Raw genomic sequence first — 904,725 nt, forward strand, 5'->3', positions numbered from 1 at the left:
GTCTCCTCGCCGGGCTGGGCCGCGATCATGAGCGTTCCGCGCCATTCGTCGCGGGCTTCGGCGAGCAGGTCGGCCGTGCCCACCAGGCAGGCGGTGTGGGCGTCGTGGCCGCAGGCGTGCATGATCGGTACGTCCTGGCCGTCGTCGTCACGGCCGCGGGCGGTGCTGGCGTAGGGCAGACCGGTCCGCTCCCGGACCGGCAGCGCGTCCATATCGCCGCGCAGCATGACCGTGGGGCCGTCGCCGTTGCGGAGGACGCCCACGACGCCGGTGCCGCCGACGCCGGTCTCGACCTCGAAGCCCGTGCGGGTCAGCCATTCGGCGACGGCTCCCGCCGTGCGGTGCTCCCGGTGCGAGAGTTCGGGATTCTTGTGCAGGTCGACGTAGAACCCCTCGACCAACGGGAAGACCTCGTCGACCAGCCGCATCGCCGCGCCTCCGTGCTCGGCGACGCGCTGGGGATCGACCGCGTGCGGCACCGCTTCCACCGCCTTCTTCGATGATGGACTGGGAGCGATCTCCCATCCGGCCTTGCCACCGGCGTGCGATCGCAGCGCCGATTGTCCCGCTCGCCCATACGAATCTCAAACCTCGTCCGACGGCGGGTACCTCCGGTCCCGAGCCTATCCGCGCCGGGAGCCGCCGTGGCTGGCCCGGTCCCCGGCGGCGCCGGTCATGCGGCGCCGCCGGGGCGCGGCGGGGCCCGCCGCACGGTGAGGCGGGTGGGTCAGCCCGCGCCGAGCCGGGACATCTCCGCGGCGAAATCGCGGGTGGCCAGCCACAGCTTGTAGACGATGAGCGCCTCGAAGGCCGCCAGCGCCGCGCAGGACAGCACGACCACGGGCACGACCAGGTCGGCCCCCGGAACCGCGGCCGAGGCCAGGGCCGTCAGCGGCGCGACGACACACACGAACATCTCGAATTCGATGCCGCTGAACAGGTGCGGGCGCACCCGGCTGCGCAGCAGCGTCGAACGCAGCCGCCCGTACCAGCCGAACTTGCGGGTGAACCCCTGGTGCACGTCGATCACCCGGGCTCCGGACTCCGCCGAGCGCGCGTGCGCCTGCTCGTGGTCCAGCGCCGGGTTCTCGCGCAGCACCTCCTCGACGAAGACCACGGGGGCGCCCGCGTCGTCGGTACCCGCGTCGGGGGCCTGCTCGCCCCGCTGCTCGGCGCCGGCCTCGGACCGGGCCTCGGTCTCGGTGTTCTCCGGGTCCTCCTCCGCCGGCTGGGCGCGCCCTTCGGCGGCGGCGCGCAGCCGGGTGCGCATGGTCTGGCGGGTCTTGCCGACCTGTGCGCCGTTCAGGTAGCGCAGCAGATCCAGGAACGTCACCACCGGTGCCAGCAGCAGGAACAGGACGTCGCCGGTGAGCGCCCACTGGCCGATCAGCAGGGCGAGCATGCAGCCGAAGAAGCGGATGCGGTCGAAGACGAAGTCGACCCACGAGCCGAATACCGAACCGGTGCCCTTCAACCGCGCGATCTTGCCGTCCATGCAGTCCAGCACGAAGCTCAGGTGGAACAGCAGTGCACCGGCGACGAGCCAGGGCCACGTGCCCAGGGCGAAGCACACCGCCGAGCCCGCGCCGAGGACCCCCGCACCGGCGGTGATCTGGTTGGGGGTGACCGAGGTGCGGTTCGCCGTCCACACCACGAGCCGCGCCGCCAGCGGGTCGACGAGGAAGACCGTCCACCAGGCGTCGCGGCGTTTGTAGGTGCGCTCGCGGACGTCCGCGAGGGTGAAACTCGTCATCTCAACTCCTGCTGGGCTTCCCGGCGGCGCCGCTGCGCGCGCCCGGTGCGCGGCTCTGGCTCGGTGTCATCGCGCGACCGGCCGGGAAGGGAGGGTGGGTCAGCCGCAGAATAATGGCATGCGGGCCCGTGCCCGGGCCAATCGGCACGGCGCCGGCGGTCATAATTGACGAGTAAGGGGAGTGCGGCCCGCCCCGGTCGTCCGCGACCGGGTCCCGCGCCGCCCCCGCAACGGCCCCGACCGAGGTAGAGGCGTGCGTTTTCTCAACGACCGGGTCCCCGCCCACGATCTGACCTACAGCGACGTTTTCATGGTCCCGCGGCACTCGGCCGTGGCGTCGCGGTTGGACGTCGACCTGCGGACCCACGACCGGACGGGAACGACGATTCCCATCGTAGTCGCCAACATGACCGCGGTCGCCGGGCGCCGGATGGCCGAGACCATCGCGCGGCGCGGCGGTATCGCGGTACTCCCCCAGGACATCCCGCTCGACGTCGTCGCCGAGGTGGTGTCGTGGGTGAAGCGCCGCGACCTGCTCTATGACACCGCCATCACGCTGACCCCCCAGAGCACCGTCGGCGAGGCGCTGAACCTGCTGCCCAAGCGCGCCCACGACGCCGTGATCGTCATCGACGGCGAGCGGCGGCCCGTGGGGGTGGTCACCGACGCCGACTGCACCGGTGTGGACCGCTTCACCCAGGTGCACGAGGTGATGTCGCGCGACCTGCTGACCATCCGGGCCGGCACCGACCCCAAGGAGGCGTTCGGGTCGCTGCACGACTTCCGGCACCGGCTGGCTCCGGTCGTCGACGGCGACGGCGGCCTGGTCGGGGTGCTCACCCGCACCGGTGCGCTGCGGGCCACGCTGTACGACCCGGCGGCCGACAGCGAGGGGCGGCTGCGCGTGGGCGCCGCCGTGGGCGTCAACGGCGACGTGGCGGCCAAGGCCGCCGAGCTGGTCGAGGCCGGTGCGGACCTGCTCGTCGTCGACACCGCCCACGGCCACCAGGACAAGATGCTGGCCGCGCTGAAGAAGGTCCGCGCGCTGGATCCGGGGGTTCCGATCGTGGCGGGCAACGTGGTCTCCACCGAGGGCACCCGCGACCTGATCGAGGCGGGCGCCGACATCGTGAAGGTGGGCGTGGGCCCGGGCGCCATGTGCACCACCCGGATGATGACCGCGGTGGGCCGCCCGCAGTTCTCCGCCGTGCTGGAGTGCGCCGCGACCGCCCGCGAGCTGGGCGCGTCGGTGTGGGCCGACGGCGGGGTCCGCCACCCGCGCGACGTCGCTCTGGCACTGGCTGCGGGGGCGTCGAACGTGATGATCGGCTCCTGGTTCGCCGGCACCTACGAATCCCCCGGCGACGTGCTGCGCGACGCACACGGGCGGATGTACAAGGAGAGCTTCGGCATGGCCTCGGCGCGCGCGGTGCGGCTGCGCACCTCCGAGGACTCCCCGTTCGACCGGGCGCGCAAGGCCCTGTTCGAGGAGGGCATCTCCAGCGCACGGATGTATCTGGACGACGAGCGCCCGGGCGTGGAGGACCTCGTCGACGAGATCGTGGCCGGCGTGCGCAGCTCCATGACGTATGCGGGTGCGACCACGCTGGAGGAGTTCCACGAGCGGGCCGCCGTGGGGGTGCAGAGTTCGGCCGGCTACAACGAGGGGCGGCCGGTGGCCACCAGCTGGTAGCGGCGCGCGCGAAAGCGAGTCGGGGGGCTGGAACGCGCCCTGCCCAGCCCCCCGGTCCCTGTGACCGGTCCCAGCGGCGTCCCCGTACGCACGCCGCTTCGACCGTGCCCAGTACGGTACGGGCGCGCCGGGGTGCCGGTCATCGGCCCGCAGGGGTATCCGGTCCTCCCCCGAACGAGGGTGGCGCCGTCCTCCGCTGGTCGTAGGAACGCGGCAGCGCCTCTACGCCGGCGCGCGGCCGCGGGCCGCGGGGCCGGACGCGTTCGGGCCGCTGCGCACCGGTTCCGCCCGGCGGGCGGGTCCGATACCGTATCGCCACCGCCACCGGGGGCGGGTCCCGGACCCGTGCACCGGCGCGTGCGCTCCTCCGGCGGCGCGGGACCGTCGCAGAACCGGGATTGGAACCGAACGTGGTCTACGTCTACCCCCTGCTGCCGATCGCCGCCGGATCGGCCATGCTCTGGTTCCTCTTCCGCCACCTGCGCTTCTCGGCTTTCCTGGCCGTCCACGGCGAACGCGCCGAGGGCGAGGTCGTCGGCTACCGGGAGACCAAGACCTCGGCGTCGATGATCGTCCGCTTCAGCACCCCCGAGGGCCGCGAGGTGCACGCCGCCCATGAGAACACCGGGTGGACCGCTTCGCGCAGCGGCGACGCCGTCACCGTCTCCTACGACCCGGCCGATCCCGAGCGCGCCCGCATCGTGGCGGCACCGTGGCTGACCAGCTGGGTTCTGGTCATGGTCGGAGTGCTGGGCTTCGCGCTGGTCCTCATCGGGCTGGTGCTGGCCTGGTTGGCCTGGTTCGCCTGAGCGTCCCCGCGGCCGGCGGCGGTGTTCAGCGCTGGACCGGGACCGCGCCGGCGGGCACCGGCGGCTCGGGGTCCGGGGGCGGAACGAAGCGCACGAGGTCGTCGGGCATGCCGCCGACGGCGGCCGAGCGGGTGGTCACCCGCGTACGGGCGAGCAGGTCGAACAGGCCGGCCCGGTCGCGGCGCACCAGCGCGCACGAGGCGTGCACAGCCCCGGCGGCCAGCGCCCACCAGCCCAGCCCCATAGCCAGCAGCACGGTGACCGGCGCGTACAGCAGCGCGGTGCGCAGCAGGGTCCGCGGCCGCGACGCGGGGCGCGGCGCCCCGGCGGCGGCGAGCGCGAGGTAGGAGGCGGCCTGGCCCGGGGTGGCCCGGTCGCGGCGCAGCAGCGGCACGACGGCGCCCAGCGCGAGCGCCAGCACGATCAGCGCCGCTGCGCGCAGCCGCTCCTCGCCGCCGAACTGGCCGCTCCAGGCCGTCTGCTCCAGTGCGGGCGCTGCGACGGCCGCGATCGTGGCGGCGCCGTACCAGCACACCGCGAGGTCCAGCAGCCGGGCCGCCAGGCGGCGGACCGCGCCGGGCGGCATGAGGTCGGGCACCGCGCTCGGCCAGGAGCGCGGGAGCCGCCGCTTGGCGGCGGCTCCCGCCAGCCAGCCGACCAGGCCGCCCGCGGCCCCCAGCAGCACGTCGCCGGCGGCAGCCACCCGGTAGGGGCAGGGATAGGCGCCCAGCAGGGCGGTGGACTGCAGCACTTCGACCCCCGCGGCGGCCAGGCCGCACAGCGCGACGGCGGCGAGCACGCCGCGGCGGTAGCGGTAGGCCAGCAGCAGTCCCAGAGGCAGCAGGGCTCCTGCGGCCGCTGCGGCGTGCTGCCACGGGCCGGGGCCGGCGAGGGCGCCGGACGTCTCGAACGGGAGGCGCATCGCGGTCTCGCCGCCCGTGCACGCCGCAGCGGCGCCGACCGGAAGCGGATACACCGCGAAGGCCGACAGCCCCAGGCCGGTGGCCGCCACGCTCCAGGCCACACGGCCGGGCAGGCCGACGAAGCGGCCGAAGCGCCGGTGGTGGCGGCGCAGGAATCCCATGGCGCTCACGGCTGCGACGAGCGCGACGGCGAAGGCCGCGCTTGAGGCCGCGGCGTCGGTGTATACCCCTCCCATAGCTCCGCAAGGCTAGCGGGGAGCGGCGCTCGGGCGCAGCCGAACGCGGGGATCGCCATTCCCGAGCCCGGCCGCTCGGAACCGGGACCACCGCCCAGGCAATACCACCCGAAACCATACAAACAACCAAAAAACGGACACCCATTGATAAACGCCGACAAACTGTGGCGAGTTGCCCGCACACGCCAGGAAAACCCCCGGAGGCGGATCGCCGAGCACGGAGACGACGCGCTATCGTGTTCGGGCAATTGCCACGTAGCGCTTGCCTGTGCGCAAAGCAGTACTGTGATCGCATTCTGCGTCTTAACGGGGAAGCAGACCGTGAATCCCGCCTGAGGCACGCGGAGGCCCGAGACCCTCCGCACTCCACTCGGATCCACGGCTCCCTCCAGACGCCGACCAGCGAAGGGCTGCGGACGCCCCTCCCGGCACGGCCGCCGAACCCGTGCGGCCCGCACCGCCGCCCCACCCCTGATTCGCCACTAGGAGTACCGTGCAGCCAGCGAAGAGTAAGCGGACGACGAGCATCCGCCGGCGTTCGCGCAGAGCGGTGCTGCTGCCGAGCGCCGCCTTCATCGCGCTGTGGCTCGCCATCAGCGGATACCTCGGCTGGGAAGCGTTCGCGGCGTCGGCACAGGCCCAGGCCGCCGACGAGCTGTCGACGCCCGCCGCCGTCTCGCTGGCGGCCGTGATGGACGAGCGGTCCCGCACGGTGGCCTATCTGGAGCGCCCCGACGAGAACCGCGAACAGCTGGTGGAGGCGCGGCAGGCCTCCGACGAGCAGACCGGCACGGTCTTCGACGGGTTCGAGAAGTACCGCGACTACGCCCCCGGCGCCGTCCAGGAGCGCATGGCCGAATTCGAGGCCCAGTACCGCTCCATCGACGACATCCGCTCCGAGGTCGACGAGGGAACGGCCTCGCGGTCCGAGGTCCTCACGGACTACAACCGGGTGATGACCGCGGCCGCCGACCTCTTCGGCACCCAGGCCCGCGACAGCCTCGAACCCGACTCGATCAGCTCGGGCGTCACCGCTACCGATACGTTCCGCGTGGTCGACCTGCTCTCCCAGAGCGACGCCCAGCTGACCCGCAGCTTCGCCAGCGGCGAGCTCACCCACGACGACCAGCAGGAGTTCACCCGCCTGACCAGCTCCTACCACTCCACGCTGGAGGACCTGCGCGGATTCCTCAGCCCCGAGCAGCGCACCGAGCTCGACACACTGCTGGAAAGCGACGACTACAAGCGGCTGGTCGCGATGGAGGGCCGCATCGTCGACCACGATCCGCAGATCCTCATGGATCCCATCACCGGCGAGCACAGCCGCGACACCAGCGTGCCGATGGAGCAGGACGAGTGGGAGGCGGCGTACACGCCGGTCAAGGAGAAGCTGACCGAGATCGGCGCGGCCGAAGCCAGCCACTCCGCCTCCGTCCAGTCCGGGACCGCCACACGCTCGCTGCTCATCGCGACCGTAGGCACGCTCGGCGTCGCGCTGGTGGGCTTCCTGGCGATCTCCACAGCGGTGGGCACCACCAACCGGGTCGTGAGCCGCCTGGTCCGGCTGCACGACGAGACCGACCACCGCGCCAACGAGCTGCTGCCCGACCTCGTCGAGCGGCTTCGCCGCAACGAGCCCGTGGACACCGCCGAGGCGATCCCCCCGCTGACCACCGGCACCGACGAGATCGGCGAAGTCGCCGAATCCTTCGACAAGGCGCAGCGCTTCGCCGTGGACGCCGCCGTGCGCCAGGCCGAGCTGGCCCACGGCATCAACCGGGTGTTCCTCAGCATCGCCCACCGCAGCCAGACCCTCATCCACCGCCAGCTGCGGCTGCTGGACCGCATGGAGCGCGAGCAGGAGGACCCCCAGGAACTCACCGACCTGTTCAAGCTCGACCACCTCGCCACGCGTTCCCGCCGCAACGCCGAGAACCTGCTCATCCTCGGCGGCGAGACGCCCGGACGGACCTTCCACAAACCGATGCCGCTGGTGGACGTGCTGCGCGGAGCCGTCTCGGAGTCCGGCGAGTACAGCCGCATCGAACGGCACCAGGTCGCGCAGGTGGCGCTGAAGGGACCGGCGATCGCCGACGTCATCCACCTGGTCGCCGAACTGCTCGACAACGCCACGACCTTCTCGCCGCCGCAGAGCAAGGTGCGCCTCAGCAGCGAGCAGGTACCCAACGGGGTGGTGGTCGAGATCGAGGACCGCGGCCTGGGCATGCAGGAGGACGAGCTGGCCGCGGCCAACGAGATCCTGGCCAACCCGCCCGAGTTCGACGTGATGCGGCTCAACGAGAAGATGCGCCTGGGCCTGTTCGTCGTCTCGCGGCTGGCCAAGCGCCACGAGATCGGCGTGCAGCTGCGGCCCTCCCCCTACGGGGGTGTGCAGGCGATCGTGCTGCTGCCCTCGGTGCTGATCCACGACGGGTCGCTGCCCGCCTCGGCGTTCGACACCACCGGAGAGCGGCCGCGCGTGGTGGCTCCCGAGCCCGCGCGCATCACCGGCGCCGCGACCGGATCCGGTTCCGGATCCGGCGGGGATCCCGCCGGCGATGCGCCCGTCGCGGACGAGCCCGGCGGCGACGGGGCCGACCTCCCTGCCCCCGCCCCCGCGGGGGACGCGCTCTCGCCGGATCCCTCCGCGTCCGCGCCCGACGGATCCGGCGACGCACCCGCCGACCGGGACGACCGCACTCCGTCCGGGCTCCCCCGCCGCGGCAGGACCCGCGCGGATGCCGGTGCACGGGCCGGTTCCGGGACCGGTGCGGTCGGCGGCGACGGCGCCGACGCGCCGACCGGCCCGCCCGGAAACCCCGGCGATCCGGGCATCCCCGGCGATCCGGGCACCCCCGGCGACCCCGGCCCCGGTACGCACGCAGAACCGTCGGCGGCCCCCGCCGCCGAACCGCCGGCCGCGGAACCCTCCCCCGACGGCGGCGGCGACGCCCCCGGCACCCAGCCCGCCCCCGAACCCGCGCCCTCCCCCGACGGCGGGGCGGCCGATCCCGCAGAACCCGAGCGGGCAGCGGAACCGGCCACCGACGAGTACGGGCGCCCCCTGCTGCCCAAGCGCAGTCCCCAGACGAACCTGGCACCGCAGCTGTACGAAACCCCCTCGGCCCCGGACTCGGGCGCCGCGCCGCAGCAGTCGGAGGGCGGTGAGGACCGCTCGACCCGGCTGCGCCAGAACATGTCGGCGTTCCAGCAGGGCACCCGCCGCGGGCGCCACGAGGGCCAGCAGCGCCAGAACGATACGGATAAGGATTCGTGACCGTGACGAACAACGCCGCAAAGGATCTGAACTGGCTGCTGGACGGACTCGTCGAACGAGCCGTCGGCGCCAGATACGCGATCGTCCTCTCCGCCGACGGGCTGCTCATGGGGAGCTCGGAGGGGCTGGGAACCGACGACGCCGAGCACCTGTCCGCAGTCGCCTCCGCCTTCCAGAGCCTGGCCCGGGGCACGGGCCGCCAGTTCAACGGGGGCGAGGTGCTGCAGACGGTCGTGGAGATGGAGAACGCCTACCTGTTCGTCAGCGGCTCCGGAAGCGGAGCCTGCCTCGCGGTCGTGGCCGAGGAGAGCTCGGACGTGGGGCTGGTCGCCTACGAGATGAACGTACTCGTCGAGCAGGTCGGCCGGTTCCTCGAAGCCTCGCCACGCGCCGAGTCGGCCGCCGGGCCGGGCGAACCCACCCCCGGCACCTCCGCCTGAGGAGCGGCGGCCATGGCAGAGCATCCGGAACCGGGCAGCGACGGCGACGACGCGGAATCGCTGGTCCGGCCCTACGTCATCACCCAGGGCCGCGAGCACTCCGACGCGGTCCGACTGGACATGATCAGCGTGGTCATCGCGGCGCGCGCGGACGTGGACGAGATGGCGCTGGAACCCGAGCAGCTGCGCATCCTCGAACTGTGCGGACGCCCCCTGTCGGTCGCCGAAGTGGCGGCCCACCTGGACATGCCCGTCGCCGTCGTCAAGGTCCTGCTCGGCGACCTCATCGGCCGGGGATACGTCCTGGCCCGTGCCCCCTACACCCAGCAGAGCCCGGTACACCGGGACGTACTCCAGGCGGTACTCGATGGAATCCAACGACTCTGATCGATCCGGCACCCCCATCATCCCCTCGGCGATCAAGATCCTCGTCGCGGGTGGTTTCGGCGCCGGCAAGACGACCCTCGTCGGTGCGGTCAGCGAGATCGTCCCGCTGAGCACCGAGGAGGTGATGACCGAGGCCAGCGTGGGCGTCGACGACCTCGCCGGGGTCGAGCGCAAGCAGACCACGACCGTCGCCCTGGACTTCGGCCGCATCACGATCAGCGACGATCTCGTGCTCTACCTGTTCGGCACCCCGGGCCAGCAGCGCTTCTGGTTCATGTGGGAAGAGCTGGCCCAGGGCGCGCTGGGCGCGGTGGTGCTGGCCGACACCCGCCGGCTGGACACCTGCTTCCCGTCCGTCGACTTCTTCGAGCGGCACGGGGTCCCGTTCGTGGTGGCGGTGAACTGCTTCGAGGGCGCCCACTACTACACCGAGCAGGAGGTCACCGAAGCGCTCACGCTGAACGAGCGGGTTCCGGTGCTGCTGTGCGACGCGCGCACCCGCGCATCGGCCAAGGAGGTGCTGGAGACCCTCGTCCGCCACGTGGCAGCGACGGCGGCCGCGCCCGCCTGACCGGGCAGCCGCCGGCCGGTTCCACGACCGCCGTGCGGGCCGCGCCGCGTCGACGTCGAGGCGGCGCGGCCGGGGGCTTTAGCGCTTCTGCCCACGCCGGTAGCGGACACGCACGGCGCCGGCGTGGGTCTTGCCGCGGACCACGAAGTGCACGGCGCCGGATCGCGGTGTGGCCGGGACCGTCATGTACACGTTGGCGTACTTGGTCCGCAGGTCGTCCACGTTGGCGGTGGCCCCTACGGGCAGGGTGAGGACGGTGCCGGCGCCGTGGACCGAAAGCTCGATCTCCACGACCGGGTGCCGGATGGTCGCCCCGCTCATGTCCAGCCTGACGCCGCCGTAGCGCGAGGAGACGCGCAATCTGCGGGGCACCGCCCAGTCGCCGCGGCGGCGCAGCGTGGCCGTTTCGGTCGTCAGCTCCACCGCCTCGTCCTCCCCGGCGGCAGGCGGCGGGCGGTGCACCGGGGCCGCGCCCTCGCCCGGCGCGGGCAGATCGGTCACCAGCTCCCGCAGCTCGTCGTCGAAGACGGCCTGGTAGGCGGCCGAGTTGCGGCGGTCGAACTCCGCCAAGTCGAGGCGTCCTTCGGCGTAGGCGTCGCCGAGGTGCGTGGCGACCTCATCGCGCTCGGCATCGGAGACGCGCTTGCGCGGACCGGGGGGCGGGGTCTGCTCCATGGCCGGATCCTACTCGGTACCGCTCGGCGCCCGCCGCCGGGAACGGGACGAGGGCGCGCACAGGTCCGGGCGGACGCCGTCGAGCGGGCAGGCGCCGCCGGAGGCCGTGCGGAACAGGGCGAATGCGGCGGTGCTCCAGGCGAGGGAGCGGGGGCGGTGGGCACACCCGCCGTCCCCGGCGCGGCACACCAGCAGGTTCGTCCGCCGCTGCTCGGGGTGTGCCGCGCGCGGCGGTTCCCGTGCCGTACCGGGGCGGCGGCTGCGGGGGCGGCGTCCCGGCCGGGCTCCCGGGTGCGCGGGTTCCCGGCCGGGACGGTCGCGTCCGCCCTGCGGCGGGCGGCGGGGCCCGGATCGCCCATCCGGCCGGCGGCCGCCGCGGCGTCAGTGCGCCGTACGCGTGTTCCGCACGCCGGTGCCGATCAGCATCAGGCCGCCGGCGATGACGAACACCGCGCCGAAGACGACGCAGGCGAGCGGGATGACGGTGCGCAGCAGCGGCAGCATGATCATGCCCTGCGCGGCGCTCTCGATCTGGCCGTCGACGGTCTCGTCGTCCCAGACCAGGGTGCCGTCGAAGAGCACCAGGCGCTCTTCGCCGTCGACGACGAAGCCGCGGTGCTGGTCCTCGCTGAGGCCGATCGGCACGCCGGTGGTCGGCTCGATCCAGTAGGTGCGGGTGACGCTGTACATCTCGTCGCCGGTGACATCGCCGTCGGCGCCGTCCATGCCCTCCAGCAGGCTCGCCGGCAGGGTGCGCTCGCCGACCTTCTCGGATTCGACGACCTGCTCGAACCGGTAGGTGTCGATGCCGTTGTAGGCCTCTTCGCCTTCGAAGGCGATGGGGCGGGTGAGCCGGCTGGTGGTGTCGAAGAACCGGTAGTCGCGCTGCTCGGTCAGGAACGGGAACTTGAAGATCTGGCCCTTCTGCTCGACCTCCTCGTCGCCGACGGAGCTGTCGCAGCAGTCCACGCCCCGGCCGTCGACGCGGTCGTGGCCGGCGCGGCGGTAGGTGGAGGTGATCGCGGAGTCGCGCTCGACGTCCTTGACCCAGGTGAACTGGTCCCAGACCGCGGTGTCGGCGTCGCTGGCGGCGACGTCGCCGCGCACCGTCGTGTAGGCCTCCACGGTGGCGCCTTCGACCAGCTCGGTCTCCTCGGCGCTGAAGTAGGTGATGTCCTCACCGCGGTTGACGGTCTCGTTGTAGTAGTCCAGGGGAGCTTTCATCAAGCTCTCGGCCGTCCAGTACCGCAGCATGGGGGCGAGGACCAGCAGGCAGACTCCCAAGGCGATGAAGACGACCGCGGCGGTACGACGCATGAGCCCTCCTGGGCGAGAACGGGCGGGGGTGGGCGGGGCGCTGGTCCGCAAGGGGACGCCGCAACTGGAACCCGGTTCAGTTTCGGGTAGAGTACTGCCCCACAGTGGGCTGCGTCACCAAGGCGTGGCCGAATATTTATAACCGGTTCTAGTATGGCGACGGGGACGTCGGGCGCCGCGCTGCGATCCGTTCACCCCGGCACCGCCGGGATCCGCAGCCCCCGGCCGCCGGCGTCCCGCCGCGGCTCCGAGCAGACGACACGGGAGGGTCGGCCAGTGAGCGGTGCCTCCGAGGAATCCCCCGCCTCCCCCGGACCCTCCGGGAGCGGTACGGGCGGCGCCACACCCCCGGACTCCCCGCACGGCGCTCCCGCCGCCTCCGCCGCGGACCCGTCCGACCCGCGGTGGCGCCTGCCCCAAGTGCGCGGGCACCTCGCCGGACTCGACGGCATCCGCGCCCTGGCGGCGCTGCTGGTGCTGGTCTTCCACGTGGGCATCGAGACCGGCGACGCCCTGGCCCCCGGCCTCTCCGGCGCCCTGCTGGCCGGCGGCGAGATGGCCGTTCCCCTGTTCTTCGCGCTGTCGGGGCTGCTGCTCTTCCGCCCGTGGGCGCGCGCCGCGCTCGACGGCACCGCCGCCCCGCCGGCCGGGTCCTACCTGCGGCGGCGGGCGCTGCGCGTGCTGCCCGCCTACTGGATCGTCGCCCTGGCCGCCCTGCTGCTGTGGTCGCGCGACCACCTGGACTCGGTGTCGGCCTGGGTCGAGATCATGACGCTCACCTTCGTGTTCGAGACCGACCCGTGGTGGGTGGGCACCGGCCCCGCCGGCCTCGGACAGATGTGGAGCCTGTCGGTGGAGGCGGCCTTCTACGCCGCCCTGCCGGTACTCGGGCTGCTGGCGGTGCGCACGGCCGGCCGCACCCGCGCCGCCGACACCCGGACCCGCGCCCGCCGCATACTGGTGTTCCTGGCGGTGCTGACCGCGCTGTCGGTGCTGGCGCTGGTGCCCCAGCACTATCCCGAGCCGCGGCCCTACATGTTCTCCTGGCTGCCCCGCTGCCTCGGCCTGTTCGCGGTGGGCATGACGCTGACGGTGCTCAGCGAGTGGGCCTGGCGCGAGCCGGGCGCCGACGGACCCGTGCGACGGCTGTGCCGCACCCTGTCGAACAACGCGACACTGTGCTGGGCGGTGGCCGGCGGCTTCTACCTCGTCTCCGCCACCCCGGCGGCGGGCGACCGGTTCGTCGGCGCCGCCGAGCTGTGGCTGTCACTGGTGAACACGGCGGTGTCGATGGCGTTCGCGTTCTTCGTCGTCGCGCCCGTGGCGCTGCGCCCCGAGCGCCCCGGTGCGCCGCCTCCGGCCCGCGCCGGAGGCGGCGCGTGGCTGGAAGCGCTGCTGGCCCATCCGGTCATGCGCTACCTGGGCCGCATCTCCTACGGCATCTTCCTGTGGCAGTTCGTCGTGCTCTACCTGTGGCGCGATTTCACCGGCGCGCAGATGTTCACCGGTTCGTTCTGGATGGACCTGACCGCGGTGGCCCTGGGGACCGTACTGCTGGCCGACCTCACCCACCGCTTCGTCGAACGTCCCCTCGCCCAGCGCTACAGCTCATCCGGCAGCCTCCGGCGCCGGCCCCGCACCCGGCCGCGCGCCGACCGCCGCACCCCGATCAACTGACGGGGCCGGCGACCGGCGCCGTCCGGCGACCGGCGTCCCCTCCCGTCCGGGTGCCGGATCCGCCGAAAACGATCTCGGGGTTTTCACCGTTCTCCGGCACTGCGCCGGTAACGACCTCGCGCCAGGCGGGGCCGGGGCGGCCGGGCTTCCTACCGCCCCTGCTGCCCGTCCTGCTCCTGCCCGTCCTTCTCCTGCTCCTCCTGCTCCTCCTGCTCCTGCTGCCCGTCCTGCTCCTGCTGCCCGTCCTGCTCCTCCTGCCAGGGGTCTCCGGCGGTGACCGGGTCCAGCGCGCCGAAGGTCACCCATTCCATGCACAGCCGATCGGCGTCGGTGTCCAGGGTGATCTCGGGTCCGGCCCCGGGGACCGGCACGTACCGGACGCCGCCGTCGGGGGCGGCGGGCAGGCGGGCGCTCACCCAGGCGTCGCCCAGGACGGCGCCCAGTTCCGTCTCCTCCTCCGAGGTGTAGGAGACCGTCAGGACCTGCATGGGGCTGCCCGTCCCCTCCACGGGCCAGCGCACCCGGCCGCCGATCGTCGACGCGCACTCCTCGTCCTCGGGCGGCCCGAAGTAGGCGCTGTCCTCGCCCGGCTCGGCCGGAACCAGGAACCCCGCGTCGTTGAACACCAGGGCCGATCCCGCCGGTTCCGGGTTCCGGATGCGCTCCTGGACTCCCGGGGCCGCGAGCGGGCTGAGCAGGTGGGAAGTCAGCCGCCGGGGGCCGTTCCACGGCAGCACGATGTCCGGGGGCACCGGCCGCGGGTAGATCCCGGCTTCGGCGGGCACCTCGCTCACCGATCGGCGCGCCGTGTCCAGGTACCAGCGCACCCGGTCGCCGCTGAGGGTGTCGGCGAAGGCGTAGGTGGACAACGAGCCCACCGCCGTCATCGCCGCGGTGGCGGTGACGGCCACGGCGCGCGCCGCACGCCGGGGCGGGCGCCGCCGCTCGGTGTCCTGCTCGTTGCGCACCGGAAGGTAGGCCAGGGCGAGGCAGAGCGCGAAGACCAGTGCGGCGTCGGCCACGTAGCGGGGGTCGTAACCCACGGCCGGCTCGTAGCGGCCGCGTGCGATGACGGTGGGAACCGCATCGACCACCAGCAGGTAGCCGACCAGGAGCGCCCAGGCGCGCCAGGCGCGGCGGCGCACCGCCAGGCTCGCCAGCACGGCCAGCAGCAGCCCCGCCCAGGCGGCGGCGACCGCGGCCGCCGGAGGGTTGAGCAGTCCGCCAGTGGCGGTGACCGGGGTCCACTCGACCGGCCCGCCGACCGCACCCACGGGGAAGGTTTCACCCAGCATGCGCCGCAGGATGCCGACGGCGACCGCGGGCGAGGGAAGGTCGGCCCCCTCGCCTCCGGCGCTGCCCTGCCGGGACAGGTACAGCATCCCGTAGCCCACCGAGAGCATGCCCATGGACACCCAGAAGGGCAGGTCGCGGTCCACCGTGCGCCAGAGCACCCCCGGAAAGCGCCCCGGGACCAGGAACAGCGCCGCCACGGCCAGCAGCAGCACGGGCAGGAACACGGCTTTGCCCGAGAAGGCCATGCCCAGCGCCACGGCCCCGGCCGCCATCCACGCGTAGCGGGTTGCGCCACTGCGCAGGTACCGGACGGTCCACAGCAGCGACAGGGCGGTCGCCAGTTGGAAGGGCACCGCGTTCAGGGCCGCCGACCACCAGGCCAGAACCGGGACGGTCAGTGGGGCGGCGGTATAGACGGCAAGGGGAGCGATGACGGCCCACCGCCGCCCGAAGAGCTCCCACAGCAGGGCGAACACGGCCGCGGCGGCGCCGGCCTGCAGGAGGAGCATGGTCCCCGACGCAGCGGTCCAGTTGTAGGGCGCGGTGCCGGCCAGGATGTAGGCCAGCATCCGGGCCCCCGGCATCAGGTGGCCCTTGTGCAGGTCGGTGAGGTAGCCCAGCGCCAGTCCGGTGTCGGCGGCGTCGCCGAACAGCAGGAAGTCGTCCTCGACGAAGTAGGCCGACCGCAGCACGTGGATCTTCAGCGCGAGGGAGACGACGACGAGGGCCGCGCCCACGAGGACGACGGGGTCGCGCATCGCCCGGCCCGCCCGCGCGGTCAGGGCCGCCGCGCGGGAGTCCGGCCGCCGGTCCTCCGGGGGGTTCTCGCCCCGGTCCGCCGCTTCCGCAAAGCCGGGAGCGCGCGCGGCGGAGGCGGAGGAGGCCGCCGCGGGAGCATCGGCGTCGTTCATGGCGCTCCACTATTCCAGACGTGTCCGGTTGACGCCCCCCGTCGCAGAGGTGCCAGAATACAACACGTTCCACCTTGACCGGCGATCGTCGCCAGACACCCGCCAGAGCAGCGACAAGGAAACGAGAACCGGCTTCACCGCGGTTCTCCGGAAGCGCCGAGGAGCGGCCACGTGGGTCTCGACGAGGTACGTGCGGACTGGACCCGGCTGGGTTCGTCGGAACCGCTGTGGGCGGTGTGCGTCGATCCCGCCAAGCGCGGCGGCGGATGGGGCGACGACGAATTCCTCGCCTCGGGGGCCGCGGAGATCGACGCCGCGCTGGGCCGTTTGACGGACCTGGGCCTCGACCCGGGACAGCACCGCGCGCTGGACTTCGGATGCGGCGCCGGGCGGCTGTCCAACGCCCTGGCCGGACACTTCGCGGAGGTCGTGGGCGTGGACATCTCCGAGCCGATGCTGGCCGAGGCGCGCCGCCTCGACCGCAGCGGCGGCCGGATCGGCTTCCGGATCAACGACACCCCGGATCTGGGCGCGTTCGGCGACGGCTCCTTCGACCTGGTCTACACCGATCTCGTGCTGCAGCACCTGCCGCCCGCCCTGGCCGAGGGCTATGTGCGCGAGTTCGTGCGCGTCCTGCGGCCGGGCGGGGCCATGGTGATCGGCGTCCCCGACCGCGAGCGGCCGACGGCGAAAGGGCTGGTCTTCCGGTTCGCGCCGTGGCCGCTGATCCGGCTGGCCCAGCGGCGCCTGCTGGGCTATCCCGCGCCGATGCGCATGCATCCGCTGCCCCGTAGGCGGCTCGCCGCCGTGCTGGCCGAGGGCGGCGCCCGCATCGCCGCTTCCGACGCGTATTGGGGCGGCGGCCACTGGCGCCACCTGCGGCACTACGTGCGACTGCCCGCCGGGGAGGCGCCGTGAGCGGCGACGGGTCCGGTGCGCGACCGGAACCGCCGCCGGGTACCGGCGCCCCGGCCGCGCCGTTCAGGGCGACGCTGGCGCGGTCCGCCGCGCTGTTCGCGGCGTTCCGCGCGGAGCAGACCGACCCCGACCGCTTCTACGGCGCCCTCGCCCGCGACACCGTCGCCCAGTTGCGGTCCTACACCGCGTTGGACCGGGCGGTGGTGGTCGACGTCGGCGGCGGCCCCGGCTACTTCGCCGACGAGCTGCGCGCGGCCGGCGCGCGCTGCGTGTGCGTCGACCCCGATCCGGCCGAACTGCGGCTGCGCGACGGCCGGGCGCCGGACACCGCGATCATGGGCAGCGCCCTGCGGCTGCCGGTGCGTTCCGGGTCGGTGGACGTGTGCCTGTCCTCCAACGTGCTGGAGCACGTACCCGAGCCGGCTGCGATGGCGGCGGAGATGGTGCGCGCCACCCGCCCCGGAGGGCTGGTCTACCTCTCCTACACCCTGTGGCTGTCGCCGTGGGGCGGCCACGAGACCTCGCCGTGGCACTACCTGGGCGGGCGCTACGCCGCCGAGCGGTTCGCCCGCCGCAACGGCCGGCGCCCCAAGAACGACTTCGGCCGGACGATGTTCGCCGTTTCGGCGGCGCGGATGCTGCGCTGGGTGCGCGCCCGCTCCGACGTCGAGGCGGTCGACGTCGTGCCGCGCTACCTGCCCCGCTGGATGAAGCCGGTGGTGCGTATCCCGCTGCTGCGCGAGATCGTCGCCTGGAACCTGCTGCTGGTCCTGCGCAAGCGGACCGACGCCCCGACCGCCGGGTAGCGCGCGCCGCGGGGACCGGTGGCCGGCAGCCGTCCGATGCGCCGGGAGTCCGGGCAGGGGCGTCGGGGGGCGCGAAACGCCATGGCGCGGTACTTTCCTCCCCGCCGCTCGCGCTGTTCCGGCGGTGCGGGACCGGACGACGGCGCACCTAAGAACGCGCCCGAGGCTGCGTTTCGCCGCGGGCCTGCGCCGCCGCGCGGCGGGCGCGCACTGCTCCGGCCAGGGCCCACACCGCGGACGCACCGCCCGCCGCGCCCAGGCCGATCGGCAGCCAGGAGCGCACCGCCCGCAGCAGGGTGCGCCGCCGCTCGGCCGCGCCGGTCTTGGCGTCCGACAACTCCTCGGCCATGCGCAGATCGGCGTCGAGCAGCAGGCGTTCGCCGTCCCCGTTCTCCGGTCGCAGCGTCTCGTGGCGCACCTCGCGGGCGTCGACCACGCGCCCGGTGACCGGTTCGACCCACAGCGTCCGCTCCAGTTCGAGCCAGCGGTGGGCCTCGACGGTGCCCGGCCGGTCCAGGCCCAGCTCCCGCGCCGGCACGGGCCGGGCGGAGTCGGGGACCTGGGCGGTGTCGACGGTCTGCACATAGCGGCGCACGAACAGCCCGCCGACGGTGGCGCCGCCGTCGAAGACCATCGGCGGCGCCGCGCGGAGGTCGGCGTCGTAGAAGGGGTACTCGTCCCAGGTGCCGCCGGCGGGCCACCGCAGCACCAGTCCCGCTTGGCGCACCTCGCGGTCGCCGCCGACGTGCTCGCCGCAGCAGTTGACCGCGGTGCCGGTCGCGCGGTCCACGACGACGCGGCGCTCCCGGTAGGCCAGCGGCGTGCCGCCCGAGGACACCTCCGTGGACATCCGCCACGCGGTCCAGTCGGAGTTTCCGGGCGCGTAGTCGCCGCTGATCTCGGTGAGCCGCTCGACCGGGGCGCCGCGCACCTCGTCCCACGCGCCGGTGTCGAGGTAGGCGGCCGAGTCGTCCGTCAGGCGCATGGTCAGCTCGGCTCGGGCGGGGATCTTCTCCAGCTCGCCGGCGACGTAGAAGCGCAGCATCAGCGCGGAGGTGATCAGGAACACGGCGGTGGCCAGGGCGATGAGGCGCCCGTTGCGGGCCAGCGCCGCGGACACGGCCCGGCTCCCGGGCCGCCGGGGGCGGTCGGGGACCGGGCCGCCGGGGCCGGCTGTGTCCCAGGCGTCGCGGCCGTCACGAGCGTCGGAGCCGCCGGAGCCGGCCGTCACGTGCGCACCTCCTGTCCGGGTCCCCCCGCGTCGTCACCCGCGGGGCCGGCCGCGTCGTCGACCGTTTCGTCGGCCGCAGGTGCGGCCGCGGACCGGGGCCGGTCCCCGTCCGCACCGTCCGCGCCGTCCGCAGCGGGCGCTGCCGCCTGCGCGGGCGGGAGCGCGGCGGCGGGCGTGCGGGTGGGGCCGACGGGGTCGCCGAGCGCGAGCAGCAGCCGGGCCAGCGCGGGCAGGCACAGCGCCTGGGGCGCCCATTCCCGCAGCGGCCCGCCGAGCAGGTCGCTGATGTCGTGGAAGGGGAGCTGGTGCGCCAGGTAGGTGCCCGCGCCCAGGCAGACTCCGGCCGCGGTCAGGCACGCCACCACCGGCCAGGGCCCCGCCAGGACGCGCAGCAGCCGCCCGCCCAGCGCCGGGCGCCCCGGCCGCGCGTGGCGCAGGGAGCGCGAGGGTGCGCGACCCAGCCACCGCACCAGAACCAGCGCGCCGCCCACGACCGCGGCTCCGGCCGCTCCGCCGACCCACAGCCCGTACAGCACGCCCGCCGGCGCCAGGACGAACCGCGGTATGCGACCGGGGCCGGCTCCGGGCAGCGCGGTGCCGCGGTCGAGGAGCGCGGGGCGCCCCGGCACCGCCCCGGCACCGCCGCCGCGCCGGAGCCTGCGCCGGGCGGGGCGCGGCGGTCGGGCGGGGGCGGGCCGGCGCAGCGCCAGAACCGCCACGGCCAGAGCGAAGGCGGCTCCCGCTGCCAAGGCCGCGTGGTAGGGGCCGTCGGGCGTGTAGCGCAGCGTGACCTCGCCGGCGGTGCCGGCCGGGAGGCGCCAGGCCTGCTTCCAGCCGTCCAGGCGCACCGGTTCCAGCGGGGCGCCGCGCCCCTCGACCGACGCTTCCCAGCCGTCGTTGAAGTTCTCGTTGACGACGAGGAAGCTGTCCTCGTCGACGCCGACGGTGAACCGGCGCTCGCTGTCGCCCCACCCCGCCATCGCGGTCACCTCCGCCATGGCCACCTCGTCCGACGCCGCGCCGCCGGTCCCGCCGGCGCCGGGGACGGACAGGGCGGAGCCGGGTCCGGTGAGCACGGCCGAGTGCACCCGGTAGCGGTTTCCGGGCTCGACCAGAAGCCGGTTGCCGCCCTCCTGGACCGGCACCCCCGAGCAGCTCTCGTAGCGCAGCGGTTCGCCCGCGACCTGGTCGGCCAGCGTGCCCGAGGTGATGCGGGTCTCGACCCGCTCGCCGTTGACCCGCAGAACCGGGCCCAGGCCGCACACCGTAGCGGCGTCGCCGCCCTCGACGGCCGGAAGCGGCTCGACACCGGGCAGCGCGACACGCCGCACCTCCAGCGGCCGACCCTCCGGCGGGGCGAAGCTGATGCGCAGGTGCTCGGTGGTGACGGGGTCGAAGCCCAGGGAGCCGCTGCCGTCGAGCGACCCGCTGCGCACCGTGCCGCCCGCCTCGACGGTGACGCCGATCGGGTCGGCCGCCGCGTCGGGCCGGGCGAAGTCCACCCGCAGCCCGCCGATCTCGGTGCGCTCGCCCAGCTCGACGTCGACCCAGGGCGCGTCCTCGTCGGGGTCGGGGTACCACACGGTCGCGTCGTCGCCGTCGAAAGCGTTGCGGCCCATGGCGGCGGGGTGGTCCACCGAGGTGGAGGACGAGGTCACCTCGGGGTAGCCGCCGGCGCGGTTGGCGGCGTTCTCCACGTCGTGGGGGTCGGTCACCACCGTGCGCCCGGTGACGGTGTGCTCGCCGTAGGCGGCCGATCCGTCCGCGTCGAACGTGCGGTCGAAGGTGTAGGCGTCCTCGCCCTGGACGGCCAGGCCGGGGTCGCACACCCACACGCGCGATCCCTGCATGCATCCGGGGACGGTTCCGGTGGAGCCGGTGAACACGAACGCGTCGGCGCCCTCGGCGCCGGGCACCCGCAGTGTGCGCTCGGCCTGCATCCCCGGGACGGTGACGCCGGTGATCCCCACCCGGGTGCCGAACCGGTACTCCGGTTCCCACGCCAGCTCGTCGACGCGGATGCGCAGCGTGGAGGTCGCACCCGAGGGGGCGGTGAACGCCTGCGGGTCCTCGGTGGCGGCGACGGCGGCGGTGGTGCGGTCGTCGTCGGTGATCAGACTGATGCGGGCCGGCGGCGGCTCGCCCGGGATCCGCTCGAACGCGATCTCCAGCTCCCCGACATCCCGCGGCTCGTCGAACTCGATCTCCAGCCACTGGCCCACCGCGCCGGCGAACGCGCTGGAGCGCCACGAGGTGTCGAGGGCGTCGTCGAGGGCGGAGAAGGGCATCCGGCCGGGGTCGCGCGCGGCGGGCAGGGCGCCGGCCCCGGCCTCGGAGGAGGAGGCGGTGACGTCGGCGATGCCGGTATAGCGGGCGGCGGTGGTGTAGTCGTTCCATGCGGGATCGGCGATTTCGGGGGCGGGCGCGTCGCGCCGCTCGTCGTCGGGGGTGAGGGTGTTGCTCGCGTTGCGGCGGACGTCGGAGTAGACGACTTCGCGGCGGCGGGCGGTGTCGGTCACCACCGTGTTCTCGGGGGCGATGTCCTCGGCGCCGGGGTCGTCGCCGACGATCACCGGCCGGTCGCCGGTGATCATGCCCTCTTCGGCGAGGTCGAGCAGGGCTTCGGGGCCTCCGGTGACCCGCACCGCCGCGTCGGCGGGCACGGTGCCCACGCGGGGCGCGGCGGCGTCGACGGTGTAGACGTCCAGCGACCGGTAGGGCTGGTCGTACCAGTCCGACGCCTGCCGGGGGTCGGCGTCGCCGACGGCGGGGCCGAAGGACGCGGCGCGGGAGATGCCGGGCGCGTCGGCCAGCGCCTGGTGCACGCGGGCCGGCCAGCCGCCGTTGAGCTCCCGGCGGTCCAGGTCGTTGCGCACCAGCAGGTGGTCGACGCCCATGCGGGCCAGGGTGGCGGTGAGGCCGGCGGAGCCGCGCCCGGAGGAGATGCGCTGGTCGATCTCCCGGTTGAGGCGCGAGACGCCCGCCGATCCCCACGGGATGATCTGGTGGTTGGTCCAGGCCGATTCCATCAGCGGCTGCATCGGCTCGTCCATCGGGCGGCCCCACTGGTACTCGCCGCGCGCCGATCCGGGCACGGCCATGGTCGTGCCGGAGCCGCTGCGGGAGTCGAGCCAGTCCGCGGCTTCGTACCAGTAGGCGGGGATCCGCTCGAACCCGCCGGGGGTGGCCATGCCCACGGTGGCCACGGGCGTCAGGGTCGCGGCCACGGCCAGGGCGCACGCGCCGGCCCCGGCGCGGTAGACGGTCCCCGGTGCGGTGCGCCGGAGCCGGCTCCCCGCGTCGGCGCGGGCGACCGCGGCCCGGCGGGCGCGGCGGTCGGCGGCGTCGCGCGCGAGGACGACGGGCAGCTGGGCCAGGCCCAGCACGACGGGCAAGCGGATGAGCGCGTCGAACTTGTGGGTGTTGCGGAAGGGGCTCAGCGGGCCGTTCAGCAGGTCGCGCATCGTCTCGGCCAGCGGTCCGGTGAGCGCCCCGGTGTAGCCGGCGACGACGATCGCGGTTCCGGCCAGCAGCGTGGTGGTCAGAAACAGCCGTTCGGGCGTGCCCCGGTTGACCAGTCCGGCCAGGGCCAGGCCGGCCACCAGGGCCGTGGCGGCGGCCATCGCGGGGCCGGTGGACAGTTCGGCCCCGGCCGGCAGGGTCGACTGGCCCGCCGCGGGGATGTAGCCCATCCAGTTGTCGGCGCCGCGCAGCGCGTTGGTCAGGGTCGTGATCTGGGTGGTGGTGGCCGCGTCCTCGGTGTAGGGCATGAACGAGAACACGTAGCGGCCCATGAGCAGCAGCGGGGCCAGCCACCAGAACGAGACCAGGAACAGCGCGGTCAGCCACCAGGCCAGCAGCCGGCGTTTGCGCGGGCCGGGCGCGCGGGTGAGCAGGTAGATCAGCGGCACGACGAGCACGGCCAGCTCGGAGGCGGCGTTGGTGCCCGAGCAGAGCAGGAAAGCCAGCGCCGACAGCGTCGCCGCGCGGATCGGCGGTCTTCCGCGCCGGGTGCCGTGCACCAGGGGCAGCAGGATCCACGGCAGCAGCAGCATCGGCTGCAGCTCCGCGGAGTTGTAGGACAGCAGCGTGAGGACCCGCGGCGCCAGCGCGTAGGCGGCGCCCGCGAGGATGCGGGTGTGCAGGGTGCCGATGCCCAGCGCCTCGGCGAGTTTGACCGTGCCGAGGAACGCCGCGCACAGCAGAACCGACATCCATACGCGCTGGACGAGCCATTCGGGCATGTCCAGGCCGATGAGCAGCGCGTGGAAGGGGCCGTTGGGGAAGAAGTAGCCGTAGGCCTGGTTCTGCAACTGGCCGAAGTAGGCGGGGTCCCACAGGTGGAGGGCGCGCTCCAGGAACCCCATGGGGTCGACGACCAGGTCGATCTTGGTATCGCCGACGATCTTGGCGGGGTCCAGGCTCAGCGCGGCCGCGCACAGCAGCAGGCACCCGCCCAGCAGTTTGAGGCGGCGCACCAGCGCGGCGTCCTCGGGCCCCGCTGTTCCGCCGCCGGCCGCGCCGGAGGCCTCCGGCGCGGGATCGGGTCCGGTACCGCGGCGCCCGCCCCCGGTTCGGGGACCGGTCACCGCGCCGCCTTCGGAGCGTGCACCGGGCCGGGGCCTCCCGGCTCGGCGGCGGTGCGGCCCGGACGCACGGGCCGCCGGGCGGCGTCGGACCGGCCGGCCGCGGCGGCGTCCCGGTCGACCGGTGCGGCGCCGGCGTGTGCGCCCGGGCCGGCGCCGGGCTGTTCGCCGGGGGGTGCGCCGGTGATGAGCCGCGCCATCTCCGCGCCGCTGTACTCCCAGGTGAAGCGGGCCGCCCACGCGCGGCAGGCGCGGCGGATGCGCGCGGCACGGACGGGGTCGCTCAGCTCCCGCAGCGCCGCGGCGACGACGTCGCTCAGGTCCTCCCCCTCGTGTACCAGCCATCCGGTCTCGCCGTGGCGCACCGAATCGCGGAGGCCGTCGACGTCGAAGGCGACGGTGGGTACGCCCAGGCCCGCCGCCTCGATCACGGTCAGCCCCCAGCCTTCGAACTCCGAGGCCGTCACGTGCAGCAGCGACCCGGCCAGCACCGCGTTCTTGCGCTCCTCCGGCAGGAACCCGTGCAGGCGGACGTGGTCGTGCAGCCCGTCGCGCTCGATCTGGCCGGCCAGCGTGGCGCTCTCCGGGCCGCGGCCGACCACGTGCACCCGCAGCCGGGGGTAGTCGCCGCGCAGGTCGCGGGCGATGTCCACGATGCGCGAGACGCGCTTCTGCACCACGAGCCGCCCCAGGCTGACGAGCGCGGGCGAGCCCGTCTCGGCCTCGTCGAGGAAGCCGTCGGGAGCGACCGGCTGGCGGCGCGGGCCGCCGTTGTGGATGACGGTGATCGGGGCGCGCCAGCGCAGTTTCGTGCGCATGGCCCGGCGGGAGGAGTCCGAGACCGTGACGGTGGGGCAGTTGCGGTAGACGCGGCTGGCCACGACGCTTTCGACGAACCGGCCGAACCAGGCCAGCGGCCGGCTGAAGTAGGCGTCGAACTGGAGGTCGTGGACGTGGTGCACGACGCTGACCACCCGGGTGCGGCGCGGTAGCACCAGCCGGGAGAAGAAGGGGATGCCGTTCATGCAGTCCAGGGCGGCGTGGAATTCGCGGCGCCACAGCAGCAGCCACACCATGACCAGCGGGTAGACGGTGAACTTGCCGCCCATGCGGCGGATGACGATGCCGTCGCGGGTCTCCACACGCGCCTGGTCCGGATCACGGCTGGTCAGAAACGTGACGACGGCGCCGCGTTCGGCGAGGTGCCGGCTGATGCGCCAGGCGTACTCCTCGGCGCCGCCGGCCGCGGCCTGCCAGGGGTCGCGCCAGTTGATCATGACAGTACGCAGGCCGGCGAGGTGCGGCCCGGCGGTCTCCTCCGGGGCGGCGGCCTCGGTGCGCCCGCCGCTCGCCGCGCGGGCGGACTCGGTGGCGGGCCCGCCGGGCGCGCCGTACTCCGGATCGGCCGCGGCGGGCGGCGCGAGGACCTCGGGTCCGGGTCCGGGCAGGTCCGGGAAAAGGGGGATCTGCTGGAACGCCACATGCTCTCCTGTTCCGCCCGTTCTGCCGGGCCGCCCGGAGGGCGGGTGCCTGCGGCGGCGGGTGCGGCGCCCGGATCGGGGAGCCGGAAGCGGGGCACGGCCGGGGGTGGGATCGGTGTGGACCGCGCAGCGGGGTGCGCGGGCGCCCGTCGGTGCGGAGTACCTGCGCCTGCAGCGCCGGCAGCCCGGGCCGCCCCGGCGGGCGGCCCGGGGCACGGGCTCGGCTGTGGTCGGGGGGACGGCCGACTCAGCGGTCGCCGTAGTTGTACAGCGACTGGTTCACCGGTTCGGTCTCCGACGATGCTTCGGTGGCGACGGTGGTGCCGACGAACGCGAGTCCGCCCGCCAGAGCCGCACCGATGACGCAGGCGGCGACGATTCTGATCACGTGGGGTTCTCCTTCCGCGATACCGCGGCCCGGGGAGGTCCGGTACGCAGGGAAACAAGACTAGAACCTGATCCACCCAAGGACCAGATAATTGTCCCAACTGTAACGAACCATGCCGTCGCTTCCAAGACCGAAAGTTCGTCATTCGGCGGATCGACAAGCCGATCCGGCACCTCCAGCAGGAGCAGCCGCGACCCGTCGTGCACGGCCCCGAGCGCACCCCCGCCCGATGAGAACCTGTTATCGTCCGCGAGCGGACCGAGCGCCGCCGCGTCGGCGCCCGACAGCCGCTCGGCCGCGTGGCGTTCCACCAGGATGTAGCGGATCCCGAGCTCGCCGAGAGCGGCGCTGTAGCGGCGGACGCCGGGATCCGCGGCGTGCAGCCGGGCGACCCGCCGGGCGAGCGGATCCTCCCCAGCGGCGACCCGCACCGCGGCGCCGTCGCCGACCCGCAGGGCGTCGTTGAAGACGGTGCGGCGCCCGAACAGTTTCGCGGCGGGGTCGAGGACGACGCGCTCGCCTCCGCCGGCGCTCCAGTCCAGGCCGCGATAAGCGCTCCACGGCAGGAGCAGCACCCGGCCCGGGCGCGGATCGGCGTCGGCGATGCGCTGGACCCGGCGCCATTCGCCCGGATAGTCCACGGCTTCGAGCCGCCCGCCCGCGCCCCACAGCAACCCGGGCAGCAGCGCGATCGGAACGGCCGCGAGCAGCGCGCCCGCTACGGCTCCGGCCCGCTCCCCGGCCCGGCGAGCGTCCGCGGGTGCCGCCGCCCCGGCTCCGCCGGAGCCCGCCGCAGGACCGCCCGCCGCGCGGCACACCCACAGCACCGCGGCGCCGACGCCCGCCGACTGCAGCAGCGCCAGTGGAGCCACGTAGAGCTGGCCGTCGCGCAGCGGCCCGAACCCCGCCCACAGCCCGATCATCCCGGACAGCGCCGCGCGCCCCGGCCCGGTGGTTCCGGCCAGGGCGATGCCGAGCCCCACTGCCCCGGCCGCCGAGAGCCCCGCTCCGAACCCGCGCGCTCCACCGCGGCGCACCAGCCACACCCAGCCCGCCACTCCGGCCGCCGACAGCGTCAGCCGGCAGGCCGCCGGCAGCGGCTGCCCGAACCACTGCGGAACGGCGTGGGCGTTCCAGATCCCGCCCAGCGACAGCAGCGAGCCCGCGACACCGAAGGGGGTGTCGGCACGGGCGGCGAACAGCCCGACCGCCGCGGGGTCGGCGCGCGCCCCGCTGCCCAGCGCCGGAACCAGCCACGGCAGCGACAGCACCGCGATGGCCGCGGCGAGCGCGCCGCCCGCGCGCAGGCCGCGGCGAGCGCCGCGTGCGCCCGCCACCGTCGCAGGCAGCCCCGCCAGGGCCGACAGCACCATCGCGGAGAACCCTCCGGCCGCCGCCGGCAGCAGCGCCGGAACCAGCCGCAGAGCGTCGCCCGCCCGCGGCGGGCGCTCCGCCGCGGCCATCCTCCCCACGGCCGCCAGCAGCCACGGCAGTCCCGCATAGCCCAGCAGCATCGCCCACTGCCCCAGCAGCAGCCGTTCGGCGACGAACGGGTTCCACACGTAGAACGCGGCCGCCGCGGCGCGCGCCGCCGTCCGCCCGGCCGGGCCCGCCCAGCCGCCGGGCAGCAGCCGCCCGGCGCCCGCGCCGGCGAGGGTGAACACCGCCATCAGCAGCAGCGCCTGGGCGGCGTCGCCCGGAAGCACCGCGCCCAGCGCGCCCAGAACCGCGTCGCTGGGCACCGCCCGCGGAAATCCCCCGCCGCCGCCCAGGGTGACCTGCGTCAGCGGCGGATCCGGCACGGCCGCCATGTCGTAGCGCAGCACGAAACCGGGGCCCAGCGCGGGCCCCAGCGCGAGCGCCCCCGCGGCCGCGCCCACGGCCCAGGGCAGCAGGCGCTCGACGCGGCCGGGGCTCAGTGGCGGCGACGCCACCGCGGCGCCCTTCCTCCGGAAGGCGGCGGGCGGCGCGTGCCGGCGGCGCGGGATCCGGTCACGGCGCACCTCCGCTCACCGTCGCCGAGTAGCCTCCCCCGACGTAGTCGCGGTGCGCGCGGACCGCGAACTCCCAGCCGCGCGCTCCCCCGCCGATGGACCAGGCCGTCGCGCCGTCCACGACCGCGGCTCCGCTCCACCCCTCGCCTTCGCCGGGCCCCCGGCCGTCGCGCGGCTCGCACTCGGCCGGGTCGGTGCCCGGCGACGGCGCACCGGGCCGACCCGCTCCGCCGGAGTCCGTGTCCGACGGCGGCTCGGCCGTGCCCGCGCCGGCCGTCGGCGCCGGAGCGGACTCCGGGGGCGAGTCCGGCAGGCGGCAGCGCAGCGGGCGGCGCCACACCTCGTAATGGGTCGCCGACGGGACCTCCGCCCAGCTCAACCGTCCGCCGCCGGGGCCCACGCGGACCCGGTCGGGCGCCGGGGGCGGCTCGTCGTCGTAGACGACCTCCACCGGGTCCGAGCGGACGCCGCCGTCGCCGCCCTTGAACGGCTGGACGACGAACTCGTAGGTCGCCCCGGCCAGCAGGCCGTCGACCACGGCCGAGGGCCGCTCCCCCGCACCGGGGTCGGCGACCTCCAGGGGCAGGCGCACCCGCTCGTCGCGGTCGGGCCGCAGGCGCTGCTGGAGCACCTCGTAGCGCGTGGCGCCCGGCACCGGGCCCCAGCTCAGCCGCACGCCGCCGGCGGCCTGCTCGGATTCGACTTCGGGCGCCGTGCGCGGCCCGCCGCCCACCTCCGGCAGCGGGCGCGGGAACGGATCGCCCAGGCGCAGGTCCGCGGCGAGAGCGTCGGCGAACGCGGCCGCGATCTTCACCTCGCCGCCGGCACCGGGGTGGATACCGTCCCAGGTGTCGTCCGCGGGGGCGAATCCGGACGCGGTTCCGGCCACGGCGACGGGCGACCTCGCGCCGCTCATCTCGGCGGCCAGGCCGGGCAGCGCCGCGTTGAACCGGGCGATACGGGCGTTGATCTCCCCGTCGGATCCGCTGCCCCCGACCGGGGTGACCTCGCCCAGCACGATCCGGACCCCGCTCTCGGCCACCCGGGCGGCGGTGACGGCGTCGCGGACGGCCGAGAGGGCGTCGCCCGCCGAGCGGCCGCCGAAGAAGTCGTTCACGCCGGCCATGAACAGCAGGTAATGGGGGGCGTACTCGGCGACCTGCTCGCCGACGCCGTCGGCGAGCTCGGCCGCCGTGGCCCCCCACCGGCCCGCGTGGTCGGTGTCGAAGTCGGCGTCGGCGTAGCCGGTGGCGCCGGGGCTTGCGGTGACGTCGTCGACCACGGAGTCGTAGGGGCCGACGAAGTCGACGTCGGCGCCCGACCGGCCGTCCAGGTGCCGCCAGAGGCGGTAGCGCCAGGTGAAGTCGCCGGTACTGCCCTGGACGATGGAGTCGCCGACGATCATGACCCGGGAGGTGCCCTCGGGCGGGGCCGCGGCGGTGGGCGGCCCCGGATCTTCGCCGCCGGGGGCGTTTTCGGGGCCCGCGGCGCGGAAGGCGCCCATGACGCTCTGGATCAGCAGCAGCGTGACGAACATGGCGGCGGCGACGACGCCGAGCAGGCCCAGCGGAGTGGGTGTGAACCGCGGAGTGTCCTCGGCCCCGGTGCGCGGCGTCCGCTTGAGCAGGCGCCTGCGGCCGGGCGCAGCCGGTGCGGAAGCGGCGCCGGCCTGCGCACCGCCGGAGGAGGCGGGTGCGTCGGACTCGGCCGCGTCGCCGCCCTGCGCGTCCGGGGCGCCCCGGGGCTCCCGTGGCTCCTCGGCCTCCCGGCCCCGGCCGGTATCGGCGCCGTCGGGCTCGCCTCCTCCGCCTGCCGAACCCGCCGCATCCCCGGCACCGCGGGTGTCGGGGGCGGCGCGGTCGCGCAGCCGGCGCGGTACGACGCGGGCGATCCGGGCGGCGAGCCGCCCGAACCGGGAGGTGCGGCCGGGGCGATCGTGCTCGCTTGCCACGCCGGGATCACCTCCGGGTGACGCGCGCCGCCGGCATGGGCCCGGTCGGCGGAGCGGCCGAAGCGTGCGGTGGCACTGGGCTGTCCTCCGTGGCTGACGACGGCAGTCGGGGCCGTAGCGCCCTCTCCAGTAGAACATGTAGTACCCCGCAGCGACACACAGCGCCCGGTCGGCGCCGGAACCGAGCACCGCGGCTCCGGACACCCTGCCGACCTGGACACGCGCCGTGGGCGTCCGGGCGTGCGCGCACCGCCCCCCGGCGCGGGATTCGGGCGGCGCCCACCCTGCGCACCGCCGAACGCGGCGGCAGAACTTGTTATACGGGCACGGTCGACTAGGATCGGGCGGCACGTCCGACCGGCACGGCCGGGTGCGCCGGGTGCCGATCGTTCCCGCGCCGGCGCGGCGTCCGGCCCCTGTACCGAACCCGCACACGCTCTTCGCGCCCCGGCCCGGATCCGGCCGTCGCCCGCCCGGTCCGGGGCGCGGCACCGACCGGAAAGGCGGCGCCCGTGACAGGCCTGCTCGCCGCGCTGCTCTCCGCCGCCGTCTACTCCGTCGGCCTGACCGTGGAGCAGCGGGCGCTGCACCGCTCCCCCGGCATCAGCGTGCACCGGCCGCTGCACCTGGCCCGCGTCCTGCTGGGCAACGCGCGCTGGATGGCCGGCTGCGCGCTGGCGGCCGCGGGCAGCGTCGGACTGATCGTCGCGCTGGGCCTGGCGCCGGTCTCGGTGGTCCAGCCCGCTTTCGCGGGCGGGATCTCGACCATGCTGCTGATCACGGCCCTGGTCCTGGGAGAGCCGATCACCCGCGGGGAACGGCTGGCCCTGGCGCTGATGCCCGCCGCGCTGCTCCTGCTCAGCCTCTCGCTGGGCGCCGGCGGCAGTACCGGGACCACGCCGCATCTGCCGCTGCTGCTCGGGGTCACCGCGGCGACCGTTCTGGGCTGCGTGCTGGCCGTGGCCGCGGCGGGGCGCTCCGGCCGCTACGTGTCCGCGGCGGCGATGGGCGCGGCCGCCGGACTGGCCCAGGGCACTGCGGGCCTGCAAGGCAAGGCGGTGGGCGGACTGCTCGCCGACCACGGTGTCGCCGCGGCGGTGCCCGCCGTACTCGCCTCCCCCTACCCCTACCTGTACGCCGTCGGCTGGGCCGTGGGCATCGTGCTGTTCCAGACGTCGATGCAGCGTTCCCGCGCGGCGGTCACCGCGCCCGTCGCCAACGTGACGGGCAACGTGTTCATGGTGGTCGCCGGCACCGCCGTCTTCGCCGAGGACCTGCCCGGCGACCCGGCGCGGCTCGCCCTGCGCCTGGCCGGTTTCGCGCTGACCCTGGTCGTGGTGGTCCTCATCCGCGGCAACGTGGCCCGCGCCGAAGCCGACACCGCCCGCACCCGCGCCGCCCGCGAGAGCGCCCCCTGACACGGCGGCGGCGATGCGGGGAGCGTCCCGGTCACACCCGGACGGACAGGGCTCCGCCGAGTTCCGGTGCCGCCACCTCGGCCCAGGCGCCGACGACGCTGCGCGGCTCGGCGAGCTCGCGGCGGCTCACCAGCAGTCCCGGTTCGGCGACCCACGCCCCCAGGTCGGCCAGCAGCACCCGCAGGTCGTCCTCGATCGTGCGCCCGTTGCGCAGGTCGTCGACGACGGCCATCGGTACGGCCACCCCGTGCCCCAGGCCCAGTTCCGGCAGGCGGTCCAGGAACACCTTCAGCAGGCCCGTGTAGCTGCCGTGCGCCTGGGGCGAGGCCACCAGCAGTACGTCGCTGCGGCGCACGGTCTCCACGGCCTCGACGACGTCGCGGCCGGGACGTGCGGCCAGCAGTGCGGGACCGAGTTCGGCGAGGTCGACGACGTCGGTCCGGTCGGTTCCGGGTCGGGCGCCGGTGCCGCCGCGGGCCGCGCCCGGCGCCAGCGGGCCGACGAGGCGGGACAGGGCGGCCGAGGCGTGCGCGGCCGCGTCTCGGATCGCCGAGCGCGGCTCGGGATCGGCGACGACGACGGTGAAACGGGGCATGCTCGAACTCCTGGTGCGTGCGGCTGGTCTGACCGTGTGCGGGAGTGGGACCGGCGGCACCGTCGGCGCGCGGGACCGGTGACCGGCGGGGCGTCCCGCCGCTTGGCAGGGACGTGCGTCGGGGGCGCCGGGACGCGGCGGACGGAGGCGCCGGAAGCGCCGGCGGGCCGGGGCGCACGGGCTGCGGTCCGCAGCGGGGGCCGGGGCGGCGCTGCCGGGCGCTCGGCCCGGCGAAGGGCGGCACCGCGCCGCCCGTTCGGCGCCGGGCCGGGCGGGGAGCCGGGCTCCCCGCCGGCGCTACCTGCGACAGAGCGCGCTGGCCTGCTGGCGCAGGTCGACGTGCAAGCGCTGGACGAGCAGCTCACCGGCGGACATGGTCACCATGATGATCCGGGGCCCGGCTATCGTCAATGCGAGGCGGATGTGACCGCTCGCCCCCTGCCGCGCCGGAACCGGCGGCGCGTGCGGCGGACGGTCCCGTTATGCGGGGTCGTGCGGGGCGTGTGCGCCGCCCGCCGGACGAGGACGACCAGTGTGTTATCGGGCACAGGAGGACGCGCGACATGGGCCAAGGGCCGACCGGGACGACGCTGACGAACGCACGGCTGCTCACCCCGCACGGGGTCCGGGCGGGGTGGTTGCGGGCGGAGAACCAGCGGATCACGGCTCTCGGCACGGGTGAACCGCCCGAGAGCGACGCCGAACCCGTCGACGCCGAAGGGCGCTGGGTGATGCCCGGGGCCGTCGACATCCACATCCACGGCGGCGCGGGCGCCGCCTTCACCGACGCCGACCCCGAGCAGGCGATGCGCATCGTGGAGTTCAACCGCTCCTGCGGCGTCACCACCCTGGTCGGCGGGCTGGTGACCGCCGCGCCGGAGGACACGCTGGCGCAGATCACGGCCCTGGCCGAGGTCGCCGATGCGGGCGGCGTCGCCGGGGTGTACCTGGAAGGCCCCTACATCGCGCCGAGCAAGTGCGGGGCCCACGATCCGGAACTGCTGCGCGAACCCGACCCCGCCGAGTTCGGGCGGATGCTCAAGGCCGGACGCGGCCACGTGCGCATGATCACCGTCGCGCCGGAGCTGCCCGGGGCGCTGGAGCTGATCCGCGCGGCCGTCTCCGAAGGCGTGGTCGCCGCCGTCGGCCACACCGAGGCGACCTACGACCAGGCCCGGGCCGCTTTCGACGCGGGCGCGACGGTGGCCACCCACCTCTACAACCAGATGCGCCCGCTGCACCACCGCGAGCCCGGCCCGATCGCCGCCGCACTGAACGACGAGCGCGTCATCGTCGAACTGATCAACGACGGCGTGCACGTCCACCCGGGTGCGGCGCGGCTGGTGTTCGACGACGCCGGCGGCGACCGGGTCGCGCTGGTCACCGACGCCATGTCGGCAACCGGGCTGGGCGACGGCGAATACACCCTGGGCGACCTGCGGGTACGCGTCGAGGACGGCCGCGCCCGCATCGCCGAGACCGGGCAGATCGCCAGCAGCACGATCGTGCTTCCCGACGCGGTACGGCGGGCCGTGCACACCATGGGCGTCTCGCTGGAGGCGGCCGCCCGCGCCGCCACCGCGGTCCCGGCGCGGGCGCTGGACCTGCCCGGCGTAGGGTCGCTGACCGCGGGCGGCAAAGCCGACCTGCTCCTGCTGGACGACGACCTGTCGGTCGCCGGCGTCATGCACCACGGCTCCTGGGTGCGCCGGCCCTGACGCCGCGCCGGGGCGCGACCGGGGCGCCGTCCCGCCGGAGGTCCCGTGCCGGACGGCCCGGTGCGGGCGTCGGCGTGTCACCGGCACGGTACGACGTTTTCCGGGCACATAGAGCCACAATTTCGGTGACAGCGCGTGCCGCACGAGTGAAGGAGGCCGCCGTGGCCGACCGCCCCGCTAGCAGCAACTCCCGGCCCCCGCCCGCGCCCGTGCCCGGTTCCTCCGGACGTGCCCAGCTGTCCCAGCTGGCCACGGCGGTGACGCGCTACGGCGTGTGGGCCCGCGTCATCGACGACGCGGCGCCCTATCTGCGGGTCAGCAACCCCGGATCGGAATCCGCGGTCGAGGACGTCTTCTGCGAGTCCCGCACCCGCGACCACGCCTTCATCGCGTCCTTCGGCGTCCATTTGGGCAGCAGCGACAGCATCGACCTCACCGCCCGCAACGTCGCTTGGCTCGTCGGCGCCACACCCGGCTGAGCCCGGTCAGCTCCGCGGCGGCCGGCCGCCGCGGAGCGCGGCCGCCGGCGATGGCGCGCTCCAGGGCGCCCTCTGCGGCGGGCGCATCCTGCACCGCCGCCGGGGCCGACCGACGCGCTCGTCCCGGATCCGCCGTCGTGCACGGTCGGGTCCCCGGCATCCCGGACTCCCCCGGGGCATGAAAACGGCCCGCGGCGGTGGACGGCCGGAGCCGTCGACCGCCGCGGGCCGGATCGTGGAGGTGGCGGGAATCGAACCCGCGTCCTTCGATGACGCGCCAGGGCTTCTCCGAGCACAGTTCGCGCTAGCGTTCTACTCGGCTCCAGCGCTCTCACGAACGCGTCGCTGACGAGCCCAGCCACGTGAATGTCCCACCCAGACCCCGTGGCCTGGTCTGAGCGGTGAGTCCTCTAGACGATGCCGGACACTGGGCCGAGGACGAGCCCAGGCCGACAGAGACGCTATCGCTTAAGCGGCGAGAGCGACCTCAGTGCGCTTAGAATTGGCACTTGTGTTTATTGCGAGGCAGGATTTACGAGGTTACGTCGCAACCCTCGGCCCGCTTCCCCTGACACGGCGATCAAAGTCGAAACCGATCACCCCCGCTGTGAAATTTTCAACGGGCCTGAGCCCGCATGCGGGGACACCCGAGGCGCCCCCTTGCGATCCAACGCTACCTGTAGAACGCACCGGGGTCCAAGCTCATTCCCGAGATCGCAGCCGATTCGCGATCTTTCACGCGACCGGGGCGACCCGGCGCCGCCCGGCGGGGCGACCGCGGGCGGGCCGGGCACACAGGAATCCCCCGCGGGCGCGGACGGGAACCATCGACGCTGCCCGCGAGGGCGGCCGGCAGGGTCGGGCCGGCCTTTCCTTTTTCGGCAGGGCCTCCCCCGAGACGAGGTCCTGCTCTCCGACTGGGACTCCGCAACCCCCTTTGCGGTCCCAGTCACCCGTGAAGACGCATAACGGCCCCGCCGGGGTTGCCCGGGAACGGGATCTTTTTTCCGCTTCACACGGCACGCTCCGGATCGCGCGGTCCGGCCCGCCGACCGCCCTCGGGCGCATGCGGCTCGGCCCGGCTCCCCCGTCCCCGGGCGCGGACTACTCCACGGGCGCGGTGGTCGGGGCGCCCGGGGACTCGCCCCCGGCCTGGCCGGCCGGGTCCTCCGCGCCGGTGCCGGCGGCGCCGGCCTGCGAATCCCCCTGCTCCCCCAGCTCCTCGACGTAGCCGTAGGGCAGCTGCTGCAGGAACGCGCCTGTGGCGTCGACCGCGTACTGCTCCCACAGCTGGATGGACGGGTCCACCTCGGCCACCAGCGCGAACGCGAGGTCGCCCTGGTAGCCGACGAACCACTGCACCGCGGTCTCGTCCCCGCGCACCTGCTGCGTGGTGTTGGCCACCTGGCCGTGGACCGGTTCGGTGCCCACATCGGCGTTGACCGCGCTGACCTCCACGGCGGAGCGCATCATCTCCTGCACCTGCCCGACCGCGTCGGCGTCGAGCTCCGTGCTGGATCCGCCGGCGAGTTCGGCGGCCTCGTCGTCGGACACCAGTTTCGGCGGGTGCCATGTACCGTCCCGGACCGCGCCGGCCGCCAGCGCCATCGACAGCGGAGTGACCCGCACCTGATCCGATCCCGCCATGGCCGCAGCGGCTTCCCCCGCCGTATCGGGCGCGGTGAAGCTCCCGCTGGATGCGGGCACCGCCATCCGCCAGTCGCCACCGATGCCGAAGTCGCGCGCCGCCGAGGTGATCGCCTCGGCACCGACCTTCTCGCTCATCTGCGCGAATGCGGTCGTGCAGGAGTAGCTGAAGTCGGTGGCGAGGTCCGGCATCCCCGACAGGCCCGTGTTGTTGGGGGTGGTGAACGTGCGCCCGCCTACCGAGGTCTGGTTGTCGCAGGCCATGCGGTCGTCCGGGGAGTACGCTCCCCCTTGCAGCGCGGCGGTGTAGGACACGATGCTGAACGTCCCGCCGGGCCGGTACTCGGCGGTGAAGGCGCCGTCGTCGTCGTTTCCGCCGGTGCCGACCGAGGCGAGGACCTCGCCGGTCCCGGCGTCCAGCGCGACCATGTAGCCGCGCTCGGGCAGCGTGTCCAGGGCGGCCTGGCCGGCTTCCTGCACACGCACGTCCAGACTCGTCTCCAGCGACCCGCTCTGCAGGCCCGGCCACGAGTTGAGCACGCCGGTCTGCTCGCCCGCGCCGTCGAGCGTGACGACCTTCGTAGTGGCCGTTCCCGCCAAGCGCTGCTGGAAGATGTTCTGCAGCCCGGTCAGCCCCACGGTGTCGCCGGCCTGGTAGGTGCCCGCTACGCGGGAGGAGACGTTGTGCTCGGCGGTACCGGCGACCTCGCCCACGAACGGCGCCGCGGTGCGCGGCCTGAGGCGCATGTCGAGCTTCCGCGTGTCCACACCCGGGATCGACGTCGCCCGGTCGCGCAGATCGCCGCCGACCTCGCCGGCGCGCATCAGCACCAGCGGCTGGAACTCCTCGGGCGGCGCGGAACGGACGCGGTCCAGCAGCGGGCCGTCGTTCTCGTCCAGCAGCTCGGCGAGCCGGGCCACCCCGCGGTCCATGTCGGACATGTCGGCCGGAACAACGCCGAACGCGGTCACCTCGGTGGTGCCCACGAGCGGTTCCCCGTTGCGGTCGAGGATCTCTCCGCGGTCGGGGACGTCATAGCTGACGGCGATGCGCTCGTCCGCCCCGAGATCGGGGTGGACGACCGAGGGGTCCCACTGCACCACCCAGCCCCGGGGCTCTTCCTTCAACGGCATCGACCCGGTGTACTTCCACACCGGGTCGCCGATGCCCAGGTCGGCCTGGACGTCGAACTCGGCCGTCGCGGAGTCGCCGTCCTGGCTGACGGGACCCAGCGAGAAGCGCAGGCCCGCCAGGTCGAGCTGGCGGCGCGTGTCCTCCAGCGTGCCGGCGATCGTGTCGGTATCGCCGTCGGTGTAGGCGGCGGCTGCGGAGTAGTCGCCGGCCTGCCACTTCAGCAGGAAGTTGCGTACCGCCACCTCGGGCGAAGGCTGGGTCGTGCAGCCCGAGACCGCCGCGGCGACGGCGATCCCGGTTCCTGCTGCCAGTAGACGGCGTAGGCGGCGGGGGGACACCCTTGCGATCCTTTCACAGCGCTTCAGCGCCGACGCCGCAGAGCGCGCTCCATGTCGCGCTTGGCCTCGCGTTCGGCGATGTCGCGACGCTTGTCGTACGTGCGCTTACCACGCGCGAGGGCGATCTCGACCTTGGCCTTGCCCTCGCTGAAGTACAGCGACAGCGGAACCAGGGTGCGCCCGGACTCCTGGGTCTTGCCGATGAGCCGGGCGATCTCCTCGCGGTGCAACAGCAGCTTACGCCGTCTCTTGGCGGAGTGGTTGGTCCAGGTCCCCTGCGCGTATTCGGGGATGTGGACGTTCTCCAGCCAGATTTCGCCGTCCTTGACTTGGGCGAACCCGTCGATCAAGGAGGCCCGTCCGGCGCGCAGCGACTTCACCTCGGTGCCGGTCAGCACGATGCCGGCTTCGTAGGTGTCGTCGATATGGTAGTCGTACCGGGCGCGCCGGTTCTGCGCGATGAGCTTGCGCCCCTTTTCCTTCGGCACAGCTATCCCCCTTCTCGACCGCTGACGGTACGTGGGCCGCGGTCACCCGCCATGCCGGGTCATACCCGCAGATAGCGCCGCAGCGTCAGGAACGACGCGACGGTACAGAGCAGCACACCCAGGATGATCGACACGCCGATAACCGACAGCAGGGACCCGGTCGAAAGCGTGACGTCGAACTGGAACCACTCCTGGATGCGGGTAAGCAGCAGGAACCGCGCGGCGACGATGAACCCGGAGGCGATGATGCCGCCGATCAGGCCGGCGATGGCGCCTTCGAGCAGGAAGGGGAGCTGGATGTAGAAGTTGGACGCGCCGACCAGCCGCATGATGCCGGTCTCCTTGCGCCTATTGTAAGCCGCCAATCGCACGGTGTTGCCGATCAGCAGCGCCGCTGCGGCCAACTGCACGAAGGAGACGGTCAGCGCCGCGGTGGTGAGGCCGTCGAGCAGGCCGAAGAACTGTTCCAGCACCTGCTGATCGTCGTAGATCGTGTCGATGCCCTCGCGGCCCTGCATGTCGTTGGCCACGGCCTGGTACTTGCTGGGATCGGCCAGCTGCACCCGGAAGTTGTCGGGCAGATCGCCCTTGCGGACCGCGTCGATCATCGCCTGGTTGTTGGCGAAGCGGTCCTGGAAGTCCTTGAAGGCCTGCTCAGCGCTGACGTACTCGACGCTTTGGACCTGGTCCATCGACTCCAGGTCGCTCTGGATGTCCTGGCGCTGCTGATCGGTGGCCGGACCGTTCTCCTCACATGTGGTGGAGTTGGAGATCTCCGTGCACATGTAGATGGTCAGGGTCACCCGCTCGTTCCAGTACTGGCGCATCTGCGAAACCTGCTGGTTGATCAGCAGGCCGCCGCCGAACAGGGCGAGGGAGATGGCCACCGTGGTGATGACCGCCACGGTCATGGTCAGGTTGCGACGCAGACCGATCCAGATCTCGGAAAGTACGAATTGTGCACGCATGAGAGTTAAGGGTCCATCCTCGTGGGCTTCGCCGCGCTGCACTGACCAACGCAGGAGCGCTGGCAGGCCCGAGCGTCAGTACGCCTGTCCGTAGACGCCGCGGGTCTGGTCGCGCACGACCTCGCCCTCTTCGAGCTCGATCACGCGCTTGCGCATCGAGTCGACGATGGCGGCGTCGTGGGTCGCCATGACTACGGTCGTCCCGGTCCTGTTGATTCGGTCGAGCACCTTCATGATGCCGATCGACGTAGCGGGGTCGATGTTCCCCGTGGGCTCGTCAGCGAGCAGGATCTGCGGGCGGTTCACGAACGCCCGCGCGATGGCGACCCGCTGCTGCTCGCCGCCCGACAGCTCGTCGGGCATGCGGTCGGCCTTGCCTTCGAGGCCGACGAGTTCGACGACCTCGGGCACCACCTTGCGGATGAACCTCCGCGGCTTGCCGATCACCTCAAGGGCGAAGGCCACGTTCTCGAAAACGTTCTTGTTCGGCAGCAGCCGGAAGTCCTGGAAGACGCAGCCGATGCGGCGCCGCAGATGCGGAACCTTCCAGTTGGAAAGCCGCGCCAGGTCCTTGCCGGCGACGTGCACCCGGCCCTTGTTGGGCTTCTCCTCCTTCAGGACGAGCCTGAGGAAGGTCGACTTGCCCGATCCGGAGGGGCCGACGAGGAAGACGAACTCGCCCTTGCCGACGTCGATGGAGACGTCCTCCAGCGCAGGGTGCTTCTGGGTCGTATAGGCCTTGGTGACGTTCTCAAAATGGATCACGGCAGCATCACAAGGTTCTCAAAGGTAGGGGCGCCTCAACGGATGACTGGCTCCGCGGGAGGCAGTACCGGCCACAGGGCCAATCGTCAGTGTAGAGGTGATCGCAACCCGGAATGTCCAGATCGGCCCGCAGCCCCGCACAGGGGAACCGGAGGGCGGGCGGATGCTCGGGCGGCCTCGACCACACACGGCGGATCGGCCTCGGCTGTTCACCGAACAGCAGACCAGACCATATCGGAAGTGTCAACCTGTGGTAACGCTCGCGTATACCACCGACCAAAAGGCCCTGTCCTGCAGCGACGCCCGACCGGAAGCTCCGCGCGCCGCCGGAGCGCTACTCCTGGCTGCGCAGCCAGCGGATCTCGGCGTCGATGAATCCGTCGATCTCGCCGTCGAGCACACCGCCGGTGTTTCCGCTCTCCGCACCCGTGCGTACGTCCTTCACCGCCTGGTAGGGGTGCAGCACGTAGTTGCGCATCTGCGTACCCCAGCTACTGACGGTCTCGCCGCGCAACTCGTCGATCTCGGCCTGCTCCTCGCGGCGCTTGCGCTCCAGCAGCTTCGCCTGGAGCACCCCCATCGCCGCGGCGCGGTTCTGCAGCTGGCTCTTCTCGTTCTGACACGAGACGACGATCCCGGTGGGCCCGTGGGTGATCCGCACCGCGGAGTCGGTCGTGTTGACGCTCTGCCCGCCGGGCCCCGAGGACCGGAAGACGTCGATGCGCAACTCGTTCTCGTCGATCTCGATGTGGTCGCTCTGCTGGACCACGGGCACCACGTCGACGCCCGCGAACGAGGTCTGGCGCCGGTTCTGGTTGTCGAACGGCGAGATGCGCACCAAGCGGTGCGTGCCGTGCTCGCCGCGCAGCGTGCCGTAGGCGTAGGCGGCCTTGACCGCGAACGTCGTCGACTTGACGCCGGCTTCCTCGGCATAGGAGATGTCGTAGATCTCGACGGGATAACCGTGCCGCTCGGCCCAGCGCAGGTACATGCGCTGCAGCATCTGGGCCCAATCCGCCGCGTCGATGCCGCCGGCCTGGGCGTTGATGCTGACCAGCGCCTCGCGCTCGTCGTACGGGCCGCTGAGCAGGGTGCGGATCTCCAGCGTACCGATGTCCGAGCGCAGCGACTCCAGCTCGGTATCGGCCTCGGCGCGGGTGTCGGCGTCGTCCTCGGAGGCGGCGAGCTCGAAGAGCACGCTCACGTCGTTCAGGCGGCTGCGGATCGTGCCGACCTTGTTGACCGTGGACTCCAGATGGGACAGCCTGCGTGTGACCTGCTGGGCGTGGCCGGGATCGTTCCACAGCTCCGGGTCGGCAGACTGCTCGCGCAGCTCTTCGATCTCGCGCTGCTTGGCACCGAGGTCCAGGACGGCTTCCACACTCGCCAGAGTGGAGGAGAGTTCCTTGATCTTGTCTGCGGGGTCTAGGTCTGCCACACGCCCCAGTCTAGGGGGAATGCGTCCCGTGGCTGCCACAGCGGACCCGGCCGCCCGCCGCAGCGGCCTCCGCCCGGGGTCGCGGATCCGACTCGCGGCCCGGGCGGAGGGACCGCGTCACTCCCCGGACGACACCAGCAGCGAACGCACGGAGCGCAGCGCGACCGAGATCGTGGCCAAGTCGTACTGCTCGGACTCGCGGATCTCGCGCAGAGTCTGCTCCGAGCGCTCCACCGCCACCCGGTTGCGCTCGATCCAGCGCTGCCGCAGCCGCTCGGGCGACTCCCCCGGATCGCCGCTCTGCAACACCTCGCGGGTGAGGCCGGCGTGAGCCGCGTACAGGTCGTCGCGCAGGCCGGCCCGCGCCATGGTCACCCACCGGTCGTGGCGCGGCAGCGCGATGATGCGCTCGCGCAGCGACCCGATCTGCAGGCTCTCGGCCAGGTCGAAGTACACCCGGGCGACCTCGGGCAGCGGGCGCCGGGTGTGGTTGGCGATGGAGACCAGGTCGAAGGTCGAATACGCCGGGACCATACTCGCCACCCGCTCGGCCAGCTCGCGGGGGACGTCGGCCTTGGTGAACCGGTCGCACCGCTCGGAGAACAGGCGCCGGTCGCGGCCCAGCAGCAGGTCCGGAAGCTGCGGCACGATCTCGGCCACGCCGGAGGAGAAGAACTCCGTCTCCGCGCCGAGGTCGAAGGGCGACTTGCGGTTGCGCAGCAGCCACCGCGTGCCGCGCTCGGTGAGCTTGCGGGCCTCCAGCAGCAGGTCGAGCTGGACGTCGACGCCGATCCAGTGGTCCAGGTTCTCGATCTCGGCCCACAGTGCGCGCAGCCCGAACACCTCCCGCACCACCAGGTAGGCGCGCGCGATGTCGTCGGGCGCGGCTCCCAGCTCCTCGCCGATGCGGAAGGCGAAGGTGGTTCCGCCGCGATTGACCATGTCGTTGACGACGTGGTTGGCGACGATCTCGCGGCCGAGCGGATGCTCGGGGATGGCGTCGGAGAAGCGCCGGCGCAGCGCCTCGGGGAAGTACTCCACCAGGGTCCGGCGCAGGTAGGGGTCGCCGGGCAGATCGGAGTCGGCGACCTCGTCCTTGAGCACGTTCTTGGTGTGGGCCAGCAGCGTCGCGAACTCCGGACCCGTCAGGCCGTGGCCGGCGCTGCGCCGCGAAGCGATGTCCTCGTCGTCGGGCAGCACCTCCAGCTTGCGCTCGATGCGTCCTTCGCGCTCAAGCCGGCGCATGTAGCGGGCGTGGACGTGCATCATCTCGCCGGCCTGCTTGCGGGCGGCCGACAGCACCACGTTCTGCGCGTAGTTGTCGGCCAGCACCAGCTCGGCGACGTCCTCGGTCATGCTCAGAAACAGCGCGTCGCGCTCGTCCTTGGCGAGGCGGCCCTCGTCGACCTCGCGGTCGAGCATGATCTTGATGTTGACCTCGTGGTCGGACGTGTCCACTCCGGCGGAGTTGTCGATGAAGTCGGCGTTGACCCGGCCGCCGTTGCGCGCGAACTCGATCCGCCCGGCCTGGGTGAGCCCGAGGTTGCCGCCCTCGCCCACGACCTTGCAGCGCAGATCGGACCCGTTGACCCGCAGAGGGTCGTTGGCCTTGTCGCCGACGTCGGCGTCGGACTCCGAGGAGGCCTTCACGTAGGTCCCGATGCCGCCGTTCCACAGCAGGTCGACCGGTGCGCTGAGGATGTGCTGCATCAGCTCGAACGGGGTGAGCGCGGTCGTTCCGGCGTCGATGCCCAGCGCCCGGCGCACCTGCGGCGTGACGGGGATCGACTTCGCCGTTCGCGGATGCACACCGCCGCCCTCGGAGATCACCCCGGTGTCGTAGTCGGCCCAGGTGCTGCGCGGCAGCTCGAACATCCGCCGGCGCTCGGCGAAGGACCGCTCGGCATCGGGGACGGGGTCGAGGAAGATGTGGCGGTGGTCGAACGCGGCGACGAGCCGGATGTGCCGGGACAGCAGCATGCCGTTGCCGAACACATCCCCGGACATGTCGCCGACCCCGACCGCGGTGAAGTCCTCGTTGTGGACGTCGGTGCCGAGTTCGCGGAACAGGTGCTTCACCGACTCCCAGGCGCCCCGGGCGGTGATGCCCATCGCCTTGTGGTCATAGCCCACCGACCCGCCCGAGGCGAAGGCGTCGCCCAGCCAGAAGCCGCGCTCCAGCGCGATGTCGTTGGCGATGTCGGAGAAGGTGGCCGTGCCCTTGTCGGCGGCGACCACCAGGTAGGGGTCGTCTCCGTCGTAGCGCACCACGCGGTCGGGGTGCTCCACACGGCCGCCGGAACGGTTGTCGGTGACGTCGAGCATGCCGCTGATGAACTGCTGGTAGCAGGCCACGACCTCGGCCCGGGTCGCGTCGCGGTCGCCCCCGGCGGGCAGCCGCTTGCAGACGAACCCGCCCTTGGAGCCGCTGGGCACGATGACCGAGTTCTTCACCGACTGGGCCTTGACCAGGCCCAGGACCTCGGTGCGGAAGTCCTCGAAGCGGTCCGACCAGCGCAGCCCGCCGCGGGCCACGGCCCCGAAGCGCAGGTGCACGCCCTCCACGCGCGGAGAGTAGACGTACATCTCGTAGCGCGGGCGCGGCGCGGGCAGATCGGGGATGCGCCGGGGGTCGAGCTTGAAGACCAGATAGGGCTTGGGCGCCGCAGAGCCGGCCTGGAAGTAGGTGGTGCGCAGGGTGGCCTCGATGGCGGCCAGGAACGAGCGCAGGATGCGGTCCTGGTCCAAGCTGGCGACCTGGTCGAGCTCGCCGCGGATCTCCTCGGTGATGGCGTCGGTGCGCTCCTGGCGCCCGGCCTCGCGGTCGGGGTCGAAGCGGGACTCGAACAACCGCACCAGCAGATTGGCGATGTGCACGTTGGCCACGAGCACATCGGAGAAGTAGGCAGGGCTGAACGTGCTGCCGGTCTGGCGCAGGTACTTGGCGTAGGCGCGCAGGATGGTCAGCTGGCGCCAGTCGAGCCCGCCGCGCACCACCAGCGCGTTGAACCCGTCGGACTCGCCGCGCCCCTGCCACAGCGCGGTGAAGGCGTCCTCGAACAGCGTCTTCAGCCGCTCGGCCGGAAGCTCGACGGCGTCGGTGACGGGGGCGAATCCGAAATCGTAGATCCAGGCGCGCCCGGCTTCGGCGCCGGTCACCCCGTAGGGCCGCTCGTCGCGGACCTCCACGCCCATGTGCTCCAGCAGCGGCAGCACCCGGGACAGGGAGATCGGCTCGCCCGTGCGGTAGACCTTGAGTCGCCACTCACCGGGCTCGGCGCCTCCGGGCCGGTAGAGGTTGACGGCGAGCTCGTCGTCGGCGAGCCGGTCGAGGCGGTCGATGTCGTCGACGGCCGCGGCTGCGTCGGTATCGACCCTGTAGCCCTCCGGCAGCGCGGCGCCGTAGGTCTGAGCCAGCGATTCGGCGCGGTCGGCGCCGAAGCGGGACCGCAGCGCCCGGTCGAGGTCGTCGTCCCAGGACCGGGTGGCGGCGACGACCTCGGCCTCCAGGGCGGCGTGGTCGACGTCGGCGAGGATGGTGCCGCGCTCGGCGCGCACCACCAGGTAGAGCTGGGCGAAGGGCGCGGATCCGACCTGGACGCTGTGGTCCATGGTCGCGCCTTCGAAGGCGCGGCTCATCACCTGCTGCACCTGCAGCCGCACGTCGGTGTTGTAGCGGTCGCGGGGCATGTAGACCAGGCAGGATATGAACCGGCCGTAGGGGTCGCGGCGCAGGAAGAGCTTGGTGCCGCGGCGCTCGCGCAGGCGCAGCACCCCCAGCACGATGTCGTAGAGCCGGTCGACGGGCGCTTGCAGCAGCTCCTCGCGCGGGAAGCCCTCCAGGATCTCGATGAGGTCCTTGCCGTCGTAGCTCTCGGGGTCGAACCCGGCCAGACCGAGGATCTCGGCCTGCTTGCGCTTGAGGATGGGGATCTGGGAGATGCTGGTGGTGACCGCCTCGTGGGTGTACAGCCCCAGGAAGCGGTACTCGCCCACGACGCGTCCCTGCTCGTCGAAGCGCTTGACGCCCACGTAGTCGAGGTACTTGCGGCGATGCACCGTGGCGCGGGAGTTGGCCTTGGTCAGCACCAGCACGTGGGGCTCGCGGGCCTTGTCGCGGGCCTCGGGCGGCAGGGCGGCGAAGCTCTCCGAAGCCGGGGCGTCGGAGCGCAGCAGCCCCAGCCCGGTCCCCGGCCGCGGGCTCAGCCCCATCTTCGAGGCGGATTCGTCGGAGGCGGGCATGGCCGGGGCGTCGTCCCCGACGGAGGCGCTGACCAGGGCGTACTCGCGATACCCCATGAAGTGCAGGTGCCGGTCGGCCACCCAGCGCAGGAACTCGACGCTCTCGGTCATCTCGCGCACGTCGACGCCGCCCCGGGAAAGGCGGTCGGCCGAGGCGGCGAGCTCGTCGGCCAACAGCAGCGCCTGGCGGCGCATCCGGCCGGTGTCCTCGTGGACGCTGTGCACGTCGGCGAGCACGCGTTCGAGGTCGGCGGCCAGCTCCTTGCGGGCGGTCGGCCCGCTGCAGCGGTCGATCTCCAGGTGCATCCAGGATTCCTGGAGCGGGATCGGACCGTCGGGGTCGGCATCGGGGTCGGGTTCGATCTCGCGGAGTTCGCCGGCGACGTCCCGGGCGACCCGCAGCTGGGGGTGGATGACCAGGTCGTAGCCGATCCCCCGGCGCCCCAGTTCCATAGTGACCGAGTCGACGAGGAAGGGCGCGTCGTCGGTGACGATCTCGACGACCGAGTGGCCGGTCTCCCAGCCGTCGCGCTCGCGGGCGGGAGTGTAGACACGTACCTTGGCGCGTCCCTGGGGCCGGTGCTGCGCGGATTCCAGATGCAGCGCCGCCGGTCCGCAGATCTCGGCGGGGGCGCGTTCCCGCAGCTCCTCGGTGGCCACATGCCGGTAGTAGTGCCGCAGCAGGCGTTCGGTCTGCTCGGGATCGCCGGTGAACGGAGGCCGGCCGGAGCAGTGCGCGACGGCCTCGCGCAGCAATCGGTCCTGGACGGCGTCAGACTGGCCGGGCATCGTGCGACCTCACTCCCTTGTGAGTCGTAGGGGGCCGGCCCCGGACCTTCGGCGGCTCCGGGACGTCGGGTCATATCGAGTTGTCGGCGCCGGATGGGCGCCGGCGGTGGTCCCGCCCCCGGATGACGGGAGGGGGGAACCTGTGCGCACAGGTGCGGTGTACCGGCCGGACTCCGTTGTCCGGCCCCGCCGCGACCAGGTTACTGGGTCGCGTCCCCGGGTTTTGTGATCAACACCGTTATCTGTGCGTTTCGGGAGGTTAGAAGCGGATTGCGCAACCGTGTGGCCCCGGACGGTCCGGCGGTCCCGGCGGCATATGCTCCGGACGGGGCCCGCATCCACGGTACGCCTGAGGCCCGCGACGGCAAGGTCTGCGACCGCTGCCGGTCAGCGGTGTGATCCGCCCGGGTCCGCGGGGTAGTCGCCCCGGGCGCCCGGGGAGGTCCCGCTCCCCGAGACGCTCACTCGGCGCTGGAGGTCGCCTCGCGCACCGCGCCGATCAGCCGGACGGTGTCGGCGAGGTCCTCCAGCACGTGTTCGGCGCCGGCGGAACGCAGCTGGGACTCGGTGGCCGAACCGCTGACCACGCCGATGGGCGTGGCGCGGCCGATCAGGGCGGCCTCGACGTCGCGCGGCGAGTCGCTGATGTAGACCGTGGACCGCTCGGGGAACGCGAACCCGTGGGCCTGGGCCGCGCGCATGCGGGTGAACTGGATGAGGCTGCCCTTGGGGTAGTGCTCGGACCCGAACCCGCCGACGCTCAGGTCGAGGTAGCCGTCGAGGCCGAACGCGGACAGCTTGGCCACGGCGTTGGCCATGATCGCGCCGGTGACCACCGTCTGGACGGTGTCTTCGAGCCCGCCGACGGCGGCCAGCGCCTCCTGGGCCCCCGGCATCGCCCGCCCGCGCGCCGTCAGCTGGTCGCGGCGGCGGGCGAACGCTTCGCCCAAGGCGTCGACGAAGTCCGACAGCGGCTCCTCGCCCGCGTCCAGGCGCACGTCGTTGCGCGCGAGGAACTCGAAGAAGATCTCGGAGTCGGTGCGTCCTCCGGTGGAGGCCAGATACACCAGCGGAACACCGGTTACCCGCTCGAACGCCTCGGCGTAGGCGGCTCGCGTCACCTGGGAGACGTCGACGAGCGTGAGGTCGATGTTCCACAACACCAGCCGGCTGATGGCAGCCTCCTCAAGGGCGTGCGGGCATTCCACCACGATTCCGCCGCCGCCGGGAGCCCGGGAACCCGCCGTCCTCCGGCGGCCGAACGCACCGCCGTGCGGGGCCGCAGCGCGACAGGACCTCCCGCCCCGGCACCAGCGTGGGCCTTACAGTAGTCCACCCGGAACACCGCCGTGTCGGCGAGGCCGCCCGCGGCACCGCCGACACGGCGGGGCCGCCGCCGCGCCGCGTTCTCCGCCCCGGTGCGGGCGCCGCATCACCCCATGTGGGGGTAGCGCCAGTCCGTGGGCGGGTCGAAGGTCTCCTTGATCGCGCGCGGGCTGACCCAGCGGGCCAGGTTGAACACCGACCCGGCCTTGTCGTTGGTGCCCGAAGCGCGGGCGCCGCCGAAGGGCTGCTGGCCCACGATCGACCCCGTCGGTTTGTCGTTGATGTAGAAGTTGCCGGCCGAGAACCGCAGGGCGGCCTCGGCTTCGGCGACGGCGGCACGGTCGCGGGCCACGACCGCCCCCGTCAGCGCGTAGGGCGCGACGTCGGCCATCTGCTCCAGGACCCGGTCGTAGCGGGAGTCGTCGTAGACGTACACGGCCAGGATCGGGCCGAAGTACTCGGTGCGGAAGACCTCGTCTTCGGGATCGTCGCACTCCAGCACCGTCGGCTCGACGAAGTAGCCGACGCTGTCGTCGGCGCGTCCGCCCGCCAGCACCGTGATGGAGTCCTTGTCCGCGGCGCGCTTGAGCGCGGCGGAGTTCTTGGCGAAGGAGCGGCCGTCGATCACCGCGCCCATGAACGTCGACACGTCGCCGGTGACGTCGCCCATGGTGAGCGCGCCGACCTCGTCGAGCAGGCCGTCGCGCATCGACGACCACACGCTGCGCGGGATGTAGGCGCGCGAGGCGGCCGAGCACTTCTGGCCCTGGTACTCGAAGGCGCCGCGGATCAGGGCGGTCCGCAGCACGCCGGGGTCGGCCGAGGAGTGGGCGACGACGAAGTCCTTGCCGCCGGTCTCGCCGACGATGCGCGGGTAGGAGCGGTAGTCGGCGATGTGCTCGCCGGCGGTGCGCCACAGGTGCTGGAAGGTTCCCGCCGACCCGGTGAAGTGGATGCCGGCGAGGTCGGGCCGGGCCAGCGCGGTCTCGGACACGGCCCGGCCGTCGCCGGTGACCATGTTGATCACGCCCGGCGGCATCCCGGCCTCTTCCAGCACGCGCATCACGAAGTGCGCGGAGTAGGTCTGGGTGGGCGAGGGCTTCCACACCACGACGTTGCCCATCAGGGCGGGCGCGGTGGGGAGGTTGCCGGCGATGGCGGTGAAGTTGAACGGCGTGATCGCCAGGACGAACCCCTCCAGCGGCCGCAGCTCCTGCCGGTTCCACACGCCGCGTACCGAGATGGGCTGGTCGGCGTAGAGGCGGCGGGCGAAGGAGACGTTGAACCGCCAGAAGTCGATCAGCTCGCAGGCGGCGTCGATCTCGGCCTGCCAGACGGACTTGGACTGGCCGAGCATGGTGGCGGCGTTGACTCGGGCGCGGTACGGTCCGGCCAGCAGGTCGGCGGCGCGCAGCAGAATGGCGGCGCGGTCGTCGAAGGACATGGCGCGCCACGCGGGTGCGGCGGCACGTGCCGCCTCGATCGCCCGTTCGGCCTCACCGGGCGTCGCGTCGCTCATCCGGCCCAGGACGTGGGCGTGGCCGTGGGGCTTGAGCGCCGGGATCAGCTCGCCGGATCCGAGGCTGTGCTCGCCGCCGATCACCTGTGCGAGCTCGGTCTCCTCGGCCGACTGGCGCGCGATCTCCGCTTCGAGCTCGGCCCGTTCGGGACGTCCCGGCGCGTAGCTCAGGTTGGGCTCGTTGACGGGGACGGGAACGTCGGTCACGGCATCCATCGCACTGCCTCCCGATCGGAGTGGGTGGCGGACCCGGGCGGTGCGGACGCGGCGTGTGCGCCGTCCCGCCGCCGGGCGCCGCGCGAAGATGCATACCCGCACCACGGGGTGCGGTAAAGCCCCCACCGGCGTCGATCTTGTAGCTACCGTCACTGAAACCGTTTTCCGGTGACGGTAGCTACAAGATCGACGTGGGTCTCGGGCGGGGTCAGTCGCGGCCGAGGAGGTAGGCCAGCTCCTGTGTGGCGAACCAGAGGAGCTCGTGCCCCTCCAGCGAACCGCCGCCGTCCTCCGGGGAGCCGCCGCCCTCCGCCGGCGAACCGCCGCCGTCCTCCCGGGAGCCGCCGCCGTCGGCGATCGCCGCCGCGACGGCCTCTTCGGCCTCCGGTTCGTCGGCGTGCACGGCGGCGATGCGCGTGCGGGCGACCGTGCCGGTGACGGTGACCGCGGCCGGGTGGTCGGCCCCGGCCGGCGGCGGGCCGACGATCGTGTCGGGGGCCTCGACGGCGAGCACCGCGCGGCGGCGCGGCGCGGAAGGGTCCTCGCGCAGCAGCTGCAGCGACGCAGCGGCGGCGCCGCTCAGCGCCTCGTACTCCAGCTCTTCGTCGTCGGCGGCCGTATCCGGGCCGGCCAGCCGCTCGGTGACGGCGTAGGCGGTCAGCGGCGTCCCGCCGACCTCGCCGGCGTCGAGGACGGCGGCGAGGCGGGGGAACGTGCTGGGCAGGTAGATGCGCATCGTGGTCCCGCGGATCGTTTCTCGTGGTCGGGCGGAGAGTGTCCGCCCGGAAAGTCTGCCAGAGGCGCGCGGATCGGCGGCACGGCGCCGGGCGGACGCGGCCGGGCGGTGCGGGTCCGGGGACGGTGCGGCGGCGGACGGTTCCCGGCGCTCCGGGCCCGCCCGCCGCCGGCCCGGGAGGGCCGGGTCAGAAGGGCATCGGGTCCAGTTCGATGCCGCAGGTCTCGGCCAGCCGGTCCCGCGTCTCGGCGGGGTCGCGGTGCAGGATGCCGACCATGCCCAGCTCGACGGCCGCGTGCACGTTGTGCTCGATGTCGTCGATGAACACGCACTCGTGCGGCGGCAGGCCGGCCAGCTCGACGGCGTGCCGGAAGATCGCCTCCTCGGGTTTGCGCATGCCCACTTCGCCGGAGATGACGACGGCGTCGAAGGCTTCGTCGAAGCGTTCGCGGGGGTAGCCGTTGCCCCACGAGTTGGACAGCAGGCAGGTGCGCACCCGCTGCTCGCGGGCCTGGCGCAGGGCCGTGTACATCTCCTCGACCGGGTGGAAGCCGGAGAACATCCGCGTGATCAGGCCCTCGGCCGGAACCGCGCCGCCGTCGGCCAGCCGCAGCTCGGCCGCGAGGAGCCGTTCGAACTCCGGTGTGGCGATCTCGCCGCGTTCCAGCACGTGGATGGGGTTGCCGTCCACGCCGCCTCCGCCGTACGCGCCCTGCACCCAGGCGCGCATGACGTCGCGGTAGCGGGCGTCGTCGATGCCGTCGTCGGCCAGCCAGGCGGTGATGGTCTCGCGCAGCGGGGAGGTCAGGACCCCGCCCCAGTCGGTGATGATTCCACGGCACTCGGTGGCCATACTCGCCTCCATCCCTAGCGGTGCGCCCGGTGTTCCCGGGCGCCGGACCCCGGGCGGGGCTCGGGGCCGCCGTGCCGGGAGACGGTTTCTTCCCGGGTGGCGGCGGCGCCAATCCCCGCACCGTCGCCGCCGTCCCGGCCGGCGCGGCGCGAGGTGCGGCGTGCGCGGACGCGCAGACGGCGACGGGGCCCCGTCCCTCGCCCGGCACGAACGTCCACCGGAACAGTACCGACTGGTCGGTCTGATGGCATACTGCGGTCATGGACTTCGATCTCAGCGCCACCGCCCGCGACCGCCTGGCCGAACTGCAGTCGTTCATGGACGAGCACGTCTACCCGGCCGAGCCCGTCTACCACCGCCAGCGTGCCGAAGCCGGACGGGACAGCCACGAACTCCCGCCCGTTGTGGAGGACCTGAAGGCCGAGGCGCGCCGCCGCGGCCTGTGGAACCTCTTCCTGCCCGACGTGGGCGGTCTGAGCGTCACCGACTACGCCCCGCTGGCCGAACTGACCGGCCGCTCCCCGAATCTGGCCCCGCAGGCGCTGAACTGCTCGGCGCCCGACACCGGCAACATGGAGGTGCTGCACATGTTCGGCACCGCCCAGCAGCGGGAGCGGTGGCTGGATCCCCTGCTGGACGGGCGCATCCGCTCGGCGTTCGCCATGACCGAACCCGACGTGGCCTCCTCCGACGCCGCGAACATCGCCACGTCCATCGTCCGCGACGGCGACGACTACGTCGTCAACGGCCGCAAGTGGTGGATCAGCGGTGCCGCCGACCCCCGCTGCGAGATCTTCGTCGTGATGGGCAAGACCGACCCCGACGGCCCCGCGCACCGCCAGCAGTCGATGATCCTGGTGCCCCGCGACACGCCCGGGCTGGAGATCGTGCGCTCCCTGCCCGTGTTCGGCTACCAGGACCAGGAGGGCCACTGCGAGCTGCGGTTCACCGACGTGCGGGTGCCCGCCGCCAACCTCGTCTCCGGGGAAGGCGAAGGCTTCGCGATCGCGCAGGCGCGGCTGGGCCCGGGCCGCATCCACCACTGCATGCGGGCCCTGGGGATGGCCGAGCGCGCGCTGGAGCTCATGGTGGCCCGCGCCGAGCAGCGGGAGGCCTTCGGCAAGCCGCTCGCCGCCCAGGGCGTGGTCCAGCAGCAGATCGCCGAGTCGCGGCTGGCCATCGAGCAGGCGCGGCTACTCGTCCTCAAGACGGCCTGGCTGATCGACAACCACGGCACCAAGCAGGCGCGCACCGAGATCTCGGCGATCAAGGTGGCGGCGCCGCGGGTGGCGGTGGACGTGCTGGACCGCGCCATCCAGGTGCACGGCGGCGCAGGCGTCGGCGACGACTTCCCGCTGGCCGAGATGTACGCCGGCGCACGCGCCATGCGGATCTTCGACGGCCCCGACGAGGTGCACCTGCGTTCGCTGGCCCGCCGGGAGGGCAAGCGGCACGGCTGAACGCGTACCGGGCGCCCGGCTGAGCGCCGTCCGCGAGCGCCCGGTCCGGCGGGCCGGATCCACCGGCCCGCCGGGCCCGCTCAGTAGGACTGCCCGTCCCCGAATTCCATGTCGGTGCCGGGGATCGCGACCGGCAGCCGGCCCGACGGCGACACCTCGCCCCCCAGTACCCGCGCCGCCGCCGCGCGTGAGGCCTCGACCGACGAGTACGTGGCGAGGTAGCCGTCGACCCCGTCGAACTCGGCGATGTCGTAGGGATCGCCCTGGGCGACCACGACCACGGGCGTTCCGGCGGCCTGCGCAGCGGAGACGGGGGACCGCTGCTCGGCGTCGCCGCGGGCGCTCCGTGTGCCCACAACGGCGGCGTCGGCCGCGGCGGGATCGGAGACGACCGTGTAGCCCAGATCCCGCAGGCCCGCGCCGATCTCCTCAGCGCCGGACCCGGCCACGCTGACCGACGCCCCTTCCGGCAGCGGCAGCACGCCGTCGCGGTTGCGCAGCAGCGTCACCGCGTCCTCGGCCAGGCTGCGGGCCGCCTCGCGGTGCTCTGGGGTACCCACTGCGTCGGCGGCGGCCCCGGCGTCGGCGGGGTCGGCTCCGAACAGGCCCCGTTCGGCCTTGGTGGTGAGGATGCGCAGCACCGACCGGTCCAGGCGCTCGGTGCTGATGCGCTCCTCCTCCACGGCGCTGCGCAGGGCGTCGAAAGCCGCCTGCGGGTCCGGCGGCATCAGCAGCTGGTCGGCGCCGGCGAGCACGGCGCGCACCGCGATCTCGCCGTCGGTGTGGGTCTGGCGCACACCCTCCATATTCAGCGCGTCGGTGGTGACGATGCCGTCGTAGCCGAGTTCTTCGCGCAGGATGCCGCCGATGACGTCGGGCGACAGCGTCGACGGCTCGCCGGAATCGTCGAGTTCCGGCATGAGCACGTGCGCCGTCATGATCGCGTCGACGTCGGCGTCTACCGCGGCGCGGAACGGCGGCAGGTCCTCCCGCTCCCATTCCTGCCGCGGCTTGTCGATCACGGGCAGCCCGGTGTGGCTGTCGGTGTCGGTGTCGCCGTGGCCCGGGAAGTGCTTGACGACCGGTACGACGCCGCCTTCGCTGAAGGCGGCGGCCTCGGCCCCGGCCATCTCGGCGACCAGGTCGGGATCGGAACCGAACGAGCGGACGCCGATCACGGGGTTGTCGGGGTTGGTGTTGGTGTCGGCGACCGGCGCGTAGTCCAGGTTGATGCCCAGCGCGGTGAGTTCGGCCGCGGTCGCGCCGGCCAGCGCCTCGGCATGGGCGGTGTCGCGGGTGGCGCCCACCGCCATAGCGTCGGGGAAGCGCGCGCCCACCGGCAGCCGCGCCACCATGCCCTGCTCCTGGTCGATGCCCAGGAACAGCGGAACCCCGGCGCCGCTGTCGGCCGCGGCGTCCTGCAGGCCGTTGGACATGCCAGCGATCTGCTCCGGTCCGCTGAGGTTCTCCGAGAAGTAGATGAGCCCGCCGGGGTGGTAGTCCGACACCGGTCCGGCGTTCTCCTCGGCGGTGGTACCCGCGGCCGTCAGCACCATCAACTGGCCGATCTTCTCCTCGACCGACATCTCGCTCAGGCGTTCCCGGGCCAGTTCGGCCGCCTCGTCGCCGCCGGGCGAGGACGGGGAGCCGGATCCCCCGGATCCGGCGGGAGGAGCCGATCCCGGGCTGCACGCCGCGAGGGCGGGGACCAGCAGCAGGACGGCGGAGCCCAGCAGCGCGGGCAGCGAACGGAACGGCATGCGGACCTTCCGGGTAGCGGACACGGCGAGCGGGACGCGACGGGGGAAGGCCGCGTACTGCGGCACCGCGCATCGACAGCGCGACCCGCCCCACGATACCGCCCTGCGCACGAAACGGGAGGCCGCAGCGGGTCCGCCGGCGTCGTTCCGCGGGAGCGGCGGTGCACAGCGGCGGGACCGCACCGCGGATTCGAACCTCGGCTGCGGTCCGGCCCCGCGCGGACCGGGACCCGTCCCGGTGCGATCCGGCGGATCGCACCGGGTCCGGGGCCGGTCGGCCCCCGCGGGCGCGGCCTAAAGTCCCAGATCCGCCAGGGCCGGCAGGCGTTCGGAGGCCGCGGTGCGGGCCTCGTCCGGCCCTCGGGCGCCGCGGGCCGCCTCGGCGGCGGCGCGGCACTGGGCGAGGTCGGCGCGCGCAAGCGCGGCGCGCACCAGCGGCAGCGCCGGGGCGCCCATCGACAGGCTCGTGACACCGAGTCCCGTCAGCACGCAGGCCAGCAGCGGATCGGCCGCCGCCTCTCCGCAGACACCGCACGTGCGTCCCGCGTCGGCGGCGGATGCGGCCGACGCCGCAACGAGGTCCAGCACCGCCGGCTGCCAGGGGTCCTGGAAGCGCCCCAGGCCCGCGGTTTCGCGGTCGGCGGCGCAGGTGTACTGGGTGAGGTCGTTGGTGCCGACGCTGAAGAAGTCGGCGTGCTCGGCGATGCTGCCGGCCCGCAGCGCCGCTGCGGGGACCTCGATCATCACCCCCGGGTGCGCGACGCCGGAGGCGGCGGCTGCCGCCGCGAACCACTCGGCGTCGGCCGCGTCGGTGACCATGGGCGCCATGACCTGCAGGTAGGCGCCGGTGTCGCGTTCGGCTTCGGCCAGCGCCGCGAGCTGGGCGTCCAGGGTCTCGGGCAGGCGGCGCATCATCCGCAGCCCCCGCTCCCCCAGCGCCGGGTTGGGTTCCTGCTGCCCGCCCGATTCGAGGAACTCCAGCGGCTTGTCCGCGCCGGCGTCGAGGGTGCGCACGACGACCCGCCCGCCGGGGAACGCTTCCAGCACCGACCGGTAGGCGGCGACCTGCTCGTCGTGGCCGGGCGCGTCGGAGCGGTCGAGGAACAGGAACTCGGTGCGGTACAGCCCGACCCCCTCGGCGCCGTTCTCCAGCGCCGCCGGCAGGTCCTGCGGGCCGCCGATGTTGGCGAGCAGCGGCACCGGGTGGCCGTCGGCGGTCCGGCCGGGCCCGCTGCTGCGGGCCGCCGCGTCGGCGCGGGCGCGCGAAGCGGCGACGGCGGCGTCGACGGTCCCCGGCTCGGGTTCGAGGGACACGTCGCCGGTGGCGCCGTCGACCAGCACCCGCGTCCCCTCGGTCACGGTGTCGGCGCCCGGGCAGGCGACGACGGCCGGCAGCCCCAGGGACCGGGCGAGGATCGCGGTGTGGCTGGTGGGGCCGCCCTCGCGGGTTACGAACGCGACGACCCGCTCGGGGTCGAGCGTCGCGGTGTCGGCCGGCGCCAGGTCCTCGGCGACCAGCACGAACGGGACGTCGGACTCGGGGATGCCGGGCACCGGCGCCCCCATCAGCCGGGCCACGATCCGTTCGCGTACGTCGTCGAGGTCGGCGACGCGCGCGGCCATGTACTCCCCCGCCGCCGCGAGCATCTCCCGGTAGACCGCCATCGCTTCCGACACCGCGCGGGCGGCCGCGGCGCCCGCGTCCACGCGCTTGCGCACGTCGTCGGCGAGGGCGGGGTCGCGGGCCATCAGCGCCTGGGCGTTGAGTACCTCCGCGGCCTCGCCGCCGGCGGCCTCGCCGCGCTCTCCGAGGTCCCGGGCGGTCTCTTCCATCGCCGCTACCGCGCGGTCGGCTTCGGCGGCCGCGTCGCCGTCGTGGCGGGCGTCGGGGTCGGGCCGGGGAACCTCGCGCACCAGCCGCCGGGCCGGGCCGTAGCCGGCGCCGGGGCTGACACCGGCGCCCGTGAGCGTCTGCGGCATGTCCTCCCCCTCAGCCCGCGTCGGCGATCTCGGCGAGCCGGTCGAGCATCTGCTCGGCCCCGTCGCCGTCGGCGGTGATGACGACCTCGTCGCCCTTGCGGACGTCCAGACCCATCACGGCCAGGATGCTCTTGGCCGACACCGCCTGGCCCTCGCCCTTGGCGACCGTCACCTCTCCGTCGGATTCGGCGGCGGCCCCGACGAACAGGGCGGCGGGGCGGGCGTGCAGGCCGACCTCGGACTGGACTGTGACTCGGCGTTGCGCCACGGGACGCACCTTTCTTGACGGTTGCTACTGCTCGGGTCGGGCCCGCCGGCCGATGCCGGGCCAGTCGACCTCGGTGAGGTGGTCGACGACCAGGTCGGCCCGGCTGAGTGCCGCGGGCCCGTGGGTGGTGGTGATCGCGACGACGCGCATGCCGGCGCGCCGCCCCGCCTCGATACCGGCGGGAGTGTCCTCGAACACCACGACGCGGGCGGGGTCTTCGCCCAGGAGGCGGGCCCCGCCGAGGTAGCCCTCCGGGTCGGGCTTGCCCTCGGCGACGTCGGCTGCGGTGACCAGGCCGCGGAACATCGCCAGCACGCCCATCCGCTCCAGGGCGATGTCGGCCCATCCGCGGCCCGCGGACGTCACCAGGCCGAACGGCACCCCTTGGGCATGCAGGCGGTGCAGGAACGCCACCGACCGGGGCAGCTCTTCGGACGGGGGCAGGTCGGGGTCGGCCTGGATCATCTGGAGCTCGGCCAGCAGCACGTCCCAGGTGACACCCGGGAAGAGATGGGGGTCCTCGTTGAGCACGTCGGCGCCGCGGCGGCCCATGAAGCGGTGCAGGGTGCTCTCGTCGTAGGCGACGTTGTGCATGTCCAGCAGCCGCGACCACACTTGCAGGGAGCGCGGTTCGCTGTTGATCAGCGTCCCGTCGAGGTCGAAGAGGGCGGCGCGGGGCCCGGGAGTGTCGGGAACCGTCATGACCAGGTGAACAGCGGATCGCCGGCGGCCACGTCGCCGTCGGCGGTCGAACCGAGGGCGGCGGCCTCGGCCTCCAGCGCGGCGACCGGAACGACCGCGGACAGGCCCTGTGCCTCGACGGCGGCGGGGTCCCACCGGATGACCGGGGTGCCCGCCTCGACGTCGTCGCCCTCGGCGACGAGCTTCTCGAAACCGGCACCGTCGAGCTTGACCGTGTCGATGCCCAGGTGCACCAGCACGCCGTGCCCGCTCGCGGCGAGCACCATGAACGCGTGCGGGTGCAGCTTTGCGATCCGGCCGCTGATGGGCGCGGCGGCCTCCTGCGGCCGCGCGGCGGGCCGGACGGCGGCACCGGGGCCGACCATGCCCTGGGCGAATACGGGGTCGGGAACCTCCGACATGGGAACGGCGGTCCCGGGGACGGGAGCGAACACTTGGAGCACGCGGCACCTCCTGCGGACGGGGCGCGGCCGGCCGGCGGTCGGCCGCGCCCGGTGGCGGTCGTCAGCCGTGCTGACGGGCGGTCGGGTCAGTCGAGCAGATCGTTGATGTCGTCGGTGAGCGAGTCGGCCTCGGGCCCCACTACGACCTGGACGACGTTTCCTGAGACGAGCACTCCGTGGGCGCCGGCGGCCTTGAGCGCCGGCTCGTCGATCTTGCCCGGGTCGCCGACTTCGGTGCGCAGCCGGGTGATGCACGCCTCGATGTCCTCGATGTTGTCGGCGCCGCCGAGCCCGGCGACGATCGCCGCTGCCTTGTCGGCCATGGGTTCCTCCAGTTCGATCATGCGTGATCCGGTGCCGGGGCGTGCGGTGCGCGGAGGGGTCCGCGACCGGGACCGTGGCGCCGGGGACCTTTCGAGCTTAGGCGGCGCGTGGAGCAGCGCCCACACGGCGCCCGGGAAGGACGCCTAGGTCTGGGTGACCTTGCCCAGGCCGCGCGGCGAGTCGGGATCGTAGCCCAGGCTGCGGGCCAGCCGCTCGGTGATCTGCTGGGCGGGGACGATCAGGGCGATGGGGGCCAGCCACTCGGGCAGGTCGGGCATGGGCACGCTCAGGTCGCAGGCGCCGGCGAGCGCGGAGCCGCCGCCGACGGCGTAGACGGGCGCGCCCGCTGCGCTGACGCGCTCGGCCAGTGCGACCGTGCCGTCCAGGGTCGGGCCGGAGTTCGCGGCGGTCAGCAGGGCCGGGGTGGCGCGGTCGACCACGGCGATGGGCCCGTGCAGCAGGTCGGCGTAGGACAGCCCCATCGCGTGCAGGTAGCAGGCCTCCTTGAGCTTGAGGGCGGCCTCCAGCGCGGTGGAGAAGGCCATGCCGCGCCCGGAGACCACGGCGCCCTGCACTCCGACGAGGCGCTCGACGATGGCGTCGACCTCGTCACCCGGGCGGGCGAGCACCCGGTCGATGGCGTCGGGCACGGTCTCCAGCTCGGTGCGGTCCAGGCCGGCGCCCAGCCCCAGCGCGAGCACGGCCAGGGCGGCCAGCTGGGTGGTGTAGGTCTTGGTGGCCGGGACGGCGTGCTCGCCGCCGGCGCGGGTGACCATGGCGATGTCGGCGGTGCGGGTCAGCGGCGAGTCCGCGCCGTTGGTGATGCCGATCGTGCGGGCTCCGCAGTCGGCGGCCCAGGCCATGGTGTCGACGATCTCCTCGGTACGGCCCGACTGGGAGATGGCCACGGCGAGCACCCCGGTCAGATCGACCTTGGCGCCGTAGGTGGTGGCGATGGAGGGCGAGGCCAGGGTGGCCAGGCGACCGCTGTGGGCCTGGATGAGGTAGCTGCCGTAGACGGCGGCGTTGTCCGAGGAGCCCCGGGCGATGAACAGCACCTGCCGGGTCTGCCGGCCGAGAGCGGCGATCTCCGGGATCAGCGGCAGCAGCGTGTCCAGGGTCGCGCGCAACGCGTCGGGCTGCTCGGCGATTTCCGAGCGCATGAAGCTCGTGGTGGTTGTCATCAGTTCTTCCCTCGGATCCGTCTGGGCGCCGGTGCGTCGCTGTGGCCAGCGGATACGGCACTGCGCCGGATGGCGTCGCCGGTGCCGCGATCCACATATTGACATGCATCGCCGTGCTGTGGTCTAGTCCGGCCTATACCAGTCATACCAGACATGCACCCGACCGAACAGGCGTCCGCCATGGCGATCGATCCGACGAGCCCAGTCCCGAAGTATGCACAGCTCAGGGATCTGCTACTGGACTGGGTCGTGGAGACGGGCCTGTCGGTGGACGACCCGATCCCCTCCGAACGCGAACTCGGCGAACGCTACGGGCTGTCGCGCATGACGGTGCGCCAGACCGTCGACCTGCTGGTGTCGGAGGGCAAGCTCTACCGGGTCCCCGGCAAGGGCACGTTCATGGCCCGGCCCAAGATCGAGATGTCGCTGGCACTGGCGTCCTTCTCCGAGGACATGCGCGCCCGCGGGTTCCAACCCGGCGCCCAGGACCTCGTTCGCCGGGTGCTGCCCGCCAGCGGCGGCACCGCCCGGGCCATGGGGCTGGAGCCCGAGACCCCGGTGCACCACATCGAGCGTCTGCGCACCGCCGACGGCGAGCCGATGGCGGTGGAGCGGTCCAACATACCCGTCGACCTGGCACCCGGCCTCGACACCCATTCGCTGGCGGGCCGGTCGCTGTACGGGGTGCTGGAGCAGGAGTACGGGATCATCCTGGACTCCGGCGAGCAGACGATCGAGGCCGGCGTGTGCGACCCCGCCGACGCCAAGCTGCTGGGCATGCCCCAAGGCAGCCCGGTGCTGTCGATGCGGCGCCGCAGCTTCGCCAACGGCCGATGCGTCGAGATGGCGACGTCGCGGTACCGGGCCGACCGGTACACGCTGCATTCGCGCCTCGACCCCCGACGACCGGGCGGCTCCTGACCACCGCCCGGCCCACCGCGCACGCGTCCGCCGCGTACGCACTCATCCGACCCGTTCGAACTGGGAGGAACCGTGAGTTCCACTTCGGCAACCACCGGAGGCCCATCCTCCACCAGATCGTCATCGGCGATCCTGGGCGTGCTGCAGCGCATCGGCCGCAGCCTGATGATGCCCATCGCCGTCCTGCCGGCGGCGGCGATCCTGCTGCGCCTGGGCCAGGGCGACATGCTCGGCAGCAACGGCGCCGACCCCGGCGGTCTCGCCGACGCCGCCGGCATGGGCTGGATGGAACCCGTGGCCGGCGTCATCGGCACCGCCGGCGACGCCCTGTTCCAGGCCATGCCCCTGCTGTTCGCGGTAGGCGTGGCCATCGGCTTCGCCAAGCGCGCCGACGGATCCACCGCGCTGGCCGCGGTCGTGGGCTATGTCGTCTTCGACCGCGTCACGAAGTACATGTTCTTCCACTTCGACCCCAGCGGCCAGTTGCACGAGACCGTGACCGGATTCGACGGCGAAGGATCCGAGATCATCAACTGGGGGGTGAAGAACCCGACGGACGTCCTCGGCGGCATCATCATCGGGCTCCTGGCCGCCCTGCTGTGGCAGCGCTACTACCGCATCAAGCTGCCCACGTGGCTGGGCTTCTTCGGCGGCCGGCGCTTCGTCCCGATCATCACCGCCGTAGCCTCCCTGGTGGTGGCCGTGGCCTTCGGGTTCATCTGGCCCACCGTCGGCGGCTGGATCAACGGCCTGGGCGAGTGGATCGTGGGCTCGGGCGCCGTCGGCGCCGGCGTCTACGGCGTCGTCAACCGGCTGCTGCTGCCCTTCGGCCTGCACCACATCGTCAACTCCGTCGTCTGGTTCGTGTTCGGCAGCTACACCGACCCCGAGACCGGCAACGTGTTCAACGGCGAGATCAACCGCTACCTGGCCGGCGACCCCACCGCGGGCGGCTTCCTCTCCGGCTTCTTCCCCGTGCTGATGTTCGGCCTGCCCGCGGCCGCGTTCGCCATGTGGCGCGCCGCCCACCCGAGCCAGCGCCCGGCCGTCGGCGGCATCATGATCTCGGCCGCGCTGACGGCCTTCGTCACCGGCATCACCGAGCCGATCGAGTTCGCGTTCATCTTCATCGCGCCGGTCCTGTTCGCCGTGCACGTGGTGCTCACCGGCATATCGATGGCCGTCCTCAACGCCCTCGACGCCCATCTGGGCTTCGGATTCTCGGCAGGGCTCATCGACATGGTGCTGAACGCCTTCAAGTCCAACACGACCGGGCTCGGCCTGATCCTGCTCATGGGTGTCGTCTACGCCGCGCTGTACTACGTGATCTTCTACTTCCTGATCACCCGGCTGAACCTGCCCACTCCGGGCCGCGAACCCGAGGAGCAGCAGGCTTCGGTGGCCACGAACCCGGACGCCTCTGCGAGCGCAGGCGCCTCGGGCGGGTCCGCCCACGGCGCGGACTCCGACAGCGGCGGAAGCCGCGGTGACAAGCCGCAGAGCTGACGCAGACCGCTGATGCCGGGGGCGGACACGGTCCGCCCCCGGCATCGTGCGTGGACGGGGGCTGGTGCGCGCCGCGCATCAGCCCCCGTCGCCGCAGCCACTAGGGCCGCCCGCCCCGGTGCTCCCCGGATGCGCCGTCGGTACCGCTCCGACCGGAAACCGCGGCGAGCGCTCGGCGGCGAGCAGACGCGCTCGCGGACGGACCGCGCCCCCTGCCCTATCCCCTGGAGCGGCCTACTCCGCGTGGGCCCCGCAACGGGTACCCGGACCGACGATGCCGGGGCCGACCGCGAAACGCGGTCGGCCCCGGCATCAGTCGTGCGGTACGGCGGTCCTAGGCGCCGCGGTTGCGCGGGTCGCCGTGGCACTTCTTGAACTTCTTGCCCGAACCGCAGGGGCACGGGGAGTTGCGGGATGCGCCGGCGTAGGCGTCCTCGGTCGTTTCCGTGCGGGTATCGACGCTGCCGTCCTCCGCGGGCGCGGAGTACTGCAGACGGCTCGGGCGGCTCTGGCCGAAGCCGGAGACCACAAGCTCCTCGCCGCCGTCGTCGACGGCGTCCTTGCCGGCCGCGGCCTCGCGGTCGGCCGCCGCTTCGGCCTCGACCACGTCTTCGGCGTCCAGGCCCGCCGACTCGCCGTCCGGCGCCGTGCCGCCCTCGGCCTCGCCGGCCTCCTCGGTCGCCGCGCCGCCCTCGGCCGGGGCGGCGGTGACCACGGCGCCGTTCGCGCCCGCGGCGGTGACCGCGGCGCTGGACGGCGTGACCGACGCGGTGGACTTCCCGCGGACCTGCACCTCGACGTTGAAGAGGTAGCCGACCGACTCCTCCTTGATGGCCGCCAGCATCTCCTGGAACATGTCGAAGCCCTCCCGCTGGTACTCGATCAGCGGGTTGCGCTGGGCCATGGCCCGCAGGCCGATGCCCTGCTGGAGGTAGTCCATCTCGTAGAGGTGCTCGCGCCACTTGCGGCCCATGACCTCGAGGATCACGCGACGCTCAAGTTCGCGCATCGCCTCCGCGCCCAGCTCCTCCTCACGGCGCGCGTAGGCCGCGTGGGCGTCTTCGAGCACCCGCTCGGAGATGATGTCGGGCGTCAGCGAACTGGCCTCGCCGCCGTTCTCGACGATGAGGTCGTCGACGGTGAAGCTGATCGGGTAGATCTGCTTGAACGCCTGCCACAGCCGGTCGAGGTCCCAGTCGCCGGCGTCGCCCTCGGACGTGGCGGCGCGGACGTAGCCGTCGAGCACGTCGTCGAGCATGCCCGCAGCCTGCTCGCGCAGGTCGGCGCCCTCAAGCACCTTGCGGCGCTCGGCGTAGATGACCTTGCGCTGGCGGTTGAGGACTTCGTCGTACTTCAGGACGTTCTTGCGGATCTCCAGGTTCTGCGCCTCGACCTGCGCCTGCGCCGACTGGATCGCCTTGGTGACGACCTTGGACTCGATGGGCTGGTCGTCGGGGATGTTCAGCCGCTCGTAGATGAGCTCCACGCGCCCGCTGTTGAACAGGCGCATGAGGTCGTCTTCGAGCGAAAGGTAGAAGCGCGAGAGGCCCGGGTCGCCCTGCCGGCCGGAGCGGCCGCGCAGCTGATTGTCGATGCGCCGGGACTCGTGGCGCTCGGTACCGAGCACGTACAGCCCGCCGGCCTCGACGACCTGCTCGTGCTCGCTCTCGACCTCCTTCTTGGCTTTCTCCAGCGCCTCGGGCCAGGCTTCCTCGTACTCCTCGGACGTCTCCAGCGGGCTCAGACCGCGCCGCTGCAACTCCTCGTCGGCCATGAACTCGGGGTTGCCGCCGAGCATGATGTCGGTGCCGCGCCCGGCCATGTTGGTGGCGACGGTGACGCCGCCGAGCTTGCCGGCCTGCGCGATGATCGACGCCTCACGCGCGTGGTTCTTGGCGTTGAGGACCTCGTGGTCGATGCCGCGCCGCTTGAGCATCTTGGACAGCAGCTCGGACTTCTCGACGCTGGTGGTGCCCACCAGGACCGGCTGGCCGTTCTCGTTGCACTCGGCGATGTCGTCGACGACGGCCTCGAACTTGGCGTCCTCGCCCTTGTAGATGACGTCGCGCTCGTCGGAGCGGATCATCGGCTTGTTCGTCGGGATCGCCACGACGCCGATGCCGTAGGTCTGGTCGAACTCCGCGGCCTCGGTGACGGCCGTACCGGTCATGCCGGCCAGCTTGTCGTAGAGGCGGAAGTAGTTCTGCAGGGTGATCTTGGCCTGCGTCTGGTTCTCGTCCTTGATCTGGACGCGTTCCTTGGCCTCGATCGCCTGGTGCATGCCCTCGTTGTAGCGGCGCCCGCCCAGCACGCGGCCGGTGAACTCGTCGACGATGAGCACTTCGCCGTCCTTGACGATGTACTCCTTGTCGCGCCGGTAGAGCTCCTTGGCCTTGAGGGCGTTGTTCAGGAAGCTGATGAGCGGCGTGTTCACCGACTCGTAGAGGTTGTCGATGCCGAGCCAGTCCTCGACCTTGCCGACGCCGCTCTCGGTGATGCCGACGGTGCGGTTCTTCTCTTCGACCTCGTAGTCGGTGTCGCGGACCAGCCGGGGGGCGATCTTGGCGAACTCGGTGTACCACTTCGAGTTCTGCTCCGCGGGGCCGCTGATGATCAGCGGGGTTCGGGCCTCGTCGATGAGGATGGAGTCGACTTCGTCGACGATGGCGTAGGCGTGGCCGCGCTGGACGGTCTCCTCGAAGGAGACGGCCATGTTGTCGCGCAGGTAGTCGAAGCCGAACTCGTTGTTGGTCCCGTACGTGATATCGGCGGCGTAGGCCGCCTGTCGCTCGGTGCGCGGCATGTCCGGCGCGAGGACGCCGACCTTCATGCCGAGGAACTGGTAGATGCGGCCCATGTTCTCGGCGTCGCGCTTGGCCAGGTAGTCGTTGGGGGTGACGATGTGGGCGCCTTCGCCGGCCAGCGCGTTGAGGTAGACCGCGAGCGCGGAGGTCAGCGTCTTGCCCTCACCGGTCTTCATCTCGGCGATGTTGCCCAGGTGCAGGGCGGCGCCGCCCATCAGCTGGACGTCGAAGTGGCGCTGGCCGAGTGTGCGCTTGGCCGCCTCGCGCACGGCGGCGAAGGCCTCGGGGAGCAGGTCGTCGAGCGACTCGCCGTCCTTGTGGCGCTGGCGGAGCTCGTCGGTGAGCTCGCGCAACTCGCCGTCGCCGAGTTCGACGAAGTCGTCCTCGATCGAGTTGATCTGGTCCTTCAGCTTGTTGAGCTTGCGCAGGATCTTGCCTTCGCCCGCGCGGAGGACCTTGTCGAGTATGGCTGGCACTTCTTATGCGCTCCTCGCAGATCTGGGCCCGCGTCCGGAGGCGGGACGGATCCTTGCCCCCCAGCGTTCCATCTTAGGCGACCCCGTAGCCCCACGGTGCATGCACACATGGTCGCAGTACCGTCACAACCGCGTCGTGCCCGGTGGGCGGGCGGTTTGGGGCACTCAGTTCGGGTTATCCGACCCATAGGGGACCGTGCACACCGACCCGTACCAGGAGGTGCCGCCATGACGGATGCCAGGAGCCCGGGCGGCTCGGCCGCCGGCGCCCCGGCGGCGGAGGGCGGAAAGCGCCGGCGCGCCCGCCGTCCCTACCGCTACGTCCGCGGATACCAGGGGGAGGGCGGAGACTTCGCGCCCTCCATGACCCATCGGGGGCGGCTGGAGTCGTGGATCTCGGTCGCGGTCTTCCTGGTCGGATTCGTGGTCGGCGGGATCGGGATCGCGCTGGGCGTGCACTGGTGGCTGATCGGCGCCGGTCTGGCCCTGATGGCCGTGGCCGCCGTGCTGTTCGCGGTCTCGGACATATTCACCGACGTGGTGCTGGACGATCCGCACTACGAGTCGGAGGAGCCGCACGCCACTCCGCTGCACCGGATCAAGGCCCGCGACCGGCAGGGCGCCGAAGGCGAGGAGGGCCACCGCGCCGCTGCCGACGACTCCCCCGGCCCGCGCGGCGCCGCGGACTGAACCCGCCTTCCGCGACCCCCGGCGCAGGCGCGCCGGGGGTCCGCCGTGCGCGCTCCGCGACCGCGCCCCGCTGCGTCTGCGCTCCGGCCCGCCGCGCCTGCCGCGTTCGCGCCGCGGCCCCGGAGCGCCGGCGCTCCGGGGCCGCGGCGCAGGGCCGTCGCACCGGCGGCCGCGCCAGGCGGGTCAGTCGACCAGGCGCAGCACTCCGTAGCTGAATCCCTTGCGGCGGTAGACCACGCTGGGGGCGTCGCGGTCCTGGTCGTGGAACAGGTAGAAGTCGTGCCCCACGAGCTCCATCTCCATGAGGGCGCGGTCGATGGTCATCGGTTTGGCCGAGTGGAACTTCTCCCGGACGATCACGGGGCCGTCCCCTTGGGTGTCGAGCTCGACGAAATCCTCGGAGAACTGCTCGTCGACCGTGCTCCCGTCGAACTCGTCGGGGTTCTCCGCGGGTGCGGGGACCGGCGCGGCGCCGGTGTCCTCACCCGGGGCCGCAGAGGCGCCCGGGGTGCCGCCGGCGAGGTCGGCGGTGGCCGCGGCGACCGAGACGGGGGCACGGTTGCCCTTGTGCACCTTGTTGCGGTCGGCGACCTTGCGCAGCCGCGACTCGACGCGGCCGATCGCCAGGTCGAGAGCGTTGTAGCGGTCGTCGGCGGACGCCTCGCTGCGGATGACCGGGCCGGTGGAGCGGATGGTCAACTCGACCCGCTCACGCATGTCCGCGAGCTTCGGGTTGCGCTCCTTGGACACCTCCACATCGACGCTCATGCCCTTCTTCTCCCACTTGGAGAGCTTCTCGAGCTTGTTCTCGACGTGCTGCCGGAACTTCTCGCTGACACCGGTGCGTCGACCTTTGACGATGATGTCCACAAGACCCCCTTCAACGCGTGGCCACCGATCTCCGGTGGCCCGGCTTGGTACTGCCGCTCCGCGCGGGGCGCGGAGCTCGGTGTGAGTCCGCTGCCCTCCCTTCCGCCACCCCGCGAGCGCTCCCGTCGGGGCCGCGCGGTGACTGGGCCGGCCTTCATTGAGTTTGGCCCTGCGTATACCCACAGGATCGCGGGTCATATCCGCCCCGGGGCCAGGAATCCGCGCTGGTCACAGGCGGGATTCGGACACAGAGCGCAGAGTGGCGCACTTCGGGGCGAGCGTGCTCGGGCGCCGGGCGTGGACGGCGCCGCGGTGGGTGCGCGGACCTGCGGCAGGCGCACGGCACCGGGGCCTGCGCCAGGCGGCGGGCCTGCGCCAAGCGGCGGGATCCGCGTGCCGGCGACTCCGGGCGACGCATCGGGCCGGGCGCGGAGGGGACGGTTCCCGCTCCGCGCACCGGCCTGCGATGCCACCCGTCCGGCCGACCTGGTCTTCGTCCCCACATCCGCCTGCTGAGGGGCCCGCCGCGCTTGAGCGCGACTACTGCCCTTCTCCCGCGACCGAGGGACATCGGGTCCCTCCGCGAGGCAGGACTTACCTCTAAGCCGCACCGTGATCGGTCGACGAAAAGTCGCCTTACGTGGGCCGTTTCGCCTGCGGCTGGCATCGGCTTGCCGAACGGGCGCCCCCGCGAAGGGACGCCGTACCCGGCGCAACCACGGACCCGGACGGGTGCCATGCTCTGCACGCTAACCCGAGTTTCGTCAGATGTCAGGTGGTGATCCCGCTCCGTATACGCCGCGGGGGCGGGCCGCACCTCCCGGAAGTCCCGAACCGCCCGGGGTCGGGCCGGTTCGAGACGTTCGGCCGCCGGTCGCGGCCCTCCGCCGCACCCGGGTACCCGCCGCGTTCTCACCGCCGTTCGGCGAGGACCGCCCCGCCCACGACCGCCGCTCCCGCGTCGCGCAGCGCCCGCACGGCCTCGGCGAGGGTGGCCCCGGTCGTGACGACGTCGTCGACGACCACGACCCGCCGCCCCGCCAGCGCTGCGGGATCGCGCACCGCCAGGGCGCCGGTGAGGTTGTCGCGGCGCCGGTCGCGGTCCAGCCCGACCTGGTCGCCGACGCGGCGCCGGTGCGCCAGGACCGGCGCGCCCGGCATCCGGGCGGTGCTGCTGGCGCGCGCCGCGGCGCGCGCCAGCAGCAGCACGGGATCGTAGCCACGGCGCCGGAGCGCCGCCGGCCGTGCGGGCACGGGGACCAGCAGGGCGTCGCGGTGCCCGGCCGCCGCGGCGACGGCTCCGCCGAGGCGGGCGCCCAGAGGCCGGGCGAGTCCGCGCGCACTGCGCTCCTTGAACGCCAGCAGCACCGTGCGTTCCAGCCCGCTATAACCGCCGGCCGCCCACACCGGAGGGCATCCCGGACGCCGCCGGCACGGCCGGGCCGGTGTCCGCAGCGCGCGGGCGCAGGAGGGGCAGAGCCGGCCTCCGGGGCGCGCACAGCCGGCGCAGTGGTCGCCGAGGGCGAGGTCCAGCAGGCCGGCGAAACCGGACACGGCGGCGCGGGCGGCCGAGTGCGGGGCCGGGGTACGGGGTGCTGCGTGGCGCATACCCCCAGATTGGGCGCCGTCGCAGCCCCGCCGCCACGCGGATCCGCATCCTGTGGACGGGCGCGGCGCCGCCCGCCGTCGGGCTCCGGCCGGATCAGCCCGGGTAGACCACGTTGGTCCCTTCGATGACGCGCTGCCAGTTGATCCGGTCGTTGGTCATCCACACGTTGTCGTCCTCGGTGCTGGACAGCAGCGGGAGTCCCGGCGCGGCGGTGATGCCGACCATGTCGGTGCCCAGAGGCGCACCGGCACTGGTGGTCTCGGTGCTGCCGTCCAGGGAGACCAGGTAGCCCTGGCCGGCCTCGTCCTCCGCGCCGCCGAGCACGGCGAGCTGGTCACCGCCCCGCCAGGAGACGTCGGTGACGTTCTGCAGTTCGGTGGCCAGCGGAATCTCCCCGCTGACGGTGACGCCGCCGTCGGAGTGGGTGATGCGGCCCACCGACAGCTCGGCGCCGCCGCCCGTCCAGTCGTCGGTGAGCGCGGCCGCCCGGGTGCCGTCGCGGGACAGCCGCAGCGCGGTGACCTCGGTATCGGCCAGGTCCGGGGCGTCGACCTCGACGGGGTCGGTGCCCCCGCGCAGCATCCACACGCGGGTGCCGGGATCCCCGCTGTCCCCGCCGCCGGAGGGCGACGGGGACGGCGACGAGGACGGGGCGCCGAGCCCGGTGTCCTCGGCGGCCGACTCCGAGCCCTGCTCCGGGTCCTCCTCCCGGCTGCCCGTGGAGACGTCCTCGGTCACCCACAGGTTGCCGTAGCCGTCCCAGGACAGCGATGTGTAGTCGCCACCGGAGAGGACGGCGGAGTACGCGCTGCCGGTGGCCGTCCCCGCGACGACGACCTCCTGGCCGCCGGCCCGGATGCCGCCCACCTCGTCCTCGTCCAGGGACACGGCGTGCCGCTCCAGCACCGCCCCGCCGTCACCGGGGGCGCCCGGAACGCGGCGTTCCTGGGGCTTGGTGTCCTCGCTTTCGCGCTCCAGCGCCCACATCTGCCCGTCACGCAGGAAGTAGGCCCGCAGGCGGCCGGTGACGCCCGAGGGGTTGACCGACTCGTAGCCGTCCTCCGGCGGCGGGAGGCTGTCGCCGTCCGCACCGGGGATGTCGATCTCCTCGCCGCCCACGCGCAGCGTCAGCTCCTCGACCCCGTTCAGCTGGCTCAGCGTCCACACCAGCTGCGCACCCATGCCGAACCGCTGCTTCTCGGAACCGGCGTCGGCGTCGACCTCGACGGTGACGCGGCCGGAATCGTAGGCCACGTCGGCGGTGGCGCCCTCGGGAAACGCCGACTCCACCGCCGTGTCGAGCCATTCGGTGGGGCCCTCGACCAGCATCTTGACCAGCCGGGTGGCCGACCGGTCGCTGCTGACCGGGAGGAACACCGGGTCGGGCACCAGGGTGCTGCGGTCGCGGTTGAAGAAGTACAGGTTCAGCGACCGGTAGGCGAGGTCCACGTCGCTGCGGCTGAGCACCAGCCGGTCGGGCGGCTCCGAGATGCGCCACTGGTCGTCGCCGTTGCGCACGAGCCCCACGGTGACGTCGATGACGCGGCCGGAGTCGGCCGGAAGGTACTGGCCGCCGGCTTCGATGGTGGCCAGCTGGCTGCCGAGCAGGCGCACCGTCGCGGTTTCGCCGTCCTCGGAGACCTCCGTGTCGATGGCGAGTTTGCTGGTGTCCTCGTAGACCAGGACGCGGCCGCCGGGCGCCCAGTCGCTGCCGGACGCGGCGGTCAGGTACTCGCGTGCGGCACCGTGGTTCTCCTCGAAGCTGCCCATGCTCTTGAGGAACCCGCGGATCAGGCCTTCGGGATCGACGCCGGCCTGGGGCCCGGGCGGCAGCTGGCGGACGTAGCCGCTGCCGGCGGCGGAGCCGGCGTCGCCTCCGGCGCCCTCGACGACGGGGCCGCCGCTGGGCACCGCAGCGCACGCCGAAAGCCCCGCGGTGAGCAGGGCGGCGGCCGCGGCGGTTACGAGGCGGCGGGTGCGCCCTCGCGGTGCCCTGCCGGCGGTGCTCACGTGACCTCCTCGGCCGTGCTGTCGTTCACGCCGGAATCCGTACCGGAACCGGCGGCCGCGCTGTCGTCGGCCCGCGGGTCCGGGCCGTCCTCCGGATGCGGCACCGGACCGGCGCCGGCGGCCCCTCCCGTCTCGGTGTCCGCGCCGGTGCCCGAACCGTCGGCGGCGCCGGCCGCTCCCTCGCCCATGGACGCGGAGAAGCCGCGCACTCTGCCGGTGGCCATTTCCGGCGGCGCCAGCGGCAGCGGCGACCCGCGCAGCTCCTGGCCCTCCCGGCGCGGCAGCGACAGCCGGAACTACGACCCCTTGCCGGGCATGCCCCAGGCCTGCAGCCAGCCGCCGTGCAACCGGGCGTCCTCCTTGGCGATGGACAGCCCCAACCCGGTGCCGCCCGTGGTGCGCGCCCGCGCGGGATCGGCTCGCCAGAAGCGGTCGAAGCACATGTGCTCCTCGCCCTCCTTGAGGCCCACGCCGAAGTCGCGCACACCCACGGCCACCGCGTCGCGGTCGCCGGCGGCGGTGACGATGACGTCCTTGCCCTCGCTGTGCTCGACGGCGTTGACGACGAGGTTGCGCAGGATGCGGGTGATGCGGCGCATGTCGAACTCGGCGGTGCAGGGCTCGGCCGGCAGCCGCATCACGACCTTGATTCCGGACTTCTCCGCGATCTGCTCGGCGTCGCCGACGGCCTTCATCACCACGTCGCGCATGTCCACGCTCTCCATCGAGAGCGTGGCCGCGCCGGCGTCGTGGCGGCTGATCTCCAGCAGGTCGGCCAGCAGCTCCTCGAACCGCTCCAACTGGCTCTGCAGCAGTTCGACGGAGCGCCCCATGTGGGGATCCAGCTCGTCGCGGTCCTCGTAGAGCAGATCGCCGGCCATGCGGATGGTGGTGAGCGGGGTGCGCAGCTCGTGGGAGACGTCGGAGGCGAACTGGCGCTGCACCTGCGACAGCTCCTCCAGCTCGCGGATCTTCTCCTGCAGGTTGCCGGCCATGTCGTTGAAGGACAGCGCGAGCCGGGCGAGGTCGTCCTCGCCGCGCACCTTCATGCGCTCGGAGAGGTCGCCCGAGGCCAACCGCTCGGCCGAACCGGCGGCCGCGCGCACCGGCGTCACCACCTGGCGGGTCACGACGTAGGCGATCACGGCCAGCAGCAGGATCAGCACCGTGCCGACGAACACGACCGTGTTCTGCACGAGGTCCAGCATCTGCTGCTCGTGTTCCAGCGGGAACACGTAGTACAGCTCGTAGGCGTTGGACAGCCGCGCCCCCACGACCAGTCCGGGCGCGCGGTCGTCGTCGTCGACGATCTCGGTGTAGGTGACGTACTGCTTGCCCAGCTCCATGGTCGAGCCGACCTCGTCACGCAGCTGCTGGGGAACGGCCTTGTCGACGGTGGAATAGCCCGACAGCCCGCCCACATCGGGCAGGATGACCACTTCGTACAGCCCGGTGGTGCCGCTGTGGTTGCTCAGCTGGGCGGTGATCTCTTCGGCCCGGCCGTCCTGGTCGGCGTTCAGGTCGGCGTCCTGCATGATGCTGACGGCCCGGTCCAGCCCGGCCTTGTGGTCGTTGAGCGCCGCCTCGCGCTTGGCGTCGAGCAGACCGGTCAGCACCTGCTGCACCAGGAAGAACCCCAGCACCGCGGTCACCAGCCCGGAGATGATCAGGGTGGTGGTGACCACGCGCAGCTGCAGTGAGCGCCGCCAGCGCGTGTGCACGCCCCGCACCAGCCCCCGGGCACCACGTTGCGCGGTCAGGTAACAGCGCAGCGGAAAAGCGGCGAATCGGTGCCAGCGCGAACGCGCGCCGCCCGGCTCCCGCGCCGGCCGAGTCGCGCCCCCGGTGTCTGCATCGCCCGTCGCCTGTGCCATTTCGCCGGTTTCAGGCGGTCCCCGCCTTGTAGCCGACGCCCCGTACGGTCACCACGACCTCCGGGTGCTCGGGATCCTTCTCGATCTTGGCGCGCAGCCGCTGCACGTGGACGTTGACGAGCCGGGTGTCGGCGGCGTGGCGGTACCCCCACACCTGCTCCAGCAGCACCTCGCGGGTGAACACCTGGCGCGGCTTGCGGGCCAGGGCCACCAGCAGGTCGAACTCCAGCGGCGTGAGGCTGATCGGTTCGCCGTCGCGGCGCACCGCGTGGCCGGCGACGTCGATGGTGATGTCGCCGATCTGCAGCACCTCGGGGGCCGGCTCCTCGGTGCGGCGCAGGCGCACCCGCACACGCGCCACCAGCTCCTTGGGCTTGAACGGCTTGACGATGTAGTCGTCGGCGCCGGACTCCAGGCCCAGCACTATGTCCACGGTGTCGCTCTTCGCGGTGAGCATCACGATCGGCACGCCGGACTCGGCGCGGATCTGCCGGCACACGTCGATTCCGTCGGCGCCGGGCAGCATCAGGTCCAGCAGCACGAGATCGGGCTTGGTCTCGCGGAAGGCCTCAAGCGCCTTGTCGCCGTCGTGCACGAACGACGGTTCGAAGCCTTCGCCTCTGAGGACGATGCCCAACATCTCAGCGAGAGCGAGGTCGTCGTCGACGACCAGTACGCGTCCCTTCATGGGTGTATCCGGCACGAGGTCCTCCTCCCACATCGGAGGCGCGGAGACTCGCGCCTTCTCCTTTCTGGACACTCAAGCGGCAGTACTTCGGACACTTTCGCCGGGTCCCTATGTGGGAGCCGTCCTCCCCACTCACCTTGCCATCTTCCGAACCGGGCTTCGCCCGGTCCGCTCACCAGCGAATCGGCCCCTGCCGGGCGGCACGACCGCCCCGGTGGCCCGCCCCGCAGAGCGGTTCTGCGCGCCACCCTGCCGCCTGCACCGCCGCGCGTCCATACATTCGGACCCGCGGTGGCTGCGCAGCTCGCGCCGACTTGGCCGACAGATAACAGAAAGCATACAAAACGAATGAACCCGCGCGGTGCCCGCGAGCCCTGCCCGGGATCGCGGCGCCCGGCCACCGGGCGCCGCAGGGGCGCCGTGGCATACCGTGGGGAACGCTACCGCCGCTCCGAGTACGACAGCGAGTACGACAGCACGACGGAGGACCGACACCGATGAGCCACGACGATGGCCGGGACCGGTGGGCACACGGGCAGCAGCCCGGCCCCGACCACACGAGCGAGGCGGCGTACGGTTCCGGCCCCGGAAACGCGTGGGCCGCCCCCGGCGAGGAGCCGCCCGCACCCGCCGGCGACGGCTGGTCGGTTCCGGGCGGCGGATCCGGCGGCGCCCCCGGCCACGGCCACGCGGGCTACGGCGGCCGGAGCGGCCCCGGTCCGGCTCCCCCGCCCGGGTACGGCCGCCCCTGGGCGCCGCGGCCCGGGGTGGTGACGCTGCGGCCGATGAACATCGGCGACATCTTCAACGGCGCGTTCGGCTATATCCGCGACAACCCCAAGGCCGCCCTCGGCCTGGCCCTCATCGTCACCGCGCTGTCCAGCATCCCTTCCGCCGTCGGCTCGGTCGGCTACCTCCTCGACACCGCCGCCGGCATGCAGGACCTGGCGGACGACCCCTACGGGCCCGGCGCCCAGGAGATGCCGGTCCAGTGGTGGTCCATCGCCACCATGTACGGCGGCTTCCTCGTCGACTACATCGGCCAGATCGTGCTGGTCGGCCTGCTCTCGTCGATCGTCGGGCTGGCGGTGCTGGGCCGGAGGCTGACGATGCGCGAGGCGCTGGGGGTGGCGCGCCGCCGGCTTCCGGCGCTCTTCGGCGTGGCCCTGCTGCTCCTCCTGCTGAGCCTGCTGTGGACCGGCCTGGTGGTCGGACTCGTTTTCGGCGCTATCGCCCTGGGGGTCCTGGTACACCCCGGAGTCGGCGTGGTGGCCGCGCTCGCGGGCTTCCCGCTCCTGGTCGTACTGGCGGTGTGGGTCTACGTGCGCACCGCGCTGGCGATGCCGGTGGCGGTGCTGGAGCGCACCGGACCGGGCGGATCCCTGGCCCGGTCCTGGCGGCTGACCCGGCGCAGCTGGTGGCGGGTGTTCGGGCTCCTGCTGCTGTCCCAGTTCATCGTGGCCATCGTGGTCAACCTGCTGGCCACACCGTTCCAATTCGCGGCCGTGGGGGTGGGCGCGGCCGCCCCCGACGCGCAGTGGACCCCGACGGTGGCGACGGCGCTCGTGTACGTCGGACTGGTCCTGGCCGGGGCCCTGGGCACACCGTTCATCGTCGGCGTCACCACCCTGATCTACATCGACCTGCGGATGCGGCGCGAAGGGCTCGACCTGAAGCTGCAGACCGCGGCGCAGTCGGACGAGCACATCGGCATCGACGTCTACGTCCCCGACGACACCGCGGCGGGCGCCCCCGCTCCCGCCGGCCCGGGCTCCTACGGGACGGGTTCCTACGGGACGGGCGGCGCCGCGCAGGCCCACCCGCAGTACGGCCAGTACGGCTACGACGCGGGCGGCTACGGCAGGGGCGGCGGCCCCGGAGCCCCTTCCTGATGGGCGCCCTCCTGCTCCCGGCGGCCGTCGTCGAGCGCGGGGAAGGGCAGAGGCTGGCCCGCGAGGAACTGGCCAAGCGCATCTACGGCGAGTCCGAGCCCGGCCTGCTGGAGCTCCTCTGGCAGCGCGCGGGGGAATGGCTCTCCGCGGTCGAGGTCCAGGCGCCCGGCGGCTGGTGGACGCTGGGACCACTGCTGGCGGTACTGGCCGCTCTGCTGGTGGCGCTGCTCGTCTACCTGCGCCCCGCCCGCAGCGCCCGCCGCCGCGCGTCCCCCATCGACACCGCGGCTCCGCTCACCGCCGCCGACCACCGTGCCGCCGCCGAACGCCACGCCGAGCAGGCGGACTACGGCGCGGCGATCCGCGAGCGGTTGCGCGCCCTCACCCGCGAGTTGGAGGAGGGCGCCGTCATCACGCCGCGCCCCGGCCGCACCGCCACCGAACTGGCCGCCGAATCCGCACGGGTGCTGCCGCAGCTGCGCGACCGCCTCGACGCCGCCGCCGCGACGTTCAACGACTCGGCCTACGGCCGGCGGCCCGGCACCGCCGACGGCTACCGGGTACTGGCCGACTTGGACGAGCGGATCCGCCGGTCCCGCCCCGAGGCCGCCGCCGGCGCCGCGCCCGCACCGGGAGGCGTCCGGTGAGCGCACCCCCCGCACCCGCGCCCGCGGCGACGCCCCCGTCCGCACCCGCATCGCCGGGAGCCGGCGACCTGTGGCGGCGCGTCCGCGGCCCCGTCGCCTTCATCGCCGTGCTCACCGTCGTGGCACTGCTGCTGTCCCTGGGTGCCCGCCAGCCTCGCGAAGGCCCGCTGGAACCGGAGGGGCCGAACCCGGACGGCAGCCGCGCACTCGTGCAGCTCCTGCAGGATCGCGGCACCGACGTCACCGTCGCCCGCACGGTCGCCGACGCGACGGAAGCGGCGGGCCCCGGGACCGTCACGGTGCTGGCCGGCGCGCACCGGGTGCCGCGCGAACAGCTCGGACCGCTGGCCGACGCCCCCGGCGACCGCATCGTCGTGCGCCCCACCACGCCGGCGCTGAAGGCCCTGGCGCCCGGCGTAGCGGTGGCGGGGCGCACCGACGAGCGGACCCTGCGACCGGAGTGCGCGCTGGACGCCGCGCAGGCGGCCGGCGCTGCCGACACCGGCGGGGAGGTCTACACCGCTGAGCAGGGCGCGGGGTGCTACCCCGCCGAGGAGGGCCACACGCTGGTACGCGTCGACGACGGCGGTACCACCACCACCGTGCTGGGCAGCGCCGCCCCGCTGACCAACGCCCGCCTCGGCGACGAAGGCAACGCCGCACTCGCGCTCTCGCTCGTCGGCGAGCGCGACGTGGTGTGGCTGCGTCCCGACCCCGTTCCCGCGGAGGGCCAGTCGAGCCTGGTGGAGCTGGTACCGCAGTCACTGCGGCTGAGCCTGATCCCGCTGTCCGCTGCGCTGCTGCTGCTCGCCCTGTGGCAGGGGCGGCGGCTGGGCCCGCTGGTCGCCGAACGGCTGCCCGTGGTGGTGCGCGCCTCGGAGACCGCCGAGGGCCGCGCGGGCCTGTACGCCGCTCGGCGGGCCCGCGACCGGGCCGCGGCCGCGCTCCGCGCCGGGACCCTGCGCCGGATCGGTCCCGGGCTGGGTCTGGGCCCCGACGCCTCCTCCGCTGCGGTGGTCGAGGCGGTCGCGGCGCGCACCGGCGAGGACCCCGCGCGCGTGGGCGCGCTGCTCTACGGTGCCGCCGGTTCCGCTTCCGCCGACCCGCACACAGCCGACGACCGAGGGCTGGTGCGGCTGGCCGACGAACTGGACCGGCTGGAGGAACGCCTGCGGTGACCCCTACCCGTTCCCGTGCCCGCACCCGCGCGTACGCCGCGCCCCCGACGACGCCCCTGTTGCCGACTCCGCTGACCGAGGGAGACCACAAGTGACCGCCTTCCCCGCCGACAGGCCCGCGCCCGAGCAGGCCGAGCAGGCCCGAGCCGCGCTGACCGCGCTGCGCCACGAGGTCGCCAAGGCCGTCGTGGGCCAGGAGGAGACCGTGACCGGAATGGTCGTCTCCCTGCTGTGCCGCGGCCACGTGCTGATGGAAGGCGTCCCCGGCGTCGCCAAGACGCTGCTGGTACGCGCGGTCTCCACCGCGCTGTCGCTGGACCACAAGCGCATCCAGTTCACACCGGACCTCATGCCCGGCGACGTCACCGGGTCGATGGTCTACGACTCGCGCACCGCCAACTTCGAATTCCACGAAGGCCCGGTCTTCACCAACCTGTTCCTGGCCGACGAGATCAACCGGACCCCGCCCAAGACCCAGGCGGCGCTGCTGGAGGCCATGGAGGAGCGCCAGGTGACCGTGGCGGGCGAACCCTCCCCCCTGCCCGACCCCTTCGTGGTGGCCGCCACCCAGAACCCGGTGGAGTACGAGGGCACCTACCCGCTGCCCGAAGCACAACTGGACCGGTTCCTGCTCAAACTGGTGGTCACGCTGCCCGACCGCGGCCACGAGGTCGACATGCTGGGGCGCCACGCCCACGGCTTCGACCCCGGCGACCTCGACGCGGCCGGTCTGCGGCCGGTGGCCGGCGCCGAGGATCTGCGCGCCGCCCGGGCCGCCGTGGCCGCCACCTCCGTCACCCCCGACGTGCTCGCCTACATCGTCGACATCTGCCGCGCCACCCGGAGCTCGCCGTCGCTGCAGCTGGGCGCCTCGCCCCGCGGCGCCACGGCGCTGCTGCGCACCAGCCGCGCCTGGGCGTGGCTGTCCGGGCGCGACTACGTCACTCCCGACGACGTCAAGGCGCTGGCCAAGGCGACGCTGCGGCACCGGGTCTCGCTGCGCCCCGAGGCGGAGCTGGAGGGGGCCACGAGCGCGGGCGTGCTCGACGGCGTGCTGGCCTCCGTGCCGGTTCCCGGCTGACGGGCGGGTCCACGGTGGTACGGCGGTCGCACGGCTCGAAGGCAGGGAGGTAGCCAGGATGGCGATCACGGGGCGGGCGGTGCTGGCCGCCTTCGGCGCCACGCTCGTGGTGCTGGTCGCAGGGCCGGTCGGCAGCTGGCTGGTCACCGCGGTACTGGGGCTGCTGGCGGCGGCGGTCCTCGCCGACGTGGTATTGGCACCCAGCCCGCGTCGCCTGCGCTTCGAACGCTCCGGCGACACGTCGGTGCGGCTGGGCGAGACGGCCGAGGTCGCGCTGGTGGTGGCCAACCCCGCGCGCCGGGCCGTGCGGGGGGTGCTCCGCGACGCCTGGGCACCCAGCGCCGGTGCCGCCCCGCAGCGGCGGCCGGTGCGCGTGCCCGGGGGCGGCCGCGTGCGGGTGGCCACGACACTGGCTCCCACCCGCCGCGGCGACCAGTCCGCGGCCGGGGTCACGGTGCGCAGCGTCGGCCCGCTGGGGCTGGGCGCGCGGCAGTGCACGCACACCGTCGCCTGGACCGTGCGCGCGCTTCCGCCGTTCCACAGCCGCCGCCACCTGCCGGGCAAGCTCTCGCGGCTGCGCGAGCTCGACGGGCAGCACGCGGCGCTGGTGCGCGGGCAAGGCAGCGAATTCGACTCGCTGCGCGAGTACGTGCCCGGCGACGACGTCCGCTCGATCGACTGGCGCGCCACCGCCCGCCGCGAATCCGTCGTCGTGCGCACCTGGCGTCCCGAGCGCGACCGCCGGATCCTGATCGTGCTCGACACCAGCCGTACCTCGGCCGGCCGGGTCGGCGGCGTCCCCCGGCTCGACCACGCCATGGACGCCGCTCTGCTGCTGGCGGCGCTGGCGGGCAGGGGCGGCGACCGGGTGGACCTGCTCGCTTTCGACCGCCGGGTGCGCGCCCAGGTGCGCAGCCACGGCCGCGGGAGCCGGATCCCGCAGATCGTGGAGGCCATGGCGCCGCTGGAGGCCGAACTGGTCGAGTCCGACCCGGCGGGGCTGGTGTCCACGATCCTCGGCAGGCACAGCCGGACCCGCCAGCTTGTGGTGCTGCTGACCGATCTGAACGCCGCCTCGCTGGAGGAGGGCCTGCTGCCGCGTCTGCCCGCGCTCACCTCCCGCCACCTGCTCATGGTGGCCGCTGTGGGCGACCCCCGGGTGACCGCGATGGCCGCTGAGCGGGGCAGCACGCGGTCGGTCTACGAGGCCGCGGCGGCCGAACGCACTCTGGAGGAGCGCAGCAGGATCACCGCCGAGCTGCGCCGCCGCGGAGTCGAGGTCGTCGACGCCGACCCCGACAACATCGCCCCGGCGCTGGCCGACGCCTATATCGGCCTCAAGGCCCGGGGGAGGCTGTAAGCCGCGGCCCCGCAGCCCGCCCTTCCCGGGATGCGCGGCCTCGGCGGCGCCCTATCCCGCCACCGGGGCGGACTGCGGGGCCGCGGCGATGTCTCCGCTGACTCCGCGGTTGTGGGCGGCGCGCCCGACGATGAAGACGTAGGCGAGGAAGAGCAGTTCGGCGGCCACGCCGATGCCGATCCGCAGCCAGGTGATGTGCACCCACCCGGTCACCAGGCCCTCGATCAGCCCGGAGACGAACAGCACCACCACCAGCCCGAGGGCGACGGCGATGGCCGGGCGCGCCTCGTCGCCGAGCGCCCGCAGGCGGGGGCGCGGGCCGGGCGCGATGAGGGTCCAGCCGAGTTTGAGCCCCACGCCCGCGGCGACGAACACGGCGGTCAGCTCCAGCAGGCCGTGCGGGATGATCAGGCCGAGGAAGACGTCGCCCTTGCCGTGGGCGAACATCATCCCCGCCCCTACGCCCAGGTTGGCGCCGTTGAGCGCCAGCACGTAGACGGTGGGCAGGCACAGGAACACGCCGAAGATCATCGCCTGGGCCGCCGCCCACGCGTTGTTGGTCCACACCTGGGCGGCGAAGGACGCGCCGGGATGCTCCACGTAGTAGTTGGCGAAGTCGTTCTCGACGTAGGCCCGGATCTCGTCGGGGGTACCGACGGCGGCCAGCGCGTGGGGGTCGGTGGCGATCCAGGCGCCGATGGCGGCGGAGAACGCGACGGTCCCCAAGCTGGCGGCGATCCACCACCACCGCAGCCGGTACAGAACCGCGGGGAAGGTCCGGGTGAAGAACCCGGCGGCGTCGCGCCAGGAGGACTCGTGGGCGCCGGTGACCGCGGAGCGGGCCCGCGCCACGAGGCCGGAGAGGTAGCCGACCAGTGCGGGGTCCTGCCCCGAGGAGCGCACCGTCGACAGGTGGGTGGACACGCGCTGGTAGAGGTCGACGAGCTCGTCGACCTCGGTTCCGCTGAGGCGGCGGCGCCTGCGCACGAGGCTGTCGAGGCGGTCCCATGCGGGGCGGTGTGCGGCGGTGAAGACGTCCAGATCCACGCGGGCGACTCTACCGGCCCGCCCGCGCGGCGCCGAGGGGCCTCGGGCCCGGCGGATCGAGGGCGGGTCGGAGCGGGCGCACTCTCCTGACAGACTGGGGGCGGATCAGCGGACGGGAACGCGGCGGGCGCCGCGGCGGCACGACGGAGGGGCGAAACGGTGGCTTACCCGGGTGGTGGACATCCCCAGGACCAGTCGTCCGTGGTCACCGGCGACGCCGTCGTGCTCGACCTGCGCCCGGCCGGATTCGCCACCCGCATGGCGGCGCTGCTGATCGACCTCGTCGTCCAGGTCGCGGGCCTGACCGCCGCCATGACGCTGACCGGGCTCGTCGCCAGCGGGCTGGACGCCGCCGCCACCGCGGCCGTGAGCCTGCTGCTGTCCGTGCTCGCCCTGGTGGGATACCCCACCGCACTGGAGTCGCTCACCCGGGGGCGCTCCCTGGGCAAGATGGCGCTGGGGCTGCGGGTCGTGGGGTCGGACGGGTCGCCCGAGCGGTTCCGCCAGGCACTGGGGCGCGCCCTGGCGGCGGTCGTGGAGATCTGGCTGACGACGGGGATCGTCGCGCTACTCACCTCGCTGATCGATCGCGACGGCCGCAGAGTGGGCGACTTCGTGGCCGGCACGCTGGTGGTGCAGGAGCGGGCGGCCCGGCGCGCCGAGGAGACGTTCCCGATGCCGCCGCACCTGGCCGAGTGGGCGCTCGGCGCCGAGTTGTCGCAGCTCTCGTCGGAGACCGCGGGCATGGCGCGCCAGTACCTGCTGCGGTACGGCGAACTGTCCGAGGACTCGCGCTACCGGATGGGCACGCGCATCGCCGACGTGGTGGCGGCGTCGATCGGCCCGCCTCCACCGCCCGGCACCACGCCCCCGGAGTACCTCGCGGCGGTGCTCGCCGAGCGCCGCCGGCGCGAGGAGGCGCGGCTGGCCCAGCAGCGCGCGCACGCCCAGGGCGGCTACCCCGGTTCCGGAGGCGGCCCGCCGGCCGCCCCGCAGCAGCCGTGGAGCGCCCCCGGCGGGAGCGGTCCCCCGCCGCCGGGCCCCGGGCCGTTCGGCGGCACGGGCCACCACGGTTAGCGCGCCGCCGCGAGCGCGCCCGCTCCTCCGGCGGTCTACTCCTGCCAGGAGTTGAGGTAGTCCTCCTGCTCGGGGGTGAGGCGGTCCACGCCCACGCCCAGGGCTTCCAGTTCGAGGCGGGCCACGTCGGTGTCGACGCCGTCGGGAACCTCCAGCACGCCCGGCGCGAGCTCGGCCGCGGTGCGCGCCAGCCAGGCCACGGTCAGTGCCTGCACGGAGAAGGACATGTCCATCACCGCCGCCGGGTGGCCCTCGGCCGCCCCCAGGTTGACCAGGCGGCCCTCGGCCAGCAGCACGATCCGGCGGCCGTCGGCCAGCACGTATTCGTCGGCCTGCGGGCGGACTTCGCGCCGGATGTCCACGGACATGGCTTCCAGTGCGGGCAGGTCGATCTCGACGTCGAAGTGGCCGGAGTTGGCCAGCACCGCTCCGTCCTTGAGCGAGGCCAGGTGTTCGGGGCGGATCACGTCGCGGTTGCCGGTGACGGTCACGAGCACGTCGCCGACGGGTGCGGCTTCGTCCATCGGCAGCACGGTGTAGCCCTGCATCACCGCGTCCAGGGCCTTGACCGGGTCCACCTCGGTGACGACGACGCGGGCTCCCAGGCCGCGGGCGCGCTCGGCCAGGCCCCGCCCGCAGTAGCCGAATCCGGCCACGACGACGGTGCGCCCGGCGATCATCGCGTTGGTGGCGCGCATGATGCCGTCGAGGGTGGACTGGCCGGTGCCGTAGCGGTTGTCGAACATCCGTTTGGTGGCGGTGTCGTTGACCGCGACCATCGGGAGTCTCAGCACGCCCTCGGCGCTCATCCGCCGCAGCCGGATGACGCCGGTGGTGGTCTGCTCGCAGCCGCCGACCACTTCGTCCAGCAGGTGCGGGCGCTCCATGTGGGCGAGGTTGACCAGGTCGCACCCGTCGTCGAGGAGCAGATGGGGGCGCCGCTCAAGCACGGTGGCCAGGTTGCGGTCGTAGGAGTCGGGGTCGATTCCGGCCCGGGCGTAGACCGCGATGCCGTACTCGGCGACCAGGGCCGCGGCGGTGTCGTCCTGGGTGGAGAGCGGGTTGGAGGCCGCGAGCGCGATCTCGGCGCCGCCGGCGCCCAGGGCGCGCAGCAGATTGGCGGTTTCGGCCGTGACGTGCATGCACGCGGCCACACGCATGCCTTCGAGGGGCCGTTCCGCGGCGAAGCGGTCGTGCAGTTTTCCCAGCGCCGGCATCGCGCGCTCGGCCCATTCGACGCGGCGGACCCCGGCCTGAGCCAGGCCGAGGTCCGCGACGTCACTATCGGGGAGTGCCATCCGGGGAGTTTCCCAGATCCCGTGTGTCCCGGTACCGCTTTTAGTAGCGGTAGTGCTCGGGCTTGTAGGGACCGGCCACGTCCACACCGATGTAGGCGGCCTGCTCCTTGGTGAGCTCGGTCAGCTTGACGCCGAGGGCGTCCAGGTGCAGCCGGGCCACCTTCTCGTCGAGGAGCTTGGGCAGCGTGTAGACCTCGAGGGGGTACTCGTCGGTCTTGGCGAACAGCTCGATCTGGGCGATGGTCTGGTTCGTGAAGCTGTTGGACATCACGAAGCTGGGGTGACCGGTCGCGTTGCCCAGGTTGAGCAGGCGGCCCTCCGACAGCACGAGGATGGCGTGGCCGTCGGGGAACAGGTACTCGTGCACCTGCGGCTTGATCTCGGTCTTCTTGATACCGGGGATCTTCTCCAGGCCGGCCATGTCGATCTCGTTGTCGAAGTGGCCGACGTTGCCGATGATCGCCTGGTGCTTCATCCGCTTCATGTGGTCGGCGGTGAAGATGTCGAAGTTGCCGGTGGTGGTGACGAAGATGTCGGCGGTCTCGACGTAGTCCTCGACCCGGGCGACCTCGTAGCCGTCCATGGCGGCCTGGAGGGCGATGATCGGGTCGACCTCGGTGACGATGACGCGGGCACCCTGGCCGCGCAGCGCCTCGGCCGAGCCCTTGCCGACGTCGCCGTAGCCGGCCACCAGCGCGATCTTGCCGCCGATCAGGACGTCGGTGGCGCGCATGATGCCGTCCGGCAGCGAGTGGCGGATGCCGTACTTGTTGTCGAACTTGCTCTTGGTGACCGAGTCGTTGACGTTGATCGCCGGGAAGAGCAGCTTGCCGTCGCGGTGCATCTCGTACAGGCGGTGGACACCGGTGGTGGTCTCCTCGGTGACGCCCTTGATGCGCGAAGCGACCTTGGTCCACTTCTGCGGCTCGGCCGCGACGCTCTTCTTGAGCAGGTTCAGGAAGACCTTGAACTCGTCGGGGTCGTCCTCGGTCGGGCTGGGCACAGCACCGGCCTTCTCGAACTCCACGCCCTTGTGCACGAGCATGGTGGCGTCGCCGCCGTCGTCGAGGATCATGTTGGGGCCGTCGCCGCCGGGCCAGGTCAGCGCCTGCTCCGTGCACCACCAGTACTCTTCGAGGGTCTCGCCCTTCCAGGCGTAGACCGGCACACCCTGGGGGTTGTCCGGGGTGCCGTTGGGGCCCACCACCGCGGCGGCGGCGGCCTGGTCCTGGGTGGAGAAGATGTTGCAGCTGACCCAGCGGACCTCGGCGCCCAGCGCCGTCAGGGTCTCGATGAGCACGGCGGTCTGCACGGTCATGTGCAGCGAGCCCATGATCTTGGCGCCCTTGAGGGGCTGCGAAGGCCCGTACTCACGGCGGGTGGCCATGAGCCCCGGCATCTCGTGCTCGGCGAGCTGGATCTCCTTGCGACCGTACTCGGCGAGGGAAAGGTCAGCGACTTTGTAGTCGAAAGACATACGTCTTAACTCCTCCTGGGTTGATGCGCACCGAGTCTAGGACGGGGCACCGCCCCGAGGCACGACCGTTCAAGGTAATCTGACATTGCAGTGTCAGATTCAGCGAGGATCGAACGAACGGAAAGGCGGAGGCGACTCCCCATGGCGGACCCCCGCAATCGCGCCCCAGCCTCCGGTTCCGCGCTTCACGACCCGGCCGGAGGCGACCGATCCGAGCGGCGTGGTGACTCCGCTCACGTTCCGGCCTCCGCCGGGCACCGGACGCCCCGCAGGCACCCTTCGGACGCCCCCGCCACCCTGTCGATCTCGGCGGCCGCGGAGCGCCTGGGCACCACCCCGCGGATGCTGCGCTACCGCGAAGCGCTGGGTCTGATGCCGCCGACCAAGGAGCAACCCACCGGCCGCGGGCACCGCCACCGCCGCTTCAGCGAGGACGATCTCGACGCGGTCGCGGCCGGCCTGGAACTGGAACGCGCCTACGGCATCCCGCCCACAGCCCTCGCCTTCGCCCTGCGCGTCCTCGCCGAACCCGCGATCCTCGGCCGGATCCGGGCCTTCGGCGAGCGCGTGGGCCGCCTGGCCCCGGCCCCGGCGCGCGCCATGGACTTCGAGAAGCAGAAGGCCCTGCGCCTCCTGCAACGCAGGGAGCAGCCCCGGCAGGGGCCGGCCGGACCGGTCCCCCCTGCCGCACGGCGGTGAGCCGCCCGGCCGCCGCCCGCCGGCGTCACAGGTCGGTGGCCGCCTCGATGCGGTCGCGCAGGATCGGCGCCAGGGTGCGCATGTAGCTGGCGGTGATGTGGCCGCGGTCCCAGTAGACGAGGACGTTTCCGATCACGGCGGGGCACCGCCCGCCGCGGCACAGCTTGTCGGTGAGGTCCAGGAAGGCGACGTTTCCGGGCACGCCCTCCAGCTCCGCCAACGGCGACGTGTCGGCCATCGACGGCGACGCGCTTCCGACGCACTCCGCGCGGGGGTTCTCGGACAGGCAGTCGGGCGCCTCGAAGTCCAGGCGCGGCGTGTCGCGGACGGCGACGACGCCGATACCCATCTCCTCCAGCGCGCGCCACCGCCGCACGTAGCCGTCGAAGACCGTCTCGCCCACCTCCCCCGACCGGGCGTCGAGATTGGTGCGCGTGGCCGTGGTGAACACCGCGTCGGGATCCAGCTCGGCCAGCTCGGCCATGACGCCGGCGTTCCAGTCGGCGCAGGAGTGGTAGACCTCACCGCCGCGCAGCTGCTCGGCGCCGGTGAACAGGCACGAACCCTTGGTGATGTTGACGATCCGCCAGCTCTTCTCCCGGGCGATCTCCCGCAGGGCCGGCAGCCAGTGGGCCGCGTGCGAGGCTCCCACCAGAGCGACGGTGCGGTCGTAGGACTCGGGGCCGTAGGTGCAGGTGAGCACCGCGCTCTCGCGCGTTCCCTGGTTGCAGTCCTGGTCGTAGCTGACCGGAATGTCCTCGGCGGCATCGGCGGGGGCCGGATACACCGGCACGCCGCCGTCTGCGGCCGCACCGGCAGCGGCCCCGCCCGGCGCGGCCGCGCCCGGGTAGTCGGGCCCTTGGACCGCCAGTTCCCGCTCGCGCTGCTCGTGGGCGATGTGCCCCGACCACAGGCCCGCGGCCACCAGTACCGGCGCGATGAACGCCGCTCCCACCGCCAGCGACCACCCGCTGCCGGTCCGGGTGCGGGTGAGCGCGTCGACCCCGTCCTCGGTGATCCGGCGCGTCGCCGCCGCCAGGGCCATCGACAGGGCCAGGACGAGGCAGCCGCCGATGATGCTGGGCTGGGTGCGGTCGGTGACCTCCAGGTAGCAGACCAGCACCGGCCAGTGCCAGAGGTAGAGCGCGTAGGCGTGCTTGCCGATGTAGTGCATCGGCCGCAGGTTGAGCAGCCGGTCGGCGCCCGCCCGCGAACCCGTGGTTCCCGCGAGGATCACCGCTGCGGCCGCCAGGGTGGGCCACAGCGCGATGTAGCCGGGGAACATCGTCGACACCTGCAGCAGCAGCCCGCACGCCACCAGCGCCGCCAGCCCGGCCCAGCCCAGCAGGATCCGCAGCAGGCGGGGCAGGCGCACGTGCGGGACGGCGATGGCCAGCAGCCCGCCCATCGCCAGCTCCCACAGCCGGGCGCCGGTGTCGAAGTAGGCCCAGGGCTGGTCGGATGCGGTCACCGAAACGGAGTAGGCCAACGACGCGGCGAAGACCAGGGTGAGCGCGGCGGCGGCCACGCGGCGCAGCGGCTGCCCGGCGGCGCGGGCCAGGGCGGCGACGGCCGTGATGAGCACCGGCCACACCGCGTAGAACTGGCCCTGCACCGACAGCGACCAGAAGTGCTGGACCGGTCCCGCGCCGCTGTTCTGGGCGAGGTAGTCCACCGAGTTCAGCGCCAGGTGCCAGTTCTCGACGTACAGCGCCGAGGCCGCCACGCCCGCGATCACCTCGCGCCAGCCCGCCGAGGGCAGGAAGAGCAGACTCGCCACGAGGATTCCGCCCAGGGCAGCCGCGGCCGCCGGGAAGAGCCGCTTGACCAGCCGCGCCCAGAACGCGGTGAAGCCGATCCGGCCGCGCCGCTCCACCGTGCGCAGCAGCGAACCCGTGATCAGAAATCCGGTGAGCAGCAGGAACACGTCCACGCCGCCGGAGACCCGGCCCAGCCAGATGTGGTACGCGGCCACCAGGACGACCGCCACCGCCCGCAGCCCTTCGAGCTCGGGCCGGAAACCGCTGCCGCCCTCGGAACCGCCGCCGGTCCGTTGAACGGCGCCGGGCGGTTCGGGAGGGGCGGACGGCGGCGGAGCGACGGAACCGGGGGGCGAGGGGGGCACGGGATACCTCTTCGGCGGCGTGTCTGGGACGGGGATCCGGCGACGGAGCGGCGATGCTGCGGTCGGGTACCTGCGCCGACCGGCCCGCCGCGTCTGTCGAGGACGCGCGGAACGCACCTGCGGTTGCCCGCCGCGTCCCGCACACGCCCGCGCCGGGACCGGCTGCGGCCGTGTGCGGGGCGCAGCGCCGACAGGGTATCGGCGCGGGCGGTGTCCGCGCGCCGTCGCCCGGTACGGGGATCGCCGGCGACTCGCACCTTCTCGGAACGATCATCACAAGCCGGGTTTTATCCTCCCTGCCGCTGGCTACGGTGACAGCGTGGACACCGGACGACGCGGCCTGGCTCTTGCTCCCGAGCGCTTCCCCGACCCCGTGCGCAGGCGACTCGGGAACCTCGACCGACTCCGTGAGGTCTGGGCCCGGCGGCGGCGCTACGGCGCCGGGACCGAGGACCCCGCCGTCGACCGCCGCAGCACGCGCAGGCGCATCGCGGAGCTGCGGCGCCTGGCCGGCGTGGACACCCCGGACTCCGGCGGTACCGCTGCCGAAGAAGACGCGTTCTTGGCCATGGCCGACGACTGCCGCTCCGGTGTGCGACTGACCCCGGACTACTTCGAGAGTCTGGTGGGGACCACGCCCGACTTCGGTCCCCCGCTGCCCGCCCCCTCCGGTGTCGGCGAGCGGCTGGCCGACGCCGCCGCCGTCGAGACCCACCCCGTCATCCGCGCCGCACACCTCTTCGCTACCTGCACCGAAGCACTGGCTCCCGGACCGGCCGCCGCCGCGGGCGATCCGCCCGCGCACCTGCGCCCGCTGCCGTGGATGCTGGCCGACCTGTCGCTGATCCGCTCCGACTTCCCGCCACCGGCGATCGACGTGAGCTGCCCGCTGTCTCCGACGGGGCGCGGCCCGGACGGACGCGCCCGGTCCGTGCCCGGCGACCTGCCGTGGCACGGCCCCCCACCGGAGGGGCAGGTCCCCTCGCCGCGGTCCGGCGGCGATCGGCTGACCGCGCTCGTGCTGCTGTTCGCCGACTTGGAGACCGCCGCCCTGCGCAGCGAGCTGAGCCGACTCGCCGGAGCGCGGACCGGCGCCCGCGGCGAGAGCGGCCGTCTCGCCTCGGCGGTGCACCGCCGCATCGTCGAGCACCTGCGCCTGCGCTCCGCGCCGCTGCACTTGGTGCTGCGCGAACTCGATCCGGATTGCCGAGCCGTGGTCAGCAGCTCGACCGCGGGTCCCGGGTTCACCCCGCAGCACCCGGCCGCCCGCGACGCCCCGGTCGCAGCCGGTCCGTCCGACGGGAGCCCCGCGCGCGCCGGTGAGGCGCCCGAGGGCGCCGGCGGTGGGGCCGCACCCGCCGCGGAGCCGCCCGACGACGCCGCCACGGCCACACGCACGCGGGCACCCGCCGCACCGTCGACCGGCGAGCGCAGCCTCGACTCCGCCCGGCGGGCGCTGTTCGCGCCGGGCGCCAACGAGTGGCGCGCCTCGCTGGACGTCGACCTGGCCGACGGGGTGCTGCGGCTGCTGGTCCTGGTGCAAGAGGTCGGGTCGTCGTCCACCGGGGTGCTCGCCGTGACCGCGGACGGCCTGCTCACCACCGACGACGGCGCCGAGGACGTGCTGGCCGCCGGGTGCGCCGCCTGCGTCACCCTGGTGCCCACCGACGGGGCCGACGATCGCTGGCCCGAGGTCGAGGCGTTCGTCGACGACGTGCTGGCGCGTTCCGTCGGCCGGCTGACCTCCACCGCGCGCTACTGACCGCGCCCGCGGCCACCGGAGACGCTGCGCTCCGGGTGGTGCGCCGCGTCCGCCGAGCGCACGCCCGGGGGCGTCCACCGGGCGGCCGGCACCGGGAACCCGAGGAGCCGCGGGGGAGGACGCCCGAGCGGGTGCGGCGGCCGGCCGCCGTAGTCGCTGCGCCTAGCGCTTAGCTCAGTGCGACCAGGAACAGCACGAGCAGCAGGATGATGATCGCGATCAGCACCGCGGGCACGACCCATCCCTGCGACAGGATCGGATCCTCGACCTGGCGCTGCTGCCGGTTCGGGGGCTGCTGCATGTTCGGCGGCGGCTGCGTGGGCATGCCGTGGTTGCCGTACATCGTGTTGGGGCCGGTGCCCGGAGGCGGCCCGGGGGCCGGGCCGTGCGGTGCACCGGTCATGTTCGGGTTGCCGCCGGGCATCGGCTGCCCCGGCCCCATCTGCTGCCGGGGCGGGAAACCGCCCTGCTGCGGGCCGGTGTGCTGCGGGCCCGTGGGGTGGGGACCGGCCGGAGGCGGAGCCATACCGCCGCCGGGGCCCGTGTAGCCGTTCGGGTGGGGCGTCTGCGGGCCGCTCGGGCTGGGGGCGGCCGGGCCGCCACCCTGCGCGGGCGGGGCCCCCGGGCCGGGAACGGGGGTCTGCGGACCGCTGAGCGGCCCTTTCTCGGCGATGCGCTCGCCCTCCTTGAGGGCGTCGTCGGTGGAGACGGCGCTCTCGTGGCCGAGCAGCCGCATCAGCAGCTCCTGGGCGGCCGGCCGGCGCTCGGGGTCCTTGTCCAGGCACGCCCGGACGACGGTCTCCAGCGATTCCGGCAGCCCGGTCAGATCGGGCGGGGCGCTGACGACGCGGTGGACGACGGCGGGCACGCTGTCGGTGCCGAAAGGCGCGCCGCCGGTGGCGGCGAACGCCATGACGCAGCCCCACGCGAAGATGTCGACCTTCGGCGTCATCTCCTGGCCCTCGATCTGCTCGGGGGCCATGTAGGACGGCGTGCCCACGATCGAGTTGGTCATCGTGGCGGTGCCGTCGGAGACGCGCGCGATCCCGAAGTCGATCACCCGGGGCCCGTCGGGGCCCAGCAGCACGTTTCCGGGCTTGAAGTCGCGGTGCACGATGCCGGCCTGGTGGATGGCCACCAGCGCGGTCGCGGTGGTGATCGCCAGCCGCTGCAGCGCCGCGCCCTTGCGCGGCCCCTTGTCGGCCACCGCCTCCTGCAGCGACGTGCCGGGCACGTACTCCGACACGACGTAGGGCGGGTCCTGGTCGAGCTGGGCGTCGTGGATGGCGGCGGTGCAGAACGAGGCGACCTTCTGCGCCGCCCGCACCTCCTTGGTGAACCGCCGGCGGAGATCGTCGTCCTGCGCCCACTGGTCGTTGAGGACTTTGATGGCGAATTCCTCGCCCTCCTCGTCGCGGCCGAGGTAGACCACACCCTGGCCGCCCTTCCCGAGGCGTCCGACCACGCTGTAATCGCCGAACGAGGCGGGGTCGTTCGGCGACAGCGACTCGGGACCGGGCATCGATGTCCTCCAGATGCGGTCGTGGCCGGACTAGCGCACGACCAGCGTATGAGCTAGTGGATCCGCGCCGTATGCGACGGCTATGTACACAGTGGCGTAATCGATTAGAGCGATCAAACCGGCGATTCGTTCCAATGCACCCGCCTGGGGCGCGGAGAATTCGCTGACCCCGGAACCGCGCTCGCGTGCCGTGTCGGCTGCGGCCTGCAGATCGCGTGCGGCCTGCGGCCCTTCGTCCTCGGGGTCGCGCAGCAGGACGAGGCGGACGGACACGCCGCCGTTTTCGACCGGATCGTCGAAGATCGACCGCGGGCCGGCTCCGCCGAACGGCCCGTCCAGGACGGCGATCGGGCCGTCGAGCAGACCGGGCGCACGGCCGCAGACGGCAGGATAACCGGCGATCGCGGCCAATCGGGATGCGAAGTAGCGCCCGGCGGCCTCGGCCACCGGAGTGGCGCCGCACACCAGCGGCAGGCTGCCGGCCATGTCCAGCACCGCGGTCTTGGCCTCGTTCTCCCAGCTCTCGGCGGAGGGCCCGTAGTCCGCGGCGGCCTGCTCCAGGCGCGCCGCGGCCGCCTCGTAGGCGGTGTCGGGAACCGCCGGCAAACCGGCCCGCTCGGCGGCCGTGAGCAGCGCCGCCACCGTCTCCCACGGGGACTCGACGAGCCCGCCCACGTGCGGGAGCGCCACGGCGGGCGCGCGGGCCTGCTCGGCGACGCCGGCGAGCGCGTGGTCGCGCGGGCCCACCGCCAGGAACCGGCACCCCCGGCGCACGGCCTCGACCGCGCACTCGTGCACCCACTCCGGGGTCTGGCCGATTGTGGCCGCGGCCGCGACGACGAGGTCGTGGCCGCCCACCCAGCCCGGCAGCCGGTAGTCGTGCACGGTGACCACGGGGACGGGGCAACCGGGTCCCAGCACCGCGGCCAGGATCTCGCCGGCCCGACCCGCCGTTCCGGCTCCCACGACCACGACGGCGCGCGGCCGGCCGTCGTCGGCCAGAGCCTCCAGCGGAGCCTCGGACGCGGCGGTGCGCGCCGCGCGCAAGCGCGCCGCGGCCGAAGCCGTCGCTCTCAGCGCCTCGGCGCCCGCCTGGGGGTCGTCCAACCGCAGTTCGTCGAATTCCCGCGGCATGGGCTCCTTTCCCGCTGTCATGGGTCCGCCCCGCGCGGGCGGGGGGCTGCGTGCGGAACCGGCGCCGCCGGTCCTGCCTCAGCCGATGCTGCGGGCCTCGTCCACCAGCAGCACCGGGATGCCGTCGCGGATGGGGTAGGCCAGCCCGCTCTCGTCGCAGACGAGCTCGCCCGCCTCCTCGTCGAGCCGCAGCGGCGCCTTGCTCTGCGGACAGGCCAGGATCTCCAGCAGCCAGTCGTCGATCTTCGCGGTCATCGCCGTCTCTCGTCTCTTCCGTCTGGTGGTCGTCGGGTGCCGGGCGCCCGGTCAGGCGCGCACGACGGCGAGCACGTCGTCGCGCAGCTTCGCCATCGCCGCGGAGTCGGGAGCCTCGACGTTGAGCCGCAGCAGCGGCTCGGTGTTGGATGCGCGCAGGTTGAACCAGGAGCCGTCGGGCAGGGTCACCGATAGTCCGTCGAGGTGGTCGACACCGTACGCCTGATCGGCGTAGGCCCGCTCCGCCGCCGCCATGCGGTCCGCCTGATCGGCGACCTCGGAGTTGATCTCGCCCGAGGCCGCGAAGCGGGTGTACTCCGCGGTGATCTGCGACAGCGGGCGGGGGTCGGAGCCGAGCACGCGCAGCACGTGCATCGCCGCGAGCATACCGGTGTCGGCCCGCCAGAAGTCGCGGAAGTAGTAGTGCGCGGAGTGCTCACCGCCGAAGATCGCGCCGGTTTCGGCCATGGTCGCCTTGATGAACGAGTGGCCCACCCGGGTGCGCACCGGAACGCCGCCGTGCTCGCGCACGATCTCGGGCACCGACGCCGACGTGATCAGGTTGTGGATGATCTTCGAACCGGGCTCCTTCGCCAGCTCCTGCACCGCCACCAGCGCGGTCACGGCCGACGGCGGGACGGGCTCGCCGAGCTCGTCGACGACGAAGCAGCGGTCGGCGTCGCCGTCGAAGGCCAGCCCGATGTCCGCGCCGGTCTCGCGGACCCGCGCCTGCAGGTCGACCAGGTTGTCGTAGTCCAGCGGGTTGGCGGGATGGTTGGGGAAGGTTCCGTCGAGTTCGAAGTACAGCGGGTCGACGGTCAGCGGCAGCTCCTCCAGCACCTCGCCGCCCAGCACCGCGGGGACCGTGTAGCCGCCCATGCCGTTGCCGGCGTCGACGACCACGCGCAGCGGCCTGCTACCCGTGAGGTCGACCAGGGAGCGCAAGTGCCGGGCGTACTCGGTGAGCAGGTCGCGCTCGGTGACGGAGCCGCGGGGACCCTCGGTCTCGGGCACGCCGCGCTCGGCCAGGCGGCGGATCTGCTCCAGACCGCTTTCGGCGCCGATCGGCGCCGCCCCGGCCTGGCACATCTTGATCCCGTTGTACTGGGCGGGGTTGTGGCTGGCCGTGAACATCGCGCCGGGCAGTTCCAGGCGGCCCGCCGCGAAGTACAGCATGTCGGTCGAGCCCAGGCCCGCCATCACCGCGTCGAGGCCCTGGCCGGTCACGCCTTCGGCGAAGGCGCGTGCGAGCTCCGGGGAGGAGGGCCGCATGTCGTAGGCCACCACCGCCGCGGAGCCGCCGACCGTGCGCGCGAACGCCGCGCCGATCGAGCGCGCCCCGGCGGCGTCGAGGGTGTCGGGGAATACCCCCCGCACGTCGTAGGCCTTGAAGATGTCGCCGAGGTCACCCACACGCTGCTCCGGATCCGGTAGTTGTCGGGGCTGCCGCGGCGGGCTGCGCCGCGCCGCGGAACGGCCCCGGACGGGCGCCGTCCGCGTCGCCCCCAAGTTACCAAGGGGCACGGACGCGGCCGCGGCAGGCGGGCCGGAGCGTCAGGCGTCGCGTCCGGGATCGGCGGAACGCTGGGGCGAGGACGGGGGGTCGTGCTGCTGGGCCTGCTGGGACTCGGATTTGACCACGCGCAGATGCCCGCGCCGGTTGGTTTCGACTCCCTGGCCGACCGGGCCTTCGGCGGAGGGCGGCCGGGCGGCTTCGCGCACGGCGTCGGCCAGCGCCTCAAGGTCGTCGCTGCCGGGGCCGGCGCCCGAGGAGGAGTCGGCGGGCAGCCGCACGACCTCCCAGCCGCGCGGCGCGGTGAGCCGCTCGGCGTGCATGGCGCACAGGTCGTAGCAGTGGGGTTCGGCGTAGGCCGCCAGAGGCCCGAGGACCGCCGTGGAGTCGGCGTAGACATAAGTGAGCGTGAACACTGCTGGCTGCCGGCACGCCGTGCGCGAGCAGCGTCGGACTACGCTCACGGCTATCGACCTTATTCTCTCGCTCCGCGACACGCCAGCGTCGCCGGGCCGTGTCCGGCGCAGGCGGGGCGCCGTACCCGCACCGGCCGCGGGGGACCCCGGCGGGACGGGGGCACCGGACGCGACACGGGGTCCGAGGGCGGTCGGCCCCTGCCGCGCCGTCCCTTCGCCGCAAGGGGCTGCATCCGGGCGTCGGATGGCATAGTCTCGGATCGTGCGACGAGTGCACCTGGATAGGGCTCAAGCCGACCGAGTACGACGTCGAGACCGGCGCGGACGGGGCCTCCGCGGACCCCTGGCGCCGCCTGAGCTCCCCATGAGCCGCAGCCGGGCGCAGGTCTTCGACGACCTGGTGCTGGACGCTGTGGAGCGGCTGGAGCGCCATTGGGCGCGCGAGCTCGCCAACGTGGAGTTCCTGGTCGAGGACGTCCCTCGGGTCCCCCGCGGGATCACCGGCGAAGACGGCATCCCCTTTTCGCGTCTGGAAACCTCCTCGTCCGGGCAGGCGCGCATCATCGTCTACCGCAGGCCGGTCGAGATCCGCACCCGCGAGCCCGAGGAGATGGCCCTGCTCGTCTACGACAGCGTGGTCGAGGAGGTCGCCAACCTGCTCGGGCTGGAGCCGGAGACCGTGGACCCCGAGGCCTGACCGCGCGGCGGCCCGTGCTCGGGGCCGCGGACCCGCGGCCACCGCCGAGGACCGCAGCGGCCGCGGTCCGGACCGCGGTCCCCGTTCCCCTGCCCGTGCGGCAGCCGCGGTGGCGCGCCTACTCCACGATCGCCGTGAGGGAGTCCTCCACCTGCGGCAGGGGCACTTCGGCCGGGGCCGGTAGCAGAGGCTGGACGGAGGCGGCCCTGTCGCCGCCGTCCTCGTGGGTGAGCACCCGGCCCGCGTAGACGGGGTCCGCACCCTCGATCTCCACGGTGAAGGCGTGCGCTCCGTCGGGCTCGGGCAGCTTCTCGACGGTGGTCCGCTCGGCCGGGACCTCGACGCGGACGGGCTCGCCCGTCGTTCCGTCCTCCTCGACCGGCGTCACCACGGCCGTCGCAGCACCCTCCAGAGCGGCGAAGGCCACCCGCGACGACGCGCCCTCGGGGTTGGCCGGCACGACGGCGGTCGACTCCACGGGACCGCGCAGCGGCGGGGCGGCGGCCGAGTAGGACGTGTCGTCGCCGTCGCCGCGCACGGTGGCCGCGCCCACCACCACCGGACCGTCGGCTTCGACCACCGCGGTCCCGGCCTCGTCGTCCAGCGGGAGGCTGAGGAACGCGCCGGCCGCCGGCGGGACGCTCACGCCGTCGAGCGTGTCGTGTTCCTCGCGCCCCTCGCCCGTGTAGAGCCGCACGTCGGCGGTGACGGGATCGTCGCCGGGGGCGGCGATGTAGAGGCGCTTGTCGCCGCCGCCGGGCGGGACGGCCGGGACGACACCGGTATCGGAGGGCGGCGCTGTGGGCGGCACCCAGTCCTGGCCGCTGCCGCCGTGGTCGGCGAACAGCGAGGCGGCGACCCGGCCGGAGTTGGTGCGCACGTGCACCGTCGCCGTCCGGCTGCCCCGGATCAGCTCGGTCAGGTCCACCTCGCTGCTGCCGTGGGGCGGCACCGCGATACCGCGGGTCTCCTCGGAGGAGACGGGGCCGTCGGCGATGTAGACGTCGACGTTGGCCGTGGCGGCTTCGGCGTCGGGGTTGGCCAGCAGCAGCCGCAGCTTCTCCAGCTCGGTCCCGCCGGGGGCGGCGAACCAGGTACTGATGCCGGGCGCGGGGCAGCGCACCTCGGTGGCGTAGGCCCCGTCCTCGCCGACCGTGGTCTGGGCGACCTCCAGGCCCGCCGCTGCGGCGCCTTCGGCCGTGACGAGGGTGTGCCGCTCGGCCGAGGAGGTGTCGGCGGTCCACAGCCGGCCGGCGCCGGCGGGCTCGCCCACCGGCGCGTCCTCAGCGGCGGGTCCGGCGTTGGCTCCCGCCGACAGCTCGCCGCCACCGCCGTCGCCGGCCGCGGCGAACGCGGCGGCTTCGGATACGCGGTCGTCCCCCTGCGGCGGCGGGCACATGCGCACCGCCGACTCGACGGGCGCGGTGGCCGCGGACTCCGCCCCGCCGGAAGCGGCGCCCACCGTCCGGGTGGCGGAAGCGACACCGTACAGCGCGGTCAGTGCGATCAGCACCAGCACCAGCAGCGCGAATCGGCTTTCGACGATCAGCCTCACGGGTCGCTCCCTTCGCCTGCTTCTCCGGCGCCGCCCGCGCCCGGATCCTCGGCTCGGCGCGCTCCGCGGCCGCGCCGCCCGCGGGGCGCGCCCCGGCTGCCGGTGGAGCCGCGCCGGCCGCCCGGCGCCGGGCGGCGCGGCCGCGGAGCCGGCTGCCGCTCCTCCTCGCGCAGGTCCTCCTCGGTGCGCACCCCCGGAAGCGCGAACATCACGGCCACGACCAGCAGCGCGCCTTCTACCGCCAGCCACCCCTGCCGCAGCGGGTCGTCCTTGTCCAACGTCAGTTCGCCACCGCCGGCGGGCAGCTCGAAGGCGACCAGGCCACTGCCGTCGGCGCCGGCGGTCAGCTGCTCACCGTCGAGCGCGGCGCTCCACCCGGTTCCGGCGGGCTCGGCCAGGGCCAGCGTCCGCCCGGCGGGGCCGGGCGGCACGTCGTAGGTGGTCCCGTCGCCGTCCCGGCTCTTGAGCGCGGCGTCGGCGCCGCCCCCGCCCGTGACGCGGACCCGACCGGTGGGCTCGTCCAGCCGCCACAGTCCGAAGCGCTCGGTCAGCAGTACGCGGGAGACGCCCGGCACCCCGTCGACGGTGTCGACCGGAGTGACCGAGGAGCCGTCCTCCGCGGGCGGGCGGGGCATGAGGATGTAGCCGATCCCCAGCTCCCGCAGATCGCCGGCCTGATCGCCGCCCTGCCCGGCGATGAGCCCGGCCACGACCCCGTCCAGAGCTTCGCCGGTGCGTTCGGCTGCGGGGATCTGGCCCTCGCCGATGCGGGGACCGCGCCCGCGGAGCACGGCGTAGCGCACCGGGCCCTCGTGCTGCGGCGAGACGACGAGGGTGCGGGCGTGGCGGTCGTCGTCGCCGATGGCGCTGAGCATGCCGGGGATGGCGGGACCGCCCTGCCCGGTCAGCGGGCCCTGGGCACCGTTCCACATCCAGACGCCGGCCGCGCACACGGGCGTGGTCAGGGCCAGCGCCGCCGCACCCGCGACGAAGGCGCGGCGCGGCCCGCCCATGGACCACATCAGGCCGAACGACTGGGCGGTGGTGGCCGCCGACAGCAGCAGCGCGGTCGCGGCGAAGGCCAGCGCGACGCCCGGCCAGGCGGGGGCGGCCGGACCGCCGTACCAGGGCGCGACCGGGACGCGGCTGACGGCGATCGCGGCGAGCACGCCGAACAGTGCCACGCTCCAGCCCACGGCGATGAGCATGCGGTGGCGCAGGAGGACCAGCGCGGCCAGGGATCCGGCCAGGAAGCCGGCGGTGATCCACACGGGCGGGCTTCCGGGTCCCCCGGGCGAGAGCATCAGCAGCTGCTCGGCGCTCGGCGGGGGCGAGGACAGCTCCGGCCGGTGCAGCCCGGCCTCCAGGAGCCACAGCGACGGGTGCAGGAACAGTTCCAGCGACCACGGCAGCAGCAGCACCAGCGGCGCGGTCAGGGCGATGGCGAGGCCGGTGTAGAGACGGCGCCCCAAGTGGCCGTAGGCGACGGCGACCAGCAGGCCCGTAGCCAGCGCCAGCAGCCACAGCAGCGGGACGAACGCGGTGCCGACGGCGATGAACACCGCCAGCGCCCAGGCGCTGCGGCGCGACTGGCGTTCCGGGAGGGTGAGCATCCGGGTGAGCAGGATGCCCAGAACCGGAAGCAGGGCGTGAACCAGGGCCGTGCCCAACCGTCCCTGGGCGACCGCGCCGGTGGCCATCGGCAGCAGGGCGTAGGAGCCCGCCATCCACACCTGGGCGGGGCGGTAGTGCAGCACGCGCCGCGCCAGCAGGTAGGCGGTGAATCCGGCCAGTGGCACGCAGCCCAGCAGGATGACGCTCACCGCGACCTCGGGCCTGCCCAGCAGCAGAGTGGACAGCAGCGCCAGCAGGCCGACGTAGGGAGGCGCGGGCGCGCCCGCGCCGGCGCCGACCTCGGGGGTTCCCGTGAGGTAGAGGCTCCACAGGTCCGCGGCTCCGCCCTCGACCGGCGGGAGCGCGCCGCCCGCCAGCGTGCCGCCGAACAGCAGCGCGCGCTCGGCGATCAGGGTCACCACCGTCAGCGCGGCGACCAGCAGCAGCCCGGGGCTGGTCGCCGCGCGCCACAGCAGGCTGTGCTCGTCGTCGAGGGGGTCTTCGTCCTCGGGCGGCGGCGCGGTGACGGCCTGATGGCGGCCGGCGGTGTCCAGACCGGGGGTGCCCGCGACCAGGTTGGCCACGGAGTCGGTGAACTGCCGCAGCGCGACGCCGCGCGCCAGGAACGGGCGGATGGCGCTGTAGGTGCGCCGGCGGTTGCGCCGGCGGCGCAGGCGGGCACCGATGAGCCGGCCGGGCATGAGGTAGACCGCGCTGATGGCCACGGCCTCGTCGAAGGCGTTGGCGGGCTGTTTGGCCACGATGTACATCAGTACCCGCAGCAGCGAAGCGAAGGTGTTGCGCACGAACGCGGCGAGCATGCCGCCCATGGGCAGGTTGGCCAGCAGCACGAAGATCGCGTTGCGGCGGTCCAGCCGGCGCGGGTGGTCGGATGCGGCGCTGATGCGCCTGCGGCGGCGGGCGGCGGCCTCGGCGTGGTAGGCGACCGCGTCGGTGACGATGAGGACGCGGTGGCCGGCTCCGCCGGCGCGCCAGCAGAAGTCGATGTCGTCGCGGAAGATCGGCAGGGTGCGGTCGAACCCGTCGAGCTGGTCCCACACGTCGCGCCGGACCAGCATGCCCGCGCTGGAGACCGCCAGCACCGCCCGGGTGTCGTCGTGCTGGCCGTGGTCGAACTCGCGCGCCTCCAGACCGGTTTCGCGGCGCCCGGCGCCGTCGATGGTCACCCCGGCTTCCACGAGCAGGCGGCGGTCGAACCAGTCGCGCAGCTTGGGGCCGAGCACGGCGGCGCGGGGGTCGTCGTTGGCGGCCAGCAGCAGGTGGTGCAGCGCGTCGGGCTCGGGTGTGCAGTCGTCGTGGACCAGCCAGACCCACTCGGTGGCGTCGGGCGCGGCGCCCGGGAATTCGGCGCGGGCGCGCGGCATGTCCAGCGCCGCGCGCACGGCGTCGCCGAAACCGGTGGAGCGGTCCAGCGTGGTGATGGCGTCGGGAGCGATGTAATCGGCGAGGATGCGGCCGCTGCGGTCGCGGCTTCCGGTGTCGACGCCGATGACGCGCTGCACCGGCCGTGACTGCTCGCGGACGGCGTCGAGCGTCTCCGGCAGCCAACGGGCGCCGTCGTGGGTGACGATGACGGCGGTGACGACGTGGCGAGCCGGGTCCAGAGGTAGCACGGCTGGTAATCGCTCTCGGGAGTTCGAAGTCGGGACGGGGCGACCTGCACGGTCGCATACTGACGGCAGGTCACCTTACGCCACCTGCGGCTGTTACGCGCCGTTCCTCCCGCCTCGGGGAGCGACGCCTCCTCCGCGCGCCGCCTCCCGGCTAGCACGCGGCACGTAAACGGCACCTAAAAAACGCGCGCCCCGGGGGAAAACCCGGGGCGCGCCTTCAGCGATGCCGGAAGCGGTCACAGCATGTCGGCGAGGAAATCGAAATCCTGGCCGGCCGCTTTCTTGAGCCGCCGACGCTCGCGTTCGGAGAGTCCCCCCCAGATGCCGAAGCGCTCATCGTGCTCCAGCGCATATTCCAGACACTCCGTACGCACCTCGCATGACAGGCAGACCTTCTTCGCCTCCCTCGTCGAGCCGCCCTTCTCGGGGAAGAACGCCTCGGGGTCGGTCTGCGCGCAAAGGGCGCGCTCCTGCCAGCCCAGATCTTCATCTGCGCCGTGCGCCAGCGGGATGACCTCGCTCATGCGCACCTCCTATTGCCCCCCTAGATGTACCCTCCCATTCGACCCCCGGGAGGGTGGAATCACACCGGGAAATTACACGCGCGAGACGCGCCATGCGTCAAGCGCACTGCGTTGCAACCCCCTGAATATCATCCAACAAACGACCGCCTAACGTCTACCCGTGCAGGTCGGCTTCAAGGGATTACCGCGCAATTATGAGGTGCGTCCGAGCCGCGAATGCGCCGCTGGGGAGTACGGGGTCAGCGCCGGTCGTCGTCGCGGTACCAGCCTTGCGGGTTCTCGGAGCCCTCGCCCGCCTGCTGCCCATACGGCGTTCCGTAAACCGGATCGACCGCCTGAGTCTGGTCGGTCGGCGCGGAGTCCTCGTGGAAGAACGGCTCCATCGGGGTGTCCCGGCGGGGTTCGCCCGGGGCCTCGGGCTGATCCGCGGGCTGCTGGTACCAGCCGTACTGGATGGCCTCCTGCGCGGCCCGCTCCCCCTCGCTACCGGGCTGCGGCGCGTACTGCGACGGGTCGTACGGCGCCCCGTAGGCCGACTGGCCGCCGGTACCGGTGGCGTAGGCCTGCTGCTGTGCGGGGTCGCCGCCGTAGGGCGCCTGGCCGCCGGAGCTGTAGTACTGCTGCCCGCCGGTGGTGTACCCGGTGCCGGTGCCGTAGGGCTGCTGGCCGCCGGCCGCGCCGTAGTACTGGTCGCCGGCGCCCGTCGCGTAACCGGGCTGGCCGCCGGTGCCGTACGCCTGCTGGCCGTACTGGCCGTACTGGCCGTAGGGGTCGTAGCCGGCCTGGCCCGGCTGCCCGTAGCCCTGCTGCTGCCAGTCCTGGCCGTAGGCGGGCTGTCCGCCGCTCGCGCCGTAGCCCGGCTGGTAGGCGTCCTGCCGGCCCGTTCCGGCCCCGGGATAGGCCTCGCCGGGCTGCCCCCACGTCTGGGGGTAGGGCTGCTGGCCGCCGCTGCCGGCGCCATAGGGGTACTGGGCCGCCGGGTCCTGGGCCGGGTAGGCCTGGCCTCCCTGCGCATCTGCGCCGTAGTACTGCTGCTGGGCGGGATCGGCACCGTAGGCGGCCTGGGCGAACGGATCCTGGGCCAAGTAGCCCTGGTCGGCCGCCGGGGCCGGACCGTAGGCCTGCTGGTACTGCTGCTCATAGGCATCCGGCTGGGGCTGCTGCGTGCCATAGGCCTGCTGGGCGCCATAGGCTTGCTGGCCGCCGTAGGCCTGCTGAGCGGCCCAGTCCTGCGGCTGGGGCTGCTGGTAGGCGGCCTGGCCGCCCGTGGCGTAGCCCTGCTGGTCGAACGGCTGCTGGCCGCCCGTGGGATAGCCCTGCGGGGCGAAGGACTGCTGGGCGCCCGTGTAGGGCGGGACTCCCGGCTGGCCCATCGGCATTCCCTGCTGGGGCGCCGAGCGGGGGACGAGCCGGTGGTCGCCGAACACCCGCAGCATGAACAGCCCGGCGACGACGATGAGGGCCAACTGGCCGCCGATCGACAGGAACGAGGCGAACCCGCCGCCGAGGGACCCGGTGTCGTTGGCGTTGATGAAACCGGTGATGACGCCGACGACGCCCGTCAGGGCGGCGAACCCGGTCAGGCACAGCGCGACCAGCACGACGGGGAAGTTCACCGAGGCCGGCGCCGGCGCCGTCACCACCAGCGCGACCGCTGCGACCAGCATCGCGACCAGCACCGGTCCGTAGAACAGGTCGCTCCCCACGCTGGTGAAGTTGCCCGCGGCCGAGACCTCGTACCCGGGATCGTGGCCGAAGGTGTAGATCAGGCCGCCCAGCATGTGTGCGACCACGGCACCAAGCAGCGCCCAGGCAGCGGGCACCCGCAGGCGGTTGAGTGCTTCGTTGTTCAAGAGGTTCCCCTCCGGTGCTACGCCGTCGCGTACCTCGCGCCGGTGAAAGCTTGCATATCAGCGGATTGTCCGTGCGGCCCGGCGCCCGCCCCGATAGGCGACGCCGGAGCGCCACGCGCCCGCCCGTCGCCCGCCGCCGCTCCGAGAAGCGTCGCCGAAGCGCCACCGGCCCGCGGGGTCCGACCGCCGCGGGCGGCGGTCCGGCGGAGGCCAGGGGGCGGGACCGGGAGCACGGGCCCGCGGAAGGCGTCGCCACGCTCGCGATCGGGGTGTGAACGGGCCGATCGCAGCCTACGGCGCCTCAGCGCCGACCCGGATCCGCCGCCGTGATCGGGGGGTGTCACGGCACCGGGGCGGGGGATCGGGACCGTGCCGGGTGTGCCGTTGCCCACCGCACCGGCTGCGCTCCCCGCGGGCGGGCGGGGACTACGGCACATACACCAGAACAGCCTGCCAGACTTGAGCGTATGCGGATAGTCGTACCGGCAGGCGGTATCGGGGGCGCGCGGTTCCTGCGCGGATTGCAGAAGGAGCTGGGAGTCGGCCCCGATTCCACCGGCGAAGAACACTCCATCACGGTCATCGGAAACACGGGTGACGACATCACACTGTTCGGGCTCCGGATCTGTCCGGATCTGGACACGGTGATGTACACCCTCGGCGGCGGAATCGACGAAGAGCAGGGGTGGGGGCGCGCCGACGAGTCGTTCACCGTCAAACGAGAGCTCGCGGCCTACGGCATGCAGCCCACGTGGTTCGGGCTCGGCGACCGCGACACGGCCACCCACATCGTCCGGTCCCAGATGATGGCGGCGGGCTACCCGCTCTCCGCGGTCACCGAGGCGCTGTGCGACCGCTGGCGCCCGGGCGTGCGCCTGCTGCCCATGACCGACGACCGCGTCGAGACCCACGTGATCGTCGACGACGGGTCCGGCGGGCAGCGCGCCCTCCACTTCCAGGAGTGGTGGATCCGGCACCGCGCCGCGCTTCCCGCCCACCGGATCGTGGGGATGGGTGCCGAAGACGCCGCTCCGGCTCCGGGTGTCCTGGAAGCGGTCGAGCAGGCCGACGCGGTGGTGCTGCCGCCGTCGAACCCGGTCGTGAGCATCGGTTCGGTGCTGGGCGTTCCCGGGATCCGCGAGGCGCTGGAGCGCACCACCGTGGTCGGGGTCTCGCCCATCATCGGCGGCGCCGCGGTGCGCGGGATGGCCGACGCCTGCCTGCAGGCGATCGGGGTGGAGACCACCGCCGGGGCGGTGGCCGAGCACTACGGCTCCGACCTGCTGGACGGCTGGCTGGTCGACCGGGCCGACGAGGGGACCTCCGTGCGCGACGTCGCCGTGCGCTCGCTGCCGCTGTACATGAGCGACCCCGAGTCGACCGCCGCGATCGCCCGCGCGGCCCTGGACCTGGCGACCGAGCTGAAGGAGCCGCGCGGATGAACGAGACTCCGGCGGAGGAGCTGCGGGTTCTGGGCGTGCGGGGACTGCCGCAGGTGCGCCCGGGCGACGACCTCGCCGCTCTGATCGCCGAATCCGCACCCGGCCTGTGCGACGGCGACGTCCTGGTGGTCACGTCCAAGATCGTCAGTAAGGCCGAAGGGCGCATCGCCGAGACCGACCGCGAGTCCGCGATCGACGCCGAGACCGACCGCGTGGTGGCCCGGCGCGGACCGACCCGGATCGTGCAGACGCGCACCGGGCTTGTCATGGCGGCCGCCGGGGTGGACGCCTCCAACGTCGAGCCGGGACGCGTGCTGCTGCTGCCCGAGGATCCCGACGCCTCGGCGCGGGCGCTGCGCGCGGGCCTGCACGAGCGCCTGGGGGTGCGCGTCGGCGTGCTGCTCAGCGACACGTTCGGCCGGCCCTGGCGCGTCGGGCAGACCGACGTGGCCGTCGGCGCCGCGGGTGTGGGCCCGATCCAGGACCTGCGGGGCGGCGCGGACCCCTACGGCAACGTGTTGGAGTCGACCCTGGTTGCCGTGGCCGACGAGGTCGCCGGCGCCGGAGAGCTGGTCAAGGGCAAGGCCGCCGGGGTCCCCGTGGCGGTGGTGCGCGGCATCGGGCACCTGGTCGCCGAGGAGGACGGCCCGGGTGCGGCCGCGTTGGTGCGCCCGGCCGACGAGGACATGTTCCGCTACGGGTCGCGCGACGTGGTTCCCGCGCGCCGCACGGTCCGCGAATTCGCCGAGGATCCGGTGGATCCGGCGGCGGTGCGCCGGGCGGTGGCCGCCGCGGTCACGGCGCCGGCGCCGCACCACACGACACCGTGGCGGTTCGTGCTGGTGGAGTCGGAGGACGTGCGCACCCGGCTCCTGGACGAGATGCTGTCGGCGTGGGTGGCCGACCTGGTGCGCGACGGCTTCAGCGAGGAGCGGATCAGGCGCCGCACCCGCCGCGGCGACGTGCTCCGCCATGCGCCCTCCCTGGTGGTGCCGTGCCTGGTCGCCGACGGCGCCCACCCCTACCCCGACGAGCGCCGGGCCGCGGCCGAACGGGCGATGTTCCTGGTGGCCATGGGAGCCGGCGTGCAGAACCTGCTGGTGGGCCTGGCCATGGAGGGGCTGGGCTCGGCGTGGGTCTCCTCGACGATGTTCTGTCCCGACGTGGTGCGCTCGGTACTGGACCTTCCCCGCGACTGGGAGCCGATGGGCGCGGTGGCGGTGGGGCACGCGGCGCGGCGCCCGCAGGACCGGCCGCCGCGCGACCCGGAGGCCTTCATCGAGGTGCGCTGAGCGCTCCGGGTTCCTGCCCGGGGTGCGCCCGGGGCCGAAAGCGGCCGGGTGCGCGGCGTCGCAGCGCACCCGGCCGCTTTCGGCCGGACTCTCGACCGATTCGGAGACACTGTGTTTCGCTCTGATTCCACCGGGTAGCTTTAAAGCATCATGGGAGCGCTCCCGAATACCCGGACGTCCCCCACCGGAACTACGGAGAACGCGCAATGCAAGCTTCTGCCCACCTCACCCCCAGACGTGTCCTCACTGTCCTCGCCGCTCTGGCAGGCGCCCTGGCGTGCATGCTGCCGCTGGCCAACGGTGCTCTCGCCCACGGCTCCATCGTCGACCCGGCGACCCGCAACTACGGCTGCTACGAGCGCTGGGGCGACGACCACATGAACGAGGCCATGGCACAGGAAGACCCCATGTGCTGGCAGGCCTGGCAGGACAACCCCAACGCCATGTGGAACTGGAACGGCCTCTACCAGAACGGCGTCGGCGGCGACCACCAGGGAGCCGTCCCCAGCGGCACGCTGTGCAGCGGCGGCAACGCCGAAGGCGGCCGCTACTCCTCGATGGACACGCCCGGTGCGTGGAAGACGACCGACATCGGCGACGACTTCACTCTCCAGTTCTACGACCAGGCGTCGCACGGCGCCGACTACTTCCGGATCTATGTCAGCGACGACGGCTTCGACCCGACCTCCGAGCAGCTGGGTTGGGACGACCTCGACCTCATCAAGACGACCGGCAGCTACGAGCCCGCCGAGAACATCGACATCCCGGTGAGCACCTCCGGCTACTCCGGCCGCCACGTGGTCTTCACCGTCTGGAAGGCCTCGCACATGGACCAGAACTACTACTTCTGCAGCGACGTGAACTTCAGCTGATCCGTCGCCCGGCCACCGGACAACCGTTCAGGGCCCCGCCGGACGCGCTCCGCGCATCCGGCGGGGCCCGCCCGCGCCGCAGCGGCGGCGGGCGGGTCAGGCGCCCGCCGGATCGGCCTGGGCCTCGTAATGGCCGCGCAGCAGGCGTTCGCGCTCCTGGTCGCAGGACAGCGGGCACGTGGCGCACTTCTGTCCGGAGAAGCGGTAGTAGAAGCAGCAACCGCCCGCCACCATGAACATCCGCTCGGGGCTGTGCGCCGGCCGCCCGGCCAGGGCCAGCGGGAACGGGCGCTGGCGCGGCGCGACGCGCGCGCGGTCCAGGTTGAGGCAGGCGACCATCCGCCGTGCCCGCTCCCAGGCGGCGGTCTGGTCGGCGCCGACTTCGTTGGAAGCGAGCAGCAGCGCACCGTGCACGGCGTCGGCGACCATGCTCCACTGCGGGCGCCACCCGAACCGGGTGGTGGCGCGCACCGCGTGCACGACCGGATCCAGCGCGGCCGCCGCCGTACCGACGAACCACCGGTCCAGGCCGTGCTCGGACTCCACCGCAACCGCATCCGGGCCGCCGGCCGCCGGGTCGCCCGCCAGCACCGCCGTGTCGGCCTGGCGCAGGGCCAGCCGGTCGAGCCGACCCGATTCGGTGCGCCGCACCCACAGCAGCCGCGCGTCCAGGCGCGGCGCCCGCCCGGTCAGGTAGGCCGACATCGCCGCCAGGGTGAACACCTGCCGCCCCAGGTCGGCCGCCAGGAACGCCGACGCCGCGATGCGGTGGCCCTGGCAGGCGCCGTCCGACAGCCGGTCCAGCAGCTCGGGTACACGCCGGGGCACCCGGTCCAGCCGCAGCCACTCGGCGCCGGCGGGCTCGGGGGCCGCCGCGTCGAGCAGGTCGGTCTTGAAGTACAGGTCGCGTTCGTTGACCCAGTCGACGACCCCGGCGAGCGGGTGGCTTCCCGGCATCGGTCCCCCTTCACGGCGATACGTCGGCGATCGGCGGGCGCCCTCCGCACCGGCGACACCCCGTAGGTAAGCCTATCCTCATCCACGGTTCGCCTGTCCAGGGGCCCGAGGGATCGCGGACACCGCCCCGGGGAACCGGACCGGACCGCCCTCGGGCACTGCCGGCCGTGGGCTAGCGTGGCCGAGGACCAGCGGGCGCCGGGGCCGGGGACGGACGCCGCGAGGCACCGCAGGGCCGAGCGCCCGGACGAGGAGGACTTCCGTGGACCGACGACTGGTGCTGTGGGACGTCGATCAGACCCTGGTGGACTTCGGCGGGCTCGGCGCGGAGATCTTCGCCGCGGCTTTCGCCCGCTGCACCGGGCTCGGCACCCACGCCCGCACCCGCGGCCCCGGCCGCACCGATTGGCAGGCCTTCCGCGAGACCCGGCTGGCCAACGGACTCGACCCCGCCGACGAGGACATGGCCGGATTCGCCGCCGCCCAGGAGGCCCTCCTCGCCGAACGCGGCCCCGAACTCCTCCGGCTCGGCCGCGCGCTGCCCGGGGTCGCGGAGGTCCTGCGGCGCTGCGCGGAGCATCCCGGCGTGGTCTCGTCGCTGCTGACCGGAAACACACGCCCCACCGCCGAGCGCAAGCTCGCCGCCGTGGGCTTGGACGGCCTCGTCGACACCGCGCTCGGCGGCTACGGCGACGACCGCCCGGACCGCGCCGAGCTTGTGGGGATCGCGCGCGAGCGGGTCGAACGCGCCACCGGGACCGCCTTCACCCCCGAGACCACGGTGCTGGTCGGCGATACCCCCAACGACGTGCGGGCGGCGCTCGGCGGCGGGGCGCGCATCCTCGCGGTCGCCACGGGGACCGCCTCACCCGGGGACCTGCGCGCCGCGGGCGCCGGAACCGTACTCGACGACCTCTCTTCCCCCGACGCCGTGCTGGCGGAGCTGCTGCGGTGAAAAGAGCGGCGCCGGAGACTCCCCCCAAAGTCTCCAGCGCCGCTCATCCAGGGGTGGTCCAGTTCACTGCGGGTCGCGCAGCGGGATCGCCGGCCGGGTGACCGCGATCCCGGTCACCCGGCCCACCGCCGCACACGGGCGGTCACCGTGAACGCCCGGACCGGCTCCAGCTCGGCCAGTCGCCCGCGCACGGCCGCGGCGACCTCGGTGCCCAGCTCGGGCGCCTCGCGCAGGTCGGTGTGCACACGCACCGTCACCCGGCGCCGCCCCACCGAGACGCGGGCGCCGCACACCCCGCCCACGTCATGGGCCGCACCGGCGAGTGTGCGCTTGAGCCCTCGCCGCGAGAGCCCGACGACGAGCTCGGGAGTGCCGGTCAGCGCCCCCGTGGAGCGGCCGCACCCGGGTACCAGCGCCGCCGCGATGAGCACCAGGCCGATCAGTGCCGCTACGGCCGAAGCGGCCCGTACGACGGGATCGCTCCAGCGCGCGCCTGCGGCGTATTCCCCGGCAGCGGAGGTGACGGCGGTCCGCAGGGGCGCTCCCGCCAGAGCCGAGGCGACCTCGGCGGCGGCCGGCGCGGCGACACCCAGCACGAGTGCGCCGACGATCACCACGGGCCACGAGCGCCGCGGGCGGAAGGTGCGCACGGCCACGCGGTTCGCGCGTCGGCCCGCGGCCGGGTCCGGGCGCCTCAGCGCGTCCTCGACGGTTGTCATCGATCCCCCTCCCTTCCCACCGGCTCACCGGTTCGCGGGGCCCGGTCCGGGAGCCCGCCGCACCCGCCGGCGGCCGCGGTGCGCGCGGGGTGTCGGCGCGCCGGCCCCCGTACCGGCGCGCCGGCACCGCTCCCCCATGGCGGCCTCTGCTCCGCGGCCGCCGGCCCGGGGCCCGGACGCGTCCTCGACCGGGGCGTGCACACGGCCGCCGCCCCCGCGGACGGCTGTGTGCCCGGCCTCGCGACCACCGGGCGCGGTCTCCGGACACGGCTAGCGCGCCTCCGACGCACGGTCGCCGACGCCGGACGTGCCGCCGCTAGGCGTGGCCGGGCCGCGGGATCCGCCGGTGCGTGCGGAGCCGGTCGGAGTAGCCTCCGGCGCTCCCGGCGCCGTCGGCTGCCCGGTGGTTTCGGTCATTGTCTGCTCTCCTGATCGGATCGACCGGCAGAAGGCGCCCCTGCGCCTCGCCGGAGTCCGCTGCACCGCCGCGGCCGGGCCGCGGCGCGTTCGTCGTCCGTCGTTCCATGTCCGGTACACGCCGCAGCGGCGTCCCTCTTACGCCGAAAAGTCCGTGGTGTGCGCCACACGCTGCGCGAACTGAACACCTTTCACTGTAACGCTACTTAGAGTGATCAACAATGGCCGGAACGTAACTTTGATCAAGAAACACCGGTGCCGGGGTGCTGACCGTGCCCTTGGCGTCGTTCCGGGTACACACAATCACTGCGCCCGCACGATCGCATCCGCCGGAGGCCGGCCTCCGGCCGGCCGTTCACCGCGCGGAGCGCGGGAGCGCGCAACCGCACGGACCCGCGGAGGCGGAGCGCGTCCGCCTCCGCCGGGGCTCGGCTAGCCGAAGACGACCGTGCGCTCTCCGTTCAGCAGCACGCGGCGCTGGGCGTGCCAGTCGACGGCGCGGGCCAGAGCCAGCGACTCCAGGTCGCGTCCGATGGCGGTGAGCTGCTCGGGGCTGCTGGTGTGGTCGACCCGCGAGACCTCCTGCTCGATGATCGGCCCTTCGTCCAGGTCGGCGGTGACGTAGTGGGCGGTCGCGCCGATCAGCTTCACCCCGCGCGCGTGCGCCTGATGGTAGGGGCGCGCCCCCTTGAAGCTGGGCAGGAAGGAGTGGTGGATGTTGATGATCCGCCCGGACATCTTGGCGCACAGCTCCCCGGAGAGGATCTGCATGTAGCGCGCCAATACGACCAGGTCGACGTCGTAGGTGTCGACGAGCTCCAGCACCCGGCCCTCCTGCTCGGCCTTGGACCGGTCGTCGATCGGCAGGTAGTGGAAGTCCAGGCCGTAGGAGCGGGCCAAGAACTCCTGGTCGGGATGGTTGGAGACGACCGCGGCGATGTCGGCCTCCAGAAGGCCGCTGCGCTGGCGGTAGAGCAGGTCGTTGAGGCAGTGCCCGAACTTGGAGACCATCACCAGCACCCGCGGCCGAACGTCGCGCGGCCGCAGCTCCCACTCCATGTCGAGGTCGCCGGCCAGCGACGCGAATGCTCCGCGCAGCGTGTCCTCGCCTGCGTCGGGCCCGCTGTCGGGCGCGGTGAACTGCGAGCGCAGAAAGAAGCGGCCGGAGTAGGGGTCGCCGTACTGCTGGCTCTCGGTGATGTTGCACCCGCGACCGGCCAGCAGGTTGGCCACGCCCGCCACGATGCCCCGGGTGTCGGGGCAGGACAGGGTCAGGACGTACTCGCGTTCATTCGAACCGGCGCTCATGGGTCAGCGGTCTCCCGGAATAGGCGTGCTGGTCACGCGGGATTCCCAGGGTATCCGCGGCGCGGAGCTCCGGGGCCGGTGCGTGCGAACCGGGGCCGGAGCGGACGGGGCACCCGCATTTCGCCGCCGCCGGCATCCCCCGTTCGCTCGACGCCGCCGGGCGGCCGGATGCGGACCTGTCTTTCCGAGAACGAACCGGGATGACATTCACCTTCGTGTGGGATGCTCCGGGTATGGCGAGCGTCCGGGAGTACTACGAGAAGGCGACGCGCGACCTGGCGGCCCCCTTCGCGATCGTCGACATGGCCGCGTTCCGCGACAACGCCGCCGACATCGGGCGCCGGGCCGCGGGTACGCCCGTCCGGGTCGTCAGCAAATCGATCCGCTGCCGGCACCTGCTGCGCGAAGCACTGGCCATGCCCGGCTTCACCGGGATCATGGCCTTCACCCTGCCCGAGGCGCTGTGGCTGGCCGGTGGCGACGGAGGCGCTCTCAGCGACGACATCCTGGTCGCCTACCCCACCGCCGACAGCCGCGCCCTCGCCGAGCTGGCGGCCGATGCGCAGGCGTCCGAGCGCATCACCGTGATGGTGGACGGCACCGCGCACCTGGACATGATCGCCGCCGCCGCACCCGACCCGCGCCGCCCCGTCAAGGTCTGCATCGACGTCGACACCAGCTGGCAGCCGCTCGGCCCCCGGACACGGATCGGCGCCCACCGCTCCCCCGTCCGCACCCCGGAACAGGCCGCGGCGCTCGCCCGCTCGATCGCGGCGCGGCCGGGACTGCGGCTCGACGGCGTCATGGCCTACGAGGCCCAGATCGCCGGTGTCGGCGACGCGCCGCCCGGACGCCCCCTCTACGGGCGCGCACTGCGCTGGGTGCAGCACCGCTCCCGCATGGAGCTGGCGCGGCGCCGCGCGGCGATCGTGCGGGCCGTGCGCGACGTCGCCGACCTTCGCTTCGTCAACGGCGGCGGCACCGGCAGTGTGCACACCACCCGCCGCGAGCGCGCCGTCACCGAGGTCGCCGCAGGGTCGGGCTTCTACCACCCGCGACTGTTCGACCACTACACCGGATTCTCCGGACGGCCTGCGGCACTGTTCGCGCTGCCCGTGGTGCGCCGCCCCGGCCGCGGAACAGCCACGGTGCTGGGCGGCGGCTACGTCGCCTCGGGCGCCCCCGACACCGCGCGGTTGCCCCAGCCCTATCTGCCGTCGGGCCTGTCCTTCAGCGCAGCGGAGGGCGCGGGCGAGGTGCAGACCCCGCTGCTGGGCGCGGCGGCCGATTCCCTGGCCGTGGGGGATCTGGTCTGGATGCGCCACGCCAAAGCCGGGGAACTGTGCGAGCGCTTCTCCCACCTGCACCTGGTCGATGGCCCGGATCCGGGCGACGTCACCGCTGCGGAGACCTACCGGGCCCGGGGCCGGGCGTTCCTTTAGCCCGTCCGCCGCCGATCGCGGGGCCGGCGGCGGACGCCGCTAGCGGAAAGCGCGGTCAGCCGCGCTTGCGGCGGGCGGCCATCGCCACGACGCCGACCGCGACCGCCACGCCCAGCCCGGCGCCCAGAATCAGCACCTCCGGGGACGGACGGCTGCGGGAGGTGTAGGTCGAGACGACCTCCTCGTCGCCGCCCAGCCGGACGCTGCCTTCCGGGGGATCCACGACGTGGCTGTCCACGCGGACGGCGCTGCCGCCGGTCACCAGCGAGCGGGCGCCGCCCGCCAGGCGCGCGCCGGTGCCGCGGACGCGGCCCCAGCCGCGCCGGGCCACGTTGCCGGGCTTGGTGCGATCGGAAATCCCGTCGACGGCCGTCGCCAGACGCCGCTGCGTCCGCTCGATCTCGGCCTGCACGCCCGCGGGGTCCCGCGGCGCGGCCGAGGGGTCGCGTTCCTCCATAAAGCGCTTCCTTCCGCTATCGCAGCGTCGCCTGGGACGGGCCGGAGGCCGGTTCCGGCGGCGTGCCCGCCGCCGAGTCGCCTTGGGAGGGCGAGAAGCCCAAGGCGCCTTCGATTCCCTCCACTACGCGGAAGAAGTCCCGCGTGGACAACCACAGTTTATAGACGAGGGCCGCTTCGAAAGCGAGGAGCAAAACGCCTCCGGCCACAACGAATCCGGACATGATGCCCGTGGAGAACACGGCGATCACGGGCGCCGCCACGAAGACGGCGACCTGGAACTCGATGCCGCTGACCAGGTGGGTGCGGATGCGGCGCTCCCGCAGGAAGTCCCAGTACCTCTGGTACCAGGGGAATCGGGAGCGGAACTCCTGGTGCAGGTCGACCCGCGGCAGGCGCATGTCGGGGTGCTTGCCCGCGTCGCGGTCGTCGCGGCTCTCCCGTTCGGTCTGCGTCTGCAGTATGTGCTCCAGAACCGAGATCCCGTGCCGCAGCACCGCCTGCTCGCCCTGGTCGCTCATCGGGCGGTCGTCCTGGGCCGCCCCGGCGGCCGTCCCCGGTTCGGCCCCGTCGGGGCCGGAGGACTCGTCGGGCTCCAGCATCGACAGCGTCGCCCGGGCCCGTTCCAACGCCGCAGCCAGTCGGGAGCGCATCTCCCGGCGGACCTTGTAGACCTGCAGCGCGTTCAGGTAGCGCAGCATGTCGGCGAAGACCACGGCCAACGCGAGCCAGACGAAGCCGACCTGGCCGGTCTGCACGTATTGGCCGCCCATCAGCGCGATGGCGCAGACCAGTACCCGGAACCGGTCGAACATGTAGTCCATCCACGAACCGATCAGGCTTTCGCCGTCGGTCAGCCGGGCCAGCTTCCCGTCCATGCAGTCGACCAGGAAGCACAGGTAGTACAGCACCGCGCCCAGGATCAGAAACGGCCACTGGCCGACCGAGAACGCGGCAGCCGCGCCCAAGCCGAGGAACAGTGCGGCGACGGTCAGCTGGTTGGGCGTGATCGACGTGCGTGCGGCCGCGGTGCGCACAGCCCGGACCGCGATGGGGTCCACCAGCCACACCGTCCACCAGGAGTCACGCGTGCGCTGCGTGCGCTCCTTGACCTCGTCCAGAGTGAAACCAGTCATCGTCGGTTCGAAACTCCCACACGCGAAGCGGATGTGCTCCCACCCGGCGATCGTCTGCCGAACCGGAGGGATCGGCGTGTGCCGCACGAGTCTACGCAGCCGTGGCGGACCCTGGGGAACTCACCGATTGCGCAGGTGTCGACCACCTTAAGTGATGCCCGGCGGCACCGGGCCCGGGGCGGCGCCGCGGGCCGGGTCCGCCGCCCCACCCGCCGCGACCTCATAGGCTGGAAGCGCCTGCGCGGCGGCTTCGCCGCCTGCGGGGCCGCACATCCAGCTTCCCACCAGGCAAGGAGACCAGTGAGCGAGTCCAGCGAGTCGACAGTCCGGCTGCGCGCGGGAGACCCCGCGCCGGAGTTCACCCTCACCGCGGCCGACGGCTCCGACGTCAGTCTCAGCGAGGTGCTCGCCTCCGGCGGCGAACGCGTGGTGCTGTACTTCTACCCGGCCGCCATGACACCCGGCTGCACCACCGAAGCCTGCGACTTCCGCGACAACCTCGGCGAGCTTGAGGAGGCGGGGGTCACCGTCCTGGGCGTCTCGCCCGACACCCCCGACAAGCTCGCCGAGTTCCGCGACCAGGAAGGCTTGACCTTCCCCCTGCTCAGCGACCCCGAAAAAGAGGTCCTGCGGGCTTACGGCGCCTTCGGTGAGAAGAACAACTACGGCAGGGTCGTGCAGGGCGTGATCCGCTCGACGTTCGTCATCGGCCCGGACGGGACCGTGGCCAAGGCCTTCTACAACGTGAAGGCCACCGGTCACGTCGACCGCGTGAAGCGCGAGCTGAACCTGGCGTGAAGGCCGGGACGGACCGGGCGGGGCCGCCGGCGCCCCCGCCCGGCTCCACTTGCGCGTGCGCCCCGGCGGTGCCACCCTCGCTCAGACGGTCGATTCGCCCGCGCCGCTCCGCCGGGGCGCACCCGCGCGCGATCACCGGAGAGGGGCCGTAGCCCAACGGCAGGAGGCGGCAGGTTTAGGACCTGTACAGTGCGGGTTCGAATCCCGCCGGCCCCACGTTCCACCTCCCGGCCGAGTGGTCGCCGGCCTCCTGGCTATCCCGCGTCCGGCCAGTGCGGGCCGAGGTAGGGATCGGGGGCGGCCCGGGCCCAGTCCGCGAGGATCTTCGCCAGGGCTGCGGCCTGTGCTCCGCCGGGGGGCAGGTGCCGCTTCAGCACGAAGACCAGTACCACGTCGCGTTCGACGGCGAAATCCACGACGTTCTCGGTGACGACAGCCCTGCCTTCCGCACGAGCGGTCGCCGCGACGAGCGAGTCCTCGACGGCCTGGAGTCCGATCTCCGACACGTGCAGAGCGTCACGGTCGTAGGTCTCGCGGAGCAGCCGCGCCGCGGACGGCGGGAACATCTCGTCGATCAGGAACGAGCTCATGTCAGCAGCGCCTCGCGTTCTGCAACGGCACGGCGGCTGCGTGCGATCAGGTCCCGGTTGCGGTCGATGCGGCTGTGGATCTGCTCGGCGTGTTCGGCGGCGTAGTCCACTGCGATGCGGATCAGCCGGGGATGCAGCTCCGACTCGGCACTGAATGTGGCAATGCGGTGCTCCTCACTGCCGTCGAGCTCCTGCAGCCGGGAGACGACCTCCCAGACGTCCGGTCCGGCGGCCAGAGCGGCCCGCCGGTCGTGCGCCGGACCGCGGAAGACGATGCCGGGGAAGTCGCGCTGGTCCACCCCTTCGACGACGAGGCTCTCCAGCAGCGCCGTCACGCTCACTCCCTCGTGGGCGGCTCTCGTGTCCAGCGCGCGCTTCACCTGATCACTGATCCGGAACGACGTGCTTCTTGCCATGGTGGTCTCCTCCCCGACCTCGAAACGTGTACCGCAGTGTAGCGCACATGAACTGCAAGCGGGGATCCGAAAAGCAGGAGTCCAGGAGGCGTGGTCGAAACCGTGCCTGCTCGGCCACCACCGGTCGACGTCCGTGCGAGGACCGGCCTCAGTCCCGGCGGCGGTGATCGCCGTCCCAGTCGTGGCCGGGGTCCCGCGGGTGGCGCGGCATCAGCTGATCGAGGTCCACGGCCGCGGCCGTGGCTTCGGTGCCGGCGTCGCCGGGGTGCAGGGCGTCGCCGCTGTCGTAGGCCGGTGCCAGGCGCAGCGGATCGCCGGCGGAGGCGGTGGCCGCGGCGAAGTCCGCGACACCGTCGAACTCGCCGCCGGTGCGGATCCACTCGTTGACCGCGCTCCAGGTCTCCTGGCGCTCGGGAGTCCAGATCGACGAGCCCTTGAACGGCAGCAGGGTGCCGCCGACGATGCGCAGGCCGCGGGCGTGGGCGCGGTCGATGATCTGCCGGTAGCCGTCGATGATCTCCGGCGCGCTGCTGCCGTAGCCGATGTCGTTGATGCCTTCGAGCAGGATGACGGTGCGCGCGCCCGACTGGTCGAGGACGTCGCGGTCCAGCCGGTCGACGGCGCCGACGCCGTAGAAGGGCTGTCCGTCGCGCTCGCCCAGCAGCAGGTTGCCGCCCAGGCCGGCGTTGGCCACGGACAGGGTCGGGCCCTCGACCGCGTCCAGCCGGCGGGCCAGGTGGTCGGGCCAGCGCTGGTCGGCGTTGCCGGTGGTGGCTGCCGTGTCGGTGATGGAGTCGCCGAGCGCGACCACGGTGCCGGTGACCTTCCGGCCGCGCTCGACGTCGACACCGCTGGTGAGCATCCAGCACGGCGTCGAGGCGAAGCCGCCGCCGGCGACGTCGCGGGTGGCGTCTCCCCGGACGAGGAAATTGCCCTGCGCGGTGAAGGGGTGATTGGTGACCGGCCCTGTGGCCTGGGGCGTGTAAACGCTGACGAGCAGCTTGGACAGCGCCTCGACGTCCAACGCGACCGGGTCGCTGAACAGTTCGGCGCCGGCCGGGATCGTCGCGCCGCGCCGGCCGTCGAAGGTCAGCGAGCGCAGGGTGCCGGGCACGGCCGCCGCGCCCTCGTCCTGGATCGCCACCGAGGCGCGGCCCACGCGGATCGGCCGCTCGCCGAAGGCGTTGGTCAGGCGCACGCGCACCTCGTCGCCGCCGGCGCTGAGGAAGACGGCGTTGCGTACCGTCCGGTGCTTCAGTCCGTCTCCGGCGGGACAGCCGCTCCACGGGATGTCGCCGCCCTCGACCGGGCTCGCGCGGCCCAGCCGGTGACCCACTGCTGCCCGTGCCGGGGGCCGGCAGCCGCGCTGCTGCCGCCCAGGGCCAGGATCAGCAGTGCGGTCAGCGGCAGGGCCACCGCCGACAGCAGGGGGCCGCGGCGCTCTGCGCCGCGCGCGGGGCGCTCCGTACGGGAACCGTCAGGCGTAGTCACGGGATCTCCTGCGCTGTGGGCCGGGGGATCGGGAGTCGTGTGCCACCGTGAGACCGAACCGGTTCAGTATACGTTCGGACACGCTCCGCCACCACGGTGCGGCGTGTCCGGTCCCGGCCGTGCCGCATATGACGGACTGCGCCGAGGCACTGCGTCGGGGTATCGGGCCCCTCGCTCGGCGGGAACGCGGCGTCCTCCACCGGCCCGCGGGCCGCCGCCGGGCCGACGTCCGGCCGACGCCCCGCCGCTAGGTGCGGAAGAGCAGCGCCCAGAGCACGACGCCGAGCAGGACCAGGACGCCGGCGACCACGCCCAGGACCACCAGCAGCGGGCTGCCCTCGCCGTGCTTGCCGGAGCTGGTCAAGCCGAGGGTGTCGGTGGAGTCGCGGATCGACGTCAGCAGGTCGCCCACCGACTCGGGGCGGTGGCGCTGGATCCGGTCGTGCCAGATGGACACCGAGTCGGAGAAGTGGTCCTGCAAGTCCGAAACCGAACCCTGGACTGAGCTGCGCAGCAGATGGGCGCCCTGGAGGAACTGGTCGCGCGCCGACTCGGACCCGCCGTCCCCGGCCGCTTCCCCGCCGCTCTCCGCGCCGGACTCTTCGGCGCGCCCGTCCGGCTCCGCGGACGCGGCGCCGGGGTCGCCGGCGTCGCCGGGGTCGTCGTCGGCGCTGTAGCCGCCCTCGCGGGACGGCGCGGGAACGACCGGCTGGGTACCGGTCGTCGCGGTCTTGGCCGCGGTATCGGGGCTGGTCTCGGGCGCCCACGGGGCGAGCGCGGCGATGCGCAGCATCTTGGTGGCGTTCTCGGCCGTGAGCCGGTCGCCCGGCTGGACGTGCAGCAACCCGGCCAGCACCGGCGCGAGCGGCCCGGCGTTCTGCGCGGCCGGCGGGTCCTCCAGGTCGGCGCCCTTGAGGATGCGGATGTAGCCTTTGCGGTCGTAGGGCGGGTGCCCTTCGACGGCGGCGTAGAGGGTGGCCCCCAGCGACCACAGGTCGGACTCCGGGCCCACGGGCCCGGCCTTGGCGCGCTCGGGCGGAATATAGGAAGGCGAGCCGATGATGCGGCCCGAACTGGTCAGGGCGGATTCCCCGGTCCAGGCGGCGAGGCCGAAGTCGGTCAGCACGACCCGGCCGTCCTCGCTGATCATGACGTTCTCGGGCTTGACGTCGCGGTGCACGATCCCGTCTTCGTGGGCGGCCTTGAGCGCGTCGATCAGCTGCAGGCCGATCTCGGCGACGCGCTGGTAGGGCAGCGGCCCGGCCACATCGACGATCCCCGCGAGCGTGCGCGCGTCGATGTACTCCATGACGATCCACGGGCGGTCGTCTTCGTCGACGACGTCGAGCACGGTCACCACACCCGGGTGGGCCAGGCGCGCGGCCACGCGCGCCTCGCGGGTGGTGCGCTGCAGCAGGCTCTCGCGCTCGGCGGAGCTCACGTCGTCGGGCAGGCGCAGCTCCTTGACCGCGACCCGGCGGTCCAGAACCAGGTCGGTCGCGCGCCAGACGGTACCCACACCGCCGCGGGCGACCTCGTCGACGAGTTCGTAGCGGCCCTTGAGTACACGGTCCGGGGCTCCGGACTGCACGGCCGCAGGAGCCGCGGGATCGCCGGCCGGCTCATGCCGTCCGGCGCCGGGCCGCTCCGCTTCGGGCTTCTCGATGGAGGACACGGTCAGTCAGCGAGTCTCATCACGGCCACGGTGGCCTCCTGCGGGCTCTTACAGTCGCATCGGGCAGCGCGGCGGGTTCCCGGGCTGCACGTGCACGGAACATCGTTTATACCAGGCATCACCGACGTCCAAGCAGGTGGTTGCCGGATCACCGTTGTTTAGGTTCGGTTTCGTTATGTCCTCCCCGGGCGGCTCCGTTACACCGTTTCGACCGGTTCTTCCCGATCGGCGGCGAAGATCACCTGAGGCGCACGGGACTCCCGGGGAGGCTCACGTTCGGCCCGCCGTCAGCTCCACAGCGTCTCGGGGTCGCGCACCGTGACCGGACCCGCGCCCGCTTCGCTCAGCGGGCCCTCCAGGCTCGCGGCGTCGCCGGCGATGACCGTGACCATCTCGCTCGGGTGTAGATACTCCCGGGCGGCCCCGGCGAGGTCGTCGGCGGTGAGCGCCTCGAAACCGGCCCGAAGCCGGTCGATGTGGTCCTCGGGCAGGTCGTGCACGACCGTCTCGACCAGCGCGCCGGCCAGGCTGCGCGCCGTGGAGTAGCTGACCGGAAGCCCCACCGTGTTGGACTCGCGCACCGCCGACAACTCGGTCTCGCTGACCCCCTCGCGCCGCAGCCGCTCCGTCTCGGCCAGCGACGCGGTCAGCGAATGCGCCGTCGTCTGGGTGTCGACCTGCGTGCTGATCAAGAACACTCCGCTGTCGCGGCGCAGGTCGAACCGGCAGCCGGCACCGTAGGTGTAGCCCAGGCGCTCACGCAGCTCCAGATTGAGCCGCGACGTGAACATGCCGCCCAGGACGTCGCTGATGCCGTCGGCGCGGGGCAGGTCCACGTCCCGGCGGGCCGGAGCGCGGTGGGCCATCAGCAGCGCCGACTGCACCGAGCCCGGGCGGTCCAGGACGACGACCCGCGGCAGCTCGCCGCCGGCCGGCTCGGGCGGGGTCCGGTCCGGGGCGTCGGCGGCGGCCGCATCGCCGAAGACGGCCGACCCCAGAGCCTCCAGGTCCACCCCCGTCAGGTCGCCGACGACCACCAGGGTGCCCGCGACCGCTGCGATGGACGAAGCGTGGAAGTCCCGAACCGCCTGCGGGGTGACCTGTTTGAGCGCCACGGGGGCGCCGCTGAGCGGGGTGGCGTAGCGCCCGGTGAACAGCTGCCCGCCTACCGCGCGGGTGGCCAGCGTCGAGGGCACCGACGCGTCCAGCCAGAACCGCTCCAGGATCTGGTCGCGGCGGCGCAGCACGTCCTCGTCGCGCAGCGCCGGATTGCGCACCGCTTCGGCCAGCAGCGCGGTGGCGTCCTGCAGGCGGTTGACGGGCGCGTCGACACCGGTGACGAAGCTGTCCCAGGTGACACGCGAGACCCACTCGGCGCCGTGGCGCTCCAGAGCGGGAGCCAGCGAGCTGTTGCCGTGGAAACCGTCCTCGAGCGCTTCGTTGGTGAGCGCCGCGACGCCCATGCTCTCCTGCGGTTCGGTGGCGCCTCCGGCGTGGTGGACCAGGCGCACCGAGGCGAAAGCCTGGCCGGGCACGTCGATTGCGACGACCGTGCCGCCGCCCACGGTCAGGCGCCGGGGCTTGGGGAAGGTGTAGGGCGTCGGGGCACCGAGGTCGGGTCGGGTCTGCAGCATGCGGGTAGCGACTCTCTCGTGAAGCGGACGAAGACCGCGGAACTGTCGGGCGAGCGGCCGGGGCACCGTGCGGCCGGCACGGTGCCCGCGTACCGGTTGGTCAGGCGGCGGGTTCGCCGGCCGGCTCGGGGTCGAAACGCACCGAGAGCCGGTTCTCGGGCACCAGCAGCCGCTTGGCCAGGTCCACGACGTCCTCGGCGGTGACGGAGTTCCAGCGCTGCGGCCAGGTGTAGGCGAGCTCGGGGTCGCCGAACAGCTGAGTGCTGGAGCCGATGGCGTCGGCCAGGCCGCTGGGGTGCGACAGCGACTGCATGTGGTCGCGCTCCAGAACGGCGCGGGCGCGTTCGAGCTCCTCGTCGGAGACGCCCTCGGCGAGTGCGGCGATCTCCTGGAGCATCGCGCCTTCGAGCTCGTCGCCGCTCACGCCTTCGCGGGCGATCATGTTGACCAGCATCAGGCTGGGCGTGTAGCGGAAGGGGAGCAGGTCTGCGGCCGCCCCGCCGTCGTCGACGGCCAGGCCGCGTTCCAGCACCAGCCGGCGGTAGAGCCGGCTGCCCTGGCCCTGGCCGAGGACGGCCGAGGCGAGGTGCATCACGTCGAAGTCGCGCTCGCCGTAGGGTGCGACGCGGTAGCCGAGGAAGACGCCCGGCGCGGGAACGGTCTCGACCGCGCGCTCGGCCACGGGCCCGCCGATCAGGCCGGTGAGCGCGGCGTCGGGGGCCTCGGCGGCCTCGGGCCGCGCCGGGATCGCACCGAAGCTGCGCTCGACCCGTTCGCGCACGTCCTCAGGGTCGAGGTTGCTCACGACCGTCAGCACGGCGTTGTCGGGGCCGTAGTGGCGCTTGTGGAAATCGAGGACGTAGTCGAGGTCGGCGTCGTCCAGGTCGGCCATGGAGCCGATGGTGGAGTGGTGGTAGGGGTGGCCCTCCGGGTAGGCCAGCCGCAGGATGCGCTCCAGGGCGGTGCCGTAGGGCTGGTTGTCGTAGCGCTGGCGGCGCTCGTTCTTGACGACGTCGCGCTGGTTGTCCAGGACCTCCTGGGTCATCCCGTCGCGCAGGGTGGCCAGCCGGTCGGCCTCCAGCCACAGCACGAGGTCCAGCGCGTGCTCGGGCACGGTCTCGAAGTAGTTGGTGCGGTCGGTGGAGGTCGATGCGTTGATGTCGCCGCCGAGGCGCTCGACGGCGTCGAAGTGCTCGCCCTTGGCGACGTTGCCGCTTCCCTGGAACATCAGGTGCTCGAAGAGGTGGGCGAACCCGGTGCGCCCGGGAACCTCGAAGCGGGATCCGATCCCGTACCACAGGTTGACGGCGGCGACCTGGGGTGTCGACGCCGGAGCGGTCACCAAGCGTAGTCCGTTGTCCAGCGTGAATTGGTCGACCCGTCGCGCCGCGCCGTTGGTGGTCACCTGTTCCTACACCCCTTGCCCGCACGTCGTTGAACTGCGTTCTCCTCTGCGCCAGAGCCTATGTCCTCAGCCGTGTCCGCCGATACACGCGGCCGCGGGAATCGGGGCCGGGCGCGGTGGACGCCACCGCACCGGCCGGGCCCGGGCGCGCCGCCGGTTCCGACCGGTTCCGGCGAGTTCCGACCGGTTCAGGCGGGGCGAAGGCGGGGCGGGGTCAGCCCGCGCGGCGCAGCAGGCGCAGGGACCCCTGGACGCCGGTCTCGGTGAATGCGCCGCTGCCCAGAGCCCGGCGGTAGATGTCGTAGGGCGGGCGCCCCCCGTCGGCGGGGTCGGGGAAGACGTCGTGGATGGCCAGGGTCCCGCCCGGCGCCAGGTGCGGCGTCCAGCTCTCGTAGTCGGTCCGGGCCGCGTCCTCGGTGTGCCCGCCGTCGATGAACAGCATCCCGAGCGGGCCCGACCACAGCCGCGCGACGTCGGCCGAGCGCCCCACCATCGCGACCACGTGGTCCTCCACCCCGGCGGCCGCGACGGTGCGCCGGAACTCGCTCAGCGTGTCCAACCGGCCGGTTTCCGGGTCGACCAGGCCCGGGTCGTGGTACTCCCAGCCCTGCTGGTGCTCCTCGGATCCGCGGTGGTGGTCGACGGTGACCACGCTCGTGCCCAGCCGGCGAGCGGCCGCGCCGAGGAAGACGGCGGACTTGCCGCAGTAGGTGCCGATCTCCAGCACGGTGCCGAGCGGCGCGGCGGCCAGCGCCGCCTCGTACAGCACGAGGCCCTCGTCGGTGGGCATGAAGCCCTTGGCCGCCTCTGCGGCCCCGATCAGGTCGCGGGGCATGGTCGTCGTCACGGGCGTTCCCTGAGGTCGTCGGTGGAGTGGAGGGACGGGACCGCCGCACACCGGCGGTCGTGCCGCGGGAGTCAGCCGCCGAACGCGGCGACGAGGCGCTCCACCGCGGTGTCGAGCACTTCGTCGCGCTTGCAGAACGCGAACCGCACCAGGTGGCGGCCCTCCTCGGGGGTGTCGTAGAGGACCTGGGCCGGCACGGCGGCGACCCCGGCCGTGCGCGGCAGTGCACGTGCCAGTTCGATGCCGTCGCTGTAGCCCAGCCCGCGGATGTCGGTGATGACGAAGTAGGTCCCCTGGGGCCGCAGCACCTCCAGTCCGGCGCTGCGCAGGCCCGCGCACAACCGGTCGCGCTTGGCTTGCAGCGCCTCGCGCTGGCGCCGCACCCACGCTCCCTCGTCGTGCAGCGCATCGGCCGCGGCCAGCTGCAGCGCGCCGTTGGCGGTGAAGGTGAGGAACTGGTTGACGGTGCGCGCCGCTCGCACCAGCGGCTCGGGGCCCGTCACCCAGCCGGTCTTCCACGCGGTGACCGAGAACGTCTTGCCGATCGAGAAGACGGCCAGGGTGCGCTCGGCCATGCCGGGCAGCGTCGCCAGGGGGTGGTGCTCGGCGCCGTCGAAGACCAGCTGCTCGTAGACCTCGTCGGTGAGGGCGATCAGGTCGTTGTCGCGGCACACTTCGGCGACGGCGGCGAGTTCGTCGCGGGTGAACACGGTTCCGGTGGGGTTGTGCGGGGTGTTCACGATGATCATCCGGGTGCGCGGACCCACGGCCGCCCGCAGCTCGCCGGAGTCGAACGTGAACCGCCCGTCGGCGCCGGGCCGCAGGGTGACGGGGCGGCGCACGCCGCCGGCCAGCGCGATCACCGCAGCGTAGGAGTCGTACATCGGCTCGAAGACGACAACTTCGTCCCCGGCCTCGACCAGGCCCAGCACACTGGAGGCGATGCCCCCGGTGGCGCCGACGGTGACGTAGACCTCGGCGTCGGGGTCGAGGTCGATGCCGTAGCGGCGCTTGCGGTCGGCGGCGACGGCCGAACGCAGCTCCGGGCGCCCGGGACCGGGCGGGTACTGGTTGACGCCTTCGCGGATGTGCCGCGCGGCGGCTTCGAGCAGGGCGGGCGGGCCGTCGGTGTCGGGGAATCCCTGCCCGAGGTTGACGGCTCCGGTCTCGGCGGCCAGGCGGCTCATCTCGGCGAAGACGGTCTCGCCGAACGGGCGCATTCGCGTGACAAGGGGTTCGTCGTCCACACCGCGCAGCATAGACGCCGGGCGGCGGCCCGGCCACGGCCCGGCTCCGGCCGGTCCGGGCGGTGCGACCGGTGCGGGCGGCGCTCGGCGGTCCGGCCGGGCGCCGCGCGGGTCCGTAGGCGTCAGGAGGCGCGGGAGCGCTGGGCGCGGACCTCGCTGAGCACGTCGCACAGCCGCGCCATCTCCTCGTCGCTGAAGCCCTCGACGAAGCGCTGCATGGTGGTCCCCCGGTCGCCGCAGGCACTGAAGACTTCGCTCATCACCCGCGCGGTGTGCTCCTCGCGGGACTCCCGCGGCCAGTAGAGCCAGGCCCGCCCGGCTTTCTCCCGTTCCAGCAGGCCTTTGTGGTAAAGGATGTTGGTGACCGTCATGACGGTCGTGTAGGCGACGTCGCGCTCGTAGTGCATGGCCTCGCGCACCTCGCGGACGGCCAGCGGGTGCTCCGACCGCCACAGCGCGTCCATGATGGCGGCCTCCAGTTCGCCGAACTCCCTCATCGCCACCCTCCCCGGCTTCGTTCCGTCATCGTAGAAGCGCTGACGGTCGCCGCGCGGGCAAACGGCGAATGCGCACCGATCCGGTGGCCGCCGCCCGCGTCGAGGCGGCGCAGCCACGCGTCCGGTGCCCGCCCGGCGCCGTCGCGCGCGGTTCGGGCACCGTTTCGGCCGCAGCCGGGGATCAGCCCCCGCGCAGGTGGGTGCGGGCCTGCTCGCGGAAGTCGCGCGGGATCACGTAGGGCTGTTCGGCGTTGACGTCGGACCAGATGTCGCGCAGGTCCTCGGCCGAGCCCTCGCCGAGTTCGGCTCCGGGCCCCTCGGCGACGAAGATCCGAGCCACGCGCCCACCGCCCACGGAGTAGACCTCGCCGGTGGTTTCGCAGTCCTCGTGGGCCAGCCACGCGACGGCCTGGCTGATGCGTTCGGGGGCCATCAGCGCCTTGGCGCCCTCGGGGAACATGCTTTCGGTCTCGGGCACGCGCACGAGCGGGGCCACGGCGTTGGCGAGGATGTCGTACTTGGCGCCCTCGATGGCCAGGGTCTTGGTGAGGCCGAGTACGCCCATTTTGGCGGCGGCGAAGTTGGTCTGCCCGAAGTTGCCGAACAGTCCCGAGGGGGAAGCGGTGTTGACGATGCGCCCGTAACCGTTGCCGCGCATGTAGCCGAAGGCGGCGCGGGTCACCAGGAAGGTGCCGCGCAGGTGGACACCGACCACGGCGTCCCATTCGGCGGTGCCGATGTTGCGGAACGCCCGGTCGCGCAGGATGCCGGCGCTGTTGACGACGACGTCGACGCGCCCGTAGGTCTCCACGGCGGTCTCGACGAGCGACTGGGCGCCTTCCTCGGTGGTGATGTCGTCGACGCTGACGACCGCGGTCCCGCCGGCGGACCGGATGCGCTCGGCGGCGCCCTCGGCTTCCTCGACCGGATCGGCGCCGGCGTCGGTGCTCTGCGGCCGGGTCTCCGCGTTCTCGCTGACGACGACTTTCGCGCCGCGCGCCGCCAGTTCGCGGGCGTGGGCCCGGCCCAGTGCGCGCCCGGCACCGGTGACGATCGCGACACGCCCGTCGAACCGCAACTCCGCCATGTTTCCTCCACGCTGATCCGCTCCGCGGCCCGCCGCCTCGAACGCGGCGCACGCGGAATTCCTACCCGCCGCACGGTCGCGCCTCCCGGAGGCGCACCGCCGCAGCGCCGGTCGCACCGCGGGAGACCGGCGGGCAGGATGGCACAGGCGCCCGGCGCACAGCAGCCCCGCGTGCCGGGAAAACGCAGTGCGCGGCCCGGACCTGCCCCCTCGCCCGGCGAAACCCCCGTGTTTCGCCGGGCTCGGAACCAGCCGTCCTGCCCGGACCGCGCACATCCGATGAGACGCGGGACCGCCCGGCCCGGTTCCGACGGCGCCCGCGGAGTTCCCGGCGCGCCCGGCGGCGTTTCACACTCGGCGGGAGGATTGGGTGAGCCGGCCGGCGGGCATGGCCCGGTGAGCACGCCGACCGGTCGGCTCGCGCCCGCCACCGTCCGACCTTCCCGCCGACCCCCGGACCGCCCCGGCCTGCCGCACGGCCGCGCTCCGGGCACCCGCCACCGCCCCGATCGGCTACGGGAGCGCACAACCGCAGGTCAAGGCATGCGGACCGCATAACAGTGTGAATGATTGTTAGCAATCTCCCAGTCCGTTACCGGCCTCGGGTCCCCATCGGCGTGCCTGGACAAGTAGCCTGTTACCCGAGATTGCTGACCGGGCGTGTGTCCCGGCGGTTCGCGTACGAGCGGGCCGCCGGACTCTCGATCCCGCCCCGGAGAGCGGCCATCTCGCCATACATTCATTCACAAGCGAGCTGCGGAAGAGGGCGATCTCCGCCGTGTCGTCTGAGGCGTCTCAACCCCTGACAGATTTCGGCCCGAACGAGTGGCTGGTCGAGGAGCTTTACCAGAAGTACCTCAACGACCCGAACTCGGTTGACAAGGCATGGTGGAATTTCTTCGCCGACTACAAGTCCGGCGCCCCCCAGGCCAACGGCGCAGGCAAGGGTGCAGCGGCCACGGGCACCCAGTCCGCCCCGCCGGCCTCGGGAACCACCGAAGACAGCCCGTCCACCGAGTCCACGCGCACAGCGCCGGCCTCGGGCGAGGGAAAGGGCAAGGCCAAGGCCGAACCCGAGGGCGAGAAGCCCGTCGACGAGTCACTCAAGGTCACCGAGGAGCGGCTGCGCGGCGCACCGGCGCGCACGGCCGCCAACATGGAATCCAGCCTGGAGCTGCCGACCGCTACGAGCGTGCGGGCGATTCCGGTCAAGCTGCTGTTCGACAACCGCATCGTGATCAACAACCACCTGCGGCGCGGACGCGGCGGGAAGGTGTCCTTCACCCACATCATCGGCTACGCCGTGGTGAAGGCCCTGGAGTCCATGCCGGACATGAACCACTCCTACACCGAGGTCGACGGCAAGCCGGGCGTGTCCAAGCCCGAGCACGTCAACTTCGGTCTGGCCATCGACCTGCAGAAGTCCGACGGGTCCCGGCAGCTTGTGGTACCCAGCATCAAGTCCGCCGACAAGATGGACTTCAAGGAGTTCTGGACCGCCTACGAAGACCTGATCCGCAAGGCGCGGAACAACAAGCTGGGCGTGCCGGACTTCCAGGGCACCACGATCAGCCTGACCAACCCCGGCGGCATCGGCACGGTGCACTCGGTGCCCCGCCTCATGCCGGGCCAGGGCACCATCGTGGGCGTGGGCTCCATGGAGTACCCCGCCGAGTTCCAGGGCGCCGCGCCCGAGACCCTGAACAACCTCGCGGTCAGCAAGGTCATGACGCTCACGTCGACCTACGACCACCGCATCATCCAGGGCGCGCAGTCGGGCGAGTTCCTGCGCCGCCTCCACCAGCTGCTGCTGGGTGAGCACGACTTCTACGACGAGATCTTCCGTTCGCTGCGCCTGCCCTACGAGCCGGTGCGCTGGACCCAGGACATCGCGGCCGGCGAGAACCAGCTGGACAAGACCAGCCGGGTGCAGGAGCTGATCCACGCCTACCGGGTCCGCGGCCACCTCATGGCCGACACCGACCCGCTGGAGTACCACCAGCGCCGCCATCCCGACCTGGACATCCTCTCGCACGGCCTGACGCTGTGGGACCTCGAGCGCGACTTCCCCACCGGCGGCTTCGGCGGCGAACAGGTCATGAAGCTGCGCGACGTCCTGGGCGTGCTGCGCGACACGTACTGCCGCACCGTCGGCATCGAGTACATGCACATACAGGATCCCGAGGAACGCGAGTGGATCCAGGCGCAGGTCGAGCGCGAGGACGACAAGCCCAGTCGCGACGAGCAGCTGCACGTCCTGCGCCGGCTGAACAACGCCGAAGCCTTCGAAACCTTCCTGCAGACCAAGTACGTCGGGCAGAAGCGGTTCTCCCTCGAAGGCGGCGAGTCGCTGATCCCGCTGCTGGACGGGGTGATCTCGCGGGCGGCGCAGACCGAGCTGGACGAGGTCGTCATCGGCATGGCCCACCGCGGCCGCCTCAACGTCCTCGCCAACATCTGCGGCAAGTCCTACGGGCAGATCTTCGGCGAGTTCGAAGGCAACCTCGACCCGCGCAGCGCCCACGGCTCCGGTGACGTCAAGTACCACCTGGGCACCGAGGGCACGTTCGAAACCCCCGACGGCGCGAAGATCGCGATCTCGCTGGCGGCCAACCCCAGCCATCTGGAGGCCGTCGACCCGGTCGCCGAGGGCATCGTCCGCGCCAAGCAGGACGTGCTCGACAAGGGCCCGCACGGGTTCACCGTGCTGCCGCTGCTGGTGCACGGCGACGCCGCGTTCGCCGGGCAGGGCGTCGTGGCCGAGACCCTGAACCTGTCGCAGCTGCGCGGCTACCGCACCGGCGGCACCGTGCACGTCATCGTCAACAACCAGGTCGGGTTCACCACGTCGCCGTCCGACAGCCGCTCCAGCGTCTACGCCACCGACGTGGCGCGGATGGTCCAGGCGCCGATCTTCCACGTCAACGGCGACGACCCCGAGGCCGTCGTGCGGGTGGCGCAGCTGGCCTTCCAGTACCGGCAGCAGTTCAACAAGGACGTCGTCATCGACCTCGTCTGCTACCGGCGCCGCGGCCACAACGAGACCGACAACCCGGCTTTCACCCAGCCGCTGATGTACGACGTGATCGACGCCAAGCGCTCCACGCGCAAGCTCTACACCGAGGCGCTGATCGGTCGCGGCGACATCACCCTGGAGGAGGCCGAGCAGGCGCTGCGCGACTACCAGGAGCAGCTGGAGCGCGCCTTCACCGAAACCCGCGAGGCCGGCCGCAAGCCGATCGAGCCGGGTGCGGTGGTCAAGCCGGAGGTCTTCGACGAAGCCCGCATCGACCACGGCTCGGTCGGCACCGCGATCACCGGCGAGGTCGTCAAGCAGGTGATCGACACCCAGGTCAGCCTGCCGGAAGGGTTCGCGCCGCACCCGCGGCTGAAGCCGCAGCTGCAGCGCCGCGCCCAGATGGTCGAGGACGACGCGCTGGACTGGGCCACCGGCGAGATGCTGGCCTTCGGCTCGCTGCTGATCGAGGACCACCCGGTGCGGCTGGTCGGCCAGGACACCCGGCGCGGCACCTTCGGCCAGCGCCACTCGGTGGTGGTCGACCGCAACACCGGCCGTGTACACACTCCGCTGAAGCAGTTCGACCAGGGCACGTCCAAGTTCTACGTGCACGACTCGCTGCTGAGCGAGTACGCGGCGCTGGGCTTCGAGTACGGCTACTCGTCGGTGCGCCCGGACGCGCTGGTGGCGTGGGAAGCCCAGTTCGGCGACTTCGTCAACGGCGCCCAGACCGTCATCGACGAGTACATCAGCGCCAGCGAGCAGAAGTGGGGCCAGCGCTCCAGCGTCGTGCTGCTGCTGCCGCACGGCTACGAGGGCCAGGGCCCCGACCACTCCTCGGCGCGCATCGAGCGGTTCCTGCAGCAGTGCGCGCAGGAGAACATGACCGTGGCCCTGCCCACCACCCCGGCGAACTACTTCCACCTGCTGCGCTGGCAGGTGAAGTCGCAGTACCGCCGTCCGATGGTGGTGTTCACGACCAAGGCGATGCTGCGGATGAAGGCCGCCACGTCGCCGGTCTCGGACTTCACTTCGGGTGCGTTCCAGCCGGTCATCCCGGACGATTCGGGGCTCGACCCGAAGAAGGTCCGGCGCGTGGTGCTGTGCTCGGGCAAGATCTACTACGAGCTCGAAGCCGCGCGGCAGCGCACCGGCGACACCAGCACGGCCATCATCCGGGTCGAGCGGCTGTACCCGCTGCCGACCGAGGAGATCCGCCAGCTGCTGTCGGGCTACCCCGACGCCGGCGAGGTGCTGTGGGTGCAGGAGGAGCCGGCGAATATGGGCCCCTGGCCGTTCGTGGCGCTGGTGTTCTCCGAGCAGCTCGACCGTCCGTTCACCCGGGTGTCGCGCCCGGCCGGATCGGCGCCCGCCGCGGGTTCGGGCAAGCGGCACGAGGTCGAGCAGCAGGCGATCGTCAACACCGTCTTCCCGCCTGCCGACTAGGGGACCGGAGGGAACGGCGATGTACTTCACCGATCGGGGCATCGAAGAGCTGGAGCGGCGCCGCGGCGACGAGGAGGTCACGCTCTCGTGGGTGGCCGACCAGCTGCGTGCCTTCACCGACCTGCACCCGGAGCTGGAGACCCCTGTCGAACGGCTGGCCACGTGGCTGGCGCGGCTCGACGACGAGGACGAGGACGGGTGACGGCGCCCGCCGCGGGAGCGGCGCGGGCGCGCGGCCCTCGTGTGTGAACGAAGGGGGCACCGGAGCGGTCCGGTGCCCCCTTCGTGCGCCCGGGGGCCGGGAGCCGCCGTGCGCCGGCCGCCACGCGCTGCCGCGCCGGGGGCCGTGACCGCGGCCGCACGGTTCCGTCCCCGTCCGGGGCGCCGTCGGGGGCGGCCCCGGACGGGGGCGGGGGGACCCTGACGCTCCCCGGAGACGGACCCCGGTTTTCGCGACATATCTTGAACCGCGGGTACTCGCGACATATCGTGAGTACCGTCAGCAGTTCGAGCCGAAAGGTATCCCGATGGCGCGTTGGACCATCGACCAGCCGACGACACGCACTCTGGACGGCATCGTGGCACTGCGCGTCCGGATCGTCGGCGGTCACGTGAACATCCTGCCCACCGACGACCCGGTCACCTTCGAGGTCTCCGACGTCTCCGGCGAGCCCGTGCTGGCCACTCAGGAGGCCGGCATCCTGACCATCACCTACGAGGACCTCACCGGCAGCGGGTTGCTGGACCGCCTGCGCCCGGCACAGCTGTCGGGCTACCGCGGCATGTCCCGCCGGTCGGCCACCGTCAGCCTGCAGGTGCCGCGCGACTGCCCGGTGGAGGTCACCACCCTGTCGGCGCCGGTGGTCGCCGCCGGCCTGAGCGCCCGGACCCAACTGCGCACCGCGTCGGGCGACGTCACCCTGGACGGTCTCACCGGCGAGGTCGACGTCAGCACCGTCACCGGCAATGTCGCCGCCCGCGACCTCGAAGGCAGCCTGCGGTTCAGCACCGTCAGCGGGCAGGTCGCCGTCGCCGGAGGCCGGCTCTACGACCTCACGGGCAAGAGCGCTTCGGGCCCGTTCCTCGGCGACGTGGACGTGGCGCCGTCGGGCCGGATCCGCATGACGTCGGTCTCGGGAGAGGTCGCGCTGCGGGTGCCCGCCGAGACCTCGGCTACCGTGGAGCTGCGCTCGGCGACGGGCGAACTCGACTCGGGCTTCGGCCTGGAGCGCCGCGACCAGCGCGCCCGCAGTAGCCTCGCCGGCAAGATCGGCAGCGGGGTCGATCCGGCCGGAATCACCGCGAACACCGTTTCGGGCGCCGTCTCGCTGCTGCGCCGCGAGCCCGACGCTCCCGCCGCGATCCCGAGGGGGAACGGAGCATGAGCACCATCTTCGGCCACGGACGCCTGCGGCTGTACCTGTTGAAGCTGCTGGACGAGAGCCCGCGCCACGGCTACGAGATCATCAGCCTGCTGCGCGACCGCTTCCTGGGCGTCTACTCCCCGTCGCCGGGCACCATCTACCCGCGTCTGGCCCGCCTGGAGGAAGAGGGGCTGGTCACCCACGAGGAGGTCGACGGCCGCAAGGTCTACCGCCTCACCGACAAGGGCCGGGAGGAGCTGCGCAGCCGCAGCGCCGACCTCGACGACCTCGAACGCGAGATCACCGACTCCGTGCGCGACGTCGCCGACGCCGTGCGCGAGGACGTCCGCGACACCATCAGCTCCCTGCGCGCGGAGCTGAAGACCGGCCGCTCCCGCGGCGCGGGCTCCGGAACCGGATCGGCGACGTCGGGCACGACCGGCGGGACCGGTCCGGGTGCCGATTCCGAAAGCGGCGGCACCGGCGGCGGGGGCGAGGACGCCGACTCCTCCCCCGGCGGCCGGCGCTGGACTCGCGACTGGGAACGCTTCACCCAGGGGTGGGGCGCCTGGGGAAAGCGCGGAGGCGAGCGCCCCGAGTTCGACCAGGCGCTGCGCGAGTTCACCGACCGGGTGCGCGGGGTGGTGCGCGAGGCCGGGCAGGTGGGTGAGTCGGCTGCCACCGACCTGCGCCGGATCCTCGACGACACCTTCGAGACCATCCGCCGCGACGTCGGCGGATGGGGCCCGCGCGGCGGGGACGAGTCCGACCGGTCCGCCGGAGGCGAGGACGGCGACGGCGAACGGCCGGGCCCTGCCGGAGGAGAGGCCGCCGGAGGCGGGGAAGCGCCGTCCGGTCGGCCCGGGGACGACTCGGGCGAGCGGAGCGCCGATCCCGGCGACGGGTCGGCTGCCTCCTCCGCCGACCCGTGGAGCAGCGCCGTGGACGATGACGACCGCCCGGGCGGGCAGCGCGGCGACCGACCGGCGTCCTGAGCGCGGTCCGACACACGAAAGCAGCACGAAAGCGGCGGGCGTCCCGGTACCGGGGCGCCCGCTGCGTCGTCGTACCGGTTCCGGGTCCGCGTTCACACCTGGAAGACGATCTTGCCGAACAGTTCGCCGCGCTCCATGGCGGCGAAGCCCTCTCGGGCACTGTCGAGGGGCAGAACCCGATCGATCTCGGGCCGCACACCGGTGCGGGCGCAGAACTCGGCCAAGCGCCGCAGCTCGTCCCGGGAGCCCATCGTCGAGCCGACGGCCGACAGCTGCAGGAAGAACATCCGGTTCAGCTCGGCCTTGGGGGCGTCGCCGCTGGTCGCGCCGCAGGTGACGATCCGTCCGCCGGGGCGCAGCGCACGCAGCGAATGGCCCCAGGTGGCCTCGCCCACCGAGTCGAACACGACGTCGGCCTTCTCCGGCAGCCGCTCGCCCGGCGCCACGGCACCGTAGGCACCCAGCTGCAGTGCGCGGTCCCGCTTGCCCTCGTCGCGGCTGGTGGCGTAGACGCGGTGGCCCACCGCCGCGGCCATGCGGATCAGCGCGCTGCTGACGCCGCCGCCCGCACCCTGGATGAGCACGGTCGATCCGGGTTCCAGGCCGGCGCGGGCGAAGAGCATCCGGTAGGCGGTCAGCCACGCCGTGGGCAGGCAGGCTGCCTCCTCGAAGGACAGCTCCGCGGGCTTGGGGACGAGGTTGCGCCGCGGGACGGCGACCCGCTGCGCGAGCGTGCCGGGGTGCACCTCGGAGAGCAGGGAGCGGCGCGGGTCGCGGGTCTCGTCGCCGCCGCCGGCGTCGGGGTCGCCGATGACGGCGTGCACGACGACCTCCTGGCCGTCCTCGTCGATACCGGCCGCGTCGCAGCCCAGCACCATGGGCAGCCGCTCCTCGGGCAGGCCCACTCCGCGCAGGCTCCACAGGTCGTGGCGGTTGAGTGCGGCGGCCCTGACCTGAACCGTCGTCCATCCTTCGGGCGGTTCGGGGTCGGGCCGCTCGCCCGCTTCCAGCCCGGACAGGGGGTCGTCGTGGTCGATACGCGCTGCGGTGATAGCGAACATGCCCTGACCCTAACCACGGGCGCGGAGGCGGCGGGGCGCGCCCCGGGAGCGTTTCCGAACGGCGCTCGGCCGGGAACGGCCGCTCCCGCCGACGCGGCAGCGGGGGCTTCGATGGCCCTAGAATCGTCCGCGAGGCTATTCCCGCGCAAATGCCGGGAGGCGATCCGGTGCGCGGTTCGGCGGGGCCGATAATGCGCGGTTCCGCCTTTCTCCGTGCGTGGCCGCACGCACGCGCGGGCACCGGTGGATTCTCCCGTGTTCCGGTACCGCTCCGCCTTCGTGCGACGCGTGCCGAACGCCCCGGGCGCCGCCGCCCCGGCGTCCGCGCTACCCCCGGCCGTACCCGCGGCCTTTCCCCCGAACAGGAGGCACAGCCCGTGGCCGATGCCGACAATCCCACGGCTCGCCGGCGCCGCCTTGGTGTCGAATTGCGTCGTTTGCGGGAGAATGCCGGATTGACCGGCGAAGAGGCCGCCGACCGGATGTCCTGGTCGGGCAGCAAGCTCTCCCGTATCGAGCGCGGACAGGTCGCCACCAATTCCGACGACGTCCGCGACCTGCTGGATCTGTACGGGACCGCCGACGCCGACCTGCTCCGGACGCTGATCGCGCTGGCCCGCGATTCGCGGCGCCGCGGCTGGTGGCATGTGTACGGCGACGTCATGCCCGAGCGCTTCGACGTCTACCTGGGGTTGGAACCCGAAGCCGGGACGCTGCGCTTCTTCGAAGCCGAGATCGTCCCCGGCCTGCTGCAGACACCCGACTACGCGCGGGCGCTGATGCGGGCGCACCCGTCCCCGGTTTCGGAGGACGAGATCGAGCGCCGCACCGAACTGCGTATGCGGCGCCAGAAGACGGTCCTCGACGATAGGCCGCCGCAGATCCGGGCGCTGCTGGACGAATCGATCCTGTACCGGCCGATCGGCGGCCGGGCGGTGATGGCCGACCAGATGCGCCGGTTGCTCGACATACACGACGAACCGCATGTGACCGTGCAGATTCTGCCGTTCACGGCCGGCGCGCATTCCGGACTCAACGGGTCTTTCGACATCCTCGAGTTCCCCGAATCGGACATCCACGCACCGCAGTTGGTGCACGTCGAGAATATGACCAGCAGCCTCTACATCGAGAAAACCGCAGAAGTGGCGTTCTACACGGCCGCTTTCGAACACCTGCGCTCCGCTGCGCTGCCCCCCGAGCAGACGCGGGAGGTCATCCGCGAGGCGGAACGGCGCCTGCGGAGCGAGGAGGAGGGGAAAACCGATGGGACATGAAGGGAGCGCGGCATGGCCGCGAAGGATCCGCTGGGCGTGCGATGGCGCACGAGCACCTACAGCGGAACGGGGGGAGGCCAGTGCGTCCAGGTGATGCGCTGGGCCACGGCCGTGCGGGTCCGCGACTCCGCGGCACCTGAGAGCACGGCGCTGCGGTTCCCCGCGGGGGCATGGGCGGCGTTCGTCGTCGCCGCCGTGGGGCGCTGCCTCTGACGACGGAGGGGGAGGTGGCGATCCGGGGCGGGGACATCTGCGCCCCGGATCGACTACCGAGAATGACCGTACGACTACACTCGGGCGACACCGTCGCGGCGCGCCTGCGCGGACACCGCCTCGGAGACGGCCGGAACCACCCGCGAATCGAAGGTGCTCGGGATCACGTAGTCGGCGCCGAGGTCCTCGCCCACCAGGTCGGCGATCGCTCCGGCCGCGGCCAGCTTCATCGGTTCGGTGATGTCGCGGGCACGCGCATCCAGCGCGCCGCGGAACACCCCGGGGAACGCCAGCACGTTGTTGATCTGGTTGGGGAAGTCGCTGCGCCCGGTGGCCACGACGGCCGCGTGCCTGCGGGCCGCGTCCGGGTGGATCTCGGGCGTCGGGTTGGCCATGGCGAACACGATCGCCTCGGGCGCCATCGAAGCCACGACCGACTCCGGAAGCTCGCCCGCCGACAGCCCGATGAACACGTCTGCGCCTTCGAGCGCACCTTCGATGGACCCCGTGATCCCGGCGCGGTTGCTGATCCCGGCGATCTCGGCCTTGATCGGAGTGAGGCCGTCGCGCCCGGCGTAGATCATCCCCTTGCTGTCGGCGACGGCGATGTCGCCGATGCCCCCCTCGACCAGCATCCGGGTCACCGCGACACCGGCCGCACCGGCGCCGGAGACCACCACCCGCAGGTCGGCCAGCGAGCGGCCGGTCAGCCGGGCCGCGTTGCGCAGCGCCGCCACCGTCACGATCGCCGTGCCGTGCTGGTCGTCGTGGAAGACGGGGATGTCCAGCCGCTCGCGCAGCCGGCGCTCGATGTCGAAGCAGCGCGGCGCGGAGATGTCCTCCAGATTGACACCGCCGAACGACGGCGCCATGCGCTCGACGGTCTCGACGATGTCGTCGACGCCGTCGCACGAGAGCGCGACCGGAACCGCGTCGACGCCGGCGAACTTGCGGAACAGCAGCGCCTTGCCCTCCATGACCGGCAGCGAGGCCTGCGGCCCGATGTCGCCCAGCCCGAGCACCGCCGAGCCGTCGGTGACGACGGCGACGACGGAGCTCTTCCAGGTGTAGGTGTCGACCAGCTCGGGAGCGTCGGCGATGGCGGTGCACACCCGCGCGACACCGGGCGTGTACGCCAGGGCGAGGTCGTCGTGGTCGTTGACCTCGACAGTGGCCTCGACGTGCAGCTTTCCGCCGCGGTGCAGGTCGAAGGCGGGATCGTCGTCGAGCCGGCTATGGGAATCAGTGGTCGGCATGTCTGTGCAAAACCCCTCAGAGGTACGAACGCCCGCACGGGCAGGTTTCGGGCTCGGCGTGCAGACGCCTGCGTTCGTCGGATGCGGCGCGCGGAGCGGCAGGGGTGCTAGGGATTCTAGTGACGATCCCTCGGCCACGGCGTCGGCGATGCCGGAGGGATGGGGGGGATCTCAGCGCGGGTTCCGCGACTCGGTGCGAGCCAGGCGCCGCAGTGGTCCGGGGTTGACCCGTTACCCAATCCTCTCACAACGGTGACCCCGCGAACATGCCGGGCCCCGACCATGGCGTATTCACGTTCGCACGAAGGGGCTATCGTGCCGATTATGCTGCACGTTCGGCCAAAGCCGAACGCGTGACGACGCGGACGCCGACCACCCGACGCCGTTCGCCCATGAGAAGGAGACAAACGTGGCCGTGCTCAAGCACCCGACCGCGCCGGCCGACCGTCTCGGACGCGGTTTTCGCTACGCCGGCGCCCTCGCCGCCGTACTGGCCCTCTCGGCCTGCGGCGGAGGTGGCGGATCCGAGGACGACGGGGCCGCCGACGCCACGTCGACCCCGGCGGTGGAGGCCGACCCCGAACTCGCCGAGACGGTTCCCCAGGAGATCCGCGACCAGGGCAGCCTCAAGATCGGCACCGACTCGACCTACGCACCCGCGGAGTACCTCTCCGCGGACGGCGACACCGTCGTCGGCTTCGACGTCGAGCTGTTCAACGCGGTGGCCGCCAAGCTCGACCTCGAAACCCAGTGGCAGAGCTCCTCGTTCGGCACCATCGTCGAGGGCGTCGACACCGCCAAGTACGACGTGGGCGTCTCCTCCTTCACCATCAACGAGGAGCGCATGGAGCAGGCCCACATGGTGAGCTACTACACCGTGGGCACGCAGTGGTTCACCGCCGAGGGCAACCCCGGCGGCGTCGCCCCCGACGACGCCTGCGGCACGAACGTCGCCGTCCAGGCGAACACGGTCCAAGTGGAGGACATCGAGGCCCGCAGCCAGGAGTGCGTCGACGGCGGCGACCCCGAGATCAACATCAGCAAGTTCAAGGGCCAGGACCAGGCGACCGAGTCGATCATCTCGGGGCGCAACGACGCGGGTCTGGCCGACATGCCCGTCGCCGTCTACGCGGTGCAGCAGACCGACGGCCAGTTGGAGACGCTGGGCGAGCAGTACGAGGCCGCGCCGTACGGCGTCGTGGTCTCCAAGGACAACACCGCCCTCGCCGAGGCGATCGCCGCCGGCTACCAGAGCATCATGGACGACGGCACCTACGCCGAGATCCTCGGCGACTGGGACCTCGACGACCAGGGCACGCTGGAGAGCTCCGAGGTCGATCCGTCCGTCGAAGGCTAGAAGGCGCCAGAAGCAAACGTGAGCACAACTCCCGACACCCCCCGGCCGGCGGCTCCCGATCCCGGAGCGCCGGCCGGGCAGTCCCCGCCAGAGCCCGTCAAGGCGATACCCGTCCGCCACCCCGGCCGCTGGGTCGCGGCCGCCGTCCTCCTCGTCCTATGCGCGATGTTCGTGCACATGCTGATCACGAACACCGCGTTCGACTGGCCGTACCTGTTCGAGCAGATGTTCTCCTCGCAGGTACTGGTCGGTGTACGCACCACCGTGGTCCTGGCCGCGGTGTCGATGGCGATCGGTGTCGCGATCGGCATCGTCGTAGCGATCATGCGGCTGTCGGACAACCCGATCCTCGTGACCGTGGCGTGGGTCTACACCTGGTTCTTCCGCGCCGTACCGCGCATCGTGCTGTGCGTGCTGTTCGGCAACGTGGCCATCCTGTACCAGACGATCGAGTTCGGTCTGCCGTTCGACAACTACTGGCTGCCGCTGCTGGGATTCGCGGACGGCGCCCGGTTCTACTCCGTTCCGATGGAGACCCTGCTCAGCCCGTTCGTGGCGGCTGTCATCGCGCTTTCGCTGTCGCAGGGCGCCTACATGGCCGAGATCGTGCGCGCGGGCCTGCTCTCGGTCGACAAGGGCCAGACCGAGGCCGCCCAGGCGCTGGGCATGAACCAGGGCCTGGTGCTGCGCCGCATCACGCTGCCCCAAGCACTGCGGGTGATCATCCCGCCGACCGGCAACGAGGCCACGGCGATCATGAAGGACACCTCACTGGTGTCGGCCATTCCGCTGACCACCGAGCTGTTCTTCCAGCTGCAGCAGATCGGCGCCCGCACCTTCAACCTGTTCCCCATGCTCGTGGCGGCCTGCCTGTGGTACCTGGCGATCACCAGTCTGATGATGGCGGGCCAGTACTACCTGGAGCGCGGGTTCAGCCGCTCCAGCCGCAGCACGGCCAGCGTGCGCGGCGTCGGACCGAGGGCACAGAGCGAGTAGGACGGCACGTTGACCCCAAACACCGCGGAGGCCGGTACGGCGACCGGCTCCGGAGACGACCGGATGGTCGTGGCCGAGGACGTACACAAGCGCTTCGGCCGCCTGGAAGTGCTGCGCGGCATCGACATGGAGGTGCGCCGCGGCGAGGTCTGCTGCGTGGTGGGCCCCTCCGGTTCGGGCAAGTCCACGTTCCTGCGCTGCATCAACCACTTGGAGAAGATCAACGCGGGACGGCTGTGGGTCGACGGGCAGTTGATAGGCTACCGGCAGCGCGCCGGCAAGCTCTACGAACTGCACGACTCCCAGGTGGCCCGCCAGCGGCGCGGCATCGGCATGGTCTTCCAGAACTTCAACCTGTTCCCGCACATGACCGTGCTGGGCAACCTCCTGGAGGCGCCGGTCCGCGTCAACCGCCGGCCGCGCTCGGAGGCGCGCAGGGAGGCTCTGGAACTGCTGGAGCGGGTGGGTCTGGCCGGCAAGGCCGGGGAGTATCCGCGCCAGCTGTCGGGCGGCCAGCAGCAGCGTGTGGCCATCGCCCGGGCACTGGCGATGCGCCCGGAACTGATGCTGTTCGACGAGCCCACGAGCGCCCTCGACCCCGAGCTGGTGGGCGAGGTCCTGGACGTCATGAAAGGACTGGCCGAAGAGGGCATGACCATGGTCGTGGTCACCCACGAGATGGGCTTCGCCCGCGAGGTCGGCGACCGGCTCGTCTTCATGGACGAGGGCGCCGTGGTGGAGTCCGGTCGGCCGCGCAGCGTGCTCGCGGACCCGCAGCACGAGCGCACCCGCTCGTTCCTGGCCAAGGTGCTCTGATCCGCCTCCGCCGCACCCGCACGCCGCCGCCCGTCCCGACCTGCCGAGGAGAGCCGTGATCCGCCCCGCCCGCCCCGACGACGTCCCGGTGATCCACCGCCTCGTGCGCGAACTCGCCGACTACGAGAAGGAGCCCGAGGCGGCCGTGGCCACCGAGGCTCAGTTCCACGACGCCCTGTTCGGCGAGAACCCCGTCGTCGGGGCCCACATCGCCGAGCACGCGCCCGGCGACGGCGGCGGGACCGCCGTCGCCGGGTTCGCGCTGTGGTTCCGCAACTTCTCCACCTGGACCGGGAACCCGGGCATCTACCTGGAGGACCTCTACGTCCGCCCGGAGCACCGCGGCCGCGGCTACGGCAAGGCCCTGCTGAAGACCCTCGCCGAGCTGTGCGTGGAGCGGGGCTACGACCGGCTCCAGTGGTGGGTGCTGGACTGGAACACGCCCTCCATCGAGTTCTACAGGGCCCTGGGCGCCGAGCCGATGGACGAGTGGACCGTCTTCCGCCTCGACGGGGACGCGCTCCGGGAGCTAGGCGGCAGCACAGCGTCCTAGACACGCGTAGGGCCCCGGGGGGAAGCCCCCGGGGCCCTACGTTCGCGGTGCGGATAGCGGATAGCGGCTAGTCGTAGCCCTCGTACCCACTGGTCCATATCGCGCCGTGCCTCTTATACCCGTGCTCCAGAACCGAGAGCGGGCTTGTTTCCCCTGCCGTGCTGCGCGGCGCGTCCAGCACCACAGTCAGCCTTGCGCAGACCCACAGCGCCGCGTCCCCGAAGGCGGGGAACGGCGGGCCGAGCACGTCACGGCCAGCGACCGTGACCACGGGGGTCCAGCGGTCCCCCGTGTTGTCCGCCGGCACGCGGCCGAGCACCGGCCCGCCCACAGCGGAGACGACGGTGTATGCGGCCGGATCGCCTCCGGCCGTCTCGTCCGGCTCGTCAGGGGCAGGTGACACGAGGAAAGCACCTCCGGTATCGGGCCCCGCCGGGGCCGCCTCGTAGATATCGGGGTCGGGCCCGTCGGCCGCCTCCGGGACGGCCTCCACGGGGCTGCCCCGGTAGTGCGCGGAGCGGCCGCAGGCGCGGCCCTCCGGGGCCGGAATCGCGTCCACCGTGTAGCCGCGTAGGTAGGTCTCTGTGAGTGCCTCCGCGTGTACCTCGCAAGCGAGAATCACGCGGACGAGTGCGCCACGGTCGCGGGCCTCTAGCGTCCACGCGGCAGCGCGCGGGCAGTCGTGCACGTGGTCCAGGTCGATGCTCATTAGGAGGCCGCTCCCGCCGTTGCCGCGATGTCTTGGAGCACGCAAACACCTAGCCTCGTCGCGTCCACGCGGGCCGTGCGCTGCGCTTCGCGGCGGTGCTCTGCCGCAACCAGGTAAGGGCGGATCATCCGCGATGAATCGGAGGCGTCGGCGGGGATCGGGGCAGAGTCCGCCGGAGCCGTACGCGGTACGTACGGCCGAATCCGCGTCACCGAAGCGGCCACGGGGCCGGGGGCCGCGCGGTCGGCCGCCGAGGCTGCCTCCAAGCGTGCGGCGGGCCGCTCGTCGCGGAGGACGAGGGGACGTGCGTGGAGTCCGTGAGAGCGGCGGCATAGGCGGACTAGGGCTGTCAGGGCAGCAACAACTAGACTCATGATCGGCAAGCACCTTCCTGCTTGTCCGGCCCGGGGGACGTTGGCGCGTCCGCCCGGGCGCTGCATTTGTTTGGCAAAACCCGAGCATACGCATAGCACGCCTAGCGCGCCAGCATTGCCGGGCATCCCAGCCGTGCCTAGCTTCCGTCGCGTGCAATGGCGAGAAGGCGTTCCCCGGTGGGTTCAGATTGCGGATGAGCTGGAACGGCGTATTCATACCGGCCGCTACCCGAGCGGTTCGCGCGTGCCTAGCGTGCTGCAACTCATGGACGAGTTCGGCGTAGCTTCCGCCACTGCTCAAAAGGCGTTGTCCGGCCTCCGCGATCGCGGCCTAACGCGGACTGAGCCGGGCATCGGCTCTACCGTGCGTTGAACAGCGCTGCACAAGGGACCGGCTGTCGGTAGGCGTGCGGCAGACGAGGGGCCTTCCGCGCGGAGGTTCGGTATTTCGTCCATGACTACGAGCGTCCCGTTGGGGCACGGTCCGCGCTAGGTACCGGGTGTTGCTTAGTCTTGACAACAGAGACAGGCAACACGCAGAGGCCGGAAGTGTCCGAATTTGCGCCCGCCGTGCGGGCCGCCATGGCAGAGCGCGGCCTGTCGCTTCGCGCGACCGCCAAAGCCATAGCGTTCGATCCCGGATACGTCTCGCGGGTGCTCTCCGGCAAGCGGCCCCCGACCCCCCAAATGGCGGACGCGCTGGACACGTACCTACACGCGGACGGCGCGCTGTCGGCGCTTGCGGCTGCGCTCACGCCGGACGACCGCGCCCGCGTGGCGCACAGCTTCGCCGCACCGTCGCGCACAGACGAGGGGACGGCCCACGCTCTCGCGGACGTGCTGGCCGCACAGCGGAGGTTAGAGGACTCCATAGGGGCCGCCGCGATGCTCCCGGGCATGCTGGCCCAACTGGACGCGGTGACTCCCCTTGCCCGCAACGCACGCGGGCCGCACGTACGGCCCCTGCTGGCAGTGGTCGCGGAGATGCACCAATACGCCGGTTGGCTGTTCGCCGCGCTACGCCAGGACCGGCACGCGTTGGGGATGCTCGCACGCGCGAAAGACATGGCCGACGGGGCCGACGCTCCCACCGTCGCGGCCGTGGCGACCTCGTTCCGCGGCTACGTCGCCCGCCAACAGGGCCGCTATCCGGCCGTTGTCCGGGCCGCGCAGGCCGCGCGACATTCTCCCGGGGCCCACGTGACTCAACAGGTGTTTGACACATTGCAGGCGGCACAGGGGCACGCGGAGATGGGGGAGGCGGACGCGGCCCGCCGGTTGCTGGACGAGGCGGCGCACCGCGTAGACGAGGCGACCGACCCCCCGGGGATTGTGTACTGGTATGGGCCGTCGTTCTTCGCGTTGAACATTGGCATGGTCCATGCGTCGCTAGGCGGCCACGCAGACGCGGCCGACCACTTGCGGGCAGGGCTGGACGGCCTTCCGCCGGAACAACGGGACGCGGAGTGGACGCGGGAGTACCGGGACGCCTTGAACAAGGCACGCGCCGCTTAGGCAGTTGAGCAGTATCGCTCAAACACTGTCCGATTGCCGACGTTAGCCCTCCGTGTTGCCGCCGGACGCAAAGAAGGGCCCCGAGCGCGCGGCCCGGGGCCCTGGCTATGCCTGCATAAGGCCAAGCGTCGTCTCGTCCGGGGAACGTGGCACGGTCACCGGGCCCCCGCAACCGGCGCATGCCCCTTCCACGGCCGCAGGGCCGACCGTCACGCGGTACCCGTCCGCGGGAAGGTCCGGCATCACGCGCTCGGCCGTGGCCTCCGCGCGCTCCGCGGAGCACGCGGGGACCGCCCGTGTAACCGGGAAGTCCCGGCCCCGCGTCACGCAGACCGTTCGTGCGTCCATGGTGCGCCCTCCTTCTCTCGGCCCGGCCCACGCGCTCCGCGCGGGGCCGCTGTCCCTGTGCCGTCCCCGGGCCTGTCGCGGTCGGCCGTGTTACGTCAGAGCGGCAATGTCGCGGTGCACCGTGCGGGCACTGACTGACAGCTCTGCCGCGATGTCGGGCGGGGCCACGCCGTCGGCACGGCGGGCCGACACGATGGCGCGCCGTTCGGACACCGTCGCCGTAGGGGTGACAGTCGCGGTCGGCACTGTCACGGCGTTGTCATCGGATGCTGTGGAGTCCTTGGACAGGCGGAGGTATAGGACGGCGGTAGGCATGGCGAGGCCCCTCGTGTTCGCTAGCGCTCACCTCCGTTCCGGGCCCCCAGCGCGCTAGGTGTCCGCGCGTGGCAGGAAAAGACCGGTGGTGGGTGCTGGACTGGAACACGCCCTCCATCGAGTTCTACAGGGCCCTGGGCGCCGAGCCGATGGACGCGTGGACCGTCTTCCGCCTCGACGGTGCGGCGCTGCACTCCCTCGGGACGAAGGCGGAGTGAGCGGGGCCCGCCCCGGAAAACCGGTCGACTCCCCCGGCTGCGTCGGCTACGTTCCGGCGGATGCGTACCGACATGCGCCGTGATCTGACGGCCGCTCTGAAGAACCGCGACAAGGTCGCCGCCGCCGCGCTCCGCTCGGCGCTGGCCGCCGTCGACAACGCCGAGGCCGCCGGCGCCGACCGTGCGGCGCCTGCCGAGGACAGCGAACACGTCGCCGGTGCGGCGTTGGGCCTCGGCGCGGCCGAGGCTCAACGCCGCGTCCTGACCGAGTCCGACGTGCACGCGATCGTCGCGCGCGAGGTCAGCGAGCGCTCGGCCTCCGCGCAGGAGTACGCCCGCCTGGGGCGCGACGACGCCGCCGACCGCCTCCGCGCCGAAGCCGAGATCCTCGGCCGCTATCTGAACGCAGAGGCGTAGCGGACCGCACGGCCGGGGCTGCCCGCGCCGCCGGCCGTGCGCGTCGACGGCCGTGCGCGTCGACGGTCCGCTATTCGCCGCCCTCGCAGCGCCGCCACGGCGTCGGCCACGCCCCGCCGGACCGCAGCCACATGTCCAGCACGCTGAAGGCGGCGTCGGCGTTGTCCTGGGCGCGCGCCCGTTGGGCGGGCGTCTGGCCGCGCTCCTTGAGGGCGTCGCTCAACGTGTCGTAGAGCGCGTCGGCGTGCGCCTCGTCGGGGCGGCCGTAGCAGTCGGTCGAGTAGATCATCGGACACCTCCGGCGGCCTCGCAGAAGACGGCTGCGCCGAGTCGGCCGTGAACCTCCTGCTCGGCGGCACGGCCGCGCTCCCACCGCACCACGTACGGAGCGACGGGCGAGGGGCCGCCCTCGGCGACGGCCGGAGGCTCGGCGGGGGACGCGGTGGCGCGTGTATGTAGGGGCGGACGCGGGCCGCGCGGATGACGGGCACCGGGCGGAAGGACGCACGACGGTCGTCCGCTCCGGGCGCCAGCGGCGCACGGACGCCGCAGAACGCCCGAACACGCCGGACGAGGGTCGCCACAAGGGCTACTAGGATCTTCATGTCTGCCTGCTCTTTTCAGGTAGGCCATGCCCCCGGGCGCGCTCCACCGCGCCGCGGGGGTCCTTCTTTTCTGAAGGTCAAGACCCCACCATACCTCTCGCTTGTCTGGCTCGTCTAGGACGTCTGCCATATGAGCCACCCACTAGTCGTGGCTAACGTCCGCATATGCAGGTTGACCGTTTCGACCCCACACCCCTGTATCAGCAGGTGGCGTGTTCTATTCGCGAGCAGATTCAAGCCGGAGCACTGAAGCCGCGGGACCCGATCCCGTCGGAATCGGACCTGGTATCCAACCACGGTGTGGCCCGTGAGACGGCACGCCGCGCAGTCGCGCTGCTGCGCGATGAAGGCTGGGTCGTCACGCTGCCCCAGCGCGGGACCTTCGTAGCGGATCGGCCGGGCCGGAAAGGCGACGCCTGACCGCAACCCCGCCATCCGAAGAGGACTCCCTCGGGAACCATGTGGATCCGGCTCCACGTGGTTCCCGAGGGGGTCCTTGGGGCGTTTGGGGACCTCGGCATCATCGGTCCGTAGATGTCCGCGCCTTCCCGAGCGGGCGCCTCGCCCGGGTCGGAACGCGATTCGATCCCGCCGGATCCGCCGATACCGCAGCGATTCCGGCGGCGTTTCGGCACGGAAGCCGCCGCGCTCCCTGCTCGTGCCCCGCTTTCGGGCGTGTCCGAGACTAGGGATAGGAAGCCGGAATCGGGACACGGTCCCACGCGTGTGCACCGGAGGAGGACCGAAACAAGATAGATTGCAGTCAAGCGGCAATCTCGCTTCCCGGAGGAGGCACGTGACCGAAGAAACCGCCGCACCGTCCCCGGGTGCAACGGAGGTTCGCGACGCTGTGACGGTCCGCATGCCGGCCGACAGCGCTTACCTGTCCGTGCTGCGCACCGCCACGGCGGGATTGGCGGCCCGACTGGACTTCACTCTCGACGAGATCGAGGACCTGCGCATCGGGGTGGACGAAGCCTGCGCGATGCTCCTCACCCAGGCACTGCCGGGGACCGACCTGACCACCGACTTCGAACTGACCGGCGACGGGATGCGCATCTCCGTCTCGGTGCTGACGGCCGACGGCCGGCTCCCCGCGCGCGACACCTTCGCCTGGACCGTCCTGTCGGCCCTGGCCGGAGAGGTCGACACCGACGCCGGCCCTGACGACCGCGTCTCCATCGTGCTGCACAAACGGCGCGGCGTGGCGGAGACGGCGTGAGCGAGAGGGGGCCCGCTCTGACGGCGAAGACGGAGCACGCGGTGCCTGACCGCGCCCGTGCGCGCGAGTTGTTCGAACGCCTGAGCGAGCTTCCCGAGGACGCTCCCGAACGGCAGCGCATCCGCGACGAACTGGTCGAGCTGCACCTGCCCCTGGTCGAGTACCTGGCACGGCGCTTCCGCAACCGCGGCGAGTGGCTCGACGACCTGACCCAGGTCGCCACCATCGGGCTGATCAAATCGATCGACCGGTTCGACCTGGACCGCGGCGTGGAGTTCTCCACCTACGCCACACCCACCATCGTCGGCGAAATCAAGCGGCACTTCCGCGACAAGGGCTGGGCGGTACGTGTGCCGCGCCGGCTGCAGGAACTGAAGCTGTCGCTGACCAAGGCCGTCAGCGACCTTTCCCAGCGGGAGGGCCGTGCGCCCACCGTCCACGAGCTCGCCGAACACCTCGGGATGTCCGAAGAGGAGGTTCTGGAGGGCTTGGAGTCGGCCAACGCCTACTCCACCGTGTCGCTGGACGCGCCCGACAGCGGCGACGAGGACGCCCCCGCGGTGGCCGACTCGCTGGGCATCGTGGACGACTCCCTTGAGGGCGTGGAATACCGGGAATCACTCAAGCCCCTGCTGGAGGACCTGCCGCCGCGGGAGAAGCGGATCCTGCTGCTGCGCTTCTTCGGCAACATGACCCAGTCGCAGATCGCTCAGGAGCTGGGGATCTCGCAGATGCACGTTTCGCGGTTGCTCGCGCGCACGCTGGCGCAGCTGCGTTTCGCGCTGACCACGGACGAATAGACTGCAGCGGCCCGGCGGCTCCGGCGGCGCTACTCTCCGGCGTCGGAGCCGCCGTGGCGCGCACCGCCGTCGGGGAACAGGGTCGCGGTGGTGGACGGCGCGAAGACCAGCGCCAGGCCCGCGGCCGCCGCGGCCGCCATGACCGCGCTGACGGCGTACTGGCCGCTGGTGAACATGTAGTAGGCCACCACGAGCACGAAGACGTGGGTCAGCACGGCCGGTGTGCGCGCCCAGTCGCGCAGCAGGAACAGCCCCCAGGCGCAGTAGCCCGCAGCCGCCGCGGCCAGCAGCGCGAAGACGGCCAGCGGGACGGCGGAGCCCGCGTCAGCGGCGCGGCCCAGTACGGTTCCGGCGAACGCGTAGCAGCCTGCGGCGGCGATCGCGGCCGCGACCAGGGCCTGGAGCGCCGCGGCGGCTGTGATGGTGAGCGGGCGTGCTGACACGCTCCGAGCTTATCCCGCCCTGCGCCGGGCCCCGCACCGGCCGCGGTCGGGCCGCCGCCGGCACGGACCGGCCCCGGGGGCGGCGGGACGACCGCGCCGCCCCGAAGGCCCCGCCGGAGGCCCGACCGCGGGGCGCGAGCCCTAGACTGGACCTCGTGCGCGCCCTGTTCATCGTCAATCCCCAGGCGACCACGACCACGCCCCGGTCCCGCGACATCCTCGTCGGTGCGCTCGGCCGCGAGATGGAGTTGGACGTCGCCCACACCGAGTACCGCGACCACGCCCGCGAGCTCGCGCGGCAGGCGGCCGGCGAGGGGTACGGCCTGGTCATCAGCCTCGGCGGCGACGGAACGGTGAACGAGGTCGTCAACGGACTGCTGGCGACCCCCGAGGACCTCGAACGGCCCAGCTACGCCGCCCTGCCCGGCGGCAGCGCCAACGTCTTCGTGCGGGCGCTGGGCCATCCGACCGACCCCGTCGAGGCCACGGCGGCGGTACTGGAAGCGGCGCGCGGCGGCGAGGGCCGCTCGGTCGGGTTGGGGCGGCTGCGCTCCGACGAGGACGACCGGTACTTCACCTTCTGCGCCGGGTTCGGCTGGGACGCCGACGTGGTGCACGAGGTCGACCGGCAGCGGCGCAGCGGGCGGCGCGCCTCCCCCGGGCTCTACATCTCCATCGCGCTGAAGCTGTTCCTGCGCGGCGACGCCAACGTTCCCTCGCTGAGCATCGAGGCGCCGGGGCGCGATCCGGTCCGGGACCTGTACTTCGCGCTGGTCACCAACACCACACCGTGGACCTACGCCGGTTCGGTACCGGTGCAGCCGACGCCGCGCTCGCGGTTCGGGCTGGGCCTGGACCTGTTCGCGCTCACCCAGCTGCGTACCGCCCGCACCGCGCAGCTGCTGCGCCGGATGCTCTCGCACCGGGGCGTTCCGCCCGTCGGGGCGGGCTACGTCTCGTGGCACGATCAGAGCGCGATAACCATCACATCCCGCACTCCGCGCGCATTCCAGATCGACGGCGAATACCTCGGACACCGCAGGCGAGTCAATCTCGAGTCCGTACCGAAGGCATTACGAATCATCGGTTAACGGCGGGGAAAACAACCAGGTGATAACGCCTGTGACGCACACGACACGACGGTGCGCGGGTTCACTTTCGGGCGCTCTTGCATGGGCCGATCAATGCTGTCACGCTCAAAAGTGTCGCCGCACGTTACGGGCGAGTAAAAGGGAGATTCCGAGGTCAGGGAGCACGGCGCGGCTCCGTCGGATCAGCGGACCCCTGGGCGCCCGCGATCACGGGCGCACGCCGGACCGGGAGTCAACGATGACAAGCGCCTGGTCGCCGCCGACTTAGTGAATTCGTTCACAAAGCGCACGCTGCCCTCACCGTGAGGAGTGATCCGCATGGACTGGCGTAACCACGCCGCCTGCCGAGACGAGGACCCCGAGCTGTTCTTTCCGATCGGGAACCACGGCCCGGCCCTCATCCAGATCGAAGAGGCGAAAGAGGTGTGCCGGGAGTGTCCGGTCAGCACCGCATGCCTTCGCTGGGCTCTGGAGACCGGCCAGGACGGCGGTGTGTGGGGCGGCATGAGCGAAGACGAGCGCCGCGCACTCAAGCGCCGCCGTACGCCTGCCGCCATGGCACGTCCCTAGTTCCGACTCCACGGCCCAAGCATCGCACGGCCCGCTCCGCCCGGGCATCGCGCCCCCGGGATTGCGGAGCGGGGCCGGGCCGCTTCCTCCGCGCTGCGACCTCGGCGGAAGCCGGCGCTGCCCGCCCCGTTCCCGGTAGGCTCCGCGCCCTCTGCGCGGGAACCGCGGCTACGCTTCGGCGCTGCGTTCCACCGGCAGCTCGATCGCGACCTCGGTACCGCCGCGCTCCTGCGGTTTGATCTCCAGCGAACCGCCCAGCTCGCTCGTGATGAGCGTGCGGACGATCTGCAGGCCGAGGCTGTCGGTGCTCTCGACGTCGAAGTCCGCGGGCAGCCCGCCTCCGTCGTCGGCCACCTCCACCACCAGGTGGCCCCCGTTCTCCTCGTCCTCGCCCAGGGGCGCGTCGTCGCGCCGGGCCCGCACCTCGATACTGCCGGGCCCGTAGCGCAGGCCGTGCTCGACGGCGTTCTGCACCAGCTCCGCCAGCACCATGGACAGCGGGGTGGCCACCAGCGCCGACAGCAGTCCGAACTGCCCCGTCCGGCGCGGCGTCACGGCTCCCTCGGTCGAGGAGATCTCCGCCGCCATCTCGATGACGCGGTCGGCGATGTCGTCGAAGTCCACCACCTCGTCGGGGGTGTGGGACAGCATCTCGTGCACGATCGCGATCGATCCGACCCTGCGGACCGCCTCGTCGAGGGCGGCGCGCCCTTCGGGGACGCCCAACCGCCGCGACTGCAGGCGCAGCAGCGCCGCCACCGTCTGGAGGTTGTTCTTCACGCGGTGGTGGATCTCGCGGATCGTGGCGTTCTTGGTCATCAGCTCGCGTTCGCGGCGGCGCAGCTCTGTCACGTCGCGCACCATCACCAGCGCACCGATGCGCACACTGCCCACCACCAGCGGAATCGAACGCAGTTGGATGGTCGATCCGCGGCCCTCGACCTCGGCCTCTTGGGGGACCCGTCCACCCGCGGTCCAGGTCAGCGATTCGTCGCGGGCGTCGCCGAGGGCGGCGAGATCCAGGGTGGTGCGATCCAGGCGCGCCCCGACCAGGTCGGCGGTCAGTCCGAGCCTGCGGTAGGCCGACAGGGCGTTGGGGCTGGCGTAGACGACTTCGCCGTTCTGGTCCAGCCGCAGCAGGCCGTCGCCGACCCGCGGCGAGCGGACCATCAGCGGCCCCTGGTCGCTGAACGGGAACGCGCCCTCGCTGATCATCTGCGCCAGGTCGCTGGCGCTCTGCAGATAGGTCAGTTCGAGCCGGCTGGGTGTGCGTGCCGAGCTGAGGTTGGTGCTGCGCTGGATGACGCCGATGAGCTTGCCGTCGCGGCGCACCGGAATCGTCTCCTCGCGCACCGGGACGCCGCCCGACCAGTCGGGGTCGCCCTCGCGGCAGATGCGCCCCTCGTCCCAGGCGCGGTCGATGAGCGTGTGCCGCCCCGACAGCCGTGACGGCGCCGCGTCCTGGGGGACCTCGGCGGCGCCGTCGCGCAGCACCGTCTCGACGAGGTCGTCCTGGAAGGCGGTGGGGCCGGTGGTGGGGCGCATCTGGGATACGGCCACCCAGCCGCTGTCGTCGCGCAGGCGCACCCACAGCACCAAGTCGGCGAAGGAGAGGTCGGCCAGCAGCTGCCAGTCGGAGACCAGCGAGTGGAACCACTCCAGATCCGCCGTCTTCAGCGCCGTATAGCGTCGGATGAGATCGCTGAGGTGAGGCACTCACAAATCATCCCACGGTTGCAGGCATACTCATAAGAACGCACTCGACCAGTGGTCCACACCAATAGCGACCGGGGAAGCGGTGGAGGAGTCCGACGTGACGGGTCAGCGAACGCTCGAAGACGGGCACCGAGTTCCGAAGTACTACCAGGTCAAGAAGCTGCTTCTGGAGCTCATAGAGGCTATGCCCGCCGGCAACCCGGTACCGCCCGAGCGCGCGCTCGCGGCCCAGTTCTCTACGTCGCGCACCACGGTCCGCCAAGCGCTGACGGAGATGGTGGTCGAGGGCCGCCTGCTGCGGATCCAGGGCAAGGGCACGTTCGTGGCCAAGCCGAAGGTGGCCCAGGTGCTGCAGCTGACCAGCTACACCCAGGAGATGCGCTCGCACGGGCTCCACCCGGCCACGCGGATCCTCGATGTCAGCTACATCAACGCCGACGACCAGCTCGCCGAGCTGCTGGCGATCCGCTCTGGCGGGCGCGTGCTGCGCATCGAGCGGCTGCGGCTGGCCAACGGCGAGCCGATGGCCGTCGAGACCGCGCACCTGGCCGCGCGGCGCTTCCCGGGGCTGCGCCGCCAGCTGGACCGCTACGCGTCGCTCTACGAAGCGCTGGCGAGCGCCTACGACGTCCGCCTGGTCGAGGCCGAGGCCACCATCGAAACCGTGCTGGCCACGCCGAACGAGGCGCGGCTGCTGGGCGTGGACGTGGGTCTGCCGCTGGTGCTGCACTGCCAGCACAGCTTCGACGGCGAGGGCCATCCGGTGGAGTGGGTCCGCTCGCTGTACCGCGGCGACCGCTACAAGTTCGTCACACGGCTGCGTCCGCCCGAGGAGGATTAGCGGCGCGGGCCCTCCCCTGCGAACGGTCCGGTTCCGCGGTGTGGGCGGCGTCACCCGGCACCTGATAACTTACCGGCCAGTAGCCCGAGGAGCCCCGGCCGCCGGCCGCCGCCCCGCCCGTCCGCAAAGGAGCGCCCCTCCGCCATGTCCACTCCCGAGGCCGCATCCGATCCACCGCCCTTCTCCGGCCGCTTGAGCGGCCACGGCGGGGCCCACGCGGTCGAGGTCGCCCGCCACCACGGCATCGACACGATGTTCACCCTCAGCGGCGGCCACGTGTTCCCGCTCTACGACGGGGCGGTCAACCCCGACCCCGCGATGCGGCTGCTCGACGTGCGCCACGAGCAGACCGCCGTCTTCGCCGCCGAGGGCATCGGCAAACTCACCGGCCGCGCCGGTCTGGCCGTGGTCACGGCCGGCCCCGGTGTGACGAACGCGGTCAGCGGCGTGGCCACCGCCCGCTTCAGCGGTTCGCCGCTGCTTCTGCTGGGCGGACGCGCCCCCGACAGCCGCTGGGGCCAAGGGCTGCTGCAAGAGCTCGATCAACCGCCGCTGCTGGACTCGGTGGCCAAGCGCGCCTGGACCGTGCACGCCACCGACGGCATCGGCGCCGCGATGGACGAGGCCGCCCGCACCGCCAACGGGGCCCACCGCGGCCCCGTCTTCCTCGACGTGCCCATGGACCGCCTCTACGACCAGGCCGAGGCCGAGCTGCCGGGGTCGGCCGAGCGCGCCGACCGCTCCCCCGACCCCGGCCGGGTCGCCGAAGCCGCCCGGCTGCTCGGCCAAGCCGAGCGGCCGGTACTGGTCTACGGCTCCGACGTCTGGCTCGACGGCGCCGCCCGGGCCGCTCTGGAGGCCGCCGAGGAGCTGGACGTCCCGGTCGTCACCAACGGCCAGGGGCGCGGCGTCCTGCCGGGCCGGCACCCGCTGCTGGCCAACCGGGCGCGGGGCGCAGCGCTGGGCCGCGCCGACCTCGTCGTCGTGGTCGGCACGCCGCTGGATTTCCGGCTGGGCCACGGCATGTTCGGCGGCAAGGACGGCGCCCCGCTCGCCAAGGTCGTGCACGTCGCCGACTCCGCCGAGCAGATCACCGACCACATGACACCGGCGGCCGCCGTCTGGGGCGACCTGTCGGCCGCGCTGCGCGGCATCGCCGGCGCGGCGGCGCCGACGACCGCCGCCCGGATCTGGCGCCGCGAGATCTCCGAGTCGGCCGCCGCCACTGCGGCCTCCGACACCGACGTGCTGGCCAGCGGCGACACCCCCGTCCACCCGGCGCGGATCTACGGCGAGCTCAACCGGATCCTGGACGACGACGCGGTGGTCGTCGGCGACGGCGGCGACTTCGTCTCCTACGCCGGCAAGTACGTCGAGCCCGAGCACCCCGGGCAGTGGCTCGACCCGGGCCCCTTCGGCTGCCTGGGCACGGCCATGGGCTACTCCATCGCGGCCCGGTTGGCGCGCCCCTCGTCGCAGGTGGTGACCCTGATGGGCGACGGCGCCGCCGGATTCTCCCTCATGGACGTCGACACCCTCGTACGCCACCGGCTCCCCGTGGTCATGGTCTGCGGCAACAACGGCATCTGGGGGCTGGAGAAGGCGCCCATGCAGATGCTCTACGGCTACGACGTCGCCGCCGACCTCAGTCCGCAGACCCGCTACGACGAGGTGGTGCGCGCCCTGGGCGGCGGCGGCGAACTGGTCACCGACCCCGAGGGGATCGCTCCGGCCCTGCGCCGCGCGTTCGACTCGGGTGTGCCCTACATGGTCAACATCGCCACCGACCCCGGCAACGTCTACCCGCGCACGACCATGGGCGTCTGAGCGGGCTCCGGGACGGCCGCGGCGTCAGGACCGCGCCGCGGCCGTGAAGCGGGCGCGGTCGACGACCACCCGTTCGACGGTGCCCCGCGCGAGTTGGCCTCCGCCGTCCGATGCGGATACGGCGACGTCGAAAAGCAGCCGCCGGCCGTCGATCCGGCGCAGGCGCGCCTCGGCGCGCACCCGGGCGCCCACGGCCGAGGCGGCCAGGTGGGAGAGGGACACCTCGGTGCCCACAGTCGTGTCGGCCGCGTCGAGCTCACCGGCCGCGGCGGCGACGGTGGCCGCCTCCGCCAGCGCCAGCACCCGGGGGGTGGCGAGCACCTCGGTGTCGCCGCTGCCCAGCGCCAGGGCCGTGTCCTCGGTGCCGACCAGGAGGTCGGCGCTTCCGTAGAGTCCTTCGGTCAGCACGGCCGCATGCTATCGGAGACGACGGCCCGCGGCCGGACACCTCCGGCCGGTCGCCGCTGCGCGCTCACCAGCGGGCGGCGGCACGCTCGATCGCCCGCGCGGCGGCCTCGACCACATCGGGGTCGTACTCGCCGAATCCGTCCATGCGCAGCCGCTCCAGCACCGCCTGGACGCGCTCGGGGTCGGCCGACTCGCCGGCGAGGTCGTCCACCGCGTTGGCGACCTTGATGACCCGGCTGCCCAGGGGCGGCGGGCCGTCGTCGCCGTCGCCCATGGAGGGCTCGCACTGGCGGCGCACCAGTTCGGCCACCGAGTCGAGGACGCCGGTCTCGCGGATCACCGCGGATCCGAGCTCGGCGATGCGCCGCTGTTCGCGCGGCAGGGCGAACACGGTGGCGCCGCCGGCGACGGGGTCGCGCAGCGACAGCTGGCCGATGTCGTGCATCAGCGCGGCGTACTCCAGTTCCAGCAGGTCGGACTCGCGCATGCCCAGCTCGCAGCCGACGGACTTGGCCAGGCGGCTGACGCGGCGGGAGTGGCCGGGCGCGACGTAGCCGCCGACCTCGGTGACGCGCGACAGGGCCCGCACGGTCTGCAGGTAGGTGAGCCGGACTTCGGCGAACCGCCGGAAGGCCACCTGGGTGACCAGGAGCGGCGCGGTGAACACCAGTAGTCCCGACAGCCCGGTGATGGTGCTGGCCAGGGCGATCAGGATGCCGGAGGCACCGATGGCCATGCCCAGTCCGGCGTGGGCGCGCAGCTCGTCGCGGAACGCGACGGTGATGCGGGTACGCAACCGCTCGGCGCGGACCGCAGCGGCGGTGACGGCGTCGGTCAGCCAGCCCACCAGCACCAGGGCCGCCATCAGCAGCAGGGCGGGCCACCACTGCCAGTGCGTAGAACCGGGCGAAAGCGCGTCGACGAAGGGGCGGAACGCCAGCGTGATCGCGACGATGACCAGCATCCGCCGTGCGACGTCGCTCCACTCGGGACTGCGCCCGGCGGCGATGTGGGGCAGCTCGCCCAGCGCGAACCCGACGGTGACCACGGCCAGGACCTGCCAGGCCGAATGGTGCACGGTGTCGCCGCCGAGGGTGAGCAGGAACGTGTAGCCGATGGCGCCGGCGGAGGCCACGGGCGCGACCTCGCGGTTGCCCGGCAGCGTGATGCGCGCCAGCTCGCCCAGCGCGATGAGCACGCCGAAGGCCAGCGCGGTCTGCCCTTCGACGAAACCGGTGATCAGCGTCCACAGCAGGGATCCCGCCGCGAATGCCGCCGCGATCGCGACCACGAGTACGCGCACCGGCTCGTCGAGCATCCGCCAGGCACCGGCGCGGCGCGGCGCCCGCATGGTGTAGAACTCTTCGGTGATCACCGCTCGGCCTCCCGCACCACGCGCAACGGCACGCTGGGGTCGTCGTGGTCCTGCTGGGCCACGACGGCGGAGCCGTCGCCGGGCGGCTCGACCGCGTCGGGGAGATCCCAGCCGTCGCGGTCCACAGCGGTGATCAGCGCTGCCACCATCGTGGGGTCGAACTGGGTGCCCGCCCCGTTGCGCAGCTCGGCGAAGGCCTCTTCGATGCTGCGCGCCTTGCGGTAGGAACGGGTGGAGGTCATGCAGTCGAACGCGTCGGCGACGGAGATGATCCTGCCGAATTCGGGGATGTCGGTACCGGCCAGGCCCATGGGGTAACCGCTCCCGTCCATGCGCTCGTGGTGGTGCATGATGCCGCCGAGGGCCTCGTCCAGAAAGCCGATCTCGCGGACGATCTCGTAGCCGCGCATGGGGTGCAGCTGGATGGCGGCGAACTCCTCTTCGGTGAGCCGGTCCGGCTTCTGCAGCACCTTGGTCGGCACGCCCAGCTTGCCGACGTCGTGGAGCATGCCGGCGTAGCGGATGGTCTGCACCCGCTCGGCGGGCATGCCCAGCTGCTGGGCGATCATGCTCGCGCCCTTGGACACGCGCATGCAGTGCCCGCGCGTGTAGTAGTCCTTGGTCTCCACGGCCTGGCACAGCGTGGCCAGGGTGGCCTCGTGCGCGCGCTGCTCGGCGATGCACTGGTCGAAGGCCCAGCGGGCGATGAACAGCGGCAGCAGCACGAGCAGTATCGCCGGCGCACCGATCACGCCCCACACGACGGCGATGAACAGTCCGAGCATGCCGTAGCCCAGCGCCGCCAGCTCCAGCGTGGCCAATGTCCGCCAGCGCACGCGGCGCGGGGACTCCAGGCGGACCTCGCCCAAGCACCACATGAGTAGGCCGACCAGCAGGGCGTTGACGGTTCCGTAGACGGCCAGCGCCGCGCAGAAGGGGACGAGGACCCACGGGAAGTCGGCGCGGTCGGGCGGCCCCACCTGGCCGCCGAGGGCCAGGAAGGCGTGCCCGGCCGCGTAGCCGACGAGCGCGAGCTGGCCGCCGTTGAACATCCGCTTGACGAGGTTCTGCCGGCGCAGCACGAACGGTGCGGCGCACAGCGCTCCTGCGGCCGCACCGACCGGTCCGACGAGGACGACGGCGGCCAGCGACGCCGCTGCGCCCGGCGAGATCGCCGCCTTTCCGTTGTGCATGGCGGTGCTGATCGATTCGGTGACCACGTACAGCACCACGACCAGGGCCAGCGTGGCCGGATCGATCCCGGCGTGGGGTCCGAACGCGACAGCGGCGACGGCGCCGAGGACGACGAGTCCGACGTAGACCCGGGCCGCTCCCGGTAGGGCACGCATTTACCGGCACCTCCCGACCCGAAACCGACCGAACCGCCATGGTTTCATCGATTCGGCTCTACCACCAGCACCACCCGTTCGCGCAGGCCAGCATCCCGGTCGCCACGATCGACTGGTGCATCATTGCGGAAATGAGCCAACCCACGGCAGCCCCCCTGTTTTCCGGTCCCCGCACCCCATCCCGCCCTTGCGGACGGGAACCCCCGGGTGCGCCGTACGAATTACCCAATCCGGTGGATATGGAGGCCAGTTTAACGGGCTTCGCGGCGGCGCGTATTTCAGCGACCGGATGCGTCGGACGCCTCCGCCTCGCCACTGGCATCCGGTTTTCGGATCACGGAATTCTTAAGCCGATTCGTAGCCACGATGACTACTCTCCGAAACCGGGCGCAGACCGCCCCGCACGTCGGATCGGGCTGCGCGCCCGAAGGTTTCCGGCCACTACAGCACGCTCCTTACCAAGAACGATCACGCAGTGTCATCGAACGACTGCGGAGTTTCGTATATCGTCTACAACAGAATGCGACCATTTCTTGACCTCAAGGTGCGGGGATCCGGGCGTGTCGGCGCACCCCGGGGCGCACCGCGATGCCGTCCGTCCGAAACCCGCGGGGCGCAGCGCCGTTCGCGCGCGTTCCACGGCGCCCCGCCCCGCGGGGGCTCCCGGAACGAAAGAACCGGCGACCGTTCCGGCCGCCGGTTCAAGCACGAATTCGATATATGTGCGGACTTTCACGGCCCCACGGCTTGTCCGCTGAATTTCGGCCGCGTTGTCGGGTTCTGCGAATGTCGGACGCCCGCCCCCGACCCGCGCTGCGCCGGGCCGCCCGGTCCGCCCGAACCGGCCGGCCCGTCCGGCTAGTCCGCCTCTACGCCTTCGCGCACCTGCAGATCGGCGCGCGCCGCCTCGATCCGATGCAGCACCTTGGAGCGCAGGTCGCCCGGCACCGCGTCGGCGCCGCAGTGCTTGGCCACCAGTTTCTTGACGACCTCCTCCAGGCCGTACTCCGCCAGGCAGGGGCCGCACTCGTCGAGGTGGTCGCGGATCTCGGCGCAGTTGCCCTCTTCGAGCTCCCCGTCGATGTAGGAGTAGACTTTCGCCAACACCTCGCTACACGGGGTAGCGTGCTCTCCTCCGCAGCTCATCGCTGGTCCCTCCGAGTCGACCCGCTGTTGGACGCCTTTACCGCGATGTCCTCGCCGTCCGCCGAATCCAGGATGCCCCGGTCCTGTGCGTACTCCTCCAGCATCGACCGCAGCTGCCGCCTGCCGCGGTGCAGCCGGGACATCACCGTGCCGATCGGGGTCTCCATGATCTCGGCGACCTCCTTGTAGGCGAAGCCCTCGACATCGGCGAGGTAGACGGCGATGCGGAAGTCCTCGGGCAGATCCTGCAGGGCGCGCTTGACGTCGGTGTCGGGCAGGTGCTCAAGCGCCTCCGCCTCCGCCGACTTCAGCCCGGACGAGGAGTGCGCCGCCGCCTGCGCGAGCTGCCAGTCCTCGACGTCCTCGGTACCGGCCTGCTTGGGCTCGCGCTGCTTCTTGCGGTAGGAGTTGATGAACGTGTTGGTGAGGATCCGATACAGCCAGGCTTTGAGATTCGTCCCCTCCTTGAACTGGTGGAACGACCCGAACGCCTTCGCGAACGTCTCCTGGACGAGATCCTCGGCATCGGAGGGGTTGCGGGTCATCCGCAGCGCCGCCGAATAAAGCTGGTCCAAGTACGGGAGCACGTCCCGCTCGAACCGAGCCGACTGCTCGTCGAGTGTCTCCTGGCTCTGATTCAAGCCCGCCTGCCTCCTTGTGCTGGCCTCCCGTGGGGCAACCGTAGCCTCACGATACGACGCCGCACCATCGGAGGGCACATCGCCGGGCGGCTGGACGCCCGCGCGAGCTTCAGCGAAGTCAGCGGTAGCAGTAGGCATTGACCTGCCTTTACTCTCCTCGTCTGGTCCCGATGCCGGTTGCCGCCCCGGCGTTCGCCGGGGGCGTGTTCCGAACCTGACCTGCCGGGTAGTGATGTGGGTGCCAACAACCGGTCCGCCCGGCTGATTCCGCCGGGGGTCGGCTACCCACCGCACGGCACCGCCGTCGCGTGCGCGCCCGCGCGGGGTGAGCCCGTGCAAGAGTGAGGGTAAAACCATCGACACAGACGTGGGAGAGGAGCATGCGTGCCACGGCCCTTTCGAATCCGCGTCCTCCCGCCCGCCGGATTCCGACGCCGACACCGTGTCTGAGCCCCGCCCGGAACGAACGGCGTCCGCGCACTTCGCGACCAGCGACTCCCTGTCCGCCTACTGGCGGTTCTACTGGGCGGTCGCCGACGCTCAGCTCGCCCGTTGGCTCCCTCAGGAGCCCGGGCGCATCCTCGACCTGTCCGGACCCGACTTCCGCGGCGCGCCGCGGGCGATCGCCGACGGACACGACGTCGTCACCCTGCTCGGATCACTCGACCTGCCCCCGCGCCGGCCGCTCACCCTGGTCAACGGCCGCGTTCCCGCTGCGCGCCGGAGATCCCCGGGGCGGCTGCACCCCGTTGTCGGCGACACCACGTTCCTGTCGGGCTTCGCCGACGGAGCCTTCGACGGCGTCGTCGCCGACAACCGCGTACTGTCGCGCCACCTGGCGACCGAGGCCTCGCTGGGCGAGATCGCGCGCGTGCTGCGGCCGGGCGGGCGCCTGCTGCTGTGCGTGGACTCGGTCGTTCTGGGCATGGCGCTGCTGGCCGAGCAGGACCGCTGGCCGGAGCTGAGCTTCGCCCCCAGCGCCGACGTGCTGCTGGTTCCCTGGCCCGACGGCTCGATCACCCGGTGTTTCACGGCCGAACAGGTCGCCGAAGGCGTCGGCGACGTCGGGCTGGAGCTCGACTGGGTCCGGCCGCGCACCGTGCTCTCCGCCTCGACCGTGGAGATGATGCTCGCGCGCGATCCCCAGGCGCTCGGGCGGCTGGTCGAGATGGAGCTGCACGCCGGCGAATCCGACGACTACGTGGGTGTGCACCTGCTCGCCAGCGCCCGCAAGCCGGTGGCCGGATCCCTGCCGCGCCAGCGCTGACCGCAGGGCGGACCGGCACCGGGCGGGGCCCGGCGGCCGCCGGACGGCCGCCGGGCGGCGGGGCCGGGCGCACCCGGCCCCGCTTCTCTAATCGGCTTCGGCGACGGGCAGGTACACCCGCTTCCCGCGGTCGGCGAACTCCTCGGACTTGTCCCGCATGCCCTTGTCGATGGCGGCCACCGTGGACAGGCCGTTCTCCTCGGCGTACCTGCGCACGTCCTGGGTGATCTTCATCGAGCAGAACTTGGGACCGCACATCGAGCAGAAATGCGCGGTCTTGGCGGGCTCGGCCGGCAGCGTCTCGTCGTGGAAGGCCTGGGCGGTCTCCGGATCCAGGGCCAGATGGAACTGGTCCTGCCAGCGGAACTCGAACCGGGCCGTCGACAACGCGTCGTCCCACTCCTGGGCGCGGGGATGGCCCTTGGCCAGGTCCGCGGAGTGGGCGGCCAGCTTGTAGGTGACGACGCCGGTCTTGACGTCGTCGCGGTTGGGCAGGCCCAGGTGCTCCTTGGGTGTGACGTAGCACAGCATCGCCGTTCCATGCCAGGCGATCTGGGCGGCGCCGATGGCGGACGTGATGTGGTCATAGCCCGGCGCGATGTCGGTGGCGAGCGGCCCCAGCGTGTAGAAGGGCGCCTCGCCGCAGAGCTCCTCCTCCAAGCGCACGTTCTCGGCGATCTTGTGCATGGGCACGTGCCCGGGTCCTTCGATCATCACCTGCACGCCGTGGCGCCGGGCGATGTGGGTCAGTTCGCCGAGCGTGCGCAGCTCCGCGAACTGGGCCTCGTCGTTGGCGTCGGCGATGGAGCCCGGCCGCAGCCCGTCGCCGAGTGAGAACGTGATGTCGTAGCGCCGGAAGATCTCGCAGAGTTCCTCGAACCGGGTGTAGAGGAAGCTCTCCTCGTGGTGGGCCAGGCACCACGCCGCCATGATCGAACCGCCGCGCGAGACGATCCCGGTCGTGCGGCGGGCGGTCAGCGGGACGTAGCGCAGCAGCACGCCGGCGTGCACCGTCATGTAGTCCACGCCCTGCTCGGCCTGCTCGATGACGGTGTCGCGGTAGATCTCCCAGGTCAGCCCGGCGGGATCGCCGTCGACCTTCTCCAGTGCCTGGTAGATGGGCACGGTGCCCACCGGAACCGGGGAGTTGCGGACGATCCACTCGCGGGTCTCGTGGATGCGCTTACCGGTGGACAGGTCCATGATCGTGTCGGCCCCCCAGCGGGAGGCCCAGACCATCTTCTCCACCTCCTCGGCGACCGAGGAGGTCACCGCGGAGTTGCCGATGTTGGCGTTGATTTTCACCAGGAAGTTCTTGCCGATGATCATCGGCTCGGACTCGGGATGGCACCGGTTGGCGGGGATGACCGCCCGCCCGATCGCCACCTCGGAACGCACGAACTCGGGGTCCATGCCCTCGCGCGCGGCGATGTAGTGCATCTCGGGGGTGATGATCCCGGCCTCGGCGAAGGCGGCCTGGGTGACCGCTCCACCGACGGGTTCGCGGGCGCGGATCCACTCCTCCCGGATGCGCTCCAGGCCGGAGTGGACGTCGATGTCGACGGAGGACTCGGTATAGGGGCCGGAGGTGTCGTACAGGTCGATGTGGCTGCCATTGTCCAGTTCCACCCGCCGGTGCGGCACGCGCAGCGCCTCCGCATCGGGGCCGGCGGCATCGTGGTAGACCTTCTGCGATCCCTTGATGGGGCCGCTGGTCACTGCGGGCTGGACACTACGGTCGTCAAGCGCCGTCAAGGCACGCCTCCCTACGTCGGAATTACCCGAACAGGTTCTGCGGTCGGCGGCACCGGCCCCTTCAGGGGCAGCCACCCTCTCAGCCCGCCATGGCGCGAGCTCCCGCGGAATTGTGATCGTCGGCCGGCTCCGGGGTCGCGGCCCCGCGGCCGGTCTTGTGCAGTCGGTGTCGGATCGGATGCCGCACCGTCGTCACGGTGCACCGCCGGCCGCGTCCGGCCGACGGCGATCGAGTGATCGTGGCCACCCTACCGGCGGGCTTCGGGCGGGTTCCAGGCAGGCGGCGGAATCGGGACGCGTGAGGCGCGGGAGCCGCGGGCGGACGCAGCGGCCGCGTCAGAACAGTGTGGCGCTTGCGCCGCCGGGCGGCTCCGGGGTGTCGGCGGGATGCAGCAGCTGCGGGCCGTTGTTGCGGACGCTGTTCACTGCGGTGCTCACCGGGGTGACGGAGAAGTCGCCGGCCGGCGTGGCCGACAAGGCGTCGTGCAGCTCGCCGGGGCCGGAGGCGGGGTCGAGCCAGACGTTCCACAGCTGCGGCGGGACCACCACGGGCATGCGCTCGTGGATGCCGCTCAGCTCCGGCGCCGCCCCGGTGGTGACGACGGTGCAGCTCCACAGCCACGCCGCGGGGTCGTCGCCGGGGAGATCGGGGTGGCGCCGGCGTTCGAAGAGCCCGGCGAAGGCCAGCGGCGAACCGTCGGCGTAGCCGATGGCGTAGGGCCGCTTGCGGGACCTGGCTTTGCGCCGCTGGTGCCCGGCGTCGGTCACCGGAGACGTGCCGGCCTCGGCGTCGCCCGGCCGGCCCTCGGGCAGCAGTTGCCACTCGTAGTAGGCGTCGGCCGGAATCAGGCAGCGCCGGCGGGCGAAAGCGCTGCGGTAGGCGGGTTTCTCGGCGACGGTCTCGCTGCGCGCGTTGATCATCTTGTAGCCGACACTGGGGTCCTTGGCCCACGACGGCACGAGCCCCCAGCGCATGGTCGCCAGCGTGCGCGGCCCCCGGTGGCCGCCGCCGTCGGCGGCGGCTTCGCCCGGAGGCGTGCCCAGCACGGTGTAGACGGACGTGCCCGGTGCGACGTTGTAGTCGGGCGCCAGCTCCTCCAGCGGCGGCCGGGCACGGGGATCGGCGGCGCCGCCGGCCGGGGCCGCGCCTTCGTCCGCCCCGGGGATGTCGAATGCGAGCTGGAGCTCGTGCTGGTTGCGCGCTTGGGCGTATCGGCCGCACATGGCGACCAGCTTAGCGGGGGCGGGCGACACGCCGCCTGCCGGTGGGGACCGGGGCCGCTCGCGGCCCGCGTGGGCCGGTGCGGGGCGCGCACGTCCCGCACCGGCCCACGTCACTGCCCGCCGGCCACCCGGATCTCGGGCTCGGCGCGCACCGGGAAGTTCACCGAGCGCGCGATGAAGCACTTCTCGTGCGCCTTCTCGTGCAGCTGCCGGGCGGTCGCGACCATGCCCTCCTCGGCGACGGTGACCACCGGGTGCAGCACGACCTCGTCGAACTCGCCGGAGCCGTCGCGGTGGGTGGTCATGGTGCCGGCGACGGTGTCGGAGTAGGCGACGACGTCGACCCCCGCCGCCGGCGCCAGCGCGAGGTAGGAGAGCATATGGCATTCGCCGAGGCTGCTGACCAGCAGATCCTCGGGGTTCCACCGCTCGGGGTCGCCGCGGAAGGCGGCGTCGGCCGAGCCCTTGAGCACGGGCCTGCCCTCGGCTTCGACGTCGTGCGCGCGCTCGAATCCGCGGTAGCCGCCGCCGGTCCCCGAGCCGGTGTTGCCGGTCCAGCGGACGCCGACCCGGTAGTGGTGGGACTTGTCTGCCATCAGTGCCTCCTGTGCCTAGGTGTCGCGGTGCGCGCACGTCCGTCGGGGGCGGTCCCCGCCCTGGCGGCATCCTGCCCGAAGCGCCGCCGCAGGGACACCGGGGTCGCCGCCTGCCGGTTAGCCTTGGGGCATGCCCGAATCCGCCCAGCACTGGCCCGCCCCGACCGCCCGCACGCCCGTGGACGCCACGGTCGAGCTGCCGGGGTCCAAGTCGATGACCAACCGCGCGCTCGTCCTGGCGGCTTCGGCGTCGGCCCCCGCTACCGTGCGGCGCCCGCTGCGCAGCCGCGACACCGGCCTCATGGCCGCCGGGCTGCGGTCGCTGGGGATCGGGGTGGAGGACTCCGGTGCCGACTGGCGGGTCGTGCCCGCGCGGCCGCGCGGGCCCGCCCGCGTGGACGTCGGCAACGCGGGAACGGTCATGCGCTTCCTGCCGCCGCTGGCCGCTCTCGCCGAGGGCGAGGTGGCCTTCGACGGCGACTCGCGGGCGCGCGAGCGCCCGGTCGGTCCGCTGCTGGAGGCCCTTCGGGCCCTGGGTGCCGACGTCGAGGACGCCGGCCGCGGCGCGCTTCCGCTGCGCATCCGCGGATCCGGAGGGCTGCGCGGCGGTACGGTGCGCCTGGACGCGTCGAGCTCCTCCCAGTTCGTCTCGGCGCTGCTGCTCAGCGGCGCCCGCTTCGAACGGGGGGTCGAGGTCCGCCACGAGGGTCCGCCGGTGCCGTCTCGGCCCCACCTGGACATGACGGTGGAGATGCTGCGGGCCGCGGGGGTGTCCGTCGACACGTCCGAACCCGACGTGTGGCGGGTGGCGCCCGGGCCGATCGAGACCGGCGGGATCGCCGTCGAGCCCGACCTGTCCAACGCCGCGCCGTTCCTCGCCGCTGCGCTGGTCGCCGGCGGCCGGGTGACGGTCCCGGGCTGGCCCGAGCACACCACCCAGCCGGGCGACGCCCTGCGCGACCTGTTCTCCCGGATGGGCGGAGAGGTCTCCGCCGGATCCGCGGGCCTGACCCTGCGCGGCACCGGGGAGGTCCGCGGCATCACCGCCGACCTGCGCGAGGTCGGCGAACTCACCCCGACGATCGCCGCCGTCGCGGCGCTGGCCTCCACCCCGTCGCGGCTGACCGGCGTCGCCCACCTGCGTCGGCACGAGACCGACCGGATCGCGGCGCTGGTACGCGAGATCAACGCGCTGGGCGGCGACGCCGAAGAGCTCTCCGACGGCCTGGCGGTGCGGCCGCGGCCGCTGCACGCCGGCGTGTTCCACAGCTACGACGACCACCGCATGGCCACCTCCGGCGCGGTGCTCGGACTCGCGGTCGAGGGAGTGGAGGTGGACGACATCGCCACGACGGCCAAGACACTGCCCGGATTCCCCGAGCTGTGGGCCGAGGTGGCGAAGTGAAGCGCGGGCCGCGCGATCTGGACGAGGACGACGTCCCCGTCCGCGCGCGCGGCGGCTCGCGCCCGCGCACCCGCAACCGCCCCAAGCACGAGAACGCCCGGCAGGGCTTCGTCACCGCCGTCGACCGCGGCCGCTACAGCTGCCTGATCGACGACCGCGCGGTCGTGGCGATGAAGGCACGTGAGCTGGGACGCGGAAGCATCGTCGTGGGCGACCGCGTCGGGCTGGTGGGCGACCTGTCCGGCGGACCCGGCACCCTGGCGCGGGTGGTGCGTGTCGAAGAGCGCTCCTCCGTGCTGCGGCGCACCGCAGACGACACCGACCCCGTCGAACGGGTCATCGTGGCCAATGCCGAGCAGTTGGCCATCGTCTGCTCCCTGGCCGATCCCGAGCCCCGGCCGCGTTTCGTCGACCGCTGCCTGGTCGCCGCCTTCGACGCCGGGCTGGAACCGCTGCTGTGCCTGACCAAAGCCGACCTGGCCGATCCCGGCGGTCTGCTGCGCACCTACGGCGGGCTCGACGTGGCCCACGTGGTCACCAGCAGCACCGGCGATCTGAGCGCCCTGCGCGAGCGCCTGACCGGCCGGACCAGCGTCCTGGTGGGCTACTCCGGGGTGGGCAAGTCGACGCTGGTGAACCTGCTCGCACCCGAAGCCGAGCGCTCGGTCGGCCACGTCAACCCCGTCACCCGGCGCGGCAGGCACACCTCGACCTCGGCCGTGGCGCTGCCGTTCGAGGAAGGCTGGATCATCGACACACCGGGCGTGCGCAGCTTCGGGCTCGCCCATGTGCGTCCCGACGACGTCGTCGCCGGTTTCGCCGACCTCGCCGACGAGGTGGCCCGGTGCCCGCCCGGCTGTCCGCACACCGGCGACGCGCCCGGCTGCGCGCTGGACGCCGGCGTCGCCGCGGGGCGGCTTGCTGCCGAGCGCGTCGACTCCCTGCGCCGCCTGCTGAGCAGCCGCGACACCGAGTAGGCGCGGAACCGGAGCCGTGGTGGGCCGGCCGCCCGCGGCCGCCGCTCACCCGCGCCGGCGCGCCGCGCCCGCCGACGCGGACGCGCATTCCAGGCGTGCTCCGAACACCCGATGTGCACGGACGAAAAGCCGCCTGTATATTTCTATGTCATCAATCGACCGACATAAGCATTTGGACGGAAAATGATCATTTGGCGTGGCTGGGGAATTCTGACGGTGCTGATCGCCGCAGCGTGCTGCATACCGGCCGGCCTGATCGTCGAATCCGCGCTGGGCAGCGAGCTGGCCCCGTTCGGAGTCGCCTTCGGGCTCGTCGCGTCGGGGATCGCCGTCTTCTTCCTCGGACAGCGCTTGAACACGCCCCGGCCCGGGTTCCACCCGCAGACCGGCGAGCGGGTCGTGTTCCGGAACCGGCACACGCTGTTCTTCGTCCCGATGCAGTACTGCGGATTCGTCCTGCTGGGCGCCGCCGTCCTGGTCACGGTCATGAGCCTGCTGAGTGTGCTGTCGCTGATCTGACGCGGTCCGGCGCACGGGGCCCCCCGATCCCCCGCGCCGGCCGTGCGCTCAGGCGTTCAGCGTCCCGGCGCGTGCGTGCGCGCGGGGTTCCGCGAGGCCTCCACCATGCTGCGCACCGCGAGCTGGACCCGCCGGGCGGCCTGGTCGGACGTCGTGGGAAGCAGCACGTAGGACAGAGTCAGCCGCAGCGCCACCTCCGCCACGGCCTCGGCGCGCTCGGCGCCGATTTCGGGCAAGCGCTCCTGCAGGTACTGCGTCATCCGCGCGCCCAACTCGACGTAGAGCGGCTCGGCCCGCGTGGTCAGCACCGGCAGCAGCTCGGAATCGCCGGTGATGATCGCACCCAGCAGCGGGTCGCCGGCCGACGCCGACAGGGTCCAGCGCGCCGCCTCGCCGACCGCGTCGGCGGGATCACCGGTGGAGCGGGCGAGGATGTCCATCACCGCGTCCAGGAACCGCCCCGCCTCGCGGACGACGACCGCCTGCAGCAGCCCTTCCTTCGCGCCGAACTCGTTGTAGAGCGTCTGTCGCGACACTCCCGCGCTCGCGGCGATGTCGGTCATGCGCATCCGCGCCCACCGGCCGCCCACGACCTCGACGTATGCGGCGTCGAGAAGTCGCGTCCGGGTACCCGACGCCGCGCTGCGCGGGGTCGGCCGCTCATTCGCCTGGCCCATGCCGCCATACTGTCACGGCAGTCACCGATTTCTCCTATCCGCAGGGAGCCGGTCGTCCGCACCGGTGCCCGGAACGGTAGCGTAAGCCGCCATGGCGTCCTATGACGATGATCTGCGTCTTGCCCACGTCCTCGCGGACGCGGCCGACGACATATCCCTGAGGCACTTCCGAGCGCTCGACCTCGAAGTCGACACCAAGCCCGACCTGACGCCCGTGACCGAGGCCGACCGCTCCGTCGAAGAGACGCTGCGCGGAGTGCTGTCCCGCGCCCGGCCGCGCGACGCCGTCGTGGGCGAGGAATACGGCAGGACCGGTGTCAGCCACCGGGTCTGGGTCCTCGACCCCATCGACGGCACCAAGAACTACGTGCGCGGCGTGCCCGTCTGGGCGACCCTGATCGCGCTGCTCGAAGGCGACCGCCCGGTGGTCGGTGTCGTTTCGGCTCCGGCGCTGACCCGCCGCTGGTGGGCCTCGCGCGCCGGCGGAACCTGGTGCGGGCGCAGCCTGACCAAGGCGACCCGCTGCACGGTGTCGGGAGTGTCCACGCTGGACGACGCGTCGCTGTCGTTCTCGGACCTGTCGGAGTGGGAAGAGCAGCAGCGCCTGGACGGCTTCCTCGGCCTGACCCGGTCGGTGTGGCGCACGCGCGCCTACGGGGACTTCTGGTCCCACGTCATGGTCGCCGAAGGCTCGGTCGACATCTCCGCCGAGCCCGAACTGTCGCTGTGGGACGCCGCGCCGCTGCCGGTCATCCTCGAAGAGGCCGGCGGCCGGGCGACCGACCTGCGCGGACAGGACTTCGTCGACGGCGGACCGCTGGTGTGCACCAACGGGGTCCTGCACGACGCGGCGCTGACCCGGCTCAACGGCGGCCCCACACCGGGCGGCGGACCGGCGCCGCTGCGGCTGACGTGAACCGGTGCGCACCTGCCGGTGCGCGCCCGCGGTGCGCGAAGCCGGAGTGGTCCGGCAAGCGACGGGACGTAGTAGTCTGCGGCTCGTGTCGCCACAGCTCCCCAGCACCCCCCTGCGCCTCCTGCTCCCGGCCGCCGCAGCGGCCTGCCTCACGCTGACCGCCTGCGGTTCCGGATCCGGGCCGTCGGTGGACGAGCTGGAGGAGAGCATCGCCCCGAGCACCGACGCCGCCGCTCCGGAGACCGACCCGTCGGCGCTGGCCGAGCTGCGTTTCGACCCCGACGCCCTCGCCTGCGATCCGCGGATCACCGCCGCCGAACCCGGCGCGTGGGAGACCGCAGCGCCCCGCAACGGCGTTTCCGAGAGCGCACCCCTGAAGCTGCGCGACACCGAAGGCTCGGCGGACGTCTCCGTCACGGCCACCGTCACCGCGCCCGACGACAGCACCGTCCGGACGCAGGCGACGGTCACCGGCGGCGACTGGGCCGAGGTCGAATTCCCCGGCGACTTCCCGGACGCGTCGCTGTCGAGCGGCGCCTACACCGTCGTGTGGACCACCGGGGAGGGCGTCTACATCGCCTGCGACGGGTTCGTCGGCGACTAGCTAGCCGCAGAACTCCGTCGTGATCACATTCTCGGCGTGTTCGTCGTCGTTCCAGTTCGCGTTCTCGTTCAACGACACGACGTGGCTGCCGTCCCTCGACGAAACGGCATAGGTCACCGACCCCAGGATGTCTCCATCGTGGCCCCACATCGTCCCGCAGGGCAGGGGGTAGGTCCGCACACCGAGCCCGTAGCGGTAGCCGTTCCCGGTATCGACACCGGCGAGGAGCTCTTCCTGCTGATCCGCGGGGAGTATCCGCCCGGCGAGGAGTGCGCCGAAGAACCGGTTCAGGTCGCGGGTCGTCGAGATGATCTCACCGGCCGCCCCCGCCATAGAGGGGTCGAACTCGGTGGTGTCGTAGACCTCCGCGTCCGGAGCGTCGACGAACAGGCGAGAATACGCCTGCGCATGCGGCTCCGGCACCGCGGAGGAGAACCCCGGAACGACGGTCTTCCGGAGATGGGGGCCGAGCAGGCGACGGTCCACCGCTTCCCCGTAGCTCTTCCCGGTGGCGGCCTCGATGACCATCCCCGCCAGGAGATAGTTGGTGTTGGAGTAGCTCCACTGCGTCCCCGCCGCGAACTCGGGCGGGTGCGAGGTCGCGATCTCCACGAGTTCGTCCGGCGTCCAGCTGTCGTAGCGGTGCTCCAGAAACGCCGAACCGGTGTAACGGGAGGCGAATCCGCGGTCGCGGAGTATGTCGTAGACACCGCTGGTGTGGTTGAGGAGCCGGCGAAGCGTGATACTCCGGCCGTCGTAGCCGTCGTGGTCGAGCGCTCCGGGAAGCCACTCCTCGACGCTGTCGTCCAGACTCAGCTTCCCTTCCGCTTCGAGCTTCAGCATCGTGACCGCCGTGAAGGTCTTGGTGATGCTGCCGATACGGAAGTGCTCACCCGGGCGCCGGGGACCGGGACGCTCCCGGTCCGCGACTCCGGCCGTGCCGTTCCACGACCGCTTGCCGCGGTCGACCCGGGCGATGACGCCGGGGGTGCCGTTGTCGACGACGCTCTCCAGCGCCGCCTGGGTCGCCGGGCGGCCCGATCCCGGGGACCGCTCGCCGGCGTGTGCGACCGGCGCCGACGCGAGGACCGCCGTTGTGGCGGCCGCTGAAACGAAAAGGACGAGTGCGCGGGATCTCCGGAGACGGTGTTCATTCATGGGGGCGAACCTACGGGCGGGCCGCTGCGGCCGCCATCGGGGACCGCCCCTGATCGCTGCCCGGGGATGCCCGGGGCCGGCACCGCGGGACGCGTCAGGGGCCTTGGCCCGGAGGCGACCGCGCGCGCAGTCGGACCGGACGCCGAACGGCGAATTTCCAGCGCACCCCCGAACGCATGGCGAGAAACAAACGTACACCCCCCGCAATCGGTTTAACGGCCTCCGGCACGGCAACCGGTGACACCAGCCAAGGGGAATCCGCGTGACCGGAAAAAACGCCCATGCAAGAAAAGACCCAAAGCGCTCCCGGCAACACGTGAGTACCCTGGGGACGACACCGTCTATTCTTACTACGTCCGCTCCGACGTGTGCCGCGCATCGACGGCGGTGGGTACCACCGCGGTTCGAGACGAAGCGCCTGCCAGCTATCCGCGCGGCTTCTACCTCGTCTTCGGTCCACCGGAGAACAAGCGGGTGCTCACCGATGCCCTGGCCGAACACGGGCTGAAGCCGAGCACCGGCGGCGCGCCCACAAAGCTGTGGCATGCGTATCGAGAGCTTCAACCTGACCGGTGCCTCCGCGGTGCTGCTGCTGACGGCCATCGCCGTTTGCATCGTCGCCGTCCGCGCCCGAGCCCAGACCGTTTTCGCCCGCCACATCAGCGGCTGGACGTTCCTCGCCACGCACCGCCGATTCCTCGCAGTGGAGGCGGCCATCGCGCTCGGGTTCGTCGGCTGGTTCACGTGGGACACGCCGGCGGCACTGCAGGCGCGCCGTACAGCCGCGGGGAGGTTGAGCGAACTCACGACACCCGGTTTCGAACCGCTCTACGCAGCAGGCATCGCCGCGGTGGGACTCGCCCTTGCCGTCGGCGCGCTCGCCGTCTTCCATCGCCGCATCGTCCGCGAAGGCGCCAGCCAGGCGTGCCCCCGCTCTCCGAAGGAACACCCATGATCTCCGTGCACGAACTCGCCAAGTCCTTCGGCCGCCGCACGCTGTGGGAAGGACTCGACCTCACCGTCGACGCCGGCGAGGTGCTCGCCCTCGTCGGCACCAGCGGATCCGGCAAGACGACCCTGCTGAACTGCCTGGGCCTGCTGGAGACGCCCACATCCGGGCGGATCCTGTTCGACGGCACCGACCTCACCCGGCTCGGGCCGGGCGGCGCGGATCCACGACGGACAACGCCGGCGCGCTGGAGCGGGTCGGCCTCGCCGACCGGGAGAAGGAGAAGGTCCACCATCTCTCCGGTGGCGAGCAGCAGCGTGTCGCCCTGGCACGGCTGATGGTCGAACAGCCCTCGGTGGTCGTGGCCGACGAGCCCACCGGGGCGCTCGACAGCGCCAACGGCGCGATGGTCGTCGACGTCCTGCGCCGGATGAGCCGCGAAGGCTGCGCCGTGGTGGTCGCCACGCACAACGACGGTGTACGCGACTCCTGCGACAGGGTCTTCGACGTGCACGCGCAGGCGACGGTCGCGGGGGCCGGCGCCCCGGCGCCGTAGCCGCCGGTCCGGGGTCCGAATGCTTCCGGGACCATCCGGGAAAGAGGCGCACGGAAAACGGCCCGGTCCTCGTTTCCGAGAACCGGGCCGTTTCGATTGGTAGCGGGGACAGGATTTGAACCTGCGACCTCTGGGTTATGAGCCCAGCGAGCTACCGAACTGCTCCACCCCGCGTCGATGTGTTTCCACACTATCGTTTCGCGGTGCGCACACCAAATCGAACGACCTGCGCCGCCGCACGCCCTGCGGCACCACGCGCACCGGCACGGGTTCGGGGCCGCCCGCCGCGTCCGTGCGGACGGCCCCGAGGATCGGGCGGCTACGGCGCGGCCAGCGCCTCGGTCGGCGACAGCCGCGCGGCGCGGATCGCCGGATAGAGCCCGGCGAGGCCACCGATCACCAGCGGCGCCGCCAGAGCTCCGAGCCAGGCCCATGGCGGAATCACGGTCGGCCACCCCTGGTAGAGGGCGTAGCCCCCGGTTGCCGCCGCGCCCAGCAGCATGCCCCCGAGCCCGCCGATAGCCGACAGCAGCAGCGACTCGGCGAGGAACTGGTCGCGGATCTGTCGGCGCGTCGCGCCCAGCGACCGGCGCAGCCCGATTTCGGATCGGCGCTCCAGCACCGAAACGACCATCGTGTTGGCCACGCCGACCCCGCCCACCAGCAAGGCGACCGCGCCCAGTCCCAGCAGCAGCCCGGTGAAAGCCTGGTCGGCGGCCTGCTGGGCCGCGAGCGCATCGGAGGGCAGGGTGACGTCGACCTCGTCGGGCGCCTCCGGATTCGCTGTGGCGGCCAGAGCCGACCGCACCGCGGGGACGTCGTCGTTCGGCGAGCGCGTGTAGATGCGGGTCGGGTGGCCGCCGAAGCCGAGTTCGGCCTCGGCCGCCTCCCAGCCGACCAGCGCCGCGGTGTCCAGCTCCGGCGCCAGCGGCGCCGGTTCCAGCACCCCGATCACGGTGAACCGGGTGCCGCCGACGAGCACCCGGGCTTCGGGGCTCGCCCGCCCGATCCCCAACCGCTCCGCTGCCGACGAACCGAGCACCACGGCCGGATAGCCGTTGGTGGCCTCGTTGAGCCAGGTGCCGCTCGCCAGTTCGGCGCCGGTGGTCGCGCGCAGGTCGGTGCGCGCGGCATAGGTCGCCAGCCCGTTGGTCTCGGCCTCGTCGATCCGACCGGTGCGGTAGACGTCGGCGCCCTCCACTCGGCCGATCGCCGAGGAGGCGGTGACCGCGTCGATGCGGCCGACCATCCCTTCCGCCGCGGCGGGCAGTTCGGCGTCTTCCCCGAACAGCGTGGTGCCAGGCTGAGCGGTGAGCAGGTTGGTGCCCAGCTTGTCCAGTTCGCGGTCGAGTTCGGCGCCGGAGGAGGCGGAGATACCGACGACCCCCACCATGGCGGCGATCCCGATGGCGATACCCAGCGCCGAAAGGAACCCCCGCAGTGGCCGCGTGCGCAGTCCCACCGCGCCGACCTTCAGCATGTCGGCCGGTCCCAGTCGGGCCGGGCGCAGTTCTCGTGCGGTCATGGGCCGACCTCCCGACCGTCCGCGTCCGCGGTACCGGGCGGCTCGGCCTCCGCGCCCGCCGAAGCGCCGCCGGTCCGCCCGGCCGGTTCGGCGGAGCCCGCCGCGTCGGCACTGCCCCCGGCCGACACGGTGCACCGATCCTCCACCACCCGGCCGTCGCGCATCCGCACCTGCCGCGGCAGGGAGCCCGCGATCTCCTCGTCGTGCGTGATGACCACCACGGTTGTCCCGGCCGCGTGCAGCTCGCGCAGCAACGCCATGACACCGGCCCCCGCGACGGAGTCGAGCGCGCCGGTCGGCTCGTCGGCGAGCAGCAGCGGCGGATCCCCCGCCGCCGCGCGGGCGATGGCCACCCGCTGGCGCTCACCGCCCGACAGCTCGTGGGGGCGGTGGTTCATCCGCTGCCCCAGACCGACCCGCTCCAGCGCCGCCGCGGCGCGGGACCGCCGCTCCGGCGGCCGCCGCCCGGTGTACAGCAGGCCGTCGGCGACGTTCTCCAGCGCCGAGACACCGCCGGCCAGGTGGAACTGCTGGAAGACGAACCCGATGCGGCTCGCCCGCAGCGCCGACAACCGGGCGTCGACGAGGGCACCGGTGTCGTAGCCGTCCACGTCCACCCGCCCCGCGCTGGGCCGGTCGAGCGTGCCGAGCATGTTCAGCATCGTGGACTTGCCCGACCCGGACGGTCCGACGACGGCGAGTAGTTCGCCGCGCCCGATCTCCACCGAGACCCCGTCGAGCGCGGTGACACCGCCGGGGTAGCGCTTGTACACACCGGTGAGCGCGATCATTTCGGCACCCCTACGACGCTGCCCTCGCTGATCCCGTCTCCGGAGACCTCCACCCGGCCGTCGGCGAACAGGCCCGTCTCTACGGGGACATACGCCGAGGACGACTCATCCACCACCTCGACTCCGAATCCGCCTCCGTTCATCGCGACCAGCGCGGCGACAGGGACGGTCAGCACCTCTTCGCGGGTCTCGGCGACGAACGACGCGTCGACGGCTGCCAGCGGATACTCTGCGGCCGCACGCTCGGCCTCCTCGCCGTCGAAGGAGACGACGACCTCCACGACAGTCCGATCCTCTTCCTGCGATTCCGGGCGCACCGCGACGGCCACGTCCTCGATCCGCCCGTCGACCGACTCGCCTCCGGGCAGGGTGATCTCGACGGCGCCGCCCTCCTCGGCGAGCCGCCGGTCCTCCGGCTCCAGCTCTGCGGTAACGAGTTGCTGCGTGCCGGTGTACTCCAGTACGGGCCCGCCCGTGCGAATCCGGTCGCCTTCTTCTGCTTTGAGACTGTCGACCCGGACGGCGCCGGAGGTGAACACCACCGTGCCGAGCTCGACCGTGCCGGTCTGCTCCGTCCCGCGGTCCCGCTGCCACTCCATGACCGCGGTGGCCGTGGCCCAGGTATAGGTGCCGTCGGCGGTGAACCCCTCGTAGCCGAGTTCGCTGAGGTTGCGTTCCAACTGCCGCACGTCGGTCCCTTCGGCGCCGACCGCCAGGCGGCGGTAGGCGGGGTGGTCGCCGTACATCACGGTGACCGGGTCGGTGTCGACCTCGAACAGCGTCTCGCCGCGGCCGATCCCGGCTCCGCTCTGCGGAAGCTTCGTCAGCGTGCCGCTCTGCCGGCCGGACACCTCGGTCACAGGGCCGTAGCCCAGCTTCCCGGAGGCGGAGCGGCTGTCGGTCAAGTCCTCCTGGGTTACCTCGGTTGTGGCGGGCGGCAGACCGGCGCCGCCCTCCTCGCTCTGCGCGGGTGCGCCCGCGGTCAGGTGCACCGCCGCCGCGCCGAGCGCGACCGTCAGGACGGCGAGAGCAGCGGCCCCGGTCCACAGGCGGCGCTTCCCGCCGCGCAATGCGCATCCGGCGGAATCCGCGGCGACGCTGCGGCCGGTTCCGCCGGTGTCCCGCGTTCCGCCTTCCGCGGAGGCGGCTCCCTCGGATGCGCCGCGGACGACCGCATCCTCCGGTTCTCGGCTGCCGCCGCCTTCCGGCGTCGTATCGCGCATCACTCGCCACCGCCGGCGGTACCGGACAGGAGCGAACGGCACTCCTCGACGGCCTGGTCGAGGTCGGGGTCGTTCACGACGTCCTCATCGGCCTCGCGGGCCCCTTCACCCGATTCCGGGGCGGGGTCGGGGAACTTCTCGACCCCGTTCTCGCGCATGCACTCGGCGTACTCGGTGCGCTTCTCGGTGTCCGCGGGATCGGCGCCCGCTCCGGCGTCCCCGCCGACCCGGTACTCCTCGCAGGCCTGCACGGCCTCATCCACGTCGGACTGGTCGGTGCCCTCGTCCAGTCGGAGGCCGGCGCCGCCCTCCCCGTCCGGATCGGACATGTCCACGCCGTGCTCGCGCATGCACTCGGTGAACGCGACCCGCTTCTCGTCTCTGCTCATGCTCGGACTCGCGGACGCGTCGGCGCCGTGCTGTCCGCCCTCGGGGCCGCACCCCGCCAGGGCCAGGCCCACTGCGAGCAGCGGCACGGCCGTGCACACGCTGCGCTTCAGCCACGTTCGCATCGCACTGTCTCCTTGTCGCCGGGCCGGGGGATCCCGGCCGTTCGGGCAGCGATCGAACCGGACGGCGCGTTTCCTCCCTGTTTTCCGGCGGAGCGGACCGCACCGGATCACACCCGTACCGCGGCAGGGACACCGGGCGCCTTACACCGAGGAAACACGGCGACCGGCGATGATGGATCCCGGTTCGGGCCGCACGGCGAGACGGCGGCCTGGCGACGTTCGCGGATGGAAGGGGCTGCGGCCGATGCGGGTTCTGGTGGTCGAGGACGAACCGGTGCTGGCGCATGCTGTGGCGGAGTGGCTGCGCGAGGAGACCCACGCGGTGGACGTCGCCTACGACGGTGCGGCGGCCACCGAACAGGTCGGGGTCAACGACTACGACGTGGTGGTCCTCGACCGGGACGTGCCCGCCGTGCACGGCGACGACGTCTGCCGGTACCTTGTCGGCTCCGGCGCCGGTGCGCGGGTGCTGATGCTGACCGCCGCCGCCGGGATCAGCGACCGCGTGGACGGGCTGTCGCTGGGGGCCGACGACTACCTCGCCAAACCGTTCGCTTTCGCGGAGCTGGCGGCCCGCGTGCAGGCGCTGGGGCGGCGTTCGCGCCCCCTCGCGCCGCCGATACTGCGCGGCGCCGGTATCAGCCTCGACCCGGCGCGCCGCGAGGTCTACCGCGACGGGCGCTTTGTGCCCCTGGCCAAGAAGGAGTTCGGGGTGCTCGCCGAACTCCTGCGTGCCGAGGGGGCCGCCGTGTCGTCCGAGTACCTGCTGGAAAAGGTCTGGGACGAGTTCGCCGACCCGTTCACCCCGGCCGTGCGGCTCACCGTGATGAAACTGCGCCGCAAGATCGCCGATCCGCCGGTCATCGAAACCGTCACGGGAGTGGGGTACCGGATCCCATGAAGCCGACCGCCGTCCTGCCCCGCCGCATCTCGCTGCGCGCGCGGCTGACCCTCGTCTACACCGCCGTCTTCCTCGCCGCGGGGATGGTGCTGCTCGTCGTCACCTACGGCCTGTTCAAGCAGGAACTGGAGTCCAGTGTCCTGCTCTCCTCCCCCGGCGGGGCGACCGCGGGCCAGAACACCCCCGGCGCGTCGCTCTCGCCTCCTGCCGAGCCGGAACCAGCGCCGAGGGGCTCGGCCGCTCCTCCTGCGGAAGGCGACACGGACGCCGCCTCGACGCCGGACCCGCCCGACGGGGCCGCCCAGGAGTGGGGCGCGATCCAGCGCGCCCGGGTCGACGACGCCGCCGTCACCTCGCTGATCACCCAGGGCGCGGTCGCGCTGGTGCTGGTGGGGATCGCCGCCGCGGCTCTGGGCTGGCTGGCCGCCGGCCGAATGCTGGCGCCGCTGCGCCAGGTCACCGACACCACCCGCCGCATCGCCGCGGCACCGGCCGCCGACCGGGGGCTGCACGAACGCATCGCGCTGCGCGGCCCCGACGACGAGGTCAAAGACCTCGCCGACAACTTCGACACCATGGTCGAACGGCTGGACCGCTCTTTCGACGGCCAGCGCCGCTTCGTCGCCAACGCCTCACACGAGCTGCGCACCCCGCTGACGCTCGGGCGGGCACTGATCGAGATGGCCATGCACCGCAGGTCGGCCCCCGCCGAAGTGCAGCAGCTCGGCGCCGACCTACTGGAGGTCAACGACCGCCACGAGCGGCTGATCACCGGGCTGCTGCTGCTCGCCGCCTCCGAGAACGAGCTCGTCGAGCGCTACCCGGTCGACCTCGCCGACGTGGCCGAGCACGTGGTCGGCCAGACCGAGCAGGAGGCGCGCCAGGCCGGGGTGTCGGTGCGGAGGGAAGCCGCCCAAGCCCCGACGACCGGCGATGCGACACTGCTGGAGCGGCTGGTGCACAACCTGGTCGAGAACGGCGTCCGGCACAACGCGGCACCCGACGAGGACGCGGGGAACGCGGGCGACGACGCGGCCGGACAGGGCTGGGTCGCGGTGGTCACCCGAACCCGCGACGACGGCCCGGCCGAGGTGACGGTGTCCAACTCGGGTCCGGTGGTGCCGCCCTACGAGGTGCCGCTGCTGTTCGAGCCCTTCCGCCGCCCGGGCGCCGACCGGCTGGTTACAGCCAAGGGCGCTGGTCTGGGCCTGTCCATCGTGCGCTCGATCGCAGATGCGCACGGCGGCGAGGTCGCGGCGCATCCGCGGGAGGGCGGCGGACTCTCGGTGACGGTGACGCTGCCCGCCTACCGGTACGAGACGTCCGGGGAGCGGGCCGCGGACGTGTGAAACGCACAGGGCACCCGCCGGATACGCGAAACACGAAAAGAATCCGGCCCCGGAGAACCGGGGCCGGATTCCTCACTGGTAGCGGGGACAGGATTTGAACCTGCGACCTCTGGGTTATGAGCCCAGCGAGCTACCGAACTGCTCCACCCCGCGTCGATGTGTTTCCACACTATCGTTTCCCGGTGCGAACACCAAATCGGCTACCCCGGACCGGCACCGTATACAGGCGGCGTGACACGTCCCACCCGCCGCCGGCGAACCGCCGTATCCGACGCGGCAGGAAAGGCCGGCCCCGGATTCCCGGAATCCGGGCTCTTCTCCCCGCGGAGGCCGAAGACACCATTCGAGGGAAGCGGGAACACGAAAAACCGGTGCGGAAGGAATTTGCACTTCCCACCGCACCGGTCTGCACGTGGTAGCGGGGACAGGATTTGAACCTGCGACCTCTGGGTTATGAGCCCAGCGAGCTACCGAACTGCTCCACCCCGCGTCGATGTGTTTTCAACAGTAGCGCTTCACTGCGCGAACACCAAATCGGCTGCGGCCGACGGCCGCGGCGGAAGCCGACTCCCGCCGCGGCCGCCGGCTGCGGCGGCGACGCAGAGGGCTCAGTTCGAGTCTCCGCCGTCGCCGCCGTCTCCCGCGCCCGAGGCCTCCTCGGCGCGCTGCAGGGCGTCCTCCAGGCGCTCGTTGGCCTCGTCGTAGGCGGTGAAGTCGCCGTCCTGCAGGGCCTCGCGACCGTCCTCGTACGCCTGGGCGGCGTCCTCAAGCGCCTGGTCGACCTCGCTGGCGCTTGCGCCGCCTCCGCCGTCCTGCTGTCCGCCGTCGGAGTCGCCGTCGCCGCCGGCGTCGCCCTCGGCGCTCCCGCCGTCGCCGCCGCCCTCGTTCAGCGGCCCCTCGCCGCCCTCGAAGAGGTTGTTCAGCGCCTCCTGGAGGTTGTTGCCGATCGCGACCTCCTCGCCGAAGCCGACCGTCACCTTCTGCAGCAGCGGGTAGGAGGTCTGGCTGCCTTCGGCGCGGACGTAGAGCGGCTCGACGTAGAGCAGCCCGTCGGCGAACGGCAGAGTGAGCAGGTTGCCCCTGATGATCCGCGACTGCTCGCTCTGCTGCAGCGGCAGCAGCTCGTCGCGGATCGCGTCGTCGGCGGAGAACTGGGCCTGCACCTGGCCGGGCCCCATGACCACCGTGTCCTGGGGCAGCTTCAGGATGCGCAGCTTGCCGTAGTCGTCCTCGGCGGCGTCGCTGTTGACCGCCAGGAAGCCGGCCAGGTTCTCGCGGCCGCGCGGCACGAACGACGACGTGATGGAGAAGTCGGCGTCATCCTCGCCCGGGTAACCGATGGTCTGGCGGTAGGGCGGCTCCGGGCTGTCGCCGTCCGTGGTCGGGTCGGCGGGCACGTTCCAGAAGTCCTGGCCGCCGTAGAAAGCGTCGGCGTCGGTGATGTGGTACCGCCGCAGCATCTCCCGCTGGACCTTCATCAGGTCACCGGGGTAGCGCAGGTGCTGCTGCAGATCGTCGCTGATCTCCCCCTTCTCGGTCATCACCTCCGGGAACGCCTCCGACCAGGTCTTGAGGACCGGGTCCTGCTCGTCCCACCCGTAGAGGGTCACGGTGCCGTCGTAGGCGTCGACCGTGGCCTTGACCGAGTTGCGGATGTAGTTCACCTGGTTGCCCGGCAGCGCGTTGACGGTGTCGGTGCTCTGGGTGAACGTGTCCTCGGTCGCGTCGGAGAGGTCGATGCGCTCCGCGTAGGGGTACATGTTCGTGGTCGTGTAGGCGTCCACGACCCACTTCACGCGCCCGTCGACGATCGTCGGGTACGTCTTTCCGTCGGCGGTGAGGAACGGCGCCACCCGCTCGACGCGGTCGGAGGGGTCGCGCTCGTAGATCAGGCGCGAGTCCTCCGAGATCGCGTTGTTCAGCAGGATGTCGGGCTCCTGGTAGCGCAGCGCGTAGAGGATGCGCTTGAAGAAGTTGCCCAGGTCGACGCCGCCGTCGCCGTCGTAGCTGTTGGTGCGCTGGCCGCTTTCTTCGCCGCCGCCCTGGCCTTCGCCGCCGTTTCCGTCCTGCTGATCACCGCTCTGGGCCTGCTGGTCACCGCCCTGGCCGTCGGCCTGGGCGTCGGCGGGCGCGTTGGCGTCGTCCGGAGACGGGCTGGCCCCGGCGCCCCCGTCGGTGTCCTCGGTGGTGGTGACGTCGTCGCTGCCGCCGCCCAGCGGGTAGTCGTACTCGGGTTCGGCGTTGACGATGACGTAGTCGGCGCCCTCGCGGCCGAAGTAGATCCGCGGCTCGTACTCGCCCGTGACGTCCGACAGCTCGCCTTCGGGCGGGATGTTGTACTCGGTGAACACCGGCCGGCCCTGGTTGTCGACCTGGTTTCCGGCCGCGGCGACGATCCCGAAGCCGTGGGTGTAGACGGTGTGCCTGGTCAGCCAGTTGTCCTGGTCCTGCGGCGGACCCGACAGTTCACGGGCGGCGATGATCGTGTCGACGTTGTTGCCTTCGCCGTCGCTGTAGCGGTCGACGGCCAGCACCTCGGGGAACTGGTAGAAGCCGCGTACCTGCTGCATCTGCTGGAACGTCTGGGAGACCACCGAGGGGTCGACCAGCCGGACGCTGGGGATGGTGCTGGCCTCGTCGGCCAGCTGTTCGGCCGAGAGTTCGGTCTGCGCGTCGTAGTCGGTGACCTCGGCGTTGTCGATGCCGTAGGCGGCGCGCGTGGCTTCGATGGTGCGCTGGATGAAGGGGTTCTCCACCCGCTGCTCGTTCGGGCTGACCTGGAACTGCTGCACGATCGCCGGGTAGACGCCGCCGATCAGGATGGCCGACAGCACCAGCAGTCCGAGGCTGGCCACCGGCATCATCACGTTGCGCACGTAGATGTTGGCGAAGAACAGCAGCGCGCAGACCACCGAGATCACCGCCAGGATGATCACGGCGTACAGGACCGCGTTGACGTCGGTGTAGGAGGCGCCGAAGGTGTATCCGCGGTTGGAGAAGACCAGCCCGTACTGGTCGAGCCAGTAGGCTGCCGCGCGCAGCAGCACGAAGACGCCCAGCAGCACGGACAGCTGCACGCGGGCGGCGGGGGTGGCGCGCTGGCCCTGGCCCTGCAGCCGGACTCCGCCGTAGAGGTAGTGCACGACCACCGCGGCGATGAAGGCCAGCACCACGGCCGCGAACAGGTAGCCCAGAACCACCCGCAGGAACGGGTAGGTGAAGGTGTAGAAGGAGACGTCGCGGCCGAACTGCGGGTCCTCGACGCCGAACGACGCGCCGTTGGCGAATTGCAGGTAGGTGCCCCACTCACCGCTGGCCGAGGCTCCGGCCAACACGCCCAGACCTGCGACGACGACCCAGAAGAAGAGCTTGCGGCGGGGTTCGATCGACATCCGGTAGCGCGCCAGCCCCTGCTGTTCGGGGCTCATCGGCGGCGCGAGCGGACGGCTGCGGTAGGCGAAGTACATGCTGGCGCCGACGGCCGCGGCCATGATCAGGCCGCCGACGGCGAACATGAGCGCCTTGGTGCGCAGCTCGGTGAGGAAGACGGACGTGTACCCGACGGAGTCGAACCACAGGTAGTCGGTCCAGAAGTTCGCGGCGGTCAACAACCCCGCGACGACGACGACCACGGCTACCGCGACAGGCGCGAGCAGCCGGGATCGACGGGGCATACGCGCGGACGGTGCGCCGGGCGATCGGAAGCTCACGCCTCCCCCTCGTAGTTGGCACTGCGGGTCGGTCGGTCCGGGACCCAGGTCCCTTCGGTAAGGCAACTTATTGGGTGTTCCGGGGGTTCCCGAAACCCCGCGCCAAGCGATGACAACATGACATCGACTGTGCCTCGGTCGGGCATCGGGCACCCGTGGGCGACTTTACTCCGTCGCGGGCGCGTGTTCCGGTCTTCCCGGTCCGCCACCATGGAGGGGTGTCATTCAACATTCGCGAAGCCGTCCTGGAACTCGAGCGCCACGCCGCCGGCCAGGGCTGGGACCAGCCGGTGCGCATCTACGCGCTGGTGCCCACCACCGACCTGATGGAGCGTGAGCCCGCCCTGGCCGAGATGCTGGGGCTGACCGGCGACGTCCCCGCCGACGACCTGACCCCGGTCGAGCAGGAACCGCTGCCCGAGGGCGTGCCACTGGAGGAGGCACTGGGCAGAATGGCCTGGCCCGAGGCGGTGACCGGGTGCGCTCTGGTGATGGAGCGCCTGGTGGTGAAGGGGTCCGACGAGACGCTGGACCTGCCCGAGGGCACCGACGCGGGCGCGTGGGCGCAGAACCGGGAAGGGCGCGAGGAGGTCCGCATGGTGGCCGGTGTGCTGCGGGACGGCACCCGGCACTCGGCGATGCGGATGCGCAGCCACGACTCCGAGGACGAGGTGCTCAGCGGCGCGGATCTGGTTCCGGCGCTGACCTCGGCGCTGGCGATCACGCTCGAAGAGGAGGGCGAGGAGGGCTGACGCCTCCTGCGCCCCTGCGGCGGTTCTGCCGCCGGTTTCGGGATCCGCCGATCGGCAGCCCGGGCCGGGGGGCGCGGTGCGGCCCCGGCCCGGGCTGCGCACAGAGGCGGGCGCAGGTGCTACCGGCGCCGCTCAGTCCGGCCGGCAGCGCGGCAGGTCGCCGTCCTCGCCGGCGCGGATGGACCCGAGCGCGCCGACGGCGTCGTCGAGGGTGTCCACTTTGACCACCTCGATCTCGCCGGTGGCGGCCGATTCGAACGTCTGCGCGCAGCTTTCGCCGGCGACGAGGAAGTACTCGGCCCCCTGCTGCTGAGCGCTCACCATCTTCTGCGCGATGCCGCTGACACCGCCGACCTCGCCTTCGGCGGTGATGGTTCCGGTGCCGGCGATGCGGTTTCCGCCGGTGAGGTCTTCGGGGGTGAGCCGGTCCGTGATCCCCAGTGCGAACATCATGCCGGCGCTGGGGCCGCCGATCTCGCCGACGCTGATGTCCACGTCGAAGGGGAAGTCCATCCGGTCGGCGATGAGGATGCCGATGACGGGATCGCCGCCGTCGTCGGCCTCGGTGCCGACCTCGGCCTCGACCTCCTCGCCGTCGCGCTGGACGGTGAGCGTGACGGGGGCGCCCGGCTCGCGGTCGGCGACCAGCTCGACGGCGTCCTCCTTGTCGGCGACGGGCTCGCCGTCCACCCGGGTGATCACGTCGTCCTCGCGCAGCTCGCCCTCGGCCGGCAGGTCCTCCATCACCCGGGCGACGTAGGCGCTGGTGTCGTAGTCGACGTCCATCTGGGTCAGCGCCGCAGCGGTGGCGCGGCGCTGGGAGCTGTTCATCTCCACGGTCTGGGCTTCGGTGACCTCTTCGGCGCTGCGGTCGGGCGGGAACAGCGCTTCCTCGGGGATCACGGCCTGGGTGGGCGAAAGCCACGCGCCCAGCACCGTGAACAGGTCCATGCGCACGCCCGGACCGCCGGAGTACTGCACCGTGACCATGGAGAGCCCGCCGCCGTCGTGCTCGTAGCTCTCGGTGCCGTCGATGCGGATGATCCGCTCTCCGTCGTCTTCGCCCAGGGTGTTCAGCGCGATTCCGGGCGAGGCCACCAGATAGGGGACCGGAAGGAACACCGCTCCCGCCCCGAATCCGACCAGCAGAAGCACCGCGACGATCAGGGTCATAGCACGACGGAACATGCTGCACAGCCTAAACGGCGCAGAGCGGACCCCGGCCCGGACCCGCCGCGGGCGGCTCCGCCCGCTCGCTCACTCGGCGCCGACCCACTCCGCGGCGCCGTCGGTGAACTCCTGGTGCTTCCAGATGGGCACCTCGGCCTTGAGGTCGTCGATCAGCCGCCGGCAGGCGTCGAACGCCTCGTCGCGGTGCCCGGCGGCGGCCGCCGCCACCACGGCGGTGTCGCCGATCTCCAGGTCGCCGACCCGGTGCAGGGCGGCGACCCGCCGGACGGGGCTGCCGCCGCCGGAGACGTCGGCGACGACCCGCTCCATGACGCGCCGCATCTCGCTCTCGGCACGCGGGTGGGCGGAGTAGGCCAGGCGCGCGACGGCGCGCCCGTGGTCGTGGTCGCGGACCGTGCCGACGAAGAAGGCGGTGCCCCCGGCCCGGGGGTCGCCGACGGCGGCGACGACCTCCTCGACCGAGATCGGCGTTTCGCGCAGTCCTACCAGGCTGATGGCGTCCACAGGTGCGACGGTATCAACAGCCTCCGCCCCCGGCCCGATCCGGACCGGCGTCCCTACGCACGCCGGTCCGGCGGGGTCAGTTGCCGCGCCGCTTGCGCAGGCGGCGCACGGCGGCCGCGGTGCCGATCGCCGCCGCCGCGGCACCCGCCGCGCTGGCGGCGGTGACGGTGACCTCCTTGCGGCCGACGTTGCGGCCCACCAGCGCGGATTTGCCGCTGCGCGCATCCAGCAGCGCCTGCAGCGCTCCGGCGTTGTCGTAGGCCGGCCGCCATCCGTTCTCGCGCAGAGTCGCGCAGTCGACGACGCACGGGTAGACGAGGAACTTCAGTTCAGCGGCCGAGGCGGGGGTGATGCCCGCGCTGTGCAGCCGCTGGGTGGCCCCGAAAACCAGGTTGGCGGGCACGTCGAAGCGGCGCATCCCGGCGATCCGCTCGACCTCGGCCTGCTCCAGCGCGCCGTCGCAGCCCACGGCCAGCGCCCCGCCCTTGCCTTCGCCCCCCTGCACGGCCACGTGTTCCAGGGCGGCGGCGAGGTCGTCGACGTGGCAGAACTGCCAGCGCTGTTCGCGCCCCCGCACGGTCAGCAGCCGCGGCGCGGCGAAGTGCCGGGTGAGCGCGGTGTCCAGGCCCGGGCCCACCAGCGGCGCGGGCCGCACCACCGTCACCGAGAGCCCGGGGTGGGAGCGGCGGGCGCGGCAGGCGAGGTCCTCGATCTCCACCCAGTCGCCGACCAGTCCGGGCCCCGTCTCGGTGCGGACTTCGGAGTCCTCGGGCATCGGCACGGGGTTGTCGGGGTCGGCGCCGTGGACCATGGTGCTGGTCAGCAGCACGACCCGGGGGACACGCTGAGCCGCGGCCGAGGTCAGCACGGTCTGGGCGGCGCGCACATTGTCGGCGCGCCGCTGCTTGGGCGGGGTCTGCAGCGTGCGGTCGTCGTCGGCGTGCACGAGCACGTCCACGCCCGGCAGGCAGGCCGCCAACTGCGGGTCGCGGACGTCGGCGGTGCACCAGGTGGCGCCCACCGGAGCGCTCGCGGCCTCGTCCTCGCTGCCCCCGATCGCCACGATTTCGGAGACGGCCCCGGAACCCACAGCCGTGACCAGGCGTTCCACCAGGAGACGCCCGATACCCTCGGCGGCTCCGGTGACAGCTACCACCGGCGCGCGGGGGTGCGCGCTGTGCTGTGGGCGAACCTGGCTGGTTTCGGTATTCACTCCGGGCGGCTCCCAGCTAACGTGACAGTGGAGACACACCTAATCCTGCCTGAGGTCTAATCGTGAGCGACCTTCCATTTGGTTTCAGCATGCCGAACGACCCCGACGACGAGTCCGGGCGCCGATCGGGCGACTCCGGTTCGGGCGCCGGGAGCGGCGGCCCAGGCGGTGGCGGCCCCGGCGGCGGCGAGCCGGGCATGCCGGGCGGCTTCCCGTTCGGCGATCCGCAACAGATGGCGCAGATGCTGCGCCAGTTCGCCGACATGATGGCGTCCCAGTCCCCGCCCGGTGAGCAGCAGCAGTCCGAGTCCACTTCGGTGAACTGGGACATGGCCAAGAACATCGCCCGGCACGCGGTCTCGCAGAAGGGCGACTCCAGTGTCGGCGCGCACGGCTACGCGAAGATCCAGGAGTCCCTGCGCCTGGCCGACCTGTGGACCAACGAGGCCACGGCGCTGCCGTCGGGCGTGCACACCATGCAGGCGTGGAGCCGGTCGGAGTGGATCGAGAAGACCATGCCGACCTGGTCGAAGCTGTGCGAGCCGCTGACCCGGCGGCTGGTGGAGTCCATGGGCCAGAACCTGCCCGAGGAGATGCAGTCCATGGCCGGCCCGCTGATGGGCATGGTGCGCCAGATGGGCGGCATGCTCGTCGGCCAGCAGGCCGGCCAGGCCATCGGCGAGCTCGCCGGCGAGGTGGTGGGCTCCACCGACGTCGGCCTGCCGCTGGCGGGCGAGGGAACCGCGGCGCTGCTGCCCGACGGTGTCGCCGCCTGGGGCGAGGGTCTGGGCATCCCCGAGGACGAGATCCGGCTCTACCTGGCCGCCCGCGAGGTCGCGCTGCACCGGCTGTTCGGGCACGTCCCGTGGCTGCGCGGGCACGTGTTCAGCCTGGTCGAAGAGTACGCCCGGGGCATGTCCTTCGACATGAGCGGACTGGAGGAGAAGCTCGGCCAGGTCGACATCGCCAATCCCGAAGCGCTGCAGGAGATCCTCGCGGGCAGTGAGGGCGAAGGCCTGTTCCAGCCGCAGGACACCCCGCAGCAGAAGGCGTCCCTGGCGCGCTTGGAGACGGCGCTGGCGCTGGTCGAGGGCTGGCTGTCGGTCGTGGTCGACGCCGCGGTCGCCGAGCGGTTGCCGCAGTCGGCGGCGCTGGCCGAGGCCACCCGCCGCCGCCGGGCCACCGGCGGCCCCGCCGAGCACACCTTCGCCACCCTGGTGGGGCTGGAGCTGCGGCCGCGGCGGCTGCGCGACGCCGCGGCGCTGTGGAGCGCGCTGGAGGAGGCCCGCGGTGTCGCCGGGCGCGACGCCGTGTGGGAGCACCCCGACCTGATGCCGTCGAGCGACGACCTGGACGACCCCGAGGGGTTCGTGCACGGCCGCAGCGGCTCCGAGGCCGACGGGATCGACATCAGCCAGTTCACCGGCGAGTCCGCCGACGCCCCGGAGGAGTCCTCGGGCGACGAACGGGCCGGGGGCGACGACGGCGGAAACCCCGGCTCGGGCGGCTCGGGCGGAGGTTCCGCGTGAGCGCGACCGGGCTGCACGGCAGCGCCCGGCGCGAACTCGCCGGCTGGGAGGCGCCCGATTCCGCGCAGGACGAGCTGCGCCGCTCCTACCTGGAGCACCTCGACCGCCATCCCGACGCGGTATCACGCGCCTGCCTGCCCGGCCACCTGACCGCCAGCGCCGCGATCGTCGACCCCGGCGGCACGCGCGCGGTACTGGTCCTGCACCGCAAGATCGGCAAGTGGCTCCAGACCGGCGGCCACTGCGAGGAGGGCGACCGCTCCCTGGGAGAGACCGCCCTCCGCGAAGCCGCCGAGGAGTCGGGGCTGAGCGGCCTGCGGCTGTTGGAGGGCCCGGTGCGGCTGGACCGGCACCGGGTCGGCTGCGGCGGCGGCACCTGGCACCTGGATGTGCAGTACGCGGTGGTCGCCGAGGACGAGGGCGCCGTGCTGTCCCGCGACGCCGCCGAGTCGGCGGATCTGGGCTGGTTCGGCGTGCAGGGCGTTCCCGAACCCACCGACGAGGCCTGCCGGATACTCGTGCGCACGGCGGCCCAGGCGGTGCACGCCGAGGGGGACCGCGGCCGGGCCGGCCGCGCCTGACCAGGACACCCGCGGGTCAGGCCCGGTCGGAGCGGTCGAGCCCGGACGAGACGTCGCCGCCGTCGTCGTCGACGTCGTCCTCTTCGGCGACCTCGGCGCTGCTGCCGTCCTCCAGGCGCGGGGCCGCGCTGACGCCTTCGAGGTAGCCGCGGGCGCGCTCGGCTTTGGGGTAGCGGTGCACCAGGTCCCAGAACTCCTGGCCGTGGTGCGGGATGATCAGGTGCACAAGCTCGTGCACCAGGACGTAGTCGACCACCCACGGCGGCATGCCGGACAGCCGGCGCGACAGGCGGATGGATCCGTTCTCGGGTGTGCACGAACCCCAGCGGGTCTGCTGGTTGTCGACCCAGCGCACGCTGGCGGGGCGGGTGAGGCCTTCGAGGTAGCGGTCGGCGAGGTCGAGCGCGCGGGACTGCAGCGACTCGTCGTCGGGCCGGCGGCGCTCCTCGCGTGCCTCTAGCCGCTCCAGCATGCTCTCGACCCAGCGCTTCTCTTCGGCGCGGGAGAACGAGGCGGGCACGAGGACGACCGTCTTGTCCCCGTCGCGGTAGGCCGACACCGTGCGCTGCCGGCGGGGACTCCGGCGTACCTCGACCTTCGTGTTCTGAGGCACAGATTCACGGTAGCTCAGAGCGCCCGGACGACACAGGGCCGCAGCGCGACTTTTTGGTCCTTATCGGAAGCGATCACCCGTCCTGTCCTGCGGCGCGGGAGCGGGAACCACCACGTCCCGCGGTGACCTGCGGCCCTCGACCGCGGAATCCGATGGCCGGATGCGGTCGGCGCACACGTCGCGGTGCGCCCCGGGCGGGCCGGTCGTGACGGGTGGCGCACGGCCGTGTCGTGTCCGGGGCGCAACACGGGCGGGGCCGGCCGCGGCGGGCCGGCCGGCCCCGCAGGAGGACGTCAACACAGGCGTGACCACGACACATCCATGATCAGGCTTTCGGCGCGGTCGCGCTCGCGCCGCTCGGCGCGCAGCCGGCGGGCCGAAATGCGGCGGCGCTGCCGGTCGCGCCGGCGGTCGACGTCCGTCCGCAGGTTGACGAGCTCGTAGAACAGCATGGCGATCCAGTCCTTCTCGCAAGTTCGTTCCGGTGGTGCGGGTGCGGAGATCCGCCGTCGGGCGGCGGCGAAGCCGCGGCGGCCGGTCAGGCCGCCACGGGCTCGGCGTTCTTCCGGGGACGGCCGCGCGGACGCTTCTGCGGCACGACCTTTCCGGAGACGAGGAGCTGGCCGCCCCAGACACCCCACGGCTCCCCGCGGTCGAGGGCGTCGGCCAGGCACTGCTCACGGACCGGGCAGTCCGCGCAGATCGCCTTGGCCGCCTCGACGTCCGCCGGTGCCTCGGCGAAGAAGAGGTCGGGGTCCTGCCGGCACGGGATCTCGATCCCGCCGAAACTCGACGTCTCCAGGACCGACGCAAGCATCGGTGTCCTCCCTGATCTGTGGTGTCGAACGCGGTTGGCGGCTACATCGGCCGGACGTGCGCGTCCGGCCCCGGGGCCAGGACCGGCGATCGGCGGAGACACGCACGGGGCCCGCCCGAAAGGCGGTCTCCACTGAAGATCAAAATGGCCGCGGCCCCGATGTGGGGTCCGCGGCCACGGGGAAGACACCCGGCCGTTGGTCTAGGCCGGTATGCCCCGTGGACACTCCCCCACGACGCCCTTCGGGCGCGGGGTTCCTGCTGCGAGCTCGGTTTCCAGTCGGCTGATATCCGCGGTACGGGCGACGCGCGCATAGCTGCGCCCGTGCTCGGTACCGGGACGCATCCGGACGGCGCGGTGGGCGATGGCCCGGGCACACGTCCACTGCGGCTCAGCACACATGGCGCCGCTGCGCGCGGTGCCCCGGGACACAGCGACGGACTCGCCGGACACGACGACGGAACCGTGCTGGATGTTGTCGATCATTTGATGGGACACCTCCTCTCGGATCGGGCCGCGGACTCTCGTCCGCCGCCTGCGCGGGCGCTGACGGAGTCAACACTAGAGTGGCGCCGCTACGAGCGGCAACCGATTTTTGACCAGGCGCTTCGTCCGGACTCGGCCACCGGGCCGGGGGAATCGCCGGCGCACGGCCGACGTTGGAATCGGACCGCCCGGCCCGGTCGGGGGCCGGGGCCGCATCGAGCGGGGAGCGGGTCAGAGAGCCGGCGTCCCGGATACAGCCCGCACGCGGTGGGACCGCGGGCCGCGGACCCGCCGCGGTACCCGCGGCGGGTCGGAAGCGAACGGTCAGGACTCTCCGGATCCGTCGGAGTCGACGACGCGCAGCAGTCCTTCCTGCACCACCGAGCACACCAGATCGCCGTCGCGGGTGAACACCTGGCCGCGCGCGAGGCCGCGTGCGCCGCCGGCGGCGGGGGTCTCCTGAGCGTAGAGCAGCCAGTCGTCGGCGCGGAAGGGCCGATGGAACCACATGGCGTGGTCCAGGCTCGCCATGGAGATACCGGAGAACGTGCGCCCGTGGCGCAGAAGCACGGTGTCGAGCAGCGTCATGTCCGACGCGTAGGTCATCAGGCACACGTGCAGCATCGGGTCGTCGGGCAAGCTGCCGTCGACGCGCAGCCACACCAGGTTGTCGGTGGTGCTCAGGCTGGGATCGCGCTCGACCTCGAAGGACAGCGGGCCCACCGGGCGCAGGTCGATCGGGTGCCAGCTGGCGAAGCGCGGCACCCGCCCGAACGCGCTGTAGAGCCGCTCGCGCATGCTCGGCAGCTCCTCCGGGCCGGGAGCCTCGGGCATCCCGACGCGGTGCTCCAGGCCCGGTTCGTCCTTGTGGAACGACGCCGACAGCGTGAAGATCGCCTTTCCGTGCTGGACCGCGGTGACGCGTCGCGTGGTGAAGGAGCGGCCGTCGCGGACCCGGTCGACGTCGTAGACGATCGGCACCGAGGGGTCGCCGGGGCGGATGAAGTAGGCGTGCAGCGAGTGCACGCGGCGGTCCTCGGGCACCGTGCGGCCCGCGGCCACCAGGGCCTGGCCGGCGACCTGCCCGCCGAAGACCCGCTGCGGCCCGCCGTCGGGGCTGCGGCCGCGGAAGATGTTGTCCTCGATGCGCTCCAGGTCGAGGATCTCCAGCAGACCGGCCACGGACTGGCCTTTCCGGGCCGGAGGCGCGGAGGTGTCAGTCGGCCTGCTCTGTGCGTCCCCCATGGGGCACTCCTTCTCGGTACTCGGCGGCGGGTTCGTCGCCTGCGCAAAGGGCCAGCACCGCATCACCGTAGCGTTCCAGCTTGACGGCCCCCACCCCGGACAGGCGCGAGAGCGCGGCCTTGTCGGCCGGAACGTGCTCGGCGACGGCCTGCAGAGTGGCGTCGGTGAAGATCACATAGGCGGGGATCCGCTGCTCCTCGGCCACGCCGCGCCGCCACGCCTTGAGCCGCTCCAGCAGCGCCTCGTCGTAGTCGGCCGGGCAGTCGGCGCACCGCGCGAGCTTGCGTTCGGCGGCCCCGGTGAGGGTGTTCCCGCAGATCCGGCAGCACACGAGCTTGGCCTGGCGGCGGTTCTCGCGGTTGGCCAGGGACGGCGATGCCGGCCGCAGGCCGTCCAGGAAGCGCGACGGCTTGCGGGACTTGCGGCCGCCGGGCGAGCGGGCCAGCGCCCAGGACAGCGAGAGGTGCTCGCGGGCGCGGGTGACGCCGACGTAGAACAGCCGGCGCTCCTCTTCGACCTGGTCGGCGGACTCGGCGAAGATGATCGGCATCAGCCCTTCGGTCAGCCCTACGAGGAACACCGCGTCCCACTCCAGGCCCTTGGCCGAGTGCAGGGAGGCCAGTGTGACGCCCTCGTACTCGGGGGCGTGCTCGGTGGCCACGCGGGCCTCCAGCTCCTCGACGAAGTCGCCCATGGAGGCGCCGGGCCGCGCCCCGGCGATGTCCTCGGCCAGTTGCGCCAGCGCCGCCAGCGACTCCCAGCGCTCGCGGGCCTGCCGGCCCTCGGGCGGTTCGGGGGTCAGGCCCAGGGGCGCGAGGATGTCGCGCACCGTCTGCGCGAGAGGGTCCGAGCCGCCTCCCTGGCGGGCGCCGCGGAGGGTGTGCACGGCCTGGCGGATCTCGGGGCGCTCGAAGAAGCGGGTGGCGCCGCGCACGGTGTAGGCCACCCCGGCGTCGGCGAGCGCCTGCTCGTAGGCCGCCGACTGGGCGTTGGTGCGGAACAGCACGGCGATCTCGCGCGCGGGGACCCCGGAGTCGATCAGCGCCCCGATCCTGCGGGCCACCGACGTCGCCTCGGCGGGCTCGTCGTCGTACTCGGTGTAGATGGGGTCGGGGCCGTCGGGGCGCTGGGCCGCCAGCTCCAGCCGGTGCTCGGCCGCCGGGCCGCGGGCGTGCTTGAGCACGCCGTTGGCCACGCCCACCACCTGCGGGGTGGAGCGGTAGTCGCGGACCAGGCGCACGACGGTGGCGTGCGGATAGGCGGCCGAGAACCCGGTGAGGTAGCCGGGGGTCGCTCCGGCGAAGGAGTAGACGGTCTGGTTGGGGTCGCCTACCACGCAGACGTCGTCGCGGTCGCCCAGCCAGGCGTCCAGTAGCAGCTTCTGCAGCGGGTTGACGTCCTGGAACTCGTCGACGACGAAGTAGCGGTACTGGGCGCGGACCCGCTCGGCGATCTGGGGGTTCTCCACGATCATGGCCGCGGTCAGCTCCAGCATCGACTCGAAGTCGAGCAGGTTGCGGTCGCGGCACTGCTCCTCGTAGGCCTCGTAGACGCGGGCCACGTCGTGGACGGGCATGGGCGCGGTGCGGCCGATTTTGGCGATGGACTTCTCGTAGTCGGTCGGGCGCACCTGGGTGGACTTGGACCACTCGATCTCGCCGGCGAGGTCCCGCAGACCCGTGCGGTCCAGCTGCAGCCCGCAGGCGTGCGCGGCGCGCGAGACCTCCTGGATCTTGCTTTCGACGAGGGTGGGCATCGGGCCGCCGACCGCCTGCGGCCAGAAGTAGGAGAGCTGGCGCACGGCCGCGGAGTGGAAGGTGCGCGCCTGCACGCGCGGCGCTCCCAGCGAGCGCAGCCGGCCGCGCATCTCACCGGCGGCGCGGGTGGTGAAGGTCACCGCGAGGATCTGCTGTTCGGCGGCGACGCCGCCGGCGACCGCATGCGCGATGCGGTGGGTGATGGCGCGGGTCTTACCGGTGCCGGCTCCGGCCAGGATGCACACGGGTCCGCGCAGGGCGCGCGCCGCCTCGAGCTGTTCGGGGTCGAGCCCTTCCAGCACGCGGTCGGGGTCCATGCTTGCGCCTCCATTCCGCTCCGGCCCGGCGCCGGGGGCGCCGGCGGGCCGTGGGGTTCGGGTCGTGACGGCTCGGGGTGTCTGCGGCCGACCGCGGCCGCGCCGGTCACATCCGTCCTCTCAGTCTCTCAAGTCTCGGGGCCCGCCGCGTCCGGAGGAAGACCGGCCGGACCGGTTGTGGACGGACCCGGCGCCCACGGCGGGCTCCGCGGGTCCGGACGGCCGCAACCGGCCGCGGCCCTTCCGGAACCGGGGGCGGCCCCGTCGCGTCCCAGCCGGCACGAAGCTGCGGCGGGGAAGCTCCGGGCCGTGCGCGGCGTTGGGAATGACGCGTTCCACGCTGCCCCGGCGGATCCGGCAGAATGTCGCGACCCGCCCCTACGGTTAGGAGACGGTGCGATGACCACCCAGACCGGCGGTCCGATCACCATGTACACGACGCCCTGGTGCGGCTTCTGCAAGCGGTTGAAGAGCCAGCTGGGGCGTGAAGGCGTCGGGGTCGACGAGGTCGACATCGAGCGGGATCCCGATGCCGCCGACTACGTCATGCAGGTCAACGGCGGCAACCAGACCGTTCCGACCGTGGTCTTCGCCGACGGATCGGCGATGACCAACCCGTCGCTGAACCAAGTCAAGGAGAAGCTCGCGGCGTCGGTCTCGTGACCGACCGGCACGCCGCACCAGGCCGCCGCCCGGACGGGCGGCGGCCGCCGCCCGTCACGGGGGAGTGAGGATATGGGGAAAGACGCGACACCCGACACCGCGTCCGCTGCGGCCGCCGAGACCGGCGCACCGGGCGTGGTCGAGCGGACACCGGCGGGATGGCGCGTGCACACCGGCGAGGAGCTGGGCGACCTGCTCAACGCCATGGTGCTCGCCGATCTGCTGGCCGCCGAGCACCGCGGGCCCGGCCCCGCACCCGCTCCGTCCGCTCCCCCGCGGGCGTCGGGAGACGAGGACGAATCCGCGCGCCTGCGGCTGACCGTGGCTCAGCTGGAACACGCGCTGAACACTCGGGTCGTCACCGAACAGGCCATCGGCGTGCTCGCCGAGCGCCACGGCATGACTCCGCGCAAGGCCTTCGAGCTGCTGCGCTCGACCGCGCGTTCGCGCGGGCGCAAAGTCGCCGACATGGCCCGCGAAGTGGTGTCCAGCAGCACCAACCCGCTGACCGCGCTTCCCGGCGAGCTCGCCGCCGAGGGCGCCGCCGCCCGGACCTCCGCGCGCCGCGACGGCTGACCGGCGCGCTCCTCCTCCCCGCCGGTGCCTCACCGCGCACCTGCCGACCGCGCCGGCAGCACGGAGAATCCGCCCCTCCGAATGCGGCGCTGCAACAGTTCCCGGATCCGGACACCCCGAATTCACCCGCAATGCGCGGATCCGGATCCGGATCCGGACGATCAGAATCCGGCACCGAAAACCGTCGCACTGCCGCAGGATTACCCGCCCCATACGGCAGGTCGCTACTGTTCCCGCCATGGTTGGCTATAATCACGAACTTCCGGTTCTGTTCCTGCAGTACCGGCCGGACACCGCGCCACAGATCCTGCGCGAGGTGGACGCGTCGCAACTCCCCAAATACCATCGCTCCGAGATCGGATGCACCGATCTCAGTAGTTTCCCTATCAAGGAACACAAAGCGGACGCGGTGACGGTCCTCTACCGGGAGGACGACACGAAGCTGCTGGCCATCGTCACCGAGATCCAGCTCCGCACCAGCGAGGAAAAGCGCTACACGTGGCCGCAGTACGTGACGAACCTGCGGGAGAAGCTGCGCTGCCCGGTCCAGTTGCTCGTGGTCTGCCCCGATATGCACACCACCGAGTGGGCGCGCGGATTGTTCGATATCGAAACCGACAAATTCGCCCTTATTCACATCGTCGTGGGCCCGGACAACATGCCGGTGGTCGACGACCCCGAGAAGGCGCGGCGGCACCCGGAAGTCGCGGTGCTGTCTGCGGCCGCGCACGGCGACAGCACCGACGTCCTCGACGCGGCGCAGGCCGCACTGGATGCCGTTTCCCCGGACCGGGTCGAGTACTACTATGACTACATCGTGTCGAACCTCAGCACGGCGGCACGAGAACACTGGGAGGCAAGGATGGAGACGTTGACCTACGGCTGGCAGCACGACGTCCGCAGCAAGTGGGCGCAGGAAGGCCGTGACGAGGGCCGCGCCGAGGCCGCGGCCCGGCACGTCGTGGCCCTGCTGGAGACCCGCGGGATCGCCCTCACCGACGAGCAGCGCGCCGCCGTCCGCGACTGCACCGACGCCGAACTGCTCGACACCTGGTTCGACCGCGCCCTCACCGCCGCCGCGGCCGAAGACGTCTTCACCGACTGAGGGCCGCTGTGGTGACCGGCCTCCGCAGCGGCCGCGGCCCGGCCGGTGCTCATGCCGGTACTCACCACTCCCCGGGCAGTTCGCCCCCGTACCAGTGCTCGATGAGTTTGCGGGCGATGGAGACCGACCCCGGCAGCAGTACCTCGCCCGACTCCGCCGCCTGGCGCAGGGCCGGGCGGCTGAACCAGCGGGCGTGGGAGATCTCCTGCTCGTCGGTGCGCTCCGCCCGCCCCGTGGCTCGGGCGGTGTAGCCCAGCATGAGGCTGCGCGGGAACGGCCAGGGCTGCGATCCCTGGTAGCGGGGGCCGGTCACGGTCACGCCGACCTCTTCGGCGACCTCGCGCACCACGGCCTGCTCCAACGACTCCCCCGGCTCGACGAACCCGGCGAGCACGGAGTAGCGCCCGTCGGGCCAGCGCGGGTTGTGCCCCAGCAGGCACTCCTCGACGCCGTCGACCTCGCGGTGCACCAGCATGATCACCGCCGGATCCGTGCGCGGGTAGTTCTCCGTGCCTTCGCGTGTGCACACCCGCAGATGGCCGGCCCCGGCCGGGGCGGCGGGCGCCCCGCAGGCCGGGCAGAAGCGGTGCGTCGCGTTCCAGTGGGCCAGCGCGACGGCGCGGGTGAACAGGCCCGAGTCGCGGTCGTCCAGCAGCGCGCCCACCTCGCGCAGCGATGCGGGCTCGGCTCCGGGGGGTTCGGGGGCCGGGGCGCCGGCACCGGCCAGGACCGCGAAGTAGGCGCATCCGGAGTCGTCGGCGCCGAGCAGGTAGCGCTCCCCTTCGGGCGCCTGCTCGGGTGCGCAGAACACCAGGCGCGGGCCCTCGGGGCCGTCGGACACCGGGGCGCGGGAGCGGCGGCCCATCCGGCTGCGGTGGTCCTCGGCGCCGGGATCGCCGTCGTGCAGGACCAGCACCCGGGTGTCGGGGTCGGCCCAGGCCTTGTCCAGCCACGCGTCGTCGCCGCGCCGGTGGCCGGCCGGATCGATCGTCCCGCGGGAGAGCGCCGGGATCTCGTCTGAGGAAAGCATCGGTTCTTCTTATCGTAGGCAGGCGGTGGGAGGGGGCGACCCCCGGGGCGCCGCCCGCGGACGCTCGGGTCGGGGCGGCGCCGGGGCCGGGCGGTCCGCGGCGCGGGCTCAGCCGGCCGGCGGACCCTGGGAGCCGAGCCGCTCCCACAGGTAAGCGGCGCTTTCGGCACCCTTGAGCAGCAGGGGGATCTCGACCTTCTCGTTGGGCGCATGGATGCGGTCGTCGTCCAGTCCCACCGCGACGAAGACCAGCGGCGCCCCGAGGACGTCGGCGATGTCGGCTTCGGGGCCGCTGCCGCCCTCGCGGGTGAACAGCACTTCGGTGCCGAACGCCCGCTCCATGGCCGAGCGCGCCGCCCGCACGGCAGGCGAGGCGATGTCGGAGGCGCAGGCGCGGACGCCGGGGCCGCCGAACTCCACCCGAACGCCCAACCCCGCGGGGACCCGCTCGGCGACGAAGGCGCGGACCCGCTCCTGCACGTGCGCGGGCTCCTGTCCGGGGACCAGCCGGAAGCTGACCTTGGCGTGGGCCGAGTGGGGCACGATGGTCTTGGTGCCCGCGCCGGTGTGCCCGCTCCACATCCCGTTGATCTCGGCGGTCGGGCGCACCCAGATACGCTCCAGGGTGCTGTAGCCCGCCTCGCCGGAGGCCGCCGAGCTACCGGCGGTGGCCAGCCATTCGGCTTCGTCGAAGGGCAGCCTGGCGATGAGGTCGCGCTCCTCGGCGCTGATCTCGGCGACGCCGTCGTAGAACCCGGGGACGGCGACGCGGCCGTCGCCGTCGTGCAGCGCGGAGAGCAGGTCGGCCATGGCGCGGGCCGGGTTGGGGACCGCGCCGCCGAAAGAGCCGCTGTGCACGTCGGTCTCCGGCCCGGTGAGGACGATCTCGCAGTCGGTGAGCCCGCGCATGCCCACACACATGGACGGGACGTCGGCCGACCACATGGTGGTGTCGGAGATCACCACGACGTCGCAGGCCAGACGGTCGCGGTTGCGTTCGAGCAGATCGGCGAAGTTCGGGGAGCCCGACTCTTCCTCGCCTTCGACGAGCATGCGCACCGTGACCGGCGGCGCGTCCGCCCCGGACGCCGCCAGGCCGGCGCGCACACCCAGCGCGTGGAAGAGGACCTGCCCCTTGTCGTCGGAGGTCCCGCGGCCGATCAGCCGGTCCCCGCGCTCCTCGGGGACGAACGGCTCGGTGTCCCAGCCGTCGGCCACCCGCGCCGGCTGCACGTCGTGGTGGCCGTAGACGAGCACGGTCGGCGCGCCGGGGTCGGCGGCGGGCCACTCGGCGAAAACGGCGGGCATGCCGCCGCTTTCCCAGATCTCGACGGTGGGGAACCCGGCCGCCGCGAGGTGGTCGCGCAGCCACCCGGCCGACTTCCGCACGTCCCCGTGGTGACCGGGATCGGCGGATACGGAGGGGATCGCCGCCCACTCCTTGAGCGCCGCGACGAACTCGTCCCGGTGCTCCTCGACGTACCGGCGCACATCCATTCCCGACCGCTTCCTTCCGTTCGAATCCCGTGGCCCGCGTTCGCGGCGGATCACCGCACTCACGAGCCTAGCGGCCCCTGCGGCAAGCGTTCGCTGGGTCCTCACCGCTCGCCGATACCTGAGGACCACTCCGGCACGCGACCTGCGCGGGACGTCCGCGAGGGGGGCCGGCGGCCTAGAGTTGCGGTGAGCGTGATCGGGGCCCGCGGCGACCGCGGGTCCGGCGCGGTTCGGTACTGCGGGTGCGACGGCGGGCGGGAGATGTCGGGCGAGAAGCGGTCGACCGGGGGCGGTTCCCGTCCCCGGCGCAGCGATACGGGCGCGGCGGCAAGCGGTCCGGCCCTGGTGGGCGGTGCCGTCCTCGACGCGCTGTGGCGCACGCCCGGAAGCCGGCCGGGCGGGGCGCTGCGGCTGTTCCACGGGCCCCGCCGCCCGACCGAGGGCCGCATCGTCGCCGGTGTGTGCGTCGGGCTGGCGCGCGGGTCGCAGCCCATGGCCATCGCTCTGCGCGTGGTGTTCCCGCTGATCCTCCCGATGGGCTTCCTCGTCTACCTGCTGCTGTGGATGGTGCTGCCCAGCGCCGCCGACGCCCCCGACGGCCTCGATCCGAGCGCCGACCCGGAGGACGGCGGCCCGCTGCCGCCGGTGCAGCCGCGCGAGGTGACGGCGTGGTTCCTGCTCCTGGGCATCGGCGGGGGCGTCGCCGCTCTCGTCGCCGTGCAGCTGGTCCAGTTCCATCACGTCGCCGTGCTGCCGTCCGTGCTGCTGGGGCTCGTGATCGGCCTCCCGTGCGCCCTGCTGCCGTCCGCTCCGCTGCTGACCTGGCGGATCGTGGCGGCCGGGCTCGTCGCCGTGCTGGTGGCCGTGGCGGCCGCCGACTCGACCGCGTCCGCGCCCGGAGGCGCCCCCGGGACGGCGCCGCAACTGTGGCCGTGGCCGGTCGCCGCGCTGGTGGCCCTGCCGGTCGTGCTCTACGTCGTCGCCGTGACGTACCCCGGACGCATCGCGCTCGGCGTCGGGGTCGTCACCGTCGCCGCCGACATCGCCGCCGCGTTCCCGGTCGTGGGCACCCACCCCGGACAGGCCGTCTGGATCTCCGTCCTCGCCGCCGCCGTCCTGCTGTTCGGCTACAACGTGCGCAGCAGGCGGGCCGCGCAGCGGCGGCTGGCCCAGGAGAGCGCTCTGCGCCGCCGCGACCGCGCCCGGCAGGAGGTGCTGGAGGAGCGTTCGCGCATCGCCCGCGAACTCCACGACGTGGTGTCCCACCACATGTCCATGATCGCCGTCCAGGCCGACGCGGCCGCCTACAAGTTCCCCGATCTGGACCCCGGTCCCGCCGCCGCCTTCACCACCATCCGCGACGCCTCCCGCGACGCGCTCGCGGAGATGCGCCGCGTCGTCGGGCTGCTGCGCGAAGAGGACGAGGCGCCCGAAGCGGTGCCGCAGCCGGGGCTGGCGCAGCTTCCCGAGCTGGTGGAGAGCGCGCAGCGGGCGGCGGCGGACGTCACGCTGGAGGGCGGCGCGGCCGCGGCGCACGCCGCGGCACGGGGCCTGCCCGGCACCGTCGACCTGTCCGCCTACCGGATCGCACAGGAGTCGTTGAGCAACGCGCGCCGGCACGCGCCCGGAGCGGCGGTCACCGTATCCCTGCACCGCACACCCGGGATGCTCACCGTACGGGTGGCCAACGGGCCGCCCGCCGCCGGCACCGGCCCGGACGGCCCGGGCTCCCCCGGCGGCGTCCGGCCGGAGGGCGAGCCCGGCTCCGGGCTCGGCGCCGGCGGGCACGGGCTCGTGGGCATGCGCGAGCGTGTGGCCATGCTCGGCGGCCGGCTGCGTGCGGCCCCCTCCGCGGGCGGCGGCTTCGACGTCGTCGCCGAGCTCCCCGTCGACGGCGGCGGCCCCGCCGCCGCCCTCTCCTCCGAGACCGCACAGGATTAGGGTGGTCGCCGTGCCCATCACCGTGATCGTCGCCGACGACCAGGACATGGTCCGCGACGGCATCGCCGCCCTGCTCGACGCCGCCGGCGACATCTCGGTGGCCGCCCAGGCGTCCGACGGGAGCGAGGCCGTGGCGCTGGCCCGCGAGCACGGCCCCGACGTGGTCGTGATGGACGTGCGCATGCCCGGCATGAACGGGCTCACCGCCACCCGCGAGATCGTCGGCGAAACCGGCGAGGACGGCCCCCGGGTGCTGATGCTGACCACCTTCGACCTCGACGAGTACGTCTACGAAGCCCTCGGCGCGGGCGCCAGCGGCTTCCTGCTCAAGGACGCTCCGGTGGAGGACCTGCGTTCCGCGGTCCGGGTGGTGGCAGAAGGCGAGGCGCTGCTGGCGCCCTCGGTCACCCGGCGCCTGATCTCCGACATCGCCCGGCGCCGCCGCGAGAAGGTCCACGCTCGCCCGGACAGCGTCGACGCGCTGACCCCGCGCGAAGCCGACGTGCTGCGCTACATCGCACGCGGGCTGTCCAACGGCGAGATCGCGGCGGAGCTCTTCCTCGCCGAGCAGACCGTGAAGACCCACGTCGGGCGCATCCTCACCAAGCTCTCGCTGCGCGACCGCACCCAGGCGGTCGTATTCGCCTACGAGAACGGCCTGGTTTAGCCCGCTCGCCGGGTCCGTACCACTCGCTAGCGCGCGAATTTCACGACTGTGCGGCGGGGTGCGCGGTGAAGTCCGCGCGCTGGATCGGCGCCGAAGGCCGGTGGGGGCGCGCGGCCCGCCGCACGCCCGACCACCGGGCCGCCGCCGGTGCTGCCGCATCCCCCTCAAGGGCCAGGGGCGGATTCGCTCCGTGCGGTGACGCGCGCTCCAGAGCCCGGTCTCTAGCGTCCGGACCATGACACGACGGATCCCCGCCCTGCTGCTCAGTGCGCTGATGGCCACCGCGCTCCTGGCCTGCGGGGGACGCCCCGAATCCGCGCCCCAAGCCCGGCCACCGGAGCCGCTCGACTACGCCGGCACGACGGTGGACGGCCACCGCCTGCTCGCCGACGACCCCTCGGGGACCGGACGCGTGGTCGAAGTTCTGGGCGACCTCGGCGGCGCCGAGCACGTCGCCGTCGTCGTGCCCGGCTCGGGGCAGAACCGGGACAACTTCCGCGCGAACAGCGCCCGCCCGGGAACGGTTCCGCTCGCCAACGGCGAGGCTCTGCACGCCGCGATGCGCGGCCGTGCGCCCGAGGGGGACACCGCGGTCGTGGCCTGGCTCGGCTACTTTCCGCCCCAGGGCTACGGCCCCGATCTCGCCACGATCGGCCGAGCGCAGCAGGGGGCGCGGGCACTGGTCCGCTTCGCGCGCGAGGAACTGCCCGCCGGCGCCCACGTGACACTCTCCTGCCACAGCTACGGCACCGCGGTGTGCGGATTGGCCGCCACCCGCGCGGGGGTCGCCGACGACGTGGTCGCGTTCGCCAGCCCGGGCATGGGTGTGTCCGGCGGCGACGCGATCCGCGCCCGGGTGTGGGCCGCACGTGCCGACGGCGACTGGATCCGCTGGGTTCCCGGTGTGCGTCTGGGCCCGCTGGGGCTCGGCGCGGACCCGATGGATCCGGCGTTCGGCGCCGCCCGCTTCGACCCGGGAGACGTCAGCGGCCACACCCGGTACTACCGCCCGGGCGGCGCGGCCCTGGCCGCCGCCGCGGCGGTCGCCACGGGCGAGGGCCGGGCTGCCGGCGCGCGGTGAGCACGGGCACGGACGCCTCCGAACCGGCCCCGCCCCGACTCACGCGTCCGACAGCACCCGCCGCAGCGCGGCGGCGAACCCTTCGGGGTCGCCTTCCATGCCGGATTCCTCGGCGGCCATGTAGCCGGCGTGATGGCTGGGGAACATCGTCGGTTCGATGCCGAGCCGCTGGGCGACGCCGACCGCTCCGCGCGCGGACAGCTCTCCCCCGGACTCCCGCCCGACCGCGAGGACGGCCCGGGTCGGAGCGGCGGCCACGGCATCGTAGTCGAGCCGGTAGGAGCAGCAGGTGCGGATGTTGTGGCCGACCAGCGGGTCGTCGCGGGAACCGTCGTCCTCGGTGGGCAGTCCGTACCGCGCCGGGTCTACCGGCGTCCCGGCGAAGCCGTCGGGAACCGGCCCGTCGAGTTGGGCCAGGGAGATGAACGTGGCCATCGCCGGGCCGAACCCGCTGGTCCGGTAGGTCCGGCTGATGTCCTCGCAGGCGGCCACGATCTGCTCGCGGTCCGGCAGGACCTCGGCCAGCGGCGGCTCGTGGGCGACCAGGGTCCGCACCCGCTCGGGGTGCTCGGCCACCAGGGCGAGGCTGTTGACCGCCCCGCCGCTGCTGCCGAACAGGTCCACCCGGTCGACCCCGAGCGCCTCGATCACCAGCCGCAGGTCCTCGGCGTGCTCCTCGGGTGTGGTCTCCGCCGCCCCGTCGGTGCGGGTGCTGCGCCCGGCACTGCGCGGGTCGTAGGTCACCACGGGGCGGTCGCCGAAGTAGCCCGCCAGCGTCGTGAAGCCGCTCGCGCCCATCGGGGATCCGACCAGCATCAGCGTGGGCGCCTCGGCGGCGGCTTCGGACGGATCGCCCCGCACGTCGTAGTGGATGGTCGCTCCGGGGGCCTCCAGCGTGCGGGTCTCGGGCTCACGGGTCGTCGGTTCGGTCATCGTGGGGCTCCTCGGCATCGATCCGGCCTTCCAGGTGCAGACCGGGGCACGCGGCGGCATTCGTCGGTCGCCGCACCCCACACGATGGATGCGGCCTACGACACCGCTCCGCCCCGGACCCGCTTCCCCGGTCCGCTCGCGGGCAACCGCCGTCACGCCTGCGGCAGGTTCTCCAGCAGAGCCGCCAATCCGGCGGCGTCGAGGAGGTCGGCCGGGCGGACGGTCTCCTGCGCCCGGACGTAGTGGAAGGCGGCGCGCACGTCGTCGAGGGGGACGCCGGCCAGTTCCGCCCAGGCGATGCGGTAGGCCGCCACCTGCACGGCGACCGCTCGGCGCTCGTCCGCCGTCTGGGGCGGGCCGCCGGTCTTCCAGTCGACGACGTCGTAGGTGCCGCTGTCCGCGTCGTGGAAGACCGCGTCCATCCGCCCGCGCACCAGGCGGTCGCCGATGATCGTCTCGAAGGGGACTTCGACGTCCAGCGGAGTGCGACCGCCCCACTCGCCCTCCTCGAAGCGGCGCTGCAGCTCGGCCAGGTCCTCGTCGGCACCGGCGCCGTCGTCGGCGGCGCCGGGGAGTTCGCCCGGACCCAGCAGGCTCTGCTGGCCGAAGCGCTGTTCCAGCCAGGCGTGGAACGCCGTGCCGCGGCGGGTGTGCGGCGCGGGCGGCCGCGGCAGCGGGCGGCGGATCCGGCGTGCCAGCGCGGACGGGTCGCGGGCCAGCGACACCAGGGAGGACACCGAGAGGTGGGCGGGCAGCTCGACGGGGATCGTGCCGCCGGTGTCGGCGGGCACCGCGTCGCGATGGGCCAGCAGCAGGTCGGTGTCGCGGCTCCAGCCGTCCAGGCGGCGCCGCATGCGCTCGGGCATCCGGGCGCGGTCGAGCGTGGCGAGCCACCGCCGACCGACGGTCTCGCCCTGCGGCTCCTCCCCCTGCTGCGCATACGCCGCCGGCGGCTGCGCGTCCGGTGCCGGCTCGGCGGCCGACGCGGCGGCCTCCTCCTCCGCGCGGCCCCGCGCCCGGGCCACCAGCTCGGCGCCCTCCACGATGCCGCGGTGGCGCTGTGCCGCCGCCCCGCTCTCCTCCTCGGGCGACTGCGGCCATGCGACCGGCTCCGCCTCGACCGTCTGCGGGTTGGACTCGCCCTCCTCCGGCGGGGGCGCCCAGGCCGCCACCTTCCCGGAGCCGTCCTCGCAGGATTCGCGGATCTCCTCCAGAAACTCCGACGGCCCGCGCTTGCCCGAGCTCGCATGGCCCCACCAGTGCCCCGAGCACAGCAGCCCGAACGACGCGCGGGTCACGGCGACGTAGGCCAGCCGACGCTCCTCCATGCGGTGCCGGTCGCGATCGGCGGAGACGAACGCCTCGATGCTGTCCTTGTCCACGTCGGCGAGCTTGGGCAGCCCGTGCGCGTCGCCGCGCAGCGGAAACGGGAGCTTCTGCTCCTTGCGCGCCCAGCTGCCGGCGTCGCGCGGCTTGGTGGGGAACACCGGCGACGCGGTGCCGCCGCACAGGCCCGGGACCGCCACCAGCGGCCACTGCAGGCCCTTGGCCGCGTGCACCGTCATCAGCTTGACCGTGTCGCTTCCGCCGACCCGCTCACCCGGTTCGAGGCCTTTCTCGGCGTCCTCGGCCGAGCGCAGGTAGGAGAGGAACGTGCCGAGCGTGGGATCCTCGCTGTTTCCGACGAACCGCACCGCGGCGTCCAGGAACGCGTCCAGGTCGGCGCGGGCGGCGACCGGGTCGCGCCCGGGCCGCGCCGCCACCTCGATGTCCAGCCCCAGGGTGCGCTCGACCTCGCCGATCAGGTCGGGCAGCGGCTGGGCGGCCATGCGGCGCAGCGTGCGCATCTCCGCGCCGAGGGCGTCCAACCGCCGGTAGCCGGTATCGGAGTAGCGCTCGGGCTCCCCGGGGTCGTCCAGGGCGTCGACGAGGCTGCCGCTCTCAGCGGTCAGGTCGAGCACCGTGCGGCGCAGCAGGTCCTCGGCATCGTCGTCGGCGGGCTCCTGCGCGGACGCCGCCAGGTCCCGGCGCGTTTCTTTGGCGAGCTCGGCGGCGCGCCCGCCCAGCGCCACCAGGTCGCGGGGGCCCAGGCGCCAGCGCGGTCCCGTCAGCAGCCGCGCGAGCTCGTTGCCGGCGGTGGGGTCGTGCAGCACCCGCAGCGTGGCGATGACGTCGCGGACTTCCGGAACCGTCATGAGTCCGCCGAGCCCGACCACTTCGACGGGGATGCCGCGCTCTTCCAGCGCCTCGCGCAGCACCGGGAACTGGGAGCGTTTGCGGCACAGCACCGCCACGTCGCCGTAGCTCAGCCCGTTGCCGCCCTCACCGGGCGGCCATTCCTCCCCGTCGGGGGCGATCCGGGCGGGCCGGCCGGTCCGCTCCCCCACCGCGTCGGCGATCCAGCGCGCCTCCTCGGTTTCGGTGGCGAACAGGCCGCACGCGACCGCGCCGCGTCCGCGACGCGCCGCTCCCGGGTACAGCACGGGCACGTATCCGCTTTCGGCGCGCAGCGGTTCGGAGATGCGCCGGGCCGCTTCCAGCACCCGCTCGCCGTTGCGGAAGCTCGTGGCGAGCTTGCGCACCGGTGCCGGACGCCCCGGCGCCGCGGGGAAATCGGTGGGGAAACCGATGAGGTTGCCGGCGCTGGCGCCGCGCCAGCCGTAGATGGACTGGCAGGGGTCGCCGACCGCGGTGACGGGGTGGCCGGCACCGAACAGCGCCCGCAGCAGCAGGAGCTGCGCATGGCTGGTGTCCTGGTACTCGTCCAGCAGCACCACCCGGAACCGGCTCTGCTCGATCAGCCCGACCTCCGCGTGGCGCACCGCGATGCGCGCCGCCAGCGCCACCTGGTCGCCGTAGTCCACGACTTCGCGGTCGTTCTTGGCGGCGATGTAGCGCTCGACCAGCGGCAGCAGCTGCTCGCGGCGGCGCTGGACCTCGGCGAGGTCGCGGGTGGGGGCGAGCGGTCGGCGCGGCAGGGCGGCGACGCGGTCGGCGATCCAGGCTCCGATACCGCGCACGTCGTCGGGGGTGCGCAGGTGGTCGGAGAGTTCACCGGCCAGCTCCAGCATCCGGTCGGTGACCTCGCGCGGGCCGACGGTGACGGCGTCCATGGGGCCGTCGTAGTCGGCCACGATGCGCGCGGCGAGCTGGTAGGACTGGCCTTCGCTGAGAAGCCGCACCGACGGCTCGACCGCCTCGCGCAGGGCGTGGTCGCCGACCAGGCGGGCGGCGTAGGAGTTGTAGGTGGACACGGCGGGGTCGCCGTCGAGGAGCTCCTCGGGCACCTGCTCGGTCTCGCGCAGTTGGTCCAGCCGCTTGCGTACGCGTTCGGCCAGCTCGGCGGCGGCCTTGCGGGTGAAGGTCAGGCCCAGCACGTGCTCGGGGCGCACGAGTCCGTTGGCCACCAGCCACACGACCCGCCCGGCCATGGTCTCGCTCTTGCCGGATCCGGCTCCGGCGACGACCACCCCGGGCTCTAGCGGGGCCGCGATGACGTCGGCCTGCTCGGAGGTGGGCTCGGGCCGGCCCAGCAGGCGCGCGAGTTCGGCGGGGCTCAACCGGCGCCGTGCGCCCTCGGCCGCCCCGGAACCCGTCTGCTCGGTCCGGTGCTCCGCGGGGCTCACACGCGCTTCCCCTCGTCGTGCGCGGGGCAGCTGGAGCGCACGGCGCAGGAGTCGCAGAACTCGTTGCGCATCGCCTGGAAGCGTGCCCCCGACATCCCCTCGGCCACGCCGCGCACCAGGTCCTGCGACCACTGCGGGTCGGGGTCCTCGCCGAGCGGGGCCTGCGCCTGGGTGCGGGCCCGGTGCGTGTAGGCGGCCCGGGTTCCGACCTGGACCAGTTCGGCCCCGCCGGGCTCGGCCAGCCCGAGCTGGGAGAAGGCCGACTTGAGCACCGCCAGCTGGTAGACGCCCAGTTGCGGGTGGCGCGCAAGGTCGGTGTCCTTGGGTTTGCTGTTTCCGGTCTTGACGTCGACGACCACGGCGCGGCCCTGGTCGTCTTTCTCCAGCCGGTCGACGCGCCCGGTGATCTCGATGCCCCCGATGTCGACCTTGAACCCCTCCTCGGTCACCACGAGTTCGCGCTCGCCGGACTCGTGCCAGGCGATGAGCTTGCGCACCATCTCGTCGGCGCGCTCGCGCTCCTTGCCGGCGAACCACGGGCCGCCGAAGTCCAGTTCGGACCAGATGTCGTCCATGCGGCGCCGGATGTCCTCCATCCCCGCGCCGTCGGCGACGAGTACGGCGACGGCGTGCACGATACTCCCCAGCGCGGAGGTGACCTCCATCGAGGAGGCGCCGGCGGCGTTCTCCAAGAGCCAGCGCAGCTCGCAGGTGGTGAACCGTTCGACCTGGGAGGGCGATACGCGGATGCCGCCGTCGTCGGTGTCCTCGACCAGGGGGCGGTCGTCGGAGACGGGCGTGAGGGCGTACCACTCGGCGGGGTCGGCGCCGCGCACGCCTTCGTCGGCGAGGCGCGCGAGGTGGGCGGCCGAGGCGCGGCGCACCGGTTCGGAGCGCTGGGGGTCGGTGACCACCGAGCGCAGGTCGGCCACCAGTGCAGGCAGCGACAGCCAGCGGCGCCCGGTGCTGACGCGCTCGGGCTCGCCGAGGCCGAGTTCGGCGAGGAAGCGCGACGGGCGCTCCTCGGTGTCGTCGCCGCCCACCGCCGTGACGACCAGGGTGCGGCGAGCGCGGGTGCAGGCCACGTAGAACAGCCGCCGCTCCTCGTCGAGCAGCTTCGATGCGGCGGCCGCGCCGGCGGCACCCGTCGCGGCGGGACCGTCCTCGGCGGCGGAGGCACCGAAGCCGGCGGCGGAGTCCACGAGCTGCTCGACGCCCAGCAGCGACCCGCGCAGCCGCAGATCGGGCCAGTCGCCCTCCTGGACCCCGGCGACCACGGTCAGCTCCCACTCCAGCCCTTTGGCGCGGTGCGCGGTGAGGATGCGTACGGCCTCGCCTTCGGGCGCGCGTTCGGCGAGGCTGTCGGCCGGGATCTCCTGGGCTTCGAGGTCCTCCAGGAAACCCAGCGGCAGTCCGGGCGGCAACCGGTCGCAGTAGCGCGCGGCGCTCTCGAACAGGGCGACGACGGCGTCGAGGTCGCGGTCGGCCGCGGCGCCGCGCCGCCCGCCGGCCTGGCTCGCGCGCAGCAGACGGTCGGACAGGCCGCTGGCCTGCCAGATCTCCCACAGCACGTCCTCGGCCGAGCCTCCGCCCGCGGCGCGGTCGCGGATCAGCCGCAGGTAGCCGGCGATGCGCTGGGCCGGGGCGGCGACGTCGGGGTCGACCAGGGTCAGTTCGCGCGGGTCGCGCAGTGCGTCGGCGATCAGCGCGGAGGAGGGGCGGTTGCCGCGCGCATGGCCGTGCGGCGCCTCGTCGGAGGGATCGGGGGAAGCCGCGTCGGCCGCCTCGGCCGCCTCGGTGGCCTGGGCGGAGCCGGCGGCCTCGTCGTCCCCCGCGTCGTCCTCGCCGGAGCGGCGGCGGGCGGCGCGATAGTCCAGGTCCAGGCGGCGCAGCGCGCGGGCGAGGCGGCGCAGCCGGACGGTGTCGGCCTCGCCGAACTGGCTGGTGAGCAGGTCGTGCGCGGCGGCTTCGTCGATGGTCGCGGGCCGCAGTGCGCAGCGGAGGAGCAGCAGCATCGCACGCACGACCGGTTCCACGGCCAGCGGCATCTCGTCTCCGCCCACCGCCACGGGTACGCCGGCGGCCGACAACGCGCGGCGCAGCGTCGGCATCTGCCGGGAGGCCGAACGCACCAGAACCGCCATCTGCGACCACGCCACACCGTCGATCAAGTGGGCGCGGCGCAGGACGTCGGCGACGACGGCTGCCTCCTGTGCGGTGCTTTCGGCCATCAGCACCTGCGCCGTGCCCTCGGGCGCGGAGTCGGCGGGCACCAGCGCCCGGTGGGCGTTCACCGATCCGCCGCCGGCCGCGGGCGCGGCGGGCAGCCGGCGGGCCACCCCGCGCGAGGCGTCGAGCAGGCCGCTGCCGCTGCGCCGGCAGGTGCGCAGCGCCACCACGGGCGCGGGGCCGCCGCCGAACCCGGGGAAGCGCTGCGGGAACTCCAGGATGTTGCGCACGTCGGCGCCGCGGAAGCCGTAGACGGACTGGTCGGGGTCGCCGACCGCCACGAGGTCGCGGCCCTCGCCGGCGAGGGCGTGCAGCAGCTCCTCCTGGGCGGGGTCGGTGTCCTGGTATTCGTCGACGAAGACGACCTCGCGGGCGGCGCGCTCGCGCGCCTGGACCTCGGGGTCGTCGAGCAGGTTGGCCGCTACGCGTACGAGTTCGGCGTAGTTGAAGGTCGGCGCCGGCGCCACGTCGAAGCGGCCGGTGTAGCGGTCCAGGAAGTCGCCGACGGCGACCCAGTCGTCGCGCCGGTGCTCGCGGCCGAGGCGGTCCAGGTCGGCGGAGTCGATGCCGCGCTCCTGGGCGCGCATCAGGAAGTCGCGCAGCTCTTCGGCGAACCCGCGGGTGTGCAAGGCGGGCCGCAGCCGCTCGGGCCACATGTCGGCGCCGTCGGCGGCTTCGCCGGCGAGCAGTTCGCGGACCTCCATGAGCTGCTCCGGCCCGGAGAGCAGCCGTGGCGGGTGGTCGCCCAGGCGCCCGAACTCGCGCCGGATCAGCGCGTACGCGTAGCTGTGGAACGTCAGCGCCAGCGGCTCGCGCGTGGTGCGGCGCAGGCGCGCGGTGATGCGTTCGCGCAGTTCCTGGGCGGCTTTCCGGCTGAAGGTGAGCACGAGGATCCGGGCGGGGTCGACGCCGCGGTTGTCGATGCGGTCGACCACGGCCTCGACGATGGTGGTGGTCTTTCCCGTACCCGGTCCGGCCAGCACGAGCAGCGGGCCGCCCGCGTGGGAGACGACTCGGCGCTGGTTCTCGTCCAGGATCGGCGGCGGCGTTTCGGCATGCACGCGCCGCACCAGGCGGTACGGGGAGGTCCTCACCCGCCCCAGTCCACCAGACGCCCACGACGGTCCGGAGCGATCGCGGCTATCACGCGGGTCACCGGCCCCGGTGTGATTTCCGAAGGGGCGGGGTGCGCCGGGGTGCGACCCGGCGTAGGAAGCCGTTCAGGATACGGGTACACGCGTGTCCTGAGCCGTCGCCTCGCGGCGCGGGCGGCCACGGTTCCGCGGAACACGGCGCGCCACCCCCTCCGGGATCCGCCGATCGGGTGCGCCCGATGGGGCGCACCCCGCCTCTGCCTAGTCGAACAGGTGCACGCCGCATTCGGGCCACTGGCTCTGCCAGTTGCCGTCGACCATGTCGTAGAGCTTCTGGGCCCGCATGGTCTGCTCACTGGCGCTGGCTTCGGCCGGGCTTCCGGAACCGCCGGCGGACTGCCAGGTGGCCATGGAGAACTGGTAGAGCCCGTAGTAGCCCCCGGCCGAGTTGACCGCGGTGGGGTCGCCGCCCGATTCGCACTCGGCCAGCCCGGACCAGTTGAGGCTGGAGGCTTCGGCGGAGGAGTCGCCCACGGGCTCGGGCTCCTTCGTGCCGATCTCCGTGATGCCCTCGACCGGCTCCTCGACGACCTTCTCCTCGAGGACGTGCTCGGTCTCGACGCCCTCCTCCATGATCGTGGCGGTGGTGACCTTCTTGACGCCGTCCTCGGGCTCCTGCACCACTTCTTCTTCGCCCTCGGGCAGGTCGGGGTTCTCCCGCTCCTCGACCTCGGCCTCGATCGGGACCTCTTCGGTCTGGGGCTCGGTGAGCAGCTGGGTGACGTCGACGACCATTCCGTCGGTGGGTTCGGTGCCCGGCTCGGGCTCGACGGTGTCGTGCTCGCCCACGGTGATGCCGTTGTCCTCAAGGACCTCGGCGACGGTGCCGGCGGTGGTGGCGGTCTCGATGCGGACGCGGTCGCGCAGGACGACGACCCGGCGTGCGGCCGCGGCTTCGACCTCCAGCCCGGCCTCGGGGACCGCTTCGTCGGGGTCGACCGACAGCTGCAGCGAGTCGGGGTTCCGGCCGACCTGGTGCAGCGCTTCCTCCACGGTCAGCGCGGTGACCCAGTGCGTCGTGGACTCGTCGTCGACGGTCAGGGTCAGTTCGCGCCCGGAGCGCACCAGCACGCTGTCGCCCTGGCCCAGCTCGGTGTCCAGCGACGGGGCGACGGCGTCGTGCTCACCCAGCGCGACTCCCGCCGAATCGAGCACGTCCTGCACGGTCGCGCCGTAGGTGTGCACGGTGCTGCGCTCGCCGTCGACGCTGAGCGTGATGCGCTGGTCCATCGCGAACGCGGTACCGCCGCCGACCAGGAGCAGCACCGCGGCGGCCGCACCGACCACCGCACCGCGCGAGCGCGGCAGCCGCAGGCGGGGGAACGAGAACCGGCGGAGGCGCCCGCCGCGTCCGCCGTGCGTCCTCTGGCCGCCGGAGGGCGCTGCGGACGCGCCGGGCATGGCGCCGTACCCGTCGCCGGAGTCGCCCGCGGGCGCACCTGCGGCGGGGGATGCGGCGGTTTCGGGACCGGCGTTACCGCTTTCGCGGGCTCCGCGCCGACCGGGCGCGCCCGGCTTGCTCGATGCCCTGCGGCTGCCGCGGTGGGAACGGCGATTCGACGAAATACGCACGTTGGTCTCGACCTTCGCGATCGCGCACGGACGGGAGAGTGGGCCTGCAGGATGCGAGCGGGCCGGAGGAGCGGGAGGTCCCCGGCGCACGGCTCACAGCGGGTCGGGGGCAGGGGCGCCTCGGCCGACCACGGGCTGCACGAGAAAGTATCACACAGCTTCAGGCCCGCATTGGTGTCGACCGAATCCCGAGGTCGGGGCCGCCACGACCGGGGGCCGGGGAGCCGGTCGGCCGATCCCCCGGACCCGGAGAGCCGCACATGCGGCGGTCCCACTACTCGCCCCGAGCGCCGCCGACCGGACACCCCCCTGTCCGGAACCGGAGCCCGGCAGGGCCGAATCCCTGCCTCCGACCGGCGGGGCGGGCCGGCTGCGCCGCCCTGCAGCCGTCGGGCCGGTGGCGCCCGGAGCGAGCGGCCGGACAGAATGGACCGTGAAACCGAACGACGTTCGCGTCATGTCCGAAACCCGGGAAGGTGCCCATGGGTCCGCTGCACGGAATCCGCGTCGTGGAATTCGCCGGGATCGGCCCCGGGCCGATGGCCGCCATGCTGCTCGCCGACCTCGGCGCCTCGGTGATCCGGCTGGACCGGCCCGCCGCCGCGGAGGCCGCCGCCCAGGGATCGCGCCCGCACATGAGCGCCGGGCGGCCGGTGATGGGCGCGGACCTGAAGTCCGAGGAGGGCCGGTCCGCCGCGCGCGAGCTCGTCGAGGCGGCCGACGTGGTGCTGGAGGGCTTCCGCCCCGGGGTCATGGAGCGCCGCGGACTGGGCCCCGACACCTGCCTGGACCTGAACCCGCGGCTGGTCTACGCACGCATGACCGGATGGGGCCAGGACGGCCCGCTGTCGCCGGTCGCCGGGCACGACATGAACTACATCTCGCTCAACGGGGCGCTGCACAGTGTCGGCCGCCGCGAAGGCCCGCCCGTGCCGCCCGTGAACCTGCTCGGCGACTTCGGCGGCGGCACCATGTTCGTGGTCACCGGGATCCTCGGCGCACTGGTCGAGCGCCAGACCTCGGGCCGCGGCCAGGTGGTCGACGCCGCCATGGTCGACGGCAGTGCGCTGCTGATGTCGATGGTCTACGAGGACCGGGAGCGCGGCGCGTGGTCCGACGAACGCGGCACCAACTACCTCGACACCGGCGCCCCCTGGTACGACGTCTACGAGTGCTCCGACGGCCGCCACGTCTCCGTGGGCTGCATCGAACCGCAGTTCTACGCCGCCTTCCTGGACGGGCTGGGACTGTCCGGCGCCGACCTGCCCGACCAGTGGGACGAGGAGAACTGGCCGGTGCTGCGCGAGCGCTTCGCCGCGGTGCTGGCCACCCGTACCCGCGACGCATGGGCGGAGATCTTCGGCGGCACGGAGGCCTGCGTGCAGCCGATCCTGTCGATGGCCGAAGCTCCCGACCATCCGCACGTGCAGGCCCGGGGGTCGGTGGTGCGCAAGGACGGCCGCCTCTACCCGGGGCCCGCTCCCCGCTTCGACCGCACCCCGGGCCGCGCCACCCGCGACCCCGACTTCCCCGAACCCTCCTTGGCGGAGACTCTGGCCGCCTGGGGTTTGGACGCCGGCGCTTCCTGACGGAGCCGCCGGTCGGCCCGGGTCCGCATACCGGGGCGGCAAGCGCCGACACCGGTGGGGCGCCCGCCCCGGGGATCCCGGGGCGGGCCCGGCGGAGGAGGCGCGGGGCGCGCCGCTCACCGGGTCAGTCGAGGGCGAAGGCGCGGCGGCCGTTGGCGGCGACGGCTTCGGCCAGCTCGTCCTCGGCCATGCCCTTGGTTTCGGCCAGTGCGCGCAGGGTGTGGGGCACCAGGTAGGGCGCGTTGGGCCGCCCCCGGTAGGGCTTGGGGGTCAGGAACGGGGCGTCGGTCTCGACCAGCACGAGTTCGGGCGGAGCGAGTGCGGCGGCTTCACGCAGCTCGTCGGCGCTGGCGAAGGTCACGTTTCCGGCGAAGCTCATGAAGTAGCCGTTGTCGGCACAGACTTTGGCCATCTCGGCGTCGCCGGAGAAGCAGTGGAACACCACGGTCTCCGGCGCCCCTTCTTCGGCGAGGACGCCCAGCACGTCCTCGTGAGCGTCGCGGTCGTGGATCATCAGCGCCCGGCCGTGCCGCTTGGCCACGGCGATGTGCCGGCGGAACGACTCCTTCTGGGTCGCCGTTCCCTCGGGGCCGGTGCGGTAGTAGTCGAGGCCGGTCTCACCGATCGCGCGGACCTGGGGCAATGCGGCCAGCCGGTCGATCTCGGCCAGCGCCTCGTCCAAGCCGGCCGGCCCGAGGGCGGGCCGGGCCTTGCCGGCCCAGTCGGTGTCGTCGGCCTCGACGCCCGGCGCCCCGTCGCCGTGCACGATGCGCGGCGCCTCGTTGGGGTGCAGGGCCGCCGCGGCCCACACGGTCGGGTGCTCGGCCGCGATCCGGGCCGCCCACTGGGAGGAGGAGACGTCCACGCCGACCTGCATCAGCGGGGTGACGCCCACCGCCTCGGCGGCGGCGATGATCGCGCCGGGTTCGGGGGTCTGCATGTCCATGTGCGTGTGGCTGTCGCCGACGGCCACACGCAGCGGCTCCGGCGGTTCCGGCGGGGTCTGCGCGTTCCTGTTGCGCACGGCGCTACCGCTTCGCTTGCCCATCGGGCCTTCTCCCATCGCTTGCTCGTCCGCGGACCGTGCGGTCCCGCCGGTGCGACCGGCGGGGGACCGCGCGGTCCGGGGGCCGCGCCGCCCGGCATCCGGCCGCGGGCGGACACGGGTGCGGCGGGCCGCCGCCCGAGCGGCCCGCCGGTGTCCGCTGTACTCGCTCTCCGGGCCGGGCCGCCCGGCCCGGAGGCGCGGCCGCGTTCGCATCCCCCCGGTGCGCGCCGGCGCGTGCGCCGCTCGTGCGGCGCCGCCGCCCCGGACGCTACTCGGCGGCCTCCTGCTCCAGGCGGGCGACCTCGTCGTCGGCCACACTGGGGTCGAGCTTGGTGAACAGCGGCGTCGGCGCCGACAGCGCGGTGCCCGCACGGACGGGCACCGACGCCCACACCGCCTCGCTGTCGCCGTAGTCGCCGGTGATGACCGGGTAATCGCTGATGTCGGGGTCGCTGCCGATGGTGTCGGCGGCGGTGTCGATGCGCGGCATCGCCGACCAGACGCCGGTGCCGCCGAGCATGGCGTGGACCTTGTTGGAGGACTCCGGCAGGAACGGCGTCATCAGCGTCTTGGCGTCGCTGACAAGCTGCAAGGCGACGTGCAGCACGGTGCGCATCCGGTCGGGGTCGGTCTTGCGCAGCGCCCAGGGCGCCTGCTCGGAGATGTACTTGTTGGCCTCGGCGACGGTGCGCATGGCCTCCTGCAGACCCGCCTTGAACCGGGAGTGGTTCAGGTGGTCGCCGACCGCGTCGAAGGCGGCGGCGGACTCGGCCAGGACGCGGCGGTCCTCGTCGGAGAACCCGCCGGGCTCGGGGATCTCGCCGAGGTACTTGGCGGCCATGGAGATCGACCGGTTGACCAGGTTGCCCCAAGCGGCGACCAGTTCGTCGTTGTTGCGGCGGACGAACTCGGCCCAGGTGAAGTCGGTGTCCTGGGTCTCGGGCCCGGCCGCGATGATGTAGTAGCGCAGCGCGTCGGCGGAGTAGCGCTCCAGGAAGTCGCGGACGTAGACGGCCACGCGCCGCGACGAGGAGAACTTGCGGCCCTCCATCGTGAGGAACTCGCTGGAGACCACCTCGGTGGGCAGGTTCAGCTCGCCCAGCGACCCGGGATCGCCCCCGCGGTCGCCCCGGCCGCTGTAGCCCATGAGCATCGCCGGCCAGATCTCGGAGTGGAAGACGATGTTGTCCTTGCCCATGAAGTAGTAGCCCTCGGCCTCGGGCTCCTGCCACCAGCGGCGCCAGGCCTCGGGGTCGCCGGTGCGCCGAGCCCACTCCACCGACGCGGACAGGTATCCGATGACCGCGTCGAACCACACGTACAGCCGCTTGTTGCTGTTGTCGCGCCAGCTCTCCAGCGGGATCGGCACACCCCAGTTGAGGTCGCGGGTGACCGCCCGCGGCTGGAGGCCGTCGAGCAGGTTCAGCGAGAACTTCAGGACGTTCGGGCGCCACTGGCCGCTCTTGGACTGCAGCCACGCGCCCAGCACCTCGGCGAAGGCCGGAAGGTCGAGCATGAAGTGCTCGGTGTCGACGAACTCGGGGGTCTCGCCGTCGACCTTGGAGCGCGGCTCGACCAGGTCGATCGGGTCGAGCTGGTTGCCGCAGTTGTCGCACTGGTCGCCGCGCGCGCTGCCGTAGCCGCAGATGGGGCAGGTGCCCTCGATGTAGCGGTCGGGCAGGGTGCGCCCGGTGGAGGGCGACATGGCGCCCTTGGTGGTGTGGGTGAAGATGTAACCGTTCTCGTAGAGCCCGGTGAACAGCTCTTGGGCGACGGCGTAGTGGTTGCCGGTGGTGGTGCGCGTGAACAGGTCGTAGGACAGCCCGAGCGCGACGAGGTCCTCGACGATCACGCGGTTGTAGCGGTCGGCGAGTTCGCGCGGGGCGACGCCCTCCTGGTCGGCCAGGACCTGCACGGGCGTGCCGTGCTCGTCGGTGCCGCTGACCATCAGGACCTCGTGCCCGGACATTCGCTGGAAGCGCGCGAAGACGTCGGAGGGGACACCGAACCCGGATACGTGCCCGATATGGCGGGGGCCGTTGGCGTAAGGCCAGGCCACCGCGGTCAGGATGTGGCGTTTCGACGACATGCCACCAGCCTATCGGCGGCGGCGGCCCCGATTCACCCGCTTTCCCGCGGCCTGGGGACGGCGCTCCCGCCTCCTCCGCCGGCCGCGGACGCAGGAATCCCACGGGCCTCGCGAATCGGTAGGGTTGGCGTCTAGGCTCGGCCGTCTGGACGACGTCCCCGCCCGGGCCCCTCTCCGGGGCAGCGCAGGCGACCGGCACGCGGCCCCACGTTCGACTAAGGCGGTGGTCACCACGGTTTCCCGTGCCCTGGCCTCGCTCTCGGTTGTGGCCCTGCTGCTGATGGGCGCGCCCCTGTCGCAGGGCGCGTCAGCGCTGCCCGCCCAGACCGCGCGCCACGCCCCGCTGGCCGTCGCCGCCGCGAGCCACGACGATCGCCGCGGCTCCCACGGCGGCTCCGGCCGGGATCTGCTGGTCGAGCGCGACTCCGGCGCCGTGGCGGTCGCCCTGCCCGGTTGGAGCGTCGACCACCGCCCGCCGGTGCGCGACTTGGCCGAGGTCTACAGCCCCGTGCTGCCGTGGCTGGGCGATCTCGGCGTCCGGGTGCTGGTTCCGCTGCCCGAATCGGTCGGCGTCCCGCACCTCGACGACGCGTTCGCGCTGCCCTTCGGCCGCGCGCCGCCGCTCTCCCGAGGCATGTGAACCCGTCCGCAGCCGGCAGGGCACCCGCCCTGCCGCAGAGGCCGCATGACCCGTCGTGAGAGGTAATCGATTGTCCACCCAAACGGGAGCCGGAACGCGCTGGCTGCGCGGCATCGTCTCCCTAGCCATCGTCATCGGCGCGTTCGGCGCCGCATGGTTCATACCGCCGCAGCTGGGGCTCGATCTCAGCGGCGGCACCCAGATCGTCCTGGAAACCCGGGACGGCCGCGCCGGAACCGAGGCCAACGCCGAGAACACCGACCAGGTGATCGAGGTGCTGCGCGAGCGCATCGACAGCCTCGGCGTCAGCGAAGCCACCATGTCGCGGTCCGGTGAGAACCGGATCATCGTCGAGCTGCCCGGCGTGCAGGACCCCACCGAGGCGGCTGAGATCCTCGGCCAGACCGCGCAGCTCACCTTCCACCCCGTCCTGGGTGTCCAGCCGCAGCAGGGCGGCGGCATGCAGGCGCCCGGCGGCGGCCTCGGCGGCGGGGCCGGCGGCGGCGAATCCGCCAACGCACCCGCCGACGAAGCACGGGCCCCCGCCGACGGCCAGGGCGGCTCCGGCAGCGGCCAAGGCGGCGGCGCCGGCGGCATGTCCGAAGAAGAGCTCCAGCAGCTCATGGAGAGCCAGGGCGGCTCCGGCCAGGGCGGCGAAGGCGGCATGAGCCAGGAGCAGCTCCAGCAGCTCATGCAGGGCCAGGGCGGCTCCGGCGGCGGCCAGCAGCAGGCCGCCGACCCCGACAAGGTCGCCCGCACCCTGCCCGACGAGCAGGGCAACCAGCTCCAGCTGGGCGAATCCCGGATCGAAGGCGACCAGGTCGCCAGCGCCGAGGCCGTGCTCGACCCGACCACCAACACGCAGTGGCAGGTCAACGTCGACTTCCGCGGCGAGGGCAACGACGCCTGGGCCGAGCTCACCGGCCAGGCCGCCTGCAACGACCCCGGCCAGCCCCAGCGGCGCGTCGCGATCGTGCTCGACGACGAGGTCATCTCCTCGCCCGAGGTCAACCAGGACACCGCCTGCGACGTCGGTCAGACCGGCGGTTCCACGACCATCACCAGCTCGTCCTTCGACCAGGAGAGCGCCAACGACCTGGCCGTGCTGATCGAGGGCGGCTCGCTGCCGCTGCCGGTCGCCGAGGTGCAGCGCCAGACGGTCGGCCCCACCTTGGGCGCCGACGCCATCAAGGCCAGCTTCATCGCCGGCGCGGTCGGCCTGCTGCTGACCGGCATCTACATCTGCGTGGCCTACCGCCTCGTCGGCTTCCTGGCCGCGGTGGCGCTGGCCTGCTACACCCTGATCGCCTACGCGGCTCTGGTGGCGCTGAGCGCGACGCTCACCCTGCCGGGCCTCGCCGGGTTCGTGCTCGCGATCGGCATGGCCATCGACGCCAACGTGCTGATATTCGAACGAGCACGCGAGGAGTACCAGCAGCAGGCCAAGGTCTACGAGTCCAACAAGTCGGCGGGTATGGCCGACGCCACCGACTCCGATACCGAACAGGCCGAATCGGGCGTGCTTTCGCGCCGCCGGCGCCGGGCGATTCCGCCGAACCTCCAGAAGGCGTTCCTCAACGGCACGCAGAAGGCCTGGAGCGCGGTGCTGGACACCAACATCACCACGCTCATCGCCGCGGCGCTGCTGTTCTTCTTCGCCTCGGGCACGGTCCGCGGCTTCGGCGTCACTCTGGGCCTGGGCACCGTCGCCTCGATGGTCTCCGCCCTGGTCATCGCCCGCGTGCTGGTCGAATGGGCGGTGCGCCGCAAGGTGGTGCGCAACCACCCCGCCGTGACCGGCATCTCCAAGATCAGCCGGGTGCGCACCTGGCTGACCGAGCGCAACCCCGACCTGATGTCGCGCGGCAAGCTCTGGCTGGGCATCGCCGCGGGGATCGTGGTCGTCGCGGTGGCGGGCGTGCTGATCCGCACACCCGACTTCGGTGTGGAGTTCACCGGCGGCCGGGTCATGGACTTCACGACCGAGCAGGAGATCAGCGTCGGCGACGCCCGCGACGCCGTGTCCGAGGCCGGCCACCCCTCTGCGGTGGTGCAGGAGTCGGGCGACGGCGACATCGCGGTGCGCACCGGCCCGATCTCCGACTCCGAGGCGCATGCGATCCAGGACACGCTGGCCGAGGAAGCCGGCGGCGCCGAACGGCTCTCCGACGAGAAGATCGGCCCCAGTATGGGCGACGAACTGCGCGACCGGGCGCTCATCGCGCTGGTGGCGGCGCTCGCCCTGCAGATGGTCTATCTCGCCTGGCGGTTCCGCTGGTCGTTCGGCGTCTCGACGATGCTGGCGCTGGCCTTCGACATCACCCTGGTGATCGGCCTGTTCACCTGGCTGGGCCGGCCGATCGACGGCGTGTTCCTCGCCGCCATCCTGAGCGTCATCGGATTCTCGGTGAACGATTCGGTGGTGGTGTTCGACCGTGTGCGCGACGAATGGGCCAACGACAGCAAGTCGGGCTTCAAGAAGATCGCCAACACGGCCATCCTGCACACCATCCCGCGTACGGTGAACACCACCATCGGCGGTGTGTTCATCCTGGGCACACTGGCGATCTTCGGTGGCTCCTCGCTCCGCGACTTCTCGGTGGCGATGCTGGTCGGCCTGATGTCGGGTGTCTTCTCGACGGTGTTCGTGGCGGCTCCGCTGGCGGCGTGGCTGCAGCGGTGGGACAAGACGCCCCCGCCGCACGTCATCCGGGAGAAGCGCACCAAGCAGCGCAAGGAGCTGCGCACCGCCCGTGAGCAGACCGACGGCGCGGTCGTCTAGGCCGCGGCAGCGGACGACGCAGGCGGGGCCGGGCACTGCCCGGCCCCGCTTTCGTGTCGGCGGCGCAGGCCCCGGGCGGGGCGGTCCCCGCCCGGATCAGCGGTGCGCCGCGTCGTAGACCTCGCGCTTGGGCACCCCGAGCTCGCGGGCGACCTCGCGGATCGCGTCGGTGCGGGAGACGCCCCCGCCCTCGCGTTCGGCCACCGCCGCCGCCAGGTCCTCGGACGTGCGCGCGACGGCCGGCGGGGCGGCGCCGGCGACCACGACGGTGATCTCCCCGCGCACCTCGCCCCGGGCCCACTCGGCGAGTTCGCCCAAGGGCGCGCGCCGCACCTCTTCGTAGGTCTTGGTCAGCTCCCGGCACACCGCCGCGCGCCGGTCGGCGCCGAATCCCTCGGCCATGGCGGCGAGCGTCGCGGCCAACCGGTGCGTGCTCTCGAAGAAGACCATCGTCCGGCGCTCGCCGGCCAATTCGCCGAAGAAGGCCCGCCGGCCCTTGCGCGGCGGGAAGCCTTCGAAGCAGAAGCGGTCGGTGGGCAGCCCGGACAGCACCAGCGCGGTGGTCGCCGCTGTGGGGCCGGGAATCGCCGTCACGGGTACTCCGGCGTCGGCGCATGCGGCGACCAGCCGGTATCCGGGGTCGGACACCCCGGGCATGCCGGCGTCGGTGACCATCACGACGTCGCCGCCCGCCTTCAACTCGCCCAGCAGCTCCTCGGCGCGGCGCGACTCGTTGGCGTCGTAGTAGGAGACCACACGCGCCCCGGTCTCGCCGCCCAGACGCAGCTGCGCCCGGGCGGCGAAGCGGCGCAGCCGCCGGGTATCCTCCGCCGCGATGATCCGAGCTTCCTCAAGCGCGCGCAGCAGCCGCGGCGGAGCGTCGTCGCCGTTGCCGATGGGCAACCCTGCCAGTGTCAGGGTTCCCGCGCCCTGTGCGGCGCGCGGGTCCCCGGTTCCGCCGGGCCCTGCAGTCACGATCCACCCGCTCTCTAGACGCTACGGTAAGGGAGTGCTTCGCGGACGGCCGCCGATCGGCGCTCGGCCCCGCCACAGCGGGCCTTCGCGGAGCGCGCCCCGGTCGGCGCCCCCCTTCGGCCGCGTGGCACCGCCCGGCACGTTCCCGCCGCGAGGCATCCCCGACGACCGTCCACCCGCGCCCCAACCTTAAGAGCCGACACATGACCACCACCGCACCCGAAGCTTCCGCCGATCCCGATCCGAGCTGGCGGGCATCGGTCCGCTCTCGCCTGGTACCGCCGATGCCGAGTCCCGCGTGGCCGGGGTGGGTCGGCGCGGTGGCGCTGGCGCTGTTCGCCGGCGCACTGCGCGTGATCGGGCTGGGGCGGCCCGGCCAGATCTACTTCGACGAGACCTACTACGCCAAGAACGCGCTGTCGATGTGGGTCTTCGGCTATGAGCACGAGAGCCTCGAAAACGCCGACGAGATGCTGGCGCGGGGCAACGGCGACATCTGGAGCGGGGGCGCCGACTTCGTGGTGCACCCGCCGCTGTCCAAGTGGCTGATCGGGGCGGGCGACCAGCTGTGGAGCCTGCTTCCGGGCACCGCCGGCGTCGATCCCGAAGGGTGGCGGCTGGCTTCGGCGGTCTTCGGCGCGCTGTCGGTGCTGCTGCTGGTGCGGATCGCCCACCGGCTGACGCGCTCGTGGCTGCTGGGGTGTGCGGCGGGCCTGATCATGGCGCTGGACGGGCTGCATTTCACGCTCAGCCGCATCGCGATGGTCGACATCTTCCTGACCTTCTTCATCCTGGCGGGCTTCGGCTGCCTGGTACTCGACCGCGACCGCGCCCGGGAGCGGCTGGCCGCCCACGCCGAGCGGGGCGGCGGTGCGCTCAACTGGCTGGGGATGCGCTGGTGGCGCATCGCCGCGGGCCTGTTCTTGGGGCTGGCGGTCGGCTGCAAATGGTCGGCGCTGTTCTACCTGGCGGCGTTCGGCCTGCTCACCGTCGCCTGGGACTACGGCGCACGGCGCAGCGTCGCCCACGACCGCACAGCGCTGCGCTGGTTCGCCTTCGACGCGGTGCCGGCGTTCTTCCAGACGGTGGGCGTGGCTGTGGTGACCTACGTGGCGACCTGGAGCGGCTGGTTCGCGACCGCCGGCGGTTACGCCCGCGGGTGGGGGGCGGCCCACATGCCGGGCTGGCTGGAGAACACGCCGGGACTCGTCCAGGCCCCGGTCAACGGATTGCGGAGCCTGGCCCATTACCACAGCCAGATGTACTCCTTCCACAGCGGACTGTCGAAGTCGCACGACTACGCGTCGCAGCCGTGGGAGTGGCCCGTCATGCGGACCCCGGTCGCCTTCTTCTACAGCGACCAGCCCTCCGACTGCGGTGCGGCGGACTGCTCGACGACGATCCTGAGCCTGGGCACTCCGGCGGTGTGGTGGCTGGGGTGCGTCGCCGTGGTGGTGATGCTGGGCTGGTGGTTGACCTACCGGGACTGGCGCGCAGGCGCGGTGCTGCTGGGTGTGGCCGCGGGGTGGCTGCCGTGGTTCGCCTACCCCGAGCGGACCATGTTCGCCTTCTACGCCCTTCCGGCGCTGCCTTTCGTCGTGCTGGCGATCGTGCTGGCCCTGGGTCTGGCCCTGGGCGCGGGCGAGACGCGGCCGGAGTATTCGCCCTGGGCGCGGGTGGCCGGCGGCGTGGGCTTCGGTGTGGTCCTTCTGCTGGTGGTCGCCAACTTCGCCTACCTGTACCCGGTACTCAGTGCCGAGACGATCCCCTACGACTCCTGGGCTCAGCGCATGTGGTTCGACACCTGGATCTACGGCAACGGCGGCGGCTGACGGTTTCGGCGAGCGGACACGAGGCACGCGGACGAGCAGGGGCCGGATCCCGGTATGGACCCGGTCGTCGCTTTCCGCGCTTCACGGGCGTCTAAACGAAGAATGACGGGTTCTGGAAATCCGATTCCCCGGACGAAAAGCCTCGGCAGGGCGCATCCGGTCCTGGTACTCTCATGATCCGGTTGCGGTTGTAGTTTCCTTTGATGGCCCAGGCGCCTCACGGAACTTCACGTGGGCGCTGGTCGTTTGGGCGGAGACTCCCGGGGGGCGAGCGCTCAGCAGCCCGGGGCCAGCAGGGTGCGGCCCCGATGGAGTCCCCAAAGGGAGAGCAGATGGCTCAGGGCACCGTGAAGTGGTTCAACTCTGAGAAGGGTTTCGGTTTCATCGCCGTTGAGGGCGGTGGACCGGACGTGTTCGTGCACTACTCGGCGATCGCGGGTACCGGCTTCCGGAACCTGGAAGAGGACCAGTCGGTCGAGTTCGAGGTCACCGAAGGGCCCAAGGGCCCGCAGGCGTCCAACGTGCGTTCGCTCTGACGACGCCTGAATCCGTTTCTCGGCCCTTCGCTCGGTTCCGGGCGAAGGGCTCTGTGCGTTCGGCGGCCGGCCGGCTACGGCACCGGCCGCCCGCCGGTCCCCCCGTCGCCGGAGTGCGTGCCCGCGGTTCCGCCGTCGCCGCCGCGCGCCGGTCCTGCCCCGTCCGCACCCGCCCGGCCGCCCGGTTGCGGCTGCGCCTCTCCCTCGGCGGGGGCGCCGCCCAGCGCCCGCACCTGCTCGCTGAGCCGGCCCACCTGTTCGGTCAGCTCCTCCAGCCGGTTCATCACCGACTGGTGCTGCGCGAGTTCCAGGTCCTGGTCCTCCTTCCACCGCTCGGCGTTGACCTCCTGCTCCAACGCGGTGACGATCACGCCGATCACCAGGTTCAGCATGATGAAGGCCGTGACCACGATGTAGCCGACGAAGAACAGCCACGCCGCCGGTTCCCGGTCCAGAACGGGCTGGGCCACATCGGGCCAGTCCTCGGTGGTCAGCAGCACGAACATGGTGTAGAGGGTCGTGCCGAGGTCGCCGAAATGCTCGGGGTCGATCTCGTGGAAGAGTCGCTCGCCCAGCACCGCCGCGGTGTAGACGATGATCAGCAGCAGCCCGATGACGGCCCCCATGCCCGGGACCGAGCGGAACAGGGCCGTGACGATCGTGCGCATCTGCGGCAGGACGCTGATCAACCGCAGGATCCGCAGGATGCGCAGCGTCCGCAGCACCGACAGGCCGGAGGACGCCGGCACGGCGGCGATGCCGACCACGGCCATGTCGAACCAGTTCCAGGGGTCGCGGAAGAACCGGCGGCCGTGAGCGAAGACCTTGAGCGCCAGCTCGGCGGCGAACACGGTGACGAACCCCGTTTCGGCGGCGGCCAGCAGGTCCTCGGCACCGGCGAGCGGGCCGTCGACATAGGTCTCCATGCCCAGCGTGGCCGCGTTCAGCAGGATCAGGAGGACGATCAGCGTCTGGAACCGGTGGCTGCCGACGATCGCCCCTGCCCGTTCGCGCAACGCCGTGTCGCCCACTGCACCTCTCCCGTCCGGATCCCCCCGCGGGGGCGCCTTCCGCGCCGGTCCCGCCTGCCGGGACCCTGCGGATGCGAACGGCACCGACCTTAACGCTCACTGCGGTGCGTCCCCGGCCGGTCACCGCGCGGCCGGCGGGGCGGTGACGGGAGTCGTCATCCACAAGCCGCCCCTCCGTTGCCCGCGCGGCGGACGACACCGGTTAATGTGCTATAAGGCCGGACAACGACCACGGGCCAACGGAGGAACCGGGCATGTTCAACATCAGCGCGGGCGAGTTCATCACTCTGGCTGTGCTCGCACTCGTGATCCTCGGCCCGGAGCAGCTGCCGAAGGCCGCCGCCCAGGTCGGCAGGGTGCTGCGGCAGCTGCGGACCATGGCCAACAGTGCCAAGGCCGACATCCAGCAGGGCCTGGGGCCGGAGTTCAAGGACTTCGACGTCGAGGATCTGAACCCGCGCAGGTTCGTGCAGAAGCACTTCTGGGAGGCCGACGAGGAGGACGACGCCGGCGGCCGCCGGCCCGCGTCCCAGCTCAACGGAAAGCGCCCGCCGTTCGACAGCGAGGCCACCTGACGAGGCACGGCGCCCCGGCCGCGCCGGCGCTGCGCCGGGTGCGCGGGCGGGCAGCGACGAGGGCCGCCCGCAGTCCTCAGCCGAACATCAGTACCAGGAACACCCCGAGCACCAGGACGACCACGGATCCGATCGTGGCGGCGGCGGATCCCACTGTGGCGACCAGGACTTCGGTGGCGATCGTGCCCGCTACCGCGGCTGCCGGCCAGGGCCAGCGCGGCGAGGCCTTCCAGCCGTGGCGCCGCTCGCGATAGGCCGTGATCAGCGCGGCCGCGCCCAGGAGCGCCCAGAACGCCAGGTGCCACACGGCGCGGGTGGTCGGCTCCAGGTAGTCGGCCCAGCTGGCGGTGAACATGACGAACAGGACCGTGGTGGTCCACAACCGCCAGTGCCCCTTGCTCCCGAAAGCGGGGATGGCCTTGCGCCGTGCCGGTTCGACACGGCGGAACCGCTCGCCGGCGACCGGCGCCTGGTCCGCAGAGCCGGCTCCGGTCGCCTCCTCGCCGGACGGCGGCCCGCCGGGCGGCGGTGGCTCGGAGGGATCGACGGGCAGCTGGTAGCCGCCGGGGGCGTGGTGTCCGGGCGGGAACTCGCCGCCGCCCTGGTGGCGTCCGCGCTCGGGGCGCGGCTGGGATCGGGGATGCTCTGGCGAGGGCTGCTCGGGGTGGTCGGGCACGGGTGTCTCGCCGTCCTTTTGCCGCAGGCCGGAATCACTGCGGGGTGCCTACCCGTTCGGCGCCGTCGCCCAACCCGGGCGGGGCCGGGGATCGCGGCGCTCGCGGTGCACGGCGCGCCCGGCGTCTACGCATGCGGAGGCCGCGTGCGGCCCGCGGCACAGATCCCGCCCCGCAGAACTTCCTTCGCACAGGCGAACGCCGTCCTCCGACCCGGGGGCACAGGCCGGGGGACGGCGTTGTCACTCGGACGTCGTCCGGCGACCGAACCGGCCTGTCAGGCCCAGCTCCAGCCGGTCGTCGACGCCTGGGCCGTGTCGGCGCTGGCAGCGGGAATCGAAGGCGCGAGAACCGCGGTTACAGCGAGCACGACCACCGCGAAGGATTTCTTCAGCACAGTGCACCTTTCCATTACATCAACATCCATCCCCGGGGCGTAAGATAATCCACCGGTCACACTTCGCGCAAGCCCCAAACCAGGATTTACCGGGCTTCTGTCGTATATAAATCACTATGGCGCTTAAATGCACATAAACAATCCGCTGCACACCGGGCCCGCCGTCACCCGGCGTGTCCGGCGGCACCGCTCGCAACCGCGCAGCATCCTGCGGGACCTCCCCTGCCCATGCACGCTGCCCTGGGGAAACGCCTCCATTCGGAATGGCGGGCACCACCGAGAAGGTCGGATCACCGGACACCGCACGCCCGGGGCGACCGAACCCCGCCCCACCTGCGAATTCTCCCGGCACCGAGAAATCCCGCCCCGTTGTCCTGCCAATCCGCTCCGGGAACGACGGCTCCATCGTCCCCGGCGCCGATTCGGCTGCGCTGCGCCGGTGCAATGCGTGTCCGAGGCCGGGCGCCGCCCCCGCCGGCGGAGGAGGCTGCGGGTATCCCTCTGCGGTACACGATACGCGCATGCGCCCGACTGTGCCGGGTTTCACCGAAGTCGCCCCGGAGCGTCGAGTACAGGCGCACGCTCGGACCGGGATCCGTACGCGGAGGTCCGCCGCGGCGGCGGACTGGCACGGCAGCGGACCGCGACCGCGTCTGCGCTCCGCGCGGGAGGCCGCGGCCCGGGGCGACCGTGCCCCGCCGCACTCGGATCGGACACAAAAAAGCCAGGTCAGAGACGAACCCTGACCTGGCTGAGGGTGGAGCTGAGGGGATTTGAACCCCTGACCCCCTCGATGCGAGCGAGGTGCGCTACCGGACTGCGCCACAGCCCCTCAACAACGCTTCATATCCTAACAGCTTCAGCCGTGTACTCCGAACCGGAAGCCGGAACGCGGCGCCGCAAGCGCCGAGCGGTGCTCAGTCGCCCGCGGCGCGCTGGTGGGCGTCGGTGTACTGGTCGTAGACCTCTTTGCGGCGCTCCATCAGCTCGATCACCTGAGCGCGGCGCGCCGCCCGGGCCTCCTCCCGGGCCTCGCGGGCGCGGCGGAGCTCGGCCGCCCTGCGGCGCCGTCGCAGTTCGGCGGCGCGGCGGTCGGCGTCGGCCTTGGCCGCCTCGCGCAGCAGAGCCACATGCCCCACCAGCAGCACGGCCGGAGGAGCCAGCACCCACCACGGCCCCAGTCCGGTGGCGACGCCGACTCCGGCCAGCACGAGCAGCGCCGTCAGCCCGGAGGTACGCCGCCTGCGCCGCGCGATGACCGTCGCCCGGGTCACGGGCGGCCGCGGAGCGGGAGGCGGAGCGGCCTCCATCGCGGCCTCCTCGTCGCTCTCCGCCTCGTCGAGCGGATCCCGAGCGTCCGGGCGCTCCAGCTTTCGGGTGGGCTCGGGGGCCGCGGTGCGGCGTGCGGAGCGCGCCCGGTGGACATCGTCGTCCTCGCTTCCCGGAGCACGGTCGCGCTCATCCGCGGGCGCGGCTTCCTCGGCCCGCGTACCGGCTGCGTCCTCGGAGCCCTCGTCCGCACCGTCCTCGCCGATGTCGGCCTCAGCACCGTCGTCGGCAGGGTCCTGCCCGCCGTCGTCGAATTCGGCGTCCAGATCGGCGTCGTCCTCGTACTGGCCGGCGGAGTCACGCCGCAGCAGCATCGGCACCAGCACGATGAGCCACACGACCACGATGGCGAGATACAGAGGAGAGCTGCTCATGACCCCTCCTCGTACCGCCGACCACAGGACAGTCCCAGACGCTCCGGCGACGAGGCCCGTTCATGGCTCATGGCGGGTGGCGACCCGTCGGCGGGCCGCCCCGAGGTCACGATCCGGCGCCCGCGCCGTTCATCGTGCCACTCGTCATTCGCCGTCCCCCATGCGCCATATGTACGTGTTGCCTGCATCGTTAGTGCGTCTACGTTCCGCACGGTACGACCAGGTGTCCACAAATGCGCAGTATTCGGACCGGAGTGTCGTGAGATTACAGCCTTTCCCCATTGACGTCGGCCGCGCGTCACCGGTTCCCCGACGTCCGTCTGGCGCCCGGACGCGCCTGCGAAGCGCGGCACCTCGTGCCGCGCCGCCGTGGACTCTGCGGCCGGACACCGGCGATTATCCCGCGAACAGAAGCCTGCCGACACCGATTTCCGGACCCCGGTACCTGCCGCCCCCGGCCCCGGGCGCGCCGCCTAGGACGAGCCTCCCGCTGCGCTGTCGGAACCGGCGACCTCGCCGCGGTGGCGGCGCCAGCGCGCGAGCAGGCCGCCGGGGACGTCCTCGGTGGTCAGCGCGTAGCCGATGTGGTCGCGCCACGCGCCGTCGATGTGCAGCTGGCGCCTGCGCACCCCCTCTTCGCGAAAGCCCAGCTTCTCGGCCACCCGTCGGCTCGCCTGGTTCTCCGGCCGGACGCAGGCCTCGATCCGGTGCAAGCCCACCGTGAAGAACGCGTGGTCGACGGCCAGCGCCACCGCGGTCGGGGTGACGCCGCGGCCCGCATGGGCCCGGTCGATCCAGTAGCCCACCTGCGCCGAGCGTGCCGAACCCCACACGATGGCGCTGACCGTGAGCTGCCCGGCGAACTCGCCGCCGTAGGTCACGGCCCACGGCATCGAGATGCCGTGCCGGGCTTCGCGGCGGATCGCCTGCACCATCGCCACATACGGCGACAGCCCCGAGGTGTGCAGCGGCATCTCGGGATAGGTGGGCTCCCACGGGCGCAGCCAGTCGGCGTTGCGGGTGCGGGCGTCGCGCAGCGCGCCGGCGTCGCGCAAGCGCAGCGGACGCAGGCCGACCGGCCCCTCCGTGAGGGTGATCGGCCAGCCACGGATCCGATTCACGTCGCGTCCTTCCGGCGCCGCCGGGTCCCGGTGCCACCGGTGGCCGGCCGGCGGGTGCGGTAGCCCCGCCCGTGCCGTGACGGGCGGGAAACGGGTTGTGCCGCCTTCGCGTCCCTCCAGTATTCCACCACGGGCTGACCCCCGTCAGCCCGCCGAAGCGGGATGGTCGCCGCCGCGCATCTGGTCGACGGCGTGGCCGAGAATCGGTCCGAGCACCCCCATGCCGTCGCGGACCCCTCCGCTGGAGCCGGGGAGGTTGACCACAAGCATGCGCCGGCCCCCGCGTTCGGCGACGCCGGCGATGCCCCGAGAGAGCACGGCCGAGGCGATCCCCTTGTTGCGGCCGGCGTCCCGCAGCGCCTCGGCGACGCCGGGGATCTCGTAGGCCAGCAGCGGGCGGGTCGCCTCCGGGGTGGCGTCGGTGGGGTTGAGCCCGGTGCCGCCCGTGGTGACGGCGGCGTCGCAGCCGGCGTGCAGGGCGCGCAGCAGAGCGTCGGCGACAGGCGGCCCGTCGGCTACCACCCACGGCCCCTCGACGGCGACGCCGTCCAGGCGCGCCAGCTCCTCGCGCAGCACCGCACCCGAACGGTCGGCGTAGACGCCGGCGGCCGCGCGGTTGGACGCGGTGATCGCGGCGACGCGGTAGCGGGGGCCCGCCGCGCCGTCGCCCCCGGCGTCGTCGGTGTATCCGCCGCTCACTGCGACCGCCTCCAGTCCCCGCTCGTGCCGCCCGTCTTCTCCTCGACCCGGACATCGGTGACAACGGCTTCGGGGTCGATCGCCTTGACCATGTCGACCAGCCCCAGCGCGGCCGCCGTCACGCAGGTGAGTGCCTCCATCTCCACGCCGGTGCGGTCGGCCGTGCGCACCGTCGCGCTGATGAGCACGCCCTCGTCGACGACCTCAAGGCCGACGTCGACGCCGTGGACGGCGATGGGGTGGCACAGCGGGACGAGGTCGGGGGTGCGTTTGGCCCCCTGGATTCCGGCCAGCCGGGCCACGGCGAGGGCGTCGCCCTTGGGCACGCCTTCGCCGCGCAGCGCCTCCACGGTCTCGGCCGACAGCAGCACCGCCCCGGTGGCGGTGGCGGTGCGGGCGCTGACGTCCTTGGCCGTGACGTCGACCATCCGGGCCGCGCCGGCGGCGTCCAGGTGGCTCAACCCGGAGGAATGCTCCTGTGCCATGGTGTCCGTCCTCCTCGACGGGATCTGCGGTGCCGGTCGGGCGTGGCCTGCCGGCGGGGATGTCAGGCGGTGGCGGGCAACTGCAGGACCTCGACCACACTGCCCTCGGCCAGCTCGGTGACCGCTTCGGGCACCACCACCAGCGCGTTGGTCTCGGCCAGCGCGGAGAGCTGGTGCGATCCCTGGCGTGCGGCAGTCCGGGCGGTGTAGGCGGTGGAACCGCCGGATCCGTCGTACTCCAGTACCGCCCGCAGGTAGGAGCGCCGCCCTTCGGGCGAGCGCGGAACGGGTGCGGTGAGGCGGGCGTGGACGGTGGGCAGGGGGTCGGGCGGCAGCCCGCGCAGCCGGCGCAGCGCCGGGCGCACGAACAGGTGGAAGGAGACGTAGGAGCTGACCGGATTTCCCGGCAGGGTCAGGATCGCGGCGCCGGAGTCGCCGACGGTGCCCGCCCCCTGCGGCATCCCCGGCTGCATGGCGACCTTGTCGAAGTGCACCGTGCCCAGGCGCGAGAGCACCTCCTTGACGACGTCGTAGGCGCCCATGCTCACGCCTCCCGTGGTCAGGACGATGTCGGCCTGCACCAGGGCGTCCTCGACGGTCTCCAGGACCGTGGCGGGGTCGTCTCCGACGAAGCCGCGGCGGAACGCCGAGCAGCCCTCGTCCAGCGCGGCCGCGGTCAGCATGTAGCTGTTGGACTCCCAGATCTGGCCGGGCCCGATGGGCGATCCCGGCTCCACCAGCTCGGCGCCGGTGGACAGCACCACCACGCGCGGGCGCGGCCGGACGGGGACCGTTCCCCGTCCCGCGGCCGCCAGCACCGCGAGCTCGCCCGCGCCCAGGCGGGCGCCCCGCTCCAGCACGGTGGCGCCCTTCTCGACGTCCTCACCGGCCCTGCGGATGGCGTTGCCCGGGCGCACGGGCCGGTCGACGGCCACCGTGGCCAGGCCGCCGTCGGTCCACTCCACCGGGACCACGGCGTCGGCGCCCCGCGGCAGGGGCGCTCCGGTCATGATCCGGGCGCAGTGGCCGCGGCGCACGGCCGTGGCCGCGGCGTCGCCGGCGGGGATGTCGGCCACGACGGGCAGGCGCACCGGCTCTGCGGCGGAGGCGCCGTCGAGATCGGCGGCCGCCACCGCGTAGCCGTCCATCGAAGAGTTGTCGAACGGCGGCAGGGCCGTCCCTGCGACCACGGGCTCGGCGAGGACGCCGCCGTGGGCGCGCAGCAGGTCGGAGTCGATGGGTTCGAGCGGCTCGACCAGGTCGAGGACGTCGCGGATGTGCTGCTCGACGGATTTCATCGGTGTTCCTCACCCAGTTTCGGCGGTACCGCCCTCGCGCGGTGCCGCGGCGGAAGCGCGCAGGTGCGCTCAGGCGTCGTCGGCGGCCGGATTCCGGGCGACGAAGTCGCGCAGCCACGGCAGGAACTCCGCGGCGAGGTCCGGGCGCTCACTGGCGAATTCCACCACAGTGCGCAGGTAGTCGACCCGGTTTCCGGTGTCGTAGCGCTGGCCGCGGAAGAGAACGCCGTGCACCGGGCCGCCGTCGGCGGGCTTGCGCCGGGCGAGCTGCAGGAGGGCGTCGGTCAGCTGGATCTCGCCGCCGCGTCCCGGCGGGGTGTCGCGCAGCACGTCGAAGACGGCGGGGTCGCAGATATAGCGGCCGATGACGGCCCAGCGGCTGGGCGCCCGGTCCGCGGCGGGCTTCTCGACGAGGTCGGTGACGGTGACGACGTCGTCCTCGCCGGTGGGCTCGATGGCGGCGCATCCGTAGAGGGAGACCTGGTCGGGGTCGACTTCCATCAGGGCGACGACGCTGCCGCCGTACGCCTCGCGGACCTGGATCATGCGCCGCAGCAGGGCCTCGTCGCGGCCGATGAGGTCGTCGCCGAGCAGCACCGCGAAGGGCTCGTCGCCGACGTGGGCGGAGGCGCACAGCACCGCGTGGCCCAGGCCGCGCGGCTCGCCCTGGCGCACGTAGTGGACTTGCGCCAGTTCGCTGGACTCGCGCACGGAGTGCAGGCGCTGGGTGTCGCTCTTGGCCCGCAGCGCCTCCTCCAGCTCGTAGGCGCGGTCGAAGTGGTCCTCGATGGAGCGCTTGGAGCGGCCGGTGACCATCAGTACGTCGTCGAGGCCGGCGTCGACGGCCTCCTCGACGACGTACTGGATCGCCGGTTTGTCGACGATGGGCAGCATCTCCTTGGGGGTCGCCTTGGTGGCCGGGAGGAACCGGGTGCCGAGTCCGGCGGCGGGGACGACCGCCTTGGCCACGCCTGAGGGGCGCTCTGTATCTGTCATGTCGGCACTTTAGGACACCTCCCGCGCGGGCGGCGCCCGGCGCGCGTGGAGGCGCCGCAGCGGTTCCGCCGCGGCGCCGGCGCGGTCCGCGACGCCGTCCTGATGCCGGTCCGCTCGGGTGCGCACTCCGGCCCGGCGGGCCGGAGTGCGCACCCGGATGCGCGGGCTGGGAGACTGGCGAGTCGTGACCGCACAGGAGACCAAGCAGGAGATGCGCCGGCGCATCGTCGCGGCCCGGCGGGCTATGGCCGAGCGCGAGCGCGACGCGTCGGCATCGGCGATCCGCGACGCGCTGGCGGCCGAACCGCTGTTCACGTCGGGCGGGACGGTGGCCGTCTACTACTCGGTGGGCACCGAGCCCGGCACGCGCAAACTCGTCGCGGCGCTGTGGAAGCGCGGCACCTACGTGCTGCTACCGGTGTTCCTCGACAGCGGGGAGCTGGACTGGGCGGCCTATGAGGGGCCGGACAGCCTGGAGAGCGCCGCCTACGGGCTGCTGGAGCCGACAGGCCCCCGCTACGGGCCCGATGCGGTGCGCAGAGCGGCCGCGGTGGTGTGCCCGGCACTGGCCGTGGACGGATCCGGGCTGCGCCTGGGCCGGGGGGCCGGGTGCTACGACCGGTCGCTGTCGCGGGTGGGTCCCAACACGCTCACGCTTGCGGTGATTTACGACACAGAGCTGGTCGAGTCCGTTCCCGCCGAACCGCACGACCGGCCGGTGGGCGGGGTGGTCACGCCCGGCGGCGGCATGCGCGTGCTCGACCGGCGGTGACCGTGTGTGCGCGGATACGCGGCACCGGGGGAACACGCCCCTCGGGCGCCGGCGTTGCCCATGGTCGGCAGCGCACTCCCAGTGATCCCTACGGTGCCACGCCCCCGATGTCGCGGCTGTGCTGCCCGACCGCGTAATATTTGGCAGTCGACGGGCGAGAGTGCCAAAAGGAGGACCCAGTGCCGACGTACCAGTACGCATGTACCGAGTGCGGCTCCGAGATGGAGGTCGTGCAGAAGTTCACCGACGACTCGCTGACCGACTGCCCGCAGTGCCAGGGCCGGCTGCGCAAGGTGTACTCCGCCGTGGGCATCGTGTTCAAGGGTTCGGGCTTCTACCGCACCGACAGCAACTCCTCTTCCGGCAACTCCTCCATGGCGGGCTCCGGCTCCGGCGACGACTCCGGCGGGTCGTCCAACGGCGAATCGGCCTCGTCCGGCTCCGATTCCGGTTCTTCCGGGACGGACTCCGGCTCGGGTTCCGGCTCGGGCTCCGGCGCGTCGGACTCGTCCGGCTCCGGTTCCGGCGGCGCCAAGGAGAACAAGGCCCCGGCGTCCTCCGGCGCATCCACCGCGGCCGCCGGCAGCTGACCCGGCGCCGGGGAACCCGCCCGGCCGGCGGCCCCCACCGCCGCACCCCCGGGAGCGAGCCCGCCCGCACGGATCCCGGGGGTCTTCCGGTGCGGCCGGGATGACGGCCCGCGCGGGCCCGGCCCGCGCGCCCGACTCCCGGTCGGTTGTGGACGGCGGCGCCGGCTCCCGGGGCCGGCGCTCTACCGTACGGGGCATGCCTCGCAGCAACCGCAACGCCGCCCGGCCCCCGATCCGCCGTCCCGTCCGTCCGCAGGTCCCCCGGTGACCGGCGTGTCCCGGGCGACCGCGCACGCGGCGCCGGTCCGCGCGCTCGCCCGCCACCGCCGAGTGCTGGGCGCGGTCTGCGCCGCGCTCGCGCTCACCGGCGCCGTGCTGGTGCTGAAGCCGCCTCCGGCGCCGTCCACCGAAGTACTCGTCGCCGCGCGCAGCCTCGACGCGCTCTCCGCGCTGTCGCCGAGCGATCTCGCGGTGCGGTCGCTGCCGCGCGAGGCGGTGCCCGATCAGGCGCTGGGCCCCGGCGACGATCCCGCGGGCCGTTCGCTGACCGGTCCCGTCGCCCGCGGGGAGGTCCTCACCCGCGCCCGCATCGCCGAACCCGTCGCACGCGCTTACGGCCCCGGGATGGTGGCCGCACCCGTGCGCCTGCCCCGAGCTCTTCCCGACGGCCTGGTGTCCCCGGGCAGCCGGGTCGACGTGCTGGCGGCGGGCGGCGCCGGCGGGGCCCGGCCCGCGCGCACCGTCGTCGAGGACCGCCCCGTGGTATCCGTGGCCGAGCCCGACTCCGCCGGAACCTCCGCAGGCGCGCTCGTGGTCTTGGCGGTGCGCCCCGCGGAAGCGCGCGACCTCGCGGGACACGCCGCCGCGTCCCGGTTGTCGGTGGCGCTGCGAAGCTGATCCGGCGCGTGCCGCGCTTGCCGCCGCCCGGCGGCCGCGCGTCGCCGACGCGTTCATCACGACGACGGGCCCGCCCCGGCGAGCGGGCCCGTGTACCGGACGGATCAGCCGTGCGGGGCGTCGTACTCCCAGTGCCAGGGCTCGAAGGGGTTGGAGTAGGCCCACTGCGGGTGGAACCAGTCCCACTGCCGGGAGTTCGCCTCCAGCCACTGGAACTGCGCGCTGCTCTGGTTCTGCACACCGCCGCACAGGTCGACGGCCAGGCCCCACCCGTGGTTGCTCGTACCGGGGACCGCCGCCATGCCGGGCGGCTTGGTGGCGTAGAGGCTCTGCTGCTTGGACAGGTCGCGGTAGGAGCTGGTCAGGCACATGCCCTCGCCGAACTCCTCCGTATAGGCCTGGTTCATCTTCAAAAAGTCCACCGCGGCGTCGGCGCGCAGGGACTCGCCGTCCTGGTGCAGTCCGCACAGGCCGTCGTTGGGCAGGAGGCCGTTGGGGTGGCCGGACGCGTTGTCGGCGACCGAGGGGTCGCACTCGACACCGGCGAAGTAGGCGTCGGCGTCGAGCCCGCGGTCTTCCAGCTCCTGGGTCAGCTCGTCGGTGCTCTCTTCGGACCGGGCCCGCAGGTCCTCCAGGTCGTCTTCGAGCTGCACCCGCTTGAGCTGGGTTTCGGTCTGCAGCTCCTGGGCCTGTGTGGCCAGGTCGGACTGCTTCTCGCGCAGGTCGTCGGCCTTGCTCATCATCGCTTCGCGATCGTCGGAGAGCTTGAGCACGTGCGATTCGACCTGCAGGTCCTGGTTGAGCTGGCCCGACGTGAGGATGCCCAGCACGCCCGCGTTGGGCTGCTGGTAGAGCGTGCTGCCGAGCCGGGCCAAGGGCTCGCGCATCTCCGACAAGCGCAGTTCGGTCTGCTGGAGATCGTGCAACGTGGAGACGAGTTCGTCCTGGGCGTCGTCCAGCTCGTCTTCCTTCGCCGTGTACTCGTCGGTCGCGTCCTCCAGGTCCTCCTTCGCCGTGTCCGCCTTCTCCTTGAGCGCGTCCAGGCCGTCGGCCGAAGCGGGAGAGGTCACGGGCGCGAGGGCCGTCTCGGCACCGGGAACGACCAGCAGTGCCATGATGAAGACGGCGAGCGCCGAGAACGCACCGTATCTGCGTGCGCGGGCGAACAGCGTAAGCGGGGACTGGGAGGACCCGATTCGCTGAACGCGGGCGGTACGCCGCGTCGAATCGAGGAAAAACGGCACGAAGGTCCTCCGGTCGCAAGTAAAGCGGTGGTACACGAGCCGCAACGCAAGTTACTACATGTCCGCTATCGGCCAGGCCGACATGGATCGTGCGGGTGAACGCGGGGGGACACGGGGGAACCCGTATCGTCGAGCGACTCCGGCGTTCGCACGTAACGGCAGGTCACCGGGTGTACAGCGTCGCGTTCCAGACTAAGGCAGGTCACAACCGTATAAAATCCACGAAAGGGATTTATGGGGAAACGTGACCAACACCACAGCCATGCCATGTCAACTTCAAGGTCTCTGAGGGTACCGCTCCCCGCCCGGGCTCGGGCGGCCCACTGCGCCCGCATCCTCCGCTAAGCTGGGCCCCGGTTCCGGCCTCATAGCTCAGGGGACAGAGCACCACTCTCCTAAAGTGGGTGTCGGAGGTTCGAATCCTCCTGGGGCCGCCTCTCCCACCTGCACGAACGGGTCAGGGCCGCGGAAGCGCTCCCGGCCCGGTCGGTGCCCTGTTCGGGACCGACGCGCTCGTCGAGGTCGAAGCGGTCGCCGTCCTGGACTGATCCGCCCGCCGGTGACGCCCCGCGCCGGCGCGGGTTCAGGTTCCGCGCCCGGCGGGGACGGGGCGCAGGGCCGCTGCGACGCCGGCCGCCACGGCGGGGGCCTGTGCGGGATCGAGCGCCGCGGTGGTGATCCGGATCCCGGGCGCCCCGGCGACGCGGAACCGGGCGCCGGGGGCCACGGCCCAGCCGCGCTCCTGCAGCCGGCTCACCACCCCGGTCTCCTCGGGCACGGGCACCCACACGTTGAGCCCGCTGCGGCCGTGCGCCGGCACCGCGTTCCGGGCGAGGGCCTCAAGCAGGGCCCGGCGGCGCTCGTCGTAGCGGCCCGCGGCCTGCGTCGACCGCTCCCCCGCTTCGTTCCACAACCGGGCCGCGGCGCGCTGCAGCGTGTGCGCGGCCCAGCCGTGGGTGACCCGCTGCCGGGTGCGGACCCCGGCCACGGTTTCGGGATCGCCGACCAGGGCGGCGGTGCGCAGGTCGGGGCCGAAGGCTTTCGACACCGACCGCACCAGCATCCGGTTGCGCACCGCCGGGGCCAGGCTGCGGAACGGCGCCGACGTGAACGCGAATCCGTGGTCGTCCTCCACCAGCAGCACATCGGGGTGGTCCGCCAGCACGCCGATCAGCTCCTCGGCCCGCCGCTCGCTCAGCGCGGATCCGAACGGGTTCTGCGCCCGCGACGTCACCACCGCGGCCCGTGCTCCGGCCTCCAGCGCTCCGGCGAGCTCACCGGGCAGGGGCCCGTCGTCGTCCACGGCCACCGCGTGCGGTTGCAGGCCCAGCAGGCCGAGCAGGTCCAGCAGCGCGTGCCAGCCGGGGTCCTCCACGGCGACCCGGTCGCCCGGTCGCAGCCGGGTCAGCAGCGCCTTCTCGACCGCGTCCAGCGTCCCGGCGGCCACGGCGACCGTCCCCGCGGGCACACCGTCGGCGCGGAACGACTCCGTGGCCGCCCCGAGCAGCTCGCCGTCCTCGGCGGGCCGCCCGTAGAGCACCGGCGCGGTGTCGCGGGCGGCGTCGCCGAGCGGCCCCGCGAGCTCGGGCAGCAGTCGGGGGTCGGGGTTGCCGCTGGAAAGGTCGCCGGCGCCCGCGGGGACGGCGGCGGCGATGTCCTCGCGCAGTGCCGAACCGAGGCGGGGGCGCACCCGCGTGCCGCGGCGGCCCGCCGTCTCCACCACGCCGCGGCGGCGCAGCGTCCGGTAGGCGGCCGAGACCGTGTTCGGGTTCACCCCGAGTTCGCCCGCGAAGGTTCGGATCGGCGGGAGCGCGCTGCCGGTCGTGAGCGCGCCGGCGTCGACCGCGCGCTCCACCCCGGCGGCGATACCCGTGGCGCTTCCGGGGTCGGTTATGTAGGCTTCCCAAGAATCATCTAGCACAAATCATATTTTGCACTAGTTCGAAAAGGAGTGCAATGTCCGCCACCCCCGCCCGATACGCCCCGACCCCCCGAACCACGCCCGTCCGCAACGCCGACCGGGCCGGCTACGACCGCGCCCTGGTGCACGCGGTCCTCGATGCGGAGTACCTGTGCCACGTGGGCTTCGTCGCCGACGGAGCGCCGGTGGTGCTGCCCACGCTGTACGCGCGGGCCGAGGACCGCCTGTACCTGCACGGCTCCAGCGGCGCCCGGCTGATGCGGATCGCCCGCGAGGGCGGCGTCGACGTGTGCGTCACGGTCACGTGCCTGGACGGCCTGGTCCTGGCCCGTTCCGCCATGCACCACTCGGCGAACTACCGCTCGGTGGTCGCCCACGGCACGGCCCACCGCGTCGCCGACGAGCGGGAGGCGCGGGGGGCGCTGGACCGCATCCTGGACCACGTCGTGGCGGGCCGGGCCGCCGACGTCCGGCCGCCCTCCGCCAAAGAGCTCGCCGCGACCGGGGTGCTGCGCCTCGACCTGGCCGAGGTGTCGGCGAAGGTCCGCAGCGGCGGCGTGAACGACGAACCGCAGGACCGGGACCTGCCGCACTGGGCCGGGGTCCTTCCGGTACGGCGCACGGTCGGCGCCCCCGAACCCGACCCGGAGCTGTCCGACGGGGTCGCGCTGCCCGCCTACCTGGAGCCCTACCGCGCGGGGTAGGGGACGGGCGGCCACGCGGCGCGGAGAAGTCAGACGGGTCGGCAGAAGACGGGCGCGTTGCCCACGTGACCGGCCTTCAAGACCGCCGCCACATGCTTGCGGAAGCTCGGCGCCGCGAGGCGGAGCAGGAACCGGACGGGACCGCAGGGCAGACGTACGTGGTTGACGAAGACGAAGGGGGCCTCGCCCACGGGCTGCAGCAGCGCCGAGTCGCGCACCCCGCCCCGGAACGTGAACCATCCGGCGATGCCGTCGAACGTGCGCACCGCCGCATCGGAGTCGTCAGCCGTGAAGTGGTTGAACAGGAACGGCCCCGAACGCGGCGGGGCGTCCACGTCACCGATGCGCCGGATGTTGCGCGCCCGCATGCTCGAATCGGCCCCGAGACGGCGGTAGGCCTCCGCGGCCTCGACCGCGGGGATCGAATCCGGACCGGTCGTTGTGATCAGGACCATGACGTCGAAGCGGGGGCTGTCCTCGACCGGAGGGACGAGCACGGCCGCATAGACCGTGGCATCGACCACCTCGGTGAGCTCTTCCAGTTCTGCGGCCAGCCTCGTGCAGTGCTCGAGGGCCTCGTCCCGCGCCTTGCTCGCACGGAGGAACGGGAAGCGGCCCGGCGGGTCGACCCGCCGGCCGAGGTAGAGATAGCCGTAGGGCATCGGCTCGGTGAACGGGGCTCCGGCATAGGCGGGGGCGGGGTCGCCGGTGGTCATGGCGTCTTCTCCGATCACGGGCAGGATCTCCTCGGGAGGCTCCGGCTACCGCGGCCCGGGCCCCTGCTATTAAAATAATAGATCAGTCGATTATTTTATAGGAGTGCACACCCCGTGGCCGGAACGGACGGGCACACGCCGCAGAAGCGGGGCCCCGGGCGCCCGCGCAAGGCGGACGCCCACGACACCAAGAACGCCTTGCAGCAGTCCGCCCTGCGCTTGTTCGCGCGCAACGGCTACGCCGGAACCTCGATCCGCGCGATCGCCCGCGAGGTCGGACTGAGCGAGAGCGTGCTCTACGCCCACTTCGCCAACAAGCAGGCGATCTTCGACGCGATCCTGACCGAGCACGGACCGCAGCGGCCGGTCGACGCGCCCGAGCCCGCCGATGCCGGCGCCGATCTCGCCGACACGGACCCGCCCGCCTATCTGCTGGCCCTCGTGCGCGCCTTCCTCGACGACTGGGACCGCTACGACGCGCGCCTGCTGATCAGCCTGATGGCGCGGGACGGGCTCCTGCACAGCCCCGCCCTCCAGCAGGCGCTGACCGCCATGCGGGAGGCGACGGCGCGGATGTTCGAGCGCTGGATCATCGCCGGCCGCATGCGGGCGGACCTGGGCACGCCCCGCGAACTCGCGCTGTCCTTCACCGGACCCATCGGCCTCACCCGCGTGCTGCACCTGCACGCCGACGCCACCGACCGCGAACGCGCCACGGCCCGCCGGGAGGCCCTCGACCACGTCGCGACCTTCACCAAGGCCGCTTTCCGAGCCCAAGCCCCGCCACGCCGCGACCCGTCCGAGTGACCTACCGGCGCCGCGCGGCGGGCGCCTCCGATGAGTTCCGGGCCGACCCGCGGTCGACACCCCGCGACGACCCCGATTTCCACCAGCGCTTCCGCGCCGACGTGCAGCGGGACGCGATCGAGGGCCGCTGGGAGGCGTCCGACGACGAAGGGCGCACCTGGCGCAAGGACGTCGACCTCACCCTGCTGCGCTCCCCCGAGCGGCCCTGACCGGAACCGCGCCCCGGGCGCGGACCGGCCGCCGTCCCCGTCGGATCCGAGGACGCGCCTGCCTCACCGGTCTGCGGCGAGGTTGTGCCCGGCCCTCTCATGCAAAGCGATGCCGACCGAAACCGACACGTTGAGGGACTCGGCCGCCGCGCTGAGCATCGGGATCGAGACCGACGTCGACGACGCCTGCCCGAACGGGTCCGAGTGGCCGCGCTTCTCGCCGCCGAAGAGCAGGGCGAGCCGCTCCTGCCTAGCGCCGAGATCCGTGACCGGCACGTCGCCGTCGTGGTCCAGCACCGACAGCCCCATACCGCTGTCGCGGACGAAGGCGGCGGTCTCTTCGCGCTCGGCCAGGACGATGGGCAGGGAGAACACGTAACCGCGGCTGGACCGCAGCAGTCGCCGGTCGGCGATGGTGGCGAGGTCGCTGTCGACGAGCACCATGCCGGAGGCCCCGAGCCCGTAGGCCGTGCGCACGATCGCGCCGATGTTGCCGACGATCTTCACGCCGTCGAGGACCACGACGTCGCCGCTGCGGGCGGCGAGGTCGGCGAACGTGGCCGGCCGGGGGACGCGGGCGATACCGAACGTCTTCGCCTTCCGCTCGCCCTTGAAGATCTGGTTGACGATCGAGTAGTCGATGAGCCGCACCGGGATGGCCTTCTCACGGCACAGGTCGAGCAGTTCGTCGGAGACGTCGGTGGCGTCGCTGGCATAGACCTCGATGAACTCGACCCCGGCGCCGATGCACTCCAGCAAGGGCTCGGTGTCTTCGATCAGCGTGGTCTTGACGCTGGCCCGCGAATGCTTCGTGACATCGGCGATGCGCTGCACAGCAGGGTCGGACTTGGTTGTGATCGTCTCCAGAGCGGCCATGCGCCGATGGTATTAGGCGGCGGCACCTCCCCCGCCCAGGTAGCGCAGCACGGCGAGCACGCGGCGGCTGTAGACCGGCGTGTGCCCGAGGTCGAGCTTGTCGAAGATCGCATTTACGTGCTTCTCCACCGCGCTCTGCGAGACGAACAGGCGATCGGCGATGGCCGGGTTCGTGTAGCCCTGCGCCATGGCGGCGAGCACGTCGCGCTCCCGCTCGCTCAGCCGCTCTAGAGGATCGCGCCGGGAACTGCGGGCGAGCAGCTGCCGCACCACCTCCGGATCGACGGCCGTGCCCCCGGTCGCCACCCGGTCCAGCGCATCGAGGAACTCCCCGACGTGGCCGACCCGGTCCTTGAGCACATAACCCACGCCGGTGGCCGATCCCGCGAGCAGATCGACGGCGTAGCGCTGCTCCACGTACTGCGACAGCACCAGCACCCCCATGGCGGGGCGCTCGACCCGCAGCCGCAGGGCCGCCTGCAATCCGTCGTCGGTGTGGGTCGGCGGCATCCGCACGTCCACGACGGCCACGTCGGGCGGGTCGCTCTCCACCGCGGCGAGCAGCGCGTCGGCGTCGCCGACCCCGGCGAGGACCGTGTGCCCTTCCTCCTCCAGCAGCCGGCCGATCCCCTCCCGCAGCAGCACGGAGTCCTCGGCTACGACGACACGCATCTACCCCTGCCCTTCTTCGGTGCTGCCGTGTGCCGGTGCCGCCGCCCCGGCGGGGCCGGCAAGGCCGGCAGGAGGCGCGTCCTGCCGGGAGCCGGTTCCGGGCAGCCACGCGGTGACGACGGTGGGCCCGCCGCGCGGGCTGTGCACCTCCAGCCGGCCGTCCAGGGCCGCGACGCGCCGAGCCAGGCCGGACAAGCCTCCGCCGTGCGGCTCGGCGCCGCCGTCGCCGTCGTCGGCCACACGGACCGTGACGGCGTCGGGTCCGCTGTCGGCGAGGTCGACCGTGATCGCTGCGGCGCCGGCGTGCTTGACCGCGTTGTTCACCGCCTCACGGGCGACGAAGTAGGCGGCGGTCTCCACGACCCGGGCGGGGCGCCGGGTGCGGCGGTCGGCCACGGTCACCGGGACGCCGGCACGCTCGGCGAGTTCGGCCAGCGCGGCGGCCAGCCCCGACTCGTCCAGCACCGTGGGGTAGACCCGCCAGGCGACCTCGCGGATCTCGTCGGCGAGCCGCTGCGACTCCTCGTGGGCCTGGGCGACGAGCCGCGCCGCGCGCTCGGGGTCGCTGCCGCGCCGCGCCCGGCCCAGCAGCATCGCCAGCGCGACCACCCGCTGCTGGACGCCGTCGTGCAGGTCCCGTTCGATCCGGCGCCGCTCCTCGTCGACCGTGTGGAGCGCACCGGCGCGGCTCTCGGTCAGCTCGCCGATGCGGTGCTCCAGCCGGTCCTGCAGGCTGGGTCCCAGCAGGGCGCGGGCCGACCGGCGCTCCAGTGCCGACAGCAGAGCGGCCCCCGCGGCGACGCCCGCCAGCGTCGCCACACCCAACGTCACCCCCACGGCCCGCGAGTCCGCACCCATGACGACCCCGGGAAGTGCTACGACGATCCGGCGGCTGGTGCCGGTCGCCTGGTGCCACACCGCCCCGCCGAAGAACAGCACCGTCAGGAGCGCCGAGATGTAGAACAGGTAGGCGGTCGCCAGTCCCCAAGCGATCCGCAGCACCAGGTACTCCAGGAGCCGGCCGTGCCCCCGGGTGGGCTCGATGTCGCAGTCGAGCCACCGGGCCAGCCGCCACAGGTCCATGCGGACCAGCCCCGCCACTGCGGCCCCGGCCCGGCGGCGGCACCGGCGGTGCGCCGGAGGCCAGGGCGAACTCACCACGAGCAGCGCCCCGATCAGCGTCAGCGCCACGAGCATCACGGCCGCGCTCGCCGCGCCCAAGGCGAGCCCGAATACCCGGCGCCCGCCTCGGCCGACGAGCCGCGCCGGACGCCGGGACCATCGCGCAGGACCGGCGAGGACTGCTGCGGCAGGGTGGCCCATGGCCCCCGATCCTAGACCGGCGGGGCCAAGCGTCCACGCTCTGCCAGCACGCACCACCGGGACCGCGCGCACCGCCGACGGCCGCCTGCGCTGGACTTTCGCCCCGGAGCCGGGGGTCCTCGCCCGACCGGTCCTGCGGCGCGCCCCAGGAGGATCGGGCGGCGCTCCCCATCCCCGCATCCGGGTGGCGCTCCGTAGCGTCGGCGCCATGTCTGAGACGACGCCCCCTCCTTCAGTCCGGCCCCGACGGCCCGGCGTCCCGGTCCGCGAGGTCGCGGTCTTCGTCGGCCTCGCCTACACCCTCGCGTGGCTGGTGTTCGCCCCGGCCCTGCTGGGCGGCGCGGGTCCCGCGGATCCCGCCTTCGGCACAAGCACGCGGATCTACGTGTTCACCCCGGCCGCGGCCGCGCTGCTGGTCGTGTTCGCCGTCTGGCGTCCGGCGCGGCGGGCCCGCGCCCTGGGGCTCGCACCCCTGCGCCCGGTGCGCCGCGCCGCCGGTTACAGCCTGCTGGCTCTGCCGCTGTTCGCGGCGCTGGGGTTCGCCGCCACCCTGGCCGCCGCCGCGCTGGGTGTGATCCAACTCGACCTGGCCGGGTTCTCCGGGCTGCGCGCCGCCATCGCGGAACGCACCCCCTCCGCGGCGGACTCCATGAGCCCGACCGGGTTCCCGACCGAGGCCTACCTCCGGGCCCTGCTGGTGGTCCTCGTCGCGATCCTTCCGCTGTCGCTGCTGTGGAACCTCGGTGAGGAGCTGGGATGGCGGGGCTACCTCCTGCCGCGGCTACTGCCCCTGGGGGTCTGGCCGGCGCTACTGCTCAGCGGGCTGATCCACGCGCTGTGGCACGGTCCGCAGATGTTCGTCCACCTCCGCTCGGGCGGTTGGGGACCGCAGGACCTGGTGCTGTTCACCGCCTCCGTGACCGCCGCCGGGGTGCTGTTCGGCTGGATGCGGCTGGCGTCCGGGTCGGTGTGGCCGGCCGTGGCGGCCCATGCGGCCAACAACACCCTGAACATCCTCGGGTTTCTGACGCTCAGTGCTGCCGGTTCCCCCGCATCGCCGCTGTATCCCGGAGGCCTGGGCGGGGTGGTCGGCCTCGCGGTGGTCCTGGCCGCGATCGGCGTGCTGGCGGCCACGGGCCGGCTGCGGGTGCGCACCCCGGGGCGGGACGAGGACGGCACCGGCGACTCCGATGGCGGCCGCGAAGCCGAACATCGCGTAGACGACGGTCAGCGTGTTCTGTAGTTGATGTTCTGTCCCAACAGGATCATGCCTAGACGGAGTTCTGGGTTCCACCTGGGGTGACGGGTGCTGGGCGGCGCCGTTGGCCGGGGCATGGCGGCCGGTCCCCGCGGCGGGTATAGTCGACCTCGGGTATCAGAGTGCAAGAACCCCCCGCCCAATCGGACGGGGGGTTCTTTGCTGTCCGGGGGGCGACTACAGCTCGCCGGACCTCACGGCCTCGATCAAGGCCCGCCACTCGGTGGCAGGGAACTCCAGCGCGCCGGCCTCAGGGGCCTTGGTGTCGCGCACAGCCGAGATGCCGGGGATGTCGGCGACCTCGACGCAGTTGTTGGACGTCGAGTAGGTGGACTTGCGGTACAGGGTCTCGGGTATCGAGCGCATGGCCTGTCTTCTTCCTACGGCATCAGTTCACGAATCCGCGCGGTGGTGGCGCGCGGGCTGCGGGCAAACCCCTTCAGGTGGTCGAACGCCTTCCTGTAGGCGTCGATCTCCTCGTCGCGCTCCACGTAAAGGCCGTCCGTCAGGGTCTCGGCGTAGACGATGGTGGAGGCCGACGCGAAATTCATGATCGCAAATGCGCCCGTCACGCCGGGGTGGAGCCCGACGTCGAGCGGCACCAGCTGCAGCGTCACCGGGCCGGATGCACTCGCGGTGTCGAGGAGCCGCTCCAGTTGCCCGCGCACGACACCGCACGCATGGCCGCCGTCGCCGGGAAGCTCGACGCCGCCCGCCACGCCGCACCCGACGACGCGCCCTGGCTGCGCACGCTGCTGAGTGAGGCGCTGGCCGACATCGACCGGGTGCGCGGCCGCAGCACCGCGGTGGCCACGGCCCGCCTACCGATGACGGGGGAGGTGCCACGGCAGTGAAACAGCGCCGCCCGCCGCGCATCACCGCCGACACCTGGGACCCGGTCGGCGACCTCGCCGCGTTCTACCGCGACACCTGGAACATCCGGGGCGTGCTGGTGCCCGGCGGCGACTGGCACTGGCGCCTGGCCCGCCGCCGACCGGCACCGCCGGGCGGCGCCGCCGCCGGCCTGGTCGACGTCTGGGAGGGCTGCGCCCGCCCGGAGCGGGTGCGGGACTGGCTCATCGACCAGACCGACGCCTGGAACCGATGGCAGCAGCCATGACCCGATCCCGCTGACAGGCCGCCCCGCCTCCGCCGTCCCCCCGGCGGGGGCGGCTGGCGGTCCTCATCGAGCGCGAGGTTTTCACCGGCACAGTGCCGGAAAACCGTTAAAACCCCGCGCTCGTTTTCGGTGAACCCGACACGACGGGCACACCCGCCCAGCGTCCGGGCACGGCCCCGGCCCCCGCCCGGCCCTCGGCCCGGCCCTCGGCCCCAGGCGGGCGCTCGCTGAACCGGGCCGACGCTGCCCGATGCGGCACTGGACCTGCACAACCGGGTGCAGGCGGCGATCCTCGCCCACGACGCGGGCCCGGTGTCGAGACGCTGCGCGGCATGGGCGCCCACGTCCTTTACGATCCCGGCTCCCCCGCTGGCCTCCCCGCGTGGCGAGAGGTCCTCGACGCCGTCGAAACCGCCGCCGGAACGGGTTCGGTCCAACGGCCGTGAGCGTCGAAGGTGACCGGCCAATGTGCGGTGATCCGGTTCCGGCAGCGCACGAAGCGGGCACCGACGGCTCGGGGCCGGCGCGCCGCCGGGCGCCTGCACGCGCCTGCCGGGCACCCGACGGCCGATCGGGCCGCACGGACTCCGCGGGGTAGAGTACGCGGCGGTTGCAGTCTCCGACCGGTACAGGAAGGCGGGTGTCCCTTGTCGGTCGCCGTCGCGGTCGTCGCCGGGCTGGTCGCCGTCTTCGGCGCGTTCGGCGTGCTCTTCACCGTCCTGGGGCTGCGCGACCGGCGCAGGCGCCTGCGCCGCGAGGAGCACGGCGTCCGCACGCAGGCGACGCTGGTCGCGGTGGAGCCGGCGATCCCCGAGGAGCGCGGCCGCAACGAGCAGCCCTTCGTGCTCGCCTACGCCGACCCGGCCGGAAACCGCCACGAGCACCGGTTCACCCACGGGTTCGGCGGGATCGTCCCCGCCGAAGGCTGGCAGGTGGAGGTCCTGTTCGACCCGCAGGACCCCGACAACGTCTCGATCACCGGCAACCCCTACCTGCACGGCGTCGACGGCGCCGACGCCGCCGCGGCCCCTGCGGCGCGGCAGTGGCTGATCGCCGCCCTCGCCGCCGCGACCGCCCTGCTCGCGGTGGGCGGGCTCGCCCTCTTCGCCTTCGCCCCGGTGCTCTACAGCCCGGACGCGCCCGCCTACACGCGCTCCTTCCTCGCCGGCTGCGCCCTGATCTTCTTCGCGGCGGCGGTGGCCATCGCGGGTGCGGGGACCGATCTCCTCATGACGGCGCTGCGCAAGCGCCGCACCGCCGCCACGGCCGCGGGCGTCGTCACCCAGACCTGGACGGAGGTCCGCCGCGGCGGCGCCGACTCCGCCGATACGCGCGTCCACCCCTATGCGGTGCGGTTCGCGCTGCCCGACGGCCGGCAGGTGCACCGGCGCGCCTACGACACACCCGGCCGCGACCGCAACAGCCCCGGCCGGCGGGTCGAGGTGACTTACCAGCCCGCCGATCCGGCCTCGTTCACCGTGGGCGGTCCGGGGCGCCTGCTGCGGGGGCCCGTGCTGATCGCGCTCTTGGGGCTGGTGTTCGCCGTCCCCGCTGCGATCCTCGCGGCCGTCGCCGCCGCGGTGTGAGCCGCGGCGCCCGGACCGGTTCCCGACCGCACCCGCGGCCACCTTTCGGACCTGCGCAAACGGGTAGCGGGGGCGCGGACTCGACCCGTGCGCCAACGGGTCCGGGCAGGGTTCGCACGAGGATGTGGAGGTTCGCACCATGGGACGTGTTTCGCCGGACGACGTGACCGCGTTGGTCTTCCGCACCGGGCTGGGGGCGACGCTGTTCGCCCACGGGACGCAGAAGCTGCTGGGCTGGTTCAACGGCGGCGGCTTGGAGGCCACCGCCGACGGGTTCCACAGCATGGGCTACCGGCCGGGCCGACAGAAGGCCGCCGTCGCCGGCCTGTCCGAAAGCGCGGGCGGCGTCGCGCTGGTCCTGGGGCTGGCCACACCTGCCGGCGGGGCGGCGGTCGCCGGTGCGATGAGCGTGGCTGCCGAGCTCCACGCCCCTAACGGCTTCTTCAACACCGAGGGCGGACTGGAGTACCCGGCGCTGATCGCGCTGGGTGCGGCGGCGCTGGTGGGGCGCGGGCCGGGGCGGCTGTCGCTGGACGAGCTGACCGGGCACGCATTGGACCGTCCGTGGATGCGCATGGTGGCGCTGGCCTCGGTTCCGGTGGCCGTAGGCGCGGTGGTCGCCGCCAAGCAGCGCACCCTCGCCCAGGAGGCCGCCGGGAACGACGCCGCCGGCCCGGGCGCCGCCGAGGGCGGTACGGACTGACGGCAGGCGGGTCGGCGCGCTCGGCGGGACGGGCGCGAGCACGCGATGCGGGGCGCTTCCGGTGGGCGAGGGGTCAGCGCAGCGCGCCGTGTGCGGCTCGATGCCCGGTGTCGGCTCAGCCCGAGCGTGCCTCGTCCCGTCCGCGGCAGGCCAGGGAGTCGGCGCGCTCGTTGCCGGTGTCGCCGCTGTGCCCGCGCACCCAGTGCCACTGGACGCGGTGGCGGGTGGCGGCGGCGTCGAGGCGCTGCCACAGGTCGGCGTTTTTGACCGGGCGCTTGGCGCTGGTCACCCACCCCGAGCGCTTCCATCCGCGGATCCAGGACGTGATTCCGTTGCGGACGTAGGTGCTGTCGGTGTGCAGGTGCACCGGCAGCGGCCGGGTGAGTGCTTCCAGCGCCATGATCGCGGCCGTCAGCTCCATGCGGTTGTTGGTGGTCGCGGTTTCGCCGCCGTAGAGCTCTTTGGTGTGGTCGCCGTAGTGCAGCACCGCGCCCCAGCCGCCGGGGCCGGGGTTGCCCGCGCAGGCGCCGTCGGTGTGGATCCGCACCGCCTGCTGCGGGGCGGCGTCTTCGTGGCTCGTTCGCACGCGGGGCAATCTACCGTTCCCGGGGGCGGCGCGGAGCCGGGCTCACCCGCCCGCGGCCGGAGTACTTCCAGGTCGCGACGATGACACAGGCCACCGTCACCAGCAGCGCCCAGGCGCCGAACTTGGCCGGATGCACCAGGTGCCACACGTCGGCCTGGTGCGGGTACTCCCAGGCGCCCAGATAGGTCGCGATGTTCTCGGCCACCCACAGGAAGAACCCGATCAGGACGAACGACAGCGCCAGCGGCATCCGGTAGCGGACCCCGCCCACGGTGAAGCGCACCGTCACGCCCCACGTCACCGCGACCATGGCCGCCGCCAGCAGCACGCGCAGGTCCGGAAACCAGTGGTGGGTCAGGAAGTTGGCGTAGATGCCCGCAGCCACCAGCGCCGTGGCGGCGGTGCGGTAGCCCGCGAACTCCAGATCCAGGCGGCGCCAGGCCTGGCACACGTAGCTGCCCACCGCGGCGTAGAGGAACCCGCTGTAGAGCGGTACCCCGCCGAACTTGGTCAGCGCGTCGCCGGGATAGCTCCACGAACCCATGTGCACTTTGACCAGCTCGAACACCAGGCCCACGAGGTGGAACCCGGCGACGGCGAGCGCTTCGGCGCCGGTCTCCAGCCGGGTGGCCCAGAACAGGCCGGTCAGGGCGAGGCCGTACAGCAGCAGTGCGTCGTAGCGGGCGATCGGCAGCGGCACCGCCGAAGACAGCGCGAGCCCGACGAACAGGCCCGCCGCGAACAGGCACGCCAGCGACTGCTGCCGGGCGAAGCGCAGCAGCTGCGGCGGCCGGAACCAGTCGGCGAGGGTGGCCGGGCGCGGCTCGTCGGCGGATGCGGCCCCTCGGGATTCCGCCGCCATAGGGGGCCTCCTCTCCGGGGCCCGCCCGGTTCGGCTGCGTGCGTCGGCCAGCATGCCAGAGGCGGTCCGCGCGCCCGACGGCGCGGTGGCCGGACCCGGCGCCGACGCTGCGGATCGCTCCCCGGCGCGGGATAGGCTGTCCTGGTCACTCCGGCCCGCCGGGCCGGAAGGGCGCCGCGCCGGAACTCTGGATCCCGTAACGATGGACGGTGGCTGACCTGTGGACGGCTGGCCCTCCCCCGCCGAGCGCATGATCATCATCCTGGGGTGCCCGCGATCGGGCACGACCCTGCTGCAGCTGATGCTGCACGCGCATCCGCGGATCGCGATCCCGCCGGAAACGCGGTTCATGCTCGACGTGTACCGCCGCAGGTCGGAGTTCGGCGACTTGCGGGAGAGCGCGAACCGCAGGGAACTGGCCGAGGCGATCGTGGGTCCGCGCAACACCCGCTACCGCGACCTGAAGCTGGACCGCGACGAGACCGTGGCGGCGATCGCCGGCGGGCCGCCGACGGTCGGCTCGGCGCTGGGAACCGTGTTCCGCCAGTACGCGCGCCGGTTCGACAAGCCGCGCTGGGGCGACAAGCGGCCGGGCTACTACCAGGCGGTCGAGGAACTGCACCGGATGTTCCCCAGCGCCCAGTTCATCCATCTGATCCGCGACGGGCGCGACTGCGTCGGCTCGCTCAAGCAGATGCCCTGGTACAAGCAGACCAGTTACCACGCGATCAGCACCTGGGCCGAAGCGATCGACTACGGCCGCGCCGCCGCCCGCCGACTGGGCCCCGACACGTTCCACGAGCTGCGCTACGAGGACCTGATCGCCGATCCCGAGCGCGCGCTGTCGGCGGTGTGCGGCTTCCTCGGCGAGGAGTTCGACCCGGTCATGTGCGAGCCCCACCGGGTCGCCAACAGCGCCGTACCCAAATTCAAGACCTGGCACAGCAACACCCGCCGCGACGTCACCTCCTCCAGTTCGGGCTCCTGGCAGAAGCGGCTGGAGCCGTGGGAGGCGGCGTTGGCCGAGACGGCGCTGGGGTCGCGGCTGCGGGCGAACGGATACGAGCTTTCGGGCACTCCGCGCCCTTCTGCCGGGCACCTCGCGCGCTACCTGCGGGTGAGCACCAGGCGGCGGCTGGCCCACCGCAAACGCACCTGGCGCGACCGGGCGCGGCGGCTGCGCGATCCGGAGTCGGGCGTCGCCATCGTCACTTCCGCGGACGGTTCGGCGGCCTCCGGCGGGCGCCCGGCGGGCACCGACGTCTGAGGCCGGACACGGCCACCTCGGCCTGGGACGCCGCTCGTCTACCGCGCGGTCGCTTCGCTGCGGCCCCGCGCGTCACCCCGACCCCGCCCCGGATCTGCGGGTCTGCCCCTTCGACGCCTCCGAACCCGGCGCTCCGGATCCGGAGGCGTCGGATGCCGGCGACGCCGAATGTGACGGCACAGTGACACTCCCCTTACCCGTGCGCGGCCCTCGGGCGGCCGCGCACCGGAGGGCGCGGTCGACCCCTCCGGTCTAGACCGGGACGTGCACCACGGCCGCAACAGTCCTGCTCGAACGCCGCGAAAGCGGCGGCGGGCGGACGATACCGGTCGCCCCCGGAGGCGCGGAAAACAGCGCACACACCGCGGAAATTGTTCGGGATAACCCGGCGCATCAGCACCTTGACGGGGTGTGTGGCGCCATTTACGGTCATAACCACTCGATACAGAGGAATTCCCGGTATCCGGGCCGGCGGCTCCCGGGAATTCACGAACGACACCGTTATACCGACTCCGGAATTTCCGCGCTGTGTGGAATGCGGCGCCGTTCGACCGGAACCCGCCGCCCCCGGCCGGGCACCGGGCCCGCTCCACGGGACCGGAGACAGCATCGGGTTCTCCCTCCCCGACGACACCCCGCTGCGGCGGCGCCCTGCGCCCCCACCCGATGCCCGGCCCCGGGCCGGCGCGCAAGGCGGCGCCAACCGACACGAAGGACTTCTATGAACCTGAAGAAGGCGACCTTCTCGACCGCGGCCGTCGCGGCCGTCACGCCCCTGCTGTTCGCGCTGATGCCCGCGGGCACCGCCAGTGCGCACGGCTATGTCTCCTCGCCGCCCAGCCGCCAGGCCCAGTGCGCGGCCGGCACGGTGGACTGCGGCCAGATCCAGTGGGAACCGCAGAGCGTCGAGGGCCCCAAGGGCCTGACCAGCTGCCACGGCGGCAACGGCCGGTTCGCCGAGCTCGACGACGACAGCAAGGACTGGGAGGTCACGCCGGTCGGCACCAACCTCGGCTTCACCTGGTCGCTGACCGCGTTCCACTCCACCTCGACGTGGCAGTACTTCATCGGCGACGACATGGTGGCCTCCTTCGACTACGGCGGCGCGCAGCCGCCCTCCACCGTCCACCACCAGGTGGACCTGAGCGGCTACAGCGGCCAGCAGAAGATCCTGGCCGTGTGGAACGTCGCCGACACCGCCAACGCGTTCTACTCCTGCGTCGACGTCAACGTCGGCGCCGCCTGAGCCCGCTCACGGCTCGGCACCGCGGCCCGCCCGGACACCCTGCGGCGTCCGGGCGGGCCGTCCGCATAGCAAAAGCGGCGGATTCCGCCCGGCGGTTTCTCCCGGAGGAATCGCCGCCCCGACCGCAGAAAACGAATCGGTCGCCGATCCGGCGGAGCGGATCCCGACCGGAGGACCGGCGGTTCACATTCCGGTGCTGCCGTCCAGCCGCTCCCGCAGCAGGTCGGCGTGCCCGTTATGGCGGGCGTATTCGGCGATCATATGCACGAGGACCGCACGCAGCGAGACCGGAACCCCCGTGCGCTTGCGAATGCCCGTATCCTCCAGCGCGGCCGCGGCGGTGATCTCACGCGATCGGTCGGCCTCCCGCCGCCATTGGGCCAGCGCCTGAGCCGGATCGCCGCCGGTGCCGTGGAAGTCGAGGTCGGGATCGTCGTCGGCGTAGTGGAGCAGCGACACGTCCTCGCCGGCGAACTGGATGCGGAACCACCACCGCTCGGTCCCGGCCACGTGGCGCAGGAGTCCGTGCAGCGACAGCTCCGAGGGCGGCACCGCGCGTTCGGACAGCCGGTCGGCGTCCAGGCCCGCGCACTTGAGTTCCAGCGTGCTGCGGTGCCAGTCGAGGAACGCCGTGAGCGTCTCACGCTCGCCGCCGGCCTCCAGCGGGTCGGGCCGCGGGTCATCCGCCAGGCGCGGCGAATAGAACTGCGGTTCGTCGGTCATGTCCTGCTCCTCGTGTTCACGTCGCCGCGCTCGCCGACGGTCCGAATCGGTCCCGGTGGGCGCGGCCCGGGTCAGCGAACGACGACCGGTGTGCCGTTGTCGACGTGGCCGTTGGCCCACAGCCAGTCCATGGCGGAAACGCTCACCCGTACGCAGCCGTGCGAGGCCGGGGCGGGCGGCACCGAACGGTAGCCGTGCACGGCGATACCGCCGTTGAAGTACGCGGGCCGGTACAGCGAGCCCAGCGGCCCCTCGTCCCAGGCGTCGACGCGGCGGAAGACGCCGTACTCGCCGGTGGGGGTGACCGCGACCTTGGTCTCGCCCTCGGAGGTGTAGGTCTCCCCAGAACCGGTGGAGGTGTTCAGGACATGCCGCACCTCGCCGTCGCGGACCACCAGCAGCAACTGGCGGTCCAGATCGACCTCCAGTACCTCGCCCCAGGAGCTGCTCGCCTCGGGCACCGGCCCCTCCTCCAGCGCCGCGCGCGTGTCGGGGCCGACCACCCCGTCGCGCGCGATGCCCGCCGCCTTCTGCACGGCGAACACGGCCTGGCTGGTACGGACGTCGAACTCGCCGTCGGCGGGTCCGAGCCAGTACCCCAGTGCCGTGAGGCGCTCCTCGGTCTCGCGCACCGCGGGACCGGAGTCGCCCAGGCTGAGCAGCGGCTGCCGACCCTCCTGGGCCGGGACCGCCGGCGGCGCGGCAGCGGGAGCCGCAGCGGCGTGCGCCGCCGCGCTCCACCCGCCCGCCGCCACTGCCGTCATCGCGACGCAGGCCGCGAACCTGGTGCATCGAATACGCATGCCCGACGTGTGTGTGTCCATGGGCGTGTTTTACCCGCGTTTGACCCGTGGCATGACGCCCGGATGTGTCCTCGGGGACACCACCGGCGCGCTCGGCCGGGTCGGGGTCGGCGAGCAGGTCCTGCGCCTACTAGCGCTCCGGGAAGCTCGCGTAGTACCCGGCGGCCATGTCCTCGTCGCCGTGGCCGGACTCGGCTGCGCGGCGCATGCGCTCCTCGCTCGCGGCGGCCAGGTCCAAGCGCACACCCGCCGCTTCGCCCGCCTCGCGGACCAGGCGGGCGTCCTTGTAGGCGTTGGCCACGGTGAAGCTGGGCGTGTAGTCGCCGCCGAGGATGGCACCGGCCTTGGCGTGCAGGTAGCCGCTGTCCAGCGGTCCGCCCGAGACCAGGTCCAGGAAGGTGCGCGGGTCCACGCCCAGGCCTTCGGCGAGCGCCACGGCCTCGCCCGTGGCCGACGACAGCGCCAGCACCCAGCTGTTGGCGACCAGCTTCAGCCGGCTCGCGTCCCCGGGCCGCTCCATGCCCACCGTGCGGGACCCGATCGCGTCGAACACCGGATCCAGGCGCCGGCGGGCCGGGGCGGGGCCTGCCGCCAGGACGATCAGGGCGCCCTGCTCCGCGGGCGCGCGGGTGCCCAGCACAGGGGCGTCGACGAACTCCATCCCGAGGTCGGCGGCGCGCCCGGCCAGGCGCTCGGCGGCGGCCGCGCCCACGGTCGTGGTCTGCGCCCAGACCGCGCCCCGGGGCGGGGTGAGACCGGCCATCACCGACTCGACCGCGTCGCCGTCGGTGAGCATGGTGACGACGATGTCGGCGTCGGCGACGGCTTCGTCCGGAGTGGCGGCGACGGTGCATCCCGCATCGGCCAGCGGCCGCGCCTTGGCGGCGGTGCGGTTCCACACCCGCACCGGAGTGCCGGCGGCCGCGATGTTGCGTGCCATGGGCGCGCCCATGATCCCGGTGCCCAGGACGGCGACGCGGGAAGTACCGGTCGGCGGAGTCGAAGGTTCGGTTGCGCTCATGCCCGCGTGCTACCCGCACCGCCCGGCGGGCAACATCGCCGCGGCGCACGGTTCGCCCGATCGACCTGGCCTCCTGGTGGGGCGTTCGGCGGTCCGGGGCGGGCTCCGGATTCACGGCCGTTCGCTGCTGGAGAATCGGTCCGGGCACCGGCGAGAAACCGGAAACACAACGAAAACGCCCGACGTCACACTGTTTCGGTCCGCTGCGAACCGCTGACGCGGCCGAGCGATTCGCGACGCAGCGGACGGGGGCCGCGGCTGTGCGCCGCGCGGATCGCACCGGGTCCGGGCGGGTCCGTGCTATAAGGAACAGCGTCCAGCCGACGCCGCCTGTACGAGGAGTTCCGACGCCCATGGCCCGAGGACGCGCCTGCACCGGCGGTCTGCGCCGCGCGCGGCTGCGCGTGTGCGTGTTGGCCGCGTTCGCCGCCCAGTCCGCGTTCTGCGGCGAACTGTCCTACGCCGGTCCACTGGCCGAGGTGGCGGTCGGCGCCGCAGTATCGGCGGGGACCGCGGCGCCTTCCGGTCCGCCGGAGCAGCCGGAAGCACCCCGGCCCTACGACCCGCCCGAGTCCCCGGCCGGACAGGCCCCCTCCGACACTCCGCACCCGCCCGATCCGCCCGAGTCCTCGCAGGCTCCCGAACTTCCCGCTCCGCCGCACCCGTCCGACGCACCGGAAGCGCCGGAAGCGCCGGAAGCGCCGCAGCCCCCGGACGCACCGGACTCCCCGGACCCGCCGCAGCCACCCGAAACACCGCACTCGCCCGAGCCGCCGCAGCCGCCGATCCCACCCGAGTGCCCCGCCCCTCCGGCCCCGCCCGTACCGCCGGAGGCGGAGCCCGGCCCCGTACCGCCGCCCGAACCGGAACCCGCGCCGGCAGCGCCGCCCCCATCGGCCGAGGCGGCCCCGCCCGTTGCACCGGAGCCGGCTCCGGTGCCCCCGGCCGCGGCCGGACTGCTGCAGCGGCCCGAACCGCCGGCCCCGGCCTCGTCTCCGTCCCCGTCCGCGTCCCGGACGCAGCCGCCCGCGGACGCGCAGTTCGCCGTGGCCCCGCTGCCCGGAAGCCCGGAGCGCAGCGGCCCCGACGGATTCCAGCCGATGCAGGTCATGGTGGTCGTCGTGCTGATCGCCGTCGCGGCGGCCGTCGGATCCGCGGGCGCTCGCCGCTAAGCGCCCACCGGCACGCGCAAGCGGCTCCGGCATCCGTCCCACCGCCGGGCCGGAGCCGCTGCGTCGCGGCGCGGACGCTCAGCCGCCCGCGATGGCGGCGTCGATGCGGTCGAAGCCCTCCAACGCGTCCTGGAACGCCTCGGGGTCGCTCGCCAGCACCCCGGAGTAGGGGTTGTCCAGGAAGAGCAGCGCGATCAGCGTCGCCGCCACGAAGGCCAGGTTCACCAGCGCCCAGAAGACCCGCGCCCGGGAACCGCGCAGCTGCATGCCGAACGGCAGCACCACCACCGCGAGCCCGCTCACCGCCGTGGCCAATGTGACGAAGCGGGGGATGTGGTCGCCCGCCGCATCGGCGCGCTGCACCCGCGCTTGCCCGAGATCGGTGACGTTCTGCCGGGTCTGCAGGCTCTCCACCGCGGTGGCGGGGTCGTCGGAGGGCACTCGGTCGACGCTGACGCGCAGGCGGTCCAGTGCGGCGGAGGCGCCGTCGTCGAGCTCGCGGCGCTCGACCATCGACGGCCAGTCGTCGCGGACGACCGCGCGGACGTAGTCGCGCACATCGGCGCGCACCCGCGCCCCGTCCTCGTCGGGGAACGAGGCGGTGTTCCAGTACAGGGCGGTGGCGTGGCCGGCCTCCGCCACGGAGCCGTCTTCGGCACCGCGGTTGTTCTCCCAGCCGATGACCAGGCCCATCGCCAGCGATATGAGGTAGATGGACAGCACGCAGGGGGCGATGACGGTGCCGATCGGGCCGTCGGAGTCGTCGGTGGAGATGACGAACTTGCGCGCCACCACGATGCCGGCGACCAGGAGCAGGGCGAGCGCGACGAAGACCACGATGAGACTGAGTGTCATGGCTATCCTGAATCGAGAATTTCGGGCGGTTCTTCAAGCCGGAGTCGAGCGGCCTCGGCTTTCGCGGTTCGAGGCGAGGAATCGTTCCCGACCGTTTACGATTTACCATCCACCCCTGCGGAACCCGGCCGTCCCGCTTCTGCACGAAAGCCGCGAAGAGCCCCGCCACCGACGATCGGGCACACGCACGGAACCCGTTTCGGCGCGCCTGAACCGCCGTACCTCGGCAGACGTCCGGGCGGCATCGGATTCCGGTCGTCGACGCCGTGTGAGTACCGCTGTGGACCCGGCGAGAAGCCGCCGGCATGCACAGGGGTACGCGCCCGCACCTGGCCACCAGGCCGGAAGAATATATGCCGAGAATCCGGGAATTCCCGAACTCGGCCGAATCAGGCGCGCGGATCCCGGAAACCACTCGGACCGGCAGTGCGGCCGACCGGTGGCCGTGGACGGGCGAGGCGGCACCCGGCGGACCGCACCCATTGCACCCCCGGGTGTGATGCGCGTAACATCCACCGAAGTCGAAGCGGTTCGACACAGGAGGCCGAGATGCGCATATCCGACGTCGCCCGGCACGCCGGAGTGTCCCCCAGCACGGTCTCCTACGTGCTCAGCGGCAAGCGGTCGATCTCGCCGTCCACCCGCGAACGGGTACTGGAGAGTATCGACGTACTCGGCTACCAGCCGCACGCGGGGGCCCGCGCACTGGCCAGCAACCGCTCGAACGTGATCGCCCTGGTCGTCCCGCTGCGACCGGGCATCCACGTGCCGGTCGCCATGCAGTTCGCCGTCTCCGTGGTCACCAGCGCGCGCGACCGCGAACACGACGTCCTGCTGCTCACCCAGGCCGAGGGCGAGAGCGGACTGCGCCGCGTCGCCGGAACGTCCATGGTCGACGGCATCATCGTCATGGACGTCGAGGTCGACGACGCACGCATCCCGACGCTGCGCTCACTGTCCCACCCCTCGGTACTGATCGGCGTACCCGCCGAAACCCAAGGGCTGACCTGCATCGACCTCGACTTCGAAGCCGCCGGGCGCGCCTGCGTGGCCCACTTGGCCGACCTGGGCCACCGCGAGATCGCGCTGATCGGCCAGCCGCCCTCGGTCTACGAGCGGCGCACCGGCTTCGCCGAGCGCACCGTCGCCGGGTTCGAGGCCGAGGCCGACGAGCGGTCCGTCGACGCGACCATCGTGCCCTGCGACGCCGCTCCCTCCGCGGTCGCCTCGGCGGTCACCGCGCTGCTGCGCGAGCGCCCCGGCGTCACCGGTCTGGTGGTGCACAACGAACCGGCCCTCACCCCGCTGCTGGACGCCGTGCGCGACCTCGGCCGCGAGGTGCCCGCCGACCTGTCGGTCGTGGCCATCGCGCCCGACGACCTCGCCACCGATACTTCGCCGCCGCTGACCTCGGTGAGCCTGCCCGCCGAAGAAGTGGGCGGGCGCGCCGTGTCCCTGCTCACGGACAAGTTGAACGACCTCGGTCCCCCGGAAGTGACTCTGCTTCCGCCGCGCCTCGTGCCGCGGGCGAGCGCCGCAGCCCGACCCGCCCTGTCCTGAACCGCCCCCGACCTCTCGTCACATGTCGCACCGGGCCATCCCCCTGTAGTCGACCACCGAGCCGCCGGCCGCACCACCCGTCCGGCCGCGCGGACCACCGGCCCCACCCCCTGCCGCTTCCGCACCGCTCCCGTTCCCATTCCCGTTCCCGTTCCCGTCGCTCAGCGCAATCGAAGCGCTTCGACAACGTAAGGAGCGCACCATGCTGTCAACGCACATCCCCCGCACTCCCCGCCTGCGCGGATCCTCCGCCGTGGTCGCCGCCGGCCTGCTCACCCTGTCCACCGCCTGCACGGGCACGGGCGGCGACGAGGAGGTCGCCTCGCTCACGGCGATGGACTACAACCTCGCCGAGCCGCAGAACGGCACCACCGCCACGATGCTCGACGAGTGCGGCGAGCAGGCCGGCGTCGATATCGAGCGCGACGCCCAGCCACGCGACCAGCTCATGCCGCGGCTACTGCAGGGCGCCTCCCAGCAGGACCTGCCCGACCTGATGCTCGTCGACAACCCCGACCTGCCCCAGATCGCCGCCACCGGGGCGCTGCTTCCGCTGGACGAAGCCGGATTCGACACCGGCGGCTACTACCCCAGCGTGCTGGAGGCCGGCACGCACGAGGACACCCTCTACGGCATCGCCCCGGGCGTGAACGGGCTCGCCCTGTTCACCGACACCGCCAAGCTCGACGACGCCGGCGTCGATCCCCCGCAGACCTGGGACGAGCTGCGCGACGCCGCCGCCGAGCTCACCGAGGGCGATACCAAGGGCCTGGCGTTCTCGGCCATCGGCCACGAAGAGGGCACCTGGACCTTCGAGCCGTTCCTGTGGAGCAACGGCGCCACGCTGACCGAACTCGACTCCCCTGAAGCGGTCGAGGCCCTGGAGCTGTGGTCGGACCTGGTCGAGGAGGGCTCGGTCGCCCAGTCGGCCGTCAACTGGTCCCAGGCCGACGTCAACGACCAGTTCCTCGGCGACCGCGCCGCCATGATGGTCAACGGCTCGTGGCAACTGCCGGTACTCGACGACGAGGACGTCGGCTACGACGTGGTCCCCCTGCCCGTCCCCGAGGCCGGATCCGACCCCGCCACCCCCATGGGCGGCGAGGTCTGGGCCGTCGCGCGCAACGGCGGCGAGCGCGAGGAGAAGGCCGTCGAGGTGCTGCAGTGCCTGCTCAGCGACGACAACATGCGCCAGTGGGCCGAGCTGAACGCGTACGTGCCCGCCAAGGAGGAGGCGGCCGAACAGCTCGCCGAAGACGACCCGCAGATGGCGCCGTTCGTTGAATCCGTGCCCAGCGCCCGGTCGCGCACCGCCGAGCTCGGCGAGGACTACCCCGACGTGTCCACGGCGATCGCCGACGCCGTCCAGGAGGCCCTCGCCGGATCGGCCTCGGCCGAGGAGGCGCTGAGCCGGGCGCAGCAGTCCGTTCCGGAGAACTGATGCCGGCCCGTATCGGGTTCCTCGCACCCATCGTCGTCTTCCTGGTCCTGTTCTTCGGGTACCCCCTGGCGGCCAATGTCGCCATGTCCCTGCGGGAGTACACCGCCGCGTCGTTCTACACCGGCGAAGCCCCCTTCGTCGGGCTCGCGAACTACGCGGCCGTGATGGGCGACCCGGTCTTCACCACGGCGGTGGCCAACACCGCGGTGTTCACCGCGGCCTCGCTGCTGTTCCAGTTCGGCATCGGGCTGGCGCTGGCCGTGTTCTTCCAGCGGCACTTCCCGCTGAACGGGATCCTGCGTTCGCTGCTGCTGATCCCGTGGCTGCTGCCGCTGGTGGTCTCGGGAACGGTGTGGCGATGGATCTTCGACCAGCAGTACGGGATCCTCAACCAGACCCTGCTGGGGCTCGGGGTGATCGACTCCGCCGTGCCCTGGCTGTCGAGCACGGCGATCGCGCTGCCGTCGGTGACCGTCGCCAACATCTGGGTCGGCATCCCCTTCAACATGGTCATCCTCTACGGCGGTCTGCAGAGCATCCCCGCCCACCTGTACGAGGCCGCGTCCCTGGACGGCGCAGGCCCCTGGCAGCGGTTCCGGCACGTCACCTGGCCGCTGCTGCGCCCGGTGAGCGCGGTGGTGCTGATGCTCGGACTCGTCTACACGCTGAAGGTGTTCGACGTGATCATGGTGCTCACCCAGGGCGGGCCGGCCAACGCCACCCAGACCCTGACGACCTGGTCGTACTCGCTGTCCTTCGGCGAGCTGGACTTCGGGCTCGGCGCGGCCGTCGGCAACCTGCTGATCGTCGTCGCGCTGCTGTTCTCCGTGGTCTACCTGCGGGGGCTGCGCTCGTCCGCACCGGCGACCGCGCGGAAGAGGAGGTAGCCGTGGCCGTGCACAGAAGGGTGCGTACCGCGTTGACCACGGTGGTCGCGGTGGCCGTCGTCGGAGTACTGCTGTTCCCGCTGTACTGGATGGTCAACGCCTCGCTGCAACCGGCCACCGGCCTGCTGCAGACCCCGCCGCGCTGGTTCCCGGTCGACGGGACCCTGGACGGCTACCGCAGCGCGCTGCAGAGCCAGGGGCGGCCGCTGCTCAACAGCGTCGTCGTGGCCGCGGGCACGGTGGCGCTGACCCTCGCACTGTCGGTGCCGGCGTCCTACGCGCTCAGCCGGTTGCGGGTGCGCGGCGCGGGGGTCGTCATGTTCGCGCTGCTGCTGGTGCAGATGGTGCCCGGGATCGTGATGGCCAACTCGCTGTATGCGGTGATGAACCAGACCGGGCTGCTGAGCACGTATGCGGCGCTGATCCTGGCCGATTCGACCATCGCCGTGCCGTTCGCGGTGCTGATTCTGCGGGCGTTCATGGTCACCATCCCCGCCGAACTGGGCGAGGCGGCCATGGTCGACGGCGCCGGCCACACACGTGTGCTGTGGTCGGTCGTCATGCCGGTCAGCCGCAACGCGATGATCACCGCGGCGCTGTTCGCGTTCCTGTTCGCCTGGGCGGACTTCTTGTTCGCGGTGACACTGAACTCCGACGAAGCGGTCATGCCGGTCACGGTCGGCATCTACCGCTTCATCGGCGCCCACACCGCCGACTGGAACAGCGTCATGGCGACCGGCGTGATCGCTTCCATACCCGCCGCCATCCTGCTCGTCGTCGCCCAGCGCTACGTCGCCGCCGGAGTCACCGGCGGCGCGCTCAAAGACTGACCCCGCCCCGCCGCGACGGGAGCCGGGCGTCCCGCCCACCGGCTGCAACCGGCCACCGGCGATAAAAGGAAAGGACAACGCGTGCTGCACGAAATCGACGGCGGCATCGAATGGCACGGCGGCCACCAGGTCGTGCGCGTCGACCCCTGGGGAACCGACAGCGTCCGCGTGCGGGCCGGGCTCCACCGGCTCCGCTCCGACATCCCCGGCGCCCTGGGCGAGCGCCCCGGAACCGGGGCCGAGATCCGCATCGAGGGCGGAGCCGCCCGGCTGGCCAACGGCGCGATCACCGCCGAACTCGGCGACGACGGAATGCTGCGGTTCCTGCGCAGCTCCTCCCGGGAGGAGCTGCTGGCCGAGCAGCGCGCGCACTTCTGGTGGCCCGGCCCGCGCGCCTACACCTCCACCGGCAACGGCTACTACCGCATCGAGCAGCGCTTCGCCGCCTACGAAGGCGAGCGGCTGTTCGGCCTGGGCCAGCACACCCACGGCCTGCTCGACCAGAAGGGCGCGGTGCTCGACCTCGTGCAGCGCAACGCCGAGGTCTCCGTCCCGTTCCTGGTCTCCTCGCGGGGCTACGGGATGCTGTGGAACAGCCCCGCTGTGGGCCGGGTGGAGCTGGCGGGCAACGGCACCCGCTGGGTGTCCGACAGCGCCCGCCAGATCGACTACTGGGTCACCGCCGGCGCCGACCCGGCCGCGACCATGGCCAACTACGCCGAAGCCACCGGCCGCGCGCCGATGCTGCCGGAGTGGGCGTCGGGGTTCTGGCAGTCGCGGTTGCGCTACAAGACCCAGGACGAGCTGATGGAGGTGGCGCGCGAGCACAAGCGGCGCGGGCTGCCCCTGTCGGTGATCGTCGCCGACTTCTTCCACTGGACCCACCTGGGCGACTGGAAGTTCGACCCGGCGGAGTGGCCCGACCCCGCGGGGATGGTGCGCGAGCTGCGGGAGATGGGCACCGAGCTGATGGTGTCCGTGTGGCCCTCGGTCAGCCCGCTGTCGGAGAACTTCTCCGAGATGCTGCGGCGCGGCCTGCTGGTGGCCACCGAGCAGGGGCCGCCGGTCCACGCCGACTGGGCCGACAAGGGCGTCGAAGGCAAAGTGCAGGTGTCCTTCTACGACGCCACCAACCCGCATGCCCGCGCGTTCGTGTGGGACGCGGTCCGGCGCAACTACCACGACCTGGGCGTGCGCGTGTGGTGGCTGGACGCCGGCGAACCCGAGATCAAACCCGGCCACCAGCACAACCTGCACTACCACGCCGGCCCGGGCGCCGAGGTGGCCAACATCTACCCGGCCGAGCACGCGCGCGGGTTCTACGAGGGCATGCGCGCGGCGGGGGAGTCCGAGGTCGTGACACTGTGCCGCTCGGCGTGGGCGGGAAGCCAGCGCTACGGCGCCGCCCTGTGGTCGGGCGACATCGCCGCGACGTTCGCGTCGCTGCGCACGCAGATCCGCGCGGGACTGAACGTGGCGATGTCGGGAATCCCGTGGTGGACCACCGATGTCGGCGGTTTCCACGGCGGCGACCAGGAGTCCCCGGAGTACCGCGAGCTGCTGGTGCGCTGGTTCCAGTACGGGGTGTTCTGCCCGCTCCTGCGTCTGCACGGGTTCCGCGAGCCCTTCGTCGACGACCTGCACCCGCAGATGTCGGGCGGACCCAACGAGGTGTGGTCCTACGGCGAGGAGGCCTACGGCCGTCTGCGCGAACTGCTGCTGCTGCGCGAGCGGCTGCGCCCCTACGTCATGGAGCAGATGCGCGCCGCCCACGAGCGCGGCCTGCCGCCGATGCGCCCGCTGTTCGTGGACTTCCCGGGCGACGCCCGCGCGTGGGGCGTCGACGACGCGTTCATGTTCGGTCCCGACGTGCTGGTCGCCCCGGTGACCGAGTACGGGGCGCGCGAGCGCGACGTGTACCTGCCGGAGGGGGTCCGCTGGCAGAACCCCTACACCGGCGACGTGCTCCCCGGGGGAGCGCCGGTGCGGCTCGCGGCCCCGCTGGAGCGCGCTCCGGTACTGGTGCGCGAGGGCGCATCGGTGCCCGTGGCCGGCTGACCGGCCCTCCGCCGCGGCCGCCGCCTTCCGCCGGCGGCCGCGCGCACCACCCGCGGGACGCGATCCCGCCGAGACCGAACCCGACCGCCCGAATCCGAGAAGAAGAGCGATACACGACCGACACGAAGCGAGGTAGGACCGTGAACCGGAGCATCCCCCAACCACCGCCCCCGACCGGTGACTCCCCTCCCCCGCGCGCCCCGGCGGCGCGCGCCGCCGCGGGACTCCGCGGTGCGCTGCGGCGTACCGCGGCGCTCGCCCTGGCGGCCGTCCTCGCCGCGGGAACGGCCGCCGCCCCCGCGTCGGCCGAGGACCTCCCGTTCCGCGACCCCGACCTGTCCGTCGACGAGCGGGTCGCCGACCTGCTGGGGCGGCTGACCCGCGACGAGAAGATCGCGATGCTGCACCAGTACCAGCCGGCGATCCCCCGGCTGGACATCGGTGCCTTCCGCACCGGTTCGGAGGCGCTGCACGGCGTCGCCTGGCTGGGCGAGGCGACCGTGTTCCCCCAGTCGGTGGGTCTGGGCGCCACCTGGGACACCGGGCTGGTGGAGCGCGTCGGCGGCGCCACCGGCACCGAGATGCGGGGCTTCCACGCCCAGGACCCCGCCGCGCACGGGCTCAACGTGTGGGCTCCGGTGGCCGACCCGCTGCGCGACCCCCGCTGGGGGCGCAACGAGGAGGGCTACTCCGAGGATCCCGCCCTCGTCGGCGCGATGACCGACGCCTACACCGGCGGCCTCAGCGGCGACGACGACTTCTACCTGAAAACCGCCCCGACCGTGAAGCACTTCGCCGGCTACAACATCGAGGAGCGGCGCGATCGGGTCTCGGTCACCGTTCCGCCGCGTGCGCTGCACGAATACGTCTATCCGGCGTTCCGGCCGGCCATCGAGTCGGGCAACGCCACCGGGGTGATGGCCGCCTACAACAAGCTCAACGGGCGGCCCGCCCACGTGTCGCCGCTGCTGGAGGACGTGCGGTCCTGGTCCGAGGACGAGACCATGATCGTCAGCGACGCCTACGGTCCGTCCAACGTGGCCGGCAGCCAGGACTACTACGACGACCACGCGCAGTCGCACGCCGCGATGCTCAAGGCGGGCATCGACAGCTACACCGACCAGGACGCCGACCCCTCGCTGACCGTCGACGCCGTCACCTCGGCCTTGGAGCAGGGGCTGATCACCGAGGACCACGTCGATGCGGCGGTGGGCCGCAGCCTGTCGATCCGGTTCCGGCTGGGCGAGTTCGCCCCGGACGCGCGCAACCCCTACTCCGGCATCGGGCCGGAGGCCATCGACACCCCCGAGCACCGCGAGCTCGCGCGGGAGGCCGCCACCGAGCAGATGACGCTGCTGAAGAACGACGGCGCGCTGCCCCTGGACGCCGAGCAGGACGGCGACGTGGCGGTGGTGGGCCCGCTCGCCGACACCCTCTACGAGGACTGGTACAGCGGCACGATGCCCTACGAGGCCACCCCGGCGGGCGGGATCGCCGACCGGCTCGGCGGGGACGGTTCGGTCACCGCGGCCGAGGGCGCGGACCGCATCCGCCTGACCACGCCCGAGGGCGGCGCGATCACGGCTTCCTCCGCCGCGGACGGCGGGGCGCTGCGTGTGCAGGACTCCGGCGAAAGCGCCGACGCCCAGGGCATCAGCGTCTTCGAGTGGGGCGAAGGCGTGGTGACTCTGCGCACCGAGGCCAACGGCAAGACCGTGGGCCTGGGCGAAGGCAACCGCCTGTTCAACGACCAGGAGCAGCCCAACGGGTGGTTCGTCCAGCAGCTGTTCCGCTTCGAGGAGGTCGGCGACGGCCAGGTGGTGCTGAAGTACGACGGCTACGACGAGTGGAACCAGAAGTACGTTTCGGTCGGCGCGGACGGCGCGCTGACCGTCGACGCCGACACCCGCGACCAGGCCGCCCGCTTCGAGAAGGAGACGCTGGCCGACGGCGCCGACCAGGCCGTCGAGGAGGCTTCCGGCGCGGACGCGGCGGTGGTCGTCGTGGGCAACATGCCCTTCATCAACGCCCGCGAGACCGACGACCGCGAGGACATCGCGCTGCCGAAGGCGCAGCGGGAGCTGGTCCGGGCGGTCACCGAGGCCAACCCGAACACCGTGGTGGTGCTGGAGTCCAGCTACCCGCAGGCGATGCCCTGGGCGCAGGAGAACGCCCCGGCGCTGCTGTGGACCTCCCACGCCGGCCAGGAGACCGGGAACGCGTTGGCGTCGGTGCTCTACGGCGACGCCAACCCGGCGGGCCGGCTGCCGCAGACCTGGTACCGGTCGGCCGAGGACCTCCCGGCCATGAACGACTACGACGTCATCGACTCGGGGCACACGTACCAGTACTTCGAGGGCGATCCGCTGTACGCGTTCGGGCACGGGCTGTCCTACACCGATTTCGAGTACGGCAAGCCCGAGCTGGACCGCAAGCGGATCGGCGCGGACGGCACGGTGACGGTACGGGTGCCGGTGACCAACACCGGAGAGCGCGGCGGCGACGAGGTGGTGCAGCTCTACACCAGCCAGAAGCGTTCGCGGGTGCAGCAGCCGGCCAAGGAGCTGCGCGACTTCGAGCGGGTGCACGTCGAGGCCGGTGAGACCGCCGCGGTGGAGTTGGAGATCGACGCGGCCGATCTGGCGTTCTGGGACGTCACGAGCGGATCGATGGTCGTGGAGCGGGCGAAGCACGACGTGCTGGTCGGGTCCTCGTCCGCAGACATCCGGCGCACGGCCCGCATCAAGGTCGACGGGGAGCGCATCCCGCCCCGCGACCTGTCCGACGACATCCGCGCTGCCGACTTCGACCGGTACTCGCCGGGCGCCGAGCTGGTCGACGAGACCAAGGCACAGGGCGACGCCGTCGAGGGGGCGGAGGGCGACTGGATCGCCTTCGACGACTCCGATCTGCGCGGTCTGTCGTCGTTCACCGCCCGGACGGCCCGGTCCCAGGACGGTGCGGCGGGCCTGGAGGTCCGCGTCGGCTCGCCCGAGGGGCGCCTGCTCGGCACCGCCGAGGTGCCCGCCACCGGCGGCGTGTACGCGTACACCGAGACGACGACCGAGCTGAAGCGGACCGGCGGCCGGCACCGCGACGTCTACCTGGTCTTCACCGGGGACCTGCGGCTGAGCGGATTCTCCCTGACCACGGGGTAGTCCGGGACGGCGGAACCGCACTCTCAGGGCCGGCCCCGCAGCGGCGGGGCCGGCCCGCTCGTGTCCGGGGCCCACGCGGCCCTCGCTCGTGGCCGCCGGCGGGCGGTCCTCGACGGCGGCGGTCGTGCGACGACCCCGGTAGCGGCCGGAGAGGCTGCCCGGGGACGTGTAAACAGCATCTTTAATGTCGGCTTTGATTGCTTAACGCCCGTATTGCGCCTTGTTATGGCGGTAACTATCACTATGACGCTTCGGGTGCACCTTCGCCGAGCGCCACCGAAGCCGCAGCGATTCGGGAGGGATTCGCGATGGCGACACAACTGGGCGCGGGGCGGCTGATCGGCCACCGCGTCCTGGACAACCAGGGCAGCAGCGTCGGGAAGATCGGCGAGGTCTACTACGACGACGAAACCGATGTCGCGAAGTGGGTGACGGTCCGGACCGGCCTCTTCGGCACCCGGGAGAGCTTCGTGCCGCTTCAGGAGGCCGACCAGGTCGAAGACGACATCCAGGTCCCCTACGACCGCCAGACCGTCAAGGACGCGCCGCACTTCGACGCCGGCCAGCACATCTCGGCCGACGAGGAGAGGCGGATCTTCGAGCACTACGAGCGGGCGCGCTCCGGCGTCCCCGGACAGCGCGGAAGCTCTGAGGAGATGCCCGCAGGCGAGACGGAAGACGGCCGCCGCTCGGCCTCTGGCACGGGCGCGGGCACGATGGAGGCGGAGACCGGGACGGGCGCGGCGGCCGCGGACACCGCCGAGGCGGAGACCGGAATGCGCCCGGACGCCGGAACCGGCACCGACGAAGCACGTGCCGCCGGCGCCGCCGGAACGGACATGCCCGGATCGGCGCCGGACGCCGCCGCCGACACGGCCGAATCCGGTTCCGGGACCGCCGCCGACACGGCGGCCGGCGCCGAAGCCGCTGCGGGCGCGGAGAGCGAGACGGGCTCCGGCGCGGAGGCGGCCGTGATGACGCGCTTCGAGGAGCTGGTCCGCGTCAGCACCGAGCGCGCGGAGTCCGGCCGCGTCCGCCTGCGCAAGCACGTCGAAACCGAGGAGTTCCAGGAGACCGTGCACCTGACCCGCGAGGAGATCACCGTAGAACGCGAGCCCGTGGAGGGCTCCGGACACGGCGACACCCGGATGGAGGCCGACGACCAGGAGATCGTTCTGTACGAGGAGCACGCCACGATCTCGAAGGAGTCCGTTCCCGTCGAGCGGGTCCGTGTCCGCAAGCACGAAGTCACCGAGCGGCAGCCGGTCCGCGGCGAGCGGCGCAAGGAACGCGTCGAACTGGAGGACGAGGACTTCCAGGAACCGCCCCGGTAGCGGAGCGGGTGAGCACCGCCGTCCGCGACCCGAGCGCGGACGGGGCGGCCCCGACGTTCCCGCGTCGCGGCGGTGGTGTGCTGATGCGGCGCCGCTCGAAGCGGACCCGCTCGCGCCGCCGGCCCTCGCCGGGGACCCGGCCCCTGTTTTCGAGGAACCCCGGCGCCCGATCACGGGGTGTCGACGGTGTAGTCCAGGTACACGGTTCCGTTGGCGAAGCGGCGCTCGTCCCGCAGTGCCAGATCGAGGCGGAGCCCGTCGGGCAGGGCGCGGGCGCCGCCGCCGACCACCGCCGGGACGAGGTACAGGCAGCACCGGTCGACCAGCCCCGCTTGGAAAGCGTGGGCGGCGAGTCGGGGCCCGGAGACGGAGATGTCGCTGCCGGCCTCGGCTTTGAGGCGGCGGATCCCGTCGGGGTCGAAGCGCCGCTGGAGGCGGGTCCTGGCGGTGGAAGGGCCGTCGAGCGTGGTCGAGTACACGATCTTGTCGGCGCGCTGCCAGATGCCCGCGAAGTCGCGCATGCGGGACGACTGCTCGGCCAGCGACGGGTCGGTCTCCCAGCCGACCATCATCTCATACATCCGGCGGCCGTAGAGATGCGTGCCGACCGGGCGCTCCTGGTCGTTGACGAAGGCCATCACCTCCGCGTCGGGCACCGCCCAATCGAAGCGGCCCTCGGCGTCGGCGATGTAGCCGTCCACCGACGCGATCATCGAATAGACCAGTTCGGCCACCGTGCACCGCCCTTCCTCGGTCGGCCGCCGCAGCGGATCGGCAGCGGCTCGTCGCGGCGAGCCTAGACCGCGGCGCCGACGAACGGGCCGCGGCGCACCCGCCGCACCGCCCGCAGCGTCTCCAGGGGCGGCGGCACTACCCGCGCCGGGCCAGGTAGGCCACCGCTGCCGGGTACAGCAGGATCAGCACGAGGAACTGCGTAGTGACGAACCCCTGCGCGTCGGCGTCGAACAGCAGCGACGCGTAGGCGGCGACCGTGCTGGGCGGCAGGGCGACGGCGCCGAGGACGGCGAACGCGCCCGTGGTCAGCGCCCGGTCGCGCTCGTCCAGATGGCTGCCCGTGGCGTCCGATGGAATGTCAAGCCCACTTGTCACCTCGGGCGGTGCGCAGTACGACGGCCGGCGAGGGCGCGGAGGGGGCGGCCTCCCTCCGGCCCTCGCCGGCCGTCAGCGTGGCGGACCGGGCGCTCCGCTGCACCGCGATCCGTCGGTACCGCCGGCACGGCCCCACCCCTGGTGCGCCCGCCGTGCGGCGGCGCGGCGCGGGGGCCCTGTCAGCGGCGCCGCCGGGCCCGTCCGCCCTGTCGCCACGCGGGGCGGGCGGACCCGGCGGCGGGCTCAGCCCAGCCGGTTGAGCAGCGCGTTGTACTCGTCCCACAGCTCGCCGGGCAGCTGATCGCCGAAGGTCTTGAAGAACTCCGGGATCAGCGAGGCTTCCTCGCGCCAGGTTTCGGAGTCGACCGAGAGCAGGAACTCCAGGTCCGCGCGCGAGATGTCGAGTCCGCTCGTGTCCAGCGACTCGGGCGTGGGGACGTTGCCGATCGGGGTGCGCCGCGCCTGTGCCGTGCCGTCGAGGCGCTCGACGATCCACTTCAGCACCCGGCCGTTCTCGCTGAAGCCCGGCCAGACGATGCGGCCGTCGGCGTCCTTGCGGAACCAGTTGACGTAGAAGATCCGCGGCAGCTTCTCCGGGTCGGTCGCCCGGCCCGTCTCCAGCCAGTGGCCGAAGTAGTCGCCCATGTTGTAGCCGCAGAACGGCAGCATGGCGAAGGGGTCGCGGCGCAGCTCGCCGACCGTGCCCTCGGCCGCCGCCGTCTTCTCCGAGGCGACGTTGGCGCCCAGGAACACGCCGTGCTGCCAGTCGAAGGACTCGTTGGCCAGCGGCACCGCGGTGGCCCGGCGCCCGCCGAACAGGATCGCCGAGATCGGGACGCCGGCGGGGTCCTCCCACTCCGGAGCGATCGTCGGCGCCTGGCCGGCCGGCGTGGTGAACCGCGCGTTGGGGTGGGCGGCGGGCTCGTCGGAGTCCGGCGTCCAGTCGCGGCCCTTCCAGTCGATCAGGTGGGCCGGAGGCTCGTCGGTGAGCCCTTCCCACCACACGTCGCCGTCGTCGGTGAGGGCGACGTTGGTGAAGATGCTGTTGCCCCACAGCGCCTCGACGGCGTTGCGGTTGGTGGAGTCCCCGGTGCCCGGCGCGACGCCGAAGAACCCGGCCTCGGGGTTGATGGCCCGCAGCCGGCCTTCGTCGTCGTAGCGCATCCAGGCGATGTCGTCGCCGACCGTCTCGACCTTCCAGCCGGGCAGCGTCGGCGCGAGCATCGCGAGGTTGGTCTTTCCGCAGGCGCTGGGGAAGGCGGCCGCGATGTAGCGGGCCTCCCCCTGCGGCGGGGTGACCTTGAGGATCAGCATGTGCTCGGCGAGCCAGCCCTCGTCGCGTGCCATCACCGAGGCGATGCGCAGCGCGTAGCACTTCTTGCCCAGCAGCGCGTTGCCGCCGTAGCCGGATCCGAACGACCAGATCTCGCGCGTCTCCGGGAAGTGCGAGATGTACTTGGTGCTGTTGCAGGGCCAGGGGACGTCCGGCCGGCCCGGCTCCAGCGGGGCGCCGACGGAGTGCACGGCCTTCACGAACGAGCCGCGCTCCTCGATCAGCCGCAGGGCCGGCTCGCCCATGCGCGCCATGATCCGCATGGAGACGACGACGTAGGGCGAGTCGGTGATCTCCACGCCCAACTGGGAGATGTCGCCGCCCAGCGGGCCCATGCAGAACGGGACGACGTACATGGTGCGGCCGCGCATGCAGCCGTCGTAGACGTCGGCGAACGTCGCCCGCATCTCGGCGGGGTCGACCCAGTTGTTGGTGGGACCGGCGTCCTGCTCACGCTCGGAGCAGATGAACGTGCGGTCCTCGACCCGCGCGACGTCGCCGGGGTCCGACCGGCAGTAGAAGCTGTTGGGCCTCAGTTCCGGGTTGAGGCGGACGAACGTGCCCTTCTCGACCAATAGACCGGTGAGTAGCTCCCACTCGGCCTCCGAACCGTCGCACCACACGACCTCGTCCGGCCGTGTCAGGTCCGCTACCTCGCGAACCCAATCGGTAAGTTCCTCGTGGTCCGTGGGGGCCACATCCCGGCCCGTCACTTGTTGCGACACAGCGGCTCCTTCGTCAACGTCAGGTCCGCATCATCGTCGACCCCGCGCCGATCAGGCTAGTTGGCCTAGACAGCTGGTTTAGACCAATGGTCTATTGAGTCGCGATTCCCCTGCCCATCCCCGAATCCGGCGGCACCGCGCCGCGCCGCGGCGGCCCGACCACGGCGGTCGCGCCGCCGCGCGCCGACCGGGCCGCGCGGAGGCGCCGACGCACCCCCGCGGCCACCCGCGCGCCGACGCCGAACGGACGCCCGGCGACGCGAACCGTCGGCGAAACTTCATGGTTTCCGCAGGTCAGAACAGCAAAAGAACGATGCCGGCATGCGGAGGCGCCGCAGTCGCGCCGACCGCGGCCGGCCGGTCGACAGCGGCCCCTCGCCGCGCGGACGGCCTCCGTCCGGGCCGCCCGGACCGCCCGACCGGAGGGCGGCATGATTCGCATCACATCGAAGTGGCACAGCGGTGCCGGCCGGCCGCGTCCGGTCGGCGCAGCGCCTCGGGATACGGGCCGGGCCGCAGCGGGAAGCGGGAGGAACCTCCCCGCCTAATCGCCGCGCGGGCCACCGGTGCCGTCTTCGGCGCCGTACGGCAGGTCCTCGGCCCGCTCGCCCGACGGCCGCACCGCGAACCAGGTGCCGTCGACGCCCTGGCCGTTGACGTCGCCCGGGTCGACGTCGCCGGAGAACCGGTACAGCGGCTTGCCCGACAGCGTGACCTGGGTGCCGCCCCCGGTGCGCTCCATCCGGCCCGCCAGATCCTCGTCGACGCCGTCGGTGGAGAGCCGCCCGTCCGCGAGCGCCGGCGGCCACTGCTCGGCGCACCCGCCTGTGCAGGCGGAATAGGACGGATCGGAGCCGTCGCCGGTGTAGGTGTAGAGCGTGTAGCCGTCGGAGTCGGTGACCACACTGCCGGCCGCGGTGTCGCCGGCGACGCCGAGCGTGGCCGCGACCTCGCTCGAAGCGTCCTCGCCCGGAAGGTCGGGTGTGTCACTGACGCCGCCCTCGGACAGGTCCGCGCCGCATCCCGAGGCCGCGAGCACCGCGGTCGCACCCGCGGCCAGGTGCAGCCTGATCGCGCTGGAGCTCCCCACGCCGCATTCCCCTTCCGTCGCTCTGCCGGCGTCCGCGGATCGGCGGCCCGGATCCGGCACAGGCCCCGGACCGGCGGACGGACCGCCCCCGCGCCACCGAACGTATCGGCGACGGCGCGCTCCGGAAGCGACTTCACCGAAGTATTACCGGGTTTGACGGGGATTTCGGCTCGCGGCCTCCGCACTGGCGGGGCCGGCCGCCCGCGGGGTGCGGGGCCGGTCAGCCGCGGCGGCCGGCCCCGCACGATCGCAGAAGAAGGCGCAGCGCGGCCCTATCCCGCGCTGCGGGCCAGGTACGGCTTCAGCTCGCGGCGCGCGATGGAGCGGAAGTGCACCTCGTCGGGACCGTCGGCCAACCGCAGCGTGCGGTTGGCGGCCCACAGCTGGGCGAGCGGGACGTCGTCGGAGACGCCCGCGCCGCCGTGCACTTGGATCGCGTCGTCGAGCACGTCCTGCACCATCCGCGGCACCTCGGCCTTGATCGCCGAGATCTCGGTGCGCGCGCCCTTGTTCCCGACGGTGTCCATCAGCCACGCGGTCTTGAGGACCAGCAGCCGGGCCTGTTCGATGCGCACCCGCGCCCGCGCGATCGACTCGCGCACCACGCCCTGCTCGGCCAGCGGCTTGCCGAAGGCGACCCGCTCGGCGGCGCGGGAGCACATGAGCTCCAGCGCGCGCTCGGCGACGCCGATGGAGCGCATGCAGTGGTGGATGCGTCCGGGCCCCAGCCGCTCCTGCGCGATGCGGAAGCCCTCGCCCTCGCCGAGCAGGATGTTGCTCTTGGGCACGCGCACGCCGGTGAAGGAGACCTCTGCGTGGCCGCCTTTGGTGCTGTCGGTGTAGCCGAAGACGGGCAGCCCGCGCCCGACCTCGACACCCGGGGTGTCCTTGGGCACCAGCACCATGCTCTGCCTGCGATAGGGATCGGCGTCGGGGTCGGTCACACCCATGACGATCAGCAGTTCGCAGTCGGGGCTGAGCGCACCCGACGTCCACCATTTGCGTCCGTCGAGCAGGTAGTCGTCGCCGTCGGCGGCGATGCGCAACCGGATGTTGGAAGCGTCGGACGAGGCCACGTCGGGCTCGGTCATGCAGAACGCCGACCGGATCTCGGCGTTGAGCAGCGGCTCCAACCACCGCTTGCGCTGCTCCTCGGTGCCGAACATGGACAGGATCTCCATGTTGCCGGTATCGGGGGCGGCGCAGTTGAGGGCGCTGGGCGCGAGTCCGGGCGAACGCCCGGTCATCTCGGCCAGCGGCGCGTACTGCAGGTTGGTCAGCCCGGCGCCGTGGGAACCGGACGGCAGGAAGAGGTTCCACAGGCCGCGTTCACGCGCCCGGGCCTGCAGGTCCTTGATGACCGGCGGGGCCGACCAGGGGTCGCTGCGCTCGGCGGCCTGCTCGGCGTAGACCGGCTCGGCGGGGATGACGTGCTCGTCCATGAACGCGCGCAGGCGCTCCAGGTACTCGCGGGTGGTCTCGTCGTAGGTGAAGTCCATGCTCGCCTCTCTCAGTCGGCCCCGGCGGCACGCGGGCGGATCGCCGCCCAGGCGCGGCGCATGCCCTCGATCCAGCGGTCGCGGTCCGTGGCGCGGCGCCGCTCGTAGTCGGCCGCCTCGGGGTGCGGCAGCACGAGGAACCGGCCGGCGTGCAGTGCGGTGACGACGGACTCGGCGACGTCCTCAGGGGCGATGTACGCGCCGCCCAGCCGCGTGGCCGAGGTGCCGCCGTCGCCGGCGGTCATGTCGGTGTCGACGCCCTGGGGGCACAGGCACGAGACGGAGACGCCCTCGTCGGCGTGCCGGATGGCCAGCCACTCGGCCAGCGCGACGGCGCTGTGCTTGGTGGCCGAGTAGGGCGCCGAGTCCAGTTGGGTGAGCAGGCCGGCGGCCGATGCGGTCACGAGGATGTGGCCGGTGCCGCGCTCGGCCATGCGGGGCACCAGCGCGCGAGCGGCGTAGACGTGCGCCATCACGTGCACGCGCCAGGACAGCTCCCACGAGGCGTCGTCGCCCAGCCCGTCCCCGGTCGCGACCCCGGCGTTGGAGCACCACAGGTCGATGGCGCCGTACTCCCGCTCGATGCGGGAGACGGCGTCGGCGACAGCGGCCTCGTCGGCGGCGTCGAAGGCCATTCCGTGGGCGCGCTCGCCCAGTTCCCCGGCCGCCGCGGCGATGCGATCGGAGTCGAGGTCGGTGATCACCACCCGTGCCGCCCCTTCGCGCAGCAGCCGCCGGGCGAGCGCCAGCCCGATGCCGCCGGCGGCTCCGGTGACGACCGCGGTCGTCCCGGGGATGGAGAACGGTTCGGCCATGCGGGGACTCCTTGTCTGGCAGGGCGGCGCGTCGGCAGGGGCCGGGCGGGGGCCGGTGCCGCCGGGGCCGGCCGGCGCCCGTCGCAGGCGCGCACCGCACCGCGCTCTCGGGTGCGGAACGCGCGGGGGCGGGTCAGGGGGCGAATACGACGCGGCCGACGGTGTCGCCGTCGGCCAGGCGCTGCACGCCCTCGGCCAGCTCCGCGGCCCCGAGGCGTTCGCTGACCAGCGGCTTGACCAGGCCGCGGTCGGCGAGTTCGCTGAGGCGCTCGTGGGCATCGGGGATGGTCTCGGGCGCGCGCTGGCGGTAGAGGCCCCAGTGCAGGCCGAGGATCGAGTAGTTCTTGATCAGGGCGTGGTTGAGCCCGGGGGCGGGGATGTCGCCACTGGCGAAGCCGATGACGACGATGCGGCCCTCGAACGCGATGCACTTGGTGGAGCGCTGGTAGGAGTCGCCGCCGACCGGGTCGAAGACGACGTCGGCGCCGCGACCGTCGGTGAGCTCCTTGACCACGGCGACGAAGTCCTCGCTGCGGCGGTCGACGACCACGTCGGCGCCCAGGGCGGCCGCGGTCTTGGCCTTCTCCGGGCCGCCGACGACTCCGACGACGCGGGCGCCCGCGGCCTTGGCGAGCTGCACGGCTGCGCTGCCGACACCGCCGGCGGCGGCGTGCACCAGCACGGTCTCGCCTTCGCGCAGGCGGGCGCGGCGGTGCAGGGCGAACCAGCCGGTCTGGTATCCGATGAACAGCGACGACGCCTCGTCGTCGGTGAGGGCGTCGGGCGCCGGGAAGACGGCGTCGGCGCTCATCAGCGCGTAGTCGGCGAAGGCGCCGGCGGGCAGGTCGGCGCTGCCGAGGACGCGGGTTCCGGCGCCGACGCCGGTGACGCCCTCGCCCAGCTCGGCGACGTCGCCGCACAGCTCGACACCGGGGGTGAAGGGAAGCGGCGGCTTGACCTGGTACATGCCGCGGCACAGCAGTGCGTCGGGGAAGTTGACCGCGGCGGCGCGGACCTTCACCAGCACCTGGCCGGGTCCCGGACGCGGGTCCTCGACTTCCTCCAGCCGCAGGACGTCGGTGGGCTCACCGGTCTCGTGCACCCGCAATGCTTTCACTGGCCGCCTCCGCAGACTCCTTGGATACCAACTGGTCGGTCCGTACGAGTGAACCGTGCCGTGCACCTGCCCGTCAAGTGCTTGGGGACGCCCGTTCGGCACGCCGGCGGCGGCCGCGGAGGCACCGCCGCCTTCGGGGCGGAGCGCGGCCGCAGCGCGGGTGTGCGGGCGGAGTCGCCGGGCGCCGGGACCGGACGGCGGCCGGCGTCAGCGCACCACGGCCACCGGCCCGTGGGCACCGTGCAGGACCGACTGGCTGACCGAGCCCAGCAGCAGTCCCCCGAACCCGCCGCGGCCGCGCGTGCCCACGACGATCAGGTCGGCGGGGCTGGACTCGTCCAGAATGGCCACCACCGGGTGGGCGCGCACCGTGCGCAGGTCCACGGAGACGTCGGGGTAGGCCGTGCGCATCTCCTCCAGCTCGGCCTCGGCGGTGCGCCGGGCCGTGGCCTCGACGGCGTCGTCGTCGAAGGCCTCCGGCGGAACCGGCCCCATCGCCGAGACGAAGGCGGCCATGGGCTGCCAGGCGCACACGGCCACCAGCTCGCTCTCGGTCCACCAGGCCTGCGCGAAGGCGAACTCCACCGCGCGCCGGCTGGACTCCGATCCGTCCACACCGGCGACGACGCGGCCCTTGGCGCTGTGCGCGGCCTCGTGCCTCTTCGGCAGGACCACGACCGGCACCGGAGCGTGTGCGGCGAGCTCGACTCCCACCGACCCCACGAACGCCGAAGCCAGACCGCCCAACCCGCGCGAGCCCACCACCACGGCCGAGGTGTCGGCCGCCCGGGCCTCCTCCAGCAGCGCGTCGGCGGCGCGCGCGGTGGGCATGCGGGTGCGGACGTCGAGCTCGGGGAACAGCCGCTGGATCCACTCCTGCGCGTAATCCAGGAGCGCCCGGGCGTCGCGCAGCCGGTCGGAGGCCTCCTCGTCGCCGCCGCGCGGGACGATCTCGCGGAACGCGCCCGCGGAGTCGGGCGAGCCCACCGCGGTGAGGAGGGTCAGGCCGCGGCCGCGCTGCACCGCGAGGTTGGCCGACCACTCCAGCGCGTAGCGGCTGGAGTCGGAACCGTCGACGCCCACGACGATCCAGTACTTCTCGGGCGTGGCGTTCATGTCGCGCACCCTCTCTGCCGGAGCGGTTCCCCGGCCGCGGCGGCGGCGCGGCCGGCTCCTCCGTCCCGGTGATATCCCGGGCCGGTGCCGGGGAAACCGCCCGGAGCGCGGCCGCGCTCCGGGCCCCGCCTACCCGGGGGCGGCGTAGGCGACACCCGGCGCGGACACCGGCCAGACACCAGCGGCCCCGCGGCGGAGGCCGCGGGGCCGCTGGTGAGTCGCCAGAGGGGGATCAGGCGCGGTAGTGCGAAATGCCCCAGGCGAGAGATCCGGACTGGCCACCGTTGACCCAGTTGCGCAGACCGGTCTTCATGTGCTCCAGGTACTCGTCGCTGATCTTGCCCTTCAGCTCCGACTCCCGGCTCTCGGTCTCGGCGAGCACGCGGCCGTAGTGGTTGGGCAGCTGCTGGCTCAGGTCGTCGAACTCGACCTTCGTCATGCCCACCCGCGCGGTCTCGCGGTCGTAGAACCCGGGCGTACCCATGGTGTCCAGGTGCAGCCGCTGCAGGATCGGCTTGAGCGCCTGGCGGTCGGCGTTGTCCGTGGCCATCGGGTCGGTGAACACGAAGTCGCCGCCGCGGCGGATGATCCGTGCGACCTCCTCGACGACGCGGATGCGGTCGCCGCTGTGCAGGAAGGCGTCCTGCGACCACACGACGTCGAACCCGTTGTCCTGCACCGGGATGTCCTCGAAGGAGCCGTCGATCACGTCGATGAGGTGCTCAAGGCCCTCGGCGCGGTTCTTCTCCCGGTTGCGCTCGTTCTCGACCTCGCTGAGGTTGAGGCAGGTCACCTGGCAGCCGTAGGTGCGGGCCAGGTACCGAGCCGAGCCGCCGTAGCCGGCGCCGATGTCGATGACCTTGGTGTCAGGGGTGATCTGCACCTTGCCGGCCATGCGCTCGACCGTGCGCACGCTGGCTTCGCCGATGTCGTCCTTCTCGGACTGGTAGAGGCCGACGTGGATGTCGGTTCCGCCCCAGATCGTGTGGTAGAAGGTGTCGGCGTCGTCGGAGTTGTAGTACTCCCGCGCCGTCTGCACCGCCGACGAGTACGCCTCGGAGAGCTCGTCGTCGCTGCGGTAGCCCTTCTCCGCGATGTGGATGAAGAAGTCCGCCTCGTCGTCCTGGTACGTCTCCTGGAAGTCGCCGTAGGTGTCGACGCGCTGGAAGCCCACCTCGCGCATCAGCCGCCGCACGTAGTCCTGCCGCAGCGGGAACATGTTGAGGTAGTACTGCGACTGGTCCGGGAAGCGGTACCGGAAGCGCGCCAGGCCTTCGTCCACCTGGTCGGGCTCGGCCGAGACCTCTTCGCCGCAGTAGTAGTAGGTGTGGCTGTTCCCGTACTTGCCGTCGAGCAGGGCGTCGTAGTTGCGCTGATCCAGGATGAGCACACCGTCGTGCTTGAGCATCGCGTAGAACTCGGCCAGCGCCTTGCGGCGGTCGCGCTCCGAGAACAGGTGGGTGAACGAGTTGCCCAGGCAGATGATGGCGTCGTAGGTCCCGTGCACATCCCGGCTCAGGTAGCGCCAGTCGGCCTGGACCACACGCAGGATGTGGCCGCCGTAGCTCTGCCCGTTGGAGAAGGCCTTGGCCAGCATCTCCGCGCTGCCGTCGGCGCTGACGGTCTCGAACCCCTCCTCAAGGAGGCGGACGGAGTGGAAGCCGGTACCGGTGGCCGTGTCGAGTACCTTCTCGACGCCGCGGTCCTTGAGCTGCTGTACGAAGAAGTCGCCCTCGCTTGCCCAGCGCTTCTTCCAGTCGATCAGCTCGTCCCACTTGTCGACGAACCCCGTCACATACTCGTCTTTGTAGTGATCGGTGTCGCGAACGGCCAGCGGGTCGTCACCAAAATCTTGCTGATCCTGTCCCTTAATTGTTCGACTCCTCACACTCGAAAAACCCTCTCACCAGACACACACGACGCCGAGGGTCAAACTTCGCGCATATACATTGAAAGCCATCACCCCCACCATAGTTCAAGTGGCAAGCACCATAGTTGGGGCGTCTTCGCAGGTCACAGGGGAAAAATTCACCCGGGGTCATCAATGCGACACAGGGTCCCCACTGGCCGTGAGCAGGCCTGCGAGCAGGTTTTGCGCCGCCGGCGAACCGCACTACGCAACACATTGCGCAGGACGCACCGCAAATTCCGAAACGGCGACCTGGAAACAATACAGAATTCTCAATAGTCTATAATGCGTTCTCCCGGTTTCCGGTCCGCGCGCACCCGGCGGCGCTCGGGGCCTCCCGGGGCGCTCCGGCGGCACCGCTCCGCGGCCCTTCGCGGCGGCGCCGAATCGCCGCCCCGAGCGGCTTTTCCGCTGGACTGCGGGCTGCGGCCGGCGCCGGTCGCACCCCCCCGGCGACCGCCGGTGGCACCGGCCACACGGCGACGGCCGTGCACTGCGCCGCTGTGCGCCATCACACCCTCAGGGGCCGTTCGGCCGGTGACTTCGACGGTGATTTCCGTCACATTCCGGGCCGTTCGGCGCGGCGCGCGGGCGTGCGCCGACCGCAGCGGAACCGCTGCGCGACGCGTGCCCGCTCCCGTCCCCGCCGCGCCGCGACCGCGCCCCGGCGCCGACCGGTGGGGCGACGCCGCCGGAGGCGGCCGCAGCGGTGCGCGTGCACCGCTTGCGGTGAGCAGGGCCCGGACACCGCGGCACCGGTGCCGCCATTGTGGTTTTCGCAGGTCGAGGCCGGGTATGGGAGCAACAACCGTGTTCGGGCCGTATCGGGGGGAAACGGCATGAGCGAATATGGCAGCGAACGGCGTGTGAACGCCGTCAGATTATGGTCCGGCGGACTCGCCACAGCCGTCGTCGCGGCCCTGATCATCCTCGTCGGCACCCTCGTGGTGCGGGGCGTACTGGGTATACCGATCCTCGCGCCGGAGGAAGCGGGCTACATCGGCGGCGTCGGCACCGCCGCCTACGCGGTCACGGCCGGCATCGCCGCGCTCGTGGCCACGGCGCTACTGCACCTGCTCCTGGTCAGCGCACCGCGCGCCACGACGTTCTTCGGCTGGATCGTCGGCCTGGCGACCGTGGTCGCGGCCGTCAGCCCGTTCACCCAAGCGGCATCGCTGCCCAGCCAGCTGGCCACCGCCGTCATCAACGCCGTCACCGGAATCGCGATCGTCTCGCTGCTGACCAGTGTCGGTGCCACGTCCGTGCGCCGCCGCAGGAACGAGCGCCTCCAACGGGAACGAGACACGTCCGAGGCCGCCGAGTACGACGACTCCGGATATTCCAGCGGCTTCCGCGACGCCTTGATCGAGCCGCCGACGCGCCGCGCCGGCGGACGCCACCGCGCCGAGGATCCCGACCGCAGTTCCCGCCTGCCCCGCGAGTGAACGGCCCTCCCGACGCTGTCGGGGCGCCTGCGACGCACGGAGCCCGGTCCTTCGGGGCCGGGCTCCGCCGCTGTGCCGGGACGGGCCCGTCGGTCGCCCCGCGGCGGTGGAGGGCCCCGGGGCGCCGGTACGAGCCACCGCACAGGAGTCCCGACGGTTGCAGCGGGCCGGTGACGGTGCCGACCGCGCGAAGCGCCGTACGCCGGCGGTCCGTGCCGGCTCAGCCGGGCGCGCGTTCGCGGCGCAGGCCGGCCAGCGTGCGGGCGAAGTCCTCGGTGTGCACGCCCGCGCGACCGCATGCCGCCGCCGGCGCCACCGGAACCGGTCCCGGCCGCGACAACCGCGCGTCGCGCAGCGCCCCGTCGACCTCCGCCTCCCACGCCGGCCGCAACCGCGCGGGGTCGACACCGAATCCGCTCTCGGCGGCGGTGCGGGCGACCTCGTCGGAGAGGAACAGCTCGCCCGTGCAGGGCCACACCTCCTCCAGCGCGGCGCCGAGCCGCCGCCGGTCGTCGTCGCCGGCGCCCAGGCGCAGCGCCCAGCGCACCGCGTGGTCGCGGTGGAAGGGCAGCTCCCGTACCGCGGCGCGGGCGATACCGGCCAGGGTCGCGTCGGTCGAGGCGGTCAGCGCGGTATAGAGCTCCAGCGCATAGGCCGAGAACAGCAGTTGCCGCACGACGGTGTGGGCAAGGTCGGAGTCGGTAGGCTCGACCAGCCGCAGGTTGCGGAACTGGTCGGCGTCGCGGCCGCGGACCAGGTCGTCCTCGGTGCGCATCACTCCGGTGAGCTGCTCTTCCATGCGTCCGGCATAACCCAGCAGCGAACCGGCCAGGCGCAGCAGGCCGCGTGCGATGCGGGCCGCCTCGGGCCCGGAATCGTGGGCGGTTCCGCGGGCGGGCGCCGGCCACAGCCCGCTCCCCTCGGTCTCGGCCAACCGGTGGCCCGCCACAAGCGCGTCGTCGCCCAGCCTCAAGACGAAGGCGGTGGCTGCGGTGTCCGCCGCGGCGGCCGCGGCACCGGTCTCGTTCATCGCGATCTCCCCACGGTGGCGGGTGCGCGCGGCGCAGCCGTACCTGCGCCCGGCCCGCACACGTGCCGCGCGTGCCGCGGGCGGCGCAGGGGTCACCTACCGTGCGGGACGGGCGTGAAAACGTATCCCGAGCCCTCGCCCCGGAGCACGGCGCCGGCACCGGTGCGGCCGACGTCGCGCCGACGGTCGGCACGCCGCGCTCCGCACGGATCCGCAGGTCGCTCGGCCCCCTTGCAGCACGGGACACGCATGAGCGTCACTCACGTCACGAAAAGGCCACAGCCCTGTGGTATCGTCCCCGACGGATGCTTGGTTCTAAGCATCTTAGGAATGAGGGGGAGCGGCGCCCGCGCAACGCGAGCCGCACATCGGGCCGAGCAGGCCAGAGCCATCTGCCGCCGACCGCCTTCAGCCGTCTACGCGCCCGCGGCACCACGGCATGGCAGGCAGCGTAGATCCACATATGCCTGACACACCGGTTGTCAGCATGGGGGTATCCGACTTTGAACAACCAGCCTCGCCCATGCGGCGCGCCGACGAACGTGCTGACCGGCACGTTCGCGAAGAGTCCCCGCCTCGGCGGCGACGCACCCGCCGCACCGGTCCCCAGGGCAACGGCATCGGCGCAACACCCCGGAGCGAACATGGCCGCGCTGAAGATCACCCGCCGCGACCGCGACGACGGCGTCGTCCTCGCGCTCAGCGGCGAAGTCGACATGGCCGCAGAGGAGCAGTTCAACCGGGCAGTGCGGGAGATCGTCGACACCCGCCCGAGCAGCCGCATCGTGCTCGACTTCGACAAGCTGTCCTTCATCGACTCCAGCGGTCTGCGCGTGCTCATCCAGGCGCACAAGGCCGCCAAAGGCGCCGGCGGCGCCCTTGCCGTCGCGTCGGTCTCCGAACGCATCGCCCGCATCCTGCACGTGACGGCGATCGACACGCGCATTCCCGTCTTCCCCAGCGTCGAGGCGGCGCTGGCGGCCCCGCGGGAGAGCTCCAGCGCGAACTGATCCCGCCGCCCGACGAGCGCAGGCGCCCACGCACCGCGTGCGGCGCCTTCGTCGTGTCGGGGACGGGCCGCTCTCCGGGTCCCGTCTCCCCGCTGCTCGCCCCCGCGGCGTCCGTTCGGCCTCGTGCCGCGTCAGAACATCAGCAGCCAGATGCCGGCCGCGGCCACCGCGACGTTGACCAGACCGAAGAACAGCACCCACACGAGCCCCGGCAGCCCGGTCAGCCGGTGCAGTTGATCGGCGTCGGACTGGGGCGAGGGCTGGCGGCCGCGCTGGGACTGCAGCTCGACGACCGGGCGGACGCCGGCCAGCAGCAGGAACCAGGTGAAGAAGTAGGCGAACACCGCCTGCACCTGCTCGGGCGTGAACCAGGAGATCAGGAACACCACGGCGCCCGTGCCCACCACCGAGACCACGCCGTAGACGTTGCGGATCAGCAGCAGCATGGCCGCGAGCACCAGGATGCTCATCCACAGCAGTGCGGTGATGCGGTTGTTGACCAGCAGCAGGATGGCCAGCAGACCCACGATCGACGGCGTGATGTAGCCGGCCGCGACGGTCAGGATCATCCCCGCCCCGCGCGGCTTGCCCCGCGACACCGTCACGCCCGAGGTATCGGAGTGCAGCCGGATCCCGGTCAGCTGGCGGCCGCTGAGCAGCGCCATGATCGCGTGGCCGCCCTCGTGGGCGATGGTGACGACGTTGCGGGCGATCCGCCAGGGACCCCGCGTGACCACCACGATCAGCGCCGCCACCCCGGTGGCGATGATCAGCCACGTGGCCGGGGGCGTCTGGACGGAGAACGCCTCTTGCCAGACGTCGCCGAACGTCGTCGCTTCCATCGGCACGCTCTCCCATCGATCGGCGCTCCGGCGCCAAACTGTAGGGCATGGCGCAGGCCGGCCCGTCCCGGTGCGGACCGGCCCGCGGCCGGAGCGCAGGGACCCCGGTCCCCGGGGCGGCGCGGATCCGCCCCGGGGACCGGGATCCTAATCCGCTTCGACGTCGACCGCCCCCGTCGTCGTGGTGATGGAGATCCGTGCGTCGGCGTCGGCGGAGGTGTCGACACCGACGGTGCGATCGCCGGTCGTGGAGTCGCCGGCGACCCGGTAGGCGCCGGCGGGCACGACCGCCTCCACCGAACCGGTGGTGGTCTCCACCTCAAGCCGGTCGAAGGACTTCCGGGCCTCGACGTCGACCGTGCCGGTGGTGGTCGTGATCTCCGCGGCGGCGAACCCGGCATCCAACTCGACGTCGGCGGTCGTGGTCTCGACGTCGAACCGGTCGGCGGTGAAGCCGTCGAGGTCGACCCCGCCCGTGCTGGTCGCGACCTCGGCGATCTCGCCGCTGCCCTCGGCGCTGATCTCCCCGGTGGTGGACTCCAGGTGCACGTCGCCCTCGACGCCGCTCAGGCTGATCTCGCCGGTGGTGGTCGAGGCCCGGACGGCGCCGGCGACGCCCTCGGCCTCGACGGCGCCGGTTCCGGACTCCACGGAGACGTCGCCGACGACCTCGTGGAGGTCCACGTCGCCGGTGGACGCTTCGACGTCGACAGCGGTGCCTTCGGGGACGCCGATCGTGTAGTCGACTTCGCAACCGCCGAAGAACCACATGCCGCCGCAGTCGGACTCGGCCGTGACGGTTGCGCCGTCCATGCCGAGCTTTTCGCGGGGGTCGGCGAGGGGGGTTCCGCGCAGCGTGCGCTCGACGGTGACCTCGTCGCCCGCGGCCCGGTGGACGTCGACCTCGCCGCCGGAGCCGATGCGGACGTCGACCTCGTCGGCTCCGGAGAATCGGTCGCGGCGCTCCTCACCGCCGATCTGGACGCTGCCGAAGGCGGCCAGCGCGCCGCTCAGCAGCACGGCCAGCGCCACGACCGCCCCGATGATCAGCCAACCGGAGCGCCGGCCGCGCGGTACCTTGCTGGATGCGGCGTAGAGGCCGCGTCCGGTGAATGTCATGGTGCTTCCTTCCGGGGGATGCCTGCTCCCCTGCGTCGCGGAACGTGGGACGGGTGGAGGGGGTCACGGCGGGGCGTTCCGCCGGTCGCCTCCGCGCAGGTACTCCAGGACCGCGCGCACCCGCCGATGGTCCCGGTCGTCCTGGCCGAGGTCGAGCTTGGTGAAGATCGCGCGGATGTGCTTTTCCACCGCGCGTTCGGTGATGACCAGCTCGGCGGCGATGCCCCCGTTGTTGAGGCCTTCGGCCATCGCGGCGAGCACCTCGTTCTCGCGCGGGCTCAGCCGCTCGGCGGCGCTGTTCTCGCGGCGGCTGAGCAGCTGGGCGACCACCTCCGGGTCGATGGCGGTGCCGCCGTCGGCGACGCGGCGCAGCGTCGCCGCGAACTCGTCCACGTCGGCGACGCGGTCCTTGAGCAGGTAGCCCACACCGCCGGTGTCGTCACCCAGCAGATCGGCGGCGTAGCGGCCGACCACATGCTGGGACAGCAGCAGCACCGCCACCCCGGGATACCGCCGGCGGATCTCGATCCCGGCCTGCAGACCCTCCTCGGAGTAGCCGGGCGGCATGCGGATGTCGATCACGCACAGGTCGGTCCCGGGGTTGGCCTCGACGGCGGCGAGCAGCTCGTCGGCGTCGCCGACGCAGGCCACGGCCTCGATCCCGGCGTCCGCCAGGAGCTTGACCATGCCGCTGCGCAGCAGCACGGAGTCCTCGGCGATGATGATGCGCACGGTCTCATGCCTCCCAGGGAATGTCGGCGGTAACGGCGGTGCCCCGGCCCGGCGGGCTGTGCACGGTCAGGGTTCCGTCGACGGCGTTGACCCGGTCCCACAGGCCGTAGAGGCCGGTCCCGGACTCGGGGTCGGGGTCGGCGCCGCCGGTGCCGTCGTCGGTGACGGTGATGCGCAGCAGGTCGCCGCCGTCACCCGCGACGCGCTCGGCGCCGACCTCGACGCCCCCGGCGCCGGCGTGCTTGGCCACATTCGCCAGGGCCTCGCAGACCACGTAGTAGGCGACGCCTTCGGCACGGCCCGACGGGCGCCGGTCCACCTCGGCGCGCACGTGCACCGGAACCGGGCAGCGGGCGGCGGCCACCGGCAGCGCGGCCTCCAGGCCGTGGTCGGTGAGGACGCGCGGGTGCAGGCCGCGCGCGACTTCACGCAGTTCGGCCATGACCGCTTTGGCCTCGCCGCGGGCTTCGTCGATGAGGGCCCGCACCTCGTCGGGCTCGCACGCGCGGGAGCGCGCCCGGCTCAGCGCCATGGTCACCAGCAGCAGCCGCTGCTGCGCACCGTCGTGCAGGTCGCGCTCGATGCGGCGGCGCTCGGCCTCGGCGGCGTCGACCATGCGCAGCCGGCTGTCCTGGACGTGGGCGAGGCGGCGGCGCACCACCATCTCGGGGGCGTCCAGCAGCAGCCGCCGGCTGACCGCGACCTCCATCCGGACCATCGGCGGCACCGCCCACAGCCCTACGGCCGCGCCGAACGGGCCCAGGAACACCGCCGCCAACGGCGCGGCGACCGACTCCAGCGACCCGCTGACCAGCGCGTATCCCAGGCCGACCAGGGATCCCAGTGCCAGGGCGGCGCCGTAGACGACCAGGCCCAGCGCGATGCCGCCGAAGACCACGCCCTGGACACCGGTCAGGGTGGCGCAGATGACGGCCGTCCAGGCTTCGCGGCCGTAGAGGCGGTCGAGGCCGCGCAGCAGCCGCAGCCCCGGGGTGCGCCTGCGGACGGCGGCCGGCTCTTCGTCGCGGGATTCGACGACGCCGAACACGTCCTCCAGGCGGTGGCGCTGGACGCGGCAGGCCAGCCGCCCGAGCAGGGTCCCGGCGGCCAGCATCGGTACGGCGAGCGTGGCCAGGACCGCGGGCGCGGGCAGGAGTTCCGCGGGCAGCACGTCGAGGAGGCCGCTGGAGAAGCTGAGCACCAGCGCGGCGGCGGGCAGGATCACCAGCAGGATCGGGACCAGGTAGCCCAGGGACAGCGCGAACGAGGTCAGCAGGTGCAGCAGCCCGAACAGTCGGCCCTTGACCGCCGGCGTCTCCGCGTCGCCGAGCCGGAGGGCGCCCGCCGCTTCCCCGGCGGCTGCGCTCACCTCGATCACCTCCCCCGTCCGGTCCCCGCGGAATCGTTCCGTGGCGCTATCAAACCTAGAGGGCGGCGATACCCGCGCGCCATGGCGCGACCACGCCGCGGGAGGGTCGTACTAGCCCTACCACCCGCGGAGCAGGGAGCGGACTAGGGAGCGGACGAGTGCTTCGCAGATGCGAACAAGAAAGGTGAACAACGTTCGCTTATGCACCCCTATCGGGGTTTCGCCTCGGCGTCTGCGAGGTGTAGATTCCGGGACGTGCCGACATTGCGAATCAGCGAAGTGGCCGGACTGGCGGGCGTCAGCGGCGACACGGTCCGCCGGTGGATCGACTCCGGACGGCTGCCCGCCGACCGCGGCGCCCACGGGAACCGCACCGTCGACGGCGCCGACCTCGCCGCGTTCCTGCGGGCCGGCGCCGCCGACGACCCGGCGCGCCAGGTCTCCTCGGCGCGCAACCGCTTCCGCGGCCTGGTCACCGCGGTCCACCGGGACGGGGTGATGGCCCAGGTCGAGATCCAGGCCGGGCCGCACCGGGTGGTGTCGCTGATGAGCCGCGAAGCGGCCGACGAACTGGAACTGGACGTGGGATCGGTCGCCGCCGCGATCGTGAAGTCGACCCACGTCGTCGTGGAGAACGAACCGGTACGGGGACAGCGCCATGGTTGACCGCACTACCGCGGCCGCCGCGGCGGGACTGCTGCTGGCGGCGCTCGCCGCCTGCGCCCCGACCGAAGGCGGCGACGGGGGCGCGCAGCAGGAGCGGACCGTCACCGTGTTCGCCGCGGCGTCGCTCACCGAGGTCTTCGAGGAGCTGGGCGAGCGCTTCGATCGGGAGCACCCGCACGCCCACGTCGAGTTCAACTTCGCCGGCAGCTCCGATCTGGCCAACCAGATCCACGAGGGCGCCCCGGCCGACGTGTTCGCCTCGGCCGACAGCCGCACCATGCGCAGCGTCGCCGAGGACGACCGCGCCGCCGCCGAACCCGCCGTCTTCGCCCGCAACGCCCTGCGCATCGCCGTGCCCTCCGACAACCCCGCCGGCGTCGAGTCCCTGTCCGACCTCGCCGACCCCGGCGTCAAGGTCGCCCTGTGCGCCGAGGAGGTGCCCTGCGGTGCGGCGGCGGCCGAGGCGCTGGAGGCCGCCGGTGTGGAGGTGACACCGGTGTCGCGCGAACGCGACGTCAAGGCGGCGCTGACCAAGACCGAACTCGGGGAGGTCGACGCCGCCCTGATCTACCGCACCGACGTCCGCGCCGGCGGCGACGTGGCGGGGATCGCCTTCCCCGAAGCGGAGCAGGCCGCCAACGACTACAGCATCGCCATGCTCACCGGCGCCGCGAACACCGGCCCGGCGCGGGCGTGGACGGGGCTGGTCCTATCCGACGAGGGCGCCGAGGTCTTCGATGACGCGGGTTTCACCCCCGTCTGAGGCGGCCGGGGGCCGGCTGCGGGTACGCGCGGGCCGGTTCCCGTGGCTGCTCGTCGTACCCGCGCTGGGCGGACTCGCGTTCCTCGTGCTGCCGTTCGCCGGGCTGCTGGCCCGCGCGCCCTGGGCCACGCTGGGCACCCGGCTGCTGATGCCCGAGGTGCGCGGCGCACTGTGGCTGTCGCTGACCACGGCCACCGCCGCCACCGCCGTCGCGGTGCTACTGGGGGTGCCGCTGGCCTGGCTGCTGGCGCGCGCCGACTTCCCCGGCCGCCGCCTGGCGCGCGCCCTGGTGACGGTCCCCCTGGTGATTCCGCCCGTCGTCGGCGGTGTCGCACTGCTGCTGGCCCTGGGCCGGCGCGGGCTCGTGGGGCGCCACCTCGACGCGTGGTTCGGCCTGACCCTGCCGTTCTCCCCGGCCGCGGTGGTGCTCGCGCAGGTGTTCGTCGCGATGCCGTTCCTGGTCATCAGCGTCGAAGGGGCGCTGCGGGGAGCCGACCGGCGCTACGAGGAGGCCGCCGCCACACTCGGCGCGTCGCGGGCGGTCGTGTTCCGGCGTGTCACCCTGCCGATGGTGGGGCCCGGGGTACTCGCCGGCGCCGTGCTGGCCTGGGCGCGGGCGCTGGGCGAGTTCGGCGCCACCATCACCTTCGCCGGCAACTTTCCCGGACGCACCCAGACCATGCCGCTGGCGATCTACCTGGCCATGCAGGAGAGCCCGGAGTCGGCGATCGTGCTCAGCCTGGTGCTGCTGGGTGTGTCGCTGGTGATCCTGGTGGCGCTGCGCGACCGGTGGACGGGGGCACTGTGACGGAACAGGGCACGGACCGGACCGGCGGCGGGGACGCCCCGGCGGGGTTGAAGGCGGGGCTGGAGGCGCGGCTGGCGGTCGACCGGGGAGCGTTCCGGTTGGACGCGCCGCTGCGGGCGCGGCCCGGCGAGGTCGTGGCGGTGCTGGGGCCCAACGGGTCGGGCAAGTCGACCGCGCTGCGGGCGCTGGCCGGCCTGGAATCGCTGGCGGCCGGCCGGATCGTGCTCGGCGGCGACGACGTCACCACCGTTCCGGCCGAGCTCCGCCCCGTAGGCATGGTGTTCCAGGACTACCTGCTGTTCGGCCATCTCGACGCGCTGGACAACGTCGCCTTCGGACCCCGCTGCCAGGGCGCCGGGCGCGCCGAGGCGCGCGCCCGCGCCGCCGGGCTGCTGGAGCGGATGGGGCTGGCCGAGCACGCGAAAGCGCGCCCCCGCGCGCTCTCCGGGGGGCAGGCGCAGCGGGTCGCGCTGGCACGCGCGCTGGCGGTGCGGCCCCGGCTGCTGCTGCTCGACGAGCCGCTGGCCGCACTGGACGTGCACGCCCGGGCGTCGGTGCGCTCCGAACTGCGGCACCTCCTCGCCGACCTCGATTGCGCTACGGTCCTGGTCACCCACGACCCGCTCGACGCGATGGTGCTCGCCGACCGGATCACCGTGCTGGAGTCGGGCCGGGTCGTACAGGAAGGACCGCCCGGAGACGTCGCCCAGCATCCCCGCACCGGCTACGTCGCCCGGCTGGTGGGGCTCAACCTGTACCGGGGCCGCGCCCGCGGCACCCGCGTCGACGTGGCCCCCGCACCGGACGCGGCGCCCGCGGAGGTGTCGCTGTCCCAGCACCGCCACGGCGACGTCTTCGTCGCGTTCCCGCCGCGCGCGGTCGCCCTGTACCGGGAGCGCCCCGACGGTACGCCGCGCAACCTGTGGCGGCTGCGCATCGACGGTGTCGAGCGGTTCGGCGACCAGGTGCGGGTGCACCTGGAGGGCGACTTCCCGCTGCTCGCCGACATCACCCCCGACGCGCTGGCCGAACTGGGGCTGGCCGACGGTATGGACGTCTGGGCGGGCGTCAAGGCCACCGAGGTCCGCTGCTACCCGGCATAGCCGACCACCGGGGGTGGGGTACACCGGAAGCCGCCCCGGGGACCCGCATGGGAAGCCGCGACATGGCGGCCGGTCTCGGCTGCGGGTATACTCGCTGACGGGTGCTTTCAGGCAAAAGCACGTGGAGGCCCTCGGCCGCTCGCCGGGGGCCTTCTGCGTGTCTGAGGCGGCTACAGCCGTCCGGCTTTCACATCCTCCATGAACGCGCCCCACTCGGACGCGGGGAACAGGATGTGCCCGGCGTCGGGGTCCTTGCTGTCGCGCATCGCGGACGCGCCGACGGTGTCGGCGACCTCGACGCAGTCCTGCGTGGTCGGACCGCTGTAGCTGCTCTTGCGGAAGTTCAGTTCGGGTGTCTCAGGCATGGTGTCCTCATCGGGTCAACAGGTGACGCAGACGCTCCCGTGAGTCTGCCACCGAGAGCGCCGACGCCTGCACATGATCATAAATGTGCCGGTAGTGCGCCACCTGGCTCGGCCGCTCCAGATACAGCTCCTCCGACATCGCTTCAAGGTAGACCACCGGTGGCTCCGGTGTCGGAAAGTCCAGAATCACCATACTTCCAGCCATCGCGGCGTGGAGCCCGCGGTCGATCGGGAGGATCTGGATGCCGATGTGGGCGCGTTCGCCGGCGTCGACAAGGTGTTCAATCTGCCCTGGCAACTCGGCGGGGACACGCAGGAGTGCGCCTTCGTCGATGACGGCCCACAGCTTCGGCGGGTCCGCTCTGTTGAACACGTTCTTCCTGAACATGCGGGCTTCGACACGCCGGTCCAGGTCCGACCCGTCCACGGTGCCGGAAGCGGCGATCATCGCGCGGGCGTAATCCTCGGTCTGGAGAAGTCCGGGCACCGCCATGGACTGGTAGGTGCGGATCGACGCGGCTTCGGACTCCAATCCGACGAACTGACCGGACCCTAAGGCGTCGCCGAAGCTGGCCCACCACCCGCGCTGGTTCGCCTCCCTCGCCAGTTCCAGGTAGGCGTCCCGCTCGCCGGCGGGCACATCGTAGATCTCCAGCAGAAGGCTGATGTCATCCAACCTCAGCCGCTTCCACTCGGCCTTCTCCAGCCTCACGAGCTTCGACAGCGACCAGCCGCGCGTCCGCCCGGACTTCTCTTTGGCTTCGGCGGCGACCTCTTCGGCCGTTTTGCCGCGTGCTTCACGTAGATCGCGGAGTTGGCGGGCCAGCCGTCGCCTACGCAGGGTGGGGCTGGTGGACATGTCGTCGCTGCTCCTCGGGTCGGATGGTCGTCGTCTCGATCCTAGTGCGCCAGACGGTGATTCGGACATTTAGTGCATCCTCCATCTTTGCTCGGCATGCCGATGCTCGATGATCGCATCCATTTGAATATGGCATTGCAAATTTCTATGGCAGCGGCCACTATGGGAGGTGCCTGAAAGCCCGCCGGACCTCCCATCCGGCCCGACCCCTATGGGGGACTCATGCGCACGATGTCCGAGAACGTCCGAGATCGTCCCGGCTGGCGCGTAGCGCCGCCGAACGGCCGACGTGGCGCGGCCCGGGTACGGCCCTACGTAGCCGGGCGGTCGGCGCCCGCCCCGGCCCGCGCCTCCGTGCACTCCGGCCTCGCCCCGGCCCGGCCGGTGCCGCCCGCCCCGATGGCGGGTGCGGTGCCGCCCGGTGGCGGGCTGGACGATGTGCGTGCCGGGCTCGCCGGTCCGGTGCGGCGCCTCCTCGACGCGCGGCCCGATCTGGGCCGTCCGGTGCCGGGCGACCTGCTCGCGGGGGTGTGACCGGTGGCGCCGGTGGAGGACGCCGAGTCCACCCGCCTGTCGCTGCGCGACACCGCGCGCATGGCCGCCGTCGCCGGGAAGCTCGACGCCGTCCGCCGTGCCGCACCCGACGATGCGCCCTGGCTGCGCACGCTGCTGAGTGAGGCGCTGGCCGACATCGACCGGGTGCGCGGCCGCAGCACCGCGGTGGCCACGGCCCGCCCGCCGATGACGGGGGAGGTGCCGCGGCAGTGAAACAGCGCCGCCCGCCGCGCATCACCGCCGACACCCGGGACCCGGTCGGCGACCTCGCCGCGTTCTACCGCGACACCTGGAACATCCGGGGCGTGCTGGTTCCCGGCGGGGACTGGCACTGGCGCCTGGCCCGCCGCCACCCGGTGCCGGACGGCGCCGGCGCCGGCCTGGTCGACGTCTGGGAGGGCTGCGCCCGCCCGGCGTGGGTGCGGGACTGGCTCGTCGACCAGGACCGGGCATGGGGCCGGTGGCGAGACGGCGGCCACGCCCCGTAGGCCACCGCGCCTCTGAGCGGGGCGCCGCGAGGCACCCGCTCAGAGGCGCCGGGCCGCCCCCGCCGCCCCCGGGCTCGCCGGTTCCCCCGGGAATTGCGGTGATCTTGTAGCTAACGTCACTGGAAATCGGTTTCTGTGACGTTAGCTACAAGATCAACGCACGAGGGGGCCGGCGCACGCCCCTCCGGCACGCACGGCCCTCCGGCACCACCCGGGGTCAGCGGCCGCGCAGCAGCCGGTCCGAGCCGCGCGGCAGCAGCAGCCCGGCCAGGCCAGCAACCGCGTAGGGCACCTGGCCCGGGGCGAGCGCGCCCAGCACCCGCCCCGCCATCCGCGACGGCTCCCGCAGGAAAGCCCCCGCGTCCGGATACGCGCGCGGCACCGACCACCCCGCCACCGGGAGTGTGACCAGCGCCGCGGCCCACACCCACACCCACGGCAGCGACGACGGCGGCAGCGCCGCGTACCAGTCGGCACACCGACGCAGCGCATCGGCGGCGTACGCCGCATGCCCGCCGCCCGCCGGCACCGCCGCCACGAAGGCCGCCGCCGATACCGCGACCACGGCCAGCACCCCCGCCGATGCGACCGGAACCGAACCCGCCGGCCCCGACGCGCCCGGAGCGCCCGGAGCGCCGAAGAACGACGCGTCCAGCTCCCGCCGGGTCGCGCGCAGGTCCGCACTCGCGGGGAACGGGCGCCACGGCCGCTCCCCCGCGCGCGCCGCCCCCATCGCGTAGGCGCGCCGCTCACGCAGGAACCGCCACGCCGCGGCGAGGACGGCGGGGCCGCGCCGGGCGGCGACCAGCATCACCGCCGCCTCGTGCAGCGTTTCGGACAGGGTCAACGCGAGCCGCAGCGGCCCCCGTGCCCACAGCAGCGCCGCGCGGCGGAACAGCGGCGCGATATCGCCGGGCACCCGTACGCCCAGCCGCACCGCCCGCCCGTAGGCCCGCCGCCGCAGCCCGCCCAGCGGAGGGTTCCCCGGCAGCGGCGGCGTCACGTCCGCGGCGCGCCGGGCGGTGCGGTAGTCCAGCAGGACCGCACCCGCCAGCAGCACCGCCAGCAGCCAGTGGTCGGCCGCCCCGCCGCCGGTGAGCCCGTGCAGCACGGCCGTGGCCGGGTGGGGCTGCAGCGGCGAGCCGAGTACGGCCTCGGCGACGGCGGCGTTGAACATCGTGTGCTGCAGCACCGCCAGGGCGAACGCGGCGACGGGCAGCAGCCACAGCCACGCGCCGAGGGTCCGCCGGCCGACGATCGCGAGCCCCAGCGCCGCCCCGACGAGGCCGGTGAGGACGCCGTGCCCGGAGAAGTGCACGCCCAACTCCGGCGCGGCGACCGCGCCGAGCGGCAGGGAGACCGTAGCGGGAGCGCCGGCGGGCAGCGCGCGCAGCAGGGTTTCGGCCGCCTGGAAACCGGCTCCCGAGGCCGCCGCGAGAAGGAGGAAGTCCACTGCGGCCAACCTGCGGAACCGGCGCCGTGCGAAGGGCAGGAGCAGCAGCAGAGGCAGCAGTTTGCCCGCCTCCTCGGTCCACGCCGCAATGTAGGTGTGGGCGACCCACGGGTCCGCCCCCGATGCGGCGGTGAGCGCGTCCTCCACCGCGCCCAGCGGCCATACCAGCAGCGCCCCCAGCAGCAGGACCCGCACCAGCGTGGCGAAGGCGACGGTACGCGAGCGCGACAACCACGCAAGCTGCACCACGAGCCAGAGCATGCCCGCAGCCGCGGGCAGGGCGGCGGCCGTCGCGGGGACGACGAAGGGCACCGCGAGCAGCACCGCCAGCATCGCCCACGCCCAACCGCCGCGCAGGGCGCGCAGCGCCGCGGCGGTACCCGGTGCCCGCTCGCGCACCGAGCGCGCGCGCACCGACAGGCGCTCGGCCGCATCGGGTCCCGGTACGCGCGGACCGCGCGGACCGCCCGAACCGCGGGCGTGCCGGGCGCCGCGCTCCAGGCAGCCGTAAGCCTGGGCGGCGCGCATCGGCTCCGGGTCGCCGCTCGCGCGCGCCTCGTCGGCGAACGCGGTGCGGGCCGCCTCCAGGTCGGCGCCCACCAGCGGCCGCAGGAAGTCCGGAGGTCCGGCCGCGACGGTCAGTGTCGTCGCGGTGACCAGCACGGCCGCCGAGAAGTCCTCCACCGCCACCAGCAGGTCGGTGGGCTCGTCGCCCCAGGCCCGGATGACGTGCACGACGCTGCCGGCGTCGGCGGCCACCTCGGTCACCGGTTCATAGGCGAACTCCGCGCGAGTGCGGCACACCAGCAGCCGCTCGACGCCCAGCGCGCGCCCCGCCGCGACGACGCGCCCGATCAGCGCCGTGTCGCGGGGTGCCGTGAAGGGGACGACGATCTTGGCGTCCTCGTCGATCCACCCCTGGCCGAACTCGGTCGCGTTGGCGCACAGCCGCAGCACGAGATCGCGGGTGATCATGGCCTGCTCGTCCATACGCCCCCTACGGCGGTATCCCGGCCGGTCAGGACACCGGACCCGGTATGTCGCGAGGATCCGCCTCCGCCGCACGCGTCGGTGGTCGGCGGCCGCCTAGGCTATCGCGGACCCGCACCTCCCGTATCCCCGGATCCGCCGCAGCACGGGAAACCCCGCACCTCGCGGGAGCACCCGGGCCCGACCGCCGGTTCCGCGCGCACGACCGCGGCGAACCGCCGACGGAACTACTCCTGCGGCAGCGCCAGTTCGGCCAGGACGGCGCGGTGGTCGGTATCGGGGACGGTGTGCACCGACGTGCGGTGCACACCGGCACGCCGGTCGACCAGGATGTGGTCGATCACGGCTCCGGGCAGCGGGCCGCCGGCCGGCCAGGTGGAGCTCCAGCCGGCTCCCGTGGCGGCGGCCGCGTCGACGTAGCCGGTGTCCAGCAGGGATCGGAACTCTGCGTGGTCGAGCGTCGCGTTGAAGTCGCCGGCGAGCACGCGGACCCGGCCGTTTGGGCGGGCGTCGGGCAGGTCGCGCAGCGACCCCCGCCACCGCGGGACGGCCGCCCCGTCGCTCGGCGGCATCGCGTGCGTCGAGACCACCTCGATGGGCGCCGCGCCCGGCACCCGCACGCGGGCGCGGGGCATGGCGAAGTACGCGGCGGGCTCGCTACCGCCCACCTCCTCGACCGGGTACGCGGAGTAGACCGCTCCCCCGACCGGCCCCGTTCCGGCGTCGGTGACGTCGTAGGGCAGGAGAGCGCGCAGGCCGGAACGGGTGAGGGCGTCGTCGGCCTGGGGTGTCAGCTCTTGCAGGCTGAGCACGTCCACCCGGTGCTCGCGCACCAGCCGCACCAGCGCGTCCGGGTCGGCCAGACCGAAGTAGACGTTGGCCGACAGCACCGTCAGCCGCGGCCCGCCCGCCGCCGGCGCCGGCCCCGGCAGGCCGCGCGCAACGACGCAGCACAGCAGGACCGCGGCCGCGGCGGCCGCGGCCAGCGCGATCCAGCCGCGCCGCGCGAGCAGCGCCGCGGCGACGGGCACCGCTGAGGTCGCCGCTGCGTAGGGCGTGAACGCGATCAGCGCCACAGCGGGGAAACCGGACTCGATCCCGGTGAGCCGGACAAAGGCCCACACACCCCACGGCAGGGCCGACACCGCGACCAGGGCGGTGACCCACCTCCGGCGCCGGCCGCCGGAACCCGCCGGGGAACCGGACGCCCGGGGCGCCGGGCGCATCCAAGCGGGCCGGTGCAGCCTGCCGCCGTCGGACCGCGGACCGGCGGAAGCGGGTACGGCGACCTTCGTTCGAGCCACGGCTGCCCCCGTCTCGTGCGTCAGGCTCATCGCCTAGTGTTCACGTGTACCACCACTGCCTCCCGTGGGACCAGGGACGGGCGCGGCCGCTTCCGGCTACCCGCGTCCGCCTCCGGCGCAGCCGCCGCATACGCCCCGATCGGACCGGCCGTGGCCGCGAACCGCGCGAAACGGGGGAGCATCCGTGCCGGAGGGAATCAGCGTGGCGCCGGAGATCCGGTTCCCGGACACGGCGGACGGCGCCCGCCGGGTGGCCGGCGCCGTCATCACCGACGGCCGGGGGCGGGTGTTCGTGCAGCGCCGCTCACCGGACCGGCGGCTGTTCCCCGGCTGCTGGGACCTCGTCGGCGGCCATGTCGAGCCCGGAGAGTCGATGCCCGGGGCGCTGGCCCGCGAGATCGCCGAGGAGACCGGATGGCGGCTGACCGCCGTCGTCGCCGAACTCGACCACCTGGTGTGGACGCCCGACGACGGCGTGCGGCGGCACGAGTCCGACTACCTCGTGCGGGTGGCCGGAGACCTGTCCGCGCCGCGCCTGGAACCCGGCAAGCACACGGAGTTCCGCTGGGTCGGCGAGCAGGACCTGGGGCTGCTGCACGACAGCGGGAACCCCGAGGACACCTTCGTCGCCGACATGGCCGCCCGCGGGCTGGCCCGCGCGGCGTCGCTGTAGCCGGGCGAGGGCCGCCGGCCCGGAAACGCCGTTCAGACGATCTCGGCCAGGGCGGCGGGCAGGGCGCCGAAGAGGTCCGAGGCCGAGATCGCGGCGCCGTCGTGGGCAAGGCGCGCAGCGAGCCCGTGCACGTAGGCGCCGGCCGCAGCGGCCTCGCGCGGCGCCAGGCCGGCGGCCAGGAGCGCGCCGACGACACCCGCCAGCACGTCGCCGGTGCCGGCGGTGGCCAGCACGGGGCTCCCGGTGGGGTTGGCGACGGCGGGGCGGCCCGGCTCGGCGACGATCGTGGTCGACCCCTTCAGCAGGACCGTGCAGCCGTACTCGTCGGCGGCGCGGGCCGCGGCGGAGAGCCGGCCGCCTTCGACGTCGGCGCGTTCGGTGCCCGGCAGCAGCCGCGCCAGCTCGCCGGCGTGCGGCGTCAGCAGCGTGTGCGCGGAACGCTCGCGCACCAGCTCGGGCTTCTTCGACACGGCGGTGATCGCGTCGGCGTCGGCGAGCACCGGTTGCCGGGTGGCCAGCACGGCTTCCAGCTCCGCCTGCGCCATCGGGTGCAGTCCGCGGCCCGGGCCGACGACCCACGCGGACACCCGGCGGGGCAGCGACGCGAGCGGGTCCATCGGGTCGAGGGTGGAGGCCACGGTTTCGGGCCAGCGGTTGAGCACCTCGGTGACGGCGCCCTCGGCTCCGACGTAGCGGACCATCCCCACTCCGGTGCGCATCGCGCCGCCCACGGCCAGCACCGCGGCGCCCCGGTAGCGGTCCGACCCCACGGCCATGCCGAGCACACCGCGCCGGTACTTGTCGGATTCGCCGGTGGGGCGCGGCAGCAGGCGGGCGGTGTCCGCGGTCTGCAAGCTCTCCAGGCTCGGACCCGGCAGTTCGGGGCCGAGGCCGATGTCGACGAGCTCCACCACGCCGGCGCATCCGGCGCCCGGGTCGACGAACAGGCCGGGCTTGTGGGTGCCGAATGCGACGGTGACGTCGGCGCGAACGGCGGGACCGTCCACGGCACCGGTGTCGGCGTCGACGCCGCTGGGCAGGTCGACCGCGACCGTCGGCGCTTGGGCGGCACCGGCCAGCGCGGCGACGGCGGCGTGGGGCTCGCGCAGGCCGCCGCTGCCGCCGATACCGACGAGGCCGTCGACGAGCAGGTCGGCCGCGGAGATCTCGGCCGCCGCTTCGGAGCCGCCGATGCCGCCGCTGTCGCGGGGCGCCGCCACGGAGCGGCCGCCGGCGGCCCGCAGGGCGGCCGATCCGCCTTCGTGCACGCGCGATCCGACCACCACCGCGCGCACCGAGGCGCCGCGGCGGGCCAGCAGCGCCCCCGCATACAGCGCGTCGCCGCCGTTGTCGCCGCTTCCCACCAGCAGCACCACCCGCGCGCCGTAGGTGCGCCGCAGCACCCGCGAGCACACGGCCGCGAGTCCCGCCGCGGCCCGCTGCATGAGCGCCCCTTCGGGCAACCGGGCCATCACCGCGTTTTCGGCCTTGCGCACCGTCGCCACCGCGTGTGCGTTGCGCACCGGGGCCTCCTCGTCGGTCGTCGCGTCGTCGCCGGCTCCCGCGCCGGAATCGGCGCTACCGCGAGCATGCCGCACCCGGCGCCGCACGCGACACCCGGCCCGCCGCGCCGCACACCGACGGGCGGGGTCACATGCCGTCGATCTCCGCGAGGTCGATGTCGAAGGGGACCGCGCCCATGTCACGGCCTCCGGCAGTCGGATCGCCGCCGTCGCGCGGAGCAGCCATCGCGCCTCCCCGTCGCAGCGGGTTTCGCGCCGTGCGCGACGCTCATCGGTACGCCGGACCCTACCCGGGGCCGTCCGGGGGAATCCGGCAGTGCCACCGACCGTGTTCGTCGACCGCCCGCTATCCCGCGATGATGCCGGCGACCTCCTCCGGCGCCGACACGTGCGGGCAGTGCCCGGCGTCGACCTCCACCGCCTTGACGCCGAGCCGGACTTCCGCGGTCGCGCGCATCCAGTGCGGGCGCAGGGTGCGGTCGCGCATCGGCAGCAGGTAGGTCGATTCGGCCGATTCGGGCAGCGGGCGCGGCTTCTGCGCGAAGACGCGGGCGGGCTGGAAAAGGCGGACGCTCTCCAAGCCCCAGCGCAGTGTCGCCAGGTCGCCGTCGTGAAAGAGGAAGTAGCCCGCCGTTACCGGGTCCTCGGTCGGCGGTGCGGCCAGCTGCGTCCACTCGGTGTTGAACATCTGCGCGGCCGACACCTGCATCTCGTCGAGGAGGCTGCGCCCGCCGACGGTGTCCGGCACGAAGGCCGCCAGCCACACCACGCGGCTCGCCTCCAGGCGCGCGGCGACCGCCGCCGCGAGGGCGCCCGCGCCGGAGTGCACCACCACGGCCGGACCGTCCGCGCCGCCGTCGCCGCCGTCCGGGCCCTCCGCAGTGGCGGCCGCCACCTGTCCGGCGACGAGGTCCGCGTACTCCTCGGCGTCCAGGTCGGCTCCGCCCGCCAGCAGGTCGACCGGGACGGCGCGGTGCCCGCGCGCGTCCAGCGCCGCTGCGAGGCGATCCCAGCCCCGGGGCGACTGGGTGGTTCCGTGCACGAGGACATAGTCCATGGTCGTTCCTTCGTGAATCGCAGCCTGCCGTCCCGGGGCCTCCGCGCTCCCCCGGAAACCGCGCCGGATAGGCCCGTCGCGCCGAACCTACGACCGATGATCATGCCGGGGGAACCGCCCCGCCAGGATCGATCCCGCCGAATCACGCAACGGGCCCTGCTCCGCGGGGCGTAGGGACCCCCGCGCACGCCGCGCTTCCCCGCCGAACCTCCCGCGGGCCGCCGGCGCCCGGCCGGACCGGCGGGCGCCCCGTGTGGCATACGGTCTGGAAGAGCCCTCATCACCGCACCGGGTGCCCGCACGGGCGGCATCCGGGTGTCGGCGACCGACCCACGTGTGACCACTCGACCGGGACGGCGTTCCCGGACACGCCCAGCAGCCCCGGGACTTGCCGCATGACCTCCACAGACGACCGCATCGCCACCGAAAGCGGGCCGACCCAGGACGGACTGTTCGAGCGCGTGGCGCACTTGCAGAACGCCATGCACCGGCTCGGCGCGGACGTCATCCGGTTGCAGACGCAGCTCACCGAGATCGCCGCGGGCCCGGACCCCGCCCCCGAACAGGAGGAGGCCGCCCCGGCCACTCCGTTCATCTTCAACATGTCGCGCGAGGACTACAAGGGCGAGCTCGCGGACCTGGTCACCTGGGTGAACGAGTTCCTCGTCCCGGTGTACGTGGGCGCGGGCGAGGACCTGAAGGGCGACGCGGACGGACGCGCCGCGTGGTGCCCGGTGTGGTGGGAGCACCACGAAGCGGTCGGCCGGCTGCACGCGCTGCGGCTGGCCTACCGGGAGCTGTCCGACACCGCGGTGTCGGGCCCGTCGGGACCGGCCGTGTGGCACCGCGAGCACCTCGATCCGGCGCTGGAGCGGCTGCGTTCGCCCCGCGGCCCCTTCGCCGCCTGCTCGGCGACGAAGGGCCACCGCAGAAGCGCCCGGTCCGAGCCGACCTGAGCCGGGCCCGGCGGTACCGGGCTCAGGTCTTGCGCAGCCGCACGCGGCGGATGGTGTGGTCGGCGCCCTTGTGCAGCACCAGCGTCGCCCGCCCGCGCGTAGGCAGGATGTTCTCCACGAGGTTGACCTCGTTGATGGTGCGCCACACGTTCGTGGCGAACTCGACGGCCTGCTCCTCGTCCATCTCGCTGGCCATCGCGTGGAAGTAGGAGCGGGGGTCGGAGAACGCGGTGCGCCGCAGCTCCTGGAAGCGGTCCAGGTACCACGAGCGGATGTGCTCGGGCTTGGCGTCCACGTAGATGGAGAAGTCGAAGAAGTCGGCCACCGCCAGCCGCCCCGGCAGCGGCGGCTGGAGCACGTTGATGCCTTCGACGATGAGGATGTCGGGCCGCTGCACGGTCTGCGTCTGCCCGGGGACGAGGTCGTAGTGCAGGTGCGAGTAGACCGGGATGTCCATCCGCGGCGCGCCGGCCTTCATCTCCGAAACGAACCGCACGAGCGCGCGCCGGTCGTAGCTTTCGGGGAAGCCCTTGCGGTTCATGATCCCGCGCTCCTGCAGGACCGCGTTGGAGTTCAGGAAGTTGTCGGTGCTGACCAGCTCCACGTGGGGGTGGTCGGGCCACTGGGCCAGCAGGGTGCGCAGCAGGCGGGCGGTCGTGGACTTGCCCACGGCGACGCTGCCGGCCACGCCGATGACGAACGGCATGGGCTGGTCGCCTTCGCCGAGGAAGTCGCGCACCGCCGCGTGCCGCTGCCGCGTCGCGCTGACGTACAGGTTCAGCAGCCGCGAAAGCGGCAGGTAGATGTCACGGACCTCGTCCAGCGACGTGGGGTCGGTCGTTCCCCGAAGAGCTTCGAGGTCGTCCTCGGTCAGCGGGAGCGGTGTCGTGTCTCGCAGCGCCGCCCACGCCGGCCGGTCGAGTTCCACATACGGCGTTGAAAAGCCGTTCTTCGTCGAAGCCACGGCAGCACACACTAGAGGAGACCTTCCGCCCGGACGCGCGCTCCCCCTGGAGAACGCGTCGAATCCCCGCGGTGCAGGGCCCGATGGTGGTGCGGGATGCCGTTTCCCCGCACCACCACCGGACGATCGCGGGGCCGCTACTCCCCGCTGGTCGCGGCGCGGTCCCTGCCGACCCGCCGCAGGGCGAGTCCGGAACCGGCGGCCAGGAGCCCGACCGCGCCGAGCGCAGCGGCGCCGGCACCGGTCACGGGCAACGTCGCACCGGCGTCGCCGCCGTCGTCGTAGCCGTCCGCGGGCCCACCCGTAGGTTCATCCGTCGGTCCGCCCGTGGGATCGGGGGTCGGGCCATCGGTCGGGCTCGGGTCCGGATCCGGGCTCGGAGACGGACTGCCCGTCGGGTCCGGCGTAGGCGTGGGATCCGGCGTAGGCGTCGGGTCCGGCGGAAGCGTGGGATCCGGCGGAAGCGTCGGGTCCGGCGGAAGCGTCGGGTCCGGCGGAAGCGTGGGATCCGGCGGAAGCGTCGGGTCCGGCGGAAGCGTCGGATCCGGGCCCTCGACCTCGGTCTTCACGCACGCGGCGTTGTTCTCCACCGTCGTCTCCGATATCGACGTGTGCGCCTCCGCACAGTTGTTGACGATCGTTCCCGGAGGCTCGTCGGCGTCGACGTGCAGCACGACGGCGAGGTCGACGGAGTCACCCGGTCCGAGGGTGCCGAGCGAGCACTCCAGCGACGATTCGACGACGTCGCACGCGTCGGGACGTGCCTCGACCGTGACGTGATCCGTGTCGATCGTGTCCTCGACCTGAACGTTCTCGGCGGCCACGTCGCCGTTGTTGGCGACCGTGACGGTGTAGGTGATGGTGCCGTCCGGATTCACCGTCGCCGGTCCCGCCTTCTCGACGGCCACGTCGGCCTTCCCGTCGGCGGTCGGTCCGACGACGGCGGTGTCGCACGACTGGTTGTTGCCGGTCTCGGTCTCCCGCGATCCGGTGTAGACCGTGGCGCAGTTGACGATCTCGGTTCCCTCGGCGACGTCGGAACCGACCGTGACGGTCACCTCCAGTTCGACCGTCTCATCCGGTTGCAGCGTGCCCAGGTCGCAGCTGACGGTGAGACCGCTGGGCGGGCACTGCTCGGGCAGTCCGTCCCCGTCGATCGCCGTGAGATTGCCGTCGGTCGGATCCTGCACGAACACGTCGACGGCCTCCGACGGGCCGTTGTTGGTGACGACGATCGTGTAGGTGATGGTGCCGTCGGGATTCACCGTCGCCGGGTCGCCGGTCTTGGTGATCTCCACGTCGGTCATGGTCTGCGTCTGCGCGTTGTTCGGCGTCTTGGCACCTTGGGCGTTCGAGGCGTCGACCGCGGCCGTGTTGGTGATGTTCGTGCCGTCGGAGACCCCGGGATCGACCCGCACGGTGACCTCGTAGGTCGCTGAACTTCCGGGCGCGATCGTCGTGCCGTCCCCGCCGCAGGTCACCACCTGCCCCGAAGCGGTGCAGTCCGGTGCGGAGACGAACGCGACGTCGCCGTCCAGCGTGTCGGTCACCGTGACGTCCTCGGCCGCCTCGTCGCCGCTGTTGGTGACCGTGATCGTGTAGGTCGCTTCGCCGCCGATGATCATCGGGTCCGGCGCGACGCTCTTGGAGATGCCCAGGACGGTGGCCTGCTGCCGCTCGCGCTCCGCGGCGGGGCCGGGCGACGGTTCCGCCCGCTGCGGAGCGCCGCGCGCAGGGCCCGGCTCCTCGTGCCGGTCCGGCGCGTCCGGCGCCGCGCCGGAGGCCGGCGATGCGTCTCCCGAGGCGCCCGCGCCGGGCTCCTCCACCGCGCCCGAGGGCGCTGCCTGCTCCTCATCCGGCGGCTCGGTACCCGGGGGCGCGTCCTGCGCATCGGGCGCCTCCGGCGCGCCCCGCTCCGGCAGGGCGGAGGCGCCGCCCTCGGCGGCGCTCGGACCGCCGGCGGAGTCCGGGGCCGCAGCCGGTTCAGCGGAGGCCTCGGATACAGCCGGAGCGCTTGGCGGCTGCTCCGCTGCCGCGGCACCGCTCAACGGCCATCCGGCCAGGATCAGGGCGGCGGCCGTCCGGGCTGCGCGTCCTCGCCCCCGCTGTGCTCCATTGGGCATGGCCTGCTCCGTCGCATCCGGCTGCATCGACGGGACCGATACTGGCGCCTGCCGCTCCGCCCGGCGCGTGCGGACACGGCGGCGAAACACCCCGATGGGGAAAGCTTTGTCCGCCGCTTATCCGCCGGCCGCCCCGCGCGGCGGGAGGGGCGCGGGACGGCCGGTGCGTCCGGCATCGGACATGTGCGGAAATTCTTCTGGGGCCTACCGGACGCTCCGCCGGCGGCCCGCGGGGTGCAGACAGGCCCTCTGACGTGCGCGGTCTTATCGAGGTCACCAAATGGTCTATACCCTTACCTGCGTAAACGCCTATTGGTATGGCGCGTGGATGGTCGGTCTCGGGCGACTCATCGCTTACGCTGGCCCTCATGTGCGGAATCGTTGGCTACGTCGGGCCGCAACCGGCGCTTGAGGTGGTGCGCGACGGCCTCCAGAGGTTGGAGTACCGCGGGTACGACTCCGCGGGAGTCGCCGTCGTGACCGAGGGCCGGTTGGAGACCGAGAAGCGCGCCGGCAAGCTCACCAACCTGGAAGAGGCCCTGGCCGAGACTCCGCGTTCGGCCGACGGCATCGGCATCGGGCACACCCGCTGGGCCACCCACGGCGCGCCCAACGACGTCAACGCCCACCCCCACGTCGACAACGACAACCGGGTGGCGGTCATCCACAACGGCATCATCGAGAATTTCGCCGCGCTGCGCCTGGAACTGGAGGAGCGCGACTGCAAGTTCACCTCCGAAACCGACACCGAGGTGGTCGCCCACCTGCTCGGCGAAGAGGTCAAGGAGCACGACGAGGACCTGGCCGCGGCCATGCGCGCGGTCTGCCGCCGACTGGACGGGACCTTCACGCTGGTGGCGACGTATGCGGGCGACCCCGACACGGTGGTCGCGGCCCGCCGCAACTCGCCGCTGGTCGTGGGCCGCGGCGACGGAGAGAACTTCCTCGCCAGCGACGTGGCCGCCTTCATCGCCCACACCCGCCACGCCGTAGAGCTGGGCCAGGACCAGGTGGTGGAGCTGCGCCGCGATTCGGTGAACGTCACCGACTACGACGGGAACCCCGCCCCGGTGCGCGAATACCACGTCGACTGGGACGCCTCGGCCGCCGAGAAGGGCGGCTACGACTACTTCATGCTCAAGGAGATCGTCGAGCAGCCGCAGGCCGTGGCCGATACGCTCCTGGGCCGTGTCGGGGTCGACGGGACGCTCACGCTCGACGAGATGCGACTGGCGCCCTCCGAACTGCGCGAGATCGAGAAGATCGTCATCATCGCCTGCGGCACCTCCTACCACGCGGGGCTGATCGCCAAGTACGCGATCGAGCACTGGTGCCGCGTCCCCTGCGAAGTCGAGGTCGCCAGCGAGTTCCGCTACCGCGACCCCATCCTCAACCGCCAGACCATGGTCATCGCGATCTCGCAGTCGGGCGAGAGCATGGACACCCTGATGGCGGTGCGCTACGCCCGCGAGCAGCGCGCACGCGTACTGGCCATCTGCAACGTCAACGGCTCCACGATCCCGCGCGAGTCCGACGGCGTGCTCTACACCCACGCCGGTCCCGAGGTGGGCGTCGCGGCCACCAAGACGTTCCTCACCCAGCTGGTGGCCTGCTACCTGATCGGGCTCTATCTCGCCCAGGTGCGCAACACCAAGTTCGGCGACGAGGTCAACGCCGTCATCGGGCAGCTGGCCCGCATGCCCGAACAGGTCCAGGAGGTGCTGGGCACGGTGGGGCCGGTGCGCGAACTCGCCCGTTCGCTGTCCGGCTCCGGGACCGTGCTCTTCCTCGGCCGCCACGTGGGCTACCCCGTGGCGCTGGAGGGTGCGCTCAAGCTCAAGGAGCTGGCCTACATGCACGCCGAAGCCTTCGCGGCCGGCGAGCTCAAGCACGGTCCGATCGCGCTGATCGAGGACGGCCTGCCGGTGGTCGTGGTGGTGCCCTCCCGCGAGGGGCGCGGGGTGCTGCACGACAAGATCGTCTCCAACATCCAGGAGATCCGCGCCCGCGGCGCCCGCACCATCGTCATCGCCGAAGAGGGGGACGAGACGGTGCGGCCCTACGCCGACGAGCTGATCGGCATCCCGTCGGTGCCGACCCTGCTGCAGCCGATCATCGCGTCGATCCCGATGCAGGTGTTCGCCTGCGAGCTGGCGCTGGCCAAGGGCAACGACGTGGACCGGCCGCGCAACCTCGCCAAGAGCGTGACAGTCGAGTAGGCCGACCGGGCCGTTCCCGCACACGCGGGCCTTCCCGGTCCGGTCCGCGGCCCTTGAGGCGTCGCGGACCGGACCGGGAAGGCCGTCGGCGCTGCGGCCCCGGCTTGCGGTGCCCGTCTACCGCGGCGCCTCGACTCCGAAAACCCCGGCGATGTCGTCGAGCATGGTGTGGGCGCCCTGCAGGCTCACCGAGGACAGCCACACGTCGTCGGCGACGGTGTGCTTCTCGCCCTCCAACTGGTCCCACAGCGGATTCCCGGTGAACCGCTCGGCCTTCTCCGCGGACTCTCCGGTGCCGTCGTCCCACGTGGAGACCATGATGTGGTCGGCGTCCAGGTCCAGAATCCGCTCCGGGCTCAGGTTGGCGGCGATGCCGCCCTCCTCGGGCATGGGCGCGTCGTCGGGCCGCGGCAGGCCCACGTCCTGCTGGACGATGCCGGGGAAGGAGTCCGGTCCGTACAGGCGCACCGTCGGCTCGCCGGCGAATCGGGCCAGCGTCATGGTCGGCGCCTGCCCGCCGTTCTCCTCGGCGACGGCCGCACCCAGGTCCGCGGCGCGCTCCTCGAAGTCGGCGATCTGGCTTCGGGCGGTGTCCCGCTTGCCCGCGGCCTCGCCGACCAGGAGGTGGTTCTGCTTCCAGGTGGCGCCGGTGGTCTCGGAGAACACCGTCGGAGCGATCTCGGCGAGCTGGTCGTAGACCTCTTCGTGGCGGACCTTCGCCGAGAGGATCAGGTCGGGCTGCAGCTCGGCGATCTTGGCGAGGTCGGGCGATTCCAGCGTCCCCACGGTCTCGGCGTCGCCGGCGTAGGTGCCGCCCTGCTCGCCGAGGTAGTCGCGCAGGCCCTCGCCGTCGGAGTAGGCGGTGCGGCCGATCACGTCCATCTCCAGCCCGATCGCGGAGTCGAGATAGCTGGTGTCGAGCACGACGACGGACTCGGGCGCGGACTCGATCGTCGTCTCGCCCATGGCGTGCTCGACGGTGGCCGGAAAGCCGCCGGAGCCGCCGGAATCTCCGGAGGCGTCGTCGGCTCCGCCGGTGTCCGTGCCGCAGGCGGTGAGCAGAGCCACCACGGCGGCCGCGGATGCGGTGGCGAGCGTCCGCGCGGGGGTGCGCAGACGGGCGGTAGGCGCCATCAGGGTCCCTTTGCTGTTCACGATAGATTAGGTTCGTCTTGCCTAACGCACGACTATGTCGTGAAACTGGGAGTATGCGAGTTTTGCGATGGTTTGTCCAGGGGTTACCGGTGCACCGACCGAAGAGAGGGAAGCGGCTGTGACCACGAGCGCGACCGCTCCGCCGCGCGGCGCCGGGGAATCCGCCCCCTCCTTCGGCACCGGACCGCGCCTGCGGCGCCGGCTCGCCGGGCTCGGCCTGCTGCTGGCCGTACTGGCCGCGTGCGCGGCGCTGAGTATCGCAGTCGGCTCCCGCAGCATCGCCCCCGCCGACGTCTGGAGCAGCCTGGTCGCGCCCGACGGCGACGAATCCAGCACCATCGTGCACGCGCTGCGCCTTCCCCGCACCCTGCTGGGCGCCGTCGTCGGCGTCGCGCTGGGCGTCGCCGGGGTGCTCATGCAAAGCCACACCCGCAACCCCATCGCCGACCCGAGCCTGCTGGGAGTGGCCTACGGTGCCGCGTGCGCCGTGGTTCTGAGCATCTTCCTACTCGGACTCACCGACGTCTCCACCTACGTCTGGTTCGCGATCGGCGGCGCCCTCGCCGCCAGCGTCGCCGTGTTCGCCGTCGCCTCCGGCGGATCGCGCGGCCCCACACCGGTGACCCTCCTGCTGGCCGGCGCCGCGATGAGCGCCATGCTCAGCGCCGTCACCTCGGCCGTCGTGCTGCTGGACGAAAGCAGCCTGGAGGTCTACCGGTTCTGGCGCATCGGCTCGCTCAGCGGCCGCCCCGAGGGAGTGACCGCCCAGGTCCTGCCCTTCGTCGCCGCCGGACTGGTGCTGGCCCTGGCCGGTTCCCGCGGCATGAACGCCCTGGCGCTGGGCGACGACGTCGCCGCCTCCCTCGGGCACCGGGTGCGGCTGGTGCGCGCGTCCGGCGTCGCGGCGATCGCGCTGCTCGCCGGCGGCGCCGTAGCCGCGGCCGGGCCGATCGGGTTCGTCGGCCTGGTCGCCCCGCACGCCGCACGCGCCGTCACCGGCCCCGACCACCGCTGGCTCGTGCCCTACGCGGCGCTGTGCGGCGCCGCGCTCGTCCTCGCCGCCGACGTCGCCGGACGCGTCGTCCGCGGCTCCGGCGAAGTCGAGGCGGGCATCGTACTCGCCGTGCTGGGCGGCCCCTTCTTCGTCGCACTCGCCCGCCGAAGGAGGCTGATCGAGCTGTGAGCGCCCCCGCCTCCCCCCGCACCTCCCCCTCGCCGCACGCGGATCCGGGCGCCGCCCTGAACCGCCCCGTTGCGCACATCGGCCCGGCGGCATGGACCTGGCGCCCCCGGACCGCGCTCGTGTGCCTGGCGGTGGCCGCGCTGCTGGCGGCCGCGTTCCTGCGGGCGCTCGCCGCCTTCGACACCGCCGACGTGGGCCTGGCCGACGCGGCGGCGGTGCTGCTCGGCGGGGGCGACCCCGGCCAACGCTTCATCGTCCTGGAGCTGCGCATGCCGCGCGCGGCGACCGGCGCGCTGGTCGGCGCGGCACTGGGGCTCTCCGGCGCCATCCTGCAATCCCTGGCCCGCAACCCGCTGGCCAGCCCCGACACCCTGGGCATCGGCTGGGGCGCGGCGATCGGCGCCGTCACCGTGATCGTGTTCGGCGGCAGCGCCGGCGGCGTGAGCGGAATCGCGGCCCAGTTCGGCGTACCCGCGGGCGCGATCGTCGGCGGGCTCGCCGCGACCGCTGCGGTGTTCGGGCTGTCCTGGCGATCGGGCGTGCACAGCAACCGGTTGCTGCTGGTCGGCGTCGCGGTCTCGCTGACGTGCGCGAACCTCGTCTACTGGATCATGACCTGGACCGACCTGCAGAGCGCCGCACGGGCTCAGACGTGGGTCACCGGCAGCCTGCACGCCGCCGACTGGGACCGCGCCGGCGCCGCCGCCGTCGCACTGGCTGCGGTGATCCCCCTCACCTTGGGCGTCGGCCGTGCGCTGGGGGCGCTGGGTCTGGGCGACGACGCCGCCCGCGGCCTGGGTGTGCGGGTGGACGCCGCGCGGCTGGTGCTGCTGCTGTTGTCCGCGCTGCTCGTGTGCGTGGCCACATCGGCGGCCGGCCCCATCAACTTCGTCGCCCTGGCCGCCCCGCAGATCGCCATGCGGCTGTGCCGGTGCGCACAACCGCCGCTGTTCACCGCGACTCTGATGGGGGCCGCGCTCACTCTGGTCGCCGACCAGCTCGCGGCCGGGCTGTTCGCCCCCCTGCAGCTCCCCGTCGGCGTGTTCACCGCCGTGCTGGGCGCGCCCTACCTGATGTACCTCATCGTCCTTCGCCACCGGGAGGCCCGACTGTGAACCCCGACCCCGCCGCCCCCGCCGAGTCCGCGCGGCTGCGCGCCGAGGGGGTCACACTGGGCTACGGCGACACCGTCGTCTCCCGCCACCTGGACTTCAGCGTCGCCGACCGCGAGGTCACCGCCATCATCGGCCCCAACGGCTGCGGGAAATCCACCCTCCTGCGGGCGCTGGGGCGGCTGCTGCGGCCGGGGGCGGGCCGGATCGTGCTGGACGGCCGCCCGATCCGGTCGGTGCCTCCGCGCGAAGTCGCCCGCACCGTCGCGGTCCTGCCGCAGTCGCCGCAGGCGCCGCCCGGACTGGCGGTGGCCGACCTGGTGGCACGCGGCCGGCACCCGCACCAGACGTGGTACCGGCAGTGGTCCTCCTCCGACCGCGCTGCAGTCTCCCGCGCGCTGGAGCTGACGGGAATGCTGGACTGCGCCGAGCGCACCCTGGACCAGCTGTCCGGCGGACAGCGCCAGCGCGCGTGGATCTCCATGGCCCTGGCCCAGGAGACGGACCTGCTCCTGCTGGACGAACCCACGACCTTCCTCGACCTCGCGCACCAGATCGAGGTGCTCGACCTGGTGCGCGAGCTCAACGAGCGCCACGGGCGCACCGTCGTCATGGTGCTGCACGACCTCAACCTCGCCGCCCGCTACTCCCACCGCCTCGTCGCGATGCACCGAGGGGCGGTGCGGGCCACCGGACCGGCGGACGAGGTCCTGACTCCCGACCTGCTCGCCGAGGTGTTCGGGTTGCGGTGCGCGGTCGTCCCGGATCCCGTTTCAGCGACCCCGCTGGTGGTCCCGGTGGGCGCCCACGACACCGCGCCCGGCACCGCTGCGGCCGGGTCCGGAGGACCGGACCCGGCCGCCGGCTGACGTCCTAGCCGGCCACCAGGTCTTCGCGTACCACGGTGGCCAGGCGCTCGGCGACCTCGCGGGCGTGGGGTTCGGCGGCGGCCTCGACCATGATGCGCACCATCGGCTCCGTCCCGCTGGGGCGGATCAGCACACGGCCGGTTTCGCCGAGCTCGCTCTCGGCGGCGGTCACCGCGTCGGCCAGCGCCGCCGAGGACTTCGCCCGGGCCTTGTCCACACCGCGCACGTTGATCAGCACCTGCGGCAACCGGGTCATCACCGTAGCCATCTCGTCGAGCGCCGAGCCGCGCCGGCTCACCGCGCCCAGCAGGTGCAGCGCGGTCAGCAGGCCGTCGCCGGTGGTGGCGTGGTCGGTGATGACCACGTGGCCGGACTGCTCGCCGCCCAGGGAGTACCCGCCCTCGCGGATGGTCTCCAGCACGTACCGGTCGCCGACCGGGGTCTCGACCACGGTGATCCCGGCCGCGCGCATGGCGAGCTTCAACCCCAGGTTGGACATGACCGTGACCACCAGGGTGTTCTCGGCCAGTCGGCCCGCCTCGTGCAATTCGAGCGCGAGGATGCCCATGATCTGGTCTCCGTCGATCACCGAGCCGTCGGCGGCCACCGCCAGGCAGCGGTCGGCGTCGCCGTCGTGGGCGATACCGACGTCGGCACCGTGCTCGCGGACCGCCGCGCGCAGCGCGTCCAGGTGGGTCGATCCGCACCCCTCGTTGATGTTCAGCCCGTCCGGGGCGTCGTGGATGGCGACGACCTCGGCACCCGCGCGCCGCAGCGCCTCGGGGGCGACAGCGGCGGCGGCGCCCTCGGCGCAGTCCACCACGACGCGCAGGCCGTCCAGCCGGTGCGGGACCGTGCCGACCACGTGCCGGATGTAGCGCTCGGCGCTGTCGTCGACGGCGTCGCAGACCCGGCCGACCGCGGCGCCCACGGCCCCCTCGGCCGGTTCCTTGAGCGCGGCTTCGATGTCGTCCTCGACGGCGTCGGGGAGCTTCTGTCCGCCGCGCCCGAAGAACTTGATGCCGTTGTCGGGAGCCGCGTTGTGGCTCGCGGAGAGCATCACACCGAAGTCGGCCTCCAGCTCGGCGGTGAGATAGGCGACGGCCGGGGTGGGCAGCACGCCCAACCGGACGACGTCCACACCGGCGCCGGCGAGCCCCGCGACGACGGCCGCCTCAAGGAACTCGCCCGAGGCCCGGGGATCGCGCCCCACGACCGCTTTGGGGCGCGGGCGGCCGCCGTGCCCGCCGGGCAGCACCCGTGCGGCCGCGACGGACAGCTCCAGCGCGAATGCGGCGGTGAGGTCGCGCCCCGCGACCCCGCGTACTCCATCGGTACCGAATAGCCGAGTCACGAACCAATCGCCCCTTCGTGGGTAGTTGCGATACCGGTCGCATCCGGAACGGGGCCGCGGTCTGCTGCAGCGGGGGCGGCCTGCGCCCGCGGAACGGGGGACGCGAAGCGCGGTCGGCCGAGATTCCCGTACGCATGCACCGAATGGGGATGGAACCGGCAGAAAGACGTACGGCCCGCTCAGACCTCCCGGAGGCCGGGAGGAAAGGCGGGCCGTGCCCGGATGCGCCGACCGTGGCCGGCGGCACCGCGGAAGAGCGCTTAGCGCTTGGAGTACTGCGGAGCCTTGCGGGCCTTCTTCAGGCCGGCCTTCTTCCGCTCGACCTCGCGGTCGTCGCGGGTGAGGAAGCCGCCCTTCTTCAGCACGGGGCGGTTGTTCTCGGTGTCCAGTCCGGCGAGCGCACGGGCGAGTCCGTGACGCAGCGCGCCGGCCTGGCCGCTGGGGCCGCCGCCGTTGAGCCGCGCGAAGATGTCGTAGGCACCGTCGAAGCCGAGCGAGACCAGCGGCTCCTTGATGACCTGCTGGTGCACCTTGTCGGGGAAGTAGTCCTCCAACGGCTTGCCGTTGACCTTCCACTCACCCGCGCCGGGCGTGATGCGAACGCGCGCGATCGCCTGCTTGCGCCGGCCGGTGCCGGCACCCGGGCCGGAGGCGGTCGGGACGTACCCGGCGGCGGCAGCCTCGGGGGTCTCGCTGGTGTACTCAGCGGGGAAGTCCTCGGGATTTCCCTCGATGTCCTGAGTTGCGACGTCTTCGATACCGGTCGGCTCGACCACGGTTCTCCTCGTACTTCCTTCAGTCTCGCGAACGCCTAGGCGGGCTGATCGATCTTCTTCAACTCGTAGGGCACCGGCTGCTGCGCCTGGTGCGGGTGCTCCGCGCCGGCGTAGACCTTGAGCTTCTTGGACATCTGACGGCCCAGGGTCCCCTTCGGCAGCATGCCCTTGACCGCCTTCTCGATGGCCCGCTCCGGCTGCTTCTCAAGGAGCTCGCTGTAGGCGACCGAGCGCATGCCGCCGGGGTAGCCGGAGTGCCGGTAGGCGCGCTTCTGCTGCAGCTTGTTACCGGTCAGCGCCACCTTGCCGGCGTTGACCACGATCACGAAGTCGCCGGTGTCGATGTGGGGCGCGTAGTAGGTCTTGTGCTTGCCTCGGAGCAGAGTGGCAACGTGGCTGGCCAGCCGCCCCAGCACGACATCGCTGGCGTCGATGACGTGCCACTGACGCTGGACATCGCTGGGCTTAGGGCTGTATGTGCGCACGATCGTAAGCCTTCGTCTCAGTCGGCGGGGCCCATCCCCGCGGACGGAGATGGAGAACTCGATTACTGGTAGGCTGCCGCGCCCGTCGAAGGGCGAGCGGCCGCCGGATGAGTGCGGAGGATGCGTCACCGGCGCCCACGGATAGAGCATATGGGTGCCCACGGCAACTCAACGCACGAACAGCAGAATATACTATCGCCCGAATGCACTGCCGGTCAAAACGGCCGTTGATCCTACACTGCCGAGTCATGCACAGACCCGCAGCAGCACGGCGACATGTGAATACTCCGCCTTCCATTATGCCTTGTCCGGCGAGTGCTTTGTCCGTGCCACCGGCATCCGGCCTCCTCGCCTCCCGCGACGGGCCTGCGGCGGCCCGGGCCCGCGCAGGCCGCCGAGGCCTCCTAGCGGGGCCGCGGCACGGCGTGCCCGGACGCCGAAGCGTTATCCTCGGGCCCGCACCGTCGATACGACCGGCCGAGCGCGACGCGCACAGCGCCCGCCGCCGCTCCGTCGCGGCAGCCACCCGGAACCGCCGATAGGAGCGGCGGAAGAGCCGGCGGCCCCGTAGCGGTGACCCGCCGCCGACCAGCCGACGCCGGCCAGACCGGCAGGGAGCCTGCGACCGCGACCGCCGTCCCGCCGGGCACCGCGAGACGTCGGGCGCCCGCCCCCGACCCCATCCGCCTCCCCCAGGACAGTCTTCGGAGTACCGCCATCGCATCGCACCCCAATGATCCCAACGACGGCCCCGGCGCCCCCGACGGACGCCCCGATCCGCGGAACCCGGCCACACCACCGGACTCCGCTGAGCACTCCGCCGCGTCCTCCGGGCCGCACCAGCCCTACCCGGCCGCCCCGGCGGACGGCGGCGACCTCCTCAGCGGCGCGGCACCCGAGCCGGGCCCCCCGAGCCCGCACCCCTCGGCCGGCTCCCCTCCCGGGCCGCCGCCGGGCGCGCCCGGCGGCGCCGCCCCTCCGACGCCTCCGGTCGGCCCTTCCGGCCCCCAGGATCCCGCCGCCCGGACCGGCCAACACCCGCAGCAGCCCCAGCACCCCTCCGGCGGGCAGCCGCCCGTGCCTCCGGGCACCGGCGCACGGCAGCCGGCGCCGTCGGGACCGCAGCAGCCCCATCCGCCGCACGCCCCCGCCGGCGGACCGCAGCCCTACCAAGCGCCGCAGCCCCCGGGCCCGACCGGGCCGGGGGGCCAACCCGGCCAACCCGGCCAGCCGCCGGCAGGAGGGCCGACCCAGCCTCCCCAGCCGGGCCGGCCGCACCCCGGAGCCCCGGGACAGCCTCCCGCCGGCGCAGCTCCCCCGGGGCCGCACCAATCGTCGGGCGGCCAGCAGCCTCCGGGCGCGGCGGGTCCCGGCCCGCAGCATCAGTGGCAGCAGCCCCCGCAGCACCGTCCCGGGAGCGGACCGGCCCAGGCGCCGGCCCCGCAGCCCGGCAGCGCACCGCACGGCCCGCCCCAGCCCGGCCAGCCCGGCCAGCCCGGCCAGCCCGGCCAGCCCGGCCAGCCCGGCCAGCCGCAGCAGCCTCCGCCATCGGGCGGCTACGGCGCGCCCGGCGGCACGCCCCAGCCGGGCGCGCCCCAGGCGCCGCACCCCGCCCCTCCCCACCAGCCCCCGGGCGGACCGCCGCCGGCGCAAGGCCCTCCTCCCGGGCCGTCGGCCCTCGGCCCGACACCCAGCCCCCAGCAGCCCCCCCAGCCTCCCCCTGGAGCGGGCGCCCCCGACGGCAACCGGCCTCCCGGGGCCGGGCCGGGTCGGCCGCAGCAGCCGCCCCAGGGGCAGACTCCGCCGGGCGGCCCCGGCGGCGGGCAGCCCCCGCCGCCGCACGGACCGCCCGGCGGACCGCAGCCGCCCTCACCCGACCAACCCATACAGGGCCGGGTGATGACCCCCGGCAGCCCCACTCCCGAAGGCGTGGAGGACGAACCGCTGTTCCCCGCGGACTCCGGCGCCTCCACCCAGAACATGAACGCGGTCTCCGGCGACGGCGCCGCGTCCGCCAACCGGGCCGGCGACGAGTTCGGAGGCCGGCCCATGTTCCGCGGCGACTCCCCCGCGGGCTCGGACGGGCACAGCACCGCCGAAATCGACCTGTCCGAGATCGACGACGGGTACGGGGGCCGGGACCGCAGTCTCCTGCCCACCAACACGGTCCTGCTCGTGGCGGGCTTCGTCGCTGTCCTGGCCCTCGGCGGCGGCGCCGCGTTCTTCGTCGCGACCAGCGGGGCCGGATCCGACGCCGACCTGGCCGCCGGGGAGGTGCCGGACACGCCCGCCGATCTCGAAACCGGCGACCTGTTCCCCGACACCGTCGACGTCGCCGGACAGTCCTACAGCCTCAGCACCACCGACGACACCGACGAGTGCCCGACCGCCGCCCACGGCGGATTCGGCGAGGTGCTGGCCGAGAACAGCTGCGTGCAGATCGTGCGGGCCACCTACGTCGCCGAGGACGCGTCGACTGCCGTGACGGTCGGCATCGCCGCCATGGGCAGCCCCGAAGAGGCCCAGGCGGCCGAGCGCGAGCAGGACCTCGGCTCGTCGAAGTGGTTCGCCGGCCTGCAGGGCGAGGACGGCAGCGGCGCCGAGCGCATGGACGTCGCCGGCGGCCACGGATCGGGGGCTCGTTGGGGCCCTTACCAGGTCTTCTCGCTGTCCGCGTCCAGTGACGGCCGCGTCAACGACGACCGCGCCGACGGGATGGCCGAGGTCAGCGAGGACTTCCTGGACGTCCCGCTGGAATCGCTGGGCGGCACCGTCTGACGCGGGCCGCCGGACATGAACGGGCTCCGACACCCGCGGCGGGTGTCGGAGCCCGTTCATGTCCGGCTCTTCGGCCGGCTGCGCCCTCACCGGCGCCGACGCGACACGGGCGGAGCGGAACGCACCGCCCGGACGCTCACTCCCGCGGCGGGACGGACAGCGTGCGGACCCTGCGGCTGGCGGCCGCCCGTGCCGCCGATTCCTCCGGCGGCGGGTAGCCCACCTCCTCCAGCGTCAAGCCGTGCGGGGCGACGACGTGCACAGCGGAGTCGCGCACCCCGGCGCCGAGCACCCGCGCGGGCCAGTCCTCGGCACGGCGGCCCTCGCCCACCGCCAGCATCGCGCCGACCAGCGCACGCACCATGTTGTGGCAGAAGGCGTCGGCCTCGACCGTCGCGGCATAGAGGTGCTCGCCCTCGGTGCGCCACTCCAGGCGCAGCAGCTCGCGCACGGTGGTCGCGCCCTCGCGCTTGCGGCAATAGGCCGCGAAGTCGTGTTCGCCCACCAGGCCGTCGGCGGCCCGGTTCATCGCCTCGACGTCGAGCGGCCGCCGGTTCCACAGCACTTCGCGGCGCCGCAGCGGGTCCACCCCGCCGGGCGCGTCGCTGACCCGGTAGACGTAGCGGCGGAACAGCGCGGAAAAGCGCGCGTCGAATCCCTCGGGCGCAGCGCTGACGGCTCCCACACGCACGTCGGGCGGCAGCACGCCCGCCAGCCGCCGCAGCAGCCGCTCAGGCCCCTCGGCGGCCCGCACGGCTTCGGGAACGTCCAGATGGGCCACCTGCCCGCGGGCGTGCACGCCCGCGTCGGTGCGTCCGGCGACCGTCAGCCGCACCTGGCCGCGATCGAGCCGCAGTACGCGGCTCAGCGCCGCCTGCAGCTCACCCTGAACGGTGCGCCGACCCGGCTGCTCGGCCCAACCGGAGAAGTCGGTGCCGTCGTAGGCGATGTCCAGCCGCAACCGGGCTCCGGAACTCTCCCCCATGCGCGGACCCCATCCTTCCCGGACGCTCCCGCCGCAGGCCCCCCGACACGCAGGTGCCCGGGTCCCTACACCGGGATCCGGGCACCTGGAGACGCTCTGCGGCGGGATCCGCCGCTTCGCTACTTCTCGTCCTCGGCGGAGTCGGCGGGCTTCTCGGCGCCCTCCGGCTCCTGGGCCGCGGCCGTGTCCTCGCCGGACTCGGCACTGTCGGCCCCGGACTCGGACTCGGCCGGAGCCGTCTCCGCGGCGGCGGCCTGCGCGGCGGCCTCGGCCGCCTGGCGGGTCGCGGCCGGCGGCGTGGCCGGGCCGGCCTCGACCAGCTCGATCACGGCCATCGGGGCGTTGTCGCCCTTGCGCGGCCCGATCTTGGTGATACGGGTGTAGCCGCCGGGCCGGTTCTCGTAGCGCGGGCCGATCACCGTGAACAGCTCGTGCACGACAGCCTTGTCGGTGATCTTGGTCAGCACCTGGCGCCGGGCGTGCAGGTCCCCGCGCTTGCCGAGGGTGATGAGCTTCTCGGCGTAGGGACGCAGACGCTTGGCCTTGGTCTCGGTCGTCTTGATCCGGCCGTGCTGGAACAGCGACGTCGCCAGATTCGCCAGCATGTGCCGCTCATGTGTCGGGCCGGCCCCGAGACGGGGCCCCTTGGTCGGCGTGGGCATTGTGTCGTTCTCCTAGTGGTGCCGGTCGGCCGCCGCACCTCGGCGGGCGGGGCGGCCGACCTTGCGAGGAAGGTCTATCAGTACTGCTCGGTCTCGACGAAGGCCTCGTCGTCGTCGTCCTCCTCCGCGCCGTAGGAGTCGGCCGCGGTGCTCGGGTCGAATCCGGGCGGGGAGTCCTTCAGCGACAGGCCCATGTCGATGAGCTTCTGCTTGACCTCTTCGATCGACTTCGCGCCGAAGTTGCGGATGTCGAGGAGGTCCTGCTCGGACCGGGCCACGAGCTCGCCGACCGAGTGGATGCCCTCGCGCTTGAGGCAGTTGTAGGACCGCACCGTGAGGTTGAGGTCCTCGATCGGCAGGGCCAGATCGGCGGCCAGGGCCGCGTCCGTGGGCGAGGGCCCCATGTCGATACCCTCGGCGTCGACGTTCAGCTCACGCGCCAGGCCGAACAGCTCGACCAGGGTCTTGCCCGCGCTGGCGACGGCGTCGCGGGGACGGATGCTGGGCTTGGACTCGATGTCCACGATCAGCCGGTCGAAGTCGGTGCGCTGCTCGACGCGGGTGGCCTCGACCTTGTAGGTGACACGCAGGACCGGCGAGTAGATCGAGTCGATCGGGATACGACCGATCTCCTGGCCCGGCTGCTTGTTCTGCGTCGCCGAGACGTAGCCGCGGCCGCGCTCGACCGTCAGTTCCATCTCCAGTTTGCCCTTGCCGGTGAGGGTCGCGATGTGGAGGTCGGGGTTGTGCACCTCGACGCCCGCCGGCGGAGCGATGTCCGCGGCGGTGACCACACCGGGCCCCTGCTTGCGCAGGTACATCAGCACCGGCTCATCGTGTTCGGAGCTGATGACCAGCCCCTTGAGGTTGAGGATGATCTCAGTGACATCCTCCTTCACGCCGGGCACGGTGGTGAACTCGTGCTCGACGCCCTCGATGCGGATGCTGGTGACCGCCGCCCCCGGAATCGAGGACAGCAGGGTGCGGCGCAGCGAGTTGCCGATCGTGTAACCGAATCCCGGCTCCAGCGGTTCGATGACGAACTTCGAGCGGAACTCGCCGAGGGACTCCTCGGAGAGTGTCGGACGCTGAGCGATCAACATGGTGGATGGTTCCTTTCCCCGGGCCGCCCGCTATATGACGGCCACTGGACGGCCCCGCGGTCGCGGGGCCCGATCTGCCCTGCCCGCCGGCGCCCCGAGGGGCGCGAGAGGCAGTGCGTTCCCGTGCGCCCGAGTCAGACCCGGCGGCGCTTGGGCGGACGGCAGCCGTTGTGCGGCACCGGCGTGACGTCCTGGATGGAGCCGACCTCGAGGCCGGTGGCCGTGAGGGAGCGGATGGCGGTCTCGCGGCCGGAGCCGGGGCCCTTGACGAAGACGTCGACCTTGCGCATCCCGTGCTCCTGGGCACGGCGCCCCGCGGCCTCGGCGGCCATCTGCGCGGCGAAGGGGGTCGACTTGCGCGATCCCTTGAACCCGACCTGCCCGGAGCTCGCCCACGAGATCACCGCGCCGTTGGGGTCGGTGATGCTCACGACGGTGTTGTTGAACGTGCTCTTGATGTGGGCGTGGCCATGGGAAATATTCTTCTTTTCCTTGCGGCGCACCTTGCGCTGAGTTGCCTGACGGCCCTTAGGCGGCATACCTGAAAACTCCCAAGATCATCGGTCCGTTCGCGGTCGCCGGTCGCCTGGTCGCGACGTCGGCGGAGTAGACGGACTACTTACTTCTTGCCGACCTTCTTCTTGCCGGCCACGGTCTTCTTCTTGCCCTTGCGGGTGCGCGCGTTGGTCTGCGTGCGCTGTCCGTGCACCGGCAGGCCGCGGCGGTGGCGGAGACCCTCGTAGCTGCCGATCTCCATCTTGCGGCGGATGTCGCCTTGGATCTCACGCCGCAGATCGCCCTCGACCTGGTAGTTGGCGTCGATCCAGTCGCGCAGCTTGACGAGGTCGTCCTCGCCCAGCGCGTGGACGCGGGTCTCGGGGCTCACGCCCGCATTGGTGAGGGCTTCGACGGCGCGGGTGCGCCCGATCCCGTAGACGTAGGTGAGAGCGATCTCCACCCGCTTCTCGCGGGGGAGGTCGACGCCGGCGATGCGTGCCATATGGGCGAACTCCTCGGTTTCCGTTGCGGAGGTTGTACCCGTCCCACCCTCTCGTCGCCCAAACGACGAGGCCCCGGCCTCCGACCGGGGGTTCTCCCCTCGCTGCGAGGGGATCGGGACAGGCCTGTCAGAACGCCGCCGCGGCCGACCGCGGGGCTGTATGCGGGCGTCAGTGCACTGCGCTCACGAGCGCGCCGAGCAGCGGGGGCTTCAGCCCTGGCGCTGCTTGTGGCGCGGGTCCGAGCAGATGACCATGATCGTGCCGTGGCGGCGGATCACCCGGCACTTGGCGCAGATCTTCTTGACGCTCGGCTTGACCTTCATGGTGGCTCCGAACTCATGGAATTCGTCCGTCGCCGCTACCGCCGGTCGCCCGGCGACGGCGGCGGACTACTTGTATCGGTAAACGATGCGCCCGCGCGTCAGGTCGTACGGGCTCAGCTCCACGACGACGCGGTCGTCGGGAAGGATGCGGATGTAGTGCATGCGCATCTTGCCGCTGATGTGGGCAAGGACCTTGTGCCCGTTGTCGAGCTCCACTCGGAACATTGCGTTGGGTAGGGACTCGATAACGGAGCCCTCGATTTCGATGGCGCCGTCTTTCTTAGCCATATCCTCCACCGGGATCATCCCCGCCGACGGCGGGGAACATACGGAATGACCCGAGCTGTGCGCCCGGGCACTGCTGAAGCGATAGCGAACACTGAGAGATCAGGTCGACTGCGACAGCAACGCGCGCAGGCGAGCCGACGCGAACGAAGGCGGGCAGCCCGACCCAACAGCCCGAGTGTGGGCATAGCCATTCTACCCCGCACACGCGGGTGCTGCAGACGCCGCGGCAGCGCCCCGCCCGCCTGCGGCACACGCCCGGCGAGCGCGCTCGCGCCCGCGAAAGGCTAGGTTCCGCCGCTTTGCGGACCGCCGCGATTCACGGCCGCCAGCGCGAGGGTGATGAACACCATCACGATACCCCACGGCACCAGCACCCAGAGGAACCACGGGTAGCCGGCGGTGGCGCCGGTCAGAAGCAGGATCAGCCAGATCGTGAAGCACAGCAGGTTGACTCCGCCCCACAGCGCCCACGGAATCGCCAGTGCGGGGTCGCGCAGCAGCCCGCGGTCGGCGCCCAGCGGCGGTGGAGGCGCCTGCTCTTCCGCCCCCGGCGCGGTGAGATCGCCTGCGGGCAGGTCCGCGGTGAGCGGAACCAGGTCCTCGCGGGTGCGCGCGTTGTAGGCGCTCTCCAGCCGGCTGTTGAACTCCGCGTTCTCCAGGCGGCCCTCGGCGAAGTGCCGCTGGAGCAGCTTGGCGACCCGGTCCCGGTCGGTGTCGGAAGCCCGCATCCGCGGTGAGGACTCCGGCATCGCCCCGCCCTCCTCGCACCTGAGCACACGGGCGGGTACCCGCCCGTGACGCCAATGGTAGGCGACCGGCCGGGCATCCGTACCCGGGCCGGAGGCCAGGGGCCGCGCGGAATCCCGCCGGAACCGCACGCTCGACCGACCGCGGCCGGATCCGGACGGACGGGCCGCCCGTGCCGGGCTGCGCCCGCCCGCGGGAGCGCCCGCGAACCTCAGTCGAAACCGGGGTCGGGAAATCCCATCGCGGCGATCCGCTCCCGGTTCTCCGTGCGCGCGGTCAGCACCAGCGGACCGTCGGCCGTGATGGCCACCGAATGCTCGAAGTGCGAGGACCGCTCGCCGTCGCGGGTCACCACGGTCCAGCCGTCCTCCAGCTCCATCACGTGCCGGGCGCCGGCGTTGGCCATCGGCTCGATCGCCAGGCACATGCCCTCGACGAGCTCCTGGCCCTTGCCCCGTTTGCCGTAGTTGAGCACGTGCGGGTCCATGTGCATCTCGGTCCCGATGCCGTGGCCGCCGTACTCCTGCACGTTGCCGAACCGGCCCTGCTCGCGCATGTAGCCGTCCACGGCGGCGCCGATGTCGCCCAAGCGGTTGCCGGGACGGAGCTCGGCGATGCCGCGCCACATGGCTTCCTCGCAGATCTCCATCAGCCGCGCATCCTGCGGGCGGAGCCCGCCCACCGCGAGCGTGACAGCGGAGTCGCCGTGCCAGCCGTCCAGGATGGCACCGCAGTCGATCGAGATGATGTCGCCGTCCGCCAGCACCTTCGAGGCGCGCGGGATGCCGTGGACGACCTCTTCGTTCACCGAGGCGCAGATGGAGCCGGTGAAGCCGTAATAGCCCTTGAACGAGGGCACGGCGCCGGCCTCGCGGATGCTGCGCTCGGCGATCCCGTCGAGGTCGAGGGTGCTCATGCCGGGCTCGGCGGCGGCGCGCAGCCGATCCAGCGTGCGCGCCACCACCTTGCCCGCTTCGCGCATCTTCGCGATTTCGGCGGCGGTCTTCAGCTGCACCGCCGGCTGGGCCTTGCGGAACATCAGACGCCGCTTCGCAGCGCGGCCTGGGCCCGCCGGGTGACGTCGTCGACGTCGCCCGTGGCGTCGATGGCCACCAGGATGCCCTCGTCCTCGTAGAACGCCACCAAGGGCTCGGTCTGCTCGCGGTAGACCTCCAGCCGGTGGCGGACGACCTCTTCGCGGTCGTCGTCACGCTGGAACAGCTCACCGCCGCAGTTGTCGCACACGCCCTCGGCCCGGGGCGGCTCGAACTCCACGTGGTGCACGTGGTTGCAGTTGCGGCACTGCCGCCGTCCGGAGAGCCGCTTGACGACCTCCTCCTCGTCGGCCCTGAGCTCGACCACGGCGTCGAGCCGCTGGCCCAGACCGTCGAGGATCTTGTTCAGTACCTCGGCCTGGGCCACGTTGCGAGGGAAGCCGTCGAGGAGGAAGCCGTCCTTGGCGTCCTCCTCCTTCAGCCTGTCGCGGACCATGGCGTTGGTGACCTCGTCCGGGACGAGGTCGCCGCGGTCCATGTAGGCCTTGGCCTGCTTACCCAGCTCGGTACCACCGCTGACGTTGGCACGGAAGATGTCGCCTGTGGACACCTTCGGAATAGACAATTCGGACGCCAAGATCTGGGCCTGGGTGCCTTTTCCGGCTCCCGGGGGTCCCACCAATACGGCACGCACTATCGCAAGAAACCTTCGTAGTTCCGCTGCTGGAGGTGACTCTCGATCTGCTTCACCGTGTCCAGCCCGACACCGACCATGATCAGGATGCTCGTACCGCCGAAGGGGAAGTTCTGTGTCGCACCGGAGGCTCCCAGCGCGACCATCGGCAGCAGAGCGATCAGCCCGAGGTACAGCGAACCGGGCGTCGTCAGCCGGGTGAGGACGAAGTCCAGGTACTCGGCGGTCGGACGCCCGGGACGGATACCCGGGATGAACCCACCGTACTTCTTCATGTTGTCGGCGACTTCAGCGGGGTTGAACGTGATGGCCACGTAGAAGAACGCGAAGCCGATGATCATCGCGAAGAAGGTCGCCATGTACACCGGGTGCGTGCCCGAGATGAAGTAGGTGTTGATGAAGTCGGCTACGGGGTTGTCGGCGTCCTGACCCATCAGGCCGATGGCCAACTGCGGCAGGTACAGCAGCGACGACGCGAAGATCACCGGGATGATGCCGGCCTGGTTGACCTTCAGCGGGATGTAGGTGGAGCTGCCGCCGTACATCCGGCGGCCCACCATGCGCTTGGCGTACTGCACCGGGATGCGGCGCTGGGCCTGCTCGATGAAGACCACGCCGGCGATGAGGAAGAGGCCCGCCACGCAGATGAGCCCGAAGACCCAGGCTTCCTGCTCCTGGAACATCGTGGTCATCGCCGACGGGAAGCCCGCCACGACCGTGGTGAAGATCAGCAGCGACATGCCGTTGCCGACGCCGCGCTCGGTGATCAGCTCACCGAACCACATGATCAGCCCGGTACCCGCGGTCATGGTGACGACGATGGTCACCAGAGTCAGCGGATCCTGGTTGGGCATGTACGTGCTCACGGGGATCTGGCCCTGGAACAGCTGCCCGGTACGCGCCATCGCGACGATGCTCGAGGACTGCAGGACCGCCAGCAGCAGGGTCAGATACCGCGTGTACTGCGTGATCTTGCCCTGGCCGGACTGCCCCTCCTTCTTCAGAGCTTCAAGCCGCGGCACCACCACCGTGAGCAGGTTGATGATGATGCTGGCGGTGATGTAGGGCATGATCCCCAGCGCGAAGACGGCGAGCTGGAACAGCGCGCCTCCGCTGAAGAGGTTCAGCAGCGCGAAGACTCCACTGGAGTCCTGCGCTTGGACGGCCTCCAGCTGCTCGCGGATGGCCGCCGAGTTGATGCCCGGTGCCGGAATCACCGCTCCCAGCCGGAAGACCGTCAGGATGAACAGCGTGAAAAGCAGCTTGTTGCGGAGGTCAGGCGTGCGGAACGCACGGATGAACGCACCTAGCACGTCTCCTCCTGCGAGGTTTCGGCGGCGGAACCGGTTCCAGACATCGCGGCCGATCCAGAATCGTCGTAGCACGGCGGCCCCGGGAGGGGTCCCGGGACCCTGGGGTCTTCGATCAAGCAGTATCGCACTGTAACAGCCAATCGCGGGGGGATGAGGATCGACCAGGCCATGGGGCATAACGCCCAGTGCCCGGACGATGGCACGCGGGCATCGCCCCCGAACCTACCCCAACCCGCCGATCAACGCGCAGGGGCGCCCACCGGTTCCCCCTCTGCGGGTTGCACCGGTGGGCGCCCCTGGCGTGATGCGGCGATCATTCCTACCGCGCGGTGGCGCTGCCACCGGCCGCGGCGATCTTCTCCCGGGCCGAGGCCGAGAACGCGTCGGCGGTCACCTGGACCGCCACCGAGATCTCGCCCTCGCCCAGAACCTTGACGAGCTGGTTCTTGCGAACCGCGCCATTGGCGACCAAGCCCTCGACGGTGACCTCGCCACCCTCGGGGTAGAGCTCCTCGATCTTGTCCAGGTTGACCACCTGGTAAGTGGTCTTGAACCGGGCGTTGCTGAAGCCCTTGAGCTTCGGGATCCGCTTGATCAGCGGCATCTGCCCGCCCTCGAAGCCGACCGGAACCGTAGAACGGGCCTTGGTGCCCTTGGTTCCGCGGCCCGCCGTCTTGCCCTTGGACGCTTCGCCGCGACCCTTGCGGATCTTGGCCTTGTTGGACCCCGGGGCCGGCTTCAGGTGGTGCAGCTTGACCGGCTCGTCGGGCGTGTAGTCGCTCATGCGTCAACCTCCTCGACGTTCACGAGGTGCGCGACGATGGTGATCTGCCCGCGCACGGCGCGGTCGTCCGCCCGCACGACGGACGAGCCGATCCGGCGCAGTCCCAGCGAACGCAGGCTGTCGCGCTGCTTCTGATTGCCGCCGATCTTGGAACGGACCTGGGTGATCTTCAGCTTGTTGGCCATGGTCAGTTACCCGCCTTCGCCTCAGCACGGGCGCGCAGCATGGCGGCCGGAGCCACGTCCTCCAGGGGCAGCCCCCGCCGTGCGGCGATCTCTTCCGGCTGGTTGAGACCCTTCAGCGCCGCAACGGTGGCGTGCACGATGTTCAGCGGGTTCGACGAGCCCAGCGACTTGCTCAGCACGTCGTGGATCCCGGCGCACTCCAGCACCGCACGGACCGGACCGCCGGCGATGACACCGGTACCGGGTGCGGCCGGGCGCAGGAGCACGACGCCGGCGGCGTCCTCGCCCTGAACCCAGTGCGTGATCGTGCCCTGGACGCGCGGCACGCGGAAGAAGTTCTTCTTCGCGGTCTCGACGCCCTTGGCGATGGCCGACGGGACCTCTTTGGCCTTCCCGTAGCCGACGCCCACCATGCCGTTGCCGTCACCGACGACGACCAGGGCGGTGAAGCTGAAGCGACGACCGCCCTTGACCACCTTGGCGACCCGGTTGATGGTCACGACTTTTTCGATGTAGGAGACACCCTTGTCTGCGGCGCCGCCGCGGCGATCGTCGCGGCGGTCACGCCGCTCGCCACCGGCGCCGCGCCGCGGAGCTGCAGCCATCAGTGGTTCCTCTTCTCATTGGTGAAAATGCTTGCGACCGGGTTCATCAGAACTCCAGTCCGCCGGCGCGCGCGCCGTCGGCCAGCGCGGCGATACGGCCGTGGTAGCGGTAACCGCCGCGGTCGAACACCACCGACGAGACGTCCGCGTCCTTGGCGCGCTGCGCGAGCAGCTCGCCGACCTGGCGGGACTTGTCGGACTTGGTGCCTTCGCCGCCGCGGATGTCGCGGTCCAACGTGGAGGCCGCCACCATCGTGTGGTGCCGGGTGTCGTCCACGATCTGGGCTTCGATGTGCTTGGAGGACCGGAACACGACCAGGCGCGGACGCTCCGGGGTCCCCGAGATCTTCTTCCGGACCCGAAGGTGGCGGCGCGCGCGGGACGTCGCGCGCTTCGCCGTGGCCTTGCGGACCGGTGCCGTGGTCTTAGCCATGACTACTTCTTCCCAGCCTTTCCGGCCTTGCGGCGAACCCGCTCACCCTGGTACCGCACGCCCTTGGCCTTGTAGGGGTCGGGGCGGCGCAGATTGCGGATGTTCGAGGCGACCTGACCCACGAGCTGCTTGTCGATGCCGTCGACGTGCAGCACGGTCGGCTTCTCGACGCGGAACGTGATGCCTTCGGGCGGCTCCATCACGATCGGGTGGCTGTAGCCCAGGTCGAACTCCAGGTTGGAGCCCTTGGCCTGGACGCGGTAACCGACGCCGTGGATCTCCAACGTCTTCGTGTAGCCGTTGGAGACGCCCTCGATGAGGTTGGCGATGAGCGCACGGGTGAGCCCGTGCAACGAGCGGTTGTCCGGCTTGTCGTCGGGCCGGTTCACGTGGAGCTCGTCGTCCTCCCAGCCGATCGTGATCGGCTCGGGAACCCGGTGGCCCAGCTCGCCCTTCGACCCCTTGACCTTGACGTCCTGCCCGTCGATGGTGACCTCGACGCCCTTGGGAACCGAGATCGGCCGTCGACCAATACGCGACATGACGAAATCCCTCCCCTTCTACCAGACGTAGGCGAGGACTTCGCCGCCCACGCCGCGCTTCTTGGCCTGCTTATCGGTCATCAGGCCGCCGGACGTCGAAATGATGGCGACGCCGAGGCCGCCCAGCACGCGCGGAAGGTTGTCCTTCTTCGCGTAGACGCGCAGGCCGGGCTTGGAAACCCGCCGCACGCCGGCGATGGAGCGCTCGCGCGTGGGCCCGTACTTGAGGTCGACCACCAGGCTCTTGCCCACGGCGGCCTCCTCGCTGCGCCAGCCCTGCACGAAGCCCTCCTGCTGGAGGATCTCGGCGATGTGCGCCTTGATCTTGGAATACGGCATCACCACGGTGTCGTGGTAAGCCGAATTCGCGTTTCGCAGACGTGTAAGCATGTCTGCGATCGGGTCGGTCATCGTCATGGCCGATAGGCCCTTCCTCACCGCGGTTTCCCCAAGGACAGGCCTTTCCCTTCAAGACCTGTTCCCGCGCCGGACGCGGGTTCCTCTAGGACCTACGGCGTGGTCATGGGCACCGCGCCGATCGCCGGCACCGTGCCCTGTCGGTTCTATGTCGTACTGCGTGGTGCACACGCCCCGGGCGGATCCGGGGCCGTGTCTCCTACGTCCGCTCCGCACGCCGGCGGCCGCCTCGCCGGCGGCCGCGCCTGTGCCCGGGGCCGGGCCCGCCTTCGCGGCGGTGCCGCTCCCCGGGCACAGGCGCAGGAGGAACTACCAGCTCGCCTTGGCGATACCGGGCAGCTCGCCGCGGTGGGCCATCTCGCGGAAGCAGATACGGCAGAGGCCGAACTTCCTGAAGACGGCTCGCGCGCGCCCGCACCGCGAGCACCGAGTATATGCGCGAACGCTGTACTTCTGCTTCCGGTTCGCCTTGGCGATCAGTGCCTTCTTAGCCATGCTCTCCCCTAGGACTCCTTGAAGGGGAAGCCGAGCTGCTTCAGCAGGCTGCGCCCCTCGTCGTCGTTGGTCGCCGACGTGACGACCGTGATGTCCATACCGCGCTGGCGGTCGACCCGGTCGGGGTCGATCTCGTGGAACATCACTTGCTCGGTCAGCCCGAAGGTGTAGTTCCCGCGCCCGTCGAACTGCTTGGGCGAAAGCCCGCGGAAGTCGCGGATCCGGGGCAGGGCCAGGGAGAGCAGCCGGTCGAGGAACTCCCACATCCGGTCGCCGCGCAGCGTCGCGCTGACGCCGATCGGCATGCCCTCGCGCAGCTTGAACTGCGCGATGGAGTTCTTCGCGCGGTTGACCCGCGGCTTCTGTCCGGTGATCAGCGACAGGTCGTTGACAGCGCCCTGGATCAGCTTGGCATCGCGCGCGGCGTCGCCCACACCCATGTTCACCGCGATCTTGGTGAGACCGGGAACCTGCATGATGTTGCGGATCTCGAACTCGTCGCGCAGAGCCGGGATGATCTCGGAGCGGTACTTCTCCTTCAGCCGCGGCATCGCCGGGGCCTGCGGAGCGGAGGTCTCGGTGTCGACCGTCATGAGATGTCCTTACCGGTACGGCGGGAGACCCGAACCTTGGTTCCGTCTTCCTCGAAGCGGTAGCCGACGCGGGTGGCCTTGCCGTCCTCCACGACCGCGACGTTGCTCACGTGGATGGGAGCCTCCATGGTGACGACCTCACCCTGCTGGCCGCCCGCCGGGTTCGCCCGCTTGTGCTTCTTGATGAGGTTGACGCCCTCGACGACGACACGCTGCTCCCGGGGCAGGGCCTTGACGACCTTCCCGGTGGCACCCTTGTCCTTGCCGGCGATGACGACGACCTCGTCGTCCTTCTTGATCTTCATCGCCTAGAGCACCTCCGGCGCTAGCGAGATGATGCGCATGTACTTCTTGTCCCGCAGCTCGCGCCCGACCGGGCCGAAGATGCGGGTACCGCGCGGGTCCCCACCGTCCTTGATGAGCACGGCCGCGTTCTCATCGAAGCGGATGTAGGAGCCGTCGGGCCGGCGGCGCTCCTTTGAGGTGCGCACGATCACGGCCTTGACGACATCGCCCTTCCTTACGCCCGCGGCGGGGAGGGCGTCCTTCACCGTCGCCACGATGGTGTCGCCGATGCCCGCGTAGCGCCGACCCGAGCCGCCGAGGACACGGACGGTCAAGATTTCCTTGGCCCCCGTGTTGTCGGCGACCTTGAGTCGCGACTCCTGCTGAATCACGTCTTCTCCTGATATATGCGCGCGCGGCCCGCCGGCCTCGCGCTGCTAGGTGGTCACAACACCCCTGGGGCAGCCGATCTCCACGAACCGACCGCCGGTTCCGGGGCTACTTGGCCTTCTCCAGGATCTCCACGACGCGCCAGCGCTTGGTTGCGGACATCGGCCGGGTCTCCATCAGGCGGACCCGGTCGCCGACGCCGCAGTTCTCGCCCTCGTCGTGGGCCTTGTACCTGGTCGTGCGGCGGATGACCTTGCCGTAAAGCGAGTGCTTCATACGGTCTTCCACCTCGACGACCACGGTCTTCGACATCTTGTCGCTGACGACGTAGCCCTCGCGCACCTTGCGGTAATTCCGCGTCGAGCTCTGCGTGGTCTCGCTCATTCGGCTGCTTCCTTCGTCTTCTCAGCCGACTCACCGGTCAGCGGCATGATTCCGAGCTCGTGCTCGCGCATGACCGTGTAGATCCGAGCGATCTCACGCTTCACGGTGCGCAGCCGGCTGTGGTTGTCCAGCTGCCCGGTGGCGGCCTGGAAGCGGAGGTTGAACAGCTCCTCCTTCGCCTCCTTGAGCTTGCCGACCAGGTCCTCGACGGACTGGCCGCGCAGCTCCTGGGCGGTCAGGGACTTAGCCATCACACCTCCACTTCGCGCTTCACGAACTTGCACTTCATAGGGAGCTTGTGCATCGCCCGGCGCATGGCCTCCTTGGCGACCGGCTCCGGAACTCCCGACAGCTCGAACATGACGCGCCCGGGCTTGACCGGCGCCACCCACCACTCGGGCGAACCCTTGCCGGAACCCATGCGGGTCTCGGCCGGCTTCTTGGTGATCGGCCGGTCCGGGAAGATGTTGATCCACACCTTGCCGCCACGGCGGATGTGCCGCGTCATGGCGATACGTGCGGCCTCGATCTGCCGGTTGGTGACGTAGGCCGAACCCAGCGCCTGGATACCGAACTCACCGAAGTTGACCTTCGTGCCGCCCTTGGCCCGGCCCGTGAGGTCGGGATGGTGCTGCTTGCGGTACTTGATCTTGCGGGGAATCAGCATCGGTCAGCTCCCCTCGTTCCCGGACTTGTCCGCGCCCTGGCCCGACTCGGCGCCGGCCTTGGCCTCGGATCCCTGGCCCTGCCCGCCGCGGCGGCGGCGTCCCGGGCGCTCACGGCGCTGGCCCTGGCCACCGCCGCCGCCACCGCCACTGCCGCCGGGGGCGCGCTGTGCGGCCTGGGCCGCCTCGCGCTCGGCGCGGGTCGCGGGAGCGTCGCCCTTGTAGATCCAGACCTTCACGCCGATCCGGCCGAAGGTCGTGCGGGCCTCGAAGAAGCCGTAGTCGATGTCGGCACGGAGCGTGTGCAGGGGCACGCGGCCCTCGCGGTAGAACTCCGAACGCGACATCTCGGCACCGCCGAGGCGGCCGCCGCACTGGATGCGGATGCCCTTGGCGCCGCTCTTCATCGCACTCTGCATGGCCTTGCGCATCGCCCGACGGAACGCGACTCGGCTGGACAGCTGCTCCGCCACACCCTGAGCGACGAGCTGAGCGTCGGTCTCCGGGTTCTTGACCTCGAGAATGTTGAGCTGAACCTGCTTCTGGTTCGTCAGCTTCTCCAGGTCGGCACGGATGCGGTCGGCTTCCGAACCGCGGCGGCCGATCACGATGCCCGGCCGGGCGGTGTGGATGTCGACGCGGACCCGCTCACGAGTGCGCTCGATCTCGACCTTGGAGATCCCGGCGCGCTCCATGCCGCGGTTCAGCATCCGGCGGATGGCCACGTCTTCCTTGACGTAGTCCTTGTACAGCTTGTCGGCATACCACCGGGTCTTGTAGTCGGTGGTTACACCGAGCCGGAACCCGTGCGGGTTGATTTTCTGCCCCACTATCGGGTCCTCTCCTTCGTCTTGGCCGACGAGGCGCCCGCGGTCTCGCGCGGCTCAACGACCACGGTGATGTGGCTCGTCCGCTTGTTGACCCGGAACGCACGGCCGAAGCCGCGCGGCTGGATGCGCTTCAGGGTCGGACCTTCGTCCACCCAAGCGCCGCCGACCACCAGCGTCTCGCGGTCCAGCTTGTCGTTGTGCTCGGCATTGGCGATGGCGCTCGCGAGCACCTTGCCCACCGGTTCACTCGCCGCCTGCGGCGCGAACCGGAGCACCGCCTGTGCCTCGTCAGCGGGCAACCCGCGAATAAGGTCCACCACCCGGCGGGCCTTTCGGGGCGTAACACGGATGAACCGTGCCTGTGCCCTCGTTCCCATCGCTTTTCCCTCGCTCACGGAAATCACCCCCACGCACCGTGGGGAAATGGCTCTTACTCCTACTGCAACCGCTAGCGGCGGCTACGGCGGTCTTCCTTGACGTGGCTGCGGAAAGTGCGCGTGGGAGCGAACTCGCCGAGCTTGTGACCGACCATCGACTCGGAGATGAACACCGGGATGTGCTTGCGGCCGTCGTGGACGGCGATGGTGTGCCCGATCATGTCGGGAACCACCATGGACCGCCGCGACCACGTCTTGATGACGTTTTTGGTGCCCTTCTCGTTCTGCGTCTCCACCTTTTTGAACAGGTGGTCGTCGACGAAGGGACCCTTCTTCAGGCTACGTGGCATCGGACGTGCTCCTTACCGCTTCTTCTTGCTACGCCGACGCACGATGAGCCGGTCACTGGGCTTGTTCGGCCTACGGGTACGGCCCTCGGGCTGCCCCCAGGGGGTGACCGGGTGCCGGCCGCCCGAGCTCTTGCCCTCGCCACCGCCGAGCGGGTGGTCGACCGGGTTCATGGCCACACCGCGAACGGTCGGGCGCTTGCCCTTCCACCGGCTGCGGCCGGCCTTGCCCCAGCTGATGTTGGACTGCTCGGCGTTGCCCACCTGGCCGACGGTCGCTCGGCAGGTCACCTCGACCTGGCGCATCTCGCCGGACGGCATGCGCAGCGTGGCGAAGGCGCCTTCCTTGGCCAGCAGCTGGATCTGCGACCCGGCCGACCGGCCCAGCTTCGCGCCGCCGCCGGGCTTCAGCTCGACCGCGTGCACGAACGTACCCGTGGGGATGTTGCGCAGCGGGAGGCAGTTGCCCGGCTTGATGTCGGAGTTGGGGCCGTTCTCCACGCGGTTGCCCTGCTTGAGGCCGGCGGGCGCCAGGATGTAGCGCTTCTCGCCGTCCACGTAGTGCAGCAGCGCGATACGCGCGGTGCGGTTCGGGTCGTACTCGATGTGGGCGACCTTGGCGGGGACGCCGTCCTTGTCGTGGCGACGGAAATCGATCACGCGGTAGGCCCGCTTGTGCCCCCCGCCCTGGTGGCGAGTGGTGATCCGGCCCTTCTGGTTGCGCCCGCCTTTGGAGTGGAGGGGCCGCACCAGCGACTTCTCCGGGTGGTCGCGCGTGATCTCCACGAAGTCGGCCACGCTTCCGCCGCGGCGACCCGGAGAGGTCGGCTTGTACTTACGAATGCCCATCTTATTCGCGCATTCCTTTACGTGTTACTCGTTGCGATCGTTCGGGGACGGAACGCCGGAGCGGCGCACCGATCAGGCCCCGAAAATGTCGATCCGGTCGCCGTCGCGCAGGCTCACGATCGCCCGCTTGGTGTCGGGGCGCTTGCCGTACCCGAACCGGGTGCGCTTGCGCTTGCCGGGACGGTTGATCGTGTTCACGCTGGTGACCTTCACGTCGAAGATCTTCTCCACCGCGATCTTGATCTGCGTCTTGTTGGCCGTGGGCTGCACCAGGAACGTGTAGGCGTTCTGGTCCATCAGCCCGTAGCTCTTCTCGGAGATCACCGGCTCGATGATGATGTCCCGAGGGTCGGGGATCTTCACTGGTCCTCCTCCTGCGACTCCTCACGGGCCGCCTTGGCGGTGCCCTGAGCGTGAGCCAGGAACGCCTCGTAGCCGCTCTCGGTGAAGACCACGTCGTCGGCGTAGAGCACGTCGCGGGTGTTCACCTGGTCGGCGTCGAGGATGTGCACCTCGGGCAGGTTGCGCAGGGCGAGCCAGTTGGCCTCGTCCTCGCGGTCCAGCACTACGAGGACCTTGTCCGATTCGGTGATCTGCCGCAAGGCCTTCAGCGCGGTCTGCGTGCGCTTGCTCGCGACGTCCTCACCCACGAACCCGCTGACGATGTGGACGCGGTCGTGGCGGACGCGGTCGGAGAGCGCGGCCCGCAGCGCGGCGGCCTTCATCTTCTTGGGGGTCCGCTGGCTGTAGTCGCGCGGCTGGGGGCCGTGGACCGTGCCGCCGCCGACGAACTGCGGGGCGCGGGTCGAGCCCTGCCGCGCGCGGCCGGTGCCCTTCTGCCGGTAGGGCTTCTTGCCGCCGCCGCGGGTCATGCCGCGGGTCTTGGTGGCGTGCGTGCCCTGGCGGGCCGCGGCTTCCTGGCCCAGCACCACTTGGTGCATGAGCGGAATGTTCACCTGCTGGTCGAAGATCGCCTCGGGCAGCTCGACGCTACGGCCAGCCTTGCCCTGGGCGTCCTTCACCTGGATGGTCGGCGCCATGGCTTAATTGCCCTCCTTCACGGCGGTGCGGACGAGCACCAGTCCGCCGTTCGGACCGGGCACCGAGCCCTTGACCAGGATCAGACCCTTGTCCGCATCCACGGAGTGGACGAACAGGTTCTGGATGGTCTTGCGGACGTTGCCCATCCGCCCGGCCATCTTCGTGCCCTTGAACACGCGCCCGGGCGTGGCGCAGCCGCCGATCGCGCCGGGCGACCGGTGCTTGCGGTGGGTGCCGTGCGTTGCGCTGAGGCCGCGGAAGCCGTGGCGCTTCATCCCGCCGGCGAAGCCCTTGCCCTTGCTCCGGCCCGTCACGTCGACGTACCCGCCGGGCTCGAACGTGTCGGCCGTCAGCTCCTGGCCGAGCTCGTACTCGGCGGCGTCGCTGGTGCGAACCTCGACGTAGTGGCGGCGCGGGGTGAGATCGTGCTTGCGCAGGTAATCGCCGAGCGGCTTGTTCACCTTGCGCGGGTTGATCTTCCCGTAACCGATCTGGATGGCGGAGTAGCCATCGGTTTCCGGAGTACGGACGCGCGAAACGACGCACGGACCGGCCTTCAGAACCGTCACGGGCACGATCTTGCCCGCGTCGTCGAAGACCTGGGTCATGCCGAGCTTCTCGCCCAGTACTCCCGTGATCTGCTTGGTGGCCATGTCAGTGCGTCCTTTAAAGCTTGATCTCGATGTCGACGCCGGCCGGGAGGTCGAGCCGCATAAGCGAATCGACGGTCTTCGGCGTCGGGTCGATGATGTCGATCAGCCGCTTGTGCGTGCGCATCTCGAAGTGCTCGCGCGAGTCCTTGTACTTGTGCGGCGAGCGGATGACGCAGTAAACGTTCTTCTCCGTCGGCAACGGCACCGGGCCGGCGACGCTCGCACCAGTCCGCGTCACGGTTTCGACGATCTTGCGGGCCGAGCTGTCGATGACCTCATGGTCATAGGCTTTGAGCCGAATGCGGATCTTCTGTCCCGCCATGGTGGCCTTTTCGTCCTTCGCTTAGTGTCCGTAGAGGCTCTGTGCCGACGGCGCCGGCACTTCTGCCCCACAGGGGCTTGCCCTCGTGTGGCTCTATTCACCTGAGAATCTGCAACAGGGCTGTCCCCTGAGGCGCATCACCGCTACAGAGCCCGATGACGTCGGTCATGTCGGGGGCGGCCGGATTCCGGTGGGACTTCCGGCCGCCCCCGAGGGCGGATCCGACGCAGCCGCCGGATACCGCCCCCGCACGTCCGTGCTACTTGATGATCTTGGTCACTCGGCCCGCGCCGACGGTCCGGCCACCCTCGCGGACGGCGAACCGAAGGCCCTCCTCCATCGCGACCGGCTGGATGAGCTGAACGGTCATCTCGGTGTTGTCACCGGGCATGACCATGTCCGTGCCCTCCGGCAGCGTGACGACGCCGGTGACGTCGGTCGTGCGGAAGTAGAACTGCGGCCGGTAGTTGTTGAAGAAGGGCGTGTGGCGGCCACCCTCGTCCTTGGACAGGATGACGACCTGCGCCTCGAACTCCGTGTGCGGGGTCGTCGTGCCCGGCTTGATGATGACCTGGCCGCGCTCGACGTCCTCGCGCTTGGTGCCCCGCAGCAGCAGACCGACGTTGTCGCCGGCCTGGCCCTGGTCGAGCAGCTTGCGGAACATCTCCACACCGGTGACGGTGGTGGTCTGCTTCTCGTCCTTGATGCCGACGATGTCGACGGTGTCGCTCACGTTGATGACACCGCGCTCGACGCGGCCGGTGACGACCGTGCCGCGGCCGGTGATCGAGAAGACGTCCTCGATCGGCATCAGGAACGGCTTGTCGATGTCGCGCTCCGGGTCCGGGATCTTCGCGTCAACGGAGTGCATGAGGTCGAGGATGTTCTGGGTCCACTCGGGGTCCCCCTCCATCGACTTCAGCGCGGAGACCTTGGTGACCGGAACGTCGTCGCCCGGGAACTCGTACTCGTTGAGCAGCTCGCGGACCTCGAGCTCGACCAGGTCGAAGATCTCGGCGTCGTCGACCATGTCGGCCTTGTTCAGCGCGACGACGATGTAGGGAACGCCGACCTGGCGGGCCAGGAGCACGTGCTCCTTGGTCTGCGGCATCGGGCCGTCGGTGGCGGCCACGACCAGGATGGCGCCGTCCATCTGCGCCGCACCCGTGATCATGTTCTTCACGTAGTCGGCGTGGCCGGGGCAGTCCACGTGGGCGTAGTGGCGCTGCTCGGTCTCGTACTCGACGTGCGCGACCGAAATGGTGATGCCGCGCTCGCGCTCCTCGGGAGCGTTGTCGATGTCCTCGAAGGGCGTGAACGGGTTCAGCTCCGGATACTGCTCGTGCAGAACCTTGGTGATCGCGGCGGTAAGCGTGGTCTTACCGTGGTCGATGTGACCGATGGTGCCGATGTTTACGTGCGGCTTGCTCCGCTCGAACTTGGCCTTCGCCACTGGATTTCTCCTAGACGTACATGGTTGCTAGCTGGGACTGGATACGATCGCGGTCACTCGCCGCGCGCCTTCGCCACAATCTCTTCTGCGACGTTGGACGGGACCTCCGCGTAGGAGTCGAACACCATCGTGTACGAGGCTCGCCCCTGGGTACGGCTGCGCAGGTCACCCACGTAGCCGAACATCTCCGAAAGCGGCACGTGCGCCTTGATGATGCGGGTGCCCGAGCGCTCCTCCATCGACTGGACCTGGCCGCGCCGGCTGTTCAGATCACCGATCACGTCGCCCATGTAGTCCTCGGGCGTCGTGACCTCCACCGCCATGAGCGGCTCGAGAAGAACCGGCTTGGCCTTGCGCGCCGCTTCCTTGAAGGCCATGGAACCGGCGACCTTGAAGGCGAGCTCGGAGGAGTCGACGTCGTGATAGGCGCCGTCCTGCAGCGTCACCTTGATCCCCACAAGAGGGTATCCAGCGAGAATGCCGAACTCGGCAGTCTCCTGGCAGCCCGCATCGACCGAGGGGATGTACTCCCGCGGGATGCGGCCGCCGGTGATGTTGTTGACGAATTCGTAGCCGGCGCTGTCGCCGCCGTCGTCGGCCAGCAGCGGCTCGAGGTCGATGACGACGCGACCGAACTGCCCCTGACCACCCGTCTGCTTCTTGTGGGTGTAGTCGATCTTCTCGATCTTCTTGCGAATGGTCTCGCGGTAGGCGACCTGGGGGCGCCCGATATTCGCTTCGACCTTGAACTCGTCGCGCATGCGGTGGACGAACACCTCGAGGTGCAGCTCACCCATGCCGGAGATGACCGTCTGACCCGTCTCTTCGTCGGTGGCGACCCGGAAGGAGGGGTCCTCGTCGACGAGCCGTTGGATCGCTACGCCCAGCTTCTGCTGATCGCTCTTGCTCTTGGGCTCGATCGCGACCTCGATGACCGGGGCCGGGAACGTCATCGACTCCAGGACGATCGGCGAAGAGGAGTCGCTCAGCGTCTCACCCGTGGTGGTGTCCTTCAGACCCATCACGGCCACGATGTCGCCGGCGCCCACGCGCTGGATCTCCTCGCGCTTGTTGGAGTGCATGCGGTAGATCTTGCCGATGCGCTCCTTGCGCCCCTTCACGCTGTTGAGCACCTGCGTCCCGGTCTCCAGCACGCCGGAGTAGACCCGGATGTAGGTGAGCTTGCCCAGGTGGGGGTCGCTCATGATCTTGAAGACCAGAGCCGAGAACGGCTCGCTCTCATCCGGGCGCCGGGAAAGCTCGGCCGCCTCGTTCTCGTCCTTGGGGTCGTGGCCCTCGATGGCCTCGACGTCCAGCGGAGCGGGGAGGTAGTCGACCACGGCGTCGAGCAGCGGCTGCACGCCCTTGTTCTTGAAGGCCGTGCCGCACAGCACCGGGATGGCGGTACCGGCGATCGTGGCCCGCCGGATGGCCGGCTTGATCTGCTCGATCGTGGGCTCGACGCCCTCGAGGTAGAGCTCCATGATCTCGTCGTCGGCCTCGGCCAACGTCTCGATCATCTTGTCGTGCGCCTCACGGGCGGCCTCGAGGTGGGTGTCGGGGATGTCGACGGTCTCGTACATCTCACCGAGCTTGGTCTCCGCGCTCCAGACCAGCGCCTTCATGTGCACCAGGTCGATGACGCCCTTGAAGTCCGACTCCGCGCCGATCGGCAGCTGCAGCGGCAGCGGAGTGGTGTTGAGGCGCTCGCGGAACATGTCGACGCAGCGCTGGAACTCCGCGCCGATCTTGTCCATCTTGTTCACGAAGCAGATCCGCGGGACCCCGTAGCGGTCGGCCTGGCGCCACACCTGCTCCGACTGGGGCTCGACGCCTTCCTTGGCGTCGAAGACCGCGACCGCACCGTCCAGCACGCGCAGCGACCGCTCGACCTCGACCGTGAAGTCCACGTGGCCGGGCGTGTCGATGATGTTGACCGTGTAGTCGTTCCAGTGGGTGGTCGTAGCCGCGGACGTGATCGTGATACCCCGCTGCTGCTCCTCCTTCATCCAGTCCATGGTGGCTGCGCCGTCATGGACTTCACCCAGCTTGTAGTTCACGCCGGTGTAGAAGAGGATGCGCTCGGTGGTCGTGGTCTTACCCGCGTCGATGTGCGCCATGATCCCGATGTTGCGGACCTTGGCAAGGTCAAGAGCAGTGGTAGCCATGAGGGCTCGTCTTCTCTCGGTCTCTCGTATCGATAAAGCCGCGGGAATTACCAGCGGTAGTGAGCGAAGGCCTTGTTGGACTCCGCCATCTTGTGGGTGTCCTCGCGGCGCTTGACACTGGCGCCCAGTCCGTTGCTGGCGTCGACCAGTTCGTTCATCAGCCGCTCGGTCATGGACTTCTCACGACGCTGGCGCGAGTAGCGGACCAGCCAACGCAGAGCGAGGGTCGTGCTGCGGGACGAGCGGACCTCGACCGGCACCTGGTAGGTGGCGCCGCCGACCCGGCGGCTGCGCACCTCAAGGGCGGGCTTCACGTTGTCCAGCGCACGCTTGAGGACCACGAGCGGGTCCTGGCCGGTCTTCTCCTGGGCGCCTTCGAGCGCCTTGTACACGATGCCCTGCGCGATCGAGCGCTTGCCGTCGAGCAGCACCTTGTTGATCAGCGAGGTGACGAGCGGCGATCCGTAGACCGGGTCAGTGATGAGCTGGCGCTTCGGCGCCGGGCCCTTGCGCGGCATGCTTACTTCTCCTTCTTAGCGCCGTAGCGGCTGCGCGCCTGCTTGCGGTTACGGACGCCCTGAGTGTCGAGCGAGCCGCGGACGATCCGGTACCGCACACCCGGCAGGTCCTTCACACGACCGCCACGCACGAGCACGATGGAGTGCTCCTGGAGGTTGTGTCCGATCCCCGGGATGTAGGCCGTGACCTCGGTACCGCTGCTCAAGCGCACACGGGCGACCTTGCGCAGGGCGGAGTTCGGCTTCTTGGGCGTAGTGGTGTAGACACGCGTGCACACACCACGACGCTGCGGACTCCCCTTCAGCGCCGGGGTCTTGTTCTTTGCGACCTTGTCCTGTCGGCCCTTGCGGACCAGCTGCTGGATGGTGGGCACCGCGTCTCCGTCTTTCTCGTGACCTACGCCGGTTCTTCTTAGCCGATGTGTCCTGTGACCAGGTGGACTTACCGTCCTCCCCTACCCCCGAACCCGGGCGTGTCGCGATCTACCCCAAGCATGGTGAAAACCGGATAACGTCCGACCCTGCGGTCGTTACTCTGGGAGGAGGTGTCACGCGCCGCGCTCTGCGCAGTCCGGCGGATACCGTTCGCAAAGTGCGCACGTGCTGACCCGTCGACTCACGGGCACGAATTTATAGAGTACCGAAGGCCCTGTAGCAGGTCAAAATGGCGACCGCCAGCTCCGGTACTCCGTTCCGCAGCCTCATGCTGTCGTAGGTCCGGTTCCAGTGTACGGGCTCTGCGGAGTGCTTGCGCAGGATATCGCCCATCCGTGGGGCCGTTCTTACCATCTCCGTGCCAGGGCCGGTATCCGGCCCGGGCACGGACACGACTGTGCCCCCCGGTGTGGCGCTCGCCATACCGGGGGGCACCCGCCCGCCGGCCGTCCGCCGCAGACGGCCGGCGCACACGTTCAGGAAAGGACGACGCCCCCCGCGTAGACGGCGGTCTCCAGCAGGGACAGCCCGATTCCGACCCACGCCAGGACCGTGCCCAGCCGCACCAGGTTCAGTCCTTCCAGCCCGTCCTCCGAGCGCCGGATCGCGCGGGTGGCGCGCGGACCCGTAACCAGAGCGGCGACGCCGGTCAGCAGTCCGATCAGCGGCACCAGCGCCGAGATGCCCAGCCACAGTGTGGCCGAGGCCTCGGGCGCCGTGTCGGGCCAGTGGTCGATGTTGTCGTAACCGGGGTAGTCGTCGCCGGCCGTACCGCCCAACGGCCGGTCGAAATCGGGGAACTCCTCCCTGATCGGATCGCGCGAGGACCGGGCCTCCCGGTCCTGCCCGTCGTAGCCCGCGCCGCCGCCGTCGGGCGCGCCCTCGGCACCGCCCGGCCCGTAGGCGCCGGCGTCGTCGCCGTAGGCACCCGGTCCGGGCAGGTCCATGGCGGCGGTGTCGGGCCCGTCCGGTCCGCCCGCCGCCGGCCGCCGGTGGGCCGACTCCTCGTCCGGAGCGCCCGGACCGGCCAGGCCGTCCCGGCCGGATTCCGGGCCGCGCCGATCGGCGTACTCGGAGTAGCCGGGATGACTCCGGGCGAAGGAGCCGGAGGATTCGTGCCCGCCGTCGGCACCCGGTCCTTCCGGTTCCCGGCCCTGCGGACCGGAGGATCCGTATCCGTCGAAGGCCGCACCGCGCTCGGCCTCCCACGGCCCGTCCGGAGCCGATCCGGGGCTTGCGGCGGAGGCGGCGGAGGAACGGTGCTCGCCCGACTCCTCGTACTCGCCACGGCGCCCGTACGGCTCGGCCGCGGCGGAGGCGCCGTAGGGAGCCGGATCGCCCGACCGCCCTCCGGGGAAGGCCCCGTCACCGGCCGCGGGAGCGGGGCCGCCGCCGCGCCGGTCGGGACCGAGCTCGTCTCCGGCGGGCGGGCTTGAGGGACCGCGCAGGTCCGGGCCCAGCTCGTCACCGGCCGGAGCCCGGACGGGTCCGGACCCCTCCGGTTCCGGACTCCCCGGGCCGGCGGGACCGCCGTCCGTCACCGGATCCGCGGCCGCCCCATCGGCGGCACGGGCGCGGGCCTGCTGCGCCGCGATGGCCGCCAGCGGATCGTCGCCGAGGTCGGCGGCCGGGGACGGCGCGGTCGCGCCGCCGCCCCGCCCGGACTCGGGTCCGTCCGGGGATCCGCCCTCGTCCTCCTGGCGCGTGAGGTTGGCGGTCGTGTACTCGGGCGAGCCGTCGCGCCGCTTGCGGCGCTGCTCCTCGACCGTTCGGCGCACGTCCTCGGGCAGCCGGGTGTCGTCGCGGCTGAAGGCCCAGGTGTTTCCGCTTGCGGTGCCCCCGGCGCCGTCCTGGCCGGTCCCGGGCCCCGGTGCCGGGTCGCCCAAGGCGTCCGACGGGCGGGCGGAGGGTTCCGGCGGCCGCCAGGGCTCCGGCCCACCGGAGGAGTCCGCCCCGATCCAGCGGGAGTAGGGACGGGACAGCTCGTCACCGTAGGCGTCCGCGGCGTCCGGTCCCGGCGTCGCGTCGCCGGGACCGCGGGAGCCCGCGGGATCGAAGGGGTCGCCGTCCCCGGTTTCCCGCCGCGGCTCGGATCCGGGGTCGGGGTCGAGCCGGTAGCCGGCCCCGGAGGCGTAGCGCCGCGGGTCCCCCGCGGCGGAGTCGGTGCCGTAGCCCGGGGACCGCCCGGCGGCTCCTGCCGGATCCTCGGCGCCGGACGGCGCCCTCCGCGGCTCCTCGGAACTGCCGCGGTCGGCGCGCCGGTCGCCGTATGCGGAGGTTCCCCGGTCGGCCGCGGACTCCGCCGAGCGGCGGGCGTCGCCGTACGGATCGGGCCCCGGCCCGGTCGCCGAAGCCGGCGGCGGAGCGCCCGGCGGGTCCGCCGCGGAGTCCTCATAGGAGTCAGGGCGCTGACGGCCCGTATCCCACCCGGGGCTTCCGGGGGACGGGGCGCTCGGCGCGCTCCGCCCGGATTCGGAGTACGGACGGGGCTCGGCGGCGCCCGCGGTTCCCAGAGGGCTCGGCCCTGTACCGGCGAACGGATCCCCGGCGGGACCGTAGCCCCCGGGGCCTTCCGTCCGGCGTTCGGTGCCACCGGGTTCATCGCCGGCGACCGGGTCGCTTCGCACGTCGGAGGGGATGCCGGGCGGAACGGTTCCGGGCGCGTCGCCGTCGGCGGTGCCCGCGGCATCCGAGGGATGCCGCGGGCCGGGTGTCCCGGCCTCGGCTTCCGGCCCGCCGGCGGGGAAGGGCTCGGTGCCGGGTCCGGAGCCGTACGGGGCCGCTCCGGCCGCTGGCCACTCGCCGCTGTCCCGGCCCCGGGCCGTTCCGGCTGCGTACTCCCCACCGGCCGGGGGCTCCCCGAGCGGTGCTCCCCGAGCCCCGTCTGCGGCGCCGCCGGTTCCGGCGCGCACCGTGGAGCCGAATCCGGGATAGCCGCCCGCGCCCTCGACCGTACTCAGCGGAGCGTCTCCGGGCGCGGCGGCCGGGGTGTCCGGCAAGCGGTAGCCGGGCCCGGTGCTGCCCGGCCCGTAGCCGGTGTCCGGCTCCGGCGCGTCGGTTTCCGCGTACCCGGCGCCGGGCGGGAACCCGGTTCCGGGAGCCTCGCCCGGGTCCGCCGGCCGGCCGACGGACCCCTCCTGGCCGTCGGCGCCGTCGGTGCCGGAGTGGCCGGCTTCGTCGGAGGGCGCGGCATAGGGGCGGGTGAACGGCGGCGGGGCCTGCCCGTCCGACGCCGGCCCGGTACTCGCGCCACGCCGATCGCCGGGCAGACCGAGGTCGCCCAGCGCCGAAGGGTAGGGCTCGGCCATACCCGGGCGATCGCCTCCCATGCCCGGGTAGCCGCCGCTGTTGGGAAACGCCGACCGCTCGCGGTCGGCCCCGGCCGGACCGGACCGGTCCGGCTCGTCCCCCTCGGCGGCGCCGTCATAGCTGTCCTGGTACTGGGACTGAGTCCGATGGCGGTCGCCGCTCGGTGTGAACCACGAGTCCGCGGTCTCCGTTCGGGCGTTGTGGTCACCATCGGGCGGTATGTACCGCTGTCCCCCGTTGTCCGTCACTGTCCTCGATCTCCCGACCGCGCGTGCGCGCTGCTCTCCCCATCGATACACGAGTATGCCGAGCCGCAACGACGAACGGCGGCAGCCCACCCGTTAAACGGGTGGACTACCGCCGCCGCTCGACCAACCAATCGCTTCCGCCGATCGACTCTTCAGGTCACCTGCTGTAGGGCCCGAAGTCGTACTCCTCCAGCGGCACGGCTTCTCCCGAGCCCTGCCCGAAGGTGTACTCGCTGGGCTCCTCGTAGCCCGACACCGAGTACATCGACGCCTTCGCCTCCTCGGTCGGCTCGACCCGGACGTTTCGGTACTGCGGCAGACCCGTACCGGCCGGGATGAGCTTACCGATGATGACGTTCTCCTTGAGGCCCACCAGCGGGTCGCTCTTGCCGTGGATGGCGTTCTCGGTCAGCACCCGGGTCGTCTCCTGGAAGGAGGCCGCCGACAGCCACGACTCCGTGGCCAGCGACGCCTTGGTGATACCGAGCAGAACCGGACGGCCGGCCGCCGGCTGGCCGCCTTCGGACACGACGCGGCGGTTGATCGACTCGAACTTGGGCCGCTCGACCATCTCGCCGGGCAGCAGCTCGGTGTCGCCGGACTCCAGGAGGTTCACCCGCTTGAGCATCTGCCGCACGATGATCTCGATGTGCTTGTCGTGAATCGAGACACCCTGCGACTTGTAGACCTCCTGCACCTCCGACACCAGGTGCTGCTGCACGGCCCGCGGGCCCTGGATGCGCAGCACCTCGTGCGGGTTGATGGCGCCCTGGATGAGCTGCTGGCCGACGCCCACGTGGTCGCCGTCGCTGACCAGCAGCTGCGCCCGCATGGGCACCGGGTAGGAGATCTCGTCGGACCCGTCGTTGGGGACCAGGATGATCTTGCGGCTCTTCTCCGTGTCCTCGATCCGGATACGGCCTTCGAGCTCGCTGATCGGGGCGACACCCTTGGGGATGCGGGCCTCGAACAGCTCGGTCACACGCGGCAGACCGTGGGTGATGTCCTGTCCGGCCGAACCGCCCATGTGGAAGGTCCGCATGGTCAGCTGCGTACCGGGCTCACCGATGGACTGCGCCGCGATGATGCCGATGGCCTCGCCGACGTCGACGGGCTTGCCCGTGGCCATCGAGCGGCCGTAGCAGGTGCTGCAGACGCCGATCTTGGCCTCGCAGGTGAGCGAGCTGCGCACGCGCACCCGCTCGACGCCGTTGGCGACCAGCGTGTCGATCGTCGACTCGGAGGTGTCCGCGCCGGCGGGGACGACCACCTTGCCGTCCACCACCGCGTCCTCGGCGATGGTCCGCCCGAAGCCGGTGTTCTCCACGTTGTGCTTGCGCACGACCGTGCCGGCGGCGTTCGTCTCACCGACCTCCTGCCACAGCGCGCGGTCGGTTTGGCAGTCGAACTCGCGGACGATGACGTCCTGGGCGACGTCGACCAGGCGCCGGGTGAGGTACCCGGAGTCGGCCGTCCGCAGGGCGGTGTCGGCCAGGCCCTTGCGCTGACCGTGCGTGGAGATGAAGTACTCCAGCACCGAAAGGCCCTCGCGGTAGGAGGACTTGATCGGACGCGGAATCGTCTCACCGCGGGTGTTGGAGACCAGGCCGCGGATACCGGCGATCTGGCGCACCTGCATCGGGTTGCCTCGGGCACCGGAGTTCACCATCATCCACACCGGGTTGTCGGCGGGAGCGTTGTCCTCCATGTCCGTGGCGACCTCGTTGGTGGCCTTGGTCCAGATCTCGGTGAGCTCCTGTCGGCGCTCGTCGTCGGTGATCAGACCGCGGTCGAACTCGCGCTGGATCTTGTCCGCCTGGCGCTCGTGCCCGTCGAGGATCTCCGTCTTCCGCGGCGGCGCGAGGACGTCGGTGATCCCGATGGTCAGGCCGGACCGGGTCGCCCAGTGGTATCCGGCGTCCTTGAACGCGTCCAGCGTCGAGGCGACCTGGATCTTGGGGTAGCCCTCGGCCAGCTCGTTGACCAGGCTGGACACCTGCTTCTTGCCCACCTGGTAGTTCACGAACGGGTAGTCCGAAGGCGTGGTCTCGTTGAAGAGGTACCGCCCCAGAGTGGTCTCCAGCACGTAGGACTCGCCGGGCTCCTTGGCCTCCTCGGGCTCGACCCAGTCGCGCGGCGGCGGGACGTCGCCTCCGACACGCAGCTTGATCGGCGCCTGCAGGTCGAGCTCACCGAGATCGAAGGCCATGAGCGCCTCGGCCGGATTGCGGAACGCCCGGCCGGCGCCCACGCCGTCCTCTCTGCGCGTCGTCAGGTAGTACAGGCCGATGATCATGTCCTGGGTGGGCATGGTGACCGGCTTGCCGTCGGACGGCTTGAGGATGTTGTTGCTGGCCAGCATCAGCAGTCGCGCCTCGGCCTGGGCCTCGGCGGACAGCGGAAGGTGGACCGCCATCTGGTCGCCGTCGAAGTCGGCGTTGAAGGCGGTGCACACCAGCGGGTGGATCTGGATCGCCTTGCCCTCGACCAGCTGCGGCTCGAAGGCCTGGATGCCCAGACGGTGCAGCGTCGGCGCGCGGTTGAGCATCACCGGGTGCTCGGTGATGACCTCTTCGAGGACGTCCCAGACCACCGGGCGGGACCGCTCGACCATGCGCTTGGCACTCTTGATGTTCTGCGCGTGGTTCAGATCGACCAGGCGCTTCATCACGAACGGCTTGAACAGCTCCAGGGCCATCTGCTTGGGCAGACCGCATTGGTGCAGTTTGAGCTGCGGACCGACGACGATCACCGACCGGCCGGAGTAGTCGACGCGCTTGCCCAGCAGGTTCTGCCGGAAACGGCCCTGCTTTCCCTTGAGCATGTCCGACAGCGACTTGAGCGGACGGTTGCCCGGCCCGGTGACCGGGCGGCCGCGGCGGCCGTTGTCGAACAGCGCGTCGACGGCCTCCTGCAGCATCCGCTTCTCGTTGTTGACGATGATCTCGGGGGCACCGAGGTCGAGGAGCCGCTTGAGGCGGTTGTTCCGGTTGATGACCCGGCGGTACAGGTCGTTCAGGTCCGAGGTCGCGAACCGGCCGCCGTCGAGCTGCACCATGGGGCGCAGGTCCGGCGGGATGACCGGAATGCAGTCCAGCACCATCCCCATGGGGCTGTTGCGGGTGTTCAGGAACGCCGAGACGACCTTGAGCCGCTTCAGGGCGCGGGCCTTCTTCTGGCCCTTGCCGCTGCGGATGGTCTCGCGCAGCCGCTCGGCCTCGGCGTCGAGGTCGAAGTTGGCCAGCCGCTCCTGGATCGCCTGAGCGCCCATGCCGCCGCGGAAGTACTTGCCGAAGCGGTCCCGCATCTCGCGGTAGAGCATCTCGTCGCCTTCAAGGTCCTGGACCTTGAGGTTCTTGAAGCGGTTCCAGACCTCTTCGAGCCGGTCGATCTCGCGCTGGACCCGGTCGCGGATCTGGCGCATCTCGCGCTCGGCCGACTCGCGGACCTTGCGCCGCGCGTCGCCCTTGGCGCCCTGCTCTTCAAGCTCGGCCAGGTCGGCTTCGAGCTTCTTGTGGCGCTCCTCGACGGTGGTGTCGCGGCGCTGCTCCAGGTGCTGGCGCTCCACCGAAATCCGCGCCTCCAGGGAGGGCAGGTCGCGCTCGCGGGCCTCGTTGTCGACCCAGGTGACCATGTAGGCGGCGAAGTAGATGATCTTCTCGAGATCCTTCGGCGCCAGGTCCAGCAGGTAGCCCAGACGGCTGGGCACACCCTTGAAGTACCAGATGTGGGTCACGGGGGCGGCGAGCTCGATGTGGCCCATGCGCTCACGCCGGACCTTGGCCCGGGTGACCTCCACACCGCAGCGCTCGCAGATGATGCCCTTGAAGCGGACCCGCTTGTACTTGCCGCAGTAGCACTCCCAGTCGCGGGTCGGGCCGAAGATCTTCTCGCAGAAGAGCCCGTCCTTTTCCGGCTTAAGGGTCCGGTAGTTGATGGTTTCCGGCTTCTTGACCTCGCCGTGCGACCACTGCCGGATCTCGTCAGCGGTCGCGAGGCCAATCCGGAGCTCGTCGAAGAAGTTGACGTCGAGCACTTAATTCGTCCCCTGCTCTTGAAGATCGCGGAAGTTAAACCTCTTCGACACTGCTCGGCTCACGCCGCCCCAGGTCGATTCCCAGTTCCTCCGCTGCCCGGAAGACGTCCTCGTCGGTGTCGCGCATCTCGATGGACATGCCGTCGCTGGAGAGCACCTCCACGTTCAGGCACAGCGACTGCATCTCCTTGATGAGCACCTTGAAGGATTCCGGGATGCCGGGTTCGGGGATGTTCTCGCCCTTGACGATCGCCTCGTAGACCTTGACGCGGCCGAGGACGTCGTCGGACTTGATCGTCAGCAGCTCCTGCAGCGCGTAGGCGGCACCGTAGGCCTCCAGCGCCCAGACCTCCATCTCGCCGAAGCGCTGGCCGCCGAACTGCGCCTTACCACCCAGCGGCTGCTGGGTGATCATCGAGTACGGACCGGTGGAGCGTGCGTGGATCTTGTCGTCGACCAGGTGGTGCAGCTTGAGGAAGTAGGTGTAGCCGACCGCGATCGGCTCGGCGAACGGCTCGCCGGTGCGGCCGTCGTACAGCACCGCCTTGCCCTGCTCGTCGATCACCCGCTGCCCGTCCTCGTTGGGAAGGCTGGAGGCCAGCAAACCGCCGATCTCGTCCTCGCGCAGCCCGTCGAAGACCGGCGTGGCCACCTTGGTCCCGGGCTCGATCTCGCCGGCGCCGATCTCGTGCATCGCCCGCTTCCAGGGCGCGTCGTCGCCGTCGACCTTCCAGCCGTTCTGGGCCAGCCAGCCCAGGTGGATCTCCAGGATCTGCCCGACGTTCATCCGGCCGGGCACGCCCAGCGGGTTGAGAACGATGTCGACGGGGGTGCCGTCCTCCATGAACGGCATGTCCTCCTCGGGCAGGATCTTGGCGATGACGCCCTTGTTGCCGTGGCGCCCGGCGAGCTTGTCGCCGTCCATGATCTTGCGCTTCTGCGCGACGTAGACGCGAACCAGCTCGTTGACGCCGGGCGGGAGCTCGTCGCCTTCCTCGCGGCTGAACACGCGCACGCCGATGACCTTGCCGGTCTCGCCGTGGGGCACCTTCAGCGAGGTGTCGCGGACCTCGCGCGCCTTCTCACCGAAGATCGCGCGCAGCAGCCGCTCCTCGGGGGTCAGCTCGGTCTCGCCCTTGGGCGTGACCTTGCCGACGAGGATGTCGCCGTCGATGACCTCGGCGCCGATGCGGATGATCCCGCGGTCGTCGAGGTCGGCCAGGACCTCCTCGCTGACGTTGGGGATCTCGCGGGTGATCTCCTCGGGGCCCAGCTTGGTGTCGCGGGCGTCGACCTCGTGCTCCTCGATGTGGATCGAGGACATGACGTCGTCCTGAACCAGGCGCTGCGAGAGGACGATGGCGTCCTCGTAGTTGTGGCCCTCCCAGGACATGTAAGCCACGAGCAGGTTCTTGCCCAGCGACATCTCGCCGTGGTCGGTCGAGGGGCCGTCGGCCAGGACCTGGCTCTCCTCGACGCGCTGGCCGTCGTCGACGAGAGGGCGCTGGTTGAAGCAGGTGCCCTGGTTGCTCCGGATGAACTTGCCCAGCCGGTAGGTGTTGCGGGTGCCGTCGTCGGCCATCACGGTGATGTAGTCGGCCGTGACCTCCTCGACCACGCCCGCCTTGTCCGTCAGAACGACTTCGCCGGCGTCGGTGGCGGCCCGGTACTCCATGCCGGTTCCCACCAGCGGCGACTCCGCGCGCAGCAGCGGGACGGCCTGGCGCTGCATGTTGGACCCCATGAGCGCGCGGTTGGCGTCGTCGTGCTCCAGGAAGGGGATCATGGCCGTGGCCACCGACACCATCTGGCGCGGCGAGACGTCCATGTACTCCACCTCGCTGGTGTACACGGCCTCGAACTCGCCGCCCTTGCGGCGCACCAGTACGCGCTCGTCGACGAAGTTGCCCTGGGCGTCCACCGGAGTGTTCGCCTGGGCGATGACGTAGCGGTCCTCTTCGTCGGCGGTGAGGTAGGCGACCTCGTCGGTCAACTGGTTGTCGATGACCTTGCGGTAGGGCGTCTCGACGAAACCGAACGAGTTGACGCGGCCGTAGCCCGCAAGCGAGCCGATCAGACCGATGTTGGGACCCTCAGGGGTCTCGATCGGGCACATGCGTCCGTAGTGCGAGGGGTGCACGTCGCGGACCTCGAAGCCGGCGCGCTCACGGGAGAGACCGCCCGGCCCCAGCGCCGACAGGCGGCGCTTGTGGGTCAGACCCGCCAGCGGGTTGGTCTGGTCCATGAACTGCGAGAGCTGGCTCGTGCCGAAGAACTCCTTGATGGAGGCCACGACCGGGCGGATGTTGATCAGGGTCTGGGGCGTGATGGCCTCGACGTCCTGGGTCGTCATCCGCTCGCGGACGACGCGCTCCATCCGGGCCAGGCCCAGGCGGACCTGGTTCTGGATCAGCTCGCCGACGGTGCGCAGGCGGCGGTTGCCGAAGTGGTCGATGTCGTCGGTCTCGACCGGGCGGGTGCCCTGGCTGGTTTCGAGCTCCTCCTCGCCGGCGTGCAGCCGCACGAGGTAGTCGATCGTGGAGACGATGTCGTCTTCGGTGAGCGTGCCCTGCGTGAACTCGGTGTCGAGCCCGAGCTTCTTGTTGATCTTGTAGCGGCCGACCTTGGCGAGGTCGTAGCGCTTGGGGTTGAAGTAGAGGTTCTCCAACAGCGCCTGGGCGGACTCCTTCGTCGGCGGCTCGCCCGGGCGCAGCTTGCGGTAGATGTCCAGGAGCGCGTCGTCGGTACCCGACGTCGGGTCCTTCTCCAGGGTGTTGCGGATCGACTCGTAGGCGCCGAACCGCTCCAGGATCCGGTCGGTCGTCCACCCCAGCGCCTTGAGCAGGACGGTGACGCCCTGCTTGCGCTTGCGGTCGATGCGGACGCCGACGAAGTCGCGCTTGTCGACCTCGAACTCCAGCCAGGCGCCGCGCGAGGGGATGACCTTGCAGCCGTAGAGGTCCTTGTCGGACGTCTTGTCGACCTGGCGGTCGAAGTACACACCGGGAGAGCGGACCAGCTGCGACACCACGACGCGCTCGGTGCCGTTGATGATGTACGTGCCCTTCGTGGTCATGAGCGGGAAGTCGCCCATGAACACGGTCTGGCTCTTGATCTCACCGGTGTCGTTGTTGATGAACTCCGCCGTGACGAACATCGGGGCGGAGAAGGTCATGTCCTTGTCCTTGCACTCATCCTCTGAGTACTTGGGCGGCTCGAACCGGTGGTCGCGGAACGAAAGCGACATGGTGCCGGAGAAGTCCTCGATGGGACTGATCTCCTCGAAGATCTCTTCGAGACCGGACTGCTCCGGAACGTCCTTGCGGCCGGCGTTATGAGCCGCCTCGACCCGGGTACTCCACTTCTCGTTGCCGAGCAGCCAGTCCATCGAATCGGTCTGCAGGGCCAAGAGGTTCGGGACTCCGAGTGGCTCCCGAATGCGGGCGAAGGAAACGCGGTTCGGACCAAGTTCGTTAGCGGAGGCGTTGCGCGAGGCTGCCAACAGGGGTCCTTCCGAAGGCTTGTGGCGGTTGATGCGCGCGCACGCCGGACGATCCGGGATGTCAGGCTGAGACCTGCCGACGGATATCGGGCAGAGGCTCGTGATGGAGAACGTACGGTGGGGTCCGGCAACACCGAGGGATCCTCGGGATCCGGCCGCGGAGCACGGACACCGGCACACGGATCGTCAATGGGCAGCGCAAAAGGGCAGTGTAGCTGAATACTACACCGCTGTCCAACCACAGCCCCTGAAGTCAGTCACGACACCAGGCAGCATCGCCCCAACTGGCGGATCCGTCAAGCCCGGGCCGCCCCGGGCACACGGTTCACGAGCCGTGAGAGGCCCCACAGGAAATCCGGGGTGTGCGCACCTGGGCACGGGGGAAAGTATCCCTTTTCCCAGCGTCGCCCGAGCCTTCTCTGCGCCGTGCCGCGGACCGTGCACGCGGACACGGGAACTCCGCTTCGGCATCCGACGCCTCACCCTTCGCCGCCGCTGTGCGCCGCATCGGTCACTCTGATTCGGACACGATTGAACCTCGCTTTCGGGCATGTCCACAAACCGCCCGGAGCGGAGACGCCCGAAACACCGCCCCCCGCTCCGGCACGCCGCACACCCGGTGGTCCGGTGGCCCGGTGCCTCGGGGACCTCGGGCCAGGCCCACCGGACCGGCAGCCGGGTACCGGACGGCAGGAAGCGGGGCGGGCGGTGCGGCCCGCCGCGCTACCGGCCGCTCGGCTCGGTCCGATCGCTCGGGCGCCGCGGGCACCGGGCACCGCCGCACGCGCGCCGTCCCTCCCCCGCCGCAGCCCCGGGCGCCGGAGCCGGAACATGCGAAGGGCGGCCGCCCCGCGGGACGACCGCCCTTGCGCACAGGCCCGCCGGCCGCGCAGACGGCGCGGCGGGGCCCGCCCGGTACTACTTGAGCGTGACGGTGGCGCCGGCGCCTTCCAGGGCCTCCTTGGCCTTGTCGGCGTTGTCCTTGCTGGCGCCCTCCAGCAGCGGCTTCGGGGCGTTGTCGACCAGGTCCTTGGCCTCCTTGAGCCCCAGGTCCGCGATCCCGCGGACCTCCTTGATGACCTGGATCTTCTTGTCGCCGGCGGACTCGAGGACGACGTCGAACTCCGTCTGCTCCTCGACCTCCTCCTCGGCGGCACCGCCGCCGGCCGGGGCGGCCATGACGGCGGCGGCCGGGGCGGCGGCCTCGACGTCGAACTTCTCCTCGAACTGCTTGACGAACTCCGACAGCTCCAGGAGGGTCATCTCCTCGAAGGCGCCAAGGAGCTCTTCGTTGCTGAGCTTCGCCATGATGCGGTCTGCCTTTCTCTACCAACACGCGCGCCGTGCGGCGCCGTGCCGAGCCTGACGCCGGCGCGGCCACGCCGACGGGATCGTCGCTAGCCCTCGGTGCCCTCGTCGGAGCGCTTGTCGTGCAGCGCCTGGGCGAGCCGCACGGCCTTGAGGGGAAGCGCCTGGAACAGCCGGGCGGCCTGGCCCTGCTTGGCCTTGAGCGCACCGGCCATCTTCGCGAGCAGAACCTCGCGGGACTCCAGATCGGCCAGCTGGGTGATCTGCTCGGGCGTCATGACCTTTCCGTCGATGACACCGCCCTTGATCACCAGCGGCGAGCTTCCCTTCGCGAAATCACGCAGGCCCTTGGCGGCCTCGACGACGTCCCCGCGGACGAAGGCGATGGCCGACGGGCCCTCAAGCAGGTCCTGGACCTGATCGTCAAGACCGGCCTCGGTGGCCGCGATCTTGGTCAGCGTGTTCTTCACGATGCGGAAGCGCGCGTTCTGGCCGAGGTTGTGGCGCAGTTGACTCACCTGCGACACGCTGAGCCCCCGGTATTCGGTCAGCACAGCGCCCTGCGAGCTCTCGAATTCATCCTTGAGCTCGGCGACCGCGGCTGCCTTGTCCGGCCTCGCCATGGGACTCCTTCCAACTGTGAACGCCGGTCCGAAGCAAAGGCCCTGGCGGTGGGGCAGGCGGGAGGCACATAAAAAAAGCCCCGGGCGCAGGGGCACGGGGCGCGACACGGCATGGCCGTCGCTCATTCGTACACCTGCGCGGGCCGCCCATTCGCATGGGACCTTAGGCCACCCTCGGGGTGGCGACCGGCGGTCTTCGGCATCTACGAGTCTAACCGACGCGCGGGGATGGTCTGCGCGTCGCCGGCGGGCGACGGGGCTCGGCAGCACCGTCCGTCCGCAGAGGCGGACTGCGGCGACCGGCAAGTGTCGGAACGGTAGCGATACCGTCACTGCCGCCCGCACAACGCCCGGTTCTTGATGGCATGTCGCATATATGGGGCAGACTCGCTCCGTGGGAGCACCCCCTCATCGACGGTGCTCCGCCATCCGTCCGAATCCCCCGAACGAAGAAAGCGAACCGTTCGCGTGCAGATCCCCCGAACACCCGTGGCTTCCGCCGCCCTCGCAGCCGTCCTCGTGCCGTTGGCCGCCTGCGGCGGAACCGGCGACGCCCCCGAAGAGAGCGAGAGCACGGCGACCGCCGAACCCTCCCCGACGGAGAAGAGCGGGATCGCCGCCCTCGTCGAAGCCGTGGACGAGAGCACCGCCGAAGACGCCGACTACACGATCGAAGCCACGGCGACCGGCGTCGGCGAGGGTTCCGAGATCCCCGCCACGACCAACACCTACGAAGTGCAGGGTCCTCAGGAGCCCGACCGCGTCACCGCGGTCGTGCCGGGGCTGGGCGAGGTCATCCTGCAATCGCTGCAGGCGACCGGCCAGGATCCCGGGCTCACCGCGGAGGAGCTGAGCAGCGTCACCATGATCGTGGAGCCCGACGGCGGCGATCCGATCATCTCCAACAGCCACGGCGGATTCCCGGGCCGGACCGAGTGGGTCCGCGGGCTCGACGGCGTCGACAAGCCCGCGGCACCGCCCCTGACGCCCGGCGAGCTGGCGCCGCTGCTGGACGAGCTCGCCGACGAAGAGCTGATCGCCGACGAAGGCGCACAGGAGCTCGACGGGACCCCGGCCACCCTGGTCGAGGGCGAGGCCGAGCAGTCCGCGGTCGAGGACCTCGGCGACGCCCGCGACACCGTCGAGGCCATCCTGGGCGGCCAGACCGCGGGCACCCTCGCCTTCGCCGCCTGGGTCGGCGAGGACGGGCTGCCGCTGCGCGTGGAAGCCTCCGACGACGAGATCGAGGTGGAGCTGGCGTTCTCCGCTATCGGTTCCACGTCGTTCGAAGCACCCGCGCCGGAAGAGATCCACGACCTCTGACCGTCCGCGCGAACGAAGCGAACGGCCCGGCTCCTCGCGAGGAGCCGGGCCGTTCGTCGCGCTGCCGTCACACGGCCGCCGTCAGGCGGCGGCGGGCCGGGTGATGTTGGGGTCGACCGGGATGCCCGGACCCATGGTCGTCGTCAGGGTCGACTTCCGCAGGTACCGGCCCTTGGCCGCGGAGGGCTTGAGCCGGATGACCTCGTCGAGAGCGGCCCCGTAGTTCTCCACCAGCTGGCTCTCGTCGAAGGAGAGCTTGCCGACGATGAAGTGCAGGTTGCCGTGCCGGTCGACGCGGAACTCGATCTTGCCGCCCTTGATCTCGGAGACGGCCTTGGTGACGTCGGTCGTGACGGTCCCGGTCTTGGGGTTGGGCATCATGCCGCGGGGACCGAGCACGCGGCCCAGGCGGCCGACCTTGCCCATCAGGTCGGGCGTCGCCACGACGGAGTCGAAGTCCAGGAAGCCCTTCTGGATCGCCTCGACCAGGTCGTCGTCGCCGACGTAGTCGGCGCCGGCCTGGCGGGCCTGCTCGGCACGGTCACCGGTGGCGAAGACCAGGACCCGGGCGGTCTTGCCGGTGCCGTGCGGCAGGTTCACCGTGCCGCGGACCATCTGGTCGGCCTTGCGCGGGTCGACGCCCAGGCGCAGCGCGATCTCGACGGTCGGGTCGAACTTGACGACGCTGGTCTGCTTGGCCAGCTTCACCGCGTCCAGCGGCGCATAGAGCTTGTTGCGGTCGACCAGCTGACTGGCCTTGGCGTGGTTCTTGCTGCGCTTCACTTCTGCTCCAAAACGAGAGGTGTGGTCAGGGCCAGCGCGGGCCCTTCCACGATCGGTCCGCCGGCTGTCGGTCCGACCCGGGCGGTTACTTGATGCGGATGCCCATGGACCGCGCGGTGCCGGTCACGATCTTGGTCGCCAGGTCCAGGTCCTCGGTGTTGAGGTCGGGCAGCTTGGTCTGCGCGATCTCGCGGAGCTGGTCCTCGGTCACCGAGCCGGCCGTCTTGCGGCTCGGGTCGTTGCTGCCCTTGTCGAGGCCCGCGGCCTTGAGGATCAGCTTCGGCGCCGGCGGCGTCTTGGTGACGAAGCTGAACGAGCGGTCCTCGTAGACGGTGATCTCTACGGGGATGATGCTTCCGCGCTGGGCTTCTGTAGCAGCGTTGTACTGCTTGCAGAACTCCATGATGTTGACGCCGTGCGGACCGAGCGCGGTACCGACGGGCGGCGCCGGAGTCGCCTGGCCGGCGGGAAGCTGGACCTTAACCAGCGCTGCGATCTTCTTCTTCGGAGGCATATCGGGTCCTTTGCCTGATCTGCTGTGTGTCGTGGATCCCGAGCGGCCGGCGCCCTGCCGGGCCGCAGCGGAAGCTTCGCGTCCGCGGTGGAGGCCACGCCTGCGCCGGATCCCCGCTCAGGCGTGGGCGCCCCCGCGCAGCGGCGCAAAGGGGCGCGACGGGTCCGCCCGGCGAAGGGCGAACCCGTCAAGTCTACGCGCCGACGGGCGGTGTCGGCGCCGACTGCTCGGCAGAGGGCTCCCGGAGGGGCTCTCTAGATCTTGGAGACCTGGTTGAAACCGAGCTCGACCGGCGTCTCACGGCCGAAGATCGACACCAGAACCTTGAGCTTCTGGGTATCGGCGTTGATCTCGCTCACGGTGGCGGGCAGGGTCGCGAACGGCCCCTCCATCACCGTGACGGACTCTCCGACCTCGTAAGCGACGTCGGCGCGCGGCTCGGCCTTCTCCTTCTGCGGCTGCTCGGGCTGCTCCTCGGGAGCGGGCGCGAGGAGGTCGGAGACCTCCTGCATGCTCAGCGGAGCCGGCTTGTTCGACAGCCCGACGAACCCGGTGACACCGGGGGTGTTGCGGATGGCGGCCCAGGACTCGTCGGTCAGTTCCATGCGCACGAGCACGTAGCCGGGCAGCACCTTCTCGGTGACCTGCTGCCGCTTTCCGCTCTTGACCTCGGTGACCTCCTGAGTGGGCACCTCGACCTGGAAGATGTACTCCTCCATGTTGAGCGACTGGGTGCGGCTCTCGACGTTGGTCTTGACCCGGTTCTCGTAGCCCGCGTACGTATGCACCACGTACCAGTCGCCGGGGAGGATCAGCAGTTCCCGCTTGAACTCCTCGGCGGGGTCGGTCGGCGGGGCCGCGGCCTGCTCCTGCTCATCGGCTTCGCCGGTCTCGTCGGGGCCGCCGGCCGCGCCGCCGTCGCCCTCGGCCGCTCCGTCCTCGGACTCCTCGGCGCCGCCCTCGTCGGGCTCGGCTCCGAGCGCGGCCTCGTCGGCGGCCTCCGTGTACTCGGCGCGCTGACCGGCCTCTTCCTCCGACGACTGGTCCCGATCCTCATTGGGGAGGTCGCCGGGGCTCAGTGGGGACTCGGACACGGCAGCTCTTTCTCTCGTCGGTTGCGCGCTGGACGGCGCACTTGGGTAGCGCCGCCGCCGGTTACCGCCAGCTTACGGGCCGACCGGACACGTCGCGGCCATTACGGGAACTCGCCCGCGCGCCGCCACTGACCGGGCTACTGACCGGGGGCCGCCCCGCCAGCGCCTGCGCCGGCACCGCTGGAGTCGGGGACGAACTGGCTGTACAGCCACGTGACCGCCTCGCCGAACCCGAAGTCGAGCAGGGATACGTAACCGACCATGATGAGCACGAACACGATGACGACGATCGTATAGGTGATGAGCTCACGCCGCGTAGGCCAACGGACCTTGCGGAGTTCGCCGACGACCTGCTTGGTGAAGGTCACCGGACCGGTACGACGCTGGGGCTCCTTGTCCGGCTTGGCGTCCGCGTCAGTCTGTGTCACCTGAGGTCCTTAGGAGTCGACGGTTCGGCTGGACTGTTCCGGCGGAACTGCCTCGATCGAGGACGCCTGCCGCGCGGGTGCGAAGCTGCGCCGTGTCTCGCCCAAGTGTCCTTTGCAGGGCAGGAGGGACTCGAACCCCCAACCGCCGGTTTTGGAGACCGGTGCTCTTCCAATTGAGCCACTGCCCTTCAGCGGATACCGCGGTACCCACCCTAGCCTCCGATCCGGGGTGATCGCGCACCGAAGTACGGCCTTCGGCGCCCGGCTGTCCGGACCGTCGGTTGCACGAGTGTATGCCCAATCGCGGTACGGCACCAACCCGAATCCCCGCTCGGTCCTCCCGCGGCAGCGCACCGGCCCTGCAGCAGCCGTCGAGCGTTCCTGGCGGAGACGGAGAACGAGTGGCCCGCGCGTGCAAGCATGGTGATATGACTGACCGACCTCGCATCTCCGCACGTATCGGCGGCATCTCCGAGTCAGCGACTCTGGCCGTGGACGCCAAGGCAAAGGCCATGAAGGCCGAGGGGCGCCCCGTCATCGGTTTCGGCGCCGGCGAGCCCGACTTCCCGACCCCCGACTACATCGTCGAAGCCGCGGCGCGCGCCTGCCGCGATCCGCGGTTCCACCGCTACACCCCGGCCGGCGGGCTTCCCGAGCTCAAGGAGGCCATCGCCGAGAAGACGCTGCGTGATTCCGGCTACTCCGTGGGCCCCTCCCAGGTGCTGGTCGCCAACGGCGGCAAGCAGGCCATCTACGAGGCGTTCGCCACACTCCTGGACCCCGGCGACGAAGTCCTGGTCGTAGCGCCGTACTGGACGACCTACCCGGAGTCGGTCAAGCTGGCCGGCGGCGTGCCCCGCTACGTCGTCACCGACGAGTCGACCGGCTACCTCGCCTCGGTCGAAGACCTGGAGGCCGCCCGTACCGAGCGCACCAAGGTTCTGGTGTTCGTCTCGCCGTCCAACCCCACCGGCGCCGTCTACCCGCCCGAGCAGGTCCGGGCCGTGGGGCAGTGGGCCGCCGAGCGCGGACTGTGGGTACTGACCGACGAGATCTACGAGCACCTGGTCTACGGCGGGGCGCGCTTCACCTCCCTGCCGGTCGAGGTGCCCGAGATGGCCGATCGCACCGTGGTCGTCAACGGCGTCGCCAAGACCTACGCGATGACGGGCTGGCGCGTGGGCTGGATCGTGGGGCCCGAGGACGTCGTCAAGGCGGCGGGCAACCTGCAGTCGCACGCCACCTCCAACGTCGCCAACGTCTCCCAGGCCGCCGCCCTGGCCGCGGTATCGGGCGACCTGTCGGCCGTGGCCGACATGCGCGCCGCGTTCGACCGGCGCCGGCAGACGATCGTGCGCATGCTCAACGAGATCCCCGGCGTGCTGTGCCCCGAGCCCGAGGGCGCCTTCTACGCCTACCCCTCGGTCAAGGGGCTGCTGGGCCGCGACATCGGCGGCAAGCGGCCGCAGACCTCCAGCGAACTGGCCGAGGTCATTCTGGAGCAGGCCGAGGTCGCGGTGGTTCCGGGTGAGGCCTTCGGCACACCCGGATACCTGCGGCTGTCCTACGCGCTGGGCGACTCCGACCTCGCCGAGGGCGTCGGGCGCATCCAGAAGCTGATCGGCGGGGCCGCATAGCCGCGGCCGGGCGCGGGCTCCGCAGCGGCGGCGCCGGGGGGGACGTCCCCAGACCCCGGCGCCGCCGCCCGCATCTGAGGCACCCTTGGGTCATGGAACGTCCCATCTCCCGCCTTCCCAAAGCCCACCTGCACCAGCACTTCACCGGGTCGATGCGGCACTCGACCCTGGTCGAGCTCGCACACCGCTACGAGGTCCACCTGCCCGAGTCGCTGGCGAGGGACTGGCCGCCCCGGCTCCGCGCGACCGACGAACGCGGCTGGTTCCGCTTCCAGCGGCTCTACGACATCGCGCGGTCGGTACTGGCCACCCCGGAAGCCATGTACCGGCTGCTGCTGGAATCCGCCGAGGAGGAGAGCGCCGCCGGGTCGGGGTGGCTGGAGATCCAGGTCGACCCCAGCGGGTACGCCTCCCGGTTCGACGGGCTGACCTCCACTCTGGAGCTGATCCTGGACGCCGCGCGCGCCGCCGAGCGCGAGACCGGGGTGGGCATCGGGATCATGGTCGCGGCCAACCGCACCAAGCACCCGCTCGACGCCAAGGCCCTCGCCCGGCTCGCCGCCCAGTACGCGGGCCGGGGTGTGGTCTCCTTCGGCCTGAACAACGACGAGCGGCGGGGACGGGCTCTGGACTTCGAGGGGGCGTTCCGCATCGCCCGCCGCGCGGGTCTGCTCTCGGCACCCCACGGCGGCGAGCTGCTGGGGGCGCGCAGTGTGCGGGAGTGCCTGGACGAGCTCGCCGCGGACCGGCTCGGCCACGGCGTAGGCGCCACCGAGGACCCCTATCTGCTGGAGCGGATCGCCACCCAGGCGGTGACCCTGGAACTGTGCCCCAGCTCCAATGTGGCGCTGGGCGTCTACGACGAGGCCGGCCACGTCCCGCTGCGCCGGCTCTTCGACGCCGGGGCGCCGATCGCCTTGGGAGCCGACGATCCGCTGCTGTTCGGCCCGCGGCTGGCGGAGCAGTACCGCCTCGCGCGGGAGGTGTTCGGGTTCGCCGATCCGGAGCTGGCCGAGCTGGCGCGGATGTCGATCCGCGGATCGGCGGCGCCCGAAGCGCTGAAGAAGGAGCTGCTGGCCGGAGTCGACACATGGCTGGCGACACCGCCTCAGGACCTCTGACGCCACGGGAGCGGCGGTCCGCGGCGCCTGGGGAGGCCCGGCGGCTCCGGGGGCCGGGCGGGGCTAGCCGGCGACGGCGCGGACGCCCTCGAACACCATGGCACCGCCCGCGAGGAAGAACAGCAGCGCGGCGCCGATCTGGACAGCCCGTTCGGGAAGCTTCTTGCCGAGGACGACGGCCAGCCCGATCGCCAGCGCGTCGGCGGCGACCATCCCGGCCGTGGATCCGATCCACACGGGCAGCCAGTGGTAGTTGGTGCCCACGGTGATGGTGGCCAGCATGGTCTTGTCTCCGAGTTCCGCGGTGAAGAACACCGCGGCGACCGTGACGAGTCCGGAGCGGATCCGCCGCGAGGCCGCGCGCTCCTCGTCCTTGTCGCTCATCTCGTCGCCCATCAGTGTCCACACGCCGAAGCCGACGAAGGCGATTCCGGCGGCGAGGGTGATCCAGTCCGTTGGCAGCGCCAGCCCCAGCACCTCGGCGATGAGCACGCTCAGGGCGTGCACGAGCAGGGTCGCGGCGGTGATTCCCAGAAGGACCGTCGCGGCGCGGTAGCGGCTCGCCAGGGACATGGCCACCAACTGGGTCTTGTCACCCATTTCCGCGACGAACACCACAAACGTGCCGACCGCGATCGCGGGCAGGAATTCCATGCGTCCTCCGTGGTCCGTGCGGGGCGAAAGCGGGACCGGCGCCCCGCCCCGGCGATGCACTGCCGGGACGAAGGTCTCGCCCGCCTGTTCCAAGCACAGGCCCCACGGCCGGGCGGATCGCGGCGGACGCTCGCGTCCGCTCGGATCGGCCGGTATGTCGACCGCGCGAATCGAGGACTACTCCCCTTCGACGTTTTCCACGATAGCAGCGGAACGCTATTCCGCAATTCTTGGACCGACCGGCCGAAAACACAAAGAATGGCGAATAAAAAAGTTTGGTGCGGCCAAGAAAAAAGGTGTCCGCCGCTGCTCGGGGACGGTCCGGGCGGGATGGCCGCGCCGGGGGCCGCGGGGATCGCCGCGGACCCCGCCGCTACGATGCCCGCATGTGCGACGCATCGGCTGATTCCCCACCGCCGGCCCCGGGCAACCGACACCGACCGCCGCATGCCCGGTGACCGGGCGAGCGCGTTCGACGCGGTACTGGTGGATTGGCGCGGCACCCTGGCCCTGCCCCTGGCTCCGGAGCGCTGGGTCACCGCCGCTCTGGGAGGACTCGGCCGTCCGGCTTCTCCCGTCGACGCCGCGCCGGTTCTGGAGCGCCTGGAGGCGGTGGACGCGGACGCGCGCCTCGGCACGGCGGGGATGGACGCGGACCCGGCGCTGCACCGGCGCATCTTCATGGAGGTCCTGGCCGACGCGGGCCTCGACTCCGCACTGGCCGAGGCGCTGTACCGGGTGGAGTCCGATCCCGGAAACGACGGCTTCGCCGACGACGTTCCCGCGTTCCTCGCCCGGACCCGAGCGGCCGGTATCCGGATCGTGCTCGTCAGCGACATCCACGTCGACGTACGTCCCCGGTTCCACGCCGCCGGTCTGAGCCCCTATGTCGACGCCTATGCGCTCTCCTGCGAGCACGGCGCGGAGAAACCCGATCCCCGCCTGTTCGAGGCCGCCCTGCACATGGCCGGTTCCCGTCCTGACGAGGCGGTGATGGTCGGCGACCGGCACACCCACGACGGCGGTGCCGCAGCGCTGGGCGTCACCACGCTCATCCTGCCTCCCCTGCGCGCCGCGACCGACCGCCGGCTGCACCTCGCCGAGGCGCTCCTCTACGGCCGGTAGCCCGGCCGGGGCGGTCCGCCTACAGCTCCACGCCCACCAGAACCGGCTCGTTGGCCAACGTGATGCCGAACGCCTTGGCCACGCCGGCGCGGACCTCGCGGGCCAGCGCCAGCAGGTCCTCGGTGGCCGCTTCTCCGGGGTTGGTCAGGGCCAGGGTGTGCTTGGTGGAGATGCGCGCCGGCGCTCCGTAGCCGCGGTTGAAGCCGGCGTTGTCGATGAGCCAGGCCGCGGAGAGTTTGGCCCGGCCCTCGGCGTCGACGTGGGCCGGCGGCTGCACGCCGGGCCCGAGGTAGTCGGCCGCGCGGCGGGTGAACTCCGTGTACTCGGACGGGTCCAGGACCGGGTTGGTGAAGAACGATCCGGCGCTGAACGTGTCGGGGTCGTCGGGGTCGAGCACCATGCCCTTGCCGCGGCGCAGCTCCAGCACGGTCTCGCGGGCCCGGTCGAGCGGCACCCGGGCGCCGGCCTCGACTCCCAGGACGCGGGCGACCTCGGCGTAGCGGACGGGCCGGCTCAGCTGCGAACGCTCCAGCTCGAACACGACCTCGCAGACGACGTAGCGGTCGCCGCCTTTGAAGACGCTGTCGCGGTAGGCGAACCCGCAGTCGGCGTTGCCCATGGTGGCCCGCTCGCCGGTGCGGCGGTCGTAGACCAGGACCTCGACGATGCTCTGGCCGACCTCCTGGCCGTAGGCGCCCACGTTCTGGATGGGGGTGGAGCCGACGCGTCCGGGAATCCCGGAGAGGAACTCGATACCGCTGAACCCTTCGGCGACGGCGCGTGCGACCAGGGGGTCCCACGGCACCCCGGCTCCGGCACGGAGCCGGACGCGCCCGTCGTCGGTGTCGCTGCAGGAGATCGCGCGGGATTCGGCGTGCACGACCGTGCCTGCGAACCCCGTGTCGGCGACGACCAGGTTGCTCCCGCCGCCCAGGACCAGCAGCGCGTCGCCCGCCGCGTCGGTCTCGGCCACCGCGGCGATCAGCTCGTCGGTGCCGGTCGCGACGCGGAACCGCGACGCGGGTCCGCCCAGGCCGAGGGTGGTGTAGTCGGCCAGCGGCACGTCGGCGGCGATCTCCGGGCCGCGGGGTTCGAGCGGAGCGCGGCCGGACTCTCCGCCCGGCCGGGGCGCTGCTTCGGCGGCCGGGTCGGAGCCGGGCTCGGAACGGGACACGGGAAACCCCTGCTTCGCGATGTGCCGGTCCCCTGCGCCGCCGGCGGCGCAGGGGACCGCTGGACTCAGGCCAGGCGGACGACGGCGGTGGAGCGCGCCAGCACCTTGGCGCCGCCGGAGCGGGCGGTCACGGCGATACGCACCCGGTTGCCGTCGAGCTTCTCCTTGACGACACCGCTGACGGTGACTTCGGCGCCCTTGTCGTCGTCGGGCACCACGACCGGAGCCGAGAAGCGGACCTTGTACTCCACGAGGGCGCCGGGGTCGCCCGCCCACTCGGTGAGCAGGCGCCCGGCCTGGGCCATGGTGAACATGCCGTGGGCGATGACGTCGGGCAGACCGACCGCCTTGGCGGTGCGCTCGTTCCAGTGGATGGGGTTGAAGTCGCCCGAGGCGCCGGCGTAGCGGACGAGGTCGATGCGGCGCACCGGGAACACCCGTTCGGGGATCTCGGTGCCGACGTCGACGTCGCTGTAGCGGACGGTGGCGGTCATGCGCTGCTCCCCTGCCCCTTCGCCTCCTGCGCGTCCTGCTCCCGGGCTCCCTCCGCGGCGCCGCGCACGACGAGCATGTTCCGCGCGGTGAGCACGTACTCGCCTTCGACGGTGCGCATCTCGCTCTCCAGCGTCAGCAGCTCGTTGCCGCCCAGAGCCGAGATGTCGGTGATACGGGTGACCGTCTCGACGACGTCGCCGGCCTGGAGCGGGCGGGCGTACTCGAAGCTCTGGTCGCCGTGGACCACGCGGGAGAAGTCCAGCCGCAGCTCGGGGTCGACGACCGCCTGCGACATGCCTTCCATGCCCATGATGACGGGGAAGGTCGGGGGTGCGACGACGTCGCCGTAGCCGGCGGCGCGCGCGCTGTCGGAGTCGAAGCAGACCGGGTCGGGATCCCCGATCGCCTCGGCGAACTCGCGGATTTTGCCCCGGGTCACCTCGTAGGGCTGCGGGGACCGGTACTCCCGGCCCAGGTGCTCGCGGTTGATCCCCATCGGCTCCCTCTCACTGTCGTCGGGCGCCCCGCGGACGGGCGCGGTTCCGGGCCGGCGTGAGGGGCGGTGTTCAGGCGACGCACTAATGGCCCAGCGAGCGGGTGCGCTCGCTGGGCTCCTGCGCGCGTGCCTCGATAGGGCCGCCGCCACTCGCCGGGCCGTGCCGAAGCGCCCGGTGGGCGCGGCCGACTAGCGGGTTTCGCGGTGCTCGCGGTGCTGCCGGCAGTTCGGGCAGAACTTCTTCAGCGAGAGACGGTCGGGGTTGTTCCGACGGTTCTTGCGCGTGATGTAGTTACGGTGCTTGCACTCCTGGCAGGCCAGGGTGAGCTTCGGCCTGACGTCAGTGACAGCCACGTCGGAGTGCCTTTCTCGCTGGTAACAGTGGACACAACTTCAGAACCCGCGCAGCGCCCTGCGCAGCAGGGACGGCGAGGGCAGTAGCGGAGGCCGGACTCGAACCGACGACACAACGATTATGAGCCGTTTGCTCTGCCAACTGAGCTACTCCGCCGTAGACCGGGATACACCGGGCATCTGTCAAGAATACCCGACCCGGACAAACCGGGGAACACCTGTTCCACCGGTTCGCATTCCCACTTGAGCGGTCCGCAACCTCAATCAAGCGGTGGAGCCCCCTTACGGATTCGAACCGTAGACCTTCTCCTTACCATGGAGACGCTCTGCCGTCTGAGCTAAGGGGGCACGCCCTGAGCGGTTCTCCCCGTCCGGGGGTTCCCGCCGTTCGCGCTGATGACGACTATACAGCCATCCGGGGGTGCTCTGCCAAATCGGCGGCCTCGGGGGCGCACGGGCGGTGCGCCCCCGGGGCCGCCGCGCTCTCCGCGATCCGCTATCGCCCCAGGTCGAAGAAGGGGCCCGGCTGCGGCCCGCCCTGATCGGGATCCGGTCCGGGGCGAGCGGCCGGGGCGCCCAACAGGTCGCCGCCGTACCCGGGATCCTGCCGCCCCGCCGAGCCCTCTGCGCCCGCGCCGCCGTCCGCGCCCCGCCCCGCGGGCGGAGCCGCCCCGTCAGGGTCCGGTGCCGCGCCGGCGCGGCCCGATTCCGCCACCCAGACGTTGGAGGTCGCGTCGCGCTGGATGCGCCGGATGTCGGCAGGCAGGCCGAGCCGGTACAGGGCGTCGGACAGCCGCGTGTCGTGGGTGAACACGATCAGCTGGCGGTGGCGGCCCACCTCGGCCAGGACCGCCGCCAGCCCTTCGACGGTCTCGGTGTCCATCGCCTGCACCGGATCGTCCAGCAGCAGAAAGCCGAACGGGTTGTCGGGGACCATGGTCCGCGGCAAGCAGATCGACAGCGCCAGCGCCTGGAACTCGCCCTGGCTGAGCAGGCCGGGCGCGTTTCCGTCGTTCTCCGAGCCGTCCACGGCGACGTCGACCGCGACGCGCCGCCGCGCGCCCCGTCCCACCAGGCGCATCGCCTCCAGGTCGATGCGGCGCTCCTGGCGCAACCGGTGCCAGACCTGCTCGGCGTGCGAGGCCAGCGGACGCAACCGCTCGGCGCGGATCTCCCGGGCGATCCCGGCGAGCCATTCCAACGCGCGCTCGGCCGGGCCAAGGGTTTCCCCCGCGGCGGTCGCCTCCCGGGCATCGCGCACCCACGCGCCCAGCTGCTCGGCGAGCTCGCTCCAGCCGTCGGTGGGATCGTCCAGCTTCTCCCCGGCCTCCTTGCGCGCCGCTATCGCCGTCGAGCGCAGCCGGCGGCCCACCGTCTCGATGTGCTCGGCGAGCGCGGCGAGATCGGTGATCTCGGCACCGGCCTCCCACTCGGCCCATACCCGGCCCAGCTCGCTGTCGGGCGGCAGCCACGAGGGCATCGGCGCCATGAGGAAGCGGGCCTGGTCGCGGGCGTTGTCGGCGCGCTCGTAGGCCGCCGCCGCGTTGGCCGCGACCGGTTCCAGCGCCCTGATCTCGGCGCGGGCGCGCTGCTCCCATTCGGAGCCGAACTCGCCCGCGGTCCCGCAGGTGGGGCAGTCGGTCTCGGCGGGGTGGCGTTCACGGTGCCGCAGAGCGCTCCTGAGCAGCTCCGCGACGCCCCGGGCGCGGTCCCCCTTGGTGCCGGCCGCCATCGCGAGTTCCATCGCCGCACCGCGCAACTCGTTGACGACGTCGTTGAGCACGGTGCGTTCGGGCACCGACAGGCGGCGCAGGCGGCGCAGGACCCGGTGCTGCCGGAGGTCGGCCGGACCGTCGTCGGCGGCGACGGACGCCAGGCGGTCCAGGTCGGGGTTCTCCGACTCCAGCAGATCCGCGGCCTGGGCGGCGCGCCGGTCGTCGGCGGCCCGCAGCCTGCGCACGAGGTGGCCGTGCTCGTGGCCGGGACGGTCCCGCTGCTTGGTGAGGCGGTCGCAGGCCTTGGCCAGGCGGCGCTCGGCCTCGGTCAGATCGGTCAGTCCCAGCAGCGCCGTCAGGGTGTCGTAGAGCTCGGCGGCGCGGCCGGTGACGGCTCGGCCCAGTTCGTCGTAGGACAGGAACGGCCGGTACCGGGCCAGTTCGGGGTCCCAGCCCAGACTGCGCAGCGGCGCCGTGGTGCCGTCGGGTGAGACGACCTCGCCGCGTGCCGAGCGCACACTCTCTCCGGTCCACGCGCGGGTCACGCGGGTGGGACCGGTTTCGGCGGCGAGCTGGAGCTCGACGGTGATCTCGGTGCCTTCGTCGAAGTGCAGGTTGCGCCAGCCGTCGCGCCAATCGGCGGGCATCGCGTCCCAGCGCAGGTTCCGGCCGGTCAGAGCGGCCTCGGCGGCTTCGGCGAAACTGGACTTGCCCGAGCCGTTGCGGCCCACGATCACCGTCAGTCCCGGTCCCGCCGCGAACTCCAGCGAACTCGGCGTGCCGATGCCGCGGAACCCCTGCACCTCGATGCGGCGCAGGAAGCTGCGCCGGGAATGCGCCGGGGCACCCGCCTCAGGGGCGTCCGCGGGTTCGGGCGGCGGTTCGGGAACCTCCTCGCCCCGTCCGCACGCCGCCACCGCATCGTCGCCCTGCAGGGCCGCCAGCACCCATCGGCGCGCGGCGGGGTCCAGGCCGGATTCGGCCAGGCGGTCCAGGAGCGAACGCGCGGCCACCGCGCTGCTGTCGTACCGGCGCGGTGCAGCGCCGGTGGAGGTCGCAGGACCCGTCGTCACTGTCCTCACCACACCCGCTCATTTGTAGGCCTCGCACAGCAGACTAGGACAGGTCGGGTCAAAGCAGTAGCGCGCCCCGTGATCGCGGGAAGCCGCGACGCGGGCCCCGCCCCGGCGTGTCCCTGCGCACACGGCCGCGAGGTTCTCCGGAACAGCCCGGGACCGCAGCCGCGGCGGAGCCCGCTTCCGGCTCGCGAGCGTGGTGCGCCGCCGACCCCGACCGGGCCGGCCCGGTCGGACCCCTCGGCCGCCGGCCGCTCACACCCCCACGAGTCTGCGCCTGCTGCCGTCCCAGGTGAAATGCAGAGTGGCGATGCCGGGGACCGCCGGGTCGCGCAGGCACTCGTAGATATGCAGGCTCGGCACGCTCTCGAAGCAGCCCCATACGCGCTCGGACGTGAGCACGAAGTCGAGGTCGAGCTCGACGAGCAGCCCGAGCAGGCGGCCGTGGGTGGGCTCGTCGACCTTGGCGAAGGCGTCGTCGAGCAGGATCAGCCGCGGCGCCTGCGGCGCCTGTGCCGCCAGCGAGCCGAACTGCGCGGCAGCGGCGGCGAACAGCACCAGGTAGGCCACCACCCGCTGCTCGCCCTGGCTCAGGGCGGTGCGGTGGCTGAGGCGCCGCTCGCGGCCGGGGTTGGTGGCGTCGGTCACATAGACCGTGAAGGCGAACCAGGAGCGGTAGTCCAGAGCCGCGCGCAGCTGGGCTCCCCCCGTGGCCGTGGGGTCCAGGCGGCGGATGGCCTCGATGCAGCGGCGCAGCGCGTCGCGCAGCCGCGTCGTCTCGACCCGGGTGCGCTGTTCGGGCGGCTTGGCCAGCAGCGGCACGACCGCCCGGATGTCCTCGTCGGCGTCGGGGGCGAGCTGCCAGTCCAGACGCACGCCCAGACCCTGGGACGTGGTGGTGTCGCCGAGGACGTCGTTCATCGTGGAGATGAGCGCGCGCGCCTCTTCGATCTGCCCGCGCAGATGGCCCGCGAGCTCGCCGAGCAGATGGCGTTCGAACGCTTCCTCCTCGCGCTGCAGCGCGTCCTCCTCGGCGGCGCCCGCGGCCGTGTCGAGGTGCTCGGCGTAGGCGGTGATGTCGTGGCTGCCGTCGTCGCCGTGCACGGTGAGCCGCTTGATCCCGGCGGGCTCGGTCAGCTCGGTCCAGGCGCCCACCGCCTCACTGGCGGCGAGCATCCCGTGCAGGTCCTCGCGGCGGCGCAGGATGCCGCTGTCGTCGAGTTCGTCGGCGGAGGACTCGCCCAGGCCCGGTTCCAGCGCCGACAGCAGCTCTTCGAGCGCGGTGACGCGCCCGGCGAGGGCCTCGTGGTCGGCATCGGCCTCCTGCCCGGACCCGGCTGCGTCCGCAGCCGCCTGGGCCCCGAGGTGGGCGGCGAGCTCCTCGATCCCGGCCGCGGCCAGCAGCGCGGTGTCGGCGCCGCCCTCATCGCCGGCGAGCATCGCCCGCAGCACGCCGCCGGAGTCGAGCGCGCGGCGCGCCTGTGCGGCGCGTTCGAGCACGGCGGTATCCAGCCGGGTCTCGGCTGCCACGCGGTCGTCGCGTGCACGCTGGGCCCTGCGCTCGACCTCGGGCAGCTGCCCGGCGGCGTCGTCCATCCGCTCGCGGACCTGGCCCACGGCCACGGAGATCTGGTCGGGGGCGGCCGTGCGCGCCCGGTCGGTGAGCTCGATTTCGCGCCGCACGGTGATCATGTCGGTGATGGCCGCCGTTCGGGCGTCCTCGGCGAGGACCCGCCCGGAGCGGGCGTCCTCCCAGGCCGCAGTATGGCCGCGGTAGTCCTCCAGCAGGACGGCGAGGTCCTCCAGGTCGCGATGGGCGGCGGCAAGCTCGGTGCGCAGCCGCTCCAGCGCCGTCCGCGCGCCGGCGAGCTCGCCGGCGCCCGTTGGGAGCCCGTAGCGGGCAGCGGGCTCGGACAGCTCCGCGCGCACGCTCAAGGTGGCCTCGCGTGCCGTGTCGAAGGCGTCGCGGGCGGCGTTGTGGGCGCGTTGGGTCCGGGCGAGCCACGACCGCGCGCTGTCCAGGCTCGACCAGGCGGCGAGCACACCGGAGGGGTCGGGCAGGGACCGGTCGGTCTCGACGAGTGCGGCGTGGGTGCGCTCGATGTCGCCGCGGCGCTCTTCGGCCTCGGCCAGCAGGGCTTCGGCGATCGCGATGCGGCGGTCGACATTGGCGAGCTGGCGGTCGCTGGTCTCGGCGCGGGCCTCTTTGCCGATGTACTCGGCGCTGGCCTTGCTGTGGGCGCCGGAGGCCGCCCCCAGCCGCCAGCGGCCCTCGACCGAGACGGCGCTCGACACCGGCGGCGGACTGTCGCGGCGATGGCGGGGCTCGGGCTCCTCCTCGCCGGGCGGCGGGAGCAGGCCGATGGAGTCCAGCAGCGCCGATACCGCACCGCTGGTGATGCCGCCGGGCACCGGATCGGCGGGTTCGAGGACGTCGCGCAGGCTGCGGCCCTTGACCGGGCGGCCCGGCGCCAGTAGCAGGTCGCGGGTGGTGCCGTCGGTCAGCGAACCGTCCGCCGCGATCCAGCCCGAGAGCACGCCGCAGGCCTCCAAGGCGGCCTCCAGGCCGGAGCGTTCGTCGTGGGTGAGGTCGGAGGCGAAGTCGACGGCGAGGTAGAAGGGGGCGCCCGCCGCCTCGTCGCGCCCGGCGGTGGCCCATGCGGGCCGCTCGGGCGCGATGTGGCCGGATGCGGCGCCGCGGCGCTCGGAGAGCTCGTCGAGCTCGGTGGACAGCTCCCGCTCCTCCCCTACGGCGGTGTCGCGGCGGGTGCGCAGCTCCCGCAGGAGGGGGTCGACGGTGCCGTGGGCGTGGCGGGCGACCCGTTCGGGCACGTCGGCGTCGAGGACGCGGAGGCTGCCCTCCAGCGGCAGCTCGACCAGCGACTCCAGTTCGGCCAGCTGCGTGCCCAGTTCCGCGTCGGGCGCCGTCTCGCGCAGTCGGGTGCACCAGGCGCGGACCCGGTCGGTGTAGTCGGCGCTGGCCGAGCGGACGGACTCGATGGCGGTCTGCTCGCGTTCGCGGGCGCGCTCCAGCACCGCTTCGGCGGACTCGGTTTCGCCGGCGAGGGCGGCCTCGCGCTGCTCGGCGGCCGTGCGCCGCTCGGCGCGTTCGACGAGGTCGGCGACGACGGCCTCGCGCTCGGCCGCGGCGGTGTCGGCGGCGGTGAACAGGTCGTGCAACTCGGCCAGGCGCGAGCGCAGGTCGGCCACGTCGATACCGGAGACGGGTTCGCGCTCGACGGACTGCTCCAGCCCCTCCAGGTTGACGCGGGTGGCGCTCTCCCGGGGGGCGAGCGTGGTGGGCACGGGGTGGGGGATCCGGCCCAGATCGGCGGGGTCGACGCCGGCGGCGCGGGCGGTGGTGCACAGCCGCTCGTGGAGGCTCCCCAGCCCGTCCAGGGCGCGCTCGATGGCGGCGATGTCGGCGCCGATGCGCTGTTGGGCCTGCTCTTCGTTGGTGTTGGCATAGCCGGCGGCACCCGACGCCGCTTCGGCGGCGCGGATGTAGGCCGAGACGGCCGCGTCACGGGCCTGCTGTTCGAAGTCGGACGCGTTCTCGGGGGCGTCGCCGCTGCGGGAGAGGGTCGCGGTGTCGGACGCGGCGGTCTCGCGGGTGCGGCGCAGCCGGTCGCGTTCCTCCTGGACGGCGCCTTCGGCGGTGACCAGTTCGTCGAGCTCGCCGGTGAGCCGCTCGACTTCGGCGTCGCGGCGGCGGTAGGCGTCGACCTGCTCACGCACGGACTCGGCCTGGATGCGCAGGGTCCGCTGCAGATATCCGCGGTAGTCGGCGAGGAAACCCGACACCTGCTCGCGGGCCGAACGCAGCGCCTGCAGCCGCGCGCGGGCCCGCTCCAGGTCGGTGATGTTGCGCGCCATCTCGTCGAGGATGGTCTCGTCCATGGGCGGCAGCGCCTCGGCGAGCACGGAGACGAGCTCGCCGGCCTCCAGGCGCTCGCCGATGGTGGGGCGGCGCAGCCGGTACAGCAGGTGGATGAGGTTGCGGTAGCGCACCGGATCGTCGATGCCGAACAGTTCCCGCATGACGCGCGCCCGGTAGTTCACCGGGGTGTCGTAGCAGTTGTCCGGTCCGACGTCGGCGCGCAGCCGGTCGACGGGCATGGGGCGGCCGTCGTCGACCACCCGCAGGTCGGTTCCGATTTCGCGGTCGGTGATGAAGAACACGCTGCGTGCCTCGGCGCCGGGCGAGGCGGTGACCGCGGCGCCGAGGGTGATGCGGCGGGCGGTGCCGCCGTGGGCCACGGGCCGGGCGCCGTGCTCGTCGGGGGTGCCGGGGGTGCCGGGGGTGTCCTGCGGGGTGGCGGCGGGGCGGGTGAATTCCACCCACAGGTAGCCGAGGGTCGCCGCGGGGGCGCCGTCGCCGCCGGAGTCCGGTCCGGAGGCGGCGTCTCCGGCGGCGTCCTCGCCCGCAGCGGCGCGGCCTTCCGAGGTGTCGGCCCCGGCCGCTTCGCCGGAGCGGCGCCGGGATCCGGGCGCCGCATCGTCGCCGCGGCCCTCCAGCAGCAGCCAGCGCAAGCTGGTGCGGCTGCTGCCGGTGGTGTCGAGCCGGCGTGCGTCGCCGTCGAGCAGGAACGGCAGCAGCATCTCCAGCGCCTTGGATTTGCCGGCGCCGTTGCGTCCGCGCAGCAGAAGGCGGCCGTCGGCGAAGTCGAAGACGTGGTCGTCGTAGTGCCAGACGTTGTGGATGCCGGCGCGGTTGAGCCGGTAGCGGCCGCCGTCCGGTTCGCCGCCGTCGTAGGGGGTGCCGGCCGCGGGTTCGTCGCGGGCGGGTTCGCCCGCAGCGCCCTCCGCGGCGGAGGGGGTGCCGGCCGCGGGCGTGTCGCCGGCACCGAGCGGGTCGGGGCCGGACGCGCCGCTCGCGGCCGCGTGCCCGCGGCCGTCGGGCGTGCGTGCGGTGTCCCCGGCCGCGGCTGCGTCGGCCGCTGGGGAGTTCTGGGCGCCGATGGCGCCGCCCGGCGCCTCGGTGCCGCCGCCGTGCGGCGACGGCTCCGTTCGCCCGTGGGCGTTGGCGACGGTCATCGCCCGTCCTCCGCTCTGTACCGTCTCGCGCCGCGCCGCCGGAGAGTCCTCCGGCGGACGGCGATCCTGCCATTGTTCCGGATACCGCGGACGCCCGGCGCAGGGTCCCCGGCTCGGGGGCGACCGGGCCACCGGGTCATCGCGCGGTGGTCGGCGGTGCCTCGGCGCCGTCCGGTGCTCGGTCTTCGTCGGAGGTTCCCTCGGCGGGGGAGGTCGGGAAACCGCCGGAGGGCCGCCCGCCGTAACGCGCGGCCGCGGCCCGCAGCCGCCACCCCGATCGGTCGTCGCCGCGGGAGTCGGGGCGGTGCAGCAGGCCGGTTTCGTGCAGCAGGCGCAGGGCCCGGGCCGCGAGCGTATCGGGGTCGGGCTCCTGGCGCAGTGCCGACCGCGTGCCGCGGCCGGGCTCGTCCCGGGCCTCGGCGGCGAGTACCGCGGCGAGTTCGCTCTCCAGCACGTCCTCGGGCACCGCCACTGCGCTTTCCGGGACGGTGCCCGGGCGCAGCCGGGCCACCAGCCGCTCCAGCAGCAGCAGCGCCGCCTGACCGACCGGGGTGGCGCTGGGGAAAGCGGCCACTCCTTCGGCAGCGGCCTCGCCCGGCATGATCAGGGCGACGCCCTCGGCACGGATCTCGGCCTCGCAGCCGAGCAGGCCGCCGAGCTCGGCCGCGGCCCTCCACTGGTGATTGGCGAGTCTGCGGCGCTGGCGTTCGGACAGGTCGGCGCGGTAGACGACGGCGGTCTCGGCGAGTGCGCGCCGCAGGGCGATCTCCCCGGCGTCCTCGCCCGCGGGGTCGGCGGCGCCGTGCCCGTCGACGAACGCGCGGGCGTCGGCGGTGGAGTGGGGCTGGTGGGCGACCACGCGGCGCACGATCTCCGGGTACACGTCCAGCAGCACCTCCGCGCCGGAATCGTCGGCGTAAGCGGCCAGTGCGCCCCGCTGTTCGCCGATCGCGCCCCAGTCGGCGAGTTTGCGCAGAGCGGCGGTGAAGGCCCGGCGCTCCCCCATCCGCTCGCGCGGATCCAGAGCGAGCCCGGCCTCGGCGGCGGCCGCGCCGACGTCCTCGGCGAGCCGGTCGACGGGCAGGGTGGCGGGGGCCTCGACGAGCACGGCCAGGCACAGCGCGAGGTAGGTGTAGGTGCGCGGCGTGAAGTGGGCGCCGCTGGGCCGGGTGAGGGGGCGGGCCGTCTCCCGCGCCAGGCCGGTCTTGGCCAGGCGGGCGTAGTCGGCGGCGACGGTCAGCTCGTATCCGAGGACCCGGCGGAAACGCTGGATCAGCCAGTCGGAGTGGGCCCGGACGAGGGCGAAATCCTCGGGATGGGTGCGGTCGGTGACGATCGGATCGGCCAGCAGCCGCCGCGCGGCCGCCTGGCGTTCGCCCGTGAGGGCGATGTCCTCGGTCACGGTCGTCGCCACCTCCTGGCGTCGCTGTGGGCGGGGTGCTCGGGGCCGCCGCGTGGCGGGCCCGCTCGCGGGGGACGGACCGCACGGAGGCGGTGCGCTCGCGCCGGCGGGCCGGCGGGGCGCCTCAGTCTTCGCGTGCGAACGGCAGCGGGGTGCCGGAAGCGGGTGCGGGGCGGGAGCGGGATTCGGCGTCGGGGATTTCGGCGGTCTCGTCGGGGGCGTCGAAGGAGGTCACTCGCAGGCGTAGCCCTTCGAGGCCGAGATCGCCGTCGGCGCCGCGCAGGGTGATGGCCGCGCGGGGGTCGTGGCGGATGTGCAGGCGGACGCCGAGTTCGAGGTCGCCGGCCGAGACGGGGTGGCGTGTCGCGTCACCGGTCCCCAGCGCGGCGGTGAGCAGTTCCATCAGGACCTCCATAGCGGGCGTGGAGAGCCGGATACGGGAGTCGCCGCCGGTCGCCTCGGACAGGACCCGGCGCAGCTCCTGGGCGGCCGAGCGGCGCCAGTGGGCGGAGGACTCGGCGGCGTCGCGCAGCCGGGAGCGCTGCTCGGCGTGGTCGCGGACTTCGGCGGCGGGCAGGGCGTTGGCCAGGCGTGCGGCCGCGCCGTCGGCCAGCGGCGCCGTCCACCAGCTGGACGCGGCTCCGACCGGGTCCTCGCCGGGGCCGCCGAGGTGGGTCGCGCCGTGCACGGCGAAGGCCGCGGAGCAGATCTCGTGGGCGGAGCGGGGGTCGGCGTCCTCGAACCAGGCCGCCAGGCGCAGCAGGGCGGCACGGCCGTGCCGGGGCACCGGCCCGTCCGCCCGTGTGCGCCCGGGCACCCGTTGCCGGGCCCCTGCGGCTCCGCCGCCGGGACCCTCCGTTCTCGCCTGATCCGCTGAGACACCCACAACTCAGCAGACTAAAGACCCCTGGCCACCGTCGCGGACCGAACCTGGGGATCCGCGGCCGCAATCGGACCGGTCGAACCCGTTTGACCTGCGATGAAACCGAGACGGGTATTTCTCGTGCGATGCCGTCGCGCTGCGGCGGCGGCCGCGCCGCCGAGGCCGCGGTCACCACGCCGAGGGCAGCGTCAGCCGACCGGTACCGACCTCGCTCACCCGGTCGCGCATCCCGTCGGGGAAACCGGCGCGTCCCGCGAAGGAGTAGTGCGCGTAGAAGGCGGTGCCGTCGACGACCTCGGCGCCGCTGAGTTCGACGCGCACCGGGTAGGGGCTGTCCTGGCATTCGGGCAGGCACCAGGTGCCCCGGACTCGCCCGTCGGCGGTCGCAGGGCCCCCGCCCCAGGAACTCCACTCCAGGCCGGTGAAACTCGTGGAAGGGGTGGCGACGAGGTTCTCGGGCCGGCGTTCGGACTCGCCCTGCTCGCTGCCGTAGGTGTTGAAGACGAAGATCCGATCCGGGGGCTCGGCCGGCGCGGACGCCTCGTCGCGCGGTCCCATCCCCGCCGTGGCCGACGGAGGCGCGGCGGGTGAAGCGTCCTGCCCGTCACCGCGCCCGTCCGGGACCGCGGCGCAGCCGCCGAGCTGGGCGGTCAGGAACAGCGCCGCCGCGGCGCGGGCGGCCGGGGCGTCGGTGCGCATGGGATCCTCCTGGTCGCCGGCCTTCGCCGGGATGTGCACGGGGAAATGCGCGGCGTCCGCCGCTGCGGACGGGGCCCGACACACAGCGGTCCCCCGGCACCCGCGGGTGCCGGGGGACGCAGGCCTGCTGAGCGCGGATCCGCACAGCGGCGCCGCCGTGGGGCGCACCGGCCTCAGGCGGCGCCGCGCCGCGCGACCACTACTCGTGCGCGTGGCCCTCGGGGATGGCGTCGTAGGCGTCCTGGGAGTCCAGGTTCACCGCCGACGGCCCGTTGGTGCAGTCGCCCGTGGTCTGCGGCGACAGCACCGGCACGGTGGCCCCGAGCACGGCCACGTTGGCGTTGCAGACGGAGACGGGCAGGACCTGCAGGTTCTGATCGAACTGCTGGTCGCCGCCGTGGGTCTGCGCCTGCGCGGGGCCGGCCAGCAGGAGCGCCCCGAGGGCGGCACCGGCGACCGTTCCCGCTGCGACGAGGTTGCGCAGCATCTCTCGACCAGCTCCTAGTCGACGTTGGCCGAGACGGGGCCGTTGGTGCAGTCGCCCGTGGTCTGGGGCGACAGCACCGGCACGGTCACGCCGATCGCAGCGGCGACGTTGGCGTTGCAGGACTGCGCGGCCACACCCTGCAGGTTCTGGTTGTACTGCTGGTCGCCCCCGTAAGAGCCCGCGTTGGCGGGAGAGGCGGCGACAACGGCCCCGAGGGCCGCACCGGCGATCACGCCGGCGATTCCCAGCTTGCGCAGCATCCGGATCACCTCTCCTAGTCGACGTTGGCCGAAACGGGGCCGTTGGTGCAGTCGCCCGTGGTCTGCGGCGACAGCACCGGCACGGTCACGCCGATCGCAGCGCCGACGTTGGCGTTGCAGGACTGCGCGGCCACACCCTGCAGGTTCTGGTTGTACTGCTGGTCGCCCCCGTAAGAGCCCGCGTTGGCGGGAGAGGCGGCGACAACGGCCCCGAGGGCCGCACCGGCGATCACGCCGGCGATTCCCAGCTTGCGCAGCATAGGGAATTCCCTTCTTACTGTGAAACGCATGGAAAGTGGATGAAGCGGGTCCGCGCCGTCAGTCGACGTTGGCGGTGCTGGGGCCGTTGGTGCAGTCGCCCGTGGTCTGCGGCGACAGCACCGGCACGGTCGCGCCGAGCACCGAGGCGTTGGTGTTGCAGAGCTGGATCGGCACGACCTGCAGGTTCTGGTTGAACTGCTGGTCGCCCCCGTAGGGGCCTCCGGCGTGCGCGGGGCCAGCCATCAGCACAGCGCCCATCGCGGCGCCGGCGAGCAGACCGGCAGCGGTCAACTTCTTCATCACGATTCCCCCGGAATTATCAATACGAGGTGCTGGAGAAAGACGCATCGAGGCGCCCGTTGTCGCGGTGGACGGAAGCAATCATCGACTCCCCGGACTGTTTTTGTCAACGCCGAAACCAGTGAAATCGATATGTCCGGTTCATCCGCTGATCCCTTATTTACCGGGAGCGTGGACTAATCTACCGGAATAAATTTACCCGCCTTTCCGAATGGTTTGAAGTGACCGTGACGCCGCGGCACTGAAACAAAGTCCGATTTGCCTCGGGCATTCCGGGCGTACTTCCGCCGCCCGCGGCGACACGCCGCTGCACACCCGGCACGCCCCGCAGCTCCCCCGCCACGGCGGCCGATCCGCCGTGGCGCCGGCACGGCCGGTTCCGGGCATGACGAAATGCGCATCGGCGCAGAACAAGCGGCGTGCATAGGCCGGAGAGGCGGACCGCGGCGTCGGGACGACGGGCCGAGCGGCCGCTCCGAGCCTAGCCGCGGCCGCTCCCCGGAACCCGGTGGTTCCTCCGATCCCCAGCCGGTGTTCTCCACGGCCGCCGCCGGACTCCGGGACGCCGCGCGCCCCCTTTCCGGGGAATCCCGTCAGGCGGTGACCGACACGTCCGCCTTCGCCGCGTATTTCCGATCGGTGCCCCTGAGGACGGATATCGGGAATTCCCCGATCGGAAATCCAGGCCCGGCCCGGATGCGGAGATTCCCCGGACGGCGGGACCGTTTCCGCACGACACCGCACACGGCACGCACGGAAGGGGGATGAGGACCATGGCCGAACCCGTGCCGGAGACGGCGACCGAGCGGGTGGCGGACGACGGCCGGACGCAGCGGTTCCGGGCGGTGACCGCCGGAGTCCTGGCGCCGGCCGGCGCCGTCGCGACCACCGTCGGCAGTCTCCTGCAGCAGCGAGCGGAGATTCCGCGCGGCGATCCAGCCGGAGTCCTCGACCACGTCGCCGGGCATCCGTGGTTCGCCGCGGCCCTGCTCGCCGTACTCGGGACGCTGTGCTGGGCTGTGGCGTTCCCGGCCGCCGACCGCACCCTGCGGGACCCGGTCAGCAGGGCGGCCGCCCGGATGGCGGAGCCCGTCCTGATCACGGCGGCCGCGGTCTTCGCCGTGACCTACGCCCACGACGGGCTCAGCAGCGGGGTGCTCGCCCAGGAGTGGGCGTCCGGCGAGCGCGGCGCCACGGCGCTCGCCGACATCCGGGTCGTGGAAGGACTCGTCGGAGGCACGTCGATCCTGGCCCAGGCCCTGCTCGGCCTGGCGCTGGCCCTGTACGCCCTGGCGATGCTGCACAGTCGGCAGTACCCGCGCGTGCTGTCCTGGACCGGGGTCGTCGGGACCCTCGGATGGTTCGCGGGCGGAACGGCGCTGTTCCTGCAGCTCCCCGGAGCCTCGTTCGCGCTGCTGCTTCCGTTCGTCGGGCTCGCGACGCTCTGGACGCTGGGCGTGGGGATAGCGCTCCTTCGCCAGGCACCGAACTGACCGGCGAGAACGAGCGCGGGGTCATCACCGCGTATTCGCCGCGACCGGCCAACCTCAGCCGGACACGGTGGGACGCAGCCGGACGGCAGCAAAACGCGCCCTGACCGTGTACTCCCTGGTCAGGGCGCGTTCCCGCTGGGTGGCAGGTCAAGGATTCGAACCTTGGAAGGCTGAGCCGGCGGTCTTACAGGACTCGCGCAACCATGGGGTGACCTGCGATGACGCTAGCTGGCGCGCAACTTCGCCGCGGCCGGTGGCCGACGAAGACCGACGAAGGGTCCGGATCAAGCCCGCCCCTGCTGTCGGAACCCGCCGGCTACTTGGGCTGAGCGATGAAGAACACCAAGGCGGCGGAAACACCGGTAGCGATCGTGGCGACGTTGGCCAAGGCAGGTAGTGCGGTCTTCCAGCTGGCCCAGAGGCTGGCCCCCAGTTCGCGCCAGCGACGGTAGTTCAGCAGCATGCTCAGGTTCTGCCACTTGTGCTCTTGAAAGTGGCATCCCCGCAGCAAACCAGAGGCGTTGTTGCGGCAGCGGCCTTGCTCACGACGGTTCCACGCTTGGCAGGGGCGAGGGACCTGGAAGAAGAAGTAGAACATGGAGATTGCGGCCAGTACCAGGATGACCCCCGTACCGACCTCGGGGTTGAGCCACCCTAGGAGGGCACCTGCGAACGGCAGGTACCCCCAGTACTTCCATGCGGCGCGGCGCCTGTTTCGGGCCATCGGCGTGGTCTCCAGCCAGTGATCGTCGATTACGCACTGTGTTCGGTGCGCAGCCGATACTCATACGCCGTACTCGATCGATCACAGAGACGCCGAGGAGAGAGTTGAGTGTTGAGTCGGAGACTATGACGTCACCCGGCCGAGACTATGCAGCCCGCACCGGCGACTCACCGAAACCGCCCCCGCTCGAATCCGGGGCCGGACGGTACACCGCATGCAGTACTCCTGCACGAAGAGCAGCGCGCCCCGCACGAACTTGTACCCGGTCTGGAGCAAAGCCCGCGCGATCGCCCTGCCACCGGACAGGGTCGCCACTCCCCTCGCCCTGCGCCCATACGACCTGCGGCATGCGGCCGTGTCGACGTGGCTCAACTCGGGGGTGCCGGCGGCCAAGGTCGCCGAGCGCGCCGGGCACTCGGTGGCCGTCCTCCATCGGGTCTACGCGAAATGCCTCGACGGTGACGACGCGATCGCCAACGCGCGGATTGAACGGGTCCTGGATGGCGACAACGGGTGAGATCGCCCGCAGAGCTGGGGGTTCCGGATGCCGGGACCCCCTTCGTGCGTCCGGGCTGACCTGCGACAGCACGCGCGGAATCGTTCCGCGGATATTCCGCAACCAGCCGCACAGGGTTACTGCGGGTGGCCTACGGCTGCACATGCCGGATACAGAAGAACCCCCGCACGTCCGCACATCTGTGCAGATCAGCGGGGGTTTCCCGTGGGTGGCAGGTCAAGGATTCGAACCTTGGAAGGCTGAGCCGGCGGTTTTACAGACCGCTCCCTTTGGCCGCTCGGGCAACCTGCCTGGGGTGCGGCGACTCCTCGTCGCGGCGCGGAAGAAACACTAGCGGATATGGCGCCCGGATACGAAATCGGTTCCGCAGGCGGGCCAGAGGCGAGCCGCACGCGGGCCGTAGGCGGGCCCCACGCGAGCAGGATGCGGGTGCTCCGCGCGGGCGGAGGCGGCCCCCGGTTAAGCTCGGGCCCTGTCGCAGCCTGCGGCCTCACACGGCGCACGGCTGCGCCGACAGCGCGGGCCGCGGACCTCGCGGCCCTGGAACCGCATTTGTTCGAAGGTGTGAGCGCACGTGGCCGCTGAATCCAGTTTCGACGTCGTGTCCAAGCTCGACCGCCAGGAGATCGACAACGCGCTGAACCAGGCGGCCAAGGAGCTCGCGCAGCGCTTCGACTTCAAGGGCACCGGAGCCACCGTGGTCTGGCAGGGCGAACAGGCGGTGGAGATCCGCGCCAACGCCGAGGAGCGGGTCAAGGCCGCCCTGGACGTGTTCAAAGAGAAGCTCGTCAAGCGCGGCGTGTCGCTGAAGGTCCTCGACACCGACGAGGAGCCCAAGGCCTCGGGCAAGGAGTACCGGCTGGCGGTCTCCCTCAAGGAGGGCATCTCCACCGAGGACGGCAAGAGGATCTCCAAGATCATCCGCGACGAGGGCCCCAAGGGCGTCAAGGCCCAGATCCAAGGCGACGAGCTGCGCGTCAGCTCCAAGAAGAAGGACGAGCTGCAGACCGTGCAGAACCTGCTCAAGGAGAAGGATCTGGACATCGCGCTGCAGTTCGTGAACTACCGGTGAGGCTGCCCCCGTCCGCCAGACGCCGTGCGGTTCGCGTGCCGCCGGCCGCGGGGGGCGCCCTCTGCGGCCGGCGGAAGGTCAGATGCCGCCCCAGCGCTCGGAGAGGTCCCGCAGGCGGCGGATGCGGTCCTGGACCGGCGGGTGGGCCGCGAAGAGCTTGTTGAGGCCGCGCTGCGGGAACGGGTGGGCGATCATCAGATGGCTCACCGCCAGCAGCGGGCGCTCGGTCGGCAGGGGGTGGGTGCGGGTGCCGATGTCGATCTTGCGCAGCGCGGCGGCCAGCGCCAGCGGTTCGCCGGTCAGCTCCGCGGCGGCGCGGTCGGCGCGGTATTCGCGCGAGCGGCGCACCCCCAGCCGGATGACGCCCGCCGCCATCGGTCCCAGCACCAGGAACAGCAGGGCGCCGAGCACACTGGGAACGTCCTCGTCCTCGGAGTCGCCCAGCGGCAGCAGCAGCGCGAGCGCGGTCAGCGACGTGATCGCCGCCGCGATGGCTCCGGCCACCGCGCACACCAGGGTGTCGCGGTTGCGGATGTGCGCGAGCTCATGGGCGAGGACTCCGCGGAGTTCGCTCTCGTTGAGGGTGCGCAGCAGGCCGGTGGTGCAGCACACGGCAGCGCAGCGCGGGCTGCGGCCGGTGGCGAAGGCGTTGGGCGCCGCGGTGGGCGAGAGGTAGACCCGCGGCATCGGCTGGCGCGCCCGAGTCGCCAGGTCGCGCACGATCCGGTACAGGTCGGGTTGCTCGATCTCGCTGACCGGTCGCGCACGCATCGCGCGCAGCGCCAGGCTGTCGCCGAAGAGGAAGACGACGGCGGTGAGCCCCACCACCGCGACGATGCCGATCTGCAGCCCCTGTACTCCCCCGGCGAGCCAGCTCGCCACCACGACCAGAGCCGAGACCCCGACCAGCAGGGCCGCTGCGCGGATCGTGTTGAGCTGCACGGCTCCTGGCCTCCCTCGGTCCCGGGCCCCCTCCAGGCCACTTCTGGGGAGCAAACGCGCGGATCGATCCCTCGCGTTCCCGTTTCGGCAGGCGAACCCGCCGGACCCCGCTCGGACCCGTCGGCGCCGCGATCCCCCGCGGCCGCTCCGCGCGGGCGGGGCATTCCCGCCTCTGGGAAAGCCGCGGTTTCCTCCCGAACACGGGCCTTCCTGCTGTGAAATCGCCCACTCGCTTCGATTGCGGCGGGAGCGACCGCCTATAGTGCGAGAGTGGCCGCTTTTCTTTCGACGACCGCCGAACCGGGGGTTCCGCTCACCGGTCGGCGGCACGTGGACCTCGTGCGCATAGCACGCGAGCCTTGTTGTCCCTGACACAGCGCCCATCCACGCACCGGCCGCCGCCGGCCGAACGGCTTCTCGGCAAGGGCGCCGAGCCCGCTCGGATCCCTGCCGCTCCGTCGGCGGGCGCGCCACAGCCGCGGTACGGCTGCGCGCCGGTGCCCAGGTCAGGTCCCCGCTCGAAATACCGTGTCCGGCCACCCTCCGGCCCTGCCGGTCGAAAACGTGGTGGTGAGGACTCTGCCAACCTGAGCCGTCGACCCCATACGGCGGCTCGACGAGGAGGTCGGCGATCCCCGTGACCAAGCAGGTCCAGCAGATCGATCGCGTCATCATCCGCTTCGCAGGCGACTCCGGCGACGGCATGCAGCTGACCGGAGACAGGTTCACCCAGGAGACGGCGTCCTTCGGGAACGACCTGTCGACCCTGCCGAACTTCCCCGCGGAGATCCGCGCACCGGCGGGCACTCTGCCGGGCGTCTCCAGCTTCCAGCTCCACTTCGCGGACCACGACATCATGACGCCGGGCGACGCCCCCAACGTCCTCGTGGCCATGAACCCCGCAGCGCTCAAGGCCAACATGGAGGACGTGCCGCGCGGCGCGACGATCATCGTCAACACCGACGAGTTCACGAAGCGCAGCATGGCCAAGGTGGGCTACGACAGCGATCCGCTGTCGGACGGCTCGCTGTCGGAGTACAAGGTCAGCCAGGTTCCCCTGACCTCGATGACCGTCAAGGCGCTGGAAGAGTTCGACATCTCCAAGAAGGACGCCCAGCGCGCGAAGAACATGTTCGCGCTGGGGCTCCTTTCGTGGATGTACAACCGGCCCACCGAGGGCACTCTGGGCTTTCTGAAGTCCAAGTTCGCCGGCAAGCCCGAGATCCTGGCCGCCAACGTGGCAGCGTTCGAGGCGGGGTGGAACTTCGGTGAGACCACCGAGGACTTCGCCGTCTCCTACGAGATCAAGCCGGCCACGCTGCCCGAGGGCACGTACCGCAACATCACGGGCAATCTGGCGATCTCTTATGGGCTGATCGCGGGATCGCAGCTGTCGGGGCTGCCGATGTTCCTGGGCTCCTACCCCATCACGCCCGCGTCGGACATCCTGCACGAACTCTCCAAGCACAAGCACATGGGCGTGCGCACGTTCCAGGCCGAGGACGAGATCGCCGGCGTGGGTGCGGCGCTGGGCGCCGCGTTCGGCGGTTCGCTCGGGGTCACCACGACGTCGGGGCCGGGGATGGTGCTCAAGGCCGAGTCCCTGGGCCTGGCGGTGATGACCGAGCTGCCGCTGCTGGTGATCGACGTGCAGCGGGCCGGGCCGAGCACGGGCATGCCCACCAAGACCGAGCAGGCCGACCTGCTGATGGCGATGTTCGGGCGCAACGGCGAGTCCCCGGTTCCGGTGGTGGCGCCGCAGTCGCCGTCGGACTGCTTCGACATCGCGATCGAGGCCACCCGCATCGCGACCAAGTACCGCACTCCGGTGATCGTGCTCTCCGACGGCTACCTGGCCAACGGCTCCGAGCCCTGGCGCATCCCCGACGTCGCCGGCCTGCCCGACCTGACTGTCGATTTCGCCGCCGCCTCCGACGGGCAGAGCGAGTTCCGGCCCTACGACCGCGACCCCGAAACACTGGCCCGTCCGTGGGCGGTGCCGGGAACGGCCGGGCTGGAGCACCGCATCGGCGGCATCGAGAAGAGCGACGGCACCGGCAACATCTCCTACAGCCCGTCCAACCACGACCTGATGGTGCGCTCCCGCCAGGCCAAGGTCGACGGCATCGCCCGGGACATCCCGGAGCTGGAGGTCGACGACCCCACGGGCGACGCCGACGTCCTCATCCTCGGCTGGGGCGGAACCTACGGGTCGATCGGCGCGGGCGTGCGCCGGGTGCGGCGCGCGGGCGGCAAGGTCGCCCAAGCCCACCTGCGCCACCTCAACCCCTTCCCGGAGAACCTGGGCGAGGTCCTGCGGTCCTACGACCGCGTGATCGTCCCCGAGATCAACCTCGGCCAGCTGGGGACGCTGCTGCGCAGCAAGTACCTGGTCGACGTCATCGGCTACACGAAGGTCCGCGGCCTGCCGTTCAAGGCCGAAGAGCTGGCGGGCGTGATTCAGGAGGTCATCGACCGTGTCTGAGGGCAACGGCAATGGGACGGGCTCGGGCTTCAAGGGCCTGAGCCTGGTCCCCGGCACCGATACCGAATACAAGATGAAGGACTTCAAGTCCGATCAGGACGTGCGGTGGTGCCCGGGCTGCGGCGACTACGCGATCCTCGCGGCCTTCCAGGGGTTCCTTCCGGAGCTGGGCGTTCCGCGCGAGAACATCGTGATCGTCTCGGGCATCGGGTGCTCCTCACGGTTCCCCTACTACCTGAGCACCTACGGGATGCACTCGATCCACGGCCGGGCGCCGGCGATCGCCACCGGGCTGGCGTCGAGCCGCCCCGACCTGTCGGTGTGGGTGATCACCGGCGACGGCGACGGCCTGTCCATCGGCGGCAACCACCTCATCCACGCGCTGCGCCGCAACGTCAACGTCAACGTGCTGCTGTTCAACAACCGCATCTACGGGTTGACCAAGGGGCAGTACTCGCCGACGTCGGAATCCGGCATGGTCACCAAGTCCTCGCCGGCGGGATCGCTGGACACCCCGTTCAACCCGGTGTCGCTGGCGCTGGGCGCCGAGGCCGGGTTCGTGGCCCGCACCGTCGACTCCGACCGCAAGCACGTCACCAGTGTGCTGCGGGCGGCCGCCGATCATCAGGGCGCTTCGTTCGTGGAGATCTACCAGAACTGCCCGATCTTCAACGACGACGCGTTCGGGCCGCTGAAGGACGCGAGCGAGCGCGACATGCGGCTGCTGCGCATGGAGCACGGGGAGCCGCTGCGCATCGGATCCGACCGGGGCGTCGTGCAGGGCGACTACGGCGAGCTGCAGACGGCCGATGTCGCCGACGTGGGTGAGGACGCGCTCGTGCGCCACGACGCGCACCGGCAGGACCCCGGCTATGCGTTCGCGCTCTCGCGCATGGACTACCCGGCGTTCGAGCACGTGCCGATCGGGGTGTTCCGCGACGTGGACCGGCCTACCTACGACGGGCGGATGAACGACCAGCTGGCCGACGCCCGCACGGAGCGCAGCGGCCACGCCGAGCTGGAGTCGCTGCTGGCCAGCGGCGACACCTGGACGGTGAACCACTCGGGCTGATCCGGCGGTAGACGCCGACGAGGACGGCGGCGGGCGGCTGCGCGCATGCGCGGCCGCCCGCCCCGTCGCACGGCCGGTCCCGCCGAGCGCCGGGGCGGAGGCCGGGGCCGGACGGACTCCGACCGGGGCGGCTGCACGCGCCGAACAGTTCTCGTTCTGCCGTGCGGCGATCCGTCCACAGGCCGCCGGTCGTGTCTGGCCTCCGTGCCGTCCCGCGGCCTAGGTTGGGGGTGCGTGATGCCGCAGGAGGGGCGGCACCGGCGCTCGACACGGTGGGAGGCGGCATGGGAGCCGGTGAGACGGCACAGACCAGAGCGAGCACGGTCGACGGCGTGGTGCGCAGGACCGCGGCTCGGGTTCCCGACCGGACCGCGCTGCGCTTCGGCGACCGCGAATGGACCTTCGCCGAGCTCGATCAGGGGGCGACGCGGGTCGCGGCGTGGCTGCTGGGCCTCGGGCTCACCCGCGGCGACCGGGTGGCCGCCTACGGCCACAACTCCGACGCCTACCTGCTGGCGTTTCTGGGCTGCGCCCGCGCCGGCCTGATCCATGTTCCGGTGAACCACAACCTCGGCGGCGCCGAACTGAGCTACCTGCTGTGGCAGTCGGGCAGCATCGTCGTACTGGCCGACGCCAAGCTCGCCGGGCGGGTCGAGGAGGTCCGCTCGCAGATCCCGGCGCGGGAGGTGCTCGCGCTGCGGGGAGCCGAGGAGTCGGTGCTGGAGGTGGCGCGCGACCCCGACGCCCCCGGCGAGGTGTTCGCCGAAGTCGGCGACACCGATCTGGTCCAACTGCTCTACACCTCCGGCACCACCTCCCGGCCCAAGGGCGCGATGATGACCCACCGCGCGCTGGTGCACGAGTACCTCAGCTGCCTGCACAGCCTCGACATCACCGAGAACGACAGCATGCTGCACGCCCTGCCGCTGTACCACTCGGCGCAGATGCACGTCTTCTTGATGCCGGCCCTGGCTGCGGGCGCCTACAGCGAGGTCGTCGAGAAGCCCGAGCCCGCCGACCTGCTGCGCCGCATCGAGGAGACCGGCGTCACGGCGTTCTTCGCCGCGCCCGCCGTCTGGGCGGCGCTGTCCGACCACCCCGATTTCTCCGTCCGCGACCTGTCCGGGCTGGCCAAGGCCTACTACGGCGCGGCGATCATGCCGGTTCCGGTGCTGGAGCGGATCCGGGAGCGCCATCCGGGGATCGGCTTCTACAACTGCTTCGGGCAGAGCGAGATCGGCCCTCTGGCCACCGTGCTGCGCCCTGAGGAGCACGTCGAGGGGCGGATGGAGTCCTGCGGGCGCCCGGTGCTGTTCGTCGAGGCGCGCCTGGTCGACGATCGCGGAGGCGACGTCGGCCCGGACGAGCGCGGCGAGGTCGTCTACCGGTCCCCGCAGTTGTGCGCGGGCTACTGGGACAAGCCCGAGGAGACCGCCGAGGCGTTCCGCGACGGCTGGTTCCACTCCGGCGACGTCGCGCGGCGCGATTCCGAGGGCTACTTCACGATCGTGGACCGGGTGAAGGACGTGATCAACAGCGGCGGCGTGCTCGTCGCGCCCCGGGAGGTCGAGGACGTGCTGTACCAGCACCCCGCGGTCGCCGAGGCGGCGGTGATCGCGGTCCCCGACGCCGCCTGGGGCGAGGCGGTCACCGCGGTCGCGGTGCTGAAGGACCGGGTCGGCGAAGACGAGCTGATCGCGTTCGTGCGCGGGCGCCTCGCAGGGTTCAAAACGCCCAAACGCGTGCACGCCGTCGACGAACTTCCGCGCAATGCCAGCGGAAAGCTGCTGAAGCGCGTGCTGCGGGAGCGCTTCGGCGCGTCTTGAGCGGGCGGGCCGCAGTGGCCGCGGCTCCGCATCGATGCGGGCCGCCGCGCGGACGGTGTCGGCGCAAGGGAATACCCTGCGGGTATGCGTATTGTCATCGCCGGAGGACACGGCAAAATCGCGCTGCGGCTCGAACGGCTCCTGGCCGAGCGCGGCGACACGCCGGTCGGCCTCATCCGCAATCCCGACCATGCCGACGACGTGCGCGCGGCCGGTGCCGAGCCCGTCGTGATCGACCTGGAGAGCGCCACCGTCACCGAGCTCGCCGAGAAGGTGATGGGCGCCGATGGGGTCGTTTTCGCCGCCGGTGCCGGGCCCGGCAGCGACGCCGAGCGCAAGTCCACCGTCGACCGCGACTCCGCTCGGTTGCTGGCCGACGCGGCCTCGCTGGCCGGTGTTCGGCGCTACATCATGGTCTCGGCCATCGCAGTGGACGAAGGCCCGGCGCCGGACGCCGAGCCGGTGTGGGCCGCCTATGTCGAGGCCAAGCGCGCGGCCGACGACGATCTGCGCCAGCGCAGCCTGGAGACGGACTGGACGATCCTGCGCCCGGGCCGGCTCACCGAGGATCCGGGAACCGGGGCGGTGCTGCTTGCGCCGGAGGTGGAGCGGGCGGAGATCCCGCGCGCGGACGTCGCCGCGGTGATCGTCGCGCTGATCGACGAGCCCTCCACCGTCGGAAAGGTGCTTGAGCTGGTGAGCGGGTCCACGCCGATCGCAGATGCGGTCGAGGCCGCCGGATCCTGACCCGTCGGGGGTTTCTGGCTAGAACTCCCGCAAAAGAGGCATGATGGGTGCGGACGTGCCCGGCGGAGTGGCTCCTCGGCTGACGTGGATGGCGGGCAACGCTCAACAGGCAGGCGAGCGCCGCACAGAGCAGATGGGTACGGGTGAAATGAGCGTCACGCAGGTCGTGAGGGACAGCACTGTCGTCGAGCACGCGAAGGTCGCCGCGCAGCAGAAGCGCCGGATGTTCATCGTGCAGCTGGACATCGACAATTACGATGAGGCGTCCAGCAAGGTCCGCCCCGGTCTGACCCGCATCCTGGAGGGGATCGAGGAAACCGGGTGGCGGCTGGATCAGATCACCCCCAGCCCGGACGAGGGCGGCGCGGCGTCGCGCCTGTTCATCTTCCGCCCGGAGGCAGCGGGCGGCCAGCAGGCACCCGGGTACCCCACGACGGGGCAGCAGGCGGCTTATCAGCACTACCCCGCCGGTGCGCAGCCGCAGCACCAGGACCCCTACGGCGGTTACCAGTACCAGACCGGGCAGCAGTACGGCCAGGGCTACCAGCAGCAGTACCAGTACCCGGGCTACGGCCAGCAGCAGTACCCCGGTTACGGGCAACAGCAGCAGCCGGGTTACGGACAGCAGCAGCCCGGCTATGGGCAGCAGTACCCGGGCTACGGCCAGCAGGGCTGGTGAAACGGATCCGGCCGTAAGCGCGCCGGCGCCTGCGGATCGGGGACGGGTCCGACCGAGGCGCCGCCCGAACGGCTCGACGGCCCGCGTGCCGAGCACGCGGGCCGTTCGCATGCCCGCACCGAAGTCCGGGGCGCCGACACGCCGACGCCGCACGCCCGCGGCCGGAGGTGCCGCGGCGCTCGGCGGCGAGGGGCGACACGCCCGTTCTGCGCGGAAAGCCGGATCCTCGCAGTTCACGGACTAAATAATCGTCGACGTTCTGCCCGTAATGACGTGACGCATCCGGACGACTACGTTACGTTTCTAATCGCGGGGCGGAGAGCAACGCCGTCCCCAGAAGCTTCCCGTATGTCCGAGAGGAATCCCATGAACCGCATCGCCAAGGTCTCCGGCCTCGTCGCCGCCACCGCTCTCGCCTTCGGCGCCATGGCCGGCACCGCCAGCGCCGACAACAACGCCGACGTGCAGAACATCACCGTCCCGGTGTGCGTCGACGTGCTCCAGGCCTCGGGCGTCGCCCCCGACGGCTGCTCCGTCATCGACGTGCACGACGAGAAGGGCCTCGGCGTCAGCTGAGTCCGGTCCGCCGGAACACCGGGCCCGGGCGGCATCGCGACCGCCCGGGCCTTCGTCGTCTCCGGAGGAGGACCCGCGACTGCGGCGTACACCCCCAAGCCGGGCACGCCGGCGGAGAAATCCCCGCGTACTCGCCCGTAACCCGACACCCGCCTGAATGCTGGCCTCCATGCACGTGGGGAGGCAGCATGGCGGTCATGAGCATCGGGAAACCGGACCCGCCCGCCGGGAGACTGACGGTCCAGGACCTGGCCCGCACGCCGGACGACGGCCGGCGCTACGAACTGGCCGACGGGAAACTCGACGTGTCCCCGGCGCCGGTGTTCCTGCACACCCTGATCGAGGGACGGCTGTGCACCCACCTCGGGAGCGTTGCACCGTCCGAGTTCGCGGTCCTGCCTGGGGCGGGTATCAACCTCACCGCGGACCGCACGCGCCACCGCGTCCCGGATCCGGCGGTGATCCGATTGAGCGACGCCGACCACCCCTACCTCACACGCCCGCCCGCCCTCGCCGTCGAGGTCGTCTCCCCGGAGAGCGTGTTCCGCGACAACCACACCAAGCGACGGGAGTACGCGGAGTTCGGCATCGAGTCCTACTGGATCGTCGCCCCGGAAAAAGAGGGGATCATGGAGTTCCGCCTGGACGACGACCAGTACGTCGAGACGGCACAGGTCTACGGCGACGACGTCTTCGAGACCGACTTCCCCTTCCCCCTGAAGATCGTCCCCACCTGGCTCACCGCCGACGGCCCCTGGAAGCGGCACATCGGCGGCGAATGACCGCACACCGCGGATCCGCGGCCGCTCACTCCGGCAGCGGGGCCGCCGCAGTGCCCCGCGGCGGAGCCCGCCCGATCCGCCGGTGTCACTCGGGCGCGTGGCAGACGGCTTCGACGTTGTTGCCGTCGGGGTCGCGGACGAAGGTCCCGTAGAAATACGGGTGGTATTCGGGCCACAGCCGGGGCGCGTGCAGGACTTCGGCGCCGGCGGAGAGCGCGGCCGCGTGAAACGACTCGACGGCGGCGCGAATCCCGCTCGGGTTCTCCCGGTGCGCCTGACATTCGGTGTCAGGAATAGGCGTGACCATGGCCGGCATGTACGAGACCGGCACTGAACTCGACGAACTCCAGAATCTGCTCGACGCCTCGCTGAACCGGGCGGGCACCCACTTGCGGTCGATCTACGGGGCCGACGGGGAGCGGTCGGCCACGCTCACCGCCGAACAGCTCACCCGTGTGCTCACCGGGATGTGCACACTGGCGCTGTCCACGGTGACAGCCGAGGGGGAACCCCGCATCAGCGGCGTCGACGGCCACTTCCTGCACGGACGCTGGTTCGTGGGCACCGATCGCTCCGCGGCCAAGGCCCGCCATCTGGCGGCCCGCCCCGGCGTGAGCGTCGCCCACATGCGCGGTGAGGCCGTCGGCGTTTTCACCCACGGCGCCGCGGTCCCCATCACCCCGAAAGACGCGGAGGATCCGGAGGCTTCCGGGTGGCCCGCCGTGCTGGAGCACCTCGTCGCCCACTACGGCGAGTCCCCGATGAACTGGGGCGACGACATCGTCTACTACCGGATCGATCCGCACTGGATGACCGCCTACTGCATCGACCCGGACGCGGTGCTGTCCGCCCCCTGAAGCGCATTCCCGTTCCGCCCGGTGAGCGCCGGGCTGCAGCGCCCTCCGCGGTGCCGGGCCGGTCGGCGACCGGCCCGGCACCGCGGCATAGCCTGGACGGCGTGGCCGAACGAGACATCGGGGAGCCCGCGGCCGCCCCCGGGCTCCGTAGCGAAGCGCCGGGCGACGGCGCGACCGACCGGCGCACGCTCCCCCTCTACGGAGCGGGCGAGGTCGACGTGCCGTTCGTCGTCCTGAGCGGCGCCGAGACCATCGCCGCCGACACGTTCTGGGATGTGCATTCGCATCCGACCCACGAACTGCTCTGGAACGAGGAGGGTGCCTCCTCGGCGGTGATCGGCGGACGGATCTGGACGGTCACCCCCGCGGCGGGGCTGTGGATACCCGCCGGCATCCGCCATTCCGGCTGGACACCGGCGGGTATCCGCCATCGCGCCGCACAGTTCGCGGTCGATTCGGTCCCCTCGATCTCCGACGTTCCCGTCGCCGTGGAACTCACCCCGCTGCTGCGGCTCCTGCTCGACCGGCTCGACGCCGACGGCCTGGCACCGGCCGCACGGGCGCGCACGGAGGCGGTGGTGCTGGACCTGCTGGCCCCCGCCCGCAACGAGTTGACCCTGCGGATCCCGGAGTCGCCGCTGCTGGCACCCATCGCCGCCACCGTGCGCGACGATCCCGCGGACGCCACGACGCTGGCCGCGTGGGCCGGGCGGCTCGGCGTGAACACCCGGACGATCACGCGCGCCTTCCGCGCCGAGACCGGATTGGGGTTCAGCCGGTGGGTGGCGACCGCGCGCATGCAGCACGCCGTCGCGATGCTCGCGCGGGGAGACCGGATCGACGACGTCGCCGAACGTGTCGGTTATCACTCGGCGAGCGCGTTCGGCGCCGCCTTCCGGCGGATCACGGGGGCCAGTCCCGGGCGGTTCCCCTCCCAGTGAGGGTGTCCGGCGCATCCAGCCGTACACGGATGTCCGTTTCGCGATGAACACTGTCGCTCTTGCGCGATTGCACACAGAGCGCGCACCCGTCTAACTTCGGCTAGGCAAACCTAAGTCCGCCCCTGCGGCCGTGGGCGCGTGCTCGGCGCATACCGAACCGGACGTCCCCGCCGACCGGCGCCCGACCCGCGCGGGCCGACAGACGGCGAACAGGCCGGCCCCGAGGCCGACCGATCGGCTCGCCACAACCGAAGGGAAACCATGCCCCGCGTTTCAAGGCTGGTCGCACTCTCCACAGCTGCACTGCTCACCGCCGGTACCGCGGCCTGCTCCCCAGCACCGTCGAGCGACGAGGACGGCGGCTCCGGCGACTGGAGCACCGTCACCGTCGAGCACGCGCTCGGCACGACGAAGATCGAGTCCGAGCCCGAGCGCGTGGCGACCGTCAACTGGGCCAACCACGAAGTCCCGCTGGCTCTGGGCGTCGTACCGGTCGGTATGGCCGAGGCCAATTTCGGCGACGACGACGGCGACGGCGTACTCCCCTGGGTCGAGGAGCGGCTCGACGAGCTCGACGCCGACACCCCCGTGCTGTTCGACGAGACCGACGGCATCGACTTCGAAGCCGTCGCCGATACCCGTCCCGACGTGATCCTCGCCGCGTACTCCGGGCTGACCCAGGAGGACTACGACACGCTGAGCGAGATCGCCCCCGTCGTCGCCTACCCCGAGACCGCCTGGGGGACGCCGTGGCGGGAGATGATCGAGCTGAACAGCACGGCCCTGGGCATGGCGGAGGAGGGCGCACGACTCGTCACCGACATCGAAGGGCGGATCGAGGAGGCGGTCGCCGAGTACCCGGCGATCGAAGGCGACTCGGCGATGTTCCTCACGCACGTGGACACCACCGACCTCAGCGAAGTCAGCTTCTACACCACCCACGACACCCGCACCCGGTTTTTCGCCGACCTCGGCCTCACGGCGCCGGAGAGCGTCGCGAGCGCGTCCGCCGAAACCGGGGAGTTCTCCCTGACCCGCAGCGCCGAGCGGGCCGACTCCTTCGACGACGTCGACATCATCGTCACCTACGGCAGTGCGGAGCTCGTCGAAGCGCTGGAAGGCGACCCGCTGCTGTCGCAGATGCCGGCGGTGGACGACGGCGCGATCGTCAGCCTCCCCGGCGACGCCCCTCTGGGCACGGCCGCGAACCCGACCCCGCTGTCGATCTCGTGGGTCCTCGACGACTACCTGTCGCTGCTGGCCGAAGCCGCTGACGGCCAGCAGTGACACCGCACGCCGCACCGCCCGCACCGCCCGCGCCGGACACCGCCGGCCAGCGGCGCCCGGCGCGGGGCAGGGCCCTGTGGCTGGCAGTACTGCTGGGAGTGCTGGCCGCGCTCGTGTGGGCCTCGATCACCATCGGCTCCCGCGACGTCCCGTGGGCCGACGTCCTGGCGGCCCTGGGCGGCTCGACCGACGGCTTCGACCGGGCGGCGGTCGCCAAGCGGATCCCCCGCACCCTGCTCGCCCTCCTGGCGGGTTCCGCCCTCGCCGTATCGGGCGCCGTCATGCAGGGCGTGACCCGCAACCCGCTGGCCGACCCGGGGATCCTGGGCGTGAACATGGGCGCCTCGCTCGCCGTCGCCGCCGGTATCGCCTACTTCGGGCTCGCCTCGGCGACCGGCTTCGTATGGGTGGCTATCGCCGGTGCGGGCGCAACCGCGGTGTTCGTCTACATGATCGGCTCGCTGGGGCGCGGCGGCGCGTCACCGCTCAAGCTCGCCCTGGCCGGCGCGGCGACCTCGGCGGCGCTCGCATCGTCCATCAGTGCGGTCGTGCTCCCGCGCGGCGACATCGCCGACGGGGTCCGCTCCTGGCAGATCGGCGGGGTCGGGGGCGGGACGTTCGACGACATCGCGCAGGTGCTCCCGTTCCTCGCGGTCGGCCTGCTCCTCGGCCTGCTGTCGGCGCGCGGGCTCAACCTCCTGGCCCTGGGTGACGACCTCGCCGCCGGACTGGGAGAACGCGTCGCGGCCGCGCGGACGACCGCCTCGGCGGCAGCCGTCGTGCTGTGCGGGGCCACCACCGCCGCCACCGGCCCGATCGGCTTCGTCGGTCTCGTCGTCCCGCACGTGTTCCGCCTCCTCGTCGGTGTCGACCACCGGTGGCTGCTCCCGTTCTCGGCGCTGGGTGGAGCCGCCCTGCTCACGGCGGCGGACATCCTCGGCCGCGTCGTGGCGCGCCCCGGCGAGATCGACGTCGGGATCGTGACCGCGCTGATCGGCGGCCCCTTCTTCATCTACATCGTCCGCCGTCAGAAGGTTCGTGACCTGTGAGCACCTCCACGGCCGCTACCGTCGGCACAGCCGGATCCACCCTGGCCTCCGGGGCCTCCGGGGCCGCGCGCGCCGAGCGGAAGCGCCGCGTGCGCCGGCGCCGCACCGTGACCGCCGTCCTCGCCGCGCTGATCGTCCTCGTGTTCGCCGCGACCCTGATGGTCGGGCGGACCTTCTACCCGCCCGGCGACGTCGCGGCGGTGATCCTCGGGCAGGACGTGCCGGGCGCATCGTTCACCGTGGGGCGGCTGCGGCTGCCGCGCGCCGTACTGGCGGTGGCGGCCGGACTGTGCTTCGGTCTCGCCGGAGTCACGTTCCAGACCATGCTGCGCAACCCGCTCGCCAGCCCGGACATCATCGGCATCAGTTCGGGAGCCGGCGCGGCCGCGACCTTCGCGATCGTGGTGCTCTCGCTCGGCGGCACCGGGGTGTCGGTGTTCGCGATCGCGGCGGGACTGGCCGTGTCGCTGATCGTGTACGCACTGGCGTTCAAGCGCGGTACAGCCGGGACCCGGCTGATCCTGATCGGTATCGGCATCGCGGCGATGCTGGACAGCGTCACCGCATACGTACTCGACCGGGCCGCCCAGTGGGACCTCCAGGAGGCGATGCGGTGGCTGACCGGCAGCCTCAACGGGGCCGGCTGGGGCGACGCCGTCCCGGTCGCGGCAGCGCTGCTTGCGATCGGCCCCCTGCTGCTGTGGACGTCGCCCGACGTGGACGCGCTTCGGCTGGGCGACGAGACGGCGGCGGCCCTCGGCGTCCGGGTCGACCGGACCCGGCTCGTGGCATCCACCGGGGCGGTCGGACTCATCGCCTTCGCGATCGCCGCAACAGGACCGATCGCGTTCGTCGCCTTCCTCTCCGGCCCGATCGCCGCGCGCATCCTGGGGCCGAACGGCTCCCTGCTGGTTCCCGCCGCGCTGGTGGGCGCCCTGCTCGTGCTGGTCGCCGACCTCTGCGGCCAGTTCGCCTTCGGAACCCGCTACCCGGTCGGGGTCGTCACCGGCGTGTTGGGGGCGCCCTATCTCGTGTACCTGATCGTGCGCACCAACCGGGCGGGAGGCTCCCTGTGAGCCCACGCCCGCACCCGATGCGGCCGCGATCGGCGGCGCGTTCGTCGTCTGCCCGGTCGACCGGCCCTGAAGCTCCCCGAGAGCGGCAGGCGTGCCCCGGCCGTTCCCGCGTCCGGCAGCGCGGACGCCGAAGTAGCAGCACCGGCCGCGGAAGGGGCCGGTGCTTCCGGCGGTGCGGGGCTCGACGGCGGCGGGGCCGGCCTCCCGGCCGGTCACGATGTCCAGTCTGCTGCACATCCCGGGCCCCGCCTGCGGGCGGGTGGAGCGGGCAGTCTGCGCCGCTGTCCGCGAGGGCCCGGTCTCCTAATGTCGTCTCCAGTCAGCACAGCCCCCGGAAGACGACCGAAACGACGAGGAGACGGCTCCGTGCCACCACGAATCCACCCCCTGCTCTCCCTCTGCGCGGCGACGGCACTGGCCGTCGCCGTCGCCGCACCGTCGGCTCCGGCAGCCGCCGACGACGACGCCGCATCGGCCCCCGCGGCCGACCCCACCGCCGCCGAGGTCGAGACCTTCCTGAACGAGCGCGTCCCCGAACTGCTGAAGGAGAACGAGGTCCCCGGCGCCGCCGTGTCGGTCGTCGACGGCGGACAGCGGGTCTACGCGGGCGGGTACGGCGACGCCGACGCCGCCGAGGGCACGCCGGTCGACCCCGCCGAGACGTCGTTCCCGATGGCGTCGGTGAGCAAATCCTTCACCGCGACCGCGGTCATGCAGCTCGCGGAGTCCGGCGAGGTCGACCTGGACACCGACGTCAACGAGTATCTGCCCGGCGGCGCGCAGCTCCCCGACACCTACCCGGGCGACCCGGTGACGCTGCACCACCTGCTCACCCACACCGCCGGGTTCGAGGAGAGCGTGGTCGGGATGGCCACCGACTCCGCCGAAACCATGCTGCCGCTGAAGGGCTACCTTTCGACCTATCAGCCTGAGCGTGTCCACCCGCCCGGCCGGTTCGTCTCCTACTCCAACTACGGCACCTCACTGGTCGGCCTGGTCGTGCAAGAGGTATCCGGAGTGCCCTTCGCGGATTACCTCGACGAGAACGTCTTCGGGCCGCTGGGCATGGAGCACAGCGGCTTCATGCCCCCCGATCAGGCCGCCGAGCGATTCACGGTGCCCACGCTCCACGGCGCGACCCCGGAAACCGTTTCGGAGCCGCTGTTCGTCAACCAGAGCCCGGCCGGCGCCGGCTACGCCACGGCGACCGACATGTCGGACTTCATGCTCGCCATGCTCGGCGACGGCGCCTATGACGGCGCCCGTGTCCTCTCCGCGGAGAGCACTCAGGCGATGCTGACCAAGCAGGAGAGCCTCCACCCCGGGGTGGCGGGTGCCGGCTACGGCACGTGGGACAAGTCCCGCCAGGGCCCCCGGACCGTCGGGCACAGCGGCGACCTGCACGGCGCGCACACCGAGTGGGCCGTGGTCCCCGAGCTCGGCTTCGGCGTCTACGTCGCGGTGAACGGCGACGGCACCTCCGCGAATCCGCTGAAGGACGCCCGCGCGCAGATCCTGGACGCGGTGCTCGACGAGTTCGCCGGGCCCGATACCGCCTCGGGCGGCGCCGGCGTGGCAGACGACGGCAGCGATCAGGCGGCAAGCGCCGCCGACGGCCCGCTGGACCGCTACGCCGGCACCTACGTCTCCACTCGCAACAGCGAGAACGACGCCTCCGCGGCCCTGGAAGTCCAGGACCAGACCTCCGTCTCGGTGACCGGCGCCGGCACGCTGCACACGTCCAACAGCTACCTCGGCGAGACCGACTGGACGTCCGTGGAACCGGGGCTGTTCGTCTCCGACGGCGGGGAGCGTCTGGCCTTCGACGAGGCCGGCGGCGAGGTCATCGGCCTGTCCTTCGGCTCGCTGGCGCCCCAGGCCTACGAGAAGGTCGCCTGGTACGACGCGCCGAACCTGCGCTTCGCCGGGGCCGGTGCGGCGCTGCTGGTCATGTGCTCGCTGCTCGCGTGGCCGGTGATCGCTCTGGTGCGACGGATCCGCGGCACGTCCCGGCAGCGCTCGGCCGGCACCCGCACCGCGGCGGCGCTGGCAGCGGCAGCACTGGCGATCTGCGCCGGCTACCTCGGATTCTTGATCACGCTGCTGGGCGACAGCGACCTGCTGGAGAACCTGTTGTTCACCGGGTCGCCGCTGCTGACCCTGCCGCTGACCGCGGCCGGGCTCGTCGCGGTGGCGATGGTGGTCGCCGCGGCCCTGTCCTGGTTCCGCCGCTGGTGGAACCTCGCGGGCCGGATCCACTACACGCTGGTGACCCTTGCGCTGTGCCAGTTCGTGAACGTCGCCGCCGCCTACAACCTGGTCTGGCTGCCTCCGGCGGCCTGACTGCGAAGCGCCGTCCCTACCGTGTGGGCACGCCGGAGCGCCCCGGCGTGCCCACACGATCGTCAGCGCACCCGCGCCGGCACCCGGGCTTGATCCCCGTCCGACAGGCCGTTCCGGTCATCCGCCGGCTCCCGGACGCCACCCGCCCCGCCCGGTCACGCGAACGACTCCGAATACAACTCGTCCTGCTGCTCGTGATCTGTTTCGAGACAGCCGTCACCTCGAACATAAAAGGCGCCGGCCGAATAGCATCTGTTGAAGAACGAAACCATCCGCCCCAAGCTTGGAAATTCGACTTCGGTCGGCTCGCCCTTGAGAACGCCCGCCACCGCCGGCGCCCCGCCCGGCTCCCACACAGCCGCATACATATCCGCCCCGCCGCCGACGAGAACCGGCACCCAGTGTTCGCCTAGGACCGGATCTCCTGCATACGCCGGTTTCAAGCCGACCGCCTCGTCCAATGAAACCGGGGCGTATCCTGGGATCATATTTGTACTGCCTTGGTCCTGCCCGGGATGGATCTCGATCCCGCCACACCAGCCGAACCACGTCACGACTTCTTCCGGGACCTGTGGCCCAAGGTGTTCTGCAACCCGGGAAGAGCTGCTTCCCGGGGCGATCCACCGGGCCACCGGACGCTCCAGCTCGTTCAACGCACCTAGGAGTGCACCGAGCTCGCGCGAAAGCATTCAACCCCTTCAACAGGACCTCGTCCGATGCACCGGGACCGTCTCCGCGAAGCTCAGGCGCGGGCCACTCCCACGGGGCAGGTGGCGCCGGTCTCGCCGAGACCGCAGTAGCCGTTGGGGTTCTTGGCGTCGGAGAGGTACTGCTGGTGGTAGCCCTCCGCGAAGTAGAACGGGCCGGCCGGGGCGATCTCGGTGGTGATCGCGCCGTAGCCCGCCTCGGTCAGGACCCGCTGGAACGCGTCGCGGGAGGACTCCGCCGCCTGCCTCTGGGTCTCGCCGTGGCAGAGGACGGCCGAGCGGTACTGGGTTCCCGTGTCGTTGCCCTGGCGCATGCCCTGGGTGGGGTCGTGGTTCTCCCAGAAGACCTTGAGCAGGTCGGTGTAGGAGATGACGGCGGGATCGAAGACCACCCGCACGGCCTCGGTGTGGCCCGTGCGGCCGCTGCACACCTCTTCGTAGGTGGGGTTGGGGGTGTAGCCGCCGGCGTAGCCCACGGCCGTGGCGACGATGCCGCCGCCGGCGCCGATCTCCCAGAACGCGCGTTCGGCGCCCCAGAAGCAGCCCATGCCGAATTCGGCGATCTCGCTGCCCTCGGGGTAGGGCGGGGCCAGAGGCGTGCCGAGCACCTCGTGGCGCTCGGGTACCGGCATCGTGGCGTCCCGGCCGGGCAGTGCCTGCTCCGGCGTGACCATGGTCATCTGCGTACCGAACATGCCTCCAGGCTACCCGGCGGGCCAAGCGCCCTCCGGGCCGCTACCGCCGAGCGGAGGCGAAAACGAATAGTCATGGGATGAATCGTGGCTTACGCTTGCCCGCGTGCCTGAATCCAACCGCGGTGTGCTCCTGGGCGCCGGCGCATACCTGATGTGGGGCCTGTCCACTCTCTACTGGCCGCTCGTATCCGCCGCCGGAGCCGGCGAGGTGATCGCCCACCGCATGGTCTGGTCCCTGCTGGCCGTGCTCGCGGTACTCGCACTGCGCGCGCACTGGCGGTGGTTCCTGCCGCTGCTGCGCCGACCGCGCCGCCTGGCGATGCTGGCCGGGGCCGCAGCGGTGATCTCGGTGAACTGGGGCCTGTTCGTCTACACCGTCAACAGCGGACAGACCAGCCAGGCGGCCCTGGGCTACTTCATCAATCCGCTGGTGAGCGTGCTGGTCGGGGTGGTGTTCTTCGCCGAACGGCTGCGCCGCGCCCAGGCGGTGGCGGTGACGCTGGGCGCCGTCGCCGTCGCGGTGCTGAGCGTGGCCTACGGCGGCGTGCCGTGGCTGTCGCTGGGGATGGCGTTCTCCTTCGCCACCTACGGCGCGCTGAAGAAGCTCGTCGGGCTGGACGGGGTGGAGAGCCTCGCGGCCGAGACCCTGCTGCTGTTCCTGCCGGCCGGCGCCTACATCGTGTTCCTGCAGGCCGCCGGCGCGGGCACGTTCGTCGAGGTCTCGCCTTGGCACACCGCGGCGCTGGTGGGATCGGGGCTCGTCACCGCCATGCCGCTGCTGGCGTTCGGCGCCGCGGCCAGCCGCATCCCGCTGAGCATGCTGGGACTGCTGCAGTTCATCGTCCCGGTGATGCAGTTCCTGTTCGCTTGGCTCGTGTTCGAGGAAGCGATGCCGCTCAGCCGGTGGGCCGGTTTCGCGATCGTCTGGTGCGCGCTCGTGGTGTTCGTGACCGACATGCTCCGGCACAACTCCCGCACGCGCCACGCCGCACGGGCGGCGGAACCCGACCCGTCCCCGGACGGACACGCGCCGCGGAGGTGAGAGCGGCGCTGCGGACACCGCGGGCGTCCCGCGACGGCCGCCGCCGACACGCGCGTCCCGGCCCCGGCCCGCACGGGCCGGCACGCCGTCTTCAGGCGCCGCCGGGGCGGTCCCGGTGGTGCTGGCTGCCGCCCTCCCAGAACCAGTCGCCCTCGGCCTGCGCCGGTTGCGGCCCGTCGTCCGCGGGCTCCCAGATCGGCCCCGTTTCGGATCGGTGCCGGCGACCGGCCGCGGCCGGGACCCCCGCCGACTGCGGCCCGTCCGGCTCGGGGCGCGCGTGCCGACCGCGCGGGCGGGCCGCCTCCTCGGGGACGCGCTGTCCCGGGACCTCGGGATTCAGACCGTAGTGCGCATAGACGCGGTCCTCCTGCTCGACCGAGATGTGCTGGTCCACGTCGAAGCTCGGCGCGTCCTTGATCCTGCTGCGGGACCAGGGCACCTGCAGCGAGTCGTCAGCCATCTCCGCGCCGACCAGCGGAACGAGGTTCTCGCGCGAGCCGAACAGGCCCGTGCGCACCGTGATCCACGTGGCCGCATCGGTCCGGTCGTCGTAGAAGACCTGACCGATCTTGCCGACGGCCGCGCCGTCCTTGTCGACCAGGCGGTGCCCGATCATCCGCTGGGTCTCCATCGCTGCCACGGCGACTCACTTCCCCCCGTATCGCCTGCGCGCCGGTCCGGCCGGTCCCGGAAGCGCTCGGGGCGCGCCGGGCCGCCAGTCGGCAGATTCCCGCAGGTGGAAGGGGGCATGCGGCGGCCGGAGCGACCTTGCCGCCCGATGGCCGATTCGTTCCCCGCGCTTTAACCGGGACCGGGCCGTAGGGCGCGGCCGGCACGGACGCGGTCAGCCGCTGCGCAGCACCGCGTAGTCGCAGAGGGCCTCGAAGGCTTCGCGCGGCGGGCCGTGCGGCAGGGTGGCCAGCTCCGCGCGCGCCTGTTCCGCCCACTGGCGGGTGGTTTCGCGCGCCTCGTCCACGGCTCCGTGGGAGCGCAGCAGCGACAGCGCCTCGTCGGTTTCGGCGTCGTCGAGCGGGCGGCCCAGCAGTTCGCGCAGCCGGCCGTCGGCGCCGCCGCCGTCGACCGGCCGCAGCGCATACAGCATCGGCAGGGTCAGGACACCTTCGCGCAGGTCGGTGCCTGGAACCTTGCCCGACTCGCTGGAGGTGCCGGCCACGTCCAGGATGTCGTCGGCGAGTTGGAACGCCATGCCCAGCGCGTCGCAGGCGCGGGTGATCGTGCGGGTGATGTGCGTTCCGGCTCCGGAGAACATGGCGCCGAACTCGGCGGAGGAGGCGATCAACGACGCGGTCTTGTCGGAGATCACTCGCAGGTAGTGCTCCAGCGGGTCCGCGCCGTCCTGAGGGCCGGCGGTCTCCAGGATCTGGCCCTGGACCAGCCGCCCGAAGGTGCGGGCCTGCATCCGCACCGCGTCGGTGCCCAGGTCGGCCAGGATCTCCGAGGCGCGCGCGAACACGTAGTCGCCGGTGAGGATCGCGACGCTGTTGCCCCACCGCTGGTTGGCGCTGGGCTCGCCGCGGCGCAGCGCGGCCTCGTCCATCACGTCGTCGTGGTAGAGCGTGGCGACGTGGGTGAGCTCGACCACGGCCGCCGCCCGCACCAGCTCGGGCGCCGTCGGGTCGCCGAAGTGCGACGCGAGCAGTACGAGCGTGGCCCGGAACCGCTTCCCGCCTGCCGAGAGCAGGTGCGAGGCGGCGTCGTTGATCGAGGGGTCGCTGGCGGAGACCGACTCGCGCAGCAGGCTCTCGACGTCGTCCAGAGCTTCCTGGACCCCTTTGGCGAGACCCGCGTCGATACTCGGCAGAGCGAGGAAATCGCTCGGGACAGCACCGCTCACCTGGAAGCTCCACACGTCAGCAGGCACGCGATACCCCCGAAACCGGACATATCGCGCGCACTCGGGATGAACAAAACCGATTAGCCAAGTTATCTGACCCTGAATCGGCTGCCAAAGCCACCCACCGCGTGGCCCCGGCTACCGCTCGCCTCCCACCGCCGACAGCAGGGACTCGCTCTGCTCCTGCCCGGGCTGGGGAACCAGGTTGTCCAACACCGGTGAAGGGAAGACCCCCAGCAGGAACGTCGCCGCCACCCCGATCACGATCGCCGAGCCCGTGAAGACTCCGGCGCGTGCCACGAACGGACCGCCGTCGTCCGGTTCGGAGAAGAACATCAGCACGATGATGCGCACATAGAAGAACGCCGTCACCGCGCTGCTGAGCACGCCGACCACCACCAGCGGGGTCGCCCCCGCCGCCATCGCTGCCTCGAATACCGCGAACTTGCCGATGAAACCGCTCGTCAGCGGAATGCCGGCGAACGCCAGCAGGAACAGCGCCAGCGCCCCCGCCAGCAGCGGCGACGTGCGGCCCAGCCCGGCCCACTGCGACAGCTCGTTGGCCTCGGGGCCGTTCTCGTGCGTGCGCACCAGGGTCACGACGGCGAAGGCACCGATGGTGGTGAACCCGTAGGCGGCCAGGTAGAACATCGCCCCGGCAAGGCCCGCGGAGCTGGCCGCCACGACCGCGGTCAGCACGAACCCGGCGTGCACGACCGAGGAGTAGGCCAGCAGCCGCTTGATGTCGCGCTGGGTCACGGCGATCACCGCGGCCAGCACCATCGTCAGTACGGCCACCACCCACAGCATCGGCGCCCAGTCGCTCGCCGAAGGGCCGAAGGGGACGTAGAAGACCCGCAGCAGCGCACCGAAGGCCGCGACGAGTGTGCACGAGGCCATCAGCGCGGTGATGGGGGTGGGAGCGCCCTGGTAGACGTCGGGCTTCCAGTTGTGGAAGGGCACCGCCCCGACCTTGAACAGCAGGCCCACGGAGACCAGCGCGATCCCCAGCAGCAGGAGCGGACGCCCGCCCCCGTCGGGGAACAGGGGCCCGCCGCCCTCCTGGGCGGCCGCCGCCACGTCGGCGAAGCTCACCGAACCGGCGTAGCCGTAGACCAGCGCGATGCCGAACAGGAAGAACGCCGAGGAGAACGCCCCCAGCAGGAAGTACTTCACGGCCGCCTCCTGGGAGAACAGCCGCCGCCGGCGGGCGATCCCGCACAGCAGGTACAGCGGCAGGCTCATGACCTCCAGTGCGATGAACATCGTCAGGAAGTCGCCGGAGGCCGGGAACAGCTGCATCCCCAGCAGGGCGAACAGCACGAGCGGGTAGACCTCGGTGTGCTGGGAGCCGGCCAGTACGTGCTCGCGCTCCTCCTCGCTTCCGGGGACCGCGGCCGCCTGCGCGGCGAACGCGCTCTCGCCGCTGCGGTTCTCCGCGATCAGCAGCAGGCTGATGAATCCCAGGACCAGCACCGTCCCCTGAAGGAACACCGACACCGGGTCCACGGCGACGCTGCCGAAGGCCACGCCCACGCCCGCCGCACCCTCGGGCAGCGATCCGGTGATCAGGACGGTGAGCACGAACGCCGCACCGACGGCGGCCAGCGCCAGGGTCAGCTGCACCGCGCGGCGCCGCGCCGCGGGGGCGAACGCCTCGATCAGCACCCCGATGACGGCGGCGCCGAAGACCACCAGCATCGGCGACAGCAGCCAGTAGTCGATCTCGGGCGGGTTCTGCGTGATGGCCGGAGCCGCCATCACCTGCGCGGACGACATCATGCGTGCTCCTTCATCTCGATCGCCGCCGCCCGCGCGTTGCGCGGACGGCCCACGCCGGCCGCGCACCGACGCCGACCGCGCCGCTCACTCGTCGGGCTCACAAGGCCCACAGGGGTGGCCGGGGTGGTCGGGGTGGCCGGGGTCGCTCGCCTCACTCGTGGTCCCCTTCCGCAGCCGTCTCGGCCCCGCCGATCTCCGGCTCGGGGTCGGTGGCGCCGACGGACCGCATGGTGGCCTCGACGGCGGGGTTGACGACGTCCAGCAGCGGCTGGGGGTACACCCCGAAGACGACCAGCAGCGCGATCAGCGGCGCCACGGCGAGGGTCTCCCTGCGGGACAGGTCGCGCAGGCGCGACAGCTTTTCGGGAAGCGGACCGGTCATGGTGCGCTGGTACATCCACAGGATGTAGAGCGCGGCCAGCACCACGCCGACGGAGGCGATGATCGCCGGGACCGGGTGGAAGGCGTAAGTGCCGACGAACACCAGGAACTCGCTGACGAACGGCGACAACCCCGGCAGCGCCAGTCCGGCGAGCCCGGACACCAGGAACACGCCCGCCAGCACCGGCGCCCTGCTCTGCACGCCCCGGTAGTCGGCGATCGCCGTGGAGCCCTGGCGGGCGACGAGGAACCCGACCACCAGGAACAGCGCACCGGTGGCGAAACCGTGGTTGACCATGTACAGCGCCGCGCCCGACTGCCCCTGCGTGGTCATGACGAACACGCCCAGAGTGATGAAGCCGAAGTGCGACACCGAGGTGTAGGCGATCAACCGCATCATGTCGCTCTGGGCGATCGCCAGGACAGCGCCGTAGACGATGCTGACCAGGCTGAGTACCACCACGGGCCAGATGAACCAGGTGGCGGCGCCGGGGAACATCTCCAGGCAGTAGCGCAGCATGCCGTAGGTGCCGACCTTGTCCAGCACGCCCACCAGCAGCACCGCGGTGCCCGGGCGCGACGATCCGGCCGCCGAGGGCAGCCAGGTGTGCACCGGCCACATCGGCGCCTTGATCGCGAACGCCACGAAGAAGCCGAGGAACAGCCAGCGCGCGGTCGCCGGGTCGATTCCGGCCAGGGCACTGTCGGAGCCGACCAGATCGCTCCACAGGAACGTGCCGCCGTAGACGTAGACGCCGATCACCGAGACCAGCATCAGCAGCCCGCCCAGCAGGCTGAAGAGCAGGAACTTGACAGCAGCCGCGCGCCGCCCGTCTCCGCGGCCGTAGCGCCCGATCATGAAGTAGACCGGGATCAGCATGGCCTCGAAGAAGACGTAGAACAGGAACACGTCTGTGGCCGCGAACACGCCGATCATCATCGCTTCGAGCACGAGGATCAGCGCGAAGTAGCCTTTGCCGCCGTCGGGCGCGTCGTCGTTCTCCCGCCAGGCGGCCAGCACCACGAGCGGCACCAGCACCGCCGCCATCAGGATCAGCACGAGCGCGATGCCGTCGACCCCGACCGCGTAGTTGACCCCGAAGCGCGGGATCCACGGGTAGACCTCGGTGAACTGCAGGCGCTCGGCGCCGGCGGGCGTGAACTGCGCGGCCATGGCGGCGACCACCAGCAGGGTCGCGACGGTGGCGCCCAGGGTCGCACGCTTGGCCGATTCGATCCGCTCACGCGGGAGCAGTGCCACCAGCGCCGCGCCCACGGCGGGCAGCGCGATGGCCAGGGTGAGCCAGGGAAAGTCGGTCATCTAGAACCTCACAGCCAGCGTTGCGACGACGATGGCGGCGCCGAACAGCATCGTCAGCGCGTAGGTGCGGGCGAAGCCCGTCTGCGCGCCGCGCAGCCCGCGGGAGCTGTCGCGCACGCCCGTGCCGACCCCGTCGACCAGGCCGTCGACCACCTTGGTGTCGAAGGCCGACAGCGCCGCGGCGACGGCGTTCCCCGGACGCATGAGCAGCCCTTCGTTGAGGGCGTTGCCGTAGAGCTCGTTGCGGGCGAAGGCGGTGACCGGTCCCGGCCGCGGCGCGGTGGCGGGCACCTCGCGGCGGCCGTACATGAACCAGGCCACGGCCGCGCCGGCCACCAGCATCCCCAGCGCCGCCAGGCTCGGCGGGCTGGTGAACATGGCCGCCAGGTGGAACTCGTGGGCTTCTTCGGGCGCGCCCACGGCGGGCTCCAGGAAGTGCGCGAAGCGGTAGCCGAACACCAGGACCGCGCCGAGGAACACCGACCCCGCGGCCAGGACGATCATCGGGACCGTCATGGAACGGGGCGACTCGTGCGGGTGCGCGCCTTCGGCCCAGCGGCGCTCGCCGAAGAAGGTCAGGATCATCACGCGGGTCATGTAGAACGCGGTGAGCCCCGCGCCGACCAGGGCGGCCGCGCCGAGCGCGGTACCCGTCGCCCCGCCGGAGGAGAACGCGGCCTCGATGATGCCCTCCTTGGTCCACCATCCCGACAGCAGCGGGAACCCGATGATGGCCAGGTAGCCGAGTCCGAACGTCGCGAAGGTGATCGGCATGGCCTTCCGCAGACCGCCGAAGCGGCGCATGTCGACCTCGTCGTCCATGCCGTGCATGACCGAGCCGGCGCCCAGGAACAGCCCGGCCTTGAAGAAGCCGTGCGTGATCAGGTGGGCGATCGCGGCGGCGTAGCCGACCGGGCCCAGCCCGGCGGCCAGCGTCATGTAGCCGATCTGGCTCATCGTGGAGCCGGCCAGCGCCTTCTTGATGTCGTCCTTGGCGCACCCGATGACCGCACCGGCCAGCAGAGTGGCGGCGCCGACCACGGCGACGGTCGTCTGGGCGGCGGGGGCGGCCTCGAAGACCGGCCCGGCGCGCACGATCAGGTAGACGCCGGCGGTCACCATCGTCGCGGCGTGGATCAGCGCCGAGACCGGTGTGGGGCCCTCCATCGCGTCCAGCAGCCACGACTGCAGCGGCAGCTGTGCGGACTTGCCGCAGGCGCCCAGGAGCAGCAGCAGGCCGAGCGCGGTCACCAGGGCTTCGTCCGCCTGGCCGACGGCGTCGAAGACACCGCTGAACGCGACGGTGCCGAAGGTGGTGAACATGATCATCACCGCGATGAGCAGGCCCATGTCGCCGACCCGGTTGACCAGGAACGCCTTCTTCGCGGCGACGGCCGCCGAGTCCTTGTGCTGCCAGAACCCGATCAGCAGGTAGGAAGCCAGCCCGACCCCCTCCCAGCCCAGGAACAGCAGCACGAAGTTGTCGGCGAGCACAAGAACGAGCATCGCCGCGACGAACAGGTTCAGGTAGGCGAAGAACCGCCGGCGCCGCTCGTCGTGGGCCATGTAGCCCACCGAGTAGATGTGGATGAGCGAGCCGACACCGGTGATCAGCAGGGCGAAGCTGAGCGAGAGGGGATCGAGCAGCAGCCCGACCTCGGCGTCGAACCCGCCGGCGGAGAACCACGTGTAGACGGGCACCGCGAAGCTGCGCTCCTCGGGTGCGGCGGCCAGGATCTCGAACAGGGCCGCGACCGCCCAGCCGAAGCTCGCCAGCGGCAGGGCGGTGCCCAGCCAGTGGCCCCAACTGTCGGTGCGTCGGCCGCCCAGCAGCAGAATGACGGCGCCGACCAGCGGAAACGCGATCAGCAACCAGGCGTTGGACAGGACCGCCCCGCTGGCCTGGGAGGTGACAGCGGTCGCGTGCTGCTCGGCGGCGAGGGTTATCTCAGACACAGCCACGTCGCCTTCTAGTGCTTGAGCAGGTTCGCGTCGTCCAGCGACGCCGACCTGCGGGTCCGGAAGATCTGCATGATGATCGCCAGGCCCACCACGACCTCGGCCGCGGCCACGATCATCACGAAGAACGCGATGACCTGGCCCTCGATATCGCCGAGCATGCGGGCGAAGGCGACGAACGCCAGGTTGCAGGCGTTGAGCATGAGCTCGACGCACATGAACACGATGATGGCGTTGCGCCGCACGAGCACGCCGACGGCACCGATCGTGAACACGATCGCGGCCAGCACGATGTAGTTCATCGGGTCCATGTGCGCTCGGCCTCCTGTCCGTTGGCGCCGCCGCCGGCGGGCGTGTCGGGATCCCCGCCGGACTCCCCGGACTCCTCGGACTCGCCGGAGCCGGCGGAATCGGCGGAATCGGCGGAATCGGCGACGCCCAGCGGGTCGGCCTCCTGGGACGCGGCGGAGTCGGAGGCGCCGCCGGCCTCGGGGATGGACCCCAGCTGGAAGTCCTTGGGTACGCCCGACTGCATGCTCGGGTCGCGTGCGGTCAGCACCGCGTTGAGCGACAGTGCCGACACCGACCCGTCGGGCAGCAGCGCGGGCATGTCGATGGCGTTGTGCCGCGCGTAGGTGCCCGGGCCCGGCATCGGGGTGGGGTGGTCGCCGCGGATGCGCTCGCGCTGCAGCGTCCGCTGGGTGCGCCGCTTCTTGATGCGGTTGACGTGGGCGAACACCAGCGCGCCCAGCACCGCGGTGATCAGCAGCGCGCCGGTGGCCTCGAAGGCGATGATGTAGCGGTAGATCACTTCGGCGGCGATCCAGGGGACGGTTCCGCCCGCCGCGGCCGCTCCGGCGCCCAGGCCGAGGGGGTCGGCGGCGGTGATGCGGGTGAGCCCGGTCGCCAGCGCGCCCAGGAAGCACAGCGCTACGACCGCCGTCATCACCCGCTGCCCGCGCAGCGTCTCCACCAGCGAGTCCGCCGAGCTGACGCCCACGAGCATCAGCACGAACAGGAACAGCATCAGCACGGCGCCGGTGTAGACGACGATCTGCACGATCATCAGGAACGGCGCCTCGTTCATGCCGTAGAAGCAGGCGAGGCCGAGCATGACCACCGCCATCAGCACCGCCGAGTGCACGGCCTTGCGGCTGAACACCACGCCTACGGCGCCGAGGACGATCACCGTCGCCAGGATCCAGAAGGCGGTGGCCTCCCCGCCTGAGATGGGCGTGCCCGGCGCCGCGGCGCCGGCGAGCATGTCGGCGCTCACCTTGTCGCCTCGCCCTCGGGCCGGGGCGCCTCGGCGGCTTGGGCCGGGGTGGCGCCCTCGCGGTAGTACTCTTCCTCGGTCTCGCCCAGGCGCATGGGGTGCGGGGGCGCCTCCATGTCCTCCAGCAGCGGCGCGAGCAGCTGCTCCTTGGTCCAGATGAGGCTCTCGCGCTCGTCGTCGGCGATCTCGTACTCGTTGGTCATGGTCAGCGCCCGGGTGGGGCAGGCCTCGACGCAGAGTCCGCACAGGATGCAGCGCAGATAGTTGATCTGGTAGACGCGGCCGTAGCGCTCACCCGGGGAGTAGCGCTCCTGCTCGGTGTTGTCGCCGGCCTCCACGTAGATGGCGTCGGCCGGGCAGGCCCAGGCGCACAGTTCGCACCCGATGCACTTCTCCAGGCCGTCGGCCCAGCGGTTGAGCTGGTGCCGGCCGTGGAAGCGGGGCGCGGTCGCGCGCTTGACTTCGGGATAGTTGGTGGTCGGCACCTTCGTGAACATGGTGTGGAAGGTGACGCCGAACCCCTTCACGGGGTTGAGCCAGTCAAGCACCGGTAACCTCCTCACGCTTGTCGTCGGGGGCACGGGGCACGTAGCGCGGCCCCTCGGCCGGCACGCTGCTGCCGTAGTGGGGGGCGCTGGCCGGTGGCACGGGGAATCCTCCGTAGGCGGGGTCTTCACGCATGAGCCGCAACTCCTCCCGGCGTTCGGCGGCTTCGGCGTCGCGGCTGCGCCGCGCCGAGCGCACCCAGGCCGCCAGTACGGCCACGGTGGCGACGGCGAACGCCGCGACGACGGCGGCCACGGCGGCGGCCGGCGCGCCCTCGTTGACGAGGAGGCGCACGGTGGCCACCGCGGTGATCCACACGAGCTGCACCGGGATGAGGATCTTCCAGCCGAGCTGCATCAGCTGGTCGTAGCGGACCCGCGGCACCGATCCGCGCAGCCAGATGAACAGGAACATGACGAACATGAACTTCAGCAGCCACCACAGGACCGGCCACCAGCCCGCGCTCGCGCCCGCCCAGAACAGGGTCAGCGGCGGAGGTGCGAGGTAGCCGCCGAGGAAGAAGGTGACCGACACCGCGGCGACGGTCACCATGTTCACGTACTCGGCCAGGAAGAACATGGTGAACTTCATCGACCCGTACTCGGTCATGAACCCGCCGACGAGCTCGCCTTCGCCTTCGGCGAGGTCGAAGGGCAGCCGGTTGGTCTCACCGACCATCGTGACGAGGTAGATGAGGAACGACGGGAGCAGGATCACCGCGAACCACAGCGGGCGCTGGGCTTCGACGATGCCGGAGGTGGTCAGGGTTCCGGAGTACATGAACACCGCGACGACCGACAGGCCCATCGCGATCTCGTAGCTGATGACCTGCGCCGATGCGCGCAACCCGCCCAGCAGGGCATACGGCGACTGGGAGGCCCAGCCGCCCAGCACGATCCCGTAGACCCCCACCGCCGCGGTGCCCAGCACCACCAGTGCGGCGATGGGCAGGTCGGTCAGCTGCAGCGGTGTCTGCACGCCGAACAGCGAGACCTCGGGCCCGATCGGAATCACCGAGAACGCCATGAAGGCGGGTACCGCGGCGATCATGGGAGCGGCGATGTAGATCGGCCGGTCCACGCCGCGGGGGATCACGTCCTCCTTCAGGGACAGTTTCACCCCGTCGGCCAGGGATTGCAGCAGCCCCAGCGGACCGAACCGGTTGGGGCCGTGGCGCTGCTGCATGCGGCCCATGACCTTGCGGTCGGCCATGATCATCATCAGCACGCAGACCATGAGGAAGACGAAGATCGCCAGCGCCTTGATCAGCGTGATCCACCAGGGATCGGAGCCGAAGGCGTCCAAATGGGCCTCGGCGGCCACGGGCACCGCCGCGCCGGCCTGCGCCGTCGCAATCACAGGTCGCTCCCCGCACTCGTCGCGGTCATTTTCGCTTTGGAGAAGCCGGTTTCGTCGTCGGCACCGGCGCCGGTTTCCGATCCGGCGGCGATCGACACGACCGCGCCGCCGGCGGCTCCCAGATCGCGGCGGACGTCGCAGTCGCGGGCGTTCTCCGGCAGCCACACCACCCGGTCGGGCATCGCGGCCACGGCCACAGGCACGCTCACCGCGCCGGCCGGGCCGCCGACGCGCAGCCGGCCGCCGTCGGCCACGCCGATCTCGGCGGCGGTGGCGGCCGAGAGCCGGGCCAGAGCCGGGCGGGCCGTACCGGCCAAGTAGGGCTCGCCGTCCTCCATCCGCCCGTTGCCCAGCAGCTGGCGCCACGTCGACAGCACCGCTTCGCCCTCGGCCGGCTCGGGGCGCCGGGCGGGACGCGTCAGCGGGTCGGGGACGCGCTCCCCCGACCAGGAACCGAGCTCGTCGAGCTCGCGCGCCGCGGCGGCGTCGTCGGGAAGCCCCAGGTGCACGTCCATCTCGTCGGCGAGCGCGGACAGCGCCCGCAGATCCGACAGCAGGCCGGGCTTCTTCAGCGCGTCGCCGAAGGGGCGGCGCCGCCCCTCCCAGTCGACGAACGTGCCGCTCTTCTCGGACACGGCCGCCACCGGCAGCACCACGTCGGCCCGGTCGGTGACGTTGCTCGCCCGCATTTCGAGGCTGACGACGAAGGGCACGCGCGCCAGCGCGGCCCGCGCCGCCTCGGGGTCGGGCAGGTCGTCGAGGTCGACGCCGGCGATGAGCAGCGCCTCCAGCTCGCCGGAGGCCGCCGCCTCGACGATCTCGGCCGTGGAGCGGCCCTCGCGCTCGGGCAGCGACCCCACGTTCCATATCCGGGCCACCTCGGTGCGGGCGGTGGCGTCGGCCACCGGGCGCCCGCCGGGCAGCAGGTTGGGCAGGGCTCCGGCGTCGGCGGCACCGCGCTCACCGGCCCGCCGCGGCACCCACGCCAAGCGCGCACCGGTGCGGTCGGCCAGCCGCGCGGCGGCCGACAGCGCGCCGGGGACCGCTCCGAGGCGTTCGCCCACCAGGATGACCGCTCCGGTCCGGCGGAGCTGTTCGAGCGCTTCGCCGTCGGCGTCGCCCAGCTCGCCGAGCACCTCGGGCTCGGATCCGGGCGCGGTGGGGATCAGCCGCCCGCCGGCCTTGGTCAGACCCCGGGTTTCGTGCGATGCGACGGCGTAGACGCCGGTGCCGTTCTTGCGGCGGGCCTTGCGCAACCGCAGGAACACCACCGGGGATTCGTCCTCGGGTTCGAAGCCCGCCAGCAGTACCGCGGGGGCGTTCTCCACATCGGCGTAGGTGACCCCGAGGCCGGTGCCGGCCACGCGGGAGGCCAGGAAGTCCGCCTCCTCCTCGGAGTTCGGGCGGGCCCGCATGTCGACGCTGTTGGTGCGCAGCGCCACCCGCGAGAACTTGGCGTAGGCGTAGGCGTCCTCCAGCGTCAGCCGCCCGCCGGTGAGTACGCCGACACGGCCGCCGCGGTCGCGCGCCCGGGCCAGCCCTTGCGCGGCCAGGGTCACGGCCTCCGGCCAGGAGGCGGTCTCCAGGGAGCGGCTGTCCTCGTCGCGCACCAGCGGGTGGGTGAGGCGGTCGGGCCGGCTGGCGTAGGTGAACGCCCACCGGCCCTTGTCGCAGTTCCACTCCTCGTTGACCTCGGGATCGTCGCCGGCCAGGCGCCGGGTGACCTTCCCGCGCCGATGGTCGGTGCGCTGGGCGCACCCGGCCGAGCAGTGCTCGCACACGCTGGGGGTGCTGACCAGGTCGAAGGGCCGGGACCGGAACCGGTAGGCGGCGCCGGTGAGCGCGCCGACCGGGCAGATCTGCACCGTGTTTCCGGAGAAGTAGGACTGGAAGGGCTCGCCCTCGGCGGTGCCGACCTGCTCGTCGGCGCCGCGCTCCAGCAGTTCGATGAAGGGATCGCCGGCGATCTGCGCGGAGAAGCGGGTGCAGCGGGCGCACTGGATGCAGCGCTCGCGGTCCAGCAGCACCTGGGTGGACAGCGCGACGGGTTTGGGGAACGTGCGCTTGGTGTCCAGGAAACGGGTCTCGCCGCCGCCGTTGGCCATGGCCTGGTTCTGCAGGGGGCACTCGCCGCCCTTGTCGCAGACCGGGCAGTCCAGCGGGTGGTTGATCAGCAGGAACTCCATGATCCCGCGCTGGGCCTTGTCCGCGACCTCGGAGGTCAGCTGGGTCTTGACGACCATGCCTTCCATCACGGCGATGGTGCAGGAGGCCTGCGGCTTGGGCATGGCCCGCCCGTTCCCGGCGTCGGGGACCTCCACCAGGCACTGGCGGCAGGCGCCCACGGGGTCGAGCAGCGGATGGTCGCAAAAGCGCGGGATCTGGATTCCCAGCAGCTCGGCCGCGCGAATGACCAGCGTTCCCTTGGGCACCTGGATCTGGAAGCCGTCGATGGTGACGGTGACGAGCTCCTCGGGCTCTGCGGCAGGGGTGCCGCCCGAGGCGCTGTTGGTCGTGACGGTCACTGCTCCTCCTCTCCTGCCGGCTCCGCCGGCCCTGCTGCCGCCGGCGGAGCGGCCGTGCCGGTCGTGCGGATCATGCCGTGCCTCCCCACGCCGTCGCCTTGCGGTGGTCGAACGGGCAGCCGCCCCGGGTGACGTGGTCGATGTACTCCTGGCGGAAGTGCTTGATCGAACTCATGACCGGGCTCGCGGCGCCGTCGCCGAGCGCGCAGAAGGCGCGGCCCAGCAGGTTGTCGCAGATGTCCAGCAGCTTCTCCAGGTCGGCTTCGGTGCCTTCGCCGTGTTCGAGGCGGTCCAGCACCTGCACCATCCAGTAGTTGCCTTCGCGGCACGGCGTGCACTTGCCGCAGGACTCGTGGGCGTAGAACTCGATCCAGCGGCCGACGGCGTGCACGACGCAGGTGGTCTCGTCGAAGATCTGCAGCGCGCGGGTGCCCAGCATGGATCCGGCGGCGCCCACGGACTCGAAGTCCAGCGGCGTGTCGAGGTGCTCGTCGGTGAAGATCGGGGTGGAGGACCCGCCGGGGGTCCAGAACTTCAGGCTGTGGCCCCGGCGCACGCCGCCGGCCATGTCCAGCAGTTCGCGCAGCGTGACGCCCAGCGGGGCTTCGTACTGCCCGGGCCGCTCGACGTGGCCCGACAGCGAGAAGAAGCCGAACCCGGCGGACTTCTCGGTGCCCATCGAGGTGAACCATTCGGCGCCGTTGCGCACGATCGGGGGCACGCTGGCGATGGACTCGACGTTGTTGACGACCGTGGGCGAGGCGTAGAGCCCGGCGACGGCGGGGAACGGCGGTTTGAGGCGGGGCTGCCCGCGGTAGCCCTCCAGCGAGTCCAGCAGCGCCGTCTCTTCGCCGCAGATGTAGGCGCCGGCGCCGGAGTGGACGACGACGTCCAGGTCGAATCCGCTGCCGAGGACGTCGGGGCCGATCAGGTTGGCTTCACGGGCCTCGTCGACGGCCTGCTTGAGGCGGCGGATGACGTGCAGGACCTCGCCGCGCACGTAGATGAAGGCCTGGTGGCTGCGGATGGCGTAGGCCGCTACGGCCACCCCCTCGATGAGGGCGTGCGGGTTCGCCAGCATCAGCGGAACGTCTTTGCAGGTTCCGGGCTCGGACTCGTCGGCGTTGACGACGAGGTAGCGCGGCTTGGGGTTGTCCTTGGGCAGGAAGCTCCACTTCATGCCGGCGGGGAACCCGGCGCCGCCGCGGCCGCGCAGTCCGGCGGTTTTGACCAGGTCCACGATCGCGTCGGGTTCCATGGTCAGCGCGGTGCGCAGCGCCTCGTAGCCGCCCCCGTCGCGGTAGCCCGCCAGGGTGAAGGAGTCCGGGCGGTCCCAGTTGTCCGACAGGACCGGGGTCAGGGTGGTCACTGGTCGCTCCCTTCGTCGCCGGTGCCGTCGACGGTCGCGCCGCGCTCCGGGGCGGTCCAGCCGCGCTCGCGCGCCAGGCGCAGGCCCTGCAGGGAGGGCTCGCCCGCCTGGGTGCCTTCGCCGCCGCGGTCGTCGGAGAACCCCGCGAGGATGCGGCCGGCCTCCTTGAAGGTGCACAACCGCTCGGGGCCGCGGGTGGGGCGCACGTCCTCGCCCGTCCGCAGGTCGTCGACGAGTCGTTTGGCCGACTCGGGAGTCTGGTTGTCGAAGAACTCCCAGTTGACCATCACGACCGGCGCGAAGTCGCAGGCGGCGTTGCACTCGACGTGCTCGACGGAGACCCGGCCGTCCTCGGTCGCCTCGTCGTCGCCCACGCCGAGGTGCTCCTTGAGGCCGGCCAGGATCTCGTCGCCGCCCATGACCGCGCACAGGGTGTTGGTGCACACTCCGACGTGGTAGTCGCCGACGGGACGGCGCTTGTACATGGTGTAGAAGGTCACCACGGCGGTGACCTCGGCCTTGGTCAGGCCCAGTCGCTCGGCGCAGAACCCGATGCCGGCCTGGGAGACGTAGCCCTCCTCGGCCTGCACCAGGTGCAGAAGCGGCAGCAGGGCCGAGCGCTCGTGCGGATAGCGGGCGATGACGTCCTTGGCGTCGACGTCCAGCCGCGCGCGGACGTCCTCGCTGAAGGTGCTGCTCACCTGTCCACCCCTCCCATCACGGGGTCGATACTGGCCACCGCGGCGATCACGTCGGCCACGGAACCGCCTTCGCACATGGCCGCGACCGACTGCAGGTGCGTGAACGAAGGGTCGCGGAAGTGCACGCGGTAGGGGCGGGTGCCGCCGTCGCTGACGGCGTGGCAGCCCAGTTCGCCCTTGGCGCCCTCCACCGCGGCGTAGGCCTGGCCGGCCGGCACCCGGAATCCCTCGGTCACCAGCTTGAAGTGGTGGATGAGCGCCTCCATGGAGCCGCCCATGATGTGGGCGATGTGCTCGGACGAGTTGCCCAGGCCGTCGCCGCCCAGCTCCAGGCGGGCGGGCCAGCCGATCTTGGCGTCGTCGACCATGATCGGGCCGGGGCGCAGCCGGTCCAGGCACTGTTCGACGATGCGCAGGCTCTGCTCCAGTTCGGCCATGCGCACCCGGTAGCGGGCGTAGACGTCGCCGCCGTCGGAGACGGGAATGTCGAATTCGTAGTTCTCGTAGCCGCAGTAGGGCTTGGCCTTGCGCAGATCCCAGGCCAGACCCGAGGCCCGCAGCATGGGACCGGTGGAACCCAGCGCCATGCACCCGGCCAGATCCATGTGCGCAACGTCGCGGGTGCGCGCCAGGTACATGGGGCTGGCGTCCAGGAGCTTGCGCATGGTGGTGATGCGTTTGGGCATCTCCGTGAGCAGCTCGCGGATCCGGTCCACCGCGCCGTCGGGCAGGTCCTGGGAGACGCCGCCGGGGCGGATGTAGGCGTGGTTCATCCGCAGGCCGGTGATGAGCTCGAAGATGTCGAGCACCATCTCGCGCTCACGGAAGCCGTTGGTCATGACGGTGGTGGCGCCCAGCTCCATGCCGAACGTCGCCATCGCCACGAAGTGCGAGGACATCCGGTTGAGCTCCATCATGAGCACCCGGATGACGTTGGCGCGCTCGGGGATGCGGTCGGTGATGTCCAGCAGCCGCTCGACCGCCAGGCAGTAGGCCGTCTCGTTGAAGATCGGCGTGAGGTAGTCCATGCGGGTCACGAACGTGGTGCCCTGCGTCCACGTCCGGAACTCCATGTTCTTCTCGATGCCGGTGTGCAGGTAGCCGATGCCGACCCGCGCCTCGGTGCACGTCTCGCCGTCGAGGGTGAGGATGAGCCGCAGCACTCCGTGGGTGGAGGGGTGCTGGGGGCCCATGTTGATCACGAGGCGTTCGGCACCGCTGCTCTGCGCCTTGGCGACGACTTCTTCCCAGTCGCCGCCAGAGGCGTCGATGTAGTCCTCGGTGACGTTCGTCGTCATTGGTATGACCTCCGCTCGTCCGGCGGCGGGATAGTGGCACCGCGGTATTCGACCGGGATCCCGCCGAGCGGGTAGTCCTTGCGCTGCGGGTGGCCGTGCCAGTCGTCGGGCATTTCGATGCGGGTCAGCGACGGGTGCCCGTCGAAGACGATCCCGAAGAAGTCCCAGGCCTCGCGTTCGTGCCAGTCGTTGGTGGGATAGACCCCGACGATCGAAGGGACGTGCGGGTCGCTGTCGGGGCAGGCCGTCTCGATCCGGATCTCGTAGTTGTGCGTGAGCGAGCGCAAGTGGTTGACGGCGTGCAACTCGTGACCGGTGTCGTCGGGGTAGTGCACGCCGCTGACCCCGGTGCACAGCTCGAAGCGCAGGTCGGGGTCGTCGCGCAGCAGGCGGGCGACCTCGCGCAGGTGCTCGCGGTGCACGTGGAACGTGATCTCGCCGCGGTCGACCAGCACCCGCTCGATCGCCTGCACGCCGGGGGCGCCTTCGCTCCGGAGCGCGCGCTCCAGGGCGTCGGCGATCGCGTCGAACGAGGCGGTGCGGGGGTCGTCGGGGTCGGTGAAGGGCCGCTCCGACGCTTGCGGCGGTGTCGTACGCACCAGCAGCCGACCGTAGCCGGACGTGTCTCCGGTGGTCTTGGCGCCGAACATGCCGGTCCGGGCGACCGGGGCGGCAAGCCGCTCTTCGCCGGCGCGGGCCGGGAGGTTCTCCTCCTGCCCGGGCTGCTCGCCGCCGTGGTCGGGGCCGTTCCCGTTGGCGTTGGCACTCACCGGCTCGACACCTCGCTCACGTCCACGAGCGGGAGCTCGCGGCGCAGCCGGCGCTCCTCCTCTTCCTCGATCTCGCGCTTGCGGTGCGCGCCGAGCTTCTCGTTCTGCACCTTGTCGTGCAGCTTGAGCACCGCGTCGAAGAACATCTCCGGACGCGGCGGGCAGCCGGGCAGGTACATGTCCACCGGGACGATGTGGTCGACGCCCTGCACGATCGCGTAGTTGTTGAACATGCCGCCGCTGGAGGCGCAGACGCCCATGGCGATGACCCACTTGGGCTCGGGCATCTGGTCGTAGATCTGGCGCAGGACGGGGGCCATCTTCTGGCTGACCCGGCCGGCCACGACCATCAGGTCGGCCTGGCGCGGCGTGGCCCCGAACTTCTCCATCCCGTACCTGGCGACGTCGTAGTGCGGTCCGCCCGCCGACATCATCTCGATGGCGCAGCAGGCCAGTCCGAACGTGGCCGGCCACATCGAGCTCTTGCGCATCAGACCGGCGGCCTGCTCGACCGTCGTCAGCATGATGCCGCTCGGCAGCTTCTCCTCAATCCCCATCCGGCGAACCCCCTTTCCCGTGCGTGGTCTGGTGCCTGGTCCGTCGTCGATCGCTCGCCCGGTGTCCGCACGGGCCCATCCCGGCGCTCACTCCCACTCCAGTCCGCCGCGGCGCCATTCGTAGGCGTAGGCGATGGACACGTTCACCAGGAACAGCACCATCGCGATCAGCCCGAAGACGCCGAGTTCGTCGAAGTGCACCGCCCACGGGTAGAGAAAGATGATCTCGATGTCGAAGACGATGAACAGCATCGCGGTGAGGTAGTACTTGATCGTGAACCGCCCGCCGCCGGCCGGCTGGGGAGTGGGCTCGATGCCGCACTCGTAGGACTGCAACTTGGCGCGGTTGTAGCGCTTGGGCCCGGCGATGGACCCCACGACCATCGAGACCGCGACGAACGCGGCGCCGATGCCGGCGAGAACGAAGACGGGTGCGTACAGCTCCATGGCTAGGCGTTCCCCTCAGTGCCGGTCGGGCGTGTGCGCGCCGGCGCCCGGCGGGCGGGCGCGGCCGCTGCACGCGCGCTTGTGAATGTGTTCACGTGCCAGTGCGGGCGGTGGTGCGGTCGAACGGTGTTCATGTTTCTGCCCTTTCGCCCTCAGGCCTTCGGCGCCATCTTGGACAGGCCGTTGATCACCCGGTCCATGGCGTCGCCGCGGCTGGGCTCGGTGAGGTTCGCGAGCATCTTCAGCGCGAACTGCATCAGGGTGCGCTGCGGCAATCCGTACTTGGTCGCGTACTTCATCAGGTCCGGATTGCCGATCATCTGCACGAAGGCGCGGCCCAGCGTGTAGTAGCCGCCGTAGGCCTCGGAGAGGATGCGCGGATAGCTCAGCAGGGTGCGCTCCCGGGACTGCGGGGTGGGGCGGGCGTGGGCCTGGGCGATGACGTCGGCGGCGATGTGGCCGGCCTCCATCGCGTAGGCGATGCCCTCACCGTTGAACGGGTTGATCATGCCGCCGGCGTCGCCGACGAGCAGCAGCCCGCGCGTGTAGTGGGGGACGCGGTTGAACCCCATGGGCAGCGCGGAGCCGCGGATCTTGCCCTGCTGGTTCTCCTCGGTGAAACCCCATTCGGTGGGCATGCTCTCGGTCCAGCGGCGCAGCAGCGCGCGGTAGTCGACCCCTTGGAAGGAGGAGGTCGAGTTGAGGATGCCCAGCCCGACGTTGCTGGTGCCGTCGCCGACGCCGAACACCCAGCCGTAGCCCGGCAGCAGGACGTCGCGGCCCTGGCTCTTGTCCCACAGCTCCAGCCACGACTCCAGGTAGTCGTCGTCGTGGCGCGGGCTGGTGAAGTAGGTGCGTACGGCCACGCCCATGGGGCGGTCGTCGCGTTTGCGGATGCCCATGCCCACCGACAGCCGCGAGGAGTTGCCGTCCGCGGCGACCACCAGGGGTGCGCGGTAGGTGACGGGCTCGCGGTCGGAGTCGGTGGCGGTGACACCGACGACGCGGTTGCTGCGGGGGTCGATGACGGGCCCGGTGACGTTGGTCCGCTCCAGCATCCGGGCTCCGGCGGAGACGGCGCGCTGAGCCAGGATCCAATCGAAGTCCTCGCGCGTGCGCACGAGGCCGAACCCGGGGTATTCCGCCAGGTCGGGCCAGGGAAGTTCGATCCGCACGCCGCCGCCGACGATGCGCAGCCCGTGGTTTCGGATCCAGCCCTTGTCGTCCAGGGAGACCCCCATTGCCGTGAGCTGTTTCACAGCGCGGGGCGTCAGGCCGTCCCCGCAGACCTTTTCGCGGGGGAATGCGGTCTTCTCCAGCAGCAGGACGTCGAGTCCGGCCTGCGCCAGGTAGTAGGCGGCCGTGGATCCCGACGGGCCTGCGCCGACGACGATGACGTCGGCCTCGGCCTCCGGGCGGCTCCGACCGGACTGGGGGGCGGGTGCTGTCTCGCTCACGCGTTGGTCCTTGGCATGCATGGCGCTGTAGCGCCTCGGGGGTGCGCCGTACGGCACTTGCAGCTGACTTGTGGCTGGTCAGGAGTGTTAATTACGACTCCCAGGCTTGTGAAGGTCTTCACAAACCCGTGGGATCCAAAGTCTAGACCTTTACCGCTGCCGGGGCGACCCCCAGGACCCATTCATCTTGTTTTGCCGCTTTCGGCGACAAACCAGACACCGACCCGCCATTCAAGTAAAGCAAGGCAAACCTAATTGCTACCGGAATTCGGCGTGTTCATTCCCCGCCGTGCGGTGAGCAGGCGCCGGGGGCCGCTCGCGACCGAACGTGTATGCGCGCCGAGAGTGGCCCCAGGAACGCCCTCGGCGAAGTGGTCGGTGCCGGTGTGAAGAACCTCGACGATCGGAACTCCATCCGGGACCGCCAACCCCTCGGCCTCGCTGCGGCTGGGCATGCGCCCGCCGATCCTGACGCGGCCAACCGGCCGAGCTGTCCCGCATCGCCTCCACGCCGACCACCGCTCAGCCCGCGCGATCAACCGCCCGTTCGGCGACGGCCGGGCCTCGGCCCGCGTCGCCGACCTCGCCGAGTTGATCGCCGCCACCGCGGCCCGGCCAGGCACAAGCGCGCCCGCGCACCTCAGCTCCTGCGGTACCCCCGGTGCAGCGCGACCACGCCGAAGCTGAGGTTGCGCCAGGCCACCGACTCCCAGCCGGCGGCGATCAGTCGCCGGGCCAGCGCCCGCTGGTCGGGCCAGTCCATGATCGACTCGGAGAGGTACTCGTAAGGTTCGGTCTTGTCGGTGACCAGCCGCGCGACCCGGGGCAGCGCGCCCATCAGATAGGTGCCGTAGAGGCGGTCCAGCGCGCCGACGGGGATATGGCTGAACTCGCAGATCACCAGGCGGCCGCCCACCTTGGTCACCCGGTGCAGCTCCTGCAGGGCCTGGTCGGAGTCGTTGGTGTTGCGCAGTCCGAACGACACGGTCACGGCGTCGAAGGTCTGGTCGGCGAACGGCAGGGCCAGCGCGTCGCCGGCCGCGAAGGTGACCCCCGCGCGTGAAGCGCCGCCGCGGCGGCGGGCGCCCACCTGCAGCATCCCCTGGGAGAAGTCGCAGGCGATGACGCGCGCGCCCTTTCCGGTGAACGACTCCGAGGACGTTCCGGTGCCCGCGGCCAGGTCGAGGACGAGCTCGCCGCTGTAGGCGTCGACGGCCTGCACGGTGGCGCGCCGCCAGAGGCGGTCCTGGCCCAGGGAGATGACGTCGTTGACGAGGTCGTAGCGGTCGGCGATGCCGTCGAACATGCTCGCGACGTCGGCGGGCCGCTTGTCGAGCTCAGCGCGGGTCATGGAACCACTCTAGGGCGCAGGGCGGAGTGCGCGGGCACGCGTCGCGGCACGCGGCCGCCGCGAACCGCCGATGAATCACACTGAGTGACGATAGGATGACTTTTCGTGTCGATCGGTCGATGCGCCGGTCCCCGCGGCGCGTCCGCAGGCATACGCGGACCGCCGCAACTCCCGCGTCCGCAGCCGCACCTGGAGGCAGTTCCGTGTCCACCGACCGCCGTAGCGGCGGGGCCGTGCCGCGCCGCCCGCTCCCCTTCGCCCGCCGCCGACGGCCCCGCACCGCGTTGAGCGCCGCGCTGGCGGCGGCCGCGCTCGCCGCACCGGCGGTTCTGGCCCAGCCCGCGGCCTGGGCGGCGGACGTGCGCCACGCCCAGGTCGTCGACGATCGTCCGGCCGCCTCGACGCCGCACGTGCTCGACGGCCGGGTGAAGGCCGTCGTGCCGGTGGGCGACGTGGTCGTGGTGGCCGGCCGGTTCGACCGGGTCGCCCCACCCGGCCGCGACGCGACCGTCGAACGGCACAACGTCTTCGCCTTCGACCGCGGCACCGGCCGGATCAGCGACGGCTTCGCACCCGAGGTCGACGGCACCGTCACCAGCGCGGTCCCGGGCCCGCGCGGCGGCACCGTGCACATCGCGGGCCACTTCGACCGGGTCGGGGGCGCGGACCTGCCCGGCGTCGCGCTGCTGTCCGTTCGCGACGGCGACCCGGTCGCCTCGTTCGACGCCGGGGTGGAAGGGGGCTCGGTCTACCGGGCCGACGCCTACGGCAACCACCTCTACCTCGGCGGCAGCTTCGACAGCGTCGGCGGGGTCCGGCGCGGCGGGCTGGCCCGTGTCGACGCCCGGACCGGCGCGCCCGACCCCGGCTTCGACGTCTCCCCCGCCGAGGCCCGGCGCGGCGGCCTGCGGGTGCAGGAGCTGGCCGTCTCCCCCCGCGGCGACCGCCTGGTGGTCGCGGGAACCTTCACCCGGATCGAGGACCGGCGCCGCTACCAGATCGCGGTGATCGACACCGCCGCACGGCCCGCCGCGCCGGCCGACTGGTCGACCGAGTCCTACGCGGCCCCGTGCGACTACGGCGCCATCCACACCTACATGCGCGGGATCGACTTCGCTCCGGACGGCTCCTACTTCACGGTGGTCACCGCGGGCGGGCCCAAGGCCGAGCCCGGGCTGTGCAAAACCGCGGCCCGGTGGGAGACCTATGCCGGCGCGGACGCCGAACCGACCTGGGTCAACCACACCGGCGGCGACTCGCTGTACGCGGTCGAGGCCACGGGCCCAGCGGTCTACGTCGGCGGCCACCAGCGCTGGATGGACAACCCCGAGGGCGATCACGACGCCGGCCCGGGCGCCGTGGAGCGCAGCGGGATCGCCGCGCTCGACCCGCGCACCGGGCGTGCGCTGGCCTGGAATCCGGGCCGTACGCGGGGCCACGGAGCGGAGGCGCTGACCTCCGCTCCCGAAGGGCTCTACGTCGGCAGCGACACCACCCGGCTGGCGGGAACCTACCGGGGGCGGCTGGGGCTGTTCCCGGTGCCGTCCGGCCGGCTCTGACGGGGAACCGTCCCGGGAGGGTCAGCGTGCCTCTTCGGGGGTGCCGGAGCGGGGCCCGTCCCCGCTCCCGCCCTCGCCCGAGGGCGACTCGGCCTGCGGCTCAGGCGGCCCGTCCGGTGCGTCCGGTGCGGCTCGGCCGTCCTGCCCTGCCTGTCCGGCCGCATCCTGCGGGGCGGCGCCGGCGTCGGGGGCGGCGAACGGCCGGGCGTCGTCCTCCTTGGCCGCACCGGCCTCCAGGCGCGCCCGCACTCCCCTCATCCGGGCCATGCCGCCGGCGACCGACGCCGACATCGCGTCGCGCCGGGCGGACAGCAGCACGTAGCTCAGCAGGCCGCTGACCATCACCGCGATCGCTGCGGCGAGCAGGCCCCGGGCGCCCAGCAGATAGAGCACGGCGAAGGCCACCGCGAAGAGCAGCAGGCGCGCCGCGGTATAAGCGAGGACGCTACGCATGAAAACCGCCTCACAACGGATCATTCGGCAATAGGTTGAGGGGTGGGAGGAGCAGCCGGGGTCGCCCGGCACCCGGGACCGGCGTGCGCGCAGGCACGCGGTCGGCTCGGCTCCAGGGTACGGGCCGGGTTCCGGCCCGGGACCGCACCCCCGGTGCGTCGGCGCTGCGGGTGCCCGGCTGCGAAGCGAGCCCCGTACCGGGGGCGGCTGGATGCGGACTCCGAATCGGAGGTTACGTTCCGATCACATATCGGGTGCGCGCCCCCAGTTCATCTCTATTTTTACGAAAACTAGGGATGAAACACACCCACTCATGCACACTAGGGGATCAAACGCCCGCCGCCCCCAAGTCGACTGGCGGGCCCGAAGGGGGATTGTGAAGGTGGAAAGAGGAAGCGAACGCTTGCTGACCCCGGGAGAGGTTGCCTCCCTCTTCCGAGTCGACCCCAAGACGGTGACTCGGTGGGCCGCGTCCGGGCGGATCAGCAGCATCCGCACCCCCGGCGGCCACCGGCGCTTCCGGGAGTCCGAAGTCCGCGCCCTGCTGCACGGAGAGCCGACCGAGTCCACGCCCTAAAAACCCGCCACGAACGCCCGAAACCCGCAGCGTCGCCTCGGAGCCCTCTGGCGGTCCCGCTCCCGCCGGGGACCGGCTCCCCCGACAGACGGCGCGCATATAGGCCATCCCGGATAGGCTGAAACCATGGTGTGGCTCGCTGGCCTAATCTCGCTGCTTACGATCGCGGTCTGGGTGTACGCGTTCTTCGACGCACTCACCACTCCCGCTAGCGAAGTACGCAATCTGCCCAAGATCCTCTGGCTGATCGTCATCGCGCTCTTCACGCCGGTCGGCCCTCTGCTCTGGCTGTTCCTGGGCCGCCCCCGGGAAGCGGACGCTCCCGAGCCTGCGGCGCAATCCGCCGACAGCACATCGCTGGACCACCTCGATCCCGCGGACTTCAACCAGGCCTCCGACAGCGATCGTCCGCTCGGCCCCGACGACGACCCGGAGTTCCTGCGGAAACTGAACCGGCGCATCAACCCCGAGGACTGATCAGCCGGTCGGCACGGAGCGAGTGTGCGGCTGCGCCGGTCGGGGCGGTCCCGCACTCGCTCCGCCGGGGCCCGGAGCGGGCACCCCGACGTCCTGCCTCGCGGGCCGTCGGAGCCGGTCCGCGCCCGCAGGGGGCGCGGCCGGGACCGGTTCAGGCGTAGCTGTGCAGCCCGCTGAAGATGAAGTTCACGGCGAAGAAGTTGAACATCAGGCAGGTGAATCCGAGCAGCCCGATCCAGGTGGCCTTGGTGCCCCGCCAGCCCGCCGTAGCGCGCGCGTGCAGGTAGGCCGCGTAGACCACCCAGGTGATGAAGGACCACACCTCCTTGGGGTCCCACCCCCAGAACCGGCCCCACGCCTCGTCGGCCCATACGGCGCCAGCGATGATCGCGAACGTCCACAGCGGGAACGCCAGCACGATGAAGCGGTGCGAGACCCGGTCGAGCAGCTCGGAGTCGGGCAGTTTGGCGGCGACGCCCGCGACCTGCCGCCCCGCCGCGCGCTGGATCTCGGCGCGGCGCGCCATCAGATGGGCCGCTGCGGCCGCGCCCGCCACCATGAACCCGCCGGTGGCGATGATGGCCGCCGACACGTGGATCGCGATCCAGTAGGAGTGCAGCGCCGGGATCACCGGGCCCGCTTCGCTGTAGAGCCACCGCGCCGCGATCCCCAGTAGCAGCACGACCGGCACCAGGACGAACGTGCCCAGGAAACGGGCCTGGTAGCGCAGGGCGGCGAAGAGGAACGCGGCGACGCTGCACAAGCAGATCGCCACCACGAACTCGAACATGTTGCCCCAGGGCCAGCGGTCGGCGGCCAGGCCCCGGGTGGTGATCTGAGCGGCGTTGAGCAGGAAGCCCAGCACCGTCACCACCAGTGCGACGTTGCCCACCGCGTGCCGGGCGGCAGCGGCCTCGGGCTCCGCACGGCGCACGCTGACGGACAGGTCGTCGCCGCCTCCGGTCGCCTCGGCGGCATCCAGATCCAGGCTCCGTCCCCCCTGCGCCGCGCCTTCAGCCGGAGCCGCCGACGAATCCGCCGACGCGCCCGCCGATCCGACGGCGGCCGGCATGAGCCTGTTGGCGCGCAGCCCCCGGCGGCGCCCGTAGGCGGCCTCGACCGCGAAGAGGAACAGCGCGATCGCATAGGCCACGATCATCGCGATGATCAGTCCGTCGCTGATCGAGGACAGCGAACCGTCCGCGCTCATGTCAGCGGCGATCATGTGCACCACCGGCTACTCCTTCGTGCCTGTGTCGACGGCGGGTCCGTCCCGCAGTCGGTCTCTCAGCGAGGTGGCGAAACTGTGGAAGTCCGCGGTCAGCACCGCGTTCTCGGTCTTGCCCAGGCCGGCCACCTCGACGGCCGTGCGTCCGTCCCCGCGCCGCCGCGCCCGGACCCACACCCGGCGCGGCCGCACGAACAGTGTCGCCAGCAGACCCAGCACCGCCGTCGACGCCGCCAGCAGCGCGGGCACGCGGGAGGGGTCGCTGTTGACCTGCATGCTGATGTAGTCGCTGTAGCCGGTGAAGGTCAGCGTGCCCGCTCCGTCGGGCAGCTCCCAGGAGTCGCCGGGCCGCAGCTCCGGCGAGTCCCCCAGTTCGGTCATGTCGTCGGTGTGCAGCTGATACACCGACTGCGAACCCGTGTCCAGGCCCAAGTCGCCCCGGTAGCCGGTCAGCGTGACCACCGGGTCGCGCGGCGCCGGGAAGTCGGAGACGAGGCCGCCCTCGGGGCCTTCGGCGGCCGAGGGCAGGAAGACCCCGCTGAAACCCAGTTGCCGCCCGCCCGCGTCGGGGACCTTGATCACGCCGTCGGAGGTGAAGTTGCCTTCTTCGCGGGTGATGAAGGGAACCGGCTGGTCGAACACCGTGTCGCCGTCGGGGGTGTCCACCCGGAACCGGGGGGCGTAGCCGTGGCCGAGCAGGTAGACCTGCGCGCCGTCGACCGACAGCGGGTGGTTGACCTCCAGCGTGTGGTCGCGCTCGGGTGCCTCGGGCGACGCGCGGTAGGCCAGGTCGGCGGAGTAGGAGGCGGCCTGGCCGCTCATCCGCCCGTCCTCGACGAAGGACGCCTGGAAGTCCTCCAGGGTGAAGGAGAACGGCTGGAGGTCGTCCTGGTCGACCGCGGTTCCGGGGAAGTAGGAGTCGTAGGAGGTGACGGTGTTGGCGAAGCCGTCGCCCTCGACCACCAGCATGTTGCCGCGGTAGCCCAGGAAGGACCCGGTCGCCAGCGCGACCAGCAGTCCCAGCAGAGCCAGGTGGAACAGCACGTTGCCGGTCTCGCGCAAGTAGCCGGTCTCGGCCGACAGCGCCGCGGTACCGGTGTCGGCATCGGTCTCGGTACGGGTGCGGTGGCGCCGCAGCAGCGCGCGGGCGCCGGCGAGCACCCGGTCGGGCGGGGCGTCGGTGGTGAACTCCGCCGAATAGGGCATCCGGCCCAGATTGCGCGGGGTGCGCGGTGGCCGGGCCCGCATGGCGCGGTAGTGCGCCAGAGCGCGCGGCAGCACGCACCCGGTCAAGGACACGAACAGCAGCAGGTAGATCGCCGCGTACCAGGGCGACGAGTAGACGTCGAAGAGGTAGAGGCGGTCCAGCCAGGGAGCGAGGTCGGGATTGTCCGAGAAGTAGTTGCTCACCTGCTCGGTGCTGACTCCGCGCTGCGGCAGCATCGACCCCGGGATGGCCCCCACCGCCAGCAGGAACAGCAGGATCAGCGCCGTGCGCATCGAGGTCAGGGTGCGCCATGTCCAGCGCGCCCACCCCAGCGCGGACATCCGTCCGGGCGCGGGCGGCGCCGGGTCGGCGGGGCGGCCGTGCTCTCCGGCCCGGGCCTGTGTGTCGGTGCGTTCGGAAGCCACTGCTATATCACCGTCGAGTAGTCGCCCACCCACCGCTGCATGTACGCGGTGATGTCGGTCCACACCCCGGTGGCCAGGAGGAGTCCCACGACCACGAGCATCGCGCCGCCGGCCACGGTAATGGCGCGGTAGTGGCGCTTGAGGCGGTCGAAAGCGCCCAGCGCGCGCCGGTAGAGCAGGGACGCCGCGACGAACGGCAGGCCCAGCCCCAGGCAGTAGACCAGCGACAGGAGCGCGCCGCGCCCGGCGCTTCCCTCGCTGAAGGCCAAGGCCTGCACGGCCGCCAGGGTCGGTCCGATGCACGGGGTCCAGCCCAGGCCGAAGACCACGCCCAGCAGCGGCGCGCCGGCCAGGCCCGCTCCGGGGGTGCGGTGGATGCGGATTTCGCGGTTGAGTCCGGGCACCAGGCCCATGAACATCAGCCCGAGCACGACGGTCACCGCGCCCAGCACGCGGGTGATCGGCTCGGCGTAGTCGAGCAGGAGTCCGCCGATCCCGCCGACGAAGACGCCGACGGCGACGAACACCGCGCTGAATCCGGCGATGAACAGCAGGCTCCCGGCGAGCATGGTGCCGCGGCGGCGCGCCAGGACCGCGTCGACGGACTCGGCCGGCTCCGCCGGGCTCTCGGCCGGGCCCTCTGCGGCGCCGCGGTCCCGACCGCCGGCCGGTGCGGCCGCGCGGGCGCGGCGCCGGGCCGCCGCGTCGGCGCCGCCGAGCCCGGTGACATAGGAGAGGTAGCCGGGCACCAGCGGCAGTACGCACGGGGACACGAACGACACCAGGCCGGCCGCCAGTGCCAGCGGCACGGCCAGCAGCAGGGAACCGCTCTGGACGGTTTCGGCGATCATGCCGGACCCGCGTCGCCACCGGTGCCGGCTGTGCCCGCAGCCGAGCCGCCGTCCTCGGCGACGACGGTCTCGACCAGGCCGCTGAGCTCGTTGTAGCCGGTCTCGCCGATCACCCGTGCGGCGATGCGGCCCTGGCGGTCGAGGACCAGCGTGCTGGGGATCGCGGCGGGCGGCACGGTCTCGCGGAAGGCCTGGGGGACCCGGCCGGGCTGATCGAAGAGACTGGGGTACTCCACGCCCTGGTTCTCCTCGAAGGCCTCGGCCGCGGTGGTGTTGTCCTTGATGTTGACGCCGAGGAAGTCGACACCGGCGTCCTTGTTCTCGGCGTAGACCTCGTTGAGGACGGGGACTTCGGAACGGCACGGGCCGCACCAGCTCGCCCAGAAGTTCAGGACCAGGACGTCTCCGCGGTAGTCGGCCAGGCTGACGGACTCGCCGTCGAGCGTCTCGCCGCCGACCTCGGGGGCGCCGTCGCGCTCACCGGGCGCGAAGGCGGTGCTGGAGCCGTCGCCTTCGACGTAGCGGTTCTCCTGGCTGTCGCCGCCGTCGGCTCCCGAGGCTTGCGAGGCCGCCTGCTCGGCGCAGCCGGACACGGCGACCGCGACTGCGGCCACTGCCGCAGCGGCTGCCGGGAGGACCCGGACACGGCTCTTCCTGGGCATCGGCGGAACCTCAGTCGGGGTGGAGGCGGGGTGGCAGGTGCATCGACGACAAAGTGTAGTAGATGCTCCGGCGTCCCGACCGGCACCCCGGCCCCAGTTCAGGCCGGTGCCCTGGCGACGCGCACCCGCGGGGCGGTGGGCGTGTGACACCGCCCCCTACGGGTGACGCCGCCGGCTGTCAGGCGACTGGTGCCTAGCCCGCTTCGACGAACGCCTCGCGGAGGTAGTCCTGCACGGCGCGTTCGGGCACACGGTAGGAGCGCCCCACGCGGATCGCGGGGAGCACACCCGAATGGACCATTCGGTAGACGGTCATCTTGGACACTCGCATGACCGAGGCGACTTCCGCCACGGTCAGGAACCGGACCTCGTCGAGAGGAGCCTTACTCCCGTTCATCTTCCGACGCCCTCACTTCCGGACGTGAGCGTGGATGTCCCTGCCTCTTCCATCCGGCCGCGGCGACCCCATCACCGCGCCGGCGTGTCGTTCGGTAACTGCTTGCACGTCCGCTTTCAGGGTAGATCCGGCTTCACCGCATTGAAAGGTCGGTTTTGCTGTCTCTGCAGCTACATGAGGGTCGGGGGTCGTGTGAGGTTTGGGGGATGGGTATCCACGGCGCCGCCGCGGGAACGATCACGCGAGTCCCGCTCTCTCCAGCACGTATTCGGCCAGCGGCCGGTACTCCGGCGGTGCGTAGCCGTCGTCGAGGGGCACGGTGGTCGCCAGCTTGCCCTCGTATTCGGCCAAGAACAAAGCGGGATCGTTGCAATCCGCAATCCCGATCGTCGGCACACCCGCCTCACCCGCCGCACCGGCGAACCCGTGGTCGGCGATGACCAACTGCGGCCAATCCCGCCGCTCCTCGGCCAGCGTCTGCAGCACAGCGCGCATGGCGAAGGGGTGGTGGCTGTGCCGCGGGTTGCCGCCGTCCATCACGAAGCCCACACCGTCGTTCCACACCAGGACGCGCCGGTTGGGCGGGTGCTCGGTGGCGACCTCGTAGGCGAAGCCGGCCGCGGCGGTGACGACCTCGCAGCCGTGCCCTTCCAGAGCCGACTTCCAGGTGCGGTAGGTCTCGGCGAGGTTCTTCGGGTGGCCGGTGGCGAACACGACCCGCTCGCGCCGCTCGGCCGCCTGGGCGAAGCGGTCGGCCACGGCGTCCAGCGCCTCGACGGTGCGGTCGGGGTCGATGGTGTCGACGCCCCACCGGTGGGACTCGTCGGCGACGACACCGCACCGCTTGGCCATCAGTTCGAGTACTTCGTCGAACTGCCACTCGTGCTCGAACGTGAGCCCGAACTGGTGGTAGGGGTCCTTGTGGCACAGCCGCCGGTAGTGCCGCAGGTTGTTCTGCCGCGGTGTATCGACATGCCCGGCGATGCCGGTACGCACGAGATGGGCGACGAGCTCTGCGCGCGAAGGCGGCGTCACTGCTGCTCCCCTTCCCTTCACCCGGCAGTCCGGTGGACCGCCGGTGGAGGCGACGCCCCCTGCCCGTGGGCGGACGGAGGCCGTGCACGGTTCCGGTAAAGGGGCGTCCTACCCCTTTCGTCGGCTATTCACCTTTGTGCCCTGCGGGCGACGGAGGCCGGCGGCGTTCCCGACCGGCCCTCCGCACCGGTTTCCGGTCCGGGCGCACCGATGCATCCGAAACGTCTGGACCCCACCGATACGCCCGCAGCGCAACGGACCTACAAGCTGGGGTCCATCCCGTGGCTGGGGAACACCTCGCGCCGGGTGGCCTGGATGGCCTGATCGACGGGGTCGTCAGGGTCGAACCCGGACTCGAACGGCGTGAACTCGACGGTGCGGCCGTCGGTCATGTACAGCGGCGGGACCTCTCCGGTGCGCTCGCGCACGAGATCGCGCCAGGCCTGCGGCGTGTCGAGTGAAGGATCGAGCGCTTCCCCGGACGCCTCGGCCAGCAGGTGCGTCCAGGCCCGCGGCACCACCTGCACCAGCTCGTAACCGCCGCCGCCCAGCACCACCCAGCGGCCGCCCGCGGTCTCCTTCGCCAGACGGTGCAGCTCGCTGTAGATCCGGCGCTGGCCGTCGATGCTGAGCATCAGATTCGCCAGCGGGTCCAGCGCGTGGGCGTCGGCGCCGTGCTGGGTCACCAGCACCTCGGGCTGGAACTCGCGCAGCAGCGGCGGCACGACCGCATCGAAGGCGCGCAGCCAGCGGGAGTCGTTGGTGCCGGCGGGGAGGGCGACGTTCACGGAGTACCCCTCGGCCCCCGGGCCGCCGGCCTCGCCCGGTCGGCCCGTGCCCGGGAACAGGGTCGCCGGCGACTCGTGCATGCTGATCGTCAGCACCCGCGGGTCGTCGTAGAACATGGTCTGCACGCCGTCGCCGTGGTGGACGTCGACGTCGACGTAGGCGACGCGCTTGGCCCCCTGCTCCAGCAGCCAGGACACGGCCAGGGCCGCATCGTTGTACACGCAGAAGCCCCAGGCGTTGCCCGGCATCGCGTGGTGCAGCCCGCCGGCGACGTTCGCGGCGTGCTCGGACTCGCCGTTCCACACCGACGACGCCGCCCGCACCGACGCGCCGGCCACCAGCGCCGAGGCGTCGTGCATGTCGGGGAAAACGGGGTTGTCGGGCGTACCCAGGCAGTAGGGGTCGTCGGGCTCCAGGGTCACGCCCGCCTTTTTGACCGCCTCGATGTAGTCCGGCCGGTGGATCGTCGCCAACAGGTCGTCGGAGGCCGGCTCGATCGCGCTCAGCGCTACGTTGGAGCGGTCGAACAGGCCGAACTCGCGGCTCAGCGCCATCGTCAGTTCCACCCGCACCGGTGCCAGCGGATGCTGCGGACCGAAGTTGTAGGACGTCAGCCCGTCATCCCAGGCAACGTGCAGCGAACAGGACATGTGCCCCTCCCGCCGAGCGGATCGTGTCTGCGCGGATGTGCGAGGTATCACCCGCTTGTTTCCAGCCTATTCAACAACCGGGCGGGCGCGGGGCAGCGGGGCGGGCGCAGGACCCGCGCGCACCCCGCGGTCAGCCCTCCGACAGTTCGCGGCTGCGCTCCCGCGCGGCCTCGATGGCGTCGGTGAACGCGGTCCGCACGCCGTGGCGCTCCAGCTCCCGGACGGCGGCGGCGGTGGTACCGCCGGGCGAGGTGACGGCCTCGCGCAGCACGACCGGATGCGCACCGGGGTCGCCCAGCATCGCGGCGGCGCCGCCGATGGTCTGGGTGACCAGCTTCTTGGCCGCGGCGCGGGTCATGCCCATGGCCACGCCCGCTTCGATCATGGTCTCGGCGATGAAGTAGAAATAAGCCGGCCCGCTGCCGGAGATGGCGGTGACGGTGTCGACGTGGCGCTCGGACACCCGCACGACCTCGCCCACCGACCGCAGCAGGGACTCGGCGTGGTCGAGCTGGCCGTCGCCGGTGTGGGCGCCCCCGGCTACAGCGGTCATGCCGCGGCCCACCAGCGCCGGGGTGTTGGGCATCGCCCGGACGACGGCGACGTCGCCGGAGAGATGCTTCTCCAGCAGCGACGTGGTGATCCCCGCCGCGATCGAGACGACCAGGGTGTCGGAGCCGAGGTCGCCGTCGATCCGGTCGAGCAGTTCGACCATGTCCTGCGGTTTGACCGCCAGGATCACGGTGCCGGCGCGGCTCGCGGAATCGGCCGGCGGCACGACCGCCACGCCGTAGCGCGCATGCAGCTCCTCGGCCCGCTCCCGGTTGGGTTCGGTGACCAGGAGCTGGTCGGCTTCGTAGCCGGTGGCCAGTAGGCCGGCGAGCAGCGCCTCGCCCATCTTGCCGCCGCCGATGATCGCGATCATGAGTTCACCTCGTAGCGTTCCGTTTTCCTCAACGCTACCGAGATCGTCGGCGGGGCTCCGCCGTTCACGGCGGAGGTGACGCCGACTCCCCCGCGCAGCGGGGCGGAAAAAGGCCGATCCGCCGCCGGGCGGACCGGCGTCCAGCGGCTCGGACGGGGCGGTTCCGCTGTCGGATGTATCGCCGCACCGCGGTCGACGGGGCGCCGCCGGCCGGGCCGGCGCAGGAGAAGCCCGGCCGGAGCCGCTCGCCCGCGCCGGAAGCGGCGGACACGCCCGCAGAACTCCCGGCGCTACCGGCGCGGGGACACGTCCGTGCGGCTGGTGACCGGTGTGGAGACCGCGGCGTCGGGCGGGAGGTGCACCGGCGGGTGCACGCGCTCGCCCGCGCCGTCGAACACCGCCGGATCGGCCGCGGAGTCCGCGCACCGCGTGCATGATCTCCTCCATGCGGTGCGGGCGGACGTCGGAGGAATCCCCGGCTTTTAGCCCGGGGAGCGGAAGTCAACGAGGCCCGGATCCCTACAGCACCCGCGGGCTCTGCGGCCGCTGGGCCACGACAGGTCGTCCGGGCCCGTACGGGAAGCCGGGACCCCCGCGCGGCCGCTCATCCGCGGCGCAGCACCGTCCGGGCGGCGAAGGCGGCGTTGGCGGGGCGTTCGGCCATGCGGCGGACCAGGTAGCCGTACCAGTCGCGGCCGTAGGGGACATAGACCCGCACCCGCGCGCCCAGGTCGGCGAGGCGGCGCTGCTCCTCGGGGCGGGCGCCGTAGAGCATCTGGTATTCGAAGCCGTCGTAGGTGCGGCCGAAGCGCCGGGCCAGGGTGGTGGCGATATCGATCAGCCGGGGGTCGTGCGTGGCCACCATCGGGTAGGTCTCGCTGTCCATCAGCCGGCGCAGCTGGCGGACGTAGGCGGCGTCGACGTCGCGGCGCTGGGGGTAGCCGGTGGCCGGGTCGGAGGCGTAGGCCCCCTTGCACAGCCGCACCCGGGCGCCGGGCTCGGAGGCCATGGCGGCGGTGTCGCCGTCGGTTCTGCGCAGATAGGACTGCAGCACGCAGCCCAGCCAGGGGTAGTCGCCGCGCAGCGAGGCGACGAGCCGCAGCGTGGGGCCGACGTAGCGCTCGTTCTCCATGTCGACGGTGACGGTGGTTCCGGCCGCGGCGGCCGCGGCGCAGATGCGGGCGAGGTTCCCGGCGGCCAGCTGCGGCCCTTCGTCTCCCAGGGCCAGACCGATGGCGGTGGGCTTCACCGACACCTCGGCCGAGGAGGTCAGGCCGGCGCGCTCCAGTAGCCGCAGCAGGTGCAGATAGCCCGCCGTGATGTCCTCGGCCTGCTCGGGGTGCCCGGTGTCCTCGCCGAGGTGGTCGACGGAGGACGCCACGCCCTGCTCGGCCAGCTCCTCGGCCGTGCGCACGGCGTCCTCGGCGTGCTCGCCCGCCACGAACCGGTCGACGACCCCGCGGGTGAGCCGGGACCCCGACGCGGCGGAGCGCAGCCGGTCGCTGCCGGCGGCCGCCAGTAGTGTCTTCCGCAGAACCATCCCGCGCTCCTCACTCGCCGCACTCGACTGCGCCCACCGGTCCCCTGCCCGCGTCCGTCGGCCACAGCACCGTCGATCTTGTAGCCACAGTGAGTGAAAACGTTTTACCGTGACCGTAGCTACAAGATCCACGGTGGCATAGCCGGGGCGTCCACCGGAGCGGCCCCGGGCCCGCGCCCAAGGCACCGGGCAGCGGGATGGAGTAGGGTTTGGCTCCGTTGAGCCGAGCGGCGTGCGGGCCGCACGACCTGCGGCGGCTCCCGGCGCTCGCCGATCCAGAGCAAGGACGGCAGGCAACCCCATGGAACTCGTCCACTCCGGGAAGGTCCGCGACGTCTACTCCGACGGCGACGACCTGATCCTCGTGGCCTCCGACCGTGTCAGCGTCTACGACGTGGTGCTCCCGACGCCGATCCCCGACAAGGGCCGGATCCTGACCCGGCTCTCGCTGTGGTGGTTCGAGCGCCTCGCCGACATCATGCCCAACCACGTCGTCTCCGACAGCGACGTACCCGCCGAGTGGGCGGGCCGTGCCATCCGGTGCCGGCGGCTGGACATGGTGCCCGTCGAGTTCATCGCGCGCGGCTACCTCGCCGGTTCGGTGGTCGGGGAGTACACCAAGCACAAGGCGATCTCGGGTGTCGAGCTTCCCGACGGTCTGACCGAGGCGTCGCAGCTGCCCGAGCCCGTCTTCACCCCCACCACGAAGGCGTCCGAGGGCCACGACGAGGCGGTCACCTTCGACGAGGTCGCCGCGGAGATCGGCACGGAGACCGCGGAGCGGCTGCGCGACGCCACCCTGCGGATCTACGCGCGCGGCGCCGAGCTGGCCGCTGAGCGGGGCATCCTCATCGCCGACACCAAGGTGGAGTTCGGGCGTGCGCCCGACGGCACCCTCGTCCTCGCCGACGAGGTACTCACCCCGGACTCCTCGCGGTTCTGGCCCGCCGACCAGTGGCGCCCGGGCCGCGCGCAGAACTCGCTGGACAAGCAGTTCGTGCGGGACTGGAGCAGCACGATCGCCGGGTGGGACCGCACTCCCCCGGGGCCGGAGATCCCCGAGGACATCGTCGAGGCCACCCGCGCCCGCTACGTGGAGTGCTACGAGCGCCTCACCGGCCGCCGCTGGCAGTAGGCCCGTCGCCCGTCAGGCCGTCCGCCCGTCAGACCCGTGATCTTGTAGCTACCGTCACGGGAAATCGCTTTCACGCACCGTAGCTACAAGATCGGCGGTATTCGGGGGAGCGGCTGAACGGGGCGGGCGCCCGCTGCGGGCGCCCGCCCCGTCGCCGCGCGCTGGACGCCCGCGCGGTGGTGCCGGTGCCTACTCGCCGGCGTGCTCGGCCTTCTTCCTGCGACCGAAGTACACGGCGGTGCCGCCACCCGCGACCGCGGCGACGCCGACCGCGACGAGGCCGGTCAGGGCCGCGCCGGTGACCGGCAGGCCTTCGTCGGAGCCCTCGCCAGCGGGCGGCGCGGCGTCGCCGCCCTCGGGGGGCTCGGACTCGCCGCCGGGTCCGGGCGTCTGGCCGTCGTCCGGCGCAGGCGCAGTCCCCTCGTCGTCCTCAGGCGGGGGCGTCTGGCCGTCGTCCGGCGGAGGCGACGTCTCGCCCTCCTCGGGCGGAGGCGTGGTCTCGTCGCCGTCCGGCGGAGGCGTGGTCTCGTCGCCGTCCGGCGGAGGCGTGGTCTCGTCGCCGTCCGGCGGAGGCGTGGTCTCGTCGCCGTCCGGCGGAGGCGGCGTCTCGCCGTCCCCGCACTCGACCCACAGCATCTTGTGCTTCGTGCCCGTGAGCTGGTCCTTGCCCTCGAACTCCCACGTGACCCTGTAGTGCCCGTCGGGCAGTTCGATGTCGTCGGTGCGGCCGTGGCCGCCGTCGTCGAGGACGAGGGAGCCCTCGGCGGCGACGGTCCCCTTGTCGCCCGTGGGCTTCCACTCCAGAACCTGCCAGGAGACCTCCTGCGCCGCGTCGAACTTGCGGCCGACGATGTAGAACTCGCAGACCTTGGGCTCGTTCTTGCTCAGCCACTCTTCGGTGGCGGCGTCGTGGACCTTGACCGACCCGTTGTTGCCCTTCTTCTTGTCACCGTGGGAAGCGGTGGCGTCGGCGGCGGCTGTACCGCCCAGGGCGAGCGATACGGATCCGATCAGCAGTGCGCCTCCGGCGAGGCGTGCGGTGTTCTTCAGCCAATGGCCGTGTGACAAGGGGGAACCTCTTCGCAAGAGTGCAATGACGGTTGTGACTGTCGCGACTCACACGTCTCCGCCCGAAGGGCGGCAGCGGGGGACGGGGGCGACCTCTCCAGCGAAGATATCGCCGGACGGATGTTTCGGACACCCGCAATGATCACATCTACACAACGCTCGGCACCCGATACTCGGCCGCAGATCCTCTCTCACCTGCGATCACAGCGGACCGCGCTGACAACCCCACCCGGGACGCCCGACAGGACCGGGTTTCGGACGGTCGCTCAGCCCGTCCGGTCCACGGTCCCTTCGGAGGACACCGCGAAAGTGCGCCGGGGCTCCGGCTCGCTCGTCTCACGCAGGAGCGTGGCGCGTTCGCGGCGATGGCCGCCGTCCGCGGCGGGATCGGTGCTGACCCCGGCGAAGTGCAGCCGCGTGAAGGCCAGTGCCTCGGCGAGCTCCAAGTGGCGGGTCTCGGAGTCCGCGGCCTTGCGCGTGTTGACCTCCAGCACGATCTGCCCGCCGTAGCCGGTCGTGGCCAGGTGCTCCAGAAGTTCGGCGCAGGGCTGGGTGCCGCGACCGGGAATCAAGTGCTCGTCGAGGTTCTGCGTACCGGTGCCGTCGGTCAGGTGCACGTGCGACAGCCGGTCGCCGAGCCGTTTGGCCATCTCCAGCCCGTCGGAGTGGGACATGGCCGCGTGCGACAGGTCGAGTGTGACGTCGGGGTAGTCGCGCTCGATCGGGTTCCAACTCGGGGCGTAGGGGACGACCTCGCGGTCGCGCATCCGCACCGGGTACATGTTCTCGACCGCGAAGACGACGTCGGTCTCCTCCTGCATGCGGCTGATCCCGGTCTCGAAATCGCGGGCGTAGTCGCGCTGCCAGCGGAAGGCCGGGTGCACCACGACGGTCCGCGCTCCCAGCGCCTCGGCCATCTCCTTGGACCTGATCAGCTTGCCCCACGGCTCACGGCCCCATACCCACTGGGTGAAGATCAGGCACGGAGCGTGCACCGCGAGGATGGGCACGCCGTGGTAGTCCGACAGCCGCCGGAGCATGTCGACGTCCTGGCTGGCGGGATCGGTCGAAACGAGCACTTCGATGCCGTCGTAGCCGAGCTTGGCGGCGATCTCGAATGCGGCGGGCGTCTTCTCCGGGTAGACCGACGCCGTAGACAGCACGACCGGCGCGTCTGGGACCTGGACGGAACTCACGCCACCAAGATATGCGCTGTGGCGGCCGCGTGGATCGCTACCCGCCGCGAGAGGGCGCGGCGAATCCGGGGCGGGCCGTGCGCCCCGCCCGCCGGGTCCCTAGCCTGGCCCGGGTGAGAGCAGCACTGGCGGGGGCCGTACCCAGCCCCAACATCTGGCAGTACCCGCACGTCTACGAGCTGGAGAACGCGGCGGCCGACCCCGACGGCGTCGTCGGCGCGGCGATGCGCGCCGTGCGCGGCATGTCCGGCGCGCACGTGCTCGACATCGGCTGCGGTGACGGCTACCACCTGCCCGGTTTCGCGCGGGAGGCCGGACGCGTGACCGGGGTCGAGCCGCACGCCCGGCTGGCCCGGGCGGCGCGGGCGCGCACGGCGGACCTCGCGGGTGTGGAGGTGCGCACCGGCGTCGCCCAGCGCCTGCCCGTCCCCGGCGCCTCGGTCGACGTCGCCCATGCGCGCCTGGCGTACTTCTTCGGCCCCGGCTGCGAACCGGGGCTGGCCGAGCTGCGACGGGTCGTGCGGCGTGGCGGCGTCGCGTTCGTGATCGACAACGACGCCACCCGCAGCACCTTCGGCGGGTGGTTCCGCCGCTCCCTGCCCGAATACGACCCCGGGCGGGTGGAGCGGTTCTGGTTCCGGCAGGGTTTCCAGCGCACCCCCTTGACGATCCGCTGGTCCTTCGCGACCCGGGCCCGCTTCGAGGCGGTGGTGCGCATCGAGCTGGCGCCGCGGGTGGCCGATGCGGTCGTCGCCGAGCATCCGGGGCGAGAGGTCGACTACGCCCTCAACCTGTGGTGGCGCGAGTACTGACCCGTACCGCCCCGTCCCCGCCGCGCCGGGCCGCGGGGGCGGCGGCTCAGACCTGCGGGCTGTCCCGGCGCACCCCCAGGGCCTCCAGCACCCGGTCCCCCACCTCGGTCATGCCGGCGGCGTTGGGGTGGACGGGGGCCGCGGGGCGGTTGGGGAAGACGCCTTCGACCCACCGGCGCCCGGAGGGCGCGCACATGTCGTGGCCGGGATCGGAGGTGTCGACGAACACGGCCCCCGCGTCGGCGGCCTCCTTCTCCAGCACCGCGTTGAGCTCCGCCCAGACGCCGTAGAGGTATTCGACGTCGTCGTCGGCGAACGGGGCCTGAAGGCAGCCGTCCTCGCGCGGGAGCAACTCCAGGTAGCCCACGACCGCGACCGTCGCGTCGGGGCTGCGCCGGCCCACGGCCTCCAGCACCCCGCCGACGTTCTCGCCCACCTCGGGCAGGCGCTCACGGATCTCGTCGCCGCCGGGTCCGGTGTAGTGGTCGCGGCAGGGGGCGCCGTCGGGATCGGTGGCGGCCAGTGCCAGGCACGTGAGCGCCAGTTCGGAGTAGCCGAGATCGTTGCCCCCGACACCCAGGGTGACCAGTGTGGTCTCGGGGGTCAGTGCGTCCAGCTGGGCCGGGTTGGTGGCCAGACCCAGCCCTTGGGGCTCGGCCATGTCTCCGGTCTCGGCGCCGATGCAGCTGGCGTCGGTGAATTCGTCCGCGCCCGCCGCTTCGGCCACCCGGTTGGGGTAGTTGGAGCGCGAGCGCAGGCACAGCGCGGGGTCGCCGTAGGGCGGCGGAATGAACGGGCCGGCGGTGAACGAGTCGCCCAGAGCGACGTACTCGTCGGCGATTCCGCCTGCAGGGCCGTCGGCGTCGGTGTCGGCTCCGGCCGGGGCGGCGGTGGCGGTGAGGACGAGCGCCCCGGCGAGCGCGAAGGCCGGGGCGCCGCGGCGGTTGAAGACACAGGCTGCGGACACGGGCGACTCCTGAGTACGGGCGGGGCTTCGGGGGGCGGTCTCCCGCCCGGCACCGGGCGGCGCATCGACGACGTTCCGCAAATGAACATAACGCAGAGTGCTCGCTAGGGTCGGCGTTTTCCACAGGCGCGCCAGGAGCGGGTCGGCGCTGTCTGCGGCGGGCGCTACGGTGCAGCCATGGCCAAGGCTGCGAAGACCACGTTCCGCTGCGGTGAATGCGGCTGGACCACCCTCAAATGGGTCGGGCGCTGCGGTGAGTGCCAAGCCTGGGGCACCGTCGAGGAGGCCGGAGCGGCCGCCTCCACCGTGATCGCCCCGGCGCGGGTCACCAGTGCCGCCCGCCCCATCACCGAGATCGGCGTCGAATCCGCCCACGCCGTCCCCACCGGCCTGGACGAGCTCGACCGCGTCCTGGGCGGCGGGGTGGTGCCCGGCGGCGTACTGCTGTTCGCGGGCGAACCCGGTGTCGGAAAGTCCACGCTGCTGCTGGAGGTCGCGGCGCTGTGCGCCGATTCCGCGCCGGTGCTGTACGTCACCGGCGAGGAGTCCACCGGCCAGGTGCGGCTGCGCGCCGACCGGCTGGGCGCCCTGTCGCCGGAGCTGTACCTGGCTTCGGAGACCTCGGTCGCCTCGCTGGTCAGCCACGTCGACACGGTCGCGCCGTCCATGCTGATCGTCGACTCGGTGCAGACCATGAGCTCGCCCGACGTCGCCGGCGTGCCCGGCGGCGTCAGCCAGGTCCGCGAGGTCGCCGGCGCGCTGATCCGGCTGGCCAAGGAGCGCGACATCCCCACGGTGCTCGTCGGCCACGTCACCAAGGACGGCTCCATCGCCGGTCCCCGCCTGCTGGAGCACCTCGTGGACGTCGTGCTGCAGTTCGAGGGCGACCGCCACTCGCAGCTGCGCATGCTGCGCGCGGTGAAGAACCGCTACGGCCCCACCGACGAGATCGGCTGCTTCGAGCTCACCGACTCCGGAATCCTCGGCCTGCCCGACCCCAGCGGCCTGTTCCTGACCCGCCGCAACGAGCCCGTCCCCGGCACCTGCGTCACCGTCACGCTTGAGGGCCGGCGTCCGCTGATCGCCGAAGTGCAGGCGCTGGTGGCCTCCTCCAACCTGCCCCAGCCCCGCCGGGCCAACTCCGGGCTCGACTCGGCGCGCGTGAACATGGTGATGGCGGTACTGGAGCGGCGCGCGCGGGTGCGCATCGCCAATTCCGACGTCTACGCCTCCACCGTCGGCGGCGTGCGGCTGGGCGAACCCTCGGTCGACCTCGCGCTCGCGCTGGCGGTGGCGGGGTCGGTGCGCGACGAGGCGCTTCCCAAGGGCGTGGTGGCCATAGGCGAGGTCGGGCTGGCCGGCGACGTCCGGGCCGTCACCGGGGTGCAGCGGCGGCTGGTCGAAGCCCAGCGGCTGGGGTTCACCCGGGCGATCGTGCCGCGCAACAGCGAGGAGCCGATCGACGGCCTGGAGGTCGTGGGCGTCGACGATGTCGGCGCCGCGCTGCGCTCGGCGTTCACCGTTCCGCAGCCGAGCTGAGGCCCGTCGGCGCGGCCGCACCCGCGGACCTGCACCGGGGCGGAAAGCGCCGCGAGCGCCGACCGGGCCCGCCGGTCGGCGCTCGCGGCGGCATCGGGGATCAGTTCAGCCGGAACACCTGGGGCTCGGCGCTCTGGTCGTAGTCGCTGTGCAGCCGGACCACGTAGGTCCCGGGCCGCTTGGCGTTGACGTTCCTGTCGGAGCAGTCCTTCCATGAGCGCTTGCGGTCCCAGGTGACGGTCGTGCTGTAGGGCACGCCGCGCTGGAGCTTCTGCTCGTCGGAGTCCGATCCGTCGGCGCAGTCGGCGGTGGAGAACACGCGGTCGTCACCGGAGGTGACACGCAGCTCCATGCTCGCGGGTCCCGCGTCGACGGTGCAGGTCTGGTCCTCGGTGTTGACGAGGGTCAGCTCGAACTCCGGCTGGCCGTCCCAGGCGTAGTCGCTCTTGTCGGTATCGAGGGTCACCACCACATCGGAGGGCCGGCAGGGGTCGCCGGGCTCCTCGGGTGCGGGGTGCTCGTCGGAGCCGCCGGATCCGCCGTCGGAGCCGCCGCCCGACTCGTCGCCGGAGTCGCCGGATCCGCCGCCGTCTCCGGAACCGCCGTCGGAACCGCCGTCGGACTCGTCGTCCGCGTCCTCGCCCTCGTCGCCGCCGCCGTCCTCGTCGGCGCCGGCGGAAGCGCTGGGAGAGTCCTCGGGGGACGCGGAAGGTGAGACACTGGGCGGCGACGACTCCTCAGGCGTCGGGTTCTCAGACGTGCCGGAGGCTTCGTCGCCGTTGCCCGCCGACGGCCGCGTGCACGCATAGGTGATCAGGGCTACGACGACGAAGAGCCCCACGAGCACGAAGACACGCCTTCTCCAATATGTCTCGGGACTCACCGGTCCCGGTTGTCCAGCACTTGACGCCATAGGCGCAGTATTCCGGGTTTCCGGGCGCCGCACATACTCAACCCGCCGATCCGCACATCGATTGACATGTTCGACAACCCTTACAGCACGGCCGTTCTCGCGTGGTACGAGACCAATGCCCGCGATCTGCCCTGGCGCCGCGACGGCGCCACCCCCTGGTCGATCCTGGTCAGCGAGATCATGCTGCAGCAGACCCCGGTATCACGGGTGCTACCCGCGTGGGAAGCGTGGATGGAGCGATGGCCGACTCCGGCCGATCTCGCCGCGGAGCCCTCGGGCGAGGCGGTGCGCATGTGGCACCGGCTGGGCTACCCGCGGCGCGCGCTGAACCTGCACGCGGCCGCGTGCGCGATCGTCGAGCGGCACGGCGGCGACGTCCCCTCGGATCACACCGACCTGCTGGCGCTGCCGGGCGTGGGCGCCTACACCGCGGCCGCGGTGGCCAGTTTCGCCTTCGGTCAGCGCCACGCGGTACTCGACACCAATGTGCGGCGGGTGCTGGCGCGCGCCCACAGCGGTGTGCAGTACCCGCCCAAGGCCCAGACCAAGGCCGAGGCCCGGCTGGCGGGCTCGCTCGTGCCTCCGGATCCGGCCGTGGCCGCCCGGTGGGCGGTGGCGGTGATGGAGCTGGGGGCGCTGGTGTGCACGGCGCGCACCCCGGCGTGCGCCGACTGCCCCATCGCCGCGCAGTGCGCGTGGCGGCTGGCCGGCAAGCCCGCCTACGACGGACCGCCGCGGCGCGGCCAGACCTATGCCGGTACCGACCGGCAGGTGCGCGGCCGGCTGCTGGCCGTGCTGAGGGAGTCGCCCGCGCCGGTGGCCAAGTCGGCACTGGACGTGGTCTGGGACGAGCCGGTCCAGCGCGAGCGGGCGCTGGACGCCCTGGTGTCCGACGGACTGGTGGACCCGCTGGAGGACGGCACCTACGCCCTTCCGGGCTGACCGGCCCGACGGCGGGCCGCCGGACTGACGACGGCCCGCCGGGACGGCCCCTCAGGCGCCTCAGGCGGTCTTCACGGTCGCGTCGGTGCCGCCGGTGCAGGGCGCCCCCGGCTCGGGGGTCTGCGGGCCCTGCACGTAGGTGGTGAGGAAGCCGGTCAGGTTCTGCCGATCGTCGACGACGAGCCGCTTCCCCCAGGCCGCCGCGACGACATCCGCCCGCTGGTCGGGGTGGGAAGGGCTGACGATGAGGTAGTCGCCCTGGCTGTAGAGCCGCTCCAGGTCCTCCACCCGGTCGGAGGGCAGGTCGTCGCTGTAGCTGATCCACACGGCGCCGTGCTCCATGGCGTGGACGACGTGCTCGGCCATCAGCTGCTTCCGGTAGACGCCGCAGTTCTGCCACACCGGGTGGTGCCTGCCTCCCGGCGGCGGATACACGCCGTAGGACACGGGTTCCTCGGTGTGCTCGCGGGGGACGTCGTCGAAGGTCCGCACGCCGTCGATGTCGCCGGGCTCCTCCCGGCCGGGCGGGTCCCCGGCGGATTCGGCCGCGCCGGCGCCGCTGCCGCTGCCGCCGCCTACGCCGAACAGGAGATAGGCGCTCACGCCGCCGGCGGTCACGACCAGCACCAGCACGAGCGCCGCGGCGCCCAGAAGCCACCACACGGCGGCCGAGGATCCCTTCCCTGCGCCCCCGCCGCCGGCCGGCGGCGGGGGCGGATAGCCGCCGGAGGGCGGCGGACCGTACTGGCCGGGCGGACCGTACTGGCCGCCGTACTGGCCGGGCGGCGCGCCTGCCTGCGGGGGCTCCCCGCCGCCGGAGGGAGGGTGCTCGTGCGGAGGACCGCCTTCAGGAGAAACCACAGCCGAACCTTATCGGCCCAGCGCCGCACACGGCAGCGGGCGCACGGCGCCCACAGCGCACCGGCCGTTCGACCGGCGGGTCCGGACACACCACGGGGGCGGCCCCGAAGGACCGCCCCCGTGGTTGCCGTTCGCGCTACGGCGCCGGGTTCAGCCGCCCGGCCCGGGTTCTACTCGTTCGACCCGGCCGTCTCCTCCACAGCGGGAGTGTCCGGCACGGCGTCGGGCTTGGGCACGCCGCTGAAGGTGAACTTCCCGTCGGTCCCCTCGCCCTCGGCGTCGATCACCACGATCTGGCCGGGCTTGAGGTGGCCGAAGAGGATGTTCTCCGACAGCTGGTCCTCGATCTCGCGCTGGATCGTCCGGCGCAGCGGCCGGGCACCCATGACGGAGTCGTAACCGCGCTCGGCCAGCATCTTCTTGGCCGCCGGGCGCAGCTCCAGCCCCATGTCGCGGTCCTTGAGCCGCTCGTCCAGGGCGTTGACCATCAGGTCGACGATATCCATGATCTCGCGCTGCGTGAGCTGGTGGAAGACGATGACGTCGTCGACGCGGTTGAGGAACTCGGGCCGGAAGTTCTGCTTGAGCTCTTCCTGGACCTTGGCCTTCATCCGGTCGTAGTTCGTCTGCTCGTCGTCCTCGCGGGCGAAGCCCATGGCCGCGCCCTTGGAGATGTCGCGGGTGCCGAGGTTCGTCGTCATGATGATGACGGTGTTCTTGAAGTCGACGTTGCGACCCTGGGCGTCGGTGAGGCGCCCTTCCTCCAGGACCTGCAGCAGCGAGTTGAAGATGTCGTTGTGGGCCTTCTCGATCTCGTCGAACAGCACCACGGAGAACGGCTTGCGGCGCACCTTCTCGGTGAGCTGGCCGCCCTCCTCGTACCCCACGTAGCCGGGAGGCGAGCCGAACAGCCGCGAGACGGTGTGCTTCTCCATGAACTCGCTCATGTCGAGCTGGATCAGCGACTCTTCGTCGCCGAAGAGGAACTCCGCCAGCGTCTTGGACAGCTCGGTCTTGCCCACGCCGGACGGGCCGGCGAAGATGAACGAACCACCCGGGCGCTTGGGGTCCTTCAGGCCGGCGCGCGTACGCCGGATGGCCTGCGAGAGCGCCTTGATGGCGTCCTCTTGGCCGATGACCCGCTTGTGCAGCTCCTCCTCCATGCGCAGCAGCCGGGAGGACTCCTCCTCGGTGAGCCGGAAGACCGGGATGCCGGTGGCGGTGGCCAGGACCTCGGCGATGAGCTCCTCACCGACCTCGGCGACCGTGTCCATGTCGCCGGCCTTCCACTCCTTCTCCCGCTGCGCCTTCTGGTTGAGCAGGTTCTTCTCGTCGTCGCGCAGCGACGCCGCCTTCTCGAAGTCCTGGCCGTCGATCGCCGATTCCTTGTCCTTGCGGACGTCGGCGACCTTCTCGTCGAACTCGCGCAGGTCCGGCGGCGCGGTCATGCGGCGGATGCGCATCCGCGAACCGGCCTCGTCGATGAGGTCGATCGCCTTGTCCGGAAGGAAGCGGTCGCTGATGTAGCGATCGGCGAGCTGGCCGGCGGCCACCAGGGCGCTGTCGGTGATCGACACCCGGTGGTGGGCCTCGTAGCGGTCCCGCAGGCCCTTGAGGATCTCGATCGTGTGCGAGATCGAGGGCTCGTCGACCTGGATCGGCTGGAAGCGGCGCTCCAGGGCCGCGTCCTTCTCCAGGTGCTTGCGGTACTCGTCCAGCGTCGTCGCACCGATCGTCTGCAGCTCGCCGCGGGCCAGCATCGGCTTGAGGATGGACGCGGCGTCTATCGCGCCCTCGGCCGCTCCCGCGCCCACCAGGGTGTGCAGCTCGTCGATGAACAGGATGATGTCGCCGCGGGTGCGGATCTCCTTGAGGACCTTCTTCAGGCGCTCCTCGAAGTCACCGCGGTAGCGGCTGCCTGCCACCAGCGCACCGAGGTCGAGCGTGTAGAGCTGCTTGTCCTTCAGCGTCTCGGGGATCTCCCCCTTGACGATCTTCAGGGCAAGGCCCTCGACGACGGCCGTCTTACCGACGCCGGGTTCGCCGATCAGAACCGGGTTGTTCTTGGTGCGCCGCGACAGCACCTGCATCACGCGCTCGATCTCCTGGTCCCGCCCTATGACCGGATCCAGGTTGCTCTCGCGCGCAGCCTGGGTGAGGTTGCGCCCGAACTGGTCCAGCACGAGCGAGGTGGAGGGGGTGGACTCCGAAGAGGCACCCGTGGCTTGGGGCTCCTTGCCCTGGTAGCCGTGCAGGAGCTGGATCACCTGCTGGCGCACCCGGTTGAGGTCGGCGCCGAGCTTGACCAGCACCTGGGCGGCCACGCCCTCACCCTCGCGGATGAGGCCGAGCAGGATGTGCTCCGTGCCGATGTAGTTGTGCCCGAGCTGCAGGGCTTCCCTGAGGGAGAGCTCCAGGACCTTCTTAGCGCGGGGGGTAAAGGGGATGTGGCCGGAGGGGGCCTGCTGGCCCTGGCCGATGATCTCCTCTACCTGCTGCCGAACCGCTTCGAGGCTGATTCCCAGGCTCTCCAGAGCCTTCGCAGCGACGCCCTCACCCTCGTGGATGAGGCCGAGCAGGATGTGCTCTGTACCAATGTAGTTGTGGTTGAGCATCCTGGCCTCTTCCTGGGCCAGGACCACCACGCGCCGTGCGCGGTCGGTAAACCTCTCGAACATGTCTCGTCGCTCCTCACAGAGCGGTCAGGCAGGGACGGAAGTTCCGACCCTCGCTTTCCGCATTTCGGCCCCTCAGGGGAAAGCCCCGTGGAGGCGCTGCCGCACCGGTCCACCAAGCGGCCGACCTCGCGGCGCGCCCGACGAACACATCCGCACGGGAGGAAGCTGCCCGCCTCCCGTGCCGGAGACTTTCCCCGACGATAGGGCGTTCATCCTCATCCAACTACCTATCGGGGGGTCAGTGTTCCGGCTACGCCGCAAGCGAACGGCCCGTGCACCCTGGTATATCGAGGGCACACGGGCCGTGAACACGCATTCGCGCGCGGATTTGCTCTGAGCGAACACCGGCCGCCGACGGCCGGCCCGGCAGTAATGGCCTTGCGCGGGTCTCCCGGGTCCGAAAGAGCTCCGCGCAACCGCCACTCGCACACCGGCGCCGGCCTGCGGGGTCAGCGCTGGGCTGCCTCGAACTCGGCGACGATCGCCGCCGGGATCCGGCCGCGCTCGTTGACCTGCTTTCCCGCTGCCTTCGCCCACGCGCGGATCTCGGCGCTGCGCTCACGGCTGGGGGCATTGCGCTGCTGACGCTTGCCGCCGCGCCCGGTCGTCTTGGACGGAGCCTTGCGGGCCGCCTCGACGTAGGGAGCCAGGGCCTCGCGCAGCTTGGTGGCGTTGTCGCCGCTGAGGTCGATTTCGTAGGAGGAACCGTCGACCCCGAACGAAACGGTCTCCTCGGCCTCCCCGCCGTCCAGATCGTCGACGAGAAGCACCTGAACCTTTTGTGCCATAGATAGAACCTTTCCAGCAGAGCGGTGCGATGGCACCTGAATATAAAGCTATCCCGGAAGAACGCTGAAGACAATTCTCCGCGCGACCGAAAACCCGGACACCCTATGCCCGGACCGCGAGCGGGCAGTAAATCCCGACTCGACGGCCGATACACACCGGCCGCCTGCCCGGAGCCCGTGCCGTTAACGCCCCGTACGCACCGCTTCCATTCGCGCGCAGCCGGTTAGCCGTCGGCCCGGTCCGTGCCATCGCCGGGAAGTTCCGGTCCAGAACCTTCTGCGCCCTTTGCCCTGTCTTCGGCCGCGGCGCCGTCCGTATCGGGACGCGACACGGCCGCGGTGCTCGCAGTTCCCCTGCCGGATGCAGTACTCGCGTCAGCCTCGCTCACGAGTCGCCCGTCCGACGTTCTGGGCGCCATCTCCTTGCGAAGGAGCTTCACCACGAACGTGCAGAAGACGGCGGCGACCACGGCCGGGGGAAGCAGCGCCGCCAAAACGTCCCCCATCGAGCGCACACCCTTCCTTGATGTCACTTTATGCAGCAATTACCCCACGGAGGGACGCCGTCGACTGGGATCGGCGGCCGGCCGCGGTACCCGCTCTTTCGACGGGAGCTGACTCCGACATCATAGACACCGTTCGTACCTGCACGTCCCCTACCCCGCAGGATGGGTTTAACCGGTTCCGAAAGCCCGTCGCATAAGGGCTTCCGGGTGTGTCGCGGGCGCGGCGGAGCCCCGCGCCCGAGTCGGCCGCAACCGAATCGCCATTGAAAAGACGGCGCTTCGTGGCCCGGCGCCGCCGAGATTGGATCCGCCCGCGGAGCGGGCATATCGATCGACGCCCCGGGGAGCGAAGGCGGCGAAGAAGCCCTGGATACCGCCTCGGAGATCTCCCGCAATCCACACATTACCGGGCCCGATACGGCTCTCCCGCCCGGGTCCGCATACGCTTCGAAGGCGCGCGGGGTTTGTGGGACCGTGGCCCCCGACCGCGCGCGAGTCCGGCGTCGACGGCCGCGAGCCGGCGCAGCTCCCCCGCGTTTGCCTGCACGCGGACGGTCACTGTGGGCATTGAGAGGACCTCACCGTGGAGTTCCACGCAGATCTGCATATTCACTCCAAGTACTCCCGGGCGTGCAGCAAGGATTGCGACCTGGAGCATCTGGCGTGGTGGGCCGCACGCAAGGGCATCGCAGTCGTCGGCACCGGTGATTTCACTCACCCCGCCTGGCGCGAGCAGCTGCGCACCAAACTCGTGCCCGCCGAGCCGGGGCTGTTCCGGTTGAGCCCGGATATCGAGGCCGAGGTCCTGCGCACTCTGCCGCCCGCCTGCCGGAATGCCGTGCGCTTCATGCTGTCCGTAGAGATCTCCACCATCTATAAGCGGGGCGAACGGACCCGAAAGGTGCACCATTTGCTCTACGCCCCCACGATGGAGGCGGCCGAGGCCATCACCGCCGATTTGGCCCGGATCGGCAATCTCGCCTCGGACGGGCGCCCCATCCTGGGCTTGGATTCGCGCGACCTGCTGGAGATCACCCTCGCCAGCGACCCGGCCAGCTATCTCGTGCCCGCCCACGTGTGGACCCCGTGGTTCGCCGTTCTCGGTTCCAAATCCGGATTCGACGCCGTCGGCGACTGCTACGCCGACCTGGCCGGCGACATCTTCGCCGTCGAGACCGGGCTCTCCAGCGACCCGGAGATGAACTGGACGGTGTCGTCGCTCGACGCCTACACCCAGGTCAGCAATTCCGACGCGCACTCGCCGCCGATGCTCGCCCGCGAGGCCACCCGCTTCGACACCGACCTCGACTACTACGCCGTACGCCGCGCCCTGGAGACCGGCGACGGATTCCGCGGCACCGTCGAGTTCTTCCCCGAGGAAGGCAAATACCACCTCGACGGCCACCGCAAATGCGGCGTGCGTCTGGAGCCCGACGCCACCCGCGAGCACGGCGGTCGCTGCCCGGCCTGCGGCAAGCCGCTGACGGTGGGGGTCTCCCACCGCGTCTTCGAACTCGCCGACCGGCCCGTCGGCCACCGCCCCGCCGGCGCCGCCGGATTCACGAGCCTGGTCCCGCTGCCCGAGATCGTCGGCGAGGTCGCCGGCGTGGGCCCCAAGAGCAAGCGCGTGCGTGGCGAAGTCGACCGCCTCGTGGGCGAACTGGGCTCCGAACTCGACATCCTGACCGCCGCACCCGCCGACGAGGTCGCCCGGGTCGGCGGCACGCTGCTGGGCGAGGCGGTCACCCGGCTTCGGGCGGGGGCCGTCGTGCGCGATGCCGGCTACGACGGCGAGTACGGCAGGATCCGCATGTTCGACCCCGGTGAACTGGCCACCGCCGGCTCCGCGCCCGCCCTGTTCGACGCCGGGGACCTGGCCGGACCGTCGCCGAAATCCCGCCCCGCCCCGACCGGCCCGGCCACCGGGACCGCGCCGGGGCACGGAGTCGCGGACCCGGACACGGGCGGGACCGCAGGCCGCGCAGCGGGCCCCGGGGACGAGGGCGGAGCCGACACTGCCGCCGCCGACGGCCACGACAGCCACGACAGCCACGACAGCCACGACGATATCGGGGACGCGGACGGCCGGGGCGGTTCCCATACGGCGCGCGCCGCCGTCCCGGTTCCCGCCGGAACGGCCGCCGGATCCTCCGGAATCGCCGGATCGGCGGTGGCTGCGGGGAGCGGTCCCGGCCCCGCAGCGGCCGGATCCGGAACCGGGGCGGCGGCCGCAGCACCGGCACGCACCCGGTCTCCCGCGACGCAGGACGCCGGCGCCCCCGCGCTGTTCCCCGACGGCGCCTGTACCGCCGCTGTCCCGGCACGCAGCGTCCTCGACGGGCTGGATCCCCAGCAGCGGGCCGCGGCCGAGGCGCCCGGCGGGCCGCTGCTGATCGTCGCCGGTCCGGGCACCGGCAAGACCCGCACGCTGACCCGGCGCATCGCCCACCTGGTGGCCGAACGGGGCGAATCCGCCGAGGGGTTCCTGGCGATCACCTTCACGCGCCGGGCCGCCGATGAGCTGTCCGAGCGGCTGGACGACCTGCTGGGCGAGCGGGCCCGCGACCTCACCGTCGCCACGTTCCACCGGCTGGGCCTGCTCATACTGCGCGAACAGCACGAGCGCGCCGGCCTTTCGGCCGATTTCGGCATCGCCGACACCGCCCGGCGGCTGGAGATCGCCGCCGGGGTCGCCGGCTCCGAGAAGGAGGGGCGGCGGCTGCTGGAGCGGCGCGACACCGGCGATGCGGCCGAGCGGGACGCCGCCTACGAGCAGCGGCTTCGGGAGCTCGACATGGTCGACTTCACCGATCTCCTCGCGCTGCCGGTGCGCCTGCTCGGCGCAGACGCCGACCTGGCCGCGCACTACCGGCGGCGCTGGCCCCGGATCAGCGTCGACGAGTACCAGGACGTCGACGACCGGCAGTACACACTGCTGCGGCTGCTCACCGCGCCCGGGGGCGACCTCACCGCCATCGGCGACCCGGACCAGGCCATCTACGGTTTCCGCGGCGCCGACGTGGGCTTCTTCCTGCGCTTCACCGCCGACTTCCCCGGCGCGGCAACGGTGCGGCTGGGCCGCAACTACCGCTCCAACAGCGCGATCGTCGACGCTGCGGTGCAGGCCATCGCCCCCGCCTCGCTGCTTCCGGGGCGGGAGTTGCGGGCGGTGGGCGACTTCAGCGACCCGCCGCGCATCGGGGTGCACACGGCCGCCGACGAGAAGGCCGAGGCCTCGTTCGTCGCCCGCTCGATCGACCGGCTGCTGGGCGGGACCTCCTGGCACTCGCTGGACAGCGGCCGGGTGACCGGCGACGGCGACGGCGGCCTGTCCTTCAGCGACTTCTGCGTGCTCTACCGCACCGACGCCCAGAGCGAGGCGGTCATGCGCGCTCTCGACACCGCTGGCGTGCCTTACCAGAAGCGCTCGCACGACCGGCTGCTGTCCCGGCCGGGCGTGCGGATGGTCGCCGACGAGCTGTCCCGCCACGCCACGGGCACACCGGTCGAGCGGGTCCGTTCGGCGGTGGCGCTGCTGTGCGAGCGCCACTCCGGTGACGATGAGCTGTGCGCGCACCTGCGCACGGCCGGAGAGCTGGTGCGGCCGCTGGCCGCCGAGTGCGGCGACGACCCGTCCGAGCTCCTGTCGGCGCTGGCGATGGGCGCCGAGGTCGATGCGCTCGACCCGCGCGCCGACCGGGTGGCGCTGCTGACGCTGCACGCCGCCAAAGGGCTGGAGTTTCCGGTGGTGTTCCTGGTGGGCTGCGACGACGGGCTGCTGCCGTTCCGGTTTCCGGGCGAGGGGCGCGGCCCTGAGGGCTCCGGCGAGGCGGAAGAGCGGCGGCTGTTCTTCGTCGGGATCACCCGCGCCCAGCAGCGGCTCTACCTTTCGCGGGCGCGGCGGCGCACGCGGCGCGGCACGGCTGCGGACACCGCGCCGTCGCCGTTTTTGAAAGCCGTCGACACCGCTCTGACGATGCCCGTGGACGAGGAGTCGGCCGTGCGCAAACGCCCGCGCGACCGGCAGATGCGACTGCTGTGAGGCGGGGTCCGCGGCCGGGGACGCGGGACCCGCGGCGGCTCAACGGGAGCGCGGAATGCCGGGTTCGTTGAGGTGGACCAGCATCCGGGTGTTGCCCAGGGTGTTGGGTTTGACCCGTTCCAGATCCAGGAATTCGGCCACGCCCTCGTCGTAGGAGCGCAGCAGCTCCTCGTAGACGCGCGGCGACACGGGCGCGCCCTGGATCGCCTCGAAGCCGTGCCGGGCGAAGAAGGAGGTCTCGAAAGTCAGGCAGAAGACGCGGCGTATGCCCAGTTCGCGGGCGCGGTCGAGCAGTGCGGCGACGATGCTGTGGCCGACGCCGCGGCCCTGGGCGACGGGGTCGACGACGACGGTGCGGACCTCGGCGAGGTCCTCCCACAGCACGTGCAGCGCACCGCAGCCGACGATGGAACGTTCTCCGTCCTCGGCGAGCTCGGCGACGCAGAACTCTTGGACGTCCTCGTAGAGGTTGACGGTGCTCTTGGTGAGCACGCGGCGCTCGCCGCTGGAGGAGTCGACGAGACGGCGGATGTGCGCGACGTCGCGGGTGCGGGCGCGGCGGACGGTTACCTGGGGTGCGGACATGACCGCCTCAGACTACTGGTCCGCGGCGACGCGGACGACGAAGCGCGGCCCACCGCCCCGACCGCGAGGGGCGGGAGGGCGGCGTGCCGCTTCATCGGTTCGTCCATCGGTTCGGCGAGGGGTGTTCAACCGGATGGTGCGGTCGGATTCCTTGTTCGCTTGCTAGATCAGCTGCTTGCGCGCCGCCCAGACGACGGCCTCGATGGGCGTGTTGACCCCCAGCTCGTCGCAGATGGCGCGGAGACGGCGGCGCAGGGTGCGCGCGCTCAGCTCCAGCCGCCGCGCGGCGACGTCGGTCGTCACGCCCGTGGCGATCTCGGCGAGCAACTGAAGTTCGTCGTCGGTCAAGTTGACCGGAAAGTTCTTCCCCCCGTCGGAGACCGAAACCGGGGCCGGCACGATCCCCTCACGCATCAGCGGGGTACCGGGGTCTTTCTCGGTACGACGTACGAGTGTGGCCTGTTCCACTCCGTCCTCCCTCATCCGTGGTGAGTGCGGAACATCAACTCGTCGCCGCAGAGACCTCCGGACGGTCGGAGGCGCACACCTCTGGCGCGCGGACGCCGACGTTCCCCGGCACCGCCTCCCGGCTCCGGCGCGGCGCGCCCTTCTGGCACAAGGGCACGCGCCCCGGCGAGCTGGGAGTGCACGGCCCGGTCGGTGCGGTCTGGGACGGACAGACCGCACGTGGGCGCACACGGCCAAGGACGGTCCGAACCCGGTCGAGCCGAGCCCAGCCGTCCTCACTCACCGTCATGTCGATCCACTACGGCAAACCAGCGGAGCACAGCTCCGCTCGGATTGAAACGCTAGGCCGATGCGAACGGCCCGTCAAGGTCGATTCAACTACGCACCGTGCCCACCCGATGATCGCTGGTCACCGGGACACCCTCTGAGGAAACCTCATGAACAAGATCTGACCTGCGAAAAGAACCTTCATTCCGGTGCTTTCGCCGATCCCGGCCGAACATGAGGACCCCTCACGTACCACTCTTCGGCACATGCATCCTGACCTGGGGTTTCACGGATCAGCCGAACATCACGATCCGGCAACGGGATTGCGGCGAAAGGCGCCCGATCGGGCGCCCGGCCGGCGCCCGGCCGCCGGCCGGGCGCCGCAGCGCTCACTCCGGTTTCACCAGCGGGAAGAGCACCGTCTCGCGGATGTTGCGGCCCGTGAGCGCCATCAGCAGCCGGTCGACGCCCACACCGACACCCCCCGTCGGGGGCATGCCGTACTCCAGCGCCCGCAGGAAGTCCTCGTCGAGCTGCATCGCCTCGGGGTCGCCGCCGGCGGCCATCAGCGACTGCTCGGTCAACCGGCGCCGCTGCTCGACGGGGTCGACCAGCTCCGAGTACCCGGTGCCCAGCTCCATGCCGAACCCGATCAGGTCCCACTTCTCGGTGAGCAGCGGGTCGTCGCGGTGCCGGCGGGTCAGCGGGCTGGTCTCCAGGGGGAAGTCGCGTACGAACGTGGGCTGCTGCAGGGTGTGCTCGACCAGCTCCTCGAAGAGGTGCTCGGTCAGCTTGCCCTGCCCCCAGTCCGGACTCCACTCGACCCCGCGGGCGTCGGCGAGCTTGCGCACCGATTCCAGCGGCGTGCGCGGCGTGACCTCCTCGCCGACCGCCGCGGAAACCGCGTCGTACAGGCGCACGGACGGCCACGCGCCGCCGAGGTCGTACTCGGCGCCGTCGCGTTCGACCACCGTGCTGCCGAACGCGGCCCGCACCGCCTCACGCAGCAGGCCGGCGGTGAGGTCGGCCATCACGTCGTAGTCGGCGTAGGCCTGGTAGAACTCCAGCATCGTGAACTCGGGGTTGTGCGTGGCGTCCGCGCCCTCGTTGCGGAAGTTCCGATTGACCTCGAAAACCTTCTCCATACCGCCCACGACCAGCCGCTTGAGGTACAGCTCCGGCGCGATCCGCAGGTACAGGTCGAGGTCGTAGGCGTTGATGTGGGTGGTGAAGGGGCGCGCGGTCGCACCGCCGTGCACGGGTTGCAGCATCGGGGTCTCGACCTCGGTGTAACCGCGCTCGTGCAGCCCGTCGCGCAGTGCGCGGACGGCCGCGGCGCGGCTCTGCACCATGCCCCGGGCGTCGGGATTGACGATCAGGTCGACGTAGCGCCGGCGGACCCGCGCCTCGGGGTCGGTCAGGCCCTTGTGCTTCTCCGGCAGCGGCCGCAGGCACTTCGCCGTCAGGGACCAGGACTCGACCATCACCGACAGCTCACCGCGCCGGGAGGTGATGACCTCGCCTTCCACACCCACGTGGTCGCCCAGGTCGACGTCGCCCTTCCAGGCCGCCAGCGCGTCATCGCCCAGCCGGTCCAGCGACAGCATCACCTGCAGGTCGCCGGTGGAGTCGCGCAGCGTGGCGAAGCACAGCTTGCCGCCGGTGCGGTAGAGCATGACGCGCCCGGCGACGCCGACGCGCTCGCCGGTGCCCGAATCGGCGGCGAGGTCCCCGTGTTTCTCGCGGATCGCCGCCACCGTGGTGGTGCGCGGGAACCCGAGCGGGTAGGGGTCGACCCCCTCCGCGCGCAGGCGGTCCAGCTTCTCGCGCCGGACCCGCATCTGTTCGGGCAGGTCGTCGTAGGCTTCGTCCAGTCCTTCGCTCACGGTGGGAATCCTATCGGCCCGGGGCGGGTGGCCCCGACGTGCGACGCCTCCGCCGTCAGGAGTTGCGCTGGTAGACCAGGCGCAGACCCACGAGCGTGAGCCAGGGCTCGTGCACGTCCACCGTCTCGCATTCGCCGACCACCATCGGCGCCAGGCCGCCCGTGGCCACCACGGTCACCTCGTCGACGTCGTCGGTCAGCTCCTGGGCCATGCGGTCGACGATGCCGTCGACCTGCCCGGCGAATCCGAAGACGATGCCCGAACGCAGCGCCTCCGTCGTATTCTTGGCCACCACCGAGCGGGGCTTGACCAGCTCCACCATGTGCAACTGGGCACCCCGCCGCGACAGCGCCTCCACCGAGATGTCGATACCGGGCGCGATCGCGCCGCCCACGTACTCGCCCTTGGCGCTGACGGCGTCGAAGGTCGTCGCGGTACCGAAGTCCACCACCACGGCCGGCCCGCCGTACTGCTGCACCGCCGCCAGCGCGTTGACGATGCGGTCGCTGCCGACCTCCTTGGGGTTGTCCATGCGCACAGGCACCCCGGTCTTCACCCCGGGCTCGACGATGACCGCCGCGACGTCGCCGAAGTGGCGGCGGAACATCTCGCGCATCTCGTGCTGGACCGACGGCACCGAGCAGCACAGGGCGATGCCGTCGATCTGCCCGTCGCCGATGACGGAGCTGCCCCGGATCAGCCCGTGCAGTACGACGGCCCACTCGTCTGCGGTGCGGCGCGCCTCGGTGGAGACGCGCCAATGCTCGACCAGCAGCTCGCCGTCGAAGAGACCGAGAACCGTGTGCGAGTTGCCGACGTCGATCGCAAGGAGCATCTAAGGCCTCTCCTGGTGGATTGTGCAGGATCTCAGCGAATGTCCCGGAGATCGAGCGCGATGTCCAGCGCTGGGCTGGAATGGGTCAGCGCCCCTACCGCCAGATAGTCGACTCCCGTCGCGGCGACCTCCGCGGCGTCGGCGAACCGCAGTCCGCCGCTGGACTCCAGCCGCGCGCGCCCGGCCACCAGGGCCACGGCCGCGCGCAGCTCGCCGACCGTGAAGTTGTCCAGCAGGATCTCCTCGGCGCCCGCGGACAGGGCCGGCTCGATCTGGTCGATCCGGTCGACCTCGACCTCCAGGGGGACGCCGGGGAACGCGCTGCGCACCGCGCGCACGGCCGCGGCCACGCCGCCGGCGGCCACCACGTGGTTGTCCTTGATCAGCGCCGCGTCCGCCAGACCGAAGCGGTGGTTGACACCGCCGCCGCAACGCACCGCGTACTTCTCCAGCGCGCGCAGGCCCGGGTGCGTCTTGCGGCTGTCGCGGACCCGCGCCCGCGTGCCCGCCGCCGCCTCGACCCACCGGGCCGTCGCCGTCGCGATCCCCGACAGGTGGGTGAGGATGTTCAGCGCCGTGCGCTCGGCGGTGAGCAGGTCGCGCGTGCGGGCGGTCACGCTCATCAGCACGTCGCCGCGAGCCGCTGCGCCGCCGTCGGCGACGTGGCGCTCGACCTCCATGAGGCCGCCGGTGACCTCGGCGAAAACGAGCTCGGCCACCGCCAGCCCGGCCGGTACCCCATCGGCGCGCGCCACCACGTCGGCGGTGCGGATCTGGGTGGCCGGGATGGTGGCGGCGGTCGTGACATCGGCGCCGCGACCCCCGGACCCCCCGGGCAGGCTCAGGTCCTCGTCCAAGGCCGCGCGCACGCTCCGCAGCACACCTGCGGCGCCTCCGCCGCTGTGGCCACCGGAGCGGGCGAGCGCCGCCAGCTCGGCGCCGAGCGGACCCTCCAGCGGCGCCGACGCGACCGGCGCCTGCCCACGGGGCCCGTCGATCCCGACCCGGACGTTGATCCGGGCCGGGACCGGGGCCGCCGGTCCGTGCTCGGCGGCGCGGTCGTCGGCGCGGACCCGCAGCAGGGCCGCGCCGAGCAGCGTCGCGGCCACCGTGAACAGGTTCGTCGCCTCCCAGGAGGCCGTCCCGGGTTCGGCGGTGTCGTTGGCGGGGTCCGCGGCCACCGCGGCGAGCTCGCCGAGCGCAGCGCGCAGCCCCTCCTCGTCGCGCACCACGCCCGCATAGCGCGACATCACGGCGCGGATCCGGGACGCGTTCTCGGGGGCGACCAAGCCGCCCCGGCCTTCGGGCTCCGCCGCCGCAGGCAGCGGATCCGCGGCCGCCGCGGCGGTGCGCTCGGCCACGTCCCCGGCCGCGCGGTGGGCGAAGACCACGCTTTCCAGCAGCGAGTTCGAGGCCAGCCGGTTGGCGCCGTGGACGCCCGTGCGGGCGACCTCGCCGACCGCGTAGAGGCCGCTGACACCGGTGCGCCCCCGCAGGTCGGTGCGCAGCCCGCCGGAGGCGTAGTGCGCGGCGGGCGCCACCGGGATCAGGTCGGTCACCGGGTCCACACCGTGCTTGCGGCACGCGGCGAGGATGGTCGGGAAGCGCTCCTCCCACATCCGCGCGCCGAAGTGGCGCGCGTCCAGCAGCACGTGGTCGGCGCCGGTGCGCGCCATCGCCTCGGCGGCGCCCCGCGCGACCACGTCGCGGGGGGCGAGGTCGGCCGATTCGTGCAGGTCGGCCATGAAGCGTTCACCGTCGGTGTCCAGCAGGAACGCGCCCTCGCCGCGCACGGCTTCGGAGATCAGCGGCTGCTGGCCGCGCGCCTGCGCGCCCAGCCACAGCACGGTGGGGTGGAACTGGACGAACTCCAGGTCCTCGGCCGCGGCGCCGGCCCGCAGGCCCAGCGCCAGACCGTCGCCCGTGGAGACCTCGGGATTGGTGGTCGAAGCGAAGACCTGGCCGATGCCGCCCGTCGCGAGCACGACCGCGCGCGCCCGCACCCGGCCCACGCCGCCGCGCTCGCCCTCGCCGATGACGTGGACGGTGACGCCCGCGGCGGAGGGCTCCGCGCCCGGACCGGCGGGGCGAGCGGTCAGCAGGTCGGGGGCGAAGGCGTGCTCGATCACCTCGATGCGGGGGTCGGCGGTGACGGCGTGGATGAGCGCCCGCTCGATCTCGGCTCCGGTGGCGTCGCCGCCGGCGTGGGCGATGCGGCGGGCCCGGTGGCCGCCCTCGCGGGTCAGCGCCAGGCGGCCGTCGTCGGTGCGGTCGAACGCCGTACCGTGCTCGACCAGCCAGCGCAGCGCTTCGGGGCCGACGGTGACCAGCGTCCGCACGGCCTGCGGGTCGCACAGTTCCCGCCCGGCGACGACGGTGTCGACCATGTGCGACAGCGGCGCGTCGGACGGGTCGGTCACGGCCGCGATGCCGCCCTGGGCCCATCGCGTCGAACCGGTGGACAGCAGATCCTTGGTGACCAGCACCACCCGTCCCCGCGGGGATACCTCGGTGTAGCGCAGGGCGGTGCTGAGCCCGGCGATGCCGGATCCGACGACCACGGCGTCGGCCGACGCCGTCCACCCCGGTTCGGGGGCGGTCAGCCGGCGCGGCGGTTCGGGCAGCGTCTCCGACACCGCGGAGCCTCCTTTGCGGCGGGTGCCGCGCCCGTCGCCCGCGCAGCGGTTCACAGGGAGAGCGGCACGTTGTCGATCAGCCTGGTCCGCCCGACGCGTGCCGCCACGAGAAGCACGGCTTCGCCGCGGAAGTCGCCGGGGACCTCCGCGAACGTGGCAGCGTCGACCAGGGCCAAGTAGTCCACGGTGACCGGTGGGTCGCCCGCGGCGGCTTCGTCGAGGACGGCGCGGGCCGCACTGAGGATACCGACCGGGCCCGTCACGGACGCGTCCGCCCCCGCCAGCAGCGCACGGGACAGCGACAGGGCGCTGCGGCGCTCCTCGGGGCCGAGGTAGGCGTTGCGGCTGGAGGAGGCGAGGTTGTCGGAATCGCGCATGGTCGGCGCCGCGACGATGTCCACGGGCATGTTCAGGTCGCGGACCATGCGGCGCACCAGCGCGAGCTGCTGGGCGTCCTTCTGGCCGAACACGGCGACATCCGGCCGCACCAGGTTGAACAGCTTGCCGACCACGGTGAGGACGCCGCCGAAGAAGCCCGGGCGGAACTCGCCCTCCAGCACGCGGCCCATCTCGCCGGGGTCGACGCGCACGATCTGCTCGCCGGGGTACATGTCCTCCACCGACGGCGCGAACACCAGGGCGGCGCCCTCCTCGGCGCACACCCGCATGTCGGCGTCGAGGTCGCGCGGATAGCTCCCGTAGTCCTCGCCGGGGCCGAACTGCAGCGGATTGACGAAGACGCTGACCACGAGCGTGTCGGCCTGCTCGCGGGCGGCGGCCATCAGTGCGCGGTGCCCGCCGTGCAGTGCGCCCATGGTGGGCACCAGCGCCACGCGGCCTTCGGTTTTCGGGCGCAGGAAGGCCAGTTCATCGGGTGTACGGGCGAGCGCGGGGCCACCGCGGGGTGCGTCCGGTGCGTCGGTCATGGGGCTGTCTTTCCGGTTGCGGGGGATCGCCTCACGTCTGGAGGACGTCCAGCAGGCGTTCGGCGTCGTGGGGCTTGAGCAGTCCGGCGGCCAGCGCGCGGTCGGCGGTCAGGCGCGCCAGTGCCACGTAGGCCGGCACGCTTTCGGGCGAGTGCCGGTGCAGCTCGGCGAGGTGGGCGGAGACGGTTTCGGTGTCGCCGCGCAGAACCGGCCCGCTGAGGCCGTCCATGCCCAGCCGCAGCCCGTTGTCCAGGGCGGCGCCCAGCAGGGGGCCGAGCATGCGGGAGGGGTGCTCGACGCCGGCCGCCTGCAGCAGCGAAGCGCTTTCGGCGACCAGGGTGACCAGGTGATTCGCTCCCCCGGCCAGAGCCGTGTGGTAGAGGGTTCGGTGTTCCTCGGCGATCCACACGGGTTCGGCGCCCATCTCGACGACCAGGGCTTCGGCGATGGGGCGCAGCGCCTCGGGGGCGGTCGCGCCGAAGGAGCAGCTGGCCAGCCGGTCGACGTCCTCGTCGCGACCGGTGAAGGTCATCACGGGGTGCAGCGCGAGGGGCAGGCCGCCGGCGGCGGTCGCGGGCGCGAGGACGCTGTAGCCGTGAGCGCCGCTGGTATGCACCAGGAAGGTGCCGCCGACGTCGGTTCCGGTCTCGACGAGTCCGCGTACGAGCGGTTCGAGTGCGTCGTCGGGAACGGTCAACAGGACCAGGTCGGACTCGGCGACGACCTCGGCGGGCTCGGCCACACGTGCCGACGGCAGGCGCCGGCCCACGCGCTCGCGCGAGCCCTCGGATACCGCGGAGGCGGCCACCACCCGGTGGCCCGCCCGCGCCAGCGCCGCTCCCAGCACCGACCCGACCCGTCCGGCGCCGACGACGCCGACCCGCAGCCGCGCGGGCCGCTGGGCGTTCTCTGCCTGCTGCATCGCACCCCGTTCCAGTCCACTCGGGTACCGGACATCTGCGCGGCCAGCTTACTGACCGCCCGCGGTGCCCAGACCACACCGCCCGCCGACGGGGGTGCGCAGTGATCGGTGTCTCGCGCGAGCGCGGCCCGGGCTGCGGCCCGCCCCGGAGGCCCGGGGCGGCGCGATCGGCCTTTCCGCCGTTCAGGGAAGCCCTGAACAGCGCGAAGCCGGCGCCGCCCTGGGCGGCGCCGGCTCGCGGTGCTCGGCACTGCCTCCGCTCAGCGGGGGCAGGGAGCCGGTGCTACTCCCAGACCATCGCGCCGGACTTGTGGCAGGAGCCCCCGCCGTTGCCGAGGACGCCGATGCCGTTGCCGCAGACGTTGACCGGGACGTTCAGGTCGGCCACGACCTGGTTCCCGCCCAGGACCGAGCCGTTTCCGGAGGTCATGATGTCGTCGTCGGCAGACGCGCTCGGCGCGCTCGCGAGGATCGCGCCGGCCGCGGCGGCGGCGAGGGCACTGGCGGCCAGAGTCTTCTTCAGCACGTGGATTTCCCCTTGATCCAGGCCGGGCGGACACGGCCCACCCGACAGGTTCGACTGTACGTGAGAACGCGATTACCCCTCGCGTTCTGGTCACCAATCTAGTCACCGGCACGGGGGCTCGTCCCGCTTTTCGGCCAACTCGGCGAATACGAATAACTAGCTGCATTCATTCAGCCACTGTCCGTTGCGCCTATTGTCCTGACATTCCCCCACGAACCGCCGGGGACACCGGGGGTCGCGCGACACCGATCCGCTCCTCTAGTGATACACGCCACATCTGCCCAGGGGCCGGGGGACCCGCCGCAGGAGTCCGATCCCCGGCACAGCCGCGCGTGTCGCACCGGCGGACCGGCACGGGGCCGGGGAAGGCCGGGGACGGTCACGCCGACGGCGTGTCGCTGCGTGTCGCCCACCGTTCGGTGCCCGCGCTCCGCCGGCGGGCGGCGTGCCCGTACGCGGCGGTCCCCTCGGCGATGCGGCGCGCCTCGGCGATCTCGCGCCCGCTCGCGCGCGCCCGGATCGGACCGGGCGGGGTGTCGGCCTCGACATCGGCCACACCCCGCCTGCGGGCCAGCGGGCCGGCACTCAACCGCACGCTCTGCGTCCGCGTGTGCGGCACGATCTCGGTCACCCGGCAGACCAGCCCGCGGCAGGTGACGAACAACCGCTCGTCCACGCCGAGGGCGCCGTCGCGGGCCCGGCCGCTGCCCGCCGGGTGCATGGCCGTACGCAAGGCGTCGGTTCCGGGGAACAGTTCGCCGACCAGCAGATAGCCCAAGCGCCGCGGAACGACCGGGAGCAGGGTCGAGGAGTCCATCTGCCGCTCGCCGGCATAGCCGGCGACGTTGGCTTCGACACGCACGACGCCCAGCGCCCGCCACAGCACCGGTTCGACGATGCGCACCGCCTGCACCCGCCCCGGCGGCACCGTCTGCATGCGCGCCTGGAAGATCCCGTAGCGCAGCCGCAGTCCGTCCGGCGACAGGGACGCGTAGAAGTCGGTGTAGCGCACCAGCGGGCCCAGGAAGCCGCGCATCAGCCCCAGCAGCACGGGTACGGCGCCGCCGAGGACGCCCGCCTCGAAGTAGCCGGTGACCCCGACCGAGATCGCACCTGCGGCGATGAGCAGGACGAACAGCAGTACGCTGCCCAGCACGGGCAGCCGGAAGGCGAGCGCGCCCAGCAGCAGCCCGAAGGGCAGCCGGTAGAAGGGCCACTCCGGCGCCTTGGGCGTCGTCCCCGCGAGGCCGGCCGCGTGGGCCAGAAGCGCCGCCCGCAAGCGCTCCGCCCGCCCCCACGTCAGATACCGCAGCCGGACCTCGCTCGCGTCTCCCCCGGCCAGTTCCGCGCGCAGCTCGGCCAGCCCCAGGACCTGCATCAGCAGCGGCCGCACGACGTCGACGGCCTGCAGGCGGCTCAGCGGGATCTCGCGTGACGACCGCCGGATCAGCCCGGAATGCACGACCAGGTGGTCGTCGCGCAACCCGAAGGAGGAGACCCACCAGGACAGCAGGCTGAACGCGATCGCGGCGCAGGCCACCGCCAGCGTCATGAGCAGCAGCCAGCCCGGGCCCAGCTGGAGGACCACGGTCCCGGGCAGAGCGAGGAAGACGACGACGGCCAGGAGCACCTGCAGCACCACGGTGGCCCAGTGCGTGCGGTGGGCGCCGCGCGCGACGTCGGGTTCGCCGGACCGGTCCGGCGCGTCCTGCGGCTGGGCCTGGCGCTGCGGCTCGGATGGCGCGTCGGCCGTCGGGGGCAGGAAGCGCACGCGCCCGCCGCCGCGGGCGGGCGCGGGGCGGGGCCACGCGGCATCGGCCGCTCCGGAGTCCGCATCTCCGGAGTCCGCATCTCCGGAGTCCGCGGGTGCCGACCACGGCGCCGTGCCGGACGGCGATGACGGCGGCGGGAGGGGGTGCGCCTCCGGCGGGGGCTCGTGCGGTGTCTCGGGGGGCGCGGAGTCGGACGGCGCGCCGTCGGGGCCGCCGGCCGGGTCCGGGGCGTCGATCCGCGGCCACTGCCCGAGGCCGCCGGACGGCTCGGGCGGGCGCGCCCATGCCCGGGGCGGCAGCTCGTCGGGGCCGTCCCCGTCCGATCCCGCCTCGGAGGCCGACGGCGACGGGGGCACGATCCGGGGGGCGCCCCGGCTCTGCCGTGCCGCTTCCTCCGGGGTCTCCGCTCCGGGCGCGTCCGCGCCGCCGCCGTCCCGGTCACCGTTCCGGTTCCAGGCGTCGTCGCGGGCATCGTCACGGGCGTCGTCGCGGGCGGCGGCGTCCCCGGTGTAGTACGGGCGGTCCCGGACGGGGGGCGGCGCCACCTGCTCCACGCGGTGCGTGTCGGTAGGCGCGGTCACCGGGCGCAGCTCCGGCATTACGGAGCCGCCGCCCTCGGCGGTAGGGCCGGAGTCCCGTTCCGGCTGCTCTGCGGCGTCGGCCTCCGATCCGAACCACGTGGGTCCCGGGTCGGCCGGTTCTGCGGGTTCCGGTCGGCGGTCGCCGTCAGCGGACCGGCGTCCGGAATACGGACCGGGCTCGGTGCGGTCGGCGTCGCCCACGGCTCACAGCCCCGTCGAGAAGGTCTCGCTGCGTGCCGCCAGCCGGTCGCGCAGCTGCACGGCGTCGTCGAGGCGCAGACCCGGGATGCGGGTGTCGGCGGTCGTGGCCGCAGTGCGTACCTGGACCGTGGCCAGGCCCAGCGCCTGCTCCAACAGGTCGGAGGTGACGTCGACGACCTGCATGCGGCCGTAGGGGATCACCACGAGCTGGCGAGTGACCAGCCCGTACGTCAGGTACAGGTCCGTCGCGCCTTCGGCATAGCCCCAGGCTTCGCGGGCGGCTCCGGTCGCCCACCACCCCGCGGCCGCGGCGGCCGCGACGAGCACGGCCCAGACCGGGACCCACCACCAGGCGGCGAACCACAGCGCGGTGCCGACCAGCACGAGCGCGGGCACCAGCGCCGCCAGCAGGACCGTCCTGCGATACCAGGTCAGCGGGGCGCAGACGCGGCTCCACGACGTGCCCTCCGGAGCGGCGAAGGCCGCATCGATGCGGGCGGTACGGGATCCGCGCGCGCCGGGCGATCCGGCCGCGGACACGCCCCGGCCGGATCGCGGCCCGCTGTCCTGCGGGTCGGACCCGGCTTGCTGAGAAGAAGCCTCAGACGCGGCAAAGTCCACGATTCCAGTCAATCATCCCGATGCCACTCCGCGGCGCCACAGCACACGTGCCGGGCGAATCGGGTCGCGGGCCGGGCCGCCGGGCACCCTCCCGGCGCGCCGCCCCGGTATCCCCGGCCCCAGGGGCGGCGTATCAGGCCCGGGACCCGTTCGGATCGTCATCGCCCGGGACGCGGCACGAGTACTCCAGGAACAGTGCCGCGGCCAGCAGAACCACCGCCGACAGCAGGGTCCCTCCCGCCGTCAGCGCGTCGGTGCGCACGTCGACCGCGTTGAAGCGCTCCGCCAGAGCGGCCAGCATCCCGGCGAAGCCGCCGGCGGCCAGCGCCGCGAACACCACGCTGGCCTTGGCCAGTGCCAGCAGGCGGGCGGCGCTCAGCGGCTCCATCGGGACCGTGCCCGGATCCCGCCGGATCCGGCGCCGCGTGTGCACCGCAGCGATCGTCTCGGCGGCGGCGAGCAGCAGCAGCGTGGGGATCGCGCTCCACGGCAGCATCGGCAGCGAACCGTAGACCCGGTCGATCACCACGTAGCACAGCACGCCCGCCACCGCGGCCACCGCCGCCGGCACCCGCCAGTCCGTCGGCTTCAGGCGCCCTTCGCCGTCGCCGACCGGGTCGTCCTCGGGCCGGTCCTCGTTGTCGTCGTACACAGTCCTCACACCCTCAGCGGCCGCCGCGGCGCTCCCGCCGCGCTCACACCTGCAGCGCCAGATCGTCGCGGCGGTGCAGCTCCTGGCCTTCTATCCCGGCGAGCAGGTCGCGGACCGGGCCGCGGCCCGCGATCTCGGCGTCGGGGTCGACGTCGGCCCACGGGCGCAGCACGAACGCGCGCTCGTGGGCGCGCGGATGCGGGAGGGTCAGCCGCGCATCGTCGCTCTGCTCCCCGCCGACCGCGATGATGTCGACGTCCAGGGTCCGCGGTCCCCACCGCACGTCGCGCACGCGGCCCAGCGCCTCCTCCACCGACTGCGCGCGTTCCAGCAGTACTTCGGGGGGCATCCGGGTATCGGCGGTCACCACCGCGTTGAGGAAGGCTCCCTGGTCGGGGCCGCCCACCGGCGCGGTCTCGTAGACCGGCGACAGGGACACCGGAACCAGCTCCGGCGAGTCGAACAGCCCGTCCACGGCTCCCTGCAGCGCGGCGGGCCGGTCACCCACGTTGCTGCCCAGCGCCAGTACGGCCCGTCGCAGCACCGTCGTTGCGTTCATCGCCCACCCCTTGTCACGACGTGCGGAATGCGCCCTCGTCCCGAGGTTTCCGTTGCCGGCGGCTGCGTCCGGCCGCCCCCGCTCACCCGTTGTCGCGGACGACGGTGACCGAGATGTCGCCGAACGCGTGCGGGACGGGCGCGTTCGGCTTGTGCACCGTCACCTCGGCGCGGTGTACCCGCGGCTCGGACAGGCACACCGCCGCCAGCCGCTCGGCCAACGTCTCGATCAGCTGGACCGGTTCCCCCGTCACGACCGCCACCAGGCGGTCGGCGAGCTCACCGTAGTGCACCGTATCGGCGAGATCGTCGCTGCGCCCGGCCGCGGACAGGTCGAGCGCGAGTCCGACGTCGACGACGAAGTCCTGGCCGTCGCGCCGCTCGTGCTCCAGCACCCCGTGGCGGCCGCGGGCGCGCAGCCCGCTCAGCCGGATGCGGTCCCCGTCGCCGATCACAGGACGTCGCCGTCCTGGTCGGCGTCCTCGTCGTTCTCGTCGAGCATGACCGGCGAGGCGTGGTGCGACCACAGCCGCCAGCCCTCCGGGGTGTACACGAACATGTTCGTGGCCACGACCTGCCCGCCGGCGACGAAGCCGGGTTGGTCGTCCTCGGCGGTGAGGACGTTCTCCTCGCAGGTGACCATGGCCACCTCGCCGCTGACGCCGATATGGGTCTCGGTGAGCACGTACTGGATGTAGGGAACATTGGCCATGATCAGCGTCCACGCGCGCATGATCTCGGAGCGGCCGCGCAGCAGCGGCCAGCCGGGATTGACGCAGACGAGGTCGGGCGCCTCGTCCTCCTCGGCCCAGACACGGCGCATCAGGTCGATGTCGCCGTTCTCGATGGCGCCGTAGAACTGCGCGTTGGCCTCGGCCACGCGCTCCATGACCTCCTGGCGGGACTTCACACGCCGCTCCGGCCGATGAGCTCGCCGCGTCCTTCGTCGAGATCGGCTCCCCCGCTGTTCCACGCCGCGGCGACCCGGACCGCGTCGGCGTTGGGCCGCACGTCGTGCACGCGCACGCACCAGGCCCCCCGGGCCGCGGCAAGGGCCGTGAGCGCGACGGTGGCGTCGTCGCAGCCGGTGAATTCGCGCGGGTCTCCGTCGGCGTCGCTGAGCAGCCGGCCGAGGAAGCGCTTGCGGGAGCCTGCGATCAACAGTGGACGCCCCAAGTCGTCGAATCGGTCGAGGCGGGCGAGCAGTGCCCAGTTGTGGGCGCGGTCGGGCAGCTTGGAGAACCCCAGCCCGGGGTCGAGCACGATCTGGGCGGGGTCGACCCCCTCGTCGGCCATAGCCGACATGCGGTCGCGCAGTTCGTCGCGGACCTCTCGGACCACGTCGTCGTAGTGGGCCCGGTCCTGCATCCGGTGGCTGTGGCCGCGCCAGTGCATCAGCACGTAGGCGACGCCGGTCGTGGCGACGAGCCGGGCCATGGCCGGGTCGGCGAGTCCGCCGCTGACGTCGTTGACCAGCCGCGCGCCGGACTCGACGGCCCGGGCGGCGACCTCGGCCCGCATGGTGTCGACGCTGACGGCGACCCCTTGGCGTGCGAGCTCGCTCACGACCGGTCCCACTCGGCGCAGCTCTTCGTCCAGAGAGACCCGCTGGGCGCCCGGCCGGGTCGACTCGCCGCCGACGTCGACGATGTCGGCGCCGTCCCCGGCGAGGCGCAGGCCGTGCTCGATAGCGCTCGCGGTGTCGAACCGGGACCCGCCGTCGGAGAACGAGTCCGGCGTGACGTTGACGACGCCCATGACCAGGGACCGCCGGCGGACCGGGAGACCGGGCAGGTCCCGGCCGGTGGGGAACGGGGCGGGGACGGCTCCGGCGCCCTCCCCCTGCTCGGATCCGTTCGCTTCGCTAGCCGTGATCTTCTTTCCCTCCGTACGTGGGCCGCCGCGGCCGACGGGCGGATCTCGCGATCACCCTATGAGAACCCGGGCTTGCGCGGCGACCCGCCCCGTGATCGATCATGCCCGGCGCAACCGGGCCGGGTCGACCGGTTGCGCTCAGGGCCGAACGGACGCTCAGGGGGGGAGGGGCGACGGCCGGGGCCGGCGGAATGCGCCGGCCCCGGTCAGTCGTGCCCCAGGATCAGGCTCATCGCCTCGGACCGTGTGCGGTCGCGGTTGCGGAAGTCGCCGCGCACCGCCGACGTCACCGTCTTCGCACCGGGCTTGCGGACTCCGCGCATCGTCATGCACAGGTGCTCGGCCTCGATGACCACGATCACGCCGCGCGGGTCCAGATGGGCCATGATGCCGTCGGCGACCTGGGTGGTCAGCCGCTCCTGGACCTGGGGGCGGCGGGCGTAGACGTCCACCAGCCGGGCGATCTTGGACAGCCCGGTGATCTGGCCTTTGCTGTTGGGGATGTAGCCCACGTGCGCGCTGCCGTAGAAGGGCACGAGGTGGTGCTCGCAGGTGGAGTACAGCTCGATGTCGCGGATCAGCACCATCTCCTCATGGCCTGCCTCGAACACCGTGGTCAGCACGTCCTCGGGCTTCTGCCCCAGTCCCGCGAACTGCTCCTCGTAGGCCCGCGCGACCCGGGCGGGGGTGTCGCGCAGGCCGTCCCGTTCCGGGTCCTCGCCGATGGCCAGCAGGATCTCCCGGACCGCCTTCTCGATGCGCGCGTGGTCGACCTCGTGGTGTTCGGGCACGACCAGCGGGATGTCGTTGCCGGAGGCGGGGCCTTCGGCGCTCACGCCTGGTCCCCGGACTCGTCGCCGGGCTCGCCCGGCTGCCGCCCGCCGCCGTTCACACCGCCGGAGGGCCCGTCCTCGCGGTCGCCCCGCAGGTCGGACTCGTCCCAGGGCTCACCGCCGGAGTAGTCGCCCTGGCCGTTGCCCGCGGACACCTCGTCCAGATCGCGCCCGCCCAGCACCGCCATCTCCTTGGGCGTCTTGACGGGCGGACGCGACGAGGGCTGGCGCTTGCCGTATCCGGTGAAGGAGCCGCGCGACGGCCGCGTGGCCACCGGAGCGAAGATCTCCAGAACCTCCTCGCGGGACAGGGTCTCCTTGTCCAGCAGGTGCAGCACCAGATCGTCGAGGACGGCGCGGTACTCGGTCAGGACCTCCCAGGCCTCGTCGTGCGCCGACTCGATGAGGCGGCGCACCTCCTCGTCGATGACCGAGGCGATCTCCTCGGAGTACTCGCGTGCGTGCGACATTTCGCGGCCCAGGAACGGCTCGCTGTTGCCACTGCCGAACTTGCGCGCACCCAGCCGCTCGCTCATGCCGTACTCGGTGACCATATTGCGCGCCAGGCTGGTCGCCTTGTCGATGTCGTTGCCCGCACCCGTGGTGGGCTCGTGGAACACCATCTCCTCGGCGGCGCGTCCGCCCAGCATCATGGCCAGCTGGTCCATCATCTCCGAGCGCGACGTGAGGAACTTGTCCTCCGTCGGCACCGACATGGTGTAGCCCAGCGCCTGGCCGCGCGGCAGGATGGTGATCTTGTGCACCGGATCGGCGTGCGGCAGCGCATGGCCCACCAGGGCGTGTCCGCCCTCGTGGTAGGCGATCATCTTCTTCTCGGAGTCGGCCATCACGCGGGTCTTGCGCTCCGGACCCGCCATCACGCGGTCGATCGCCTCCTCCATCGTCGCCATGTCGATGGTGTTGCGGCCGGCGCGGGCCGACAGCAGAGCACCCTCGTTGACCACGTTGGACAGGTCGGCGCCGGTCATCCCGGACGTGCGGCGGGCGATGACTCCGAGGTCGACGTCGTCGCCCATCGGCTTGCCCTGCGCGTGGACCTTGAGGATGCCCTTGCGGCCCTCCATGTCGGGGCGGTCCACGACGATCTGGCGATCGAAGCGGCCCGGGCGCAGCAGGGCGGGGTCGAGGATGTCGGGCCGGTTCGTGGCGGCGATGAGGATGATGCCGCTCTTGATGTCGAACCCGTCCATCTCGACGAGCATCTGGTTGAGCGTCTGCTCCCGCTCGTCGTGGCCGCCGCCCATGCCGGCGCCGCGATGGCGCCCGACGGCGTCGATCTCGTCGACGAAGATGATGGCCGGCGCGTTGGCTTTGGCCTGCTCGAACAGGTCGCGCACCCGCGAGGCGCCGACGCCGACGAACATCTCGACGAAGTCCGAGCCGGAGATGGAGTAGAACGGCACCCCCGCTTCGCCCGCGACGGCACGCGCCAGCAGTGTCTTACCGGTGCCGGGAGGCCCGAAGAGCAGCACGCCCTTGGGGATCTTCGCGCCGATCGACTGGAACTTGGCGGGGTTCTGCAGGAAGTCCTTGATCTCGTGGAGTTCCTCGATCGCCTCGTCGGCGCCGGCGACGTCGGTGAAGGTGCTCTTGGGCGTGTCCTTGGTGATCAGCTTGGCCTTGGACTTGCCGAAGTTCATCACCCGGCCGCCGCCGCCCTGCATCTGGTTCATGATGAACAGGAAGATGGCGATGATGATGATCAGCGGCAGGAAGCTGAACAGCAGGGACACGAACATGCTGTCCTGGGGGACCTCGATGTCGTAGGAGCTGAGGTTGCCGTCCTCCTGGAGGTCCTCGAGCTGCTGCGCGATCTGGTCGCCCTGGCCGGCCACCCAGTTGGCCTCATAGACGTCGCCGTCGGTGGTCGTGACCTCGATCCGCTGTTCCTTGTCGATCAACTTGGCGTTGTCGACGTCGTCCTGGGAGACGATGTCGAAGACCCGGGAGGAATCGACCTTCTCCGGCTCCGAACCGGACCCCAGTCCGGTGAGCTGGAAAACGAGGATCATCATCAGACCGATGGCCAAGACCCACAGCCACGGCCCGCGGTACAAGCGCTTGAGATTCATCTATCCGGAACCCCGCTGGGTCCGTCCCTCCTGACCAGCCGGCTTGCCCCGAAAACCGCAGGGGTCGGCTCGGCCGCGGATGCCGGGTGCGGGCGCCTGTGCGCCGTATACCGAACCCGGGCCGCTCAGCCGAGAAGCCCCGTTTGGCCGCCGGAGGCGGAACCTATCGGACACGTTTCCTACATTCGCTGTGGTCGGTCTGCGGTGCTCGCGCAGCCACGGCAGTTGCCTACCACACCGGGATACTCGACGGTACACCCCGTTCATCACCGGGTGCACTCGCGCTCCTCCCGCGTTCGCGGACGGTGGAACCCCTCACGGCTCCAACGTGCGGAGCGGGGGTGGTTGTTCCCGCCCGCGCGGTCAGCCCTGGTAGACGTGCGGCGCCAGAGTGCCGATGAGAGGCAGGTTGCGGTATTTCTCGGCGTAGTCGAGCCCGTAGCCGACGATGAACTCGTTGGGCAGGTCGAATCCGACATAGCCCACGTCGAGCTCCACGTCGAAGGCGAGCGGCTTGCGCACCATCGTGCAGATCTCCACCGAGGCCGGGCCGCGCGACTTCAGGTTGCCCACCAGCCAGGAGAGGGTCAACCCGGAGTCGATGACGTCCTCGACGATCAGGACGTTGCGGTCCTTGATGTCGATCTCCAGATCCTTGAGGATCCGCACGACCCCCGACGACGTCGTGCCCGCCCCGTAGGACGACACCGCCATCCAGTCCATCTCGCACGGATGGTGCAGCTCGCGCGCGAGATCGGCCATCACCATGACGGCCCCCTTGAGGACTCCGACGAGCAGCAGGTCCTTCCCGGCGTAGTCGGCGTCGATCTCGGCCGCCATCTCGCCCAGCTTGGCGCTGATCTGGCTTTCGGTCACCAGGACCTTCTCCAGATCCTCGCCCATGTCTTTCGCGTCCACGCTTGGCTGACCTCGCTGCTCAGGTCGGGGTTGGAGAACATCCCCAGAATAGACGGGCGCCGGGGCGCCGGGATCCGCAGGTGCCCCGGCCCGGCCGGCCGGTCCGGGCCCCGGCCGGCGGCCGCGTCGGCGGCGCGGCCCCGCCGGGAGCGGCCCGCACTTCCGCCGTTCGCCGGGTTGCGGGAGACGGTGTGAGATTGGCTTCCTCCCCTCCGGCGGGTACGGCGCCGCACCCGCCGGCGCGGTTCACACCGAAGGCCCGGCGCCCCGGGGCTCCGGGCCCCCGGGGGCGCCGACGAAGGCGATCCGTCCCTCGCTGCGCAGTCCCCGGACTTTGCCGGGCAGGTCGACGTGCGCCTGCCCCCGCCAGTCGGACACCAGCCGGTCCAGTTCCGCCACGTGCACCGCGAACAGGGCCCCCGCCGGAGCGCCCGCCGCGACGGCGGCCCGGCGCAGCAGCCGGGTGCGCACGGCGCGGGGCAGCTCCGCCAGCGCGGCGACGTCCAGCGCAGCGTCCCCGCCCGTCCCCGACCGCACCCGCTCCTGGACCGCGTCGGCCCACTCGTCCAGCGCGTCGGCGTCGTCGCGCAGCAGGTCGGAGGTGCGGGCGAGCGCCTCGGCGACGCCCGGGCCCAACTCCCGCTCCAGCGTCGGCATCACCCGCGCGCGCACCCGCGAGCGCGCGTAGGCGGGGTCGGAGTTGTGCGGGTCGGACCACGCGGCCAGGCCCATGTCGGCGCAGGCGGTGTGCACCTGCGTACGCGGCAGCCCCAGCAGGGGCCGCAGGTAGTGTCCGCTGCGCTGCGGGATACCCGACAGCGAGCGGCCGCCGGAACCGCGCGCCAGCCGCAACAGCACCGTCTCGGCCTGGTCGTCGCGGGTGTGGCCGAGCAGCACGGCGTCGGCGCCCAGCCGCCGCGCGGCGTCGTCCAGAGCCCTGTAGCGGGCGGTGCGGGCGGCGCTTTCGGGACCGCCCTCGGCGCCGACGTGCACGGCCGCGCTCTCGGCCGGGTCCAGACCGAGCCCGCGCATCGTCGCCACGACCTCGGCGGCCCGCTCGCCCGAGCCGTCCTGGAGTCCGTGGTCGACCGTGATTCCGCCCGCGCGCAGCCCCATCCGGGGGGCGGCGAACGCGGCGGCGCCCGCCAGCGCCAGCGAGTCGGCGCCGCCGCTGCAGGCCACCAGGACCAGGGCGCCGGAGTCCACCCGGGACAGGGCGCCGCGGACGGCGCGGCGGGCCGCGGCGACAGCGGGAGGCGGGCCGGTCACTGCGGGCCTCCCGCCGCCGGGGGTGTCACTCCCGCGGCGGGCCGCCCGCGGTTCCGCCGCCGGGCGACAGGCCGGCGGGGCCCTCGCCGAACTCCTGCGGGAGGGCTGCGGGCCGCACGACGCGGTCGATCCAGGCGTCGGGGTTGCGGATCTCCTTCAGCGTCGGAAGGGTCTCGGGCGACTCCCATACGCGGTTGAACTCGGCCATGCCGACCCGGGTGACCACGGTGCGCACGAAGGCCGCGCCCTCTTCGTACTGCTTCATCTTGAGGTCGATGCCCAGCAGCTGGCGGATGACCTTGTCGACGCGGTTGGCGCCCTCGCGGCGGCGCTGGAAGCGGCGCCGGATCTCGGCGACGCTGGGCACGACCTCGGGGCCCACAGCGTCCATGACGTAGTCGCCGTGGCCTTCGGCGAGGCTCATGACCGCGGTGATGCGGTCCATGATCTCGCTCTGCTCCTCGCTCTGGAACGCCTCGATGAGGTTGGCGTCGCCACCGCGCAGCACCTCGGCCACGGCGTCGCCGGCCGAGCGCAGCCGGTCGATCAGCTGGCCGGCGTCGACGTTGGAGGCCAGCAGCATCTCCTGCATCTGCTCCTGCACGTAGTCGCGCAGCCAGGGCGAGGAGGTGAACTGCACGCGGTGGGTCTCCTCGTGCAGGCACACCCACAGCCGGAAGTCGTGCGGGTCCACGTCGAGCTCGCGCTCGGTGTGGACGATGTTGGGGGCGACCAGCGTGAGCCGCCCGGTCGGCGCCCTGCCGTCGGGGTCGGGCGGCAGGAACAGCTCGTACTGGCCCAGCACCCGGCCGGCGAGGTAGGACAGGACGGCGCCCAGCTGGACGCCGGTCACGCGGGAGCCGACGGCGGTGGTGAGGTTGCCGGCGGTGCCGCCGGTCAGCCGTTCGCCGCCGAGGCGGTCGAGGACGGGCTCCAGCACCACGCGGAAGCCGGCGACATTGGCCTTGATCCAGCCCGGCCGGTCGACGACGGCCGCCGGCCCGCCCGGTTCGAGGGGTTCCATACCGGTGAACTCGCGCACGTGGCCCTGGGCGGTGGCGGACAGCTCACGCAGCTGCGCCACGGCCTGGCGGGCGTCGGCGAGGTCCACCTGCGGACCGGGCCTCACGAGTCGGACACCGGTGCTGACGGCTACGTCCCAGTCGATCAAACTCACGTGTTCACCGTACCCACGAAACCGCCGAATGGGCGTGCGACGCGGGGATTTCGGGGTTTCCTCGGGGAAGTCCCCGAGGCCGCGCACGTCCGCGCCGGTGGGGCCCCGTCCCCCGATCCGCCGCCGGCCCGTCTCCGACGGCCCGGCGGCCTCCCCCGGTTAGCGGCAGCCGCACTCGGCGAGCGCCGCGGCGAAGGCGTCGAGGTCGCTGCCCAGTGCGGCGGGGTGGTTGGCGATGAACGCGAACACCAGCAGCCGTCCGTCGGCGTCGTAGACGGTACCCGCGAGGGCGCTCACGCCGTTGAGGGTGCCGGTCTTGGCCCGGACGCGCCCCGCACCCGCCCGGGATCCCCCGGCCTCGGAGTAGCGGTCGTCGAGGGTTCCGGTGAAGTGGGCGGTAGGCAGGCCGGCGACGAGGGAGTACAGGTCCGGCCGCTGCGCATCGGCCGACATCCGCAGCAGCGCGACGAGCGCCTCGGGCGCGATCCGGTTGTCGACCGACAGTCCGCTGCCGTCCTCGACGTGGACGCCCTCCACTCCCAGTTCGTCCAGCACGTCGGCCACGCCCTCGGACGCGCCGGCGAAGGAGGCGTCGTAGCCCTGTGCCAGGCCGACCTGGCGGAACAGCGCCTCGGCGATGTTGTTGGCGCTTTCCAGCAGCATCCACTCGACCAGGGAGGACATCGGCGGCGACTGCACAGCGGCGACGGCGTCGGCGTCCTCGGGCGCCTCTGCGGGGCTGGGCCCGCCGTCGACCTCCACGCCCGCGGCCTCCAGCCGCTCGGCGAAGGCCTCGGCGGCGGCGCCCGGCGGATCGGCGACGCGGTCGCTGTAGTGGTCCGACGGGTCGAGGCGGCCGCCGTCGAGCATCAGGGCGTGCACGGTCGCGACGTTGCCGCCGTCGACGTAGCCCGGTTTCCAGCCCGGCCCCGTGTCGGAGCCGCTGTAGAGCGAGTCGTCGTAGCTGAGCTCCACGGAGCCGGCGCCCGACTCCTCCAGCGCGGCGGCGGTATCGGCGGCCAGCTGTTCCAGGGTGGCCGGACGCGGATAGCGGTCCTGGTCACGGGTCACGGTGAGGGTGGGGTCGCCGCCGCCGACGAGGACGATCCCGCCGTCGCCGTCGCGGACCACCTCGGTGGTCAGCCGCGCGTCGGGGCCCGCGGCGTGGAGCACGGCGGCCCCGGTGACGATCTTGGTGGTGGAGGCGGGGACGGCTCCGTGGCCCGCATCGCGCCCGTAGAGCCGTTCGCCGGTGCGGGCGTCGGCCACATAGGCGTAGAGGCCGTCGGCGACGCCGGAACCGGCCGTGGGATCATCGAGCTTGTCCCGGAGCCGCTCCGGATCCACCTGGGCGGCGTCCTGCTGAGCCGTGTCGGGCGCGTCCTCGGCGAAGGCGACAGGATAGGGCATCGCCGCGGGTGGGCGGGAGTCGATGATGTCGATCGCGACAACACCCGCCACCAGCACGAATATGTTGAGGACGGCCAACGCGGACAGCGCTCGGGCCCGTACCTGCCGCACCCCGCACCTGCCTTCCGTTGGCATACGACGACCTTTGACTGTTTGTAGCGACACTAGCCGCAGAGGAAGCCGAGAACAGCATGGAATTCGACGTCACGATCGAGATCCCCAAGGGCGAGCGCAACAAGTATGAGATGGATCACGAGACAGGACGGATCCGTCTGGACAGGATGCTGTTCACGTCGACGAGCTACCCGGCCGACTACGGGTTCATCGAAGGCACGCTCGGCGAGGACGGCGACCCGTTGGACGCGCTCGTCCTGCTGAAGCACCCCACCTTCCCCGGGTGCCTGATCCGCTGCCGGGCCGTGGGCATGTTCCGCATGCGCGACGAGGCCGGCGGCGACGACAAGGTGCTGTGCGTACCGGCGACCGACCCGCGCATGGAGCACCTTCGCGACATCCACCACGTGAACGAGTTCGAGCGCCTGGAGGTCGAGCACTTCTTCAGCGTCTACAAGGACCTCGAACCCGGCAAGTCCGTCGAGGGCGCCACATGGGTGGGCCGCCACGACGCCGAGCAGGAGGTCCTCGGCTCGGTCAAGCGCGCCGAAGAGGCCGGCGGGCACGGCGACACTTCCCACATCAAGCTGAGTAAAGCCGAGTAGGCGGGCGCCGACGGATCACGGGCGCCTCCGCCGTCCGCCGGCTGCGGCCGGCGCGTGCGGGGACCGCGATGCGGACGACCGTCGCCGGGCGTGCCGGTCCCAGGGGTGGTGGCACGCTTCCGGCTGTCTCGCCGCAGCTCTCCGCGCGGTCGGGGATCAGTCCGCGCGCAGGTGGCGCTCGATCCGCTCGGTGACGCGCTCGATCCGCTCGGCGGAGAGCACGGCGTCCCGGGCGAGGATGTGCCGGATAGCGGGGCGGGGGCGCGCCAGCAGCACCCGCCCCCATTCGACGACCGGCCGCGGTCGCCGCCCGGAGACCAGCACCACCGCCGTCGCCGCCGGGACGTGGGCGTGCCCGGGGCCCGTCTCGGAAGCCAGCAGGCGGTCCATGCGGGCCGACTGCGCCGCCAGGCGTTCGGCGATCCGGTCGACCGGCATTCCGCCGACGCGCCAGCCGTGGCGACCGTCCGGCGCGGCCGGACGGCGCGTGGCCGCGAGCAGGAACACTCCGCCGGGCCCGACCGCCACGTAGCGGGCGGCGCCGTCGGGTACCAGCCGGTAGCCGCCGCCGCGCAGTTCCCGGAGTGCCGAGCGCGATCCGTTTGCGCCGGAGGGCGTGCGCCGGTTCGCCGCGTCGAGCAGGACGTAGCTGAAGGCGGTCAGGCCCGCCACGAGCACGCCGGCCCGCACGCCCAGGAAGCCGGCGGCCATGACCCCTGCGGCGGCCGAGATCAGCGCGCGTACCGCGATCCGGGCCCATCCGCCGTCGGGTGCGGCGGAGCGACCGGATCCGCCCGGCCGGCCCGCTCCATCGCCCCCCAACGATCACCTCCGGCGCGACCTGCGCGAACAGGCGCGCACTCGTTCCCGTTCCGCTCCCCCGTGCCGTCCTTCCGGCGGCCCGCCGGACGCCGCGCGGAGCGTCCGGCGCAGCGGCGCGGGGCGGCGACGCGCGCTCGGTCCGACCGCCGGCGCCGCGGGCGCCGTGCGCCGGTGCGCGCCGCAGGACCGCGACCATCCCCCGGATTCCGGTCTTTAGCGGCCTCTTATGCCATCACCGAATCAGGCGGCGTCGCAACGCGTTTACCTAAAACCGGTCCGAACTCATCCCGTAATTCCGGGCCGTGCGCTGCGGGTCCCGCCGGTGGGCGGGCCGAGGCGCATCCGGGGTGCGGCGCGCGTGTCGCGGCGTGATGCGGGCGACACTCCGATCGCGCGGTCGGCGCTTGACACTCGGCGCGGGGCTTGGTGTTCTTAGCGGTATGCATCCGCGCACCCGTTCTGATCGGCCCTTCATGGCTCGCAGCGCCCCCGCCGGCGCTCGCCGTGCGGTCGGTGCGCGGTGCCTGTGTCGCTGTCCGGCCCGCCGCTGAGCACCGCTGAACCGCGGCGCGCCGCAGGCACCGCCTGACGGCGCTTTCTGTACGCACCGCCGGTCCCGCCGCGCCGACGTGTGTCGGCACCCGCCCGCGGACCCCGGCACCAGGCCGGACCGGCCCCCGGTTTGCAGCTCCGGCGCCGCGCGCCGAGCACTCCCTACGTGAGGACGGCTTCACCCATGACCCGCGAAACCGCAGCTACCGCGACCGTCGACGAACACGCCCGGGCGCGGGACGACCACGCACGGCGACCGTCGTCCTCGCCCGAAGGCATCGGCGACATCGTGCTCGCCGGACACCCCGCGCCCTATCCGCACTTGCGGTCCCGCAGCACCCCCACCATCGGACGGCTCGCCTCCGCCGCCCGCACCGCCGCCTCGGCGCTGGCACAGTCGGCGCCGCAGTCCCGGAGCACGGGGCGGTGGCAGCCCGCACCGCGCCGGGCCCGCCGCGTCGTGACCGGGCGGATGCGCGTCAGCACACTGGTCCTGGAACCCGACGGGTTCGCCGCCGTGCCGTCGCGGAGCCCCCGTGACGCGGCCGTGCTGCACGTGGCACAGGGCAGCGTGCACATGGTCACCGTCGCACCCGACCACCGGATGCAAGCGGTCCAGGAGTTGGACGGCGAGCGCGCCCGGGTACTCGGGTCGGGCGACGGCCACCGGCTCATCAACACCGGCGACGAACCCGCAGTCGTCGTGCGCATCACCGGTTGAGGCCGGCGCGCGGCGGCCGGCGCACGGCTAGTCGGTGCCGCCCGCCGCCGCACGCAGGGCCTCGTCGACGGCCTCGATCGACCGCAGCAGGGCCGCCATGCGCTTGCCTTCGGCCTGATAGGCGTGCATGACCTGGTCGACGGCGTGCTGGGGCAGGTAGTCGCGAAGCTCCACGCGTGCGGCGCGGTAGCCCTGGCGCGCACCCTCCAGCGAGGACGCGACGTGCTGGCGCGCCAGCCGCGAAAGCGCCACCGGATGCCGCCGCAGCACCCCGTGCAACCGGTAGTCGGCGGGCACGTGATCGAACAGCCAGACCGTGGCGGTCTGCTCGAACGACTCCGACCCCGGCGGATGCACGCTCTCCGGCCAATCCGGGGATAACCGCTGCTCAGGCATACCACGATCCTACCCGAGCACGTACACGTGTTCGATTCCGGGATCACGGGCGACGGACTTCCGGGAGATCACGGGGCACCGGGACGACGGGATCCGGCCACCGGCCGCGGCGTCGCCGCGGCCGCGCCCGCCCCGGCGCCGCTGCGGCGGTCTACTCCGGCGGCTCCTGCGGGGAACCCGCCGGCCCCGCGGACTCGCCGGACGGCTCCCCGCCCTTCGACTCCTCCTCGCCCGCGCGCCGCTCGGCCTCGACCCGGAGCGCGTATTCCGCGGCGTCCACGGCGGCACGCGCGGTGATCGCGTTGGTGTGCGCCCGCTCCACATCGTCGAGCTGGATGCAGTCGAACGACACGCGCGCGTCGTGGATGGCGGCTTCGAGCTGGCGTCCTGCCTCGTCCAGGCTCACGGTCTCCCCTTCCCTTCGGCGTGCGGCCTCGTCCGACCGCGACGTCCGGCCTCGGGTCCTCCATGCGCGAATCCGTCGCGAGGAGCCGCACGTTGGATATGTCTACCCGTGTGGCCTGCGGATCATGTCGTGCCCTGCGTGACTCCCCCGCCCATCGGCGGCACCCGGTGCCGACCCGCATGCCGGCCCCCATGCCGACCCGCCCCGTCCGGCCGTCGGCGGCGGGGAACGTCACCGGCCGCGGCTAGCATGACCGGGATCCGATGAGAGCAGGGAAGTACGATGCGCAACCGCTACCCGGGAAATTGCACCTCCTGCGGCACCCCCGTCGCGGCCCAGGCCGGAGTCGTCCTCAACCAGGACGGGCGGTGGCGCACCTACTGCGCCGAGCACGAGCCCCGTCCCGAACCCCCGCCGCGCGGCGACCACCTCGGCTGGCACACCGGCCCGCTCGCCGGCTACGACTGCGAGACCTCCGCACGCGATCCCCACACGGCCTTCCTGGTCTCGGCCGCCTTCGTCGACTCCGCCGGCAGCGAACGCACGTGGCTGGTCGACCCCGCCGACCGCGAGATCCCCGAGGAGGCCATCGCCGTCCACGGCATCACCAACGAGCGCGCCCGCGACGAGGGGATTCCGGCGGCCAAGGCCCTGGACGAGATCGCCGAGGCCCTCAGCGCCCACCTGCTGTCCGGGAACGGCCTGGCGGTCTTCAACGCCCCCTTCGACCTGACGGTGCTGGCCGGCGAACTGCGCCGCCACGAGCTCGCGCCGCTCAGCGAGCGCCTCGGCGCCGACACCGTCTCCCCCGTCCTCGACCCCCTGGTCATCGACCGCGGAAGCGACCCCTACCGGCGCGGCCCCCGCAACCTCGCGGCCATGTGCGGGTTCTACGGCGTCAGCCTTGAGGGCGCGCACACCGCCGTGGGCGACGCGTCGGCCTGCCTCACGCTGGCGTGCGAGATCGCGGCGCGCCGCCCCGACGTCGCGGCGCTGGATCTGCAGACGCTGCACCGGCGCCAGATCGAATGGGCCGCGGCCTACGCCCGCAGCCGCCAGGAATGGCTCGACAAGCGCCGCCCCGGCCACGGCACCGTCGTCGACGGCACCTGGCCCTGCACGACCGGCTGAGCGCCGCTGAGACGGTCACCCGCACCCGGCCCGCACGGCGCGCCGGTACAAGCCGGTGCGCCGGCCTCCGCGGTTCACCGCAGGCCGATGGTGGCGCTGGCGCGGCGCTGCTCGGTGGGCAGCCACGACAGCGGCACCAGGTCGGCCAGGAAGGCGTAGTCGCGGGCCAGCTTGCGCTCGGTCGCGCTCTGGCCCGCCGCGATCTGGCCCCACCACGATGCGATGTCGGCCCAGCCCGGCGCCGACAGCGACCCGCCGGTATGGCGCAGCGACAGCGCGGCCGAGAGGTTGGCGAAACGCAGCCGCTGCTCCAGCGGCCAGTTCGCCAGCGTGCCGACGATGAACGCGGCGCCGAACACGTCCCCGGCCCCCGTGGTGTCGATGGCCTCCAGCACCAGCCCCTCCACCTCGGCGTGCTCGCCGGTGCACCGGTCCACCGCCAGTGCTCCGCGCGGCCCGTCGGTGACCACCGCCACCGGAACGCATTCGGCCAGTGCCGACAGCGCCGACGCCGGACTGCCGGTGCGGGTGTAGGCCATCGCCTCGATGGCGTTGGGCATGAACACGTCGCAGTGCCGCAGCTGCTCCAGCACCGACCCGCTCCAGGTCTCGCTGTCGTCCCAGCCCACGTCGGCGAAGATCCGCGCGCCCTCGGCGGCCTGGTCCAGCGCCCACTGCGGCATGCCCTGGTCCACGCCCAGGCTGACCAGAGCCGCCCGGGCCTGCGGCAGCGCACGGGCCATATCGGCATGGGGTGTGGGCGACGGATGCTCGTGGGTCACCATGCTGCGGTCGCCGCGGTAGGCCAGCGACACCGTGAAGGGCGAGTGCCAGTCGGGAATGCGCCGCGACGCCGACAGGTCGACGCGCTCCTGCGTGCTCAGCGTCTCCCAGGCGAAGTCGCCGTAGACGTCCTCGCCGAAGGCCGTCGCCACCGCCGTGCGCAGGCCCAGCCGCGACGCGGCGACAGCCGGGTTGGCGACCCCGCCCGGGCAGGAGCCCATGCCTTCGGCGCCGACTTCGGTACCGGCGGCCGGCGGCGCAGCCAGCCCGGTGAGGACGATGTCGAAGAAGACGGTCCCGCTCAGCGCCAGGTCGACGGCCGGGCTGTCGGGCTCGCGCTCCGCGGCCAGGACGTCGTGCGGCAACCCGACGAGCGGCGCCGACTCCAGCCTGCCGTCGGCCGTCGGCGCCTGCTGACCCTTCCCGCTGCCGCGCTTCTGCACGCCCATGGCCGCCCCTGCGATCGCCCGCCCCCGTGAGGGCTCCTTCCCGAACGTCCTAGAAGTGCAGGCTACGCAAGGACACCGCCGTCGGCACGTCCGACGTTGCGCACATCCGCCCGCACCGGAGCCGACTACCGTGAAAACCGGACCGGACCATCCGGGGAGAGGAGACGCACACGTGCGACTGGCCATTCTGGGCGGCGGCGGGTTCCGCGTGCCGCTGGTGCACCGCGCCCTGCTCGCCGAGTCCCTCCGCAGCGACGCCGTCGTATCCGAGGTGGTGCTGTTCGATCCGGACGAGCACCGGCTCGACGGCATCCGCGCCGTACTCGAACGCCAGCGCGACGCCCACCGGGCGGCGCACGGCCCGCCGCGGCTGAGCGTGCGCACCGCACGCAGCCTGCCCGAAACCCTCGACGGGGCGGGGACGGTCTTCTCCGCCATCCGGGTCGGCGCGATGCCGGGGCGGGTCGCCGACGAACGCGTCGCGCTGTCCGCGGGGGTACTCGGCCAGGAGACCGTCGGCGCCGGAGGCATCAACTACGGCCTGCGCACCCTGCCCATCGCCCAGCGGGTCGCCCGCGCGGTCGCCGAGCACGCGCCCCGAGCCTGGGTCGTCAACTTCACCAACCCGGCGGGCCTGGTCACCGAAGCGATGTCGGAGGTGCTCGGCGACCGTGTGATCGGCATCTGCGACTCCCCCGTCGGCCTGAGCCGCCGCGCCGCCCGCGCCCTCGGCCTGGACCCGGCGGCCGTGCGCCCCGACTACGCCGGCCTGAACCACCTCGGCTGGCTGCGCGGCCTGTGGAGCGGCGGCCGCGACCGGCTCCCCGAGCTACTGGCCGACACCCGGGCGCTGGAGTCCTTCGAGGAGGGCCGGATCTTCGGCGCCGAATGGGTGCGCGCCCTGGGCGCGCTGCCCAACGAGTACCTGCACTACTACTACATGGCGCGGGAGGCGGCCGCCGCAGCCGCCGACACCGCCCGCGAGGGCCTGACGCGCGGCGAGGAACTGGTGGAACAGCAGCGCGGCTTCTACCGCGAAGCCTCCGCGCGGCCCGGCGAGGCGTTCGAGCTGTGGGACCGCGCCCGGCTGGCGCGCGAACGCGGCTACATGGCCGACAACCGCCGCGCCTCCGGAGGCGACGAGCGCGACGGCGAAGACCTGGACGGCGGCGGCTACGAGGAGGTGGCGCTGGCGGTGATGCGGGCTGTGGCGCGCGACGAGCCGACCCGGCTGATCGCGGACGTGCGCAACCGCGGCGCCCTTCCCGGGCTGGACGACGACGCGGTGGTCGAGGTGCCCTGCCTCGTCGACGCCGGCGGCGCCCAGCCGCTGTCGGCCGCTCCGCTCGCCGACCACCAGCTCGGGCTGGTGCTGGCCGTGAAATCGGCCGAACGCGACGTGATGGAGGCGGTGCGCACCGGATCCCGCGCACATGCCCTGCGGGCGTTCGCCACCCACCCGCTGGTGGACTCGGTCACCACGGCCCGCACCCTGCTGGACGGCTACCTGGAGGCGTTCGGCGACCTCGGCGAGGTGCTGCCGAACCCGTAGCGGTAACGGGACGCCGCCCAGAAGCCGGGAGAAGGCCGACCGGTGCCGCGGCGAGGCCGGCCCGCAGATCAGACTTCGTCGGCCCCGACCACCAGGGCGAGGAGGTCGCCGGCATCGTTCCGTGCCGTATACCCCTCCGCGACGGCCTGCTCCATCACCGGGAACGCGAGGATATTCGCCCCGGAGGCCGGATCGGCGATTTCATCGGGGTAGTTTCCCGGCCCGGCGAGGACGTCGGCAGAACGCACCGCCTCCTCCATCCAGGGGATGGTGCCGCTCTTGCTGTCATACCAGCGCTTAACCGCCGCCTTCTCCGACCGGTCCGTGCCCAGGAACGCGCATGTCTTCGATCGCCGCCCCGTGTCGTCGTTGAAGTGCTGCCAGTGCGCTTGGGCCACCTGCTCCCACGGGGCAAAAGGCAGGAACAATTCGTCGACTCGGAATTCCGGCGGCTCGGGCGCCTCCGACTGGTCGTCGGCCATCGCGTAGACCGGATGCGTACCCGGCGGGGCCGGGTAGACGAACCCTCCGTCCCCCAGTACTTCGGGGTCATCCACACCACGCCTCTGGCGCCCTCGACCGCCACGAAATCGCCGACCCGCCCGATCCACGATGAGGCGCCCTTCCCGCGATGGACCTTGCGCATGGCCTTCTCGATGACACCTACCGCGATGTCGGACGTTTCGGTTTCCATGGGGCGGGGAGTGTGGCACGGGGCTACGACGGATCCGACCGGCAGCGGGCGTTCGCGGCTATCCAAAACTGCGGATCTCCGCAACGATCTCCTCGGCACGACGCTCACCGCAGCCGGTGGCGTCGCGGACCGCCCCGGCGGCCTCGTTGCCGCGGCCCTCGTCGAGGAGGCCGCGGACCCGGGCCAGCGTGTCGTCGGAAAGCGCGGACCCCGATCGATCCTGGCCGCCCTCAAGCAGGGTGTAGCCGCCGGCGGGCGGGTCGGCCGGGGCCGCAAGCGCCGAAGCGCCGGCGCCCGGCTCCACGTCCTGGTCGCCGCGGCGCAGCTGCCCCGCAACCCAGGCGCCCGTGCCGAGCACGGCCAGTGCTCCCAGTAGCGCCAGCACCATCAGCAGCAGGCTCATACCGGGTTGCTACCCAGTGCGTCGGAGTTTGCACCGTCCGTACGCATTTGCGAAGGCGCAGCGGGTGCGACGGCGACGAAAAAAGGCCCGGGACCGACGTGCAACGTCGGTCCCGGGCCTTCCCGGCGGAGCCGCCTGCCGGAATCGAACCGGCGACCTATTCATTACGAGTGAATCGCTCTACCGACTGAGCTAAGGCGGCACAGCCCCGCGTGCGGAGCGCTAACTAGTGTATCGCCTCCGAACCGCCGGTCGGTACATGGAACCCGTCCCGCCGCGGCCGCCGCCCACGCGCGGTCACGAGCACACGGTGCCCTCCTCGGGCGGCTCCGTCCGCAGCAGGTAGGCGTCGACGGCCTCGTCGACGCAGTCGCTGCCGCGCCCGTAGGCGGTGTGGCCGTCGCCGTCGCGGGTGAGCAGCACGCCCGATTCCAGCTCGGCGGCCAGGTTCTCGGCCCATTCGTACGGTGTCGCCGAATCGCGGGTGGTACCCACCACCAGGATGGGCGGTGCGCCCGGCGCGTCCAGCGGCTCCGGCTCGGGCACCGCCTCCTTCGGCCAGTAAGCGCAGGTCATCCCGCCCCACGTCAGGGACGCCCCGAACAGGGGGGAGGTGGCGTCGGCCCGTTCGGCCGCGTCGGCGAAGGCGTCGATGTCGCGCGGGCTCTGCCGGTCCGAGCAGTTCACCGTGACCAGCGCGGACGTGTAGTTGGTGTAGGCGTCGGCGTCGTCGCGGTTGTAGAGCTCGCCGCCCATCCGCAGCAGGCGGGTGCCGTCGCCGTCGAAGGCCTCGCCCAGCGCGGTGCGCAGCTTCGGCCAGGAGCTCTCGCTGTAGAGCGCCGAGTGGATCCCCAGCTCCAGCCAGGAGCGCCCGGCCCGGCGGTCGTCGTCGAGGTCGCTGTGCAGCGGCTCCCGCCCGGCCTCGTCCAGCAGGCCCGAGAGCTTGTCGACGGCGGGCTCGACTCCGTCTCCCTCGCTCCCCAGGGGGCAGTCGGCGTGCTCCAGGCAGTCTGCGATGAAGGACCGCAGCGCGACCTCGGAACCTTCGGCTTGGCGCATGCCCAGCTCGACGATTCCGGCGGAGGGGTCCATCGCGCCGTCGAGCACGAGCGCCCGCACCCGGTCCGGGAACATGTCGGCGTAATGCGCTCCGAGGTAGGTGCCGTAGGACTTGCCGAGGAAGGTGAGCTCGTCGTCGCCCAGCGCCGAGCGCAGCACGTCCACGTCGCGTGCGACCTCCTCGGTTCCCATGTGCATCACGAGCTCGCCGGAGTGCTCCCGGCAGCCGTCGACGAACCCGCGGTTGAGCCGGGCGAGTTCGTCGAGGCCCTCGCCGCTGACCGCGGCGGGGTCGGAGGCGCCGTCGCGGCCGGTGAAGTCGACGGCGATGAAATCGTCCATCGCGGACCTCCCCAGGCACGTGATGGGCGAACTGCGTTCCACTCCGCGCGGATCGAATCCGACGATGTCGAAGCGCTCGCGGACGGAGTCGCCGAACCTGCGAGCCGCGGTTTCGGCGTACTCGAAGCCCGATCCGCCGGGCCCGCCCGGATTGACCACAAGCGAGCCGGCGGGGTCGTTTCCGGTGGCCGGTATCCGCTGGACGGCGATCTCCAGCCGCTCGCCCGCGGGCTCGCCGTAGTCGAGCGGGACCGCGACGGTGCCGCACTGCGCGCCGTCGCCGCCGCAGTCGCGCCAGTCGATCCGCTGGCCGTAGAACCGCGCGGGCGCGCCGTCGGGGGCGTCGGCGGAACCGGACGCCTCGGGTCGAGCGTCGCCGCCGGAACCGGTGCATCCGGCCGCCGCGGCGGCCAGGGCGAGCGCCGCTGCCGCCGCGCGCAGCCCGCGCCGCGCAGGCGTCCGGTCCCGGGGGTTCGCGATCGGGGCGGGGGATGCCGTCGTGGTGTCCACAGCGACACCTTAGCCGCGCGGGAATCCGTGCGCCCCGGCCGTCCGCAGCCGCGTGCGGCCACGGCCGGCTGCGGCGCCGCGCCCGCGCTCAGCCCCGGTAGAGCGCCGCGGTCATCGCCTCCATCGCGATCTGCGGGTGCACGTTGGCGGCGATGCGTTCGCGGCAGAGCATGATGGCGTCGATGCGGCGCAGGGTGGACTCGGGTGCGGACGAGCGCGCGACGCGCTGGAGGTCGCCCTCGTGGCCGGCGGCGGACAGCTCCACCCGCGCGCCCAGCTGCACCGCCAGCACGTCACGGTAGAACGCCACGAGATCCATCAGCGCGGTGTCGTAAGTGTCGCGCTTGATACGGGTCGCCCGGCGCTTCTGCTGCTCCTCCAAGTCCTTGAGCGCGCCCGAGGCTCCGCGCACCGCCTTGGCCACGCCCTTGCCCGTGGATCCCTCGCCGAAGGCGGCCTTGAGGTCGGCGCGCTCGTGCTCGTCCAGTTCGGCCGTCGTGGCCTTGGCTTCGGCTTCGGCCAGCTCGTACAGCCGCGCCGCCGCCGCCACGCACGCACCGGTGCCCTCCAGCCGGGCCGGCATCCCCAGCACCTCGGAGCGGCGGTTCCGGGCTTCGGAATCGGTGGCCAACTGCCGCGCGCGCTCGACGTTGCCGGCCGCGGCCCGGGCGGCGTCGGCCGCCCGGCCGGGATCGACGCCGTCGCGCCGGACCAGCAGGTCGGCCACCGCCCCGGTCGGCGCAGACCCCAGGGCCACCTGGCGGCAGCGCGAGCGGATGGTGACCAGCATGTCCTCGGCGGTGGGGGTGCACAGCAGCCACACCGTACGCGGAGAGGGTTCCTCGACGGCTTTGAGCAGTGCGTTGGATGCGGCCTCGGTGGCGCGATCGGCGTCCTCGAACAGCACGATGCGGAACCGGCCCCCGGTGGGCCGCGACGCCGCCTTCAGCACCAGTTCGCGGGTCTTGTCGACGCCGAAGCTCAACCCGCTGGGGCGCACGTAGAGCACGTCGGCGTGGGTGCCGGCGAACACCTGGTGGCAGGCCTCGCACGAGCCGCAGCCGCCCCCAGGGCACTGCAGCGCGGCGGCGAACGCGCGCGCGGCCTCGGACCGCCCGGATCCGGGAGGGCCGGTGAACAGCCAGGCGTGGGTCATGCCCTCGCCCGGACCGCCGGCCAGGAGATCGTCTGCGGCGTGCACGGCAGCACGGAGCCGCTGGACCGCGGCCTCTTGGCCCACCAGGTCGCCGAAGACACCGTCCCGGCCCGATTCCGTTCGTTCGTTCACCGCTGCGCCCCGCTGGCTCCGTCGCCGATTCGGCCCGACCGTATGCGGCGCCGCCGCCCCGGTCCCTGCCAGGATAGGCCGCCGCGCCGACACTCCGCCGCCGCGGACCGGCGGCGCGAACGCCGCGGGACCCGCGCCGCCTTCCGGAGCCGGCCGCAGGCGGGCGTCACTCCTTGATGGTGGGCATCATGCCGGTGATCGCCTCGGCGTCCGTCGGCACAGGGTCGGGAAGGACCGGGCGCAGGCGCCGCTGGATCTCACGGGTGAGCTCTTCGGCGGACTCGCGCGCGTCGACGACGAGGTAGCGCGCCGGGTCGCGTCCGGCGAGCTCGCGGAAGCTCTGCCGCACGCGCGCGTGGAACTCCTCCGTTTCCGACTCCATGCGGTCGGTGGCGCCGCCCAGCCGCGCGAGCCCCTGCTCGGGCGGGATGTCCAGGAGCACGGTCAGGTGCGGGGACAGGTCCTCGGTCGCCCATTCGTTGACGCGCTCGATGTCGTCGCGGGCCAAGTCGCGGCCGGCTCCCTGGTAGGCCAGGTTGGAGTCGACGTAGCGGTCGCTGATGACGATCGCGCCGCGGCGCAGCGCGGGCAGGATCACCGACGCGACGTGCTCGGCCCGGTCGGCCGCATACAGCAGCGCCTCGGCGCGCGCGGACATCTCGGTGCCCTCGCGGTCCAGCAGCATCGCCCGCAGCCGCATCCCGAGCTTGGTCGAACCGGGCTCGCGGGTGGTCACCACCTCGAAGCCCTCTTCGCGCAGCCACACCGACAGCCGCCCGGCCTGCGTGGACTTGCCGGCGCCCTCGCCGCCCTCCAGAACGATGAAGGTGCCCGGCAGCCGCCCCTCCTCCTGCTGGACGTCGGCGGTGGGCAGAGGCACGCCGCGCAGTGCGGCCAGCAGCTCCCGGGACAGCGGGACCTCGCCGCCGTCGATCCGGCGGTAGGTGGCCAGCGCGGCGGCCAGAACCAGCAGGCCCGCGATGAGCAGCACCGCACCGCTGCCGAGGAACCCGTAGGAGAGGTCGCCGTAACCGAGCGCGTAGTCGCCGATGACCGCGGCGAGCAGGGGCGCGCCGACCACCGCGACGAGCAGCTCCGCGCGGGCCACGGCGTTGAGGTACCCCAGGGTGCGGGTGCGGATGTCCTCTTCCAGCTCCTGGTGCACCAGGGTGATTCCGGTCACCCACGTGATTCCGGCGGCGCCGCCGGCCAGTGCCACCAGCACGGCGGCCATGACCGTGTTCGGGATCAGGCCGGCGGCCAGCAGCGCGACGGCGGCCGCGCCCATGCTCACCGCGAACAGTCGCGGGCGGCTGAGGTGGTGCAGGATGCGCGGACCGGCCAGCATTCCCAGCGCCATGCCCGCGAACACGGCGGCGAAGAGCACACCGAACCCGGCGTTGCCCGCTCCGAGGCTCACCACGTGCAGGCGAGCGACGCCGGCCACGGCGGCCACCGCGGGGAACACGCTGACCATGCCGGCCAGCAGTCCGCGCACCAGCGGCGTCGTTCCCGCGAACCGGCCGCCCTGCCACAGGGTGCGCAGCAGGTTCTCCGGCCGGTAGCGCGGTACGGCCTCCTCCGGGGCCTCGGGGCGCTGCTCCGCGGTCCGAGCGGTGCCGCCGCCGTCCTGCGGTGCGGGCGCGAACTGCGCGGTGCGCTCGGTTGCGCCGGCACCGGTGGCCAGGGGGGCGGTGCGGTCGTCGGCGGCGGGTGCTGCGCCGCCCTCGGTGGTCTGCAGCTCGGCGGTGGCCTCGTCGTCCGACGACGGGACGGCGGGGGCCAGCGGCGTGGTGCGCTCGTCCTCGGCGGCCGCACCCGGCGCCGCAGGGGGTGCCGCAGCGGGCGCAGCCTCGCCCGCGGACCGGCGCGGCTTGGGCAGTGCCAGCGCGGTCAGCGCCGCGGCCATGTACGCCGCAGCGGCGGCGTAGAGGGCAGCGTCGGTCCGGGGTGCCAGGAACGCCTCGGCGCTCCCGGCGGGCCCGCCGCCTCCGGGAAGCAGGGCGCCCACCAGCCAGCTCAGCGACGCCAGCGCCGCGAAGAGCACGCCGGCCACCGGGGCGGTTGCGTACGACGTCAGGACCGCCAGCCGGGTGGCCTGGCCCAGGCGGCGCTGGGGCACCAGCTCGGCGAGGGCGGCGTCCTTGGCCGGGCTCCACGCCAGCGCCGCGATCTCGGCGAGGAAACCGGCGATGAGCAGCCAGTCCAGACGCCCGGCGAGGGGGATGGACAGGTAGAGGAGGGCGCGTACCGCATCGGCGACGACCATGGTCAGGCGCCGGTCGAACCGGTCGGCCAGCACGCCGGCCAGCGGGCTCAGCAGCACCGGCGGCGCGAGCTTGACCGCGGCGGCGCCCGCGACCGCGTAGGCCCGGGTCATCGGATCGGCGTCGGCGGTCAGCGCGGCGGCCAGAGCGAGGAGGGCGAGCAGGCCGAGCCAGTCGCCGAGGCTGGACAGCGAAAGCGCAGTCCACATGCGGCGGAACGGCTTGCTGGAGAGGACGCCGCGCGCCTCGCCCGGCGCTCCTAGGGGGGCAGATCTGCTCATAGCGATAAAGGTATCGACTGTTCTGACGCTGGGAAGTGGGCTTGGCCCTCGAACGGACCGGGGACGCCGGCGACCGGTCGTACTGCGGGCGCGGTCGCCAGCCTAGTGCGAGACTCGGATACGGCGATAGCTCGCTCGGCAGTGCGGGGTCCACACCCCCGCGCCTCGCGCCGCGCGGTGTGCGGGGAGCGTTCGCGGAACTTTAGCGCCGGGCGCATGCGGGCGCCACCCCGCGGGGCGGCGGTCGGCGGCGCCGGTACCGCAGCGGAACGCGGATGCGGGCGCCGACCTGGAGCGGTGCTGCGCGGACGGCTCCGTGCCTCTTCGGTCACACGGCGCTTCCGCGGACGTCGCGGATGCCCGGTCAGCCCTGCGAGGTGCCGCCCTTGGGGGTGCCGTCCTTGGTGCCGGAGCCGGCGGCGCTCGTGGACTTCTTGCCCGCCGTGGACTTCTTGGTGGTCGTGGACTTCTTTGCGGCGGTCTTCTTCGTCCCGGTGGACGACGCGGCCGACTTCCCCGACGCCGCCGAGGAGGACTTCGACGAGGACGACTCGGACGACGACTTCGACGAGGACGACTTCGCCGTGGATTTCTTGGCCGGCGCCTTGGCGCGCCGCTCGGCCAGCAGCTCGCCGGCACGTGCGTCGGTGACCGCCTCCACCTCGTCGCCCTTGCGCAGTGAGGCGTTGGTCTCGCCGTCGGTCACGTACGGCCCGAAGCGGCCGTCCTTGACCACCATCGGCTTGCCGGTCTCGGGATCGTTGCCCAGTTCGCGCAGCGGGGCCGCGGCCGCAGCGCGGCGGCCGCGCTGCTTGGGCTGGGCGAACAGCTCCCGGGCCTGCTCCACGGTGACCGTGAAGATCTGCTCCTCGGTCTCCAGCGAGCGGCTGTCGGTGCCTTTGCGCAGGTACGGGCCGAAGCGGCCGTTCTGCGCGGTGACCTGATCGCCGTCGATCTCACCCACCACCCGCGGCAACGACAGCAGCTTGAGGCCGTCCTCCAGGGTGATGGTGTCCAGGGTCATCGACTTCAGCAGCGACGCGGTCCGCGGCTTGGGGCCGTTCTTGGACTTCGACTTGGATTTGCCGCCGTTGGCGGACGCCTCGGCTTCGGGTTCCTCCAGCACCTCGGTGACGTAGGGGCCGAACCGCCCGTTGCGGGCGACGACCGCCCGCCCCGTCTCGGGGTCGGTGCCCAGCTCGCGGTCCCCGCTGGGCTGGGCGAACAGCTCCTCGGCCTTGTCCGGGGTCAGCTCGTCGGGAGCGAGCTCCTCGGGGATGTTCACCCGCTGGCCGTCGCGCTCCATGTACGGGCCGTAGCGGCCCACGCGGATCATGATGTCGGTCCCCACCAGCGGGAAGGAGCTGACCTCCTTGGGGTCGATCTCGCTGAGCTGGTCGCCCACCAGGTCCTTGAGCCCCGGCTCCTCCTCGCCGCCGTAGTAGAACCGGCGCAGCCACGGCACACTCTCGGCTTCGCCGCGGGCGATCCCGTCGAGCATGTCCTCCATGCGGGCGGTGAAGTCGTAGTCGACCAGGTTTCCGAAGTGCCGCTCCAGCAGCTGCACCACCGCGAACGCCAGGAAGGACGGCACCAGCGCCGAACCCTTCCGGAAGACGTAGCCGCGGTCGAGGATGGTGCCGATGATCGACGCGTAGGTCGAGGGCCGCCCGATCTCACGGTCCTCCAGCTCCTTGACCAGGCTCGCCTCGGTGTAGCGCGCCGGAGGGCGGGTGCTGTGGCCCTCGGCTTCGATCTCCTCGGCCGTGAGCGGGTCGTCCTCCTGCAGCGGCGGCAGGCGGCGCTCCCGGTCGTCGAGCTCGGCCTCGGGGTCGTCGGCCCCTTCGACATAGGCCTTGAGGAAGCCGTGGAAGGTGATGACCTTGCCGGTGGAGGTGAACTCGGCGACCTCGCCCGCGCTGGAAGCGCCGGCGACCTTCACCGTCACCGACTCGCCGACCGCGTCCTTCATCTGGGAGGCGACGGTGCGCTTCCAGATCAGCTCGTAGAGCCGGAACTCCGCACCGCTCAGACCGCTCTCGGCCGGCGTGCGGAAGGTGTCGCCGGCGGGGCGGATCGCCTCGTGGGCCTCCTGGGCGTTCTTGACCTTGCTGGTGTAGACCCGCGGCTTGGCCGGCACGTAGTCGCCGCCGTACAGCCCGGTGGCCTGATCGCGGGCCGCAGCGATGGCGCTGTCCGACAGCGTGGTGCTGTCGGTGCGCATGTAGGTGATGAACCCGTTCTCGTACAGCCGCTGGGCCACCTGCATGGTCTGCTTGGAGGACAGGTTCAGCTTGCGGGAGGCCTCCTGCTGCAGCGTGGTCGTGCGGAAGGGGGCGTAGGGCGAGCGCTTGTAGGGCTTGCGCTCCACCGAACGCACCGCGAAGTCGCTGCCGCCCAGCCGCTCGGCCAGGCCGCGCGCGGCCTGCTCGTCCAGGTGCAGCACACCCGAAGAGGAGCGCAGCTCGCCGGTCGAGGTGAAGTCGCGGCCCACCGCGGCCCGGGCGCCGTCGACCGTGGACAGCGAAGCGGTGAAAGAGGAGGGGGCGTCCGCGTACTCGCCCGCGGCTTCGAAGGACGCCTTGAGGCCCCAGTAGTCGGCGGATACGAAGCTGATGCGCTCCCGTTCGCGCTCCACGACCAGGCGGGTGGCCACCGACTGCACCCGGCCCGCCGAGAGCTTGGGCACCATGACCTTCTTCCACAGCACCGGCGAGACTTCGTAGCCGTAGAGGCGGTCGAGGACGCGGCGGGTCTCCTGGGCGTCCACCAGGCGCAGGTTGAGGTCGCGGGTGTTCTCGGCGGCGTGGCGGATGGCGTCCTTGGTGATCTCGTTGAACACCATGCGGCGCACCGGGACCTTGGGTTTGAGCTCCTCGCGCAGGTGCCAGGCGATGGCCTCGCCCTCACGGTCCTCATCCGTGGCGAGGTAGAGCTCGTCGGCCTCGGCCAGCAGCTCCTTCAGCCGTTTGACGTGCGGCTTCTTCTCGGTATTGACGACATAGAGGGGTTGGAAGTCGTGCTCGACGTTCACGCCGAGCCGCGCCCAGGACTCGCCCTTGTAGCGCGCCGGGACCTCGGCGGCCTTGGTGGGCAGGTCGCGGATGTGGCCGATGCTGGACTCCACGACGTATCCCCGGCCGAGATAGCCGGCGATGGTCTTGGCCTTGGCGGGCGACTCGACGATGACCAGCCGGGTCAGGCCCTGCTGGTCGGTGTCCTCGGAGCCGTTCTCGCCGGCGCTGCCCTTTTTGGGTGGCACGCTCTTCCCCTACATTTCGCCTTGCGCTGTCTGTGCGACCGGTCAACGGGTCCGCCAGCCATCGGAATTCCCGGCCACTGACGGTAACCGACGGCGACGCGATCCGCCCTTCGGGGCGGCGGGCACCGGTCGGTCCCTCCACCGGACGGGTCCGCAACCTGCGGGACCGGAGGTTCACGTGTACGAACGGTATGGCACGAACACCGCGGACGGTCGCAGAATGAGAACGATGCTTGAGTACGAATACCGGGAGATCCGCTTCTCCCGCGGCACATCGCGCAGTGTCACCCGCCAGGCGCTGACCGAGCAGGCCGAGTATGGGAAGTGGGAACTTTCCCGGGTACGCCTGTTTCCCGACGGGAGCCGGAACGTGACACTGCGCCGGAAGATCCTCCGACAGACACCGTTGATGTGATTTCCCGCACACTCGACGCGTGTCGCCGATCTCCGGGGGCCGAGTGGCCGGATCCGGCCCGTCCGTCTGCGCAGCCGCCGGCATGCCGGTCACCCCCGGTGGCCGGCGCGCGTTCCGCTGCACACATGTAAGCGGCGAGCCCCCTCGGAAGCTCCGAGAGGACCGCCGCCACGGCCGGCCGGTCCACCCCCGCAATGTCCACCACGACATCCTTGCGTGCGGGAGAGCACCGCACCGGCCGCGCGCCGGTCCTTCACGGAAGCCCCGGAAGGACTCGCCGCTACAGCGACGCGGCCGCCGTCCCGGCTCCCCCGCCGTCCACCACGACGTCCTTGCAATACGGGAGAGCACCGCACCGGCCGCGCGCCGGTCCATTCGCCTCAGCGGCGCTCCGCCTCCCGGCCGGGCCGGGGCGGGCGGGCCGCGTCCGGGCCTACAGGCCCAGGTCCTCCACCTGGTCCCCGACGCCGCCGGCGGAACCCGCCTGCTCGGTCGCGTCGGCCAGGCCGCTCAGCTCCTCGGGGGCGCTGTCGGCGGGCACCTGCGCCTCGATCGCCTCCGTACCGGGCACCTCCGCGTTCAGCGGCAGCACACCGGAGGGGTCGGGCAGCTCGTTGCGCAGCGGCAGCTCCTCGGCGGTCCGGTCGACGACCTCGGAGGCCTCCGGCACGGATCCGGCCGCCTGCGGCACCGTCTCGCCGGCGGTGTGCCGGACGTCGCCGCCCGCACCCTCGATCACCGCGGCGCCGTCGCCGTGGGAAGCCGCCCCCGCGGTGCCCAGCACCGCGCCGACCGCGTTGCCCGACACGTTGACCGGAACGTCGCCGTCGACCACCGCCTGGTTGCCGCCCAGCAGCGACCCGTTCCCCGAGGTCGTGATGTCGTCGCCGTCGTCGGCGACGATCGCGTGGGAGTCGTGGGAAGCCGCCCCCGCGACACCTCCCACCGCGCCGACCGCGTTGCCCGAGGCGTTCACCGGGACGTCCAGGTCGCCGACGAGCTGGTTGCCGCCCAGCAGCGACCCGTTGCCCGACGTCATGATGCTGTCGCCGCCGTCACCGGCGCGCTGGTGCAGGACGGGGCCGGCGTCGACGGCGTCCGGGCTGAGGTGGAGCGGGCGGCCGAGGTTGGCCCACTCCACCAGGCCGCCGGCCTCGGCCGGAGCCGCCTGCTGTTCGCGGTGGTAGCCGTCGGAGCCGTGGCTCATGCCGTGGTGGGCGTCCTCGGCGACCAGGGCACCGGTGTCGTGCGCGGCAGCACCGGCGACTCCGGCCACCGCGCCGACGGCGTTGCCCGAGGCGTTCACCGGGACGTCCAGGTCGGCGACGAGCTGGTTGGCGCTGGCCAGGGCCCCGTTGCCGCTGGAGCTGACGGTGTCGCCCCGGTGGTGGTGGCCGCCGTCGCCTTCGACGACCGCCGATCCGCTGCCGTGGGAGGAGGCGCCCGCGGTGCCCAGCACCGCGCCGACCGCGTTGCCCGACACGTTGACCGGAACGTCGCCGTCGACCACGGCCTGGTTGCCGCTCAGCACCGAGCCGTTCCCCGAGGTGTGCGGCCCGCTGCCGCCCTCGTCGACGACGGCGGCGCCGTCACCGTGGGAGGAGGCGCCCGCGGTGCCCAGCACCCCGCCGACCGCGTTGCCCGACACGTTGGCCGGGACGTCCAGGTTGCCCACCAGCTGGTTGCCGCTCAGCGCGGAGCCGTTCCCGGTGGTGGTGGGGTGGCTGTCGGCGAAGGAGACGCCGGCGCCCAGGGCGACGAAGCCGGCGGTGAGCACTGCCGTCTTTGCGGATGTGCGAACCCACGTACGCATGTGGGAGTCCTTTCGAAACGTTTGTGCAGCTGAGTGAGATGGATGCGGGGCCGCGGCGCTCTCGCCCCTGGCGGGGGCGCTCGCAGACGCGGCCGGGGGGCGCTCGGCAGCTGCGCACCTGGAAGGTGCGGGCTGCGCGGAGCGCGGGTCCCGCTCCCGCCCGGCGCCGGGATCGGCGTCCGGCGGGCGGCGGGTTCCCGAGCAGCTCCCCTCCGGCTGAGGAGAGGCTGACGTGAGTCCCGCGGCGTGGCCGTGACGCGGGGCTCGCGTCAGCCCCCCGGTCATGGCGACCGGGGAGCCGAACGGATCAGGAGTGGTCGGCCTTGCGGCGGACGAGGGCCAGCAGGCCCAGCCCGGCGAGGACGGCGCCTCCGGCGGCCACCAGCAGGGGCAGCAGCCCCGCCCCGGTGACCGGAAGGTCGTCGCCGGCGCCGTTCACCGGGGGCGTCGACGTGTCGTCGGACGGGGGAGTCTCGTCGTCGGGAGGCGTGCTCTCGTCGTCGGGAGGCGTGCTCTCGTCGTCCGGCGGCGTGCTCTCGTCGTCCGGCGGCGTGCTCTCGTCGTCCGGCGGCGTGCTCTCGTCGTCCGGCGGCGGGGTCTCGTATCCGGGCGGGGTGGTCTCGTCGTCCGGCGGCGGGGTCTCCTTGCTCTCGCCCTCGCAGTCGGCGCCGGCGTTGCCGACCGCCCCGACGGCGTTGCCGCAGACGTTCACCGGGGCGTCGGCGTCGGCGCCGACCTGGTTGCCGCCGCCGATGGACCCGTTACCACCGGTGGTGGTGTCCCCCTCGGACTCCGAAACCGAGGCGCCGCCGGAGGAGGATCCGGAGTCCCCGGTGGAGGCCCCGCTTCCCGCGCACTGGGCGCCGGCGGTCCCGAGCACCGCGACGGCGTTGCCGCACAGGTTCACCGGGATGTCGGCGTCGGCGCCGGCCTGATTGCCTCCGAGAACGGATCCGTTCCCGCTGGTCGTGGTGTCGGCGTAGGCGATCGGGGCTGCGGTGAAGAAGCCGGCCGCTACGAGGGCGGCGAACACCGTGGTCGTTTTCCTGGACATAAGGCGATTCCTTGTGACGAGTCGTACTGATGTGACGGGAATGCTCGCGCGGCGGCTGGTCGGCAGACGCGGTGCCGCGGAGCGGAGGCGAGCGGAACGGGCGCACGCCGGCTTCGGCGAAAGGCGCGAGAAAGCGCGCCGCGGTCAGGCGTGCGCCGTGGGCACGCCGGAGCGGCGCGTACTAGTCAGGCGAGAACGACGGGTCGTCGGCGGTGTAGCGGACGACCACGGCCGGGTCCTCGGGCAGGGCGACCCGCTGGCCGACGAGCCGCAGCGCGTTGGCGCGGTTCGTCTCGAAGCCCGTGGGTGCGGCGGGGACCGGCGAGGGCGACACCGTTCCGGTCGAGTCGGAGGTGTCGCTCAAGGCGGACCCGGTCAGCGGATCCGGAACGTCGGCAGAGCCGGCGGACTGGTCGGGCCCGCCGGAGGCAGGGTCGGCGGGGGCAGCGGCGGCCAGGGCCTCGGCCTCGGACCGCTGCGCCGGTACGCCCGAGTCGGCTGCGGAAGCGGCCCCCTCGGCGGGTGCGCTCTGCTGGCGGGCCGCCTCGCCGTCGCGACCGGGTTCGCCGGTCGCGGCGCCGTTCTGCGGCGGCCCGAATTCCCCTGCGACGTCGTCGAGCCCGGCCTGCCGGCCCTGGTCGACGGTCTGCTCCAGGTGGTCCTGGAGGCGACCCGCATCGCCGCCGATCCCGTCGGAGACGGCTCCGGCGAGCTCGGATTCGCTCAGGGACCCGTCGGCGAAACCGCCGACCTCGCGGCCAGCGCGCACAGTGCCGGTCACGACCTCACCGGTGCCCTGCGCCGTGGTCTCCACCACGCCACGGGTACCGGCTTCTGCGGCGTCGGCGGCCTCAGCCACCCCGTCGGACTCGGCCACCGATGCGAGCACCGGCGCCTCGGAGGCGGCGGGCCCGGATTCACCGGACTCACCGGACTCACCGGAGGTACCGCCGGCTTCGGCGGCGACCTCGGCGACGGGATCGAGGCCCGGGCCGGGGATCTCGTCGGCGCCGGCGGCCGCTGCACCCAGGAGCCACCCGGCGGCGGCCAACCCCGTCAGCACGCCCGCCCGGCGCAGGGCGCGACCCATGGAACGGCAGTTCGCGAGAGCGGGGCGATCCCGCTTCAGGCGACCTGCGAGCACCATGGACAACCTTCGCCCTTTCGACGAACACGGCTACGGGTAGCGGCCCGACGGGCCGCGTGAAGCGCCCGCAAAACCGAACCCTTGCGAACTGAAAGTTACCGTAGCATCACCGAGGGCGATGTGAAGCGGCAAACCGGCCAACCGGCCGAGGATTTTTCACAAGCCGATCTCCGCAGGTCACAAAGCGGGCAAAGGCCGCGCTTCCGGGGCGGCGTCCCGGCCGGCGGCGGCCCCGGCGAACCGCAGTGGGCCGCCGGGCCACCGGGGGCCGCCCCGGCCGCGCGGGATCAGCTCATGGAGATGAACCGGTCGAGGACCCGGACGCCGAACTGGAGTCCGTCGACGGGAACCCGCTCGTCCACGCCGTGGAACATGCCCGAGAAATTCAGGTCCGCCGGCAGCCGCAGCGGCGCGAACCCGTAGTTGCGGATACCCAGCGACTGGAAGCTCTTGGCGTCGGTACCGCCCGACAGGCAATAGGGGACGGCCTTGGCCTCCGGGTCCTCGGCCAGCAGCGACTCCGACATCGCGGTGGCGATTCCGCCCCCGAACCCGGTCTCCACGGAGGGCAGGTGGTGGATGAACTCGCGGTCGACCCCGGGTCCCAGCAGGCGGTCGATCTCGGCGAAGTACTCGTCCTCCAGCCCCGGCAGGAAACGCCCGTCCACGTCGGCCGTAGCCGTTCCGGGAATGACGTTGGCCTTGTAACCGGCGTCGAGCACGGTGGGGTTGACGGTGTGGCGCAGCGTGGCGCCGATCATGCTGGACACCGAGCCCAGCCGCGCGACGGTGGACTCCACGTCGTTCTCGTCGAACTCGATGCCGAACTCGGCGCAGACCTCCTCCATGAAGGTGCGCACGGTCGTGGTCAGCTGCACGGGGAACCGGTGCCGACCCAGGCGCGCGACGGCGTCGGCGAGCTCGGTCACGGCGTTGTCGTCGTTGGTCATCGACCCGTGCCCGGCGGTGCCGCGCGCCTTGAGGCGCATCCAGGCGATGCCCTTCTCGGCGGTCTCGACCAGATACAGCCGCCGGTTCTCGGCCACGGTGACACTGAATCCGCCGACCTCGCTGATCGCCTCGCTGCAATCGGCGAAGAGCCCGGGGTGCTGGTCGACCAGCCAACGGGCGCCCCAGGTGCCGCCCGCCTCCTCGTCGGCGAGGAACGCCAGCACGATGTCGCGCGGCGGTCGCCGCCCTTCGCGCATGCGCCGGCGCAGCACGGCCAGGATCATGGCGTCCATGTCCTTCATGTCGATCGCGCCGCGCCCCCAGACGCACCCGTCGGCGATCTCGCCTCCGAAGGGGTCGTGCGTCCAGTCGGCGGCGTCGGCGGGCACGACGTCCAGGTGCCCGTGCAGCAGCAGCGGCGCCCGTCCGGGATCCTCCCCGGGGACGCGCGCCACGACGCTGCTGCGCCCCGGGTGCGACTCGTAGATCGTCGGTTCGATCCCGACCTCGTCCAGCTTGGCGGCGACGTACTCCGCCGCCGCCCGCTCCCCGGGACCCGAGTGGTCGCCGTAGTTGGACGTATCGATGGCGATGAGCTCCCGGCACAGATCCACGACCTCGCGCTCGGCCCCGCTCACCCCGTCACCAGCCTCCACCATGACGCTGACCGCCTCCTCTTCACCGCAGACTTCGGTCCCGACCCTTCCATGCTCCCCCCGAAGCCCGAAACGATGTCCGATCGGCCCCAGACCTTTGCTATGGTTAATCCAGCCAGCGCACGGCGTGCGGGGCGATACGTCCGGGTGGCGGAATAGGTAGACGCGCTAGCTTGAGGTGCTAGTGCCCGCATAGGGCATGGGGGTTCAAGTCCCCCCTCGGACACTTTCGAATCTCCTATGAGATCGGGGCTGAGGACCACCTCAGCCTGAACGGTCTCCTCACCGGGGTTGTAGGTCGCCCTTAAGCCGAGCTGCTTGTACAGCTCGGCTTTGTCATCGGAGTCGGCCCCCTCCAGGACCCGGACGATGTCGCCCAATTCATGCACCATCTGGGTGATGGTCGCCTCGTCCAAGCGATCGCTGGGGGCTTGCAGGCGCTTCAGCTTGGCCTGGGCGGCTTGGCGCTGGTTCTCGGCCTCAGTGATCCACTCGATCACGGCTGAGGCCGCCGCGCCCCCGTCCAGGGCATCGCGGTACTGGCGAAGCCGGCGCTCGCACTCCTCGATCTCCATACGGATCCGCTGCTCCTGGGCTGCGTATTCGTCGTGTCCTTGATTGGCCGCCATGGCGGCGATGGTCTCGTCGATGCGGTCGGGGGCGAACTCCCGCGCCAGCCAGGCGTCGAGCTGCGGCACCACGAGGTCTTCGCGCAGGTAGACGTTGCGCGGGTGCTCGATCTTGTTGGCCAGCGCGTACTCCTGGGGGAACCGGCACCGGTAATAAGGAGCGTTGTTGGTCCACTGGCCCTGCATCCGCCGGTCGCAGACCCCGCAAAACAGCAGAGTGCGCAGCACGTAGGGGTAGCGGCGCCGGTGCGGCTTGTGGGAGGTCGGCCCGGTCCCGCGCGCGGCCAGGATCTGCTGGACCTGGTCGAAGGCTTCCTGAGGGATCAAGGACTCATGCATGATCCGCTCCGACCACACCCACTCGTCCTTGTCGTTCCAGCGCTGTTTGGTGGTGTGGCCGAGCTGCACGTCGTGGACGTCGATGAGTTCTTCGTCCTTGCGCTGCTTGGCCCAGACCTGGCGGCCGGTGTAGCGCGGGTTGGTCAGGATCACCCGGATGGCGCCCTTGGCCCAGGCGACGCCGGAGCGGTGCCGGTTGCGCTTGCGGTCGTAGGCCGAGGGCGAGGGGATGCCCTCACGGGTCAAGTGCTCGGCGAGCTGCCCGATGCTCCACCCATTGAGGAAGTGAGCGAAGATGAGCCGCACCACCCACTCGGTCTGCGGGTCGGGCACCAGGCGGTGCATCCGCTTGCCGTCGGAGGCCTTGGCGGGGTTGGGGTGCGGGCCGACGTCCTCCAGCATGTATCCGTACGGCGGGCGCCCGCCCAGCCAGCGCCCCTCCATCTGAGCTTGGGAGGTCATGGCGGCGCGCACCCGGGTCTTGATGCGGGTGCGCTCTCCCTTGGAGATCCCGCCGTACATCGACATGATCAGTTCGTGGGCCTCGTTCGCGGGGTCGATCGCCCCGCCGATCTCGGGCACCCAGAGCTGGACGCTGTAGTGCTCGAACATAGGGAACGTCATCGCGAACTGGTTGCCGTAGAACGCGCGCTGCGGCTCGCCGACTACCACCGCATCGAATCCGCGGTTGGGGTTGGCCAGCAGGTCCAGCAGCCGACTGGCCTGCGGGCGCCGCTGCGGCGGCACCGAGCGGGAGCGGTCGATGTCGAAGAACTCCTCGACGATGTGCCCACCGTGGTTCTGGATCAGGGCGGTAGCGCGCGAGCGCTGCCACTGCCGTGAGGATTCCGGGTCCTGCTGGTCCTCGGTGGAGACTCGTCCGAGGAAAGCAAAGTCTGTTGGTTCGGAGCCGGGCTTTCGGATCGGGTTGCCGACCGGCCTGTGGGTCATCGGTCACCTGCTTCCTCGTCTGATCGAGGGGCATGCTCATCGGCTGCGAATCGCTGTGCGTATGCCCTGCGAATGATCCGCAGCAGCGCTCGGGCCGCTTGGGGAGTGAGGACGGGCGCGTCATCGGGAAGGACCACCCGAACCTGCTGGGGGTTATCCGACGCTTCGCGGCTTTCGTGCCCGCCAGGATAGGCGTCGGCACCGCCGTCGACACCATGTTTTAGCTGGTCAGAAGCATTTTCTTCCCGTCGAGTCACAGCGGAATCACCTCGGGGCAAGCGCCGGTGCGGCAACGGTAGGCATTGCCGGATACGCCGCGTCGGTCACTCCCGTGGGGGCGTGCCGACTCCGATCGCGCCGCAGTGGCGAAGCGGCGGCGAACACCCGACGAAGAAACCGCTGGCTGGTTGCCGAGCGACACCGGGCGGCAATGCCGCCCGGCAGACGGGCGCCGGGAGCAACTGATTCGCGGCAACGACATGGAGGAGACGAACAGCAGGCGGGGGATCATGGCGCCTCCCATCGGATACGGGCCGAACCTTGAGCGCGGGGCCGGCGGGGCGGGTGCCAGTCCTCGCGCGGTGGCAATGCCGCCGCCGGCGTCCAGTTGGCGGCGCGCAGGGAGGTGCCGGGCTCCTCGGCGCGGGTGTAGGTGAGCAGGCGCTCATAGGCCAGGGCCCGGGCTGCGCGCCGGCAGGCGGCATAGAGCATCGAACAGGCGTTGGGCGTGCCGTCGGTGGCCAGGCGGGTGACCTCCAGGGTGCGGCCGTCGTCGAGCCCGCGCGCCACGGGGCGCCCGACGACGGCGACCGCCACCAGCGCCCCGGTTTCGTCGGCGGCGCCGATGCTGAACTTGTGGCCGCGCGGGGGCGGCAGGTGGCGGTGGAAGACCTCGATGAAGGCCTTGGCTTCGGCCAGACTCACCGGAATCAGGTGCAGGCTCACCGGTCACCTCCGTCGTTGTCGGCGTCCGCCCCGTCCGGCTCCTCGCTGCCGCGGCAACTCCAGGGCGAGCACCCGTCGGGCTCGGGCCCGGTGTCGATGCCCAGGTCGACCTGTTCCAAGGGGATGCGGTCGCGATGCAGGTAGGCCGTGCCATGAAGCGGCATGCCGCGCGCGGTGGCGCCCGGAGGGCCGTGCCGGATGGCGGCATCGAAGGCAACGGCGTCCTCGAAGGAGGCCGGATCGGTGGCTCGCATCTCGGCCCAGGACTCGTTGGAGCGGAACGGGCACCCGATGCAGGCGGATTTGGGAGTGTCGCCGAGGCCGTGGAGGGTGAGGAACGCGGCGCAGTCGCGGCGCGTCCAGCCGATGTCCAGCAGCGGGAAGACGTTGCGCAGATAGCCGACGTCGGCGTCCTTGGCGCGGTGGACCTCGTCGACGCTGATGCCGATGGCCTGCTCGGCATAGATCCCCGTGGGGACACGTGCCGGATGGGGATAGCCCAGCAGGCGGCGGGCCTCGCGCTTGAGCGGGCGGACCTTGTACTCGCTGGTGCATTGGCGCCGGCCCATCCGGTGCTCGCCGTGGGGGCCGTGGATGAACAGCGGCATGCCGGCGAACCGGTGCCGGGGGTCGAGGGCGTCGTCGCGGATGTTGCCGGCGGCAACGCGTAGCAGGGGGATCCCGGCATCGGCGGCAACGGCTTCGATCCGCTGCAGGTGCTGGTAGACGGCCGGGGGTTCCCATCCGGTGTCGGCGAACAGGGCGTAGTCGAAGGTCGGGATCGCGCCGCGGGCGGCGAGCAGCAGCAGGGTGCTGGACTGCACGCCCGCCCCCAGCGACAGCAGCTTCAGCGCGGGTGCGGGCCGGTGCGGATCGCGTAGGGCCATGGGTTGGTGTCGGCGGCGGCCAACGAACGTCCCACTGGTATATGCAGAAATCCGGGCCGCTCAGCGTCCACCCATGCCCGGATCGGTTCGCGGGTGTGCGTACGCACGGCGTTCGCACCCCGCATGTGGCGTAGTTCCGTCCGGCTGCGCTGGGGCGCCCGCACATCGAGGGATTCGTTCGCCGGGTCTTCGCCGATTCTTCGCACACGCGACTGCGAATATCGTGCTCATTTTTGGCGAAGCCGGGTGTGTATCACTGGTGACTCCCGACAACGCGAGGGAGTTCATCATGAGTTCCACGCCGTTTTCCGTGCTGCGCCGCTCCTTTGACACACTCGCCGCCACTCATGGCGGCCCGCTGCTGGATGCCGCGGGAATTACCGGAGCACCCCGCACTTCTCTTTCCGCAGCGGATTTGGCCGCGTGGCTGCCCGAAGCCACGGCCGAGGCGACCGATGAGGCCTGGCGGCGCCTGATCGTCCGGGCACGCACCGGTGAGGCCGCCTGGACGGTGATCGCGGCCGGGTTGGCGCTGCCCGGTCTGTATGCCGCGCGCAACCGGATGTGCCGCGGCCTGGGCGCCGACGTGGCCGATTTGGAAGCCGAGATGCTCAGCGCCCTGATCGCCCAGATGCGCGCGCTGGATCCGGAGCCGCGGGCGGTGTGTGGGCGGCTGGTCTATGCGGTGCGCAAGGCCGGGCAGCGCTACCGCTACCTGCGCGACCAACAGCGCCGTCGCGAGCGCCCCCACCAGGACGCCCGCCGGGAGGCGGCCCTGCCTCGTGCGCGCGGGCCGGTGACCGTGCTGGCCGAGGCCGTGGCCGGCGGCGTGCTCACCTCGCAAGAGGCGGAGTTGGTCGCGCGCACGCACCTGGAAGGCCACCGGCTCACAGCGGTCGCCCGGGAGCTGGGGTTGTCGTATACGACCGCGCGGCGCCGCCGCAAACACGCCTGCGCGCGCCTGGCCGAAACCATCCAGGACGGAAAAGCGGCCGCGTCGGTGGACGCTGACGGGCTCTGAATTCTGCATATACGAGTGCGGGCGATTTATCCGCCCGGACGTAAGGGGCGGGGACGCGGCCAACGAACGCTCCCCCGGTTTCCACGTCGCGCGAGAAAGGAGAGTCGGCGCTTCCCCGCCCCTTCTCCCCTGCTTTTCGTTCGTTCTTTTGAGGTGACGACTATGCCGCTCCCGCGCGCACGCCCGGCGCGCGTCGCTGTCGTCGGCGCGCTGCTGTGCGTCCTGTTCGTGCTCGCCCCGGGTTCTGCCGCTCTGGCCCAGGGCGCCGAGCAGCCCGGAGTCTCGGATCTGGGTGAGGTGATCACCAACATCCGCAACTGGCTCGTGGGCCTGCTGGTGGCGCTGGCCACGCTGCTGCTGACCATCGGCGGGCTGCGCTACCTGCTGGCCGGCGGGGATCCCGGCGAGGTCAGCAAGGCCAAGGACACGCTGAAGTACTCCGCGCTGGGCTATGGGGTCGCGATCCTCGCGCCGATCCTGGTGGAGATCCTGCGCGGCTTCGTCGGGCTGGGCTGAGGATGCGCACCCGCCACCGGATGGGTCTTGCCCTGGGCGCCGCGGCACTGCTGGTGCTGGTGCCGGTTGCCGCACCCCGTGTGGCGGCACTCGGGGCGGCACCGGCCGCGGCCGCGACCCCGGCGCCGCCCCAGCCCGGTGCCGAGCCCGAACCGCCGCAGACGAGAGAGGCGCCCTCTCCCGCACCCACGCCTACACCGAGCTCCGACCCCGATGGCAATGACAGCGGCAACGGGGTGCAGGAGGAGCCACCCACTGCGGGCCAGGAGTGCGGCGCGTTCGACTACGCCTGCAAGGTCACCGAGGCCCTCAACACGTGGCTGATCTCGACGGTGACCGACATGGCCAACGCCGGCCTGGTCACCGCCGCGGTCGGGATGATCTCCACCCCGCCGCCCACCTCCGGCATCGAAGACGCCTGGCGGATCTCCCAGCAGGTGACCAGCACGGTGTACGTGCTGGTGGTCACCGTGGCCGGGGTGCTGGTGATGACCAACCCCAGCGTGCAGACCTCGGCCAGCCTCAAGGAGGTCCTGCCGCGGGTGCTGCTGGGCTTCGTCGGCGCCAACGCGAGCTGGTTCCTGTGCTCGCTGATGGCCGATGTCGGCAACGGAGCCGCCCTGGGGCTGGTCAGCGACACCGCCACGCCGGAGAGCGTGGCCCAGGCCATAGGGCGCATCATCGCCAACCCCGAGGGCGAGCTGTTCATCGTCGTGCTGCTCTTCCTGGTCGCCAACCTCCTGGCGGTGTTCCTGTACTTCGCCGTGCTGATTCGCATCGTGCTGTGGCTGCTGCTGACGGCGATCGCGCCCATCGCGCTGGCCTGCCACGCCCTGCCCCAGACCGATGGGCTGGCCCGGCTGTGGTGGCGGGCGATGTCGGCGCTGCTGATCATCCAGGTGGCCCAGGCCCTGGTGCTGCGCATCGCGGTGACCGTGTTCCTCAACCGCGAGCAGATGCAGGCGCTGGATCCCGGCGGCACCGTGGGGTCTCTGGCCGATGTGGCGCTGTTGATCTGCTGCCTGTATGTGCTGGTGCGCATCCCGTTCTGGGCGTTCAAGCAGGTGTTCAACCTGGGCAACTCGCCGGCGGTCAAGGGCCTGAAGCTGGCGGTGAGCCTGCTCGTGTTCCGCAACATCGGCAAGGCGCTGGCCGGTGCTAAAGGGGCCAAGGCGGGAGGGCAGGCCGCGCGCCAGGGCGCCCAGCGCACTGCCGCGCGGACCACGGCGGCACGCCGCCCGCCGACACGGGCGGCGCGGTGGCACCAGCCCCGACTGCCGCTGCAGATGCCGGCACCGAAGACACAGCCGCAGCAGCCGATCCCGGGTATCGATCGCCAGATCGACCCGACCCGGCAGCGACGACTGCGGGAGCGCCGCCGATGGGTCCAGCCCACCCTGCCCGAGGGCGCGCTGGGCCGGCGCAGCCGACCGGCCTGGCACCGCCAACCGGCCCTGCCCGGCATGCAGGGCCCGCCCCAAGGGCGTCAAGAGCCGATTCCCGGCCTGCGCACCCCGCCTCCGGCGCGCCAGGAGGCGCTGTTCGAGCCCACACCGCAGATGCGACGCCCGTCGCGGCGCCCGGCCGCGCCATCCCAGCCGAGGCGAGAGAACGGCCGCAACGACCCGGGGGGCTCCGAACCGGTGCGCCCGGGCCCGTCCCCTCGACCGCCAGCACAGTCGAGCGGTGGTGCAGAGCGCCCAACCCCCTATCACCAGGCGCCTCAGCCGCGGCCGATCCGTCCCACGCCCCGCCACCGTCCCCGCCGCGACAACCCCGGACGGAGGTCCTGAATGCGTGTGCGCATGCCCGCCGACATCGAGCGGGAAGACAAGCTCCTGGCCAACCTCTCAGCCCGCCAACTGCTGATCATCGGGATCCCCGGCCTGGGCCTGTGGGCCCTGTGGAGCGCCCTGGGCGATGCGGTGCCGTTGCCGGTGCTGGGCGCCCTGGCCGTCCCGCTCATGGGAGCGGCGGTGGCCGCCGCCCTCATCCAGCGCGACGGGCTGAGCCTGGACCGCCTCCTCGTGGCGGCGGTGCGGTTCCACCGCGCTCCCAAGCGCCGCGCCACCACCGCCCCGTCCTCAGCGGAAGTGCCGTCATGGATCAGCGCCGATCCCGGCCCGCTCCCGGCACCGCTGGAGCTGCCCGTCTCAGCGATCGGTGACGACGGGGTGATCGACCTGGGCGAGCACGGCGCCGCCCTCGTCCTCGACTGCTCGACCGTCAACGTCGGGCTGCGCACCGAGGAGGAACGCGCCGCCCTCGTGTCCGGGTTCGCCTCCTACCTCAACTCCCTGGCGGCTCCGGTCCAGATCCTGGTGCGCGCCGAATCGGTACGTCTGGACCCGCTGATTGCCGCCCTCGATGCCGCGGCACCGACGTTGCCGCACCCGGCACTGGAGCAGGCCGCCCGCGCCCACGCCGACTTCCTCAACGACCTGGCCGCCTCCCACACGCTGCTGTATCGCCGCGTGCTGCTGGTGGTGCGCGAGCCTGCCGCCCACGGGCGGCAGGCAGCGGCAACGCTCAAGCGCCGGGCCGACGATGCCGCCCGGGCGCTGGCTGGTGCCGGCAGCACCGCCACCGTCCTCGACGGACCGCGGGCCGTCGCCGTGCTCGCCGCGGCCGCCGACCCCACCCGTACCGGCGGCGTCGCCCCGGAAGATCTCGCCGCCCCCGATGCCGTGATCACCGGCCCGGAAACCGAACAGCAGGAGGAGGGCTGAACCATGCGTCGACTATTGCGAACGCGGCGGGCGCACCGGACGGCGACCGGGTCGGGCCCTGTTAATGCTGAGGTCGAGATCGGCCAGCGCCGCATGCGGCTGGGCGAGGGCGCCGCGGCCTCCTTCGTCGTCACGGGCTATCCGGCCGAGGTCGGCCACGCCTGGCTGGAACCGCTGCTGACCTACCCCGGCCGCCTCGACGTGAGCCTGCACATCGAACCGGTCCCGCCGAAGGTGGCCGCCGACCGGCTGCGCCGCCAGATGGCCCGGCTGGAATCGTCCAACCAGACCGGGGCCGAACAGGGCAAGCTCGAGGACTTCGAATCCGAGGTCGCCGCCGACGACGCACGCGACATGGCCGCCTCCCTGGCCCGCGGGGACGGCAAGCTGTTTCGCGTCGGGCTGTCGGTCACGGTCCACGCCGCATCAGACGAGGAGCTGGACGAGGAGGTCGGCCACGTCCAGTCGCTGGCCTCCTCCATGCTGATCGACGCCCGCCCCGCCTCCTACCGCCAACTGCAGGGCTGGGTCTCGGCCCTGCCGACGGGCGTGGATCTGCTGGGCCAGCGCCGCAGCATGGACACCCATGCGCTCTCGGCGGCCTACCCGTTCGCCTCCCCCGACGTGGCGGTCGAGACCTCGCCCACCGCCGTCCTCTACGGTCTCAACGCCGACTCCTCGGGGGTGGTGGTCTGGGACCGGTGGGCTCTGGACACCTACAACACCGTCGTGTTGGCCCGCTCCGGCGCCGGCAAGTCCTACTTCTGCAAACTCGACCTGCTCCGGTCGATGTATGCGGGGATCACGGCCGCGGTCATCGATCCCGAAGACGAATACAGCCGGCTGACCGAGGCCGTGGGCGGAACCACGATCCGGCTGGGCGAGCCCGGGGTGCACCTCAACCCCCTGGACCTCGCCCTCGATCAGGCCGCGAACCGCGACGCCCTGAGTCGGCGGGCGTTGTTCCTGCACACCCTGCTGGCGGTCATGCTCGGCGGTCCCCTGGGCCCGCGCCAGCGCGCCGCCCTGGACCAGGCGCTGATCGCCACCTACCGGGCCGCGGGCATCACCGCCGACGAGCGCACCTGGAACCGTCCCGCCCCGCTGCTGGCCGACCTGGTCGCGACCCTGGAGAACGAGGGCGACGAGCACGGCCAGGACCTCGCCGTCCAGCTCGCGCCCTACACCACGGGTTCCTACAGCGAGCTGTTTCGCGCCCCGACCACCCGGCGGCCTTCCGGCCATCTCGTGTCGTGGTCGCTGCGGGATCTGCCCGACGAGCTCAAGGCCACCGGGACCCTGTTGGCGCTGGATGCGATCTGGCGCACCGTCGCCGATGCCGCCCCCGATCACCCCCGCATGGTGCTGGTGGATGAGGGCTGGCTGCTCATGTCCGAGCCCGAGGGCGCGAAGTTCCTGTTCCGCCTGGCCAAGGCCGCCCGCAAACGCTGGGTCGGGTTGACGGTAGCCACTCAGGACGCCGCCGACGTGCTCGGATCCGAGCTGGGCAAAGCCGTCGTCGCCAACTCCGCCACCCAGATCCTGATGCGCCAGGCGCCCCAGGCCATCGACCAGATGGCCGACTCCTTCGCGCTGTCCGACGGCGAGCGCCGGCACCTGCTCACCGCTTCACCTGGGGACGCGCTGCTGTGCAGCGGTCAGCGCCGGGTGGCCTTCCGCGTGGTCGCCAGCCAAGCCGAACACCAGCTCGTCACGACCAATCCGGCCGAGTTCGCCCATCCCGCCCGCTCCGACGAGGGCTCCACAGAACTGGACGTCGACACCGCCGAGGAGGACGACCTGCTATGACCCCTCGTCTCACCGAACTGGGCCGCCTGCCCACCGCACTCGCCGAGTTCCTGTTCTTCCTGATCACCACCTATGGGTGGTATCTCCTATCCGCGGCGCTGATGATCGTCGCCGCCCTGCTGGCCGCGCGCGCCGCCGCCTCCTGGCTGCGGCACCGTCGCTGGGCTCGCGATGCCCGCCTCATCGAGATCCTGCCCCCGCCCGAAAGCGACATGGCCGGCGCGGTGCACCTGTGGCGCCAAATGCTGGGCACCCTGCGCCCGGTCTGGAAACGCGCACTGCTGGGCCAACCCCACGTGGTGTGGGAATACGCCATGACCACCACCGGGCTGGGCATCCGCATGTGGATACCCGGCCCGATTCCGCCCGGTCTGGTCGAGCGCGCCATCACGTCCTCCTGGCCCGGCGCCGCGGCCACCACCCATCCCGTCCGCCCACCCGAGGCCGACCAGCACGTGCGGGGCGGGCGAGTCCGGCTCGCGCGCCCCGACCACTACCCCATCGAGACCGGCTACGACGAGGACCCGGTGCGCGCGCTGATCGGCGCGGCCGGCGACCTCGTCGGCGACGAGGAGATCCTGGTGCAGGTCGCGGTGCGCCCCATCACCGGGGCCCGGTTGCGCCGCGCGGGCCGCGCCGCCCACCGGCTGCGCCACACCGCGCCCGAGACCGCAGACCCTTTCGCCCCCGGCCACCGGCCGCGTCGGCACGGGCCTTCGCCGGAGGCCTCGAGCGAGATCCGCGCGATCGTGCACAAGGCCACCCAGCCGCGGCTGGAGACCCACATCCGCTACCTCATCTCCTCCACGGGCGACGGTGAGCAGGCTCGCCAGGCGCGCCGCGGCCGCTCCCACGCCTTGGCCGCGGCCTTCGCGGTCTTCAGCGGCTACAACCACTACCAGCGCCGCCGGATGCTGCTGGCCCCGCAGTGGCTGGCGACGGTGCGGTTCATGGGCCACGGCGACCTGCTCACCGCCGCCGAACTGGCCGCCGTTGCGCACCTGCCCCTCGATGAGACCGTGCCGGGGCTGCAGCGCGCCCCGGCCCGCCCGGTTCCGCCCCCGCCCCAGGTGGCCGCCGACTCCCCACAGGCGCGGCTGCTGGGCACGGCGGAACAGTCCAAGCGCCGCACCATCGCCCAACACGCCGCCGATGCGCGCCAGCACACCCACATCATCGGCGGAACCGGCACCGGCAAGACCACCCTGCTGATGAACATGGCCCTGGACGACATCGCCAAAGGCCGCGGGCTGGTGATGATCGAACCCAAGGGCGAATCCGACCTGCTGCTGCCCCGCATCCCCGAGAAGGCGATGGACCGGGTCGTGCTGATCGATCCCGACGACGACGCCCCGCCGCCCGCGCTCAACGTGCTGGCCGGCAGTGACCCGGTGCGCACCGCCGACACCATCACCGGGGTGTTCCAGCGCATCTTCGCCGACTCCTGGGGGCCGCGCACCGACGACATCCTGCGCTCGGCCGTCCTCACCCTCGCCGGAACCCCGCAGGCCAGCTTGGCCAACATCCCCAAACTCCTCGACAACAGCAGCTTCCGCCGCCGCGCCACCGCCCACCTGGAACCCACCTCGGTGCTGGCCGGATTCTGGTCCTGGTACGAGGGCCTGTCCGAGCCGGCCCGTGCCCATGCCACCGCCCCGTTGATGAACAAGCTGCGCGCGGTGCTGCTGCGCGACTTCGCCCGCGACCTGCTGGCCGCCCGCCCGCAGCACAGTCTGAACCTGGCACCCCTGCTGGACGAGGACGCGATCATCATCGCCCGCCTGCCCAAAGGCGTCCTCGGCGAAGACACCAGCTCCCTACTGGGTTCGCTCGTGCTGGCCCAGGTATGGCAGGGCGTGCTGGCCCGGGCCGGCCAACGCGAAGCCCAACGCCGCGACATCAACCTCTATCTCGACGAGGCCCACAACTTCCTGACCCTGCCCTACGGGCTGGGCGACATGCTCGCCGAAGCCCGCGCCTACCGCGCCGGGCTCACCATCGCCCACCAGGACCTGGCCCAGCTGCCCCGCGAGCTGCGCGAGGCCACCTCCACCAACGCCCGCTCCAAGATCTTCTTCGACGTCTCCCCCGAAGACGCCCGCGCCCTGGCCCGCCACGTCCAGCCCGAACTCGGCGAACACGACTTGAGTCACTTGGCGCGGTTCCAGGCCGCCACCCGTCTGGTCGCCCACGGCGCGCTCACCCCCGCCTTCACCCTGCGCACCCGACCCCTGCCCGCACCGATCCGCGGGCGGGCCACCGCCGTGCGCAAGGCCGCCCGCACCAACCACACCCGCCAACCCCAGTAACCCCACCGCGCCGTGTGAAGGAGGCGAACCCGTTGTCCGTTGTGCTGCGCCCCGACCACCACACCCCCGTCCGACCCCGCAGCTCGCCGGAGGTCATCAAGACGCTCGTCGCCCGCCTGACCGACCGCGACCGTCACATCATGCGCCTGATCTGGCGCCACAAGGTCCTGACCACCGACCAGCTCACCGCCCTGGGCTGGAACGCCTACAACACCGCCAAACAGCGCCTGGCCACCCTGCACCGCCTACGCGCCCTCGACCGGATCCGCCCCTGGAACCCCCGCGGCGGCGCCCCCTGGCACTACGTCCTCGACACCCCCGGCGCCGAAATCCTCGCCGCCGAACACGGGCAGACACTGCGCGAATTCGGCTACCGCCGCGACCGCGCCCTGGCCCCGGCCACCTCCGCCGCACTGGGCCACCTGCGCGGCCTCAACCAGGTCTTCACCGATCTCTACGCCCACACCCGCACCGCGGCCCACGACGCCCACCTGGACTGGTGGACCGAAGCCGAGTGCGCCGACCTCTACGGCGACATCGTCCGCCCCGACGGCGCCGGCACCTGGACCACCGACGGCCGCAGTGTGGGCTTCTTCCTCGAATACGACACCGGCACCGAACGCCTGCGCCGCCTGGTCGACAAGGTCGAGGCCTACGGCGAACTCGCCCAGGCCACCGCCACCGCCCTCGTCGTGCTGTTCCACCTGCCCAGCCGGCGCCGCGAAGCCCACCTGCGCCGCGCCCTCGGATCCCGCCCCGCAGTTGCGGTGGCCACCGCCACCCACGAGGCCCACCCGGCCGAAGCGGTCTGGGTGCGCGCCGACGACCCCCATCTGCACCCGCGCCGCCTCATCGACCTGGCCCCCGACCACACCGCCGAGCAGCCGATGCTGTTCGACCACACCGCCGAGGAGGAGGACGTTGGCTAGCCTCGGCTGCGGCGTCGCAGTGGGCGCCGCAGCCCTGCTCGTTCCCGCCGTGGCCGTCTCCGCCCTCACCGCCGTCTCCTCCCCCACCGCCGCAGCGGCGCCCGAGGAGGTCGCGGGGGTGCCGGACACGCTGCTGGACGCCTACGCCGGCGCCGCGGCCAGGCTGCACGAGACCCAGCCGCAGTGCTCGGGGATGCGGTGGCAGATCCTCGCCGGCATCGGCAAGATCGAGTCCTCTCTGCTGGCCGGCCACGACATCGCCCCCAACGGCGACGTGTCCCCGCCCATGATCGGCCCCCGCCTGGACGGCTCCGGCGTCGGCGGCAATCTGACCCCGCACTACGACACCGACAACGGCACGTGGGACGGCGACACCGAATACGACCGCGCGGTAGGCCCCAATCAACACCTGCCCTCGGGCTGGGACACCTACGGCGCCGACGGCAACGGCGACGGCGTCAAGGATCCGCACAACGCCTACGACTCGGCGCTGGCCAGCGCGCGGGAACTGTGCCTGAGCGCCGGACCGGGCGGCGTCGACTTCACCGACCGCGGCCAACTGGCCGACGCGCTGTACCGCTACAACCACAGCCAGGCCTACGTCGAAGACGTGCTGGAAGCCATCGACCGCTTCGACGCCATCCGGGTGTCCGCGGGAAGCGGCGCCGGCAATTCGCACGGTCAGGCGGCAGCCGAGTGGGCGCTGCGCCAGGTCGGCAAACCCTACGTCTGGGCCGCCGAAGGCCCGGCCGCCTTCGACTGCTCCGGCCTGACCATGCAGGCCTGGGCCGCGGCCGGCATCGACATCCCCCGCGTCACTACCGACCAGTACCGAGCCGGCCGACACGTCAGCCCGGAACGGCTCCAGCCCGGGGACCTGCTGTTCTACGACACCACCGACGCCGGCGCCCCCGGCCCCGCCCCCAGCCACGTCACGATGTACATCGGCGACGGGAAGATGGTCAACGCCCCGTCACCCGGGCAGACCGTGCGCACCCAACCCGTGCAGGATGACTTCTACAGCCCGCGGTTCATGGGCGCCGTTCGACCATCCCCATAGCAAGGTCGTAAGCGCTAAGATTGGGCATTGGCCATGTCACCTTTCGTCTAGTCAACGTTGGTAGTGGCCGAGGAGTGGCCGGTTTCGACTGGCCACTCCTCCTTCTGGGCCGAACTCTGGTTGATGCGGAAGGCTCTCCGGTGCGCGACTCGGTACGTCGCTGTTCCACCGGGCCCGTTGGGAAAGCTGGTGCCTGGAGAAGCAGAGGCTATCCTTGCTGGTGGCGGAAATTGGCAGCTCCGGTGCGGCAGTAACCATTACCGGGCAGTAGCAACGACTCCTGCAACCACCGACAGTGGTTGTCCCGACAGTCCGGTACATCAATCCAGCAACCACCAACGACCTGACACACGAGAAGGCATCATCACCCGACGGAGCCTCCCCCTGAGTAGTGGACATCTCCGACAATGGAAACCAAGGAGGAGTCCACCACCATGGCCATGAAGCACTATCCGGCCGAGTTCAAAGCCGACGCGGTCGCGCTGTACCGGTCCCGGCCCGGCGCCACCATCGCCGAGATCGCCGACGAGCTCGGCGTCAACCGCGAGACGCTGCGCAACTGGATCCGCATCGACGACAGGCAGCGCTCGGCGACGGCCGCGCCGGCCCACCCCCGCCCGGCAGAGGCCGCGCCCGCGGGCGAGCCGCTGCAGCAGGAGAACAAACGGCTGCGCGCCCAGATCGCCGAACTGGAGAAGGAACGCGAGATCCTGCGCAAGGCGGCCGCCTATTTCGCGGGAGAGATGAAGCAGTGAGCCGCTTCTGCTTCGTCCAGGACCACCAGGGCGCCTACGGCGCCAAGCGGCTGTGCGCGGTGCTTCAGCTGTCGCGCTCGGGCTACTACGCCTGGCGGGCCCGCGCAGGCGCGCGTGAACAGCGGGCGGCCGCCGACGCCGAACTGACCACCCGGATCGCGGCGATCCACGCGGCCGACCGCGCCTGCGGGGCGCCGAGGATCACCGCCGAGCTGCGCGAGCAGGGCCACGTAATCAACCACAAGCGGGTGGAGCGCCTGATGCGCACCGCCGGCATCGAAGGCCTGCACCTGCGCAGGAAAGTGCGCACCACGGTGCCCGAGCCCGCCACGGCCCCGGCGGGCGACCTGCTGGGCCGCGACTTCACCGCCCAGGCGCCCAACACCCGCTATGTCGGCGACATCACCTACCTGCCCGTGGACGGCGACCGGTTCCTGTACCTGGCCACGGTGATCGACCTGTACTCGCGGCGGGTGGTGGGCTGGTCCATCGCCGACCATATGCGCGCCGAACTCGTCTGCGATGCGTTGGAGGGGGCCCGGCGCGCGCGGGGCGGCTGCCTGGACGGCGCGGTCTTCCACACCGACCACGGCGCCCAATACACCTCCCGGCGGTTCCAGACACAGTGTGCGGAGCTGGGGGTGGTGCGCTCGATGGGCGCGGTGGGCTCCTCGGCCGACAACGCCGCGGCCGAGGCCTTCCACGCCACTCTCAAACGCGAAACCCTCCAGGGGCCCGGCTTGAAGCGGTGGCCCAGCCCGCACACGGCGCGCATGGCGGTGTTCTCCTGGATCAACCGCTACAACACCCGCCGCAGGCACTCGGCGATCGGCTACCTCGCCCCCGCCGTCTACGAGCACCGAACCGCTAAGCTGCACCTGGCTGCCTGATTACCGGGTGTCCACACTCAAGGGGGAACCCCCGACCAACTAGAAGGAGTCCAGACCGCATGGAGCCAGTAAACCCGGACTGCCACCAATGCAAGGACCATGGCCTGAACTTGCCCGATGGACACCGGGCGTGCCAGCAACACATCCCATCGCAATGGCGTAGCACCCTGGACGACCTTGACCACAGGGCACAACGAGTCATCCCCGACGGATGGCCCTATGGGCCAAACATCGACGTCCAAGCGCGCATTGATCTCATCAGGTGGGCCGAGTCCCTTGGCGTGAAGCACTCGGGAACGCGCTGTCAACAACTCCACTGGCTACGCTCGGGGCAGTGCCAGGAGGCAGATTGCCGCCCGCTCGGGTGGATGGACCACACCACCCGGTGGACGCGCGACGGCGAGCCCGCGCTGCTCCTCACGCAGCCCTATGGCAGCCCTGAAACTCTTCGTGAAAGCATCGGCTGGCTCCTGGAGGACGACGCGTTCTATGTGGCGATGGAGCCGAGCTGGTACGGGCATGGAACGACGGGGATCTTCGTCTGGCGTTCCGATGTCTGGCAAAGTCTCCAAGAGGACTGACACACGCAGGCCCGGCACGCACTACATGGTGCCGGGCCTCACGGCCGGTTGCTCTACCGCCCCAGAAACTTGGAGCCTGTCCTTACGTGGCCGCTGTCGGGAGGCGTAACCGTGTAGTCGAGAGCTTCCAAGGCAGCCGATGCGATCCTTGGATTGTCGCGGATCGCACTACGAAGCTGTATCCCTCGCCAGCGCTCCAGACCCTCGGTCAACGCCTTTTCCCAGCCAGCAGCACAGTCGACCCCGAACTCCTCGATGAGCATCCACAGCACTTCCTCGACACATGGCCGGTAGCGGTGGCCCCCTACAGGAAAGTGGATCTCTTGGAGTCGTGCGATCTTGTCTTGTTTGGCCTTCGCGCCGCCGCGCCCCATTCCTCCGAGTCGCAGCAGATGGGCGAACTCGTCCCGGTGTGCGTGGACATGCAGATGTGCCGCAGGCGGCGAGGTCCAACTACGCATGTACTCGTAACGGAAGAGCGGAACCGGGTGCCTTTCCTTCACGCTGCAGGTGATCTTGGAGTCCTCCACGGCGAGGAACTGGCCTTCCCTGTCCCAACAGAGCCATATCCGGGCGTCAAGTCGGAGCCGGACCGTCCCGCTGATCGTGAACTCGATTGGCTGCATCAAGCCATCGCTGTCCCGCGGCGCCACCAGAACCTGGGGTCCTGAGTGATGCAGAACAGCGACGAACGAAAGGGCATCCGGTCGGATACCCTTGAACGTCCTTGTCAGGTTGTCAGCGAACTCTGCCGCTTGGTCGTACAGTGCCTGATCGGATGAGCTACTCATTGCCGAGCAGGAAGTCGATCCCTTGGATGGTGTTCCAGAGGGACAACTCGTGCTCGCTTAGCGCCCACTCCTCAGCGCATTGCTGCAGTTGCTCATAGGTCATGCCGGCTTCGTTGAGGAGCGCTTGCCGCTGTTCACGGAGCTCCTCGTCGGTTCGGACGATGACACTGGCTGGCATGGAGACCCTCCCATGGGGGGCTAGGAGGTCAGGCTATCTAGATGTTTCTCTACCCAACCACGGACGTCTGACATCTTTGCTGAGTCTTTGCCCTGCTAGGGAGGGGCGCCGGAAAGTTGGCCATGTCAGGCCAGGTTGCGACTCTGGGTAAACGATTGAGGCGTGGTCGCGTCTAAACACGCGGCAGTTCCGCGCACCGTACCCGCTGCGGTGTCGAGCCCGACGGGCTAGCTGTCAGTGTGGTGGTAGCGGCCCCACCAGCCGCCTTCAGGAGTGGGCAGGGCGATGGCTCCGCGTGTACTCACTGGTGGTCACCGTCCTCGATCTGTTCGGCCGCCTCAGCGGCGGCCAGGAGTTGGGACGCAAGGTCCCGGGCGCGTGCGGGCGGCAGCGGGACGAGGTGGGCGAGTTGGCCAGCCGGGGCGATCCAGGCCATGACCTGGCCGGTGGCCGGTTGCACCGCCGCGCCTACGGCGGGCGGCGGGGGGAGATTCGACATGCGGTGTCTCCGGTTCCTGCACGTAGGTCGTGTCAGAGACGGCTGGGGCGAGGCAGGGGTCGATCTGTGGCGATCAGGTCGACCCCGCCTGTCCGGTGTTTGGGTCCGCCGAGTCAGCGGCGTGTCCGTTCCCATCGGGCGCCTGGATCGGCGGTTTCACGGGGAGCGGTAGAACTCCTCCCATCGGTCGCCCATCCACAGTTCGGCGCGCACGATCCGCGGTCCCAGGTCAAGGTGGGGGGCGCTGGCGCGGGCCAGCCGGTAGTCGAAAGGCACGCCCGGCATGGTCTGAAGCTCGAACAGTTCGGGGATGCCGTACTGGTCGAAGCTGCGCACGAGGTGGATGTGGTCGGCGTCGGCGCGGGCCACGACTGCGCCGTAGTCGTACTCATCGGTCAGGGCGGTGAGGACGGCGTCCTCGTCGAGGGGCTGGTTCTCGCGGCTGCGGCATTGGGCAATGAAGCCCTCGACCACGTCGCGTGCCTGGCGGTCGCTGGGTTGGAAGTGGGTGGCTCCGCCGTTGGGATGGCCGGTGATGGTGCCGAGCCGCCGGTCCTGCTCGCACAGGGGTGCGGTCCAGGCGACGCCGGTTGGGGTTTCGAGCTGGTGGAGGTCGGTGACCCGGATGCGGGTGTGGGGCACCTGCACGCCGGTGTGGACGAGGGTGATCATGTGTACCTCCTCGCGTGGTTGAGCAGCTGGCGGGGCGACGCGGTGTCGGTAGCGGTGCGGCGTCGCGGCGCCGGTTAGTTGTCGCTGGAGTGGATGCAGGTCTGGCCCGTATACAGCGCCCAGGTGTCGAAGAAGGCCGGTTCGGCGGCCATGGCGACGCTGAGTTCGTGGGCGATGGCCTCGCTTGCGGTGCTGGCGGAGGGGGCCACGCAGAGGGCGTGGACGAGGACGCCGTCGTCGTAGGGGGTGAGGGTGCAGCTCAGGACGACGAGGTCGGTGCCACAGCGCCGGCGCAGCGGCGCCATTGCGGGGGCGAGGCGTTGGCTCACGCCGTACTGCTGGGGCTGGGTCAGGGGTGTGGCGTCCTCGTCGGCCAGGGCGAAGACTTCGACGGTGAGCACAGCCATCGGTGGGCTCCTTTGCACGCGGGAAGAGGGGCGGGAGCCGGGTGCCACGCGCCCGGCTCCCGCGCCGGTGCGGGGTCAGGTCGCGGATGGGGCCGCGTGCTGCAGCGCGGCGGTGATCTCATCGGCTGCGGCCATGACGCGTTCGGCGCTGGCGTGGGCGGTGGCGGCGTCACCGGCCCAGCCGGCGACGTAGGGCACCGAGTAGGGCAGGGAGTCCAGCCCGGCGAGGTTGGCGACCAGGCAGGCCACGGATTCGGCTTCGATTTCCCTGCGTTCGCGGCTGGCCTCGGGGCGGGTGTTGTGCTCGCAGACGATGTGGGCGAGCTCGTGGGTGAGGGTTTTGACCGCTTGGGCCTCCTCCACGCCTTCACGCACGCGCACGGTGCGTGCGGTGAAGTCGACGTGGCCGTAGGCCGGGCCGCAGTCGCCGCGTTCGATCCCGTAGCCGCGGCGGGTGATCTGTGTGGCCACGTGGTCCCATAGCGCCGCGGGTGCCAGGCTGCGCAGCTCTTGGGGATCGGCCGCGGAGGCGTCGGGGAGTTCGGTGCCTTCGGTTTGGGCGACGTCGAAGGCGCCGGCGGTGGTGAATCCCCGCACTTCAAACCGCGGTTTCGTGTTTGCGTCGGCGTCGTCGGAGGCGTCGGGGTCGCCGGCCTCGCTCCGGTAGCGCAGCGGCGCCAGGATCCGGATCGCCTTTTCTCCTTTGCGGACCCGACGGCCGACCTGGTTCCACTGCTTGAGGGGGCGCACGTCGGTGGCTTCGGGGTACTGCTCCATGATCAGCAGCAGGTTGTTGAGCGAGTAGCGGCGCAGCCACGCCCGCGCGCTCAGCATGGCGTGCCATCCGTGGCCGCTGGTCAGGTTCTCCACGGCCGACTGCAGTTGTTCGTGGGCGTGGTTGAGACGTTCGCGGCGCTGTTCCGGGCTGAGTCCGCTCCGCTTGGGACTGGTGGGCATGGCGGATACCTCGCAGCATGCGCGGTGGGAAACGGCAGTGCGGCGGCCCGGGCCCGTGCCGGTGGGGCACGGGCCCGGGCGCGGTGGTCAGCTCAGGCGGACGGGCATCAGCAGGTGGCGAAACGCCGTGGGGTCGCTGATGCCTTCGGGGGTGTCGGTGAGTAGCACGGGCTTGGTGGGCGCCTGCAGGTGCAGGGTCACCGTTCGACCGGTGAAGCTCTCCAGGGCATCGACCACGAACCGCGGGGCCAGGCCCACACAGAGGGGCTCGTCGATGCCGGTGACGTCGGCCTCGAGCGCGGGTGTGCGCACGCGGTCGGTGCCCTCCGCCAGCTGCGGCGCGGCGGTGACCGCTGCGTCGGCGACGGTGAGCATGACGGGGTTGGCGCGATGGCCCTTGGCCTCCAGCACGGCCGCAGCCCGGGTGATCTGGGCCAGTAGCGCGGCCCGGTCGGCCACGACCGTGGCCGCGGCGCTGTGGGGCAGGAATCGGCTGTAGGCGGGGAACTCCGCGGGGATCGTGCGCATCACCACCGTCACCGCTCCCGCGGCCAGCGAGACCACCTCGGTGAGCCCTTCCGCGGCGTGGCCGATGCGCACCTGGTCCGCGTCGAGTTTGGCCAGCACCCTGCCGACCAGTCGGCCCGGCGCCAGGACTCCCTCGGCGGGGATGCGCTCCGCCTCGACGTGGGCGCCGACATGTCCCACGGCGATGCGGTAGCGGTCGGTGGTTGCCAGCGTGAGCCCGTCGGGTCCGGGGTCGAGCTTCACGCCGGCGAGCATCGGAAGGGTGTCGTCGCTGCCGCACGCGCGCAGCACGCGTTGGCACTCGCCGGCGAGGTGTGTGCGGTCGGCACGCGCCAGCAGCGGCGGTTCGGACGGCAGGTCCGGGTAGTCCTCCAACGGCAGAAGCTCCAGCGGCACCGTCGTACCGGCGACTTCGACGGTGGCGGATGCGGCATCGTCGGCGCGCACACGCACCCGGGCGCGGTCGGCTTCACGCTTGCTCAGCCCTTTCACCAGAGCCTTGAGCAGTTTGCTCAGCTCGGCGTGGTTCACCAGCAGCCGCCCGGGCGCAACCGCGGCACCCTCCAGGCGGACGCTGACGGCTGTCTCGAAGTCGTAGCCGCGCACCATCAGGTCGGTGCCGTCGGACTCCAGCAGCACGCCGGCCAGCACGGGAACCGCGGGACGTGGGGAAACCGCCATGCCTACGGTGGTCAGCGCAGCGGCCAGTTCTGCGCGGGAAGCGGTGAACAGCGCAGCGCCTGTTGTGGTGGGAGCAGTCTCGGCAACGGTGGTCATGGGATCCTCCAACCGAAGCGTCCAATGCGGACACGAGCGAGACCACGGTCGTGGTCTCGATTGCGGATCACAGGCCGACCGCCTGCGACCCACAAACGCGACCACGGGAGAAACCGTCACGGAATGCGCTGGGAACGCACCGATCGCTCGGAATCCAGCAAGCGCCGACGCAACGCGCACAGGTCCATGTGGTAGTACTTGCGCACCTGCCATTCGAAGACGTCGGTGGCGCCGTTCAAGTGCTTGCGGTTCTCCTCGAGCTCACGCTCAACGTCACCAAGCCGGCGCTCTTCGTTCTCCCGCTGGATCCGATCCAGCATCCGGAAAATCTCACGTTCGCTGACGTGCGGGTTGGCCAACACGTCGTGCCGCATCAATGCGTCCATTTGTCTTCTCCTTCGCTTTTCGGTGGTCCGTACTCCCGAAATCGTTGTTTAGGTTGGGCTACACGAGATCCCGGATCGCGCGGAACACGTCGTCTGCGACCCCGTCGAAATCGGGGCACCACAGGATCCGGTTGTCGTAGGCTTCGATCTCGCCGATCACCTTGCCGTCGAAAGCGACTTCGTAGATGTCGCACAATCCGTCGTTGTCGACGCGCACCACCGAGCCGCGGCGCCGGTCGCCCCACGTGCGCGTTCCGCGCGCGTAGATGTGGATGACTTGGGTGACCTCGAAGTCGTCGATCTTGGCAATGCGTCCGTACAGCGAACCGACCGCCATCCCGATACTCCTATGCTGGACGTTTTCTAGCGGGCATGGCGGACGCTCCCGATGGGAGCGTCACCAAACGCGCTAGAAACCGGCTCCGCAGCGCTTCCTAGTGCCGATCGCAGTGGATACCGAGGCGCGTTCCCAGAGTGATCCGATAGGCCGGATCCCCGACCATCGACCAGCCCTTGTGTGCAGCGACGGGCGCCAGCGGATAAAGGTCGAGGTAAGCGTCTTCCGTCGCTTCGAGAAAGACCCCGGTTTCGGTCGTGTACATGTGCGTAGCGACCATGCCGTCGCACCAGACCGGGTGAAGCACAGTGGACGTGACCCAGCTCGAGAATCGCGCCCGTGCACGCATGACCCGGATGGCGTAGCGAAGCGAAAAGAACGCTTCACTGTCGCATTCAAGATCACCGATCGACGCCCGGTTGCGATCGTGGAGGACTCCGACGTATCGAACGCGGTTCATGATGCTCCTCTCGTTATCCCCTCGTGTGTGCCTAGCCCTGCAGTGGGCACCACGCGCGCGGTAACGCGTCGCGTGATGCCGGACAACAGAGCCGGCGAACGCGGCTACTCGAGCCAGGCGCGGCACAGGTTTTGATGCCGCGTTGTGGTCACCGAGTAGCCCACTTCGGGGATAACGGGGACGCCGTCACAGCGGACCCACGCAATCGGGGTCGCATAGGAGTAGACGGCATAGGAGATGCCGGGGCCTTCTCTGTCGGAACGGTAGGCTTCAGCCCATTCCGGCGGCATCCTGCCAGTCTCGGAACGGGGGAAGTCGTCAGCGTACAGTGCGCCGTGGGTTCGGAACGGTTTGCGCGCCGATATGAGCCGGCGCGCGTCACTCCTGATGGATGCGCGTGCCATTTTGATACCTTTCGCCTAGCCACTTACTAGGATACCCAAAAGGCGCCGTACTATAAACGCCATCAAGGCGAATCAGCACCACTTTTTTGGTCGACGCGCAGCCATCGGAGTTCACCGAAAGGACCCACATAAAGGCACGGGATCCACAGACCCAAACTCAAGGCAGACGCCATCGAAAGAATGTAACCACGACTTCGAAAGAGAATACGAGAGGTCGCATTCAGTGCGAATTCAATTGAAGTGAAACTGACTCAGACTCCAGCGACTAACATCGAAATCCGGAATCAACCGGTCGCCTACAGAAATTTGTATCCGCACTTGCGGCACTAGTGCGGGGAGGCGCCGGCCAGGACAGTCCTGCCTGTGGCCTGGGACTCCTATACTTCCCGGCCCCGCCAGCCAGGAGGGCGAGGGATGCGGCTAGGGGCATGGCATTTTCAGGAGAACCAATAAAGACCACCGAAGGGCGAAATAATCGCCGGTGGACACACGAATAAATCGCGGTCTCATTCCTGAAAATGCGCTTGGCCTGGGCTTACCAGAGCATCCCACTTACCGGGCGCCACACAGGCGCACCACGAGACCAAATCGGCACGAGACAGCCATTCCAGGGTTATTGTTTCGCCATACCAGCCTGAAAAATCAGAAACAGCTGAGATGTGGACACGCTTCGACCTTCGAGTCGAAATTAATCCGCGGCATCTCCCTATTCCACGTCGGTGATGAGGGTGCGGATCCTCGCGTCGGGTTCGGCGTCGATCTCACGCAGCGCGGATTCGTACTGGCGGTAGGTCTCGGCGGCGCCCCGGGTATCGTCCTGCTCCAGATACAGGCGAATGAGGGCGTGGTGGGCCTCCTCGCTGTAAGCATCTACGGCCACTGCCTGGGCGAGCAGGTCGCGCGCGGTGTCGCGGTCGCTTTCGGAGGCCAAGCGCAGTAGTGCGTTGAGGACGCGCCGGCGCAGGTGCAGGCGGTGGTGCTCGGCCCAGGCGTAGTCGGTCTCGGCGGCGAAGTCGGCGTAGCCGGCCACGGCATGCTGCAGGCGTCGGCGTGCCTGCGCATCGGCGGTGTCGTTGTGCTCCACTGCGGCGAGAACGGCTTCCAGGTCCCAGAGGTCGACGGTCACGGTGGCGGTGTTGAGCCGGTATCGGCTGTTCTCGTGGACGACGAGCGGGGTGGTGTCGGTGCCGGAGCCGGTGCTGCGCTGGGCTCTGCGTAGGGCGCTGGTGGCGTCGTGGAAGCGGCGGGCGGCGCGGTGGGGGTTGTCGTGGGGCCACATGTCTTCGGTGGCGCGTTCCAGCGTCACGCCGTCGGGGTGGGCGGCGAGGTAGGCGGCCGTTTCGTAGGCGGCGTGGCGGCGCAGGGCTACCGGTTCGGTGCCGATGGCCAGGCTCACGCGGCCGAGGACGCGCAGTTCGACGCGGTCGGGCTCGTGGGTAGTCGTGGTGGGCAGGGCGGCGATGAGGTCGGCGAGTGTGCCGGTGTCGGTGCCGGGCCAGTGGGCGCCGGTGAGGTGCTCCAGGGCGGGGTCGGTGGTGGTGAGGGCGCCGTCGTCGGCGATGGTGCAGGTGCCCTCGGGCCAGGCGCCGAGCAGGAGGGCTGCGATGCCGCTGTGGCGTCCCTGGGCGAGTAGCGCGTGGAGTTCGGCACGGTGGTCGTTGTCGGGACGTGCCACGAGTAGGAGGGGCCGTGGCGGCTGCGCGTCCGTCGTGGCGTCGTCGTCCTCGTCGTCGCCGGGGTGGGACAGGAGCTCGGTGTGCAGCAGGGTGAGGGCCTCGCTCAGGCCTGGGGCGACGGTGACGGTCGAGGTCGCGCGCTCAGCCAACAGTGTGGCCGTCTCGGCCCCGAGCACGGTTTCGGCGTCGTCGTGGGGCATCACCACCTGCGGCGGGGGTTCCTCGTGGGTGGTCACGGCTGCGGCGAGCAGGCTGCGGGTCGCGGCGGGGGCGCCGGGGCCGGTGGTGCCCAGACCGCCGGCGCCCAGGTCGAGCACCGTGGCGTTGTCGACCTTGGAAGGGGAGTCCTGAGCTGTCGTCTCGCGGTCGGTTTCCGAGGCGGGCTCCGCCGGCGTTGGGCCCCGAGGGGGTGTTTGCTCGGCTGGGGCGGGGGCTGGGTGCCGGTTGCCGTGGCGGCGGCCCAGGGCGAATCCAGCGGCGACTCCGCTGGCGGCCATCGAGGTCAGCAGGAATCCGCCGGGGAGCTTGAGCACGATCACGGCCTGGTCCTCGTCGGCGGCCGGGGCGGGCTCGGTCTCCGACCCCGCGGACCCCTCCGGCGCCGTCGGCGAGGGGGTGTTCTGTGGCTGCCCCTGCTGTGTCTGCCCGGGTTTTTCTGAGCCAGGGTTGTCCTGGGGCTGTGGGGTGACGGTGTAGGTGATCTCGACGCGGCGCTGGGCCTCCGGACTTGCCCCGTCCAGGAGTTCGGTTTCTCCTGCTCCGCGGGTTTCGATGGGTGGTGCTGTCGCGCCGAGCTGTTCGCGCAGATAGGTCGCGGCCGCGTCGGCGCGGCGCTGGGAGAGCTGCCGGTTGTAGGTCGCGTCGCCGGCGGCGTCGGTGTGGCCGGTGACCTGGATAGGTTGGTCCGCGTCCGTGTGGTTGTCGATCATCGTCACGACCGGTGCGAGATCGGTCTTCATGGCCGCGGTGAGGTCGGCGGAGTCGTAGCCGAAACCGTCGAGGACACGTTCGCGCTGGATCACGCCTTGCGGGCCAGCGGGCCGATCGTCACCTTCGCTGTCCCCGGGCTGCACCGATGGCTGCGGCTCCGCCGTCGGTGGCGCCTCCACGGCGGAGTCCGTCGGGGCGGCGGCGTAGGCGGCCGCGGGGGTGGTCAGGGAGGCGCCGATGGTGGTGGCGGCCAGCACCTGCAGCGGCCCCAGCGGACGCAGCCGCGGCCCCCGTCCGCTCGCCCACGCTCGGACTTCGGCGGCCAGCGCTAGAAGGTAGAGGCCCCAGACCGCCCACAACGCGAGGATCAACGCGGCGGCGCCGAGGCCGGGCGGGAGCGCCCCGCCGCGCAGGTGGGCAAGTACCGCCGTGATCGACAGGTCCAGCCTGGGCCAGTCCAGCAGCACCAGCGCGGCATACGGCAGGCCCACCAGCAGCAGGGCGCTGACGGTCAGGGCGGTGATTCGGCGGAGGATCACGGCGACCTCACAAGGGATCACGGGTCAGGCGGTCGTGTTCGGGCCGGCGGTGGCGGTGGCGGCCACGGGGCGGGTGCCCAGGGGCAGCAGCGTGAAGGTGTGGTCGAGGCGGGCGGTGACGGTGACGGTCGCGCCGTCCACGCGGGCTTGGCCGTCGGCGCCGGAACGGTGCAGGAAGGACTGGGCGGCCTGTTCTGCGGCCGGGGCGTTCAGCGTGGCGGTCTGCCCGGCGCGGTAGGCGGCCAGGTCGAGTTGTTGGGCTCCGGCGCGCGCGGCCTCCTGGGCCAGCGACAGCGCGCGGCTGCGCGTGCTCAATGCGGCGCCGCCCTCGGCCACCAGGGCGAACAGCAGGATAAGGGCGAGGGTGATGATGACGACGAAGGCCGTCACCTGTCCTCGGTCCTCACGCAGGGCCGTGGGGGTCATGGTCGGCTCCGGTACACGTCGACGACCGCGCTCGCCTCACCGTGGACCTGCGAGGTGAGGGGAACGCCGAGGCCGGAGTGGCCGGCCAGGTCCACGTGGCAGGTCAGCGCCGCCTCCACCGTGGTGCCGGGCTCCAGGCTGGCGATGTCCAGTTCCAGGGTGTAGGCGGCGCAGTCGAGATCGTGCGTACGCGGTGCGTTCGCCACGCTTTGGCGGGCGGCCTGCTCGGCGGCCGCGGGGGTGCGTTGCAGGGTGGCGGCGCGGGCTGCGGCGTGGGCGAGGGTGTTGGCGGTCATCTCGGCCGAGACCATGCGGTAGGCCAGCACGGTGAGCAGCGCGAGCAGGATGAGCAGCGGCGTGAGCACAGCCAGCTCCACCGACGCGCTCCCCCGTTCGCGCCGCCTCACCGCTGCTCCCCCTGTGCGGGAACGATCCGTTCGACCGGGGCCTGCTGCTCTTGGGTGATCGGCCAGGACAGCCCGGGGATGAGCGAGGGAACCTCGGCCCGGATGGCCACCCGAGCGGTGGTCGCACTGCGCTCGATGCGGACGTCGACGTCGGTGAGCAGATCGCCGCCGAGCTGGCCTGCGGCCTGGTGCGCGGCGGCGTGCCCGTCGGCCTCGCTCGCCCCGACTGCACGCGTGGCGGCCAGGCCGTGGCGGGCGATAGTTTCGGCGGTGTGGCCGGCGTGGGCCCACAGCGCGGTCTGCACGACCAGCATCACCAGCAGCAAGAGCAGCGGGGTGGCGATCGCGAGTTCGGTGCTGCCCCGATCCCCGCGGGCGTGGCGCCGTCGCTCGCCCACGGCTATTGCAGGGTGATGGATTCGGCCCGGTCCATCACGGCGTTGGAGATCAGCGCCAACGCCGCCAGGGCGAGGGTGGCCAGCAGGGCGATGACGATGACGGCTTCGGTGGAATAGCCGGCATCCGAGCGCGGCGGCCGCAGGCGGTTGGTGATCCGGGTGGCGAGGTGGGCGGTGAGGCGATGGAGCATCGAAGCCTCCTCACGAGGGGATAGGCGAACTCATCAGGGGTTCTACAGGCCGGAGAGGATCAGGCTCAGCGCCGGGTATCCGATGAGGATCAGGAATCCGGCGAACAGGAGCACGACGGGCAGGCTCATGCGTTCGGTGGCGGCTTGGGCGTCGGCGTCCATGGCGGCCAGGTGCTGGGTGCGCAGGGATTTGGCTTTGGCGGCCAGGGAGGCGCGCACGCGGGCGCCGTCGGCGCCGGCCAGTTGCAGGCTGGCGGCCAGTTCGGCGAATTCGTCTAGGTCGTAGCGCCGGCCGAGGTCGCGGAGCGCGTCCCAGGGGGGTTGGCGGCGTACGGCGGCGGCGCGCAGCGCGGTGCGGATGCGGCGCATGGCCGGTGCCGTGCTCGCGTTGGCGGCCTCGTCCAGGGCGCTGGTGACGCCGGCGCCGCCGGCCAGTGCCACGACGGCGAGGTCGGCGAAGGCGGCCACGGTGTGGCGCATCTGCCGGCGGCGCTTGGCGGCCTCGTCGCCCAGGGCGAGGTCGGGGGCCAGCCACAGCACCAGGGCGAGGATCGCCCAGATGAGCAGCCCGTAGGCGCCAGCGACGTCGATCCCGGCGGCCAGCAGGAGGGCGCCCAACAGCGGTGGGACGGCAAGGCCCAGTAGGCCGGTGGTGGTCTTCTCGGCCAGGTAGGCGGCGGTGTCGCGTTCGCAGATGGCCAGGCGGGTGCGGGTGCGCGCGGTGGGCAGCCCGAGGGCGGCCAGGACCGGGATGCCGGGGGCACCCAGCCGCATGCTCCACCCGCCCGGCCGGTCGCCCGGCGGGGTGGGTGGGGGTGGTTCGGTCAGCAGCTCGATGAGCCGGGGGCGGGCCAAGCGCACCAGGAGCATCAGCCACAGCCCGGCGGCGAAGACGGCGCCGCCGGCGATGCCGAGGACGAGCGGGCTCATGCGGCACCCGCCTGCGACCCGGTGGGGGCGAGGACGCGGGGTCCCAGGTCGTGGTGGGACAGGCGCGACAGCCACACCAGGGCCAGGGCCCACAGGCTGCCGATGAGCGCCAGCACCGCCTGGCCCAGCAGGCTGTCGTAGGGCTGGAGGTAGGAGGAGTTGTATACGAGCAGCCCGGTCGCGAGGGCGAGGGTGACGGTGATGATGATGCGCATCGCGGTGCGCACCCGGGCGCGGCTGGCGGCCACGCGCACGAGCATCGCCGCCTGTTCCCGGGCGGCCTCGGCCAAGCTGGACAGCAGGGATCCCAGGTCGGCGGCGTGGCGTCCGGCCGCGCTGGACAGGGCGGCGGCGACCAGGTCGGCGGTGGGCGTGTCCACCGCGTGGGCGAATTCCGCGAGCGCGTGCTGGGGGTCGCGGGTGCTGCGCAGCTGCTCGGCCAGGCGTTGCACCTGCGGGCGGATCGGGCTCGGGGCGATGGGGGCGGTGGCGGTGATGGCCTGCTGCAGCCCGGAGGCGCCGGCCATCAGGTCGCGTACCTGCTCGGTCCAGGAGGCCACCGCTTCGATCCGCGCCACCCTCGCCGCATGCGCCCGGTCCGGCCCGAGAAGGGTGGGCAGCCACCACAGGCCGGCCCCGGTGAGCAGGACGGCCACCGGCCAGCCGGTGAGCGTCCAGGCCAGTAGCCCTCCCCCGGCCGCGCCGGCCAGGCGCAGGAGTTGACGCCGGCTCCGGAACAGCCGATAGGTCCCAGCGCCTCGGCCGGTGCGTGGTGAGGAAGCGGCAGATGCGAGCACCAGCCAGAGGCCAGCGCCCAGCGCCAGTCCGCCAGCAACGCCGAGGATGGCCGCCGTCGTGCTCATGCGGTCCACCCCCCGGGGCTGCTGCCGAGCAGGTGGGTGATGTCGAAGCCGTGCTCTGACAAGTCGTCGATGGTGTCGGGGCTGGGCGGGGCGGCTGGCAGCGCCTCCCCGGTGCGGCTGCGGCGATAGATCTCGTTGGAGGCGACCCGCTGGCCCTCGGCACCGACGACTTCGCGCACGCTGGTGACCATCCGCTGCCCGGTGGGGGTGGCCGAGAGGTGCACGACCAGGTGCACGGCCGCGGTGATCAACAGCGCGGTCGCCTCCAGCGGCAGCCGCTCACTGCTTTGGGCGGCGTAGGCGCCGATCTTGGTGAAGGCGCCTTCAGAGGAGGCGGCGTGCAGGGTGGTCAGGGAGCCGTCGTTGCCTTGGCTCATGGCGTTGAGCAGCGGCACGGTCTCCGACCCGCGGGTCTCACCGACGATCACCCGGTCCGGCGACATGCGCAGCGCCGAACGCACCAGATCGGCCACGGTGATCTCACCGGCACCCTCCACGTTGGGCGGGCGTGCATACAGCGCCACCGCATCGGGGTGGGCGTCCCGGTCGCGGTGCAGGCCAAGTTCGGCGACGTCCTCGACGGTGACGATCCGCTCCGAGGAGGCGATCTCCGCGGCCAGGGCGCGAAGCAATGTGGTCTTGCCGGCGTTGGTGCCGCCGGAGATGACGATGTTGCGCCGGGCCCGCACCGCCGCGGACAGCAGCGCCACGAGGGGTTCATCCAGGGTGCCCAGCGACCGCAGCTCGGCAAGAGTGGTCGTGCGGTAGCGGTGGCGCCGAATCGAGACGGCCGGAGCGTGGGCGATGTCCATCACCGCGTTCAACCGGGAGCCGTCCGGCAAGGGCATGTCCAGAATGGGCGCGGCCGGGTCGAAGCGCCGCTCACCGGCCGGTGACTCGGCGGCGATGCGGCGCACCAGCGCGACCAGTTCCTGCCCGCCGGAGACCACGGGCGGGCGGTGTTCGCGGCGCCCGTCGGCGTAGCGCACCCACACGTCGGTGCCGGTGAGGTTGATGTTTTCAATGTCGGGCTCATCCAACAGCTCCTGCAGCGGCCCGAGCCCGCACACCTGGGCCACGGCCCGTTGGGTCACCGCCTGTTCGGAGGCCGAATCCAGGACCGGGTGTCCTTGGGAGAGCAGGCGCTGGGCGGCCTCATCCAGGATCTGGCGCACGGTCTGCTCGGCGCGGCGCCGGTACTCCTCCCCGGCCAGCGGAGCGTCTTCGGACGCCAGGGCGGTGCTAAGGCGGCGGGTGGCCTCGCCGGCGACGAAGCGCACCCACTCGGCCAGCGCGGCCTCGGCCGACGTGTTGACCGTGACGGGGTGCTGTGGTCGGCTCATCCGCGACGCACCTCCACCGCCGAGGCCTGCGGCGCTGTGCTCGCCAGTTCGTCGGCGAGGCGGTGGGCCGAGCGCAGCAGCGGCCGACGATGGGGGCGCGCCGGGCTGCTCTCGCCCCGCAGAAAGGCCGCGGAGCGTGGGTCGGTGGGGATGCGCTGCAGGACCGGCGTCCCCAGTTCCTCCTGCACCTGTGCGTCGCTGGTGCGGGCCCCGGTCACCACTAGGCCGAGCTTCTCCACGCCGGTGCGCAGGGCGGGCAGGGCCGCCTGGGCGCGTTTGAGCTGAGCCAGATCATCGGCCACTACCAGCAGCGCCACATCAGCGGCGGCGGCCAGGTGGGCCGCGGGCGAGCGCGGCGCCAACCGGCCGGCATCGACCACCCCCACCGCGCCGGGTGCGCGCAGGACTTCGGGATGGCGGGCCAGCAGATCGATGGCACCCGCGGCCCGATCGGCGGTGGCCGGGGCCAGACACACCCGCTGGCCGCCCGCCAGCACCTGGGCGCATCCCAGCACCGGTGCCGCGGCTGCGATCGCGCTCTCGTCGGTGCGGGCGGTGGCAGCCAGCTCCGCCACTCCGGGGGCGGTCGGCATGCGTCGCCATGCGGCCAGGTCGCCGCCGGAGGCGTCGGCCTCCACCAGCACGCTGGGGACCGGTTCGGGCCAGGCAGCGGCCAGAGCCAAAGATGCGGTGGTCACACCGGGCGCACCGCCGAGAGAGAACACGACGATCAGCGGCATCAGCTCTCACCTCCGGAAACCTCCACCACGCTCAGCGCATCGGCCGCGGCCGCTCGGGCCACCGCCTCGGCATCGGCGGCATCGACCACCAACTCCACCCGTGTGGCCTGCCCGCCGGCGGCGTCCTCGGGCGTGGTCACCGACTGCACCCGGCCCGAAATCGCCTCCTGGGCCGACGCCGCGGGTGAGGGCGGAGGTGAACCCTGCGTCTGCTCCCCTCCCGAAGCGGGCGAACCGTCCTCGCCGGGCGCGGAGGTGATGACCACGGCCACCCGAGCCCCGGCGCGCACGGAGGACGGCATCTGGTTGGGGGCCAGGCTGGCTCCGATGACCGCCTCCCCCTCGGCCGGGTGCGCATCGCCGCTGCCCAGCGCCTCCGGAGCGATCAGCGTGTTCTGGTTGATGGGAGCCAGCACCGTCTTCCCGACCAGACCGTCGATCCGCGCGGCCGGCACGGCCGCCAGCTGCTCGCCGCCGGCGATCTCCACCACCTGCAGGTCGCCCTCGACCACCACGTGCCCCGCGGGAAGATCTCGGGCCGCGGCCACGACCCCGCTGCGGTCATCGACCTGGCCCAGCGCCGTGGCCACCGCTGCCGCACCCACGGCCATCAGAGCGGCGCCCGCAGCCAGCCACCGCCACCGCCGCGGTCCACTGCCCAGCAGCCGTTGCGGGGCAGCTCCCTCGTCCGACTTGTGCTCGTTCCTTTCCGCCACTGCGGCCATTCGGCCTCCCGCTGCACTCTGTGCTTATCCGGTCGGCTCCACCAACCCGTGGGACTCCACGACTTCCACCTCGGCCCCGGTCGTGGTCACCAGCGGATCCAGTTCGCCGCTGCCTTCGCTCGACTCCCAGGTCACCTCCCAGACGACATCCACACTCAGGTCATAGGCGCCGCCGCGCTGGGTGGTGGAGGCGCGGGTGTAGGTGTGGCCGCACTCCGGCGACGCCGCCGCGGGATCGTGGCGCCCGGCCACATACGCCACGCCCGGCCCGTCGCACGTGACCGTGGTGCCGTCGCCCATCGACCACCGCGCCCGGTCCGGAGTGGCCGTCACCGAGACCGCTCCCCCGGGCACCTCCGCCTCCGCCGAGTGGGGGTTCCAGGTCTGTTCATCGATCCACAGCCAGACCGGCACTTGCACCAGCACCGGCTGCTCCAACGCCGGCGACGTGGCGATGTCCGGCTGTGGCAGTTCCAGCGCGTCGCGGGCGGCGTCGGCCACCGCAACCGGTGACACGATCACGTCCTCGGCGCCCAGGTCCTCCTCGGTCAGCGTGGTCTCGCACTCCTGCTGCCCGGGAGCGACTTCCTCACAGTTGGCCTCAACTTCGCCGCCACCCTGCGAATGGTCCTCGGCTCCCCCACCCGGGGAGCCACCGGCGTCCTCGCTGCCCTGTGACACCGAGCCGGGCGCATTCCGACCGGACTCCGCGTCGGCTTCGCATCCGGAAGCGTCGCAATGGGCGTTGCCCTCGAAATAGTCGGGGTCGGCCCAGGCAGTGGAGGCCCCGACGAGCAGTGCTGTCACGGTTACGCCTCCAATGGTCAAGCGCCGTGCCGCGATCAGCATGAACCGATCTGGCCCAGCAGGAGTTCTGAGACTTTCCAGGTGAGCCCGTTCTGATGGACGGTGGCTTCGACCTGCCGGTGGATGGGGCCGTCGGGCTTCTCCTCGACCAGTTCGCCGGTTTCGGCGTCGTGCTGCAGCCATTCGGTGGAGTCCATGCAGTCACGGATTTCGGCCGTGCCAGCCTCGGCATCGATCTCTGCCACTTCAGCAGAGTGGGAGGGCGCGCCCTTGGCGACGACACCGTCCTCGGCTCGCCCTCTCAGGTTGTCGCGGGCGTACTCCAGAGCCTGGCCGGTGGCATAGCGCTCAAGCGCCGTCAGGTCAGGGTCCGTACTACGGGACTGCTTGGTGATCGCGCCCCACAGGCCGGTATACGCACCCATCGCTTCGTCGGCGGCCGACGGTGGGGAAGACGTGTTCGCCTGTGAGGGAGACTCCGTGGGCGCGGCGGGTCCGCCGTTCGACGATGTGCATCCCGCGGCGGCAAGCACCGCCAGCGCGATGCCGCCTATCAGCGCCCCACAGCACGCACGAGCCATCGGTCACCCCATGACTTCACCGCGTTCCCGACCGAAATCCGACTCCCGAGAGTAATACGACCGTCACTCTGATTGAAGGGAGTTCTCCGGCGAAAGCGAGGGATAACCGGATCCTCACGGAGAGGTAAGCCTGCAGGCGAAGGAAAGGGACGCCAACCTCGTGTCTAGTGATCATTTCTCTAGTGAAGAGCGATGTTCGAGACGGAAAGGTCACCTGTGATCTCCCGTCCCATGGCGGCACAGACTCCAGCGCAACGCTCGACAAACGCCGGTACCGACGGCACCCCTCATCTCGTCGTGCGGGGATCGGTGATGTTCGGTCAGCCGCTTCGGGGCACCCTTGAGCCTCTTCTTCACCAGTCGGCCGCGCGACGGCTCCAGCACCGACGAGGCATCACGACGGCCCCGTCGCAGGGGACGGACCGCACGAACCGACGTCGACTCGCGCAGCGGATCTGCGACCTCCTCGACAGTAAGCTCGGTGACCGCCACCTGCCGCATCCCCTAAGGCACCTATGACCGCTGCTGCCACCGAGATCATCGTCCGCGCTGTCATCTGCCGCGACGGCCGACTCCTCTTGGCGCGTCAACGCGACAAGGCCTGGTGGTTCCTGCCGGGTGGCCACGTCGACCCCGGCGAGCGGGTGGAAGCCGCTTTGGTCCGCGAGTTGGGTGAGGAACTCGGTACCGCGACCACGATCACAGGATTTCGCGCTGCGGTCGAGCACGGCTACATCGAAGACGGCATCACGCACCACGAGCTCAATCTCGTATTCGAAGTCGCCATCACCGGCACCGAGCCGGTCAGCCATGAAGATCATCTCGAGTTCCACTGGGTAGCCCTGGATCAGCTCGTCGATGCGGACGTTCGGCCGGGCGCTCTCAAAACCGCCCTCGTCACCGCCGGGGACGACCCCACGCAGTTCTGGCACGGGTGGAACGGCTGACGGGTCAGCCGCCGACAAATACCACTCTGCGGGAACAGGCCTTTTGCGCGTGCAGTCCCTGCGGGGCATCCGCACGTCTCTACCCTGGTGGGCCATGAAGAAGGTCGCGATCGTCGGCTGCGGCGGCAGCGGCAAGTCACACCTGGCCCGCGCACTGGGCCAGGTCCTCGACGCCCCGACCACGCACCTGGACGCCGCGTTCTACGACGACGAGTGGAACGCCCGGCCCACGGACGAGTTCGCCCAGCTGCAGCGCGAGATGGTCTCCCAGCCTCTCTGGGTAGTCGACGGCAACTACAACTCGACCCTGCAGATCCGACTCGAAGCCTGCGACACGGTGGTCTTGATAGACGTCTCCACGATCGCCGCGCTCTACGGGATCTTCTCGCGGCAACTCCGGCACGGGGCCGGGCACAAGGGCGACGGAGTGCACAACCGCCTCCACTGGGGCGTACTCACGTACGTCGCGACGTATCGCCGCACGATGCGGCCGCGCATAATGGCGAAGATCGAGGAGTTCGCCGCCGGCCGGGCCGGCGTGGTGCTTCTGGCCAACCGGCGCCAGACACGACGCTGGCTGCGGGAGGTCGCCGCCGAACAGGCCTGACCGCTCCGCATCGCTCACGGGTGCGTTCGCGTGGGCGATGCTCAGCCTCTCGGGAGGTCATACCGGCAGGTGCGGCACCGCCGACACCGATCCGTCGGCGTGCCGCACCTGCCGAGGGATTGAATGTCAGTCCTGCGGCGCGACGCGGATCCGGTTGCCATCGGGATCGGCTGCCAAAAAGGTGCGGCCGAACCCCGCGTCACGAGGCTCCTGCAGGATCCTGACGCCCATGGACTGCCACTGCTGGAAGAGGGCATCGAGTTCCTCGGGGCCACCGTCGATGGCCAGGCAGACCTCGCTCGTTCGGGGGACATCGGGCGAGAGACCCTCGAACTGCTCCGCCCACAGGGCCAGGTCGGCACCGGGCCCCAGGTCGAAGGCGATATAGCCCGGGGTTTCCAACGACGGGCCGATACCGAGAAGCTCACCGTAGAAGCGAGCTGCGGCCGGCGCGTCGTTCACGTAGACGATGGTCACCACGGATGCGGACATGGTCGGTTCCCTTTCGATCGATCGTGGGCTGCGGCTTTGGCACGCAGACACAGACTGACCTGCATATACGCCGGATGATGGCGCAATTTCTGCCACGATCGAGATCATGACCCCTGACCGGTTCTTCTCCCTGATGCTGCTTCTTCAGTCGCGAGACGCCGTGACCACCACCGACCTCGCCGCGGCGCTGGGAGTATCGCTTCGAACGGTCACCCGGGACCTGAACTGGCTGCGTGAGGCCGGATTCCCCGTGGCTGCACAGCGTGGCCGGTCCGGAGGAGTCACCGTGCTCCCCGGCACAGGGCTCGACCTCACCCGACTCACCCCGGGTGAGAGGCAGACCCTGTCGCTGACGGGACTGGATGACAAGCAGCGGGACGACCTCAACGCCTCCACCGAGACCCGGCACGCGCTCGCCAAGCTCGCCAAGACACATCCGGGCCGCTCTGAGGACCTGATTCCGCTCACCGAGGCCGTACAGGTCGACAGTCGCCCCTGGCTCCAACCACGGCCTGACGGCACACCCCCGGCAGCGCTCATCGGCCCGGTGCGGCGGGCCCGGCAACTGCGGATCGAATACAGCCGCTCTCGCGAGTCACCACCGAGCACGCTCGTCGTCGATCCCTACGGGCTCCTCGCCAAGGCCGGCATCTGGTATCTCGTCGCCGACTGCGACCGAGCACCACGGATGTTCCGCCTCGAGCGGATCACGTCATGGACGGAAACCGGTCACCGACGACGGCTACGTCCCCGCCAGACATTGCACAGCGTCACTGCCGGCCTCACCGCGCAGTGGGAACACGACCACGTCGTCGAAGTCTCCGCGACCATCGACGAATCCCAGCTCGAACGTGCGCAACGGATCTTCGGACAGCGGCTCCTCCTGCAGAAGCACGCAGACGAAACCGCCGCGTACGAGGCCACCATCAGGTTCCTGCACCTTGAAGACGTGCGAGCGCTGCTGCCGTTCGGCAGGTCCGTTACCGTGCACGGGCCCGTCGAGGCCAAGGCGCGTCTACACGACCTCGCTACCGAGGTGGCCGACCATCACAGGCCCTCATGAATCTCCTTGCCCCACGATGATCGGTACGCACCTCGTGAGATCACCGGCGCGCGACCGGAGCACCACCCCGTCCCGGAAGGAGAAGTCGCCGTGAGGGCGCTGCCGGGATCGGAACTACAAGGAGGTTCCCCGGCGGCAGGGTCAGGTGCGCACGGCCGGAGCCGACCAGCTACGGCGCGGCCTCGGCCGGTGGGTACGCCACCAGGCCAGCAGCGTGAGGGCGTCGATGCTGTCGCGTTCGTGCAGCCCTTCGGCGTCCATCAGGTAGAAGTGGCCGCTGCGTTCCCCGAACCAGACGATCAGGCCGGGATGGGCGGCCTGCAGGTTGGCAGCGGCGGCGTAGCGAGGGGTGCGTCCCCAGCGTGCAGTCACGATTCCTCCTGGGATGTAGTGGCGACCCGGTGTGCGGCGGTGCGCATCCCCTCGGCCAGCTCGGGATCGCCGCGCGGCACCGTCTCCACCACGTCAGCGAGCGAGCGCGCCTGGGCGGGGGTGATCCGGGCGGTGTAGGCGTCGCTGCCGGCGGTAGCGTGCATCCGCAGTTCGACGTACGGTGCTGCCGGTTGCGTGTAGGGGGCGCGGCCGTCGATGCGCTCGTGCCAGACCACGGCCACGGTCAGGGCGACGGTGCCGTGGGTCCCGCGGTAGGTGGTGCTTTGGTGGATGCACCACGCCTGCCCGCGGATGGATCGTTCGGGATGTCTGCCGCGGCACCACCAGGGGCATCCGGGCGTGTTCATGTCCTGCGGGGCGGCCGCGGGGGCGTGGGGGCGGATCATGGTGACCACCCGCCGGGAACCTCGGCGGTGAACCCATCGAGCGCCTCGAGGTCGTCGGTTTCCTGCCGACCGGGGTGCGCGTCGGTGGACGGGAGCGCGGCGCCCGGCTGCTGTGGGCCGGGACTCCGATGGGCCGGGATCGCTTCATCCCGCGCCGCAGTTTCGTCCGGCGGAGCCGAATCGAAGACGAGCAGTGCCCAGACGGAGTGGCCGCCGTCGGCATGGTCGATGGTTCCCCAGGCACGGGCGGTGGACTCGATCAATAAGAGTCCGCGGCCTTCGGTCTCCGCCCCACCGGGGGTGCGCAGACGGGGCACGGTCGGTGTGACAGGGCGCGGGCCGTCGTCGGCGACTTCGACGACGCACCCGCACACGAGGGGCGCGATGGTCAGTCCGATCCTGCCGTCGGGCAATCCGCTCCTCGTGTGGCGATAGGCGTTGGTGACGAGCTCCGAGACGATGAGCTGGGCCTCGAAGAGCAAGGGATGACTCGGACCGAGGACGGTGGTGACCCGGGGCCGGGCGATGCCGGCGGCTTCGGGAGTGCCGGGGAGCCAGCACTGTTGTTCGGGGGACATCAGCAGGCCTCCTGGAGGGATTCGGGGCCAGGTCAGGACACCGTCACGGTCGTCGCTGACGTGCGTGGGGCGAACCGGCGCCTCTGTGTCTGACCGGGCCGGATGAAGGGCTGTTCCGAACTCTCAGTATCACGATCAACTCACACACACGCAATCCATACTGAGGAAAATTTCCCTAGCGTGGATTGCGGTAAGTTGGTTCGGTGATGTCCGATGCGCCAAACTGGAGCTGCGAACTGGGAGGTGTCGAGTGGGCCAGAGCCCGGCAGGCGTCGCGCGGCGGACGATCGCCCGCGTCATGCGCCAGGCCCGCGTGCGGGCGGGCATCAAATCCGGAACCGCCGCGCACCACGCCGGCATCGCGCCCGGAACCCTGACCAAGTACGAAAAGGCGGAGAACCCCTGGCCCGTCTCGGTCGTGCACCTGCTGGCCGAGTACTACGGACTCTCCACCGACGACCGCGACCGCATCGTCGGCCTCGCCCGCCAGCGCGAGCCCGGCTGGTGGCAGCGCCACGGCGACAGCGTCCCCGCTTGGTTCGAGCCCTACCTCGGGCTCGAGCAGGAGGCCCACACCCTCCACAACTACGAGGACGGCACCGTCCCCGGCCTGCTGCAGACCGCCGATTACGCCAGGGCCGTCCTCACCGCCGACATCGACGCCGGCTCACACGACCAGATCGCCGCCCAAGTCGAGATCCGCACACGCCGCCAAGACCGGCTCACCGATGAAGCGCCGCTGACGTTCAACGCGGTCATCAACGAAGCCGCCCTCTACCGCGTCGTCGGCGGCACCGCGGTCATGCGCGAGCAGCTCCAGACGCTGCTGGATCGCGCCGACTTGCCCAACGTCGACCTCCGGATCCTGCCGTTTGAGGCCGGCGCCCACACCGGCAGCGAAGGCTCCTTCGTCATCATGGAGTTCCCCGGCATCCTCGACGACGTCGCCGCCGGCGACGTGGTGCTGGTGGAATACCGCATCGGCGCGCTCTACCTGGAAGAGGAGCCCGAAACCGCCTCCTTCTCCCAGGTCTTCCAGCGTCTACGGGAAACCGCGCTGAGCCCTGAGGAGTCCCAGCGACGTATCCAGCACCTGCTCCAGGAGAGATACGCACCATGAGGCACGAGGCGACCAACGACAGCCCTGGACCGCGCTGGCGCAAGTCCAGCTACTCCGGCGGCGCGGGCGGCAACTGCGTCGAGGTCGCAGCTGTTACCGACCAACGTCTGATCCGCGACAGCAACCAGCCGGAGGCGGGCGTTCTGAAGTTCTCAGTTCGGGAGTGGACAGCGTTCCTCGCCTCGGCTCGGCGCGAGGATCTGTAGGGCTGGTCGCCCTGCTTCCCCAGGCGTGTGGCGCCTTCAGCCATGCCTGTTCACGCCGCCACTATGAGGGACTCACTCTCCAGCACGAACAGTGAGAACACGGCCAACAAGGTCACGGATATCGACCGACTCCAACGTCCCCAGGACCAGGTCCGCTCCCACTCCCGTCAGATCATCGACGGAGCTGGTTCCAGAGGCGACTGCGATGACGCCCACTCCGGCCTCTCGCGCCGCTGCGATGTCCTTGGGGGTGTCTCCGATAAGGACGACCCTCTCCCTCGGCACCGACATGCCCGCTCGTTCCGCAGCTCGGGCGAGAGCGACCTCGACCAGCCGCGGCCGGTAGGAGTCGTCGTCACCGTAGGCTCCTACTGCCAGGTCCAAATGGCGATCCAAGCCGAACGCGCTCAGCTTGACCTGCGCCGCTCGTCTTGTGTTGCCCGTCAGCACACTCTGCATCACGCCGGAATCCGTCGCCAGGGCACCAAGGGCATCCTCGATGCCAGGCAGGACGCGCCCCCGCTCCCGGAGTTCGTCCGAACGGGCGCGGTACCCGTCCGCCTGTGCGGCTGCGAAACGCTCGAACAGCCCCTCCTCGCGGTCCTGAATCCCATTGAGCTCCAGGGTCTTCTCCAACAGCACCGGTTCCGTGTGCCCGTGGGCCGTGGCCATGCCAGCGCTCATCGTGGCTCCGGTGGCCTTCTCGAACGCTTCCCGGAACACAGCGCTGCCCACACCGCGGGTCTCGATCAACGTGTGGTCGACGTCCCAGAGGACGAGGCAGCGGGGCAGCATAGGCGGCTCCAACAAGGGGAATCGGGCGCGGGCCATTTACCATGTACCCCCACGGACGCTGTTCCAGCCGGGAGGGCGGGATCATGTCGCTGGGTCAGGTCTTCGCGCAACGTGTGCGGTGGCATCGCACTCGGCAGGGTAAATCCCAGGCAGTGGTCGCAGGACTCGCGGGCCTGAACGCCGAGTACCTCGGACAGATCGAGCGTGGATACCGGGTCCCGTCATTGGATGTCGTGGAGGCTATCGCCGGAGCTCTCGGGGTTTCCGTGCCCGAACTGGTAGCCGAGAGCAGTGAGCGCCCCTCACCCGCTCCGGACGTTCTATTGGCGTCTGAACTACACCGCGCTCTTCTCCTCCAGCAGGAAGCCTCCTCTGGCCGCAGTACCGACGAGCTACAGGAAGCGGTCGAACACGCGTGGCGCCTCTGGCAAGGGGCCGCAGACCGCTACAGCCGTCTGGCTGCTGTGGTCCCCGACCTGATCGGTGACGTCGCTACAATCAACGCCCCCGGAACAACCGATCCCCTTCTTGAGCATCGAGTGGCAGCCGACGCTTATGCTCTCTTGCGGACTGTGGCTCGGCGCATCGGGCGCCCCGACCTGGCGCTGGTCGCGGCCGATCGTGAGCGTCGGGCCGCCGAGCAGACAGAGGACGATGTCCGCCTGGCACGGGCGAATTGGAACCTCGCACACGCGTTGCTGGGGCAGCAGGAGCCCCAAACAGCCGAGGAAATCGCCTTAGCGGCCATCGCCGATATCAAAGGGCATGGAACCCGCGAAGCCGCAGCGATCAGCGGCGCGCTGTGGCTGGCCGCCGCTGTGGCCGCCGCGCGCAGTCAACGAAGATTCGCGGCCATCGAGCGCATCAGGGACCATGCTCGCCCTCTCGCGGAAAAAACCGGGGAAACCAATGTGGGGCGGACCGCCTTCGGACCGACCAACGTCGCCCTACACATGGTCAGTGTCGAACTCGAGGACGGCCACACCGCCGACGCCCTGGCTATCGCCGACGAAATCGATCCGGCACCGCTCCAATCACGTGAGCGCCGCACAACCCTGGCGCTCGACCTCGCCCGCAGCCACGCAATGCGGTCCGATCCAGGGGCTGCGCTGCTGCATCTGCTAGAAGCCGAACAGTGCAGCGCCGAGGAACTTCGCTACAACCCGACGGCGCACGACACCGTGCGCCGGGTATTCCAGCGCGCCCGTCCGTCGCTCCGCAAGCAGCTCACCGCTTTCGCCCAGCGTGTCGGCATCGAAGACGAACTCGCCGCCGGTCACACGCTTTCCTAGCTCTGTGCTAGGACCTCGCAACGCTAGTAGGCCTGGTTACGCCCTTCCGTAGGTTCGTCCTCGCTGCACGATCCATCACGCTGCGAGGAGACAAGGAATGGCCGACTGCCGAACGCCTTTGGCCACATATGCGTCCGCAGTGGCGCGGGCGCAGCGATGCCACCGGCCAGTGTCCGTCGATGGACACAGCATGTTTGGGCAAAGGCCGGACTTCGCTATCCGCAGGAGCTTCGGGACAACACCGGCCGTTCGCCAATGCCTCGTGTGGGCGGGCAGCGAATGCGCACCGGCCAATCAGGCAGGTGCGTCGTGAGCAGAGCTGACGACACTGCCGCTGGCGCCCTGGCCCGTCTGCGCCGGCATTACCCCTACTGGGACATCCGGTATTACGCCGCCACCTCGCTGCCCGAACGCGGCGTGTTCGTGGCCAGCATCGCACCGGCTCCCAAGTTCCTCAGAGGAGTTCTCACCGCAGCGGCTGCCAGCGAGGAAGGGCTCCTTCGGCAGTTGGAGATCCATAACCCCGTGGCGAGCCGCATCGCAGAGGCCGCCGGCACGGGCACGCGGGATCTCCCTGCAGGCGAAGAAGCTGTAGCTCGGCTTCAGAGACAGCATCCCCAGTGGCGGATCCGCTATGAGATTGAGCCCGGCGGCGGCCAGTTCGTGGCCACACGGTCCCTCACCGCTGAGCAGGTCGGGTTCGGGCTGCTGGAGACCGTGTCCGCCGACGACGCCATGGAGTTGGCGCACCGCTTGGCCTATCAGGACGCCCTGACCGCCGGCGCGGAGGCAATCGTCCGGGGCATCGATATCGATCCCGAAGACCTGATCGAAGGCGCCGGCGACCTGGTCGCCGGCTGCGAGGAGCTTCTGCGCCGCGCCGCCGGAAACCTCTGAGGCCCCGCCGCCGCACACGCCCCGAACCAGGCCAGGTCCAGCTCGACCGCCCCCTCCCTCGTGTGAAAGCGACTCTTATGCCGCTGCCCCCCGAACCCCCACCCCCACTGCTACGGCTGGACGATCCCGCCCTGGACCTGCCCACCACCCTCGACCGCCTCGACGAGGAGCACTTCCAGCGCGGGCTGGTGCCCGTCGAGCTGGAGAAGGGCGTGCCCGCCTGGCTCATGATCAGCCTGCCCGTGCTGCACCGCGTCCTCAAAGACGAGCACTACTTCGCCCGCGACCCCCGCGCCTGGCGCGACCTGTGGAACGGCACCATCCCGCAGGCCAGCCCGCTTAAGGCGCTGTATCCGCCCCGCCGGAACGCCTTGTCGGTCGACGGGAACGAGCACCAGCGGCTGCGCACGGCACTGACCGGCGCCCTGCAGGAAGTCTCCCTGGCTCTGCTGCCAACCCGCATCCGCGAGATCGCCGACGTGGTCATCGACGGGTTCTGCACCCGGGGCCGGGCCGACGTGGTCTCCGAATACGCCTCCGTCCTGCCGCTGCTGGTGCTGTGCCGCCTGTTCGGCATGGACCAGCCCGCCGGGCTGCGGGTGGGCATGGCCATGCAGCGCCTGTGGGACGGCGAGGCCGACGCCGGCCACGCCCACCACCAGCTCCAAGACCTCCTGATCGGCCACGCCGCCCACCGCCGCGCCCACCCGGGCCGCGACATCACCAGCGGGATGGTCGCCCGCGGGCTGGAGGACGAGGAGATCCGCGACCAGCTCGCGCTGATCATGGCCGCCGCCCACGACCCCATCGCCCACGCACTCGCCAACACCCTGGCCGACCTGCTGGCCACGTCGCGGATGCACATGGTCGGCTCCACCTGGCTGATCAGCGAAACCCTCAACCACGGGATCTGGCGCCACCCGCCCCTGGAGACCCTGGTGGGCCGCTTCCCCACCGCCGACGGGCTCGAGGTGGGCGGCTACCGGCTGGCGCGCGGCGACTGCCTGGTCATGGGATTCGGCGCCGCCCAGCGGCACCAGCTGCGCACCGCCCCACCCGAACCCTCCAACCGGGCCTACCCGGTGTTCGGCATGGGCCCGCACGGGTGCCCGCAGCTGGGCCGCGACATCGCCCTGGCCATCGCCCAGACCGGGGTGGAACGCCTCCAGCAGCGCCTGCCCGACCTGCGCCTGAACGAGAACGACGCCCCGCGGCGCGCCTCGACGGTCATCGCCGGACGCCGCGCCCTTCCCGTCACGTTCACCCCCGCCCGCCCCTCACCCAGGAGGACCAATGGACCCCGTCTCCCGCCCCGCAGCGCGCGTCCGCCTCGCACTCGACGACCCCGCAACCAACACCAAGTGTCTTCGCGAGGCTGGCCCGGTGGCTGCGGTCGAGCTAGCCGGCCTGCACCTGTGGGCCGCCTGCAGCGACGAGGCCCTGCGCACCGTCCAAGGCGACACCGGCGGCACGTTCCTGCGCGGGGCCGAGAACTGGCCCGCCCTCCAGCGCGGCGAGGTGGATCCCGCGCACCCGCTGGTCGCTCTGGTGGGCGACCTGCGCAGCCTGCTCGCCCTCAACGGCACCGAACACGAACAGATCCGCCGGCTGCTGCGGCCCGCCTTCACCCCGGCCGCCGTCAAACACCGCCGGGGCCGGATCGAGGCCATCACCGACCGCCTCCTAGACGAAATGGCACAGGCCGGGCCGCGGGCGGACCTGCTGGACTTCGCCTGGCAACTGACCGTGGAGGTGTTCCTCGACCTGTTCGGCCTCGGCCCCGAGCACGCCGAACGCTTGAGCGACATCACCACCCGCGCCTTCGCCCTCTCCGACCCCGGCGTGCACGCGGAGGCCCGCACCTACATCGCCGACCTGCTCGACCACACCCCACCCGACACCGCCAGCGGCGACCTGCTCTCCCTGCTGGCCACATCCCAGCGCAACGGCGACGTGTCACGGGCCGACGCCGTCGACACCTGCTACCTGCTGATCGTCGCCGGCTTCGACACCACCCTCGGAGCCCTACTCAACGCCGCCCAGGCCCTGGCGACCCACCCCGACCAGCGCGACCTCGTCCTCTCAGGACAGGTGGGCTGGGGGTCGGCGGTCGAGGAGTGCCTGCGCCGCTACAGCTCCGTGGCCACCCTCCCGATCTGTTTCACCACCCGCGAGGTCGAGCTGTGCGGCACCAAGCTGCCCGCCGGGGCCGGGGTGCTGCTGGGCATTTCCGCCGCCGGACTCGATCCCCACCGGTGGCAGGACCCGGAGGTCTTCGACGTCACCCGCAACCCCAAGGGGCATCTGGCCTTCGGCCACGGCATCCACTACTGCCTGGGCGCCCACCTCGCCCGCCTCGAACTGGAAACGGCCCTGTCGCGGCTGTTCACCCGCTTCCCCCACCTGCAACCGGCCGGCCAGGTGCCGCCTCTGCCCAGCTTCATGATCCGCCGCCCCGCCAGCCTGCCCGTGAACCTGACCCCCGGCACCGCCCGAGCCGCCTGATTCGGCGCCCCGTTCGGGCCCGAACTCCGCCCGCATAGACCGCTTCCGCGTTCGACAGGTGCATCATCATGCCCGACCACACACCCGCTCCCCCGGCCGGCGTCGACCCCTACACCCCCAGCGCCGCCCGCCTCTACGATTTTTATTTGGGCGGCAAGGACAACTACGCCGCCGACCGTGAGGCCGGCACCGAGCTCCTGGAACGTATCCCCGAGCTGCACAGCACCGCCCACGCCAACCGGTACTTCCTGCGCCGCGTCGTGCGCCACCTGGCCGCCGAAGCCGGCATCGACCAGTTCTTGGACATCGGCTCCGGGCTGCCCACCCAGGACAACGTCCACCAGGTCGCCCAGCGCCACGCCCCCGGCGCCCGCGTCGTCTACGTCGACAACGACCCCATCGTGCTCGCCCACGCCCACGCGCTCCTAGCCGAGGACCCCGCCACCACCGCGGTCGCCGAGGCCGACCTGCGCGACCCGGCCGGCATCCTCGCCCACCCCCAGATCCGGGGCATGATCGACTTCAGTCGGCCGGTCGCCGTGCTGATGATCGCCGTCCTGCACTTCCTCACCGACGAGGACCGCCCCTACGAGGTGGTGGCCGCGCTGCGCGACCGGCTGTGCCCGGGCTCCTACATCGCCGTCTCCCACCTGGAGAACGAGACCAGCCCCCAGCGGGCGGCGTTCATGGAGCAGGTCTATGCCCGCAGCTCCGCCACCTTGAAAGGGCGCAGCCACGCCGAGATCCGCCGGTTCTTCACCGGGATGGAACTCGTGGAGCCCGGTGTGATGCCCATCTCCCAGTGGCGCCGCGACCCCACCGAGCCCTACTGGCCACCCGAGCAGGCCTGGGGCGACGGCGGCCTCGGCCGCCTCACCCAACGGCCGCCCGCGGGCTGAGGGGACACGGGCTCGAAGCCGCACCGGGCGAGAGATGACCTTCTTCGATGTCGCCTCGGGCTTACCGAGGCGTCCGGCTCCCTGGCCGAACAGGCACACAACACCAACCTCTACGGGCCCCACAACCCGGGGCAGGGATCGGGTGGACCAGGCGCCACCCCGCCCACCCTGCACCGGAGCACCCCGCGCCGGCGCACCGGACCGCCGCCGCAGCCCAGCCCACAGTCGCCTGTGTGTCCGCTGCTTCCCGCACCGACGTGTTACGGAGTTGTATGAACCGGCGCCGCCCACGCCGCCCCGCCCCGGCCGCACCCGCAGGCCTGCCCGAACTGGCCACCAGCCGCTTCCACCCCTGGTTCGGCGACCTGCAGCGCCTGTCGCTGTGGCACATGCTCACCCGCCTGCCCGCCCTCATCGCCACCGCCCTGCGCTGGAGCTGGAAAGCCAGCCCCCGCGACACCCTGCTCACCGTCGGGCTCAACATCGCCGCCGGCGCCTTCTCCGCCGTCGTACTCACCGCCGTGGTCGGCATCCTGCAGGGTCTGTTCGCCCAGAGCCCCACCCCCGAGCGGCTGCAGGCCGCCCTGCCCTCCCTGCTGCTGGCCGGAGCCGCCACCCTCACCCGCGCCGCACTGCGCTCCGCAGCGATCTGGGCCCAAGGCCGGCTCACCCCGATGGTCGAGCGGGCCGTGGAGGTCGAACTCGTCTCACTGACCACCGCCACCCGCCTGGAGGCCTTCGACGACTCCGACTGGTGCGACCAGATCCACCGCGCCCGCACCCTGGGCGTCTACGAAGCCGGACGCATCACCGGCTACGCCGCCGACATCGCCACCGAGCTGGTCAGCCTGCTGGCCGTGGCCACCGTCCTCACCGTGTTGCACCCCGTGCTGCTGCCGCTGCTGGCGCTGACCGTGGCCCCGGTCGGCTGGGCCGCGATCCGCTCCGCGCGAATGCGGTATGCGCGGATGCGGGCGCTGAGCACCTCCAACCGGCTGCTGTACATGTACACCCACGCCATGACCGAGCGCGAGGCCGCCGCCGAGCTGCGCGCCTACGCGATGCGCCCCATGCTGCTGGCCGAATTCGCCCGCATCTCCGACCACGTCCGCGACGCCCTCCTGGCCGTGGTGGGGCGCCAGACCACCACCCGCGCTGTGGGCGACGTGCTGGGCGGCATCGCCACCCTGGCCACCTACGCCGCCCTGGTCGCGCTGCTGCTGGCCGGGCTGATGCCGCTGGCGGTGGCCGGGGCCGCCTACCTCGCCCTGGGCCAGGGCAAAGCCGCCCTGGATCGGCTCATGAGCGCCGTCAACTCCTGCTACGAATCCGGCCTCTACCTGTCGGACCTGCTGGAGGCCTTCGACCAAGCCCGCCGCCGCACCCCGCCCGCCACCGGCACCACATCCCCCGGCCCGCTGGAAGAGCTGCGGGTGCAGGGCGTGGACTTCGCCTACCCCGCCGCCGAGGCCAACGCGCTCACCGGAGTCAGCATCACCGTCGAACGCGGCCGGGTGGTGGCCCTGGTCGGGGAGAACGGGTCCGGCAAATCCACCCTGGCCACCCTCATCTCCGGGCTGTATGTGCCCGATGCCGGTGCCATCACCTGGAACGGCACCGACATCGCCGACCTGGCCCCCGACGAGCTGCACGCCCGGATCGGGCTGATCCGCCAGCAGTACCACCAGTGGCCCTTCTCCGCCGAGCGCAACATCACCATGGCCGCCCCCGGGGACGCCGACCCCGACCGGCTGGGCCGGGCGCTGCGTCTCAGCGGCGCCGACCAGGTGGTCGAGGACCTCGCCCACGGGCTGGACACGCCGCTGGATACCCGGTTCAAAGACGGCGAGGATCTCTCCGGCGGGCAGCGCCAGCGCATCGCCGCCGCCCGCGGCCTCTACCCCCAGGCCGATCTGGTCATCGCCGACGAGCCCACCGCCGCCTTGGACGCCCGCGCCGAGGAGCGGCTGTTCGCCACGTTCCAGGCCGCCGCCGAGGGGGCCGCGGTGTTGCTGATCACCCACCGGCTGGCCAGCACCCGCAGCGCCGACTGGATCTACGTCCTCGACCACGGCCACGTCGTCGAACAGGGCACCCACACCGACCTGATCACCCACGGCGGGCTCTACGCCGAGCTGTACGGGATCCAAGCCGCCGCCTACAACGGAGTCACCCCGCACCGGCACACCGAAGAAGTGCCGTAGCCGCACCCCGGTGAGTCTTCCGATCCGTCCGCCCACACTCAGTCCACGGAAGGGGCAGCCATGCGCTACGTCCACTAATGCCCACCCGGCGGCTACGGCAGAACCGCTGGCACACGTCTGAATGATCACAGATGGAGCGTCGGCTCCGCTCACTCGACAGCGAATCTGAAAAGACCGAGGCACACTCGCGCCATCCACGACCTGGAATATTCTACGTTCTGCGCAGCACATACGACACTTGTGCACAAGACAGACGTTCGAATATGTTCAGGGCTCACGAAAGTGGTCGTCTGGCGAGACGGGGAATCTGGTGGACGACAAGATACCGCAGCGCATGCTCTTGCTGGACGCCTGCGGTGTTCTCGTGGGCGAGCCGATGGGCCCGCTGTTTTCAGCAGTCGCGGCCTCCTGCGGTTCCCGTGTCGACCAAGTCCAGCTTCTTTTCCGTGATCATCTTCGGGATGATCTGTGGAGCGGCCGGATCTCCACGAGAGATTTCTGGGACCGCTTCGCTGCAGCGGTAGGACACGACTGCGCACCGCGTCAGTGGCATACGACGATCGTCGATTCCATGGCCCCACTGCCTGCAGGGGATTCCGTCTCCGGCTGGGCCCAGCGTGCGCGCTTGACGCTTGTCTCCAACCACCGACACGAATGGCTGCTCCCCGTGCTGCACAAGCTCGGGATTGAGCGGCACTTCCACGCGGTTGAGATCTCCAGCGTCACCGGTCTCATCAAGCCCGATTCCGCAGCGTTTCTGCACGCCCTCGACGGGCGCTGCCCGCGTTCGGCCTTGTATGTCGATGACAAGGCCGCAAACGTGCGGGCGGCACGCGATGTGGGCATCAGCAGTCTCCAAGCCGACCCGGCGGGAGACTGGATCGACGAAGTAGAAAGGTGGCTCGGCTCTGCATCCGACAGCGCGCACCTTCGATCGGACGTTCGTCGAGCAGATCCCTCAGATCACCGCGAGTCTCTCCAAAGAAGTCGATGACCTCCCCGCGGTTGGCCGGCAATGGGTGTTCTACGGCAGCCGCCCCTTGGGCACGCAGAAGCCCGGCAGCGATCTGGACGCGCTCCTGGTCCTCGACGAGACGAACCAACTACCGCACCGGCGCAGCGCTACGTGGCGCCAGATCCCCGTCACCGTCTACGTCCTGGCCCGTGCCGACCTGTACTCGGACGGAAGCGACCGCGGATACGGCGGCTATTTCGCGCTGAAGCTGTTCGGCCCTTTCGTCACCGACTCCCCGTCCGAGGAACCGGCACTGAGGACGCTGGTCGCCGATTTCCTGGCCCCGCTCGGCCACGCGGTGGCGAAGAGATGGGGGCAGTCGGTGTGGACTGCCGACCAGCTTCTTGCCCACGGCCACCTGGCGTTCCTGGAGCTCTATCCCGATGCGGCCTCGTATCTGGCCCGCCATCACCGCCACCGCAACCTGTTCCTGGGTGTGTGGGCCCATCAGCGCGCCGCATACCTCGCCGCCCTGGAGGCCGGCGGCCACATCCACCGGGCGGGCGAGGGCCTCTGGCGCTATGACGCCGGATCCTCTATCGACGGATTCGCCCGGCAGCGTTCGCGGTGCGCAGCGCGGTTCTGGGCGTGGGGCGCGGTGTTTCACGACGCGGATCCCGGCTTCCCGGATCACTACTTCCACAAGGCCGACGCGGCGGCGACGCGGGGGCAGCAAGACGATGCGTATCGCTTCCTGGAGCGGGTCGTGGCGGAGGGAGTGCTGGCGTGACGCCGGAGATCGAGTGGTGGCACCGGCGGTGCAACCAGGTTACGGAGCGGCGCGAACAGCAGCGTGTCGGCCAGTTCGGGCTGCATCCGGTGGCCTCGCATCCTCCCGGCGATGCGGCCTTACCCGGCGAAGTATGGGCCTGGCAGGCTCATGCTCGAACGGAGCTCGGCGCCGAGGCCACGTCGCCGGTCCGGGTCGGGTTCGCGGGCGACCGCCCCCATGCCGGCCATCTCGGATTGGCGCGGGCGGCCGGTGAACTCGCCGGCCATGCGGGCACGGTTCTGGCGTTCGACGCCTCCGGTGACGGCGACCGGCGGATGGTCGAGGCCTTCCGGGCCGCTGTGGACCACTTCACCGACCGAGCGCCCCACGTCCATGTCGTGGACGAGGCTCCCGAACTGCGCAGCTTCCAACGGCGGGCCGCCCGCGCGCTGCCGTTGGAGCGCCTGCGGCGAATCTACGGGTTCGACGCGAAGACGCCCCTGACGGTGCCGCTCGATGTCGCCGACATGCTCGGCTTCTTCCTCTTCAACCCGGCCGGGAGTGATGCGCCCGGAGTCGCGCTGGTGGATGCGCTCCAAGCGCCGCACTCGGCGGCGCTCCGGCACTGCGCCCGGGCCATCGGTGCGACGCCTCCGGTGCTGCTGTACCGGCGCCTGTTTCCCCACCTGCGCCGCGCCGGCCAGCGCGGGAGCGTGCGCGAACCGTCCTCGGTGATCTTCGTCGACGACAGTGAGGAGACTGTGCGCTCCAAGTTCGCTACGGCGATCACCGGTGGTGGAGCCAGTGTCGCCGAACACCGCGCCTTTGGCGGGGATCCGGTGCGCTGCTCGGCGTTTGCCACCGTGGAACTACTGTGCTCCCCGCAGCGGGCCCGCACCGTCCTGGCGCAGTGCCGGGCCGGCCACGTCACGTGCGCGCAATGCAAGGACCACAACGCCGACGCGGTCGTGGCGGGCCTGAAATCGATCACCGACCGGCTCCCCACGGCCCGCGCAGGGGTCTCTTCCGGAGTAGGGCCCGCGGTGCAGCGCGCCGTCCCGACGCTTTATCGGCCTCCCCCGCGCACGTGCGGCGACCTGGAGGCGGAGATCGCCACGCGCACCCAGGTGACCGCTGAACAGGTCGTGGCGGCCAACGGCTCGACCGAGGTCATGGACTGGCTGTTTCGCCTGCAGGCCCGGCCCGGGGCCCAGGTGGTGGCGACCGAACCGGCGTTCGAGCTCTACCGCGATCTCGCCCAGCGCCACGGGTTCGAGTATGTCCCGGTGTCTTGGGACCCGGCGACGTTCGCCCCCGACCTCGACGCGGTGGAGCAGGCGATCGATGAACGCACCCGGCTGGTGGTCATCGAGCTACCGCATTCGGTGTCCGGGGCCGCCGTTTCCCTCGATGCCGTCATCGAACGGCTGCTCCCCACGCTGCCCGCCGGCGCGCGCCTGCTCCTCGATCTCGCCTACGCCGACTTCACCGTTCCACCGCCCCGCATCGACACCGGCCTCCTCGAGACCCATCCCGAGATCGTCGCCTTCGGCACCCTGTCGAAGGCGCACTGCCTGCTGGGCGCACGCGTGGGCTACGGCCTCACTGCGGCACCGCTGGCCACCCGCCTGCGCGAACAACGTCTGCCTTATGGCCTCGATGCGCTCGCCACGGCCGCGGCACACGCCGCACTCGCCGACGAGCAACAGGTGCAGCGCACCCTCCAGGCCAACCGCACCGCACGGGCGCGCCTGTGCCGGGTTCTCGACGAACACGGCATCGCCTATATCCCCGGCCAGGCGAATTTCCTCCTGATCAATCTCGCGGACCGCTATCGGCCGGTGGTCGATAGACTTCGAGCGCGGAACGCCCGGTATCGGGATGGTCACCGGTGGGATCTTTCCGGGTGGATTCAGGTCCATCTGATCGATATCCCTACCGTCGCCCCGGTCATCGACGCGATCGAATCTGCTGGGCCGGGCCGACCGTGACGCCTGTGTGGACACCACGACCGACCGACACCTGTGCGAAGGACCCCACCGCCATGACAGATCAGCGGATGCTCACCGGCGACCGCCCCACCGGGAAACTGCACCTGGGCCACTACGTCGGCAGCATCGCCAACCGGGTCAAACTGCAGCACCAGTACGAGACCTGGCTCATCCTCGCTGATCTGCACATGCTCACCACCAAGAACGCCCGCAGCGACATCGACGAGATCTCGGGCAACGCCCGCCAGATGGTGCTGGACTCCCTGGCCGCCGGCATCGAACCCGAACGCGCGACGTTCTACCTGCAGTCGGCCATCCCGGAGATCGGCGAACTCAACACGCTCTTCCAGAACCTGATCACCGTCCCGCGGCTGGAGCGCATCCCCAGCCTGAAAGACATGGCCAGCGACGCCTCCAAGGAGGAAATGCCCTACGGGCTGCTCGGCTATCCCGTCCTGCAGGCCGCCGACATCCTCTGCGTCAAGGCCAACGTCGTTCCGGTCGGCAAGGACAACCACGCCCACGTGGAGGTGACCCGGGAGATCGCGCGGCGCTTCAACCACCTCTACGGCGAGACGTTCCCCGTGCCCGAACTCGTCACCAGCGAGGTCTCGACCCTGGTGGGCACCGACGGCCACGCCAAGGCCAGCAAGTCGCTGGGCAACGTCATCTACCTCGCCGACAGCGCCGAGGACGTCCGCAAGAAGGTCGCGGCCATGTACACCGACCCCAACCGGGTCCGGGCCGACGTCCCGGGCACCGTCGAGGGCAACCCGGTGTTCATCTACCACGACACATTCAACGACGACCCGGACCAGGTCGCCGACCTGAAGGAGCGCTACCAGGCGGGCACGGTCGGCGACGTCGAGGTCAAGGACAAGCTCGCCGCAGCCATCAACCGGTTCCTCGACCCGATCCGCGAGCGCCGCGCCGCCTTCGAGGCCCAGCCCGGCCTCGTGGACCAGATCATCGTCGAAGGCACCGAGCGCACCCGCCGCGAAGTCCAACAGGTGGTGTTCGAGGTGCGCAAGGCCATGGGGCTGGCCGGGGCCTACAACCAGCTGCGCCGCAAGGCCGAGCGGGCCCAGAAGAAGGCGGCTGCCGAGTCCTGACGCGACCCTGCCCCATGATCCCCCCGCTTCTCGCCTCTACGGTTGCCATGAGCACGGGGGGTGCGGATCGTGCGCGCAGCGGATCCTCGGGGGCCGCAGTGCACATCCTCGAATGCGCCGACGGCTCGCGGGTGGCGGTGAAGGTCGCCGCGTCCCCGCGGGTCTCGGCCACGGGCCAGGCGGCGGCCCGGGCACAGATCGCCCCGTTCTTCGGCCAGCGCCTGCCCCGCGTCCTGTATGCGGGACGCCACCAGGACACGGACGTGCTGGTCACCGAGTGCCCCTCCCCGCGCACGTTCGCCGACGCGGCGCGCGGCCACGGCCCCGCACCCGACCTGCTGGCGACGTGGGCTCAGATCGTCGACCACCTGGTGGGCGTGTGGCAGCAGTCAGCTCAGCCCGGGTACAAGCCGGACCGCGCGACCCGCAACCATCAGCGCCGGCTCGAGCGCGCGATCGACGGCCTCACCTACGCCTTCGGCGTACTCGAAACCGAGCTGAGCCGCCGCCACCGGTTCATCGTCAACGGCTCAGACCTGGGCACGTGGGAACAGCTGCAACGGCGGCTGGCCGCAATGGCTCCTCCGGACTTTCGTGTCGCCTGCCTGGGCGATCCCCAGCCAGCCAACGTCCTGCTCACACCACAGCTCGACTGGTACCTCATCGACTGGGAATGGTCCGGGCGCCACCACGATTGGCGCATGATGGCCAGCCACCTGCTCGGATGGTGGTTCGTTGAGGATCTCCTCGCCCACGCCCGCGGCACGATCGCCGTCGGAAGCGGCCGCGTCATCCTGGACTATCCGCCACCGGAGTCGGCCGCCATACGGCCGTGGCTCGCCCGTCCCACACGCGCCTTCCACACGATGACCACCTGCCGGACCTTCGACCGCGACCATGCCGCTCTGTTCCTGCATACGGCCATGCTGCTGCTGCGCGAAATCCCCCGTACCGCGGCCAAGAACAGGCAGCTCTTCGCCCCGCTCCTCGGCGAGGCCCTGCACCTGGTCGATGCGGCCGACCACGGAGCACCCCACCCGCTCCTACCCGCCGTCCCCCCGTCCTCTAGGTCCACGTGGTGACCACCTTCGGACTCGCCCTGCCGCACTACGACGCCCTTTTCCCCGACCGCACCATCACCGGTGCCCGGCGCACCCAAGCAGCGCTCGACTACGCCCGCCACACCGAAGAGCGCGGATTCGACCAGATCTGGGTCTCCGACCACCTCGGCCTTGAACTCGATACAGGTCCGCGGCGGCTCTCGCCCGACTGCTGGAGCCTGCTCGCCGCCCTCGCGACAGCCACCGACCGCATCCGCCTGGGCTCACTCGTCACCAACGCGGCCTTGCGACCGAGCGCCCTGCTGGCCCGTCAGGTCGCCACCGTCACCGACATCGCCGGCCCTCGCGTCGACCTGGGCCTCGGGGCCGGATGGAACACCCGTGAGTTCGTCGAAGTGATGCGCTCGATGCCCCCTGTCAATGAACGGCTCCAAGCGGTCGAAGACAGCGCCGACACGGTCCGTCGCCATCTCGGCGCTAACGCTCCTCCGATCTGGGTCGGAGGCAAGCGCCGCGGGATCCTGACGGTCGCCGGGCGCAAAGCCGACGGATGGAACCTCGCCTGGGACCCCACACCGGAGACCTACCACCAGAGATCGTGCATGCTCGCCGACACAGCCAGAGAAGCGGGACGCACCCCTTCCGGGATCCAGCACTCGATCGGACTCACCACGTTCCTCGGAACCGACGAACGCGATCTCCGCCGCCGCTGGAAGCACCTGCAGCGATGGGTCCCGGGCGGCCACCTGGACGATGCCGACTTCGACGTCTGGCGCCAGCGCGGTCTCGTCGGTACTCCAGCCGAAGTCCGCAACCGGATCTCCCGCTGGACTGAACGCGGAGTCAGCCACATCGTCTGCGCCTTCGGTATCCCCTTCGGCATCTGCGGTGACGAGCAATTAGACCTCTTCGCCGAGACCATCAGGTAGATCCGCCGAGCCTGTTGCGACTGCGACCCGACAACAGCGGGAATCCGCGGTCCGCAGGTTTAAGCACTCACCCACCGATCCGGGCTTTGGTCTCGGCGACGCACGAATGCTGGCTCTGACACAGGTCCAGCAAATTTCGCACCGAAGCCCAGGCTCCCGAACAGGCACGTGCACGCGATTTCGGGCATCATGACCCGTATGATCCCTGAGTTTGACGTAGAGATCTTCCACGAGTACGTGCTGACCGACCTCCGCACCTCCCTGACGGCCGAGGATCTCGCCGAAGGCTTCACCGAACATCAAGGCTATGAGTGCACCGCTCTGGCTACCTGGGAAGACGTCAAGATTTGCCTCCATGAGGAGGCACAGGTCCTGGACCAAGCACGTGGGTCGCAGGCCGTGGATGGGCTGGAAGAGGCCATAGACGCGCTCTCTGAGAGCGATGATCTGCAGTATGCCGAGCACTTGCAGGCACTTTGGGGTAACGACGCCGGAGCCGCAAGCCTTGCCTTGGCCCTCAGCGCAGCCCGGACTGCCACTTTCTACTCTTGTTCCGGCAGCCTCGACACGAACCACCACGCCGACCATCCGCAGGTCGGGGTCGTTCCAGACGTGGGTCGAGCCAAGTTGATCGCGGAACTTGCCGAGGGGACGAACTGCGGCATTTGGCAACACGACGGGCGCTGGTACATCTACGCGAAATCGGTTACCGACCTCCACGCCTTGTCGCGGTTGCTCCTGAAAGAACGCGAAGCTTTCGACGCCCTCCCGTCTCCTCCATGGCTCAATGGCCTTCCAGAGCTCCTCGATGCCTCAGTCTGGTAACGCCTTCGCTCGGGACTGTTGCACTCACCTCGCAAGGCACACAGTGTCGTCACGACTCGAACATGTCTTCCGTCACCTCAGCGCCATGACGCAGAGCCCCCGGCCGACGCAGTCACCAGCATCCTCTATCCTTGTGTGCTGTAACGCACCAGAACGCGGGTTCGAACCAGTTCGCGACTTCTACGCCCACAGCCAGCCTTCGGAAAACCGGAGGTTATCAAGGCGTCCTTGCCCTTGCCGGGGTCTTCGTGATCTCCTGGTGCTCGTCGTTCTCACTGGTCTGGAGGTGCGTACTGTGCAGGAGTCGCACTACGGCGTACCCCTTGAACGCAGCGACCAACTGAAGCTCAAGCGCCACCGGAACAGTTGCAGGCCCGAACGCTTCGCTCAGTGGCTTGAGGGGTTCGGCAAGGATCGCCGTTTGGCCATTGATCTCTTTTCCGGAGCAGGCGGACTGAGTCACGGGCTCCGGCAAGCTGGGTGGACCACCGCCGCTGCAGTCGACTGCGACAAGCGGGCCCTGGAGACCCATGCGGCGAACTTCCCTGGCATGAGCCTCCACATGGACCTTGGAGACCCAGAGGAGCGGGACCGTCTCGAAGAGATCCTGGAGCCCGCGCAAGGCAGGATCGACCTTGTGGCCGGCGGTCCTCCCTGCCAACCGTTCAGCCGGGCCGGGCGCAGTAAGATCCGCAGCCTGGTGGATCACCACGGACGTGATCCTCACGACAGGCGCAAGGAACTGTGGGGCGCGTACCTCGACATCGTGAAGCGGATCAAGCCCCGAGCCGTCCTCATGGAGAATGTCCCGGACATGGGTTTGGGCGACGACTTCTTCGTGGTACGCACGATCGAGCAGCAGCTGGAAGAGCTCGGATACGCAACGCAGGTGCGGCTGGTGGACGCTTGGCGCTATGGAGTCCCACAGCATCGGAAGCGGCTGATACTGCTGGCTCGGAACGACGTTGAGCAGTTCAAGTGGCAAGACGAAGCATCCGAGGAGAACCGGACTACGCTGCAGGACGCGATCGGTGACCTGCCGCATCTGAACGTGGTGCCGACCGAACGTGTCGGCGAACGCAGGATGGACTACGACACCCCCTCAGAGGAGCTCTCCGGCTTCGCGAAGGACATGCGCAAGAGGGCCGAGGCCAGCGTCGTCTGGGACCACATGACCCGGCGAGTCCGTGAGGACGACTGGGCCATCTTCGACGACATGGACTCGAAGACCCTGTATTCGGACGTCGATCCGAACCTCCAGCGCTACAGCACCAAGCACTTCACAGACAAGTACAAGAAGCTGGATTGGGGCGACCTCAGCAGGTCGATCACGGCCCACATCGCCAAGGACGGCTACTGGTACATCCACCCGTCCCAGAACCGTACGCTGACCGTGCGCGAGGCCGCGCGCGTGCAGACTTTTCCTGACAGGTTCCGATTCGCGGGAACGCGTAGTGACGCCTTCCGACAGATCGGCAACGCCGTACCGCCTCTCCTCGGTAAGGCTGCAGCCTCCGCGCTGCTTCCCTCTGGAGAGGCAGAGAACGACGGCAACCCAGTGGGGCTTCGGCCACGCTGGAGGAAAGTCCGGCAAGCCTTGACTTCCTGGGCCAAAGAACGCCGACAGGGCGAAGACTGGTATCAACTACCGCACCTGTCTCCTGTGCATGCGGCTGTCGTCGCCGTGCTGGCCGGAACCCGGTTGCGCCGTCACCAGCTCCGGAGGATGGTCGAGGCCGTTCAGGGGAACGCATCCCTGACGAAGCATGCTCTGCAGACTCTTCTCGACGCCGCTCCCACCGCCGCAGCTCGGGCCCGCATCGACCGATTGACCCCGGTCGTGGACAAGCCAAGTGTGTGGCACGACGAGAATCGGGACGAGGTGCCGACGAGGGTCGGTATGAAGCCAGCCGAGGCACGACTCTACCGGCTACTGCTCAACGAAGACCTCCTGTGGGTCGGCCAAGGGGCCATCCGAGTCGCAGCCCGCCTCAACGGCACTGACTCGGATCGCACGAACAGGCTAAGTGACGGCCGTGTGGACTTGGTGAAGCTCGTCGGTGCCGGAGAAGACGCACCTCTCCGTATGGCCGCGCTCCGTTTGGTCGGAAACACCGTGTGTCGGGCGGCTAGGCCGCTCTGCGATGAGTGTCCGCTGAATCAGTACTGCGCTGACAGGCATAGCGTCTCGGAGAAAGACCTGTTCAGCGATGCGGCGGGGGAGTCGAGCGGTCACGACACAATTTCCGCTCAAACTCGGGTTACGGGATCTCACACTGCTCAGCAACGCTGAGTGTCACCCGTTCGACATTGCACTCCCACACACGGAGCGCAATCACCTTCCGGCTTCAGCCGCGTCAGCCGACACTACTGTTCCGGGGTGAACCCCATCGTCAGGGCCTCGCGCCGGATATGGATCGCCTGCGCCGCCTGCTGCTGCGGGATCCCTTGGCCTAGCTCCACACGCCTCCCGACGTGCTGCGCCAACTGTCGCTGCGAAGGCTCCAGATTGTGCGTCTCCTTCGCCCACCGCTCGAGTGCGTACCACTCCTGCGCCGAGATCTGTGCCGCCGCGTCTGCCACTCCCTCGTCCTCCCCCGCCTCGCCTGCAAGCGCTTGCTCGTCCAACGGGTGCTTGCGCAGTTCCTCCTCCAGCTCCCTGGACACGGTCCAGGGGAGTCGGGCGACCGCGTCCCAACATGCAGGCTTCTTCGCCCACTCTCCTACGTGGTTACCCTCACGTGGCGTGACCACCACGTTCATGACGTGCGGGCACAAGTCGTCGATCGCGGCTTCGAGTGCCGGCGAGATCCGCTGCTCACGCCAGATCCTATCCAGATCGATCCGCCTGTCCGTCGCGAGTGAAAGGCGGGCTGTCGTGTAGGTAGTGATCATGCTCTTATAGCTGCCTGCCAGATGCGCTGCAGCTATGCGATCGACGGACTTAAACAGGATGGCCATGGCGATCACCCGTTGGCAATACCGGACGTCCACAAGCGGAGGCGTCAACTCGATCCTGCTCATGAACACGGCGAAGTTCTTCTGTGCCCCCCGGCTGACGTGGAACGGCAACTGGTGCCAGGACTGGACGAACTTCGCGAGGTCAGCCTTCGTGAACTTCTGCCTTGTGGGGTTGACCTTCTTGAAGGCGCGCTGTCTCGCTGGGGTGCGTGCTTTGGCCACCTCGTCCGTGTACTGACCGCGTGCCCGCTCGTAGAACCAGTGCGTTTCCTGGCCGCTGCCGTCCGTCACCGGAGTCCACAGGGAACGTGTGATCCGTTGGACAGCCACGTGGTACTCGTGGTTTGAGCTGAAGTCGACCAGGGTCACGCGGTTCTGGGTGTTGGAGTACTCGGAGATCCTCGGCACGATGTCCGCAAGCCGTTCGGGCGATACCTCCGTGAGCTTCATCTGTACGGTGACCTGCGACAGGTCCACCTTGTCACGGGTCGATGCATAATGCAGCGACGCCGTCGTCTGGCCGCCGTTCACGATCTGGATCCCGTGGACGCGAGAGATACCGGTGCGCTCACCACCCGGCCCGTACACGAAGTCGACCTTGGAGGCGGTGGTCGTGAGGCCGTTGTTGTATGCCAGAAACCGTCCGGGCGCGTTCAATAGTGTTTCCCTGATCCCCCTATTCACCGCGCCACGGGCTTGGAGGAACGAACGGACGTTGAGCTCTAGGAGACGAGGGCCGTACTCGCCATACAGCTGGGCCAGTCTTTGGCCGGGGATAGCAGCGAGAGCGACCGAATGATCAGGCTCGTCGCTGGGAACCGAGACGCAGGGCAGCGGAGGGTCGAAGGAAACCACGATGGGTTCACTGATGCTGCCGGACGTAGCGTGACGGTGCAGGCGTGCAAGATCCCAAACCTCATGGGTCACCGGGAGACCGTCGAACTCGGTGGCGGGTATGAGAGCGCCGGTGCTGACGCGGTTGCTGAGGAGGAAGAGCCGGATTCGCTGGACCTCGGTGAGTGTCTTCTCCACTGCCGCGCACATGTCGTACACGTCGAATGCCTGGTCGATGTTGTGGCGCAGGCCATCACGGCAACGCCGTACGAACGTCAGTAGCCGACGGAAAGCTTTCTCGGTATCCGCCTTCGTGAGCTTCGAGTCCATCGGGTCCAGGACGAACTCAGTAACGAACAGATCGAGGCACTCACCGGACTCTCCGAGACCGTACCCGTGAACGAGGTGCCCGTGTGCCATGTGATAGGCGCTGAAGGTGTTTGAGGCAACTCCTGCCTCCTCCAAGTCCTCGAAGACGCGGCGAGTGAACGCCTCAGCCGTCGTGGTGCCCTCGGCGTCGGCTGTGGCCTCCGCTTCTGCCGCGACGTCGCGGGCGTAGGCAGACAGACCGAGTTCAGTCACGGGAGCCTCCGATCAGTTCGGTCACCTCGTCTGTCGAGGCCTGGTAGCCGTCAAGACCCGAGGTGCTCACGTGGTACGCGCAGTCGCCGACGCCCTTGCGGAGGTCCGCTTCAACGATCCGCGGAAAGTCCCCCCGTACGTGCCAGAACTTCAAGTCCCGGAGGGTGTATCTGGGCTCTTGGTAAAGGTCACGCCGGCTGGGCAGATATCCGGCCTGTATAAGACGCCCTTCAAGCCAGGCACGGACGGCTGGGCTGGTGATGGCGTCTCGGACACCGTCCACGATCCGGTTCAGGCTCTCCCCGGATCCGCCGCGCCGCTCGTCGACAAGCGCCAACGCCAGCATGAGTGCAGGCGTACCTGTGTCGTCCAATTGCCGTTCGCCGGCAATGCGGACACTTTGGGGACGCTTCGCCGTGCTCGTCTTCACCTCGACCGCCCCTCCGCGCGTCTGGAAGTCCTGGTGTGCGCCGCTCGGCCCCGTCCACGCCTCGACGGCGTCGGCTTCGGCAAGGACAGGCAGAAAGTGCGTCCGGAGCACGAGAAGCTCACCCACCAGCCCTCGGCGGCTGTCCGGACTCAGACCCTCACGGCTGACGGCGCGCAGGAGTTCCTGCCAGCGCTCGAACCTGTCCACAGCTGCGGTCAGGGCTTCCGCAGCACCCGACGACTCGCGAACTGTCTCAGCCACATCGGTCACGAGCGGATTGAACACCTCACGCAGGTCGTTCGCGGTGAGTACCACTTGCAGTTCGTACTCGAGCCGACTCACAGCACTCAGGTTCATCTCCAGACCAGCAGCACGGGGCAGCTTCCCCACGGCGCGGACGATGTGGTCCGCGGAGCGGGCGTCGGACCTGAGGACGAGCATGCGCTGGTGTCCGGGATGGGAGACAGTGAGAAAGACATCCAGAGGCGCGTCCGGGTGCAGGCGCAACCGCGACCACCCGCCGGTTGTCTGAGGCGCCTCCAACTCGGTCCAGTCTCCCTCCGTGACGGTCACTCCGCATCCTCTCCGTCGTCAAAGCCCTCCTGTTTCCAGATGCTGTTGACCACATATTCCGTATCGGACTGGTGCTCAGAACAAGGGAAGCTCACCTTGAAGCCCACAAGCGGATGATCTTGCGAGCCATCAGCAGCCGACTTCCGCTCCACGAGGTAAATCAGCAGCAACGCCTGATCCGGCCGGCGTTCCATCCGCAGAAGCGGTCCGGAGGGTGACTGGGGTACCTTCTCCTTCTTATTCCGTTCCGCGGCCAAACGCGTCTTCTCGAGCGCTGACTTAACCTGGCCCTTCTCAAGATCGAGATATTCGTCTGGCGGGCTCAAGAGGCGCCGGATGGTGTAGCGACCCTCAGTCTCGAAACCCGGATTAATAGGCGCACGCGTTACGGGCCCGACCAAATGGCCGCCCACATCCTGAAGCTCCGTCGCAGCGGCCTTGCCGACTACGCAGACAGTCCACTGTGGAAGCTCGCCCACGGCGACACATTGTTCGATGTACTTCGCGATGAACTTGGGATGGACCGTCTGCGCCTGGGGGTCGGTACCGTAGTCGGACAGGAATTCCACAATGGTGCCTGAGGGCACGCCCTTCCACAGCAGGTTCGTACCCGGCTGCTTCTGCTCGGCCACCGCCAACCCGTCCATCCTTCTGGCGAAGTCCCCGAGGGTCTTGAGGTTGCGCCCGACTGTCCTCTGCGCGCTGTCGAAAAGCACGGTCTCCGGCCCCTCACCGGAGTAGCTGAGCATGACCTTCGTGCCCTGCCGCATCTTGTTTGCGGCGGTGATCGCCAGACCCAGGGAAGAGGCGCGCACTTTCAGGCCGAAGTCCCTCGGTGAGAGGTTCAGGGCGGCCATCTCCTCCACCTCTCGGCGGAGTTCGTCCGTGGCGGCAGTTACCTCGACGTACTTGGCCTGAAGGTCAGGTGTTGTGTAGAGACGGCACAGGTCCTCATAGCCAGCGCGGTAGCCGAACCACCGGCCCATCTGTAGCAGCGTGTCGTACGTGGTGGACGTACGCAGGTAGTAGCTGACCGTCAGCCCTTCCAGCGTGAGCCCACGTGAAAGCTTCTGCCCACCGATGGCGATGACAGATAGACCCGTACGGCGGTGCTCGTAGTAGTCGAGGGCGTCGCGCGACGCACCGTTCACCGTCTTGACCACGATCCGCCGCAATGCTGGCAAGAGATGCTCAGACACCTCATCCCATGTGACTGCCTGGGTCTCGTCCACGGGAAAGTGACTGGACGTGGACACGAAGTCCCGCTCCCACAGTGTCCGGAACTCCGTCATCCGCCGTGGCCCCTCCCCATACCGGTCACGCAGGGAGTCGATGAGGAGACGTACATAGCCGTCGACTTGGTCGCTAACTACCCCTTGCACTGACGTATAGCGGGTGACGTGCACCAGCATGGAGTTGTGTACCTTCATCTCCCCCCGAGCCCGTCGGGCAGCGCTAGCGAGAGCGAATGAGGCTATCGCCTCGCGGAGTGACGCCGGGATTTCGTCCGAGGGCATGTATGAGGACTTGTGCTTGTTCGGAATCCAGCTCTCCGCATCCTCCACCGAACGTACGAGAGGAAGCGGGGGGATGTCGTCCTCGTCTTCGTTTTCGGACGTAAGTCCGAAAACCCGCTCTGGGCCGAGGTAATTGGAGGGTGGCGAAAGCGTGCGGATGAAGCTGTCGGGAAAGAGGTCGGCACCGAAATCGGCGTGGTCAGTGTCGGGATCAATGTATATGTTGGCGAACGGAGTCGCCGTGTATCCGACGTACGCCGACTTTTCGAAGCTCATCATGAGGTCTCGGATCGCGCCGTTGGTCCGAGTCGGGTCAGCGTCTGGCTCTCGCTTGGTGTTGATGGAGGCGTTGTCGGCCTCGTCGTCGATAACAAACAGAGGGATGTCGCGTACGACTTGTCGGCCAGCCTCATCCTCCGTACCTTGAACCTCCGTTACCCACGTGCGGAGATACTGCAAGATTTTCCAGTGCTTCTTCACAACAAGAACGACCGGGAAGCGGCCGAGTGGGAAGTTGACGGCGTTGGCTGCCTGTCGGCCGAAGTCACCCTTTTCGGAACTGTTGGTTGGGGACGCGATGTCCAGCCACTTGGCTCCGGGCATCCGGCCCGCGCCCATTCGCCGCGAATTTCCGTCCTGTTTGGACCGCTGCTGGTGCTGAGTGTCGAAGCCCAGAAGCCCCTCGTCCACACGTAGCTGTGTTTGGCTGCGTAGGTCGTTGTGGATGCCGGCGAGAACGACCACCAACTGGTAGCCGGCGTCTACGGCCTTGGCAGCCAACCCTATGTAGTGGCCGGTCTTACCTGACTGGACCTGCCCGACCACGAGGCCCGTCCTACGCCACGCTCCCCCGCGGCGGGGATCCTCAAGCTGTTCCAGGACCTCGTCAGTACTCTGGTCAAGTCGGCGCACGACGACCGGCGGAAGACCGCGCAGGTCCTCCAGGTACCTCCGATAGCGCTCCCAGAAGTCCCAGTCCCGGTCGTTCTTGGCCTCGGGAAGCCATGGCCAGTGGTCAGCTTCCTTGTCCACCAGACCAGAAGAACCCTCCTGGAACACGGCGGTGAGGGCCTCGATCTCTTTAACAAGCCTCTCGCGATCGAGAACCTCGCCCTGGCCGGCAAGCATGCCGAAGATGGCGTTGACCGCGTTCTGTACATCGTCCGGGGACGGCTGCTGGTCCGGAGGGAACATGGCAAGGACGAGACGCTTAGCACGGGCGAGTGTCTCTTCGGGGTGAGAACTCAATGCGGTCTCCGGGGGTGGGAGCGGTACCGAGCAGAGTAGGGGCGAGCACTGACAACAAGCCTATTTGCTCCAGAACCCCTGCAGTTGGTCGAAAGGATGCATCGTGCGAAGCCGCTCCCGGGCAGCATCAGGTGACCGGCCTCCCATAATCATCGCCTCATAGATCCGCTGAGCGACCTCCGTCACTTCAGAATCTGCAGGTCCAGCGCCTCCAAAGGGCTCGGGGTCGTCGCTGGTGTCCGTCTCGTGCATCACCCGCAGGGCAGTCACCGGGACGGTCTCCTCGAGCAATCGGAGCAGAGCCCGCACGTCTCCAGGACTTCCGCCATCGGAGCGGAGCATGGCACTCACCAACGGATGTTCGCGGTTGATGCGGCAGGTGACCTGTTCGTTGTCCCGACGGACGTGCCATGCGTACCGCAGCGGCTCACCGTGTGTGCGTGCAGCGACCTGCCCGCGGTGTCGCAATACATCGGAAGCCAGACTGCGGGCTTGTCTGGCGATCCGTTGGAGAGGGGTGCGCAGGCCAACGGGCGGCACCACACTGGACTTTCGCACGTCGACGCCCCAGTCCGCGTCCGTCTCTGCGGGGATGTCCACGGCGATGCGGGCGAGATTGAACTTCTCCTCCCGACGGAGGCCCCGTTGCCCGAGCCAGCTTCCCGCGAGGATGAGGCGGTCACGCCGATACACGTAGAAGCCTTGCTGATCCAGCCAACCGCGCGGCCCTCCAGCCTTCCCGTACTCGGCAGGGGAGAGCCGTTGGGAGCTGGGAAGGATGAATGCTTCCGCCCGCACGGTCCCCGTGCCGAGTCGAAGCTGTTCCACAGGTAGTCGCTGGACGGACGGATGCCTTGACAGGAACGGGTCCCAGGGCTCGACGGGGGTACCCGACACCCGCATGCTGCAACGGCGCCCCGTGAGGAACCGAGCGAACACCATACCGAGGTGCGACTCCGTCCGGTTAGCCTCCGCGTAGAACTGTTGCTGGGTTCGTTCGTCCTCTTCCGTCACCGCCGCGCCATGGTAGCCAGTGAGCCGACGCCACAAAACCACAGTGCCGTGGTCAGCCTCCCCGCGAAGCACATCGAGTATCCGCGATGTCGCGTCGTCGACGTCACGTAGCAGCCTCCATTCACCGGCCTGCTCGATTACGTCGAGGTCCCACGTTCTCACGCACCAGTCGCCGGACCTCGCCGTGGCAACGGTGAGCTGCCGAGCCTGGGAAAACGACGCTGACTTGAGGCCAACACCAAAGCGTCCCAGGTCTGTCGAACTACGGACCGTGTCAGGTCCACGTGCAGCCACAGTCATGGCTGTTACAAGCTCTTCGGGGGTCATGCCGCTGCCGTCGTCGACGACAGCTACCCAAGAGTGCCGACCAGCCCATGTGAACTCAATGTCGATGGTGGAAGCGTCCGCAGAGATGCTGTTGTCGACGAGATCCGCGATGGCCTCGGGCAGCGAATAGCCGAGGGAACTAAGTGAAGCCACCATTCCCGAAGGTTCCGGGGCCGCAATGTCGTAAGTCATGCCAAGTCAGCCCTATCCCAGTTCCAGAATCTGTCCTCACGGCTACCTCGCTCCACGAGAGCCGCCGCCTCTCTCGGCCCACGCGCTACCAGTGCAATTTGCTGTCGCCACGTGTGTCAAGCCGCATCCAGATTCAGAGCCCCCAAGCCGGGTTACTGACGACGCTGATCCGGTCCAAGGCGATGGGCGGACGAGGAACCGAAGGAGACGCTGCTGCACTTGGCGTTCTACGGGCTGGCCGAGCGGCATGGGCGTGACGAGCGTCCTAAGTGCATCACCGAGGAGGACTGAGCATGCAAGGAGCCGTCATCCACGCCCCGGACAACGTCCGGTACCAGCGGCGCGAGCATCCACGGGTACAGCAGCCGATGGACGCGGTAATCTGCTTGGCCGCGACCTGAGTATGCGGGTCGGAAGTGTGGGACTACCGAGGCATCAATGCCGTCGACCAGCCCACGCCGATGGGCCACAAGTACGTCGGTGTCGTCGAGGAGGTCGGCGAGGTCGTCGTTCGGCTCGTCCTCCCCCCACAACACCTGCGCAACCTGCCGCACGGGCTACCAGTCCCACTGCGAGCACGTCGAACTCGCCGGAGCCGGCAGCGCGCACAGGCCGAGCTGCTCCGCGGACCGCTCGTCGACGGCACCCTTGTGGCCACCCCGGACGTGCCTGACGAGGACCTGATCCCGTCGCTGCTCACCGCCTCCGAAGTGCTCGGCACCGGATAGTTCGGAGCCGTTGCCGCCGTGGCCGGGCCCGGCAAGACGATCGCGGTGGTCGGCGAGGGCGCGGTAGGACGCTCGCAGTCCTCGCCGCCAAGCAGTTCGGCACAGAACGGATCATCGCTATATCCCGCCATGAATCTCGCCAGCGGCTGGCGCTCGAGTACGGCGCGACCGACGTCCTCACTGAGCGCGGCGACGAAGGGGGCCAGGGTCAAGGAGCCAGCTCCGGCCTTGGAGCGCACTCCTTGTCGAGGCCCGTCGGCACCCAGGAGGTAATCACGCAGGCCATCCCCTGCACGCGTCCCGGCGGACACGTCGGCTTCGTGGGCGTGTCCCACGGCGTCTCCCCAGACGGCGAGGAGCTGTTAACGGGCCCGCACCGGTCCGCCGGTTCCTGCCTGGATTTATCGATCGAATCTGGAAGCGAGCGATCGCCGAGCGCTACAAGGCTATGGACGAGCGCCGCGCTCTCAAGGCCCTCCCGCGGCCCTGACCGGCCACCCGACGCGCCGCACTTCCGTGGCCCGGCAGCACGTCGCCGACGAGGACCAAGTCGCCGCCGCCGTCCGCACCACCGTCGAGGCTTTCGGACAGATCGGTGCGGTAGGGGCGCCGGGAGGTCATGCCGGCTGGACTACCAGGAATCACTGCTGACGGGGGTTCGTGGAGATCTCAATCTCTTCCAACCGGACAATCCGGGACTACTACGAACCAGACTCCCTCTCAGCCGTTCACCTCTCTGAGCCGTCTCGCGACGTTCCGAGAAGCCGTCGTGAGGCTGGCCAACGTGGCATCGGTTTCAGCAAGCATCGGTTGGTGCACTGGACGAGCCACCGCATGCATCGTCGAGACCGTCAGTCTCTGAGCCCCTCAAGTACGAGCTGCAACCCGTCCAGGGAACTTAGGAAACTTCAAGGCGTTCAGTATCACTTGGATACGGTAGGATGGAGAGGCCAGCGATGAGAGGAGTGAGCGATGCCGTTCGAGGTATTCGACAAGCGCATGGCCCCCCTAGCCAAGGCACCCAGCGTGACGGTCCAGAAGCGCGGGATCTTCTCGATCAACAAAACTGCACACAAGCTCATCGGTGAAGCCGAGACCGTGGAGCTACTGTTCGACAAGGACGAGCAGATCATCGCCATGCGACCTTCAAGCGAACCGCATGCATACACGCTTCGCCCGCAGTCGGAGCGCAACACCGGGCAGGCGATCCTGTCCGCCACTGCGTTCACTCAGTACTTCGACATCGACACGAAGATGAGCCGTCGATACACGCCATATGAGCAGGACGGCATGCTCTGCATCGACTTGAAGGGGCCGAGCGTCGAGGTACGAGGTAACCGCGCCAAGCGCGAGGAGTCCGACGACTCGGATGATCCCGATGGGATGTAGCCACAAAGAACTCTGGCCTGACCCCGTTGCCGCGGGGCCAGGCCAGTACCGGCCCGAGGGCGCGGTGGTGACTTCGCCAGTCACCTCCAGCGTAGCGAAGTTTCCTGAGACAGAGTGTCTCGCTTCCTCTTCGGGCCGCAACTCGAAGAGAAGGAGGGGCAAGATGCCCACCATCACTACTCACTACGGGATCCCTGATCCCGTTCCGTTTGTCGATGTCGAGGCCATGGCTGACAACCGGCTCTACGTCGACCCCCATGCGATTCGGCTGCGCAAGACGCCTCAGCCGTTCGCGGACCAAGCGCTGGAGTGCATCGACACGTTCTTCCACGAGGTGACGAACAGCGTCATCGAAGGAACCCCGTCGACGCGTCGGCGGGGTGAGAACCTGTTGCAGCACTTCGTCGAGCCGTGGGAAACGCGTCTCGGGATGGCCGCGGCGGGCTTCCACGGCCACGGTGGTGCCGAGGTCGTTGGCACCTGGATCTGGGAGGTCCTCAACGACGACGTGGAAGCACTAGTCCGTGTTGGAGTACTCAGGCAGCTCGAGGATCTCCCGCTGTTCGTCGACGGTGTGGATCGCGACATCACCTCGGACATCACAACGCGTATCATCTTCGAACCGCTCACTCAATTCACCGAAGCCATGATTGACATGTACCCGCAGTTCACCAGTGCCGGGCACGAAGTCAAGACCTACCGCAAGCAGGTCTGGGATCCGGTCGCCCGTGAGTGGGCCGAAGCGAACGTCACCCTCCCTGTTGTGGGCGGCAAGCCGCTTCTACTCGTTCCCAAGGCCTGGTCCCGACGGACGCTCCTGATGTCAGCGGGGCGGTACTACGAGACGAGTGTGCTGTCGTTCGCTCAGCTGGAGCAGGCCGTAAGGACGTCCGATGACAAGGTACGGACGACTCCCAAGAAGCAGCTCAAGACTCAGCCGGGTCTTGGGCGCGGGCGCGGCACCAACCTGCGTGTCACGATGAGGGCCTTTGAGGACGAACAGGATCTACTCGCCCACTTCAAGGCGTTCGTGACTTCGCGCTTCGACAAGAAAAAGACCGACGAAGAGCCGGCTGCATAACAGAGGGTGAGGGGTCGCTGCGGTGAGCGGCGGCCCCGCACCGTTGGCACCTTGACTATGCTCCGCCGAGCTTGCTGTTCAACCTGCGGGGTTCTGGTGCTGCACCAGCGTGACGACGAGTTTCACGGTCTTGCCCACCTCATGCGAGGGCTTGTGGGGCTGGACCTGACACGGTAGGGACAACAAGGGCGTCCTCACACCACTGCCTGACCGAATCGTCCCTGCTGTCCCCATTGCTTGATCAGCCTGCCCCAACGGTCCTTGTGGTCGAAGCGGGCCGCGATCTCACGACCGGTGGGCAGCGAGCCATCCTCGCCGCGGTTGTCTAACGCCCAGTGCCAGGCCTCGATCTGAATCCGAGGTACCGACTCCGACGGGACGGCGGTTCCCGTGGCGACCGCTGACACGGCATTGTCGCCAGCCGCGACCACGTGCAGCCTCGGGCGGCCGTCCCCGGTCGCCTCGGGCGTATCCACCTCCTCAAACGGAGCGGGCATCTCCGGATCGGCTCGTTCGCCCTCGGCTGTGCGTGCCGCTTGTTCATCGTCGGCGTTCGCCGTGCGTACGCCACGGGCGTCGATGCGGAACTCGCGCATGAGCAACTCATAGGCACCCATCAGGGCGAAGCTCGGCCAGGCGTGGATCACCCGCGACCACAGCGTCGGATCGGCCACAGCGATGTTCGCGGCGAGGCTGGCGACGCTGCCGAGGATGAGCAGGGTCCACGGCAGCAGGCCGCCGCGCCGGCCGTGCCGGGCGTCGGCCAGCAGCGCCATCGACGACGCGACTATCATCCCGTCAACCGATAGGGGGAACAGGGCCGCGCGCCAGGCGGGCTCGCCGTGGCGCTGGGCCAGCTCGTACATGTGGCTGTAGCTGACCACCGCGGCGATCACGGCCAGCATGAACACGGCGAGAACGGTGGTCCAGCGCGACCAGCGGGAAGAATCCATACCAGGTCACCGCCCCGCCAGATCGAACTCGGCGGTCAGGCGGACCCGCGCGGTGGAGAAAGCCGAGCGAGCCGAGGGGCCATAGGAATTTGGTTCAACTCCCCCCTCGGACACAAGATGATCATGAAACCCCTGCGATGAACAGGGGTTTTCTTATCGTTGTAGAACGGACTTCACACGGATCTGCAGGGCACAGCCATGGGGGTTCGACTCCCTCCCGGACACTCCCGGTTACCCCATACCGCGGCGGTGCCGGAATCTTCTCGATCACCCCACCCTTGCTCGGTCGACATACGCCAGAGCTCTGTGTGGTCGCAGCGGACGAGATCGCTACCGGGGCAGAGAATCGTTCTCACAGCAGTCGACCAGCGCCCAGTGGCGGTCTCTGGTGCCACCAGGGCACCACATCCGACTCTGCGGTGCCGGGATATACCCTCATATCTCCGCTGGCCCCCAGGCGGTAACCGTGACCTCGTCACCGACGGACACTTTGCCGGGCACAGTCACCGCGAACTTCGCGCCGAAGGCCACGCCTCCGCGCTCGGCGCGGCGGTAGCCGGCGAGGGTGGCCAGCGGCTCGGGTCCTGTTTTGACTCCTGTTGCCTGGTCTACGGTGGTCACCGCGCAGCGGATCGCCGGTTTGGCGTAGCCGAGTTCGGCTTCGCCAACCGCCAGTGCGCGCATACGGTCCTCGGCATAGGGCTCCCTATCGTCAGCGAGGACGATGTTGGGCCGGAACCGGCTTATGGGCACCGGTGTGCGGCCTCTCTCAGCCATACGCCGAGCGAGGTCGATCAGCGAAGCGCGGGAAGCAACCAACACCGCCGAGCTGTCGGCGTAACCGGTGGTCCCTTGAGTGTGGCCGTCGGTGCGACGGGCATGGTCGGGCGGCACACGCACCAGCCGACTTGGGGCACCGACGACCGCGCTGAGCCACCGTGCCACCTCGTCACCCTGGTCGAGCCCGGTATAGGCGGTGCCAAGCAATTCGACACGGCACCGCTCACCAACGGTGCGAACGACGATCTCCGCAGAACCGCCTCCGGGTGTCCACAGCCGTAGTCTCCGCCCTGCGGCGGTGATCTCGGGACGGATCACCGCCAACTGCGGTGTGTCGCGCTGGCTGCGGAAGACGCCGTCGGCGTCGACGACCATAAAACTGCGGTCATGGTGAAGACCCGCCGGGCCGATTCCGGACTCGGCAAGCACGACCGGCCCGCATCCCTTCACAGGGAAGCACAGGAGTTCATCGATTCGCGGCATGGCGGGGGCTACCGTCCGGCTCGACGGTTTCCGACCACAGACAGCCGGCACAGGACGCCGATGAGCCGACTCGGCTCGGTCCCTCGCCTCCGGCTGCCTCCTGTTCGGGGCCGAACCGACCCCCGACCGACCCGCCGTCGTCCCGACAAACGGTGACCCGGGTATCTGCTAGCGTCCCTGCTCGTGGACGAAACCGTGTACGTAGGCAATGAGCTGATTTCATCCTGAGTGTCCAGGTCACAGCCCCGTACCGGCCCGGCGAAACCGCCCCTGACACAAAGAAGTCCCTGGTAAGTGAGTTAACGACCAAGAAAACCGTCACCAGGGACTCCGATGCTGTTCTACCGCGCCTGCCTGCCGTTGTCACGCCGGACGCTGAACCTCGCCGCCCGCACCATCCGCAACCACCGCCGGGAGGCCCGTTCTCGGTGGCGCCGCTCGGATGCGGCCCAGCAGGCCCTGCTCGTGCTGGTCCACCTGCGCAAAGGCGAGACCTTCGCCGAGATCGGGGCCGGATTCGGCGTCGGGACCACCACCGCCTTGCGCTACGTCCGCGAGACCACCCGTCTGCTCGCCGACCAGGCCCCGGGCCTGGAGCACGGACTGCGCCGCATCCGCAAACAGGGCTGGGATCACGTGATCCTCGACGGAACGCTCATCGCCTGCGACCGCCTGGCCGCCGATCGGCCCTTCTACTCCGGCAAGCACCGCCACCACGGGATAAACACCCGGGTCGTCGCCGATCCCACCGGCGATCCGGTGTGGGTCTCCGGCGCGCTGCCGGGCGCCGTGCACGACACCCGCGCCGCCCGCGTGTGGCGCATCGGCGACCGCATCGCCGCCGCCGGCCTGTTCGGGCTGGGGGACCAGGGGTATGCGGGCTGTTCGCCGGCGGTGCTCACTCCGTTCGAAGGACGTGACAAGCCGGAGTGGAAGAAGGAGGCCAACCGCACCCACGCCCGCCTTCGCAGCCCGGGCGAGCGGGCCATGGCCCAGCTCAAGAACTGGCGGATCCTGCGCCGCCTGCGGTGCTGTCCGCACCGCGCCACCGACATCGCCCGCGCTGTGCTGGTCCTTCAACTACACGAAGCACGATGAAAAGGGCTCCTTGACTCGACAGGACCGGAAAGGCGCCCGCATCAATGATGCGTTCCTCAACATCGTCTCGGGCGTTGAAGATCTTGCCGATGCCGACAACGACACAGCGTTCGAATTCATCCGGAAGCGGTTCACGGGAACGGACGGCGGGTCACCGGTCCCACTCTCCCACCACAACACCTACCTGGACCAACCCCCGGCCGGTCCCGAAGAAGCAGTCTTCGGGATATACATGACACGCTCCCCGGAACTTGGTCTACGATACTCTGTGCGGGCTTCCTCCTTTCCGGGTCCGCGCCACACCACCGAGACATGAGGGAAAAATGCCAGGACACACTTCTGAAGTACGCAGCACCGACTTGTCCGCACACACACACGAGGACATGCGCAGTCTTATCCGGGGCCTGGATGTCCTTAAAGGGCCGTTTCCCGAATTCGATCCCGAGACGACGCCCGATCACCCAGGCGACCTGTTCGCCACTTGGTTCATGCACGCGGTAGACGCGAAGGTCGCCGAACCGCACGCGATGACCCTCTCGACTGTTACCCCCGAAGGTCGGCCCGAGGCACGAGTCCTGATTCTGAAATCCGTCGACGCGGTCGGATGGCGGTTCGCCGTCAGCAAAGCCAGCAGCAAAGGCCGGGAACTGGCCCAGAACGCGCATGTTGCACTCACCTTCCACTGGCGCGAGATCGGACGCCAGGTGCGGGTGTCTGGTGTCGCCCACGAAGAGAGCTCAAAGGACGGTTCCGCGGACTTCCGGGCGCGTTCCTCCGGATCGCGCGAGATGGCCCTCTTGCTCCGCCAGAGTCAGGTCCTCGAGGAACCGCGGCAGATCGACCGGGAACTGGAATCGGTCCGCCGCAGGCTCGCCGAGGAGCCCGACCTCGTTCCGCCCGAATGGACGTCCTACGTCGTCAAGGCGGACAAGGTCGAGTTCTGGCAGGCAGACAGCGAACGCCGCCACACCAGGGTGCTCTACAGGCGCGCCGGCGAGGCAGGCACGTGGTCGCAATGCCGACTGTGGCCGTGAGAGAGGCGCCGTGGAAAGGTTTTCACCTGGGAGGGCGGAGATGGGAGCGCGTTATCGCGAAGGCCAGGTCGTCACCCATTGGGAGATGGTGGACAGTGAGCTTTTGCCAACCTGGTGTTCGGGCTGCTCGGAGGGTGTACGGCGCGGCGTGGCCACGAACGAGTGAAGCTCCTGGTAGACGGGCGATTGCCTAGATCAAACCGTCCAACCAGGAGCTTCACGTGCTGTCCTACCCCTCCGGGATGAATGTGTCCAGCCGCGCGCTCGGCGTGCTCGCCGACGCGCTGCGGGCCCACCGCAAACAGGTCGGAACCCGGTGGCGCCGGCTCTCGGCCGGCCGCCAGGCCCTTCTCGCCATCGCCTACCTGCGCAAAGGCGAGACCTACGCCGATCTGGCCTGCGGATTCATGATCGGCACCTCCACCGTCTACCGCTACCTGCGCGAGGCGATCGGGCTGCTCGCCACGATGGCGCCGACCCTCGCTCAGGCGGTCGAGATCGCTGCGGGCAAGGCCTTCGTGATCCTCGACGGGACGCTGCTGCGCATCGACCGCGTCGCCATGTCCCGCGGGGACGACCGCGCGTTCTACAGCGGCAAGCACAAATGCCACGGAGTGAACGTGCAGGTCGTGGCCGATCCTGCCGGTCGTCCGGTGTGGATCTCACCGGCGCTGCCCGGGGCCCGCCACGATATGGGCGCCGCCCGCGAGCACGGCATCATCGACGCCTTCACCACGGCCGGGGTGCGCGCGATCGCCGACACCGCCTACCAGGGCGGCGGCCCGGCGATCCGGGTCCCGCAGCGTCGCCGCCGCATCGACCCCGACACCGGCCGCTACCGGCGGCTGTCGCGGGCGCAGAAAGAGGTCAACACCGCCCACGCCCGGCAACGAGGGCCCGGCGAGCGGGTCAACGCCGAACTGAAGAACCGGCGTGTCCTACGGAAGGTCCGTTCTTGCCCCAGCCGGGCTTCCGACCTCGTCGCCGCAGTTCAGACCCTCATGATCGCCACCCGGTGAACAGGTTGGCAAAGGCTCAGTCGTCCGTGGCTGAGCTATCCGGTCCGGGTGATCGCGGATCGAGCGGACCTGTTCGCCGTCTATCTCGCCGCGGGAACTCCCATGACGTTCGGGCAGGGCACGTTCAGGCTTGGGCCACACCCCTGGCGCTCATTCGGTCCCTGGTGGAGGTCGGCAGGCGTAGTGCAATTGCACCGCCCAGGCGACTGGTACGCCGTGTGGGCAGTGACCAGCGGCCAGGACGGGTTCCGCGGTTGGTACGTCAATTTCCAGGAACCCTTTCGGCGCGTTCCCGGTGGGTTCGAGACACTCGACCACGATCTGGATCTCAAGGTGCCGGCCGACGATCTCACCGGCTATCGCTGGAAGGATACCGAGGAATTCGAGGCGCGGGCGGCGAGAGAAGAGTTGAGCGCTTCGGCAGTACGGGCCGTTCGCGTCGAGGCCGGACGAGTGGCCGCGATGCTCGATGCAGGGACCACGTGGTGGGACCAGTCGTGGCTGGATTGGCGCGCCCCCGAATCGTGGGAGCACCGCGAGTCCACGCGCCGTTGATCAGTCACTCAAGACGACACCGACTGCTCTGCATGAGAGAAAAGGGACCTGTGTAGCGCGCTCCCACACGATCCCGCCACCCAACATTCGTCTCCGGGCTGACGCGGGGCCATCCCACTCGGGATGGCCCCGGCAAAAAAGGCGGTCGAAACGTTCTGATGGGAGCGTTCTCATTTCCGATAAGAGCTCATCTCAAAAGCCTGCGAGGTGGCGATGACCCTGGCATGATCACGTTCTGTGAGCGATGTGCTGCCCGACGGGCTCTGGGAGATCGTCCAACCCCTGCTGCCGCCGGCCCCGAAGACCGGCCGACCCCGAGTCGATCAAAGAGCGGTGCTGACCACCGTGCTGTTCGTCCAGGTCTCGGGCTGCTCCTGGGAGAAGGCCGACGGCCTGTTCGGCGTCACCCGCGCCACCGCCCACCGGTGGTTCCAAACCTGGACCGAGACGGGCCTGTGGCCCACGATCCACCGCGCCGTCTTGGACGAACTGGGCAGAAGGGCCCTGCTGGACTGGTCTCGCGCCACCGTCGACTCCCAGTCGATCCGCGCCAAGAGAGGGGGAGAACACGGGGCCAAACCCCACTGACCGCGGCAAACCCGGCTCCAAGCTCCACCTGCTGTGCGACAACCAAGGACTGCCGCTTACCTGCGCGATCTCTGCGGCCAACGTCAACGACGGCGAAGCACTCGAACCCCTGGTACGGAGCATTCCGGCGGTGCGCTCACGCCGAGGACCCCGCAGGAGGCGTCCCGCCAAGCTGCACGGCGACAAGGCCTACCACTCCCGCGACCGCCGCCGGCTGCGTGAGCGCCGGATCGGAGTGCGCATCGCCCGCCCCGGTGTCGAGTCGTCCCAGCGGCTGGGCAGGCATCGGTACAAGGTCGAGCGCTCCATCGCCTGGCTGGGCTCCTACCGCAGACTGAACGTGCGCTGGGAGCGCAAGGCCTCCAACGTCCTGGCCATGCTCGGCATCGCCTGCATCCTCATCTGCTACAAGCACCTGACCAAGCACGCTGATGGCTTTTGAGATGAGCTCTTATAGACCTCGGTCTTGTCCTCGGGATCTGCGTCATGGAGCACGTCGGCGATGTTGCCGAGCGCGTCAACGATGCTCATGATGTCGTCCTCGCTCATCCGGCGGTCGGGTCGGTCGCTGCGGTCGAGCTTGACCTGGGCGGCCGAGCGCTGGTCCTGGGTCTCCTTCCTCCACTCGGTCACTAAAGCGGGGGCGGCGCCGGCTTCCCCAGCTTGCGGTCGCACTCGGCGATCGTGTCCTTGAGCCGCGCCACCTCGCGGCTATGGCCGGTGTCCTGGTCCCCTTGAGCTCTGACCAGTTCGTCCGAGGTCGCCGCGGTCTTTCCGGGAGCGAACTCCGCGGCGACGCCGCCGATGCGCGCCAGCACACCCGCATCATCGGCGGCACCGGCACCGGCAAGACCACCCTGCTGCTGAACATGGCCCTGGACGACATCGGCAGGGGCCGCGGGCCGGTGATGATCGAGCCCAAGGGCGAGTCCGACCTCCTGCTGCCCCGCATCCCCGACGAGGCGATGGACCGGGTGGTGCGTCGGCGGGATGACGGCCGGGGCCGTCAAGGGGTGAGTGCGACGCTCATGCAGGTCGAGGCCCCCATGCCGCGTAACCGATCACCCCCACGGCGGCGAACACGAGTGCGGTGGTCATCGCCGCGGCGCTGTCCGCGGGCTGCACCAGCCAGGTCAGTACCCGCAGCGCATCCGAGTCCGCCTCGATCGGCACGTTCGCCAGTACGGTTGCCCCGAAGGGAAAGCACCAGCCGAACGAACCGCCGGCCAGAACCGCGCCGACCCCGGCCAGACCGACCAGACCAACGGCGTCTCTGACGATCACCTCGGTCTGCAGATGGGAATCGGCCAATACATCCACCACAAGGGGGCCGGCCGCTGCCATCGCGGCGAGGGCGACCAGGTGCGCGGCACGCCGGGGCGGCCAGGTGAACGAAGCCGTACGCTCACGTGCGGCATCGGACCCGCACAGCCCGGCCGAAGCCGCGGCCACCCCCAGTACCATCGTCACGCTCATCAGTCGGCTACCGGTATGGTCGGCTCCCCACCAGAGGGTGAGTCCCCACAGAAGGACGGCCCCGGTCAGGAACCCGAGCAGTGCGATCGGTAGCTGCCGGGACCGCGTATAGAGGGTCAACCATCTCATTGAGGGTTCCCCCCTTGGGTGAGGAGATCGAGCTGGTCGCCCTCGCAGGTGAGTCCGGCCTCGCGCACGGCGGCGACCCGGCGTATCTGCTCCTCGCGCGGTAGGGATCGCAGCGTTTCCCAGGCCGGGCGCACCGTTTCCTGATAGGCGGAGCTATCCTCGGAGATCCACGGGTACAGGTCCGGTATCGGCTGCAGTTCCGCACCCAGCAGCCAGTTGGCCGTGACGATGCGCGCGGAGATCTCCGCCTCCTCAACGCCGCAGGCCGGGGTTCCGGCGCCGGCGAGGAGCGCCATAAGAAGCCCGTCCGCACCATCGGACTCCCCTTCTCCGCTCTGCTCGAACTGCACAAGTATGTCGGAGCTCACCGAGACCGTGTCCGCGGTCCGTGACAGTGAAGCCCGCTCCTCATTACCGAAAGCGGGTACTTCCTCCACCGAGGTCGGCGCTTCCGGCAGGACTGCGAGCTCGGCGAGCGCCTGCCTGGCGGTGCCGGCGAAATCGTCCAGCAGGTGCTCGTGCAGCCGGGTTACGCACACCCGCGGCCCGTCCTCGTCGCACACCAGCGCCGCCGCTTGGGTGTCATGGGGGTAGGCCGCGCTCGCCTGGCCCGGTAGCAGGACCATGGCCAGCACACCGCCGAGGAGACCGGGCACCGCTGCGGCGATCCTCGTCCAAGAACCCCGCGCTGCCAGCAGGAGGAACCCGGTCGCGGCGATACCGAGGAACCACAGCGCCTGGGCAAGGCTCACCTGGTGGGCCACCAGCCGGTAGGCGCTCTCGGCACCGTCGAGTCCCGGTGAAAGCAGCGCCGCTTTCATGCGCCACGGGTCGGAATCGGGCCCTACGGAGATCCCGACGTTCAGCAGCAGCATGACCAGCGCGTAACCGCCGACCGCCACGAGTGGCGGCGTCACCGTATACGGCAAGAGGTGGCCGAGCCCCATCCCCAGCAGGCTCCCCGCGACCAGCGCGAGAACACCGACGACGAACACGGCCGGCCAGGAGAGCGAGAAATAGCTGGTGGCCGGGGCCACCTGCGCCGCCCCTACCGCGAAGACCACCACGTAGGCGAGGGTCACGCCGATCGCCACCGCTGCCACGGGCATCGCCGAGTGCTGCCACGAGGGTCGCGGCGTGCTGGAAAGTACCTCGTTCATCCGCGAACGGTGCTGCCGAGTGCCCTGCCAGGCACCGAGGCCGACCACCACCGGCCAGGTGAACGTGAGCATGAACCGCTGCCATTGCGCGAGTCCCCCCCACTGCAGGTCCCACGCGCCGGTCCCCTTGGCCCAGGGGCCGGGAAGCAGGTACAGCAGGGCCAGTGTGAGCACGGCCAAGGCCAAGCAGATCCACGGTGCGGTTGAGCGGCGCAGCTCGGTGCGCAGAATCCTCGTGCTCATCGTGCCCCCTTCCCGGTGGCGTGGTGGCGGGCCAGCAGGGCCGAATATCCCCGCTCGCTCGGGCTGTCACCGGAATCGGTACCGCTGCCCGCAGCGGCGAGATCGGCCGCTCGCCCTTGGAACGCCAGGCGCCCCTCATCGACGAGTGCCACATCGGTGCACACGGTGGCGACGTCCTCCACCAGGTGCGTCGACACCACCGTGCAGGTGTCCTCGCTCAGCCCGCGCAGCAACTGCCTGAACTGCATGCGCTGCGACGGGTCCAGGCCCGCGGTCGGCTCATCGAGCAGCAGGATCCGCGGGCCGTTCACGATGGCCTGGGCGATTCCGGCCCGGCGCGCCATGCCGCCGGAGAGCGTTTTCATCCGGTCATCGGCCCGGTCCGCCAGACCGACTTTTTCGATGGCATGCTGCACCGCATCGGCTATACCGCTCTTGGGCACCTCCTTGAGCCATGCCATGTACTCGACGAACTCGCGGACGGTGAACCTGCGGTAGAAGCCGAAGTCTTGCGGCAGGTACCCGATCTGGCGCCGTACGCGGCGCATATCGGCGCGCCCTCTGACGGACTCGCCGAGCAGCTCCAGTGCACCGCCCGACGGGCGCAGTACCGTGGCCAGCGCCCGAATCAAAGTGGTCTTGCCTGCCCCGTTGGGACCCAGCAGGCCGTGCACTCCCGTGCCGAACGCCAGATCGATCCCGTCCACGGCCATCCGCCGCCCGGCGGCGACCCGCAGCCCTTCGGCGCGGATCTCCCAGGCATGGATCGTCGGGGCGGTCTCGGCCGCCCCCACCACGCGTGCCATCACATCTCTCCTGTCTTCTCCACCTGCCGGGTTTCCGGCTTGAATGCCGGCTTGAGTTCCGACTGCTCTCACATCCGGACGAACGACCTGGCGCGCAGTATCAGCACCGCGGCTGCGACCGCGAGGACCGCGCCCCACACCGGAACGGCCACCGGGGCGACCGCTACCGGCGGTTGCGACGTCAGCAGGCCGGGGGCGAGCACACCCAGCGACCACAGCGTCACGACCACAGCGGCAGCGCGCTCCAACCTGATGACGCTGCCCAGCGCGAGGGTTACGGCCGTGCAGGCCAGACACGGCAGTAACCAGACCACCGATGACGTGCCTGTGGTGAGGCCCGCGACGACCAGCACCGGCATCACCACCGCCAGCACGGCCACCGTGCGCCGCAGCAGCAGATAAAGCCCTGCTCGCGGGGTCGCGGCCACCAGCTCATACGCCGGATCGAGACTTCTCGTCCATACCGCGGCGATGCCGAGCACCGGAATGACCGGGGCCAGCAGCAGCACCAGCGGACGGCCTCCGGGGACGGCGAAGAACGAATCGACGGCCACAGCCAGCACTGCCACCAGTGCCGCACCGACGACCCACGGAAGCATCACCGGCGAGGTCCAGCCCGCCAACCGTGCCGGCCGCACCCGGCGGGGTACGGGCGGGCCGGTGGTCAGGGACGGTGCCAGTGCGTCCCAGGTTCGATCGACGAGCGCCGCCGTCCGGGGCGCCTGGCCGGGCACTTCCTCGGCGAGGCGGGCGCGACAGGACGGGCAGGATTCCAGGTGCGATTCCAGCGACCACAGCACCTCGCCGGCGATCGCGTCAGCGCGCGCGTAGCGGCGGATCAGCTCGATGGAAGCATGCGCCTTGTGCTGGTCGTTCATGACAGTGCCTCCCGCATGATGATCCGCGCCCGGCGCGCCCGAGTCTTCACGGTTCCCTCCGGCAGTCCCAGCAGCACGGAGGTCTCCCGCACCGACAGCCCGTCGAGCACCATGGCCTGCAGTACCTGCCGCAGTTCGGGTGCCAGCGTGTTCAACGCGCTTCCCAATTCGCCGCTGACCGCTCCGGCCAGCGCTTCGTCCTCCGCGGCTGGGGCGGCCACCGGTTCGGCGGCTTCCGGAGGCGGATGCACATACCGCGCACGGCGCCGGAACGCGTCCACGAGCCGGCGCGCGGCGATGGTCCACAGCCACCCCGCGGCGCTGCCGTCCACCGCTGTCCCGGCAAAACTTCCCGCCGCCCGCCATACGGCGAGGTAGGACTCCTGCAGCACCTCGGCCACGATCTGCTCATCGCTGCATCGGCGCCGCAAACGCAGCGCCAGCCATGGCGAGGTCCGGCGGTACAGCTCCTCGAAAGCCGCCCGGTCCCCCTTGGCAACCAAGCGGACGAGGCCGGCCTCGTCGGCCGCCTCGATCGCTCCCCGAGTTCTTCTCACACTTGGCAAGACGCGGCGGATCCGCGATCGGTTCTCACGAAAAAGTAATGTGGGTCACATTGCTAGTGCTTGTGCCGCATCGGTCACGGTTCTCCCCGCCGCGGCGTAGCTCATCGAGCTGGGGAAAATTGGGGTCACGACCGGGGCAGATCTGACGCGGATACCCCACTTTCCCCAGCTCGATGAAAACCGGTCAGGATAGGGCAGCCCCTGAGGGAGTGAAAGTCCCGTGGCACCGGATCTTCTGACGAGCCCGGCCAGAACCGTGTACAGCACGGGGCCGACCCCAGCATCGAGGCCGAAGGCGAGGAGGAAGGTGCGTGCGTCGGTGACCACGATGAGCCCGCCGACAAGCGTGCCCATGACCCGGGCGGGCAGCAGGCGCACCACGTAGGCGGCCAGCGGCGCGGCGAGCACCCCCACCGACGAGTAGCGCGCCGGCGACACGCCATGGGACCTGCGCGGCGTCCAGCCCCAGCAGGAACCCGGCGCTCGCACCGAGGGTGACCAGGAATTCTCCGGCGGCCATGGTGCCGACCACCGTGCGGGGCCCCATACGCCGCGACGCCAGCAGGATGGAAGAGCCCACCGGCCCCAGCCGCCACCGCCGACGGCGTCCATGAACCCGGCAACGGCGCCCAAGGGCGCGAGGAACCAGCGCGGCACGGCACCTACCCGGAGGAGCGCACCCGAGCGGTCGAAGGCGCGGGCGGGAACCACAGGTCGCACTGGGCCAGTTCGCCCGGCCGGTAGGTCGTGCGCGAGGCCGGGTCCACGGGTTGGTAGAGCGGGCGGAGTTGGCGGACGCGGTCTTTGAGTACGGTGAGCGAGCGCTGCCAGCCGATCCGCTCGGCGATGACGGTGGCCGGCATGGCCGGCCACTGCGCCAGTAGCTCGCGGATGCGGGGTTCGGCCTCGTCGACGATCGATCCTTGGGGCGCCCGCTCGTACTTGGGCGGGTCCTCGCTGGCCAGCGCGCGTTTGACGGTGTTGCGGGCGATGCCCGGGGTGCCGGGCGATAGCCTGGATCGGCATTCCCTCTGACCTGCACAGACGGCGGATCTCGGCCCAGTCCTCCACAGTGACCACCCCTCCGATGATCAATCGGGGTGGCCAGATTTCAACGCGACGTCACCTGGCCAGTATTCGCGCGTCGCCGACACCCTGCCCGCCCTTCGCGGAACGTGCGCCAGGTACCCGATTGACGACGTCGTCGCCGCAGCGATGAGGTGCGGCGACCTGCACAAGGAAATCGCCCGTTTCTCCGGGGCTCCGGGACCACCGGGCGACGGGGAGCCGTACCGCATACACTCGTATACTTTTGTTCGACAGGGGATATGGAGGAGGACAAATGGCCGATGGAGTCTATGAGCGGCTCCGCAACGCGATCATCTCCGGGGAATGGGAAAGCGACTCCCAGCTCCCCGAACTGACGCTCGCGGAGCACTACGGGGTCAGCCGGACCCCCATCCGCGAGGCCCTGCGGCGGCTGGAGCAGGACGGCCTCGTCGAACGCGCCGATCGGGGCATGCGGGTGCGCGGCCGGAGCCCTGAGGAGATCCTGGAGATCTACGAGGCGCGCATCGTCCTGGAGGGCGCGGTCGCCAGCGCTGCGGCCAAGCGGCGCACCGAGATCGACCTCATCCGGCTGCGCCGGGCGGCCGACGCGATGGCCGAGGTCGAGGCGACGGACGCCTACGCCGCGGCGACGGCCAACCGGGCCTTCCACGAGACGATGTGGCAGGCGAGCCACAACCGCACGCTGATCGACCTCCTCACCCGGCTCAACGACCACCTGGTGCGCTATCCCGCGACCACCCTGACCCGTCGGGGACGCTGGGAGAACGCATTGGCCGAACATGAGGCGATTCTGGCGGCCATCGAGAACCAGCGCCCCGACGAGGCGGCGGAGCGCGCGGAACACCACATGGTGGCGGCGCGCGACATCCGACTGGAGATGTACGCGGCAGAGCTGCGCTAGCCTCCGGCATGCGCGGGGCGTGGCCGCAGAACCCCCTCAGCATGCGTAGGGCGCCGCTGAACCGCGGCGGCGGGCTTCCGCGGCGCACCCGGTGGCCGCACCGGTCCGCAGCGCGGCCACCGGCTCCCGGGTCAGGTGGAACGCCGATCGGTGGCCGCGGCGTCCCCGGCGAGCCGACCGTAGACCGACCCCGCTGTGAGTCCCGAGCCTCCCGGGTAGTTGCCCGAGAACAGCCCGCCGACGATCTCACCCGCGGCGTAGAGGCCTTCGATGGGGCCGCCCCCCTCGGTGAGCACCCGTCCGCTGGAGTCGACCGCTAGGCCACCGAACGTGAACGTGATTCCGCAGCTCACCGCGTACCCGTAGTACGGCGGGGTGTCCAAGGACTGCGCCCAGTTCGACTTGGGCTGCTCGACCCGGGCAGCGCGGCCGTCCTTGACCGCGGGGTCGAACGGCACGTCCACGATGCTCTTGTTGAACTCGGTCACAGTGGCCGTCAGCCCGTCCGGGTCGATCCCGAGCTGGGCCGCGAGGTCGCGGAGGGTGTCGGCCGAGCCCCCGGTGATCGGTCGCGAGTCGTACTCCTCGGTACGGAGGAGTGGCCGGGTCTTGGCGTCGAAGAGCTGGAAGGCCACGCCGCGCGGGCGCGCGAGGATCTCCCGCCCGTACTTGGCGTAGGTGTAGTTCCGGTAGTCGGCCCCCTCGTCGACGAAGCGCAGACCGTCCCGGTCGACCACGATACCGATGGGGTAGCTCTGCCGCGTGCGCTGATTGGTCAGCTCGCGGTCCCCGCCCTGCGGCGGCGCTCCGGCGTCCCAGGCGACGCTGTGGCAGGAGGCCCAGTCGCCGTACGGTGCCGCGCCGAGCGCGATGGCGCGCTGCAGCACCTCGCCGGTGTTCAACGGGTTGCCTCGGACCAGGGCCTGCTCCCACCCCGCACCCAGGTACCGCTGCCGAAGCTGCGGACTGGCCTCGAACCCGCCGGCGGTCAGGACCGTGGACGCGGCCTCGACGGTGTGCGAGCGGCCGTCGGGGTCGGTGTAGCTCACCCCGCAGACGGCCCCCGAGTCGTCGCGCAGCAGCTCGCGCACCGTGGCCCCGTAGCGGATCCCGACCCCGCTGTCTCGGGCGATCTCGGTGTGCCGGGCGATGAGCCCCTTCCCGCCGTCGACGGTTCCCAGGGCGAGCCCGCCGTGGAACACCCACCGGCCGTTCGAGACGTAGGCTTGCCGCTCGTACATCAGCCGCCAGCGCATCCCCTTGGCGTGCAGCCAGGTGACGATGTCCCAGCTGTGGTCCACCAGGTTGCGCACCATCCCGGGATCGCAGCGGCCGCCCGTGACGCGCTCCATGTCCGCGGTGAAGTCGTCGGTCGTGTAGGCGGCGAGGTCCGTTTCGCCCAGTCTGGCCAGCGAGGCGTCGTCGAGGACGCCGGACAGGCCCGCCCCGCCGGGGTGCGAGACCCGGAACGCCCCGGCCGTGTAGAAGGAGTTGCCGCCGGCCTGGTCGGCACTCCCCTTCTCCAAAACCAGCACCCGCGCTCCGCGGTCCCGTGCCGAGTGCGCGGCGCAGAAGCCGGCGTTGCCGCCGCCGACGACCACGACGTCGTAGTGCTCGGCACCGGGCGTCGCCGGTCCTGGTTCGGTACCCGTCATGGGATCGGTCGCCCTCGCTTCGCCGCTCGTGTTCACGTGTGCCCTTCCAAGATGTGTACGTCTGCATACAAGTTCGGTGCGGCCGGTCCGCCGCTCCAGCGCGACGAGCCGGCCGGCCGGCGCCTAGGCGATGCGCACGGCCAGCCCCGCCAATCCGGGCACCGCCGGGAACCGCTCCCGCACCCGGGGATCGTGTCCTGGAACCACCACTCCGTCCGGCCCCGCCAGCGATCGGATGGTGTCGAACGCCTCGTACATCGACGGCAGGTGGTTGACCACGCCGTAGGGCCGGTCCTGCTCGATGTTCTCGAAGAAGTGTGTCCCGTCTGCGGCAAGAACCACGACGCCCTGCGCGGTCTCGACCCGGGTCACCTGCAGTCCGGGGGTGTGCCCGCCGACCCGGTGCACGGTGACACCCGGGACCACCTCGTGATCTCCGTTCACCAGCCGTACGCGTCCGGTGAAGTTCTCCCGCACCAGGGACGCGATCGCCGCCGGGTCGGCCAGGCGGGCGTGCTCGCCCCTGCCCGCGTGCCGCGACGTCCAGAAGGCGAGCTCGGCCTCCTGCAGAACGACGCTCGCGGCGGGGAAGTCCGCGACGTGACCCACGTGGTCGTAGTGCAGGTGGCTGAGGACGACGTGGGAGACGCGGTCGGCGTCCGATCCCAGGGCCGCGATCGTCTCCATGGGCGACCGGAGGTAGTGGCGCTCGCCCCGAGCTCGCGCGGTCTCCGCCGTGAAGCCCGCGTCGACGAGGACCGTCCGATCGCCGGAGACGACGAGCCACACGTAGTAGTCGATCGGGAACGGCGACTCGGAGCAGGGATCGTGCCCGTAGAAGTGCTCGCCCCGCACGGACGCCTCGCGGTGCGCGAAGCGGATCGCGTAGACGCGAACGTCACCTCCGCCGGCGCCGTCGGACTCGACCGTCATCGTCTCCCCTTCCCGAGGAAGGGGCGCGGCCGACCCGACCGGATCGTCCGCGCCCCCGCCGCCGTCATTCGCCGCCGCTTCCGTCGCCTGTCTCGCTCATAGGGCGCCCGGTCCACTGCTCCCAGAGTGTCGCGATCGCGGAGTAGTCGTAGCGGCCCAGGCCCTGTGCCAATCCCAGCTCGTATACGGTGTGCGTGCTCTGCAGCGCGAACAGCGGGACGTTCGTCTGCTGGGCGAGGTCCAGGACCAGGGCGGAGTCCTTTCGGGCCGCCTCGGTCGGCATGCCGCCCTCGTACTCGGCGCGCAGGATCCGCTCCACGAACCGGTGCGTCAGCGGCCGCGTAAGGCCGGCGTCGGCACCGCCGAGCAGCTCGGCCAGCGCCGTGCCGGAGACTCCCGTCGCGGCGGCCAGCGCACCGGCCTCGGAGAGGACCACCATGACCGCGTGCGCGACCGCGTTGTTGAGGACCTTGGCGGACATGCCGCTGCCCAACGGTCCGAACCGCCGGATCGACCCGCTGATGGCGTCGAGCACGGGCTCGGCCTTCCGGACGTGGCGGTCCTCTCCGCCGACCAGGAGGGCCGCGGCCCCGCAACGCATCTGGGAGACCCCGGAGAGGATCGCGGCATCGATGATCCCGACACCGTGGGGCGCGCACACCTCGCCGGCTGCGGCCATGTCGGGCGGGTTGACCGTGGAGGTCTCGGCGATGACGCCGTCCGCGCGCATCAGCGGCGCCAGCTCCGCGACGACCTCCAAGGACGCCTTCGGGGTCGGTAGCGAGAGCAGCACGACGTCGGCGGTCGCCAGCTCGGCGACACTCGCGGCCGCCGCGGCCCCGGACGCCTCCGCGGCCCGGCGGGTCCGTTCCGCGTCGAGGTCGAAGACGAGGGCGGGCAGGCCGGCGTCGGTCAACCGCCCGGCGATCGCCGACCCCATGTTCCCCAGGCCGCACAGCGCCACCTGCACGGATTCACCGCAACTCGTCATCGCTGACTCCTTTGCGTCTGTTTCGCAGCGAGATCCGCCCCCTTGGTCTCCGGCCCCATGAGCGCGCCGGCCACTGCGAGCAACCCGCCGAGGACCACCAGCGGGATCTGGGCGTACTCGTAGGGCATCAGGTGGCTCAGCCAGACCAGGAAGAAGCTGTACAGCGACGGAATGATCACCGCGAACGTGTAGCCGACCCCGAACCCGGAAGCGCGGACCTCGACGGGGAACCGCTCTGGGATGTAGGCGCTGAGGATGCCCCAGGGCGTGTTGGCCACCACCACGACGGTTCCCGCCAGCACCAGAGTGGCGACGACCCCCTCGCCCGGCTCGGCCGTGGCGGTCAGCAGCCAGTACAGGGCCGGAACCACCGTGGCGGTCAACACCCCGAACAGGATCAGCACCGGTCGGCGGCCCCAGGCGTCCGCCACCCGGCCGATGCCCAAGTAGGCACCCATCAGGACCGTGAAGAACACGATCGTGGCGACGGTGACAGCCATGTCCGGAACCTTCAGTACGCCGGTCAGAAAGCCCGGCATCATCGACACGGCGGTCTGCAGCGACAGCCACATGCCGCTCATCAGCACGAACACCTGCATCAGGCCGCGCCGGTTCGGCCCTCTGGCGACCAGCTCCTTCAACGGGGACGGTCGGTCCTTGGCGCGCTTGCCCGTCGGGGGCTCCTCGACGCCGCGGTAGTACAGCAGGAACGCCACCTGGAAGACGACGCTGAGCACGAACGGAGCCCGCCAGCCCCACTCCAGGTAGCTGCCGTCCTCCACGGGCGTGATCTGCAGCATCAGGGTGGTCACCAGGCTGACCACGATGAAGGCCAGCGGGTATCCCAGCATGATGCGGGTGGACACCCGGGCGCGTTTCTCGGGCGGTGCGGACTCCATGGCCAGCGGCACCGCGGCCGTGTAGATGCCCCCGAGGAAGATGCCGTTCACGAACCGCAGCAGGATCAGCCCGATGATCGCGAACCAGCCCAGGAGCGCGTATCCGGGCATGAGCATCATGAGGAACGTGATGACCGTGGAACCGCCCACCGCGACCATGGTCGCCGGCTTGCGGCCGACGCTATCGGCCATGTGCCCGAAGATCGAGGCGCCGAGCGGCCGCCCCAGCAGGGTGATCGCGAGCGTGATGTAGTAGATCGTCGAACTCGTCACCGTGTCGAGGTGCTCGGGTTCGAAGTAGACCATGGCCGGGGCGAGCGCCATCGTCGGCAGGTAGATGTCGTAGAAGTCCACGAAGTAGCCGTAGAAGGCGCCCCGTATTCCCCCGCGAGCCTGGGGAGGCGGGTCGTCTTCGGTGCCCGTGGACCTTCTCGGGGCAGTCGGTCGGTTCGTCATAGGCGTAGAGAGTCTCCTCGGTTCTCGTGCCGCGACCGGTGGGGGGCGGCCTCAGGTACGGATGGAGAAGGGGTCCGGAGTCGTCCCGGACAGGTCGATCAGCACGTTCTTCGTGGTGAGGTACTCCTGGAGCGCTTCCTCGCCGCGTTCCCGGCCGTAGCCGGACTTGCGTGTCCCGCCGAACGGGGCCTGCGCCGCGCTGGCCCGGTAGGTGTTCACCCAGACCGTCCCGGCCACGAGGCGCTTGGCGACGGTGTGCGCCCGGGTCAGGTCGTTGGTCCAGATTCCGGCTGCCAGCCCGTAGTCGCTGTCGTTGGCGATGGCCACGGCCTCCTCGTCGTCGGCGAAGGGGATCACGCTCAGGACGGGGCCGAAGACCTCCTCACGCGCGAGACGCGAGGAGTTGTGCACGTCGGCGAAGACCGTGGGCGGTACGAAGAACCCGGCGGTCGAGGACGGGCTCTGCGCGGCGGAGTCCATGCCGGCCACCGGCCGGGCGCCGGCGCTGACGCCGGTCTCGATGGCCGCCCTGACCCGTTCGTAGTGGGGGCGGTTGGCGAGCGGACCGAGCTGAGTCTCGGGGAGCAGGGGGTCGCCGAGGCGGATGGCGCGGGCCCGTTCCGCGACCCCCTCGACCACCCGCTCGTACACCGAGCGCTGGACCAGCAGCCGGCTGCCGGCGATGCAGGTCTGCCCGCCGGCGGCGAAGATGCCCGCCACGGCGCCGACGATCGCGCGCTCGACGTCCGCGTCGGCGAAGACGATGTTGGGCGACTTGCCGCCGAGCTCCAGCGTCGTGGGGACCACGTTGCGCGCGGCCGCCTCGGCGATCGCGCGGCCGGTGGGTACGCTGCCGGTGAAGCTGATCCGGTCGAGCCCCGGATGCTCGGACAGGGCGATCCCGGCCCGGGTCCCTCCGGTGACGACGTTGACGACACCGGGCGGGAAACCCGCACGGGTGACCAGGTCCGCCAGTTCGAGGGTGGTCACCGAGGCGTGCTCGGAGGGTTTGACCACGACGCAGTTCCCGGCCGCGAGCGCCGGCGCGAGCTTGTTGGCGAGGAGCTGCATCGGTGAGTTCCACGCCGTGATCAGCGCGGCTACCCCGACGGGTTCGGCGATGGTGTAGTCGAAGGTGTCCGGCGAGTCGAGCGGGACCGTGCGGCCGCCAAGCTTGTCCGCGTAACCGGCGAAGAAGCGGTAGTTGCGGGCGGCGAAGCGGATCTGGCTCGTGGTCTCGCGCAGCAGCTTGCCGTTGTCCCTGCTCTCCAGGGCGCCTAGCCGGTCGGCGTCGTCCTCCAGCAGCGACGCGAGGCGGTTCAGCAGCTCGGCGCGGCGCACACCGGGTACGGCGCGCCATTCGCGCTCGAACGCCGTGCGCGCGGCCGTGACAGCGGCGTCCACATCGGAGGCGCCCGCGTCGGGAAAAGCGGCGAACTCCTCTGCTGTATAGGGGTTGATCGCGGTCGCGCGGTCGCCGCTCTCGGCGCCGACCCGCTGGCCGTCGATCAGCATTCGGTAGTCAGTTGCGGTCATCGGCTGGCTCCGGGGTCGGGCGGTGGGTGTCGATCGTGGTGATCGCGTCGGTGAGGTGTGCGGCGAACCGAGGCGGGTTCTCGGCGTGCGGGAAGTGTCCGAGTTCCGGCATGACCGTCCGGGCGTAGGTGTCGGTGTCCAGGGCGTAGCTCCCGGGAACGGCGCCTTGGGCCAGCGCGGCCAGTTCCGGGTCCTGCGCGCACCGTTCGCTCCATCGGTCCACGAACTCCGACCACGCGTGCTCGCTAGCGGAATCGCGCATGCCCAGCCTCCCGTTCACCGCCGATTCCCTGTACACAGTTGCATACAGCAGAATACGCCAGATGGTTAACGGCGTGTCAAGGGGAGATGAAGGGCGGAGTGCGGCGGATACGCGTGCCGCGACGGCGGCCCGCCGCTCCGACGTGCGCTGCCGGCGGCTTTAGGCCAAAGCCGTGAAGTTACGAGGTGTCGGGGCCGGCCAGGATCCACAGCGGCACCACTGCCGAGTGGTAGCCCCGGTGTCGAAGTGCTCGCCCGCTGCCACACCGTGCTGCCCGTGCGGTCCAGAATGCTGCGGCTGGAGGTGCCTATACTCGCACCCCGATGTCGGTGATCTTCAGCAGACGCCACGGTGACAGCGGCAACTCGGGCGGAAGGGCTGAAGCCCCGACTCGCCGAGCAGGGCCGCCGGACAACTTCGCGCCGAGGCCCCGCATCAGGGGCGGTCGAGGAACGCCGGGTCGAAGCCGAAGGGAAGCTCCAGGCGGTGGGCTCGCATCAGCGTGGCGTCGGAGAGCAGGTCGCGGGTTGAACCGTCGGCGGCAACGGTGCCACTGCTGAGCAGCAGCGAGCGCGGGCACAGTTCCAGCGCGTAGGGCAGATCATGGGTGACGATGAGGGTGGTCACTTCCACGGAGACGAGGATGTCGGCCAACTCCCGGCGCGATGCGGGATCGAGGTTCGAGGTCGGTTCGTCGAGCACCAGAATCTCCGGCTGCATGGCGAGCACGGTCGCCAGGGCAACCCGGCGGCGCTGGCCGAAGCTGAGGTGGTGAGGGGGGCGCCGGGCGTGCCCGGCCATGCCCACCTGCTCCAGTGCGATCTCCACGCGCTCGCGAAGCGCGGAGCCGCGCAGGCCGTGGTTGGCCGGGCCGAAGGCCACGTCGTCGGCGACGGTCGGCATGAACAACTGATCGTCGGGGTCCTGGAAGACGATGCCCACTCTGCGGCGGATCTCCTGCAGGTGCCCGCGCCGCACCTCTAGCCCGGCGATCCGCACGTGGCCCGTTGCGGCTGTGAGGATGCCGTTGAGGTGCAACACGAGTGTGGTCTTGCCCGCGCCGTTGGGTCCCAGGAGGGCGACGCGTTCCCCCCTGTCGACGGTCAGATCGACACCGGATAGCGCCGGGTGCCCGTCGGGATAGTGGTAGCCCAGCCCGTCGACCTCCAGTGCCGGATACCCCCGCGCCAGGGAGACCGGCTCCTCCGGCGGCAACGCACTCATGCCGCTCCTCCTCGCAGCCGCAGCGTCCAGGCGGCAGCCCCCACCAGCAGGGCGGAGCCCGGCAGCACCAACGCGCGCGCCCAGGCGCCCGGCGACGCCGCGCCGCCGGTGGGAGCGGTAGGGCCCCCGGCGTAGCCGCGGCTGAGCATCGCCACGTAGACCCGCTCGCCCCGTTCGTAGGTGCGCACGAACAGGGCGCCCGCCGTGCCCGCGGCGGCGGCCAGTCGGCGCGGTGATCGACTGTGCAGACCGCGCGAGGCCATCGCCAGGCGCATCCGCGCGAGTTCACCGGAGACGACGGCGACGTAGCGCACCATGAACGAGGCGATCATGACAAAGGTCGGCGGTATCCGCAGCCGCGCCATACCGCTGAGGACATCGCCGATCGGAGTAGTCGCGGAGAGCAGAACGGCGGCCACCACGCCGAGCGTGGCCTTGGCCAGGATGTTGAACGCCCCGAATAGCCCGCTGACGCTCAGGCTGACACCGGCGACCACCGTCGCCGGTCCCGACGACAGGAACGGCAGGGCTACAGCGAACAGCACAAAGGGCGCCTCGACCAGCGCGCGCCGCACGATGAACCCCGCGGGAATCCGCGCTACGGCCGCCACGGCACCCAACAGCACCGCGTAAACGGCGAAGGCCCACAACTCCTCGCGCGGGGTGGTTGCGACGACGAGGACGAAGGCGAACACCGCGACCAGCTTGCAGTGGGCGGGAAGGCGGTGCGCCGGTGTGTCGCCGGGGCGGTAGAGCGCCGCAGCGTGCCCGCCGCTCATCCACGGTGGCCCGGACGCTTCTCTCCGGCCTCCGCCGACGCATCGGCCCGTGGCCTCCGCGGATGCACGAGGAGAAACAGGCCCCACGCGACGGTGAACGCGGCGAGCACGCCAACGGTTCCGGCGATGGCGCTCGACAGCCAGGGCGCTGTGATCCCCGTCGTTGCGTAGTCGGCGAGCGGCCCGGTGCCGAGCGCGTGGTCCTGCTCGGCTCGGGCGAATCCCAGATCGGCGGCCACGCGGTTCAGACCGTCGGGCTCGGCGCTGGCGAAGTAGCTGAGGCCGCCGGCCAGCAGCAGCGCTACGGTCAAGCCCGTGATCACAAGCGTTCGGGTGGCAACACGCACGGCTAGCCTCCTGCCGCAGGTCGGACGGGGGATGCATGTGGCACCGGCGAAGCGAGGTGGCGGGCCGCGAATACGAGATCGGGCCGGACCCTGAGGACGGCCGCCAGGGTGGCGCCGGTGATGAGTCCTTCACCGATCCCGATGAGCAGGTGGACTCCGCCCATGGCTGCCGCGACCGTGCCGATCGCGACGTCGGTGGTCCCGCCGAGCGCGTATTCGGCGACGAAGGCCATGGCCGAGACGGGCACCGAGAGCCCGGCCGCGAGACCGCCGGCCGCCACCGCAGCGGACCGGGTCTTGGGCAGTAGACGGATCAGCACGGCGAAGACTCCGTAGGCGGCGAAGGCGGTGACCACGCCCATGTTCAGCACGTTGAGCCCGAGTGCGGTCAGGCCGCCGTCGGCGAAGAGGAACGCCTGGACCACCAGGACCACGGTTACGGCCAGCGTCCCCGCGTAGGGGCCGAGGAGTAGCGCGGCCAAAGCGCCCCCGAGGAGGTGGCCGCTGGTGCCGCCCGCCACGGGGAAGTTGATCATCTGTGCGGCGAAGATGAACGCCGCCGCGAGGCCGGCCATAGGGACGAGCCGTTCGTCGGTGTCTGCTCGGGCCTTGCGCAGGCACCCGGCGACGGCGCCTACAGCGGCGACCCCGGCGCCGATCGACACCGGAGCGTTGATGAAGCCGTCAGGTATGTGCACGCTATTCTCCTCTGGCTGTCCCGTTTCCCTCCACCCGCGGCACGGCCTCATCGAAATCCGTTTCCACGGTGATCGTCCGGGCGTAGTCCATGGAGTTCATCCCTTCAGGGGCAGGTCGGCGTTCTTCCACGCCGTCATTCCACCGGTGACGTTGAGGACCTCCGAGTGCCCGTTGCGGGCGAGCAGGCTGGTGGCCACCGAAGAGCGATAGCCGCTCCCGCAGGTGACGGCGAGCGGCCGGTCGTCAGGGACCTCGTCCAGCCGGTCGGCCAGCTCGGCTCCGGTGATATGGAAGGCCTCGGCGATGTGGCCGCTGTGCCACTCGCTGGGCTGGCGCACATCGAGCAGCCGCACCTCGCCCCGCTCCAGCCGTTCCTTGAGGTCGTACACGGTGATCTGGGGAACGGTCTCGACGGGGCGGGCAGCGGTGCGCCACCCGGTCATGCCCGCGCGCAGCCACCCGGTCGGCAGCGGGTAGCCGATACGCAGGAGCTGCCAGCTGATCTCCCACAGATCGGCGGGATCGTCCATGACGAGCAGAGTCCGGGCCCCCTCCGGAAGCACCGTGCCGGCCCAGGTGGGAAAAGCCGCTCCGGTGCCCACGTTGAGGGCACCGGGGATGTGTGAGCCGCCGTACGCCTCCGGCTGGCGGGTGTCCAGGACGATCGCGCCGGCGTCGCGGTGCTGTTGGAACTCGCCGGCGCTCAACGCCGGCGGCTCGGCGAGCACGCCCAGGGGGTCGACGCCCCGCATGTTCTGCGAGCGCATACGCCTCCAGTACGGAGGCACCGCGGGCAGGTTGTCCAGGCGGATGCATTCGCGGACGAACTCCTCGGCGGAGTCCGCGTAAGACAAGACGGCGTTGGTCCGACGCTCGTATCCGACCGTGGTCGACAGCCGGCTGCCGATGTTGCCGCCGCACAGCGAACCGGCCACATGTGTCGGATACACCTGCACGCCGTCGGGCAGCGCGAGCAGCTTGGTCTGGATCGTGTCGCAGAAGGCCGACGCCGCCTTGCGCGCCTGCTCTTCGCCGCCGAGCAGGTCGGGCCGGGCGAGGTCGCCGACCAGCAGCGCTCCGCCCGATAGCAGCAGCGCGGGCACGTCGGCGCTGGTGGTGCGGTCATAGGCCAGCAGGCTCATGTGCTCGGGCGTATGCCCCGGCGTGTGGAGGACCTCGATGCCCACATCGCCGAACTCGATGACCTGCCCGTCGCGCAACGGCTCGTGGGGGTAGCCGTACTCGCCGGCGGCTGAGGCCCATACCCGGGCACCGGTAAGCTCGGTCAGCTCCCTGATCCCCGACAGGTAGTCGTTGTGGCCGTGGGAGTCGGCGGTGTAGGCGATGCGCAGGCCGCTCTCCCGGGCCGCCTGGAGATAGACCTCCACGTCGCGGCGCGGATCGAATACCAGCGCCCGCCCCGTCTTCTCATCGCCCACCAGATAAGAGGCATGGCCCAGCGACTGTGCGTAGAACTGCTTGAGGAACACGGGTCAGGCCACCTTTCCCGGCGTGTCGTTCGCGGGCCTGCGCACGGGCAGCTTCTCCTCGGCCCATACGGCTATGCCGCCGTCGAGATTGTCGGCCTGATACCCCTGATCGGCGAGGTAGTCGGCCATCCGGCCGCTGCGGCAGACCGTCACCGCAGGGCTGCCTGCATCGCGTTCCCCGAGCCGCTGCGGAAGCGCGTCCATCGGGATCCAGCGCGATCCCGGGATGCGGCCCACATCCCGCTCCTCGACCTCGCGCACATCGACCACCTGCAGCCGGTCCTGCTGCTCGCTGACGTGTCGCGGCTCCATGGCCCCTCCTTCCCCGGGAACGAGAAAACGGCCTTTCGCAGCCCTGCGCCCTGTCGGCGGCCCCGGCGCTCGGCTGCAACCGGCGAGTTGCGGTGGCGTCTTATCTGGTCTCGCTGTCCCGAGACCGGTGGCGCAAACCCGCGCCAGGCGCTCCGGATGCGACCGCCGTGCCTGCGCACAGGCGATCGGAGCCGTGTCGGTTCCGAACAGCGTTCAGCCCTGCCCGTTCAGGCATCGCTCACCCGGCGAGTAGGCCGGGCGCCGCGAGGACCGCGGCGGCCATGCCGCCGGCCACGGCCAGCACCAGGATGGCGAAGGCGCGCCGCAGGGGCACGGCCGGGATGCGCCCGGCCAGTCGACCCGCGGCCAGCGAGGCGGCCACTGCGGCAGTGGCGAAGACGGCGATGGTCCCGTAATCCAGGCCGGCGGCCGCGCCTGCGTGGGCGGCCAGTCCCGAGGCGGCGTTGACCGCGACCACCACCAGCGAGGTGGACACGGCCTCGACCGCGGTCAGTCCGAGGAGCAGTGTGAGCGCCGGGACGACGACGAACCCGCCGCCGACCCCGAACATCCCGGTCAGGAACCCGACCCCGGCACCTGCGGCCAATGCCTTGGGCAGGCAGCTGCGCCAATCGATACCCCCGGCACGGGTGCGGCAGGCCCCGCCCTCCTCGGATTGATTGCGCAGCATGTGCGCGGCCACCACCACCATCAGGAGCGCGAAAGCCAGCATCAGCCACCGGTCGGGCACCAGGCGCCCGGCCCCGGTGCCGGCGAAGGCCGCAGGCAGTCCGGCGCCGCCGAAGACGAGGGCGACCCGCCAGCGGACGGTGCCCTGCCGCAGCCTCGGAACCAGGCCGGCCAGTGCCGAGGCGCCGACCACCACCAGGGAGGCCGGTACGGCGGTTGCCACCGGCAGGCCGACGCCCACGACGAGCGCGGGCACCGCCAGGATGGAGCCGCCCGCGCCGAGCAGCCCGAGCAGAAGGCCGATCAAAAGGCCGAACGCGAGCGCCGCTCCCATCGGCGGCACCTCCCCTCGTCGATGTCGGTGGCTCCGGCGGCGGGCATCTCAGGCCCGGTCGGCGGCGGGCTCGGTCAACGCGCTCAGTGCCGCCGGGCCGTCGCCGGCCGCCGCCCGGTTCCACGGCAGCACGGAGAGCACCCGGGCCATGGCGCAGGTGTCGGTGACGGCAGCGACGGTCAGCCCCGCACCGACGGCGGCGGCCAGCCACTTCACCGGCTCGGCGAGCAGGCTGGCGCCCACAGCGAGTAGCACGATCGTTCCGGCCACCAGCCGTACCTGGCGCTCCATGGACCAGGTGCCGCGTCCCCGTACCAGCGGGGCTCCGGCACCTTCCCAGGCCGCGATGCCGCCCCGCAGCACCTGTACTCCCGCCAGGTCCGATTCGGCGACCAGCCGGCGGGCCTCCTCGGCACGGGTGCCGCTGCGGCAGACCAGGACGATCGGGTCGTCGTGGTCGGCCTGAAGCTCCCGGCGGTGCTCGCGCAGCAGATCGAGCGGGACGTTGTAGGACTCGGCGATGTGGGCCCCGGCGAACTCGCCGGGCGTGCGCACGTCGATCAGCCTGGTCCCGGGACGGTCGTCCATCAGCGTGCGCGTCTGGTCGACGTCGATGGATGCGGGCGCTGTCATGAAGTATCTCCTTGATGTCGGGAGTGAACCCTGTGGTCGTGGCTCTGCGGCGCGCCGGCGAGCCGGGGAGGCCTGCAGCGGTGCGCGTGTTCAGACCTCGGCCATGGGCACGCCGCTCGGTGCGGCGTTGGCGAAGAAGTCGTCGACGAGCACGACATCGCGACCGGCTCCGTCCAGCAGGGACGCCGCCGCTGCGGCGCGGTAGCCGCTGCCGCAGTGCACCCACACCCGACCGGGCGGGACCTCGTCGATGCGGCGGGCCACCTCAGGCAGCGGGATGTGCACGGCACCGGCGATGTGGGAGGTGTTCCACTCGTTGTTCAGCCGCACGTCCAGCACGACCTCGCGCTGTCGCGCCGGATCCTCGGTTCCGTCGGACAGGATCGCGGCCAGGTCGGCGAAGTCGGCGGAGTCCAGACCGCGCACCTGTCCGGGGTCGGCGGCGAGGTCCTCCGGCGAACCGCTGGCGGCGGCCTCGATGCGGTCGATGCCGATGCGCACCAGTTCGCGTTGGGCGCGGGCGACCTGGTCGGGCGACTCGCCCAGCAGGGTCAGCGGGGCGCCCCAGTCGATCATCCAGCCCAGCCAGGTGGGCATCGGGCCGTCCAAACCGAGGCTGACGGTGCCGGCCAGGTGCGAACGGACGTAGGCCGTGCGGTGGCGCAGGTCGACCACCCATTCGCCCTTCTCCAGCCGGCGACGCAGTTCGTCGGGGTCGGCGTGGCCAGGGAAACGCAGGTCGACGGGTTCGGGGCCGGCCAGGTTGGCCACGCCCATGTGCACGTAGTAGGCGGGGTAGGCGTCCAGCCCGGCCAGCGCCTCGGTGACGAACTCCTCGGCGGCCAGGCGCAGCGCGGGGTTCGTCTGCTTCTCCTGCCCGAGGGTGGAGTCGTCGGTTGCGGCCGGGGCGGCGGTGCAGAAGCTGCCGAAGCCGTGGGTGGGCCAGATCGATGCGCCGTCGGGCAGCACGTCTGCCAGCCGGAGCGCCGAGGCGTGCTGATGGTGGGCGAGTTTCTCGGCGTGTTCCTTGCCGAGGAGGTCGGTGCGCCCGGTGGTGCCGAACAGCAGCGACCCGCCGGTGAACACGCCTTCCGCACCGCCGGTGCCTTCCAGCACGTAGGAGAGGTGGTGGAAGGTGTGGCCCGGCGTCGCCACCACGCGCAGCCGCATGCCCCCGGAGATCTCGACGGTGTCGCCGTCGCTCAGCGGGGTGCGCCGGAAGGGCACATCGTCGTCGGCGGCGACGCCGTAGTCGGCGCCGGTGAGCCGGGACAGCTCCAGCCCGCCGGAGACGTAGTCGTTGTGGATGTGGGTCTCGACCACGTGGGTGATCTCCACACCCAACCGGCCGGCCAGGGCGAGGACGCGGTCGACGTCGCGCTGGGGATCGACGACGACCGCGGACTCTCCGTCGGTCGCCAGATAGCTGCGATCGCCCAGGGACGAGGTCTCGATCACCTCGACGCGGATCGTGTCCGTGGTCATGCTGATCACTTCCTTACGGTCGTGCCGTCGGTCGGCGGCGTGCCTGGGTGGATGTTGCGGGGCGAGCTCCACCAGGACGCGCCTCGGTCGCCGTGCGGGATTACCTACTCTCGGAATCCGAGTCACTACGGGAGGCTTTTCACCCCCGGGGGTATCCAGGCGGCAAAAAGGGGCGCGGCGTGCGCACACGCCGCGCGTGGTCAGGACAGCGCGAGGAAGAGCTTCTCCAGTTCGGCCTCGGTCATGGGCGGTTCGTCTCCGCGCTCGCGGGCGGCCTGGCAGTGCCGCATTCCGCTGGCGACAATCTTGAACCCGGCACGGTCGAGTGCCCGCGACACCGCCGCGAGCTGGGTGAGCGTAGCCGCACAGTCCTCGCCGTCCTCGATCATCGAGATCACGCCCGAGAGCTGGCCCTGGGCACGACGCAACCGGGTGAGCGCATCGCCCACCAGTTCAGGAGACATCTCCATGGTTCACCGCCTTTCGCCAATGCCAAACATACCCCCGCCCGTATCTATTCCGCGCCGACCCTCTCTCCGGCCATCACTTCGAACCCAACGAGGTTCCCGAGCCGACCGACAACGGCTACGCCGGGGCCCGTCATGCCCGACGAAGACCATCCCGACCTGCGGTTCCTCAGCGTGAGCGCCGAGAGCACCACCCGCTGATCCGCTCCGCGCACCCCTAGCTGCGTCGCCTTCGCCATCGCCCGCCCCGGGGGGCGCGAGCTGGTCGTCCTGCTCGGCGGCGACGCCGCGCCCGACCGCAGCCGGGCCGCGACCCGCACCACCGCGGCGATCACGGCCAGCATGAACACAGGGGCGATGGTTGTCCAGCGGGACCAGCGGGAAGAACTCGTAGCCGGTCACCGCCCCGCCAGATCCGGCGCGGCGGTCAAGCGGACCCGTGCGGTGGAGAATACCGAGCGGGCCGAGGGGCCATAGGAATGTGAGTCGAGTCCCCCTCGGACAGACGTCGTGTCCTGGGATTTTCTTTGTTCTATGTGACCTGGGCGCGCTCAGGGAACGGACTGGGAACGCCCCGAGGCGGGCGGCGACGGACGCAGCCGTTCATTGCAGGAGGCTCTGCTCGGCAGCGGCGATCAGCGTATCCGCGATCTCTTCGGGCGCGCGCGATCGACCGGTGTGGAGCAGATCCACTCCTTCGAACGATGTCAGAAGCCAGAGCAGGTCCGTGGCGCGCTCAACCGAAACCTCGGAGCGCAGCCATCCCTGTTCGGCGAGACGACCGGCCAGGTCGGCCGCACCCGTGAGCCGTCCTTCCTCCATGCGCCGGATCGCCCCTCCGGCAGCGGCCGCATCCAACCGCGCCATGGACGACAGCGCGCGCACCACGTCGATGTTGGCCGCATAGATGCGGACGACGCCCCGGATCGCCCCGCGCAAGCCGTCGCGCGCGTCCGGCTGGGCCGCTTCCTGGAGCATCTGCGCGAAACCGCCGCGATACAGAAGGTCCGCACCGAGTGCCTCGAACAGTCCTGCCCGAGAGCCGAACACCTGGTAGACGGTCGGGCGGGCGACACCGGCGAGTTTGGCGACGCGATCGATGCTGACCGGCTCGGTCGGGGCTTCGCTCAGGCGCTGATACAGAGCATCGAGGATGCGTCGCCGGGTCCGCTCGGCCGACTCCGCCCGCAGTCTCTGCTCGTACTTGCGCGACACCATGCCGAGAACTCTAACATTTCGATTGACACCGTGTATTCTGAAATACAGACTGTCATTCGAATCGACCGATGGCGGCACTCCCTGGGGCAGCCGCTTCACCGAGACGGAGTTCCCATGATGCGGATCATGTTCACCTGCGAACTGAAGCCCGATGCAGTGGACGAGGATCTTGCGCTGCTGAAGGAGGTCTACGCGGAACTGGAGGTGAAACGCCCCGCCGGGATGCGCTATGACACCTTCCAGGCCGACGACGGCGTCACCCTCGTCTCCTTGGTAGAGCTGGAAGGCGGTCCGGAGGCCATGCACGGGCTTCCGGCCTTCCAGCGCTACCGGTCCACGCTGGAGCAGCGCTGCGTGCGGCCACCCTCCATGACGGTGCTGAACGAACTCGGTACCTACTCGGCACCGTGACGTCCCGGGGCCGCCTCGATGGACGGCCGCCCGCATCGTGCCGCGGGTCCCGGCGATCCGACAGGGTCAACGGTCGACCATGTCGTCGGGCTCCACCAGTCCCTGCTTCCCGACCAGCCGCGGCACCACGGCCTGCGCTACGTGCAGAACCGGATCGGCGGCTCGGACTGGAGCCCGATCGGAGCGGACTTCGTCCCGCCGGACCCCGACCGGGTCCCGGCGCTGATGGCCGACCTCACCGACTCTATGAACGGGGCCGCCCATGCTCCCCCTGATCCAAGCGGCCATCGTCCACGCGCAGTTCGAGACGATCCACCCCTTCACCGGCGGCAACGGACGCGTGGGCCGTGCGCTCATCCACACGGTCTTGGCACGCCGCGGGCTGACCGAACGCGCGGTCCTCCCGATCAGCCTCGTACTCGCAACCCTGCGAGACGCCTACGTCACCGGGCTGAACGCTTACCGCCACGATGCGCCTGCTGCGAGCGCGGACGCGAGCGCATCGATCAACGCATGGCTGGCCACCTTCGTTCGCGCCTCTGCCATCGCCGTCGAACAGTCGAAGACGCTCATGGAACAGATCGAGGATCTACGCTCCGACCGGACCGACCGCTTGTCGACCTATCGGAAATCCGTCGGCCTGCGTGCGATACCGCGCGCGGATTCAGCCGTTGCGCGCTTGCCGGGCCAGCTTCCCGAGGCGCCTGTGGTTACCGCGACCACCCTGTCGACGATCCTCGGCATATCGTTCCCGGCGGCGAACGGCGCCCTCGAGGAGCTCCGCCACGCCGATGTGCTGCGGACCAGGTCGATCGAACGTGGCGCCGCCGCCTATCTCACCCGCGACGTGCTCGATCTGATCACGCTGGCGGAGGGCGCCTTGGCGAGCACGAAGTTCGACACCCGTACCGCTCCTCCGAACCGCGCGGTTCCAGCCCGTCCTGAGAACGGAGCGCCCCGGAGCTGACCGCAGAGGGGCCGCACAGCCGCCGGCGGCACGGCCACCGGCCGCGGAGCTGTCCGACTCCGGCCACGGTCCGGGGTGCCCGTGGGTCGCGGAGCGCCGAGCGGGGGGCCGGTCCGGGAAGCCCCGTGCGGACCGGCCCCGGACCCTGCCCGCTTGCGCAGGCAACGCCGGCACCGACCGCCCCGCCTCCCGCTTCTCCTGCGCCGGGAGGGCGGGAACCTCCTCGACGGTTGGTTTCGAACTGTCGGGTAGTGGGGGCCGCGGGCTCTGCGCCCGTGGGGCCCGGGTCCCAAAGCCGCGGGGACTGCCGGCGACCCGCGCGGTGGCACCCTGCGGGAGCGCCGTCCTTCTCCTCGCCACCGGACACACGCCGGCGGGCGCGGATCCCGTTCTTCACAAAGGCCCACTGATACGGTCGGGGGGTATGTGCGACGCGGTGACACGCAGCGATCGTTCCGCGCTCCGGCGGGGTCCCGCACGGCGGTACGGACCGACGGCGGAGGAGGCGTGAGGTGGACGCGTTCGGGCCTGCGCTGATCCTGCTCGGAGCCGCCTCGGTCGGCGTGGCCCTGGTCTACGGCACCTCGGCGATCGTCCGGGTGACGCGCCGACCGCTGGCCTCTCCCCCGTTCCTGTCGGGGATGCCCGTCACCGAGCACGCCGTGTCGCGCTTCCACGTCCGCTGGTACGCGGTGACCATGCTGTTCCTGGCCTTCGACATGGAAATGGTCTTCATGTATCCGTGGGTGCTCGTCGTCGCCGAGAAGGGGACCGCGGCCGTAGTCGAGATGTTCCTCTTTCTGGCCGTGCTGGTCGCTGCGGTGATCTACGCCTGGCGCGAGGGAGCGTTCCGATGGACGTGACCACGTGGCTGCTGCGCCGGGCACGTCCTCGCCCCTTCGTCGTCACCGCGCTCGGCGGCACCGGTCTGCGCATCGCCGTGGAGGACGAACTGCGCCGGCGTTCCTGGCAGCCGGCACTCACCCCGGTCGCGGCGGACATGCTCGTGGTGTGCGGCCCCTCCGACGGGGAGCTGGCCCAGGTGCTCGACCGCGTGTGGGAGCAGATTCCCGAACCCCGGGTACGGGTGCTGCTCGACGCCCGGGACGACGTCGCGCGCTCCCTGAACGAGGGCAGCGCCGCGCTGGCCGAATCCGCGGAGATCCCGCGCCGGGAACCCCCGCTCGCGGACTCCGCCCACCCGGCGCCCGATCCGTCCGGCCACGGCGGCGCCGGCAGCGGGAGGCACGAGGACTCCGGCGCCGCCGACGCTTCAGCGCACAGCGAGGAGCACGGTGCGCACGACCGGTCGGAAGGCGCGGGCAGTGCGGCGGCCGACGAGCACGGCGGCCACAGCGGCCACGACATGCACGGCGGCGGGGCGGAAATGCCCGGCGGCCTGCCCATGGCCGAGCGCGCGGCCGATCGCGACGGACTCACTCTGGACCGGCTGCACGCGGAACTGGGGCCGGCGCTTCCCGACTGGCCCGCCGGGCTTCGCGTCTCCCTGACCCTCCAGGGCGATGTGGTCCACGACGCCGCCGCCTCCGTCGTGGGCGCTCCGCCGGCCGATACCGCCCGCTTCTGGACGGCGCCGCACCTGGGCGGCCGTGAACGGGGCGGCCTCTCTGCCGAAGCGGCCGCCGCGCTGGACGGCATGCAGCGCCTCCTCGCCGTGGCGGGCTGGTCCGACGCCGCCGCCACCGGGCGCCGGCTGCGCGACGACCTGCTGCGCCGGGGGCCACGGGAGACCTGGCGGGCGCAGTGCCGACGGTGGACCCGCACGGTGCGCCGGTCGCGGCTGCTGCGCTGGTCCACCGACGGGCTCGGATCCGTCGCGCCGGATGCTCCCGAGGCCCTGCGCGGCGACGTGACGGCGCGGTGGAAGCGGCGACTCGACACGATCGAGGCCGCCGCGGCGCAGAAGGGCGCCGCACCGACACCGACCGATGCGGGTACGGCGGCGCAGTGCGCCCTGGATCTGCTGCCGTCGCTGCTGGCCGGTCAGGAGCTGGCGGCGGTGCGCCTGATCGTGGCCTCCCTGGACCCCGATCTGGAAGCCCCGGTCGCCGACGGCGCCGAGGCGCACCATGGGTGAGCCGATGCCGCTGTGGGGAGTACTGCTGCTCCCCATCGGATTGCTGCTGCTGGGCTACGGTGCGGCCGCCTGGTCGGCGATGCTCACCGCGCGCGCCGGCGGCGCGCCGGCCTCCGCCGCCGCGTCCGCTCCCGCCCGAGAAACGGCCCGATTGCTGGTGGAGCAGCGCCGGACCATACCGGGCGCCGACACTGTGCTGTGGCGGCTGGGAGGCGCGGCAGTGCCGGTCGCGGCGATCCTGTCCGTCCTGGTGCTTCCGGTGGCGGGCCGCTCGGCGGCCGACCTTTCGGTCGGCGTGGTGTGGTTCAACGCCATGGAGGTGCTGATCTGGGTCGCGGTGTGGACGGTCGGCTGGGGCGCCGATTCGGTGTGGGGCCTGGTCGGCGCCTACCGCTTCCTCGTCCAGGGGCTGGCCTACGCACTGCCGCACATGTTCGCTTTGACCACCGCCGCTCTGGGAGCCGGATCGCTGCGGGTGAGCGACATCGTGCAGGCGCAGGAGGGTGTGTGGTTCGCCGCCCTGATGCCCGTGGCCTTCGGCGTGTATCTGCTGTCGGCGATGGCCATGGCCTATTGGGGACCCTTCGACCAGGCGGTGGCACGCGACCTGGCGGGCGGCGCCGGGGCCGAACTCGCGGGCGTGGACCGGCTGGTCTTCCGCGCCGGCCGGTACCTGATGCTCACCGCGGCCGCCGCGATGGCGGTGCCGCTGTTCCTGGGCGGCGGTGCGGGGCCGCTGCTGCCCGAGTGGACCTGGACCGTGCTCAAGGCCGCTGCGGTACTGGCGCTGCTGGTGTGGCTGGGCCACCGGCTGCCGACCGTGCGCATGGACCGCTTCACCGAAGTCGGCTGGGTGGTCCTCATACCGGCGACGCTCCTGCAGGCCCTTGTCGTCGCGATCTTCGCGCTCGTCGTCTAAGGAGACCCACTATGGTGCAGGCGGTCGTGTTCGCGATCTGCGCCGCGGCATCGGTGGCCGCCGGAATCGCGGTCTTCCGTGTCGACTCGATGGCCCGAGCGACCCTGGCGCTGCTCGCCTCCTTCGTGCTCGCCGCGATCACCCTGCTGCTGCTGGACCTGTCGTATCTGGGCGTCCTGGTCATCCTCATGATGACCATGGAGATGATGATCATGATCGTCTTCATGGTCATGTACATGATGAACCCCGCCGGCCTGATGCCGATGACCATGGTGCACAACAACCGGGGCGCCCTGGCGATCTCGATCGGCGTCTTCGCCGTCCTGGCGGCGGGGATCTTCATCGTGCCCTGGCCCGACACCCGGCCGGGCACGCCCGCGGATCCGACGCTGCAGCTGGCCGAGGCCATCATGGGTTCGAAGATGCTGGTGATGATGGTCGTCGGCATGGTGCTGTTCGCGACGATGGTGGCCACCACGGTCCTGTCGACCGACCGCGGCCGCTACGACCGCTACGGCGACGACCTGCGCCGCTCCCGCCCCGACGATCCGATCCGGGGCGGTGCGGGCCGATGAGTCTGGAACCGTATCTGCTGCTGGCCGCGGCGCTGCTGGCCGTGGGGCTGTACGGCGCGCTCAGCCAGCAGTCCGTCGTCATGCTCATGATGGGCCTGGAGCTCATGCTGAACGGGGTGATCGTGGCGACGGGCGCCTTCTGGTTCTACGTCTCGGCCGATCGCCCTGACGGCCAGGTCCTCGTGCTGGTGGTCGTGACGGCGATGGCCGTGGAGATGGCGGTGGGCTTCGCCGTAACGACCGCGATCTTCCGTTCCCGCGACGTCGACATGGTCGATTCGGCCACCGACCTGAAGGACTGAGGAGCGTGTCGGTGCTGCTCGCGATGCTGGTGGGGCTGCCCGCGGCCGTGGGGGGCGCTCTTCTGGCGGCCGGCCACCGCGCCGACCGGGCGGCCGCGCCGCTGGCCGTGGCCACCGCTGCCGCCGCGGTGGCGCTCGGGGCGGTCGCGGCGGCGGCCCGGCCGCACGTCAGCGTCCCCATGTTGGCGGGCATACCCGCCGAACTCGCGGTCGACGGGCTGTCCGCGGTGATGGTCGTGGTGATTCCGGCGATCGTCCTGGCGGTCGTGCTGTTCTCCGTGGGCGACATGGGCGAGGACCCTTCGCGGGCGCGCTTCCACGGTCTGCTGCTGGTGTTCGCCTCGGCGATGCTGGCCACCGTCACCGCCACCGGCATACTGCCCCTGCTCGCCGGATGGGAGGTGATGGGGGCCGCGTCCTACGCCCTCATCGGCTTCTGGTGGACCGACCGCGATCGGGTGCGTTCGGCGACGCTGGCGTTCCTCACCACGCGCACCGCCGACCTCGGCCTCTACCTTGCCGCGGGCGCCGCGCTGGCAGGCGGTGCCGCCGCCCTGGAACTGACAGCGCTGGCCGGCCTCGGCGGCGGCTGGCGCGACGCCGCGGTCGCCGGGGCGATCGTGGCCGCTCTGGGCAAGTCGGCGCAGCTTCCTTTCAGCTTCTGGCTCTCCCGCGCCATGGCCGGCCCCAGCCCGGTCTCGGCGCTGCTGCACTCGGCCACGATGGTCGCCGCGGGAGGGTATCTCCTGCTGCGTCTGCACCCGGCCCTGGAAGCCGTCGCCTGGGCCGGTCCCACCGTGGCCTGGGTCGGTCTCCTCACAGCGGTGGTGCTGGCGGCCGTCGCCCTCGCCCAAGAGGACCTCAAACAGCTGCTCGCCGCCTCCACGTGCTCCCAGATCGGCTTCGTCGTCCTCGCCGCGGGGGCGGGCGCCGTCTCCGGCGGAACCGTGCAGTTCGCGGCGCACGCGGCCGTCAAGGGCCTGCTGTTCTTGGTCGCGGGCGCATGGTTGGCGGCCCTGGGTGCTCGGCGACTCCCCGACCTGCGGGGCGCCGCCCGCCGCTATCCGCTGCTGGGGTGGCTGTTCACCATCGGAGCGCTCGCCGTAGGCGGAGCTCCTCCGCTGTCCGTCTGGGTGGCCAAGGACCAGATCCTGACCATGGCGCTGTCGGAGTCTCCGGCGCTGTATGCGGTCGGATCGGCGGCCGCGGCTCTCAGCGCCGCCTATGCGGCCAAGGCGCTGTTCACCGTGTGGATGCGCCCCGCGGCCGGCACGGCCGACCCCGGCCGCGGCAGGGCCCCCGCCCGGCTGTCGCCGGCCTTCGTGCTCCCGCTGCCGTTTCTGGCCGCCGCGGCCGTGGGACTGGCCGCCGTCGCGATACCGCCGATCGCCACGTGGTGGCGCCGCCTGCTCGACGCCACCGACGAGCACAGCCCCTACGTGTGGGAGACCGCGGTTTCGGCCGCCCTCAGCGTGGGCGTCATCGCCGCCGTGGGGGCCGTCGTGGCGTGGAGCCTCCAGCGCCGGATGAAAGCGGCCGCGGTCCCGCGCACCGCAGCGGCCTGGGCCGCCGACTGGTTCGGGGCGGAGCGGATCGCGATCGGTGCGGCGGCCGCTCCCACCATGGCCCTGGCGCGCGGGCTCGCCGCCTTCGACGACCGGGTCGTGGCCGGAACGGTGCGCGCCGCCGCGGCGGCCGCCGATGCCGCTTCCCGGCTGACCGACGCCCGCCTGGAAGCGTCCCTCGCCCGGGCGGTCGGCGCCGTGGCCCGAGGCGCCCGAACCCTGGGCCGCTGGACCCGCCGCCCCCAGACCGGGCTGCTGCACCAGTACTACGCCCAGGCCGTGGTCGCCCTGATCGTCCTCGCCGCCGTCCTCGTCCTGATGAGGTGACCGTGCTCTCGGTTGTCGTGTTCCTGCCTTCGGCCGCGGCGGCGGTGCTGCTGGCGCTGCCCCGCCTGCCCGACCGCGCCGTCATCGGCGCCTGGGTCGCGGCCGCGGCGGTCGACTTGGCTCTGGTGATCGCGTTGTGGGTCGCCTATCCCGGCGGCAGCGGGGTCACCGGCGACATCGCCTACGAGGCCGACCTGCGCTGGATCCCTACCGTCGGATCCGGATACCACATCGGGGTGGACGGGCTCTCGCTGCCGCTGGTGGCGATGACGGCCCTGCTCTTTTTCGCCTGCGCCGTGTACTCGCTGCGAGAACAGCGCCGAGTACGGGCCTATGCGGTCCTGTTCCTGTTCCTGCAGACGGTGTCGCTGGGCCTGTTCGTCTCTCTCGACCTGATCCTGTTCTTCGTCTTCTTCGACCTGTCCATCGTCGGCATGTACTTCGTCATCGCCGGCTGGGGCCACGGCACCCCGATCCGCTCGGCGCTGCAGTTCTTCCTCTACACCTTCGTCGGCTCGCTCGCGCTGCTGCTGGGGTTCATCGGCCTCTACCTCGCCGCCGACCCGCACACCTTCGACATGGTGGAGCTCGCCCGGAGCACGCCCTTGGAGGGCGACGCACTCGCCGGCGGGCTGGTCCTGGCGGCCATCGCGGTGGGACTCGCCGTCAAGACGCCGACGGTGCCCTTCCACACGTGGCTGCCGCCCGCCCACACCGACGCCCCGGCACCCGGATCGGCGATCCTGGCCGGGGTGCTGCTGAAGATGGGCGCCTACGGCTTCGTCCGCATCGCCATGCCGATCCTTCCGGGCGTCTGGCGGGACTACGCCGCGGTGTTCGTCGTCGTGGGCGTGGTCTCCGTCCTCTACGGCGCGCTGGTGGCGCTGGCCCAGACCGACTTCAAGCGGATGGTCGCCTACACGTCGGTCAACCACATGGGCTACATCGTCCTCGGCCTGGGCGCCGCGGGCATGGCCGCCGGCGCCGACCTCCAGGCCAGCACTCTGGCCGTGACCGGAGCGGTCACCCAGATGGTCGCCCACGGCCTGCTCACCGGATCGCTGTTCCTCCTCGCCGGTGTGCTCTACACCCGCGGCGGCACCTACGACATGGCCGCCTACGGCGGCCTGGCCAAAGCCGCGCCGCGGTTCGCACTGGTCACGGCCGTCGCGGCCTTCGGCTCGCTCGGTCTTCCCGGGCTGGCCGGGTTCATCGCCGAGTTCCAGATCTTCACCGGAAGCCTGTCGTCGGCGCCCGTTCCCACCGCGCTGGCCTTTTTCGGCATCCTGCTCACCGCGGCGCTCCTGCTGCGTGCGCTGCAGCGGATCTTCCTCGGGCAGCGTGGCCGGGCGGTCCGGGGCGAGCCCGCCGACCTGTCGGCCGCGGAGGCGCTGTCGACCGCCCCGCCGGTGCTGCTTGCGATCGTCATCGGCATAGCGCCCCGGTTCCTGCTCGACGTCATCGAACCGGCCGCCCGCACCGTCGCCGCCCTGGTGGCGCAATGACCGCGAGAAAGGCGTCATGACATGAATCCCGGCCTGCTGCTGCCCGAAAGCGCGCTCGCGGCCGGCGCGGTCATCGCCCTGCTCGCCGGCAGCTGGACCCCGCGCCGCCTCCAATGGATCGTGCGCTGTGTCGCACTGCTGTCCCTCGCCGCCGCGGCGGTTTTCGCCGCGGCGGCGATGGCCCGGCCCGCGACGGTCACCCCCGAAGGCGTCTACGCACTCGATGCGGCCCTCCACCTGGCCCGCGTGGCGGTGCCCGCCGGTGCTGCGATCACGATCCTGCTCGCAGCCGGCCACGTCGCCGGACACCGGCGCGAAAGCGAGTTCTACGTCCTGGTTCTGCTGGCCGCGCTGGGCACCGTCGTCATGGCCGGAGCGAGCGGCCTGCTCGTGCTCGCGGCCGGGTACCTGCTGGCGAGCATTCCCGTGTACGCGCTGGTGGGGTTCGGCAAGGACGCCCTCGGCACCGAGGCCGCGCTGAAGTACTACCTGATGGGAGCACTGTCCGGTGTCCTGCTGCTGACGGGGGTCACGACCGTGTTCGGGGTGGGCGCGGCCGGCGACTACGCCACCCTGGCGCGCACGCTTCCCGACGCGTCGGCCGGTGTGGTGGCCGTGGGGACCACCGCGCTCGTGGCGGGGCTGCTGTTCAAGTCCGGCGCTGTACCCGTCCACTTCTGGGTTCCCGACGCGACCCAGGGCGCTCCCGCTCCCGTCGCGGCTTTCATCACCACGGTGCCCAAGATCGGCGCGCTGGCGGCGATCTTCCGGTTCGCCGACCAGGCACTGGGCGAGACCGCGCTGAACTGGCCGCTGCCGGCCGCGCTGCTGGCGGCCGCCAGCATGACGCTGGGCAACCTCGCCGCGTTCTTCCAGGACGACGTGCGCCGGCTCCTGGCCTACTCCACCATCAGCCAGGTCGGCTATCTGCTGGTGGCGGTGGCGGCCGTGCACGGCTCGGACACGGCGCTGTCGAGCCTGCTGTTCTACCTGGCCGCCTACACCGCGACGAACCTCGGCGCCTTCGCGGTCGTGTGCGCTCTGCCCCGGGCGCGCACGCTCGCCGACTACACAGGTCTGATGCGGAAGCGGCCCTGGCTGGCGCTGAGTCTGATCGTCTGCCTGCTGGGCCTGGTGGGCACCCCGCCGACGGCCGTGTTCATCGGGAAGTTGACCGTGTTCACCGCGGCTCTCGACGCCGGGCTGGTCTGGCTGGTCGTGCTCGCCGCCGTCAACACCGTGGCCAGCCTCTTCTACTACCTGCGCTGGATCCTCCCCGTGTTCCGCACCGCTGCCGACGACGCGCCCGCGGACCGCGGCGGTGGTGCGGACGTGCCCGTCGTCCGGTGGAGCGCCGGCGTGGCCGTCGTGGCGGCCGCGGCCACGCTCGCCCTGGGGATCGGCTCCTCCCCGCTCTTGGATCCGTTGCAGACCGGCGTGCTCGTGCGCTGATCGTCCGGGGACGTCTCCGACGGCGGGGCGGCCGTCGTCGCGACGAAGGCGCGGCGCTGCGCCGCACCCGCCCGCATGGAGCATGCGCCGACCACGGAGCCGCCCCGTCGGCCCCCATGCCATATGTGCCGCTTGTGTAGTCTTCCTCCCGTGTTCGGCCACACCGCGAGAACGCTTCGGCAGTCCCGGGTCCGGGAACTGCTGTCGGTCTTGCTGGTGACCGCCTTCCTCGTCGGCTCGATCTGCCACATCGAGAGCGGCTCGGCGCAGGCGTCTGCGGACCGAGCGGCGCCCGTCGCTGCGGAATCCGCCGAAGAGGACGTCGAAGAGAGGATCGAGGAGCTTACCGAGGAGTCGAGCACCGTCGTCCAGAAGTACAACCAGGCCGTAGAAGACCTGGAGGCCGCGGACAAGCGCGTCGAGTCGCTCGAGGAGCGGATCGGCGACGAGGAGACCGCTTCACGGAGTTGCGCGGCGACGTCGCCGTTCTCGCCGCGGGTGCCTACAAGTCCGTCGACCTCGGTTCGCCCGCGACCGTCCTGGGCGCGGAGAACCCCGGCGACGTCCTCGAGCAGTCGGCCGACCTCTCCTACCTCTCGGAGAGCCAGCAGGCCGAACTGGATGAATTCACCGACTCGTCGGAGCGTCTGATCAAGCTCGAGGAAGAGGCGGAGGGCACCCGCGACGACGCCGAAGAGCAGAGCGACGGCCTTGAGGAGAAGAAGGAGGAGGTCGAGGACAAGCTCGCCGAACAGGAGGAACTGCTCGCCGGCTTCGAAGGCGAGAACCCTGCGGCAGGTTCGGCATCGGACGCCGGCGGCGGCTCCTACACCGGTTCGGCCTCCGGCAGCGCCCGCACTGCTCTGGACTTCGCCTACAGCGAGATCGGCACACCCTACGTCTGGGGCGGAACCGGCCCCGACGGCTACGACTGCTCCGGTCTGATGCAGGCCGCCTGGGGCTCGGCGGGAGTCAGCATCCCCCGGACCACCTACGCCCAGTTCGAGTTGCCCAACAAGGTCTCTCGGAACGGTCTCCAGCCCGGAGACATCATGTTCTTCTTCGACGACCTCGGCCACAACGGCATGTACGCCGGAAACGGCCAGATGGTGCACGCCCCCAGCAGCGGCAGGACCGTCTCGGTGGTCACCCTCGCCGACTACTGGGACCAGCACTTCGTCGGCGCCGTCCGGCCCTGATCCCAAGGCGCCTCAGGCTGAGCCCCGAACGGGCTTCCGTCCCTGCCTGGGGCGCCTTGGCTGCGGCGGCCCCGATGCCCGGGTTCGCGCCGAACGCGGTAACGACGGCCTTCTCCGCTTCCCTCGGTGCCCACGACCGCGGTCCTCGCCGCGACGGCCCGCGCTCCGGACCGCACGCTGCCTCAGGCGGTCCCCCTCCGCCGCGTCCCAGCCGCCTCCTGCGCGTTTTCGGACGTTCTGGTGCGGTAGGGATAGAACAGTGCAGTTTTGCCGCGGTTTCCGAATCTGGGACAGGAGAGGACCCGATGGGCGCAACCAGGCAGCGGCAGCGGACGGCCACGACCGGTCGTGCCCTGGTGCTCACCCTCGTCTCGGTCCCGGTTCCGGGCCTGGCTCATCTGCGGACCGGGCGGCGACGGGCCGGGGCGGCGCTCCTGGTCCTGTTCGCGGCGCTCGCCCTGAGCGCCGGCGCCGCGGCGCTGCTGCTGCACGACGACCCGGCGGGCAGCCTCCGGCTCGCCGCACAGGGGCGCTGGCTGCTGGCGACGAGCATGGCCGTCTTCGCGGTGGCGGTGCTGTGGATGACCGTCATCGTGCACTCCTGGGTCATCACCCGGCCGCCCGCGGCCGGGCGCCCGGCCCGGTTCACCGGTGCGGCCCTGGTCGTGCTGCTGTGCCTTGCCGTCGCCCTGCCCTCGGGGGCGGCCATCCGCACGGCCTACACCGCCCACGACACTGTCGACGCGGTCTTCGGCCCCGAGCGCCCCGATGCACCGCCCCATGACGAAAGCGACCCCTGGGACGGGCGCGAGCGCATCAACGTGCTGCTGCTGGGCGGCGACTCCGGCGACAGCCGCTACGGACTGCGCACCGACTCGATGATGGTGGCCAGCGTCGATGTGGAGTACGGCGACGTCGTGCTGATCGGGCTGCCGCGCAACCTGGAGAACGTGCCCTTCCCCGACGACACACCGCTCGCCCGCGCCTATCCGGAGCCGCAGGGGTTCGACGGGCTGCTCAACGACGTCTACCAGACCGTGGCCGAGGACCCGGAACGCCTGGCGATCGACACCGGCGCCGAAGATCCCGCCGCAGACACCCTCAAGCGCACCGTCGCCGACGCCGTCGGTCTCGACATCGGCTACTACGCGCTGGTGGACATGCAGGGCTTCGACGACCTCGTCGACGCGATCGGCGGCGTCGACGTGCACATCGACGAACCGATCCCCTACGGAGAGCAGGGCGACGTCCTCAAGGCCGGCGACCGGCACCTCGACGGCAACGAAGCGCTGTGGTACGGGCGCAGCCGCACCGACAGCGACGACTACACCCGCATGGGCCGCCAAGGATGCCTGATCAAACATGTCGCCGAACAGGCCGACCCGGTGACCGTGCTCACCAGCTTCCAGGAGCTGGCCGGAGCCACCAAGCGCACCCTGCGCACCGACATCCCCCAGTCCAAGGCGGGGGCGTTCATCGACCTCGCGGAACTGACCAGCGGCGAAGGCGGCTTCAAGACGCTGCAGCTCTCCCCTCCCCAGGTGGATACCGCATACCCGGATTGGGAGAAGATCCGCGGCCTGGTCGACGACGCCGTGGCCGACCAGGAGAGGTCGCAGCCCTCCGACGACAGCGGCGCCGGGACCCCCTCCGGCTCTCCCGCCTCGCCGGGACCTGCCGAGGACGGGGACGCGGAACCGGGTTCCGCGGACAGCGGCGCGTCCGTCCCCGACACCCCGGGCCGCCAGGTCGGCGAGGACGCCGCCTCACTCGACAGACTCTGCCCCTGACGTCCGGCGCCGCCCCCACCGTGCGCCGGCTCCCGCGTCCCGCCCCTATCGGTCGGGTTTCCTGTGCATGGAGCCGACGGGAACCGCAGTGGGAACAGGGTTTCCGTGCGGGATCCGGGGCGCCCGATCACGTCGAAGCACACCCCTGCCGAGGAGGGTTACTCCAGTGAAATTCACCGTCCGCGACCGGATCTTCGATATCGGCGACGACTTCTGGGTGGAGGACGAGGACGGAGAACGCGTCTTCCACGTCGACGGGAAAGCGCTGCGGCTGCGCGAGACCTTCGAGCTCCACGACCCTGAAGGCAACGAGCTCGCCGTCATCCGCAAGAAACTGCTCAGCATTCGCGACACCATGCGGATCGAGCGCGGCGGCGAGACCGTAGCCACGGTCCGCAAGCGACTGTTCGACCCCATCGTCGACAAGCTCGTCGTGGAGCTCGCTGAGGGCCCGGAGTGGGAGATCACCGGCGACTTCTTCGACAAGGAGTACACCGTCAACGACGACGACGGCCCCGTCGCCCACATCTCGCGGACGTGGTTCCGGCTGCGCGACACCTACGCCGTGGACGTCGACACCCACCGCGACGACCCCGGCGGCGACCCCACCCTCGTCATCAGTGTCGCCGTGTGCGTGGACGCCCTCACCGACGGAAGCGAGGAGGGCGAGGAGGGCTGACCGGGCCGCCTCCCCGCAGCGCCACCCTGTTCCCGTCGGGCTGGCACTGACCGCCGGGAAGCCGGTATCCGCATGGCGGGAACCGGTCCCGCTTTTTCGCGCCGTACAACAGGCGCGGTCTGGTGCCCTGCCACGGCTCGGGCTCTCACGCGCCCACCGCGGAGACAGGCCGTAACCGGCGCCTCTGCCCACCGAGGCGCCGGCGTGGCTGCGAGGCGGCTTCGCGAGACGCCGGTTCCGGACGCAACAAAGCACCCGCTTGTGCCACAGAACCGGCCCCTGGCGGGAAACCGGCCTCCGCCCCGAAGCGTTGGCGTGGCGGGCGCCGCCCAGCGCAGCGGCGCCCAGGACCACTCACCGGATTCCCGAAAGAGGAACAGAATGGGTTTCAAGCGTCTCCTGTCGGTCTTCGGCGTCGGCGGCCCGAGCATCGACACCGTGCTCGCGAACCCGTACACGTACCCAGGCGCGGCCCTGGACGGCCGCATCGAACTCACCGGCGGAGACGTCGATGCCCACATCGACGGGATCGCGGTCGCGTTGGCCGCCTCCGTCGAGTTCGACACAGAGGAGGACGAAGAGACCTCGACCGCCGAGTTCGCCCGCATCCTCCTCACCGGGCCGTTCGACCTCCCGGCGGGTGAACGCCGCTCGATCCCCTTCCGCTACCCGGTGCCGTGGCAGGCGCCCATCACCGATGCCGGCGGCGGCCCGCTGCCCGACGCGGGGCTGGGGCTGCGCACCGAGGTGGTCATCGACCGCGCACCCGACAAGGGAGATCTCGACCCGGTACACGTCTGCGCGCTGCCGTCCCAAGAACGGATCCTGGAGGCGTTCTCCCGGCTCGGTTTCCGGTTGAAGCACACCGATGTCGAGGCAGGCCGCCTCGTCGGGACCCGCCAGGAGTTCCCGGTGTTTCAGGAGATCGAGTTCGGCGCCGCCGCACCCTACGAACACGAGATCAGCGAGGTGGAGGTCAGCTTCGTCGCCGATACGCAGGGCATGGACGTGATCGTCGAGTTCGACAAGCGCGGCGGCCTGTTCACCGAAGGAGGCGACCTTTACGGCCGGTTCTACGTCGACCACTCCGACGCCGACCGCGTCGACTGGACAGCGCAGGTCGAGGCATGGGTCGAGGAGGCGCTCTCCCGCCACCGCGGGCTCTTCGGCGGATTCGGCACCGCCCACCACGACCACGGGGACCACGACGAGGGCGGAGGCATGATGAGCGGTGCCGCTGGAGTCGCCCTGGGTGTGGCGGGCGGACTCGCGGCCGGCTACGTCGCCGCCGAGGCCGTCGATGAGATCGGGGACTTCTTCGGAGGCGAGGGCGAGGGCGAGGACGAGAGCGAGCAGGAGGAGGAAGACGAGGGCGCAGAGGAGGAGGGCGAGGAGGAAGAGGAAGGGTAGCGGCCCGGTCGGTGTCCGCGCTCGGCACCGCGTGACTCCCGCGCTGGATCCGTTCCAGGGCCCGCGACCGCTCCCGCGAACTCCGGAAGCGGCTGTGAGCCCGCCGGCGACGGCGCGACGAGGGGACTGCCGCGGGGGCGGGGAGGACACGGCCGCCCCGCCGCCCCGGGCTCCCAGGGCGGGGATCAGCGGTTCGGCTCACCCCGCCCTCGAAGACGCCTCGGTCCGCAAATGCGGAACTCGCGCACGAGCTGGGCGCAGAACGGCCTCAGCTGCCGGTCCCCCTCCGTCTATCACGGGGTTTTCGCCCGGTTCCGAGAACGTGGGTTCAGAGGAGAACCCCGCGATAGATCACCCGAGCGCCGACCGGCTGACCTCCACTCCGTAGGCATTCACTCTCCTTTCTCGCGCACGAATCCCACGAAGAGCCGAATCGGCGCGTTCGGAAACAGTGGCCAAGGTGACCGTGTGGGCGGGGAAGCGCTGCCTGCACCGAACCCGGATTCGGTGGCTATCCTGCACGCCTTCAGCCCGTCCGCGCACGTGTTTCAGCCTGCGACGGTGTCGAGCGGAACGGAGCGGAAGCCCTCGACGTGCTCGGGGATAACCAGCGACTTCTGTTTCGCGGACGCGACCACCGACTTCAGCATGGCGACCATCACCTTTTTCAGTGCGACCGAGTTCTCCTGACCCTTCTCGGCCACAAACGCATCATCCGTCGCAATTCGCCCCAGAACGTCCGCCGATGCGTCGGCGAACCCGTAAGCGATGACGTGGGGACGCGGCCGCCATTCCGGATCGCGAAGGTCCGCGGCATCGGCATGCCAGGCACCACCAGGCTTGTCATTCGGCTGGCCGTCGGTCAGCAGAAATACGGCCGGGCGCAGGACCTGGACGTTCCTGGCCGCAATATCCGGGACGTCCTCCTCGATGCAGTTCCGCACCTTACGGAGCATAGGACCGTAGTTGGTCAGCCCCTGGCAGGCGACCGTGGGCAAGTATTCGATCTCCTCGAACTCGGTGATACGCATAACCAAATGCGGTTCGGTATTAAAAGTGAGAATGGCCAACTGAATAAATTCTTTCATTTCCGGAGTATTGTCGAATACATCGTGAATCTCCTCTACAGTCCGATTGAGCAGATCCTCGTGCATCTTCATCGATCCGGACGTATCCAATACCAGATACACGGGGAGCACTGTTTGAAGCGCATCCTTCTCCGGTTTTTGCGCCACGAAATTTTCGTCGACCATAACCGACCCTCCGATTCTTGTTTCCTGAAACGCCGGATCCTCCGATCCGGACCGGCGCGTTCAACCGGCAGCGCACGGCACGTGAACATGGTCGTGCACTGCCGGATCACAGAAAGGCGAGCACCGCCATCAGAAGGGCGGCCACGGTCGCCACAAGAAGACCGCTCGCAAGTATCGGACGCCTCCGCTGCCTGCGGCCTACGACGGCAGCCGGGACACGGGCGGACCGTCGTACGGTTCCTGTTCCCCGAGCCCGTTCCACGCCGCCGCGGCGAACCGGCGACAACGGCTCTGTCGTCGTTCTCGCTCCCGCGTTCCGGTGCCGATCCGTACCATCGGTCGCCCGATCAGACCGGCGGAACGTCCCCGGACGCGTCCTCGTCTCGGTGGAGGAATCCGGCATCCGTTTCGCCGGTGCGGGTACGCTGCGGCCGCCGACGCGGCGCACCCTGCGATATCCCACGACTCCGCTTCCTACGGGCCGGGACGGTTCCAGCCGGGACTCGGAAGCTGCTAAGGCGGCGCTGACAGCGCCGATTCCGGGCCGTGCCGCATCCGTATCGGCGTCAAGCATGGCTCGCGCCTGTCGACCGAACTCCCCTCGCCGCAGCGCCGTCGGCAGAGCCTCCAGCGCCTGGGAAGCGTCCCGCTCACCGGTGAGGGCTCGCAGGGCGAGCAGCGTCAAGCGGTAGTCGTCGGCGGCCCGCGTCAACCGCTTCGGGTGCGGGAACAGCCGATCCTCCCAGCCGGGCGACTCGATCCAAGCACGGTCGCCCAGCCCGCAGGAGTCCATGTCGATCAGGTAGACCCTGCCCTGCTCCCCGTCCCACATGGCGTTGCTGTAAGACCAATCGCCGTAAACGACGCCGTGGCGCGCGAGCATGGCACCGATTTCCAAGAAGGACTGTGCGATCCTGCTGCGCGACGCGGCGGTGGGCCGGGCGACTCCTTTGCGCTCCAGCCAGTCGTCGGACTGCGCAAGGTGGTCGATCCGCAGTTCATGACGTGATGTGCGGCGCGGCTCACCCTCGCGTCCCTTCTGCGCGAAATCCGCGTAGAAGTGCTCCGGGGCCTTGGCCGTCACGACGCCGACCGTGTGGCCGGCATCCTCGATCCGGGACACGGGCCAGGCGATGGAGGCGTCAACGATCTCCCGGTCGCTCTCGTCCATCGATTCCGGAAGGGCGATGAGGCGGCGGAGACGCGTGTCCTCCTCACTGGACTGCGGATGTCGGTAGATCTTGGCAAGCCACCCCGGACGTTCCGGGAGCTCAGAGACCGACTTCGATTCACCCCCGGCGGTACCGACCTCCCTGCCGCGGGCACCGACCGCCGACAGACTGACGCGCTGTGCGAACGGACTGTCCGTCCACGTCCTCATCCGCACTCCCCGCCCACCGGGCACCAGACGACCGCGGCCGTGCGGTCATCGTGGTGCTGCCGCGCCTCGAAATCGATGTGCCGCAACAATTCCGGTGCCGTCACCGGTGACCTCCACAACTCCGCGAACCGAGTCTCGGCATCCGGCAACCCTGCGATGGCGTCACTGAAACCGTCGGTGGTGATCGCCAGCACGTCCCCGGCGACCAGGGAGACGGACGACGCTGCAGCGGCCTCGGGAGTAAAGGGCAAGAAGCACTCCAAACCGCCGGTCCGCAGCCCGCTTCCGCCGCTGATCCCGGTTAGCGGTTCCCATCCCGCCGGATGCCGCCGCCAGGCGGTCGCGTCACCGACCCGTGCGAGCCACGCCTCCCGTGAGCCTCCAGGGGAGGTGGTTCCGGTTGGCACCACAGCGGCGATCGCGACCGCGCGCACGTCGTTGTGGTGCCAACCGCGCTGGTGGGCGGTTTGCGCAACATGGCTCGCGGCACCGGTGAAGGCGCTGACGGCGTCCAGCTCGGCCAAACCCAGGCCACCGTCGAGCTGGTTACGCAGCTCGTTGACGAGCGCGGCGCAGGTCACGGTCGCGGCGAGGTCGGAGTGGCGGCTGTCGGACATCCCGTCCGCGACGGCGACGATCAGGTGGCGGTACGACGAGTCGTGCCCGATCCGGAAGTCGTCCTGCCGCGGCTGCGCAGGATCGGGAGTCCGGTGCCAGGTACCGACCACCGAGGCCGCCCGCACTTCGAGATCGCCGATCCTCGCCTGGTCGGCGACCATCGCGGGATGGGCCGGGCGCTCCGGCAAGCGCCACGGTTTGGCGGCGAGCTCGGTTCCCCGGCCGAAGCTCAAATGCTCGGGCCCGCGTGCAGAACCGCCGTTCCGGTCGGCCGTCGCCTTCGGCCGACCGGGCCAGATCCCCGGGGCGGGTTCGGGCTCCCGGTCCCGCCCCTCGGGGCCGCGCCGGTCGGCGCTCTCATCCGATCGGCGCAGCCGTGGAGCGGGGAGGGCCGGGGCGCGTTCGGCGTCGCGGTGCGCCGCGGTCTCAGAGGACCCGGGCGACCACGGCCGCGCAACCGGCCGTCCCGGGCCTCCTCGTGGGTCTGCGGGGAAGAAGCGCTCCTGCTCCGCGATCCGCTCGTCCCGAGAGTCCCGGCGCACCCCCATGTCAGGCCCCACACGTCCCGGACCGAGCTGTCCGATCGGTCCGAGCGTCCTCCGGGATCGCTGGTCGGGCCATACCGAGAAGAACAGCGCCGCTGGGAGAATGGATACTCCGAACCCGGCGACCAGTCCCGCGGTCATGCCGTTCCCTGTCGTCAAGGCGAGTCCGCCGACTACCGGGAGCAGCAGCGCGACAGCGACGACTGCGCCCGTTCTCGTCAACCGCGGTGCGCGCCTGCGTCCGCTACCTGCCCATCCCGGATTCCCCGAGTGCGCTCGGACGCCGGCGCGACGCTCGTGAGACCTACCGGCCGGATCGGACCACCGGTTCGCGTCAGCCATGGGTGCCGTCCGCGTGGGTACGATCGCGATCGTCGACCGCCTTCCACGCCACGACACCCCCGCCTGCGGCGCTGTCCGCGTCGCCCGGGGACGCTGCCTGCCCGTTCGGGGGGCCGCCGGTGCCGCTGCCGCCGCCCGTCGGAGCCGCGCCCGCCGCCCCCTGCGGCTCCGGGGAATCGGCGCCGGAGACCGGAGTGTCCACGGCGGCGGACTGGTCCCCGTCGTCGTACGTACCGTCTGCGGCCCCGGTTGCGGTGGCGCCGGGCATAGTCGCCGGATCGATGGACGCCGCCGAGGACGATCCCGGCAGCTGCCCTCCGGGGAAAACCGTCAACTGCCTGCCGAGGAAGGAGAAGATCTGGTCGATATCGGCGGGTTGGGCGAAATCCTTGTCGATCAACTGCTCCATGAACTTGAGCTTCTTGTCCGCCGCCATATCCTCACGCTGAGCGATACCCGTCAGAGCGGCGCCAAGCTGGTCGGGATGCTCGGCCAGGAACCACAGCAGCAGGCCGGCGTCGCCCTGAGCCGCCTGCTTCAGCGCCTCGATCCGCTGATCGCGAAGATCGGCCGCGTATTCTTCCTGCATCCGGCTGACCTCCTGTCCGCGTTGCGTCTCCATGACGGTGTGGTCGTGCTGCGTCTGCGCCTGCGTGGCGGCCCACTCCATCTCCTTCTGCGTGCGGAGGTGGGCCTGGGCGGCGGGATCCAGCCACAAGCCGGCGACGGAGGCGACCACCGTGAGTCCGGAGTCGAGCCTCACCGGACCGGCCGAGAGCACGGAACCGGCGTGCTCCTCGGCCTCGCCGGCGTGCTCGATCGCGAAGCGCCGGGTGAGCGGCCTGACGCGCTCGCTCGCCCAGTCCCGGACCTGGGCGTCTGCCTCGCCCACCGTCGCGATCCTGTTCTTGACGACCGCGCACGGGTCGCTGACGCGCCAGGTGAGAGACGCCCGAAGCTGAAACTCGAAGCCGCGCGTCGCGCTGGGCGAGGCACCGGTCCACTGAATGCGGTGCGCAGTGACGTCGACGTCGTATCGATAGGTGTAGGACATGCCGTGGATCGGCCCCGGCTTGCGGTCGAGAACGACGGGGGTGCCGTCATCGGTCGTGTACACGAGGGCGCGCCCGGGTCGGGCCGGGACACCGAGTGCCATGAAGCGGACTTCGGCGGGACCCTCGAACAGTGCATTGTGGTTGCTATCAGTCATCGCGTTTTCCCATTCAGAAGGGCACGTATTTCGGCGGCCGACCGCGGTGCCGCCGCTTCGCCGGACCGTGTCCAGCGGTCCGCCAGGAACAGCACGATCCGCCGCGCGCGCGGCCGCGCGGACACCCGCTCCAACAGCCGGGCGAAGGCCCGCCGGGCAGCGGGATCGGGGTCCGCGGCGCGCGCCCATTCACCGAGGACCCCATAGGCGGTCTCATAGGATCCGGAGGAGTTGAGCACCGTCTCCCACAGCGCCGCGATCTCCCGTTGGCGGACCGGATCGCGAGCACTCATCGCCAGGAGCGCGGGCCACGAGTGCGGCGCACCGTCCTGCTCGTCCCCCCGCCGCTCCTCACGCAGGTCGGCAGCGGCGTAGAGGAAGGCGAGCTCCCCCAGCACACGCCGCCGGGGTTCGCGGGCGGCGGTCCAGTTGCGCATCAGGGCGAACGCCTGCCTGTGTCGGCTGTCTCCTGCCATGGCAAGACATTCGGCGATGCTCAAGCAGATCGCCTCGACGACCTGGGTCCCGTCGACGTCGGCGAGCTGGTCGAGCAGGCGAAGCGCCGGCTCGTCGCCCTCGGCACCGTCGTCGAGAAGGACCGTCCACGCACGCGCGGCCGTGGCGCACAGGGCGGTTGACCCCTGCTCGGCGGCCCAGCCGCGCACCAGGTCGCGCACCGCTTGATCGAGGCACGGCTGCCGGACCGCGGTGCTCAGTGCCGTTGCCGCAGCGTCGCGCAGGCGCGGGTCCGTGTCGGCTGCCCACTGTTGCAGCACCGTTGTCCGCACGGTGTCGAACGCCGCCTCGGCGAGAACGCCGACCGCGACGGCGGCACGCACCCGCACGCTCGGCAGCTCGTTGCGCGCGCACTGCCGCAGCCACGCGGGCAGCTCGGCCTGTGCCTGGTCGTACTCGGCCCATACCTGCTCCAGGACCCGCCGGGGTACTCCGGGATCCAGGTAGCGCACCACCCGTCCCGGAACGCCGCCGTAGCGCGCCGAAACCTCTTCCGCGAAGCGGGCCGCGTGCAGGCGAGCGAGCCGCTTCTCGCCGGTGGCCGCGAGGGGCGAGGACCGCGGCATCTCCAGGTTGTCCGGGCTTTGCGGAGGTTGGAGCCGCCGTTGGAGGGCGCGGCCGAGCGCGGCGACCGACTCATGGGGCTCGCCGCCGAACACGGCGACGGAGACCGCCAGGCACTGGGTGTCGATATCGCCGAGTTCTTCGAACCAGCGGTGGAAGCTGTGGACGTCGTTCAGGGCGAGCCGGTCTGCGACCCGCTTGACCGCCTCGTCGGCCGACCCGGTGGTCTCGGCCAGCATCCGCGCCGCGTCAGCCGCCCGCACCAGAGGCGATTCGGTCGGGGACCGGCCGGGGATCAGCGAGGCGACATCGTCCACGGCCCCGAACTCGGCTGTGCGCACCGCCCCGACGCGCCAGGTCAGGTGGGCGGTGAGGACGGCGTCCGGCGACGGGGGGTCGCCGATCTCCCGTACCTGCCGGTGCGTATCCGGGTCGTTCGGCCGCACGCCTGCTGGGAAGGTGATGATCAGACGGCAACCGACCGGTGCGAGCAGGCGCTCCAGTCGCTGCACCTCGAAGGCGCCCAGCGTTTCGACCAGCGTCCGCGGTGCATCAACGAGGAGGTAACCGGCTCCGGGAACGACATCGTCCTCGACGAACCCGGCCAGATCGGTGTCGGGGGCCAGCCGGTAGAGCTCCGGATGGCCGGCGCCGACCAGAAGCGCCCGCGCGGCTGCGTACTTTCCCGCCCCTTCAGGTCCGGTCAAAAGCGCGACCGACGCGCTCGCCGCCGCAGCGGTCAGTTCGTCGAAGCCGAGCGGCGCCGCGAACGCCGAGCGGACCTCCTCAAGTTCGTCGCCGAAGAGCCGGTACATTCGAACGCGGGTGCCGTCGGGTTCGACCCGGAACTCGAAGTGGTCGCCCCCGTAGGCCCGTTCGGAGCGCACTCCGGCGCCGGCGAACGTCGACAACTCCGCGCGCGCACTCTTCTCAGCGCTGATCCGCTCGTTCGTGCTTCCTGGCCGGGCGGCGAGGGCGGACAGATCGCGCCGGAAATCGCCGAGACCACGCTCGTCGTCCCCCTCGGCTCCGCCTTCCTCCCGCGCGCCGTCGGCCTCATAGGGCCCCGAAGGCTCACCGGGCGGCGCATCCGGATCGGCCGAGGGCGTGTCGTCGCTCATCGGCTCGCCCTCCCGCCTGTGCCCTCGTTGTGGTCGCCGCCGTAGACGCGCTCGGCCGAGATCCGCGCGCCGGCGAAGCGGCCGGTATTGGCCTGCGGAAGGTCCGGCCAGGACTCGTCGCCGCCTTCCCCGCTGTTCTCGTCCGGCTCCGTACCGCCGTCCGCGTCCGGCGAGGGAGCAGTGTCGGGGGCACCGGCGACGGTTCCGGGCGGCAGGGGGTGCCCGGGAACCGTGATCCACGCGTTCTGCCGGACCTCCTTGGCCGTGAACGGGACCTGCAGGAAGTCATCGGAGATGTCGGGGTGGTTGTGCCGGAGCACGCTGGAATGCCAAGCCTGCGACACGGCGAGCACGAGGTCAGCGGCGGGGCGGCACTGTTGGAGGCAGGACTTGAGGGGGGCGATGTCGACCAGGCGGCACGCGGTGTTGAGATCGGTGCCCACCCAGCTCTGGCGGTCGCGCGCCACCTCTCCCGAATGCAGTGCTATTCGCAACCGAAGTTCGGCATCGGCGCTGCTGACCTGCTTGTACGCGCGCAACTCGGCCCGCAGACACCGCATGAAGTTCGCTGTCAGCTCCACCTTGGGCACCGTTCCGGGGAACAGCCAGAAGGCACCGTCGCCGCGGTCGGTGGGCGTGGGTGAGCCGCTGAAGTCGATCCCTGACGCGGCCATCGCAGCGTCGGCGATGCCGTACATTCTCTCCCGCAGCCAGTACTGGAGCGGGTCGGGCCGCCGGCCGAACCCCTCTATGTCGGCGACCATGATCACGTAGTAGCTGGATCTCGTACGCGCCGGCATTTTTCGTTCCTCTTTCCCTGTCCGTATCCGATGTGCCGCCGCGCTTCTCACACGGGCACCGGCGGCAGCATCCACGATTAACCGGAACTGCTCGCCGCGTATGCGTCATATGACGCAGTCGGACGTTGATAGTTCCCGCTTCGCCGGAAAAGGGAGAGCCCGCCCCTGTTCAGCCGCTCGGCCATCCGTTCAACCGTGTGGGATTCTGCACGAGCAGGACTCCGCGGTTGCGCGATACGAGCCCGGCGCGTTCCAGCTCCTTGAGCGCGCGCACCACGGATTCGCGCGATGTGCCCGAGGCACCGGCGAGATCCTGCTGGGTGACTTGTACCCGGCGGGCGCGGGGGCCCGCGTCGAGTGCAGGGACGCCGTATCGGTGAGCGAGATCGGCGAGCACGCTGGCGATACGCGTGCGCGCGGTGTGGGCGCCGTTGCCGGCGCGATGGGTGTCGGAGTGCCGCAGTCTCGCGCCGACGCTGCGCAGGACTGCCATGGCGAGCCCGGCATTGCCCTGGAGAAGAGCCAGGAAGCGGTCGGCCGAGATGACGGTACCCAGCCCGGCGGTGGACGCGGTGACGGTGGCGGAGCGAGGGCGGCCGTCCAGGCAGGCCATCTCGCCGACCAGTTCGCCCGGTCCGCGCACGGCCAGCAGGCTGGTATAGCCGTTAGAGGCATGGACCGTGGCTTTGATCTGGCCTTCTTCGATCATGATCACGCAGTCGGGGGCCCCTCCCTCGCAGAGGAGCACGTCGCCGCGCCGCCACCTCTTGTGCGCCCCCGTCTTCCGCAGGGCCCCGATCTGATCCGCTGAGAAATCCGCAGATCCAAGGCCCGAAAAAGCGCTCTCCGGATATTGCAAGTCCATCAGGATCCCTCCAATTGCAGACGCGCGGACTCCGCGCAATTCGGACGGTGGTGGATTCAGCAGTGCGCTCGCTGGGAACATCACGGATGCCGGAGCCGACGAACGGCGTCGCACGTCACTGTAGAGGGCGCGGTTCGATCTTCGCAGCAGAAGCGCACAACTCCGCGGCCGGCATCGGATCGCGAGTACAGATTTCGGACTTCCGCAACAGCAGTGCCCCACAGCAACACCACCGCGTTGGACAAGGACGGCAGAGGCATGACGACGGGATCTATTCGGGGACGGATGAAGCGCCGGCACATGTCCGCGCGCAGACTCGCGGTCAAAGGCGGAGGCCCCGTCACCCCGGCGACCGAGCGTCCCGGCGTGGGGCCTCCGGGCGAGGACGCCCTCTTCGCTATCGACCAGACAGGACAATGGATACGCAGCGCCGATACCAAGGCTGGCCTTCTGGGCGCCGCCCTCTCCGTTCTCGCCACCGGTGTGGCGGCGGAGGCGGCGAAGTCGGGTGTCCCGGTACTCGACGCGGCCTCAGTTCGCGAATCCCTGTCGGGATGGCTGCTGATCATTCTCGCGGCATTCTTGGTGATCGCGATCGCACTCACCGTGAAAACGGTATCGCCGCGCATATCTACTCCCCGCTACCGTTCACGCTATTCCTGGCCGTGGCTGAACGCAATGGACCCGATGGAGCTGAGCCGGTTGGGCAGCACGAATTCGCGGCATGAGGCGTGGGTGCAGGCCATCTATCTCGCGGGAGTGGCCGAGGCGAAGCATCGGAGCCTGCGGCTCGCGTTGCGCTTCTTCGCCGCGGCGGGGGTGCTGTTCCTCCTGTGGAGTGCTCTGCGGTGACAGCTCGGTAGCGCGCTCGCCGGACGTGAGGGCGACTACCTTCTACGCGTACTCCAGCCGTAGATCGTGATCTTGGCAGCGATACCCGCTGTACGCACGCAAGCGGCCACCGTCGATCATCGCGATCGTGTGGTCTCCTGCCCGACCTGCCCAGCACGAACCGCTGGGCCGTCGCCGAGCACGCGGGAGAAGCGTGCGGTCGAAACGCGCCCCGATCCGCCTGCGGGCAGGATGGTGGGGCACGCTGCCCGCCGGACCGGCGGAGCCAGGACGCAGGGAGCCGCGAGTTGCCGCAGGAGCACCAGGGCCTGGTCGCGAAGCTGGAGCGCCACCAGGTGGCCGTCTATGTGGGGGCGCTGGCGGCGGGGGCCGTCATCGGCCGGGCCGCCCCCGCCGCCGGCACCGGGGCGGAGCACGCCATCACCCCGGTGCTGGCGGTCCTGCTGTATGTGACGTTCCTGCAGGTGCCCGCGGCCGACCTGGCCCGTTCCCTGCGGTCGGGCCGGTTCCTGGCCGCAGCGCTGGTCGTGAACTTCGTCGCGGTCCCGCTGGTGGTCGCGGCGATGTTCGCGTTCCTGCCCGCTGACCGGGCGGTCCGGCTGGGCGTGCTGCTGGTGCTGCTCACCCCCTGCGTGGATTACGTGATCGTCTTCAGCGGGCTGGCCGGCGGCAGCAGCCGGCGGCTGCTCGCGGCGACGCCCGTGCTGCTCGTCGCGCAGATGGTCCTGCTGCCCGGATTCCTCTGGCTGTTCCTGGGCCCGGACCTGGCCGAGGCGGTCGAAGCCGGCCCGTTCGTCGAAGCGTTCGCGGTCCTGATCGCCGCCCCTCTCGCCCTGGCCTGGCTCACCCAGGCCTGGGCGTCCCGCCGGCCGGCGGGACGCGCGTTCACCGCCGCAGCGGGCACGACGGCGGTTCCGCTGATGGCGGCCACCCTGCTGACCGTGGTCGCCTCCCAAGTGCCCGAACTGGGCGGCGGTCTCGCCGCTGCGGCCCGCGTAGTGCCGTTCTACGTGCTGTTCCTGGTCGTGATGGCGTTCATGGGGCTCGCCGTCGTCCGCCTGTTCGGCCTGGACGCCCCCGCAGGCCGGGCGATCGTCTTCACCGGGGCGACGCGCAACTCCCTGGTCGTCCTTCCGCTCGCCCTGGCTCTGCCGGACACGCTTGCCGTCGCGGCCCTGGTGGTCCTCACCCAGACCCTGGTCGAGGTGATCGGCATGGTGGTCTACGTCCGGGCGGTTCCGCTGCTGCTTCCCGCCCGGTGAACGGGGGCGGCGGGCCGGTGTCGGCGCTCCCGCTTACCGTGGAACCGTGGCGAACTACACCTGGATGTACCGGCTCGGCGTCACCCCCTGGGAGCGCTACGGCGCTGTGGCCCGGCCCCGGCTCGGAGCACTGCTCGACCGCGAACGGGAACAGCTCCCGGCCGCGCCCGGGCGGGCGCTGGACATCGGCTGCGGTCGCGGGCAGTTCACCGCCGAACCGGCCCGGCGCGGGTGGGAGACGGTGGGCGTCGACGCCGTGCCGGCGGCGATCGACGCCGCCCGGCGCACGGGCCCGGCGGACGTCTCCTACGTCGTGGCCGACGCGACCGACCTGGAATCGGCGGGGCTGGGCGAATTCGGCCTCTTCCTCGACATCGGCTGCTTCCAGGGCCTGGACACGGATCAGCGGGCTGCGGCGGGCCGGAGTGTGACGGCGCTCGCCGAGCCGGGAGCCCTCCTGCTGATGCTCGCCTTCGGGCCGTCGCCCTACCGGCGGCTCGTCGAAGGCGTCGCGCAGGCGGAGATCGAAGCCGCGTTCCCGGGGTGGGACCTGCTCGCGGTCGAGGACGCCGACACCGCCGGCCTGGGGTGGCCGATGAACCGGACCGCGCCGAAGTGGTACCGGTTCCGCCGCACCGGCGCGTGATCCGGCGTGCGGTTCCGGGACCGGTCAGCCGGTCACCCCGGCAGCGGCGGCGGGTACCGGTTCCGGCCCGGGCGGTGAACGGGTCCGGTGCGCCGCCGAGCGGCCGTCGACCCGCGGCTCGCGGCTCGCGGCTCGCGGCCGCACTACCGGCGGGGCCGGGGCAGCACGATCGGCGTCCCGGTGAGCGGATCGCTCATCACCGCGCACGGCAGCGAGAACACCTCCTCCACGGTCTCGGCGGTGACGACCTCGGCGGGCGGTCCCTGCGCGACGATCCCGCCGTCCTTCATGACGACGAGGTGGTCGGCGTAGCGTCCGGCGAGGTCGAGGTCGTGCAGCACGAGCACGACGGTGCGGCCGGACCGCGTGTCCGCGTCGGTGAGCAGCTCCAGCACCTCGATCTGGTGCGCCAGGTCCAGGTAGGTCGTCGGTTCGTCGAGGAGCAGCACGCCGGGGTCTTGGGCGAGCGCCAGCGCGATCCACACCCGTTGCCGCTGGCCTCCGGAGAGTTCGTCGATCGGCCGGTCGGCGAGCTCGGTCACGCCGGTCGCGGCCATCGCCGCGGAGATCGCCGCGGCGTCGGCGTCGCTGAACTGGCGGAACCACCGCTGGTGCGGGTGGCGTCCCCGCGCGACGAGGTCGGCGGCCGTGATGCCGTCCGGGGCCACGGGCTGCTGCGGGAGCAGCCCGAGCCGGCGGGCGAGGTCGGCGGCGGGCATCCGGGAGATGTCGGAGCCGGCCAGCAGCACGGCGCCGCCGCGCGGTTTCAGCAGCCGGGCGAACCCGCGCAGCAGGGTCGACTTCCCGCAGCCGTTCGGCCCGACGACTACCGTGACCTGCCCGGGCGGCAGTGTCACCGAGACCCGGTCGACGACGGGGGCCCCGCGGTAGCCGAGGCTGAGGTCGGCGGCGGTCAGCGTGGTCTCTTCGGTCGGCGGGCGGGTCATCCTGTGTGTCCGATCCGGTTGGCGCGGGCGAGGAGGTACAGCAGCACCGGTGCTCCCAGAACGCCGGTCATCACTCCGACGGGCAGCTCCGCCGGGGTGAACAGCGTCCGGGCGGCGAGGTCGGCGGCGACCACGAGCAGGGCGCCGAGCGCCGCCGTGGCGGCGAGGACGGGTCCGCGGCCGGGCAGCATCCTGCGGACGATCTGCGGCGCCACGAGCGCGACGAACCCGATGGGGCCCGCTGCCGCGGTCGCCATCGCGGCCAGCACCACGGCGACGGCGACCAGGGCGAGTCTGCTGCCGCCCGCGCGCCCGGACAGCGTCATGGCCAGGTCGTCGCCGAGTTCGAGCAGCCGCACCTGGCGCGCCAGTACGACCAGTACGGGAACGGCGACCGCGAGGGTGGCGGCGATGATCGCGACGTGCAGGCCGCCGCGGTTGGCGAGGCTTCCGGTCAGCCACGCGGCCGCGGCCTGCATGCTGTGGTAGTCCGCCCGGGTGAGCAGGAAGGACACGGCCGAGGTCAGCATCGCCGCGACCCCGATACCGACCAGCACGAGCCGGTACCCGCTCACGCCCCGCTTGGCCGACAGCGTGAAGATCGCGGCGGCGGTCGCCGCCGCTCCGGCGAGCGCGCCCGCCGCGGTGTGCAGGCCCGTGCCGCCGAACACGGTCAGCACGGTCAGGGCCCCGAAGGCCGCTCCGGAGTTCACGCCGATCACGTCCGGGCTGACCAGGGGGTTGGCGGCGATGCGCTGCAGGATCGCTCCGGACAGCGCGAAGGCCGCCCCCACGCCGAGACCGGTGAGCGCGCGCGGCAGCCGGTTTCCCACGACGACGTCGTATTCGATGAGGGTGCCGCCCCCGCCCAGGACCCGCAGCACGCCGGTGGCCCCGATGTCGTACTGGCCCAGGGTCAGCGACAGCAGGGCCGCGCCGCAGGCGAGCAGCCAGGCGGCCGCCGCCAGTGCCGTCGACCGGCGCCCGAGCCGGAACACGACGGCGGCCCGCGGGCTGCGCAGGAGGAACGCGTCGCGGTCTCCGGCGATCACAGCTGCGCCACCTTCCGCTTGCGGACCAGGTGGATGAAGAAGGGGGCGCCGATCAGTCCGGTGACGATGCCCACCTGCAGCTGTTCGGGCCGGATCAGCACCCTGCCCAGCACGTCGGCCGCCAGTAGGAGGGCCGGTGCCAGCAGCACGCACCACGGCATGATCCAGCGGTGGTCGGGGCCGGTGAACGCCCGCGCGATGTGGGGCACGACGAGGCCGACGAAGGCGACCGGCCCGGCGATCGCCGTGGCGGATCCCGCCAGCAGCACGACGGCGAGGGCGGCCAGAACCCGCGTCGCCACCAGCCGGGTGCCGAGGCTGCGGGCCATGTCCTCGCCGAGGGCGACCGCGTTGAGGTCGCGGCCGACGGCCGCCGCCAGGCAGAGGCCGGCCAGTGTCGCGGGCGCGACGGTGGCGAGGTCGGCGGTGTCGGCGCGGGTGAGCGAACCGACGGTCCAGAACCGGAAGTCGTCGAGGGCCGAGGGGTCGAGGAGGGTGAGGGCGGTGGTCGCGGAACCGACCATGGCGCTGAGCGCCGCGCCGGCCAGCGCGAGCTTCACCGGTGTCGCGCCGGCGGTGCCGAGCGAACCGAGGGCGTAGACGAAGACCGCCGCCAGTGCGGCTCCCGCGAAGGAGAACCACAGGTAGCCGGTGAGGGCGCTGACGTTCAGCACGGCCATGGCGACCACGACGGCGAACGCGGCGCCGGCGTTGACGCCGAGGATCCCCGGTCCCGCCAGCGGGTTGCGGGTCAGCCCCTGCATGAGGGCGCCCGCGACGCCGAGCCCGATTCCGGCGAGCAGCCCGGTGGCGGTCCTCGGCACGCGTACGTGCCACACGATCCGGTCGGTTTCGCCGCCGGAGGGTGCGGTCAGGGCCGAGACGGCGTCGGCCGCGGAGACGGCGTAGTTGCCTGTGAGGATCGACGCGGCGCACGCGGCCGCCAGCAGGAGGGCGGCCAGCGCCATGCCGGCCGTCTTCGACGCTCCTCCGGGGAGCAGGCCTGCGCCGGGCGCGGTTCGCGGAAGGCTGCCGGTCGTGCCTGCGGTCGTGGGAGGGGCGGTCGCACCGGCCGCGGTCAACGTTCGACCAGGTCCGGGTGGATGCGGGAGGCCACGAGCTCGATGCTGTGGGCCGCCCGGACCCCGGCCGACCGGTCGGCGAACAGGAACGGGTGGACCTCGTCGTCGGCGACGGCCGTGACGCCCTCCAGCGCGGGATCCGCGGTGATCGCGTCGACGTCGCTCTCGGCGTCCTGCTCGGTCATCCCGGCGTCGCAGCAGGCGCTGGTGAGGATGACGTCGGGGTCGCGTGCGACGATCTCCTCCGCGCCGACCTCGATGTTGCGCTTCTCGGTCAGGTCGGCGAAGGCGTTCGCGCCGCCCGCGTGTTCGATGATCCGGGTGCTGAAGTCGATCCCGCCCGCCACGCGGTAGCCGCCGTCGTCGCCGGGGGACACGATCGCCACGGACGGTTGCGGAGCTCCTTCGACCTGCTCCTGCACGGCGGCGATGCGCTCCCGCATGTCGCTGATCACCTGTTCGGCGTCGTCCTCGGCGCCGAACAGGGCGCCGAGGTCGCGCAGGTCCCGGTAGACGCTGTCGACCGTGACGGACGCCGGGTCGATCGCCCGGTCGGTGAGGCCGTCCTCGCTGGGGCACAGCGGGCTCAGGATCCAGCTCTGCACGCCGAGCTCGCGCAGGCCGGCGCGGGTACCGACCGAGCGGTCGGAGCCGTTCTCGGCGAAGAAGCCGTTGAATCCGGAGATCACGAAGCCGGGTTCGGTCTCCAGCAGCCCTTCCCTGCTCGGGAGGGTGGGCACGTAGTCGGTCGCGGCCTGCTCGTCGGCGTATTCGTCCAGCACCTGGGCGTCCAGGAACGCGGTTCCCACCAGGCGGTCGCTGAGGCCGAGGGCGTGGGCGACCTCGATGCCGGGCTGGTATGCGGCGTAGACGCGCTCGGGCGGCGCGTCCACGGCGACGTCGATACCGCAGTTGGTGCGGGTGGTGGCGTCTTCTCCCGCCGGCTGTTCGGGGGCGGGTGCGCCGCAGCCGGCGAGCAGGAGGGCGCCGGCGAAGGCGCCCGCGGCGCGGAGCGGACGTGCTGAAACACGGGTCATGGGCGAGACCGCCATTTCCAGGTCCTCGTGGAATCGGGTCGTGCGGTGCCGTGGCCGGTCTCCTGGCTGACGGGGAAACGCGCCGCATCATGCCTTCCCGGGGCTCGGACCCCAGTGGCTCGTTCGCCGAACGAACGACACAGCGCTCCCGATCACAGTGGCGAGGGCCGCATCCGGTTTCCCACCGGATTCCCGTTCACCACGGCTTTTTCGACGCTAGCACGCCGTACCCGCGCCTCCCGGATCCGGGGCGCCCCGCTGCTGCCTGCGGGAATCGGCGGCTTTTCCCATCGGGGACGGGGCGGCTGCCCCGGCCGCTCACCGATCCGGCCGGCGCAGCCCCGCGATGAGGAGCTCGACCACGCGGCGCGCGTCGTAGCGGGAGTCCTCCTCCGCGCTGATGCAGATGTTGCCGACCCCGCGCATGAGCTCGTAGGCGCCGATGTCGGAGCGGATCTCCCCGGCTTCGGCCGCGGCGGCGAGGAGCCGGGCGCACACGGGCAGGAGGCGGTCCAGGAAATAGGTGTGCAGCTCCTCGAACGCGGTGTTGTCGGAGCGCAGCGCCGCGGCGAGACCGTGCTTGGTGACGAGGAAGTCCACGAAGAGATCGATCCATCGCCCCAGCGCGGCGTAGGGGGTCGGACCGTTCTCCAGCAGGTCCGGTCCGGCCTCGGCGCACGCCTCGACCTGGTGCCGGTAGACGGCGATGATCAGGTCGGCCCGCGTGGGGAAGTGGCGGTAGATCGTGCCCGTCCCGACGCCGGCCCGGGCCGCGATGTCCCGTACCGGCGCCTCGACGCCCGAGGCGGCGAAGACCGCGGCGGCCGCGTCGAGCAGCGCGCCCTCGTTGCGGCGGGCGTCGGCCCGCTTGCCCCGGGCCGCCTGCCGCGTTCCCGTGTCGTCGTCGTTCACAGCGCCCCTCTCGCAACCGACCGCCTTGCCAAACGGAACAGTGTTCCGTATAGTTTTCCGGAACAGCGTTCCGCTTGTTCATGATGGCAGAGCAGGAGCGCATCCGCCAAGCGGCGCGTGGCCCCCACGCGCCGCCATCCCGCTTCACCTTCGACGGAGGAGATCGGCCATGCAGTACCGCACCTTGGGCCGCACCGGTGTGCAGGTCAGCTCGCTCGCGCTGGGCACGATGAACTTCGGCGCGATCGGAAGCACCACTCAGGAGGAGGTCACCGCCATCGTCGACGCCGCCCTTGAGGGCGGGATCAACCTCGTCGACACCGCCGACGTGTACAGCCGCGGCGAATCCGAGGAACTGGTCGGCACAGCCATCGCCGGCCGCCGCGACGACATCGTGCTCGCCACGAAGGCGGGCCTGCCCATGGGCGAGGACCGCAACCGCCGGGGCGCGTCGCGCCGCTGGCTGACCACCGCGCTGGACGGCAGCTTGCGCCGCCTGGGTGTCGACCACGTGGACCTTTACCAGATCCACCGCTGGGACCCCGACACCAGCGACGAGGAGACCCTGTCCGCTCTGACCGACCTGCAGCGCGCCGGGAAGATCCGCCACTTCGGCTCCTCCACCTACCCCGCCTACCGTCTCGTGCAGGCCCAGTGGGCCGCCCACGCCCGCGACCTCAACCGGTACGTCACCGAACAGCCCAGCTACTCGATCCTGCAGCGCGGAATCGAGGCCGACGTGCTGCCCGCAGCCCAGGAGTACAAGCTCGGAGTGCTGGTGTGGAGCCCGCTGGCTTCGGGGTGGCTGTCGGGGGCGATCCGCGAGGACCGCGAGATCGCCACCAACCGCTCGACGTTCATGCCGCAGCGCTTCGACACCACCGTCCCCGCCAACCGGGCCCGGCTCGACGCCGTCGAGCAGCTGGCCACCGTCGCCGACGAGGCCGGCCTGACCATGATCCAGCTCGCGCTCGGATTCGCGACCGCCCACCCGGGCGTGACCAGCGCGCTCATCGGCCCCCGTACACCGGACCACCTGCACGCGCAGCTGGCCGCCGCCGACACCGTGCTGCCCGCCGACGTGCTCGACGCCATCGACGCGATCGTCGCTCCCGGCACCGACCTGGCGGCACACGAGAAGAACGACACCCCGCCCGCACTGCTGGACCCGTCGCTGCGGCGCCGCTGACCGCCCGAGCGCGTACCTCTCAACCCCGTCCCGCGGTCTCCGGGCCGGCTTCCCGAGCACGCCCCGCCCCGACCCCGGAAGCACCCCGGTCGGCGCGGTACCGACGCCGAAAGGACCGCGGTTCCATGCCGCACGCAGCACGGCCGAACTTCGGGATCATGACCGCGCCCTCCCAGGTCGACTACCCCGACGTCCTGCGGGTCTGGCGCGAGGCGGACGCGATCCCGGAGATCGGGCACGCGTGGTTGTTCGACCACCTCATGCCGATCGGCGGCGACCCGGACGGTCCGGTTTACGAAGGCTGGACGCTGCTCTCCGCCCTCGCCGCCCGGACCCGGCGGCTGCGGGTCGGCGTACTCGTGACGAGCAACCGGTTGCGACCGCCCGCGATGCTGGCCAAGATCGCCACGACCGTCGACGCCGTCTCCGGCGGACGGCTGGAGTTCGGCATCGGCGCCGGCTCCCGCCCCGGCCATCCCCGGGCACGGCGCGAATACGACGCACACGGCCTGCCCTTCCACGATGCCGAACACGCCGTCGGAAGCCTCGCGGAGGCCTGCACGGTGATCCGGCGGTTGTGGACCGAGGACGAGCCGTTCGACTTCCACGGCACCTACCACCACCTGACCGGCGCGTTCGGCAGCCCCAAGCCCCGCCAGCGCCCCCACCCGCCGGTCCTCGTCGGCGGACGCTCGTCCCCGACGCTGCGCGTGGCCGCCGAGCACGCCGACGTGTGGAACATCCCGGGCGGCGACATCGGCGACGCCGTACGCCGCAGCGCACGGCTGGACCGCTACTGCGCCGAGATCGGCCGCGACCCCGCCTCGGTCACCCGCTCGATCCATCTGCCCGTCTCCTACGAGCAGCCCGGTGCCACCCGGGACGCGATCGGCGACGCGACCGACGCCGGCTTCGGGCACATCGTCCTCGGCCTACCGGCGCCCTACCCCGCCGGCGTCGCACGGTGGGTCGCCGACGAGCTCCTCGGCGCACCGCCCGCACGGTGAGCCCCGGAGAGTGCGACCGCCCGCCCCGGCGAACCCGTCGGACGGCGCCTGCCGCCCGACCGTTCCGCCGCCGGTCCCCCACGGACCGGCGGGACTCCCGCACCGGCGGGCGCACCGGAATGCGGCCGCCTTACACCAGGCGGCGGGCGGCGTCGAGGAGCTGGGAGCGGAAGCTGCGCCCGAACAGGCACACGTGGGCCAGCAGCGGGTGCAGCTGGTGCAGCGGGACGCGCTCGCGCCAGCCGGCGGCCAAGGGGAACGCCTCGTCGTAAGCGGCGAGGACCCGCTGCACGTGCGGAGCGCCGAACAGCCGCAGCATGGCCAGGTCGGTCTCACGGTGCCCGCCGTGGGCGGCGGGGTCGATCAGCACCGCCCCGCCGCGGCCCCACAGCACGTTTCCGGACCACAGGTCGCCGTGGATCCGGGCCGGGGGTTCGTCCGGGCCGGCGAGGTCGCCGATGCGGGCGAGCACGCGTTCCAGCTGCGCCACATCCGCGGAGTCCAGGAATCCCCGGTCGCGGGCGTCGCGCAGGTAGGGCAGCAGGCGGCGCCGGGCGTACCACTCCGGCCACTGGTCGGCCGGGGTGTTGTCCAGGGGCAGCGTGGCCAGCCAACCCGGCCACGCTGCGCCGAAGGACTGCGCCCCGGCCCGGTGGGTGGCGGCCAGACGCCGCCCGAGATCGTCGGCCGCCTCCGCGGTCGGGCCGGCTTCGTCGACCTGTTCCAGCACCAGCGCTCCACCGCCGGCGGCGAGGACTCCGGGCACGGCGGCACCGTCGGAGACCTCGGCGAACCAGCGCAGCCCGGCGGCTTCGGAGTCCAGCGCTTCGGCGTAGCCGTCGGCGATCTTGGCGAAGAAGCGGCGCCCGTCGGCCAGCTCGCCGCCGTGCAGCGTCCACGCGTGCGACGAGCCCAGCCGAGTGCAGGAGCGCACGTCGCCGGACACGGCCGCGGCGACGGCGGCGGCCGGTTCGGGCGCGGGAGTCGTGTGGGGCATACGGGTACTCGCTGCGCGGTCGGGGTGACGGTTCGACCACACGGTACTTCCGCCACGCGCGGCACCGCTCAGCCGCGGCTACCTCCGGCGCTGCCGCTCCCGCTGTGCTCGGCGGGGGTGACCGGCGCGAGCCATATGCCGGTGATCGCGTCGACCAGCCCCACGGCGGCGGCGTGCCAGGTGGATGCCGGGGTGGTGACGCCCTCGGCGAGCCGGCGCTCACGCTCGGCGCACATGTGGATCATCAGCTGGCCGGCCATCTCGCTGCGCTCCAGGTGCGCGGCCAACGGCAGGTCGGCGCAGGAGCTGAGCCCGTCGAGCACGTCGCGCATCGACGGTGTGGACAGGGACTCGGCGACCATGATCTCCCGAAGACCGGGGTCGGCCATGGCCTGGGCACCGAAGCGGCCGTACCACGACGGCACGCCGAGCTCGGCCAGGTGTCCGGTGACCGGGTGGACCAGGAGTCCGACCCAGTCCCGCACGCTGCCGCACCCGCGTTCCCGGGCGAGCAGAGCGACGCGGGCGCGTTCGATCGGCTCGGCGTGGCGGCGCACGATGGCGCGCACCAGCTCTTCCTTCGCGCCGAAGTGGTAGCTCACCGCGGTGTTGTTGCCCTGGCCCGCGGCCTCGCTGATCTGCCGGTTGGAGACGGCGACCACGCCGCGCTCGGCGAACAGCCGCTCGGCCGCCGTGATGATCCGCTCGCGGGTGGCACAGGCCCGCGGCCCGTTTCCTCGTCGACCCGCCATGATCATGTCGTCACCGCCGCTCCGGGACTTCTCTCGATCCGCCGACGATCAGGGCTTCGCCCTCACGACCGGCGCCGAACCGCCTCACGGGGCCGTTCCCGTGCTGGTCGTGACGACCGTACCGGTTTCGGAGGCGGTGGAGGCGACGAGGTGCCGCCGAACCGCACACAGCGGACCCGACGCCGGAACCGGGCGCGCGGCCGGGCGGAGGCGTCGCGGGCGGGGTCGGACTCCGCGTGCGGTGGGCGATCGGGACCGCAGCGGCCGCGACCGGTGCGAGCACGGCCGCGGCGGCGCTGAGCCAGGACACCGCGGTGGTCAGGTCGTAGGACACGGTCAGCAGTCCGACCGCCACCGCGGGGCCGCCGGCGCCGAGGTAGAACGCGAGGTGCAGCGCCGAGCTGATCGCCCCGCGCTGGTCGTCGGGGGCGGCGGCGTCGACGGCCGCGGCCGCCCCGCCGTACGCCAGCCCGTGCCCGGTGCCGGCGGCGACCGCCGCGAGCAGCGTCGCCGGAAGGGAACCGCCGCCGGTCACAGCGAGGACGGCCAGGGAGCACGCCAGGGCGCCGAGACCGGCGACCTGCGCCAGGGGTGCGCCGAGGCGGGCGGCGACAGGCTGGGCCGGTACGGAGCAGGCGAGGACGGCGCCCACGACTCCGCCCGTGACCGCGAGGTCGTCGATTCCGGCGGCGCGTCCGAGCGCCGCCGGAATCACCGCCAGGAACAGTCCGGCCGCGGTCCAGGCCAAAAATCCCGTAGCCGCCGCCGAAGCGAACCGTGCCCGCAGGCCGGCGGGGACGCGCGGGCACGAGGGGCGCCAGCGGTGAACGGGCGGCGCGGCGGCGGACAGCGCCGAAGCGCGGCGGGCCGCCTCCCCCAGCAGAACCAGGTGGATCAGGTACGGCAGCACCGTCGGTGCCGGGGCGTACTGGGCCAGCGCCCCGGCGGCGACCGGGCCCGCGGCGGTGCCGGCGACGAACGCCATCCCGGCCAGCATCGAGGCCTTCAGGCGCCCCTGTGCCGGGGCGCTGCGGATCATCAGCGCCGTCGCCGCCCCGGTGGCGGCGCCGAGCGCGAGGCCTTGGGCCGCGCGGCCGGCCAGCAGCAGTGCCGGGCCGTCGGCGATCGCGAAGCAGGCCGATCCCAGGGCCGCGACGCCGACGCTGCACCGTAGTACCGGCCGCGGGCCGAGCGCGTCCGCCGCCGGGCCGAACAGCAGCAGCGCGGGCGCACTGACCAGGGCGAACGTGGCGTAGATCAGTGTCATCAGCAGATCGCTGAACCCGAAGGCGTGCTGATAGCCGGGATAGAGCGGGCTGGGCAGGTAGGCGCCGGCGGTGAGTACGACGAGGAGGTAGGCGGCCGTTCTCCGTTCGCGCGCGCTCCGGCGGAGCGCAGCGCCGGGCTCCGGGGCAGGGACCTTTCCGAAGGTTCGTTTGATCAGCACGCGCCCCAGCGTGCGCCCTAAGAATCATGTGGAAAAGCGAACGTTTTCGCATGAGATCGTGCAAAATTATTACATGATCGATCCCAAGCTGCGGGTCCTGCAGCTCGTGCACCACTACGGAACCGTCACCGCCGCGGCACAGGCGCTGCACTACACGCCCTCGGCGGTCTCGCACCAGTTGCGCCAGTTGTCGACCGAGCTGGGCGTGGACCTGGTGGTCCAGTCCGGCCGGGGGATCCGGCTGACCGCCGCGGCCGCGATCGTGCTGCGCCACGCCGAAGCCCTGTCCGCCCAAGCCGAGCGCGCACGCGCCGAACTCGCCGTCTCCGTGGAGGAAACCGGCGGCCTGTTCACGCTGTGCGGGTTCTCCACGGCCGCCACCTACCTGCTGCCGCCCGCGGCGGCCGCGCTGCGGGACCGCTACCCGCAGTCGGACGTGCGCGTCATCGAAGCCGAACCGTCCCGCTGCTTCGATCTGCTCCTGGCCGGCGACGCCGACCTCGCGCTGCTGATCGCCACCGCCGAAACGCCGCCCGCCTCCGACACCCGCTTCGACCGGCACCCGCTGCTGGACGACCCGCTCGACCTCGTCGTGCCCAGCGGGCACCCGTTGGACGGGGGCGGGCGGGTCACACTCGCCGACGCCGCCGACGAACCGTGGATCCTCGGGAGCCCCGGCAGCACCTACCACCACCTGGTGCGCACCGCCTGCATGTCGGCGGGCTTCACGCCCCGCATCGCCCACTACGCCGACGAGTGGGACACCGGGACCGCCCTGGTCGCCCACGGGTTCGGCATCATCCTGGTGCCCCGCCTCGCGCGGCTGCCGGAAAGCTCGCCGGTGGTGCGCATCCCCCTGCACGGCGAGCCCGCGCCCGTGCGCCGCATCCTGACCGCCACCCGCCTCGGCAGCCGCGACCACCCGGTCGTCGAAACCGCCCTGGAATCGATCACGGCGACGGCGACCGGCCTGCAGCGCTGAGCGCCCCGCCGGATACGCACAGCGCCTCCAGGGGCGGGCCGACTCAGCGGGCCGTCAGCACGACCCGTCCGGCGAGTGCGGTCAGGGAACCGCCCGGCACCCGGTCCGTGCACGTCGGCCGGGCCGGTCCGATTGACGCCCGCACTCGGGCATGGTGATATCGAAACATGCTGATGTCACCGGAGGACTCCGTCGCCGAGGCCGCCGTGGGCCTGTTCGGAGACCCGCTGCGGGTCCGGATCGTGCGCCTGCTCGCCACGGAGCAGATGTGCACCTGCCACCTGATCGAGCACACCGGCGCCCGGCAGACGACCGTCAGCCATCATCTGCGGCTCCTGCGCCGGGCCGGTCTCGTGGAGACCGAGCCCCGCGGGCGCTACACCTACTACCGGCTGCGGCCGGAGGCGATCGCGGCGGCCGCCGACGGCCTGCGCGACCTCGCCGGCCAGGCCGAGGAGGCACGCGGGCGCTACCGGCCCTGCTGAACCGGGCGCGCCGGCGCGCCGCACGGGGGCGGCCGCGGGGTCACTCCCGGGCGGGCACGCCCAGCTCCTCCAGCAGTCCTACGATCCGGCGGCGGATCTCGTCGCGGACCGGCCGCACCTGCTCCAGGGGCCGGCCGGCGGGATCGTCCAGCTCCCAGTCGAGGTAGCGCTTGCCGGGGAAGACCGGGCAGGTGTCGCCGCACCCCATGGTGACCACGACGTCGCTGGCGTCCACGGCGTCGAACGTCAGGGCCTCGGGGCGTTCGGCGGCGATGTCGATACCCAGCTCGGCCATGGCGTCGACCGCGACCGGGTTGATCGACTCCGCGGGCTCGGACCCGGCGGAACGGACCTCGACCCGGTCCCCGGCGAGGCTGTCGAGGAACCCGGCCGCCATCTGGGAGCGGCCGGCGTTGTGGACGCAGACGAAGAGCACACTCGGTTTCTCCGGCACGGAACTGGCCTTCCTGTAGGACCTGCAGGACCGTCGACGGCGCGGGCTCCGGTGGCGCGGCGCCGTCTACGCCAACGTATCAGCCCGTATTGATATCAAACGGTTTCGATATATGGTGGCCCCGGAACTTCCCGTCCACCCACAGGAGGACACCGCCATGGGCGCACCCGGCACCGACGCCGCGGCCCCCGATACGGCCGGACCGCCGAAGCTGTCGACCCTGGACCGGTTCCTGCCGGTGTGGATCGGCCTCGCCATGACCGCCGGCCTGCTGCTGGGGCGCTGGGTCCCGGGCCTGCAAGGAGCTCTGGACGCCGTGAAGGCGGGCGGAATCTCCGTTCCGATCGCCATCGGCCTGCTGGTGATGATGTATCCGGTACTGGCCAAAGTGCGCTACGACCGGCTGGACTCCGTCACCCGCGACACGCGGCTGCTGGTCAGTTCACTGGTGCTGAACTGGCTGGTGGGGCCGGCGGTGATGTTCGCCCTGGCCTGGATCTTCCTGGCCGACCTGCCCGAGTTCCGCACGGGGCTGATCATCGTCGGCCTGGCCCGCTGCATCGCCATGGTCATCATCTGGAACGACCTCGCCTGCGGCGACCGCGAAGCCGCCGCCGTCCTGGTCGCCCTCAACTCCGTGTTCCAGGTACTGGCCTTCGGCCTGCTCGGGTGGTTCTACCTGGAACTGCTGCCGGGATGGCTGGGCCTGGACCAGAGCGGCATCGACGTCTCCCCGTGGGAGATCGCGGCGATGGTGGTGGTCTTCCTCGGCGTCCCGCTGGTCGCCGGCTACCTCACCCGCATCTTCGGCGAGCGCGCCAAGGGGCGCGCCTGGTACGAGGACCGCTTCCTGCCCCGCATCGGCCCGCTCGCCCTCTACGGCCTGCTGTTCACCATCGTCATGCTCTTCGCGCTGCAAGGCGAGGCCATCACCTCCGGACCCGTCGACGTCGCGCGCATCGCCGTGCCGCTGCTGATCTACTTCGTGGCGATGTGGGGCCTGTCCATGCTGCTGGGCCGGGCGATCCGGCTGTCCTACGAGCGTTCGACCACCCTCGCCTTCACCGCCTCCGGCAACAACTTCGAACTGGCCATCGCCGTGGCCGTCGGCGTCTTCGGCGTCACGTCCGGCCAGGCGCTGGCAGGCGTCGTCGGCCCGCTGATCGAGGTGCCCGTGCTCGTGGGCCTGGTCTACGTGTCCCTGTGGGCCCGGCGCTTCTTCCCCGCGCGCAGCACCGCCGGCGCCTGAGAACGGCGAAACCGGCGGGGCGGGCCGCGCCCGTCCCGCCGGCCTGCACGTGCACACCCGCTCAGACGTGGGCGGAAGCCCTGCGCCCAACCGGGAAGCCGGCGCGCCGGGGCGCCCCGGGGCGGCGTACCGGCCCGGGGCGGCGGTCCCGGTCGAGCCGCCGAAGCGGGCCTGTTCCGATGCGGCGGGCGTGCACCGGGCACCACGGCGGCGATGCCGTCGTGACGCGTCAGCAGCAATACCGCAGGTAGGTCCGGAGCTCGTCCAGCGCCGCCAGGCTGCGGTCGCGATCGGAGCGGTAGAGCACGATCTTGCCGTCGCGGCGGGAGGCGAGGATGCCGCCCCTGCGCAGCAGGGCGAGTTGCTGGGACGCGGTGGACTGCCCGATGCCGATCCGTTCGGCGACCTCCCCGACCGACAGTTCCGCTCCCTGAGCGAACAGCAGCATGATGCGCTGGCGGGGCGGACTGGCCAGCGCTTTGAGGAAGTCGTGGGTGGCCTCGCTCAGCTCTGCCGAGGCCTGCCCGCGACATGTCGGCTCGGATTCGGAGACCTCGTCAGCCCCCGCACTCGCCCTTTCGGTCATGCCCCCATCTTCCCATATCGTCATATCGAAATTTCACGATTTTACGATATGATCCGGCCATGAGTACACGCGACGACACCGTCATCATCGTCGGCGGCGGCCAGTCCGGGCAGGCCGCCGCCCGCGCTGCACGTGACGCCGACCTGCGCCCGCTCATCCTCGAAGCGGGAGAGCGCCCCGTCGGCTCCTGGCCCGGCTACTACGACAGCCTCACCCTGTTCTCCCCCGCCCGCCACAGCGCGATGCCCGGCGCTCCCTTCCCCGGCGGCCCCGACCGCTACCCGCACCGCGACGAGGTCGCCGCCTACCTGGAGCGCCACGCCGCACAGCTCGACGTGGAGATCCGCACCGGCACCAGAGTGGAAGCCGTCGAGGCCGACGCCCCCGGATTCACCGTGCGCACCGCCGACGGCCGGACCCTCAACGCAGCCGGTCTCATCGCGGCCAGCGGATCCTTCGCCAACCCCCACCTGCCCGCGCTGCCCGGGCACGAGGACTTCCCCGGCGAACTCCTGCACGTGGCCGACTACCGCAGCCCCGAGCCCTACGCCGGCAAGCGCGTCGTCGTGGTCGGCGGCGGCAACTCCGCGGTCCAAGTCGGCTACGAACTGTCCCGGACGGCGTCGACGACCCTGGCCACCCGCGCCCCCATCCGGTTCCTCCACCAGCTCCGCAACGGCCGGGACCTGCACGACTGGCTGGTGGCCACCGGCTTCGACCGCCTCCCGCCCGAGTGGCTCATCCACTACGTGGGAGGCACGCTCGTCGTGGAGACCGGCGACTACGAAAACGCCCTGAACTCCGGCCGGATGGACCGGCGGGAGATGTTCACCGCATTCGACGGCGACCACGTCGTCTGGGCCGACGGCCGGCGCGAACCCGTCGACGCCGTGCTGTTCGCCACCGGTTACCGACCCGACCTCGACTACCTGCGGCCGCTGGGCGCTCTGGACGGCGACGGCGCTCCCCTGCACACCGGCGGCGTCTCGGCCACACACCCCGGGCTGGTCTATGCGGGCCTGGAGTTCCAGCGTTCGTTCTCCTCCAACACGCTGCGCGGCGTCCACCGCGACGCCGAGCACGTCGTCGCGCCGCTGGCCGCCCACGTGCGCAAGGCCCCGACCGCAGCCGGACTCTGACCGAGCGTTCACCGCGGAACAGCCGTGCCCACCCGCGGGCCTCCACCGGGCGGGCACAGCCGCATCAGGGCCGAACCGACCGACGGGCCGCCTACGCGGCCCGCTCCGGCCGGGTGAACGCGACCGTAACCGCGGCGATCGCGCCGACGACGGCCAGTACTGCGAACAAGGCGGGGTAGCCGCCGAGGGGGCCGGCCATCGCCGAACCGGCCCATGGAGCCAGGGCCACCGCCAGCATGAGCGGGGTGTGCAGGACGCCGTTCAGCGTGGCGTAGCGCTCGATGCCCCACCGGTCGCTGACGGCCGTGGCCTGCAGCAGCGTGAAGATGCCGCGCGCCATCCCGGCCAGCAGCGCGATCACCATGACCAGCGCCACCGGAGCGCCCACTGCGGCGAGCAGCGCAGTCGTCGCAGCGCAGGCCGTGAGCACGAGCACCGACCGGGTCTGCGGCCCGGCTCGGCGCTCCAGCGGAGCGTAGACCAGCCGGCCCAGCACCTGGCCGATCCCGCCGATCCCCAACGCCCACGCGGCGGTGGTGGCGTCCCAACCGCGGGTGTCCAAGAGAGGGACGAGGTTGACCACGACCGCATACACGCCGAACGCCCCCAGTGTCAGTGCGGCGGTCAGCGCGAGGAACGCAGGGCTGGCGATCACCGGACCGACCGTGTTCGAACCGGAACTCGGGCGGTCGGTACCGGTGGTGCGGTGCCACGGCGGCGTCAGGACGAGGGCGTGCAGCGGAATCACCAGGACACCGAGCAGAGCCGCCAGCGCCAGGTACGCTCCGCGCCACCCCAGAGCCTGCTCCACGGCTGCGGCCAGCGGGGCGAAAATCGTGCTCGCCGATCCGGCCGCCAGCGTCAGCACGGTCAGTGCCCTGGTGCGCCTGGGCCCGTACCAGCGGGTGAGAGCGGCGAACGCCGGGGGATAGAACAGCCCCGCCATCGCGACCCCCGCCACCAGCCATGCGGCGAAGAAGGCCCACAGTTCCGGCGCCCACGCGATACCCGCGATCGCGGGCACGGCGACGACGGCCGCGCAGGTCATGACCACCCGCGGACCGGAACGCTCCAGCCACCGGCCCACGACCGCACCGCCCAGCCCCGCGACGACCTGGGAAGCCGAGAACGCGGCCGTCAGATGCGCGAGCGGCCAGCCGGTGTCCGCGCTGATCGCCGGCGCCAACACCGGAAACGCGTAGAACAGCACTCCGTAACTCGTAGTGACGGTGATGGACAGCGCAATAAGCGCCCGGCGCGCCCGCGGCGCGACGGCCGCCGCGGACGCGCCGGGCGCGGTCAGGGTCCTGTGCCTCACTTCACAACGGGCATGGCCGGGTGCGTGGACTCGGCCGGCTCGGCACCGCCGCCGCAGCAGCCGCCCGCGGCTTCCTCCTCCTCGGTCGCCTCGTCGACTCCCGGGCCCTGGCACACGCCGGTCTCGGGCAGGGTCAGCTCCACCTTCGCGGCGGACGCGTGGTCGCCGGCGATCGCGGCGGCGATGCTGCGCACCTGCTCGTATCCGGTCAGGGCGAGGAACGTCGGCGCACGGCCGTAGGACTTCATCCCCGCCAGGTAGAAGCCCGGCTCGGGGTGGGCCAGCTCCGCGGCGCCGTGCGGGTAGACGGTCCCGCAGGAGTGCACGTTCGGATCGATCAGCGGGGCCAGCTCCACGGGCGCCTGCAACGTGGCGTCCAGGCCCAGGCGCACCTCCGACAGCGGCGCCAGGTCGGGGCGGAACCCGGTCAGCGCGACGACCTCGTCGACGGGGTCGAGGGCCCGGCCGCCGTCGTCGACGAGCACCACCGCGCTGCCCTGGCGGCGCACCTCGGCGGTGCGGAAGCCGGTGACGACCTCGACGCGTCCGGATTCGACCGCCGCGCGGGCACGGTCCCCCAGCGCGCCGCGGGCGGCGAGCTGGTCGTCGTCGCCGCCGCCGAAGGCGTCGCCCACCTCGCCGCGGCGCAGCACCCAGACCGCGCGGGTGCCCGGCGCCTGTTCGGCGAGCCCGGCCAGCTCCACCAGCGCCGTCAGCGCGGAATGGCCGCTGCCCACTACGGCGGTGCGGCGGTCGGCGTAGCGGGCGCGCTCCCGGTCGTCGGCGAGATCGGGGATGCGGTAGCCGATCCGGTCGGCGGCGTCCTCCCCCGGCGCGGGAAGCCCGTCGCCGCCCAGCGGGTTGGGCGCGCCCCAGGTTCCCGACGCGTCGACCACCGCGCGGGCGAGCAGGCGCTCCTCGCCGCCGGATGCGCGCACCCGCACGGTGAACGGCTGCTCGTCCCGGTCGGCGTCGACGACCCGGTCCCGGCCGCGGCGACTCACTCCCAGGACCTCGGTTCCGTAGCGCACACGCTCGCCCAGCGCGGCGGCGAGCGGGTCCAGGTACTCCTGCGCCCACGCGTCTCCGGTGGGGTAGGCGGCGTCGTCGGGGCGGGTCCATCCGCGCTCGGCGAGCAGCTTCTCCGCAGCTGGGGCCACCAGATCGCGCCAGGCGGAGAACAGGCGCACGTGCCCCCATTCGCGCACGGCCGCACCCGGCCGGTCGCCCTGCTCCAGCACCACCGCCGGCAGTCCCCGGCCGGCGGCCTCCGCGGCGGCCGCCAATCCGACCGGACCGGCGCCGATGACCACAACCGGAAGCTCGTCGTCCATGACACACCCTTTCATCGATTCACTTCGATCAATCAGTACTTTATCGACACAGATCGATGGATGCAATCACCGGAACCGTCTACCGCGCGGTTTCGACGACGGTGCGCCCGTGTCGGCGGTGAAACCCACGCGCCGGATTCACCGCGGGACGCGGGTGGGCGGGCGCGGGTGCTTCAGCAGACTCCCGTCGACGATCTATGGGGCGTGGCCGCTGTCTCGCCACGTCTTCCACGCTGCGTCCTGGCCGATGAGCCATCCGCGAATCCATGCAGGCGACGCGTAGCCCTCCCAGCCGGCTTCTACGCCGAAGACGGCGGCACCTGCCGGGACCGGGCTCCGACGACTGAGACGCCAATGCCAGTCGCCACCTGGCACGAGCACCCCTCGGACCTCCCAGACGCTGCGGTAATACTCGGCGAGGAGTCCGACCGGGTCCCACGTGGCCGCGTCGATGCGGGGCGGGCGCCGAGATGTGGTCACTGCCTGGGCACCTCCCCTGCGATTCGGGATCGCGCCATGGCCACGGCCGTACCCCGGCCGCGGACCTGGTCGACGCCCTCAAGCGCGCGGACCAGCAGGGCACGCAACCACGGGGCGTCGTCGGGCGCGGCATGGGCAGCCGCGTGCAGTTGGCCGGCGATCTCGGCGAGGCGCGACGTGTCGCGCAGCGACAGGCGGGTCGTCTCGGCGTCCTCGGTGGGACGGCTCGGCGAGGTCATCACCGCACCTCCGCCAAGATGTCGCCGCCTTCGGCCGTGCGGGCGAGATCGGGGCGCGCGGCCACCAGCGCGCGGACCGGACCGACGAGCGCGGCACGCAGGTCGTCGAGGCCGTCGCCGACGGGAGCCGGTGCGGCCACCCCGTGCTGAAGCCGCTCCCAGCGCTCGTGCCACGGCCCCACGGTCCGGCCGCGTGCGTACAGCGCGCCGGGCACGGGGCGGGTCGACGACAGAGCGCTCGGGGCGGGACCGGCCGGTCGGCGACGTAGGGACGGACCCGGGCGGCGGCGCGCCGGCTGGGCGGCGCCAGGGCGCCGCGCCCTGGCTTTCGGACGATCGTGGACAGTCGCGGCATGGGTTCCCCCAGGGGGTAGGGCCGGACGGGAGGTCCGGCGGGAATTCGGGAATCAGTGGAGAGCAGGCCCAGGCGACAGCTCGGCCCATGTCGTGTAGTCACCGGACCGGAAACACGTCGCCCCCATAGCGTCAGCGAGGGTGGAGCAGAGGCCGAGCCCGTCGGGCGCGTCTTCGTCGACCGCGAAGTCGCCGGCGCGGCGCGGGCGGTGTCCACGCTGATCGGTGACCTTGATACGCACGGTGCCGGTATCCGTCACACCGACCGTGATCGCGCCCGTACTGGCGCGCACGGCCGAGGTGACCAGCTCACTCGCGATCAGCTCGGCGTCATCGACACGGTCGAATCCCGCCAGCAGTGCAGCCACGCCGTGTCGAACGACCGGCACCATGGCGGCGCTCGCCGGGACGGTGAGGGATTCGTTCATACCAACACCCCGCATAACCAGCACGTACAGATTTAGTTTCTGTACGTGCAGCTTGATTCGGCACGTACAACTTTGTCAAGCTGATCGTGCAAATCGATCTCAGAGGGGAGCGCCGTGGGCCGCCCGACATACCAGCGCATCGCCGATACGCTGCGGCAGCGCATCATCGGGGGCGACTTCGGGCCAGGTGAACGGCTCCCGTCTCGGCAGGCACTCGCCGAAGAGTTCGGAGTCGGCCCGCGAGTTGCCGCCGATGCCGTGCAGCTACTCGTCGCCGAGGGCTACGTCGTGGCTCGCACCGGGTCGGGGAGCTATGTGCGGCCGAAACCACCCGTGCGGCGACTCACCCGGTCCTGGTATCGCGAGTCCCGCGGCGGGTCGCCCTTTCGTGCGGACATGACCGCACAGGCGGTCCGCGGCGGCTGGGAGTCGGCCTCGGAGACCGTTCGCGTGGCCGACGGAATCGCCGACCGGCTGGCGGTCGAGGCCGGCGCGGAGGTGATGCGCACGTCCTACACCTTCACCGGTGACGACGAGCCGGTCATGCTGTCGACAAGCTATGAGCCGCTGGAGATCACCCGCGGTACTTCCGTGGTGCTACCCGAGGACGGGCCGCATTCCGGCCGCGGCGTGGTCGAGCGTATGCGGCAGATCGGGCAGCGCATCGTGCATGCAGGCGAGATCGTGACCGCGCGGTCGGCCACCGACGAGGAGGCGAACCGGCTGCGCCTGAGCCGCGGCACGGTGATGATGGTGATTCAGAGGACGTACTACACACAGGATCGGCCGGTCGAAACCGCGGACATCGTGGTACCACCGGATCGCTACGAGCTGGCGTACATGATCCCGGTCGACCAGGACTAGCCAGAAGGCGGCGCAGCGGCGCGACCAGACGCGCGCGAGCGCGCCGAAGGTGTCCCTCTCGGCGGAGGGACGAGCCCCCACTCATTGACGACCGTCGATAATGGGGGCATGACCGCTCCGTCCGCCCCGTCCGCGCTGCCGACGCTCGCCGCCGCCGACGCGGAGACCTACGCCGCCTGGTTCGCCTGCCTGGCCGAACCCGCCCGGGTACGCCTCCTGCACACGGTCGCCTCGGCGCCGGCGGGCGCGACGGTCGGGGAGCTCGCCGAGGCGCTGGAGCTGCGCCAGTCCACCGTCTCCCACCATCTGCGCAAGCTCGCCGACGTCGGCTTCGTCACGCTCACCAAGGCCGGAACGTCCACCCGCGTCATGATCAACCCGGAGTGCTGCACCGGCCTGCCGCACGCCGCCGACGCCGTGATGGGCCTGCTCGCCTCGCGGCCGTGCTGCCCGGTCGACCTTCCCGCCGACGTGTCGGTGCGTGCCATGGAACCCGCCGACTTCGACGCGGTGCGCCGCATCTACGCCGAGGGCATCGCCACCGGCATAGCCACCTTCGAGACCGAGGTTCCGCCCGCCGACGCCCTCGACGCCACGTGGTTCGCCGACCACCGGTGGATCGCCGAGATCGACGGCGAGACCGCGGGCTGGGCCGCGGCCGCCCCCGTCTCCACCCGCGCCGCCTACGCCGGGGTCGCCGAGACCTCGGTCTACGTCGCCGAATCGGCACGCGGCCGCGGCGTCGGCAAAGCCCTGCTCCACCGGCAGGTCACCGCCGCCGACGCCGGCGGCCTGTGGACCCTGCAGAACGCGGTCTTCCCCGAGAACAAGGCCAGCCTGGCCCTGCACCACAACGCCGGCTTCCGCACCCTGGGCGTGCGCGAACGCGTCGCCCGGCACCACGGCGCCTGGCGCGACACCGTCATGCTGGAACGCCGCCGCGACGACGAGGGCTGCACACCCGTGAACTGAGCCACCCGCCGATCGCGGGGTGATACGCGACACATCCGCTCTCTCGCTGAATGAGAACGCCCTGTCCGCGGACCGCGGGGAGGCTAGCGATCTTCACCGAGCGCGGGGGTTTCACCGGCACAGTGCAGGAAGACGGTTGAAACCCCGCGCTCGTTTTCAGCGAACCCGACACAACGGTCGCCTCGGCGGGCGCCACTACCGCGGGGCACCGCCGACCAGGGCGTGCCCCATCAGTCCGGGAACGCCGCCCCGGCTCCGATCGACACCAAACCGGCGACCAGGTCCTGGGCGAACCGTTCCACCGGCGGGAGCCCGTCCGGCCCGCCCCCGTCTCCGTCCCCGTCTGCGTCCCTCCCGTCCAGGAACGCCTCGAAAAAGGCGCGCTGGAAGCAGGCGCCCAGGAGCAGGGCGGCGACGGCGTCGGGGGCGGTGTCGGGCGGGACGCGACCCAGGCGCTGTTCTTCGGTGATGTAGGCGGCCAGCAGCCGGTTCGCGTTCATCGGCCCGGCGCCGGTGCGGCCCAGGTCCTCGCGGTGGCGCTGCAGCAGCTCCGGGTCGGCGAACAGCGAACCGAGCATGGGCACGCCGTGACGGTAGAACGGCACGGCTTTGCCGACGAGGTCGGTGAGGTTGCCGGCGACGGTGCCCCGGCCGGCGCGGTCGGGCAGCGCGGCGAGCACGTCGACGAAGGCGGGGAAGCGGCTGCGCAGCACCTCCAGGAACAGGTCCGTCTTGCCGGCGAAGTGCTTGTAGAGGGCGGCTTCGGAAACGCCGGCGGAGCGGGCGATGCGTTTGGTGGTGGCGTTGGCCAGCCCCAGTTCCCGCATGCTCCGGTCCGCGGCCGCGACGATGCGCTCGCGGGTCTCGGGGCGGCCGGAGCGGCGCGGGGCCTGCTCTTCGCCGGTGTCGGCCACGGTGCCTCCTTCTCTCCTTCGGGACGGGCCGGGCCCCCGCCCGGGTGTGCTGGGCAGGGGAGCGGGTCCGGACCCTCAGCCCGGATCCGGTCGCGCGGAGCCGGTGTCGCGGCCCGCGACCCGCGCGACGAGGTAGGCGGCGGGGCCGCGCAGTTCGCTCGGGCCGGTGCCGTGGCTGAAGTCGAGATCGGTCGCCGCGATCCGCATGCCCGCCGCCTCCCGGGTCTCCGCGGCGAACATGCTGCTCGTCGCGAGCGCCCGCAGGGTGGCCAGCAGGTGCTCGGGCGGGGTGCCGGCGTCCAGGCCCAACGGGCGGCAGATGTCCTGGTGGTGGACCACGTAGTCGACCAGCAGCAGGGTCGGGTTCAGCCGGAAGACGGTCATGATGCGGTCGGTCTCGAAGGCGGCGAGCAGTTCGGAGTCGGAGAGCCGGCTCCAAGCGCGGGCGGTGCGGCGGTTGTACTCGTCGTGGTCGAACCGGGCGCGCGCCATACCTCCGAGGAACGACGGCAGGCTCGCGCGTGTGTTCTCGGCGAGGTGCCCGGCGACGTCGCGGACGGTCCATCCCGCGCACAGCGAGGGCGCGGCCCACTGGTGCGCCGCCAGTCCGCCGAGGGTCGCTCGCAGTCGGGCGCGCTCGTCGAGGGCCATCGCCCGGGTGTGCGCTGCGCTGAATCTCCGCTGACTCATGGCGGCTCCGAAGTCGTGAAACAAAGTTGGTAAGTACTTACTCACTTTAGGTGCCGACGTGCCCCTGTCAACCGTGCAGGTAGGGGCCGCCGCCCGGCCGCCCCGGCGAGCGCGGAAGCGCTCCGCGGACGGGACCGGCTGAATCGCTGCGGCGCCGGGCCCCGTCCTGACCCGGCACCGCAGCTTCTCCTCCGACCGGCCCCTCAGACGGTCGGCGGCGCCGGTCCGCGGTGAGCGGCGGGCTCCGGCCCTCTCCCGAGCGCCTTTCCGGACCCTCCCGCACTGGGACGGCGCCCGGCCTTTTCTCCGCTTACGCACTCACCGCTCTTCGACCAGCGCAGCTGACAGTAGGCCGACGGCAGGTCCGGGGCAATGCGCACGGTGCCCAACCTCCCGGCCGGGACTGATCACGGTGCACGGTCGGCGATCCGCAGGGCGTGGACGAGGTCGTGGGTACCGGGGCCGAGCGCCAGCAGGTCCCTGTTCAGCAGCCGCTCGGCCGTGCGCATCCGGGAGCGGACCGTGGTACGGCTCACGGCGAGGCCGCGCGCCGCGCGCTGGGCGTCGCCGCCGGCCCCGACCCATGCGCGCAGGGTCGAACGGAGGTGGGGGTCGGCGCGGTCCTCGACGGGCTTGAGGAAGGCCCGCGCCCAGGCGTCGGCTTCCTCCGTGGCCAGCAGGGCGTCCAACGCCCCCTGCGGCGGGCCGTCCGGGCCGCCGCCGACCGCCGGAAGGCCGGAAACGGCCATGGCCAGCGCGAGATCGGCGCGGACGTGGATGTCGTGCAGATCCGCTCCGATGGCGTCCTCGGCGCGCCGCAGGTGGGCGGTGACGGTGTTGCGGCTGATTCCCAGCAGGCGCGCGACACCCAGGCGGGGGAAGGTCAAGGCCAAGCGGGTGACGTCGACGGTGAACCGGGGCAGCGTGTCCAGCGGCGCAAGCACAGCCCGCGACCAGGCGCCGGCCTGCGCACGCGGCAGCAGGCCGGCCAGCGGCGCATGGCCGTGGTACGGGGCGGTGCGGCCGGTCGTGTGGCGGGCGGCCGCCAGCGCGTGGCGGGCCTGCTCGTAGCCTTCCGCCGTGGCCTGGAGCGGCTGGGGCTCGCTGATCCCCAGGGCATAGCGCGGATCGTGCCGCACCAGCGAGCGCAGCACGGCGCCCAGGCCGGAGCCGTCGCGGTCGCCGCCGTCGTCGTCGGGGACGAGGCAGATGAGGTGGGGTTCGTAGACCGGGCAGCGCACGATCAGGCTGCGCCCCCGGTCGCCCGGACCGTCCTGGTAGGTCGCGGCGATGCTGTCGCGTTCGGACGGAGGGCAGTACAGCAGGTGGACCCGGACGCGCTCGGCGTCCAGCAACGGGGGGACGGCGCCGACCGTCATCCGGCGGGCCAGGGTCACGTCGCCCGCCATCAGGGCCATGAAGAGCCCGACACGCAGCCGGCCCGCCGCGTACCGGTACCGGTCGGCGACGGTATCGGCGTGGTGGACGCGCCGCAGGGTGTCGATCACGGTCCCGGTGTGCGACGCGAGCGTGATCGCCTCCCGCGTCAGCGGCGACCCGGCCGCCACCACCAGCACCGTCCGGGGCGCATCCCGGCGCAGCAGTTCGCACCGCACGTGCATCCCGCCGGCCTGCGTAGCGGCCGCGGCGACCTGCCCGCCGAGCAGCTGCGTCAGCACCGGCTCCAGCGCCGCGAGAACGCCGCCGGTAATCCCGGAGGTGGCTACCTCCGCCTCCCCGTCGGCGTTGATCAGGGCGATGTCCGCGCCGGTCTCCTGCAGGAGCCGGTCGGCGACCCGCTGCGGCTGCGGCGGGGCGTCCTGGGACACGCCGGACCTCAGCCGGCGCAGCAGATCATCGAGCATCGGGGATGTCGGCACGGCACTCTCCAACCGTCGGCCCACCCGGCGCCGCACACGATACGCAGGCCCGATGCCGGATCGGATCGGCGGGGTCCGCAAAGCAGGGCGGCGAACAGGCCGCCCGGGGCGGCGGCGCCGCGACCGCACGGGCCGCACGGGCCGGGCGCCCGCCGCCCGCCGCCGCTTCCGGGCGGCGGGCGGCGGATCCGCGGGTCAGCAGACGTCGTTTCCGCTGTTGACGAGCGTGTTGTCGCGGTAGGTGACACCGTCGACGCACGGCCGCTCGGTGATCCCCGAATCGGTGACGGTCAGGTTCTGCAGGGTGATGTCGGAGGTGTTGGCGAAGTCCGACCGCGCGGCGAGCCGGATGTTTCCGGGGCCGGCCACGCTGCCCTCCTCCGCCGCGATGTCGACGTTGTGGCAGTTCTCGATGAGGATGGCGTTGCTGCCGGTATCGGCGATGTCGACCCGGTCGATGACCGCGCCGCCGCTTTCGGAGACGCAGAAGACGCCCCGGCCCCCGCCGCGGGCGCGCACCTCGTCGACGTGGACGTTGGTCGGGTAGGAGCCGCCCACCCGGCCGTTGCGGTTGGCCATGCGGAAGGCTGCGTAGCCGGTCCCGGTTCCGGCGCCCACACCGTCGACCAGGCCGACGTCGGCGTTGACCGTGTCGTTGAGCAGCAGACCGGAGTAGCCGGTGTCGCGGGCGACGACGGTGCCGATGTCGATCCCGTCCACACCGTAGGTCTCGACGCCGTGCCCGCCCGTGCCTTCCACGTAGACGTGGTCGAGGGTGATGTCGCGCGCTTCGCGGACGGAGTCGTCGTCGCGGCTGTCGATGCGGATGCCGGCTCCGCCGGACTGGCGCAGGTCGATCTCGCCGAGGTGGACGTTCTGCGACGTGCGGACCCACACGGCGAAGTAGGGCGCGCCGGTGACGCTGAGGTAGGGCACGGACACGTCGTCGGCGTGGCGGATGCGGATCGGCGCGTTGTCCGCTGAGGCGGATCCGGTGGCGTTGAGCGTGCCGCACACCTCCAGGCGGGTGTGGCTGGGGACGTCGATCGATTCACCGGCGGAGACGTCGCCCGAGGCGCGGACGACGACCGACTCCTGGGATCCGCGGCCGCCGCTGAGGCTGCCGATGGCCGCGCGCACGGCATCGGCCAGGTCGCCGCCGCTGTAGTGGACCGTGCCGCCGCCGGCGGCGGTGTAAGTCCCGCCGGACCCGGTCACCTCGGCGTCGTAGCTGCCGGTGCCGCATTCTCCCGACGGCGCCCCGCCGCCGGAGTCGCCCACGGGGATCAGCCGCCACTGCTGGTTGGCGTCGCCGGTGGGTTCCCACTGGGACAGGCGGTCGCCTTCGCTGTCGCCCCATTCCCAGGCTTCCAGGGCCATACCGCTGTTGCGGTTGGTCAGGCTGACGCCGGTGGCGGCCTCTTCGACGAGCCACTGCTGGTTGGCGCCGCCGGTGTCGGTGTACTGGCGGATCTCGGCGCCGCCCTCGGTGGAGTGCTCCCAGACGTCGATCGCCTGGCCGCTGTTGACGTTGATGATGCGGTAGTAGCCGTCGCCCGACGGCGCGAACCGGAACCGCTGCCCGGCCTGGTCGCTGCGCGACCACTGGATCAGCTCGGCGCCGGTCTCGGTCGAGGCGCCCTCGACGTCGGCGACCAGGCCGCTGTGCACGTTCTGCAGCACGTACTCGGTGCCGGTGTCGACGTCCACCGCCGCCCGGGCCGGGGAGGGGGCCGCGACGAGGCCGGCGGCGGCCAGCAGGCAGGCGAACAGGGCGGCGGCGAGCGGGTGGCGTCTGCGGCGGGCGGGTATCGGGGGTGCCCAGATGCGGTGCGTCATTCGTTGCGCTCCTCGGGGGATCGGGGGATGAGCGCGGCGACCGCCGGAAACCCGGGCCGGAGCCCGCGGCGGGGCCGCACCGGGCCGGCCCGCACGGCGGGGAACGGCCGATCCGGCCCCGCCGGGCGGAGACCTCGCCCGGAAGTCGAACGGACGGTAGCACGCCGGACACGTTCGGGAATATCCGTCCTGAATCGATTTCTTCCACTTTCGGGTGCATCCCCTGCACACGGCGACCCGCCCTCGATGCGTAGTTCCGCTTCCACTGCACACGCGGATCCGGCCGCGTCTCACCGGTCGTCCGACGACCTGAAAACGATTCATCCCGGGTGCGGCCTCCGCGCCCGCACACGTCCTGCGCACCGCCCGGGTCCGAGCATCGGAACACGCAGGCGAAAGCCCTGCGGGGCAGGACTTGCCGAGCCCGCTCATGTGGACGTTGAATGATTCCGGCGGCACGCGCCGCCCCCGCACACCGGACCCGAGCGCAGAAGGCAGGACCGTGGATCCCCACACCCCCGAGCCGGCCCCCGAGATCGACACGTCGGTCCCCCACAACGCCCGCATCTGGAACTACTGGCTCGGCGGCAAAGACAACTACGCCGTCGACCGGGAGATGGGCGAGCAGATCCGCTCGTTCTTCCCCGAGATCGTCGACAACGCGCGCGCCGACCGCGAGTTCCTCGTGCGCGCCGTCACCCACCTGACCCGCGACAAGGGCGTCCGGCAGTTCCTCGACGTCGGAACCGGCCTGCCCACCATCGACAACACCCACGACGTCGCCCAGTCGGCGGCCCCCGACGCCCGTGTGGTCTACGTCGACAACGATCCGCTGGTGCTCGTCCACGCCCGCGCCCTGCTCGTCGGCACCGACGAAGGCGTCACCGACTACGTCGACGCCGACCTGCGCGACCCGGACGCGATCCTGCAGGCGGCCGCCGCGAGCCTGGACTTCTCCCGACCGGTCGCGCTGATACTGCTGGGCGTGGTGAACTTCGTCGAGGACGACGCCGAAGTCCGCTCGATCATGGACCGCCTGCTGGGGGCGCTGGCGCCGGGAAGCTACCTGGTCGTGTCGCACCCCACCGACGACCTCGACGCCGAACGCGCCCACCAGGTCGCCGCGGCCTGGAACGAGCGCGGCACGCCCAAGCTCACGGTGCGCTCGGCCGCGGGGATCGCGTCGCTCTTCGACGGCCTGGAGCTGATGGAGCCGGGCGTGGTCTCATGCTCGCTGTGGCGCCCGGAGGGCACGCCGATGGGCACGATCGGCCCCGTCGCCGAATACGGCGGCGTCGCCCGCAAACCCTGACCGCGCCTTCTGCCCGCCCGGGCCGCCCCGCCCTCTCGGGCGTTGATCTTGTAGCTACGGAGAGTGAAACCGGTTTCCCATAACCGTAGCTACAAGATCAACGCGATTCCCGGGGGAGAAGCACGGTGGCCTACGGGGCGTGGCCGCCGTCTCGCCACCGGCCCCATGCCCGGTCCTGGTCGACGAGCCAGTCCCGCACCCACGCCGGGCGGGCGCAGCCCTCCCAGACGTCGACCAGGCCGGCGCCGGCGCCGTCCGGCACCGGGTGGCGGCGGGCCAGGCGCCAGTGCCAGTCCCCGCCGGGAACCAGCACGCCCCGGATGTTCCAGGTGTCGCGGTAGAACGCGGCGAGGTCGCCGACCGGGTCCCGGGTGTCGGCGGTGATGCGCGGCGGGCGGCGCTGTTTCACTGCCGCGGCACCTCCCCCGTCATCGGCGGGCGGGCCGTGGCCACCGCGGTGCTGCGGCCGCGCACCCGGTCGATGTCGGCCAGCGCCTCACTCAGCAGCGTGCGCAGCCAGGGCGCATCGTCGGGTGCGGCACGGCGGACGGCGTCGAGCTTCCCGGCGACGGCGGCCATGCGCGCGGTGTCGCGCAGCGACAGGCGGGTGGACTCGGCGTCCTCCACCGGCGCCACCGGTCACACCCCCGCGAGCAGGTCGCCCGGCACCGGACGGCCCAGATCGGGCCGCGCGTCGAGGAGGCGCCGCACCGGACCGGCGAGCCCGGCACGCACATCGTCCAGCCCGCCACCGGGCGGCACCGCCCCCGCCACCGGGGCGGGCGGCGGCACGGTCTCGGCGGCGGGCACCCGCGGGGGCGCGAACCGGTGGCGCTCAGGCGGCACCGGCGGCGGCGGTTCGGTCACCGGCTGGTGGGTGACGTAGGGCCGGACGCGCCCGGCGGCGCGGACGCCGCGCCGCGGATCGACCGGCCTACCGCGACGACCTCGGACGGTCCTGGACAGAGTTCGCATAGCTACCCCCTGCGGGGTCGGGCGGCTGGTTAGGCCGCGCGTGGTTCTGGTACTCCCCATAGTGACAAGATCAAGCCGATTTTCAATACAAAAGTTCGGATCTGTGCAATGCTGTCGGCAAAACCTTCGCCGAGGGGGTGATCTACCATCGCCGCAGGACGCAAGCGCCGGACGAGGCAGGGAGCACGGACCGTGGCGGACAGGCACAGCCCGACCGTGAGGCGCCGGCGACTATCCGCCGAATTGAAACGCCTGCGCGAAGAGGCCAACATGACGGCCGAGCAGGTCGGAGACCGTCTCGACTGGTCACGCGGGCGACTCACGAACATGGAACTCAACAAGTGGAAGCGTCCCGACCCGGTGATCGTGCGGGCACTGGCCGACCTCTACGGCGCAAGCGAGGAAGTCCGCGAGGGGCTCGTGACGCTCGCGCGCCAGTCGCGCGAGAAGGGCTGGTGGGCGAGGTACGGCGACGTTTTCACCGACAGCTACGTCGGATTCGAGGCCGAGGCTTCGGTGATCTCGACCTACCAGTCCATGGTGATCCACGGACTCCTTCAAACCCGTGAGTACGCCGCTGCCTCCGATCGTGCCGTCCACGCAAAGGACGCCTCGGCAACCGAGAGGGCGGCCGAGGCGCGAATGGAGCGACAGGAGATCATGGACCGCGATGACGCCCCACGGCTGTGGGCCGTCATCGACGAGTCCGTCCTGCTGCGCCCTGCCGGCGGTCGCGACGTGATGCGCGCGCAGATCGAGAAGCTGATCCAGATCTCGGAGGAGGCCAATACGATCAAGGTGCAGGTACTGCCGCTGGAGGTAGGACTGCACCCGGGCATCGCCGGCGCGTTCACCATCCTCGATTTCCCCAATCCCGTAGACCCGTCGGTCGTCTACATCGAGAACCGCACCGATGGCCTCTACCTGGAAGAGCCGCCGGAGGTGGAGACGTACCGAGACGCGTGGGATGACATCCGAGTGATGGCGCTTCACCCCGAGGCGTCGGCTACCCGGATGCGTGACCTTCTTCGCACCCACTACGAGTGACTAGGAAACAGGAACACCGATGGACCAGAACCGAGACCACCAGTTCGCCTTCCGCAAGTCCAGCTACTCGGCGACCCGCAATGACTGCGTCGAGGTCGGCGAGGCGCCGGGTGTCGCCGCGGTGCGCGACACCAAGGACCGCGACGCCGGACACCTGGCGTTCCCCGCCGCCGAGTGGGCGGCGTTCGTCGAAGGGCTGAAGGCCGGCGACGTGTGAGGCTTCCAGGCATGAGTCAGGCCCCGGGGACGGTTCGCCCACCGGGGCCTGACTCGTACCAGAACCGTGTCGATCCTATCGCCCCGGCGGGGCCGGCCGCCATGTCGCGGCTTCCCATGCGCCTTCCCAAGGCGGCTTTCGGCGGGCGCGTGTGGCACCCGGCTATGCCGGGTAGCGGCGAACCTCGGTGTCCCCCGGCGCCGCGAACGGCGCCGAGGCACACGGTCAGCGGCCAGCGATCAGTTCCGCTGTTCGGCCGCGAGCAGCTCGTGGAAATGGGCGAGCATGCGCTCGCGGTCGGGGCCGAGCCCGGTGAACAGATCGAAGGCGTCGGCGGCCTGGAACACCGCCATACCGCCGCCGTCCAGGGTGGCGCAGCCGTTGCGCTCGGCGCTGCGCAGGAGTTCGGTGCGCAGCGGGCGGTAGACCGCGTCGGCCACCCACAGCGGCGGCCGCAGCAGCTCCGCCGGCACGGGGCTGCCCGGGTGATGGGCCATACCCGTCGGTGTGGCGTGCACGAGGCCGTCCGCCCAGGCCAGGAGGCGTTCGGGAGCGGCGGCGTCGCCGATGCCGACCGCCGCGTCCGGAAACCGGCGGCGCACCTGCTCGGCGAGTTCCCCGGCCCTGTCGGCGTCGACGTCGGCGACGGCCAGCTCGCCCACTCCCGACGCCAGCAGCGCGTGGGCCACGGCCGCGCCGGCGCCGCCCGCGCCCAGCAGCACCACCCGGTCGCGGGGCGCGTGCGGCAATCCGCGTTCGAGGGAGCTGGCGAAGCCCGACCAGTCGGTGTTGTGCCCGACGGCCGATCCGCCGTCGAAGACCACGGTGTTGACGGCGCCGATCGCCGCCGCGTCCGGGGTGAGCCCGTCCAGCGCAGGAAGCACGAGCTGCTTGCACGGGTGGGTGATGTTCAGCCCGTTGAACCCGAGCCGCTGCGCCGCCGCCACCAGTCCGGACACCGAGTCCGGGGGCAGGTCCAACTCGGTGATGTCGATGGTGCGGTAGATCAGCCGCCGCCCCGACGCGGCCGCTTCGCGCTCGTGCATGGGCGGGGTGAGTGAAGGGCCGACTCCGGAGCCGATCAGCCCGACGAGGTAGGACGGTGCTGCGGCGTCCGCCCGGGGGCCGGCCTCTGGCGATGCGGCCCCGACCGGTGCTGCCTCGTCGCCGATCGCGCCGGTCACCTGGTGCGCTCCGCTCGGTGGGCGGCCATGCGGATGGCGGCGTTGGCGGCGCCGTAGCCGGTGTAGCCGCCGGTGCGCTGCACCGCTTCGAAGAACAGCCGGTTGTCGAGCATCGGGGTGTAGAAGTGGAAGAACTCCCCCGTGCCGGCGCGGTCGTAGAGGATCCCGTTCTCCCGCATCCGTTCGCGTACCGCCGGCGCCAGGTCGGTGCGGGCGGCGAGGTCCTCGTAGTAGTTGTCGGGGATGGTCAGCGGTGCGACACCGGCGGCACGCATGGCCTCGGCGGCGGCGAACACGTCGTCGCAGGCGAAGGCGATGTGCTGGGCTCCTCCCGCGGCGTCGGCCCGGCTTCCCCGGCCCAGCACCGAGACGTTGAGGGCGATGCGCAGTCCGCCGCCTGAGGACAGCGCCCGGCTGCGCACGAGCCCGTCGGGCGCCGCGACCTCCAGGCTGGCGTCGGGCTCCAGTCCGAGAACCGAGCGGTAGAACAGCGACGCCTCGTCGAACTGGTCGAAGGGCTGGAACAAGCCCACGTGGTCGATCGCGGTCACCGCCGTGTCCCCGCCCGGATGCGGGTCGCGCACGGCCGCCGCGGAGAAGTCGTCGAGCCACTCCCGGTCTCGGCCGTCGGCGCAGAAGAACACGGCGGTGCCGTCGGGGGCGGCCACCGCGTTCAGCCGCGATTCGGCCGGGTCGCGGCGGCGCGGCAGGGTCGGGGCGAGCAGCAGGTCGGCCCGCTGGGCGGCGCGGTCGGGATCGGCGACCTCCGCGCCCACAGCGGTGACGGCGGCGTCGCCGCTCCAGGTGTGGCCCAGGCGCGGGTCGGTGGAGCTGAGCAGGAGGCGGGCGTCGCCGCGGCTCCACAGCTGGACGGGTTTGGACCGGTGGTCGCTGGTGTGGGCGAACCCGAGCGCGCCCAGCACGGCGCGCACGCTCTCGGCCCCGGATCCCTCGGCCGCGACTTCGACGAATGCGAAGCCGGTGTCCGCGGGCGGGTCGGGCAGGCGGGTGAGGGAGGCCCGGGGCCGTGCGCCGTCGGCCCCGGGCTCCCCGGGTGCGCGCTCCGCCGCCCGCTCGCGGCCGAGCGCGTCCTCCAGCACCGACAGCGAACGCAGCGCGTCGGCGGCGGTGCGGTGGGGGTCGGAGGCGCGGAAGACGTCGTTGAAGACCTCCAGCGACAAGGGGCCGGTGTAGCCGGCTTCCAGCACGTGGCGGGTGAACGCGGTCAGGTCGAATCCGCCCTGGCCCGGGAAGCACCGGTAGTGCCGGCTCCACTGCAGCAGGTCCATGGCCATGTAGGGGGCGTCGGCCAGCTGCAGGAAGAAGATCTTCTCGCCGGGGATCGCGCGGATCGCGGAGGGGTCGTCGCCCTTGGACAGGATGTGGAAGCTGTCCAAGCACACGCCCAGGGACGGGTGGTCGGCTTCGGAGACGATGCGCCAGGCGTGGCGGTAGTCGTCCACGCGGCCTCCCCAGGCCAGCGCCTCGTAGGCGATGCGCACCCCGTAGGGCGAGGCGGCCTCGGCGAGGCGGTGCAGCTGCTCCGCCGCACGCGCGTCGTCGCCGAGGGCCGCCTGCGACGCGTTGGAGCACACGAGCATGGTGTCGGTGCCGAGTTCGAGCATCAGCGCGAACTTGGCCTCGGCCCGGCGCAGGTTCCGTTCGAGCTGGGCGTCGCCGACCCCCTCGAAGTCGCGGAACGGCTGGTACAGGTCGATTCCCAGCCCGAGGTCCGCTGCCGTCGCGCGGACGTCGCGCGGTGGCAGCGGCGATGCGACGAGGTCGTTCTCGAAGATCTCGACCCCGTCGAACCCGGCCGCCGCTGCCGCCCGCAGCTTCTCCTCCAGCGTTCCGCTGAGGGATACCGTGGCGATACTGCGCCGCATGTGCGTTGCTCCGCTCCGTCGTCTCCGCCGGGCCTACTTCGCCTCTTGGAAGGCTTCGTAGAGCTCCAGCGACTTGCCGTCGAGGTTGTTCCCGAAGTACTCGCGGGCCTGGGTGCGGAACGCCTCGGTGTCGACGTCGTCGACGATCTCGACGGACCCCTCGGCCTTCCACTCGTCGACGATCTCGGCCTCGGCGTCCTCGATGCACGCGCGGTTCTCGGCGCGGGTCTCGCTGACGGCCTGCTGCAGGGCGTCCTGCTGCTCGCCGGAGAGCCCGTCCCAGGTCTCGCCGGAGACGACGATCATCTGCGACCCGATCTGGTGGCTGGTCCGGCTGACGTGCGACTGGACCTCGTCGAAGCTCTTGCTGGAGATCGTGGGGATGGGGTTCTCCTGTCCGTCGACGGTCCCCTGCTGCAGGGCCGTGTAGACCTCCTCGAACGCGACGGCGGTCGCGTCCGCCCCCAGCGCCTCGGCGTTCTGCAGGTAGATCGGGGAGTCGGGGAACCGCATCCGCAGGCCGTCGAGGTCGGCGGGCTCGCGGATGGGCTCGTTGGCGGTGAAGTGGCGGTCGCCGAAGTACCAGGCGTCCAGGATCTTGGCGCCGGTGGCGTCCTCGAAGTCCTGCTTGACGGTGTCGGAGGCGTCGGAGTCGAAGAAGCCGAACAGGTGGTCGGCGTCGTCGAAGGCGTAGGCGGCGTCGAACACGCCGATCGGCTCGTAGCTCGATCCCAGGGCGGCCGAGCCCTGCACGTCCATGTCGATGTCGCCGGACATCACCGAAGCGAAGGTTTCGGTGTTACCGCCCAGCTGGCTGTTGGGGAAGGTGTCGACGGTCATGCCGACACCTGCCTCGTCGACCTTCTCGGCGACCAGGTCGATGCCGCAGCGGGTGTGCGGGTGGTCCTCGGTGTAGCTGTTGGAGAAGGTCAGGGTGACGGATCCGTCGTCGGATCCGCCCTCGCCGCCGCAGCCGGCGAGGGTCAGAGCGGCCACGGGCACTACGGCCGCCCAGCGAAGGGTGGTGCGCATCGAACGCCTCCTTAGGGGTTCCTGTGGGGGATGCCGCGTGGGAGCGGCGGTGGGGACGGGGTCACTGCGTCGGTTTCCGACCGGGGCAGGACCGGCTAGAGGTCGAGGAGCGTGGGTAGGAACAGCACGACGTCCGGTGCCACGGTCAGCAGCACGAGGACCGCGACGAGCGGGAGGAGGAACGGGGCGGTTCCCCGGAACACCTCCTGCATCGGCGTGCGGGTCGCCGAACCCAGCACGAACAGCACTCCCCCGATAGGCGGGGTGAGCAGGCCGATCATCAGGTTGACGATGGTGATGACGCCGAAGTGCACCGGGTCGACGCCGAACTGCATCGCCACCGGGAGCAGCACCGGCACCGTGATCACCAGCGCGGCGACCGGTTCCAGCACCGTGCCGATGAAGATCAGCGCGACGTTGACCAGCAGCAGGAAGACCAGCTGGCTGTCGGTGAAACCGAGCAGGAACGACGCCAGGTCCTGGGGAACCTGCTCGCGGGCGAGGACCCAGCCGAGCAGGCCGGAAGCCGCCAGGATGACGGCGATGGAGGCCGCTGTGGTGGCGGTCTCCACCGCGATCGTCCGCAGCGTCCGCAGATTCAGGCTGCGGTAGCAGATGCCGAGGACGAACACGTAGGCGGCGCCGACCGCGGCGGCCTCGGTGGGGGTGAACAGGCCGCTGAGGATGCCGCCGAGCAGCAGCACCGGGGCGCCCAGCGGGCCCAGGACCCGCAGGACCGCGCCGCGCACTTCGCCGGGCTCGGGCCGCCGCCCGGCCAGATGGTGCTGGCGGCGCCCCCAGAAGAAGACGGCCAGTGCGAGCCCGCCGGCGATCAGCAGCGCCGGGACGACGGCGGCGGCGAAGAGCGCCGCGGTGGACACTGCGGCCACGGACGCGTAGACGATCGCCGGGATGCTGGGCGGCATGACCGGGCCGATCAGGCTGGAGGCCGCCGAGAGTCCGATGGAGAAGCGCCGCGAGTAGCCGCGGCTCGTCATCGCCGGAACCGTCATCTTGCCCACGCCGGCGACATCGGCCAGGGCGCTGCCGCTCATCCAGGAGAAGCCCACGCTGACCCCGATGTTGACGTAGCCCAGTCCGGCACGGACCCGGCCGAACAGCACCTGGGCGAACGCGAAGATGCGGTCGGCGATTCCGGTGTGGTTGGCGGTCACACCCACCAGTACGAACAGCGGGACCGCCAGCAGCGGGAAGCTGTCGATCTCCTCTGCGGCGGTGCGCAGGCTCAGTCCGGTCGACTGGTCGGTGAGCGCCATGTAGGCCAGGCAGGGCCCGAGGATCGCGAAGGCGATGGGGACGCGCAGCACGAGCAGGGCCAGGATCGCGGCGACGACCACGGCGGCGTTCATCGGTCGGCCTCCCCGGGGTCGGTGTTGCCGGGCAGTGCCGCGGCGGCGGGCGGGCCGGTGGCGACGGCGTTGGCCGCCGCGCGCAGCGCGGTCAGCGCCAGTCCGGCCATCGGAATCACGTAGACCCAGCTCATGGGAATCCCGAGGGCCGGGGTGGTCATCGGCGAACCGCCGAAGACCAGCTCGACGGCGTCGACGACGAAGCCGGCGCAGACGGCGGCCACCACGAGGTTGGCCAGAATCCACACGGTGCGCCGGATCCAGGCCTGCGGCGCGAAGTCGATCAGTTTCAGGGTGATGTGCTCGTCGCGGCCGAGCAGGTAGCCCGACAGCGAGAACGCGAGCCAGACCAGCCCGAGCCGGGCGAGCTCGCCGGTTCCCACCCATCCGGACACGGGCAGGTGGCGCTGGAGCGCCTGGGTCAGCATCAGCACGAAGATCAGGGCGAGGAACGCGATTCCCGCCGTCAGCTCCGCGGCCTCCAGCCACCGCACCGCCGCCGGACGGGACCGCGGGGGCGGCCCGTCGCCGGGGGGTTCGGGGGTGTCGGTCATCCGGGGCTCCAGTCGACGAAGGCAGCGATCAGTGCAGCTCACACCGGCGTTCCACCGGCCAGAAGCACGAATGGTGTGAACCTTAGGTTTCCGGAAGACGACGTGGCAAGCGATTGCCAAATGTTGCCAATATCGCGTAGAACGGCCGCATCATGACTACGCCCAAGCGCACGACCGTCTACGACGTCGCCCGAGAAGCCGGAGTCGCCGCGTCGACGGTCTCCCGGGCTTTCAGCAACCCCCGCCGCGTCAACGCGGCCACACGCCGGCACGTGCTGGAGGTCGCCGACCGCCTGGGGTACCATCCCAACCCGCTGGCCACCGCGTTGCAGTCCGGACACACGGCCACGGTCGCGATGCTCGTGCCCGACATCGCCAACCCGCACTTCTTCGGCCCCATCCGCGGGGCCGAGCGCCGCGCGACGGCCGCCGACATCACCTTCATGCTCGGGTTCACCGAGGAGTCCGCAGATACCGAGCGCGACAAGATCGAGCGCCTGGCCCGCTCGGTGGACGGATTCGTGCTGGCCTCCAGCCGCATGCCCGACGGCACCACCGCCGAGCTCGCCCGCGACCACAACCTCGTCCTCATCGACCGCCAGGTCGACGGGCTCCCCAGCGTCGTCGTCGACAACGCCGCCGGCAGCAGGCAGATCGTGGACCACCTCGCATCACTGGGCCACCGCTCGCTGGTCTACCTGTCCGGGCCGCACACCTCCTGGCTGGCGGGCGAGCGCTGGCGCGCCCTGAGCGCGGGCGCCGAGGAGCGGGGCATGGCCGCGACCCGCTTGGGCCCCTTCCCTCCGCAGGTGGCGGGCGGCGGCGCGGCCGCCGACGCGGCACTGGTCTCGGGCGCCACCGCCGTCGTCGCCCACAACGACCTGCTGGCGATCGGCATCCTGCGGCGGCTGGCCGAACGCGGCGTGGCCGTACCTGAACGGATCAGCGTGGCCGGCTACGACGACATCTTCGGCGCCGACTTCTGCGTCCCCGCCCTGACGACGCTGGCCGGCCCCCAGGAGGAAGCCGGCCGCGCCGCTGTGGAGAACCTGCTGACCAAGGGTTCGGCCCGCCCCTCCGAGGCCGCGCCACGACGGGTAGTCCTGCCCTCCCACCTGGTCATCCGCGACTCCACGGGCCCGGCACCGGGGTGAGCGCCGCCGCACACCCCATCAGCGGCGTATGCGGGAGCGCCGGCCGGATCGCGCGCCCCTCCACCCTGCGCCGTCTCGACCCTCACGGGATAGTAGAGTCGGCTCCGCCGAGGCGGCGGTGCCGCTTCCATACCACTCCACCGCCGCCTCCCGCCGCGGCGGCCCGGGCGGTCCGCACTCCGGACACCCGGTCGCCGCGGCCCGCGCCCACCGGCCCGAAGCCGCCGCGGCGACCGCTAATCTCGACGACGAGTGAGTCCGGCTCGCCGTTTCTCACGTGAGGGTAGGGTCAAGGCAGGAGGTGCGTCGATGGGCGCCGGACACATGCAGATCGGCGAGATCGCCCAACGCACGGGCCTGTCGCTGCGGACCATCCGCTACTACGGCGAGATCGGGCTCGTCGAGCCCTCGGCCCGCTCCCGCGGCGGGTTCCGGCTCTACACCGAGGCCGATCTCGACCGGCTGCTGCTGATCAAGCGGATGAAACCCCTCGACTTCAGCCTGGAGGACACGCGCGACCTGCTGCAGATCCTGGACCGGCTGGCCGAGCCCGGCGTGGACGAGGACCGGCGGGCCGAGCTGGCCCACCGGCTCGACGAGTTCGAGCGGGCCGCCGAACAGCGCTGCCGCGACCTGCGCGATCAGCTCGCGATGGCCGAGGAGTTCGCCCAGCGGCTGACAGACCAGCGCAAAACGCACCTCGAAGCGACCGGCGATCAGGTGAGGAAACAGCAGCAGCGGTGAGTACGACGGCCGAAGAGACCCACAGCAAGCCCGCCCGCGAGGTCGCGGACGAGGCAGCCCGGCGGCGCACCTTCGCGGTGATCTCCCACCCCGACGCGGGCAAGTCCACACTGACCGAGGCGCTGGCGCTGCACGCCGCCGCCATCACCTCGGCCGGCGCCGTGCACGGCAAGGGCGACCGCCGCGGCGTGACCTCCGACTGGATGGACATGGAGCAGGCCCGCGGCATCTCCATCACGTCCGCGGCGCTGCGCATCGACTACGGCGACACCGTGCTCAACCTGCTCGACACACCCGGCCACGCCGACTTCTCCGAGGACACCTACCGGGTGCTGTCGGCGGTGGACTGCGCGATCATGCTGCTGGACTCGGCCAAGGGCCTGGAACCCCAGACCCTGAAACTGTTCGACGTCTGCCGCGCCCGCAACATGCCGGTCATCACCTTCGTCAACAAGTGGGACCGGCCCGGCCGCGAACCGCTGGAGCTACTGGACGAGATCGAGCAGCGCATCGGGCTGCGGCCTACCCCGCTGAACTGGCCGGTGGGTATCGCCGGCGACTTCCGCGGCCTCATCGACCGCGCCGACGGCTCCTACACCAAGCTCACCCGCACCCCCGGCGGCGCCACCCGCGCCGTCGAGGAGCGGCTGACCCCGGAGCAGGCCGCCGAGACCGAAGGCGAGACCTGGGTCCAGGCCACCGAGGAGATGGAACTGCTCGGCGAGATCGGCGCGCACATCGACGAAGAGTCGTTCATGGCCGGTCAGTCCTCGCCGGTGCTGTTCGGCGCCGCGCTGCCCAACTTCGGTATCTCCCAGCTGCTGGACACCCTGGTGAAGCTGGCTCCGCCGCCCCCTGCGCCGGTCGACGCCCGGGGCGAGCGCCGGCCGATCGACGCGCCGTTCTCCGGCCAGGTGTTCAAGATGCAGGCCAACATGGACAAGGCCCACCGCGACCGCATGGCGTTCGTGCGCATCGCCTCGGGCCGGTTCGAGCGCGGCATGGTGCTGACCCACGCCAGGACCGGAAAGCCCTTCGCCACCAAGTACACCCAGGCGGTGTTCGGCAGCGAGCGCTCCACCGTCGAAACGGCCTACCCCGGCGACGTGATCGCGCTGGTCAACGCCGCCGCGCTGAGTGTCGGCGACACCCTCTACGCCAGCCCCAAGGTCGAGTTCGCCCCGATCCCGAGCTTCGCTCCGGAACACTTCGCCGTGTGCCGCGCCAAGGACTCGGGCCGCTACAAGCAGTTCCAGCGCGGCATGGCCCAGCTGGACGCCGAGGGCGTGGTGCAGGTACTGACCTCCGACGTCCGCGGCGAGCAGGCACCGGTGCTGGCGGCCGTGGGTCCGCTGCAGTTCGACGTGGTCGCCCACCGCATGGCCGAGGAGTTCAACGCCACCGTCGAGCTCGCGCACCTGGACTACACGCTGGCGCGGCGCACCGACGCCGCCTCGGCTCCGGCCGCCCACGCGCTGTCGGGGGCGGAGGTCCTCAAGCGCCGGGCCGACGGCGAGCTGCTGGTGCTGGTGCACAACAAGTACCGGCTGCGGGTCATCGTGCGGGACAATCCCGGCCTCGTGCTGGAGCCGCTGCTGGCCGGGGGCGCCGACGACGACGCCTGATCCGGGAGGTACCCGGCCCCCGGGGGCCCCGCGAACCCCGCTGACCGGGTACGCAACACGAATCCGTGGATTCAGCGTTTTCGGGATTCAAAATTCCCTGTATCGTTGAGGCATGCTGAGCATCGCCACGGACATCGACGCACTGTCCCGGTTCGGACGCGCCCTCGCCGACCCCATCCGCTGCCGGATCCTCCTGCTGCTGCGCGAGGCACCCGCCCACCCGGCCGACCTCGCCGACTCCCTCGACATCAGCCGCACCCGGCTGTCCAACCACCTGGCCTGCCTGCGCGACTGCGGGCTGGTCGTAGCCGTACCGGTCGGGCGGCGAGTGCGCTACGAACTCGCCGACTCCCGCCTCGGCCACGCGGTGGACGACCTGCGTTCGGCGGTACTGGCGGTGGAGACCGACAAGACCTGCCTGGACTCCGACGAAGAAGAGTGCTGCTGATGGCCTCCCCCGCCACCGGCCGCCCCGACCGCAGGGCCGTACTGACGCGGCGCATCCGGCTGCTCGTGGCCGCCACCATCGCCTACAACGTCGTCGAGGCCGTCGTCGCCATCACCGCCGGCACCCTCGCCTCCTCCACGGCGCTGATCGGCTTCGGCCTGGACTCGGTCATCGAGGTCTCCTCGGCCGCCGCGGTGGCCTGGCAGTTCTCCGCCCGCGACGCCGCCGTGCGCCAGGACCGCGAACGCCGCGCGCTGCGGATCATCGCCGTATCGTTCTTCGCGCTCGCCGCCTACGTCTCCGTCGACGCGGTGCGGTCCCTGCTCGGCGCCGGCGAAGCCGACCCCTCGATTCCGGGCATCGTGCTCGCGGCCCTGTCGGTCCTCATCATGCCGTTCCTGTCGCTGACCCAGCGCCGCACGGGCCGCGAACTCTCCTCGGCTTCGGCGGTAGCCGACTCCAAGCAGACCCTGCTGTGCACCTACCTCTCCGCGGCCCTGCTCGCCGGACTGCTCGCCAACGCCCTGCTCGGCTGGGCCTGGGCGGACCCGCTGGTCGCCCTGCTCATCGCCGCGGTCGCCGTCAAGGAAGGCCGCGAGGCCTGGAAGGGCGACGCCTGCTGCGCCCCGGGCGGTATCGCCGCCGCCGTCGGCGCCGACCCGGACACCGACGGGGACACCTGCGGCTGCGGCCCCGGCTGCTCCTGCTGCGGCGGAGACTGATCCCGCCCAGCCCTCCGACCGGGCCCCGCCGAGCTCCCGGCGGGGCCCGGGGCCGGTAGCGGGGCCGGGAACCGGCTCACCGGTTGTCGAGCCTGCTGGACAGCCTCCGTGTGCCGGACTGCGGCAGAATCGGAGGCGTCCGGCCGCACCGCGCCGGCGTTCAGAAGGACGGAGTATGAGCATGGAGCGGTTGCTCGGCAGCGGGCGGGCCTCGGTCTACCTGCTGGCGGCCTTCCCGACCGGGATGGCGGCGCTGGTGGCGCTGCCGCTGCTGGTAGTGGCCACCGTCCTCGTCCCGCTGGGCGCCGGAGCCTTTGTGCTGCTTCCCCTGCTGACCGCGGCGCACCGGTGGGGGGACTGGGAACGCCGCCAGGCGCTGAAGAGGATCGGCGGCCCTATCCCGCCCCCGGTCCGGCGGCCTCCTGCGCGGCTGCGCGAGCTGGTCGGCGATCCGGCGACGCAGCGCGCGCTGCGCGGCCTGCTCGTCCACGCCCTACTGGGACCTGTCGCCGGGATCATCGGCGTGATAGCGCTGGCGGGAACCCCCGCCGCGCTCGTGGAAGCGGCTCTGTGGTGGGCTTTCCCGACCCCGCCGGTGCTCCTCGTCGGGATCGAGGTCGGCGGATGGGCTGCCGCGATCGCCGGCGGCCTGGCCGAGGCCGCCGTATACGCGGCGCTGTTCCTGTGGGGCGCCCCCGTCCTCGCCACCGGCTACGCCCGGCTGCTGGACCGGGCGCTGTCGCCCTCGGACTCCGAGATCGAGGCCGCGCACCTCACCGAACGCGTCGAAGAGCTGTCCCACACCCGCGCCGAAGCGCTGAAGGCCCACGGGGACGAACTGCGCCGCATCGAACGCGACCTGCACGACGGCACCCAGGCGCGGCTGGTCGACCTGGCCATGCGCGCGGGCGTCGCCGAGCAGCTGCTGGCCAGCGACCCCGATCGGGCGGCCGAACTGCTCGGCCAGGTCCGCGGCCGCGCCGAAGAGACGATGACGGAGCTGCGCGACGTCATCCGCACCGTGTACCCGCCCGTCCTCGCCGACCGGGGCCTCGACGGCGCCGTATGGGCGCTGGGGGCACGCTCCGGCGTACCCGCGCACGTCGACATCGGCGAACTGGGCGAGGTGCCCGCCTCGGTGCAGGCCGCCGCCTACTTCACCGTCGCCGAGGCGCTGACCAACGCCGCCAAGCACGCGCAGGCGTCCTCGGTCACGGTACGCGTCGACCGCACCGGCCCCATGCTGCTGGTGGAGGTCTCCGACGACGGCGCCGGCGGCGCGGAGGCCGCCGGCGCCGCACCGGGATCCGCTCCGGCTCCCGCCGGGGGAACCGGTCTCAGCGGTATCCGCCGCCGTGTGGCCGCGCTGGACGGAACGATGTCGGTGACCAGCCCTGCGGGCGGCCCGACCCTCATCGCTGTGGAGCTGCCGTGCGAGTCGTGATCGTCGAGGACAACACCATCCTCGCCGAAGGAGTGAAACTCCTGCTGGAAACCGGGGGCCACCAGGTCGCGGCGCTCCTCGGCGACGCCGAAGGGCTGCTCGGCGCCGTCGACGAGCACGCGCCCGACGTGGTGATCGCCGACGTGCGCCTGCCGCCCGCGTACCGGGAGGAAGGGCTGCGCGCGGCGATCGACGCGCGCCGCGCACGCCCCGGGCTGCCGGTGCTCGTGTTCTCCCAGTACGTCGAGGAGGTCTACGCCTCCGAGCTGTTCGCCGACGGGGCGCGCGGCGTGGGCTACCTGCTCAAGGACCGGGTGGCGCGGGTGGAGGAGTTCCTGGACGCGCTGACCCGGGTCGCGGCGGGCGGGACGGCGATGGACCCCGAGGTGGTCGGACAACTGCTGACCCGCCGGGAGCGCCCGCTGTCCCGGCTCACCCCGCGTGAGCGGGACGTGCTGGCGCTGATGGCCGAAGGCCGCGACAACACCGAGATCGCCGAGCGGCTCACGGTGACCGAAGGGGCGGTGCACAAGCACATCGGCCGGATCTTCACCAAGCTCGACCTCGCCGAAGGCGACACCGGCCACCGCCGGGTGCGGGCGGTACTGGCCTACCTCGGCACCTGACCACGGGCCCGGCCGCCCTGCGCCGATCGCCGATCGTGCACAGGCCGCCGGGCTCGGCGCCGCAGCCGGCCGCGCACCTCACTCTTCACCCCTCACCCCTCGCGCCTCGTCCTTCGCGCCGCTCCGCGGCCGCCACCAGGCGGCGAGCCGGCGGCTCCACGCTCAGCCAGGCGACGACGGCGACCGTCGCCGCCGCGGCGGGCAGCAGCCACGCCGGACCTCCGGGCCACGGCCTGCCGAGGTAACCGATGCCCACCAGAGCCGGCGGGACCGCCACCGCGGCGGTTCCCGCCGCGACTGGAACACGAAGCCGCCCCGCACACGCCGGAACCGGATGAGTGCCGGCTCCTTCAACGCCCCGATGTCGGTTCCGCCGATCTCCACGGTTCCCGACGTCGGGCGATCCAGCCCGCAGGCGCAGTTGAGCATGGTCGACTTCCCCGGACCCGAAGGGCCCATGACCGCGAGGAACGCGCCCCGCGGCACGCGCAGGGACGCCCCGGACAGCGCGTCCACGGGCCCCTGCCGCCGGCGAAGCTGCGGTGCACGCCGTCGAGGACGAGGGCGTCGCCGGCGGCGGCTTTCCGGTCCGGGGCCGGATCGGGGGCCGCGCCGGTCACCGGAGCGTCGTGCGGTAGTGCACGATCGCGGCGGCCAGAAAGGCCAGAGCGGCGGCGCCGAAGGCGGCGTCGACCAGCACGTGCGTCGCCACCAGTGAGCCGACGGCGTTCGCCGCCAGGCAGAGGGCGAACAGGGTCCACAGGGCGACCTGCGCCATCCGGGCGGGGTTCGCGGGGCTCCGCTGCCGCCCGGACGCGGCGGCGGAACCGGTGCCGGGGCCGTATGCGGCGTCAGGGGTGGAATCGGGGTGGATGCGGTACGGATCATCGGACACGGGATGCTCCTGGGGCACGTCGGACGGATCGCGGCGCTGGGCCGCCGGCACGGCGACCGAACCGCGCGGACGCCGCGGCGGCGGCACGAAGAACGCTACGGAGCCGGCGCCGCCGCGCTCGATCCCCTCCGCACGCCGAGCCGGTGTCCAGCTGGCTGTACACCGGCGGCGCGGCGAGCGGGTCCGTTCCGGATCCGGGCAGGGGTCGCCGGCGGGCAGCGCGTACCGGGAGGGTCCGTTCCGCCGCCGCCACCGTGCCCGCCGAACCCTTCAGCGGGGCTTTCCAACCGTGGGGACCGCGGAGACCGCGGAAGCCCGCGCCCCCGGGATGGCGCGGCGCCCCTCAGCGGACGGTCGCGGTGTCCTCGGCGTCTTCGGCGTCCTCGTCGGCGGCGCGGTCCGCGGCGTCGGAACCGCCGCCGCCCAGGCGGAGGTGTTCGACGTGGTACAGGGCGTGGTCCAGCAGGGCGGCGACGTGGTCGTCGTGCAGGGCGTAGACCACCGAGCGGCCCTCGCGCGTCCCCACGACCAGACCGAGGTTGCGCAGCAGGCGCAGCTGATGGGAGCAGGCCGACTGCTCCATACCGACCTCGGCGGCCAGGGCGGTGGCCGGAAGCGGGCCTTCGCGCAGGCGGGCGAGGATCAGCAGCCGCGACGGGGTCGCCAGCGCCTGGAGTGTGGTGGCCACCTGGTCGGCCTCGGCCGCCTCCAACCGGGTGCGGAGGGCGTCCTCGGCGGGGGTGGTGACTCGGTGACCCATGCGGACAGTCTACCCACAGGACGAATGAACACTTGAATTGATGTTCATGTGTTCCTGTAAGGTGGAGATCGCCGGTCGCCGCCGCTCGCTGGAAGGAACCCGACGTGACCGCTGTGCTCTCCCCGCCGGTATCCGACACCGGCCGGGCTTCCGGTCGGATCGCCCGCATGCTCGCGCTGCCCGAGGTGCGCTGGGCCGCCGCCGCGCTCGTCCTGTTCGCCGCGGCGCTGCCGCTGGAGCTGCTGGAGGCGCCCGCCTGGCTCTGGGGGCCGCTGTACGCGCTCACCTACGTCGCCGGCGGCTGGGAGCCCGCGCTGGAAGGGCTGCGCGCACTGCGCGAGAAACGCCTGGACGTCGACCTGCTCATGGTCGCCGCCGCACTGGGCGCCGCCGGGATCGGGCAGGTGTTGGACGGGGCGCTGCTCATCGTCATCTTCGCGACCTCGGGCGCGCTGGAGGCCGTAGCCACCGCCCGCACCGCCGACTCCGTGCGCGGCCTGCTCGACCTCACCCCCCACCGGGCCAGCCGGGTCGCCGCAGACGGCTCCGAGGAGACCGTTCCGGCGGCCGACCTGCGGCCCGGCGACATGATCGTGGTGCGTCCGGGCGAGCGCGTAGGCGGCGACGGCCACGTGGTCGAGGGCGCCGGGGAGGTCGACCAGGCCTCCATCACCGGCGAGCCGCTGCCCAAGGCCAAGCAGGCCGGCGACGACGTCTTCGCCGGCACCGTCAACGGCACCGGGGTGCTGCGTGTGGCCGTCGAGCGCGACCCCGGCGACTCGGTGATCGCGCGCATCGTGGCCATGGTGGAGGAGGCCGCCCGCACCAAGGCCGGCACGCAGCTGTTCATCGAGAAGGTCGAACAGCGCTACTCGGTGGGCATGGTCGCCGCCACGCTCACCCTGTTCGCCGTCCCGCTGCTGTGGGGCGCCGCGCTGGAGCCCACGCTGCTGCGGGCCATGACCTTCATGATCGTCGCGTCGCCGTGCGCGCTGGTGCTGGCGACCATGCCGCCGATGCTCGCGGCGATCGCCAACTCCGGCCGCCACGGAGTACTGATCAAGTCCGCCCGCGCCCTGGAGCGGCTGGCCCGGTGCGACCGGGTCGCGCTCGACAAGACCGGGACCCTGACCGAGGGCGCGCCACGCCTGGCCGACGTCCGTCCACTGCCGGGCTCCGGGCTGCGGGACGACGATCTCCTCGCCGTGGCGGCCGCCGCCGAGCACGCCAGTGAGCACCCCTTGGCCTCGGCTGTCGTCGACGCCGCCCGCGCCCGCGGTCTCGCGCTCCCGCCCGCCGCCGACTTCACCTCGGCGCCCGGGCTGGGCGTGGCCGCCACGGTCGACGGCCGCCGCGTCGAGGCGGGATCGCCCGCGCGCCTGCTCGGCGACGATCCGGACGCGGCGGAGGCCGCGGCCGAGGCCGAGCGGCTGGAGGAACGGGGCCGTACCGCCGTACTGGTGGTGGTCGACGGCGCCCCGGCGGGCGTTCTGGGGATCGCCGACCGGCTGCGCCCCGAAGCCGCCGCGGCCGTCGCCCGGCTCGGTGCGCTGACCGGCGCGCCGCCGATACTGCTCACCGGCGACAACCCGCGCGCGGCCGAGCACACGGCGGCCGAGGCCGGCATCACCGACGTCCGAGCCGGGCTCCTCCCCGAGGACAAGGTCGCCGCAGTCCGAGCGGCCGAGGAGAACGGGCACCGGGTGCTGATGGTGGGCGACGGCGTGAACGACGCCCCGGCGCTGGCCGCGGCCACCTCCGGCACGGCCATGGGCGGCGCCGGTTCCGATCTCGCGCTGGAGAGCGCCGACACCGTCGTGGTCCGCGACGACCTGGGCGCCGTTCCCGCCGCCGTGCTCCTGGCGCGCCGCGCCCGCACGCTCGTCGTGCAGAACCTGGTGATCGCGTCGGTGTTCATCGCCGGGCTGGTGGCCTGGGACCTGTTCGGCACGCTGCCGCTGCCGCTGGCCGTCGCCGGCCACGAGGGCTCGACGGTCCTGGTCGCCCTCAACGGCCTGCGCCTGCTGAGCGGTCGGGCCTGGCGCCGCGCGGCACGCGCCTGACGCGCTCGGCGAGCCCCGTCGGGGTGGTTCCGGAGTCCCGCGGGGACGCCGCGGTCACCGTCCCCGGCCGCCGAACGGCCGGGGAGCTCGGCTCCAGGATCAGCGGTCGGGGTCGGGATCACCGGCGGAGCGCTCGTGGGCCGGTTCGACCGCGGCCGTCCTGGCGGCCAGCTCGACGCGCAGCGAGCGGACCTCCTCCATCAGATCGGCCATCTGCTTCTGGGTGGCCGCGGCGCTCTCCTGGCCCTCGTTGAATTTTTCGACGAACCACGAGGCCAGCGTCGCGGTCACCACACCCAGTAGGGCGATACCGGCGGTGAACAGCACCCCGGCGACCAGCCGGCCCTCCGCCGTTACCGGGTACAAGTCGCCGTATCCGACCGTCGTCACCGTCGTGGCCGCCCACCACAGGGCGTCGGGGAACGCATGGATGACGGCGCCGGGCTCCCCTCGTTCGGCGTCGAGCACGGCCACCGCCGCACAGAACACGATCAGCACGGCCGCTGCCACCGAGTACCGGGACACGCTCGCGCGCATCGTCATCGTGGCCCGCTTGTTGAGCAGCCCCAGCACCACGATCACCTGCACGAGCCGCAGGGTGCGCAGCGCCGGAATCAGCAGTACCAGCAGGTCGAACCAGTTGCGGCGGACGAAGGACCAGCGGTAGGGCGCCAACCACAGCCGGACCACGTAATCGAGGCAGAACAGCGCCCACACCACGACCAGCGCGGCCGAACACACGCTCTCCCACACGGCGGGCAGGTCGGAATCGATGATCGGCCAGGAGTAGGCCGCCAGGAAGACGGCGGCGGCCGCCACCATGGGCATGACCGTCCGGTTTCGCCACTCTTGGAGGCGCGCATCGTTGCGGCGAATCTTCGCCTCGGTCATCTCTCGCCCTCCTGCCGCGTACCGACACGGCGGCGGGGCCCGCCCCGCCGCGCCGCGACCGTCGCCCGATCGCCGGCGATAACGCTAGCAAGGGCGGTGCCGGCGGCCGGCCGGGCGGGCCCCGTACGCTACTTCACCGACCCCGCCGACAGTCCCGACACCAGGTGGCGCTGGACCAGCATGAACGCGACGATCACCGGCAGCGAGATCGTCAGCGACGCCGCCAGCAACTCGTTCCACAGCGTGTCGACCTGGCTCGTGTAGAGCTTGAGACCGATGGAGAGGGTGCGTGTCTCGGTGTCGGTCAGCACCGACGCGAACAGCACCTCGCCCCAGGCGGTGATGAAGGCGAACACGCCGACAGCGAGGATCCCGGGGCGGGCCACCGGCAGGATGACCCGCACCAGGGCGCCGATGCGGCTGGTTCCGTCGATCATCGCCGCTTCCTCCAGGCCTTGGGGGATGGCGCTGATGTAGCCCGACAGCATCCAGATCGAGAACGGCAGGGCGAAGGTCAGGTACGTGATGATCAGCCCCGTGTAGGAGCCGGTCAGTTGGATCCCGAGGATCTCCTCGCCCTTGACGAACATCAGGAACAGCGGCAGCAGGAAGAGGATGCCCGGGAACATCTGCGTCGAGAGCACCGTCATGCTGAACACCCGCTTGCCGCGGAACCGCAGCCGCGCCAGCGGGTACGCCGCCAGGATCGAGATGATCAGCGCCAGCACCGTCGCCGTGATGGTCACGATCAGGCTGTTGGTCAGATAGCGGGCCAGCGGGATCGTCGACCACATGTCCACGTACGGCTGGAACGTGATGCGGTCGGGAACCCAGGTGAACAGTCCCCGGACGTTCTCCAGCGGCTTCACCGACGTCACCACCAGCACATACAGCGGCAGGACGGTGAAGACGGTGAGGAACGTAAGGACGATCCGGCGGAACCAGCGGAAACCGGGTGTCTCAGTCATTGCTATTTCCCTTGGGCAGGACCATCCGGACGTAGACCGCCGAGGCGATGACCAGCGCTGCCAGTAGCAGGACGCTCATCGCGGCCCCCAGCCCGAAGTTCCAATTGACGAAGGAGTGCTCGTAGATCAGCGGCGAGATCAGCCGTGCGCTGTCCGGCGAGACGTCGCCGAAGAGCAAGAAGGGGACGTTGAACTCGTTGAATGTCCACAGCCCCATGACCAGCAAGACCACGGCGTTGGACGAGCGCACCATCGGCATCGTGATGCCGGTGAACCGCTTCCAGGTCGACGCCCCGTCGATCGCCGCCGCCTCGTAGAGTTCACCGGGGATGCTCTGCAGGGCGGCCAGCAGCATGAGGAAGGCGAACGGCCACAGCCGCCAGATCGACACGATGACCAGAACCCAGAACGCGTTGTCGCCGATGAGCCAGAACGGACCTTGGTCCAACAGGCCGAGGTCCTCCACCAGCAGCCGGTTGATCATGCCGTCGCGCTGGTTGAACATGAACGCCCAGACGATGGCGGCGACGTAAACCGGCAGGGCGTAGGGCACCAGGAACAGTGTCCGCAGCGCTCCGCGCCCGCGGAACCGGGTGTTCAGCGCAACCGCCGCCGCCATGCCCAGTGCCCAGGAGATCCCGACCACCAGGGCCGTGTACACGATCGTGCGGAACAGGCTCTGGAACAGCTCACTGCCGAGCGCGCCGCTGGGGTCGAGGCCCCGGACGAAGTTCTCCAGCCCCACGAACGGCGCCGACGTCCAGTTCCGGATGGTCAGCTGCGTCAGTGAGGTGAATGCGATGTAGATCCCCAGAATCATGGGGATGATGTGGATCAGCAGCTCCATCGCCGCCGCCGGCAGGACCATGCCGTAGGGCAGGAAGTCCGGTCGGCGCCGCCGCCGCTTGCGGGTACCGCCGCCGTGGGATTCGGCCGCCGGGGCCTCCTCCTCGGCGCGGGGCCGCGGTTCTTCGGTGTCGTCAGTGGTCGACATCAAGGGCCTCCATCGAACGGCCGCCCCGCCGCGGAGGGACGGGGCGGCCGGTTGGACGAACCGCCTGCTACCGGATCTAGTCGGCGGCGTTCATCTGGGTCTCGGCTTCCTCCATGGCCGCGCGGATATCGTCCTCGGTGATCTCGCTGCCGGTCGCCGCGTCGGCGAAGAGCCCGGCGATCGACTCGCCGAGGACCGTCTCCATCTGCCCCTCCTCGGGGATCAGCGGCATCGGGGCGGCGTGGTCGGTGAGGATGGTGCGGAAGGTGTCCATGGACTCGCTCTGCAGTTCCTCGTTCTCGTAGGCCTCGGTGGCCACGGGCAGCGTTTGGAACTCCTGCGACAGGTACACCTGCTCCTCGGAGCTGGTCAGGTGATCGACCAGCTGCAGCGCGCCCTCCTTGTCGTCGGTCTCGTTGAAGACGCTGATGTTGATGCCCGCGGCGTGGCTCTGGATCGGCTGGCCGGGCAGCGGATCCATGACGGGGATCTGGGCGACCTCGTAGTCGTCGAAGTCGCGGGAGGCCAGGGTCGTGCGGGCGCTGCCCTGCGCCATCATCATGGCCGCCCGCTCGTCGGCGAAGTCGGCGATGGACTGGGTGCCGTCGCTGAACTCGGCGTTGCTGGGGTTGACGATTCCCTGCTCGGTCATCATGTCGAGCCGCATCTTCACCGCGTCGACCACCTCCTGGGAGGAGAAGTTCGGGCCGTCGGCCCAGAGTTCCCCGCCCTGCTGCAGGCCCAGAACGTGGGCGAAGTGGGAGTTCTGCCGCTCGCTACCGGCCTCCATCGTGAAGCCGTACTGGTCGGGCTCGCCGTCGCCGTCGGTGTCCTCGGTCAGCTCCTCGGCGGTCTCGGTGAACTCCTCCCAGGTCGAGGGCGGCTCCTCGATGCCCGCCTCCTCGAACATGGTCGGGTTGTAGAACAGCGCGTAGGACAGACCGTAGAGGGGAACCGACGTCGGCGGCTCTCCTTCGGCACCGCCGGTGGCGAAGCTGGTCTCCACGAAGCGGCCCTCGCCGCCTGCGGCCTCCAGATCCTCGCCCTCGTAGGGCACGAAGGCTCCGGTCTCCTGCAGGCTGGCCGCCCAGGTGTTGCCGATGTTGAGCACGTCGGGACCGTCACCGCTGCTGACCGCGGTGAGGATGCGGTTGTACAGCTCACCCCAGGGGATGACTTCGAGCTCGACTTCCACGCCGGTCTCTTCGGTGAAGCGATCGAGCGAGGGCTGGAGCACCTCCTTGTCCTCCTCGACGCTCGCCCCCTGGTTGCTGGCCCAGTAGGTCAGCGTCCGGTCGCCGGACTCTTCGTCGCCGGTGCCGCCGCAGGCGGAAAGGGCGGCGACCATGCCGAGCGCGGTCGAGGCGGACAGTACTGCTTTGGCGGGGATCTTCACGACCATCTCCGTTCCTCGTCGTGGCCATGCCGGCCCGCTGTCGTGCCGGTGGGCGGCACAGCGGTCCGGGGCGACACAGGGGCCGCCGAGGTTCCTGTTCAGTCGGTGCAGGGTCCGGGGCGACGGGCTGCGCATCCCCAGAGTGAACCACGCCACTGAAGTAAACCGGTTTACCTCATGAGTGTAGGAGAGGTCACCTACCAAACAGGAGAGGAGGTTACCGAGACGTTACCCAGCAGAACTTCGCAACCGCAATTCCCCGGTCATCCGGGTCACCGCAGGCGGCTCCTGGCCCTTGAGCATGTCGAGCAGGATACGGGCGGCTGAACTACCCAGCTCGCGGTGCCTGCTGCGGACGGTGGTCAGCGGCGGCGAAGCGAACGAAGCCAGGGTGATGTCGTCGAAGCCGGCCACGGCCACGTCACCGGGAATGGCCAACCCCGCCTCGCCCAGCACGGAATAACCGCCGATGGCCATGAGGTCGCTGCCGTAGAACACCGCCGTAGGACGCTCTCCGCGATCCAAGAGGCGCTCGGTCGCCTGCGCACCGCCCTCGATGGTGTAGCCGCCGTACTCCACCGGCCCCGGCTCCAGCCCGAAGTCGTGCAGCGCCTCCTCCCAGTGGCGGCGGCGCTGCAGGGCGTGCAGCATGCCGGGATCGCCCTGGACGTGGGCGACACGGCGGTGGCCGGTGTCGGCGAACCGGTGCACCAGCGACCGGATCGCCTCCCGGGAGTCGTTGCTGATCGTGGGAAAATCCGAGGAGCCCTCGGGGGCACCGACGACCACGGCCGGCGCTCCCATGCGGTGCAGCATCGCCGGGCGCTCGTCGTCCACACGCAGGTCGGTGACCAGGAAACCGTCGACGAACCGGTCCTCGAACAGCCGCTCGTAGGTGGTCGCCTCGGTCTGAGCGTCGGGCACGAACCGGATGACGGTGGCGTGCTCCTCGCCGGAAAGCACCGACTCGATACCCGACAGGAACGACGCGAAGAACGCATCGAAATCCAGGATCTCCGGCGAACGGCGCACGACCAGGCCGATCGTGCCCAGCGCCTTCCCGTTGAGGGCACGTGCGGCATAGCTCGGGCTCCACCCCAGTTCCACCGCAGCCTGCCGGATGCGCTCGCGCGTGCCGGAGCTGACACCGGTCCCGCTGTTCAGCGCCCGCGACACCGCGCCCTTGGTCACGCCTGCGCGTTGGGCGACGTCACTGATCGTGGGGCGCTTGCGGCCCGGAGTGGGTGCGGTCATGGGCAATGATGGTAGTCCGCCTCCCGATTTCCGGCAGGGCCAACCCGACCGCGGCCGGAGAACGCCGACGCCACGGCCCACATGTACGGCGAGGCGCGCGAAGCGGCAGGATCCACCGGGATCGGCGCGGCGCACCGCGCGGATCGTCGGTGCCGCCATGCAGAATCGCAGTGCAGCCCACCTCGTACACGCCCGGATCGGCCTCCACCACGATCGCCGCGGCAACGACGACGATGAGCGGACAGACCGCCGTCCGAGGTGCTTCGGCCGCGCCGACGGCCTCCACCGTGAAGGCGCGGCGGCCACTGCCCCGGCAGACGGTGATGCGTCCACCGGTGCCGGCACCGGTACCGGCAGCGGACGCCACCGCAACGGAAGGAACCGCACATGCGACCGTCGACTCCCGAAACGAACGGATCCGAGCCCCGGATCGTCTCGGTCCAGCCCTCCACCACCGCCGTCATCCGAGGCACGGTCGAACAGGCCGACCTGCCGACCTTCTTCGACCGCTCGTTCGGCGCCCTCGTCCCGGCCGTCAGCGGCCAGGGCGCGAACATCACCGGGCCCGCGTTCGGCCTTTACCACGGCGGCTTCGGCGACCCCGTCGACATCGAGGTCGGCTTCCCCGTCGACCGCCCGATCGACCCGGAGGGCGACGCCGTACCGAGCACCCTGCCCGCGGGGCGCGTCGCCAGGATGACCCACGCGGGCGCATTCGACGGACTGCCCGCATCGTGGGGCCGCCTGTGCACGTGGGTCGACGAACAGGGCCTGACCCCGGCGACGTTCTACTGGGAGGTCTACGTGACCGAACCCTCCCCCGACATGAACCCCGACGACCTGCGCGTTGAGCTCAACGTTCCGGTGGAGGGGTGAGGGCGGAGCGTCCTACGCCGGACCGGCGACGGCCGTATACGGTTCCGTGAGGTCCCGGTCTCCCGTGGACAGGGAAACGCCGTCCGTCTCCGTCGCGGTCGCGGTCTGCGGAGGCCAGGGCTCGGCGGAGGCTTCGAGCCCCCTCTTGACGGCTCCTTCGTCGAGTTCGAGAGCCTCTGCGAGGACGTGGAGCGCGAGGAGCGGGGGGACGGCGTTGCCGATCTGCTGCGCGATGTCGCTCCCTCGCCAGGGGTAATCCGCCGGGAACGTCTGCAACTGTCCCGCTTCGGCGAACGTGAAGCGTCTGGGGAACCCGCCGCCCGTCGGCTCGACCAGATTACGGAAGATCTTCCCGGTGACGGTCGAGGCCGGCTCGTCCGACCTGCGTCGTCCACGGGCTTTGGGGTCTCCGCCCGTCCCGTAGTTGGAGACCACCTCGAACGGGCGACGGATACCGAGCGCCTTGCCCATGGGGACCCACTCCTCGCGCAGGCCGAAAGGATCCTCGCCCGAGACCCCTTTTCGGTATCGCGTGTGCGTCGGTTCGGGCATGGAGGCGGTCTTCCCGTCACGACGAGCGATCAGGACCGCACGCCGACGGGTCTGCGGCACCCCGTACTCTTCCGCACGCAGGATGCCGGTGACCACGGAATACCCTCGGATGGAGAGGTGCTCTGCCATCTCCTCCCAGACCGGGAGCGCTTGAGGAACCTGTTCGAGGACGATCGCCTGATAGGGATCGCCCTCGTCATACGCTGCGAACGACCACCGCAAAGGCTCGAGAACCAGAGCCGTTCGTTCGTCGTCCAGCTTCGCCAGCTCCGTACGGACGTCCTCGCCGGCGGCCATCCGCCGAGCGAATCGGCGGACCTCCTCCAGGGCTCGACGCCCCTCACCACTGCCGGCGACGGTGTAGGTCTGACACGGCGGCCCGCCGGCCAGCACAGTGGCGTCCGGGAACCGTTTCGGGTCGAAGGAGCGTACGTCGCCTTGTTCGGTGCGGAGACGGGCCTCCTGCCGGGTAGCGCAGGCGTTCGGGTCCGCCTCGATTCCGACCGTCGACAGACCGAGCCAGTGCGCCGCCACATCGATTCCGCCCGGACCGGCGAAGAGATCGACGATTTCGACGGGGGGGTTCACTGATCTCTCCTGGCTGCTCGGGGAAGCGGTTGGCGGTCGGGGCGGTGCTGCGACGGTCGCCTGCGCTTCCTCGGACTCCGTTGACGGACACACGGTGTCGCTCCCGCCCCGGGTGACGCGGCGAGGACGGTAGTCCAGAAGATCATATACTCGCGGTTCGTCGCCGAATCCAGCGACCGCGGCTCAATGTACACCGAAGATCCGACCCCTGCCCACGCCACTCCACAGGCGGCGAGACGCACCCGCTCGCCGGTGGCGGTCACTCGTCGCCGGAAGCTTCGATGATCCCCGTGTAACGCTCGTATACGCGGACGGCGACGTCCTGGGGGTCCTCGTGCTCCCACGCGCGCAGTACCGTCCATCCGGCGTCCTCGAGGAGGCGGTCCGTCTGACGGTCCCGATCGCGGTTCTTCTCGACTTTCGAGGCCCAGTATTCGGCGTTGGTCTTGGCACGGGTGTGGTGCTCCGGGCATCCGTGCCAGAAGCATCCGTCGAGGAACACGGCCAGTCGCGCGCGTGTGAAGACGAGGTCGGCCGTACGCCGCACCGAAGGGACGGGACGGTAGGCGACCCGGTAGCGCAGGCCCATGGCGTGAACCGCACGTCGAAGCGCGAGTTCGGGCTTGGTGTCCCGGCCCTTGTTCGACCGCATGCTGCGTCGAGTGCCGGCACTCGACGCCCAGGACCGTTCCCCGGCCTGCGATTCGGCGTGGTCGCTCATCCGCTCCTGAACCCCATGCACGTATCGACCGCTTCGGATGCGGAGGCCCCGGCCCGCAGTCGCGTCGGCGGTATCCGCTGCTCGGACGGCGGCGCCTCGCGCCGGATATCCGGCAAGCTACCACTCCGCTTCCCTCGCGCCGCTACACGCACGGAGCTCGAAGGCGGGCAGCGGCCTCGGCATCACGAGGGAACGTTCGACTCCTCCGGAGTCCGACCGCGCACGGAGGCCTCGGCGTAGAGCTCGTCCACGAGCGGCAGCAAGACCTCGACCGCGTCCTCCGCGACCCGACCGTCGTCGGGTCCCTTCGGGAGGGAACCGTAGGGAAGGTAGATCTCGTCCGCCTCGTCCGTCCAATCCCGGTAGGCGCCGGTGTCGCGCGGGGAGTCCGGCGCCAACGCCTCGTACACCAGGGTGCTGCCCGCGGCGTTCACCGCCCTCGACAGGGCGTTGATCTCGCGTGTCTGCGCCAGCGAGCGCCGCTCGGCGAATCGGATCAACGCCTGGGCCATGGTCCGGTGGTGCACGAGGTCGAGCCGGAGGATGTTGTGGAAGAATTCCTGGTTCGTGCACGCCTTCGCCACCGACCGGTAATCGTCGCCGTTGCGGAAGACCTCCGCCGCCCACCACAGGCGTGCGAAGGCCTGCGTGTGGTTGGGGCCGCGGAAACGGTCGCGGTTCACCGGCTTCGGCGCGCCGTCGGCGGTCGTGGCGCCCCATCGCCAACGGACGTAATCGGGGGCGACGAGCAGCGCGACGAAGTTCCACAGCTCGGTATCGGCGGCTTCGCTGCGGAGCAGGCGCAGCGACGCGTGCAACCGGGGAGCCAACCACGCGTCGGACTCCGTGGGGCTGGCGGCGAAACGGTCCATGGCCGTCTGTACGACCTCGCGCACGGGGCCCGCCCGCAGGTCTCGGGAGGATCCGGGCGCGCGGCACGCCGCCGCGAGCGCCTTCTGGGGCGGGGCCTGCGCACCGAGCAGGACCTCCTCGGTCAGATGCCCGACCGCCTCCCGGTCCGGAAGTCGACCGATGTGTTCGGGCACCGCGCCGGTCACTGTCCCTCCTTGCGGCTCGCTGCACGGATGAAGTCGCCGAGGCGACGGGGGAGTCTGGCTTTCCGGCCCGCCGCATACTGAACCCGCGCCTGCAGGTCTCCGCTGCCGCCGGCGAACCGGGCACGCGCCACCGTCTCGGCCAACGCGTCCTCGGGCGACATCTCGGGGAACACCTGCGGGAGCATCCGGCTCAGAACGTCCTCCGGCCATCCGCTCGGCCATTCCGGCCGCTCCCCGTGCATCGGCACGGTGTCCACCGCCGCGTCGAACAGCGCGGTCCAGCTCTCGACGGCGATCTCGGCGGCGAGCGCAGCGCGGGTGGCCTTGTCACGGCCGTGGAGCGTCTCCCGGAGGCCTTCGAACCCGCTGTTGAGGTAGACGACCGGCGCGTCGCCGCTGGTGTCGAGCGTCCACGGCGCTTCCCGATACCGGTACAGGTAAGAGTCCTCGTCGGCTCCGAAGTCGACCCAGCAGGTGGTGACGGCCTCCTTGCGTGTGGGATCGGGCGTCTTCAGGTCGATCGTCCAGAACGGCGCGGCCGTCGCGATGGCCCGACCGCGGATCCCTCCGACGGTCGCGACGATCTGCCCGCTCAACCGGACCCGCCCCGTGTGGTCGGCACGCGCCAGCTCGGCCGTGCCGCGGAAGACGCCTTCTCCCGTCGGGGACAGAGGGGTGACGGTCCGTGTCCGGGTCGCCCGTTCCTCGAGTACGGCTACGGCTTGCACGTCGCTCCACCGGTCGTCGCCGTGCAGTTGGGGCGCCTCCAACCGGATCGTGAACGACGCGCGCCGCCAGTCGCCGAACTCGGTCCGTTCGAGCGCCACCGAACGGTCGTCCTCGGATATCGCCCGTCGGGAGAGTGCGACGCCGTCGATGGCGGCATTCTCGACGGCGAGCGACACCGTCCCGGGAAGTCGGGGGTAGGGGACCAGCGTCGTCGTCACACCGCCTCCTTGGCGCGCCGCAGCTCCACCTCGACCTCCGCCATGGCGGCGGCGACCGGGTGGCTCGTCACATCGGTCTCGCCTTCGAACCGCGCGGTCCGGGAACCGGGCTCGAACACCAGGCGCCCGTCCTCGGCGACCTCGCAGCCGCTCTCCGGCGTGAGACCGGCCCAGTCCGCCACCGCGTGCGGTCCCGAACGGGTCACGAACTTCAGCACGGGTACGCCGTGCCAGGGGTCCTCGCGGGCGGGCAGCTTCACCGTGACCCGCACGCGCCAGGCGCCGTCGGGGAGGATCTCGCCGTCCAGCGCATCCACGGTGGGATACTTCGGGCTCTGCGGCTTCTTTGGCCGGGTCAGGTCGAGCACGTCCCGCAGTTCGGCCGGCCCTTCGTCACGCGTGTCGGGAGCGGGCCGGTGCAGGATGCGGCGGATCTCCGCGGTCATGGCGCGGCCGAACTCCTCGATCCTGGAGATCGCGCCCCGCGCATAGGTGGAGACGAGGTCGTCGGTCTTGCGCCAGTCGTCATGGTCGGGCGGTTCGGCCGTGCGCAGGAACCGTTCGGCCGCCGCGGTGGCGTCGTCCGGCTCGCGGACCGCTCCCCCCGCGAGCAGGACCGCCTGGAACCGAGGTGCGCCCATCGGCACGTCGGTGACCTTCCGGTCCGCGACCACCATGCGACTGCCGCGCATGGTCACCAGCCGGTTGGTCTTCTCTTCGCGCTCGTCGGCCTCCGTCAGAAGCAGCACGGCCCGGTGTTCCGTCTGCGCGCCTCCGCCCTCCTTAAGCGGGGGGACGCGGAGCGGCACGGTGCTTTGCACCACCGACTGCGAATCGGTCGGTTCGGACACGGTCCCGCCGTCGTAGTAAACGCGCAGCGCCCGTGCGCGCGAAGGCTCGGCCAGGTAGGGGTCGACGGGCTCTTCCGGAACCACCGCTTCGCCGTCGCGGAACGCCGCGACCGAGGCCTCCAGCGTGGGTCGGCCGCCGCCCGGCGCGATCATGGCCGCCCAGAAGTTGCGACCGACGGCCTCCGCCAACCTGTTCCGCATCTCCTCGAGATCGCCAGCCTCTCCGACGGATTCTTGCACACCCACGACCAGGAACGATGTTCCGGGAGCGCTGCTCGATCGGGTCAGAAAGAGATCCTCCGTGATCACCGGATCCGCCCACCAGGAACGCGCCGCGTCGCGTGCGGCGTCCGGAACGCCCAACCACGCCGGTCCGGCCCACTCGCCTTCCGCGGTGCGATGCCAGGGCAGGTCGAGTCGGCCGACGAGTCGGCGTTCGCTGCGTCCTCCGTGGGGTTCCGACAACGTGCTGTTGATCAACACGGTACCGAGGCGACTGGCCGCCCACAGCGTCGCCTTGCCCAATCCGTACGTGCCACCGGCCGAGCCGGTCTTACGGCTGTCCAGCTGGCGACGTACGACGGCGGCGAAGCGTCCGTCTTCGTACTCGTCGCCCGTAAGCCCCGACGCGTTGTAGTCGTCGATACGCAGCAGCACCAAGCGCTCCTTGTGGCGGAGCTCGGCCAGACCGTCCCCCAACACGCGCCCGACCTTCTGCCCTGAAGCCGCGGCCGCATCGAGGTGAGGTTCGATCGACTCCCAACGCAGGGCTTCGAGGAACCGCTCAAGACGCCGCCCGGAGATCTCGTTCAGCTCGTACCGGACCCGGACCGGTTCATCCGCCACATAACGTTCGTCGAGACTGTTCTGCGTGGCCTCACGCGCCAACACCGCCAGATCCGACTCGAAGGCGAACGCTGCGGCGTTGCCCAGCTCGCGTCCTCCGTCGGCGTGGGCGGGGCGGTGATACCAGGTCAAGTCCGACGAACGATCGGCGGCGTCGACTTGAAGCGCATCCGGCCCGGGTTCGAGTCCCAGAAAGATCTGGATCGCCTGCAGTTTGTCGATGCGAGGTTGGACTCTGCCCGAGATCCACGAGGAAACGGCAGCCCTGGTCACACCGAGTTCGGCCGCCAGATCGGCTTGGGTCGTTCCTCTGCGACTCAGCTGGCGCCCCAGCCACTCGCCGAACTCCATGGCGTCGGCCATCACATACTCCCGTGCACGTCAGAGCCGATATGTTGACACATTTTCCACTGTCAAACTCCGATTGCCCTCGAAGCCTACATGCAGCGCGCCACCACGGTTACCGCTGCGATATCGTCGCCGCCCACACGAGGGAATACTGCATACCGGATCGGCAAACACACTCAACGTGTCCGATTGTTCACCGGAGTAATCGGAACACGCTTGTGATAAGGGTTTTCCCATTCGACTGACACGGCAGTGGCGACCGTGCTAGGTTGTGCGAACTCCGAATCGGGCGGAACAGATCTCCGCCCGTATAGGCCAACGTGTGTCTACGCACGCACTCGTGCGTAGGCCCGTCGTCGCATCCCCCCGCTTTCCATTCGTTTCGACGGGATACGATCCTCCGGCGCGCAAGCATTCGTCACACCGTCCGCGAACGGGCGCGCCGCCGCATGCTCGCTGTGTCCGCCCTTCCGAACCGCCTGCCCCACGGGCGCTCCGGACCGGTGCGCCCGTCCGAACGCCCGAGCCGTCACCGGGAACGCACCGAAAAACAAGAGTTGAAAGCACCTCGCCTCACCCCGGCCCCGCTCAGCCGGACAGTCGTTTTCTCTATTCCCACCCCCGCTAGAGAGTCCAGTCTTTTCATGATCCGATCGCCTGACGCGGAAAACGTCCTCGACGTCGTGAGCGAGCAGTCCCGACGCGTGTTGGAGACCTATCGCGTCGACCCCGGACTCATTCGCGAGCACGTGAACAACGAGCGTCGAATCGAACAGGGCGGATACGGGGATCGCCAGATCTTCGAACTCGTCCAGAACGGCGCCGACGAGTTGCACGGCAGCCACGACGGCAAAGTCGCGGTGGTCCTCACATCGACGCATCTGTACTGCGCCAACGAGGGCGACCCGATGTCGGCCGAAGGCGCGGAGACCATCCTGCGCATGAGCGTGTCCCGGAAGCGGGGCGGCCAGATCGGCCGGTTCGGGGTCGGCGTGAAGTCGGTGCTGACGGTCTCCGACACCCCGCAGTTCTTCAGCCGGATCGACGGGGTGGAGTTCGGCTTCGGGTTCGACCGCGAGTGGTCGGCCGCCGAGATCCGGACGGTCTCCCCGGGGGCCGAGGAGACGCCGGTGTTGCGCATGGCCACCCCGCTGGACCCCGCGCAGGAGCGGCGGGACGATCCCGTGTTGGACGAGCTGGCCGCGTGGGCGACCACGGTGGTCAGGATCCCGCTCAAGCCCGGCAGCCACAAACGCCTCGGCAAAGACCTGGCGGACTTCCCGGTGGAGTTCCCGCTGTTCTCGCCGCACGTGGGCGCGGTCGTCCTCGACGACCGTCGGGGAGCACGCCCCGTGCGGCGCCGGATCCATCAACGTGTCTTCGGGGACTTCCACACGCTGACGGAAGACCGCCCGGGCGGCGACAGCGTCCAGCACGAGTGGCGGGTCTTCACGCGTAAACACGCGCCTTCCGACAAGGCCCTTCGATCCGCGGGCGAGCTCCACGACCGGCCCGAGGTCGACGTCTCCTGGGCGGTACCGGCGGGCAGGCGTGAACGCGGGGACTTCTGGGCCTACTTCCCGACCAAGTTCAAGACCACGCTGCGCGGCATTCTGAACGCACCGTGGAAGACGTCTGAGGACCGGCAGGCGATCTTCGACGGCAACGCGTTCAACGACGAGCTTCTCGACGTCGCGGCCTCGCTCGTCGTCGACTCGCTGCCGCTGATCGCCGGCCCCGACGACCCGGCCCGATTCCTGGACTACCTGCCCGGCCGTGGGAGAGAGGCTCCGCAATTCGCCGACGGCGGGTTGACGGAGGCCATCTGGCGCATCGCTGCGGAACGCCCGTCGCTGCCCAACCAGAAGGGCGCGTTCCGCTCCCCGGACGAGCTGAGCATGCACCCGGCCGGGCTCGACGACACCTGCCTGAAGATGTGGCAAGGCTACGAGGGCCGACCGGTGGACTGGGTCCACCACTCCACGGAGCGGCGGGAACGACGCGCCCGCGTCGGCTACATCTTCGACCGGGCGGGCAAGACGGATACGTCCGTCGAACACTGGTTGAACGCGCTCGTCGCGGACCGCACCCCCACGGCCTCGGCCACCGCCGTCCGTATTCTCGGCGAGATCGTGCGCCGGTTTCCCGATCTGAGGGAGGACGCCCTGAAGGCGAAGGTCGTTCTGACCGAGTCCGGCGAGCTCGTCCGGGCGGAACGGGGTCACGTGTTCCGACGCAGCTCCGACGACGACCTGCAAGACGACCTCGCCTATGTCGACGGACGCGTACTCGACCACATGGGTGTCACCACCGCCCTCGACGATCTCGGCGTGCGCGAAGCCGACGCGACCGGCCGCTTCGCCGCCGTGGTGGACCGCGGGTTCGGAGGCTACTCCGACGACGCGTGGACCGCGTTCTGGGAGCTGTCGCGCCGCGTGACCGGCGACCGCGTTCTCAGCGCTCTCCGGGAGGGCCCCGACGGTTCCGTCGAGGAACTGCGGGTGCGCACGGTCGACGGGGAGTTCCGTCCCCTCCGCGAGTGCCTGGCTCCCGGACCCGTGGTTCCCGACGACGGCTCCAGAGACGCCGACATCGCCGTGGACATGCGGTTCCACGGCCCCGACCGCACGTTGCTGACCCGGCTCGGGCTCATCGACCGGCCCGCCCCGGAGCACGACCCCACTGAGGCGCCCTGGTTCGAAGAGTACGCCGAACGGGCCCGGGAAACGTACGTGAAGCAGCTCGACCCCAAAGCCAGCCGCCCCCGTGCGATGCACGTCGAGGGACCTTCCCCGGCGGGCCCGCTCGACCTGTTGACGCGGTTGTCGCCCGAGGGCTGCGCGGCCTACGTGCGCCATCTCCCGGTCAACGGCCTCGTATCCCACTGGACCGTACAGGGCGGGCGCCAGTCGAGTACCCCCGTCTCCATCCGCCCGCCTCTCGTGTGGATGGTGCGCCGACACGCGGTACTCCCGACCTCCGCCGGACTCGCGCGCCCTTCCCGATGCGTCGGACCGGCCCTGTCCGACTACCGGGACGTGTTCCCGGTGGCCGACATCTCGCCGATCATTGCCGACCACCTGGGCCTTCCGGCGACGCTGGAGAAGGTTCCGGCGCCGGTGTGGAAGGAGGCGTGCACCAAGGCCGCCGCAAGCGAGGACGACCGCTTCCCCGGCCGTGTCTACTCGCTGCTGCTCCAGGCGGACACCGAATGGCCGGAAGGAGTCGGCACACGGTGCCGTGTCGGCGACACCCGGTCGTGTGAGTTCCCGGATTCCGAGATCGCGGTCACCCACGTGCGCTCGGAGTACGACTCCCTCGTCCGCGAAGGCCTGCCCGCGTTGTGGGCCCCGGACGGGGAGACCGCCGCCTGGCTTCGCCAAGACTGGGGCATGCTCGATCCGGCGGACGTGATCCAGAAGGAGGTCCGCTTCGAAGCCGATTCCGAGCCGGTCCTGCTCCGCGACGAGTTCCCGAACCTACACACCCACGCGCGGGCCGTCGAAAACCGGTATCTGGTGCGGTGCAACCTCCTGGAGGAGGTGGTGCGCACTCCCCAGGGCGCACGGACCATCCCGTTGGAGCGTGCCCTGCACGAGAACACCGTGCTCGTGCTCGCCCCCGGGAACGACCTCGAAACCCTCGTCGCCGTCGACGCGGTACTCAGGCTCGGGCTCGGGCGCCCGCGGTGCGAACGCATCCTGCAGATGCGCGAGAAGCAGCGCGAAGACGAGCTCGTCAAGAGGATCCGCGCCGCCACCACCGACGAGGAGAAGTTCCTGGTCGCCATCGGCGAGGAGCGCCTGCGCGCCGGCCTCCCGGAAGGGCTCGTCGAAGCCGAATCGTCCCGCACCGGCAAAACCCCCGAAGGCCCCGAACTCGCCCGACTCGCCCTCCACGCCTACGGCGACGGCGTGCTTCGGGAATACAACAAGGACGTCGCCGCCCGGATCAAAGAGGCGCCCAGCACGTTCTCCGGGAGCGCGACCAGCCGGCGGTTCGTCAGCGAGCTGGGACTCCCGGAGAGCTACGCCGGCCACAAGGCCGAGACTCCGCCCGAGACGGAGAAGGTCGACGGGCCGACCGACTTCCCGCAGCTGCACGGATACCAGGAGAAGCTCGTCGCCAACATGCTCATGTTCCTGAAACGCCAGGAGCCGGGACGGGCGATGCTGCGCCTGCCGACGGGCGCGGGCAAGACCCGGGTCGCGGTCGAGGCCGTCATCCGGATGGTGCGGGAGCGGGGCATCGACGCCCCCATCCTCTGGATCGCCCAGACCGAGGAACTCTGCGAGCAGGCCGTGCAGAGCTGGAAGTTCGTGTGGTCGGCGGTGGGTCCGCGGCAGAGTCTGACCGTGAGCCGCTTCTGGGGAGGCAACGACGCCGCCCCCGTCGACGGTTTCCCCCACCTTGTCGTGGCGACCGACGCGAAGCTCGACAGCCGGCTGAGCCAGGACGACTACGCCTGGCTGCGCGAGGCCGCGCTGGTGATCGTGGACGAAGGCCACGCCGCCCTGTCCGAACGCCCCACCGCCGTCCTCCGACAGCTCGGCCTGGACCAGAACCGCAACAGGACCGACCGACCGCTGGTGGGACTCACCGCGACGCCGTTCCGCAGCGACGAGGAGGAGACCCGACGGCTCGTCAACCGGTTCGGCGGTGTCCGGCTGGACGAGGGAGTGTTCGACGACCAGGATCCGCTGGTCGCCCTCCAGGAGATCGGTGTCCTCGCCCGGGTCGAACATCGGGAGCTGAAGGGGTCGACGCTGACCCTCGACGAGGAGGAGCGCAAGAAGGCGGACCGGTGGCTGCCCAGCTCGGCCGAGCAACGACTCGGCATGTTCGACGAGCGCAACCGCATGCTGATCGACGAGATCAAGGTCCTCCCCCGAGAATGGCCGGTGCTGCTGTTCGCCACCTCGGTGAACCACGCCAAGGTGATCGCGGCGATGCTGAACGCCGAGAAGATCCCGTCGGCCTCGATCGACGGGTTCACACCCACCGCGGAACGGCGGAAGAGCATCGAGGACTACCGGTCCGGAAAGATCCGGGTGCTCACCAACTACGGGGTGTTGGCGCAGGGCTTCGACGCACCGGCCACACGCGCCGTCGTGATCGCCCGTCCGACCTACAGCCCGGCGGTCTATCAGCAGATGATCGGCCGCGGCCTCCGCGGCCCGGCCAACGGCGGCGCGGAAACATGCCGAATCCTCGACGTCCACGACAACGTCGAGAACTTCAACCGGTCGTTGGCGTTCACCGGATTCGAGCACCTGTGGGGGATGCGATGACGGCACCTGCCCACGACGCGCCGGCGCTCACCGACGAACAGAACGCCGTGGTGGAGCAACCGGTCGACGCCCTGACGCTGGTGACCGCGGCGGCCGGATCCGGCAAGACCCACACCCTGATCCGTCGACTCGGACGGCTCGTGGAACGCGGCGACGTCGCTCCCCGCGACGTCCTGGCCCTCAGCTTCTCCCGGGCGAGCGTCCGCGAGCTGCGTCGACGCCTGACCGGCTACGGCGACGCCGGCCATGTGCGTGCGCAGACTTTCGACTCGTGGGCCCTCGACCTGTTGATGCAGGTGAAGGCCGACCAGGACTGGCGATCGGCGTCCTTCGACGAGCGGATCCGCGAAGCCGCGAAGGCGCTGGACGACGGGCTGGCCGACGATCTCTACGAGGACCTGCGCCACGTCGTCGTCGACGAGGTGCAGGACCTGATGGGCGAACGCAGAGAGCTGGTCCGGACCCTGCTCGAACGCTTCGACTGCGGGTTCACCGTGGTCGGCGATCCCGCTCAGGCCATCTACGGATTCCAACTGGAGGACACCGCCCGACGGGCCGGCGAGACCAACCGGTTCTTCGACCGGCTCCGATCCACCTTCGCCGAGGAACTCGTCGAGCTGCACCTCACCCGGAATTTCCGAGCCGCCACCGACGAGGCACGGCTCGCTCTCCCCCACGGGCCGGCGCTGCGCACCGGAGCGGAGCAAGGGGGAGGCGGCGACGACCTCTACGAGACGCTCCGCAGTGAGCTGCGGAGCGCCCTGCCGGTCGGGAAACTCGAAGACGACCACGTCGTGGACCACGTGGCCGACCCGGACGGCACCGCCGCGGTGCTGTGCCGCACGAACGGCCAGGCGCTGCTGGTCTCGTCGCGTCTGCATTCCGCCGGTGTCGCTCACCGCCTCCAGCGCGGCGCCCAGGACCGGGCGGCCCCGGCCTGGCTGGCCCGGTTCTTCGCGCCCGAATCCGGACCGACGCTCACCCGGGAGTCGTTCGACGCGGTGCTCGCCGAACACGCCGACGCGGCCGTCGACCCGGACACGGCGTGGCGCGCGCTGGCGTCGACGGCGGCCGGACGGACCGGGCGCACCGTCGACCTCCGGCGACTGCGGGACGCCGTGTCGAACGGTCTCCTGCCCGACGAACTCGCCGCCGCCCCGCCGGCCGCCGTGGTGGTCTCGTCCTTCCACCGGGCCAAGGGCCTGGAGTTCGACCGGGTCGTCGTGGCCGACCCGGGGCCGCTGCGCGAGGCCCCCGAGATCGACGCCGCCGAGGAGGCGCGCGTGCTGTACGTGGCCATGACGCGCTCACGCACGGAGCTGCTGCGGATGGACCCGGTCGATTCCCGCAGGGTCGGTCTCCACCAGGGGACACGACGGTGGCAGCGCTACGGTTTCAAGAACTGGCAACGGTTCGGGATGGAGTCGACCGCAGACGACGTACACGCCGACGACCCGGCGGGAACGGCGGAGTTCACCGACGATCCCCACGGACTCCAGCGATACCTCTCCACCGAGGTGTCGGCGGGCGACCCGATCGTACTCGACCGCGTCTGCGACGAATCCCTGGAAGACCGGGAGAGCCCGCCGTATCTGGTCCGGCACGCGGGCCGACCGATCGGCATCGTCTCCGAACGGTTCCGCCGCGACCTGTACCGCGTGCTCAACGTGAACCGGGGATTCGTGCCCCGGAACTTCCCCTACGAGATCACGGACGTACGCGTCGACACGGTCGAGACGGTCACCGGTAGCCCGGCTGCGGGCAAGATCGCCGGACTGGGCGACCACGGCGTGTGGACGGCCCCGCGCCTGACGGGGCTGGGGCGTTTCCACTTCCGACGCGAGGAGGCCGACGAATGACCGGAACGAACGAGCTGGAGGCGCACTACGCCTTCCGCGACGATCTCGCACGACGGCTGGAAGCCGATCTCCTCGGCCCGGTCGGGGACCCGCACGAGACCCTCGACGAGGAGCCCGCCACCGCCTACATCACCGGCGTGCTCTACCCCGAAAGACGCGACGGCGAGGCCGAGCGCACCCATCGCGAAGAGCAGGAGGAACCCCCCGCGTCGGCGCAGATGACCGTCGACGAAGCCCACGACAGCGGCGTCGCCATGGCGAACCGCCAGCGCCCGTCGGCGATGGGCCTCACGTTCGCCGTCGATCCGAGCCGGGCCCGGCGGGTCACGGTGACGGTCTCGGCGGCCGTCTACGAGCCGATCGACGAGAACGACCGGCCGGTCGCGGCGCGGCGTGCGGAACGCCGCGGGCTCGACGAACGGCACACCACGCGGTGGCGTCGCCGACCCCTGACGTTCGATCCCGTCGAGGTCGACGTCGACCGCCCCCACAGTCACGACGAGCCGATCGACGGGGAACGCGGGATCCGGCTGCGCCTGACCGTGCGGGAGCCGGACGGCAACGGCGACGTCTCGGTGACGGCCACCCTCGTCAACGCCGCCGAGGCCCACGACGAAGAACTGCTCGACGCCCGCTGCCTCTTCCAGCCTCAGCTGCGCGTCGACGCTCCCGAGGAGTCCGAGGCGCTGGTCGACCGTCGCCGCCCCGAAGGAGCGGAGGAACGCGAACGCCTCGTCAACGACCTGCTGCACCGGCACGCTCCCACGTTCGCCACCGGCCACGGGTGCTCGGTCACGTGGAACTGGACCCCTCCGCCCGCGCGCGGGGTCCACGGCCACCGCCGTGCGGCCACCGACGCGGTCTGGACGACGTTCGTGCCCACCTCCGAGGTCCTTCAGGCCCGATCCAACCCGGACGTCGCCGAACCGAGGATGATGTGGCTGGCCGAAGCCCCCGACGATCAGGTCCTGGATCGCCTGCAACAGATCGTCGACGCCTACCGCGAATGGATCGCCGACCGCTCGGCCGAAGCCGACTCCCTGTCCGACACCGCGTTCGGGACGGTCGCCCGCGAGCAGCTCGACGCCTGTTCCGCGGCCTACGGCCGAATGAGCGAGGGAATCGCGACCCTGCGCGACGATCCCGTCGTGTTCGAGGCGTTCCGGATGGCCAACGAGGCCATGGCCCACCAACGCGCCCGCACGGCGTGGAGAAACGACGGCGCGCAGGGCGAACCGTCGCTCCGGCAGGGACGCTGGCGGCCGTTCCAGATCGGCTACATCCTGCTGTGTCTGAACGGGATCGCCGACCGCGGTCACGCCGACCGCGCGGTCGCCGACCTGCTGTGGTTCCCGACCGGCGGCGGCAAGACGGAAGCGTACCTGGGGCTGATCGCCCTGACGACGTTCCTGCGCCGGCTGCGTTCCCCGGACGACGGCGGCGGCGTCACGGTTCTGATGCGTTACACGCTGCGGTTGCTGACGCTTCAGCAGTTCGAGCGTGCGTCCACGCTCATCTGCTCCATGGAGCGCATACGCCGACTGCGCCGGTCGGAGTTGGGTGAGGAACCGGTTTCGATCGGGATGTGGGTCGGCAAGGCGGCCACCCCGAACAAGGTCGAGAACGCGGAGAAGAGCCTGCGGAAGCTGCGCAAAGAGGGCAAGATCCAGACGGAGAACCCGGTACAGCTCACCTCGTGCCCGTGGTGCGCCACGCCGATGGACGCCGGGGACTACGAAGCCGACCGCGAAACGAAACGGATGCGGATCCGGTGCCGCAGCAGCGAGTGCGACTTCGCCGATGGGCTGCCCGTGCACGTCGTCGACGAGGAGATCTACCGGGTGCGGCCCACCCTCGTCATCGCCACCGCCGACAAGTTCGCCCAGATCGCCTGGCGGGAGAACGTGTTCGCACTGTTCAACCGCGCCGGCGGCGAACACGCGCAGGCGCCGCCGCCGGAGCTCGTCATCCAGGACGAGCTGCATCTGATCTCGGGGCCGCTCGGAACACTGGCCGGCCTGTATGAGACCGCCGTCGACATCGCCGCGGAACGTCCCAAGGTGATCGCCTCCACCGCGACCATCCGCCGAGCTCAGGAGCAGGGAAAGCTCCTGTTCGACCGCCGTGTCGAGCAGTTCCCGCCGTCCGGCCTCGACGCCCGTGATTCCTGGTTCGCGGTCGAAGCGCCGCGCGAGGCCAAGGGGGCGCGCCGCTATGTCGGGGCGTTGGCGCCCGGCGCCAGCCAGGCGACGCTGCTGATCCGCACCTACGCGGCGCTGCTGCACAACGCGTACCGGGCGGAGGCCGATCCCGCGGTCCGCGACGCCTACTGGACGCTCATGGGCTACTTCAACAGCCTGCGTCTGCTTTCGGCGGCGGAATTGCAGGTCTACGCCGACGTCGACGAACGCCTGGAGCAATTGGCGAGCCGCGACGGGTCCCGACGACGCCGTGTGGACGAGTTGCGGGAGCTCACCAGCCGCGTCGACTCCAGCGACATCCCGGACCATCTCGGCGATCTCTTCCGTGCGCTGGACTCCGGCACCGCCGTCGACGTCGTGCTCGCCACGAACATGATCTCGGTGGGCATGGACGTGGACCGGTTGGGGCTCATGGCCGTGATGGGCCAGCCGCAGACCACCGCGGAGTACATCCAGACGACGAGCCGCGTCGGCCGGCGCGACCCCGGCCTGGTGGTGACGATGCTCAACGCGGCCCGTTCCCGCGATCGCTCCCACTACGAGGACTTCGTGTCCTACCACTCGGCTCTGTACCGGCAGGTGGAGTCGACCAGCGTCACCCCGTTCTCGCCTCGGGCCCGCGACCGTGCGCTGCACGCAGTTCTGGTGGGGCTGGCCCGCCTCACGCTGCCGACGGCACGTCCCGACGACGGGGCCAACAAGGTCGAACGGTTCGTCGAGGATCTGAACGGACTCAAAGAGCGGATCCTGCGCCGTGTGGCGTCGATCGCCCCCGAAGAACACGCCGAGACGCGCGAGGAGCTCGACACGTTCATCGACGGCTGGCGCGACCTGGCCCAGACCAATCCCGGGCTGCGCTACGAAGCTCGGCGCAAATCCCGGCCGGGCGATGTCCGTTCCCCCGACGAGGCTCTGCTCAGCAACTACGGCTACGACGAGGACCTGCGGGAGTCGGCGCCGACGATGATGAGCCTCCGCGACGTCGACGTCGACTCCGACCTCTACCTGGAGACCTGAAATGGCCTTGCGCTCCGACAAGAACACCGGCGGCGAGAAGACGCCGACCTTCCAGCGGCTCGGCGCGGTCCGACGGACGCAACTGATCACCACCTATGGCGTCGGGGCGATGATCGCCCTCGGTGATCAGTCCTACCTCGTCAGCGGTTTGGACGGTTGGAGAGTCGGCCGAGATCCGGATATACACGAGTTCCGGCTGCAGACCCGGTTGGGGATGCGGAAGGGCTTCTATCTGCCTCCGGCCGCCGATCCGCCGGCCGGCGACGGCGTTCGGATCCGCCGGTTCCCCGACATGTACACGTGCCCGGGGAAAGACGCGCGACCGGACACGGGGTGCGACGAGAACCTGCGTCGCTACGGCGCGTTCAACCCGAAACCCGGCTCGACGGCGTGCGCGTCCTGCGACGAACCGTTGACACCGTCGCGGTTCATCGTCGCCTGCGAGCGCGGGCACCTCGACGACTTCCCCTATGAAGCGTGGGTCCACGGCAGACCGTTGCGCGCGAACGAGAGATCCGGACATCGGCTCTCGTACCGCTCCACCGGCCGCACCGCGGCCCTGCGGTCGATCGTCGTGGGGTGCTCGTGCGGGGAGGAGGCGTCGATGGAAGGCGCCTTCGGACGCGGTTCCCTGGCCAGCGTCAACTTCCGCTGTTTCGGCAAGCGTCCGTGGCTGCCCCGCGGATCCGACGAGGAGTGCGGTCTGACGCCCCGCACGATGCAGCGAGGCTCGTCGGCGGCCTGGTTCCCCGTCGTCCGGTCGGCCCTGTCCATCCCGCCGTTCTCCGAGGAGCTCTACGAGGAGCTGCTCGTCCCCGGTCGCTACGACCAGTGGAAAGGCGAGGACGACGGGCTCATCAGGCGCCTCGCGGAGAAAGCCGGTCTGGTCCCCGGCCGGTTCGAGGCGGACGACGTCGTGGAGGCCGTTCGCCACTACGAGGCCTACGAGGCGGGTGAACGCCCCGACCCGTCCGTGCTCACCGGTTTCGAACCGTCCGACGTCCTTCGGGAGGAAGAATACAGACAGCTCGACCGCGAATCGGACACGCAGCACTTCCAGACGAAGCGTCCCCACGAGCTGCCGGACGCCCCCGCTCCCCCCGGCATCGCGGGCACGATGCTCGTCACCCGCCTCCGCGAGGTCCGGGCGCTGCAGACGTTCACGCGGGTGGACCCGCCCATGGAGGGCGACTCCGAAGACCGGCTCGCCGCCCTGAGCCGTGACGACGTCGGATGGTTGCCCGCCGTCGAAGTCGTCGGCGAAGGCGTCTTCCTGCGCCTGTCCGCGGACCGGATCGCGGAATGGACTGCGCCCGCCCCCGGGCTCACGGCGGGGCCGGAGGAACGTGCGGCGTCGATCCGGCGACACCACCAGGAGCTGCTGAACCAGCGTGCCCACCGTTCGAAGCGCCAGTCCCCGTCGTCGCAGGTCGACGCGCGTTTGCTGCTGGTGCACACGCTTGCGCACGCGCTGATCAACGAGTGGAGCCTGGACGCCGGCTACCCGGCGTCGGCCCTGCGGGAGCGCCTCTACGTGTCCGAGGACATGGCCGGTGTGCTGATCTATACCGCCAGCAGCGACTCCGCCGGAAGCTTGGGCGGCCTGGTGAGCCAGGGCGAGCCGCGGCGCCTGCGACGTTCGCTCGCGTCGGCGCTGCGCCGGATCTCGTGGTGCTCGGCCGACCCGCTGTGCATGGAGTCGGAGGCGTCGGGCGTCGACAGCCTCAATCTCGCCGCATGCCACGCGTGCATGCTCGTGCCCGAAACGAGCTGCGAGCTGAACAACGACTTCCTGGACCGGGCCATGCTGATCGGCACGCCGGACAAGACGACGCAGGGGTTCTTCGAAGAATTCATGTCCGCCCTCTGAGCGCGGACTGCGGTCCTCGCCGGCGGGACCCGGCCACGGGCCCCGCCGGGAACGTCGGTACCGGCTTTCACCGCTCCAACGCCCGGGCGATGCTCTCGCCCATAATCGTGGCCAACGGAGGCGGAAACGCGTGGCCGATCTGTCGGTACCGCGCCGTTTTGCGGCCGGTGATCGTCCAGTCGTCGGGGATCCCCTGAAGGACGGCCGCCTGGTCGGCGGTCAGTTTCGGCAGTCCCGCGCGGTCCTTCGTGCCCTCTCCGGCCCGAAGCTCGAAGTCGGGTCCCGGGACGTCGTCGGCGATACTGTCGCCGTTGACGCCGAGCCGGGCCCAGGCGGCCTTCGACCGGCTCGGGCCCAGGTCCGCGCCGCCGCGGTCACGTGAACCGCCGACGATCGTGGGGGCGATACCGTCGGCGATCCGGCGCCATTCGGCGGCGTAGGGCCAACCTCGGCTCGCCATGGACGACCACAGGACCTCGCCCACGGTTCGGGCGCCGGGCGCCGGTTCGGGCCAGCGGAAGCGGCTCATGTCGTCGGGACGCATCGCCACCAGCACGCTGTAGGGCCGGCGTTGGTGAACCCCGAACTCCCGCGCGTCCAGGATTCGCCAGTCGTAGGCGTAGCCGAGGTGTTCCAGCTCTTCCCGCACGAATTTCCGTGCGTCCTCGAACGTGGACTCCGTCAGGAGCCTGGGGACGTTCTGGAGCATGAGCGCGCGCGGCTGGACCTCACCGGCCAGCCAGATCGACTGCCGAAGCAGGTCCCGGGAGTCGCCGGCCCCCTTTCCGCGTCCCGCCTGCGAGTACGGGACGCTGGGCAGCCCTCCCGCAAGGAGGTCGACATCCAGAATCTGCGGGTGTTCCGCGCCCACCAGATCGGCCACGTCCATCTGTCGGACGTCCCAGTTCGGACGGTTGGCGCGCAAGGTCGCGCACGCGTGCGGGTCGTCGTCGACGAGCATGACCGGTTCGAACCCGGCCCGCTCCAGTCCGCACGCCTGTCCACCCGCTCCCGCGCATATCTCCAGACTGCGGAGACTCACCACGTCGCTCCCGGCATCCGTCCGGTCGTCGCCTGCGTGCCGTCGTGGGAAGGGGGGTCCGCAATCATGGACTTCAGCATCGTAGCCCGCACGGCGCTACGCAACGGCGCCGCATACGCCGGCACTGCTCGGCCCAGACGCGGCTTCCGGGCATCGGGCTCGGCCCCGTCCCGACCGTCGGGTATCACGGCGCCAGCGGCCACCCGTGCGGGACGAACGTCTCACCCCACAGTCACGCCTCGATACCGGCCGCGGGGTAAGGGATCGTTCCCGAAGGAAGCCGCCTGGCGTCGGTCCAGACCAGTTTTCCGTACTTGTGGGGCTCCGCGTTTACGGGCTCGCCCCACCACTCCTCGGTGAGGAAGAACAGTCCGAGGCGCGCCAGGTCGGCGTCTTGGCGGTGGTGGATCGTGGCGAGGAGGCGCAGCAGGTCGGGGTCGACGCCGACCCCGACCTCCTCGCGGGCTTCGCGAGCCGCCGCGTGGTGGGCGGGTTCGCCCTCGTCCAGATGCCCGGACGGCAGGTGCAGTATGCCGTCGCAGTAGCCCCCGTGCCTTGGCGCTCCAGCAGGAGGATCTCCCGGCCACGGAGCAGGATCACGTGAACGTCGACGATGCTGCGGTAGCGCTCGGGCATGCGGTCCCCTCGGTCAACGGACGTCCGCCCCTCAGGTCGCAGGCGGCTCGCGGGAGATGTAGGCGCCGTCGCCGGCCCGGTCGAACCGCGACCGCACCCACGACGACGACAGCAGCGACGGCCGACAGGCGCGAGTCGGGGGTTCCTCCAGCTCCTGGACGAACGCCTCCACATCCGGGTGGACGACCGTAGGCGCGTGGCCGGCCTCAGGGTCCCGGGCGGTGGCGATCCACAGGTTCTCGGTGCGCCGGATGTTCCACCGGGCGCCGTAGCGGGCCTTCAGCATGGCCAGCAGAGCCGCATCGCCATCCGGCGCATCCACCCCGATCACCTCTCCCCCGCCATCTGTGCAGGCGTGTGCGCCAGATCCGGTCGGGCGGCGATCAGCTCGCGCAGCGGGCCGGTGAGGGTCTCGCGGAGGTCGTCGAGCCCGTCATCGAAGCCGACGGGGCGATGCTGCGCCGCCCGGTGCGCAGGGCGCGCGGTGCGCTGCCACGCGAACAGCAGTACCGCGTCGGTATCGGCGAACTCGTGGAGACCGTCGTCGTCCATCACGTAGAACCGGCGCGAGGTCTCACCGAACCAGATCACGAAGTCGGGGTGGCGGATCTGCATCAGTGAGGCCGCCGCGTGCGCGTGCGCGCACTCGGGACCGCGCCCCCACCGCCTCGCGGGCCGCATGGGTGGACGGCTACTCTGCCTCATGTCATCAGCTCCTACTCAGCTGGTGGCCGCGCCCCCGGACGCCTTGCCCGCGTCGCGGGGGTCTGTACTGCCTCACAGCTTTCCTCGAATCAGCATCGCGCAAAAGTGTTGCCCCGTTTCTTACTCGTAGAAGACAACGGGCAACACGCCACTACGAGAAACCGAACGTCAGGGCGCACTATGCCGCGGGCTACCTCTCTCGCTTCATTTCGGATAAATCGACCTTCGATCGATGTGGCGATACGCTGATGACGCATTAAGCGCAGAAGCGGAATCGGTGACCTGGACTCGGCGATGAGTTGCGACCATGAGCAAATCGAAGGCGAAACGACCGGCTATGCCCAACAGCCGAGTCGCGCTTACGCGGCGCGCGCCTCCTCCAGTGCGTCCCGGTACTCTCGTGACCATTCCGCGCACCGCTGTTCGAGCGGCAGACCGTCCAGTCCGGCCCGAAGGTTCGCCGCCGCCTCCGCATGCTCGTCCAACGCGAGATGAACCAGGCCCATCCCCATCCGCGAGAACGTGGGAGACAGCCAATAGGCGGTGCCCGGTGCCTCCGTGTCCGCGGCCGCGTCGGCGAGATCGGACGCTTCGCCCAACAACCGCCGGGCTGTGTCGCGTTCCCCGAGGAGCGCGTACCCGTGTGCCGCTTGAACCGCATCCCCGACACGTTGCAGCGGGGCCGCTCCCGGTGTGTAGTACGCCGCGGAGAACCAGCGCACGATCGCCCGCGGGCGCCCTTGTCGACGCGCGAGATACCCCTTGAAATTCGCCGCTTGCGCCGCGAGTTCCCCACTGCCGACGTCGTCGGCCCGGTCTTGCGCCTCCGTAAGCCAGCGAACCGCATCGGCGTCGTTACGCGCTTCGGCGTGCAACCACCCCACGAACTGGACCCACTCCGCGGCGACTTCGCGAAGCGCGTCCGCATGCGGCCCCCGCGCGTCGCGCGCCAACCGCTCCACGGTCTCCCACTGCGCCGACGTACCCGACAGCATCGCGGTCGCGGGCAACGTGTCGTCGAGCCGCCGCTGTGCCGCGAGCACGTCCGCCAACGCGTGCACTGTGCCGAGGTCCACGCGTGCCGGCTCCGCGACGCTGCGCGCAATCCGGCCCCGGTCATCCTCGTTCAGGGTCGCCGCCAGATCGGCCAGGGCGCCCTCGGCGCCGACGAGCCCGTCCAGAGCTTCCGCGAGATGCGGAGTGGGGGGCCGCTTTCCGGAAAGCACGCGGGAGAGATGGCCGGGGTCGATGTGCATCGTCCGGGCGGCCGCCCGCAGCGAAATGTCGCACTCATCCAGATCCGCGCGTGCTCGTTCCGCGAAGTCGGACACTGCAGACCCTTCGAGTAATGCCGAAGCCGTCACCATAAGGATAGGCCGAAGCAATCACTCTCCGCCAGCGAATCAGGCGGCGGCACCATCGGCGCCTTCACCCGCGCCTGAAACCGATCCAACGCGCGGATTTCACGGCGAACAAGCTCCTCAAGTGACGAAAACCTGGCGCTCGATGGCGGTAGCGCCCGGACTTGCGTATATCGCGGCGGTGAGACGCTCGTCATCGGGCTGATCCCGGGATCAGTGGCCGAGGAGTCGCTCTATCTGCGCGACGGCGTCGTCGTCGGCCACCCTGTGCTGCTCGCCGGTGGCCATGTCCCGAACGGTGATCTCTCCGGCGGCCTGCTCGTCGGCGCCGCGGATGACGGCGAACCGGGCCCGCTGGTCGTCGGCCCACTTGAGCTGCTTGGCGAGCTTGCCCGAGGTCCCCAGGTAGGTCCCCACCCGCAGGCCGCGGCCGCGCAGAGCGCGGGCCAGCCGCAATGTCCCGGCCTCACTGTGGCCGAGGGCGGTGAGGGCGACATCGAGACCGCGCCGGTCGTCGGCTGCCGTCTCCTGCGTGGCGAGGATGCGCTCGATGCCCACCGAGCCGCCGACGGCGGGCATGTCGGATCCGCCCAGTGCGGCGACCAGCTGGTCATAGCGGCCTCCGGCGGCGACGGCACCGGGGTAGCCGACAGCCTCGACCTCCCAGATCGCGCCCGTGTAGTAGTCCAGGCCGCGCACCATCCGGGGCGCGAACGCGATGCGCCCCTCTAGTCCACCGGTCAGCTCCAGCATCCGGTCGATCTCGGCCAACCCTTGCTTGCCGCGCGGATTGGTCTCCAGCTTGGCGCGAAGCCGGTCCGGGCTGTCGGCCGCAATATCGGCGACGACGGCCTCGGCGGTCGCCGTAGCGACACCGCGTTCGGCCAGCTCGCCGGCGACCGCCTCCTCCCCGATCTTGTCGAGCTTGTCCAATGTCGCCAGCACACCGTCGCCCAGCTCGAGACCGACGCCGTAGACCTCCAGCAGCCCGCGGAGCGCTTCGCGGCTGTTGACCAGGAAACGGAAGTCCTCAACGCCGAGAGCCTGGAGACCGTCGGCGACGGCGTAGACGACCTCGGCATCGGCCAGCGGCGAGTGGGAGCCGACGGTGTCCACGTCGCACTGGACGAACTCGCGGAACCGGCCGTCCTGAGGCCGATCGGCCCGCCAGACCGGCCCGATGGCGTAGCGCTTGAACGGCGACGGGAGTTTGGAGCCGTGGGTGCCGATCACGCGCGCCAACGGCACCGTGTGGTCGTAGCGCAGCGCCAGGTCGGCCTGCCCACTGGCCTCATGGACGCCGCGCCGCAGGATCTTGAACAGCAGGCTGGAGGCTTCCTCGCCGTATTTGCCGGTGACCACGTCGAGCCGTTCGAAGGCCGGGGTCTCCAGCGGGTCGAACCCGTAGCGCTCGAAGACCTCGGAGACGGCGGTGACGGCCGCCGTGCGGCGGCGCAGTTCGTCGGCGAGGAAGTCGCGGGTGCCGGACGGTGCTTGGGCGGCCTGGCCCATGAATGTGGCCTCCTGCATTGCGCTGCGTGATGGACGACAATCCTACTGCGGGGCAGACGCAGCCGAATCCCAGTGCGGAAAGTGCTCCATCAGCAGCTCGACCATCGTCGATTGCTCGGGGGTGTTTCCGTGCCCGGTCTGCAGCAACGGCGTCGCACCCACATGGGAAAGCTCCTGCCATCCGCCGGTCGCGTCCATCAGCGATTTGATGCCGCTCATCAGTGAAAGCGACATCTGGGGCACCAACGCGTCCAGGCAGTGGGCCAGGTAGTAGATGGATGAGCGCCGCACCGCGGTGGAATCGACCCGTTCGGCGTAGTTGCTCTCACTGACGCTGGGATAGCAGGCGTCCAGCAGGCTCTTGGGCACGTCCCATACCGGCATCAGCACCTCCACCTCGCCGGTGCGGCGCCGGGGGAACGGCAGCGGCCGGCGGCCGTTCATCAGCAGGAAGAGCAGCTCGGCCATGACATCCTCGCGTTGGTAACCCACCAGCAGATGGCCGGCGGCGCGCTCTGCGCAGAGCGCGCGCCCCACCAGATTGACGAAGAAGGTACCGAAGAAGTGTGAGGAGTCGGCCCCGTACTTCCGCTCGAACTCCCCCCACAGGGTGTGCGGTGATCCGCTCATGCCCAGAAGGGCGGCGGTGTCTTCGGGATAGAGGACGACGTGCTCGAAGCCCGCATCAGCGCACAGGGCGCGGGCACGCTGGGCCGCGGATTCGGGCCAGAGCGGTTCCATGACCAGGGTGAAGCACGTGATCGCCGAGGGGTCGAGACCGTGCTCGGCGGTGTAGCGGCGCATCCCCTGAACGAGGCTGCTGCTGTCGCCGCCGCCGGAGATTCCGGCGACCACGGGCAACGGGATCTCATGGTGGGCGAGGAAATCGGCGATCTTACCGAAGACGATTTCGCGCATGGCGGCGTCATCGACCAGGTGGGCCCGATGTTCAGGGCTCTTGTCGTCGTCGGCGTAGTGGAGGTCCAGCAGCGCTGTCGTCGGCTCCTCGACGTGGTGCACGGTTGCGACTTCGGTGGGGCGCAGGGCGTCGATGTCGGTGTTGCGCATGCATTGCAGCAGGATCGTGTGGTCCTCGGGCACCTGCCCGGGGGTCAGGGTGGTGGGGATGGGCTTCAACGAGCCGTCGCCGGGCACTGCATATGCCTGGAACAACGATGGCGGGAACCGGTTGGCCAGCAGCAACTCCGCCAGCGTCAGCTCCTGCGCCGGTTTCAGCGGCCGAGCTCCGGCGCTGAACAGGAGGGTGACCCTCTCGTTCCAGTCGTGCATCCCTGTCTCCAAACCCTGACCCCGGGGGTGTGCGTCGGCCGTGTATCTACAGGTGGGCGGTGAGCGCGGGAACGGCGAGGATTTCCTCGATGCGCTCGTCGGTCATGCGGTCGATCCCGCCCTGGGGCAGTGTCCGGGTCATGACCGCGGTCAGGTCGGATGCGGTGGTGGAGGGTTCCTCGGGGGTTGCGGTCGCAGCGGGCTGAACGTTCATGCCATCTCCTTTTCGCCGATTGGCTAGGCAAACGTAGCTAGCCGATTCATCGGCACTCAATGGAGTTGCACGAAGTTGCGCTGCTACCCTTCCAGCGAATCGATCGCTGAGGTGATCAAGGCACGAGCTTGATTGCCGTAGACGGCCAGTTTGTGGAGCTCAGTGAAGGCTGCTAAGTATGTGGCGATTTCGGTGGGGGCACGGATGGTCACATCGGTTGTCAGCAACTCCACTTGGACCATCCGATCATCGAAGATGTAGCAGGCTTCCAGCGGCCACATCGGCCGCGGCGCGGTGAACGGAATGATCCCCAAGGACACGGTAGGCAGGGACATCACCGAGAGCAGGTAGCCGAGCTGGCCGGCCATCGTGGCGGCGTCCCCGATGCGGTAGCGCAGCACCGCCTCTTCGACGAGCAGAGCGAATCGGCGGCGTCCTTCGTGGACGATCTGGGATCGCTCGGTGCGCGCGGCCACCGCATCGGCGACGTCGTCGGGAATCTGCCGGAATTCGGTGATGGAGGACAGCAGAGCCGTCGCATAGGCCGGAGTCTGCACGAAGCCGGGCACGATGTCCGGCGAGTAGATCCGGAAATGCGTGGTCTGGCGGTACCGCTCGACGTAGGAGTCCTGAAGCCGTCGCAGCCCGGTCCGCTGCTTGCGCCGCCACTCCACGAACATCGACTCGGCGCTGCGCGAGGAAGCGATGAGGTCCTCTGCGTGCCGCTGGGCTCCGCACGCTGCGCACCAGGTGCGGATATCGGCGTCGGATGGCGGAGTACGCGCATTCTCGATCCGCGACGACTTGGCCTTGTGCCAACCGCAGCGCTCGGCGAGCTCCACACCCGTCAGACCAGCTTCCAGGCGCAGTTCCTTGAGCCGGGCGGCGACCGCGGCACGGGCGGCCTGCGCACTGGAGGAAGGGGAAGACGACATTACAGGGGGGCAGTGGGTTTAAGACTCGGAGACGGAGTATTCCGCGTGGGGGATCGCCCGGTTCCACACGTCGGTGAAGGCGCCCCCGCACAGGCGCGCGAGGTCGGGATCCTCGCTCACCTCCTGGTCGAGCAGGGTCCCTTCGCCGCTGAAGTGGTAGATGCGGATGAGGCGGTCGTCGAACAGCCAGACGTCGTTGCCGGGAAGGGCGATATCCGTTGCCTGGCGGCGCGGTAGCCAGCGCACCTGCTCACCTGCGCGGACGTTGGCCTCGGTGATGTAGTGCTCGTATCGGATGTAGTCGCTCACCGGTTCGGAGACCACCCGCACCCTGCGTACCACCACTCCGCGAGAGACAGCGTCGGATACCGCTTGGTAGTAGGGGTGCCACCAGTACTCCCGGTCATCCCAGTCGGTGCGGTGCCCGCGCTTCCAGGCCTCGAAGTCCTCGGCTTCGTCGGCGACGGCGTAGAAGTCGCGCATTTCGAGATGGACGGCCGACTTCCGGCAGTCGGCCAGCATGTCAATGAACGTCGGCACGCTCAGCGGCATCGCAGGCCTCCTTCACCATCGCCATCATGCGGGCGGGCACCCGCACGACCGTCTCATGATCGGGTATGGGACCTGACTCCAGACAGCCGGTCCGGGTCGAACCGTCGGCGATCCATCCCTGGACGACCAGGTCGCCGTTGTCCTGGTCCACGAAGACCGTCGGTGATCCGTCCTTGCCGGATTCCGGATCCTTCCCTATGTACTGCAAAGCCATATCGTCTCCAACAGAGGGGTTGCACGTTGCATGAACGTCCCATCGCTGGAAGATCAAGTCAATGCCTTCAAAGGTTCGCCGGAAGCGGATATATCCACGAGGATCCCTGGCCCGCCGCGTAATCCCCAGCTGCGCCGTCGGCGCGTTCACACGCGTCCGGTGCTGATCGAGCGTGCCGTCTTACCCGTGAGGAAAAAGCGATTACCGTGCCAATATCCGCGCGCTCGATGCCGAGGCGGCGGCGCCGCGCCGGGTTCCGGCGCGGCGCCGCCGAACGGTTCCTGCGCCGCATAACCTACGGCCGCCCGGCCGGACCGGCGCCGCCGGGGCCGCGTGCCGTCAAGGTTTGCGCGCGGCCGTCTCTACGTGCTGGGTGGACGCGAGATGTAGGCACCCTCACCCAGCCTCTCGTATTCGGCTGTCACCCATGACGCGGACAGCAGCGACGGGCGGCCCGCCCGCGCGGGCGGGTTCTCCACCGCGTCGATGAACGCGTCGATGTCCGGCTCGATGATCGTCGGCGCGTGGTCGGCGTCGGGGTCGGTAGCGGTGGCGATCCAGAGGTGTTCGGTGCGGCGGATGCTCCACCGGTGGCCGTAGCGGTCTTTCAGCATGCCCAGGAGGATCCGGTAAGGGTCGGGGACGCTCATGACTGCACCCCCGCGAGCGTGTGCTCGGCGCCTGCAGCGGAGGCCGAGTGCCCGAGGTCGGGTCGCTGGGCGATGAGCTTCCGCAGCGGACCGGAGAGTGCGGCACGCACGTCATCCAACGTGTCACCAGCGGGGTTCCGCGTGGCGGCCTGCGTGTTGGCAATGTCGGCGAGCACGGCTATGCCGAGCCGGGACGCCTCGGCGCCGTGCTGCGCGTGATCGCGGGCTGCGGCTCGCACGTAGGGGCGCACGGGTGCGGGGGGCGGGGCCGCTTCGCTCGGCTCCTGCCACTGGGGGCGCTCGGCGAGCACGTAGGGCCGTACCAGCGCGGCGCGCGGGGCGACTTCGTAGGGCTTGGGTTGGGGGGTGCTCGGCAGGCGCCGCACGTAGGGGCGGGTGCGGGCGGCTCGGCGAGAGCGCCGGCCGGAGGACTCGGCCCACGGGCCGACTATGCGGCGTTGGGGGCGCTCGATACGATCAGGCACGTCAGCGACTCCAGTTCAGTCGGTGGCCACGCCCCCGGACGGCCCACACCGTCGCGGGGGTCTGCTTTGGCCACTGACGCTAGAGCACCGCGCACAACGAAGGGGGTAGCTCCGCTACCCCCTTGCGCAGTGGTACAGGTTGTCCCCCTAAGCCGCCTGGACTCCGATCTTGCGCGCGAGGTTGCGCACGTCATCCCGGATCATGGCGCTACCGGCCGTGCTCAGCTCCGACACCGCCGAGCGGGTGAAGAGGTTGTAACGGGCCGTCTCGGGCGATTCGTGGTAGGCCTTCCGTAGCAGGTGCACCGTAGCCACGCTTTCGGCCTTCATGCTGTGGGCGCGGGCGGATTCGATCAGGTGGAAGCTCCGCCGAGTGGCCGACGGCATCGGCGCGAGGTCGATTCGCTCGGCGACTTCTAGTGCCGCGCCGGGCTTCATGAGGTCGTTGTTCATCGTGATCGCGTAGGCGTCCACCATGCCGCGGCCGAACATTAGCCACGGGTGCGCGTACCGGTCGCCGAGCCGCTGGGCCGCATCTTCGGCGCGGTCCCAGTAGCGCCACGCGTCACCGGCGCGTCCAATCTTCGCGTAGGAGAGTGCGGCGGCGAGCTGCAGCAGTCCCCAGCGCGCGAGATCTTCCGGGCCATTGTCGGGCCGTAGCAGGTCCGCCGCGCGCATCGCCAGGTCTACGCGTGCCTCATGGCGCTCTCCGGCGTCACGAAACACGTGATTCAGATACCACGCGGCTACGGCTATCGCGTGCGGATCGTCGGCGTCCTGGGCAGCCGACATGGACCGGTCGCCGGTCAACGTAACCAGCTCGGGAGTCGGCTGGAAGCTCAGGTAGAGCTGAGTGAGATGGTACGTCTCGGCGAGCGCAGCCAACGCGCGACGCCGGTCATCGCCTTGCAGAGTGCGGGCAGCGTGCTGGAGATCCGATAGGAGACCGGGCAGTACGGCCGCTACACGGCTGCGGTGGTCGCGATTTCCGTGCCAGAGCTGCCAGGTCTGCCGGACACGCTCGATCAGCTCCGCGGCCGTCGGCGCCTCATCTGCTTCACGACCGAACGTGTACGACGTGAGAGCGTCCTTGACCGTGGGCAGTGCATCATGCGCCGCCTTCGTATAGCTCGCCGCGGCAAGCCGTTCATCCCCGGTGAGATCCGACATGTCCTCTACCCCTAGTGCGTCCGCAAGGCGTAGCAGTAGCGGAAGGCGCGGCATCTGCAGCCGCCCCGATTCGATGAACTTGACCCATTCCTGGGAGCGGCCTACTAGGCCGCCGAGTACGGCGCGCGTTTGGCCGTTGCGCTCGCGTAGACGTCGGACGCGTTGACCGAACGTGAGGGGCGACGATTCCGGGATATGCTCTGTCATCAGATCCCCGTCCTACTGGTGGGCTCGACACTCGCCAGCATAGGCCGGGGATCGTTGTGTGTCAGAGGTCCGGCCGCTCGGCACCGGGGAGCGGTGCGCCCCGGCGGGAGCACCGCAGGGCGATTTCAAAGTCGTCGGGCAGTCGCCGCCTCTGTGCCGCGAGCACGCCCGCCAACGGCGCACGGTTCCCGCGTCCAGACGGGAGGGTTCACGGGCGTAGGGAACCGCCGTTGCGGCCTCATCTGTCGCGAGGTTTTCACCGGTATCCGTGGATGATTCCGGTCAGGACCACGCGACAGATCGGTCGAGCGCCGACCGAGCGATCCGCCCCGACACCCCGCACGCCAACCCGCCTTTCCGCGCCCCCGTCCGCCCTCAGTCCGCCGCGCCGTCTCTCTCCCCGAAACCGGCATCGGCGGCCCGTCCCACCGCCGGGAGGATCGCCTGGTCCACGACGGCGGCGATGTAGTCGTCGCCCGGTACCGCCATGGTGTCGATGCCGTACTTGAACAGCAGGGCCTCTCCGATGTCGGCGACGACGGGGGTGATCAGGGCCGGGTCGATGCGCCCGTGGTCGGCGTAGTGCAGCAGCACGGTGCGGGTGAAGCGCCCGCCGCGAGCGTCGAAGACTTCAGCGTAGAGGCGTTCGTGCAGGTCGGGGCGGCGCCAGGCTTCGCTGAGGACTGAGGACATCACCCGTCCGTACACGGGCCGCATCAGGCTGTCGCGCATCAGTGTGAGCGCTGCGACGAGGTCGCCGCGCAGGTCGTCGGCGCCCGGCGCGGGCTGCTCGACGGGATATCCCCGGTACAGCGCCCGAAGCACGATGTCCTCCGGTGACGACCATCGCCGGTACAGCGAGGTCTTGGCGGTCCCCGCCCTGCGGGCGATGCCTTCCATGGTGACGCGCGGCAGGCCGAGCTCGGCGGTCTCCTCCAGGGCGGCCGTGTAGATGGCTTCCTCCAGCTCCGCGCCCCGGCGGCGCCGGGCCCGCGACGGTCCTTCGCTGTCGTCTGTCCGGTTCCGGTCACCCACTTCGCCCACTTCCTTAGATACGAACGCGTATCTTATGGTGGCAACTAGATACGAACCCGTATCTTAAATCGCAACTCCTGCGAGGACTGCCGATGTCGCACAACACCGATCGCAGCGAATCCCCGCCCGCCTCCGGAGCGGTGCCCGCCACGCAGCGCTCGCTCGCGCCCGACCTGGCGCGGGGATTCATGCTGCTCATCATCGCAACCGTACATGCGCACCTGTTCCGCGACTTCGCCGGCGCAGGCGGCTTCTCGCTCGCCGGTCCCCTCGACGTCGGCACCACCGCGGTGATGGCGCTGTTCGCCGAGAACCGCGGCTATCCCATGTTCGCCGCCCTGTTCGGCTACGGCCTCGCGCAGATCCTCCGGCGGCGCACCGCCGAGGGCCGCGAGTGGCCGTGGGTCCGGCGCCTGCTGCGCCGGCGCGGGCGCTGGCTCGTGGTCATCGGCGTCGCGCACACCGCCCTGCTGTTCCACGGCGACATCATCGCCGTCTACGGCCTGATCGCCCTCGTCTTCACCGCGGCCCTGGGCATGGGCGACCGGCGGCTGCTCACCCACGCCTTCGCGTGGATGGCGGCGGGCAGCCTGTTCTACGCCCTGGCCTCCACCCTGCTGTTCTCCGCCGCGGCCCAGAGCACCGGAGCCGACGTCACCTGGCTGTCGGACGCGCTGGCGCGCCTGGCCGTTTTCCCGTCCTTCCTGCCGCTGATGTTCGCGCTGTCGGTGTTCCCGTTCCTGATCGGCGTGTGGGCCGGACGGCGCCGCCTCTTGGAAGAACCGTGGCGCCACCTGCCCCTGCTGCGGCGGACCGCCGCATGGGGCGTCGGCACGAGCGTGGCCGGGGGCGTGCCGCAGGCGCTGATCAACATCGAGGTGTGGAACGCGGCCCCGGCGGCCGAGGCGGTCGTGTTCTGGCTGCACCTGCTCACCGGTTACGCGGGCGGATTCGGCTACGCGGCCGTCATCGCGCTGATCGCTCTCCGGCTGGACCGGCGGCGCGACGGCCGGCGCGGCCCCGTGGCCACCGCGCTCGCCGCCACCGGACAGCGGTCCATGACGTGCTACCTGCTGCAGTCGGTGGCCTGGCTGGCGCTGATCCCGCCCTACACCCTGGACATCGGCGCCTCACTGAGCGACGCCCAGGCCGTGGCGCTGGGCACCGCGGTGTGGCTGGCCACGGTCGTGCTGGCGGAGGCCCTGCGCCGGGCCGGGTTCCGGCGCGGCCCGGCCGAGTGGTTCCTGCGCCGGATGACCTACGGCCGCCCGCCCGAACCGGCGTCGCCGGGGTGAGCCTGTACCCGCCCCCGTTCCGTGATCACCGGGCGGGCGCCCGCCCGCGTCTGCGCCGCGCGGTCAGAGGGACCGCGCGGCGGCAGCGGACAGCCGCCGCCTCCTGCGGGCGCCGACCGGTTCGCGCCCGGTCAGGGTTTGCGCGCGACGATGCCCACCTGCGGGACGCGCCGCGGTGCGCCGGCGTCGTCAGGCTCGGGCCGCCACTCCGCGCAGGACACGACGCCCGGCTCCACGATCTCCAGGCCGTCGGCGAAGGCGGTGATGTCGGCGACCGTGCGGGGCGTGATCGGCGGGGTGGCGTTCTCGTTCCAGAACGCCATCGCTTCGGCGTTGGCCTCGCCGCCCATCTCCAGAGTGGGGTGGGTGAGCGCGACGTAGCTGCCCGGGGCAAGTTCCGCCACCAGCCGCGCGACGACGGCCCGGGCCTCCTCGGTGTCCGGCACGAAGTTGAGCACGCCGAGCAGCATCAGCCCGACGGGCCGGTCCGGGTCGAGGGTGGCCGCGGCGGCCTCCAGGATGGTCTCGGGCTCCCGGATGTCGGCCTCGATGTAGTCGGTGGCACCCGGCGGCCGCGAGGTCAGCAGGGCCCTGGCATGGACCAGCACCAGCGGATCGTTGTCGGCGTAGACCACGCGCGACTCCGGCGCGACGGCCTGGGCGACCTCGTGGGTGTTCTCGGCGGTGGGCAGCCCGGTGCCGATGTCCAGGAACTGGCGCAGTCCGACCTCGCCCGCGAGATGGCGCACAGCCCGCTGCAGGAACGCGCGGTCGGCGCGCGCGACGTCGACGATGCTCGGGAACAGCGACAGCACATGGTCGCCGGCCCCGCGGTCGGCCGCGTAGTTGTCCTTGCCGCCCAACCAGTAGTTCCACACTCGGGCGTTGTGGGCCACCGAGGTGTCGATCCCGGCCGGCGACCCGGTGCGGGTGCCGGCCGGTCCGCCGACGGCGTCGGGGCCGGCGCGCCACGGTTCCTTGATGCCGCTCCCCGCCTGATCGGCGTGCGTGGAGCCTGCCCGTTCGAGGCGATCTTCGTTTTCGTCTGATTCGCGCACGCGGCCACGATAGCGCCGCCTGCGGCCCGGCGGGCTCCCCGCGGCGCACACCGCGCCCCGCGGGGAGGACCGCACGACCCTCCCCGCATCGCGCCTACAGGCCGCCGAGGGCGTTTCCGGCTGCTCGTTCCAGTTTCGGGGCGAGCATCTCGGAGTAGGTGGCGGTGAGGTGGTGGCTGTCGCGGTAGACGGTGACGTTGCCGATCACCGGCAGGCAGGTGTCGCCGGTGCAGAACTCCTCGGTGAGGTCGACGACGTCGGCGTCGGGGTCGTTCCCGGCGGCGATGACCTGCGGGTCGTCGTTGGAGAACGCGTCCTCGGCCGGCTGCTCGCACTGGGCGAGGTCGTCCTTGTGCAGTGACACGCATTCGGGCAGGCGCGTGGCCATGCGGGGGTTGTCGCGGATGGCGACGACGTCGGTGCCGGCGTCTTCGAGCGGCGACCACAGCCGGTTCATGCCGGCGGCGATGTCGAGCGCGCCGTCGGATTGGCTGGAGGCCGAGGCCGCCTTGTTGTTGGCACTGGAGGTGGTGAAGAGGATGTCGGGCTCGATGTCGCCGCTCAGTTCATCGAGGAGGGACTCGTTCCACTCCGTGCACGCGTCGTAGTCCCGGTCGTTGCGCTCCATCGTGGTGAGGGTGAACGAGCACGACGATTTGGCGTAGATGTGCAGCTGCCAGTCGTGGTCGTCGGCGATCGTGCGCAGGGCGGGCGCCCATTGGGCGGCGTGGGAGTCGCCGACCAGGGCGACGGTGGTGTCGGCGTCGTCGGGACCGTAGACGCAGGACTGCAGCCGCGTGGTCTCGGGAGGGGCCTGGCATTCGTCCTTGACGTCGGGGAAGTCCTCGCCCGCGGCCACCGCCGAGGGATACAACGGCACCGCACCCGACCCCATCGGCTCCGACGTACCCAACGCCGCCGGCCCCACATGCTGCACCGGATCGAACTCCGCCCCCTTGAGCCACTCGTAGCGCCCCACCTGAACCGCACCGACCAGCACCACCACCAACGCCGCCACCACAGCGAACACCCCCGCCCGCCGGCCCGACCGCAACAGCCCCCACCGGCGCACCGGATCCTCCACCGCCACCTTGGTGCCCCACGCCAACACCACCGACACCACCACCGCCAGCCCCGCATACAACGGCTCCAGCCGCGCCGAACCGGTCAGCGCCGACGCGAACACGATCACCGGCCAATGCCACAGATACAGCGGATACGAGATATCGCCGCCGAAACGCGCGGGACCACTCGCCAGCAGCCCGTAGGAGGACCACCGCCCCCCGTTGCACCCCGCCGCGATCACCGCCGCCGCCCCCGCGACCGGCACCACCGCCGCCACCCCCGGAAACGGCGTCTGATCGTCATAGGCCAGCACCGACCAGCCGATCGCGGCCAGACCCGCCCAGCCCAGCACCCACCGCACCCGCACCGGCCACACGATCCGCACCGACGCCACCGCCAGCACACCCCCCGCCGCCAACTCCCACATCCGGGTCTGGGGCAGGAAATACGCCGGCTGGGGATCGGTGGCCGTCAGCACCGCCGAGAACCCCAGCGACACCGCCAGCACACCCCCCGCCGCCGCCAGCGCCACACGGCGGCGCCCCCACCGGGGCCCGCCCGCCGCCCACGCCGCGAACAGCAGCGGCCACAGCAGATAGAACTGCTCCTCCACCGCCAGCGACCAGAAATGCTGCACGGGACTGGCCGCCGACTCCGCGGCCAGATAGTCCACCGACTCCCCGGCCAGGAACAGGTTCTCCACATACACCGCACTGGCCACCAGCTCCCGCGCCGTCTCCGCCAACCGCGTCGCCGGCAGCAGCCACAGCGCCGCCAGCCCGGTCCCCACCAGCACCACGCTCGCCGCGGGCAGGATCCGCCGGATACGGCGGACGTAGAACGCCCCCAGCGACACCCGCCCCTCGGTGCGGGCCTCGCGCAGCAGCAGCGACGTGATCAGAAACCCCGAGATCACGAAGAAGACGTCCACACCCACATAGCCGCCGGGCAGCAGATCGTGATCGACGTGATAGACGAGCACGAGCGCCACCGCCACGGCGCGCAGGCCCTGCACCTCCGGCAGGAAACGCCGTTCAGAGCCGCCGGCAGGAGAAGCGGCAACCTTGGATACGGTTTGTACGTTAGTAGCCACGGAGAGCATTTCCGGACGGGAATACAGGGTCGCGCACGGACGGGGGCGAACCGAGCACTCCCATCCTGTCGTGACGCCCTCGTTACATACAAGGCGTTACCGCGGATTTATGTGAATCCTCTCAGGATCATGTGAATCCTCTCAGGCGGGCGCAGCCCCGTCGCAGCGGGGTCGGCCCTGCGGCGCACCGGCGCGCGCTACCGGCGGGGCACGGCGGCGGCGCCGCGCCCGACACCCCGGGGGATCGCCGACCGGCCCGGTCGGCCGCGCCCGCCGGCCGCGCCCGCCGGCCGGGTCCGCGCCCGGTGCTCGGGGTCCCGCGCGCCCGGCGGACACCGGTGCGGCGGACACCGTCCGAGTACCGCGACTCCGGAGTCGCCACCCGACGCTTCCCGACGAATCCACCCGAGTTCGCAAAACGGTCGCAATACCACGAAACCCACTCCGATGGAATATCCACTGTTTCTCCGCGCAACGCCGCGGACCATGGGCCGAACGCCGCGGCGCACCGGCGGACCGATCTCCCCGAACCCCGTTGCGACCTGCACGGACATCCAGAACCCGAAAATCCCTGCAACCGAAACAACGGAATCCCGGAATCCCCCGCACGTGCCCCGATAAACTCGGCGGCACCGACGGGGCCCGCCACGATCGGTGTATCGCCCGATGGAACGGTGCGTGCGCCCGGCCTCCCCTAAAGGTTCCGGATTCTCCTGTTCCGCTTCCCTCTCCTCGCCTCCGCCGCGCGGCGGCACCCGCCGGTCCCCTCAGCGCGTCCTGAAAGGCACAGCCATGTCCGCAGGCACCACGCACGGCGGCCGCACCGCGCCGTCGGACACTCTCCGGCCGACCGCGCCCCGCCCCGGTCGGCCGGCGCCGCCCGACGACTCCGCGGAGCTCGACGAGGCCCAGAACGCCGCGCTGGCGTCCCTCATCCGCCGCCTCGCCCACAGCAGGCCGGAGATCGTCGCCGGGCGACCCCCGGTCGGGCCCCCGCCCCAGTCCTGCGAGTCGCCGCCGCGCGCACCCGAACCCCGCTCAGGCGCACCCGGACCGCACGCCCCTACCCGCCCGGAGCCGGAACCGGGGGCGCCGCGCCCGCACGGAGGCGGCCGGGCGGACACGGCGCCCCCGGACGGCGGAGACCGCCCCGCCGAGGCGCCCGCACCGCCTGCCCCGCGCCGCCGCTCCTCCGCGGGCCGATCCGCGGGCCGATCCGGGGGCCGCGCCGACGCCGGTTCCCGGGCGCGCATCGGGGCGCGCGCGTTCCGGGAGTTCGCCGCCGTCGCCTGCGCCGCTGCGCTCGCCGCGGGCACGGCGGCCGCCCTGGTACGCGTGCTGCCGGTGCTTGCGGCGTAGTCCCGTGCCCGGCCGCGTGCCCGGCCGCGGCCGGGTTCATGTGTATCGGCGTGCCGCCAACGGGCGCGGGCGACACCCGAAAGCCCTTACCCCGGAGCGACATCACCGTCGGCGGCGACGCGTCGCCCCAGGTAGGCGCGCTTTCGATGCATCCCGCCCGTGACCGGCCGATTGCCTCCGGTTTACTCCGTCCCGGCGGGGTAGCCAATCCGTGGAGCCTCAACGGGTCCGGCGTCGCCGCCGGGCCCCGGACCGGTACCGAGGAGGCCGATCGGCATGGACACCGGCCTGATCATCACCGTCGTCGTCGCACTGGTCGCCGCCGGAGCGGTGTCCGCGGTGCCGTGGCAGCGCAGGCGCCGCCTGCGCGCGCGTTTCGGCCCCGAGTACGATCGCGCGATCGCCGAGCACGGCGATCGCCGCGCGGCGGTTCGCGACCTCGCCGAGCGCGCGAAGCGCCACGCCAGATTGCAGCTCACGCCCCTGACCGACGCCTCGCGCCGGCAGTACGAGACCGACTGGATCCGCGTCCAGGAGCGTTTCGTCGACGCGCCGGGCGAGGCCGTGCGCGAGGGGCACGAGCTCCTCGCGCAGCTCATGTCCGACCGCGGTTACCCCACGTCCGACGAAGCGCAGCGCATCACCGATCTCTCGGTCGAGCATGCCGGCACGCTCGACCGCTACCGCGAGGCCCGCGCCGTCAGTGAGCGCAGCGCCGCCGGCGAGGCCACCACCGAGGCCCTGCGTGCCGCGATGGTGCACTACCGCGCGCTGTTCAACGAGCTGCTCGGCAACGGCTCCGCCGCCCCCGGCGGTCCCCGCGCCCTCCGCCGCGGCGACACCGCCGCCCGCTGACCAGCCGAAACCGCGCGGGCGCACGCGCGCCCCGGTGAAGGGAGTGCCTGCATGGACGACCCGTCGAAGAGCAGGAACGAGGCCGCCGCGGAGTCCGCCGCCGAGGGCGGGCGTCCGGAAACCGCCGATTCGGCGAGCGGCGGTCGGGAGTCCGACCGCCCGACGGTCCGGTCGACGAGCGACCGCGCCGCCGGAACCGGGGGAACCGGGGGAACCGGCGGCGCCAAGCGGCGGGCGGCGGGCCGCTCCGCGCGTGCTCCCGCGGACAAGCGCGCCTCCGCCGGGCACGCGGAGGCCGCAGCGCCGTCGGCGGGGGCCTCGGCTACGGACGCCCCGTCCGGCACCTCGTCGGGCGGTTCCTCCGGCGGTTCCACGGGCGGGCGCCCGCCCTCCGGGGCGAACGCCGACGAGCAGGGGGCCGCACTGTTCTCCGCCGAGGACGCCCAACTCCTGCGCGAGCGGTGGAGAAGCGCCCAGAGCGACTTCGTCGACGACCCCCGCACGGCCGTCGACACCGCCGACCGGCTGGTCGGCGAAACGCTGCGCACGCTGAACGAGCGGCTCGCTGCCCATAAGGAGGTGCTCGAAGGGCGGTGGTCCGGGGAGGCCGAGTCCGACACCGAGGAACTGCGCACCACCATGCGCGACTATCGCGCGTTCTTCCGGCAGCTGCTGCAGACCGGGGACTGACCGCCGCGCCCCCGGGGGCCGCCCGGGGTGCGGCCGCCTCTCACCCGGCGGGGCGGCCGGGGGTGCGCATGCCGGTCCCGTCCGCCGACTCGACGGGGGCGGGGCGGCCGTGGGGCCCGGGCCCGGCCCGGTGCACACCCAGGCCCGTGCGGCCCGGAGCCGACTCCGGGCTCAGCACGAGGTCGTCGTCGTAGTCGGCGCTGTTCTCGTGCCGGTAGGCGATGGGTTCGGCGGTGTCCAGCTCCCCGATCCGCTTGCGCAGCTCGGCGGCGCGGCGGGCGAAATCGGCGCTGTCGGACCGGTCGGCGCCGTAGACCACGAACGGCGGCAGCGCCGCGGCGCCGGTGTACCAGAAGGTGCCGTGCAGCAGCGGGAACAGCACCTCCTCGGCCTGCCCGTGCACGCCCCGCGGCCCGAATCCCGATTCGCGCGCGCCCACCGAGGTGACGATGAGCGCGCGCTTGCCGACCAGCCCGCCGTCGCCATAGCGGCGGGTGCGGCCCCGTTCGTCGTTGAGGCCGAAGGCGAAGCCTTGGACGAGTACGCGGTCGAACCACCCTTTGAGGATGGCGGGCGGGCCGAACCACCACAGGGGGAAGTGGAACACCAGCACGTCGGCCCACTCGATCTTCTCCTGCTCGCCGCGCACGTCGGCGCCGAGGCGCTCCTGGTGGTAGGCGCGCTCCTGGGCGTCGCCGACGAACAGCCGGTCACAGCCCGCGCCGCCGACACCGCCCGCGTCGTCGGCGTCGACGGCGGGTTTGAAGTCCATCGCGTACAGGTCGCTGACGCGGTATTCATGGCCGAGCTCCGCCAGCTCCTCCAGTCCCTCGTCCATCAGGGAACCGTTGAGAGAGCGGCGTTCCGGGTGCGCGAACACCCACAGGATCTTCATGGTGCGATCCTGCCTCATCCCTTCTTGTCCGCACGAACAGCCACCCCGCGGACACGTTCTCGACGGCGGCGGAATAGGCGTATCGAGAACAGAATGGGAAATAGCGCCGCGGAATTCGGTCCGGCCGGTCACGGCCGGGCCGCACCGCCGGTCAACGGCGTGGTCGCCGCTGGGGCACCCCGGTGGCGCGTGCGCCCGGACCGCGCCGCGAACGCACCGCAGCACGGAAACCGGTAGTCTCCATACCGGTTGGTATGTCGTCATGGATTCGGGGGGGAGCAGGTGGACACGGCCGACAACGCCGCGAACGGTCCGGGGGCCGGCGGCGCCGAGGAGCCCGACTACGCCCACTGGACGGAGATCCCCACGCGCTGGGCCGACAACGACGCCTACGGCCACATGAACAACACGGTCCACTACGCGTTCATGGACACCGCCATCAACACATGGCTGGTCGAGGAGGGCGGCCTGGACTACCGCGGCGGCGACGTCATCGGCATGTGCGTGGAGTCGCAGTGCTCCTACACCGCCGAAGTCGCGTTCCCCGAGGTGCTCGCCGTCGGATTGTCGGTGGCCCGCCTGGGCACGTCCTCCGTGCAGTACCGGGTAGGGCTCTACCGGCGCGATCGGCGCACCGAGGTGGCCCGGGGACGGTTCGTGCACGTCTTCGTCGACCGCACGAACCGCCGGCCCGTCCCTGTCGAAGGCCCGCTGCGCGTCGCCTTGGAGAAGCTGCAGACCGGCGCCGCGTGAACGTCGCCCGGCCGAGAGCGGCCGGCCTGCCGACCGGCCGGTACTCAGCCGTCCCGGTGGAGTGGAGGACCAGTGAACGCACCCGCACCCGAGACCGTGCGCGCCGCCGTCCTGGAGGAGATCGGCGCCGACGCCCCCTACGCCCGCTCGCGCCCGCTGCAGGTGCGCGAACTCGGACTCGCGCCGCCCGGCCCCGGTGAGCTGCTGGTGCGCGTCCGAGCGGCCGGATTGTGCCACTCCGATCTGTCGGTGGTCAACGGCGACCGGCCGCGCCCGGTGCCGATGGTGCTGGGCCACGAAGCCGCGGGCGAAGTCGTCGCCTGCGGCTCCGGGGCCGACGACCGGTTCGCGCCCGGCGACCACGTGGTGCTCTACTTCGTCGCCCCCTGCGGCGGCTGCGCCCGCTGCCTGGAGGGGCGCCCCGCGCTGTGCGTGCGCGGGGCCGCCGCCAACAACGCCGGCGACCTGGTGGGCGGCGGCCGGCGCTGGTCCGGCTCCGGCGGCGAGCGGCCCGCCCACCACCTGGGCGTCTCCGCGTTCTCCGAGTACACGGTGGTCTCGGCCGCCTCGGCGGTGCGCGTGGATTCCGACCTGCCGTTCGAGGTCGCCGCGCTGTTCGGGTGCGCGGTGCTGACCGGAGTCGGGTCCGCCCTCAAGGCCGCCGAGGTGCGGCCGGGCGAGCGCGTGGCGGTGTTCGGCCTGGGCGGTGTCGGGCTCTCGGCGCTGCTGGGGGCCAACGTGGCGGGTGCGGCACAGGTCGTCGGCGTCGATCCGATCGAGGCCAAACGCGACCTGGCGGGGCGGCTGGGCGCCACCGACCGGCTTCCGGGCGGCCCCGACGCGGTGGACGCCGTCCACGAACTGACCGGGGGCGGCGCCGACAAGGTCGTCGACACCACCGGCGACGCCGGCGTGCTCGCCCAGGCCTACCTGGCGGCCCGCCCGGGCGGCACCACGGTCACCGTCGGACTCCCCCACCCCGACCGGCACGTGTCGATCCCCGCCGTCACCCTGGCCGCCCAGGAGCGCACCCTGCGCGGCAGCTACCTCGGTTCCGGGGTGCCGGCCCGCGACATCCCCGCCTACATCTCCCTCTACCGGCGCGGCATGCTGCCGGTCACCGAACTGCTGTCCGGTCGCCTGCGCCTGGACGAGGTCAACGAGGGGTTCGACCGCCTGGCCTCGGGCGCGGCGGTGCGCCAGGTGGTCGAGCTCTAGGACCGCACCGGGCACCGGGCCGGGTCCGCCGTTCGCCGACGGGGACCGGCTCGGAGGGCGGTACCGGGGCGCCGCTCAGGACGGGACCGGCGCCCCGGCCGCCGCACTCGGCGTTCCGCGGACGGAGCACCGAGCGCATGGGGTCAGAATCCGGCGCCGGCGAAGGCGTCGAACTCCGTCGGCGGCGCCGCGTCGACGTGGTCGCAGCCGCGGGCGCGGGTCAACGGCCACTGGGTCAGCCAGTACACCTCACGGCCGGTGTCGGCGATCGCCCGGTCGATGCGGTCGGCGGCGGCCGCGTCGTTGTAGTAAGTCTCGCCGACCACCCAGCCCTGGTCGTAGCCCATTGCGGCCATCTGCCGGTGCGCGGCGGAGAACTGCTCGTATTCGTCGGCGGTGTCGTCGCCGTAGAAATGCAGGTCGAACAGGTAGGGCGGGTTGCCGCGGTACATGTCGGGCAGGGCGGCGATCCGCTCGGGGCGGCTGGCGATGATGGAGAATCCGACGGTGTCGGTCTTGCCGTAGGCGGCTGTGTAGTCGTCCCACAACCGCTGGGTGTAGGCCAGGGTCTGCGGCTGGTTGGGGGCGGGGGTCAGCTCGTTTCCGAGGTTGAGCCGGTAGTGGATCCCCGAGTTCCGCACGATCGGGCGGATCTGGCGGATGAGCTGCCAGTTCTCCCGGTAGAGGTCCTCGTTCCACGTGTCCCAGCCGTTGGGGCTGTTGGCGCCGAGGACGTGCATGGCCACCTCGACCTCGGCGAAGCCGATGTCGTCGGCGGTGGCGAGCAGGTCGGCCAGGTTCTGCTTGTACTGCGGCTTGATGTCGCCGCCGGAGGAGTCCATGACGGTTCCGGTCTCGGGGCCGTTGTGGTGGAAGATCCCGATGATCAGCCGCCGCTGGCCGTTGGCGTGCATCTCGGTGAGCTGGTCGGTGATGAGTTCGCGCTCGGTGTGGAAGTTCTTCAGTACGCCGTAGGGTTCGCGGTCGCAGCCGTCGAGCCGGTAGAAGTTGTAGTTGGAGCCACCGGGACTGTTGGCCCCGGCCGCCGTAGCGGCGGCGGGCTCGGCCTCCGTACTCCCACCCGGGCGGTCGGCGGCGGCGACACCGGACGCGGCGAGTGCCAGAGTGGCGGCGACGGCGGCCCCCGCCACCCCTGCTGTGCGCATCCGGTTCCGCACCGGCCGCCCGCTCATAGGATCTCCCGATCATCGGTTGCATACCGTAGCCGCAGTGTGGCGCACATCCGCATGTCCCGGCAATCGCGGCCGACTGCCGCCGGCGGGTTCGCAACCCCAGGTCAGAACGGGAATGTGAATGTCACCGCCACCTATTCCGGAAAACGACCGGAACCGGTCAGGCGCGCGGGAGGCCGGCGCCCCCTTGCGCCGGACGGGTACACCGGCCGCGCCGCCGCCCGCGCAGCTCCTACGTCCGCCCGGTCGAGCCCGCCAAACGTTCGCGGGCCGCGGCCGCCACCGCCTCCGGCGCCGTGTCCGGTTCACCCGCGTCGAACGGCGGCTGCGGCTCATACCCGGTGACGAGCTGGACCAGCTGGGCGTGCCCGTCTCCGGCGATGCGGGCGATCAGGTGCGGCGCCCCTCCAGAAGGCCGGCGGCGGCCAGCGGCAGCGAACCCGTGCAGACCGATGCCGTCCAGGTGCTCGCCGCGGCCGCAGGTGTCTGCAACGACGATTCCCCCACCTTCTCCGCCACGAACTCCGGAACGGCGCCGCGGCCCGCGGTGCGGCCGGGTGTTCGCTACCGTGGAGACCTACAGCCTGGACCGGCGCGGCCGCCGCTGCGCCCCGCTCGACGGAAGGGCGCGCATGGCACGCAGGGCGGAGGCCCGCACGGGCGGGCGCGCGGGTGCGTGGCAGTGGAGCCGAACCGCCCACACCCGCCGGGTCCTGCTGGAATCCGCCCGGGAGGTGTTCGCCGAGAACGGGTTCGCCGACGCCGCCGTCGCCGACATGGTCGAGCGGGCGGGATCCAGCGTCGGCAGCCTCTACCACCACTTCGGCGGCAAGACCGAGTTGTTCCTGGCGCTGTGGGAGAACCAGCAGGCCGCCGACGAGGAGCAGGCCGCCGGCGCCGTCGCCCAGGCGCGCGCGGACGGCGAGCAGGACCCCCTCGAACTGTTCGTCGCGGGGGCGCGCGCCTTCCTCGACGGCTCCTGGCAGCGCCGCGACGTGAGCCTGCTGCTGCTCACCGGCGACGGCCCGCCCGGTTTCGACGCGCTGCGCCGCCGACGCAGCCGGGAGTGGGTGCGCCGGAACTCCGTACTGCTGCAAGCCGGCGACTCCGCTCTGGAACGCCTCACCGTCAGCGTGCTCACCGCGATCATCGGCGAGGCGCGCCGCGAGATCGTGGCGGCCGACTCCCGCGGGGAGGCCGACCGGCTCATCGAGGCGGCCGTCGGCCTGATCCGGCGCCTGGGGCGGTGACGCGCCGCCGCACCCGCCCTCCGGCGGGGGGCGCCCCGGCCCGTCCTACCGGAGCGCCCCCCGCCGCGGCTCACTCCGTGCGGAGGTTCTCCGGGCGGGTCGACGTGGCCAGAGCGGGCAGACTGAGCGCGGTCACCGACAACACGACCGCTGCCGCCGCGCCGATCGTCCCGGCGATCGCCGCGGTGTCGACGGCAAAGGGGACTCCGGCCTCGTCCAGCAGCACAGCGCCCAGCGGGATCCCGACGGCTGCGGACACGGCCAAGCCGACGCCGAGGGGGATCGCCGCCTGATACAGCATCGACAGCGCCAGGACCCGCTTGGGTGTGCCCGCGGCGGCGAGCACCGCGAGCTCCCGCTTGGTCGTGCGCAGCCGCTCGACCGCGGAGATCAGCAGCCCCAGGCCGACCACGGCCAAGGCCGCGCCGACGCCCGCGTAAACCAGGGCGCTGACCCGGGCCAGTTGGGTGTCGTCTCCGTCCCCCGCCGCCGTGGAGGCGCGCAGGGCCAGCGGGCTGAACTCGGCTACCGCGTTGCGCGCCCGCTCCACGGCCCGGGGCGTCTCCGTGTCGAAACCGAAGAGCACGGACACGCTGGTCCGGGGCAGGTCCGCGCCGTCCACGGCACCGGTGGTCGCCAGTACCGCCCCGGCCTCCGGACCGCCGCCGAGTCCGACCGGGTCACGCGGCGCGACGCTGGGGGCGGCCTCGGGCAGTTCCCAGGCGGCCGTACCCCGGGCTGACCGGATCCGCAGCCGCTGCCCCTGCTCCACCGGTGTTTCCGCGCCTTCGACGGCGAAGACGCCGCCGTCCGAGCATCCGCCGATCCGGGCAAGATCACGCAGCGCCGCACAGCTTCCCACATGCAGCGATACGGGGCCGTTCGGGCTCTCGACGCCCCAGTACTCCGCGACGGCGCCAGCGTCGTCCACCTGCGGCACGGCGCCGACCCGTTCGGCGACCTCGGCGGCACCGGCCACCGGTAGGTCGGGCACGTGCGCCGAGTAGACGCGTTCGCCGGCGGGGAGCGCGTCTTCGGCGCGCCGCTGCTCCGATCCCGCCATGAGGGTCTGCAGCGCGACGGCACCCGTCACCACGACCACGAGCCCGACCACGGCCCGGCTCTCCGAGGATCCGTCGACGTGCAGCCGGCGCGCCGCCAGCAGTACGGGCACGCTGCCGCGGCGCACCCGGGAGACGGCGATCTGGAACAGCCACGGGGTCACCAGCCCGGCACCCACCAGCAACGCCAGGATGCCGCCGACCAGCGCGGTCTCGGAAGTTTGCATGTCAAACGTGGCCAGCAGTCCGACACCGACCGCGAACAGGGCGATGCGCCACCAGAGTCGGCGGCGCGGCCGCGCGGTGCGCCGCGCGGTCCCGAGCGGGTCGGCGGCCGCACGGGCGGTGGAGACCAGCGTGACGGCCGCCGCGAGGATCGCCACTCCGACGGGGACGGCGACCGCGAGCAGGGGGTGCGGTACGAGGGCGGCGGCGAACCCGCCGACGCCGCCGATCTCGATCGACGCCGTGAGCGGGCGCAATGCGTAGAACAGCCCGAATCCCGCTCCGATGCCGGCCAGCGCGCCGATGAGGGTCTCGCCGCAGGCGGTGCGCGCCGCCGTCCACGCGTCTGCGCCGATCAGCCGCAGCACGGCCAGCCGGCGGTCCCGCCGGTCGGATCCGAACCGCAGCGCGGCCGCCACGAACACGCCCAGGGGCAGCAGCGCCACCACGGCGCCGGCCAGCGCCAGCACCAGCGCCGGCCCCTGCAGGCCGGTCGAGACCGGGGAGTAGCCGAAGCCGTCGATGCGGTGGCTCGAGGGCGTGTCCGGGTCCAGCAGCCCGGGCTCGGCACCGGCGTAGTAGACGAGTTCGCCGGGGTCCGCCAACCCTTCGTCGCCGACGGTGCCGACCACGCGGTAGTCCAGCCGCTCCTTCAGCAACTCCCCTTCGGCCGAGTCGAGCAGCCGCTCCAGCCCCGGGGAGACCACCATCCGCCCGGGGCCGGGGAACTCGTCCACACCGGGCGGCAGTGGCGCTTCCGCGCCCTCCGGGGTCAGCAGGCGGCCGTAGACCGATTCGCCGTGGTAACGGGTGCCGACGTCGGCGATGAGCAGGGTCTGCTCTGTGGGCTCGGGGAGCTGCGTACTGACATCGTAGGAGCGCATGTCGTAGCGCCCCTGACGGTTCTGGGACATGCCCGGCGCCGCGGCTGCGACGAGCAGCAGCGCCACCGCGACGCCGATGCCCGAGGTGATCAGGGCGAGCCGGATCCAGGCGTCGCGGCCGCCGGAGACCGACATGCGGGCGCCCAGCCACAGTTCCCGGCCCCAGCGCAGCGGTGCGAAGTTCCGCGGGTGTGCCGTGCGGCGGGCCGTCGTTCCCGTCAACCGGCGGCTCCCGGGGTGGCGAGGTCGCGCGTGCGGCCGTCGCGGACCGTGACCTCGCGGTCGGCGTAGGCGGCGACCCGGGCCTCGTGGGTGACGACCACGACGGCGGTGCCGCTGCGGCGGGCCGCGTCGGTCAGCAGCTGCATCACCTTCTCCTCGTTGAGGGAGTCGAGCTCGCCGGTGGGCTCGTCGGCGAACAGGATCGCGGGCTCGGCGACGAGCGCCCGGGCCAGGCTGACGCGCTGGGCCTGGCCGCCGGAGACCTCGCCGGCGCGGTGCTGGGCCGTGTCCGCCACGCCGAGGCTCTCCAGCCGCTCCCGAGCGAGCGCCTCGGCGGTCCTGCGGCGGGTGCCGTTGAGCCGCAGCGGCAGCGCCGTGTTCTCCAGGCAGGAAAGCTCGGGGACGAGCCCGCCGGTCTGGAACAGGAAGCCGAAGTCGCTGCGGCGCAGGCCGCTGCGCTCGCTCTCCGACATCGCGCCCAGGTTGCGGCCCTGGTAGAGGATCCAGCCGCGGTCAGGAGCGAGGATGCCGCCCAGGCAGTGCAGCAGCGTGGTCTTGCCCGACCCGGAGGCGCCCATGACCGCCACCATCTCGCCGGGGTCGATGTCGAAGGCGGCGTTCTCCATCGCCGTCGTGGGACCGAAGAATTTGGCCAGGCCGCGGGCGGCCAGCAGCGCACCGCCGGGGGGCTCCTGCGTGTCGGGCGGTGGCGCGTCGGTACCGGGTGCGTTCACCGGTGCACCTCCGTTGCGAGTTCGTCCAGCCGTGCCGCGGTCAGCTCCAGCCATCGCAGGTCGGCTTCGAGGTGGAAGAGGGCGTGGTCGCAGATGAGCTGGTCGGCGAGGTCGCCGTGGCCCTTGCGCCGGGTGAGTTCGCGCATCGTCTCCAAATGGGCGCTGCGCTGGACTTCCAGAACGTCGGCAGCGGGGCGCCCGGCCAGCAGCGCGAGGACGACCTTGGTGTAAAGCGTGCTGTGCAGGTACTGCTGCGGGGCTTCGGGGTTGGCGAGCCAGGTGTCCAGGTCGGTGACACCGGACTGGGTGATGGCGTAGCGCTTGCGTTCGGGACCGTCGCCCTGCTCGGTGCCGGCGACCTCGACCAGGCCCTTCTTGAGCAGCCGCGCCAGCGCCGAGTAGACCTGGCCGTAGTGCAGGGGCCGGTCCTGTCCGAAGTGCTGGTCGTAGGCCCGCTTCAGGTCGTAACCGTGCGCCGGGCCGTTCTCCAATAGCCCGAGAACCGTGTGCGCGAATGACATACCCGGGACTATACACGAGATCTATACACCACATGTATAGTCGACCGAGAGAGGTGCCGCCCGACGACCGCGACGCCGGTCAGCGGTCTTCGTCCGCCCCGTCCAGCCGCGCCGACAGGGACTCGGCGGTGCGGCGGCGGTCGCGGTCGAGGTCGTGCCTCGCCTTGCCGGCGAGGACCGCCGCCCTCAGTCGCCGGGGCCGGTGTCCTCGACGAGGCCGGCGTCGTGGGCCAGCAGGGCGATCTGGACGCGGTTGTTCAGGTCGAGCTTGGCCAGCACACGCGAGACGTGCGTCTTGATCGTGGGGACGCTCAGGTGGAGCGCGGCACCGATCTCGGCGTTGGAACGGCCCTCGCCGACCGCGACGGCGACGTCGCGTTCGCGGTCGTTGAGGATGCTCAGCCGCTCGCGGGCCCGCTCCCGCCGCCGGTGGCGGCCGTCGCCGCCGGCGGCCCGGGCGATCAGACGGCGGATCACCGACGGCGACAGCGCCGGCTCGCCCCGTGCCACGCGCCGGACGGCTTCGACGATCTCGTCGGGCGGGGTGTCTTTGAGTACGAACCCCGCCGCGCCGCCGCCGAGCGCCCGCAGCACGTGCTCGTCGGCGTCGAACGTGGTCAGCACGACCACCTCGGGGGCGTCTTCCCGGGCACGGAGCCGTTCGGTGGCGGCGAGCCCGTCCGTCGACGGCATGCGGATGTCCATGAGCACCACGTCGGGGCGGCTGCTCGCCACCAGCTCCGGCACCTCGGCGCCGTCCCCGGCCTCGCCCACGACGTCCAGATCCGGCGCACCCTTGAGCATCATCGCCAGTCCGGCGCGCAGAAGCGGGTCGTCGTCGACGATCAGCACGCGGATGGCGGGGGCAGCGGGAGCCGTCATGCCGCCAGCTTAGACCGGCGGCGCGGTGCGCACCGAGCGGCGGCCGGCGCACCCCGGCCTACGTATGCGTCCTTCCCGGCCTCTGGACGCATCGCGGGAATATAGTTCAATATTCAACTGTTTCCAGGGCCGAAGTCACAATCACGATGATCACTACGGAGGAGCGAGCATGGATGTGCGCCCGGCGGGCCTCCACCACGTCACCGCTATCGCCAGCGATCCCCGGGCCAACGCCGACTTCTACCTGAACGCCCTGGGTATGCGGCTGGTCAAGAAGACCGTCAATTTCGACGCGCCCGACACGTACCACCTGTACTACGGAGACCGCGCCGGCAGCCCCGGCACGATCATGACCTTCTTCCCCTGGCCCAACGCCCCCAAGGGCCGCTTGGGCGCAGGCCAGGCAACCACCACGTCCTTCGCGGTCCCCGAAGGCTCGCTCGGCTGGTGGCAGAACCACCTCGGCTCGCTCGGCATCGAGACCGGCCGGCCCGTCGAACGGCTCGGCGAGGACGTGTTGAGCCTGCACGACCCCGACGGGCTGGTCATCGAGCTTGTGGCCGGCGCCGGCCACAACGGGACCGACCCCTGGGAAGGCGGCGGGATCCCGGCCGAGCACGCCATCCGCGGAATCCGCGGGGTCACACTGACCGAACACGACCTGGACGCCACCGCGGGCATGCTCGGCGGCAAACTCGGCTTCGAGCTCGCCGCCGAACTGGGCGACCGCTACCGTTTCCGCACCGACGACGCAGGCGCGGGCGTGGGGACGGTCGTCGATGTGATCGCCGATCGCACGGCCCGCAACGGCCTCGTCGCGGCCGGCACCGTGCACCACGTCGCCTACCGCGCACCCGACCAGCCCACCCAGATCGAGTGGCAGCAGAGCCTGGCCGACGACGGCGTCGGGGTCACCGAGATCCGCGACCGGTCCTACTTCACGTCCGTCTACTTCCGCGAGCCCGGCGGCGTTCTGCTGGAGATCGCCACCGACGGCCCCGGATTCGACTACGACGAGCCGCTGCTGCAGCTGGGCCGCGACCTGAAGCTGCCGCCGTGGCTGGAACCCCAGCGCGAAGAGATCGAGCGGCACCTGCCGGAACTGGTCGTCGACGGACAGGACCGGGCCGCCCCGGCGGCGCCCGCGAACAGCGAGGAGGCAGAACGGTGACCACCACCGAGGACTTCCACCACGTCTACGTCCCCGCCGAAGAGCCCGGACACCCCACGCTGCTGCTTCTGCACGGCACCGGCGCCGACGAGCACGACCTCCTCGCCCTCGGCCGGGCGCTGGCGCCGGGCGCGGGTCTGCTGTCGCCCCGCGGCAACGTCGACGAGCAGGGCGCCAACCGGTGGTTCCGCCGCCTGCGCGAAGGCGTCTTCGACGTCGACGACGTCGTCGCGCGCGCCGGCGAGCTGGCCGGATTCGTCTCCGCCGCCGTGGACCGGTACGGATTCGACCCCCGCAGCCTGATCGCCGTGGGCTTCTCCAACGGCGCCAACATCGGCGCCGCCACCCTCCTGCTGCACCCGGGGACCCTGGCGGGCGCCGCGCTCTTCGCCGCCGCCGCGCCGCTCCAGGACCGCGAACCCGCGGACGTCGACCTGTCGGGCACGCCCGTGTTCCTCGGCGCCGGGCAGGCCGACCCCATCACCACCATCGACGACGCCCGGCTGCTCGACCGCCAGCTGCGCGCCCGCGGCGCCGACGCCACGCTGCACGAGCACCGCGGCGGCCACGAGCTTCCGCCGGCGGTCCTGGCCGCGGCGCAGAGCTGGCTGGTCGGCAGCGGGCCGACCGTCTCCCCCGATCCGCGAAACCGCGCGGAACCGCCGTCCGCAGCCGCGGACGGGACCGGGTGAGGGCGGGCGTGAGTACGATGACGCCCATGTCCGCTGAAGACGAGGGAGTACGCTGGCTCGACGCCGAAGAGCAGGCGATGTGGCGCCACCTGCTGCGCGCCGAGTCCCGCATCGAGGAAGAGCTGGACCGCGACCTGCAGACCCGCAACGGCATCGGCCTGATCGAGTTCGGCATCCTCGTGGCCCTGTCCGAGGCGCCCGGAGCCCGCATGCGCATGCGGGTCCTGGCCGACAGCGTCATCGTCTCCAAGAGCCGCCTGTCGCACCAGATCACCCGACTGGAACGCACGGGCTACGTCCGCCGCGAGCCCTGCGAGGAGGACCGCCGCGGCTACTGGGCGATCCTCACCGACGACGGGCTCGCGATACTGCGGGGCTCCGCCAAGGGCCACGTCGCCCGCGTGCGCGAGCGCGTGTTCGACCGGCTCACCCGCGACCAGGTCCGGCAACTGTCCGCGATCATGCGCACCCTCGAAGCCGACGACGGCCCGGCGGGCGCGGCCGGGGGCTGAGGCGGCCGTCCTCCGCCTCGCGCCACCGGCCGTCCCGCGCGGCTGCGTTCCGGGCCCCGCCGCGTGTCAGGGCCGGCGGCCCAGGAAGGCCATCAGCCGGTCCTGCTCGGACGCGGAGGCGTCCACGGTGACCTCGGCGCCGCAGACCCCCTCCATCCGGAGGCTGTCCCCCAGCCCGTGCGCCATCTCCCGGATGCGGGGCAGCTCGTCGGCGGGCAGCGTCTCGTCCTGCCCGGTGGCCCGGGCGAGGTCCCAGGAGTGCACGACCAGGTCGAAACCGAGGAAGTCGTCGACGGTCGAAGCGACGCTGAGGCGGCCGAAGTAGCCGTCGTACTCCCTGGACGCCTGCTCGGGGTCGTCCAGGATCTCCTCCATGGCCGCGCGTACCTCGTGCCACGCCGCCACCGGGTCCTCGTCGGGCGACTGCGACGCCTCGATGTCGATGCCGACCTGGCTCGGCATGCGCGTATGGTTGCCGATCATGTGGCGCAGCAGATCGCGGGCGTTCCACTCCGCGCACGGCGTGGGCGCCTCCCACCCTCCTGCGGGCACGCCCTCCACCCGCCGGGTGAACTCAGCGGCCAGCTTGCGATAGCGCTCGGCGACCTGTGCGGTATCCCGATTCGATGTGTCCATACCCCCGATTCTCTCCCGCGACCCCGCGCGCGGTCATGTACGGATCGGACACGAGCGCCGGCCCGGCACCGGCACCCAACGCACCGGGCGGGCCGGAACCGCCGTGCCCGCCGCCCCGCGCGGCGGGGCGGCCGGTGAGCTCGTGCGGACCGGCGCCGCCGAGGTCGCGGCACTCGCGGTGCAGGTGCGACTGGTCGGTGAATCCGGCGTCGTGCGCCAAGCCCGCCAGGTCGGCGGGGGCCGCCGGGCGGCGTGCCAGGCGCAGGAACCGCTGGAGGCGGAGAATGCGGCGCAGCAGGGCGGGCCCGTAGCCGAACGCGGACGTGCAGCGCCGGTGCAGCTGGCGCTCGCTGAGCCCGGTTTCGGCGGCGAGCACAGCGACGGGGGTCGCGGGGTCGGCGGAAAGCATGCCGACGACCGCCGCGGCCACCGGGTCGGCGGGCGGTGCGCCGCGCTGCCGGCGGCGCACCAGGTCTTCGAGCACGGCCACGCGTTCGGTGTCCGTGCGGGCGCCGCCGAGGCGTTCGAGCAGCCTGCGCCGCTCCCCCGAACCCAGCACGTCCTCGATGGGCACGCGCCGCTCGCGGGCGTCGGCGGTGTCCATCCCCAGCAGCGGTCCGGCGCGCCCCGGCCGGAACCGGACGCCCGCCGCCACCGCGCCGCCCCCGAGGGAGAACGTCCATCCGGTGGTCTCCGGTCCGCACACCACGACCCGCCCGCCCTCGGTCCACAGCAGGTCGACGCAGCCGTCGGGCACCAGCCGCTGACGGCCCTCGATGCGCGCGGACCAGTGCAGCAGCAGATCGCCGGCGAGGTCCCCGGGGACGGCGGCGGGCGTGTACCGGGTCATCGGACGCGCTCCCTTCGCTGCGTCGCCGGGCTCGCGGATCCGGCCTGCGCACGTCCCTCCGGCGGTGCGGCGGGGGCCGTGTGCGCCTCCGCGCGGGGCGGAGGGGCGAACGCCCGAGCCCGCCGGGGGTCCGGTCGGACACGGCGGGCGGGCACCCGGCGGTCTCCACGGCGGCGGGATCCGCCGCACCCGCTGCGGCCCGGCCGAACACGCGCCCCGCACCGCCGGGCGGGCCCCGCAGCCCCTTCCGGTCGTGCTTCGCGGCTCGTGCGGGGCCGGATTCGCGCGCCGACGGCGGGTGTCCGAGACTGTTGCGACGACGGCAGCCGATCCGGACCTGGGAGGGCCGAGGGCCGATGCCCGAACACGACACCGCCGGCGGCGCCGCGCACGCCGGCGCCCTCGAACCGCACCTGCTGGCGATCAGCGACCTGCACGTGTCCCATAGCGGCAACCGCGAGGTGCTGGAAGGGCTGCACCCCGGCACCTCCGGGGACTGGCTGATCGTGGCCGGCGACGTCGGCGAACTGCCCTCCGACGTCGAGTGGGCGCTGGGCCTGCTGCGCGGACGCTTCGCCGAAGTGGTGTGGGTCCCCGGCAACCACGAGCTGTGGACGACCCCGCGCGACCCCCGCCAGTTGCGCGGCGTCCACCGCTATGAGCAGCTGGTGGACATCTGCCGGGACCTGGGGGTGCACACCCCCGAGGACCCGTACCCCGTATGGCGGGGCGCAGGCGGCCCGGTCACGGTCGTGCCGCTGTTCACTCTCTACGACTACACCTTCCGCCCTCCCGGCACCTCCACGAAGGAGGAAGGCCTGGCATACGCCCACAGCACGGGCGTGGTGTGCACCGACGAGTTCATGCTGCACCCCGATCCCTACCCCAGTCTCGACGCGTGGTGCCGGGCGCGCCTGGAGTACAGCGAGCGCCGGCTCGCCGAGGTCGGCGGGCCGACGGTCCTGGTCGACCACTATCCCCTGGTGCGCGATCCCACCGACGTCCTGTACTACCCCGAGTTCGCCCAGTGGTGCGGCACTGTGCACACCGCGGACTGGCACACGAAGTACGACGCCGCCGCGGTCGTCTACGGCCATCTGCACATCCCGCGGGTCACCCACCACGACGGGGTGCGGTTCCAGGAAGTGTCGGTGGGCTACCCGCGCGAGTGGAAGCGCCGCCCGGTCCCCGACGACCGACTCTACCGCGTGCTTCCCGCACCGGACCGGGACTGACCGGCGCCGCTCGCGCTCCTGGTCACCGGGCCGCCCGGCACGGGCCACGACTGGACACCCGTTCGAACGTGTGTTCGCATAGAAGGCATGCGTTGGGAATCCTTGCGTGACCGGAACGACGACCCCGCGTTGTTCGACCGCGCCGACGTCGCACCCGGGCCCGGCTCGGAGCGCGGCACGGGGCGGGCCGGATTGAGCGAGCCCGGACCGGGGCCGGTACTCGGCGGTGAGGGCGGCGACGCCGTGGCAGTGGAGATCCGGGCCCGCTCGATCGTCAACCGCGTGCCCGGCGAAGCCGCCGTTCCGTTCCGCTGGACCGTCAACCCGTACCGGGGGTGCAGCCATGCCTGCGTGTACTGCCTGTCCGGCGACACCCCGATCCTCATGGCCGACGGCCGGACCGCGCCCCTGGCCGGCATCCGGGTCGGCGATCGGATCTACGGAACACGGAGCGCCGGCGACCACCGGCGTTACACGCCGACGACGGTGCTGGCGCATTGGACGACGGAGAAGCGCGCGTACCGCATCACGCTGGCGGACGGAACGGTCCTCGTCGCCAGTGGCGACCACCGCTTCCTCACCGTCCACGGCTGGAAGCACGTCACCGGTGCCGTGTCCGGCCACCGGCGGCGCCCGCATCTCGCCGAAGGCGCCGGGCTGCTGGGGCCCGGCGGGTCCGCGGACGCTCCCGGCGATCTCGACGGCGTCGCGCTGAACCCGGACACCCCGCTCGGCGTGGTGTCGATCGAGGACACCGGCGAGGTCCGAACCCTGTACGACATCACGACCGGCACCGGCGACTTCCTCGCGAACGGCGTGGTGAGCCACAACTGCTTCGCCCGGCGCACCCACGAGTACCTCGACCTCGATTCCGGGCACGACTTCGATTCCACGATCATGGTCAAGGTCAACGCCGGCGAACTGCTGCGGCGCGAGCTGGCGAATCCGCGGTGGTCGGGCGAACCGATCGCGATGGGCACCAACACCGACCCGTACCAGCGGGCCGAGGGCCGGTACCGGCTGATGCCGGAGATCATCGCGGCTCTGCGCGACTTCGCCAACCCGTTCTCCGTCCTCACCAAGGGCCGGCTGATCCTGCGCGACCTCGACCTCCTCGAACAGGCCTCCCGGGTCACCGACGTCGGGCTGGCGGTATCGGTGGGCTCTCTCGACGACCGGGTGTGGCGTTCGGTCGAGCCCGGAACGCCGCGCCCGGCCTCCCGGCTGGACGTCGTCCGCCGCTGCGCCGATCGCGGGTTGAACTGCTCGGTGCTGATGGCACCGATCCTGCCGGGGCTGACCGACTCCGCCGAGCGGATCGAGGCCACCGTCGCCGCGATCGCCGAGTCCGGCGCGACGAGCCTCACCCCGATCGTGCTGCACCTGCGCCCCGGCGCGCGGGAGTGGTACCTGCAGTGGCTGGCCCGCGAGTATCCGCACCTGGTGCCGACGTACCGCGAGCTGTACGGGCGCGGCGCCTACGCCCCCCGGGACTACCGCGACCTGATCGGTGCGCGGGTCCGCGACGCCGCCCGCCGCCACGGCCTTGCGCAGCCGCCCGGGGACGGAGGCAGCGGCGGCGGGACCCGCCACCGCCCCGCTGCCCCGGAGGATCCGCCGGCGGGGCGGAGCGGCCCGCCTTCTGGATACGGCGAGCAGCTTCCGCTGCTGGGAACGTGACGGAGCGCGTCCGCCCACCGCTGACTCGGAACCGAACACGTACGGTAAAAACCCCGATCCCGCACACACCTCGGAAGACTCCCTCGACATCCGGGTTTATCTGCGGCAATGTCCGATCCATGCCATCTCCACACGGGCGGTTCACCGAACCCCGACCCTCCGCCGGTTCCTCACACTGGGTGACGACCGAGTCGTCCCCGCGGGGATCCACGAAGGAGGAACCATGTCCGTGTTCACCGCCGCCTCCCGCCGCACCGCCGGCCTGCGCACCGCCGCCGTAGCGGGGGCCGCCCTGCCCGCCCTGGTGGCGGGCGCGCCGCTCGCCGCGGCGGACCCCGGCGGATACGCGTCCGCCGAATCGGTGCCGGCATGCGAAAGCCACCACGTCAAAGTCATCGAGAACGGCCGTCACGGCGCCGCCGGCACCATCGCCTTCGAGCTCGCGCTGCTGCACATATTCGACGGCAGCGGCGCGTGCCTGATGCCCGGTTCGGTGGATGTGCGCTGGATCGATGTCGACGGCGAGCAGGTCGGTTCCTGGGCGGTCCAACGCGGCGAACCGGGCGAACCGTTCGTGCTCGACGAGGGCGAATCCGCCGAGTTCACCATGTACCACCACCGCGCCCGCAACCACGATCCCCAGGAGTGCGAACCGACCGAGGTCTACGGAATCGAGTACTTCGTCGGCCCGGACGGTGAAGGCGGGCGCGCGGGCATGGGGCCGGGCATCTACGTCTGCGCCGACACCGAGATCGAGGGCACCAGCCTGTCGCCGGTGACACCCGGCCCGCACGACTGACCGTTTCCGGCGCCACGCGCGACGGCGGGCGGACGGCCCGTGGCCGGATCCGGCCACGGGCCGCCATCCCCGCCCGGCCACCGGAGCGCCGACCCGAATCCGGCGCCGGAACTGTTGCCGTTCCGCCCTCTCCATGATTCACTATTCTTTGAATACACGACATCATGTATCTTCAAAGGACGGAACCCGTGGCCTGGATCGCACTGGCGTACTTCACCGCCCTCCTCGTGATCGCCTTCGGGGTGCAGTCGTGGCGCCACCGCCGCCGGACCGGCGACTCCGGACTGCGCATGGACGCCGCCCCCGGCAGCGTCCAGTGGTGGGGGAAAGCCGCCTTCGCCGCCGCGCTCGTAGCCGGATTCGCCGCGCCCGTCGCCGCCCTGCTGGGCATGCCCGCCCTGTTCGATTCCGGCGCCGCGTCCGCCGCCGGAATCGCGATCCTCACCCTCGCTCTGGCCGCCGTCCCCCTCGCCCAGGGCTCGATGCGCTCGTCCTGGCGCGTGGGCGTCGACAGCGGCGAGCACACCGACCTCGTGACCGACGGCCCGTTCCGCCTCGTGCGCAACGCGATCTTCAGCATCGTCGCGGCGGTCTTCGCCGGCATGCTGCTCCTGGTCCCCAACCCCGTCGCGGCGCTCGGGCTCGTCCTCGCGGTCGCCGCGGTACAGATCCAGGTCCGCCTGGTCGAAGAGCCCTACCTGCTGGACACCCACGGCGGCGCCTACCGCGACTACGCCGCACGCACCGGCCGCTTCGTTCCGCTCGTCGGCCGCCTGCGCCCGTGAGGAACCGCCGACGCGGCGGCCCCGTTCCCGCAGGGCGGCCGGCCGGGCGGATCCGGCGGGATTAGCATCGACGTGTGGCCCCATCGCGCCCCGATCACGACCCGCGGCCCGCTGCGCCGGCGCCGGCGGGTGATGCCGGGCGGCCCGGTTCCGGCACCGCCCGGCCCGAGCACACCGGCGACACCCCCGCGGCCCCTGAACGGTCACCGGAGGCGGATCCGGCGCCGGCTCCTGTGGCGGTTCCCGAGGCGGATGCGGCCAAAGCGGCGCTGTTCGACGAGCAGCGCCCCCGGATGCTGGGGCTGGCCTACCGGATGCTCGGCTCCGCGGCCGAGGCCGAGGACGCCGTGCAGGACGCGTACCTGCGCTGGAACGCCGCCGACACCGCCGCCGTCCGGGTACCCGCGGCCTGGCTGACCAAGGTCGTCACGAACCTCTGCCTGAATCGGCTCACATCGGCACAAGCGACCCGCGAGAGCTACATCGGCCCGTGGCTGCCCGAGCCCGTGCTGATCGACGACGGCGCGCTGGGCCCGCTGGAGACCGCCGAACAGCGCGACTCGGTGTCGGTGGGCGTGCTGGTCGTGCTCGAACGGCTCACCCCGCCCGAACGCGCCGTCTTCGTGCTGCGGGAGGCCTTCGGCCACACCCACCGCGAGATCGCCGACCTGCTCGACGTCGGCGAGGACCATTCGCGGCAGCTGCTGCGGCGCGCACGCGAGCACGTGAACGCGCCCCGGCGGCGCTTCGCCGCCGACACGGCGCAGCAGCGCCGGATCGTCGAACGGTTCTTCGCGGCGACCGTCCAGGGCGACGTGCGGGCGCTGGAGCGGATGCTCGCCGAGGACGCCGTCGCCTGGTCCGACGGCGGCGGCGCGACCCGGGCGGCGCGCCGCCCGATCTCCGGGCGCGCGAAGGTGGCGCGGTACCTGGCCGCTGTCGCCGCCCTTCCCGAAGCGGAGGGGCTCCGGGCCGAAGCCGCCGAAGTCAACGGCGAATCCGCGGGGGTGCTGCGGATCGGCGGCGAACTCATCGGTGTCGTGTGGCTGGAGGCCGACTCCGGCGGCCGCGTCGCGGCGGTGCGCGCCGTGCTGAATCCCGGGAAACTGGCGTACTTCGCGAGCCAGACCGGCACCGGCGCACACGGTGACGCGGACGGAGCCCCGGCGGACTGACCCCGCCCCGCACCGGAGCGTGTGACACGGGTCACCGATCCGACTGTCACACGGCGCGCTCGCCACCGGTTCAACTTCCGAGGACCACCGCAGGAACACGGAAGGGCAGGAACCATGGCACACCACCGCGTCGTCGTCCTGGGAGCGGGCTTCGCCGGCCTGGCGGCCGCGAAGCGCGCCGCACGGCAACTGCGCACCACCCGAGCGCAGGTCACCCTCGTCAACGCCACCGAGGCCTTCGTGGAACGCACCCGGCTCCACCAGGTCGCCGCCGGCCAGGAGCTCGCCGACATCCGCATCCCCGACCTCCTCCGGGGAACCCGAGTCGAAACGGTCACAGCGCGCGTGACGGGCATCGACCCGGACTCGCGCACCGTGTACCTGGCCGACCGGCGGGACGGGGAACCCGCGAACGGACGACTGCACTACGACACGCTCGTCTACGCGCTGGGCAGCTCCTGGGACACCCATGGCGTACCCGGCGTGGCCGAGCACGCGTTCGCCGTGGCCGACGCCGACCGGGCGGCCCGGCTGCGCGACCGCCTCGCCGCCCGCCTCGGCGGCGAGGCCCCGGCGCCTCGCCCCGAACCCGTCTCCCGGGGCGCCGGCGGGGCGCCCGCCGCCAGTGGCGGCGAGCCCGACCGGCTCCCGCCCGCGGGCACGGCCGGGAACGGCCCCGAGCACCACCGCATCGTCGTGGCCGGCGGCGGACTGACCGGTCTGGAGACGGCCGGCGAGCTGGCCGAAACCTACCCGCGGGCGCGCGTCGAGCTCGTGTCCGCCCGGCCGGTCGGCGACTGGCTGCAGCCGCGCCCGCGGCGCCACCTGCACCGCTCGCTGGAGAAGCTGGGGGTGGCGGTACGCGAGCACACCGCTGTCAGCGCCGTCGAGGACGGCCGGCTGCTGATCGAGGACGCCGCCCCGATCGGCTTCGACACGCTGGTGTGGACCGCCGGTTTCCGGGTCCACTCCCTGGCCGCCGACGCGGGGTTGGCCGTGGACGGCGACGGGCGCCTGCTCGTCGACGCGTCCGTCCGGTCCGTCTCCCATCCCGAGGTCGTCGGAGCCGGCGACGCGGCAGCGGCGGAGACGCCGGGCGGCGTTTCGCGGATGACCTGCCAGACGGGGCTGCCGATGGGGCAGGGGGCCGGTGACGTGGCCGCCGCTCTCGCACGCGGGCACGCACCGCGGCGGGTGCGGCTGCGCTACAACGCGGTCAGTATCAGCCTGGGCCGACGAGACGGCGTCACCCAGTTCGTGCGCGCCGACGACACCCCCGTGCGCGCCGCTCTCACGGGCCGTTCCTCGGCCGCGCTGAAGGAGGCGGTCACCCGCGGCGTCGTCGCCACGCTCCGCCACCCCGGCCCCTACCTGCCGCGCCGGGGGTGAGGGGCGGCGACGCCCCCTGACCGGGCGGGATCATCCCCGCCCGGTCCCGTCCGCCCCTCCCCGCAGCGGGACCGCGCGCCAGTACTGCTTCGTGCGTTCGTCGCGCACGACCACCCCCAGGTCGGCCAGCTGCGCGCGCAGCTCCTCGGCGTCGGCGTCGGCGTCGGAACCGTCCTTGCGCAGCGCCCGCTCCCGCGCCGCCAGCAGCGCGTGGGCGCCGGCGGAGAGCTCGCGGTGCCCCTCGACCCAGCGCCGGTACTCGGCCGCGTGCGGATCGCCGCCGTCGTGCCACGGGTAGCCGTGCGCGCGAAACGCCGCGGCCAGCCGGCGCCCGTCCAGGTCGGCGGGCCGACCGGCGACCTCCTCGGTGTCGTGACCCAAGGCCACCAGCCGTGTTCCGTCCATGAAGACGGCGCGGACCTGCGTCCGCGCGAAAGCGGTCCGCCGGCCGCCGCGGTCGATGGTGGCCGTGTCGTCGTCGACGGTCACCGTGGCCGACTCGCCTTCGCCGATGAACGCCACTGCGAGTCCGGCCACGAGCCCCACCGCGGCGCCGCCGATACGGGTAGGCAGGTCGGGCAGCGCGGAGATCAATCGGACCGGCCCTTCCATCGGCACCCACGGCCATGTCGCGAGCCAGTCGACCAGGCTGCGCAGCAATGCGCCGAGCCCGGCCCCGGCCAGCGGGAACCCGCCCCACATGAGGACGCGTACGCCCGTTCCCGGCGCGACGACCGTGGCTCCGCCGGGGTTCGGCGCCTCCGGTTCCATAGCGGCTCCCTCCTCAGCTCCAGCGATTCCCGAACTCCTCTGCGGACCGGCCCCCGATCGGCCTGCCAGGCGCACCGCGGCGGTGGCCACCGCGATCCCGGCGACCAGCAGCGACGCGTCGACGAAGACCGTGTAGCCGTCCAGCCCGGGAATCCGTGCGACGGCCGACAGCCGCCCGGCCGCCTCGCCTATGCCCGTCCCCGACACGTCGGCGAGTCCGGCGGCGGCCTGGAGGATCAGCACCGACCCGGCGACCAGGCCCGCGATCCGGGCAGTCAGGGCGATCCGTGTCATGCCTCGACGCTAGAGCGCCCGCGCGGTGCGGCGCATCGGCCGCCGGTATCGGACCGGGCGACGTCGGTCGCGTTCGGGCGGGCCGCTGTCAGCCGAAGGTATCGGCCCCGCCGACGCCGGTCGGCTCCTGCCCACCGGCCGCCCGGAGGGACCGGACCGGCGGGTTAGGTTCAGGGCATGGAGCGCACAGAACCGGGCAGTCCGAGTGCGGAGCCCGTCGGCTCCGGGATCAGGCGCGGGCCACGGGAGTGGGCCGCCGACACCGGCCTGTTCCTGGCGGCGGTGCTCTACGGGCTGGCGTGGGCGGTCGCGCTGGCGGAGGATCCGGACGTCACCGAGACGGCTCTGCTGCGCGAACAGGCCGTCTGCGCGGCCGCGTGCGCCGCGGTCTGGGTTCGCAGGCGCTGGCCGGTCGGTCTGGCGCTGGCGCTGATCCCGCTGTCGGCGTATGCCGCGCTCGCCGACGGCGCCCAACTCGTCGCCCTGTTCACCGTCGCCGTGCACCGGTCCGCGCGCACCGCCGCACTGTGCGGCGCCGCCGCGGTGGCCGGGCAGATCGGCTACTTCGCGGTGTTCACCGGGATCGCTCCCCCGGACCGGCAGGCCGACCCCGGTGAGCTGGAGTGGATCGTCGCGTTCACGGCCGTGACGGTCGTCGCGGTACTGGGCTGGGGCGCGGTGATCCGGCACCGGCGCCGGCTCGTGCTGTCGCTGCACGAGCGGGCGGTGCGTGCCGAGTCCGAGGCGCAGCTGCGCGCGGAGCAGGCGCAGCTGCACGCGCGCGAGCAGATCGCCCGCGAGATGCACGATGTGCTCGGGCACCGGCTGTCGCTGCTGAGCGTGCACGCCGGCGCCCTGGAGTACCGCCCGGACGCGCCGGCGGCGGAGGTCGCCCGCGCGGCGGCGGTGATCCGGGAGAGCTCCCATCGGGCGCTGCAGGACCTGCGCGAGGCCGTCGGCGTGCTGCGCGCCCCGGTGGGCGAGCTTCCGCAGCCGAAACTGGCCGACGTGCGCGGGCTGGTCGCGGAGTCGGCGGCGGCGGGGATGGGCGTCGAACTGGACGACGGGGTATCGGGCCGACCGCCCGAAACCGCGGGCCGCACGGCCTACCGGGTCGTGCAGGAAGGGCTGACCAATGCCCGTCGGCACGCGCCGGACGCGCGGGTGCGTGTCGTTCTGCGGGGCGCGTGCGGGGAAGGGCTGTCGGCGGAGGTCGCCAACACCGCGCCGGGTACCGGCGGCGGCTACGGGGGCGGACCGGACGAACGAGACGAACCGGACGGCGGGGGCGGCCGAGGGCTTCTCGGGCTCGCCGAACGCGTCGCGCTCGCCGGCGGGCGGATCACCCACGGCCCCGACGGCGCGGGCGGGTTCCGGCTGCGCGTCTGGCTGCCCTGGAGCGGCGCGGACGAGGAGCCGACCGGCGCGAGCACCGGTCCCGGCGGCGCCGAGCCGCGCTGAGCCTCCGCCGAACCGCGTCGATCTTGTAGCTACGGAGAGTGAAACCGGTTTCCCGTGACGTTAGCTACAAGATCGACGCTATGGGCGGGGGGTCGCCGGGCCGGGTGTTCCAGTCGGTCAGCACCGGGCGGCCGTGCTCCAGGCCCAGGCGGGCCGTCGCGGCCGTCTCCAGGCGGAACAGGGAACCGCACTCCGGCGGCAGACCCAGGCGCCGGGCCGTGAGGACGCGCAGGAAGTGGCCGTGGGCGACCAGCGCGGCGTCGGCGGAGTCCGGATCGTCCACGAGGGGCCGAAGCCGCTCCAGCACCCGGTCGGCGCGGGCGCCGACGCCGGCGACGGTCTCGCCGGGGTGGTCGGCGTCTCCGGGCACCACGCCGTCGCGCCAGATGTACCAGCCCGGCCGCTCGTTCCGGACCTGCGCTGTGGTGATGCCCTCGTAGCCGCCGTAGTCCCACTCCACCAGGTCGGGGTCGGTCTCGGCCCCGGGCAGCCCCGCCAGCTCGGCGGTGCGGCTCGCCCGCTGGAGCGGGCTGGTCAGCACCCGCGACAGCCGATAGGACGACAGCAGCGGCCGCAGGGCGCGCGCCTGCTCTTCGCCCTCGGCGGTCAGCGGCACGTCGGTGCGTCCGGTGTGCCGGCGCGCGACGCTCCACTCGGTGCGGCCGTGGCGGATCAGCAGCAGTCCTCCCACGCGGCTCCTTTCACGGGGTGTTCACCGGCCTCCGGGGCCGGGGCCGGTCCCCTGGGGCCGGGGGCCGGCCCCAGGGGCCATCGTCGCTGCCGCCGGCCCGGCCGCGGCGCCGGGCCGGCGGACCCGGTCACCCGTTCAGCGACCGGTACCGGCTCACCAGCGCCGCCGTGGAGGAGTCCATCCCCTCCGCGGCCTCGCCTCCGGTCAGGGCCGGCTCGATGCGCTTGGCCAGCGCCTTGCCCAGTTCGACGCCCCACTGGTCGAAGGAATCGATGTCCCACACCGCGCCCTGCACGAACACCTTGTGCTCGTAGAGCGCGATGAGCTGCCCCAGCACCGACGGCGTGAGCTCGTCCGCGAGGACGGTGGTCGTGGGCCGGTTGCCGCCGAAGGTGCGGTGCGGCACCTGCTCGGGCGCGACACCCTCGGCGGCGACCTCCTCGGCGGTTTTGCCGAAGGCCAGCGCCTGCCCCTGGGCGAACATGTTGGCCATCAGCAGGTCGTGCTGGGCACCGAGCTCCGCGGACATGCCGGGCACCGGGCGCGCGAATCCGATCAGGTCGGCCGGCACCCGTTCGGTGCCCTGGTGCAGCAGCTGGAAGTAGGCGTGCTGCCCGTTGGTGCCGGGTGTGCCCCACACGACGGGGCCGGTCGGCCAGGTCACCGGGCGGCCCGCGCGGTCCACCGACTTGCCGTTGGACTCCATCTCCAGCTGCTGGAGGTAGTCGGGGAACCGGGCGAGGTAGTGGCTGTAGGGCAGCACCGCGTGCGACCGGGTGTCGTGGAAGCCGGTGTACCAGACCCCCAGCAGTCCCATCAGCATCGGCGCGTTGGCTTCGATCGGGGCGGTGCGGAAGTGCTCGTCGACGGTCCGGAACCCGTCCAGCATCTCCCGGAAGCGTTCGGGGCCGATCGCCACCATCAGCGACAGCCCGATCGCCGAGCCGAGCGAGTAGCGGCCGCCCACCCAGTCCCAGAACTCGAACATGTTCTCGGTGTCGATGCCGAACTCGGCGACCTTCGCGGTGTTGGTGGACACCGCGACGAAGTGCCGCGCGACGGCGTCGGCCTCGCCGCCGAGCCCGGACAGCAGCCACGCCCGCGCCGAGGTGGCATTGGTGATGGTCTCCACCGTGGTGAAGGTCTTGGACGCGACGACGAACAGGGTGGTCGCCGGGTCGAGGCCGCGCAGCTTCTCGTGCAGGTCGGCGCCGTCGACGTTGGAGACGAACCGGACCTCGACGCCCGCCTCGCCCTCGGTTTCGGAGCCGGTGTAGGGCAGCAGCGCCTCGTAGGCCATGGCCGGGCCGAGGTCGGATCCGCCGATGCCGATGTTGACGACGGCGGTGATGGGGTCGCCGCGGTGTCCGCGCCATGCGCCCGAACGCACCCGGTCGGCGAAGGACGCCATCCGGTCCAGCACCCGGTGCACCTCGGGCACCACGTTCTCGCCGTCGACCTCGACGACCGCGTCGCGCGGGGCGCGCAGCGCGGTGTGCAGGACGGCGCGGTCCTCGGTGGTGTTGATCCGTTCGCCGCGGAACATGGCCTCACGCAGGCCTTCGACGTCGCAGACCCCGGCCAGGGCGCGCAGCAGCCCCAGGGTCTCGTCGGTGACCAGGTGCTTGGAGTAGTCCAGGTGCAGGTCGCCGACCTGCACGGTGTAGCGGCCGCCGCGTCCGGGATCGGCGGCGAACAGCTCCCGCAGGTGCGCATCCCCGAGCTTCGCGCGGTGCTCGCCCAGCGCCGCCCATTCGGGAAGCCGGTCCGGGCGCGTGCGCTCGTTCGCGGTCGTGTCGGGCATCGGTCTCGCTCCTCGCCTGTCCGTTCGGATGTCGTACTCCGCGGGCCGCCGCCGGCCGGGCGCTCCGGACGATCGCCGCCGGAGGACACCACTACCCGGAAATCATGCACGCTTTCCCGCCCCGCTGCGCGCCGTGCCGCGCCCCGGCTCCGGCGCGGATCCCGGCGGGCCGGCGTCCGCTGCACCGATCGGTTCCGGGTCGGATCCGGGTAGTGGACGCGGCGGCGCGGCGCGCCGCGGCCCGCCGGCGCAATCGATCGTGGCATACCGGAAGGGGCCCGTCCCGGCCGAGGCGGCGCCCGTCGCGCCCCGACCGGCGCGGCACGCGAAGAGAGGAAGCGTCCTTATGGTCAACGAGCACTACGACGCGGCCGTGATCGGCATGGGTCCGGGCGGCGAGGTCGCCGCGTCGCGGCTCCTCGCGGCCGGGAAGCGCGTCGCCGTCGTCGAGCGCGAACTCATCGGCGGCGAGTGCGGCTACTGGGCCTGTATCCCCTCCAAGACGCTCCTGCGCCCGCTGGAGGCCGCGGCCGGCGCCGCCGGTGCCGCGGGGCTGGACGGGCCGCAGCCGGACTGGGCCGGCATGCGCGCCTACCGCGACACGATGATCCGGCATTTGGACGACTCCGCGCAGGTGGAGGGCTACCGGTCCCAGGGCGCCGCCGTCTTCACGGGCACCGCCCGCCTCGCCGGCCGGGACCCGTGGACGGTGGCGGTGGACGAGCACCGGCTGACGGCCGACCACGTGGTCGTGGCGACCGGGTCGTCGGCGTCGCGGCCCCCGATCGCGGGTTTGGAGGAGGTCGAGGTCTGGACCAACCGGCAGGCCACCACGGTCGAGGAGATCCCCGGCCGCGCCGTGGTGGTCGGCGGCAGCGCCGTGGGGGTGGAGCTGGGCCAGTTCCTCGCCCGGATGGGCTGCTCGGTGACGCTGCTGCAGCGCGGTCCCGGGCTGATGAGCCGCGAGGAGCCGCGCGTGGGCGAACTGGCGGCCGAGGCGCTGCGCGGCGACGGCGTCGACGTGCGTACCGGGGTCGTGCCGCACCGCGCCTACCGGCGGGGCGGCGACAGCGTGGTGGTGCTGGAGGACGGGTCCGAGGCGGTCGGCGACGTGGTGCTGCTGGCGACCGGGCGCACCCCCCGCCTGGAGGACCTGGGGCTGGACCGGGTCGGGGTGGAGGCCGGGCCCGCGGGCCTGCGGGTCGACGAGCGGTGCCGGGCGGCGCCGGGATTGTGGGCCATCGGCGACGTCACCGGCGTCGCGCTGTTCACCCACGTCGCCAAGTACCAGGGCGGCGTCGTGGCCGCCAACATCCTCGGCGGCGACCGCACTGCCGCCTACACCGGCGTTCCGCGCGTCGTCTTCGCCGATCCCGAGATCGCCGCCGTGGGGTTGACGGCCGCGCAGGCGCGCGACCGGGGTTTCGACCCGGTTTCGGCGGAGGTCGATCTGACCGAGGGGCTGGCCCGGCCGTGGACGTTCGCGACCTCGCCCCGGGGCCGTGCGGGCGTGGTCGCCGACCGCGCGAGCCGCAGGCTGCTGGGGGCGTGGGCGGTCGCCCCGCTGGCGGGCGAGTGGATCCACACGGCGGCACTCGCGGTGCGCGAGGGAATCGGGATCGACCGGCTGCGCGACGGCATCTTCCAGTTCCCCACCTACAGCGAGGGCTACGTGCTGGCGGTGGAGGCGTTGGACATGTGAGGGCCGGGTCCCGTCGGCGACCGGGGCGGTTGCGGGCGATGCGGCGATCGGCCGGTCCGGAGACTGGCGCGGGCGTGTAACCGGTGCCACAGTCGGCCGGAAGAGCGGTCGTCCCGGCGGCGGCCGCAGGTGTACCGGGGCGAACCCGCGCGGGCGCGGCCCGCGGGTGGTCGGGCTTAGTCACCGGGAGTACGCCCCGGTGCGGGGTCTGCGCCCGGTGCGGTAGGCGCGGCACCGCCTCCCGGAGGACGACGGGCGGGGCCGGTACCGGGCAGACTCGGCCGCGATGCAGCCGACGGCACAGGAGGCGGTGCTGATGGGAGCCGAAACGGCCGGGCGCGCGGCGCGCGGGCTGTCGGCCTCGTCCGCAGCGGCGGCGTCGGCGCTGTCGTCGGCTGCGGCCGCCGGGCTGCGGTGGGCGCGCTCCGGATCGCCGGCCCGGTCGGCGCCGCCGATCGGCGGCCCGCTGTCGGCGCCCCGCGAACCCGATCCGCCGCCCGCGCGCGTACCCGCCCCGCGCGTCGCTGCGCCGCCGTCCGCCGTCGGGGAGCGGGCGCCGCTGCCCCGGGCGCCGGAGCCGATCGGCGCCGGTGCTGAGCGGGCGCCCGACGCGGCGCGGGCGCGGCTGCGGGCCGCGGGCGCCGCGTGGCGTCCGGTTGCGCTGTGGTGGCTGCGGGTGGCCGTCCTCGTGCAGGTGGCGTTCGTGCTGGTGCGGTCGGCGGCGGGCGGCGCCGCCACCGCCGCTCCGGCCGGGACCGGGCTCGTGGCCGGAATCGCCGGCGGCGCGCCGGTGTGGCCGATTCTGGCCGTCGGCGGGGTGCAGGCGGCAGCGGCGGCGGCGATCGCGGTCCGCGCCCGGACGTCGCGGTGGCCCGCGGTGTTCAGCGTGCTGCTCGTGGCCGGCGGCGTGGTGCAGGGGCGTCTGGACGCCGCGGAGCCGCTCTACCTGCTGTCGTTCGGCGCGGTGCTGGTGGCGCCGGGGCTGTGGGTGGCGCTGTGGGCGTGGGGCTGGCGCTGGCCGGACCCCGGCGGGCCCGGCGCCGCTTCGGGCACTCAGCTCTTCCAGGACGGATCGTAATCGGGGTGGGCGGCGTAGACGGCCGCCAGGTGCTCCAGCGCCCGGCGCCAGGCGTGCAGCGCCGACCAGGCCCCGTCCTCCTCGGCGGCGGACTGGGCACCGTTGTCGAGCGTGTCCATGCATTCGCGGTAGGCGGCGGTGTAGTGCTCGACGATGCCGCGCTTGGCGGCGACGTCGGCGCGGATGCGCTCGGGGCCGCCGGTCCCCGGTGAGGCGGCGTGCGCCGCCTGTTCGTCCTCCGCCAAGCGCGCGCTGAGGAACTCCACGATCGTCACTGTGCTCCACTCCTTCCACCGCGGTCCACTCCCGTCGACGCCCCCGACCGCCTGAGCGTTCCGCCGCTGCCGCCGCCGGCTCGGCGGCGGGCACCGCGCCGACCCACCGCGGATCTCTCCCCCGATGTCCGGGGCTCACTCCTTCATACGGCGGCAGTCCGCAGATTGTACGGATATGTTCGCCGGTCCTCGGTCCGCGTGCCGATCCACGCGCGGATCCGGGCGGGCGGCGCGCAGCGGTTCGGACGGGCGGCGCGCGTCCGGCGCCCGGGTGTACCCGGGGTCCCGGAGCGGGCCGGGGTGTTCCGTGTCAGGTGCAGCCCTCGAACTGGGGGACGCTGGTGTTGATGTCCAGGCCGCTGTCGCCGAACCATTTGCGCAGCAGCCACGCCGCCGTGCCGTCCTGGTACATCCGGGTGATGGCCCGGTTGACCGCCTCGCAGCCGGCGACGTCCTCCTTGGCGACGCCGACCCCGTACTTCTCGTTCGTGAAGGGCGCGTTGACGAGGTTGAACGACGACGGCGCGGTTTCCAGGTAGCCGGCCAGGATCAGGTCGTCGGTGGAGACCGCGTCGACCTCGCCCTCGGCGAGCAGGTCGATGCAGTCGCTGTAGGCGGGGCGCTCGACCCGCTCGGCGTCGATGCCGCGCTCGCGGATGATGCGGTTGGCGGAATTGGACCCGGCTCCCTGGCACAGCACTTTGCCCTCCAGGTCGGCCGCATCCGCCACGGACGTGTCGCCGGCCTGCACCAGGATGTCCTGGTGGGCGACGTAATAGGGGCCGCCGAACGCGACGCGGGTCTTGCGCAGCTGAGTAATAGAATAAGTCGCCAGCACCAGGTCGACCTCGCCGCTGACCAGCACCTGTTCGCGCTCGTGCGACGTCACTCCGACGAACTCCACGTCGGCGCGTTCCACACCCAGCTCGGCCGCGATGTAGTGGGCCACGTCCACATCGAACCCCTCGAACGTGCCGTCCTCGGCGCGCAGCGACAACCCGGGCTGGTCGGGCTTGACGCCGATGCGCAGCATCTCGGCCCCGGCCACCGAGGCGGCCCCGCCCACCGCGTCGGTGCACGATCCCGCCGCGGTCAGCACCAGCGCGGCGGCGACCGCGGTAAGCAGCCGGCGCAGTCTCATCGGCTCTCGCCTCCCGTTCCGGTCCTCTCCGGTCCCCGTCCGCCTCCGGTCCGCCTCGGTTCCCCGTCCCGCACCGTCCGTGCCGCCGTGCGCCGCCGGCCGCCCCGTCAGCGGTACTCGGCCAGCCGGGGCCGCACGCCCAGCACCACCAGAGCCGCGAACGCCAGGCATGCGCCCGGCAGGATCGCGTCCCAGCCGCGCAGCCCGGCGCGGGCGTCGGCGACGGCGGTGTCGAAGGTGTTGATGTGCAGCGACGTCAGCTGCACGAGCGACCGCTCATAGCGGTCGAAACGATCCGCGACGGAGTCCCCGCCGCCCATGCGGGCGTCGATGGCCGCGGCGGCGCCCTCCTCCTCGGCCAGGTCGCGCATCCGCTGGTCGGCGTCCAGGTAGGCGCTGTAGTCGCGCAGGGTGCGCCGCTGGACCTGTTCGCGGCCTTCGACGCCCCCGGCCCGGACCTCCTCTCCGAGCAGACCGATCAACTGCCCGGGGTAGTCGGTGTGGTCGGGCACGGCCTCGCCGACCTCGGCGGTGTAGCCCTCCAAGTCGCCGGGCGGGGCGTCGCCGTCGGGCACCAGGAACACCACCATCTGCGCGTCCTCCAGGAAGTTCTGCTCGTAGATGTCGGCGCGTCCGGGGTTCATCAGCCACCGGCTCTGGTCGGCGTTCATCCCGGTGCTGATCGCGCGTGCGCGCGAGAGCGCCAGCACCGAGTCGAGCCCGTCGGCTTTGGCGGAGCGCAGCAGGGCGGCCTGCTGCTCCAGCATCCCGACCGCCCCCAGCCCCAGGACGAGCACACCGATGGTGGCCGCGGCCAGCGGGATGTTGTAGCGGCGGCGGAAGCGGGTGCGCAGGAAGCGCTGGAGGGCGAGGAGCGCCGCGACCAGTGCCGTGGCCGCCCCCGCGACCAGCGCCATGCGCACCGACGCGGCCGAGCTGTTCTCCTGGTAGGTGCTGCGCACGGTGGCGCCGCTGTCGAGGGTGAGGTTGTAGGCCTTGGGCAGCAGGTCGCGGCGCATCAGCTCGCCGGCCCGCTGGTAGAGCCGCACCACCTCCTCGGGCTGCGATCCGGCGGGCCGTCCGGCCTCGTCGCTGAGCAGCCGCGCCTGGGACACGAGGTTCTCGTAGCGGGTCATGTCCTCCATGACGGCGCGGACGTTCTCCTCGTCGGTCGTGTCGCCCTCGGCCAGCTGGGCGGCGTGCAGGAGCGCGTCGGTGGCGTCGGAGCGGCGCTGCTCGTAGCGGTCCACGGCGGCTTCGCGGCCGTCGCCCAGGGAGCGGTCGGATCCCATCAGCAGCACGTTGGCCATCTGGGCGTCCATGTCGCTGAGGGCGAAGTACAGGTCGGCGGTGGCCACCACCTTGGGTCCTTCGTCGCGGCCGATGACGTCCAGACCGTCGCGGCTGCGCGCGATCGCCGATCCGGTGACGGCGAACAGCACGCCGATGAGCACCAGGCACAGCACAGTGAGCAGCCACACGCGGCCGCGGGTGCCGGGACGTCCCACCCACGCCGGCAGGCGCGTGCGGGGGCGCGCCCGGTCCGCGGCGCGCATAGCCAGGCGGTCGGCGATCTCGGGAGCCTCGGTGCTGCCTTTCACCACGCGGCCTCAGCCCCGCTGGCGGTGCAGGGCGATGACGGTCCAGGCGCCGACATAGATGCGGTCGGCCTCATTCAGCGGCACCTCCGTGTTGGCGGGGACCGCATCGGCGGTCCCGTTGAGGGTGGTCCCGTTCGTCGAGCCTTCGTCGATCAGCGCCCATCCCCCGCCGGGGCGGGCGATGAGTACGGCGTGCGTGTGGGAGACGGCGGGGTCCTCGGGCGGCCCGGCCAGATCGATCTCGGGGTGGATGCCCGTCCTGAGGCTGCGCCGCCCGATGCGGATGCGGGCGCGGTTCAGCGGCATGCGGCGCTGCGGCGCGTGCGCGGGGAACTCGACGGATGCGGGGTCGAGCACGCTGCGGTCGGCCATGGCACGGTAGTAGGCGGGGTCGGCGCAGACGATCGCCCACCAGGTGGGGTGCGCGGGCTCCGGTACAGCGCCGGGCCGCGGCGCGTCGGGGGCCGTGCCGAGCACGGTGGTGCCGTCGTGGTCGGCGGAGCGGGGGGCGGGCGGCGGTGTCAGCGGCAGCGGCGACGCCTCGGTGCGGTCGGCGGCGGCGAAGTCGTGGCCGCACTCCTCGCAGAAGCGGCCGTCGCGCACGGCGGCGCAGTCGGGGCAGGTCTCCTCGGGCGCGCCGGCGCCCGGAACGGTCGGCGGCGGCTGGGCGGTCGGCAGTCCGCACACGGCGCAGCGGGCGCGGGCGGACGAGGGGTGTCCGGCCGGACACGTCGGCATGATCGGCCCCTTCTTCCTCTCACACGGCCCCCGTTTCGCGGTCTCCCGCGCGTGTGCGCTCGGTCGTGATCCGGTTCTGCGGCGCCGCGCCGGCGGTCGCATCGGCCGGCGGCCGCAGCCGCACCGTGCCCGGCGCCGTGTCGGCTCCCGCGCCGGCGGCGCCGGTCGACTCCTCGGCGGCGGTACCGGTGCGGGCGTGTGCGGGCGCCACCGCGCGCCCCAGTCGCACGGTGGCGGTGTCGGTCTCCGGGGATGTGTGCAGCGCGTACGGCGCTGCGCGGGTCGGCCCGTCGCCGGCGGCGCCGGCAGCCGGTGCGGGGACGAGGGCCGCGTCGCCCTCGCGGGTCCACTCGGCGAGGACGTCGCCGCAGGCCGCGGTATGCGGGTCGGAACCTGCGGCCAGCACCCGCAGGCGCGCCGCCCGCATCCGGCGTCCGGGTTTCGCGGGCGGCACCCGCAGGTGCAGGTGGTAGGTGCGGGTCTCGTCGGCCCAGGCACCGGCGGGGTAGGCGCCGGTGCGCGGGTCGCACGGGCCGCGCCGGCCGGTGATGTCGCAGACGCGGGGCGCGATCTGGACCAGGGCCGCCACTCGGGTGCCGCGGGGCGTCCACAGCCGCAACGCGACGTCGGCGGCGGTTGCGGGCCCGTCGGACGGGGCGGGCGGTGTGCGGGCGATGCGCACGACCGCGTGCACGTCGCCGCCGCCCGGCGGGATCCGCCGGGGCCCGTGCACCCGCACGGCGAACTCCGGCCGCGGGGCACCCGGTGCCGGTCCCGGCTGCGCGGTCATCGGGCCTCCTTGCCGGTCGCGGGTGCGGGCACGTCGATCACGACGGCCGTGGAGTTGTCGTGCCCGCCTCGCTCCAGTGCGTAGCGGACGCACGCGCGCGCCGCGGCGAGCGGGTCCGCTCCGGCGCCGCGCACGAGCCCGGCCAGGCCGGCGGGCTCGGGCAGGTGGTTCCACACGCCGTCGCTGCACAGCAGCAGCCTGCCCGCGCCGCCCGGGTCGAATGCGGCGACCCGCCCGGCGGCGCCGCCGTAGTCGGCGCCCAGCCACGCCGTCAGGGCGTGGGCCTGCGGCGCGGCCGCCGCCTCCTGCGGGTCGAGGACGTTCATCGCGACCATGGCTTCGCTCCAGGAGTCGTCGCGGGTGAGCAGGGCCGAGGGTGCGGCGGGGCGGCCGTGGCCGATCCAGTACGCGCGGCTGTCGCCGACCCAGGCCACGGCCAGCGGCCCTCCCGCTGCGGGCACCGCCGCACCCACGAAGGTGCAGGCGGGGGCCCGGACGGGGGATTCGGCGAGTACGGCGACGGCGCCGGCCGCCCGGCGCAGGGCCGCGCTGAGGGATTCCGCGGTGCCCTGTCCGCTCTCCAGGGACGTGGCGAGCACCGCCGCTCCGGATTCGGCCGCGGCCGCAGCGGCGGAGTCGGGCCGCGGCGAGGAGGACACCCCGTCGCAGACGACGGCGGCGGTCACCGGGCCGGCGGGCAGGGCTCCCGCGCCTGGGGCGTCCGCGCTGCGCACAGCCATCGCGTCCGCGTTGCGTTCGTGGCGCAGGCCGCGGTCGCTCACCCCGGCGGCCGCGGTCAGGCGCAGCTCGGTGTGGTCGCCGGGGCGGCGGCGCAGCCCGCATCCGGTGCAGGCGCCCTCGGTCAGGCGGGCGCCGCAGCGGGCGCAGGGGGCCGGTGCCTCCACGGCGGCGCCGGCCACGCTCTGCGCCGCGCCGCCGGTACGGCGCAGAGGGTGGCCGCAGTGCTCGCAGAAGGCGTCCTCGGCGGCGGCCGGTTCACCGCATACCGGGCAGGTCGGCACGATGCAGGCCTCCCCTCTGCCGCGTGCGCGCGGTCGTGCGCGGCGCGCGGCCGCGTGCGGCGGCCGGCGGCGCCATCGGACCGCGCCGGCCGCGCGGCGGTGCTCCCCCGGTCCGCGGCCCGTCGGGCCGCGCCTCCCCGTCGGTGACATACCCGCACCGGGCGGTAGGGCTAACGCGCCGGAAGGGAGTTGTGGACGGCCGGTCACAGCAGCGTCCGCGGCCGGACGGCGTTGGCCCGGTCGACGAGCTCGCGGCGCCGCCTGCCGTCGGTGGTGGTGCGGGCCCGGTCGCGGTAGCTGCGCTCCAGGCCCGCGCGCAGCCCCGCCTCGGTCATCGGGGACGCCAGCAGCCGGGTTTCGGCGGTTTCGGGTCCGAAACCGGCCAGTACCCAGTCGAGTGCGCCGCGCAGCACCCGGGCGTTGAGCCGGTCGCGGGCTTCGCCGCGCAGCCCCAGGCGGCTCAGCCGCGCCACGGCGTCCAGGAACACCGACTCCGACACCGCGCCGGGGTCCCGGTCCACCACCAGCACGCTCACCGCCGCCATCTGCGCAGCGATGTAGACGCTGGAGAGTTCGGGGACCATGTCCAACACCTCGACGGCCCCGGCGGGGTCGCCGCGGGCCAGGCGGATACGGGCCAGGCCGAACCCGGCGCTGACGTAGGCGCGGTCGGTCAGCCACACGGTGCGGTAGAGCCGTTCGGCGTCGGCGTGGTCGCCTGCCAGCTCGCAGGCGGCGGCCAGGCCGAGCTTGGGCGCGGCCTCGCCCGGCAGGTGGTCGAACAGTTCGTCGAACCGTTCGCGGGCGCCGGCGCCGTCCCCGACGTCCAGCGCTATGACCGCCCAGTACCAGAACGGCCGCCAGTCGCCGGGCGCGCAGGCGCCGAACTCCTGCAGCCGGTGGGCGGCCTCCTCGCGGCGTCCCGACCCGATCAGGGCGCGTGCCAGCATCAGCTGCGTCTCGGGGGTGGGGTCGGTGTCGCCTTCCAGGGTGGCGGCCAAGTCCTCGGCGGGCAGTGCCGCGAGGCCTTTGAGTTGCGCGGAGGCCTCGTCGGCGGGGTCGACCAGCGGGAACGGCAGGGCGGCCGCGGCGCGTTCGGCGTCGGAGGGGCCCAGCAGCCGGTCGGTCTCGTCGATGACCCGCACGAGGTTGCCCGAGGTGAACAGAGGGTGCTCGGCGCCGAACAGCGCCGAGGAGGCGGGGTGCGGGCGGCCGTGCATGTCGGAGAGGACTTCGCGCAGCACACCGGTGAGCTGCTCGGCCATTTCGGCGGCGTCGCAGAAGCGCAGCGGGGGTTCGGGCTGCAGCGCCCGGCGCAGGAGCCGGTCGAAGGAGGGGTAGCGCCGCAGCACCGGAACGGACCCGGAGTCGGGCAGGTCGTGTTCGTAGGTGCGGGCGAAGTCGAACCGGAAGCTGAGCACCGCCAGGCAGCGCGCCACCGAGTACAGGTCGGCGCTGACCGAAGGGCCGCTCTCGCGCAGCTCGCGTTCGGGTACGCGGTAGCCGACGGTGGTGTAGACGGGGGTGACCAGATCGTCGACGGGCCGCACGGCACCCAGGTCGATGATCTTGATCTGCTCTTCGCTCTGGATGACGTTGTCGGGTTTGAAGTCGCAGTAGAGCAGACCCTTGCTGTGCAGGTGGCCCAGGGCGCGCAGCGCCTCCAGCCCGTAGGCGATCACCCGGTCCACCGGCAGCCCGTCGTCGCCGGACGTGCGCGCGCGGTGCTCCAGAAGCAGGTCGCGCAGCGACTTGCCGCCGACGTACTCCATGACGATGTGGCCGGTGGGCACTCCCGTTCGCGGGTCGGGATGCTGCACGAAGTTGTAGATCTTGACGACGTTGGGGTGCTCGACCTCGGCCAGCACACCGCGCTCGGCGGCGGCGGTCTTGTGCGCCTCGGCGTCGCCGACGTTGAGCAGGCCCTTGAGCACGACCCACCGGTCGTTGACGTTGTGGTCGCGGGCGAGGTAGATCCAGCCGAGACCGCCGTGGGCCAGGCAGCCCAGCACTTCGTACTGGCCGGCGACCAGGTCGCCGGGGGCGAGCTTGGGGGTGAAGGAGAACTCGGTGCGGCAGGAGCGGCAGTAGCCCTCGGTGCGGCCGGGACGTCCGTAGAGGGAGCGGCCCACGCTTTCGCCGCAGTTGCCGCAGACGCGGTTCTTCTCGGCGACCACCGGGTCGCTGAGGACCGCGCTGGCGGGGTCGCGGTAAGGCACGGGCGGCACCTGGACCATGCCCAGCCCCAGCAGTCCGCGGGAGGACTGCGCCCCGGGACGGTGCGCGCCGCCGGCGGCGGGGTCGGGGTCGGGCCGGGCCCGCGGCCCCGACGTGTCCGGCGCGCCGAAAGCTCCGAAGGGCCCGGACAGGCGGGACTCCCGCAGGCTGGGCGAGGGGCCCGAGGCGGTGGGGCCGCCGCTGCCGGGATCGGGCGCAGGGCGCCGGCCGTCACCGGCGGTTCCGGGGCCGCCGGCGGGCGGCTGCGCGGAGTGCGGGCCGGATGCGGGGGCGGTGCGCGCGGCGGCGGCGCCGGTCGTTCCGGAGACCCGCGGCGCGGGGACGACCGTCTCGGAGACGATCGGGGCCATGCCGCACTGGTCGCAGTAGCCGTCGTCGATCGCACCGGTGCAGTGGCGGTCGGTGCACTCGGTCATCGGCACGCTCCTGGGGTCGTGTGGGTTCGGCATCCGCCCGGCGCCGCCCGTTCCCGGACGGGGCCGCGGCGCCGACTGGCGGCGCCGCCGTCGCGGGCACGGCGGCACGCCCATTCCGGACCCGAAGTCGTACCCCGTTACCGACGCTCCACAAGCGCAGGCGACGGCAGCGGCCGTATCCGGCCGGTGACGCGTGGGTTACGGGGCGGTCAGGCAGCTCAGCCGAGCCGGCCCGGGCGCACCATGCCGGTCTCGTAGGCGATGACGACCAGCTGGGCCCGATCGCGCGCGCCCAGTTTCGTCAGCACCCGGCTGACGTGGGTCTTGGCGGTAGCGGGGCTCAGTGTCAGGCGGCGGGCCAGTTCCTCATTGGACAGCCCGGCGGCGACGGCCTCCATGACTTCGCGCTCGCGCTCGGTAAGCGCGTTGAGCCGCGGCGCCGGCGGCGGATCCTTGAGGCGGCCGGCGAACTCGCCGATGAGGCGCCGGGTGACCGAGGGCGCCAGGAGTGCGTCGCCGCGGGCGACGACGCGCACCCCGTGGATGAGCTCTTCCGGCTCGGTGTCTTTGACCAGGAATCCGCTGGCGCCGGCTTTGAGGGCACCGTAGACGTAGTCGTCGAGGTCGAAGGTGGTGAGGATGACGACCTTGACGTCGCGCAGCCGCTCGTCGGCGGCGATGCGGCGGGTGGCCTCCAGCCCGTCGAGGACCGGCATGCGGATGTCCATGAGTACGACGTCGGGGCGCTCGGCGCGGGCGGCGCGCACGGCCTTCTCGCCGTCCTCGGCTTCGGCGACGACGGCGATGTCGGCTTCGCCGTCAAGCATGGAGCGGAAGCCGGCCCGCACCAGCGTCTGATCGTCGGCGAGCACCACCCTGGTCATGCGCGCCCCGCTTCCGTCTCCGCCGTCGGCCTGCCGCCGTTTCGCTCTCTTGCTTACCAGGCCGGGCGGCAGCCGGGGAAGGCATGGGAGTCTGTCACCGGGGATCGGGCCGAAGAGGCCCCGCCGGCACCCCCGTCGGACGTGGTGGAGGCCCGTCCCAGCGGGAAGGCGGCGCGCACGGCGAAACCGGGGCCGCCCTCGCGCGGTCCGGCGGTGCAGGTGCCGCCGACCGCGGCGGCGCGCTCGCGCATCCCCCGCAGGCCGTTGCCCTCGGGAGCGCCGCCCGATGGGGCCGCGCCGCCGTCGTCGGCCACGGCCACGCGCAGTTCGGCGGCGCCGTAGGCGACCGACACCTCTGCGCTGGAGGCGCCGGAGTGGCGCAGGGCGTTGGTGAGGGCCTCCTGGACGATGCGGTAGGCGGCCAGGTCCACGGCGGCCGGCAGCGGCGTGGCGCGGCGCTCGGCCTCCAGCCGCACCGGCAGCCCGGCGGCCGTGGTGCGCTCGGCCAGTTCACCGACACGGGCCAGGGAGGGCGCGGGTGCGGTAGGCGCGCCACCCTCATCGTCGACCTGGCGCAGCACGCCCAGTGTCGAGCGCAGTTCCCGCAGGGTGTCGCGGCTGGCCTCCTTGATGCGGTCCAGCGCGTCGTAGGCGGCCTCGGAGTCGTCGCGGCGGCGCGCGGCCGCACCGGCCTGCACGTTGATCAGCGAGATGCTGTGGGCGATCACGTCATGCAGCTCCCGGGCGATGCGCAGGCGCTCCTCGACGGCGCGGCGGCGCGCCTCCTCTTCGCGGGTGCGCTCGGCCTCGGCGGCGCGCTGCTGGGCCTCGCGTATGTAGGCGCGCTGGCTGCGGGTGACCTCACTGACGAGTAGGACGACCAGGACCCAGGCGAGCGCCGACAGTGCGCGGGCCGCCTCGAAGTCGAGTATCTCCACGACGGTGGAGAGCGCCAGAACGACGCCGATGCCCGACAGTGCGGCGCTTCGGTTTCCGGCGGCGCTCAGCCGCACCACCGCGACCACGAGCGCCGCCCAGGCGACCCAGATGTCGGCGGAGGCGGTCATGTAGTAGCCGAGGACGCTGATTCCGATCGCCACCGCCGCGGTGTGCGGGAACCACCGGAGCAGGGCCACGCAGGCGGTGCCCGCCAGCAGCACCGCCAATCCGGTTTCGGCACCGCCCTGGCCGAAGGCCACCAGCAGCTGCAGCGCGCCCACGCCGACGGCGAGCATCGCATCGACCACAGTCTCGGGGATCCGCAGCGGACCGAGCAGCAGGCCTCCGCCGCCGGGCACCGCCGGCGCCCGGCGGGTCATCGGGAGCCTCCGGCCTGGGCACCGGTGTCCGGGCATCGCGCTCCTCATCCGTCCGTCGCACAACGGCCGCCCGGCCGTAGCACCAGGATGGGGGACGAGCGCACGCGCACGCATCCGCCGCCGGATGGAACCGCGCCTGCGCCCCGGGATGGAGAGGGGCGCCTCAGGCGCTGCCGCCGGCGCCCGGGCCCTCCGCGGCGGGTCCGCCCCGCAGGTAGCCGCCGCCCTCCTGGCTGAATCGGCGCATTCGCAGGCTCAACACGATCAGCGCGATGCCGAAGACGAGGGCGTAGGCGCCGATGGCGAACGACATCGCGACGGCGCTGCCGAAGGGGACGATCCAGATCACCAGGCCGAAGGCGACCGAGAGCGCGCCTCCGAAGATGTAGAGCCATTCGCCGTGGATCTCGCGGCGCAGCCGGTAGGCGGTGACGATCTCGAAGAGGCCGGTGACGATCGCCCACAGGCCCAGCAGCACCGTCAGCACCAGCACGGTGGCCACGGGCCAGGCCAGGACGACCAGTCCCACGACCACGCCCAGCACGGCTTCGGACACCAGCGGGATGCGGTCGTCCTCCTGGGCCCGCAGTGCCGCCCACCCGGCGAACACACCGTCGACCAGGGCGTAGACGCCGAAGGCCGCGGCGAGGGCGATCGCCGTGATCCCGGGCCACAGGAGCGCGACGAATCCGAAGAGGACCGCCGCGGCGCCGCGGACGGCCAGGACCCACCAGTGCATGGCCAGGTAGTCGCGCATGTCTCCCCCGATCGGTCGGCCACGGTGGCGCTCTGCCCGCGGGTGCGGGCGCCGATGGTCGCGGGGGCGGAATTATTACCGAAAGATGGGCCGGCGGGTCCGGTCAGTGCGCTGCGGCGCCGGAATCGGGGGGTACCCGGCCGCGCCGACAGGGCGGCTCTGTCGGCGCGGCCGGGTACGGCACGGGGCCTTCAGCCCTCGTAGGAGCGCTGCTCGGGCCCGACGTAGAGCTGGCGCGGACGGGCGATCCGGGCGGCGGGGTCCAGGCGCTGCTCGCGCCAGTGCGCGATCCAGCCCGGGAGCCGGCCCAGTGCGAACAGCACGGTGAACATGCTGGTGGGAAAGCCCATCGCGCGGTAGATGACGCCGCTGTAGAAGTCGACGTTGGGGTAGAGCTTGCGGTCGGTGAAGTAGGAGTCCTCCAGCGCCCGGTTCTCCAGCTGCAGGGCGAGCTCGAACAGCTGGTCGGGCCGCTCCTGGCGGTCCAGGATCTGGGCGGCCAGCCCCTTGATCTCCTTGCTGCGGGGATCGAAGTTCTTGTACACACGGTGCCCGAAGCCCATCAGGCGCGTACTGCTCTCCTTGTCCTTGACCTTGGCCAGGAAGGAGTCGACGTCGCCGCCGAGACCGCGGATCTCCTCCAGCATCTCCAGCACGGCCTGGTTGGCGCCGCCGTGCAGCGGGCCGAAGAGGGCGTTGATGCCGGCGGAGATGCTGCCGTAGAGGTTGGCCTGCGAGGACCCGACGACGCGGACGGTGGCGGTGGAGCAGTTCTGCTCGTGGTCGGCGTGCAGGATCAGCAGCAGGTCCATGGCCTTGGCGTAAAGCTCGTCGAGCTCGCGGCTGCCGCTGTCGCCGCCGAAGGTCATGCGCAGGAAGTCCTCGACGTAGCCGAGGGTGCTGTCGGGCTCCACCGGCGTCTCGCCCGCGGAGTTGCGGTAGATGCGGGCGGCCATGGTGGGCAGCTGGGCCAGCAGCAGCATGGTGGCCCGGTCGACCTGAGCGGAGTCGCCGGGGTCGACGGTGTCGCCGTAGAAGGCCGCCATGGTGTTGACGGCGCTGCCCAGCTGGACCATGGGGTGGCCGTCGCGCGGCAGGGCGTCGATCATGGCCCGCATCTCGGCGGGCAGCGCGGCGTTGGCGCGCAGCTGCTCGGAGAAGTCCTTCAGCTCGCCGGGACCGGGAAGCTCACCGTGGATGAGGAGGTAGGCGACTTCCAGGAAGGAGCTCTTGGACGCGAGGTCCTGGATGGGGTATCCGCGGTAGCGGAGGATGCCCGCTTCGCCGTCGATATAGGTGATCGTCGACTCGCACGCGGCGGTGTTGGCGAACCCGGGGTCGAGGGTGACCATGCCGGATTGGCTCAGCAGGGTCTTGGCCTCGAAAGCCCGGTCGCCTTCGGTGCCGGTCAGCAGCGGCAGGGTGTGCGCCCCGCCTTCGTACCGCAGCTCTACCACGCGCTCTTTGCCGTCTTCGCTCATGCCTGAGCAACCTTTCCAGGCGGGGATGCGGGGGATCAGGGAAAGCCGCCGTCCCGGCTCGACCATGTCTTGAGTTCAGATCTAATTAAACTCCAGTGAAGCAAAACAGTACAATTGTCGCGCAATGGCGAAGCGGTGACATGGGACACACCATTAAGCGGGCGCCGGGATTCCGGCAAAGTAAAGAAGTGACGATTTTCGCACCCGTGGCAAGTGTACCTGTTTGTCGTGCGTACACGGTTTCAGCCCCCGCGGAACACGGGCCGCCCCCGACACGCCGGACGCTGCGGAGGCTCCGCGCACCGGCGGCGGCCCGCCGCCCCGCACCGGCTCAGCCGTCGGCGCGGGCGCGCGGCCCCGCCCACGGCCGCAGCCGCGGCAGCCACGCGGGGGCCGCACTCCGGTAGTCGGCGTACTCGGCTCCGAAGGAGCGCGCCATCATCGGCTCCTCGTAGAACCGGACGAACAGCGCGATAGCCGCCCAGAAGGCCATCCCCCACGCGGCCACGCCCCACGCCCCGGGCAGCAGCGCCTCGCCGGCCAGAGCGGCCACCAAAGCCACGTACATGGGATTGCGCACGTAGCGGTGGAACCCGTCCACCACCAGGTGCTCGGTGCCCAGCCTGCACACGGTCTTCCACGGCCGCGACGGCCTGCTGGCGGCGGTCTTCGAGCGCTACGGCCCGGTGGTCGACGTCGAGGCGCTGGCCCAGGACCCGCCCCAGCGGTTCGACGACGCCGTCCGGGGCCTGTACCGCGCCGTCGTCACGGCGTTCCGCAGCCGGCCGCGCGCCCTGCCTGCGATCGTCGCCGACATCCTCGCCCGCCCCGACGGTCCCGGAGCCCGCCTGATGGAGGCGGCGATGCCGCGCATGCTGGAGGGCGTGGGCAGCCTGCTCGCCCCCGAGATCGAGGCCGGCCGGGTCCGCCCGCTGCCGACGCCCGTCGCCATCCAACTGCTGCTCGGCCCCCGGCGGTGCACCTGATGCTGCGCCCGGCGATGGAGCGGGCGCTCGGCCCGAACTGCCGTCGGTCGAGGAACCCGTCGGCGCGCCGTGATACCGGGCCGCAGGGCACTCGGGGCGGCCGGCCCGACGCGCCCTTCAGCAAACCGGGGCGGTCGCGCCCCCGGTGATCGCGACGAGCCGGTCCGGCGCGATCGGGAAGACGCTGCGCGGTGTTCCCGCGGCGGCCCACACCGCGTCGAAGGCGAGCAGATCGGCGTCGACGACCGTGCGCAGCGGGCGGTCGTGTGCCAGAGGCGGGACGCCGCCGATACTGAACCCGGTCGCGGCCTTGACAGCTTCGGCGGTGGGACGGGTGATCTCGGCGTCGGTCCCCAGGTGCTTGGCCAGCAGGCCGGTGTCGACGCGGTTGGTGCCCGAGGCGATGACCAGCAGCGGCTCGCCGCCGACCAGGAACACCAGGCTCTTGGCGATGCGGGGAACCGTCGTGCCCAGCGCCTCGGCGGCCTCGGCCGCACTGCGGGTGCTGTCGGCAAGCTCGCGGACGCGGCCCTGCTCGCCGTGCTCGATGAGCGCGTCCTGCACCCGCTGCGACTTGGCGTGCATGGGGATACCTCCCGTCGATCGGCAGTCGGCCCGGCGCCGCCGTCCTAGGGTGCCACCCCCGTGTGCGGGCACCCCCTCCGGCGGGCGGGCCGGGAGCGCTCAGCCGCCGTCGGCGCCCAGAGCGCTGCGGACGCGGGCGAGCACGTCCGCGCCGGGGGTGTCCGCGGGATAGACCGCCACCAGGACCGACTCCGCGCCCGCGCCGGCGGCCGGCGGCCGGGCCGGTTCGGCGGACCGGCCGGACTCCCCGGGGTCGGCGGGCTCGCGCAGGAGGGCGCCCGGCGAATCGGTCACGAACGCCATGGCTTCGTCGAAGCGGCGCCAGGGCACCGGCTCCTGCGGGGCGTGCAGCCACGACCGCAGCACGTGGTTGTGCGCCGCGATGACCGAAGCGGCCAGCGCCTCCCCCGTCAGCGCGCGCCGACCGGACGTCTCTCCGCGGGCCAGGAACCGGCTGAACGCGGCCTGGTAGCGGGCGGTCATGGCGATCTCCCGGTCGCGCAGCCGGGGAACGGCGCGCACCAGGTGGAACCGCGGAACGGTGATCCCGGGCGAGCGCACGTACTCCTGGAAGACCATGCGCGCCGCCGAGCGGACCGTGGCCACCGGGTCGTCGTCGGGGGCCGCCTCCAGGAAGCGCTCGACGGTCTCGAACAGGTCGTCGTGCTCGGCGAAGAGGATGTCCTCTTTGGAACCGAACCGTCGGAAGAGGCTGCGCCGGCTCATCCCGGCCGCGAGTGCGATGTCGTCCATGGTCGTGGACTCGTAGCCGGCCTCGGTGAACAGGCGCACCGCCACCGCGACCACGGCGCTGCGCGCCGCGCCGCCCGGCCTGGCCCGTTCGCCGTCCGTGCTCTGAGCGCTCTCCGCCACCTCGGCCCCATTCCCGGTTTCCGATCTCCGCCGCCGCGGGTGTCCGCGGCCCGCCCCTACGAATACCGCTCTTCGTTCCCTTCTGCGCACGCGGCCAGTACGATGACACTAAATGCCACAACTGGACACGCAGTGCCAGACGTGGTGAACGCGGGAGCGACGACACCGGGAAGGCGGGAAGCGTCGATGAGCGACTTCGACCTGTTCAGCATCACCGAGGAGCACAAGGAACTGCGCGAGGCGGTACGCGCCGTCGCCGACGACAAGATCGCGCCGCACGCGGCCGAGGTCGACGAGCGCTCGGAGTTTCCCCAGGCCGCCCACGACGCGCTCGTAAGCACCGACTTCCACGCCGCGCACATCCCCGACGCCTACGGCGGCGTCGGCGCCGACGCCCTGGCGACCTGCATCGTCATCGAGGAGGTGGCCCGCGCCTGCGCGTCGTCCTCACTGATCCCGGCCGTCAACAAGCTCGGCACGATGCCGCTGATCCTGGGCGCCTCCGAAGACGTCAAGCAGCGCTACCTGAAGCCGGTGGCCGACGGCGAAGCGATGTTCTCCTACGGCCTGTCCGAGCGCGAGGCCGGCTCCGACACCGCGAGCATGCGCACCCGCGCCGAAGCCGACGGCGACGAGTGGGTCCTCAACGGCCAGAAGTCCTGGATCACCAACGCCGGTGTCAGCCGGTACTACACCGTCATGGCCGTCACCGACCCCGACGGCAAGCGCGGCGGCAACGTCAGCGCCTTCGTGGTCCACGCCGACGACCCCGGCTTCTCCGTCGGCGAGCCCGAACGCAAGCTGGGCATCAAGGGCTCGCCCACCCGCGAACTGCACTTCGACAACGTGCGCATTCCCGGCGACCGGCTCGTCGGCGGCGTCGGCGAGGGCCTGAAGATCGCACTGCGCACCCTCGACCACACCCGCATCACGATCGGCGCCCAAGCCGTGGGCATCGCCCAGGGCGCACTCGACCACGCGGTGGCCTACGCCAAGGAGCGCAAGCAGTTCGGCTCGGCCATCGCCGACTTCCAGGGCATCCAGTTCATGCTCGCCGACATGGCGATGAAGCTGGAGAGCGCCCGCCAGATGGTCTACGCCGCCGCGGCCAAATCCGAGCGCAACGATTCCGACCTGGCTTTCTTCGGCGCCGCAGCCAAATGCCAGGCCTCCGACGCGGCGATGGAGATCACCACGGACGCGGTCCAGGTCCTGGGCGGCGCGGGCTATGTCAAGGACTTCCCGGTGGAGCGCATGATGCGCGACGCCAAGATCACCCAGATCTACGAGGGCACCAACGAGATCCAGCGCCTGGTGATGGCCCGCCAACTGCTGAAATAGGGGGCCCGGCGCCCTGCGCCGGACCCCGTGGACCGTCGCTGATCCGCCTCGGTTCCGGAGCCCGGGTCAGCGGAACGACCACCCCGACCAGCGGTCGACCTCGGCGGCGATGACGGGACCGGTGGGCGGCGTCTCCCGGTACTGGGAGTAGCGCTCCTGCAGGCTCCGGACCGCGGCGCGGTGCTCGGCGGGCGTCCGCTCCGGATCGGCGCCGGCTTCGACGATGCGGGCGCGGCCGTCGGCGCGCACCCACCAGAGCCGCTCCCAGTCGTCGGAGTACTCGTCGGCGAGCAGGCACACCTGCGGGTTGGCGGCGATGTTGGCCAGTCGGCGCACAGCGGTCGTGCGCTTGGGCTTGTGGTCGATCGCGACGACCACCGTGTCGGGGACTCCCTCGCCGCCGAGCAGGGCGAAGGTCACGGGCACCAGGTGCGGCCGGCCTTCGGCGTCGGCCGTGGCAAGGCGCGCGACCCGCGCGCGGGCGAAGGCTTCCCGGCACTGTCGGGCGTTCCAGCGCATACCGCGACCCTGCCACGGCCCGCACCGCCGGCCCGCCTCGTCGGCCGGGCGCGCCGCATCTCGGGGGCGGCGGCTCAGTCGGCGGGGTCGAAGGAACCGGTCATCTCGTCCAGGATCGCCCGGTTGCGGGGGAAGTCCTCCTCGGGCGAGACCAGGAAGAGCGCGTAACCCTTCTCCTCGGTGTGGAAGGCGCGGTTGACGGCGTGCATGCGCCCGCCCGAACCGTCGAAGGTGAACTCCCAGTCGGCGGCGCTGACGTAGTCGTCGGTGGAATCCCCGCTCAGCCGGTCGATGCCCACCAGCTCGTAGCCGGAGAAGTTCTGCGAGATCGCGGACTCCTGTTCGCGCCAGTCGGTTTCGGCGTCGGCGGCCGGGTCGTCGGCCTGGTCGATCTGCAGATAACCGCCGGAGGGGACGTCGAAGAAGACGCTCGTGCCCTCGCGGCGGTCGTAGGCCCAGTTCTCGGGGATGTCGACGGAGAACCCGGTGCCGTCCTCGTACTCCTCGGTGTCGGGCAGGTCGGGCTCGCCGCCGCCGTCGCCGCCACCGTCGCCGTCGCCGCCACCGTCGCCGCCCTGGTCCGGTCCGGCGCTCTGCTGCGGCGCCGAGGCCGACGGCCGGTCGTCGCCGGGCGCCGGGCTCCCACTCGCGGTACCGGCTTCGCCGGCGGACCCGTCGAGCGCGCCCAGCCACACCACGAGGCCGAAGACGGCGGCCACAGCCGCCGAACCGCCCAGCACCGCCCAGACGGTGCGGCGTCGGACCCCCTGCCCGGGGGCGCCGCCGCCCGCGGGTCCGGCCGCCGCGGAGGCGGCCGAGGCGGCAGGCGCCCCTATGCGGCCGTTGCGCGCGCCCGCCCCGCTCTCGGCGGCCTCCTGCAGCATGCGGGCGGCCTCGTGCGCCGAGGGACGCTGTTCGGCGTCCTTGCTCAGCAGCCGCTCCACGACCGGAGCGAGCGCACCGGCCGACCGCGGCGGGGGCACCTCCGCGGTGACGATGGCCGTCAGAGTGGCCATAGGCGTATCCCGGTGGAACGGAGTCACGCCCTCGACCGCCTGGTAAAGGGTCACGCCCAGCGACCACATGTCGGTGGCGGGAGCCGCCGGCTCGCCGTGCGCCTGCTCCGGCGCCAGGTAGCTGGGGGATCCGACGAGCAGGCCGGTACTGGTGAGGTGGCTGGAGCCGTCCAAGTGGGCGATGCCGAAGTCGGTGAGCACTGCACGGTCGCCGCGGGCGAGGAGCACGTTGGCGGGCTTGATGTCGCGGTGCACGATGCCGTGCTCATGGGCGACCGCGAGCGCCGCAGCCAACTGCACGCCGATGCGCGCCGCCCGCTCGGGGTCGACGACGCCCTCGCTCTTGACCAGGTCGCCCACCGAGGGCCCGCGCACCAGCTCCATGACGATCCACGGGGACCCGCCGATCTCGACCACGTCGAAGACCGTGATGATCGAGGGGTGGCTGATCCGGGCGGCATGGCGGGCCTCCCGCAGCATCCGGGTCCGGGCCACCTCGACCTCGGCCTCGGGAAGCTGCGCAGGGACGATGAGCTCCTTGACCGCCACCGGGCGGTCCAGGAGCTCGTCTACGCCCTCCCACACACGGCCCATGCCGCCCTCGCCGATCAGTTCGGCCAGGCGGTAGCGGCCGGACAGCAGGCGTCCGGGCTCGCTGCTCTCGTTCGTCATGGGTGGGGATTCCTCGTATCGGGGGTGGCGGGGCCCGCTGCGAGGGCCGCCGCCAAGGGGAGTCTACGAGCAGCCGGACGGCCGCACGCGAGCAGCCGCCGGCCACCGCCCCGGCCGCAGCGGGACCGGTTCCGGCCGGCGGCGGCCGGTTCCGGCCGGCGGCGGCCGGTTCCGGCCGCACGGTCCGTCCACGAATCCGGCTGCACCTGTCGGCGTCCCGGCCCCTGCGGCTATGGTGGTGGCGTGATATGCCCTAAGTGCCAAGGCCGGATGCAGACATTCGACCGGATGGGGATCCACCTCGAGCAGTGCGAAAGCTGCCGCGGTATCTTCCTCGACCGGGGCGAGCTCGAACAGATCATCTCCGCCGAGCAGCGCCACTACGGTGCCCCCGCTGCGCCCGGCCCGTCCGGGACCGCGGGCGCGCCTCCGCCGGTGCAGCCCTACCGCGACTCCCCCGCCCCCTATTCGGGCGGCGGCGGACACCATCCCGGCGGCTACCAGGACTCCCCACGCCCCTACAGCGGCGGCTACCAGGACTCCCCGCGCCCCTACGGCCAGCGCCGCCGCAAGAAGAGTTTCCTGGAACAGCTCTTCGACTGACGTGGCCGCCCCGACCGCCTACGGTGCCGCGTACCGCGGCGCCGCCCGCCGGAATGCCGTGTGAACCCGCTGATCTGTCCGCACTGCGGCGACTTCACCGACCGTCCCGACGTCGACGCGACCGCCTCGGAAGGGGCGGTCGTACGCTGTGCGCGATGCGGCTGCCGCGCGCCGTTCCGGCGCCTGCCGCTGCTGTGCGTCACCGGTCCCAGCGGCACCGGAAAATCCACGGTGGCGCGGCTGCTACTGGAGCGGCTGTCGACCGGTTTCGTCGTGCTGGAGCAGGACCTGCTGTGGACGGGCGGGCTGCGCGACTCCGGCACCGAGCACCCGCTGTTCCGCACCACATGGCTGCGCACCGCCGCGATGATCCACCAGAACGGCCGCCCGGTCGTGCTGTGCGGGACCGTGGTACCCCCGGAACTGGAGGGGTTGCCCGAGCGCGCGCTGTTCTCCGGAATCCGCTACCTGGCGCTGACCTGCGAACCCGACGTGCTCGCCGCGCGGCTGCGCGCACGCCCGGCCTGGCGGGAGTGGGACGGGCCCCGCATCGCCGAGATGCTCGAATACGCCCGGTGGGTGGGCGATACCGCGCACGAGATGGATCCGCCCGTGGAGCTGCTGGACACCACCCGCGTGCCGGTGGCGGACACCGCCGACGACGTCGCCCGCTGGGCGGTTCGCGCGGCCGCAGACGGCGGCGCCCCCGTGCCCGGGGACGGCGGGACCGCCACCGGATCCGCCGACGGCCCCGCGCCCGGATAGCGCCGATCCCGGCCGCCGCTGCGCGTCACCGCTTGCGGCGCAGCATCGACAGCAGATCGGACAGGGTCTCCCGCACCGGGACCCCGTCCTCCTCCCCGGAATCCGGCGGCACGGCGCGCTCCTTCCACGGAGCCTCCTCCTGTACGGGCGCCTGGGGAGTGAAGGAGACCGGCAGGCGGGCGAGCGACCGCGCGAACGGGGAGGGGCGCCACTCGGGCTCGGCGGCACCCGCGGCCGGGCGCATTTCGGGCAGCCGGCGCAGCAGCACCCGGAGCGCGGTGGTCGCGATCATGGTGGCGAGGTCCTGAGCCGGGCACCGGTGCGGACCGACCCCGAACGACAGGTGGGCGCGGTTGGCTGTTCCCGCCGCCGCCTCTCCGGACGGCGCACCGGCCATCGACCGGTTCGCGGCCGCATACCCCAGCAGGACGGGCGATCCCGCAGGCATGACGGCCCCGTTGGCCAGCGGCACGTCGGATACGGGAAACATCACCGGATAGCCGACCATCGGCGGCTCGTGCCACAGGACGTGTTCGAGTGCGTCCTCGACGTCCACGCGCCCTTCGGCGATGTCGCCGCGGAACTCCGGGTCGATGAGGACCATGCGCACGGCGTTGCCGATGAGGTCGGCCGTGGGCTCCACGCCCGCCCCCACCACCAGCACGAGGTGCTGCAGCACCTCCTCGTCGCTGAGGCCCGCCCGGTGCTCCATCAACCACGAGGTGGCGTCGTCGCCGGGGTGCTTGCGCTTGCGGGCGACGATCTCGGAGGCGATGCGCTCCAGCTCGGCGTTGGCACGCCCGGAGTCCGCAGCGTCGACGACCGCCGCGAGAGCGGCGGTGAACCGCCGGCCGCTTTCCTCGTCGAACCCGAACATCCGGTTCATGACCAGCAGCGGCAGCACACGGGCGTACTCCTCGACGATGTCGGCCTCGCCCAACTGGCAGAATCCGTCGATCAGCGCCTCGGCGGTGCGGGCGGTGTAGGCGGCGGTCTCCGCGGAGTCGACCTTGCCGAAAGCGTCGGTGACGGCTCGGCGCAGGCGACGGTGCTCGTCGCCGTCGGCGAAGAGCACGTTGGGCCGGTACTCCATCATGCCCAGAACGCCGGCGTCGTCGGAGACCAGCCCGTCGCGCCAGTCGTTCCAGCGCCGGGCGTCGCGGCTGAACGTCGCGGTGTCGCGGCACCAGGCGACGATGGTCGCGTAGTCCACGACCAGCCATCCGCGGACGCCGGGTTCGAGCATGGCCGGCGCGGCCGGCCCGTAGGCGTCGCGCATGCGGTCGTAGACGCGTTTCGGGTCCCGCTGGAACTCAGGGGTGTACAGCTCTGCGTAGGGGCATCCGTCGGTCACTCGGTCGTCCTCGGGGTCGATGGGCATCGCGGGGAGGGCCCGCGAGGGGAGCACGGGCGCGCACGGGTCGGCCCCTCCGCTCCCGTGAATCCGAAACTTCCCGGAAAGGGACTTTCGGCGATTGCACCATAACGCCATCGGACCAGCAGGGGAAGACATAGCGCGACGGCACGGCGACACGGCGTGCGGATGCGGGTGCGCGGCGGAACCGGCAGCACCCGCCATCGCGGCGATCCCGCTCACGCCGACGGGGCGGCGGCAGTGTGCCGCCGCCCCGTCGGAACGGGATGCCGCACTCGAATCAGCGCGCCGGCCCGGCCCGGCGCTCCCGCGCGGGCGACGGTCCGGCACCGTCGGCGCCGCTCTCGCGTCCGCCGGTCCCGCCGGCGCCGGCCAGCGGGCGGAACGCGCGTAGCCGCAGGCTGTTGCTCACCACGAACACGCTGGACAGCGCCATCGCCGCACCGGCGATCATCGGGTCGAGCATCCCGGCCGCCGCCAGCGGCAACGCGAGCACGTTGTAGCCGAACGCCCAGAACAGATTGCCCCGGATGGTGGCCAGAGTGCGGCGGGACAACCGGATGGCGTCGGCGGCCACCCGCAGGTCGCCGCGCACCAGGGTGAGGTCGCCCGCCTCGATCGCGACGTCGGTGCCGGTGCCCATCGCCAGCCCCAGGTCGGCCTGGGCCAGCGCGGCGGCGTCGTTCACCCCGTCGCCGACCATGGCCACGCTCCTGCCCTCTTCCTGCAGCCGCCGGACCACGGCGACCTTGTCCTCGGGCAGCACCTCCGCGACGACCTCGTCGATGCCGACCTCGGCCGCCACCGCCTCGGCGACCCCGGAGGTGTCGCCGGTCAGCAGGACCGGGCGCAGACCGAGCGACCGCAGCCGGGAGACGGCCTCGGCGCTGGTGGGCTTGAGCGCGTCGGCGACGGCGAGCACGGCGCGTGCGGCGCCGTCCCAGCCCACAGCAACCGCGGTGCGCCCGTCGCGGCGTTCTTCCTCGGCCGCGCGCTCCAACTCCTCGGGAAGCGCCATGCCCCGCTCGGCCAGCAGCGCGGGACGCCCGACCAGCACTCGGCGGCCCTCGACCTCGCCCTCGACGCCGCTGCCGCCGATGGCGGCGAAACCCTCGACACCCGGCAGCTCCCCGCCCCGCTGCAGCGCGCCCGCCGCGACCGCGCGGCCGATCGGGTGCTCGGAGGCGTCCTCGACCGCCCCGGCCAGCCGCAGCGCCTCGGCCGCGTCCACCCCCGCGGCGGCGGTGACCCCGGCCAGGGCCATGCGCCCGGTGGTGACGGTTCCGGTCTTGTCCAGCACGACGGTGTCGACGCGGCGGGTCTGCTCCAGGACCTCGGGCCCCTTGATGAGGATGCCCAGCTGCGCCCCGCGGCCGGTACCCACCAGAAGCGCGGTCGGGGTGGCCAGACCGAGTGCGCACGGGCAGGCGATGATCAGCACGGCCACGGCCGCGGTGAACGCCGCGGCGACGCCCCCGATCCCGGCGGCCAGCCAGACCCCGAGCGTGGCCGCGGCCAGCACGATGACGATGGGCACGAACACGCCGGAGACGCGGTCGGCGAGGCGCTGGACCTCGGCCTTGCCGCTCTGGGCCTCTTCGACCAGCCGGGCCATCTGCGCGAGCTGGGTGTCGGAACCCACGCGGGTGGCGCGCACCAGCAGCCGCCCGCCGGCGTTCACGGTGGCGCCGGCGACCTCCGAGCCGGGCCCCACCTCCTCGGGCACGGACTCGCCGGTGAGCATGCTGCGGTCGACCGCCGACGTGCCGTCCTCGACGCGGCCGTCGGCGGCGATCTTCTCGCCCGGGCGGACGGCGAACAGGTCGCCCGCCGCCAGCTCGCCGACGGGGATCCGCTCTTCGCCGCCGTCGCGCATCACGGCGACGTCCTTGGCGCCGAGTTCGAGCAGGGCGCGCAGCGCATCGCCTGCGCGGCGCTTGGAGCGGGCCTCGAAGTAGCGGCCGAGCAGGATGAAGGACGTGACTCCGGCGGCGACCTCCAGATAGACGTCTCCGGCACCGCCGCCGCGCTCGATCGCGAACGTGAAGGCGTGGGTCATGCCCGGTTCCCCGGCGGTGCCGAGGAACAGCGCGTACAGCGACCAGCCGAAGGCGGCGAGCGTGCCCATCGAGACGAGGGTGTCCATGGTGGCCTGCCCCAGCCGCAGGTTCGCGGCGGCCGCCCGGTGGAACGGCAGAGCGCCCCAGACCACGACCGGCGCGGCGAGGGTGAGGGAGGCCCACTGCCAGTAGGTGAACTGGAGAGCGGGCACCATGGCCATGACGATGACCGGGGCCGACAGCAGCAGGCTGACGATCGTGCGCGTGCGCAGCGCGCGCAGCGGATCCCGCTCGTCGTCGGCCGCGGCGGTGCCGCCGGAATCTCCGCCGCGTTCGGCGTCGGAGGGCGGGGGCGGTTCGGCGGAGTAGCCGGTCTTCTCGACGGTGGCGACGAGGTCGTCGACGGTGACGCCGCCGGCGTAGGAGACCCGGGCCTTCTCCGTGGCGTAGTTGACCTCGGCGGTGACGCCGTCGAGCTTGTTGAGTTTCTTCTCGACCCGGTTCGCGCACGAAGCGCAGGTCATACCGCCGATGGCGAGATCGATCCGGTGTGCCGGCTCCTCCGGCGTGTACGTGAGCTCGGCGCTTTCACTGCTCATCGCGTTGTGGCCTCCTCCGCGGCGGCTGCCGCCCGTCGAGAGCGTGCTGGTCGGACTGCCGGGAGCCGCCCTACACAGCCTATGTCTGATACCGGTCAGGGGTATATCCGCGTGCGCCGGAGCGCCGCACCCCGTCTCTGCGGCTTCCGCCTCCGCTCCCGTTCCGGATATCTATACCCTACCCCCCTAGGGTATAAAAAAGGCAAGGCGGCCCCCTCTCCGCCGCGTCACCGCGCCCCGCCGGCACGGCCGCTGCGGGCCGGGCCGGGAGCGCCGGGACCGGCCGCGGGCTCAGTCGTCCTTCAGCGTCAACCGGGCGATGGGACGTCCGCTGCCCGGATGGGGCGCGCACGTGAAACCGGCTTTGCGGAACATGCGCACCGTGCCGGTGTAGACCTCGGCGCTGGGCGCACGGCCGCCGGCGGTGTCGACCGGGTACGCCTCCAGGATCCGCCCGCCGTTGGCACGGGCGTGCTCGATCGCCCCGTCCAGCAGCTGCGACCCCATCCCCTTGCGCCGGCGGCGCGGCGGCAGCCAGAAGCACACCAGCGACCACACCCCCGGCTCGTCGGGGTCGACCGGCCGCACCGAGCGCGAACGCGCCAACCGGACGAAGTCCTCCCGCGGCGCCACCGAAACCCAGCCGCACGGATCGGAGCCGTCGTAGGCGATCAGCCCGGGAACCGCACCGTCGAGCGTCACCCGGCGCAGCTCCTCGCGGTTGCCGGCCCCGCGCTCGCCGGGCGCACACGACACGCTCGCAGTGAAGTCTTTGGCCCGGCGCCGGAAGTAGACGCACCAACAGTGGCCGTAGGCGCCGGTCGGCCCGAACAGCCGCTCCAGTTCCGCCCACCGTTCCGGGGTGGCGGGTTCGATCGCCACGACGGTCATCTGGCCCCCTCGAACACGGGTGGTTGTGACCCAGAACACTAGCGACTCACGTCCCCTGAAGGCACCCTCGCAGCGCCCGACTTGGCCCCCGGTTCCCGGGCCGCGCCGTCCGCCCAGCGCACGGCGGAACCGCGCGTTCGACAAGCACCGGAGGGCCGCCGGGCGCGTTCCGCCCGGCGGCCGGAATCACGCGGCCCGGCGCGCGACCATGCGCGTCAGGACCAGGATCGCCACGCCCCACACGGCCCACGTGAGCAGGGCATAGCCCCAGTAGGCGCCGTCGGGCAGGTCCGCGGTCGAGGTGATCAGATGGGAGTAGGCGAACACGAGGACGGTGTTGAGCATGGCGTGTCCGGCCACGGCCGGCCACACCGACCCGGACAGGTACCGCACGGCGGACAGTACGACCGCGCTCAGCAGCAGGTTCACACTCGTGACCAGCACCTCGCGGCCGTCCATCCGCCCGTCGGTCCAGTAGGCGGCGGCCACGGGAAGGTGCCACAGGGACCAGTACGCGCCGATCACCAGCGTGGAGCGCCAGAATCCGAGCGGCGCGAGCGTGGACTGCAGGTAGCCGCGCCAGGCGGCCTCCTCGCCGAGCGTCGCCGCCATCATCACCACGATCATCGGCGCCACCATCGGCGCCGTGGCAGCGGCTTCCTCGGACGGAGCGAAGCCGACCAGCCCCAGTGACGCGGTCACCGCGATCGTGAGGGCCGGCACCAGGACCATCACGGCCAGCAGCAGACCGAAGACGGCCGACGTGCGCCCCGCAGGCCGGATCCCCAGGCCCGCCCAGCGCATGACGGGAACGGGGTTCCGGGCACCCAGGTGCACGGCGACGAGGACGAGCGCGGGCAGCCACATCACCAGCGGAGTGGCCGCATTCAACACGTCCGAGGACAGGGCGCCCGTCCAGACGGGCAGGCACAGCGCGACCGTGATCGCCATCAGCGTCAGAGCGAACACGGTCAGAAAACGCGGTGCCCACGGCGCCAGGCGGCCGGTGGAGCGGTAGGGAAGCGAGGGGGAGGGAGACCGCATGGACGCGGTGGACTCGGAGCTCATGACTCACCACGGTGCAGGCGCCCCGCGGCCGCGTCCACACGAGCGGCCGGTATCCCGGGGCCAATCAGGGAACTCCCCTGGGGGATCGCGGTCCCTGCCTGCCGCCCGCCTCAGTGACCGCCGGGTATGCGGGTGATCACGCGGCCCGGTCGGCCGGACGGTCGCTCCAGCGTGCGCTCTGACCGGTCGGCCGGGTCGGCGCCGGCCGGATCACCGCGATCGTGACCGCGCCCTCGGTGCCGGGCGATAGCCGCCGCCTCCGGCCGAACCCGGGCACAGACCTGCGACAGGCGCCGGCCCCGGCGCTCCGCTCTGATCGGGGCGCCGGGGCCGGGCGGGACGCACGGTCCGGGGACGGGCGGGTTACGAACCCGCCTTGCCGGCGCCGTCGGACGCGCTGGGCTCCTGCTCGCCGTCCCAGCACTGGACGCCGCGCAGCTGGGGCAGCCGGTCGCGGGTGAAGACCGGGTCCAGACCCTGCTTGCGCTGTGCGACGTAGTCCTTGAGGACCAGCCCCACCACACCGACCAGCGGCGCCAGAGCCATCAGGTTGACGAAGGCCATGAAGCCCATAGCGGTGTCGGCGAGGCTCCACACGATCTGGACGGTGCCGATCGAGCCGAGGAACGTCGCGATCAGGAAGATCACCTTGAACCCGGTCATCACGCCGCGGTTCTCGGTGAGGAACGCGACGTTGGCCTGGCCGTAGTAGAAGTTGCCCAGGATCGAGCTGAAGGCCAGGAGCAGCAGCACCAGGGTGAGCGCGTGCAGCGACCAGCCGCCCAGGCCGGTCTCCAGCGCCTCCTGCGTCAGCAGCGGACCGCGTTCGGCCCCGTAGGTGGGGTCGGTGCTCAGGATCAAGAACGCGGTCATGGAGCAGACGATCAGCGTGTCGAAGAAGACGCCCAGGGTCTGCACGAGGCCCTGCTTGACCGGGTGGGTGACCCCGGCGGTGGCACCGGCGTTGGGCGCCGAGCCCAAGCCGGCCTCGTTGGAGAACATGCCGCGCCGCACGCCCTGGATGATCACCGTGCCCAGGGTCGCGCCGGCGAACTCCTGCAGCCCGAACGCGCTTTGCACGATCCGGTCGAGGACGGCGGGGACCTGGTCGACGTTGAGTACGACCACGACCAGCGCCATCAGGATGTAGAAGACCGCCATGAAGGGCACCAGCGTCTGGGCGACGCGGGCGATGCGCCGAACGCCGCCGAAGACGACCATCGAGGTCACGGCCACCAGCAGCAGCCCGACCACGGCGGTCACCCAGCCGGTGGTCGCATAGCCGGCAGCGCCCGCGGAGTTGGCGATCGCGTTGGCGATGGTGTTGCTCTGCACCGCGTTGAACACGAAGCCGAAGGTCACCGTGATCGCGACGGCGAAGATGACACCCATCCACCGGGCGTTGAGTCCGTGCTGCATGTAGTAGGCGGGGCCGCCGCGGTAACCGGAAGGGTCCCGCACCTTGTACAGCTGGCCGAGGGTCGACTCCACGAAGCTGGCCGCCCCGACGAGCAGGCCCATGACCCACATCCACAGCACCGCACCGGGCCCGCCGACGGCGATCGCGCCGGCGACGCCCACGACGTTGCCGGTGCCGATACGTGCGGCGGCCGAGATCGAGAAGGCCTGGAAGGAAGAGATCGCCTTCTTGCCGTCGGGGGCGGTCTCGGGCTTGCTGCGCAGGGTCCGGAACATCTCCGGGAGCAGCCGCAGCTGCACCGCCCCGAGCCGGATCGTGAAGTACACGCTCAGACCGGCGAGGACGGGGATGAGGATCCACGCCCAGAACACGTCTGTGAACGAGGTGACGAGATCGTTGGCTAGTTGGTTGACTTCTTCCACGGCCCGCGGGGCTCCTTCGTTACGGGGGACGGCACCCGACCCTGCGTACCCGCTACGGGCACGTGTTCACGAACCGGCGCAACCCGTTACCGGATGACGATCGATCCGTTACGCCGCACGCGTGCGGTCGGGCGCTGCCCCCCGGGCCGGGCCGCCGCGCCTGCGGCGGGTCGCGGCCGCCGCTCGCGTGCGGCTCCCCCAGCCTCCACGGACTCCGGTGCCTTCTCGCTGCGGCGCGCCGACCGGGCGGTCGGCCGGGGCGGGCGGACCGCAGTGCCGCGGCCGGGCGCCGTCGATCGGCGGGCCGCTCAGCGCCGCGTGCGTTCGGCGGCGCGTGGGCCTGCCGCAGCCTCCTCCGATCGGCGGGCCTGCATCGGCACAGCAGGCACCGCCGCGTCGGCACCGCCGACCGCCCGCCCCCGGGCCGTCCGTCCGTCCGCGCCGCCGACGGGGGCGTCGGATCGCTCGGGCGCCGGAAGCGTCGCACACACCGCGTCCAACACCCCGGAATAGGCCGTGCCGTAGTCGGCGAGTGCCGTACGCAGGCGCTCCAAGCCGGGCCGCAGGCGCACCAGCATCCGCTCGCCGTGCTCGGGCGCGCCGCGGGCGGCGAACTCCAGCAGAACCGCGAGGTGATCGGGCCGCTCGGAACCCGCTCTGTACCAGCCGCCGTCCGCGTAGATCCGGGAGATACGGGCCCGCAAGCGGCGCCGGGGGCGGGCGTCGCCGCCCGTGTGGTCGAGCACGTCCAGGGTGCGCCGCCGCGCACCGAAGACACGGGCGTGGTGGGCGCGCAGGTCGGATTCGGGCTCGGTCGCGGCGTGGTCGCATAGCCGGGTCAGGGCGCGGCGCGCCGGGATCGCCGGAAGCTCCAGCAGAGCGCGGCGGACGAGCGGGAGCCGCTCGTAGAAGCGGGTATCCGGCGGTCCGAGCAGGACCGAGGCTGCACGGCGGAGCACCGCTTCGGCCTCCGACTCCTCCAACGGTCCCTGCCGAGCGCGGACCGTCCCGGTCGTGCCTCCCCCCGGCTGCGGCGGCCCGGGGGCGTCGGCTCGTGCGCCCCGCCGGGACGGTACAGGCGCCGTCGACGCAGCGTGCGGATCGCGGGGACGACCGACGGCAACAGAACCGAAAACATCGTTTATCTCTGCTGGGTATTGCCCGTCCGAAGATTCCCGAGACCGGGTCAGATAGGCGTCGAAACCCACGATCCCGTCGACGAAACCCGCGCTCTGTCCTGGTCTTTTACCGACAACATCCACTTGCACCACTCGCCTTTTGCGTGTCCGTGGCCCACCCCGGACGCAAATCCGCGGCTACCGGGGCAGAGCAGACCCATTAAGTGGAAACATACCCAAGAGAACCGCTTTTCCCCACACGGGATGCATTCCGAATTTCCCGTTTCGCCGGTGCGGGCGCGGACAAGTCCCGCGAAACACCCGGTACTGCGGGATGCGCACCGGCACCGTGCGACGCGGTAGCGGCGGCGCAACAGCGCTGCCTCAGGCCGCCGCGTCCGCGGCGCGCACCAGCGCGGCCGCGCGGACGCCGACGCGGACCCGCTCCAGCGCACGCACACCCTCCGGAAGCGGGACTTTGCGGGTGCGCGCAGTCACCGCCAGCACAGCGTGGCCGGGCACCACGGCAGCCAGCGCACGCACGAGAGCGGGTACGGGATCGCCCGCGGGCGCAGCACCCGAGAATGCGGTGAGGCCGCCGTAGGGCACGTCGGTGAGGACGAGGTCGACCGGGTGCTCGGGCACGACCGGTGCGAATGCGTCGCCCGCCCGCACCCGGTGACCGAGATCGCCGCCCAGCCCGTCCAGCCGCTCGGCCAGCCGCGCAGCCGTGCCGGCGCGTTCGAGCAGAGCGGGTTTGGACAACTCCGCGGCGTCGGCGCGCAATCCGCGTTCACGGTCGGCCAGGCCGGACCGGGTCAGCAAGGCCAGGTTGCGCTCGGCGATGGACAGCGCGGCAGGATCGGTGTCGGTGGCCAGCAGCCGGCTCAACCGGTCGCGATGCAGCAGCCCGACGGATGCCGCCAGGTGCCCGCTGCCGCAGCAGGGGTCCCACAGCGAGAGCGGTGCGTCCGGAAGGCGGGCGGCAGCGCGCTGGAAGAGCTCATCCGCCAGGCGGACGGGGAAACCGGGGTGGCCCGGCGCTGAACGGAGGACGTTTCCACTAGCCAAGTCCGACTGGTCGCGGCGCTCGGTCGCGTAGCGGTAGGCCACGGTATCCCTTCGCGGTTCCAGCGCGGCCGATCGCCGACGCGGAAAACGGGGATGGGCGGTCCTGACGGGATTTGAACCCGCGACCTCCACCTTGACAGGGTGGCGAGCACTCCTCACTGCTCCACAGGACCTCGGTGCGCCGGAACCCTCGGTTCCGCCGCGCACTCGCACCACTATAGCGCCCTTCGCGAGTGCTCCGCACCCGAAAGGTCCGCCGCACCCGATCCCCCGCGACCCGAATCCCCCTGCACGCCCGGCCGGACGGCGCTCGCCCCGCAGCGGTGTGTCCGACGTCTCCACCCGGCCGGCGCGGACGGCGGCGGGACTCCCGCATCCCGGCGGCGGCGCGCGACCGCCGCCGGGGGCTACAGTGCGGGCAGGGGGACCGCCGCGGCCGGCGGCCCGCTCGGATTGTCAGCGTAGGAGGCAGCACCGCCGACGACCGGCATTCGGCGGCGGCCGGAGGGATCGCACGTGAACGACCCGGAGCCCAGCACCGAACCAGCCCAGCACGACGACTCCGCGGCGCAGTCCGACCCCAGGATGCCGCCGGCGCACACCAGCGGACGCGTGGACCGCTGGGTGTGGGCGGTGCGCCTGGCCAAGACCCGCGCCGACGCCGCCCAGGCGTGCCGCGGCGGGCACGTGCGCGTCAACGACCGGCCCGCCAAGCCGGCGACGGCCGTCCGCGAAGGCGACGAGGTGCAGGTGCGGCTGAACGGGGTGACCCGCGTCGTCGACGTGACCAGGGTCATCGACAAGCGCGTGGGCGCCCAGGTCGCCCGCCGCTGCTACACCGACCGCAGCCCCGAGCCCACGCCCCAGCCGCGAGGCGCGGTCCTGCGCCGCGACAAGGGTGCGGGCCGTCCCACCAAGCGCGACCGGCGCCAGATCGAACAGCTGCGCCGCGAAGGGCTCTGACGGACTGTCGGGCGTCGGCGGATCGGACACCGCGTCATTCCGCTTCGCCGTCGCGCCGGGACCGCGAGTCATCGGAGGCGTCGCTGCCGGTGCGGTCCCGGCGCCTGCGCGACATCCCGCGGAACACCCACGCGGCGTCGAGCATCGCCAGGCACACCAGCCCCCATGCGACGGTCGCGAAGCTCCAGCCGTCGGCGCTCGCGATGGCGGCGCAGACGGCGCCTGCGATCACCGCGCACAGCAGCGCCACCCACACCGTCCAGCGCCCGATCACCCGGAACCCTCCTCCTCCGCTTGCGGCACAGCCGATCGCCCGTGTCCCGGCGGGCAGGAACGGGGCGTTCGCGCCTCTTCCGCCCGTCGAGCGCAGCGACCGCTCCGACCACCCGCGGCGGTCGCCGTCCGATGGAGGCTACCGGGCGCCGACGCCCCCGGCCGGCGGCGGTCCCCCGCCGCGGTCGGGAACCTCCGAGACGGAACCCGCCGCCTTCGGAGCCGGTCCGTCCGCCGCCACGGCCGCGCCGACACCGAAAAAAGCCCGGCGCCTCTTCGGCTCCGGGCTTCTTCGCTGTTCAGACGAGGTGGCCAGGGACGGGGTCGAACCGCCGACCTTCCGCTTTTCAGGCGGAACAACCGCCCTGATCACCCGTGACAGCCGTCTTCGGGTAGAGGCTACCGGCCGTGCGTGGGTGGGGGTGGTTGCTGCCGTTGCTGTCACGGTTGCTGTCAGACGGCGGGCCTTCCGACCTGCCCAGCGGACGGCGGCAGGTGGGGCACCGACCGGAGCGGATGACGCCGCAGCCCCCTCCCCCGCCATCCATCCGGCAACCACAGTGGCGAGCGACCACGGTCCCGGTCCGAGGTGCTTGGTCGCGCTGGTGCCGGCAACCAGAGACAGGCAGGGTCGCGCGACCGAGTGCCTCGGGACCGAGAACGTCATCAACCCGAGTTCTACCAAAAGGCAACGGCTTGTCGACGCGGAGCGTCACCATGGGCACGGTGCCCTTCGTTGCCCTGCGGGAAGGGTCGGCCTGGCATGCGCGAGAGAACCCGACGGCGGCTGTGGGCGTGCTCGGGACCGGGCGCCAGCCCGCAGCCCGAGCACGCCCACAGCAAGCCGCAGCGACGGCGCGCAGCGCCGACGCCTTGATTCCGTACAGCTCAATTCGGCAACTCTTGATCAGATTCAGACACGGGGGTTTCTTGACCCGAGTTGCTAGGATGCCTTGTTTTCGACTCAGAAAAGTAATGCAGGAGTCGCGCAAACGTATCAGCCGAATCGTGATCATGGACTTCAAGGTACGCTTGAGCGTCTCCCCGAATAGACTCATCAAGGTGTAGCATTTCATGCAGAGCATCGTCCACTTCCTCAAAGAACCCTCGCTGCTGTAGCGCCCAAACAAAGGAGCCAATCCACTGCCCTTCATTTTCGGGTCGAATGCGTGGCGCAAGATTATCAAGAAAGTCGGCGACAGCTTGAGCAACGGGGATTGTTATATAATCCAAGTATGCAGCGTTAGCCAGGATATTGTATGCCGACCGCGATTGCGCAGTTGATTGGACCAACAGGACTGCACACATAGCTCCAGTAATAATGATTACCCACGGACGTCCATTCAGAGGAACAACGAAGGACAGAAAAACGAGTGCCGGAACGATACCCATTCGAAGCTCAGCCTCATTTTTTGCTCGATCATAATCCTGGTATTGAGTAGGTGCCACCTCAGACAACTGCGGGGCACCGTACGGAAGGTCATTAACTGCTCGCTCCACGGGAAACATGAGCGAAGCCCCCGCGGGCACTCCTGCCTTACTTAGAGTTCTAGTTACGGAATCTATCACCATCCCCCTCGCCTGTACACTAGCCGGCCGAGAAACCCTTTCCAACCTATCCAACGAGAAGAATAGTCTCCGAATTATGTGCCGAGACGTTGCTTTCGCCATTCGCGAAATGAAGTTCTGCAGGCATCGCCTTGCAAAGGACATGACTCCTTGCAATGCAGGCGTAAGCATTCCGGTCGCGAGGTTTCCAAGAAGATACGCAAGACTCGCCGCCACCGGAAGAAGAAGAGCCGAGTACCAATTCTCTGGAATACCCAGAAGAACATCTAGCGTCGGGCCATCTTGGACTAATGATGACTTATAGGGAGCCAGAACAAGCACGACATTCAGGAGCCAAACAAACCCAACAAGGACAGGCGTTCTAAGTTCTCTTAACCCTGGAACCAAGGAACCAAATATAGCCATTCTGGTAATTCAATCTTCAACATGAGCGTGCTGAATTTGACATTAACCACACGGTCGGCGTGCGTTTCAGGGATTAGACTATCCGCGATCGTTGTAGCCTGCTGCGCGATCTGGCCTTTTCCGCTTCCTAGCGGCACTTCACAACGCACCACGTCATACGCTCGGCCGGTCCGCCTTGGCTGCCCCAGCTCTTGGCGACCGCGTTCACGAGGGTCAGCCCGCGCCCGCGGTCGGTGTCGGGCTTGAAGTCCTCCATGTAGGGCGTGCTGGACGTGGTGCCGGCGTCGTGGACGGTGATCAGGACACCCTCGTCGGCCGTGTGCTCAAGCATGACGAGGAAGCCGGTGGTCCAGGTGCCCGATTCGGTGTGCTGGATGGCGTTGGTGGCGAGTTCGCTGGCGACGAGGACGGCGTCGTCGGCTTGGGGGCAGTCGGCCAGTCGGTTCGTGATGAACCGGCGCACGTCCCGCACGGAGGAGGGGCTTCCGGGGAACCAGCGGCAGGCGGCGACGCGGGTCCGGTCGGCGTCGTTGGGGTGGAGGGTCATACGCCTCACCTCAGTGAGTTCGGCACCTCACAAGACAGTGAGCTGCATGTCTAGTACTATAAGTACGGCTACCGTACATTAGGTGCCTGGTACTTGCACTACGTTTGGAAGACAATTAGTGCGACTAGTGATGTCGACGTGAGGTGAGGAGACGCCATGTTCGGACTGGCGGTGCGGTTCACGCTGAAGGACGAGGAGAGCGCGTCAGGCTTCGATGCGCTGGTGGCGGAGACGCTTCCGCAGATCCGCGAGGGTGAACCGGGCACCCTCGTCTACGCGGTGCACCGGGTGGAGGACAAGCCGCTTGAGCGGTACTTCTACGAGCTGTACCGCGACCGGGCCGCCTTCGACGCCCACGAGCAGCAGCCGCATGTGAAGCGGTTCCTCGACGCGCGCGGCCAGTACCTCGCATCCGTCGAAGTCGACTTCCTGACGGTGCAGGACGCCAAGGGAGTTACCGGGTGAGCAACGAGTATCAGAAGGCGCTCGGGCGCAAGATCGCCCAGCACCGCAAGCGCCGCGGACTCTCCCAACGGGAGTTCGCCGGCCTCGTCGACCGCTCGGAAGCCTGGGTCTCCCAGGTCGAGCGGGGTGTCCGCCGGATCGATCGCATGTCGGTTCTGGAAGGCGTCGCAGACGTCCTCGAAGTGCCGCTCTCCGAGTTGGCCGCCGAGTCGCCGATCGTCGCCTCGACCTCCGACGAGGCTCCCGGCAGTAGTCGCCTGCGCTTGGTCTTGAGCCGCGCTCATGCGCTGAGCGCGATCCTCGGCAACGGCGGCGCCACCCCTGACGTGGACGATCTGCGCCGGCGGACCGAGCAGGCGTGGACCCTGACGCACGCAAGCCAGTACATGGAGTTGACGGAACTCCTGGAAGCGCTGATCCCGGGTCTGGAGACCGCCGCGCGCTCAGTGCCCAACGGTGAGCGCTTGCCGCTGTTCCGCCTGCTCAATTCCACCTATCAGGCATGCTCGTCAGCGTTGACCAAGCTGGGCGAGTACGAGGCGGCGTGGATCGCCGCTGATCGGGCGATAACAGCGGCCGAACGGGCGGATGATCCGCTGCTGATGGCCGCCGGTGAGTTCCGGCTGTGCCTGACCTTCCAGGGGTCGGGCTACTACGAGCAGGTGGAAGCGACCGCGGGCACCTCGTGCGAAGCGCTGTCGAACCTCGCCGAGCAGGGGGACAACGAGGCCATGTCCCTCGTCGGGGCGCTGACCCTGCAACGCGCCGTCGCTGCGGCTCGGCGCAACGAGGCCACCGCCGCCTATCGCCACATCGCGTATGCGCGCTCGGTCGCCGAGCGCTTGGAGGGCGACCGCAACGACTACAACACCGAGTTCGGGCCGACCAACGTCGCGCTTCACGAGGTCGGGGTCGCTGTGGAGCTCGGGGACGCCGGTGTCGCCCTGCGGGCCGCGGACGGGGTCGACGCGTCCGGGCTGTCCTCCGAGCGCCAAGGGCGGTTCCTGATCGACGTGGCGCGCGCACATCTTCAGCGCCGCAGCGCCGATAGCGCCGTCTCGGCGCTGGAACGGGCTGAGCGGATCACACCTGAGCAGGTGCGTAGTCATCCGCTGGTGCGCCAAGCACTCGGTGACCTGCTGACGGTTCAGGACCCTCCGGGGCCGGCCCTGCAAAGTCTCGCCAGACGTGCGGGCGCACTCTGAGTACGAACTAGTACTTGAACTACTAGACACAACTAAAAGTACGGGTTAGCGTGTGGGTTGTCGCCGCTCGCCTTCCAGCTTTGGAAGGGGCGACAGCCCACACGCTTTCGTATGTCCGGCCCGGTCACCGGGCTGTAGAGAGGTAGAGCCATGGCGATTCAGGGTGCGCTGCCGGTGGAGTTCGGGACGGTGTTCCCGCACGGCGCTTACGCGCTGTCGGTGGAGGCGATCACCGACTTCGAGACCAAGCGTCCGCAGATGGACAAGAACACCGGGTTGCCGCTGTGGGCGGTGGACGTGATCGACGCCGATCCGGAAGCCCGGGGCAAGGCAAAGAGCGTGAAGGTGAAGGTGGCCGCCGAGCACTGCCCGACCCTGCCCGACGAGGTGCCCGGCCTGCCCTTCCGGCCCGTGGAGTTCGAGCAGATGTCGGTCATGCCCTACGTCGACGACTCCGGACGCCGGCCCCGCGTCGCCTACTCGCTGCGGGCGCGCGGCGTGAAGACCCCCGGCGGCGGTGGTTCCCGCAAGGCCCCGGCCGCTGCTGGTGCCGGTGGCTCCGGCGGTAAGGACGCGGGCTGAACCTGCCCGCGCATGCAAGCGGGGCGGCCTGGTGCGCCAACACCTTCGGCCGCCCCTTCAACCCTCCTGCGAGACCTGCGAAATCTCTGGAAGAGGTGTCTTCTCAGTATGTCCGATCCGTCAACGCGGGTCAGCCCGCGCGAGATCGCCGAGTTCATGGACGCCGTGCGCGTCCACCGCAACACCGCTTTCAACACCGGGTGCCCGCACCCGGATGCGGCGCTGCTGGCCTGGAAGTCCTCCATCCTCGACCGGATCGCCGCCCAGACCGACGATCCCGGAACCCGCGCGGTGGCCGACGAGGCGCGCGCCGAGCTGGCCGCTGCCCGTACCGACGCCCAGATCGGGGGTGGTCGGTGATGCTGCGCAGCTCCAAGGCGGGCGCCACCCAAGTCCAGCCCACCGCTCCGGTACCGGCGCAGACCATCCGCTTCAGTACACCCGTGGTCGAGACGCCCGGCATCGTCGTCGTGGCGGGTTGGGTGTGGCGGCTCCTGCGCCTGCTCGCGGTGCTGCCGGTCCGCTTTCCCGTGGCCGTCGCGACTGTGGCGGCCTCTGCTCTCCTGGCCTACCTCATCGGCTGGTTCGGGCTGGCGGCAGCTTGGACGGTCGCCGATGTCGCCCTGTTGGTGTGGTGGCGACGCTGGCCAGAGTCGTTCAAGACCCGTGTGGCGCGGCGGGTACTGGCTACGTGGCGGTGGCTGTGGGTCTACCGCCGCCACTGGCAACCCGTGCTCGTCGTCTCCGGGTTGGCCGAGTCGTACCTCGAACGGCAGTTCCTCCCGCAGATCCGGGGTGTCACCTGCTCGGCCTGGGCCGACCGGGTGCGGGTGAAGCTGGTGGCCGGCACCGCCCCGGCCGAGTTCGAACAGCGCGTCTCCGAGCTGGCGCACGGCTTCGGCGCTCCCTCGTGCCGCGTAGAAGTGCGTGGCCCGCGGGATCTGGTGTTGGAGTTCCCGCGCCGCGACATGCTCGCCGAGCGGATCGACGCGCTACCGGTCCCGGACTCGCCGGACGGCATCGACCTGGCCGCGCTGCCGGTCGGACGCTGTGAGGACGGGCAACCATGGAACCTGCGGCTGCACGGAACCCACGTCCTCACGGTCGGGGTGACCGGGGCCGGTAAAGGCTCGGTGCTGTGGTCGGCCATCCGCGCCATGACCCCGGCGATCACTGCGGGGTCGGCTGAGGTGTGGGCGATCGATCCCAAGCGGATGGAACTGTCCTACGGCCGCGCCCTGTTCGCCCACTACGCTGACGCGGCCGACGAGGCGGTGTCTCTTCTGGAAGACGCTGTCGGGGCGATGCAGGAGCGGGCCGAGCGCTACGCGGGTCGCAAACGTGTCCACGTCTCCTCAGTGCGGGATCCGTTCGTGGTGGTGGTCCTGGACGAGGTGGCGTTCCTGACCGCTTACCACCCCGAGCGCGACATCCGCCGGCGCGCCGAGAACGCCATCGCCACCCTCACTAGTCAGGGACGGTCGGTCGGGTTCTGCGTGCTGGCCGCACTCCAGGACCCCCGCAAGGAGGTGCTGAACCTCCGGAACCTGTTCCCGGACAAGGTCGCGCTCCGGCTGGACGAGGCAAGCCAGGTGGACATGGTCCTCGGGGACGGCGCACGGGATCGAGGGGCCAACGCTCACCTCATCGATCCCGACCTTCCCGGTGTCGCGTTCGTGAAGCTGGAAGGATCGCCGGCCCCGGTGCGAGTGCGGGCCGCCTTCGTCACCGATGCCGACATCGACCACATGGCATCGCGCTACTCGGGTGCGTCCTCGGTCTCCGACGAGGTGGCGCGGTGAACGGGAGTACGGCGCACGTCGCGGATCCAGGACACGGCGAACATGAGGCCGAGTCCGATCCACGCGATGCCCGCCCAGAACAAGAACGTGTCACGACCGTTGGTGAGGAGGAAGTACACGCCGCCGAACGAGAAGAGGGCGGTCTGTGCCGCCCGTACCGCGTGGTTCACGGGTCCGGGACGCTTCTGCCTCGTCATGCTCGCCGTTTCCCTTCGGACGGAGGTGCCTGATGCCCACTCCGACCGGCAAGTCCACACGCGCCGAGCGCCAAGCGCAACCCCTCGCGCGTGAGGTAGCCGAGCAGATCGCCGCCGACAAGGGCGTGTGCATCCGCCCGGTGTCCCTGCGCCGCACCGACATCACCACGGGCCGAACCGAGATCGTGGACGTGCCGTGCGGCTCCACGCTGGAATCCCGGTGCCCGTCCTGCGCCCGGCGCAAGCGCTCGATCCGGCGGTCCCAGTGCGAAGAGGGCTGGCACCTCGACGAGGAACCGACCGTGGTTCCAGACGCGCCGTCCGAGGTGCAGCGGGCGTGGGTGGAGCGTCGTGCGATGGTGACGGCCGAGCGGGATCGGCTCGTCGACGAGGGCGATGCGGATGCCGACGAGGTGGCCGCGTTGGATCAGGCCATCGCCGACCTGGACGCCGAGATCGCGGACGCGGGCATGCGCGGCTCGGTCTCGCGGGGCGCCTCGTCGGCATCTCAGGGACGCCGTGTCCGCTCGACCAAGCGGCGCCAGGATGCGCCCGACCTGCCGAAACGGCAGATGGCCAAGACGACCGTGGGGCGCGCCTACGAGGATCCGGCGACCGGCAGGAGCTTCCGGCCGTCGCTGTTCCTCACGCTGACCTGCGACACCTACGGGCGGGTGAAGTCCGATGGCACGCCGGTGGACCCGTCGACGTATGACTACCGGCGTGCGGCGCGGGATGCGCTGCATTTCTCCAAGCTCGTCGACCGGTTCGTGCAGAACCTGCGCCGGGTGGCGGGGTTCGATGTGCAGTACTTCGCGACCGTGGAGCCGCAACGCAGGCTGGCGCCGCACCTGCACATGGCCACGCGGGGGACCATTCCGCGTGCGGAGCTGCGGCAGATCGCGGCGGCCACGTATCACCAGGTGTGGTGGCCCAACGCCGACGAGGCGGTCTATGCGGGTGAGAATCTGCCGGTCTTCGACGAGGCGACCGAGAACTACCTCGATCCCGTGACCGGCGAAGTGCTGCCCACCTGGGAACAGGCGCTCGACGCCCTCGACGCCGACCCTTCGGCGGAACCGATGCACGTGGTCCGCTTCGGGCCACAGGTCGACGCCAAGGGCGTGGTGGCCGGCACCGAGGACGCCGACCGGTGCGTGCGCTATCTGGCGAAGTACCTCACCAAGGACATCGCCGAATGCCACGAGATCAGCACCGACGCGCAGGCGCGCCACGTGGAACGCCTCGTGGAGGCGCTGCGGTTCGAACCGTGCTCGCCGCGCTGCTCCAACTGGCTGCGCTACGGCGTCCAACCCGAGAACGCCAAAGCGGGCATGGTGCCCGGCTTCTGCCGCAACAAAGCCCACCGCCGCGAACACCTCGGCTACGCCGGGCGCCGCGTCCTCGTCTCGCGCAAGTGGTCCGGCAAGACCGTGGCCGACCACAAGGCGGACCGGCTGCGGTGGGTTCTGGACTCGCTCGGCGTGGACCCCGACGCCGACCCTGACGAGAACGAGGGCCAGGGCGACGGCACCGCTTCCGCACTCTCCTCGGTGTCCTCCGGCAACCACGCATGGGAACTCGCCCGCCCCACCGACCCCGACGTCCCACCACGCGAACACCGCCTCCTGCGCGCGGTCGGCGAAGCCCTCAAACGCCGCGCCCAGCTCGACGCCGCTCGGCAACACCGAACCGACGACCTTCCGGCAACCCCAGACCTGGAACAGGTGGCCTACCCATGAGTGATCTGGTCCTAACCGTCGACGAGGCGGCCGCCCGGCTCCGCGTAAGCCGCTGGACGCTGTACAACCTCATCCGCGCCGGTCAGCTCCGCACGGTCAAGATCGGGCGGCGCCGGCTGGTTCCCGTGGCCGCGCTCGCCGAGTGCATCGACGCTCTCGGGGAGGTGGCCTGATGCCTGGCAAGGGCGACGGCGGCAACCGCCGCAGGAACGACCGCTCCAAGCGCGCCAACGGCGACGGGAGCATCTGGCAGCGCAAGGACGGCCGATATGCCTACGCCGCCTACGTGCTGACCACTGAGGGCACGTTCAAGCGCGTGCAGGGCTACGCCAAAGACCGCGACGAGGCCCGGTCGAAGCTGAACAAGCTCCTCGCCGACTCCGACCAAGGAATCCCGGTGGCCTCGGAGAACTGGCGCGTAGACGAGTACCTGACCTACTGGCTCGAACACGTCGTCAAGGCCGAACGCCGCCCCAAGACCGTCCAAGGCTACGAGGGTGTCATCCGCCGTCACCTCATCCCCAACCTGGGGAAGAAGCGGCTCGGCAAACTGACCGCCCGCGACGTCCGCACCTTCATCACACGCATTCGGCAAGAGTGCCAGTGCTGCAAGAACGGCACCGACGCCGCCCGCACGACGCCCGAGTGCTGCGCCGCCTCCCCCAAGGTGTGCTGCGGCTCGACGCTCTCACCGCGCATGGTCCAGTCCATCCACGCGGTGCTGCGCAACGCCCTGGAATCGGCAGCCCGTGAAGAGATCATCCCGCGCAACGTCGCGAAGCTGGTCAAGGTTTCGCCGCCCCGCTACGGGGTGAACCGCGGGCTGGATGTGCCGGAGGCGAAGCGGCTGCTCAAGGTCTCGGCAGACGACCGGTTCCACGCGCTCTACGTCCTGGCGCTCTGCCTCGGCCTGCGGCGCGGCGAACTGCTCGGGCTCCGCTGGGAAGACGTCGACCTCGACGCCGGACAACTGGAGATCGTGCACACCCTCCAGCGCGTCAACGGCTCACTGCGCCTGGTCCCGCCCAAGACCGACGACTCCTCGCGCACGGTCCCGCTGCCCGGCCTGTGTGTGCAGGCGCTACGCGACCACCGCAAGCGGCAGTTCGCCGAACGCTCCGACGCCTGGCCGGACTGGGAGGAACAGGGGCTCGTCTTCCCCTCCCGGCGCGGTACGCCGCTGGAACCGGACAACCTGCGTCGGACTTGGGAGCCGCTCCGCCGGAAGGCCGGCCTCGACGGCGTGCGCTTCCACGACCTTCGGCACACCTGCGTGACGCTGCTGCTCAACCTCGACGTGCCGCCGCAGGTGGTCCGCGAGATCGTCGGACACAGCGACATCGGGGTAACGATGACCATCTACGCGCACGCGTCGTTGGAAGACAAGCGGCGCGCGCTCGGGCGCCTGGGCGACGCCCTCGGGTAAGCCCTGGCTCGCCGCAAACCGCCCGCGTTGCTGTCACGGTTGCTGTCAAAAAAGCCCGGCGCCTCTTCGGCTCCGGGCTTCTTCGCTGGTCAGACTGTGTGGCCAGGGACGGGGTCGAACCGCCGACCTTCCGCTTTTCAGGCGGACGCTCGTACCAACTGAGCTACCTGGCCCCAGACACACCGACGGGTGTGCGAGGCGGTCCTGACGGGATTTGAACCCGCGGCCTCCACCTTGACAGGGTGGCGAGCACTCCTCACTGCTCCACAGGACCTTGTTCTGTTTTCCTGCGGACCGACGCCCCGGATGACCGGTTCGTTCGTTCCGCGCTCTGCGTCTAATTCTGCCAGACCTTCGACAGTGCTTTGACCGGAGCCGTACCCCCAACCGGATTCGAACCGGCGTTACCGCCTTGAAAGGGCGGCGTCCTAGGCCACTAGACGATGGGGGCCTCGACGACGAACGCGGTCGTCATCCCACTTCGCCAGCCGTCAAGACGGCTCAAGCATACGGGAGATTCCACCGCGGTGCCAAAACGGTTGTCCGGGCGCAGGTCACTCCGGGGAGCCCGGGGGCGTCGATCCCGAGGTGGCCTCGGCGGACGCCGGGGTCGACGGCGTGGGTGCCTCGGGTGTGGCGGTGGGCGGAGTGATGTCGCGGTCGGGGTTCTCGGCGATGTGCCGCTCGATCTGCGCCGAGGACAGGCCCAGACCGCCGAGAGTGACGTCGTCCCGGGCCTGCAGGCGCTTGCTCTCGGCGTCGAAGTACAGCACCGAGGCCTGGTAGGGGGTGGACTCCTCCGCATCGCTGTCCAGGGCCCGCAGGCCCGCGCCGCCGGTCGACCCCTGGACGACGTATCGCGTTCCGGTGTCCTGCACTTCGGTCCATCTGCTCTCGGCGTTGCCGGCGAGGACGAGCGGGACGCGGCCGCTGAAGGCCTGACCCTGCAGCGGGTCGTGGAAGACCGCGACGTCGACCGGCGGATCCCGGTCCTCGACCGCCGCGACCTGCTCGGCCCCGATTCCCGCGAGTTCGCCGCGGGCGGGGTTGTCCAGGGTCCGGTCGGGCGTGAACCGGGGATCCCCCGCCCCGTAGAAGACGACCCCGCCGACCTCCTCCACCGTGTCGTCCAGCACGACGGCGTTGTCCTGCTCTTCCACCGCGCGCTGGGTCCCCATCGAGTCGTGATTGCCGCGCACCCACACGTAGGGGACGTCCAGGGATCCGATGTCGTCGACGAAGACGTCTTCGGCGGCGCTGCCCCGGTCGGTGATGTCGCCGGAGTCGACGACGAGGTCGACCTGGAACTGCTCGCGCAGCGAGCGGACGACGTTCCAGCCCGCGGGGTTCAGGTGCAGGTCGGAGACGTGCAGAACGCGGATGGTGTCCGCTTCGGTCGCGTATTCCGGAAGCGCCGAGGTGGCCTCGTAGAGCTGGGAGACGTTGCCGACCAGGCTCGCGAGCTGCTGGCGGTAGCGCGAGAACCGGCTGACGGCGCTCTCGGCGCTCCCCACTACCTGCGGCGCGCCCGCCAGCAGGCCGGTGTAGCGGGGCTCGGCGATCGCGGCGGGATTGAACGTGGCCGCGCTGACGCCCCCGGTGCAGGCGAGCACGAGCAGGGCGGTCGCCGCGCTCACCCCGGCCCGCCGCCAGTCGCGGAACACCAGCAGCGCCGTGATTCCCGCCCCGGCGACCGCGGCCACCGCTGCCTGGGCGAACAGCCGTATGACGCCCGCACGCAGCTCGTCGCCGATGCTCTCGGCCATGCGGTTGATCGCATCGGGGTTCTGGAACATCTCCTCGGCGGCCGACAGCCGGATCTCGGAGATGGAGGCGCGGAAGCTCACCGGTGCCGAGTGGGTGTCGAACTCCAGCCGGCCGAGCGGCGAGACGTCGACGACGGTCCTGCCGTCCCAGGCGGGACTGACGCTGAATTCCACGTCGGCCGGGCCGATGGGGGCGACGATCTGGCCGCCCAGGGCGAGTCCGAGCCAGCCGCCCAGCAGCGTAGCGACCACGACGGCGCCGAAACGCCAGGTGCGGCCCCGGCGGACGCGGCCGAACCGGGTGGCGGCGGCTCTCCCGGCTTCCGCCAGTCGGGGTCTCACGCGCGACAACACCCCTCCATCATGCCCGTGCCTGCAGGCTGCCGGGGCCGCATCGCCCCGGCCGCGCGGGCGTGCGCCCGCACCGGCCCGACGGCCTACCGGCCTCGTCGGATGTTGCCCCATGACGCACAATGCGAAGCGTGGTGGAACTGACGCTCGCACGGTTCGAGGAGCTCGTCGCCGACGCCCTCGACGCCATTCCCGAGAATCTGACCGGTTACATGGACAACGTAGTGATCACGGTCGCGGAGGCCCCGCCCGAGCCGGGTCTGCTCGGCCTTTACGAGGGCGTGCCGCTGACCGAACGCGGCGAGGGCTACTTCGGCGTCCTGCCCGATCAGATCTCGATCTACTGGCGGGAGATCTGCGCCGTGTGCGCGACGCCCGAGGAGGTGGTCGAGGAGGTCCGCGTCACCGTGGTCCACGAGATCGCCCATCACTTCGGCATCGACGACGAACGCCTGCACGAGCTCGGCTGGGGGTGAGGGCCGGCCGGCACCGGTCCGGTCCGGCTCCCGCCGCGGGACCGGCCCCGCGGCGACGGGCCGCGCACGGCGTCGGCGCTATCCGCGAATCGCCTGGTCAAAGCGGACCTTCCGGCACATGAATCCCCGACGCGGAGCTTGTGCCTACAACGAAACAGAAACGAATACGTTCAAACGACTTGCGGAAAAGCGCACACATCAGGAACGGTAGGTCATCAACCAACAACTTAGAGTGACACCTTTGTAACCCAGTAAGGGAGTCGCCGAGTGGGCGATCCGCACATGGACAGCCGCGAAGCAAGCGTCCCCCGTCAGGCCCGCGGCACGGCGAACCCACCGCCCCCTGAAACCGACGCGGCCGGAACCGGTCCCGACAACACCGCAGACCCGTCATCGCCGCGTTCCCCCGCGGCCGCCGTCACCGAGGCCGACCGGGCCGCCTCCGATCCGCCCGCTCCCAGCTCCCCCTCCGGTCCCGACAGCCCCGACGGCACCGCCGCGACCGGAGATTCCGACGGCGGCTCCCCGCCCTCCTCCGACTGGCGGAGCGGATACCGCGACGTCCTCCGGGTCCCCGAATACCGCGCCCTGTGGTCGGCCCACGCGCTGGCGATCACCGGAAACTTCCTGCTCAACATCGCGCTGACGGTACTCGTTTACCAGCAGACGTCCTCGGCGCTGGCCGCCGGGATCACCCTGGCCCTCACCTTCATCCCCCAGGTCGTCGGCGGGCCGCTGCTGTCCGGGCTCGCCGACATCTTCCCGCGGCGCAGCGTCCTCATCGTCTGCGACGTCGTCCGCGCGGTACTGGTGGCCGCGATGGGCATCCCCGGACTGCCGACCTGGGCGATCTGGGGCCTGCTGTTCCTGTCCACTCTGCCGCTGGTGCCCTTCGGGGCCGCCCGCGCCGCGCTGATGTCGGAGATCGTCCAGGGTGAGCGCTACATCGCCGGATCGGCGATCCTGCAACTGACTTCCCAAGCCGGAACGCTGGTCGGGCTGGCCGCCGGCGGCTGGATCGTCTCCGTGATCGGCGCGAACTCCGCCGTGATGTACAACGGGCTGACGTTCCTCGCCTCGGCAGCGATCATCCACTTCGGGGTGCGCCACCGCCCCGCCCCCCGGGACGAGGGCGGCTCCCGCCAATCCCTGTGGCAGGCGACCCGCGACGGCACGCGGGTCGTCCTGGGCGACTCCCGCCTGCGCACACTGGGCATGTTCGCGTGGCTGGCCGGGATCTACATGATGCCCTACGGGCTGGCCAACCCCCTGGCCGACGAGGCCGGCGGCGGCTCCACCGCCGCGGGCTTCATCATGGCCGGGCCGTCGCTGGGCGCCGTAGCGGGCGGCCTCGTGCTGACGCGCCTGATCAGCCCGACGACACGTATGCACATGATGGGACCGCTGGCCGTGGCCGCATCGGCACCGCTTCTCCTGTGGATGGCCGACCCTCCGCTATGGGCGATCGTCGCGCTGCTGATCACCTCGGGCGCGGCGGCGTCGTACCAGTTCGTCGCCAACGCCGCGTTCGTGCTGTGCGTTCCCGGCGAAGGCCGCGGCCTGGCGTTCGGCCTGGTGGCCGCCGGGCTACAGGCCGCGCAGGGGATCGGGATCGCGCTGGCCAGCCTGCTGGTGGAAGTCACCAGCACGCAGGCGGTCATCGTCGGTGCCGGGGCGGTCGGCGTCCTGTCCGCCCTGTGTCTCGCTCTCCACTGGTCCCGGATCTCGCACAGCGCCATCGATCTGATGAACACGCCGGAGCCCGCGGCGAGCTAGCCGCGGTCGGCGGCCGCACACGGCAGGCGGAACGGCACCTCGGCCGCCCTGCCACTGCCGGATCACCGAGCGGAGCCGGTCTCCGCCCGGAGCGCCGGCGCTTCGGGGCGCTCGCGCCGCTCGGCACACGGCCGGGTACCGGTCTCGGGCCGCGTCGCGGCCGGATCCCCCCGCCTCTCGTCGAGGCCGTGCGGGAGCCGCGGAACGAAGCCCGGCCTGGCACGCAGCGACCACATCACCGGTCGGACTTCTTGCCTTGGAAATTGCGGATGAGGTGCTCCAGCATCGAGGACTCGCCGCCCTCCTCGGGCATCACCAACCAGGCGATGATGTAGAGCAGGAACCCGGTCCCGCTGGTGAGGAGCGCGAAGGCCACGAAGGCCAAGCGGACGATATTGGCGTCGACGCCGAAGAAGCTCCCGATACCGCCGCACACGCCGGTGAGAAGACGCTGGCTACGGCTGCGACGCAGCTTGCTGCTGCCGGTGTTGTCGTTCATGCTTCCAGCCTGACCTTCCGCCGCGCGATTTCCCATCGGGAACGCCCCTGGCGCTCCCCTGACTACGACCCTGACCCGCCTGCCCGCCGGGCAAACAGGTGCATCCGGGCGGAGGGAGCCGGTCTTTCCGCACGTGTTCGCGCCTACGGCCGCAGGGAGCGCCGACCGCCGGTGATCCCGTGACCCCGCCGACCGCGCACCACCTGCCGTGGCCGGATCCGGCCACACGACCGCGCCCCGGTACGACCGTCCGGGACTGCGCAGACCTTCCCGGAGCCGCGGGGCGGAACCTACTCCGCCGAAGGGTCGAGGGCGACGATCGGCTTGATGTCGTCGGCATTCCGATCGAACGCGTCGACCGCCCGCTCCACGGGAACGCGACGGGTGATGATGCGCTCCAACCACGCCGCGTCGGCGGCGGCCAGGTATTCGGCCGCCTGCCGGTAATGGCGCAGGTTGGCGTTGACCGAGCCGACCACCGCGTCGTTCTCCAGCACGATGTCGCGGTTGAGGCTGCCCGCATCCACGGTGATCCGGCGGCCGGAGGGCGATACCCCGGTGAGGCACACGACGCCGTACGGGGACGTACCCGCCAACGCCTCGAACACCGGCCGGGCCGCCCCGGTGGCTTCGACGACGATGTCCGGGACCAGATCGGACATCACACGCTCGATGTCCCCGGTGTGGTATTCCGCACCGAGATCACCCACAACCGCGGGTTTGGGGCCGTCGGTGTGGCGATCGAGCACGTGCACGTCCAAGCCGCGCCGCTTGCCCAGCAGCGCCGCCAGCAGCCCGATGGGGCCCGCTCCGGTGACCAGCACACGCTGCGGGTCGAACCAGGAGCGGCCGCCTATACGCTCGATCTGCTCCCAGGCTTTGGCGACCACGGACGCCGGCTCCGCCAACACGCCGACACGCTCCAGCCGGGGATCGAGCCGCACCGCGTACTCGGGCTCGACCACCCACTCCTGCGCGCCGTAGCCGTCGGCCCCCTTGATGCCCCGCTCGGTGAAGCGGCCGTTGCGGCACATGTCGAATTCGCCCCGCGCGCACGCGCCGCACGGAACCGGGTCGGGGCGGCGCACCACTCCCACCGCGAGGTCGCCCGCGGTGAAACCGCTGCCCTCGGGCGCCCACCGGACGCGTCCCAGCGACTCGTGTCCCAGCACCAGCCGCTCCTGCCCTTCGGGAAGCGCACCGTGCCCGCCAGCCAGAACCTCCCGGTCGGTGCCGCATACCCCCAGAGCCAGGCCCTGGACCAACATCTCCCCGGATCCCGGTTCCGGATCGGCCAGCTCGCACACCTCCAGCGGGGCCTCACGGCCGGGGCTGACGGTGATTGCGCGCATGCTGACCTCCACTGGTCTACTCCGCCGCCGTCCACGCCACGGCTAGCCCGCCACACAGTGCCGCAAACCCGCCCACACCACCCGCCGACTCCGGCCCCGGATCCGCCCGAGACCCGTTACCCTGGTACCTGCGCGTGTGCCATCCTCGTGCCCACGCCGCGGGCCATTAGCTCAACAGGCAGAGCAGCGGACTTTTAATCCGCGGGTTCAGGGTTCGATCCCCTGGTGGCCCACCTTGTTTTCGCAGGTCATCGGCCTGTGTGGCCGGTGGGGCGGCCGCCGTGGAGGCGGATGTTGCTCCGTGGGTGCTCTTGTGTCGGCGCCGTGTCGTTTGTACAGGTCAGCAGCAATCCGAGTGTCTGCTGGCTGCCTGAGAATCCCCGGATCGGCCGGTTCCTCTGGAGCACAGCGGAGCACCCGGCACACTCCGGCACGACCGTCCCGTACCCAACAGCCGGGGCGCCCCGCCCGGTTGCCTCCCCCACGACTCAGCCACACGCTGACCTCCCCTCCCCCACCAGCGGAGTCGATCCCACCGACTGCTCGAAGCATGACCTCGATCTCACGTCAAGGTGAGCGTGAGGTCAGCCCTTGCGAGCCCTGACAAATAGATAGGCGGCTTCTCGTCGGGAGTTGGCACGATCCTTTAGGTAAGAGAAAACTCCGGCACTGGTGGTCAACGCTGCGCCGACAACCCCGGGGAGTCCTCCGCTGAGACCGCCAATGAGCTGATTTCATCCTGAGCGTCCAGGTCACAGCCCCGTACCGGCCCGGCGAAACCGCCCCTGACACAAGGAAGTCCCTGGTAAGCGAGTTAACGACCAAGAAAACCGTCACCAGGGACTCCGATGCTGTTCTACCGCGCCTGCCTGCCGTTGTCACGCCGGACGCTGAACCTCGCCGCCCGCACCATCGGCACCCACCGCCGGGCGGCCCGTTCACGGTGGCGCCGCTTGGATGCGGCCCAGCAGGCCCTGCTCGTGCTGGTCCATCTGCGCAAGGGCGAGACCTTCGCCGAGGTGGGTGCCGGATTCGGTGTGGGTCTCCGGTGCGCTGCCGGGCGCGGTGCACGACACCCGGGCCCCCGGGTGCGGCATCGGCGACCGCGTCGCCGCCGCCGGCCTGTTCGGGCCGGGCGACCAGGGATACGCCGGCTGTTCGCCGGCGGTGCTCACTCCGTTCAAGGGGCGGAACAAGCCGGAGTGGCAGAAGGAGGCCAACCGCCTCCACGCGCGCCTGCGCAGTCCAGGCAAGCGCGTGATGGCCCAGCTCAAGAATCGGCGGATCCTGCGCCGCCTGCGGTGCCGCCCGCACCGCGCCACCGAGATCACCCGGGCGGTGCCGGCCCTTCAGCTACGCGAAGCACGATGAAAAAGGCTCAGCGGCGCGCACGGTGAAATCCTCGACGTGAATGCCTACCTGGATCAGGTGCAATCCGCCGTCGACGCGTAACCGGGAGCGGCACGAAACCGCAGGACCGCACCCCGCACCGCCGCCGGTATCGGTGACCGCGGCATCGAACCGGTTTCCCGAGCTGCGTGCCCGAGTCCGGGATCTCCCGGCGCCCGTTCGCCGCGGGTGATCCCGGATTCGCCCGTGGCGGGAGCAGTCGGCGCGAGGTGCTTCGCGCTCGCGTCGACCGGAGAGCGAGACGCTCCGAGCGATCACTCCCAACACCGGTTCACCCCTCGGGGGCGGCTGCCTCGATCTTCCGCCGCAACCACTCGGGAGTGGCTTCGGGGCTCCGCGGAAATCGTTCCAGGTCCGATGCGTATTCATCGTCCATCGGCGCCGTACCCCGAAATGAGGGTTCATTGCAATAATTGAAATCTACAGTGAAATACCCCGACCGACCGACCCCGAAAACCACGGAGAACCAGGCCCCCCTGGATTCATGATACATTCTTTCCCGGAGATCCATCAAGTTCATTTTTACGTCGATCGGAGTGTTCATCCTCTCCTGCTTTCGGTCTGCGTAGGCGACCCTGGTGTCGAATGCACTTCGGGAGTAGAGCATCGACGCCGAAAGGATGATCTCATGCCAATCTTCAGGGGAGTTCCGCACGAGAGACATTCGTACTTCTTTGAGGATATTCTCCTGTGCCTCGGTGCGCGGCATTGCTTCTTCACCCATTGGTTCCAGACGGTATTCCGTGTTCGAATCCGGATCGATCGGTTTGGACGGCACGCTGGAGAAGCCTCGATCCCGAAGCGCTCGAGACCGCGGGCCCCAGCGAACCGGGCGCCCGCCCGGCGGAACTCGCCGCTGGGGACGGGCCGCCGGGCGGGTGGCCGGTCAGCCGGTCAGCCGGTCAGCCGGTGTAATTCGGCCGCTCTTCCACGGCGTTGGGCAGTCCCTTCGACCTTCGGCAGATATCGATCGCCTGCTCCTCGGAGAAGTCCCCGCCGTCTCCCTCGAGCCGTTCGGTCTCGGTCAGGGCCTCCTTGATACCGGCCAACTCCTCGTCGGTGAGGTCGCTGTCGCGGCCGGGGTCGCTCGGGCAGACATCGGCCAGCCGCTCCGCGGGTGCCGGGCTCTCCCGCGGCGATTCTTTCTCCGGGGAGGGGGAGTCGGCCAGGGCGGGAGCCCCGGTGGACAGTGCCAGCGCCGCCGCGGCGCCGGCGAGGAGCAGGGTCGGCTTCGTGGTCTTCAGTCGCATTCCGTTCCTATCTGTGAGCTGGTGCGTCCGGCTCCCGGAGATCACCCGGTGATCTCCACGGGGGTCCCGAGCGGCAAATGGTCGGCCATCCAGGTGATGTCGTCGTTGGCCACCCGGATACAGCCGTGGCTGACATCGCTGCCCAACGTGCTCGTGTCGTCGGTTCCGTGCACGGCGAGCTGGCCGGGGCCGCCGCCGAAACTCTCCAAGGACTCCGAGAAGCCGCTGAGTCCGTAGGCGTAGGGCCCGTAGCTGCTGTTCGGGTTCGGCGGCTGGAGCAGCTCGGTGAAGTAGTACCGGCCGGAAGGCGTCGGATTCTCCGGCGTCCCGGTTCCGATCTCCCCGCTGCGCACCTCCTCGGCGCCGTCGTAGACGGAGAACCCGAACTCCGAAAGGTCGATCTCGACACGCAGCGTGGTACTCGACAGCGACACCTCGTCGCTGCGCACCCAGCCGGTACTGCCGTTCGGCCGGACCGGCAGCAGCACCTCCAGCCACTCGCCCTCGTTCCGCTCGACCAGGAAGGTCCGGTCGACACCGAAGTCGTTGGGACTGTCCAGTGTCGCCGTCGCTTCCTCGCCGCCCGGTTCGGTGTAGACGTCGATCGCGTCGCCGGTGACGGTGGCGATCTCGGCCCCCTCAGCCGCCGGCCCCCCGGCCTGTCCGGGCTCCTCGGTGGCGTCCTGCGCCGCCGAGGAGCCCTCCGCGGCCCCGCAGGCGGTGAGCGTTACCACCGCCGCGGCGGTCATCAGGCCCGCCCGGACACAGCGGATCCGTGCTGGTGGATCAGGCCGGGGGTACGAACGTCGGTGCATGGCGGCTCCGTCCACTTCGGGTCGGCGGCAGGCATGGTCCGGCCGCGGTACAGAGCGGGTAGGAGGTCCGGGAAAGCCGGGAGCCTGTCCGGTGGGCGACTTCGCTCCGGACACGCATCCACTGTGGCGAAGGGGTATGAAGAACCTGTGTGCACGGCGTGTGCGTCCTGTATTGCCGTACCGGATGCGCTCTGTGCCCGAGTCGGCGGCGGATAGCATCGACTCGCCGGTTGGGGCGGCGCTGCCCCTCCCGGCCCCGGGAGCGCCAGATAAGGGGGTGGCGAGGTGTGTGCTCACGTCCTGGTCGCCGAGGACGATGTGAACCAGGCGGAACTGATCCAGCGGTACCTGGAGCACGAGGGACACGAGGTACTCGCCGTTCACGACGGACGCGCCGCCCTGGCGGCGCACCGACGCGGCCGCCCGGACCTGATCGTGCTGGACGTGATGATGCCGCAGATGAGCGGACTCGAGGTGTGCCGGGCGCTGCGCGCCGATTCCGACGTCGCGGTGCTGGTGCTCACGGCGCGCTCCACGGAGGAGGACATGCTCACCGGTCTGGACCTCGGCGCGGACGACTACCTCACCAAGCCGTTCAGCCCGCGCGAGCTGATGGCCCGAGTCCGCGCTCTGCTGCGCCGAGCCCGCCGCATACCGAGCGGCACGGACGCCCAGGAACGGGTATTACACGCCGGCCCCGTCACGGTCGATCCGGCCCGGCACGCCGTGTTCCTCGGCAGCGCGCCCGTGACCTGCACGCCCGCGGAGTTCCAGATGCTCGCCACGCTCGCATCCCGCCCGGGGCAGGTCTTCACCCGAACACAGTTACTGGAGCACATCCACGGCATCGACCGGTTCATCACCGAGCGCACGATCGACGTTCATATGAAGAACCTGCGCAAAAAGCTGGAACCCGATCCGCGCACGCCGATACGGCTGGTCACAGTCTACGGGGTCGGTTACAAACTCGCCGGAACCGTCGATGGTGCGCAGTAGCGGTGCGCAGCGGCCGTACCGGCGCACCCACCTGCGCCACAGCCTGTTCGCCCGCACGCTGGCCGGATCCGTCCTCGTGGCGGTGTGCTCGATCACCGCGACCGCGTGGCTGGCCGTGCAGGGCACGTCGGAGTCGATCAGTGCCCAGCAGGGCCGGACGCTGGCCACCGACACCCGAATCCACGACACCCTCATCGAGTACGCGGCCACCCACCCCCGATGGGACGGGGTGCAGGGCGCGGTGGACGATCTGGCGGCCGACACCGGCCGACGGGTCGCGTTGACCACGGAGAGCCAGCGGCTCATCGCGGACTCGGCCGAGGGGACCCCGTTGCCGGGGCGTACGGCGTCGGTCGTGGACCCCCTGGCTGTGGACGTCACGTTCGCTGAGGATGCCGACCGCATCGACCCTCGCGCCGTCGGCCCGTTCGCGCTGGACGAGAAGGATGCGGCCCGGCTGAAGGAGCAAGCGGAATCGGGCGCGGAATGTGTCAGCGAAGCGTCGGGGCACGACGCGGAAGTGGTGGTCCGGCCCAGTGGCCGCCCGGCGGTCGAGCTGCCGGACGGCACTATCGACGCGTCGACGGTGGCCGAGTGCAGGCTGGGAAGGCTGCTGGCGCCTACCCCCGGCGAGGAGGCGGCACTTGAAAAGCTGAACGGCCTCATCGACACCTGCCTGGAGCCCCACGACGGTCTCGACGCGGATTACTGGATCGACCCCGTCACCGGGACGGGCGTCGGCGGCACCATCCCCGACGTCGCCGCCCCGGTCGAGGCCGAGGCGCCGGCGGGCGGGGCGGATCGGTATGCGGCATGGTCGCTGCGTACATCCCGGTTGTCGGATACACAGCAGCTCGCCCCGCAGGCGGCCTCCTGCATCGACTCCAGTCGGCGCAAGCAGCTCGCCCCCGACGTCGCGCCGGCCGCGCTGCTGTACATCGCCGCCCCGGAGGCGCAGGAGGCCGGCGGTCTGGAGCTGTCGAGCGAGGGCGCCCTCCGCGTCTTCGGGGCGGTGCTGGTGGTGCTGCTATTGACCGTGGCGGTCAGTATCACCCTGGCGGTCCGGCTGATCCGGCCGGTACACGCGCTCACCGACGCGGTGCGGCGGATGCGCGCCGGAGAGGGCCCGGCCCGAGTCGCGGTCCGGGACTCCGGCGAGATCGGACAGCTGTCGGCGGCGTTCAACGAAATGTCGGAACACCTCGAGCGACTGGAGCAGCAGCGCAAGGCCATGGTCAGCGACGTCTCCCACGAGCTTCGCACCCCATTGAGCAACCTGCGCGGCTGGCTGGAGGCGGTCCAGGACGGTATCGCCGACCTGGGACCGGACCGGATGGCGATGCTGGTCGAGGAGACCCGGCTCCTGCAGCGCATCATCGACGACCTGCAGGAGCTGGCACTGGCCGACGCCGGCAAGCTCCAACTGTTCCTGGAGCCGGTGGACGCCGGGGACCTCGTCGAGCAGGCCGTCGCCCGCCACCGGCTGCGCACCGAGTCGGCCGGTCCGAGTCTGGTCACCGACATCGGCGGCGAGATCCCGCTGGTCGCCGATCGCGCCCGGATGCTCCAGGTGATCGGCAACCTGGTGAGCAATGCGCTGTGCTACACGTCGGCGCCCGGCAGCATCACGGTGCGTGCCCGGAAGTCGGACGATGCGGCCGTCATCGAGGTGGGAGACACCGGGACGGGCATCGCACCGGAGCATCTGCCCTACGTCTTCGACCGGTTCTGGCGGGCGGAGGAGTCGCGCAGCCGGCACTCCGGCGGAAGCGGATTGGGGTTGGCGATCATCCGCGACCTGGTCGAGCTGCACGACGGTGGCGTCACCGTGGCCAGCACACTCGGCGAGGGCACGGTATTCACCATCCGATTGCCGCTTGACACGGCGGATTCCCCGGAAGACGAACCCGGCAGCTCCTCATGATCGCGGGCAACCGGCCTGGATGCGGCGCTGCGCACCGCGCCGGCCCGGCGGCGCAAACCCGGCGCCGTCCACGATCCCGCCGAGGCCTGCACCGACGTGGCCATCGCCCGGCTCTCAAGCAGCTGCCCGGGGCCCGCTGCCGCGGCAGGAAGACCCTCGTCCCCGCACCGACACCGCCGGCGGCACCCACGCCTTCCTCGACCGGCTCACCCGCCCGGTCCGGGTGGCTGTCCTACTCGGCGGGCATGACCGTCACCGCCGACGTCCATACCGCGATCGCCCGCAACCCCGCCACCGGCGTCCTCAAGACCGCGGGAGCCGACGACGTCGCCGAGACCACCCGCGCGATCCGGGACCTGCCCGAACGAGCCCTGCCCTTCTTCGGGATCAACTACGAACCAGACATTTCAGGAACTTGAACGAGCCCTGACCGCACTGAGCTGTTTTCAACGTGATGGTGCAGGTCACGGCGCCCAGACGACCCTCAGGGGTGCGGACAGCAAGGAGCCTCCGGTAGATGGGTTTTCGACCAAGAAGAACCGTCACCACCAGAGGCTTCGCATGCTTGTCTACCCCGCCGCCGTCGACGTGTCCAGCCAAACCCTGCGCTACCTGTCCGCCCGCCTGGATGAGCACCGCCAGGAGCCGGGCACCCGCTGGCGGCTCCTGAGCGCGGGCCGCCAGGCCCTGCTCGTCCTGGCCCACCTGCGCTGCGGGGACACCTACGCCCGCCTCGCCTCCGGCTTCGGCGTGGGGCTGAGCACCACCTACCGCTACATCGCCGAGGCCGTGCAGCTGTTGGCCGCTCTGGCCCCCGACCTGGCCCAAGCGGCCCGCGCCGCCTCCATGAAAGCCTACCATCCTCGCCCTCCACCTGACCAGCTCAAACCGAGGATGAAAACAGCTCACTGTGAAATCGGCGGTGCTGAACTGTACGGGAGCCTCGCGTCCGTCGTTCGCATTCACCTCCTTCCACATCCGGTCGGACGCCCGCAGGAGGTCCTGGTAGAGATGTGTCATCCCGTCGATCCCGTGAGTTTGGCGTGCCGCGACGCACGCATCGCGCGCGTCGCTGGCGTTCAAGAAGTTGATCTCGTCGTGGGTGAGCGGGATGCCGTCGTGCTCGATGGCGGCGCCGAGCCGCTTCATCTCGTGCAGCACGTGTATATGGCGGTTGTACTCCACCATGGCGATCTGGCTACGGGACCAGGAGCGGTGGTCGATCGAGCATCCGATGGCCGCATCGCACATGTCGAGATTCCTTTCCGGCGTGCTGTCCGCAGAGAGCAGAGAGAGGAGGAAACCCCACGCGTTCTACAGCGTCGTCTGGAAGCCCTGAGCGCCGATGACTCGCAAGAGCTCCAGCTTCTCGGCGGCGTCGGTGCCTTCCAGAGGGAAGTAGGCAAGCAGGTTGAGATCGGCATCGGGGGTGAGCATGACCTCACAGTGCAGATCGACAGCTCCCACCTCGGGGTGGACGGCGCGTTTGAGGTCCGAGCGGCGGACGCCGACCTCGTGCCGCTGCCACAGCTCGCGAAACTCGGCGCTGGCCTCGAGGAGATCGTTCACCAGTGCAGTGACGTCGGCGTCACCGCCGCGTCTGGAGTAGGTGGCGCGCAGGTCGGCGACATGTGCGGCGGCCAACCGCGGCCAGTCCTCTTCGAGCACGTGGGCACGTGCAGCCGGGTCGGTGAACATGCGCCAGATCATGTTGCTGTCCCGTCCGGGTGCCGTTTCGCCACAGCCCAAGAGGGTGCTGAGGAGGGCGTTGCTCCACACGATCTCGCCGAGGTCGGTGTAGATGCAGACGGGCACGTCGTCGAGGCGGGTTGCGAGGGCGATCAGTCCGGGCCGGAGGTGCCGTCCGGCCCGGCGGGGAGGTGCCGAATACCCTGCGAGATGGAGCAGGTGATCGCGTTCGTCCGGATCACAGCGCAGCGCCTGCGCCAGCGCCGCCACCACGGACTCCGACGGGGCCGATCCGCGTTCCTGCTCGAGCCGGGCATAGTGGTCGGTGGAGACGCCGGCCAGCTGCGCGACCTCCTCGCGTCGCAGGCCCGGGGTCCGGCGGCGAGTACCGGCGTGCAGACCAACGTCGGACGGCCGTAGACGCTCGCGCCTGTGGCGCAGGAAGTCGGCGAGACCGCGGCGGTCGATCATTGCTCCACTCTCCGTCATGTAGAACCGGATAGCCAGGGAGAGCCTCTCCCCGGATACACCGGTCCTGGTCGCAGGGTGAGAAACCGGCCAGGCTGAAGGCATGACTGATTCAGCTTCCGCTGCACTCGCTTCCCGCACCCTCGGTCACAGCGGCCCGGCCGTACCTTCGCCGGGCCTGGGCTGCATGGGTATGTCCGGAGCCTACGGGCAGACCGCCGACGACGAGAGCGTCCACACCATCCACGCCTACCTCGATGCCGGAGGCACCCTGCTCGACACCGGCGACTTCTACGCCGCCGGCCACAACGAGCTCCTCGTTGGACGGGCCCTGCGCGAGCGCAGCCGCGACGACGCCGTGCTCTCGGTCAAGTTCGGCGAGATGCTCACCCCGGCGGGGATGCCCTCCGGCGAGGACGCCCGGCCCGCCGCCGTCCGCAACTTCCTCATGTACTCGCTCCAGCGCCTGGGCACCGACCATGTCGACATCTACCGCCCTGCCCGGCTCGACCCCGCCGTTCCGATCGAGGAAACGATCGGCGCGATCGCCGAGCTCGTCGAGCAGGGCTATGTCCGCCACATCGGGCTGAGCGAGGTCGGCCCCGAAACCATCCGCCGCGCCGCTGCCGTCGCACCCATCAGCGACCTGCAGATCGAGTACTCGCTTCTCAGCCGCGACATAGAAGACGAGATCCTCCCCGTCTGCCGCGAGCTGGGCATCGGCATCACGGCGTACGGCGTTCTGGCCAGGGGCCTTATCGGCGGCAGCGGCGCCGCGGGCGGCGCCTTGCCGATGATGCCTCGCTTCCAGCCCGGTAACCGCGAGCACAACGATCGACTGGTCACGAGCTTGAAGGAGATCGCCGACGCGAAACACGCCACGCTCGCGCAAGTGGCCATCGCGTGGGTCGCCGGGCAGGGAGCCGACATCGTCCCGCTCGTCGGATCACGGCGGCCAGGTCAGATCGAGACCATGATCGCCAGCACGACCGTCACACTCGATCCTGAGGACCTGGCCCGCATCGACGAGCTCGTCCCCAAGGGCGCAGCCAGGGGCGCCCGCTACCCCGAAGGGCACATGCCCGACCTCGACGACCGCTAATCCGCGCGGTTCCGAGTGAGTGAGGGGGCCGCGAGGCGGATGAAGTCGCCCGCCAATTCGCGCGCATCGGCACACGCGGCTCCCTCCCGCCGAGGATCAGAAGAAGTCGGGCCCGGCCAGCAGCGCAGTGGCCTTCGACATCGGCAGCGCGTCGCCGGGCAGGGTGCGTGCGATGACGATCGCCGCGCTCCGGCGCAGCAGTTCGCCGACGGCAGCATCGTGCTGCGCCTCGCCGACGAGCGCACGACAGCCCGTGCGGCGTCCGACGTCGTGAGGAACGCAATCGGCGCCTCGAGGTGCGCGGTGAGGAGGTATTCAAGGGGGAGGGCATCGACGCGCCCCTCCGGCAGATCACGGCCGCGGGCGCCGGCCACCGAGGTTCTGAGGCCCCCCGCTCGGATCCGATGTGGCCGGTGATGCGGATGGCGTCCGCGGTATCCAAACCGAGGCGCTGCGCCCAGGTGAGGGCCTCGTCGAGGGAACCTCCTCGTCGACCAGGCGGGCGGCGGCCAACCGGCGCGGTACCGCCCCCGCCTCCAGCAGGACGGCCCACTGGCGCGAGGTCAGCGCCAGGTAACGCAGCCCGGACAGGTCGCCCAGTACCGTAAGGTCCGCGACGTCGGTCCGAGTGAGATCCACACAGCGCAGATTCGGGACCGTACACAGCGGCGCGAGGCCGACCGGCGCGGAGGTTTCCAGATCCAGAACGGTGAGGTGACGGCGGCCCTCTAACGGCAATGTCGTTCGGTTAGCCCTCTGGTGGGTTTGGCAAGGGGATGATCCGGATGTGGATGGTGGTGGGGTGGGTCCGGTGATCGATGCCGCGGCCGATGGCGCGGTACTTGGAACTGATCGCGCGTTTCCTCACCCGGGCTCGAGTGCGGCCCCGTCGGGCGGGCAGCAGGTCATGGAGGATGGCAGAGCCGATCCGGCCGACGAGGTCGGTCCGGGTGCGGGCGATAATGCCCGCGGCGCGCACGATCTGGTCGCGTGCGGTCCTCAGCGCGGTGGTGAATGCGGCGCGGTCGGGGTCGATGTCGGGCCGATGCAGCAGGGCGTCGCTCATCGCGGTACGCAGCGCCTGGTAAGTGACTAGCAGCGCCCAGGTCTCCTGGATAAGGGCTGCGGGGTGGCGTCCGCGCAGAACTCTGCCGCCCAGCAGGCTCGATTTCAGTTCGCAGTAGCCGGTCTCGATCTCCCAGCGCTCGTGGTAGAGCCGGGCCAGATCGGCCGCGGAGGCCTCGTCGGGGGCGAGGAGGCTGGTCAGCAGCCGGTAGGTGCCGTGGGTGGGGGTGTGTTCCCAGGCGCCGTCGGTGGGGGCGGCGATGACGGCGGCGTCGATGACGCGGACCCCGACCCCGCCGACGCGGGAAGGCCGCACAGCGCCGAGCGGGGCCCGACCGTGGACGAGGATGCCCGAGGCCGACAATGAACCCCGGGTTGGTCAACCACCGGTCCCTTTTCTTGGACTCCTGCTGGAACGGCAGACGCCCCCCCGAAGCGCGGGGGGCGGATCGGGGCGCACAGGAGCGCCGATCCAGATTGCCCTTCGATGCCCCGCAACATGCCCTGCCGTGCCCCTGGATGGCACTGCGACGGTGGCCTGGGTCTCTGCGAACGACCGGGTCGTGGACGTCACCGGCGAGAACGTCGCTCTGGCCCCGGAATCTCAGGAGCTGCAAGACGCACGAGCGATTGGCCGGACTGCCTCACGGAACCGCCGCGGCTCTGGCGCGCACCCCCTAGATGTGATGTCCCGGGACGTTGGTGACAGCGGCATGGAAACGTGAGACCGGAGGTTGGCCGCCTCCGACGCTGTGCGGTCGGTGGACTCTCACCTCACCCGCGACTGCGTCGAACGGCGCCGCGCCGAAGGACGCACCGCAAAAGAGGTCGTCGGACCCTCACCGCGGGCGCTCGGCGCGCCCGCGGTGAGGGTCCGGGCGTCATGTCACGACACCTCCGAGGAGCGCCCTCCCAGGTGCTTCGCCAGGAAGCTCTCGAGCCTCCTGTACAGCTCGATGTTGCTCTCGGGGTTGATGAACCAATGCCCCTCCGTCTCGTTGAGCAGGTACTCGACCTCACAGCCGCGGTCGCGCAGGGCCGCGGCGACGCGATCGGAGTTGCGCCGGTGCACGCGGACGTCGTTGGCGCCATGGATCAGCAGCACCGGGGCGGTGATGTCCTCGACCCGGCTTATCGGGGAGCGGGCGAGCATGTCCGCCCTCTGCTCGGGGATCTCGGGGTCGCCGATGTGGCGCAGGTAGCTGTTCTCGACGGCACGGCGGGCGAAAGGGACCACCCCTTCGACGAGGTCGACGAGGTCGGACATGCCTGTGTAGCTGATCGCCGCGGCGAACCGGTCGGGGGTGAAGGCGGCTCCGACGAGCGCGGCATAGCCGCCGTAGGAACTGCCGTAGATCGCGACCCGGTTCGGGTCGGTCAGGCCGCGGTCGATCGCCCAGTCGAGGGCGTCGATCAGATCGTCGTGCATGCGCCCGGCGAACTCGCCGATCCCCGCCTCGACGTGGGCTTTCCCGTAGCCGGTGGAGCCGCGGAAGTTGACCTGAAGCACCGCGTACCCCCGGTTGGCGAGCAGCTGCACCTCCGGGTCATAGCTCCAGCTGTCGCGGTACCAGGGACCGCCGTGCACGACCAGCACCGTCGGCAGGTTCCGCGGCTCGAGGCCGACCGGGAGGGTGAGGTGACTGGGAAGGGGCAGACCGTCACGGGCGGTGAGAGCCACGGGGGTGACCGGGGCCAGCTGCTCGGGGTCGAGATGCGGGAACGGGCGAAACAGGCGACGCGCCTTTCTGGAGGCGTGGTCGTAGAACCAGGTGACGCCCGGGTCACGGTCGTGCGTGAACTCCACGACCCAGCGCTGTCCCGTCGTATCGGTGGAGACGTGGGAGAGGTCGCCGTCCGAGAGCTCGGTCAGGTGGGGCAGGATCTCGGCGAAGTGCGGCTCCAGTGCGTGGATGTCCTGACGGTCGCCGAGGTACCGGACGCCGAGCAGGTCGCCGGTGGCCGGATGGATGATGAGCGACGAGGCGAATCGTGGGTCCGCCTCTGGCCGAGGAGTGTCCAGATCGAACACGGGGTGGCTGTCGACCTCCGTCTCCTCCCCGGTCTCCAGGTCGAGGTGCGCCACCCGGGTGAGGTCCGAGCCGCGCGCGGACCCGATCCACAGCCCCATGCCGTCCGCGGTGGGGACCGCGGGGAGGACGCCGAGGAGGATGTCGGATTGGGGGAAGCGGGCGATCGTTCGCGGCTCTCCGCCGGTCCGCTCGGACAGCACGTGCTCGCCGCCCTCCTCGATGGTGAAGGCCAGCACCCGCCCCGGGACGCGCAGCCAGGAGATCACGTCGCCGGAGCTCTCGGCGACCGGCGTGAGCTCCCCGCTCATGAGGTCGAGCTCGAAGAAGTCGATCAGGTCGGCACGGCGCTTGTTGAGCTGCACGAACGCCGTCCCGGCCCGGTCCGGCGATAGCTGCGCGCCCAGCAGGCGCACGCCCTCGTACGGGGTCAGGTCGACCGCGGGCTGCTCGGGCCGCGCCGGGTCGACGCGATGGAGATGCCAGTTCTCATCGCCGTCGGTGTCCTGCTGGAACAGGAGGTGGCGGCCGTCGACGCTCCAGAAGAACTGGTCGATGTTGCGCCGTGTCTCGGAGGTGATCCGTCGGGCGGCGGGGGTTCCCGAGCCCTCCTCGAGGTCGGGGGCGGACCAGTCAGAGTCGACGTCACGGAGGAACACGTTGAGCCGGCCGTGCCAGGGGGCGAGGTAGGCGATCCTGGTCCCGTCCGGGGAGATCAGGGCGCGGCTGCGGGCGGGCGGGGCGTAGAGATCCTCGACAGGGATCAGGGCGGGAACGGCGGTCATGACGGGTCCCTAAGGTTGTGGATGTTCAGGGCACGATGTTCTGGATGCCCAGGACAGCGGGGGGTGGTTGATGACTGGTTGCCTCGTAGTGGCTCGGGAGGAATGGCCGCCCCGCTGTCCGGACTCCCCGGCCTCTGATTGAGATCTGCGAATCGTCGCTGTTGAGGGACCTGATGGGCGGGGCTGTCCACGGGGACCGCCGACAGCGAGGAGCGAGCAGAGCCCATGAACACCGGCCAGGTCGTGTGGGTCGGCATCGACGCCCGCAAGACCGGTCACCACGCCGCGGCGGTCGACACCGCCGTGAACGCGAAGAGCTGGACAAGACCATCACCAGCGTGTTCCGGTCCAACCCCCAGGCGCAGATCATCGAGTCCCTGCCCGGGATGGGGTCCGTCCTGGGCGCAGAGTTCGTCGTCGTCACCGGCGGCGGCTCGGCTACCTTCGCCCACGCGGGAAAACTCGCCTCTTGTGCCGGGTTGGCCCCGGCGGCCAAGGATTCGGGCCGGGTAAGCGGCAACCTTCGGCGCCCTAAGCGCTACAACCGCCGACTGCGCCGGGTGTTCCACATGGCCGCGTTGTCCTCGATGGCAGCCGACGGCCCCTCGAGAACGTTCTATCAGCGCAAACGCGGCGAGCGGATGCGGCGCACTCAGACGCTGCTGGCGCTGGCACGCAGGCTGGTGGACGTGCTGTGGGCGTTGCTGCGCGACGGCCGGTCCTTCGAGTGCACAGCACCGGCCAAGCCAGTAGCGACTTGACACGATCATTGAGATCCCCCTGGTCAGTGGGTGCGGATACCCCAGTCGACACCCTGACGCCGGGTCGGACTCAAGCGTCGTGCGAGTCGGACCGTTCCCGTGCGAGGCGCTGCTGGAGGGCGCGCACGACACGGTGCTGCACCGGGCGGAGGCTGCGGGCGCCCAGCTGGTCCAGCAGCGCGGGGGCGAGGGGGTCGAGGGACGACATGCCCCCCGTGCTCGTCACGAGCGGTCGGATCTGCTCGACCCATTCATCGATCAGTGCCTCGACGTCATGCTCCGGCGTGTCGGCGTCGAGGGCGTAGAAGCGCGCGGTCAGCGCGGCGGAGGCCGCCCTGGCGTCCTCCGGGACATCGAGCAGGGCGGCCAGACCTGCCGTGCCCTTCTCCCCGAGCAGATGAGCGATCAGGACGAGCTGCTCGCGTTCGTACCCGACCATGTCCTCGGGCACGCCCAGACCGGGGCCCGCCTGCCATGCGGAGAGCTCCGGCGGCAGGTCGGGCGGGGCCCCGGTGCTGCGCAGCACGTCGATGCTGGCGCGGCGGGCGGTGAGCCGTTCGATCTCGGCGGCGGCCTGGCGATCGAGCTGGTCGAGCAGCTCCTCGGCTACCGTGGGATCGTCCAGCACGTCGGGGAGGGCGGACAATGGGACCCCCAGCGCCGTCAGTCGCGTGATTCGCAGGACACGCACGAGGTGGCCGACGTCGTACTGCCGGTAGTCCCCGGATGTTCGCGGCGGCTCGGGCAGCAGTCCGATCTGGTGGTAGTGGCGCAGCGTGCGCACGGTGACGCCGGCCAGGGCGGCGAGTTCACTGCTGAGCATCGGACATCTCCTTCGGGTCCAGATCGCGCAGGGCACGCGAACCGATCACGGCCAGTAGCACCAGGATCCACACCCCAGTGACGCTGACCGCGGCCAGCAGTGGCGAGCCGAGCTCTGCGAGCACACCTGCCAGCCCGATCCCCGCCGGCGCGGCAACCGTCAGCAGGGCTGTCTTCACGCTGAGCACCCGTCCGAGGAGAGCGCCAGAGACGTGCTGGACTTGCAGGACACCGGTGACCGCTCTGACCACGGAATTGCCGAGTCCCAGGGCTGCCGCCCCGGCGAACACTACAGCCGGGGAGAGGAGGGAGGCCATCAGAGCGAATCCCGCGGAGGTGACGATGAACCCCGCCGACAGCCATGTCCGCGACGACAACCGGGCTCCGACGGCACTGTAGATCGTCGCTCCGACCAGCATTCCGGCCGCTAAGACGGCGAGGACCAGGCCCAGCAGTTCGGGGCGGGAGATGAGGTCGAAGTACACCGGCATCACCAGCCCTTGCAGTCCGCCGAGCGCGACGGCCAGACCGAGGACCAAGAAGGTCGAGCCCAGCAGGAATCGACTCCTGCCCACGACCAGCAGGCCATCCACAAGCTCCCGCATCAGGGGCCGGCGCGCGGCGCGGGAGGCGTCGACCTCCCCGAGGCGGCGCGGCAGCATCCGGGTCAGCACCGCTGCGAGCGCGGATGTCGCCGCCGTGATCCACAGCACGGCCATGGAGTCGACGGCGGCCAGCAGCACACCGGCGGCAGCAGGTCCGACCACCAAGGCGACGGATGTCAGGGTCTGGCGCACGCCCACCACGCGCCGCAGATCGAGACCGGTGTGCCGGGCCACCATCGGAGCGAGGACCTCACGGGCCGTCAAGCCGGGCACGTCCCCGAACGCACCCAGGATGCCCAACAGAATGAACCACACCAGGTCGAGGCCCCACAGCATGTCTGCGAGCGGCAGCGCCGCGATCGCCGCGGCGGAGATGACATCCGAGACCACCGATGCCGTAAGCCTGTTGATTCGGTCGATGATCACCCCGCTGAGGAGGCCGACTACGACGGAGGGGACCGCGGCCGCGGTCGCCAGGGCGGACATGCCCAGCGGGCTGCCCGTGGTCTGCAAGACGATCAGCGGCAGCGCCACCGAGGCGATGCCGTTGCCGAGCAGGCTCAGCAAGTGAGAGGCGTAGTAGGCAAGTGCGACGAGTGGCATGTGGTCAGAGAAGACTCTGACGTCACGTCGGGGTCAAGTTCGAAGAGAACGGCTTGTGACCCGGCACCCCCTCCCCGGGCCGCTCCCGCGCAGGGCCGGTCCGCAGCCGCACTCCTGATGCCCGGCGCGGAAGGCGACGCGCCCCGCGGGGCGCGTCGCCTTCCGCCGCGATCCAGCCCGCCAGCTCCGCACCTCGACCGCGCCGAGGTCCAGGCCCCGCTCGGCAGCCAGGTACGCCGTATCGACGTCGTGGCCAGGTTCGTTCGCGGGGAAGAAGCTGGTGATCGACCGGTCCGCCGTGGAGGGATCGGCGACGAACGCCCCGTAGGGAAAACGCTCCTTCTGCCGGGACATCACACCTGGACTGCGAGCGTGTTTGCCAGAGTCCGCGGGTGGCTGCGGCGGCATGCGACGTTGGTCGACGCTCTGGGCACGGCTCCCTTCCTGCTGGTCTACCCCGTCCTCGTCGGCCAAGGCACGCGGCTGTTCCGTGTGCAATCGCGCGAAAACGACGCATCTTTCGCGAAACGGACCTCTTGTGCCGTGGAGCGCAGCCGGATCGCGGCGAGCTGGACCGTGCCGTCATAGATCGCACGCACCTGACCGCCACCAGCGCCGAAGCGGCGATCGACGAGGCGACGCGGGTGGCCGGCAGCGCCGAATACTGCCAGAATGACCGCCATGGCGATTGATCCTGATCTCTGCATCGAGGTCCCGGCGGACTTCGACGACTCCGGCTCCGAATCCCAGGTCCATCCGATCGCCCGAAAGATGTTCTCCGGGCGCACCAACGCCGAAGTCTTCCGCAAAGCACAGGTGTGGGCGGACGGGTTGAACGTGCACCTGCTCGACGTGGCATGGGACAAGGCCGAACTGGGCGGCGGGGCGATTGACGAGATATCCGGTGAGGAACTGCCCTACACCCTGACCGTCTACTTCAGCTTCGAGTTCGAGGACGAGGACTAGTGTTCTGCGTCTGCAATCCGTTGTAGATATCGGGCGAGGGAGTCGAGGATCTCTTCGGCGGACTTGCGCTGAACGAACGGGCGAGGCTCGGTATTCCAGAGGATCTGCGTACCAGCGGCCCGATGTGGTCGAGGCTGTAGCCCAGCGGTACGCACCCCGACGTGGGCACACGACCGAAGGTGGGTATCAGTCCGGTCACGCCGCAGAACGCGGCGGGGATGCGGATACTGCCCGCGGTGTCGTGCCCAGTCCGGCGTGGAAGAACCCGGCGGCCACCCCGCTGCCGGTACCCGAACTGGATCCGCCTGGCCAGGTACCGGTGTGCCAGGGGTTGCGCGGAACGGGGAACGGCGTGGAGTCGTCGATCATGCCGCAAGCGAACTCCATCATGCTCGTCGGTAGTGAGCGATGCGAAGACGGCGTTACCACCGCTGGGACGGTGCCCCGGCCCCTGGACCGGCTTGCCGCCGCACCTGCTCCGTGACCGGGCCCCGGGAACCCGGCCCGGCCGCGGAGCCGACGAGAGGCGGGGCGCCGGTCTTCAGGCGCCGGTCGGGGCGGAGCTTCCGCGGCCCAACCGCAGGCTGATCACGGCCGTGAGTGTGAAGACCCCGGCCTGGTACAGCATCGCGTGCCAGAATGCGCCGCCGGAGTCCGCGGCGGGCGCGAGGTAGGCGAGGGATGCCAGCGTGATGCCGATGGACCCGCCGAGCTGCTGTGCGGTGGGCAGCAGCCCGGAGAGCGACCCGGTTGTCTCCGCGCTCGTGCGCGCCAGCACCAGGGAGAACACCGAGGCGGTGAAGACTCCGAATGCCGCGCCGCCCGCAGCCAGCAGCGGCGCCGCCCCGAGGGTCGGCGCGGTGCCGAGCAGAGGGGCGAGGCCGGCCATGACCGCCGCCAGGACCAGCGCCGACGCCGTCAGCAGCCGCGGGCCGTGGCGACGGGCCAGGACCGGTGCGCACCTGCTGCCGACGACGGCCGCGGCGGCGAAGGGCGTCGACAGTGCGGCGGCCGCCAGAGCGGAGTAGCCCGCGGCCTGCTGGAGATGCAGGAACAGCAGGAAGGTGAACGACGGCACCCCGGCGTTGAAGACGAAGACCAGCAGGATGCCCGTTCGCGCGGTCCGCGAGCGCAGGGCGGCGGGATGGATCAGCGGGGCTTCGCCGCGGCGCTGCGCCGCGGCGAAGCACGCCAGCACGAACGCGCTGCTGCCGAGGCTGACCAGGGTCCACGGCGGCCATCCCGCGTTCGGACCGAGAGCGAGCGGGAGGATCAGCATCCCGAACCCGGTCGTGGCGAGTATCGCGCCGACCGCGTCGATCCGCAGCCGACGGTCCGGACGCGACCGCGGCAGCGCCCGTGCCCCCGCCAGCGCTGCCAGCGCCACCGGAACGGTCGCCAGAAAGACCGTCCGCCAGCCCAGCCCCAGCAGGTCCGCGCCGAGCAGCAGTCCGCCCAGCAGTGGGCCGGCGAGTGAGGCGACCCCCATCGTCGCCCCGTACAGCCCCAGCGCGTGGGCGCGCCGACCGGTGGGCACGGCCGTCTGGATGATGGAGAGGACCTGGGGGGCGACGAGCCCGCTGCCCGCGCCCTGCACGAGGCGAGCCGCGATCAGCGCGGCCGGTGTAGGTGCGAACGCGCACGCTGCGGAGGCGAGCGCGAAGACGGCCGTGCCGATGGCGAACAGGCGGCGGTAGCCGTAGCGGTCGCCGAGCCGCGCGGCGGTGATCAGCAGGCAGGCGTAGGTGAGGGTGTAGCCGGCGAGCACGAGTTGCACCTCGCCCGGCCCGGCGTCCAGACCGCGCTGGATCGCCGGGGCGGCCACCTGCGCGATCGTCACGCTGAGCAGCTGCACGAAGGTGGCACCGAGCACTACGGGCAGCACGAGCTTCGAATCGGCGGAACCGGCGGGCAGGAGTGCCGGCGGGCGTGCGGCGTTCACGAGGACCGGTCGGCGGTGAGGGCCGCGGCCAACTCGCCGGGGCGCGCGGCGAACGGGCTGTGGCTTCCGGGAAGCGTCCGGACCGCGAACGGGTTGGCGGGGAACGCGGCGTCGGCCTCGGCGATCATCAGGTCCTGGGTTCCGGTGGGCAGCGACCGGTCGCCGGCGCAGCGCAGGAACGTGCGCGGGATACGTCCCCAGCCCTGGGCGGTCAGGGTGACCGGGCTCGACGGGATGGCCATGGGCAGGTCGGGGCTCAGGGTCGTCCGCCACCGGTCGACGCGGTCGGCGGGCATGTCGTGGTAATGGGTCCGGCGCAGCTCCGCGACGTAGTCGGGGTCGGTGGAGACGGGGTTGATCCGCACGGCGCCGACCTCGTCGGGGTCGGCGACCGGCAGACCGCCGCCGAGCGCGCCGGCGTTTTCGGGCGCGGACAGGTACTCGTAGAAGCGAGGGCGCCCGGCCGGGACGAACGCGGACAGGTAGACGATGCGGTCGACCAGTTCGGGGGCGTGTTCCACGGCGAGGGACGCGGGTCCGCCCCCGGCGCTGTGGGCGACCAGGACGACGGTGCGAGCGCGCCCGCGCACCGACCGCAGCGTCTCCAGCACCGTGTCGGCGCACTCGTCCATCGACACCCCGGCCGTCTGCGATCTCTCCGTGCGCATTCCGGGTTGATTCGCGGCGAAGTAGCCACTGGGCAGTGGGGCGGCGAACCCGTGGCCGGGCAGGTCGAGGGCGACGCTGGGCGCGCCGAGTGCGGCGAGCGAGCGCTGTGCGGGTCCCCAGTGGGCGGCGCCGTGCCAGGCGCCGTGGACGAGAACGAACAGCGTATCCATCGGTGCGGCTGTGGAAGTCATGCCCCTATTCCACTGGCGATGGCCTCGGCTATGTACGTGTATATCTACCTGTACTTCGGACGATATCCTAGAGGTATCACTAGGGGAGGGGAGTCGCCATGGAGGCGCGGCACCTGCGCTACGCGGTGGCGCTCGCCGACCACCGGAGTTTCCGCCGCGCCGCAGCGGCCGTCGGGATCGCGCAGCCGCCGCTGTCCAAGCAGATCGCGGCGCTGGAACACGAGGTCGGCGCCCGGCTGTTCGACCGCACCGCGCAGGGCGTCGTCCCCACGGCCGCGGGCGATGCGTTCCTCGCCAGGGCGCGCCGGTCGCTGGCCGAGGCGTCGGCCGCCGCGATCGACGCCGCGCGTGCGGACCGCGGCGAGACGGGGCGGCTGAGCCTGGGGTTCGTCGCCTCCGCGCTGCTGGACCCGCTGCCCACCGTGCTGAGCCGGTTCGGGACGCAGCGACCGGACGTGCGCCTGGTGCTGCACGAGATGGCGACGAGCCGGAGCACCGCCGCACTGGTCGCGGGCGAATTGGACGTGGCCGTCGGGCTGGGGCCGCCGCGCGGAACGGGTGCGGAGTCGCTGGTTTCGGTCACCATCGGCCGCGACCACCTGGTGGCCGTGGTGGCGCGCACCCACGCCTATGCGGGGCAGCGGACGGTCGCGCCGGAGCAATTGCGGAATCAGCAGCTCATCGTCGCGCCGGGCGCGGACGAGCCGGCCATCGCCATCGGGCTGCGCCGGCTGCTCGGCCCCGATTCCTGGACGCTGGAAGCCGCAACGGTCGCCAGGGATGTCCACACCATCGCCGGCCTGGCGGCGTGCGGAGTCGGCGTGGGCCTGGGCCCCTCGCGCATGCGGCTGAACGCGCGGCCGGACGTCTGGGTGTGCGACGTGTCGCCGCGCACCCGGCTGCCCGACCTGACCCTGTCGTTCCGCGCCGACGACCGCTCCCGCGTGCTGGAGGCGTTCTTGGACACGATCCGGGCCGGCTGCCCGGACGTCGGCGACGCCCTCGACCGGCGGCTGGACCGCAGCGCTCCGTCCGACCGCGAACCGCCCCTGCGTGAAGCCGAACCCGGGAAGGATCCCTGAGCGCAGCGGCGCCGACGCGCTGTCAGCAGGCGAGGCCGGCGGCCGGGCCGCGGGGCTGGCCTACTGCACCGCCCTCGGCATCGAGGAGGGGCACATCGTCTACGCTGCGGGGGCACAACCGACCGTGCGCATCGTGCGCGAGTCCGGGGTTCGCCTGCGGATTCGGGCCTTGGATTCGTCCCTCCCAAGGCATCAGACGCGGTAGGCGGCTGAAGCGCATGCCCGCTCATGTTCCGACAGCACGCCGCTTGCTCATCAGATCGGCCGACCCCGCCCCGCGCGCTGCGACCCGAACAGTGGCTCTGCGACTGAAGAGCCGTACCAGCCCTGCGGCGACGGCGGTACTCGCTCGTGACACCGTGCTCGGCACGGACCTGTCCCGGTCGAGGGCGCGCACCACCGCCCGTGCGACCTCGTCGGGGGTCTGAAACCCGCTCCCGTACCCCTCGGTGCCGATCTCGTCGAAGAACTCCGATCGGGTGAGCCCCGGCGAGAACGCCATGGTCCGCAGTCCGCTCCCGCGCGTTTCCCACCACAGCGCCTCGGTGAAGTTCAGCACGAACGCCTTGCTCGCCGCGTAGACGGCCATGCCCGGGATCGGTTGATAGGCCGCTGCGCTCGCGATGTTGACCAGGTATCCGCCCTCTGCGCGGCTCAGTCGGTCGATGAAGGCTCGGGTGATGTCTACGAGGGCGGTGACGTTGAGGGCGAGCAGCGCTTCGAGTTCGTCCGGGTCCTGATCGGCGAAGGCTCCGTCCGAACCGATCCCCGCGTTGTTGATCAGGCTGGTCACGCAGATGCCTCGGCGGTCCACCTCGGCGGCCAGGTCCCGGCCCGCCCCGGAGCGGCCGAGGTCGGCGGACACGGTTTCGACCCGGACACCGTGCGCCGTGCGCAGTTCGGCGGCCAGAGCATCCAGTCGTTCGGCGCGGCGTGCGGCGAGGACCAGGGCGGTGCCGCGTTCGGCGAGCCTGCGGGCCAAGTCGGCCCCGATCCCGGAGCTGGCGCCGGTGATGAGCGTGGCCTGGGAGGAATGATCGATAGCCATGACAACACTCTATGCCAAGATGACACCGAGTGCCACAATCGACGCTAAGTGTCTTGTCGTATAAGGTGAGCTTCGTGAGCAGCGGAGAAGCTAAGCCCGGTCTGCGAGAACGCACACGGCGTGCGATACACCGAGAGATCGCCGAGACCGGCATGGCCCTCTTCCTCAAGCACGGCTTCGAGGAGACCACCGTCGATCAGATCGCCGAGACCGCCGGGATCTCCCGACGTTCGTTCTTCCGCTACTTCGCCACCAAGGAGGACATCGTCCTGGGCGATTTGATCGACCGGGGACACCGCGTCCATACCGCACTGGCCGAACGCCCTCCCGAGGAAGAACCCTGGACCGCCATCCGTTCCGCCCTTCTGGCACTACGCGACGAGGCCCGGGCCGACACCGAGGCAGAGCTACGCATCGCCCGGATGCTGTTCCAGGCGCCATCCCTGCGCGCACGCCACCTGGAAAAGCACCTCGCCTGGCAGGAGACGCTCGTCCCCGAACTCACCCGACGCTTGCGCGCCGCGACGGACATCGACGAAACCCGCGCCACCCACCACGCCACAGCGATTATCGCCACCGCCCTGACGTGCCTCGACGTCGCCACCGAAACATGGGTACACCGCAACGGCACCGTGCCCCTCGAGGACCTCTGGGACGAGGCCGTCACCGCCGTCAGGTCATGACACCGCCGTGCATGCAGACCCGACGCACGACGGACCACCGCGCGTGCACGAGCACCCGGCGGCACGAGACCAGGACAACGACGGCGACCCGACCCAGCCGGCGCCGCTGCGCACGGCGGTGCCGGGAGGTGCCGGGCGGGTTCACGTCGGACGACGTCGCGATCGGCACCGCGGCCGGGCAGGTGACCTGCCCGGCCGGGAACGCCGGGATCTCGCCTGGAAAACGGAGTATCGCCGGTGGCGTCGATCCGGTGGATCACGCTTCCGTCGAGGTGCGCTGCAACTTGGGACTGTCAGCGAGCTTGAGCCAGACGACGCCGCCGATGATGACTGCCAGCCAGAAGGCACGGATCGGGGTCAGGACCTCATCGAAGAAGACCGGCCCCAAGAGCGCGGCACCGACCGCTCCGATGCCGGCCCACACGGCGTAGCCGATGCCGACGTCGATCGCCTTGAGGGCCACGCTGAGGCAGAACAGGGTCAGCAGGAAGAAGACGACGGCGGAGACGGACCATGCCAGGGTGGTGAACCCGGAGCTGCCGGCCACGCTGAGCGCATAGCCGACCTCGAACGCCCCGGCCAGCAGCAGAATCAGCCAGGCGGTCGTCTTCTTCCTCGCATACGTGTTCTGAGTGGTAGTGGCAGTGGTAGTGGTCATCGCATTGGTCCTTTCAGATGGAAGATGCGGGTTATGCGGCTCCGCTGAGCTGGAGTCCGACGACCCCGCCGATGACGATCGCGATACCGAGGCCCTTCTTCCAGTTCAGCTGCTGGTTCAGGAAGAGTGCTCCTACGATGACGATTCCGACGCCGGCGACGCTGGTCCAGATCGCGTAACCGACGCCCACGTCGAAGGTCAGCAGTGCGAGGCTGAGGAAGAATGTGGCGATCGCGCCGCTGACAAGGGTCCCGATCGTCCACCACGGTTTCGTGAAGCCGTGCGCCTTGCTCGCGGCGATGCCGACGGCGGCCTCGAAGACGACGGCGACGCCCAGGTAAAGCCAGCTCATGGTGTTCCTTTCGACGGATGCGTATTTGTTCCCGGGTTTGTTTCAGACCACAGGTACCGCGCGAAGGGCTCCGTTCCTCGCTCGACGGGGATTCGGTGTACGAAACCGTCGAGTTCGTCGTCGGAGATCCCCATAGCCGGATAGCTCGCGCGGTAGTCGAATCCCCGTTCCGCGACCGCGTCGCGGCCGAGGGCGATGTAGACGGCGTCGACTCCCCGCTCGATGGCGTAGCGGTAGCAGAGTCCGCAGGGCTCGCCCGTAGCCAGTAGCGAGGTTCCGGCCAGGTTCTTCAAGCGGTGGGAAACCGTCGCATCCCTCATCGCCACGATCTCGGCGTGAGCGCTTTGATCTCCCGTCTCCGAAACCTTGTTGACACCGAATGCGGAAATCGCTCCGGTTTCGTCGGCCACGACACCGACGAACGGGAGTCCGCCGCCGTCGACATGGGCGATGCATGCGTCGACGGCCCGCTCCATGAGCGCCCGCAACGCCGATACGGTCAAACCCACGGTCATGCCTCCTGGGACACGGCCGCGTCGACCAGCTGCGTGAGGCGATCCGCGTCCGGCACACCGGCGGCGATCCGCCCGTCGACCCGGAAACCGGGGACCGCGGAGATCCCGACGGTGCCTACGGCGTACTCCTGGTCCCCACGCCGGCGCCGGCGCCGATCCTCACTGGCGAGGGCCGAGACGACGTCGCCGCGGTCCAGTCCCACGGACTCGGCGACGTCGATGATGACCTCGTCGTCGCCGATATTGCGGTCCTGCTGGAAGAAGGCGCGGAACATCGCGCCGGAGTACGCCTCGGGCACACCGTGTTCCGCGGCCAGTTGCAGGACCATGAACGCCTTGTCGCTGCGCGGCTGCGGGGAGACCGTCGGTAGCGATAGGTCCACACCGATCCGCCGCGCCATCGGGTAGACGGATGTGTTCCACACTCCGGGCAGATAGTCGTCCTCGGGCCTGAGTGTGGGAACCGGATCCGGCCTCAACTCGAAGGGGCGTATGTCGATCTCCACGTCGCGTCGTCGCCGGAGTTCCCCGACGGCGTCCTCCGCGAGGAAGCAGAACGGGCATACGTAGTCCACGAACACGTCGACTCTGGTTGTCATCCCTCTCCTTCACTCCTCTCGTTCCACAGTATTTATATGTACATGCAACTAGTTGGGTACAGAGGGCCTGCACGCGTCGGCACGCCACGCGGACTGTTCAGCGGATAAGTGAACCGATGACCTCGAACGCTCGGCCGAGGTCGCCGCGACCGAGGTCAGGGTACTCCTCGGTCGCGCTCTGCAGCAGCTCGCGGATCTTCCCCTCGTAGGGGTCGCGGATCGCGTCGACGGTGCCCACGCCTCGATCGGTGATCACCGCGTAGACGCCCCGGCCGTCGTCCGGGCAGGTGTCGCGAAAGATCAGTTCCTTGCGTTCCAGCCGCTCCACCAGCCGGGTTACGGAACTCTGGTTCAGGCCCACCTTGCGAGCGAGGTCGTTGAGCCGCAACTCCCGATCCGACGCCGTGCTCAGATGAAGCATCGCCCGGTAGTCGGCAAGGCCGATGCCATATGTCTCCATCAGCCATCGACTCAGCGTTGCGTCCATTGCGGTGACGAACGCCGTCGCCTCGGACCAAGCCGCGCTCAGACTGCGGACCGCCGACTCCCCTTCCGGCACTGGTTCCATGTACATGCAAGTAACACTAGCATGGACGGCCTCACCCGTGCGATGCCCGTCGTGGGCTCCGCCGGTGCTCGGTGGTCGACGAAAGCAGGGCCGGCAACCGCATCCTCGCGCTCGGTCAGATCGGGATGCGCCGGGGCGGTTTCCGGAGCCGTCGCACACCGCCGCTTCCGGCGTGTGGTGGAGTCGGCCGCATGGGAACCTCCACGCTGCGCCCCGTCGCCGAGCTGGTCGTCGTCCTCCTGCCCGCGGTCGTGCTGATCGTCGCCGCACTGGCGATGTGGCGCATCCGGCAGGGCCGACCCGCCGCGGGGGCCGTGGCGGCGTCCGCGGCCGATGTGCTGGCCGTGTTCGCGCTGCTGCCGGTGTATTCGGCGACCCTGGCCACCCCGGGAACCCACGGCGGGCTGGTGCTGGTGCCCTTCAGCGACATGTTCGCCACCGGCCTCAGCGCCACCGCGCTGTACCAGTCCGGGGGCAACATCGCGCTGTTCATGCCGCTGGGCGCACTCCTGCCGCTGGCCTTCGGCAGGCGCCTGGCCCGCTGGTACCGGGTGGCCGGAGCGGCCGCGGCGCTGTCGGCAACCGTGGAGACCCTGCAGCACACGGTGGCCGCCGGCCACGTCGCCTCGATCGACGACGTTCTCCTCAACACCGCCGGAGCGCTGGCAGGCGCCGCGCTGACCCGGCCATGGTGGCGCCGCGAGCGGCAACGCGCGTCAGCCGGCGCGGCCGGAAAAAGGACTCCGGCGCGGTAACCAACGGGATCGTCGGCGCCCGAGAGCGACTCCGCCGGACTCCACCTGCGCGGATCCGTCCTCCGACTACGCAGCCTGCCAGCCGCTCCGTGATCCGAACTCAGACCGGACCCTTACTCCCCCTTGACATGGAAAGCGCTTTCTCTAGTCTCTAGGAAAGCGCTTCCCCACGCTCATGCTCTACTACGAAGGGTAAGCAGTGAGACGATCAACGACGCGTCGACTCGTATCGACGCTGGCCGCTGCGGCCGTAATGGCGGCTGGTCTGGCCCTGCCGACGTCCCCGGCATCGGCGCAGACCGGTAGCGCGACGGGTTATGCGACTCAGAACGGCGGGACCACCGGCGGCGCGGGCGGACAGACGGTCCGGGCCACGACCGGAACCCAGATCCACGAGGCGCTGTGCGATCGGCCCAGCACCAGCACTCCGGTCGTCATCGAGGTGGAAGGGACCATCGACCACGGCAACACCTCCAAGGTGTCGGGCGACGGCTGCGACACCACCGACGACGTGATCGAGCTCAAGAGGATCAGCAACGTCACGATCGTCGGCGTCGGCGGCGGAGCCGTATTCGACCAGCTGGGCATCCATGTCCGGGAGTCCAGCAACATCGTCATCCAGAACGTGACCGTCCAGAACGTCAAGAAGTCCGGCTCGCCCACGTCCAACGGCGGTGACGCCATCGGGATGGAGAAGGACGTCCGCAACGTCTGGGTCGACCACGTCACCCTGGAGGCGTCGGGCGGGGAGTCGGAGGGCTACGACGGCCTCGTCGACGTGAAGAACAACACCCGGTACGTCACCCTCTCCTACAGCACCCTGCGCAACTCCGGCCGCGGCGGCCTGGTCGGATCCAGCGAGAGCGACCGCTCCAACGACTTCATCACGCACCACCACAATCTGTACGAGAACATCGACTCCCGGACCCCTCTGCTGCGTGGCGCCGCCGCGCACGTGTACAACAACCACTACGTGGACCTTCACAAATCCGGCATCAACTCCCGGGCCGGGGCGAGCGCGAAGGTGGAGAACAACTACTTCGAGGACTCCAAGGACGTCCTGGGCACCTTCTACACCAATGAGAGGGGCTCCTGGGAGGTCAGCGGCAACGTCTTCGACAACGTGACCTGGTCCGGCGAGGGCGACGAGAACTACCCCGCCGGCCCCGACCCGCAGTCCACCACGACGGTGAGCATTCCGTACTCCTACGAGCTCGACGACTCCGGATGCGTGCCGGAAGTGCTGGACCAGACCGCGGGCGCGGGCCAGGGCAATCGGATCTCGGACGGCAACTGCGAAGCGGAGGAGCCGGGCGGCCCGGAGCCGGGCGACCCGGACCCGGGCGATCCGGAGCCGACCGATCCTCCCGACGGGACCAACCTCAGCATCGGGGCCGGCGCCGACGGCTCCAGCAAGGCCGGCGGGACCAGTTACGGAAACGTCGTCGACGGCGACATGAGCACCTACTGGTCGCCGAGCGGCTCGACCGGTCGCATTTCGGTCAAGTGGGGCTCCGACCCCGCGGTGTCCACGATCAACATCCGCGAGGCGTCCGGGGCCGAAGGCAACATCGGCTCCTGGCGGGTCGTCGACCACGACACTGGCGCCGTCCTGGCCACCGGCAGCGGAGCGGGTGTCATCACCTTCGACTCGACGACGCTGCGAAAGATCGACTTCGAGGTCACCGGCTCGAACGGCACACCGCGCGTCGCCGAGTTCGAGACCTATGCCGACGCGCCTCCGGACGGCGGAGGCGACACCCCGCCGCCGTCGGGTGACGAGTTCTTCGTGGCTCCGGGCGGTAGCGACGGCGCCTCCGGCACCGAGTCCGACCCGACGACGCTCGCCTCGGCGATCGACCGGATCGAGCCCGGCGGGTCGATCCACATGCGCGGCGGTACCTATGACTTCGCCGAGACGGTGCGCATCGAGCCGGGGAACGACGGCCTGTCGAGCGACCGCAACGAACTGTTCGCCTACCCCGGTGAGACTCCCGTGCTGAATTTCTCGGCCCAGAGCGAGGACTCGTCCAACCGGGGACTCGCCATCGGCGGCGACTGGTGGCACATCAACGGCATCATCGTCGAAAGGGCCGGGGACAACGGAGTCCTGCTGGGCGGTGACGACAACATCGTCGAGCGGGTGACCACCCGGCACAACCGCGACACCGGGCTGCAACTGTCGCGGTACACCGCCGGCGCTCCCCGGGCGGAGTGGCCCTCGAACAACCTGGTCATCAGCTCGGTGTCGCACGACAACGCCGACTCCGACGGCGAGGACGCCGACGGCTTCGCCCCGAAGCTCACCGTCGGGGAGGGCAACGTCCTCCGCGACACCGTGGCCCACAACAACATCGACGACGGCTACGACCTCTACACCAAGGACGACACGGGAGCCATCGGCGCCGTCACCATCGAGGACTCCCTCGCCTTCGAGAACGGGACCCTCAGCGACGGCTCCCAGGCCGGCGACGGCGACCGCAACGGCTACAAGCTCGGCGGCGAGGACATCGGGGTCGACCACGTCATCCGGGGCAACATCGCCTACGACAACGGCAAGCACGGGGTCACCTACAACAGGAACACCGGCTCGATGACGGTCTCGGACAACGTCAGCATCGGCAATGCGGAGCGCAACTTCAGCTTCGACGGCGGCTCCGCGGTGTTCCGGAACAACACCTCGTGCGACGGCGGATCGAACGACAGGATCATCGGCGACGCTGACGGCTCGAACCAGTTCTGGTCCGGCTCCAACGGGTCCCGATGCGCCTCCTACAGCGGCGACCTGGACTGGTCCTTCGACGCGGACGGCCGCCTCGGCGTGACCTTCGGCGGCGACGAGGCCGACCTGTAACCGATCCGGCCGGCAGCACCGCAGCCGACCGGATGCCGGCCGGTCCGTCCCGACGGGGCGGGCCGGCCGTTCCAGGCGTCGGTGCCGGGCCGCGGGTCACTCCTCCGGCGATATCACGAGAGGTTCTATCGATCATGCGGTTCAGCAGTCTTCGAACCCGCGGCAAACCGTTGGGAGCGCTGCGACTCGCCTTGGCGGTGGCGGTGCTCGTTCCGTTCGCGGCGGTCGCGCCGGCGCAGCCCGCCGCCGCCCACGATCCTACGCTCACCGTCGCGACCGACGGCAGCGACTCCGGCCCCGGCACCGTCGCGGCCCCCGTGCGCACCATCCAGCGCGCCGTCGATCTGGCCGAGCCCGGCACCGTGATCCGGATACGCGGCGGCACCTACGACCCGGGCGTCAACGTCCGGATCGAGAAGGACGGCACCCGCTCGCAGCCGATCACCATGCGCGCCTACAACGGCGAGCACGTTGTCATCGACGGTGCGAACATGCCCCATACCCCCGCCCCGGTCGGCGAGTCCTATCCGCGCATCGAGCGCGGCGCGATCCACGTCAGCGGCGACTGGTGGCGCTTCGAGGACCTGGAGATCGTCAACGGCCCTTATGGGATCTTCGCCATCGAGTCCAGCAACAACGTCTACAAGGACCTGGTGACCCGCGACAACTACGAGACCGGGCTGCACCTCGTGCTCGACTCCAGCGACAACCGGGTCATCCGCCTCGACAGCTACGGCAACCGCGACCCGCGCAAGAACGGCGAGAGCGCCGACGGCCTGGCCATCAAGCAGGGAGCCGGCTCGGGCAACATCGTGATCGGCGCCAGGATGTGGAACAACGCCGACGACGGTTTCGACTCCTGGGACTTCCTTACCCCGATCCGCATCGAGGACTCCGTCGCCTGGGGAAACGGCGTCGACCGCTGGGGTTTCCCCGGATGGGAAGGCGACGGCAACGGCTTCAAACTCGGACGCGGCGCAGCGAACCACGTCGTGACCGACAGCATCGCCTTCGACAACGCCGCGGGCGGATTCATCGACAACGGCAATCCCGGCTCGCTGCGTTTGGAGAACAACACCGCCTGGGCCAACGGCGGCAGCGGGTTCGTGTTCAACCGGTCGGCCTCGACGCTGAACCGGAATCTGTCGGTGGCCAACGGGACCGGCGTCAACCTCGGTTCCTCGGACGGCAGCGGCAACTCATGGGATCTCAAGGACGATTGGAGCGACGCCGACCTGGTCAGCACCTCGACGTCGGACATCAACGGCCCGCGCACCGCAGACGGATCGATCCCGGCCACGGAGTTCCTGCGCCCGCGCGACCACGCGAACCTCGGCGCCGACTTCAGCGACGACGGCGGTGGAGGCGAACCGGTTCCCGGGCGCTATGAGGCGGAGCACGCGCCGGCCACCTGCGACGGCTCCATCGACGCCGACCACTCCGGGTACTCCGGCAGCGGATTCTGCAACACCGACAACGTCACCGGTGCGGCGGCGCAGTTCACGGTGGACGCCGACAGCCCGGCAACGGTCACTCTCGTGATCGGGTACGCCAACGGCGGTTCGGGCAGCCGGTCGGCGGAGGTGGTGGTGAACGGCTCCACCGCGGAGTCGGCCTCGTTCGCGGCGGCGGGCGCATGGGAGAGCTGGACAACAGCGACGATCCCGGTGCAGGTGGACTCTGGCAGCAATACCGTCCGGCTCGTGGCCACCGGCTCCGACGGCCTGCCCAACATCGATTACCTGGAGCTCTCCTCCGGCGAGGCGTGACCAGCCGGGACCGCGACTGGAACCGAGATCCCGGGAAGCCCCGGCGGGCCGGCGCTCTCAGTCCGCAGGCGCAAGAAGCGCAGTGCTGCGGAGCCCGGCCGCTGAGCGGACGAGTGATGCGACGGCCGGTGAGCGACTGCTGGAGGGCCATGCGACCACCGTGGTGACCTCCGGTGCGTCGACGACGGGCACGGCGACGTGAGCGGGCCACTGCCAGGAACGGCTGGAGGCGGGAATGACGAGCAGTGTCTTGCCGAGGGCCACGAGCTGAGCGAGCTGCGACTGGGTGTGCACCTCCGGCCCGGGCCCGTCCGGGTAGGACCCGTCGAGCCGGGGCCATCGCGCCATCGGCAGGTCCGGCACGTCGCGGACCTCCGCCAGTGTGAGCTGACTGCGTGATGCGAGCGGATGGCCCGCGGGAAGGAGCGCGACCTGGCCTTCGACGCAGAGGTCCTCGGTGTCGAACCCGGCGAGGTCGTCGAACGGCCGGTGCATGATCGCCACGTCGGCGCGCCCGTCGCGCAGTAGCCCCGCCTGTTCGCCGACCTCGCACAGCAGGACTTCGATCGGCGGCGCACCGGGTTCGCTCGCACACGTGTCGAGGAGGCGTTGCAGCAGCTCGTAGGACGCTCCGGCTTTCGTGACGAGCACGAGCGGCCGTTTCAGGTCCCCGGCGCGCCGCGTCCTGTGCGCAGCGGCCGCGACCGTATCGAGGGCCACTCGGGCCTCGCGGAGCAGGACCCTGCCGGCGTCGGTGAGCGCTGCTCCACGGCGGTCCCGGTCGAAGAGCCGGACGCCGAGCCTCCGTTCCAGCTGGCGGATCGCGCGTGACAGCGGCGGTTGCGCGATCCCGAGCCGTTCGGCTGCACGTGCGAAGTGCAGTTCCTCGGCGACGGCGACGAAGTAGCGGAGTTCACGGGTCTCGAGATCGTCCACGGATTCAGTCTACTCTTGATACCGGGCGAGTATCACGGGGTGCTGCATCGGTCTTGGACGCCGAGCGCGCGGCCCACCCAGCATGGAAGGCGTGAACGACACGAAGATCGCGCTGGTCACCGGCGCAAACAAGGGAATCGGTTTCGCTATCGCACAAGGGCTCGGGGCGATCGGCTTCACGGTCGCCGTAGGCGCGCGCGACGAGGCAAGGCGCGATGAGGCCGTCGCGCGTCTGCGGGCCGCAGACGTCGACGCGTTCGGGGTCGCCCTCGACGTCACCTCCGACGACAGCGCCGCCGCGGCAGCGGCGACCGTCGAGCAGACGGCAGGACGGCTCGACGTGCTCGTCAACAACGCGGGCATCTCCGGCCGGACCGACGGTGGCGCGCAGGATCCGACGACGCTCGACCTCGACGTCGTGCGCACCGTCCTGGAAACGAACGTGTTCGGGGTCGTCCGGGTCACCAACGCGATGCTCCCGCTGCTCCACCGCGCGAGCTCGCCGCGCATCGTCAACATGTCGAGCAACATGGGCTCGCTGACGCTGCAGGCCGGCCCGCCCATCGCCGCGTACGCGACGTCGAAGTCGATGCTCAACAGCGTCACGGCACAGTACGCCCGCCGACTCGCCGACACGAACGTCATGGTCAACGCCGCCTGTCCCGGCTACGTCGCGACCGACTTCACCGGCTTCAACGCGCCGAGGACAGCCGAGCAGGGGGCCGCGATCGCGATCCGGCTCGCCACCCTGCCGGATGACGGACCGCGCGGCGGCTTCTTCGACGACGAGGGTGCCGTCCCCTGGTAATCCGGACGGACGGGAGGGACGCCGCGGACCTCCCGGTCACTGCACTTTGCGCGCGACGCCCGTGTGGATGTGGGCACGGGCGTCGCTGCCCGCTTCGATCCGGTCGTCGGGTCGCCACAGGTCGGCGGAGACGATGCCCGGCTCCACCGGAGCGGGACCGTCGAAGAAGGCGGCGATGTCTGCGGGGATGTCACGGCGCGCGGTTCCTCGGATCGTCGCGGCGCAGGGACGTGCCGATGCACGGAGACCTGGTGTCGAGGCCATGAGCGTATCGGTATCTGCCGATGGTCAGCCCGGACACCGGGTTCAGGTCGGGGCCGGGGCAAGTTCACCGACGTGGGGCCGGCCCCGTTCCGGCTGATACTCCACGAGGACGACCGCGGATCCGGCGGGTTCCAGGCGGCCCTGCAGCGGCGCATGGAGTCGGAACCGTTTCGCAAGGTCCGCCGCGATGACGGATACGCGTCCGTGCCGCTGGACGCGGTCCGGAGGTCGTCGAAGCCCCGAGACGAGGGTCGGCGCCGTGCTGAAGATCCTGAAACCGTAGTCAGTGCACCGGCCCAACCTGACGTGGTCGGCGCCGTCCGGGGCGTTCGACCCGATACGCACGGCCCGCCCCTGCGGTATCGCCGACCTCCCGGGGCGGTTCCATACCGAGTCGGGCCGCGGCGCGTCAGATGGCGTGGCGCAAGGACGCGACGTCGAGAGTGCCGCCGAAGCGGAGCTTACCGTACAAAGGGTAGGCGCGGGCGGTGACCTGGACGTGCTGGGTGATGGTGTGGGCGTCGCGCAGGCGGCGCTGCAATGGGCTGGTCGTGTTCACGGCCGCACCGCCGCCGAGGGTGTAGACGGTGTCCACGGCCGCAGCGGCTTCGGCCGTCGCGTGGCTCATGGCCAGCCGAGCACGCGACCGGGTGAGGGTGTCGGCCGTCGCGCCGTCGAGCGCTGGGCGCCACAGATCCTCCAGCGTCTCTAGCAGGAACGCGCGAGCGGCGTGCATCCGAGCCTCCGCACGGGCCAGTTCGGTATGCGCCAGCGGTGACTCGGCCAGGGAGCTGGGCTGGCCGAGCGAGGTCCCGCCCTCGGCGAGGGCGAGCAGATCGGCGATCGCGCCCGCGGCGTTGCCCAGGGCCACAGCGGGGTAGGCGAAGGAGACGTAGGCGTTCAGCGGGAACACCGACAGCGGTGACTCCTCCCGCGGCGCGGGCCGGGTCATGTCCACCAGGCGGTGCTCGGGGACGAAGGCGCCCGGCCGGACCGAGAAATGGCCGGATGCGGTCGCGCGCAGGCCGAGGGCGTCCCAGTCGTCCTCGACGAGGATGTCCGAGGCGGACAGGAACGCGACCAGGGCGCGCCCGTCGACGACCGTGTTCACGCCCGTCCAGTCCGCGTGCGGGGCCGCCGATCCCCAGGGCCAGCGGCCGGAGTCCATGACCAGCCCGCCGTCGGTGAAGTGCGCGGAGCCGCCCGGCATCTCGACGCAGGCGACCGGTGCCGTGCCGTCGAAGATCTCCCGAGCTCCGGCCTCGGGCAGGTAGTGGGCGTAGATCGAGTGCGTGGACGACGTGCACGGGTACCACGCGGCGCTCGCATCACCCTCGGCTACCGCCATGATCGCTTCGGCGCTGTTCACCGGGTCGAGCTCCGGTCCGCCCATACGGCTCGGCATGCCCATGCGCAGCAGTTCGGTTCCGGACAGCGCGTCCACCACCGGGGAGGCGAGCAGGCCCGCCTCCTCGCTCTCGCGGGCGTGTATCCGGGCGACGTCGGCGACGCTGCGAGCTGACTCCATGATCTTGTCGGACATGGGCCGATCGAACCGCAGCGCGCCGGGAGTGCCCAGTCGCCTCTTCGGTGGACACCGGTGCCCATCGGGCCCCTCGGTCGGGCACCGGTGGGCACCGTCCGCACCGCCGGGCGGTGCCCCGGGCCCCGTCGCCGACGGCCGCGGTTCGGTTTCAGCAGGATCCAGCGAGGACCCCGGCCCTTCAGGGCCGGGTCACGTTGGCGAACCCCAGGCCCGGCTAGGTGGCAGTCCGTTCGGCACGGCCGCGGCCGGACGGCGCGGGCGCCGGGAGGTGGCGCCCAGGACGAGGTTGTGCGCGGCGTGGCACAGGGCGGCGGCTACCACCCCGCCGATCAGCGCCAGCGCCGTCAGCACGGCACCGAACAGAAGCTGGTAGTACACGACGCGCCACCCGTTGCGCGGCACGTGCAGCAGGGCGAACCCCGCAAGCGACAGTGCGGCCGCGAGCGGGAGGGGCAGCCCGGAGTGCACCAGCCCGCCCAGGGCGGCGAGCCGCCACAGCGCCTCCTCGGCGGCGGCGCACAGCGCCGTTCCCGCGGCCCGGGCGGGGAAACGGGCGATGCGCCGCGGGCGGTGCACCACCGCGGCCATCAGCAGCGGGAACCCGACCCCGGCCGCGGCACCGGCAACCAGGAGCGGCCACGGGCTGCCCAGCTCCGGGAAGCCGGTGTCGGTGAACAGCAGCGCCAGAAAGCCGAGCCCGATCGTGGCGGCCGGATACACCCGCTCCGCCCGTGCCCGCGCGGCGCGCGCGAGCCGGCGGAGCGGGTCGCGTCCCCGGGGCCTGCGCAGCACCCAGGGCACGGCCAGATGGAGCGCTGCCAGCACGACCCCCATCAGTCGGCGGGCGGGCCGATCAGCACCGCGTAGACCGGGGCGTCGTCCACCCCGTTGTGGTCCACCATCGCCTCGGTGAGCGGGGCGTCGTAGAATCCGCCGATGGGCCGGGCGGCCAGGCCGTGCCCGGCGGCGAGCAGCAACAGGTTCTGCACCAGGTGCCCCGCCTCCAGCAGCACGAACCGGAGCGAGCGCTGGCCGTACTTGAAGCGTGACCGCCAGAACGAGGCCGAGACCAGGACGGTCAGCGCCGCCGACCCCTCGATGTTCGACGCGTTCAGCGCATCGTGTACGGCCTCCGTGTCGACGTCGCCCGCGTCGGTCAACTCGGTCCGGAACGGGTCGAAGTGGTAGCGCCCGCCGCAACGCAGCGAACCGACCCGGCGCGGGACCACGTAGACGTCCAGCGGGTACAGCGCGCCGCCCGAGGGGGTGGGCCGCAACGCGTGCCCGCCCAGCGCCCCGGAGACGCCGTAGGAGCGCACGAGCAGGCTCGCGAGCACCGGGAGCGGGACCTCGCCGTCGGAGAAGGCGTCGGCGCTGCGCCGCTCAGCCAGCGCCGACGCCAGCGACGCGGTCACCGGTTCGGCCTCCGGCAGCGGCACGATGGGCCTGTCCTCGTATCTGCGCGTGGAACGCTCGGTCATCCGCCGCATGTCCTCAGAGCGCTCCAGCCGCATGATGCCGGGGAGGTCCCGGGGGAGGCTGCTCGGATAGATCTTGGACGCCTCGAAGTAGTCCTCGGCGGGGTCGCCGATACCGGGCACCCCTGACTGGTAGACGACGTCGACCAGGTTCGAGGTATCGACCTCGGTCATAGCGGCTCCTTCACGGGAACGGGTGCGGTATCGGGTTGACGGCGCCCTCGGACCCCGGCTCCAGCAGGCCCAGCTCGACGGGGCGGCTGTGCATCCGCTCGCCGCCCAGGTAGCGCCTGCGGTAGCCGGTGTCGAGGGGCTGCATCTGCGGGGAGAACACCTTGACCACGTGGCCGCCGGCCTCCCGGACGTCCGGGCTGGTCAGATCCACCGCGTAGAGGTCGATTCCGTCCGCGGCCAGCCGCGAGATCAGCGCGTCGCGCAGCTCGCCCGGACTTCCGGACGGGTGAACCGGCATGGTGTCCGTCGTGGAGCGCTCGGTGGAGGAGTCGAGGAACCGCGTCTCCTCGACGAAGGCGCCGCGCGCGTGCAGGGTGATCTGGTCGTCGAAGGTCCGCAGGGTCTGGTCGAAGTCGGACTCGGGGTCCACGTATTCACCGGCGCGGCGCTTCGCGACCGCCCACGACCTGGTGCTGACCGCTTCGGCGACCGCCTTGGTGGCGGCTGCGGCCGGGGAGTGGCTCGCCGCCCCGCCGAGCCCCAGGGGGACGGCGCCGGGAAGGTCGTTGCGGACGACGGCGAGGACCACGGCGATCCCGCTGAAGACGCTGAGGTCGACCAGCGACACGGAGCATCCGGTGGGAGTGACGTGTTTGGCGATGTAGGCGGCTACCCGCGGGTCCGACTCGATGTCGATCAGCGGTCTCGACAGCCGCTTGTACCACGAGATCATGACGGCGTCGCGCTCCACCAGTTCCAGAAGTGCGCTCACCAGCGCCTCGTCTGCGGTGTTGCCGTAGGCCAGCCCGTTGCTGGTAGCGAACCCGATCGGGTTCACGTGCATGAGGTCCGAACGCAGGTACACCGGGTGAGCGGGAATCCAGACCAGCGCTCCGTCGCTCAGCCTCCGGCTCTGCACCCACGGCAGCCAGGTCGACTCGGTGAAGCGGACGTGGGCCGCGTTGGACTGCTCGTACTGCCATTCCGCGAACGGCTTGTACTGCCGAGGCGACAGGCAGTCGAGCCCCCGTCGTGTCAGTTCCGCCCGGGTTCCGTACTCCAGGCGGTCGAACGGCACGTAGGCGCCGCTGTAGCGTTCCACGGTCTCGCCGATGGCCGCGAGCCGCGCCCCCTCATGCGACGGCCCTCCGCCGCCGTTGACCTTGTTGCACGGTGTTCCCAGCACCTTCTCGGAGTCGCACGCCTCGCTGCCCCACGAGTACGCGTACAGGTCGTAGGTGTCCCGCGTACGCTCGAACACGCGGCGGACGATGCCGACCACCGGTGAAGTGAACGCGGACATGATTCGCTCGGCCTCCGCCGTCGATGTCCACGGGACGGCGCCGGCGGGTGCCGGCTCGGCGAGTGCGGTGGTCACTGTCCGGCCTCCTTCGCGAACCAGACCTGCGGGTAGCCGATCCCGGCGGACGGCGAGCAGCGCGGACACCGGGGCACCCGCAGCAGGCGGTGGCGCTCCACGTCGATCGCGTCGTAGCGCAGCGAGATCGTCGTCAGTTCGCCGGGAACGGACTGCCCCGCCCGTTCCTCCAAGCCGACGCGTTCGACGATCCGGTCCACGATGAGGCCGGTCTGGACCATCCGCAGCCCCGGGTAGCGCGCGGAGCCGTCGAACACCGGTCCCACCGGTTCGGCCTCCGCCAGCACCGACGACATCTCTTGCGATCCGAAGTTCGACGCCCGGCGCAGCAGGTAGCACTCGTAGCAGGCCGACTCGCCGGGAACGATCCAGGGACCGACGATCGCCTGCCCGCCGGTGAAGGGCACCACCGCCAGCCAGGGCACGCCCATGCCGTCGGCGAGCCGGTCAGCGTTCCACTCCGTCAGCAGCGAGTCCTGTTCGTGCCGGCCCACGACCACGGCGGGGGCGGTCGGGTCGTCGTCCGCGATCGTCACGCTCGCGGCGGTCAGCGCCGTGCGCAGATCATCGACCAGACTGCCCGAGCCCAGTAGCCGGACGGGACGGGTTCGCAGACGCGCCGAGATCTCCGTCCGGTCGACCGCACCGCCCCCGCGCTGCCACACCCCCAGCACGACCGGATCGTCGTCGGCTCCGGGGTCTTCGGCGTCCGGGGTCGCCTCGACGAACAGGCCGGCGGCCACGAGCTGGGCCATCAGCGTCTCGAACTGCGCCAGTCGGGTTTGCCCCGTCTCAGCGGGGTCGAGGTCGATACGGCCGTCGACCGACTGGTCGAGCAGGGAGACGACGAATCGGCGGATGCCCGGAGCCGAGCATCGGGACACCACTCCGCCGTGCCGCACCAGTATGTCCTGGCCACTGGCCAGCACCCGCGCCTCCGTGTTCACCAGCCAACTCCGCTTGCTGGTTTCGATCGTTGTCATGGGTTGGCGTCTCCCCAGAGTTCTAGCCGGCCGCGTCGAGGCTGTACCGGGCGTATCGGACGAGGTAGTCGGACAAGGGCGTCGGCGGGCGGCCGAGCGCCTGGGCCAGCACCGGCGAGACCGATCGGCACTGCTCGGACGTGGTCCACACCATGTAACCGGCGCGACGTGCGGCGAAGACGGGAGCGAACCCGGCCTGCTCCATGCTGGAGGCGAACACGTCCTCGTCCAGCCGTACGTACAGCAGGGAGCGGCCGTACAGGCCGTGCAGCAGATCGCAGGCTTCCCGCATCGGAACCGTGGCCGGACCGGTCACGTCGTAGGCCGCGTTCCACCGGTCCGGCAGGGACGCCAGTTCACCGATCAGCTCGACCACGTCGGCGACGCCCACCCATGGAGCGCCCTCCGGCTGCCACGCTGTCGGGAGCTGCCCGTCCATCGCGTATCGGGTGTTCCAGGCGAGCTCCTCGCCGAACGCGGCGCACCGCAGCACGCACCACCGCTCGGCCGTCTCGACGACGGCGGACTCCCGCGCGGCGACTTCTGCGGCGAAAGACCCGCTCGGCCCCCGGTCGGCGGCGAGCAGCGAGAGGACGACCAGCGGCAGGGCGCGACGGTTCACCAGCGGATCCATGGCAGCGTAAGAACACACGTCCACGACGATGAGGTCGGCCTCGTCAGCGTCGGGCGCGAGTTCGAGACGCGTCGACGCCGCGACGGCGTCGAGCAGTCCCCCGCGAACGGACTCCCGCAATCCCACCGGAAACACCCTTGTATTCTGCGCGCTCACGTAACCACTCTTCCCATGCCACACCGATTGCCTCATTTTCCCAAAATGAGCAGGTCCCGGGCAAGGCATTCATCGGCGATACGGTGTCACCTGTTCGGATGACGTGTCGCCCCTTCAGGCGACCTAACCGACACGGAGAAATCGGGTAGTTTTTCACCCGCCGGACGCGTGCGTCGCGGACGGTCCGATTCACTCTGCGAAGAAAACAGGAGAACGCGATGTCCGAACTACTGACCGAGGTACCCGCCGTCGAGGTCACCACCTTCGGCGACGAAGCCGTCTACTTCGAACCGGTCGCGGCCGCATGCAGCAGCAGCGTCATCAGTTGCTGCTGCTGCGCCTGACTCGACCAGCCGCTCCGGAACAAGCGGAAAAGTCGCCCGACCGGACGACTCATCCGCATCACTGAAACCGGGTAGTTTTCGATCCACCGGACGCGTGCGCCGTGGACGGTCCGATTCACTCTGCGAAGAAAACAGGAGAACGCGATGTCCGAACTACTGACCGAGGTACCCGCCGTCGAGGTCACCACCTTCGGCGACGAAGCCGTCTACTTCGAACCGGTCGTGGCCGGAAGCAGCAGCAGTCTGGTGTGCTGCTGCTGCTGTAGCTAGCCTCCGTCCTCGCCCGCGACCCGACGTTCCGGGGGAGTCGGCGACACCTCGATGGCCGACCGACGAGAATGCGGGCGAGGGAGCGATCTCCCTCGCCCGCCCCGAGCCGGCGGTCGGCCGGTCCCGCTCAGCCGCCCTCGGGCAGCAGGGCCAGCTCCGCCAGAGCACGCTCCCGGCTGGACCGGTCGAACGATCCCTCGAACGACGCGAGTGCCGACTCCAGGCACTCCCTCGCACACGCGTACTCGCCGGCCTCGCGCCAGACCGCCCCCTCCGACAGCGCGATGCGGGCGTCGGCGTGCTCCAGCCCTCCGGCGCCCTGGAGCGCCCTGGCCTCACGGTAGGTCTTGCCGGCCGCCCGCCACTCCCCCAGGCCCGCCAGGCAGTTGCCGACATTCTCCAGCGTCGTTCCCTCCAGCAGCCGCAGCACCTCCTTATTCGTCTCGGCCCCGTACCGGTCCATGTGGTCGAGCAGGGCCCGGTGGACCTCCAGCGCCTCCTCGTAGCGCCCCAGGGCGTGCAGAACCCTGCCGAGGCCGTTGCGCGCCGACATCTGGATATCGAAGAATTCGAACTCGGCGGAGATCGCGGCGGCCTCCCGGCTGTGCGAGAGGGCCTCCGACGGCCTGCCCAGACGCAGCAGCTCCATACTCATGTAGGCGTGGGCCCAGGCCTGCTCGTGGCGGTCGCCCACCTCGACTGCGATCGACAGCGCTTCGCCGTGGGTGGCCAGCCCTTCTTCGTTCCGATCCAGGCAGACGTACTGGGCCCAGCCGAGGAAGTTGAGCAGTACCGCCTCGTCACGCCTGCTGCCGAGCGCCCGCGCCGCCTCCGCACCCAAGCGGAAAACCTGCTCCCAGGGCCGCTGGTAGACCCGGCTGTCGGAGTACCAGTGCATCGCTTCGGCCAGGTCGACCACCTGGCGGTGGCGGCCCAATCCCGCCGCCGCGCGCTGTGCCGCCACCCAGTTCGTCCCCTCCTGCTCCAGCCACTCCGCAGCCGCCGCGCGCGAGGCGAACGAGCCGGAGTGCAGCACGTTCGGAAAGAACAACCCCGCGGCGGCGGTGGCGGTGTCCAGGATGTGGTCCAGCAGCGCGTCGCGCAGCCGCTCGCGCTCCTGGCGCGGTTCCTCCGCTTCGTGGCGTTCGGCGGCGAAGATCCGGATCAGATCGTGGAACTGGAACCGGCCGGGAACCGAAGTGGTCTGCAGGAGGCTGGCGTCGGCGAGCTCGTCGAGGTGGGCGTGCACGTCGGCGGCGGGCACCCCGGTGGCCACCGCCGCCAGCTCGGCGCCGAAGTCCGCGCCGGGCAGGGCGGCCAGTCGCCGGAACACCGCCTGCGCGGACCGGGCCAGGCGGTGGTAGGACATCTCGAAGGCCGACCGCATCTGCAGGTCGCCCGCCGCCAGGGAGCGAAGCCGGGTGCGCTCGTCGGTCAGCAGTTTCACCTGATGGTCCAGGGACCAGCGCGGTCGGGTGGCCAGCCGGTTGCCCACGATCCGCACCGCCAGCGGCAGGTTCCCGCACAGTTCGGCCAGCTCCGCCGCAGCCTGCGGCTCGACCGCGATGCGGTCTGCACCGGCGATCGCCGCCAGCAGACCGACGGCGTCCGCGCCCTCCAGCGGTTCCAGCCGCATCCACCGCGCGCCGTCCAGTCCCGCAAGCGCGTGCCGGCACGTGACGACCGTCAGACATCCCCGCCCGACCGTGAGAAGAGGGCGCACCTGGGCCTCGTCGGCGGCGTTGTCCAGCAGGAGCAGTACCCTGCGCCCCCGCAGCAGCGACCGGAGCAGACTCGACTGCTCCGCCTCGGCCGCCGGGACACGGGCGGCGGGCACGTCGAGGGCGCGCAGCAGCCGCTCCAGCGCGGCCCGCGCGGGAAGCGGCTGCTCGTCCATGCCGCGCAGGTCCACCGCCAGGCACCCGTCCGGAAACCGCGCAGCCAGCTCGTCGGCCGCCGTGAGCGCGAGCGCGGTCTTACCCACTCCGGGCGGTCCGGCCAGCACGACGACGCCGCCGGCATCGGCCTCCGCGTGGAACCGCTCCAGTTCGTCCCGCCGACCGACCAGGTCCGTCACGCGCGGCGGCAGCGAGCTGGTCTCCAGGAACTCGGCCCCATGCGACACTCCGCGGCGGCGGTACACCTGGGCCGTGGTGAGGAACTCCTCCCGCTCGTCACCGGACAGGCCCAGTCCTTCCGCCAGCGCCTCCGTCGAGCGCTGCTGTGCGGCCCGGGCCCGCCCCCGCTCCAGTTCCCGCAGGGCGCGCACACTCATGCCGGAGACGCGGGCCAGCTCCGCCTGCGACATCCCGGTCGCACGCCGATACCACAGGAGCAGCCTCCCGAAGGCCGATGTCCCGTCCTCATTCATGTCGCTCGCCGCCTGCGAGCGACCGGCAGTTTCCGCCACGGGCGAAGCTGCCGCCCCGAACAACTGGCGCGGCGCGCTCCCGACCTGATTTCCTCAAAAAGTCCCGCCGGAATGCACACCGCCCAGCGGGGTCGCATACGCCTTTCGGACACGTCATGGACGCTCCCTCGTTACCTTATTAACTTTATTTTTACCGAGCGAATCACATTCGTTTAAAGCGGAGAAACGAAGATGACACCGGCGCACCCCGAACCGGAGAGCAATGATACCGCACACACCAGAACCCGGGTGTTCGTCGCCGACGACGGATCGATCGTATGCAACGGATTGATCGCCGCTCTGACGGAAATCGGTCTTCTCGAAATCGTGAAAGTCGAGTTCACCGCCTCGAGGATACTCGAATCGGTTCGGCGTGTCACTCCGGACGTGGTGATCATCCCGTTGTGGGAAAGCGGAACCGTGCCGCTGATCCGACAGGTCCGCGACGCTTCGAGTGAGTCCACCGCCGTTCTCGTGATCGGCGAAAACGGTCCACTGCTGGACCGGTCGATCGGGACGGGCGCCGCCGCTGTGCTCTCCTGGCGCGCCACCGTGCCGGAAGTCTCACTCGCGGTCATCGCCGCGACGACGGGCGAGCCCGCACAGGCCCGGCGCCGACCGTCCGCCGACGGCGGGCTCGGGTTGAGCGGGCGCGAACTGGAGGTGATGCGCCTGGCTGCGGAAGGGCTGACCAATTCCAGTGCGGCCCGCGCACTCCACCTCAGCGAGGCCACGGTCAAGACCTACTGGCGCCGCGTCTTCCGCAAGCTCGACGTGCACGACCGCACCACCGCCGTCGCCGCCGCGATCTCTGCGGGAGCGCTGCCCGTCCGCGCCGCCGACCCCGCGCCTTTCCCCGTCTCCCCCTGCCCCGCCTGAACCGCGAAACGGATACCCATGCACACGCGTACCGCCTTCCACAACGACCTGGTCCGAATCCGCCGCGCACTGCACCACACCCCCGAGACCGGTCTCCACCTCCCGCGCACCCAGGAGCAGATCCTGACCGAACTCGACGGACTGGGTCTGGAAGTGCGTACGGGCAGCGAACTGACGTCGGTCACCGCCGTGCTGCAAGGCCGCCGCCCCGGGCCCGTCGTGCTGCTGCGTGCCGACATGGACGCGCTTCCGGTCACCGAGCACGGCACGGAGCCTTTCGCTTCGCAGCACCCCGGTATGATGCACGCCTGCGGACACGACCTGCACATGGCCATGCTCGTGGGGGCGGCGCGGCTGCTACGCGACGCCGAGTTCGCCGGCTCGGTGGTCCTCATGTTCCAGCCCGGCGAAGAGGGGTGCGGCGGCGCGGAGCTGATGGTGCGCGAGGGCGTGCTCGACGCGGGCGGCGACCGGCCTGTCGCGGCCTACGCCCTGCACGTGGTCGCGTCCAACGTGCCCAGCGGCCTGTTCGTGTCCAGGCCAGGTGTCGTCCTCGGCGCGTCGGACACGTTGCGGCTGACCCTGCTGGGCTCCGGCGGGCACAGCGCGATGCCGCACATGGCACGCTCCCCGATTCCGGCGGCCTGCGCGATCGCGGGCTCCGCGCAGAGCGCGGTCGGTGCCGCCGTCGACCCGTTCGACCCCGCACTGGCTACGGTGACGACCGTCCACGCCGGTGAGGCCGACAACGCGATTCCGGACCGGGCCGAGGTCGTCCTCTCGGTGCGCTCCTACTCGGCGACCGCCCGCGGCCGGGCGCGCGACGCGATCGTCCGGCTGGCCGAGGGCACCGCCGCGGCCCACGGGGTCGAGGTGCGGGTCTGCCCCGAGGACGGCTACCCGGTCACCCGCAACGACCCCCAGGAGACGGCGTTCGCGGCGGCGACGGTGCAGGAGGTGTTCGGCGCCGACCGCTACGTCCAGATCCCGCGCCCGCTGCCGATGTCCGAGGACTTCGCCTACGTGCTGGACGAGGTGCCGGGCGCTTATATGTCGGTCGGCGCGTGCCCGCCGGACCGCGATCCCGCGACCGCCGCGCCCAATCACTCTCCGGAGGCGGCCTACGACGACGGCGTTCTGGCCGACGGAGCGCGGCTATACGCCGAACTGGCGCTGCGCCGCCTGGCCGCAGCCTGAGCGTGAGCGCGCGCCGCATCCCTACTGCCGGCGGCGTGGGCGCGGGGCCGCCGCCGTCGAGGGCCGAGCGCACATATGCCACGTCATGCGCAGGGTGATCGCCAGCCTTTCCGGGTCCTCGTCGTCGGGCTCGGCGAGACTGCGGCCCATGACCCCGCCCCACCGGCAAGAAGACGTCAGGAGCGTCGGCAGCGACGACCTGGAACGAGCGTTCTCGATACAGGAGAGACACGGGCGTCGGGCGACACGGCCACCCGCCAGCGGGCAGTGGGGGCGCCTGGCCGCTTCCTCGCCTTACCGGTATGTCCGCCTACTGCGTGGAGTCAGGAGGAAGTCGATCCGCGGTCGTAGGCTTCCTGTGACGCTGACACGTCGCCGAGGTGTGCGATCGACCATTCCTCGAGCGCGCGCAGCGGATCGCGCAGGGTGCGGCCCGCCTCGGTGAGCGTGTACTCGACGCGCACCGGAACTTCGGGGTAGACGGTGCGGCACACGAGCCCGTCCCGTTCGAGCCCGCGCAGAGTCTGGGTGAGCATCTTCTGCGAGATGCCGTCGATGCGTCGGCGCAGCTCTGAGAAGCGGGCGGCACCGTCCCAGAGGGCGCCCACGATGAGCACCGTCCAACGGTCGCCGATGCGATCCAGGATGCGGCGAGTCGGGCAGTCCGCGCGGTAGGGACTGCCGCGGAGCACCGACTCGCCCTGAGCGGTTACCACAAAGCGCCTTCTTCCGATCGGAGAGTTACGCTCGCACGGTAACCGTTGCGCGTTGTCCGACGCCATCCATCCCGTCGAAGGGCACCCTCATGTCTCGCATTACCGTCATCGGCGGCACCGGCTATGCCGGTTCGGCCATCGTCGCGGAAGCCGCCACTCGCGGCCACCAGGTCACCGCACTGAGCCGCTCGCGCCCCGACGCCCCGATCCCGAACGTGACCTACGTCCAAGGTGACGCCACCGACGAAACAACACTCTCGGCATCCGTTGAGAACGCGGACGTCGTCGTGGGCGCACTCTCCCCGCGCGGCCCGCTGGCCGACACCTACCGCGACACCTACCGCACCATCGCGCGTCTGGCCGATACCGCAGGTGTACCCCTGTTCGTCGTGGGCGGCGCCTCGTCGCTGCGCCCCGCGCCCGGGGCGGATCGCTTCGTCAGCGACCTCAGCGACATCCCCGAAGAGTTCCGCGACGAGATCCGCGCCGGTGCGGCGCTCATCATCGAGGACTTCCCGGCCACGCCCACGACACTCGACTGGGTCTTTGTGAGCCCGCCGCGCAGGTTCGGCGCACATATGCCCGGTGAACGCCTCGGCCGTTATCGGCTCGGCAACGACGTCGCGGTGCAGCCCGAGGACGGCGGCGCGATCTCCGCCGCGGACTACGCCCTCGGGTTCGTCGACCTCATCGAGAAAGGCGACCACCACAGGGCACACGTCAACCTCGGTCACTGACCCATGCTCCAGCCGCACTCGGCCTCGATCTCGTACGGCGCTCCGCAGACGGGCTGACAGGGCGTTCGACGGGGGCGCGGCCGGGCGGGGCCGAATACGATCCGCCGCGCCCGTGCCGTCCGCCCCCGTGGCCGCGATCCAGACCGCGTACTCGCTGTGGGCCCGCGACCTCGAGACCGAGATCCTTCCGCTGTTGCGCGAGTTGGGCATCGGTCCGGTGCCCTGCAGATCGAGTACTCGCTGCTCAGCCGTGACGTTGAAGACGAGATCCTCCCCGTCTGCCGCGAGCTGGGCATCGGCATCACGGCGTACGGCGTCCTGGCCAAGGGCCTTGTCGGCGGCAGCGGCGCCGCGGGCGGCGCCTTGCCGATGATCCCTCGCTTCCGGCCGGGGAACCGCGTCTTCGCGAGCAAACGAGGAGGCCGCGAGGCGGATGAAGCCGCCCGCTAGTGCGCGCGTCGAGCGCGCGCGGCTCCCTCCCGCCGAGGAGCCGGAAGCGGCCGGCTGCGTGGCGCCCGACCCCGTGACCCCGGCACCGGGTCAGCCGATGTCCAGCACCGCCTTGCCGTGCAGGCGACGGCCGAGCAGCGCCTGTACCGCCTCCTCGCAGCGGGTCCACGAGCCGCGCCAACTGATCCCCGGGTCGAGGCGGCCCGCGGCGACCTCGGCGGAAAGCCAGGCCAGGTCGGCGGAGAAGTCCGCGGCCGGGTCGGAGAACAGGAAGAACGTACGGATGGACCTGTCGTGCCGTCCCGCGTTGCCCAGCAGCGCCTCGGGCACGAAGACGGCATCGGCTTCGGACGAGCGTCCCACGCTCACCACCGTTCCGCCGGCGTCCACTGCGGCGAAGGCGTCCACCAACTGCCGACCTCCGACGTTGTCCAGCGCCGCGGCTACGGGCCGCTGCACAGCGGCCGGTTCGGGGTGCACCTCGTGCGCGCCCAGCGCCCGCAGACCGTCCGCCTGGGCGGGGTTCCGGCTGGTCGCCACCACGTCGGCACCTGCTCGGGCGGCGAGTTGCACCGCGTAGCGCCCGACGCCGCCGGAGGCGCCGGTGACCATGATGCGCCGGCCGAGCATCGGGCCCATGCGGCGCAATACGTGCAGCGCGCTCAGTCCGGCGACCGGAACGGTGCTGGCGGCGCCGGGGTCGCAGCCCTCGGGCACGGTGCCGAGCAGGGTGGTCGGCACCGCGCGCAGTTCCGCCCAGCCGGTCTCGCCCAGGGTGACGACCCGGGTTCCCTCGGGCGGGCCCGAGCCGTCGCCCGCGGGCTTGACCACCACCCCCGCCGCGTCCCAGCCGAGCACTGTGCCCTCGGGCGTCTGCGGATCGGTGGCGCCTTTGACCTCGCCGTAGTTCAGCGAGGCCGCTTCCACCCGCACCAATGCCTCGTCCGGCGCGGGCACCGGGTCGGGCACCTCGGCCGGCGCAAGGTGCGTCGACGCGTTGTGGTCCACCACGAGTGCCTGCATGGAATCCGCCTCCTCTGAATACACGTGCATAAAAGTGCCATAGTGTGGCGTTTGCTCTAGTGAAGCATACGCTCGATAAAGGCATGTCCGCTACGCTGGAGTGCATGACGACCGCCGACCCGCCCTCCTCGCTTCGCGAACGCAGGAAGCTGCGCACCCGCCAGGCCCTGGCCGAAACCGCCGTCTCGCTGTTCGGCGAGCACGGGTTCGACGACACGCCGCTCGACACGCTCCTGGAGGAGGTCGAGGTGTCGAGGCGGACCTTCTTCCGCTATTACCGCTCCAAGGAGGACGTGGCGTTCACAGCTGTCCAGCGGTTCTGGAGCGCCTTCCTGCCGGTCCTCGACGAGACGGAGAAGTCCGGACGGCTGGCCGACATCCTGCGCGACGCGATTCTGGCCACCCTCGACCGCATGGACGAGGAGTGGTACCCGCGCTTCTCCGCCACCCTGGACCTGATCGAGCGCTCGCCCGCGCTGAACGGGCACTCCCTGCGGCATTGCGCCGAGATCCAAGACGAGATCAGGCGCCGGGTGGGTGCCCCGGACGGCCTTGAGACGCGGCTGCTCGTCGAGTTCTCGGTGGCCACCTGGCGCGGCGCGCTGGAGGAATGGCTGGCCGAAGGCGACCCCGGCGACCTGCCCCGGTGTGTGCAGCGCGCCTTCGCCGCCATGGACCGCAGCCTGCACGTGCAGGTCTGAGCCGCCAGGTGTATGGCCCGCCGACTGCGAACCGCCCGCAGCGGGCAGTCCAGGTTCGCGGCGACGACCGGGCGTGTTCAGCTCGGGACGACGGGAGCCAGCCGGCGAATGACGGTTTCCGTCGCCCGCACGCCGAGAACGACACAGCGGTTTACCGGGTGGTCCTCCAAGGCGCCGGCGGCGGCCGGCCGCTGCGCGAGTTCTACGAACGCACCAGCGAAGAAGCCGAGGCGCTGTTCCGGGCACGTGCACAGCAGTCCGGCCCCCCGCGTCCCGGTGGAGTTCGTCGCACGGGCGTGGGCGGGCGAGCTGATCGGGACGCTGGCGTGGTGGCTCCAAGATGAAGGTCTCGCTCACGTTGGCGTCGGCGAACTCCTGGGGCTATGACGGACCCGTGAATTCATCCCAACGACGACCCCAGCCATGATCGGACTGATCACCCCAGCCGCAAGGCCGACCGCTCCATCCAAGTACTCGCCTTCAAGGTCGACCGATTCGAAACGCAACGAAACGAAGGCGAAAAAAATCACGCCAACGGCGATCATAATGACGGCTCCCGCCATCCATGCGGCTCGCACCCGTCTATTTCCTGCATACCGCAAATAGCTGTTGGAAATCATGATGCCACCAGCGAGCACACCAAGTCCCGCGCCAACGTCGGTGAATACGACCTCCGCGCCCCCCGCATAGGAGTACATATCCCCCGCCAAGAGGTACACACCGGAAGCCATGAGCAGTACAATGAACCCGTTTCGGAGCCATTTCATCAAGTTGCTCTTGCCTTCTTAGGGATTCTCGTTCCACCTCGCCTGCAGAACCTTGACGGCCAGACATCCGTTCGGATAGCAAGCGTCGCCCTCAATCGGGGACTCCGATGCTGTTCTACCGCGCACGCCTGCCCTCGTCACAGTCGACCCCTCAACCTGGCCGCACGCACCATCCCCGACCGCCGTTCGGCCGCTCTCGGTTCGCGGCGGTGCAGTGCTCGTGCGCGTCACCAGCTGAGCAGGCGCCGGTCCCCGCTGGGCTCGGGAAGCCGGCCCAGCAGCATCCGCGTCCCCAGAGGGACGAGGGCCACGCACAGGGCCAGTGCGGTCGATCCCGCGTACAGCAGGTCGCTCTCCTTGAGCACACCGCTCCACACCGTCGCCCAGACGACCAGGAGCAGGGCCCGCCCTGTGCCGAGAACCCCCGCCCGGTAAGCGGCCGCGGCCAGGAGCGGTGCACCCAGGTACTGCAGCGCGCTGACGGTGACAGCGATCCGCCAGGGCCCATAGGAGATCTCCTGGTAGTTCTCCAGGGTCTCCGAGATCGCGTGCTCCAGCCCCGCGTCGTCGACCGTCTGGAAGGCGCTCTGCTCCACCCCGGCCACGTACAGGCGCGCGAACTGGCAGGTGATGAGCAGGACTCCGCCTGCTATCGCGAGTCGGGGAGACCGTTCGACGCACATGCGGGCCAATGCCGCGAAGGCGGGCCACAGGAGAAACGCCCCCAATGCGAAGAGCGCGTAGCCCGCGGTGACCAGGCCCGGGTTCTGTTCGTACAGGGCGAGTTGCTCGGGGGCGGCGAAGACGGACTCCTCCAGGGCGGCCCGCTCCTCGGGGCCGAGGGCGACGGTGCGCTGAACATGGCCGCGCACGAGCAGCCCGGCGAGCCAGAGCAGCGGGCCCAGGATCAGCGCGCACCCCGACACCCACCGTCCGGGGAACCACGGTTCGTTCTCGGACATGTGTACATCGTGGCTCACCTCCTCAAGGTGGCGCTGAACAGCGGTCTGTCGGCGTGCCGCGAACCGCGGACGTCGCACGTGCAGGTCCGAAAGCGCGTGCCGCCTGGCGATAGGGCCAAGGCCCGGGCGTGACCCGTCGCCGCGTGGATGCGTGGCAATGGCCCGGTGCGATCACTGGACGAACTCGTCGACGTCGAGGGTCCCGCATGGCCGGCGCTCCTGGAACGGTTCGCCGGGAGCCCGGCGAAGGTCCGGCACCTGGCCCCGGACGAGGAGCGCGGCCGTGCCTGCCTGATGCGGCTCCAGGTCACCGCGCGTTCCACGCTCGGCGCATTCGCCCTGCACTGCGGCGGTCTACTGCTGGACGAAGGCTGAACAGGGACTTCTGCCGCCGGATCCACGGCCGCGATCCCGGCTTCGTGGGCCTGGTCTGACGTTCGTACGGCTCGGCTGGATGCCCCTATGGGTGTCAGTCCTGCTGGACGAGCACGATGAGGTTGCCGCACGTGTCGTCGAACACCGCCTGCGCGCCGAATCCGGTCTGTGTCGGCTCCTGGGTGAACGTGACGCCGAATCCCTTCATCCGCTCGTAGTCCTGCTGGAGGTCCGTGGTGCCGAGCATGGTGAACGGCATGCCCGCGTCGTAGAGCGCCTTCTTGTACACCTGCGCGGCGGGCTCGCCGTCGATCCGAACCCCGGGGTTGCCGTCCGGTTCGAGCAGCAGCTCGACGCCGTCCGGCGCGTCGGGCGCGACGACGGTCAGCCATTTGGCGTCGCCGACCGGGATGTCGTGCTTCTTCACGAACCCCAGGACGTCGGTGTAGAACGCCAGGGCCTTGTCCTGGTCGTCGACCAGGATGCTGGTCACGGGAACGAACATCGTCGGCTCCTTTCTTCTCGTGGAACCCTCGGATACACGGTGATCGCGGTCCGCCCGATCCTGCGGGCGGCTGGACCGGACCGGGCACCAAGGTAAGGACCACCGACGACATTCGGGAGCCGCTCTTTGGGCGCTTCGGTCGTCGCAGGCGGAACGGCCCTACCACCGACTCTCCCGGGACCGGACTCGCTCGGCACGGCGGCGCGCGGCGGTCCGCCGCGATCCCGTCCCTTCCCGGCCCCGGGCGGTTCTCCGGGCGGAGCGGTGTCCCGGGACCGGACGCCGGTTCCGTGCCGGCGGAGCGCGGCATGGCCGCCCTCCGCTGCGGCTTCCACCGCACCGGCAGGCAGACATCCCTGTGTTTCGTGGGTAGTAGGGGTCCGGGACCGGGAGTCGCACTTTCGTGCCGGGACCAGCGGCCTGCCGCCGGCGCGGGGCCCGGCCGCACCGATCACCGCCGTGTGGAGACGGAGCCCTCGATTGCGTCGTGTCGAGTACAAGTGGCTGGTAGCGGTCACGTTCGTCTTCGGGCTGATCATGCAGATCCTCGATGTGACCATCCTCAACGTGGCGCTGGCGACACTGGGGCGCGAGTTCGGTGTCGACGAGGGAACCCTGCAGTGGGTGCTGACCGGGTACATGGTCAGCCTCGCGGTGTTCATCCCCGCTTCCGGCTGGATCAGCGACCGGTTCGGCAGCAAGCGCACCTTCCAGCTCGCCGTGCTCGTGTTCACCACGGCATCGGTACTGTGCGGGTTGGCCACGGGCATCGGATGGCTGATCGCGGCCCGGGTGCTGCAGGGCGTGGGCGGAGGCATGCTGGTTCCGGTCGGCCAGGCGATGCTGTTCCGCGCCTTTCCCGCCCAGGAGCGGGCGAAGGCCTCGGCGGTGCTGATGATCCCGACCAGCATCGCTCCCGCCCTGGGGCCGGTGCTGGGCGGTTTCCTGGTGGAGTACGCGAGCTGGCGCTGGATCTTCTTCATCAACGTGCCCATCGGCGGCCTGGCGCTGCTGTTCACCGTCGTGTTCCTGCGTGAGGAGGTGCAGGAACGCGCCGGCCGCTTCGACATCCCGGGGTTCGTCCTCGCCGGCGCGGGGTTGGCGAGCCTGCTGGTCACCCTGGACCGTGCGGCCCAGGCGGGCTGGGGCGAACCGTCGGTGTGGGGCGGCCTCGCCGCCGCCCCCGTGTTCATCGGCCTCCTCATCCGGCGGGAGCTCACGGCGCCGGAACCGATGCTGGACCTGCGCCTGCTGCGGGAGCGGCTCTTCGGCGCCGGCAACGCGGCGCTGGTGTGCATCACCGCCGGGATGTTCGGGGTGCTGTTCCTGGTGCCGCTCTACATGCAGAACCTGCGCGGCTCGTCCGCGCTGGAGGCCGGCCTGGTACTGATGCCGCAGGCACTGGGCATGGTCATCACCACGCAGTTCATCAGCCGCCTCTATCCGCGCGTCGGGCCGCGCCGGCTGCTGTTGGCGGGGCTCACGCTGATCGGATGCCTCAACCTGTCGTTCCAACTCGTCGGACTCTCGACGCCGTACTGGGTCCTGGGCGGGCTGATGTTCATCCAGGGGATCGGCATGGGAACGTCCATGGTTCCGCTGCAGGCCGCGACGTTCGCACAGACCGCCTCCGCGTCCATGGGCCGGGCTACGTCGCTGTTCAACGCCAGCCGCCAGGTCGCCACCGCGACCGGTGTCGCCGTGCTGTCGACCGTGCTGGTGGTCCGCGGCCAGGCCGAAACGGCGGCGCTGGGCCAAGCGGCGTCGAACGCGGCTCGCGCCCAAGCCCAGATGGCGGCCTACCACAGCGCCTTCCTGGCGGCTGTGGCCTTCGCCGTCCTCGGGCTGGTGGTCGTATCCCTCATCCGCGACTCCGACGCCGCCCCCAGCATGCGAGGCAGTGCCGCCTCGGGGTAGGTCGTTTTTCCCCGGTCACTGCGGGAGTCCGCAGGGACCGGGAAACCGTACCGACCCGACCCGCTTCTGCGATCCGCCCTGTGCAGCGGGCGGCGGCTGCGCCGGGGCTCAGACAGGTGGGGCCGTCACTCCGGCCAGTCGGAGTTTCTGATGACCTCGACGAAGTCGCCGCGGACGAAGCCGGGGACGCAGTGGGCGAGCACGTCGGCCTTGACGTTGCCGAACGTGGTCTCGGGGCGGTCCTTGACGCCCTCGGTGAACGCGGCCAGGATCCTGTTCTTGAAGTCCGGCCGGGGGTGGGCGGCGACCACGGCCGCGCGCTGCTCGTCGGTGACCGCGTCGTAGCCGATGCCGAGCACGTCCAGTTCCACTCCCCGTGTGACCAGGGCGATCTCGGCCGCCATGTGCAGCGGGATCTCCGGCGTGGTGTGCAGGGCGATCGCCGTCCAGACCCGGTCGGCTTCCTCTCCGGTGACGGCGCGGGCGTGCAGGAACCGGCGGGCCTCGTCGGCACCGTCGAGCTCGAAGCGCTGGTCGGTGCGCCCGAAGCGCTCGGTCAGCCCCAGGTCGTGGAACATCGCTCCCACATACAGCAGTTCCGGGTCGAACCGGAGCCCGTGGTCGTAGCCGCGCAGCGATCCCCAGAGGAACACGCGCCGGGAGTGGTCGAACAGCAGCGGTGAGGCTGTTTCCCGTACCAGTTCGGTCGCCTCCCGCGCCAGGGCGCTGTCTGGGATCCGCACGTCCGCGATGGATTCGCTCATGGTCGTTCTCCGCTTCCTCGTCGGTGGCCCGGGCCGGCAGACGCATTCCCGGACCCGCGTTCAGCAGCGGGGGCAGGGCCGCCTGCGCGGGCCGCGGGTGCCGCTCTTGTCCGGCTTCAGTCCACGGGGTCCCGGACGATGGGGCACGTCATGCAGTGGCCGCCCCCGCGCCCGCGGCCCAGCTCGGCGCCGTTGATCGTGATCACTTCGACCCCGGCCTTGCGCAGCGCGGTGTTCGTCCGGGTGTTGCGGTCGTAGGTGAACACGGTGCCCGGTGCGATCGCAACGGCGTTGTTCGCGCTGTCCCATTGCTGGCGTTCCGGTTGATCGCTGCTGCCTCTGGGCTATTCTCGCCCGCCCCTCGGCGGGCGCACCGCACCTACGCGCCTTCGGACCGCCGCCGCGCACGGTGGTTGGCCACGTTGACCCGGTTGCCGCAGATCTCCGGCATGCAGAAGCGACGGCGCCCGGCCCGGCTGGTGTCGACGAATACACCCGCGCACTCCGGTGACCCGCACGCGCGCACGCGCCCCGCTCCCAGGTTGCGCAGCACGCCCAGCAGCCCGACACCGACGAGTACGGCCAGCTCGTCGGCGAGCGGAGCCCCGTCCACCGTGGCGACCGCCCACTGCCAGCGCCCATCGCCGTCCCGGTCGAGACGGGGGCCGGCGCCGGCGCGGGCGACGAGCGACGCGGCGGCGGCTGCGAGCGCGTCCTCGGATCCGTTCTCCAAAGCGGCGCGGGTGTCGCCGCGCAGGCGGTGGACGGCGGACACATCGGCGTCGGCGGGACGTCCTCCGCCGTCCAGGGCCGCGGGGGTGAGCCCGTGCGCTGCGAGGAACGCGGACAGAGCGGTGGCGTCGGCCAGGGCGTCGCCGTCGCTGCGCACCTGCGGAGCGGTGTTGACGAGGGCCGTAGCGACACCCGCACCCGACGCGTAATCGGTAAAAAGTATCTTCACGCCTTACTCCCTGATAGGGTAATCGTTCTAAGGAAAGTTTACCGATTACGATTGAGGTTGCCATGCCCACCACCGAGGGCACCACCGCACCCGCCGCCGTCTCTTCGGCCTGGAGCCTGCCCGACCGCGTCCGCGTATCGGGCGGGCGGGTCGCCACGGGCGTACTCGGCCAGGGACCTCCCGTGATCCTCGTACACGGCACGCCGGCCTGGTCCTACCTGTGGCGCGGCGTCGCCGAACGGCTGGCCGAGCAGCACACGGTCTACATGTGGGACATGCTCGGATTCGGCGACTCCCGCGCCGATCCCGGAGTGGCCCCCTCGATCGCGCGGCAGGCCGCCACGCTCGCCGAACTGGTCGACCACTGGGAGCTGGACGCGCCCGCCCTGGTCGGCCACGACATCGGCGGCGGTGTGGTGGCACGCGCCCACCTGGTGGAACAGGTACCCGTGACTGCGCTGGCGCTGGTCGACGCCGCGGTGCTGGGGCCGTGGAACACCCCCTTCACCGACCACCAGCAGCGCTACGCCGAGGCCTGGCGCACGATGCCCGCCGACGTGTTCGCCGAACTGGCCGCTATCCGGCTGCGCAGCGCCGTCCAGACACCCATGCCCCCTGACGTGGCCGAGGCCTACCTCGCGCCGTGGGCCGGCCGGCAGGGCCAGAACCGCTGGGTCGACCAAGTCGCGGCGGTCGGCTACGCCGACACCCGCGATGCTGTGGAGCTTCTGGACTCGGTGACCGCGCCCACCCTGGTGCTGTGGGGCGAGCAGGACGGCTGGCTCGACCCGTCGGTCGGGTCCGACCTCGCCGCCGCCGTCCCCGGCGCGCGCCTGCGTACGGTCCCGGGTGCGGGACACTTCCTGCCCGAGGACGCCCCCGAAGCCGCGGCGCACGCCCTGTCGGAGTTCCTCGCCGGCTGAAGGCGGGCGCCACCCGGCCGCCCGGGGATGCGGGGACCGGCGGACGCGCGCCCCGGATCCGCACGCAGGCACCGGCCGGCCCTACCGGCATTGCGCGGGCCGTTCACCCCGGTGATCGGGTCCGTCGCCGCCCCGTCTCGACACGGCGGCGACGGACCCCGGCCGCTCGGCCTGCTGCCCGGCCGGGCAGGGTATACAGGCCCAACGACCGCCGGTTCACCGACGCCGATGCATCGCGTGCGCCCGCGCCGGGGCCGAACCGGGACCGCCGGAACGGTCGAGCGGCGCGCGGCGGCCGACCGACCCGACCCGCCAGTGGAGGAGCCACCCGTGAGCAATGTGGAAGCGGCCCCGCAGGAGGTCGTATGCGCCGAAGGCCCGGCCGCCGTGGAGCTGGTCGAACCCCGCGACGTGCCGCTGGGCGGTCCGCGCGCGATGACGGTACGGCGCACCCTGCCGCGCCGGAAGCGCTCACTGATCGGGGCCTGGTGCTTCGTCGACCACTACGGCCCCGACCGTGTGTCGGCGACCGGCGGTATGCAGGTGCCCGGCCACCCGCATACCGGGTTGCAGACGGTGTCGTGGCTGTTCGAGGGCGAAATCGAGCACCGCGACACCACGGGTGCGCACGCGGCGGTGCGGCCGGGCGAGCTGAACCTGATGACGGCCGGTTCCGGGATCGCGCACTCGGAGTTCTCCACGCCCGGAACCGACGTGCTGCACGGCGCGCAGCTGTGGCTGGCGCTGCCGCGGGCGCACCGGCAGGCGGCGCCCGCGTTCGAGCACTACGCCCCGCCGCAGACCGGGACCCGAGGCGCACAGCTGCGGGTGTTCCTCGGCTCGCTGGGTTCGGAGACCTCTCCGGTGGCGACCTTCTCGCCGCTGCTCGGCGCGGAGATCGTCCTCGACCCCGGCGCCCGGCTGCGCCTTCCGGTGGAGGAGTCGTTCGAGCACGGGGTCCTCGTCGACACCGGATCGGTGGACGTCGGCGGCGTCACCGCCGGCGCGGGCCGGTTGGCGTACCTGCCGCCGGGCCGGTCGTCGGTGGAGGCGCACGCCGACACGAGCGCGGGCGCCCGGCTGCTGCTACTGGGCGGCGAGCCGCTGAACGAACGGATCGTCATGTGGTGGAACTTCATCGGGTCCGACCACGACGAGATCGCCGCGTACCGGCGGCAGTGGCAGGACGAGCGCAGCGATCCTTCGCGGCGCGACCGCCGGTTCGGGGATTTCCCCGAGGCCTGGACCGCGACCCTGCCCGCCCCGGAACTGCCCAACGCACGCCTCATCCCACGGGAATGACCACCCGCGGCGCGCCTCGGTCGAGGCGGCCGCACCCGCGCACGGTCGCGCGCGGCCGGTCCGTGCACCGGCGGGGGCGCGCGATCGGCGCGCTCGCGGGGCGATGCGCTCGCCGCGGGCCCGCCGCCGTCGGCCGGGCGGCGGCGCGCTACGGTACCGGGTGTCGATGCGGCGTGGGTGAAGCCGGTTGACCGTCGGCGCCGCGACGGACCGCGAGGCGGCGGCACGCCGTGCCCGTGCACGCGCGTCCGCCCGGTCTCGGCCGTAGGCAGCGGGCCGTGCCGGCGTCCGGGCGCGCGCCGGCGACACGCGGTGCCCGGGTGTGCACGCGAGTCGCCACGGGAGCCACAGTGACCGGAACCGGAACCGCACCCGAGACGACGCCCGCCCCATCCGACGGCCCTGAAGCGCCGTCCGTGCGGATCGGCCTGCGCCCCATCGCCAGCCCCGCCCCGGTGGGGTTCATGGCTCTGGCGGTGGCGACCCTGATGCTGAGCGCGCTGCAACTGGGGTGGCTGCCCGCAAGCGAACGCGACCACGTGTCCCTGGTGCTGATCGCGTTCGCGTTCCCGTTGCAGCTGCTCGGCTGCATATTCGGCTTCCTCGATCGCGACATCGTGGTCGGAACGGCTATGGGCATCCTGGGCGGAACGTGGCTGTCGACCGCGGTCGTCTCCCTCACCTCCCCGCCCGGGGTGATCTCCATCCCCACGCTGGGGGTGCTGATGCTGGCCGTGTCGGTCGGCCTGCTCGTGCCCGCCGTAGGCGCGGCGACGGGCAAGCTGCTGGCCGCGGCGGTGCTGCTGGGCGCATCGGCCCGCTTCGCGCTGACCGCCGGCTACGAGCTGACCGGCACGCCGCTGTGGGCCACGGTCTCCGGCGTCGCCGGGCTGGTGCTGTTCGTGCTCGCGCTCTACGGTTCGCTGGCCCTGCTCGTCGAGGACATCAGCAAGCGCACGATCCTTCCGGTGCTCCGCCGGGGCGGCAGCCGTGCCTCGATGCGCGGCAACCTCCGCGAGCAGGCGGCCACGATCGAACGCGAGGCCGGGGTGCGCGAACAGCTGTGATCGCGGTTGCCGACCCGGCCCGCGCCCGCAGCCCGACGCCCGCCCCGGCGTCGCGCAGAGCGCTGCCGGGGCGGGCGGATTCCGAACGGGAGCGGTCGGGCTAGCGCGCGGGATCGCGGTTGTAGAGTCTCCTCGCCCAGAGGTAGGCGGCCAGGGCGACGGCGGCGCACCAGGCGACCGCGAGCGCCGCGCTGCCGCCGATCTCCGATCCCATCAGCAGCCCGCGCAGGGTCTCGCTGATGGGGGTGAAGGGCTGGTACTCGGCGACCTGCCGCAACCCGGTCGGCAGCGTGTCGGTGGGCACGAAGCCGCTGCTGAGGAAGGGCAGGAACAATAGGGGCATCGGGGTGTTGCTCGCGGTCTCGACGCCGTCGGCGACCATGCCGAGCGCGACCGTCAGCCAGGTCAGGGCGAAGGTGACCAGCACGAGCAGGCCGGCGGCCGCGATCCACGCGAGGGGTCCGGCGCTGGGCCGGAATCCCAGCAGCAGCGCCACCCCGGTGACGATCGCGAGGGCGAACAGCGTCTGGACGAGGGCCCCGACGACGTGGCCGGTCAGCACGGAGACGCGGGCGATGTCCATGGTGCGGAACCGGGCGATGATCCCCCCGGTCATGTCCGTGGCCACGGAGATCGCCGTCCCCTGGGCGACCATCGCCACGGTGATCAGCATGATGCCGGGGACGATGTAGTCGAGGTAGGCGGCGTGGCCGCCGGAGCCGCCGCCGAGCCCGGCTCCCATAGCGCCGCCGAAGACGTAGACGAACAGCAGGAGCAGGACGATCGGCATGCCGGCGAGCATGAGCGTCAGGGAGGGGTAGCGCAGCCGGTGCCGCATCTGGCGGCCCACCATCGTGGCCGAGTCGCCCGCGGCGCGGGTGAGTGTGGTCATCGTGCGGCAGCCTTCCGGGTGTCGTCGTCGGTGCTGGGGTGGCCGGTGAGGGAGAGGAAGACGTCGTCGAGGTCGGGGGTGTGCACGGAGAGCCCCTCGACCCCGATCGACGCGGCGTCGATGCGGTCGATCAGGGTCCGCAACGACGCGAGTCCGCCGTCGCTGGGGACCTGGAGCGCCAGCGCGTCGTCGTCCCGCGATCCGCCGAGCGCTCGGGCCGCCGAATCCAAAGCGCCGGCCTCGGCGAACTGCAGCCGGATATGGCCGCCGGGAATGCGGCGCTTGAGTTCCTCCGCCGCTCCCTGGGCCACGATGCCGCCGCGGTCGAGGACCGCGACGCGGTCGGCGAGCCGGTCGGCCTCCTCCAGGTACTGGGTGGTGAGGACGACGGTGACGCCGCCGGACACCAGCTCGCGGACGATGTCCCACATCCCGCGGCGGCTGCGCGGGTCCAGTCCGGTGGTCGGTTCGTCGAGGAAGATGATGCGGGGGTCGCCGACCAGGGTCATCGCGAGGTCGAGCCGGCGGTGCATGCCTCCGGAGTAGGTGGAGGCCGGCTTCTTGGCCGCTTCGGCCAGGTCGAACCGCTCCACGAGTTCGGCGGCGCGCCGGCGGGCGCGGCGGCGGCCCAGGCGGTGCAGATCGCCCATCAGCGTGAGGTTCTCCTCGCCGGTGAGGAGTCCGTCCACCGCCGCGTATTGGCCGGTGACGCCGATGGCGGCGCGCACCGCGTCGGGCTCGGTGTCCAGGTCGTGGCCGAGGATCCGCACGTCGCCGCTGTCGGCGGCGATCAGGGTGGACAGGATCTTCACGATGGTGGTCTTGCCGGCGCCGTTGGGGCCGAGCAGGGAGAAGACGGTCCCCGCCGGTACGTCCAGGTCGATGCCGTCCAGCACGACGTGGTCGCCGTAGGACTTGCGCAGGCCGGTGGCCGTGATGGCCGCTCGGGGGGCGGGTGGTGTCATTGCTGCCTCGTTTCTCGTTCGCCGCGATCGGCGGTGGTGTGCAGCGGCGGGTGTTCGGATCGGTCGGGTGTGCGCGCTCGCGGCGGCGGAGGGTCTGCGGGTCAGGCGCGGCGGACCACGATGTCGCCGTAGTTGGTGCGGGCATGGACCTCGACGGTCTCGTCGGCGTCGCCCGGGTCCTCGGCCGCTTCCAGGGAGCTGGTCACGCTTCCGTGTTTGGTGCTCGCGTCCAGCCAGGCGGCGGTGCCCTCGGCGATGCCGATTTCCAGTTCCCGGTAGGAGGTCTCCAGGTCCACGCGGCCGCGGACCACCTCGCGGATCCGGACGCCGCCGTGGGCGGTCTTGGCTTCGACGGAGTCCAGGGCGCGATCGGCGACGATGTCGCCGTGCGCGGTTTTCATCCGCAGCCGGCCGGTCACCGTGCCGAGGGTGACGGAGCCGTGGGTGGTCTGGACCGTGGCGGTGCCGTCGATCTCCCGGGCGCGGATCAGCCCGTGTGTCGACGTCAATTCGGCGTGTCCCGCCACCCGGTCCAGCACGAGGTTGCCGACGGAGGCGGTGATCCTGGAGTCGCCGAGGAGGCCGTCGCACCGGATGTCGGCGTTGTTGGCCTCGGCCTGGACCTGGGAACCCGCCGGCAGCTCGATGGTCACGTCGGCCACGCCTTTGCGCAGCAGCCGGCCCAGGCCGGTGTTGTCGGGGTCGTTCACCAGCAGCCGCCCGCCGCCGTACTCGATCCGGATCCGCTCTGCCAGGCGCACGTCGGCGTCCTTGGCGGCATCGCGCGGCTGGACTTCGACCGTCGTATCGGCGCGGTCGCCGGCGTCGATCTGGACGGTGCCGATGAACAGGTCGATCTCGGCGGTGATCGGTTCGGGTGTATCGAAAGTCGGCACAGGTGTCTCCCGGTCATGGCGCTTGTGGACGTCTCCCCCGGTGGGAGGCGTACGTAGGGTGGTGTCGAGGGCGGGCGGCTAGCGGACCCAGCCGGTGTAGTTGCGCCCGACCCGGCGGCTCGCGCTCCGGCCGACCCGGCGTGTCCCGGTGTCGAGCGCGGCGGCCACGGCACGCACCAGCCAGGCGTTGGCCGAGAGCCCTTCGCTGCGGGCGGTCTCCTCGGCCCGCAGCTTGAGGTTCTCGGGCATGCGCAAGGTGATCCGAGAGGTGCCCCCCTCGTCGGCGTCGGACGCACCCGCCGCTCCCCGGGCATCCCCGGCGACGTCATCGTGACGGCGCTGCGACGTCTCAGTGCCTCCCCCGGTGCCGTCTTCGGGCGGTTCGTCGGTCGGCGGTGGCGTCACGATGAAGTCGGGCCGGCCTCCGCGCAGCCGGACCTCGACCGATCCCGGGGCGAGGTCGCGGGTGATCTCGTCCGTGGCGGCGGACAGCGCGTCCAGCAGAGCCAGCCGCGCGGCCGGCTCCAATGCCGTGGTCAGGCGTTCGGCGACCGCTCGGGCGTCCTCGTCGCCCGCTTCGGCGGCGACCACAAGCTGGTGGCGGAGGTTGTCGATGTACGGCAGCAGATCCATGACTTCATGGTGACGTCACAGTGATGTCATGTCAAGCGTCATCCGGCTCGGTTCGACGCCATGCCTGCCTCCCGGCGTGTCGGCGCCGACCGAGCCCACCCGCCGCCGACATCTTCGCCTGGAGATGCGTCATGGTCTGCGCCGCCACCGGCAGCACCCGAGGAACCCCTCGAGACCCCCCGGAGACGGCTACCCCAAAGGCTGCGGCAATGGGGCGCAGCTCGCCCAGCGAGCAAGCCGGCTTGCCGCCGAGCGCACGCTGCGGGCTCCAGCGGGACCCGACGCCCGCCGGAGACGTCGGGCCTCCGCAGATATCGGCCCTGTGGAAAACCGCTCCTGCCCTGATGCACCGCTCCACTCTTGACTCATGAACTCACTTCCTCCGTACACGCTCACCCCGCACGGGGCGATCCAGCGCCGGATGCCCAGCGCCGAAACCATCGGCAACCCGCCCCACGGCTCCCGGGTCGCACAGCTCGCCGACCGTTTACCGGAAGGCGCGGTGGTCGTGGGACGCACCGCGGCCCTGCTGCACGGATTGGATGTACTCCCGCCCGGCCGTATCTCGGCCTCGTGGCCCGTGGAGATCTCCGTTCCCCGCGACCGCGCGGGCCTTCCGGCTCCCGGAGCCCGGACCTACCGGTGGTCGATTGACCGGGACGATGTCACCACCATCGCCGACCTGCCCGTCACCAGGCTCGAGCGCACCGCCGCCGACTGCGCCGGGTATCTGCCCCGCTTGGAGTCCGTCGCCGCGCTCGACCAGTTCCTGCACAGCGGTGTGGACGCGCGGCGCCTGTGGCTGCGCGCCGATGCCCGCACCCGCTACGGGCGCCGGATCGCCGCCGCACTCGAGGTGGCCGATCCGGAGGCCCAATCGCCGGGGGAGAGCTGGTCCCGCTGCCTGATCATCGATGCCGGTCTGCCCCGGCCGCGCTCGCAGGTTCCGGTCGGCCTCGCCGACGGGCCGGCCTATCTCGATCTGGGGTACGAGGATTACCGCCAGGGTGTGGAGTACTACGGTGCGCAGTTCCACACTCAGTCTGATCGCGACCGTGATGCCGACCGAGTGGCGGAATTGGCCGGGCTGGGGTGGGACGTGTTCGTGGTTCGGGCGCGCGAGGTCGTGGTGAAGCCGGATGTGCTTCTGCTGGGGTTGTTCGCGCGGTTGCGGCGCCGCGGCTGGGCGCCTGCGCCGTCGCATGCGGAGAAGGTACGCAAGCGGATTCGTTATATGTGCATGACGTTGCGCCGCCAGCGGGAGACGAATGGTTGAGGACGGCTCCCGCTTCAGGGCGCCGTGTGCGCTCGGCGGCCTTGGACACGTGCGCGACGCGCGACGCCCCCGGCGGGCGGCGAGCCCCGCTGAACCCCGCAGCGTGCGCTCGGCGGCAAGCCGGCTTGCTCGCTGGGCGAGCTGCGCCCCATTGCCGCAGCCTTTGGGGTCACCGACTCCGAATGGTCCTCGAGGGGTTCCTTCAGCACCGCCGGGCCCGACGCCCCCGGTAAGCGTCGGGCCCTACTGAATCCCACAGCGCGCGGGAGAAGCTTCCGTTCCGCGTCTTCACCCGGACGGACGAGCAGGAGGGGACGCGCACGGTGGTCCTCGACGTCGCCCACGGCGACCGCTGACCCGGGGCGCCGCCCGCGCGGCTTCAGCGGAGCGAAGCGGTCCGAATGGCTACCAGGCCCGGCGCAGCAGCCCGGTGAGCGCGTCGGCGTCCGCCTCGCGCGGGTTGGGGTAGGGCTTGGCGGCGACCCGCTCGGCGACGCCGCGCAGCCCGTCGCGGGGAACGCCCAGCTCGCGAAGCGTGGTGGGGCCCGTGTGGCTGCGGGCCAGGTCGGAGACCGCGGCGACCGGATCGCCCCCGGCGATGCGCTCCAGCCGCCCGGCCGCGTGCGGCGCCGAAGGCAGGTTGAACGCCATCACGTGCGGCAGCAGCAGGGCGTGCAGTTCGGCGTGGGGCAGGTCGAACGTTCCGCCGAGGACGTGGGCCAGTTGGTGGTGCAGCCCCATCGACGTCTGGGCCAGGCACAGGCCGGCGAGCCACGCCGCCGGCTGGAGGCGGCCGCGAGGGTCGACGGCTCCGGGATCGTCCAGCACCGTCGGCAGGGTCGCGAGGATCCCCTCGACGGACTCCGATGCGAGCCCGTCGGTGGCGGCCGTGGCGTCGCCGGCCCACAGCGCCTCGACCGCGTGCGCCAAGGCGTTCAACGCGCTGGTCAGCGTCAGCCCGCGCGGCATGGTGCGGGTGAGTTCGGCGTCGTAGACGACCGTGCCGGGGGCCAGCGCCGGGTCGCGCCGCGTGGTCTTCACCCCGTTCTCGGTCTCCCCGAGGGTGGGGGTGGCCTCCGACCCGGCATAGGTCGTGGGCACGGCGATCTGCGGCAGACCGGTCCGCGCCGAGACCGCCTTGGCCAGCCCGATCGCCGAACCGCCGCCGACGGCGACCACGCTGTCGGCGCCCGCCCGCTCGACCACCCCCATGGCCTCGCCGGTCACCTCCACCGGGGTGTGCACCACGGGACCGTCGAACCGGGCCGCCAGACCGGGGCCCAGGGCCGCCGCGAGCTCGTCTCCGGCCGACGCGGCCGAGGGGGCGGCCACCAGCAGCACCCGCCGGGCGCCCAGCCGCTCGGCCTCGTCCGGGATCCGGTGGCGCGCACCGATCCCGGCGAGCACCCGGCAGGGAAGGGTTTCGTGCACGGTCACACCGTCGGGCGCGCTGTCAGCCATGGTTCTCCCCCACCACCGAGTGGCATCGATCGGTCAGCTGCCGTCCGTCGTCCGCGGACGCTCACCACGACGGTAGCTGCACGATCACCGGAGCCGTGCGGGCTTGGGGCGCTTGGTGGGCAGCCCGTGCCGGTCGGCGTAGCGGCAGAGCACGGTGAACAGGCGGTCCGAACCGGGGGTGTACAGGCCCGGGATCACGACGGGGCGCCCGGTGCGGACCCACAGCTTGAGGTCGCCTTCGCGGCTGTCGCCGGGCATGTGCTTCAGCGCGGCGACCTCGACCAGCGGCACCGCCCGCAGCCGCCGCCCTTCGCGCACGACGAGTCCGCGCTCGAACAGGTAGACGCCCCGGCGTCCGCGCAGCATCGCGGCCATCCACAGCGCGGCGGGCAGGACCGGCAGCAGCAGCACCACCCGGGAGATCCGGGGCAGCTCGGAGTACGTGGAGGCGGCCGAGGACTCGGCGACCAGCAGCACCGCGGCAGCGGTCGCACCGGCCGCGAGCACGTAGACCGCCGCGCGCCGGTGGTCGACGTCGGCGTGGGCGTGCACGCTGACGGGGGCGCCGAGGCGGTGCTCGCGGGCGACGCCGCCGACGTTCTCGGGAACGACGGGTTCCGGGCCGCCGTCCGGAGGGGCGCCCGAGTCCGGCTGGGCGACGTCCCCGGTTCCGATTCGGGGTTGCGGGGGCGGGATGGACCGGGAGTCCGACGAAAGCCTCTTCACTGGGGGATCCAATCCGTCGCGGCGTCCGGTGGGGGGATGCGGGTGCGCGGCGACGCGCACCGTGTCCGGGCAACCGGCCGTCACCATAGCAACGGCACCTTTCGAAAAGGTCGCGATCCCTTCCCGACTTCCGTACGGATTCCCTGCATACGGTCGCCGGTGGGACCTTGGAACGACTCAGGTCCCCGCGTCGTTCCGCTCCGCTTGCGGCGCTCTGCACGACGGTGTCGGCACGGCTCGCAGACACCGGTCGCCCCGGATTCGGCGCCCGCGGGGACCGTCACCGACGCCGGACAGCTGGAGCTGCCGCGCGGCTTCGGTGCGGGGGAGCACGCCGCGGCGTGGTAAGAGGGGTGCCGAGCGGCTCCCCCAGGAACCCCTCGAGACCCCCCCGGTGCGGGCCACCACAATAGCTGCGGCAATGGGGCGCAGCTCGCCCCGCGAGCGAGCCGGCTTGCCGCCGAGCGTACGCCGCACCCTTCAGCGGGATCCCCGCCCCAGCCCTACAGCAGGAACCCCTCGAGAACGGCCGGGCGTGCGGCGCCTCGCGGATCGACGACGGCGACGCGATCGCCGCGGCCGTCGGCGAGCTGGCCGGACTCTTCGCCGCGGGCGAGCCGCTCCCGGACTGCTTCGAGCGCGAGATCGCACCGCTGCCTGCGCCCGCGGTCCGTATGCGACGGGTCGGGAAGCGAGGTGAAGGCAGGAGCGGGACGGCCGCCCGCGGGCGCACTGGCGGCCGGAGGTGTCGCCGCCGCCGTGGTGGCCGCTCGGCGACGGCGGCCGAGTCCGGAGGGCGGGGCTCGGCGGCCGGGCACCCTCCGGCAACGGCCGGACCGGACAGCTGTAGTGGCGAGCCCGGCGTGTTCGGCGTGTTCGGCGTGTTCGGCGCTATAACCGGGCGGCCGGATCCACGGGCGGCTCGGCGGGAGCCGGGTTCGGCGCCGCCGGCGGTGTCGGCGCCGGGCCGCGCACGGGTCGCCAGTAGGCGTGCGGCGGCGGGGGCGCAGCCCTTCCGCGCCCTCCGGCCGGGGGTGCGGCGCCCGCCTTCGGGATCGGGGGCCGGTGGGCGGCGGCAGCGCCCGCCGCGCGTGCGGGCACGGGGGTAGGCGCAGACGCGGGGGCCGGCGTAGGTGCCGACGCGGGCGCAGGCGCGCGCACGGGCCGCCTGGGTGCGGGCCGCGGGTGGCCGAGGAGGAGCGCGGCGAGGAGCTGTTCGAGTTCCTCGGGCGTGGCCGCCTCCAGCAGGTGCGGGTGGTTCGGCAGCATGGCCCACCAGCTTCCGGTATGGGTACCGTGCCAGACGGTGGCGCCGGGGAAGATGCGGTGCAGCCGCCGGGCGGCGGGGTGCACGGCGACCCTCTGGCGGGGCGGCCGCGTGGTGCGGGGCGCGTGGGTGGCGGTGGCCGTGGTCATCGGGCGGCCTCCTCGCCGTTGTCGCTGTCGTCCCAGGCGGCGCCGGAGGCGTCCAGGTGCGGGCCGTCGTGCGCGGCGGGGCGCAGGCAGCACGCGCCGCAGGTGTCGCCGAGCAGGGCGGCGATGCGCTCCAGGATCTCCAGGGAGGCGTCGCGTACGGCGGAGGTCCAGTAGGTGTGCTCGTGTGTGCTGGCGGCGAGGTCGTCGGCCAACTGGTGGAGGCAGTGGGCTTCGACCTGGTCGAGCACGCGGGCGGCGGCGTTGTCGGCGGGACCGTCGTCGGCGGCGCCGGTCGATGCGGGCACCGACCGGTCGCCGGCGGCGGTGGGGTCCGCGGCGGCGAGGTAGGGGCGCGGGCGCGGCGGCGCGGGGAACTGCGCGAGCGCGAAGTCCAGCGCGTCGAGGCCGGTGGCGGCGAGCGTGACGCCGTCGAGGACGCGGTGGTGCGCCCGGTAGGGCGCCCTCCGGTCGGGGGCGTAGGTGAGCCTCCACAGGGGCCGGTGGCGGGTGTGGACCTCGCAGAAGCGCCCGTAGTCGGGCGGGGATGCGGGGTGGGGGATGTAGGGGCGGGGGCGGGAGGTGCGCGGCTGGGGCGAATGAGGCGTTCGGGTGCCAACCGGGCCGATAGGGTTATCCATGGGTCTCCACCTGGTCCGTCAGGTCGGGGATCAAGGCCCCGGATCGTGCGTCTACACGAGCCGGGGCCGTTTCATTGCACGGCGCCGTTCGGTCCCGCGCCGGTTCGCTAAAACCTCTCAGCACCCGGACGTCTCGGATAGGGGGAACACTGATGCCGCATGATTCTCGGATATAGGTGGTAACCGCAGGTAGTCAGGTGGTATTAAGTGGTGTCATGGTGGTTCCCTCGGGGTCTGCACGACGCAGGTTCGGCAATGAGATGCGCCAGTATCGCGAACAAACTGGGATGTCTCAGAAGGAGCTAGCGTCGGCAGCACTCTTGTCCCAGACGATGATCAGTGGTCTTGAACGCGGCGAAAAATCCACCAGAGTGGAACACATCGCCCGAATCGACGATGCCCTCAACACCAACGCTGCACTAGCCCAACGCTGGAGCTCGCTGCAGAACTACAGCGGGGTCCCGGACTGGTTCTCCGACATCGTGCTGCTGGAGCAAGAGGCCACAGGAATCAAGATGTTCCATATGTCGGTCTTCCCCGGCTTGCTCCAAACCGAAGACTACGCACGCGCCGTCGTGCAGACCGGACGTCCCTGGTATCCAAAGGCCGATGTAGATCGCCTGGTCACTTCACGCGTGAAGCGCCGTGAGGTCCTCTCGAAGAGCGAGCGCCCCCTGCTCTGGGCTGTCGTAGACGAGGACGTGGTCCGGCGCACTGTCGGCGGCCCTGAGATCACGTTCGAGCAGTTGGGCTATGTACTGGAGCTTGTGGAATCGCAACTCGTACAGCTTCAGGTCATCCCGGACGAGTCACGACTCAAGCCCGGCTTCGACGGTGCCTTCCGCATCATGACCTTCAGAGACCGTCCGGCCGCCGTCTACGCCGAGCATGTCACCGGTGGTGAACCTGTCCACGATGCCGACAAGGTCGAGGAGTGCCATATGCTCTTCGGCGCGTTGCAGGCCGAGGCCCTGCCGCTGGCCGCTTCGACCGATCTGGTCCGGAAAGCGCGAGGAGATTTGTATGCATGAGCCCGTGAACTGGAGAAAGTCCAGCTACAGCGGATCCCATGGCGGTGACTGCGTAGAAGTCGCTGACTCGCCCGAGCAGGTCAGGGTCCGCGACACCAAGGACCGCGAAGCGGGCTTCCTGGCGATTCCGACGACTGAGTGGTCCGCCTTCCTCGCCGACGTGAAGGACGGTCGGCTCTAGCCGAGCGAGTACACGATGGGGCCCAGCGGATGCCGGGCCCCTCCGTCCTGCCGCAGGCGGCCCTGGCCTGGAGGAGAGCGTCCGCTTCGTCACCGACCCGACCACGTAGCCGTCCCCGATTCCCGCGAGGAGACCCGTTGGCAGACACCCCGCCGGAGGCCGGCCCGAACGCGGCTGTGCACCCGCCGGCGCGCGCCGAACTGCGCGCCGACTGCTCGTCGTGCTTCGGGTTGTGCTGCGCGGCACTGCCGTTCTCGGCGTCGGCGGACTTCCCGGTGGACAAGCCGGCCGGGCAGGCGTGCTCCAACCTGGGCGAGGACTACGGCTGCACCATCCACTCCCGGCTGCGCGACGAGGGCTTCCGCGGCTGCACCGTGTTCGACTGCTTCGGTGCGGGCCAGCAGATCTCCCAGGTGACCTTCGCGGGGCGCTCCTGGCGTGCCGACCCCGGTTCGGCGCGCTCGATCTTCGACGCCTTCGGTGTGATGCGGCAGTTGCACGAACTGCTGTGGTATCTCGACGAGGCCCGCTCGCTGCCCACGTCCGAACCGGTCGACGCCGAACTGCGCGCCGTGCAGGAGGAGACCGCGCTGCTGACCCGGTCCGGCGCGGCCGAGCTGGGCGAATCCGACCCGGACGGGCTTCGGGAGCGCGCCCGGCCGCTGCTGCGGCGGGCCAGTGCGCTCGCGCGCGAAGACGCGCCCGGAACGGGGCCGGACCGGGCCGGAGCGGACCTGGTGGGGGCGAAGCTGCGCAAGGCCGACCTGCGCGCGGCGGACCTGCGGGGCGCCCTGCTCATCGCCGCGGACCTGCGCGGCGCCGACCTGCGCCGGGCCGATGTGATCGGCGCCGACCTGCGCGACGCCCGGGTCGGCGGCGCCGACCTCAGCGGCGCGCTGTTTCTGACCCAGCCCCAGGCCAACGCGGCCCGGGGCGACGCCGCCACCCGGCTGCCGCAGGCGCTGGAACGCCCGGACCACTGGTGACCGGCCACCCCCGCCGCTACGGCTTGCGCCCCACAGCGCCGAAGCCGTCCACCTCGGGCGGCTCGCCGAACGGGCTGGGGTCGGGTCGCCAGCGGGTGACGCTCACCAGGCCGGGATCGACCGGTTCGAGTCCGTCGAAGAACGCGCCGAGTTCCTCGGGGCTGCGCTGGATGTAGGGCGCGCCGCCGCTGTTCTCGTTGTACTCGCGGTGGGCCTCGGCGTTGGCGTCGCTGAAGACGTTCGTGCCGTCGTTGACGGTCAGGTAGCTGCCGGGGGGCAGCGCTTCGACCAGGCGGCGCACGATCGAGCGCGCTTCGTCGTAGTCGGCGATGTGGCCGAGGATTCCCATGAGCATGAGCCCGATCGGCTGGGAGAAGTCCAGGGTGCGGGCGGCTTCGCTCAGGATCCGGTCGGGGTCGCGCAGATCGGCGTCGACGTAGGACGTGGCGCCTTCGGGGCTGCTGGTGAGCAGGGCTCGGGCGTGCAGGAGCACCAGGGGATCGTTGTCGACGTAGACGATACGGGCGTCGGGTGCGACCGCCTGGGCGACCTCGTGGGTGTTGTCGACGGTGGGCAGGCCCGTGCCGACGTCGAGGAACTGGCGGATCCCGGCCTCGCCCGCCAGGTAGCCGACGGTTCGGGCGAGGAACGCGCGCGAGGCGCGCGCACCTTGCGCCATGCCGGGGAAGACGTCGAGGAACCGGTCGCCCGCTTCGCGGTCGGCGGCGTAGTTGTCGTTTCCGCCCAGCCAGTAGTTCCACACGCGGGCCGAATGCGGAACCGACGTGTCCAGCCCCGCATCGGCGGCCGTGTCGCGGGCGGCGGGCGCCGCGGAATCGTCGTCAGCCATGGATCCTCCGTAGTCCGTTCCGCCCGGCTTGTTCCGGATGCCGGTCGCCGCCCATGATGCCCTCTTGTGACGGCTTTGCGCATCGTCGGGCCGCCTGGCCGACCACGGCGCGGACGGACCCGCCGGAACACGCGGTCAGTTTCACCCGGCTCACGTGCAACGACGCGGACACTGGTGAATCAACGGATATCCCGTGCAGCCGTGATTGCGGATAGTGGCGAAGTGCCCGCGCTCAGCATCGGCTCACGCGGGCATCCGAACATCCCCCAATAGACAGTGGACAGTGGACGCGACCGGGCGGCCCCGTTCCCCCGTTCCCGATCCCGCCCGCCTCCGCGCCACTGGTCCTCGCCCCGTAGAACCGGATCGGCCGGTAGCGCGCGCGGACCCCCGTGCGAGCCGAGCAGCGCTGCCCCATCCCGAGGCAAAGGAAGCATTCCCCATGTTCGCAAAGCACGCCACCGAGCGACCGGAGGCGACCACCGCGTCCGAGACCGCACCCGCGGACCGAGGGTCCCTGCGGACCTTCGGTCGGATCGCCGCCGCCCTCACCCTGGCCGTCAGCGGCACCGCCGCCGTCGCCGCGCCGGCACACGCCGAGGAGATCGGCCCCGACCCGTCTGAGGACAGCATCGAGGCGCGTACCGGCCCGTTCGACACCGACGAGGAGGACGTCTCCTCGCTGGTGAGCGGGTTCGGCGGCGGAACGATCTACTACCCCGAGGACGACAGCCGGACCTACGGCGGCGTCGTCGTCGCCCCCGGCTACACCGCCAGCTCCACCTCCATGTCGTGGCTGGGCACGCGGCTGGCCTCGCAGGGCTTCGTGGTGTTCACCATCGACACCAACACCCGCTACGACCAGCCCGGCAGCCGGGGGCGCCAGATCGGCGACGCCCTGGACTACCTGGCCGACGACAGCGACGTCGAAGACATCGTCGACGGCAGCCGGATGGCGGCCATGGGCCACTCCATGGGCGGCGGCGGCACGCTGGAGATCGCCGATGACCGGCCCGAGCTGAAGGCGGCCATCCCGCTGGCTCCCTGGAACGTCGACAAGACTTGGGGCAGTGTCGACGTGCCGACCATGATCGTCGGTGCCGAAGACGACTCCGTCGCCCGGGTGAGCACGCACTCCATCCCGTTCTACGAGAGCCTGCCCAGCTCGCCCGGAAAGGCGTACCTGGAGCTGGACGGCGCGTCGCACTTCGCGCCGAACATGTCGAACACGACCATCGCCAAGTACAGCATCTCGTGGCTGAAGCTGTACGTCGACGAGGACCAGCGCTACGCGCAGTTCCTCTGCCCGGCCCCGGAGGCCGGCGGCCTGGGCGCGGACCTCTCGGACTCCCGTGAGACCCACTGCTCCGGCGGCGGCAACGGCGGCTGGTAACCCGCCCGGCCTGAATGACGGCGCCCGTCCCGCCCGGTGAGCCGGGAGCGGGCGCCGGGACAACCGGATACAGCACCACGGCGGCCGCCGCGCGCGGCCGCCGTCGGTGTGTGCGGACCGCGCGACCGCCGCGATCCGGCTCTCACCGGCATCTTTCGGGAAGATGGGAAAACGGCCCCGCCGATCGCCGCAAACCGCCGTTGCGGCCACCGGTTAACCGATATGGTTCCGATTGCCGCGTCCCCTTTGCCACATTCCCATGCTCACTGAGAGAGGCGCTCCCGTGTCCGAGAAGGTTCGGTTGACCTGCCCGATGGGCCGCAAACGGGCGGAGTCGTGGAGCGGTTCGGTCCTGGTCCCGGTCGGCGCGTGCACCGCCGCAGCCGGACTGTCCGGGCTTTTCGACCTGCCGGTACTGCCGGAAGGGCCACTGGCCTGGAGCGCGGCGGCGCTGGGCGCAGCGGCGCTGCTGGCCGGGATCGTCCTGCTGGTCGACGGCATCCGGCTGCGGGTGCCCGTGCTGGAGGTCGAAGACGGCGAGTTCCGCTACACCCGAGGCCGCTACATCGTGCGTATCCCCTCCGCCGACGTCGGCTCCTACTACGTGCTGCCCGGGCGCACCCGCTCTCTGGGACTGTGCGACGTCGCCGGCCGGCCGCGCCACTTCCCGTCGGTGCGGGGGCGCCGCGCCAACCGCCCGTATCTGCCGCTGACGGGCCTGACGTCGCCCGCCAAGGTCGACGCGTTCATGTCCACCGCGGGCATTCCCCCGCGCGACCGCTCCCTGACGTCGGGGCGCTGAGGCGCCCGCCCCGGACAGCACGGCGGGCCGTGCCCAGAAGGACACGGCCCGCTCGTGTTCACGGTCCGCCGCGCCCGCAGGGGCGCGGTTTCCGCGGATCGGGCTTCAGGAGCTGAAGTCCACGCCTTCGGCGTCCTCGCCCAGGGCCTGCTCGACGAAGTCCTGGTTCTCCGACAGCCAGACACGAGCGCCTTCCGCCTCTTCGCCCTCGTGGTCGGCGATGACGGTCTGCTCCAGGTCGCCGATCTGCTCCTGGCTCAGCTCGAAGTTGCCCATCCACTTGGTGAGGTCCGGGAAGTCATCACCGAAGCCGGGGCGGCCCACGGAGTGCAGGGACTCCGGCTCGCCCATCGCGCCCTCGGGGTCCTCCAGGTCCTTGAGGTCCTGCTGGGCGTAGACGATGTGCGGACGCCACAGGGTGACGACGATCGGCTCCTCGTCCGCGATGGCGGTCTCGAGCTCCTCCAGCATCGCCGGGGTGGAGGACTTGACCAGCTCGTAGTTCTCCTCGAGCTCGTAGGTCGGCATCGCCTCCTCCTCGGTGGTCTGCACCAGACCCGAGCCGGACTCGATGCCGATGATCTCGCCACCGAAGGTGTCGGCGTTGCCCTGGAGGTCCTCGATGGAATTGACGTCCTCCATGTAGGAGGGAACCGTCAGCTCCAGGCTCGCGCCCTCGTTCCAGGCGCCGAGGTCCTCAAGGTCCTCGCCGTACTCGTCCCAGTAGTCGCCGTGGGTGCTCGGCAGCCAGGTGTCGAGGAACATGTCGATGTCACCGTTGGCAGTGCCCTCGAAGACCGGGGCCACGTCGACGTTCTCGATCGTGACGTTGTACCCCTTCTCCTCCAGGATCACCTTCCAGAGGTTGGTGACGGCGATGTCCTCTTCCCACGGGATGAGGCCGATGGTGATGTCCTTGCTGGCCCCCTCGTCCTCCTCGGGGCCGGTGGAGACGTCCTCGCCACCGCCGCCGCCGCAGGCGCTGGCCATCAGGGTCAGCGACAACGCTGCGGCGCCGAGTCCGAACAGCTTCGTGGAACGCTTTCGCTCGCTCACGGTTCCTCCTCATTGTGTGCGGGTGATTTTGCGGAGCCCCGCCGACGCGGAGCGCGGCGAGGCGGAGCGGGGCTTATGCGGCCGCGCGCTGGGCGCGTGCCGCGGGGGAAAAGCGGGTGACCGCCCCGGTCAGCCGGTCCAGGAAGATGGCCAGGATGACCACGGAGATACCGCCCTCGAAGCCCACCGGCACGTTGCCTTGGGCGATGCCGGTGTAGACGTCGTTGCCCAGACCGCCGGCGCCGACCATGCCGGCGATGACGACCATGGACAGGCTCAGCATGATGATCTGGTTGATGCCGGCCATGATCGTGGCCAGCGCGAGCGGGATCTGGATGCGGCGCAGGATCTGGAAGTCCGGGGCGCCGAACGCCTCGCCGGCTTCGACCAGCTCCTTGTCCACCTGCCGGATACCCAGCTCGGTCAGTCGCACGCCGGGAGGCATCGCGAAGATGACGGTGGCGATCACGCCGGGCACGGTGCCGATACTGAAGAACGCGATCGCCGGCAGCAGATAGACGAACGCGGGCAGGGTCTGCATGAAGTCCAGCACCGGCTTGATCGCGGTGCTGACCTTGCCGCTCTGGGCCGCCAGCACGCCGATGGGCACCGAGACCACCACGGCGACCAGGGTCGCCACGAGGATCAGCGACAGGCTGCTCATCGCGTTGCTCCAGCTGTCCATGCTGATGATGAGCAGGAAGCCGAGCACGCTGAACACCGCGACGCCCCAGCCGGCGATGAAGTAGGCCAGGGCCGCCAGCAGGGCGCCGACGATGAGCGAGAGCTGCACGCCCGCGATGAAGTGCAGGGCCAACACCGCGAGCAGCGTCGCGGCCGCTGCGGCGGCGATGATCTGCTGGCCGCGCTCGCGGGTGACGGTGAAGCTGAAGGCCACCAGTGCTGCGAACAGCAGCAGCGCCAGGACCAGCGGTGGGTAGACGTAGCTGGACCCGAACAGGTTCATGGCCCACAGGAACAGCGGGGCGGGCAGCGCGCCGATCACGGTCGCCGCCAGGCCCGCCGACAATTCGGCGACGTAGAACCCGGCCCATACCGCCGCCGCGATCAAGGTGGGGGCGTAGTGCTTGCGCGCCAGCAGCCCGACGGCCACCACCACGGCGGCGACCAGGGTGAACTGGGTGGCCGAGGTCTCGGCGAAAAGGCTGTAGAGGTTGTCGACGCAGAGATCGATGAGCAGGCCGACGAAGTCGAAGAAGGCCTCGAAGTTGATCCGCAGCCACTCGATGGCGCTGTCGAACGTGTCGCCGACGGGGATGCGCGGCACGGGCACGGCGTAGGAAACGGGGCTCACTGCCGGCTCCCTTCAGTGGCCGGGGCGTCGCCGCCCGGATCGGTCTGGGGCTCCTCCGCATCGCCGTGCGGCTCGCGGCCGTCGCCGACGGTTCCGTCGGCCGTTCCCGACACGGCGGTGTCGCTCTCCGACGCGTCCGTGCCCGCGTGGCTGTCGTCGCCGTTGGGGGTGGCCAGCGCGGCGAGCAGCGTCCCCCGCGGGATGACGCCGACGAGGCGCTCGTCGCCGTCGACCACGGCCAGCGGATAGGTGCTCTCGGCGGCTTGGCCGAACATGTCGGCGACCGGGGTGTCGGGGTGCACCCGCTCAAGGGTGTCGACGAGCCCGTCGAGTTTCTTGACGTTGTCGCGCACGGCCTCGCCGACCGCGGTCTCGTTCACGCCGCCGACGAGCGTGCGGTCGGCGCGCACCACGAAGGCCGACTGCGTCTGGCTGTCGCGCATGGTCCGCAGCGCGGCGCGCGGTCCCTGGCCGGGGTCGACCACCGGGATGGGTGCCTCCATCACCGAGGAGGCGGTGAGCACGCGGGTGCGGTCGACGTCCTCGACGAAGTTGGCGACGTAGTCGTTGGCCGGGTCGTTGAGGATCTCTTCGGCGGTGCCGATCTGGGCGACGCGGCCGTCGCGCAGCACGCAGATGCGGTGCCCCAGGCGCATGGCCTCGTTGAGGTCGTGGGTGATGAAGATGATCGTCTTGCCCAGCGACGCCTGCAGCTCCAGCAGCTGGGTCTGCATGTCGCGGCGGATCAGCGGGTCCAGCGCGCTGAAGGCCTCGTCCATCAGGATGATGTCGGTGTCGGCGGCCAGGGCGCGCGCCAGACCGACACGTTGCTGCATGCCGCCGGAGAGCTGGCCGGGGACCTTGTGCTCCAAACCGTCCAGGCCCACCATCGCCAGCGCTTCGCGCGCCTTGGCGTCGCGCTGGTCACGGGCAACGCCGCGGACCTCCAGCCCGTAGGACGCGTTGTCCAGCACACTGCGGTGCGGGAACAGCGCGAAGTGCTGGAAGACCATGCTGACTTTCTCGCTGCGCAGCTTCCGCAGATCGGACTTGCCAAGCTTGGTGATGTCGGTGCCCTCGATCTCGACGGATCCCGACGTGTGGGGCAGCAGGCCGTTGAGCATCCGGATCAGCGTGGACTTGCCCGATCCCGACAGGCCCATGACGACGAAGATCTCGCCCGGCTGCACCTCGAAGGAGACGTCGATGACCGCGGCGGTGACGCCCAGCGACGCGATCTCGTCACGGTGCCGGCCGTCCGCCAGCAGTTCGACGGCCTTGGACGGACGCCTGCCGAATATCTTGTAGAGCTTGTCTGCGCGTACTGCTGGCACGGTCTCCTCTTCGGGTCTGTTCCGGAGCACGCGGAAGAGCGGACCGCCCTTGGGGCAAACGTCCGCACGTCGGCGTTGCGCGCGGTCGTCACGTTCGGTGGCGGACTCGCGTCTCCGCACCTGGGCACGCGGCCCACCCGGGTCGGGGCCTCCTGCGCAGGTGCCGAATCCTCACCGCTCTTCACGTCCTATTTATGGCGATACGAACCTTACCGATGAAGTACGAAGACTCGCCCCCGACATCGTTACGGAGAGATAACACGTTTACCCTCGGCGCCCACCCGGAAAGCCCCCGTGCGCACCGAACTCGACCCCCCGAACACCGGCGGAATGTGATATGCACCACACTTCGTTTCGCGGTGATCGCCATCACAATTCGAACGTCTTGGCAGCTCAAAACGGCTACACTCAGGCCGTCCGCGTGTGAATACCGTGATTCTCTGCTACGGAGCGGTTGCGGGCGCCCGTCCACAACCTGTAGGCGCTCCGGGAGCCCCTGGAAAGGGTCGCCTAGACTCGTAGAGGTGACTCACTCACGCATAGTCGGCTTCCTCACCGTCGCGGGCATGCTGGCCGCGATGTGGGTGCTCGAAATCGTCGACACCGTCCTGGGCGGCGCGCTCGACGTCGTATTCGGGCTGCACTCGTGGACGGTCGACGGCGCCTGGACCGTCGCCACCGCCCCCTTCATGCACGGCGGCTTCGGCCACCTCATGAGCAACTCCGTGCCGTTCCTGGTGCTCGGCGCACTCGTGGCCTTCGGCGGGCTGGGCCGGTTCCTGTGGACCACGGTCATCGTCGTCCTCGTCAGCGGCGCCGGCGTGTGGCTGTTCGCGCCGCCCGGCACCCTCACCGTCGGCGCCAGCGGACTGGTGTTCGGCTACTTCGGCTACACGGTGCTGCGCGGCATCGTCGAACGGCGCACCGCCGACATCGTGATCATGATCTGCGTGGTCCTCTTCTACGGAACGCTGATCTGGGGGGTCCTGCCCCAGCAGCCGGGCATCTCCTGGCAGGCCCACCTCTTCGGGTTCCTCGGCGGGCTCTTCGCCGCCTACGTCCTGCCCAGGCGCGAAAAGCAGCGCCCGGCGCCCCCGGGCTACAGCACCCCGCCGGGATACGGCGGATACGGAGGCCACGGAGCACCCCGGCGCTGACCCCGCCCGGGTCCCGGACTGCGGCCGCCGACCGCTGCCGGCGCCGACCGCCCCGGCGATCTGACGGCCCGGCGCACGGCGGCAGCACGGCGTGCTTGAGCTGGAGCGCGCTCCACGTTCTAGCATCACGGCCATGAGCACACAGCGATCACCGCAACACCCCATCGGATCGGGCTTTTCCGCCCGGACCACCGCGAAGGAAGCCCTGGACGGGATCGACCTCGGCGGACGCCTCGCCGTGGTGACCGGCGGCTACTCCGGCCTCGGCCTGGAGACCACGCGCGCCCTCGCCGAGGCGGGCGCCCACGTCGTCGTACCGGCCCGCCGCCGTGCGACAGCGGAGGACGCCACCGCCGCGATCAGTGCTGACACAGCGGGCAGCGTCGAGGTCGACGAACTCGACCTCGCCGACCTCGACAGCGTCCGCGCCTTCGCCGACCGCTTCCTCGCCTCGGGCCGCGGCATCGACATCATGATCGACAACGCCGCGATCATGGCATCGCCGGAAACCCGCGTCGGACCGGGGTGGGAAGCGCAGTTCGCCACCAACCACCTCGGCCACTTCGCCCTCGTCAACCGCCTCTGGCCGGCGATCGCCGACGGCGACGGCGCCCGCGTCGTCTCCGTCTCCTCCCGCGGCCACCACCGCTCCCCCATCCGCTGGGACGACGTGCACTTCGCGCGGGGCTACGACAAGTGGGAGGCCTACGGTCAGGCGAAAACCGCCAACGCCCTCTTCGCCGTCCACCTCGACGCGCTGGGCCGCGACCACGGAGTCCGCGCGTTCTCCCTGCATCCCGGCGGGATCCTCACTCCGCTGCAGCGTCACATCCCGAAGGAGGAGAAGGTGGCACTGGGCTGGATCGACGAGGACGGCAACGTCGTCAACCCGAGGTTCAAGACCCCTGAGCAGGGGGCGGCCACCCAGGTGTGGGCGGCGACCTCACCGCAGCTCTCCGGTATGGGCGGGGTGTACTGCGAGGACTGCGACATCGCCGAAGCGGTCGAGACCGGGGACGCGAGCACCCCGTCGCGGGTGCGCACCTACGCCGTCGACCCGCACGAGGCCGCCCGCCTGTGGCAGCTGTCCGCCGAACTGACGGGCGTGGACGCGTTCGCGCGCTAAGCCGGGTGGCATAAAGCCGGAGAACGATGGGCTATGAGGCGGAACCGGGCGGGCGGCAGCGGCTACCGGGGGGGTGTCTGTGGCGGCCCTGCCGGCGCAGGAGTGCCACCACGGACCACCACGGACACCCCGAACGCGCCGGCGGCTACGCCTGCGCGGGGCTGTTCTCGCCCGTCCCCCAGTGGAAGTTCTTGTACGACCGCGACGGTGTCGGCCCGCGCTGGTTCTGATACCGCGACCCGTACTGGGAAGAGCCGTACGGGAACTCCGCGGACGAGGTCAGCCGGAACATGCACAGCTGCCCGATGCGCATCCCCGGGTAGAGCTTTATCGGCAGCGTCGCCACATTCGACAGCTCCAAGGTGACGTGCCCGCAGAACCCCGGGTCGATGAAACCGGCCGTGGAGTGGGTGAGCAGACCCAAGCGCCCCAGCGAACTCTTGCCCTCCAGGCGGCTGGCGATGTCCTCCGGAAGCGCGACCACCTCGTAGGTCGAAGCCAGCACGAACTCGCCGGGGTGCAGTATGAACGGCTCGTCCCCGTCGGGCTCCACCAGACGCGTCAGATCGGGCTGCTCGACAGCCGGGTCGATGTGCGGGTACTTGTGGTTCTCGAACACCCGGAAGTACCGGTCGAGCCGGACGTCCACACTGGACGGCTGGACGAGCCCCGGGTCGTACGGGTCGATCCGGACCCGTCCCGCCTCGACTTCAGACCTGATGTCGCGATCGGAGAGCAGCACCCTCCAGAACCTACCGCCTCGCCCACACATGCAGGCCCGGCGCCGGTTACCTGTACGGCGGCCATATCCGCTAGCATGGACACGTCGGCGGAGGCCCGAGAGCCTCGGACGCGACGCGGATGTAGTTCAATGGCAGAACTTCAGCTTCCCAAGCTGATAGCGCGGGTTCGATTCCCGTCATCCGCTCTGTACGAAAAAGAGCCCTGACCTGCGATATCAAATCGAACAGGCAGGGCTTTTTTCATGCCCAGGGTGCACGCGAGGGTGCACGGCCTCGCGCCGGCGGCCCGCTGTGCAGACTCCATCCCGTCATCCGCCCCCTGCGGCGAGGGTGCACCAGGGTGCACGGGATGGCCCGGCCGGCTCCGTGAGCCTGCGAGGGCTCGCCCCGCACCTTGCCCGCTGGCGGCGCCCGCCACCTGAACAGCGCCGGATGCGGGTGGAGGCCGCCGCCGACGGCGACCGCCACCCGGCACAGCCTGACGGTGGGCATGGCCGGGGCCGGGTTGCGATCCTCGGCCGCCGCTCACGGCAACCGCCACAGCCGTACCCACGGCAGCACCATACGGCCCGGTTAGGTTGCGATCCTCGGCCGCCGCTCACGGCGACCGCCACTGGCCCGCTACTACGACGCCCACCCCGGCGCCCCGGTGTTGCGATCCTCGGCCGCCGCTCACGGCGACCGCCACATCTCGGTGCGGTCGCGGAAGCAGACGGGGTAGACGTTGCGATCCTCGGCCGCCGCGGACGGCGACCGCCACCTGGGACTGCTCGGCGGTGATGGTCGGCATCTCCTCGTTGCGATCCTCGGCCGCCGCGGACGGCGACCGCCACCCTGCGCCGCCCCGCACCCCGCTCGCGCCCCACCAAGTTGCGATCCTCGGCCGCCGCTCACGGCGACCGCCACTTGAGCACCGGGGCCGCGGCCCGGGTCCACCAGCTGTTGCGATCCTCGGCCGCCGCTCACGGCGACCGCCACCTACGTCGCCCACATCGACCCCGCCACCCACGGGTGGTTGCGATCCTCGGCCGCCGCTCACGGCGACCGCCACCTGCGTCCCCCTCAGCGCCCCCGGGGTGCACACACAAGTTGCGATCCTCGGCCGCCGCTCACGGCGACCGCCACAGCGCCTGAGCAGGCGAAACGCCCATACGATCCCCGCTGCGCACTGCACCGAGCACGGACATACCCACCCACCGAGGAAGGAACCTACTTCGGAACCTCCCCGGGAATCCGTGAGAGCTTCCGGTTCCGAAGCCCGCCACACAACGGGCTGCGCCAATACCCCAGCCTACTGGCCGACCCGCCCATCTCCCCGCCACACATGGATTCCCACCGACGGCCCCGAACGCGATCGGACGCCCCTGCACGCACCGGGGACACCGGCAACACCGCCGGCCCGGAGAACCTTCGAGAACCTCGGAGGTTCTCCGCCCGATTCCCTCCGTCCTGGCGCGCCCCCGAGCGATGGTCGCCCCATGGCAATCATCGAAAAACGCCGACTGACCAGCGGAAACACCCGGTACTGGGTCAAATGGCGCCTCGGGGGCACCCGCGCAGGCGCCGGACAGTCCGAACCCTTCGACACCGAGGCCGCCGCCCACACCTTCAAACTCCACGTCGAAGCGGCCGACCACCACTGGCCCCAGAACTGGATCCCCAGGCACGGGTGGGCACCCGGCTGGGTGCCCGGCATCGGCTGGACCAACCAACCCGAGCAGAGTGACCAGCCGGAGAAGAAGGCGGAGCCGGTGCGCTTCGCCGACTACGCCACCGACCTCATCGACTCCCTGTCCGGTATCGAGGACCGCACCCGCCACGAATACCACCGCGACCTGCGCCTGCACCTGATCCCCGCCTTCGGCGAGGCCGACTTGCGCGATCCCGCCGACCTCACACCTAAACGCGTGCGCGAGTGGGTCAACGCTTTGCAAGAAGGCGTGCCCGACCCGCGCGTCCCGATCAACCCCGAGGCCCCGGCGGGCAAGAGGAAGGGCGCTGATCGCGGCTGCCGCACCGGGTGGCTACGCCCGCCGCTGCGCGCCAAGACCATCCAGAACCTGCACGCACTGCTGTTCGCCATCTGCCAGGCCGCCACCCAGGAAGACCCGCCCCTCCGCCCCGCCAACCCCGCCGCCCGTATCCGCCTTCCCCGCCTGGACGACGGCGAAGGCGACGACGACATGTGCTTCCTGACGCGCGAAGAGTTCAAGATCCTGCGCGATGCCGCCCATCCGGACGTGCGCGACATGCTCGAAGTCTTCGTGTTGACCGGGCTGCGCTACAGCGAGCTCACCGCCCTGCAGAAGCGCGACATCAACCTGCGCACCATAGGCGGCCGCACCACCGGCACCCTGGAGGTGCGCCGGTCCTGGAAGCGCCAGCCCGACAACACCTTCAAACTCGGCGCGCCCAAGACCAAGCAGTCGCGGCGCCGCATCGCCCTCTCACCGCGCACCATCGCCCTGGTCAAGCCGCACCTGGAGAGCAAGGGGCCGGAGGACTACGTGTTCACCACCGAGCAAGGGGCCTGGTGGCGCCACTCCAGCTTCTATAACCGCCGCTGGATCCAGGCCGTTAAACGCGCCCGAGCTGCCGGCCTCACGAAAAAGCCCCGCATCCACGACCTGCGCCACACCCACGTCTCCTGGCTCATCGAGGAGAACGTCCACGCCTTCAAGATCCAGCGCCGCCTGGGCCACAAGTCCATCACCACCACGATGGACCGCTACGGCCACCTCGTCACCGACCTGGACGACGATCTCCTCGCCGCCATCGACGGCACACCCGCCCCGCCCGCCGTGGCGGCCCTGCCCACCAGCAGCGGCACCCAGCGGCTGACCGTCGTCTCCTAGACACGCGCGGGGGTGGGCCTCTGGCCCACCCCCGAAGTAGTAACCACCGATCACTCCACCAGTCTCAAGACGGGCCGAGAGTCGACCACGCCCAGGATTTCCGCGACGCGCTCGGGCTTCCACGCCAGCGTCTTCGCCAGTTTGCGCAGGCTCAATCCGCCGTTACATGCCAGTTCAAAGGCTTTGCGCAGCATGCTCGGCTGTTCACCGGGGAACCCTGTGATGGGTTCGGGGCGAAAGCCCGTCTGACCTTTGAGGCGGTGCAAGCGCTGGTAGGCGCGGCTGACCGTGGCATCCGATACCAGACCCAGTTCACGGGAGCGGTATACCAATGACGACACTGACACGCCCCAGACACGCTGAAGCTCGGCCAAGCGCGTGAAATCTATACGGTGCGGGAGATCAGGTCGGATCGAGTCATTCGGTGTAAGGAACGCTGCTGCGAAGGCGTCGGCTTCGCGCTCCTGGACGGCGTCGCCGGAAACGCCATCGGCATGGAGGACTAGGTGGCCAAGCTCGTGGGCTGCGCTGAAGCGGTACCGATACACGTCATCAGACCGGTTGGGCGTCAATACGACGATGGGGCGCGGCAAGCGACACGTGGAGAACGCGTCGACACTCGGTGATCCTGGATCGGCTTCGACGGGAGCCACGACAACGATGCCGCGAGCTTCCATCTGGCGCACAAGATGCCTGATCGGTCCCGTACCCAACTCCCAGCGTCGCCGCAGAGCTGCTGCGGCAGCGTCGGGTTCTCGCGGGAGGTCCGTGCCGGGGTGAATCTCACCGCCGCTGAATCCCGGCAGGTCAACGGGCGGAAGTTGGACATACCGCTCCAGGGCGTAAGTGAGTTCCCAAACCTGGCCAACGTAGCCCGTGGCCTTCTCACGCTGGAAGCTGCGCGTCGACCGCAAGCTCCGGAAGTTGGCCATCGAGGCGTCGATCTTGCCGTGCGGGCGGCCGGCTAGGAAGAACTCGATGGGGACATCGAGCACTTCGGCCAGCTTAGGGACCACATGCGGACGCGGACGCGAGCTGCCTGTCTCGTATTGCCCGATTGCGGCCGGGCTTACGCCGATCTTCTGGGCAACCTCCCGCTTGGTCATCGCCTTGAGTACACGCGCCTGGGTGAGTCGGGCGGCGTCGAACGCATCCGACACCGCCTGGGGCGTGGCTCTGCTCAGCTGGGTGCCGGGCAGATGCGGTTGTTCAGTCCTGGTCATGGTCCTGGGACTTCGCTTCGATGGAGTCGGTCTCGGTTTCGGGCGGTACCTCAAGCCGCTTGTCAATCTCCGACCGCTGCATCAGCGGGACCTCGGGGGCGGTTCCACTGTCGAACCGCTCCTCGTCTTCTCGCTGCTGCGGCAATACGCTATTGGGACGCGTCCCCTGTTGCGCGGCCATGGGGATGGGTAGTTCCTCCACCCCACTCTTCCATGCCAAGCCGCCGTCTTCATCGACCAGGGATGCTCTCCCCCACCAGGCTCGCAGAACGCCCGACTTGTTCATGAGATAGGGGACCAAGACGAGTTGCGTGTTCTCGGGCAACCGCGCCAACTTCGGGCGCAGCTCGACCTCGCTGGCCATACCTTCAATGGTCGGCTGCTCGTAGATCGGCTTTCCTGTGAACGTGAACAGCTCGCGCACGATGTTCGACAGGTCCCTTGGCCACACTGCACCCGGGGCCTCCCGCAGGACCGTCCCGTCGCGGTAGGGGAACAAGATGGTGTTCTGAACGACGACGAGATCGTAGTCCACACCGTCAGGGCGAAACCGGTAGGTCTCCGGCAGCTCAAGTTCCATGACACGGTCACAGACACGATCGAACTGATTGGTCCTGCGCGCTGCTCCAGCAACGTACTGAGTCTCCGAGCCAGAATGCGCTTGCGCATCGAGAACGATGTCCTGCATGTTGCTCATTGCCGCCCCCAGGGCGGTTCGCAGCCGACGAGCGTCGTCGCCGAAACGGGCGACGCTCCACGCAGCAGGTGTCTTCTCCACGCCTGGCTCCTCGATCTCGGTAGCTTCACCAGAGAGCTTCAGACTACACGAAAAACTTCATTTACATACACCAGATTTGCATTTTCTCCGGAGGATGTCGGCGTGTACGTGCGCTAACCATCCGCCAGAGGTCCGCTAAGGTCTGTTCAGTCAGCCGGACCGCGGGGGCACCGCCGCAGCGCGGTTGGATGCGGTGGTCCGCCGAGGAGACACCGGAAGGCACCGCGCCTGCTCTGCGATCTGTTCGAGGTCGTCTTCGCCGAAGCGGATGTGCTTGCCCAGGCGGCGGTGCGGGACCTTGCGGGCGGTGACCTTGTCGCGCAGCCACGACTCGGGGACGTTGAGGCGACGGGCGGCCTGCGGGATAGTCAGCAGCGGGGTGTCCTGCACGGCTCCTCCGTAGTTTCCGTGTTCCGCGAACTACGCCGGTGGCGCGCGGCGGCGACGCGGAAGTGCTGGCGTTCCTCCTCGGAGGCCCCGCCCCACACGCCCCAGCGCTCGCCGGTGCGCATCGCTTGTTCCAGGCACTCGATCCAGACCGGACAGCGTCGGCATACCTGCTTGGCAGCCCGAACGCTGCCGCCTTGGCCGGGGAAGAAGTGCCGGGCATCGTGGTGGCGGCAGAGTGCAGACTCCTGCCACTCCCCCGTCCGCCCCGTGCCTTGCGCGGGTCGTCCCCGTGCAGTGCTCATGTGTTCTCCGCGCTTGTGGTTTCGCCGATCCGGCTGCGGATGCGTTGTCCGGTGCGGGTTTTCAGGCCGAGGCGGCGGGCGAGTTCGGCCCCGGTGATGTCGGGCTCGTCGGCGACCAGGGCGCGGGCAGCGGCGTCCCGGTCGCCGCGGCGGGGCCGCACCGTGGCGGGGGCGGGCCCAGGGCCGTCCCTAGCGCCCCCGTCCCCGCCCTGGTCATCGCCCGGTCCCGCTGGTGTCCCGGCCGTCGCGTATGGGCGCGGTGACGGGCCGTGGTCGGGCCCGTGGGGCGCTGCGGGGGCCGGGCGGGGTGATGGGCCGGGCGCCCCGGTCGTGGCCGTGTCGGGCCCGGTGGTGGGCTCGTTCGGGCTGGCCAGGGTGGCGGTGATGGCGGCGAAGGCCGCCCGGTAGCGCGGGGCCGCCTCGGCCAGCAGGATCAGCAGGACCGGGGCGATCGCGTGGAGAACGATGCCGGTCGGATCCGGATCCCACGCGAGGTGGCCGGGCCGCGGTGCGGCGAAGACCGAGCCCCAGATGTTGGTGACCAGGGTGGCCGCGCCGGTGAAGGTCCGCAGCAGCCAGGCCCGCCACCCGGAGGTGCGGCCGTAGCGGGCCAGGACCGCGTCCGAGCTGAGTGCGGCCCATAGGGCGATGCCGACCAGGGGTTCGAGCATCCAGGCGATCCAGGCGGGTACCCCGTGGTCGATGGCCAGGCGGGCGACGGTGACGGTGGAGAAGGCGAGTGCTCCGGCGGCCACCGCCGTCAGCGCCGCATCCAGGCGCCGGGCGGCGCGCCGGATCCGGGCGATGTCCTCGTGGGCGGTGGCCGCCGGCACGCGTGCTCCTCTCGACGTAGCCACGACGGTCCGTGCCGGCAGGTGTCAGTCGGGCTGGATTGTGTCGGCGTAGCTCATCAGGGCCCGGTGGCGGGCCATGACGTCCTCGGGGATGGCCACGACCCAGTAGGCGGCGCGGCCGAAGTCGCGCCCGCACACCGTGTGCTCGCCCTCGGTGTGCGCCTCGGTGCCCAGCAGCCCGGCCACACGGGCCACCTCTCCGTTCCGGTGCCGGTCGTCGCCGTTCGGGAAGTAGACGACCTCCACGCGGGTGTGTGCGCTGACGGGCAGGTCGGGGCGGTGCTGGAGGAAGTCGGCCAGGGCGCGCAGGTCCTCGGCGAGTGCGCGGTGGGCCTCGGGATCGGTGACGGGTGCCACGGGGTGCTCCTCAGCCGAGTCGGGGTCGGTGTCGCCGCAGTGGTGGCCCGCCGTCACGAGGGCACCTGGCCGTGGCGGGTGAGCAGGTCGAGGACGGCCCGGGCCTGCTGGGGCACGACCGCCCGGCCCAAGGCGCGCAGGTGCGCCTCGCGGGAGAGCCCGAGGGCGGGGTCGGTGACCCAGCCCTCCTCGAAGCCCATGAGCCACTCGGTGAAACGCGCGGACAGGCGGCGGCCGCCGCGCCGGCCGGGCTCCAGCGGGCACGGGACCGGGCGGCCAGTGACCTGCTCCCAGCGGCGGATGGCTTCCTCCTGCGAGCCCCAGCCGCCGGGCTCGCTCAGCGAGCACCGCGCCCGCGCCCCGCCCCGTTCCGGTCCGGGCGAGCAGGAGTGGTCCGCCGTGGCGCAGCCGGAGCGCAGCTGCGGGTGCAGGTCGTGGCCGCGGGGTTGGTCTCGGCCACGTGCCGGATCGCGTCGGGCAGGCCCACCTGCTTGCCGCGGCGTTTGCGCTCGGCCACCCGGCACGGGCCCCGGCCCGCGTCGCGCGCCGCGGGGGTGGGCAGCGAGGAACAGCCGCTCGCGTGTGTGCGGGGCGCCGACGTCGCGGGCGCGTAGGCAGTGCCATCGCGCGTCATACCCGAGGCGGGCCAGGTCGCACAGGAGGCGGCTGAGCCCGGCCCCGCGCCAGCGCCACCGCAGGGCGGCCACGTTCTCCACGATGAGCAGGCGGGGTCGTAGTAGGCGAACGGCGTCCATGACGTGGGTCCAGGTGCCACTGCGGGTTCCCTCCTCGATGCCGGCTCCGCGCCCGGAGATGCTGATGTCTTCGCACGGGAACCCGGCCGCGATGATGTCGACGGGTTCGACGCGGCGCCAGGCGACCTCGGCGAGGTCGCCGAGGTTGGGCACCTGCGGGAAGCGGGCGTCCAGGAAGCGGGCGATGTCGGGATCGTTGTCGGCGACCCAGGCCAGGCGGGCGCCGCCGAGGGCGGCGGCGGCGCCGAGGTCGAGGCCGGCGATGCCGGTGCACAGCGATCCCACCGCCACCGGCTCGGCCGAGGTGGGCCGGTCCGGGTGTTGGGGGCCGATGACGGGGGTGCCGGTGGTTGTCACTCGACCTCCTCTGTGGGGTTGCGCAGGATGAGCGCGTCTTCGTGCTGGATGACGTGGGCGGCGGCGTCGCGGCGGCGCAGCCGGGACGTTTCCAGTGAGGCGAAGAAGGAGCTGCGCGCCACCGTGGTGCCGTCGCGCAGCGCGCACATCAGCGCTGCGCACCGGCCCACGCGCTCCAGCCCGGCCGCCTCGGCCGCGGCCATGGTCTGGCCGGGGAAGTCGACGAGTGCGCCGCCGGTGCGGAAGGGGCGGGTGGTGATGACGACGTGGGCGCCCGGCATAAGGAGCGGTCGGCAGGCGGCCAGGATGTCGGTGAAGGAGGCCAACAGTTCGCGGGTGGGTTGGTGGGCGAGGTTGGCGCGGTCGCGGGTGCGGCTGTAGCGGTAGCTCCACTTGTCCACGGAGGCGGCCCCGTCGCGGGCGGAGCGCACCATGCCGTGGGTGACCGAGGCGTAGGGCGGTGAGGTCAGCAGCAGCGCCGCCCGCCCCGCCGGCTCGGGCCGGGTGGCGTCGTGGGCGAGGCGGGCCGCGTCGCCGGTGCGCACCTCGGCTTCTCCCTCGGCGCCCTGGGCCTGGGCGAAGCGGAGGTTGTGGCGGGCGATCGAGGCCCACTTGGGTTCCAGCTCGAACCCGAGGCCGTCTCGGCCCAGGTAGGCGGCCTCCACCAGGGTGGTGCCGATCCCGCACAGCGGGTCCAGCACCGTCTCGCCCGGTCGGGTGAAGGTGGTGATGGCGTGGCGGGCGATGGCGGGCAGCATCTTGGCCGGGTGCTCCAGCGACAGCCGGGCGTAGCGGGTACCGCGCTGGGCGCGGGCCTGGAGCTGGCCGGTGCTCCACACCGAGCACAGGTGCATGGGGCGGCTCATCGGCCCACCTCTCCTTCTGTCTCGCGGGCGGGTTTGTGCAGCAGGACCACGTCGTCGTGGGCGGGGTGGATCACCGAGGCGGCGGCCGGCGTGTGGCCGGGCCCGAGCTCGTCGGGTCCGGGGACGTCGGGTGCCGGGGTGTCGAGGTAGGTGCCGATCGGGCGGGTCAGGGCGATGACGTGCTGGAGGTAGACCAGTCCGGCCTCGTGGGCGTGGTGGGCGCAGGCGGTGACCTGGTCGGGTTGAGCGCCCGGCTGGTGCGTCCCGCCGCAGACGACGGCGATGTGGCCGCCCGGGCGCAGCAGTTGCTGTGCGGCGTGGACCAGTGCGGCCACCGCTTCGCTGTAGTCGGTGCCGTGCAGCCGACCGAGGTGGTCGCCGTGCGCCGTGTCGGAGTCGTGGTGCTTGGCGGGTTCGGGCAGCCAGGCCACAACCAGCCGGGCGCGCTCGCGCACGCGGGCCAGCAGCGCTGCGGCGGTGCGGGCGTCGCCGCGCCAGTGTGTGACGCAGCGCCTGCGCACCTCCGGCGGTTGGGTGCTCACCCGTTGTTTGGCCGCGGCGAAGCGCTTGGGTTCGACCTCGATGCCGTAGGCCCGGCGGCCGGTGGCCGTGGCTTGGACCAGCGGCGTACCGTCTCCGTGCCCGAGGAGTACGACGGCCTGGTCGGGTTCGCTGAGGTCGGTGATGAGCCGCCGCGAGAGCTGCGCGGAGGATGGTGTGTACGGGTTCTGCCCGCACGGCCACACGCCCAGCGGGGGCCGGAGGTCGTCGTCGCCCGGTGCGGTGTGTACGTGGCCGGGGCGGCTCATCGGCCCACCTCGCCTTCGGCCTCGCGGACGGGCTTGCGCAGCAGGACCACGTCGTCGTGGGCGGGATGGATCACGCTCGCCGCCGCCTGCGCTTGGGCCGGGCCGAGGCAGCCGGCCCCGGGCGCACCCGCGCCCATCTCGTCGAGGTAGGCCCCGACCGGCTGGGTCAAGGCGATGACGTGCTGGAGGTAGACCAGTCCTGCGGCGTGGGCGTGGTGGGCGCAGGCGGTGACCCGGTCGGGCCCGGTCCCGGATTCGTCCGCGCCGCCGCACACCAGGGCCGCGTGCCCGCCCGGTTCCAGCACCCCGGCCGCCGCGGCGATCACGTCGCCTACCGCGTGGCTGTAGGCCGAGCCGCGCAGCCGTCCGAGGTGGTTGCGGTGCGTACTGGAGGCGGTGCGGGAACCGGGGGCGGGCAGCCGGGCCACCACCAGCGCCAGCGGCCCATCGGTGCCATCGCGCAGCTGCGCGGCGGCGCGGGCGTCGCCGCGCCAGTGCGCGACGTCGTGCCGCTGCTCGTCGGCGAGGTCCGCACGGATGCGGCGCTCGGCGGTGTGCACCCGGTCGGGATCGACCTCGACGCCGTAGGTCCGCCGGTCGTGGCGCGCCGCCTCGATCAGGGGTGTGCCGTCGCGGTGGCCGAGGAAGGCCACCGCCTGGCCCGGGCGGGACAGGCCGGTGATCAGCCGCCGCGTGAGGTCGTGGCTGTAGTGGGTGTGCGGATCCTGCCCGCAGGGCCACACCCCCAGCGGGGGCCGGAGGTCGTCGTCGCCTGGTGCGGTGTGTGCTCGGCTGCTGTGTCCTGGCATGTGCCGTGTGCCCGCCCGCCCGTCTGCCTCGCCCTGACACCCACGAATAGAGCCAGGCCCGCCCCGGGATTGGACACGGGCGCCGGAATGCGGAAGCGCCCCGAGGCGGGGCCTCGGGGCGCGGTGCGGGCGCGGTCAGGGGTTACCGGCGACGGTGGCGGCAGCGGGTGAGGACCCAGGCGGCGCCCAGCCCGGCCAGGGCGGCGCCGCGCGCGACCGGTGAGCAGAGCCCGTCGGCGGTGGCGGCCATCGACCGCAGGTAGCGGTAGTGGCTGGCGCACGCCGCGCCGCAGAAGGCTGTGGGCGCGAGCGCCCCTCCGGTGAGGTGCGCGGCTGCGCGTGCGGCGGCGGCCAGGGGCACGGCGAGGGTCAGGGCCGCGGTGATCAGGCACGCGTCGGCACAGGACATGGGTGGCTCCGTTTCATGGCGGTAAGCGATCGGCTCGGGCGTCGGGGCGGGCGCCCGGGGCGGAAGAACACACCCCCGGGGCACCCGCCCCCGGACTCAGGCGGCGCTGTAGCGGCGCGGGGCCGCACACGTCAGCTCGGCCTCGCCGTCCTTGGCCAGCCGGGCCAGGGCGTTCTGGATCGCGCCGACGCTGCGCCCGCGCAGCAGGTGGCTGATCTCGGTGGGCGAGAACTCCTCCCCGGGCTCGGAGGCGAGGACGGCCTTGACGATCTGCCGCAGCCCGCCCGGCTCCAGCCGACTCGTGCGGCTCACCTTGTTCGTCTGCGCCACCCCGATTGCGGGGCCGTCGGGCTTTGCGGACGGGGCGGCCACAGGGGCGTCGCGGGAGGTCGCGGTCGTGGCGGCCGCCTCGGGCGGGCGCGGCGCCGGTGCCTCCTCGGCGGTGGGCGCGGGTGCGGCCGCGGCCTTCGGTGTGTCGGGCTCGTCTGCGGCGGCCGGGGCCTCGGGCGGGGCCGGCGACTCGGCCGCGGGTGCCGGGGCGTCGTTGTCCGGGTCCGGCGAGGCGGGGGCCTCGGCCTCCGTCTCGGCGGCGGTGCCGGTGGCCGCGAGGCTCCAGAGGTCGGGCAGGCGCTTGCCCGCCTCCCGGTCCCCGCGGGTGCGGGCGGCGCGGCCGTCGGCCTCCAGGCCGCGCAGGGCCTGGGTGACGGTCGAGCGGCCGCGGCCGGTGGCCTCGGCGATCTCGGCCGCGGTGGCGGGGGCGGTGCGTCCGTGCAGGCAGGTGAGGATGTCGGTGCGCACAGCGGTGCTGGCCATGGTCATCGGTCCCTTCGAAGATGCGGAGTCGGCCGGATGCGGGGGCGGGGCGGCCCGGGGCCGCCCCGCCCGCGGGTGTCAGCGCCAGGCGTGGGCCTTGGCGGTGGCGACGAGGTGGTCGACGTGGTCCTGGGCGTCGGCTCCGTCGCCGTTGACGACGAGGCCCTTGATCTGGCGTCCCAGGTCCCAGGCGCGCAGGAGCATGCGCGTGGGACGGCCCTGGGCGTCGGCGGCGTACTTCACCGTTGCGGTGATGTAGGGGGCCTGCCAGTAGACGAAGTGGTCGCGCACGATGCGGGTCTGGTCGGTGGCCCAGCGGTCGCTGCGGCGGTCGAGGAGGAAGTCCTCGGTGTGCATCGCCGCGCGCACAGGCTCGATCGGGGCGAAGGGCACCGGGCCCTGGTCGTACCAGTCCCCCAGGTAGTCGAATGCGGTGTAGACGAGGGCGTCCAGGAGGTCGTCCATGGTTTCGCCGTTGGCGCGGTGGGTGACCATCTCCTCGGCGAGGTCGGCGTGGCCCCAGACGATGACCGCGTCGGGCTCGGGCACCCGCCGGATCCGCTCGGGGTTGAGGACCCGGTAGGCGGGGCGGCCGCGGTGCTCGTGGTAGGCGATGGCGGATCCGGGACCGGCGTTCAGGCAGCGCAGGACCTGCTCGAGGGTCATTGGGGCCTCGACGGCCCGGTCGAGGAAGACGTCGGTGCTGTCGGTGGTGCGCATGGTGCTACTCCGTTTCGGTGGTTCATGAGGTCGGGCGGTGGGGCGGGCGCGGCCGAGGGCCGCGCCCGCCCGCCGGATACGTCAGTGGCCGAGGTAGCGGTACAGCGCGGTGCTGATCTCGTTGGCGCGGGTGCGCACCAGTCCCTCCTGCAGCGGGGCGTGCCAGGAGGCGAACTCCGCGGCGATGTCGTAGAGCCCCACCCGCACCTCAGCCCGGTCGTCGCCCAGGGGCCGGTGCCGCACCGCCGCCGTGACGGTCGGCACGCGCATGGGGGTGAAGAAGTCCTGCGTGGTCCGGGCGCCGTCGCAGGTGCCGAGGTGGCTGCACCGGCTGAGGTGGAAACCGTTCCGGGCCATCTCGCGCCGCAGCTCCAGGACCAGGGGCAGCCCGGCGAGGCGACCCACATCGGCCCAGGCCTCCAGATGGGCCCGGCAGCCCTCGGCCAAGGACCGGGTCACCTGGCGCAGGGTCAGCCCCGCGGCGCGGGCGCCCTCCAGGACGCTCTCGATGTCGCCGTAACCGCAAACCAGGACCTCGTCCGGCTCGGTCGCGTTGCGGGCCTCCTCGGCCAGACGGAGACGGTACTGGCGGTCGTGGCAGCTGTAGACGATCACCGTGCCCGGCCCGCCCAGATAAGCGGCGATCACCTGGTCCGGGTAGAGGACCGCCTCTGCGGCATGGGACATGAAGGTGTCCGGGAATTCAGACATAGATCTACTCCGTGACGTGCGTAAAAGGGGTGTCTGGGGCGGGGCGCCGCCGCCGGGCGGCGGCGCCCCGGGTGTGCGGGCGACTCAGACCGTGGGAAGGGCCTTCAGGGCCGCCTCGATGGCCCCGGTGATCAGGCGGCTGGACATGCCGGGCCGCGGGCCCTGGAGGTCGAGGTGGAACCGCATGACCTCGGTGCGCCCGTTGGCGCGCAGGATGCGCACACGGGTGGGTGAGGTCTGCATGAACGCGGTCGTGACCTGGAGGATCACCTCGGGGCGGTGTGCGCTCCGGTAGGTGTCGGTGAGGAAGTACTCGCCTTTGAACTCGCAGGAGAGAGGACCGTCGGCCAGGTGGCAAGACCGCAGGGACAGGTCCGTGCGCAGGTCGGTCACAGCGGGAGTCAGAGCCTTGACACGCGGCCAGTCGGCCAGGGAGTCGTTGGCGATGTCGGTCAGGTTGCTGGCCATGTAGGCGTCGGAGTAGTCGTCGCCGTTGTCGATGGCCTGCTCGATGATCCCGGTCGGGGTGTCGATCCCGGCGATGACCATCCCCTCAGGGCCGGGCACGTCGTCGGGGCGGGTGAGCTTCACCCGGTTGGTGGCCTCGTACCAGACCAGGAGGCTGCCCAGGGTGCCCTCCTCCAGGGCCCTGACGTGCTCGGGGGTGACCGTGATGGCCCGCTGGTGCGGCATAATGGTGCTCACAGCACGCTCCTTGTTACTCATAGTGGTGTTGTGTGGCCCGCGCCCACCCCGGTAGTGAGGTGGAATTCAACGCCGGGTGTTCGGGCGCGGGCGCTCTTTCATACGGGGCGGGTGTCCGCCCCGCGGTCTACTCGGTCGGAACCCAGATGACCGGTTCGGCGGGGCGGCTGTCCCCCTCCGCGGCAGGGACCGGGCACAGCGGTTCGCCGTCGTGGTGGCTGTAGGCCGGCCGGTCGGTCGCGATGGACCAGATCCGCGGCGGCTTGCGCCTCACCGGTTCCTTGCATCCCGGACAGAAAACTTCTCGGTTTCCGCCCATGATTACCTCCCTTTTCGGGGGCGGTCGAATTCCGTCGCCCTCGGGAAACCCAAACGTCGCTTGGGCCTGTTCGCCGAGTCAAGCCGTTCGGCGTTTCCGCCCTGCGGTTTCCGTCGGCGTTCCCGCTGACACCACCAAGAGCAACTTGGGCCCGGCGGGAATGTCAAACCGTTCCGGCAACTTTTTTCGCGGAACCCGCACATAGGAGGAACCGCGCACGCGCGGGAAAGGCTTCCGGGGCCCGCCGGCGAACATCCGACAACCCGCGAACGACTCCGTTCTGGGTGATCATGGACCCCGGAATCCGCAAACCCGACAAGACGAAAGGACACAAAAACAAAGAAGATACAAAGAAACAGAAGGAGAATAATAAGAAGGAAGGAACGATAAATGTTATGAACGGAGTAATAGCCGGTCCGAGGCAGCAGGACAGCGGGATGAACGGGCCGCCGGGCGGCCCGCACCCTACGGATACCACAGACACCTGTGGTCTCTAGTTCTGTGCACCGGCCTATCCCCTGATTGCATCCTGACCTGCACTGATCACCACACCTGGGGGGCACGGTCAAGCGCCCCCCGAATCAGACCCCAAAACGTGGCGCGTGCGTGCCCCGAATCAGGCCTCAAATCGCGCGGCAAATCAGACGGCGAATCAGGCGCCGCCTCTGCAGGCTCCGTCTGGCTGCTCGGCCGCTCTCTAACGGGGAGCGCCGGATCGCAGCGGGGCAATAGAGGTGAGGTTCTCCACCCGCGCCCGCACCTCTTTGGAGGGACGCTCGCCGATACCGCGCAGGTTCTCACTCAATCGCTGGTAGGTGCGGTGGACCGCGTCGGGATCGTTGTTCTCCGCATATGCCTCGGCCAGCATCCGGTGCACCATTTCGTTGTAGGCATCGATGGTGCACGCCCGGTCCAGCAAAGAAACCTTGTCCGCCACCGCGGTGGTTTCCTCGGCGAGGCGTACGCAGGTTTGCGCGGCGCTGCGCCGGCACCGGTGGCGTTCGGTCTCCACCCAGGTTTCGGTGATATCCGAAAGCAATTCACCGACATAGTAGGCGAGGGCGGTGCGACGGTTTTCGGCGCGTGCGTCACCGGAGGTGGTTTTGGCGCGGTCGAGGGCGTCGTTGAAATGCCGCAGGTCGACGTCGAACAACTCTTTCTGGAGGCGGTAGCGCCCGCCGACCGTCTCGACCACCGGCATCTCCTCGGCGCCCAGGGCGGCACGTATTGCGCTGCGGGCGCTGCTGAGGGCGTTGTTGCGGGCGGAACGGGCCCGGGCCGGGCTCGCACCAGGGGCGAGGAGTTCGCTGATCTCCTCGCCGGTGGCCCCGTCCGGGTGGATCGCCAAGTACGCGAGCAACAGGCGGGCCGCAGCGCGCATCCGGTCGGTGACCTCGCTCCCGGCGGCGCGCACGTCCACGCGCGGGGCGAACAGCCGCAGGACCACGGCGCCCGGCCCGGCTTCCGGCCGCGGCGCAGGAGCGTCGGCGCCGGCATTCGCGGCGGGAGAGGGGTGCACCGGAGCCGGGTGCTCACCGGCAGGCGGCGGTTCGCCTGCAGGGGCGCCGTCCTGGCGCCATAGGGCATCGGCCGGGAACTCGCGGACGGTCGCGTCAGCCTCGGTGATACGCACAAGCTCGTCGCCGGCGTGGATGCGGGTGCCCTGGCCCAGGTCGGCCAGGGCGATCACGGTAGGCGCTGTGGCGGACTCGACGGCCAGCATCGCGCGCACACGCTCGTGTGGAGCCCCCTGGCCCGAGGCCTCCACCAGCACGGTCGGCAACACCTCCGCCGTCTCCTCCTCTGCGTCGTCCTCCGCGGTGCGCTGGGCGGCCACCAGGTACGCCTCGGCCCGCACCAGGGCGGCCTCGGTCCCCATGACGCGGGTCACTCCGTGGAGGTTTCCGTCCTCGCCACAGCCGATCTCCTCAAGCGCGCTGCGGGTGGCGATCACGCTTCCCGGCGCCTGGCGGGCTGTGCGGGCCAGCAGCGCGGCGACGACGCCCGCTGCGTCGGGCCCGGTGATGGCCAGGCCCCGGGTGGCGTCCACCACCACCTCCGGTCCCAGCCGCACCTGACGGGAGCCTTCGCTCGCCTCGGCTTCAACGGGCCGGGACGGGGCGGGCGCTTCGTCCTCGGCCGCCGCTTCCGACAACGTGGTCTCATCGTCCTGCAGCGCGGGTCCCAAGGCGCCGTCTCCCGTGTGACGGTGGCGACGGCTGCGGCGCGCGAGGGCACAGCCGCCAGCGAGGGCCGCCGCTCCGATGGCCGCTGTCGCCGCTGCCGCGGGCACCGCGATGCCGGAGGTCGCTTCCTCGCGCTCCTGTGCCGCCGGAGCGCTCTTCTCGTGTCCGGCGGCGGTGTGGTCCGGCTTCTCCACGGGCCGCACGGGGCCGGGTTTCGACGGTGGCTGGAGGCGGTAGTCGATCTCGACGCGGCGCAGTTCGGCATAAGTATCGCCGCCATGCGGGGGTGGCTGCGCCTCGCCCTCGCCCTCGACCGTGAAGGCGAACTCCGCGCCGAGGGTGGTGCGCAGGTAGGACGCGGCGGCCTGGGCGCGGCGCTGCGACAAGTCGAGGTTGTAGTCCTCGCCGCCGGTGGGGTCGGTGTGGCCGGTCACGGTGATCGGCGTATCCGGGTCGCCGTAGGCCCGGACGAGTTCGGCGACCGAGTCGAGCCGGGCGCGCATGTCCGGGGCCAGGTCGGCGGAGTCGAGGGCGAATCCGGTCACGGAGCGGTGGCGGTGGACGCCCCGGTCCCGATCTTGCTGGTGTTCTCGCTCGTCGGGGCCGTGTTCGGCCGCGCTGATCGGCTGAGCGGCGCTGTAGGCGGACGCGGTGTCGGCGGCCGCCGGTGCGGCCAGCGCGGTTCCCGAGGCGGTGGCCGCCAGGACGGCGGCTGCCAGCCGGGCGACGGCCATGCGGGGCGCCTGCCCTTGGACCATGCGCAGCAGGTCGGCGACGGTGGCCAGCGCGTAGGCGGTCCAGGCCGCGGCAACCAGGCACATGAGCGCGGCCAGCAGGAGCGAGGTCGGCAGGGTGAAGGCGCGCAGGTGCATCACCACCTCGGCCCATCCCACCCCGTCGGCTGCCAGCGGCCATCCGACGCGGGCCAGCGCCACGGGTGTGCCCGTCAGGAACGCGGCTCCGGCGACGCCGGCGGCCCTCTCGGTCAACGGCTGCACGGTCACGTCCTCCTCGTCTCCTCACCGGTCGGGGCGTCGGCGGGTGGGCTCAGCGGCGGATCATGTCGGCTTCGGCGCGGGCCCGGGCGATGCCCTCGCCCAGCGGCAGGATCGTGGTGGAGTAGGGCACCTCGGCCACCACGGTCACGGTCGAGCCCTGCACCCGCGCGGTTCCGGTGGCTCCGGCCGCGCGCAGATGCTGGCGGGCGCGCTCCCGCGCCGCGGAGGCGTCGAGCTGCACCTGCCCCTGCTCGGTCACGGCGGCCTCGTCGAGTTCGCGGGCTCCGGCGCGGGAGGCCTCGTGCGCCAGGGTGGAGGCGCGGGTCTTGTCGATGAGCATGCGCCCGCCGTCGAGGACGAGCCCGAAGCAGGCGGCGATCGCCGCACCCAGGACGACGACGAAGACGACAACGCGGCCTCCGTCGTCACGCGAACGCGGTTTCAACCGGCCTCCTCGTGGTCGCGGTGGGGATCTATCGGGGCCCGCGAGGTTCCGCTCAGCCGGGTGTGGCCGGGCAGCCCGAGCGGGGCGAGGTCGCCCAGTGCGATACGGCAGGTGATGCGCACCCGTGCCGCCTGTTCCCGCGCGCGTCCCACCGTGGTGAGAGTGACGGTGTGGTCCTGGCAGGCCAGCCCGGCCCGTTGCAGCTCCTTCCGCGCGTGACCGACGGCGGCGCTTTCGGCCCCGGCCGGGGTCGTGTGTAGGGATGCGGCGCGGGCTGCGCCGTGGGCGGCCGCGGACACCTCCAGCGCCGCGTCGGCGTGGCGGGCGGCGGCCACCATCAGCAGCGCGGCCAGCATCAGGACCGGTGCGGCCATCATCAGCTCCACGGCCGCGCTGCCCTGCTCGTCGCGGCGTCGACGCCTCACGCCGGCGCCTCGGTGCGTTCGACCGGGCCGCGCGCCACCGCCTCCACACTGGGGTGCCAGCCGGGAACGATGCTGAGCACGTCGGCGCGGGCGGTGGCCCTGGCCTGTCCCGGGGTGCGCACCACCCGGACGTGTGGCTGGCGCAGCAGGTTCCCGCCGAGCTGGGTGATCGCCTGTTCCCCGGCGCGCCTCCCGGTGGCGGCGGTGGCGTCATAGGTTCGGGCGGCGGCCACGGCCTGGTGGGCGATGGCGTCGGCGCGCTGCTGGGCGTGGGCCCACAGCCCGATCTGGAAGACGCCCATGATCATGGCGAAGGCCACCGGCAACGCCATCACCAGCTCGGTGGAACCGCGTTCGTCGCGGCTCCTCACTCCCCCACTCCCAGGTCGATGTTCTTCGCGGCGTCGGTGAAGGTGTCGATGAGGATGGGCCCGACCACGGCGGTGATGGCGACCACGATGGTGATGCCGATGATCAGCTCGGTGGTGTAGGAGCCCCGTTCACACCGGCGCGCGGCACGGTGGCGCCTGCGGAAAGCGGCGCAGACGCTGCGGGGTTGCGACAGCACGGGTGTGTTCCTCTCGCGGGTCGAGTGCGGCGGAATCGTCGGTCAGAAGCCGGTGACCACGTGGACCAGGGCCGGGTAGCCGATCAGCACCATGAACCCGAGTACGAGCACGGTCACCGGCAGGGTCATGCGCTCGGTTCGGGCGGCCGTGCGGGCCTCGGCCGCGGCCCGTTCGGCGGTGCGCAGGGCTGTTGCTTTGGAGGCGATCGAGGCGCGCACGCGGGCGCCGTCGGCCCCGGCCAGCTGCAGTGAGGCCGCCAGCTCGCCCAGCTCCGCAACACCGGTGGTGTCGGCCAGGTGCGCCAGGGCGGACCAGGCGGGTTGTTGGCGTACGGCGCTGGTGTGCAGGGCGGTGCGGATCTGTTCGCAGGCCCAGCCGCGGCCGGGCCGGGCCGCCTGGGTCAGGGCCCCGGCGACCCCGGCGCCACCGGCCAGGGCGATCACGCTGAGGTCGGCCAGCACGGAGGTGGCGGTGCGCAGTTCGGCGCGGCGCCGGCGCGCTTGGGTGCGCACCGCCAGGTCCGGAGCCATCCAGCAGGCGCCCGCGCACCCGGCCGAGACCGCCAGCAGGGTCGGCGGGGCCAGCCCGGCGCCGAGCGCGGTGTCGAGCCCGGCCAGGACCACGGGCACGGCTATGGCGGCCGCTACGGCGGTGGCTTTCTCGGCCAGGTAGGCCTCGGTGGAGGAGTCGCACAGGGCCAGATCGGCGCGCAGTCGGTGGCGGGGCAGCCCGAGGCGGGCCAGCCAGGCCGCACCCTTGGAGCCGAGCCGGGCCGCCGGGCCGCCGTGGGCGGCCGCGGGCTGGCGGGGAGTCGACGGGTTCAGCAACTCGGCCAGTGACGGGCGACGGCGCGCACGTGCCAGCATCCACACGCCGGCGCCCAGGGCCGCCCCCGCGATCCCGGCGGCAACGGCGCTCACCCGGCATCACCCCCGGTGCGGGCGAGCAGGCGGGGCGCGGCCACGGGGGCGGTCAGCCGGGCCAGCCATACGAAGGCCACCGCCCAGAGCGCTCCCACCAGGCTCAGCACGATCTGGCCGGTCAGGGTGTCGAAGGGGGCGAGGTAGGTGCGGTTGAAGGCTACGAGTCCGGCGACCATGAGCAAGGACATGGCGGCGATGATGCGCACGGAGGCGCGCACGCGGGCGCGTCCGGCCGAGGTGCGCACCAGCATCGTCGCGCGGTCCCGGGAGGCTTCGGCCAGCCTTCCCAGCAGGGCGCCCAGATCGGCGGCGTGGCGGCCTTCGGCCGAGGAGAGGGCGACGGCGACCAGGTCGGCGGTGGGGTTGTCCACCTTCCGAGCGAAGGCGCCCATCGCCTCGTCCATGGCGACGCCGCTACGCAGGCGCCGGCCCAGGGCGGCGACCTCGGCGCGGATCGGGGCCGGGGCCACGGGGGCGGTCGCCAGCACGGCCTGGTGCAGCCCGGCCGAGGCGGCCATGAGGTCGCGCAGCTGCTGGGCCCAGGTGGCCACGGCCTCAGCGCTTTCGGCTTCGGCGATGGTCGCCGTGTCGGGGCCCAGTAGGCGCGGCAGCCACCACGCTCCGGCCGCGGCCATGACCGCACCGGCGACCCACCCCGTGGCCGCCCCCGTAGCGGCCCCGGCTCCTGCTGCGGCGACGGCCCGGCCCCACCGGCGCCCCACGGCCCGGCGCAGCCGAGCACGCGCGTCAGCGGCAGTGGTGGTGCGGTGGCGGGAGGCGGCATAGGCCAGCATGACCGTGCCAGCCCCGCCGAGGCCGCCGGCTGCGGCTGCCACCATTCCGGTCGGCATGCTCACCAGGTCCCTCCCGTCGGGGCGAATGCGGCCGCGGAGTCGAACCCGCAGGAGGCCAGCGCCGCGGCCCGCTCCGGGCCGGGCGGCACCACCAGGGCACCGGGGTCGTCGCCGGTGCGCCGGTAGATCTCGTTGGAGACGACCTGGCCGCCTTCGGCGCCGATGACCTCGCGGACGCTGGCCAGGCGGCGCCGGCCGCCGGGGGCGGTGGTGATGTGGGCGACCAGGTGCACCGCCGAGGCGATGAGCAGGTTGGTGGCCTCCAGCGAGAGCCGCTCGGGCGCCTGGGCGGTGTAGGCGGCGAGCTTGGTGAAGGCCTGCTCGGAGCTGCCGGCGTGCACGGTGGCCATCGACCCGTCGGTACCCATCGACATGGCGTTCAGCAGGGCGATGGTCTCGGTCCCGCGGGTCTCGCCCACGATCACCCGGTCCGGCGCCATGCGCAGTGCGTGGCGCACCAGCTCGGCCAGGGTGACCTCCCCGGCGCCTTCGATGTTGGCCGGGCGCGCCTGCAGTGCGACGCAGTCGGAGCGGGCGTCTTCGTCCAGGTTCAGCTCCAGGCTGTCCTCGACGGTGATGACGCGTTCCCACGGGCCGAACGTCTCCAGGGCCAAGGCCCGCAGGAGCGTGGTCTTGCCCGCCCCGGTGGCACCGGCGATCAGCAGGTTCATCCGCGCGGACACGGCCGCCTCCAGCAGGCCGCGCGACGTGTCGTCCAGCATCCCCGACTCCTGCAGGGCGTGCAGGCCCAGCGATTCGCTCGGGTGGCGGCGGATGGCCACCGCGACCCGGCGCGCCACGTCCATCACCGCCGACAGCCGGGAGCCGTCGGGCAGCTCCATCGACAGCAGCGGTGCGGCGGCGTCGAAGCGCCGCTCCCCCGAGGCCGAGGAGGCCGCGATGCGGCGCACCAGGCCGATGAGTTCGGCGTCGTTCGTGGCTACCGGCGGGCGCGGTTCGCGGTGCCCGCCGCCGAAGTCCACGATCACGCGCTCGCCGGTGATGAGGATGTTCTGCACTCCCGGCTCGGCCAGCAGCGGCTCCAGACCGCCCAGCCCGCACACCCGCGCCACCACGTGAGCGCGGACGTCGTCCTCCTGCGCGCGGGTCAGTACCGTGCTGCCGCGGGAGAGGCTGTCGGCGGCCATGGCGTCGAGGACCTCGTCGGCGATGGCGCCGACGCGGCGGCGGTACTCCCCCTCCTCATCGGTGGCGAGGGCCCTGGGCGGGTCCTGTCCGGTTCGGTCGAGCAGCCGGGCGGTGACCTCCCCGGCCACCTGCTCGACCAACGGGGTCGTGGCGGCCGGTGCTTGTGCGTCGACGGTGGTCATGCGGCCCTCCCCTGCTCCGTCACGGGGCAGGGCGCCGTGGGCATGAGCGCGACCGGCTCCTGCGGCGCCGGGGCCGCGCTCTCCTCGTCGACAGGTGCGCCGACCCGCTGCTCAGACGTGGGTTCCCAAGCGGGAGTGCGCTCTCCCAGTTCCTCCAGGCGCTCGGCCAGCCCGCGCGCGGCTTGCATCAGCGGCAGCCACTCCACGGGGGTGATGTCGCGGCGTTCGCGCAGCCAGCCGCGCGCCCGCGCCCACCATCCCCGTCCGGCGGGCAACGCCTCGCCCCGCACGAACGCCGCCCCCAGCGGATCGTGGGGCATGCGCGCCCATACCGGCATCTGCGTCTGCTCGGCGATCTCGCGGTCGCTGAAACACCGCGCCCTGTCGACCACGCACGCGCCCACCCGGATCCCGGCCTCCTCCAGCCGCGCCAAACCCGGCGCACACGCCGCCAGACGCCCGAGTTGGGCGGGATCCTCGCGAACCGACACGACCACCGCGTCGGCGTGCCACAGCAGATAGGACCCGGCCGTGCGCGGACTGATCCGCCCTACATCGACCACCGCCACCCCACCGGAGCGCAGCAGCGCCGGGTGGTGGGCGAGTTCATAGATCGCCGAGGCGCAGGTCGGCGCGGCCGTTTCGGCCATCACCGTCGGCACGCACCCGGCCACCTGCTCGGCGTGGTCCAGCAGCGGGTTATCGCCCTGTTCCGCCTGCGGGTTCGAGCGGCGGCTGGCCGCCGCCAACGAACCGAGACCGCGCTCAACCCGGCGGCGGTGCCACACGGCCATATCCCCACCGGAAGCGTCGGCCTCCACCAGCACCGGCACACTCAGCGGCGTCACCGGCCAGCAAGCCGCCAGCGCCGCCGCCACCGAGGTCACCCCCGGCGCCCCCGACAGCGAACACACCCCGATGATCACAGGTCCTCCCCGTTTGCTCCCGCGACCAGCGCGGCCGTCAGCGCCAGCCGCACCTCGTCGCGCCCGGCCGCCCGCGCTACCGCCGCCGCCTGCTCTGCAGGCACGTCCAGATGCACCGTCGACTCCTCCTCGCCTCGGCCGGAGCGCTCCACCGACTGCACCCGGCCCGCGACCACTCCGTCCTCCTGCGCGGTCGGCCCGCCGCCCTCGCCGTCGCTGTCGGCAGCGGGCTCGGACGGTTCCCGGCCCGTCAGCACGATGTCGACGGGGGCGCCCATGTCGGCGGCCTCGGGCACCGCCGAGGCAGGCAGCTCCGCCGCCACCACCGCCCGATCCGTCGGGGGCCAAACGCCCTGCTCCGCGACGGCGGTACGCGGGATCGGCGTCCCCTCCTTCAGCGCCACCGCGGCCCGGCGCCCGACCACGTCCTCAGGCTCGGTACCGGGAAAGTCGCCCTCGGGCAGGCCCGAGGCCTCCACCATCCGCAGGTCGGCTTCCCCGATGGCGTGGCCCGCCGGTACGTCGCGTGCGGCCACCGCCACCCGGGCCCGGTCTTCGGCGGCCGCCGTCGCCGACACGGCCAAGAGCGCTCCCAGCGCCACCATCCCGGCCCCGGCCACCGCCCACCGCCGGTTCCGGCGCGTGACCGCATCCATTCGTCCGGTGACCGGATGCGTGCCTTCTGTCTTTTCGGCGGAAACTCCCACCGCTCCTCCCCCCGGTTCTCCCCAACACGCCCCACGGGCGCGGTCAGCCCTCGACCACCAGTGAGTGCACCTCGACCACCTCCACCCCGCGGTCGGCCGCGGTCTCCATCGGCTCCAGCTCCCCGCCCTCGCCCGTCGAGGACTCCCAGGCCACGTCCCAGACCACACGGGTTTGGACCGTGTCCTCGGCCCCGGGCCGGTTCTTCGACGACAGTTCGTAGCTGTGCCCGCAGTCCGGCGACGCGTCGCCGGCCGTGTGCACCGCCGGGTCGTACACCGTGCCGGGCCCGGAGCAGGTGACGTCGGTGCCGTCGCCCATGTCCCAGATCACCTCGCGCGGGGTGGCCGTCACCGACGCCGACCCGCCGTCCACCGACACGTCCGCAGTGCGCGGCTCCCACTGCTCGGGCTCGATCCACAGCCACACCGGGAACCGCACGACCATGTCCCCGCCCATCGGCGGCGCCGACCCGATCGCCGGCTCCGGCAGCTCCAGCTGCGCCCGCGCCTCATCGATCAGCGCTTCCACATCCACACCGCCCCCGCCGGTGGTCGCCGGAGAGGTCATCGTGGTCGTGCAGTGGCCGATCCCGTCGACGGGTTCGGTGCAGTGCGACTCCGGCTCGACCGGCTGCGCCGAGTCGGGCGAAGGAGGGCGCTCCCCGTTTCCGGTCACCGGACCGTCGGATCGTCCCGGATCGCGCGAACGTCCGCGGATCTCACAGGAAGCGCTCCCGCACTCAGGTTTCGCCATGAAGCCTTCATCCGCATAGGCGACCGAAGACACAGCCGTCACCACCGCAAACGCGCCTGCAGTCGGTACGAGACCGATGCGCCCGAGGGTTAGCGTTCGCATTCGCCGTACTCGCCGAACCAGAGCTTTTCGACCTGCCAGGTACCGCGTTCCTCGGTCACAGTCGCGGTGGTGGGCCGCGGCTCATCGGAGTCGGGAAGGTCGCCTTCCCGGTCCTCTTCCACGATCTGCCAGTCCGAGCCATCCACGCAGTCGTCGATGACGACCCTCGGCGGATCACCGCCCAGATCCCGTTCGACGACCTCCGGCTTCAAGCCGGGCTCACCCGTCGCTCGGGTCCCGTCCAGCCAGTCCTGCGCCAATTCGAGCGCTTCGCCTTTCGCGTACCAGGCGAGGTCGGGGTGGTCGGTGACTCCTTCGTGCGAGCCCTCCACGACAGCCGTCATAAGTCCGCGGTAGGCCTCCAGCGCCCGGGCCTCTGCGGTGGAGGGCGGCGACACACTTGGCGACGAATTCGCTTCCGCGGCCTCCTCACCCGACGAGCACCCGCTCCCCAGCACAAGGACACCCAACACCGCCGCACCAACGGCAAACCGCACGAGCCACCCACAATCCGCAAGGCGATCGTTCGATCACTCTCCGAAACCAATGATGACTCTAACCAGCCCTCAATGCCCCCACAACCCAAATCCAGCAACTCAGTGTGACCGAAATTGATGGCAAGGCCACACGGGACTGGTGTCCAATCCGGACCACCCGCACCCACGGGCCAAAATCACCTGAAAACCTACTGGTCCCCATTGCGCAGATATCGCGGTAGCACCATCGGGAGTCATTCGGTTACGACGGGAACTGCTGGGTCTCGACCGGTGTTAACGTGCCTGCGCATGCAGCGATCGGAGGCGAGTCGATGGACGGATCCACGTCCGAACAGGACCTGGTGCGGTCGCTGCTCCGGGACCAGCATCCCGACCTGGCCGAACTCGAACTCCGAGCCGTCGACGGCGGCTGGGACAACCGGCTATGGCGCCTCGGACCGGAACTGGCCGTACGCATGCCGCGCACCGAACACGCCCCCGCTCTGCTGCGCACCGAGCAGACGTGGCTGCCGACGCTGGCGAACCGCCTGCCGCTGCCGACGCCCGCCCCGGTGCGGATCGGCGAACCGTCACACCTGTTCGCGCACACCTGGACCGTCGCGCGCTGGGTCGGGGGCGAACCGGCCGACCGCGCGCCGGTCACCCGCACCGACGCGGCCGAGACCCTGGCGGAGTTCCTCCGTGCGCTGCACGCGCCGGCACCCGCCGACGCACCGACCAACCCCGCGCGCGGCGTCCCCCTGGCCGGATTGCACGAAGGGACCGACCGCTGGTTCGAGGCCATCGCCGACCACCCGGGCGCCGGCGGCGCGCGCGACATCTGGGAGCAGGCCCTGGCGGCCCCCGCCTGGCAGGGTGCCCCGCTCTGGCTGCACGGCGATCTGCATCCGGCGAACGTGGTCGTCCGGGACGGGACGCTCGCCGGGGTGATCGACTTCGGTGACATGTGCGCGGGCGATCCCGCGACCGACCTTTCCGCCGCCTGGATCCTGCTGCCTGCCGGCGCGGCGCGTCGGTTCTTCGACGCCTATGGGAAGACCGACGAAGCAACCGTCGCCCGGGCCCGCGGGTGGGCCGTCCTGCGCGCCCTGGGCCTGATCGGGATCGGACGCAACGGGCGGCTCGGGCTGCCCGGCGGCAAACCGACCTGGGAACCAGCGGGCTACGCCACCCTGGAACGAGTCCTGGCAGCGCACTGAACGCGTGGCGGCACATCGGGGACGGTGAGGCCCGCGAATACCGGAGTCGCGTCGCCGCTCAGCCGTCCAACCCGTGCCAGAACGGCGTTGGATCGTCACCCGCAGAGACGAGAGCACTCTTGAGCGCACCGGGACGGACGTCAGCATCGGGAAGCTGATTCACGTCCAGCCAGTGGAACTCCAGGTGATCTTCTTGACTGGCGGGTTCCACGTCGGTGATGGCTACCTCGAAGACCAGGTTGATCTCGTGACGGGTGGCGTCGTCCTCGATATAGCCGTGTTCGACCGCACCGAGGAACCGCTCGATTTTCGCTTCGGCGCCGAGCTCTTCGCGCACCTCGCGAACGAGGGCGGCCTCCACCCTCTCCCCCGGCTCGACGTGGCCCCCGGGCAGAAACGACCAGGACTTGGTGCGTTGACGCGCCACGAGAAGTTGGCCGTCCCGGCGAATGACAGCACGGGCGATGATCTCCGTTGTGGCGCTCATGTCTGCCCTTCGTGTCTTCGGGTGCCTTTAGAGTTGCCGCTTGTGACGAACTCTGAGCTTACCGCCGAGGCTGTCGCAACGGGCGTGGAAGAGCTGTTTTCCGGCCTCGGACCGGTGCGCGTCGTCCGTCCGTTACGACAAGGCCGGAACCACGCGTCATGGGTCCTGGAGTCGACGCGTGGCCAGCTCGTGGGAAAAGTTCTTCGGGGGCAACGCGGAGCGGCCAGCTTGGAGCGTCTGGCCGAGCACCGCCGCGTTTGTGAGCATGGAGTAGCGGTGCCGCGGCTTCTGGCCTTCACCGAGTCCTCCGATGCGGTGGCCGGTCGGCCGTTGACGGTCTTGGAGTATCTCCCCGGTATGGACGCCGAAGAGGCGTTGCCCGCCCTGGAGGCTACAGCCGCGCTGGAGGTCATGCGGGAGACCGGCGCGGCGTTGGCGCAGCTTCATCAGATTCCAGTCGATGCCTTCGGCGATGCGGTGACAGGTCTGAGCCCGATATCGACAAGCTGGGATGCCGTCATCGCTCATCGGGTGGGGACGCTGCGGACGGCCTATCGAGACGTCGCTGATGTTCCAGGACCGCTGATCGAAGAGGGCTTGGGCATGTTGCTCGGGATGGCGGAGGACGTGTCCGCGGTCGCGGAGCCGGCGGTCTCCCATCTGGACGTCTACCCGCCTAACATTCTGCTCGATGAAGAAGGCGGCTTTCGGCTCCTCCTGGACCTGGAGCATCTGCGCTGGGTCGACCCGGTGATGGACTTCGTCAAACCCGCGATGTGGATGTTCCCCGACCGACCGAAGTGGGCGAAGGCGTTCGCCGAGGGCTATCGCAGCACTGCCGAATGGCCGTGTCGCTGGACGGAACGGCTCGCCGTCGCAACCGGCCTGGAGTTACTGACAGGGGTCGAATATTGGACACGAGTCGCTGACCATGCGATGCGCGAAGACTACGTGCGACGCCTGCACGCCTGGGTCGGATCCGGCGGAGCTGATCACGTCTGGTCGATGATCAGCTCAGCGACACGGTGTGCGTAAGAGTCCCAATCTTGGGCGCCTGTATCGATCACATGTAGGGGGAGCCGAGATTCCTGCGCCCGACGGAGCAGCTCGGCCTGCACACCCCTGATGTGGTCAGCCCTCTCGGCATCCGTGGCACCGAAACCGTTCAAATAGCGGGACCATTTCGGTCCTCGATGAATTCGCGTCGAATCTACGCACTGGGCAGCAACGCGGTCTTCGGGCACCCAAAGAAGTACGAGGTGCACCCCCAGATCGGAGAGGCGCTTTTCGATGTCTTCCAGCGCGTATCGGCTCGTTGGAAGCCCATACACGTGCATGTCGAATCCGATCCCCTCGAGCACACATGTTGGAGCCCAGGTGTGCGCGAAGCGGTGCTGGGGAAGCGTACTCGCCCGGAAGCGCCGGTCGCTCTCTTCGAGAAACGCGGTCACATGATCGAGCCATGTGAGGATGCGGTCCGCGTGCTCATGCGGTGCCCCGGGCGAGTAAGTGTGTGTGGTGAGCGTCGCGGCTTGGGGCATCGCGATAAGCGACTCGCAGCCCGAGGCGACGAGCCGCGCCAACGCCCGGTGGTAGACCGAGGTCTTGCCCGCGCCCCATACCCCCGCCAGGACACATCCCCTCACCGTCGAACCCGGGTATGGATGCACGATGCGATGTTCGGCAGTTCGGTCGGATCCGTCCAAGTCAGCGAAAGCCTCGGCACATCCCCCGCCAGCCGGTCCCACAGCTCGTCGCAGCTGTTTGGGGTATCCGTTGGTCCTTCGAGTTGGCGACTCAGGTCGAGCCAGTCGTCGGCGAAGAAGTCCTCGGCGCCGAAATCGAGATGCCGTCGCAGAAAGCCCTCATCTTGAATCGGCGACGGTGGCGTGCGCGTTAGAACAGCGATCAAAGCGACCTCGGCGATGGGAACGAACGGTCGGTTGACAAGAGAGGCGAGTTCCCCGGGGGTGAGCTCCACCTTTCCGTCTACGAGGTGCCGCCCCCGGGTGGGTTCGAGACGATCGAGCGCGCCCGCCAGGAGGGGGGAGCCGCTCATCCCCTCGGGAGTGAAACGAGCGGCCAGGGGGACGCCGACGGCGTTCCACCGGCCAGGGTGTGTGGGGACGAGGATGGTCCGGTCGTTGGACACCGGGTGCGCGCCGTGTTCCTCGATCAGGTGAGTGAACACTGTGGTCTTGCCCGATCCGGGATGACCTGTGACCAGGACCCCGCGACCTCCGATGTCCACCGCTGCTGAATGCACGCTGCGCCCGCCCTGGGCTTCACCACCGCGCATGATGAGTTGGCGTACCACACGGGTTCCGACGGTGGCGGCGACATCGGTGTGTTCGGCGGCGATGCTCACGAGTCCCGGTGTCCTGGTGATCACGTGGTCCGGGACGGAGTTCGGAAGCAGGGTTTCGCCGTTCCCGGCGGTCCAGACGCGGTAACGCTGCCGGGGATGACTGGTGCGCACCGCAGTCGCTGGCTGCGCGGTGAGGATGTGGCGAGCCTCGGCGACGCCGGCGGGATCGCGCTCTACCACCACTGTCAGGTGTGAACGAAGGCCGGTCTCGGCCACGACGAACGGACTGACGTAGTGACGCATAACAGCCCAGACCCCCTCAGGGGCGTCCAGTCGGCACACGCATGTCCCGAGATCAAGCAGTCGTGAAGCCATCCGTGCCCTCCTGGGATTGAGGAGTCCTTGGGCAGAGCCAGCGCGGTTGGCTGGGCCGACTGCTTTCCGGCTCGCCCAAGGCGTCTTGCTGCGAGTGCTCGGCCAGCCAGCGGGGCGCGCCTGCGTCGGTTTCGTCGACGACCTCCCGGGCTTGCGAGGGGACACTTGCAAGCCACGATCGACAGTGCCGGACCAGCTCCGCGCCTATCTGTGGCCAGCACAGTTCTCCCTCGACGCAGCGACGCCCGGCTTGCCCCATCAGCTCAAGGAGTGCGGGGTCCCTCAGCAGCGCGGCAATGCGCATAGGCCACAAGTGCAGGTCGTCCTCGACGAGTACGCCGGGATGGCAATTCGGAAGGCCCGTGACGGCTTGATCGGTGCCCAGCACCGGAAGCCCGGCGGCCAGATAGTCGAGAACCTTCATTTTCGCTCCGGATCCGGCCGTAAGCGGCGCAAGGGCGAGGGTCGTCGCCTCGAACGCTTCGCTGACGGTGTCGACACGACCGGTGAACTCGATGTCCCGGTCGCTGCGGGTCAGGCTGGCGGGGCCGCGGCCGATGATCCGTGCCCGAACGTCGACGCCTTCAGCGCGCACAGAGGGGAGGATCGTGTCGCAGATCGCCTCGACCGCGGCCGCGTTGGGCCTGTAGTACAGGTTTCCGACGAAGACCAGCGTCGAGGCGTCGGCATCGGGACCCCAGTAGAAGGCTCTACGCGGATCGGCGCCGTTAGGTAGCAGGGCCGTCCGCGACGCTGGAACACCTCCAGCGGCCGCTAAGGAGGCCTCGTTCCGAGTAGAGACGATCACAGCGTCGGCGTTCTCGAGCGCAGCGCCCTGTGTCTTCGCATGGCGCTCAACCGTGGTCGGTGATTCGCCAACAGTCTCCGCGACTTCCGCATCGTCGTCGTGCATGTCATAGACCAGCCGCGCGTCGAGCATTCCAGCCAGCCTTCGGCCCATGGCCACGAGAGCTTCCGCCTCGCAGAGGACGAGGAAATCCGCTCCCCGTCGTGCGGCCACCCCCGCAAGCGCAGTGGGATTGTAGAAGTCAGTCGGATGGACGAGTGCTACGTCGAACGGCCAATCTACTTCTGTTCCATAGTCCGCGCCGCGGTCGCACAGCATCATCGTGACGTCAGCACCCGAGCGAGAGCTGTGTTCGGCGAGGGCAAGGACACGGGCGGGGGTACCCGCCAGCGCCCGCCCGCGCCGGATGTTGGGAGTATCCAGCAGAAACACGAGTTTGGGAACCGGCGCGCTCACGAGGCCCCGCCTTCCGAATCCTCCGGGAAGGAATGGAGGTCCGCCGTGACGATCTGCCCGATGCCCGCCCGCAGACGTGTTCGTGGCCACCATGGCGCCATGTGGCGAAGCCGTTCCGGCTCGGCACAGGACACGGGCCGGAGGTGGGGTCGAAGTCGCTCGGGGCCAACCCGTGTCTCCAACGATCGTCCGGTGAGGCTGGACACCAGCTCGACCAGCTCGCGCCCTGTGGCCGTAACTCCCGTTCCGACATTGAAGACACCGGAACACGCGGTCGTCAGGAGCACCGTCAGGGCGTCGGCGACATCTGCCGCGTAGACGAAATCGCGGGATGTGTTCAGGTCGCCGAGGCGGAGAGTCTTTCCGAGTTCCGCCTGTCGAAGGACTTCGGGAAGCAGGTGGGGATGAGGGTCGTCGGGGCCGTAGACGTTGAAGAGCCGGGCGATCACTGCAGTGCATGTGCCCAGCCGGGACGCCTGGTCCTGTATCAGCCTTTCAGCGAATAGCTTGGACAAGCCGTACACACCCTGAGGATCCACAGGGTCGTCTTCCCGGTGCGGGATATCGCTCGGGGCATAGACGTCGGCGGTCGACGCGAATACCAGCCTCTGCGGTGGATGAGCCGCGCATGCGTCCAATAGGTGCTGGGTGCCCAGCACGTTGACCGCCAGTGTGTCGGCGGGCGCATCGTCACAGTCGGGGATGAAGTGCCGCGCAGCAAGGTGCACGACAGCCCAGGGGCGTTCGGCCGCCACGAGTTCGATGAGTTGGGAGCGTTCGCGTATGTCGAGGGCTTCGGGCTTGAACTCCGCGCATCCGGCGAACTCGTCCAGTCGGTCGAACGTGCCTGCGCTGCCGTCATCTACCGCTACGACACGGAATCCGCGTGCACGCAGCGTTCGTACGACAGGCACCCCGATCAAGCCGGCAGCTCCCGTGATGAGGACGGTGCGTCGCGCGGTGTCACTGGCTTCGGCAAGCATGATGTCCTTTCTGCGAGGAGGACCGTTGGCGGAAACGCCGTCTGATCTCCGGGAAGCCCTTGACGAAAGCGCGAGAGCTTCAACACGGCCGGTGGTGGAACATGCGACAGCGTCCGGGACGGGGGCATGGAGGAAGCGGTTGCAGGGAGACCGTGAGGTCATGGCGCCGCTCGGCCTCACCGCACGTCGCCCGCATCGTGGCGTCGTTCGGGGAGGTGACCCACGCCGCCGTAGAGCCATGCGCGCTCGGGCTCGCGGGGCGGGCCCGTCGGGCGCCAGTTCATGATCAGCGGCAGTCCCGGCGGTACGAGCGCCATTCCCTCGAAGATGGCAGTGACTTCCGCGTGGGCGCGCAGGACCATCGGCGCGGTGGCGTCCTGGTAGATGCGGGTGATCTCTCGGGCAACCTCGGGAGTGGTGGCGTCATGGGATAGATGGCTTACCGCCAGGTGGCTGCCTGGGGGCATGTGGGCCCGGTAGGCGCCGACGATGTTGCGGGGGTCGTCGGGAACGAAGTGGAAGACCGCGATCGCCAGCAGTGCCCATGGCTGTGTGAGATCGATCAGGTGGCGGGTTTCCGGGGCGTGCAGCACCGCGGACGTGTCTCGGAGGTCGGCGGTGACGACTGTGGTATTGGGGTTGTCGGCCAGGCGGGCTCGGCCGTGGGCCAGGACGATCGGGTCGTTGTCCACGTAGACGACCCGGGTTTCGGGGGCGAGGTCCTGGGCGACCTGGTGGACGTTGTCCTGCTCAGGCAATCCGGAGCCCAGGTCGATGATCTGGCGGATGCCGGCTTCGCCGACGAGGTAGCTCACGACTCGGCGCAGGAAGTAGCGGTTGGCGTGGACGACCAGTTCGGCGTTTGGCTCGCGTTCTTTGATTCGCCCAGCGGCCTCGCGGTCCGGGGCGTAGTTGTCCTTGCCCCCAAGCAGGGCGTCGTAAATGCGTGCCGGGGTCGCCTGAGTGGTGGTGAAACCGGCGACTGCGCTGGGCGCGAGATCGTCGAATGTCATCGGCTTTCCCAAGGGGGCGGGTAGTGCGTCGGGACAGTCATGTCAGCAGTTGGAGGTTGCAAGCGGTCAGGCGGCTCGGGTGGCGCCGGGGGTCAGGTCCACGGGCAGGCTGGCGGGGCGGCGGATCATGAAGCTGGGCAGCGGCGGCACCTCGCCGGCCACCGCGAGGTGGGGGAAGCGGGCGAAGAGGCGCGAGAGGGCGGTCTCCAGCTCCAGGCGGGCGAGGTGGGCGCCCAGGCACAGGTGCGGCCCGTGGCCGAAGGCCAGATGCCCCTTGGGGTTGCGGGTCACGTCGAAGGTTTCCGGGTCGTTCCACCGGTGGGGGTCGAGTCCGGCGGCGGAAATGCCCAGCAGCACCCCGGCCCCGGCGGGCAGCTCGGTGCCGCACAGCTCGACCTCGCGGGTGGTGAAACAGATCGGCAGGGTGGCCACGGAGCTGTAGCGGCGCAGGCACTCCTCGATCGCCGGCGACCAGCCCACCTGCCCGGTCAGGACGAGGTCGCGCTGGTCGGGGTGGGTGGCCAGGGCCTGGGCGGCGTTGAGTAGGGCGCCCAGGGTGGTGTCGAAGCCGGCGACGATCAGCAGGTAGCAGGTGTCGACGGCATCGGCGCGCGACACGTCGCCCGCCCGGTGGGACGCGGCCAGCAGGGAGAGCAGGTCGCCGCCGGCGGCCTCAGGCGGGGTGTGGTCGAGCAGGTCGGCGATGTAGGCGCGGGCCTCCGCGTGCACGCCGGGGTCGCTCAGGGCGAAGGCGCGGGTGGTGATGTCGCTCAAGCGTTCGGCGTGCTCGGGGCCGAGTCCGAACAGGTCGAGGAACACCTCCACGGTCAGTTGCCAGGCGAAGTCCAGCAGGTCCACCCGCGGCCCGGCGGCTTCCATCCCCTCGAGGAGGCGGTCGGTGACGGCCTCGATCTGGCCCCGGCGGTGTTTGACGGCGGCCGGGGTGAAGGCCGGGCGCAGGAGTCGGCGGATCCGTTCGTGGTCGGTGCCGTTGAGGGCGAGGAGGCTGCGCAGGTCGCCTACCAGGGCCACCAGCGGGTGCGCGGGATCCACCTCGCCACGCTGGAGGGCGGGCCAGTTCTCGGCGCCGCGCAGGAACGTGCCGCTGGTGTCGCCTTGGACGGTGCGCAGGGCCTCGTCGCCGCTGGCGGCCCACAGGTGCAGGCCGGCTAGCTCGACCGCAGCCACCGGGCCAGCTTCGCGAAGACGCTGCGTGTTGGTGGCGGGGTCGTCGAGTTCGAGGCGGATGCGCGACGTGGGGCGGGGGAGGGATTCCACGGGTTCTCCTGGTGTGTAGCGGCGGGTGCGGTGAGGGGGCGGGCGGGGGTGAAGGTGACGGGTAGGGCGCGGCGTCCGGCGATGACCGTGGAGGCGCGCCGTTGTGCGGGTTCTTGGCTCAGGCGCAGGTCGGGCAGGCGCTGCTGGAGGCGCTCGACCCCGGTCTGGGCGGTGGACAGGGCGATGTCGCGGCCCAGCCGGGGGCAGCCGTGCGGGCCCATGCCGAACACCGGGTAGGCCCGGTTGGAGGGTCCGGGCGGTGTGGTGCGCAGCTGGTGGCGCTGGGCGGCGCCGAAGCCCATGACCAGGCAGTCGCCCCGGCGCAGCCGGTAGCCGCCCAGTTCGAGGCCGTCGACGGTGGGGAACCGGCCGACGAGGGTCTCCAGGGGCGGGTGGTGCCAGATCCCGTGGTTGAGGGTTTCGCTGATCAGCCAGGTGGAGCCGACCATGTGCAGCCGCGACGTCTGCAGCAGGTCGGCGAGGGTGTTGGTGACGGTGTGGGCGATGGGGTCGTGGGCGGCGGCCATGATCAGCGCGAGCTGGTCGCGGATCTCTTCGTCGTCGAGGCCGCGGGTGATCATGCCGGTGGTGATGTCGCGGCCCGGGTGGGCGCGGCGGTGGGCGGCGTGGCCGATCAGCAGGTCTTGGAGCTGGTGGTGGGCGTGGCCGGCGTCGGCTTGGCCGTCCCAGAGGCGCTGCATGGCCATGCCCACCCGCAGCCCCGCGGACTGGTCCATGCCGAACAGGCGGCACAGCACCAGCAGCGGCAGCACGGAGGCGTATTCGGAGACCACGTCGGCCTCGCCGCGGGTGCAGAACCCGTCGACGATCAGGTCGGCGGTCTCGCTGACCTGGTGGGGGACGCGGGACAGCGCGACGTCCTCCAGTGCCCCGGTCACGGCCTCGCGCAGCCGGGTGTGTTCGGCGCCGTCGACCGACAGGGCGTTTCGCCGCGGCGGATACAGCGCCTGCAGCGGGCTGGTGGCGGGGATGGTGCCGTTCCAGAGGTCGTGCCAGGCGCGGGGGTCGCGGGCGTAGCGCTGTTCGTCTTTGAGGACGCGCTGGAGGCAGTCCAGGGTGATCATGAGCCAGGCGGGCACGCCCTGTTCCAGCTCGACGGGGATGAGTCCGCGCTGGAAGTGCTCCTCAGGCAGGGTGTCGAGGGCGGTGGGCAGGTCCAGGGCGGGATCGTCCAGCCGCAACAGCGGCGGTGGCGGTGGGGGGTCCGGGGCCGACGTCATGGGGGAGTCGCTTTCGCACGGGAGAGAGGGGGCGGTCGAGGGCACCTGGCCTGGTTCCGGGGGTGGCGCGGCCTCAGAGGCTTCCGGCGGCGCGGCGCAGAAGCTCCTCGCAACCGGCGACCAGGTCGGCGACGGCGGTCGGCTCGTCGGCGCAGGCAAGAGTGGGGGCGTCGGTCAGTGCTGCCGCGCCGAGGGTGAGGGCGTCCTGGTAGGCCAAGCGGTGGGCGAGATCGGTGGCGTCGTCGGCGACTACGGCCTCCAGCAGCCCCAGGACCACTAACTCGGCCGTCAGAACGCGGGTAGCCACGAACCGGCCCCCACCACCAAGCCCCGCCTCGTAGCGGATCCGCCACAGGGGATGTCGCCGCCGCAGCTGCACAACCACCTCGGGCACCTCGGCGGGTTCTCCAAGGGCCGCGCTTGCGGCATCGGCGATCGCCCGCGCCACACGGTCGTGCACCTCCAGCTTCCGACGGAGCTCCTCCTCCGTCGGAGCGGCAGTGGTCAGAAGGCCCTTCAGAAGTCCGGGCGCCGGTACGAGGCTGGCTACGAACAGCCCTGCATCGGGTGTGTGAGGGGCGGAGTGGAAGCGGATGTCCCACCCTGGATACTCAGTACGCAGGCGGTGCAAGGACTCCACCGAGAACTTTTCCGGCGTCATGTAAACCAGTCTTCCGCGGAAGGGCTCGAATATCTATTCTCCGTGGAATAATCAGTATTCCCGCGGAATATTCGACAAGGGAGAGGGGAGTCGTTGCTGTGGTCTGCGGAAACTGCGGTAGGCATGGGTGCGGATGCGTCCCCGAGGAGTTCTGGAAGCGCAGCGACGTTCGCCGCGCCGTCTCCGAACAGGACATCGTCGCGGTCATCCAATCGCTGCGCGCCAATACCAAGCTCACTCAAGAAGCCATTGCCCGGCGCTCCGGCTTGGCTCAGGGCACCGTCTCGAAACTCGAAGCCGGCCGCCCTGTGCACAACGCGACCAAGGTCCGCGACGCGCTCCGTCGGCTGGGGGACGATGCTGCACGCCACGCCCCACACCTCGGCGAAACCGTAGTTCCTGGGCGGGCCCCGGTCGCCGACCGGGGCGTTCCAAACGAGGACGACTCCGAAGAACCGAGGTGGCTGCTCGCCCATGCCGCCCACATCACGGTCGGCATCGTCGATGGCGACTTCGAGGCGCCGGAAGGGCCTGATACCGCTTCGATCCCGGGCAGGGTCGAGGACGCCGACGTCGAGCACCTGGAGGCGATGACCGAGATCGTGCGTGCTGCCGACTACCGCTACGGAGGCGGAGTTGCCATGGACGCCATCGCCGCCTACCTCGAGCGAGCCCGGCGGTACACGCAGGCCGAGGGCGACCCTGATGTGTCCCATCGCCTGCGTGTCGCCCTGGCGGATCTGTACAACCTGGCCGGCTGGTCGGCCTTCGACACCGGAGCCCACGGAAGCGCCCGCCGGTACTTCGCTCACGCACTGGTGGAGGCGAAACGCTCCGGAGCGCCGTCGCTATCGGCAAACATCCTCTATCGGACAGGACGCCTCTACCTGCATCAAGGGTCTTACCAGGATGCCCTGCGTTTTTTCCAGCTCGGCCAGCTGGAGGCCCAGAACAGCTCCTGCACGTTAACGGTTTCCCTGCTGTGCGCCAACGAGGCCTGGGCCCTGGCGCTGCTCGACGACGAAAACGGCGCACTTCAGTCGCTGCAACGAGCTCAGGACGAATTCACACGCGCGGACCCCACCCACGCCCCTTCCTGGGTCCGCTTCTTCTGCGAAGCCGATATCTACGCGATGACCGGGGTGGCGAGCGTATCCCTCACAACGCAGACGCCCCGATCCCAGGCACGAGCAACCGAGAACCTCCTGCGCGGCCTGCACATGCGCGATGCCGACATGGAGCGCAGCAAGGCCTTCGAGCAATCCGCACTCGCAACCGCCCACCTGGCCCAAGGCGACATCGACGAGGGTGTCGCGGTCGGCCACCAAGCCGCCGACGTGGCCGGACGCCTCCGGTCACGTCGCGTCACCCAGCGACTGGCGCCCGTCGAGCGGGCGGCACGGGCCGCGCGATCCCGCGGGGAGCCAGCCGAACTGGCCGACCGGATTGCTACGCTCCACTTAGCATGACGACTCCGAATACGACATTCCCGGAGAACGACGCGCTCACAAGGGAGCGGCTCAGCGAGATCCTCGCTCAGGTGTGCGCCGCAGCGGGGCTGGACCCACGCGGCGCACGCCTCATCAAGTTCACCAACAACGCCGCCTTCGTACTGCCCGCCGACTCCGTCGTGGTCCGCATCGCGGGGTCCGCCCCGGTGCGGGACCGTGCCACCACCGTCGTGAACGTCGCCCGGTGGCTGGCCGAACACGAGGTCCCCGCCGTGCGGTTGCTGCCCGGCGTCGAGCAACCGGTCATGGTCGGCGTCCACGCCGCGACTCTCTGGCACTACACCGAACCGAGCGGCCCCGCGCCCGGGGGTGCGGACCTCGGGCGCATCCTGCACCGGATCCACAGCCTTCCCCCGCCCGCGTTCGACCTACCGCGGTGGGACCCGGTACCCAAGTTCCGCCGCCGGATCGACGACGCCGAAGGCCTACCGGCCGGGGACCGGGACTGGCTCCGTTCCCGCTGCGACGAACTCGACGCGGAGCTGACCCGGCTCGACTACGCGCTGCACCCCGGCGCCATCCACGGCGACGCCTTCGTCGGCAATCTCATCCCCGGTCCAGACGGCCCCGTAATCTGCGATTTCGACAGTGTCAGCGTCGGGCCGCGCGAATGGGACCTCACGCCCGCGGCCGTCGGCAAAGTGCGTATGGACTACGCCGAGGACGCGCACACGCCACTGGCGGCCGGCTACGGCTTCGACGTCATGGATTGGCCGGGCTTCGCGACACTGCGGCGAGTACGCGAGCTACAGCTGGTCACCTCGGTGCTTCCGAACCTGGTGAGCAACCCCGGGCTGCGTGAGCAATGGGAGCACCGCTACCGCACACTGCGTGCCGACGACACCCGGACCCGCTGGAGCACCTACCGCTGACCGGGGCCTACCAGGCGTAGCGTGCGCCGATGCGGTCGGATGCCTCGTCGCCTGTCAGATCGCGGATATCGATGCGCAGGACTTCGGCCGGGCGCGTGAGGGCTTCGTGTGAGTCGACCTTGCGCTTTCCACGCTCGACCTGTGAGAGCCACGACTCGGAGCGGCCGACGAGTCCGGCCAGTGCGGCCTGGGAAAGGTTGCGGCGCTTGCGGGCGCGCCGAATGGTCTGCCCGCGCGTGGCTGCGTCCACGGCTGGCCTCCTCAGGGAGTCATATCGTTCAGGGTGTCGGTGACACGGCTCCAGGTCGGCATGCGTCGGTGGTACGGGGCATCGGGGTCGAACAGGATCGTCACGCGGGGGATCTCGCTCAGGGTCTGGAGGGAGCGGCCGAACGACGGGTGGGCGGCGAGCTGGGGTTTGCAATGCGGTACCACCAGGGTCGGTACCCCGTAGCCGGTCATCTCGCACAACAGCCCGATCGCCATGTTGTCGGTGATGCCCTGAGCGAACTTGTTCACGGAATTGAACGTGAGAGGACACGCCAGTACCGCGTCGGCCTTGGGCATGGGCGAGCCGGTGCCGGGCATGCGGTAATCCACGCGCACAGAATGCCCCGTCAGACTCGCCAGCTCCGCGGGGTCGTGGAAGTTCGTTCCGGTGGGAGTCGATAGCGCGACGACTTCCCACCCTTGGTCCTGCAGGAGTTCCACCAGATCGGCGATGCCCTCGGGCGCGGGAGCGGCCGAGACCACCAGATACAGCGTGCGGGAAGCGGCCATGAGGGCAGTGTAGGAACCTCCCCGCCGGGGCTCCGTCGGTCAGCGCAGTCACCAAGCGGCCCCGCTCGCTTGTGCGTGGCTCGTGCTGAAGCCGAACTCCGCTCCGTATCCCTTCGGATCCGACCAACGGCGGCTATCCGAAGCGGAGATGGCCGCCGCTTACTAAGCCTCCGCGGGCATGGTCGGACGGTTCGCACGCGCTCATCGCTTGCTGAGACGGTCGTCCTTATGACGCGACCGACTCCGATACGCGTCGGCGTAGCGGAGAGATGAGCCTCGCCCGCCTCGATCTGGCCACCGCACGGATTCTGCGTGGTGAGTATGAGGGCATCGCCACGGATCTGCGGCCTGTCTTCTCAGCGATGGAGGACAGGCGCATCGAGGTCATCGTGCTGCGGATGCTGCAGTTGACCGCGATCCTGGACCAGCCCTCGTGCCGGGCGGTTAAGCCGCTGCGGGACGTCCGAGACGAGTTGTACGACTACATCGAGTACTCCCGACAGAGTCTCCCCCGAGCGGAGGTCAACGCATGACAAGCACGATCGGCCTGCTCCACCCCGGGCAGATGGGCGCCGCAGTCGCGGCACAGCTTCGTTCGAATGGATGCCGCGTCCTATGGTGCCCGGACGGACGCAGCGATACGTCCATGCGTCGAGCCGAGGAAGCGGGACTGGAACCCAGATCGTTGGCGGAGCTCGTCGAGACCAGCGAAGTGGTCCTCTCGCTTGTACCACCGGCCCAGGCGGAAGCCGCCGCCGACGCCGTCCAGCGTGAGGGCTTCGACGGCGTCTACGTCGAGGCCAATGCGATACGGCCCGGACGAGTGGAGGCCATCGCCTCGAAGCTGCCCCATTCCCAGGTTGTGGATGCCTGCGTCATCGGGCCGCCTCCCGTAGACCGCACCCCTGCCGTACCGACCCGATTCTTCGCTTCCGGCCCCGAAGACCTGCTCAGCCGGATCGGCGACTCCTTCGCCGACACGGCGGTGGAGTTCCATGCACTCGGACCGCAGGTTGGCCGGGCCTCCGGATTGAAGATGGCGCAATCCACGGTGCAAAAGGGCTCCCGCATGCTCGCCGCCCTCGGTCATGCCCTGGCCGCCGACTACGGGGTGGGTGAGGCGTTGACCGACAGCGTCGAGGGGTGGGCACATCCCGCATCCGACCCCGCAAAGCTGCCCGCACTGGCCGGCCGCGCGTGGCGCTGGGAGCCGGAGATGCGCGATACCGCCCAGGCACTCGACGAATCCGGACTGCCTCCCGGCGCGATCACCGCGATCGCCGACGCTCTCAAAGCATGGGAACCGTTCAAGGACCGCACCGACATCGACCTCCACGACATCCTCGCAGCGCTGCACAACCTCGAATTCGATAGCGACCAGGAAACCCCCTGAACTCAGAACCTTTCGGAGAAGCCGACGGCGGCCCTGCGGGCTCGTGTCCCAGCCGGTCGCCGAGTTCTCTGAGCGGATGCAGTCGGTCACCGCAAGCTAAGCGCCCGGTACAGGGCCACGACCGTCGACGCCCCGACAATCTCGCCCCGGTCGATCATTTCGACCGCATCATCCAGCCCGAACCAGCCGACGTCCTCGGCTTCGTTCACGTCCGGCGCGGTGTCCGTGCGGTCGGCACCGCGGGCGAGGTAGATCAGCTGAGGCTGGTCCACGCTGCCGATGGCGGGCTGGAACGTGCACAGCTCCTCCATCGATCGCGGTCGCCACCCGGTTTCCTCCTCGACTTCGCGCGCCGCGGCAGCGGGGATGTCCTCGGCGTGGTCGACGTAACCGCCGGGCAGTTCCCAAACCCACCGGTCGATGAGGATGCGGTGGCGGTACATGAGCAGGACCCGCCACTCGTCGTCGGCCACCAGTGTCATGGCAGCCGGCGGCATTTTCGCAGCGTATTGCGTAAACCTAGTGCCGTCGGGCAATTCCACGTCGATCGTGGACAGCCGGATGTGGCGGTTCTCGTCGACCAGGCGTGTGCCATGGATTTTCCACTGGGTGGCACGCATGGACGCCACTCTAGATCCCGCCCCACGACCCGAGGCAGGCCGGGGCAGGGAGCGCAAGAGAGCCACGACTACTGCACGCAGAGGCGTTCGCGCAGGCACGTGAGCTTTCACCGCCTGGAGTTCGGCTCGGCATCAGCAAGAGGACCGCTGCTGTCTGAGCCCTTCCCTACGTCCCCATACGCCCCGAACCGCCGAGAGGAAAGCTATATGACCGATTCGGACCGCGCCCGGCAGCTGCGTGATCAGCTCGTAGACGAGATCGTCGACTACGGAACCATCACCGCGCCCGAGATCGAACAGGCGATGCGCCGCGTCGTGCGGCATGCGTTCATTCCCGAGGCCGACCTCGAAGAGGCCTACGATCCGTTCACGGCGGTGGTCACCAAGCGCGCGGAGGACGGCACCTCGCTGAGTTCGGTCTCGGCGGCCCACATTCAGGCGAGGATGCTGGAGCAGGCGCGCCTGGAGCCGGGCATGCGGGTGCTGGAGATCGGCTCTGGCGGCTACAACGCCGCGCTCATCGCCGAGATCGTCGGATCCGACGGCGCGGTCACCACCCTCGACATCGACCCCGAGGTCACCGCCCGCGCCCGCGAACTGCTGGCGGCAAACGGTTACGGGGACCGGGTACACGTCGTCACCGACGACGCCGAGCACGGCGCGCCGGAGCACGCCCCGTTCGACCGGATCCTGGTCACGGTCGGCACCTGGGACATCCCACCCGCCTGGGCCGAGCAACTCACTCCCAAAGGGCGGCTGGTCGTTCCGCTACGCATGCGCACACGTACGCGCTCCATCGCCTTCGAGCCCAGCGGCGACCGTCTGGTCAGCGACTCGGCCCACGTGTGCGGTTTCGTGCCCATTCAGGGCGCCGGCACCCACGCCTACGAAGTCCTGCGCCCGCTCGGCACTGAGGCGGTGCGTCTAAGCTTCGACGACGGTGTGGTGCCCGGAGCCCACGGGTTGGAGGAGACCATCGCCACCGCACGCGAGGAGACCTGGTCCGGAGTGGCCGTGGGCGCCCGGGAGGACATCGGCACGCTGCAGTTGTACCTGGCCTCCTACCTGCCCGGGTTCTGCAGCATGGCGGTGGATCCCGAGCTGGACACGGGACCGGTGGTGCCGCGGAACCCGACGTGTGCGATGGCGGCCGTCGCAGACGACGGCCGGAGCCTGGCCTACGTCGTGCACCGCGATGCGGAGGGGGATCCGTCGTCGACGGAGTTGGGGGTGCACGCACTCGGGCCCGACCGCGGCGCCTTCGCCGCCCGGGTCGTGGACCTGGTGCGCGCCTGGAACGTGGATCAGCGCGGCGGCGATGGGCCGCGCATCGAGGTGTGGCCCGCGGCCGACGCGAACCTTCCTACCGGGCCGGTGATCGACAAGCACCACACCCGTGTGGCATTCGACTGGCATGAGCCGACCGCCACAGGTTCCTCGTAGGTGAGGCGCAAGCCCTTCAGCCGTTGGCCGAGCGGCTCTGTCATGGTCGGCGGATCCCCATCAGCAAGGGGCTGTAGTAGTCCGAGCTCACCGGTTCCACGCGGATGGTCTTACCGGTCGAAGGCGCGTTGACCATCTTTCCGTCGCCGACGTACATCGTGACGTGGGCCGGTGCCGAGCCTGGACCGCCGGTGTCGTAGAAGAGGAGGTCGCCCGGCTGCAGGTGGTCCACAGGTACCGGGGGGCCGATGCGGTACTGGTCGGTGGTCACGCGCGGGATGTCCATGCCGGCATGTTGCCAGGCGCGCATGACCAGGCCGGAGCAGTCGAACCCGTCGGGCCCGGTACCGCCCCAGACGTAGGGCTTGCCGACCTGGCGCAGCGCCCACTCGGCCGCGGCTCGACCCTGGGCGCTGCCCTCCCCGCTGCCCGTCGCCACCTGTCCGAGGGCGGTGTAGCGGTCGGTCTCGGCCAGGACCTCGTCGACGTAGGCCTCGGAGCGGTTGTAGTCGAACAGCGCTCCACGAAGCCGGTCACGGTCTGCCAGATCGACGCCGCCGCCGGTGTCGCTTCGGCAGAGTCCGGCGGCGGTGGTCAAAGCGGCGTCGTAGGCGTTGTGCGGGTCGGCCGCGCCGTCGTCGTCGGCGTCGCGTCCGCGCCGGGCCCAGGTGGCGGGCAGGTGCTGGGTGAGGCCGACGGCGCGGTCGTAGGTGGCGTCGTCGTCCCAGCGGCCGTCGTCGGTGTCGTGGTGCGGGGTGGTGTTGCCGCCTGCGCCGGTGCCGTCCAGGCGGGGGCCGATGACGGGCGGGGTGATGTCGCCGGTGGCGGCGATGTCGTGTCCGGTGGCGTGGTCGGATTCGACGGAGCCGATGCCGGCGAGCACGGCCCAGGTGAGTCCGGGGCACTCGGGCGCCAGGGTGGCGGCGGCGCGGGTGTAGGCGTCGAGGACGATCGGGTCGATCCCCGCGACACGATCCGGTGCCCGGCCGCGGTCGGCGGCGCCGGTGGCCATGGTCGCCAGCAGCACCGGCAGCATCAGCACACTCGCCGTGGCGGCGATCGCGGCTTTGAGCACCCCGGTGGCTCCCCTCGTCGGCGTGGTGGCGGGCCCGGGGCGGGTCAGGTCGCGATGGCGTGCAGGGGTTCGGCGGCGTCCTCGTGGGCGGGGCGCCAGATCGGCGCCTCCGGACCCTCGCGCTGCAGCAGGTCCGCGGTGGTCACATGGACGACGACGCGGTCGCTCGTGTGGGGCGCCAGCGCGTCGGCGAGACGGTCCGTGCGCGTGCGGGTGGGGGCGACGAAGAGGATGTGGGCGGTGCGCCGGTGGGCGCGGGCGTGGTCGGTGTAGCCGCGCAGTTTGCGCACGACCTGCGGATAGTGCTCGGTGCCGTTGTCGTATTCCAGGAAGGCCTCCAGCCCCCGGCCGTGCTGGTGCCAGCGGAGGTAGGCGTCGGGGCGGATGTGGCGGCCCCAGCGGCGGGCGCAGTCGGCTTCGGTGCGCCACCGCGCCAGTTCGGCGCCGGGCGCGCGGCGTTCGGCGACGCGGAAGGCGGTGTAGCAGTCGGCCAGCCCCAGGGTGTGGTGCAGGTGGGTGGAGTTGGCCAGGCGGATGCGGCTTCCGGGGCGCCGGGCGGGCTGGTCGAGTTCGTGGATGTCGGCGTAGACGTGTTCGCCTGCGGCGGCCAGCACCCAGTGCCATGGGGCCGTGCCCCGTGGCGGGGGCAGTATCGGCCGGAACCGGTCGAGGAGGCCGTAGCGGTGCAGGGCCGCCAGGCGGCGCCGTGCCCGGGAGGTGTCGGGGCCGGTGAAGTGCAGGCGGGCCAGGTGGTGGGTGGTCATGACGCGGTGGTCGCCCACGTCGGCCACGATGGCGCGGTCGCGGTCGGTGAGCAGGCGCGCCAGCTCGGCCAGGCGATCGTGTGCCACTTCGGGCTCGGTTTCGGTGCGGGTGTGGGTGGTCATCAGAAGTCCCCCGGGTCGGTCGGCGGGCAGTACTCGGCGCTGTGGCGGCGGGCGGCGTGGCGGATGGAGGTGGCGCGGCCGGGCTCGGGCAGCGGCAGGGGGCGGGTGCGCAGGGTGGCGGCCGCCTGTTCGCGGGCGCCGACCAGAGGGCGGATCGCGGCCTGGTAGGCACCCAGGTGGGCCAGGTCGTGGGAGCCGAGTTCGGGGGTGGTGTGCTCGGCGAGGCGGTCGGCGTCCTCGGGTGAGCAGGTGAAGTAGATCTTCGTGCGGGCGTTGGCCGAGAGCGCCTTGCGCAGTTCGGCGGGAAGTTGGTCGAGGGCCTGGTGGGCCAGGGTGAGCCCGAGCCGGTAGCCGCGGGCTTCGGCGAGCATGTCGGCCAGCGACCCGGGAAGGTTCAGGAAGTTGTGGCATTCGTCGATATAGGCCGCCAGGTCCGGCCGCTGTGACTCGCGGCAGGCGACTCGGGCGGTGACGGTCTGCCAGGTGGCGGCCAGGGCCATGGAGCCGATGAGGCTGGCGGTGTCTTCGCCGAGGGTGCCTTTGGGCAGCCGCATCAGCACGAGTCCGCCGCTGCCGAAGGCTTCGCCCAGGTCGATGGTGGAGGCCCCGGAGGCGATGACCTGGGCCACCCAGGGCCGCAGCAGCGCCGTGCGGAGTTTGTTCAGTACCGGGCCGGTGACGGTGGCCCGGGCGGGTTGTTGCAGGGTGTCGTACCAGCGCCAGAACCCGTGCAGGGCGTCGTGGCCGCCGCCGAGGCCGGCGAGCGTGTCGTGGCGGAAGGCGTCGTCGGACAGCAGCGCCGGGATGTCGCCCAGCGTCAGCTCGGGGTCGCGGGCGCGCGTCAGG

The 904,725-nt window shown here is 71.6% G+C and carries 837 protein-coding genes, 19 tRNA genes, 1 other RNA gene, 12 pseudogenes, 1 CRISPR repeat array and 1 riboswitch (2 of these 871 running past the window's edge); of the genes and pseudogenes, 307 read left to right on the top strand and 562 right to left on the bottom strand.

The genetic code is table 11. The features are described 5' to 3' along the window. Both HNR25_RS06715 and HNR25_RS06720 read right to left on the bottom strand, forming a co-directional pair. On the bottom strand, positions 1-488 hold the 5' portion of the coding sequence (locus tag HNR25_RS06715; protein ID WP_184633843.1) for an amidohydrolase. Its footprint begins 1,699 nt before the window's first position; the window shows 488 of its 2,187 coding nt (coding positions 1-488); the start codon lies at positions 486-488; its stop codon lies off the left edge, out of view. A gap of 239 nt (positions 489-727) precedes the next feature. After that, on the bottom strand, positions 728-1,753 hold the full coding sequence (locus tag HNR25_RS06720; RefSeq protein ID WP_184633844.1) for a CDP-alcohol phosphatidyltransferase family protein: 1,026 nt from the start codon (positions 1,751-1,753) through the stop codon (positions 728-730). A 253-nt stretch (positions 1,754-2,006) separates the two neighbouring features. On the opposite strand from HNR25_RS06720, the gene HNR25_RS06725 reads away from it, so the two are divergent. After that, the gene (locus HNR25_RS06725) at positions 2,007-3,446 is read left to right on the top strand and encodes a GuaB1 family IMP dehydrogenase-related protein (RefSeq protein ID WP_184633845.1); all 1,440 of its coding nucleotides are present in this window, start codon (positions 2,007-2,009) and stop codon (positions 3,444-3,446) included. A gap of 410 nt (positions 3,447-3,856) precedes the next feature. Next, positions 3,857-4,255, top strand: coding sequence for a DUF3592 domain-containing protein (locus tag HNR25_RS06730; RefSeq protein WP_184638921.1), 399 nt, complete (start codon positions 3,857-3,859; stop codon positions 4,253-4,255). A 25-nt stretch (positions 4,256-4,280) separates the two neighbouring features. Here HNR25_RS06730 and HNR25_RS06735 read toward each other — a convergent pair whose 3' ends face one another. Next, the gene (locus HNR25_RS06735) at positions 4,281-5,414 is read right to left on the bottom strand and encodes a VanZ family protein (protein ID WP_184633846.1); all 1,134 of its coding nucleotides are present in this window, start codon (positions 5,412-5,414) and stop codon (positions 4,281-4,283) included. A gap of 493 nt (positions 5,415-5,907) precedes the next feature. On the opposite strand from HNR25_RS06735, the gene HNR25_RS26425 reads away from it, so the two are divergent. The 4 genes from HNR25_RS26425 to HNR25_RS06755 are packed head-to-tail and all read left to right on the top strand — an operon-like array spanning position 5,908 to position 10,089. Next, positions 5,908-8,691 carry a sensor histidine kinase gene (locus HNR25_RS26425; protein WP_184633847.1) on the top strand — a complete coding sequence of 928 codons (2,784 nt, stop codon included), beginning with the start codon at positions 5,908-5,910 and terminating at the stop codon, positions 8,689-8,691. Positions 8,692-8,693: 2 nt separating this feature from the next. Further along, positions 8,694-9,131, top strand: coding sequence for a roadblock/LC7 domain-containing protein (locus tag HNR25_RS06745; protein ID WP_376767475.1), 438 nt, complete (start codon positions 8,694-8,696; stop codon positions 9,129-9,131). Positions 9,132-9,143: 12 nt separating this feature from the next. After that, positions 9,144-9,518: a DUF742 domain-containing protein gene (locus HNR25_RS06750; protein ID WP_184633848.1), complete on the top strand. Its 375-nt coding sequence runs from the start codon at positions 9,144-9,146 to the stop codon at positions 9,516-9,518. Further along, positions 9,499-10,089 (top strand): GTP-binding protein, encoded by a 591-nt coding sequence (locus HNR25_RS06755; protein ID WP_184633849.1) that lies wholly within the window; start codon positions 9,499-9,501, stop codon positions 10,087-10,089. The genes HNR25_RS06750 and HNR25_RS06755 overlap by 20 nt, the downstream gene beginning before the upstream one ends. Before the next feature lie 78 nt (positions 10,090-10,167). Here HNR25_RS06755 and HNR25_RS06760 read toward each other — a convergent pair whose 3' ends face one another. Beyond that, entirely contained in the window at positions 10,168-10,764 is a 597-nt protein-coding gene (locus HNR25_RS06760; RefSeq protein WP_184633850.1) for a DUF1707 SHOCT-like domain-containing protein, read from the bottom strand. A 381-nt stretch (positions 10,765-11,145) separates the two neighbouring features. Next, positions 11,146-12,081 carry a cell envelope lipid trafficking protein PgfA gene (pgfA, locus tag HNR25_RS06765; protein WP_184633851.1) on the bottom strand — a complete coding sequence of 312 codons (936 nt, stop codon included), beginning with the start codon at positions 12,079-12,081 and terminating at the stop codon, positions 11,146-11,148. A gap of 276 nt (positions 12,082-12,357) precedes the next feature. Between pgfA (HNR25_RS06765) and HNR25_RS06770 the strand changes: the two genes are divergently transcribed. Then, complete coding sequence (locus HNR25_RS06770; protein WP_376767476.1) at positions 12,358-13,758, top strand: acyltransferase family protein; 1,401 nt, start codon at positions 12,358-12,360, stop codon at positions 13,756-13,758. A 149-nt stretch (positions 13,759-13,907) separates the two neighbouring features. Here HNR25_RS06770 and HNR25_RS06775 read toward each other — a convergent pair whose 3' ends face one another. Continuing rightward, the gene (locus tag HNR25_RS06775) at positions 13,908-15,965 is read right to left on the bottom strand and encodes a hypothetical protein (RefSeq protein ID WP_184633853.1); all 2,058 of its coding nucleotides are present in this window, start codon (positions 15,963-15,965) and stop codon (positions 13,908-13,910) included. Positions 15,966-16,136: 171 nt separating this feature from the next. Between HNR25_RS06775 and HNR25_RS06780 the strand changes: the two genes are divergently transcribed. Then, the gene (locus tag HNR25_RS06780; protein WP_184633854.1) at positions 16,137-16,883 is read left to right on the top strand and encodes a class I SAM-dependent methyltransferase; all 747 of its coding nucleotides are present in this window, start codon (positions 16,137-16,139) and stop codon (positions 16,881-16,883) included. 74 nt (positions 16,884-16,957) lie between these two features. After that, positions 16,958-17,689: a class I SAM-dependent methyltransferase gene (locus HNR25_RS06785; protein ID WP_221458240.1), complete on the top strand. Its 732-nt coding sequence runs from the start codon at positions 16,958-16,960 to the stop codon at positions 17,687-17,689. 148 nt (positions 17,690-17,837) lie between these two features. Here HNR25_RS06785 and pgfA (HNR25_RS06790) read toward each other — a convergent pair whose 3' ends face one another. The 6 genes from pgfA (HNR25_RS06790) to HNR25_RS06815 form a co-directional block, all read right to left on the bottom strand. After that, a complete protein-coding gene (gene pgfA, locus HNR25_RS06790) occupies positions 17,838-18,920 on the bottom strand; it encodes a cell envelope lipid trafficking protein PgfA (protein WP_312862392.1) in 1,083 nt (360 codons plus the stop codon). Further along, complete coding sequence (locus HNR25_RS06795) at positions 18,917-23,509, bottom strand: alpha-(1->3)-arabinofuranosyltransferase domain-containing protein (protein ID WP_184633856.1); 4,593 nt, start codon at positions 23,507-23,509, stop codon at positions 18,917-18,919. Before HNR25_RS06795 ends, pgfA (HNR25_RS06790) begins: the two co-directional genes overlap by 4 nt. Continuing rightward, positions 23,506-24,987 carry a glycosyltransferase family 4 protein gene (locus HNR25_RS06800; protein ID WP_312862393.1) on the bottom strand — a complete coding sequence of 494 codons (1,482 nt, stop codon included), beginning with the start codon at positions 24,985-24,987 and terminating at the stop codon, positions 23,506-23,508. Before HNR25_RS06800 ends, HNR25_RS06795 begins: the two co-directional genes overlap by 4 nt. 247 nt (positions 24,988-25,234) lie before the next feature. Further along, positions 25,235-25,375 carry a hypothetical protein gene (locus tag HNR25_RS06805; protein ID WP_184633857.1) on the bottom strand — a complete coding sequence of 47 codons (141 nt, stop codon included), beginning with the start codon at positions 25,373-25,375 and terminating at the stop codon, positions 25,235-25,237. Beyond that, positions 25,372-27,309, bottom strand: a complete 1,938-nt coding sequence (locus tag HNR25_RS06810) for an MmpA family trehalose lipid delivery protein (protein ID WP_312862394.1) — start codon at positions 27,307-27,309, stop codon at positions 25,372-25,374. The genes HNR25_RS06805 and HNR25_RS06810 overlap by 4 nt, the downstream gene beginning before the upstream one ends. A gap of 58 nt (positions 27,310-27,367) precedes the next feature. Beyond that, the gene (locus HNR25_RS06815; RefSeq protein ID WP_312862395.1) at positions 27,368-29,320 is read right to left on the bottom strand and encodes a GDSL-type esterase/lipase family protein; all 1,953 of its coding nucleotides are present in this window, start codon (positions 29,318-29,320) and stop codon (positions 27,368-27,370) included. Positions 29,321-29,832: 512 nt separating this feature from the next. On the opposite strand from HNR25_RS06815, the gene HNR25_RS06820 reads away from it, so the two are divergent. Further along, positions 29,833-30,738, top strand: a complete 906-nt coding sequence (locus HNR25_RS06820) for a hypothetical protein (RefSeq protein WP_184633858.1) — start codon at positions 29,833-29,835, stop codon at positions 30,736-30,738. A gap of 31 nt (positions 30,739-30,769) precedes the next feature. On the opposite strand, the gene HNR25_RS06825 is transcribed toward HNR25_RS06820, so the two are convergent. Continuing rightward, positions 30,770-31,333 carry an NADPH-dependent FMN reductase gene (locus HNR25_RS06825; RefSeq protein WP_184633859.1) on the bottom strand — a complete coding sequence of 188 codons (564 nt, stop codon included), beginning with the start codon at positions 31,331-31,333 and terminating at the stop codon, positions 30,770-30,772. Between the two features lie 297 nt (positions 31,334-31,630). After that, positions 31,631-31,744 (bottom strand): ADP-ribose pyrophosphatase, encoded by a 114-nt coding sequence (locus HNR25_RS06830; RefSeq protein ID WP_246463534.1) that lies wholly within the window; start codon positions 31,742-31,744, stop codon positions 31,631-31,633. A 152-nt stretch (positions 31,745-31,896) separates the two neighbouring features. Here HNR25_RS06830 and nagA point away from each other — a divergent pair, with 152 nt between their 5' ends. Further along, complete coding sequence (gene nagA, locus HNR25_RS06835) at positions 31,897-33,051, top strand: N-acetylglucosamine-6-phosphate deacetylase (protein WP_184633860.1); 1,155 nt, start codon at positions 31,897-31,899, stop codon at positions 33,049-33,051. Between the two features lie 161 nt (positions 33,052-33,212). Beyond that, positions 33,213-33,530: a hypothetical protein gene (locus HNR25_RS06840; RefSeq protein ID WP_376767477.1), complete on the top strand. Its 318-nt coding sequence runs from the start codon at positions 33,213-33,215 to the stop codon at positions 33,528-33,530. Positions 33,531-33,763: 233 nt separating this feature from the next. Here the strand turns inward: HNR25_RS06840 and ssrA are convergent. The 11 genes from ssrA to HNR25_RS06895 all read right to left on the bottom strand — a co-directional run bounded on the left by ssrA (position 33,764) and on the right by HNR25_RS06895 (position 49,990). After that, positions 33,764-34,134, bottom strand: a transfer-messenger RNA (tmRNA) gene (gene ssrA, locus HNR25_RS06845). A gap of 500 nt (positions 34,135-34,634) precedes the next feature. Further along, positions 34,635-36,650, bottom strand: coding sequence for a penicillin-binding transpeptidase domain-containing protein (locus HNR25_RS06850; protein ID WP_184633861.1), 2,016 nt, complete (start codon positions 36,648-36,650; stop codon positions 34,635-34,637). A gap of 23 nt (positions 36,651-36,673) precedes the next feature. Continuing rightward, positions 36,674-37,138, bottom strand: coding sequence for an SsrA-binding protein SmpB (gene smpB, locus HNR25_RS06855; RefSeq protein WP_184633862.1), 465 nt, complete (start codon positions 37,136-37,138; stop codon positions 36,674-36,676). A gap of 59 nt (positions 37,139-37,197) precedes the next feature. Next, positions 37,198-38,106, bottom strand: coding sequence for a permease-like cell division protein FtsX (gene ftsX, locus HNR25_RS06860; protein WP_184633863.1), 909 nt, complete (start codon positions 38,104-38,106; stop codon positions 37,198-37,200). Between the two features lie 75 nt (positions 38,107-38,181). After that, positions 38,182-38,871 carry a cell division ATP-binding protein FtsE gene (gene ftsE, locus HNR25_RS06865; RefSeq protein WP_184633864.1) on the bottom strand — a complete coding sequence of 230 codons (690 nt, stop codon included), beginning with the start codon at positions 38,869-38,871 and terminating at the stop codon, positions 38,182-38,184. Between the two features lie 334 nt (positions 38,872-39,205). Continuing rightward, the gene (prfB, locus tag HNR25_RS06870) at positions 39,206-40,309 is read right to left on the bottom strand and encodes a peptide chain release factor 2 (protein ID WP_184633865.1); all 1,104 of its coding nucleotides are present in this window, start codon (positions 40,307-40,309) and stop codon (positions 39,206-39,208) included. A 117-nt stretch (positions 40,310-40,426) separates the two neighbouring features. After that, positions 40,427-45,340, bottom strand: coding sequence for an NAD-glutamate dehydrogenase (locus tag HNR25_RS06875; protein ID WP_184633866.1), 4,914 nt, complete (start codon positions 45,338-45,340; stop codon positions 40,427-40,429). Positions 45,341-45,801: 461 nt separating this feature from the next. Then, complete coding sequence (locus HNR25_RS06880; RefSeq protein ID WP_376767478.1) at positions 45,802-46,551, bottom strand: HAD family hydrolase; 750 nt, start codon at positions 46,549-46,551, stop codon at positions 45,802-45,804. Between the two features lie 221 nt (positions 46,552-46,772). Continuing rightward, a complete protein-coding gene (gene pruA, locus HNR25_RS06885; protein WP_184633867.1) occupies positions 46,773-48,401 on the bottom strand; it encodes an L-glutamate gamma-semialdehyde dehydrogenase in 1,629 nt (542 codons plus the stop codon). 208 nt (positions 48,402-48,609) lie between these two features. Further along, entirely contained in the window at positions 48,610-49,137 is a 528-nt protein-coding gene (locus HNR25_RS06890; protein WP_184633868.1) for a DUF6912 family protein, read from the bottom strand. Between the two features lie 187 nt (positions 49,138-49,324). Continuing rightward, positions 49,325-49,990 (bottom strand): HAD family hydrolase, encoded by a 666-nt coding sequence (locus HNR25_RS06895; protein WP_184633869.1) that lies wholly within the window; start codon positions 49,988-49,990, stop codon positions 49,325-49,327. 260 nt (positions 49,991-50,250) lie between these two features. Here HNR25_RS06895 and HNR25_RS06900 point away from each other — a divergent pair, with 260 nt between their 5' ends. Beyond that, entirely contained in the window at positions 50,251-51,450 is a 1,200-nt protein-coding gene (locus HNR25_RS06900; RefSeq protein WP_184633870.1) for an acyl-CoA dehydrogenase family protein, read from the top strand. Between the two features lie 80 nt (positions 51,451-51,530). Here the strand turns inward: HNR25_RS06900 and HNR25_RS06905 are convergent, their stop codons facing one another. The 7 genes from HNR25_RS06905 to HNR25_RS06935 form a co-directional block, all read right to left on the bottom strand. Continuing rightward, positions 51,531-53,210 (bottom strand): glycoside hydrolase family 3 protein, encoded by a 1,680-nt coding sequence (locus HNR25_RS06905; RefSeq protein ID WP_184633871.1) that lies wholly within the window; start codon positions 53,208-53,210, stop codon positions 51,531-51,533. Positions 53,211-53,504: 294 nt separating this feature from the next. After that, entirely contained in the window at positions 53,505-55,190 is a 1,686-nt protein-coding gene (gene ptsP, locus HNR25_RS06910) for a phosphoenolpyruvate--protein phosphotransferase (protein WP_184633872.1), read from the bottom strand. 10 nt (positions 55,191-55,200) lie between these two features. Further along, positions 55,201-55,458 carry an HPr family phosphocarrier protein gene (locus HNR25_RS06915; RefSeq protein WP_184633873.1) on the bottom strand — a complete coding sequence of 86 codons (258 nt, stop codon included), beginning with the start codon at positions 55,456-55,458 and terminating at the stop codon, positions 55,201-55,203. 24 nt (positions 55,459-55,482) lie between these two features. Further along, positions 55,483-56,160: an HAD family hydrolase gene (locus tag HNR25_RS06920; protein WP_184633874.1), complete on the bottom strand. Its 678-nt coding sequence runs from the start codon at positions 56,158-56,160 to the stop codon at positions 55,483-55,485. After that, complete coding sequence (locus tag HNR25_RS06925; RefSeq protein WP_184633875.1) at positions 56,157-56,603, bottom strand: PTS sugar transporter subunit IIA; 447 nt, start codon at positions 56,601-56,603, stop codon at positions 56,157-56,159. The genes HNR25_RS06920 and HNR25_RS06925 overlap by 4 nt, the downstream gene beginning before the upstream one ends. Before the next feature lie 86 nt (positions 56,604-56,689). Further along, positions 56,690-56,926, bottom strand: coding sequence for a PTS sugar transporter subunit IIB (locus tag HNR25_RS06930; RefSeq protein ID WP_184638930.1), 237 nt, complete (start codon positions 56,924-56,926; stop codon positions 56,690-56,692). Positions 56,927-57,070: 144 nt separating this feature from the next. Next, a complete protein-coding gene (locus HNR25_RS06935; RefSeq protein WP_184633876.1) occupies positions 57,071-58,111 on the bottom strand; it encodes an SIS domain-containing protein in 1,041 nt (346 codons plus the stop codon). A 180-nt stretch (positions 58,112-58,291) separates the two neighbouring features. Between HNR25_RS06935 and HNR25_RS06940 the strand changes: the two genes are divergently transcribed. Together HNR25_RS06940 and HNR25_RS06945 are read left to right on the top strand one after the other, a co-directional pair. Then, positions 58,292-59,032, top strand: coding sequence for a GntR family transcriptional regulator (locus HNR25_RS06940; protein ID WP_184638931.1), 741 nt, complete (start codon positions 58,292-58,294; stop codon positions 59,030-59,032). A gap of 72 nt (positions 59,033-59,104) precedes the next feature. Further along, the gene (locus tag HNR25_RS06945) at positions 59,105-60,538 is read left to right on the top strand and encodes a PTS transporter subunit EIIC (protein ID WP_312862397.1); all 1,434 of its coding nucleotides are present in this window, start codon (positions 59,105-59,107) and stop codon (positions 60,536-60,538) included. A 334-nt stretch (positions 60,539-60,872) separates the two neighbouring features. Here the strand turns inward: HNR25_RS06945 and secA are convergent, their stop codons facing one another. Next, positions 60,873-63,818, bottom strand: coding sequence for a preprotein translocase subunit SecA (gene secA / locus HNR25_RS06950; protein WP_184633877.1), 2,946 nt, complete (start codon positions 63,816-63,818; stop codon positions 60,873-60,875). 228 nt (positions 63,819-64,046) lie between these two features. Here secA and HNR25_RS06955 point away from each other — a divergent pair, with 228 nt between their 5' ends. Then, positions 64,047-64,508, top strand: a complete 462-nt coding sequence (locus HNR25_RS06955) for a hypothetical protein (RefSeq protein ID WP_184633878.1) — start codon at positions 64,047-64,049, stop codon at positions 64,506-64,508. A gap of 183 nt (positions 64,509-64,691) precedes the next feature. Here HNR25_RS06955 and hpf read toward each other — a convergent pair whose 3' ends face one another. The 5 genes and pseudogenes from hpf to mtrA form a co-directional block, all read right to left on the bottom strand. Next, entirely contained in the window at positions 64,692-65,378 is a 687-nt protein-coding gene (gene hpf, locus HNR25_RS06960) for a ribosome hibernation-promoting factor, HPF/YfiA family (protein ID WP_184633879.1), read from the bottom strand. Between the two features lie 912 nt (positions 65,379-66,290). After that, entirely contained in the window at positions 66,291-66,986 is a 696-nt protein-coding gene (locus HNR25_RS06965) for a ComF family protein (protein WP_184633880.1), read from the bottom strand. Between the two features lie 94 nt (positions 66,987-67,080). Further along, positions 67,081-68,997, bottom strand: coding sequence for an LpqB family beta-propeller domain-containing protein (locus HNR25_RS06970; protein ID WP_376767479.1), 1,917 nt, complete (start codon positions 68,995-68,997; stop codon positions 67,081-67,083). Continuing rightward, positions 68,994-70,871: pseudogene (gene mtrB, locus HNR25_RS06975) on the bottom strand (MtrAB system histidine kinase MtrB). Before mtrB ends, HNR25_RS06970 begins: the two are co-directional and overlap by 4 nt. Before the next feature lie 10 nt (positions 70,872-70,881). Continuing rightward, entirely contained in the window at positions 70,882-71,559 is a 678-nt protein-coding gene (mtrA, locus tag HNR25_RS06980) for an MtrAB system response regulator MtrA (protein WP_131102024.1), read from the bottom strand. Between the two features lie 497 nt (positions 71,560-72,056). Here mtrA and HNR25_RS26430 point away from each other — a divergent pair, with 497 nt between their 5' ends. From HNR25_RS26430 to HNR25_RS07005, 5 genes are all read left to right on the top strand, one after another. Then, positions 72,057-73,451, top strand: a complete 1,395-nt coding sequence (locus HNR25_RS26430; protein ID WP_184633881.1) for a DUF7847 domain-containing protein — start codon at positions 72,057-72,059, stop codon at positions 73,449-73,451. Next, positions 73,451-74,098 carry a DUF4129 domain-containing protein gene (locus tag HNR25_RS06990; protein ID WP_184633882.1) on the top strand — a complete coding sequence of 216 codons (648 nt, stop codon included), beginning with the start codon at positions 73,451-73,453 and terminating at the stop codon, positions 74,096-74,098. Before HNR25_RS26430 ends, HNR25_RS06990 begins: the two co-directional genes overlap by 1 nt. Next, positions 74,095-75,276, top strand: a complete 1,182-nt coding sequence (locus tag HNR25_RS06995) for a DUF4350 domain-containing protein (protein ID WP_184633883.1) — start codon at positions 74,095-74,097, stop codon at positions 75,274-75,276. The genes HNR25_RS06990 and HNR25_RS06995 overlap by 4 nt, the downstream gene beginning before the upstream one ends. A 91-nt stretch (positions 75,277-75,367) precedes the next feature. After that, positions 75,368-76,357, top strand: coding sequence for an AAA family ATPase (locus HNR25_RS07000; RefSeq protein WP_184633884.1), 990 nt, complete (start codon positions 75,368-75,370; stop codon positions 76,355-76,357). A 58-nt stretch (positions 76,358-76,415) separates the two neighbouring features. Further along, positions 76,416-77,717, top strand: a complete 1,302-nt coding sequence (locus tag HNR25_RS07005; RefSeq protein ID WP_184633885.1) for a DUF58 domain-containing protein — start codon at positions 76,416-76,418, stop codon at positions 77,715-77,717. 51 nt (positions 77,718-77,768) lie between these two features. On the opposite strand, the gene HNR25_RS07010 is transcribed toward HNR25_RS07005, so the two are convergent. Beyond that, entirely contained in the window at positions 77,769-78,764 is a 996-nt protein-coding gene (locus HNR25_RS07010) for a stage II sporulation protein M (protein WP_184633886.1), read from the bottom strand. A 159-nt stretch (positions 78,765-78,923) separates the two neighbouring features. Here HNR25_RS07010 and HNR25_RS07015 point away from each other — a divergent pair, with 159 nt between their 5' ends. Then, a complete protein-coding gene (locus tag HNR25_RS07015; RefSeq protein WP_184633887.1) occupies positions 78,924-79,841 on the top strand; it encodes an RDD family protein in 918 nt (305 codons plus the stop codon). A gap of 35 nt (positions 79,842-79,876) precedes the next feature. Here the strand turns inward: HNR25_RS07015 and ahcY (HNR25_RS07020) are convergent, their stop codons facing one another. After that, positions 79,877-81,139 (bottom strand): adenosylhomocysteinase, encoded by a 1,263-nt coding sequence (gene ahcY / locus HNR25_RS07020; RefSeq protein WP_184633888.1) that lies wholly within the window; start codon positions 81,137-81,139, stop codon positions 79,877-79,879. 40 nt (positions 81,140-81,179) lie between these two features. Further along, a complete protein-coding gene (gene ahcY / locus HNR25_RS07025; protein WP_184633889.1) occupies positions 81,180-82,616 on the bottom strand; it encodes an adenosylhomocysteinase in 1,437 nt (478 codons plus the stop codon). A 297-nt stretch (positions 82,617-82,913) separates the two neighbouring features. Here ahcY (HNR25_RS07025) and HNR25_RS07030 point away from each other — a divergent pair, with 297 nt between their 5' ends. Beyond that, positions 82,914-83,315, top strand: coding sequence for a MerR family transcriptional regulator (locus HNR25_RS07030; protein ID WP_246464097.1), 402 nt, complete (start codon positions 82,914-82,916; stop codon positions 83,313-83,315). A gap of 25 nt (positions 83,316-83,340) precedes the next feature. On the opposite strand, the gene HNR25_RS07035 is transcribed toward HNR25_RS07030, so the two are convergent. Next, positions 83,341-85,440 (bottom strand): acyltransferase family protein, encoded by a 2,100-nt coding sequence (locus tag HNR25_RS07035; protein WP_184633891.1) that lies wholly within the window; start codon positions 85,438-85,440, stop codon positions 83,341-83,343. A 319-nt stretch (positions 85,441-85,759) separates the two neighbouring features. Here HNR25_RS07035 and HNR25_RS07040 point away from each other — a divergent pair, with 319 nt between their 5' ends. Beyond that, entirely contained in the window at positions 85,760-87,202 is a 1,443-nt protein-coding gene (locus tag HNR25_RS07040; RefSeq protein ID WP_184633892.1) for a hypothetical protein, read from the top strand. Between the two features lie 169 nt (positions 87,203-87,371). Here HNR25_RS07040 and HNR25_RS07045 read toward each other — a convergent pair whose 3' ends face one another. The 5 genes from HNR25_RS07045 to HNR25_RS07065 form a co-directional block, all read right to left on the bottom strand. Beyond that, positions 87,372-88,724: a serine/threonine-protein kinase gene (locus HNR25_RS07045; RefSeq protein WP_184633893.1), complete on the bottom strand. Its 1,353-nt coding sequence runs from the start codon at positions 88,722-88,724 to the stop codon at positions 87,372-87,374. Positions 88,725-88,754: 30 nt separating this feature from the next. Further along, the gene (locus HNR25_RS07050; protein WP_184633894.1) at positions 88,755-89,858 is read right to left on the bottom strand and encodes an SIS domain-containing protein; all 1,104 of its coding nucleotides are present in this window, start codon (positions 89,856-89,858) and stop codon (positions 88,755-88,757) included. A gap of 78 nt (positions 89,859-89,936) precedes the next feature. Next, a complete protein-coding gene (locus HNR25_RS07055; RefSeq protein ID WP_084723016.1) occupies positions 89,937-90,113 on the bottom strand; it encodes a Trm112 family protein in 177 nt (58 codons plus the stop codon). 51 nt (positions 90,114-90,164) lie between these two features. Beyond that, on the bottom strand, positions 90,165-91,526 hold the full coding sequence (locus HNR25_RS07060; protein ID WP_184633895.1) for a phosphomannomutase/phosphoglucomutase: 1,362 nt from the start codon (positions 91,524-91,526) through the stop codon (positions 90,165-90,167). 141 nt (positions 91,527-91,667) lie between these two features. Beyond that, positions 91,668-92,090, bottom strand: a complete 423-nt coding sequence (locus HNR25_RS07065; RefSeq protein WP_184633896.1) for a DUF3499 domain-containing protein — start codon at positions 92,088-92,090, stop codon at positions 91,668-91,670. A 223-nt stretch (positions 92,091-92,313) separates the two neighbouring features. Between HNR25_RS07065 and HNR25_RS07070 the strand changes: the two genes are divergently transcribed. After that, the gene (locus tag HNR25_RS07070) at positions 92,314-92,739 is read left to right on the top strand and encodes a metallopeptidase family protein (RefSeq protein WP_184638936.1); all 426 of its coding nucleotides are present in this window, start codon (positions 92,314-92,316) and stop codon (positions 92,737-92,739) included. Between the two features lie 118 nt (positions 92,740-92,857). Here HNR25_RS07070 and HNR25_RS07075 read toward each other — a convergent pair whose 3' ends face one another. From HNR25_RS07075 to HNR25_RS07090, 4 genes are all read right to left on the bottom strand, one after another. Next, the gene (locus HNR25_RS07075; protein WP_184633897.1) at positions 92,858-94,294 is read right to left on the bottom strand and encodes a DUF5719 family protein; all 1,437 of its coding nucleotides are present in this window, start codon (positions 94,292-94,294) and stop codon (positions 92,858-92,860) included. Continuing rightward, positions 94,291-97,542 (bottom strand): glycosyltransferase, encoded by a 3,252-nt coding sequence (locus HNR25_RS07080; protein ID WP_184633898.1) that lies wholly within the window; start codon positions 97,540-97,542, stop codon positions 94,291-94,293. Before HNR25_RS07080 ends, HNR25_RS07075 begins: the two co-directional genes overlap by 4 nt. A 236-nt stretch (positions 97,543-97,778) precedes the next feature. Further along, on the bottom strand, positions 97,779-98,066 hold the full coding sequence (locus HNR25_RS07085) for a WhiB family transcriptional regulator (RefSeq protein WP_184633899.1): 288 nt from the start codon (positions 98,064-98,066) through the stop codon (positions 97,779-97,781). 239 nt (positions 98,067-98,305) lie between these two features. Beyond that, positions 98,306-99,919, bottom strand: coding sequence for a hypothetical protein (locus tag HNR25_RS07090; RefSeq protein WP_184633900.1), 1,614 nt, complete (start codon positions 99,917-99,919; stop codon positions 98,306-98,308). A gap of 467 nt (positions 99,920-100,386) precedes the next feature. Here HNR25_RS07090 and cofD point away from each other — a divergent pair, with 467 nt between their 5' ends. The 3 genes from cofD to HNR25_RS07105 all read left to right on the top strand — a co-directional run bounded on the left by cofD (position 100,387) and on the right by HNR25_RS07105 (position 103,525). Continuing rightward, positions 100,387-101,361 carry a 2-phospho-L-lactate transferase gene (gene cofD / locus HNR25_RS07095; RefSeq protein WP_184633901.1) on the top strand — a complete coding sequence of 325 codons (975 nt, stop codon included), beginning with the start codon at positions 100,387-100,389 and terminating at the stop codon, positions 101,359-101,361. Further along, entirely contained in the window at positions 101,358-102,653 is a 1,296-nt protein-coding gene (locus HNR25_RS07100; protein ID WP_184633902.1) for a coenzyme F420-0:L-glutamate ligase, read from the top strand. Before cofD ends, HNR25_RS07100 begins: the two co-directional genes overlap by 4 nt. Before the next feature lie 206 nt (positions 102,654-102,859). Next, positions 102,860-103,525: a lytic polysaccharide monooxygenase auxiliary activity family 9 protein gene (locus HNR25_RS07105; protein WP_184633903.1), complete on the top strand. Its 666-nt coding sequence runs from the start codon at positions 102,860-102,862 to the stop codon at positions 103,523-103,525. Positions 103,526-103,621: 96 nt separating this feature from the next. Here the strand turns inward: HNR25_RS07105 and HNR25_RS07110 are convergent, their stop codons facing one another. Then, positions 103,622-104,482, bottom strand: coding sequence for a hypothetical protein (locus HNR25_RS07110; RefSeq protein WP_184633904.1), 861 nt, complete (start codon positions 104,480-104,482; stop codon positions 103,622-103,624). A 262-nt stretch (positions 104,483-104,744) separates the two neighbouring features. Here HNR25_RS07110 and HNR25_RS07115 point away from each other — a divergent pair, with 262 nt between their 5' ends. After that, the gene (locus tag HNR25_RS07115) at positions 104,745-105,437 is read left to right on the top strand and encodes an HAD family hydrolase (RefSeq protein ID WP_184633905.1); all 693 of its coding nucleotides are present in this window, start codon (positions 104,745-104,747) and stop codon (positions 105,435-105,437) included. A gap of 113 nt (positions 105,438-105,550) precedes the next feature. Here HNR25_RS07115 and HNR25_RS07120 read toward each other — a convergent pair whose 3' ends face one another. Both HNR25_RS07120 and purU read right to left on the bottom strand, forming a co-directional pair. Beyond that, entirely contained in the window at positions 105,551-106,156 is a 606-nt protein-coding gene (locus HNR25_RS07120; RefSeq protein WP_184633906.1) for a DUF6286 domain-containing protein, read from the bottom strand. Positions 106,157-107,005: 849 nt separating this feature from the next. Next, positions 107,006-107,881, bottom strand: coding sequence for a formyltetrahydrofolate deformylase (purU, locus tag HNR25_RS07125; protein ID WP_184633907.1), 876 nt, complete (start codon positions 107,879-107,881; stop codon positions 107,006-107,008). 233 nt (positions 107,882-108,114) lie between these two features. Between purU and HNR25_RS07130 the strand changes: the two genes are divergently transcribed. Beyond that, the gene (locus HNR25_RS07130) at positions 108,115-109,323 is read left to right on the top strand and encodes an alanine racemase (RefSeq protein WP_184638938.1); all 1,209 of its coding nucleotides are present in this window, start codon (positions 108,115-108,117) and stop codon (positions 109,321-109,323) included. Positions 109,324-109,378: 55 nt separating this feature from the next. Here the strand turns inward: HNR25_RS07130 and HNR25_RS07135 are convergent, their stop codons facing one another. Both HNR25_RS07135 and HNR25_RS07140 read right to left on the bottom strand, forming a co-directional pair. Next, positions 109,379-109,780, bottom strand: a complete 402-nt coding sequence (locus HNR25_RS07135; protein ID WP_184633908.1) for a DUF3618 domain-containing protein — start codon at positions 109,778-109,780, stop codon at positions 109,379-109,381. Positions 109,781-109,796: 16 nt separating this feature from the next. Then, positions 109,797-110,915, bottom strand: coding sequence for a CDP-alcohol phosphatidyltransferase family protein (locus tag HNR25_RS07140; protein WP_184633909.1), 1,119 nt, complete (start codon positions 110,913-110,915; stop codon positions 109,797-109,799). Positions 110,916-111,215: 300 nt separating this feature from the next. Between HNR25_RS07140 and bcp the strand changes: the two genes are divergently transcribed. Then, positions 111,216-111,713: a thioredoxin-dependent thiol peroxidase gene (gene bcp, locus HNR25_RS07145; RefSeq protein ID WP_184633910.1), complete on the top strand. Its 498-nt coding sequence runs from the start codon at positions 111,216-111,218 to the stop codon at positions 111,711-111,713. Positions 111,714-111,855: 142 nt separating this feature from the next. Further along, positions 111,856-111,929, top strand: a tRNA-Leu gene (locus tag HNR25_RS07150). A 38-nt stretch (positions 111,930-111,967) separates the two neighbouring features. Here the strand turns inward: HNR25_RS07150 and HNR25_RS07155 are convergent. The 10 genes from HNR25_RS07155 to HNR25_RS07200 form a co-directional block, all read right to left on the bottom strand. Continuing rightward, complete coding sequence (locus tag HNR25_RS07155; RefSeq protein ID WP_184633911.1) at positions 111,968-112,303, bottom strand: DUF5615 family PIN-like protein; 336 nt, start codon at positions 112,301-112,303, stop codon at positions 111,968-111,970. After that, positions 112,300-112,719 carry a hypothetical protein gene (locus tag HNR25_RS07160; RefSeq protein WP_184633912.1) on the bottom strand — a complete coding sequence of 140 codons (420 nt, stop codon included), beginning with the start codon at positions 112,717-112,719 and terminating at the stop codon, positions 112,300-112,302. The genes HNR25_RS07155 and HNR25_RS07160 overlap by 4 nt, the downstream gene beginning before the upstream one ends. Before the next feature lie 148 nt (positions 112,720-112,867). Then, entirely contained in the window at positions 112,868-114,055 is a 1,188-nt protein-coding gene (locus HNR25_RS26800) for a GDSL-type esterase/lipase family protein (RefSeq protein ID WP_221457452.1), read from the bottom strand. Positions 114,056-114,457: 402 nt separating this feature from the next. Then, positions 114,458-115,885, bottom strand: a complete 1,428-nt coding sequence (locus tag HNR25_RS07170) for a serine/threonine-protein kinase (protein WP_312862399.1) — start codon at positions 115,883-115,885, stop codon at positions 114,458-114,460. Positions 115,886-116,172: 287 nt separating this feature from the next. Further along, entirely contained in the window at positions 116,173-117,519 is a 1,347-nt protein-coding gene (locus HNR25_RS07175; protein ID WP_184633913.1) for a M16 family metallopeptidase, read from the bottom strand. A gap of 100 nt (positions 117,520-117,619) precedes the next feature. Next, complete coding sequence (locus tag HNR25_RS07180) at positions 117,620-118,924, bottom strand: M16 family metallopeptidase (RefSeq protein WP_184633914.1); 1,305 nt, start codon at positions 118,922-118,924, stop codon at positions 117,620-117,622. A 214-nt stretch (positions 118,925-119,138) separates the two neighbouring features. After that, on the bottom strand, positions 119,139-119,759 hold the full coding sequence (locus HNR25_RS07185) for a class I SAM-dependent methyltransferase (RefSeq protein ID WP_184638941.1): 621 nt from the start codon (positions 119,757-119,759) through the stop codon (positions 119,139-119,141). 83 nt (positions 119,760-119,842) lie between these two features. Beyond that, complete coding sequence (locus HNR25_RS07190) at positions 119,843-121,030, bottom strand: pyridoxal phosphate-dependent aminotransferase (RefSeq protein WP_184633915.1); 1,188 nt, start codon at positions 121,028-121,030, stop codon at positions 119,843-119,845. A 110-nt stretch (positions 121,031-121,140) separates the two neighbouring features. Then, a complete protein-coding gene (locus HNR25_RS07195) occupies positions 121,141-121,515 on the bottom strand; it encodes a BlaI/MecI/CopY family transcriptional regulator (protein WP_184633916.1) in 375 nt (124 codons plus the stop codon). Positions 121,516-121,696: 181 nt separating this feature from the next. Then, positions 121,697-122,602: an SDR family NAD(P)-dependent oxidoreductase gene (locus tag HNR25_RS07200; protein WP_184633917.1), complete on the bottom strand. Its 906-nt coding sequence runs from the start codon at positions 122,600-122,602 to the stop codon at positions 121,697-121,699. Between the two features lie 778 nt (positions 122,603-123,380). On the opposite strand from HNR25_RS07200, the gene HNR25_RS07205 reads away from it, so the two are divergent. The 4 genes from HNR25_RS07205 to HNR25_RS07220 all read left to right on the top strand — a co-directional run bounded on the left by HNR25_RS07205 (position 123,381) and on the right by HNR25_RS07220 (position 129,426). Further along, complete coding sequence (locus HNR25_RS07205; RefSeq protein ID WP_184633918.1) at positions 123,381-127,067, top strand: multifunctional oxoglutarate decarboxylase/oxoglutarate dehydrogenase thiamine pyrophosphate-binding subunit/dihydrolipoyllysine-residue succinyltransferase subunit; 3,687 nt, start codon at positions 123,381-123,383, stop codon at positions 127,065-127,067. A gap of 19 nt (positions 127,068-127,086) precedes the next feature. Next, entirely contained in the window at positions 127,087-127,269 is a 183-nt protein-coding gene (locus tag HNR25_RS07210) for a DUF6104 family protein (RefSeq protein WP_184633919.1), read from the top strand. A 325-nt stretch (positions 127,270-127,594) separates the two neighbouring features. Then, positions 127,595-128,452, top strand: a complete 858-nt coding sequence (locus tag HNR25_RS07215) for a DUF4097 family beta strand repeat-containing protein (RefSeq protein ID WP_184633920.1) — start codon at positions 127,595-127,597, stop codon at positions 128,450-128,452. Further along, positions 128,449-129,426 carry a PadR family transcriptional regulator gene (locus HNR25_RS07220; protein WP_184633921.1) on the top strand — a complete coding sequence of 326 codons (978 nt, stop codon included), beginning with the start codon at positions 128,449-128,451 and terminating at the stop codon, positions 129,424-129,426. Before HNR25_RS07215 ends, HNR25_RS07220 begins: the two co-directional genes overlap by 4 nt. A gap of 92 nt (positions 129,427-129,518) precedes the next feature. On the opposite strand, the gene HNR25_RS07225 is transcribed toward HNR25_RS07220, so the two are convergent. After that, the gene (locus HNR25_RS07225; RefSeq protein WP_184633922.1) at positions 129,519-130,487 is read right to left on the bottom strand and encodes a zinc-binding dehydrogenase; all 969 of its coding nucleotides are present in this window, start codon (positions 130,485-130,487) and stop codon (positions 129,519-129,521) included. 191 nt (positions 130,488-130,678) lie between these two features. On the opposite strand from HNR25_RS07225, the gene HNR25_RS07230 reads away from it, so the two are divergent. Both HNR25_RS07230 and HNR25_RS07235 read left to right on the top strand, forming a co-directional pair. Further along, positions 130,679-131,761, top strand: coding sequence for a helix-turn-helix domain-containing protein (locus HNR25_RS07230; RefSeq protein ID WP_184633923.1), 1,083 nt, complete (start codon positions 130,679-130,681; stop codon positions 131,759-131,761). A gap of 12 nt (positions 131,762-131,773) precedes the next feature. Beyond that, on the top strand, positions 131,774-131,974 hold the full coding sequence (locus HNR25_RS07235; RefSeq protein ID WP_184633924.1) for a DUF397 domain-containing protein: 201 nt from the start codon (positions 131,774-131,776) through the stop codon (positions 131,972-131,974). Between the two features lie 74 nt (positions 131,975-132,048). Here HNR25_RS07235 and HNR25_RS07240 read toward each other — a convergent pair whose 3' ends face one another. Then, a complete protein-coding gene (locus HNR25_RS07240) occupies positions 132,049-133,230 on the bottom strand; it encodes an NAD(P)-dependent malic enzyme (RefSeq protein WP_184633925.1) in 1,182 nt (393 codons plus the stop codon). A gap of 415 nt (positions 133,231-133,645) precedes the next feature. Here HNR25_RS07240 and HNR25_RS07245 point away from each other — a divergent pair, with 415 nt between their 5' ends. The 4 genes from HNR25_RS07245 to HNR25_RS07260 all read left to right on the top strand — a co-directional run bounded on the left by HNR25_RS07245 (position 133,646) and on the right by HNR25_RS07260 (position 136,952). Continuing rightward, positions 133,646-134,587: an ABC transporter substrate-binding protein gene (locus HNR25_RS07245; RefSeq protein WP_184638943.1), complete on the top strand. Its 942-nt coding sequence runs from the start codon at positions 133,646-133,648 to the stop codon at positions 134,585-134,587. Between the two features lie 18 nt (positions 134,588-134,605). Next, positions 134,606-135,583, top strand: coding sequence for an amino acid ABC transporter permease (locus HNR25_RS07250; protein WP_376767481.1), 978 nt, complete (start codon positions 134,606-134,608; stop codon positions 135,581-135,583). Positions 135,584-135,646: 63 nt separating this feature from the next. After that, complete coding sequence (locus HNR25_RS07255) at positions 135,647-136,399, top strand: amino acid ABC transporter ATP-binding protein (RefSeq protein ID WP_184638946.1); 753 nt, start codon at positions 135,647-135,649, stop codon at positions 136,397-136,399. A gap of 55 nt (positions 136,400-136,454) precedes the next feature. Further along, the gene (locus HNR25_RS07260; protein ID WP_184633926.1) at positions 136,455-136,952 is read left to right on the top strand and encodes a GNAT family N-acetyltransferase; all 498 of its coding nucleotides are present in this window, start codon (positions 136,455-136,457) and stop codon (positions 136,950-136,952) included. A gap of 67 nt (positions 136,953-137,019) precedes the next feature. Here HNR25_RS07260 and HNR25_RS07265 read toward each other — a convergent pair whose 3' ends face one another. Continuing rightward, positions 137,020-137,661, bottom strand: a complete 642-nt coding sequence (locus HNR25_RS07265; protein WP_184633927.1) for a hypothetical protein — start codon at positions 137,659-137,661, stop codon at positions 137,020-137,022. Between the two features lie 372 nt (positions 137,662-138,033). Between HNR25_RS07265 and HNR25_RS27030 the strand changes: the two genes are divergently transcribed. From HNR25_RS27030 to HNR25_RS07290, 4 genes are all read left to right on the top strand, one after another. Then, positions 138,034-138,408 carry a GntR family transcriptional regulator gene (locus HNR25_RS27030; protein WP_184633928.1) on the top strand — a complete coding sequence of 125 codons (375 nt, stop codon included), beginning with the start codon at positions 138,034-138,036 and terminating at the stop codon, positions 138,406-138,408. A 176-nt stretch (positions 138,409-138,584) separates the two neighbouring features. Continuing rightward, positions 138,585-139,550: a helix-turn-helix domain-containing protein gene (locus tag HNR25_RS07275; RefSeq protein WP_184633929.1), complete on the top strand. Its 966-nt coding sequence runs from the start codon at positions 138,585-138,587 to the stop codon at positions 139,548-139,550. Positions 139,551-140,281: 731 nt separating this feature from the next. Beyond that, on the top strand, positions 140,282-140,431 hold the full coding sequence (locus HNR25_RS07285) for a GNAT family N-acetyltransferase (protein ID WP_376767482.1): 150 nt from the start codon (positions 140,282-140,284) through the stop codon (positions 140,429-140,431). 60 nt (positions 140,432-140,491) lie between these two features. Further along, positions 140,492-140,848, top strand: a complete 357-nt coding sequence (locus HNR25_RS07290) for a GatB/YqeY domain-containing protein (protein ID WP_184633931.1) — start codon at positions 140,492-140,494, stop codon at positions 140,846-140,848. A gap of 70 nt (positions 140,849-140,918) precedes the next feature. On the opposite strand, the gene HNR25_RS07295 is transcribed toward HNR25_RS07290, so the two are convergent. Beyond that, positions 140,919-141,137 (bottom strand): hypothetical protein, encoded by a 219-nt coding sequence (locus HNR25_RS07295; protein ID WP_184633932.1) that lies wholly within the window; start codon positions 141,135-141,137, stop codon positions 140,919-140,921. Positions 141,138-141,618: 481 nt separating this feature from the next. On the opposite strand from HNR25_RS07295, the gene HNR25_RS07300 reads away from it, so the two are divergent. The 3 genes from HNR25_RS07300 (at position 141,619) to HNR25_RS07310 (ending at position 143,475) form a co-directional block, all read left to right on the top strand. After that, the gene (locus tag HNR25_RS07300) at positions 141,619-141,873 is read left to right on the top strand and encodes a GntR family transcriptional regulator (protein ID WP_184633933.1); all 255 of its coding nucleotides are present in this window, start codon (positions 141,619-141,621) and stop codon (positions 141,871-141,873) included. 376 nt (positions 141,874-142,249) lie between these two features. Further along, positions 142,250-142,675 (top strand): ATP-binding protein, encoded by a 426-nt coding sequence (locus HNR25_RS07305; RefSeq protein WP_184633934.1) that lies wholly within the window; start codon positions 142,250-142,252, stop codon positions 142,673-142,675. A 41-nt stretch (positions 142,676-142,716) separates the two neighbouring features. Beyond that, positions 142,717-143,475 carry an RNA polymerase sigma factor SigF gene (locus HNR25_RS07310; protein ID WP_184633935.1) on the top strand — a complete coding sequence of 253 codons (759 nt, stop codon included), beginning with the start codon at positions 142,717-142,719 and terminating at the stop codon, positions 143,473-143,475. Between the two features lie 29 nt (positions 143,476-143,504). Here the strand turns inward: HNR25_RS07310 and HNR25_RS07315 are convergent, their stop codons facing one another. Continuing rightward, positions 143,505-143,918 carry a hypothetical protein gene (locus tag HNR25_RS07315; protein ID WP_184633936.1) on the bottom strand — a complete coding sequence of 138 codons (414 nt, stop codon included), beginning with the start codon at positions 143,916-143,918 and terminating at the stop codon, positions 143,505-143,507. Positions 143,919-144,073: 155 nt separating this feature from the next. Here HNR25_RS07315 and HNR25_RS07320 point away from each other — a divergent pair, with 155 nt between their 5' ends. Beyond that, entirely contained in the window at positions 144,074-145,009 is a 936-nt protein-coding gene (locus tag HNR25_RS07320) for a diacylglycerol/lipid kinase family protein (protein ID WP_184633937.1), read from the top strand. A 318-nt stretch (positions 145,010-145,327) separates the two neighbouring features. Then, positions 145,328-145,579 carry a WhiB family transcriptional regulator gene (locus HNR25_RS07325; RefSeq protein ID WP_184633938.1) on the top strand — a complete coding sequence of 84 codons (252 nt, stop codon included), beginning with the start codon at positions 145,328-145,330 and terminating at the stop codon, positions 145,577-145,579. Positions 145,580-145,747: 168 nt separating this feature from the next. Here the strand turns inward: HNR25_RS07325 and HNR25_RS07330 are convergent, their stop codons facing one another. Further along, a complete protein-coding gene (locus HNR25_RS07330; protein WP_184633939.1) occupies positions 145,748-147,295 on the bottom strand; it encodes a sensor histidine kinase in 1,548 nt (515 codons plus the stop codon). Positions 147,296-147,392: 97 nt separating this feature from the next. Here HNR25_RS07330 and HNR25_RS07335 point away from each other — a divergent pair, with 97 nt between their 5' ends. After that, positions 147,393-148,136 carry a GntR family transcriptional regulator gene (locus HNR25_RS07335; RefSeq protein WP_184633940.1) on the top strand — a complete coding sequence of 248 codons (744 nt, stop codon included), beginning with the start codon at positions 147,393-147,395 and terminating at the stop codon, positions 148,134-148,136. A 144-nt stretch (positions 148,137-148,280) separates the two neighbouring features. Beyond that, positions 148,281-149,963 (top strand): acetolactate synthase, encoded by a 1,683-nt coding sequence (locus tag HNR25_RS07340; protein ID WP_184633941.1) that lies wholly within the window; start codon positions 148,281-148,283, stop codon positions 149,961-149,963. 24 nt (positions 149,964-149,987) lie between these two features. Here the strand turns inward: HNR25_RS07340 and HNR25_RS07345 are convergent, their stop codons facing one another. The 5 genes from HNR25_RS07345 to HNR25_RS07365 all read right to left on the bottom strand — a co-directional run bounded on the left by HNR25_RS07345 (position 149,988) and on the right by HNR25_RS07365 (position 154,882). Continuing rightward, a complete protein-coding gene (locus tag HNR25_RS07345) occupies positions 149,988-150,371 on the bottom strand; it encodes a thioesterase family protein (protein ID WP_184633942.1) in 384 nt (127 codons plus the stop codon). 64 nt (positions 150,372-150,435) lie between these two features. Then, positions 150,436-151,722 carry an HD-GYP domain-containing protein gene (locus HNR25_RS07350; RefSeq protein WP_184638948.1) on the bottom strand — a complete coding sequence of 429 codons (1,287 nt, stop codon included), beginning with the start codon at positions 151,720-151,722 and terminating at the stop codon, positions 150,436-150,438. Positions 151,723-151,742: 20 nt separating this feature from the next. Further along, on the bottom strand, positions 151,743-153,095 hold the full coding sequence (locus HNR25_RS07355; RefSeq protein ID WP_184633943.1) for an HD-GYP domain-containing protein: 1,353 nt from the start codon (positions 153,093-153,095) through the stop codon (positions 151,743-151,745). 858 nt (positions 153,096-153,953) lie between these two features. After that, a complete protein-coding gene (gene rsrA, locus HNR25_RS07360; RefSeq protein ID WP_184633944.1) occupies positions 153,954-154,241 on the bottom strand; it encodes a mycothiol system anti-sigma-R factor in 288 nt (95 codons plus the stop codon). Next, positions 154,238-154,882, bottom strand: coding sequence for a sigma-70 family RNA polymerase sigma factor (locus HNR25_RS07365; protein ID WP_184633945.1), 645 nt, complete (start codon positions 154,880-154,882; stop codon positions 154,238-154,240). Before HNR25_RS07365 ends, rsrA begins: the two co-directional genes overlap by 4 nt. Positions 154,883-155,324: 442 nt before the next feature. Between HNR25_RS07365 and HNR25_RS07370 the strand changes: the two genes are divergently transcribed. Further along, the gene (locus tag HNR25_RS07370) at positions 155,325-156,149 is read left to right on the top strand and encodes a class I SAM-dependent methyltransferase (protein WP_184633946.1); all 825 of its coding nucleotides are present in this window, start codon (positions 155,325-155,327) and stop codon (positions 156,147-156,149) included. An 87-nt stretch (positions 156,150-156,236) separates the two neighbouring features. Here the strand turns inward: HNR25_RS07370 and thiC are convergent, their stop codons facing one another. From thiC to HNR25_RS07385, 3 genes are all read right to left on the bottom strand, one after another. Then, positions 156,237-157,904: a phosphomethylpyrimidine synthase ThiC gene (gene thiC, locus HNR25_RS07375; RefSeq protein ID WP_184633947.1), complete on the bottom strand. Its 1,668-nt coding sequence runs from the start codon at positions 157,902-157,904 to the stop codon at positions 156,237-156,239. A 336-nt stretch (positions 157,905-158,240) separates the two neighbouring features. Further along, a complete protein-coding gene (locus HNR25_RS07380) occupies positions 158,241-159,128 on the bottom strand; it encodes an SOS response-associated peptidase (RefSeq protein ID WP_184633948.1) in 888 nt (295 codons plus the stop codon). Between the two features lie 110 nt (positions 159,129-159,238). Continuing rightward, positions 159,239-159,724, bottom strand: coding sequence for an OsmC family protein (locus tag HNR25_RS07385; protein WP_184633949.1), 486 nt, complete (start codon positions 159,722-159,724; stop codon positions 159,239-159,241). A 130-nt stretch (positions 159,725-159,854) separates the two neighbouring features. Between HNR25_RS07385 and aroA the strand changes: the two genes are divergently transcribed. From aroA to HNR25_RS07400, 3 genes are all read left to right on the top strand, one after another. Further along, the gene (gene aroA, locus HNR25_RS07390; protein ID WP_184633950.1) at positions 159,855-161,129 is read left to right on the top strand and encodes a 3-phosphoshikimate 1-carboxyvinyltransferase; all 1,275 of its coding nucleotides are present in this window, start codon (positions 159,855-159,857) and stop codon (positions 161,127-161,129) included. Then, entirely contained in the window at positions 161,126-162,106 is a 981-nt protein-coding gene (gene rsgA / locus HNR25_RS07395) for a ribosome small subunit-dependent GTPase A (protein WP_184633951.1), read from the top strand. The genes aroA and rsgA overlap by 4 nt, the downstream gene beginning before the upstream one ends. Positions 162,107-162,289: 183 nt before the next feature. After that, a complete protein-coding gene (locus HNR25_RS07400; protein WP_184633952.1) occupies positions 162,290-162,625 on the top strand; it encodes a hypothetical protein in 336 nt (111 codons plus the stop codon). A gap of 56 nt (positions 162,626-162,681) precedes the next feature. Here the strand turns inward: HNR25_RS07400 and HNR25_RS07405 are convergent, their stop codons facing one another. Beyond that, positions 162,682-163,302, bottom strand: a complete 621-nt coding sequence (locus HNR25_RS07405; RefSeq protein ID WP_184633953.1) for a TetR/AcrR family transcriptional regulator — start codon at positions 163,300-163,302, stop codon at positions 162,682-162,684. Positions 163,303-163,393: 91 nt separating this feature from the next. Between HNR25_RS07405 and hisN the strand changes: the two genes are divergently transcribed. Further along, on the top strand, positions 163,394-164,218 hold the full coding sequence (gene hisN, locus HNR25_RS07410) for a histidinol-phosphatase (protein ID WP_184633954.1): 825 nt from the start codon (positions 163,394-163,396) through the stop codon (positions 164,216-164,218). Between the two features lie 85 nt (positions 164,219-164,303). Continuing rightward, positions 164,304-164,822, top strand: a complete 519-nt coding sequence (locus tag HNR25_RS07415; protein ID WP_184633955.1) for a hypothetical protein — start codon at positions 164,304-164,306, stop codon at positions 164,820-164,822. Here HNR25_RS07415 and HNR25_RS07420 read toward each other — a convergent pair whose 3' ends face one another. Continuing rightward, a complete protein-coding gene (locus HNR25_RS07420; protein ID WP_184633956.1) occupies positions 164,823-165,980 on the bottom strand; it encodes a serine hydrolase domain-containing protein in 1,158 nt (385 codons plus the stop codon). A 544-nt stretch (positions 165,981-166,524) separates the two neighbouring features. On the opposite strand from HNR25_RS07420, the pseudogene HNR25_RS07425 reads away from it, so the two are divergent. Beyond that, a pseudogene (locus tag HNR25_RS07425) lies at positions 166,525-166,935 on the top strand (hypothetical protein); the annotation flags it as partial. Beyond that, positions 166,932-167,485, top strand: a pseudogene (locus HNR25_RS07430) (ABC transporter ATP-binding protein). The pseudogenes HNR25_RS07425 and HNR25_RS07430, both read left to right, overlap by 4 nt. Before the next feature lie 97 nt (positions 167,486-167,582). Here HNR25_RS07430 and HNR25_RS07435 read toward each other — a convergent pair. From HNR25_RS07435 to HNR25_RS07455, 5 genes are all read right to left on the bottom strand, one after another. Further along, positions 167,583-167,659: transfer RNA gene (locus HNR25_RS07435), tRNA-Met, on the bottom strand. 145 nt (positions 167,660-167,804) lie between these two features. After that, positions 167,805-169,010: an ABC transporter permease gene (locus HNR25_RS07440; protein WP_184633958.1), complete on the bottom strand. Its 1,206-nt coding sequence runs from the start codon at positions 169,008-169,010 to the stop codon at positions 167,805-167,807. Beyond that, positions 169,007-169,801, bottom strand: a complete 795-nt coding sequence (locus HNR25_RS07445) for an ABC transporter ATP-binding protein (protein WP_184633959.1) — start codon at positions 169,799-169,801, stop codon at positions 169,007-169,009. The genes HNR25_RS07440 and HNR25_RS07445 overlap by 4 nt, the downstream gene beginning before the upstream one ends. Further along, complete coding sequence (locus tag HNR25_RS07450; RefSeq protein WP_184633960.1) at positions 169,798-171,024, bottom strand: peptidoglycan-binding protein; 1,227 nt, start codon at positions 171,022-171,024, stop codon at positions 169,798-169,800. Before HNR25_RS07450 ends, HNR25_RS07445 begins: the two co-directional genes overlap by 4 nt. Next, positions 171,024-171,536, bottom strand: coding sequence for a hypothetical protein (locus HNR25_RS07455; protein ID WP_184633961.1), 513 nt, complete (start codon positions 171,534-171,536; stop codon positions 171,024-171,026). Before HNR25_RS07455 ends, HNR25_RS07450 begins: the two co-directional genes overlap by 1 nt. Positions 171,537-171,780: 244 nt before the next feature. Between HNR25_RS07455 and HNR25_RS07460 the strand changes: the two genes are divergently transcribed. Further along, positions 171,781-172,437: a response regulator transcription factor gene (locus tag HNR25_RS07460; protein WP_184633962.1), complete on the top strand. Its 657-nt coding sequence runs from the start codon at positions 171,781-171,783 to the stop codon at positions 172,435-172,437. Further along, the gene (locus tag HNR25_RS07465) at positions 172,434-173,786 is read left to right on the top strand and encodes a sensor histidine kinase (protein WP_184633963.1); all 1,353 of its coding nucleotides are present in this window, start codon (positions 172,434-172,436) and stop codon (positions 173,784-173,786) included. Before HNR25_RS07460 ends, HNR25_RS07465 begins: the two co-directional genes overlap by 4 nt. 76 nt (positions 173,787-173,862) lie before the next feature. Here HNR25_RS07465 and HNR25_RS07470 read toward each other — a convergent pair. From HNR25_RS07470 to HNR25_RS07480, 3 genes are all read right to left on the bottom strand, one after another. Next, positions 173,863-173,939: transfer RNA gene (locus HNR25_RS07470), tRNA-Met, on the bottom strand. Between the two features lie 260 nt (positions 173,940-174,199). Then, positions 174,200-174,276: transfer RNA gene (locus HNR25_RS07475), tRNA-Met, on the bottom strand. A gap of 118 nt (positions 174,277-174,394) precedes the next feature. Next, the gene (locus HNR25_RS07480; RefSeq protein ID WP_184633964.1) at positions 174,395-177,460 is read right to left on the bottom strand and encodes a UPF0182 family membrane protein; all 3,066 of its coding nucleotides are present in this window, start codon (positions 177,458-177,460) and stop codon (positions 174,395-174,397) included. A 254-nt stretch (positions 177,461-177,714) separates the two neighbouring features. On the opposite strand from HNR25_RS07480, the gene HNR25_RS07485 reads away from it, so the two are divergent. After that, positions 177,715-178,248, top strand: a complete 534-nt coding sequence (locus HNR25_RS07485; protein ID WP_312862403.1) for a PPA1309 family protein — start codon at positions 177,715-177,717, stop codon at positions 178,246-178,248. Between the two features lie 132 nt (positions 178,249-178,380). Here the strand turns inward: HNR25_RS07485 and HNR25_RS07490 are convergent, their stop codons facing one another. The 3 genes from HNR25_RS07490 to HNR25_RS07500 form a co-directional block, all read right to left on the bottom strand. Then, a complete protein-coding gene (locus tag HNR25_RS07490; protein ID WP_184633965.1) occupies positions 178,381-179,436 on the bottom strand; it encodes a YlbL family protein in 1,056 nt (351 codons plus the stop codon). Between the two features lie 69 nt (positions 179,437-179,505). Continuing rightward, positions 179,506-179,943, bottom strand: coding sequence for a molybdenum cofactor biosynthesis protein MoaE (locus HNR25_RS07495; RefSeq protein WP_184633966.1), 438 nt, complete (start codon positions 179,941-179,943; stop codon positions 179,506-179,508). 76 nt (positions 179,944-180,019) lie between these two features. Beyond that, positions 180,020-181,099 (bottom strand): NAD-dependent epimerase/dehydratase family protein, encoded by a 1,080-nt coding sequence (locus HNR25_RS07500; RefSeq protein WP_184638952.1) that lies wholly within the window; start codon positions 181,097-181,099, stop codon positions 180,020-180,022. Between the two features lie 119 nt (positions 181,100-181,218). On the opposite strand from HNR25_RS07500, the gene HNR25_RS07505 reads away from it, so the two are divergent. Both HNR25_RS07505 and HNR25_RS07510 read left to right on the top strand, forming a co-directional pair. Continuing rightward, entirely contained in the window at positions 181,219-182,685 is a 1,467-nt protein-coding gene (locus tag HNR25_RS07505; RefSeq protein ID WP_184633967.1) for a zinc-dependent metalloprotease, read from the top strand. After that, positions 182,682-183,266 carry an NUDIX hydrolase gene (locus HNR25_RS07510; RefSeq protein ID WP_312862404.1) on the top strand — a complete coding sequence of 195 codons (585 nt, stop codon included), beginning with the start codon at positions 182,682-182,684 and terminating at the stop codon, positions 183,264-183,266. Before HNR25_RS07505 ends, HNR25_RS07510 begins: the two co-directional genes overlap by 4 nt. Before the next feature lie 16 nt (positions 183,267-183,282). Here the strand turns inward: HNR25_RS07510 and HNR25_RS07515 are convergent, their stop codons facing one another. From HNR25_RS07515 to HNR25_RS07540, 6 genes are all read right to left on the bottom strand, one after another. Further along, on the bottom strand, positions 183,283-183,879 hold the full coding sequence (locus tag HNR25_RS07515) for a M48 metallopeptidase family protein (protein WP_184633968.1): 597 nt from the start codon (positions 183,877-183,879) through the stop codon (positions 183,283-183,285). A 293-nt stretch (positions 183,880-184,172) separates the two neighbouring features. Then, positions 184,173-184,331 carry a hypothetical protein gene (locus tag HNR25_RS07520; RefSeq protein WP_184633969.1) on the bottom strand — a complete coding sequence of 53 codons (159 nt, stop codon included), beginning with the start codon at positions 184,329-184,331 and terminating at the stop codon, positions 184,173-184,175. Between the two features lie 86 nt (positions 184,332-184,417). Next, positions 184,418-184,696 carry a WhiB family transcriptional regulator gene (locus HNR25_RS07525; protein WP_184633970.1) on the bottom strand — a complete coding sequence of 93 codons (279 nt, stop codon included), beginning with the start codon at positions 184,694-184,696 and terminating at the stop codon, positions 184,418-184,420. A 201-nt stretch (positions 184,697-184,897) separates the two neighbouring features. After that, the gene (locus tag HNR25_RS07530) at positions 184,898-185,182 is read right to left on the bottom strand and encodes a hypothetical protein (RefSeq protein WP_184633971.1); all 285 of its coding nucleotides are present in this window, start codon (positions 185,180-185,182) and stop codon (positions 184,898-184,900) included. Between the two features lie 324 nt (positions 185,183-185,506). Further along, positions 185,507-186,427, bottom strand: a complete 921-nt coding sequence (gene tesB, locus HNR25_RS07535; RefSeq protein ID WP_184633972.1) for an acyl-CoA thioesterase II — start codon at positions 186,425-186,427, stop codon at positions 185,507-185,509. Continuing rightward, complete coding sequence (locus HNR25_RS07540; protein ID WP_184633973.1) at positions 186,399-188,501, bottom strand: ATP-dependent DNA helicase UvrD2; 2,103 nt, start codon at positions 188,499-188,501, stop codon at positions 186,399-186,401. The genes tesB and HNR25_RS07540 overlap by 29 nt, the downstream gene beginning before the upstream one ends. Positions 188,502-188,900: 399 nt before the next feature. Between HNR25_RS07540 and HNR25_RS07545 the strand changes: the two genes are divergently transcribed. The 3 genes from HNR25_RS07545 (at position 188,901) to HNR25_RS07555 (ending at position 190,845) form a co-directional block, all read left to right on the top strand. Further along, positions 188,901-189,164, top strand: a complete 264-nt coding sequence (locus HNR25_RS07545) for a mycoredoxin (RefSeq protein ID WP_184633974.1) — start codon at positions 188,901-188,903, stop codon at positions 189,162-189,164. Positions 189,165-189,236: 72 nt separating this feature from the next. Continuing rightward, the gene (locus HNR25_RS07550) at positions 189,237-189,740 is read left to right on the top strand and encodes an ANTAR domain-containing protein (protein ID WP_184633975.1); all 504 of its coding nucleotides are present in this window, start codon (positions 189,237-189,239) and stop codon (positions 189,738-189,740) included. A 238-nt stretch (positions 189,741-189,978) separates the two neighbouring features. After that, on the top strand, positions 189,979-190,845 hold the full coding sequence (locus HNR25_RS07555; RefSeq protein ID WP_184633976.1) for a hypothetical protein: 867 nt from the start codon (positions 189,979-189,981) through the stop codon (positions 190,843-190,845). Between the two features lie 61 nt (positions 190,846-190,906). Here HNR25_RS07555 and nudC read toward each other — a convergent pair whose 3' ends face one another. Beyond that, positions 190,907-191,875, bottom strand: coding sequence for an NAD(+) diphosphatase (gene nudC / locus HNR25_RS07560; RefSeq protein WP_184633977.1), 969 nt, complete (start codon positions 191,873-191,875; stop codon positions 190,907-190,909). Positions 191,876-191,983: 108 nt separating this feature from the next. Beyond that, entirely contained in the window at positions 191,984-193,372 is a 1,389-nt protein-coding gene (locus tag HNR25_RS07565; protein ID WP_184633978.1) for a dipeptidase, read from the bottom strand. Positions 193,373-193,558: 186 nt separating this feature from the next. Between HNR25_RS07565 and HNR25_RS07570 the strand changes: the two genes are divergently transcribed. The 3 genes from HNR25_RS07570 (at position 193,559) to HNR25_RS07580 (ending at position 197,061) form a co-directional block, all read left to right on the top strand. After that, entirely contained in the window at positions 193,559-195,313 is a 1,755-nt protein-coding gene (locus HNR25_RS07570; RefSeq protein WP_184633979.1) for an ATP-binding protein, read from the top strand. Between the two features lie 10 nt (positions 195,314-195,323). After that, positions 195,324-195,980, top strand: a complete 657-nt coding sequence (locus HNR25_RS07575) for a response regulator (RefSeq protein ID WP_184633980.1) — start codon at positions 195,324-195,326, stop codon at positions 195,978-195,980. 235 nt (positions 195,981-196,215) lie between these two features. Next, positions 196,216-197,061, top strand: a complete 846-nt coding sequence (locus HNR25_RS07580; RefSeq protein ID WP_184633981.1) for an alpha/beta hydrolase — start codon at positions 196,216-196,218, stop codon at positions 197,059-197,061. 39 nt (positions 197,062-197,100) lie between these two features. On the opposite strand, the gene HNR25_RS07585 is transcribed toward HNR25_RS07580, so the two are convergent. From HNR25_RS07585 to HNR25_RS07600, 4 genes are all read right to left on the bottom strand, one after another. Then, positions 197,101-197,994 carry an alpha/beta fold hydrolase gene (locus tag HNR25_RS07585; RefSeq protein ID WP_184633982.1) on the bottom strand — a complete coding sequence of 298 codons (894 nt, stop codon included), beginning with the start codon at positions 197,992-197,994 and terminating at the stop codon, positions 197,101-197,103. Between the two features lie 152 nt (positions 197,995-198,146). Then, a complete protein-coding gene (locus HNR25_RS07590) occupies positions 198,147-201,620 on the bottom strand; it encodes an ATP-dependent helicase (RefSeq protein ID WP_184633983.1) in 3,474 nt (1,157 codons plus the stop codon). Further along, the gene (locus HNR25_RS07595; protein WP_184638956.1) at positions 201,617-204,919 is read right to left on the bottom strand and encodes an ATP-dependent helicase; all 3,303 of its coding nucleotides are present in this window, start codon (positions 204,917-204,919) and stop codon (positions 201,617-201,619) included. The genes HNR25_RS07590 and HNR25_RS07595 overlap by 4 nt, the downstream gene beginning before the upstream one ends. 285 nt (positions 204,920-205,204) lie before the next feature. Continuing rightward, a complete protein-coding gene (locus HNR25_RS07600; RefSeq protein ID WP_184633984.1) occupies positions 205,205-206,404 on the bottom strand; it encodes a resuscitation-promoting factor in 1,200 nt (399 codons plus the stop codon). Between the two features lie 653 nt (positions 206,405-207,057). Between HNR25_RS07600 and HNR25_RS07605 the strand changes: the two genes are divergently transcribed. Next, the gene (locus HNR25_RS07605; RefSeq protein WP_184633985.1) at positions 207,058-208,164 is read left to right on the top strand and encodes a CaiB/BaiF CoA transferase family protein; all 1,107 of its coding nucleotides are present in this window, start codon (positions 207,058-207,060) and stop codon (positions 208,162-208,164) included. A gap of 124 nt (positions 208,165-208,288) precedes the next feature. Here HNR25_RS07605 and HNR25_RS07610 read toward each other — a convergent pair whose 3' ends face one another. Next, positions 208,289-209,212, bottom strand: coding sequence for a TatD family hydrolase (locus HNR25_RS07610; RefSeq protein ID WP_184633986.1), 924 nt, complete (start codon positions 209,210-209,212; stop codon positions 208,289-208,291). 268 nt (positions 209,213-209,480) lie between these two features. Further along, entirely contained in the window at positions 209,481-211,301 is a 1,821-nt protein-coding gene (gene metG, locus HNR25_RS07615; RefSeq protein ID WP_184633987.1) for a methionine--tRNA ligase, read from the bottom strand. A 223-nt stretch (positions 211,302-211,524) separates the two neighbouring features. On the opposite strand from metG, the gene HNR25_RS07620 reads away from it, so the two are divergent. Both HNR25_RS07620 and secD read left to right on the top strand, forming a co-directional pair. Continuing rightward, positions 211,525-211,941 (top strand): hypothetical protein, encoded by a 417-nt coding sequence (locus tag HNR25_RS07620; protein WP_184633988.1) that lies wholly within the window; start codon positions 211,525-211,527, stop codon positions 211,939-211,941. Positions 211,942-212,011: 70 nt separating this feature from the next. Then, a complete protein-coding gene (gene secD / locus HNR25_RS07625) occupies positions 212,012-214,723 on the top strand; it encodes a protein translocase subunit SecD (RefSeq protein ID WP_184633989.1) in 2,712 nt (903 codons plus the stop codon). Between the two features lie 96 nt (positions 214,724-214,819). Here the strand turns inward: secD and rsmI are convergent, their stop codons facing one another. Beyond that, positions 214,820-215,698 (bottom strand): 16S rRNA (cytidine(1402)-2'-O)-methyltransferase, encoded by an 879-nt coding sequence (rsmI, locus tag HNR25_RS07630; RefSeq protein WP_184633990.1) that lies wholly within the window; start codon positions 215,696-215,698, stop codon positions 214,820-214,822. A gap of 203 nt (positions 215,699-215,901) precedes the next feature. On the opposite strand from rsmI, the gene HNR25_RS07635 reads away from it, so the two are divergent. Beyond that, positions 215,902-217,530, top strand: a complete 1,629-nt coding sequence (locus HNR25_RS07635; RefSeq protein WP_184633991.1) for a dolichyl-phosphate-mannose--protein mannosyltransferase — start codon at positions 215,902-215,904, stop codon at positions 217,528-217,530. Positions 217,531-217,862: 332 nt separating this feature from the next. Then, positions 217,863-218,066: a cold-shock protein gene (locus HNR25_RS07640; protein WP_184633992.1), complete on the top strand. Its 204-nt coding sequence runs from the start codon at positions 217,863-217,865 to the stop codon at positions 218,064-218,066. Positions 218,067-218,140: 74 nt separating this feature from the next. On the opposite strand, the gene HNR25_RS07645 is transcribed toward HNR25_RS07640, so the two are convergent. Continuing rightward, positions 218,141-219,097 carry an ion transporter gene (locus HNR25_RS07645; protein ID WP_184633993.1) on the bottom strand — a complete coding sequence of 319 codons (957 nt, stop codon included), beginning with the start codon at positions 219,095-219,097 and terminating at the stop codon, positions 218,141-218,143. 254 nt (positions 219,098-219,351) lie between these two features. Between HNR25_RS07645 and HNR25_RS07650 the strand changes: the two genes are divergently transcribed. Next, positions 219,352-219,672 carry a sec-independent translocase gene (locus tag HNR25_RS07650; RefSeq protein WP_184633994.1) on the top strand — a complete coding sequence of 107 codons (321 nt, stop codon included), beginning with the start codon at positions 219,352-219,354 and terminating at the stop codon, positions 219,670-219,672. A gap of 76 nt (positions 219,673-219,748) precedes the next feature. Here HNR25_RS07650 and HNR25_RS07655 read toward each other — a convergent pair whose 3' ends face one another. From HNR25_RS07655 to galU, 8 genes are all read right to left on the bottom strand, one after another. Then, a complete protein-coding gene (locus tag HNR25_RS07655; RefSeq protein ID WP_184633995.1) occupies positions 219,749-220,348 on the bottom strand; it encodes a hypothetical protein in 600 nt (199 codons plus the stop codon). A gap of 1,153 nt (positions 220,349-221,501) precedes the next feature. Beyond that, positions 221,502-221,575: transfer RNA gene (locus HNR25_RS07660), tRNA-Ala, on the bottom strand. 85 nt (positions 221,576-221,660) lie between these two features. Then, positions 221,661-222,446 carry a divisome protein SepX/GlpR gene (gene sepX / locus HNR25_RS07665; RefSeq protein WP_184633996.1) on the bottom strand — a complete coding sequence of 262 codons (786 nt, stop codon included), beginning with the start codon at positions 222,444-222,446 and terminating at the stop codon, positions 221,661-221,663. Between the two features lie 473 nt (positions 222,447-222,919). Further along, entirely contained in the window at positions 222,920-223,567 is a 648-nt protein-coding gene (locus tag HNR25_RS07670) for a GNAT family N-acetyltransferase (protein ID WP_184633997.1), read from the bottom strand. A gap of 144 nt (positions 223,568-223,711) precedes the next feature. Continuing rightward, positions 223,712-224,266 (bottom strand): MogA/MoaB family molybdenum cofactor biosynthesis protein, encoded by a 555-nt coding sequence (locus HNR25_RS07675; RefSeq protein ID WP_376767483.1) that lies wholly within the window; start codon positions 224,264-224,266, stop codon positions 223,712-223,714. After that, a complete protein-coding gene (moaC, locus tag HNR25_RS07680) occupies positions 224,263-224,751 on the bottom strand; it encodes a cyclic pyranopterin monophosphate synthase MoaC (protein WP_184633998.1) in 489 nt (162 codons plus the stop codon). Before moaC ends, HNR25_RS07675 begins: the two co-directional genes overlap by 4 nt. A gap of 62 nt (positions 224,752-224,813) precedes the next feature. Next, a complete protein-coding gene (gene glp, locus HNR25_RS07685; protein WP_184633999.1) occupies positions 224,814-226,049 on the bottom strand; it encodes a molybdotransferase-like divisome protein Glp in 1,236 nt (411 codons plus the stop codon). 69 nt (positions 226,050-226,118) lie between these two features. Continuing rightward, positions 226,119-227,045: a UTP--glucose-1-phosphate uridylyltransferase GalU gene (gene galU, locus HNR25_RS07690; RefSeq protein WP_184634000.1), complete on the bottom strand. Its 927-nt coding sequence runs from the start codon at positions 227,043-227,045 to the stop codon at positions 226,119-226,121. A gap of 184 nt (positions 227,046-227,229) precedes the next feature. On the opposite strand from galU, the gene HNR25_RS07695 reads away from it, so the two are divergent. The 3 genes from HNR25_RS07695 to cpaB all read left to right on the top strand — a co-directional run bounded on the left by HNR25_RS07695 (position 227,230) and on the right by cpaB (position 229,304). Next, entirely contained in the window at positions 227,230-227,817 is a 588-nt protein-coding gene (locus tag HNR25_RS07695; RefSeq protein WP_512700818.1) for a 5-formyltetrahydrofolate cyclo-ligase, read from the top strand. Positions 227,818-227,996: 179 nt separating this feature from the next. Then, the gene (locus HNR25_RS07700) at positions 227,997-228,407 is read left to right on the top strand and encodes an FmdB family zinc ribbon protein (protein WP_184634001.1); all 411 of its coding nucleotides are present in this window, start codon (positions 227,997-227,999) and stop codon (positions 228,405-228,407) included. 264 nt (positions 228,408-228,671) lie between these two features. Then, positions 228,672-229,304 carry a Flp pilus assembly protein CpaB gene (cpaB, locus tag HNR25_RS07705; protein ID WP_184634002.1) on the top strand — a complete coding sequence of 211 codons (633 nt, stop codon included), beginning with the start codon at positions 228,672-228,674 and terminating at the stop codon, positions 229,302-229,304. A gap of 104 nt (positions 229,305-229,408) precedes the next feature. Here the strand turns inward: cpaB and HNR25_RS07710 are convergent, their stop codons facing one another. Next, entirely contained in the window at positions 229,409-230,419 is a 1,011-nt protein-coding gene (locus tag HNR25_RS07710) for a D-alanyl-D-alanine carboxypeptidase family protein (protein WP_184634003.1), read from the bottom strand. 490 nt (positions 230,420-230,909) lie between these two features. Between HNR25_RS07710 and HNR25_RS07715 the strand changes: the two genes are divergently transcribed. Beyond that, positions 230,910-230,982, top strand: a tRNA-Arg gene (locus HNR25_RS07715). 149 nt (positions 230,983-231,131) lie between these two features. Here the strand turns inward: HNR25_RS07715 and HNR25_RS25750 are convergent. Continuing rightward, positions 231,132-232,469 carry an aminotransferase class I/II-fold pyridoxal phosphate-dependent enzyme gene (locus tag HNR25_RS25750; protein ID WP_312862405.1) on the bottom strand — a complete coding sequence of 446 codons (1,338 nt, stop codon included), beginning with the start codon at positions 232,467-232,469 and terminating at the stop codon, positions 231,132-231,134. Between the two features lie 35 nt (positions 232,470-232,504). Here HNR25_RS25750 and HNR25_RS07725 point away from each other — a divergent pair, with 35 nt between their 5' ends. Next, on the top strand, positions 232,505-233,173 hold the full coding sequence (locus HNR25_RS07725; protein WP_184634004.1) for a pyridoxamine 5'-phosphate oxidase family protein: 669 nt from the start codon (positions 232,505-232,507) through the stop codon (positions 233,171-233,173). 29 nt (positions 233,174-233,202) lie between these two features. Here the strand turns inward: HNR25_RS07725 and HNR25_RS07730 are convergent, their stop codons facing one another. After that, positions 233,203-233,907, bottom strand: coding sequence for a hypothetical protein (locus HNR25_RS07730; protein WP_184634005.1), 705 nt, complete (start codon positions 233,905-233,907; stop codon positions 233,203-233,205). A 96-nt stretch (positions 233,908-234,003) separates the two neighbouring features. Between HNR25_RS07730 and HNR25_RS07735 the strand changes: the two genes are divergently transcribed. Further along, positions 234,004-234,696, top strand: a complete 693-nt coding sequence (locus tag HNR25_RS07735) for a TetR/AcrR family transcriptional regulator (RefSeq protein ID WP_221457457.1) — start codon at positions 234,004-234,006, stop codon at positions 234,694-234,696. Then, entirely contained in the window at positions 234,693-234,905 is a 213-nt protein-coding gene (locus HNR25_RS07740) for a hypothetical protein (RefSeq protein ID WP_184634006.1), read from the top strand. Before HNR25_RS07735 ends, HNR25_RS07740 begins: the two co-directional genes overlap by 4 nt. A gap of 63 nt (positions 234,906-234,968) precedes the next feature. Here the strand turns inward: HNR25_RS07740 and nshR are convergent, their stop codons facing one another. The 3 genes from nshR to HNR25_RS07755 are packed head-to-tail and all read right to left on the bottom strand — an operon-like array spanning position 234,969 to position 237,776. Further along, on the bottom strand, positions 234,969-235,781 hold the full coding sequence (gene nshR, locus HNR25_RS07745) for an NshR/TsnR family 23S rRNA methyltransferase (protein WP_184634007.1): 813 nt from the start codon (positions 235,779-235,781) through the stop codon (positions 234,969-234,971). A gap of 12 nt (positions 235,782-235,793) precedes the next feature. Next, complete coding sequence (locus tag HNR25_RS07750) at positions 235,794-236,453, bottom strand: response regulator transcription factor (RefSeq protein ID WP_184634008.1); 660 nt, start codon at positions 236,451-236,453, stop codon at positions 235,794-235,796. Beyond that, positions 236,454-237,776, bottom strand: a complete 1,323-nt coding sequence (locus HNR25_RS07755; protein WP_246463537.1) for a sensor histidine kinase — start codon at positions 237,774-237,776, stop codon at positions 236,454-236,456. A 208-nt stretch (positions 237,777-237,984) separates the two neighbouring features. Between HNR25_RS07755 and HNR25_RS07760 the strand changes: the two genes are divergently transcribed. Then, entirely contained in the window at positions 237,985-239,019 is a 1,035-nt protein-coding gene (locus HNR25_RS07760) for a CPBP family intramembrane glutamic endopeptidase (protein WP_184634009.1), read from the top strand. Positions 239,020-239,211: 192 nt separating this feature from the next. Here HNR25_RS07760 and HNR25_RS07765 read toward each other — a convergent pair whose 3' ends face one another. Together HNR25_RS07765 and HNR25_RS07770 are read right to left on the bottom strand one after the other, a co-directional pair. Next, positions 239,212-239,400, bottom strand: a complete 189-nt coding sequence (locus HNR25_RS07765) for a DUF397 domain-containing protein (protein WP_184634010.1) — start codon at positions 239,398-239,400, stop codon at positions 239,212-239,214. A gap of 14 nt (positions 239,401-239,414) precedes the next feature. Then, the gene (locus HNR25_RS07770; protein WP_184634011.1) at positions 239,415-239,651 is read right to left on the bottom strand and encodes a Scr1 family TA system antitoxin-like transcriptional regulator; all 237 of its coding nucleotides are present in this window, start codon (positions 239,649-239,651) and stop codon (positions 239,415-239,417) included. 39 nt (positions 239,652-239,690) lie between these two features. Here HNR25_RS07770 and HNR25_RS07775 point away from each other — a divergent pair, with 39 nt between their 5' ends. The 4 genes from HNR25_RS07775 (at position 239,691) to HNR25_RS07790 (ending at position 242,443) form a co-directional block, all read left to right on the top strand. Further along, on the top strand, positions 239,691-239,888 hold the full coding sequence (locus tag HNR25_RS07775) for a hypothetical protein (RefSeq protein WP_184634012.1): 198 nt from the start codon (positions 239,691-239,693) through the stop codon (positions 239,886-239,888). Beyond that, the gene (locus tag HNR25_RS07780; protein WP_184634013.1) at positions 239,885-240,154 is read left to right on the top strand and encodes a hypothetical protein; all 270 of its coding nucleotides are present in this window, start codon (positions 239,885-239,887) and stop codon (positions 240,152-240,154) included. The genes HNR25_RS07775 and HNR25_RS07780 overlap by 4 nt, the downstream gene beginning before the upstream one ends. Before the next feature lie 647 nt (positions 240,155-240,801). Beyond that, a complete protein-coding gene (locus HNR25_RS07785) occupies positions 240,802-241,740 on the top strand; it encodes a DUF3592 domain-containing protein (RefSeq protein ID WP_184634014.1) in 939 nt (312 codons plus the stop codon). Positions 241,741-241,879: 139 nt separating this feature from the next. Beyond that, complete coding sequence (locus tag HNR25_RS07790) at positions 241,880-242,443, top strand: DoxX family protein (protein ID WP_184634015.1); 564 nt, start codon at positions 241,880-241,882, stop codon at positions 242,441-242,443. A 115-nt stretch (positions 242,444-242,558) separates the two neighbouring features. On the opposite strand, the gene rnhA is transcribed toward HNR25_RS07790, so the two are convergent. Together rnhA and HNR25_RS07800 are read right to left on the bottom strand one after the other, a co-directional pair. Next, positions 242,559-243,029: a ribonuclease HI gene (gene rnhA / locus HNR25_RS07795; protein ID WP_184634016.1), complete on the bottom strand. Its 471-nt coding sequence runs from the start codon at positions 243,027-243,029 to the stop codon at positions 242,559-242,561. 10 nt (positions 243,030-243,039) lie between these two features. Continuing rightward, a complete protein-coding gene (locus HNR25_RS07800) occupies positions 243,040-243,891 on the bottom strand; it encodes a DUF817 domain-containing protein (RefSeq protein WP_184634017.1) in 852 nt (283 codons plus the stop codon). 220 nt (positions 243,892-244,111) lie between these two features. Between HNR25_RS07800 and HNR25_RS07805 the strand changes: the two genes are divergently transcribed. Beyond that, positions 244,112-245,158 (top strand): sulfotransferase family protein, encoded by a 1,047-nt coding sequence (locus HNR25_RS07805; RefSeq protein ID WP_312862406.1) that lies wholly within the window; start codon positions 244,112-244,114, stop codon positions 245,156-245,158. A 721-nt stretch (positions 245,159-245,879) separates the two neighbouring features. Then, entirely contained in the window at positions 245,880-246,404 is a 525-nt protein-coding gene (locus HNR25_RS07810; RefSeq protein WP_184634018.1) for a lytic polysaccharide monooxygenase auxiliary activity family 9 protein, read from the top strand. 183 nt (positions 246,405-246,587) lie between these two features. On the opposite strand, the gene HNR25_RS07815 is transcribed toward HNR25_RS07810, so the two are convergent. The 3 genes from HNR25_RS07815 to HNR25_RS07825 form a co-directional block, all read right to left on the bottom strand. Beyond that, on the bottom strand, positions 246,588-247,127 hold the full coding sequence (locus HNR25_RS07815) for a DinB family protein (protein WP_184634019.1): 540 nt from the start codon (positions 247,125-247,127) through the stop codon (positions 246,588-246,590). Between the two features lie 71 nt (positions 247,128-247,198). Further along, positions 247,199-247,951: a L,D-transpeptidase family protein gene (locus HNR25_RS07820; protein ID WP_246463538.1), complete on the bottom strand. Its 753-nt coding sequence runs from the start codon at positions 247,949-247,951 to the stop codon at positions 247,199-247,201. Between the two features lie 109 nt (positions 247,952-248,060). Further along, positions 248,061-248,951 carry an NAD(P)-dependent oxidoreductase gene (locus HNR25_RS07825; RefSeq protein ID WP_184634020.1) on the bottom strand — a complete coding sequence of 297 codons (891 nt, stop codon included), beginning with the start codon at positions 248,949-248,951 and terminating at the stop codon, positions 248,061-248,063. A 353-nt stretch (positions 248,952-249,304) separates the two neighbouring features. Between HNR25_RS07825 and HNR25_RS07830 the strand changes: the two genes are divergently transcribed. After that, positions 249,305-250,123, top strand: a complete 819-nt coding sequence (locus HNR25_RS07830) for a hypothetical protein (RefSeq protein WP_184634021.1) — start codon at positions 249,305-249,307, stop codon at positions 250,121-250,123. 78 nt (positions 250,124-250,201) lie between these two features. On the opposite strand, the gene HNR25_RS07835 is transcribed toward HNR25_RS07830, so the two are convergent. Continuing rightward, on the bottom strand, positions 250,202-250,978 hold the full coding sequence (locus HNR25_RS07835; protein ID WP_184634022.1) for a bestrophin-like domain: 777 nt from the start codon (positions 250,976-250,978) through the stop codon (positions 250,202-250,204). Positions 250,979-251,527: 549 nt separating this feature from the next. Here HNR25_RS07835 and HNR25_RS07840 point away from each other — a divergent pair. The 7 genes from HNR25_RS07840 (at position 251,528) to HNR25_RS07870 (ending at position 262,246) form a co-directional block, all read left to right on the top strand. Beyond that, the gene (locus HNR25_RS07840) at positions 251,528-252,538 is read left to right on the top strand and encodes a LacI family DNA-binding transcriptional regulator (protein ID WP_184634023.1); all 1,011 of its coding nucleotides are present in this window, start codon (positions 251,528-251,530) and stop codon (positions 252,536-252,538) included. A 202-nt stretch (positions 252,539-252,740) separates the two neighbouring features. Then, complete coding sequence (locus HNR25_RS07845) at positions 252,741-253,979, top strand: sugar ABC transporter substrate-binding protein (RefSeq protein ID WP_184634024.1); 1,239 nt, start codon at positions 252,741-252,743, stop codon at positions 253,977-253,979. Next, entirely contained in the window at positions 253,979-254,866 is an 888-nt protein-coding gene (locus HNR25_RS07850) for a carbohydrate ABC transporter permease (protein ID WP_184634025.1), read from the top strand. Before HNR25_RS07845 ends, HNR25_RS07850 begins: the two co-directional genes overlap by 1 nt. Before the next feature lie 2 nt (positions 254,867-254,868). Further along, positions 254,869-255,696 (top strand): carbohydrate ABC transporter permease, encoded by an 828-nt coding sequence (locus HNR25_RS07855; protein ID WP_312862407.1) that lies wholly within the window; start codon positions 254,869-254,871, stop codon positions 255,694-255,696. 81 nt (positions 255,697-255,777) lie between these two features. Then, the gene (locus HNR25_RS07860) at positions 255,778-257,754 is read left to right on the top strand and encodes a glycoside hydrolase family 31 protein (RefSeq protein WP_184634026.1); all 1,977 of its coding nucleotides are present in this window, start codon (positions 255,778-255,780) and stop codon (positions 257,752-257,754) included. A gap of 140 nt (positions 257,755-257,894) precedes the next feature. Next, on the top strand, positions 257,895-260,912 hold the full coding sequence (locus HNR25_RS07865; RefSeq protein ID WP_312862408.1) for a glycoside hydrolase family 3 C-terminal domain-containing protein: 3,018 nt from the start codon (positions 257,895-257,897) through the stop codon (positions 260,910-260,912). 308 nt (positions 260,913-261,220) lie between these two features. Further along, positions 261,221-262,246, top strand: coding sequence for a PRC and DUF2382 domain-containing protein (locus HNR25_RS07870; protein ID WP_184634027.1), 1,026 nt, complete (start codon positions 261,221-261,223; stop codon positions 262,244-262,246). A 170-nt stretch (positions 262,247-262,416) separates the two neighbouring features. Here HNR25_RS07870 and HNR25_RS07875 read toward each other — a convergent pair whose 3' ends face one another. From HNR25_RS07875 to HNR25_RS07915, 9 genes are all read right to left on the bottom strand, one after another. Continuing rightward, entirely contained in the window at positions 262,417-262,980 is a 564-nt protein-coding gene (locus HNR25_RS07875; RefSeq protein WP_184634028.1) for a dihydrofolate reductase family protein, read from the bottom strand. Between the two features lie 136 nt (positions 262,981-263,116). Beyond that, a complete protein-coding gene (locus HNR25_RS07880) occupies positions 263,117-263,356 on the bottom strand; it encodes a hypothetical protein (RefSeq protein ID WP_184634029.1) in 240 nt (79 codons plus the stop codon). A gap of 243 nt (positions 263,357-263,599) precedes the next feature. Further along, positions 263,600-265,414 carry a phosphoenolpyruvate carboxykinase (GTP) gene (locus tag HNR25_RS07885; RefSeq protein WP_184634030.1) on the bottom strand — a complete coding sequence of 605 codons (1,815 nt, stop codon included), beginning with the start codon at positions 265,412-265,414 and terminating at the stop codon, positions 263,600-263,602. 544 nt (positions 265,415-265,958) lie between these two features. Next, positions 265,959-266,504, bottom strand: a complete 546-nt coding sequence (locus HNR25_RS07890; RefSeq protein ID WP_184634031.1) for a COG4315 family predicted lipoprotein — start codon at positions 266,502-266,504, stop codon at positions 265,959-265,961. Positions 266,505-266,776: 272 nt separating this feature from the next. After that, positions 266,777-268,003, bottom strand: coding sequence for an acyl-CoA dehydrogenase family protein (locus HNR25_RS07895; protein WP_184634032.1), 1,227 nt, complete (start codon positions 268,001-268,003; stop codon positions 266,777-266,779). Positions 268,004-268,014: 11 nt separating this feature from the next. Continuing rightward, a complete protein-coding gene (locus HNR25_RS07900) occupies positions 268,015-268,818 on the bottom strand; it encodes an SDR family oxidoreductase (protein ID WP_184634033.1) in 804 nt (267 codons plus the stop codon). 133 nt (positions 268,819-268,951) lie between these two features. Then, positions 268,952-269,935, bottom strand: coding sequence for an NADPH:quinone oxidoreductase family protein (locus HNR25_RS07905; RefSeq protein WP_184634034.1), 984 nt, complete (start codon positions 269,933-269,935; stop codon positions 268,952-268,954). A gap of 207 nt (positions 269,936-270,142) precedes the next feature. After that, positions 270,143-271,051, bottom strand: coding sequence for a universal stress protein (locus HNR25_RS07910; RefSeq protein ID WP_184634035.1), 909 nt, complete (start codon positions 271,049-271,051; stop codon positions 270,143-270,145). A 232-nt stretch (positions 271,052-271,283) separates the two neighbouring features. After that, positions 271,284-272,939 carry a glycine/sarcosine N-methyltransferase gene (locus HNR25_RS07915; protein WP_184634036.1) on the bottom strand — a complete coding sequence of 552 codons (1,656 nt, stop codon included), beginning with the start codon at positions 272,937-272,939 and terminating at the stop codon, positions 271,284-271,286. A gap of 860 nt (positions 272,940-273,799) precedes the next feature. Here HNR25_RS07915 and HNR25_RS07920 point away from each other — a divergent pair. Continuing rightward, entirely contained in the window at positions 273,800-274,405 is a 606-nt protein-coding gene (locus tag HNR25_RS07920) for a DUF6069 family protein (protein ID WP_184634037.1), read from the top strand. Between the two features lie 220 nt (positions 274,406-274,625). Here HNR25_RS07920 and paaC read toward each other — a convergent pair whose 3' ends face one another. After that, complete coding sequence (gene paaC, locus HNR25_RS07925) at positions 274,626-275,435, bottom strand: 1,2-phenylacetyl-CoA epoxidase subunit PaaC (RefSeq protein WP_221457460.1); 810 nt, start codon at positions 275,433-275,435, stop codon at positions 274,626-274,628. Between the two features lie 644 nt (positions 275,436-276,079). Between paaC and HNR25_RS07930 the strand changes: the two genes are divergently transcribed. Beyond that, on the top strand, positions 276,080-276,445 hold the full coding sequence (locus HNR25_RS07930; RefSeq protein ID WP_184634038.1) for an STAS domain-containing protein: 366 nt from the start codon (positions 276,080-276,082) through the stop codon (positions 276,443-276,445). 131 nt (positions 276,446-276,576) lie between these two features. Here the strand turns inward: HNR25_RS07930 and HNR25_RS07935 are convergent, their stop codons facing one another. The 4 genes from HNR25_RS07935 to HNR25_RS07950 form a co-directional block, all read right to left on the bottom strand. Then, a complete protein-coding gene (locus tag HNR25_RS07935; RefSeq protein WP_184634039.1) occupies positions 276,577-277,287 on the bottom strand; it encodes a M50 family metallopeptidase in 711 nt (236 codons plus the stop codon). A gap of 147 nt (positions 277,288-277,434) precedes the next feature. Beyond that, positions 277,435-278,406: a DUF4097 family beta strand repeat-containing protein gene (locus HNR25_RS07940; RefSeq protein WP_184634040.1), complete on the bottom strand. Its 972-nt coding sequence runs from the start codon at positions 278,404-278,406 to the stop codon at positions 277,435-277,437. A 63-nt stretch (positions 278,407-278,469) separates the two neighbouring features. Next, positions 278,470-279,138, bottom strand: coding sequence for a response regulator transcription factor (locus HNR25_RS07945; protein ID WP_184634041.1), 669 nt, complete (start codon positions 279,136-279,138; stop codon positions 278,470-278,472). 4 nt (positions 279,139-279,142) lie between these two features. Continuing rightward, on the bottom strand, positions 279,143-280,507 hold the full coding sequence (locus tag HNR25_RS07950) for a sensor histidine kinase (RefSeq protein ID WP_184634042.1): 1,365 nt from the start codon (positions 280,505-280,507) through the stop codon (positions 279,143-279,145). A 255-nt stretch (positions 280,508-280,762) separates the two neighbouring features. Here HNR25_RS07950 and HNR25_RS07955 point away from each other — a divergent pair, with 255 nt between their 5' ends. The 4 genes from HNR25_RS07955 to HNR25_RS07970 are packed head-to-tail and all read left to right on the top strand — an operon-like array spanning position 280,763 to position 283,847. Further along, positions 280,763-281,173, top strand: coding sequence for a TOBE domain-containing protein (locus tag HNR25_RS07955; RefSeq protein ID WP_184634043.1), 411 nt, complete (start codon positions 280,763-280,765; stop codon positions 281,171-281,173). Further along, positions 281,166-281,936 carry a molybdate ABC transporter substrate-binding protein gene (modA, locus tag HNR25_RS07960; RefSeq protein ID WP_184634044.1) on the top strand — a complete coding sequence of 257 codons (771 nt, stop codon included), beginning with the start codon at positions 281,166-281,168 and terminating at the stop codon, positions 281,934-281,936. Before HNR25_RS07955 ends, modA begins: the two co-directional genes overlap by 8 nt. Continuing rightward, positions 281,911-282,744: an ABC transporter permease gene (locus HNR25_RS07965; protein ID WP_184634045.1), complete on the top strand. Its 834-nt coding sequence runs from the start codon at positions 281,911-281,913 to the stop codon at positions 282,742-282,744. The genes modA and HNR25_RS07965 overlap by 26 nt, the downstream gene beginning before the upstream one ends. Continuing rightward, complete coding sequence (locus HNR25_RS07970) at positions 282,741-283,847, top strand: ABC transporter ATP-binding protein (protein ID WP_376767484.1); 1,107 nt, start codon at positions 282,741-282,743, stop codon at positions 283,845-283,847. Before HNR25_RS07965 ends, HNR25_RS07970 begins: the two co-directional genes overlap by 4 nt. A gap of 170 nt (positions 283,848-284,017) precedes the next feature. Here the strand turns inward: HNR25_RS07970 and HNR25_RS07975 are convergent, their stop codons facing one another. Next, positions 284,018-284,212 carry a DUF397 domain-containing protein gene (locus HNR25_RS07975; RefSeq protein ID WP_184634046.1) on the bottom strand — a complete coding sequence of 65 codons (195 nt, stop codon included), beginning with the start codon at positions 284,210-284,212 and terminating at the stop codon, positions 284,018-284,020. A gap of 7 nt (positions 284,213-284,219) precedes the next feature. Then, complete coding sequence (locus tag HNR25_RS07980) at positions 284,220-285,071, bottom strand: DUF5753 domain-containing protein (protein WP_184634047.1); 852 nt, start codon at positions 285,069-285,071, stop codon at positions 284,220-284,222. A gap of 537 nt (positions 285,072-285,608) precedes the next feature. Here HNR25_RS07980 and HNR25_RS07985 point away from each other — a divergent pair. Next, entirely contained in the window at positions 285,609-285,839 is a 231-nt protein-coding gene (locus HNR25_RS07985) for a hypothetical protein (RefSeq protein ID WP_184634048.1), read from the top strand. Continuing rightward, positions 285,836-286,114: a hypothetical protein gene (locus HNR25_RS07990; RefSeq protein WP_184634049.1), complete on the top strand. Its 279-nt coding sequence runs from the start codon at positions 285,836-285,838 to the stop codon at positions 286,112-286,114. The genes HNR25_RS07985 and HNR25_RS07990 overlap by 4 nt, the downstream gene beginning before the upstream one ends. Before the next feature lie 217 nt (positions 286,115-286,331). On the opposite strand, the gene HNR25_RS07995 is transcribed toward HNR25_RS07990, so the two are convergent. Together HNR25_RS07995 and HNR25_RS08000 are read right to left on the bottom strand one after the other, a co-directional pair. Next, positions 286,332-288,557: a PrsW family glutamic-type intramembrane protease gene (locus HNR25_RS07995; protein ID WP_184634050.1), complete on the bottom strand. Its 2,226-nt coding sequence runs from the start codon at positions 288,555-288,557 to the stop codon at positions 286,332-286,334. A 227-nt stretch (positions 288,558-288,784) separates the two neighbouring features. Further along, complete coding sequence (locus HNR25_RS08000) at positions 288,785-289,891, bottom strand: endonuclease/exonuclease/phosphatase family protein (protein ID WP_184634051.1); 1,107 nt, start codon at positions 289,889-289,891, stop codon at positions 288,785-288,787. Between the two features lie 154 nt (positions 289,892-290,045). On the opposite strand from HNR25_RS08000, the gene HNR25_RS08005 reads away from it, so the two are divergent. Beyond that, positions 290,046-290,534 (top strand): NUDIX hydrolase, encoded by a 489-nt coding sequence (locus tag HNR25_RS08005; RefSeq protein ID WP_184634052.1) that lies wholly within the window; start codon positions 290,046-290,048, stop codon positions 290,532-290,534. A gap of 32 nt (positions 290,535-290,566) precedes the next feature. On the opposite strand, the gene HNR25_RS08010 is transcribed toward HNR25_RS08005, so the two are convergent. Both HNR25_RS08010 and HNR25_RS08015 read right to left on the bottom strand, forming a co-directional pair. Beyond that, positions 290,567-292,057: an NAD(P)H-hydrate dehydratase gene (locus HNR25_RS08010; RefSeq protein WP_184634053.1), complete on the bottom strand. Its 1,491-nt coding sequence runs from the start codon at positions 292,055-292,057 to the stop codon at positions 290,567-290,569. A 346-nt stretch (positions 292,058-292,403) separates the two neighbouring features. Next, positions 292,404-293,114, bottom strand: coding sequence for an alpha/beta hydrolase (locus HNR25_RS08015; protein ID WP_184634054.1), 711 nt, complete (start codon positions 293,112-293,114; stop codon positions 292,404-292,406). Positions 293,115-293,509: 395 nt separating this feature from the next. Between HNR25_RS08015 and HNR25_RS08020 the strand changes: the two genes are divergently transcribed. Continuing rightward, a complete protein-coding gene (locus tag HNR25_RS08020) occupies positions 293,510-294,070 on the top strand; it encodes a DUF4913 domain-containing protein (RefSeq protein ID WP_184634055.1) in 561 nt (186 codons plus the stop codon). A gap of 22 nt (positions 294,071-294,092) precedes the next feature. Here the strand turns inward: HNR25_RS08020 and coaA are convergent, their stop codons facing one another. Both coaA and HNR25_RS08030 read right to left on the bottom strand, forming a co-directional pair. Further along, a complete protein-coding gene (gene coaA / locus HNR25_RS08025) occupies positions 294,093-294,998 on the bottom strand; it encodes a type I pantothenate kinase (protein ID WP_312862719.1) in 906 nt (301 codons plus the stop codon). Positions 294,999-295,171: 173 nt separating this feature from the next. Beyond that, a complete protein-coding gene (locus HNR25_RS08030) occupies positions 295,172-297,157 on the bottom strand; it encodes a COG1361 S-layer family protein (RefSeq protein ID WP_184634057.1) in 1,986 nt (661 codons plus the stop codon). 368 nt (positions 297,158-297,525) lie between these two features. Here HNR25_RS08030 and glmS point away from each other — a divergent pair, with 368 nt between their 5' ends. Beyond that, positions 297,526-299,376, top strand: a complete 1,851-nt coding sequence (gene glmS, locus HNR25_RS08035; RefSeq protein ID WP_184634058.1) for a glutamine--fructose-6-phosphate transaminase (isomerizing) — start codon at positions 297,526-297,528, stop codon at positions 299,374-299,376. A gap of 117 nt (positions 299,377-299,493) precedes the next feature. On the opposite strand, the gene HNR25_RS08040 is transcribed toward glmS, so the two are convergent. After that, a complete protein-coding gene (locus tag HNR25_RS08040) occupies positions 299,494-300,531 on the bottom strand; it encodes an ABC transporter substrate-binding protein (RefSeq protein WP_312862410.1) in 1,038 nt (345 codons plus the stop codon). Positions 300,532-300,649: 118 nt separating this feature from the next. Here HNR25_RS08040 and HNR25_RS08045 point away from each other — a divergent pair, with 118 nt between their 5' ends. The 3 genes from HNR25_RS08045 to HNR25_RS25315 are packed head-to-tail and all read left to right on the top strand — an operon-like array spanning position 300,650 to position 303,695. After that, positions 300,650-301,714, top strand: coding sequence for a FecCD family ABC transporter permease (locus HNR25_RS08045; RefSeq protein WP_312862411.1), 1,065 nt, complete (start codon positions 300,650-300,652; stop codon positions 301,712-301,714). Next, positions 301,711-302,829: a FecCD family ABC transporter permease gene (locus HNR25_RS25310; RefSeq protein ID WP_312862412.1), complete on the top strand. Its 1,119-nt coding sequence runs from the start codon at positions 301,711-301,713 to the stop codon at positions 302,827-302,829. The genes HNR25_RS08045 and HNR25_RS25310 overlap by 4 nt, the downstream gene beginning before the upstream one ends. Continuing rightward, complete coding sequence (locus tag HNR25_RS25315; protein ID WP_312862413.1) at positions 302,826-303,695, top strand: ABC transporter ATP-binding protein; 870 nt, start codon at positions 302,826-302,828, stop codon at positions 303,693-303,695. Before HNR25_RS25310 ends, HNR25_RS25315 begins: the two co-directional genes overlap by 4 nt. A gap of 4 nt (positions 303,696-303,699) precedes the next feature. On the opposite strand, the gene glmM is transcribed toward HNR25_RS25315, so the two are convergent. The 3 genes from glmM to rplM all read right to left on the bottom strand — a co-directional run bounded on the left by glmM (position 303,700) and on the right by rplM (position 306,310). After that, positions 303,700-305,049, bottom strand: coding sequence for a phosphoglucosamine mutase (gene glmM / locus HNR25_RS08055; protein ID WP_184634060.1), 1,350 nt, complete (start codon positions 305,047-305,049; stop codon positions 303,700-303,702). 260 nt (positions 305,050-305,309) lie between these two features. Continuing rightward, positions 305,310-305,825: a 30S ribosomal protein S9 gene (rpsI, locus tag HNR25_RS08060; protein ID WP_184634061.1), complete on the bottom strand. Its 516-nt coding sequence runs from the start codon at positions 305,823-305,825 to the stop codon at positions 305,310-305,312. Between the two features lie 35 nt (positions 305,826-305,860). Next, the gene (rplM, locus tag HNR25_RS25760) at positions 305,861-306,310 is read right to left on the bottom strand and encodes a 50S ribosomal protein L13 (protein WP_184634062.1); all 450 of its coding nucleotides are present in this window, start codon (positions 306,308-306,310) and stop codon (positions 305,861-305,863) included. Positions 306,311-308,209: 1,899 nt separating this feature from the next. Between rplM and HNR25_RS08070 the strand changes: the two genes are divergently transcribed. Further along, on the top strand, positions 308,210-309,088 hold the full coding sequence (locus HNR25_RS08070; RefSeq protein WP_246463539.1) for a hypothetical protein: 879 nt from the start codon (positions 308,210-308,212) through the stop codon (positions 309,086-309,088). 136 nt (positions 309,089-309,224) lie between these two features. Here HNR25_RS08070 and truA read toward each other — a convergent pair whose 3' ends face one another. The 41 genes from truA to rplJ all read right to left on the bottom strand — a co-directional run bounded on the left by truA (position 309,225) and on the right by rplJ (position 344,996). Further along, positions 309,225-310,073 (bottom strand): tRNA pseudouridine(38-40) synthase TruA, encoded by an 849-nt coding sequence (truA, locus tag HNR25_RS08075; protein ID WP_184634063.1) that lies wholly within the window; start codon positions 310,071-310,073, stop codon positions 309,225-309,227. A gap of 119 nt (positions 310,074-310,192) precedes the next feature. Beyond that, positions 310,193-310,735: a 50S ribosomal protein L17 gene (rplQ, locus tag HNR25_RS08080; RefSeq protein ID WP_184634064.1), complete on the bottom strand. Its 543-nt coding sequence runs from the start codon at positions 310,733-310,735 to the stop codon at positions 310,193-310,195. A gap of 77 nt (positions 310,736-310,812) precedes the next feature. Continuing rightward, positions 310,813-311,838 carry a DNA-directed RNA polymerase subunit alpha gene (locus HNR25_RS08085; RefSeq protein ID WP_184634065.1) on the bottom strand — a complete coding sequence of 342 codons (1,026 nt, stop codon included), beginning with the start codon at positions 311,836-311,838 and terminating at the stop codon, positions 310,813-310,815. 134 nt (positions 311,839-311,972) lie between these two features. Continuing rightward, the gene (gene rpsK, locus HNR25_RS08090) at positions 311,973-312,377 is read right to left on the bottom strand and encodes a 30S ribosomal protein S11 (RefSeq protein WP_184634066.1); all 405 of its coding nucleotides are present in this window, start codon (positions 312,375-312,377) and stop codon (positions 311,973-311,975) included. 80 nt (positions 312,378-312,457) lie between these two features. After that, positions 312,458-312,838 carry a 30S ribosomal protein S13 gene (gene rpsM / locus HNR25_RS08095; protein ID WP_184634067.1) on the bottom strand — a complete coding sequence of 127 codons (381 nt, stop codon included), beginning with the start codon at positions 312,836-312,838 and terminating at the stop codon, positions 312,458-312,460. Positions 312,839-313,048: 210 nt separating this feature from the next. Next, the gene (gene rpmJ / locus HNR25_RS08100) at positions 313,049-313,162 is read right to left on the bottom strand and encodes a 50S ribosomal protein L36 (RefSeq protein WP_040274893.1); all 114 of its coding nucleotides are present in this window, start codon (positions 313,160-313,162) and stop codon (positions 313,049-313,051) included. Between the two features lie 66 nt (positions 313,163-313,228). After that, the gene (gene infA, locus HNR25_RS08105) at positions 313,229-313,450 is read right to left on the bottom strand and encodes a translation initiation factor IF-1 (RefSeq protein WP_017593374.1); all 222 of its coding nucleotides are present in this window, start codon (positions 313,448-313,450) and stop codon (positions 313,229-313,231) included. 284 nt (positions 313,451-313,734) lie between these two features. Then, positions 313,735-314,199 (bottom strand): DUF1707 domain-containing protein, encoded by a 465-nt coding sequence (locus HNR25_RS08110; RefSeq protein ID WP_184634068.1) that lies wholly within the window; start codon positions 314,197-314,199, stop codon positions 313,735-313,737. 209 nt (positions 314,200-314,408) lie between these two features. Further along, positions 314,409-315,236 carry a type I methionyl aminopeptidase gene (gene map, locus HNR25_RS08115; RefSeq protein ID WP_184634069.1) on the bottom strand — a complete coding sequence of 276 codons (828 nt, stop codon included), beginning with the start codon at positions 315,234-315,236 and terminating at the stop codon, positions 314,409-314,411. Beyond that, the gene (locus HNR25_RS08120) at positions 315,236-315,886 is read right to left on the bottom strand and encodes an adenylate kinase (RefSeq protein WP_184634070.1); all 651 of its coding nucleotides are present in this window, start codon (positions 315,884-315,886) and stop codon (positions 315,236-315,238) included. The genes map and HNR25_RS08120 overlap by 1 nt, the downstream gene beginning before the upstream one ends. Beyond that, positions 315,886-317,199 (bottom strand): preprotein translocase subunit SecY, encoded by a 1,314-nt coding sequence (secY, locus tag HNR25_RS08125; RefSeq protein WP_184634071.1) that lies wholly within the window; start codon positions 317,197-317,199, stop codon positions 315,886-315,888. Before secY ends, HNR25_RS08120 begins: the two co-directional genes overlap by 1 nt. 319 nt (positions 317,200-317,518) lie before the next feature. Further along, on the bottom strand, positions 317,519-317,983 hold the full coding sequence (gene rplO / locus HNR25_RS08130) for a 50S ribosomal protein L15 (protein WP_184634072.1): 465 nt from the start codon (positions 317,981-317,983) through the stop codon (positions 317,519-317,521). Continuing rightward, positions 317,980-318,168 (bottom strand): 50S ribosomal protein L30, encoded by a 189-nt coding sequence (gene rpmD, locus HNR25_RS08135; RefSeq protein WP_184634073.1) that lies wholly within the window; start codon positions 318,166-318,168, stop codon positions 317,980-317,982. Before rpmD ends, rplO begins: the two co-directional genes overlap by 4 nt. Before the next feature lie 2 nt (positions 318,169-318,170). Further along, on the bottom strand, positions 318,171-318,773 hold the full coding sequence (gene rpsE / locus HNR25_RS08140; RefSeq protein WP_184634074.1) for a 30S ribosomal protein S5: 603 nt from the start codon (positions 318,771-318,773) through the stop codon (positions 318,171-318,173). 46 nt (positions 318,774-318,819) lie between these two features. Further along, the gene (rplR, locus tag HNR25_RS08145; RefSeq protein ID WP_184634075.1) at positions 318,820-319,206 is read right to left on the bottom strand and encodes a 50S ribosomal protein L18; all 387 of its coding nucleotides are present in this window, start codon (positions 319,204-319,206) and stop codon (positions 318,820-318,822) included. 2 nt (positions 319,207-319,208) lie between these two features. Further along, the gene (gene rplF / locus HNR25_RS08150) at positions 319,209-319,748 is read right to left on the bottom strand and encodes a 50S ribosomal protein L6 (protein WP_184634076.1); all 540 of its coding nucleotides are present in this window, start codon (positions 319,746-319,748) and stop codon (positions 319,209-319,211) included. Positions 319,749-319,766: 18 nt separating this feature from the next. Continuing rightward, positions 319,767-320,165: a 30S ribosomal protein S8 gene (gene rpsH / locus HNR25_RS08155; RefSeq protein WP_184634077.1), complete on the bottom strand. Its 399-nt coding sequence runs from the start codon at positions 320,163-320,165 to the stop codon at positions 319,767-319,769. A gap of 309 nt (positions 320,166-320,474) precedes the next feature. Continuing rightward, on the bottom strand, positions 320,475-320,660 hold the full coding sequence (locus tag HNR25_RS08160; protein WP_184634078.1) for a type Z 30S ribosomal protein S14: 186 nt from the start codon (positions 320,658-320,660) through the stop codon (positions 320,475-320,477). An 8-nt stretch (positions 320,661-320,668) separates the two neighbouring features. Then, positions 320,669-321,253, bottom strand: coding sequence for a 50S ribosomal protein L5 (gene rplE / locus HNR25_RS08165; protein ID WP_184634079.1), 585 nt, complete (start codon positions 321,251-321,253; stop codon positions 320,669-320,671). Further along, entirely contained in the window at positions 321,250-321,558 is a 309-nt protein-coding gene (gene rplX, locus HNR25_RS08170; RefSeq protein WP_184634080.1) for a 50S ribosomal protein L24, read from the bottom strand. Before rplX ends, rplE begins: the two co-directional genes overlap by 4 nt. Before the next feature lie 3 nt (positions 321,559-321,561). Continuing rightward, the gene (rplN, locus tag HNR25_RS08175) at positions 321,562-321,930 is read right to left on the bottom strand and encodes a 50S ribosomal protein L14 (protein ID WP_184634081.1); all 369 of its coding nucleotides are present in this window, start codon (positions 321,928-321,930) and stop codon (positions 321,562-321,564) included. Between the two features lie 106 nt (positions 321,931-322,036). Next, positions 322,037-322,312, bottom strand: a complete 276-nt coding sequence (gene rpsQ, locus HNR25_RS08180) for a 30S ribosomal protein S17 (RefSeq protein WP_184634082.1) — start codon at positions 322,310-322,312, stop codon at positions 322,037-322,039. Then, positions 322,309-322,563, bottom strand: a complete 255-nt coding sequence (rpmC, locus tag HNR25_RS08185; protein ID WP_040274920.1) for a 50S ribosomal protein L29 — start codon at positions 322,561-322,563, stop codon at positions 322,309-322,311. The genes rpsQ and rpmC overlap by 4 nt, the downstream gene beginning before the upstream one ends. Continuing rightward, positions 322,563-322,979 (bottom strand): 50S ribosomal protein L16, encoded by a 417-nt coding sequence (rplP, locus tag HNR25_RS08190; RefSeq protein ID WP_184634083.1) that lies wholly within the window; start codon positions 322,977-322,979, stop codon positions 322,563-322,565. Before rplP ends, rpmC begins: the two co-directional genes overlap by 1 nt. Before the next feature lie 3 nt (positions 322,980-322,982). Further along, positions 322,983-323,807: a 30S ribosomal protein S3 gene (gene rpsC, locus HNR25_RS08195; protein ID WP_184634084.1), complete on the bottom strand. Its 825-nt coding sequence runs from the start codon at positions 323,805-323,807 to the stop codon at positions 322,983-322,985. Further along, positions 323,807-324,184 (bottom strand): 50S ribosomal protein L22, encoded by a 378-nt coding sequence (rplV, locus tag HNR25_RS08200; protein ID WP_184638988.1) that lies wholly within the window; start codon positions 324,182-324,184, stop codon positions 323,807-323,809. The genes rpsC and rplV overlap by 1 nt, the downstream gene beginning before the upstream one ends. Before the next feature lie 71 nt (positions 324,185-324,255). Then, positions 324,256-324,534 (bottom strand): 30S ribosomal protein S19, encoded by a 279-nt coding sequence (rpsS, locus tag HNR25_RS08205; RefSeq protein WP_184634085.1) that lies wholly within the window; start codon positions 324,532-324,534, stop codon positions 324,256-324,258. 12 nt (positions 324,535-324,546) lie between these two features. Next, complete coding sequence (gene rplB / locus HNR25_RS08210; protein ID WP_184634086.1) at positions 324,547-325,380, bottom strand: 50S ribosomal protein L2; 834 nt, start codon at positions 325,378-325,380, stop codon at positions 324,547-324,549. Between the two features lie 72 nt (positions 325,381-325,452). After that, the gene (rplW, locus tag HNR25_RS08215; protein ID WP_184634087.1) at positions 325,453-325,743 is read right to left on the bottom strand and encodes a 50S ribosomal protein L23; all 291 of its coding nucleotides are present in this window, start codon (positions 325,741-325,743) and stop codon (positions 325,453-325,455) included. Next, positions 325,740-326,420, bottom strand: a complete 681-nt coding sequence (gene rplD, locus HNR25_RS08220) for a 50S ribosomal protein L4 (RefSeq protein ID WP_184634088.1) — start codon at positions 326,418-326,420, stop codon at positions 325,740-325,742. Before rplD ends, rplW begins: the two co-directional genes overlap by 4 nt. Before the next feature lie 3 nt (positions 326,421-326,423). Further along, entirely contained in the window at positions 326,424-327,074 is a 651-nt protein-coding gene (gene rplC, locus HNR25_RS08225) for a 50S ribosomal protein L3 (RefSeq protein WP_184634089.1), read from the bottom strand. 13 nt (positions 327,075-327,087) lie between these two features. Beyond that, on the bottom strand, positions 327,088-327,396 hold the full coding sequence (gene rpsJ, locus HNR25_RS08230; protein WP_017621536.1) for a 30S ribosomal protein S10: 309 nt from the start codon (positions 327,394-327,396) through the stop codon (positions 327,088-327,090). 259 nt (positions 327,397-327,655) lie between these two features. Then, positions 327,656-328,849, bottom strand: coding sequence for an elongation factor Tu (tuf, locus tag HNR25_RS08235; protein ID WP_184634090.1), 1,194 nt, complete (start codon positions 328,847-328,849; stop codon positions 327,656-327,658). Between the two features lie 53 nt (positions 328,850-328,902). After that, positions 328,903-331,017: an elongation factor G gene (fusA, locus tag HNR25_RS08240; RefSeq protein ID WP_184634091.1), complete on the bottom strand. Its 2,115-nt coding sequence runs from the start codon at positions 331,015-331,017 to the stop codon at positions 328,903-328,905. A 47-nt stretch (positions 331,018-331,064) separates the two neighbouring features. Then, positions 331,065-331,535 (bottom strand): 30S ribosomal protein S7, encoded by a 471-nt coding sequence (gene rpsG, locus HNR25_RS08245; RefSeq protein WP_184634092.1) that lies wholly within the window; start codon positions 331,533-331,535, stop codon positions 331,065-331,067. A 2-nt stretch (positions 331,536-331,537) separates the two neighbouring features. Continuing rightward, a complete protein-coding gene (gene rpsL / locus HNR25_RS08250; RefSeq protein ID WP_184634093.1) occupies positions 331,538-331,909 on the bottom strand; it encodes a 30S ribosomal protein S12 in 372 nt (123 codons plus the stop codon). Between the two features lie 537 nt (positions 331,910-332,446). After that, the gene (locus HNR25_RS08255; protein ID WP_184634094.1) at positions 332,447-335,527 is read right to left on the bottom strand and encodes a hypothetical protein; all 3,081 of its coding nucleotides are present in this window, start codon (positions 335,525-335,527) and stop codon (positions 332,447-332,449) included. Positions 335,528-335,684: 157 nt separating this feature from the next. Beyond that, on the bottom strand, positions 335,685-339,563 hold the full coding sequence (locus tag HNR25_RS08260; protein ID WP_184634095.1) for a DNA-directed RNA polymerase subunit beta': 3,879 nt from the start codon (positions 339,561-339,563) through the stop codon (positions 335,685-335,687). A gap of 34 nt (positions 339,564-339,597) precedes the next feature. Further along, positions 339,598-343,065, bottom strand: a complete 3,468-nt coding sequence (rpoB, locus tag HNR25_RS08265; protein WP_184634096.1) for a DNA-directed RNA polymerase subunit beta — start codon at positions 343,063-343,065, stop codon at positions 339,598-339,600. A 918-nt stretch (positions 343,066-343,983) separates the two neighbouring features. After that, complete coding sequence (rplL, locus tag HNR25_RS08270; protein ID WP_184634097.1) at positions 343,984-344,373, bottom strand: 50S ribosomal protein L7/L12; 390 nt, start codon at positions 344,371-344,373, stop codon at positions 343,984-343,986. A gap of 89 nt (positions 344,374-344,462) precedes the next feature. Further along, on the bottom strand, positions 344,463-344,996 hold the full coding sequence (gene rplJ, locus HNR25_RS08275; protein ID WP_184634098.1) for a 50S ribosomal protein L10: 534 nt from the start codon (positions 344,994-344,996) through the stop codon (positions 344,463-344,465). Between the two features lie 468 nt (positions 344,997-345,464). Between rplJ and HNR25_RS08280 the strand changes: the two genes are divergently transcribed. Next, positions 345,465-346,319: a hypothetical protein gene (locus HNR25_RS08280; RefSeq protein WP_184634099.1), complete on the top strand. Its 855-nt coding sequence runs from the start codon at positions 345,465-345,467 to the stop codon at positions 346,317-346,319. An 81-nt stretch (positions 346,320-346,400) separates the two neighbouring features. Here the strand turns inward: HNR25_RS08280 and rplA are convergent, their stop codons facing one another. From rplA to HNR25_RS08305, 5 genes are all read right to left on the bottom strand, one after another. Further along, entirely contained in the window at positions 346,401-347,102 is a 702-nt protein-coding gene (gene rplA, locus HNR25_RS08285; RefSeq protein ID WP_184634100.1) for a 50S ribosomal protein L1, read from the bottom strand. An 85-nt stretch (positions 347,103-347,187) separates the two neighbouring features. Next, positions 347,188-347,616, bottom strand: coding sequence for a 50S ribosomal protein L11 (gene rplK / locus HNR25_RS08290; protein WP_184634101.1), 429 nt, complete (start codon positions 347,614-347,616; stop codon positions 347,188-347,190). A gap of 254 nt (positions 347,617-347,870) precedes the next feature. Then, positions 347,871-348,710 carry a transcription termination/antitermination protein NusG gene (gene nusG, locus HNR25_RS08295; RefSeq protein WP_184634102.1) on the bottom strand — a complete coding sequence of 280 codons (840 nt, stop codon included), beginning with the start codon at positions 348,708-348,710 and terminating at the stop codon, positions 347,871-347,873. 137 nt (positions 348,711-348,847) lie between these two features. After that, positions 348,848-349,138, bottom strand: coding sequence for a preprotein translocase subunit SecE (gene secE / locus HNR25_RS08300; RefSeq protein WP_184634103.1), 291 nt, complete (start codon positions 349,136-349,138; stop codon positions 348,848-348,850). A gap of 115 nt (positions 349,139-349,253) precedes the next feature. Further along, a tRNA-Trp gene (locus HNR25_RS08305) sits at positions 349,254-349,326 on the bottom strand. A gap of 240 nt (positions 349,327-349,566) precedes the next feature. Here HNR25_RS08305 and HNR25_RS08310 point away from each other — a divergent pair. Continuing rightward, positions 349,567-350,775 carry a pyridoxal phosphate-dependent aminotransferase gene (locus tag HNR25_RS08310; RefSeq protein WP_184634104.1) on the top strand — a complete coding sequence of 403 codons (1,209 nt, stop codon included), beginning with the start codon at positions 349,567-349,569 and terminating at the stop codon, positions 350,773-350,775. Positions 350,776-350,867: 92 nt separating this feature from the next. Then, a complete protein-coding gene (locus tag HNR25_RS08315; RefSeq protein WP_184634105.1) occupies positions 350,868-351,896 on the top strand; it encodes an adenosine deaminase in 1,029 nt (342 codons plus the stop codon). Positions 351,897-351,959: 63 nt separating this feature from the next. On the opposite strand, the gene HNR25_RS08320 is transcribed toward HNR25_RS08315, so the two are convergent. Beyond that, on the bottom strand, positions 351,960-352,550 hold the full coding sequence (locus tag HNR25_RS08320; protein ID WP_184634106.1) for a TMEM165/GDT1 family protein: 591 nt from the start codon (positions 352,548-352,550) through the stop codon (positions 351,960-351,962). Positions 352,551-352,997: 447 nt separating this feature from the next. Between HNR25_RS08320 and HNR25_RS08325 the strand changes: the two genes are divergently transcribed. After that, positions 352,998-353,675, top strand: coding sequence for an HAD family hydrolase (locus tag HNR25_RS08325; RefSeq protein WP_184634107.1), 678 nt, complete (start codon positions 352,998-353,000; stop codon positions 353,673-353,675). Between the two features lie 19 nt (positions 353,676-353,694). Here HNR25_RS08325 and HNR25_RS08330 read toward each other — a convergent pair whose 3' ends face one another. The 15 genes from HNR25_RS08330 to HNR25_RS08400 all read right to left on the bottom strand — a co-directional run bounded on the left by HNR25_RS08330 (position 353,695) and on the right by HNR25_RS08400 (position 368,317). After that, entirely contained in the window at positions 353,695-354,750 is a 1,056-nt protein-coding gene (locus HNR25_RS08330) for a UDP-N-acetylmuramate dehydrogenase (RefSeq protein WP_184638990.1), read from the bottom strand. Between the two features lie 164 nt (positions 354,751-354,914). Further along, positions 354,915-355,343, bottom strand: coding sequence for a MaoC/PaaZ C-terminal domain-containing protein (locus tag HNR25_RS08335; protein WP_184634108.1), 429 nt, complete (start codon positions 355,341-355,343; stop codon positions 354,915-354,917). Further along, positions 355,340-355,840, bottom strand: a complete 501-nt coding sequence (locus tag HNR25_RS08340; RefSeq protein ID WP_184634109.1) for a MaoC family dehydratase N-terminal domain-containing protein — start codon at positions 355,838-355,840, stop codon at positions 355,340-355,342. Before HNR25_RS08340 ends, HNR25_RS08335 begins: the two co-directional genes overlap by 4 nt. A gap of 189 nt (positions 355,841-356,029) precedes the next feature. Next, the gene (gene rpmG, locus HNR25_RS08345) at positions 356,030-356,194 is read right to left on the bottom strand and encodes a 50S ribosomal protein L33 (RefSeq protein WP_184634110.1); all 165 of its coding nucleotides are present in this window, start codon (positions 356,192-356,194) and stop codon (positions 356,030-356,032) included. A gap of 84 nt (positions 356,195-356,278) precedes the next feature. Next, positions 356,279-356,351: transfer RNA gene (locus tag HNR25_RS08350), tRNA-Met, on the bottom strand. Between the two features lie 115 nt (positions 356,352-356,466). Next, positions 356,467-356,542: transfer RNA gene (locus HNR25_RS08355), tRNA-Thr, on the bottom strand. A 148-nt stretch (positions 356,543-356,690) separates the two neighbouring features. Then, on the bottom strand, positions 356,691-358,994 hold the full coding sequence (locus tag HNR25_RS08360; protein WP_184634111.1) for an AAA family ATPase: 2,304 nt from the start codon (positions 358,992-358,994) through the stop codon (positions 356,691-356,693). Between the two features lie 246 nt (positions 358,995-359,240). Next, entirely contained in the window at positions 359,241-364,022 is a 4,782-nt protein-coding gene (locus HNR25_RS08365) for a TIGR02680 family protein (RefSeq protein WP_184634112.1), read from the bottom strand. Positions 364,023-364,158: 136 nt separating this feature from the next. Beyond that, positions 364,159-365,424 carry a DUF2398 family protein gene (locus tag HNR25_RS08370; protein ID WP_184634113.1) on the bottom strand — a complete coding sequence of 422 codons (1,266 nt, stop codon included), beginning with the start codon at positions 365,422-365,424 and terminating at the stop codon, positions 364,159-364,161. A 124-nt stretch (positions 365,425-365,548) separates the two neighbouring features. Continuing rightward, a complete protein-coding gene (locus tag HNR25_RS08375; protein WP_312862416.1) occupies positions 365,549-366,211 on the bottom strand; it encodes a DUF2397 family protein in 663 nt (220 codons plus the stop codon). A 264-nt stretch (positions 366,212-366,475) separates the two neighbouring features. Beyond that, positions 366,476-367,006, bottom strand: coding sequence for a hypothetical protein (locus HNR25_RS08380; RefSeq protein WP_184634115.1), 531 nt, complete (start codon positions 367,004-367,006; stop codon positions 366,476-366,478). Between the two features lie 199 nt (positions 367,007-367,205). After that, complete coding sequence (locus HNR25_RS08385; RefSeq protein ID WP_184634116.1) at positions 367,206-367,493, bottom strand: cousin-of-CoaP protein; 288 nt, start codon at positions 367,491-367,493, stop codon at positions 367,206-367,208. A gap of 14 nt (positions 367,494-367,507) precedes the next feature. Beyond that, the gene (locus HNR25_RS08390; RefSeq protein WP_184634117.1) at positions 367,508-367,753 is read right to left on the bottom strand and encodes a cousin-of-CoaP protein; all 246 of its coding nucleotides are present in this window, start codon (positions 367,751-367,753) and stop codon (positions 367,508-367,510) included. Positions 367,754-367,767: 14 nt separating this feature from the next. Beyond that, positions 367,768-368,013 carry a cousin-of-CoaP protein gene (locus HNR25_RS08395; RefSeq protein WP_184634118.1) on the bottom strand — a complete coding sequence of 82 codons (246 nt, stop codon included), beginning with the start codon at positions 368,011-368,013 and terminating at the stop codon, positions 367,768-367,770. A gap of 58 nt (positions 368,014-368,071) precedes the next feature. After that, the gene (locus tag HNR25_RS08400; RefSeq protein WP_184634119.1) at positions 368,072-368,317 is read right to left on the bottom strand and encodes a cousin-of-CoaP protein; all 246 of its coding nucleotides are present in this window, start codon (positions 368,315-368,317) and stop codon (positions 368,072-368,074) included. 770 nt (positions 368,318-369,087) lie between these two features. Here HNR25_RS08400 and HNR25_RS08405 point away from each other — a divergent pair. Further along, positions 369,088-369,807 carry a DUF4386 family protein gene (locus HNR25_RS08405; protein ID WP_184634120.1) on the top strand — a complete coding sequence of 240 codons (720 nt, stop codon included), beginning with the start codon at positions 369,088-369,090 and terminating at the stop codon, positions 369,805-369,807. Positions 369,808-370,123: 316 nt separating this feature from the next. On the opposite strand, the gene HNR25_RS08410 is transcribed toward HNR25_RS08405, so the two are convergent. Beyond that, a complete protein-coding gene (locus HNR25_RS08410) occupies positions 370,124-370,531 on the bottom strand; it encodes a hypothetical protein (RefSeq protein ID WP_184634121.1) in 408 nt (135 codons plus the stop codon). A 214-nt stretch (positions 370,532-370,745) separates the two neighbouring features. Between HNR25_RS08410 and HNR25_RS08415 the strand changes: the two genes are divergently transcribed. Continuing rightward, entirely contained in the window at positions 370,746-371,048 is a 303-nt protein-coding gene (locus HNR25_RS08415; RefSeq protein WP_312862417.1) for a site-specific integrase, read from the top strand. A gap of 209 nt (positions 371,049-371,257) precedes the next feature. Here HNR25_RS08415 and HNR25_RS08420 read toward each other — a convergent pair. Continuing rightward, positions 371,258-371,339: transfer RNA gene (locus tag HNR25_RS08420), tRNA-Tyr, on the bottom strand. A 283-nt stretch (positions 371,340-371,622) separates the two neighbouring features. Between HNR25_RS08420 and HNR25_RS08425 the strand changes: the two genes are divergently transcribed. Beyond that, on the top strand, positions 371,623-372,120 hold the full coding sequence (locus HNR25_RS08425; RefSeq protein ID WP_184634122.1) for a YajQ family cyclic di-GMP-binding protein: 498 nt from the start codon (positions 371,623-371,625) through the stop codon (positions 372,118-372,120). 78 nt (positions 372,121-372,198) lie between these two features. Here HNR25_RS08425 and HNR25_RS08430 read toward each other — a convergent pair whose 3' ends face one another. Beyond that, positions 372,199-373,062, bottom strand: coding sequence for a M48 family metalloprotease (locus HNR25_RS08430; protein ID WP_184634123.1), 864 nt, complete (start codon positions 373,060-373,062; stop codon positions 372,199-372,201). Positions 373,063-373,699: 637 nt separating this feature from the next. Between HNR25_RS08430 and HNR25_RS08435 the strand changes: the two genes are divergently transcribed. The 7 genes from HNR25_RS08435 to HNR25_RS08465 all read left to right on the top strand — a co-directional run bounded on the left by HNR25_RS08435 (position 373,700) and on the right by HNR25_RS08465 (position 381,229). Continuing rightward, entirely contained in the window at positions 373,700-375,547 is a 1,848-nt protein-coding gene (locus tag HNR25_RS08435) for a 2-oxoacid:acceptor oxidoreductase subunit alpha (protein ID WP_184634124.1), read from the top strand. 73 nt (positions 375,548-375,620) lie between these two features. Further along, positions 375,621-376,619, top strand: coding sequence for a 2-oxoacid:ferredoxin oxidoreductase subunit beta (locus tag HNR25_RS08440; RefSeq protein ID WP_184638992.1), 999 nt, complete (start codon positions 375,621-375,623; stop codon positions 376,617-376,619). Between the two features lie 284 nt (positions 376,620-376,903). Further along, positions 376,904-378,445: a fatty acyl-CoA synthetase gene (locus tag HNR25_RS08445; RefSeq protein WP_184634125.1), complete on the top strand. Its 1,542-nt coding sequence runs from the start codon at positions 376,904-376,906 to the stop codon at positions 378,443-378,445. Positions 378,446-378,529: 84 nt separating this feature from the next. Further along, on the top strand, positions 378,530-379,192 hold the full coding sequence (locus tag HNR25_RS08450) for an SDR family oxidoreductase (protein WP_184634126.1): 663 nt from the start codon (positions 378,530-378,532) through the stop codon (positions 379,190-379,192). Positions 379,193-379,340: 148 nt separating this feature from the next. After that, positions 379,341-379,871, top strand: a complete 531-nt coding sequence (locus tag HNR25_RS08455; RefSeq protein WP_184634127.1) for a hypothetical protein — start codon at positions 379,341-379,343, stop codon at positions 379,869-379,871. Positions 379,872-380,237: 366 nt separating this feature from the next. Continuing rightward, positions 380,238-380,447 carry a hypothetical protein gene (locus tag HNR25_RS08460; RefSeq protein WP_184638994.1) on the top strand — a complete coding sequence of 70 codons (210 nt, stop codon included), beginning with the start codon at positions 380,238-380,240 and terminating at the stop codon, positions 380,445-380,447. 197 nt (positions 380,448-380,644) lie between these two features. Further along, positions 380,645-381,229, top strand: coding sequence for a Uma2 family endonuclease (locus tag HNR25_RS08465; protein ID WP_184634128.1), 585 nt, complete (start codon positions 380,645-380,647; stop codon positions 381,227-381,229). Between the two features lie 85 nt (positions 381,230-381,314). Here the strand turns inward: HNR25_RS08465 and HNR25_RS08470 are convergent. After that, positions 381,315-381,476 (bottom strand): annotated as a pseudogene (locus tag HNR25_RS08470) (VOC family protein); the annotation flags it as partial. Between the two features lie 58 nt (positions 381,477-381,534). On the opposite strand from HNR25_RS08470, the gene HNR25_RS08475 reads away from it, so the two are divergent. From HNR25_RS08475 to HNR25_RS08500, 6 genes are all read left to right on the top strand, one after another. After that, on the top strand, positions 381,535-382,086 hold the full coding sequence (locus HNR25_RS08475) for a pyridoxamine 5'-phosphate oxidase family protein (RefSeq protein WP_246464129.1): 552 nt from the start codon (positions 381,535-381,537) through the stop codon (positions 382,084-382,086). Positions 382,087-382,202: 116 nt separating this feature from the next. Then, entirely contained in the window at positions 382,203-383,027 is an 825-nt protein-coding gene (locus tag HNR25_RS08480) for a helix-turn-helix domain-containing protein (protein WP_184638998.1), read from the top strand. A gap of 261 nt (positions 383,028-383,288) precedes the next feature. Further along, entirely contained in the window at positions 383,289-384,314 is a 1,026-nt protein-coding gene (locus tag HNR25_RS08485) for an iron-siderophore ABC transporter substrate-binding protein (protein WP_184634129.1), read from the top strand. Beyond that, the gene (locus tag HNR25_RS08490; protein WP_184634130.1) at positions 384,311-385,363 is read left to right on the top strand and encodes a FecCD family ABC transporter permease; all 1,053 of its coding nucleotides are present in this window, start codon (positions 384,311-384,313) and stop codon (positions 385,361-385,363) included. Before HNR25_RS08485 ends, HNR25_RS08490 begins: the two co-directional genes overlap by 4 nt. Positions 385,364-385,404: 41 nt before the next feature. After that, entirely contained in the window at positions 385,405-386,439 is a 1,035-nt protein-coding gene (locus tag HNR25_RS08495; protein WP_184639000.1) for a FecCD family ABC transporter permease, read from the top strand. A gap of 366 nt (positions 386,440-386,805) precedes the next feature. Beyond that, complete coding sequence (locus tag HNR25_RS08500; RefSeq protein WP_184634131.1) at positions 386,806-388,782, top strand: serine hydrolase domain-containing protein; 1,977 nt, start codon at positions 386,806-386,808, stop codon at positions 388,780-388,782. A 155-nt stretch (positions 388,783-388,937) separates the two neighbouring features. Here HNR25_RS08500 and HNR25_RS08505 read toward each other — a convergent pair whose 3' ends face one another. Then, the gene (locus HNR25_RS08505; protein ID WP_184634132.1) at positions 388,938-389,435 is read right to left on the bottom strand and encodes a hypothetical protein; all 498 of its coding nucleotides are present in this window, start codon (positions 389,433-389,435) and stop codon (positions 388,938-388,940) included. A gap of 89 nt (positions 389,436-389,524) precedes the next feature. Next, a complete protein-coding gene (gene msrA / locus HNR25_RS08510; RefSeq protein WP_184634133.1) occupies positions 389,525-390,184 on the bottom strand; it encodes a peptide-methionine (S)-S-oxide reductase MsrA in 660 nt (219 codons plus the stop codon). A 103-nt stretch (positions 390,185-390,287) separates the two neighbouring features. Here msrA and rarD point away from each other — a divergent pair, with 103 nt between their 5' ends. Then, positions 390,288-391,226, top strand: coding sequence for an EamA family transporter RarD (rarD, locus tag HNR25_RS08515; RefSeq protein WP_184634134.1), 939 nt, complete (start codon positions 390,288-390,290; stop codon positions 391,224-391,226). A 91-nt stretch (positions 391,227-391,317) separates the two neighbouring features. On the opposite strand, the gene HNR25_RS25765 is transcribed toward rarD, so the two are convergent. From HNR25_RS25765 to HNR25_RS08605, 18 genes are all read right to left on the bottom strand, one after another. Next, positions 391,318-391,857 (bottom strand): PRC-barrel domain-containing protein, encoded by a 540-nt coding sequence (locus HNR25_RS25765; RefSeq protein ID WP_345607476.1) that lies wholly within the window; start codon positions 391,855-391,857, stop codon positions 391,318-391,320. Positions 391,858-392,070: 213 nt separating this feature from the next. Further along, positions 392,071-393,081 carry a polyprenyl synthetase family protein gene (locus HNR25_RS08525; RefSeq protein WP_184634135.1) on the bottom strand — a complete coding sequence of 337 codons (1,011 nt, stop codon included), beginning with the start codon at positions 393,079-393,081 and terminating at the stop codon, positions 392,071-392,073. A gap of 138 nt (positions 393,082-393,219) precedes the next feature. After that, the gene (gene nuoN / locus HNR25_RS08530; RefSeq protein WP_184634136.1) at positions 393,220-394,863 is read right to left on the bottom strand and encodes an NADH-quinone oxidoreductase subunit NuoN; all 1,644 of its coding nucleotides are present in this window, start codon (positions 394,861-394,863) and stop codon (positions 393,220-393,222) included. A gap of 151 nt (positions 394,864-395,014) precedes the next feature. Beyond that, a complete protein-coding gene (locus HNR25_RS08535) occupies positions 395,015-396,565 on the bottom strand; it encodes an NADH-quinone oxidoreductase subunit M (RefSeq protein WP_184634137.1) in 1,551 nt (516 codons plus the stop codon). Next, the gene (gene nuoL, locus HNR25_RS08540; protein WP_312862721.1) at positions 396,566-398,512 is read right to left on the bottom strand and encodes an NADH-quinone oxidoreductase subunit L; all 1,947 of its coding nucleotides are present in this window, start codon (positions 398,510-398,512) and stop codon (positions 396,566-396,568) included. A gap of 23 nt (positions 398,513-398,535) precedes the next feature. Next, entirely contained in the window at positions 398,536-398,835 is a 300-nt protein-coding gene (gene nuoK, locus HNR25_RS08545) for an NADH-quinone oxidoreductase subunit NuoK (RefSeq protein WP_179767756.1), read from the bottom strand. Then, complete coding sequence (locus HNR25_RS08550; protein WP_184639002.1) at positions 398,823-399,788, bottom strand: NADH-quinone oxidoreductase subunit J; 966 nt, start codon at positions 399,786-399,788, stop codon at positions 398,823-398,825. Before HNR25_RS08550 ends, nuoK (HNR25_RS08545) begins: the two co-directional genes overlap by 13 nt. A gap of 8 nt (positions 399,789-399,796) precedes the next feature. After that, on the bottom strand, positions 399,797-400,348 hold the full coding sequence (gene nuoI / locus HNR25_RS08555) for an NADH-quinone oxidoreductase subunit NuoI (protein WP_184634139.1): 552 nt from the start codon (positions 400,346-400,348) through the stop codon (positions 399,797-399,799). Continuing rightward, positions 400,341-401,702, bottom strand: coding sequence for an NADH-quinone oxidoreductase subunit NuoH (gene nuoH, locus HNR25_RS08560; RefSeq protein WP_184639004.1), 1,362 nt, complete (start codon positions 401,700-401,702; stop codon positions 400,341-400,343). Before nuoH ends, nuoI begins: the two co-directional genes overlap by 8 nt. Next, positions 401,702-404,230, bottom strand: coding sequence for an NADH-quinone oxidoreductase subunit G (locus HNR25_RS08565; protein WP_184634140.1), 2,529 nt, complete (start codon positions 404,228-404,230; stop codon positions 401,702-401,704). Before HNR25_RS08565 ends, nuoH begins: the two co-directional genes overlap by 1 nt. 70 nt (positions 404,231-404,300) lie before the next feature. After that, a complete protein-coding gene (gene nuoF, locus HNR25_RS08570) occupies positions 404,301-405,599 on the bottom strand; it encodes an NADH-quinone oxidoreductase subunit NuoF (RefSeq protein WP_184634141.1) in 1,299 nt (432 codons plus the stop codon). Beyond that, complete coding sequence (nuoE, locus tag HNR25_RS08575; protein ID WP_184634142.1) at positions 405,596-406,300, bottom strand: NADH-quinone oxidoreductase subunit NuoE; 705 nt, start codon at positions 406,298-406,300, stop codon at positions 405,596-405,598. Before nuoE ends, nuoF begins: the two co-directional genes overlap by 4 nt. After that, positions 406,297-407,598: an NADH-quinone oxidoreductase subunit D gene (locus tag HNR25_RS08580; RefSeq protein WP_184634143.1), complete on the bottom strand. Its 1,302-nt coding sequence runs from the start codon at positions 407,596-407,598 to the stop codon at positions 406,297-406,299. Before HNR25_RS08580 ends, nuoE begins: the two co-directional genes overlap by 4 nt. Beyond that, positions 407,595-408,368, bottom strand: a complete 774-nt coding sequence (locus tag HNR25_RS08585) for an NADH-quinone oxidoreductase subunit C (protein WP_184634144.1) — start codon at positions 408,366-408,368, stop codon at positions 407,595-407,597. The genes HNR25_RS08580 and HNR25_RS08585 overlap by 4 nt, the downstream gene beginning before the upstream one ends. Beyond that, on the bottom strand, positions 408,365-408,925 hold the full coding sequence (locus HNR25_RS08590; RefSeq protein WP_184634145.1) for a NuoB/complex I 20 kDa subunit family protein: 561 nt from the start codon (positions 408,923-408,925) through the stop codon (positions 408,365-408,367). The genes HNR25_RS08585 and HNR25_RS08590 overlap by 4 nt, the downstream gene beginning before the upstream one ends. Positions 408,926-409,012: 87 nt before the next feature. Next, entirely contained in the window at positions 409,013-409,372 is a 360-nt protein-coding gene (locus HNR25_RS08595) for an NADH-quinone oxidoreductase subunit A (RefSeq protein WP_184634146.1), read from the bottom strand. A 152-nt stretch (positions 409,373-409,524) separates the two neighbouring features. Next, positions 409,525-410,829 carry a geranylgeranyl reductase family protein gene (locus HNR25_RS08600; RefSeq protein ID WP_312862419.1) on the bottom strand — a complete coding sequence of 435 codons (1,305 nt, stop codon included), beginning with the start codon at positions 410,827-410,829 and terminating at the stop codon, positions 409,525-409,527. A 640-nt stretch (positions 410,830-411,469) separates the two neighbouring features. Next, positions 411,470-412,180 carry a demethylmenaquinone methyltransferase gene (locus HNR25_RS08605; RefSeq protein ID WP_184634148.1) on the bottom strand — a complete coding sequence of 237 codons (711 nt, stop codon included), beginning with the start codon at positions 412,178-412,180 and terminating at the stop codon, positions 411,470-411,472. A gap of 233 nt (positions 412,181-412,413) precedes the next feature. Here HNR25_RS08605 and HNR25_RS08610 point away from each other — a divergent pair, with 233 nt between their 5' ends. Next, positions 412,414-413,739, top strand: coding sequence for a hypothetical protein (locus HNR25_RS08610; protein ID WP_376767541.1), 1,326 nt, complete (start codon positions 412,414-412,416; stop codon positions 413,737-413,739). Between the two features lie 21 nt (positions 413,740-413,760). On the opposite strand, the gene HNR25_RS08615 is transcribed toward HNR25_RS08610, so the two are convergent. Continuing rightward, on the bottom strand, positions 413,761-414,192 hold the full coding sequence (locus tag HNR25_RS08615) for a DUF4229 domain-containing protein (RefSeq protein ID WP_184634149.1): 432 nt from the start codon (positions 414,190-414,192) through the stop codon (positions 413,761-413,763). 376 nt (positions 414,193-414,568) lie between these two features. On the opposite strand from HNR25_RS08615, the gene HNR25_RS08620 reads away from it, so the two are divergent. Both HNR25_RS08620 and HNR25_RS08625 read left to right on the top strand, forming a co-directional pair. Beyond that, complete coding sequence (locus HNR25_RS08620) at positions 414,569-414,769, top strand: BldC family transcriptional regulator (RefSeq protein ID WP_040275033.1); 201 nt, start codon at positions 414,569-414,571, stop codon at positions 414,767-414,769. 126 nt (positions 414,770-414,895) lie between these two features. Continuing rightward, positions 414,896-415,246 (top strand): PLD nuclease N-terminal domain-containing protein, encoded by a 351-nt coding sequence (locus tag HNR25_RS08625; RefSeq protein WP_184634150.1) that lies wholly within the window; start codon positions 414,896-414,898, stop codon positions 415,244-415,246. 151 nt (positions 415,247-415,397) lie between these two features. Here HNR25_RS08625 and ccsB read toward each other — a convergent pair whose 3' ends face one another. The 9 genes from ccsB to HNR25_RS08670 form a co-directional block, all read right to left on the bottom strand. Beyond that, entirely contained in the window at positions 415,398-416,471 is a 1,074-nt protein-coding gene (gene ccsB, locus HNR25_RS08630) for a c-type cytochrome biogenesis protein CcsB (protein ID WP_184639008.1), read from the bottom strand. A gap of 12 nt (positions 416,472-416,483) precedes the next feature. Further along, a complete protein-coding gene (gene resB, locus HNR25_RS08635; protein ID WP_184639010.1) occupies positions 416,484-418,022 on the bottom strand; it encodes a cytochrome c biogenesis protein ResB in 1,539 nt (512 codons plus the stop codon). Positions 418,023-418,108: 86 nt separating this feature from the next. Further along, positions 418,109-418,957 carry a cytochrome c biogenesis CcdA family protein gene (locus HNR25_RS08640; protein WP_184634151.1) on the bottom strand — a complete coding sequence of 283 codons (849 nt, stop codon included), beginning with the start codon at positions 418,955-418,957 and terminating at the stop codon, positions 418,109-418,111. Next, positions 418,954-419,619, bottom strand: a complete 666-nt coding sequence (locus HNR25_RS08645; protein WP_184634152.1) for a TlpA family protein disulfide reductase — start codon at positions 419,617-419,619, stop codon at positions 418,954-418,956. The genes HNR25_RS08640 and HNR25_RS08645 overlap by 4 nt, the downstream gene beginning before the upstream one ends. A gap of 193 nt (positions 419,620-419,812) precedes the next feature. After that, positions 419,813-420,016 carry a helix-turn-helix domain-containing protein gene (locus HNR25_RS08650; protein WP_040275038.1) on the bottom strand — a complete coding sequence of 68 codons (204 nt, stop codon included), beginning with the start codon at positions 420,014-420,016 and terminating at the stop codon, positions 419,813-419,815. A gap of 237 nt (positions 420,017-420,253) precedes the next feature. Next, positions 420,254-421,051 (bottom strand): phosphatase, encoded by a 798-nt coding sequence (locus HNR25_RS08655; RefSeq protein WP_184634153.1) that lies wholly within the window; start codon positions 421,049-421,051, stop codon positions 420,254-420,256. Between the two features lie 260 nt (positions 421,052-421,311). Then, entirely contained in the window at positions 421,312-422,490 is a 1,179-nt protein-coding gene (locus HNR25_RS08660) for an acetoin utilization protein AcuC (RefSeq protein ID WP_184634154.1), read from the bottom strand. A gap of 130 nt (positions 422,491-422,620) precedes the next feature. After that, positions 422,621-423,415 (bottom strand): pyrroline-5-carboxylate reductase, encoded by a 795-nt coding sequence (gene proC / locus HNR25_RS08665; protein ID WP_184634155.1) that lies wholly within the window; start codon positions 423,413-423,415, stop codon positions 422,621-422,623. Between the two features lie 604 nt (positions 423,416-424,019). After that, positions 424,020-424,955, bottom strand: coding sequence for a proline dehydrogenase family protein (locus tag HNR25_RS08670; protein WP_184634156.1), 936 nt, complete (start codon positions 424,953-424,955; stop codon positions 424,020-424,022). 301 nt (positions 424,956-425,256) lie between these two features. Between HNR25_RS08670 and HNR25_RS08675 the strand changes: the two genes are divergently transcribed. Continuing rightward, positions 425,257-426,090 carry a phosphoribosylaminoimidazolesuccinocarboxamide synthase gene (locus tag HNR25_RS08675; RefSeq protein ID WP_184634157.1) on the top strand — a complete coding sequence of 278 codons (834 nt, stop codon included), beginning with the start codon at positions 425,257-425,259 and terminating at the stop codon, positions 426,088-426,090. A 189-nt stretch (positions 426,091-426,279) separates the two neighbouring features. Here the strand turns inward: HNR25_RS08675 and HNR25_RS08680 are convergent, their stop codons facing one another. Then, on the bottom strand, positions 426,280-427,158 hold the full coding sequence (locus tag HNR25_RS08680; RefSeq protein ID WP_184634158.1) for an LPXTG cell wall anchor domain-containing protein: 879 nt from the start codon (positions 427,156-427,158) through the stop codon (positions 426,280-426,282). Between the two features lie 266 nt (positions 427,159-427,424). Further along, positions 427,425-428,354: a sugar phosphate isomerase/epimerase family protein gene (locus tag HNR25_RS08685; RefSeq protein ID WP_184634159.1), complete on the bottom strand. Its 930-nt coding sequence runs from the start codon at positions 428,352-428,354 to the stop codon at positions 427,425-427,427. A 113-nt stretch (positions 428,355-428,467) separates the two neighbouring features. Here HNR25_RS08685 and HNR25_RS08690 point away from each other — a divergent pair, with 113 nt between their 5' ends. After that, positions 428,468-429,166 (top strand): class I SAM-dependent methyltransferase, encoded by a 699-nt coding sequence (locus HNR25_RS08690; protein WP_376767486.1) that lies wholly within the window; start codon positions 428,468-428,470, stop codon positions 429,164-429,166. 46 nt (positions 429,167-429,212) lie between these two features. Here HNR25_RS08690 and HNR25_RS08695 read toward each other — a convergent pair whose 3' ends face one another. Continuing rightward, entirely contained in the window at positions 429,213-430,133 is a 921-nt protein-coding gene (locus HNR25_RS08695; protein ID WP_184634161.1) for an SGNH/GDSL hydrolase family protein, read from the bottom strand. Positions 430,134-430,310: 177 nt separating this feature from the next. Between HNR25_RS08695 and radA the strand changes: the two genes are divergently transcribed. Further along, a complete protein-coding gene (radA, locus tag HNR25_RS08700) occupies positions 430,311-431,672 on the top strand; it encodes a DNA repair protein RadA (RefSeq protein WP_184634162.1) in 1,362 nt (453 codons plus the stop codon). Between the two features lie 100 nt (positions 431,673-431,772). Here radA and HNR25_RS08705 read toward each other — a convergent pair whose 3' ends face one another. Further along, positions 431,773-432,555, bottom strand: coding sequence for a hypothetical protein (locus tag HNR25_RS08705; RefSeq protein WP_312862421.1), 783 nt, complete (start codon positions 432,553-432,555; stop codon positions 431,773-431,775). A 96-nt stretch (positions 432,556-432,651) separates the two neighbouring features. Here HNR25_RS08705 and HNR25_RS08710 point away from each other — a divergent pair, with 96 nt between their 5' ends. Beyond that, positions 432,652-433,527, top strand: coding sequence for an HhH-GPD family protein (locus HNR25_RS08710; protein ID WP_184634163.1), 876 nt, complete (start codon positions 432,652-432,654; stop codon positions 433,525-433,527). A 60-nt stretch (positions 433,528-433,587) separates the two neighbouring features. Here the strand turns inward: HNR25_RS08710 and HNR25_RS08715 are convergent, their stop codons facing one another. The 4 genes from HNR25_RS08715 to HNR25_RS25770 form a co-directional block, all read right to left on the bottom strand. Next, positions 433,588-434,388, bottom strand: a complete 801-nt coding sequence (locus tag HNR25_RS08715; protein WP_184634164.1) for a thioredoxin-like domain-containing protein — start codon at positions 434,386-434,388, stop codon at positions 433,588-433,590. Between the two features lie 170 nt (positions 434,389-434,558). Further along, complete coding sequence (locus tag HNR25_RS08720) at positions 434,559-437,066, bottom strand: ATP-dependent Clp protease ATP-binding subunit (RefSeq protein WP_184634165.1); 2,508 nt, start codon at positions 437,064-437,066, stop codon at positions 434,559-434,561. A gap of 449 nt (positions 437,067-437,515) precedes the next feature. Next, positions 437,516-437,854, bottom strand: a complete 339-nt coding sequence (locus HNR25_RS08725) for a histone-like nucleoid-structuring protein Lsr2 (protein WP_184634166.1) — start codon at positions 437,852-437,854, stop codon at positions 437,516-437,518. A 224-nt stretch (positions 437,855-438,078) separates the two neighbouring features. Continuing rightward, complete coding sequence (locus tag HNR25_RS25770) at positions 438,079-438,360, bottom strand: hypothetical protein (protein WP_246464134.1); 282 nt, start codon at positions 438,358-438,360, stop codon at positions 438,079-438,081. 583 nt (positions 438,361-438,943) lie between these two features. Between HNR25_RS25770 and HNR25_RS08730 the strand changes: the two genes are divergently transcribed. Beyond that, entirely contained in the window at positions 438,944-442,402 is a 3,459-nt protein-coding gene (locus tag HNR25_RS08730) for a UvrD-helicase domain-containing protein (RefSeq protein WP_184634167.1), read from the top strand. Between the two features lie 39 nt (positions 442,403-442,441). Here the strand turns inward: HNR25_RS08730 and HNR25_RS08735 are convergent, their stop codons facing one another. The 21 genes from HNR25_RS08735 to dacB form a co-directional block, all read right to left on the bottom strand. Beyond that, positions 442,442-442,987, bottom strand: coding sequence for an amino-acid N-acetyltransferase (locus HNR25_RS08735; RefSeq protein WP_184634168.1), 546 nt, complete (start codon positions 442,985-442,987; stop codon positions 442,442-442,444). Between the two features lie 162 nt (positions 442,988-443,149). After that, on the bottom strand, positions 443,150-443,401 hold the full coding sequence (locus tag HNR25_RS08740; protein WP_184639014.1) for a LuxR C-terminal-related transcriptional regulator: 252 nt from the start codon (positions 443,399-443,401) through the stop codon (positions 443,150-443,152). Positions 443,402-444,111: 710 nt separating this feature from the next. Further along, on the bottom strand, positions 444,112-445,608 hold the full coding sequence (lysX, locus tag HNR25_RS08745) for a bifunctional lysylphosphatidylglycerol synthetase/lysine--tRNA ligase LysX (protein ID WP_184634169.1): 1,497 nt from the start codon (positions 445,606-445,608) through the stop codon (positions 444,112-444,114). Between the two features lie 55 nt (positions 445,609-445,663). Further along, entirely contained in the window at positions 445,664-446,443 is a 780-nt protein-coding gene (locus HNR25_RS08750) for a type III pantothenate kinase (protein WP_184634170.1), read from the bottom strand. Positions 446,444-446,475: 32 nt separating this feature from the next. Beyond that, a complete protein-coding gene (locus HNR25_RS08755; protein WP_312862422.1) occupies positions 446,476-449,079 on the bottom strand; it encodes an L-aspartate oxidase in 2,604 nt (867 codons plus the stop codon). A gap of 50 nt (positions 449,080-449,129) precedes the next feature. Continuing rightward, positions 449,130-450,005, bottom strand: a complete 876-nt coding sequence (gene panC, locus HNR25_RS08760; RefSeq protein ID WP_184634171.1) for a pantoate--beta-alanine ligase — start codon at positions 450,003-450,005, stop codon at positions 449,130-449,132. Positions 450,006-450,036: 31 nt separating this feature from the next. Continuing rightward, positions 450,037-450,927 (bottom strand): Rossmann-like and DUF2520 domain-containing protein, encoded by an 891-nt coding sequence (locus HNR25_RS08765; RefSeq protein WP_184634172.1) that lies wholly within the window; start codon positions 450,925-450,927, stop codon positions 450,037-450,039. Between the two features lie 283 nt (positions 450,928-451,210). After that, positions 451,211-451,453 (bottom strand): DUF320 domain-containing protein, encoded by a 243-nt coding sequence (locus tag HNR25_RS08770; protein WP_184634173.1) that lies wholly within the window; start codon positions 451,451-451,453, stop codon positions 451,211-451,213. Positions 451,454-451,832: 379 nt separating this feature from the next. After that, entirely contained in the window at positions 451,833-454,007 is a 2,175-nt protein-coding gene (locus HNR25_RS27035) for a PH domain-containing protein (protein ID WP_376767487.1), read from the bottom strand. A gap of 3 nt (positions 454,008-454,010) precedes the next feature. Further along, positions 454,011-454,547, bottom strand: a complete 537-nt coding sequence (locus HNR25_RS08780) for a PH domain-containing protein (RefSeq protein ID WP_312862423.1) — start codon at positions 454,545-454,547, stop codon at positions 454,011-454,013. A gap of 214 nt (positions 454,548-454,761) precedes the next feature. Beyond that, positions 454,762-455,280, bottom strand: a complete 519-nt coding sequence (locus HNR25_RS08785) for a DUF3180 domain-containing protein (RefSeq protein WP_312862424.1) — start codon at positions 455,278-455,280, stop codon at positions 454,762-454,764. A 43-nt stretch (positions 455,281-455,323) separates the two neighbouring features. After that, the gene (gene folK, locus HNR25_RS08790; protein ID WP_184634174.1) at positions 455,324-455,839 is read right to left on the bottom strand and encodes a 2-amino-4-hydroxy-6-hydroxymethyldihydropteridine diphosphokinase; all 516 of its coding nucleotides are present in this window, start codon (positions 455,837-455,839) and stop codon (positions 455,324-455,326) included. Positions 455,840-455,921: 82 nt separating this feature from the next. Further along, on the bottom strand, positions 455,922-456,293 hold the full coding sequence (gene folB, locus HNR25_RS08795) for a dihydroneopterin aldolase (RefSeq protein WP_312862425.1): 372 nt from the start codon (positions 456,291-456,293) through the stop codon (positions 455,922-455,924). After that, positions 456,290-456,748, bottom strand: coding sequence for a nuclear transport factor 2 family protein (locus HNR25_RS08800; RefSeq protein ID WP_184634175.1), 459 nt, complete (start codon positions 456,746-456,748; stop codon positions 456,290-456,292). Before HNR25_RS08800 ends, folB begins: the two co-directional genes overlap by 4 nt. Further along, complete coding sequence (gene folP / locus HNR25_RS08805) at positions 456,745-457,596, bottom strand: dihydropteroate synthase (RefSeq protein WP_184634176.1); 852 nt, start codon at positions 457,594-457,596, stop codon at positions 456,745-456,747. The genes HNR25_RS08800 and folP overlap by 4 nt, the downstream gene beginning before the upstream one ends. A 323-nt stretch (positions 457,597-457,919) precedes the next feature. Next, on the bottom strand, positions 457,920-458,510 hold the full coding sequence (gene folE / locus HNR25_RS08810) for a GTP cyclohydrolase I FolE (protein ID WP_184639027.1): 591 nt from the start codon (positions 458,508-458,510) through the stop codon (positions 457,920-457,922). 35 nt (positions 458,511-458,545) lie between these two features. Beyond that, positions 458,546-460,639 (bottom strand): ATP-dependent zinc metalloprotease FtsH, encoded by a 2,094-nt coding sequence (gene ftsH, locus HNR25_RS08815; protein WP_184634177.1) that lies wholly within the window; start codon positions 460,637-460,639, stop codon positions 458,546-458,548. A gap of 363 nt (positions 460,640-461,002) precedes the next feature. After that, positions 461,003-461,557: a hypoxanthine phosphoribosyltransferase gene (gene hpt / locus HNR25_RS08820; RefSeq protein WP_184634178.1), complete on the bottom strand. Its 555-nt coding sequence runs from the start codon at positions 461,555-461,557 to the stop codon at positions 461,003-461,005. Between the two features lie 246 nt (positions 461,558-461,803). Next, the gene (gene tilS / locus HNR25_RS08825) at positions 461,804-462,826 is read right to left on the bottom strand and encodes a tRNA lysidine(34) synthetase TilS (protein WP_184634179.1); all 1,023 of its coding nucleotides are present in this window, start codon (positions 462,824-462,826) and stop codon (positions 461,804-461,806) included. A 25-nt stretch (positions 462,827-462,851) separates the two neighbouring features. Beyond that, positions 462,852-463,997, bottom strand: coding sequence for an Rv3626c family coenzyme F420 biosynthesis-associated protein (locus tag HNR25_RS08830; protein ID WP_184639029.1), 1,146 nt, complete (start codon positions 463,995-463,997; stop codon positions 462,852-462,854). A 165-nt stretch (positions 463,998-464,162) separates the two neighbouring features. Continuing rightward, positions 464,163-465,524: a D-alanyl-D-alanine carboxypeptidase/D-alanyl-D-alanine endopeptidase gene (gene dacB, locus HNR25_RS08835; RefSeq protein WP_312862426.1), complete on the bottom strand. Its 1,362-nt coding sequence runs from the start codon at positions 465,522-465,524 to the stop codon at positions 464,163-464,165. A gap of 80 nt (positions 465,525-465,604) precedes the next feature. Here dacB and HNR25_RS08840 point away from each other — a divergent pair, with 80 nt between their 5' ends. Further along, a complete protein-coding gene (locus HNR25_RS08840) occupies positions 465,605-466,132 on the top strand; it encodes an inorganic diphosphatase (RefSeq protein ID WP_184634181.1) in 528 nt (175 codons plus the stop codon). Positions 466,133-466,288: 156 nt separating this feature from the next. On the opposite strand, the gene HNR25_RS08845 is transcribed toward HNR25_RS08840, so the two are convergent. Further along, a complete protein-coding gene (locus HNR25_RS08845) occupies positions 466,289-466,954 on the bottom strand; it encodes a hypothetical protein (RefSeq protein ID WP_184634182.1) in 666 nt (221 codons plus the stop codon). A gap of 736 nt (positions 466,955-467,690) precedes the next feature. Between HNR25_RS08845 and HNR25_RS08850 the strand changes: the two genes are divergently transcribed. Next, the gene (locus tag HNR25_RS08850; RefSeq protein ID WP_184634183.1) at positions 467,691-468,227 is read left to right on the top strand and encodes a hypothetical protein; all 537 of its coding nucleotides are present in this window, start codon (positions 467,691-467,693) and stop codon (positions 468,225-468,227) included. 27 nt (positions 468,228-468,254) lie between these two features. Here HNR25_RS08850 and HNR25_RS08855 read toward each other — a convergent pair whose 3' ends face one another. Further along, positions 468,255-468,623 (bottom strand): hypothetical protein, encoded by a 369-nt coding sequence (locus HNR25_RS08855; RefSeq protein WP_184634184.1) that lies wholly within the window; start codon positions 468,621-468,623, stop codon positions 468,255-468,257. Between the two features lie 151 nt (positions 468,624-468,774). Further along, the gene (locus HNR25_RS08860) at positions 468,775-469,029 is read right to left on the bottom strand and encodes a hypothetical protein (protein ID WP_184634185.1); all 255 of its coding nucleotides are present in this window, start codon (positions 469,027-469,029) and stop codon (positions 468,775-468,777) included. A gap of 282 nt (positions 469,030-469,311) precedes the next feature. On the opposite strand from HNR25_RS08860, the gene HNR25_RS08865 reads away from it, so the two are divergent. Beyond that, entirely contained in the window at positions 469,312-470,160 is an 849-nt protein-coding gene (locus tag HNR25_RS08865) for an exonuclease domain-containing protein (RefSeq protein WP_184634186.1), read from the top strand. A 74-nt stretch (positions 470,161-470,234) separates the two neighbouring features. On the opposite strand, the gene HNR25_RS08870 is transcribed toward HNR25_RS08865, so the two are convergent. Then, entirely contained in the window at positions 470,235-471,392 is a 1,158-nt protein-coding gene (locus HNR25_RS08870) for a carbohydrate kinase family protein (protein ID WP_184634187.1), read from the bottom strand. 172 nt (positions 471,393-471,564) lie between these two features. On the opposite strand from HNR25_RS08870, the gene HNR25_RS08875 reads away from it, so the two are divergent. Then, positions 471,565-472,944 carry a family 4 glycosyl hydrolase gene (locus HNR25_RS08875; protein WP_184634188.1) on the top strand — a complete coding sequence of 460 codons (1,380 nt, stop codon included), beginning with the start codon at positions 471,565-471,567 and terminating at the stop codon, positions 472,942-472,944. A 68-nt stretch (positions 472,945-473,012) separates the two neighbouring features. Here the strand turns inward: HNR25_RS08875 and HNR25_RS08880 are convergent, their stop codons facing one another. The 7 genes from HNR25_RS08880 to topA form a co-directional block, all read right to left on the bottom strand. Next, entirely contained in the window at positions 473,013-473,426 is a 414-nt protein-coding gene (locus HNR25_RS08880) for a hypothetical protein (RefSeq protein WP_184634189.1), read from the bottom strand. A 270-nt stretch (positions 473,427-473,696) separates the two neighbouring features. After that, positions 473,697-474,041 (bottom strand): hypothetical protein, encoded by a 345-nt coding sequence (locus HNR25_RS08885; protein ID WP_184634190.1) that lies wholly within the window; start codon positions 474,039-474,041, stop codon positions 473,697-473,699. 129 nt (positions 474,042-474,170) lie between these two features. After that, positions 474,171-474,243: transfer RNA gene (locus HNR25_RS08890), tRNA-Thr, on the bottom strand. A gap of 95 nt (positions 474,244-474,338) precedes the next feature. Continuing rightward, positions 474,339-475,883, bottom strand: a complete 1,545-nt coding sequence (locus HNR25_RS08895) for an alpha/beta hydrolase (RefSeq protein WP_184639032.1) — start codon at positions 475,881-475,883, stop codon at positions 474,339-474,341. Between the two features lie 157 nt (positions 475,884-476,040). Further along, positions 476,041-477,240: a DNA polymerase III subunit delta' gene (locus HNR25_RS08900; protein WP_184634191.1), complete on the bottom strand. Its 1,200-nt coding sequence runs from the start codon at positions 477,238-477,240 to the stop codon at positions 476,041-476,043. 166 nt (positions 477,241-477,406) lie between these two features. Further along, entirely contained in the window at positions 477,407-479,788 is a 2,382-nt protein-coding gene (gene tmk / locus HNR25_RS08905) for a dTMP kinase (RefSeq protein ID WP_184634192.1), read from the bottom strand. A 364-nt stretch (positions 479,789-480,152) separates the two neighbouring features. After that, entirely contained in the window at positions 480,153-483,050 is a 2,898-nt protein-coding gene (gene topA, locus HNR25_RS08910; protein ID WP_184634193.1) for a type I DNA topoisomerase, read from the bottom strand. 229 nt (positions 483,051-483,279) lie between these two features. On the opposite strand from topA, the gene HNR25_RS08915 reads away from it, so the two are divergent. Then, on the top strand, positions 483,280-483,465 hold the full coding sequence (locus tag HNR25_RS08915; protein ID WP_184634194.1) for a DUF5703 family protein: 186 nt from the start codon (positions 483,280-483,282) through the stop codon (positions 483,463-483,465). Positions 483,466-483,898: 433 nt separating this feature from the next. Here the strand turns inward: HNR25_RS08915 and HNR25_RS08920 are convergent, their stop codons facing one another. The 4 genes from HNR25_RS08920 to HNR25_RS08935 form a co-directional block, all read right to left on the bottom strand. Then, positions 483,899-485,278 (bottom strand): hypothetical protein, encoded by a 1,380-nt coding sequence (locus HNR25_RS08920; protein ID WP_184634195.1) that lies wholly within the window; start codon positions 485,276-485,278, stop codon positions 483,899-483,901. Positions 485,279-485,585: 307 nt separating this feature from the next. After that, positions 485,586-486,332, bottom strand: coding sequence for a chaplin family protein (locus tag HNR25_RS26440; protein ID WP_184634196.1), 747 nt, complete (start codon positions 486,330-486,332; stop codon positions 485,586-485,588). A 181-nt stretch (positions 486,333-486,513) separates the two neighbouring features. Beyond that, complete coding sequence (locus tag HNR25_RS08930) at positions 486,514-487,422, bottom strand: hypothetical protein (protein ID WP_184634197.1); 909 nt, start codon at positions 487,420-487,422, stop codon at positions 486,514-486,516. A gap of 344 nt (positions 487,423-487,766) precedes the next feature. After that, positions 487,767-489,089, bottom strand: a complete 1,323-nt coding sequence (locus HNR25_RS08935) for a M20/M25/M40 family metallo-hydrolase (protein WP_184634198.1) — start codon at positions 489,087-489,089, stop codon at positions 487,767-487,769. Between the two features lie 138 nt (positions 489,090-489,227). Here HNR25_RS08935 and HNR25_RS08940 point away from each other — a divergent pair. After that, positions 489,228-489,312: transfer RNA gene (locus HNR25_RS08940), tRNA-Leu, on the top strand. Between the two features lie 538 nt (positions 489,313-489,850). Here HNR25_RS08940 and HNR25_RS27040 read toward each other — a convergent pair. The 3 genes and pseudogenes from HNR25_RS27040 to HNR25_RS08955 form a co-directional block, all read right to left on the bottom strand. Continuing rightward, a pseudogene (locus HNR25_RS27040) lies at positions 489,851-491,005 on the bottom strand (recombinase family protein); the annotation flags it as partial. A 507-nt stretch (positions 491,006-491,512) separates the two neighbouring features. Beyond that, a complete protein-coding gene (locus tag HNR25_RS08950) occupies positions 491,513-491,950 on the bottom strand; it encodes an XF1762 family protein (protein ID WP_312862428.1) in 438 nt (145 codons plus the stop codon). After that, positions 491,947-492,837, bottom strand: coding sequence for an adenine nucleotide alpha hydrolase family protein (locus HNR25_RS08955; RefSeq protein ID WP_184634199.1), 891 nt, complete (start codon positions 492,835-492,837; stop codon positions 491,947-491,949). The genes HNR25_RS08950 and HNR25_RS08955 overlap by 4 nt, the downstream gene beginning before the upstream one ends. Before the next feature lie 289 nt (positions 492,838-493,126). Here HNR25_RS08955 and HNR25_RS08960 point away from each other — a divergent pair, with 289 nt between their 5' ends. From HNR25_RS08960 to HNR25_RS09005, 10 genes are all read left to right on the top strand, one after another. Next, complete coding sequence (locus HNR25_RS08960; RefSeq protein ID WP_184634200.1) at positions 493,127-493,858, top strand: sigma-70 RNA polymerase sigma factor region 4 domain-containing protein; 732 nt, start codon at positions 493,127-493,129, stop codon at positions 493,856-493,858. A 162-nt stretch (positions 493,859-494,020) separates the two neighbouring features. Beyond that, positions 494,021-494,374 carry a pilin gene (locus HNR25_RS08965; RefSeq protein WP_221457469.1) on the top strand — a complete coding sequence of 118 codons (354 nt, stop codon included), beginning with the start codon at positions 494,021-494,023 and terminating at the stop codon, positions 494,372-494,374. Between the two features lie 20 nt (positions 494,375-494,394). Continuing rightward, complete coding sequence (locus HNR25_RS08970) at positions 494,395-496,167, top strand: TrbL/VirB6 family protein (protein ID WP_184634201.1); 1,773 nt, start codon at positions 494,395-494,397, stop codon at positions 496,165-496,167. Next, positions 496,168-497,103, top strand: coding sequence for a PrgI family protein (locus HNR25_RS08975; protein ID WP_184634202.1), 936 nt, complete (start codon positions 496,168-496,170; stop codon positions 497,101-497,103). 3 nt (positions 497,104-497,106) lie between these two features. Beyond that, on the top strand, positions 497,107-498,912 hold the full coding sequence (locus HNR25_RS08980) for a VirB4 family type IV secretion system protein (RefSeq protein WP_184634203.1): 1,806 nt from the start codon (positions 497,107-497,109) through the stop codon (positions 498,910-498,912). Continuing rightward, complete coding sequence (locus tag HNR25_RS08985) at positions 498,909-501,221, top strand: type IV secretory system conjugative DNA transfer family protein (RefSeq protein ID WP_184634204.1); 2,313 nt, start codon at positions 498,909-498,911, stop codon at positions 501,219-501,221. Before HNR25_RS08980 ends, HNR25_RS08985 begins: the two co-directional genes overlap by 4 nt. 41 nt (positions 501,222-501,262) lie before the next feature. Further along, positions 501,263-502,150 (top strand): replication-relaxation family protein, encoded by an 888-nt coding sequence (locus tag HNR25_RS08990; protein ID WP_312862722.1) that lies wholly within the window; start codon positions 501,263-501,265, stop codon positions 502,148-502,150. Continuing rightward, entirely contained in the window at positions 502,143-503,210 is a 1,068-nt protein-coding gene (locus tag HNR25_RS08995) for a C40 family peptidase (RefSeq protein WP_184634205.1), read from the top strand. Before HNR25_RS08990 ends, HNR25_RS08995 begins: the two co-directional genes overlap by 8 nt. Before the next feature lie 434 nt (positions 503,211-503,644). Next, a protein-coding gene (locus tag HNR25_RS09000) for an IS3 family transposase (RefSeq protein WP_184639040.1) occupies positions 503,645-504,855 on the top strand; the annotation gives its coding sequence in 2 pieces (ribosomal slippage) (positions 503,645-503,945 and positions 503,945-504,855; 1,212 coding nt in all). A 368-nt stretch (positions 504,856-505,223) separates the two neighbouring features. Beyond that, on the top strand, positions 505,224-505,436 hold the full coding sequence (locus HNR25_RS09005; protein WP_184634206.1) for a hypothetical protein: 213 nt from the start codon (positions 505,224-505,226) through the stop codon (positions 505,434-505,436). A gap of 53 nt (positions 505,437-505,489) precedes the next feature. On the opposite strand, the gene HNR25_RS09010 is transcribed toward HNR25_RS09005, so the two are convergent. The 23 genes from HNR25_RS09010 to HNR25_RS09115 form a co-directional block, all read right to left on the bottom strand. Next, positions 505,490-506,227 carry a hypothetical protein gene (locus tag HNR25_RS09010; RefSeq protein WP_184634207.1) on the bottom strand — a complete coding sequence of 246 codons (738 nt, stop codon included), beginning with the start codon at positions 506,225-506,227 and terminating at the stop codon, positions 505,490-505,492. Continuing rightward, on the bottom strand, positions 506,220-506,405 hold the full coding sequence (locus HNR25_RS09015) for a hypothetical protein (protein WP_184634208.1): 186 nt from the start codon (positions 506,403-506,405) through the stop codon (positions 506,220-506,222). Before HNR25_RS09015 ends, HNR25_RS09010 begins: the two co-directional genes overlap by 8 nt. Before the next feature lie 301 nt (positions 506,406-506,706). Continuing rightward, positions 506,707-506,904 (bottom strand): hypothetical protein, encoded by a 198-nt coding sequence (locus HNR25_RS09020; protein ID WP_184634209.1) that lies wholly within the window; start codon positions 506,902-506,904, stop codon positions 506,707-506,709. A gap of 156 nt (positions 506,905-507,060) precedes the next feature. Next, on the bottom strand, positions 507,061-507,576 hold the full coding sequence (locus HNR25_RS09025; RefSeq protein ID WP_184634210.1) for a hypothetical protein: 516 nt from the start codon (positions 507,574-507,576) through the stop codon (positions 507,061-507,063). Positions 507,577-507,650: 74 nt separating this feature from the next. Further along, positions 507,651-507,983, bottom strand: coding sequence for a hypothetical protein (locus tag HNR25_RS09030; RefSeq protein WP_184634211.1), 333 nt, complete (start codon positions 507,981-507,983; stop codon positions 507,651-507,653). Between the two features lie 75 nt (positions 507,984-508,058). Continuing rightward, positions 508,059-508,940, bottom strand: coding sequence for an ArdC-like ssDNA-binding domain-containing protein (locus HNR25_RS09035; protein ID WP_184634212.1), 882 nt, complete (start codon positions 508,938-508,940; stop codon positions 508,059-508,061). 87 nt (positions 508,941-509,027) lie between these two features. After that, positions 509,028-510,245, bottom strand: a complete 1,218-nt coding sequence (locus tag HNR25_RS09040; RefSeq protein ID WP_184634213.1) for a DNA polymerase III subunit beta — start codon at positions 510,243-510,245, stop codon at positions 509,028-509,030. A gap of 116 nt (positions 510,246-510,361) precedes the next feature. Further along, the gene (locus HNR25_RS09045; RefSeq protein WP_184634214.1) at positions 510,362-510,631 is read right to left on the bottom strand and encodes a hypothetical protein; all 270 of its coding nucleotides are present in this window, start codon (positions 510,629-510,631) and stop codon (positions 510,362-510,364) included. Between the two features lie 58 nt (positions 510,632-510,689). Further along, positions 510,690-510,968 carry a hypothetical protein gene (locus HNR25_RS09050; protein ID WP_184634215.1) on the bottom strand — a complete coding sequence of 93 codons (279 nt, stop codon included), beginning with the start codon at positions 510,966-510,968 and terminating at the stop codon, positions 510,690-510,692. A gap of 97 nt (positions 510,969-511,065) precedes the next feature. After that, positions 511,066-511,428, bottom strand: a complete 363-nt coding sequence (locus tag HNR25_RS09055; RefSeq protein WP_184634216.1) for a hypothetical protein — start codon at positions 511,426-511,428, stop codon at positions 511,066-511,068. 104 nt (positions 511,429-511,532) lie between these two features. Further along, on the bottom strand, positions 511,533-511,832 hold the full coding sequence (locus HNR25_RS27250) for a DUF8033 domain-containing protein (protein WP_486387895.1): 300 nt from the start codon (positions 511,830-511,832) through the stop codon (positions 511,533-511,535). Positions 511,833-512,538: 706 nt separating this feature from the next. Next, positions 512,539-514,977, bottom strand: coding sequence for an OmpA family protein (locus tag HNR25_RS09060; protein ID WP_184634217.1), 2,439 nt, complete (start codon positions 514,975-514,977; stop codon positions 512,539-512,541). A gap of 24 nt (positions 514,978-515,001) precedes the next feature. Further along, on the bottom strand, positions 515,002-515,403 hold the full coding sequence (locus tag HNR25_RS09065; protein WP_184634218.1) for a pilus assembly protein TadG-related protein: 402 nt from the start codon (positions 515,401-515,403) through the stop codon (positions 515,002-515,004). Then, positions 515,400-515,780 carry a TadE/TadG family type IV pilus assembly protein gene (locus HNR25_RS09070; protein ID WP_184634219.1) on the bottom strand — a complete coding sequence of 127 codons (381 nt, stop codon included), beginning with the start codon at positions 515,778-515,780 and terminating at the stop codon, positions 515,400-515,402. Before HNR25_RS09070 ends, HNR25_RS09065 begins: the two co-directional genes overlap by 4 nt. A gap of 26 nt (positions 515,781-515,806) precedes the next feature. After that, the gene (locus HNR25_RS09075) at positions 515,807-516,208 is read right to left on the bottom strand and encodes a TadE/TadG family type IV pilus assembly protein (protein ID WP_312862429.1); all 402 of its coding nucleotides are present in this window, start codon (positions 516,206-516,208) and stop codon (positions 515,807-515,809) included. A 2-nt stretch (positions 516,209-516,210) separates the two neighbouring features. After that, positions 516,211-516,399: a hypothetical protein gene (locus HNR25_RS09080; RefSeq protein ID WP_184634220.1), complete on the bottom strand. Its 189-nt coding sequence runs from the start codon at positions 516,397-516,399 to the stop codon at positions 516,211-516,213. 42 nt (positions 516,400-516,441) lie between these two features. Further along, positions 516,442-517,329, bottom strand: coding sequence for a type II secretion system F family protein (locus HNR25_RS09085; protein WP_184634221.1), 888 nt, complete (start codon positions 517,327-517,329; stop codon positions 516,442-516,444). Then, positions 517,326-518,192 (bottom strand): type II secretion system F family protein, encoded by an 867-nt coding sequence (locus tag HNR25_RS09090; protein ID WP_184634222.1) that lies wholly within the window; start codon positions 518,190-518,192, stop codon positions 517,326-517,328. Before HNR25_RS09090 ends, HNR25_RS09085 begins: the two co-directional genes overlap by 4 nt. Then, the gene (locus HNR25_RS09095; RefSeq protein WP_184634223.1) at positions 518,189-519,535 is read right to left on the bottom strand and encodes a TadA family conjugal transfer-associated ATPase; all 1,347 of its coding nucleotides are present in this window, start codon (positions 519,533-519,535) and stop codon (positions 518,189-518,191) included. Before HNR25_RS09095 ends, HNR25_RS09090 begins: the two co-directional genes overlap by 4 nt. Next, positions 519,532-520,275, bottom strand: coding sequence for a hypothetical protein (locus tag HNR25_RS09100; RefSeq protein ID WP_246463544.1), 744 nt, complete (start codon positions 520,273-520,275; stop codon positions 519,532-519,534). The genes HNR25_RS09095 and HNR25_RS09100 overlap by 4 nt, the downstream gene beginning before the upstream one ends. Further along, positions 520,275-521,000 (bottom strand): SAF domain-containing protein, encoded by a 726-nt coding sequence (locus HNR25_RS09105; RefSeq protein WP_184634224.1) that lies wholly within the window; start codon positions 520,998-521,000, stop codon positions 520,275-520,277. Before HNR25_RS09105 ends, HNR25_RS09100 begins: the two co-directional genes overlap by 1 nt. 24 nt (positions 521,001-521,024) lie before the next feature. Beyond that, positions 521,025-521,807: a hypothetical protein gene (locus tag HNR25_RS25785; RefSeq protein ID WP_246463545.1), complete on the bottom strand. Its 783-nt coding sequence runs from the start codon at positions 521,805-521,807 to the stop codon at positions 521,025-521,027. Between the two features lie 35 nt (positions 521,808-521,842). Further along, positions 521,843-522,388 carry a hypothetical protein gene (locus tag HNR25_RS09115; RefSeq protein ID WP_184634225.1) on the bottom strand — a complete coding sequence of 182 codons (546 nt, stop codon included), beginning with the start codon at positions 522,386-522,388 and terminating at the stop codon, positions 521,843-521,845. Between the two features lie 515 nt (positions 522,389-522,903). On the opposite strand from HNR25_RS09115, the gene HNR25_RS09120 reads away from it, so the two are divergent. Both HNR25_RS09120 and HNR25_RS09125 read left to right on the top strand, forming a co-directional pair. Next, the gene (locus HNR25_RS09120) at positions 522,904-523,335 is read left to right on the top strand and encodes an NUDIX domain-containing protein (protein ID WP_184634226.1); all 432 of its coding nucleotides are present in this window, start codon (positions 522,904-522,906) and stop codon (positions 523,333-523,335) included. Between the two features lie 94 nt (positions 523,336-523,429). Continuing rightward, positions 523,430-523,942: a P-loop NTPase family protein gene (locus tag HNR25_RS09125; RefSeq protein ID WP_184634227.1), complete on the top strand. Its 513-nt coding sequence runs from the start codon at positions 523,430-523,432 to the stop codon at positions 523,940-523,942. A gap of 126 nt (positions 523,943-524,068) precedes the next feature. Here HNR25_RS09125 and HNR25_RS09130 read toward each other — a convergent pair whose 3' ends face one another. After that, the gene (locus tag HNR25_RS09130; RefSeq protein ID WP_184634228.1) at positions 524,069-524,434 is read right to left on the bottom strand and encodes a VOC family protein; all 366 of its coding nucleotides are present in this window, start codon (positions 524,432-524,434) and stop codon (positions 524,069-524,071) included. 106 nt (positions 524,435-524,540) lie between these two features. Between HNR25_RS09130 and HNR25_RS09135 the strand changes: the two genes are divergently transcribed. Next, entirely contained in the window at positions 524,541-525,497 is a 957-nt protein-coding gene (locus HNR25_RS09135) for a helix-turn-helix transcriptional regulator (protein WP_184634229.1), read from the top strand. 141 nt (positions 525,498-525,638) lie between these two features. On the opposite strand, the gene HNR25_RS09140 is transcribed toward HNR25_RS09135, so the two are convergent. Genes HNR25_RS09140 through HNR25_RS09150 form a run of 3 tightly spaced genes read right to left on the bottom strand, consistent with a single transcriptional unit; the run spans position 525,639 to position 526,854 of the window. Further along, positions 525,639-525,869, bottom strand: coding sequence for a hypothetical protein (locus HNR25_RS09140; RefSeq protein WP_312862430.1), 231 nt, complete (start codon positions 525,867-525,869; stop codon positions 525,639-525,641). Next, positions 525,866-526,285, bottom strand: coding sequence for a DUF6907 domain-containing protein (locus HNR25_RS09145; protein WP_184634230.1), 420 nt, complete (start codon positions 526,283-526,285; stop codon positions 525,866-525,868). The genes HNR25_RS09140 and HNR25_RS09145 overlap by 4 nt, the downstream gene beginning before the upstream one ends. Continuing rightward, positions 526,273-526,854, bottom strand: coding sequence for an ATP-binding protein (locus tag HNR25_RS09150; protein ID WP_184634231.1), 582 nt, complete (start codon positions 526,852-526,854; stop codon positions 526,273-526,275). The genes HNR25_RS09145 and HNR25_RS09150 overlap by 13 nt, the downstream gene beginning before the upstream one ends. 250 nt (positions 526,855-527,104) lie before the next feature. On the opposite strand from HNR25_RS09150, the gene HNR25_RS09155 reads away from it, so the two are divergent. Both HNR25_RS09155 and HNR25_RS09160 read left to right on the top strand, forming a co-directional pair. Beyond that, complete coding sequence (locus HNR25_RS09155) at positions 527,105-527,974, top strand: helix-turn-helix domain-containing protein (RefSeq protein WP_312862431.1); 870 nt, start codon at positions 527,105-527,107, stop codon at positions 527,972-527,974. Then, positions 527,971-528,180 carry a DUF397 domain-containing protein gene (locus tag HNR25_RS09160; RefSeq protein ID WP_184634232.1) on the top strand — a complete coding sequence of 70 codons (210 nt, stop codon included), beginning with the start codon at positions 527,971-527,973 and terminating at the stop codon, positions 528,178-528,180. The genes HNR25_RS09155 and HNR25_RS09160 overlap by 4 nt, the downstream gene beginning before the upstream one ends. Before the next feature lie 72 nt (positions 528,181-528,252). Here HNR25_RS09160 and HNR25_RS09165 read toward each other — a convergent pair whose 3' ends face one another. Then, positions 528,253-528,975, bottom strand: a complete 723-nt coding sequence (locus tag HNR25_RS09165) for an HAD family hydrolase (protein WP_184634233.1) — start codon at positions 528,973-528,975, stop codon at positions 528,253-528,255. Between the two features lie 83 nt (positions 528,976-529,058). Here HNR25_RS09165 and HNR25_RS09170 point away from each other — a divergent pair, with 83 nt between their 5' ends. Together HNR25_RS09170 and HNR25_RS09175 are read left to right on the top strand one after the other, a co-directional pair. Beyond that, positions 529,059-530,267 carry a helix-turn-helix domain-containing protein gene (locus HNR25_RS09170; RefSeq protein ID WP_184634234.1) on the top strand — a complete coding sequence of 403 codons (1,209 nt, stop codon included), beginning with the start codon at positions 529,059-529,061 and terminating at the stop codon, positions 530,265-530,267. 309 nt (positions 530,268-530,576) lie between these two features. After that, positions 530,577-531,164: a hypothetical protein gene (locus tag HNR25_RS09175; protein ID WP_184634235.1), complete on the top strand. Its 588-nt coding sequence runs from the start codon at positions 530,577-530,579 to the stop codon at positions 531,162-531,164. A 110-nt stretch (positions 531,165-531,274) separates the two neighbouring features. Here the strand turns inward: HNR25_RS09175 and HNR25_RS09180 are convergent, their stop codons facing one another. Continuing rightward, positions 531,275-531,979, bottom strand: coding sequence for a hypothetical protein (locus tag HNR25_RS09180; protein WP_184634236.1), 705 nt, complete (start codon positions 531,977-531,979; stop codon positions 531,275-531,277). A 478-nt stretch (positions 531,980-532,457) separates the two neighbouring features. Here HNR25_RS09180 and HNR25_RS09185 point away from each other — a divergent pair, with 478 nt between their 5' ends. The 11 genes from HNR25_RS09185 (at position 532,458) to dcm (ending at position 546,710) form a co-directional block, all read left to right on the top strand. Further along, entirely contained in the window at positions 532,458-533,669 is a 1,212-nt protein-coding gene (locus HNR25_RS09185) for a cytochrome P450 (protein WP_184634237.1), read from the top strand. Between the two features lie 68 nt (positions 533,670-533,737). After that, positions 533,738-534,568: an SAM-dependent methyltransferase gene (locus HNR25_RS09190; protein WP_184634238.1), complete on the top strand. Its 831-nt coding sequence runs from the start codon at positions 533,738-533,740 to the stop codon at positions 534,566-534,568. A 272-nt stretch (positions 534,569-534,840) separates the two neighbouring features. Beyond that, entirely contained in the window at positions 534,841-536,772 is a 1,932-nt protein-coding gene (locus HNR25_RS26445; RefSeq protein ID WP_184634239.1) for an ABC transporter ATP-binding protein, read from the top strand. 310 nt (positions 536,773-537,082) lie between these two features. Then, positions 537,083-537,766 carry an HAD hydrolase-like protein gene (locus HNR25_RS26805; protein WP_184634240.1) on the top strand — a complete coding sequence of 228 codons (684 nt, stop codon included), beginning with the start codon at positions 537,083-537,085 and terminating at the stop codon, positions 537,764-537,766. 25 nt (positions 537,767-537,791) lie between these two features. Then, positions 537,792-538,517, top strand: coding sequence for a nucleotidyltransferase family protein (locus HNR25_RS25325; protein WP_312862432.1), 726 nt, complete (start codon positions 537,792-537,794; stop codon positions 538,515-538,517). Then, positions 538,514-540,490, top strand: coding sequence for an aminotransferase class I/II-fold pyridoxal phosphate-dependent enzyme (locus HNR25_RS09210; RefSeq protein WP_184634241.1), 1,977 nt, complete (start codon positions 538,514-538,516; stop codon positions 540,488-540,490). Before HNR25_RS25325 ends, HNR25_RS09210 begins: the two co-directional genes overlap by 4 nt. A gap of 53 nt (positions 540,491-540,543) precedes the next feature. Then, positions 540,544-541,602 (top strand): tryptophan--tRNA ligase, encoded by a 1,059-nt coding sequence (trpS, locus tag HNR25_RS09215; protein ID WP_184634242.1) that lies wholly within the window; start codon positions 540,544-540,546, stop codon positions 541,600-541,602. Positions 541,603-541,649: 47 nt separating this feature from the next. Next, on the top strand, positions 541,650-542,684 hold the full coding sequence (locus tag HNR25_RS09220; RefSeq protein ID WP_184634243.1) for a phosphotransferase family protein: 1,035 nt from the start codon (positions 541,650-541,652) through the stop codon (positions 542,682-542,684). Beyond that, positions 542,681-543,592: an LLM class flavin-dependent oxidoreductase gene (locus HNR25_RS09225; protein WP_184634244.1), complete on the top strand. Its 912-nt coding sequence runs from the start codon at positions 542,681-542,683 to the stop codon at positions 543,590-543,592. Before HNR25_RS09220 ends, HNR25_RS09225 begins: the two co-directional genes overlap by 4 nt. A 198-nt stretch (positions 543,593-543,790) precedes the next feature. Continuing rightward, positions 543,791-544,417, top strand: coding sequence for a hypothetical protein (locus HNR25_RS09230; protein WP_184634245.1), 627 nt, complete (start codon positions 543,791-543,793; stop codon positions 544,415-544,417). A gap of 295 nt (positions 544,418-544,712) precedes the next feature. Continuing rightward, complete coding sequence (gene dcm, locus HNR25_RS09235) at positions 544,713-546,710, top strand: DNA (cytosine-5-)-methyltransferase (protein WP_184639052.1); 1,998 nt, start codon at positions 544,713-544,715, stop codon at positions 546,708-546,710. Positions 546,711-546,784: 74 nt separating this feature from the next. Here the strand turns inward: dcm and HNR25_RS09240 are convergent, their stop codons facing one another. The 4 genes from HNR25_RS09240 to HNR25_RS09255 all read right to left on the bottom strand — a co-directional run bounded on the left by HNR25_RS09240 (position 546,785) and on the right by HNR25_RS09255 (position 554,095). Next, the gene (locus HNR25_RS09240) at positions 546,785-548,794 is read right to left on the bottom strand and encodes an AIPR family protein (protein WP_184634246.1); all 2,010 of its coding nucleotides are present in this window, start codon (positions 548,792-548,794) and stop codon (positions 546,785-546,787) included. After that, on the bottom strand, positions 548,787-549,797 hold the full coding sequence (locus HNR25_RS09245; protein ID WP_184634247.1) for a PD-(D/E)XK motif protein: 1,011 nt from the start codon (positions 549,795-549,797) through the stop codon (positions 548,787-548,789). The genes HNR25_RS09240 and HNR25_RS09245 overlap by 8 nt, the downstream gene beginning before the upstream one ends. After that, on the bottom strand, positions 549,794-552,508 hold the full coding sequence (locus HNR25_RS09250) for a Z1 domain-containing protein (RefSeq protein WP_221457471.1): 2,715 nt from the start codon (positions 552,506-552,508) through the stop codon (positions 549,794-549,796). The genes HNR25_RS09245 and HNR25_RS09250 overlap by 4 nt, the downstream gene beginning before the upstream one ends. A 114-nt stretch (positions 552,509-552,622) precedes the next feature. Continuing rightward, positions 552,623-554,095 (bottom strand): ATP-binding protein, encoded by a 1,473-nt coding sequence (locus HNR25_RS09255; protein ID WP_184634249.1) that lies wholly within the window; start codon positions 554,093-554,095, stop codon positions 552,623-552,625. Between the two features lie 416 nt (positions 554,096-554,511). Here HNR25_RS09255 and HNR25_RS27210 point away from each other — a divergent pair, with 416 nt between their 5' ends. The 4 genes from HNR25_RS27210 (at position 554,512) to HNR25_RS09270 (ending at position 557,293) form a co-directional block, all read left to right on the top strand. Then, on the top strand, positions 554,512-554,823 hold the full coding sequence (locus HNR25_RS27210) for an MDR/zinc-dependent alcohol dehydrogenase-like family protein (protein ID WP_246463547.1): 312 nt from the start codon (positions 554,512-554,514) through the stop codon (positions 554,821-554,823). Between the two features lie 119 nt (positions 554,824-554,942). Further along, positions 554,943-555,563 carry an MDR/zinc-dependent alcohol dehydrogenase-like family protein gene (locus HNR25_RS27215; RefSeq protein ID WP_312862723.1) on the top strand — a complete coding sequence of 207 codons (621 nt, stop codon included), beginning with the start codon at positions 554,943-554,945 and terminating at the stop codon, positions 555,561-555,563. Positions 555,564-555,795: 232 nt separating this feature from the next. Beyond that, on the top strand, positions 555,796-556,212 hold the full coding sequence (locus tag HNR25_RS09265) for a hypothetical protein (protein WP_184634250.1): 417 nt from the start codon (positions 555,796-555,798) through the stop codon (positions 556,210-556,212). A gap of 163 nt (positions 556,213-556,375) precedes the next feature. After that, a complete protein-coding gene (locus HNR25_RS09270) occupies positions 556,376-557,293 on the top strand; it encodes a DUF8370 family protein (RefSeq protein ID WP_184634251.1) in 918 nt (305 codons plus the stop codon). A 194-nt stretch (positions 557,294-557,487) separates the two neighbouring features. Here the strand turns inward: HNR25_RS09270 and HNR25_RS09275 are convergent, their stop codons facing one another. Both HNR25_RS09275 and HNR25_RS09280 read right to left on the bottom strand, forming a co-directional pair. Then, the gene (locus HNR25_RS09275; protein WP_184634252.1) at positions 557,488-558,246 is read right to left on the bottom strand and encodes a DUF2637 domain-containing protein; all 759 of its coding nucleotides are present in this window, start codon (positions 558,244-558,246) and stop codon (positions 557,488-557,490) included. Positions 558,247-558,681: 435 nt separating this feature from the next. Continuing rightward, entirely contained in the window at positions 558,682-559,509 is an 828-nt protein-coding gene (locus HNR25_RS09280) for an MOSC domain-containing protein (protein WP_184634253.1), read from the bottom strand. A 333-nt stretch (positions 559,510-559,842) separates the two neighbouring features. On the opposite strand from HNR25_RS09280, the gene HNR25_RS09285 reads away from it, so the two are divergent. The 5 genes from HNR25_RS09285 to HNR25_RS09305 all read left to right on the top strand — a co-directional run bounded on the left by HNR25_RS09285 (position 559,843) and on the right by HNR25_RS09305 (position 564,245). Continuing rightward, positions 559,843-560,607, top strand: coding sequence for a transposase family protein (locus HNR25_RS09285; protein WP_184634254.1), 765 nt, complete (start codon positions 559,843-559,845; stop codon positions 560,605-560,607). 383 nt (positions 560,608-560,990) lie between these two features. Continuing rightward, on the top strand, positions 560,991-561,641 hold the full coding sequence (locus tag HNR25_RS09290; RefSeq protein WP_246463548.1) for a pyridoxine/pyridoxamine 5'-phosphate oxidase: 651 nt from the start codon (positions 560,991-560,993) through the stop codon (positions 561,639-561,641). Positions 561,642-561,862: 221 nt separating this feature from the next. Next, complete coding sequence (locus HNR25_RS09295) at positions 561,863-562,660, top strand: transposase family protein (protein WP_184634256.1); 798 nt, start codon at positions 561,863-561,865, stop codon at positions 562,658-562,660. 102 nt (positions 562,661-562,762) lie between these two features. Then, positions 562,763-563,215, top strand: coding sequence for a ribonuclease FAU-1 family protein (locus tag HNR25_RS09300; RefSeq protein ID WP_184639054.1), 453 nt, complete (start codon positions 562,763-562,765; stop codon positions 563,213-563,215). 237 nt (positions 563,216-563,452) lie between these two features. Next, positions 563,453-564,245, top strand: a protein-coding gene (locus HNR25_RS09305; protein ID WP_312862434.1) for an IS5 family transposase whose coding sequence is annotated in 2 segments (ribosomal slippage) — positions 563,453-563,784 and positions 563,783-564,245 — 795 coding nt in all. Because the reading frame shifts where the segments join, the coding sequence is not laid out codon by codon here. Positions 564,246-564,435: 190 nt separating this feature from the next. Here the strand turns inward: HNR25_RS09305 and HNR25_RS09310 are convergent. From HNR25_RS09310 to HNR25_RS09345, 8 genes and pseudogenes are all read right to left on the bottom strand, one after another. Next, complete coding sequence (locus tag HNR25_RS09310; RefSeq protein ID WP_184634258.1) at positions 564,436-564,813, bottom strand: hypothetical protein; 378 nt, start codon at positions 564,811-564,813, stop codon at positions 564,436-564,438. 16 nt (positions 564,814-564,829) lie between these two features. Then, the gene (locus HNR25_RS09315) at positions 564,830-565,279 is read right to left on the bottom strand and encodes a hypothetical protein (RefSeq protein WP_246463549.1); all 450 of its coding nucleotides are present in this window, start codon (positions 565,277-565,279) and stop codon (positions 564,830-564,832) included. 125 nt (positions 565,280-565,404) lie between these two features. Then, on the bottom strand, positions 565,405-566,811 hold the full coding sequence (locus HNR25_RS09320) for a hypothetical protein (protein ID WP_184634260.1): 1,407 nt from the start codon (positions 566,809-566,811) through the stop codon (positions 565,405-565,407). Then, positions 566,808-567,617: an ABC transporter ATP-binding protein gene (locus HNR25_RS09325; RefSeq protein WP_184634261.1), complete on the bottom strand. Its 810-nt coding sequence runs from the start codon at positions 567,615-567,617 to the stop codon at positions 566,808-566,810. The genes HNR25_RS09320 and HNR25_RS09325 overlap by 4 nt, the downstream gene beginning before the upstream one ends. Before the next feature lie 68 nt (positions 567,618-567,685). Continuing rightward, complete coding sequence (locus tag HNR25_RS09330; RefSeq protein WP_184634262.1) at positions 567,686-568,495, bottom strand: hypothetical protein; 810 nt, start codon at positions 568,493-568,495, stop codon at positions 567,686-567,688. After that, a complete protein-coding gene (locus HNR25_RS09335) occupies positions 568,492-569,052 on the bottom strand; it encodes an RNA polymerase sigma factor (protein ID WP_184634263.1) in 561 nt (186 codons plus the stop codon). The genes HNR25_RS09330 and HNR25_RS09335 overlap by 4 nt, the downstream gene beginning before the upstream one ends. Before the next feature lie 54 nt (positions 569,053-569,106). After that, the gene (locus HNR25_RS09340; protein WP_184634264.1) at positions 569,107-569,499 is read right to left on the bottom strand and encodes a hypothetical protein; all 393 of its coding nucleotides are present in this window, start codon (positions 569,497-569,499) and stop codon (positions 569,107-569,109) included. Between the two features lie 260 nt (positions 569,500-569,759). Further along, positions 569,760-570,141 (bottom strand): annotated as a pseudogene (locus HNR25_RS09345) (helix-turn-helix domain-containing protein); the annotation flags it as partial. Between the two features lie 262 nt (positions 570,142-570,403). On the opposite strand from HNR25_RS09345, the gene HNR25_RS09350 reads away from it, so the two are divergent. Next, positions 570,404-571,033, top strand: a complete 630-nt coding sequence (locus HNR25_RS09350; protein ID WP_184634265.1) for a GntR family transcriptional regulator — start codon at positions 570,404-570,406, stop codon at positions 571,031-571,033. Between the two features lie 131 nt (positions 571,034-571,164). Here the strand turns inward: HNR25_RS09350 and tcuA are convergent, their stop codons facing one another. From tcuA to HNR25_RS09430, 17 genes are all read right to left on the bottom strand, one after another. Next, entirely contained in the window at positions 571,165-572,688 is a 1,524-nt protein-coding gene (gene tcuA, locus HNR25_RS09355; RefSeq protein WP_184634266.1) for an FAD-dependent tricarballylate dehydrogenase TcuA, read from the bottom strand. Between the two features lie 123 nt (positions 572,689-572,811). Then, positions 572,812-573,621, bottom strand: a complete 810-nt coding sequence (locus tag HNR25_RS09360) for an N-acyl homoserine lactonase family protein (protein WP_184634267.1) — start codon at positions 573,619-573,621, stop codon at positions 572,812-572,814. A gap of 64 nt (positions 573,622-573,685) precedes the next feature. Then, positions 573,686-574,612 carry an NAD(P)-dependent oxidoreductase gene (locus HNR25_RS09365; protein ID WP_184634268.1) on the bottom strand — a complete coding sequence of 309 codons (927 nt, stop codon included), beginning with the start codon at positions 574,610-574,612 and terminating at the stop codon, positions 573,686-573,688. After that, positions 574,609-575,967 carry an MFS transporter gene (locus tag HNR25_RS09370; RefSeq protein WP_184634269.1) on the bottom strand — a complete coding sequence of 453 codons (1,359 nt, stop codon included), beginning with the start codon at positions 575,965-575,967 and terminating at the stop codon, positions 574,609-574,611. The genes HNR25_RS09365 and HNR25_RS09370 overlap by 4 nt, the downstream gene beginning before the upstream one ends. A gap of 51 nt (positions 575,968-576,018) precedes the next feature. Beyond that, a complete protein-coding gene (locus tag HNR25_RS09375) occupies positions 576,019-577,503 on the bottom strand; it encodes an aldehyde dehydrogenase (protein WP_184634270.1) in 1,485 nt (494 codons plus the stop codon). After that, positions 577,490-577,765 (bottom strand): hypothetical protein, encoded by a 276-nt coding sequence (locus HNR25_RS09380; protein ID WP_184634271.1) that lies wholly within the window; start codon positions 577,763-577,765, stop codon positions 577,490-577,492. Before HNR25_RS09380 ends, HNR25_RS09375 begins: the two co-directional genes overlap by 14 nt. Before the next feature lie 435 nt (positions 577,766-578,200). Next, complete coding sequence (locus tag HNR25_RS09385; RefSeq protein WP_184634272.1) at positions 578,201-578,989, bottom strand: energy-coupling factor ABC transporter ATP-binding protein; 789 nt, start codon at positions 578,987-578,989, stop codon at positions 578,201-578,203. Beyond that, the gene (gene cbiQ / locus HNR25_RS09390) at positions 578,986-579,768 is read right to left on the bottom strand and encodes a cobalt ECF transporter T component CbiQ (protein ID WP_184634273.1); all 783 of its coding nucleotides are present in this window, start codon (positions 579,766-579,768) and stop codon (positions 578,986-578,988) included. The genes HNR25_RS09385 and cbiQ overlap by 4 nt, the downstream gene beginning before the upstream one ends. Then, positions 579,765-580,115 carry a PDGLE domain-containing protein gene (locus HNR25_RS25330; RefSeq protein ID WP_221457480.1) on the bottom strand — a complete coding sequence of 117 codons (351 nt, stop codon included), beginning with the start codon at positions 580,113-580,115 and terminating at the stop codon, positions 579,765-579,767. The genes cbiQ and HNR25_RS25330 overlap by 4 nt, the downstream gene beginning before the upstream one ends. Positions 580,116-580,117: 2 nt before the next feature. After that, on the bottom strand, positions 580,118-580,813 hold the full coding sequence (locus HNR25_RS25335) for an energy-coupling factor ABC transporter permease (RefSeq protein ID WP_312862435.1): 696 nt from the start codon (positions 580,811-580,813) through the stop codon (positions 580,118-580,120). A 96-nt stretch (positions 580,814-580,909) separates the two neighbouring features. Next, positions 580,910-582,304 carry an MBL fold metallo-hydrolase gene (locus HNR25_RS26810; RefSeq protein ID WP_184634274.1) on the bottom strand — a complete coding sequence of 465 codons (1,395 nt, stop codon included), beginning with the start codon at positions 582,302-582,304 and terminating at the stop codon, positions 580,910-580,912. 3 nt (positions 582,305-582,307) lie between these two features. Further along, on the bottom strand, positions 582,308-582,616 hold the full coding sequence (locus HNR25_RS09405) for a rhodanese-like domain-containing protein (RefSeq protein ID WP_184634275.1): 309 nt from the start codon (positions 582,614-582,616) through the stop codon (positions 582,308-582,310). 238 nt (positions 582,617-582,854) lie between these two features. Next, a complete protein-coding gene (locus HNR25_RS09410) occupies positions 582,855-583,640 on the bottom strand; it encodes a sulfite exporter TauE/SafE family protein (RefSeq protein WP_184634276.1) in 786 nt (261 codons plus the stop codon). Between the two features lie 48 nt (positions 583,641-583,688). Continuing rightward, a complete protein-coding gene (locus HNR25_RS09415) occupies positions 583,689-584,273 on the bottom strand; it encodes a rhodanese-like domain-containing protein (protein ID WP_184634277.1) in 585 nt (194 codons plus the stop codon). A gap of 90 nt (positions 584,274-584,363) precedes the next feature. Next, positions 584,364-585,758: an MBL fold metallo-hydrolase gene (locus HNR25_RS09420; protein ID WP_184634278.1), complete on the bottom strand. Its 1,395-nt coding sequence runs from the start codon at positions 585,756-585,758 to the stop codon at positions 584,364-584,366. A 200-nt stretch (positions 585,759-585,958) separates the two neighbouring features. Next, positions 585,959-586,228 (bottom strand): metal-sensitive transcriptional regulator, encoded by a 270-nt coding sequence (locus HNR25_RS09425; RefSeq protein WP_184634279.1) that lies wholly within the window; start codon positions 586,226-586,228, stop codon positions 585,959-585,961. Between the two features lie 600 nt (positions 586,229-586,828). After that, the gene (locus HNR25_RS09430) at positions 586,829-587,443 is read right to left on the bottom strand and encodes a TetR/AcrR family transcriptional regulator (protein WP_184634280.1); all 615 of its coding nucleotides are present in this window, start codon (positions 587,441-587,443) and stop codon (positions 586,829-586,831) included. 114 nt (positions 587,444-587,557) lie between these two features. Between HNR25_RS09430 and HNR25_RS09435 the strand changes: the two genes are divergently transcribed. The 14 genes from HNR25_RS09435 to HNR25_RS09500 all read left to right on the top strand — a co-directional run bounded on the left by HNR25_RS09435 (position 587,558) and on the right by HNR25_RS09500 (position 602,642). After that, on the top strand, positions 587,558-587,854 hold the full coding sequence (locus tag HNR25_RS09435; protein ID WP_184634281.1) for a hypothetical protein: 297 nt from the start codon (positions 587,558-587,560) through the stop codon (positions 587,852-587,854). Positions 587,855-588,116: 262 nt separating this feature from the next. Beyond that, complete coding sequence (locus HNR25_RS09440) at positions 588,117-588,821, top strand: Fic family protein (RefSeq protein WP_184634282.1); 705 nt, start codon at positions 588,117-588,119, stop codon at positions 588,819-588,821. Positions 588,822-589,333: 512 nt separating this feature from the next. Beyond that, positions 589,334-589,684 (top strand): NADH-quinone oxidoreductase subunit A, encoded by a 351-nt coding sequence (locus tag HNR25_RS09445; protein ID WP_184634283.1) that lies wholly within the window; start codon positions 589,334-589,336, stop codon positions 589,682-589,684. Beyond that, positions 589,675-590,919 (top strand): hypothetical protein, encoded by a 1,245-nt coding sequence (locus tag HNR25_RS09450; protein WP_184634284.1) that lies wholly within the window; start codon positions 589,675-589,677, stop codon positions 590,917-590,919. Before HNR25_RS09445 ends, HNR25_RS09450 begins: the two co-directional genes overlap by 10 nt. Further along, positions 590,912-591,838 (top strand): NADH-quinone oxidoreductase subunit H, encoded by a 927-nt coding sequence (locus HNR25_RS09455; protein WP_184634285.1) that lies wholly within the window; start codon positions 590,912-590,914, stop codon positions 591,836-591,838. Before HNR25_RS09450 ends, HNR25_RS09455 begins: the two co-directional genes overlap by 8 nt. An 11-nt stretch (positions 591,839-591,849) precedes the next feature. Beyond that, entirely contained in the window at positions 591,850-592,413 is a 564-nt protein-coding gene (locus HNR25_RS09460) for an NADH-quinone oxidoreductase subunit J (RefSeq protein WP_184634286.1), read from the top strand. Beyond that, positions 592,410-592,715 carry an NADH-quinone oxidoreductase subunit NuoK gene (nuoK, locus tag HNR25_RS09465; RefSeq protein ID WP_184634287.1) on the top strand — a complete coding sequence of 102 codons (306 nt, stop codon included), beginning with the start codon at positions 592,410-592,412 and terminating at the stop codon, positions 592,713-592,715. The genes HNR25_RS09460 and nuoK (HNR25_RS09465) overlap by 4 nt, the downstream gene beginning before the upstream one ends. An 11-nt stretch (positions 592,716-592,726) precedes the next feature. Continuing rightward, positions 592,727-594,607, top strand: a complete 1,881-nt coding sequence (locus tag HNR25_RS25815; RefSeq protein ID WP_312862437.1) for a proton-conducting transporter transmembrane domain-containing protein — start codon at positions 592,727-592,729, stop codon at positions 594,605-594,607. A gap of 2 nt (positions 594,608-594,609) precedes the next feature. Further along, positions 594,610-596,112 carry a complex I subunit 4 family protein gene (locus tag HNR25_RS25820; RefSeq protein ID WP_184634288.1) on the top strand — a complete coding sequence of 501 codons (1,503 nt, stop codon included), beginning with the start codon at positions 594,610-594,612 and terminating at the stop codon, positions 596,110-596,112. Positions 596,113-596,133: 21 nt separating this feature from the next. After that, on the top strand, positions 596,134-597,564 hold the full coding sequence (locus tag HNR25_RS09480; RefSeq protein ID WP_184634289.1) for an NADH-quinone oxidoreductase subunit N: 1,431 nt from the start codon (positions 596,134-596,136) through the stop codon (positions 597,562-597,564). Positions 597,565-598,031: 467 nt separating this feature from the next. Next, complete coding sequence (locus tag HNR25_RS09485) at positions 598,032-598,763, top strand: C40 family peptidase (RefSeq protein ID WP_312862438.1); 732 nt, start codon at positions 598,032-598,034, stop codon at positions 598,761-598,763. Between the two features lie 305 nt (positions 598,764-599,068). Then, the gene (locus HNR25_RS09490; RefSeq protein WP_184634290.1) at positions 599,069-600,553 is read left to right on the top strand and encodes an LCP family protein; all 1,485 of its coding nucleotides are present in this window, start codon (positions 599,069-599,071) and stop codon (positions 600,551-600,553) included. A 166-nt stretch (positions 600,554-600,719) separates the two neighbouring features. After that, positions 600,720-601,232, top strand: a complete 513-nt coding sequence (locus HNR25_RS09495; protein WP_184634291.1) for an LURP-one-related/scramblase family protein — start codon at positions 600,720-600,722, stop codon at positions 601,230-601,232. 381 nt (positions 601,233-601,613) lie between these two features. After that, positions 601,614-602,642, top strand: coding sequence for a sporulation protein (locus HNR25_RS09500; protein ID WP_184634292.1), 1,029 nt, complete (start codon positions 601,614-601,616; stop codon positions 602,640-602,642). Positions 602,643-603,190: 548 nt separating this feature from the next. Here the strand turns inward: HNR25_RS09500 and HNR25_RS09505 are convergent. The 7 genes from HNR25_RS09505 to HNR25_RS09535 all read right to left on the bottom strand — a co-directional run bounded on the left by HNR25_RS09505 (position 603,191) and on the right by HNR25_RS09535 (position 611,938). Continuing rightward, a complete protein-coding gene (locus HNR25_RS09505) occupies positions 603,191-603,895 on the bottom strand; it encodes a vWA domain-containing protein (RefSeq protein ID WP_184634293.1) in 705 nt (234 codons plus the stop codon). A 106-nt stretch (positions 603,896-604,001) separates the two neighbouring features. Next, entirely contained in the window at positions 604,002-605,066 is a 1,065-nt protein-coding gene (locus tag HNR25_RS09510; protein WP_184634294.1) for a phosphotransferase, read from the bottom strand. Positions 605,067-605,272: 206 nt separating this feature from the next. Further along, complete coding sequence (locus tag HNR25_RS09515; protein ID WP_184634295.1) at positions 605,273-606,055, bottom strand: protein phosphatase 2C domain-containing protein; 783 nt, start codon at positions 606,053-606,055, stop codon at positions 605,273-605,275. Between the two features lie 718 nt (positions 606,056-606,773). After that, on the bottom strand, positions 606,774-607,898 hold the full coding sequence (locus HNR25_RS09520) for a hypothetical protein (protein ID WP_184634296.1): 1,125 nt from the start codon (positions 607,896-607,898) through the stop codon (positions 606,774-606,776). 89 nt (positions 607,899-607,987) lie between these two features. After that, positions 607,988-610,192, bottom strand: coding sequence for a hypothetical protein (locus HNR25_RS09525; RefSeq protein ID WP_184634297.1), 2,205 nt, complete (start codon positions 610,190-610,192; stop codon positions 607,988-607,990). Then, a complete protein-coding gene (locus HNR25_RS09530) occupies positions 610,189-610,992 on the bottom strand; it encodes a nucleotidyl cyclase domain-containing protein (protein ID WP_184634298.1) in 804 nt (267 codons plus the stop codon). The genes HNR25_RS09525 and HNR25_RS09530 overlap by 4 nt, the downstream gene beginning before the upstream one ends. Positions 610,993-611,161: 169 nt before the next feature. Continuing rightward, positions 611,162-611,938 carry a Crp/Fnr family transcriptional regulator gene (locus HNR25_RS09535; protein ID WP_312862439.1) on the bottom strand — a complete coding sequence of 259 codons (777 nt, stop codon included), beginning with the start codon at positions 611,936-611,938 and terminating at the stop codon, positions 611,162-611,164. Between the two features lie 177 nt (positions 611,939-612,115). Between HNR25_RS09535 and HNR25_RS09540 the strand changes: the two genes are divergently transcribed. The 3 genes from HNR25_RS09540 to HNR25_RS09550 all read left to right on the top strand — a co-directional run bounded on the left by HNR25_RS09540 (position 612,116) and on the right by HNR25_RS09550 (position 614,617). Next, on the top strand, positions 612,116-612,709 hold the full coding sequence (locus HNR25_RS09540) for a Pycsar system effector family protein (RefSeq protein WP_184634300.1): 594 nt from the start codon (positions 612,116-612,118) through the stop codon (positions 612,707-612,709). Positions 612,710-612,996: 287 nt separating this feature from the next. Continuing rightward, a complete protein-coding gene (locus tag HNR25_RS09545; RefSeq protein WP_184634301.1) occupies positions 612,997-613,971 on the top strand; it encodes an arsenic resistance protein in 975 nt (324 codons plus the stop codon). Positions 613,972-614,035: 64 nt separating this feature from the next. Next, entirely contained in the window at positions 614,036-614,617 is a 582-nt protein-coding gene (locus HNR25_RS09550; RefSeq protein ID WP_184639058.1) for a class I SAM-dependent methyltransferase, read from the top strand. A gap of 143 nt (positions 614,618-614,760) precedes the next feature. On the opposite strand, the gene HNR25_RS09555 is transcribed toward HNR25_RS09550, so the two are convergent. The 5 genes from HNR25_RS09555 to HNR25_RS09575 all read right to left on the bottom strand — a co-directional run bounded on the left by HNR25_RS09555 (position 614,761) and on the right by HNR25_RS09575 (position 619,647). Next, positions 614,761-615,564: an ABC transporter ATP-binding protein gene (locus HNR25_RS09555; RefSeq protein WP_184634302.1), complete on the bottom strand. Its 804-nt coding sequence runs from the start codon at positions 615,562-615,564 to the stop codon at positions 614,761-614,763. Continuing rightward, positions 615,561-616,616, bottom strand: coding sequence for a FecCD family ABC transporter permease (locus HNR25_RS09560; protein WP_312862440.1), 1,056 nt, complete (start codon positions 616,614-616,616; stop codon positions 615,561-615,563). The genes HNR25_RS09555 and HNR25_RS09560 overlap by 4 nt, the downstream gene beginning before the upstream one ends. Beyond that, positions 616,613-617,584: a FecCD family ABC transporter permease gene (locus tag HNR25_RS09565; protein ID WP_184634303.1), complete on the bottom strand. Its 972-nt coding sequence runs from the start codon at positions 617,582-617,584 to the stop codon at positions 616,613-616,615. The genes HNR25_RS09560 and HNR25_RS09565 overlap by 4 nt, the downstream gene beginning before the upstream one ends. A 110-nt stretch (positions 617,585-617,694) precedes the next feature. Then, a complete protein-coding gene (locus HNR25_RS09570) occupies positions 617,695-618,735 on the bottom strand; it encodes an ABC transporter substrate-binding protein (protein ID WP_184634304.1) in 1,041 nt (346 codons plus the stop codon). A 35-nt stretch (positions 618,736-618,770) separates the two neighbouring features. Then, a riboswitch (cobalamin riboswitch) is annotated at positions 618,771-618,954 on the bottom strand. Positions 618,955-619,053: 99 nt separating this feature from the next. Continuing rightward, on the bottom strand, positions 619,054-619,647 hold the full coding sequence (locus HNR25_RS09575; RefSeq protein WP_184634305.1) for a TetR/AcrR family transcriptional regulator: 594 nt from the start codon (positions 619,645-619,647) through the stop codon (positions 619,054-619,056). Positions 619,648-619,816: 169 nt separating this feature from the next. Between HNR25_RS09575 and HNR25_RS09580 the strand changes: the two genes are divergently transcribed. After that, positions 619,817-620,836 (top strand): aldo/keto reductase, encoded by a 1,020-nt coding sequence (locus tag HNR25_RS09580; RefSeq protein ID WP_184634306.1) that lies wholly within the window; start codon positions 619,817-619,819, stop codon positions 620,834-620,836. A 125-nt stretch (positions 620,837-620,961) separates the two neighbouring features. Continuing rightward, complete coding sequence (locus tag HNR25_RS09585; protein ID WP_184634307.1) at positions 620,962-621,843, top strand: LLM class flavin-dependent oxidoreductase; 882 nt, start codon at positions 620,962-620,964, stop codon at positions 621,841-621,843. 130 nt (positions 621,844-621,973) lie between these two features. On the opposite strand, the gene HNR25_RS09590 is transcribed toward HNR25_RS09585, so the two are convergent. From HNR25_RS09590 to HNR25_RS09600, 3 genes are all read right to left on the bottom strand, one after another. Beyond that, a complete protein-coding gene (locus HNR25_RS09590; protein WP_184634308.1) occupies positions 621,974-622,840 on the bottom strand; it encodes a fructosamine kinase family protein in 867 nt (288 codons plus the stop codon). A 68-nt stretch (positions 622,841-622,908) separates the two neighbouring features. After that, entirely contained in the window at positions 622,909-623,598 is a 690-nt protein-coding gene (locus tag HNR25_RS09595; RefSeq protein WP_246463550.1) for a TetR/AcrR family transcriptional regulator, read from the bottom strand. A gap of 4 nt (positions 623,599-623,602) precedes the next feature. Then, on the bottom strand, positions 623,603-625,039 hold the full coding sequence (locus HNR25_RS09600) for an MFS transporter (protein WP_312862441.1): 1,437 nt from the start codon (positions 625,037-625,039) through the stop codon (positions 623,603-623,605). A gap of 73 nt (positions 625,040-625,112) precedes the next feature. Between HNR25_RS09600 and HNR25_RS09605 the strand changes: the two genes are divergently transcribed. Together HNR25_RS09605 and HNR25_RS09610 are read left to right on the top strand one after the other, a co-directional pair. Then, positions 625,113-626,021 carry a LysR family transcriptional regulator gene (locus HNR25_RS09605; protein WP_184634309.1) on the top strand — a complete coding sequence of 303 codons (909 nt, stop codon included), beginning with the start codon at positions 625,113-625,115 and terminating at the stop codon, positions 626,019-626,021. Between the two features lie 167 nt (positions 626,022-626,188). Beyond that, positions 626,189-626,506 carry an ArsR/SmtB family transcription factor gene (locus HNR25_RS09610; RefSeq protein ID WP_184634310.1) on the top strand — a complete coding sequence of 106 codons (318 nt, stop codon included), beginning with the start codon at positions 626,189-626,191 and terminating at the stop codon, positions 626,504-626,506. A 40-nt stretch (positions 626,507-626,546) separates the two neighbouring features. On the opposite strand, the gene HNR25_RS09615 is transcribed toward HNR25_RS09610, so the two are convergent. Further along, entirely contained in the window at positions 626,547-626,960 is a 414-nt protein-coding gene (locus HNR25_RS09615; protein ID WP_184634311.1) for an arsenate reductase ArsC, read from the bottom strand. Between the two features lie 157 nt (positions 626,961-627,117). Here HNR25_RS09615 and arsB point away from each other — a divergent pair, with 157 nt between their 5' ends. Next, positions 627,118-628,209 (top strand): ACR3 family arsenite efflux transporter, encoded by a 1,092-nt coding sequence (arsB, locus tag HNR25_RS09620; protein ID WP_184639066.1) that lies wholly within the window; start codon positions 627,118-627,120, stop codon positions 628,207-628,209. A 229-nt stretch (positions 628,210-628,438) separates the two neighbouring features. Here the strand turns inward: arsB and HNR25_RS09625 are convergent, their stop codons facing one another. Further along, a complete protein-coding gene (locus HNR25_RS09625; protein ID WP_184634312.1) occupies positions 628,439-628,795 on the bottom strand; it encodes an ArsR/SmtB family transcription factor in 357 nt (118 codons plus the stop codon). A 59-nt stretch (positions 628,796-628,854) separates the two neighbouring features. On the opposite strand from HNR25_RS09625, the gene HNR25_RS09630 reads away from it, so the two are divergent. Continuing rightward, positions 628,855-629,934, top strand: a complete 1,080-nt coding sequence (locus HNR25_RS09630; protein ID WP_184634313.1) for a flavin-containing monooxygenase — start codon at positions 628,855-628,857, stop codon at positions 629,932-629,934. 91 nt (positions 629,935-630,025) lie between these two features. Here the strand turns inward: HNR25_RS09630 and HNR25_RS09635 are convergent, their stop codons facing one another. From HNR25_RS09635 to HNR25_RS09655, 5 genes are all read right to left on the bottom strand, one after another. Continuing rightward, entirely contained in the window at positions 630,026-631,252 is a 1,227-nt protein-coding gene (locus HNR25_RS09635) for an MFS transporter (protein ID WP_312862442.1), read from the bottom strand. Beyond that, positions 631,249-632,586, bottom strand: coding sequence for an NAD(P)-binding domain-containing protein (locus HNR25_RS09640; RefSeq protein WP_184634314.1), 1,338 nt, complete (start codon positions 632,584-632,586; stop codon positions 631,249-631,251). Before HNR25_RS09640 ends, HNR25_RS09635 begins: the two co-directional genes overlap by 4 nt. A 476-nt stretch (positions 632,587-633,062) precedes the next feature. Next, positions 633,063-633,305: a hypothetical protein gene (locus HNR25_RS09645; protein ID WP_184634315.1), complete on the bottom strand. Its 243-nt coding sequence runs from the start codon at positions 633,303-633,305 to the stop codon at positions 633,063-633,065. Next, positions 633,305-633,520: a hypothetical protein gene (locus tag HNR25_RS09650; protein WP_184634316.1), complete on the bottom strand. Its 216-nt coding sequence runs from the start codon at positions 633,518-633,520 to the stop codon at positions 633,305-633,307. Before HNR25_RS09650 ends, HNR25_RS09645 begins: the two co-directional genes overlap by 1 nt. Before the next feature lie 192 nt (positions 633,521-633,712). Continuing rightward, a complete protein-coding gene (locus HNR25_RS09655) occupies positions 633,713-634,087 on the bottom strand; it encodes an ATP-binding protein (RefSeq protein ID WP_184634317.1) in 375 nt (124 codons plus the stop codon). Between the two features lie 114 nt (positions 634,088-634,201). Here HNR25_RS09655 and HNR25_RS27255 point away from each other — a divergent pair, with 114 nt between their 5' ends. Next, entirely contained in the window at positions 634,202-634,951 is a 750-nt protein-coding gene (locus HNR25_RS27255) for a GntR family transcriptional regulator (protein ID WP_184634318.1), read from the top strand. Between the two features lie 108 nt (positions 634,952-635,059). Then, the gene (locus HNR25_RS09665; RefSeq protein ID WP_184634319.1) at positions 635,060-635,923 is read left to right on the top strand and encodes a helix-turn-helix domain-containing GNAT family N-acetyltransferase; all 864 of its coding nucleotides are present in this window, start codon (positions 635,060-635,062) and stop codon (positions 635,921-635,923) included. A 230-nt stretch (positions 635,924-636,153) separates the two neighbouring features. Here HNR25_RS09665 and HNR25_RS09670 read toward each other — a convergent pair whose 3' ends face one another. The 4 genes from HNR25_RS09670 to HNR25_RS09685 form a co-directional block, all read right to left on the bottom strand. Then, positions 636,154-636,837, bottom strand: coding sequence for a TetR/AcrR family transcriptional regulator (locus tag HNR25_RS09670; RefSeq protein WP_312862443.1), 684 nt, complete (start codon positions 636,835-636,837; stop codon positions 636,154-636,156). Positions 636,838-636,912: 75 nt separating this feature from the next. Further along, a complete protein-coding gene (locus tag HNR25_RS09675) occupies positions 636,913-637,527 on the bottom strand; it encodes a maleylpyruvate isomerase family mycothiol-dependent enzyme (protein ID WP_184634320.1) in 615 nt (204 codons plus the stop codon). Positions 637,528-637,934: 407 nt separating this feature from the next. Then, on the bottom strand, positions 637,935-639,407 hold the full coding sequence (locus tag HNR25_RS26455; protein WP_221457484.1) for a helix-turn-helix domain-containing protein: 1,473 nt from the start codon (positions 639,405-639,407) through the stop codon (positions 637,935-637,937). 195 nt (positions 639,408-639,602) lie between these two features. After that, complete coding sequence (locus HNR25_RS09685) at positions 639,603-641,246, bottom strand: RICIN domain-containing protein (protein ID WP_184634321.1); 1,644 nt, start codon at positions 641,244-641,246, stop codon at positions 639,603-639,605. A gap of 502 nt (positions 641,247-641,748) precedes the next feature. On the opposite strand from HNR25_RS09685, the gene HNR25_RS09690 reads away from it, so the two are divergent. Further along, a complete protein-coding gene (locus HNR25_RS09690; RefSeq protein WP_312862444.1) occupies positions 641,749-642,558 on the top strand; it encodes an SAM-dependent methyltransferase in 810 nt (269 codons plus the stop codon). Positions 642,559-642,688: 130 nt separating this feature from the next. Here HNR25_RS09690 and HNR25_RS09695 read toward each other — a convergent pair whose 3' ends face one another. The 3 genes from HNR25_RS09695 to HNR25_RS09705 are packed head-to-tail and all read right to left on the bottom strand — an operon-like array spanning position 642,689 to position 643,425. Further along, the gene (locus HNR25_RS09695) at positions 642,689-642,967 is read right to left on the bottom strand and encodes a hypothetical protein (RefSeq protein ID WP_184634049.1); all 279 of its coding nucleotides are present in this window, start codon (positions 642,965-642,967) and stop codon (positions 642,689-642,691) included. Next, positions 642,964-643,194: a hypothetical protein gene (locus tag HNR25_RS09700; RefSeq protein ID WP_184634048.1), complete on the bottom strand. Its 231-nt coding sequence runs from the start codon at positions 643,192-643,194 to the stop codon at positions 642,964-642,966. Before HNR25_RS09700 ends, HNR25_RS09695 begins: the two co-directional genes overlap by 4 nt. A 3-nt stretch (positions 643,195-643,197) precedes the next feature. Beyond that, the gene (locus HNR25_RS09705) at positions 643,198-643,425 is read right to left on the bottom strand and encodes a hypothetical protein (protein WP_184634323.1); all 228 of its coding nucleotides are present in this window, start codon (positions 643,423-643,425) and stop codon (positions 643,198-643,200) included. Positions 643,426-643,725: 300 nt separating this feature from the next. Between HNR25_RS09705 and HNR25_RS09710 the strand changes: the two genes are divergently transcribed. Both HNR25_RS09710 and HNR25_RS09715 read left to right on the top strand, forming a co-directional pair. Further along, the gene (locus HNR25_RS09710) at positions 643,726-644,580 is read left to right on the top strand and encodes a helix-turn-helix domain-containing protein (RefSeq protein WP_184634324.1); all 855 of its coding nucleotides are present in this window, start codon (positions 643,726-643,728) and stop codon (positions 644,578-644,580) included. A 19-nt stretch (positions 644,581-644,599) separates the two neighbouring features. Further along, the gene (locus tag HNR25_RS09715) at positions 644,600-644,797 is read left to right on the top strand and encodes a DUF397 domain-containing protein (protein WP_184634325.1); all 198 of its coding nucleotides are present in this window, start codon (positions 644,600-644,602) and stop codon (positions 644,795-644,797) included. A gap of 239 nt (positions 644,798-645,036) precedes the next feature. Here HNR25_RS09715 and HNR25_RS09720 read toward each other — a convergent pair whose 3' ends face one another. From HNR25_RS09720 to HNR25_RS09740, 5 genes are all read right to left on the bottom strand, one after another. Then, a complete protein-coding gene (locus HNR25_RS09720; protein WP_221458449.1) occupies positions 645,037-645,882 on the bottom strand; it encodes a shikimate dehydrogenase in 846 nt (281 codons plus the stop codon). Between the two features lie 95 nt (positions 645,883-645,977). Further along, positions 645,978-647,867 carry a sugar phosphate isomerase/epimerase and 4-hydroxyphenylpyruvate domain-containing protein gene (locus HNR25_RS09725; protein ID WP_184634326.1) on the bottom strand — a complete coding sequence of 630 codons (1,890 nt, stop codon included), beginning with the start codon at positions 647,865-647,867 and terminating at the stop codon, positions 645,978-645,980. Positions 647,868-647,900: 33 nt separating this feature from the next. Continuing rightward, positions 647,901-648,899, bottom strand: coding sequence for a DctP family TRAP transporter solute-binding subunit (locus tag HNR25_RS09730; RefSeq protein WP_184634327.1), 999 nt, complete (start codon positions 648,897-648,899; stop codon positions 647,901-647,903). Positions 648,900-648,994: 95 nt separating this feature from the next. Beyond that, complete coding sequence (locus HNR25_RS09735) at positions 648,995-650,269, bottom strand: TRAP transporter large permease (protein WP_184634328.1); 1,275 nt, start codon at positions 650,267-650,269, stop codon at positions 648,995-648,997. Next, the gene (locus HNR25_RS09740) at positions 650,266-650,823 is read right to left on the bottom strand and encodes a TRAP transporter small permease (RefSeq protein ID WP_184634329.1); all 558 of its coding nucleotides are present in this window, start codon (positions 650,821-650,823) and stop codon (positions 650,266-650,268) included. Before HNR25_RS09740 ends, HNR25_RS09735 begins: the two co-directional genes overlap by 4 nt. 152 nt (positions 650,824-650,975) lie before the next feature. Here HNR25_RS09740 and HNR25_RS09745 point away from each other — a divergent pair, with 152 nt between their 5' ends. From HNR25_RS09745 to HNR25_RS09775, 7 genes are all read left to right on the top strand, one after another. After that, positions 650,976-651,977, top strand: a complete 1,002-nt coding sequence (locus HNR25_RS09745; protein ID WP_184634330.1) for a LacI family DNA-binding transcriptional regulator — start codon at positions 650,976-650,978, stop codon at positions 651,975-651,977. A gap of 309 nt (positions 651,978-652,286) precedes the next feature. Continuing rightward, the gene (locus tag HNR25_RS09750; protein ID WP_246463551.1) at positions 652,287-652,721 is read left to right on the top strand and encodes a MerR family transcriptional regulator; all 435 of its coding nucleotides are present in this window, start codon (positions 652,287-652,289) and stop codon (positions 652,719-652,721) included. Beyond that, positions 652,718-654,346, top strand: a complete 1,629-nt coding sequence (locus tag HNR25_RS09755; protein ID WP_184634331.1) for a peptide chain release factor 3 — start codon at positions 652,718-652,720, stop codon at positions 654,344-654,346. The genes HNR25_RS09750 and HNR25_RS09755 overlap by 4 nt, the downstream gene beginning before the upstream one ends. A 112-nt stretch (positions 654,347-654,458) precedes the next feature. Next, positions 654,459-654,794: an ArsR/SmtB family transcription factor gene (locus HNR25_RS09760; RefSeq protein WP_184634332.1), complete on the top strand. Its 336-nt coding sequence runs from the start codon at positions 654,459-654,461 to the stop codon at positions 654,792-654,794. Next, on the top strand, positions 654,794-655,516 hold the full coding sequence (locus HNR25_RS09765) for a cation efflux transmembrane domain-containing protein (protein ID WP_184634333.1): 723 nt from the start codon (positions 654,794-654,796) through the stop codon (positions 655,514-655,516). Before HNR25_RS09760 ends, HNR25_RS09765 begins: the two co-directional genes overlap by 1 nt. 175 nt (positions 655,517-655,691) lie before the next feature. Beyond that, positions 655,692-656,960 carry a sensor histidine kinase gene (locus tag HNR25_RS09770; protein ID WP_221457486.1) on the top strand — a complete coding sequence of 423 codons (1,269 nt, stop codon included), beginning with the start codon at positions 655,692-655,694 and terminating at the stop codon, positions 656,958-656,960. Next, positions 656,948-657,586 carry a LuxR C-terminal-related transcriptional regulator gene (locus HNR25_RS09775; protein WP_184634334.1) on the top strand — a complete coding sequence of 213 codons (639 nt, stop codon included), beginning with the start codon at positions 656,948-656,950 and terminating at the stop codon, positions 657,584-657,586. The genes HNR25_RS09770 and HNR25_RS09775 overlap by 13 nt, the downstream gene beginning before the upstream one ends. 85 nt (positions 657,587-657,671) lie before the next feature. Here the strand turns inward: HNR25_RS09775 and HNR25_RS25835 are convergent, their stop codons facing one another. The 4 genes and pseudogenes from HNR25_RS25835 to HNR25_RS09785 all read right to left on the bottom strand — a co-directional run bounded on the left by HNR25_RS25835 (position 657,672) and on the right by HNR25_RS09785 (position 659,241). Continuing rightward, positions 657,672-657,863, bottom strand: coding sequence for a hypothetical protein (locus HNR25_RS25835; protein ID WP_246464738.1), 192 nt, complete (start codon positions 657,861-657,863; stop codon positions 657,672-657,674). Between the two features lie 59 nt (positions 657,864-657,922). Then, a pseudogene (locus HNR25_RS26815) lies at positions 657,923-658,045 on the bottom strand (ATP-binding cassette domain-containing protein); the annotation flags it as partial. Positions 658,046-658,202: 157 nt separating this feature from the next. Further along, the gene (locus HNR25_RS25845) at positions 658,203-658,481 is read right to left on the bottom strand and encodes a hypothetical protein (RefSeq protein WP_246463552.1); all 279 of its coding nucleotides are present in this window, start codon (positions 658,479-658,481) and stop codon (positions 658,203-658,205) included. A 343-nt stretch (positions 658,482-658,824) separates the two neighbouring features. Then, a complete protein-coding gene (locus tag HNR25_RS09785; protein ID WP_184634336.1) occupies positions 658,825-659,241 on the bottom strand; it encodes an ArsR/SmtB family transcription factor in 417 nt (138 codons plus the stop codon). Between the two features lie 104 nt (positions 659,242-659,345). Here HNR25_RS09785 and HNR25_RS09790 point away from each other — a divergent pair, with 104 nt between their 5' ends. Continuing rightward, positions 659,346-661,304, top strand: coding sequence for a heavy metal translocating P-type ATPase (locus HNR25_RS09790; RefSeq protein WP_312862446.1), 1,959 nt, complete (start codon positions 659,346-659,348; stop codon positions 661,302-661,304). Between the two features lie 99 nt (positions 661,305-661,403). Here the strand turns inward: HNR25_RS09790 and HNR25_RS09795 are convergent, their stop codons facing one another. The 6 genes from HNR25_RS09795 to HNR25_RS09820 all read right to left on the bottom strand — a co-directional run bounded on the left by HNR25_RS09795 (position 661,404) and on the right by HNR25_RS09820 (position 667,174). Next, complete coding sequence (locus HNR25_RS09795; protein ID WP_184634337.1) at positions 661,404-662,195, bottom strand: potassium channel family protein; 792 nt, start codon at positions 662,193-662,195, stop codon at positions 661,404-661,406. Between the two features lie 128 nt (positions 662,196-662,323). Then, complete coding sequence (locus HNR25_RS09800; RefSeq protein WP_184634338.1) at positions 662,324-663,163, bottom strand: carbohydrate ABC transporter permease; 840 nt, start codon at positions 663,161-663,163, stop codon at positions 662,324-662,326. Further along, complete coding sequence (locus HNR25_RS09805; protein WP_184634339.1) at positions 663,156-664,157, bottom strand: carbohydrate ABC transporter permease; 1,002 nt, start codon at positions 664,155-664,157, stop codon at positions 663,156-663,158. Before HNR25_RS09805 ends, HNR25_RS09800 begins: the two co-directional genes overlap by 8 nt. Positions 664,158-664,233: 76 nt before the next feature. Further along, positions 664,234-665,559, bottom strand: coding sequence for an ABC transporter substrate-binding protein (locus tag HNR25_RS09810; RefSeq protein ID WP_221457487.1), 1,326 nt, complete (start codon positions 665,557-665,559; stop codon positions 664,234-664,236). 222 nt (positions 665,560-665,781) lie between these two features. Beyond that, positions 665,782-666,807 (bottom strand): LacI family DNA-binding transcriptional regulator, encoded by a 1,026-nt coding sequence (locus HNR25_RS09815; RefSeq protein WP_184634340.1) that lies wholly within the window; start codon positions 666,805-666,807, stop codon positions 665,782-665,784. Then, complete coding sequence (locus HNR25_RS09820; RefSeq protein WP_184634341.1) at positions 666,764-667,174, bottom strand: hypothetical protein; 411 nt, start codon at positions 667,172-667,174, stop codon at positions 666,764-666,766. The genes HNR25_RS09815 and HNR25_RS09820 overlap by 44 nt, the downstream gene beginning before the upstream one ends. Before the next feature lie 20 nt (positions 667,175-667,194). Between HNR25_RS09820 and HNR25_RS09825 the strand changes: the two genes are divergently transcribed. Next, complete coding sequence (locus HNR25_RS09825; RefSeq protein WP_184634342.1) at positions 667,195-667,683, top strand: GyrI-like domain-containing protein; 489 nt, start codon at positions 667,195-667,197, stop codon at positions 667,681-667,683. Positions 667,684-667,695: 12 nt separating this feature from the next. On the opposite strand, the gene HNR25_RS09830 is transcribed toward HNR25_RS09825, so the two are convergent. From HNR25_RS09830 to HNR25_RS09850, 5 genes are all read right to left on the bottom strand, one after another. After that, entirely contained in the window at positions 667,696-668,823 is a 1,128-nt protein-coding gene (locus tag HNR25_RS09830; RefSeq protein WP_184634343.1) for a DNA cytosine methyltransferase, read from the bottom strand. 259 nt (positions 668,824-669,082) lie between these two features. Beyond that, positions 669,083-669,544: a very short patch repair endonuclease gene (locus tag HNR25_RS09835; RefSeq protein WP_184634344.1), complete on the bottom strand. Its 462-nt coding sequence runs from the start codon at positions 669,542-669,544 to the stop codon at positions 669,083-669,085. A 182-nt stretch (positions 669,545-669,726) separates the two neighbouring features. Continuing rightward, positions 669,727-670,602 (bottom strand): DUF6339 family protein, encoded by an 876-nt coding sequence (locus HNR25_RS09840; RefSeq protein ID WP_184634346.1) that lies wholly within the window; start codon positions 670,600-670,602, stop codon positions 669,727-669,729. Continuing rightward, the gene (locus tag HNR25_RS25850) at positions 670,599-671,549 is read right to left on the bottom strand and encodes a hypothetical protein (RefSeq protein ID WP_184634347.1); all 951 of its coding nucleotides are present in this window, start codon (positions 671,547-671,549) and stop codon (positions 670,599-670,601) included. Before HNR25_RS25850 ends, HNR25_RS09840 begins: the two co-directional genes overlap by 4 nt. After that, entirely contained in the window at positions 671,546-673,609 is a 2,064-nt protein-coding gene (locus tag HNR25_RS09850) for a helix-turn-helix domain-containing protein (protein ID WP_221457488.1), read from the bottom strand. Before HNR25_RS09850 ends, HNR25_RS25850 begins: the two co-directional genes overlap by 4 nt. Positions 673,610-674,238: 629 nt before the next feature. On the opposite strand from HNR25_RS09850, the gene HNR25_RS09855 reads away from it, so the two are divergent. Genes HNR25_RS09855 through drmB form a run of 4 tightly spaced genes read left to right on the top strand, consistent with a single transcriptional unit; the run spans position 674,239 to position 685,832 of the window. After that, complete coding sequence (locus tag HNR25_RS09855; RefSeq protein WP_184634348.1) at positions 674,239-678,885, top strand: DEAD/DEAH box helicase; 4,647 nt, start codon at positions 674,239-674,241, stop codon at positions 678,883-678,885. Further along, entirely contained in the window at positions 678,882-680,744 is a 1,863-nt protein-coding gene (locus HNR25_RS09860) for a UvrD-helicase domain-containing protein (protein ID WP_184634349.1), read from the top strand. Before HNR25_RS09855 ends, HNR25_RS09860 begins: the two co-directional genes overlap by 4 nt. Then, on the top strand, positions 680,741-683,962 hold the full coding sequence (locus HNR25_RS09865; protein ID WP_184634350.1) for a helicase-related protein: 3,222 nt from the start codon (positions 680,741-680,743) through the stop codon (positions 683,960-683,962). Before HNR25_RS09860 ends, HNR25_RS09865 begins: the two co-directional genes overlap by 4 nt. A gap of 1 nt (position 683,963) precedes the next feature. Then, entirely contained in the window at positions 683,964-685,832 is a 1,869-nt protein-coding gene (gene drmB / locus HNR25_RS09870) for an MrfA Zn-binding domain-containing protein (RefSeq protein ID WP_184634351.1), read from the top strand. A 67-nt stretch (positions 685,833-685,899) separates the two neighbouring features. Here drmB and HNR25_RS09875 read toward each other — a convergent pair whose 3' ends face one another. The 15 genes from HNR25_RS09875 to HNR25_RS09945 form a co-directional block, all read right to left on the bottom strand. Further along, complete coding sequence (locus HNR25_RS09875) at positions 685,900-686,874, bottom strand: DNA cytosine methyltransferase (protein WP_312862447.1); 975 nt, start codon at positions 686,872-686,874, stop codon at positions 685,900-685,902. Positions 686,875-687,106: 232 nt separating this feature from the next. Beyond that, positions 687,107-687,406 (bottom strand): NUDIX domain-containing protein, encoded by a 300-nt coding sequence (locus HNR25_RS09880; RefSeq protein ID WP_312862724.1) that lies wholly within the window; start codon positions 687,404-687,406, stop codon positions 687,107-687,109. A gap of 135 nt (positions 687,407-687,541) precedes the next feature. Then, entirely contained in the window at positions 687,542-687,832 is a 291-nt protein-coding gene (locus HNR25_RS09885; protein WP_312862448.1) for a hypothetical protein, read from the bottom strand. Between the two features lie 5 nt (positions 687,833-687,837). Next, on the bottom strand, positions 687,838-688,125 hold the full coding sequence (locus tag HNR25_RS25855) for a hypothetical protein (RefSeq protein WP_246463553.1): 288 nt from the start codon (positions 688,123-688,125) through the stop codon (positions 687,838-687,840). A gap of 449 nt (positions 688,126-688,574) precedes the next feature. Then, positions 688,575-689,546, bottom strand: a complete 972-nt coding sequence (locus HNR25_RS09895) for a helix-turn-helix domain-containing protein (RefSeq protein ID WP_312862450.1) — start codon at positions 689,544-689,546, stop codon at positions 688,575-688,577. A 243-nt stretch (positions 689,547-689,789) separates the two neighbouring features. Further along, positions 689,790-691,106 carry a histidine--tRNA ligase gene (hisS, locus tag HNR25_RS09900; RefSeq protein ID WP_246463554.1) on the bottom strand — a complete coding sequence of 439 codons (1,317 nt, stop codon included), beginning with the start codon at positions 691,104-691,106 and terminating at the stop codon, positions 689,790-689,792. A gap of 24 nt (positions 691,107-691,130) precedes the next feature. Beyond that, entirely contained in the window at positions 691,131-692,378 is a 1,248-nt protein-coding gene (locus HNR25_RS09905) for a hypothetical protein (RefSeq protein WP_184634355.1), read from the bottom strand. 46 nt (positions 692,379-692,424) lie between these two features. After that, positions 692,425-692,592: a hypothetical protein gene (locus tag HNR25_RS09910; RefSeq protein ID WP_184634357.1), complete on the bottom strand. Its 168-nt coding sequence runs from the start codon at positions 692,590-692,592 to the stop codon at positions 692,425-692,427. 83 nt (positions 692,593-692,675) lie between these two features. Further along, entirely contained in the window at positions 692,676-693,527 is an 852-nt protein-coding gene (locus tag HNR25_RS09915) for a helix-turn-helix domain-containing protein (protein WP_184634359.1), read from the bottom strand. A gap of 18 nt (positions 693,528-693,545) precedes the next feature. Then, positions 693,546-694,079, bottom strand: coding sequence for a DUF6879 family protein (locus tag HNR25_RS09920; RefSeq protein WP_184634361.1), 534 nt, complete (start codon positions 694,077-694,079; stop codon positions 693,546-693,548). Further along, complete coding sequence (locus HNR25_RS09925) at positions 694,051-694,293, bottom strand: hypothetical protein (protein ID WP_184634363.1); 243 nt, start codon at positions 694,291-694,293, stop codon at positions 694,051-694,053. The genes HNR25_RS09920 and HNR25_RS09925 overlap by 29 nt, the downstream gene beginning before the upstream one ends. Before the next feature lie 362 nt (positions 694,294-694,655). Then, entirely contained in the window at positions 694,656-694,943 is a 288-nt protein-coding gene (locus tag HNR25_RS09930) for a hypothetical protein (protein ID WP_184634365.1), read from the bottom strand. Next, a complete protein-coding gene (locus HNR25_RS09935) occupies positions 694,940-695,428 on the bottom strand; it encodes a hypothetical protein (protein ID WP_184634367.1) in 489 nt (162 codons plus the stop codon). Before HNR25_RS09935 ends, HNR25_RS09930 begins: the two co-directional genes overlap by 4 nt. Before the next feature lie 147 nt (positions 695,429-695,575). Beyond that, a complete protein-coding gene (locus HNR25_RS09940; RefSeq protein WP_184634369.1) occupies positions 695,576-696,805 on the bottom strand; it encodes a helix-turn-helix domain-containing protein in 1,230 nt (409 codons plus the stop codon). 375 nt (positions 696,806-697,180) lie between these two features. Then, positions 697,181-697,840, bottom strand: coding sequence for a TetR/AcrR family transcriptional regulator (locus HNR25_RS09945; RefSeq protein ID WP_312862451.1), 660 nt, complete (start codon positions 697,838-697,840; stop codon positions 697,181-697,183). A gap of 92 nt (positions 697,841-697,932) precedes the next feature. On the opposite strand from HNR25_RS09945, the gene HNR25_RS09950 reads away from it, so the two are divergent. Further along, on the top strand, positions 697,933-699,135 hold the full coding sequence (locus HNR25_RS09950) for a DUF418 domain-containing protein (RefSeq protein WP_246463555.1): 1,203 nt from the start codon (positions 697,933-697,935) through the stop codon (positions 699,133-699,135). A gap of 131 nt (positions 699,136-699,266) precedes the next feature. Here HNR25_RS09950 and HNR25_RS09955 read toward each other — a convergent pair whose 3' ends face one another. Together HNR25_RS09955 and HNR25_RS09960 are read right to left on the bottom strand one after the other, a co-directional pair. Next, the gene (locus tag HNR25_RS09955) at positions 699,267-700,043 is read right to left on the bottom strand and encodes an SAM-dependent methyltransferase (RefSeq protein WP_312862725.1); all 777 of its coding nucleotides are present in this window, start codon (positions 700,041-700,043) and stop codon (positions 699,267-699,269) included. Positions 700,044-700,287: 244 nt separating this feature from the next. After that, positions 700,288-702,273: an acyltransferase family protein gene (locus HNR25_RS09960; protein WP_312862453.1), complete on the bottom strand. Its 1,986-nt coding sequence runs from the start codon at positions 702,271-702,273 to the stop codon at positions 700,288-700,290. Between the two features lie 870 nt (positions 702,274-703,143). Between HNR25_RS09960 and HNR25_RS09965 the strand changes: the two genes are divergently transcribed. The 3 genes from HNR25_RS09965 to HNR25_RS09975 all read left to right on the top strand — a co-directional run bounded on the left by HNR25_RS09965 (position 703,144) and on the right by HNR25_RS09975 (position 705,255). Continuing rightward, a complete protein-coding gene (locus HNR25_RS09965; protein WP_184634375.1) occupies positions 703,144-703,710 on the top strand; it encodes a hypothetical protein in 567 nt (188 codons plus the stop codon). 276 nt (positions 703,711-703,986) lie between these two features. Beyond that, complete coding sequence (locus HNR25_RS09970) at positions 703,987-704,565, top strand: hypothetical protein (RefSeq protein WP_184634377.1); 579 nt, start codon at positions 703,987-703,989, stop codon at positions 704,563-704,565. A 51-nt stretch (positions 704,566-704,616) separates the two neighbouring features. Beyond that, positions 704,617-705,255 (top strand): hypothetical protein, encoded by a 639-nt coding sequence (locus HNR25_RS09975; protein WP_184634379.1) that lies wholly within the window; start codon positions 704,617-704,619, stop codon positions 705,253-705,255. 40 nt (positions 705,256-705,295) lie between these two features. Here HNR25_RS09975 and HNR25_RS09980 read toward each other — a convergent pair whose 3' ends face one another. Next, entirely contained in the window at positions 705,296-706,168 is an 873-nt protein-coding gene (locus HNR25_RS09980; RefSeq protein WP_246463556.1) for an NAD(P)H-dependent oxidoreductase, read from the bottom strand. 264 nt (positions 706,169-706,432) lie between these two features. Between HNR25_RS09980 and HNR25_RS09985 the strand changes: the two genes are divergently transcribed. Together HNR25_RS09985 and HNR25_RS09990 are read left to right on the top strand one after the other, a co-directional pair. Next, a complete protein-coding gene (locus HNR25_RS09985) occupies positions 706,433-706,903 on the top strand; it encodes an acyl-CoA thioesterase (protein ID WP_312862454.1) in 471 nt (156 codons plus the stop codon). A gap of 72 nt (positions 706,904-706,975) precedes the next feature. After that, positions 706,976-708,121 (top strand): zinc-binding dehydrogenase, encoded by a 1,146-nt coding sequence (locus HNR25_RS09990; protein ID WP_184634381.1) that lies wholly within the window; start codon positions 706,976-706,978, stop codon positions 708,119-708,121. Positions 708,122-708,264: 143 nt separating this feature from the next. On the opposite strand, the gene HNR25_RS09995 is transcribed toward HNR25_RS09990, so the two are convergent. Next, positions 708,265-709,287, bottom strand: coding sequence for a hypothetical protein (locus tag HNR25_RS09995; RefSeq protein WP_184634383.1), 1,023 nt, complete (start codon positions 709,285-709,287; stop codon positions 708,265-708,267). A gap of 659 nt (positions 709,288-709,946) precedes the next feature. On the opposite strand from HNR25_RS09995, the gene HNR25_RS10005 reads away from it, so the two are divergent. Beyond that, positions 709,947-710,564: a TetR/AcrR family transcriptional regulator gene (locus HNR25_RS10005; RefSeq protein ID WP_184634385.1), complete on the top strand. Its 618-nt coding sequence runs from the start codon at positions 709,947-709,949 to the stop codon at positions 710,562-710,564. Positions 710,565-710,634: 70 nt separating this feature from the next. Here HNR25_RS10005 and HNR25_RS10010 read toward each other — a convergent pair whose 3' ends face one another. The 4 genes from HNR25_RS10010 to HNR25_RS10025 form a co-directional block, all read right to left on the bottom strand. After that, on the bottom strand, positions 710,635-712,956 hold the full coding sequence (locus HNR25_RS10010; protein WP_184634387.1) for an FtsX-like permease family protein: 2,322 nt from the start codon (positions 712,954-712,956) through the stop codon (positions 710,635-710,637). Beyond that, a complete protein-coding gene (locus HNR25_RS10015) occupies positions 712,953-713,582 on the bottom strand; it encodes an ABC transporter ATP-binding protein (RefSeq protein WP_246464174.1) in 630 nt (209 codons plus the stop codon). Before HNR25_RS10015 ends, HNR25_RS10010 begins: the two co-directional genes overlap by 4 nt. Before the next feature lie 104 nt (positions 713,583-713,686). After that, positions 713,687-714,211 carry a PadR family transcriptional regulator gene (locus tag HNR25_RS10020; protein WP_184634391.1) on the bottom strand — a complete coding sequence of 175 codons (525 nt, stop codon included), beginning with the start codon at positions 714,209-714,211 and terminating at the stop codon, positions 713,687-713,689. Positions 714,212-714,397: 186 nt separating this feature from the next. Continuing rightward, a complete protein-coding gene (locus HNR25_RS10025) occupies positions 714,398-715,093 on the bottom strand; it encodes a response regulator transcription factor (protein ID WP_184634393.1) in 696 nt (231 codons plus the stop codon). A gap of 169 nt (positions 715,094-715,262) precedes the next feature. Between HNR25_RS10025 and HNR25_RS10030 the strand changes: the two genes are divergently transcribed. From HNR25_RS10030 to HNR25_RS10040, 3 genes are read left to right on the top strand one after another with little or no spacing between them, the layout of a single operon-like run. Beyond that, on the top strand, positions 715,263-716,264 hold the full coding sequence (locus tag HNR25_RS10030) for a ring-cleaving dioxygenase (RefSeq protein ID WP_184634394.1): 1,002 nt from the start codon (positions 715,263-715,265) through the stop codon (positions 716,262-716,264). Further along, positions 716,261-716,956 (top strand): alpha/beta hydrolase, encoded by a 696-nt coding sequence (locus HNR25_RS10035; protein WP_184634396.1) that lies wholly within the window; start codon positions 716,261-716,263, stop codon positions 716,954-716,956. Before HNR25_RS10030 ends, HNR25_RS10035 begins: the two co-directional genes overlap by 4 nt. 26 nt (positions 716,957-716,982) lie before the next feature. Further along, positions 716,983-717,468 (top strand): MarR family winged helix-turn-helix transcriptional regulator, encoded by a 486-nt coding sequence (locus tag HNR25_RS10040; protein ID WP_376767489.1) that lies wholly within the window; start codon positions 716,983-716,985, stop codon positions 717,466-717,468. 66 nt (positions 717,469-717,534) lie between these two features. Here HNR25_RS10040 and HNR25_RS10045 read toward each other — a convergent pair whose 3' ends face one another. Both HNR25_RS10045 and HNR25_RS10050 read right to left on the bottom strand, forming a co-directional pair. Beyond that, positions 717,535-718,104 carry a TIGR03086 family metal-binding protein gene (locus tag HNR25_RS10045; RefSeq protein WP_184634399.1) on the bottom strand — a complete coding sequence of 190 codons (570 nt, stop codon included), beginning with the start codon at positions 718,102-718,104 and terminating at the stop codon, positions 717,535-717,537. Further along, on the bottom strand, positions 718,043-718,954 hold the full coding sequence (locus HNR25_RS10050) for a helix-turn-helix domain-containing protein (RefSeq protein WP_184634401.1): 912 nt from the start codon (positions 718,952-718,954) through the stop codon (positions 718,043-718,045). Before HNR25_RS10050 ends, HNR25_RS10045 begins: the two co-directional genes overlap by 62 nt. Positions 718,955-719,310: 356 nt before the next feature. On the opposite strand from HNR25_RS10050, the gene HNR25_RS10055 reads away from it, so the two are divergent. The 6 genes from HNR25_RS10055 to HNR25_RS10080 all read left to right on the top strand — a co-directional run bounded on the left by HNR25_RS10055 (position 719,311) and on the right by HNR25_RS10080 (position 726,017). Beyond that, positions 719,311-720,189, top strand: coding sequence for a metallophosphoesterase family protein (locus HNR25_RS10055; protein ID WP_184634403.1), 879 nt, complete (start codon positions 719,311-719,313; stop codon positions 720,187-720,189). Positions 720,190-720,276: 87 nt separating this feature from the next. Then, a complete protein-coding gene (locus tag HNR25_RS10060) occupies positions 720,277-721,869 on the top strand; it encodes an Rv2578c family radical SAM protein (RefSeq protein ID WP_184634405.1) in 1,593 nt (530 codons plus the stop codon). Between the two features lie 223 nt (positions 721,870-722,092). Beyond that, the gene (locus tag HNR25_RS10065) at positions 722,093-722,668 is read left to right on the top strand and encodes a DUF4232 domain-containing protein (RefSeq protein WP_184634407.1); all 576 of its coding nucleotides are present in this window, start codon (positions 722,093-722,095) and stop codon (positions 722,666-722,668) included. Positions 722,669-722,856: 188 nt separating this feature from the next. Beyond that, a complete protein-coding gene (locus HNR25_RS10070; RefSeq protein ID WP_312862456.1) occupies positions 722,857-723,453 on the top strand; it encodes a methyltransferase family protein in 597 nt (198 codons plus the stop codon). Between the two features lie 233 nt (positions 723,454-723,686). Next, positions 723,687-724,628, top strand: a complete 942-nt coding sequence (gene sigJ / locus HNR25_RS10075) for an RNA polymerase sigma factor SigJ (protein WP_312862457.1) — start codon at positions 723,687-723,689, stop codon at positions 724,626-724,628. A gap of 114 nt (positions 724,629-724,742) precedes the next feature. Then, a complete protein-coding gene (locus HNR25_RS10080) occupies positions 724,743-726,017 on the top strand; it encodes an NAD(P)/FAD-dependent oxidoreductase (protein WP_184634412.1) in 1,275 nt (424 codons plus the stop codon). 30 nt (positions 726,018-726,047) lie between these two features. On the opposite strand, the gene HNR25_RS10085 is transcribed toward HNR25_RS10080, so the two are convergent. Next, a complete protein-coding gene (locus tag HNR25_RS10085) occupies positions 726,048-727,082 on the bottom strand; it encodes a YqeB family protein (protein WP_246463557.1) in 1,035 nt (344 codons plus the stop codon). Positions 727,083-727,259: 177 nt separating this feature from the next. On the opposite strand from HNR25_RS10085, the gene HNR25_RS10090 reads away from it, so the two are divergent. Continuing rightward, a complete protein-coding gene (locus HNR25_RS10090) occupies positions 727,260-728,543 on the top strand; it encodes a sensor histidine kinase (protein WP_184634414.1) in 1,284 nt (427 codons plus the stop codon). Between the two features lie 64 nt (positions 728,544-728,607). On the opposite strand, the gene HNR25_RS10095 is transcribed toward HNR25_RS10090, so the two are convergent. Both HNR25_RS10095 and pgi read right to left on the bottom strand, forming a co-directional pair. Beyond that, complete coding sequence (locus tag HNR25_RS10095) at positions 728,608-729,234, bottom strand: histidine phosphatase family protein (RefSeq protein ID WP_184634416.1); 627 nt, start codon at positions 729,232-729,234, stop codon at positions 728,608-728,610. A 127-nt stretch (positions 729,235-729,361) separates the two neighbouring features. Next, positions 729,362-731,038 (bottom strand): glucose-6-phosphate isomerase, encoded by a 1,677-nt coding sequence (gene pgi / locus HNR25_RS10100; protein ID WP_184634418.1) that lies wholly within the window; start codon positions 731,036-731,038, stop codon positions 729,362-729,364. 346 nt (positions 731,039-731,384) lie between these two features. On the opposite strand from pgi, the gene HNR25_RS10105 reads away from it, so the two are divergent. Next, positions 731,385-732,740 carry a dihydrolipoyl dehydrogenase family protein gene (locus HNR25_RS10105; protein WP_184634420.1) on the top strand — a complete coding sequence of 452 codons (1,356 nt, stop codon included), beginning with the start codon at positions 731,385-731,387 and terminating at the stop codon, positions 732,738-732,740. A gap of 286 nt (positions 732,741-733,026) precedes the next feature. Beyond that, complete coding sequence (locus HNR25_RS10110; RefSeq protein ID WP_184634422.1) at positions 733,027-733,818, top strand: hypothetical protein; 792 nt, start codon at positions 733,027-733,029, stop codon at positions 733,816-733,818. Here HNR25_RS10110 and HNR25_RS10115 read toward each other — a convergent pair. The 12 genes from HNR25_RS10115 to HNR25_RS10170 form a co-directional block, all read right to left on the bottom strand. Next, positions 733,794-734,093, bottom strand: a complete 300-nt coding sequence (locus HNR25_RS10115) for a DUF6221 family protein (RefSeq protein ID WP_184634424.1) — start codon at positions 734,091-734,093, stop codon at positions 733,794-733,796. The two genes, HNR25_RS10110 and HNR25_RS10115, sit on opposite strands and share 25 nt — an antisense overlap. Before the next feature lie 310 nt (positions 734,094-734,403). After that, positions 734,404-735,234 (bottom strand): glutamate ABC transporter substrate-binding protein, encoded by an 831-nt coding sequence (locus HNR25_RS10120; protein ID WP_184634426.1) that lies wholly within the window; start codon positions 735,232-735,234, stop codon positions 734,404-734,406. A 107-nt stretch (positions 735,235-735,341) separates the two neighbouring features. Next, on the bottom strand, positions 735,342-736,835 hold the full coding sequence (locus HNR25_RS10125) for a GlnX family signal transduction membrane protein (protein WP_184634427.1): 1,494 nt from the start codon (positions 736,833-736,835) through the stop codon (positions 735,342-735,344). A 9-nt stretch (positions 736,836-736,844) separates the two neighbouring features. Continuing rightward, positions 736,845-737,573 (bottom strand): FHA domain-containing protein, encoded by a 729-nt coding sequence (locus HNR25_RS10130; protein WP_184634429.1) that lies wholly within the window; start codon positions 737,571-737,573, stop codon positions 736,845-736,847. A 19-nt stretch (positions 737,574-737,592) separates the two neighbouring features. Then, a complete protein-coding gene (locus HNR25_RS10135) occupies positions 737,593-738,363 on the bottom strand; it encodes a hypothetical protein (RefSeq protein WP_184634431.1) in 771 nt (256 codons plus the stop codon). Then, the gene (locus tag HNR25_RS10140) at positions 738,360-739,385 is read right to left on the bottom strand and encodes a protein phosphatase 2C domain-containing protein (RefSeq protein ID WP_312862458.1); all 1,026 of its coding nucleotides are present in this window, start codon (positions 739,383-739,385) and stop codon (positions 738,360-738,362) included. The genes HNR25_RS10135 and HNR25_RS10140 overlap by 4 nt, the downstream gene beginning before the upstream one ends. Before the next feature lie 203 nt (positions 739,386-739,588). Then, a complete protein-coding gene (locus tag HNR25_RS10145) occupies positions 739,589-742,039 on the bottom strand; it encodes a serine/threonine-protein kinase (protein WP_184634434.1) in 2,451 nt (816 codons plus the stop codon). A 218-nt stretch (positions 742,040-742,257) separates the two neighbouring features. Next, positions 742,258-742,923, bottom strand: a complete 666-nt coding sequence (locus tag HNR25_RS10150) for a response regulator transcription factor (RefSeq protein ID WP_184634436.1) — start codon at positions 742,921-742,923, stop codon at positions 742,258-742,260. A gap of 53 nt (positions 742,924-742,976) precedes the next feature. After that, positions 742,977-744,242 (bottom strand): sensor histidine kinase, encoded by a 1,266-nt coding sequence (locus HNR25_RS10155; RefSeq protein ID WP_184634444.1) that lies wholly within the window; start codon positions 744,240-744,242, stop codon positions 742,977-742,979. 163 nt (positions 744,243-744,405) lie between these two features. Continuing rightward, entirely contained in the window at positions 744,406-744,999 is a 594-nt protein-coding gene (locus HNR25_RS10160) for an HdeD family acid-resistance protein (RefSeq protein ID WP_184634445.1), read from the bottom strand. A gap of 191 nt (positions 745,000-745,190) precedes the next feature. After that, positions 745,191-746,480, bottom strand: coding sequence for a citrate synthase (locus HNR25_RS10165; RefSeq protein WP_184634447.1), 1,290 nt, complete (start codon positions 746,478-746,480; stop codon positions 745,191-745,193). A 331-nt stretch (positions 746,481-746,811) separates the two neighbouring features. Then, complete coding sequence (locus HNR25_RS10170) at positions 746,812-747,111, bottom strand: methyltransferase family protein (protein ID WP_184634449.1); 300 nt, start codon at positions 747,109-747,111, stop codon at positions 746,812-746,814. On the opposite strand from HNR25_RS10170, the gene HNR25_RS10175 reads away from it, so the two are divergent. Continuing rightward, positions 747,095-747,466 (top strand): hypothetical protein, encoded by a 372-nt coding sequence (locus HNR25_RS10175; protein ID WP_184634451.1) that lies wholly within the window; start codon positions 747,095-747,097, stop codon positions 747,464-747,466. The two genes, HNR25_RS10170 and HNR25_RS10175, sit on opposite strands and share 17 nt — an antisense overlap. Positions 747,467-747,583: 117 nt before the next feature. Here the strand turns inward: HNR25_RS10175 and HNR25_RS10180 are convergent, their stop codons facing one another. Continuing rightward, positions 747,584-748,051 carry a YbaK/EbsC family protein gene (locus HNR25_RS10180; protein ID WP_184634453.1) on the bottom strand — a complete coding sequence of 156 codons (468 nt, stop codon included), beginning with the start codon at positions 748,049-748,051 and terminating at the stop codon, positions 747,584-747,586. A gap of 99 nt (positions 748,052-748,150) precedes the next feature. Next, on the bottom strand, positions 748,151-748,924 hold the full coding sequence (locus HNR25_RS10185) for a TetR/AcrR family transcriptional regulator (protein WP_184634455.1): 774 nt from the start codon (positions 748,922-748,924) through the stop codon (positions 748,151-748,153). A gap of 186 nt (positions 748,925-749,110) precedes the next feature. Here HNR25_RS10185 and HNR25_RS10190 point away from each other — a divergent pair, with 186 nt between their 5' ends. Continuing rightward, positions 749,111-750,265 (top strand): acyl-CoA dehydrogenase family protein, encoded by a 1,155-nt coding sequence (locus HNR25_RS10190; RefSeq protein ID WP_184634457.1) that lies wholly within the window; start codon positions 749,111-749,113, stop codon positions 750,263-750,265. Positions 750,266-750,331: 66 nt separating this feature from the next. On the opposite strand, the gene HNR25_RS10195 is transcribed toward HNR25_RS10190, so the two are convergent. Together HNR25_RS10195 and HNR25_RS10200 are read right to left on the bottom strand one after the other, a co-directional pair. Next, positions 750,332-750,784, bottom strand: coding sequence for a TIGR03668 family PPOX class F420-dependent oxidoreductase (locus tag HNR25_RS10195; protein WP_184634459.1), 453 nt, complete (start codon positions 750,782-750,784; stop codon positions 750,332-750,334). A gap of 74 nt (positions 750,785-750,858) precedes the next feature. Beyond that, the gene (locus tag HNR25_RS10200; RefSeq protein WP_184634461.1) at positions 750,859-752,472 is read right to left on the bottom strand and encodes a serine/threonine-protein kinase; all 1,614 of its coding nucleotides are present in this window, start codon (positions 752,470-752,472) and stop codon (positions 750,859-750,861) included. 243 nt (positions 752,473-752,715) lie between these two features. On the opposite strand from HNR25_RS10200, the gene HNR25_RS10205 reads away from it, so the two are divergent. Continuing rightward, complete coding sequence (locus HNR25_RS10205; protein ID WP_184634463.1) at positions 752,716-753,075, top strand: TFIIB-type zinc ribbon-containing protein; 360 nt, start codon at positions 752,716-752,718, stop codon at positions 753,073-753,075. 60 nt (positions 753,076-753,135) lie between these two features. Further along, complete coding sequence (locus HNR25_RS10210; RefSeq protein WP_184634465.1) at positions 753,136-753,840, top strand: ATP-binding protein; 705 nt, start codon at positions 753,136-753,138, stop codon at positions 753,838-753,840. 25 nt (positions 753,841-753,865) lie between these two features. Here the strand turns inward: HNR25_RS10210 and HNR25_RS10215 are convergent, their stop codons facing one another. The 8 genes from HNR25_RS10215 to HNR25_RS10250 all read right to left on the bottom strand — a co-directional run bounded on the left by HNR25_RS10215 (position 753,866) and on the right by HNR25_RS10250 (position 764,037). After that, complete coding sequence (locus HNR25_RS10215; RefSeq protein WP_246463560.1) at positions 753,866-755,221, bottom strand: cytochrome P450 family protein; 1,356 nt, start codon at positions 755,219-755,221, stop codon at positions 753,866-753,868. A gap of 274 nt (positions 755,222-755,495) precedes the next feature. Continuing rightward, a complete protein-coding gene (locus HNR25_RS10220; protein ID WP_184634467.1) occupies positions 755,496-757,874 on the bottom strand; it encodes a heavy metal translocating P-type ATPase in 2,379 nt (792 codons plus the stop codon). 291 nt (positions 757,875-758,165) lie between these two features. Beyond that, positions 758,166-758,765 (bottom strand): GNAT family N-acetyltransferase, encoded by a 600-nt coding sequence (locus tag HNR25_RS10225; RefSeq protein ID WP_184634469.1) that lies wholly within the window; start codon positions 758,763-758,765, stop codon positions 758,166-758,168. Positions 758,766-758,951: 186 nt separating this feature from the next. Further along, on the bottom strand, positions 758,952-759,833 hold the full coding sequence (locus HNR25_RS10230; RefSeq protein WP_184634472.1) for a CPBP family intramembrane glutamic endopeptidase: 882 nt from the start codon (positions 759,831-759,833) through the stop codon (positions 758,952-758,954). Positions 759,834-760,196: 363 nt separating this feature from the next. Beyond that, positions 760,197-761,675, bottom strand: a complete 1,479-nt coding sequence (locus HNR25_RS10235; RefSeq protein WP_184634473.1) for an alanine/glycine:cation symporter family protein — start codon at positions 761,673-761,675, stop codon at positions 760,197-760,199. 308 nt (positions 761,676-761,983) lie between these two features. Next, positions 761,984-762,658: a nitrate reductase molybdenum cofactor assembly chaperone gene (locus tag HNR25_RS10240; protein ID WP_184634475.1), complete on the bottom strand. Its 675-nt coding sequence runs from the start codon at positions 762,656-762,658 to the stop codon at positions 761,984-761,986. A gap of 519 nt (positions 762,659-763,177) precedes the next feature. Continuing rightward, the gene (locus HNR25_RS10245) at positions 763,178-763,906 is read right to left on the bottom strand and encodes an rRNA methyltransferase (protein ID WP_184634477.1); all 729 of its coding nucleotides are present in this window, start codon (positions 763,904-763,906) and stop codon (positions 763,178-763,180) included. A gap of 56 nt (positions 763,907-763,962) precedes the next feature. Then, positions 763,963-764,037: transfer RNA gene (locus HNR25_RS10250), tRNA-Asp, on the bottom strand. 412 nt (positions 764,038-764,449) lie between these two features. Between HNR25_RS10250 and HNR25_RS10255 the strand changes: the two genes are divergently transcribed. After that, positions 764,450-764,827, top strand: coding sequence for an Hsp15 family ribosome-associated heat shock protein (locus HNR25_RS10255; protein WP_184639130.1), 378 nt, complete (start codon positions 764,450-764,452; stop codon positions 764,825-764,827). Positions 764,828-764,861: 34 nt separating this feature from the next. Here the strand turns inward: HNR25_RS10255 and HNR25_RS10260 are convergent, their stop codons facing one another. The 4 genes from HNR25_RS10260 to HNR25_RS10275 form a co-directional block, all read right to left on the bottom strand. After that, positions 764,862-765,101, bottom strand: coding sequence for a hypothetical protein (locus HNR25_RS10260; protein WP_184634479.1), 240 nt, complete (start codon positions 765,099-765,101; stop codon positions 764,862-764,864). A gap of 308 nt (positions 765,102-765,409) precedes the next feature. Further along, positions 765,410-765,508: transfer RNA gene (locus tag HNR25_RS10265), tRNA-Phe, on the bottom strand. A gap of 480 nt (positions 765,509-765,988) precedes the next feature. Beyond that, a complete protein-coding gene (locus HNR25_RS10270; RefSeq protein ID WP_184634481.1) occupies positions 765,989-766,558 on the bottom strand; it encodes a hypothetical protein in 570 nt (189 codons plus the stop codon). Between the two features lie 643 nt (positions 766,559-767,201). Then, complete coding sequence (locus tag HNR25_RS10275; RefSeq protein ID WP_184634483.1) at positions 767,202-767,621, bottom strand: ATP-binding protein; 420 nt, start codon at positions 767,619-767,621, stop codon at positions 767,202-767,204. Between the two features lie 156 nt (positions 767,622-767,777). Between HNR25_RS10275 and HNR25_RS10280 the strand changes: the two genes are divergently transcribed. The 5 genes from HNR25_RS10280 to HNR25_RS10300 all read left to right on the top strand — a co-directional run bounded on the left by HNR25_RS10280 (position 767,778) and on the right by HNR25_RS10300 (position 771,675). Next, positions 767,778-768,086 (top strand): putative quinol monooxygenase, encoded by a 309-nt coding sequence (locus HNR25_RS10280; RefSeq protein WP_184634485.1) that lies wholly within the window; start codon positions 767,778-767,780, stop codon positions 768,084-768,086. After that, positions 768,083-769,291 (top strand): helix-turn-helix domain-containing protein, encoded by a 1,209-nt coding sequence (locus HNR25_RS10285; RefSeq protein WP_184634487.1) that lies wholly within the window; start codon positions 768,083-768,085, stop codon positions 769,289-769,291. Before HNR25_RS10280 ends, HNR25_RS10285 begins: the two co-directional genes overlap by 4 nt. A gap of 150 nt (positions 769,292-769,441) precedes the next feature. Then, the gene (locus tag HNR25_RS10290; RefSeq protein WP_184634489.1) at positions 769,442-769,873 is read left to right on the top strand and encodes a plasmid replication, integration and excision activator; all 432 of its coding nucleotides are present in this window, start codon (positions 769,442-769,444) and stop codon (positions 769,871-769,873) included. Positions 769,874-769,981: 108 nt separating this feature from the next. Next, entirely contained in the window at positions 769,982-770,233 is a 252-nt protein-coding gene (locus HNR25_RS10295; RefSeq protein WP_184634491.1) for a hypothetical protein, read from the top strand. Then, positions 770,233-771,675 (top strand): FtsK/SpoIIIE domain-containing protein, encoded by a 1,443-nt coding sequence (locus HNR25_RS10300; protein ID WP_184634493.1) that lies wholly within the window; start codon positions 770,233-770,235, stop codon positions 771,673-771,675. The genes HNR25_RS10295 and HNR25_RS10300 overlap by 1 nt, the downstream gene beginning before the upstream one ends. On the opposite strand, the gene HNR25_RS10305 is transcribed toward HNR25_RS10300, so the two are convergent. Beyond that, entirely contained in the window at positions 771,633-771,872 is a 240-nt protein-coding gene (locus HNR25_RS10305) for a hypothetical protein (RefSeq protein ID WP_184634495.1), read from the bottom strand. The genes HNR25_RS10300 and HNR25_RS10305 overlap by 43 nt on opposite strands. A gap of 32 nt (positions 771,873-771,904) precedes the next feature. On the opposite strand from HNR25_RS10305, the gene HNR25_RS10310 reads away from it, so the two are divergent. The 3 genes from HNR25_RS10310 to HNR25_RS10320 are packed head-to-tail and all read left to right on the top strand — an operon-like array spanning position 771,905 to position 775,040. Further along, complete coding sequence (locus tag HNR25_RS10310; RefSeq protein ID WP_184634496.1) at positions 771,905-773,614, top strand: replication initiator; 1,710 nt, start codon at positions 771,905-771,907, stop codon at positions 773,612-773,614. Continuing rightward, positions 773,611-773,787, top strand: a complete 177-nt coding sequence (locus HNR25_RS10315) for a helix-turn-helix domain-containing protein (protein WP_184634499.1) — start codon at positions 773,611-773,613, stop codon at positions 773,785-773,787. The genes HNR25_RS10310 and HNR25_RS10315 overlap by 4 nt, the downstream gene beginning before the upstream one ends. Then, complete coding sequence (locus HNR25_RS10320) at positions 773,787-775,040, top strand: tyrosine-type recombinase/integrase (RefSeq protein ID WP_184634501.1); 1,254 nt, start codon at positions 773,787-773,789, stop codon at positions 775,038-775,040. The genes HNR25_RS10315 and HNR25_RS10320 overlap by 1 nt, the downstream gene beginning before the upstream one ends. A gap of 99 nt (positions 775,041-775,139) precedes the next feature. Here the strand turns inward: HNR25_RS10320 and HNR25_RS10325 are convergent. The 4 genes from HNR25_RS10325 to HNR25_RS10340 all read right to left on the bottom strand — a co-directional run bounded on the left by HNR25_RS10325 (position 775,140) and on the right by HNR25_RS10340 (position 777,148). Beyond that, positions 775,140-775,213 (bottom strand) — tRNA-Phe (locus HNR25_RS10325). A 26-nt stretch (positions 775,214-775,239) separates the two neighbouring features. Then, a tRNA-Asp gene (locus HNR25_RS10330) sits at positions 775,240-775,314 on the bottom strand. A gap of 104 nt (positions 775,315-775,418) precedes the next feature. Beyond that, positions 775,419-775,491: transfer RNA gene (locus tag HNR25_RS10335), tRNA-Glu, on the bottom strand. Between the two features lie 103 nt (positions 775,492-775,594). Continuing rightward, positions 775,595-777,148 carry a metallophosphoesterase family protein gene (locus tag HNR25_RS10340; RefSeq protein WP_312862459.1) on the bottom strand — a complete coding sequence of 518 codons (1,554 nt, stop codon included), beginning with the start codon at positions 777,146-777,148 and terminating at the stop codon, positions 775,595-775,597. Positions 777,149-777,279: 131 nt separating this feature from the next. On the opposite strand from HNR25_RS10340, the gene HNR25_RS10345 reads away from it, so the two are divergent. After that, a complete protein-coding gene (locus HNR25_RS10345; RefSeq protein WP_184634505.1) occupies positions 777,280-777,633 on the top strand; it encodes a metallopeptidase family protein in 354 nt (117 codons plus the stop codon). Between the two features lie 267 nt (positions 777,634-777,900). Next, positions 777,901-779,409, top strand: a complete 1,509-nt coding sequence (locus HNR25_RS10350; RefSeq protein WP_312862460.1) for an MFS transporter — start codon at positions 777,901-777,903, stop codon at positions 779,407-779,409. Positions 779,410-779,644: 235 nt separating this feature from the next. Here HNR25_RS10350 and HNR25_RS10355 read toward each other — a convergent pair whose 3' ends face one another. Both HNR25_RS10355 and HNR25_RS10360 read right to left on the bottom strand, forming a co-directional pair. Beyond that, complete coding sequence (locus tag HNR25_RS10355) at positions 779,645-779,908, bottom strand: PspC domain-containing protein (RefSeq protein ID WP_184634507.1); 264 nt, start codon at positions 779,906-779,908, stop codon at positions 779,645-779,647. Between the two features lie 290 nt (positions 779,909-780,198). Continuing rightward, on the bottom strand, positions 780,199-781,260 hold the full coding sequence (locus HNR25_RS10360) for a glucose 1-dehydrogenase (RefSeq protein ID WP_184634509.1): 1,062 nt from the start codon (positions 781,258-781,260) through the stop codon (positions 780,199-780,201). A gap of 160 nt (positions 781,261-781,420) precedes the next feature. Here HNR25_RS10360 and HNR25_RS10365 point away from each other — a divergent pair. Both HNR25_RS10365 and HNR25_RS10370 read left to right on the top strand, forming a co-directional pair. Beyond that, positions 781,421-781,493 (top strand) — tRNA-Lys (locus HNR25_RS10365). Positions 781,494-782,108: 615 nt separating this feature from the next. Continuing rightward, positions 782,109-782,631 (top strand): annotated as a pseudogene (locus HNR25_RS10370) (transposase family protein). Positions 782,632-782,941: 310 nt separating this feature from the next. Here the strand turns inward: HNR25_RS10370 and HNR25_RS10375 are convergent. The 3 genes from HNR25_RS10375 to HNR25_RS10385 form a co-directional block, all read right to left on the bottom strand. Next, on the bottom strand, positions 782,942-783,394 hold the full coding sequence (locus HNR25_RS10375) for a hypothetical protein (protein WP_184634511.1): 453 nt from the start codon (positions 783,392-783,394) through the stop codon (positions 782,942-782,944). Positions 783,395-783,572: 178 nt separating this feature from the next. Beyond that, positions 783,573-783,920 carry a hypothetical protein gene (locus tag HNR25_RS10380; RefSeq protein WP_184634513.1) on the bottom strand — a complete coding sequence of 116 codons (348 nt, stop codon included), beginning with the start codon at positions 783,918-783,920 and terminating at the stop codon, positions 783,573-783,575. A 41-nt stretch (positions 783,921-783,961) separates the two neighbouring features. After that, positions 783,962-784,669, bottom strand: a complete 708-nt coding sequence (locus HNR25_RS10385) for a L,D-transpeptidase (RefSeq protein ID WP_184634515.1) — start codon at positions 784,667-784,669, stop codon at positions 783,962-783,964. Between the two features lie 351 nt (positions 784,670-785,020). Between HNR25_RS10385 and HNR25_RS10390 the strand changes: the two genes are divergently transcribed. The 4 genes and pseudogenes from HNR25_RS10390 to HNR25_RS10405 form a co-directional block, all read left to right on the top strand. Further along, on the top strand, positions 785,021-785,731 hold the full coding sequence (locus HNR25_RS10390; protein WP_184634517.1) for a response regulator transcription factor: 711 nt from the start codon (positions 785,021-785,023) through the stop codon (positions 785,729-785,731). Continuing rightward, entirely contained in the window at positions 785,718-787,655 is a 1,938-nt protein-coding gene (locus HNR25_RS10395; RefSeq protein WP_184634519.1) for a sensor histidine kinase, read from the top strand. The genes HNR25_RS10390 and HNR25_RS10395 overlap by 14 nt, the downstream gene beginning before the upstream one ends. Positions 787,656-787,900: 245 nt before the next feature. Then, entirely contained in the window at positions 787,901-788,074 is a 174-nt protein-coding gene (locus tag HNR25_RS10400) for a hypothetical protein (RefSeq protein WP_246463580.1), read from the top strand. A gap of 142 nt (positions 788,075-788,216) precedes the next feature. Beyond that, positions 788,217-788,513 (top strand): annotated as a pseudogene (locus HNR25_RS10405) (helix-turn-helix domain-containing protein); the annotation flags it as partial. 456 nt (positions 788,514-788,969) lie between these two features. Here HNR25_RS10405 and HNR25_RS10410 read toward each other — a convergent pair. Beyond that, a complete protein-coding gene (locus HNR25_RS10410; protein WP_184634521.1) occupies positions 788,970-789,815 on the bottom strand; it encodes a helix-turn-helix transcriptional regulator in 846 nt (281 codons plus the stop codon). 184 nt (positions 789,816-789,999) lie between these two features. Between HNR25_RS10410 and HNR25_RS10415 the strand changes: the two genes are divergently transcribed. Then, positions 790,000-790,914, top strand: a complete 915-nt coding sequence (locus tag HNR25_RS10415) for an aldo/keto reductase (protein WP_184634523.1) — start codon at positions 790,000-790,002, stop codon at positions 790,912-790,914. Positions 790,915-791,662: 748 nt separating this feature from the next. Here HNR25_RS10415 and HNR25_RS10420 read toward each other — a convergent pair. Both HNR25_RS10420 and HNR25_RS10425 read right to left on the bottom strand, forming a co-directional pair. Beyond that, positions 791,663-792,295: a transposase gene (locus HNR25_RS10420; protein ID WP_184634525.1), complete on the bottom strand. Its 633-nt coding sequence runs from the start codon at positions 792,293-792,295 to the stop codon at positions 791,663-791,665. A 570-nt stretch (positions 792,296-792,865) separates the two neighbouring features. After that, positions 792,866-794,794: a S9 family peptidase gene (locus HNR25_RS10425; RefSeq protein WP_184634527.1), complete on the bottom strand. Its 1,929-nt coding sequence runs from the start codon at positions 794,792-794,794 to the stop codon at positions 792,866-792,868. Positions 794,795-795,096: 302 nt separating this feature from the next. On the opposite strand from HNR25_RS10425, the pseudogene HNR25_RS10430 reads away from it, so the two are divergent. Then, a pseudogene (locus HNR25_RS10430) lies at positions 795,097-795,555 on the top strand (transposase); the annotation flags it as partial. A 70-nt stretch (positions 795,556-795,625) separates the two neighbouring features. On the opposite strand, the gene HNR25_RS10435 reads toward HNR25_RS10430, so the two are convergent. The 3 genes from HNR25_RS10435 to HNR25_RS10445 form a co-directional block, all read right to left on the bottom strand. Next, positions 795,626-796,378 carry a MerR family transcriptional regulator gene (locus HNR25_RS10435; RefSeq protein WP_184634529.1) on the bottom strand — a complete coding sequence of 251 codons (753 nt, stop codon included), beginning with the start codon at positions 796,376-796,378 and terminating at the stop codon, positions 795,626-795,628. Then, positions 796,365-797,585, bottom strand: a complete 1,221-nt coding sequence (locus HNR25_RS10440; RefSeq protein WP_184634531.1) for an MFS transporter — start codon at positions 797,583-797,585, stop codon at positions 796,365-796,367. Before HNR25_RS10440 ends, HNR25_RS10435 begins: the two co-directional genes overlap by 14 nt. Before the next feature lie 452 nt (positions 797,586-798,037). Beyond that, positions 798,038-798,268 carry a hypothetical protein gene (locus HNR25_RS10445; protein ID WP_184634533.1) on the bottom strand — a complete coding sequence of 77 codons (231 nt, stop codon included), beginning with the start codon at positions 798,266-798,268 and terminating at the stop codon, positions 798,038-798,040. Between HNR25_RS10445 and HNR25_RS10450 the strand changes: the two genes are divergently transcribed. Continuing rightward, a complete protein-coding gene (locus tag HNR25_RS10450) occupies positions 798,267-798,551 on the top strand; it encodes a hypothetical protein (RefSeq protein WP_184634535.1) in 285 nt (94 codons plus the stop codon). The genes HNR25_RS10445 and HNR25_RS10450 overlap by 2 nt on opposite strands. On the opposite strand, the pseudogene HNR25_RS27050 reads toward HNR25_RS10450, so the two are convergent. The 3 genes and pseudogenes from HNR25_RS27050 to HNR25_RS10465 form a co-directional block, all read right to left on the bottom strand. Beyond that, positions 798,523-798,941, bottom strand: a pseudogene (locus HNR25_RS27050) (amidase family protein). The gene HNR25_RS10450 and the pseudogene HNR25_RS27050 sit on opposite strands and share 29 nt — an antisense overlap. Positions 798,942-799,092: 151 nt before the next feature. Beyond that, the gene (locus tag HNR25_RS10460; RefSeq protein ID WP_221457491.1) at positions 799,093-800,493 is read right to left on the bottom strand and encodes an MFS transporter; all 1,401 of its coding nucleotides are present in this window, start codon (positions 800,491-800,493) and stop codon (positions 799,093-799,095) included. Continuing rightward, the gene (locus HNR25_RS10465) at positions 800,490-801,353 is read right to left on the bottom strand and encodes an alpha/beta hydrolase (protein WP_184634537.1); all 864 of its coding nucleotides are present in this window, start codon (positions 801,351-801,353) and stop codon (positions 800,490-800,492) included. Before HNR25_RS10465 ends, HNR25_RS10460 begins: the two co-directional genes overlap by 4 nt. Positions 801,354-801,451: 98 nt before the next feature. Between HNR25_RS10465 and HNR25_RS10470 the strand changes: the two genes are divergently transcribed. Further along, entirely contained in the window at positions 801,452-802,435 is a 984-nt protein-coding gene (locus HNR25_RS10470; RefSeq protein WP_184634539.1) for a LysR family transcriptional regulator, read from the top strand. Positions 802,436-802,661: 226 nt separating this feature from the next. On the opposite strand, the gene HNR25_RS10475 is transcribed toward HNR25_RS10470, so the two are convergent. Further along, the gene (locus tag HNR25_RS10475) at positions 802,662-803,483 is read right to left on the bottom strand and encodes an SDR family NAD(P)-dependent oxidoreductase (RefSeq protein ID WP_184634541.1); all 822 of its coding nucleotides are present in this window, start codon (positions 803,481-803,483) and stop codon (positions 802,662-802,664) included. Positions 803,484-803,557: 74 nt separating this feature from the next. Here HNR25_RS10475 and HNR25_RS10480 point away from each other — a divergent pair, with 74 nt between their 5' ends. Next, positions 803,558-804,166: a TetR/AcrR family transcriptional regulator gene (locus HNR25_RS10480; protein WP_312862465.1), complete on the top strand. Its 609-nt coding sequence runs from the start codon at positions 803,558-803,560 to the stop codon at positions 804,164-804,166. Positions 804,167-804,422: 256 nt separating this feature from the next. Here HNR25_RS10480 and HNR25_RS10485 read toward each other — a convergent pair whose 3' ends face one another. The 5 genes from HNR25_RS10485 to HNR25_RS10505 form a co-directional block, all read right to left on the bottom strand. Further along, positions 804,423-804,824: a DMT family transporter gene (locus HNR25_RS10485; protein ID WP_184634542.1), complete on the bottom strand. Its 402-nt coding sequence runs from the start codon at positions 804,822-804,824 to the stop codon at positions 804,423-804,425. Positions 804,825-804,855: 31 nt separating this feature from the next. After that, positions 804,856-805,176, bottom strand: coding sequence for a DMT family transporter (locus HNR25_RS10490; protein WP_184634544.1), 321 nt, complete (start codon positions 805,174-805,176; stop codon positions 804,856-804,858). Further along, positions 805,173-805,685: a tRNA-specific adenosine deaminase gene (locus tag HNR25_RS10495; RefSeq protein WP_221457492.1), complete on the bottom strand. Its 513-nt coding sequence runs from the start codon at positions 805,683-805,685 to the stop codon at positions 805,173-805,175. Before HNR25_RS10495 ends, HNR25_RS10490 begins: the two co-directional genes overlap by 4 nt. Before the next feature lie 2 nt (positions 805,686-805,687). Continuing rightward, the gene (locus HNR25_RS10500; protein ID WP_184634548.1) at positions 805,688-806,290 is read right to left on the bottom strand and encodes a DsbA family oxidoreductase; all 603 of its coding nucleotides are present in this window, start codon (positions 806,288-806,290) and stop codon (positions 805,688-805,690) included. A gap of 97 nt (positions 806,291-806,387) precedes the next feature. After that, positions 806,388-806,864: a MarR family winged helix-turn-helix transcriptional regulator gene (locus tag HNR25_RS10505; RefSeq protein WP_246463587.1), complete on the bottom strand. Its 477-nt coding sequence runs from the start codon at positions 806,862-806,864 to the stop codon at positions 806,388-806,390. A 185-nt stretch (positions 806,865-807,049) separates the two neighbouring features. Between HNR25_RS10505 and HNR25_RS10510 the strand changes: the two genes are divergently transcribed. From HNR25_RS10510 to HNR25_RS10520, 3 genes are all read left to right on the top strand, one after another. Beyond that, the gene (locus HNR25_RS10510; RefSeq protein WP_184634550.1) at positions 807,050-807,613 is read left to right on the top strand and encodes a VanZ family protein; all 564 of its coding nucleotides are present in this window, start codon (positions 807,050-807,052) and stop codon (positions 807,611-807,613) included. Between the two features lie 199 nt (positions 807,614-807,812). Further along, entirely contained in the window at positions 807,813-810,467 is a 2,655-nt protein-coding gene (locus tag HNR25_RS10515; protein ID WP_312862466.1) for a right-handed parallel beta-helix repeat-containing protein, read from the top strand. A gap of 134 nt (positions 810,468-810,601) precedes the next feature. Next, positions 810,602-812,236 (top strand): right-handed parallel beta-helix repeat-containing protein, encoded by a 1,635-nt coding sequence (locus HNR25_RS10520; RefSeq protein WP_184634552.1) that lies wholly within the window; start codon positions 810,602-810,604, stop codon positions 812,234-812,236. Between the two features lie 57 nt (positions 812,237-812,293). On the opposite strand, the gene HNR25_RS10525 is transcribed toward HNR25_RS10520, so the two are convergent. Next, complete coding sequence (locus HNR25_RS10525; protein WP_184634555.1) at positions 812,294-813,172, bottom strand: LysR family transcriptional regulator; 879 nt, start codon at positions 813,170-813,172, stop codon at positions 812,294-812,296. Between the two features lie 82 nt (positions 813,173-813,254). Here HNR25_RS10525 and HNR25_RS10530 point away from each other — a divergent pair, with 82 nt between their 5' ends. Further along, the gene (locus HNR25_RS10530; protein ID WP_184634557.1) at positions 813,255-813,980 is read left to right on the top strand and encodes an SDR family oxidoreductase; all 726 of its coding nucleotides are present in this window, start codon (positions 813,255-813,257) and stop codon (positions 813,978-813,980) included. A gap of 36 nt (positions 813,981-814,016) precedes the next feature. Here HNR25_RS10530 and HNR25_RS10535 read toward each other — a convergent pair whose 3' ends face one another. The 7 genes from HNR25_RS10535 to HNR25_RS10565 all read right to left on the bottom strand — a co-directional run bounded on the left by HNR25_RS10535 (position 814,017) and on the right by HNR25_RS10565 (position 820,563). Continuing rightward, entirely contained in the window at positions 814,017-814,244 is a 228-nt protein-coding gene (locus tag HNR25_RS10535) for an SAM-dependent methyltransferase (RefSeq protein ID WP_184634559.1), read from the bottom strand. Between the two features lie 409 nt (positions 814,245-814,653). Then, complete coding sequence (locus HNR25_RS10540; protein WP_184634562.1) at positions 814,654-815,787, bottom strand: acyl-CoA dehydrogenase family protein; 1,134 nt, start codon at positions 815,785-815,787, stop codon at positions 814,654-814,656. A 192-nt stretch (positions 815,788-815,979) separates the two neighbouring features. Further along, on the bottom strand, positions 815,980-816,615 hold the full coding sequence (locus HNR25_RS10545; protein WP_184634564.1) for a CPBP family glutamic-type intramembrane protease: 636 nt from the start codon (positions 816,613-816,615) through the stop codon (positions 815,980-815,982). Between the two features lie 8 nt (positions 816,616-816,623). Continuing rightward, entirely contained in the window at positions 816,624-817,442 is an 819-nt protein-coding gene (locus HNR25_RS10550) for a SagB/ThcOx family dehydrogenase (protein ID WP_184634566.1), read from the bottom strand. Positions 817,443-817,452: 10 nt separating this feature from the next. Continuing rightward, positions 817,453-818,820, bottom strand: a complete 1,368-nt coding sequence (locus tag HNR25_RS10555) for a SagD/YcaO family ATP-dependent cyclodehydratase (protein WP_184634568.1) — start codon at positions 818,818-818,820, stop codon at positions 817,453-817,455. Further along, positions 818,817-819,803: a TOMM precursor leader peptide-binding protein gene (locus HNR25_RS10560; protein ID WP_184634570.1), complete on the bottom strand. Its 987-nt coding sequence runs from the start codon at positions 819,801-819,803 to the stop codon at positions 818,817-818,819. The genes HNR25_RS10555 and HNR25_RS10560 overlap by 4 nt, the downstream gene beginning before the upstream one ends. A 22-nt stretch (positions 819,804-819,825) precedes the next feature. Next, positions 819,826-820,563 (bottom strand): Rossmann-fold NAD(P)-binding domain-containing protein, encoded by a 738-nt coding sequence (locus HNR25_RS10565; protein ID WP_312862468.1) that lies wholly within the window; start codon positions 820,561-820,563, stop codon positions 819,826-819,828. 248 nt (positions 820,564-820,811) lie between these two features. On the opposite strand from HNR25_RS10565, the gene HNR25_RS26465 reads away from it, so the two are divergent. Together HNR25_RS26465 and HNR25_RS26470 are read left to right on the top strand one after the other, a co-directional pair. Continuing rightward, complete coding sequence (locus tag HNR25_RS26465; protein ID WP_281387490.1) at positions 820,812-820,937, top strand: hypothetical protein; 126 nt, start codon at positions 820,812-820,814, stop codon at positions 820,935-820,937. A 144-nt stretch (positions 820,938-821,081) separates the two neighbouring features. Beyond that, a complete protein-coding gene (locus HNR25_RS26470; protein WP_281387491.1) occupies positions 821,082-821,207 on the top strand; it encodes a hypothetical protein in 126 nt (41 codons plus the stop codon). Positions 821,208-821,334: 127 nt separating this feature from the next. On the opposite strand, the gene HNR25_RS10570 is transcribed toward HNR25_RS26470, so the two are convergent. After that, positions 821,335-823,578, bottom strand: coding sequence for an ATP-binding protein (locus HNR25_RS10570; RefSeq protein ID WP_184634572.1), 2,244 nt, complete (start codon positions 823,576-823,578; stop codon positions 821,335-821,337). 231 nt (positions 823,579-823,809) lie between these two features. Between HNR25_RS10570 and HNR25_RS10575 the strand changes: the two genes are divergently transcribed. Both HNR25_RS10575 and HNR25_RS10580 read left to right on the top strand, forming a co-directional pair. After that, positions 823,810-824,496 (top strand): response regulator transcription factor, encoded by a 687-nt coding sequence (locus tag HNR25_RS10575; protein ID WP_184634574.1) that lies wholly within the window; start codon positions 823,810-823,812, stop codon positions 824,494-824,496. An 18-nt stretch (positions 824,497-824,514) separates the two neighbouring features. Then, entirely contained in the window at positions 824,515-825,693 is a 1,179-nt protein-coding gene (locus HNR25_RS10580) for a M20 metallopeptidase family protein (protein ID WP_184634576.1), read from the top strand. Positions 825,694-826,016: 323 nt separating this feature from the next. Here the strand turns inward: HNR25_RS10580 and HNR25_RS10585 are convergent, their stop codons facing one another. Continuing rightward, the gene (locus HNR25_RS10585; RefSeq protein WP_312862470.1) at positions 826,017-826,409 is read right to left on the bottom strand and encodes a winged helix-turn-helix transcriptional regulator; all 393 of its coding nucleotides are present in this window, start codon (positions 826,407-826,409) and stop codon (positions 826,017-826,019) included. Between the two features lie 89 nt (positions 826,410-826,498). Here HNR25_RS10585 and HNR25_RS10590 point away from each other — a divergent pair, with 89 nt between their 5' ends. Then, positions 826,499-827,146, top strand: coding sequence for an NAD(P)-dependent oxidoreductase (locus HNR25_RS10590; RefSeq protein ID WP_184634581.1), 648 nt, complete (start codon positions 826,499-826,501; stop codon positions 827,144-827,146). A 156-nt stretch (positions 827,147-827,302) separates the two neighbouring features. Then, positions 827,303-827,596: an aldo/keto reductase gene (locus HNR25_RS25345; protein WP_312862471.1), complete on the top strand. Its 294-nt coding sequence runs from the start codon at positions 827,303-827,305 to the stop codon at positions 827,594-827,596. Positions 827,597-827,686: 90 nt separating this feature from the next. Here HNR25_RS25345 and HNR25_RS10600 read toward each other — a convergent pair whose 3' ends face one another. Beyond that, on the bottom strand, positions 827,687-828,619 hold the full coding sequence (locus tag HNR25_RS10600) for a zinc-binding dehydrogenase (protein WP_184634583.1): 933 nt from the start codon (positions 828,617-828,619) through the stop codon (positions 827,687-827,689). An 83-nt stretch (positions 828,620-828,702) separates the two neighbouring features. On the opposite strand from HNR25_RS10600, the gene HNR25_RS10605 reads away from it, so the two are divergent. Then, a complete protein-coding gene (locus HNR25_RS10605) occupies positions 828,703-829,320 on the top strand; it encodes an acyl-CoA-like ligand-binding transcription factor (RefSeq protein ID WP_246463590.1) in 618 nt (205 codons plus the stop codon). A 353-nt stretch (positions 829,321-829,673) separates the two neighbouring features. Here the strand turns inward: HNR25_RS10605 and HNR25_RS10610 are convergent, their stop codons facing one another. Further along, entirely contained in the window at positions 829,674-830,087 is a 414-nt protein-coding gene (locus tag HNR25_RS10610; RefSeq protein WP_184634585.1) for a hypothetical protein, read from the bottom strand. Positions 830,088-830,314: 227 nt separating this feature from the next. Next, a complete protein-coding gene (locus HNR25_RS10615; protein WP_184634586.1) occupies positions 830,315-831,049 on the bottom strand; it encodes a hypothetical protein in 735 nt (244 codons plus the stop codon). Positions 831,050-831,214: 165 nt separating this feature from the next. Here HNR25_RS10615 and HNR25_RS10620 point away from each other — a divergent pair, with 165 nt between their 5' ends. Beyond that, entirely contained in the window at positions 831,215-831,424 is a 210-nt protein-coding gene (locus HNR25_RS10620) for a DUF2625 family protein (protein WP_184634589.1), read from the top strand. Between the two features lie 94 nt (positions 831,425-831,518). Here the strand turns inward: HNR25_RS10620 and HNR25_RS10625 are convergent, their stop codons facing one another. Then, on the bottom strand, positions 831,519-831,929 hold the full coding sequence (locus HNR25_RS10625; protein WP_184634591.1) for a VOC family protein: 411 nt from the start codon (positions 831,927-831,929) through the stop codon (positions 831,519-831,521). Between the two features lie 480 nt (positions 831,930-832,409). Between HNR25_RS10625 and HNR25_RS10630 the strand changes: the two genes are divergently transcribed. Next, entirely contained in the window at positions 832,410-833,846 is a 1,437-nt protein-coding gene (locus HNR25_RS10630; RefSeq protein WP_184634593.1) for an MDR family MFS transporter, read from the top strand. 125 nt (positions 833,847-833,971) lie between these two features. Here the strand turns inward: HNR25_RS10630 and HNR25_RS10635 are convergent, their stop codons facing one another. The 3 genes and pseudogenes from HNR25_RS10635 to HNR25_RS26830 form a co-directional block, all read right to left on the bottom strand. Then, positions 833,972-834,610 carry an HD domain-containing protein gene (locus HNR25_RS10635; protein ID WP_184634595.1) on the bottom strand — a complete coding sequence of 213 codons (639 nt, stop codon included), beginning with the start codon at positions 834,608-834,610 and terminating at the stop codon, positions 833,972-833,974. Positions 834,611-834,726: 116 nt separating this feature from the next. Then, positions 834,727-834,930: pseudogene (locus tag HNR25_RS10640) on the bottom strand (arginine deiminase family protein); the annotation flags it as partial. 59 nt (positions 834,931-834,989) lie between these two features. Continuing rightward, positions 834,990-835,571, bottom strand: a complete 582-nt coding sequence (locus HNR25_RS26830) for a CGNR zinc finger domain-containing protein (RefSeq protein WP_184634596.1) — start codon at positions 835,569-835,571, stop codon at positions 834,990-834,992. 62 nt (positions 835,572-835,633) lie between these two features. Between HNR25_RS26830 and HNR25_RS10650 the strand changes: the two genes are divergently transcribed. From HNR25_RS10650 to HNR25_RS10660, 3 genes are all read left to right on the top strand, one after another. After that, a complete protein-coding gene (locus HNR25_RS10650; RefSeq protein WP_184634598.1) occupies positions 835,634-836,494 on the top strand; it encodes an alpha/beta fold hydrolase in 861 nt (286 codons plus the stop codon). A 330-nt stretch (positions 836,495-836,824) separates the two neighbouring features. Continuing rightward, a complete protein-coding gene (locus HNR25_RS10655; protein WP_184634600.1) occupies positions 836,825-837,796 on the top strand; it encodes a pirin family protein in 972 nt (323 codons plus the stop codon). 350 nt (positions 837,797-838,146) lie between these two features. Beyond that, the gene (locus HNR25_RS10660) at positions 838,147-838,863 is read left to right on the top strand and encodes an acetate uptake transporter family protein (RefSeq protein WP_184634602.1); all 717 of its coding nucleotides are present in this window, start codon (positions 838,147-838,149) and stop codon (positions 838,861-838,863) included. A 100-nt stretch (positions 838,864-838,963) separates the two neighbouring features. Here the strand turns inward: HNR25_RS10660 and HNR25_RS10665 are convergent, their stop codons facing one another. The 4 genes from HNR25_RS10665 to HNR25_RS10680 all read right to left on the bottom strand — a co-directional run bounded on the left by HNR25_RS10665 (position 838,964) and on the right by HNR25_RS10680 (position 842,249). Further along, on the bottom strand, positions 838,964-839,755 hold the full coding sequence (locus HNR25_RS10665) for an ABC transporter permease (RefSeq protein WP_184634604.1): 792 nt from the start codon (positions 839,753-839,755) through the stop codon (positions 838,964-838,966). Next, positions 839,752-840,720, bottom strand: coding sequence for an ATP-binding cassette domain-containing protein (locus tag HNR25_RS10670; RefSeq protein WP_184634606.1), 969 nt, complete (start codon positions 840,718-840,720; stop codon positions 839,752-839,754). The genes HNR25_RS10665 and HNR25_RS10670 overlap by 4 nt, the downstream gene beginning before the upstream one ends. 101 nt (positions 840,721-840,821) lie before the next feature. Then, complete coding sequence (locus HNR25_RS10675) at positions 840,822-841,616, bottom strand: DUF4097 family beta strand repeat-containing protein (protein WP_184634608.1); 795 nt, start codon at positions 841,614-841,616, stop codon at positions 840,822-840,824. Positions 841,617-841,694: 78 nt separating this feature from the next. Then, positions 841,695-842,249: a histidine kinase gene (locus tag HNR25_RS10680; protein ID WP_184634610.1), complete on the bottom strand. Its 555-nt coding sequence runs from the start codon at positions 842,247-842,249 to the stop codon at positions 841,695-841,697. Between the two features lie 421 nt (positions 842,250-842,670). Here HNR25_RS10680 and HNR25_RS10685 point away from each other — a divergent pair, with 421 nt between their 5' ends. After that, complete coding sequence (locus tag HNR25_RS10685) at positions 842,671-843,525, top strand: type IV toxin-antitoxin system AbiEi family antitoxin (protein ID WP_184634612.1); 855 nt, start codon at positions 842,671-842,673, stop codon at positions 843,523-843,525. A gap of 405 nt (positions 843,526-843,930) precedes the next feature. Here the strand turns inward: HNR25_RS10685 and HNR25_RS10690 are convergent, their stop codons facing one another. The 3 genes from HNR25_RS10690 to HNR25_RS10700 form a co-directional block, all read right to left on the bottom strand. Next, entirely contained in the window at positions 843,931-844,986 is a 1,056-nt protein-coding gene (locus HNR25_RS10690) for a maleylacetate reductase (protein WP_184634613.1), read from the bottom strand. An 84-nt stretch (positions 844,987-845,070) separates the two neighbouring features. Continuing rightward, positions 845,071-845,712 carry a hypothetical protein gene (locus tag HNR25_RS10695; RefSeq protein ID WP_184634615.1) on the bottom strand — a complete coding sequence of 214 codons (642 nt, stop codon included), beginning with the start codon at positions 845,710-845,712 and terminating at the stop codon, positions 845,071-845,073. 1,412 nt (positions 845,713-847,124) lie between these two features. Then, positions 847,125-847,766 (bottom strand): hypothetical protein, encoded by a 642-nt coding sequence (locus HNR25_RS10700; RefSeq protein ID WP_184634617.1) that lies wholly within the window; start codon positions 847,764-847,766, stop codon positions 847,125-847,127. A gap of 215 nt (positions 847,767-847,981) precedes the next feature. On the opposite strand from HNR25_RS10700, the gene HNR25_RS10705 reads away from it, so the two are divergent. The 3 genes from HNR25_RS10705 (at position 847,982) to HNR25_RS10715 (ending at position 849,964) form a co-directional block, all read left to right on the top strand. Continuing rightward, positions 847,982-848,797: a helix-turn-helix domain-containing protein gene (locus HNR25_RS10705; protein WP_184634619.1), complete on the top strand. Its 816-nt coding sequence runs from the start codon at positions 847,982-847,984 to the stop codon at positions 848,795-848,797. A gap of 4 nt (positions 848,798-848,801) precedes the next feature. Then, positions 848,802-848,978, top strand: a complete 177-nt coding sequence (locus HNR25_RS10710) for a DUF397 domain-containing protein (RefSeq protein ID WP_312862472.1) — start codon at positions 848,802-848,804, stop codon at positions 848,976-848,978. A 137-nt stretch (positions 848,979-849,115) separates the two neighbouring features. Then, on the top strand, positions 849,116-849,964 hold the full coding sequence (locus HNR25_RS10715; protein WP_246463593.1) for a pentapeptide repeat-containing protein: 849 nt from the start codon (positions 849,116-849,118) through the stop codon (positions 849,962-849,964). Between the two features lie 16 nt (positions 849,965-849,980). Here the strand turns inward: HNR25_RS10715 and HNR25_RS10720 are convergent, their stop codons facing one another. Further along, positions 849,981-850,814, bottom strand: a complete 834-nt coding sequence (locus HNR25_RS10720; protein ID WP_184634625.1) for an SAM-dependent methyltransferase — start codon at positions 850,812-850,814, stop codon at positions 849,981-849,983. Between the two features lie 442 nt (positions 850,815-851,256). Between HNR25_RS10720 and HNR25_RS10725 the strand changes: the two genes are divergently transcribed. Together HNR25_RS10725 and HNR25_RS10730 are read left to right on the top strand one after the other, a co-directional pair. Then, complete coding sequence (locus HNR25_RS10725; RefSeq protein ID WP_184634627.1) at positions 851,257-852,207, top strand: alpha/beta hydrolase family protein; 951 nt, start codon at positions 851,257-851,259, stop codon at positions 852,205-852,207. 283 nt (positions 852,208-852,490) lie between these two features. After that, positions 852,491-853,009, top strand: coding sequence for a hypothetical protein (locus tag HNR25_RS10730; RefSeq protein WP_312862473.1), 519 nt, complete (start codon positions 852,491-852,493; stop codon positions 853,007-853,009). A 105-nt stretch (positions 853,010-853,114) separates the two neighbouring features. On the opposite strand, the gene HNR25_RS10735 is transcribed toward HNR25_RS10730, so the two are convergent. From HNR25_RS10735 to HNR25_RS10745, 3 genes are all read right to left on the bottom strand, one after another. Further along, positions 853,115-854,065, bottom strand: a complete 951-nt coding sequence (locus HNR25_RS10735; protein ID WP_312862474.1) for a glycine betaine ABC transporter substrate-binding protein — start codon at positions 854,063-854,065, stop codon at positions 853,115-853,117. 73 nt (positions 854,066-854,138) lie between these two features. Then, positions 854,139-855,380 (bottom strand): ABC transporter permease, encoded by a 1,242-nt coding sequence (locus HNR25_RS10740; protein WP_184634629.1) that lies wholly within the window; start codon positions 855,378-855,380, stop codon positions 854,139-854,141. Next, positions 855,377-856,714, bottom strand: coding sequence for a quaternary amine ABC transporter ATP-binding protein (locus tag HNR25_RS10745; protein ID WP_312862475.1), 1,338 nt, complete (start codon positions 856,712-856,714; stop codon positions 855,377-855,379). Before HNR25_RS10745 ends, HNR25_RS10740 begins: the two co-directional genes overlap by 4 nt. A 524-nt stretch (positions 856,715-857,238) precedes the next feature. On the opposite strand from HNR25_RS10745, the gene HNR25_RS10750 reads away from it, so the two are divergent. Then, on the top strand, positions 857,239-857,871 hold the full coding sequence (locus HNR25_RS10750; protein WP_312862476.1) for a rhomboid family intramembrane serine protease: 633 nt from the start codon (positions 857,239-857,241) through the stop codon (positions 857,869-857,871). A 133-nt stretch (positions 857,872-858,004) separates the two neighbouring features. Continuing rightward, the gene (locus HNR25_RS10755; RefSeq protein ID WP_184634631.1) at positions 858,005-858,997 is read left to right on the top strand and encodes an SDR family NAD(P)-dependent oxidoreductase; all 993 of its coding nucleotides are present in this window, start codon (positions 858,005-858,007) and stop codon (positions 858,995-858,997) included. A 145-nt stretch (positions 858,998-859,142) separates the two neighbouring features. Here HNR25_RS10755 and dcd read toward each other — a convergent pair whose 3' ends face one another. After that, entirely contained in the window at positions 859,143-859,739 is a 597-nt protein-coding gene (gene dcd, locus HNR25_RS10760) for a dCTP deaminase (protein ID WP_184634633.1), read from the bottom strand. 115 nt (positions 859,740-859,854) lie between these two features. On the opposite strand from dcd, the gene HNR25_RS10765 reads away from it, so the two are divergent. Both HNR25_RS10765 and HNR25_RS10770 read left to right on the top strand, forming a co-directional pair. After that, a tRNA-Gly gene (locus tag HNR25_RS10765) sits at positions 859,855-859,925 on the top strand. A 319-nt stretch (positions 859,926-860,244) separates the two neighbouring features. Beyond that, positions 860,245-860,865: direct repeats of the CRISPR family, unit length 37 nt; unit sequence GTTGCGATCCTCGGCCGCCGCTCACGGCGACCGCCAC. A 353-nt stretch (positions 860,866-861,218) separates the two neighbouring features. Next, positions 861,219-862,595, top strand: coding sequence for a tyrosine-type recombinase/integrase (locus tag HNR25_RS10770; protein ID WP_184634635.1), 1,377 nt, complete (start codon positions 861,219-861,221; stop codon positions 862,593-862,595). A gap of 50 nt (positions 862,596-862,645) precedes the next feature. On the opposite strand, the gene HNR25_RS10775 is transcribed toward HNR25_RS10770, so the two are convergent. The 28 genes from HNR25_RS10775 to HNR25_RS10910 all read right to left on the bottom strand — a co-directional run bounded on the left by HNR25_RS10775 (position 862,646) and on the right by HNR25_RS10910 (position 884,336). Next, positions 862,646-863,818, bottom strand: a complete 1,173-nt coding sequence (locus HNR25_RS10775; RefSeq protein WP_184634637.1) for a helix-turn-helix domain-containing protein — start codon at positions 863,816-863,818, stop codon at positions 862,646-862,648. Next, the gene (locus tag HNR25_RS10780; protein ID WP_184634639.1) at positions 863,805-864,596 is read right to left on the bottom strand and encodes a hypothetical protein; all 792 of its coding nucleotides are present in this window, start codon (positions 864,594-864,596) and stop codon (positions 863,805-863,807) included. The genes HNR25_RS10775 and HNR25_RS10780 overlap by 14 nt, the downstream gene beginning before the upstream one ends. Before the next feature lie 150 nt (positions 864,597-864,746). Then, complete coding sequence (locus HNR25_RS10785) at positions 864,747-864,986, bottom strand: helix-turn-helix domain-containing protein (protein ID WP_184634641.1); 240 nt, start codon at positions 864,984-864,986, stop codon at positions 864,747-864,749. Further along, complete coding sequence (locus HNR25_RS10790) at positions 864,965-865,288, bottom strand: WhiB family transcriptional regulator (RefSeq protein ID WP_184634643.1); 324 nt, start codon at positions 865,286-865,288, stop codon at positions 864,965-864,967. Before HNR25_RS10790 ends, HNR25_RS10785 begins: the two co-directional genes overlap by 22 nt. After that, positions 865,285-866,121: a hypothetical protein gene (locus tag HNR25_RS10795; RefSeq protein ID WP_184634645.1), complete on the bottom strand. Its 837-nt coding sequence runs from the start codon at positions 866,119-866,121 to the stop codon at positions 865,285-865,287. Before HNR25_RS10795 ends, HNR25_RS10790 begins: the two co-directional genes overlap by 4 nt. A 45-nt stretch (positions 866,122-866,166) precedes the next feature. Beyond that, positions 866,167-866,556, bottom strand: a complete 390-nt coding sequence (locus HNR25_RS10800; protein WP_184634647.1) for a M14 family metallopeptidase — start codon at positions 866,554-866,556, stop codon at positions 866,167-866,169. Further along, a complete protein-coding gene (locus tag HNR25_RS10805; protein ID WP_312862477.1) occupies positions 866,553-867,611 on the bottom strand; it encodes a DNA cytosine methyltransferase in 1,059 nt (352 codons plus the stop codon). Before HNR25_RS10805 ends, HNR25_RS10800 begins: the two co-directional genes overlap by 4 nt. Then, on the bottom strand, positions 867,608-868,477 hold the full coding sequence (locus tag HNR25_RS10810) for a TRM11 family SAM-dependent methyltransferase (protein WP_246463595.1): 870 nt from the start codon (positions 868,475-868,477) through the stop codon (positions 867,608-867,610). Before HNR25_RS10810 ends, HNR25_RS10805 begins: the two co-directional genes overlap by 4 nt. Beyond that, a complete protein-coding gene (locus HNR25_RS10815) occupies positions 868,474-869,286 on the bottom strand; it encodes a hypothetical protein (protein WP_184634649.1) in 813 nt (270 codons plus the stop codon). Before HNR25_RS10815 ends, HNR25_RS10810 begins: the two co-directional genes overlap by 4 nt. Next, positions 869,283-870,095 carry a hypothetical protein gene (locus HNR25_RS10820; RefSeq protein WP_184634651.1) on the bottom strand — a complete coding sequence of 271 codons (813 nt, stop codon included), beginning with the start codon at positions 870,093-870,095 and terminating at the stop codon, positions 869,283-869,285. Before HNR25_RS10820 ends, HNR25_RS10815 begins: the two co-directional genes overlap by 4 nt. Before the next feature lie 142 nt (positions 870,096-870,237). Beyond that, positions 870,238-870,504: a hypothetical protein gene (locus HNR25_RS10825; RefSeq protein WP_184634653.1), complete on the bottom strand. Its 267-nt coding sequence runs from the start codon at positions 870,502-870,504 to the stop codon at positions 870,238-870,240. A gap of 96 nt (positions 870,505-870,600) precedes the next feature. Next, positions 870,601-871,317 carry a helix-turn-helix domain-containing protein gene (locus tag HNR25_RS10830; RefSeq protein WP_184634655.1) on the bottom strand — a complete coding sequence of 239 codons (717 nt, stop codon included), beginning with the start codon at positions 871,315-871,317 and terminating at the stop codon, positions 870,601-870,603. A 78-nt stretch (positions 871,318-871,395) separates the two neighbouring features. Further along, entirely contained in the window at positions 871,396-872,037 is a 642-nt protein-coding gene (locus tag HNR25_RS10835; protein ID WP_184634657.1) for a hypothetical protein, read from the bottom strand. An 81-nt stretch (positions 872,038-872,118) separates the two neighbouring features. Further along, the gene (locus HNR25_RS10840) at positions 872,119-872,748 is read right to left on the bottom strand and encodes a hypothetical protein (RefSeq protein WP_184634659.1); all 630 of its coding nucleotides are present in this window, start codon (positions 872,746-872,748) and stop codon (positions 872,119-872,121) included. 84 nt (positions 872,749-872,832) lie between these two features. Further along, positions 872,833-873,453: a hypothetical protein gene (locus tag HNR25_RS10845; RefSeq protein WP_184634661.1), complete on the bottom strand. Its 621-nt coding sequence runs from the start codon at positions 873,451-873,453 to the stop codon at positions 872,833-872,835. A 127-nt stretch (positions 873,454-873,580) separates the two neighbouring features. Then, positions 873,581-873,727: a hypothetical protein gene (locus tag HNR25_RS10850; protein ID WP_184634663.1), complete on the bottom strand. Its 147-nt coding sequence runs from the start codon at positions 873,725-873,727 to the stop codon at positions 873,581-873,583. A gap of 742 nt (positions 873,728-874,469) precedes the next feature. After that, entirely contained in the window at positions 874,470-876,962 is a 2,493-nt protein-coding gene (locus HNR25_RS10855; RefSeq protein WP_184634665.1) for an OmpA family protein, read from the bottom strand. Between the two features lie 43 nt (positions 876,963-877,005). Continuing rightward, positions 877,006-877,401 carry a pilus assembly protein TadG-related protein gene (locus tag HNR25_RS10860; protein WP_184634667.1) on the bottom strand — a complete coding sequence of 132 codons (396 nt, stop codon included), beginning with the start codon at positions 877,399-877,401 and terminating at the stop codon, positions 877,006-877,008. Further along, a complete protein-coding gene (locus tag HNR25_RS10865; protein WP_312862478.1) occupies positions 877,398-877,826 on the bottom strand; it encodes a hypothetical protein in 429 nt (142 codons plus the stop codon). Before HNR25_RS10865 ends, HNR25_RS10860 begins: the two co-directional genes overlap by 4 nt. Continuing rightward, positions 877,823-878,197 carry a TadE family protein gene (locus HNR25_RS10870; protein ID WP_312862479.1) on the bottom strand — a complete coding sequence of 125 codons (375 nt, stop codon included), beginning with the start codon at positions 878,195-878,197 and terminating at the stop codon, positions 877,823-877,825. The genes HNR25_RS10865 and HNR25_RS10870 overlap by 4 nt, the downstream gene beginning before the upstream one ends. Further along, positions 878,194-878,394 (bottom strand): hypothetical protein, encoded by a 201-nt coding sequence (locus HNR25_RS10875; RefSeq protein WP_312862480.1) that lies wholly within the window; start codon positions 878,392-878,394, stop codon positions 878,194-878,196. Before HNR25_RS10875 ends, HNR25_RS10870 begins: the two co-directional genes overlap by 4 nt. A 42-nt stretch (positions 878,395-878,436) precedes the next feature. Then, complete coding sequence (locus HNR25_RS10880; RefSeq protein WP_184634669.1) at positions 878,437-879,315, bottom strand: type II secretion system F family protein; 879 nt, start codon at positions 879,313-879,315, stop codon at positions 878,437-878,439. Next, on the bottom strand, positions 879,312-880,169 hold the full coding sequence (locus tag HNR25_RS10885; protein ID WP_246464209.1) for a type II secretion system F family protein: 858 nt from the start codon (positions 880,167-880,169) through the stop codon (positions 879,312-879,314). The genes HNR25_RS10880 and HNR25_RS10885 overlap by 4 nt, the downstream gene beginning before the upstream one ends. Positions 880,170-880,171: 2 nt before the next feature. Then, complete coding sequence (locus HNR25_RS10890; RefSeq protein ID WP_184634671.1) at positions 880,172-881,503, bottom strand: TadA family conjugal transfer-associated ATPase; 1,332 nt, start codon at positions 881,501-881,503, stop codon at positions 880,172-880,174. After that, on the bottom strand, positions 881,500-882,429 hold the full coding sequence (locus tag HNR25_RS10895; protein ID WP_184634673.1) for a hypothetical protein: 930 nt from the start codon (positions 882,427-882,429) through the stop codon (positions 881,500-881,502). The genes HNR25_RS10890 and HNR25_RS10895 overlap by 4 nt, the downstream gene beginning before the upstream one ends. Next, positions 882,426-883,085 (bottom strand): SAF domain-containing protein, encoded by a 660-nt coding sequence (locus HNR25_RS10900; RefSeq protein WP_246463597.1) that lies wholly within the window; start codon positions 883,083-883,085, stop codon positions 882,426-882,428. The genes HNR25_RS10895 and HNR25_RS10900 overlap by 4 nt, the downstream gene beginning before the upstream one ends. 94 nt (positions 883,086-883,179) lie before the next feature. Then, a complete protein-coding gene (locus HNR25_RS10905) occupies positions 883,180-883,812 on the bottom strand; it encodes a hypothetical protein (RefSeq protein ID WP_246463598.1) in 633 nt (210 codons plus the stop codon). 167 nt (positions 883,813-883,979) lie between these two features. Then, the gene (locus HNR25_RS10910) at positions 883,980-884,336 is read right to left on the bottom strand and encodes a hypothetical protein (protein WP_246463600.1); all 357 of its coding nucleotides are present in this window, start codon (positions 884,334-884,336) and stop codon (positions 883,980-883,982) included. Between the two features lie 464 nt (positions 884,337-884,800). Between HNR25_RS10910 and HNR25_RS10915 the strand changes: the two genes are divergently transcribed. Next, on the top strand, positions 884,801-885,688 hold the full coding sequence (locus HNR25_RS10915) for an aminoglycoside phosphotransferase family protein (RefSeq protein WP_184634677.1): 888 nt from the start codon (positions 884,801-884,803) through the stop codon (positions 885,686-885,688). A 58-nt stretch (positions 885,689-885,746) separates the two neighbouring features. Here the strand turns inward: HNR25_RS10915 and HNR25_RS10920 are convergent, their stop codons facing one another. Then, positions 885,747-886,175 carry an NUDIX domain-containing protein gene (locus HNR25_RS10920; RefSeq protein WP_184634679.1) on the bottom strand — a complete coding sequence of 143 codons (429 nt, stop codon included), beginning with the start codon at positions 886,173-886,175 and terminating at the stop codon, positions 885,747-885,749. A gap of 42 nt (positions 886,176-886,217) precedes the next feature. On the opposite strand from HNR25_RS10920, the gene HNR25_RS10925 reads away from it, so the two are divergent. Continuing rightward, positions 886,218-887,210 carry a phosphotransferase family protein gene (locus HNR25_RS10925; protein WP_184634681.1) on the top strand — a complete coding sequence of 331 codons (993 nt, stop codon included), beginning with the start codon at positions 886,218-886,220 and terminating at the stop codon, positions 887,208-887,210. Here HNR25_RS10925 and HNR25_RS10930 read toward each other — a convergent pair. The 8 genes from HNR25_RS10930 to HNR25_RS10965 all read right to left on the bottom strand — a co-directional run bounded on the left by HNR25_RS10930 (position 887,168) and on the right by HNR25_RS10965 (position 895,298). Next, positions 887,168-887,881 carry a DEAD/DEAH box helicase family protein gene (locus HNR25_RS10930; protein ID WP_221457500.1) on the bottom strand — a complete coding sequence of 238 codons (714 nt, stop codon included), beginning with the start codon at positions 887,879-887,881 and terminating at the stop codon, positions 887,168-887,170. The genes HNR25_RS10925 and HNR25_RS10930 overlap by 43 nt on opposite strands. Continuing rightward, positions 887,818-888,786 (bottom strand): phosphoenolpyruvate carboxykinase (ATP), encoded by a 969-nt coding sequence (locus HNR25_RS10935; protein WP_221457501.1) that lies wholly within the window; start codon positions 888,784-888,786, stop codon positions 887,818-887,820. The genes HNR25_RS10930 and HNR25_RS10935 overlap by 64 nt, the downstream gene beginning before the upstream one ends. Before the next feature lie 52 nt (positions 888,787-888,838). Then, positions 888,839-890,122, bottom strand: coding sequence for a glycosyltransferase family 4 protein (locus tag HNR25_RS10940; RefSeq protein ID WP_184634685.1), 1,284 nt, complete (start codon positions 890,120-890,122; stop codon positions 888,839-888,841). After that, positions 890,119-891,105, bottom strand: a complete 987-nt coding sequence (locus tag HNR25_RS10945; protein WP_221457503.1) for an NAD-dependent epimerase/dehydratase family protein — start codon at positions 891,103-891,105, stop codon at positions 890,119-890,121. Before HNR25_RS10945 ends, HNR25_RS10940 begins: the two co-directional genes overlap by 4 nt. Positions 891,106-891,281: 176 nt before the next feature. Next, positions 891,282-892,118: an SAM-dependent methyltransferase gene (locus HNR25_RS10950; protein WP_184634689.1), complete on the bottom strand. Its 837-nt coding sequence runs from the start codon at positions 892,116-892,118 to the stop codon at positions 891,282-891,284. Between the two features lie 66 nt (positions 892,119-892,184). Next, a complete protein-coding gene (locus HNR25_RS10955) occupies positions 892,185-893,396 on the bottom strand; it encodes a cytochrome P450 (RefSeq protein WP_184634691.1) in 1,212 nt (403 codons plus the stop codon). Beyond that, complete coding sequence (locus HNR25_RS10960; RefSeq protein ID WP_184634693.1) at positions 893,288-894,637, bottom strand: cytochrome P450 family protein; 1,350 nt, start codon at positions 894,635-894,637, stop codon at positions 893,288-893,290. The genes HNR25_RS10955 and HNR25_RS10960 overlap by 109 nt, the downstream gene beginning before the upstream one ends. 73 nt (positions 894,638-894,710) lie before the next feature. Then, a complete protein-coding gene (locus HNR25_RS10965) occupies positions 894,711-895,298 on the bottom strand; it encodes a hypothetical protein (protein WP_184634708.1) in 588 nt (195 codons plus the stop codon). Positions 895,299-895,396: 98 nt separating this feature from the next. Here HNR25_RS10965 and HNR25_RS10970 point away from each other — a divergent pair, with 98 nt between their 5' ends. Beyond that, positions 895,397-896,767: an NsdA family TPR-like regulatory protein gene (locus tag HNR25_RS10970; RefSeq protein WP_184634710.1), complete on the top strand. Its 1,371-nt coding sequence runs from the start codon at positions 895,397-895,399 to the stop codon at positions 896,765-896,767. Then, positions 896,764-897,681 carry a phosphotransferase enzyme family protein gene (locus HNR25_RS10975; protein WP_184634712.1) on the top strand — a complete coding sequence of 306 codons (918 nt, stop codon included), beginning with the start codon at positions 896,764-896,766 and terminating at the stop codon, positions 897,679-897,681. The genes HNR25_RS10970 and HNR25_RS10975 overlap by 4 nt, the downstream gene beginning before the upstream one ends. A 7-nt stretch (positions 897,682-897,688) precedes the next feature. Here HNR25_RS10975 and HNR25_RS10980 read toward each other — a convergent pair whose 3' ends face one another. Both HNR25_RS10980 and HNR25_RS10985 read right to left on the bottom strand, forming a co-directional pair. After that, a complete protein-coding gene (locus HNR25_RS10980) occupies positions 897,689-897,931 on the bottom strand; it encodes a helix-turn-helix domain-containing protein (protein ID WP_184634714.1) in 243 nt (80 codons plus the stop codon). Between the two features lie 11 nt (positions 897,932-897,942). Next, the gene (locus HNR25_RS10985; protein WP_184634716.1) at positions 897,943-898,461 is read right to left on the bottom strand and encodes a flavoprotein; all 519 of its coding nucleotides are present in this window, start codon (positions 898,459-898,461) and stop codon (positions 897,943-897,945) included. A gap of 362 nt (positions 898,462-898,823) precedes the next feature. On the opposite strand from HNR25_RS10985, the gene HNR25_RS10990 reads away from it, so the two are divergent. Both HNR25_RS10990 and HNR25_RS10995 read left to right on the top strand, forming a co-directional pair. Beyond that, on the top strand, positions 898,824-898,994 hold the full coding sequence (locus tag HNR25_RS10990; RefSeq protein ID WP_184634718.1) for a hypothetical protein: 171 nt from the start codon (positions 898,824-898,826) through the stop codon (positions 898,992-898,994). Further along, a complete protein-coding gene (locus HNR25_RS10995; protein ID WP_184634720.1) occupies positions 898,991-899,854 on the top strand; it encodes an NAD(P)-dependent oxidoreductase in 864 nt (287 codons plus the stop codon). Before HNR25_RS10990 ends, HNR25_RS10995 begins: the two co-directional genes overlap by 4 nt. A gap of 86 nt (positions 899,855-899,940) precedes the next feature. On the opposite strand, the gene HNR25_RS11000 is transcribed toward HNR25_RS10995, so the two are convergent. Continuing rightward, positions 899,941-900,474 (bottom strand): NUDIX domain-containing protein, encoded by a 534-nt coding sequence (locus tag HNR25_RS11000; protein ID WP_184634722.1) that lies wholly within the window; start codon positions 900,472-900,474, stop codon positions 899,941-899,943. Between the two features lie 207 nt (positions 900,475-900,681). Here HNR25_RS11000 and fxlM point away from each other — a divergent pair, with 207 nt between their 5' ends. Then, positions 900,682-901,917, top strand: coding sequence for a methyltransferase, FxLD system (fxlM, locus tag HNR25_RS11005; RefSeq protein WP_184634724.1), 1,236 nt, complete (start codon positions 900,682-900,684; stop codon positions 901,915-901,917). 40 nt (positions 901,918-901,957) lie between these two features. Here fxlM and HNR25_RS11010 read toward each other — a convergent pair whose 3' ends face one another. The 3 genes in view from HNR25_RS11010 to HNR25_RS11020 are tightly spaced (at most 44 nt apart) and all read right to left on the bottom strand, a layout consistent with a single transcriptional unit that may run on beyond the window. Next, positions 901,958-902,992 carry a C40 family peptidase gene (locus tag HNR25_RS11010; RefSeq protein ID WP_312862485.1) on the bottom strand — a complete coding sequence of 345 codons (1,035 nt, stop codon included), beginning with the start codon at positions 902,990-902,992 and terminating at the stop codon, positions 901,958-901,960. 44 nt (positions 902,993-903,036) lie between these two features. Continuing rightward, on the bottom strand, positions 903,037-903,879 hold the full coding sequence (locus HNR25_RS11015) for a replication-relaxation family protein (RefSeq protein ID WP_184634726.1): 843 nt from the start codon (positions 903,877-903,879) through the stop codon (positions 903,037-903,039). Then, positions 903,879-904,725, bottom strand: the 3' portion of a protein-coding gene (locus HNR25_RS11020; RefSeq protein WP_184634729.1) for a type IV secretory system conjugative DNA transfer family protein. 1,460 nt of this gene lie beyond the right edge of the window; 847 of the gene's 2,307 nt are visible here — the last part of the coding sequence; the start codon falls outside the window, past its right edge; its stop codon occupies positions 903,879-903,881. The genes HNR25_RS11015 and HNR25_RS11020 overlap by 1 nt, the downstream gene beginning before the upstream one ends.

Source organism: Streptomonospora salina, assembly GCF_014204715.1.
Classification (GTDB): domain Bacteria; phylum Actinomycetota; class Actinomycetes; order Streptosporangiales; family Streptosporangiaceae; genus Streptomonospora; species Streptomonospora salina.

What these genes read in the sequence shown, in the direction of transcription:
- HNR25_RS06720 (WP_184633844.1), bottom strand. Translation starts at nt 1,753, where the DNA reads ATGACGAGTTTCACCCTCGCGGACGTCCGCGAGCGCACCTACAAACGC.
- HNR25_RS06735 (WP_184633846.1), bottom strand. Translation starts at nt 5,414, where the DNA reads ATGGGAGGGGTATACACCGACGCCGCGGCCTCAAGCGCGGCCTTCGCC.
- HNR25_RS06750 (WP_184633848.1), top strand. Translation starts at nt 9,144, where the DNA reads ATGGCAGAGCATCCGGAACCGGGCAGCGACGGCGACGACGCGGAATCG.
- HNR25_RS06755 (WP_184633849.1), top strand. Translation starts at nt 9,499, where the DNA reads ATGGAATCCAACGACTCTGATCGATCCGGCACCCCCATCATCCCCTCG.
- HNR25_RS06760 (WP_184633850.1), bottom strand. Translation starts at nt 10,764, where the DNA reads ATGGAGCAGACCCCGCCCCCCGGTCCGCGCAAGCGCGTCTCCGATGCC.
- pgfA (WP_184633851.1), bottom strand. Translation starts at nt 12,081, where the DNA reads ATGCGTCGTACCGCCGCGGTCGTCTTCATCGCCTTGGGAGTCTGCCTG.
- HNR25_RS06775 (WP_184633853.1), bottom strand. Translation starts at nt 15,965, where the DNA reads ATGAACGACGCCGATGCTCCCGCGGCGGCCTCCTCCGCCTCCGCCGCG.
- HNR25_RS06825 (WP_184633859.1), bottom strand. Translation starts at nt 31,333, where the DNA reads ATGCCCCGTTTCACCGTCGTCGTCGCCGATCCCGAGCCGCGCTCGGCG.
- nagA (WP_184633860.1), top strand. Translation starts at nt 31,897, where the DNA reads ATGGGCCAAGGGCCGACCGGGACGACGCTGACGAACGCACGGCTGCTC.
- ftsX (WP_184633863.1), bottom strand. Translation starts at nt 38,106, where the DNA reads ATGCGTGCACAATTCGTACTTTCCGAGATCTGGATCGGTCTGCGTCGC.
- HNR25_RS06875 (WP_184633866.1), bottom strand. Translation starts at nt 45,340, where the DNA reads ATGCCCGGCCAGTCTGACGCCGTCCAGGACCGATTGCTGCGCGAGGCC.
- pruA (WP_184633867.1), bottom strand. Translation starts at nt 48,401, where the DNA reads ATGGATGCCGTGACCGACGTTCCCGTCCCCGTCAACGAGCCCAACCTG.
- HNR25_RS06890 (WP_184633868.1), bottom strand. Translation starts at nt 49,137, where the DNA reads ATGCGCATCTACCTGCCCAGCACGTTCCCCCGCCTCGCCGCCGTCCTC.
- HNR25_RS06895 (WP_184633869.1), bottom strand. Translation starts at nt 49,990, where the DNA reads ATGGCCACCGAGTGCCGTGGAATCATCACCGACTGGGGCGGGGTCCTG.
- HNR25_RS06900 (WP_184633870.1), top strand. Translation starts at nt 50,251, where the DNA reads ATGGACTTCGATCTCAGCGCCACCGCCCGCGACCGCCTGGCCGAACTG.
- HNR25_RS06905 (WP_184633871.1), bottom strand. Translation starts at nt 53,210, where the DNA reads ATGCCGTTCCGTTCGCTGCCCGCGCTGCTGGGCTCCGCCGTCCTGCTG.
- ptsP (WP_184633872.1), bottom strand. Translation starts at nt 55,190, where the DNA reads ATGCCGCAGACGCTCACGGGCGCCGGTGTCAGCCCCGGCGCCGGCTAC.
- HNR25_RS06920 (WP_184633874.1), bottom strand. Translation starts at nt 56,160, where the DNA reads ATGACGGTTCCCGACACTCCCGGGCCCCGCGCCGCCCTCTTCGACCTC.
- HNR25_RS06930 (WP_184638930.1), bottom strand. Translation starts at nt 56,926, where the DNA reads ATGGCCGACAAGGCAGCGGCGATCGTCGCCGGGCTCGGCGGCGCCGAC.
- HNR25_RS06935 (WP_184633876.1), bottom strand. Translation starts at nt 58,111, where the DNA reads ATGACAACCACCACGAGCTTCATGCGCTCGGAAATCGCCGAGCAGCCC.
- HNR25_RS06940 (WP_184638931.1), top strand. Translation starts at nt 58,292, where the DNA reads ATGGCGATCGATCCGACGAGCCCAGTCCCGAAGTATGCACAGCTCAGG.
- HNR25_RS06955 (WP_184633878.1), top strand. Translation starts at nt 64,047, where the DNA reads ATGACGGATGCCAGGAGCCCGGGCGGCTCGGCCGCCGGCGCCCCGGCG.
- HNR25_RS06965 (WP_184633880.1), bottom strand. Translation starts at nt 66,986, where the DNA reads ATGCGCCACGCAGCACCCCGTACCCCGGCCCCGCACTCGGCCGCCCGC.
- mtrA (WP_131102024.1), bottom strand. Translation starts at nt 71,559, where the DNA reads ATGAAGGGACGCGTACTGGTCGTCGACGACGACCTCGCTCTCGCTGAG.
- HNR25_RS26430 (WP_184633881.1), top strand. Translation starts at nt 72,057, where the DNA reads ATGAGCCACGACGATGGCCGGGACCGGTGGGCACACGGGCAGCAGCCC.
- HNR25_RS06990 (WP_184633882.1), top strand. Translation starts at nt 73,451, where the DNA reads ATGGGCGCCCTCCTGCTCCCGGCGGCCGTCGTCGAGCGCGGGGAAGGG.
- HNR25_RS07005 (WP_184633885.1), top strand. Translation starts at nt 76,416, where the DNA reads ATGGCGATCACGGGGCGGGCGGTGCTGGCCGCCTTCGGCGCCACGCTC.
- ahcY (WP_184633888.1), bottom strand. Translation starts at nt 81,139, where the DNA reads ATGGCACTCCCCGATAGTGACGTCGCGGACCTCGGCCTGGCTCAGGCC.
- ahcY (WP_184633889.1), bottom strand. Translation starts at nt 82,616, where the DNA reads ATGTCTTTCGACTACAAAGTCGCTGACCTTTCCCTCGCCGAGTACGGT.
- HNR25_RS07045 (WP_184633893.1), bottom strand. Translation starts at nt 88,724, where the DNA reads ATGCCCGGTCCCGAGTCGCTGTCGCCGAACGACCCCGCCTCGTTCGGC.
- HNR25_RS07050 (WP_184633894.1), bottom strand. Translation starts at nt 89,858, where the DNA reads ATGCCGCGGGAATTCGACGAACTGCGGTTGGACGACCCCCAGGCGGGC.
- HNR25_RS07055 (WP_084723016.1), bottom strand. Translation starts at nt 90,113, where the DNA reads ATGACCGCGAAGATCGACGACTGGCTGCTGGAGATCCTGGCCTGTCCG.
- HNR25_RS07085 (WP_184633899.1), bottom strand. Translation starts at nt 98,066, where the DNA reads ATGAGCGAGGTCATCCCGCTGGCGCACGGCGCAGATGAAGATCTGGGC.
- cofD (WP_184633901.1), top strand. Translation starts at nt 100,387, where the DNA reads ATGCGGATAGTCGTACCGGCAGGCGGTATCGGGGGCGCGCGGTTCCTG.
- HNR25_RS07100 (WP_184633902.1), top strand. Translation starts at nt 101,358, where the DNA reads ATGAACGAGACTCCGGCGGAGGAGCTGCGGGTTCTGGGCGTGCGGGGA.
- HNR25_RS07105 (WP_184633903.1), top strand. Translation starts at nt 102,860, where the DNA reads ATGCAAGCTTCTGCCCACCTCACCCCCAGACGTGTCCTCACTGTCCTC.
- HNR25_RS07110 (WP_184633904.1), bottom strand. Translation starts at nt 104,482, where the DNA reads ATGCCGGGAAGCCACCCGCTCGCCGGGGTCGTCGACTGGGTCAACGAA.
- HNR25_RS07120 (WP_184633906.1), bottom strand. Translation starts at nt 106,156, where the DNA reads ATGACAACCGTCGAGGACGCGCTGAGGCGCCCGGACCCGGCCGCGGGC.
- purU (WP_184633907.1), bottom strand. Translation starts at nt 107,881, where the DNA reads ATGAGCGCCGGTTCGAATGAACGCGAGTACGTCCTGACCCTGTCCTGC.
- HNR25_RS07130 (WP_184638938.1), top strand. Translation starts at nt 108,115, where the DNA reads ATGGCGAGCGTCCGGGAGTACTACGAGAAGGCGACGCGCGACCTGGCG.
- HNR25_RS07135 (WP_184633908.1), bottom strand. Translation starts at nt 109,780, where the DNA reads ATGGAGGAACGCGACCCCTCGGCCGCGCCGCGGGACCCCGCGGGCGTG.
- HNR25_RS07140 (WP_184633909.1), bottom strand. Translation starts at nt 110,915, where the DNA reads ATGACTGGTTTCACTCTGGACGAGGTCAAGGAGCGCACGCAGCGCACG.
- HNR25_RS07155 (WP_184633911.1), bottom strand. Translation starts at nt 112,303, where the DNA reads ATGAGCTCGTTCCTGATCGACGAGATGTTCCCGCCGTCCGCGGCGCGG.
- HNR25_RS07160 (WP_184633912.1), bottom strand. Translation starts at nt 112,719, where the DNA reads ATGGCAAGAAGCACGTCGTTCCGGATCAGTGATCAGGTGAAGCGCGCG.
- HNR25_RS07175 (WP_184633913.1), bottom strand. Translation starts at nt 117,519, where the DNA reads ATGCTGCAGACCCGACCCGACCTCGGTGCCCCGACGCCCTACACCTTC.
- HNR25_RS07185 (WP_184638941.1), bottom strand. Translation starts at nt 119,759, where the DNA reads ATGCCCCGCGACCTGATCGGGGCCGCAGAGGCGGCCAAGGGCTTCATG.
- HNR25_RS07190 (WP_184633915.1), bottom strand. Translation starts at nt 121,030, where the DNA reads ATGCTGCGCGGTGTGGACGACGAACCCCTTGTCACGCGAATGCGCCCG.
- HNR25_RS07195 (WP_184633916.1), bottom strand. Translation starts at nt 121,515, where the DNA reads ATGAGGGAGTTCGGCGAACTGGAGGCCGCCATCATGGACGCGCTGTGG.
- HNR25_RS07200 (WP_184633917.1), bottom strand. Translation starts at nt 122,602, where the DNA reads ATGGCGGAGTTGCGGTTCGACGGGCGTGTCGCGATCGTCACCGGTGCC.
- HNR25_RS07210 (WP_184633919.1), top strand. Translation starts at nt 127,087, where the DNA reads ATGTACTTCACCGATCGGGGCATCGAAGAGCTGGAGCGGCGCCGCGGC.
- HNR25_RS07215 (WP_184633920.1), top strand. Translation starts at nt 127,595, where the DNA reads ATGGCGCGTTGGACCATCGACCAGCCGACGACACGCACTCTGGACGGC.
- HNR25_RS07220 (WP_184633921.1), top strand. Translation starts at nt 128,449, where the DNA reads ATGAGCACCATCTTCGGCCACGGACGCCTGCGGCTGTACCTGTTGAAG.
- HNR25_RS07225 (WP_184633922.1), bottom strand. Translation starts at nt 130,487, where the DNA reads ATGTTCGCTATCACCGCAGCGCGTATCGACCACGACGACCCCCTGTCC.
- HNR25_RS07230 (WP_184633923.1), top strand. Translation starts at nt 130,679, where the DNA reads ATGCGCGGTTCCGCCTTTCTCCGTGCGTGGCCGCACGCACGCGCGGGC.
- HNR25_RS07235 (WP_184633924.1), top strand. Translation starts at nt 131,774, where the DNA reads ATGGCCGCGAAGGATCCGCTGGGCGTGCGATGGCGCACGAGCACCTAC.
- HNR25_RS07240 (WP_184633925.1), bottom strand. Translation starts at nt 133,230, where the DNA reads ATGCCGACCACTGATTCCCATAGCCGGCTCGACGACGATCCCGCCTTC.
- HNR25_RS07255 (WP_184638946.1), top strand. Translation starts at nt 135,647, where the DNA reads ATGGTCGTGGCCGAGGACGTACACAAGCGCTTCGGCCGCCTGGAAGTG.
- HNR25_RS07265 (WP_184633927.1), bottom strand. Translation starts at nt 137,661, where the DNA reads ATGAGCATCGACCTGGACCACGTGCACGACTGCCCGCGCGCTGCCGCG.
- HNR25_RS27030 (WP_184633928.1), top strand. Translation starts at nt 138,034, where the DNA reads ATGATCGGCAAGCACCTTCCTGCTTGTCCGGCCCGGGGGACGTTGGCG.
- HNR25_RS07290 (WP_184633931.1), top strand. Translation starts at nt 140,492, where the DNA reads ATGCGTACCGACATGCGCCGTGATCTGACGGCCGCTCTGAAGAACCGC.
- HNR25_RS07295 (WP_184633932.1), bottom strand. Translation starts at nt 141,137, where the DNA reads ATGATCTACTCGACCGACTGCTACGGCCGCCCCGACGAGGCGCACGCC.
- HNR25_RS07300 (WP_184633933.1), top strand. Translation starts at nt 141,619, where the DNA reads ATGCAGGTTGACCGTTTCGACCCCACACCCCTGTATCAGCAGGTGGCG.
- HNR25_RS07325 (WP_184633938.1), top strand. Translation starts at nt 145,328, where the DNA reads ATGGACTGGCGTAACCACGCCGCCTGCCGAGACGAGGACCCCGAGCTG.
- HNR25_RS07340 (WP_184633941.1), top strand. Translation starts at nt 148,281, where the DNA reads ATGTCCACTCCCGAGGCCGCATCCGATCCACCGCCCTTCTCCGGCCGC.
- HNR25_RS07350 (WP_184638948.1), bottom strand. Translation starts at nt 151,722, where the DNA reads ATGCGGGCGCCGCGCCGCGCCGGTGCCTGGCGGATGCTCGACGAGCCG.
- HNR25_RS07355 (WP_184633943.1), bottom strand. Translation starts at nt 153,095, where the DNA reads ATGCGTGCCCTACCGGGAGCGGCCCGGGTCTACGTCGGACTCGTCGTC.
- rsrA (WP_184633944.1), bottom strand. Translation starts at nt 154,241, where the DNA reads ATGAGCTGCGGAGGAGAGCACGCTACCCCGTGTAGCGAGGTGTTGGCG.
- HNR25_RS07380 (WP_184633948.1), bottom strand. Translation starts at nt 159,128, where the DNA reads ATGTGCGGCCGATACGCCCAAGCGCGCAACCAGCACGAGCTCCAGCTC.
- HNR25_RS07385 (WP_184633949.1), bottom strand. Translation starts at nt 159,724, where the DNA reads ATGGCAGACAAGTCCCACCACTACCGGGTCGGCGTCCGCTGGACCGGC.
- aroA (WP_184633950.1), top strand. Translation starts at nt 159,855, where the DNA reads ATGCCCGAATCCGCCCAGCACTGGCCCGCCCCGACCGCCCGCACGCCC.
- HNR25_RS07400 (WP_184633952.1), top strand. Translation starts at nt 162,290, where the DNA reads ATGATCATTTGGCGTGGCTGGGGAATTCTGACGGTGCTGATCGCCGCA.
- HNR25_RS07405 (WP_184633953.1), bottom strand. Translation starts at nt 163,302, where the DNA reads ATGGGCCAGGCGAATGAGCGGCCGACCCCGCGCAGCGCGGCGTCGGGT.
- hisN (WP_184633954.1), top strand. Translation starts at nt 163,394, where the DNA reads ATGGCGTCCTATGACGATGATCTGCGTCTTGCCCACGTCCTCGCGGAC.
- HNR25_RS07420 (WP_184633956.1), bottom strand. Translation starts at nt 165,980, where the DNA reads ATGAATGAACACCGTCTCCGGAGATCCCGCGCACTCGTCCTTTTCGTT.
- HNR25_RS07440 (WP_184633958.1), bottom strand. Translation starts at nt 169,010, where the DNA reads ATGACCGCACGAGAACTGCGCCCGGCCCGACTGGGACCGGCCGACATG.
- HNR25_RS07445 (WP_184633959.1), bottom strand. Translation starts at nt 169,801, where the DNA reads ATGATCGCGCTCACCGGTGTGTACAAGCGCTACCCCGGCGGTGTCACC.
- HNR25_RS07450 (WP_184633960.1), bottom strand. Translation starts at nt 171,024, where the DNA reads ATGCGCGATACGACGCCGGAAGGCGGCGGCAGCCGAGAACCGGAGGAT.
- HNR25_RS07455 (WP_184633961.1), bottom strand. Translation starts at nt 171,536, where the DNA reads ATGCGAACGTGGCTGAAGCGCAGCGTGTGCACGGCCGTGCCGCTGCTC.
- HNR25_RS07460 (WP_184633962.1), top strand. Translation starts at nt 171,781, where the DNA reads ATGCGGGTTCTGGTGGTCGAGGACGAACCGGTGCTGGCGCATGCTGTG.
- HNR25_RS07465 (WP_184633963.1), top strand. Translation starts at nt 172,434, where the DNA reads ATGAAGCCGACCGCCGTCCTGCCCCGCCGCATCTCGCTGCGCGCGCGG.
- HNR25_RS07480 (WP_184633964.1), bottom strand. Translation starts at nt 177,460, where the DNA reads ATGCCCCGTCGATCCCGGCTGCTCGCGCCTGTCGCGGTAGCCGTGGTC.
- HNR25_RS07490 (WP_184633965.1), bottom strand. Translation starts at nt 179,436, where the DNA reads ATGTTCCGTCGTGCTATGACCCTGATCGTCGCGGTGCTTCTGCTGGTC.
- HNR25_RS07520 (WP_184633969.1), bottom strand. Translation starts at nt 184,331, where the DNA reads ATGCTGTTCTACGAGCTCGTCAACCTGCGGACGGACGTCGACCGCCGG.
- HNR25_RS07525 (WP_184633970.1), bottom strand. Translation starts at nt 184,696, where the DNA reads ATGCTTGCGTCGGTCCTGGAGACGTCGAGTTTCGGCGGGATCGAGATC.
- HNR25_RS07530 (WP_184633971.1), bottom strand. Translation starts at nt 185,182, where the DNA reads ATGATCGACAACATCCAGCACGGTTCCGTCGTCGTGTCCGGCGAGTCC.
- tesB (WP_184633972.1), bottom strand. Translation starts at nt 186,427, where the DNA reads ATGGGGGACGCACAGAGCAGGCCGACTGACACCTCCGCGCCTCCGGCC.
- HNR25_RS07540 (WP_184633973.1), bottom strand. Translation starts at nt 188,501, where the DNA reads ATGGACCCCGACCGCGTGCTGGAAGGGCTCGACCCCGAACAGCTCGAG.
- HNR25_RS07545 (WP_184633974.1), top strand. Translation starts at nt 188,901, where the DNA reads ATGACCACCCAGACCGGCGGTCCGATCACCATGTACACGACGCCCTGG.
- HNR25_RS07550 (WP_184633975.1), top strand. Translation starts at nt 189,237, where the DNA reads ATGGGGAAAGACGCGACACCCGACACCGCGTCCGCTGCGGCCGCCGAG.
- HNR25_RS07555 (WP_184633976.1), top strand. Translation starts at nt 189,979, where the DNA reads ATGGTTGGCTATAATCACGAACTTCCGGTTCTGTTCCTGCAGTACCGG.
- nudC (WP_184633977.1), bottom strand. Translation starts at nt 191,875, where the DNA reads ATGCTTTCCTCAGACGAGATCCCGGCGCTCTCCCGCGGGACGATCGAT.
- HNR25_RS07565 (WP_184633978.1), bottom strand. Translation starts at nt 193,372, where the DNA reads ATGGATGTGCGCCGGTACGTCGAGGAGCACCGGGACGAGTTCGTCGCG.
- HNR25_RS07580 (WP_184633981.1), top strand. Translation starts at nt 196,216, where the DNA reads ATGACACGACGGATCCCCGCCCTGCTGCTCAGTGCGCTGATGGCCACC.
- HNR25_RS07585 (WP_184633982.1), bottom strand. Translation starts at nt 197,994, where the DNA reads ATGACCGAACCGACGACCCGTGAGCCCGAGACCCGCACGCTGGAGGCC.
- HNR25_RS07600 (WP_184633984.1), bottom strand. Translation starts at nt 206,404, where the DNA reads ATGCCCGGCGCGTCCGCAGCGCCCTCCGGCGGCCAGAGGACGCACGGC.
- HNR25_RS07605 (WP_184633985.1), top strand. Translation starts at nt 207,058, where the DNA reads ATGGGTCCGCTGCACGGAATCCGCGTCGTGGAATTCGCCGGGATCGGC.
- HNR25_RS07610 (WP_184633986.1), bottom strand. Translation starts at nt 209,212, where the DNA reads ATGGGCAAGCGAAGCGGTAGCGCCGTGCGCAACAGGAACGCGCAGACC.
- metG (WP_184633987.1), bottom strand. Translation starts at nt 211,301, where the DNA reads ATGTCGTCGAAACGCCACATCCTGACCGCGGTGGCCTGGCCTTACGCC.
- HNR25_RS07635 (WP_184633991.1), top strand. Translation starts at nt 215,902, where the DNA reads ATGACCACCACCGCACCCGAAGCTTCCGCCGATCCCGATCCGAGCTGG.
- HNR25_RS07640 (WP_184633992.1), top strand. Translation starts at nt 217,863, where the DNA reads ATGGCTCAGGGCACCGTGAAGTGGTTCAACTCTGAGAAGGGTTTCGGT.
- HNR25_RS07650 (WP_184633994.1), top strand. Translation starts at nt 219,352, where the DNA reads ATGTTCAACATCAGCGCGGGCGAGTTCATCACTCTGGCTGTGCTCGCA.
- sepX (WP_184633996.1), bottom strand. Translation starts at nt 222,446, where the DNA reads ATGAGCAGCTCTCCTCTGTATCTCGCCATCGTGGTCGTGTGGCTCATC.
- moaC (WP_184633998.1), bottom strand. Translation starts at nt 224,751, where the DNA reads ATGGCACAGGAGCATTCCTCCGGGTTGAGCCACCTGGACGCCGCCGGC.
- glp (WP_184633999.1), bottom strand. Translation starts at nt 226,049, where the DNA reads ATGAAATCCGTCGAGCAGCACATCCGCGACGTCCTCGACCTGGTCGAG.
- galU (WP_184634000.1), bottom strand. Translation starts at nt 227,045, where the DNA reads ATGACAGATACAGAGCGCCCCTCAGGCGTGGCCAAGGCGGTCGTCCCC.
- HNR25_RS07710 (WP_184634003.1), bottom strand. Translation starts at nt 230,419, where the DNA reads ATGGCACTGCTGGTCGTTCCCGGTGCCGAGACGGCCCTCGCGCCCGTG.
- HNR25_RS07725 (WP_184634004.1), top strand. Translation starts at nt 232,505, where the DNA reads ATGTCCGCCACCCCCGCCCGATACGCCCCGACCCCCCGAACCACGCCC.
- nshR (WP_184634007.1), bottom strand. Translation starts at nt 235,781, where the DNA reads ATGGCCGCTCTGGAGACGATCACAACCAAGTCCGACCCTGCTGTGCAG.
- HNR25_RS07750 (WP_184634008.1), bottom strand. Translation starts at nt 236,453, where the DNA reads ATGCGTGTCGTCGTAGCCGAGGACTCCGTGCTGCTGCGGGAGGGGATC.
- HNR25_RS07755 (WP_246463537.1), bottom strand. Translation starts at nt 237,776, where the DNA reads ATGGGCCACCCTGCCGCAGCAGTCCTCGCCGGTCCTGCGCGATGGTCC.
- HNR25_RS07760 (WP_184634009.1), top strand. Translation starts at nt 237,985, where the DNA reads ATGTCTGAGACGACGCCCCCTCCTTCAGTCCGGCCCCGACGGCCCGGC.
- HNR25_RS07765 (WP_184634010.1), bottom strand. Translation starts at nt 239,400, where the DNA reads ATGCGCTCGATACCCGAGACCCTGTACCGCAAGTCCACCTACTCGACG.
- HNR25_RS07790 (WP_184634015.1), top strand. Translation starts at nt 241,880, where the DNA reads ATGGGACGTGTTTCGCCGGACGACGTGACCGCGTTGGTCTTCCGCACC.
- HNR25_RS07800 (WP_184634017.1), bottom strand. Translation starts at nt 243,891, where the DNA reads ATGGCGGCGGAATCCCGAGGGGCCGCATCCGCCGACGAGCCGCGCCCG.
- HNR25_RS07810 (WP_184634018.1), top strand. Translation starts at nt 245,880, where the DNA reads ATGAACCTGAAGAAGGCGACCTTCTCGACCGCGGCCGTCGCGGCCGTC.
- HNR25_RS07815 (WP_184634019.1), bottom strand. Translation starts at nt 247,127, where the DNA reads ATGACCGACGAACCGCAGTTCTATTCGCCGCGCCTGGCGGATGACCCG.
- HNR25_RS07820 (WP_246463538.1), bottom strand. Translation starts at nt 247,951, where the DNA reads ATGGACACACACACGTCGGGCATGCGTATTCGATGCACCAGGTTCGCG.
- HNR25_RS07825 (WP_184634020.1), bottom strand. Translation starts at nt 248,951, where the DNA reads ATGAGCGCAACCGAACCTTCGACTCCGCCGACCGGTACTTCCCGCGTC.
- HNR25_RS07830 (WP_184634021.1), top strand. Translation starts at nt 249,305, where the DNA reads ATGGCCCGAGGACGCGCCTGCACCGGCGGTCTGCGCCGCGCGCGGCTG.
- HNR25_RS07835 (WP_184634022.1), bottom strand. Translation starts at nt 250,978, where the DNA reads ATGACACTCAGTCTCATCGTGGTCTTCGTCGCGCTCGCCCTGCTCCTG.
- HNR25_RS07840 (WP_184634023.1), top strand. Translation starts at nt 251,528, where the DNA reads ATGCGCATATCCGACGTCGCCCGGCACGCCGGAGTGTCCCCCAGCACG.
- HNR25_RS07845 (WP_184634024.1), top strand. Translation starts at nt 252,741, where the DNA reads ATGCTGTCAACGCACATCCCCCGCACTCCCCGCCTGCGCGGATCCTCC.
- HNR25_RS07850 (WP_184634025.1), top strand. Translation starts at nt 253,979, where the DNA reads ATGCCGGCCCGTATCGGGTTCCTCGCACCCATCGTCGTCTTCCTGGTC.
- HNR25_RS07870 (WP_184634027.1), top strand. Translation starts at nt 261,221, where the DNA reads ATGGCGACACAACTGGGCGCGGGGCGGCTGATCGGCCACCGCGTCCTG.
- HNR25_RS07895 (WP_184634032.1), bottom strand. Translation starts at nt 268,003, where the DNA reads ATGGACTTCACCTACGACGAGACCACCCGCGAGTACCTGGAGCGCCTG.
- HNR25_RS07900 (WP_184634033.1), bottom strand. Translation starts at nt 268,818, where the DNA reads ATGGCCGAACCGTTCTCCATCCCCGGGACGACCGCGGTCGTCACCGGA.
- HNR25_RS07910 (WP_184634035.1), bottom strand. Translation starts at nt 271,051, where the DNA reads ATGAACGCCACGCCCGAGAAGTACTGGATCGTCGTGGGCGTCGACGGT.
- HNR25_RS07920 (WP_184634037.1), top strand. Translation starts at nt 273,800, where the DNA reads ATGAGCGAATATGGCAGCGAACGGCGTGTGAACGCCGTCAGATTATGG.
- paaC (WP_221457460.1), bottom strand. Translation starts at nt 275,435, where the DNA reads ATGAACGAGACCGGTGCCGCGGCCGCCGCGGCGGACACCGCAGCCACC.
- HNR25_RS07930 (WP_184634038.1), top strand. Translation starts at nt 276,080, where the DNA reads ATGGCCGCGCTGAAGATCACCCGCCGCGACCGCGACGACGGCGTCGTC.
- HNR25_RS07935 (WP_184634039.1), bottom strand. Translation starts at nt 277,287, where the DNA reads ATGGAAGCGACGACGTTCGGCGACGTCTGGCAAGAGGCGTTCTCCGTC.
- HNR25_RS07940 (WP_184634040.1), bottom strand. Translation starts at nt 278,406, where the DNA reads ATGACATTCACCGGACGCGGCCTCTACGCCGCATCCAGCAAGGTACCG.
- modA (WP_184634044.1), top strand. Translation starts at nt 281,166, where the DNA reads ATGGTTGACCGCACTACCGCGGCCGCCGCGGCGGGACTGCTGCTGGCG.
- HNR25_RS07965 (WP_184634045.1), top strand. Translation starts at nt 281,911, where the DNA reads ATGACGCGGGTTTCACCCCCGTCTGAGGCGGCCGGGGGCCGGCTGCGG.
- HNR25_RS07975 (WP_184634046.1), bottom strand. Translation starts at nt 284,212, where the DNA reads ATGCCTGAGACACCCGAACTGAACTTCCGCAAGAGCAGCTACAGCGGT.
- HNR25_RS07980 (WP_184634047.1), bottom strand. Translation starts at nt 285,071, where the DNA reads ATGTCCACCAGCCCCACCCTGCGTAGGCGACGGCTGGCCCGCCAACTC.
- HNR25_RS07995 (WP_184634050.1), bottom strand. Translation starts at nt 288,557, where the DNA reads ATGGACGAGCAGGCCATGATCACCCGCGATCTCGTGCTGCGGCTGTGC.
- HNR25_RS08000 (WP_184634051.1), bottom strand. Translation starts at nt 289,891, where the DNA reads ATGAGCCTGACGCACGAGACGGGGGCAGCCGTGGCTCGAACGAAGGTC.
- HNR25_RS08015 (WP_184634054.1), bottom strand. Translation starts at nt 293,114, where the DNA reads ATGGACTATGTCCTCGTGCACGGAACCACCCAGTCGCCCCGGGGCTGG.
- HNR25_RS08020 (WP_184634055.1), top strand. Translation starts at nt 293,510, where the DNA reads ATGACCTCCACAGACGACCGCATCGCCACCGAAAGCGGGCCGACCCAG.
- HNR25_RS08030 (WP_184634057.1), bottom strand. Translation starts at nt 297,157, where the DNA reads ATGCCCAATGGAGCACAGCGGGGGCGAGGACGCGCAGCCCGGACGGCC.
- glmS (WP_184634058.1), top strand. Translation starts at nt 297,526, where the DNA reads ATGTGCGGAATCGTTGGCTACGTCGGGCCGCAACCGGCGCTTGAGGTG.
- HNR25_RS08070 (WP_246463539.1), top strand. Translation starts at nt 308,210, where the DNA reads ATGACCCCCGGCAGCCCCACTCCCGAAGGCGTGGAGGACGAACCGCTG.
- truA (WP_184634063.1), bottom strand. Translation starts at nt 310,073, where the DNA reads ATGGGGGAGAGTTCCGGAGCCCGGTTGCGGCTGGACATCGCCTACGAC.
- rplQ (WP_184634064.1), bottom strand. Translation starts at nt 310,735, where the DNA reads ATGCCCACGCCGACCAAGGGGCCCCGTCTCGGGGCCGGCCCGACACAT.
- HNR25_RS08085 (WP_184634065.1), bottom strand. Translation starts at nt 311,838, where the DNA reads ATGTTGATCGCTCAGCGTCCGACACTCTCCGAGGAGTCCCTCGGCGAG.
- rpsK (WP_184634066.1), bottom strand. Translation starts at nt 312,377, where the DNA reads ATGCCGCCTAAGGGCCGTCAGGCAACTCAGCGCAAGGTGCGCCGCAAG.
- rpsM (WP_184634067.1), bottom strand. Translation starts at nt 312,838, where the DNA reads ATGGCACGCATCGCCGGCGTCGACCTCCCCCGCGAGAAGCGGGTGGAG.
- rpmJ (WP_040274893.1), bottom strand. Translation starts at nt 313,162, where the DNA reads ATGAAGGTCAAGCCGAGCGTCAAGAAGATCTGCGCCAAGTGCCGGGTG.
- infA (WP_017593374.1), bottom strand. Translation starts at nt 313,450, where the DNA reads ATGGCTAAGAAAGACGGCGCCATCGAAATCGAGGGCTCCGTTATCGAG.
- HNR25_RS08110 (WP_184634068.1), bottom strand. Translation starts at nt 314,199, where the DNA reads ATGCCGGAGTCCTCACCGCGGATGCGGGCTTCCGACACCGACCGGGAC.
- map (WP_184634069.1), bottom strand. Translation starts at nt 315,236, where the DNA reads ATGTTCCGCAAGGCCCAGCCGGCGGTGCAGCTGAAGACCGCCGCCGAA.
- rplO (WP_184634072.1), bottom strand. Translation starts at nt 317,983, where the DNA reads ATGAGCGACTACACGCCCGACGAGCCGGTCAAGCTGCACCACCTGAAG.
- rpmD (WP_184634073.1), bottom strand. Translation starts at nt 318,168, where the DNA reads ATGGCCAACAAGCTGAAGATCACCCAGGTCCGTTCCAAGATCGGCGGC.
- rpsE (WP_184634074.1), bottom strand. Translation starts at nt 318,773, where the DNA reads ATGGCTGCAGCTCCGCGGCGCGGCGCCGGTGGCGAGCGGCGTGACCGC.
- rplR (WP_184634075.1), bottom strand. Translation starts at nt 319,206, where the DNA reads ATGGCTAAGACCACGGCACCGGTCCGCAAGGCCACGGCGAAGCGCGCG.
- rplF (WP_184634076.1), bottom strand. Translation starts at nt 319,748, where the DNA reads ATGTCGCGTATTGGTCGACGGCCGATCTCGGTTCCCAAGGGCGTCGAG.
- rpsH (WP_184634077.1), bottom strand. Translation starts at nt 320,165, where the DNA reads ATGACGATGACCGACCCGATCGCAGACATGCTTACACGTCTGCGAAAC.
- HNR25_RS08160 (WP_184634078.1), bottom strand. Translation starts at nt 320,660, where the DNA reads ATGGCTAAGAAGGCACTGATCGCCAAGGCGAACCGGAAGCAGAAGTAC.
- rplE (WP_184634079.1), bottom strand. Translation starts at nt 321,253, where the DNA reads ATGACGGTCGACACCGAGACCTCCGCTCCGCAGGCCCCGGCGATGCCG.
- rplX (WP_184634080.1), bottom strand. Translation starts at nt 321,558, where the DNA reads ATGAAGATCAAGAAGGACGACGAGGTCGTCGTCATCGCCGGCAAGGAC.
- rpsQ (WP_184634082.1), bottom strand. Translation starts at nt 322,312, where the DNA reads ATGAGCGAGACCACGCAGAGCTCGACGCGGAATTACCGCAAGGTGCGC.
- rpmC (WP_040274920.1), bottom strand. Translation starts at nt 322,563, where the DNA reads ATGGCTAAGTCCCTGACCGCCCAGGAGCTGCGCGGCCAGTCCGTCGAG.
- rplP (WP_184634083.1), bottom strand. Translation starts at nt 322,979, where the DNA reads ATGCTGATTCCCCGCAAGATCAAGTACCGCAAGCAGCACCATCCCGAC.
- rplV (WP_184638988.1), bottom strand. Translation starts at nt 324,184, where the DNA reads ATGGGAACGAGGGCACAGGCACGGTTCATCCGTGTTACGCCCCGAAAG.
- rpsS (WP_184634085.1), bottom strand. Translation starts at nt 324,534, where the DNA reads ATGCCACGTAGCCTGAAGAAGGGTCCCTTCGTCGACGACCACCTGTTC.
- rplB (WP_184634086.1), bottom strand. Translation starts at nt 325,380, where the DNA reads ATGGGCATTCGTAAGTACAAGCCGACCTCTCCGGGTCGCCGCGGCGGA.
- rplD (WP_184634088.1), bottom strand. Translation starts at nt 326,420, where the DNA reads ATGGCGCCGACCATCCAGGTGAAGGACGCCCAGGGCAAGGCTGGCCGT.
- rplC (WP_184634089.1), bottom strand. Translation starts at nt 327,074, where the DNA reads ATGGCCACCAAGCAGATCACGGGAGTACTGGGCGAGAAGCTCGGCATG.
- rpsJ (WP_017621536.1), bottom strand. Translation starts at nt 327,396, where the DNA reads ATGGCGGGACAGAAGATCCGCATTCGGCTCAAAGCCTATGACCATGAG.
- fusA (WP_184634091.1), bottom strand. Translation starts at nt 331,017, where the DNA reads ATGGCTACCACTGCTCTTGACCTTGCCAAGGTCCGCAACATCGGGATC.
- rpsG (WP_184634092.1), bottom strand. Translation starts at nt 331,535, where the DNA reads ATGCCGCGCAAGGGCCCGGCGCCGAAGCGCCAGCTCATCACTGACCCG.
- rplL (WP_184634097.1), bottom strand. Translation starts at nt 344,373, where the DNA reads ATGGCGAAGCTCAGCAACGAAGAGCTCCTTGGCGCCTTCGAGGAGATG.
- rplJ (WP_184634098.1), bottom strand. Translation starts at nt 344,996, where the DNA reads ATGGCGAGGCCGGACAAGGCAGCCGCGGTCGCCGAGCTCAAGGATGAA.
- rplK (WP_184634101.1), bottom strand. Translation starts at nt 347,616, where the DNA reads ATGCCTCCGAAGAAGAAGATCGCAGCGCTGGTTAAGGTCCAGCTTCCC.
- HNR25_RS08310 (WP_184634104.1), top strand. Translation starts at nt 349,567, where the DNA reads ATGACTGACCGACCTCGCATCTCCGCACGTATCGGCGGCATCTCCGAG.
- HNR25_RS08315 (WP_184634105.1), top strand. Translation starts at nt 350,868, where the DNA reads ATGGAACGTCCCATCTCCCGCCTTCCCAAAGCCCACCTGCACCAGCAC.
- HNR25_RS08320 (WP_184634106.1), bottom strand. Translation starts at nt 352,550, where the DNA reads ATGGAATTCCTGCCCGCGATCGCGGTCGGCACGTTTGTGGTGTTCGTC.
- HNR25_RS08325 (WP_184634107.1), top strand. Translation starts at nt 352,998, where the DNA reads ATGCCCGGTGACCGGGCGAGCGCGTTCGACGCGGTACTGGTGGATTGG.
- HNR25_RS08335 (WP_184634108.1), bottom strand. Translation starts at nt 355,343, where the DNA reads ATGACCGCCACCGTCCGCTACAGCGACGTCGACGTCGGCACCGAGATC.
- HNR25_RS08340 (WP_184634109.1), bottom strand. Translation starts at nt 355,840, where the DNA reads ATGGGGATCAACCGCGAGCACCTGGGCCGGGAGTACCGGTCCCCGCAG.
- HNR25_RS08365 (WP_184634112.1), bottom strand. Translation starts at nt 364,022, where the DNA reads ATGACCGTCGCCAACGCCCACGGGCGAACGGAGCCGTCGCCGCACGGC.
- HNR25_RS08380 (WP_184634115.1), bottom strand. Translation starts at nt 367,006, where the DNA reads ATGCGCACCGACGCCCCGGCCGCCCGCGCCGCGGCGGCGCTGTTCCTG.
- HNR25_RS08385 (WP_184634116.1), bottom strand. Translation starts at nt 367,493, where the DNA reads ATGCTGCGCAACCTCGTCGCAGCGGGAACGGTCGCCGGTGCCGCCCTC.
- HNR25_RS08390 (WP_184634117.1), bottom strand. Translation starts at nt 367,753, where the DNA reads ATGCTGCGCAAGCTGGGAATCGCCGGCGTGATCGCCGGTGCGGCCCTC.
- HNR25_RS08395 (WP_184634118.1), bottom strand. Translation starts at nt 368,013, where the DNA reads ATGCTGCGCAAGCTGGGAATCGCCGGCGTGATCGCCGGTGCGGCCCTC.
- HNR25_RS08405 (WP_184634120.1), top strand. Translation starts at nt 369,088, where the DNA reads ATGGCCGAACCCGTGCCGGAGACGGCGACCGAGCGGGTGGCGGACGAC.
- HNR25_RS08410 (WP_184634121.1), bottom strand. Translation starts at nt 370,531, where the DNA reads ATGGCCCGAAACAGGCGCCGCGCCGCATGGAAGTACTGGGGGTACCTG.
- HNR25_RS08415 (WP_312862417.1), top strand. Translation starts at nt 370,746, where the DNA reads ATGCAGTACTCCTGCACGAAGAGCAGCGCGCCCCGCACGAACTTGTAC.
- HNR25_RS08440 (WP_184638992.1), top strand. Translation starts at nt 375,621, where the DNA reads ATGAAGGACTTCAAGTCCGATCAGGACGTGCGGTGGTGCCCGGGCTGC.
- HNR25_RS08445 (WP_184634125.1), top strand. Translation starts at nt 376,904, where the DNA reads ATGGGAGCCGGTGAGACGGCACAGACCAGAGCGAGCACGGTCGACGGC.
- HNR25_RS08450 (WP_184634126.1), top strand. Translation starts at nt 378,530, where the DNA reads ATGCGTATTGTCATCGCCGGAGGACACGGCAAAATCGCGCTGCGGCTC.
- HNR25_RS08455 (WP_184634127.1), top strand. Translation starts at nt 379,341, where the DNA reads ATGAGCGTCACGCAGGTCGTGAGGGACAGCACTGTCGTCGAGCACGCG.
- HNR25_RS08460 (WP_184638994.1), top strand. Translation starts at nt 380,238, where the DNA reads ATGAACCGCATCGCCAAGGTCTCCGGCCTCGTCGCCGCCACCGCTCTC.
- HNR25_RS08465 (WP_184634128.1), top strand. Translation starts at nt 380,645, where the DNA reads ATGAGCATCGGGAAACCGGACCCGCCCGCCGGGAGACTGACGGTCCAG.
- HNR25_RS08475 (WP_246464129.1), top strand. Translation starts at nt 381,535, where the DNA reads ATGGCCGGCATGTACGAGACCGGCACTGAACTCGACGAACTCCAGAAT.
- HNR25_RS08485 (WP_184634129.1), top strand. Translation starts at nt 383,289, where the DNA reads ATGCCCCGCGTTTCAAGGCTGGTCGCACTCTCCACAGCTGCACTGCTC.
- msrA (WP_184634133.1), bottom strand. Translation starts at nt 390,184, where the DNA reads ATGTTCGGTACGCAGATGACCATGGTCACGCCGGAGCAGGCACTGCCC.
- HNR25_RS25765 (WP_345607476.1), bottom strand. Translation starts at nt 391,857, where the DNA reads ATGGAGACCCAGCGGATGATCGGGCACCGCCTGGTCGACAAGGACGGC.
- nuoN (WP_184634136.1), bottom strand. Translation starts at nt 394,863, where the DNA reads ATGATGTCGTCCGCGCAGGTGATGGCGGCTCCGGCCATCACGCAGAAC.
- HNR25_RS08535 (WP_184634137.1), bottom strand. Translation starts at nt 396,565, where the DNA reads ATGACCGACTTTCCCTGGCTCACCCTGGCCATCGCGCTGCCCGCCGTG.
- nuoK (WP_179767756.1), bottom strand. Translation starts at nt 398,835, where the DNA reads ATGGACCCGATGAACTACATCGTGCTGGCCGCGATCGTGTTCACGATC.
- HNR25_RS08550 (WP_184639002.1), bottom strand. Translation starts at nt 399,788, where the DNA reads ATGCTCGCCGGCGCCGCGGCGCCGGGCACGCCCATCTCAGGCGGGGAG.
- HNR25_RS08580 (WP_184634143.1), bottom strand. Translation starts at nt 407,598, where the DNA reads ATGACGACGAACGTCACCGAGGACTACATCGACGCCTCTGGCGGCGAC.
- HNR25_RS08590 (WP_184634145.1), bottom strand. Translation starts at nt 408,925, where the DNA reads ATGGGGATTGAGGAGAAGCTGCCGAGCGGCATCATGCTGACGACGGTC.
- HNR25_RS08595 (WP_184634146.1), bottom strand. Translation starts at nt 409,372, where the DNA reads ATGGAGCTGTACGCACCCGTCTTCGTTCTCGCCGGCATCGGCGCCGCG.
- HNR25_RS08605 (WP_184634148.1), bottom strand. Translation starts at nt 412,180, where the DNA reads ATGACCCGCGCTGAGCTCGACAAGCGGCCCGCCGACGTCGCGAGCATG.
- HNR25_RS08615 (WP_184634149.1), bottom strand. Translation starts at nt 414,192, where the DNA reads ATGCGTAGCGTCCTCGCTTATACCGCGGCGCGCCTGCTGCTCTTCGCG.
- HNR25_RS08625 (WP_184634150.1), top strand. Translation starts at nt 414,896, where the DNA reads ATGGTGTGGCTCGCTGGCCTAATCTCGCTGCTTACGATCGCGGTCTGG.
- ccsB (WP_184639008.1), bottom strand. Translation starts at nt 416,471, where the DNA reads ATGATCGCCGCTGACATGAGCGCGGACGGTTCGCTGTCCTCGATCAGC.
- resB (WP_184639010.1), bottom strand. Translation starts at nt 418,022, where the DNA reads ATGTCCGCGCTGGGGTGGGCGCGCTGGACATGGCGCACCCTGACCTCG.
- HNR25_RS08640 (WP_184634151.1), bottom strand. Translation starts at nt 418,957, where the DNA reads ATGATCGCCGAAACCGTCCAGAGCGGTTCCCTGCTGCTGGCCGTGCCG.
- HNR25_RS08645 (WP_184634152.1), bottom strand. Translation starts at nt 419,619, where the DNA reads ATGCCCAGGAAGAGCCGTGTCCGGGTCCTCCCGGCAGCCGCTGCGGCA.
- HNR25_RS08650 (WP_040275038.1), bottom strand. Translation starts at nt 420,016, where the DNA reads ATGAACGGGAGTAAGGCTCCTCTCGACGAGGTCCGGTTCCTGACCGTG.
- HNR25_RS08660 (WP_184634154.1), bottom strand. Translation starts at nt 422,490, where the DNA reads ATGTCCTGTTCGCTGCACGTTGCCTGGGATGACGGGCTGACGTCCTAC.
- proC (WP_184634155.1), bottom strand. Translation starts at nt 423,415, where the DNA reads ATGATCGCGATCATCGGCGGCGGCAAGATGGGCGAGGCGCTGCTCGCC.
- HNR25_RS08670 (WP_184634156.1), bottom strand. Translation starts at nt 424,955, where the DNA reads ATGGTTCTGCGGAAGACACTACTGGCGGCCGCCGGCAGCGACCGGCTG.
- HNR25_RS08675 (WP_184634157.1), top strand. Translation starts at nt 425,257, where the DNA reads ATGGAACTCGTCCACTCCGGGAAGGTCCGCGACGTCTACTCCGACGGC.
- radA (WP_184634162.1), top strand. Translation starts at nt 430,311, where the DNA reads ATGGCCAAGGCTGCGAAGACCACGTTCCGCTGCGGTGAATGCGGCTGG.
- HNR25_RS08710 (WP_184634163.1), top strand. Translation starts at nt 432,652, where the DNA reads ATGTTCGACAACCCTTACAGCACGGCCGTTCTCGCGTGGTACGAGACC.
- HNR25_RS08720 (WP_184634165.1), bottom strand. Translation starts at nt 437,066, where the DNA reads ATGTTCGAGAGGTTTACCGACCGCGCACGGCGCGTGGTGGTCCTGGCC.
- HNR25_RS08725 (WP_184634166.1), bottom strand. Translation starts at nt 437,854, where the DNA reads ATGGCACAAAAGGTTCAGGTGCTTCTCGTCGACGATCTGGACGGCGGG.
- HNR25_RS25770 (WP_246464134.1), bottom strand. Translation starts at nt 438,360, where the DNA reads ATGGGGGACGTTTTGGCGGCGCTGCTTCCCCCGGCCGTGGTCGCCGCC.
- HNR25_RS08735 (WP_184634168.1), bottom strand. Translation starts at nt 442,987, where the DNA reads ATGTCCGCACCCCAGGTAACCGTCCGCCGCGCCCGCACCCGCGACGTC.
- HNR25_RS08740 (WP_184639014.1), bottom strand. Translation starts at nt 443,401, where the DNA reads ATGCGTGAGGGGATCGTGCCGGCCCCGGTTTCGGTCTCCGACGGGGGG.
- HNR25_RS08750 (WP_184634170.1), bottom strand. Translation starts at nt 446,443, where the DNA reads ATGCTCCTTGCGATCGACGTCGGCAACTCGCACACGGTTCTCGGTCTC.
- panC (WP_184634171.1), bottom strand. Translation starts at nt 450,005, where the DNA reads ATGACCGACGCACCGGACGCACCCCGCGGTGGCCCCGCGCTCGCCCGT.
- HNR25_RS08765 (WP_184634172.1), bottom strand. Translation starts at nt 450,927, where the DNA reads ATGCAGCAGGCAGAGAACGCCCAGCGGCCCGCGCGGCTGCGGGTCGGC.
- folK (WP_184634174.1), bottom strand. Translation starts at nt 455,839, where the DNA reads ATGAACGCAACGACGGTGCTGCGACGGGCCGTACTGGCGCTGGGCAGC.
- folP (WP_184634176.1), bottom strand. Translation starts at nt 457,596, where the DNA reads ATGGGCGTCGTCAACGTCACGCCGGACTCGTTCTCCGACGGCGGGTCC.
- ftsH (WP_184634177.1), bottom strand. Translation starts at nt 460,639, where the DNA reads ATGAATCTCAAGCGCTTGTACCGCGGGCCGTGGCTGTGGGTCTTGGCC.
- HNR25_RS08840 (WP_184634181.1), top strand. Translation starts at nt 465,605, where the DNA reads ATGGAATTCGACGTCACGATCGAGATCCCCAAGGGCGAGCGCAACAAG.
- HNR25_RS08850 (WP_184634183.1), top strand. Translation starts at nt 467,691, where the DNA reads ATGACCCGCGAAACCGCAGCTACCGCGACCGTCGACGAACACGCCCGG.
- HNR25_RS08855 (WP_184634184.1), bottom strand. Translation starts at nt 468,623, where the DNA reads ATGCCTGAGCAGCGGTTATCCCCGGATTGGCCGGAGAGCGTGCATCCG.
- HNR25_RS08865 (WP_184634186.1), top strand. Translation starts at nt 469,312, where the DNA reads ATGCGCAACCGCTACCCGGGAAATTGCACCTCCTGCGGCACCCCCGTC.
- HNR25_RS08870 (WP_184634187.1), bottom strand. Translation starts at nt 471,392, where the DNA reads ATGGGCGTGCAGAAGCGCGGCAGCGGGAAGGGTCAGCAGGCGCCGACG.
- HNR25_RS08880 (WP_184634189.1), bottom strand. Translation starts at nt 473,426, where the DNA reads ATGGCCGACGACCAGTCGGAGGCGCCCGAGCCGCCGGAATTCCGAGTC.
- HNR25_RS08885 (WP_184634190.1), bottom strand. Translation starts at nt 474,041, where the DNA reads ATGAGCCTGCTGCTGATGGTGCTGGCGCTACTGGGAGCACTGGCCGTG.
- tmk (WP_184634192.1), bottom strand. Translation starts at nt 479,788, where the DNA reads ATGAGCAGATCTGCCCCCCTAGGAGCGCCGGGCGAGGCGCGCGGCGTC.
- HNR25_RS08915 (WP_184634194.1), top strand. Translation starts at nt 483,280, where the DNA reads ATGCTTGAGTACGAATACCGGGAGATCCGCTTCTCCCGCGGCACATCG.
- HNR25_RS08920 (WP_184634195.1), bottom strand. Translation starts at nt 485,278, where the DNA reads ATGCGTACGTGGGTTCGCACATCCGCAAAGACGGCAGTGCTCACCGCC.
- HNR25_RS26440 (WP_184634196.1), bottom strand. Translation starts at nt 486,332, where the DNA reads ATGTCCAGGAAAACGACCACGGTGTTCGCCGCCCTCGTAGCGGCCGGC.
- HNR25_RS08930 (WP_184634197.1), bottom strand. Translation starts at nt 487,422, where the DNA reads ATGGGTCGCGCCCTGCGCCGGGCGGGCGTGCTGACGGGGTTGGCCGCC.
- HNR25_RS08935 (WP_184634198.1), bottom strand. Translation starts at nt 489,089, where the DNA reads ATGGTGGAGGCTGGTGACGGGGTGAGCGGGGCCGAGCGCGAGGTCGTG.
- HNR25_RS08955 (WP_184634199.1), bottom strand. Translation starts at nt 492,837, where the DNA reads ATGGCCCTACGCGATCCGCACCGGCCCGCACCCGCGCTGAAGCTGCTG.
- HNR25_RS08960 (WP_184634200.1), top strand. Translation starts at nt 493,127, where the DNA reads ATGAGTTCCACGCCGTTTTCCGTGCTGCGCCGCTCCTTTGACACACTC.
- HNR25_RS08965 (WP_221457469.1), top strand. Translation starts at nt 494,021, where the DNA reads ATGCCGCTCCCGCGCGCACGCCCGGCGCGCGTCGCTGTCGTCGGCGCG.
- HNR25_RS08970 (WP_184634201.1), top strand. Translation starts at nt 494,395, where the DNA reads ATGGGTCTTGCCCTGGGCGCCGCGGCACTGCTGGTGCTGGTGCCGGTT.
- HNR25_RS08975 (WP_184634202.1), top strand. Translation starts at nt 496,168, where the DNA reads ATGCGTGTGCGCATGCCCGCCGACATCGAGCGGGAAGACAAGCTCCTG.
- HNR25_RS08980 (WP_184634203.1), top strand. Translation starts at nt 497,107, where the DNA reads ATGCGTCGACTATTGCGAACGCGGCGGGCGCACCGGACGGCGACCGGG.
- HNR25_RS08985 (WP_184634204.1), top strand. Translation starts at nt 498,909, where the DNA reads ATGACCCCTCGTCTCACCGAACTGGGCCGCCTGCCCACCGCACTCGCC.
- HNR25_RS09005 (WP_184634206.1), top strand. Translation starts at nt 505,224, where the DNA reads ATGGACCACACCACCCGGTGGACGCGCGACGGCGAGCCCGCGCTGCTC.
- HNR25_RS09010 (WP_184634207.1), bottom strand. Translation starts at nt 506,227, where the DNA reads ATGAGTAGCTCATCCGATCAGGCACTGTACGACCAAGCGGCAGAGTTC.
- HNR25_RS09015 (WP_184634208.1), bottom strand. Translation starts at nt 506,405, where the DNA reads ATGCCAGCCAGTGTCATCGTCCGAACCGACGAGGAGCTCCGTGAACAG.
- HNR25_RS09020 (WP_184634209.1), bottom strand. Translation starts at nt 506,904, where the DNA reads ATGTCGAATCTCCCCCCGCCGCCCGCCGTAGGCGCGGCGGTGCAACCG.
- HNR25_RS09025 (WP_184634210.1), bottom strand. Translation starts at nt 507,576, where the DNA reads ATGATCACCCTCGTCCACACCGGCGTGCAGGTGCCCCACACCCGCATC.
- HNR25_RS09030 (WP_184634211.1), bottom strand. Translation starts at nt 507,983, where the DNA reads ATGGCTGTGCTCACCGTCGAAGTCTTCGCCCTGGCCGACGAGGACGCC.
- HNR25_RS09035 (WP_184634212.1), bottom strand. Translation starts at nt 508,940, where the DNA reads ATGCCCACCAGTCCCAAGCGGAGCGGACTCAGCCCGGAACAGCGCCGC.
- HNR25_RS09040 (WP_184634213.1), bottom strand. Translation starts at nt 510,245, where the DNA reads ATGACCACCGTTGCCGAGACTGCTCCCACCACAACAGGCGCTGCGCTG.
- HNR25_RS09045 (WP_184634214.1), bottom strand. Translation starts at nt 510,631, where the DNA reads ATGGACGCATTGATGCGGCACGACGTGTTGGCCAACCCGCACGTCAGC.
- HNR25_RS09050 (WP_184634215.1), bottom strand. Translation starts at nt 510,968, where the DNA reads ATGGCGGTCGGTTCGCTGTACGGACGCATTGCCAAGATCGACGACTTC.
- HNR25_RS09055 (WP_184634216.1), bottom strand. Translation starts at nt 511,428, where the DNA reads ATGAACCGCGTTCGATACGTCGGAGTCCTCCACGATCGCAACCGGGCG.
- HNR25_RS27250 (WP_486387895.1), bottom strand. Translation starts at nt 511,832, where the DNA reads ATGGCACGCGCATCCATCAGGAGTGACGCGCGCCGGCTCATATCGGCG.
- HNR25_RS09065 (WP_184634218.1), bottom strand. Translation starts at nt 515,403, where the DNA reads ATGACCCCCACGGCCCTGCGTGAGGACCGAGGACAGGTGACGGCCTTC.
- HNR25_RS09080 (WP_184634220.1), bottom strand. Translation starts at nt 516,399, where the DNA reads ATGCTCCATCGCCTCACCGCCCACCTCGCCACCCGGATCACCAACCGC.
- HNR25_RS09085 (WP_184634221.1), bottom strand. Translation starts at nt 517,329, where the DNA reads ATGAGCCCGCTCGTCCTCGGCATCGCCGGCGGCGCCGTCTTCGCCGCC.
- HNR25_RS09090 (WP_184634222.1), bottom strand. Translation starts at nt 518,192, where the DNA reads ATGAGCACGACGGCGGCCATCCTCGGCGTTGCTGGCGGACTGGCGCTG.
- HNR25_RS09095 (WP_184634223.1), bottom strand. Translation starts at nt 519,535, where the DNA reads ATGAGCCGACCACAGCACCCCGTCACGGTCAACACGTCGGCCGAGGCC.
- HNR25_RS09100 (WP_246463544.1), bottom strand. Translation starts at nt 520,275, where the DNA reads ATGCCGCTGATCGTCGTGTTCTCTCTCGGCGGTGCGCCCGGTGTGACC.
- HNR25_RS09105 (WP_184634224.1), bottom strand. Translation starts at nt 521,000, where the DNA reads ATGGCCGCAGTGGCGGAAAGGAACGAGCACAAGTCGGACGAGGGAGCT.
- HNR25_RS09115 (WP_184634225.1), bottom strand. Translation starts at nt 522,388, where the DNA reads ATGGCTCGTGCGTGCTGTGGGGCGCTGATAGGCGGCATCGCGCTGGCG.
- HNR25_RS09120 (WP_184634226.1), top strand. Translation starts at nt 522,904, where the DNA reads ATGACCGCTGCTGCCACCGAGATCATCGTCCGCGCTGTCATCTGCCGC.
- HNR25_RS09125 (WP_184634227.1), top strand. Translation starts at nt 523,430, where the DNA reads ATGAAGAAGGTCGCGATCGTCGGCTGCGGCGGCAGCGGCAAGTCACAC.
- HNR25_RS09130 (WP_184634228.1), bottom strand. Translation starts at nt 524,434, where the DNA reads ATGTCCGCATCCGTGGTGACCATCGTCTACGTGAACGACGCGCCGGCC.
- HNR25_RS09135 (WP_184634229.1), top strand. Translation starts at nt 524,541, where the DNA reads ATGACCCCTGACCGGTTCTTCTCCCTGATGCTGCTTCTTCAGTCGCGA.
- HNR25_RS09150 (WP_184634231.1), bottom strand. Translation starts at nt 526,854, where the DNA reads ATGTCCCCCGAACAACAGTGCTGGCTCCCCGGCACTCCCGAAGCCGCC.
- HNR25_RS09160 (WP_184634232.1), top strand. Translation starts at nt 527,971, where the DNA reads ATGAGGCACGAGGCGACCAACGACAGCCCTGGACCGCGCTGGCGCAAG.
- HNR25_RS09165 (WP_184634233.1), bottom strand. Translation starts at nt 528,975, where the DNA reads ATGCTGCCCCGCTGCCTCGTCCTCTGGGACGTCGACCACACGTTGATC.
- HNR25_RS09170 (WP_184634234.1), top strand. Translation starts at nt 529,059, where the DNA reads ATGTCGCTGGGTCAGGTCTTCGCGCAACGTGTGCGGTGGCATCGCACT.
- HNR25_RS09185 (WP_184634237.1), top strand. Translation starts at nt 532,458, where the DNA reads ATGGACCCCGTCTCCCGCCCCGCAGCGCGCGTCCGCCTCGCACTCGAC.
- HNR25_RS09190 (WP_184634238.1), top strand. Translation starts at nt 533,738, where the DNA reads ATGCCCGACCACACACCCGCTCCCCCGGCCGGCGTCGACCCCTACACC.
- HNR25_RS26445 (WP_184634239.1), top strand. Translation starts at nt 534,841, where the DNA reads ATGAACCGGCGCCGCCCACGCCGCCCCGCCCCGGCCGCACCCGCAGGC.
- trpS (WP_184634242.1), top strand. Translation starts at nt 540,544, where the DNA reads ATGACAGATCAGCGGATGCTCACCGGCGACCGCCCCACCGGGAAACTG.
- HNR25_RS09220 (WP_184634243.1), top strand. Translation starts at nt 541,650, where the DNA reads ATGAGCACGGGGGGTGCGGATCGTGCGCGCAGCGGATCCTCGGGGGCC.
- HNR25_RS09230 (WP_184634245.1), top strand. Translation starts at nt 543,791, where the DNA reads ATGATCCCTGAGTTTGACGTAGAGATCTTCCACGAGTACGTGCTGACC.
- HNR25_RS09250 (WP_221457471.1), bottom strand. Translation starts at nt 552,508, where the DNA reads ATGTTCCCTCCGGACCAGCAGCCGTCCCCGGACGATGTACAGAACGCG.
- HNR25_RS09255 (WP_184634249.1), bottom strand. Translation starts at nt 554,095, where the DNA reads ATGACTTACGACATTGCGGCCCCGGAACCTTCGGGAATGGTGGCTTCA.
- HNR25_RS09265 (WP_184634250.1), top strand. Translation starts at nt 555,796, where the DNA reads ATGCCGTTCGAGGTATTCGACAAGCGCATGGCCCCCCTAGCCAAGGCA.
- HNR25_RS09270 (WP_184634251.1), top strand. Translation starts at nt 556,376, where the DNA reads ATGCCCACCATCACTACTCACTACGGGATCCCTGATCCCGTTCCGTTT.
- HNR25_RS09275 (WP_184634252.1), bottom strand. Translation starts at nt 558,246, where the DNA reads ATGGATTCTTCCCGCTGGTCGCGCTGGACCACCGTTCTCGCCGTGTTC.
- HNR25_RS09280 (WP_184634253.1), bottom strand. Translation starts at nt 559,509, where the DNA reads ATGCCGCGAATCGATGAACTCCTGTGCTTCCCTGTGAAGGGATGCGGG.
- HNR25_RS09285 (WP_184634254.1), top strand. Translation starts at nt 559,843, where the DNA reads ATGCTGTTCTACCGCGCCTGCCTGCCGTTGTCACGCCGGACGCTGAAC.
- HNR25_RS09290 (WP_246463548.1), top strand. Translation starts at nt 560,991, where the DNA reads ATGCGCAGTCTTATCCGGGGCCTGGATGTCCTTAAAGGGCCGTTTCCC.
- HNR25_RS09300 (WP_184639054.1), top strand. Translation starts at nt 562,763, where the DNA reads ATGACGTTCGGGCAGGGCACGTTCAGGCTTGGGCCACACCCCTGGCGC.
- HNR25_RS09315 (WP_246463549.1), bottom strand. Translation starts at nt 565,279, where the DNA reads ATGAGCGTGACGATGGTACTGGGGGTGGCCGCGGCTTCGGCCGGGCTG.
- HNR25_RS09320 (WP_184634260.1), bottom strand. Translation starts at nt 566,811, where the DNA reads ATGAGCACGAGGATTCTGCGCACCGAGCTGCGCCGCTCAACCGCACCG.
- HNR25_RS09325 (WP_184634261.1), bottom strand. Translation starts at nt 567,617, where the DNA reads ATGGCACGCGTGGTGGGGGCGGCCGAGACCGCCCCGACGATCCATGCC.
- HNR25_RS09330 (WP_184634262.1), bottom strand. Translation starts at nt 568,495, where the DNA reads ATGAACGACCAGCACAAGGCGCATGCTTCCATCGAGCTGATCCGCCGC.
- HNR25_RS09350 (WP_184634265.1), top strand. Translation starts at nt 570,404, where the DNA reads ATGGCCGATGGAGTCTATGAGCGGCTCCGCAACGCGATCATCTCCGGG.
- tcuA (WP_184634266.1), bottom strand. Translation starts at nt 572,688, where the DNA reads ATGACGGGTACCGAACCAGGACCGGCGACGCCCGGTGCCGAGCACTAC.
- HNR25_RS09360 (WP_184634267.1), bottom strand. Translation starts at nt 573,621, where the DNA reads ATGACGGTCGAGTCCGACGGCGCCGGCGGAGGTGACGTTCGCGTCTAC.
- HNR25_RS09365 (WP_184634268.1), bottom strand. Translation starts at nt 574,612, where the DNA reads ATGACGAGTTGCGGTGAATCCGTGCAGGTGGCGCTGTGCGGCCTGGGG.
- HNR25_RS09370 (WP_184634269.1), bottom strand. Translation starts at nt 575,967, where the DNA reads ATGACGAACCGACCGACTGCCCCGAGAAGGTCCACGGGCACCGAAGAC.
- HNR25_RS09375 (WP_184634270.1), bottom strand. Translation starts at nt 577,503, where the DNA reads ATGACCGCAACTGACTACCGAATGCTGATCGACGGCCAGCGGGTCGGC.
- HNR25_RS09380 (WP_184634271.1), bottom strand. Translation starts at nt 577,765, where the DNA reads ATGCGCGATTCCGCTAGCGAGCACGCGTGGTCGGAGTTCGTGGACCGA.
- HNR25_RS09385 (WP_184634272.1), bottom strand. Translation starts at nt 578,989, where the DNA reads ATGAGTGCGTTGCCGCCGGAGGAGCCGGTCTCCCTGGCGCGGGGGTAT.
- cbiQ (WP_184634273.1), bottom strand. Translation starts at nt 579,768, where the DNA reads ATGAGCGGCGGGCACGCTGCGGCGCTCTACCGCCCCGGCGACACACCG.
- HNR25_RS09405 (WP_184634275.1), bottom strand. Translation starts at nt 582,616, where the DNA reads ATGGAGCCGCGACACGTCAGCGAGCAGCAGGACCGGCTGCAGGTGGTC.
- HNR25_RS09410 (WP_184634276.1), bottom strand. Translation starts at nt 583,640, where the DNA reads ATGGGAGCGGCGCTCGCGTTCGGCCTTTTGATCGGCCTTCTGCTCGGG.
- HNR25_RS09415 (WP_184634277.1), bottom strand. Translation starts at nt 584,273, where the DNA reads ATGACAGCGCCCGCATCCATCGACGTCGACCAGACGCGCACGCTGATG.
- HNR25_RS09420 (WP_184634278.1), bottom strand. Translation starts at nt 585,758, where the DNA reads ATGACCACGGACACGATCCGCGTCGAGGTGATCGAGACCTCGTCCCTG.
- HNR25_RS09425 (WP_184634279.1), bottom strand. Translation starts at nt 586,228, where the DNA reads ATGGAGATGTCTCCTGAACTGGTGGGCGATGCGCTCACCCGGTTGCGT.
- HNR25_RS09430 (WP_184634280.1), bottom strand. Translation starts at nt 587,443, where the DNA reads ATGGTGTCGCGCAAGTACGAGCAGAGACTGCGGGCGGAGTCGGCCGAG.
- HNR25_RS09435 (WP_184634281.1), top strand. Translation starts at nt 587,558, where the DNA reads ATGATGCGGATCATGTTCACCTGCGAACTGAAGCCCGATGCAGTGGAC.
- HNR25_RS09440 (WP_184634282.1), top strand. Translation starts at nt 588,117, where the DNA reads ATGCTCCCCCTGATCCAAGCGGCCATCGTCCACGCGCAGTTCGAGACG.
- HNR25_RS09450 (WP_184634284.1), top strand. Translation starts at nt 589,675, where the DNA reads ATGGACGTGACCACGTGGCTGCTGCGCCGGGCACGTCCTCGCCCCTTC.
- HNR25_RS09455 (WP_184634285.1), top strand. Translation starts at nt 590,912, where the DNA reads ATGGGTGAGCCGATGCCGCTGTGGGGAGTACTGCTGCTCCCCATCGGA.
- HNR25_RS09460 (WP_184634286.1), top strand. Translation starts at nt 591,850, where the DNA reads ATGGTGCAGGCGGTCGTGTTCGCGATCTGCGCCGCGGCATCGGTGGCC.
- nuoK (WP_184634287.1), top strand. Translation starts at nt 592,410, where the DNA reads ATGAGTCTGGAACCGTATCTGCTGCTGGCCGCGGCGCTGCTGGCCGTG.
- HNR25_RS09480 (WP_184634289.1), top strand. Translation starts at nt 596,134, where the DNA reads ATGAATCCCGGCCTGCTGCTGCCCGAAAGCGCGCTCGCGGCCGGCGCG.
- HNR25_RS09490 (WP_184634290.1), top strand. Translation starts at nt 599,069, where the DNA reads ATGGGCGCAACCAGGCAGCGGCAGCGGACGGCCACGACCGGTCGTGCC.
- HNR25_RS09500 (WP_184634292.1), top strand. Translation starts at nt 601,614, where the DNA reads ATGGGTTTCAAGCGTCTCCTGTCGGTCTTCGGCGTCGGCGGCCCGAGC.
- HNR25_RS09505 (WP_184634293.1), bottom strand. Translation starts at nt 603,895, where the DNA reads ATGGTCGACGAAAATTTCGTGGCGCAAAAACCGGAGAAGGATGCGCTT.
- HNR25_RS09510 (WP_184634294.1), bottom strand. Translation starts at nt 605,066, where the DNA reads ATGGACGAGAGCGACCGGGAGATCGTTGACGCCTCCATCGCCTGGCCC.
- HNR25_RS09515 (WP_184634295.1), bottom strand. Translation starts at nt 606,055, where the DNA reads ATGGTCGCCGACCAGGCGAGGATCGGCGATCTCGAAGTGCGGGCGGCC.
- HNR25_RS09525 (WP_184634297.1), bottom strand. Translation starts at nt 610,192, where the DNA reads ATGAGCGACGACACGCCCTCGGCCGATCCGGATGCGCCGCCCGGTGAG.
- HNR25_RS09530 (WP_184634298.1), bottom strand. Translation starts at nt 610,992, where the DNA reads ATGCCGGCGCGTACGAGATCCAGCTACTACGTGATCATGGTCGCCGAC.
- HNR25_RS09535 (WP_312862439.1), bottom strand. Translation starts at nt 611,938, where the DNA reads ATGTTCCCAGCGAGCGCACTGCTGAATCCACCACCGTCCGAATTGCGC.
- HNR25_RS09540 (WP_184634300.1), top strand. Translation starts at nt 612,116, where the DNA reads ATGACGACGGGATCTATTCGGGGACGGATGAAGCGCCGGCACATGTCC.
- HNR25_RS09550 (WP_184639058.1), top strand. Translation starts at nt 614,036, where the DNA reads ATGTACCGGCTCGGCGTCACCCCCTGGGAGCGCTACGGCGCTGTGGCC.
- HNR25_RS09555 (WP_184634302.1), bottom strand. Translation starts at nt 615,564, where the DNA reads ATGACCCGCCCGCCGACCGAAGAGACCACGCTGACCGCCGCCGACCTC.
- HNR25_RS09565 (WP_184634303.1), bottom strand. Translation starts at nt 617,584, where the DNA reads ATGGCGCTGGCCGCCCTCCTGCTGGCGGCCGCGTGCGCCGCGTCGATC.
- HNR25_RS09570 (WP_184634304.1), bottom strand. Translation starts at nt 618,735, where the DNA reads ATGACCCGTGTTTCAGCACGTCCGCTCCGCGCCGCGGGCGCCTTCGCC.
- HNR25_RS09580 (WP_184634306.1), top strand. Translation starts at nt 619,817, where the DNA reads ATGCAGTACCGCACCTTGGGCCGCACCGGTGTGCAGGTCAGCTCGCTC.
- HNR25_RS09585 (WP_184634307.1), top strand. Translation starts at nt 620,962, where the DNA reads ATGCCGCACGCAGCACGGCCGAACTTCGGGATCATGACCGCGCCCTCC.
- HNR25_RS09590 (WP_184634308.1), bottom strand. Translation starts at nt 622,840, where the DNA reads ATGCCCCACACGACTCCCGCGCCCGAACCGGCCGCCGCCGTCGCCGCG.
- HNR25_RS09595 (WP_246463550.1), bottom strand. Translation starts at nt 623,598, where the DNA reads ATGATCATGGCGGGTCGACGAGGAAACGGGCCGCGGGCCTGTGCCACC.
- HNR25_RS09605 (WP_184634309.1), top strand. Translation starts at nt 625,113, where the DNA reads ATGATCGATCCCAAGCTGCGGGTCCTGCAGCTCGTGCACCACTACGGA.
- HNR25_RS09610 (WP_184634310.1), top strand. Translation starts at nt 626,189, where the DNA reads ATGCTGATGTCACCGGAGGACTCCGTCGCCGAGGCCGCCGTGGGCCTG.
- arsB (WP_184639066.1), top strand. Translation starts at nt 627,118, where the DNA reads ATGGGCGCACCCGGCACCGACGCCGCGGCCCCCGATACGGCCGGACCG.
- HNR25_RS09625 (WP_184634312.1), bottom strand. Translation starts at nt 628,795, where the DNA reads ATGACCGAAAGGGCGAGTGCGGGGGCTGACGAGGTCTCCGAATCCGAG.
- HNR25_RS09630 (WP_184634313.1), top strand. Translation starts at nt 628,855, where the DNA reads ATGAGTACACGCGACGACACCGTCATCATCGTCGGCGGCGGCCAGTCC.
- HNR25_RS09640 (WP_184634314.1), bottom strand. Translation starts at nt 632,586, where the DNA reads ATGGACGACGAGCTTCCGGTTGTGGTCATCGGCGCCGGTCCGGTCGGA.
- HNR25_RS09645 (WP_184634315.1), bottom strand. Translation starts at nt 633,305, where the DNA reads ATGACCTCGCCGAGCCGTCCCACCGAGGACGCCGAGACGACCCGCCTG.
- HNR25_RS09655 (WP_184634317.1), bottom strand. Translation starts at nt 634,087, where the DNA reads ATGAACGAATCCCTCACCGTCCCGGCGAGCGCCGCCATGGTGCCGGTC.
- HNR25_RS09665 (WP_184634319.1), top strand. Translation starts at nt 635,060, where the DNA reads ATGACCGCTCCGTCCGCCCCGTCCGCGCTGCCGACGCTCGCCGCCGCC.
- HNR25_RS09675 (WP_184634320.1), bottom strand. Translation starts at nt 637,527, where the DNA reads ATGAGTCAGCGGAGATTCAGCGCAGCGCACACCCGGGCGATGGCCCTC.
- HNR25_RS09685 (WP_184634321.1), bottom strand. Translation starts at nt 641,246, where the DNA reads ATGACGCACCGCATCTGGGCACCCCCGATACCCGCCCGCCGCAGACGC.
- HNR25_RS09715 (WP_184634325.1), top strand. Translation starts at nt 644,600, where the DNA reads ATGGACCAGAACCGAGACCACCAGTTCGCCTTCCGCAAGTCCAGCTAC.
- HNR25_RS09725 (WP_184634326.1), bottom strand. Translation starts at nt 647,867, where the DNA reads ATGCGGCGCAGTATCGCCACGGTATCCCTCAGCGGAACGCTGGAGGAG.
- HNR25_RS09730 (WP_184634327.1), bottom strand. Translation starts at nt 648,899, where the DNA reads ATGCGCACCACCCTTCGCTGGGCGGCCGTAGTGCCCGTGGCCGCTCTG.
- HNR25_RS09735 (WP_184634328.1), bottom strand. Translation starts at nt 650,269, where the DNA reads ATGAACGCCGCCGTGGTCGTCGCCGCGATCCTGGCCCTGCTCGTGCTG.
- HNR25_RS09740 (WP_184634329.1), bottom strand. Translation starts at nt 650,823, where the DNA reads ATGACCGACACCCCCGAACCCCCCGGCGACGGGCCGCCCCCGCGGTCC.
- HNR25_RS09745 (WP_184634330.1), top strand. Translation starts at nt 650,976, where the DNA reads ATGACTACGCCCAAGCGCACGACCGTCTACGACGTCGCCCGAGAAGCC.
- HNR25_RS09750 (WP_246463551.1), top strand. Translation starts at nt 652,287, where the DNA reads ATGGGCGCCGGACACATGCAGATCGGCGAGATCGCCCAACGCACGGGC.
- HNR25_RS09760 (WP_184634332.1), top strand. Translation starts at nt 654,459, where the DNA reads ATGCTGAGCATCGCCACGGACATCGACGCACTGTCCCGGTTCGGACGC.
- HNR25_RS09765 (WP_184634333.1), top strand. Translation starts at nt 654,794, where the DNA reads ATGGCCTCCCCCGCCACCGGCCGCCCCGACCGCAGGGCCGTACTGACG.
- HNR25_RS09770 (WP_221457486.1), top strand. Translation starts at nt 655,692, where the DNA reads ATGAGCATGGAGCGGTTGCTCGGCAGCGGGCGGGCCTCGGTCTACCTG.
- HNR25_RS09785 (WP_184634336.1), bottom strand. Translation starts at nt 659,241, where the DNA reads ATGGGTCACCGAGTCACCACCCCCGCCGAGGACGCCCTCCGCACCCGG.
- HNR25_RS09795 (WP_184634337.1), bottom strand. Translation starts at nt 662,195, where the DNA reads ATGACCGAGGCGAAGATTCGCCGCAACGATGCGCGCCTCCAAGAGTGG.
- HNR25_RS09800 (WP_184634338.1), bottom strand. Translation starts at nt 663,163, where the DNA reads ATGACTGAGACACCCGGTTTCCGCTGGTTCCGCCGGATCGTCCTTACG.
- HNR25_RS09805 (WP_184634339.1), bottom strand. Translation starts at nt 664,157, where the DNA reads ATGTCGACCACTGACGACACCGAAGAACCGCGGCCCCGCGCCGAGGAG.
- HNR25_RS09810 (WP_221457487.1), bottom strand. Translation starts at nt 665,559, where the DNA reads ATGGTCGTGAAGATCCCCGCCAAAGCAGTACTGTCCGCCTCGACCGCG.
- HNR25_RS09815 (WP_184634340.1), bottom strand. Translation starts at nt 666,807, where the DNA reads ATGACCGCACCCACTCCGGGCCGCAAGCGCCCCACGATCAGTGACGTC.
- HNR25_RS09825 (WP_184634342.1), top strand. Translation starts at nt 667,195, where the DNA reads ATGCGACCGTCGACTCCCGAAACGAACGGATCCGAGCCCCGGATCGTC.
- HNR25_RS09835 (WP_184634344.1), bottom strand. Translation starts at nt 669,544, where the DNA reads ATGAGCGACCACGCCGAATCGCAGGCCGGGGAACGGTCCTGGGCGTCG.
- HNR25_RS09850 (WP_221457488.1), bottom strand. Translation starts at nt 673,609, where the DNA reads ATGGCCGACGCCATGGAGTTCGGCGAGTGGCTGGGGCGCCAGCTGAGT.
- HNR25_RS09855 (WP_184634348.1), top strand. Translation starts at nt 674,239, where the DNA reads ATGATCCGATCGCCTGACGCGGAAAACGTCCTCGACGTCGTGAGCGAG.
- HNR25_RS09860 (WP_184634349.1), top strand. Translation starts at nt 678,882, where the DNA reads ATGACGGCACCTGCCCACGACGCGCCGGCGCTCACCGACGAACAGAAC.
- HNR25_RS09865 (WP_184634350.1), top strand. Translation starts at nt 680,741, where the DNA reads ATGACCGGAACGAACGAGCTGGAGGCGCACTACGCCTTCCGCGACGAT.
- drmB (WP_184634351.1), top strand. Translation starts at nt 683,964, where the DNA reads ATGGCCTTGCGCTCCGACAAGAACACCGGCGGCGAGAAGACGCCGACC.
- HNR25_RS25855 (WP_246463553.1), bottom strand. Translation starts at nt 688,125, where the DNA reads ATGCAGATCCGCCACCCCGACTTCGTGATCTGGTTCGGTGAGACCTCG.
- hisS (WP_246463554.1), bottom strand. Translation starts at nt 691,106, where the DNA reads ATGCAGGAGGCCACATTCATGGGCCAGGCCGCCCAAGCACCGTCCGGC.
- HNR25_RS09905 (WP_184634355.1), bottom strand. Translation starts at nt 692,378, where the DNA reads ATGCACGACTGGAACGAGAGGGTCACCCTCCTGTTCAGCGCCGGAGCT.
- HNR25_RS09910 (WP_184634357.1), bottom strand. Translation starts at nt 692,592, where the DNA reads ATGAACGTTCAGCCCGCTGCGACCGCAACCCCCGAGGAACCCTCCACC.
- HNR25_RS09915 (WP_184634359.1), bottom strand. Translation starts at nt 693,527, where the DNA reads ATGTCGTCTTCCCCTTCCTCCAGTGCGCAGGCCGCCCGTGCCGCGGTC.
- HNR25_RS09920 (WP_184634361.1), bottom strand. Translation starts at nt 694,079, where the DNA reads ATGCCGCTGAGCGTGCCGACGTTCATTGACATGCTGGCCGACTGCCGG.
- HNR25_RS09925 (WP_184634363.1), bottom strand. Translation starts at nt 694,293, where the DNA reads ATGGCTTTGCAGTACATAGGGAAGGATCCGGAATCCGGCAAGGACGGA.
- HNR25_RS09930 (WP_184634365.1), bottom strand. Translation starts at nt 694,943, where the DNA reads ATGAGCGTCCCCGACCCTTACCGGATCCTCCTGGGCATGCTGAAAGAC.
- HNR25_RS09940 (WP_184634369.1), bottom strand. Translation starts at nt 696,805, where the DNA reads ATGACAGAGCATATCCCGGAATCGTCGCCCCTCACGTTCGGTCAACGC.
- HNR25_RS09950 (WP_246463555.1), top strand. Translation starts at nt 697,933, where the DNA reads ATGTCGCACAACACCGATCGCAGCGAATCCCCGCCCGCCTCCGGAGCG.
- HNR25_RS09965 (WP_184634375.1), top strand. Translation starts at nt 703,144, where the DNA reads ATGTCCGCAGGCACCACGCACGGCGGCCGCACCGCGCCGTCGGACACT.
- HNR25_RS09970 (WP_184634377.1), top strand. Translation starts at nt 703,987, where the DNA reads ATGGACACCGGCCTGATCATCACCGTCGTCGTCGCACTGGTCGCCGCC.
- HNR25_RS09975 (WP_184634379.1), top strand. Translation starts at nt 704,617, where the DNA reads ATGGACGACCCGTCGAAGAGCAGGAACGAGGCCGCCGCGGAGTCCGCC.
- HNR25_RS09980 (WP_246463556.1), bottom strand. Translation starts at nt 706,168, where the DNA reads ATGAGGCAGGATCGCACCATGAAGATCCTGTGGGTGTTCGCGCACCCG.
- HNR25_RS09995 (WP_184634383.1), bottom strand. Translation starts at nt 709,287, where the DNA reads ATGCGCACAGCAGGGGTGGCGGGGGCCGCCGTCGCCGCCACTCTGGCA.
- HNR25_RS10005 (WP_184634385.1), top strand. Translation starts at nt 709,947, where the DNA reads ATGGCACGCAGGGCGGAGGCCCGCACGGGCGGGCGCGCGGGTGCGTGG.
- HNR25_RS10015 (WP_246464174.1), bottom strand. Translation starts at nt 713,582, where the DNA reads ATGGAGAACGCCGCCTTCGACATCGACCCCGGCGAGATGGTGGCGGTC.
- HNR25_RS10020 (WP_184634391.1), bottom strand. Translation starts at nt 714,211, where the DNA reads ATGTCATTCGCGCACACGGTTCTCGGGCTATTGGAGAACGGCCCGGCG.
- HNR25_RS10025 (WP_184634393.1), bottom strand. Translation starts at nt 715,093, where the DNA reads ATGACGGCTCCCGCTGCCCCCGCCATCCGCGTGCTGATCGTCGACGAC.
- HNR25_RS10030 (WP_184634394.1), top strand. Translation starts at nt 715,263, where the DNA reads ATGGATGTGCGCCCGGCGGGCCTCCACCACGTCACCGCTATCGCCAGC.
- HNR25_RS10040 (WP_376767489.1), top strand. Translation starts at nt 716,983, where the DNA reads ATGTCCGCTGAAGACGAGGGAGTACGCTGGCTCGACGCCGAAGAGCAG.
- HNR25_RS10045 (WP_184634399.1), bottom strand. Translation starts at nt 718,104, where the DNA reads ATGGACACATCGAATCGGGATACCGCACAGGTCGCCGAGCGCTATCGC.
- HNR25_RS10050 (WP_184634401.1), bottom strand. Translation starts at nt 718,954, where the DNA reads ATGACCCGGTACACGCCCGCCGCCGTCCCCGGGGACCTCGCCGGCGAT.
- HNR25_RS10055 (WP_184634403.1), top strand. Translation starts at nt 719,311, where the DNA reads ATGCCCGAACACGACACCGCCGGCGGCGCCGCGCACGCCGGCGCCCTC.
- HNR25_RS10060 (WP_184634405.1), top strand. Translation starts at nt 720,277, where the DNA reads ATGCGTTGGGAATCCTTGCGTGACCGGAACGACGACCCCGCGTTGTTC.
- HNR25_RS10065 (WP_184634407.1), top strand. Translation starts at nt 722,093, where the DNA reads ATGTCCGTGTTCACCGCCGCCTCCCGCCGCACCGCCGGCCTGCGCACC.
- HNR25_RS10080 (WP_184634412.1), top strand. Translation starts at nt 724,743, where the DNA reads ATGGCACACCACCGCGTCGTCGTCCTGGGAGCGGGCTTCGCCGGCCTG.
- HNR25_RS10085 (WP_246463557.1), bottom strand. Translation starts at nt 727,082, where the DNA reads ATGACACGGATCGCCCTGACTGCCCGGATCGCGGGCCTGGTCGCCGGG.
- HNR25_RS10090 (WP_184634414.1), top strand. Translation starts at nt 727,260, where the DNA reads ATGGAGCGCACAGAACCGGGCAGTCCGAGTGCGGAGCCCGTCGGCTCC.
- pgi (WP_184634418.1), bottom strand. Translation starts at nt 731,038, where the DNA reads ATGCCCGACACGACCGCGAACGAGCGCACGCGCCCGGACCGGCTTCCC.
- HNR25_RS10105 (WP_184634420.1), top strand. Translation starts at nt 731,385, where the DNA reads ATGGTCAACGAGCACTACGACGCGGCCGTGATCGGCATGGGTCCGGGC.
- HNR25_RS10110 (WP_184634422.1), top strand. Translation starts at nt 733,027, where the DNA reads ATGCAGCCGACGGCACAGGAGGCGGTGCTGATGGGAGCCGAAACGGCC.
- HNR25_RS10120 (WP_184634426.1), bottom strand. Translation starts at nt 735,234, where the DNA reads ATGAGACTGCGCCGGCTGCTTACCGCGGTCGCCGCCGCGCTGGTGCTG.
- HNR25_RS10130 (WP_184634429.1), bottom strand. Translation starts at nt 737,573, where the DNA reads ATGCCGACGTGTCCGGCCGGACACCCCTCGTCCGCCCGCGCCCGCTGC.
- HNR25_RS10135 (WP_184634431.1), bottom strand. Translation starts at nt 738,363, where the DNA reads ATGACCGCGCAGCCGGGACCGGCACCGGGTGCCCCGCGGCCGGAGTTC.
- HNR25_RS10145 (WP_184634434.1), bottom strand. Translation starts at nt 742,039, where the DNA reads ATGACCGAGTGCACCGACCGCCACTGCACCGGTGCGATCGACGACGGC.
- HNR25_RS10150 (WP_184634436.1), bottom strand. Translation starts at nt 742,923, where the DNA reads ATGACCAGGGTGGTGCTCGCCGACGATCAGACGCTGGTGCGGGCCGGC.
- HNR25_RS10155 (WP_184634444.1), bottom strand. Translation starts at nt 744,242, where the DNA reads ATGACCCGCCGGGCGCCGGCGGTGCCCGGCGGCGGAGGCCTGCTGCTC.
- HNR25_RS10160 (WP_184634445.1), bottom strand. Translation starts at nt 744,999, where the DNA reads ATGCGCGACTACCTGGCCATGCACTGGTGGGTCCTGGCCGTCCGCGGC.
- HNR25_RS10165 (WP_184634447.1), bottom strand. Translation starts at nt 746,480, where the DNA reads ATGAGCGAAGACGGCAAAGAGCGCGTGGTAGAGCTGCGGTACGAAGGC.
- HNR25_RS10180 (WP_184634453.1), bottom strand. Translation starts at nt 748,051, where the DNA reads ATGCACGCCAAGTCGCAGCGGGTGCAGGACGCGCTCATCGAGCACGGC.
- HNR25_RS10190 (WP_184634457.1), top strand. Translation starts at nt 749,111, where the DNA reads ATGAGCGACTTCGACCTGTTCAGCATCACCGAGGAGCACAAGGAACTG.
- HNR25_RS10195 (WP_184634459.1), bottom strand. Translation starts at nt 750,784, where the DNA reads ATGCGCTGGAACGCCCGACAGTGCCGGGAAGCCTTCGCCCGCGCGCGG.
- HNR25_RS10200 (WP_184634461.1), bottom strand. Translation starts at nt 752,472, where the DNA reads ATGACGAACGAGAGCAGCGAGCCCGGACGCCTGCTGTCCGGCCGCTAC.
- HNR25_RS10215 (WP_246463560.1), bottom strand. Translation starts at nt 755,221, where the DNA reads ATGCCCATCGACCCCGAGGACGACCGAGTGACCGACGGATGCCCCTAC.
- HNR25_RS10220 (WP_184634467.1), bottom strand. Translation starts at nt 757,874, where the DNA reads ATGAGCAGTGAAAGCGCCGAGCTCACGTACACGCCGGAGGAGCCGGCA.
- HNR25_RS10225 (WP_184634469.1), bottom strand. Translation starts at nt 758,765, where the DNA reads ATGACCGTCGTGGCGATCGAACCCGCCACCCCGGAACGGTGGGCGGAA.
- HNR25_RS10230 (WP_184634472.1), bottom strand. Translation starts at nt 759,833, where the DNA reads ATGAGCTCCGAGTCCACCGCGTCCATGCGGTCTCCCTCCCCCTCGCTT.
- HNR25_RS10255 (WP_184639130.1), top strand. Translation starts at nt 764,450, where the DNA reads ATGCCGCCGGCGCACACCAGCGGACGCGTGGACCGCTGGGTGTGGGCG.
- HNR25_RS10275 (WP_184634483.1), bottom strand. Translation starts at nt 767,621, where the DNA reads ATGACCCTCCACCCCAACGACGCCGACCGGACCCGCGTCGCCGCCTGC.
- HNR25_RS10280 (WP_184634485.1), top strand. Translation starts at nt 767,778, where the DNA reads ATGTTCGGACTGGCGGTGCGGTTCACGCTGAAGGACGAGGAGAGCGCG.
- HNR25_RS10290 (WP_184634489.1), top strand. Translation starts at nt 769,442, where the DNA reads ATGGCGATTCAGGGTGCGCTGCCGGTGGAGTTCGGGACGGTGTTCCCG.
- HNR25_RS10295 (WP_184634491.1), top strand. Translation starts at nt 769,982, where the DNA reads ATGTCCGATCCGTCAACGCGGGTCAGCCCGCGCGAGATCGCCGAGTTC.
- HNR25_RS10300 (WP_184634493.1), top strand. Translation starts at nt 770,233, where the DNA reads ATGCTGCGCAGCTCCAAGGCGGGCGCCACCCAAGTCCAGCCCACCGCT.
- HNR25_RS10305 (WP_184634495.1), bottom strand. Translation starts at nt 771,872, where the DNA reads ATGACGAGGCAGAAGCGTCCCGGACCCGTGAACCACGCGGTACGGGCG.
- HNR25_RS10310 (WP_184634496.1), top strand. Translation starts at nt 771,905, where the DNA reads ATGCCCACTCCGACCGGCAAGTCCACACGCGCCGAGCGCCAAGCGCAA.
- HNR25_RS10315 (WP_184634499.1), top strand. Translation starts at nt 773,611, where the DNA reads ATGAGTGATCTGGTCCTAACCGTCGACGAGGCGGCCGCCCGGCTCCGC.
- HNR25_RS10320 (WP_184634501.1), top strand. Translation starts at nt 773,787, where the DNA reads ATGCCTGGCAAGGGCGACGGCGGCAACCGCCGCAGGAACGACCGCTCC.
- HNR25_RS10345 (WP_184634505.1), top strand. Translation starts at nt 777,280, where the DNA reads ATGCGAAGCGTGGTGGAACTGACGCTCGCACGGTTCGAGGAGCTCGTC.
- HNR25_RS10355 (WP_184634507.1), bottom strand. Translation starts at nt 779,908, where the DNA reads ATGAACGACAACACCGGCAGCAGCAAGCTGCGTCGCAGCCGTAGCCAG.
- HNR25_RS10360 (WP_184634509.1), bottom strand. Translation starts at nt 781,260, where the DNA reads ATGCGCGCAATCACCGTCAGCCCCGGCCGTGAGGCCCCGCTGGAGGTG.
- HNR25_RS10375 (WP_184634511.1), bottom strand. Translation starts at nt 783,394, where the DNA reads ATGGGTGAAGAAGCAATGCCGCGCACCGAGGCACAGGAGAATATCCTC.
- HNR25_RS10380 (WP_184634513.1), bottom strand. Translation starts at nt 783,920, where the DNA reads ATGCGACTGAAGACCACGAAGCCGACCCTGCTCCTCGCCGGCGCCGCG.
- HNR25_RS10385 (WP_184634515.1), bottom strand. Translation starts at nt 784,669, where the DNA reads ATGACCGCCGCGGCGGTGGTAACGCTCACCGCCTGCGGGGCCGCGGAG.
- HNR25_RS10395 (WP_184634519.1), top strand. Translation starts at nt 785,718, where the DNA reads ATGGTGCGCAGTAGCGGTGCGCAGCGGCCGTACCGGCGCACCCACCTG.
- HNR25_RS10400 (WP_246463580.1), top strand. Translation starts at nt 787,901, where the DNA reads ATGACCGTCACCGCCGACGTCCATACCGCGATCGCCCGCAACCCCGCC.
- HNR25_RS10410 (WP_184634521.1), bottom strand. Translation starts at nt 789,815, where the DNA reads ATGATCGACCGCCGCGGTCTCGCCGACTTCCTGCGCCACAGGCGCGAG.
- HNR25_RS10415 (WP_184634523.1), top strand. Translation starts at nt 790,000, where the DNA reads ATGGGTATGTCCGGAGCCTACGGGCAGACCGCCGACGACGAGAGCGTC.
- HNR25_RS10425 (WP_184634527.1), bottom strand. Translation starts at nt 794,794, where the DNA reads ATGACCGCCGTTCCCGCCCTGATCCCTGTCGAGGATCTCTACGCCCCG.
- HNR25_RS10435 (WP_184634529.1), bottom strand. Translation starts at nt 796,378, where the DNA reads ATGCTCAGCAGTGAACTCGCCGCCCTGGCCGGCGTCACCGTGCGCACG.
- HNR25_RS10440 (WP_184634531.1), bottom strand. Translation starts at nt 797,585, where the DNA reads ATGCCACTCGTCGCACTTGCCTACTACGCCTCTCACTTGCTGAGCCTG.
- HNR25_RS10450 (WP_184634535.1), top strand. Translation starts at nt 798,267, where the DNA reads ATGGCGATTGATCCTGATCTCTGCATCGAGGTCCCGGCGGACTTCGAC.
- HNR25_RS10445 (WP_184634533.1), bottom strand. Translation starts at nt 798,268, where the DNA reads ATGGCGGTCATTCTGGCAGTATTCGGCGCTGCCGGCCACCCGCGTCGC.
- HNR25_RS10465 (WP_184634537.1), bottom strand. Translation starts at nt 801,353, where the DNA reads ATGACTTCCACAGCCGCACCGATGGATACGCTGTTCGTTCTCGTCCAC.
- HNR25_RS10470 (WP_184634539.1), top strand. Translation starts at nt 801,452, where the DNA reads ATGGAGGCGCGGCACCTGCGCTACGCGGTGGCGCTCGCCGACCACCGG.
- HNR25_RS10475 (WP_184634541.1), bottom strand. Translation starts at nt 803,483, where the DNA reads ATGGCTATCGATCATTCCTCCCAGGCCACGCTCATCACCGGCGCCAGC.
- HNR25_RS10485 (WP_184634542.1), bottom strand. Translation starts at nt 804,824, where the DNA reads ATGACCACTACCACTGCCACTACCACTCAGAACACGTATGCGAGGAAG.
- HNR25_RS10490 (WP_184634544.1), bottom strand. Translation starts at nt 805,176, where the DNA reads ATGAGCTGGCTTTACCTGGGCGTCGCCGTCGTCTTCGAGGCCGCCGTC.
- HNR25_RS10500 (WP_184634548.1), bottom strand. Translation starts at nt 806,290, where the DNA reads ATGACAACCAGAGTCGACGTGTTCGTGGACTACGTATGCCCGTTCTGC.
- HNR25_RS10505 (WP_246463587.1), bottom strand. Translation starts at nt 806,864, where the DNA reads ATGTACATGGAACCAGTGCCGGAAGGGGAGTCGGCGGTCCGCAGTCTG.
- HNR25_RS10510 (WP_184634550.1), top strand. Translation starts at nt 807,050, where the DNA reads ATGGGAACCTCCACGCTGCGCCCCGTCGCCGAGCTGGTCGTCGTCCTC.
- HNR25_RS10520 (WP_184634552.1), top strand. Translation starts at nt 810,602, where the DNA reads ATGCGGTTCAGCAGTCTTCGAACCCGCGGCAAACCGTTGGGAGCGCTG.
- HNR25_RS10530 (WP_184634557.1), top strand. Translation starts at nt 813,255, where the DNA reads ATGGAAGGCGTGAACGACACGAAGATCGCGCTGGTCACCGGCGCAAAC.
- HNR25_RS10535 (WP_184634559.1), bottom strand. Translation starts at nt 814,244, where the DNA reads ATGGCCTCGACACCAGGTCTCCGTGCATCGGCACGTCCCTGCGCCGCG.
- HNR25_RS10540 (WP_184634562.1), bottom strand. Translation starts at nt 815,787, where the DNA reads ATGTCCGACAAGATCATGGAGTCAGCTCGCAGCGTCGCCGACGTCGCC.
- HNR25_RS10550 (WP_184634566.1), bottom strand. Translation starts at nt 817,442, where the DNA reads ATGACCGAGGTCGATACCTCGAACCTGGTCGACGTCGTCTACCAGTCA.
- HNR25_RS10560 (WP_184634570.1), bottom strand. Translation starts at nt 819,803, where the DNA reads ATGACAACGATCGAAACCAGCAAGCGGAGTTGGCTGGTGAACACGGAG.
- HNR25_RS26465 (WP_281387490.1), top strand. Translation starts at nt 820,812, where the DNA reads ATGTCCGAACTACTGACCGAGGTACCCGCCGTCGAGGTCACCACCTTC.
- HNR25_RS26470 (WP_281387491.1), top strand. Translation starts at nt 821,082, where the DNA reads ATGTCCGAACTACTGACCGAGGTACCCGCCGTCGAGGTCACCACCTTC.
- HNR25_RS10570 (WP_184634572.1), bottom strand. Translation starts at nt 823,578, where the DNA reads ATGAATGAGGACGGGACATCGGCCTTCGGGAGGCTGCTCCTGTGGTAT.
- HNR25_RS10575 (WP_184634574.1), top strand. Translation starts at nt 823,810, where the DNA reads ATGACACCGGCGCACCCCGAACCGGAGAGCAATGATACCGCACACACC.
- HNR25_RS10580 (WP_184634576.1), top strand. Translation starts at nt 824,515, where the DNA reads ATGCACACGCGTACCGCCTTCCACAACGACCTGGTCCGAATCCGCCGC.
- HNR25_RS10590 (WP_184634581.1), top strand. Translation starts at nt 826,499, where the DNA reads ATGTCTCGCATTACCGTCATCGGCGGCACCGGCTATGCCGGTTCGGCC.
- HNR25_RS10600 (WP_184634583.1), bottom strand. Translation starts at nt 828,619, where the DNA reads ATGCAGGCACTCGTGGTGGACCACAACGCGTCGACGCACCTTGCGCCG.
- HNR25_RS10605 (WP_246463590.1), top strand. Translation starts at nt 828,703, where the DNA reads ATGTCCGCTACGCTGGAGTGCATGACGACCGCCGACCCGCCCTCCTCG.
- HNR25_RS10610 (WP_184634585.1), bottom strand. Translation starts at nt 830,087, where the DNA reads ATGAAATGGCTCCGAAACGGGTTCATTGTACTGCTCATGGCTTCCGGT.
- HNR25_RS10615 (WP_184634586.1), bottom strand. Translation starts at nt 831,049, where the DNA reads ATGTCCGAGAACGAACCGTGGTTCCCCGGACGGTGGGTGTCGGGGTGC.
- HNR25_RS10625 (WP_184634591.1), bottom strand. Translation starts at nt 831,929, where the DNA reads ATGTTCGTTCCCGTGACCAGCATCCTGGTCGACGACCAGGACAAGGCC.
- HNR25_RS10635 (WP_184634595.1), bottom strand. Translation starts at nt 834,610, where the DNA reads ATGAGCGAATCCATCGCGGACGTGCGGATCCCAGACAGCGCCCTGGCG.
- HNR25_RS10650 (WP_184634598.1), top strand. Translation starts at nt 835,634, where the DNA reads ATGCCCACCACCGAGGGCACCACCGCACCCGCCGCCGTCTCTTCGGCC.
- HNR25_RS10665 (WP_184634604.1), bottom strand. Translation starts at nt 839,755, where the DNA reads ATGACCACACTCACCCGCGCCGCGGGCGACTCGGCCACGATGGTGGGC.
- HNR25_RS10670 (WP_184634606.1), bottom strand. Translation starts at nt 840,720, where the DNA reads ATGACACCACCCGCCCCCCGAGCGGCCATCACGGCCACCGGCCTGCGC.
- HNR25_RS10680 (WP_184634610.1), bottom strand. Translation starts at nt 842,249, where the DNA reads ATGGATCTGCTGCCGTACATCGACAACCTCCGCCACCAGCTTGTGGTC.
- HNR25_RS10685 (WP_184634612.1), top strand. Translation starts at nt 842,671, where the DNA reads ATGCCCAGCGCCGAAACCATCGGCAACCCGCCCCACGGCTCCCGGGTC.
- HNR25_RS10690 (WP_184634613.1), bottom strand. Translation starts at nt 844,986, where the DNA reads ATGGCTGACAGCGCGCCCGACGGTGTGACCGTGCACGAAACCCTTCCC.
- HNR25_RS10700 (WP_184634617.1), bottom strand. Translation starts at nt 847,766, where the DNA reads ATGGATAACCCTATCGGCCCGGTTGGCACCCGAACGCCTCATTCGCCC.
- HNR25_RS10705 (WP_184634619.1), top strand. Translation starts at nt 847,982, where the DNA reads ATGGTGGTTCCCTCGGGGTCTGCACGACGCAGGTTCGGCAATGAGATG.
- HNR25_RS10720 (WP_184634625.1), bottom strand. Translation starts at nt 850,814, where the DNA reads ATGGCTGACGACGATTCCGCGGCGCCCGCCGCCCGCGACACGGCCGCC.
- HNR25_RS10725 (WP_184634627.1), top strand. Translation starts at nt 851,257, where the DNA reads ATGTTCGCAAAGCACGCCACCGAGCGACCGGAGGCGACCACCGCGTCC.
- HNR25_RS10755 (WP_184634631.1), top strand. Translation starts at nt 858,005, where the DNA reads ATGAGCACACAGCGATCACCGCAACACCCCATCGGATCGGGCTTTTCC.
- HNR25_RS10770 (WP_184634635.1), top strand. Translation starts at nt 861,219, where the DNA reads ATGGCAATCATCGAAAAACGCCGACTGACCAGCGGAAACACCCGGTAC.
- HNR25_RS10775 (WP_184634637.1), bottom strand. Translation starts at nt 863,818, where the DNA reads ATGACCAGGACTGAACAACCGCATCTGCCCGGCACCCAGCTGAGCAGA.
- HNR25_RS10790 (WP_184634643.1), bottom strand. Translation starts at nt 865,288, where the DNA reads ATGAGCACTGCACGGGGACGACCCGCGCAAGGCACGGGGCGGACGGGG.
- HNR25_RS10810 (WP_246463595.1), bottom strand. Translation starts at nt 868,477, where the DNA reads ATGAGCCGCCCCATGCACCTGTGCTCGGTGTGGAGCACCGGCCAGCTC.
- HNR25_RS10815 (WP_184634649.1), bottom strand. Translation starts at nt 869,286, where the DNA reads ATGAGCCGCCCCGGCCACGTACACACCGCACCGGGCGACGACGACCTC.
- HNR25_RS10820 (WP_184634651.1), bottom strand. Translation starts at nt 870,095, where the DNA reads ATGCCAGGACACAGCAGCCGAGCACACACCGCACCAGGCGACGACGAC.
- HNR25_RS10825 (WP_184634653.1), bottom strand. Translation starts at nt 870,504, where the DNA reads ATGTCCTGTGCCGACGCGTGCCTGATCACCGCGGCCCTGACCCTCGCC.
- HNR25_RS10830 (WP_184634655.1), bottom strand. Translation starts at nt 871,317, where the DNA reads ATGGCCAGCACCGCTGTGCGCACCGACATCCTCACCTGCCTGCACGGA.
- HNR25_RS10835 (WP_184634657.1), bottom strand. Translation starts at nt 872,037, where the DNA reads ATGCGCACCACCGACAGCACCGACGTCTTCCTCGACCGGGCCGTCGAG.
- HNR25_RS10840 (WP_184634659.1), bottom strand. Translation starts at nt 872,748, where the DNA reads ATGTCTGAATTCCCGGACACCTTCATGTCCCATGCCGCAGAGGCGGTC.
- HNR25_RS10885 (WP_246464209.1), bottom strand. Translation starts at nt 880,169, where the DNA reads ATGCCGACCGGAATGGTGGCAGCCGCAGCCGGCGGCCTCGGCGGGGCT.
- HNR25_RS10890 (WP_184634671.1), bottom strand. Translation starts at nt 881,503, where the DNA reads ATGACCACCGTCGACGCACAAGCACCGGCCGCCACGACCCCGTTGGTC.
- HNR25_RS10900 (WP_246463597.1), bottom strand. Translation starts at nt 883,085, where the DNA reads ATGGATGCGGTCACGCGCCGGAACCGGCGGTGGGCGGTGGCCGGGGCC.
- HNR25_RS10910 (WP_246463600.1), bottom strand. Translation starts at nt 884,336, where the DNA reads ATGACGGCTGTCGTGGAGGGCTCGCACGAAGGAGTCACCGACCACCCC.
- HNR25_RS10915 (WP_184634677.1), top strand. Translation starts at nt 884,801, where the DNA reads ATGGACGGATCCACGTCCGAACAGGACCTGGTGCGGTCGCTGCTCCGG.
- HNR25_RS10920 (WP_184634679.1), bottom strand. Translation starts at nt 886,175, where the DNA reads ATGAGCGCCACAACGGAGATCATCGCCCGTGCTGTCATTCGCCGGGAC.
- HNR25_RS10935 (WP_221457501.1), bottom strand. Translation starts at nt 888,786, where the DNA reads ATGCGTCACTACGTCAGTCCGTTCGTCGTGGCCGAGACCGGCCTTCGT.
- HNR25_RS10945 (WP_221457503.1), bottom strand. Translation starts at nt 891,105, where the DNA reads ATGCTTGCCGAAGCCAGTGACACCGCGCGACGCACCGTCCTCATCACG.
- HNR25_RS10950 (WP_184634689.1), bottom strand. Translation starts at nt 892,118, where the DNA reads ATGACATTCGACGATCTCGCGCCCAGCGCAGTCGCCGGTTTCACCACC.
- HNR25_RS10960 (WP_184634693.1), bottom strand. Translation starts at nt 894,637, where the DNA reads ATGACGTCGGCCCCGGACCCCCCACCGCCACCGCCGCTGTTGCGGCTG.
- HNR25_RS10965 (WP_184634708.1), bottom strand. Translation starts at nt 895,298, where the DNA reads ATGACGCCGGAAAAGTTCTCGGTGGAGTCCTTGCACCGCCTGCGTACT.
- HNR25_RS10975 (WP_184634712.1), top strand. Translation starts at nt 896,764, where the DNA reads ATGACGACTCCGAATACGACATTCCCGGAGAACGACGCGCTCACAAGG.
- HNR25_RS10985 (WP_184634716.1), bottom strand. Translation starts at nt 898,461, where the DNA reads ATGGCCGCTTCCCGCACGCTGTATCTGGTGGTCTCGGCCGCTCCCGCG.
- HNR25_RS10990 (WP_184634718.1), top strand. Translation starts at nt 898,824, where the DNA reads ATGGAGGACAGGCGCATCGAGGTCATCGTGCTGCGGATGCTGCAGTTG.
- HNR25_RS10995 (WP_184634720.1), top strand. Translation starts at nt 898,991, where the DNA reads ATGACAAGCACGATCGGCCTGCTCCACCCCGGGCAGATGGGCGCCGCA.
- HNR25_RS11000 (WP_184634722.1), bottom strand. Translation starts at nt 900,474, where the DNA reads ATGCGTGCCACCCAGTGGAAAATCCATGGCACACGCCTGGTCGACGAG.
- fxlM (WP_184634724.1), top strand. Translation starts at nt 900,682, where the DNA reads ATGACCGATTCGGACCGCGCCCGGCAGCTGCGTGATCAGCTCGTAGAC.
- HNR25_RS11015 (WP_184634726.1), bottom strand. Translation starts at nt 903,879, where the DNA reads ATGACCACCCACACCCGCACCGAAACCGAGCCCGAAGTGGCACACGAT.